Below are 922,746 nucleotides of genomic sequence, written 5' to 3'. Positions count from 1 at the left end.
TTCTTCAACATCTACATCAGTATTTCGCGTAACTAGATATACCTGAGTGATAGAGTTAGGCATTGCAATTTTATGAGTGTGAGAACGAGAAAAACCACTAAGCCAATAAGCTAATACGCCTTTACCGTTTTTTACCGCTGTTTCCCAACCGTAAGTCATTAAAGATTTGTTACTCATTTTATTTTTGAACTTTGGCAACTCTTCTCCGAAGAAATCATTGATATTTTTGTAACTTATATTTTTAATTAAAATTTCGTTATTAGTGTTTTCTTTTCTACGGTGTAGTTCACTAAGAATGAAGGCTAGTGCCGTAGGCATTTCAAAGAGAAAAGGGATAACGAATACGGTTTTTTGTTTTTTCTTGCTTGATAAATTTTCTTGCATACTTCTTTCGACTGTTTTTAATATGTGTTGAGCGTCTTCTAATTTCAATATGTGTTCGTTGAACCATTCAAAGTCATCAATGCCCACTATATCAAGTGATATCGGTTTAAATGAAAACATATCTGAGCGTCTCCACGCCAATGAAAAATGCAACAAGCAGAATAGCCATGTACTAGCATATTCTCTGTTTTCAACTGCATTTTCAAAATGCTTGTTCACATCTAAAACATGTAGGGTTAACATTTTCCACTCTTCTTTAGTATACATTTCATCAGCATCTGCATTTAAGGTCTTCTTAAAAACATAATCGCCACTAAAAGCACAATCAACTTTCTCTTTGCAATAGTCAAGAAATTGGGTAACTCTACGAGTTTGATTTCTAGAGAGTGATTGGAAGAGTTGTTTTAATTCCAAATCTGTATATTCCATCAATTCTTTAGTTAGTTGAGATGCTAAAACCTCTAAAACACGCAAATAATGAAGCACCATTTTATTGAATGGCTGTGTGCTGTCCTTCATTTTTTTTCTAGCCCATCTGTTGTATAAATCCACTGTAATGTTTATATTGGCTTTGTTCTTAAAGTAATTAATACTGTCTTCAAAAAAATGATGATAGTTAGTTTCTATAATATTGTTATTATAATTGTGCTTGATTTGTATTGCAGCGTAACTATTTATAAGTTCATCAGCTTTTTCTCTTTTGATGTGAAAATCTTTATTGTTATTTGGAAGAAGAATATAGTCGTCAAAGTTAAAAAATTTCCTTATAGTACCCAAAGATGTGTTCATCTCCAATGCTAATTGCTCAATCGGAATTAATCCACGTCGCTTGTACTCATCTAAGTAAGCAAGATGCGTTCTAACGCCCTTAGCGTTCGTTGTAAACGATGTTATGTGTTTCTTCTCCCATAACATCTGCATCACTTCTAAAGGTGTATTTAAATACCTAGAAGCTTCTTCAACATCGACTAATCCCTTTTTGTATTCCTCCCAATCTTCAATTTTAATACGGTAGCTTTGAGCCTCTTTGTATACTAGTTTCGATAAAAGTGGATCGTTAAATATAAAATTAACTACAATATGTCTATCTGTTGAAAAATTTAATTCTTCTTTGATTAATTTGACTAGACCAACTGCGCTTGTTTTTCTGTTTATATATTTTTCAACTTCTTTTTTTGAAAAGTATAGAATTTGTTCAAAAAGCAGGACATCCTCGAATACTCCTGTCTCTTGTAAAATTTTTAGTGTTTTGTCTGATACCTTTAGCATTGTTTTAACTTCGGTTCTTTTATAATAATCGTTTGAAAGTTTAGCTTGCAAGGATAGTTGCTGCTCAACATAGCTCGTATGAATCAAATATTTGCTGCTTCCTGAAGAAAGTGCCTCTTTCAAAAAAGAATCGGGGATTAACCCTGTTCGTGCATATCTTCGTAATGTTGAAGCGTTTCTATTTATTAATTTAGATATTTCTTCTGGTGTATACCATTCTGTCACCTTCAAACATCCTTTCTTTAATGATTCCGACTGTTTAATTCTAATCCAGAAATAAAGTCTTCCTTTACTTCTAATAAATCCATATACATATCATTGTAGTTGCCTTTTAGAAGTCTAAGCATTTTATCTGCATTGTTTAGATACGTTATACTGCTCATGGGGTTGTCATCTCCTCTTGCTGTCATAACTTGAAGTACATTGGTGGCATCTGCTGCAATCAAATTCGAGAAGATTCCACGTCCAATGTGAGTAGACCACTTAGCGCTACTTAATTCCAATCCGTATGTTCTAAGTAAAGGGTCTTTAGCCTCTAACAATAAAGTTAAGAAACTATTTTTCAATTTTCTAAACTCCCGTTGATAAGTGAATTTCTCCATCGCTCTTCCATCTCTGTTGGAGAAGAGGGCATTGCTACCATCGGTAGCTTTATATTTTTCAATATGCGTCTTATATAGAAGTTGTAATAACTCGCCATTAAAAGGGAAAATACCTTGTCTTCTTGGTTTTTTTACGGTTCCTTTTCCCTTAATATCCTTTAGTTCGGGTCTGAAATTACGATTTTTTAATATTACTTGAAATCCATATAATCCGAATTCCCCTGATGGAGTAATACCAGTCCTTGAGATATTTACAACCTCGCCAGCACGTAAACCCCCGAAACACTGAAACGCCACACCAAGAGCTATTCTAGGTGTATATGTATATGCGGTTTGTATGAAGGGGATAATTAACTCGCGAGGAAGGTCATGGATAAGAAATATTTCTTCATCATTATTTGGATAGTTCACATTGATAAAAGGGCTTTCTGGCTCCCTGTTGACCCTTAAATCTTCATACGTGTATTCTTTGAAGTCGAAATCATTTATCGTTATATGATTTAAAATATTTTTTTTGGCTAGGAAGTAGTATAAACGAGTAAGATTCCCTTCACATCTTTTGACTGTTTCTTTTTTCACTGGAGCGTTATTTCGTCCTGTTAATCCATAAACGTTCAAATAATCCTCTCCATGTTCAAAAAGAAGGTCTTTTATGCTCGATAACATATACTTTGCGTGATTTTCTATAAACACAAAATTTAGGAAGTTCACAATAGAGTTAGCAACTTGTTCTTGTGTTTTAATACTAGGGATACCACCTTTTTTTAATGACAGATGAATAAATTCCGAAATAGGATGGACAACGCTTACTGCATATTCATTTTTCTTCTGCTCCAACATAATCATCAACTTATCGATAGTATGATTTTTACCGTTAGGTAAAATTTCTGTTGTTGATATTCTTTTACAGTAGTACCTATAAACCCCCAATCTTTTGTTTATTCCCAGAACATTACTATGGTTTTGACTGTTTGATACTTTATTCATTTATTATCCCACCTGTAATATATTTGCTCTCTTATCATTAAAGCTGTTCTCTTTATTTCGTATTGTTCTAAGTTGTTTAAAAACTTCATACAGCTATGCCTTCTAAAATATGATCTGCTACAAAGTCTAAATCTTCCTAAAAACAACTAAATACTATTAACATTATATATTATAGTTTTGTTCACCGTCTCCTATTTTTGAACAAAAAAATAACCCTCATAATCATTGATATGAAAGGTTTTTAAATAATATGTAGTAAAGATTTATAGTTTTGTTCAAAAAGTATCCTATACCCCCCAAGAGAATCAGCAATGACATGTCCTTCATCTAAAATGTCACTTTCTACTCCAGGGACCTTTGCCTCATCAGAATAGTATCTGCCAGATGATAATACAGGTTCGTTTTGGTCATCTTGTATAATGATTTCGTCAGCAATGACACGTACCAGTTGCCCGTATTCATTCGTAAATGCCCAATATTCACGTTCTCCATAACCAATGTCAACAACGACGCTAGGTTCACGATTTCCTGATAAATCACCGCCGTCAACTTCTAGGATATCGTATCCCGGGAATGCTTCTTCTTTCGCTCCGGTTGATTTTTCCTCAACTTCTGGTTCCTCTGTTTCTGGTTCATCCACAGCCTCCGCAGTAGCTTCTTCCTCTTCACTTTTGGTATCTGTATTCTCTGTGGTTGTTGCTACTTGTGGATCTTTTTCTTCATTGGTAGTGGATACATTTTCTACGTTGGCACAACCAACCATAAATATGATTGTTATAAGTAATACTAAATAGTTCAATTTCTTTTCCATCTTAGGACTCCCCAATATATTTTATATTAATTTGGAATTTCTGTGCCTTTTTGTACAGTTTATTTGTTTCTTATTATACAGGAAATAAAATGCGTTGTGAGTACTATCGAACCATTCTTCCATTTATTTGAACAAGAAAAATAGCATTACTCCTGCTCAAGTAATGCACCAGTTTGTATAAAATCATTTGTCAATGGTCCATAAAAAAGGACCATCCAATCATTTCTTATAATCCTTTATCATAGTTTCGATCCAGAGTAGGCACGATAATAGAGGAAAAGATTAGACTGTAAGAGATACTTGAACACCAGCAGGCTGAAGGTGGATGAGAAGAGAAGAAAATAAACTAATAGAGATTGAAAACCGTTGGATTTATAGAATTAGGAAAACTATTAAAACTAACTGAAGTTGTTAGTAATAAAGGGATTGAGGAAGTACAGAACATTGTAGCAATTGTAGGACGATATTGGACAGAGAAAAAAGCGGAGAAAGAGGAAATCCAACGGATTATATCATGTTTTAGACCTCTCTGTTGAGCCTTTTTTATTAATAAACGATAACTTATGGATATCTCCCAGCTACACAATAAACCTAAATATAACAATTATAGGATAGCATTTTATTTCATACTTTCAGCTTAATTCCTATTAAATTTTCCAGAACCAGAAAGTGATTATACCCATGGTTGAGCCATTTCTCATTCATGCAGTATTTCTACAATGAACAATTCTTGGTGCATAATTGAGTTAAATATAACAATTATAGGACGAAATAGAGACTAAAACACAGAGGAAATGTCGCAATTGTAGGATGGTATTACAGTTAGGAAACATACTGAATGGTATATACCTGTAACTCCCTCCTTCCCAACCCAAATCCCCCCCATCACTTCTCCCCCAAGGCCCCACCTCCTCTCCTCTCCCTCGAGGCAATGGAACTTAGTTCTTCCCCAAATCACTCGATTTCCCCCTCTTTTTCTCCTTCTGGGTTGTATAGAATATTCGGACATCGTAACTAAGTTCTTCCCAGAACAGAATGAAGAATTAAGAGAAAAGACTGGAAAAAGTGATGAAATGCTATTGGAAAATGATTGAGAAAGACATGGAAGTTGACTTAAAATCCTTCGGATTGATGTAGTTGGGTTAACAACTGGAAAGGTATTGGACACATCCCAAAGCCACTATTGGCAAGGGACTGAAGGGATATTGGACATAAAGAAAAGGACTGGATCGTTATTGATCCAGCCTGAATTTGTATTGATTTTGTATTGGTAAAAACCGATTGAATAATGATTGAAAAATTACCTGAGTACATAGTGTTTCTCCCGTTCTTTTCTCCGTTCTCTTCCGACTCGGAAACCAACTAAGTTCCATCAGGGAAGAACAAAGTTACGTGGGAACCGAGGGAGTTACAGGGAGATAAATGGAGATTGGGAATACGCATGATCCCTTTTTGAACAAGGGACTGGATAGATATTGAACATAACCAAAAGACTGGACCCGTATTGGTTCCAGCCCGAATTTTTATTCCCTTTACTACCAATGTATATATTCCTCATCATTTAACTCGAAAGATTTAAGGAAAATTTCAAGTATTTGTTGTGCAGTTTGATCTCCGCCACAGTGTTCAGGTGAAATACTTACAGTTATTAAATCCCAACACCCTTCATCATCATACTGCTTAAATCGCTCCAACTGCTTTTTTATGAACTCGTCACTATAACGAAAGGGATTGCTATTATAATTATTCTCAATAGATTGATAGGCATGTAAGTTAAAAAAATCCAGGTCTAAATCCAAAATAAAACTTTGATTTTCTGGACTAAAGAATTCCATCCGATGCTCATGTTCAAACTGATTTAGAGTATAAGAGTGAAAAACTTCACCTGGAGATCTAACATAGTCTCCTATCATATACACATCTTTAATAGTGCCCGTCCCTTGGCTCGCTCTTATAAATTCAAAAATATCAAGTTTTTCCCCAATATTGAGAGCACCTTGTTCCGTTTTCAACTCTGTTATTTCCTCAGTAGGCTCAAAATAATCATCGTGAAAATCAACATGTAATAATCTTGCTTTTGGTTTTATTTTTTTATTAAGTCTACTTATTTCCCAAGCTGAAAAAGCCCAATTATGATCACGCATTATGTAGATATTTCGTTTAGGGTACGCTATTTTCCAAGTGCCATCCATATCCTTAACTTTCTTCATCCTTATCCCTCCTCAAAAAACAGAATATCACTATTGTCTTATTTCGTCCTACTTCTCATCATTTCCTTCTTCTACTATATCTCCCTGTTACTTAGTTGGAATTTTTCCAAATTCCCCTAAATCCCTTATCCCCCATGGCTTCCACCCTCTTTTCTCGACTATTTCTTCCCTCCATTATGTTATTAAGTTCTTCCCCAAAACCCCCATTTTCGCCCTCTTTTTCACATTCTGGGTCGTATCGAATATTCGGACAATGTTAAAAAGTTGGTACCAGAATGGAGGAGAAGAATCGGGAGAAAAGAAAGGAAATATAGCAATTGTAGGACATAATAGACAGAAGAAAATGAGGAGGAAAGATGACTAAAATCTTACGGATTTATGTGGTGGGGATAACAACCGAAAAGGGATTTGACGACCAGTGAATACAGTAACGCAAAGGATTATTTGGACTTTTTCCCGATTTTGGGAAAAATAAAGAGGGACGAAATCCTACTGGATCCGTCCCGATAAAATATTGATTTTTATTGAAAAAACTGATTAAAAAACGGTTGAGTACATAACGGTCTGCCTGCTCTTTTCCTTCCGCTTCGGATACCAACTATTTAGCAGTAGATACCGACTTTTTAGCGTGGGGAAGTGGAAAGTAACAGGGAGATAGATGGAGATAGACACACTATCGCCATCCGTCTACCGCAACACTCTTTGCCAAGTTCCCTTGTACATCACCACATATTAAGGAAGACTAGACAGTTTACTTATTTTATTTACATATGGGACAATAAGGTCTTGCTAATAAATGATCACTACGTTTTTCCCACTCATATGAGCATTCGTTACATTTAGCTGTTACTTTTTCCTTGCTTGATATGTAATTAAAAACAGTAATTTTATTATTTGACCTCTCCTTAATTTTCTCTTTATACTTTTCTGCTCTAGTATTAATTGTTCTATCTTTTTGTTTTATTCCTTTCTTAGGTGTAGATTTAGATTTCCGTCTCTTTCCTATTCTAGGTAGTTTTCTTGTTAATAACTTGTTAACAAACGGATTGTCGCTCAACCCCTCATTCACAAGACATTTTTCTAGGCAAGGATATGATTCAGAAACTTCAACTTCAAATCTTGTATCTTCATCAACCGATTGCTGAATTTTATTTAATATGAAAGATAATTTAGCTAATTCCTTATCCCTAATTGTGTAATCATTTATCCCATGCTTAAATTCGGCTAGTATAGAAATAAATGAGTTATCACGTTCATTATTTATTAAACTAGAAATTTTAAACCTTTCTGGTCTGAATGCAAAAGCATTATAAAACTCTTGTTCATAGTATTTAATTCCGGATTGAATATTTCTTGTTGTTTCGTTTTCAATAAAGTACTGACTTCCGGATTTATTCCCTTTATTGTCTATATAACAGTAATCTATCCTTATAATATCAGGATCCTTTCTAATGTAACCCCTACTTAAAGCGTTATTCGATATGTAAATATTGACATGACAGGTGTTAAATAAGTTATCATCCTTGTTTATTTCCATTTTAAGATTTTGAATATTATCACCTAGAGCAAAAGGCTCAAATTGGCAAGAAGGAAATATCATTTCATATCTCTTACTTCTATTTTTAACTTCCTCATCCAGAATTTTATCAGCTATCTCTTGATAAGGTTTGTTCATGTCATTATTAATTTCATATTTATTCTGCACTTCATCTATATGCTCTTGAAAAGTTCGATATAAATCTACATCACACTTCCTAGATTTTAGGTAATCTTGGAATTGCTCTTTATAATCCGAGTTCTCTTCATGAATGACACTGTTAATAAAGTTCTCCTTAGCTTTCTCACTATATAGTTTCTGTTTCCTAAACACCTTATTTATATCCCTTTTAAAAGCATCTAACGCTCTACCAAATTCAACTCTAGCAACTACATAATTCCCATATAGTTTATCTTTCTTATCAATCAATGGTCTTATCTCATCATAATCAGGTTTATATTGTTTATACAGTTCATAAAGTTCTGAATTCACTTTTTCAAACTTTAATAAAGTATCCTTGCTCCATTGTTTTTTTCTTTGCGACAAATAATCAAGACTTTTGGGGGTAGGCATTGAATGTTCAAAATTAAATTTTGTAAACCCATAATCATAATAAGTCTGAATCCCTTGAGTGTCTTCAATGATTAAATCTAAATAATTTCTTATTTCCTCTTCATTCATTTGTGTATTAGAGAATTGAAATGGAAAGCTCTTTAATAAAGAATTAAATTGATTAAAACCGAAAAAAGAAGGCATAAACTCCCGAAAATATTCCTGCTCTTTATCTTCTAATTTTCCTTCGTTTATCTCATCTAAAATAACCATATGAAAGTCCTGTAAAATACAATTATTTTCTAGCATATACTTGAATATCTTACAGGATTTAAAATTGCCTTCGTAGAATGAGGAACCTTTAGAAAAGAAATATTTTTTATACTCATCATACGAAAGTCTATTCAAAGCAAGCAATTCTGAATAATGTCGTTTATACCTTTTTTGAACATCTTTTGATTGCCCAATATAGATAGGAACAACTTTATCATTCTTAAAATCATCTATGTAAATCATGTATATACCAGATACATTGTATTGGGTCTGTGGTGTAACTTCTCTATGCGAATTATCTTCTATATTTTTTTCAACTTGATCCTTCAACTGATTTATATCCCTTACTTCATATATCATCTAGCTCCCCCTAGGCTTAATTAACTCTTATTCCAATATATGAAACAAATGAAACACACCCTAACTATATAGTATAACATTACGTATCTCTCTGTATCAGTTCTTCCTCTTATCTCCATTTCCCATATAACGGATTAAATATTATAAACCTAACTTAATTTCTTTTCTCTAATATGTACCGTTAAAATAAACAAAACTTTTTTCTTCCCCCTCCAATCCCCATTCCACCGTCGGAGTTAAAATAAAGTTTTCCTACCGAACCCCTATTTTGAAGGATTTTTGATTCAAAAACACTCCATTTTTCCCCTCTTTTTCACCTGTTTTTTCACCTTTTTTTCTTTTTTAAAATAAAGTTCTCCGATAATGTTGCATGAAGGAAACACGAGAGAACCATGACAAGACAAGGGATGAGCATGAAAAAGACCCGGAAATCGGAAATGTTTATTTTCACGAAATCGGGGTCTGAATCGGAAATGTTTATTTTGGCTCGGAAGTTTATATTTTAATTAGACAATTTTAACTCTATCGACGCGACACACTCCACATGCACCGTCTGTGGAAACATATCCACTGGCTGCATTCCTGTTACCTTATATCCGTTCTGTACTAAATAGCTCATATCCCGCACCTGTGTCACCGGATTGCAGGACACATAAACGATACGTTTCGGCTTAAGCTTAACAACACTAGACAAGAATGCTTCATCACTTCCGCTTCGTGGTGGATCCATAATTACTACATCTGCTTTCTCTCCACGTGCTGCCATCTCCATCATGAATTCCCCGGAATCGCCTTGATAGAATCGGGCATTTTTCACGCCGTTGCGCTTTGAATTGCGAATTGCGTCTCGAACAGCATCCTTATTCAATTCTACCCCAATGACTTTGCCAGCCTTTTGACTAGAAATCAGTCCAATTGTACCGATCCCACAGTATGCATCAATGACGGTTTCACTTCCAGTCAACTGGGCCATTTCAATGGCTTTCGCATATAACTTTTCCGTCTGGACCGGATTAATCTGATAGAAGGATTTCGCGGAAATATCAAACTTCAATCCACAAAGGGTGTCTGTTATCGTCCCTTTACCGAACAATACTTTTTCCTGATCACCTAGAACCATGCTCGTATTCCGATTATTAACGTTCATGAGGATGGTCGTAATCTCTGGGTGAGCCTTCCTGAGAGCTTTCACAAAATTATTCTTGCCTTTAAAAATAGGTGAAGCTACAACCAGCACCACCATAATCTCACCACTGACCTTGCCGACCTTCACCAGTACGTGACGCAGGAAACCTCGTCCAGTGTCTTCATTATATGGTTGCATTTTAAAGGACTTCATCATGTCCTTAATCGTTTGCCAGATCTCATCCGCTTTCGGATCATGAATAAGACACCGATCCATCGAGATAAGCTTATGACTATTCTGAGCATATAGCCCACCAATAATCTGCCTTTCCTTATTCAGACCAAATGTTGTATGGCTCTTGTTCCGGTAATCATACGGATGGTCCATCGTTAAAATGGGTTCCGGTTTACCGAATGGTTTCATCAATTTATCTATTGTTTCTTGCTTGAAATCTTCCTGAGCCTGCTCGTGCATATGCTGCAGCTGACATCCGCCACACTCATAAAAATAGGTGCACATTGGCTCGACTCGGTCTTGAGACAAGGTGATTATCCGCTTCAATTCCGTATGAACATTCCGCCCACTAGTGGACAACGTAATCTCAGCCGTTTCACCTGGCAATAGATGCTCTACCTCCAGCTGTTTTCCTTTCCACTGAACGATGCCTTTCCCTTCATTGGTCAGGCCTGTGCAGGTCACTTCTGCGGTTAAAGATTTCTTATTACCTCGACGCTTATTTGTTGTCGAGGGCTTACCTTGGAATTTGTCGCCCTTTTGATTAGTCAGTGCGGAGCGCTTTTTTCCATTTGTTTTTTTCGACTGATTGCGTGTTTTTCCCGGTTTATGTCCATTCTTTTTGCTTTTATTCATAGGCACTTCCTATCTATTTTGCTTTGGTTTCCCATTATATACTATCCAAAGACAGTAGTAAAACTAACTAATACAAAAAGACTGGCACCGGAGGAAGAGGCCAGGCTCCCTAAACACTAATTTGTCCTCTGTCTGAGAACAGTTCACTATTCTTATGTATATGTAAATTTAGCTATCAGCATAATAACTCTCACACAATATAGTTTATCCTATCATGAAAAGCATTTTTATAAGTTAATCACGTTTTCTTGAATTTAAGAATATATGATATACTTAAAATACGGTTATCTCAAATAAATAAGGAGGTTATGATAATGTCCTCTTATGAAAAGTACAGAGAATCGATTGATTATTCGTATCAGCACGTTTATCGAATGTATATCCATTCTAAAAGTATTATTGAGAAGTATAAATCGATGGAATCCGTTGATGACATTACAGCTGAAGTATATCGTGATTCCATAATTAAAAAATATGAGTTATTAGAAGATTTATTATGGAAGATTTTATCTAAAATCTTTAAAGCTAAAGGCTTAATGATTCATAACCCACGCGATTGTTATAAACAAGCATTTAAAGAAGGCTGGATAGATAATATAGAAGTATGGAATAACATATTACAATCAAGAAATTCTACTGCGCATATCTATAATGAAGCAGATTATGAAAAGATAAAACAATCGATCATAAATGAATATATGGATGAAATTGAAAAATTATTATTCAAACTAAATGAAAGCGTGATACCAGATGTACGGAATTCAAAATAAAACATATACATCTTTAATACGCTATTTCTTCAATGAAAATGATATTAAAAGAGTTATTCTTTTCGGTTCGAGAGCAAAAGCAACATATACTTATAATTCGGATATCGACTTGTACATCAGTTACTATGGTGATAAACCATATATAATAATGGATCAAATTCATGACTTAGCAGGTATTTATTCCGTTGATATTGTATTTGAAGAAAATGCAAATTCTGTTTTAAAGGATCAAATTCTGCGAGATGGAATCACAATATATGATCAAAACGAAACAGTGAAACGCTCGAAAGGTTCTTCTATCTCCATATAATTTGAATTAATCACTCATTAAAATATGCACTTTTGATGCTAGACTTATAATTGCACACTCCGAATTGGGACTCCTTTTTGGCAACATGCAGCATTACTGGCAGGTTTTAAGCAGAATAAGCACTTAAGCAGTGGCATACGTTATACAACGCTCCGCAAATTCCAGTACATCTCCTGAAATTGGGTATAAACCTGTTTGATCTGCAGGGAGTTTTCTAACTTACCAGAATTTCTCGATTAACTCTTCATCTCCTTGAAAAATGTCATTGGATAAATCTATTAACATTGTAGCAATTTGAATCCCTTCATCTGATTCGGCCTGTTCAATACACCATTCTATTTGTCTTATCAATGAGATGTATTGCTGTGTTGTATCATCATTATCACTGAGGGTTGGAATGCTTTCTTGTAAGATCGCTAATTCACAATCCTAGAAATAGTCCATCCATTTTTTGAGTTTTTTGTAAATTTTGAACAAGCTCGGAAACACGTTCCCAAGTTAAAGATACTTCCAAAGTAAGAAGGAGTTGATGCTTATAATGATGATTATAATAACTGTAAGGCAGCAGTACTACCATTTTGCTGTCCAAAATATTATATGAGGGGGCAAATTTTGAGTAGCACAGAGTTAGGAGTACTTGTCACTGGAATGTTGTCCTTAATTTTTGGTTTTTATAGCTTGATAAAAGTAATTTTATTTTTAAACAATGCTAAAGTGGCAAAAGGAACTATTAAGGATATAAAATGGGAGCCGCCACGAAGAGGTTATTTTCCAGTAATAACGTACTTAGATGAATATGATCAAATAAAAACCTTTGAGTCTCATATTGGTTTTGATAAATATAAATATAAGATTGGACAATCGGTAGAAATAAGATACAATAACCAAAAATCTGTTATCAATAGTTTTTTGCTTGTTTGGTTCGAGGTTATACTGTTTATAGGTTTAGGGCTTATGTTTTCAGTTTCTGTCTTAGTTCAACATTATTTTGATATTCCCAATATAAGTATGTAGCTACTTTAATTAAAAGTAATCAGTTTCACTCTATTCTAATTAGATACCTATTTATTAATAATTGTGACCGTTTGCCTGAAAGTAGAAATAGAATTCGTAGAAGTGCTTATGACTATAAGTTCTGAAAAAAAGGATATTAATTTCACAGAAGATAATTTTCAACTGACTACTGATTTTGGAGAAGAATTCAACTAACCTTATGGATTAATGAGTAATGATTTGAACATTGATTTCGTATGTACTGGTTCCAATACTGTCTCCAGTGATTATTAAGTGACTGTTGCTTACATATTGGAACAATCTGAATCATTAGTGTAAAGACTCCAAATGATCAAAATGGTAATTCGATAGTTGGAGACAAAAATTTTGATATACCTGTTTCCGATTAGAGATTACATATGAGAGAGAGGTATTTATGGATTTAATTGAAGTACTGAATTTAATAATCATCGCGGTAATTGTTTTAGCGATATTCACTACATTTTTGCTTGTTTTTGCATTGAAATTTGCCAAGTCCTCAAACAAACAAAAAAATGAATTAATCGCAATGCGAAAAGAAAGCCTGAAAATACAAAAAGAGATTTTAAACGAAATTAAGGAGCTGAGAAGAAATTTAGGTTCCAAATATTAGGATTACACCATTGGGCGCGTTAGTTCAATAACTCTAATAGCTAAGAGGAGCCAACTTATACATTATTCTCTTCATGTCAATGTTATATGTTGGCCCTTTGTTTTTTATCTTTGCATAGGAAATTTAGAATATAATTAACATATGTAAGTAGTACAGCAATGATAAAGGCTACTGTTAATGCTTATTATTATCTCCTCTCCCTAATCCGGGAGAAAAATTTTGAAAAACAATTATTTGATCTCTGTTTTATTATCATCTTCGCCATTATTTTTTTTTATTTCCTTCAAAATTTCTTGCTGTAATTGGAGCATTTCTCTTCTATGAGATTTTGCCTCTTCAAGGGCTTTAGCATTCTGTGATTCTTGCACCCTTGCTCTTACTAATATCACCAAAAGAATAACAGCAGCAACTATATAGAATATGATATCCATTATGGAATCCCCTCCTTATTCAGTAGGTAATCTTGATTTTATAAATATATGCTTCCCTGGCATCATTGATCATTGTTTCAAAATTAGGATCGTCTTCACTGAATATACCATCATATTTTAAATAGTCTCCTTTAGATTCTATTTTGGTCGCAAGAATAATATCCTTATTGAACTCTATGTCTGTTCTCGTCTTTACTTTGTCATACAGTGTTAGATTATTCGTAGGACTTGATACTTTACTATGTACGGCTGCTTTATTACCGCCATTATCTTCGCCAAAAAGCGTAGATTTATAAACATAGCCGATCTTTTCTGTTCGTTCATAAACTGGTGTTTCTTGTAGAATAAATACAAAATTTTCATTTCTCGCGATGGAGGACATTTGATAATCTACTTGATTTTCCTGTTTCTCTCCATTATGATAATATTCGATCCACAGATCAATTTTAAATTCTTCAATATTAGGCAGGTACAGCTGATAGGCTAAAGTAGTTTCGCTACCTAACGCATTATAAATCCTGCGTTCACGCTCGGTCATCTCCATTGGCTCCAAGTACGTTTGCTGGTTCGTACTATTTTTTTCATCATTATTCTTTTCAACTAATTGAATATCTGTAATACTTAAAATATACACTATTATCAGAATAGGTATCAAAACCCATAGAAGTTTATTTAATATAGATATTATTTTCTTTTCTCTGTGTTTATCCAAATACATTCCTCCTTAACACAACACAAATACCAAAACGAAATCATCCTATCTCATTTTAATGAAATAGTATCTTTTGGATTATATACAAGTTACTAATATTCCCAGAACTGATGATTTAAGCGCAAAAAAGTAAAAAAGTCTGACTTATAATTGGCTATACACAAGGTAAAAGAATTTATAAAATAACTCTTTTCAATATCCTAACTTGATTTTAGTTTTACTTTGTTTGTATTCTGTCTAACTAGTTTCTTAAAAACCAGCTTATCATCATTTGAAGCAAAGTATCTTTTTGGCAACAGAATAGCTTTACTACTTGATATGTACAAACAAAACATTTCTTTATGTTCATAACCCTTCACAATATCATTCCAATTAATAAATACGTTAGACCTTCCCACTTGTTGATTAATACCGTTATTATTAATTGTATACATAGTTTCTTTAGTCGAGATATGATCATTGTAAAACTCTTTATAAACCCGTCTTTTAAGAGTTTTAGATAATAGTATAGTAAATATAGCTGCAACTATCAGAGAAATTAATAACACAACTGGAAGCATTAAGTTATCAGTTGTAAGCAAATTATAGCTTAATGCTAAGAAAAACGAAAATATAAAAAAACCAACTAGGATTTTTTTTGATGGTAAACATTATGTTTTTTAAACTCTTCATAAGTGATGGTACCAGTGATAGATACTTCATCTGTTTGATTATTTGCGATAGTAATCCCCCCTAATACTTAGATAAGTGTTTTGATGTATATTATCTCCTTATTCAACAAGATTAAAATTAGACTAACCTTTTTCAGTATAAATTAATTTGTAAATATTTCAATGTTAATCTATTTATTGTTATATCTTATATTTTTTAGCAATTCTTTTAAAACATCTTTATCGCTTACTTTATCAAGACCTAAATCGTAAGAAGTCATCAAAAGCATCCCGACAAAAATTAAGCATGCGTAGAGTTCTCTTTTTTTATTTTTAAAAAACCTATTTCCAACTTTAAATGAATAACATATAGAAAGTTAATCTTTTGGAGGTACTCATATGTATCAAACAGGTAAAGTACGTTTAGCTGTAAGTTGGGTTACATTGTTTCTTATGGGAACAGATTTGTTTGTGGTTTCTCCATTATTACCATTTATTTCTTAAGAATATGAGGTTACTTCTGCGATTTCAGGTTGGATGGTAACGGTTTTTGCAATTACATATGCTGTTTTTGCTCCCTTTTTTGGATGGCTTTCCGATAAAAAAGGAAGGGGCTTTCTTATAACCTGTGGTTTACTACTTTTTGTTGTTTCTAATGTATTAACGGGTCTTGCGCCTTCGTTCTTTTGGTTAATCATCAGTCGGGTTATGGCTGGCTTATCTGTGGCCTCTATTACGCCTTTAATTTATGCAATCATTGGAGATATAGCACCTCCTAATCGACGTGGAGTATGGCTTTCTATCGTCGTTTCAGGGCATTTAATGGCTCTTTGGGCAGGAGCACCTCTTGGAACATTGTTAGAGCAATTTGTTGGTTGGCGTTCAGTATTTTTTGTAATGGCTGCTATTGGAGCAATTTTAGCCGTTGTCAATTTCCAAACATGGAGAACAATACCCAAGAAGCATACAAACAGAAATCTCATACAAGGGAACATATTAAGAATACTGGGTTCTGTAAGTGTAACTACCATTTGGGCAATTTCTATGTATGCTCTCTATGTATATCTAGGTGCTGCTCTTTACTCTGAAAACAAATTTTCTTCTTCTGAAATCGCACTGGCTGTTACTTTTTATGGAGTAGGTGCTGTTTTAGGGAGTCTTACAAGTGGGCAATTAACAAATAAATTAGGAGAAAGTATTATTTCAAAGGTAGCACTCCTTATGCTAACTATTAATCTAGTTGCTATAGGGATATTATTTTCGTCAGGCGATTGGGTTTACTTTTTCCTATTCATGTGGGCATTGGTTGGATATGCAGGATTCACATCATACCAGGCTCAACTTGCATCCGAATATCCAGATGAGCGAGGAATTGTTATGGCATGGAATAATACAGCCCTTTATATTGGGATAACTCTAGGTTCCATGATTGGGGGATATGTCATCACCAACTGGGGATATTCTACGCTCCCGTTTGCTTGTGCAGGCTTAGCAGCCATTAGTTTACTTCTAAGCACCCAAAAGGTAAAAGAAATTAAGAAGGAATTTGTTTAATGATAGAACGTTATAAGAAGGGGAGGTGGGCAAAATGAATGTTTTTCTTGATTAATTGTCAGAAAAGCATGTTCGAATTGAACCAGTGAACTCATTTGAATGAATCTAGGAAATATTACTTAAACCCTTCAGCTATTTGTTTCCTCTCCTCACTCCATTCCGGCACTTCATAAAATTTAATATGCAAATTTCGAAAACTATCAAGCTGTAAAATTAAATCAAGCCATGAAAGAATAATGGAATTAATTCCATACCAATGATTACCGCAACATGTATATGTACTATCTCTGTCATCTTTTTGTACCAGCCATCGCCAAGAAGTTTACCACTTGGTGTTATACATCTACCACTAGAATCACATCTACTTTCGTCCGATGATCAACACGACTCGCTTTAAAATATTATTTTAGCTCCTCTTATTCGGGCATCCTATTGTCATTTTATTCAAAAAACGGGACAAATTTGCGACCGAAGAAACAAAAAAAGCTTAGCCACAAGGGCTAAACTATTATAAATGATACCGGTGGTCGGGGTCGAACCGACACTCCGTGAGGAACACGATTTTGAGTCGTGCGCGTCTGCCAATTCCGCCACACCGGCATAATATGATGGAGGCGGCAACCGGATTTGAACCGGTGATAAAGGTTTTGCAGACCTCTGCCTTACCACTTGGCTATGCCGCCTCGATATTATATAGTATATGAAAATAAAACTAGAATATGTTAAATACAAATGGAGCGGAAGACGGGATTCGAACCCGCGACCCCCACCTTGGCAAGGTGGTGTTCTACCACTGAACTACTTCCGCATAAAATGGCTGGGCTAGCTGGATTCGAACCAGCGCATGACGGTACCAAAAACCGTTGCCTTACCGCTTGGCTATAGCCCAATAAAATATGTAATGGGGCGACCAGTGGGGATCGAACCCACGCGTGCCGGAACCACAATCCGGTGCGTTAACCACTTCGCCATGATCGCCATCATAAGAAAAACAGGGGTAGTAGGAATCGAACCCACACTGGAGGTTTTGGAGACCTCTGTTCTACCGTTAAACTATACCCCTACAATAAATAATATAACTATAAAATTAAATGGTGGAGGGAGTAGGACTCGAACCTACGAACCCGATGGGAGCGGATTTACAGTCCGCCGCGTTTGGCCAACTTCGCTATCCCTCCATAAAAAATATAAACATAAAAGTGAATTTTTTAAAAGTGGTGGCTCGGGACGGAATCGAACCGCCGACACACGGATTTTCAGTCCGTTGCTCTACCGACTGAGCTACCGAGCCATAATAATGAATGAAAACATGATATGCTGTTTTAAAAGTGGCGGTCCGGACGGGACTCGAACCCGCGACCTCCTGCGTGACAGGCAGGCATTCTAACCAACTGAACTACCGGACCATTTTAGTTGCACCCAAGGGCACTACAATCATTTTCTTTCGAAGAAGTTATTTCAACGTAGTAAGAAAATTTGGTTGCGGGGGCAAGATTTGAACTTGCGACCTTCGGGTTATGAGCCCGACGAGCTACCAGACTGCTCCACCCCGCGATGATATGAAAAATGTTAATTTTTAAATGGTGGAGGATGCAGGGCTCGAACCTGCGACCCCTTGCTTGTAAGGCAAGTGCTCTCCCAGCTGAGCTAATCCTCCATTTAAAAGGATTTATACTTTCCTGAAAGTTAAGTGGTATTTATGGTGACCCGTACGGGATTCGAACCCGTGTTACCGCCGTGAAAGGGCGGTGTCTTAACCACTTGACCAACGGGCCTATATTTAAAGTGGCGGAGAGCGAGGGATTCGAACCCTCGGTACGGCGTTGACCGCACACACGATTTCCAATCGTGCTCCTTCGACCACTCGGACAGCTCTCCATTGGCTCCACAGGTAGGATTCGAACCTACGACCGATCGGTTAACAGCCGATTGCTCTACCACTGAGCTACTGTGGAATGGAATGAAATTGCTTGGCAACGTCCTACTCTTGCAGGGGCGCGAGCCCCAACTACCATGGGCGCTGAAGAGCTTAACTACTGTGTTCGGCATGGGAACAGGTGTGACCTCTTCGCTATCGCTACCAAGCCTGTACTGTTTTTAGTGACAAGGAATATTATACTATGTATTTTGAAAAAATCAAGTATAAATTCAAAAATACTTTCAAAACTAGATAAGAATTTTTGACATCAACAACACCGTTGAAACATGTTATATAGATAAGTCCTCGATCTATTAGTATTCGTCAGCTTCACATGTCACCATGCTTCCACCTCGAACCTATCAACCTCATCGTCTCTGAGGGATCTTACTCACTTATGTGATGGGAAGTCTCATCTTGAGGGGGGCTTCATGCTTAGATGCTTTCAGCACTTATCCCTTCCACACGTAGCTACCCAGCGATGCTCTTGGCAGAACAACTGGTGCACCAGCGGTGTGTCCATCCCGGTCCTCTCGTACTAAGGACAGCTCCTCTCAAACTTCCAACGCCCACGACGGATAGGGACCGAACTGTCTCACGACGTTCTGAACCCAGCTCGCGTACCGCTTTAATGGGCGAACAGCCCAACCCTTGGGACCGACTACAGCCCCAGGATGCGATGAGCCGACATCGAGGTGCCAAACCTCCCCGTCGATGTGGACTCTTGGGGGAGATAAGCCTGTTATCCCCGGGGTAGCTTTTATCCGTTGAGCGACGGCCCTTCCATTCGGTACCGCCGGATCACTAAGCCCGACTTTCGTCCCTGCTCGACTTGTAGGTCTCGCAGTCAAGCTCCCTTCTGCCTTTGCACTCTACGAATGATTTCCAACCATTCTGAGGGAACCTTTGGGCGCCTCCGTTACATTTTAGGAGGCGACCGCCCCAGTCAAACTGCCCACCTGACACTGTCTCCGAACCGGATCACGGTTCTGGGTTAGAAGGTCAATACAGCCAGGGTGGTATCCCACCGGCGCCTCCACGTAAGCTAGCGCTCACGTTTCTCAGGCTCCCACCTATCCTGTACAAGCTGTACCAACATTCAATATCAGGCTACAGTAAAGCTCCACGGGGTCTTTCCGTCCTGTCGCGGGTAATGCGCATCTTCACGCATAGTATAATTTCACCGGGTCTCTCGTTGAGACAGTGCCCAAGTCGTTGCACCTTTCGTGCGGGTCGGAACTTACCCGACAAGGAATTTCGCTACCTTAGGACCGTTATAGTTACGGCCGCCGTTTACTGGGGCTTCGGTTCAACGCTTCGCTAATGCTAACGCATCCCCTTAACCTTCCAGCACCGGGCAGGTGTCAGCCCCTATACTTCGCCTTACGGCTTCGCAGAGACCTGTGTTTTTGCTAAACAGTCGCTTGGGCCTTTTCACTGCGGCTTCTCGCAAAAGAAGCACCCCTTCTCCCGAAGTTACGGGGTCATTTTGCCGAGTTCCTTAACGAGAGTTCTCCCGATCACCTTAGGATTCTCTCCTCGCCTACCTGTGTCGGTTTGCGGTACGGGCACCCTTTTCCTTGCTAGAGGCTTTTCTTGGCAGCGTGAAATCCGGAACTTCGGTACTATATTTCCCTCCTGATCACAGCTTGTGATTGCCAGACGGATTTGCCTATCTGACTCACTTACTGCTTCAACGCACACATCCAATGGTGCGCATTCCTTATCCTTCTGCGTCCCCCCATCACTCAAAACGGAATTGGGTGGTACAGGAATATCAACCTGTTGTCCATCGCCTACGCCTTTCGGCCTCGGCTTAGGCCCCGACTAACCCTGAGCGGACGAGCCTTCCTCAGGAAACCTTAGGCATTCGGTGAAGAAGATTCTCACTTCTTTTTCGCTACTCATACCGGCATTCTCACTTCTAAGCGCTCCACCAGTCCTCACGGTCTGACTTCACTGCACTTAGAACGCTCTCCTACCATTGATCGTAGATCAATCCGTAGCTTCGGTGATACGTTTAGCCCCGGTATATTTTCGGCGCAGCGTCACTCGACCAGTGAGCTATTACGCACTCTTTAAATGATGGCTGCTTCTAAGCCAACATCCTGGTTGTCTGTGCAACGCCACATCCTTTTCCACTTAACGTATACTTTGGGACCTTAGCTGACGGTCTGGGCTGTTTCCCTTTCGACTATGAACCTTATCACCCATAGTCTGACTCCCAAGGTAATATGATTGGCATTCGGAGTTTGACTGAATTCGGTAACCCGGTAAGGGCCCCTAGTCCAATCAGTGCTCTACCTCCAACATACATGCCTTGAGGCTAGCCCTAAAGCTATTTCGGAGAGAACCAGCTATCTCCGTGTTCGATTGGCATTTCACCCCTACCCACACCTCATCCCCGCACTTTTCAACGTGCGTGGGTTCGGGCCTCCAGTCAGTGTTACCTGACCTTCACCCTGGACATGGGTAGATCACACGGTTTCGGGTCTACGACCACCTACTAAAACGCCCTATTCAGACTCGCTTTCGCTGCGGCTCCGTGTCTTCCACTTAACCTTGCAGGGGATCGTAACTCGCCGGTCCATTCTACAAAAGGTACGCCGTCACCCATAAAAGGGCTCCGACTACTTGTAGGCACACGGTTTCAGGTACTATTTCACTCCCCTCCCGGGGTGCTTTTCACCTTTCCCTCACGGTACTGGTTCACTATCGGTCACTAGGTAGTATTTAGCCTTGGGAGATGGTCCTCCCGGATTCCGACGGAATTTCACGTGTTCCGCCGTACTCAGGATCCACTCCGGAGGAAATACATTTTCGACTACAGGATTGTTACCTTCTGTGATGGGCCTTTCCAGACCACTTCGTCTAATGTATTTCTTTGTAACTCCAAAGGAGTGTCCTACAACCCCAAAAAGCAAGCTTTTTGGTTTGGGCTAATTCCGTTTCGCTCGCCGCTACTCGGGAAATCGCGTTTGCTTTCTCTTCCTCCGGGTACTGAGATGTTTCAGTTCCCCGGGTCTGCCTCATTTATCCTATGGATTCAGATAAATGTTCTACTCCATGACGAGCAGGGGGTTTCCCCATTCGGAAATTCTCGGATCAACGCCTACGTACGGCTCCCCGAGACATATCGGTGTTTGTCCCGTCCTTCATCGGCTCCTAGTGCCAAGGCATCCACCGTGCGCCCTTCTTCACTTAACTATACTTACTTTACTTCAATGAAAAAGTCGTTGGTTATTGTTTGATGTCTTGTCATCAGTTTCGTTTCCACAGCTGACCAGCAGTTGCTTCCACGTCCTGATTATTCTTATCTAGTTTTCAAGGTACAAGTTCAAGAGAGAATTGATCTCTCAAAACTGAACCAAACAACCAAGTATGATTTTGTCACCTTGTAAAAGGTGTTCCTATAATCCTTAGAAAGGAGGTGATCCAGCCGCACCTTCCGATACGGCTACCTTGTTACGACTTCACCCCAATCATTGGCCCCACCTTCGGCGGCTGGCTCCAAAGGTTACCCCACCGACTTCGGGTGTTGCCAACTCTCGTGGTGTGACGGGCGGTGTGTACAAGGCCCGGGAACGTATTCACCGTGGCATGCTGATCCACGATTACTAGCGATTCCGGCTTCATGCAGGCGAGTTGCAGCCTGCAATCCGAACTGAGAATGGTTTTATGGGATTTGCTTGACCTCGCGGTTTCGCTGCCCTCTGTACCATCCATTGTAGCACGTGTGTAGCCCAGGTCATAAGGGGCATGATGATTTGACGTCATCCCCACCTTCCTCCGGTTTGTCACCGGCAGTCACCTTAGAGTGCCCAACTTAATGCTGGCAACTAAGATCAAGGGTTGCGCTCGTTGCGGGACTTAACCCAACATCTCACGACACGAGCTGACGACAACCATGCACCACCTGTCATTCGGTCCCCGAAGGGAACTCCCTATCTCTAGGGACATCCGAAGATGTCAAGACCTGGTAAGGTTCTTCGCGTTGCTTCGAATTAAACCACATGCTCCACCGCTTGTGCGGGCCCCCGTCAATTCTTTTGAGTTTCAGCCTTGCGGCCGTACTCCCCAGGCGGAGTGCTTAATGCGTTAACTGCAGCACTAAGGGGCGGAAACCCCCTAACACCTAGCACTCATCGTTTACGGCGTGGACTACCAGGGTATCTAATCCTGTTCGCTCCCCACGCTTTCGCACCTCAGCGTCAGTTACAGACCAGAGAGTCGCCTTCGCCACTGGTGTTCCTCCACATATCTACGCATTTCACCGCTACACGTGGAATTCCACTCTCCTCTTCTGCACTCAAGTTCCCCAGTTTCCAATGACCGCTTGCGGTTGAGCCGCAAGATTTCACATCAGACTTAAGAAACCGCCTACGCGCGCTTTACGCCCAATAATTCCGGACAACGCTTGCCCCCTACGTATTACCGCGGCTGCTGGCACGTAGTTAGCCGGGGCTTCCTCGATAGGTACCGTCAAGGTGCCGCCCTATTTGAACGGCACTTGTTCTTCCCTAACAACAGAACTTTACGATCCGAAAACCTTCTTCGTTCACGCGGCGTTGCTCCGTCAGACTTTCGTCCATTGCGGAAGATTCCCTACTGCTGCCTCCCGTAGGAGTCTGGGCCGTGTCTCAGTCCCAGTGTGGCCGATCACCCTCTCAGGTCGGCTACGCATCGTTGCCTTGGTGAGCCGTTACCTCACCAACTAGCTAATGCGCCGCGGGCCCATCTGTAAGTGATAGCCAAAGGCCATCTTTCAACATTCCTTCATGCGAAGCAATGTATTATCCGGTATTAGCCCCGGTTTCCCGGGGTTATCCCAGTCTTACAGGCAGGTTGCCCACGTGTTACTCACCCGTCCGCCGCTCGTTCCACTAACGTCCTCCCGAAGGATTCAGTTAGCTTCCCGCGCTCGACTTGCATGTATTAGGCACGCCGCCAGCGTTCGTCCTGAGCCAAGATCAAACTCTCAATAAAGTTGACTTGCGCTCGCTTCTATAAGCTAGCTTGTTTATTAATTCATACTGGTTGTTTTGTTCAGTTTTCAAAGATCAAAATGTTTCGTTTTGATTCGCTGTTTTTTGAGACAGCTTTTATATTCTATCATCTCTCAAATTCGATGTCAACAACTTTTTAAAATGTTTTTTCCGAAGCTGTTTGAGATGAAATTGTTTTGCTGTTTTTGCGACAGCTTTTATATCATACCAACTATTGAAGTTGATGTCAATAACTTTTTTAAGTTAATTTCCGAAGTTGTTGATGATAAAATTGCTCTGTCGTTTTCAGCGACGTCTAATAATATACCATGGGGTTCCCATAGGTGTCAATAACTTTTTTTAATTTCTTTTAAACTCTATTATCTCCATTACATCCGACGCCAACAAAAGCAGTATATGCTGCCCATTTAAATGTGTGCATCACTTTCCCAGATTCCTATATATTCTTATAGTAGAATTGCAAACACACGGAGTGCTGTAATGTTTCTTATTCATTCCTATCATACAAAAAAAGCAAAAGCATAAGGCTTTTACCCTTGAGATACTCGATATTTACGATGTCGAATGGTTTTACTCTTTGTCTCTTCCAGAACAACTTCAATGACATTCTTTCCAACTAAATATTCAATCGCACTTACCAGATCATACGTATACGGTTCTACATTGGGATGTGTCTTAAGCTCTCCAAATCCCCACGGCGTATCCTTCGTCTGCATGACTTCGAGTAAATGCTCTGCACATTGTTCTGTGCGTTTGTTCAAGGCAAAGTCTATGGCAATCATCATTAATTCTACACGTTTCTGTGTTTCTTCTGTACTTCTCACTAATTCTTCATATAGCTTATATATTTCGGGATCAATTCGTTTCACCTGATGCCATACCATCACTTCAGGATGATAACCTTTCTCCAATATAGCAATTCGCCCTAAGTAATGTAACGACCTTAACAATCTGCTATATGCATCAAGAAAATTACCCGATTCATACAAATTACGTGCTTCACTATAGCTTCTTGTCAGTTTCGAAAATTCGATAGCTAATCGTAACTTCCTTTGTTCATGAGGAAATACACGCAATGTTTCTTTTAAATTAGCTACATACTCATTGCGGTCAAAAATAACCTTTCCGTCAATCACCCATTCCACCGCTCTTCGATAGGAACTAGTTTCAATCCATTCCTCTAATAGATCCCTGTCAATGACATGAAGTGCTGCTGATTGCTCCTTGAACTCATAATGCTTTACGATCCATTGTTCTTCTAAATCCTGTACCACCACTAACAATATCGAATCAAAATTATCAGTCTCCGGACTAATCGTTTTCTTTTTCTCCATGATCAGAATGCCCAGAGTATTACGGTTACTTGCCCTTTCCTGATAAATCGGGCGTAACATATCTTCCATTGAGTCTCCCCCTTTACTCATACATAATATATTTCGATAAAAAATGCCGAATCCCTTCAAATTCAAGAAATTTTTATAAATTCATATCTTATTACCCTTTTTTGTGAAGGATAAACATCTATTATTCAATATTCGTTAACCGGTTGCAAGCATTTTCTTATTAATTATGCTATACTACAATCGACATAATATATTTGGGGGAAGGCTAATGGCTGAAATCACCTATAAAAATAAAATAAATAGAATTCGAACCTTCGCATTGTCTCTTGTGTTCATTGGTTTCATTATTATGTACGTTGGACTATTGTTTAAAGATATTCAGTGGCTGATGCTTGTGTTCATGATTCTCGGGACGTTATCCGTCGTCTTCAGTTCGGTCGTATATTTCTGGATCGGTCTTCTTTCTACAAGGGCTGTCCAGATTATTTGTCCAAGCTGTGAGAAACCGACGAAAATGCTCGGACGTGTCGATGCCTGTATGCATTGCAGACAACCACTAACAATGGACAAGGATCTTGAAGGTAAAGAATTCGATGAAAGCTACAATAAGAAGAAACGCCGCTAACCTATTCAGCGGCGTTTCTTTATATTTTTATATAACAAACCCCTGTAATACGGATTATATAATGCATTTCTCAATCTAGATATTTCACAATCGGTACAAAACTGAGCATTACATGATCTGCATTATTATAAGGACGCCATTTTCTTTTATTTAATCCTCAATAACAGTCATTGTATATTTTCTTATCCTCAGCTCTTATCGCACAAAAAAACACACGGCAGCTTAGACCGTGTGTTTGAACATTAAACGATTTGTTTCTTTTCTTTTTTGCATTCCTGGCAAACACCGTATACTTCCATTCGGTGATGGCTTACATCAAACCCTGTGATTTGCTCTGCTAATGACTCTACCTCATCAAGACTTGGGTAGTGGAAGTCCACAATCTTGCCGCAGCTCTCACAAATGATGTGATAATGCTTGGATGTATTAACGTCAAAACGACTAGAAGAATCACCATATGGCAATTCACGTACTAACCCGATTTCACGGAAAACACGTAAATTGTTATATACAGTTGCCACACTCATATTCGGAAACTTTCCTTCTAACGCTTTATAAATATCATCAGCAGTAGGGTGAGTCTCAGCATTCAGTAAGAATTCCAACACCGCATGACGCTGTGGTGTAATACGAACGCCTGATGATTTCAGTTTTTCTACTGCTTCTTGTAGCATATGTTCAGACACCGCCATGCACCTCACTTTCCTACATAATTAGTAAAAGTTATTTGTGCCAAAAATTAGCACTAATTTAAAACAGTACCAGTATTAACACAATTATCACTTTATAATTCTTATAATTAGTGTACTCCTTAAGTACATGTTCTGTCAATATAAGTATACGTGCTCACAGCAAAATTATGCTAGACATCCGCTTTTAACGGCTTTTCTTCAACACCCATGAAATTATTGACAGAGCGCGCCACGACAAAGAGATAATCCGATAGCCGATTCAAATACGTAATAGCTAACGAATCGGTTAACTCCTCCTGCAGACCAACTGCCAGCCTCTCCGCTCGTCTTGCAACCGTTCGTGCGTGATGCAAAGAGCTTGCCGCCTGATGCCCCGAGGGTAAAATAAAGTTACGTAATTCTGGCAGCTCTTCCTGCCAGCTGTCGATTTGTTCTTCTAATTGTGTAATATGGCGTGCTTGCAGTTGCCAGGTTACCTCTTTATCCTTGGTTGTTGCTAATTCTGAACCAACATGGAATAAAATCGTCTGAACATGATCCAGTTCATGCAGCATTCTTTGCCTATTTTTAAAATCGATTGCTTCAATTAAGCTAATCGCCTGGCCAATGACAGCATTGACTTCATCACACGTGCCATACGCTTCGACTCGCAGATGATTTTTCGGCACCCGCTTGCCATAGATCAGGGAGGTTTGCCCTTTGTCACCGGACCTGGTATAAATTCGCATCGTCCCTACCACCTTTTTGTCGTGTAAAAAAGTGTAAGCACTGCACATGCTTACACTTTCTAAGTTATTTTATAATTCTTCGCGAATATAATTTAACGCTTTTTCGACATGTCCTTTTACTTGTACATTACGGAACTCTTGTCGAAGGACACCTTCTTTATCAATGATGAAAGTCGAACGAACAATTCCCATATATTCATTGCCGAATTTCTTCTTCAATTGCCATACGCCAAATTGTTCAGCAACTTCCTTGTCCTCATCGACTAGCAATTCAAACGGTAATTCATGTTTATCAATGAATTTCTTGTGACTTTCTTCTGAATCCGGGCTAATACCAAGAATAACTGCGTCTAAGTCTTGGAAGCTTTCATAATTATCGCGGAAATCACAAGCTTCTGTCGTACATCCTGGTGTATCGTCTTTTGGATAGAAATAAAGTACAACATGTTTGCCTTTGTAATCGGATAGGTTTACTTTTTCACCTTTATTATTTGTTAGTGCAAAATTCTCTACTGCTTGTCCTACTTCAACTGTCATGTAGACACCTCCACAATCATTTCTTACTGCTAGCGTATCTGAAAATAGCATAACACTCAACTAATACACATCTCTTTTATCATTTCCTTGCCATATTTTCAGAAAAAATGCCGGAGGTAAGATGTAACCGATCAGCGATTCGATCAGTGCTAGTAACCTTCCCCATCCAATCGGTGTAATATCGCCATAACCGACTGTCATTAATGTGACCCCACTGAAATAGAACGAATGTGCCAATGTTTCGAGTGGTGGTAATTGATCCAGCCTGCCATCATCCAATAACAACACTCCTTGAAACGATAGGACAAAATATAAACACGCGAATGAAGTCAGTACCGTAAAATAAACAGCAAGCAACGTATAAAACATTTCATAGGAAAAATAACTGCGTTGATGGGCTTTTCCAAATATAAACGCATATAAGCTGCCAATTAATAAAACCACGATCAGCAATATCGATACGAAACCGATCATCTTAATCCCCCTCCTATTTTATTTTTCCCTTTTTTTAGTATACGATGGAAAAATAGGAGTGATGACGAATGCGGCGAATTTATATAGTGGAAGATGATCGGAAAATTTGTGATATTCTCGCTGATTTTTTACATAAATACGATTATGATGTTGCAACTGTTAAAGACTTTGATCGAATTGATCAGGAATTTAAAGGTGAAGATCCGCATCTTGTCTTATTAGATATTAACCTGCCACGGTTCGATGGTTTTTACTGGTGCAGAAAAATACGGGCACTGAGTAACTGTCCGATCATTTTTATCTCTGCTCGTGACAGCGGCATGGATCAGGTTATGGCAATCGAAAATGGCGCCGATGATTACATTACGAAGCCTTTCCAGCTCGAAGTAGTATTGGCCAAGATCAAAAGTTTGATGCGCCGTGTCTATGGTGAATACCGCAATCAGAAAGAAAATCCGATTATGGACATCAGCGGTCTGCAGCTTGATACGTCTTCCTTTGTCCTTACTTTTCGATCCCGGCACATCCAACTAACAAAAAAGGAATTTCTGCTGGCTCAAGCGTTACTCACGAACATCGAAAAAGTACTCTCCCGTGAATATTTGTTGGAGCGCCTATGGGATGACCAGGACTTTGTTGATGATAATACACTTAGTGTCAATATCACGAGATTGCGGAAGAAGCTGGCGGATATCGGTATTGAAGCTGCCTTAATCACGATCCGCGGTGCTGGTTATAAACTAGTGAACGTGTGGGAGACCTTGCAATGATCGCCTATATAAAAGATCAGATCGGTGCTGTTATCTTTTTTTACAGTCAGATTGGGATTGTCATGGTGATTGCGGAACTCGGCAGCTCCTTATCTGGAGGAGAAATCGGTGCGAGCACGTACGGTTATATGCTGTTGATCGTGACATTTTTCCAAATCGTCTATCATTTGTACCGTTACTTTAGGTTTCGGGACATATATCGTTATGCGGCCAGTGATGCGTCAGAAACCGCTTGGCTTCCGGATACGCCAGATCAGCTGACCACTCAATTAAAGGAGCATTACGAGAAGCAATATGATTACTACAAGCAAGAGCTTGAAAGATTCCATCATGAGAAAAAACAGGAAACACTGTTTATGCAGCAATGGATTCATCAAATGAAGACGCCTTTATCAGTGATGCGGTTAACGATCGACAAGGAAGAGACCCATTTGCCACCTGCCTTGAAGCAGAATCTTGATGAAGAATTAGACAGGATCAAGCACGGCCTCCAACTCGCTTTGTACCAATCACGACTCCAGCAGTTTGAACGTGATTTTCATGTTGAAAAAATCGTGTTAGCTGAGCTGGTGCGGAGTATCATTCAGGAATACAAGTCAAGCTTCATCCGGCATCGTGTCTATCCAAAGATTGATATGGACCCGTCACTTACTGTCTATTCGGACCAGAAGTGGCTCGGCTTTGTCCTCGAGCAGGTCACAAGTAATGCGATTAAATATTCGCAGCATAGCAATGACACCATTCTTTTTCGAACGCGTATAGAGAATGATCAGATTGTGTTAGCCGTTCAGGATCATGGTATCGGGATTGCCAAGCAGGATCTCACTCGTGTTTTTGATCCTTTTTTCACCGGAGAAAATGGCAGACATGTCCGCGAATCGACCGGGATGGGATTATATTTAGCGAAACAGATTTGTGACGCGCTGGATCATAAGCTGCTGGTTCAATCAGTGATCCAGGAATGGACGACTATCTCTGTCGTGTTTAATGAGGGGCGGTAGTAGTTTTTAATAAGGAGTTGAATGGGGATGGCGGGCTATTGGACAGTTGATGCTTCATGACTTGAGCTTTTGGACGATTGGGCTCTTCTATCGAACAGTTCACGATCCAAAGCATGAACTTTTGTCCAATTGAAGCATTCTCTCATCCCCCATCCTCTTTCCTAAAAGAAATCTTACAAAAATGTAAGATTTCTTTTTTATATTGAAAGAATAATCAATAGGTCCTTCACCACAGAATCGATATAATGAAGCTACATCAAATAAAGAAAGGATGCGTACGATGAGTTTATTAGAGGCTAGTAATATATCAAAAATATACGGCAGTAAACGCGGAGTCGAGCATAAGGCAATTGATAACCTCTCGCTTGCGATTGAAAAAGGAGAATTTGTCGGCGTGATGGGCCCTTCGGGAAGCGGAAAGACGACACTGCTTAATATGCTGTCCACGATTGACCGGTTATCTGCCGGGACACTGACGATCAACGGGGAAGAAATCAACCGTTTAAATAAATCGAAGCTTGCAAAATTCAGACGCAGAGAAATGGGATTTATTTTTCAGGATTTTAATTTACTCGATACATTAACAATAGAAGAAAATATTATGCTTCCCCTTACACTGGATGGCTGGAAAGTGAAAGAGATGGAAAAGAAGCTTGCAGAAGTAGCCAAGCAATTGGGGATTGATTCGATTTTGCGTAATCGCAGTTTTGAAGTATCCGGCGGGCAAATGCAGCGGGCGGCGATTGCACGGGCGATTATTCATGAGCCAGCGATTATTTTTGCCGATGAACCTACTGGGAATCTTGATTCGAAATCATCAAAGCAAGTGATGAACGCCTTGTCCCAATTGCATCAGCATAAAGAAGCGACGACTTTGATGGTAACGCATGATCCATATGCGGCAAGTTTTTGCCAGCGTATTCTGTTTATCAAGGATGGACGCATCTATAACGAACTGGTCAAAGGAGAAAGCAGGCAAGCCTTTTTCCAGGAAATCTTAAATGTGCAGTCGATGCTAGGAGGAGATACAGATGACCTTCAGAAAATTCGCGTTTAATAATGTCAAACGGAACTTCCGCCAATATCTCAGCTACTTCTTCAGCTGTATGTTCTCGGTGGCAGTCTTTTTCGTTTATGCCGTCATTATGTTCCATCCGGAAATGGAAGGACATTCATTTCGGCAAACGGTACAGCGCGGCATCACTGCAGTGGAAATCATTATTTTTGCCTTTTCATTCTTGTTCGTTCTCTATTCGACAGGGGCATTTATTAAATCGCGAAAGCATGAGTATGCGATTTTAATGACATTGGGCATCGGCAAAGGGCAGCTCAACCGCTTATTAATATTAGAAAATACGATTATCGGTCTGGTTTCTATCATTTCCGGGCTTCTCGTCGGGACGCTTTTTGCTAATATTTTCATTATGGGATTTTCTAACTTGCTTGATTTAGAGGAATCACTTGGGTTTGTGATCTCATGGAAGGCTCTTGCACTTACGGTTGCTGGATATTTTGTCATGTTCGAGATCAATACGATCCTCGTCGTTTGGACATTGAGATTAAATTCGATTGTCAGTCTTTTCAAAGGAGCACGTGGTCCGAAAAAAACACCGAAATTCTCTTGGATTTTATCAGTTATTGGTCTGGCATTGGTCCTCGTCGCTTATTATTTAGCAGCTACAGCCAACTTGATCACGATCTTCAAACGAATGCTTATCATTCTTGCACTGATCGTTCCTGGAACATATCTCTTGTATACTCAGTTCTCGGTATTATTGATTCACCTACTGAAGAAAAACAAAGCATTATATCTGAAAAAAACAAATCTGTTAACGATATCGGATCTCGGTTATAAATTAAAGGATCATGCCCGTCTCTTATTTTTTGTAACGATTTTAAGCGCAGTAGCATTCACTGCAAGCGGCGTGATCTATGGGATCTACCAAAGTGCAGAGACAGAAGCATCGGCTTATTTACCACAGGACGCTTCCTTCCTTAGTAAAGGGGAAGAGAATATCGCAAAGATGGATCAAGAGGTAGCCAAGGTAACAGATGGACTGAAGCAAGAGGATATTTCTTTTCAGAAGCTGATCGTCGATCGGACCCAGGCACAAACGATGATTGACGGAGAACAGATCTGGGTTGACTTACTTTCTTATTCCGATTACCGCGCATTAGCCGAGCTGCAAGGGGAAGCTGTCGCAGAACTTGGGAAGGATGAGTCCTTGTTGTTACAGTATCATTACATGGCGGCGTATGCACCATTTAAGCAAGATCAACTCACCCTCGAATCGGAAGGGAACAAGGTAACGTTACAGGCAAAAGCAGCAACTAATTCGATTCTCAATCCAAACTTTCAAACGACTTATACGGTTGTTGTACCGGACGATACGTTTAGCGATTTCGCAACTGTTGCAGAGCCAAATGAACAATACCGTTATGTGGCGTTATTTATCGACAATTGGACAAGTAACGCCGAGACAATAAAGGAAAAACTTACGCTCGCAAATTCTGACATCACAATCGCACATGCTACTGCTGATCAATACTTGATGTTCAGAAACTCGTTCTCCTATGCCCTGTTTTTCGGATTGTTTATCAGTGTCTTATTCTTTTTGGCAGCAGGTTCGATCCTTTACTTTAAGCTGTATCAGGATCTTGACAAGGATATCCAGCGTTATCAATCCTTATATCGAATTGGCTTAACCGTCAAAGAAATGAAACAATCGGCAACTCGCCAAGTAGGCTATCTATTTTTTACACCGTTCGTATTCGCTGTTGTCCATGCGGGCTTTGCATTTTGGGCATTGCAAAATATGCTCGATTCATCGATTCTTCTGCCGAGCGTTTTGTTAATCTCCTGCTATCTGTTGATATACGTCATTTACTTTTTCTTTGTCAGGGGCTTATATATTAACAAAATTAAACAAGTGATGTAAGCTGTTTTCCTCTCCAAGTGAGAAAATGCTATAATAGAGAGTGCATTTTCTTACTTGGAGGTTTTTTCATGAAAATTACTCAATCAGAAGCTTTACATAAAGAAGCACAACAGCATATTGTCGGTGGTGTCAATTCACCATCTCGTGCGTATAAAGGCGTTGGTGGTGGTACACCGGTCTATATGGAGCGAGGTGAAGGCGCGTATTTTTGGGATGTTGATGGCAATAAGTATATCGATTTTCTTGGCGCATATGGACCGATCATTACTGGCCATGCCCATCCGCATATTACCGAGGCGATTAAAAAAGCAGCGGAGAACGGCGTACTTTACGGTACACCAACAAAGCTGGAAAATATTTTTGCCCAAAAATTAAAAGCAACCATTCCTTCTATGGAAAAAGTTCGTTTTGTTAATTCCGGTACAGAGGCGGTCATGACTACCGTTCGTGTGGCACGTGCTTATACCAATCGCGAAAAAGTGATCAAATTCGCCGGCTGTTATCACGGTCATTTTGACACAGTATTGGTACAGGCGGGTTCTGGTCCAGCCACTTTAGGAAACCCTGATTCTGCTGGTGTGACAAAAGCAACCGCCCAGGAAGTAATTACCGTTCCATTCAATGATATCGAGGCATTTCAAGCAGCACTTGATACTTGGGGCGATGAAGTAGCTGCCGTCCTAGTTGAACCGATCGTCGGTAACTTCGGTATCGTCGAACCTGTTGAAGGATTCTTGCAACAGGTCAATAATCTCACTCACGACGCTGGTGCACTCGTTATTTATGATGAAGTAATTACCGCTTTTCGCTTCACATACGGCTCTGCCCAAAAAATCGTCGGTGTCGAACCAGACATGACAGCACTTGGCAAAATTATCGGAGGCGGTCTGCCGATCGGAGCATATGGCGGCAAGCAGGAAATCATGGAAACCGTAGCCCCGCTCGGCCCAGCCTACCAAGCCGGCACGATGGCAGGTAATCCAGCTTCCATGTCCGCCGGAATTGCGTGTCTTGAGGTTTTAGAAGAAGCTGGTCTCTATGATCGATTAGACCAGTTAGGCGCAATGTTGGAAAAAGGAATGCTCGACGCTGCCGAAAAGCACGGCATCGATATTACTGTGAATCGATTAAAAGGAGCATTAACACTCTATTTCGGTTCAGAAACGATTACGAATTACGCGCAAGCAGAAGCATCCGACGGAGAAAAATTCGGACAGTTCTTCAAATTGATGCTGCAACAAGGTATTAACCTAGCACCATCCAAATATGAAGCATGGTTCCTGACTATTGCTCATACTGAAGATGATATTAAAGAGACCATCGCTTGTATTGATAAAGCTTTTGCTGAAATGGCTTCTTAAAGATGAAAAGGTTCCGATCATGATGATCGGAACCTTTTTTTGTTGATAGGATATGTGTAACTTAGGGGTTGAGTGAGCAATTCATGCGGAAGGAGTGCCTGCAAATTGGCAAACGTCTGAAGTTTCTGCATCTTCAAGCGTTTGCTCTTATTTAACTGTGCTAACGCCTGAACTTCTCCTATCTTCAGGCGTTTGCTCTTCTTTTAACTACGCTAACACTTGAACTTCTCTTATCTTCAGGCGTTTATTCTTCTTTTAACTGCGCTAACGCTTGAACTTCTCCTATCTTCAGGCGTTTGCTCTTCTTCTAACTACGCTAACGCTTGAACTTCTCCTATCTTCAAGCGTTTGCTCTTCTTTTAACTGTGCTAACGCCTGAACTTCTCCTATCTTCAGGCGTTTGCTCTTCTTTTAACTACGCTAACGCTTGAACTTCTCCTATCTTCAGGCGTTTGCCCTTCTTTTAACTACGCTAACACTTGAACTTCTCCTATCTTCAGGCGTTTGCTCTTCTTTTAACTACGCTAACGCTTGAACTTCTCCTATCTTCAGGCGTTTGCTCTTCTTCTAACTACGCTAACGCTTGAACTTCTTCAATCTTCATGCGAATGTTCTTTCCAAAGCTAAGCTAACACATGAACCTTATTTCGCTTCTTCTTTTTCTGGTTTAATCGCAAAGAAACAAATCAGAATGGCGATGGCGCTTAATCCTGCCAGTAAATAGTACATCCAATCGATTTTGTTTTCGATGAAGATTGCGATAATTGGTGGACCTGCTGCCACACCGAGAAATCGCATACTGCTATAAAGCGATGTTACGGTTCCTCGAATATCTTTTTCAATACCTTCCGTTATCAAAGCATCGAGTGTTGGCAATGAAATACCAATTCCAATTCCTGCAACAGAAAGCAGAACAGTTAGAAAAAGCAACGAGCCATCTGTTTGAATGAAGATCAGCGGAATTCCACCGACTGCATTTCCAATTAATATCGCCCACTTCATCATTACTTTATTCTCCCCTATTTTCTTCCCTGCTGCATACGATGCAATACATAAAAATAATAACGGGATCGCCAGGACCAAGCCTTTGATTACGCCCTCCAAATCAAATTGCTTCTCTAACAAGGACGAAAAATGAAATAAAAAGCCAAACAAAATAAACATATTAATACAACCAATTAAAAAAGTGCTCACAAGCCATTTTCCATTATCATGAAATACTTGTTTAATGAGCTGCAAAAATTTTTTAAAAGTCTGCTTCTTCTTTTGCTTCTGATCTTTTGGCGCTTTAACGAAGAATAGCACTAACACAACGGCGATACCTGAAAAAATCGGGATGAATAAAAATGGCAGGAACCAAATAAACATAGCTAATAGCGCACCGATAATAGGGCTTAATACTTTTCCGAATGTGTTAGAGGTTTCGATTAAACCCAAACCAGCGCTGACGTCTGATTCGTCATCAAACATATCACCGACAGTTGGGATAACCACCGGAAAGGCACCGGAAGCACCGATACCTTGTAGAAATCTGCCTATTAAAATCATGATAAACGGGTTATCCAATTTCCAGGCTGCGAAAGCAGAGATCAAACCACCTATCCCAGTAATGATCAAGCTTGGTACAATTACTTTTTTTCTCCCGATTTTATCGGACAAGTATCCTGCAATTGGGATGAGAAGGATAGCTACAATTGAATATACCGTAATAATTAAACTGGATTGAAAAGCACTGATACCGATTTCCTTCTCGATTATTGGAAGAATCGGGATCAACATAGAATTTCCTAATGTCATGACTAATGGTATGGACGCAAGAGCCATCAGATCTAATTTTTTATCTTTCACGTTTTTCCCTTCCATTCAGCGGATATATATTACTATATTTATTGTTCACGGATGATTCTTTTTTCATGCTTGGTTTTTTTTGTTAGTTCACTACCACATGTATTAGACAAACTGCTATACTTGAATTATTGACATTATGTTGTAAGGATGATTTATTATGAAGTTAGGCGCAAGAATGTTAAAAACTGGATTCGCCATTACAGTAGCACTATATATTGCCCAAATGTTTGGACTGGCAGCAGCTACTTACGCAGGAATTGCGGCAGCTTTTGCCGTACAGCCAAATATTCATCGTTCCTTTCAAACGATGTTGGAACAGATTTATGCTAATTTATTTGGGGTAAGTTTCGGGGCGCTCGTCGTATTTGGCTTTGGAAATGATCCGATTGTGATTGGTTTAACAATTATTATCGTTATCGGGCTCTGCATGTATTTCCACTTAACGGAAAACACGATCACATTAGCAATATTAGCTGTTCTGGCGGTTATGGAAACAACCGAAATGATGCTGATTACATTTGCCGGATTTCGTTTCTCCGCTCTTTTGATTGGGATTTTGTCCGCATCTTTAATTAATATGCTGTTTTTACCACCTAAATATGAACTTCGATTATTTAAATCAATTGATCGAGTTACTTCGGACATCTTACAGTGGCTTCGTATTTCTACCCGTCACTTATCAGATGATCCTGCACTAAGAACGGAGATTGACCGAATTCAGGCAGAAGTCAGAATTATCGATAATACCTACCTGTTGTTTAGTGAGGAACGTATTTATCGAAAAAAATTACGCTTACCGAAAATGCGAAAGCTGATTATCTTTCGTCAAATGATTAATACATCCAAACGTTCGTTGGCCACACTGGAAGCTTTCCATCAGTATGATGATAAAGTAGAAAACATTCCAAAAGAGTTTCAAAATGTACTGGTCGACGAATTAGATAAAATCATTTATTCCCACGAACGGCTGCTGCTAAGTGCGATGGGAAAAATTAAAAAAGATCCAACTCGTTCTATAGAAGATATCACCGATCCAGATATCTCTCACCTTGTCCAGACATTAATCGATGTCTATGAAAAAGACGACAAGGATCGTCTGGCCTTATTGCCATTGGCAGCAAGACTAATGGAATATCACAAAGAAACGTTACACCTGCAACGCATTCTAAATAGTTACCAAAAGTTTCACGATGATCTTGATTTCAATTTCAAAAAGAAACGAAAAAACAGAAGGATCATTCCTACTTTGTTCTAGTTTCTAAAAAAACCGCTGTTCTTTTAAACAGCGGTTTTTTTCATCATACATCCAATTCCTGTACCTGATAAAGTTTGTAATAATGACCTTGTTGTTGTATTAATTGTTGATGGGTCCCTTGTTCGATAATTTCACCGTTTTCGATCAGTACGATTCTGTCTGCATGAGTAATAGTCGACAGGCGGTGTGCAACGATAAAGGTTGTTCTGTCCGACGCTAGCTTTTCCAATGCTTCCTGGATCAAGTGTTCACTTTCTAAATCAAGTGCTGAAGTTGCCTCATCCAAGATTAGTAATGGAGGATTTTTTAAGAAAACACGTGCAATCGCGATTCTCTGTTTTTGACCGCCAGACAGTTTCACCCCTCGTTCTCCTACAAGGGTTTTGTAACCATCTGATAAATCAGATATGAACCCATGTGCATTTGCCGCCATCGCAGCTGCTACTACTTCTTCATCGGTTGCTTCTGGATTCCCCATACGGATGTTCATTTCAATCGATTCACTGAATAAGATATTATCTTGCAGTACCATGCCGATGTTATCCCGTAAGGATCTAGCCTGAACATCCCTAATATCCTGACCATCCACTAAAATCCGTCCACCTGTGACATCATAAAAACGCGGGATCAAACTGATGATGGTCGACTTTCCACCACCACTCATGCCGACTAAAGCGATGGTCTCGCCCTGATTAACCTGAAGCGAAATATCATTCAAGACTAAATCTCCGTCCTCCTCGTAGCGGAAGGACACACGATCAAATTCAACAGTACCATCCACTGTCTCCAATTTCGTTGCATTTGGTTTATCTTTAATATCATATTTTTCATCGATTAATTCAAATACACGATCCATTGACGCTATTGATTGAACTAATACAGTCGACGAACTGATCAATCTGCGCAGCGGACTGTACACACGGTCCATATAACCAACAAAGGCAGCAATCGTACCTACCGTTAGATTGGCTGTAATAGCGAAGTACCCTGCAAAACCTATAACTAGTAATGGTGCGACGTCCGTTATTGTGTTCATAACGGCAAATGTTTTGGCATTCCATGACGTATGATCAATTGCACGCTGCAAGAAGTTCTGATTTTTTTTCTCGAATTCCTTTTCTTCATAATCTTCTAATGCAAAGCTCCGCGTCACTGGAATTCCTTGAACACGTTCATGTAAATGGCCCTGCACCTGAGCTAGAGCCTGCGACCTGTTTCTGGTCAAGTCTCGTAATTTCCCATAAAAAATCTTTACTGAAATTGCGTACAGCGGGAATAAAGCGATCGATACGATGGTTAACCAGACATCCATAAATAACATAATGATGATAGCAATAACAATTGTAATTAAATCCAGCCAAATATTCATAAGACCTGTCATGACAAAGTTTTTAGTCTGTTCGACATCATTTATTACCCTGGAAATAATTTCGCCAGTTTTCGAGCGTGAATAGAATTGTAAACTCAGCCGCTGAATGTGATCAAACAGCTTTTCGCGAATATCATACAAAATTTTATTTCCTGTCCATTGTGCCAAATACTGTCGATAATACTCAATTGGTGGTCTCAAGGCAATAAAGAGGACACCGGCTATTCCCATCAGCCAGAATAATTGTGCCAGCTTTTCATCTGACGTCATATTCTCAGCTCCGACAATATCATCAATTACATACTTAACAATTAAAGGCATTAAAAGAGGGATTCCAAATTTCACAATCCCTATCAGTATCGTTATTAATATCTTCCATTTATACGGAAAGACATATTGCATATATCTTTTTATACTATCCAATGATGCAAACCCCCAATTCCATGAATTACTACGAACGATATGTTAAGTAGAATTCATACCATTGATCGACAAATTCTGGTGAGAATGGTCCTTTTCGTTGTCGGATCCAATTCATTAAATTGTCGACGTTGTTCCATAATATTTTGTCCAAAACTTCTGGATAATTCATTTGTTCTTTGTGAATTTCATACTCATCTTCATCTAATAAGGTATAAGTCATATCTGGAAACACTTTGACATCTAGATCATAATCAATATATTTGATTGCTCCGTCTTCAAAGACAAATGGAGAGCTTATATTGCAATAATAGTGGATGCCGTCGTCACGTAACATACCGATGACATTGAACCAATACTTAGCATGAAAGAAACATATGGCTGGTTCCCTGGTTATCCATGTTCGACCATCACTTTCGGTCACCAGCGTTTTATCATTAGCTCCTATTACCCGATTACTCGTCCCTTTTAATACAGTAGTGGTATCCCAGACACGATGGAGCTGACCGTTATGCTTATAGCTTTGAATTTGTATATTTTTTCCTGGTTCAAGGCCATCCATTCGTATCTTCCTTTCTTTTTATTTCATGGTACTAATCATTATAACGATAATTATAGGCAATTGAAAATAATACAATCGATAATCACAAGTCACCGTTCGTCTTTACTCAATTATGATCCTAGGCGGGGGATCTTAAACCCGTTGGCGAAAAACCAGGTATTCTCTGCGTTATGCTCTCTTGACCGCTTTTACTACTGGCAACTACCTGTAATATGGATTATGTAATGCTAAGGGTGTATTACATAATGGTTATTTTGATATATTTTATCTGCTTAGCAAAGCTCCGGAAATATGTTCCGCGTTCTGTGGGCACGGCTTCACTTCTATACTTTCTTGACTAAAAAAACCTGATTCCCGCATCGGGAATCAGGTTTTCATTATTGCTATTGTTATTTCTTTTTGTTTTGAGACTTTTGGTTTTGTTTGCGTACTTCTTGTGCATTTGTTTCGCTTGCAAACTCAGTACCATATTGTCCTTGACCTTGTGCTGCCTGTTGATTTTGACGCTGTACTTCTTGTGCATTTGTTTTGCTTGGATTGTTTTGTTTGTTTTGTTTAGCCATCAATATCACCTCCACGACTATTAAGTTACCCAGCATCAATTTTTTTATCCAAAAAAATTACTACTTTTCGGTGGGAGGTTAATTTTATGAAGTTTTCTTAACGAAAAGCATATATCAAGGCAATTGTTTATAAATATTTTGATGAGAAACCGGTAGTGGATATGGCGCCATTTCTTCTTCTGTAACCAGAACCATATTATCATCGGCTGCTTGCAAGTTACCTTTTACTCGCATATAGCGCACTTCTAAAAACCAAGTTAAATGGGAGAAAACATGCTTCACCGTCTCTAATTTCTTGACATCAGACACTTTTACATCAAATTTCTCTTCCACATAAGCAGCTATGTGATTCTCTCCGATCTCATCAGGTTTCACCATTGGAAATTGCCAAAGCTGTGCCAATAATCCTTGATCAGGTCGCTGCTCCAGGATAAATTTTCCGGTATCATCCTCCACTACTAGCGCAAAATAAGTATGGAAAGATTGCTTTGTTTTTTTCTTCTTTATAGGTAAAGACTGTTCCACACCGTCACGGAAAGCAATACAATGCTCTTGGACCGGACACAGTAAACAACTTGGATTCTTCGGTGTACAAATGAGCGCACCTAATTCCATTAGTCCTTGATTAAAAGCAGATGGATTCTCACTTGAAATCAACTCTCTAACCGCTGCTTCAAATGTTTTTCTTGTTTTTGGTTTGGCAATGTCTTCTTCAATTAGTAAAATTCTCGACAGTACGCGCATGACATTACCATCAACGGCAGGTTCTGGAACTCCATATGCTATACTTAAAATAGCACCTTTCGTATAAGGTCCTACGCCTTTCAAATCACCTAACTGCTTCGGATCGTCAGGTACCTTAGCATCATAATGTTCGACCACTTCCTTAACAGCCGTTTGCAAATTACGAGCACGCGAATAATAGCCTAATCCTTCCCAGGCTTTTAAGACTTCTTGCTCATTTGCATCTGCTAATGCCGTTAACGTTGGAAAATGATCGATAAAATTTTTAAAATAGGGAATAACGGTATCAACTTTCGTTTGTTGTAACATGATTTCAGAAACCCATACTCGATAAGGATCTCGATTTTCTCTCCATGGTAACGATCGCTGTTCTTTCTCAAACCATGTGATTAGATCCTCCCGAAATTGGGGTATATTTATAGTAGATGTATAATTCAAACATTCCTCATCCTTCATAATACAGTATTGATTAAGACTAGAAAGGGGCAGCTACAGATGGATACTGGCACACACATTGCAATGGGAATTGCATTAGGCGGTTTCGCAACTCTGGATCCGGCCGTACAACAAGATCCAACATTATTTACCGCTATCATGGTGGGAACCATCATCGGTTCTCATGCACCAGATTTCGATACCGTGCTGAAATTACGGAATAATGCTGCATATATTCGTAACCATCGGGGCATCACGCATTCTATTCCTGCTGTTTGCTTCTGGGGGATTGCCATTGCATCGATTATTTATTTATTCGTTCCTGACGTTCATTTTCTTCATTTATGGCTTTGGACATTCTTAGCTGTCATTCTCCATGTCTTCGTAGATGTCTTTAATGCGTACGGGACGCAAGCATATCGGCCATTTACAAAAAGGTGGGTGGCATACGGCTTTATCAGTACGTTTGACCCTTATATTTTCGGCCTGCATGTGATCGGAATTGTGGCATGGCTGTTGAGTGCAAATCCAGGTTATACGTGGCCAATGATTTATATCATTATAGTATTGTATTACATTAAACGGTATATCGACAAGCGCGAGATCGTCAAAATGATACACGAACATTATGATCATGTTGGTCAAATCGCTACTTCTCCAACTACGAAACAAAATATTTGGCGAATTTGTTTTACAACTGACCAGCATTTTTTTGTGGGACATATCAAAGAAGGTCATATTGAAATTGACGATAAATTTTACCAGATTCCAATTCCGGATGATCCATTAATGAATCTTGCGTTAAAGGATAAAAATGTTTCAGCCTTCCTATCCTTTTCACCAATATACCGTTGGGAAATAAATATGTATGATGATTTTAATGAAGTACGGTTTGTTGATCTTCGCTATCGTTCAGACGGACACTATCCATTCGTCGCCGTTGTTCAGATTGATGAGAATATGAAGATCATGAATTCTTATACAGGCTGGGTATTTTCCGAGGAAAAACTGCAAAACAAATTGAATCTTGGTGATATGGTCTAAAATATATTGGCTCTGCCCTTGATGGCAGAGCCATATTTTAATGCTTTGTATTATTCTCTCCATATATCATTTCCTGATATTTTGGATAGCGTGACATAAAATCATCTAAGCGATCACCATATTGCTGAATCCAGTGTCTGACGATTTTCTGCGTCACTTCTACTCCTTCGTATTCCCGTCCTGCTCTCGCTCTGGTTGTTTCGAAATCCTCCCACAATAGCTCTACCCAGCTGCGTGCTTCTAATATGGATAATGTTGGATTCACATCATTTAATTCAGCTGCAAGTCTTTTTATTTCTTCCTGCATCTAATTCCTCCTAATTTTCACTGCTTATCTCCTAGAATGGATAACGGGACAGCTTCCTCTGTTTCAAATCTCTGACCAAGCAGATTAATGCGATGTCCCCAGGCAAATACGCCATTTATATACGTGATTTCAAAAGTTTGTCCAGGATCGCCTGCTAATTCATAGCGCTCCCCTTTTCTAAAATCAGCCGGATTCACCAGGTAGGCAGCTGCCATTTGCATTTTTCGCTGGAGAATCTCATATTCACTGACATTCCCCCACTGCTCTGCCTTCTGTAATTGTTCTTTTAATTGTGCCACTTCAGCTCGTAATTCTTCAACTGTATATGTGCTATATCTACGTTCCATTATTACACCACCATCTGTAATGATGCTTTTATTTTATCATTACTTGGCAAAATGTAAAAAGATCGTAAACTGATTTTATTTCATTGTTGTTCCACTTCATTAACTAGTATAATAAAGTGAGACTTCAATCAATGGGGTTTTTGTGATTAGAAGCAATCTTATAAAAAGGATGGTTCTGTTTGATAAAATTATTTGCAACTGATCTTGATGGAACATTATTAAAACATGGTAATCGTATCGAAACGGAAGATATATCAGCAATCGAGCTTTTGAAAGAAAGTAACATTGACTTCGCCATTGCTACCGGACGAATGGACCGTGATATTCTTAAAGTTTGTGAAGAAATCACTACTGATGCGCATCGTATCAGTCAAAACGGTGCCTTTGTCGATACGAAGAGCAACGAAAAAATACTAGCCAATACATTTGATATTGAAACTAGCAGTGCCCTGCATCACGCGATCAGTCAATTCCCTAATCCATTTTGTATTACAACTGTCGATGAGGCATACATCTCTATTAAAACGCCCGAGATCGAGGCAATGGAACAAATTCTTTACTTTCCTCTCGTCGAAGGTGTTGATTTTGCTAATGAATACCAGGAAAATTTCTTACCAAGTAAATATATGCTTTTAGGTGATCAAAAAGATATCGTAGCATTTCAAGCGGATATTCATGAGAAGTTTCATGCAGTCTGTGAGAGTTATTTATCTGATCCGCGCTGTGTAGATATAGTACCGAAAGGTGTTAGTAAAGCAGTGGGATTACTTGCATTAGCAGATTATCTGGCGATTAAACCTGATGAAATTGCAGTAATTGGAGATTCTTTTAATGATATTCCGATGTTTGAGATGACACCGAACAGCTTTGCGATGAGTACCGCTCCTGAAGCAGTACGAAATAAAGCAGCACATGTTGTCGAAGATGTTCATGAAGCAATTGCATATGTCCAGCAAAACGTGAGCACTAAATAATTAGTGCTCTTCTGCATATTCATCTAAAAAGCGGTCAATTAAATCCGCCGGGAATCCTTTTCGGAAGAGAGCTGCTTTTACCTTAAGCTTCCATCCCTGACCGGATTCTTTCTTTTGAAATTTTGTCACCAACTTTTCACCTTGAAATACAATAGCATTGTATTCCTCTTCTTCATCACGAGTTGAATTGATCTGGCCGATCACCTCGGAAATTACATCAAAACCGAAGCCTTTCTGGATAGCTGTTTGTTTGGCGCTGTCCAGCTGTTGCTGATATGATTTTTTGCTTGATGCGGACAATTTCTTATTTATTAATTTCTCTACTTTGCTAAATTGCTTATCAAACGTATAAAGGGATAATGCTTGTGTTGTTAGATCAGCACTTACACCTTTGTCTGCCAATTCTTTCTTCACCAGGAGAGGACCTTTCGTCGAGGTTTCCATACGTGTCCTGACCAATGCTTCAGCAAAAACAAGATCATCAATTAGTCCTTCCCGTTTCAAACGGGTTGTTACCTCGCCGATGTATTGTTCATCAACTTCTTTCCGAATCAGATAATCAATAATTTCTTGCTCAGATCGCATTCTGTAACTTAAATACCTGACAGAAAGGGTATATGCCTTATAGGAAGAATCTTTTTCCTGGATTTGCGTAATCATATCAGGTGTTAACATCTGTCCTTTATGTAGATGGAACGTAATCAGCAAATCCTCATTTACACTAAATCCATAATATTCTTTCTCATGTTCTTTAAGAAAAATATTATATCGGTCCTTCGCTTTCTTTTGCGTTGTGATTTTAGCTATTTCGGGCAATATGATCACCTCTTTATGCCATTCTATCACACAAACATTTGTTCTACAAATTATAACAGGGGGTTAGCATTTATGAATATCGCTATAGCAGGTGGATCAGGTTATGTAGGAAAAAATCTGACAAGTGCTTTGACGAATAATGGAGATAATGTTTATATATTAACAAGAAATCCTGATCAACATCACAATCAGAAAAAGGTAACTTATGTAGGCTGGCTGAATGAGGAATATCAACCTGAAAAGCAGCTCCCTGCTATTGATGTCATCGTCAATCTTGCAGGAGATTCCTTGTTCGGATACTGGACCAAAACAAAAAAAGATAAAATCTTTCAAAGCAGAATTAATGCGACGTATGCGTTAATCGATTTAATCAAGAAGATGAATACAAAGCCAGAAGTACTTATTAATGCTTCAGCAGTCGGCTATTTCGGCACATCACAAGAGCAAACCTTTACTGAATTCTCTGAAGAAAAAGGGCACGATTTCTTGGCTGAAGTTACCCAAGCTTGGGAGCAAACTGCAATTGAGGCACGATCATATGGTGTACGAACAGTGATCGCAAGACTTGGCGTCATTCTCGGTAAAGAGGGTGCCCTGCCATTAATGGCCATGCCCTTCCGCTTATTTATCGGAGGAAAAATCGGCTCCGGAAGGCAATGGGTTTCCTGGATTCATATTGATGATGTCGTTGGTTTAATTCGCTTCGCAATGGACAATAAGAAAGTAAATAAATCATTCCATTTAACAGCACCGCAGCCTGTCCAGAATAAGCAATTAGCTCGAACACTCGCCAGCGTGTTAAGTCGGCCAAATTGGTTTCCGACACCAAAGTTTTTATTGCAAACTGTTTTAGGAGATATGAGCATTCTCGTAGTCGATGGGCAGAAGGTAATTCCAGAGAAGGCGTTGGATTTTGGCTATGACTTTCATTACCCAACCATCGAGACAGCTTTGAAAGAAATCTATGAATAACAGCGTTTTATCGGCATTTTCATCCATTTATGACGTTTTCATTAATTAATAATGAAGTTTTCTTAATATTCCTTCATTTTACTCAATATTTTTTCGTATTATTTTGCATTTACCTATTTACAATTACTAGCTTTATTGTGTAATATAAGGAGAGAAATGAGCAAGTATTTTTGTTGCGACGTTTATATAGGGAAGGCAAATGGTGCGCCACCAGTTAGAACTGGTTCTAGTGGGTTCGATTCCCACCCCGAATTTTTGTTTAAATTTTGATAAAAATTCGAGGGTGGTAAAGACACTATCATGCGCTACAATTCTGTCTTCTTTGTCCACCCTCCAAGGTAATGAAGGAGGGGTTTTTTATGCTCAAAAAACGAGATGTTCAGGACGCACCAGTTCTATACGAATTAATGTCACATCCTGAAGTATTTCCATATGTTCGACACAAAGCATATTCCAGTGATGAATTTTACTTTTTAACGAAACAAACCATAGAGGCTGAAGAAAACGGTGATTTAATTTCACGTACGATTATGGATGAATATTATAATCCAATCGGGACCATTAATTTATTTGATATCGAAAATAATGCAGGATTTCTGGCTACATGGATCGGTCAGCCCTATTTCGGCAAAGGCTATAACAAATTAGCTAAAGATGCATTCTTTAATGAACTGTTTTGCCATCATCCGATCGATGCTATTTTCATTAAGATCCGCCGTACCAATACGCGTTCGTTAAAAGCGATCTTAAAGATTCCATATGTCATGCATGGAAATGAAGTATATGATGAGGTTTTTGCAAAAATAAACAGTGATCAGGAAGAACCTGTTTATGACTTATATGTCATTAGAAAAGAAACATACTTCTCCCATTTAGAATCTGCCAAAGAAAACGAAGAAGCCATATGAACAGTTATCCACAAACCTGTGCACAATGTGCATAAGGCTTGTGGATCTTGTTTTGATAAGGGCAGTTATACAGATGGTTTCCGTGAGATAAAATGTGGATACTGTGTATAAGTCTGATTTTATTTATGTTTTACAGTTTTGTTGTGTGGATAAACCTGTGTATACTCTACAAAGGGGTTGCGCACTACTTCCGGTTAGGCGTATGATAAATAGCGGAGGATGTAACATGAAGTATATTCGAATTGTATTACAAATAAGTGTGTTATTTATTTTTTCTTATATAGGTGAATGGATCCAGGAGGAGTTCTCACTCTTTGTCCCGGGTAGCATCATCGGCATGCTGCTCTTTTTTGTTCTGCTTACAACTAAACTAATTAAAGTAGCTTGGATCGAAGACGGCATCGACTTCATCATGAAAGATATGCCGATCTTTTTTGTTCCTGTAACCGTTGGTGTTGTCGAACATCTGCACTTCTTTGCTGGAAAAGGTAGTCTGCTGATTCCGCTCATAATGCTTAGCACTTTTTTAGTGGTTTCGATCAGCAGTCTCTTCACCTCGTTACTTTTAAAGAAAGAAGCTGATACCAATGAATAATATGGTAACTGGTGCTTGCTTTTTCCTGGCAACGATACTTGTATTCGCGATCACCAAACTGGTATATAAGAAAATTCCAAGTCCGTTTACATTGCCAATCTTTTTGACATCCGTATTTTTTGTCCTTTTATTAGTAACTACAGACTTTTCATACTCCGATTATTGGAATGGCGGCAAATGGATTGACCAGTTTCTTGGACCTGTCGTAGTTGCCTTGGCTTTACCGCTGTATCGACAGCTTGAGCTAATTAAACGATATGCCCGAACGATTCTGACTGGTGTGTTTGCTGGATCAGTGGTAGGTGTGTTAACCGGGATAATCGGTGTCAAACTGCTCGGATTTGAAAATATCATTATTTACACAGTGGCGGCTAAATCTGTCACCACACCTGTTGCACTGAGTATTACAGAAACTGCTCATGGCAATTTAGCTTTGGCAGCTGTTTTCGTCATGATTGCCGGTATCAGTGGTGCGATGTTCGGTCCTTTGATTTTGAAGATTTGCCGAGTTACCCACCCGGTAGCAAGAGGAATAGGTATCGGTACAGCTTCTCATGCGATTGGTACCTCGAAAGCATTGGAATTAGGAGAGCTTGAGGGATCTGTCAGTGCATTGTCCATGACGATTAGTGCTGTTTTCGTTTCCTTTCTAGTACCATTGTTTTTAGTTTTCGTATAGTGTTGCCTCTTTTTGCCCAAGCTTAACTATTGACAAAGCACGTTTCAAGCGTTAGTTTATAACATGATTCTCTGTAAATCTGTTGTAACAAAAGACTGATTTAGATGGAAGGTGATAGTATGGGAATCGTTGTCGTAGAAATTTGTGATAGTAATTTAATGAATACATTTGATATAGAAACATTGATCGAATCCGAATATCCTGAGGTAGCCGTCTTGATCAGCGACTGCTTGAGCTTCTGTGGTTTGTGCCGGCTCAAACCATATACACTGGTAAATAACCGCAGAATCCATGGTAAAACCCCAGAGGAAACGTTGGATAAGATCCGCGTAGCAATTGAAGAAGAGCTTGCTGTTTTTGAATAATACCACTTAAGGCTGGGACAGTATATCCCAGCTTTTTTATGATCTTATTCGATTACAGTACTGTCTTTTGGATGCTCTTTTGTTCGAATGTGGCATGCTTTCGTTCATAACTTTGCTTCAGATTCTTGCTTTTGGTCGAATGTGATCCTCTTTCGTTCATTACTCTGTTTCAGATTCTTGTTTTTGATCGAATGGGGTCCCTGATCATCCACTTTTACACGAAGTAACTTGTCCCTGGTAGCTACAATAGAAATGCGCTTAGGATAATAACACCCAAGCGCCATTGTTTTACAAGCTTAAAAAATCTGCATACGGATATCCGAGCGCATTTGCTACTGCCTCGTGAACAACCTTTCCCTTATAAGTATTAATGCCCCGAGCAAAATTCGGATCACTTTGCATTGTTTTTTCAAATCCTTGATTAGCGAGACGCAACACATAAGGAGCGGTCATATTCGTCAGTGAGTAGGTCGCCGTCCGTGATACTGCACCTGGAATATTCGCAACCGCGTAATGAAGGATGCCATGCTTTACATACACAGGGTCCTGATGAGTGGTGACGCGATCAACAGTTTCGATCGATCCGCCTTGATCGACTGCTACATCAACGACAACAGAGCCTGGTTCCATCGATTGAATCATTTCCTCTGTTACAAGCTTTGGAGCTTTTGCACCTGGAATCAACACGGCCCCTACTACTAAATCAGCTTTTTTCACTTTTTCCATTAGGTTATATTTATTCGATGCAAGTGTGCGAATTTTCCCTTGAAATAAATCCTCTAATTCTCGTAATCGCTGAATATTAATATCTAATATCGTCACATTAGCACCTAAGCCGATTGCCATCTTTGCTGCATTAGTTCCAACAATGCCACCACCAACAATAACAACATTGGCAGGCGATACTCCTGGTACACCACTTGCTAAAACCCCTTTACCGCCATGTGTTTTTTCGAGAAAATGAACACCAGATTGGATCGACATCCGCCCCGCAATTTCACTCATAGGTGTAAGCAACGGCAAGTCACCATATTTACCCTGTACTGTTTCATATGCGATTCCGGTTGTTTCTGCCTGAATTAATGCATCTGCTACTTCTTTTTCGGCAGCTAAGTGCATATACGTAAAAAGAAGTTGATCTTTTCGAAACAAAGAAAATTCAGATGGCTGCGGTTCTTTCACTTTGACCACTAACTCCTGCGCCCAGGCTTCATCAGGAGAAGGAACAATAATGGCACCAGCATCTTTATAGACTTGATCACTTATTCCACTACCGTTCCCTGCTCCACTCTCCACCTTAACTTTATGACCTGCTTGCGTCAGCATCATCACGCCTGCAGGAGTCATTGCGACACGATTTTCATTACTTTTAATTTCCTTCGGTACACCAATTTTCATTCATCCACCTACTTTCTCTATGCTAGTATGTTATGTTTCTATCTTGTTATTCGTTTTCCCATTTTTTCACTGTCTTAATACAAAATCATCTTATTTCAGCGATTTAATTATTTAATGCACATTATTTAATATATATGTTGCATTAATTAATTAAATAATGTATATTATATATAAGAAATGAATGATCACCAAAAGGAGGACATTAAGTATGAACTCTACAAAAAAAGGATTGGCAATGGGGATTGTGATTTGTTCAAATTGCGGAAGTTCGATTGATGCATTACCAACACAGAAGGTGACGACTTATTATTCTTACTGTAATCATCCAGAATGTCAAAAAAGGAAAAATGGATAAAAACAGGAAACAGATTAATTTGGCTAAGCATACTTTTACTTCATGCTTAGCCTTCTTATTTACTATAAAAACTTGACATTTTGTTTAATTTCTATTACCTTGAAATAAACAACTAAATAATTAGTTATTTAATTGAACAGGAGACGATTTAATGAAACCTTCACATACTACTCAATTGGAACTAAAAGTACACCAACAATTAAGAGATTGTAGCGAAATATTTCTTGCATTGGCTGACCCCATTAGACAGGACATTATCATGCTCCTAACGAAACACGAGAAACTAAACGTCGGTCAAATACTAGAACATTCATCGATGTCACGCTCTGCCATCTCTCATCATCTAAAGATATTACGTCAAGCTAATTTAGTGAACGCAAATAAAAAAGGCACAGAAATTTTCTATTCTCTTCATATCGAAGATGCTGTACCACTGCTTAAAGCTTTTTTAAATACCACCGAGAAAATAATGGCGTGCAAAACTCCTAAATGAGGAAACTTGCTAATTTTACATTATATATATCCATATAATTAAATGTTTAGTTGTTTGGTTGAGATATTTTAAATAATGGAGGAGATTGGAATGAATACCGTTCTCATAACAGGTGGTTCAAGCGGAATTGGTTACGAATTTGCCAAATTATTTGCAAAGAAGCAATATCGAATAATTCTAGCATCACGAAATGGAGAAAAGTTGCAAGAAACAGCTAATTATTTACAGCAAACCTATCAGGTTGATACTCTATTTGTAACTGTTGACTTAGCAAAAAGTAATGGCCCTGATATGTTATACAACCATCTAAAGGAACGTTCAATTGAAATTGATGTTTTGATCAATAATGCCGGACGAGGCTCATTTGGGATGCTTCATGAACAATCTATTCAAAGCGAGATTGACATGATACATTTAAATGTTCATAGTGTTTCCCATCTCATGATGCTTTTCCTCAAAGATATGGTTAACAAAGATAGCGGACGCATTCTTAATATTGGCTCAACAACTTCATTTTATCCTTGCCCACTAAGCGCAAATTACTCTGCATCTAAAGCATTCGTGCTATATTTAACAGAGGCTGTTGCAACTGAATTAGAAGGTAGTAATGTTAGTGTTACAGCTTTATGCCCCGGTGCTACAACTACAGATTTCTTTAAAAATGCTAAGATGGAGAAACAAAAAGTGTCTAAAAAAGAGGAAACGATGGATCCACAGAAGGTAGCAGCAATTGGATATAAAGCTATGATGAAGCGAAAAAAATATGTCATTCCTGGTTTTCAAAATTGGTTATTATCACACTCCCCCAGACTTTTCCCCAGGAGTACAGTTACAAGTATTACTCGACGGGTGCTGGAAAAGAAAAAATAATATTATTCTGTTAACTCAAAAAAGAGGCTAATTAACAACTTTAGCCTCTTTCTTTTACTATATGGAGCATAGCGGGCTCGAACCGCTGACCCTCGCGCTGCCAGCACGATGCTCTCCCAGCTGAGCTAATGCCCCGATATTCACTACCTCTATTATTAGAAAAATGAAGCAATTCGTCAAGCTTTTTTTTACTCGGCGATTTCTTTTCTTTGCAGTATCAAGTTTGATAAAACGATTAACAGAACAGCGAGTAATAGCGTAACACTTGCTCCTCCCCACAACGACTCTGGTACTGTTCCTTCTGACAAAAAGGTACTAATGTGCTGACTGATGCTGTTCGGGAACCATGGTAATTGATGCGAGAAAATTTGATTAAATCCTGACATCAGCATGATTGTAGCGACTGTTAATGTTAATACCAATCCAGAATTAGTAACCACTGTATTATAAAAAATCGTTAGTGATACAACAAAGATCAGCCAAATAAAATAAAAGAAAAAGAGTCCGACAAATTCAGTAACAGCAAGATCACCAAATAATAAATAGACGTAATACCAGCTTATAAGCATTCCTAATAGAAATGAGGTGAATACCAATAATAGTTTAGCGGCCCATTTTGCCGTTATATACGTCAGATAGCGCACCGGTTTAACTAAGACTAATTGAGCTACGCCGCTTTTTCGTTCCCCTGCAATGACTGCCATCGATATTGCGACTACGACTAATACACCCAGACTGCTGAGTTCTGCTAAACTTAGCATGATGGCTTCTCCTGCTTGCAAATCTGGTGCAGGGATAATTGTTCCCTCTGGTAATCCACCTACCGAATCCAGGATAACCGGCATATAATACGTAGTTAGTGGATCCATCACACATAACATCATAAAGACAAGAGGTACCCAAATCCATTTATAATTGCGCCAGTCTTCGATTACTTCTTTTTGAAAAATCGTGATCCATTGCATTACTGCTTCACCACTTTCATAAATAGATCTTCTAATGTGGTTTTACTAAAAGCGAGCTTTTCGATTGGCCAATTTTCTGCCACTACATATGATAGTATTTCTTTGCGGGCATGTTCGACATTGCTGACAGTTAGATGAATTTCACCCTTCTGTTCCTGAATCTGCTCCACTACCGCTAATTGCTTTAGCTTCTCTGCATATGCAGCATGATTACCTTGAAACGCCAACTCTAATTTCGTGCTTTGATGTTCTGCACGTAACGAAGCAATCGAACCCGACAAGACAATCTCACCATCGTGCATCATCAACACATCATCACATATTTCTTCAGCATCTCCTAGAATATGTGTGGAGAACAAAATGGTAGTTTGCTCTTTCAATTCTTCCATCAACGTCAAAATTTCCCGACGTCCGATTGGGTCAAGAGACGATACCGGCTCATCGAGCATCAGCATTTGCGGCTTGTGAATCATCGCTTGGGCAATGCCAAGCCGCTGCTTCATTCCGCCCGAGTATTTACCAATACGATGATTCGCTGATTCTTCCATCCCTACTTTTTCAAGCAGTTGCAGAGCTCTTTGTTCTGCTTCTTTCTTCGTTAAGTTCGCTAAACGACCAACATATACTAAAAACTCTTTCCCTGACATCCATGGATGAAAGACAGGATATTGCGGAAGGTAGCCAATATAGCTGCGAATATCATACTGTTCCGAACCAGGAAAACGAATCGAGCCAGCAGTTGGTTTCAACAGCCCTGAGAGCACCTTAAGTGTCGTTGTTTTTCCCGCACCATTTGGACCGAGTAATGCGACACATTTTCCTGTATCAAGTTGAAAATCAATCCCTTTCACAACTTGCTTGCCTTTAAAGGATTTCTTGAGTTGCTGCACTTCCATCACAGCCATTTAATATTGTCTCCTTCCAATAATGAAATAAAGTACTGGCCCAATGAATCCAATCAATATAATAATAACCGCCCACATAGCTTTCGGACCATTGGTATGATCTGCTTTTACTAACGAAATAATGGCAATAATCATTAACAGAAATTGAATCACAGCTAATGGTGCGATAACAGGTAAAAAATCCATGCTGATCACCTCCTTCTATAGATACGTTCGAGCATACATTTGGTTTCAGAAAAAAAGCACACCTGTTAAGGCATGCTTATCCTCGTTCAATTGGAAACGTACAGCAGCGAAAGGAACCTCCGGATTTAATAATTTCAGAAAAATCCACTTCGATTACAACGAATCCTTTATCTGTCAGGTTTTGATTGACCTGCTTGTTTACCGGCAGAGAAATTACCTTATACTCTCCAATTGAGAATACATTGGTCCCTAATGAAAATTGTTCTTCCTCCGAAACCTCAATTAAATCGTAATGCTGACGTAACTTCGACAGATCCTCCTTACTGAATGCTTGCGGATAGATTAGGCCAGTTGTTTCGCTGACAAGATTGAAACAGCAATCAAGATGAAGAATATCTTCTCGAATTGGTAATGGGATTACTTGTCTGTCTGGCAAACGTTTTTGCAATTCTGCAATCGCACTTTCTTCGGTTCGTTTACTTACTCCAACCCAGACAAGATCCCCCGCTACGACAACATCGCCACCTTCAATCGATCCACCCATCGCAGTGCTGTACGGGATCTGATGCTCGTCTAATACTCGTTGCAGCGTGTTAACCTCCGCCTTGCGAATATCACGGCTCATTTCTGCTGTATATAAAGTATCTCCAATGGTAAATCCAATATCTCTAGTAAAAACCTGTTCGTTGAGATTTGGATCTGCAGGCAACTCTAGCACGTTTACCTGATGCTTTCTTAATGTATCGATAAAATGCTGATGCTGCTTCAACGCAATCGGAATGTCAATGTTCTCGTCCTCATAAAATTTCTGTGTCTCATTTATAATCTTTTTAATTTCCATGTATTGAGGTGGGCAGACAATGACCTGTTTTAAGCGGTCATATTCGTTGAGCTGTTTAATCATGGATAAAGCCCCCCTTATAATATTTTTTACGGACAACCGTTTTGTTTAGTATACCATACCACATAAGAAATCATGTGAGCAGAAAGTCTGTTACTATATCTGACAACTCTATTTGATGCATTGAAAATACATGTTATTCTCTTATTAACTTAAATCAAACAAGAGGAGGGTATTCCATTGAATCGTAAACGGATGCAGAATCCGAATATCTTTACTTGTGTTGTCTTGACTTTCAAATTGATGTTCAGATAATTATTTGATTTGCCAAAACAAAATGAAGGAGGATCATTCAATGAAAAACCCAAAAAGAAAAAACCCAAACCTTTTCACTTGCATCATTTTAACATTTCGTCTCATGTTTTAGTAATGAAATGGACAAATCTTTCATATGATAAAACAATATTCCAAACAAGTACGAATGGTTCGTTAAAAAACTGCCATTCGTGCTTATTTATTTGTCTGTTAAATTTTTATGGCCACTTTCACTATTTTTATGGCCACTTCAGCATTATATGGAAAAAGCACTAGCTGATCAGCTAGTGCTTTTTCGTACAACGATATCTTCGTTCTCATATACAATCTCTACTTTTGTAACATCCTCTTCTTCTAATACAACATCAGTAATGCCATCCTCGACTTTGTCCTGGATCACGCGGCGAAGCGGACGTGCACCGAATCGTGGATCGTATCCTTTGTCAGCCAGGAATTTCTTGGCATCTTCGCTGACGGTAACCTCAAGCTCGGCTTCTTCTAATTGTTCGGTAAGTTCTTTGATCATCAAGTCTACAATCTTCAGTAAGTTATCCTGCGTCAATTCGTTGAACGGAATGATCGCATCAAAACGGTTCAAGAATTCTGGTTTGAAGTATGAACCTAAGTTTTCCAATGTGGAGACTGCTTCATTATTATCACTGTTAAAGCCAACAGTAATATTCTTCGTGCCTGTTCCAGCATTACTTGTCATAATAATCACGGCATCTTTAAAGCTGACGGTTCTGCCATGACTGTCAGTTAATTGACCGTCTTCCATGATTTGCAGGAACATGTGCTGTACATCCGGGTGAGCTTTTTCGATTTCATCTAATAAAATCAAGCTGTACGGATTACGGCGAACTTTTTCTGTTAATTGTCCTGCTTCTTCATGACCGACATAGCCTGGTGGTGAACCAATGATTTTGGAAACCGTGTGTTTCTCCATGTACTCACTCATGTCAAGACGAATCATCGCCTCTTTCGTACCAAACAATTCTTCAGCAAGTGCTTTTGTCAACTCTGTTTTACCAACACCTGTAGGTCCTACGAAAAGGAAAGAACCAATTGGACGATGTTTAGATTTTAAGCCAGCACGACTACGGCGAACAGCTTTGGCTACTTTCTCAACCGCTACTTCTTGTCCAATTACTTTTTCACCTAAGTTAGTTGCTAAGTGCTTCATCTTGGACTGTTCGTCGGATTGAATTTTTCGAACAGGAATACCCGTTTTCTCTTCAATGATTAATTGAATTTCTTCTACTGTTACTTCCGCTTTTGGAGCCTCTTTTGTCTCTGTTAATTTTTTCTCAAGCTTAATTTCCTGGTGGCGCAGGTTGGCAGCACGCTCATAATCTTCTCTTTCAGCTGCTTCTGTTTTTTCTTTGGCAATTTCGTCTAAACGTTTTTGAATTGCCTCATCATCTGATTCGCTTACATCCAGATTCAGTCTGGCACCTGCTTCATCAATTAAATCAATTGCCTTATCTGGAAGGAATCGATCTTGAATATACCGTTTCGATAAGTTAACCGCTGCTCGAAGTACTTCATCAGAATAGCTTACTTTATGAAACTTCTCATAGCGATCTCTTAAGCCCTGCAAGATTTGTTCCGCTTCAGCTAAGGTTGGTTCTTTCACCATGATTGGCTGGAAACGTCGTTCTAATGCAGCGTCTTTTTCAATCTGACGATACTCTTTCAACGTGGTTGCACCAATTAATTGTAGTTCACCACGTGCAAGTGCGGGTTTCAGAATGTTTCCGGCATCCATTTGAGAGCCTTCTGCTGTTCCGGCGCCAACGAGGAGGTGAACCTCATCTACGAAAAGAATAACATTTTGACGCTCTTGCAATTCGGAGACTAATTGTTTCATACGTTCTTCGAATTGACCACGAACTCCGGTATTTGCAACCAGTGATGCTACATCTAATATATAAATTTCTTTATCTAGCAATTTAGAAGGAACATTTCCTTCGGTTGCTTTCAACGCCAGTCCTTCTGCTATAGCTGTTTTACCGACACCTGGTTCCCCAATCAACACGGGATTGTTCTTATTGCGGCGGTTCAATGTTTCAATGACGCGTTTCACTTCCCTATCACGGCCGATGACCGGATCAATCAAGCCAGCTCTAGCTGCGTCTGTTAAGTTTTTACCTAACTGATCTAGTAAGCCGTTACCTTTCCCACCCTGTTTCTTATGGGTGTGGGTCTGTGCTTGACCTGAACCATTTGCTGCTCCGTTAAAGATGTCGCTGAAATCTTGTCCACCGAACATTCCTGAAGGTTGATTCATTTGGTTTTTTATATCGTTAAAGCATGTTTCGCATACATGTAGAGATTCTGTTTGATTATTAAATCGAAGGTTCACATTAATCGTTGCTTCGCGAGTTCCACAATGTTGACATTTCATTTGTCATTCCTCCTTCAATTAGTGAAAAGATCAAATTTGACTTTGACTATATTTGACCTTTCTTATCTCCTATTATAATCTGACCTTCTTTGACTTTCAAGATCTTTGCTCAAAAATATTTATAAGTGATGATACGGGTATCACACATTTCAACATCTCCATTTAATCTTACAATTCCACTTTATATAATCCGCAAACCATACTTTTAAATAATCCTATCTTTTTAACAACAGGAAAAACCCCGGATTCGCTTATCCAAAGCAAATCCGGGGTTTCATTTATCACGGCGATAACCGTCCGTAATACCCCCACATCAAGAATCGAGAGCGATAAATTAAGAAGCTAAGTGGGGAGAATAACTTCCTGATACGTTTCGCTAGCAATCAGTGGGAGTCAAAACCCCTACTGATTGAAGTCACACTTTTTATCTATTCCGTTCTCTATTATTACATCGCGACACTAAAAGGAATAAAAATCAACAACAATGCTAAAGCCAGCGACCACATTAATTCTTTTAGCACAGATATCCCCCTAGTAAACTTTTAATCTAGCATACCACACAACCCGCCATTTTCCCGGTATTCGCAAGAAACATTACATAAAATTTACAAAGCGATCAACTTTCCGTCCGTAAGTATTTGTGCTACACTATAAGTAACCAGGGAAAAAGGAGTTGTTTCGAATATGACAACTATCCAGCTTATGCATCACAAAAAAACAACACCCGCTACTGTTGCAAATATGTGGGTCTATCGCCAGGCAAAACTCATAGAAGTTCAACTGACAAACAAGCAAACATACTTCTTATTTTTCTATAAAGACCGCTACATTAACGCAAAAAAAACGACCGAGATACGTCTGACATCCTTTCTAAAACAAGCACTCAAAAACGGCCACTCATTCGATAATAATCACCCACTTACGAAAGCATTACTTTCCAAAGACGAAGTATATCGACTTACTTCTAACAATCACATGTTTCAAAAGCTTAATGACAAATATAATGAAACAGAAATGCTCTATATTCTTGCGATGTTTGATAATTTTATCGATGAGAAAAAAATTCAGGCACAATGCAAAAAAGCCTTTTATAACCATCGACGTAATGGTTCACTCATGAAAGCTTACCGGTTACTTGTCAATTATGTTCTTATCCGCCCGAATGATACGTTTGCCAAGGATATGCTCCATCACTTTGACTTTCAGAAATACAGCGACATGTATCGCAACATTGACAGACTGACAGAAAAGTGGTCTGATCCCCTCTACTTGGAATCCATGTTTTTTGACCAAAATTACCCTAAATCCATCATAAATTCGCTATTACGACAATACGATATAGATAATCGTCAATTTGATCAGTTGTACTTATATTTTGTTGCTCGTTCCGCCTTAACATCCATCACATCAGTGGCAACGTTAACGGAGAGATTGCTTAACAAGTCTGATCAGATTCTATTCTGGGAGAAAATGCTTGATCACTACCAAAAACCGGATGACATCATCTCAAAACTGATGGAACTCGGTGGATATTCCTCGATTTTACGTTTTTACCTAAAAGAACAGAATCAACCTGATCGGACACTTTTCGAAACAGCTATGCAAAAAGTGTCTTCCGAGGAGCTCGCCCCCCTTTACCAACAAGTACTTGCAAAAATTCTGGCGGTGTATCAGGACGATGCCGTTCAATTAGAAAAGGTATTACAGCATACGATCAAAAAGTTGCTACCTGTTCTCTCACTTACTGAAATATTGCATTACTTGGATACGACAGAGCTTCCGATAATTAAGAAGCTGAAAAAAATGGAACAATTATCGGATAATCCAGACCAGCAATTTGCCTTAGGTGAAATCTATTTTGACTTGGAGCAATATGATAAAGCTATCGCCTGTTTTGAATGGGAGATGGAATTATCACCAAACGATCCGGCACCTATTCAATATCTCTACAAGAGTTATGCAGCAAAAGGCGACAAAGAACAAGCGAATACGTACAAACAATTGATGGTTAATATTCCATCTTAAGGCTCTTCAATACTTCGCCATAAGGTCATCGCAGCATAAGAGCGGTACGGTTCCCAGAATTGATTCCATTCCTCTAATTGCTGTGCTGACGGTTTCTTATCAAGTCCGAAGTATTGTTTGAGTGCGTTCTGAATGCCGATGTCACTTGATGGAAAGTGGTCCTGTCTTCCCAGCGAGAACATCAGCCAGTTTTGGGCAGTCCATGCACCAATACCGCGAATTTTCACTAATTCCTTCATGACTTCTTGATCTGTCTTGTCATAAAAGGAATAAAGATCTAATTCGCCATCAACTATTTTCTGAGCAGTATCAATCACATATTCTGCCTTACGACGGCTAAATTGCATGTCTTGCAGCTCTTGATAAGGAATCTTTGCCACTTGATTTGGTGCAGGATAAAACCACACATCATCGACTTTTTCGCCATAAGTGGTGACGAATCGCAATGTCAGAACTTGCGCGAAGGACATGTTTAATTGCTGATGGATGATTGTTTTTACTAGATTGCTAAAAGGATCAAACTCTCTGATTAAAGGTGTCGCCGGATATTGATCAAACAAATCAGCCAGATCTGTTTCTGCAAAGAATTGACCAATTTTATTTAAATCCTGATCCCAAGCAAAAATTGCAGCAATCCTGGCAATCAGTTCATCTTTTCTCTGTACAAGCTGTCCTTCGGTAAGAAAGGACGGGGCTTGTGTGGTGCCAGTTGCTGTTACCGTCACCACATGTTTTTCTTCTTCGATCCGAATCGGCACAAATACGCGACGATTTTCCATATCAACATAATTAAGATTATCCATGTCCATCCGGAACAAGAGATAATCAAAATCATAAGGCATCGTTAATGCTATTTCTTCTTGCCACATATATAGTATCCTCTCAATTTTTAATATTCAGATTCATCATTCTATTATGGTATAATGTAGCAAAATCTACAACCAATACAGGGTGATAAAATGAAGAAACAATACTATGCCATTATTGATATCGGATCAAATACGATGCGACTTGTCATTTATTTAAGGGAAAAAGGCGGTAAGTTAAAAGAAGTGGAAAATGTAAAAGCCGTTGCCAGACTTAGGACTTTCTTAAATGATGACAATACACTGACACAATCCGGAATTGACCGTTTGGTATCGACATTACAGAGCTTTCAAGATGTGTTAGCAACCTATCATCTGCAGGAAGTTGTCTGTGTTGCAACCGCGACAATCAGACAGGCTGACAATAAAGAAGAAATCGTCCAGCAGGCGGAAGCCAAAACCGGGATGACACTTCGTATTCTAACTGAAAAAGAAGAAGCCTATTATGGCTATTTGGCAGTGGTGAATTCTACCTCAGTTACTACTGGTATTACAGTTGATATCGGTGGTGGCAGTACAGAGGTGACATATTTTGAAGATCGCGAATTAATCGAAGCGCACAGTTTCCCGTTCGGTGCGTTGACATTGAAAGAGTTCTTCTCAAAACCGATACCGACAGAAGCTGAATTAAAAGAATTGCGACATTATTTAGCAGAGCAATTCTCTACACTTCCCTGGCTGTGTAATAAAGAAGTTCCATTAGTAGCCATCGGTGGGAGCGCGCGGAATTTAGTACAGATTGATCAAAACTTGAAGGAGTATCCGTTAGCTGGGCAACACCAGTATAAAATGTATGATACAGATATTAAGCAAGTAAGTAATTATTTAACTACCTTAAAGCCGGATAAACTCTCCAAGGTCGAGGGGCTGTCAAAAGACCGTGCCGATATTATTATACCTGCTATTGAAGTCTTCCACAGCTTGTATCAAATTATCCAGGCTGATTGCTTTATTTTAAGCAGAAAAGGACTAAGAGACGGTGTGTTCTTTGAGCAGCTGTCAAAGGAGATTGGTTCTGTTCTCTTTCCGAATGTGTTAGAGGACAGCATTCAGGAATTGATTACCGACTACAATCTGGACACTAAGCAAATTGTCCACGTGCAATATTTAACTCGTAAACTCTTCCAATATTTGAAGGAAAACAGTCTGATTCATTTGGACAAACAGGATTGGAAACTGCTAAAAAGAGCTAGCTATTTATGTAACTTAGGTGAATATATTGATGCGGAAGCCAGTGCCCAACATACCTTCTATCTACTTGCAAATCGAACGATTGACGGATTGATGCATAAGGATCGGTTACGTATTGCATTAATTGCATCTTACAAAAATAAAACCATTTTCAAACAATTTATCAGGCCTTATAAATCCTGGTTCTTAAAAGAAGAACGCAAGAAACTGAAGCATCTGGGATCCATTCTTAAGTTCTGTTACTGCCTGGATGCTACAAGACGTCAAGTGGTGAAAGAGATAACATTTGACCACCACAAAGAAGCGTTAGTGATTGAGCTTCACTGCAATGGTGATGCTGCTCCGGAAGAATATCAATCCGAGAAACAAAAAAAACATCTGGAAAAAGCAATCAAAAAAGAAGTCATTCTACGTTTTCTCACTTCGTAAATCTAAGTTAACAGAAAATTTACATTATCGTAACAAAACTCGAATGACTTTGCGTTATGATAAATAAGAAGATTGTCGAAAAAGGATGATGTCTGATGTCAACTGTCAAACAAGAAAAAAACCTAGAATTACCTGCTTACTATAATAACCGGGAGATCAGTTGGCTTTCCTTTAATAAACGTGTACTAGAGGAAGCAGATGATGAAACCAATCCGCTATTGGAACGTTTGCGTTTTTTGTCAATATTCTCTTCAAATTTAGACGAGTTTTTTATGGTAAGAGTTGCTGGATTGAAAGACCAGGTCAAGGCTGGTTTCAATCGCCCTGATAACAAATCAGGTCATACCCCTAAGCAGCAATTATCGAAAATATCCAGTTTTAATCATGAACTGGTAGAGCAGCAATATGATTTATACAAAGATTTATTACCTCTCTTAATTAAAGAAGACATTAAAATAGTAAACATGAGTGATCTAACATCAAAGGAAATCAATGAGCTTGAGGAATATTTTGATGAGCAGATTTTTCCTGTGCTTACTCCTATGGCGATTGATGCTTACCGCGCGTTTCCTATGCTGCTAAATAAGTCACTAAATCTGGCCGTGCAGCTAGAGGACATTTATGAAATCGAGCATGAGCACCCAAAAACTGCGATTGTGCAAGTTCCTGCTTTATTGGATCGTTTCATTCAAATAGGCAGTCCACATCATTATATTTTGCTGGAAGATTTGATCCGCTACTTTATTAATAAATTCTTCAAAGGATATCATGTAATTTCTTCCACAACATTCCGGATTACACGAAATGCCGATATGACAATCCACGAAGAAGGGGCACGCGACCTTCTGAAGGAGATTGAAAAGGAACTAAAAAAAAGAAAATGGGGTGCAGCGGTACGGCTTGAAGTGGATGCCAGAGAGAACAACCCTGATATGGTCGAGTTTTTGCTTCATGTTCTAGAAATCCATAAGAAAGATCTTTATATCATTAACGGTCCACTCGACCTCACATTTTTGAATGATTTTTATGGCCATGTACGCAAAGAATATGAGCATCTAATTTATGAAACATTAATTCCACAGCCTGCCCAGGATATTCATGAAGATGAAAATGTCTTCGAGGCAGTTCGCAAACGTGATTTATTTCTTCATCACCCGTACGAATCCTTTGAGCCAGTTGTTGATTTAGTACGTGATGCAGCTAATGATCCAGAGGTTTTAGCGATTAAACAAACACTCTATCGCGTTAGCGGTGGCTCGCCAATTATCGAGGGGTTAAAAAGAGCCGCGGAAAATGGTAAGCAAGTAACCGTACTAGTTGAATTAAAAGCAAGATTTGATGAGGAAAACAACGTACAATGGGCAAAAGAATTAGAAAAAGCAGGCTGTCATGTTATTTATGGCATGATTTCATTAAAAACGCACAGTAAGATTACCTTAGTTGTCCGCAAGACGCATGGAAAGATCGAACGGATTGTCCATTTGGGTACAGGTAATTACAACGATCAAACAGCGAAATTCTATACAGATATGTCTTATTTAACGTCTAAGCGTAAATTCGGTATCGATGCAACGAATTTCTTTAATTATCTAAGTGGATATACTGAAAAGCCTGGTTATCATCATCTATCAATGGCACCTTTTGATATTAGAAATGATATTATCGGCTACATTGACAGAGAAATCGATTTCCATAAACGCTATGGCAATGGAAGGATAATTGCGAAGATGAATTCGCTAACAGATAAACCAGTAATTAAGAAAATGTATGAAGCTTCTCAAGCAGGCGTAAAGATTGATTTAATCGTCCGAGGTATTTGCTGCCTGCGCCCTGGCATTGCTGGTGTCAGTGATAATATCAATGTCAAAAGCATTGTCGGACGCTTCCTCGAGCATAGTCGCATCTATTATTTTCACTACAATGGCGAAGAAAAACTATTGCTTTCGTCAGCTGACTTGATGACACGCAATATGGTCAAGCGAGTGGAATTAATGTTTCCTATATTTGAAGGCCGTATTAAGGAACGAATCAACAATATTTTGGAGTTAATGTTAAAGGATTCCGCCAAAGCAAGAGTCCAGACACAAGATGGAAGCTACTATCATATCAGACATCAAACCACGGAATCATTATTTAACAGTCAACTGAATTTATTTGATCTGGCTTATAATGTACTCGAAGATGAGGAATAAAGGGAAACTTCAATCAGTGGGGTTTTTGTGCCCCGCTGATTGCTAACGAAACGTATCAGGAAGTTATTCCCCCACTTTGCTTTTTTCTATTCCTCGTCATCTTTCTCTACGATATGTTGTAATAAACTTAATTTATTTTGCCAGAACTGTTCAAAATAGGATAGCCATTGACTGACTTCTTCCAAAGGCTCTGCATGTATACGATATACTTTTTCTCTTCCTCTTTTTTCTCCACTGATAAGTTGTGCTTCACTTAAGACTTGCAGATGTTTCACTACAGCTGTACGACTTACGGGAAAATGTGTCGTCATTTCGGAAATAGTCCGTTCTTTATCTGCTAACAATCGGAGCACTTCTCTTCTGGTTGGATCAGCTATCGCCTGAAATACTTCCTGAGTTGCTGCAGTCATCTATTGTTCCACAACTTCTTTCAGTTTGTGCTGCACAATGTTTACCCAGCCATTATTCATGCGCTCCCGAATCACACTGCTTTTCTCTTGAGGTTTGGTGAGAAGTTCATCCTCTTGTTTCCAGCCACCGTGTATCAAGGTAAATTCTGTTTTATCCCCAACTTCTTTCAGATGAAAGGATATGATCCAGCCATCAACATCCCACGAAAAAAAGAGCTTATACGGCTCGTCCACTTCGAATACTTTACAGGGAGATGGTCCAAATGGAGATTGAATGTGGAATGGATGTCCTTCAACCGGTTCAAAATCATTTGGCATGAACCATTGTTCCAGACCTTGTGCAGAGGCTACTTTCTTCCACACTTTTTCAATATCAGCATCAAGCAAAACGGTTTGTTGAATATCTTCTACTTTTTTCAATAATAACGCTCCTTCGTTTTTAAATATAACCAAAAGGTGTTACTTTATAATATAACACCTTTTGGTTATACGTCAATCTTTTATCTTTAACGGTTTTAAAAATTCAATGTATAGTCTCCGCATATTTCATACACTGAAGTGAGAAACTCGGAAAAATACGTATTCTTTAGCTGTATCTACCGTCTTATCTGACACGTTTAAATGGTGGCTCCGCAAGTGTTTGTGTGGAACTATGGCCGGTTTGCCTTGGTAATGGTGATCAAGTCCGCCACTTTCTCATGCATGGTCGATACCTGGGTTTTCTGCAAATTATACGCAGTCAGTCCAATTGTGCGTTATAACATTTTCCGGTACGCTTCTGTCGATATCTTCTTGCTCTCGTACTTTCCGTTATTGTAGACAGGTCCAATAAAGTAATACACATCTTTTAGGTAATATTTCGCTTTGTAATCTTTGACCACTTTTATGCTCAGCTGGTTCAACCTTTATCGAACCACGTTTTTTCTTGATTAAATAAATGCATACCGTGTCGCTATTTTGAACGCAAAAAAATAGCCCCCTGTTCTACGCAAATGGGTAAGGGTTATTAATATGATTACTGCTGTGACTGCGCTTATACTCTTTCTTGAACGACAAAAAAGGCTCGAAGTTACCTTCGAACCTTTTTTGTTTAATTATTTAATATTCGTAGTTTCCGCTTTCTGAAACGTTATCGACGTTGTACCATTTTTCACCGACATCAGAATATCTCGTGTTGGTCATGGTGACTTCACTTGAACTTGAGTCTGTTCGGAAAATGGCTTCGTCCATATTTGTGATCACACTTCCGTCGATGATGATGCTTGTTTTGAACGTTGTACCACCATTTTGACGAATCATTTTACCAGCATTATCTGCAGTGAAGTTCAAGATCTCGAACGTGGATGGTGCATTGACTTGGAACATCTTATCATCACCATTTTGTGCCGAACCACCTCTAATTGTAACGTGACCATCATCTTTAATCGTCAACGCATCTTCGCCAATGTCTTCCCAAACAACGTTCTGTACCAATGCATCTCCATAAGTATGAACACCGTCTGCTGCGGGATCACCGATTACAACATTTTTCAGTGTAGCACCGTCTTCTAATCGGAACACTGGATCCTGGCTTTCTGATTGGCTGCCATCCCCTAGTGTATCAGGGTTTGCTACGTATCGTTTTCCACCGCCATCAAATGTATCGCCAGCTTCTACCACAATTGTCTCATCGACTGTAATCGTGTCACTAGGTGATACTTCCACAATTCGCCATTGTTGGCTTGTTCCGCCCCAGTCATCCCACTGAACAATATTGCCACCATTTGCAGTGGACCAGTCATATACTTCTAACGCTTTACCACTGTTACGGTTAATAATTTTCACATAACCATTTCCTACATCTTGAATACTCCATTGCTGACTCGCAGCATTCCAATCATACCATTGCGCTATATTTGCACCGTCTGCTGTCGACCAGTCATACACTTCCATTGCCTTAACACTGTTTGCATTTAACAATTTATTGTAGCCTTCTCCAACATCTACAATTCGCCATTGCTGATTTAAACCACCAAGGTCGTCATATTGCACGATGTTACCTCCATCTGCAGTCGACCATTCATATACCTCTAATGCTTTACCACTATATCTGTTAATAATTTTATAACTTTTACTTGCATCAAACGAGGCAGCTTGAGCTGTATCAACATAGAATACGCTCACTAGTAAAAACGAAAACGCTAACATTAATAGCAATCTTAATTTAGTCACTAAAACCATCCTTTAATTAAGTTTATTGTAAAGCATTCTAATTAATTGAATGTTAGTAATTATCGGCCGATTAATCACACTATCATTATAAACATTAACGTTAATTTATTTCAATCGTTCTTGCCAAAGTAAACAATTCATGCAGATTTTTCACAAACTTTTTAACGAACAAAATCGTTTATGACATTGATATATAGTCAATCTTAGCTTTTTTGTTTTTTTACATTTATCACCAATAATATTCCTGATCTCATACTAAACGTGTTGAACAGTTAATTCATTAGAAAAACTCGGTTCTCGCCTCGTCTATTAGCGAGTGCCGAAGTTTTTCTTATACTTGGTACATACTAATTTTCACTACGTCGAACTTCTTCATTGCTAAAATTTTATACTTTCCTACCGTATAAGAAAAACCGGCCATAACCCGCCCGGTCCTAATTGACTTAATCAATAAACAACTTCCTATAATATGGATTATGTTAACAAAGGCTGTATTGCCAAATGGTCATTTTGATATAGATTATCTGCTTAGCAAAGCTCCGGAAATATGCTCCGCGTCCTGTGGGCACGGCTTCAGCTAACTTGGTAAAGAAAATTCTTTTCTTTACCAAGTGGATCTTCAGCTCGCGCTGATTCCACGGGAGTCTCCGCATATTTCCTACGCTTATGGGAAGTACTACAACGATTGGAACAGCTAGAAGCAGTGGTGCTTAGCAATGTATTTCATCAATTATGGTGTAAATCTTGCAGATAGTGCTTCAAATCCTAGCTGTCGCATAAATTGTAGAGCTATACATCAGCGTAGGCCAACCACGGAGACTCCCGCGGGATTGTGCAGGTGCTGGAGATCCACAACGTCTGCACCTGTGTCTACTAGTAACGCTTCGAAGTAGGCTTCCTCGGTGCAAGGCAGCAGAGAAGTATTTCGGGTAGTAGCCTAGCTTCAGCCGTGCCCCGCAGGACGCGGAGTGGTTGGACGGAGCGGTATCATACCACACATAATTTTTCAAAATGACCACTAAGCTGCTAGTTTACATAATCCATATTATAGGAACTAAAATTCACGTTCAATGTGATTACTGTTGTGACTGTACTTAGATACTTTCTTTACTCATAAGAAAAAACGCGGCTCCACCCAAACCTATAATTTACAACTACCCATAATACGGATTACGTTAACCATTGTCTAGCCGAGTATTAATGTGCTGAGATACCTTCTACCAACCACCCCGCGTCCTGTGGGGCACGGCTGAAGCTAGTCCACTTTTTTAAAATTAAAATAAAGGCTCTCGTATCAAGACGAGAGCCTTTTGTTTAGGACTGTTTGGTAAAGCCCATAATTTCTTTAGGCAATAGTTGTTTGAGCATAAGATCATCTAGACTTTTGAATGTGTAGCCTTGCTTGCGCAGATCATCAATAAGATGTTCTAATGCATCGGCGTTATCTTTTGAGACGGTATGCATTAACACAATCGCACCTGGATGAATCTGATCCATTACTTGATCATAAGCATGTTGCCATCCCTTTTCAGATCCCTGATTCCAATCTACAAAGGCCACAGACCAGAATACGTGTGTGTAACCTAGCTCATTTGCCCAAGTTAATGACGTTTCATTAAATGTTCCTTTCGGTGGACGAATGTATTGTACTACCGCATTTTTATCAACATTCTTAATCTTGTCGGTTAAATCAGTCACATCTTTTGTAAAAGCTTCTTTCGATATCGAAGTAAAGTCACGGTGACCATCAGAGTGATTGCCAATGATGTGTCCATCGTCCAACATTCGTTGAACAAGCTGTGGCTTATCTTCAACATAATGTCCTGTCAAAAAGAAGGTCGCAGGTACACCTTTTTTCTCCAATACGTCTAATATTTGCTCGGTGTAACCTGCTTCATAGCCATTATCAAAAGTAAGGTACACATGCTTATCACCTGAAGGATCTAAATAGAAGCTATTATGCTTCTCCAATATTTCTTTGTATTTCCCTACTTCCGGAGGCTGATTATCGGTACCTTTTTTGTATCCCCAACCATAACTTGTTGCACCAACCTCCATTGGGATGACGCATATCAGTAACAAACATATAATAAAAAGTTTTTTCATTTCATCACCTTTTTTATTTTTAGTTTGTATGAAAAAAGGTGAGTTATCCTGTCATTTTATAAAATAATACTGGCAATCCAGCCAAATAAAAACAACGGAATGTTGAAATGTAAAAAGGTTGGGACACATGTATCCCAAATGTGATGGTGCTTGCCATCTGCACTTAAACCCGATGTCGGTCCTAACGTACTGTCACTCGCCGGACTTCCCGCATCACCTAGTGCACCTGCTGTACCAATTAATACCGCAATGGCCATTGGCGAGAATCCAGCTGCTACACAAATCGGCACATAAAGAGTCGCAATAATGGGAATGGTACCGAATGAGGAGCCAATTCCTAATGTGATAAGGAGACCGACTAATAATAAAATAAAAGCAATAAGTGCCTGATTATTATCTAACAACTCCGATGAAGAAGAAACGAGCGCATCCACAGCCCCTGTATTCGTCAAAATATCTCCGTATCCTGATGCTACCAGCATAACAAACGCAATGGTTCCCATCATGCCAACACCTTGCTGGACAAAAGCATCCCCTTCTTTTAATGGAACAGCAAAGAATAATACCATCAATATGATACCTGTTAAAGCACCAATAACAAGGCTCTCTGTCAGGATCTGAACAATCAATGCTGCTAAAATAGCTACAATGGTTAAACCATGTTTTAATTGAAACTTGCTCTCTTCAGTCATCTCATTTTGATAACTGCTATCTACTTTTACTGCTCGTTCAGGTTCGCGATCTTTTCGATACGTGATAAATACCGCCACCAGCAACCCGAAAAGCATTCCTAACCCGGGTAATGCCAAGGATTGGGCAATTTCATACACTGTAATATCCACGCCATTATTTTGCATTCCACTTTGAATCGTCTGATGAAAAATAAATCCAAATCCGATCGGAATCGTCACATACGGTGCTTTCAGGCCAAATGTTAAGGCCGTTGCGACCGCTCGACGATCTAGTTTCATTTGATCAAACAATTTTAACAAAGGAGGAATCAAAATCGGTATAAAGGCAATGTGCACTGGAATAGCATTTTGTGACAAACATGCAATACCGGCTATTACCAATACCAGCAACGTTTTCTTTCCTGTCAAAACCTTAATTAATCCTCTAACAAGTAACGATGTAATCCCCGTATAACTGATCATTGCGGCAAAGACCCCTAATAAAATATAGCTCAATGCGGTGTCTGCCTGACCACCCATACCCTCAATCAAAATATCGATCGTATCTCGTATACTCATGCCAGCCATAAGACCTGCTACAATTCCTGCTATGATAATAGCAAAAATCACATGCACTCGTAACAAACTTAAGGCAAGCATGACAATAACAGATACGACTACTATCCACTCCATACTAAATCCCACTTCCCTTTATTCATCCTAGTTCTTTTTCAATTTTCTCAATCATTAGGATTAACTGATCGACATCCTCTACTGATGTTTTCTCAGGATCTAAATGATCTAATCTTTCAAGAAATAGCTCTAATTGTGAGCGAAGTTCGTTAATTTTCTCTTGGCTTGTCATTCTTATGCTCCTTTCCATAGTCCAATATCAATCCTAATGGAATTAGCTTCTCCTGTCTAGCAATTTTCTACGCACTTAAAGATTAACATTAAAATGATCTCAGAATGAGTTAATTGCAATATTATCCAGTTAATTTTACAATTATTATGCTTAATTCTTTTAAAGGGAGAGTGTAGAGATGCATAATCAAAAACAATCTCATCAAAAGAAAGATGAAAAAGCATTGGTAATTGGCGCTGGAATTGCAGGTTTACTCACTGCCCGCGTTCTTTCCGATTATTATCAAGATGTAATAGTTATTGAAAAAGATGAATTAACCGAAAAACCATCTAACCGTAAAGGTACCCCTCAAGATTTTCACCCTCATCGCGTATTACCGCGTGGTGACATCATTATGAACCGATTCTTTCCTGACTATATGGAAGATTTATTTGATTTAGGAGCACATAATGCTAAAAATGATAAGGTGATTAATTATTCACCATTTGGTACGCTCGAAATAACAATCAATCAACGGAGTGTAGCCAGCAGCCGTCCACTACTGGAATTTGGAATCCGGCAGCGCGTTCAAGAGCTTGAAAATGTAAAATTTCTGTCACGACAGTCAGTTAGAGGACTTGTCACATCAGATGATAATAAGGAAGTAACAGGAGTTCAGGTGAAAGAACGAAATGGAAACAAAGAAGAAGGGACTATACCTGCTAATCTGGTAGTAGACACGAGTGGCCGTTATTCCAAACTCAACAAATGGTTGACAGATATGGGATATAATGTGCCTGAACAAGAACGATTGCAGGTTCGATTCGGATACAGTACCAGATATTATCAAGTACCTGCACATATCTCTGAGAAATTAAGTGGTATTTCTAGAGGGGTACCTGAAGAGAATGTTGGATCAGTAGGCCTTTTTTATATCGAGAATAATATGGCTCAAACGATATTATTTAATGCCGGTGGTTCCAATCTCCCCTCAACAAACACTGAGGATTTTGATAAGCAGCTCAATGAATGGGCAAGTCCCATGATTAATGATCTCATTAAAGAGCTAAAACCTATCGAGGCTCCACGAGGCTATAGAGCAGCTGAATCTGTCAGACAGCATTACGAACAAATGGAAAGCTGGCCATCAGGCTTATTGGTCCTAGGAGATGCATTCTGTAACTTTGATCCTATTTATGGACAAGGTATGACCGTAGCAGCTATCGAAGCTGAAATGTTAGCTATTTGCTTGGAAGAAAAGGATTCTTCTAAGGTTGGTTTCGAACATCATGTACTTCAACGTATGCAACAGGCTATTGAACCAGCCTGGTGGTTAAGCTCAATCGAGGATTTGCGTTGGAGAGGGGTCGAACATGTGGGAAATGTTCCACTAAAAGGTGTAACCTTCGCACAAAAATATTTTAATTTATATCTTAGGCATGCCATGAAGCAAGCGAAGGAAGAAAACGACCTTTCCATGTTTCACCAATACATGAAAATGAATGGATTAATCGATTCCCCTAGTGAAATTATCAATCCGGAAATGCTGAACACGTTAATCACTGGTGACGGTTCACCTGAGGAAGAAGCGGTATTAGCAGAACTAGGAGAATTGGATATGAACAAGATGCAAAAGCGTCTGAATGAACTAATGCCTTCCTTTTCGTTGGCATTTGATGAAAAAGTTCCTGATTTATTCTCTACTTGATCGGAACTCAAATTATATTTTCTTTACTAAGAATAACCGGGCATAAACCGCTGGTCCTAATTGACTTAATTAATAAACAACTTCCTATACTATGGATTATGTCAACAAAGGCAGTATTGCAAAATGGTCATTTTGAGATAATTTATCTGCTTAGCAAAGCTCCGGAAATAGGCTCCGCGTCCTGTGGGCACGGCTTCAGCTAGGCTACTACTTAAAAAGCTTCTTTGCTGCCTTGTGCCGAGGAAGCTCACTTCGAAGCAATACTGGCAGACACAGGCACAGATAAATGGATCTTCAGCTCGCGCTGATTCCACGGGAGTCTCCGCCTATTTCCTACGCTTTAGGGAAGTGCTACAACGTATGGAACAGCTAAAAGCATTGGTTCCAGGCATTTTTCAATAACTATTATATATGCATACGATCAATATGCTAGCTCTACCAAAAATTGTAGAATCCTAATTCTAGCGTAGGCCAACCACGGAGACTCCCGCGGGACAGGTAGGCGCTGAAGATCCACTTTGTGAGCGATCTTTCTTCACAAAGTTAGCTTCAGCCGTGCCCGGCAGGACGCGGAGTGGTTGGCCAGAGCAGTATTAAGCACATTAAATATCTCAATATGGATGCTTGGCTAGTGGCTAGTAATGCTTTGTTAACATAATCTATATTATAGGAACTCCAATCATGTTCAATATGATTACTGCTGTGACCAGACTTATATACTTTCTTTACTGATGATAAAAAAAGCATGCACCTTCACCGGATGCATGCTCTTTTTTATTTGGTCGTATACATAAATGTCAGGTGGTTTGCGACGGGGATATAGGCTCCTACTTCTTGCTTGGTCACATTTTTAACAACCAGCTGTTTCTTAGAGCCTTTTAATTCCAAGTAAACCTCACCTACTGTTACATGTCCCGTATCTTTCACTGCTGGAATACTGGCTTTTAAAACACCTGTTTTGCCAGCGGATACTTGATAGGTTTTACTTAGCTTGGTTTCTTTTCCGATCACGGCTTCAAATGTAAGTGGTAGTTCATGCTGATCTCTTGCTTCGTGAAGGATCATTTGTTTAATCTGCTCCGCATTGTCTACCTTGGCAGTTAGTGCCCCTTTAATATGCTTATCTTCAATTTGATAATAGTAAACATCCTCTGTCTTCTCGCCACCGACATTATTTAATTCATTGGTATTCACCGTCTGAAAATCCCAATTAATTTGTGATGATTCAGACTGATAGGATAGTGGCCAATGTCCGAGGTAAATATTCGCTCGGTATCCAATTGAGAACGGTGTTGGATCAATAGTCGATTCATTAAGTAATTTAATCAGCATCGGATTATCCAAATCGATATTAGCTTCCTTCATTAATTCCTTCACTAGTCCACTAGGTTCAATTGTGGCCTCTTCTTCTGTCATTTGCTGATTGGTATTTTCTTTTTCGATCGAAATCAGATCATCAGGTGCTTTTTCCTCAGAATCCGCTATGATCGGAATGGTTAACATCATTAAGCATAAAACAATAGAAAGTCCGAGTTTCTCCATTATTTTCGCTCCTTTTTTCCCTTAGTGTTCGATCAAGAGCGAAAAATATACGTACGATCTGCTAAATGCTTAAATTAACCACTTCAAGCGTTTCTTTGATATCTACACTGTCTTCAATCGTTCTTACCATTGAACAGTTTTTACGGGCAACCTGCAAGCTTTTTTCTAACAGATCATGCTTGAGATTCCTTCCCTTCACCACAAAGTGAAGTTGAATCGCTGTAATCTTGTTGGCTTCTTCCGATGAACGTTCAACGTCTGCTGTGATTTGCAAATCATCAATTTCAATTCGTTTCTTCTGTAAGACTTTTCGGAATACAGAAGCACTGCATCCAGCTACCGAAGCAATCATCAATTGAAAAGGACGAAATCCTAATTCTTCATTCCCTGAAATTTCTAGCTCACCAAACGGTAATTGCGTTCTTACGCCACCTTCCGTTAAATAAAATTCCATACGTGTTTCCTCCTTCGGTCATTTGCCTTTACCTTTTATAATCTTTAAAAACAAAGAATTTAATCATAAAAAAGCTAGCAAAGGATGATAATCCCATGGCCATTGCTTTAGAAAGGTTATATCGCCACCAGTTCGGTATGTCAACGAATCCTAATAAATCATTGGCTCCAATGAAAACGAGATTGCTTATTCCCAAGCTGATCAACGCCTGAATAATGAAAGCGATTCTTTGATATTTATTCCCTTCGGAGGATTGTTTAAACGTTATACTCGCATTCCAAATATAACTATTTAAAATCGCCAATGTATACGAAATACTATTATAGGCGATGAGCCACGTGGAATTTTCGGTTGGAAAAAGTATCAATAACAAATTTAGCGCACCAATATCCACCAGTGCATTGGTCACACCTATAACACTGAATTGCGCAAATTGTAATCGTCCGCTTTTTCTTTTTCTGTTTGGCATAAACATTCCTTCTTACTTTTCATGGTTAGCTTGCATGGAGATTGCCTGCTGATATATGTCTAACGCTTGTTTTGATTGTTCATCCCAGCCCATTTCATGAATATCCTGCCAGGCTGATTCAGCAAGTCGTTGACGCAGACTCTCATCTTCAAGACGGAGAACTGTTTCTGTGAAGCTTTCCACGCTATGCTGGTCATACAAAAGTCCATGCGTTTCATGCTGGATTTGTTCACGTGTCGGCCCACTGTCTGCAGCAACAATTGGTAAACCTGATGCCATTGCCTCTGACAAAACTAAACCTAACGTTTCCGTTGTAGATGGGAACACAAAGACATCTGCTGACGCATAAGCAGTCGCTAAATCATTTCCGTGCATTAATCCGGTAAAGATCGTGTTCGTTCCTTCGAAATACTTTTCCAATGGTGCGCGATGCGGACCATCACCAACTATGGCCAGCACAAATTTATCGGAACTTTCGAGGACGTTACGAATTTTTTCTATTTCCTTCTCAGGTGCAAGTCTTCCTACATACAACAATATCGTTTTTGACTTTTGGTTATTGGTCAGACGATTGCGCATGGCTTCATCTTCATGGTCCGGATGAAAAAGTTTCGTATCAACGCCACGTTTCCACACGTGTACGTTTCGAAAGTTTTGCTGATCGAGTTCTTCCTTTACCACATTGGAAGTACATAAATTGATTGTTGCTTGATTATGTAATTTGCGGAAATACCACCAGAGCAGCCCTTTAAATATCGACAAATGATAATAGTCTGCATATCTCGGTACTTGAGTATGGTAGGATGCGACTAACGGATATTGGAGATTTTTCGCATAATAAACACCGGATGCTCCAACCAATGCCGGATTGACGACATGAACGACATCCGGGTCAACATCAGCTATCAATTGCTTGATCCTACGGTTAGGTAAAGCAAAAGCTTTCGAGCGGTAAAAAAATAATTTACTCGCTCGTATGCCAATCACTTTCGCTCCTTCGAATTCTGACACCCCTAAATCAGGTGCAATGATGGTCACCTTATGACCTTGATTCATAAAATAGCGAATACTATTGGTTAGCCTGGTGACAACTCCGTCTGTTGAAGGCAGAAATGTTTCTGTGATGATAAGTATGTGCATTGCTAGATCATCCTTATTCATTTACTTTCATTATTTCCATTTTACAGTTGGTAAAATATTTTTATGAATGACACGGTCTTTATACGCAATAACCGTGTTCAGTATTTCTCTAATTACATTATCATCAAGAAGGTGTGGTTCTAACCCTAAATCGATTAATTTTGTATTGACTGCTTCCAAGAAATGCTCTTCCAATTCAACTCGTGGATTTTCCAAATGAGCTATTTGTGCCTCAATACCTTCCTCTTTCGCTACTTTTTGTACCATTTCTGCTAAATCACCGACAGAGAATTGTTCTGTATACTGGTTAAAGACACGGAATTCACCTTTATCTGCAGGATTTTCTGCTGCAATTTCGATGCATCTTACAGTATCTTTAATATTAAGGAAACCTCTTGTTTGGCCACCTTTTCCATATACAGTTAAATCTTGACCTACTGTTGCCTGGATAATAAATCGATTTAATGCTGTTCCAAATACACCATCATAATCAAGACGGTTATTCAATACAGGATCAAGCTTTGTTTCCTCTGTATCCAATCCATAAACAATCCCTTGGTTAAGATCAGTCGCACGAATGCCCCAGATCTTACAAGCGAACATAATATTATGGCTGTCATGAACTTTTGACAGATGATAGAAAGAACCTGGCTGCTTAGGAAATGGCAGGGTATCTTTTCTGCCTTTATGTTCAATTTCTATGTATCCTTCTTCAATTGCAATGTTTGGTGTACCGTATTCACCCATTGTTCCTAACTTAATTAAGTGACAATCTGGCACAAGCTCTCTAATACCGAATAAAACATTTAAATTTCCAGTAACGTTATTTTCTTGGGTGTAAACCGCATGTTCACGGTCAATCATAGAGTATGGTGCGGAGCGTTGTTCAGCAAAATGCACAAATGCATCTGGTTGTTCTCTCTTGAGGACTTCTTTAAGAAAATCATAGTGTACAAGATCTCCTTCATAGACCTTGATCTTGTTCCCTGTAAGTTCTTCCCACTTTGCAACGCGTTCTTCTAAAGATGCAATAGGTGTAAGTGAATTGGAGTGTAATTCATTGTCAATTTTTCTTCTTGCGTAGTTATCGATAATTGATACATCATGTCCTTGTTTAGATAAATATAGAGCAGTCGGCCATCCGCAGAAGCCATCTCCCCCTGCTACAATAATATTCATTCTACTCCCACCTTCTTCTATTTTATTTGAGTATTTGACTCAATTATAACTATATTATCATGCTTCGAATTTAAACAATAGAATTTTTGTGTTATTTACATGATTTTTATAAAAACATAACATTTCTCTATCATTCTTTGTCATTATACTATAAGCGGCATTTATTTTTAAACCGAGACAAATTATCCAGGCATTAGCAGTTTCAAATAATCAAAGTATGGAGCACTCTGTGGTAGCGTTTATTACTATTATGAAATACTTTTACTGACCATTATATCGAAATGGTTTACTTTACAAATCCATATTATAAGAATCCATACTTAATCTTTTATAAACAAAACTCGCCCACCCTAACTAAATAATATACAACTACCTGTAATATGGATGATGTTAAATGGGATATAGCGTATATCTTGAAAATGATTCATGCGTTGGGGACACCTTCTACAGACACTTGTTTTCTTTCTTTGTAAACACTGCAAATCCTATTGCGTTGCTTTCCATTTTTGGTTCCTTTCTCTTTAAACGATTCAAATCTCCGGCGAACTCTTTCCACTTTTGTCCCCTTTCTCGTTAAACGATACAAATCTTTGGCGTCGCTTTCCACTTTTGTTCCCTTTCTCGCTAAACTATACAAATCTTTTGCGACCTCTTTCCACTTTTGTTCCCTTTCTCGTTAAACGATACAAATCTCTGACGACCGCTTTCCACTTTTGTTCCCTTTCTCGCTAAACGATACAAATCTCTGACGACCGCTCTCTACTTTTGTTCCCTTTCTCACTAAACGTTACAAATCTTTGGTGTCGCTTTCTGCTTTTGGCTCCTTTTCTGATCTCGCTTACGAGAGCGATTATATTCTATATTCATTCTATAATCAAAACACTAATAATATACAACTATCTTAGATAGGGATGATAGAAACTATAAGCTAAGCATTAATCTTAAAAGAATAAATGTGTTAGAAGACCGCTTTGGCCAACCATTTCCTGCGAAGCATATTTCCAGAGCTTTGCTATGTAAATGGTATTTTTCAAAATTACCACTAGTCCTCCTTACATCATTGGTACGTTCGAAATTTTCAATACGCCGCAATTCTTCATTGGAAAATTTCTTTACTCTCTTTCTGGTAACAAAAGCCTCGAGGTGCTTGTCCCGAGGCTTTTGTTATTTCATATAACGGCTGAATCTTTTCTCTAGCTGCTCTTGCATAAAGGAAATTAGAATACATAACGGCCAATAAATTAATGCAACTACCGTGTACATGGTAAACGAGTCAAAAGATCGTCCCGTGGCAATTTGTGCTTTTTGGAACAGCTCCGGCACTGTAATAACTGCTGCGAGTGAAGTCGCTTTTACCAAGTCTAAAAACACGTTAGTAAGCGGTGGCATGGCAATTCTCGCTGCTTGAGGCAGAATAATTTTCATCAGTGTCTGACGATAACCAAGGCCTAAAGCCTTTGCCGCTTCCCATTGCCCCTTTGGTACACTGTTTAAGGAAGCACGGATTACTTCCGCAATATACGCTGCACTGTTTAAACCAAACCCTAGTATCGCCGCCACAAAGGCAGATAAAGTAAGACCTAAAACTGGCAGACCAAAATATAGTAAGAACAGAAAGACTAGTAATGGCGTTCCGCGCATAAAGGAAATATAAATTCTTGCTGGATAACGTAATAACTTTGAATCCGAGTTCCTTGCCAATGAAATAAAAAGTCCTAGTACTAGACCCATTACCATACTGACCATTGATACCGCAACGGTCATTGGTAACCCGCTTAAGATAAGCGGCAGATTTTCGATTGCTAACTCCACATCAAAGAATTGCTCCATTTCTACAAGTCAAGCCCCTCTATTTCCTGGATATCTCCTTCAGGTTTTTTCGAAGCATCTTCTTGATAGAATTCAATCGCTAATTCTGATAATGTTCCGTCTTCTCTCATTTCAGTTAACGTTTCATTGATTTTTTGCTGCAACGTTTCCGCTTCTTTATCCATTGCAACAGCTTGTTCAGTCGGATGGAATTTTAAATCCGGATGCAAATGAATATCGAAATCCGGAAATGCTGCCACACCGAATTTAGATAAATAATAGTCATTTACAATTACATCCGTGTTGCCATTATCTACATCTCGTAAATAAGCTTCATTCGGCGCATTCCCATATGTCACAACTTCTGCTCCGAAGTGCTCAGCAATTTGGCTGAATACGGTAGTAGCACCACCACCTGCTTTCTTCCCTTCTAAATCTTCCAAACTCTCAATCCCTGAATTATCCCCTTTACGAACTACCATTGTCGTATATGAATATTTATAAGGATCAGAGAACGCAAACTTCTCTTTACGATTGTCTGTCACCTCTATATCATTAACGGCTACATCTACTCTACCGCTTTCAATAGCAGCGAGCATACTATCGATTCCCATTATCTCAAACTGAACCTCTACCCCTAATCGTTTACCTACTTCTTTCATCACTTCCACATCATAACCAGTTAGTTCATCATTATCGTCATATGTAGATGAAGCAATTAATGTTCCGGAAGTAGCTGCAACGATAACACCTTCATCCTGAATATTTTCCCATTTCTCCGATTTCAACTCGCCTGTTGAGTTTTCTTCCGACTCATTTCCACATGCTGTTACGACAAACAAAATGAATACAAAACTTGCAAGTAATAATATTTTTTTCACGAAAATCGGCACCCCTTATTTGTTATATTATTTTATTCTATTAAAAGATAACAGTTTGACGCTTTTATTTCAATGATTTTTATAACTGTTTCAAAATTTAATAAAAAACTGTTATATAATTTACGGTTGTTGACTTTATTTAAAATCATGATATTATTAAATTAGTTATTTATTTATAATAATTATAATTTAATAATATTGATAATTATTATCAGATGCATTAAAGAAAGAGGGATTAATACAAATGAATGACGTAATGAAAGCAATTAGAAATAAATACTCTATACATTTCTTAACAACTAGTGATCTTCACAATCTGTGGTTACAGCTATGGAAACATCGTGAATTAATAGCCGCGTTATGTAGCGGTGCACTTATTTTATCTGCTTGGCTATCAGATTCGTTCTTTAAAGAAGGAACAACCTCTATCTTGCTCATCCTGGCATTCTTAATTGGCGGTTATGCAAAAGCCAAGGAAGGATTAACCGAAACAATTCAGGATAAATCACTAAATGTGGAATTGCTTATGATCATAGCAGCGGTCGGCGCAGCATCTATTGGTTATTGGACAGAGGGCGCCATACTTATTTTTATTTTTGCCTTGTCAGGTGCTTTAGAAACATATACCGAAAACAAAAATACGAAAGAGTTGGAATCACTCATGCAATTACAGCCTGAGACGGCCTTCCTGTTATCTGGACAAGAAATTGCGGTTGCAGATTTACAAATTGGCGATCAGATCGTAATCCGCGCCGGAGAACGAATCCCTGCAGACGGAATGATTTACCGGGGTGAAACCGAAATTGATGAAAGTGCGATAACTGGCGAATCCGTACCTGTCATGAAGTCAGTTGATGATCACGTGTATGCTGGTACTGTCAATGTCAATGGTACTCTCTATGTAGAAATTGACACTTTACCGAACGAAACACTTTTCCAACGAATTATCAAACTCGTACAGAACGCACAAAGCGAGAAATCACCTTCACAGCTTTTTATCGAACGATTTGAAAGTACGTACGTAAAAGTAGTATTGCTGGTCGTCGCAATCATGATGGTATTGCCCCACTTTGTCTTCGGATGGTCATGGACAGATACAGTTTATCGCGCTATGATTCTACTCGTCGTCGCTTCACCATGTGCACTCGTAGCATCCATTATGCCTGCTACACTCGCAGCAATCTCAACGGGTGCAAGAAATGGCGTCTTATTTAAGGGCGGTGTTTATGCAGAAGAATTGGCATCGATTGATACCGTTGCTTTCGACAAAACAGGAACACTAACAGAAGGAAAACCATTTGTTACCGATTGGTATGTGGCAGACCACCATAACAAGCAGAACGTTGCAGCTTCCATCTTTGCAATCGAAAAGGAGTCTACCCACCCATTAGCAAGTGCTATGACAGCTTGGGCTAAATCCATTAAAAATGATGATGCTGCGCCAGAGATTGACCGGGTCGAACATCAGAATGGTAAAGGACTTATTGCCAACATAGGTGCTGATCGATGGATAATCGGAAATACAAAATTAGTGAAAGAAACCGATGTTAACAGGTTCATGAACAGGCTTGACATAAACAACAAACAAGGTCACACAACCATTTATATACAAAAAAATGATGAAATAATTGCAGTCTTTTTCCTAAAAGATACGTTACGTAAAGAATCTGTTGAGGCAATCGCTGCATTAAATAAATTAGGAATTCAAACAGTGATGCTAACAGGAGATAATGAGGAAACGGCGAAAGTAATTGCACAAGAGGCGAATATTCAGTCGTTCCACGCCAATTGTCTTCCTGAGGATAAAGTAGCTCAGCTAAAAGCTTTATCGGAAACGAAACAGAATGTAGCAATGATTGGCGATGGCATTAACGACGCGCCCGCTTTAGCAACAGCGAACCTCGGCATCGCGATGGGAGCAGGCAGTGACATCGCACTAGAAACATCTGATATCGTACTCGTTAAGAATAATCTTACTAAAATAGTGGACGCAATCCAGTTATCGAAAAAAATGAACAGGATCATTAAACAAAATATCGTATTTTCAATCGGTATCATTCTGGCATTAATCGCATCCAACTTCCTGCAAGTAATCGACATGCCCTTCGGCGTCATCGGTCATGAAGGCAGTACAATACTTGTTATATTGAACGGATTGCGGTTGTTGGCTAGGTAATGAATGGATTATGTAAAGTGGAACTGTATCGCCAGTTTAGCTATTTTGGAATATAGTATGTGCATAGCAATGCTCCGGAAATAGGCTCCGCGTCCTGTGGGCACGGCTGAAGCTAGGGTACTACTCGAGCTTCAGCCGTGCCCCGCAGGACGGAAGTGGTTGTCCGGAGCGGTATTCATAGCACATGAATCATTTCAAAATAAACACTAAGCAGTTAACACAATCCATATTATAAGAACTCAACTTCATGTTCAATATGCTTACTGTTACAACTGTACTTATCTGCTTTCTTATACTTGGTACATTCTAAATTTTAATACGTCGTGCCTCTTCATTGCTAAAGTTTTATACTTTGCTATCGTATGACAAAAGGACGAGCTTCACGCTCGTCCTTTTGTCATTTTTTCTACTTGTGCATTAATTTCTCCACCGGTAATAATGATAATAGCCGACAGATAAAACCAGATCATTAAACTGATGACGCCTCCCAAACTGCCGTATGTCGCTGAGTAGTTCCCCATTGATGATACATAATAGGAAAAAGCTAACGAGGCGAGTTGCCAGAACACCGTTGCAAATAATGTCCCAGGAATAATATCTTTAAAATAAACCCGCTTACTTGGTGCCAAGCGGTAAAGCATCATCAGCACAATAAAGAAGATTGCTGATGAAATCACCCATCGCAACGTATTCCAGGCCGAAAGAAAACCATCCGAAAGCCCAAAAAAAGAAAAGAGATAGACTCCAATCATTTTTCCGAAAATCGGAAGCAAGAAAGCAACAATAATGATCAACAGCATCGCAATTGTTAATACGATCGAAATCATTCTCGTCACCACAAAGGAACGCTCTTCATCAATGTTATAAGCTCTATTAAAAGATCGGATCAGTGCATTTATTCCATTTGAAGCAGACCAAAGCGTCCCGATAATCCCGACAGACAACAATCCTCCATTACGACTGTTCATAATCTGTGAAATATTCTCGTTTAACATGGTCATGATTTCTTCAGGTGCGTATGTCGCTATAAAATTCATGACATCGATGTCTTGCCACGGTAGATATCCAATCAGTGTAACTAAGAAAATCATAAACGGAAACAAAGAAAGCAAGAAAAAATAGGATAATTGTGCCGCTAAGCCTGGAACATCATCCCCAGTAATCCGCTCGATCAACTGTTTTACAAACACGACCGGCCCCATCCGAGAAAGACTATTATTCATTTTTATCCCGTTGCTCAAGATCAACTTTATCAGCAATTTCTCTAATTTGGTCCAGCATATGTAACGCAGAGGTTAAATTAGCAGAAAATTGCTTTGAATAGTGGGTATATTGTGTATTCAACTGATGCATAGCATCTGCCGGATTTTTTACATAAAAGGATGTTTTATCGCTGCAGCTTTTTATTTTATTTCCAACATAACCTCTTGTATCACGATCCAATAACGATATCAATCCGCCAATGATCGCACCTGCTGCGATTCCTCTTACTAAAGTATTTTTTCCCATAACCTCTCAACCCTTCTTTCGCTTATTTTGCTCGAACATCATGTTCTGCAATGATGTAGTTCAATAATTGGTGACAGCCCTCTTTGACTAATTCATATGTATAGTCAAAATTCTTCGTGAAATATGGATCAGGAACGTTTTGTTCTTTTGGCTGAGCAACAAAGTCCATTAATTTTTTGACTACTACATCAGCATCTGTTGTGATACTGGCGAGATCATCCATGTTCTGCTGATCCATGGCAATGACGTAATCAAATTCGCTAAAGTCATTTGCGCTAATCTGTCGTGCAAGTTGACCTTCATAAGAGATCTTCATCTCATCCAGCTTTGCTCTCGTGCCTTTGTGAGGAGCTTCACCAATATGCCAATCTCCAACTCCTGCCGAATCAATCACGAAGCGATCCTTTAACCCTTTCTCCTCTGCAATATGACGAAAAACAGCCTCCGCCATCGGAGAACGGCAAATATTTCCTAAACAAATAAATAACACTTTAATCATATGATACCACCTCTTCTATCTTTATAATCCTGTTTTTTTATGATATTGACAGTAATTTCGCTTCAATCAACTCCGCCTCTAGCGGTTTACTGTACAGATATCCTTGATAATAATCGCATTTTTCATCTTTAATAAAGGAGAGAATTTGCTCCCCTTCTACACCTTCTGCCACTACTTTCAGACCAAAGGTGTGGCCGAGTTGAATCATCGCTTTAATAATCTCAGCACTGCCAGTCTCAAGAAACAGCTCTTTAATGAACGATTGATCAATCTTCAAATAATTTATCGGGAATTTCTGTAAATAGCCCATCGACGAATAACCGGTTCCAAAATCATCAATAGATAACGATACCCCCATTTTTCGCAATTCATTCATTTTTTGAATACATGCTTCCGTATTCTGCATCACACTATTCTCGGTGATTTCAATTTCAAGATAATCCGGGTCCATGCCTGTTTCTTCGATGATATTCTTTACTCTCGGCAAGAATTCTGGTTGCTGTAATTCCACTGCAGAAATATTAACGGCGATCATTACTGGACTCGTTCCAGCGTTCTTCCATTCTACAAACTGCTGACACGCTTTACGTAATACCCATTCACCAATCTGATCGATCATACCGATTTCTTCAGCGATTGGAATGAAAACGGATGGTGGAATCTTTCCTTTTTTTCCATGTTCCCAGCGAATCAAAGCCTCTACCCCCACAATCGCATCGGTACCGACATCGACTTTAGGTTGATAAGAAAGCGTGAATTCATTGTATTGAAAAGCTTTGCGTATGTCAGAAGCCATTAATAAAAGCTCGTTATATTGCTTACTAAGCTGTTCTGTATATTCATACACTCTGTTGCCACCATTAACTTTGCCGTGGTGCACTGCTACACCTGCACGATCAATGCAAGCTTCAACAGATGCTGTACTATCATCCAGATAACTGACACCGATTGTACATGTCATATAAAAATCCTGTTTCTTCATAATGATCGGCTTTTGAATCTCCGATAAGATATTTGCTGCAAACCTATGTACATTTATCTTCCCACGTTCCACGATCAGAACAAATTCATCCCCATTCAACCGGTATAAGGAACCATACTCTGGTGTCAGATTGCGCAACCGCTCCGACAATTTACAGATCGCCTCATCACCAGCTTCCTGTCCAAACGTATCGTTCACATTCTTCAGCCTATCCAAATCACAACGAAAGACAGCTTTTGCCTTATCCTGATGGTCGATACTCAGGTCTTCAAACAGTTTATAACGATTCGGAAGCTTAGTCAGCTTGTCATGCGTAGCCATATATTCGATGGTTTTCTCGGCGTTTTCATAGGGTGTGATATCCATTACGGTGCCAACCAGTTTAATAACCTGTTGATTGTGAAATACCGGTGAGAGATAAATGCATAAACAAAATTGCTTGAAATGATAACGGAACTTCAGTTCTCTACCATTCATCGCGTTCTTTATTTCAGCAGAAAATGCCGAAAGAATCTCCTTATTCACGTCATTCTGTGACAACCCGAGTTCCACACTTAATCGCCCCGCAACGAATGAGCAGTAGGGCTTGTTTTTGTCGTTATCGATGACAAAAACCATATTCGCATGATGATCAAGTGTATGTCTCCAAACCTCACCATCCACTTGCTTGTAATGATCAATAGTCATATTCTTCACCTGTATGTAGTTGTTTTTTATAATTATACGTGAAAATGAGAAAATATAAAAAGACTTTCCGGTTTTTTATAGAAAAACTTGGCATTTGTTCATATTTAGCGATTGCTGTGGTTTCATATTTGTATTAAAAAAGGCGATTATGAATTTTACTTTTATATCGATTATATGCTGGTGACTGGTTCAATTTTCTTTTGTCCAGTAACAGCTGAAATTGAATTTCTTTTTCGATAATACGATTTTCCAGACGCTCTTTTTCTTCGTCTTCTGTACAGAGCTTGAGTAAATCACGTAAAGAAGCAATTTCTTTATTAAGCTGTACTTCTTCTGGTAGATGGCCGCTGTTTTTCATGATCCGGTAGCTCATACGCAAGTCTTCTGGTACATCTGCAAGTGAGTCCTTTTTTAATGGTTTGCCCTTCCCTGCTATATGATTAAAATTGCCATCACTGATTGCTTTCTTAATCTTGTCCTCTGCAAGACGACTAAACATATCCATCGCAGGTCACCCTATCTTTTCTATTCGTTTTCTAAAACTGTTCTTCACGTTTGGGGCAAGCATTTGTACAGATAAATATCGTTCCATTCTCTCTGTATTTTTTCGATCATGAAACAGACAGTCGAAGATTTCGAAAGGCGTGACTTTATCCTCATCTTCTTCCAATTTCGTTAATATATCATCCGGACTAACGTAGCCTTCTTTTATTACGCGAAAATAATAGCCACTAAACCCTGTTTCCGTTACCAGCTTTGGCATTTCAGGAATTCCGTGTGTTTTGGCGATCTTAAAGCATGGCTGTCGAGGTTGTGAACATTGGATTTCAGCTTGTCCAAGCTGAAAAATGTCCCCAATATACAGATCCTTCTCCGTTAAACCGTCAATCGTAATATTCTCACCGAAGGACGGATAGTCAAATGTACGCTTATAGGTCTCTTTCCAAAAAGCATAGTGCTTTTGCGGATACATAAGCAATGCTTTTTCTGGTCCACCGTGATTTTTTAAATCTGCTTGTCCATCTTGTTCAAATCCAGTCATCGTTAAATAATCACGTTCATGTATTGGTGTTTTTTTAAAGCCTGTTACTAACGACACACCATCAAAAACTTGAGTTTGTGGCTTTCCAACATTCAATGAAACAATTGGATATTCCATCAGAAAATCCCCCTCTTTCTAGCTTATTTCCATTATACAGAATTTGATCGAAAGAATTAACAATTACCCCTTTTCATTTGGTTATGGAGATGTTAGAATGGCGAGTGCAAAATGATTGGTAAGGAGTGTGTAGCAATGCATGTAGGTAGCAAAGGCTGGTACGTAGAACAGCTAAAACAAAAAGGCGTACGCCATATTGAAGGAAGAAAAATCGAAAAATATAAAGCACATGTTCTGGCAAATCTTTTAGAAGAAAAAGAACAATAGATCGCAAGAAGCAGGTCGATAACTTCGGCCTGCTTTTTTTTTTGCACATTAGGAAAGCAAGGAAGTAGCTACTTAAGTTGTACCATGCATAGGAAAAAAGACGGTACTTGCTAAACTGAGGCGAATGCCGAGTTTTTCTTTATCAGTAAAGAAAGTATAGAAGTCTGGTCACAGCAGTAATCATATTGAACATGATTGGAGTTCCTATAATATAGATTATGTTAACAAAGGCTGTATTGCAGAATGATCCTTTTGATATATTTTATCTACTTAGCAAAGCTCCGGAAATAGGCTCCGCGTCCTGTGGGCACGGCTGATTCCACGGGAGTCTCCGCCTATTTCCTACGCTTAAGGAAAGTGCTACAACGGTTGTAACAGCAAAAATCAGTGGTTCTAGACATTTTTCAATAGCTATTATATATGCATACGATCAATATGCTAGCTCTTACAAAAATTGTAGAGTCCCAATTTTAGCGTAGGCCAACCACGGAGACTCCCGCGGGATTATGCAGGCGCTGAAGATCCACAACGTCTGCACCTGCGTCTTCTAGTAACGCTTCGAAGTAGGCTTCCTCGGTGCAAGGCAGCAGAGAAGTGATTCGTGTAGTAGCCTAGCTTCAGCCGTGCCCCGCAGGACGCGGAGTGGTTGGCCGAAGCGGTATCCCAGCACATTAAATAATCTCAATATGGCTGCTTGGCTTACGTTGGCTAGTTGACATAATTCATATTATGGAAAGTTGTTTATTGATTAAGTCAATTAGGACCGGGCGGGTTATGGCCGGTTTTTCTTTATTCTTCCCAAATAGCCCTTTTTAATCAAAATAAAATCTACCAGACATCTACCGTCATAATTCTACACATTAAACAGAATAACTATAAATAAGAAGATTTAACTTATTGGAGGTATAGCACCATGTTTTCAAATACAGAAATTGGAATTGATTTAGGAACTGCGAATATTCTTATATATACAAAAAACAAAGGAATTATTTTAAACGAGCCATCCGTTGTCGCGGTTGATACGAAGACGAACCAGGTAGTTGCTGTCGGTAATGAAGCGAAGAATATGATTGGTAAAACACCACGAAATATTGTACCAATTCGTCCGTTGAAGGATGGCGTTATTGCAGACTTTGATATGACGACTCAAATGTTAAAGGCTTTCTTGAAAAAAGTAAGCAAACGAGCTGGTGTATCCATGCGAAAGCCTAGTGTTGTTGTGTGTACACCTTCTGGCAGTACCGCTGTCGAACGAAGAGCGATTGATAATGCTGTCAAAAGCTTCGGCGCTAAAGAAGTACATTTAATCGAGGAGCCGGTAGCAGCAGCTATTGGAGCTGATCTACCTGTTTCGGAGCCACAGGCAAGCATGATTGTTGATATCGGTGGTGGTACAAGTGAAGTAGGTATTATATCCTTTGGCGGTGTTGTTGCCAGTCGTTCCGTACGTGTCGGTGGTGATCATATGGATGAAGAGATCATTCAATATGTCAAACGTCAATACAATGTCCTGATCGGGGAAAGTTCCGCAGAAAAAATTAAGATTGAAATCGGTAATGCGATCCCTTCTCATACCGAAGAACAAATGGAAGTCAGAGGTCGAGATCTCGTGACAGGTTTACCAAAAGTAATTATGATTTCCTCGAAAGAAGTGCACATGGCGATTAATGAAGTACTGGAATCTTTATTACATGCGATAACTGAAACACTTGAAAGCTGTCCTCCAGAATTAAGTGGTGATATTGTTGATCAGGGAATTACCATTACAGGTGGCGGTGCCTTGCTAAAAGGTATGCAAGGCTGGTTATCTAATGAGGTACACGTACCAGTTCACCTTGCGTCAAATCCATTGGAATCCGTTGCTGTTGGGACAGGCCGTTCATTAAAAATGATTCAAAAACTACAAAAAGCGGCAAAATAAATGATACACTTTGGAAAAACGAGAGGAGTTTTTCCATGCATGCATTTACATTAACGAAAGAAACAAAAGATCAGATGATAGTCGCAATTCAGGACTATTATTTACGTGAAAAGCAAGAAGAAATCGGTAATATAGAAGCTGGTTTTCTTCTTGATTTTTTCATGGAAAAATTAGCGCCTACTTTCTATAACCAAGGAATTCGTGATGCACATCAGTTTGTCAGTGAAAAAGTAGAAGATTTATTCGAATTAGAGAAAATGGACTGATCCGTATATATTAAAAGAGCCAACTCTCATTGTTGTGAAGAGCTGGCTCTTTTATATATATAGTTGTATATTCTTATGTTGACTTTCACGTATTTTCTTATTCGGCGAAGATCCATTCGGACAAGCTGGAAATTGTATACGTTGGCTGCTTCTCAATTGTTTTCAAATCTTCAGGTGTTGTAACTCCGGTATGCACCAATAATGAATCTATGCCCGCATTAATACCGGCAAGGATATCTGTTGCATAATTATCACCGATCATCAAGGTATCTTCTTTTGAAGTGCCTAATACTTCAAGAGCCTGCTCTACAATAATGGATTCCGGCTTCCCGATAAATTTCGGCTCCACGCCTGTTGTTACTGAAAGAACAGAAATTAACGAACCAGCTCCCGGCAGAAAACCGCGCTCTGTGGGTAAAGCGACATCACCATTTGTTGCTACGAATTTAGCGCCAGCACGAATATTTAATGCACCTTTTGCCAATTTTTCATAGCTGATTTCACGATCAAGGCCCATAACAACATAATCTGCCTGCTCATCCACTTGCACTAATCCACAGTCATTCAATGCCATGTGCAAGCCTTCTTCACCAATTGCACAAACCTTGGCATCAGCCTGCTGTTCTTTAATATAACTGGCTGTAGCCATACTGGTAGTAAAAACATGCTCTGTTTCACAAGGTACTCCCATGTCTGTTAATTTATTTGCTACATCACTCGGATGTTTAGTCGAATTATTCGTAAGAAACAAGTAAGGAAGACCTTTGCGATGTAATTCTTTGACAAAATCAATCGCTTCTGTAATCTTCTCTGTTCCTTTATAAACCGTTCCATCTAAATCAATTAAAAATCCTTGATAGTTCTTCATGATATCCCCCTAAATTTTTTGAAAATTCCATGTATTTCATTTGTTATTTTCACAATAAATGATAGTATATATTTATGACTGTACAAATTTTGTACATATTTGTATGTTATCATGTCAAATAATTTTAAAGAAGTATTCCACATGATAAAATAGAAAAGTATTATCTTAAACGGAATTTATTACATGATTATAGCATATCGAAAAACATGTGCGTATATTTCGGAAATAAACAAGTAGAAAGGTAGTTTAGGTTCATGACAACGAATAACCCAAAAGCAGTAATTGTGATTTTTGGCGCAACAGGGGATTTAGCAAACAGAAAGCTTTACCCTTCCATTTACAGACTTTATCGTAACGGAAAGTTATCTGATAACTTCGCAGTAATAGGTGTTGCAAGAAGACCCCTTACTAATGAAGACTTTCGTAATAATGTAAAAGAATCAATCAGTGGTTTCGACGACGCAAACATCGATCCAGATGAATTTGCAAGTCATTTCCATTACAACCCATTTGATATTCAAGACTTAGAGCATTACGAGAAATTAGAACATCTTATTCAAGAGCTCGATGGAAAATATAAAACAGATGGGAATCGATTATTTTACTTCTCCATGGCTCCTAACTTCTTCGGAACATTGGCAGCTAACCTGAAATCAGAAGGACTAACTACTACTGAAGGATGGACTCGCCTCGTTATTGAGAAGCCTTTCGGACATGATTATGAGTCTGCGAAAGAATTGAATGACCAAATTCGCGAAGCATTTACCGAAGATCAAATTTATCGTATTGATCACTATCTTGGTAAGGAAATGGTTCAGAACATTGAAGTAATCCGTTTTGCGAATGCATTATTTGAACCACTTTGGAACAATCAATACATTTCCAACATCCAAATTACATCGAGTGAGATTTTAGGTGTAGAAGAGCGTGGTCGCTATTACGATGGTGCAGGCGCATTGAAAGACATGGTACAGAATCACATGCTTCAAATGCTTGCCCTGATTGCAATGGATCCGCCAATTAAGTTAACACCAGAAGAAATTCGCAGCGAGAAAGTAAAGGCATTACGTGCTTTACGTGTGATTAACGAGGATGAAGTCGATAAATATTTCGTTCGCGGACAATATGATAAAGGCATCGTGAATGGTGAGGAGCTACCTGCTTACCGTGAAGGTAACGGCGTAGACCCTGAATCTAATACAGATACGTTTGTCGCAGCGAAGTTAATGATTGATAACTTCCGCTGGGCAGGTGTGCCGTTCTACATTCGAACTGGTAAACGAATGAAACAGAAATCAACGGAGATTGTGGTAGAATTTAAAGATTTACCTATGAATCTTTATTACGGAAAAGAACACGAAACAAAATCAAATTTATTAGTTATTCACGTACAACCTCACGAAGGAATTACCTTACACGTGAATGCAAAAAAAGGTGACTATAACGCATCATCTACACCGATCACGTTGAGCTATGATAATAACTCAGATGACAAAATGAATACACCAGAAGCATACGAAATTCTATTACATGACTGTATGCGCGGTGATTCAACGAACTTTACCCATTGGGATGAAGTAGCATTAACTTGGAAGTTTGTAGATAACATTGCCAATGCATGGTCTAAATCCAAGGCCGACTTCCCTAATTATGAATCTGGAAGCAACGGACCGAAAGAAGCAGATCAATTACTACTCCAAGACGGCTTAGAATGGTGGGACGTTACACCAGAATAAAGCAAAAAAGCAATCAGTCAACTGCGGTTGATTGATTGCTTTTTTATATGTCGGAACTGATGCCGTTTGTATGTATAGTTGCCTCTGTTTCGTTTATTAGCCCGTCTCTGGAATGATCTTGTGATCGAATGTTTTCCGCTTTCGTTCGTTAGACTCGCTCTGGATTGTTTTTGTGATCAAATGTGACACGCTTTCGGTCATTAGACTCGCTTTACTTCGCTCTTGTGATTGAATTTGGCACGCTTTCAGTCATTAGCTTCGCGTTACTTTGCTCTTGTGATCGAATGTGAAACCTAGAAAAACATAACAGTTAGTATAGTTGATGATAGCGATATCAAAAGTATAATGTTAAAATTTTGATAGCAACTAAATTTTAAATGATATATCCCAAATGATATGTAAATGAGGAGATGAGAAATAATGAAATGTTATGATATATCAATGGAGATCAAGCCAACGATACAGGTATGGGAGGATATTGAAAGTAAAAAACCAAAATTCGATACAAAAACGTTCGGACATGTCACGGATACAACACTTACATTAAATGCACATACCGGTACACATATCGATGCTCCCTTGCATATGATCAATGACGCAGATACCTTTGAATCGATTTCTTTGGAACGGCTGGTACGTGACGTAAAAGTACTTCATTTAGAAACAGCAGAAGATGGTATAACACGCGATGATTTGGAAGCGCATACGATTGAGAAGAATGATTTCCTTTTATTGAAAACCAAGAACTCCGACCATTCATCTGACCATTTTGACTATGCGTTTATTTATTTAACCGAAGATGCGGCGAATTACTTAATTGAGAAAGAGATTGAAGGCGTCGGCATCGACACACTAGGTATCGAACGCAGCCAAGAAGGTAACCCTACTCATCGCAATCTGTTTGGAAATGACATTATTATTATCGAAGGGTTACGGTTAAAGGAAATAGCACCCGGCAATTACTTCATGGTCGCTGCACCATTAAAACTAATTGGAACTGAAGCCGCTCCAGCACGCGTCCTATTATTTGATCAAACATTGTTATAAAGTGAAAGTTCAATCAGTGAGGGTTTTTTTGACCCCCACTGATTGCTAGCGAAACTTATCAGGAAGTTATCGTCCGTGATAAGTCAGGCATAAACCCGCTTTGCATAACCACCCCTAAAAAACTTCTTTTTTTTAACGAGACAAATCATTGACTGCTGCTCCTTAATTTTTGCTCCCTTTTTCGTTAAACGAGAATATCTCCCTTTCTTGACCATTAACCGCATCTCACATACAGCTATAAAGTAATTTGCATTTTTTACCATAATACGTACTATTATCGGTTTACTTTCGGTTAATCCCGTGACGGGACAGACCTTCCCGACGTAGATGCTTCACACACTCTATCAATAGCTTCGTTTCTTTTGTTCTCTAAAAAGTAGACACTTTACTCCAACTTCAATTGATTATAAAAATGAATGAATGCTTCCGACCCACTACCAGCTTCCCATTCTCGATAAACGATACAAATCTCTGGCTACTGCTCCTCCCTTTTGGTTCCTTTCTCGTTAAACGATTTTTTTTTGATCGATTCTCTCTCTTCACCATAAAACCCATCTGACATACAGCCACAAAACAATTTACATATTTTACTATAATTCGTATTATAATCGGTTTACTTCCGTTTATTCCTATGATATGACAGGCCTCTCCAGCGTTGGTGCCTCCACCGGATCTCACATACAGTTATAAAACAATTTGTATTTTTTACCATAATCCGTACTATTATCGGTTTACTTTCGTTTAATCCCATGATATGACAGACCTTGCCGACGTAGATGCCTCACATACTCTATCAATAGCTTCGTTTCTTTTTTTCTTTAAATGTATATGGTAACTTAAAAGTGAGCCACTATAGCAATTGAAAACTGAGCCACTTTGATAGAAAATAACCCTAATGACATATTAGGGGGAAGCATCAGGAGTGATTATGTTGAGCGAGAAACAGACCATCATACAATTATATTTGGAGGGAATGAGTGAGAGAAAGATTGCTAAGGAAACAAAGAAGGCAAGGAATACTGTCAGTAAGTATATAAAAGAATTTGAGAAAAGTAGGAAGAATGATGTTCGTAATCTACCGATTACAGAAGATATTGTAAAGCCCCCTGCTTATAAAAAGAGAACGGGTAAAAAGAGAGTATTAACAGAGGAAATTAAAAATATTCTTAGAGGCTACATAAAGGATAATGAGTGGAAAAGAAATCACTATATGAATAAACAGCAAATGAAAATAATAGATATGCACGAGAGCCTAATAGATGCTGGGTATCCCATTAGTTATACAACTGTTAGGAACTTTGTTAATGAGGAAGCAGCAAAAACAAAGGAAGTTTTCATCAGACGGTATTGTGAACCAGGATATGAAGTTGAATTTGACTGGGGGGAAGTAAAGCTAGAGATAGATGGGAAGATTAGAAGTTTTTCACTTGCAGTGTTTACGTTAGCACATAGTAATTATCGATTTGCGAGGCTATATCAATCTGAGTCACAAGTTTGCGTGTTAGATGTTCATACGAAATTTATCGATCATGTTGGTTTTATACCTTCGGTATTTACCTATGACAATATGCGAACCGTTGTGAAATCATTTATTGGAACAGAGAGGGCCATTACGGATAGCATGATTCATCTATCTAACTATTATCAATTTAAAATTCGTCTCTGTGAACCAAGAAAAGGTAACCAGAAGGGACACGTGGAGCGAAGTGTAGAGTTTATAAGGCGAAAAGCCTTTTCATCGAAATACTCTTTTACGAGTTTAAGAGAGGCTGAAGACCATCTTTCTAGATCATTACAAAGAATAAATGGGCGACATCATCATGAACATAAAGAAAAGCACGTGATTTTAATGGAAAAGGAAAAGTCTGTATCAAAACTCGCAGTGATTACCCCATTTGACGTTGCTGATCTGGTTGAATGTCGAGTGGATAAGTATAGTACAGTAGTTATTAAACAAAATCATTATTCTGTTCCAGAAGGACATGTAGGAAAATACCTTAAAGCAAAGGTAGGAGCAGAGGAAATCAAATTATTTGTAGAAGGAGAGCTAGTGGCAGAACATCCACGAAATTGGGGGTTACATCAATGGGAGATGAATATCTACCATTATTTAAAAACATTTCAAAAGAAAAAAGGTGCCATCACTCAAAGTCAAAGCTTTAAGCAGGCACCAACACAAATAAAAAATATATACAACCATCATTATATCGGAAAAGAAAAAGAATTCATAGAGTTACTCCTCTATATTAAAGAAAATAACAACTTAGACAGGGTCTTAAAGGCGGTGGAAGAATTAAATTCTATACGAACAGGATATGTAAATACGGAAAGAATTTTATTCATTTGTGAACAATCTACTCCTGAAGGAGTCCAAGTATATAACCCTGATGAAACGATGTATCAATCAGAAAACAATATGAGAGCCTATGCCAATATGTTTAAGCAAATAGATGAAGGAGTAACTAAATATGGATAAAAAGCAGCAAATTGTAGAGATATGTAAAGAATTACGTTTACCAAGCATTCGGAAAATGGTACAGGAGGAAACAGATTTTCAAAATCCAAAACAAGCCTATGAAGTTTTATTGCAAGTTCTTTTACAGGAGAAAAGTGATCGGTTAGTACGCGCAAAGCAAAACAGAATCCGTGCAGCTAATTTCCCGCAGAAAAAGCTATTAGAAGAATTAATCGTAGAGGCATTGCCAAGTCAAGCAAAACAAAAATTACCGTTTCTAAAAACTTTGGATTTTATTACGGAAGGACAAAATGTCATTCTTACAGGATCACCAGGTACAGGTAAGTCACATATTGCCATAGGATTAGGTATGGAAGCATGCTTAGCTGGATATAGAGTGTTTTTTGCGACGGTACCCTCGTTAATTAACCAGCTTAAGGAACATCGTTCGGAGAGAACACTGCGATCATTTGAATTGAAATTTGAAAAATATGATTTGGTTGTTCTCGATGAATTAGGTTATATCTCATTTGACAAAGAAGGTGCAGAATTATTATTTTCTCACCTATCGTTAAGAGCAGGAAGGAAATCAACCATTATTACAAGCAACCTGTCATTTCTAAAATGGCAGGAGATTTTCCACGATCCAGTACTTACTGCCGCATTAACAGACCGTTTAACACACAAATCACATGTGTTAAACATGAATGGGCCTTCTTTCAGAATGAAAGAAACGGAGGATTGGCTAAAAACAAGTGCTGAGGAAGTGGCTCAAATTTAAATTGCGATTTGGCTCACTTTTCACTTGCGAAATACATTTAAAAAGTATACACTTTACTCTAAATTCTATTGATTATAAAAATGAACGAATGCTTCTGGCCCACTATCAGCTTCCCATTCTCGATAAACGATACAAATCTCTGGCTACTGCTCCTCCCTTTTGTTTCCTTTCTCGTTAAACGATTCAGGACTTTTTTGATCGATTCTCTCTCTTCACCATAAAACCCACCTGACATACAACCACAATACAATTTACATATTTTACTATAATTCGTATTATAATCGGTTTACTTCCATTTATTCCTATGGTAAGACAAACCTTTCCGAAGTGGATACCTCCATCGCATCTCACCTACAGCTATAAAGTAATTTTCATTTTTTACCATAATCCGTACTATTATCAGTTTACTTTCGTTTATTCCTATGATATGACAGGCCTTTCCAGCGTTGGTGCCTCCACTGCATCTCACATACAGTTATAAAACAATTTACATTTTTTACCATAATACGTACTATTTTCGGTTTACTTCCGTTTATTCCTATGATATGACAAACCTTTTCCAACGTTGGTGCCTCCACCGGATCTCACATACAGCTATAAAAGTAATTTGTATTTTTTACCATAATCCGTACTATTTTCGGTTTACATACGTTTATTCCTATGATATGACAGGCCTTTCCAGCGTTGGTGCCTCCACCGGATCTCACATACAGTTATAAAACAATTTGCATTTTTTTACCATAATACATACTATTATCGGTTTACTTTCGTTTATTCCTATGATATGGCAAACCTTTCCAATGTAGATGGCTCACCACATCTCACCTGCAGCTATAAAATAATTTGTATTTTTTTACCATAATCCGTACTATTATCGGTTTACTTTCGTTTATTCCTATGATATGGCAAACCTTTCCAATGTAGATGGCTCACCACATCTCACCTGCAGCTATAAAATAATTTGTATTTTTTTACCATAATCCGTACTATTATCGGTTTACTTTCGTTTAATCCCATGATATGACAGACCTTGCCGACGTAGATGCCTCACATACTCTATCAATAGCTTCGTTTCTTTTTTTCTTTAAAAAGTAGACACTTTACTCCAATTTCTATTGATTATAAAAATGAACGAATGCTTCCGGCCCACTATCAGCTTCCCATTCTCGATAAACGATACAAATCTCTGGTCACTCTTCCCCCTTTTGGTTCCTTTCTAGTTAAACGATTCAGAACTTTTTTTGATCGAATCTCTCTTCACCATAAAACCCATCTCATATAAAGTCACAAAATAATTTACATATTTTACTATAATTCGTATTATAATCGGTTTACTTTCGTTTAATGCCATGATAAGACAGGCTTTTCTGGCGTAGATACCTCAGACGCATCACGCATACAGTTATAAAATGATTTCCGTTTTTTACCATAATACGTACTATAATCGGTTTACTTTCGTTTAACCATATGATAGTGCAGGCCTTTCTAACGTGGATGCCCCAACTACACCTCGCATGTAACTATAAATGATTTGTATTTCTTACCATAATTTGTACTTTTATCAGTTTACTTTCGTTTAATCCCATGATGAGACATGTCTTTCCGACGTAGATGCCTTACATACTCTATAAATAACTTCGTTTCTTCTTTCTCAAAAAGTAGACACTCTACTCCAATTTCTATTGATTATAAAATGAACGAATACTTCTGGCCCACTACCAGCTTCATATTCTCGATAAACGATACAAATCTCTGGTTACTGCTCCTCCCTTTTGGTTCCTTTCTCGTTAAACGATTTAGGACTTTTTTGATCGATTCTCTCTCTTCACCATAAAACCCATCTGACATACAGCCACAAAACAATTTACATATTTTACTATAATCCGCATTATAATCGGTTTACTTTCGTTTATTCATATGATATGACAAACCTTTCCAACGTAGATGCCTCCATCTCATCTCGCATATAGTTATAAATAATTTGTATTTTTTTACCATAATCCGTACTATTTTCGGTTTATTTCTGTTTATTCCTATGATAAGTCAGGTCTTTCCGGCGTAGATGCCTCCACCACATCTCACATATAGCTATAAAGTAATTTGTATTTTTTACCATAATACGTACTATTATCAGTTTACTTTCGCTTAATCCCATGATAAGGCAGGCCTTGCCGGCGCAGATGCCTCCACCGCATCTCACATACAGCTATATAATCATTTGTATTTTTTTACCATAATACGTACTATTTTCGGTTTACTTTCGTTTATTCCTATGATAAGACAAACCTTGCCAACGTAGATGCCTCCATCTCATCTCACCTACAGCTATAAAACAATTTGCATTTTTTACCATAATCCGTACTATTTTCGGTTTACTTTCGTTTAACCATATGATAGTGCAGGCCTTTCTAACGTGGATGCCTCAACTACACCTCGCATGTAACTATAAATAATTTGTATTTCTTACCATAATTTGTACTTTTATCAGTTTACTTTCGTTTAATCCCATGATGAGACATGCCTTTCCGACGTAGATGCCTTACATACTCTATAAATAACTTCGTTTCTTCTTTCTCAAAAAGTAGACACTCTACTCCAATTTCTATTGATTATAAAAATGAACGAATACTTCTGGCCCACTACCAGCTTCATATTCTCGATAAACGATACAAATCTCTGGTTACTGCTTCCCTCTTTTGGTTCCTTTCTCACTAAACGATACAAATCTCTGGCTACTGCTCCTCACTTTTGGTTCCTTTCTCGCTAAACGATACAAATCTCTGGCTACTGCTCCTCACTTTTGGTTCCTTTCTCGCTAAACGATACAAATCTCTGGCTACTGCTTCCCTCTTTTGGTTCCTTTCTCACTAAACGATACAAACCTCTGGTTACTGCTCCTCACTTTTGGTTCCTTTCTCACTAAACGATACAAATCTCTGGCTACTGCTCCTCACTTTTGGTTCCTTTCTCGCTAAACGATACAAATCCCTGGCACTGCTTTCCTCTTTTGGTTCCTTTCTTCCTAACCGATACAAATCTTGCTCTACTGCTATCCTTTTTCTTACATCGCTAATGAGAGTGGTTCACAAAAAAAAACCTCCTGCATCAAGTGCAGGAGGTTTTTCTCATATTAATCTTCTAACCACTCTGTATGGAACACGCCTTCTTTATCAATTCGCTGATAAGTGTGCGCTCCGAAGTAGTCACGTTGTGCTTGCAACAAGTTCGCTGGAAGTGTTTCTGTGCGATAGCTGTCATAATAAGCTAATGCACTTGCGAAGCCTGGTACTGGAATTCCACGTTCCATTGCAATAGAAAGAACTTTACGTAGTGACGTTTGATAGCTTTCTACGATTTCTTTGAAATATGGATCTAACAATAAGTTTGCTAATGCCGGATCACGGTCATACGCTTCTTTAATTTTTTGTAAGAACTGCGCACGGATGATACAACCACCACGGAAGATCATGGAGATGTCACCATAGCGTAAGTTCCAATCATTTTCTTCAGAAGCGGCACGCATTTGGGCAAAACCTTGTGCATAAGAAACAATTTTACTCATATAAAGAGCTTTACGGATCGCTTCGATTAGCTCATCCTTGTCGCCTTCATATGGCTTGTCCTGAGCAGATGGGCCTTGTAATACTTTGCTTGCTGCTACACGCTCATCTTTCATCGCTGAAATGAAACGTGCAAAAACAGATTCTGTGATAACTGGTAAAGGTACACCTAAGTCTAATGAGCTTTGGCTTGTCCATTTACCTGTACCTTTTTGACCAGCAGTATCAAGGATTACGTCTACCATTGGCTTACCAGTTTCTTTGTCTTTCTTCTTGAAGATGTCTGTTGTAATTTCGATTAGGTAACTATCTAGTTCACCTTTGTTCCATTCACCAAACACTTCATGTAATTCTTCTGCACTTAATCCAAGTACATTCTTCATAATGAAGTATGCTTCACAGATTAACTGCATATCACCATATTCGATACCATTGTGTACCATTTTTACATAGTGACCAGCACCATTTGGTCCAATGTATGTCACACATGGTTCATTGTCCACTTTTGCAGAAATAGCTTCAAAAATTGGCGCCACTTTGTCATACGCTTCTTTTTGACCACCAGGCATGATAGAAGGTCCTTTAAGTGCTCCTTCTTCTCCACCGGATACACCCGTTCCGATAAAGTGGATACCTGATTCATCAAGTTCAGCGTTACGACGGATGGTATCTTTGAAGAATGTGTTACCACCATCGATCAAGATGTCGCCTTCGTCAAGCAATGGTTTCAAAGATGCGATCGTTGCATCTGTCGCAGGACCAGCTTGTACCATTAGCATGATCTTACGAGGCTTTTCTAATGAGTTAACAAATTCTTCGATGGTTTCTGCACCAACAAAGTTTTTGCCAGCTGCTTCGTTATCTAAAAAATCTTTTGTCTTCTGATAAGTTCTGTTAAATACCGCTACGGAATAACCTCTGCTTTCTACGTTCAAAGCAAGGTTTTTACCCATTACGGCAAGACCTATCACACCAAATTGTTGTTTTGACATTCGTTTTTTCGCTCCTTTACTATCACTATGTATGATTCCATCTTATATTCTATCATGAAATCGAATATTACTGTAGTGATCCAAATTAAATACCCATATATAAACTTATTACATACTTACCTGCTCTGCAAGTATTATCAGTGAATTTTCTGAAAATTTATAGGGAGTTTTTTATAAAACCCATTTTTCAATTGCTTTTGCGACGCCGTCCTGGTTATTAGTCGTTGTAATCCAGTCTGCTGCTTGTTTTACTTCGTCTTGTGCATTGCCCATCGCAACACCAGTGCCAGCTTCTTTGATCATCTTAATATCATTCAGGCTGTCTCCCATTGACATGACTTGCGACATATTGATTCCGATTCTCTCACAGACAACTTCAATAGCTGCTGCTTTGTTAACACCGACGGCATTCACCTCAATATTAGTCGGACTGGAATTACTTACCTCAATATCATTCCAGCTGCTAATTGTTTTGACGATTTTTTCTTTCGTTTCTGGATTATCGGTATCAAAACCAAATTTAAGCCATTGATGAACCAATAAATCCTCCGGTACCTCGCCTCTCCAAATATTTTCCGTTGAAGATAGCCAAGCCCATGTCTGATGTTCTTCTTTGATATCTACTAACTTCTTAATAATCTCTGCATCAACAGTCTGACGAGCGATTAACTCTCCTGTCATCGTCCAGATCTCACTGCCGTTTACTGTAATCAGATAATGCACACCTAATTCTTTTGCAATGTCTGCACTCGTTTGGTAATGTCGTCCTGTAGAAATAATCACTTCTACACCTTTTGCCTTAGCTTGTTGAATTGCTTGCTTATTTTGTTCGGACACTTGATGGTTGTTATCAAGAAGTGTGCCATCCATATCCAAAGCAATTAGCTGTATATCTTTTTTCATATGCTTGCTCCTCTCTACCTGAACGTACTCTTTATATTTTAAGCAAATCCATTTGATTTATCAAAAACTTCTCCTTACTATATAATAGAAAAGAAATTAATGAATGAGGTGACAAAATTGCAAAATCGTGCAGTAGTTAGTGTAGTAGGTAAAGACCAGGTAGGTATTATTGCGAAAGTAACCACTATTTTATCAGAAAATAATGTGAATATACATGATATTAGCCAGACCATTTTACAAGATTTCTTTACGATGATTATGTTGATCGACATCAACGATCCAAGTAATCTTGCCACATTGCAGGACAAATTCAAGCCGGTGGAGTCAGAACTAGGATTAAATATTAATATTCAGCTTGAAGATGTGTTTCAGGCAATGCACCGCGTATAGAGGAGGATAACAATGCCGATAGCTTTTACAGAAATTCAAGAGACGATTCGCATGGTCGAGATGGAACACCTCGATATTCGAACAGTTACGATGGGAATCAGTCTGCGTGATTGCGCAGATCATGATTTTGAAATAGTAAAACAAAAAGTATATGACAAAATCACGTCTTATGCGAAAAATCTGCAGTCAACGGCCAATCAGGTTGCTAAGGAGTATGGTGTTCCAATCATTAATAAACGTATTGCGATCTCCCCTGCTGCAGAAATCCTTGGCAATGCCAGTAAAGAACAGGCGATTGAGCTTGCAGAGACTTTGGATAAAGCTGCACAAACTTTAGGTGTTGATTTTATTGGAGGATTCTCTGCATTAGTCCACAAAGGTATTTCCAAAGGAGATCAAGTGTTGTTGGATGCACTGCCGGAAGCACTAAGCAAAACAGAACGAGTGTGTGCTTCGATTTCCGTTGCTACAACTCGAACTGGTATTAATATGGATGCTGTCGCCAAGATGGGGCAAGTCATTCATGAAACAGCTACCTTAACAAAGGATAACAATAGTATCGGCTGTGCTAAGCTCGTTGTTTTTTGTAATCCGGTAGAGGATAATCCTTTTATGGCTGGTGCTTTTCACGGAGCTGGTGAAGGTGAAGCTGTCCTAAGTGTCGGAGTTAGTGGACCAGGTGTTGTCCTTCATGCCTTGAAGCGTTATCCCGATGCAGACTTAGGCGAAGTATCAGAAGTCATTAAGAAAACAGCATTTAAAATAACCCGTGCAGGAGAATTAATTGGACGAGTTGTTGCCGATCGCTTAAATGTGCCGTTTGGTATCATGGATTTATCACTTGCACCTACAAATGCGTTAAATGATAGTGTAGCTGAGATCTTGGAAGAAATCGGTCTTGAACGCGTCGGAACTCACGGTACGATCGCCGCATTAGCATTGATGAATGATGCTGTCAAAAAAGGTGGCGCAATGGCGAGTTCATATGTCGGTGGCCTCAGTGGTGCTTTCATTCCTGTCAGTGAAGATAACGGCATGATCCGTGGAATTGAAGATGGGTCACTAAATCTCGCTAAATTAGAAGCGATGACGTGTGTCTGCTCTGTCGGACTCGATATGATTGCACTAGAAGGTAAAGCATCACCAGAAACACTAGCAGCCATCATTGCCGATGAAGCAGCGATTGGTATGATTAATAAAAAAACAACCGCAGTCCGTGTCATCCCTGTCATCGGTAAGGAAGAAGGCGAAACAGTAGAATTCGGCGGCTTGCTTGGACGCGCCCCAATTATTGGCGTGAACCAGTTCGCACCTGACAAATTTATTAAACGAGGCGGCAGAATCCCTGCTCCCTTACAATCATTGATTAATTAATTGTTCATTGAAAAGTCTTGGCATTTAGCTGAGGCTTTTTTTGTATGTAAGACGTGCCTGCATAGTGGATATCCTGTTTTACGAAGCTTTGTTTAGCAAACTATCACGATTATAATACTGTTTCTATTAATTAGTTAATTGTTTCGTATGGATAAGATGGTTCTATCGGACAATTGGCACTCGGATTGATGTGGATTGTCCGGTTGAAGCTTTCTATCGGACAATCGACGCTCATATCGACACGGAGTTGTCCGGTTGAAGCCTTCTATCGGACAATAGGCACTCATATTGACTCGGTGTTGTCCGGTTGGAGGGTTCTTTCGGACAATAGGCGCTCGGATTGTTGTGAATTGTCCGATTGGGAATTTATCTTTCCTATTTTATATGTTTTTAGTTCTATACTGATGACCTATCAGGGCTATTTCTCTATTTAGTCTCGCTTCATTTCTCTTTTTGCTCGATCTTCATTTTGAGAACAAGCACAAATGATGAATCTGCTATCATCTTTTCGAAAAGTGCCTGATCTTCGAATTGTAATGGGTTTATTGCATTTCCTGCTGTCTCACGATATGCAGCTAATATTTTTGTTTCTCCAGGTAGTATTTCTACCTTCTCCTCCCCTACTACTGTATCCATTTCTTTGATGCCTTCTTCATTCACTGGTATTTTTACGGTCGTCCAACTGCTGGATATATCTGATCCTTCCTTTTCATAGAGAATGATCTTTTTACTTTCATCTGATAAATCTAATACTCCCATACCGATTGAGCGCTTACTCTCGGAGGCCATCAAAACTGTTTCCATTAGTGTTTCATGTTCTCTTTCTCCATCTAGATATTCTTCAACCCAAACGGTGATTTCATTATTTTGCTCATCATCCATTTGTAAATCAAAACTCGTCATATATCCTAACTGTAAATCCTGGATGGTTTGATTATAAGCAATCTCATCATTTACCACAATCGTTGCACCATCTGATTTATTGGAACATCCTGCAGCGACGATAATCATACACATCCATACTAGTAATTTTTTCATCATTATCCCCCTTTTCCCTAAGCTATTATAGCACCGATATTAACTGAAAAATCTGAATTATTTTACTTTTCTAAAACCAATTGACGAATTAATTTCGACATGATACGATATTGTTTAAATTAATTGAATGCGGAAATCTCTTATCAAGAGTGGTGGAGGGACTGGCCCTGTGAAACCCGGCAACCGTCAGAAAGCTGATAGGTGCTAAATCCTACGAAGTGCAGTGTGCTTTGATAGATGAGAGGACAAAGAATGAACTTCCTTTCTGTCCTCTTATGTACAGAAGGGATTTTTTTATGCGGTTGGCTCACAATATATAGTAAGCTGACGGCATGAAGGCAAAGGAGTGTGAAACTATGATTAAAATAAAAAATTTGTCGAAATTATATCAGACAAAAACACAATCCGTTCAGGCGGTGGATGATGTCTCGTTAACAATAGATAAAGGCGAAATCTTTGGTGTAATTGGCTATAGTGGTGCTGGAAAAAGTACATTTGTCCGGTTAATCAACCGTCTCGAAGAACCTTCCGATGGATCAGTAGTGATTCATGATAAAGATATTACCAAGATGCAACACAACGAATTGCGAAATAAGCGACAAAAGATCGGAATGATTTTTCAGCATTTTAACCTGTTATGGTCGCGCACCGTATATGACAATATTGCATTTCCATTAGAAATCGCTGGCGTTCCAAAAGCAAAAAGAAAAGAAAAAGTGCTTGAATTAATCAATCTTGTCGGACTTTCAGGCAAAGAAGAAAATTATCCATCGCAACTAAGTGGTGGCCAAAAGCAAAGAGTCGGAATTGCCAGAGCACTCGCAAATGACCCTGAAGTGTTGTTATGTGATGAAGCAACTTCCGCTTTGGATCCTGAAACAACAGATGACATTTTGGATCTGTTGGTCTCCATTAATAAAAAATTAGGATTAACGATAATCTTGATTACCCATGAAATGCACGTTATCCAGCAAATATGTCATCGTGTTGCTGTCATGGAAAACGGGAAAGTTGTAGAGTCTGGTGAAGTATTGGATGTGTTTGTCAAACCACAATCAAAAACGACACAACGTTTTGTCCAGCAGTTAAATCCGTTAGAGCATGACAAGAACAATCTGGCGGCTTTCATTAATGATCGCGATGACACTGAAGTTGTCAAAGTACACTTTATCGGCAACAGTGCAAAACGCGCACTAATTAGTGAAGTATCTAAGAAATTCGATGTCGAAATTAATATTTTGCAAGGCTCGATTTCTCCTACACAGGAAGGTGCCTATGGGACATTGTTTATTGAGGTAAATGGCGATAATGCTGTGATCAAACAGTCCCTGGACTTTATGCAAAATGAAGGTGTAGAAGTTGAGGTGTTAAAGCATGTTTAAAGAATGGTTTCCGAATGTCATTCCTGCAGATTTATGGGAAGCAACAGCAGAAACATTTTATATGACGATCGTCTCCGTTATCGGTACGTTAATCTTTGGAATCTTACTCGGTTTACTTTTATTCCTTACGGAGAGAGGTAACCTATGGCAAAATCGGCCAATCAATTTTGTAACAGCTGCGTTTGTTAACATATTCCGGGCGATTCCGTTCATTATATTAATATTGCTCCTATTCCCATTCACAGACTTTTTAGTTGGTACGATCAGAGGATGGAAAGCAGCATTACCTGCCTTAATCATTGGTGCAGCTCCGTTCTATGCTCGTTTAGTTGAAATCGGATTGAAAGAAGTAGACAAAGGTGTAATCGAAGCGGCAAAAGCAATGGGTGCAAAAACATCTACAATTATTTTCAAAGTTTTGCTACCTGAATCATTACCGGCCCTTATTTCAGGCTTGACCGTAACAGCGATTGCCTTAATCGGCTATACCGCAATGGCTGGAGCTATTGGTGCAGGTGGACTTGGAAGCTTAGCTTACTTACAAGGTTTCCAACGTCGCGATTTTGATGTGATTCTGGCATGTACGATTCTCATCATTATCATTGTATTTATATTCCAATTTATTGGGGATTTCCTATCCAAGAAGATAGACAAACGATAAAGTGAAACTTCAATCAGTGGAGGTATTACTAACGGTTAGCGCCGTGATAAAAAAATAAGAAGGGATGATCTATCGTGAAAAAATTAGTTACATTATTATTGGCACTGCTGCTTTTTGCTCTAGCAGCTTGCGGTACAAGTGAAGAAGATAACCAGAATGCAGAAGGACCTACCGAATTAACTGTCGGAGCTACAAGTGTTCCACACGCTGAAATTTTAGAAGAGGCAAAACCGTTACTAGAAGAAGAAGGTATTGAACTTACCATTGAAGAATACCAGGACTATGTATTCCCAAACGATGACTTAGATAGTGGCACATTAGATGCAAACTATTTCCAGCACATTCCGTACCTTGAATCACAAATGGAGGAAAAAGGATTCGATTTTGTGAATATGGGTGGTATCCATATCGAGCCAATGGGAATCTATTCAAAAAACATTAAGAGTGTCGATGATATCAAAGAAGGTACTGTCGTTATCATGAGTAACTCTGTTGCTGATCATGGTCGTGTATTATCACTTTTACAAAATAAAGACTTAATCAAACTTGATGAAAGTGTAGATCCAGTTGACGCAACTGTAAAAGATGTTGTTGAAAATCCATTAAATTTAGAATTTGAAACTGACGTTGATGCAGGCTTCTTGCCAGAATTCTATAATCGCGAAGCTGACGCTCTAGTTGCGATCAACACTAACTATGCGATCGAAGCCGATTTAGTCCCTACCGATGATGCTTTAATTCTTGAAGGTTCTGATTCTCCTTACGTGAATGTCATTGCAGCACGTAAAGAAGATGAAGATAATGAAGCAATTAAAACATTAGTTGACGTATTACGTTCAGAAGAAATTCAAACATTCATTGAAGAAAAATATGAAGGTGCAGTTGTACCGGTAGATTAATAAATCTAAATAAAAGTTCCCGATCACTAATATGATGATTGGGATCTTTTTTTATATAGCGAATCGAAGAAACCATCCAGTTAGGGGGACAGTTTTAGGTGAAGGGTGGGGCTTTCATTGTTGCCTCTGTCTGAAGTTGTGGCATCTTCGAACGTTCACTCATTCTCTCTTGCGACTTACGCCCGAAGTTGAGGCATCTTCACACGTTCACACATTCTCTCTTGCGACTTACGCCTGAAGTTGTAGCATCTTCGAGCGTTCACTTATTCTGTCTTGCGACTTACGCCTGAAGTTGCTACATCTTCGGGCGTAAGTCTCTTTCTTATCCTCTTCTTCCCCTACACTTCATCCAGATAACTTCGCCTACATTACCAACGGTTATAAACTGAACTTTTTCGTTAACTCATTCAAATCATCTGACAGTTTTGCCAGGTGCTCTGCATTGCTGGCGATTTCCTGCATGGAGGAGGATTGTTGCTCTGCTGTGGCAGAGCTTTCTTGAATTCCTGCTGCCAGTTCCTCTGATGTAGAAGCAATATCTGTACTTGCTTCACTAACTTTTTCACTGGAACGCTGTATTTCAAACAGATTGGTACTAATCACACTGATTCGATCGATCATGCCTGACATTTGCGACTGAATTCGTTGAAAGCTTTCCTGACTTTGCAATATTGTTTTATTGCCATACTCCACAGTAGAATAGCCACCTTCTAATACTTTGGCGACGTCCTTTGTTTCTGATTGTAAGCCACCTATAATGTCAGTAATTTCTGTAACGGAATGACTTACTTGTTCAGCCAGTTTTCTTACCTCATCTGCTACTACCGCAAAACCTTTTCCGGAATCACCAGCACGCGCTGCTTCAATTGCCGCATTCAATGCTAATAAGTTTGTCTGTTCTGCAATATCGTGAATGACATCAATCAATGTCGAGATTTTACTGGATTGCTGTTCAAGACTTTGAACCTTGGTTACAGTCGTTTGCATCATTGAAGTAATCTCTTGCATCTGTTCCACCGAATCATTTAATTGTGAGCCGCTCGTAACAGACAGCTCCAACACTTCTCCAGATGCATGCTGCAATGCTTCTCCTTCTTCAGAGGAAGCAGCAATCTTTCGGTGAAGCGATTCAATGGAGCTAGAAATATCACTGGACCCACTAGCTTGCTGTTCAGCACCGTAAGACATTTCTTCCATTGTTGTCGCAATCTGATGAGAACCTTGACTAACTTCATCGGAGCTCTGTGACAATTCTCTGCTCTGCCCGTTGACTTCTGCAGAAATTTCTTGAATTTGTCTCACCATTCCTTTTAATTCGTCGACCATCAGATTCGTGCTTTTGGCTAAGCTGCCAATTTCATCTTGACGATTATCATCAAGTCGCTCAATATTGAGATTCCCTACAGATATCTGATCATTCGCTATTACGAGTTGATTAATTGGCTTGGTAATCTGACGAATGAGGAAAAAGCTCAGCATAAACAAAATAGCACTAATAATGAGGATCACTACCACTGCAATGATCCAAAAATAATTAATAATTTGATCGATAGCTGTGATAGATTCTTCTGCCGCTTTATCTAATTCCTGTTGCAATAAATCCAATTCATTTCTGGCAGTATCAAATTCATTTCTCAGACTGGTCAATAACTCACTTGTTACTTCACCAGAATTTATAATTGAAGTCGTTTGTTCTTTCCATCCGTCAAAATTACTGGTGAACGTAGCAAAACGACTTTCGACCATTTCTTTGTCCACATTGGGATCGTCCATTAGTGTCCTTTTTGTTGCTGCCAGCCGCTCCTCCACCTGACTAACATTTTCAGTAAAAACGGCTTGGTACTCCTCACTATTTTCCGTGTCGACAAAGGACGTGATGAACGCCTGATCTGCCTGATACATATCACGATCCGCATTAAGCAAGGATGATGACGGCTGGTATAATCTATCGTATAATTGTTGTTCCAACCCATCTGTTACTGATAAAATAAGTGCAATAAAGATAGCTCCACTAATTATATAAATAGCAATTGCTAAAGAAATGATGGCATAGAGCTTGGTTGATATTCTTTTGTTTTGAATAATTTTTTTCAAATTAACTCCCCCTTCTAGTTTTTATATCGACAAAATATGAGCTATTTGTATATGTTCGAATACAAATTTTTGAAATGAATTGAGGTGTTATTATGCAACATTTAATTTTTGAAGAAGCTTGGGAAAGAACAATTAGCGATGGAGATCGTCAACGGATAAAGGACATTTTTGAAAAGACAAAAACTGCAAGTAATGATGGTATTTCTTTCATCATCATCCAAGTAGCCAGCAATCATCGCAATGATCTGTTAGTAACAAGTCTAGTTCATAACTTTAGTAACGAGCCTGCGGATTTAACTAATGCTTCCGTTCAATTAGTTGACGAGCATAACGGGGAAATCGGCAGCATGCAGGTTCAAGATGAAAGACTCCGGATACCTGCAGATACATCCATGCCCTGGACATTTATTTTTCCGAAACTCGGCGATAAAGAGCAATCAGATATAAACCGTCCATTCCTTTTATCACGACGCTAACTTCCTGATAAGCTTTGCTCGCAGATAATCGATATCAAAATGACCATTTTGCAATACAGCCTTTGTTATATAGAAACTCAATTCCATTTTCAATAATAAAAGAGGCTAATCACCACTTACCAAAAGTGGTCGATTAGCCTCTTCCTCTATGCATCTCGATTCCGATAAGCGATTTGCCCACAGAGAATACCTGCTATGCTTATAATCGATAAAATGATTAAAGGTGTTGCGTCAAAATCCTCTACCGGAATTTGTGGTATATGGGCGAAACTGGACAGGTTCGACAGCCATTCTGGGATATCCATCAATCCACCTAAATAAACAGTAAAAAATGAAAAGACCACATAAGCCCAGACGAGCGATGTCCACCTTGGCACCAGACCGAACAGAACGGTTGCCAGCATCATTATGCTTAACATTGCTGGAATGTAGGAAAAACCTGCTTTGATTAAATTGATCAACGGAATTGGCTCATCCATCACCATGACAGAACTTGCCCAAAGTCCAAATATCGAAATAAACAGACCGGCAATGCCCATTACAATCGAAATGCCAAGATAATAATAAAACAATTTATGACGAGAAATACCTGTCGTTAGCAGATGATCATTTCGTTCTTTCTTTTCTTCTCCTCTTATTTTCAAAAAAGAGATAACAGCAGGAATCGTTGCGAATATCGACATAATCACCATTAACAATGTAGTAAATTGTTCCGTCATCGTATATTCCGTACTATCTCCAAGCAATTGCTGCAACATGTCATTCCCCTCAAAGAAAGATTCAAGGTCACCAAATATAGAGCCGTAGGAAACACCCAGAAGCAATAGAGCAGCTAACCAGGATATAATGGTCGTACGCTGCAACCGTAATATCACCCCTAATGGTGACCGCAGCAATATAGAGGCTTCTTTCTTACCTGGTTTCGCTGGCAGCAACCCTGCCCCCACATCACGATAACTGTGTAAATAAAAAGCAAGTAATATCAAAATGATAAATATTAAAACCGTAACCATCACTGGCCACCAATAATTTTGGACATATACTTCTGTTCGCAAAATCAGCCCTAACGGGGAAATACGACTAAGCGTTTCATTGCTTACATCTCCTATTGCACGAACAAGATAAGCAATCAGCATAATACCGATCGATAAACCTAACGTACTTCTGGACGTTTCGGTTAATTGCGCCACTACGGCCGTCACTCCAGTAAACACTAATCCAGCCGCAGCAAGGGTAAAGCCGTAGAGTATTGACCCTTCTACACTAAAACCGTCTAAATTACTTAAGCTTAAGCTGATCGCTATCACCGCACCGATAAATATGTTTAAAGAAGAAACCAAAATAACGGCACTGCTTAAGCTTGAAAGCCGGCCAACTGGTAACGAACGAATTAATTCAAATTTACCTTCTTCTTCTTCTTTCCGTGTCAGTCTGGTGATTAAAAGAATACTCATGATGGCAAAAACAATGGCTGTAAACAGCAACATTTCATGTGCCATCATGGCACCATTCGTATAATTATCAAGTCCATATCCTGGGCCGACCATCGCCGTCATTGCCGGATTCTCCATAGTTTGTGACAAAGCATTTCGTTCCTGATCCGATTTAAACAATTCAGTGAAAGCAGAAGCAACGATCACTGTTACCGCTACTAGTGAAATCGTCCAGATGAAGCTTGCTAACCAGCTTTGCCGCCATTTCAAATACAGCAAAGATGATAAACGATGAAAAAGCATGATTTCACCCCTTTCCTTCTACCTTCTCCTCTTGGTAATGACGCATAAATAAATCTTCTAGTGTTGGCGGTGTGCTTTCCATTCGCTTGACGCCATATGGAACAATGATTTTCATGATAGCTGCTAATTGTTCTGTATCCACTTGAAAGCTGTAGACATGATTATTTTCCTGAAAATGATGAATACCTTCTACTTCTTTCAACGCTGAAGCATCTTCGATTGTCTCAATCAACATACTTGTTCTCGTGAGGTGACGCAATTCATCTAACGAACCGCTCTCGATCATTTTTCCTTCCCGGATAATACCGACACGATCACATAATTTCTCTACTTCTGATAGAATATGACTGGATAAAAGTACACTTTTGCCTGCTTGTTTCACTTCCTGAACGCACTCCTGAAAAACATTCTCCATCAATGGATCAAGCCCGGCAGTTGGTTCATCCAGAATAAATAAATCTGCATCCGAAGCAAAAGCCGCGATTAAGGCTACTTTCTGCCGATTACCTTTGGAATAGGTGCCTGCTTTTTTTCGAGGATCAAGCTGATAGCGTTTGATTAATTGATCACGTTTTGTCTTGTTTATGCCACCCCGAAGCTTCAAAAACGTATCTATTATCTCTCCACCGGTTAAGTTTTCCCACAAATGTACATCCCCTGGCACATAAGCTACTTTACGATGAATATCGACGGCGTCCTTCCAGGCATCTTTTTCGAAAACAGTTGTTTGTCCGGACGTTGCCTTGATAATACCTAGCAGCACCCTGATTGTCGTTGATTTCCCTGCTCCATTCGGTCCAATAAAGCCATAGACTTCCCCCTGTTTAACGGTTAAGTCTACATTATTTAAAGCTGTAAAAGAGCCGAATTTCTTGGTGACACCGTTAATCTCAATCATATTCATATCAAAACCTCCTTAGTTTTGAAATATTACACTATATATATTTCATAATATAGCAACCCCTACTATGATTCAACCATTTTTTGAAATATTTAATTTGTTATATTTCAAAAAATATTTTAAAATACAGCTATAGAGGTGATAAAAATGGACGGTTTCAAAAAACGCACACAGCAGAAACAAGAACAAATTCTTCAAACAGCGCTGCAACTTTTTTCTGCTAACGGCATCAAAAAAGTATCAATCGCACAAATTGCCAAAGCAGCTGAAGTATCACAAGTTTCGATATATAATTACTTTGACAGTAAACATAATCTCGTTCACGAAACGATGATCTATTATATTGAGAAGTTATTCCAGCAATATTTGGACATTATGAACGGTGACCTCTCCTTCCGTGAAAAAATTGAACAAATCATCTTCAACAAAACAGCACTGGCACATTCGATTCATGATGAAGTCTATCACTTCCTGATCGAACAATCCTATGTTGAGAAAATCTTTCAAGAGAAATCTGTTCCTCTTTTTCACCAGTTGATTGAAGAGGGAAAACAAACAGGCTATATTGATCACAGTCTATCGAATGAAGCCATCATGCTTTATCTGCATATGTTCAAAGACTACATGCAAAAGGATGGTGTGAGTGACTATATCCTGCCGATCACGGAAGATGTCATGCACCTGTTCTTTTATGGAATGATAGGGAAAAAAAATTAAGTTTACTCTGCCCGGTATAATTCACGGATATAGTTGATAACCCTTTCAAAATGATCTGGATACGTGTAATCTAATCGATCAGCAAGCAGTCTAGCTTCTTCGCTGAACATTTGCTGCATCAAAAACAATGACTCCCAGCAATGTGATGTTGTATGTAATTGATAGGTAGCTTGTAACGATTGAAAACGCTCTGGCTCCAGATAGTCAGGCAAAAGCTTGTAGGCTGCCCCGAGATTGACCTTAAAATCATAGGTTACACCAATATTCCAGGCCATCACTCTTAATAATTCTTCGCGAAGTACCTTGTCGATATGGTGCGTAGCATATAGATATTGGTCACGACATAACCCTTTTGCTACATAGGGATTTACCCACCAGAATTCGTTACAACAGTCTACAAATTCAGAGTAGGTTGGTTGTTTGATATAGTGGCTTGATTCATTCGGAAGAGGATTATCTTCAATAAGTTCATCCTTATCTAATAGTATGCGTGTAAGTGTATCATTAGCTATATAGTTGTTGATTTCTTCAATGGGGATCAACATTAAATCCAGTCGATTGCCATCTGTGAATTGAATGAGAAAAGTAAACCAGCCTCCTAGTGTTGAAGGAAATAGTGTAGATTCCTCCGGTGTCTGCATGATCATTCGCTCACCAAAATAATCAATCCAGTCTCGGTCTTTAAGCAAAGATGTCATGTCATCTACCAAATACACAATATCATAGTCTTGAAAAGAATCCTTCACCACGTTCGGATTGGTGCGAGATCCATTCATGCCGACCACCCTCACCCGCTCATCCTCACGTGCAAACCGCAAAATCAACTCCATCATTTCCTTTTCACTACGCATCCTGTCTCCATCCTTTCCTTGATCTGTAGTCGAATTTTATTTGGACCCTCATGTAACGTCATTTACTTATCTATGCAAAGGAATACGCGCGCATAAATCCGCACGCTTCAAGCTAACATACAACTTCCTTTAATATGGATTATGCTAAGGTTGTATTGCCAAATGGTCATTTTGATATAGATTATCTGCTTAGCAAAGCTCCAGAAATAGGATCCGCGTCCTGTGGGCACGGCTTCAGCTAGGCTACTACTTGAATAACATCTGTGCTGTCTTGTGCCGAGGAAGCTCACTTCGAAGCGTTACTTGCAGACACAGGAACAAATAAGTGGATCTTCAGCTCGCGCTGAGGCATGAGGAGTCTCCGCCTATTTCCTACGCTTAAGGGAAGTTCTACAACGTATAGAACAGAAAAGTCAGTGTTTCTAGGCATCTTTCAATAGCTATTATATATGCATATGATCAATATGCTAGCTCTTACAAAAATTGTAGATTCCCAATTCAAGCGTAGGCCAACCACGGAGACTCCCGCGGGACAGGCAGGTGCTGGAGATCCACAACGTCTGCACCTGCGTCTTCTAGTAACGCTTCGAAGTAGGCTTCCTCGGTGCAAGGCAGCAGAGAAGTGATTCGTGTAGTAGCCTAGCTTCAGCCGTGCCCCGCAGGAGTGGTTGGCCGAAGCGGTATCCCAGCACATTAAATATCTCAATATGGATGCTTGGCTATCGATGGCTAGTTTACATACCACATATTATAGGAACCTTCATTTTCTTATCGGATGCCAATTTTTTTGCTTATGATTGGTCCGCGCAAAAAAGGATAAACACGCTTTGTAATGATGTGTTTATCCTTTTTGCTACTCGTAAATGCCATATGTGCGGTTAACGTCTTGGACGAAGATGATGCCATTTCCTGGTTCGTCAATTTTTAATTCTGCACGAATTTTATTACAGATCGGTTCCGTGTAATCTTCATCTGATAAAATCATCACAATTTCCTTCTCCGGTTCAATATCCATGGAGAACAGCTTGTCTGTTTCATGAATACCGGATCCTCTTGCGTTAATGATGGTACCACCTTTGGATCCAGCTTTTTGCGCTGCCTTGATGACATCCTCTGCATTTCCTTTATCGACAATCACAATAATATTCTGATACATAATCTCCCCGTCACCTCTTTCCTCATCATCTTCAATCTGACAGCTTCTCGTCCCCATTAAACTGGTTAACGATGTTGTAAATACAATCCCATGATTTGGTTTGTCAAAACGAAATACTTTATTTAAATGCTCCATCGCTTTTTTCGTCGTTTTTTGATTGGAGATCATCATCACAATTTCCTTGCGCATGTCTGTAATCGATAACAAATTTAGAATCCGATTACTGATGGTACCTCTTCCGATAAAAAGGGTACCGCCAGAGACGCCGCATTTTTTCGCCTCTTTTAAAATCTTACTACCTAAACCAAACTTCACGATCACATAAATTATTTCAAAATGACGTGTTTTTTCATTAGGCATCATGACATCATGCCCCCTTTTCTTGACTTAAGCTTGAAGATTAATCCGAGTATTTGCAAGGTAATCAACGGGGTTAAGGCTACCATCGCAATCATGCCAAAACCGTCCACTATCACATCCGCACCTTCAATTGCTTCTGCTGCTCCATGGGTAAACGCGAGAATGAACGTCGCTGTCATCGGGCCTGAAGCAACACCACCTGAGTCAAAAGCAATACCCACAAATAACTTTGGCGTAATATACATTAGCGCAATTGCAATTAAATAACCTGGCAGAATATAATGCCACAGCTGCAACTCTGGAATAAGTATCCGTAGCATTGATAATGCAACAGCGATCCCTACACCTATTGCTAACGTAAATAAGACCAATTTCCGTTTCACGTACCCACTTGTTACATCCTCGATCTGACTTGTCAGCACATAAACAGCCGGTTCTGCGAGTATTGTAACAATCCCTAAGATTAATCCGACAATAACAATATACGCCTTATGTTCCAAGCTGGCAATACTATATCCCAATTCTGTCCCTAACTCCATAAAACCCGCATTTACCCCTACCAAGAACAGTACGAGTCCAACAAACGTAAACACTAGTCCTGTCACTATTTTGCGCACCGATTCTTTCGATAATTTAAATGAGAACTTCTGAAAGACAAAAAACAAAATAACAATAGGCGCCAAAGCCAGCATCACTTCTTGCGCGATATGACCAAATTCATGCAAAAAAGGCGTAAATAGAGCTTCTGTTCCATGATGTTCTTCTTCCATCATGCCACCTGCCAATTCACTCTGGTTACTGAAAATACTCATTAACATCACTGTAATGATCGCCCCGACGGAAGCAATCGCAACCAGACCAAAGCTGTCCTTCTCCGATGCTTTACTATCTTTTTTCATCACTGATATACCAATTGATAACGCAAGAATAAATGGCACTGTCATTGCACCGGTCGTAGCACCAGATGCATCAAAGGCAATAGCCAAAAATTGTGGAGAAGTAAACAATGCTAAGAGAAATACAACACCGTATATAATAGTTAGTATTTTAAATAAGGGGATATTGTGCACAATCCTAATTAAACCGATTGCAAGCATAACCGCTATACCTGCGGAAACAACAATAACGAGAGTCAATTTGGCGATGGCATTGGACGTGACCATCTCGACTTGTCCCGCTAATATATGCAAATCAGGTTCTGCTATCGAAATAATAAAACCTAGACATAAACCTGCCATAATAACGATCCACAACCGATTTGATTTTGCAATCGTTTTTCCCAGCTGGGTCCCAATCGGAGTAATGCCGATATCTACTCCCAGCAGAAATATGGACAGTCCGATAATAATAAAAATGGCACCAATTAAAAAGCGAAAAATTAAGGTGATATCAAGTGATGTTAAAGTAAATTGAAGAATGATAACAATAATCGTAATGGGGAGAACAGCATAGACAACTTCCAGCAATTTTGACCATAATATATTCAAATCAACACATTCCTCTCTTCATTGGATGTTTCTTTTCTCTTTGGTATGTATCGGTAAGAACGGAATAACGGAGGATAAAGTGAGACTTCAATCAGCGGGGGTTTGCCCCGCTGATTGCTAGCGAAACTTATCAACGGACGGTTAGCGCCGTGACAAATGGTAGTTATTGGAGTGTTCAAAAAGTTACCAAATTAGAAGTAAGAAGGTCAGACGTCATAATTTCGAGTATTAAAGTATCGACTAACGAAACAGATTCACCGTTTATCATTTAATGACTTTTTGAACATTCCCTTATAGTAAATTATAGCAAAAAAACAACCCCCGTACAAAAGAGAGAGCACCTGTGTTTAACCTTTTGCCAAGAGTTGTTTTTTTATATGTGTCATATACAATTGTGCGATATTAATATCGGTCAGACTTGTTAGTGTACGACTTCCGACAATGTCCTCTATTTCATTTAAATAAAATGTGCCGTCATCACCAAACACAAAATCAATACCGATAAAATCAGCTTGTATTACGTCTATAATTCGATTCACAAGAGTTTGTTCGTCAGTACTTAATTCATATATTGTCGCATTACCGCCTAACGAATAGTTTGCACGAAAATCAGATGACGACGTTCTTAAAACACTGCCAATGACCGTATTTCCCATTACAAACACGCGTACATCCTTACCTGGCACAGCCATTTGTTGAAGAATATAATTGCCATCTGTCAAATCTGGCATGTCTTGTTTGTTCTCAATCTTCCTTACTTGCTCACCACCGCGACCTGTTACATCCTTTACAATCAAGGGATAGCTGACATCGTGTGGTCCAGCTATAAAGTGAGTATCCATCATTGGAATGCCATGCCGTGCAAATAACTGATGCGTCCTGGCCTTATCATTTGCAATAGCCGCCACCCGGGAATTATTGAAGACTGGAATATTGAGCCATTCCAACTGCTGAGATAATAGCAGATCGATCGCACGCATAACCACGAAGTCAGGTAAGTTCTTTTCTTTCCAGCGAACAACTAATTGTCCAGCCTCCACTCCATATGTCAGCTCTTCATATAGTACAAGTGTCAATTCCATATCAATGGCAGCTGCTTCTATTTGCAGCCACTGGATAAACTGATGATTTTTTTCAGCATCTTTTTGACGGTAAATCAGCCAGCCGATCATCCGATTTGCTCCTTTATATATGCCATCATATCCAATGTAATATCTATCCCGGTACAATCGAAAATATTCTTAAAATGTGCATTCGAGTTAATTTCACAAATGACCGGTTCTTCTTGCTCGCCAAATAAAATATCAACGCCCGTAAAATCTGCTCCTATCAGCTGACTGCACGTCACAGCAAGCTCCTTTTCAACAGAGGTCGGCTCATACGGATACATCTTACCTCCGGCGGTTACATTGGCACGAAAGTCATTCTCTGCTTTTCGGAGCATCGATGCGACTACTTTATCTCCGACAACATGCAGACGGATATCCCGTCCATAGCTTGACTGCAGATATTCCTGAAACAGAAACGGCTTGTTCGCGAGTTCCTTTGCTTTCTTCCGTAATGATGATTCATCCTCTACAAAATAGACCTGCTCGCCAAAGGAACCGAAGCATTCTTTCAGAATCATCGGAAATCCCAGGCTGTCGATCACCTGCTGTAAGTACTGATCATCTTCTAGTTGCAGGAAAACTTTTGGTGCCATAATCGTCTTGGGCATCGGAATTCCGTGATCGGCTAATGCAGCAGTGGTCAATGCCTTATCATCGCTTATTTCGATCGCCCGAGCTGGGTTAAACAGCCGCACGCCTAATTGCTCCAGCTGACGTGCCAAAACAAGGTCCTTATCCCAGAAGAAGACAAAATCAGGTAATGGTTTTTCAGTGAGCAGCTTGGACTTCCCGTTCTCCACAGTTACCAGTAATTGATTGTTTGGTATTGCCTCCATATCAAAATCATATGCTGTCGCTGTTCGTTTTAGCCATTCTACCTGCTCTGAGAATTTTGTTGTATATAAGTTACCATTGTAAATAATCCAGCCTTTTTTTCGCATTGCTTTACCCTCATTTATTTCGTTACTGTAATACTTCCGTTGTTCGTTGTTAACTTAATTTCATTTTCACCTTCGCCTACCATCATATCATAATCAGCGTCTTCGAAGATCGATACACGTCCGTTATCCGTTCGCGTTTCAAATACAACGTTGGTTGGCTCTTTCTCTGTTTCTATTTTGATGCTGCCATTATTGGTAGTAAAATCAATTGCCCGGTCAATATCACTAGTTTTTAGTGAAATAGCACCATTGCTAGTATTTCCTTGTAATGTTCCTTCAACCTCTATCAGTTCAATTCTGCCATTGTCCGTGCCCACAGCCACCTCATCTGCTGTCACGTTTTTCATAAAGATTTTACCATTATCTGATTCTGCTTGAATAGATTGAGCAGTCATCTCCTGTAAGTCAACCTTACCATTATTTGTCTCAACATCTATCTCGTCGATGTGAAGACCTGCTGCTTCCATATATCCATTGTCAACATCCGCCATTAAGCGGTCATATTGTTTTTCAGGCAGGTGAACGGTCAATGTTCGATCCCAGTCAAAAAAGTCAAATGAAAGAAAACGAAATCGATCCGACTTTATTTTCACAAAAAGAGTCTGATTATTTTCTTCTACAACGAGCTGCTTTTCATTATTTTTATCAGTCTTGCCAGTCAGCTCTACAGTGATTGCGGTATCGCTTGTTGGCATGATTTCGATTGTTTCATTATCTGCATCTATTTCGATATTGGAGATATCTTTACCCTGCACTTGCTCCGTTTGTGTCACGGATGAACCAGCCGCAGCAAATTTATAGGTAGCTGCACTGCCAATCACTCCTGTAATACATAATATTAGTGCAATAAGAACAATTCTTTTCATCTTTATCATCCTTTCATTCCACCTTTAACTAAATTGACATTGTAATGTAAATACCGCACAAACAATTTGGTAATAAATCGTGTCGCATAGAACATCCCGACTAATAACAATATACCTAATCCTGTAAGTCCAATCGTAAAGAATAGAGAAAACAAACTGAAAGACGCTGGCTCAATTAAAATATTCAATAGATACAGAACCGGGGAGATAGCAAAAGCTCCACCAGAAGCCCAGCCTGATACCAATACTGCTACCAAACCGATAAACGGCCCTAACACAATGACAATATTAAAAAAACCTAATCCGATAACAGCCCAGACTGCTTTAAATATATTTGATGTAGATGAAGAACTATTTACTTTCTCCAAATAGTAAGTGGCCATCAATTCTTTTGCAATCTGACCAGGTGAACCAAGGGATTGTGCTATTTCCTCTTCTGTTTTTCCTTCTGATGTACCTACGTCAAAATGCTCCTTAAAATCATGCAAAATATCGTTTCTTTCTTCTTCAGATAATTTAGATAATGATTGCTGTAACGCATGTAGAAATTGTTCTTTATTCATCTTGACCGCCCTCCTTCAATATCGATTGAACACCTGCTGCAAAATGGTGCCACTCTTTCATTAAACTGTGCATATGGATACGTCCCATATCTGTAAGCTGATAATATTTACGCGATGGTCCTTCGGTGGATTCTTGTAAATAAGTGGTGAGATAGCCTTCTTTCTTTAAGCGTCTAAGTAATGGATACACAGAACCTTCAGATATTGCAATCTGATCAGAAATTCTTTGGACAAGCTCATATCCATAATGATCTTGTTTATTTAACAATACCAGCACGCATAGCTCCAGCGCCCCTTTTTTAAATTGGATATTCATGCTTGCATCAACTCCATCTCTTTTTACTACTATATATTATTCAGTACTGTAATATGCTTACTATATCACTCACTATTATATATTGCAAGGTACTATAATAATTTAGTTAGTTAAATTATTTTTCAGTAACATCTTGCATCTGGGTGAATATCATGGATCGTAAAGGAGAGTGAATGACATGTATCAATCCAATCAGTCGATGGATTCTCAACAGCAAATGAAATCAATGTGCCAACAATATATGAATTTTTATGTGACGGGGCAATTGCAGGACGGTTCATCATTTGAGGGAATCATCGACCAAATCGATGACGTAGCTGTTACGATGTTAATTCCGGAAGAAGTTGAGCTTGAGGAAACAGATAGACAATTTGGCGGATATTATGGTGGTCCTGGCAGAAGAAGATACCGCCGCTATCGCAGACAACGCTTTCCGTTCGGCTTGCTTTCTGGTTTATTGCTGTATCCATTCATCTACCCGCCATATCCATATTATTATCCTTATTACTAGGGAACAAAGGCGCAAGCGCCCGTTTAGAGACGTAGCGAGTGGAGCGAATCAACTGAGATAAAGGAATCACGGTGAGCTTGCGAATCGATGATGACTTATCGTAGGGCGATTTCACGAAGTCGCCTAGTCTCTGGGCGCTGGAGCCGGACGTGGGCGTTTCTGTCAGCGAACATCATATAGCCCAAAATTTATACTTTCTTGTAAGCAAAGTATTATGCTGAACATGAAGGTTATGTTATCTAGCGTTGCGACCATTTATGCCTCAGCGCGAGCTGAAGATCCACTTTGTCTGCGCCTGTGTAGTTGTCTCATTTACGGTAAAGTGAGACTTCAATCAGCGGGGTATTACGGACGGTTAGCGCCGTGGTAAATACTGAGCAAATGCCTGCTGATATAATTTCTCCGTTTCGATGAAGCGAGATTCTATCGATGAAGTCCCCATGACGACAGAGATCAAGCGTACCCCTTGCTGTTCAACGGTACCGGTAAAACAATAACCTGCTTCTTCTGTATAGCCTGTTTTTAATCCATCCACACCCTGGTAATCTGTCACTGGATCGGTTGTCTCCGGTAAAAGCCAATTGGTATTCGTGAAGACTTGATTTTCAAACAGCAATTCAGACTGGTTGACTACTTGTAAAATATCGGGATAAGTTGTAATTAAATATTGTGCCAGCATTGCTACATCTGCTGCAGACATTCTGTTCGTATCATTGGCAGTACCAACAGAAAAATAGGCATCTAAATCTGTGTTGGACAATCCTGTACTGTTAACGAATGAAGTATCTGACAGATCAAGCTGTTCCGCACGTGTGTTCATTTCCTTTACAAAACTCTGTTCACTTCCGGATACCGCTTCTGCTAATGCAATTGCTGCTCCATTGGCAGAATGAATGGCCATGGCATCGAATAACTGCTTAACCGTATACACTTGTCCTTCTTGCAAGTGAACAGATGCAAAACCAGGCTGACCGGAAATATAAGAAGCATACTCACTTATCTTAATAGGTGTATTCCAATTAATCTGTTGCTCATCAATTGCTTCTAATACAAGCAACTCTGTCATCATTTTTGACATACTGGCTGTAGGCAATGACATATGACTGTTTTTCTCAAATATTATGTGTCCTGTTTCTGCATTTAACAGGATTACGGAGCTCGCATCTATCGATAGTTGATCCAGATAAATAAAGCGTTCGAGTACCTTATCCGGCAACATTATTTCTTCTTTCATTGTCTGCTCAGCATGAACGGCCTTATTGATTAATAAGGGCTCTTCTTCTGCAAACAACGATATGCTTGCTAAATAAACGGCTGCTGCTATAGTTACTAAAATGATCAGAATTCGTATTTTTTTCATATTACCTCACCAAATTAAATTATTCGGTTTAAAGTATAGCATATTCTTGATCAGACACCTATGATTATTTAAGTTCATACTTATAATACACTACCTATAATATGGATTATGTCAACTAAGGCTATATGGCAAAACAGTCATTTTGAAATATTTTATCTGCGTTGCAAAGCTCCGGAAATAGGCTCCGCGTCCTGTGGGCACGGCTTCAGCTAACTTGGTAAAGAAAATTCTTTTCTTTACCAAGTGGATCTTCAGCTCGCGCTGATTCCACGGGAGTCTCCGCCTATTTCCTACGCTTTAGGGAAGTGGTACAACTTATGTAACAGCTAAAAGCAGTGGTTCTAGGAATTATGTTATTCAAAAGCTGATATTTATGGTGCATTCAATATGCTAGCAATTCCAAAATTTGTAGAGCCCCATCCTAGCGTAGGCCAACCACGTGGACTCCCGCGGGACAGGCAGGCGCTGAAGATCCACTTTGTAAAGTGATCTTCTTTACAAAGTTAGCTTCAGCCGTGCCCCGCAGGACGCGAAGTGGTTGGACGGAGCGGTATCCCAGCACATGAATCCTTTCAAAATCACCACTAAGCAGCTAGTTGACATAATCCATATTATAGGAACCTATCTTCCTATTCAGCATGATTACTGCTACGACTGTACTTATATACTTTCTTTGCTTATAAAAAAAAGATTAGAGACGTTACGTCTCTAATCTTTAGCCTAAAATATTATATCCTGAATCGACATAGACGATTTCTCCGGTTACACCCTGGATAGGTGGCTTAACATGGCTAATGACATGTCGCCTACTTCTGCTTGGGTCACATTTCGTTTAAGTGGTGATTCTTCTTCGATCTTATGAAGAATTTCATTGAAAGATGGAATTCCTTTTGCTGCTAATGTGCGAACCGCACCTGCTGATACAGCATTGACACGAATATCATCTTCGCCTAAATCAAGTGCCAAATATTTCACCGTGGATTCTAACGCTGCTTTTGCAACACCCATTACATTGTAGCCAGGAACAGCTCGTTCTGCACCTAGGTAACTCATCGCAATAATGGATCCGCCTTCTGTCATGAATGGTTTTGCTTCGCGGGCAACTGCAATTAAGGAATAAGCACTTGTGTCCTGCGCGAATGCATAGCCGTCTCGAGAAGTTTCCATAAAACGACCTTTCAAATCATCTCCATGTGCAAAAGCAATCGAATGCACGATACCATGAATAACACCGACTTCACTGCCGATTTTTTCGAATGCTTCTTTAATGCTGACATCGTCGTTAACATCACATGGCATCTCTAATTTTGACTCTACGTCTGTTTTCTCTAATAGTCTTGTTAATTTGGTTAATGAACGTTCTTTTCGATAGGTAAAAATTAAGTTCGCACCTGCTTGGTAAAGAGATTTGGCAACTCCCCAGGCAAGACTTCTTTCATTTGCTACACCCATGACAACAATGTTTTTGCCTTTTAATTTTAATAAATCTTCCATAACAGCCTCCTGCAAATGTTAACATATGGTATTAGTACCTACTACTAAAGATAACTATAACACAGATTTTATAAAAACAAAATGTCAAATGTATAATTACAAGCCAACTTCCTCAAAATAAGCAAAAAAGGCGGTTGATTGCTCGTGGTAGTTACACTAGTTATTATTGGCATTATCCTGGCCATCATTGCACTTCTATACACAGTCAAAGTTGGTAAAGTCGTCAATGCTCGTAAAAGTGAATATGATACAGATTCAAAGGGAACAGCCAAGCACCCTGTATTGTTTAATCCTATCTTTTTGGCTTATATACTCGGTTTCGGGGGCCTCCTTGTTTTAATTTTTTATTTAGCATCGAAATACTATTAATTGAAATTTTCTAGTTGTTTTTACAAATTTTCTGATATCTATTGACATTCTCTCACAATAATTGGAATAATTTTAGTATTAAGCTTTTTCTATATTATTGGGAGGGATGTCAATTGGATTGGTTATCAAGTTTTAACGAAAGTGGCGCAGACTTCTTAGGCATGATTGGTGGTTGGGTTTGGGGACCACCTTTATTAATTCTATTAGTCGGCACCGGTTTATATTTAACCATACGATTAGTATTTTTACAGTTCAAAATGTTACCTTATGCCTTAAAATTATCGTTTAGTAAAAATCAGGACAGTTCCTCCAAAGGGGATATCAGTCATTATGAAGCGTTAACAACGGCAATGGCAGCAACAATTGGTACCGGGAATATTGCTGGTGTTGCAACAGCTGTAGTAGCAGGTGGACCAGGTGCTGTTCTTTGGATGTGGATTACGGCATTAGTAGGGATGGCGACCAAGTATGCTGAGGCTTTACTAGCGGTACGTTTTCGTATCGAGAATGAACATGGCGAAATGTCTGGTGGACCGATGTATTACCTTGAACGAGGTTTAAAAAATAAGAAATTAGGAAAATTCCTTGGCGTGCTTTTTGCCATTTTCGCTTCTCTTGCAGCATTTGGTATTGGTAATATGGTGCAGTCCAATACAGCTGCTGCTTCGTTAGAGGAAACCTTTTCTATTTCACCATTTTTGACAGGAATAATTTTCACTGTGCTGGCTGGCCTGGTCATTATTGGCGGGATTAAAAGTATTGGACGAGTTACCGCATTCTTCGTACCAGTAATGGGAGCATTTTATATTCTAGGCGGACTAATTCTAATTATTTTGAACATTGATCTAGTTCCGGATGCAATTGGAACGATTGTAACAGATGCATTCACTGGAAATGCAATTGCTGGTGGGTTACTTGGTACAGCGATCCGCTATGGGGTTGCCCGAGGCGTCTTCTCCAATGAGGCTGGTTTAGGTTCTGCACCAATAGCTGCTGCAGCGGCTCGGACAGATTACCCGGCGAGACAGGCTCTCGTTTCGATGACACAGGTATTCTTTGATACCATCATCGTCTGTTCAATTACAGGGATTACAATTGTCATGGCTGGTCAGTGGGACGGTGGTCTTGATGGCTCTGCATTAACCAGTGCAGCATTCTCACAATTTCTTGGAGATGCCGGATCTTATATTGTTACGTTCGGTATATTATTTTTCACCTTTTCTACAATTCTTGGCTGGTCCTATTATGGTGAGAAATCAGTCGATTATTTATTAGGGAAAAAAGGGGTAAAAATATATCGCTATATTTTTATCGCATTCGTATTTGTAGGCGCAGTCGTTTCCCTAGACGTTGTGTTTAATTTCTCCGATGTCATGAATGGTCTAATGGCCTTCCCGAACTTAATCGGATTGCTGGCACTCTCAGGTATCGTCGTTGCCGAAACAAATAAATTCCTCAAAATAAAAAAACAAGAACAAAATTCATAAGTACAGCAAAAACGAAAGCTTTAGATAAGCTTTCGTTTTTGTTTTCCCTAATGCACATGGCTGCCTTTTTCATATTGAAAGAAATCAACATCTATGGAGCCACCTGCTTCTTCTGTCGCATAATAGAATAGCCCAATCCGATAGCCCATAAAGTGGTCTAGTGTATATTTCATTGAAAGCTTCTCTCCAACAGCACGCCAATCAACCCCATTACCTGAGTAATAAAAAGTTGCTAAATCACGACTATCCTCATAATCAAAGACAATCTTCAAGTAAAGATCGCTAACTGGATAGCATAAAGACATCGTTTCTTTTTCTTGCCCACTCCCATCATTGACCGTTGTCTTAATATAAAACTTATCGTCTGTTTCCCGGTAAATTCCCACCGTTCCAAAGGTACTTTGCAGTGCTATGAGTCCGGCATGATCGCCAATCTTCATATTCGATGTATTCAGACGGATAGCTCCACTGCATTTTGGCCCTTCTGTCCGCTGAGTTAACGTATTTTGTGCGTTCAAGACATTATCTGTAAGTTGAGCCGTTTTTAATCGCAGTACACCTTTTTTCTCAGTGACAGACCATAAAGAATTATTTGGGTTGTGATTCCACTGCCAGTTTAATGCTAGTTTATTTTCCTGATAATTAAAGTCATCGCTAATCACTAGTGGCTTTGCTTGGTCATCGGGCAGTGAGACCTGGACTTTCTCTTGGGCTTTGCCGTTCTCTCCGATCATTGGCCAACCATCCTCCCAGTGAACCGGTAGAACATATGGTATTCTGCCTACTGCGTCATGATCTTGAAACAGCATCGAATACCAATCACCATGTGGCGTATCAAAAATTGCTCCTTGCGCAATCCCTTTATTATGATATCCCATATCATCATCCAAAATTATCTTACGCTTATATTCACCCAACAGTTCCTTTGACCGGTAGCAAACCTGTCTTCTTCTTTGATTACCGTCTGTTGGCCATTCAATAAAAAGTAAATAGTATTCTCCATTAATTTTATAGGCATGACAGCCTTCACATCGCAAACCTATATTATTTGTCGGTGTTTTTAATAATAGCTGATCGAAGCCATTCGGCTTGACGCCAGACAAATCATCATTTAATTCCGTAATCCGTACATCTCCACATCCATAGATGACGTATGCGTTGTCATTATCAAACAACAGAGCTGGATCGTGGTAAATACCATTTATAACAGAACGAGACCACGGACCATTTTCAATATCCTTCGATTGATAAATATAAAATTGCTGCATATCATTACTTGAAAAACAAAGATAGTATATATCATTATGAAAACGAAGACTTGTCGCCCACTGACCTTGTCCGTAAATTCCTTTCTCATCTTGCAATCGGTGTGCTGGGTTATCCTCCAATGTATTATAAACGTAGGTTACTGTCTCCCAATCTCGCAAGTTAACCGATTTCATTATTGGACAGCCCGGCATGGAATGCATACTGGTACTCACCATATAGAAAGCGCCACCAACTCTGATTACGTCAACATCGGGGACATCTGACCAAAAAATAGGATTATGTAAAGTAATGGATTGCAATCTAATCTCCCTCTTTTCACTAAATGCTTTTGTTTATTTTTCGTTCACTTAATATTATTTCAGAAACAAATGAATTAATCAATAGGATTTTTAGCGAGCTTTCATAGTACCACTTACATTTCAAGCATCTCATAAATTTTGCAATACAAAAAAAAGCCGGGCACTACTGGAACTGTTATGGTTCACTTCGCAGTGTGTCCGGCTTTTATTCTGAGTAAGCTGTTTTACTCCATCATGTACCACAAAAGGTTTGAAACGGTTGATCTGGTTCTGGTGGTAACTCTGCGTATGGCTCTTGCTCTTTGGAATAAGCATATGGATCGACAAATACCTGTAATAACTCATCGAAAAGTTGAAAGTCACCGTTAGCAGCACTATCTAAAGCATTCTCTACCAGATAATTACGAGGAATAATCGATGGGTTATTTGCTTTCATCAATTGTTGAACTTTATCCTTAGTAGCCTGTTCTGCTTCTAATCTTTCCTGCCATTGCTGATACCATTGCTTAAATGCATTCGATTGAAACAGCTTTTCCCTTTCATCATACGTATCTAAAGTCAATGAACGAAAGGTATTTGTATAATCGGCCTGATGCTGCTCCATTAAATCCAGCAGTCTTGCGATCAAATCTTTATCAGTAGCCTGTGATTCTGATAACCCTAGTTTCTGACGCATACCGCTAAGCCAGTGTTCTTCATATATGTCTATATAGCTGTGCATGACATCCTTAGCCATTTCCAGGGCGGCTTCTTCGTCTTTATCAATGAGAATTAATAATGATTCAGCAAATCGTGCTAAATTCCAGCCAGTGATGTCGGGTTGATTGCCATAAGCATAGCGTCCCTGCACATCAATTGAACTAAAAACTGTACTTCTATCATACTGATCCATAAAGGCGCAAGGACCGTAATCAATGGTCTGCCCGCTAATCGTTACATTATCTGTATTCATCACGCCATGAATAAAACCGACTAGCTGCCATTTTGCAACTAAGGCAGCTTGTTTCTTCACGACTTCTTCTAAGAGTGCAAGGTAACGATTGTCTGCTTCCTTTATTTCTGGATAATGACGGTCTATTGCATAGTCTGCTAATGCCTGCAAGTCTTCTTCGCTGCCCCAATTCCTTGCATATTGGAACGTACCTACGCGCAAATGACTGTCTGCTACTCTTGTTAGAACAGCTCCTGGGAACTCTATTTCTCGTTGTACGTTTTCACCTGTAGTCACCACTGCCAAGCTGCGGTTTGTCGGTATCTTGAGTCCGTGCATCGCCTCACTAATTAAATACTCACGCAACATCGGTGCTAATACTGCACGGCCATCTCCCCCTCGAGAGTAAGGAGTTTTGCCGGAACCTTTTAATTGGATGTCTACACGATCTCCTTCTGGAGTAATCTGTTCTCCCAATAAAACAGCCCTTCCATCGCCAAGCATGGTAAAGTTGGCAAATTGATGTCCGGCATAGGCTTGAGCTATCGGTATACTGCCAGCCGGAACTCTGTTTCCTCCAAATAGATCTGCGGCATTTTTGATTTCTTCTGAATCCAAACCGATCTCTTTCGCTAAAGATTTGTTCAGTTTTACTATTTCAGGTGCCTTTACTGAAGTTGGCTGTACTCTCGCATAGAAGATTCCAGGTAAGCGTTGGTAACTGTTATCGAGCTTCCAGCCTTCATTTTGTTGAACTGTCATAGGATCTCCTTTCAGCAAGCAATCTGTCTTAATCCTTACTCTGAGCATAACATAGATATCACTTTTTATAATCTTTGTTGCTTGCTGGCATTCTATGCACCCTATGAAAGCATAAGGAAAACCGGGCATCCGCCGGACCTGTTTTTACCACATATAATATACAACTAGCTATAAGATGGATTATGTATAGTTTCACATAGCGGTTTTTCCAGTCACCTTTCGCCCCGCGGGAGACTATGCATCTGCTCTGGCAATAGTACAGACTCTTCAAGGAGACAAAACCAGCCGAGAACCACCATCATATGTCTTCTTTCTTTTTTAACGGTACAAATCTTTGGTGAGTGCTTCCTACTTTTGGTTCCTTTCTCATTAAACGATACAAATCTCTGCTGATTGCTCACCACTTTTGGTTCCTTTCTCACTAAACAATACAAATCTCTGTTGACTGTTCCCCACTTTTGGTCCCTTTCTCGCTAAACGATACAAATCTCTGCTGATTGCTCCCTACTTTTGGTTACTTTCTCGCTAAACGATACAAATCTCTGCTGATTGCTCCCTACTTTTGGTTACTTTCTCGCTAAACGATACAAATCTCTGCTGATTGCTCCCTATTTTTGGTCCCTTTCTCGCTAAACGATACAAATCTCTGTTGACTGCTCACCACATTTGGTTCCTTTCTCGCTAAATGATACAAATCTCTGCTGATTGCTCCCTACTTTTGGTTACTTTCTCGCTAAACGATACAAATCTCTGCTGATTGCTCCCTACTTTTGGATCCTTTTTTTCATTTTTCACTAAGTCGTGCTTCTGCATTGCTGCAATCATACACTTCCCCACCTCATAAAAAAGGAACCATTCTCTGCAAATGGCTCCTTTTTTTATCAAGCTAATCCTTTCAGACCGCTCCTGATAAATTGAATCGTATATTCGATTTCCTGGTCATCATCCCAGGCATGATCTGGTGCGATCATAAAACGGGTAATCAGATAGCCTACGACCGAACTGATGGAGAGTCGAAGGATTGTTTCCATGGGAACCTTTTCCTTTTGGTCTTCATTCAGAAAACGTTGGATTGCTTGTGAGAATGCTGGCATCAGTTTATCAGCGAGAATTTCACTAAGATTCTCTTTTATTTCAGAATGATAGAACATCTCCTGCAATACAATTTTCATCAAAGGCACATTCTTCTTTACAAAATAAAAACGATTATAGATTAATTCCCGAAAAAACTCATCGATCTCCTCGTATTCATCTTCAAAAACTTCCTTCACAAATTGATCTGCTAAAAACGGTAATGCCAGCTTAGATATCACCGGGAGGACAATCGAAATTAATAAATCCTTTTTCGTTTTGTAATGACGGAAAATGGTCCCTTCTGCAACCCCTGCACGTTTCGCTATTTCACTCGTTGAAGTGCCCGCAAAACCTTTTTCAGAAAAAACTTCGATAGCTGCTTGCACAATTTTTGCCTGTTTAAGAGTTAGTTTCTCTTCATTCATCTCTAATACATCAACTAAGAGATCTCGATCTTGCGGTTCCAACATTAATCACCTCTCTACCTTTATAACTTACGATGCTTACGTAATGCAACGATATTCAGTATCACAAACACGAATGCAAATCCTACGATAACAGCGATATCGGACCAGATATCCCAAATGTTCCATCCTTTGATCATTATGGCTTTCATCGCATCTGCGCCATACGTTAATGGCATGAATTTACTGACAACCTGCAGCCATTCAGGTAATGTTTCGATTTGAAAAATACCTGAGAAGAAAATCTGCGGAACGATAACAATCGGAATAAATTGCATGATTTGAAACTCATTGTTGGCAAATGCAGACAATAAAGTAGCCAAGCTTAAAGCAGTTATAGCAAGCAGAATCGTAACAATAATCAACTGCCAGAAGTCACCCGCCATCCAAATATCTAATAGATAAACTGCATAGCTGACAATAATAAACGACTGAATAATAGTAAACAGCCCGAAACCGAGTAAATAACCAATCACAATCTCCCATCTTTTCACTGGTGTAGACAATAATTTCTCCAGTGTCCCTTGTGTTCTTTCCCTTAGGAAGGAGATACCACCTATAATAAAAACAAAGAAAAAGATGAAAAATCCGATTAACACAGAACCAACCTGATCAAATAGATTTAACTCATCAGAACCATAAAAATAATCGACACTCATTTGTCTGTTATTATCTGGATCCAGGCTTTGCAATGCATCCTGCAACGTTTTTAATGTCGTGGAGTTCGCAGTAGGGTCACTGCCTTCCAATAATATGGCTAATTGGCCATCCTCCATCGAGACGAATGCATCATACTCACCATCTTTAAAAGCTTCTTCAGTTTCTTCTTTCGTTAGATGATCGATCTCTTTATCAAATGCTTCATCTAACGCTTCTTCCATTTGTTCTGGCAATTCTTGTGTCACAATGCTCGGTTGATAATCTTCACTGTCGAGTACAAGCCAGATGAGAGTAAGCACTAATATCGGTGCTAAAAGAAGTAATGCTAAAGAACGTTTGTCACGAATAAACTGCTGAAAAATTCGTTTGGCAATTGCTATTACGTTCATTATGCTTCACCCCCATATGCTAAAAACGCCTCTTCTATTGTGGATACATTTTGTGCTGATTTTATTTCTTCGGGTGTATCACACGCAATAACAGAACTGTTCCGCAACAAAGCCAAGCGATCACATTTTTCTGCTTCATCCATGACATGAGTTGTGACAATAATCGTGACACCTTGTTCTTTCAGTTTGTAGAACTCCTCCCAGATCGTCTGACGCAGTAATGGATCAATTCCTACCGTCGGCTCATCCAAAATCAGCAATTTTGGTGTATGCATTAATGCTGCTGCTAGTGAAAGTCTTCGCTTCATACCACCTGAGAAATGGCGAACTTCTTTATCTAAATGCTTAGTTAAATTGACTATCTCTGCCACATGCGAAATGGCTTTTTTTCGCTTTTTCTTTCTCATACCATATAACGTGGCAAAGAAATCAAGATTTTCTCTGGCAGAAAGTTCATGATATAAGGCATCGGCTTGAGCCATATAACCAATGGAACGCAATAATTTCAATGATGGAACTTGCTTATTTTGGACAAATACTTTACCGTTATCCGCTTCCAAAATACCTGCGATAATTTTAACCAGTGTTGTTTTCCCTGCTCCGGAAGGGCCTAACAATCCGAATATTTCCCCTTCTTGTACCGACATATCAATATTTTGGAGTACTTTCTCTTTACCAAAGGAAAGCGAAACATCATTCATCGTTACAAATTGTTGCATGAATACGACCTCCTTATTTATTAGAAAAACTCGACATGGATCTGCCATAGCTTTTTCTTTAACTTTGTACATGTAAATATTTCTCCACGTCGGTCTGCTTCATCGCTGAAACTTACACTTTCTTAGTTCATAAATGAGTGATTACTCACTCACATTAAACCATATAATTTACTCATTGTAAATCACATGCCACACCATTTATTCTATTCAGGTAGTCTAGGCAAAAATTACACGATTGACTAGGTATAGTTGACTCTTTCGCTACTTCGTTTCCTACATACATTACTAAAAAGGAGGCGTTTTTTTTGGAGAGAAAAAAGACGACCAAGCCAATGTCACTAGATATAGCAAAAAAAATACAAAATGCTAAAAATGTCTATTTGACTGAGAAAGGAAAACAGATTTTAAAGAACTTCATACGTTAATTTATTTTTAAGAAATGCCGATCAAAATCCGCTCGGTGCTGTTTACCTTATTCAGCTGCCTGTAATTTGGATTATGTTAACTATGGCTGTATGGCACAATGGTCATTTTGATAAACCTAGGGAAATATGCCCCGTCAGACGCGGAGTTGTTGGCTGGAGTGGTATCCCACCAAATGTATCATTTTAAAATAACCACGAAGCAGTCAGTTAACATAATCCATATTTCAGGAACTTAGCATCATTTTCAATATGATTACAGCTGTAACTGCACTTTTATGCTTTCTTGACTTATAAGAAAGACTTCAATGCTCGGATTGAAGTCTTCCTTTAAGGTTAATTACATGTTGGGATATTGAATCTTTCCTGTTTCTACTAATTGTTTCAAGCCGGCAAACATCATTTCCCATCCTGCTTTAGTACTGTCATGATATTCTTTGCCGGCCCTTTCGATATCTTCATCTGACCAATTCTCCTCATGAGGGACGATGATTTTTTGAATGAAAGTCATGTGACTGCCATTTTTTGTGGATTCAATCGTAACAGTAATTACATCTTCCGTATCACTGAACTGTGGCATCTTAAACGTTTTAACGATTTTATTTGGTGCATCCAAGACTCGATACTCGCCAATTGCTCGGTAATCTTTCCCATCACGATGGTCCACAATCTCCCATTCACCACCGATTTTCGCCTCACTCTTCGCTACTTTATTGGTCATCTCCAATGTAAAAAGCCATTTTTTCATTAATGATGGATTGATCCATGCCTCATACACATTTTCTGCTTGTACATCAAATGCTTTTGCCATTGTTAATGTAACCGTCGACTGTTTTGACATCGCTTACACACATCCTTGTAAAATATTTAGACTTACTATCATTTTACTACAGAATGATTCTATAGTTAAAGACTTTTCTAAACGTACCCATCACTTCCATACCCGCACGGTTCTAATTTACATAAATAATATACAACTACCTATAATATGGATTATGTCAACTAATCTTTACTAGCCAAGCATCCATATTGGGATATTTAATATGCTGGGATACCTCTCCGTCCAACCACTTCGCGTCCTGCGGGGCACGGCTGAAGCTAACTTTGTGAAGGGCACTTCACAAAGTGGATCTCCAGCGCCTGCATAATCCCGCGGGAGTCTACGTGGTTGGCCTACGCTATGGCTTTGCTCTACAATTAATAATACAGCTAGTATTTTGATCGGTATCCTTTAGTGTCTATACCTCATCTTTAATATGGATAATGCCTAGCACCGCTGCTTTTCACTTTTATATACGTTGTAGCACTTCCCTAAAGCGTAGGAAATAGGCGGAGACTCCCGTGGAATCAGCACGAGCTGAAGATCCACTTATTTGTGCCTGTGTCTGCAAGTAACGCTTCGTAGTAAGCTTCCTCGGCACAAGGCAGCACAGTTGCTATTCAAGTAGTAGCCTAGCTGAAGCCGTTCCCACAGGACGCGGAGCCTATTTCCGGAGCTTTGCTAAGCAGATGATCTATATCAAAATGACCATCCTTAGTTTACATAATCCATATTATAGGAACTCAACTTCATGTTCCATATGAGTACTGCTGTGACTTCACCCATATGCTTTCTTGAGTGAGTATACAGAAAAACTTAGAGAATGCCGTCTCTAAGTTTTTCACGTTTTTCTATACTGTTTTCTTTAACACAAGCTCTTCATGTTTTTCATCAGCAGTCAAGAAACCGATCGCACCCATCACTACGAATGATGCTAAGGAAGCGAAGAACATTGCTAGATAAATATTTTCGATCACATTTAATTGTGTGAAAACGACATAAAGCCCTGCACCTGTGATGACAGCTCCTATTGCACCATAGTTCGTCGCTTTCTTCCAAAAGTAACCGAGTGCGATTGGTGCTAATATACCTGATAAGATAGCAGAAAAGCTAAATTGAATTAAAATTGATAACGAATCTGGTCTGTCCAGCGATATATAGAGAGACAATAAGCCGACAACTATCAATGAGCCCTTTGCTACTTTCACTGATTGTGATTCCAGTTGAGCTTGTCCGATATCCTTTTTGAAAATAGGTGCCAGTACACGGTAAAAATCATTACCAATACTGGTTGTTACCCCTAAATAAAGACTGTCGGTACTAGATAAAATTGCTGAAATAATGCCGACGATCATGATTGCAGCGATAATTGTCGGAAATGAATCAATCACATACATTGGAATGGCGGCATCCGGACTCGAAAGTGCTGGAAACAGGACACGTGCAGCTAATCCACCGAGTACCATCAAGGTGGAAATCACAAATAATACAAGACCGGTTGATAACGTAAATGGCGCCAATTCCTCTTCTGTTTCAATCGACAATATTTTATTCAGTAAATGGGGCATCAGGATGAAGCTGAATAAAAGAAATTGCACAGCCATAATCGCTAATACACTGTTATATGGACCTTCAACTCCAACGAAGGTTGTCAGATTAGGATCAGCTGCTGCAAGCTTGGAAGTCAGCTCCCCAAATACATTAATACCACCGCCAATGGTCCAAAAGAAAGAAATGAATATAAGAATCGAAGTAATTGCCATCAGCAAGCCTTGAATTCCATCTGTAATCATTTGGGCATAGGCACCGCCTAGTCCAATATACAGAATCGTAATCGTTACCCCAATAATAATTCCCCAGAAATAAGGGATACCAATTACTGTTTCAAATATTGTCGCCAGCCCTACATTTTGTCCTACAATATAATAAACATTAAACAAAATAAGTACAGAAACAATCACTTGCAAGGCTTTAGAATTATAGCGACGTCCTAACCATTCAGGTACTGTAGATACGCGACCGAACTTCTTACCATAGCGCCAGAATGTCTTAGCAAATATCAACAAACCAACCCAAGATACCCCGAAACAGCCTAACGTATACCAAAGAACAGATGTACCATATTGATAAGCAAGTCCCGGCACACCAATAAACAAATTAGCACTGGAATAAGAAGCTGCAAAGCTTGCTCCTACTAACCATGGACTTACCTTACCTCGTGCTGTTGCAAATCCATTCATTGATTTACTAAAGGCGCTCCCTTTTTTACCAATCCAGGTCACGACACCGAAATATGCTACTAATAAAATTATGACTGTCCAAAGAAGTAAACTTGATTCTGCTAACATCTTTTCTACCACCCTTAGTTATTTTTATAAAGTGAGACTTCAATCAGTAGGGAGGTTTTTTTCCCCACTGATTGCTAGCGAAACTTATCAGGAAGTTATCGTCCGTTTATCCCTACTTTGCTTCTTAGTAATCCCTCAATTTTAAAGTGGGGATATTACGGACGGTTTGCGCCGCGATAAAACTTGAACCAAATCGAAAGTCCGATAATCCAGAAGACAGCAATTAATGCAAGATACGTATAAATCATGATTCACGCTCCTCCTCTCTTTTTGAAAAACGGTAATTGTCGCTCATTCAGGACATGATAGCTGATTTCAACTGGTAATTGATAGTGAAGCTCCTCTGCTCTGATCAATAAATGCGTCAGCATGGAAGGACCTTCTTCTAACTCAACAATTCCTACAGCATATGGAGTAAGAGATTGCCATGCAGGATGACTAGCGCGATGCACGATGCTCCATGTTTTCAAGCGGCCTTTTCCTGTCGCTTCCTGCCATGTAAGGCGATTGCCGAAGCAATGAGGACAATGTGCTCGCGGGTAAAAAATCCAATGCTTGCAATCCTCACATCGCTGCAGGTTAAATTTCTTCTGCTCCATGCTATCCCAAAATGGTTTCGTGATCGGTGTAATTGTCGGTTCCGGAAATGAAATATTCATGACAGCTCTCCTCCTAACACTAATGAGGTTGTTTCACTTAAAGTCGCACCATTGCCTGTCACCAGTGCATGCTTGGCGTTAGGAATTTGCCGTTCGCCGGCTTCACCTCGTAACTGTACAACAGCCTCAATCACATGAGACATACCACCTGCTAAATCAGCTTGACCAAAGCCCAGTTGACCGCCATGTGTATTCAACGGATAATCCCCATCATGGCTGAAGCTATGCTTGCGGATGAAATCACCAAACTTGCCTTGCTCACATAATCCGATACTTTCCAGCTGCACCGCAACAACACTGGTATAACAATCATACAAGGAGAACAAATCAAGTTCTTCCGCTGAAATATTGGCCTGCCGTAAACTTTGAGGAATCGAATATTGAAAAGGTAACTGATCCAGAGCAGGTGCTTGACTGACAGCACGATGGGTGATTTTTTCGCCTGCTCCTCTCAAAAACACTGGTTGTTTGGCAGCTTTTTTTGCCTTCTCTTCTGAGGTCACAATCACTGCTGCTCCCCCGGCACATGGCATCACAATTTCCAACAGATGCAGAGGATCAGAAATGATCGGAGAATGTGAAATATCCTCTAACTCTACTGGTTTGTTATAAAAGATGGCCTTAGGATTTTTTAAAGCATTTTTTCTCGACCAATAGGCAATCCGGGCAAAGTCCTCCTGCTGTGAACCATATTGCTCCATATGCTGCCTTTTCAGCAGTGCATATGACGTGTTAGCCCCTGAAGCACCAAAAGGTACATCAAATTCACGTATAGGATTACGATTAGGTGAACGTGGGGCACTATCTCTTTCATTTTTATTTGCTAATACACAGACAACTGTTTCGCACATACCAGCTTCGATTGCAGCTGCTGCACGCCATATCATACCAGCCCCGGTAGCTCCACCGAGATCTACTGTATTAGACATAGCTGGCGAAATGCCTAAATATTCTGACACCGTAGCAGGTACGTGCTGTGGTGTTTCCCCTACCTGCGGACCAACCAGCAAACCATCTATTTCATCTTTAGTAATAGCGGCGTCTTGCAAGGCAAGCTGGACCGATTCTGCTATTAAACTCAATGTTGTTTTCCCTTCTGAATAGCGCTCTGGTTGGAGCTCACCAATACCGATTATCGCTCCTCTTGGACGTTTTACCATCAGTAACACTCCTTTTTCTTGATGTCGCTGAATTCGGCTAAACATGCTGGATTACGAATCGATGCTTGGTTTTTCACCTCTGCACCAATAGCTGTCGTCTTCGCAGCTCCTTCTACTTTTTTACCGTTAATCGTATGAGGAATGTCTGAAACTTGATAAATTCGTCGTGGTACATGACGCGGCGATGCCTTCTGCCGGATTTCCTGACGAATAGTTTGTGCCAACTCTTTCGTTAAGTGTTCCGTCACCACGCATAACACAATTTCCTCATCATTGTCACAAGGCAAGCCAAAAACGACGGAATCTTGTATTTCATCAATATGATCCACCACACTGTAAATCTCAGCGGTACCAATCCGGATGCCTCCTGGATTCAAAACTGTGTCTGCTCTGCCATAGATTACTAGCGATTGATCGATTGTCTGTTCAGCAAAATCACCATGTGTCCAGACGCCTGGTCGATCTGAAAAATAATTATTACGATAGCGTTCATCGCCGCCCTCTCCATAGAACGTAAGAGGCATGCTCGGAAAAGGCTCCGTACAAACTAAATCGCCTTTTTTGCCGAAGACAGAAATGCCGCGTTCATCCAATACATCCACAGCCATGCCCAATGCTTTGCAGCTAATCTCGCCACGAACCACCGGATGAATGGGAGAACCCATCACAAAGCAGCCAATAATCTCGGTACCGCCGGAAATCGATTGAAGCATGAGATCTTCTTTAATGGTGTCATATACCCAGTCATACTGCTCACTAACTAAGGGAGCTCCGCAAGATAGTATCGACTTTAGAGAGGATAACGTATAGTCATCTTTTAACCTTACGCCCGCTTTTGCTAAAGACTCTAAATATTTTGGGCTAGTGCCGAAATGGGTTAACTGAATCTCCTCTGCGATATCCCATAGATGTGCTGGGCGATCCGGTAACATTGGTGCTCCATCATATAACAGTAACGATGCACCACTTGCTAACCCTGTTACGAGCCATGGATACATCATCCAGGCAGTGTTGGTGTACCAGAACAGTGTATCTGTTTCTTTTAAATCGCCATGTAGCTGGTGTTCCTTGACATGTTGCAACAATGTACCACCAACTGAATGGACAATCGCTTTCGGCAAACCGGTTGTACCTGACGTGTACAAAATATAAAGAGGGTCACTGAAGTTTACTTGTTCGAATTCTGGCTTAACAGCTTGATTATCTAATAGTGATTCCCAGCTTATCGCACCATCCGTAATATCTGTCGTAGTCACTACATGCTGTATACTATCCATCTGTGCTGCTATATCCTCGACTTTAGCAGAAATATCAAATGGTTTTCCTTTATATTGATAGTGAAGGTGAGCAATCAATACTTTCGGCTGCACTTGCCCAATTCGATCGATAATCCCTTTTGCACCAAAATCCGGTGAGCAAGACGTCCAGATTCCTCCAAGGGAAGCAGTTGCCAATAACGCTACAAGGCCGTCAATATTATTCGTTGTAACACCTGCTACACGATCGCCCTTTCTCACACCTAATTGTCTTAAACCATGTTGCGCTTTAGCCACTTGCTCGCTTAGATCTCGAAATGTGATCGCTTGGGTCACACCTGTTTCGTCTGCCTGATAGGCTGCTATGTTGTCAGGATTAGCGCGCAGGACATTTTCTGCAAAATTAAGCGATGCATCTGGAAAAAAGACCGCATCCGCCATGGAAGCTGCTGCAGTGTAATATCGATCGCCCTTTTCTCCAATGATACCAGCGTAATCCCATACAGCTGACCAAAACTCCGCAATATGAGTGATCGACCAACGGTGCAGTCTGTCATATGGAAATAACGGCTGATCAACAAACTCGGCAAATGCTTTTAGATGGGACTGATCCGTATCATGCTGGGAAGGTTGCCATAATACTCGGTTATGCGTTGCAATTTGACTACTCATGATCATTCTCCTTTCGTTTGCACTTCAATTAAAATCGCTATTCCTTGACCACCGCCGCCACATAATGAAGCTATTCCTTTTCCACCGCCACGACGTTGTAATTCTTTAGCTAAGGTTAAAATTAACCGAAACCCTGTTCCACCTAGTGGATGCCCAATCGCGATTGCTCCACCGTTAACATTCACCTTATCCATATCAATGTTAAGCGCATGACAGCTTGCAATAACCACACTTGCAAAAGCTTCGTTTATCTCAAATAAATCAATATCGTCAACCGAGAGCTGTTGTGCTGTTAACAGCTTCTCTACCGCATCAGCTGGTTTTGTTTGCAAACTGGTATCCGGACCTGCTGTTTCTGCCCAACCAGTAATCGTTGCAAGCGGAGCAAGACCTAATGCATCAGCTTTTTCACTAGATGTGACGATACCGATACTCGCTCCATCCGTCATCTGTGATGCATTCCCTGCCGTAATCGTGCCCCCCTCTGCAAAGGCAGGTTTCAAGTTTGCTAGTTTTTCTGCCGTTGTCTGCGGACGAATACCCTCATCTTCCTCTAACAAGCCGGGAATTGGCAAAATCTCATCTTGTAAATATCCTTTGGTCCGAGCTGAGGCTGCACGCTGTTGAGAGAGAGCGGCGAAGTGATCCTGCTCCTCTCTGTCAATGCCATATTGGTGATTTGCCTGTTCCGTCAGTGCTCCCATCGATTGCTCACTCAACGAACACCATAAGCCGTCATGTATTAACGTATCTGTCATGGCTTGATGCCCAAACTTTTTAACATGCTTCGCTATCGTATAAGGTGCATTCGACATGGAATCAAACCCGCCGACGATATAAGTTGTACCTTCCTGCAACTTAATTCTCCGTGTCGCATCAATGACAGACGCTACTCCCCCTAAACAAACATTATTCAATGTAATAGCAGGAGTATCGCTGCTTATTCCAGCCTTATATGCTACTTGCCTTGCAGGGTTTTGGCCTTGCCCTGCCTGAATGACTTCCGCTAACAGCACACCATCAATCGGTGCTAATTCAGGATATTTTTCATGCAAGTACTTCACTGGTTCACTTGCTAATTCAGTTGCTGAATAGGATGATAGTGCCCCATTCCATTTTCCAAAAGGTGTTCGTATTCCGTCTATAAGTACAATCGACATTCTGTATTCACCCTCTTAATTTTTTACTAGCTTTATAGTTTTTTGAACATATCAAATATTCTGATTTTTAAAGTTGCTAAAAGCTTTTCATACAGATCGCACGAGTCAACGACTAAGCTCTCCACTAAAATTTTTCTGCATATACAAAAATCTCCCTACCTAGAGATAGAGAGATTCAACTTGCTACTATAACTCCTTATCTCTACTAAGTATAGTGACTTAGTTGGATTTGGCACCTGTATTAAGCAATGCTTAATGGTTGCCGAGGCTTCAAAGGGCCATTCCCTCCACCTCTCTTGATAAGACAAGATCCTATTAAGTTAACGTTTTGATTATTGATAACTTTAGCATGTTTTGTCGTTATATGTCAATGGCAGAATGACACCATTAATCAACGGCACTAAACTCGTGTACCCACACCTTCATTTTTGGTCCCCATGGCATTCCAGGATGAAGTGCTAAAATAGCTTGTTTGTATGCTTCTAAATTACCAAAGCCTTCACGTTTAGCATCCTCATCTGTAATCATTCCAAGTGACTGCTGATACACTTTATCGACACGGAAATGATGGTCTTTCAAAGTCATTACCTCTCCAATATCTGCATATCGGCCATTTCGTCTTGTTGCCGTTTTTTCTCCATTAATCACTTTTTCTACATCTGCTTCTATTGTAACAAGACGATCAATTGTACATGTTTTTGGTGGCAACTGCTGGTGCGAGTTATGTTGATTACTCATCATATATCTATCCTTTCTATATCCAATAAAAATAATTAGTCTATATAAAGCAGTGGGCGTTTTTGACCCTCTATGATTGCTAGCGAAACTTATCAGGAAGTTATCGTCCGTTTATCCCCCACTTAGCTTCTTAATTTACCTCTCGAATTTTGATATGGGGATAGTAGCGCCGTGATAAGAATAAATCAGTGTTTTGCGCAGAATACTTCCCTTCTTATTCTATCACAGCACCAGAAGCTATTCATCTGGGTAAACTTAATAAATACTGAACATTTCGTGTCAAAATCGTTATGTATGGAATTGGGACAACAATTAAGGGGCCAGATACTACTTCTTATCTATTCTCAAATCGTCTGCCATATAAAGATTTTAACTTTGATTACTCATATATTTATCCTAATAAAGCAAGCTGCCAAACTCAAGTTTGACAGCTTCATTATCTGTTATTCCGCTCGCATGGCGCTTTGTTTTGTTTGGTGTACGGTGCCATATGGATGCTCGGGCGGGGCGTAGATCGAATATAACTTTAGCGGTTCATATCCGGTGTTGACAATATTATGCCATTTTCCCGCTGGTACCATTATTGCAAAATCATCGCCCACATATTGCTTATAATTCAAGTAATTCTTTTCGTCTCCCATCATGACCATCCCTTGCCCTTGTTCAACCCGAAGAAACTGATCTGTATCAGGGTGTACTTCTAAACCAATATCTTGCCCCACACCAATACTCATTAACGTCACTTGCAGGTGTTCCCCAGTCCATATCGCTGTTCGATAGTTCTGGTTCTGTTTCGTAGCTTCGTCTATATTTACTACATATGGCTGCCCACCATAATCAGCTGAATGATGCTGTTGCTGTACAGGTCGATAATAATAGCCAGGGTAGAAGTTATGGTAATAATAAGGTTGATAATACACGTCCATTCTCCTCTCCTTATACCTTTCTCTCCATCCTATGCAATAAATCGGATAGGCGTAAGTAAGGAATAAAAAGAAAAGCTTATTATTCAAGAAGCATCTTTATCCCGAGCTGCCCACCAGAAGACGAATATAAGCGCTACGATAATAATCAGGAATGGTGCAACAAAAATCAGAAATTCATTCATCTTTTTTCCTCCTATACATGATGATTCTTCTTACCTGTTACATACTCTTTGTTAAACAAGAACAGTCTTAGCAGTAAGTGAAGGGAAGGTAGCAGCAGCAGAAAACCTAAAATAAACGCAATAATTAAAGCCGTTGCCATTGCTTCATTAGTAAACCCATCGTATAAGGTCAAGTGTGGATACAACAAATAAGGTCGATGTGACCAGCCATAACCAAGAAAAGCAATAAAAAATTGTGCTACCAGCATACAAAAGGCAAGTGCGTATTGACGTTTCATTAAAATCAGCCAAAAAGTTCCGATAAACAATAGACCTGATATGAGAAAAGCCCACCATATGTCAACGATATTCTCAAAATGTTCAGGATTGTGCGCACGAAGCTCAACAATAATCCCAAAAGCAGTTATCATGGTCGGGAACGCCCAGATGAGCGCGTATTTACGCATCAGACCCGTTGCCTCCTCATCTCCTGCATGCTTGGCATACCAGGTAAGAAACACGGAAGAAATATACAAAACAGATGTAATCGCGAGAAAAACGATGCTCCACGTTAATGGACTGTAAAATAATTCTTGGTAGTGCAATACCGGAGCCCCGTCTACAAGCGAGACAAATCCGCCCTCCGAAATCACCAGCGAAACAGACAGCGCTGCCGGAATTAACAAACCAGACAACCCATATGCAAAAGCATACCCTTTGTGCCCTCGCGACCCATACGTTTCAAATGCATAATAGGAACCGCGAATCGCTAATAAGATAAGTGCCAGACTGGCGGGGACGAGTAAGGTTGTACCGTAATAAAAAGCAGTCTTCGGAAAGAAGCCGATCATACCTACAAAGAAGAAGACAAGAAATACATTTGTCACTTCCCAGACAGGGGACAGATAGCGCTGGATAATCTTGATCAGAATGTGATTTTTATTAGTCAACAGACTGTATGCATTGAAAAAGCCTGCTCCAAAATCGATTGAGGCAATGATGACATAACCGAATAGAAATAACCATAGCACGGTGATGCCTATTATTTCTAATGTCATTAAAAGTCACTCCCTTTTTCTCTAGTGCGGTCTTGTAATTCTTGTTCCACCGGATTCCGTCTAAACATACGGGATAGTATCACCACTGAACCGATACCCAGCACTAAATATAACAAGGCAAAAGCAATCAGCATCAAATCAACATGGTTACTAGTCGTTGCTGCATCTTCTACTTTAAGTATGCCTCGTAAAATCCATGGCTGCCGGCCTACTTCAGCCAACCACCAGCCGGTTTCAATGGCGATAATCGAGAGCGGTCCACCAGCAACGATCAGCCAGCGATACCACTTTTGATTAACAAAACGCCAGCCCCGACGCTTCGCATATAAATACAGTCCCGATACGAACAGCATCAGCATACCGATTGCGACCATAATATTAAATAAGTAATGGATATACAAGGGTGGTATTTCATCTTCCGGAAATTCATTGAGCCCTGTCACTTCAGCAGTTGGATTACTATGAGCAAGAATACTCAAAGCATATGGGATTTCAATCTGATACTTCACTTCCCCGTCCTGCAGTACCCCGAACAAAATCAGTGAGGCATTTTCCTCTGTTTCAAAATGCCATTCGGCAGCTGCCAGCTTTTCCGGCTGGTATTCAGCTAAATACTTACCGGATAAGTCTCCAATAAGCGCTGTCGCGATCGAAAAGACAAAACCAACTTTCATCATTAAATAAATCGCTTTTTTGTGATAAATATGATTAGATCCTTTGAGGAGACGAAATGCACCGATAGCTGCCAGCACAAAAGCCGAAGTCATATACGCAGTTGCAACAACATGCGCTACTTTCGTCGGCATTGCCGGGTTGAACATCGCCAGAATCGGACTGATATTAACCAGTTCACCGTTTACAATGTCAAAACCTTGAGGCGCATTCATAAATGCATTGACCATCGTAATAAAAACCGCTGAAAAAGAGGCACCAATCGCCACTGGAACAAGCAATAGTAAATGTTTCTTCTGATTCTCGAACCGATCCCACGTGTATAAATAAATCCCTAAAAAAATCGCTTCAAAGAAAAAGGCAAACGTCTCCATAAAGAGTGGTAACGAGATGATATGTCCTGCCAATTCCATAAAGTTCGGCCATAGTAGCGACAATTGCATACCGATCACAGTTCCCGTCACAACACCGACTGCAACTGTAATCACAAAACCTCTTGTCCATCTTCTGGCCAGCAGTATGTAATGCTCATCATTCTTTTTGATCCCGACCCATTGTGCGATCATAATCATTAACGGGACGCCAACACCGATGGTTGCATATATAATATGAAAAGTGAGGGTTAACTCAGTTAATACGCGACTAAAAAACACCGCTTCCTCATTTGCCATTCGTCATCACTTCCTCTCTGCTAAAATAGTTTTCCTATAAAAGAAAGCAGCATGATTCCTGCTACAATAAACGCCAGCCACATCAAATACCTCTCTTGTTTTTTATACATATATATCACTCCTTGCCATTATTCTACCCTGACTTAGATTTTAATAATCGATCTTTTTTTAACACGGCGCTAACCGTCCGTAATATCCCCACTTCAAGATTTGGGAGATAAATAAGAAGCTAAGCGGGGGAGGGATTATGGACGATACTTTCCCATTCTTGGAAACGCACACCTTAACAGTCAATCAACTTACGAATATGGACAACTTTCTATGATTCATATTATCAGAACCAACATTTCACATTTCAGTTTTATACCGTAATTATATGCTTTCTTTATCATACATTTCCCTCTCGGACTTGGTTGTGGTAATATGTGCTTGTGCTTATAGTAAATATCACAAGGAGGGGACTTTAATGGACCGGCGCATCACAAAAACATTAGACCGAATAATGAATGCTTTATTTACGCTCTCCTCGCAAAAAGCAATCAAATCCATTACCGTTTCGGATATTATTACGGAAGCAGATATAAATAGAGCTACCTTCTACTATCACTACAAAGACAAATATGACTTAATTGATCATATTGCAAATAATTTACTTAAAGGTTTGCAGAATGAGATATCTCTACCTATAATAGGAACCTCATTCAGTGATATTATCCATCCACCTTTATTGGCTGCCTTCGCACATGTTGATGAGAACCGCCATATCTATCACATATTCTTAAGCGAAAAAGGGCTGGTAGACTTTCCTTGGAAAATGACAAACGCTCTTAAAGAATCGATCGGAGAAAATGTAACGCTTTTGCAGAAAAACGGAGGGCAAATTATTGTCAGTAAAGATTTTTTAACGAATTATATTGCAGGTGCTATCCTATCTTTAATTATGGACTGGATTAAGAATGATTTACCCTTCTCTCCCCAGGAGATGGCCGATCAAATGACACACGTTTTGACACAAGGTATTTATAAGCAAAAGTAAAGAGAGCTACAAAAATTTGCAGCTCCCTATCGGTCATTTAAGGCTGTACAACACCAACACCTGCATTTTGCGTTACGACTGATTTCACATCATTAACAGGAGTTAATGAGTAGCTGTATGGCACCGTATAATTCGTCGTAGATGTAGTCGGCTGACTGCCTGTACTATTAATATACAAGTTATTAGATACGTTCCAATAGCCAGTGCTATCGCTATACCAATAACCTAATGGATCTTTAGAATCTTCGAATACATTATTTTCTACCAACAACTCGGCTCCCATTCGGGAATTAATACCAGTGTCAATAATACCTTCAAAGTAGTTATTATACAAGTGTCCTTCTCCATGACGGAAAGCAGGTACTCTTGAGTTTAGATCTTGGAAATGGTTATGATGGAAGGTGATATTTCGATCATCGTCATCACTATCAGATGAGCCCATCAACATTGCTTTCCAGCTGTCATGCACATAGTTCCATGAGAACGTAATATTATAAGCATCACGCTTCACATCAAACAGGCCATCATAGTGATCTTTATCGACATTTAAATCTGCGTAAAGCTCGTTATGATCCACCCAAATATTGCTTGATGGTCCTTCCACACTAATAGCATCCTTATCACCACTGTCTACTTCATGAATCGTGAGGTTTCGAATAATTACATTATCTGCACGCCAAACTTTTATGCCGATTCCGTCAAATTCACCATTCGTACCAACACCAATGATGGATACATCAGAAACATCTTTAATGTTGATTTTGCTATCTGACGTATTACTAGTTGTAATTGTGCCATCTACATATATCTTAAGTGGCGTGTTTTCATCCTTTTCATCTAAGGCGTCGGCAAGCTCATCACCTGTCTGCACAGTCACTTCATCTCCACCATTACCGCCAGTTGTCCCACCATCAGATGTAGCAAACCCTGTCATTGAGAAATCAGGTGTAGCTGCAAACGCGGGAACAGACGAAAATCCTACAATTGACAACATCATGACAAAAATGATCAGCGATTTCATTGATATTTTCTTCATTTTCTCACGTCCTTTTCTGAAATTTTTTTGGTGACTATTGATTTTCGAAACATCGATCCTCCTTTCTTGATCTGACAATTCAAACTTAACATGTAATCGCTTTCTTTTAAATAATCATTTTTACAGTTTTGGTACATTTTTGTAAAATTTAACTATTTAAATACCATAATTTTCTATTTAAAGAGCAAAATTCACAATATTTCGAGATCACTTGACATACTTTTCTACTAACCTCGTCAATATTCGAAATCATCATTTCTGAGCTAATGATTATGTATAGAGCGGATTAATAGCTGGCATTTAATTTGATAATGAAACGAATTGAGTTGTAAAGTAACTTTTTAGCTATCTTAATATCAAGTGAGGCTTCAATCAGTGGGGGTTTTGTTCTGCTGATATCTGTTAACAAAACTTATCAGTCTATTACTTAAATTGCAGCAATCATGTCAGCAGACTGCTATAACCTGCTGTGTTCAGAATTGTAAATACGTATACAAAATTGTAAATAAGCACACTTTTAGACAATTAAAAAAAAGGGCATACCCTTCTGTTTTTTTTGAAATAAATTATATATATACAACTTCCTATAATATGGATTATGTTAAGTACAACTGTATTGCAAAATGGTCATATTGATATAGATTATCTGCTTAGCAAAGCTCCGGAAATAGGCTCCGCGTCCTGTGGGGTCGGGTTCAGGCTCCTCGCGAGCAAAAACCGCTCACTGCGGGGTCTTCACACACGACTGATCCCACGGGAGTCTCCGCCTATTTCCTACGCTTGAGGGAAGTGCTACAACGTATGGAACAGCTAAAAGCAGTGGTTCTAGGCATTTTTCAATAACTATTATATATGTAGACGATCAATATGCTAGCTCTCCCAAAAATTGTAGAGTCCCAATTCTAGCGTAGGCCAACCACGGAGACTTCCGCGGGACAGGCAGGCAGAGCTTTGTTAAGCAGATGGAATCTATCAAAATTATCATCAAGTTAGACAGTTTCATTTTACATATTATAGGAACTTAACTTCAAACTCTATAAGATGACTGCACTTATACACTTGCTTTAACTGATTAGAAATATTCGGCTTTTGTCTTGTATTTTAGCAAGTTACTCTAAATCTTAGCTCCGAGCCGTCGACCTTCTTCATTGTTAAATTTTTATCCTCTTCTTATATTTTTTCATCTCTCGAATCTTGAAATACGATTAGCGCCGTAATAAAAAGGTTCCGCCCACATTCGGACGGAACCTTTCTGCTATTATTGAAGATTTTCTACTGCTGCTCTTTCGATGGATAGTCCTTTTTTATAGCGTTCCATAAAACGCTCGAAACCTTCTACATCTTTAGCCTCCGGCGAGATTGTTTTAATCGCCTGGCTGGCAAATACTTTGTTAGTCAAGTAATCATCCAGCGATTCATTTTCTTCTTTGTTAATCATATATGAACCTAGTAACGCAATACCCCATGCGCCACCTTCTCCTGCTGTCTCCATAACGGAAACCGGAACGTTCAATGCACCTGCTAAGATGCTTTGACCAACGCCTTCTGTCTTAAATACACCACCGTGTCCTAAGATTTCATCCAGCTTTACATTTTCTTCTTTTAATAAAATATCCATTCCGATTTTCATTGCACCAAATGCGGTGAACAAATGAGATCGCATGAAATTAGCTAACGTGAAATTACTATCGGAAGACCGCGCAAACAATGGTCGACCTTCTTCGAAATGAGTCATATGCTCTCCTGAAAGATAGCCATAAGAAAGAAGTCCGCCAGCATCCGCATCGCCTTCTAACGCTTTATGATACAGCGTTCCAAATAATTTATCTTTATCTACATTGATACCCATTGCATTTGAAAATTCTTCAAAAATACCGACCCATGCATTCAAATCAGACGTACAGTTGTTAGAGTGCGCCATCGCAACGAGATTTCCTGTTGGTGTTGTTACAAGGTCAATCTCCGGATGAACTTTTGATAAATCTTTTTCCAGAACAATCATTGCAAATGCCGACGTTCCTGCTGATACGTTACCAGTACGCTTGGCTACACTATTCGTTGCAACCATTCCTGTACCAGCATCCCCTTCTGGCGGACATAGTGGAATACCTGCTTGCAGTTCTCCACTTACATCTAGCAATTTCGCACCCGCTACCGTAAGTTCTCCAGCATTCTCACCTGCAACTAATACCTCTGGTAAAATGTTCTCCAGCGACCATGGAAGCTGGTTAGAAGCAACATTCTCATTAAATTGATTTATCATGGAATCGTTAAATTGCTTATTATTAATATCAATCGGGAAAACACCACTTGCTTCACCGACACCTAGCACCTTCTTACCTGTTAACTTCCAGTGGATGTAACCGGCAATTGTCGTTAGAAAGTTAATGGATGATACATGCTCTTCCTTATTAAGAATTGCTTGATATAAGTGGGCAATACTCCATCTTTGCGGAATGTTGTATTGAAAGAGTTCCGTTAATTCTGTTGAAGCTTGTTCGGTAATATTGTTTCTCCACGTGCGGAATGGAACAAGAAGCTCATCTTGCTGATCAAATGCCATATAACCATGCATCATACCACTAAAACCAATTGCGCCAATTTTTTGAATAGATACGCCATACTGCTCTTTAACCTCAGCAGCCATTTTTTGATAGCTATCCTGCACACCCTTCCAGATGTCATCAACACTATATGTCCAAATGTTATTCACATAGCTATTCTCCCAGTCGTGACCACCTGAAGCTATCGGCGCATTATTTTCATCAATTAATACGGATTTAATTCGCGTTGAACCAAATTCAATCCCCAGTACAGTATTTCCATTCTGAATTGCTTCTTTTACTTCGAAAACCATTTGCATTTCCCCCATTAAAAAGTTAATCCGTTTCACAACCTTGTAAAACGTTTCCAATATTGTATTTTCATAAAATTATTGATTACTATCTGCTAGAATTGGGTATCCTGTAAACAGCAAGTAACTTGTCGGTACAACTGAAATAGCCTTGTTATTGCTAATATTATCGTTCATATATTGTGTGAAACTAGTATACTTTTATCTTATCATTTTACATGTATGAGCGTCAACGCAAATATGTCCGTACATGTAAAAACTGTTACATATTTTTAGCAAAAAAGCGTGTGCTATGGTACATTTAAAAAAAGGCAAAAACCCGAGCCGACCTAACTGACGCTAGCATTCAATAATCTGAATTATGTATCGTGAAACTGTAAATCAATGCGGTCATTTTGACATGTATTATACGCATAGCAAAGCTCTGCATATTTCCTACACTTAAGTGAAGAGCTATTACATAAGGAGCAGCTCATTTTGCATAATTAATCTCAAGAACGGACACTGATGGATACCTTGTATCAATTGCAGAACCCATACATTAGGGTAGACGAGGCAGGTGCTGAAGTTCCACTATGTGAAATGGTCTTCTTTATGACTGTAATTTTATAATACAGCTTCTAGATGCGACAGCTGAACGATAAATTATCATTCTTTTAATGATTTGTGATATAACCCAAAAAGGAGATATGTATGATGAATTCGTCCAACCGTTTTTTACAATTTATCGGTGGTAAAAACATATTCTATTTACTGGCACTATTTATATTGATCGGTATTTTCATCTTTATTTATACGAAAATATCATTCGTGTTTCATCCATTTGTCGTAATATTTAGTACGCTTGCTCCACCAGTTATATTAGCCTTTGTCGCATATTATTTGCTAAATCCGATTGTCAATCTGCTGGAGCGATTTCGCATTCGCCGTATTTGGGGGATATTAATCTTAATCCTTGGCATTAGCGGTGCGCTGACAGGTATCATCCTGTTGACAGCACCAGCCATTGAAGCACAGGTGAAAGATCTTATCCAAACATTCCCAAGCTATTTACGCCAGCTCGGCAATGAGCTCTCTAACTGGATCCAAAATTCCTTTTTAGCCGCGTATTATGACGAAGGCTATCAATGGTTGATGGATCAATTAAGTGAGATTCCGCAATTGATCGGCAATTATATATCGAGCGGCTATGAAGGGATACAAAATATCGCTAGTACCATTACAACAACAGTAGTCTCCATTATTACTTTTCCTTTCATCCTGTTTTTTCTTTTAAAGGATGGAAAAAAGTTTCAAGGATTCTTTATCAAATTATTACCACCTAAATTTCGCAATGATGTGAGTCAGATTCTATCAAATATGGACACACAGGTAGGCTCTTACATACAAGGGCAAATTATCGTTGCAACCGTGATTGGAATGCTGCTGTTTATTGGCTATCTGATTATTGGGCTGGACTATGCTTTCACATTAGCTATAGTTGCTGCGGTGACCAGTGTTGTTCCATATTTAGGACCAACCATTGCTATCATACCAGCCATCATCATTGCGATTGTCAATTCGCCATTTATGCTACTGAAACTTGCGATTGTTTGGGTTGCTGTTCAATTCCTGGAAGGTAACTTTGTCTCTCCTAATATCATGGGAAAAACAATGCATATCCATCCATTAACCATTATTTTTGTATTATTGATTGCCGGGAATTTGTTTGGTGTTGTTGGGGTAATCCTAGGTATACCAGGCTATGCAATTCTCAAAGTCGTAGTGGAGTATATTTTCTATAAATTCAAGAGACGCTATAACAAATATTATGGGGAAGATGAAGGGAAATATGGACTGGAGGAATAGCTAATTTTGATAAAATGAGACTTCAATCAGTGAGGGTACGGACGGTTAGCGCCGTGATAAACTGTATGCGACAAAACAAATACCGGATAAATCTTTTGATAGATTTATCCGGTATTATTTTACGTACAAACTACTATCGCTTTATTATCCGCTACAACAATCTCAGTCCCAAACGGCTCCGAGAGCTCCTTTATTCGTTGCAGGACCTCGACGTTATCCGTTAATTCCGGCCAGCCTTTTTGATACCTTGCCTGTTTAAATCCTAGATTAATAGGCTGCAGTTCAATGGATTGCAAGTCATCCCCATTCCAGATCAATTTGGCAATAACCGATTCCCAGACATTTGGATTGACACCAAGACCTTTTCTGCCGTAATCACTTCGTATATCATAGCCATCCGCAACATTGGCATCTGTACGCAGTCCGTATTTATGATAAAAATCGGATGGCAGGTAAGACACTGAATCATTTTGAAAAATAAAATTACCAAGACTGTAAAAAATCGGTCTACCCTGATATAATTCAACGCCTCTGACAACATGAGGCCCATGTCCGAAAATCGTATGCGCACCGGCATCGATACAGGCTCTGGCAGCATCTTGTAAAAAGTCTGCTGGTTTATTTTTATCCATTCCCTCCATTTCGTGACTATGCAAACTGACAATCACATAATCGGCCTGTCTTCTTGCTGCTTGAATTGATGCAGTCAGTCTCTCGATATCCTGCTTTACTGGACGTCGCACACGGTAGGATCGATCCGCGCTTTTAAACAATTTTCCGCTAAAGAGAAATTCGTCTTGTCCACCTTCTACCGAAAAGCCTTCTAGTCGATTCAGCATCTCGTTTGCATCAATATCCGTATTATTCGAAATCTGCTTTAGCGTCTCCATTTCCGATTTGGTGACATAATATACTTCTTCATATCTTAATGGATTTATCCCAGGTCTTCCCTTAATATGTGGTGTCGGATCTCCTGCGAGTGATGCTTCATGAAATGTGGATGTAGCGCCTATTAATGCAACACGCCCTTGAACAGTATCGATATACCTTGGCTCAGCAGCTGCTGCCAACGTACGACCGGCACCAGCATGAACCAATCCTCTAGCATCCAGCTCTCGTTCTGTCGCCAATAAACCGCCTTGCAAATAGTCCATTGTATGATTAGTCGCCCAATTATATAAGTTGAATCCGTAATACGTTAGATCATCTAATACCGACGGCTCTGCCATTGCCCATGTACCGCCGCTAAAAGGAGATGGATATCCTTCTTTATGATGAGTGGTAATTTCTAAGTTTGTAAAACGTACATCCGCTCCATTCATCCATTCTTTAATGTTTTTTGCTCGCTTATCATTTTCCGGAATTCTTCTCGCTATAAAGCTGTCCCCTGTTGCAATCATTCTCATTTCTCCACACCCTCTTCCTGTAGGAAAAACCGGGAAAGTGAAGCACACCGGTCTTAACTAACAAACTAATTTACAACTGCCTAAAATATGAATGATGTTAGCGTTGCGATCATTTTGATCTAATTTATGTGCTGAGATACCGCTTCGCGTCCTGCGGGGCACGGCTGAAGCTAAATTTGTGAAGAAAGCCACTTCACAAATTGGATCTTCAGCGCCTGCCTGTCCCGCGGGAGTCTACGTGGTTGGTCTACGCTAGATTGGGACTCTGCAACTATTTGTCAGAGCTAGCATATTGACCGCTATATACATAACAGCAATTGAGTGAATAACATAATGTCTAGAACCACTGCGTTCAGCTGTTCCATACGTTGCAGTAAATCCCTTAAGCGGAGGAAATATGCGGAGACTTCTTACGCCTCAGCGCGAACTGAAGATCCACTTCGTCTGTGCCAGTGTCTGCAAACATTGCTTCGAAGTAAGCTTCCTCAGCACAAGGCAGCAAGGAAGCAATTAAAGTAGTTGACTTTCAGACCGCTGTGACCACAGAACGAGGAGCCATTTTTAGTAGCTTTGCTAAGCAGATAAACGATATCAAAATGATCATTTTGCAATCATATTATAAAAAACCCGTCTTCCTATTGAACATGACTGTACTTGTATGTTTTCTTTACTTGAAAACGCCTTGTCTATTAGCGAGTTCCAACATTTTTCTTATGATTTTCTAGTGTGCAAAATGAATAGCCAGACCCTGTCGGGGGCCTGACTATCCATTCTCATTATTTCAATGAAAAGCCCTGACTTTTAATAAAATCAGTCAAATTCGCTCTACGTATCTCCCCAAAATACGATGTCATTCCAGCGCTCCAACCATTTGTCCGATGTCCGTTGGTTCGCTTTCTGTAATAATCAGCAGAAACAGTATCATAATCCTGTAGTTGTTGTGGCAATTGCTCTATTTGATAAGTGTCCTCATGATAAATGGCAGCTCTTGCAATCCTTGGTTTTTGCCATGGTTCTTGTGCCGGATAACCTAGACACATTCCCATGATTGGAACTGTCCACTTAGGAAGGTTTACTAATTTCGCCACCTGTGCTGCATCATTTCGAATACCTCCGATCATGACGCCACCAAGTCCGTAAGAGCGTGCTGCCAACAAAACATTTTCTGCAAATAAGGCAGTATCTACCGCACCAACCAGAAGGTTTTCTGTTTCTTCCACTTCAAATGGTGTGCCATTTGCTTCGCATAGTTGTGCATGACGAAAGAAATCTGCTACAAATATGAAAAACACAGGACACTCCTCAATATAACGTTGATTACCACATAATCTTGCTAATGCTTGTTTCTTAATCTTATCACGTACACAGATCACACTATAGGCTTGTACATTGTGAGAAGTGGGTGCCCATTGCCCACATTCCACAATATCATCAATTATCTCCTGTGATATGGATTGATCTGTAAAGCGGCGAATGGATCGATGACTTTTTAATAATGCTCTAACACCTTCCGCTTCAGACATTAATCCACCTCACCAGTTTGAGCAGGAATAATCAACTTCCCGTGACCTTTTTGTCCGACGATTTCTCCATCTTTCATAATCGTATTGCCTCGCACAATCGTTTGAACCGGCATACCTTGAACCTTGAAACCGTCATACGCAGTCACTTTGCTTTTACTATGCAGTTTATCTCTTTCGATAACTGCCTGTTTCTCCATATCAACAATTGTAATATCGGCATCAGCACCGATATGAAGCGCGCCTTTCTTTGGATAAATACCAAATAGTTTGGCAGGCTCTTCTGACAGCAGACGTACTATATCTGATAAGGTAATTTTCTTGTCACTTACCGCATTTAACATCAATGGAACCATTGATTCTACTCCACACATGCCAGCAGGTATCGACCAAAGATCACCGTCTTTTTCTTCTTCCGTATGTGGTGCATGGTCGGAACAAACATGCGAAATCGTCCCGTCAGCAATTCCACGCCAAATGGCATCCTGATCTTTTTTATATTTCACTGGCGGATATACCTTCATCTGTGGGCCAATATCTTGATAATCCTCATTCGACAGGAATAAGTAATGCGGGCATGTTTCTACAGTTACAGGTAATCCTTTAATCTGTGCGTCACGAACCAAGTCCAATCCTTCTTCTGAGCTTACGTGCAGAACATGGAATCTGACACCGGCTGCTTTCGCCATTTGAATCCCCTTGCTGACGGTTAAGGCTTCAGCAACATTCGGTCTGCCTTTAATCATATCCTCATAGGTGCGTCCGCCACTCTCTTCCACGCGGTTGGTCAAGGTCTGAATTAATTCGTTGCTTTCGGCGTGCACAGCAAATAACTGTCCCGTCTTTGCGACTTCTTCCATCATTTCATACACTTGTCCATCGTCAAACGGCGGTATAACATCTTCCATCCCAGGCTTGTAGTTATACATCAGTTGATATGTGTCTTTATGAACAGCATAGCCCCAGAAAAACTTAAAACCGATGACACCTTTTTTATGCAAATCCTGAATATCCCCATTATTCAAATGCCCTATACAGATTCCCCATAACCCATAATCCACATATGCCTTCGAACCAAGATTATTATTTTGTGAATCAAAGTTCACCGCATTACTGACCGGAGGCGTCGTGTTTGGCATTTCAAATACGGTCGTTATTCCTACTGCAGCCGCTGCCCGAGTAGAGTGAGCGAAATCTTCTTTATACGTAGGGCCCGGATCTCGCGAGTGTACATGTGTGTCGATTAATCCAGGTAAGATATGTTTTCCTTTCGCATCAATTACTTCCTTCGTTTCACCAGGAAGATCCTCACTTGTAATCGCAGTAATTTTGCCATCTTTCACAAATATATTCGCCTGGTAGGACTCAGACGCATTAACGATCGTGCCGTTCATTATTTTCAAATCCCATACCATACACGCAGCCTCCTTCTAGATAATGATTGATCCAATTAATTCTTCTATTTCAATAATTTCATTCTGTTCCATATATTCTTCTATTTCCGTTAAAATATCCGTTAATGCAGTTGGGTTAATAAAACTAGCAGTCCCTACCTGTACAGCACTGGCACCAGCTATCATCATTTCAATCGCATCACGGCCACTCATGACACCACCACAGCCAATGATAGGTAAAGAACTGACCTGGGCGACCTGATAAATCATACGGACGATGATCGGCTTCACTGCCGGTCCTGAAAAACCGCCCATCACATTGCCAATCAAAGGCTTTCTTGTATCTACATCTATTGCCATTGCAAGCATTGTATTGGCCACATTCAATCCATCCGCTCCACCTTGTTCCGCTGCGATGGCAATGTCCTGAATACTCGTTACATTTGGTGTTAGCTTCGCAATAATTGGTTTGGTCGTCACTTCACGAACTTGAGAGATCAGTTCGCGTGTAATTGTTGCATCCATCCCAAATGCTTTGCCATCCCCTTTTAAATTCGGACAAGAAATATTTAATTCCAATCCACGAATACTTGCTTGATTGGCAAGCGTTGCAGATACATCCACAAATTCTTCAATCGATTCAGCTGACACACTGGCAATAATCGGTGACTGATACTTCTCAAAGGCTGGAATAGTGTGCGACAGAAAGTGCTCAACACCTTTACTTTGAATACCAATCGAGTTGATCATACCGCCGTTTGTTTCACACACCCTTGGCTTCGCATTACCTGGCTGTGGAAATTTGGTGATGCTCTTCGGCACAATCGCCCCAAGCCGATCGAAATCGAGTGCTTGTTCCATCTCAGGACCAAATGCGCCCGATGCAGGCATAATAGGATTTTTTAAAGTCAAATCGCCAATGGTGACTTGCATATTTTTACTACTCGTCATTCCATTACCACCTTATCCAACGGGAATACCGGCCCTTCGGTACAAACACGAACAGACTTGGTTGTATCTCCTTCACGAATATCACACACACAGGAAAAGCAAGCGCCCATACCACACCCCATGTGTTCTTCCAATGCAATTTCACCAGGTATATGCAGTTCATTTGCAATGGACTGCGATAACTTCGAAAGTCGTCTTGAACCGCAAGTATATATCGCATCAATCACTGTTGTCGCACAGATATCCTCTTTTATGATGCGCTTTACATTTTCCACGTCACTGGTACCTTCGTCTTCTGTCACAATAAATACTTCCGCTCCATAATCCTCAAGGAATTCAATCGCTAGCAGATCATCACGACTTCTGGCGGACATTATCGCATAGCTTTTTACACCTTGACGATAAGCCGCCTGGGCAACAGCTGCCAGCGTTGCCACACCAACACCTCTGGCGACTAGTAAAATATTTTGTGCAGATCGATCAAGTCTGAACCCTTCACCAACCGGTCCCATCATATCAAGCGAATGACCTGCCTGAATCTTCGTCATTGCACTTGTTCCCTGTCCTTTTACCAAATATAGAAATTCAATCGTATTCTCATTGATCCGATAAACACTTAACGGTCTTCTTAAGAACGGAAAATACGTATCAGCACAACGCACTTGGAAAAATTGCCCCGGATTTACCGTTTTGTTTAAGTTCGTGCTATCGACGACCATATGCCAATATCTGCTGCTTACTTGTTTATTCGACAATACGTTAGCCAGATGTCTTTGCATTATTGATCTCCCTTTCCATAGAAAGTTCCAGGACGCATTTTTCTAACAAATCGCATCCTAATGCAATATCTTCGATTGCTGTAAATTCTTCAGGATTATGACTGATCCCATTGTGTGACGGAACAAAGATCAGACCTGTTGGACAAACAGACTGCATATTCATTGCATCATGTCCTGCGCCACTAGGGAATACCATTGGATCCATCCCTAAATCCTTACAAGCATCAAGTAATACTTGGCGGATTCCTTCATCTAATAAAACAGGTTGCTCATCGCCTATGATGTCTACTTCTATGTCCACACCGCGAGACGATTCAACTGCCCTTGCTTCTTCTTTAATACGTTCGACAATGCGGTGCTTCGATGCAGTATTTAAGCCTCTGATATCCACTTTAAATTCAACATCACCTGGTACGACATTCATAGCTCCAGGAAATACCTCAAATACTCCTACGGTCGCTACTGTTTTGTGCAGACTCTCTTCTTGAGCGAATTTCTCTATCATGATAACGAGTTGTGATGCCGCTATAAGAGCATCTTTACGATTAGCCATGGAAGTAGTTCCAGAATGAGCTGCCATCCCTTTGACATTGACACACAAACGAGTAGGTGCTGCTATTCCTGTAGCAATCGCAATTTTTTTATTTTGCTTTTCCAATTCCGGTCCTTGTTCAATATGGAGTTCAAGAAAAGAATGTAGTTCCGTTTTCGATCGGATCGCTTCATTTACATTGGCAATATCGAAATTATAATGCTTCATTGCTTCTGCTAATGACACACCATCTTTGTCTTTTTGTTTAACTGCCTGTTCGATCGATAGTTTACCTGTCATAGCCTTACTTCCGATCGTTGACATACCGAAGCGTGAAGATTCTTCTGAGGTAAAGGCAATAATCTCAACAGGATAGTCTGTACGAATATTTTTTTCATTTAAGCGTCTGACTACTTCAAGACCAGCAACTACACCTGCAATACCGTCAAATCTTCCACCCGTGTATACCGTATCCACGTGCGAACCGACAGCAACTGCCGGCGCACTTCGGAAACGTCCTTCTCTTCTGGCAATGACATTCCCTACCGCATCGACCTTGATGTCCATCCCTTCCTTTTTACAAAGGTATGCAAATAAAACCTGAGCCTCTTTCTCGTTATGCGTATAAGCAATCCGTTGTATACCTTCTTCTGTTTCACCGATTACATTAAAGGCATCAAGCGTAGATTGAATTCGTTTTTCTGTACGTTTCATATCCCTCACACCATATCAATTTAATATTTTGTATAAGCATATTGTCTCAAAAATGGGATGATAAAACTTTGTCCGAAAAGACATAAAATTCTGATATTTTTCATCTGAATCGATAATCATTTCGAATGAAATTATGAATTTTCAGTCCAATTTGTAAAATTAATTTATCTTCTGATTTTTTTACATCTAAATTCGTCAGCACCTTGATCCGTTGCAATCGGTACTTCATCGTATTAATATGGATAAACAGTTTCTCGGCTGTTTTGGAAATCGATTCGTTATTATGAAAGTAAGTCGTTAACGAGTGGACCAGTTCGAGATCATGATGCTTATCATACTCAATCAGATTACCAATCGATTCCTCGTAAAATTTATTTATCTCGGTAACATTCTTTATTTCAGCTAACAAACGATAAAAGCCCAGCTCTTCATAATAGATAATATGTTTGGCATCATAGAGTGTACGACCGAGAATGACCGCTTGTTTTGCCTGGTCATATCCATCTCTAATGCTGCTAATATCAGACGCAGCACGACCAACCCCTATATATAAATCATCCTGCATTTGTTTATTCAATTCACGATATATAGCTTCCATATCATGATAGATTCGGTCTTTTGTTTTGTTCGCAGAGGGGTATAGTAAGTGAACTCCATTCTCCATTGCACCTACGATAATGTCGTGATCCAGTCGAGAGCTGATTAATTCCAACTGGTTAAGAATATCTGCGATAAAATGAATCCCTTTGCCACTTTGACTGTACTGCAATGAGATAAAAATATAATTCCTTTCCAGATCAAATCCATAAGTTTTGCCCTTTTCAAGCAATGTCTCCTCATGCTGAATTTGTGTAAAAAGCAATTCCCGAAAAAAATCACTCTTATACTGCTGTTCCAATTCGTACGCCACTTTCTTGCGCATAATTTCCAGTGAAAAAGTCGTCGTTGCCCGATCCAAGATTGCTAAGTCAACCTCAACAAACCCTTTTTCAACCCCAATACTAGTAATAGAACCTAGTAATTTACCATCCATGATGACCGGCGCTATCATACAGGCTTGTTCTTTACCAAGTGTATGGTTATAGCGATGCATCCGAACCGGGCGCTGAATCATTTCTAATTCCCTGATTTGTTCGGTTGAGATTGGCTCTAACTCCATTACAGCATCTGGAACTTCTAAATAAGGAACAAAGCTATCAATTTTAATTTCATATTTTAATAAATGATGCAACGCTTCGGCGAACTTATCAATGCCCCACTTGTTTAAGCGAATTTCATCCAATAAATTATAAGCGTGTTCTAAATCTTCTTGAATGATTGCTTTGTCATCAAAAATCACGTTCATTACAGGAGAGAGGATGTCCAAATAACTAACCTCTTCAGGGATTTCAATAATCGGAAAACCATATCGCTCCGCTTCATCCAAAATAACTTGCGGAATCTCATCAATAAAACGATGCGGCTTAATTCCTAATGCTGACGTCCCTTTCTCATGCAGCTCTTTCACTAATTGCTTCATGGCATTATCATCGTCTTTGATAGGATACAGACTCGTCAGCATTAGTTCTTCCCCTTTGAGCCAACGAACGATATCCGGAACCTCCATGATCGTGACATACTTGAGCATCTTCCCCATGCCATCTGCTCCTGCCACGATACTACATTTCTTTAAACCGCCGATTTTCATTGCTTGCTTTAGTGTAATTGCCATTTACATCCCACCAATTAATCATTGAGTAAATCCACTAAGAATAAAGAACTTTCCGGTATATATGTGATAATCAGTAATGCGATAACATTCGCGACAAAGAATCGTGCTAATCCTGGCAGCATTTCCATCATGTTCAGCTTCGTTATCGTCTGTGTCACAAAGATATTAATTCCAAACGGAGGTGTGTACATCCCAATAGCCAGGTTCGAAATCATAATAATACCTAAATGAACCGGATCAATACCTAACGCAACAGCAGCAGGATAAATTAAAGGAGCTATTATCGTAATCGCAGCTACCCCTTCCATGAACATTCCCAGTATTAATAAGACAATGTTAATTAATAGCAGGAACACAATCGTCGAACTGATATTCTCTGAGATAAAAGAAGCGATCTGCTGTGGTACTCCACCTCTTGTCAGAATCCAGCCTAACACTTGCGCTGCAGCCACTAATACAAGTACTTGTCCAGTGGTAATCGCAGACTCCACTAACGTTTTATAGAATGTTTTCCAGTTCATTTCTCTGTAAATAACAGTACTGACAAACAAAGCATAGATCGCTGATACACCAGCTGCTTCTGTCGGTGTAAAAATTCCCGAGTAAATACCACCAAGAATAATAACTGGAATCAATAACGCCCAAAATGCTTTAACGGTCGCATCCCACATTTCTTTCCCTGACGCTCGTTTATCTTTTGGCAGGTTATTGTTTCTTGCGTAGATATAAATATATATAATCGAAGAAAGTCCAATTATAATCCCCGCGCCAATCCCTGCAATAAATAAATCACCGACGGACACACCTGTCACCGAACCAAAGATAATTAGCGTAATACTTGGCGGAATAATCAGCGAAACAGCTCCAGCAGATGCTAACAAACCAGATGAGAATTTCTTATCGTATTTTTTATTTAACAGCTCTGGGTACATAATTTTACCCATTGCGACTACTGTAGCTGGACTAGAGCCTGACAGCGCACCAAAAAACATACTGGAAACTTGAGTTGTCATCGCCACCCCGCCAGTAATGTGACCAACAAAGGCACGCGCCCAACGCAAAATACGCTTCGATAATCCGCCGACATCCATAATATTTGCCGCTAATATAAAAAACGGCAATGCCATTAACGCAAACTGATCAAGGCCGCCGAATAAACGTTGAATAAGAATCATCGGATTGGTGTCACTCATGAATACAACAGCCAGAAATGATGATAATCCGAGAGCTACGTAAATCGGCACACTGGCAAAAAGCAATATAATAATAAGTATTAACAGTAAAGAAACCATTGTTACCCTCTATTCTTTTATAGTTTCTAATGCAGAACGTTCTTGCTCGTTTACATCTTCTTTATTTCTAATTATATTAATTGTTTGAATAACCAAATGAATGAGCGATAGTGCTGAACCAATTGGTATCGCAAGGTAAATGTAATGAAGCGGGATTTGCAAGGATGGCGTGATTTGTCCTGTATTTTGAGTGAACAGTACTAAATCTGTACTATACTTAATTAAGAAAATCATAAAAGTGATAGACGCTACATGCACGATGATTTTCACTGCTTTGTTGGCGATACCTTTCGTGACATCCATCAATAAATCTACACCTACGTGCAACCCTCTTCTGAAACAAACACTCGCACCGATAAACGTAATCCAGATCATTCCGTAACGAATAAATTCTTCTGCCCAAGTCGTATTATTGGCAAAAGCGTAACGCAAAATAATATTTACAAATAATAAAACAGTAACGACTAACAATGTAAAAGCGATAAAAAACTCTTCAATTTTTGCAATTATTTTCATAGTATCCTCCCGATCATTTGCTGAGAAAGATATGCGTCACCAATTCCACAAGTGAAATTCGCTCAGTTGTAAATAGGATAACAGGGACTACCAGATTGGAAGTCCCTACCCTCAACTTATTCCGCTGTTACTTCATCAATTTTGTCATAAATTTTTTGCAGTAATTCCTGCTGGTCACCTTCGCTATAATGCTCTTCATGAATAGGAAGTGATGCTTCTCGGAATACTTCGATTTCTTCAGGTGTAAGCTCATAGTAAGTCACGCCTGAGTCTATAATCTTTTGACGATATTCCTCTTCCGTATCAGCCAATGATTGACGTGCTGTATTTCTGGCTTCTTCTTCCGATTCAGTAATGACGTCCTGCACTTCTGCTGGTAATCCATCGAACCAAGCCTGATTTGCCATTAATACGTAATTCATTCCACCGTGATAGCTTTCAATTACTGTATCTTGTACTTCATAGAAATTGTTCAAGTAAATCGTTTGCAATGGATTTTCTTGTCCATCCACCACACCTTGCTGCAAGGAGTTATACAATTCTGCGTATGGAACCGGGATCGGATTTCCTCCCCATTCTTCATACTGCGCAAGAAGAATTGGTGATTCCATCGTTCTCATCGTCACACCTTCAAAGTCAGACGGTTCATGAATTTCAATACCATTTGTTGTGAATAGCTTATAACCACCTGGCCAGAAGCCAAGTCCTTTAAATCCACCTTGCTCTAAAGTACCGAGTAACTCGTCTCCTACTTCACTATCTAACACTTCATACATTTGCTCTGCATCAGCTGGCCACAAGTAAGGGAGATCTACCGCTTTAATATCATCAACAAAAGGAGAAACTACTGCTGATGGTTGCATCGTTATATCAATTTCACCAATTTGCGTTCCTTCTACTTGTTCACGCAAACTACCTAATTGCGAAGCAGGGAATACTTCCACTGTTACTTGTCCATCTGTCTTCTCTTCAACTAATTCTTTAAACTTCTGCGCACCTACATCCTCTGGACTATCGACAGGTTGATTGTGACTGAAGGTAATGGTAATCGGATCATAAGAACCCTCTGCATCACCGCTTGTCCCTTCACTTTCTGCATCGTTACCACCACATGCTGCAAGGACGAATAATAAACAAATAGAAATCAATAGCAAATACTTCTTATTTTTCAACAAAATAAATCTCCCCTTTTATTATTTTTTTAACTTTAAAATAAGTTTACAAAAATTCCGACAAATTTTCTTTGTCCAAACACACTAAAGATTATGCCCATATTTCATTAAAAAAACCAATGTATTTTGTCATTTTTCTTCATGTTTTATGTCATATTTTCTAACATCACACGTTATTTTCTGCAACAAACGCTTATTATATAAGGGTTTATCGCAATTTGTGAAATCGTTTCATTTTTTCGCTCTCTATTTAGCGACAGATCTACGATAACTTTTATATGCATTTTCATTTTTGTCTAAATAAACAAATCGATATTTGGTTTTGCCTAAGGACCGCTTCATCAGTTATACTTAGTTAATCAGGTACCATTTATAACTAACAAACCGCTAAAAAAGGATGGTAATAATGGAAAAAATAACTAATGTACAAGCGTTTCAAGAATTATATGATCTTATTAACTTTTACGCTGAGAATAGAGACAGACCAGTGGATGAAAATTTCGACTTCTTTGAACAGGTCGAAAAGTATTGCAAACAGTTGGATTTAGATATGGATGAATTTAAGGAAACGTTTAACTTGAAGCCGTTGTTTTAACTGAATGCAAGATCTGGACAAAAGAATCTTGGTTTAATTAAAAGCCGAACATGCACAAAATCTCATCAGAAGACTTGTGCTATGTTCGGCTTTCTGTATCGTAGGGATATACTGTGAAGCAAATTCGTAATACAAGCGCTTATTTCAATTTGGTGATTTTGACATTTTTGATATGCTTGGCAAAGCTCCGGAAATAGGCTACGCGTCCTGTGGGCACGGCTTCAGCTAACTTAGGAAAGAAAATTCTTTTCTTTCCCAAGTGGATCTTCAGCTCGCGCTGATTCCACGGGAGTCTCCGCCTATTTCCTACGCTTAGAGGAAGTGCTACAACGATTGGAACAGCTAAAAGCAGTGGTGCTAGGCATTGTGTATTATTATGAGTTATAGACACTAATGGATACCTCTCTAAATACTAGCTGGAGTGTCGGTTGTAGAGCAAGCACCATAGCGTAGGCCAACCACGGAGACTACCGCGGGATTGTGCAGGTGCTGGAGATCCACTTTGTCTGCACCTGCGTCTACTAGTAACGCTTCGAAATAGGCTACCTCGGTGCAAGGTAGCAGTGAAGTGATCCGTGCAGTAGCCTAGCTTCAGCTGTGCCCAGCAGTACGCGGACTGGTTGGACGGAGCGGTATCCCAGCACATTATCTATTTCAAAATGATCACAACGCTAAAGTGTCATTGCTGCGCAGTTTGCTTCAACTCTACAACACCATACTTTCATATCTGGAGCGTTCGTAATTTGTTATACAGCCTCACTGGATCCTAGCATCCCTTACTAATTATAAAGATTCACCATTTGTTGCGATCACTTGTTTATACCATTCGAATGAGTCTTTTTTGGAACGGCTTAATGTACCATTCCCTTCATCGTCCTGATCGACATATATAAACCCGTAACGCTTTGACATTTCAGAAGTGGACATACTGATTAAGTCGATCGGCCCCCACGCTGTATATCCCATTACGTTTACCCCGTCTCTCACTGCTTCTTTCATCTGCTCCATGTGCTTCTGTAAATAATCAATACGATAAGGGTCATGGATGGCACCATCATCTTCTACTTTATCAAATGCGCCTAGCCCGTTTTCCACGATAAACAATGGCTTTCCATAACGATTATGAAAATCGCGTAATGTAACGCGTAATCCTTTCGGGTCTATTTGCCATCCCCAGTCTGATGTTTCGAGGTATTCGTTCTTCACACCACCCTTGATCATATTCCCAGCTACTTCATCATGTACTCCTTGAGTGGAGACCGTTACAGACATATAATAACTAAAAGAAATGAAATCTACCGGATATTGCTTCAAGATTTCATCATCACCGATTTCTTTTTCTATCGTGATATCATTTTCAGCAAAATAACGGTTCATGTAGCTTGGATATTCTCCCTTGGCATGAACATCTGTGAAAAATAAATTCAGATCATTCTGATGCTGTGCTTCCAACACATCTTCCGGATTGTTTGTATGTGGATATGTTTGCATTCTGGCCAGCATGCAGCCTACCTGTACATCTGGTATAATCTCATGCGCCAATTTCGTAGCAAGCGCGCTCGCTACGAACTGGTGATGCGCAGCCTGGTATGCAATTTGATCCTTCGTCTTACCAGGAATTTTATCTACTAAAACACCACCACCGGTATAAGGACTACGTGTAATAACATTAATTTCGTTAAAAGTTAACCAATATTTCACCTTGTCTTTGTAACGAGTAAACACAGTCTCTGCATATTTGGTGAAGAATCCAATCAGTTTACGGTTATACCAACCATTATAATGTCGTGACAGCTCTAATGGTGTTTCATAATGTGAAAGCGTAACTAATGGTTCGATATCGTATTTTCTTAATTCATCAAACACATTATCGTAGAACTGCAGCCCAGCTTCATTCGGTTCTGCATCATCGCCATTAGGAAAAATACGAGCCCAGTTAATCGAGAGTCGAAATACTTTAAAACCAAGCTCTGCAAATAACTTAATATCCTCTTTATAATGGTGATAGAAGTCAATACCATCACGCTTCGGGTAACGGTCATTTACTTTACCTGCTAACACCTCTTCAATATAGTCTGCTGTTACATCCATTGAAAAATTGTGGATGCCGCGTTCTTCCTTTGGAATATATTTAACCATATCTGCTGTTGAAAGACCTTTGCCATCTAAGTCAAATGCTCCCTCAACTTGATTGGCTGCAGTTGCTCCTCCCCATAAAAAATCTGGCTGAAAACCTTTTATTTCTTTTGTCATCGTGATCCTCTCCTTTTATGTTAATTGGAGAGCAGCGTGTTGTCACTCTCCATCATTCCTTATTTTATTAGTGTTAATAAGTGTTCACCCTCAAAGATAGGGCCTTGCTCAGTGATCGGCAATACATCCAGATATTCAGCTGTATTTGTAACAACAATCATCGTTACGGTCGGAATGTCTTTATCACGAATAGCCTCCCGATCAAATTCCACCAGCGCTTGTCCTACTTCCACACGATCACCTTCTTGAATGAATCCTTCGAAGTGTTCCCCTTTTAACGAAACGGTGTCAATACCAATATGAATCAAAATCTCTTCACCATTATCACCTTTGATGCCAATCGCATGCTTCGAATCCGGAAATACCATGATAGACCCAGAAATTGGTGCGATGACACGATTTTCTTCCGGCTCAATCGCAATTCCTTTCCCCATGATTTCCTGAGAGAAGGTAGGATCAGAAACTTCAGTTAAAGGTACAATGGTTCCTTTTAACGGAGATTGCACCATTATTTCTTTTCCAGTTGGTTTTGATGCAGCTGCAGTTTCTTCAGTTTTTTCTTCCTTTTCTTCTTCTGGCTTTGATACAGTTGGTAAATTGCTATCTTCTACATCCTTGAATCGGAATATTAGCACCAAAATAAATGGAATTACTAAAGCAAGTATGAATAAAATAACGGATACGATCAGACCTGCTGATTCACCTGTCGGATCTGCAAAAAGCGGAATCGCAAAAATTCCTATAATACCAGCCATCGCATATGCCTTTAATCCATACCAGCCAGCAAAAGCACCAAGGATCCCAGCTGAAATCATTGCCAATACAAACGGTTTCTTCAACTTCATATTAACTCCATACATAGCAGGTTCAGTAATACCGATGGCAGCAGAGATACTACTTGACACACCTAATTGTTTCATTTGTTTATTTCTCGTTATGACCGCGACACCTAATGCTGCCCCAGCCTGCGCCACGTTACTAATGAACATCATCGGGATAACCATTGCATCATAGCCAACCGTAGCCATACTGGTAATCGCAATTGGAGCAAATGCATAATGCATTCCGGTCATTATAATTAGTGGCATAAATCCTGCAAGCAACAGTCCCGCAAATAAACCTGAGTAGTCAAATAACCAATTAAATATATCGGACACAAAATTACCTACATTCGTACCTAATGGTCCCACTATCCATAAGGCAATAGGGATAACAATAAGAAAAGTTATCATCGGCGCAAACATTAACTGAATGGCAGATGGTATAACTTTTTTAACTAAGTCAAATACATACTTCAATAAAACAACGCTTAAAATGATTGGTATAACGCTTGTATCATAATTTAATAGCGGTATGTTTATGATGCCCCAACCTAAAAAGTCAATTGTTTCTTTACCCGTTTCCTGGATAGCATTATAAGCATCAATAAAGGTTGGATACATCAACGTACCAGCCACAATAAGTGCTAAATATTCATTCGTACGCATTTTTCTCGCGGTAGATACTGCAAGGAAGAATGGTAAGAAGTAAAAGACACTGTCTCCAATAGCATTCAGAACCATGTACGTATCACTTTGATCGGAAAGCCATCCTACTGTCACAAATAACGCATTAAAACCTTTTAATAACCCTGCCCCTGCAAGTGCTGGTAGGATAGGCGTGAAAATTCCGGATATAAAATCCATGATCAAAGAAACGATATTTTGTTTCTCCCCGCTTTTTTTTCCTTCGCCACTTTCTCCAACTAATGACTCTACCTCAGCAAATACGTCTGACACATGGTTGCCAATGATGACCTGGAATTGGTCACCAGAAAATTGCGCTCCCATTACACCATCGATATTTTTTATTTCTTCCATATTTACTTTATCTTTATCGTTAAGATTAAAACGAAGTCTTGTCACACAATGCCATGCTTGATCAACATTTTTTGCTCCGCCAATTTTGTCTACAACTTGTTTTGCAACTTCTTTATGTGAAGCCATCCTATTCTCCTCCTCTTTCTCGTTCAGCCGGTCCCTAAGCTAAGCAGTTGTTTTATTCATTTGTTTTTCGCCAAAAAAAATACCCAAACAGAGACCAGTGCTTTGTGCACTCAAGTCTGTTTGGGTAATGCCTAATCTATATTAGTAACAATCCACAAGGATACTATTCATTTTTTTGACGATTCGTCACGCGCCATACATGAAGGGTTAAATACAACATTTCATTCGATGAAAGGGTCCAGCCGTATTTCTGCTTCAATAGCGCTGCAATCTTTTCAACTGCCTGATACGCTTTTTCATATTTGGTTTTGACCACTTCTAGAAGGGTCTTGTCCATTTCTTCTCCATCTACCGGATCTTGTTTATACTGGCGAATGAAGAAGTAACGCAAATGAGTAATAAATCGAGTGTAATTCAGTGATTCTTCATCAAGCTTAAGCTGAAAATGGTACTGCACTACTTCAATAATGCGGTTGATCACTTCCGTCATTTTTAGTGTTTCTTCAATTTTCGTCTTTTTTGTCTGCTGACCATTTACAAAGTGATAGGTTAAAAAAGTTTCCTCACTTTTCGGTAACAGTATATCAAGACGGTCGAACACCAGACGAATGGCATCTTTAGCCACATGGAATTCTTTCGGGTATAGATTTTTTACTTCCCAACGGTTTGTATCCGCATAATCAATATTTTCGTGCGCCCGCTTCACAGCAAAGTTTAAGTGATCGGCAAGGGTCAAATAAATATTATTATTAAAGGTGACACCAAGCTGTGATTCCGCATTCTTAATAATTTCAACCGAAACATCCAATACTTCCGAATCCATTTCTTTCAACACTTGCAACAGAGGTCTTCGCGTATTCGATTGTTCCGCTACAAACTTACGACGAATACTGGAATCCTCAATTGGATCCCCTTTCTTTTTTTGGAAGCCGACACCCGTACCCATTACAATCCACTCAAGCCCAGAGGAATCTTCGACTAAAGCCACATTGTTATTAAAGGCTTTAATAAACTTCAAAGGGCATTCCTCCATCTTCCAGAACGCATTCTAAAACATACGGAAGTGTATTATAAAACATGGTAATGCCTGATCGTGTCAGTAACAATCCATTCTTCATGAAACGTTAATGGATAAAATGTATCACTTTCTATTAACCTTGTCAACTAGCATTTAGGTATATGGTTTGTTATCTTTCACCTATAATTATGTTAATGTTCCGGCGTTTTTTTATTGATCTCGATGGCCATTCAACCAGTCATACAGACACAATCATTCATATACTGGTACTAATGAAATATTCATAGACAATGGAGGTGAGATCTTTGTACAACCAAAACCATGTAAGAAAACCTAAGTTGTGTATATTTCCTGGTTATCGCTGGTGCGGTCCTGGATGCAGTGGTCCTGGAGCACCGATCAACGAAGCAGATGCTGCCTGTAAAGCACACGATGAATGTTACCTTTATTCAGGTGACCGTTGTGCATGTGATGAAGCTTTCATCCAACGACTTCGCTACTTAGCAGGCAGACCTACCGAAGAAGGTCACCACGCACGGGTTATGCTGCGGTATATGAAAGTGCAGCGAGTTTTCACTTGTGGATTTTAGTGAAGGGTAAATCATTCATATTTACTTTGTACATGTTAAATTCTCTAAACCGTGGTCTTCTTCACGCTAAAATATTATATTCTTTAAAGTATAAAGAACACTCATAGAACATACTCCTGTTCTATGAGTGTTTCTATTACTCTTTAAATTTCACTAGCCGCAGTGCATTCAAAATAACAATTAACGCTGCACCTGTATCGCTTAATACAGCCATCCAGAGTGTAAGCCATCCTGGAAAAATAAGCACGAAAGCAATTAGCTTCACAATTAACGAAAACCAAATATTTTGTTTAATAATAGCTAATGCTTTTCTGCTTAATTTCATCGTATGCGGCAGTTTTTCTAAATTATCTGCCATCAGTACAATATCCGCTGTTTCCATTGCCGTATCTGTACCGGCACCACCCATGGCGATGCCTAAATCAGAAGTTGCCAAGGCTGGAGCGTCATTAATGCCATCACCGACCATCGCAACATGGTAACCTTCTGATCTCAGCTGTTTAATAACGTTCACTTTATCTTCAGGCATTAGTTCAGCAAAGTAGCGTGTAACACTAGCCTCGTCAGCTATTCTTTTTGCTGTGCCTTGGTTATCTCCTGTTAACATAACCACTTCGTCTACACCGGCACCTTTTAATTCTTTCAAAGCACTTGCTGTTGCAGGACGAAGGCTATCCGATACTGCTATGATCCCGGTGATTTTCGTTTCGGTACCGATCACTACAACGGTTTTACCTTGACTTTGTAGTTCCTGTATCTCCCTTTTCATCGCATCTAACGGTACATTTAATTCTTCAAACAGTTTCAGATTCCCGGCAAAATATAACTTTCCATCAATCGTTGCCTGCACGCCTTTACCGGTAATCGTTTTGAATAATTGACCTTGTTTAACCTGGACTTGCTTTTCCTTGGCATAAGCTACGATTGTTTTTGCAATAGGATGCGTCGAATAATTTTCTAGGGTGAACGCAATCGATAGCAGCTCGTGTTCGGATTGGGTTATCACTTTTACATCAGAGACAACCGGCTTCCCTTCCGTAAGCGTACCTGTTTTGTCGAAGGCGATCGCTTTAATTGCTCCAGCCTTCTCCAGAAATGTTCCGCCTTTTATCAATACGCCATTTTTTGCCGCATTACCAATCGCAGAAACAATAGCAACCGGTGTCGATATGACTAAGGCACAAGGACAGGCGACTACTAGTAATGCAAGACCTTTATAAATCCATTCTCCCCAGCTCCCGAATCCAAATAATGGCAGAAAGACAATGACCACTAAAGCCAAAGCAAAAACGATTGGCGTATAGATATTAGCAAATTTATCGATAAAAGCCTGAGTAGGTGCTTTTTGTTCTTGCGCTTCTTCCACCAAATGAATGATTTTGGCGATCGCTGTATCTTCCACCAGCTTCGTTACTCTTACTTCTATTGAACCACTTTCATTTATCGTACCAGCATAAACACTATCACCGCTGTTTTTGTCTACTGGTATCGATTCACCAGTAATCGGAGCCTGATTCACACTTGTTTCACCTTCTATGATGTCACCATCTAGCGGAATACGATCACCCGGTTTAACAATCACAGTCTCTCCTACTCGAATGTCTTCTACCGGTTTCTTTTTCAATTCAGAACCGACCTTGATCCAAGCCTCTGCTGGTGCAAGCTCCATTAAATTCTGAATCGATTTTCGTGTTTTTTCAATCGATTGATTTTGCAGTGCAGTTCCTAAAGCAAATAACCAGACAACGGTTGCGCCTTCAAACCATTCTCCTATTATTGCTGCACCAATCGCAGCCGCAGACATCAGTACATTCATATCCAACGAACGACTTTTCACAGCAAAAAAAGCACTCTTGACAGGCTTATAACCACTGATCACCATTGCAATCGCATATAAAAGGGTTGAAATAATAGGTGACAGAATTGTAAATGATCCGATAAAACCAAGAGCAATTAATATTCCAGAAAATACGATTGGACGATATTCATTATGTGATTTAGCTTCCGTCTCCTTTGCACGGCCCTCTATTGGGATCGCTTTGTAACCAATTTTCTTCACTTCGGAAACAATGTCCTCTACACTTATTTCATGATCCACTTTCATTTTCCCCGTCGAAAAACTGACACTAGCATTTGCCACACCTGCAACACTGTTTAAATGGTTTTCTATACTTTGAGCACAGCTGCCGCAATCCATTCCTTCGACATGATAAGTTTTTATATTTTTGCTGTGATTGATAGGTTCTGCAGTAAAACCTAGCTTCTGCACAACCTTCTCCACCTCGGCAACCTTGCCAACAACTTTTAACTTACCTGTATTGTAATGGACCGTCGCCTTCTCAATACCATTTACATTATTTAACCCTTTTTCGATCGTTAAGGCGCAAGAAGGACAATCCATTCCGGATATACGGTATTCCTGTTGCTCGCCTTGGATATTTACTTCTGCAGGCTCAGAGTTCCCGGAATTACTACAGCAGTCCGTTTCTATATCTTCCGATTGATTGTTGCAGGAAGAATCATTCTCCTTGATTACGGAAAATGTCTGATCAGATTGTTTACTGCTGCAGCATGATTCTCTTTCCATTGAATTTTGGGCTGAATTACTGCAGGATTTCTCCATACTGGCTTTTTCCGTCATTAACACTCACCACCTGCTATATGATTTTCGCAGGTTGCTACATCTTGTTGAACCTCCATCAACACATCGTCAAACATGGATAATAGATCTCGTACCTGCTGATTTCGCAAACTGTAATAGATGTATTTCCCTTGCTGTCTGCCAACAATGATTCCGCATCCTTTCAAGCAGGCAAGGTGCTGTGAAATATTAGACTGATTCCCATCTATATCTTCAACAATTTGCGAAACTGTTTTTTCCGTATTTTTTATACATTCCAGAATCTGAATGCGTGTTTTATGTGAAAATCCATGTAAAAACTTCACTTTAGTATCGACATCGACCGCCAGCATCTTGTTCCTCCTCATATATTCGTTTTCACTAATATGTTTGTTGTTATCATATTAGCAATGACTAATATGTGTGTCAATACTCCATACTGGGATTTCTATTGGACAATTTGTGCTTGATTTCATGCGGAGTTGTCCGATTGGACCTCTCTATCGGACAACTTAAACTTGGTTTCAAGGCGTTTTGTCCGATTGGCGCTTTGCTCGGACAATCGATGTTCGATTTGAAGTCAATTTGAAGTAATCATCAAATCGTTTGGCCAGTCTTATTCTTTTATCTGCCCCTCTAAATGCTGGTTCAATATTTCGCTCGTATTATTTAACGTATGTTCATCAACTGTTTGATAAACTAGATTGTTTTTATATTGTAATTGTAAGCCATCTGAAATATTGACAACCTCCACTGTTCCAACACCATTTTTCACCTTCTGGAGTTCTTCGAATATTTCGCTTGGTATATCTGTCTCACTTTCATTTAACAACGTCTGAATATCTGAAAAACTTGGTTCCTTATAGATTAATTGTTTTCTATCAATTTCTAATTGCGAAAGGATTTTATCTTCAGAAACAATGGCATAATAATCTATCGGTACCTGAAGATAATGAGATACAGTTTGCATAACTGGTTTAATGGTTGAATTATATGCAGAGGCGTGCAGCAGTTTATCCTGTACAATTACTTCCCTTTGAGAATTAAAAATCTTTACATACGTATCTCTTGGCAGCGACAAAAGTTTCATACTATTATTACTTTTATTATAGGTTAGTAAAATATGAATATTAGTTCTTCTCATATGTCGGTCTTCTTCACTATTCCCCATTATCAAAACAGAATAAGTCATGTCACTATTCTCTGAGGCTGGCTGTTGAATAGCATCCTTTAGTCCAGGAATGAACAAAGCAAGCATAATACAAATAACAAGCAGAGAACCTGCTATCGGAGCAAAAGGGTATTTCCGATCAGTCTGAGCATGTTGCTTATAATAGATTTTATCAAACGTCTGTTTCCTGTCTTTTTCCGTAAAATTCAGCTTTTCATCATCCAAATAAGTGAATAATTCTTTATCGTCTATTTTAGTCATAAATACGATCCTCCTTCATAAGATTTCTTAATTTTTGCTTTGCTCTGCTTAGCCTTGTTTTTACAGTATTATTATTTAACCCAGTCACTTCTGCTATTTCCGCAATCGTGAATGATTTATAATAATATAAATAAATGACCTCTTGATAATTGGTAGATAATGTTTGCACAAAGCTTTTCATTTCTTGATTCGATACATCCTGAATCACCTTGTCTTCCGTGGATGGCAATATCGATGCTACCGCATGCTCCAATATATTTTTGACACTCACTTTTCTCACGTGCCAACTCTTCAGATGGTCTTTGCATTGGTTAATTGTAATTCGATAAAGCCATGTTTTAAGAGAAGAATCAAAACGAAAAAGCTCTATTTTCTCATAACATTTAATAAAAGAATTTTGCACCATATCTTTGGCGGTCTCTTGATCTTTTACATAATGAAAAGCTAAGCGTACTAAATCATCACCATGTTCTATCATAACTTCTTCCAACAGCTCCTCTTTTTCTATTCGTTCCATAGCTACCCTCTTTTCTATTCCTTTTTTCTGCTACATTGTCCTTTGGACGATGCTAAAGCATTTAAGGTTTCATAAACCCACAAAGTAAGACTTCAATAAGCGGAGGGGATTACGAAAGGTTAGTGCCGTGATAAAAATCACTTCCTCCCCTATCCATCATTTGGTAAAATAAAGCATACACCTATATAAAGGAATGAAAAACATGCAGTTTACCGCTAAAAATATGAATGAAGAAATCGTCAACCTAATTTTAAGCTGGCGATACCAGGCGCCTTATGATTTTTACAATAACGAGAATATTGAAGAAACCAGAAATGAATTTCTTGATGGTTCCTATCAAGCTGTATTTACTAATTCTGGTGAGTTGTTTGGGTTTTTCTGCACAGGACAGAGCGCCCAGATACCTATTGCAGAAAAATTAGGATTATACCGCGAACAAATGATTGATGTTGGACTTGGCATCCATCCGCTTTACACAGGTAATGGGCACGGTTATACTTTTTGCTCATTTATTCTTCAATCCATACGGAAGCAAAAGGAAAACTTGCCATTTCGTTTATCGGTTGCCAGCTTTAACAAGAGAGCGATCCATTGCTCGGATTCGTGAAACAGCATACTTTTAATACAGATACTGCAACGTTTATAACGATGGTGAAGGAGTAAACACCCCTCACCATCGTTCATTTTCCCCCTCTCCACATAAGACGATATCCCCTTTTAAAAAATCAATTTCATTTAGCTAATTTGCAAAAAACTAGAAAAAACATACTAAATACCTAAATCTATAATACTATTCAACAGTTAAACAAGCGTCCATAATTAGTAAGCGTTATCAAATTTGGTGTTTTTTAGTAAAAACTGTTATTTAAAGATGACTTATTAACTATAAAAATGTTTATTAGTGTGATTTTAGACCTATCACTAGCTAATTATTATAAATTTTTTGTCGATATAAGTCTTGTGTAATTTTGGGAGGTGAAACTATATTGGTTAGCTTAGCTACTAATTTAGTAAAAATTATTAAACAATTAGGCTGTGAACAGGCATTTGGAATTCCTGGTAAACCCATCACGCCGTTAATTATGGAAATGGAAAATCAAGGTGTTAATTTTGTACTTTCCCGCCACGAATGCGGGGCAGGTTATATGGCTACAGGATATGCATTGCAAAACCAAACGCTTGGTGTAGCTCTTGGTACCTCTGGTCCCGGTGGAACAAACTTACTTACTGCAGCCGGACAGGCGAAAGCATTCAACGCGCCGGTATTATTCATTACAGGGCACCCGCCTTTAGTAGATAGCGGTAAAGCACTCGGACAAGATTCCAGTATGTTTGGAACCGATTTGGTCGAATTATTCAAACCACTAACTCTTTTTAGCGCAAGAGTAGATGATGCATCTCTTTTATCAAGTTACTTGCAACATGCTCTTCAAAAAGCGCTCACAGGAAAAATGGGACCTGTCCACTTATCGATTCCGCTTGATATCTTGACACAGGAAATCCCTGAGTTAGACATGCCGAATTGGCAGATAGCGGACAATCCTATTTCTGCAAATTTAAGTCGAGTGAAGCAATTATTAACAACAGCTCAAAAGCCCGTCATCTTAGCAGGGAAAGGGGCACATCGTTCTAAGGCATATCAGGAGCTGCAAGATTTTGCAGAAGACTGGCAGATACCTGTCATGACTACACCAGGTGGTAAAGGCGCTTTTCCAACACATCATCCGTTATCCCTTGGCAGTTTCGGCCTGGGAGGAACCGCTGCAGCAGAGACTTATGTAGAAGAGGGCATTGACGTGATGCTAGTAATCGGAACCCGCTTATCGGACATGTCAACTGCTGGGCTTCATCCGAATCTTTATCCTAAACACATCATCCAATTTGATCAAGAGGAAGTATTTGTAGGTAAAACCATTTTAGTTGATACGTTGCTTATCAAAGGCGATGCGAAACAAAATTTATCTACACTCATCATGCAATATGCGCCTGATCATTCTGTACATAAACGTAACCTTACGTCTTATTGGTTAGAAGAAAAGAGCGCAAGAGAACAAATAGCAAGAAAAGAATCGAAGAATGACCGGTTGTCCACAGCAAATGTCATGTTGCATCTAAGAGATTTCTTACCACCTGACACAGTTGTTTATGGTGATGACGGCAGCCATACCTTTTATGGTATTAAGTATTTCGACACCTTAAAACCTGGAACTTTTTACTTCGATGATGTCTTTGGTGCTATGGGACATGGACTCGGATTAGCTATCGGCGCTTCTTTGGTTAAACAGGATCAACCAATTGTCTGTTTTGTCGGAGATGGTTGTTTTATGATGCACGGGATGGAACTTTCGACTGCTGTAGATCAACAGGCAAATGTTACATTCGTCGTATTTAATAACGGCATGCTCGACATGGTAGACAAAGGAATGAAAATCGGCCTTGGCAAATCAGCAGGTACGACTTATCAATATGGTATCAATGCTACGCAATTCGGAGTCTCAATAGGAATGGACAGCACGAGATGTCAAAGTATGTATGAAATAGAAACTGCCATTAAACAAGCGGTAGAAACAGATGGTCCCTCTATTGTCGAAGTTTTAACGTGTAAGGATGAGGTACCACCTACGTTGAAGAGAGGTTAATAATCAAAAGGAGTGAGCAAAGTGAATAAACAAGAATTAGGTTGGAAAAAAGTTGATGAATTAGGTGGCGCAAGAGGGATGAAGGCCATTAAAGCAATGGAAGATGCTTCTCCCCGTCTGGCGAGGCTCGCCTTAGAGTTTGGTTATGCTGATGTATATGAAAATGATAATCTAGATTTAAAGCAGAGGGCGCTTGTGACACTATCATCACTTATTTCGCAAGGTGATGCCGGAAGAGGACTTCACTATCATTTTTATGCCGCTTTAAATGTTGGCTTAAAGAAAGAAGAAGTGTTAGAACTGATCAATCATTGCAGTGCCTATGTTGGATTTCCGAAAGCCATTCACGCATTGCATATTTTCCAGGAAGTAGCAGAAGAATTCGAAAATAATAACTAGGAGGAAAACAAAATGAGCACATATGAATCGAAAGAATATAAAGATGTATTTTATTTCCAATACAAAGTAATGGCAAGTACAGTGGAGCAAGCTAAACAAGAAGCTAATTATGTTCGTACACAAATACAAAAGCCGCATATTAAAAAATTCTTAAATGATAACAGTTTAATTCAAACCGTTGCCAAACCTGAAGTAAATGAAGTGTGGGGCCAATTAATGCAGGACGTTGCAAGCCATGTTGAGAAAAATGCAACAATTGCACCCAATGTTACATTAAAGATGCAGTTAAACCGCTTATCACGTTCAGCTGGAACAAAGGACAGTGTTAAAGCCTTCACCACACTGGAGGATGCGTCAAAATTCCTTGGTGTAGAAGAAATGGAAGCTTTGTAAGGTAGCCATGATGAAAAAAAAAGCTAATATAAATAAAAGCAATCAGTTTTTCATTTTATATTCTTTATTAATTGCAATCCTGTCAATGGCCGCGATGGTCCTTGTCTTGGACTTTCTCTCCTTGACTGTAACTAGTATATATTTTGTCATTAGTGTGTTTGCTGTGCTTGTATTAGCTACAGGGTTCGCTCTACTATTGGTAAAATGGAAGCCGTTTTCCACTGCGGAAGATACTATAACAGAAGAAACAGAAGTGAATGCAACCGAGATGGATGATGATACAAAAGAGCTCTCCTCCAAAACAGCAGCTGCAGCGATGCAATTACAGTCTACTACCAAAGAAACAAGTGATGCGATTTCAGAAATTTCAACTACTATGCAGGACATGGCTTCAGGTGTAGATACTCAAGCTAACGAAATACAGGAAGCAAATCAAACATCCGGGCAAATTTTCTTTAGCTTAAAAGAGATTGAAGAAAGTATTAATTTTGTTTCAGAAATATCTGCGCAGGCGATTGATCAATCCAGAAATGGCGATGAAGCAGTAGTAAAGATTATGAAACAAATGGAGCTTATTGGTGATCAAGTTAACCAATCTATTGAAGTAGTGCACCAGTTAGATCAAAAAACGAATCAAGTCGGCGATATACTGTCGATGATTACAGACATTTCAAATCAGACCAACCTGTTAGCACTTAACGCAGCGATTGAAGCAGCTCGCGCTGGAGAACATGGACAAGGCTTCTCTGTCGTGGCAGATGAAGTAAGAAAATTAGCTGAACAAACGAACAACGCAACGAATCAAACACAGGGATTGATTCAAGAAATTCAAGCAGGTACAGCAGAAGTGACGAACGTTATTTCAAAAGGGGGCCAGTCGATAAAAGACGGTGCAGCCCTTAATGACAATGTAAAAGAAGTCTTCCATGAAATTGCGGAGAATATTGACGAAGTAGATGAATTCATCGGTGACCTAAAATCAGCAATATTTGACGTAACCAACAATATGCACCAAATGTCTACCTCGATGACAAAAGTGTCTGAAGAAGTAACTGGCTCTAACGCCAATATCGAAAATGTAGTAGCTGTTATTGAAGAATTGAATGCCTCTATGCAAGAAGTATCAAGTTCGGCACATGTACTTTCTGATATAGCAAATACGTTGGACGAGAAAATGAACTAAATATCCGTTTAAAAAAGTTTTGCGTGATTGTTCTTGCTTTACAGCGAGGATCAGTTATGCAAGACTTTTTATTTTTGCATCGTAAACGACTTGAAATATTTGTAATTTAAATGGTATACTAAACTACATTGTATTACAACCTAGTTTAGCATCTAGACATAAGGAGGAAAACAATTGTCTTCTACGCAAATTTTAAAAGGTATTCTTGAAGGATGTCTCCTCTCCATCATTGCAAAAGGAGAAATTTACGGATACGAAATGACGGAAAAACTTTATAGTTACGGATTTACTATGGTCAGCGAAGGCAGCATTTACCCCTTATTATTACGAATGAAAAAAGAAGGACTGGTAGCTACTCATCATAAAAAGATTCCATCGGGTGGACCAAAGCGTAAATATTACACGTTAACTGCAAAAGGCGAAGATGAATTGAAAGCATTCAAACAAAAGTGGGATGATATCTCTACAAGTGTTCATGAATTATTAGGAAAGGAAGGATGATTTTATATGAAACTTTCTGCTAAAAGTGAGGATTTTTTAGAAAACTTGAAATTGTATTTATTCTCAAGCGGAAAAAACATGGATGAAAGCGAAGAAATTATTGAAGAATTAGAAAGTCACTTATACGAGGCAGAAAAAGCGGGGAAAAATATAGATGAGATCATTAGTATGTCACCTAAAACCTATATGGAGCAAATTGCAGATGAAGTTCCCTTTGATTTATTAAGTCTGTTGAAGTATATTCCGATAATTTTTCTTGGAGGATTTTCTTATATTCTATTAGGTCAAGTGATCAGAGGCGACCTCTCCTATTCCTTCGTTCAACTTATCGGCTATCCTGTGATTTTTTTGTGTTTTTTATTAATCACTTCTGTCACATTTAAAATGATTGCAAGTAAAAATCTGACTAGAGTAACAGAATGGTTATTGTTCTTAATGCCTGGGATGTTGATAATTTGCTTTTTTATCGGATTACATTATTTGAATGATTTCATCGATTCACCTGATATACGCTTTGGAGATACTGTTTCTATCATCACCGCTATTCTGGCAATTTGTATATTGATTGCAATTGCATTATGGAGTAAGACATGGTTTTCTATTATCATTCCGATTATATTATTTTTACCAGAAGCAGCTGTACGAATGACAGCTTTTCCTGAGGAGACGAAAATCATTGTAACTAGCGCCCTTACTATCGTATTATTTTTAAGTTATATTATAATGATAACTACAATCGAAAAAAGAAAGGTTGATTAATCTGTCACTACAACAATGGGCATATAAAGACTTTATCATTAACACCAGCAAAGAAGAATTAGATATCGATACCATCCATCATTTTTTGAGTAAAGAATCGTATTGGGCGCAAGGTATCGCAATGGAAGATGTCAAGAAATCGATTGATAATACAACATTATGCTTTGGCATGTATCAGATAAATAAAGATACAAACAAGAAAAGAATGATTGGTTTTGCCAGGGTGATTTCGGATTTGGTTACCTTTGCCTACCTAACTGATGTTTTTATCGTAAAGGATTTCAAAGGGCTAGGATTAGGTAAGTGGTTACTAGAAACAATAACTAATTATGATGAATTAAAGATCCGAAGAATTTTGTTAATGACGGAAGATGGTCATACATTATACGATAAATTCGGATTTGAAACGTTAGATAAGCCGGATTTATTCATGCAAATAAAAGGGAAAGGCGCTTTGTAAGTTGATCAGTTACAAACTCCTTTCAGGCAGTTCCCAAGTAAACCATCTGCCATGTCCATCTGTCTGGCCAATTTTCTGAACATACTCTGTACCATCCAAATAATACTGAAGATGCAAATCTTTATCTTCCATATTGTTATAAATGTGAAATATTTCTCTGCTTTGACCGATCATTTTCACATGTTGAAGCAGCTTAGCTTTTACCTCACCAGGCATCTGATTGGCCACATGGGTATGGAAAACACAAATACACTGATCGTTCGAAATATTTTCAGCTAGAGTCGGAAGCAGTGCTACCCCATCCCCTTCGATCAGCGTCAAATCGTTCTCTTTTACACAGTTGGATCCTTTTTGAAATAATACTCGTCTCTCTTGATGTTCTGGCCAAATCAAGGCATTCAACCAAAGGAATTCCAGCTCATCCTTTAAATCTACCGTATGTAAATCCACTCCGATTCTGTTAGCTACAGGAGGTATACTATCCTTATGAATCGGCAATTTTCCTTTTTTTATATGAGAAGACAGGTGCACGTCAGCATTTTCATTTCCAAATATTTCATTCATTCCATAAGAATAGCTGTATTTATCCCAAAGCAACTGCAAGCCTGCGCTTGTCCCTATTTCTATAAGAGCTAACGGTTTATGGTCGGTATCATAGATAAATTGAAATACAGGAAAAAGATAGGCACAGCGTCTCACTTCATTGGTTTGTACTAATTTGTTCTGTATCAAGTCTTTAATTCCGGAAAAATGTTTCAAGCAGAAATCTTTAAAGTAAGGAAAGGATTCTCTAACACTAGCTGGATTATCCACAATACTCGGATAAAGTGAGACTTCAATCATTGGGGGTTTTTGCCCCCAATGATTGCTAGCGAAACTTATCAGGAAGTTATCGTCCGTTTATCCCCCACTTAGCTTCTTATGTATCTCTCTAATCTTGAAGTGGGGGTATTACGGACGGTTAGCGCCGTGATAGAACACTTTAAGTCTGTGATTATTTCCTGTTAATAACATAAAATGAACAGCGCCAAATAGTAAATTTGGGATCGGTTGTCCTTGTTTCGCATGAGAGGCTAACGCTAAGATTTCCGAATCATCGGCAATTTTTAAAGATAGATAATGATATAAAGGGCTTGAATCCTTACACTCTTTTTCCGCAAAGCGTTTAAATACGTTGGATAGTTGCGATACCGTCATCATTCTCCACTCCTTATCAATTGGATACACATTCTTTACCGTATTTCTGCAATACAAATGAATCAAGGCGCTACTAATTCGACCTTCATTCTATCTGGATCCTCGAAATAAACAGCGTAATGATCATCCCCTCCTGCAAAAGGATGCTTATCTGCGTAAAGGATTTTCACACCTTTTTGTTCCAGCTGTCTTGTCATAACATCTACATGTTGACGGGAATTTGCGTGAAATGCTAAATGGTTTAGACCTACTCGACATCTATGGTAAGCAATATTGTATTTCGCAAGTGAAAAGTGAGCCAAATCGCAATTTAAATTTGAGCCACTTCCTCAGCACTTGTTTTTAGCCAATCCTCCGTTTCTTTCATTCTGAAAGAAGGCCCATTCATGTTTAACACATGTGATTTGTGTGTTAAACGGTCTGTTAATGCGGCAGTAAGTACTGGATCGTGGAAAATCTCCTGCCATTTTAGAAATGACAGGTTGCTTGTAATAATGGTTGATTTCCTTCCTGCTCTTAACGATAGGTGAGAAAATAATAATTCTGCACCTTCTTTGTCAAATGAGATATAACCTAATTCATCGAGAACAACCAAATCATATTTTTCAAATTTCAATTCAAATGATCGCAGTGTTCTCTCCGAACGATGTTCCTTAAGCTGGTTAATTAACGAGGGTACCGTCGCAAAAAACACTCTATATCCAGCTAAGCATGCTTCCATACCTAATCCTATGGCAATATGTGACTTACCTGTACCTGGTGATCCTGTAAGAATGACATTTTGTCCTTCCGTAATAAAATCCAAAGTTTTTAGAAACGGTAATTTTTGTTTTGCTTGACTTGGCAATGCCTCTACGATTAATTCTTCTAATAGCTTTTTCTGCGGGAAATTAGCTGCACGGATTCTGTTTTGCTTTGCGCGTACTAACCGATCACTTTTCTCCTGTAAAAGAACTTGCAATAAAACTTCATAGGCTTGTTTTGGATTTTGAAAATCTGTTTCCTCCTGTACCATTTTCCGAATGCTTGGTAAACGTAATTCTTTACATATCTCTACAATTTGCTGCTTTTTATCCATATTTAGTTACTCCTTCATCTATTTGCTTAAACATATTGGCATAGGCTCTCATATTGTTTTCTGATTGATACATCGTTTCATCAGGGTTATATACTTGGACTCCTTCAGGAGTAGATTGTTCACAAATGAATAAAATTCTTTCCGTATTTACATATCCTGTTCGTATAGAATTTAATTCTTCCACCGCCTTTAAGACCCTGTCTAAGTTGTTATTTTCTTTAATATAGAGGAGTAACTCTATGAATTCTTTTTCTTTTCCGATATAATGATGGTTGTATATATTTTTTATTTGTGTTGGTGCCTGCTTAAAGCTTTGACTTTGAGTGATGGCACCTTTTTTCTTTTGAAATGTTTTTAAATAATGGTAGATATTCATCTCCCATTGATGTAACCCCCAATTTCGTGGATGTTCTGCCACTAGCTCTCCTTCTACAAATAATTTGATTTCCTCTGCTCCTACCTTTGCTTTAAGGTATTTTCCTACATGTCCTTCTGGAACAGAATAATGATTTTGTTTAATAACTACTGTACTATACTTATCCACTCGACATTCAACCAGATCAGCAACGTCAAATGGGGTAATCACTGCGAGTTTTGATACAGACTTTTCCTTTTCCATTAAAATCACGTGCTTTTCTTTATGTTCATGATGATGTCGCCCATTTATTCTTTGTAATGATCTAGAAAGATGGTCTTCAGCCTCTCTTAAACTCGTAAAAGAGTATTTCGATGAAAAGGCTTTTCGCCTTATAAACTCTACACTTCGCTCCACGTGTCCCTTCTGGTTACCTTTTCTTGGTTCACAGAGACGAATTTTAAATTGATAATAGTTAGATAGATGAATCATGCTATCCGTAATGGCCCTCTCTGTTCCAATAAATGATTTCACAACGGTTCGCATATTGTCATAGGTAAATACCGAAGGTATAAAACCAACATGATCGATAAATTTCGTATGAACATCTAACACGCAAACTTGTGACTCAGATTGATATAGCCTCGCAAATCGATAATTACTATGTGCTAACGTAAACACTGCAAGTGAAAAACTTCTAATCTTCCCATCTATCTCTAGCTTTACTTCCCCCAGTCAAATTCAACTTCATATCCTGGTTCACAATACCGTCTGATGAAAACTTCCTTTGTTTTTGCTGCTTCCTCATTAACAAAGTTCCTAACAGTTGTATAACTAATGGGATACCCAGCATCTATTAGGCTCTCGTGCATATCTATTATTTTCATTTGCTGTTTATTCATATAGTGATTTCTTTTCCACTCATTATCCTTTATGTAGCCTCTAAGAATATTTTTAATTTCCTCTGTTAATACTCTCTTTTTACCCGTTCTCTTTTTATAAGCAGGGGGCTTTACAATATCTTCTGTAATCGGTAGATTACGAACATCATTCTTCCTACTTTTCTCAAATTCTTTTATATACTTACTGACAGTATTCCTTGCCTTCTTTGTTTCCTTAGCAATCTTTCTCTCACTCATTCCCTCCAAATATAATTGTATGATGGTCTGTTTCTCGCTCAACATAATCACTCCTGATGCTTCCCCCTAATATGTCATTAGGGTTATTTTCTATCAAAGTGGCTCAGTTTTCAATTGCTATAGTGGCTCACTTTTAAGTTACCATATACACAATATCCAAATATCGTTCTTCTGCTTGTACGAAAACAATATAAGTCTCTCCCAACTTCCAACTGTGTCCACCTTCCCACGACTGGAATGATTCATATCCTAATTCCTCTAAAAACCAGCCCCAAAAGTTAAGGGAACTTTTTAACTCGGATACATATAGTTCAATATGGTGAATAAGTCCTTTTGACAATGAATGACATCCTTTCAAATCAGTAATTCCACGATTTACTAAAATTATTTTAACATAAATTACCATGGTTCACACTAAGAAAAATCAAGCATAACCCGCCGGTCCTATTTGATTTGAATTTCATACAACTACCTATAATATGGATTATGTAATGCTAGCCATCACTGCCAAGCATCCATATTGAGATATTTAATGTGCTGGGATACCGCTTCAGCCAACCACTCCGCGTCCTGCGGGGCACGGCTGAAGCTAACTTTGTGAAGAAAGATCGCTTCACAAAGTGGATCTTCAGCACCTGCATAATCCCGCGGGAGTCTACGTGGTTGGCCTACGCTAGGATTGGTGCTCTACAACCTTTGTAAGAGATAGCATTTTGATCGTATGCATATATAATAGCTATTAAAAAATGCCTAGAACCACTGCTTTTTGCCGTTAAATAAGTTGTAACACTTCCCTCAAGCGTAGGAAATAGGCGGAGACTCCCGTGGAATCAGCGCGAGCTGAAGATCCACTTCATTTGTGCCTGTGTCTGCAAGCATTGCATCGAAGTAAGCTTCCTCGGCACAAGGCAGCAAAGAAGCATTTTCAAGTAGTAGCCTAGCTGAAGCCGTGCCCACAGGACGCGGAGCCTATTTCCGGAGCTTTGTAACGCAGATAAAATATTTCAAAATGACCGTTTTGCCATACAGCCCTAGTTATCATACTCCATATTATAGGAACTTAACTTCATATTCCATTTGAGTACTTCTGTGACAGCACCTTTATACTTTCTGACCTGAACAAAAAAGATGAACCATAAAATAGTTCATCCCTTAATACTTACCGTATACATTTACTCTATATTATTTCATCGCTTTACTTACTTTCAATTTCTTACCTTTGACCGTCGTATGCTCCATGGCTTCTAGCACTAATGAACCTTTACCATTTAAAATATCCACATAAGACCAGTTGTCTTTGATGGTAATGATCCCGATATCATCAGCTGTTACATTTGGGATATTGGATATTGTACCAACAAGATCCATCGCACGGATTTTTTTCTTTTTACCGCCATTAAAGTGCAGCTTCATAATGTCTTGATTGATTCTAGCCGTTTTATTATTTTTCACAATACGAGGTGCAGCCATTTTTTCCATGAAAGAAGGCTTTGACTCGCTTACTTCTTTTGTTGAGGGGACTTCTTTTCTCTCGAGTGCAAAACCGATATAACGTTCAATGCTTGCTATATATTTCTCTTCATACCTATCTGCTAATGTAATTGCTTTTCCTTGTTTGCCAGCACGTCCTGTTCTGCCTGTCCGGTGTACATAGCTGTCTTTCTTGATAGGTACATCATAATTGATAACAAGCGACACGTTATCGACATCGATCCCTCTTGCTGCTACATCTGTTGCAACAAGATAACGGAATTGTCCTGTCTTAAAGCCATCCATCACAGAAAAGCGTCGGTCCTGCTCCAAACCACCATGAATCTGCTCACATGTGTATCCAGATTCTTGCAATTCTGTGCACACTTCTTCTACATGCTCCTGTGTGTTACAGAAAATAATACAACTATCCGGATTCTCAACGGTTGCGACATCTTGGAGTGTTGCCAATTTCTCTGATTGTTTCACTTCATACAAATCATGCTGAATCGTCGCCGTTGTCATTTCTGTTTTGATTTTAATTTTGGCTGGATCCTCCATATATTGCTGACATAATTGTTCGACTGCTCTTGGTAATGTAGCAGAGTATAACATCGTGACGCGGTCAGAAGGGACTTGCTGGATAATCGCCTCTACTTCATCAATAAAGCCCATCTTCAACATTTCATCCGCTTCATCGATGACGAGATATTTTACCTGATCGAGCTGCAACGTTCCTTGACGAATATGATCCATAACACGTCCCGGCGTTCCAACCACTACATGTGTTTTTTGATTTAATTCTTCCTTTTGAAAAGCAATAGGCTCCCTGCCGTAGAGCGCCAATGCTTTAATTCGTTTGAATCTGCCAATATTAGTAATGTCTTCGCGAACCTGAGCAGCCAATTCCCTCGTTGGTGCTAACACCAATGCTTGCGGACTGTTTTCTTCCCAGCTTACTTTTTCACAGATTGGAATTGCGAAAGCAGCTGTTTTACCACTGCCTGTTTGGGACTGAACGATTATATCTTGATTTTCCAGCGCACGCGGAATCACTTCATTTTGAACGTCGGTAGGCTTTGTATATTTTAAAACATCCAACGCTTTTTCTATTTCATTACTTAAGGAGAATTGTTGAAACGTACTATTTTCCATTTGTTTGTTAACCTCATTTATCATTAATTTAATTTATTAACGTAAGCATATCATTTATTTGATACTTAATCGATACAAATCACAGCTATTCATCTTGAAATTTGTAGCGTTTATTAGATAATCTGTACAAATCTCATCTACCGCATATCAGATTTGTTTCCTTTCTGCTGAATGGATACAAAACCCGATCTTCTTATTCGTGCTTTGTATCGTTTATTAGGTAATGAGACAAATCTCATCTGCCACACATTAGATTTGTAGCGTTTGTCCACTAATCGATACAAATATCGATTTTCTTACAATAGATTTGTTTCCATTAATAAACGAATAAAAAGGAAGCCTGTCACCGGCTTCCTTCATACATCAATTGACTTAGTTATCTGTGTTTCGAGCAGACGATTTTGCTTTGCCTCTTCGTTGTTCAGCCGGCTTTTTCCCTTCACCACGAATTTTTTTCTTTGGTGCATAAGAGTCTTTAACCATTTTAGAAACCCCCGTTTTAGCATATTTTTCGCCTTTATCTTTACCTGATTGATGAAAAATATGCTCGTCAACTAGATGTTTCTGGAATACACAAGCATTGCTATCCCTTCTGTTACAGTGCTTTCTTCCATTTTTAACGAAAGCATTGGATTATCATCAGCAAATAACCTCGTCCCTTTACCTACGATCATCGGTATAACGCCAATCACATATTCATCAATAACATCTTCTTTTATTAATATGTTACACACAGTCGCGCCACCAAAAACCCAAATATTAGACCCTTCTTCTTCTTTCAAAAAGCTGATTAGAGCAGCCAGGTCACCTGTATAGAATTCAACATTCTCATCAGTGGGATGAGCTGTGGAATGCGTCAGCACGAATATTTTTTTATCCGCGAATTCCTTCTTCGCTTCAGGTGGTATATCATCATATGCTGTCTTACCCAAAATCATTGTATCGCACGAAGCTAAAAATGCAGAGAAGTCAAACTGTTTGTCCGTATCATTGGAATGATCACCATCTCCATGAATCCAGTCAAACTTATTGTTTTCATCTACAATTCTTCCATCAAGACTGATAGCTAAATTTAAGATAACTTTTCTCATTTTTATCCTCCTTCATCCGTTACCAATGGATAATCGCTCTAAAAAAGAAAAAGGACTCCGTTTAAAGAGTCCTTTTTTCATTAACCTTTTTGAACGTTAGTTGCTTGTGGTCCACGTTGACCTTCTTCAACATCAAAAGAAACTGCTTGACCTTCTTCTAATGTTTTGAAACCTTCACCCTGGATAGCTGAGAAGTGTACGAATAAATCGTCTCCACCTTCTACTTCGATAAAACCGAAACCTTTATCTGCATTGAACCATTTAACTGTACCTTGTTGCATAATTGTTACCTCCTGCGTAGATCTTGAATCTACTTTTTAATACTATTAATGCTCAATTTAGATAAAAGGTAAACTTCCTCTGTACCGAGACCGAACAAAAATAATTCTATTTCATAATAACAGATATTTTTTTGAATAGCAAGTAAATTATGTAAAACAAAATAACTGACAGCAAAGGAAAAACGTTCAAAATATCCATTTAATGGTATGAAATGTAGATTAAAGACTTATTTATGATATCGATGTACAATTTCAAAAGTTATTGTTATAATACACTAAGGTAATGCATACAATAAAGAACTCGCAGCGCCTACTGCGAGTTCTGGATAAGCGGTTCCATAAGTGGAGATCTGCTATCGACTGAATAGACCTCACCTGCTCACTTATTGGTTAAAATAGGGAGGTCTATTTACGCTTGATTATAGATACAATCAAAGCAAGTAATGCAATCAAGAAGGTACCAAAAGAAAATAGTACCATAAAACTTTCATACATATTCAAAAGCGTCACCCCCCTCTTTTGTCAGGAGATTAGCCGACCTTCCCAAAAAGAACATTATCCTTTTTCCATTATATCACAATTCAACCGAACGCATATTCATTTTTTATAGATAGGAACTTTTGTACGAATTATGTTATAGTAGATGAATTACACAATAATCTTAACAGACAGGCAGGTAAATATTATGATCGAAATCAAAACTTCTCCGATTAGTGGCGGAGACTACACAAGAGGCGTTTTTGCTACACAACATATAAAAAAGGGACAGTTGTTGCACGAAGCTCCTGTTCTTGCTTATAGGAATGAAGAACATGAACATATTGAAAAAACGTTGCTAGCTGATTATGCTTTTGAATACGGACTTCATCATTCAGCGATTCTATTAGGATATGGCATGCTGTTCAACCATTCCTATGAACCAAACGCCATGTACGAAATCAGCTTTGAAAATCACACCTTTAATTTCTTTGCCTACCGCGACATAAAGGCAGGAGAAGAAATTTTTATTAATTATAATGGTGAAGTCGATGATAAAGAGCTTTTGTGGTTTGACCGTGATGAAGAATAAAACTAGACGAAAAACAGCCCAGCATATACATTTGCCAGGGCTGTTTTTATTCTGTCACATCACCTATTTTACTACTTTCAATTATTCACCCACCATCTCCATAATCTCATGCGTATAGGCATTTTCTAAATTAGCTGGTTCTTCAATAACACCATACTCATATGCAATATCAGCTGTTTGTTTAAACATCTCATCGTTGATTTGTCCGATGTCTGCCGGGTCAAACCCTTCTGGCAATATCAACTTCCCGACTTCTTCCATCATTTTCAGCTGATGATCTCTCGTTGTACTGTCTGCTTCCGCCTCTGCCATTACACTGTCTACCGCTGTTTCTGGATCTTCAATTGCAGCTTCCCAGCCTTTTAATGAACCACGAACAAATTTTGCCGCGATTTCCTTGTTTTCCCCTAACCACTCTGTATTAGCAAACAGGTTATCTTCCAACATCGCAACTCCCTCTTCATTCATATCAATTACATGTAAGTCACTTTCTTCATATCCTTCTTCTAAGACGACTTGATATTTGTTATACGTCATAGCGGATGCCGCATCTATCTCATCTGCAAAAAACTGATCCATCGTAAATCCCTGTTTAACAAAAGATAAATCGGCATTCTGATCTAATTCATACTTATCAAACAGTGCAAGTACTTCAAATTCATTTCCGCCCATCCAGTTCCCTACATTCTTACCGGATAGATCTTCTGGTGTTTCAATTCCTGCTTCTTGTTTCGAAACTAATACCAAACCACTTTTTTGATAAATTTGTGCAATTTGAACTAACGGTAATCCTTGTTCCTGATGAGGTAGTAAACTGGCCACCCATCCAATACCGATGTCTGCTGCACCATTTGCCACTTGTTGCTCAGGAACGATATCAGGCCCTCCTGGAACAATTGTGACATCCAGCCCCTCTTCTTGATAAAAACCTTGATCCATCGCCATGTAATAACCAGCGAATTGCGCTTGTGGTACCCATTTTAATTGAAGTTTTACTGGTATTAATTCCTCTCCTCCTTCTACGGTATCGCCCGAGGCATCTTCATTGCCACAAGCCGTAACAAAACATAGTGCGAATATGAACAAAATGGCTGCAAAACGATTTCGATACTTCTTCATTACACTTCCCCCTCTTATCCTTGTCTTTGAACCAAGTTACTTATATGACAACCATTCAAGAATGGATAGTTGTTACACGCGATGAGAAGTATGCCATTTCAAAAATACATGCTCCAATCGTTCAATCACCAAATAAAAAATCACACCTGATATTGCCGCGACAACAATGCACGCCCAACCCAGCGGCATTTTTGCCACTTTAATTGAATTGGAGAGCAAATAGCCAAGACCTTGTGAAGAAAAGAAAAACTCCCCTACAATAGCACCAATCATACTTGCCGTTGTATTGATTTTTAGTGCGGAGAAAGACATAAGGTAAGCTGTTCATGATCCGCAAATAACGGAAAACGTCTCCCTTCTTTGCCGCATATGAATGCATTAAATCAAGTGCTAATGGCGATACCATCCTCATTCCTTTATGGGCATTAATTGCCATTGCTGCCATGGTAATCACGGTCACTATGGCAATTCGTGAACCAATCCCAGACCCAAACCATAAATTCATGATCGGTGCCAGAGCCACAATAGGTACAGCATTTAAGGATGCTACCAGCAGAAGTCCCCCTCTTCCCCACTTTGGCCATGCCGTTGCCGTCAGAGCAATGACAAAACCTGTAGCAGAGCCAATTAACATGCCGACGACCGCTTCAGTCATGGTATAGCCTGCATAACCTAACAGCAGGGACAAATTATCAATCAATGCTTCAAGAATCGCAGAAGGAATCGGCAACTGATATAATTGCAAATGAAAAATAGTATGAAGGAATTGCATTTCCCATAGAAAGAGCAGGACAACACCAGCAATAACGGGTAATAAGAGCGATGCATATGAACGTCTTTTTTCTTTGGAAACCTGAGCAGATTTTTTTGAAGTTACTATCCTTTTACTTGGCTTATCAGACCATTCCAACACTTTTTCCGCTGCAGATTTTTCTGGCATTACCGATCACCCCCAGCTCTGAATTCCGGTTGCCATGGTGATACAAAACGCTCTATTAAACCAATAAATAAAAAACTGAATAATCCTAGTAAGGCACCAACTGCAACTGTCGACCAGAACATGTAGGTGTGCGAGGGACCATAATATAGATTCATCAACATGATAACGCCGATTCCTTTTTGTGCGCCCATTAATTCGACCAAGATCGCACCTGTCACTGCTAAGGGAGCTGCTATTTTCAAACCACTGAACAAACTGGGCAAAGCCGCAGGGAAACGTAATTTCCAATAAATCTCCGTCGGCTTAGCTGCTAAGGAATACATTAAATCAAGTGCTGATGACTCAATACTTCGCAATCCTCTTAACATATTAATTGCCACAGGAAAAAACGTAATGTAACCAGCAATAATAATTCTTGCCAGCTGTTCATCTCTCATAATCCCATAGATAATAGGTGCCAGCCCTAAAATCGGGATCATTTGAGATGCAACGGCATAAGGAAAAGCCATTTGTTCGACCCATTTGGATATGCTCATAAGTACAGCCAGCCCAATGCCAAGCACCGTTCCAATCAGAAAGCCTAGTGCTGCATTAGAGAAGGTTGCGATCCCTTCGGAATAAAGAACACCACTATAACCAACAAATGTAACAATAAGTTCATGTACGTATGGAAGCTTGGACTGTGCCATGGGCGCTTCCATCACTTCCAGTAATAACCATGAAGCTACTTCCCATACAACGAAAAATCCTAACATCCAAACCAAAACAGGCAGCGATCGATGTTGCCAAATATGCTGTCCTATCATTTCTTACACCCCTTCAAAACTATTACGGATGGTTGTGATCAGTTGAAAGAACTCCGGACTGTTTCTCATCTCTTTCGTTCGTGGTCTCGGTAATGGAATCTCCATAACAGCAGATAACCTGCCTGGATGTGGAGACAGCACCAATACTCTATCTGATAAAAAGATAGATTCCGGAATACTATGGGTAACAAACACGACCGTGTTGTTCACTTCACTCCAAATGGAGAGTAATTCTTCGTTCAACCGTTCCCGTGTAAATTCATCCAAAGCAGAAAAAGGTTCATCCATTAATAAAATTTCCGGTTCCATAGCAAGTGCACGAGCAATGGCGACACGCTGCTGCATTCCCCCGCTTAATTGCCAAGGATACTTATTCTTAAAATCATCCAATCCAACTAATTTGAGCAGATAGTCCACACGTTGTTCTCGTTCTTTCTTTTCGATCCCCATCAGTTCTAATGGTAAATTAATATTTTGTTTTACCTTACGCCAGTCGTAAAGTACGGGACTCTGAAAGACGATGCCATATTTCTGCGCCAGCCTTGCTTCCCGTGCTGAACTCCCGTCAACGGTAACTTCTCCTCCGGTAGGCTGAATTAAATCGGCCATTATTCTAAGCAGTGTTGTTTTCCCACAACCTGAAGGACCTAATAATGAAACAAATTCACCTTTCTGAATGTCCACGGAAACATCCTGCAATGCTAATACTTCCGTGTCATTCGTCTGATACGTCATACTTATTTGGTCTAATTGAATCTCAGGAGTAGCAAGGCTCATTCATTATTCCTCCCCGCACAAAAATGCTCTTACCTATTTTTGTTTCAAAGTTATCTTTCTTAACATTTTACTGCTTGTAACAGGCAACCTCATTAGACAAACTGTTAATTAATTTGCAGTATTATGTTTCAAACCATCAAATCTTGCGAATTCACCGAAACTTTACAGTAAGATTATTTAACAGGTACAGGTTTATGTTCTTTGCTTGGAGAGGTTCAGCACCATTACTTGTATGGCTACACTATTCAAACGAAATCTCTGGTTTTCTCTGTTTAACTTTCTTATCTCCCACCAAAAAACTCCTTTCACAAAAAAGGAGTTAAAGGCTTGCAACTGATTCTTTTAAGACACGTGTCATAAATGCAAAATCGTCATCCGTTATACTAAGTGGCGGACTAATGGTGATGATATTATTGTAACCCGCAACGGTGTCACCATTCTTTCCGATAATTAACCCTTTTTCTTTACAACGAGCTATTATTGCTTGAATTTTGTCCGGTTCAATAGGCTGCTTGGACTGCTTATCTTCTACTAATTCAATCCCCATCAGTAACCCTTTAATTCGGACATCACCTACACGTGGATGACGATATAGTTCCTGCATCTCCATTGCTAATCTACATCCAAGCTGCTTAGCACGTTCGACTAATTGTTCTTTTTCTAAGATTTCTAAATTCTTCAAGGCAACAGCACATGCAGCTGGATTGCCACCAAATGTATTAATATGCCGTAAATGGTGATATGGCTCTCGTCCCTGAAAAGCCTGATAGATATCTTTACGTACAGCGGTTGCTGATAATGGCAGATAAGCGCTTGTTAAGCCTTTTGCCATCGTAATGATGTCAGGTTTTACGTCATAATGCATAAAGCCAAATGGTTTGCCGGTTCGACCGAATCCATTGATGACTTCATCGACGATCAGCAATGCTCCGTGACGCTGACAACTATCACTTACTTCCTTTAAATAATGCTGGTGAGGAACCAATACGCCACCACCTGTAATAATCGGTTCCATGATTACACCAGCGATTGTCTGATCGAGCTCCCACATCATCACACGTTCAATATCCTTCGCACTCTCACTGCAACATGTACCATCTGCAGGATGCGAACTGCGATAACAATCTGGCGGTGCCACGTGCAAGAACCCTGGTGCAAGTGGTTCATATAAATATTTCCGCTCCGCCTGTCCCGTTGCTGCCAAAGCGCCCATCGAATTGCCATGATAGGCTCTGTAACGTGAAATAAACTTATAACGGTCAGGCTGGTTGTTTTGCCGATGGTATTGTCGAGCGATCTTGAACGCTACTTCATTTGCTTCCGATCCACTATTGGAGAAAAAAAAGACATATTCATCACCGAGCCATTCATTTAGTTTTTCAGCTAGTTGAATGGCTGGAAGATGACTTTGTGTCAGTGGATAATAAGCCAGTTCTTTCATTTGCTGATAAGCAGCTTCTGCCAATTCAGCTCTCCCATACCCTACATTTACACACCACAACCCGCTCATTGCATCTAGATAGCGTTTGCCTTCCACATCTGTAACCCAAGAGCCGTCTGCATGTTTCACTATCATCGTCGAGTCAGGATGATACTTCTTCATCGAATGCCAGATATATTGGGAATCTTTCTCTAAAGGCGTGCTTGCTACATTCTTGATCATAATTTCCCTCCCTGTTAATAAAACCTTGAAGTAATCATTTTCTTTCTTGTATAAAATTCCACTCCGTCCTTTCCATTCACATGTAAGTCACCATAAAAAGAATGCTTCCATCCAGAGAAAGGGAAAAAGGCCATTGGGGCAGGAACGCCTACATTAACACCCAACATACCTGGCTCTGCTTCTTCTCGAAATGTTCTCACTGCAGAAGCACTATTTGTATAAAGTGTTGCCGAATTGCCAAATTTTGATTGATTGATGATATCGATCGCTTCCTTTAGGTCTGCTGCACGAATCACACTTAAAATCGGGGCAAACAATTCATTCTCTGCTATTGACATATCAGGAGTCACATAATCAAAAATCGTTGGCCCTAAAAAGTTACCTTTGTTGAAGGTTTCCATATCGATCCGGCCATCTCGAATGAGTTGCGCTCCTTCCGCAATACCTTTATCGATGTAGTCAAGTGCTCTATTTCTGCTTTCTTGACTTATTAATGGAGTAACGGTCACATCTTCGTCCATTCCGTTCCCAATTTTAATTTGATCAGCTTTCTTTTTAAGCATAGCGATAAAAGAATCTGCTTTATCACCAACAGCGATTACGGCGCTACATGCCATACACCGTTGTCCCGCGCTTCCAAAAGCAGAATTAATAATATGATCAATCGATCGATCCTGATCACAATCTGGTAGCACAATATGATGATTTTTTGCTCCTGCTAATGCCTGCACTCTTTTCCCATTTGAAGCAGCATTCTGATACACATATTTCGCCACTGGATCTGAACCGACGAAGGATACAGCCGCAATATCCGGATGATCCAAAATTCTATTGACAACTTCATGCGTGCCATGTACGACGTTCAATACCCCTTTTGGCAAGCCCGCTTCATCCAACAATGCTACTAACTTATTGGCTAGTAAAGGGGTTTTCTCAGATGGTTTCAATAGAAAAGTATTTCCACAAGCAATCGCGATTGGGAACATCCAGCACGGAACCATCATTGGAAAATTAAAAGGAGCAATGCCAGCAACGACACCAATTGGATAACGAAAGAACTCAGAATCAATATCTGATGCGATAGTAGATAAATTATCACCCATCATTAAAGTCGGAGCACTTGTCGCAAATTCTACACACTCAATTCCTCTTAACACCTCACCATATGCTTCCTTATAGCTTTTACCATTTTCCTCTGACACCATCTCTGCCAAAAACTGATGATGGTCTGTTAGCAACTGATGATATCGAAATAAAATTCGAGCCCGCTTAGACACGGGTGTTTTCTTCCATTCCCCAAATGCAGACAAAGACGATTGAACAGCTCTATCTACATCCTCATCTGAAGATAACGGGACATTCGTCAGACATTCTTCCGTTGCAGGATTAACAACTGGCTGAGATTCTGTTGCATAAGCATCAACCCACTCCCCATTTATAAAATTCTGAAGCGTCGCACCTGCTACCTCAATCTTTGACATAGGCATCATCACCCTCTTTTCTGTAATAATTGATCTTATTATAAATTAGGTCCTGACGTGGTGGCATTAGACAATTAGTCAAATCAAACCTAAATACTTTTCACGCTTTTTAAGAGGATTTTGTCGCACAATAATACGACTCTCCAATAAGAGTCGCTATTGTCTTAAACTATGCGTTTCCTTCTTTCACAACTGACTTCAACACCTGTTGTTCATGATTTGGATATTGATATCGGTAGGCATGGATCAAAAATTCAATGGTGGAACGTTTTGCAGGTTCCATGAAATCTGCCCCAAGTAATTCTTTCAACTTACTTAATCTGTGGTATAAGGTTTGTCTTACTACATATAAGCGTTTCGCTGCATCATTCTTCGATCCATTACATTCCAGATATTTTTGTAACGTATAGAGTAAGTCGCTATTATGTGCTTCGTCATAGTCTAAAACCTCGCCTAAGTATTCTTGTATATAGTCTTCCAGGCAGATTGCTTTATTTAAACTGGCCACCAATCGGTAAATGTGTAAATCTTCATAAAATATTTTGTCTTTTATTTTTGCCTGGTTTTGAATAGCAAGTGCCTCCAAAGCCGACTGATAGCTTTCCTGTATCTCGTGAATATCTTCTGTCAGCTTCCCGACACCAAGCCAAGCGTACGGTGTCGTATCTAATTTGTACAGATTCATATTCGCAATATGTCGAATGACTTTTTCCAACCTTAACTTCCAATCACATTGAGTTCGAACGTTTACGAGTACAAACACGAACTGCTTCTGATCGTATAGCGACACCAGAAAAAACCCATATTTCTGAAGAACATTACGAAAAACAGCGATATGATAGGACTGATTATCATCATGCATCAGCGCATGGAGACGGCAAACACAAACAACAGCACCATTTGGATTAATGGTTGCGTCTAATGAACTTAAATATTGGATAATATCTTCTTCTTTATAGCTTCCACTGATCCATTCGTAAATCCATTGCTGTTTTTTCTGTTTCCTTTGTTCTTCTAAATAAAAGGCTCTGATTAAATCCTGAGAAATCGCATTTGCACAACGGTCAAGAACTAATAACTCGTATTCTGTAATGGCCTGATATCTCGTAAAAAAGATAATATCAGCAAATTTGACATCCATTGCTTGAACGGATTGACCAACATAGGATTGATCGGTTGCGATGAATTGTTTATTGCGATTAATAACACGATTTTCCTTATCAGCTTCAATCGTCGCTACTAACTTCTGCTGTTCATTTTTGTTTGGTAATGGGAGAAAGGTAATGTCTTCGGAGTTATGTGGGATATAAATTACTTGTACACGAAGATATTGATGAATAAGCTTCAACACACGATGACATGCATTGGGTAATAGCATAACTTGATTAAGCTTGCTCGAGAAGTCTTCTAAATCAGATAGGATGCGATATTGTGTGTTGACAAGACGTTTATTCATTACTTGAGAAATATCAATAAATCGCACTTCCTGATGGAAAACAATTAAAGGTATCCGATGTTCATTCGCCAATTCTAACATTTCTTGAGGAATCGAATTGGCATACTTAACCAATTCGATGCAGAGAGCAGCAACTCCTGCATCAATTAATTGTTGGAAGTAAGAAACACACGCGCCTTTAAAATCTCGCCATCCAACACCAGTCGATAAAATCAATTCTGACCCGTTTAGCAGATTATCAATGTTCGTCACTTCCATAATGTGCACCCAGCGGACAATGTTATCTAATCCTTTATCACCGGCAACCAATTCTGCTTGTTCAAAACATGCATCCTCTAAGACCTCTCTTACCGTTAACTTGATTGCAGACATATTACTTCTCCTCCTCAGAATTCAGCTATTCTACTGATCAAACGGAGATGCTCTAGGAAGTCTATTGGCATATTGATCTCTCACCGATAACGTAACATTTTTTTCCACCTTTGACATGCACTCTGTGAATAAATCTGTCTATTATTTTGCAATTACGCTTCTGCGTTAACGTGATATATTTTGATGCAGCATGACATTAGAAAGGTATTTACGGGTATCTGCTATATTTACTTGAATACTTTCAATAACTGCTTCTTTTTGCAAAAATACGATAGCGCCGTCTAGATTATCTTGAAGACCAATGATGCTATAGCCTTTCATCAATAAATCATCAATACCTCTTCGCTCTTCCACATACAAATTAAATGCTGACAAGCCATCACTTCCTTTATCATGCTATTTCAAGGCAATTCTATCTGCTTGATTAACCAATCTCTCACCATACCGCGCTCGTTTAATGTACTGACCAGCACCTAATGTACCGACAAATTGCTGATCCTTAATGACAAATTCGCCTCTCGACAGTACAGTTACAGGTTCACCTGTGACCTGCATCCCTTCGAAAGCACTGTAATCTACCGCCATATGGTGGGTATCCACTGAAATAGTTCGCTCTTTAACTGGATCAAACAATACAATATCCGCATCTGATCCAACAGCAATCGTTCCTTTTTTCGGATACATCCCAAATAGCTTAGCTGATCTGGTCGAAATCATATCGACAAATTGATTAATACTAATTCGTCCCTTCTTCACACCTTCTGAAAATAATATACTAAAACGATCTTCTATCATCGGTCCGCCGTTGGGAATTTTAGAGAAATCGCCTTCTCCTAACGTTTTCTGACCATCAAAATCAAATGAGCATTGATCCGATCCAATCGTTTGCAGACTGCCATTCTTCAGCGCACTCCATAATTTGTCTTGATTCCACTTTTCCCGCAATGGAGGTGACCAAACGTATTTAGCACCTTCAAAATCTGGTAAGTCTAACTTATCCTGATCCAGTACTAAATATTGCGGGCATGTTTCCCCCCATACGTCATAGCCTTTCTCCCGAGCTTCTTTAATTTTGCTGGCACTTTCTTCACAAGAAACATGAACAACATATAACTGGGAACCTGCTAATCCAGTTAGTTCTGCTGCTCTCGCTGTTGCTTCTCCCTCAGCTTCCGGCGGTCGTGTCAGGGCATGATAGATCGGCGCTGTGTTACCAGCTGACAATGCTTCATTCACTAAGTAGTCAATCACATCTCCGTTCTCTGCATGGACCATGACAAGTGCTCCTAGCTCTTTCGCCGTCTGTAACGTCTGAAAAAGGGTACCATCATCTGCTTGAAAAACATCTTTATATGCCATAAAAACTTTAAAAGAAGTAATCCCTTCTTCCTTTAAAATAACCGGTAATTCCTTCATGACTTCGTCGTTTATTTCGCCAATCATTAAGTGAAAGCTGTAATCGATCACAGCTTTATCTTTTGATTTGGCATGCCATTCCCGAATAGGATTTTGAAGGGATTCACCTTTTCGGGTAATACAAAAATCGATCAACGTTGTCGTACCTCCAAACGCTGCAGCGATCGTTCCCGTTTCAAAATCATCCTTACTGACTGTACCACCAAAAGGCATCTCTAAATGTGTGTGTGGATCTACACCGCCCGGCATGACATAATATCCTTCCGCATCAATAATTTCTGCATTGTCATATGTTAAATTTGTTCCAATTAAAGCGACCTGTTCACCCTCTATTAATATATCTGCCTTATACATATCAGATGCTGTAACAATAGTTCCATTCTTAATCAATTTCAACCCCATTCGGGCACCTCCTATTATGATTACCGATTATTACTTCCCCACATCTGCTAAACGATTTCCCATCCCTGTGATAGCTTGGCGCTGATTCCAGGTCATTGCAGAGAATTCGCTCCCCACTTCGACCATATCGATCGCACCATCAACCGGACAAACAATCGAACATAAATTACAACCTACACAATCTTCTTCTCTCACCTCAAGATATGGAATACCCTGATCATTTTTCAACATATCAATGCACTGATGTGATGTGTCTTCACAAGCAATATGGCACTTATTACAATTAATACAGACATCATTATTAATCTTCGCAACAACCTTATAATTTAAATCCAAATCACCCCAATCTGCATATTTCGGAACGGTTTTTCCGACGATGTCCATGACAGAATCAATACCTTTGGCATCTAAATAATTATCTAATCCCTCTATCATATCCTCCACGATCCGAAAACCGTGATGCATCCCAGCCGTACATACTTGTACACTGGTTGAACCCATTAACATAAACTCAACAGCGTCTTTCCAGTTTGATACACCACCGATACCAGATATCGGAATATCTATTGCTGGGTTACGGGCACAATCTCCCACCATATGAAGCGCAATAGGTTTTACCGCCGGCCCACAGTACCCGCCGTGGGCGCCTTTATGCCCTACATGCGGAATTGTGTCCCACGTATCGATGTCAACTCCTGCTAAACTATTAATCGTATTAATCATGCTGATAGAATCTGCCCCACCTTTAACCGCAGCCTTCGCAGTAAAAGTGATATCCGTTATGTTCGGCGTCAACTTTACAATAACCGGTTTAGATGCTACTTCCTTTGTCCAATAGGTTTGTTTTTCAACAAGTTCCGGAACCTGACCAGAAGCCGAACCCATTCCTCTTTCTGCCATACCATGGGGACAGCCGAAATTTAATTCATAGCCATCTACACCTGTATCCTCCACGCGTTTGATAATTTCATGCCACTTTTCTCTTTCTGGTTCAACCATTAAAGATGCGATAATGGCATGATTTGGGTATTTCTTTTTTGTTTCATAGATTTCCTGTAAATTCTCTTCTAAGGAACGATCGGTAATTAACTCAATATTATTAAAACCGACCACACGTTGATTATTGTAATGAAGCGCTGCAAAACGGGATGAAACATTTAATACCGGTTCACCAAGCGTCTTCCACACAGCTCCTCCCCATCCTGCCTCAAATGCACGCTGGACTTGATAACCCGAATTGGTAGGAGGACCTGACGCTAACCAGAATGGATTCGGTGATTGGATACCAGCTATATCAATGCTTAAGTCTGCCATCTTATTACCCCCTTTATGTTTGTTATGACGCAGTTTCTTTTGCACCGAATAAGTCCTGATGTAACGAATAAGCGACTTTCTTTCCTTGTTCAGCAGCTGTAACAACCATCGCCTCACCGTTCCCTTCTTGAAAGATACTGTCGCCGCATGCATAAATCATAGGTTCTGAGGTCTGATAAGTAGCAGGATCAACTTGCGGCACCCCATTGATATGCTTCAGTGAGAAATCATCCATTAGCGTTACATGTCTCGTTTGTCCAATTGCTTTAATAATAAAATCAGCATCCATCCTAAACAATGAATCAGGTACAGGTACAGGACGGCGTCTTCCATCCGCTCCAGCTTCTGCCAACCTCATTTTCATGCATTCTAACCCTTTCACCTTCCCTGATGAATCTAGAATCAGCTTTGTCGGTTGCGTTAACCAGCGAAACTCCACACCATCTTGCTTGGCCAAATCATACTCAAAATCATACGCCGTCATCTCCTGACGAGTCCTGCGATATAACATTTTGACATTGCTGGCACCTAAGCGAACCGAACAAGTCGCTGCATCAATCGCCGTATTACCTGCACCTATGACGACTACTTTCTTCCCTATCATGTCTTTCGGTAAAGGGGTCGATTTCGTACGCTTAACGAATTCAATTGCATCAAGAATTTCTGCTTCTGCCTCCATTCCCAGTTCAGGTACAGTTGCCATACCGACAGCTAAGATGACACGATCAAAATTCTCCTTGATGCTGCTGATCGATATATCTGTACCAACTCTAGTATTGGTTCTGATTTCCACCTCCAAATTCTCCACTTGCTTCACTTCCCAAAAAGCGATCTCCTGGGGCAGACGAAAGGATACAATGCCGTAATGATTTAGTCCTCCCGCATGCTCTTCCGCCTCAAAAATAGTGACATAGTAACCTAGCAATGCAAGCTCTCGAGCTGCCGAAAGTCCAGCAGGTCCGGAGCCGATGATCGCAATTTTCTTACCATTTTTCTTACCTGCTTTAAATAGAACTTGTTCATTTTTTATTGCCCAATTTGTAGCATATCGTTGCAGGTCGCCGATTTTAATAGGCTTTGAAGCATCATTTAACACACAGGCACCTTCACATAACTCCTCTGTTGGACAAACTCTTGCACAGCTTGCCCCAACCGGATTAGACTGCATGATGGTCTTGGCAGAGCCTCTCAAATTTCCACTGGTTATTTTCTTAATAAAAGATGGTATATCAATACTGGTAGGACATGCGATTGTACATGGTGCATCATAGCAATATAAACAGCGATTGGATTCATCGATTGCTTCTTTAGCGGTTAAATCGGGGTGAATTTCATCAAAATTTTCTTTCAGCTGCATCGCTACAGTTTTTATCATGAATGTACCCTCCATTTCTTTTGAATGAAACTACGGTAACAAGGCACTCATCTCATCATACGTTTCCGGACGACGGTCACGGTAAAACTGCCAGGTGTCTCTCACTTCACGAATTAATTTCTTGTCCATATCAGCAATAATAATTTCATCTTGATCTCTACTGCCTGTCTCCACAAAGTTTCCACGCGGGTCTACTAAATAGCTCTGACCATAGAACTCGCCCATATTCCATGGTGCTTCATTACCTACCCGATTAATTGCAGCTACATAATATCCATTAGCAACAGCGTGTGCGGGTTGTTCCAGCTTCCATAAATATTCCGACAATCCTGCGACCGTTGCCGAAGGATTAAAGACAATTTCCGCTCCATTTAACCCTAGCAATCTAGCACCTTCGGGAAAATGACGATCATAACAAATATAGACGCCAATCTTTGCGTAGGCTGTATCAAATACAGGGTAACCTAAGTTTCCTGGTTTAAAATAAAACTTCTCCCAAAATCCGCAACCTTCTTTTTCTACACCAACGTGTGGAATATGCTGCTTACGGTATTTGCCTAAGTAGCTGCCATCCGCATCGATCACAGCCGCGGTATTATAATAAGTAGAGATTCCGACTTTTTCATAGATTGGTAACACGATGACGACTTCAAGCTCTCTCGCCAATTCCTGAAATAATCGCGTAGTAGGACCTTCCGGGATTTCCTCTGCGGCATCATACCATTTCGGATTTTGTTCCGTACAAAAATACGGACCATAAAATATTTCCTGTAAACAAATAATTTGCGCCCCTTTCTCATGGGCTTCACGAACCATATTGATATGCTTCTGAATCGCTGCTTCTTTATGACGTTCTACCGGTTCCGCTCCATTGATATCATTTTTCGCCTGAATTAACCCTATCGTTACTTTATCTGACATTTGTTATCCTCCCTTTACTGCCAATCCAGTATTATTCTGCCTAATCGATAATGACTGATGATTTGTTGATACGTTTCATTATAAAACAGGGCCTATTCGATTGATTTACACAAACTGTCAAAGAAAAATAACCTACTTCCATTCATTTTGTTAAACACTTCCGTAAGACATTCTTACAAACATTTTGCACACATCGCAGAATAATGCTCGTAACTGGCGGGATCGAGGGTTTAACACCAGTTCCATCCTTCGATAAAGTGAGATTTGAATCAGTGGGGGAATTAAAGACGGTTAGCGCCGTGATAAATGCTATATTACCTAACAACAAATACATCTATCCCTAAAATTATAGTTACATTTTCTTACAGGTTGCATGTAAGATGTCCATCATTCTAGGTAGAATTAATAACAGAACAAGCATCTCTTACCATCTTTTGTTAATTGGCAACAAGTATTATTCTTCTGAGTTCTATTTTTTTGACATAGAGCTAAAAAAAATGAGGGGGTTTTCACTTGCTTATGAAGAGAAAGTCATATTCATTGTTATTTGTAAGTCTACTACTTAGCCTTGTTTTTCTATTTGCAGGCTGTACATCTGATGACGCAAGTACAGAAGGGGATACGGAAGCTACCGATGATACCAATACAGAAGATACTAGCGGAGAAGGCGGTGAAGCAGCCGGGTCTGCCAGTTCAACATTAGCAGCCGTAAAAGAACGAGGACATCTTGTTTTAGGAGGTAACAACCAGCTTCCTGGTTTTGGTTATCTAGATGATGATGGCGAAATAAAAGGCTTTGATGTTGATTTTGGAAAAGCCATTGCGGCCGCTATCTTTGATGACCCTGAAGCTATCGAAGTGAGACCACTATCAGCTGATGAGCGTTTTACCGCACTGCAAACAGGAGAAATTGATGTTCTTATCCGAAATACGACCTGGACGACTACAAGAGATACCGACTTAGGTACGCACTTTGGACCGACAACCTTCTATGATGGGCAAGGGATGATGGTTCGTGCCGACAGTGGTATTACTAGTTTAGAAGATTTAGCCGGTGCTCGTATTGGTGTGGAGACAGGAACCACCACCGAATTAAACCTGGCTGACCAATTCCGTAAACTTGGAATTGAATATGAACAAGTAACGTTTGATGACAGTGATGCCCTCGTTGCTGCTTATGAAGAAGGAAGTGTAGATGCCTGGACAACAGATAAATCCGGTCTGGTTTCACGGATGGCGACATTAAGTGATCCCGAAGCGCACGTTATCTTAGAAGAATCGTTATCGAAGGAACCACTTGGACCAACTGTAAGACAAGGAGATGACCAATGGTTCAACATCGTTAAATGGGTAACATTCGCTACATTCGAAGCAGAAGAATTAGGAATCACTTCTGAGAATGTTGACGATTATCTGGAAAGCGAAGATCCGGTGATCAGACGTTTATTAGGAGTTGAAGGAGAATTAGGTGCCATGATGGGCTTACCGAATGACTTTGCCTACAGAGTAATCAAGCACGTTGGAAATTATGGTGAAATCTATGATCGCCACCTTGGTCCAGACACCATCTTCAAATTAGAAAGAGGACAAAATGAAAATTGGACGAATGGTGGACTATTATATTCACCTCCATTCCGTTAATTACTTGGATGACCTGTTCTGCTTTATCCGGAACAGGTCATTCATCCATATTAAGCAAAACATCTATCTTATTGGAGGTGATCGAACTTGGCAAAATCGCAATCGAATATGTCCACACCTTTCTGGAGGGATAACCGAATCACACCAATACTGCTTCAGGTCTTGTTCATCGCAGTCATCGTCGGCATTGCTTCTTATCTAATTCACAATGCTGTACAAGAACTGCAAGCGTTAGGAATTAACCTTGGATTCGGTTTTTTACAGAAAATGGCCTCCTTTAATATCGGAGAGTCCATGATTGAATATCAATCAACCGATACCTATGTAAAAGCAATCTTAGTAGGAATATTAAATACGATAAAAGTATCCGTAATCGGGATAATTTTCGCTACGATTATTGGTGTCGTTGTAGGAATCAGCCGATTATCCAGTAACTGGTTAGTCCAGAAAATGGCAACCGTCTATATTGAGATTTTTCGTAATACACCTTTACTCGTTCAAATATTGATCTGGTATTTTGCGGTCTTCCTTGCCTTACCTGGGGTGAAAGAAAGCATAGAGCTTGGCCCTGTATTCCTTAGTAACCGTGGAGCTGCCATTCCGTGGTTTCAAACGAATGCCAGCAGCTTGCTATGGCTTATCACATTTATCCTAGCCGTAGTACTTGCTATTGTAATATGGAGAGTAAAAAGTAGTAAACAGATTCAGTCAGGAAAGAAAGGTTTTCCGTTACTTTGGGGCTTGCTCGCCTTTATTGCTCCACTCTTCGTTGCACTAGTTATCACACAGCAGGCGCCAGTGACGATTGACGTTCCAGTACTAGGTAACTTTAATTTTGAAGGTGGCTATATTGTATCTGAGAATTTTCTAGCTATTTTTCTCGCTTTAACGATTTACACAGCGACATACATTGCAGAAATCGTCCGCGGTGGTATTCAATCCGTCTCAAAAGGGCAACGGGAGGCAGCAAGAGCACTTGGATTAAAGAATTCAACAGCAATGCGTTTTGTTGTATTCCCACAAGCGATTCGTACCATTATCCCCCAGTCACCAGTCAATATTTGAACCTGACAAAAAACTCAAGTCTGGCAGTAGCGGCGGGCTATCCAGATTTAGTCTATGTGGCAGAAACTATCAACAACCAGACTGGGCGGGCGATACAGTCGATATTAATTATGATTATGGTTTATTTAATTCTTAGTATCTTTACTTCTGTTTTTATGAATATCTTTAATAGCAAAATGCAAATTGTGGAGAGGTGATCGTTGTTGGAGATGAATACCGATGTCAAAGCAGAACTGGCGCCCACCTCGCCCAAAACACACAGTATTGGTGGATGGCTCAAGAATAATCTTTTCAATACTTGGTACAACAGTATTTTAACGTTGCTATGTCTCATGGTCATCTATTACGTTGCAACGGGGGTTACCACATGGCTGCTAACCGGAGCAGAATGGGCGATTGTAACAGATAATTTCAAATTATTTATGGTTGGTCAATACCCAATCGAACAACTCTATCGCATATGGCTGTGTCTCCTCTTTGTTGCTATTCTATTCGGAGTATCGGCTGGTATTTGGAAAGGAACCTTCTTACATTTGGCAAGTGTCTTGACGCTGATTATGTTCCTTCATACGTTGGCACCGTTTATTTCCGGCACGTCAAAATTGTGGCTGGCAGGATCTATCGCCGCTTTAGTCGTTGGATATTTCGTCGGCCAGAAGCTTCCAAAGCCAAAAATGATCACTCTAATCGGATGGTTCATTTCATTTCCTATTATTATCTTCTTAGTCAACGGGTTCAGCCTGCTACCTAAAGTAGCGACAAATGTTTGGGGCGGCTTACTGTTAACCTTGGTCCTTTCCATTGTAGCGATTGTCGGATCCGTGCCAATCGGTATATTACTCGCTTTAGGCAGAACGAGCAAACTGCCTCTGATCAAAGGATTTTGCGTTATCTATATTGAAACAATCAGAGGCGTGCCTTTAATTACAATATTCTTTATGTCGATTTTTATGTTTCCGTTATTTTTACCAGAAGGAATCAGCATTAATAATGTTATCAGTGCGATGATCGGTGCTACATTATTCACGGCTGCCTATATGGCTGAAAATGTTCGTGGCGGTCTGCAGTCGATTCCAAATGGCCAACGGGAAGCCGCCAAAGCATTAGGATTAAATCCAATAAAATCAATGTTTTTCATTATTATGCCGCAAGCACTGCGAGCTGTCATTCCAGCGATTGTCGGCCAAAGCATCTCGATGTTCAAAGATACGTCCCTAGTCACCATTGTCGGTTTAATGGACCTCTTAGGTATCGCTCAATCCGTGAAATCAAACCCTGATTATCTCGGAAGTATTATGGAAGTATATCTATTTGTAGCGATCGTATATTGGGTCATTGCTTTCTCGATGTCCTACAGCAGTCGCAGATTAGAAAAATCACTCGGTGTTGGTGAACGGTAAAAAGAAAGGAGTATGATTATGTTGGAACAAACAGCACAAGCAACGGAGAAAGATTTTATTATCGCGTGTAACAATGTCAATAAATGGTTCGGCAATCTTCATGTCTTAAAAGACGTCAATTTAAACGTAAAAAAAGGAGAAGTGCTCGTTATTCTTGGCCCTTCAGGATCTGGCAAATCGACTTTCATCAGAACGATCAACGGTTTAGAAGAAGTACAGCAAGGTGACATAACGATAGATGGAATCAACCTGTCCCATGACGTGAAAGATATTGAACGGATAAGAAAAGAAACCGGAATGGTATTTCAGCAATTTAATCTGTTCCCACATATGACAATCTTAAAAAATATCACCCTCGCTCCCATCTGGATTCGAAAAAAACCGAAGGCAAAAGCAGAACAGCTGGCATTAGATTTATTGGAACGCGTTGGCATACCAGAACAAGCGCATAAATACCCCGGACAGCTATCCGGAGGTCAGCAGCAACGTGTTGCTATAGCAAGAGCACTTGCCATGGAACCAGAAATTATGCTGTTTGACGAACCCACCTCTGCACTCGACCCTGAAATGATCAAAGAAGTGCTCGACGTTATGAAAGAACTGGCCAGATCGGGAATGACGATGCTCTGCGTCACACACGAAATGGGCTTCGCACGCGAAGTAGCCGATCGCATTGTACTGTTCGATCAAGGCGAAATCGTCGAATCCGGCTCACCAGAAGAATTGTTCGATAATCCAAAAAATGATCGGACAAAGCTGTTTTTATCGCAAATACTTTAGGAAGAAAAATGACTGATGGTATGCCATTAGTCATTTTTGCTTGATGAAGAATTACGTTTATAGACATTAAAGAATTATCAGCAAGAACACCACAATTGATTTGTGTTTAGTTAAGTATAAGTCAGTTAACATAAGCCATATTATCAGAACTCACTTTCATGTTCAGCATGATTTCTTCTATGACTGCGCTTATATACATTCTTTGCAAAAAAAAGCACCTGCAAGAGGTGCTTTTTTTGTTAAATCCAGCTCCAGCCATCGTTACGATGACATTTCTTTTTACTGCGTCCGCGGCCGCCATTGTTATTCCCATTACCATTGCCATTATTTGTGCTAGCAGGGCTAACACGTTGACAGTTTGGTGAATTCATATCACTACCACAATCATATTGTTCTACTACTGTCTCATTCACATCAGAATTCATAACTGGATAATAATTTTCACTTCTTACAACATTTCTATTTACGTTTACTACTTCAGTTGGATAAACATTTCTGACAACACTGCGGTTCGTTGAAACATTCCTAACTCGTTGAGTCGGGTGTACAATCGTTTCCTCTTGAGCCGGAGAAACTCGATTGTTTCTTCCGTTATTTCGAGAATTATTACAGCATCCCATAAGTTCTCCCCCCTTTTTAACCAACTACTATACAGTATGTTGTTAACAAGAGTTTGTCCTAGTCAAATATATCAAACCTAGCAAAAATGTGTTTTCATACTAAGACAAGTAGCTTGATTTTCGTAAAAAAATCAAATATAAATTGAAATTATTTAATATTGTCCGTTATCTTTAAATAAGAAAAGACTATTTTTAAAGGTGGTATTGATTATGAAACAAACAAAAAAGATATTAAGAGATTTAAAATCATTAACCGGTCCTTTTCCAGAGTTTCATACAGAAGATATACCAGAATCCCCTTCAGATTTATTCACAAATTGGTTGATCACCGCGATCGAGAAAGGAGTTCATGAACCTCATGCGATGACATTGTCTACTGTTGACGAGAAAGGAGCACCTGATGCCAGAATATTGATTTTAAAAGATGTAGCCAATAATAAATGGTATTTTGCATCGTCAACGATCAGCAAAAAAGGGGAGCAACTGAGAATAAACCCAAAAGTAGCCTTAACATTTTATTGATCGGAAATCGGCAGACAAATTCGGATACGTGGTGCAGCATCAGAAATGTCTGCAGTAGCAAGTGCAAAAGATTTCCTGCAAAGATCGAGTGAGGCAAGGGCGCTAGCTTTGATTGGACATCAGAGTAAGGAAATGAAGCAAAGCCAGATGTTAGATGATGCTTTATTAAAAACAAAAGAACTGATAAGAGAAGCTCCCGATACCCTGAGCGCTTATTGGAAGTTGTACGAAGTCACTGCGGACGAAGTTGAATTCTGGCAAGGGAATCCTGAGAGAAAACACACCAGGGTTCAGTATCAGCGTAATGATGATGGGCATTGGAGACACCGTTTTTTGTGGCCGTGAAATAATTCTGATTAGTTACTACACTCTTTATCAAACAGACCTGTTAAACTATCAGATTTGATGTTCTACAAGTCAATTTCTCACTTTAACAAAGGCGCAAGCGCCCGTTTATAGACGTAGCGAGTGGAGCGAATCAACTGAGATAAAGGAATCACGGTGAGCTTGCGAATCGATGATGACTTATCGTAGGGCGATTTCGCGAAGTCGCATAGTCTCTGGGCGCTAGAGCCGGACGTGGCCGTTTCTGTCAGCGAACATCATATAGCCCAAAATTTATACTTTCTTGACTTATAAGAAATACCGGGCATAATCTATCCGGTCCTAATTGACTTAATCAATAAACAACTTCCTATAATATGGATTATGTAAACTGGATCTTTCTTACATGGAGTTAATTATGATAGTTTTCGTCTGCTTAACAAAGCTCCGGAAATAGGCTCCGCGTCCTGTGGGCACGGCTTCAGCTAATTTATGAAAGAAAATTCTTTTCTTTCATAAATGGATCTTCAGCTCGCGCTGATTCCACGGGAGTCTCCGCCTATTTCCTACGCTTAATGGAAGTTCTACAACATTTGAAACAGCTAAAAGCAGTGATTCTAGGCATTATGTTATTCACTCCATTCCTGTTATATATACAGTGATCAATATGCTATCTCTTACAAAAGTTGTAGAGTCCACATTCTAGCGTAGGCCAACCACGTAGACTCCCGCGGGATTGGCAGGTGCTGAAGATCCACTTTGTGAAGCGCCCTTCTTCACAAAGTTAGCTTCAGCCGTGCCCCGCAGGACGCGAAGTGGTTGGACGGAGCGGTATGCCAGCACTTGAAACATTTCAAAATCACCGTATTGCTAAGGCCGTTTGTTAACATAATCCATATTTCAGGAACTCAACTTCAAACTCTATATGATTACTGCTGTGACTGTACTTATATGCTTTCTTTACTCGCAAAATAAACCATTCACTCATTACAGCAAATGGTTTATATTTGACAAAAAAAGTTATTTGTGCTATAATTTACAATTAAATTCTTTTGTCGTATAATAAGATTCTCCTGGCCAGGGGAATCTTTTTTTGTCATTTAGGAGGAACAAATATGAAAAAAAATGAATCAAGTTTAACTTCTTTAATTTCTGCCTTTGGGCGAGCCTGCCACAGTAAATATGACACACCTAAGATTTTTGATGATTTTATTGCAAAAGATTTAATAACAGCAGAGGAATTTACTGATATACGCGAAAATATGATAAACGGCATCTCATTTTTCAATCAAGAAATCGGAAAGAAATTTCAGGATAATCCAGATGAAATATTAAAATGGATTACCCAAATACAACTATCCCCTACTCCTTTAGCTCGCAGTGCCTATTGTGAAAATATACTATTAAATGAAATAACACTTGGTGTAAGTCAATATGTCATTCTGGGGGCTGGACTAGATACCTTCTGCTTTCGACACCCCGCATTAGCTGACAGCTTAGATATCGTCGAAGTTGATTATCCAGCTACACAAGAATTTAAAAAGGAAAGGTTAGCGAAGGCTCATTATCAAATTCCAGATAACCTTCATTTCGTATCAATGGATTTCACCAAAGAATTTAGTAATCTTATTGAAGACAATTTAGCCCCGAGCAAAAAGACTTTCTTCAGCCTTTTGGGTGTTACGTACTATTTATCTAAAGAGGATATTGCCAACCTGATTCATAAATTACTTGCCAAAGTTCCTTCAGGTAGTTCTATCGTATTTGATTATGCTGACGACAATTTATTTAAAGAGAAAGGTTTGTCTAACCGAGTTCAGAATATGGTTCAGATGGCTTCAGCAAGCGGTGAACCCATGAAATCTTGTTTTGCTTTTAGTGAAATGGAGAAGATGTTAGAAAGCGCTGGTTTACTGATTTATGAACATTTATCACCTGCTGCAATTCAAGAGAAATTCTTTCATAACCGAACAGATTATTTATCTGCATTCGAAACCATTCACTACATCCATGCTGTGAAAATTTAATATTGATAAACAGTTTAATTTTGTTTAGTACGGATTGAATCACCACTTAGTAGCTAGACATAATCCATATTATATACTTTCAATTTTCATCATCAAATGGTTTACAATAAGATTGCTTTGCTACAAGAAAAAACGACTCTGAATTCGCAAATTGAATTCAGAGTCGCATCAACCTAGTTACCTTACCCCATATCGATCAGATCAATGATTCTCATAAATCCGTTGATCTGCAGCAGTCATCCATTCATATTGACGAAGTTTCATTTCGAACAAGGTGATTGGATTAAGGTATAGCTCAGGTCTCTCCCGCATTTCGCCTAGAGAGCTTTTATTTTCTTCTATTTCATTATAAGTTTCTGATAAGGTTTCATTTAATTCTTTATACGAATCCGTAAAGAACATGTTAATGTCACGCTCGAGTGACTTTCCAAATATCTCGAATTGCTGAAGAAACTCATCAATAATACCTTCGACCGTTTTGCTGTAGTCTTTTCCTTCAACAAACTGTTTATATTTGTGATGGATGGCTTCTTTATTTTTAGCTAATGCTCCGACAAGCTTACCTGCACTCTTCCACAAAAATGGTGAAATGTTGAGGTTTGTGATGAAAGTTGCATTAGTCAGCTGGATGTTTTTCCTTGTCATCCGATCGATGTCGCGATGCCAATCATCGAGCACCCTGCTGTCGCATTCGAAATATATCTTCTCTTCACCGAATAATTCATTGAAACTTTCACTCATTTCACTCAGATACGTCCGGCTTTCATCAAGTTCCCTCTCGCTATCTGTGATCCAATCCTGAAGCTCTCTATATAAATCTGGTAAAACCTCGTCATCTATATATTGATTAATTCGTTTATTGATTGTGTCATTGAGCTCGGTATGAATGCTTCCAAGGTCACTGTCATCCTTAATTACCTCAGCACTTTGCTGAATCAATACTGGCAGCTCCTTGGTCAAATCCTGTCTCCATTTCTGAATAATGGTATTATACGAAGATTTAATGCTCTGCACCGAATTATCTTCGATATCAGCCAGCTGATTTTTAGTGCCTTTCAATTTCGTAACCTTTTCTTCATTCCATGTGATATTATCCATCAATGAATTCTCTACTTCTTCTCGTTTGACAAGTAAGAATTCAATCGATCTCTTAATATAATAGAGAATCTTAGCAGTCCGTTCCTCTTCCAGTCTATGGTCATTCTTTATCGAACTTACAAATGCAGAAAATTCGTCCACTTGTGTTTTTCTATGATCATTTGCTGAGAAAATGAACGTTCTCGCATTTGGAAAATATGCTTGAATTCTGGCAATGATTTTCTCAGTCCGCTCTACCGCTTCTTCACTATTAGGATTTCGTTCCATTTCGCATAATAGAAAATGAATAGGCATGTCAGGTACCTGATCTTTTATTTTCACTGCTTTATTAAGCTCATGACCGGTAAGATTCGAGTCCCCATTTAATACAAACAGCAGACCATCTGCTACATGTAAATAATGATTACTTTTACTTCTGAATATATCTGAATCAGTAAGCCTTGGTGCATCAATCAGAGTCAGTCTGTTTTCATTTAAGAAGGATACAGGTATTTCGCATGAAATAAAGGCTTCCGGATTATTTGTCGCTTCTTTAAATTCATGATGTTCCGCTATATTTGTTTCCTCGTCATGCGTAATGGCATGAATCTTGGCAGTGTCCGCATCTTTGTAAAGCACAGTAGCGTTAGTGGCGTCGTCTGACAGGTCATCGTTCAGCACTGTATTCACAAATGATGACTGTCCGCTCACCTCTGTTCCTGTAAGCATTAAATGGTATTGATTAACATTGGTTAATTCGTCCACCATCCACTTATAACGTTTGTCCAATACCATTCCTTCATTCACTGACCATTTGATAATGGAATCAAAAAGCTTCACGCTATCGTGAATAGCATTTGGATAACGAGCAGACTGGCTTAACAGGCTCTCCGCATGATCAACAGCAGCAGCTTCGATATCAGCTGGATAAATTTCACTCCACGCTAATACAGCAGAAGCAGCTAACGCGGCATCTGAAGCCGTAGATACTTTCATCCAATTCATTAAATGACTCGGAATTAAATAAGAGAATTCATTTATTAAATAATTGCCATTCGTTAATTCGAAATAGGTCACCTTAAACTGATTAGAAAGCTTATTCCATACATAAGAATGTTCTGGATCAGCGCTTAGCAGAATATTGTTGATCTCTTCCAGCCATGCGAAATAGAAATCCTGTTGTTTATAGCTATTCCAAAGTGCCAGGGAAAGACTTTCAAAATGAACTTGATCAAGTGTATATAAAAGACCTAACACGTCACTAAAATCACTTGGATTCATATTTACCGTATGACCTTGATCAACATATGCTTCTAAAACAGCAAACCATGATAACGATTCTGTTCGCTTCGCTTCATTAATAGCAAGTGCAACTGCATTATCCCAATCTTGTTGTTCTTCGAAGAATAGTCGCGCCATTTCGGTTACATCAGGATAGTCCGGATTTAGATCTACTGCTTGTTTTATAGTAGCAACAGCCTTTGCACAGTTGTCGAGCTGTATGTAGAGTGAGAATAATTGCAGCAGTACCTCTGTCTGTAACACCTCAGAATCTGTTTCCACTGCATTATAGATGTCCTCTGAAATCGCTAGTAAATTCATTTTTGCATGAGCATCCGCTATATTCTTCTGAGCCCATGGCTTTAATTCGTTTGATACATTTTCCCATTTAAAAACGGCAGCCTCAAAATCTTGGTAGAGATAATACACCTCTCCCTGAGCAAAACGTATATACGATACATCAGGCATTTCGCTTTGTTGCTCTGCTATATATAGTTCACTCAAAACTTTGATTGGCTCCACGTTCTGAATACCTTCAGTAAATGTATGATAATAGGATTTACTAATTAGTTGTTCTTCCATTGTCATCCTGTTCCTCCCTATTACCTAATTTTTAGTATAAAATTTAGCAAAATTAAAATGATGTCTCTTAACATTCTAACAAACATAAACTATTACAATGTTTCATTCTTCTATCAATTAGAATACAATTCTGTATCACTCCTAGAATGATAAATGATATACCCATATAATGAAAGAATCTCGCTTTCATGTGTTGCAGCAATGCATGAGATTCTTTAATCATGTATACGGAAGACAAGAGCTGTGATAATTATTCATGGTTCCCGCCCTCTTTTTATTTAATAATTATAATTGCCTAAGTTTTCTAAAAATTCAGTTTTTTGACAACTCTGAACGTTTGATTATATGATATTAAAGAACAGAGGAGGTTGTAAGGTGTCAGACTTAAATAAACAGAAAATTGTGGAAAGTGTACCCCAAAAAGGTTTCTTTGGGCATCCTAAAGGATTATTCACTCTTTTCTTCACAGAATTCTGGGAAAGATTTTCTTACTATGGAATGCGAGCGATTCTCGTATACTATATGTACTATGAAGTATCAAAAGGCGGTTTAGGAATAGATGAAAATACTGCCTTAGCTATTATGTCTATTTATGGTTCACTCGTATATATGTCGGGTATTATAGGTGGCTGGCTTGCAGACCGGATATTTGGTACATCCCGGGCTGTTTTTTATGGTGGAATACTAATTATGTTCGGTCATATTGCATTAGCTATCCCTGGAAGTATATCGATGTTCTTTGTTTCCATGGTCTTAATTGTCATTGGTACAGGTTTACTCAAGCCAAACGTTTCAAGCGTTGTTGGGGACATATACCATGAAGGTGATAATCGCCGTGATGCTGGTTTCAGTATCTTTTATATGGGGATTAACTTCGGGGGACTTATCGCGCCACTAGTTGTTGGGGAAGTCGGAATGAAGCATGACTTTCACCTTGGCTTTAGTATAGCAGCAGTTGGTATGTTCTTTGGGCTGTTAGTATTTATGTTTACAAAAAAGAAAAATCTTGGATTAGCGGGAACCATTCCTCCAAATCCATTATCAGAATCGGAAAAGAAAACAGTATTTTCAAGATTTGGCTTAAGTGCCGTCGTTTTAGCTATCATTATTGCTATCACTATCTCAATGGGCATTCTTACTATTGAGACATTTGTTGGTCTTGTTGGTATTTTGGGGATTCTAATCCCAACGATTTATTTCGTTGTAATGTACCGCAGTCCAAAAACAACGGTAACAGAGCGTTCCAGAATTATTGCTTATATTCCGTTATTTATTGCATCAGTGATGTTCTGGGCTATCCAGGAACAAGGTTCAACCATCCTGGCTCACTATGCAGATAATCGTACGAATCTGGAATTCTTAGGATTCACTATTTCTCCAGCGTGGTTTCAATCATTGAACCCATTATTTATTATTTTATTAGCACCAATATTTGCTGGACTTTGGGTAAAACTTGGGGATCGTCAGCCAAGTATTCCAAAAAAATTCTCACTTGGTTTGCTGTTTGCCGGTTTATCCTTTATGGTCATCCTGATTCCGGGAACCTTAAGTGGGGAAGATGCATTAGTTAGTCCAATATGGCTTGTTCTAAGTTATTTCGTTGTCGTGCTTGGTGAGCTTTGCTTATCACCTGTAGGTCTATCAGCTACAACAAAATTAGCACCTACCGCGTTCTCAGCTCAGACGATGAGCTTATGGTTCCTGTCCAATGCAGCAGCGCAAGCTATTAACGCACAAATTGTAAGATTCTATACACCTGAAACAGAGACACTTTATTTCGGTGCAATCGGTGGAATCGCCATTCTTCTTGCGATTATCCTATTCATTATGTCACCGAAGATTCAGGGCTATATGAAAGGTGTACGCTAAGTGTATAAATGCTGAATATCGTTAGTAAAAATCCATCTAGTTGCAGACTAGGTGGTTTTTTTTATCAGACAAGAAAGTATAAAAGTGCAGTCACAGCAGTAATCATTTCGATCAGGAAGTTGAGTTCCTATAATATGGATTATGTAAACTGGATCTTTCTTACATGGAGTTAATTATGATAGTTTTCGTCTGCTTAACAAAGCTCCGGAAATAGGCTCCGCTTATGGGAAGTGTACAACGTATGGAACAGCTAAAAGCAGTGGTTCTAGGCATTATGTTATTTATTCTTTTGCTGTTATGTTTACAGCGGTCAATATGCTAGCTCTTACAAAAGTTGTAGAGTCCCTATCCTAGCGAAGGCCAACCACGTAGACTCCCGCGGGATTGGCAGGCGCTGAGGTGGTTGGACGGAACGGTATCATACCACACGTAATATTTCAAAATCACCTCTAAGCTGTTAGTTTACATAATCCATATTATAGGAAATCGTATATTACTTAAATCAATTAGGGCCTGGTGAGTTATGCCCGGTTTTTCTTAATTATTGAAGAAGTAATTAATGTCATAAACAATACTAGAATTATTGGTTTCTTGTATGAACTGTTCTATAATGAAAGTAAATTATGGAAATGATGATTACCCATCAGATTCTTTTATCTAAAAAGGAGACTGCCTAAATGGAATCGATTAAACTTTTTTCAAAGGAATTTCATCAAAACCCTTATGATCACTACAAGAACATTCGCCCCCATCACCCTTTCGCAAAAGTCAATTTAGTGAATGAGAACTTTCATTCTTGGATGGCTTTTTCTTACGAAGCCGCTACAGCTGTTCTGAAAGATGAAAGATTTATTAAAGACATCCGAAACGTTTTTCCAGATGCGTATTCAGATGATACTATGCCTCCTATCGCACAAAGCATGCTCTTTGTCGATCCTCCTGATCACCGTCGGCTGCGGCAATTAGTTCAGCGTGGTTTTACACCTAAGCATATTGCTAGATTAAGAGGAAGAGTAGAAGAAATAGCAAGGGAAGAATCCTCCAAAATGAGAAGTAAAAAGCAAGTAGATTTCATTCAATCCTATGCCTTCCCGATCCCGATTCGAGTGATCTGTGAATTATTAGGAGTCCCTGCAGAAGATCAGCGTGATTTCCAACGTTGGTCAAATGTAATGGTGGACGTGAATGAGCATGACAAATATGAGCAATCAACTGCTGAATTTATGGATTATTTAGCTCGTTTATTTGAACTGAAGCGACAATCACCTCAAGAGGATTTATTATCTGAATTAATTCATGTAGAAGAAGAGGAAGGAAAATTGACGACAAACGAATTATTTGGAGTTGTGATGCTGCTGATTGTTGCTGGTCATGAAACAACAGTTAATCTTATTTCAAATGGCCTGCTGGCACTGCTTACCCATCCAGAACAGTTTACCTTACTAAAAGAGGATTATTCACTAATACCTCAGGCTATAGAAGAACTATTGCGATATAATGGCCCTGTTGAATTCAGTACCGATCGTTGGGCACGAGAGTCCTTCCAATTCATGGGACAGCAAGTGAACAAAGGGGATCATGTGATTGTATCACTCGCTTCTGCTGATCACGATCAACACATGGTGGATGCACCTGATACGCTTGATATAACCAGAGAAAAAAGTTCTCACTTAGCATTTGGCAAGGGGATCCACTACTGTTTGGGAGCTCCGTTAGCACGACTTGAAGCTGACATTGCTTTTCGTGTTTTACTGGAAGACTATCCGAATATATCTCTTGCAGCGGACTTGTCAGAATTAGAATGGCGGCAGAGTTATATTATTCGGGGGTTGAAGGAGTTGCCAGTGAGGTTGGGGTGAGAAGATTTTATGAGATGTAAAAAAATGAGTGAGCTGCATATATCAGTCACTCATTTTTTTATCAGTTATTATTTCAAATCAATCTGCGCGACACACTCCACATGTGTCGTCTGCGGGAACATATCCACAGGCTGTACTTCCTTCGTCTCATATCCGCCATCCTCGAGCACACGTAAATCACGTGCTAATGTGGAAGGATTACAGGATACATATACGATCCGTTTCGGCTTCATTGCAAGCATCGCTTCTAACAATGCCTGATCACAGCCTTTCCGCGGGGGATCTACTACAATAACGTCTGGCTTCAGGCCTTGTGCCTGCCACCATGGCATTACTTTTTCTGCTTGGCCTACAAAGAATTCTGCATTATCGATATGATTTAACTTGGCATTGTCTTTGGCATCACTGATTGCTTCTGGAACGACTTCGACACCATAGACTTTCTTCGCCTGTTTGGCCAAGAACAAGGAAATCGTACCGATACCACAATACGCGTCAATCACTGTCTCATGCCCTTTTAAATCAGCATATGCCAACGCTTTGTCATAGAGCTTCTTTGTTTGTGTCGGGTTGACTTGATAAAACGATTTGGCCGAAATAGCAAAACGAATGTCGCCAATCTCATCATAAATATACTCGTCTCCCCAGAGTACTTTCGTTTTCTTTCCGAGAATAACATTCGTGCGGTCCGGGTTGATGTTCTGTACAATGGATTTAATATGTGGGTAGTTTTTCGTTAATTCATCAATTAGCGTATCAAGTCCCTTCACTTTTTCTGTACGTGTTACTAAAACCACCATTGTTTGCTTGGTCTCCTGGCCGGAACGAACCATGATATGGCGAAGCACACCTCTATTTTTCTCTTCGTCATATGCCGGGATACCGAGACGATCTGCAATCGAACGGACCGCTTCTACCATCCTGTCATTAACTTCATCGGTAATGATACAGCGATCCATGTCATCAATAATGTCATGGCTTCTTTTACGGTAAAATCCAGTAATTAACTCGCCATTCTTGCTGCCTACCGGAATCTGGACTTTATTACGATAACGCCACGGATCTTCCATTCCTACCGTGTCATGGATTGGTATTCCCACAATATGCCCAATCTTCCTCAGCGCGCTTTCCACTTGCTTTCGCTTCATGTCTAGCTGCATCTGGTAGCTCATATGCTGTAATTGGCAGCCACCGCACTTGTAATACACGTTACATGGAGGATCGACACGATCTTCACTCTCATTCGTCACATTTACTAAACGACCGAATCCAAAGTTCTTTTTCACCTTAATAACTTTCACTTCTGCTGTTTCACCCGGCAGACCGTACGGGACAAACAATGGATAGCCATTTATTTTTCCTACACCATCGCCTTCATGGGTAATATCTTCAAAATGTAATTCAATTGTTTGATTTTTCTTTACTGGTGGGGCAAGCTTTGCCATTATATCTACGTCCTTCTTTCGCTAAATATCTAGTTTGAATAAGTCGATTTACTTGTTATGCTGTCCAAATTTTATCACAGCAGACGACATTTAGGAAATCCATTGTCTAATTTCATCATTTCCTGGGAAATATCGTATATTTATGATGGAAAAAGGTACACTCTGTGACAGAATGTACCTTTATTCTACGATTCGATTTTATCTTGTTTTTCGATAAAGTCCTTTGAAACAAGAAATTCAATATGCTGATACAGGTTTTCGAATTCACCAGGTAACAGTCCACCATATTCGCCGTCAATATTCAACTGCATTTTTTCTTCTGTGTGTACCTTGATCCGATTCGCTTTCGTATAAAAGACATGCTTGTCGTCTAAATGCGCACCCCTAGTCGCCAGACTTGCAATGCGGACAAACTCAGCCAGGTTGGTTTTTCGAAGGATCACTAAATCAAAATAACCGTCATCCATCTTCGCATCTGGTGCTAATTTTTCAAAACCACCGACTGAATTACTATTGGACACAAGAAAGAGCATAATTTCATCATCAAACCATTTACCATCGTATTCTATTTGTACTTTGGTTGGTTTTAAAGCAGGCAATAAGAGTTCAATCCCTTTCAAGTAATAGGCAAGCTGTCCAAGCATTGTTTTTAATTTACTTGGGACATCGTATGTTAATTCTGTTAACTTACCAGCACCAGCGATATTCATAAAATAATGATCATTCACTTTTCCGATATCCAATTTGCGGGTTCGATTTTCCAGAATTACATCTACAGCCTTTAGGATTTCACGGGGAATACTTAATGCACGGGCAAAATCATTGGTTGTCCCAACTGGAATAATTGCTAATTTTGGTCTATTCTCCTGTTCTGCCATTCCTTGAATTACTTCATTGATGGTACCGTCTCCACCCGCAGCAACAATCAAGTCAAATTGGCGTTCTACTGCTTTTCTTGCAGCACTTATCGCATCACCTTCACATGTTGTCGAATGGGCTGATGTCTCATATCCTGCTTCTTCAAATCTGCGCAAAACCTCTGGTAGTTCTTTTTTGAACGCTTCGCGGCCAGAAGTTGGATTATAGATAATGCGTGCTCGTTTCATAGTCATTCTCCTCATCACGTAAACCTTCTATCCTACATCATAATTGTTTTGGCTAAATTTGCAAATAAAAACACCTCAAGAAGGGTCTTTTTACTTATCGTATAAAACTTCTCTGGTACAGTACTATACCCGTTTATTCAGCTTCTACTATTCATTCTGTTCACTTTCTTAATAGTAAACAAAAACCATCAAAGTAGACCCCCAACCGTTCTTGTGTTTGCAATTGTATGTAATTAAATAGTCATGAATGCGACAAATGATATTACGATTAATATAACCGGCATGATGATCCCTATACTACTACAAACAATGCCTGTAATTGCTAATTTTCTGCCCTCTTGTTTCAACTTTTTTATTTCGTTTAACCCAATGATCCCAAGAATCAGGCCAATCGTACCAAGAATAATTCCTATCACTGAGAATAACATCGTGACGATCGACACAATTCCTAAGATCAAAGCAGCAACCGCTTTGCCATTATTCATCTTTTCCCTCCTTGCGAAATGGTTTAGTTAACAAGATAAAGGTGTTTGGTATATCTTTATCACGGCGCTAACCGTCCGTAATATCCCACTTCATGACTCGAGAGACTTCCTGATAATTTTCGCTAGCAGTCAGCGAGGGTCAAACCCCACTGATTGCAGTCTCACTTTATTATCCTTATTCATTTTAACATAAAATGACAGATATCTATTTCATCGATGAAAGCTTTTATGTAATTAGGACATTACTATCCTTCTATATTAATTTGATGACTATACGTTTTCACAGAAAAAACAGACCAAATCTACTACGATCTGGTCTGTTCTGCTATATTAACTGCCGATGTCTTAGCTCTGTTATTATCTCTTATCCATTTCTTCCATGATAATTTTGTTAACCATTGGCGGGTTTGCTTGTCCTTTGGTCGCTTTCATTGTTTGACCGACAAGGAAGCCAAGTGCTTTGTCTTTACCATTTTTGAAATCGATGATCGATTGTTCATTTTGATCAAGAATGCCAACAATGATCTCGCGTAATTGGCCTTCATCAGAAATTTGGACAAGCCCTTTTTCTTTGACGATTTTTTCTGGATCGCCACCATTTTCCACTAGCTCAGCAAAGACTTTTTTCGCCATCTTAGAAGAAATCGTGCCATCCTCGATAAGCTGAATCATTTTCGCTAGCGCTGCTGGTGTCATCTTCAAGTCATGGATTTCGACTTGTTGCTTGTTCATATATGCTGACACTTCACCCATTAGCCAGTTTGATGCTTGCTTCGTATCCGCTCCTGCTTCGATTGCCGCTTCGAAGAAATCAGACATTTCTTTCGTGCTCGTTAACACAGCTGCGTCATAGGCAGGAAGATCAAGATCTTCTACGTAACGGGCACGGCGAGCATCTGGAAGCTCTGGAATTTCAGCACGAATGCGTTCTTTCCATGCATCATCGATGTACAATGGTACTAAATCCGGTTCAGGGAAGTAACGGTAATCGTCAGAACCTTCCTTGACACGCATAAGGATCGTTTCCTTCTTTTGTTCGTCATAACGGCGTGTTTCCTGAAGAATTTCGCCACCATTCAGCAATACTTCACGTTGACGTTTCTCTTCAAATTCTAGACCTTTCTGAACAAAAGAGAACGAGTTTAAGTTCTTTAATTCTGTTTTTGTACCGAATTCTTCCTGACCTACTGGACGAATGGAAATGTTAGCATCACAACGTAGTGAGCCTTCCTCCATCTTACAGTCAGAAACACCTGTGTACTGGATGATATTTTTTAACTTTTCCAAATATGCATAAGCTTCTTCCGGTGTACGAATGTCAGGCTCTGATACGATTTCTACAAGTGGTGTACCTTGACGGTTATAATCGACAGTTGAGTAGCCATCTTCACCATGCGTCAGTTTACCTGCATCTTCTTCAAGGTGCAGACGCGTAATACCAATTCGTTTCTTCTCACCATTAACTTCGATATCAATCCAGCCGTTCTCACCAATAGGCTGGTCAAATTGTGAAATTTGGTAAGCTTTCGGATTATCCGGATAGAAATAATTTTTACGATCAAATTTGGTATTTGTTGCGATATCACAGTTAATCGCCATTGAGGCTTTCATTGCATAGTTTACGGCCTCTTCATTCAATACCGGCAGTACCCCTGGATACCCTAAGTCGATCGGATTCACGTTAGCATTTGGCTCTGAACCAAACGCATTGGGTGCGGGGCTGAAAATTTTAGATGCCGTTTTTAGTTCTACGTGTACTTCTAAACCAATAACTGTTTCAAAATTTGTCATTACTGGTCACCTCCTAAATTAGGACGTTTCTTATGGTGATCTGTTGCTTGCTCGTAAGCATAGCCAACACGATAAATCATCGATTCGTCAAAATGACGTCCGATAATTTGCAGTCCGATTGGCAGACCATCACTTGAGAATCCACAAGGGATCGACATACCTGGTAATCCTGCAAGATTGACTGGTGTCGTTAATACATCATCGGTATACATGGTTAATGGATCATCAATCTTTTCACCGACTTTATACGCTGGCGTTGGGGTTGTTGGTCCAATTACAACATCATACTCTGCAAAGATTTTCTCGAAATCATTTTTGATTAACGTACGAACTTTTTGCGATTTTTTATAATAAGCATCATAGTATCCAGAGCTTAGTGCAAAAGTTCCCAGCATAATACGACGTTTTACTTCATCACCAAAGCCTTCTGCACGGGAATGCTTAAACATATCTACCATGTCAACATTCTTCTCCGTACGTACACCATAACGGACACCATCAAAGCGTGCTAAATTCGCACTTGCTTCTGAAGATGCTAATAGGTAATAGGCTGCTACCGCATATTTAGAGTGTGGCAAGGATACTTCTTCCCATGTTGCACCAAGTTCTTCATATTTCTTTAATGCCGCAAGGACAGCTTCTTTGACTTCCGGGTTGACCCCTTCATCTAAATATTCCTTCGGTACTGCAATTCGCAACCCTTTGACATCTTCTTTAAAGGCATCGCTGTATTGTGGCACCTCGATGTTAGCTGACGTGGAGTCCATCTTGTCATGACCAACTATTGCTTGTAGTAAGTGTGCGTTATCTTCCACTGTTCTCGTAATTGGTCCGATTTGATCCAAGGAAGATGCGAAGGCAACAAGGCCAAAACGCGATACAAGACCATATGTAGGCTTCATTCCAACGACACCACAGAACGCTGCAGGCTGACGGATCGATCCACCTGTATCAGAACCTAATGAGAATAGAACTTCCCCTGCTGCCACTGCCGCTGCAGAACCACCACTGGAACCACCTGGTACATAATCTGTGTTCCATGGATTTCTTGTTTTGGCATAGCTTGAATTCTCCGTCGAAGAACCCATCGCGAACTCATCCATGTTTAATTTCCCGATATTCACAGTGTTTTCTTCTTTTAATTTCGTGACAACCGTTGCATCATATAAAGGATCATTAAGGTTATCAAGAATCTGGCTGGCACAAGTAGTACGTAACCCTTTTGTTACGATATTATCTTTGATACCAATTGGCATACCATAGAGAATTGATGCATCTGCACCTAATGCTTCATCAAGTGCTTTCGCTTGTTTTTGTGCTTCTTCTTCGTTTAATGTAAGAAACGCTTGAACTTGATCATCTACTTCCTTGATTCTGTCGTATGACGTAGAGACAAGATCGCTTACGGTAATTTCTTTATTATGTAACTTTTCTTGTAATTCTTTTAACGTATAATCAAATAGTGACAAAAGAAAACCCTCCTTATTCTAGAATTGATGGTACGCGGAATTGACCATCCTTTTGGTCTGGTGCATTCTTCAATGCTTCTTCTTTCGTAATCCATTCTTTTGGCTCGTCCTTACGCATCACATTCTTCAAATCAAGTACGTGTGTCGTTGGTTCTACGTTATCCGTATCCAATTCATTAATTAAATCTGCGTAATTGATAATATCTCCAAGCTGTTTTGTAAATGTTTCTACTTCTTCATCTGTCAAAGCTAGACGTGCTAGATTTGCCACATGCTTTACTTGCTCTTTTGAAATCTCTCCCATGTGATTCACCTCCGTTTAATTTTAAAAAACTAACTATATCCAGGAAAAACCCGACATTCCGCCTGATTAGCAAGGAATGCCCGAGTTCTTCCATTTCCAACTAAAGCTAGACGATGTTTTTCGCTTATATTATATACATCCTTGCCATATAAGTAAAATTCATAACGTCTATTTTACCACTAATCTAAGGCTTTTTGAATAGATTTAGTCGTAGATATGGACAAAACCTTCTTCATCTCCTGCATCTCTGACAATTAACGCTTCCTGATTATCACCGGAAGTAATATTAATTTCGACATTATAATCATCAGGGAAGCCGTTCAGAACCAGCCCATAAACATATTGCGTAAATCCGATTAATTCTGCTTTACCATAAAACGATACTGGTATTTCAACCGTCAATTTTCGCAGCTCGCCATTCTGGAAGAAACCTTTGCCGATCACACTTACATAATTGGGAAAATAGTTCGCAACATCTGCTTCAAAGTCCACAAGCGTTGCCGATACATCTGGATACGTGTTTTCTCCATAGTTCGTCGGGAATAGGACATGCTCTTCTTGTACATCCTCCCAATCACCAACAGAGGAGCTGTCACCTGCTACATTGGTAGTGGCGACAAATTCACCTGGTACCAGCGAATTTTGGTCCGCTTCGCGATACACTGCCAGACGGATAGGGATGTTTTCAAGTCCTTCCATTTGGCGCAGCCTTTGCACGACTTCTCCTGCAATAGATTTTGCTTCTTTCAGCATTTCTGTTTCTGAAATTTCTTCCTCGTAGTAAGGAGAATAGGTTCCATCATCTTGCTGGATACGGAAACGATAGACAGACTTCATCGCTATTCCGATTGAGATACCAGCAAGTTCCACGACATCATCTTCTGACTTCTTCATATAGTCTTGCTCCAAAATATGTGAAAGATATTTCGGGCTTTCCTTTTCTGCTTGCTCTGCAGATTGACCTTCTTCCTGCGTAAGTGCAGGATTTAATCCGTTTGGCTGATCATTTTCATCATAGCGAGTTAACCAGTTATACAAAATATCGTCTGTTAAGTATTGACCTTCCTGAAAATAGTAGGTTTCTGGATCATAGACTTCCTTAGAGTGACGTCGCAGTCCTTCTTCCAATTCATCAATGTCCAACCGGTTCGAAATCTGATTGGTTATAACGCCACGTGCCTTACTTAGGTTAGAATCAATCAAAACACGATAGGTTTCATCAGACAGGTTATGCTTAGGAATAATAGCAGATTCATCCGTTGACTCATCTGTACTGTCATCTACAACGGCTTCCTCCTGCTCCCCTTCGAAATTCGGTGCACAAGCGGCCAGGATCAAGACGACTATTAAGAGGCTAACAACTGTCTGCTTCATCATGCTTCCTCCCCTAATACTTCTTGCAATTTCGCTTCATCCCAAATTTCAATTTCCAACTTCTTAGCCTTATCCATCTTGGAACCGGCATCCTCCCCTGCAATAAGCAGATCTGTTTTTTTACTTACACTACCTGTCACATTTCCGCCTAACGCTTCAATGCGCTGTTTCGCTTCTTGTCTGGAGAAGATCTCTAATTTTCCAGTCAGTACTACTGTCTTACCGGAAAAGACACTGTCAGAAGGTGCATCACTTGCTTTTGCCCCTTTATAAGACATATTTAAACCGAGTTCCTTCAATTCGCGGATAAGCTGTGTTACTTTTTCATCTGCGAAATACGTCACAATCGAATCTGCCATTTTGTCCCCGATTTCATCAACAGCGACCAAATCTTCAAAGGTTGCCTTCTCGAGATGATCCATCGTTTCAAAATGCTCAGCTAATGTTCTGGCTGCTTTTGACCCGACAAAACGAATCCCCAGTCCAAATAACAAACGTTCCAGTGAATTCTCTTTTGATTGTTCGATAGCGGTGAGCAGGTTTTGAACGGATTTCTCCCCCATTCTCTCCAGCTTTAACAATTCATCGCGCTCCAGACGATACAGATCGGCTATTGTGTGGATATAGGATGCTTGAAACAATTGCTCAATCACTTTCTCCCCTAGTCCATCTATATTCATTGCCAGTCTGGATACAAAGTGAATCAAGCCTTCCTGCAGCTGTGCCGGACAGTTAGGATTTATACAACGCAATGCGACTTCTTCTTCCAATCGGACCACTTCATCTCCACAGGAAGGGCAGATGTCCGGCATCGTAAACGGTTTTTGTTCATCCGTACGCATATCTTCAACAACTCGTACTACTTCCGGGATGATGTCGCCGGCTTTTTTAATCACTACTGTATCGCCAATACGAATGTCTTTTTCCTGGATTAAATCCTCATTATGAAGCGATGCACGTTGTACCGTAGTACCCGCTACTTTCACAGGTTCAAGAATGGCGGTTGGCGTTACTACTCCCGTTCTGCCGACACTGAGTTCAATGTCGATCAGCTTCGTCACAGCTTCCTCAGCCGGGAATTTATACGCAATTGCCCAACGCGGACTTTTCGCGGTGAAGCCGAGTTGTTCCTGTGCTTCGAGGTTATTGACTTTGATCACAATACCGTCAATGTCATACGAAAGATTGGCCCGTTTTTCGACCCATGCTTCAACATATTGGATGACCTCATCGATTCCTTGGCATTTTCGCCATTCCGGATTGGTCTTGAATCCTAATTGCTGTAAGTATTCCAGACGGTCACTATGTGTTTCCAATGAACCAGATTCCCATTCTCCTACCGCATATAGAAAAATATCGAGGTTACGCTTGGCTGCAATCTTCGGGTCAAGTTGACGCAAGGATCCTGCCGCAGCATTTCGCGGGTTAGCAAATGGTTCTTCCTGATTTGCTTCACGCGCTTCGTTCATAGAGAGAAAAGACTGCTGTGGCATATAAGCTTCCCCACGGACTTCAATTGATGAGGCATCTTTGATTCGGAGCGGAATACTTCTGATCGTCTTTAAGTTACTCGTAATATCTTCACCAGTCGTCCCGTCGCCACGCGTTGCTCCTTGAACAAACAGTCCATCCTGATAACGCAAAGAAATAGCTAAACCATCGATTTTCAATTCACACACGTAGGTGACATTCTCAGTCGCCAATCCCTCACGGACACGACGGTCAAAATCTCGTAAGTCTTCTTCATTAAAAGCGTTGCCTAAGCTTAACATTGGCACACGATGTGCAACTTTCTCAAAGGCATCGAGCGGTTCTCCCCCGACTCGTTGAGAAGGAGAATCCGCTGTGATCAACGATGGATATTCCGCTTCAATACTTGTTAGTTGTTTCATTTTTTGATCATATTCAGCATCTGAAACCGTTGGGTTATCCAGTACATGGTATTGGTAATTATATTCGTTCAATTCATCTCGTAATGCCTCTAGTTGTTGATGTGCTTCTTGTTCTGTCATGAATGGAGCACCTCCTTTTCGTTACGCCTTCGTAATTGGCGCGAATTTAGCGAGCAGACGCTTGATACCTACCGGAGCAGGAAAAGCGATATCTAATTCTAATGCATCGTCAGACCCGTCTACTTTGACGACGGTTCCTCGTCCCCATTTTTTGTGATCAGCCTTGTCACCTACATTCCAGCCAGCTTTCTCACCACCAGTTGTTTCGTTCACATTGCGAATCGCTTGTCGTTTCGGCTTTGGTTTTGGTTTATCAAAAGGTAAATCCTGATCTTGAATGGAAATTCTGCTTTTATTAGGAGGAGCAAAGAACGCTTCCTCAATCGATTCTTTTCCTTCTACTAATTCATCAGGAATTTCATCAATAAAGCGACTGATCGGATTCATATTGGTACGACCAAATAAAGTACGCATCTTAGCGTGAGACACATGAAGCATTTCTTCCGCTCTTGTTATCCCTACATATGCTAAGCGTCTTTCTTCCTGCATCTGTTCTTCATCCATCATGGATCGGCTGTGAGGGAATACACTTTCCTCCATTCCAATTAAGAAGACAACTGGGAATTCAAGCCCTTTTGCCGCGTGTAAAGTCATCATCGTTACACTATCCTCTGAAGTTGGATCATCATCCATACGGTCAATATCTGAAACCAATGCGAGATCTGTCAAGAAACTGACCAGTGTTTTATCCTCATTCGTCTCTTCAAAGTGCTTGGTTACAGTTTTGAACTCTTCAATGTTTTCTAAACGTGTTTGTGCTTCAATACTTCGTTCATTGTGAAGCATTTCTTCATAACCGGTTTTATCAATAACTTCCGCCACCATATCAGTAGCCGTCAAAAATTCCTGCTGTTGTGTCCAATTTTTGATCATTTGGCCGAATCCCATTAACGATTTCGCTGCCTTCGCACTAACGCCAACAAAATCGACTTCCTGTACAGCAGTGTATAACGAAATATCGTTAGCTGCCGCATAGGCTTGGAGCTTGTCCATCGATGTTTTTCCGACACCTCGTTTTGGCACATTGACAACTCGGACAAAACTGATGTCATCATCTGGATTTACGATTAATCGTAGGTAAGCAAGTAAGTCTTTGATCTCTTTACGATCGTAGAACTTCGTACCTCCAACCATCTGATAAGGAATATTGGCTTTCATAAATGTTTCCTCTATCGCACGTGACTGTGCATTAGTACGATACAAAATAGCAACATCTTTATGGGTATATTTCTGTTCCTGCAACAATGATTCAATCCGTTGCGCGACAATTAAACCTTCTTCTCGTTCCGTTGACGCTTCGAAATAATGAATCTTGTTTCCGTTCTGATTTTCCGTCCACAGCTTCTTCGGTTTTCGACCAGTATTATTGTCGATAACATGATTGGCTGCATCCAGAATAGACTTCGTCGAGCGGTAATTCTGCTCTAACAAGACCACCTTGGCTGATGGGTAGTCTTTCTCAAACGATAAAATATTGGTAATATCTGCGCCACGCCATGCATAGATGGACTGGTCGGAATCCCCGACAACACAAAGATTATGGAATCTTGCTGCAAGCTGCTTTACCAATGAATATTGAGCATGGTTCGTATCCTGATACTCATCGACATGGATATATTGAAAACGACGCTGATAATATTCCAGCACTTCCGGAACCCGCTGAAACAGATGGATCGTCTGCATAATTAAATCGTCGAAATCAAGGGCCTGATTTTTGCGTAATCGTTTCTGGTATTCGGTAAATACCTCTGACACTTGGCGATCATAGAAGTTATTCACATTCTCAGCGAACTTCTCCGGGGTAATCAGTTCATTCTTTGCACTGCTGATCGTTCCTAAAAGTGCGCGCGGTTCAAATTTTTTCGCATCAATATTTTTATCCTTTACGATATTCTTAATCACCGTTAACTGGTCACCACTGTCTAATATCGAAAAGTTGCGGCTATAGCCAATCCGGTCAATATCTCTTCGTAAAATCCGGACACACATCGAGTGAAACGTCGATACCCACATATCTTGTCCACCAGGTCCGACTAATCCGGAGATTCTATCCTTCATTTCCCGCGCTGCCTTGTTGGTAAAGGTTATCGCTAAAACATTACGTGGCGACACTTCTTTTTCATCTAATAAATAGGCGATCCGGTGTGTTAACACTCGGGTTTTTCCACTTCCTGCACCGGCCATAATTAATAAGGGTCCTTCTGTATGCTGAACAGCCTGACGCTGTCGTTCGTTTAATCCTTTTAATAATTCGTGCATCATCCGGCTCATTGTAACACCGTCCTTTTTTACTTTGTTGCGTTTACTGTTTTTAATGCTTCTTTCGGGTTGTCATAGATCACATTACCGACAACAATTATATCTGCGAATTCACTCATTTCGGCTGCTTGTTCCTTTGTTTCAATACCGCCGCCGTAAATCAGCTTCGTTTCCTGCAGTTCTTGTTGAATCGCTTCTACAAGTGCAGAATCTCCATATGTACCACTGTATTCTAAATAGAAAAATGGTAACATGAACAGATGCTCCACCATTCTCGCATAAGCAATTGCTTCCTCATCCGTTGGCAGCTTACAATCAGCATGCTGGTACACTTTTGATTCGGGATTCATGATACAGTATCCTTCTGCAAACATCTCATCCCAATTGATCACATCACCATACTCGACAATCGCTTCGTGTTGGACATCGATCAGCCATTTCTTCTCCTGGCTGTTCAACACCATCGGGACAAAATAATAGTCATAGCCTGGTGTGACCGATTCAATATTCGATATTTCCAATATCACAGGTACCGCATGACGGCGTATTCGGCTCAACAGCTGCAAGACACCATCTAATGTAACGTCGTCTGTTCCACCAACGATGATCGCATCCGTCCCTGATTCACACAGTTTATCTATCATATCCCCTGAAATCTCTTTCGCTGGGTCGAGCTTGAAGATATGCTTCCATTCGTCCATATTATACACAATTCAATCCTCCATGTTCTATCTCTGTAATAGTTAAGGAAACAGGTCAAGGTAACGTCTGATATCATGCACCTTGATTCTTGTTAATTGACGATTCTTTATCCATTATTTCATTATAGCAAAAATCTACTCAGTTTTAGAATGATAACATAGTGAAAATCTCGTGAATTTTGTGTTTGCATTGTATCAATTGGGTTATTATGGTTTTGGGTTGATTTGGAGCAGTGGGTTAATGGTTGTAATTCTTTAATGACGGAGGCGTGATCGGTTTACTGGTGGCTATATGTAATGTACGTGAAGTTAATCGGGGCTGGATGAGCAGTTTCTATTAAAAAGCTGCCACGTGACAATTTCTTTTGCTTACATTGTATATCTCTCATCTTACATGACGGTCCAATTTTTGTCGATAACCTGCAAGTATAAAGTCGCCTGTTATCGTTCAAAATGATAGTAATGATACAAAAACTTGACACTACTCCTATTCATTACCTTATAATGAAAATTGAAATGTATTTTGTGCTTTATTTCACGAAGTACAGATAAAAAAAGAAAAAATTCAAGGAGGACAATCTATCATGTCACTAATCGGCAAAGAGATTCTACCATTTAAAGCATCTGCATTCCGCCAAGGGGAATTCGTGGATGTAACAGAAGAAAATTTCAAAGGAAACTGGAGCATTGTTTGCTTCTACCCAGCAGACTTTACTTTCGTTTGTCCAACAGAATTAGAAGATTTACAAGATCAGTATGCTGAACTTCAAAAACTAGGCGTAGAAGTATTCTCTGTTTCTACCGATACTCACTTTACACATAAAGCATGGCACGAAAGCTCTGATGCAATTGGCAAACTTGAATACACCATGATTGGAGATCCTTCACAACAATTATCCCGCAACTTCGATGTATTAAGAGAAGAAGAAGGTCTTGCGGATCGCGGTACTTTCATCATCGATCCAGATGGTATTATCCAAGCTGTAGAAATTAATGCTGAAGGTATTGGCCGTGACGCTAGTACATTACTTGGCAAAATAAAAGCAGCTCAGTATGTACGTAACAATCCAGATGAAGTTTGCCCAGCTAAATGGAAAGAAGGCGGCGAAACATTAAAGCCAAGCCTTGATTTAGTAGGGAAAATATAAGGAAAGAGGTCCTATATGCTTGATCAGGAAATTAAATCGCAGCTTAATGAATATTTAAAACTATTAGAAAACAATATTGTCATAAAGGCGAGCATTGGATCAGATGATGTATCGAAAGAAGTCGAAGAACTAGTAAATGAGATTGCTGGCATGTCTGACAAAATCACGGTTGAAAATAGTGATTTTCCAAGAACACCTAGTTTCAGTATTAACCGCGAAGGCGAGGATACTGGCGTTGTATTTGCCGGTGTCCCGCTCGGTCATGAATTCACTTCTCTCGTCTTAGCATTATTACAAGTCAGTGGCCGTCCACCAAAAGTGGATGAAAAAGTCATTGCCCAAATTCAACAATTGAATGGTCCGTTACATTTTGAAACGTTTGTCAGTCTATCCTGCCAAAACTGCCCTGATGTCGTACAGGCATTAAACGTGATGAGTGTTGTACATCCGGACATCACACACACGATGATTGAAGGCTCTGCCTTTAAAGAGGAAGCAGATGGCAGAGATGTGATGGCTGTTCCAGCTGTTTTCTTAGATGGCGAATCGTTCGTCAATGGACGTCAGACATTAGAAAGCATCTTAGAAAGGCTTGGCAGCAGTGTCGACACTACTGAATTGAATGAAAAAGATCCATTCGATGTGCTCGTTGTTGGTGGCGGACCAGCTGGCTCAAGCGCAGCTATTTATGCCGCTCGTAAAGGGATTCGTACTGGAATTGTGGCAGAACGTTTTGGTGGACAGGTTCAAGATACGCTTGGTATCGAAAACTTTATTACCACCACTTATACGGAAGGGCCAAAACTGGTCGCGAACATGGAAGAACATGTCCGTGAATATGAAGTAGATATTATGAATTCTATGCGTGCCAAGTCTTTAACAAAAAATGACCTATTTGAATTGGAATTAGAAAATGGCGCAACGTTAAAAAGTAAAACAGTCGTCATTTCTACCGGTGCTCGCTGGAGAAATATCGGCGTGCCTGGGGAAGCCGAATACAAAAACAAAGGGGTTGCCTATTGCCCTCACTGTGACGGACCAATTTTCGCCGGAAAAGATGTAGCAGTCATCGGTGGTGGAAACTCCGGTGTCGAAGCTGCTATTGACTTAGCCGGGATCGTCAATCATGTCACAGTGATCGAATACGCAGCAGAATTAAAAGCAGATTCTGTTTTACAGGATCGTTTGAAAAGCTTGCCTAACGTAACAGTGCTTACCAATGCCAAAACAGAAGAAATCTATGGATCTGATAAAGTGGAAGGACTTCGCTATTTAGATCTTGATAGTGGCGATGCAAAAGAAATTACATTGGCAGGTGTCTTTGTACAGATCGGTCTTGTACCTAATACAGAGTGGCTGCAAGGAACAGTAGAAATGAACAAATTTGGAGAAATCATTGTAGATTCGCACGGTACATCAAGCATTCCTGGTGTATTTGCAGCAGGAGATTGTACGAACAGTGCCTACAAGCAAATTATCATCTCCATGGGTTCCGGCGCTACAGCTTCTTTAGGCGCATTCGATCATTTAATTCGAAATTAATGCTATGTTAATAAACTCGGCACTCGTCATGTAACGAGTGCCGAGTTTTTCTTTGGCCGTTAAGAAAAGCGCAAGCGCCTGTTTAGAAACGTAGCGACTGGACGGCATCAACTGAGATAAAGGAATCACGGTGAGCTTGTGAACCGATGATGACTTATCGTAGGGCGATGCAGGAAGTCGCCTAGTTTCTGGGCGCTGTAGCTGGACATCGCCGTTCATGTTAGAAAGCGATACGACAACTTACCATTTTATGCTTTCTTACCTCAGCAAAAAAACCGGGCATAACCCGCACGTTCCTATTTGATTTACATTTTATATAACTACCTATAATTTGGATTATGAAAACAATGGCTGTATGGCAAAATGGTCATTTTGATATATTTTATCTGCTTAGTGAAGCTCCGGAAATAGGCTCCGCGTCCTGTGGGCACGGCTTCAGCTAGGCTACTACTTGAACAGCACCTTTGCTGCCTTGTGCCAAGGAAGCTTACTTCAAAGCGATACCAGTAGACACAGGCACAAACTAAATGGATCTTCAGCTCGTGCTGATTCCACGGGAGTCTCCGCCTATTTCCTACGCTTTAAGGAAGTGCTACAACGCATGGAACAGGCAAAAGCAGTGGTTCTAAGCATTTTGTTACAATTCCTGTTATATATAGTGATGAGTGATCAATATGCTATCTCTCACAAACGTTGTGGAGTACCAATCCTAGCGTAGGCCAACCAAGTAGACTCCCACGGGACAGGCAGACGCTGAAGATCCACAACGTCTGCACCTGTGTCTACTAGTAATGTTTCGAAGTAAGCTTCCTCAGTGCAAGGCAGCAAAGAAGTAACGCAAGTAGTAGCCTAGCTTCAGCCGTGCCCCGCAGGACGCGGAATGATTGGCCGGAGCGGTATCCTAGCACATTAAATATCTCAATATAGATGCTCGGCTAGCGATGGCTAGTTAACATAATCCATATTATAGGAACTAAGCTTCAAACTGCTGTGACTGCACTTTTGTACTTTCTTGACTAAAAAGGTTCCGATCTCAATGATCGGAACCTTTTTATTGTTGTGGTGGGGTGATGGGATAATCTTTGTGCGGAAGACGCGACTTTTTTACTTTGAACATTTGAAGTCTGCTTATCTTCAGAGTAATAGCTCTTCAACTCGGTTACATACGCATGAAGTTTACTCTGCTTCAGGTGGAAGACCTCGATTTTCTGCTTCTTTCGCTTGAAGGTAACCCTACTTCAGGCGGAAGGTTCATCAACTCAGCTCCTTCCGCTTGAAGATCGCTTCACTTCGAGCGGAAAGCTATTCAACTTTGCTCCAAACAATTGAAGTTCATGCTGCTCCATGTCGCTTTCACTCCACACCACTCTTTTCACTTACGATCTGCCGGGAACTCGAGTCCGATTTCTTTTCTCGCCTGATCGAGGATCCGAATGGTTGCCAGGGAATTTTCCCACGTATTCACCGGGTTTTCCATTTCGCCTTGCTCGATTGTTTCCAAGAAGGAGTTCGCTTCATAATACATGGTGTTGTCGTTTTGTGTAGCACCTAATGCTTCTTCTGTTCCATCTTTATACACAATTTTGACATCATCCATATCGGAGAACTTGCCGATAACGATCGAACCTTTTTCTCCTTGGATTTCTGATGGCAGTTCTGAGTTCGTGATTTTAGAAAACATTGCCACACCATTTAGTGATGGATAATCAACGGTTACCGTTCCTTCCCCGTCTACACCAGACTCTAACATGTAGGCCGTTGCTTTCACACGATCCGGTGCACCGAATAAAGCTACCATCGGGTAAATACAATACACACCGATATCCATTAAGGAACCATTAGATAGTTCAGGTTTGAAAGCATTCAATACCTCACCTTGTTTATATTTATCATAGCGCGAAGAATACTGACAGAAGTTAGCCACATAGCGGCGGACAGGTCCGATTTTTTCTAGACTGTCTTTGATTAGCTGGAAGTTCGGTGTATGCGTGGTCTTCATCGCTTCCATTAAGGTAACGTTATTTTGTTTCGCGGTATCGACCATCGCTTGTACTTCTTTCTCATTAGAAGCGAAAGGTTTCTCGACGATAACATGTTTGCCACCATGCATACAGATAATCGCTTGTTCACTATGCAACGCAGTGGGAGACGCAATATATACTGCATCAATCTGATCACTCTCTGCAAATTCCTGCAAATCTGTATATGTATGCTGCACCTCATATTTGTTCGCAAAATCGATCGCTTTCTCCTCAGTTCGAGAGTAAACAGCATTCAGCTGAAAATTCTCTAACTGGCTGGCACCATTTATAAAGCGTTCCGTGATCCAATTCGTTCCGATAACTCCAAATCGTATCATGTATATATACCTCCATTTCAATATTGTTCACTCTGTAAAAAAAGAGTACCTCTTGTTGTTAAGAGGTACTCTTCTATTTTACTCTTTTTTCTGTAATCGATCCAATACAATGCGATAACCATCGTTTCCGTATGCCAGGCAACGCTTTACGCGTGAAATGGTTGTAGTTGAAGCTCTGGATTCTTGGGTAATAGCGGTATAGGTTTGCCCTTCATCCAGCATCTTTGCTACTTGCAACCGTTGTGTTAATGCCTGGATTTCGGTCATTGTCGCAATATCGTCAAAAAAACGATAGCATTCTTCTCGGTTTTCTAATGTTAAAATCGCATCGAACAGTTGATCCAGCTGTTCGCCTCGCAATTTATCTATTTGCATGGCAGACATCTCTCCTTTTTATCAGGATGTGAAAAAGAGTGACCAGTTGCACGATCTATCTTTATTCCGTACCACTCGACAGTTCAACACCATCAATTCCAGGGCTTGTCGGGATCACGTTTATCCACGTTTGACCTGGAAGGAACGGAACAGGTTCTCCATCTTTCGTTGGGATAATTCTACCATCAATTCGCTCCCATTGCACGCGTTGTACTTTACCCTGCTGTAGCAATAAAGCATTTCCGCCAGATTCTAAATCAATCTCACGACGACCGGCATCATCAATTACCTGGTGGGCCGTCTCGAGAATCATCACGTTATCCAATTCAATTGGCGTACTATCCACGTACTCCACCGTCTGTTCGCCATCGCTGTAGCGCAGATATTTTCCAGAGGTTTCATCATATTGATAGCTAACCGAATTACTACCATAGTTAAAAGAAATCTCAGACGCAGACTCCTCTGCAGTTACTTCTTCTGTAAAAGTAAGCGGCTCATACGCTGCTTCGACTGGATAGCCTTGTTCCTCTGCACGTGAGAATATCCCATCAAAAATAGCATAGGAATTGTGCGGAGCGACTCTGTCATCAGAACGCTCGAACAGCACCTTATCATTATCATAATACATACCATTCAATCCTTGCACGGCACCGTTCTTAATCATATCTTCTATATAATTTGCTGCACCATGATAGACATATAGCGCATTATAATCATCAGCCAGGTTAAAATAATAAGGACGAGCACTTCTCACCGGTCCTACTCGTTCTGGCAAATCACCATGGAAAAGTGCCATAAAGCGAGTAATATTCCCTTCTGCTAATATTTCAAAGACGACATCCGCATGAGACAGTCCTGTTTGTGGTCTTGCCTTCGGGTGATTATTAACCATCACGGCTACTGCACGATTGTTTGCCTCTTCATCTGCTTTGAGTCCAGTAAATGGATAAATAAAAGCAGGTTCTTCAGGTTCCGCAGGCTCAGCCGGTTCTTCTTGTTGCCCATCATTCTCCACTGGTTCTTGATCACTAACTTGTTCTCCTTCACCTGAACACGCTACCAAAGAGAACAGCACACATAATAAAACAAAACATAATTTCTTCATTAGAAAAGGCCACCTTTTTTTGCTGAATTGAATGAAAGAACGGCATGCATTAAGTTTGCATGCCGATTATACTACTATTATTATAGTAAATTATTGACGTTTCGCCAACCTCTTTTGTTAGCGCATGATTGCTGGGAACAGAATCTCTTTCTTTTTGACATCAACAATTCCCATCGGTGTGATACGGACAAAAGGCAAATTCATCGATGACAGAAACAGCAAATTATATGGTGGATCTACATATTGGTAGCCATGATCGATCAGGATTTTCTTTAACATTTTATCCTCTTCAATCAATGAAGACATATCACCATCGTACATCATACCGGCTATATTTAGTCGCAATTCAAAAATAACCTTGCCATCATTGACGAGAACAATTCCACCGCCAATTTCTTTCATTCTATTAAATGCTAACAGTAAGTCTGATTTGCACTTTCCGATCAATACAATATCTCCAGTCAATGAATAGGAACTTGCTAATCCACCTAATGTCTTTGTAAAACCTTTTATAATCGTATTTACTCGCCATTTCCCTTCGCGGTCAGCCAGCATAAGAAACGATTCATCCACTGAGTTCGTAATCTTTTCTGTGTTCGCATCAATACGGATCGGATATGGTTTCATGACGACATCATTCACCATTTTCAAACCTACCGGCATCGAGAACTGCAAGTCACGTTCTGTTAATTGCCAATCCAGCTCCAATTTACCCAAACCGTACTTTTCCCAATCTACATCTATTTCTTGTTTTATCAGCTTTCCATCTCTTTTCAGCCATTTTCCTTTCGCAATCACCGATTCCGGTGTCGCGTTGTCAGAGGCTGACAGGATGTTCAAATGCGCGACCCGTCCTGGTGCGATACCACCGAGACGCTCCTCCAGATGAAATTGCTCCGCCGCATTATACGTTGCCATCATATAAGCTTCTATCTCTGGCACACCATTATCAATTGCGATCTGAACACATTCATTAATTAAGCCATTTTCATAAAAAGCTGGTGTCGCCCCATCGGTTGTCATCGTTAGAAAATCGTAACTGGTGATGCCGAGTTCCTGTAATTCTTTTAACAGCTTCGGTAAATCTGGTCTTACCGAGGAATGTCTGAGTCCAACACGGTATCCCATTGACAAGCGGTTAAAAACTTCTTCCCCTGACAATGCTTCATGATCAGAGCTGGCACCTAACAATTTTAATTTCACTAATGTCTTCTCCGATGCCCCTGGAAAATGGCCTTCCACCGGCTTACGCATCCGTTTCGCTTCCTGCATCCAATACAGGATCCGGTCATCATTACGCATGACCTGAGGCCAGGCTGTCAGTTCCCCACCTTGGACAACTGCATCATGCTGTAACCAGGCATGAACTTCTTCATCTTTGAAGATTTCCTGCTCTTCATTAATTTCTGATTGTGAGTCGAATCTTGCCCACCAATACATCGATACAGGCAATTTCATAAAATCATCAATTAATGAAAACGCTTTCTCTCTATTGGTTAAATAAAGCCAAGGTAAGTTGTCATTCATCAAAGTTGTTGTTCCCGTCTGCCCGGCATGGATTGCTAAATGATAAGGATTATATAATTGGAACGGATGTACATGCGGTTCGATATACCCAGGAACAATAAACTTTCCTGTGCAATCAACCACTTCGATCTGATCTAACTGTTCTGGCAGGTTCGCCCCGACATATACAATTCGATCCTGATAAATCCATATGTTGGCTACTAGCCATTTTCGTAAAAAAACGTTTAAGTAGTATGCGTTTTTTAATATTAGTGTTGGTAGTTCTTTTCCATCAATGACGGCTACTTGTTTGCGAATTTCTTTATTTCGCCATCTATATAAATGATCGTTCATGTGTATCTCCTCTTTTAAATTAGGATTTACTCTATTTTATCATGCATTGATAGCGTTTGCATTGTGATTTGTTTACAAATTTATGACTATTTTTTAGGCAGAATTACGTAAAAATAGTAGCATAACAAAAGAAACGACAATAATCGATAATACCCATCCCCATGCCAGCGCCATTTTGTTCGATTCAAAGGCCACGTAAATTGCCATCGGGACGGTTTGTGTTCGCCCCGGGATATTTCCGGCGAACATTAAGGTAGCACCAAATTCTCCTAATGCTCTAGCAAAGCTGAGCACAACGCCGGAAACCAATGATTTCTTGATAAGCGGCAAAGTAATAAACGAAAATACCTTCCATTCATTGGCTCCATCCACTCTCGCAGCATCTTCTACATGCCGATCCACAAATGATATGCCTGTTTTGACCGATTGATACATTAACGGAAATGCAACGATCACCGCCGCTATTACCGCTGCCCAAATCGTAAAAATGAGTGATTGTCCGAAGAAAAGCTGACTTACTTTTCCTAAAAAACCGTTCTGGCCAAATAACATGATAAGCAAAAAACCGATGACCGTTGGCGGCAATACGATTGGCAATAATAAGAATGTCTCGATCCAGACTTTTCCTCTGAAATTCTTCTTCGCCATCAGCCAGGCAATCGTCATGCCTAAGACGATAACAATGAGTAAGGCGATGAGAGAAACAATCAGTGATAATTTAATTGGCTGAAAAAATGCTGTCATCAACGTCACCATCTACTTCTTCAAATCCGTACTCTTTAAATATATCCATGACTTCTTCCGATTGCAGGAAATCATAAAAAGGTTTTGCTTCTTCTTTTGCATTATGTAACATCGCTACTGGATAAATAATCGGGTCATGCTCCCCTAATGGCAGCTGATCATTAATTTGTACTTTATCGGAAATAAGCGCATCGGTTTGATAGACAACACCAAGATCGGCGTTCTCACTTTCTACATACTGCATGACCTGACGTACATCTTTCGTGAAAACTAACTGCTCGTTTAATCCTTGATAGATACCAAGATCCTCCAGCGATTGTTTAGCATACATGCCTGCTGGTACGGTTTCTGGTGTTCCAAGTGCAATATGATCGACGGTCTTCATATCCGTTACAGGCGCAGTGCTTTCCGGCTGGACCCAGACAAGCTTATTTTGTAGCAATGCTTGGATGCTTTCATCTTCTAGCAGTCCTTCTTCTTTCACTTCCATCAAATGATCAACAGACGCTGAAAAAAAGACATCGACTGGTGCACCTTGAATAATTTGTTTACTAAGTGATCCGGAACCGCCAAGATTCACTGCCACATCGTATTCCGGATTTTCCTCTTCAAAAAGTGCAACTGCTTCATTAATAGCATCTGTCAAAGAAGCTGCCGCTGAGATCGTAATCTCCTTTTTCTCTTCCTGACAAGCCGTTAACACAATCATTGCTACTAACATTAATGGTACAAAACGTTTCATGCTGATTCAGAACCCTTCTTGCTTTTTCCCTTATTATAGCACAGGAAGTATAGTATAATTGAGTAATAGACTGTTGTTAAATTAACAATTCGGACGTGTGTCACTAAAAGAGAACAATTTATTAAATGTAATAGCGATTGATTATTATTCAAGAAATAAGCTTGCTTACAAATAAAGTGAGACTTCAATCAGCGAGGATTAGCGACGTGATAAAAAAATTGACGATACAAGGTTGGTGTTACAATGTCAGACTTCTCTCATATCAATGAACAAGGCAGAGCGAAAATGGTAGACATTACAGATAAAAAAATAACAAGCAGAACCGCCATTGCCCGCTCAAGTATTTTGGTAAATGAAGAAATCTACACAAAAATTACAGATAAGCAGATTGGCAAAGGCGATGTTTTGTCTGTTGCACAAGTAGCAGGAATTATGGCGGCAAAACAAACATCAAACATTATTCCAATGTGCCACCCCTTACCATTAAGCGGAGTGAATATACAGTTTGATTGGGAACAGGAAGAGGATCAATTTGCATTAGTTATTACGGTCGAAGCAAAAACAAAAGGAAGTACCGGTGTGGAAATGGAAGCTTTAACAGCCGCGACGGCTACAGCACTAACCGTTTATGACATGTGTAAAGCAGTAGATAAAGGGATGGTCATCGGACAGACCTATCTGGTTGAGAAAACTGGTGGGAAAAGTGGTGTATATCGAAGAGAGAATTGACATGCTTAAATTATTGGTATCCCGCTCCGTCCAACCAATTCGCGAGCACGGAAGCCTATGTAGCTGAACTACACTAAGCCGGACATGGCACGACATTCTATCAACTAGATTCGTGTTATGTCCGACTCTTCTCTTACGTTACATCTACATACCATTTGAAAACGTGGCATATTGTATAGTTATCTTACAAATCCTTCTTAACTTCCCTCATCACATGCCCCAACTCTGGAATAATCAACCGCTCCATTGCCAGTTTCACAGCACCGGAAGAGCCCGGTGTAGCAAAAACCGCTTTATCACGAACAACACCAGCCGTCGCGCGTGAAAGAATAGCTGCAGAACCAATATCCTCCTGAAAGCTTAGCATTCTAAAAATTTCACCAAAGCCCGGAATCGCCTTATTCATCATTTGTTCCACCACTTCGATCGTGACATCTCTCTTAGCGATTCCTGTGCCACCATTTAACAGTATGGCATCGACATCAGTGTTGTTCAATCCACTCTCGATTGCTTCTCCTATCAAATGTTGCTCATCCTTCACTATCTCATAGGCTGTCACCTGATGCTCGGCTGCTTCCAAATACTTATGCATAAGCTGTCCGCTTTTATCAGACTCAGCTGTGCGAGTATCGCTCACCGTGATGACCTTGCACCTTACCGTCTTAGGAGCTTCTTTTTTGTGTGCTTCGGACATTTTCGTTCCCCTTTGATCGTTGATTAAAATCGTTCTTTAGCCACTCTAAAAACAACTGATAATCTTGCTCAACCTGACGCTTATAAAAACGGGACCATAAGACTAATTCGTGGATAAAGGCATCCTTATCCTGCTCAATTGTTTGATAGATTTCATCCTCACTATGATAATCTAACAGCTCTTCATGAATATCCTGATCCGCTCTGGAATGGATTTTTGCAGCAATTTGCCCCATCGTTTTAACCGATTGCTTGATCGGTTTAAAGCTATCGAGGTGCTTGGGTGAAATATCCTTATCATACGCACAACGTTCTCGCACATAAAACTCATAGTTTCTAACCGTTAAATATCCAAGATAAGCATCCGCTTTATGATGCATCGCTTTTTGCGTAGCCACAACACGTTTCCCCTGATGGCTGTGCTGTTCCCAAAACGTTTCGTGATAAGGGACAAAATAGGACGGAACCGGCGGACGTGCTTCTTTCATTTCGAGAATAATATCATCTTCATTTCCATCATCCGTCGTTCCTTCAATTAAGATAAAATAACGTTTAAGGCCGGTAGAAGCTACGCCTGCACCAGTTTTTTTGACTATATCCTTAATCTGATAATGCGCCTTACCTTTAAATAATTCCGAATCGATCGATTCCATATATTGTGACCAGTTTTCCACAATATCGTTATATTCCCGTTGTGAAACTTCCTGTAACTTCTCTTTTTCACGGTCAAAAACTCGTTTACCTTCGTCATTGAGAGTCGTCTGTTTATGCAATTCATGCGTATCCTGACGTTCCTCTAATTTCTTTAATACTTTTTTGATCGGTCCTTTGGTATGGTCGGTGGTAAAGTAAAGGTCTTTTGGATCCTCTTCACGCTTAGCGAATTTTTTAATCTTTTTTCGGTAAGCTTTCAAAAAGGTAACAACTAATTCATCCCGCTCTTCTTCATCGGTAATGCCTTGCTGTTCTGCCAAGAGACGGATACTTACTACCATACGAAGTAAATCATATAAATAGGAACCAATATACCCTTCATCAAAATCATCGACATCAAAGACAAGGTTGCCTTCTTCATCCTGAAAGCTGCTGAAATTATCGAAGTGCATGTCCCCCATAATCCAAGTCAGCTTATCCTCGTCTGTATGGAAACTGAATGGTATCTTCGTCACATCATAATAAAAAAGGTAGGCAGCTCCTCGATAAAAGCTGTATGGATCCTGTTTCATTTTTGTATATTTTTTTCTGCGATTTGTCTTCGATAGTTGCATTACATAACCGTCAAGCTGCTCTAAAATCGTGTGAAGCGATTGTTTACGCAACAATTGATTTGTTTCCTGGACTTTTGCTTTGATGTTATGTACCATCCAAATCCCTCCTGAAAAGATTTTACTAATAGTTTAACATAGATTGCTAGGATAGTGGTGCTGGACCGCTGAACATTAATTCCACAGGGGGCATCCCTTCCATACTTGCTTCATACAAAATAATGCTGCCGACAGGGGGATCTAGTGTGTTGTCATCATAATGAAAATCTTCTCCTAAACCAATCGTCCATTTCGCTTGACTATTGTCAGAAAATACAAGAGCTAACGTTCCATATTGTTTTGCTTGTTCCCATTCAAAAAATTGACTGGTACCATTGTGGACAATCGTAACACCTTCTGATGTTGCTGACAGTGTGGTTTCTTCCCCTTCCCATTGCCCGCGTATTTGTGCTCCTACATAAGAATAGGACCTGCCATCCTGCCGATCTCCATACGTACCCACAAACTGCCTCACTTGATGACCTATGTCTTTATAAGTAAAAACAGCAATATCATCTGCAATCCACTCTATATTTCCTATCTCTGAAATAGAGCTTTCTAAATCCTCCTTCGGTCTTCCTAAAATGCCGTAATAACTTCGATAATAAGCAGCCGTTCCAGTATCAATATTGTTTTTGACAGAAAAAACCTCCCGTAAATCAGGAGATACATTTGTAATTTGCTGGATATGCTGGTTACTTTCAAACAGCAAATAACCTTGAACTGCAAGAAAAATAACTACTGCACAGCTAACAATGATAAGTGTTTCCTTTTTCTTAAATGTCAATAGGAGATTGATAGATAATGCAAGCACGATCATAATATTAAAAATATAAAACAAGCGGTTATCAATATATTCTGCTTCATAATGGTATTGGACCACAAGACTGCCTATTTGCAGACAAAAAAATCCGACCGCAAACAGCAAAGAAACGATTTGAAGTACTTTAACCCATCTGTTCTTCATGCTCAGGTTCAACCTCCTCTACAAACTCCCAAGTTTGGCCATTATCATAGGATATAAATTTGGCACGAATCAACCCATCTCTGTAATAATCACCATTTGGTCCTTGTTCTATAATTAAGGACAGATGATCCTCTTCTTTAAATGGTACATTTGGCATCACAAAAACACGATCATATTTAGACGGCATCTCAAAGGTTGTTTCTTGCCATGATTCTCCCCCATCATTTGTTACATACATATTAGGTTCCTCCGGATTGATTGTTCCATATGCAATAAAACCGGTATCAGCATCGACAAATCCACTATCCGCAACCAGACTGGTCGTATCTGGCATGTTTGTCGGTTGCCAAGTGTTCCCTTGATCAGCAGATATATATACAGCAGCACCTTCTTGTGACATTGTTCTGTCAAAACTCATAATGGCATACCAAAACGTATCACTTTGAAACCCAACTTTGCGATAACGAATATGAGGGATTTTATCGGTAATCACACTTTCTTGCCATGTAGAGCCCTGATCTATTGAATAAACTAATTTAGTAGCTTCCGCATCAAATAAGAATGTTGCATATTGCTCCGTTAACAAATAACTGTCTTCAATAAGTTCCTGTTGATTCCCATTATACTCCCCGGCAAACAGATACTCTTTTTCAACAGGTACCTCCTCCCATTCATTCCCGCCATCATATGTAATTTGCAGTTTATCATTCTGCAAGCTGTAACCAATTTTTTCACTTACATAAATTCCTCTTAATGGCTCACTTTCAGAAATTTCAGGTACAGACTTTTGTTGTTGCTGTTGGGATAACTTCAATTCAGCATCAAGAGTAAGTAACTGTTCCCGATCTTGATAAAAAATAGTAGCGATTATTATGATAGAAATTATAAAAACACTCGAAATTAGACTAATGTATTTCATGTACTCTCCCCTCTCACGCTATCATTATACATTATTTTCCGGTTCATAAAAAACTACTTCCCAAATAATGAGAAGTAGTTTTTTTAATGGCTAAGAATAATGATATTCCCAGAAGGATCCACAGTACTAGTCTTTCCTTCCTTTTGTTCAACAATTGCTCCAATCGCACGCAGTTGTTTCACCACATCCTCAACAGCTTCCTGGTCCGCATAGGTTAAGGTGAAATGCTTCAAACCTGCACTTTTTTCTGCTGGTGGCGGAGCACCGATGCCATTCCATGTATTTAATCCGATATGATGATGGTACTTACCTTTTGATATAAACAACGCTTGATTGCCAAATTGAGTGACCGTTTCAAATCCTAATCCTTCTTCATAGAAATGCTTTGTTCTTGGGATATCCGCAACATGAAGGTGGATATGGCCCATCACTGTCTGCTCCGGTAATCCTTGCCACGCATCTCTGTTTCCTTCTTGCAGGAGGTCCTCAAAATCCAATGGATCTACCGTCATATTTATGTGTTCGCCGTTCCAGGTCCATGTCGAAGGATCACGGTCCTGATACACTTCAATGCCATTCCCATCCGGGTCAGAAAAGTATAATGCTTCGCTCACTAAATGATCAGATGCACCCAGTTGTAAACCAACATCAACGGTATGATAGACAAAATTGGCAAGATCTTTTCTACTTGGCAAAAGAATGGCGAAATGATAGAGCCCGGTTGTGCGCTCTTGCTTTGGCAGTGCACCTTCTGGTTTCTCTACTGTTAATATGCTAGTTGTGCCATCTGCCGTTAATTCTGCAGATGTTGCTGTCTTCCTAAGTACCTTGAATCCAACGATATCCTGATAAAAAGCGATTGATCTATTTATATTTTCTACTTTAATGGTTATATTACTGACATAGGTAATCGGTTTTTGGTGAAATTTCATATTTTATCTCCTTTAACTTACTTTGTGTAAGTTATTTTACTTTAGTAAGTAATTTGTGTCAAATAGCTCATAATGAATTAAAAAGTGCCGAAATTTCAAATGAAAATCTAATACGTGAACAAGAACGGTTTAAATGAGCTCTCTTAAGCTTATTTGCTAGTTGCAAATAAACTTTAAAAAGCTTTAAAATTTTACTTTATGCGGAAATTGTTATGATTAATTTTCATTACTGAAAGTTATATTATCTTTTCCCATCAAGAAAATAACATAAGGAGGAATATGCAAAATGAAGAATTACAAAAAATTAATAGGATTAATGATTATTGTCACCTTCATCCTTGTTGCAGCTGGGTGTGGACAAGAGGATTCAAATACGAATGATGAAGAAGGAACGGAAAGTGTTGGTGAAGCAGTTGAATATACGATTACCGGGATTGAAGCTGGTGCCGGTATTACAGAAGCAACCAAAAATGCACTTTCTGAATATGAAAACCTTTCTGGCTGGGAGCAAGAAACCTCCTCAACAGCAGCTATGATAACAGAATTAGGAGAAGCCATCGACAATGAAGAGCCAATTATTGTTGCTGGATGGTCTCCACACTATAAATTTGCACAATATGATTTGAAATACTTAGAAGATCCTAAAGGCGTGTACGGAGAAGCAGAAAATATTAATACCATTGCCAGAAAAGGTTTAGAAGAAGATATGCCAGGGGCTTATACTATTCTAGATAGATTTAAATGGGGAGTGGAAGACTCCGAAGCATTCTTACTTGAATCCTTAGAATCAGAATTTGAAGAAGTAGCTCAACAATGGGTCGATGAGCATCAAGAAGACGTTGCAGAATGGACAGAAGGGGTAGAGCAAGTAGATGGTACTGAACTTGAAATTGCGCTAGCTCCATGGGATTCAGAACGTGCACCTGCAAACATTTTGAAAATCGTCTTAGAACAACATGGTTTTAACGTTACACTTACAACTGTTGATCCTGCTGTTATGTTTGAGGCAATCGCTTCAGGTGACGCGGATGCTTCTCCATCTGCATGGTTACCAATCACACACTCTGCTTTTTACGAAGATTATAAAGAAGATATAGTAGATCTTGGACCAAACTTAGAAGGGGCTAAGACAGGGCTGGTTGTACCATCTTATATGGAGATCGATTCGATTGAAGATCTGAAGGCTGCTGAGTAAAACGAATTATTAGTGGAAAGGCCCTTCATCAGGATGTAATTGCTGATGAAGGGCTTTTTTAGATCTAGGCGAGTGTTTTTAGATATATTCTTATAGACGGTTTTATTAGATATTTGAAAACCTTATCCATATGAGCTAATAAGCCATTAGATATCGGCATTCAACTAACATCAACCGGAAGTATCATCATTCATTTTCCATCAATTCTATTACGAATTAACCGGTATAATCATTAATAATTTCTACGACTTCTATTTTTCCACTTATCAAAAGTTCCGGTAGTTGATTCTTCTTATTACCTTGCCAGTAATCCCTGGCCTGTGCTATTTTCGTATGAAAGTAAGCCCCATCTTCCTTAGGTAAAAGGGAGCCATCTCCTTCAAAATAATTTCCATTAACTCTCCGTTTCACAATTTGATATACGTTTCGCTTATATGAGTCAAAGATCGCTTTCCATTTCAAAACATCTTCATATGTTTTTGATGCGTATAAACAAGATAACCTTGAAGGAAGCTGAGGATATTCTTGCAGTCTAACCATCTCTGCTATTACCTCTCTAATTGTTCTTACTGTTTGACTAGCATATTTAACAACAACTTCTGCCTCTTCACCATCAATCTTTAATTCGCTATCCTTATAAGACCTGTACAAAATCCTGAAAAAATCTTCACCGTTAGCATTCCTTTGCTCTTTTTCGAAAAAGAAGCTGTATAATGTATACTTTTGATTCTTGTCAAAATTAATTATCTGACCTACATTCATTTTTTTGCGAGTTACGATATGATAAGCATAACATTCATTCTTGGTCACAGGACTGTCTCTCATCAATCACTTCTCCTTTTCGCTTTCAATATAACTCGTTTAATAAACGGCTCTTTCATCTTCGTATAAACTAGCCGGTCAAACTTATACTTTTCTGCCAGCTCTTCTTTTAATAGCTCATATTCTTTTGTTACCACAGGATGTTGCATGAGATGATCACGAAACAATAACTTCTCTTCCCATTCCTTGCTGTTGTATTCACAAATATGCAGGTGGCAAGTCCCTTTTCCCCAGAAACCCTTCCGAAAAAATTTCCTATCCTTCCATTCAGGTTTGGGAACATACTCAAACTCTATTTCGTCTAATTCACTAATAAAACCATGAACCTCGTCGAGATCTTGAACCCCTGCCATAATATCTATAATCGGCTTTGCCTTTAGTCCCTGGATCGAAGTACTTCCGATGTGTTCAATTCCAATCATTTTATCACCAAGTGCAGCAGTAATCCTTTTTTTCTCATATTCAAATAGATTGGTCCATTCTGGATTATACGGATGTAGTGTAACAATGGATTTATTCATATTTTATTATCACCTTCATGCATTCCTTTTTATCATGTATCATTATTTTTCTAAACAACTCATTATTGTATCTCCGAACGATCTAACATCTGATAAATAATCGTAGCCCTCAGGTGACCCAAAACTATTAAACATACGAACCGCAACTAAATCCTCATTTGGAATTACTAACAATGTAACACCTGTATAACCAAGGATTTGGAATGATCCCTTAGGTACTTTCTCCCCTATTTCAGACCTTGCAGCAGGTAAATCCTTCACAAACCAGAGAAATCCATTCTGTGGTCGATTAACATCTTCCGCAGTCGGACTTTGGAGGGAAGTCGCCATTTTGATCATTTTCTCAGGTACATATTGTTTATCATTTATTTTTCCATTCTTTAAGTGTAAATAACCCCAATAGGCTAACTCCTTGGCTGAAACATACATATTTGTTTTTTCTCCTGATGTATCTTTATTGATTTTCCAATGATCTTCCTCGTCACTTGGTTCGATAACCTCTATTAATTTTTCTTGTTTATCAGCATACCAATCGGATTCCGAGAAACCTAAAGGATGAAAGACTTGATTATGTAAAATGTCTGAGATTGTCTGTTTCGTTGTTCGTTTTACTATTTCGATTAAAGCATTAATGCCAATCTGTCTATATATCCAGGCGTCACCTGCTGGCTTTTCCCTATATACTCTATTTTCCATTTGATGCAGACCATGAGTATGTGTTAGTAAATGTCTGATTTTGGTGTTTTTCCATGTATCCTTCTATCTCAGGTACATATTTTATTACTGGATCATCAATACTTTCAATATAACCAGAATGAACAGCATACGCTACCGCGAAACCAATATAGCTTTTCCTTACAGATGCTACATGAAATTGTGTATCTTGCTGGACTAGCCTTGCATTCATTTGTTTTGAATGCTTTCCTATATATTCTTCTAACACAACAGAATCATGATGGATAACATAGGTTGCTGCTCCAGAACAATCAACTTGTTTAAAAGTATGATAAACATGACGTAACAAAGGCGAGAAATCATGTTTACTTTTACCGTTAGCTATCATCCCCGCTCCTCCTACTATTTTCTATTCTCAATCGACACCAAAAATCTTCAATCGTCTCCACGTTTCATCCCATTTCTTGTTAAATATGCGGTCTCGATAGATTTCCATTCGTTCAGATGACCCCTTGAAAAAAGGTGTCGGTTTCACTTCTAAATGAAGAACATCATAAATTCCACAAGGAGCAGTTAATATGACTTTGTCATGATCATCTAATGTAAGGCCTAAAGCTGTTGCAGATTCGGGAAATTTAGAAATGGCATCAATCGATGAGGAGTAAGGAGACGTGTTGTTTTTCAAATGCATTCTTGCTTGATTCTTTACAGACCATGGCAAATCGGGAATGATGGCACTAAGTTTTTCTTCTAGTTTCTTTTCCACCAATTCTTCAGTGTTTGTCGGATCAAAATAAATAACGTCAATATCAGAGAGAGGCGTTCGCTCATTGCACCCGTGTAGCATGTCCCATATTTTGGAACGGACAAATCCTGCACATATCCACCAATCTGGTAAATGGAAAGACTTTGCCGCCTTTAATACTTCCAACATCCATTTATCTTCATGAATGAATTTAATAATTTGTTCTTCAGTCCACATTGTTGGTTACCTTTCTGTTAATTCTGGTTTACTTTTTTGCAGTAGTTCAACCAGAATAATTAATAGTTCCATCATAGCATATTATTCCATAATTTTACTCCAGAAATTAAAAATCCTTTGCAACTAAATTTTATACCATGTTGAATTATTGGTAATATAAGTTAAAATAAGCTTATCGCAAAAATTATGTAATGATGGAGTATAGAGGAGCTTTTATATTAAAATGCATATGAGACGAAAAGAAATTACTTTGCGAATACGTTGTTTTTATTACAATATCTTTTTCGATGCACTAATTGAATTTGCTTCTAAAGCATCAAATACCTATGCCCCAGAAAAGGAGAAATTAACATGCATTATCATTTCATTGCCCAAAAGAAATGGAAAAAGGAAGGTATATCTACATTAGTTTTTCTTTGTATCGTTGTTATCGGATTTATCTTTATGTTATTAGATGTAAATATACAAGGCACCACATTATGGCTTTCGACCATTTTTATTAGTTTGATTATTTTATTTGGCGTTTATAAGTCGTATTATTATCTTACCTTGCCGAGAAGAAATTACCTGATCATGAATGACGATCATGTATCCATTTATCGCGGTCCTGTTCTTTCCAGGAAATTGGTTTCGTTTGATCAGGTCGATCGTGTTGTACAAATTAACACAGTTATTTTATTCAAGCTGGAAAATGGTAAAGAGGAGCAAATTTTCACTGATTTTTTATCGGAAGAAGATACAGTAGAGATAAAAGAACAGCTCAAAAAGAAATTTGGACCAAAAGCAATTGCGTTTTAAAAATAGTTTAACCAAGGGTGTTAAAAATGATATTAAAAAATTCACTGGGTACACTCTGCTTACTATTACTGCTTGCAGGATGCAATCATGGCTTAACAGAAAACCTATCCACATCAGAGTATGGTGAACTGAAAAAAAATAATGCTGTAAAAATGACAGTGGCTCAAAACAAATACACCTCAAACCAAAAGGAAATCTCATTTAAAATTTTAAATAATAGTGACTCATCCATCACTTTTGGTGCGCCATATCAACTGGAGACATATGTCAATGATGCTTGGTATAAAATCCCTTTCAAAAATAATCAGGACTGGATGATGATAGGAATTGTACTGCAGCCAAATGAATCCTATGAACAAAGGTTAATCAACTTGATTTTGAACTGTCTTCTGGTCAATATCGAATTGTAAAAGTGATTAATGAAGGATTAATCGTATCTGCAGAATTTGTGATCGAATAATAAAGATCACTATTTTCAAGCTGCGTATTTGCAAATCATTACATGAAATCTCGCCTCTTAGTCATACTAAAAGCAGGAGGCTTGTTTATAATGAAAATGACTTTTTTAATGATTATCTTTCTCTTTTCTAATCCTGTTATGGTTTCAAATGACATCATCATTACGTATAAAGGAAAGTCTGTTTCAACTATCAACAAGGCAGATCTGATGGTTCCTTTTCTTGATGATCCTGTACTTGATCAAGACAAATTCTCAGAAATGATCGAACAACTGGAACAAAATATATATCAAAGCCCTGTAGATGCAACCATTAATGATAACGGCGCCATCGTTTCTGGCGAAGTCGGCTATAAATTGGACCGTACAAAATTTAAAGAAATGTTTTTGAGCCATTTTTATCAAGATACCCCAGCAAATCTAGAAGTTCCTCTTGTCGAAGTGCAACCGGCTGTAGATGAGCAATTATTGTCAAAAATTCGCAAACAGAAAATCGGACAATATATAACGTATTTTAACTCCAACAAAAAAGAGCGGGCACATAATATCATGTTAGCAGCAGAAGCCATTAACAATCATGTCATCTTTCCTGGCGGGACTTTTTCATTTAACAATGTGGTCGGAAAAAGAACGAAAGAAAGAGGTTATCTTCCTGCGCCTGAGATTGTCAAAGGAGAATTAACACAAGGCATTGGCGGAGGAATTTGCCAAGTATCTTCCACGTTATATAATGCCATTGACCGTGCTGGAGTACAAGTACTGGAACGTTATTCACACAGCAAGAAAGTCCCTTATGTACCACCAGGACGTGACGCTACAGTGAGCTGGTATGGTCCTGACTTTACATTCATGAACAATTATAACCAGCCGCTCCTCATTCGCTCAAAGAAAATCGGAGGCAGCATATATGTGGAAGTTTTCACTTCTGAAACGGTAGAGATTTCACCTCGTAATGTTCCTAGCGTCAGGGATATGATTAATTAAAGAAGAATCGAATTCGCTTGTCCATTTTAAATAATCGTTTTTTCTACCTGATGGACAAGCTCGTCAAGTTTGGTGTAGAAATGCTCGATTGGAATAACAGCGAAATATGGAGAATACTGATTTTTTATGGACATGCATTCATCGTACAATAAGCTAATTCTTAATCTTTTTTGCGGTATGATTCCTTTATCTGCTAAAGAATTTGCTAAATCCGTATACAATGACTGTCCGAATTCATCGACTGCTCTTTCTATTGTGAACCTGCCGGCAAAGCTATTCCACCAAACCTTAAATGAATCGTAAATATGGAAGAATGCAGCATAATCCTTAATCAAATGTTGCCTGAACAAATCTTTTTCTTCCCAAAATATCCGTGTATCCATTACATGATCCTCGGTGATCCTCTGTTGTACCTTATCCCATATCTTTTGAAATTGTTCTTCAAAGTCTGTTTCAAATGCCACTTCGCAGGTAGTATAAGGAAATTTTTGGTCTTCTCTGGGAAAATGGTGATTAAGATACATGTTTTGTATGTATAACAAAAAATTTAATGAATAAGAAGCATCTGACTCTATTACAAATGTGTTATTCATATTCTCCTCCTATTTTAAAGCTATTTTTTTCAGCAACCACTACTCCGCCCACTTATCAGGCACTTTCACCAAAAGATATTCTCCTGTCCAATTTTGTGTCGTTACAATAATGGTTTCGGCATCTTTCACGAAAAAATAGCCACTTCCGTCCTGTTTTTGAAAATTCCATCCTTTGTTTCCCAGCATCTCTTTAAAAACACCTTCACTCCCTGCTCCAGTCTCTGTAATAAACCAATCTGCTTTTTCTTCTTCGGTTATTTTTACTATATTTGCTGTTGAATGCTCCATTATATCCAATACTTCTTTTTTACTAATGGAATCAATCGGCATTGCTGGATAATATAATTGCTCAAACGCGACAAACATTAAAACCAGAAACGTTAAAACTGCGATCCATAATCGTTTTCTCATTTATAAAAATGCCGCCTTCCTTTTTCCATGATTAGTTGAATCCATTAACGTAAAATGTATTGAACTATGTTCCTGTTGGTGTTTGGTTATAATGCATTGCTACGTCCTGGATTGCATCCTATTTAGCAATTGAAGATAATTGGAGAGATTTCCTGGTGGTGACGTCTCATGCGGTAATGAGCATTTTATCGAATCAACATTGTTTTTCACAATTTCGTTTGTGATAACGACTGCTATCCAGACGATCAGAATGAGAAAGCAGAGAATGGCTTCCTAACGTAACGATCATGTATCTTGAACAGCCACTTGTATAATATGCTCCCGGCCATTTTTTACAAAACTTTTGAGCTTTTTCATCCCTATTTTTTCTGCCACTCGTTGTGACGGGAAATTATCAATCGTTGTGTACGAATAGACTGACTGGTATTTTAATGTATCAAAAGCATATGTTTTGCAGGCAAGCGCAGCCTCTGTGGCATATCCTTGATTGGCATATTCCTTTATAATATGAAACCCTATTTCGGGGACTAATTCATTCTCAACCTCTTGCATGGTAATGCCACAGTCCCCTATACATTGACCAGTTGTTTTTAATACAACCGCCCATAATCCATGATGATATTCCTGGTAATTTTCTATGTTCCAGCTGATCCAATTCTTCACTTTCTCCGGGCTGAACGGCTCTGGATAATATCGCATTGACTCTGGATCGGAAAGTACCTTCGATAACTGATCGGCATCCTCGAACTTTAATTCTCTTATATACAGTCGTTCTGTTTCGATGATAATCATTGTTTCACCTTACTTTTCAGAGGAATTGGTACACTTACATTTTAACATATACTTCCATTACGGTTAATATACTTTTCCATTCGGATGTCACGCCACATTTCACCTTGCCAGAAAGTAAAATTATCGATAAAGCCAATTTCTTCATAACCTAGTTTCTTATATAATTTTCTAGCATGCTTATTAAATGCAAAAACTCCTAACTCTACACGCTTCAATCCATGTCGTCTCACTTCATTTTCTATCTGACGGATAGCCTGATAGCCAACACCTTTTCCTCGAGCTTCTGATTCACCTATGGTAATGCCTAGCATCACACTTCCCTGTTCGTGCTTATAGAGATAATGCGGGTCAACCGCATAATTGATCTCACCAACCAGCTGGTCCTCAAGGTAAATTAAATAGACGTGTTGTTTTTCCAGTCGTTGCTTTACTTTTTCAATTGTCACCTGCTCGCGTTTGTTTAACTCTTCCTCATTCCGATTACGACGTACCAGCGGGATTAATTGACCATCATTTTCCCAGCGATTCATGACCTCTACAATAGATGCAGTCGGTTGTTCTAGTTTCTCAATTTTTATATTCATGTTGTTCTCCTATCTATTCCTCAATTCTCCTCATTGTATCTATTTTATCATAACGCAGATACAAGGAATTGGTGGAAAAATGTAGAATATATATAATAGACAGATTTTAGAAAGGTTGCGAAATAATATGTGTATAACAATTAGAAAAGCAATCCCTCAAGATATTGCAGCCATACAAAAGGTTGCTTCGATTAGCTGGCATGAAACATATGACGGACTTATCCCTGAAACTATTCAGGATAAATTTTTAGACAATGCCTATTCTGACGTATCCATGCAAAGACGCGTGGAACAGACCATTCTTTTCGTTGCAGAAGTAAATGAAGAAATCATGGGATTCGCAAATGCCTTCACAAACGAAAACCATGCAGAACTGGGGGCGATTTATTTATATAAAGATATGCATGGTAAAGGAGTTGGCACAAAGCTTCTTACTGCCATTTTAAAAGAAATAAAGACTTGTTCAGAATTATATGTTGAGGTGGAAAAAGGAAACACAGTCGGCGAATCGTTTTATACAGCCAGGGGATTTACTGTGGTAAAAGAGTATGAAGATGTATTATATGGTCATCCACTTCAGACAAAACAAATGGTTTTAACATTGTAAAGGAGGCCGTGATATGAGTGGAAAGCGACCTGAAGTATGTATACTTGGAACGTTTCATATGAGAAATAACGAAGCATTATTGTCAGATCGCAGACAAGCAGAAATGGTAGAGGTTATCTCAAAGATCAGTACATTTAAACCGACAAAAATAGCTGTCGAAATGGAAGTAGATCAGCATGAATTATTAAATCAAAAATATAAACAATTTTTATCTGGTAATTTCAGATTGGAGCTGAGCGAGATATATCAAATAGGTTTTCGTGCTGCATTCGAATCTGAACTTAAAGCAATTCATCCTATTGATTGGATGGGAACACCATCTGCTAGTTTTGGTGATATACAAAAATGGTTAGAAGAACATCAGCCAGCATTATACAATGAATTATTCGATGACTTTACAGTACCCAATTTATCGGATGAAAAATCTTTATTAGATTACTACAAGGAATTAAATGAGTCTTCATGGCTTGATTATTTACATTCATTTTACGTGAACACTGCCCGAATCGGAGATTTCAATCACTATGTCGGCATTGAATGGCTGAGTTGGTGGTATAAACGAAATTTAATTATCTTTTCAAATTTATCCCGGTTAATCCAATCGAATGATAAGCGAATTTTACTAATCATAGGTTGCTCTCATAATACGATAATTCAAAATTTTCTTGATGAGAGCGGAACTTGTGATGTAGTGGATGCGATGACCTTGCTCGAAAAATAATTATAACTATTAAGTTATACGAATTGTTATTTGGTCAACCAGAAAGCAGAAACAAAAGGATGCCTTAAAAAGTTAATCATCATTCATCGTTGTCATTAAGTAAGCTTCTATTCGAGTAATAGTACTCGGATGAAGCTTTCTTTATTTGCAGAGAGCTATCGCTTTATTCGCGAATTTCCCTCTTTATTAGCGATCTCCTCTCTTTATTCGCGAATTTCCCTTTTTATTCGCGATCTCCTCTCTTTATTCGCGAATACCTCCCATTCACCCACAAACCCCACACACAAAAAAACCGAACGACTTCGGTATTCGAAGTATCGTTCGGCTAATTGTAGACACATCTTTATTTTTCGGCAAATCCAATATCTTTACGATAGAAAAAGTCATCCGTCTGATCGAATCGTTGCAAATACTGGTAAATTTTTTCTTGTGCTTTTTCTGGGCTGTTTTGAATCGATCCAACTAGCAGGACACGGCCGCCTGTTGAATGGAATGAGCCGTCTTCTTCTCCCTGGCCTGTTCCGGCGTGGATGACGTAGATATCGTCTTCTGTCTCTAGGTCTGGGAGCTTCACGTTTTTTTCGTAAGCACCTGGATATCCTTTTGAAGCAACGACTGTTCCAATCGCGTAGCCGTCTTTCCATTTTAGCTGCGGGTCTTTTCCAGCACTGACGTCTTCTATTACCTGAATCAGGTCATTCTCTAAGAGTGGCAGTACCACCTGCGTTTCGGGGTCACCGAAGCGAGCGTTGAACTCAATGACTTTCGGCCCTTCCTTTGTTTCGATTAAGCCACCGTATAACACGCCTGTGTAAGTACGACCTTCTTGTTTCATGCCTTTTGCTACTGGCTTTAAGATTTTGTCGACTGTATAGGATACATGCTCAGATGCAAGGTCTGAAACTGGTGAAAAAGCGCCCATTCCTCCTGTGTTTGGGCCTTCATCGTGATCATAAGCACGTTTATGATCACGAGCGGGGACCATTGGGTACACATTTTCTCCATCTACAAAAGCGAAAAGGGAGAATTCTTTTCCTTCCAGAAATTCTTCGATAACCACACGACTGCCAGCGTCTCCGAACTTGTTATCGATAAGCATATTTTCTACTGCTGCGAGTGCCTCTTCCTCTGTCATCGCAACAACTACACCTTTACCAGCTGCAAGTCCATCTGCTTTGATGACGATTGGCGCGCCCTCTTCTCGTATGTAAGCTTTCGCTTTTTCGACATCGGTAAAAGTTCGGTATTTTGCAGTCGGGATGTCGTATTGTTTCATAAATGCTTTGGCAAAATCTTTACTTCCTTCAATGATCGCTGCTGCTTTGGACGGTCCGAACACTTTTAAATTCTTGGCACGGAAGGCATCAACAACACCTTTGGTTAGAGGAACCTCCGGGCCTACAATCGTCCAGTCGATTGCTTCTTTTTGAGCGAATGCAACTAATTCTTCAATCGCATCATCTTTAATCGCGACACAAGTTGCCTCCTGTGCAATACCGCCATTTCCAGGTGCAGCAAAAATGTCGGTTACTCGCTTGCTCTCTTTTAATTTCTTCACAATAATATGCTCACGGCCACCACCGCCGATTACTAATACTTTCATGGAGAACCTCCTCTAATTATACGAAAGGATTCCCAATTGCTTGAGAATCCTCCACCTTTTTTTAGTGCTTAAAGTGACGCATTTTAGTTAATACCATTGCGATGCCATGCTTGTTACATTCATCGATCGAATCCTGATCACGCTTCGATCCACCAGGCTGGATAATTGCTTTGATGCCTGCTTTCGCCGCATTTTCTACTGTATCTGGCATTGGAAAAAAGGCATCTGAAGCCATCACCGCACCGTTCGCTTTCTCACCTGCTTGTTCAAAAGCGATACTAGCTGCACCAACACGATTCATCTGTCCGGCACCAACACCAAGCGTCTGGTCCCCTTTTGCAACAACGATTGCATTGGACTTCACGTGCTTCACAACTTTCCAGGCAAAAATTAATTCGTCTATTTCACTAGCATCAGGCTTGCGATCAGTAACGACGTCTAAGTCTTCCGCCAAGACACGACCATTATCTCGATCTTGCACAAGTAAACCACCAATGACGCTGACTACTTTTTTGTTGTCTTGCTCATTGATTTCCATTGGCGTCTCAAGTAGACGGATATTCTTCTTCACTGTCAAAATATCAATTGCTTCTTGAGAGAAACTTGGCGCAATGACGATTTCCAAGAAGATTTCTTTTAATTGATTGGCAGTTGCCGCATCCACTTCACGATTTAAGGCAACAATTCCACCAAAGATGGAGATAGAATCTGCTTCATACGCTTTTTGGAAAGCATCTGATAATGTTTCACCGATTCCAACACCACATGGATTCATATGTTTAACGGCTACTGCTGCTGGCTGCTCTGGGAATTCAAGAACAATTTCGAGCGCTGCATTTGCGTCCTGAATATTGTTGTAGGATAGTTCTTTACCATGCAGTTGCTTCGCATTGGCAATGGAAGCACCTTTGACATTTCCTTCTTTATAAAACGCTGCTTTTTGGTGAGGATTTTCACCATAGCGTAATGATTGTACTTTTTCGAACGTTTGGGTAAATGTTTCCGGGTCTTGCTCTTCCGTAATATCTACAAAATAGTTCGCGATCATCGCATCATAGTTTGCAGTGTGACGGAATACTTTCGCTGCTAGACCTTTACGGAATTCATGAGAACCACCGTTGTCAGCCAGTTGCTCCAGCACAGCATCATAATCTGCTGGGTCCACTACAACTGTTACGTCACGGAAATTTTTCGATGCAGAGCGCAGCATCGTCGGACCACCGATATCAATATTTTCGATCGCATCTGCTTCCGTTACTTCGGGTTTTGCGATCGTTTCTTTAAATGGATACAAGTTCACGACTACCACATCAATTGGAGCGATGTCGCGTTCTTCCAGCTGTTTCACATGAGAATCTTCATCACGTCTTGCGAGTAAACCGGCATGGATAAACGGATGTAACGTTTTGACGCGTCCATCGAGAATCTCATCGAATCCAGTTACTTCTGATACACCTAACGCCGGAAGTCCTGCTTCCTTTAAAGCTTTCAATGTACCACCTGTTGAAATTAATTCATATCCTAATTTATCTAATCCTTCTGCAAAAGGTACTAGATTACTTTTATCAGAAACACTCAATAATGCTCGTTTCTTCACCGTTATTCTCCTCTCGAGATCAGTTTTTGGATCGTTTCTGGATAGAGGCTATGTTCGACCGTTTGGACCGCACGCTGCAGGTCCTCTCTCGTCATATCTTCTTCTATCTTGACTGCTTCCTGGGAAATGATCGTACCGGTATCCATCCCTTCATCAACGTAATGAACGGTAACGCCAGCTACTTTCACCCCAGCATCAAAAGCTTGTCCAATCGCATCCAAACCAGGAAATGCTGGTAACAGCGATGGATGAATGTTAATGATTCTGCCTTCAAATGGACGCAGTAATGTTTCGCCGATTAAGCGCATATAACCTGCCAGAATAATATAATCGATTTTCTCTTCCTGCAAAACTTCTACAATTTTCGCTTCGAACATTGCTTTATTACGATATTGCTTCGGATCAAAGACGAAAGCAGGCGTTCCATTTTGTTTCGCCTTCTCTACTACCTTGGCTTGCGGCTTATCACAAACGAGTAGTGCTACCTCTGCTTCCAGTGAACCATTTTGGCTTGCTTCTATAATGGCATCATAATTACTGCCGGTTCCAGATGCGAAAACTGCTAGTCTAGTCATTAGAGAAAGTCACCCCAGCTTCTTCAGTCACTTCACCAATGACGTATGCTTGCTCATCAATATCTTCTAATAACTGAAGTGCCATATCTGCTTCGTGCGCTTCCACGATAACAGCCATGCCTACTCCCATATTAAATACACCATACATATCTTCTTCATTAAATCCTGCTTGTTTTTGCAAGTAATCAAAAATGGCAGGCTTTTGCCATGAATCAGATTGAATTTTGACGCCAAGACCTTCAGGTAATGCACGTGGCAAGTTTTCGTGAAAACCACCGCCTGTAATATGACTGATCCCTTTAACAGTCAAATCAGACTTCAACTGTTGAATTGCTTTTGTATAAATACGGGTTGGTGCTAATAACGCTCCTCCGAGTGTTGTGCCAAGTTCTGCAACATCATCCTGATAGCTTAATCCTTTATCTTCGATGATTTTACGTACTAGTGAAAAGCCATTCGAATGCACACCTGATGAAGCAAGACCAATGATCTTATCGCCTGCTTGAATGTTTTCACCTGTAATGATTTGTTTTTTATCTGCAATACCAACAACGAATCCGGCAAGGTCATATTCACCATCATCATACATACCAGGCATTTCAGCTGTTTCCCCGCCAATTAGTGCTGCACTACTTTGGACACAGCCGTCGGTAATTCCTTTGACAATCTGTTCAATTTTCGTTGGCTCATTTTTTCCACAAGCGATATAGTCAAGGAAAAATAATGGATCTGCCCCTTGTGCTACTATATCATTGACACACATCGCGACTAAATCAATACCTACTGTATCATGCTTATCCATTGCGAAGGCTAATTTCAATTTTGTTCCGACGCCATCTGTACCAGAGACGAGCACAGGCTCTTCATACGAGAATTTGCTTAAATCGAAGAGGCCAGCAAATGCTCCGACTCCGCCAATCACTTCCGGACGATTGGTTTTGGCGATATGTTTTTTCATTAAATCGACAGCTTGATAACCAGCATGAACATCGACGCCAGCATCTTTATAGATATCACTCATTCGCTTAACTCCTTTATGGTGAGTTCTTTTTTTATGGCCACTTTCGAGTGTTTTTTGGCCACTTTTAGCAATTTTATGGCCACTTTCACCCGTTTTATGGCCACTTTACTCTTTATAGGCAGGAATGATCGTATCCGGATAGATTTCCGTTGGATAATTTCCTGTAAAACATGCCTGGCAGACGCCATAATCGTGCACATCACGTTCTTCTACAATTGAATGCTCTAATCCTTCTGCAGATAAAAAGGCAAGGCTGTCTGCTCCAATAATCTCGCGCATCTCCTCAATCGAATAATTAGATGCGATTAATTCCCCTTTTGTCGAGGTATCAATACCGTAGTAACAAGGATTCTGGATGGGAGGTGAAGCAATTCTTACATGCACTTCTGTAGCTCCTGCCTCTTTTAAAAGTCGAACAATACGACGACTTGTTGTTCCACGAACTATGGAATCATCGACCATGACAACACGTTTACCGTCTACAATGCCTCGGACAGGCGACAGTTTCATTTTTACACCTTGCTCACGTAATTCTTGTGAAGGCTGAATAAAGGTACGACCGACATAGCGGTTTTTGATTAGACCAAGCTCGTATGGAATGCCCGTTGCTTCGGAAAAACCGATGGCTGCCGAAATACTGGAATCAGGTACACCTGTTACAACATCTGCCTCAATTGGTGATTCCAATGCTAATTGTTTTCCCATTGTTTTACGGCTCGCATGTACATTTTTCTCGTTCAAGTCACTGTCTGGACGAGAGAAATAAACATATTCCATTGAACAAAGCGTACGTTGCATCGGTGATGTGAACTGCTTAGTGCGCAGTCCATCATGATCGATCACCATTAATTCACCTGGTCGAACTTCGCGCTCATAGGTTGCACCGATTAAATCAAATGCACAGGTTTCGGAAGCTACTACATATGCATCTCCTAATCTGCCAATTGATAACGGGCGCAAACCACGCGGATCAAGGCCAATAAATAACTGGTCCTCTGTTAAAATCGAGAACGCATATGCTCCTTTAATCATTCCTAACGCTGATGTGATCGCATCCTCCATCGGCACATTGCCACTGCGCTTCACTAAGTGCGCAATAACTTCCGTATCTGATGTAGTTTGCAAAATACTGCCTTGTGCTTCCAGCTGACTTTTAAGCTGATTGGCATTTACCAAGTTTCCATTATGCGCCAGCGCCATACTGTTTGTCTGGGAGCGGAAAACGAGCGGCTGCACGTTCTCAAAGCCGCCACCGCCTTGTGTTGCATAGCGTACATGACCAATCGCCGCATGCCCTTGCAAGCGCGAAAATTCGTTTTCTGAAAAGACATCATTGACTAATCCTACACCCTTGTGAGCGTGTAATCTTTCACCATCTGTTGTTACGATTCCTGCACCTTCCTGTCCACGATGCTGAAGAGCATGTAAACCGTAATATGTCATTTCGGCTGCTTTCTCATGTCCCCAAATCGCGAATACACCACATTCTTCGTTTAAGCCTTTGATTTCAGCAAGCACGGGATAGCTCCTTTCCACAGCTGTTGTAATGTGTCTACATCTTCTGTGATTGCTTCAGTTTCACCACTTCGCACAACCAATTTCTTCGTATTTGTTACCGTTCCAATACGCTTGGCATCTTGCACTTTTGCTTCAAATGCTTCACGGTTTGCTTCACTTACTGTCACGACAAAACGCGATTGTGTTTCACTAAATAATGCGCTCGTTACGTCTTCTGTTACTTGTACATCTGCGCCAAATGATTTTGTATCAAACAGACTTTCTGCTAATGCTACACCTAATCCACCTTCTGCAATATCGTGAGCAGATGCAACTAGGCCTGCACGGATTGCTTGCAGTAATTGCTCCTGGCGTTTTGCTTCGACATCCAGGTCGATCGCCGGCGCTTTACCGAAATACTTTCCCTCTAACAGGTTCTGCAGCTCACTGCCACCGAATTCTGCTTCTGTTTCGCCGATCACGTAGATAAGGTCCCCTTCATTCTGGAAGTGAGAAGGTGTAATGTGATCCAATGATTCATGTAAGCCTACCATCCCTACTACAGGAGTTGGGAAGATCGCTTGACCGTTTGATTCATTGTAAAGTGATACGTTACCGCTGATGACTGGTGTGTTGAGTTTCAAGCTTGCGGCACTCATACCGTCTACGCTTTTTTCCATTTGCCAAAAGTTCTCTGGTTTATCTGGATTACCGAAGTTCAAACCATCTGTTAACGCTAACGGCTTTGCACCTGATGCAACAATATTACGAGCTGCTTCCGCTACGGCAATTTTGCCGCCAACCTCTGGATCAAGATAAATATAGCGAGAGTTACAATCTGTCGTCATCGCTAACGCCTTATCATAGCCGCGGACACGTAGTACCGCTGCATCTGAACCTGGTGAGAACACGGTATTGGCCTGTACCATCGAATCATACTGGTCATAGACATATTCTTTGCTCGCAATCGTTGGTTGTTGTAATAACTGCTTTAATGTCTTGGCATGATCCGTTACTTCTGGAAGGTAAGCTGGCATTTTTTGATATTCTTCATAATAAGCAGGCACTTTAGAATCTTTATGAAAAATCGGTGCATCCTCTGCTAAATTATCGACTGGAATATCTGCTACGACTTCACCATTGTGCAATAGACGGAACATCTTATCGCTCGTTACCTCACCAACAGCAACTGCTTCTAAATTATATTTTCTAAAAATATCAATAATTTCTTGTTCTTCGCCTTTTTTCACACATAACAGCATACGTTCTTGTGATTCAGAAAGCATCATTTCATATGCCGTCATATTCGCTTCACGTTGCGGGATCAGGTCTAGGTTCATTTCCATACCCATGCCTGCTTTACTTGCCATTTCACTTGCAGAAGAGGTAAGACCTGCCGCACCCATATCCTGGATTCCGACTAATGCATCAGAATGAATCACTTCTAAACATGCTTCAATTAATAATTTTTCCATAAAAGGGTCACCAACCTGAACGTTGGAACGCTTGCTTTCAGAGTCTTCAGACAAATCTTCGGAAGCGAAGGTTGCACCGTGAATACCGTCACGCCCTGTCTTTGAACCAACATACATAATCGTATTGCCTTCTCCTGCTGCAATCCCTTTTTGGATATCCTTTGTATCAATGAGACCGACACACATCGCATTTACCAGCGGATTCCCTTCATAGCAGTCATCAAACTGTACTTCGCCGCCAACTGTCGGTACTCCCACACAGTTACCGTAACCTGCAATACCGTGAACAACCTCATCAAAAAGGTATTTAACGCGACCAGTATTCAGATTACCGAAGCGCAAGGAATTTAAGGATGCAATCGGGCGCGCACCCATTGAGAAAACATCACGGATAATACCACCGACACCAGTTGCTGCACCTTGATATGGCTCTACTGCAGAAGGGTGATTATGACTTTCCACTTTAAACACAACACCTTGACCATCACCAATATCGACGATCCCCGCACCTTCACCTGGACCTTGGACAACCTGTGGTCCTTCTGTCGGGAATTTCTTCAATAATGGTTTCGACGTTTTGTAACTGCAATGCTCCGACCACATAACAGAAAAGATACCGATCTCAGTGAAATTCGGACGACGACCCATGATGTCCTTGATCATGTCATATTCTTTATCAGTTAAACCCATTTCTTGATAGACTTTGTCTTGCTCCACTTGCTCCGGGCTAAGTTCAGGCGCCTGCAACATAACGTTCCCTCCAGTTCGCTAACATTGATTGGAATAATTTCAATCCATCATCACTATTCAAGATTGCTTCCACCGCACGTTCAGGGTGTGGCATCATGCCTAGTACATTTCCTTTTTCATTCGTGATTCCGGCAATATCTGCAACAGAACCATTTGGATTATTTTGATACGTAAAAACGATTTGGTTGTTTGCTTTTAAACTAGCAAGTGTTTCTTCATCACAATAATAGTTTCCTTCATTATGTGCGATCGGAATCGAAACGACTTCACCTTTTTCATACTCTGAAGTGAAAAGTGTTTGATTGTTTTCGACTACCAGATTCTCGAAGTGACACATGAATTTTAAGTTTTTATTACGTAATAGTGCACCAGGGAGTAGTCCGGATTCTAATAAAATCTGAAATCCATTACATACACCTAAAATCGGTACTCCTGCTTCTGCTTTCTCACGTAATTGATTGACAACACTTGATGTAGATGCAATTGCACCGCAGCGAAGATAATCACCATAAGAGAAACCTCCAGGTATTAGAATGGCGTCATAGCCATCAAGGTTCGCATCCTTATACCAAAGCATATCCGCTTCTTCTCCTAATGCTTCCTTTGCTGCATAATACATATCGCGATCACAGTTCGAACCTGGGAAGACTACGACAGCAAACTTCACTGTGCAACCCCCTCTTCCACTGTATATGAATAATTCTCAATGACTGGATTCGCAAGCAGCTTACTGCACATGTCTTCAATTTCCTGCTCAATATTGGCGTCATCGTTCACTGTTAATTCAAGGTATTTCCCAACACGAACTTCCTGTACATTGTCATAACCTAATGTATTTAAAGATCCTTGCACAGCTTTACCTTGTGGATCTAGTACGCCTTCTTTTAATGTAATGTGTACTTTTACTAGTTTCATTGTTTTGCCTCCAGTCGAGATAATATATTGTCATATACGGTTACTAAGTCACCTAAATCCTCACGAAATACGTCTTTATCCATTTTTTCACCGGTTGCGATATCCCACAGACGACAAGTATCAGGACTTACCTCATCTGAAAGGACAATGTCACCTGCTGCATTGCGGCCGAATTCTAACTTGAAATCGACAAGCTGTAGGTTAATTTCTTTAAAGAATGCTTGCAGTTGTTCGTTGACTTGTAATGCCATTGCTTTGATTTTCTTTAAATCCTCTGGTGTAGAATCAGACAGCAATAACGCATGCTGATCATTAATCAGTGGATCTCCCAAATCGTCATCTTTATAGAACAATTCAATAACAGGTGGATTAAAAATGCGTTTTTCCTCCACTCCGATGCGGCGGACAATGCTTCCTGCCGCCACATTACGGATCACTACTTCAAGTGGGATGATGGTTGTTTTCTCTACTAATTGTTCTGTCTCATTCAACGCCTCTTTAAAATGGCTGTTAATACCATGCTGATGCAGGTATTCAAACACTTTCGCAGAAATTAAATTATTGTAGCGGCCTTTTCCTTGGAATTGTGCTTTCTTTTCTCCATTAAAGGCTGTTGCATCATTTTTATAAGAAAGAACTAGTAATTCCGGATTGTCCGCTACGGTGAAAACTTGCTTTGCTTTCCCCTCATATAACAGCTTGTCTTTCATGTTTATCTCTCCTTATGCCAGGCCAATTTTTTTGAAGATCTGATCAACATTTTTCAAGTGATACGTATAGTCAAAGCAATCATCTAGTTGCTCTTTCGATAATGTGCTGGTAATGCGTTCTTCCTGCTCAATTAACTCACGGAATGGTGTAGCTGTTTCCCATGCTTTCATCGCATTCGGCTGTACCATGTCATATGCTTCCTCACGGCTCATGCCTTGATCAATCAAGGAAAGCAATACACGTTGAGAGAAGATAACACCATACGTACGATCAATATTGCGTTTCATATTTTCTGGGAATACCGTTAAGTTCTTAACGATATTTCCGAAGCGGTTCAGCATATAATTCAGAGCAATCGTTGCATCTGGTAAAATCACACGTTCTGCAGACGAGTGAGAAATATCACGTTCATGCCATAACGATACGTTCTCGTAAGCAGCCATCATGTATCCACGAATCACACGTGCCATCCCTGTCATATTCTCGGATCCGATTGGATTACGTTTGTGCGGCATCGCAGAAGAACCTTTTTGACCTTTTGCAAAAAACTCTTCGACTTCACGTGTTTCTGTTTTCTGAAGACTGCGAATTTCCGTAGCGAATTTCTCAATCGAGCTTGCGACTAATGCCAGTGCTGACAAGTATTGCGCATGACGATCACGCTGCAAGGTCTGGGTCGAAACAGGTGCTGCCTGTAAGCCTAATTTCCCGCAAACAAATTCTTCTACGAAAGGATCGATGTTGGCGTAAGTACCAACTGCACCAGATAATTTACCTGTTTCGATCACTTTGGCCGCAGCATCAAAGCGCTCAAGGTTACGTTTCATTTCTTCATACCATAATGCCATTTTCAAACCAAATGTCGTTGGTTCTGCGTGGACACCGTGTGTACGTCCCATCATCACTGTATTTTTATGTTCGATTGCTTTTTCTTTTAAAATATCAATAAAGTTGACGATATCACGACGAATGATTTCATTCGCTTGTTTTAACATGTAAGACAATGCTGTATCAACAACGTCCGTAGAAGTTAAGCCATAGTGAACCCACTTTTTCTCTTCACCTAATGTTTCTGATACGGCACGAGTAAATGCCACCACATCGTGACGTGTATCTTGTTCAATTTCAAAAATGCGATCAATATCGAATGAAGCATTTTCTCTTATTTTCTGTACGTCTTCTTTTGGAATGATCCCCATTTCACTCCACGCTTCACACGCAAGAATTTCTACCTCAAGCCATGCTTTAAAACGATTCTCGTCTGTCCAGATCTTTCCCATTTCTTCTCTTGTATAACGTTCAATCATGAATGTTTCCTCCTAGTTTTCTTCAATTATCTTTTTTTCTACTAGTTCATTATATATCGTTAACGGATTGTCTCCAATAAATGTAACATGGCCCATTTTTCTGAGTGGTTTATTCTCTGATTTTCCATACATGTGAATGTGCGCATCCGGGTTATTATCCAGCTGTGCGAAGAATGGCTCCACATCTTTCCCTAACAAATTCACCATAACCGCCCCGTCATGTGCGTGAACCGTGATTAATGGCACTCCGCAAATCGCACGGATATGCTGTTCGAACTGTGACACATCGCATGCTTCAATCGTGTAATGACCTGAGTTGTGAGGTCTTGGCGCTAATTCGTTGATAAGGATGTCGTCCCCACACACGAACATTTCGATTGCAAACGTTCCAACGACACCGATTGTTTCAGCTATCGCTTTCGCTGCCTGGCGCGCTTTCGCTGCAATCGCTTCTGACACGTTTCCTGGTGCGATCGTTGCATGAAGAATATGATCCCGATGAACATTCTCCGCTACCGGGAAGTACGCAATATCACCATTCTGTGCTCTTGTAAATACGATCGAGATTTCTTTATCGAAAGGTACCCACTTCTCTACGATGAGCCGGTCCGCTTGTTCTAGCATTTCTGCAGCACTATCAATGTCCGCTTCACTTGCCAGCTTCACTTGACCTTTGCCGTCATAACCGCCTCGGCACGTTTTGGCAACAGAAGGATAACCAATTCTTTCTGCTGCTGCTTGTAATTCCTGCTTCGTAGTCACAATCGCAAAATCGGCAACAGGCTGATCACTGTCTACCATCGCTTTCTTCTCCAGCTCCCGATCCTGGGTGACTTTTAATGAGTTGGCACCTTGAGGTAGAATGCCTGACTCTTCTAGTATTTGTGCAGCTGTTAGATCAACGTTTTCGAATTCATAGGTCACGACATCACTTTTTTCAGCAAGCTGTTTGACTGCCTCTAAATCGTCGTATGCTGCAACAATTTGATCGTCCGCTACTTGTGCTGTCGGACAATCTGGCGTTGGATCGAGTACAATGACACGATAGCCCATATGTTTAGCCGCTGTTGTCATCATGCGCCCTAACTGTCCTCCACCGATAATACCGATTGTAGATCCGAATAATAGCTTATTGGTTGGCAAGCTCATCCCTCATTTCTGACACTTTTTGTTTCATGCTGTCCTGATGGTTCGCTAAACGTGTGGCAACTTCTGCATCACTCGTTCCGATAATTTGCGCCGCTAGAATTCCCGCGTTCTTTGCTCCTGCTTTTCCAATTGCAACTGTAGCAACAGGTACACCACCTGGCATCTGAACAATCGAATAGAGCGAGTCCAGACCACTTAACGTGCTTGTTTTAACAGGTACGCCGATTACCGGTAAAGTAGTTTTTGATGCGACCATTCCTGGTAAATGTGCTGCTCCACCTGCACCTGCAATAATGACCTTCAACTCTCTCTCTCGAGCTGTCTCTGCATATTCGAACATATCTTCAGGTGTACGATGTGCAGAAATTACTTCTTTTTCATAGCTGATACCTAGTTCATCCAATGCATCACATGTATGCTTCATTGTCTCCCAATCTGAGATACTTCCCATGATCACACCAACTTGTGCTGCCATGTTTCTCCCCACTTTCTATCCGATTACTGTTTATTAAATTTGTATAAATCAAAAGCCTATCCATATTCTCTATCAGGAGAGAAGATGAATAGGCTTGTTTCCATGACTATCCTGATGATTTTCTATCTTGAAATCATCGTCCATCTTCCCTCATAGTCCATCATTTACGGTGACGGGTAGAAACTTTTGAGCCTTATTCTCAAATTATACGAGGTCTTGTTGTGTTAGATTTTTTGACTACATTCATATGATAACAAGATCGATTGAAGTCTGTCAACAAAAAATCGAACATTAAAATAGCAGTCTATTTTAATGTTCGGATTTAGCTAATTTTGCATCAAATTCGATTGTTCTTCCAGTTGGAACAGGTTGCCCATTTTCTTCTGTAAAAACAGGCTGCTCCACTCTTCGCGTCGGCTCATAACCAGCTTGTCGAATTCGTTCCAGACATGCTTCGATTGTTTCGCCTTCTTCCACACTAAACTTCATCTTGTTTGGCTTCTTGCTGTGCTTCTGTTTCTTCGACACTTTTGATTATCCTCCCTTTCTTTACTTTCTTCACCCAGAACCCACCATGAATTTGTTTCGGTTCATACGCAATAATAAATGCCTTAGGGTCAATGGATTTAATTGTTTCATATAAGTGCATCTCATATTTTCTTGGAGATAATATTTGCATCGACAAACGGTCACCGTCCATCCCATAGGCGTACCAGCTTGTTACACCATAACCTTTATCCCTTAGTTGCTTTGTAAAGGAAATATCAGGATTGGACGATATCACATTTACTGTCGTATATCCAAGCGCCAGTTTTTCCTCAATCATTGATCCGACAATGACACCAAGACCATAACCGAGTCCATAAGCGATTAAGTTTTGAATTTCTCCCAAATTATCAAGAACCAACCCAAGGCCTACTGTGTATATCATGATTTCGAATATACCAATCGACGCGGCAATGTATCGTCTCCCCTTCAACGTTAAGATCACCCGCAGTGTAGAGAGCGATACATAAATTATATTTATCACCATGATAATAACTACCATTACAATTGCATTTTCTAACAAGCCGTACACCTCCGAGATGTTGCACAAGAATTTAAATAGGCACATAACCTAATATATAGCGACACTATTTTACCACAGCTTTACAAGAAAAGGGAGAGAGAAAATTGGATCCATTTCAACATATGAATGATTGGAAAAATAACTTAGATCATTTTTTCGGCGGAAACTTTTGGGATGACTTTGAGCACATGATAAAACCACCTATTCCTGCGATTAACATGTATGAATTAGACAGCGAATTAATCATTTATGTTAATTTGCCCGGAATTAAGGATCGTAAACAAGTGAACGTCTTTGTAGATCACAATGTACTGGAGTTAAAAGGCTCCCTGTTTCCGGTAGAACAGTCTGGAAAGCTGATCAAACAGGAAATAATGCAGGGGGATTTCTCAAGACAAATTGACTTGCCTTTTGCAGTAAGAGAGGATCGGGTTACTGCTCATTTAAAGCAAGGGCTGATGACGATTCATCTATACCGCTTGGTTAATGATCGGAAGAAGAAGCGTGTGATTGATATTGAGGAATTCGAGGATTAGCTCGTGATGAGTGCCACTCTTATCCACCACCGGCACTCATTTTTTCTTTCCTGTAAAAAGGTTTTTGATCAAAAACGTCGAATTAGTTATGTGTAGAAGTGATAACTGGAAAAGGAAGATGGTACAATGAATCAACAATCATTAATTAAAAAATTTAATAAACAGGCTCATTATTACAGTAAACGTCGGCACCATGATCGAATGTCCAAGTTCCGCAACAAAATCTTTCCTGAGGCATACGGGAAAGTAGTGGAAGTTGGCATCGGTACCGGTCTTAATTTTCCTATTTATACGAATGATATGGAACTAACAGGTGTGGATTTCAGTCCGGAAATGCTGAAAATCGCTGCGGAAACGGCCCGTGAATATTCCGTTTCTACAACACTCATGGAAAGCAATATCGAGACTATCGATTTTGACGAAAATTGTTTTGATACGGTCGTATCTTCCATGACCTTATGTGCATACCGACATCCAGTTTCTGTTCTTGCCAAGTTCAAAAAATGGTGTAAGCCTCACGGAAAAATTCTCATGATGGAACACGGAATTAGTTCAAGAAAATCTGTTGCCTTGCTGCAGCATACGATCGATCCGCTAGCTTTAAAAATCGTGGGATGTCATCAAAATCGAGATATTATTGAATTAGTGAAGGAAGCCGATTTACAGATAATAAAGAAAGAACAGTATTTATCAGGTTATTTATCTTTGATTTGGGCTACGCCTTAAATACTGTTACTTCCAGGCGATAACTTCCCAAACATGCCCATTCGGATCGTTGAAATAGCCTGTGTAGCTCCATTCATCTGAAGTACCTTGTTTATAAATACTGCCACCTGCTTCTTCCGCTTCTAATAATACTTTGTCTACCTCTTGCTCACTTGTGGCAGTATGAGTGAGAATTAGTGTTGAATGATCAAATGTTTGATTCGCTTGTCCTGTCATTTCCGCAAATCCTTTCCTTTCAAATAAGACCAATGATATATCTTGTTCAAGAAAAAATGCGATATGATCGTCGCCTGCTGAAATTTTTTCTTCTGGTATTTCCAGCAGCTTCCGGTAGAATGCTTCTGATTCTTCAAGATTTCGTACTGGTATCGTAATCATATTGATGGTTGGCTTCATCTTGGTAACCTCCTTGATTGATAGTGATCCTTATGCTTTATTTTTTGAATCTTCCACAACTATACTGCAGCTATGACCTGCGTTCTTTATGTGCTGTATGTATAAACTGCCAAGTAACAAGATGTGTGCTCTTAAACCTTGAGACCATTTTGAAATGTTCTTAGTGTTATGATACCGCTCCGTCCAACCACTCCGCGTCCTGTGGGGCACGGCTGAAGCTAACTTTGTGAAGAGAAGCGCTTCACAAAGTGGATCTTCATCACCTGCACGTCCCACGGGAGTCTCCGTGGTTGGCTACGCTATGGTTTTGCTCTACAACTAATAATGTAGCTAGCATTTTGGGCGGTGTCCTTTAGTATCTATACCTCATCTTTAATATGGATAATGCCTAGCACTGCTTTTCGCTGTTCCACGCCCGGAGCTTTGCTAAGCACAGTAAAAATGTCATAATCACCAAATGGAAATACAATTTCACAGCATTAGATAGATTCTTACTTAGCATAAATATGATACATAGCCAAAGTCTCATTCCTTCGCAGTATGTTTCCACTACGTTTAATTTCAAATTGGGACAATTAAAAACTGTATTGGACTTTTTATTGTTTGATAGGAATCCAAATTTCACTGTAGTAATCCTCGGAGGCTGGATCTTGTTTACTTGGGTAGACTTCCATTTCTGATCCTCCTGCATGCTGATAGCCTGTTGACGGGAACCACTCTGAGAATATCCGCTCCCATACTTTCGGCATCGCATTTGGCATTGGACCGTGTACCGGAAAAACAGCCCATGTTGCAGCTGGAACCATTCTTTCTTCCCAATCCTTAGGAAACTCGTCGATATTTTTTTCGGCACCTATTAAATAAGTAATATGCTCCTGTTGTGGATCAAAATCCAGGCAGATACCCAATAATCCTAGATTGCCACCATTCTCAGCAAGCTTCTCTGTGAATCCATTCTGATTCGATTCTACCCAGAAATTCGCTATATTTCTGTGATTCTCACCTCCGACACAAGAGGTTCGGATACTTTTTCCCACAACTTGAAACGATTCTTTTTCAACAATTTTGTAATCCATTTCCACATCACCCTTTAACTGAATTTGAAAAGAGAGCTTTGGATAAGCCTTCAACGAGTTCGGATTTTTCTTTGCTGCTGATGGACTGATTCCATGCATTTTCCGAAATGCTTTGGTGAAAGACTCAGGGCTTTCATAGCCATAGTTCAAAGCAACATCCATTACCTTTGCTTTGGAATGAACAAGTTCATGTGCAGCTTTCGTTAGACGGCGATTTCGAATATATTCACTAACTGTATAGCCTGTAAGCATAAGAAACATTCGTTGAAAATGAAATTTAGACATACAGGCTACAGCAGCAATATCCTTCATCAACAAATCCTCATTCAAATGGCATTCGATATAATCGATGCTCTCCAGCATTTTTTCAAGCCCTTGCATTAGCAAACTTCTCCTTTCCTATTCAGTTTAGCATTGCTGATTATGTGATACCTGTTTTGTCGTGCTTTGTTTGGGCAGACATCTTTATTTTTCAGCCACCCAAATCGTCCATCTGTCTTTTTCAATGATAGGAGTGTTTGTACTGTCCAATAAGGAATCATCGATATGATTAATGAGTAACTGCAATTCTTGGTCATCTAATTCGTGCAAAATGCTGCGGCCGGTTCTTTCACTAATATCATGTAATAATTGCTTTTTTTGTTGATAAACTTTCCTTGTTTCCCATAACTGCATTACCTTGATATTTTTAAAGCCTGCTTCTTTCAGCGCGTCCATTACAACGTGGCTCTTATAGCGTCGGCTTGCTTCTGTTTCTATTAAACGCGGGAAACATTCAAAGAAATAGCCCCTGACATGACTGTTATCCCCTTCTAGCAAACAATCTTCCGGGGTTCGATCTTGCACAACAATATGGCCATTATCCTGTATTAGTCTGAACGCTTCATGAAAACAGGTATCTAAGTCTTTAATATGATGAATAAGTGCTCTCTGAAGTAATAAGTCAAAACTGTTACTTTCTAAAGCCGTTTCATAAGCAGTGCCGTATGCAAAAGAAATATTATGATAATCTCGGCAATTTTCTTTTGCCCCTTCAAGAATCGCTTCAGAAAAATCAAGTGCCGTAACCGAAGTTGCGCCAAGATCTGATAATGCCTTGGAATAAATCCCCCCTCCACACCCAATATCCAACGCTTGTGATACGTTTTCAAAAGGAACTATCTTCTTTAATAGTTCCAGCCATGATTGATCAGCGGTACGAGTAGTATAACTTGTGCGGTTTGCTTGATTGTGAAAATTAATGCCCATTAGGAACGACCTCTTTTCTTGTTATTTTTAGTTGCTTATGTAGAAAAAATAACGTCCGGTAATTCATCACATGCTTCATTTGAAATGACAATTTGTAGAACAGGACCTGCTTTTATGCATATATACACTTCTTCTAATTCTAGTAATAGAGTGGTTAGGAATGTATCGTCTCTATCCTTAAAGCCATAGCCGCTAATGTTTTGAATAGTTTTTTGTTGCACCTCAATACCTGATCCTCCCAGAATATGTCTATAATGCGAATTTTCTTTCGTTTCATATTCAACTGGCTCAGGAGTACTTTGTTCATTAAGCAGCAAATAATCATCAGCTTCCATGGTTTCACCCCAGTCAACTTTCCAATACGTAATTAAACCATTATTTTTTATATACAGAACAGGTTCCACCGTATTAAAAATAAAGTCTGTTTTATTTTGTTGAGCATGAAGTTGATTAGCACAAATTCCTTTAAGCTCACCGCCTAATATTTTTTTCAAACTCTCCCACTTTGATTTCACACCGGTCCCTCCCTAGGACAGTCTTTTCTCTAGGAAATACTGATTGAACCCTTTTGGATGGTCTTCAATCACACCAAATATTTTATATCCATTCCTCTTATAAAATTCCGGCGCTTGAAAGCTAAACGTATCCAGAAAAATCAACCGGCATTCATTTTCGGTTGCAACCTCTTCGATTTGTTTTAACAACTCACTTCCATATCCTTTACCGCGAAACTCATTTTCGACCCATAAAAAATCTAAATGCAAGTGATTCCAAAACATCGTCCCTGTTACTCCGCCAATAACATCCCCCACTTCATCTTCTATTACAAAACACACTTCCTCTTTTGGCGTTTTCAATTCATCCGGCAAATTTAACATATTATGTTCAATTACTTTTTCTCTTATATAATCTCTATCTTTTTGGTTCGTTTTTTGATTAATTTTCATATTTTCCCCTTTACAAGTCCATTCCAGATCCTGCATCTAAATTAGATAAACTCTAACGATTCAAGAAAGTCTTTAATTTCTGTATTAGTCATGTGGAAATACTTATTGTTATGTCTGCCATAGCGAAAAAATCCATGCTCCATACCTTCATAGCTTACCAACTTAATCTCGTTCCCTTTAGTTATCATCTGCTTTATAAATTTTTTATTTTGTTCAAAGAGACCACCAGCTCTATGCGCATCTTCTTCCTGCGATCCACTCAACCATAAAGTAGGAGGTAAGCAGTTCCTGATTTGATGAATTGGTGATAATTCAGTTGCCCTGTCTAGTAACTGCGGATATCGCCTTCTCATAATATCTACTCCATCCATACCAGCACCAAAAATAACTAAAGCATTGGGGGTTTGGTTATCCTCCTCTTCATCGTCATCTAAACCTTGGAGCATAATGGAAGACACACAAACATAACCACCTGCTGATGAACCGCACATGACGATCTTATTCGGGTCAATCCCTAAGTCATCACTATGTCTTCGAACCCATCTGACAGCAGACTTAGCATCGACAATTGCTTGAACAGGGGTGAACCCCTCATCTTCGCCATTCCGATAGTCCACACAAATTGCTACCATGCCTTGAGAAGAAAAGTATTTTGCCTGATATTGAAAATGTGCAGGTGAATTAGGATTCTTTTTAAACGTTCCACCCATAAAGAAGAGAATGGCTGCTCTATTTTTCTTTGGTGTCTTTGGCTCTATTATGTACAGCTTTAATTTTCTTTCGCCTTTGACTTTATATGTTTTCTCTGTGATGGGAAATTCAAAATGGATATGACTCATCTTCTGCACCCCTTTAGACAGAATAGACTAAATAAACTTGCTTTCTATTAACAATCCAATTCCATTTTCAAGAATTCATAGGTATCACCATTGGTTTCCTGCATAAAGATATTCAATTCCTTGAATCCGATCTTTTTATATACTTTGATTGCTCTTTGATTAAAGGTCGCTACGGATAAATTTATCTTTTCTGGATTCAACTTACTTCTCAGAAACGCTATACTTGTTTTTAGGAATGCTTCCCCGTATCCTCGTCCCGTTAACTCAGGTCTCAATCCCAGTCCAATTTCTACAGTTAGATCATCCGTTTGTTTTGCACTTAAAAAACCGATCAATTCGTTATTATTCAAAACAGCATAAGTAGTATTACCACGTTTTTGCGGATCCAGGAATTCTTCCAGATCCTCTTTATCAGCTTCCATATCATAAAGCGAGACTTCAATAAGTGGGGGGTTTGATCCCCACTTATTGTTAGCGAAACTTATCAGGAAGTTATCGTCCGTTTATCCCACATCTCTCGAATCTTGAAGGTGGGGGATTACGGACGGTTAGCGCCGTGATAAAAAGCATATTCTCCGTCATAATGCCAATTGAATGTAATTTCCTCCGCTTGTTCCTGTGTCATTACTTTAAAATCACAATTCCACAATGTCATCCACTCCCCCTTTAGAATTTGTTTATATCGGCATATTCCTTAGCTTTTTTGGATTATGTACTTGCAACCATTTTTCTGCTTCTTTGGTCATCCACGGTCCCATTTTATTTAAGTAATCTACTAATTCTTTTGGATCTTCCACAGGCTCAATAGCGTATTTCAACGCTTGTTTCATTGCGGATTCTTTCTCTGGGTAATAATCTGAAAATAGCTTATAGGCAGGGAATAGATCTCTAGTATATTTATGTTCTTTTTCTATGACCAGTGCAAGTCCCGATCTGACTATGATTTTCATAATCCAGCGGCAACAATCTAATATATCTTCTTTATCTTCATTTCCTATGAGGTCTTCTTTTGCTAATTCAATTTGCTCCCATAAGTTAACAAGGTGTTCATTCCCCAGTGTCTTATCCGCTTTGTAATCAGGCAACAACTCACTTACGTCATCTCCCAACACACATACACTATGAGTCTTAATCATGAATGGGATAATAGAAAAATGATTGGTTTGTAATACATCTTCCATCCAATAAAAGCTAAACTCAATCCCGCTTATACAAGTATATTTTTCAGTTAACGCCTGTTCCTCTTCATCTATCCATTGCACATCGATTTCAGAAGGTTGTTTTGTTGTGACAGCTATAGTGTCGATGTCTGAGATACTATGTATTCCTAATCCCCGAGGAATCGATCCACGAATATATATGCTATGCAGATCGTTTTTTAAATGGCTTTTATACACTTTCATTACTTCTTCTATCACCTTGTAATATTCATAATTAATATTCTTTAACTCGGCATCATTTATTATATATCCGTTAGTATCAGTCAGACAAAAGCGCCCAATGTTGCTTATTTCAGTCAATATACCTCTCCTTTTACTATTACCAATTAAATATAGTCATAAAAATTATAGAGACAATAAAAACGGAAAAAAACACTAAAAGATAATGAGATCCTTGCGTCTTTTCAGTCTTTCTTTCATATCGTTGCCATCCAGTAAACAAACCAATAAATGCACCGATCACTCCAAGACGCAAAATCGATATGACGTATTCTACCACCGGTTTATATGTCGTTATCGAAGCACCATTATGCACCTGTGTTACCTCTTTATAATCAACAAACAAAATGGCTAATGCCACTCCGAGCAAAAAGCCGTAAAAACCTGATTTTTTCAACTTACTTTCCATGAATATAATTCCCCTTGTTTTAGACTAAATTGTTGCTTTGATTCACTCATCTTTCTACATTTTCCCATCGAAATTTAAATTCTTGCTAGATATTGTATAATGCTTTTCTGAAGTGATTATATACATATCCCTGACGACAGCGTTATCATGTTCATCCTTATTTTAACATAATATACCAGAATATATTACCAAGAAATAACTGAATTATCTATAATATGGATTATGACAACTAGCCATTGCTAGCCGAGTATCCATATTGAGATATTTAATGTGCTAAGATACAGCTTCACAATTGATGCGACAACTAGGATATGAAGCGCTATTTGGAAGGTTTACACATTAATTGATGAAATACATTGCTTAGAACCACTGCTTTTAGCTGTTCTATACGTTTTAGCACTTCCAATAAGCGTAGGAAATAGGCGGAGACTCCCGTGGAATCAGCGCGAGCTGAAGATCCACTTCATTTGTGCCTGTGTCTTCTAGTATCGCTTCGAGGTAAGCTTCCTCGGCACAAGGCAGCTCAGATGTTATTTCAAGTAGTAGCCTAGCTGAAGCCGTGCCCACAGGACGCGGAGCCTATTTCCGGAGCTTTGCTGAGCAGATAAAATATATCAAAATTACCACAATGTCAGACAGTTCCACTTTTCATAATCCACATTTGAGGAACTCAGCTTTATGTTCCATATGATTACTGCTGTGACTGCACTTTAATACTTTCCTGACTAAAAAAAGACCAAATCATAATTGATTTGGTCTTACTCTGTTTATTTTCTTAATGGATAAACCCTAAATAACCAATAAAGACAACGAATAGTCCCCACATAATCGGATGAACTTCTTTTGCTCGCCCTTTGGCAACCATTGTAATCGGATAGAAGATGAAGCCTACTGCGATACCTGTTGCAATGCTGTATGCAAGTGGCATCATGACTACTGTTAAAAATGCCGGTACTGCAATTTCGAATTGATCCCAAGGGATGTCTTTTAACGATGAAGCCATCATGACCCCTACAACGATTAATGCCGGAGCTGTTACTGCGCTTGTTACAACGTCTAATAACGGCGAGAAGAAGATTGCTAACAAGAAAAGTCCAGCTGTTACAAGTGAAGTAAAACCAGAACGTCCACCGGCACCAACACCTGTTGCAGACTCTACGTATGATGTAGTCGTTGATGTACCAAGTGTCGCACCTACTACTGTCGCAGCAGAATCCGCGAACAATGCTTTTCCTGCTCTTGGAAGCTTGTTATCTTTCATTAATCCAGCTTTGGTTGCAACCGCCACTAACGTACCAGCTGTATCAAAAAAGTCTACGAATAAGAACGTTAAGATTACCACTAACATCTGCACTGTGAATACATCACCAAAATTCGTAAATGCTGCACCGAATGTTGGCGCTAAGCTAGGTACTTCTCCAACTATAGCATGAGGTACTGGAACTACACCAAAAATCATTCCTACAATTGCTGTGATGACCATTCCGTAGAATACGCCACCTTTTAATCCCATTGTAATTAAAATAACTGTAACAAAAATACCGAAAACCGCGAGTAATGTAGAGGGTTCTGTTAAATCACCTAATGCAACAACAGTTCCTTCATCTGGAACAATTAGATTTACATTCTGGAATCCAACAAATGCGATAAACAACCCGATCCCTGCACCTACTGCCAATTTTAATGGAGCTGGAATAGCATTGATTACTTTCTCACGAAGACCTGTTAACGTTAAGACAATAAAGATAAGTCCAGAAACGAACACACCTGCTAAAGCTGTTTCCCACGGAATACCGTACGTAAATACTACAGTGTACGTAAAGAATGCATTTAATCCCATACCTGGTGCAAGAGCGATTGGATATTTAGCTACCAAAGCCATAATCGCTGTACCGACAGCTGCTGCTAATGCTGTTGCCACGAATACCGCACCTGCATCCATTCCTGTACCTTCTGCAGCCAAGATGGATGGATTTACAAACAAAATATATGCCATTGCCAGGAACGTTGTTAACCCCGCAACCGACTCTGTACGATAATTTGTACCTAAACGGTCAAATTCAAAAAACTTCTTCATCTTATATATCTCCCCTTTTCATCGGTCGTAAAAAAAGAACACTCTTAGTATGTCAAGAGTGTTCGATACAATTCGGAGAAGTCACTTTTTTGAAAATAGGTCTAGTAACTTACAACCTCCTCGTAGTCAGAGCAATTTGCGGTGCTCTGGTAGAAACTCTTGGGCCATATTCCCAATATTATACGACGAATGTTATGTGCTTTTAGAATAAGTACATACTTATATTACTAGCCTATCTTCTATTAGTCAAGATAAAAGACGAATATTTTTAAATTATTTTATTTTATTGTTCGTATTTAGATATTATTCCCATTCAATTGTTGCAGGCGGCTTACTTGTCACATCATACAGCACTCGATTAATATGATCTACTTCATTCACTAAGCGTACAGAGATTTTCTCCAATACATCCCAAGGAATACGTGCCCAGTCAGATGTCATCCCATCAATTGATGTTACAGCGCGGATCCCGATCGCATAATCATAGGTACGCGCATCTCCCATAACACCTACACTGCGAATGTCCGGTAATACCGTGAAATATTGCCAAATATCACGATCTAATCCTGCCTTTTGAATTTCTTCACGGAGGATCGCATCTGATTCACGAACAATCTCGACTTTTTCTGGTGTAATTTCACCTAATACACGAATACCTAGTCCAGGTCCAGGGAATGGCTGACGCCAAACGATCTCATCTGGAACACCTAATTCTGTACCCAATGCACGTACTTCATCCTTGAACAACGTATTTAACGGTTCAATCAATTCAAACTGCATATCTTCCGGTAACCCACCAACATTATGGTGTGATTTAATTGTTTGTGCCGTTTCTGTCCCACTCTCTACAATGTCCGTATAAAGCGTACCTTGCGCTAAGAAATCCATGTTTTCCAGTTTCGCTGCTTCATCATCGAAGACATAAATAAATTCGTTACCGATAATTTTACGCTTTTGTTCCGGATCAGAAACACCTTCTAATTTAGTAAGAAAACGTTCCTGTGCATTTACTCTGATAATGTTCATATGAAAATCATCACGGAACGTGTGCATCACGGTATCTCCTTCATTCTTACGCAATAAACCATGATCGACAAAAATACACGTTAACTGGTCACCAATCGCTTTATGAATTAGTGCTGCTACTACAGAAGAATCGACCCCACCGCTTAATGCACATAATACATTACGATCGCCAACTTTGTCTCTGATCTTGTCAACTTCCATGTCAATGAAGTTCGCCATTGTCCAGTCACCTGTACATTGACAAGCCTGGAATACGAAGGCCTTCAACAAATCATTGCCATACTCCGTATTACGTACTTCCGGGTGGAACTGTACACCGTATAATTGTTTTTCTTTATTACTCATCGCTGCAACTGGCGTGGAAGAACTGGTTGCTTCTATATCGAAGTCTTTTGGAGCTTCAATAATTTTATCGCTATGGCTCATCCATACGACTTGTTCCATTGGTGTACCTTCAAATAAAAGCGATCCTTCTTTCACGTGAATATCCGCCTTACCATATTCTCGCTGGTTCGCACGTTCTACTACACCACCAAAATGATGCGTCATTAATTGCATACCATAGCAAATACCTAGCACAGGAATACCAAGATCAAAAATTCGCTCATCACAACGGAAGCTATTTTCTCCATATACGCTGTGAGGACCACCAGACAAAATAATTCCTTTTGGATTTATATCTTTGATCTCCTCTATCGTTAATCGATGTGAATGTAACTCACTATAGACTCCAAATTCACGTATACGTCGTGTAATTAACTGATTGTACTGACTTCCAAAATCTAAAACCAAAATCATTTCATTGTTTACTTCCAAGTTGTCCACTCCTTCTATTATCAGTTCAACTCACCCATCAGAAAACGTGCGAAAGGAACTCGGTTACTGCCGAGCCTTAAGTCGATTACTTTCATTTCATCCTATCATTGCATCACTGTTTCATAGAAATAAAAATCTGCCTTTCTTTAAAAATCAGAAAGGCAGAAATCCCGCAAGACCTCCGCCTTCATAGTCCTGAACATTTATGGTGTTCTGGTAGAAACATTCGAGCCTTATTCTCAAACCTATATGAAGGTGAATGATGCAGGGAAATACTGCATCGATTTCTATGCGCACAACAAGTATAGCAGCGGCACGCTTTAATTTTTATCTATTCTATCAATCGATATTAGCCTGGTCAAGCGAATATTTGATCACTCAACTCATCAAAAAGTTCCTGTAACCGTTTTTCATCCTTGTCTATGGACGTTTGATTACGATATAAATATTCTTCATAGGCAGCAGTAAGTGTTGACATTGCGGTAGTACCAAAGTGTTCATCTACCTCATTTGCATACTGTCTTAATGTTTGACCGGTTTTCCTTCTCAAGCCTTGTTTACCAAGGATCTCTAATAAATACAAATAGGCTGCTTCTACTTCCGACTTCTCTCTTAATCTTCTCCATTTCCGCAAAATATACCAATTTCTTATTTCATATCGCTTCAGATAAGCTAATACAGTTACTGCCAAGATGATTAGCGCTGCTGCGATCCATAAATAACGCATATTGCCATCACCATTATCCTGTCCGGCTGCAGCCGTATCGCCACTTCCATCTTCTTCTGTTAACTGTTGTTTTTGCTCTTGTTCTTCTGCAGCTTCTTCTTGCTCCGTCTCTTCTGTTTCTGTTTGCTCTTCCTCTGGATTATCTACATCGACATCACTGGTTACCTCTTGATAGAAATCAGTCGGATTATTAAAACCGCTGGTAGGCTCAAAAGGAACCCAGCCTGTACCTGGAAAATATACTTCGACCCAGGAATGGGCATTATTGTTCGTCACTTCATACGTCGAGTAGCCTTCAGGAAGATTGCGTTGATCGATAATTTCTGAACCGCCCGTGAAACCTTTAACCCATCTGGCAGGTATATCTAACGAGCGTAATAACACAACCATCGAGGTTGAGAAATTATCACAGTAGCCAATCTGCGTCTCAAATAAAAATTGATCGACATAATCTTCTCCACGTTCAGGAACAGATACATCTTCAATCTGATATCGATAGCCATTTGCAGCGAAATAACCTTCAATAGCCCGCGCTTTTTCATATCGGGTTTCTACTCCCTCGGTAATATCACTTGCCAGCTCCCGTACTCTGTCAGGTAAACTATTAGGCAACTGCAAATACTGATCACGGATAGCAGCAGGATCATCTGTTGGTAACTCTTGCAACTGATTTACGGAAAAAGATGGCGCCTCGTACTGAACGGAATAAGCTTGTGCTATATTCTCTTCTGCTGATTCTGATTCTATTAAACCAGACTGCGCATCCATATAAAACTGACTTTGACCAGAAGTGTTTAACATCTGAACGCCATATGGATATACGGCTTTCGTCAGTGCATTACTATCCACTGGTTCTACTTGACCTTGATACGCTGTTGTCTCCACCTGATCCACGAGAAACGTGTTATCTGCTATCATACCATTGGTCAGTGGCTGATAATTTAATTCTGTGGAACGCTCCCAGCCTTTTCCGGTATAGACGTCCTTAGTCTCAATCCGCCAATAGATATCATCATGTGCAATCGCGCGAAATACAGGGGTATCGTCCTGCACAAATGATCCACCCAGCCGGGAATCATCTTCCCCATAACCAACCTTCTGGACCCCACCACTAAAACCAACATGACCGGCAGTACTCTGAATGAAAGGCACCGGATCCGGCCATTGCGGATCTGGTTTTGGCGAATAAATCCCTAGTGCGGTTGCTAAGCCAACAATCAACATAATCGGCAGCATCCACCCAACTACCTGTTGCTTATAGTTACGCTTCTCTACTTGCTTCATCAAGTGAACATAGCGACTTAGACCGAATACAACAAAGGAAATCACAAAGGTTCGTACAATGGCAAGACGCGCATCATAGACCGTGAATGTATCAAGTACCGCTAAATAGAAAAAGGTCAGGACAACAAATAAGAAGAATTTATTCGCCACCGTAAACCAGTAATGAAGCAAGTAACTCATTAGCCATAACACAATAAGAAATAGCATACTCCTAAAAAAGGCAGTCATCTGCGCCATATTATTTTCGAAGATAATTTCTAAATTAAATTGCCATTCCAGTTGCATGAACTGGACCCATTCCGATGATAAGAACCGCGCATCTACAAACAAATAGTCGAGCACAAATAACATCGAAACTAGCTTCACGGCAAATCGGGCAATTTTATTTTCGGTAAAAAAAGAAACCGCAAAACAAATCGCTGTAAAGATAACGAACAAGTAAGAATTACCTGTATCCGTTGTTTGCTCTAATGGTCTGAGCCACTCCCAAAACAACAGGAATCCTGCACATAGCAGAATAAACGTAGAGACTGTTTCCAACGAAAACTGTTTTTTCATCTGGATGGATGCACCTCCCAGTGATCTTGTCTTAGTTGTTGTTCCGTTACAACCTGAACTGCAATTTGTTTAGCCCGGAGAAGCTGAACATATTTCGTCTCTGTTGTACGCAGTTCTTTCTCTGAGATAATATAGCAGACGAATATGCGGTAATCCTGATTTCTCCAGTGGGCAAAACGTTCTATCAATAATTCATCTAATTCATGAATAACAAACAATACGATGCTGCCTTTGGCAATTTCATTTAATGGTGCCGATATTTGCTCCGCTAAGGAAATTTCCGTTTCTTGCTCGACTGTTGTAAGATAATGCTGAATGGCAGGAAACTCAAATTGTAATTGCTGATGCGAAAAGAATCTCGCCTGCTTGCCAAAGGTATAGAAGGAGATATTTTGCCCCTTTTTTCGAAGCGCCTCCAGTACAGAAGCTGTCCATTCAATAGCTGCTTCAAATCTCAGAGGCTGCAGATCTTGAAAACCACCAATATCGAGCACGACGGCGATATTGGAATCTTTCTCTTGCTCAAATTCTTTTGTCATCACTGTATTTTTACGTGCCGTTGTCTTCCAATCAATCCATGAAAAGCGATCACCTGGAATATATTCTCGAACTCCCGACACAATATTTGTTATTTTTTCGTCATGCACCGTAGAGGATGCAGCTCCTTCCTCTAAACTCATAGAAGTGTGACGCCATTTCATATCCTGAACAGATGGATAGACAATCAACTCATCTATCTCATCAAAATGATGATCAGCTTCAACAAATCCAAATGGATCCCCAATTTTCAACATAATGGTCTGCAGGCGATGCAGCCCTCTAGGCAAGTGGTCTAACGTATACGTAATCGTGACACTTTTTTTAAAACCAGGGTAAACCACTTGCTTGCCCATACGTTTTCGATGCATGAATGCCGGATTACTTAAGTCCCGATATTTCTTTTTGCCGGGATCCTGATGGTCTAAGCTGTCTGGTAATGGATCTTCTATAACAAGAAAGAAAATAGGAAATCGAAAGCTTCTCTTTATGGTGATGGTTACATCAACCATTCCGCCTGTTTCGGTATAGCGCGCTGACAACTTTCTTGCTACCTTCCAATTATGAACGGGATAAAAGGGAATGATGATCATATAAATGACAATCGGAAGCATGCTGTAGAAGAGAAACCAACTGACGAAGCCCCCTTGAAACATGGCAAAAACAAACAAAATGCCTAATAACAGTAGTAGTTGTAACGTTTTTACGAACTTCTTGAAGACAAACTTCATCCATGCAATTCCTTTCGCACTGGTACATCAATTTCTTCTAAAATCTGATGGATCAGCTTCGATTGCGTAATCCCTTCGTACTTCGCCTCCGGTCTTAGAATAACTCGGTGTGCCAGTACAAAAGGTGCCAGGAAGACGACATCATCAGGAATGACATAATCACGATTCTGAATATACGCGTAAGCCTTGGCAGCTTTCATTAATGCAATGGAACCACGCGGACTGACACCTAATTGTACATATGGACTGTTCCGAGTAGCAGATACCAGTTTAACGATGTAATGCTTTACGGTTTGATCCATATATAGATCGCTGGCCTCTTCTTGCATCTTCAATAATTGTGCTTTATTGATAACCGGCGAAATAGTCTCAATCGGATGAACTCGATCCGTTCTGTTTAGCATCTCTAATTCATCGTTTTCGTTAGGATATCCCATGTTCAGCTTAATTAAGAAACGGTCAAGTTGTGCCTCAGGCAACGGATAGGTTCCTTCATAATCTACTGGATTTTGTGTTGCCATGACGAAGAAAGGCTTTTCTAACGATTTCGTCATTCCATCTACCGTTACGTTCATTTCTTCCATTGCTTCTAGTAGTGCGGATTGTGTCTTTGGTGACGTTCTATTAATCTCATCCGCTAAAATGATATCCCCGAAGATAGGGCCGCTACGGAATTCAAACACCATATCTTTTGGGTTGTATATAGAAACACCTGTTACATCAGAGGGTAATAAATCAGGAGTAAACTGGATACGTTTAAACTGACAATCTAGTGATTTGGACAGTGCACGTACCATCATTGTTTTACCGACACCTGGTACATCCTCCAATAATACATGCCCATCAGTTAACAGCGCGACAAGACTAAGGGTAACTTCTCGTTCTTTTCCTATCAGCACTTTTTCGATATTTTCCAAAATCTGCGCGACTTCTTTCTGATATTCCATCTTTTCCGCCTCCGTTCTACTCGATAACTGCAATTAAAAAAATAGTACTTAACTATTACTATACTATACTAGCAGGGTACAATCCTACTGATTAATCTAACTAATGAATGAAAATGTTGGGATTTTGTCAAAAAAGCGTGTTTGACATGAAACACCGATCTGCTTTCTGTGACAGCGAAGTGATTGAACAATGGCTGTATTGCAGAATGGTCATTTTGATATAATTTATCTGCTCAGCAAAGCTCCGGAAATAGGCTCCGCGTCCTGTGGGCACGGCGGTCTGCAAGGCTACTACTTGAAATAACATCTGAGCTGCCTTGTGCCGAGGAAGCTTACCTCGAAGCGATACTAGAAGACACAGGCACAAATGAAGTGGATCTTCAGCTCGCGCTGATTCCACGGGAGTCTCCGCCTATTTCCTACGCTTGAGGGAAGTGCTACAACGCATGGAACAGCAAAAAGCAGTCATCTATTTCATCAAATTAAGATGTAAATCTCGCAGATAGTGCTCCATCTCCTAGCTGTCGCATGAATTGTGGAGCCATACATCAGCGTAGGCCACCCGCAGAACAGGAAGGTGCTGAAGATCCACTACGTCTGCACCTGTGTCTACAAGTATCGCTTCGAAGTAGACTTCCTCAGTGCAAGGCATCAGAGAAGTTACTCAACTAGCAGCCTATCTGAAGGCGTTCCCATAGGACGTAGTTGGTGGAAGGTCTCCTAGCACATAATATATCAAAGTGGTCACAACGCTAACACAATCCGCATAACAGAAAAACCTCAAGCATTTGCTGCTTGAGGTTAGCCGATAATAATTCGTTCGGTTGGATAATGGAATCTGTCTTTTGTATCGTCTCCGCGGATAATGAACAGGAATGTGAAAATCCCGATTCTTCCGATAAACATTAGACACATGATCAGACATTTGCCGAAGATCGACAAGTCTGGTGTAATTCCCATCGAAAGACCTGTTGTACCGAAGGCAGATGCAACTTCAAAAATGATCTCCATTAAAGAAAATGGCTCGGTTTTGTTTAATAGCACAACCGATCCGGCACATAACATTAAGGACGTCGCAATAACGATGAAAGAACGCAACATATCTTCCTGGTGAATTTCGCGATCAAATACTTTAATACTGGAATTTCCTTTCGCATAATTCCAAATCGTCAACAGCATTATCGCGAAGGTAGTCGTTCGAATACCGCCACCAACACTGCTTGGCGAGGCACCAATAAACATCAACACACTCATAAAAAACAAGGTCTCTGTCGAGAATTGGGTAACATCCATGGTTGCTAACCCTCCACTTCGACTCGTCACTGATTGGAATAGACTGTAGAACAAGGTTTCATGCCATGATTTGTCCGCAAAGAAGGCATTCCGTTCCAACAAATAAATGCTAACCGCTCCAATGACAACGAGCCAAAAGAACGTCACTGTAGTAATTTTGGTAAACAGCGAAAATTTATGTCTGTCGTTTAACGCTTTTGAACGGCCCTTTAACACTTCCTGTACTTCAACCAGTACCGGAAAGCCAATGGCACCGAGAATAATTAAAATCATATTAATAAATTGCACAAAATAATCATCCGCATACGGAATCAAGGAAGCCCCTGTAATATCAAGCCCACCATTAGTCGTAGCACTTACAGATGCAAAAATACCATGCCTGATCGCTTCTCCAACACCATCAAAATAACTGAGAAAATGAATCGACAAGATGGCCGCACCAACCACTTCAATTAATAAGATTAATTTAAAGATGGCTAATAACAGCTTTACAAGTCCTGCAAGCGTCTTACTATTCTGATCAACCATGATCATCTTTCGGCTTCTAAGACCAATTTTCCTACCTAATATCACCCAGATAAATGTTCCCATTGTCATAATACCAATTCCACCCAGGTGCAGTATGACAGCTATAGCAATCTGACCAGCCGGGTTAAAGGTATCTGGAATGGAAACAGCCGTGAGCCCCGTAACACTTATTGAAGTAACAGCAGTAAACATTGCATCAATAAAAGGAAGCTCTACCCCTGGATTATGAAAAAAAGGTAAGCTCACAATGATTGTTGAAATAACTACCGCTAATAAGTAATACGTTACAATATGATGAATGGCGGACCATTGTTTGGTTTTCTTTTTAATAGCATCTATAATTTCCATTCTTTTTTACTCCTTAGCCTTTTCGAAACTAGAGGATAGTTTACCATAATTCTAACCGATTATCATCTTTTCTTTTGGATAATGATAACGATCTTTCACATCATGTCCCCTAACAAGGAAAAGGAATGAAAAAATACCGATGCGACCGATGAACATTAAGGCAATAATAATCAGTTTTCCAGCGATAGATAAGTCAGCGGTTATGCCAAGCGACAGGCCTGTTGTTCCAAATGCTGAGAATGCCTCAAATACTAACGCCATATTGTTTAGAGGTTCGATCCAAATCAACAAAGTAATAGCCCCACCACAAAGCATGAATGCCGTAACAGCAACGATAAACGATCGTGACACATCCTCTGGATCAACTTCCCGCTTAAATACCTTAATCGTCTCATGCCCTTTTGCATAATGAAAAATCGCCAGCATCATGATCGCAAATGTCGTTGTCCTGATACCGCCGCCAACACTGCTAGGTGACGCCCCAATGAACATAAGCGCGCATAACAGGAGTAAAGTCGGTGTACTGAATTCCGACACATCCATTGTCGCTAAACCACCATTACGCGTTGTCACCGATTGGAAGAGACTGTAGAACAATGACTCATGCCAAGACTTCCCTTGTAAAAAATGTTGTGCTTCAAACATGTAAATACCGATTGCCCCTGCCACAATCAAAATAAAAAAAGTAATCGTCGTTATTTTCGTATACAGGGAAAAATGATATTTCCACTCCAGATTTTTGTATCTGCCCCATAATACTTCCTGTACTTCGAGTAATACAGGAAAACCAATGGCACCCAAAATTAATAAAATCATATTAATAAATTGCACATAATAGTCATTTGCAAACGGGATTAACGATGCACCAGTAATATCAAATCCTGCATTAGTCGTAGCACTAATCGATGCAAAGAATCCTTGCATAAAAGCTTCTTGCCATGAATCAAAGTAACTTAAGAAATAGATTGCAAGTACAAGTCCACCAATAAATTCAATAAATAGGATCGTCCGCAATATCCGGACCATTAACTTTACCAGCCCAGCCAACGTACTTCGATTCTGGTCAATCTGGATTAATTGTCTTGCGCGAAAACCTACTTTTTTTCCAAGAAGTATGTACACAAAAGTCCCTAATGTCATGATGCCAATCCCACCGAATTGAAGGACAAACGCCAAGGCAATATACCCTGCATAATTAAAAGTATCAGCTGTAGAAAAAACCGTTAAACCCGTTACACTAATCGCACTGACTGCTGTAAAAAAACTATCCAGCCATGTTACCTGCATACCATCCTGATGTAAAAAAGGCATACGCAACAGAACTGTAGAAAAGACTGCCGCAAATAAATAAAACAAGACAATCAGCTGGATACCGGATAAGTTTCCCAATTTGTTAAAGAAGGTTTTTATGTTTGCAAACACCTTATTCACTTCTTTCTTTTTTCATAGCTACAAAGGTCATTATAGCAAAAAATAACTGCAAAGCTCTATTATATGAAAAAAATCATCAATTTATTTACTAAGACAGGCTGACATTCCTTCAGCATGTTTTAGTAAAATAGCATCGGGAAATAAATATAGTAGTAAAAAAAGAATGAGGTGAAGGCATGCTTACGATTATTTCTTGGATAGCACTTAGTATAGGCATCGCTAGTTCAATTATTATACTGATTGATATTATTCGGCACCCTCAAATGATGACAATCATGAATGTCGTTTGGCCGATAAACGGCTGGTTCTTTGGGCCATTTGCCATTTGGAGTTATTATAAATGGGGCCGGTTAAAAGCGAAGAATCTTGATATCGAGGACAAGCGCGGCCAGGCAGCGAAAGTGTTTATGTCAACCAGTCACTGCTCTTCAGGATGTACACTGGGAGACGCAGTAGGTGTTCCCTTTGTTGCCATTACTGGTTTAACAATCGCAGGTTCTACTCTATTTACACATTATACCGTGCAATTTATTTTGGCTTATTTATTTGGAATCCTTTTTCAGTTTTATGCGATCTATCCAATGCATAAGGATAAAGGTGTATCACACGCTATCAAAACTGCCATAAAAGCTGATTCCTTCTCATTGATTGCCTTTGAAATCGGCATGTTCGGCTGGATGGCCATTGTGCATTTCCTGCTGTTTACGCAGCCACCCGAGCCAACTACCGCCACCTACTGGTTTATGATGCAAATAGCAATGATTTTAGGTTTCCTTACCAGTTATCCTGCCAATTGGCTACTTGTTAAAAAAGGATTGAAGGAAGCGATGTAAGCAATAAAAAACCAAGCATAACCCGACCGGTCCTAACTGACATAAATAATATACAATTACCTATAATAGTGATTATGTAAAGCAGAACTGTCTGGCATTGATCGTAATTTTGATATATTTTATTTGCTTAGCAAAGCTCCGGAAATATGCTCCGCGTCCTGCGGGCAAGGCGGTCTGCATTGCCCGCAGGACGCGGAGTGGTTGGCCGAAGCGGTATCCCAGCACATTAAATATTTCAAATTGGATGCTTGGCTATTACTGGCATGGCTACTTTACATAATCCATATTATAGGAGCTAAACTTCATGTTCCATATGATTACACGTACATACTTACTTGACTGACGAAAAAGAAATGATACAGAGAGCACACTCTGATCATTTCTTTTTACTAGGATCCAAACATTACTTCTTGCTTTATCTCCAAATTTTTCATCAAATCATATTGTGGTGGCACTCGGTCCCCATCTGTATTAAAGAAAAACAAATTCTTTTTTGTAAAACAAAGCTTCACTTTACCGCTAATTGCTTCCCACTCACTAGGAGTCCTAACGTTTAATTTTCCGTAATCGGTTTGCACGCGGTAAATGGTTTCACCACCAAGCTGTTCCGTAGAAAGCAGCGATCCGTCTAAGCAATAGTCAAAGCTGTCATCCACTGCCTTCGTTGTCATACTGATTTTTTCAGGACGAATTCCTACCTTGTATTCTCCCATTTCCATAATGTTCACTGGCGGTGAACCGATAAATTGTGCGACGAACAAGTTCTGCGGATTCGTATAAATGTCCTTCGGTGTACCTTGCTGCATGACTTTCCCCTGATTTAAAATAATAATGTACGACCCCATCGACATCGCCTCTACCTGGTCATGGGTGACATATAAGAAAGTTGTTTTTAATTGCTGATGAAGTTCGATCAGTTCCTGACGCATGTGATTACGTAATTTGGCATCGAGGTTCGATAATGGTTCATCCATAAAAAATGCGCCAGGTCGTTTCACAATTGCCCGTGCTAGTGCCACACGCTGCCTTTGTCCACCAGATAGCTGTTTCGGCCGCTTTTGGGCATGGTCCTTAAGCTCTACCAATTGCAGGACGTTGTCAATTATCGATTTTCGCTCCTCTTTCGCGACTTTTTTAATTTTTAAACCATACTCGATATTTTGATATACCGTCATATGCGGGTAAAGTGCATAATTTTGGAACACCATGGCAATGTTGCGATCTTTTGGCTCTTTTTCAGTAATATCATCGGTATCCATATAAATTCTGCCAGATGACTCTTCTTCCAAACCAGCCAATATTCTCAACAATGTCGATTTACCACAACCAGAAGGACCCAGCAGGATCGTAAAGGAGCCGTCTTCAATCTCCAAATTAATATTATTTAACACATTTGCCTTACCAAAAGATTTATTCAGGTTTTCTAACGTTATATTCGCCATTGTTCTCCCTCTTTTCTGCTTTATTTAATGCCATAACGGACAAACGACTCGATAATATGTTTTCTTAATAAAAAATAAATTAATAAAATCGGTAAACATGAAATAGTTGTCGCCGCCATCAAAGAGCCCCACATGTTCACATCTGAATTGACAAAGGACCGTAGGCCAATTTGTATTGGTGAATTCTCCATTTCTGTTGTAATCAGCATCGGCCAGAGATACTCATTCCATCCACTGATAAATAATAAGATGCCTAATGATGCTACCGTTGATTTCATATTAGGTAAAATAATTTTGACCAGTATATAGAAATCCTTCTCTCCATCCAGTCTTGCTGATTCAATTAACCCCTGTGGGAAGGAACGAAAACTTTGATACAGAGACAAAATGGCAAAAGTCGAAACAGATAAAGGAATTACGATGCCTATCAAGGTTTCATTTAAACCTAGCTGGTTGATCAGTACGTAGTTGGGAATCATAATGACCTGCATTGGTATTAGCCATGACAGACTTAATATCGTATAGATTATAGTGGCACCTTTTACTTGCCACCTCACTAAGGCATAACTCGTTAAGATGCTGGTGACTAATTGCAATACCGTTAACAGAATAGCGACTACAAATGAATTGAGCATCATTCGCAGGATTGGCATTTCCTGAAAGGCATATATGTAGTTTTGAAAAGTAGGATCCATTGGTATTAAGGACGATGTGAATATTTCACTTTCATTTTTAAATGATGAAATGATCATCCAATACAACGGAAAAATCGCCAGCAGACTGAACATAATCATCATAAAATGCTGACTTACAGTCACGAACGTGAATCGTTTATGCTTCATCAGTGAGCCTCCTAGTTATCATAAAAAGCATATTTTTTGGAAAACAAATTGAAAACAAACGCGATGATTCCGAAAACAACAAAGAACATTAAAGCCGCGGCAGCACTAAGACCAACATCCATATTGGCAAAGCCGTATTTGTACATCTCATAATATATATTGGTTGATGTACCAAAAGGTCCCCCACGAGTTAACATATCAATATAAGCAAAAGTCCATTGGCTCGAAAATAGTAAGCTCATCATCAGAATCAGCAGGATCATTGGGGACAATAATGGTAATGTCAAATCCTTAAATTGCTGAAAACGACTCGCCCCATCTAGCGAAATGGCTTCATAATAGTCTTTGCTGATCCCTGTCAACGCAGCAGAAAATAATATGGTCCCAAAGCCCATCATCTTCCAACCCGTTATAAACAATATTAACCATTTGGCGAATAACGGATCAGAAAAGAATGCGATGTTTGTTTGAATAATACCTAAATCTAATAAAAGGTTATTAACTAAACCATTTGTCGGGTGAAACATCCAGCGCCATATCGCTCCGTCTGACACAGGGGCTAAAATTAACGGAATAAAAAACATTGCCCGATAGACGTTCTTCATTTTTCCTTGCATATTGTGCGTTGCCACAGCAAGGATTAACGGAATGATAATCGAAAAAGGTATGATCCCAACCGTATAAAAAACTGTATTCAAAATGGATATACCAAAATCCTTGCTTGTTAATAGCCGAACAAAATTTTCAAACCCTACCGGACTTGGCACTGTCCCCGGAACCATCCCCCACTTTTGAAAGGCTAGCGAAAAAGTAGAAAACAACGGATAATACATCCAAATCCACAACAACAATAAGGTAGGCAATAGATACAAGTAAGGCTTGGCAAATAATCGTAATTTCTTGGCAGCTAATTTTTTCGCCGGGACTGAATCCAGCGTCGAAACCCCGATCGAATTTCCTTGATTATTTCGCATATGCTTCCATCCCTTATTCTTTAGAATTAGTAAATCAATCGGCTTGCAAAAAGGAAAGACCCGCTCCCTTTTCACAAGCCACTATGCCATTATTTCAATAGACCATTAATTTCTTCTTGTGCATTGGTTAGCGTATCTGCAACACCAGCATCTGTTGTAATTGCCTCCACAATCGCATCCGTGAAAATGGCCGCTGTCTCCGCAGCGTTTTCTCCTGGCCAAATCGTTGTTGGTTGAATTTCTTCCAGTTGTTCTAAATTGATTTTATACAGAGGATTTTCTTCCACAAACGGCTTTAAATATTCCTCTTGTTCTGCCAGTTCAGTTCTTAACGGTAAATAACCTATTTCCTCTGTGATCGTTGTATAGCCTTCAGCACCTGTTACATATTTAATGAATTCCCACGTTGCTGCTCGTTTTTCATCTGTATCGGGACGAACCGTCAGTGCACTTCCTGAATTGACAGGAACACTTGACTGATCGCCAAATTGTGGTAACGGTCCGCCATACACTTCCCATCCGCCTGCTTCTGCGGCTGCTTTCATTCCACTATGTAAGGCCGTTGATGTAATATACATACCTAAATTACCAGCAAGAAACTGTTCCGGAACTTCTGTCGTGGAGCCAACTGCATGCGCACCACTTTGATAAATGTCCTTCCAAATTTCCACTGCTTCTATGCCTGCGTCACTTGCAAACATTGCCTCCGAACGATCTTCCGATAGAATCTCTGCCCCATTGCTGTAGAAGACACCATCTGTTACCCAGCCATTATCAGGCTCAAGCGCAAATCCATCTTTTCCAGTCTCTTCTTTGATTTGCATAGCATATTCCTTCACTTCTGCCCAGGTTTCAGGAGGGGCATTAGGATCTAACCCTGCTTCTTCAAAGATGGACCCATTAATAAACACAATTGGTGTACTAAAGGTGAATGCTAAGCCATACATTTTGCCATCGATCATGCCGAGTTGTTGTGCATTCTCAGAGATTCCTTGTAAATGTTCTTCTAGCTCATCTTCCGGAAAAACATCTTCATACGCTTGAAAACCAACCAAGTGACAGCCTGGATGCGTCTAACATCGGGAAGACATTCTGTACGATATCTACATCTTTACCTGCTACAATATCTGCACGATACTGCTGGAAGTTCGGATCTGCTACCCCTTCCACTACGACACCTTTTTCCTTACCAACGGTTTCATTAAAATCATTGATCAGCTTCTCCATCCCATCTTTCATTGTCGGATATGCCAAGCTGTAAGAATAGAAGGTAATCTTTGTTGGATTTTCTGGATCTAATTCAGGCAAAGTCGTTGTCGCTTCTCCTTCACTTGCATCGGCATTCTGCAAAGATCCAATACCACAAGCCGACAAAAGCAATAGCAAAACAGTAAAGATAATCAGGGTTTTAAGATGTTTAGCCATGTATCTGCCTCCTCTTTATGCGTGTGTCATTTCATCAATGCCATAACTGAATAACACTTTATTTGTTTCCCGCACACGATTGACTTGGATTTTCAACTGTTTATTTTTGATGGTACAAACGTTAAACGCACTATTATTTGTGAAATGAGCCTGTACACCATCAAATTCCACACCGAAGCAAGAACCTTCAGCAGCAGACGAAATAAAACCTGAGTATTGCTCGATCAGATTTTGATGAATATGTCCACTTAACACGGCGATCACTTCCTCTTGATTCTGGACAACATCCAGTAATTCTTTTGAGTTTTTTAAACTGTGTTCACCGAATGTTTGTGCCTCATCAATTGGATGATGAACGACAACGACAGAGCCATTTTCGGTTGTTTCTGCTAATTGTGCTTTCAACCATGCCAATTGCTCTTCACTTACATAACCAGTTCCGCTCTTATCATAGCTGGAATCCAACACAATTAATCGATAGCCATTGACCTCTTCTGTATAAAACAGTTCATCATTACAATCTGTCTTTCCATGGAAAGTCTCCCAGTAAGCAGCAGTAACGTCATGGTTACCTAGGCTAAGATATACAGGTAAAGTCGTGTGTTCTTCCAGTAAGCTTTTGTAATACTGGTAATCTTCCACATCACCTTCATGTACCAAGTCACCTGAAATCAAGATAAAATCAAGCTGCTCTTTATTACTTTCAGCATATTGCAAGATTTTTGTTAATTGTGAGCTTGGATTTGTATGGATTTTGTCCAATCCTTCCAGAAAGCTTCCTTCATACTCTTTTAATACATGTGTATCTGTTAAATGGATAAATTTTAATTCATTCATTATGAACACCTCTCCTTTTTTATTTCAGGCAATAATCTTGTATCTTCTTACGGTCTTCAGCGGTAATCCCATATTCTTGTTCAAGAAAAACTTCAAAGCTATTATAGTTTTGCATAATATTCTGATAAGACATGTCAATATAGCGTTCTTGTAACAAAAATTGCTCTTTGAATTTTTCTGCTCGTTCTTCTGAAACCATTCCGTTTAACTTTTCAAAAATTTGACTATGGTATTTGTCTAACAGCACATTGGAGAATAAGAAATCTTCTACTATGACCTGCCACTCGACATCTAGTGTTAATAGAATCAGCATGCTTCCTACACCCGTTCTGTCTCTTCCTCCTGCACAGTGTTGTACTAATGGAAGATTTCGTTCCGGGTCCTTTAATAATGACATCAAATGATGATAAGAAGGATTCCCAACCGGTATGCTTTTGTACAGTTCCATTAAGAGATCATTGGCAAAAGAATCAAACGTATCTGATTGCATGAATTCTTCAAGTGAATTATACGCAGGTTTCCCTGTTTCCTGATTGACCGATACTCTTATATAATTGACTCTTTCCAAATGAGGATCAGGCCTCTTCGTTGCTTCATCTGCTGTTCTGTAATCAAAGATTGTTTGCATGGATATTTTTTGGATAAACGCTTTATCTGATGTCGTCATATCTGTCAGATCAGCTGCACGAAACAGTATGTTCTTCTTGATAGAACGCCCATCCTTTGTTTTGATTCCACCCAAATCTCGGAAATTCATGACACCTTGCAAATTAACCGGTTGACTGCTATTTGCTTGTAATTTGACACTCACCATTCATTTCTCCTTTTGTTTTGACGTTACTATCAGGAAAGTTATCATCACTCCCTTTCTTTGATTCTAATCCTTTATATTAAGTAGCATACTACTAGAATGTTAATTAAGTTTGAAGGGAATGTAAAAGTTTCATAAAGTGGATATACCAATGTGTTATCACAGGTTATGCCCTGCTTGATTCTTGATATATTTGAGCAGTTTAGCAGTTTTTTATAAAATGAAACTTATGCTTTTCAGTCCTGTGAGTTTGATGTATTCTTATTACAATGAGCCATAAAGAATTGTAATATGAAGGGACTTTTGTATATGGAAGGAAATTCACTACTAGAAGATGCCTATCAAATTATTCGCAAAAAAATACTGACCTGCGCCTTACCGCCAGGCAGCTTACTATCTATTTATAAATTAGCCGAAGAACTGGAAATGAGCCGTACTCCCATTTCAAATGCGATTGCTAGATTAGAACGAGAAGGATTAGTAACACCATTAAAAAATAGAGGAGTGCTGGTCAAAGAACATTCTCCACGGGAGTTGATCGAAATGTTTCAGATCAATTACTCCTATCAGCTTTTTGTCTTACATGTGGTAGAAAGAAAGGGTTATCAGAACTTTGATTTAGAAGCATTAAGGAAGATCGTAGAAGAGCAGCAACAGGCAAAGACGGAACAGGATTATATCGCGTATGTCCAGCTTTCTTTAAAGTTCGTCCGCACGTTTATTAGTACTATTGAAAATGAGGCAATACTTGCCCACGTTGATGCGAACAGTGACAAAATCATGATTAGTTCTGTCGCAGCTTATCATGCTTATCCCAATAAACGAATCTACTCCGGACTCAGTTACAACCAAAAAATGCTCGAAGCCCTGGAGAACACTGATTTTGAACAGGCACGCCTTCATGCAGACCAATACTTTGACAAAGTGAAAGAGAGGATAATATTAAAAGTGTAAACAAATACGCGCGCTGCCATTCGCTATAGGTGTCATGAGGGGCTCACGTGGAATATTACAAGAACCTAATACATTAGAAAGAGGAACCGAAGCATCGGTTCCTTTTTTTATGAACGAATCTCCCAATCTACCGGCTCCAATCCATTCTCTTCTAATAATTGATTCGTCTTGGAGAATGGTTTGCTGCCGAAGAAACCACGATGTGCGGATAATGGGCTTGGATGGGGGACTTGATCACATAATGCTTGGATAGATCAATAAGTGCTTGTTTCTTCTGAGCCGCTGCGCCCCATAAGATATAAACAACCGGGTTTTGCTTTTGGTTTAATGTTTGAATGACCTGATCGGTAAATTGCTCCCAGCCTTTCCCTCTATGTGAATGTGCCTGCCCTTGCCTGACTGTCAACACATTATTCAGCAATAACACCCCTTGCTTTGCCCAATCGACTAAGTAGCCATGACTTGGTATCGGGTGACCTAAGTCTGCATGTAGTTCCTTATAAATATTGCGTAATGAAGGTGGAAGACTGACCTCCGGTTTAACAGAAAAACTCAAACCGTGCGCCTGATCGGGACCATGGTAAGGATCTTGTCCAAGAATAACGACTTTTACCTTTTCAAACGAAGTATAGTGTAATGCATTGAAAATATCATGCATATTCGGATAAATCGTTTGGTGCTGATATTCTTCTTTTAAGAAAGTACGCAACTGCTGGTAATAATCTTTCTGAAATTCTGATTCGAGCCAATTTGCCCAATCATTGTGTAAAATAGCTTCTGTCATGATCATCAACCTCTACTTTGTGTTAAAAATGCTTCTACTTCCGTTTTGGTCGGCATCCCAGCTTGGGCACCGATTTTACCGACTGAGATGGCAGCCGCTGCATTCGCAAATGTAACAGCCTCTGCTACATTATATTTCTCTGCTAATGCAACAGCGAGTGCGCCATTAAATGTATCTCCTGCCCCCGTCGTATCGACCACTTCTACTGGATACGAAGGCGCCGTCTGCTCCAAGTCGTCCTCCCAGTAGCTGACGCCAGCTTTTCCCTTCGTAATAATTAACTTTTTATCATTTTTTTCTTTAAACAACTGACGCCATTCCGTTTCGTTCGGTGTGATATAAGTGGCAGCTTTCCATGCCGATGCGGATAGAGTCATTGCAGGAGCAGGATTGACAATCACCGGTATTTGATGCTGCTTACAAAGTTGAATACAATATTCAATTGTTTCCTTTGGTATTTCAAATTGTAACAAAACATAGTCACTGTTTAATATAGCTTCTCGCCTTTCTTTTATATAGTCCGTCGTCACATGCTGATTCGCTCCAGCGACAATCATAATTCGATTGTCTTGCTCTGATAAAATGATATTCGCTAAACCACTTGGCGTCTCTCTAATCCGATCCACATATTGAACTGAAACCTGTTCTTTTTGTAAATTAGTTACTAAACTGTCCGCAAATGGATCATCACCAACACAGCCAACCATTGTCACATCAGCCCCTAGTCGTGCAGCCGCAACCGCCTGATTCGCACCTTTTCCTCCTGGCACCGTCTGAAAATTTTTCGCTCTGACCGTTTCACCTTGTGCCGGGACAGTGTCGGTTTCCGTAACCATGTCCATATTAATACTGCCCACCACCGTAATTCTTGGTTTTGTCACGTCTATTCACTCCTCTCTCCATAGGAAACCATCGCTTCTTTAAAAACGGACCAAAATTTTTCATGATCAAGTGTTGTTGCAAAATAGGTGTTTGGTTCTTGGCCTGTTACTCCCAAGCGATCGACAACTGTCATTCCGTATGTATGTTCACCATTTGTTTCAATTGCGACATGTACATGCTCAAAGGTGAAAATGTCCGGATCTATTAAATGAATGATCGTACAAGCATCATGGATCGGTCCACCTGGAAAGTCAAAATGATCTTGATATGCCTGAATAAAGAAGGTAAGCAGATCTGAAACAAATCCACTGACCGGGTTCCCCATTTTACGCAATGCATCTACTGTCTCCGTTGTTGCTAATACTTGGTGGGTTACATCTAAGCCAAACATTCGCACAGGTATCCCACTTTCGAAAACAATCTTAGCTGCCTCTGCATCTACATATATATTAAATTCAGCTGCTGGCGTCCAGTTTCCAAAGGTGCCACCACCCATTAAGACAATTTCCTGTATGTTTTGTTTTATTTTCGGCTCTTTCACTAAAGCAAGTGCAATATTAGTTAACGGTCCCGTTGGCACTAGCGTGATCGGTTCATCAGCTTGGAGCAGTTTTTCGATGATAAAATCCACCGCATGCTGATCGATCGCTTGTCTACTCGGTTCATTCGGTAATTGCGGCCCATCAAGCCCGGTCTCACCATGAATTTCCTCCGCAATCTCCGCTTCTTTTACCAATGGTCTTGTCGCACCTTGTACTACCGGAACGTGATCTAATCCAATAACATCGCACACCTTTAGCGCGTTTAATGTATTTTTTTCAACTTGTACATTGCCTGCTACCGTAGTTATCCCAACAATCTCGAGAGGACTGATGCCAGAGGCAGCCAGTATAATCGCAACAGCATCATCATGCCCCGGGTCACAGTCAAGAATCACCTTCATGTCAATTCCTCCTCTATGTAATGAAGAAGTTTTCTGTACCATTATTGTAATCGTTTTGTACATACTTGCACAATGAAGAAGGTGTTAAACACACTTATAAAGTGAGACTTCAATCAGTAGGGTTTTTAACCGCCACTGGTTAGCGAAACTTATCAGGAAGTTATCGTCCGGTTATCCCCAATCAGCTTCTTATTTATCTCTCGACTCTTGAAGTGAGGGTATTACGGACGGTTAGCGCCGTGATAAAAACTATTAAAAAGATCCGCTCGTTCTTCACTATTTATATATATGATTACCTAACTATTATGTAAAGTAGCACATAGCGGTCATTTTGAAATGATTCATGTGCTACGACACCTTCTACCAGCTACTTTTCGTCCTTTGGAAGTCTATGTGCCGGCCTTGGATGTGCTTCAAGGAGACAAAAACAGACTGGAAACACCTTCATTTGTCTTCTTTCTTTTTAAACGATACAAATCTCTCACGACTGCTTACCACTTTTGGTTCCTTTCTCGCTAAACGATACAAATCTCTCGCGACTGCTTACCACTTTTGGTTCCTTTCTCGTTAAACGATACAAATCTCTCGCGACTGCTTACCACTTTTGGTTCCTTTCTCGTTAAACGATACAAATCTCTCGCGACTGCTTACCACTTTTGGTTCCTTTCTCGTTAAACGATACCAATCTCTCGCGACTGCTTACCACTTTTGGTTCCTTTCTCGTTAAACGATACCAATCTCTCGCGACTGCTTACCACTTTTGGTTCCTTTCTCGTTAAACGATACCAATCTCTCGCGACTGCTTACCACTTTTGGTTCCTTTCTCGTTAAACGATACAAATCTCTCGCGACTGCTTACCACTTTTGGTTCCTTTCTCGTTAAACGATACAAATCTCATTTCATCGCATTCTACTTTTGGCTCCTTTTCTCATCTCGCTAATGAGAGTGAGTATATGTTTTTCTTATACTTGATATATTCTAAATTTTCGCTTCGCTAAGCTGCTTCTTCGTTAAAATCTTTTTGAGGTGTTAAAAAGAAGGCCTGGAGTTTATTAGATTCAGGCTTTTTCTATGAACTGACAGATGATGTTTATCAGGTTCGCTTGAAGATTGCTCTTCTTCATGCGTTAGGCGTTCGCTTGCTACTTCTTTCGTCTGAAGTTTCCTCCTCTTCATGCGTTGGGCGGTCGCTTGCTAATCCTTTCGCCTGAAGTTTTCTCATCTTCATGCGTTGGCCGTTCGCTTGCTGATCCTTTCGCCTGAAGTTCCCTCTTCTTCATGCGTTGAGCGGTCGCTTGCTACTTCTTTCGCCTGAAGTTTTCTCATCTTCATGCGTTGAGCGGTCGCTTACTAATCCTTTCGCCTGAAGTTTTCTCATCTTCATGCGTTGAGCGGTCGCTTGCTAATCCTTTTGCCTGAAGTTCCCTCTTCTTCATGCGTTGAGCGGTCGCTTGCACCCCCCAACACATGAAGTCCACTACTCTTCATGCGTTGAAACCTCGTGTATCACTCTTTTGCTTGAATTTCTCCATCTTCTTGCATTTCAAATCCTTTTGCATCCACTCGCCCACAGGACGCGGGGCATATTTCCGGAGCTTTGCTAAGCAGATATAATATATCAAAATGTACATAAAATCAGTCAGATCCACTTTTCATTATCCATATTACAGGAACCAAACTTCATGCCTCTGTGATCATAAAAAAACTGTGAAGCATCAACTTCACAGTTTTAATAAAGAATATATTGGGAATAATTTATACCAAGGATTGATTATTCATCCATCCGTCTGCCCATGTTTGGATACTTTCGAGAACGGGTTTTAAAGCGTGACCTTTTTCCGTTAAATCATATTCGATCCGGACTGGTGTCTCATTGTACACGTGGCGTATCACAATGCCTTCTTTTTCAAGATCCTTTAAGCGTTCAGAAAGTACACGACCGCTAATACCAATCGCTGATTCGATCGTAGTAAATCGTTGTGCACCTTCTAGTAATTGGAAAATAATTAAACCAGTCCAACGCTTATTTAATATATTCAATGCCGATTCAAACTTTGGGCAAATTGCTTTATCAGCCATGAAACTCACCTCTTTAATAATAGTATAGCAAATTTTATTACAGAAATAAAATTAATTATTTACTTGACGTAATTAAATAATATTTGTATACTTAGTTACATAAAGTAAGTTATTAATTTTTTGGGAGGAATTTTCAAAATGACTAACGTAAACTTAGACAAAGTACACAGTGCTTTAAATTTTGAAGTAAAACATATGATGGTATCTAAAGCAAAAGGAGAATTCCAAAGCTTTGATGTAGATTTCAACGGAAGTTTCGATGACTTAACTAATGCAAGTGTGAAAGCGACAATTGATGTAGCATCAATCGAAACTAACAATGACGACCGTAACGGACACTTAAAATCAGAGGATTTCTTCAATGTGGAACAACATCCACACATTACTTTCGTCAGCAAAAACATCGAAAAAGTTAGCGATGAAGAATACAAAATCACTGGTGACCTAACTATTAAGGGTGTAACAAATCAAGAAACATTCACTGCTACTTACAATGGTAAAGCAAAAGATCCAATGCAAGGTAATACGATCGCAGGTGCGGATGTAGAAGGAAAAATCAACCGTGAAGATTACGGCTTAACTTGGAATGCACCACTTGAAACTGGTGGCGTATTAATTGGTAAAGAAGTTAAATTCTCAGGTGGATTTGAGTTTGTTGTAGAAGAATAAGATATAGCCACAATAAAAGCCGACTCTCACACGAATTTTCGTGCGATGGTCGGCTTTTTCTTATATCATAAAATACGCTGCGACATTTATTTTACCTATTTTTTGGAAGTGTATGAGTAAAGGGAATATTGATGGGACTTTCTTTTCTCCACGGACTCTTATACGTCATATCAGCATTTGTTCCAATGTTTTTCTCGGTTTAAACACTTCTATCGGACAACTCCACCTCGGTTTCAACCTCTTCTGTCCGTTTGAACGCTTCTATCGGACAACTCCTACCCTGCCTCAACCTCCATTGTCCATTTGAACGCTTCTACCGGACAACTCCTACCTTGTTTCAACCTCCATTGTCCGTTTGAACACTTCTACCGGACAACTCCTACCCTGTCTCAACCTCTTTTGTCCGTTTAAACACTTCTACCGGACAACTCCACCTCTGCCTCAACCTCTTTTGTCCGTTTAAACACTTCTACCGGACAATCCCACCTCTGCCTCAACCTCTCCTGTCCGTTTGAACACATCTTGAGCAATCTCCTATACAGAAAACTGCCACATTGTCTCTCTATCTTTTTCCTACCGTATTTCGTTCAATTAATGTAATCGGCAGTTGTTCATGTTGCACTGCGGATGATTGATTGCTTACCTGTTGAAACAGCTTCACTCCCATTGTTGTGTGAGGAATTTCGAAAGTCGTTATTCCCATCATTTTAGCAATTGGCTGATTGTCAAAACCAATAATAGCCAAGTCATCTGGCACCTTAGTTCCTGCATGATTGCATGCGGTCAGAATGCCTGCTGCCACTACATCACTTGTGACCAGCAGTGCATCTGGCTTACTTTTTAAATGACTGATCTGTTCCACAATGGTTTGGCCATCTTCAAAGTAATAATTATTATCAAAAATAAAAGATTGTTGCGGGTGCTGCCCTAAAAAATCTTGGTAAGCCTTGTGGCGGAAATAACTATTTGAACCAGAATTTCTGCCGATACAATAGCCAATTCGCTTATAATTTTTTTGATGCAAATAGTTCAATGCATTATTAAAACTTTGATAATGATCAACAAATACGGAAGCGACATTCTGGTTATCTGCTGCATTTTCACAAACCACAATTTTCCCGTAACGACTATAGGATTCGATAACTGAAAGTTCAATTTGGTGTGAGCAAATGATTAAGCCATCGATCTGTTTGTGCTTCAGCATATCCAACGCTTCTTGTTCCCGATCAAGGTTATACTTTGTCTGAATTAATAAGACATGATACTGGTGCTCTGCAGCTTGATCCGTTATCCCCTCAATCAATAACCCGAAATAGGGATGTTTGGCAAATGGTACCACTACTCCAATTAATTTCGATGAGCCTTGGCTAAGATTAACAGCTGTACGATTCACTTGATAATCTACACTGTTCATTGCCTCTTGGACCGCTTCTCTTTTCTCTTCTGTTACATAGGGGTGATTATTAATAACACGGGAAACGGTGGTCACCGATACGCCTGCCATTTTTGCAATATCACGAATATTTGCCATTGCTTACTCTCACCTTTTTTTAAGATTTTCAAAAAAGTTCTTGCTCTGAAACGCGTTTCATCCCCTACCTTATAGTTAAGGAGGGTGATACCATTGTATATTGCATTAGGCATCGTAGTCTGGATAACAATGTGTAGCCTAATTCTTATTGGTTCTTCTTATGCGGCACGCTTTGAGGACGATTACATGGATCAGGAGCCCGTGGATATGTTGCATATATTGAGCAAATATATACCCGCAACATCTCTGATCAACGTAAGCGAGTGAAGCACAAATAGATTTTTTCTATTTGTGCTTTTCTGAAAAATGATGTGGTTATTCTCTCTTCTCCTTTAAATGCTTCAACATCGCTACAATTAAAAAGCTGACAATGACTAAAAGCAGCCAGGAGCTGATTTTTCCGAAGTGGACAAGCTGCCATTCCACTTCCTGACCCGGATACTGCCAAGCCCCGAAGAAGGTCGCAATATTTTCTGCAATCCAAATAAAGAAACTGATTAATACAAATGCAATCACCATTGGCATGCGATATTGCTTATAATTAACCCGAAAATATACGATCGTTTTAAAAAATAGGAGAATGGTTGCTGCTTTCAGTAACCAGCGAAAATCATAGATGTAATGATGTGTAAAAAAATTGAAATAGATCGCAGCACTCAAGGCAGCTACTGCCCATGTCGGCGGCCATTTCACCAGATTCACATCGAGCCGTCGCCACGCCTGACACAAGTAACTTGCCACACTGGCATACATAAAACCACTATACAATGGTACGCCAAACACCTTAGACCAAGCTTGTTCCGGATAACTCCACGAGCCCATATGTACTTTGTAGATCTCTAATGCTAAGCCAATTAAGTGAAAGACACAGATAACTTTCAGTTCATCCCATGTTTCTAATTTCGTCACAAGCATCAGCACCTGTGTGACAAGACAAATAAGCAGAATAAGATCATATCTCGACATAAAGGAGACATCCATGACCTGCGTAATCGCAAGCGCAGAAAAAATCACCACAGCAAATACGCATGATTTCGCCTGCTCGATACCGAATGTCCATAATTGGCGCATGACTAAATCTCCAATACGTAGCTGATAATTTCTTTTATTTTGCCATCCTTATGCTTGTTTAATTTGTAAATATCACAGAAGCTGTAATGACGCTGGTCACCATTTTTGTCAGTAGAATGAATCAGACCATTTACTGCGGCTTCTTTGCCATGTGTAATCATATGCTCTGTTTCCTGTTCAAAGTCATTGCCATTATTCATTCCTTCCAGTGCCTGAGCGAGCATGTCGATACCTTTAATCGTCTCATTGCCAACCATTCGCCAGACAATATCGTCCGTTACACTGGCAAGAATTTTTTCCGATTCCCCTCTTACTAATGCCTCATTAAATTCGTGAAAAAATTGCTGATTTTTTGTTTCCATTTCCGTGCACACACCTTTTTTGGTATTAGTATACCATATCATGCGGATTTTGCAGAAGATGAAAAAACAGCATCACCGTGTGATGATACTGTTAGTCACAATTATCGACCATTAACCCGTCTGTCTCCGACCATTCTGCATAGTAAATATTAGAAATATCGTCATACCCGTTTTCTTTCAATAAACTTCTGAGCCATTCTTCATCTTTGTCAATCATGTCCAGCGTTCGCTTCTGGATTGCTCCTTCGTCGATCACTAAATGGGTAAGCGATGTTTCTCTTGGCTGAATGTTCATCATCTCAGCAGTCACCGCCTCATCAGATTCCTTTCTCATGACGCTAAGATCTCCACTTGGTTCGAGAATGGCATATTTCACTTCTGTAATAGAAAAAATACCTTGCAATCGAAGCATGGAACGAAGCTGTTCTGATTCAAGTTTGTTTTTCTTTAAATTTTTTATATTTAAAATGCCATCTTTGATGATAATGTTTGGTTCGCCTTTCAAGACAGGACGAAGCCATTCAAAGTGGCGTACAAGTAGTTCCAGGACATAAATAAGAACAGACCAGAGAGCTAGAGAATATAACACTTCCCAGAATGTGACGGTGCTATTGTAAACAGCATTCTCTAACAGTCCCCCAAGTACGAGGAGATAGACGAAATCAACCGGGGTAATCTGTGTTAACTCCTTCTTTCCCATCACTCTCATGACAATGATCAATGCAATGAATCCAATTATTATTTTTGCTGTGATTGTTGTAGCCATAGTTAGTTCCTCTCTATTCGTTATTTATCTCCTTTTCCCTTTTGTAAAAGAAAGAAAACTCTTTGTTTAATAATTAACATACGTGGTATCCCACAATTGTATACTGAAAAAACAGAAACAGGAGAGTGGATGTCATGAAACAACCTTCGAGTTGGAGCGGACGCTTAATTGATTACAAGATTTTTCTTCCCTCCTTACTTATTATTATTGGAATTTGCATTCCTTTCTCATTGTACGAAGCCAAATCTCTCGAACTATTAAATAGTATATTTGATAAAATTGTAGACGTATTCAGCTGGGGCTACATTTGGTACGCCTTGTTTCTTACAATAGCCGGATTATATTTATCCTTTTCTAAATACGGAAAAGTGGTGCTCGGCAATCCGGCTGAAAAACCAAAATTCAATATGTTTGAGTATGCGTCAATATTGATTGCAATGGGCGTTGGCTCTACGATTATGCGGACCGGTATGATTCAGTGGACGCAGGTCGCTTTGGATCCACCATTCGGCGTTTCACCTGAGTCACAGGATGCATTATTGTGGGGAAATGCCTACAGTATGTTCTTATGGGGCTTTCAGGTTTTCGCTATTTTCGTTATGGCCGCACCTGCAATGGCCTATATCATTCATGTTAAAAAAAGACCATTAATGCGTATATCAGAAGCTTGCCGGTGCATTTTTGGGGACAAATTCACGGATGGTATTGGTGGAAAAGTCTTAGACATTTTATTTTTAGTTAGTATATTATCCGGTGCAGCTGTAACGCTTGGTCTCGGTACCCCCATTATTACGTACAATGTATCAGCATTACTGGATATGGAAGTTACGTTCGGTCTGACGATGATTGTGACGATCATCTGGGTGTTACTTTTCTCTGTCAGTGCCTACTTAGGAATTGAAAAAGGGATTAAGCGACTCAGTACGTTTAATATGTATTTAGCAGCAGGTCTGGGCGTATTTATATTGATCGCAGGACCAGGTATTTTTATTTTAGACTATTTCACAGATTCAGTTGGTCATTTAATGCAGAATTATTTACAATTATCATTTTATACAGATTCGTTGAACACCGGATCCACTACACATGTGCAGAGTCATATGGTATTCTGGTTTGCCTACAGTGCGACATGGGCGATGCTTCACAGTATATTTGCCGCCAAAATATCTAAAGGACGTACCGTGAAAGAAATGATTCTTACCTATCTATTGGCACCAACGATGCTATCATGGATAGCGACTGGCATTCTTGGCGGACTTGGCGTCGACCGTTATCTAAGTGGCGACGTAAAAGTGCTTGATATGGTGCAAAATCAAGAATCGATGACTGTTATCCCGGAAATTCTGATGACCTTACCTTGGGGAAGCATTGCGATTATTGCATTCGTGATCGTATCGATGATTTTCTTAACAACGACATTAGATTCTACTACTTATACGATCGCAGCATACACAAGTAAACGAGATATGAGTAAAATGGAGCCATCGCGAAACTTACGCATTATCGTAGCTGCCATTATTACCACCGTTGCCTTGATTTTAATGCAAATCGGCGGACTTGCTCCTCTTGAAGTAGTATCCGATTTAATGGGATTACCCATCATCATCATTCAATTTTTAACGATTTATGCAGCGAAGAAAATGATGGATCAAGATAAAGCTTGGATTCATAATGTTAGAGAAAAATAACGAGCGGGGCTTTGAAGCAGCCTAGCTCGTTATTTCTTTTATATGACGTTTCCATTTTTCCTCGTTCATAAGCATTGCAATCCGCTGTATCAAACTTAAAACCGCTAGCAGCTGTTTAGTTACTAGCGGTCTGGTCTGATATAGGTAGTACAATACGGAATGCTGTTCCTGTTTCAGAGCTTTTAACTAAAAGCAAATCTCCATTTAATACGTTGGCAATCATTTTGCTGAAAGGTAAGCCTAATCCCAGTCCACCGACTTTATATTTTTTGTTGGTGCCACGATAGAAACGTTCGAAAATATAAGGCTGCTCTTCAGGTGGAATTCCCTCTCCACTATCCACTACATTAATGGCAACTTGATCGTTTTGTTGATGGAGCTTAATGAGAATAGTACCCTTTTCATTCATTGCCTGTGCGGCGTTATTTAATAGATTGGTCAGAATTTGCTGAATTCTAACAGGATCCACTTCCACTGTACAATCTTCCTCCAACAGCACCGTTTCAACAGACAATTCTATTGGTTGTGTTTTGGCCCAAAGATTGATCGATTCCTGCACTAAATCATTAATTAAATACGTATCCAATGTTACCGGTACTGCATTGGCAGCAAATTTATTAAATGCCAGCAAATCTTCCACCATTGTTTTCATTTTTTCTGTTTCTTTTATCGACATTCTCAAAAATTCTTTGGATTCCTGCTCATCTACTACACCATCATCAATTGCCCGCAGTAAACCACTTATGGAAGTAACCGGTGTTTTTAATTCATGCGAAACGCCGGCTAATAATTCTGTACGCAGTGCTTCTAAATGCTCCAGCTTCTGGGTCATTTCCTGGAATGATTGAATCAGGTCAGCAATTTCTTCCTCTTTCGCCTGATTAGAAAAATGGACTTGATAATTGCCTTTTTCAACCTGTTTGGCAGCTTTTGCTACTTCCTTGATTGGTTTAGATAATCTGCCTGACAAGAAGTAGATAGCCCCCCAGCCTAACAATAATAAGCTGATAATCATAATCGATAATTGACCGTACTCCTGATTTACTTGTGACAGGTTTGCTTTAGTCTCCACATAGATAACCCAGCCAATCTGTGATTCATCTGTCTCAATTGGTTTCTTCACAATATACACATCGCCTAGATCTTCACTATCTGGAGATATCAGTTGAATCGTTTCTTCATCCTCAATAATAGACTGACTAATCGTCTGACCGTTGGAGCTTGGTGGTAAATTGCTGTTTTCGATCACACCATCATTATCTGTTACATATATAGTCGGATTACTCTCCATGTTCATAAACCGACCAGGATCATCAAGCAGGCGGTGCATTTCAAATTCCGGAGGCAATGTGCCATTATCGCTCATATTTGCAATTCGGCTAGCTGTTTCTTCAGCCATGAATTCCATAATATTTAGCCGGTTATCTAATGTCGTATGACGAATCCACATCGCTGAAATAATGGCAATCACAGCGAGACCAATCACAAGTGTGAACAGATATCTTGTTGTCCAGTAACGTTGAAGTGATACTTTCTTATGTTTGGTAAACACTGAATTGATAACCTACCCCTCTTAATGTTTTGATTTCGCCTTCTGCTGTTGACCAATCCTGTAACAATTTCCGAATTCGTTTGATCGACAAATCAACAGCCCGATCGCTGCCTTCATAATCCCATCCCCACACTCGTTCAATCAATTGGTCTCGCGTAAAGGTTTTGTTCGGATTTTCAGATAAAAACAGAAGTAGGGCAAGATCACGTGGTGTCAACTCTACTTCTTTGTCATGAAGTAAAATTCGGTGTGCTTCATGATCAATATGCAAATGGCCGAATTTTCTAATTGAAGATTCCTCGCTGTCTGTCCGTCGTAATACAGCTCTCACTCTGGCAATGACTTCATCGCCGATAAATGGTTTGGCTATATAATCATCAGCCCCTCCATTCAGACCATCTAACCGGTAATTGACATCACCAAGTGCTGTTAGCATGATCACTGGGCATTTGCTATCTTCCCTGATTTCATTTAGTAGTTGCCAGCCATCCTTACCAGGAAGCATCACATCGAGAAGGACTAAATCAGGACTCCAGCTATTAAATGCATCCATCGCCTCTGAGCCATCCATTACTATTTTTGTTTGAAAATCGACCTTCTGCAAATAAGCATTGAGCACTTTGCTTATCGCTAGTTCGTCTTCGACAATTAGAATTTTACTCATGCGTACTCAACTCCGCTTTTTTTCTAGATCTTTCCTTTATCATATCACATTCCATCTATCTGTTTGTAAAAAGAAAGGAGAGCTACCCCACCCGTAGTGAGATAGCTCTGACAGATGGGAACTCTCTTAGCATGTTATTGCGTTGCTTCACTCTGTTCCTGCTGCTGTTGTGTTCCGTTCTGATTTTGTCCCCATCCTTGACCTTGTCCCTGGCCGCCACCGCCACCAGGACCAAACATTTCACCAGTCTGTTCTGTTTCACCAGATTCATTTAAATACATCATCGCACTGTTTAAGGTGAATTCAACGATTTTGGTTCCACCTTCTGCAGTTGCATCATCCACATATCCATCTGTTGCGTCACCTGTTATCTCCCCACCGGTATTAATGGTATACGTTTCATCCTGCTTGAGGTCTGGTGAGCTGATCACTACGGTTTGGAATTGTTTTTCAGGAGTAACCGCTGTGACAACATCTCCGTTACTGTCTGTTACATATACGGTTGTATTTGCCTCCAGCATTTCTGGGAATGTCATCAAGATGCTGTTCTGTGCCGAATCTTCTGACACGCCTTGAGCCATACCACTGCTTCCTGCTGCAATAAGTGTTCCGCCTTCTACTGTAAAGGCAGAGTTATAATCTAATGCACCATTACCAGAATTCGTTGGACCGTATACAAGTACAGTACCACCTGTCATTTTTGCAGAGGTATTGGAATCAAGACCATCTCCATCTGCATTGACGTAAATGTAGCCACCTTCAATCAGTAACTGTCCTTCCTCTTCTGTTTCTGTTGTCGTCTCATCTGTTTGCTCGGAATCTGTAGTCTGCTCTGTAGTTTGACCTTGATTTGCACCAAACATACCCATTTCATCTGTTCCACCATTTACATTAAAGCCATCATCTGCTGTCGTCAGACGAATGGTACCATCTGTTATGGTAATGTCCTGTGATTCAATACCTTCATAACTCTTGTCAACTTGGACATTCCCACCATTAATAGCTAACGATTCATCAGCATGCACTGCATCATCACCTGTATTGATGGTGATATCTCCATTTGTAATGGTTAACTCTTTATCACTGTGAAGAGCATCATCATTCGAATCAATCGAAATCGTACCACCAGCAATCGTTACGCTATTAACGGCTTTAATCCCTTTTGTACTTGGTGTATCTTCTTCTGTTTCTGCGCTTTCTGTGCTTTCCGCATTGGTTCCCTGCTGTTGCTCGTTCGTCTGAGCTTGTTCCTGCGATGATTGCTGTGTGTCTCCACTTTGTTGAGTTTCTGTAGTCGTTCCTTGATCAGGTGGTGTCATTTGTCCGCCATCAGATGGTGCTTGTCCTTCTTCAAACTGTGGCATTTCACCTTCCTCGAAACCTTCCGGAGGTGCTGGTCTTTCTCCTGAAGAGTCTTCACCATTAGGCATTTGACCTTGCATGCCGCCTTGGCCGCCCATTCCACCGCCGAATTCTTGTGTTGCTTCAATCGTTTCTGGACTTCCTCCACCTGCGACGATGTTGTACTCACCATCTAATACAGTGACAGTATTCTCAGAAGCAATACCATCTCCTTCTGCATCAACCGTTAATGTGCCACTTTCTAATACGATGTTTGCTTTATCTGCATCTTCATCATTCGATGACTTCACACCATCACCGCCGGCATCCACTGTAATCGATGCATCCTTCATAGCGAAGAGATCCCGGCCGACAATACCGTCATCTGTAGCTGTAATGGCGATCGTTGCTCCAATTATTTTCAAATCATCATTTCCAGTGATACCATCATTAAAGTTAGCCTTTACCGTTAGCTGACCTGAACCATTAATTGTTAGATCATCCTTACTGTAAATCGCTGCTTTCGGCTCATCTGAATCTTCATCCTCATACACATATTCAGAGGCATCTGTCAGTGTGTTCTCTGTCCCTTTCTCAACAGAAACCACTGTCTTATCTGCTTGTTTTACAAAAATAGGTGCCGATGTTGTCGATGTTAAGGAAACACCGTTTAAAATAATTCTTACAGTCCCTTGATCCTCTGCATCCACGATTACCTGACTGTCACTAGCATCTCCTTCTAATACATAGGTTCCGCTAGTATGGATGGTTACGGTGTTGTCATTCACCACAACACCGCTATTCTCATCATCCACAGATGCAGTCTGATCACTGAATGCAATGAATGTAGCATCTGACTCAGACCACTCTGTATATGCATCCTCTGTATCATAATCAACCGTTGTCTCGGCCGATTCCACAATCTCCGTCTTATTCGATTCGTTACTGCATCCAGCAATAACGAATACGAATATCAGGATTAATGGAAATACAATTTTTCTTCTTCTATTGATGCCCATACTTATCCTCCTTCTTTATGCTGTGAAATTGCCATCATAGCTTAGCATTACAGCTGAACGAACTCCATTTATCTCAGAAATACTGGACGTAATCTCTGAATCATTTTCTTTCACACGAATTTCATAGGTCACTTCTACATCATTGTCTTGCATAACAGATTTAGATTTAAGCACATATTTCTTCACATGACTGCCAATCACTTGCTCTACTGTTTTACCTACTGTGTTCTGGTTGAACTTTACTACTAGTAAATATGGATTTTCTACTTTGATTTTATTTGAGAATAGTGCGATAACCACACCAATCAATACAGATCCAATCACTGCTAACAAAATGAATCCAGCGCCGCTTAAGATACCGGCAATAACGGACCAGAATAAAAACACTAAATCCATCGGGTCTTTAATCGGCGTACGGAAACGAACGATTGACAATGCACCAACCATACCTAGTGATAACAATACGTTCTGGCTGATTCCCATGATGACCAGAGAAGTCGCCATTGTCATGACTACTAATGAAATGTTGAATGAGTGCGAATAAATGACACCCTTGAACGTTTTCTTATAGACAAAGTATATGAACAATCCGACTAGGAAGGAAATCCCCATTCCCAGTAATAAATCGACGATCGAAAAAGATGCCGTGTTTTCTAAGAAACTTGATTTAAATATATCGGAAAAATTCGTTGTTGTTGATGTAGTTGCTGATGTTGCTGTTGCTGTTGTAAAAATCATGTTTTTCTCTCCTATTCTTTAGCCATACATTCTGCTTAATTGATATTTGGAATATGCTTCTTGTCTTGTATCTGACAACTGAAGCAAATGTTTAATAACATCAGGTAAATATTCATCATATTTCACCTCTAAAATGACTGTATCAGGTTCTAATACATCGACCATTGGTAAATCTGTGCGAAACATGTTGGTGTTATGCATGCTTGTCTGCACCTTCAAATCAAATGTTACACGCACATTTCCATAGGAATAAATATAAGGTTCCCTGATATAGTCGACCACAGACTTTGGTTTCAACTGTCGATAGTGCATTTCGAAATATAAGTCCCGGATTAATGGTCTTGCATCTTCTTCCATCCAGGCAATTTCACCTTTACGCATTTTTTCATATTCTTGTTTGCTAATTTCACATTTTGATTTATACGTAAGATTGTTTCTCTTACTCTTTCTTTCTAGATTGACAATATGATCGTTTTTGCCATAAATTCTGACGCGGTATTTATCTCGATTCAAATAACCTTCTTTTTTCTCATTTAATACTTTATTATCAAAATTATCGAAATAAGTGGAACGAATCATATATTTTCCGTCTGCCCCTGCATTCGGATCTCTTCTCATAAAGTGTGTCAGTTTAGCTCTTAACACTTGGTATTCTGCTACCGATATAGCGTGCTTTAATTCTTGCCTGCCCATCGGATTAAATGATGTATGAATTGGCATATTGCCGCCCTCCTTCCTGGTACATGTATCATCTTACACGGCGAATATGTCAGCTAGATGTCAAGTAAATGTTTTGTAAATATTTTTTTGAGAAAGGGACGCAAATTAGCTTCCAGTCGGGTATAATGATCATGAGTGGAGGTGTTACGAAATGGCAATGACAATCATATTGCCTGGATTCCTGCCAACCCATGCAAAGCTGGAGAATTAAGGCGATATTTTGTATGGGTAAGGTTCTATCGCCTTACTTACGCCAGTTTTGCCCTTAGCGACATTATATCTAAGGAGCTGGCCGACAATGAGAACAAAAGCGCAGGAACTGTTACCTGATGAATTATTACAAGCAATACAGGTGTATGTTCAAGGAGAAACTTTATATATTCCTAAGAAAGATCAGCGACATAAATGGGGATCACGTTCAGGAAACCGTGCCTATTATGAACAGCGAAATAAACAAATTCGAGCGGACTTTACACAAGGAAAATCCTTGCTACATTTATCGGAAAACTATTGCTTATCAGTAGAAACCATTAAAAAAATTGTATATAAGAGAATGTGAGCGATATGGCAAGAATGAGTGTACATCATTCTTGCCATATTTTTTTGCTTCCTTTTTGTTATACTATTACTTGTTGAAGGAGGAATTGACTTTGGAAAGTTTTCTATATCCAGATCAATATCATCATATTGAACAACAACTCTATCGATCTGTCTCTGCTCAAGCAAACTCAATTGATCAAGGTGTGATTCAGGCTGTTCAGGAGTTGGCGCAAGAAGAAATAGAGCGCACGGTTCGATTGGCGTCACCAGAACAAAAACAACTTCTCGCAAACTTATCTGCTATTCAAGACCAAGAAGATATGCGACGTTTTTTACAGCAATTAAAGCAATATGTAATTCCATTTCCCATTGTTAGTGACAAGCAACTGGAAAAAGCCTTCCCTAAAATAAAGAAACTGCACACACCAGCTATCGATGAGCTTGATCGTAAAGAAATGGTATATTGGCGTTGGGTAGACAAAGGATCAGGAAAGACTTGCATACTGATACCAAAGAAGGAAGGGAAATTTACTGGTATTGAAGGATATCAGGAATTATCACAACAAAAAGGGGTTTGTTCGATTTGCAACGGCCTTGAGGAAGTATCCCTATTTACCGTCAAGAAAAAAGGACAAATGCGTGGAATGTATTCTAAAAAAGGAAATTATATTTGTAAGAACCCTGAAATTTGTAACAAAAATCTAACGAATATAGATTCTTTATATGCATTTGTGGACACATTAAACGCTTGAATCCTACTGATTCAAGCGTTGTTGTCTGTTACACTTCGATTGTACTATTGGTCTCGACTCCATCTAATGCCTTAGCAGCTAACTTATGCGCTTCATTATTCGCTTTTCGAGGAATGCTTTGATACACGGGATCGATCCCCATTTGCTCAAGCTTCTGCTCAATTTTGTCCGCCCAGCGATTCAATGTTTCTTCCATACACGGCCATTCACCTGCCAGCTGATGGATAACTACCTTTGAATCTCCTTTAAATGTCACTGGCAAATCGTGTACGCCTAATTCCTCCAGCAGTTCCAGACATTGATACAAGGAGGCATATTCAGCTTCATTGTTTGTATTGATTTCCTCCAGGTACTTGCTGAAACGATAGCGATACGCCTTGCCATTCTGATGATAGTAGACAACACAACCTAATCCAGCTTTATACTGAGCCAGTTCAAATCCTCCATCAAAGAAGACCGTAATATCATGAGGTTCTGTTGCAATTTCTTCTGTATAGGCCCGTAATTCTTTCTCACTCCAGCGATTTCCACGGTAATCAACAAACACAAGCGACTCTACTCGTTGCCATCTCTCCATATCTGCCGCAATCATTAACGCATCTTTTGCATGAAGCTGTTCCGAATAAAAGTTTGTTTTCGTACCTTTTGGTGTCTTATATGTCCATTCCATTGTTACTTGCATCGATTATCTCTCCTTCTTATTCATATCTGGGTTCATACTCCAATAAAATAGTACAAGCTATTCTTCATATTAGGAGTGAACATTGTGACCCTTTTTCTAAGTTATATATTATTAGGTGTATCCTTAGCAGCCCCGATTGGTCCAGTTAATGCGGCACAGTTTAATCAAGGGATTAAAAATGGATTTCTGCATGCCTGGATATTAGGAATCGGATCTATTCTAGCCGAATTATGCTTCATTATTGCCATTTATTTCGGTATGGTTCATTTACTCGAAACACCATTTGCGAAAACATTTCTTTGGTTATTTGGCTCGTTTGTTCTATTATACACCGGGATCGAGAGTATCATGTCCTCTCATAAATTAGATGGACAAGCAGAAAGACATTCTTTGCGCAAAACATTCACCACAGGTTTTCTCTTATCCATTAGTAATCCTTTATCGATCTTATTCTGGCTCGGTATATACGGTTCAGTACTTGCCGATACAATGGAAAAATATCAGACAGAACAAATAGTGTGGTACAGCACAGCTATTGTCATTGGTATTATGTCATGGGACCTTCTAATGGCGATTGTCTCAAGCGGTTCACGTAGAGTGCTGCCCCAGCGAACGTTGACCCTTATTTCCATTGTAACAGGGTTATCCCTAATTGGATTCGGCATTTATTTTGGTTATCAAGCGCTCATCGTTATATTTTAAGCCATCTTACCTCATACTAATCATATTTAGTTAAGGGGTATGCAAAATGGAGAACGCAACAAATCAGATTACATGGTGGCAACTAGTATTAACTGGACTTGGCTGTACGATAGGAACTGGCTTCTTTCTTGGATCAGGAATCGGACTTCAATTAACAGGACCATCGATTGTCTTCTCTTTTCTTATCGCCACAGCCTGTACTTATATCGTCTTTCATTGCTTAGCATCGATGTCGGCAAGAGACCCACAGGCCGGATCTTTCTGTTATTATGCGGAAAAAGCCTTCGGAAAATGGGCTGGCTTCAGTTGTGGCTGGAATTATTGGATATCCAGTATTTTGATAATGGGCAGTCAATTGATCGGACTAGCGCTATTAACGAAAGAATGGTTCCCAAAGATAGAGTTATGGATATTTGCTGCCGGCTATGCTGCATTAGCTATCGCTGTTATTCTTCTTGGGACGAGAGGTTTTGATCGCATCGAGGACATACTGGCAGTAATAAAAACCGCTGCAATCGTAATCTTTATTATTTTTGCTATCTTCGTAGTAGCCGGTGGACTTTCGCAGGACAGTTCGACTATTGCTGTCCCTGCTGAGAATTGGTTTTCCAATGGCATGATTGGTTTCTGGAGCTCTTTGATCTATGCGCTCTATGCCTTTGGCGGAATCGAAGTGATTGGCTTAATGACAATCCGTTTAAAGAAGCAAGATGATGCTCCCAAAACAGGACAAGTGATGCTTGGTATTCTTGCTATTCTTTATCCACTATCACTTTTGCTTGCTGTCTGGCTCCTTCCCATCAGTCAGTTCCGAATCGATGAGAGCCCCTTCGTTACTGTATTATCAGCGTATACTTGGCCTGTTTTTGCTACGCTTTTTAACGGAGCAATCATTATAGCAGGCTTCTCAACATTGACAGCTGCTTTATTCGGTGTGGTTACGTTGTTAGTAACCATGGCAGAGGATAATGATGCACCACGATTTTTTGCCAAAAAAGCCAAAGCATTCAAACAGCTGCCGCTTCCTTCCTTATTACTAGCTTCCGTCGGTTTGGCAGCATCGGTCATTACTGCACTATTGCTCCCTGATCGTATTTATGAATACATGACCACTGCAGCTGGCATCATGCTGTTAGGGAATTGGACGTTTATTATTCTGTCTGCCTGGCGCCTGATACCGAAAACAAACATAATCAAAAAAAGTATGTATCTTGCTGGCCTTCTATTAATAGGTGTAGCCGTTACTGGCACACTACTTGACGAATCAATCCGCCCTGGTTTTTGGATCAGCCTATTGTTCAGCGCCCTGATCGGAATCACGACTGTCTTTGTTAAGAGAAGATGGAATAAACAAGAAAACCGGGCATAAACCTGCCTGGCCTTAACTAATACAACTAGCTATAATATGGATTTTGTCAACTAGCTGTTTATTTATCATTTTGAAATGTTTCATGCGTTGGAATACCTTCTACAAATCTCTTTGCGTCATGTGGGGAACGGCTTACCAAAGGCGCTGATAAAATCATTGTCCGTCCTGCACCATTAATAACAGAAGGATAACGAAACTTGGTACTCCCGATGAATTATCAAGTAACTACGGTAGATGAAACACTGATACGATCCCGATTGAGCTCCTCTATCGGACATTTGAACGCTTCTCGACATCCGTTTTGGCCGTTTGAGCCCTTCTATCGGACATTCGAACGCTTCTCGACATCCGTTTTGGCCGTTTGAGCCCTTCTATTGGACATTCGAACGCTTCTCGACATCCGTTTTGGCCGTTTGAGCCCTTCTACCGGTCATTCGAACGCTTCTCGACATCCGTTTTGTCCTTGTATACACTTAAAATTGATAGCCAAACAACGCAATCTCTTTGGCAAATTGTTTCTCAATGAGAACTCTCTGTTCAGCAGTGTAATAGGCTCGATAAGGTCGTTTGTCTTTCCTGTAATCACTTTTGGCATTAGGCAGCCATCCATCAAATGGTAGACCAATTGTGTCACATATTTCAGCTAAATCCTCTTGTAAATGCTCAAATCGGCCAACTTTGTCGACACATACTTGATCATTAATTGTATAGATCCGATCAAAACAGAACGTATAATAATCCTTCCATATTTCCTCTCCAACGAACTTTTTTATCTGCTGCGCTCGCATATGGTTATATAATTTATGGTAATGTTGTGGCTGCTTGCCGAGTTTTTTTCTTATTTTCTCATCTTTCGGACTGATCGGTGTGATGATGTCCTGGTCACCACAATATCTCGACAGTGATATTTCGATGCTCGTACCGGCTGTTTTTCTTGTCTTAATAAAAATAAATTTATGCTTATGTGAAATGATCATAATGGTTCAGCAGCTCCTTTATCGCCTGTTGAAAGATAGACGGTATTCATATAAATGACAGAATGCTCGCAGTTCTTCCCGTAAGGCGGGATTACAATGCTCGATAATGGCATCTAAACTCAATTCATTATGTTTGCGTGTATTCACTTTCCCTAGTTTAGCTATTGTTGCTGTCTCTGGATCTACGAATCTTCTTAAAAAGGCATGCAGTTTCACTTCCGGATCGCGATCAATTCGAAGTTTCAGATGAGGACGCTGCTTTTCAATCAGACGATACCATTCCAATACACTTTTAACAGCTACTTCTATATTATTTAATCCATCGACATTCACATATTTCTTCCGGAAATTAAGACTGTAAGGTGACAAATTCTCTGTATAATAAACGCTGCTAATCATATCTACCGGATTTCGCACACACATAATAATATAATCAAAATCGAAATCGGGTCTCCGGATTTTCGGATCAATAAACACTTGATAATCATCAACAGCAAGCATCCAGCTGCTGATACCATCAGCTCCCATTGATTCATGACCAATATCATACCCGAATTGTCGTAATAATTTTGCAGTGAACCCTGTTCCACTGCGAGGATGTCCTAACACTAGAAATTTTTTCTTTTCCATCCCATCCCACCCCTTCTATGTTCAATATACTTAAAAAGAGAGCTCTATTTTGCTTCCGCACACTTTATACCTAGCGTATTCGATTTACCTATAGGTGTGTGTACAGGAGTGGAGAAAAGGAAGAACAATTTCTGGGCATTCGCATAATTTATACGGAAAGGTGGGAAAAAACATGCATGATCAACAAAAAGCATTACAATTTACGTTTGATGTCAATGATAGTCCTTTTTTTGTCCAAGATAATCAGAACTACATTAACATTGTCGGTCAGAAGCAAATGAACACTTTAAAAAATTTATCCTTATTAGATATTTTCTTAAGCAATCAGCATATTGTAGAACCACATTATCATCAAAATGCTTCTGAATTGGTCTATTGCATCAGCGGCTCTGCACTGGTAGCAATATTGAATCCAGATACAAAGCAACTAATGCAATTCCAAATAACGCCAGGCCAGGTGGCTAATGTCCCTCAAGGCTGGTGGCATTACGAAATAGCACTGACAGATCACACTCATTTATTAGCAATCTTTGATGCCCCTAATCCAGAAGTTATTCTTGGATCAGACCTGTTACGTTTAACTCCACCAGAAGTGATGGCATACACGTACGGTTTGAATCAGCAATTATGGCAGCAAGCTGTTGCACCAATTCAGTCATCTACTTATATCGGACCTGTACAACATCGGTATTAGCATACTTATATAATGATAAAAAAATCCTGCCTTCCATTTCGTTGGAGAAGGCAGGATTTTTTATTAACAGTTGCGGAGTATCACTTTGCTCTCCTCCCCAACGTTAACGCGCCAATAATCAAAGGAATTTGCAGCGGCAGTCGCAACCATAAGACCCATGGATTTGCCTTTTCCCCCGGGCGAAATGATATTTTCTTCACCGCCATGTACACATTTGCTGGAAAGACAGCCACCATAAACAAGGCTAACAGTTTGCTTGTAATTTGCTGGCCTTTTTTCACCCAGAGCAAGATAGCAAAGATTATTTCAAAAACACCTGTTATTAAAACGATCGCTCGCCTGAAGGGAAGTATTTTTGGAACAATCCGGCGGAAGCCGCGCTCACGAACAAAATGCAAGACACCTGCTACAAACAGGAAGAACGAATAGATAGATCGAAAGAATAATTTCATATGTATGCCACCTTTTCTATATTGATTACTGATCATTTTCTGATAGTATTCTAACATTAAAAACAGCAGCATATAAAGTGAGACTTTGATCAGTGGGGGTTTTTGACCCCCACTGTTACACCCATAAAAGCAGGAGTACAAACCCTGAACGATTTGTACTCCTACATGTAACTTTCGATATCAAGTTATGCCTTCTACCCTTTTGTGTTGAACCGGCACTTCTTTAGCCTCACGTACAAATCTTCCTGATCCGAGCCATGCTGCTAAGGCGAATAGTAAATAAATCGCCTGAGTAGGCTGGGTTCCTTGTAGAAGAACCTGCAGTCCCATTCCTAATCCAAGAGATGGTATAACGATCAGGAATGTCCGGATGATCCGCTCAAATCCTTTTTCTAATGGGAGTGGCCAAATCCGTGAGAAGACTACGCCTAACACTACCCCGAGCCCAGACACAACAAAAAGCTGAACAAGTATAAGCGGTGTTGGAAAAGGCCAGGCCATTAAATAATGACCTGTTAGATAAAAGAGCTCTAGAAAAAAGGTTATCCCGATCACTTTTTGAAACGTTTGAATAGTAAACCATGGATGGAGAATATATAAAATCACTAATAAGCCAGCAATAGCCAGTGTCCAATCCATTTTCTTCCTCCTTTGCACCAAGTGCTAATTATTCATCCAGCTCAGGTGCACGAACATTTTCTATTAATTCCTGTATTTCTTGAGGCGGTTCTGGTGTTATACGGGATACAATAAAACTGACAATGAAGTTAAGTACCATCCCCACTACCCCAACACCTTGGGCATTAATACCAAAGAAGCTATTTAGAATTGGTTGCTCCGTTCCAAAAATCGACGGAGAGAGAATAGCACCAATCATGATCAGCGTAAAGCTTAAACCAGTAATAATACCAGCTACCGCACCTTCTTTATTCATTCGTTTATCAAAAATACCTAAGAGGATAACCGGGAACAAACTGGCCGCTCCTAAACCGAAGGCAAGTGCTACCACTTCACCGGCAAAGCCTGGCGGATTAATGCCGACATATGCCGCGACTGCCAGTGCAGCCAGCAGCGTCATCCGACCAACCAGCAACCGTTGTGATTCCGAGGCCTTTTTATTAAAAATCCGGTAATAGATATCATGCGAGACTGCACTTGTCATCGTAATTAACAACCCAGATGCCGTCGATAAGGCTGCTGCTAACCCTCCAGCTGCAACCAGTGCAATGATGAAAGGAGATAATTTCGCAACTTCAGGGGTGGACAATACGATAATGTCGCCATCAATAACAACTTCATTATCTTCCCCACCAGTAAAGTTAACCGTTCCATCACCGTTTATATCGTCTAATTGCAATAGCCCAGTTGCTTCCCATTTATTTACCCAATCTATATTCTGCACTTCTTCTAATGGTTTGTCCGCAATCGTATCGATTAAATTATATTTGGCAAACGCGCCAACAGCGGGAGCCGTTAAATATAGAAGTCCGATGAAAATAATTGCCCAAACCGCTGACCAACGCGCAGCACGTACACTTTTCACCGTATAGAAGCGTACGATTACGTGTGGAAGTCCGGCAGTCCCTGCCATCAATGCTAACGTAATCATAAACACATTCAGTAACGAGAGATCGGTAAATGGCGCCATGTATTCCGTCATGCCAAGGTCAATTTGTATCTCGCCCAGACGCTCAACAATATCACTGCTCGTTAAAGCAAGTTGAGGAATGGGATTACCTGTTAACTGAAAAGAAATCGCAAACGCCGGAATTAAAAATGCGATAATAATGACAAAATACTGAATCGCCTGTGTCCAGGTGACCCCTTTCATCCCACCAAGTAATGCAAAGAAACCAACGATTGCCATCCCAATTAAAACACCGATAACGATATCAACTTGTAAATAACGACTGAATACAATTCCGACACCACGCATCTGCCCAGAAATATACGTCAGTGAAATAAATATCGTAGCAACAGCAGCTACCGCACGTGCACCATTGGAATAGAAACGATCACCAATAAAGTCTGGCACGGTAAACTTACCGAACTTACGCAAATAAGGAGCAAGTAATAGCGCTAAGAGAACATAGCCACCAGTCCAGCCCATCAAGTAAATCGTACCGTCATACCCTAGGAATGCGACCAACCCTGCCATTGAAATAAAAGAGGCCGCTGACATCCAGTCTGCTGCAATCGCAGCACCGTTTGCTACTGTCGGCACACCTTGTCCTGCAACATAGAAGTTAGAAGTATCCTTAACCCTTGACCACCAGCCAATTCCCGTATAAATGGCAAAGGTGATCAGTACTAGAATAATAGTAATGACTTCAACGCTCATATAATCCCCTCCCTTAATTTAGCTTTTTTCTTCTTTCAGCATTTCTTTATACTGTTTATCAAGCTTATCCATTCGAATTGCATATGTTAAAATCAGAATGATAAATGCTAGAATTGCACCTTGATGAGCAATCCAAAACGACAGCGATACATTTAAAAATTGAATTTTAGAAAGCGGTTCAGCGAATAATACTCCTGCACCTAATCCAACCAGGAACCAAACAATAAGTAAGATAATAATCAGTTTGATATTTTTCTTCCAATACCATTTCTGTTTCTCGGTGAGTGTTTGACTCATTAACCTTCCCCATCCTTTCCTAATGGAATTAATGATAGAGTAAATTAGCAAACGCTTAAGACGCGGCGATATTTGAATGCTGGATACTCTAACATTTGTAATGAGTATATTCATGAATAAGACATGTCAGAACCGCGTATCTAGAAAGATGTATCTAAACGCACATTAGAATCATATTTGCCATTATCTAATAAAAGCTGTTGTATTTAATCTTCATCATGTAGAACAAAGGCGCAAGCGCCCGTTTAGAGACGTAGCGAGTGGAGCGAATCAACTGAGATAAAGGAATCACGGTGAGCTTGCGAATTGATGATGACTTATCGTAGGGTGATTTCGCGAAGTCGCCTAGTCTCTGGGCGCTGGAGCCGGACTTGGCCGTTTCTGTCAGCGAACATCATATAGCCAAAAATTTATACTTTCTTGACTTATAAGAAAAAACGGGCATAAACCACCCGGTCCTAATTGACTTATTTAATAAACAACTTCCTATAATATGGATTATGTTAACAAAGGCTGTATTGCCAAATGGTCATTTTGATATAGATTATCTGCTTAGCAAAGCTCCGGAAATAGGCTCCGCGTCCTGTGGGCACGGCTTCAGCTAATTTATGAAAGAAAATTCTTTTCTTTCATAAATGGATCTTCAGCTCGCGCTGATTCCACGGGAGTCTCCGCCTATTTCCTACGCTTGAGGGAAGTGCTACAACTTATGTAACAGCAAAAAGCAGTAGTTCTAGGCATTTTTCAATAGCTATTATATATGCATACGATCAATATGCTAGCTCTTACAAAAATTGTAGAGTCCCAATTTTAGCGTAGGCCAACCACGGAGACTCCCGCGGGATTATGCAGGCGCTGAAGATCCACTTTGTGAAGCGATCTTCTTCACAAAGTTAGCTTCAGCCGTGCCCCGCAGGACGCGGAGTGGTTGGCCGAAGCGGTATCCCAGCACATTCAATATCTCAATATGGATGCTTGGCAGCGATGGCTAGTTGACATAATCCATATTAAAGAAACTCAGCTTCATGTTCCATATGATTACTGCTGTGACTGCACTTATATACTTTCTGTAAAAAAAGCAGGCACTATCCTCTATGTTGGATGGCGCCTGCTTTCTCTATAAATCTTAAATATTTTCCTGGATTAGGCCTTCTATAATATTCTCTTTCTTGATCTTCTGTATCGAGTAAAGCATCGCAAAGCTAACAATGAGGAAAATCGCTGCAATGACGTAAATAATATTGAGCCATGGAATCATAAATCCATACGTAAAAGTACTGCGTAAAGACCAATACATCAGCGCCATAACTGCTCCACTAATAGGCAGCCCATATAACACAGCTTTCACACCATAGAATATACTTTCATAATTAATCATCTTATTGAAGCCTTTTGGTGTCATCCCAACGGATTTCAGCATGGCAAACTCTCTTTTGCGGAGTGAAATACTAGTTGAAATCGTATTGAAAATATTTGCTATAGATATCATGGAAATTAAGGCGATGAAGCCATAGGTAAAGACGGACATTAACAGAATAAGCTGCTGCTGGTTCTGTTTCTGCTGGTAGACATTATACACATACATATCTGAAGATTCATTTTCAATTGCTTTTTGCGTAGCTACCGGGTCAGAACTATTAATGTATAAATGCGCATCCACTGGATATTCCAGCTGATCAGTCATCAGTTGATCCATCGTTTTTTGCGAGATTATAACATCCAATCCACCTATTCGTGAGGTGGTTATTCCCATTGGAACCTGATCCGTTAGTGCTCCGATTTCCATTTGAGGGAGGGATGTTTCTTCATTCGACTCGTAGTTTGTGTATACTAAGTTAATTTTTTCACCAATCGTTGTGTTAATTGAATTAGCTTCAATGATTCTACCTTCTTGAAAATCTTGGTATTTTATTTTGTCAATAACAATCGCTGTCGGTTTTGTCATATCAAGAAAGTTTTCTGAATCTGCCCCTATTTTTTCAGCATACTCTTGAAAACTTGACGAATCTAAACCATACAAACTCACATTATAATCATATTTGCCATTATCTAATGGAAGCTGCTGTTCTTCCACTTCATCACGTAGTGCTTCTGGCCATGCTTCTTCTTTTATCGGTGCCGTTAGCTGCAATTGGGTTTGCAAGTTAGCTCCGGTTACACCGTCAAGATGAGTAAACGATTCTAATTCCTCCAATGTCCCACCACTTACTTGAATATCATAATTAATATCATCCAACGATAGCTCAACTGACTTACTTATATTAGCAGTAAAGAATGAGACAGATAAATATAGTACAATACTTATCACGAGTGAAAATACCGTCGCCTGGTACCTTCTTTTATTCCGCTTTAAATTTTTCAAGCCTATTTCAGCTTCCATGCCAAAGATTTTTCGTACAAGTTTTGAGGTTTTCACTGCTTTCCTTGTCAATTTGATGTCCTGGCTTTGTCGAATTGCATCAATCGCTGAAATCTTGGACGCTTTTCTTGCTGGTAAGTAGGAGGACATAAATATTGTCATAATCGAAACAACACAGGCAATCACTACCGACCATGGAGTAACAACTACCTCTAGCTTTTCCGTAACATTTAATGCCTCTTCAATAAAGGAATTGATAAACAAAAAGGTAACGGCGATACCTGCTAGTCCAGCAACAATGCCAATTGGGATACTGATTCCTCCAATAATTGCCCCTTCAAAAAACACAGAATTACGCTTTTGCTTTTTTGTGGCACCCACACTAGAAAGCATTCCTAAATGTTTTGCTCTTTCCGAAACACTAATGGCAAACGCATTATAAATCAAAGAAACGGAGCCAATAATGATAACTGCCATAATGATTGCTGCTAGTGAATATAATGTTCTTCGCAGGTTGTCATTATCTGTTACACCATAGTAACGTAGTAAATCATCATGAAATTTGACTGTTTCTATATTATTTTGGTCTGCCAGCCTTTCTGTCTTCTCGTACAAAGAACCATTCACCTTATCCATTACGACCATTGCATCTACGCTATCTTGTTGTGTTAATAATTTTCGATCCACATAGTTTATCACTGTATAGCCTGGTGACCATGCGGGTTCCCATATCGGACGCTCAATCATTCCAACAATCGTAAATGTTTCAGCTTCATCAACCTGTAATTCTTCAACTACTCCACTCTTATTTTTTTCAAGTGGATTATCCTGATCTAAAGGATCTATCCATCCTTCGACAATCCTCCTGCCAATATCAAGTGTTAGTTTCTCACCAATGTTGTATGCAACTCCAGCATCATTAATAATCTCTTCTGAAATGACGACTTCATTTGCTGCTTGAGGAAGGCGTCCGTCGCTTAATTCAATCGGAAACTGTTTAAAACCTTGCGCATTGTACTCTCGAATAAACAAGTATGGTTTGTTATTATTCTCTGATCCTTTTAATTTTGCATATCCACGATCATTTTTAATCACAAGTTTACTCGTCGATTCATCGTTCGCGATCGATTCCACCTGCTCCTTGTTCACTTCGGAATACTCGACATGCCATTCCCCTGATGTGGCAATTGTCTGCCTCTTCATTAAATCTAGAAAAGATACGCCCAATGTCGCAACAGCCATAATCATTGCGACAGATATAATGACACCAATAATTGTAATCAATGTTCTTCTTTTGTTCTTTTTTAAGTGTCTAACTGTCAATTTATTCATGATGTTCATGGGCGAATCACCTCATCCTTGGCAATTCTTCCATCTGCTATTGAAATCACCCGATCTGCTTGTAACGCAATACGCTCATCATGAGTAATCACAATTAAAGTCTGATTAAATGTTTTGTTAAACATTTTCAGCAATTCCATGATCTCCTCACTATTCTTACTATCTAAATTACCAGTAGGCTCATCTGCTAGCATAATCGCAGGATTGCCTATCAAAGCACGACCAATCGATACCCGCTGCTGCTGACCGCCCGATAGCTGATTTGGCAAATGGGACAAGCGATTATCCAAACCCAGTATCGAGACAATATCGTTAAATTGTTTTTGATCGACCTTCTGTTGATCCAAAAGTAAAGGCAATGTGATATTTTCTTCAACTGACAAAATAGGAATCAGATTATAAAACTGATAGATTAAGCCAATTTGTCTTCTTCGAAAAATGGCTAACTGTGTCTCATTCAACCTGTATATATCGGTATTATCAACAAGAACATTGCCGCTTGTTGGACGATCAACTCCACCCAGCAAGTGAAGTAAGGTTGATTTTCCCGAACCCGATGGCCCAATGATCACAATGAATTCTCCTTTTTCCACTGAGAAAGAGACATCATCCAATGCCTTCACTGCAGTTTCTCCTTTCCCATACACTTTAGATAAATTGTCTATTTGTAAAATATTCATTCGAATACCTCCATTTGTTTGATGTTACATTTAGTATATCTATCTAAAATGACTATGAAGTGACTCTAAAGTGACAATTTAGTCACCTGTCACTTTTCATACGAAAGAAGAAGTTAAATGACCTGTTTATAAAACTTGATTTGGAAGGTAGTTCCCTTACCAACTTCACTTTTTACCTCAATATCACCTTGCTGATTTGTAATAATGCTATAGGATAGAGCAAGGCCGATCCCGATGCTATCCTCTCCAGCATTTTCCCCTTTGTAAAACCGTTTAAAAATATAAGGGAGATCAGCTTTCGGAATTCCTTTACCTGTATCATTGATTATTATTTCAGTAAATAAGGCGTTTTCTGAAATAGAAATTGAAATGTTGCCACCTTCACCTGTATTTTCTACACAATTTTTCAATATGTTAATCAATGCTTCTGCAGTCCAATTAAAATCACCATCAAATTTAACAGCTTCATCTCCACTTATTTTCAAAGTCTGTTGTTTGATATCCATTGGGATTAATACAGACTCTGATGCCTTTTGCACCAATTCCTGAGCATAAATCTTATCATTTTTAAACAAAACGGTTCCTGCATCTATTTTTGAAAGTTTTAATAAAGAAGAAACAAGCCACTCTATTCTTTCCAATTGGACACGTATATTTCTGGTGAATTCTTCCCGCTTTGCTTCATTGAGGTTTGGATCGCTTAGTAAATCAGCCATTACCATCATGGAAGTTAGTGGCGTTTTTAACTGATGTGATATATCTGAAATAGCATCTGTTAACCTGATTTTCTCTTGTTGTAAATAAGTGCTGTGCTCCGACAGCATTAAGGTAACTTTATAAATATCATTTTTTAAAATACTCAACTCGCCCTCATGATTATCACGGATATCAAGTGTATAATCTCCACTTGATATTTTTCGCAAATAACCTGAAAGCTTTTCAATTTCGCGATACCGCTCTTTGGTAAAATACATTGCAACGATAACTACTAATGCCATGACAATCAATAAAAATATCGCGGCCTGGAGCGACACAAAAATAGCCATTAAAACTGTTGCACTAAAACAGATAATGGTTTGAGTCAAGACAAATTGTTGGATTTCCCGATTGCGAAGCATTCTTACTCACCAACCTTATATCCCATGCCACGCACAGTTCTAATTATCGTTGGTTTTTGCGGATTATCTTCCAGCTTTTCTCGTAAACGCTTTATATAAACCGTTAGTGTATTGTCATTAACGAAATCACCAGCCACATCCCAGATTTGCTCTAACAGCTGATTTCTTGTTAAAACTTGTCCAATATGATTGGCAAAAATCAAAAACAGACGATATTCTAATGCTGTAGCCTGAACCTCTTCACCATTTTTGTAGATCTTTCCTTCTAACGTATTAATTCGGATGTTTGCTATTTCAATAACTGTTTTAGGTTGTGACTGTATTTGCTTATTGTATCTTCTGAGAACAGACTTAATCCGTGAGATGAGCTCACGAACTCGAAACGGTTTCGTAATATAATCATCAGCTCCCATATCGAGCCCCATCACAACATTCACTTCATCATCTAGCGCCGTCAGAAATATAACCGGCTTATCGCTCCGATTTTTGACAAACTCACACAATTGATAACCACTTCCATCCGGTAGAGATAAATCAAATAAGCATAAATCAATTTCAGCTAATTTTTCCGTTAAAATGACTTTTGCTGATTTCGCATCATAACAAAGTACTGACTCATATCCATCCTTTTGCAGAGAGTATTCCAAACCCGATGCAATAGTTTTATCATCTTCAACTAATAAAATTTTCATTATGAACACCCTAACATTGGTTTAGTTACTTGACTGACTATTTTCTTTAATCATATTTTATTGAGTGCCCTGCGTCAAAACATCTTGGATTACATTTACATATATCCAACAGATGAAAGATATGGCTTGTCCTAATATCATTAATTTAGGCTATATAAAGCTGCTTGTGATAAGGATTATATAAAGTTCAACTGTATGACAATCTGTTAATGTTGTCGTACATTCAGGGCGGTATCATAATACTAAAAATATTTTAAAATTAGCCAAAGCTAACAAACAGGAATTATAAGAATCATCCGTTGATTACTTCGAAAACTCGCCTTTAAAACTGTACTTGCATACTTCATTTACACATAAAAAGAACCACTCAAAAGTTCACTGAACTGACAAGCGGTTCTTTTATTCTAAATGTGGACAAATCGTATTTTATCGCCATTTTTCACACAATCAACAAGCGGAACATACTCTTCTGAGAGCTCTCCAATTACATTCACTCTTTTATCTTTTGGATAATGCTCACGCATGATTTGTATTTCTCCTGAATATCGCTTATACGCTTCATTATCTATTGTGATGCTCCCTCTGGTTCTTTCCTTACACTGTTGTGCTTTTATCGGTTCTCCTTGAGAGGCATAGCTCCTAGATTCCTGCAGTCGCATTAAACCTCTGGGTGAGTCCACACGGATGGTATACACGTGATCGTACAAATATTCAAAATCAGCTGTAAACTGTACAGGAAGAACGATAACTCCGTTTGATCGATAGTCTTCAATCAGTTGCAGCTGTTCAGTTGAAATGCTGACATCACCGATAAACACCTGATCAACACAACTGTTCCTGATCAGGTCCAAATAAGCAACATACGGTGGTAGTCCCCGATGTCTCTCCATGGTTGGGAGACCTTCATAAATGGGCCCACGTAGTATATCATCCCCTGGAATAAATGCAACTACTTGAGTAGACCTGTTTTGCTTGATTGCTAGATTGATTGTTTCGAAAAGGGGCCAATCCAGCCCTGTTTCCGGTCTTGGATAAAAGTTATGCATGGCGTATATCTGATGACCTTCAACAATCATTGGAGCATCTGGATCAAAAGTGGATGCATTAAAGGCAATTGGCATTTGCTTTGCAACCCTCTTTATTTCTTCTTCGTCAAAACCATAATCCAGACGGAGCACCGAAACTTTCATATCTTGTGCGAATTGTAAAAGATCGGATTGAGCAAAGATTTCAAGCGTCTTCGGTGATACATCCGCTATAATAGGAAAACCATGTTGTTGCAACCAGCTACACATATTTTTTGCGTTAGTTACATAATCACCATCCAACTCTTCGGTAATATGAAAGGATGTAAAAATGAAACTGTTAGTACCCTTGAGCTTTTCTAAAATCGGTAATTGCGATGTAAAAGTAGAGACATATACAGAAAGCCCTAGTGGTTTAAGCATTTGCAACATCTTCTTTTTTGATAAATAGTCGGGTTATTACAAAACCACCAATATAAGCAATTAAAATACCGATCACATAATGAATCATTTTATCTGCCTGCATAAGAGGAACCGCTACCAAACCAGATGGACCCCAGGCATTCGCCATGACATGCATCATCATCACGTAAGCTCCACCAAAGCCAGCTCCCAAGCCTGCAGTAATAAATGGTTTCCCCAGTGGTAAAGTAACACCGTAAATCAAAGGCTCCCCAATACCAAGAATTCCAGCTGGTAAGGCACCCGCTATAATTCGCTTCATCCGTTGATTCCCTACTTTTTTGCAAATTAAATAAATAGCGATAGATGCACCGACCTGCCCTGCACCTGCCATCGCCAGTACTGGGAATAGTGAAACACCGCCGAGTACGTCTAATTGAATCGCGTAAATAGGAATTAAACCGTGATGCAAGCCTAGTAAGACCATTGGTAAAAATACTGCAGATAGAATATAACCGGAAATAATACTAACGATTGCATTGTCAGAACCAATGATGACACTCAGTCCACTAACCAGCCAATCAGAGAATATTCCAGATACAGGCATAATAATAAAGACAAAGATAGCTACTGTGATAAGCAGTGTCAGTACTGGTGTTAAGATTAAATCTAGTACATCAGGCACACGTTTACGAATCATTTTTTCTAATTTAGCTAATATAAAAACTCCCAGAATGACACCGATAATCCCGCCTTTTCCTGTGGTTAAGATCGAATTCAACGGTTCATCTGCATCATAAAGTCCGAACAATTGTGAAAGATCTACAATTGGTGAAGCAATTGAGATAGCACCAATCATCCCGCCAAGTGCTTCGGTGGCTCCGAACCGTTTCGCAGCATTTACACCTGTAAAAATAGCGAAGTACCCCAGAAACCCTGTTCCAATAAGGGAAAATAGCAATCTTGTCGCTTCCCAAAAGTCCCCTGTCAGTGTACCTTCTCCTTGTAATGTTCCAATTAAGCTGCTGAATCCATTGAAGATACCTGCCGCAATAATTGCCGGAATCATTGGAATAAAAATACCGCCAATCGTTTCCAAAGCGGATTTTATTTTTCCTTTCTTCTGCTTCTCTTTAATAGAAGCTTTATTTTCCTGCCAATCTTCTGTAACTGTTTGATTTCCTTCCGGTGGCGTCTGACTGTCTTCCTTTATATCATACCTTTCCAATAATAAATCGGTTAATTTTTTTGCCTTTCCTGGTCCAACTATAATTTGCAATGTATCAGACTGGACCACACCTAAAACTCCGTCAAGCTCTCTTAAACTTGCTTGATCAACACTAGCCTCATCCTGGATCCGAATGCGCATACGTGTCATACAGTTGGTTGCGGATTGAATATTCTTCGTGCCACCGATCAATTCAACAATTTCATCAACGAATCTCTCTTTTTCATTCGCCATAATAGCCCCTCTCCCATCTCTTTATTGAAGTGTTTTTCTAATATGCCCTTTTGACTTCTTCAACTGTTCTTTAGCTGTGGCAACATCACAATCCAATAGAATCATGGTGATGGCTAGTTTCACATTCCCTTCTCCCTCCTTTAATTTTTGCTCTGCTATTTCAATATTTACTTCTGTGGCTGCCATAATTATACGCAATGCTCTCATTTCCAGTTTTTGATTAGTAGTTTGTAAGTCAACCATTAGATTTTGATAAACTTTGCCGACTCCAACCATGGAAATAGTAGAAAGCATATTTAAAATTAGTTTCTGTGCGGTAGCTGCTTTTAATCTTGTAGAACCTGATAAGACTTCAGGACCTGTGGTTACTTCTATCGCAATATTAGCAACCTCGCCAATTTCCGAGTTTTGGTTACAAGCGATTGCAACAGTCTGTGCGCCAACTGTATTCGCATAGTTGAGCGCGCCAATCACATAAGGGGTTCGACCACTTGCTGCAAGACCTACTACAACATCCTTAGATTGCAATTGAATTTCTTTTAAGTCTTGTTCTCCCATTGATTTGCTATCTTCTGCACCCTCAACCGCTTTGATAAAGGCCTGCTCGCCCCCGGCAATTAAACCAACTACTTGACTTGGATCAGTACCAAACGTCGGTGGACACTCCACTGCGTCTAGTACACCGAGACGTCCACTCGTACCTGCGCCGATATAAATTAATCTTCCCTCTTGCTCAAAGGCTTCCGTAATCGCTCTAACAGCCTCCTCAATTTCTCCAAGATGCGGTTCAATCGCTTTTGCTACCTGCTGATCTTCATCATTCATCACCTTTAAAGCTTCCAGAACGGACATTTGATCCAAATTCATTGTTTTATTATTTTGTTTTTCTGTTGTCATTTTATCTAAGTTAATCATCTGTATGAGACTCCTTTTTTATTTGATTTTTCTCTAATATTTCAATGGATTTTTCATAATGCATATTGACGTACGCTGTGTAGAGAATATCGATCAGATTTAACTGAGATATTCTGGACGACATCGCACCACTTCGAAAAGCGTATTCATTGGCAGCAACAAAAAGCTTATGATTGGCCATCTTCGAAATGGTCGCGCTTCCATACTTAGTTATCGAAATAAGCCCAGCCTGATTTTCTTGTACGGTATTGGCGCATTGAATCATCTCTTTTGTCTCGCCGGAATAGGAAATGACAATCCCAAGATCCCTCGCTGTCATATTTTTTGCCATTAATAATTGTGTGTGCCAGTCTTCTGCAACATAGACCATTTTATTGATTCTGGTAAATTTAAGCTGGGCATCTTTAGCAACAATCAACGAAGCACCGATACCGAATAACACAAGCTTCTCACACTGATAAATGGCTTGAACACACTGATCAATAACATCATAGTCCAGCAGGCTTGCTGTTTCTTCCAGTGACAGGATGTTCTTATTGGTTACCTTATCGACGACTTCCTTCACACTATCCACTTTGGTAACATCCGTCATTTTCTCGTTTTTATAGCTTTGCCTGACCGCCTGTTCGAATAAAAGCGATTTAGAAAACTCTTTAAATCCACTAAAACTGTTTTTCTTGCAAAGCCGGATGATCGAAGCTGGTGAAGAATAGGTCCTCTCGGCTAGCTGGTAAATAGTCTGCTTCGATGCCTCTTCCGGATTGGCCAGAATATAGGAAATAATCTCTTTTTCTGTTGTACTTGCCTGTTCATAATATTCCCTTAATCGAACGGTTGCGATTTTCAATGGATCGCTCCCCCTTCTATAGTTTGATCTTAATTAAAATGAAACTTAGTGTCAATGTTATACGATATTTATGAAACATTGTACCATATATTGAAATTTATTGGGTGAAAACGTTGGCATGGATGAAACTTTTGGATAGGATATATCAATAATGTAAGGATGAGAAGAAAAACTGCCTGTAATAGTCAAGAAGATGATTCTTATGAACAAAATTTTCAATGGTCATAAGACACAGGAATCGGATTATATATCAGGGGCTTTGCTACGCATAAATATCAAAAATACCGTATGATATACAACTGCACTTTTATTTTTTCAACAATCTTAAGTAACAGTTTCTGCAAATCAACTTCAGTGAAGAATTGCGTGGTTTCTTAAATCATAAAAATAGACTACTTCCTTTCGTTAGGAAGTAGTCTTCATAAATGCACTTATCTACGGCTTAGAATATGATGTCCTTTTTGCAAAAATTGACTGCGGGAAATTCTCATGCGCTCAATTCTTTCCTCAGCTAAGCGATCTGCTGCTTTATATGTTGGGATATTGTCACGCATTGCAATGTCAATAACTTGTGAAATATTATCATAAATCGATTCAACTTTCTTTAACGCTCTTTCTCTGTTGTAACCATAAAGTTCATCGGCCACGTTAATAACGCCACCTGCATTAATTACATAATCAGGTGCATAAACAATGCCCATTTCATGAATAATGTCTCCATGTTGATTATCTTTTAATTGATTATTTGCTGCACCTGCAATTACTTTTGCTTTAAGTTGTGGAATGGTTTGATCATTTATCGTTGCTCCTAGAGCACATGGTGCATAAATATCACACTCGACTCCGTAAATATCATTTGGATCAACAGCTCTAGCATTAAATTCCTTTACAGCTCGATTAACAGCTTCTTTATTAATATCCGTTACAATTAGCTGTGCTCCTTCTTCATGAAGGTGTTGACACAAGTTATAAGCAACATTTCCCACCCCTTGAACAGCAACAACCTTTCCTGCAAGAATATCTGTGCCAAACGCTTCCTTTGCTGCAGCTTTCATTCCACGGTATACTCCATAAGCTGTTACTGGAGAAGGATTCCCTGAAGAACCAAATGCAGGCGAGATTCCAGTGACATAATCTGTTTCTTCGTGGATTATATCCATATCAGCAACCGTTGTTCCAACGTCCTCTGCCGTAATGTACCGTCCATCCAGTCCTTGAATGTAACGACCAAATGCACGGAACATTTCCTCATTTTTATCTTTATGTGGATCACCTATAATAACCGTTTTCCCTCCACCAAGGTTTAAACCAGCTACAGCATTTTTATACGTCATGCCACGTGATAAACGAAGCGCATCCTCAATCGCTTCTTCCTCTGAAGAGTATGTCCACATACGCGTTCCACCTAATGCAGGTCCTAACGTTGTATCGTGGATAGCAATAATTGCTTTTAAACCTGATTGCTTATCCTGACAAAACACCAATTGTTCGTAGTCATTATTTTCCATATACTTAAAAATTTCCATGTTGTGTATCCTCCTATGTTTACTTTCCAATGAACGAAAAACTAACTTTTATAAATAAATGTAAGTCCGTCAGCTAGTTAATATGATTGCCGCTTTTCGCCTGTTATCATTGCTCATATCTTTGCTTTCCACTTTGAATCCTCTAATTAATATGTTATTTTTCTTTCCCTATTATGAAGAAATATAATGTTGCAATTTGATGCCAATCTCTTTATTTTATCCTATTCCGGCACCCGATTCCACCATATGCTATAGGAGTACGATAAAAAATATTAAGGTGCTTTTTATTATAGGCGAACAAAAAATGGCTACCTATACTTTTGTTAAGATAAGTTACGTGCTTTTTCCAGTGCTCATAATTTTTATGTACATTATCCATTGCTAGTACCTGAATAAGCAGGATCATTAACAAGTGCAATAAAAAATAACACTTAATTATGGCAAAACTGATCGGACTAGAGAAGAAGTATCTACGAAATATGATAACCAATAATCCTCAAAGTAAGCAACTAGCATTCAATGTTACGACATGCAAAGTCAGAACATTAGAATTAAAATATGTTAATATAGATTACTAACAAACAAAAAGAGGGTTTTATAATGAAACTATTATTTTCTTGTAATCACAAAGGAAGCGCAGATTTTAATGAAGATGTGGTGGATCACCATCAGAATACAGCTTGGGTAATTGATGGAGCAACACCACTTTTTTTCAACCAGTATTTATCAGAAGAAAACGATGTAGTATGGCTTGTGCAACAAATAAATGAACAATTACCACGATTTATCACAGACGAAAAATCCTTAGAAGAAATTCTGATCACGGTATTAGATCAGATAAGTCAGATTGCGTTAGAAATAAACCCAGCGTTAAAGCAAATCCATCATTATGAATTACCCACTTTTACGATAGCTATGGTAAGGTTTATTGATCAGAAATTAGAATATTACGTGTTAGGTGACAGTGGTATATTACTAGAGACGACGGAAAAGTCAGTATACATAACAGATAGACGACTTGATACTTTTGCGGAAAAACACCAAGACAAATCACAGACAATAAGAAAACATTTAAATACAAGAGATGGTTATTGGATAGGGTCGTTAGATGCAAAGGGCATTTCTCATGGTCTGGCAGGGGAATATAATAAGAAGGACATAACGAACGTATTATGTTTTACCGACGGATATTCCAGGCTGTTTGAATTGTATAAAAAGATGGATGTTACACAGATGCAGTTTAATGAAACATTTATCAAAGACACTGTTTCTATGATACGCAATATAGAAGAAGAGGACTGTGATTGTTTAGTGTATAAACGTTCTAAGAAGAGTGATGATCTAAGTGTTATCTTATTGGAGAATGAACGTTGATTTTGTTTTTTAAAAATATGTAATTCGTTATCCAGACCGTTATCACTTATTCTTGTATAAAAAAAATAGAAGCTTTTTAGAAGTATACTGTACCTAGGTAGAACATGAAGATTACGTGGAACGCATAACTGTCTGTTGAAAAAAATGCTGTTACTTCTATAATCATTAGAAAAGATGAAGAAGTGTCCATCATTAGACACCTTTTTATGAGTTAGGTTGATTATAGAAGTGAGATCACTATTAACTTTAGAAACTGCATTAGCTAACATTGCCCGACACCATAACTGAATAGTCTAGCATCATTAAACCCTTGGGTGATAGGAATAAAAATGCTGAAGTATTATTTATCCGTTTACTGTTTTTCATAGGTTTTAAAATGAAAAGGGACATGTAAAAGCCCCTTTTCATCAATAACCGTATATATTTATCCGTTTATTTACTAGATGCAGTCTCAGTATTTTCATCCGCAACTAAGTCGTTTCCTTTTCTTTCTCTTTCTAAAATTTCCAAAGCTTCTTCGTTTGTAACCGTGTTTTTTGGGGTCACTAAACTAACAATAATTCCAGCTGCAAACGCTCCGCCTAGTGATGGAAGGATTGGGTTTCCCCAAAACGCTTGAAGAGAGTCATTGCTTAGTACTATAAACGAGATAATAGATCCACTAATCAAGCAGGCTAACCCGCCCTGCCATGTTGCACGTGGCCAAAATTTCCCTAGGACAGAAGCTACAAATAATCCAGACATAATGGTAGAGACAAAATTGGTAATATAATCAATTATATTTGAAGCACTTAAAGTGAAAAGTAGAGCCAGTCCTAAGGTAAATACTAACGCAATCCTAGAGTAAGTCACCATTTTTTCCTTATTCAATGTCTTACCTGTAAACACCTGATAAATGTCTGTAACTAGAATGGTAACTGCTGCAATGAAATCTGAACTTCCAGAGGACATTGTAGCACTTAGTCCGGCGGTCAGGATTATCGCACCAATCCCTACCGGAAAGACTTCAGTTGCTAGGTAAGGGAATGCAAAACCAGGCTCCAATTCAGGGTTCATGAAATGAGTAGCCATTCCCACTATAGATGGAAATAAAGAAAAGGCCGCAAAAAGGATAGCCGATAGTAAAAGTGCCTTTTTAAGAGTGAACGTATTTTTACTTGAGTAGATTCTATGGCGGAATGAAGGCGCTGCCAAAACACCAATCGCTATAACTACTATGAGAGAAATAGCAGGAATGACTCCCATCTTATCTATTCCAATAAATGATACCATATCGTTAGGTAATTCCTGAGACAAGGTTTTGTACCCGCCTATTTTAACTAAAGAAAGAACAGTTAACATAATAAAACCTAAAAATAAAATAATCCCTTGAATGGTATCTGTATAAACCACAGCTAAATACCCACCAATGAAAGTATAAACGGCGAATCCGAGTGCGGTTATGATTTTCGCAGTGAGAAGATCAAATCCTGTAATCCAGGATAAATACAAACTCCCACCCATGATGTGTGCACCAAGCCATCCAATAGAAGCTAGATATAACAGAACTGATGTCAATCCCCTGACTAATTTGCTTGCACCGAAGTAAAAACTCAATTCTTCAGAATACGTTGTAAAATTATATTTTCTAACATTTGCAAACAATAATAGTAAAGCAAAAATTCCAATAGAGCCGCCTAATCCATATAAAGCTCCCGCCCATCCATTTGTATAGGCAAATCCAACTGCTCCCATACTTGAACCTGTACCAACCAATGTTGCTAAGGTTGTACCAATTAATAACGGTAAGGGTAACCCTCTTCCCCCCATCAGAAAGTCTTCACCATTTTTTACTTTTCTTGAAGTCCAGATACCGACTAAGATCATTACTATGGTAATCCCTATAAACACAGATAAATAGATTAGTCTATTCTCAACCATGATTATCCCCCTTTAGTCTACGTGCTTTTTCCCAAACACACCTATATTAAAAGTCTAAAACGATAATTTATTTTTAATTAAACGCTTTCATGAATCCGTAAAGGAAGTCGTCTTATTACTTCCTTTTACCACCTTAAACATCATAATTCACGATATAATTCTGCATTTCTGTGTTATAGTACCCTTCACTATATTCAATAATATCTTCATGCTCATCATAAGAATAACGTGATCTCTTTAATACCGGCGTTCCTTCTTTGAGACGTAATGCCTCTCCCACACTAGGAGGAGCAACGACAGCGGCAAATTCATCACGAAACTCTTCTAGAGAAATATCCTGCTCTTCGATTAAGCGATACAAAGAATGAGCCTCTAAATCCGACAGTTCCATATTTTCCATACGTGTAGACAAATAATGAGTATAGTGGATATAAGGGATCTCATTATAGTGATACAATCGCTCTATTCGGAGACAGCGCTCCCCGAATAATCGATACACTTCTGATCCCTCTTTATTAGATACGATATCTGCTTGTACCAATTGCTTTTGGATTTTGTGACCTTCACTTACTAAAATTTCTGTAAACCGTTTCCCTTTGGAGAGTCTGGAAGCAGCAGCATTTCGAATAACTCTCGTTCCTTTACCACTCTTCTTTTCAAGATATCCTTCCTGGGCAAGTTCTTTAATAGCATTGCGAACCGTTATCTTACTGACATCAAACTCATTCTCAAGTTGTGGCTCTGACGGGATATTTTCACCAATTTTGTACACCCCGTGCAGAATACGGTCCTTTAATATATTCTTTATTTGTAAATATAATGGTCCCTTTTTTTTCGATATGGTCATGTTCCATTCACTACCTTTCCATATCACCCACTGATTTAGACATCGCTAAAAGCACTTCACTCTGTGATGCCATGGGTGTATCGCCTACAATAGTATGGGCTAACATTCCTGCTGATGCAGCAAAATGAACTGTTTCATCAGGCGAAAAGCCTTCTAGCTCACCATGAATAATACCACTTGTGTAGGCATCTCCAGCACCAATTCTATCATAGACAGGAAACGTGAGTGTCTCTGAGAATGTGAATGTTTGATTTTTAAAAAGAAAGCCAGATAATGAATGCGTATTGTTACGGTTGATCGACCGATGTGTACCTGCCACAACGGAGATGTCATAATTTTTGGCCACCTCTGGAATCAGTTCCATCAGCTGTTCTTGAGGGCTTTCCTTTTCTGTTTTCATTCCCAGGGTGTATATTGCGTCCTTTTCGTTCATCATGACGTAATCTGCTAAATGAAGCATTTCTTCATAATGTGGTTTTGCTTTTTCATATCCGTCCTCACCCCAAAGCGCAGGACGGTAGTTACAATCAAAAACAACGGTTCCCCCATTAGCTTTAACAGCTTTAGCAAAATTTTTCATATGGGTTCGGACAGACTCGTTCATCGCAAGTGTAATGCCACAAAAATGGACAACATCCATTTTTTTTGAGATCTCTAAGAAATCATACGTTCCTTCTGCAGCTCGATTGAAGCTACTCTCCAATCGATTAGAATAAGTAACACGACTAGGACGTGAACCAAATCCATTTTCCAAAAAATACATCCCCATGTAATTCCCACTACGTTGAACAAATGATTCGGTTATCCCTAATTTTCTTAGATACGAGACAGCAGCGTCTCCAACAGCATTAGCTGGTATTTGAGAAACGAGATATCCGATATGTCCAAAGCGTGCTAAAGCTGAAAGTACATTCACTCCCGTACCAGAAAAGGAATAGTTTAATGTGTTAGCTTGTGACAAAAGCTCATATCCTGGTACTTGCAGACGCATCATAACTTCTCCAAACGCCGCAATCTTATTAACCATAGTAATCAACAAGTTTCTTTATGATTTGAAGTAAATCACGTACATCCTCGGAGTTTGTTTTGCCAGTCTCCTTATCGATAATAGATGAATATACGTGAGGAATAACTTTTGGTACATTAGCTTCTAAAGAAATACGTAAGATGGCTTCAAAGTTATCTTTGCTAATTCCACCTGTTGGTTCTAAGGCAAATCCTTCTTCCCCACACGCTTTAGCAACGGCACGGTACTCATCTTCATACGATAGCCCTTTCATTGGGAAGTACTTTAAAGCATCTCCCCCCATATCACGTACAAGTGCGATTGCTGTTTTAATTGGTACAATTGCATGCTCACTATGAGCAGCACTAATTGGTCCTGTTGAGATATTGACATACCCTGTACGTCCTGTCGGCGATACCAAACTATTAATCCACCCTGTTCTTTCGTTAAGGTTTGCACGTGTTGCACCTACAGATGGAAACACTTGGTTAATGTGACTTCCAGCATAATAACTGGCAATCTCTGCTACTACTGCAGCCTGCCGATTGTCTCCAGCTCCAAGTCCTATAGAAACCGCTTCCTCAATTACTGCGCCATATTCTTTCATAGCTACCACAGCTTCTTCTACAGTTGCGTAGTTTTTTGAAAGAACACCGACCAAAACATGACCTTCTGCCGCTTTAAATACTTCTTTGGCATTTTCTACACTATTTGCTAAAACATTAAGTGCCACACGGTTTTTGTAAAAACGATCTGTAATGTTTTTCATATTATTCTTCTCCTACTATTTCTTGAATTCTTGTTGCAATGACATGAATATCATCACGCTGCAAAGGTCGCGGGTCGATATCGAAATAGCCTTGCCTTACACCATAATCACGTGTGTATATGGCAACTTCCCCCTCGCGCAGGGCTGTCACAACATCTTGAGCTGTTGTTCCAGCTTCTATTGGATCGATTTGAATACGCGCCCGGAAGATTGCTCGTCCAGCCTCATCCTGAACAATTTTGATATGAATACCATTCCGTTCATTTAAATGCAATAACGCATCTAGTGTTGCTTTTTGGTCTTCACTGTTATTCTCTTTGGCTCCATATTCGTCAAGTGCTTGAAGTAATCCAAAAGTCGTTTCTTTTCCAACCTTCATACTTCTCCCAATACAATGGAATTGTACTTTGACCCATTCAATATACTTTCGTTTTCCCCCTACGATACCGGACGTGGGCCCCTCAATTGCCTTTGAACCACTATAGATGGCAAGATCTGAGTAATTCACATACTTTTGAATGTCTTCTTCTGCTGCAGCATCAACAATTAGCGGAACACCATTACGTTGTGCAACCTCCCAAGCTTCTTCTACAGAGATCATATTTTTTTGAACGGCATGATGTGATTTCACATAAAAAATTGCTGCTGTATTTTCACTAATAGCATCTTCGATATGATGTGCTTTGCCTTCATTGGCATACCCTGCTTCAACCAGGTTTCCACCACCTAGATAGATCATTGTTTCAACAGGTGCCCCATATTGGACGTTGTGACCTTTTAGCATGATAATTTCATTCTTTGCGATATCTTCTTGATGCAGACGTTCACTTTTACGCTGATTTCCTTGTGTTACTAGTGCCGCAACCGATAGCGCAATACCGCTTGAAGCCGAATTGACAATCACCGCTGCCTCCGAACCTAGTAAACGTGCAACATAATCTCCTGATTTATCTACCAAATCAGCAATTTCTACATAATTTTGGCCCCCCTGTTTCATCGCATCCATAACGGTGTCAGTTGGAGCTGATACCCCAAGGATGCTCATACGCCCACTAGCATTAATGACGCGTTTAAGTCCATATCTAGCATTCAATGTACTCCCCATTAACTACCACTCCTTTTGCTTCTATTTTTCTATCGGCTACACACCTGTACCCAACGGAGTCTTCGAGTGTCACTCTACCATGTTTAACGTCAAAAATCGTTAAGTTGGCAAGATCATCCGTTTTTATTCGACCAAGCTCCGGTTTATCAAGCCATTTCGCTGCATGTGTTGTAACTGAGGCAATAACGTTCTCCAATGAATATCCCAAATGGAGGAATTTTGAAAGCACATTCCCCATACTATAAACTGGCCCGTTTATCCGATTTCCACGGTATATATCTGTGCTGATGGTATCAAACCTAATATTATATTTTTTCGCATCTTCTGCTACTTTAAATGAATAGCTTGAAGTACCATGGCCAACATCTAAATGGACACCACGTTCAATAGCGTCTATTAACACTTGAAGTGGCTTACCATCCCTATCAAAAAGGTTATTCTCTTTTCCATTAAGATAATGTGTAATAACATCTCTTTTCTCTAACAGAGGTATAACTTCTTCGACATTAGGTGGTCCAGATCCAATGTGTACCATTAACGGAAGAGAAGTTTGCTTAGCAATTTCTCTCGCAACTCGTAACGGCTTAATCCCATTGTCACCAACGACGCTTTTACTCATTCGCACCTTTAATCCAACAATGACGTCATGATATTTATTCACTGTTTGGACAGCCTTGTCTTTTTCTAGCCATTCTAATTTAGATAATTCATCCACTCTTTCCAAGCCAATTTTAGACACATTCAAAAATGCGTACAGGTTTGTTTTTGACCGATCTCTACTTTCAACAAGCTCTGCAAAACGATCCGCTCCGCAGCTTCCAGCATCGACGATTGTTGTCACACCTTGCTTGACTCCTATTTCATCAGCTTCATCACCATACGGATCAAATTCAGGAAATGCATGAACGTGCAAGTCGATCCAGCCACTGGATACATAAGCACCTGAACATTCTATTATAGTTCCTTCACCATTTCCTGCCTCGGTTATTTCTGCAATTTTCCCTCCTTTGATCACAATATCGACCATTTCTCCACTCACACGCTTTACATTGCGTAACACATACCGTTCATTCATTGCCTTCACCTTTCCCAAATCCTATTTGAATGTGCTTTGAAAAGTTTCTAAATTTCCATTGGGTGATTATTAAAAAACTCAAAATCAATTATAACGTTATAATGTTATGGTACCACATAAAATTTTGATAGTAAATGAAAACATTATAATGTTATGTTGTTTTGGGTTAATACTTTAATTTTCAGCCTATAATTAAACGAAGAAAATACGTTCAACCTTGATTAAAATGCACAAAAATACTAATTGGTAATAAAGGTTGTTACTTTTCCCTTTTTTCTTTCTTTCTTTATTAAGTGAGACGAGAAAGGAAAGCGATGAATCAGAAGGGGAGTACAAGATCCGCAAAATTAAAAATCGTTTTAAATTTTCGTCATAAAATTTAAAAGGAGGAAAAATATGATTCAAGAAAGCCAATTACTAAAACAGTCAGAATATGATGATTATAAGGAGGTGTTTAAAAACAGTAAAATATTAAGGGAAATAGAAGTTGAACGAGGTATTAATATAGCAAAAGAAACACACATACACAATACCAAGATGGCAATTATTACAACTAAAGATGATAATGGCGAACAATTTGATCAATTAACTATTAAATATTTGTATTATGGAGAGAACTTGCAAGTCTTACTAGAAGAGCTAAGGAATAAAAAAGGTGGAACTCAATTAATCGAAAAGCTTTGGGAATATAAAGAAGAAGCAAATCAATTTTTACACAAAAAACTTGTGAATGGAAGAATCGTTTATACTACTATGATAGAGGAAGGCTATACAAAACCCAATGAACTCCCAGAACTTAAAGGGATTAATAATAATGAAAAAGATTCTGTACAAACCTCAGGCATTGAAGACTTACACTCATGTACAGCTTCTGGAAGTTGCTGTAAATTTGGATCTACTGAATACAACCACTGCGGTAAATACTGTGGAGATCGAATCTGCGGGGGGAGGAAGCCATATTAATTCAGTTGATGGATGCTGCGAAGAACACGATGATTGCCTAAGATATAACAACAATCCTTGCCCCTGCCATGAAGATCTTTTAAACTGTTACGGAAGATATTCTGTACCAGGAGATACTATAATGGGATTAGGTATTAGATATCAGGCTAACGTTCGAGATGATTGTGATATTCCATTATAACAAGAATATTAATGATTACTAAGTGCCACTTTCTTTAAAGTGGCACTTTTCATTTACATATTTTGAATATTATAGTAAAATCCAAGATGTCGAGTAAATTTCTGTTAGGAGGTTTGTAAATGGAGAAAAAAACCACTTTATTGAGTTGGTTATCTCTCATTTTTAGCATTGTACCAATATTCATTTTCACAGCAATGCTCGGAGGTAGTAACTTTTCCGAGATTGAATTATTTTCTCCTTTAATAGTTGCTTTAATCTTAGCTGTTTTGTGCTTAATAAAGAAAAATGAGAAGAATCTCTTACCCATTATTTCCTTGATAGTAAGTGTAGGAAGTGGATCATTCATGTTATTAATAATAACCGTTTCTCAAATGGGGCAACCTTCATAGAGTTGTTTTAGGTTACATTGATTTGAAGTGGGCGTGACATCCTCATTTTTTTGAATTAACTTGTTTTTTTTTAAGCGTAGCGCTATCACTAACCGCGCACACAAATCTCCTTTTGTTCCTCATATTAATCACCAATCCGTAAAAATTACTTTATTTACTTATAGGATAGTAACAATCCCCCCCAATAAGAGATAATCATACATGTATTATATTGTCTGCTTGTTCATTCCAAGACACAAATGATAAATATATAACCTTTTTGTCTAACCTCTATTTGCTACTCTTATTAAGCATAATAATTACCATAGTATATTTGAAGTACGCCAACATAGATTAACTAGAAAAATAACCATCCAACTCCAACTCCTTTGAATTATATCAAAAAGAAGTCACCAATAATGAAATATACAGTTAACAAAAATGACAAATAATTATATCTATAAAGATTGGACGGTACTTTAAGATAAATCTTTATGCGAAATCCCATAGCTTATCTATTTCCATCATAAATTCATTCGTTTCAATGGACTGTATGAATCCGCTCCCATCACTTATAGAGCCTCTTTTTATTATTTTGAAAAAAGCCACTCGAAATTTATGAGAACATTAAAATTTATATATTTTAAATAAGAGTTGTATTTTCTCCCGTTTTTTCTTCTTTATAAACTGAAGACCATATAAAGGAGGGAAATTATCGTTTCAACCGAGAACAAACTAGTCTATAACATTTAAAAATAATAAGGAGGAATATCAATGTTAGTAAAATCTTATTTAGCAAACTCTTCATTCACAAAACTTGTAACGGCAATAGGTTTTAGTCTGCTTATTCTATTATCCTTTAACACTGTTACTGAAGCAGCAGAACATCTAGGCAACGCAGAATCTTACTTAGGGGTTATGATTTAGAATCTGTTTCTAGCGATAAAGTAATTTATAGCGATCGTGTAGAAGCAAACTATACAGATATGGTTATGAGAGTTAAAACGTCCAATCATGACTTTCCTGCAGTATGGGGCGTTCAACATAGAATTAATGGACAATGGGAACATTACTTTACTGCAGGTGAGGTTAAAGACTCCGCATCTGTCAACAAACATTCTTTTTTTTCACTTCCGGGAAGGGAATATAGAATTTTTATGCGTTACACCTATAATGGTGTTTTGGGATCAAGTAGTGGTTATTTTACTGTCGCAACAGAATAAAAACAAAAAAGTTGATTTAAGTTAAACCAAATCTCTTAATAATAGATTTTCAACCAATAAATTAAATGGGAGTTAGGATCGGTCGCACTTAATTGGACAAGTTAATTAAGTGTAACCGATCCATTTTATGGTTTGCGAATGGTTACTCGAATCAAGGACCAATATGAAATCTTTAGTCTCACCAATACAGATAAACAGATTTATTCTGTAGTGACAGTAAATATGTGAGAATAGTTCTTTATGTGTGCTGTTTCAACTTTTAAGAGAATTACTCTCCTACCATTCCATCACCATCTCGATCGTCCATATATTTATAAAGCCAGTGGTCGTCCTGGATCGGCATACTGAAACCCGCATCTCTTGCTTCTTGTATCGTTACTTGTCCATTGCCATTAGCATCCACACTGGAAACGTCGCCTTCTTCATCGGAACTAGATGAATCTGAATTAGAAACATCCTCACTACCTGTTAAACCTAGTGACTCATTGACTTCGTAAGGATTGACATTTTCAAACGTATCTACTACCTCATTGCCATTTATCGTGTACATATACTGATACGATGAAGGGATCTGAGTTTCTATGTCAGCATAAGAAATAATACCTTCAAAATTCGTTGCGCCACCTGCTTCTTCTGGTGCCGGCTCCTCGACATCCGCCGCGGTATCTTCTTCCTCGTATATTTTAATATTATTTATGTTAGATTTATAAGTATATATAATAGTAGAAACTCGTCTCACAAAAATTTATCTACGGTTTTATCGGACACGTTTAAATAATGTTCCGCAAGTGTTTGTGTGGAACTGTGCCCCGTTTGCTTCGTGATCGTGAGCAAGTCAGCCCTTTTTTCATGCATCGACGACACCTGGGTTTTTCTTAAATTATACGCCGTAAGCCCAATCGTACGGTGCAAGAACTTCCGGTACGCTTCCGTAGAGACCTGCGTGCTTTCGTATTTTCCGTTTTTATAGACGCGCCCTACCAAATAATCGTCGCCTTTTAAACGGTATGCCGCTTGATAATCTTTGACGGCTTTCACCGTGATCGGGTTCAATCGTTTTTCAAACCAGTTCTTTTGCTTTTGAATATAAATCGCCACTGCATTTCCCTCTAAGTCAAAATCTTGCAACTTCATCGCAACCATTTCGCTTGGCCTGCTGGCCGTCACGAGATTGACCAGGCAAATGGCTTTTTCTCGGACGGGTAAGGTATGGATAAACTGCAGCAAGCCCTCCTGCTCTACCCGTTGTTTGCCTTTAATACGCGTTAAGTCTTTATTTTCGATGTCGTCATACAAACTACGAATATAAGAAACATCGCGCAAAATCTTTTGTTCTGACGCGAAATCAATGTCCTGCTGAACGGTCAGGTATCGCTTGAGTGCGGACAAGCGTTTCTCCCAGGTGTTCTTTTTCACGCGCTGATCCACGACCGATTGATACAAATAATCAAGCATCGATTCCAGACCTTCTTCTTGAGAGGTTCTCGTACAATAATTCTGATATTAGACAATGTCACTTTGATAACCGGTGCTTATTTTCCTGGATCGCTCCTGGATAAAATTTTCTCGCTCTGTATATCGCTTTCGATTACGGAAATGATTCACAGGTAAAACATCTGCCATTTTTTGTCACCTCGCTTTTTGGTTTTTATTTTCATGTTTTGTTAAGTGTGAATTTTGTATTTTATTACCAATAATAGAACATCCATCTATTGGCATTTTATACCATTGTTAATTATTGGATAGTAAAGCATGTTTTATTTTCTGTAATCATTATACCACTTTTGGATGCGTGAAATTTTAAATAAAGCTTGCGCGCAACTATATTCATAACAAAATAGCAAGAATCTCTGAAAAGGTTTGTTATTTTTATAGTTATGGCTTCTTTTCTATATTGTGGACGAATTGCTGGCCAGCAATGAAAAAAGTTTACATCACTAAGGAGGAGTATTAATGGATACAGTAAAAAGTAGATTTGTAACTTTGGAACAAGCTGAGAATGTGGTAGGAGATCTGAGACAAAGTGACCTAGTTAAAGGAAAAATTGGTGAGGGTAGTAAACCATCACCTACAACTGCAGTTTCCGAGTTCTTTGTAGAAGGAGAGCTATACTTCAGATTAGTAACAACATATTACTATGTTAATAAGAAATTACAGTTGCTAGTAGCAGAAACCAAAGATCATAATAATAATACTCTGGAATTCACCGAAAAGTTATGGGAATATGACTCTAAAATTGATCTATATAATCATGAAAAACATATAAATAATGAGCTAACTTTTCGAGAATTACAAAAAGAAGGTTATGGTAAACCAAACGATATTGCTGAATTCACAGATGCCAACCGTACTGATGGAGATATAGAAGCACAAGATGACGGTAATGCAGCAGCAGCTTGCTTTCTTGAGAACCCTCCATCTGGTATAGAACCTTGTTGCTTATTCTCAGGAATTACCTATAACTATTGCGGTGCATATTGCGGTGTTCTTCAAAGTGCAGGAGGGGAAAGACCTGTAAATAACTGTGATTATTGTTGCTATGATCATGATAATTGTCTGTTGAGCAATTCTGATCCTTGTCCTTGTCATGAAGACCTTCTCAATTGTTTAGGAAATCATTCTTGTCCGGGTGATACAACAATGGGGATTGGGATTAGGGTTAGAGCCACATCGGATGGTTGTTACTTTTAAAAAAATAACTTGATTCATTAATTTAGACCAGAAAGCTTGGACTTTCTGGTCTTTTAGTTTCTACCGCCTCATCTCATTCATTATTAAAATAAGAATCACTAACAATGCATTTCTATCTGACAAAAATGCTTACATTGCTCAAGAATTATACTGTGAATAACTGCCACTTAGTTGAAAAGTTTATCCTGAACAATATGGAAAATCATCCTGTTGGACCACTCATTTGGGACATTAATAAGGCAAAAATGAAAAATGCTCCACTTCCTATTGAGATTATTATTGCTAAAGTCGCAAGGGAATTTCTTTCCGTATTTTTAGAAATAGCTATAAAACCAAAAATCAAGGATAGAATGATGGACAATGAAACAAGAAAATAACCGAAATAAGGATGGATTCTTATTATTCCATACATCAATGCAAATAAAAACGGCATTGAAAATATACTTAAAATTAATGACCAGTAGCTTAACCAAGAGAACTTTTTCAAATTAATCACTCCTTAAAATATTTAGCTGTTCTACAAGTTTTACTATTTTCTTTTTCCTTTCTTCATTACAAATCGTATACAAATAACCCTTATACGATCGTGTTTATTATTGTTACGACTAATTCTTAATAATTAATTAACTCGGGAAACCATAAAAGTATGAAACAAACAATGAAACATAAACCTAAAATAATCATCGTATACCTTTTTATCTTTTTATCGAGCGAATCAATATTATATTTGTACAAAACAGGTATTAATACCACACCTATAATAGAAGCAAGCACGATACCAAAACCAATAATGCCATAGGTCATCCCTTCCCAACCATTATCTGTGCTTAGTAACCCATACCCAGTACAAAGGATCGCTAACAAAAAGACGATGATCGGGGTATAAATAAAAAATTTGTTTTATTGATTTTCAGATAACTGTAAAACAAAACATTTAACCCCAGAAAAAAACCAAACAAAATATAAACGAACAACATATACGTACCCTCCTTATATGAAATAGGAAATAAAATAACTACCAAACAAAAGAACGCCAACGTCAAACACTAAAAAGCCCGCAAAGATTTTGGGTTTTAAAAAAATAAACGTGAGTAACAACAGAAAAATGGCAGACGGAAGATAAAATATCGTAAAGCTCGCTTGTAAGACATCTTCAAATAAAGAAGGATACGTTTCGAAAGAATTTCCATAGACGATATACAAAAGAACACCAATCCTTACAAGTATCGTAAAGACCAATACCCCTATATTTAATTTTCTTAAACTTTTCAAAGGCGTAATATGGGCCTTACTCGAACTGTTATCAATAGTTGGTATTTCGTTTTTTTTAATGTCTGCGCGTAAATGACGGCATTCCTCACAAGTATTCACATGGTCATGAATAATACATTTTGCGGTTTCATCTACCTCTTCCTCCATAAATAGTAATTCTTGAACAAGGGTATGAATTTTTTCTTCATCGTTCATTTTTTCACCTCGATTTTTACCAGTCGCTTTTTGATACGAAACACTTTTGATTTAAGGTTTGGTGTCGTTAAATTGAAAAGGTGTTCCATTTCTAAATAACTATAATATTCTTTCGCCAATATAATCGCCTTGTCAATCGGATCTAATGTATTCAATAATGTCTCTAATTGATGGTTCACTAATACTTCTTTTTCTGTCGATGTTGGTTCTATAAGTAATTGCTCGATTAATTCTTCATCGTTTAATAAAACGGGTTTCTTTTTTTTGTAATAATCGAGGAATGCATTTTTAGCACATGTGAGCAACCAGCTTCTGGTATACGTCACCTTAAACATATTTTCAGGGTTAAATAGAATACGAGTGAATAGATCTTGAAGAATATCTTCAGCCTCATTTTCATTTTTGGTTAAACCTATAAGAAAATTCCGTAAAAACAACTTAGCCATCGTACATCTTGTACGATATGTAGGGGTTCGCCCGAAAGAGATCGCTCTGCTGAACATAAACAACGTAAACTTGGCGCAATCCCTGATCGAAATAAAAGGAGAGGGTTCTCGTAGAACCTATAGGTTACCCAAGAGTCATATGACTTATATCCGTGACTATTTAAAAACGATTGATCCTCTTAAAAAGCCAACATGGAAATCCGATCAACCATTGTTTGTTGCCTTTAATAACCAGAGTAAGGATTATCAGTATGATTATAGAAATGATCAACCTAAGCGCCTATCGGCAAGAAGCATACAAAAAATGATTAAAGATGAAGTGCAGCTGGCGGGACTTCGGAAACTGTCAGCAAAGCATTTGCGAAATAGCTGTATCCTCGACCATATTCAAAGAGGTCGATCAGAGAAGGAGATCTTGGCGCATTTTCATTTAACGCACCGGTATTCGTTACGCCGATATAAACAGTATGCGATGGTATTAGAAGATTAAAAAAAACAGAACGCTTACAAACCGTGTCATCACGGCAATTTATTTAGAAAAACAAAAGAAATGAACGGGAATATATGGTATAATAGAAGACAGGTACTCATTCGACAACTTGTACCAGACGAATAGGGTGGTTGGTGTTATCCCCGAAGGGGTGATGCCATGACGACGTTCCAGGCTTTAACACTCATGATCTCGTTTTCCACGATGATCATTGCGCTAATTGCTGTCGTTGTCGCTATTTTAAACGCAAAAAAATAGCCCCCTATTCTGACCAAATGGGTAAGGGCTATTTTCTGGTAATACACTAGATAACGCCAATCCCCTATTCAAAGGATGAGTATCTAGGGACCGCAGCTGTAACTGCGGTCTTTTTTAATATGTCTTTTCTTATTACTTAGTATACCACATTTTCACGAAAAAGAAACCCGTTATTTATCACGCGCAGATAACGCCCGGTATTCATCGATGTGTTTCGCATGATGATATAATAGTGGCTTGAGGTCTTTTGCTAGATGAGAATAAGCCGTTTTACCACGATAATAATTTTATTTTTGCAACTAATGAAGGTTATCCAAAAACATTAAAGTCTATCTCTATTAGGTTGCAACGTTTGCTTAAGAAAACTAAGATTAAAAAACATATTACACCTCATTCTTTTAGGCATACTCACACCTCTTTACTTATTGAAGCTAACGTACACATTAAAGAGATACAAGAACGACTAGGACATGCTGATATTAACACTACAATGGACATATACGCTCATATGACAAAGAACATTAAAAAAGAGGCCTCCAATAAGTTTAGTAACTTAATGAAAGACCTCTCTCATAATATTATTAAGTGAAACATGAACAAAAGCATGAACATGAACAAGAATGAACGCTTATAAACGTTGTTTTATCAATGTTTATAAGTTGTTTTTACATCATGCCGCCCATACCAGGCATTCCGCCACCCATTCCACTCATATCAGGGGCACCGCCGCCTTCTTCTGGAATGTCAGCTACTACTGCTTCTGTTGTTAAGAACATAGCAGATACAGATGCTGCATTTTGAAGAGCTGAGCGAGTTACTTTTGTTGGGTCAACGATACCAGCGTCGATCATGTTTACCCATTCGCCAGTTGCTGCGTTGAAGCCGATGCCGACTTTCTCGCCTTTCAGACGTTCTACAATGATAGAACCTTCTAAACCAGCGTTCTCTGCGATTTGACGTACTGGTGCTTCTAGTGCGCGAAGTACGATGCTTACACCAGTAGCTTCGTCACCTGTAAGGCTAAGTTCAGAGACTTTATTGTATACGTTAAGCAGTGCCGTACCACCACCAGAAACGATACCTTCTTGAACTGCTGCACGAGTAGAGTTCAATGCATCTTCAATACGAAGTTTACGTTCTTTTAATTCTGTTTCAGTTGCAGCACCGACTTTAACTACTGCTACACCGCCGCCTAATTTAGCAAGGCGTTCTTGTAATTTTTCTTTATCGAATTCAGAAGTTGTTTCTTCAATTTGTGCACGGATTTGTGCGACACGGGAAGAAATTTGTTCTGGGTCTCCAGCACCTTCTACAACGGTAGTGTTTTCTTTCGTTACCACTACTTTAGAAGCGCGACCTAATTGTTCGATACCAGTGTTCTTAAGATCTAAACCAAGATCTTCTGTGATTACTTCTGCACCTGTTAACGTTGCAATATCTTCTAGCATTGCTTTACGACGATCACCGAATCCAGGAGCTTTTACAGCTACTGCATTAAATGTACCGCGAAGTTTGTTTACTACTAATGTAGCAAGTGCTTCGCCTTCTACATCTTCAGCAATTAAAAGAAGTGGTTTACCTTGTTGTACGACTTGCTCAAGTACAGGTAATACTTCTTGGATATTATTGATTTTCTTATCTGTAATTAAGATATACGGATCTTCAAGTTCTGCTTCCATTTTGTCCTGGTCTGTAACCATGTATGGAGAAGCATAACCACGATCGAATTGCATACCTTCCACTACTTCTAATTCTGTGTTGAAGCCTTTAGATTCTTCGATTGTGATAACACCATCGTTACCTACACGTTCCATTGCTTCAGCGATCAGTTGACCTACTTCTTCATCAGCAGAAGAAATAGCCGCAACCTGTGCAATCGAATCTCTTCCTTCGATTGGTTTAGAGATCTTGCGAAGCTCTTCTGTTGCGATTTCAACCGCTTTTTCGATACCACGGCGAACGCCTACCGGGTTTGCACCAGATGCAACGTTTTTTAGACCTTCCTGGATCATTGCTTGTGCAAGAACCGTTGCAGTAGTTGTACCGTCACCCGCAACATCGTTTGTTTGAGATGCTACTTCGGATACAAGCTGAGCACCCATATTCTCAAAGTTATCTTCTAATTCAATTTCTTTTGCGATAGTTACACCATCGTTCGTAATAAGTGGAGAACCGTATTTTTTATCTAAAACAACGTTACGACCTTTTGGTCCAAGTGTTACTTTTACTGCATTTGCAAGTGTATCTACCCCTCGAAGCATTGCGCGACGTGCTTCTTCACTGAACTTTAATTCTTTAGCCATAATCGAAAAACCTCCCCGAAAATTTTAAAAAATGTATGTGATTTTATTGTTAATGCTCTTCGTTATCCTTAGCCGATAATTGCTAAGATGTCGCTCTCACGAAGAATTAAGTATTCTTTACCTTCATATTTCACTTCAGTGCCAGCAAATTTAGAGAAAATAATCGTATTGCCTTGTTCTACTTCAAGGGCAATTTTTTCTCCGTTATCTGTTACACGACCAGAACCAACAGCTACAACTTTACCTTCTTGTGGTTTTTCCTTCGCAGAATCTGGAAGAACAATTCCACTTGCTGTTTTTTCCTCTTGCTCTACAAGCTCAATAATGACACGATCACCTAATGGTTTAAGCATCTTTTCGTTACCTCCTTGAATTTCACATTCAATAATTTGTCGATTATTAGCACTCTAATACAGGGAGTGCTAACACAATTCTTATAATAATGAATACAAGCATTTTTTGCAAGTATTTTACTAACGATTAATGAATTTTTTTCGCTGTTCTAACTCACACTTCTATATGTAGACGAACTATTTCAATTTTATTCTAAATTTATGTTAAAATACGTATCATGATAGAAAAAGAAAATTAAGGAGTCGTTATACGTTGCCAAAAAAATATATATATTTGATTGTCACCTATGTTGCCATGCAGTTTTCCATTTTTTTAGCGTTACCTTTTAGAGATTTAATCACTGATATGGAAACTTTCTCTACATGGTGGTCCGTAATCACATTTGCATTGGCGTTAGTTGTTTCATTCATTATATTAAAAGGTGAAATGAAAGAATTCTTCGACCTGGAACATAAAAGAATAGGAAATATTATTCTATGGTCAATACTCGGTTTCTTTCTCGTCATGATTGGACAATATGCATCCATCCTGATCGAAACATTCGTATTCGGAATTAAACCTGGGTCAGAAAATACGATGGATTTGATGAATGTAGCTCGACAAATGCCGATCTTCATTATCATCATTTCAGTATTAGGTCCAATATTAGAAGAGTTAGTTTTTCGAAAGGCTATCTTCGGGTCACTGTATAAAAAAATGAATTTCTTTTTTGCAGCGATTATTTCAGGTCTGATCTTTGCTGCTGTACACATGGATTTCAGCCATTTACTAACCTACACAGCCATCGGGATGATCTTTGCCTTTTTATATGTGGAAACAAAACGAATTATTGTACCGATTATTGCACACATGTCGATTAATACATTCGCTGTAATCGGACAACTTTCATTAGATTCAGAACAGATCGAACAACAAATGAAGCAATTAGAGGAACTAATGACGATTATTATTGGAGGATAATAGGATTATGCGTATATCACCTTTGCGTTCTGCCTTCTTTTATATTGTACTGTCTGTATTGTTTATTTACATCGCAGTACAATCGGCAGAAGACACAGTATTTAACTTTATCACCATCTTTTTAGCGACCTTTGCGACGATCGATATCGTGGTTGCCATACGGCTTGTGAACCTGCACTTTCGTATAAAAAAAGCGAATGATAAAAAGAAAAAATAACCATCCTTCATTACGAGGATGGTTATTTTTTATCATTCATCATTATCATCATTCAATGGATAATGCTTCATGAAATAAACAAGGGATTGCAGTTCCACTGCCAAATCAATATGATGAACACGGATGCTGTCGGGCACGGTAATTCGAGCCGGTGTAAAGTTAAGAATGCCACTGATGCCAGCATCGACGAGCCGATCCGTAATATTTTGTGCTTCTGACACAGGTACGGTTAGAATAGCTACCGAGATCTTATCCAAATAGTCTTCAAGTTCATCAATGTGATGGACCTGAACATCACCAATCGTACTTCCTACTTTTTGTTTGTCTGCATCAAAAGCCATTTCGATTTTCGTATTGTTGTTTTTGGTAAAATTATAATTCAAAAAAGCGGTTCCTAAATTACCTACCCCAATCAATGCTACAGGTGTATTCTCATCCTGGTCCAATGTCTTACGAAAGAATCCGAGCAAATATTCCACATTATAGCCGTAACCTTTTTTTCCAAGTGCACCAAAATAGGAGAAATCCCTTCGAATCGTTGCGGAGTCTACTTTTATTGCTTCACTTAGCTCCCTGGATGAAACTCGTGATTTCCCTTGAATATGCAAATTGTTCAAAAATCGATAATATAAAGGTAAACGTTTAGCTGTTGCCTGTGGTATTTTGTGTTGATTCGACATCATTCATTCCCCTTACTTTTAATCGCTTTCTAACTTGTGAAGGATTTTACTTACTTTTATTCTAACAGATATATCCACAAATGTCGTGAAATTATTCACTTAACACATATTGATTGCACAAAATGTTGAAATGAATAACAGCCGCTTGCAGTGCTATCTGCTTTTAGATACACTTAATACATTAGAGGTGAACCAGATGATTTATTTACAAGTAAACAATTTAACTAAAAGATTCGGTGCAGAACTGATCTTATCCAATATTAAACTAGAAATTAAAAGCAATGAACGTATTGCAATCGTCGGTCGGAATGGTGCCGGTAAATCGACACTGCTCAACATTATTTCCGGTCAACTGAGCTACGACGAGGGAGAAATTCATAAACCAAAGGAAGTATCGTTAGGATATCTTGCCCAGCATTCCGGTTTAGATTCTGATGAAACCATTTGGCAGGAAATGCTGAAGATCTTTGAACATTTTCAAAAAGATGAACAAGCGCTACGTAAGATGGAAGAGCAGATGGGTGATCCTGATTTGCTTGCAGACCACGATCGTTATCAGCAGTTACTTGCCAAATATGATCAGAAACAAGAACAATTTAAATTAGATGGTGGCTATCAGTATGAAGCAGACGTCAAAGCGGTCTTAAATGGTCTTGCTTTCCCGGAATCGATGTGGGATACGCCAATTGCTACTTTAAGTGGAGGTCAGAAAACCAGATTAGCACTAGGAAAGCTACTTTTAACAAAACCAGATATCCTGATTTTGGATGAACCGACCAACCACCTGGATATCGAAACACTTACCTGGCTCGAAGGCTATTTAAACAGCTATTCCGGTGCAGTTGTGATTGTTTCTCACGACCGCTACTTTTTAGATAAAACCGTGAATATTGTCTATGAAATTTCTCGTCATCATTCCAGTAAATTTCATGGCAACTACAGTAAATATCTAGAACAAAAAGCTGCCAACTATGAACGTGATCTGAAACAATATGAAAAACAACAGACAGAAATCAAGAGAATGGAAGACTTCATTCAAAAAAATATTGTACGTGCCTCGACTACCAAGCGAGCTCAGAGCAGAAGAAAACAATTAGAGAAAATGGAAGTCATGGACAAGCCCGCAGGTGACGAAAGTTCCGCTAAATTCAGCTTTTCCGTAGACAGAAGAAGTGGCAATGACGTGTTGAAAATTAATGATTTAGCCTTTCGCTATCACACCGCTTCTTCTGATACATTTTCCAATTTACGGTTGCACATTGAACGTGGCGACAGTGTCGCGCTTGTTGGACCAAATGGGGTAGGGAAGTCGACATTGCTAAAAACAATAATCGGTCAATTAGATCCTGCATCAGGAGAAATCCAACTCGGTGCTAATGTCCAAATTGGCTATTATGATCAGGAACAAACACAATTAAATACGAAGAAGACCGTTTTACAAGAATTATGGGATGACTATCCTTCTATGGATGAGAAGGATATCCGCACAATTTTGGGTAACTTCTTATTCTCCGGCGATGATGTCTTGCGTAACGTATCTGCCTTAAGTGGTGGAGAAAAAGCAAGACTGGCTCTTGCGAAGCTTATGATGGAGAAATCAAATTTCTTATTACTGGATGAACCGACCAACCATTTGGATTTGGATAGTAAAGAAGTGTTAGAATCTGCTTTAATCGATTATCCTGGTTCCATTCTTTTTGTGTCGCATGATCGTTACTTTATCAACAAGCTCGCGACCCATGTATTAGAAATGCAGCCTGATAAGACAACACTCTATATTGGAGACTATGACTACTATGTGGAAAAAAAGCAAGAAGAACAGGAGCTTGCTGCTTTAATAGAAGCTGAACAAGCAAAGACAGTAAAAAAGACAACAGCGAAATCTGATTTCGAACAAGAAAAACAACTAAAAAAAGAACAACGAAAAAGGGATCGCCGCATCACAGAGATAGAAAATGAGATTGAATCATTAGAACTTGAAATGGAAGAAATTCATCAGCAATTATCCGATCCTGAAGTATTTCAAGACCATGAAAAAACACTGGAATTGTCGAATCAAGAGAAAGCAGCACAAGCAAAAGTGGATAATTTAATGGAAGAATGGGAATCATTACACGAATAGTCGAAAAGGACAAATTGCCTTGTGGGTAATTTGTCCTTTTTATTTATGATCCTTTCCACTTTATACACAGAGTTATCCACTTATTCACCCCTACTAATTCAGTTATTAAGATAATTGTCCACATTATCCACAATTATAATGATATTTATCCACATTTTTTCATGCGCTTTAATTCTTGATATGACAACGTTCTTTAATTTATTCACATTATTGCTCATTTGCTTGTGGATAATGTCGAAAAGCTAAAAAAATGAAAGATTTGATCCTATAATAACTAAGGCTGTATGGCAAGATGGTCATTTTGATATTTTTTATCTGCTTAGCAAAGTTTCGGAAATAGGCTCCACGTCCTGTGGGCACGGAGCTGTATTCTTGCACATTAAATTTCTCCATATGGATACTTGGTTAGTAATCATATTAGAGAAGAGTCCAACTTCATGTTCAATTTGATTACTGCTGTGATTGCATTTATTTATTTTCTTACTAAATAAAAAGGAAAGCCTGAAGCTTATTAGTTTTAGACTTTTTATTGTGTAGACAGATGATGTTTGGTAATGTTTATCAGGTTCGTATGAAGATTACTCTTCTTCATGCGTTGGGCTTTCTCTTGCTACTCCTTTCGCCTGAAGTTTCCTCTTCTTCATGCGTTGGGCATCCTCTTGCTACTCCTTTTGCCTGAAGTTTCCCCTTCTTCATGCGTTGGGCGTCCTCTTGCTACTCCTTTCGCCTGAAGTTTCCCCTTCTTCATGCGTTGGACGTTCTTTTGCTACTCCTTTCGCTTGAAGTTTCCTCTTCTTCATGCGTTGGGCGTCCTCTTGCTACTCCTTCCGCCTGAAGTTTCCCCTTCTTCATGCGTTGGGCGTCCTCTTGCTACTCCTTTCGCCTGAAGTTTCCCCTTCTTCATGCGTTGGGCGTTCTTTTGCTACTCCTTTCGCTTGAAGTTTCCTCTTCTTCATGCGTTGGACGTTCGATTGCTACTTCTTTCGCTTGAAGATTACTCTTCTTCTCATGCGTTGGATATAAATCTCGCAGTTAGCACTTCATATCCTAGCTGTTGCATGAATTAAGGGGCTATACATCAGCGTAGGCCTATCACATATACTCCCGGCTGAAGATCCACAACGTCAACACCTGTGTTTACTAGTAATGCTTCGAAGTAGGCTTCCTCGGTGCAAGGAAGCAGAGAAGTTATCCGAGTAATAGCCTAGCTTCAGCCGTGCCCCGAGAAGTGGTTGGACGAAGAGGTATTTCAGCAACATATATTACATCAAAATGATAGCTAAATCCATATGATTTCTGCTATTACTACACTTTTATACTTTCTGTACTAACAAGAAAAACGCCAGAAAGTCTTAACTTTCTGGCGTTGATCGTTTGGCGTATCTTTCTAGACTTAAACCCGGGTTGGCGTTTAGATCCCATGTGGCACGATGACCTTGTTGGTAGGCAATTGAACCTGCCGCTGCTATCATCGCTGCGTTATCCGTACATAAGGATAATGGCGGGAACAGCAATTCCATTGTCTTTTCTGTTTGGAATTTTTGCTCCATTGCGTAGCGTAAACCTTTGTTAGCTGCAACTCCACCAGCCACAATAACTTGCTTTACATCAAATTGTTTCGCTGCTTTATACGTTTTTTCTGTTAACACATCCACCACACTAGCCTGGAAACTTGCTGCTACATCCTCCTGCTTTAAGCTCAAATCCTTTTGCTTCGCATTATGAAGCGTGTTAATAACTGCGGATTTTAGTCCACTAAAACTAAAGTCAAATGAATCGTCTTCCAGCCAGGCACGAGGAAAGTCAATCGTCTCTTCACCTTGATGTGCCAAGGTATCAATTTTTGGTCCGCCTGGATACGGCAATTCGAGCGTCCGGGCTACTTTATCATATGCTTCTCCCGCCGCATCATCTCGCGTTTCACCAATAATCTCAAATTCTCCATGACCTCTCATTAAGATTAGCTCCGTGTGACCACCGGAAACAACTAACGCTAATAATGGGAATGCAAATTCTTTTTCTAAACGGTTTGCATAAATATGACCAGCAATATGATGGACGCCTATTAACGGTTTTTGGTGAGCATAGGCTAAACCTTTTGCCGCATTCACACCAACAAGCAGTGCACCAACAAGACCGGGACCTTCTGTCACTGCAATCGCATCGATATCATCTATTGTTAAATCAGCCTTCACAAAAGCCTCCTCTAATACGAGTGTGATCTGTTCAACATGATGTCTGGAAGCTATTTCAGGTACCACCCCACCAAATCGCTGATGGCTTTCAATTTGGGAAGCTACTACATTCGATACAATTTCGGTACCGTCCTTAATGATAGCCGCCGCTGTCTCATCACAGCTCGTCTCCACTCCTAAAATATATTCACTCATAAACTCACCCACAATACTAAAGCATCTTCCTGGTTGTCAGTATAATAGTTTTTACGTATACCACCAGGTTGTAAACCGAATTTCTTGTACATTTTCTGTGCAGCCAGATTAGAAACACGTACTTCTAATGATAATTGTATAATCCCACTGGCAACTGCGTAATTGATCACATACTGAAATAATCCTTTGCCGTATCCTTTTCCCCGGTAATCCGGATCAATCGCAATATTCGTAATTTGTGCTTCATCAATTACCATCCACACGCCGCAAAAACCGACTACCTTCTTATCCACAACAGCTACAAAATAATGTGCATAAGTGTTTTTGAATAATTCCTGATCATAGATATCATCTGGCCAAGGTACCGAAAAGGAACGCTTATCTATTTCTTTAACCGCATGTAAGTCTTCTGGTTCCATTTTGCGAAATTCTACACTAGACATTTTTCTCTTGTTCCTTTAACCAATTTGCCTCAGCTTCTACAAGCCTAATATAGTTCGGCGTTAACTCATGGACATGGCTCTCCTGATAATCTGCAGCCAATAAAGCAAGGACGCCTGGACGCGGAAGATTATCCACTGCATAAGGGAAGTGCGCATAGTCCCCGAGTTTTTCTTGTATCAACTCCTGATGTTTATCTAAATCCTGACTTAGAAAAAGTACTGGTTGTGCACGTTGTTTTAAATCTTCTAGCCACTGCTCCATTAAGATATTCTGGTCCTCCGTCAATTCTTGTAAATGACCCTGTTGATACTCGTATAACCCGGTATACACCAGACCCCTTCGTGCATCAAAAAAAGGAGAAACCATCATTTTTGCATATCTTGCATTATGCGCGAGTAACGCTAAACTCGAAATCGCCACTATTGGAATCTGCAATGTCCATGCCATTGTTTTGGCCGTTGCCAATCCTATTCTGACCCCGGTATAAGAGCCTGGTCCTTTCGCGACGGCAATCCGATCTAATTGATCAGGGCTTAACCCAGCTTGATTCATCACATAGTCTATAGCCGGCATTAAACCGATCGAATGATTACGTTTTACATTAGCTGTATATTCCGCCTTTATCGCTCCATTTGAACTCACCGCTACTCCCAATATCTGATTGGAAGTATCTATCGCCAACACATTCATTAATATAACTCCTTACATACGGAATGAAAGTAATGACCAACGGGCTGAAAAATAATCTTCCGTTTCGTTTCATCTATCCTTTTCATCTGAATCGCCAATCGCTCATCAGGTAGAAATTCTTCGATAAAATGTGCCCATTCGACAACCGTAATTCCATCTCCATTAAAATATTCATCAAATCCGATATCTTCTTCACTATTCTCCAGACGGTAAACATCCATATGGTACAGTGGGATTTCACCTTGATATTCTTTTACAATTGTAAATGTAGGGCTATTAATTGTTCTGGTAACCCCCAGGCCCGCACCAAGTCCCTTAGTAAAAGTTGTCTTTCCAGCGCCTAAATCACCTTCAAGCGTAATGACATCATTAGGTCTCAGTAAAGTAGCTAATTTACTGGCCAATCGTTTCGTTTCTTCTTCAGTTGCTGTTTCAAATATATATTCTTCCATGTTATCACCTTTTCAGATGTGTATAACCTGATTTATCTAAGATTTTTAAATCACCTTGATATCGTAACCAGGCTTTGCCGTTATATTTTTCATCATCTACTACCGTACCGATTGCAGTAAGCATAGTGCCAGTAGCATTCGCATAATCCATCAGTCTATCCCAATCTTCAAGTGGAACTGTGCCTAATAATTCAAAATCCTCTCCACCACTCAATATCCATTGATACAGATTATCTGGTGAATACTTTGCAAGTAACTCGTGATATGGGATTCGATCATAGTCCAACAGCAGCCCTTTATGTGAAGACGCTGCGATTTCATTGGCTTCATTTGCAATACCATCACTTACGTCATTTAACGCCATCCGTTCTATTGGAACAGATTGATTGATAAATGAGACTCTTGGGGTTGGCATCTGGTGCCGATTAATAAAATATTGCGAGCCTTCTTGTGCTTGTTCGTTGAGTAAAAGATGTAAGCCGTATGCGGAATCACCAAGCGTACCAGTTACAAAGATTATATCATGTTCTTTCGCAGTATTACGATATCTAGCTTTACCATTGTCCACTATTCCTAATACGGTGATCGATAAACTTAGTTGATCACCAGAAACAGTATCACCACCGATTAAATCCATTTGATAAGCATGTGCTAATTCTTTCATACCTTTATAAACTTCTTGCAGTTCTTGTGGTGCCCACCGGTCAGGCACTGTCACAGACACTAAATAGGAGACTGGTTTTCCTCCCATTGCCGCAATGTCACTTATATTTGCTGCCAGTGCACGGTAGCCGATATAAAACGGTGCAGCTGTCTTCTCGTTAAAATGAATGTTTTCAACCATTGTGTCCATTGTCATTATAATATCGCTATTGGTATGTCTCAATATAGCAGCGTCATCACCGATGCCCTTAATAACAGATGATTGACGATAATACGCTGGCTTGATCGATTGAATAAAGTCAAACTCTTCCATGCCCGCACCTCCAAAAAGCAACCTAAAATTATCATACCAAATCTTTATCGTTGGTGACAGGATGAACCTCTATTATCACGTTCTAACCATCTGTAAGACTCCCACTTCAAGCTTCAAGTATATCACAAAGAAGATAAGTGAGAGTAAACAGACGCTAACATCCTGATAAGTCTTGCTTTATATGTAATGATAATTTTAAAAAAGAATATTTTAGACAAACAAAAAAACCCTAAGCTACCATACTTAAGGTTTGTTAGTCATAAACTGGCGGTCCGGACGGGACTCGAACCCGCGACCTCCTGCGTGACAGGCAGGCATTCTAACCAACTGAACTACCGGACCATTTTAAATGTACCCATTGGGCACTACAATCATTTTCTTATGTATATCATATTTCAACGTAATAAGAAAATTTGGTTGCGGGGGCAAGATTTGAACTTGCGACCTTCGGGTTATGAGCCCGACGAGCTACCAGACTGCTCCACCCCGCGATAATAAAAAATAATATTAAATTGTTGTTCTATAGATAAATATGATTTCACCTATAATGACCTCTGCATCTTCTAGCTTATTCTTAGATGTGTGATGCTTCGAGGTTACTCGCAGTTTATTCGGTGGATGTGTTGCTCGTTGCTCCACCCCGCGGTAATAAAAATATTAAGTTGCTACTCTATAGGTGTTATAGAGTATATAACAGCCTGGCAACGTCCTACTCTTGCAGGGGCGCGAGCCCCAACTACCATGGGCGCTGAAGAGCTTAACTGCTGTGTTCGGCATGGGAACAGGTGTGACCTCTTCGCTATCGCTACCAGACTATTGTGTTTTAGGGTTGCACCCTAAAAACTAGATAAGAATTTTTGACATCAACAACACCGTTGAAACATGTTATATAGATAAGTCCTCGATCTATTAGTATTCGTCAGCTTCACATGTCACCATGCTTCCACCTCGAACCTATCAACCTCATCGTCTCTGAGGGATCTTACTCACTTATGTGATGGGAAGTCTCATCTTGAGGGGGCTTCATGCTTAGATGCTTTCAGCACTTATCCCTTCCACACGTAGCTACCCAGCGATGCTCTTGGCAGAACAACTGGTGCACCAGCGGTGTGTCCATCCCGGTCCTCTCGTACTAAGGACAGCTCCTCTCAAACTTCCAACGCCCACGACGGATAGGGACCGAACTGTCTCACGACGTTCTGAACCCAGCTCGCGTACCGCTTTAATGGGCGAACAGCCCAACCCTTGGGACCGACTACAGCCCCAGGATGCGATGAGCCGACATCGAGGTGCCAAACCTCCCCGTCGATGTGGACTCTTGGGGGAGATAAGCCTGTTATCCCCGGGGTAGCTTTTATCCGTTGAGCGACGGCCCTTCCATTCGGTACCGCCGGATCACTAAGCCCGACTTTCGTCCCTGCTCGACTTGTAGGTCTCGCAGTCAAGCTCCCTTCTGCCTTTGCACTCTGCGAATGATTTCCAACCATTCTGAGGGAACCTTTGGGCGCCTCCGTTACATTTTAGGAGGCGACCGCCCCAGTCAAACTGCCCACCTGACACTGTCTCCGAACCGGATCACGGTTCTGGGTTAGAAGGTCAATACAGCCAGGGTGGTATCCAACCGGCGCCTCCACGTAAGCTAGCGCTCACGTTTCTCAGGCTCCCACCTATCCTGTACAAGCTGTACCAACATTCAATATCAGGCTACAGTAAAGCTCCACGGGGTCTTTCCGTCCTGTCGCGGGTAATGCGCATCTTCACGCACAGTATAATTTCACCGGGTCTCTCGTTGAGACAGTGCCCAAGTCGTTGCACCTTTCGTGCGGGTCGGAACTTACCCGACAAGGAATTTCGCTACCTTAGGACCGTTATAGTTACGGCCGCCGTTTACTGGGGCTTCGGTTCAACGCTTCGCTAATGCTAACGCATCCCCTTAACCTTCCAGCACCGGGCAGGTGTCAGCCCCTATACTTCGCCTTACGGCTTCGCAGAGACCTGTGTTTTTGCTAAACAGTCGCTTGGGCCTTTTCACTGCGGCTTCTCGCAAAAGAAGCACCCCTTCTCCCGAAGTTACGGGGTCATTTTGCCGAGTTCCTTAACGAGAGTTCTCCCGATCACCTTAGGATTCTCTCCTCGCCTACCTGTGTCGGTTTGCGGTACGGGCACCCTTTTCCTTGCTAGAGGCTTTTCTTGGCAGCGTGAAATCCGGAACTTCGGTACTATATTTCCCTCCTGATCACAGCTTGTGATTGCCAGACGGATTTGCCTATCTGACTCACTTACTGCTTCAACGCACACATCCAATGGTGCGCATTCCTTATCCTTCTGCGTCCCCCCATCACTCAAAACGGAATTGGGTGGTACAGGAATATCAACCTGTTGTCCATCGCCTACGCCTTTCGGCCTCGGCTTAGGCCCCGACTAACCCTGAGCGGACGAGCCTTCCTCAGGAAACCTTAGGCATTCGGTGAAGAAGATTCTCACTTCTTTTTCGCTACTCATACCGGCATTCTCACTTCTAAGCGCTCCACCAGTCCTCACGGTCTGACTTCACTGCACTTAGAACGCTCTCCTACCATTGATCGTAGATCAATCCGTAGCTTCGGTGATACGTTTAGCCCCGGTATATTTTCGGCGCAGCGTCACTCGACCAGTGAGCTATTACGCACTCTTTAAATGATGGCTGCTTCTAAGCCAACATCCTGGTTGTCTGTGCAACGCCACATCCTTTTCCACTTAACGTATACTTTGGGACCTTAGCTGACGGTCTGGGCTGTTTCCCTTTCGACTATGAACCTTATCACCCATAGTCTGACTCCCAAGGTAATATGATTGGCATTCGGAGTTTGACTGAATTCGGTAACCCGGTAAGGGCCCCTAGTCCAATCAGTGCTCTACCTCCAACATACATGCCTTGAGGCTAGCCCTAAAGCTATTTCGGAGAGAACCAGCTATCTCCGTGTTCGATTGGCATTTCACCCCTACCCACACCTCATCCCCGCACTTTTCAACGTGCGTGGGTTCGGGCCTCCAGTCAGTGTTACCTGACCTTCACCCTGGACATGGGTAGATCACACGGTTTCGGGTCTACGACCACCTACTAAAACGCCCTATTCAGACTCGCTTTCGCTCCGGCTCCGTGTCTTCCACTTAACCTTGCAGGGGATCGTAACTCGCCGGTCCATTCTACAAAAGGTACGCCGTCACCCATAAAAGGGCTCCGACTACTTGTAGGCACACGGTTTCAGGTACTATTTCACTCCCCTCCCGGGGTGCTTTTCACCTTTCCCTCACGGTACTGGTTCACTATCGGTCACTAGGGAGTATTTAGCCTTGGGAGATGGTCCTCCCGGATTCCGACGGAATTTCACGTGTTCCGCCGTACTCAGGATCCACTCCGGAGGAAATACATTTTCGACTACAGGATTGTTACCTTCTGTGATGGGCCTTTCCAGACCACTTCGTCTAATGTATTTCTTTGTAACTCCAAAGGAGTGTCCTACAACCCCAAAAAGCAAGCTTTTTGGTTTGGGCTAATTCCGTTTCGCTCGCCGCTACTCGGGAAATCGCGTTTGCTTTCTCTTCCTCCGGGTACTGAGATGTTTCAGTTCCCCGGGTCTGCCTCATTTATCCTATGGATTCAGATAAATGTTCTACTCCATGACGAGCAGAGGGTTTCCCCATTCGGAAATTCTCGGATCAACGCCTACGTACGGCTCCCCGAGACATATCGGTGTTTGTCCCGTCCTTCATCGGCTCCTAGTGCCAAGGCATCCACCGTGCGCCCTTCTTCACTTAACTATACTTACTTTACTTCAATGAAAAAGTCGTTGGTTATTGTTTGATGTCTTGTCATCAGTTTCGTTTCCACAGCTGACGAACAGTTGCTTCCACGTCCTGATTATTCTTATCTAGTTTTCAAGGTACAAGTTCAAGAGAGAATTGATCTCTCAAAACTGAACCAAACAACCAAGTATGATTTTGTCACCTTGTAAAAGGTGTTCCTATAATCCTTAGAAAGGAGGTGATCCAGCCGCACCTTCCGATACGGCTACCTTGTTACGACTTCACCCCAATCATTGGCCCCACCTTCGGCGGCTGGCTCCAAAGGTTACCCCACCGACTTCGGGTGTTGCCAACTCTCGTGGTGTGACGGGCGGTGTGTACAAGGCCCGGGAACGTATTCACCGTGGCATGCTGATCCACGATTACTAGCGATTCCGGCTTCATGCAGGCGAGTTGCAGCCTGCAATCCGAACTGAGAATGGTTTTATGGGATTTGCTTGACCTCGCGGTTTCGCTGCCCTCTGTACCATCCATTGTAGCACGTGTGTAGCCCAGGTCATAAGGGGCATGATGATTTGACGTCATCCCCACCTTCCTCCGGTTTGTCACCGGCAGTCACCTTAGAGTGCCCAACTTAATGCTGGCAACTAAGATCAAGGGTTGCGCTCGTTGCGGGACTTAACCCAACATCTCACGACACGAGCTGACGACAACCATGCACCACCTGTCATTCGGTCCCCGAAGGGAACTCCCTATCTCTAGGGACATCCGAAGATGTCAAGACCTGGTAAGGTTCTTCGCGTTGCTTCGAATTAAACCACATGCTCCACCGCTTGTGCGGGCCCCCGTCAATTCTTTTGAGTTTCAGCCTTGCGGCCGTACTCCCCAGGCGGAGTGCTTAATGCGTTAACTGCAGCACTAAGGGGCGGAAACCCCCTAACACCTAGCACTCATCGTTTACGGCGTGGACTACCAGGGTATCTAATCCTGTTCGCTCCCCACGCTTTCGCACCTCAGCGTCAGTTACAGACCAGAGAGTCGCCTTCGCCACTGGTGTTCCTCCACATATCTACGCATTTCACCGCTACACGTGGAATTCCACTCTCCTCTTCTGCACTCAAGTTCCCCAGTTTCCAATGACCGCTTGCGGTTGAGCCGCAAGATTTCACATCAGACTTAAGAAACCGCCTACGCGCGCTTTACGCCCAATAATTCCGGACAACGCTTGCCCCCTACGTATTACCGCGGCTGCTGGCACGTAGTTAGCCGGGGCTTCCTCGATAGGTACCGTCAAGGTGCCGCCCTATTTGAACGGCACTTGTTCTTCCCTAACAACAGAACTTTACGATCCGAAAACCTTCTTCGTTCACGCGGCGTTGCTCCGTCAGACTTTCGTCCATTGCGGAAGATTCCCTACTGCTGCCTCCCGTAGGAGTCTGGGCCGTGTCTCAGTCCCAGTGTGGCCGATCACCCTCTCAGGTCGGCTACGCATCGTTGCCTTGGTGAGCCGTTACCTCACCAACTAGCTAATGCGCCGCGGGCCCATCTGTAAGTGATAGCCAAAGGCCATCTTTCAACATTCCTTCATGCGAAGCAATGTGTTATCCGGTATTAGCCCCGGTTTCCCGGGGTTATCCCAGTCTTACAGGCAGGTTGCCCACGTGTTACTCACCCGTCCGCCGCTCGTTCCACTAACGTCCTCCCGAAGGATTCAGTTAGCTTCCCGCGCTCGACTTGCATGTATTAGGCACGCCGCCAGCGTTCGTCCTGAGCCAAGATCAAACTCTCAATAAAGTTGACTTGCGCTCGCTTCTATAAGCTAGCTTGTTTATTAATTCATACTGGTTGTTTTGTTCAGTTTTCAAAGATCAAAATGTTCGGTAAATGGTGGGCCTGAGTGGACTCGAACCACCGACCTCACGCTTATCAGGCGTGCGCTCTAACCAGCTGAGCTACAGGCCCATTTACATTGGAGCGGGTGAAGGGAATCGAACCCTCGACATCAGCTTGGAAGGCTGAGGTTTTACCACTAAACTACACCCGCATGTTATGAAATTACTAATCTTACTGATCGACTGGTCGGGAAGACAGGATTTGAACCTGCGACCCCTTGGTCCCAAACCAAGTGCTCTACCAAGCTGAGCTACTTCCCGGTTATGGCGCGCCCGAGAGGAGTCGAACCCCTAACCTCTTGATCCGTAGTCAAACGCTCTATCCAATTGAGCTACGGGCGCTTATCAAAGCGACAATTACTAATATATCACAGAACGCTTAGCAACGTCAATAGTTTTTTAACTTTTTTTAAGTGCGGTCGAGAGGACTTGAACCTCCACGGGTTATTCACCCACTAGGCCCTCAACCTAGCGCGTCTGCCATTCCGCCACGACCGCTCGATACCCAGTTGCCCATTATATAGTATATAGATGGTGAGCCATGGAGGATTCGAACCTCCGACCCTCTGATTAAAAGTCAGATGCTCTGCCAGCTGAGCTAATGGCTCTTGTTGTATATCAATCACGACGGTAGCTTGTTTTCTATTTTGCAAAACTGCTTTTCAATCAAGAGTAATGTATAGAAAGACTATCTTTGTTTATGATCAACATCACGTCATACTTTGTGAAGAAACGATCAAACTATAAGAATAGTATATTCGTCATAATGACGAATGACAGTAAGCTATTTTTTAGTCAAAAAAATGGCTGGGCTAGCTGGATTCGAACCAGCGCATGACGGTACCAAAAACCGTTGCCTTACCGCTTGGCTATAGCCCAACAATGGCGGTCCGGACGGGACTCGAACCCGCGACCTCCTGCGTGACAGGCAGGCATTCTAACCAACTGAACTACCGGACCTATTTGATTGTTAAAAAAGATGACCCGTACGGGATTCGAACCCGTGTTACCGCCGTGAAAGGGCGGTGTCTTAACCACTTGACCAACGGGCCATTAAGAAATAATAATGGCGGAGAAGGAGGGATTTGAACCCTCGCGCCGCTTACGCGACCTACACCCTTAGCAGGGGCGCCTCTTCAGCCACTTGAGTACTTCTCCATGGCTCCACAGGTAGGATTCGAACCTACGACCGATCGGTTAACAGCCGATTGCTCTACCACTGAGCTACTGTGGAATAATGAATAAGTCATGTTGACGACGTTAAATATAATATAATATTTGAAGTTTGTTGTCAACCGTTTTTTGGAAATCATTTTAAAATGTTTTTTTACAGTTGGACAAGTTCCCTTCAAAGTGACACCAATATAATTTATCATATCCTAAAACTATAAGTCAATAGATATTATTAAATTCTTTTAAGTTTTTCTCAATAAGGTTAAACGACCGCGGCATTTACCGCAACGATACCTGTTTACGTTCATTCTTTTTCTTCTATTATAGACTTGTTCACAGTCAGAACATTGATATTGGTATTTAAAGTCATTTTGTTTCGACGGTAACGGATTACAAAATCGCGGTGAATTCGTCTGTTTAAGCAGTTCTCTAAATTCACGATCACGATGCTGATACCCTTTTCCTTCTATATGAAGATGATAGTGGCATAGCTCATGCTTGATTATTCCTACAAACTCATCAAAACCTAGTTCATCAAAATATTTTGGGTTCAGTTCAATTAACCTCTTCCCAGGTAAGTACCTCCCACCTGTTGTCCTTAATCTGTTATTAAAACATACGTCATCTACAAACGGTTTGCGGAACTCTTTCTCTGAGATTTCTTGTGTTAATTTTTCTAATACTATTTGTGACATTACTGACATTATGTTTCACACCTGCCTTTCTATCATCATATTATAGTACAACAAACTAAATAAGGGAGGAATCGAAATGCCTACTTGGTTACAGAAACAGTTAGCAGGTGCTTTCCTTCAAAAAAATAAGTATCAAATTCGATTATTGAATCAGTGCTGGTATTTTTATTGCGATAAAGAGCAAATAAAGTAAAAGGCACCGCCGGCACCTTTTACCCCATTCTTTAATCATTCACCATACTTAATGCTATTCGTTGCTTGTTCTGATCTACCTGATCCACCCATACTGTAATCACATCACCTACAGAAACAAGATCCATCGGGTGCTTGACGAATTGATTAGACATTTTGGAGATATGAACCAAACCATCCTGCTTCACTCCAATATCGACAAAAACACCGAAGTCAACGACATTTCTAACAGTACCTTGCAATTCCATACCGCTTTGAAGATCTTCCATTGATAATACGTTCTTCTTTAACAACGGTTGTGGTAAGTCATCACGCGGATCTCGGTTCGGACTTATCAGAGCTTTCAAAATGTCTTCTAATGTTGGTAAACCAATATCTAATTGGTTCGCTAACGTTTTTTTGTCTAATTGATTAATTAATTCTTTTAACTTCTCGCTTCCTAAGTCCTCTACTGAACTGTTGATCTCTTTCAAAATTTGTTTAGCAGCTTGATAAGATTCAGGGTGTATAGGAGTCCGGTCTAGAGGCTCGCCACCTTCCATTACTCTCAAAAAACCAATACTTTGCTCATACGTTTTGTTCCCAAGTCTTGGGATATCCTTTAATTGCTTTCGATTAGTAAATTTACCATTCTCGTCGCGATATTTAATCACGTTATTGGCGACTGTCTTGTTCAAACCAGATACATATTGTAATAAGGAAGAAGATGCCGTATTTACATTGACACCAACTTGGTTTACCGCTGTTTCCACGACAAATGTCAGTGACTCCGTCAGTTTCTTTTGACTGACATCATGCTGATATTGGCCCACTCCGATTGCTTTTGGTTCTATTTTTACCAGCTCTGCCAATGGATCCTGAATTCGTCTGGCGATCGAAACCGCACTCCGTTCTTCAACCTGTAAATCTGGAAACTCCTCACGCGCCAATTTAGAAGCTGAATATACACTTGCGCCTGCTTCATTAACGATAATATAGGCTACATCCAGTTGATTGTTTTCGATCACGTTAGCGATAAATTGCTCCGTTTCACGAGACGCAGTACCATTACCAATTGCTATAAGCTCGATCGGATATTCATTGATAAACTTCATTACTTTTGCTTCTGCACCTTTAGTATCATGTTTCGGAGCTGTCGGATAAATGACATCAACAGCTTTTACTTTACCAGTGTCATCAATCACTGCCAATTTACAGCCTGTACGAAACGCTGGATCAACACCAAGTACATACTTACCTTTTAATGGAGGCTGCAGCAACAGACTTTTCAAGTTTTTGGAGAAGATATCGATAGCCTGTTCTTCGGCCTTTTCTGATAAAGCGGAACGAATTTCCCGTTCTACTGATGGCTGCGTTAAACGTTTATAGCTATCCTCGATCACCTGTGTCATAAATTCTCTTATCTTCTCAGAAACACCAGACAGAGTGACTTGTTTCTGTAAATAGGTCAACAGTTGTTCGGTAGGAGGATCAATCGAAACCTTAAGCACTCCTTCTTTTTCTCCACGATTTAAGGCTAGAATCCGGTGCGAGACAATCTTGCTGACTGCTTCACTATACTCATAATACATTTCATAAATCTTCTTCTCATCTAATTCTGCCTTCTTAACAGTCGCACTGATTAAGCCTTTCTGGAAGGTTTGCTTACGAATATACTCTCTGTATGCCGGTTCATCAGCAAGCCATTCAGCTATGATATCTTGTACACCAGCTAGAACATCTTCAACACTATGTAATTCATGCTCTTCTGATAAAAATTCTTGTGCTTTCACTTCGAGCTCAAGATTTTGTGTTTGATATACTTCTTGCGCTAACGGTTCTAATCCTTTTTCCTTGGCAACCGTAGCTCTTGTTCTACGCTTTTGTTTATATGGTCTATAGAGATCTTCTACTTTCTGCAGTTGATTCGCTTTTTCAATATCAATCCGTAGCTGATCTGTCAGCTTACCTTGTTCTTCAATCAGTCTTATTACTTCTGCTTTGCGGTCATTTAATGTATTGACGTATTGCCAGGCATCCTGAATATCTTTGATTTGCACTTCATCAAGTGATCCTGTTTGTTCTTTTCGGTAACGTGCGATAAATGGTACTGTATTTCCTTCTTCTAATAAGTGAATAACACTTTTTACTGATTTTTGATTAATCTTTGTCCGTTCGGTCACAGCTTGTAATAGCTGCTCGTATTCTTCGTTAATTGCCAATGCGTTTCCTCCTTCACTATTTGCCATCTATATTTTAACAAAAAAAAGAAAAAGAAGAAAAGGCTATGTGATCCACAAACTCGAAATAGCCAGCCAATTGACGCTTCTACAGTCTCGTTCTTTCCATTGTTATAAAATTTAAAAACCGAACTAAGCCGCCCGGTCCTTCTACACAATTGTAAGGCTGTACTGCAAAATGGTCATTTTGATACTTTTTATCTGCTTAGCAAAGCTCCGGAAATAGGCTCCGCGTCCTGTGGGCACGGCTTCAGCTAACTTAGGAAAGAAAATTCTTTTCTTTCCTAAGTGGATCTTCAGCTCGCGCTGATTCCACGGGAGTCTCCGTCTATTTCCTACGCTAATGGAAAGTACCACAACGATTGGAACAGCTAGAAGCAGTGGTGCTAGGCAATATAATTCATCAATTAAGGTGTGAATCTTGCAGATAGCGCTTCATATCCTAGCTATTGCATAAATTGTAGAGCAATAAATCAGTGGAGGCCAACCACGTAGACTCCCGCGGGACAGGCAGGCGCTGAAGTGGTTGGCCGGAGCGGTATCATACCACACACAATATTTCAAAATCACCACTAAGCCGCTAGTTGACATAATCCATGTTATAGGAACTCTCTCTACTTCAATTCAACATGTTGCTGCCATGACTGCACTTCCATACTTTATTGAATGATTAGAAATATCCGGCATTGAGCCCGGCTATTTTCCTATTGTATATAAGAAAAGGAACCTCTTGTCATTGAGGTCCCTCCTTATACTTCATTGCTATTAGAGTTGTATCATCGTCTTCCACGTTGTGCTTATACTGGTAGGAAAAAGTATCCGTTATTTGTTCTACTTCTCGGTTATGGAAATAGCTGTTGGATATTTCCTTCGATGTTACTCCGTCTGAGAACATGATGAAAATCATGTTCTCTTCGATATCGTCCGTCATTATTTTGAATGGACGGTCAAAGCCACTCAAATAACCGGCTTGGGGAATATTACGTTTCTTGGTTGAGTCAGATGTAACCGTTAGTAAACCTATATTACCAATGGATGAATAGGCATATTGTTTATCCTGCAGGTCGATCTGCAAAATCCCTAGAACAACCCCGCGTTTACCGACTAATTTCTTATTACTTTTCTTCATAATAGACGCTACCGAGTCAGTTGTGTTTTCCTTTATAACATCCATTACTATTTGAGAAGATTCCTTGGCAAATTCTCCGCTACCGAGCCCATCCGCTAATGCACAAATAAATTTATTATCGGCTTCATGATAAAAATAACTGTCACCGCAATAGTAGTTACCTTTTTTCGCTTTTTGATATACCGATACTTCTACGCGACCTTCTTTTTGCATTAACGCATAGCCTCCATATTCTCTGCCAGCAATGCTTCTCTTAGTTTTTTCAGGGCATGACGCTGAATTCTGGATACGTGCATTTGCGAAATACCTAGAACTTCACCCGTTTCTTTCTGACTCTTGTTTTCAAAATACGTATATTTAAGAATGATTTGCTCCCGTTCATTTAAAATCGGCATGATTTTTTCTAATAATAATTGACGGTCTACATCTTCAAACCCTTGGTCCTGATTACCAATTAAGTCAAGGATCGACACTTCACTGCCATCAGCATCTGCTTCAATTTTCCGGTCCACTGATAAAGCATTATAGCTCTGGCTCATTTCCATCGTTTCCAGTACTTCTTCTTCTGAAACCTCGAGATATTCAGCAATCTCTTTAATAGATGGTGACTTTTGGTTATCGGTGGTTAGCACTTCTGTCGCCTTTTTGATTTTTGGGCCAAGTTCTTTGATTCTTCTCGGTACATGGACACTCCATGTCTTATCACGGATGAATCGCTTAATTTCACCGATGATTGTTGGAATGGCGAAAGATTCAAATGACTTTCCAACATCCGGATCATATCTTCTGATCGCAGCTAATAATCCGAGCATTCCTACTTGTTCAAGATCCTCATAAATCATTTCATTCTTCGCGTACTTTCTTGCTAATGATTTCACGAGCTTTTGATAAGTTAGAACAATTTTCTCTTGAATCAATTGATTATCTGGATCTTTTTGGAAGGTGCGAATCCACTCGTACACTTCATCCTCTTGATTATTGTGAGGTCGTGATTTGGTCGTCATTAATATCCACCTCATTTTCATGGAGGTATTTAGTCATAAGCACGATCACACCATAATCGTTCTTGATTTCAACTTTGTCCATCAGTGCTTCGATTAAGAATAGGCCAAAGCCCCCTTCTCGCAAATCTTCAATTGATTCATTGTTCACAAATGGTCCTAATTCTTTCTTTACCTTTTTCAAATCAAAACTGCCGCCCCTGTCGGCTACCATTACTTCTAAACGGTCCTGATACAGGCCGAATCCGATAGTTACTTCTCCACCATCTTTATTCTCATAGGCATGTTCCGTTGCGTTTGACATTGCCTCAGACACTGCTACTTTCAAATCTTCAATCTCTTCGTATGAAAACCCCATGCGATTGGCTATTCCAGAAGTACTTAATCTGATAACCCCTACATATTCTGCTTTTGCCGGGACTTTCATTTCAATGAAGTCAAAAGGTTCCATTTAATTTCCACCTCGCACCGTTGAGTCGATGTTGATAATTCCATCTAACCCCGTAATATCAAATAGTCTACGAACTCGCTCCTGCAACGCTACAAGTCTCATTTCACTGTTATGTTCTTTTGTTGATTTCAGCGCACTGATAAACACGCCTAGTCCAGTACTGTCCATATAGTTTACATTTTCTAAATCAACGATGATTTTATTACCTTCGTGCTTCGTTAACGGTAATAATGCTTCTTTTAATTTAGGCGCTGTGTAGGCATCAATCTCACCTGACAAAACCACTTCCTGCGCTTCATTCTTATCTACTAGATCTATATTTAAGTTCAAATCAGTTACCTCCTGTCGTCCTGCTGAACTTCGCTCCGAATTACAATTATATTACAAAATCAATATTGGTTTGTTGTGTGTCTAGTTAGTTTGATACCCCTTCTGATGAAGAACTAAACTTATTTTTTTAGGAAAATCAATGTAAAATCATCTCTCAGCTGAAAATCCTGCAAACGTTCGAAGTGTCGGTATACAGCATCAACTGCTTCTTGGGCTGGCAAATGCATATACTTACGAATCACTTCCAACATTTCATCCGCTTCAATAAAGTCATCTCCTAGTCGGCATTCGGTTACTCCGTCCGTTAATAGTATAACCATATCGCCAGGATTCATTTTCATTTCTGATTGCTGGTAAATGGCTTGGTCAGATACACCTAGCACCAGACCCTTTGTACTGATTTCATAAAAACGGTCAGACTCCGCGCAGTAATAAAAGCCAGGTTCATGTCCTGCTGATGAAAATTGAAATGTATCGGTATTGGTGTCATATAACCCATAGAACATTGTGATAAACATACTCGTATCGACGTTACGTTCCACAACACGGTTCAGATTCTCTAAGATGACACTTGGGTTGCGCATCGTATCTGGAAAACTGTCCAGCGAGTACTTAATCATTGACATGGCTAATGCAGCCGGAATACCTTTACCAATTACATCGGCAATAGCAATCCCGATATTATTCGATTCATCCGTAACGAAATGATGATAATCACCATTCATTTGATTGGCAGGAACACTAATAGCTCCTATGTCTAATCCTGGAACGACTGGTTTCGTAGTTGTCAGTAACGTTTGTTGCATGTTGGCAGCTACTGCAATCTCAGACTCCAATTCCCCTTGTTTCTCCCTTAGTGTTTGAAATTCCTGATAGGCTAACCCATAGGATATCATCATTTCCAACAAGAAATTCATAGAAGAATCAATTTCTTCAGGTAAATCCGGATACAGCGCTTGTAGTGCTTGAATATGCACATTGATAATTTCTTCTGGTGAAATTTGATGTTGCATCGATGATTTACTAAATAATTCTGCTTGATATAAGGACGTTTCGTCTTGGGAAGATATATATTTTTTCAATAATTTCATGTAGTTATCAATATCAAATTTATAAGGCGCCATCTCCTTACCTCCTATCTACTAATCGTGCAAATTGGAAACTACAATCACTAAGGTATAGGAGTATGAAACATCGTACCACTTTATACAGTCTGCACTAACGAACCCACTTGATCGTAGTTATAGTTGTTCCTTTTTCCGGTTCAGAGACAATATCAAAATAGTCCATCAACCGTTTGACGCCAGGCAATCCTGCCCCTAGTCCTCCGGAAGTGGAAAAACCATCCTCCATTACTTTACTTAGATCTTTGATTCCTGGACCTTTATCTGAGGCAACAATTTTGATGCCTTTTTTGTTCATTTCTTCAATTACTTCATATGTCACTTGACCTTTTTGGGCATACAAATAGATATTCCTCGCGAGTTCTGAGATAGCAGTGGCAATTCTGGCTTGATCAACCGTTCCAAACCCTAATTCTTTGGCTAATTCTCTTCCCATTTGCCTAGCTCCAACAATATCCCATTCTTTATTTATTTGCACACTTGGTTTTGTTATCATCATCACTCCTCCAGTTCCTGGCGAAGTTTAATTAACCCCTGCTCTAAATCAAGTGCTGTCGGTACGTTTTGCAAATGTATTCCAAGATCAATTAAAGTCATCGCAACAGCTGGCTGTATTCCAGTCAGTACTACTTTCGCTCCCATTAAATCTGACATGGATACTACATCCCCTAATACTTTCGCAATAAAAGAGTCGATGATATCAACAGAAGTCAAATCGATCACCACACCTGTCGCACCGCTCTTATGAATCTTGCTAAGCAGGTCTTCCTGAAAGTCTATTGCTGTTTGATCATCTAAATCGATTTGAATGGATACCAATAAATAATTTTGTAATTTTAATATTGGTATTCTCATAACAACACCTCCCCTATTTTAATGAGTCCAATATCTTTGTTATATCTTCATTTGTATTTTCCACTTCTACTATTTCTCGGTTTGTTAACTTAAGAGCCGTGTTAAATCCTTTTCGCAATGTACTCTTCGTTGGAAATTTGCTAAGGTCAATACCTAAGTTCACAATTGTTTGTGCAATTTCCGGACGTATACCTACAAGAATACATGTTGCACCAATTAAACGCACAGCCTCAGCTGCCTGAATAATATGATGTGCTACCATAGTATCTACTACAGGTACACCAGTAATATCGATCAGTACCACTTCTGCATTGTGTTTCATGACACCTTCCAATAAATTCTCCATAATTAGTTTGGCACGTTCTGTATCAATGGTACCAATTAACGGCATAACAGTAACATTCTCCATCACCGGAATCAGTGGCGCGCTTAATTCTTGCAATGCCATTCTCTGTAAAGAAACGGTATGTTCCCAGCTGCCGGAATATTGATTGACGAGTTGATTGATAATGGGTTCCACCCAATCTTCTACTATTTTCAAAATGCGAGAGAATTCATACGTATCTACTTTATCTGATTGATGTAAAATGAATTCGATCGTTACTCTTCTAAACGTTTGTAAGCCGTCTGTTATATAACTCAACGGCCAACCCAGGTTAATGAGTCTTTCTGCGAATTCATCCATTTCTCCTGTATCCCATTGACGATTGATACTGGCAAAAATAACATTAATGAACTCTTGATTCGTGGAATGATACAAGCTATCCGAAATATTAGACGTGTAATCCGACTTACGCTTTTCCGTCAATTCCTCTAACCAATTATTTGAAATAACATCACTGTTTTCAATAACTATTCTACGTAATGTTTCTGGCATTATCTTTACCTCCGCTATCATGATTGATATAAACATTTTACAACAAAAAAATGATTTTTACGATTAATATAATTCTATTCCGACAGAATCATGCATTTTTTCTTTTTCTCCCTAAAAACACCCTTGCCTTTTACGAAAAAAAGCAAGGGTGTTTGGAAGATAGAGGATTAGAAATCAGTTAACCCTAAACTAATTTCTAATCCTCTATCAATACGTTCCATCATGTTACTGTCTAATTGAGTTATTTTATCAGTTAATCTCTGTTTGTCGATTGTACGGATTTGTTCTAATAAAATAACTGAATTACGCTCAAAACCGTATTTTTCTGCATCTATTTCGACATGTGTCGGTAATTTCGCCTTTTGAATTTGAGCTGTGATTGCTGCTACAATAACAGTTGGACTAAAACGGTTACCAATATCATTTTGTAATACTAATACGGGACGCACTCCGCCTTGCTCGGACCCCACGACAGGGGAAAGATCGGCGAAATATACGTCGCCTCTTTTCACAATCAAGACCTACACCCCGCTCACTAAGCGCTCAAGGGTGTTTTCTGCCTCCTCTTCCGCCTGAAAAGCTTCCGAAGCAATATTCAAATTAATTTTCGCCATTTCCATATATCCTCTTTGCATGGATTCTTGAATATGACGTTTTTTTGTTTCACGCAAATACGTTCTGGTTGCTTGGCAAATAAAATCACTTAAATTGCTATCTTCGCTTTTCATCAAGCCGTCCACCTCATTCAGCAGGTTTTTAGGTAATCTCACAGCAACTTCTTGCAAGTCTTCAGACAAAACCATACACCTCCACCAACATTGACAAGCCTTTTTATGATAATCCAATATTATCATACCATTATGAAACCGGCATTGCAAAGGGGTTTTTGATAATTTATCATTTTTTTCTACAATATATTTTTCATTATTCCCGGCAATTCAAGGAATTATCATGTACATCTTACTAGTATAGCAATTTTTTAAGGATATATTCTTGGAACACGGTGACTGATCATGCAAGCCACTTCATAGTTGATCGTTTCTAAATGATTGGCCCACTCATCGATCTCAATGGTTTCATCCCCTTGGGAACCAATAAGTGTTACCAGATCACCTGATTGAGCCGGACCAGCTAACCGAACCATGAATTGGTCCATACAAATGCGGCCGATAATCTCACAGCGCTTCCCGTTCACGAGGACATCTGTACCTTGCAAATGACGATTAATACCATCTGCATAACCAAGCGGAACTGTTCCAATCCATTCTTCTTCTTCGGTTATATAGGTTGCTCCGTAACTAATTGGTGTTCCTGACTCCACTTTCTTCACATGTATTAACTTACTATGAAGGCCTAGTGCAGGTTGTAAATCAATAGGCTTTTCCTTTTTTACGTCCTTGGAAGGATATAATCCGTACATGCTGATACCAAACCGGACAAAATCAAACATCTTTTCAGGGAATCTCATACTCGCGGCGCTGTTTCCGGTATGAAATAATACCTTATGCCCTTTCCAATGATGTTGAAAAACACGACGAAGCGTTTCGAAGCGCTCTAATTGCGCTTCAAAATGAGTAAGGTCTATTTCATCTGCAGTCGCAAAGTGTGTGAAAATCGCTTCAAGATGCACATTGGGATGTTGCATTAATGGCAGAATGTCCACCAACTCTTCTTCATTTCGAACACCGATACGTCCCATGCCTGTATCCCATTTTAAATGTACCTTTATTGGGTTTGGCAATTCTAAACCTTGTACGGCTTCTAGCCAGGCTGGCTGATAGCACGTTACCGTAATATCATGATCCACAGCAACTGCCGCATCCTCCGGCCGAATGTAACCCATCACCAAAACAGGAGCAGTTATACCAGCTTCCCGTAATCGCAATGCTTCATCTAACACTGCTACAGCTAGCCTCGTTGCTCCCCCTTGCAAAGCGGCATTTGCTACTTCCACGTCACCATGTCCATATGCATTTGCCTTTACAACCGCATAAATATCCGTTTTATCATACAGTTTATTTCGTAATTGTTCTATATTATATATAATATGATCTAAATTTACTTCTACCCAGGAATCGCGATAAAATTTTTCGGTCATGTTGATGCTCCTCATTTTCATTGCATTGAGACTTCCATTATAATGCATTTCATAGAAAAAGGATATGATTAAATAGTCAGGACATACTTTTAGCTCAGTGATTCGAGTAAAGTATGCAGGCATAAATGATGTAATTTGTATGAGCGGCGGGTTTATGCTTTCTTCTCTGATAAGAAAAACCAGGCATTACCACTCCGGTCCTATTGTAAAGTGACAAAAAAGTTGTTTGAATTTAATATTACAGCCATAAATAACACCGTTCGAAAAATGAACGGAGCTCAAAAAAAGTTATTTAATTTCCATCAACCTACATTCTTTTCTATCAAAACTAATAACAATAAAGTCGTTAAAAATCGAGAAGACTTAGGCAAATATTGCACTCTTTTACGGAGAACAAGAAATATCTCCTCTCACACAACTACAAAGGTAATAAAGATCTGTTATTAATTATTATAAAAATCAATAACAGACATGGCTAACGACAAGACTTTATCTGGAAGGTCTTTCCTTTATTTTGTTTGCGAATCCCTATATATACTCTATAGCCTCTTGCTTATCGTTAAATCTTAAAGTTGCTGATATCCATTTATCTGCATTTGGTTTCTCTGTTTTTATAACTTGGACAAACTTAGCTGTAAATGTAAATCTTTTTATTATTTCCAGATGTATTTCTACTTGCACATCATATTTCGGTAAATTTTATACGAACTCTGCTTTTGATCGTTCCCAGTATGCTGCCAAATTGAAAGGAAGCGGCCTTCTAAAAGTCTCTTTTTCAACTTTTGCCATGTGTATGCGAGACACCCTGTAATTGCGTAACTCTCCATCTCTTGATGCAACAAGGTACCATCTATCCTTTTTTACTACCAATCCTAATGGTTCAATTAACCTCTTTTTTGCTCTCCGTCTGCCTGTTCATAATGAATTATCAACTTTTTACTTTCCAAAACTACTTGTTGAACGGTATTAAGGGCATACATTTTTTCTTTGGATTGTCTCCAGGTACCTGAATCTATATGAATTCTTTCCCAGATTGCTTGTGCTTCGTCCCGATATGGATCCGGGATAGCTGCAAGTAACTTTTGTCTCGTATCTAGTGGCATGTTATTTAAACCTAAATCATCAAGTATTTCTTCAGAAGTGAAAAGAAATAAAGATTTCATGTCATCCATGGTTAATCCACTTAATTTACTCCGAAAATTATCTAATAGACACCAACCTCCCTCTTTTCTGGTAAGAACGGACGATATCTTCTGGTGAAAAGGTATCTTGTAAGTTTGTTACAAAAAATACATGCGAGAAAAATAACCCCCTGCATGACGAACAGATTGGATAATCACTTTTCTTGGTTTGGGCCAAGATTTTGCTTGATACTCGGTCTACTCGTAATAATATTCTGCCTCTGTCACATTGGAGGACAAAGAGGAAGGATGAATCATCTGCGAGTCGCTGCAAATTGGCATTGGATTTTAAACGAATGACGTAATAGACCGATTCAGTTTCATATAATTCATACAAAGCGGGACAGCAAAACCGCTAGACCCACGTAAAAACGGTATTGTCTCTGGAAACTTTTCATTGTAATGTTCGATAAGAGGTTTTATAAACTCTACAACTCCATTGGATGTATAGACATTTTCTGGTCGAAGTTGAGCTTTCATAAAGTCGCCCGTTATATCATCGAAACAAACCAATGGATGAAAGCCGACGTACCGTATTGAGTATTGAACACATTACAATCTTGTTCGCCATATGTATCAGCGTGTGTGGAATCCAAATCAAAAATAAGTGTTTTTGACTCTCGGAATTGATGTACTTTATCCAGGAGTTCTTGATTGCCTTGATTGAGTTGTTCCATAGAATCCGTATCAAATCGCGGATAAAAACGAGATAGGCTAGGTTGAGAAGCCAACGCATCTGGTCCAATGATTTCCGTGAAAACAGGGTCATTCGTCAATTGATCAACTGCATCATCTTCAGAATATCCGGCAATGAATTGATAAATCTTTTGACGAAACAAGTTTTCATTTGAATGTGTATAGTAACGTCTGTCATCTTTCAAATGTAGATGGTGCGCCAATGTCTTGGAGAAACCAATTTTCTCATCGAATTCTCTAAATGCCAATTCGCCCGTGTCAGAGGAAAGAGAACCTCCATCATTTGATACTTTAATTTTACGATTGAAATTCAGTGTTAATTGCGGTAAGGTAGCCATAAGAATCCTTTCTGTGGTTATTTTGTCGTTGCTTTAACCATATCAGCAACGGATTCTTTTTTCATTTATTTGATGCATACTCAATTCGGCTTGATCCCTTGGTGGATAATCATTTGAAAGTTATCTAAGACTTTCTATGAATAATTCAGGTTCAATAATATTTTTTGCAGGAGATTCTTTTTTTAATGTAAAATCATAGTTGGTTTCATTTTCAAACATTGGATCCAAGTAACTAGATTGGGGATTACTAGTTGAAGCAAGTTTGAAATCTTGAAAAGAAGTGAATTCTTCTTTCCTCCATACCCAAAGACCTGTTTTTCCCTTTTCTTTATGAAAGACATTTCTTGTTAGTACATTATCATGATTCGTTGTAAAAAAGTTGGCGATAAAAATACGAGATGGTCCTGCGGTTAGAATATTTTTTTCTATCACATTGTTTTTTATATCATGCTGTAATAGCAGTTGCCCTCCTGCTAGCCCTTTCGTATCATTTCGATAGATAATGTTTTTTGTAATGGAAGAGTTTATTGTTCCTCCCCGATTTTCATCATATCCACCAATCGATATTCCTGTATAGTGGTTGTTATACACAATGTTGTCTGTTATTTGAATGTTATCAGCATATTGTTTTGCATGCTCAGAGGTTGCCTCAATTCCGATATCACAATTATAAATAGTATTCTTCTCAATCGTTATATTTTTCCCACCATCAACATAAATCCCACCGGCACTATATTCTTCTCCATATGCTGAATTACCGTACGAGGATATTTCATACACTTCATTATTTTTAACAATACCATTTCGAACGTAGTCAGCTTTTGTATCATTGGATATACCCTCATGACCAATTAAATCGATACCGATATTATCATTTCTGCGGACTACGTTATTGTCAACGTTAAAACCATCGATATTCCCATTAAGAACGAGTGATTCACTCCATCCGAGTTTTAAATCCTCAATTGTATTATTTATAATATCAATATCTTTCATCGGGCCCGTTCCGTATATAGCAATCCCATGGGCATTCCCATCTTCTGCATGCGTTTCCATTCTTCGTACTACATTATTTTCTAACGTAATATGGCTGCTTGAGCCTGTTACATACATCCCTATTACAGTTTCATTCATTAAGTTAGAAGTTAAATCTTGAATAATGAGTCCACTAATAGTGATATAATTTTTATTATCTATGTTAACAAGGGACGTATCCCCTTCTACATTCTTTATGTCCTCACCAGTAAGAACAACCTTGTCTTGATTATAGGCTTTAAACGTGATTGGTTTTAATTTTGTTCCACTATACCTAACAACTAGCCTCTCTTTATAGATGCCTTCTTTTATGTAGACAATCGATCCCGCTCTTGCTTCTGAAGCAGCTTTATTTAGTGTGCGAAATGGTTTTGATTTAGTACCATCATTTTGATCATTTCCGTTTATAGCAACGTATATAGCATTATCATGTGTTGAATCTGTTATATTAAAACCAAAAACAAATAAAATAGCTGCTGCAAAGAGGTAAAGAATCGTCTTTTTCATTTCATCATTCCTTTATAGGTTCGTAACTTTCACTTTATACTTAAGCATAAAAATAGCCGTTTAGGCAATATTTTATCTCGGTAAATTTAAAATATTGTTTCATCAATTCAAATGAATGAATTTCATAATTCCAATCCCTTGTACCCCAAGGGATTTAAAACATAAAAAAGGAAATACCTCCCCAAGTCCTGTATAATGGCAGTCGACTAAAACATCCAAAAAGACTGGAGGATTACTCCCTATGACCATTATACGACAACCTAGCTTATTTAGCATCCAAGAATTATACGAGATGGACCTACCCCAAAATATGAAGCGATTATTTCAACGTTAGATTTGGATGCAATTTATCGTGAAGTAACCAAAAAATCACGACTTGGTGCGCCAGAAGAGCTAAACTATGCAGCCATGATTATTTCCACTTTTGTGAGATATATTGAACGCGTCCCAACAGTTAAGGATCTTATTACACGACTTCATGATGATATCGCATTTAAGTTAAACTGTGGGTTTCTAGTTTCCGACGACATACCGTCTGAAGCGTCTTATTCTCGACTTGTAACAAAATTAAAGGAATGTAACATCTTAGAGAAAGAACAAGAAAAAGTTGTCCTTCAAGCTATCGCAGAAGGCTTTATCATGGATGATACCGTTTCTATCGACGCAACCCATTTTGAAGCAAGTGATCAAGCACCACGGAAAGAAGAAAAGCCAAAACCCGAACCAAAAAAACGCGGCTGCAAGTCCAAAGAAGAGCCTGTAGAAAGGGCAAATTCCTATCTTAAGGAATTCTTTCAGCTTAACAATGTTCGTTATCGTACTGGGGAACGCGCAAAGATTCATTTCGACATGGTAACACTCGTATAAGAAAGAGCCGCTCCTTCTTTATTAGAAGAAAACGGCTCTGAAAGCATAGATATTTAATCGTATGCTCTTTTCTTAATATTTGACTTCCAGGAACGATAGTCATGTACGGCAATTCCACCAAAGCCTGGATGTCCTGCGAAGTAGTTTTCCAGTTGATGTAATTCCTGATTCATTTCATTAGGATGGGTATCGTAGAAGGTAGTGTGACTACCTTCATCTGTTTTGACCATATTCACGCCGATTACAACCGATTTATTATGGTTGGCGGCTTGTTCAATGAGTGGCGATGAAATGGATTTAATGCCATTCTTCCCTTCGGCAGAATCTCGATATGCCATGATGGTGATGGAATCAAGTTTAGAAATCATCCATTCTCCAACATTACTCTCTTCACCCGGTATTTTCACTTTGTAGATCCAAAATGGGAAATCTCCGCTGATGTTGAGATTGGCATCAGATTTCGCTTGCTGTTTCAAATAATTCATATTATCCAGCCATTGGGTTATGACAGTATCCTGGTCATTCTTCCACTCCGATAGTAAATACGGCTCAATATCGAGATGAATCCCTTGGAATCTCTCCTCTTCAGAAACATGACGATTATAATCCTTTACATTAGAGACAAAACGTTCTAAGCTATCCCTGTTTTTCGATAGGGCCCAGTATGGATCGCCGCCAAGTGCATACACTTTAATATCTTCTTCAGCAGCTTTTTTGATAAAGGATTGAATTTTCTCTTTATCAAATCCCTTTTGACTAACATGTAAATAAATTAAGTTAATGCCCTGATCATTCGCAAATGAAATGAGGTCCTCTTGACTTTCATCCAATTTTTCAAGATCCCAGATCCAGGTTACTTTCTCATAATTTTTCTGATTGAAGTAAAATCCTACTGAACATAGGATAGCGATCAGCGTGATAATGGCTAAGCACCCTTTCATCGAAAATAGGAAAGAATAGAACCTGCTTTGATTCAAAGATCTTTCTGTATGCAAAGACCTCTGCTGTTTATTTTTATTTAACATAAGACATGACACTCTGGTCATCCGCTTCAGCAGAATCTTGTTGCTTCTGAATATTAATAGAAGTATAGTTCCACAGTCTGATATCAGGGCCGACAATGCAGTTATCTCCTATTTTCGTGTTGCCTTTTAATTGTGTTCGAGGTTCAATAACCGTATTCTTACCGATCGTCACCTCCGCCTCGATATAAGTGGATGAAGGATCGGTAATGGTGACTCCATTAGCCTGATGATAGTCAATAATTCGTTTTTGCAGAATGTCCTTTGCATGTGCAAGTTGTTCTGTATCGTTAACTCCTAAACCTTCTTCAATGTCATATACAGCTGCAGCCGATATGATCTCATCTTGATCTTTCAAAATTTCGATAACATCCGGTAAATAATATTCTTGCTGCTTATTATTAGTAGATACTTGATCAAGCGCCTTAAATAATAATTGATTATCAAAGCAAAAGATGCCTGTATTCACTTCATTTACTTCACGTTCTTTTTCTGTAGCATCTTTATGCTCTACAATTCGCACCACTTGTCCATGCTCATCTCGGATAATCCTGCCATATCCAGCTGGATCTTCTGGATGCATCGTTAAAATAGTAGCTGCTGCCTCTGTTTGGCGATGATGTTCCAGACATTTCTGAAGTGTTTGTTCCGTAATTAAAGGGGTATCTCCAGTAATTATTAGCGTTGAACCTTGCTGATCATGAAGTTTTTCACGGCACATTTGCACTGCATGTGCGGTACCAAGCTGCTCTTCTTGATGTGCGTACTCAAGCGATTCGCCTAGGTGTTGTTTGATTAACTCGGACTGATGTCCTACCACGGTAATAATTCGATCCATTGATATACGTTGCAACCGATCAATTACATGCTCAACCATCGATTGACCACAAACATCATGAAGAACCTTTGGCAATTCAGATTTCATTCTTGTACCTTTTCCAGCGGCTAAAATAACAGCAAATGTTTGATTCATCTTATCTCCCCCATCCTTCATCTTTATCTATAGAAGGAAGATGGAACTTTATCCACTCCATCTTCCACAACGTTTATTTACCAAAACCCTAAGACCACACAGATCTCGGGTTATTCAGAACCCTATTCAACCGTGACACTTTTAGCAAGATTACGTGGTTTATCCACATCATTGCCAAGAGCAAGCGATGTATAATAAGAAATTAATTGTAACGGAATAACCGTTAATAACGGAGTCATGATCGATAAGGTATTAGGGATGTAACAGCATTCGTCTACATACTCCCAAATATTCATCTTTTCTTCACCAGCTATTCCAAGTACTTGGGCACCACGTGCTTTCACTTCTTTAATATTTCCTAACATCTTCTCACTAACTTCTTCCTGTGTGATAAGTGCTATAATTGGTGTCCCTTCCTCAATTAAGGCAAGCGTTCCATGCTTTAATTCACCCGCCGCATATGCCTCTGAATGAATATAAGAAATTTCTTTCAGTTTCAATGAACCTTCTAGAGAAACTGGGAAATCTACCCCGCGTCCAATGAAGAATACACTGTTAGCATCTTTGATAGATTCACTATACCAGCGAATACTGCTGGAATGCTCCAGAATTTCTTCCATCTTATTTGGAATTTCTGCAATCGATTCAAGCAGCTGATCTTGATATTCTTTGGAAATGGATTGTTTTCTTTCAGCAAGGTAGATACCTAATAGATAGAAAGTTAGTACTTGTGTCGTATAAGCCTTTGTAGAAGCTACGGCAATTTCTGGTCCTGCCATTGTTAAGAGTACTTTATCTGCTTCACGAGCAATGGAACTACCGACTACATTTGTTATAGCAAGCACTTGAGCACCTAAATGCTGGCTTTGACGTAAAGCAGCCAAGGTATCTGCCGTTTCACCTGATTGACTAACGACAATAACAAGTGTCTTCTCATTGACAATCGGGCGGCGATAACGAAATTCTGAAGCTACTTCCACATCAACAGGGATTCGCGTGAGTTCCTCGATAACGTGCTTACCGATCAAACCAGCATGGTAAGCCGTACCGCAAGCAACGATCGTGATCTTATCCCATTGTTCTACCTGTTGAGTTGACCACTGAAGTTCATCAAATTCTACCGATTTCTGTTCTTTATTAAATCTTCCCGTCATCGTTTTTTGTAAGGCAGTTGGCTGTTCATGAATTTCTTTCAGCATAAAATGGTCATAGCCATTCTTCTCTGCCTGCTCCATATCCCAGTCAGCGCGGAATAAGTCACGATTCAATTCTACTCCTGTTTCCGTCTCAAGAAGTGTCACATCATCTTTTGTTAAGACTGCCATTTCGCCATCTTCCAAGATGAAAATGTCACGCGTATGTTCAAGAACCGCAGGAATATCTGAACTGATTAATGTTTCTCCATCCCCTGCTCCAATAATAAGCGGGCTTGCCTGTCTTACCGCATAAAGGCGATCTGGGTCATGCTCAGAAACAATTCCTAATGCATAAGCGCCTTCTAATCGTTTAACGACTTTTTGAATAGTCGAAAGCATGTCTCCATCATATAAATCAGAGAATAGATGTGAGATAACTTCTGAGTCGGTTTCAGAAATAAAGGTATAGCCTTTTTGCTTAAGCTCTCTTTTAATGTCTAAGTAATTTTCGATAATACCGTTATGTACCACAGCAAATTCTTTGTTCCCATCTGTATGTGGATGAGAGTTTTCGTTTGAAGGTTCACCATGTGTTGCCCAGCGTGTATGTCCGATCCCTACATTTCCTGAGAGCGGGGCCTGATCAAGCTTGTCCTGCAATACATCTAATCTGCCTTTCGCCTTTTCTACTTGAACGGATTCACCGTTAACTACTGCAATACCTACTGAATCATATCCTCGATATTCTAATTTACTTAGCCCTGTCGTTAACACTTGCTGTGTGTCTTTTTGTCCAATATAACCAATGATTCCGCACATGTTATTTCCTCTCCCTTACCTTTGTAGTGTGTGTTTATTAATAGTGAAAGAAAGTATCAAAGTTGCGTATCTATCGAATATCAAGCGCCGAAAGCAGCCGGTACACTGCGTTTTTGTCTACGCAATGTACCCAAGACTGTCAGGCTCTTTGTCATCTCTTACAATGCGATAGATTCTTGGTGTTTTTTATTTACTTTTGATGTTGTACCTAGTTTGTGAATATGCGCTTGATGGTAATCCTTAAAGGCATTTCTTGTATCTACGATTGGAATATCTAAGTTTGCCAGTTCATCGTAATCAAAATCGCTATGGTTCGTTACTAATACCATGCAATCATAGTCCTTCAATGCTTCTTTACTGTATGTGATGGAGTGTGCAATCGAACCATCTTCATCAATAAAGCTATGGGCATGCGGATCGTAATAGTCCACGTTTGCACCATTCTCTTTATACAATTCATACAGATATAACCCCGGAGACTCACGAAGGTCACTAATATTCGGTTTATAAGCCATACCTAAAATAAGGATCTTAGAGCTATTAATAGACTTGCCATAAATGTTTAACACTTCTGATGTTTTTCTAGTAACTACGTCAGGCATGTTATTGTTAATCGATTGTGCCAAGTCGATAAATTTGCTATAGAAACGGAAGCCCTTCGCTTTCCATGATAGATACATAGGGTCAAGCGGAATACAATGACCGCCAATTCCCGGTCCCGGCTGGAACTTCATAAATCCAAATGGCTTCGTTGCTGCAGCATCAATTACTTCCCATACGTCGATGTCCATGCGTTCGCACATTAATGCCATCTCATTTACAAATGCGATATTGACACTACGGAACGTATTTTCTAAGAGTTTAGACATCTCAGCTACTTTTGGTGAAGATACAGGTACAATATTTTCAATATAATTGCTGTAAAGCAGCTTACCGACCTTATTACAGTTGTCTGTAATACCGCCCATTACTTTCGGTACATTGTTGGTATGGAATGATTCATTTCCAGGATCTACTCGTTCCGGAGAGTAGCAAAGGAAAATATCATTCCCAGGTTCATAGCCTATGCGTTGGAATTCTTTCAGGATCAACTCATCGGTTGTTCCCGGATAAGTCGTACTTTCTAACGTAACGAGCATCCCTTTCTTCATATATGGTTTAACACTTTCGATTACACTCGAAATGTAAGAAGTATCTGGATCCTGATTTTCACTGAGTGGTGTAGGAACACAAATGCTGATTGCGTCTAACTCCTTCACTACCTCATACTCATTAGTTGGAAAGAAACGATTCGTATCTAAACTTTCTTGTAATTCCTGATCTGAAATATCGTTAATATATGACTTTCCATTTCTTAACGATTGAATTTTTTCCTCACTTAAGTCAATGCCGCATACGTTAAAACCTGATTTCACCATCTCCACCGCAAGTGGCAGTCCGACATATCCCATGCCGATCACACCGATATTTGCTTTCTTCATTTCTATTTTTTGGCTTAATTGTTCATAAAAACCCATAATCATATCCCTCTTTTCATAGAATTTAAATTAGATTAACCCATTACTTTCACGAGTCGTTTGATTCGTGCTTCGAGTTCAATAAGTGAAAAAGACTTCGTCATATATTCTGCTACGCCAGATTCAAAGGTTAACTTAATATTTTCTTCCAACTCCTTATTGGTTAACACGATAATTTCGGAGTGACTGTTCGAATGTTCGTCAATCTGTTTTAATTCATTGATAAATTGGTAGCCTGCTATAGCTGGCAAATTGATTTCTGTAATGACTAAATCAGGAAGTATCTTCTTATATTGATCCAGACCATCTCTTCCGTTTTGCGCGGTATGAACCACATATTCTTTACTTTCCAAGTAATTCTTCAAGAGCTGAAGGATGGTTTCATCCGGATCTACAATAAGGATAGAACGCATTTCTGTTTTTGCTTTTGTTATATTTTCAAATACTTTGATCTCTTTCTCCTCGTTATCAGCATCTGTCATTTCCTCAATCATATAAGCTAGCATTTGTTCAGCATCGTCACTGTTTTCAGGAAAGCTTCCCACTAATACAGGACCCGTTAATTGATTGGCTTGCTCCAGGAATTCTTTTACGAACAATGCATAAAAGTGGGTATAAGCCAGATCACAACCATCTAATAACAATCCGACAATACCTAATTCAGTATCATAGTTTATTTGAAAAGCTGTTTCGGGCTCTTGTTTTTCCAACTTACCCTTTAGCTTTTCTATCGCTGATGGATCAAGATCTGCACGTGCTGTAATAATCCCGCACGTTAATCGACTTGCCTGATAATAATGAAGAAAGTGCTGAAAAGAATTTAAAATCTCGGAACCTGTTGGTGCTTTCGTCATTTTCCTTACTCCTCCTTTATATAAATAGCTTTAAGCAGATTGCTTCGTATCATTATCATCATTCCAGCTAGTCCTTGTCATCGTTCCCCAAGTATTGTTCTTACGCATAAAGTCAATGTGACCGAGGAACCTCCACAAAATCCCAAGCTGACGATAACCGAAGAACATTAAAATCGTATAAAAAACCATTTTGAAATAATCTCGCACTCTCGGATATCGCTGAAAAGCCATTTCTTCAATTAATAGTGCTCCAATTCCTAACAGTGTTCCGTATAAGACATTAATGAGCATGAACACACCGAGAATGGTCCACCCTGACATCTCTAACAAACCGTAACCTACAAGCGCCAGAAAACCAGTAATTCTGAAATAAGGGCTTAATGTTTCGAAAATAATATTATATGGAATAGTCAACAAGCCCATAATTTTATATTTTGGACGCATGAACATATACATGCCTTCTTCGAGCATATTCTTTAGATTCCCTCTGCCCCATCGTTTCCTTTGACTGCCAAGGATCTTAAAAGTGTCTGGTGCTTGCGTCCAGCAGACTGCATCTGGACAAAAATCGATTTTATATGGCAGCTTGTTATCCAACATATATCGGTGAAGTTTAATGATTATATTCATATCCTCGCCGGGATAACCTCCACGGTAGCCGCCTACTTTCACTATATAATCCTTCTTGAATACACCGAATGCACCGGATACAATAATTAATCCATTAACTTCACTCCAGCCGATTCTTCCCCCGAGGAATGCCTTCATATATTCCACCGTCTGCAACATCGGCAACAGTTTCTTCGGCAGATTTACTTTCTTCACCATCCCGTCGGAAATCTTACAGCCATTGGCAATGCGAACATTTCCTCCAATCGCTACATATTCTTCTGGATTCTCCATATACTTTCTTGCGATTCGTACGAGAGCATCACTCTCTAACAGTGAATCAGCATCGATAGAAGAAACAAGTGAATAATGTGCTAAATTAATTCCTGCATTCAATGCATCCGCTTTTCCTCCATTTTCTTTATCTACTAAATACAGATTAGGAAATGCTGGATTGTAATAGATCCCTTTTACTTTAGACGTAGGAACCGTATCTTTAATAAACGTCGGTTTATAATATTTCAGTTTGAATTCTTCAATTAAAACCCCTACTGTATCATCACTAGACCCATCATTAACGACAATGACTTCGTGCTCTGGATAATGGAGAGCTAGCAATGAACGCACATTCTCTTTAACCGTCAATTCCTCGTTAAATGCCGGAACCAGTACAGAGATAGGCGGTACATGCTTAGAACCTGATAATGGTTCATACTTGGAATAGAAAGTTTCTTTGATAATTCCAGGTAATCTCTTAAACGAAAACAAAATAATTCCACAATAAATCGTGTTAATAGCAATCACATAATACATGGCAAAAATACCGTATGCCAGCAGTATTTCTCTCACAATAGCTCCTCCTTTCTAAATGGATTTGATTAAGTATTCATCACTTTTTCCAAAGTATTTCTGATAGATATATACTTTCTGATTATAATCAGTAATATCTGCTAAATTTGAGAAGCGATGAATGGATTGTTTCAATTCTTCTTCCATAAACTCTTGAGCTACTTCTCTTCCTTGTTCTCCATGGTTACCAAAGGCTACTTCACAAATAATTTCAAAGCCTTTCGTACCTAACTGGATTAAGCTTTTTGCACTAGCTCTTGAAACCAGCCAATTGGTATCCTGTACACCTTGATTTAATAAATCCGCATACTGTTTGAGTTCTGCATTACCGATCCACTCAGCGAAATGATGACGAACCTCCCAATCAGAAACCCTCATGTAAACTTCTACGTCTTCTTTAGTGAGAGTCATAGAGATGGTTAGAAGTTTAGCTGCAAGAATTCTTACTTCTCTGTCATCAGAATCTAAGAAACGATGGATATTTTCTGGTATATGGAAATCGACCTGATTTTGCAAACCGATCAAACCAACTTTCACAAATTCTAATTTGCTTTCATTCAGGAATTCTGCATAAACTGTTCCTAAATCTGCTTCGGATTCTTTGGCTATATCTGCTACCAAGTGACTATCCTGCTTGCCATTCTCCACAAGGTATCTCAACAGGCTTTTCATTTCCGGTGTACTTGTTGAGGTTTGGGCAATAGATCGTGCAATGATGTAAATAGAAGGTTCGATTTTATTACGAAACAGCATAGAAAATAATGTAGAAGTAGATCCGCTATCTCTTAATATTCCTAAATGATATGCTGCATCGATACGGACAATGGACCATGGACTTTTCAGACGTTCTCTGTTGTACGAAATTAAGCCAATATCATCACACAATGTAAGGAGTTTCTGTCTGTGCACCCCCTCTAATTGATCCACCAGTTGCACCAATTTTTTTTGTAAAACCTTTTGTTCAAACGTCCGAAGTTTTTTTGCAGGTGCCCTCAAACGGTCAGCATTATCTAACTGCGACTGCACGTAATGAATATAGCTTCGGAATTCGGACAAACACTGTTTTTCTTTCTTTTCTACTCTTTTTTTATTCACTTTTATGCTTAACGTAATCGTTGATAAGATAAACATAAGAATGAATAAACTACCTATCATCCAGTAAGCAGCTTGTAAATTAATAAACAAAGCTTATCCTCCTTTCCTTATTCCATATTTGTAAAAGCGTCTTGCATCATATAATAGCTTTGTTTTAACTGTTCCTCATACTCGACTTTCTGCCATTCATCCCAGTTGTAAAGAGGATAATCCTTTACTGAAACAGTTTGACCCTCTACTCCTTCTACAGTTTCTGATCCTTGTTTCACGATCCACGGAATGAAGCGGATGCCTTCGATCTTTTCCATCTGCATTGTTGCCTCTTCCTGCTCTTTTGAACTGTAACTGATAGCCTGCTTAGAGCTTGGATCTGAGAGTCCTAATAATGACCAAGGAATTCTCACTTCGATTACATCACCTTGAACAGCCCAATCAGCTTGGGAAGCTTCAGATGTGGAGGACTGTTTCATTTCGCCTACAGGCACTTCTTCAAATGGTAATGTTTTATCCACTTCTGAAGAGTTGACCTTACGACTCACCGCTAATTTCCATGAATGCATGTTGCTGTCGTTGTCATCGTCCGGTGCATTGTCATACATACGTTGGTGGAAGTCATAGCTCGGTGCAATTAACACTTCACTTTCATTATCTCCACCTAGCTGAACTAGCGTCTCTAAACCATCATCAAGTGTTTTGCCTTGTAATGATTCCGGGTTTTTCTTCCCGCCATTTAGCGAATTAACACCGAAATAAACAGTATCTTCTTTTGCATCATAATCTTCAGGTAAGTGACCAGAAAGGTAAACATAGCCTTCATCATTCGCCACGTTAAAATCAGTAAGTGCTGTTGATAACGTCTGACTTTCTCCTTTATCTAGCTCGTCCCAATCTGATAAGTCACCATCTATCGTTAATTCATCCTGTTTATCGGGATACATCCCTAACAGACCATAAGACATTTCAACAGATAAATTGTTGTACCAGAAAGGACGTCGATGAGGATCTTCAAGACCCATCGTGTTCCATGTTTTTTTAAACCATTCATCTTGCCAGGTGAAAACAATAGCTCCCGCATAATCTTCTTGGTATATATGCTGCAGCATGTCCACATTTTGCTTTCCTTGCTCCGTGTCTGTGTGTCCACCCTGGTCGCGACCAAGTGGGCCAAAATGAGCATTTCCTCGTGATGCCGGCACGCCAAATTCTGTGATCATGATTGGCATGTCTTCGTGGTATTCTTTCAGTTCTTGCAAATACCCTTTATATGTATCGACCTTACCTTCTTCATTCTTCACATTGTCATATTTGTCGGTATACCTTAGAAAATCCGGATAGTAGGGATATGCGTGAAAAGAAGCAAAATATCCGGCTTCATCAGTGCGCTGAATATGAGTAGCGTCAACACTTACCAAGTCTTCCATGACAAATGGCTCGTCAGGATGTTCAAGTGGATCGGTTGTTATCCAATTCGTAAATGTAATAGGATGCTGCCAACCAATTGCTTCTTCCTTCTTGGCTAAGTCATCCATCAACTCTGCCAGCCAGCTTTCAAATGCCGAAGCTTCCTTTGTCGTTTCAAAGTAATCCCCTTGGAATAAAGGATCTTCTTTATGCTGTTTATTCGTATTCTCTACCATTTCCGGATCCCACTCAGTCCCAATATGCCAAGCCACCAAGTAGGAACTCGCATCTGCTGTGTATTCACCACTTGCATTCCCCGGATCCTCAGGCAGTGTTATGTCACCACTAACTGCACCTATTGCATCCGACATTTCATCTTTAAATTGTTTTGTCACTTCTGGTGACCATGCGTCGTTCTTCTCCTTGAGCAAATTAACTGGCGACCATACCCCTTGCATGAAATAAAGAGGATCTTCCGTATGATCTTGATTAAATTCAACTAAAGCCTGATAAAATGCTGGATCATGAATGGTATAAATACGAATGGTATTAGCTCCCATTTCATTAATCATTTCAAACCAACGAAGATAATCTTCTTTCTTAATTGCATGCGCACCTGGGAAATATCCAGGTAAAGTAGCTCCCATATTGACACCTTTCACAAAAAAAGGAGACCAGCTGTCATTTTTGTATATTTCTAACTGCTCTTCATTTGTTCTAAATTTGATTTTTGTCCCATTCTCTAATTCTTTACTCTCTGCTTCCTGTGCTGCATCTGACACTGAACATCCCCCAAGAATGGTAATGAAAAGTATAATAAGAAGCCCTTTACCCTTATATTTCATTTTTACCCTCCTCCCTTTTTCATAAAAGAAAAATATTTTCATAGTTGAAATTTTTTGTCGAAACAGTTACGTTAAAAGTATGATTTATCTTCCCCGCTACTTACGTTAACACGAGGGGTACCAATGTTCATCGAAAACTATATTTCGGAACACCGAATATTTCATTGCGGTACCGCAGTACTTTTTATCGCATAAATAGACATTTTGTCCGAAATTCCGCATCACCATCAAACAAAAAAGTTGTGATTTGATGCATGAGTAAGTGTTTTCAATTGTCCGTTGCGCGCCTCCCCTCAACACCCTGGTAAATTACCTACGGGTAGTGTCTACCATTAATTTTCAATTTGATCTTGGGAGGTCTATGAATGAATCAAAAATTATTGTTATTCATCCTGACATGTACTTTCTTTGTATTTCTAACGGGTTTCTCGAATACCGATACCGTGAAGAAAGCAATGTGGGTGGAGCACGTAGATGTTATGGAAAACGGTGAAGAACTATTGCAGAATGCTAAAGACAATGGCTACAACGTCTTATATGTAAAAACAGATCCGGAAAAAAGTTTAGAAAGCTATTCGGAATTTATCCGAAGTGCAAATGAATCAGGCATTGAGATTCATGCCTTAGGAGGAGAACCGTCCTGGTCACTTTCAGAAAACCAGCAAAAAGTGATCGACTTTGTTGAAGAAGTACAGGCCTACAATGAACGGGTTTCGGAAGAGGTACAGTTTAGTGGTATTCATTTAAAAATCCAGCCACAGTATTTGCCTGAATGGTACGAAGACCAATCATCCGTCATCAAACAATGGAAAAGTAATTTAACTGCTACGTTGGATGCTTTACCAGAAGACACTACATTGGAAACAAGTAGTTCTATGCCTTTTTGGCTTGATGATGTAGAAACACCTGGTGAGTCAGACGTGCCTTTCCATACTTGGTTAATTCGTCAATTTGACCATACGACTATTCTTGCTTATCGTGATACGTTGGAAGGTCCCAATGGCATTGTCCATTTAACAAAGGATGAACTTGAAACAGCTGATAAATACAACAAGCAGATCGTCATTGGTTTAACACTGTCTGATACAGGTCAGGACCACACCACTTTCTTTGAAGAAGGTTTATCGGATATGGCGATGCATCGCAGTTTAGTAGACAAGTATCTTAGTGAATACGATTCCTACGTTGGTACAGCAGTCGATGATTTCTCCAGCTGGCAGAAGCTAAAGGAAAATCCGCCAACCATTCAGGAAAAGGATAAACAATATCGGGGTACCTATATCTGGGAAGCAGAAACGCTGATCAACGAGAAAGACAAGATTCTTGAGTTTGCTAAAGAAAAAAATATTAACCTCTTATACACACGCTTAGACCTTACCCAGCCTTACAGTGCTTATTCTGATTTTGTTGAAGAAGCAAACAAGGCAGGAATTGAAATCCACGCAATGGGTGGACACCCGTCCTGGGCACTTAAAGAAGAGGAAGAAAGAATGTTAAATCTGGTCGATTACGTGAAAGACTATAACAATACAGTCGAGGAAAACCAGAAATTTGCTGGTATTCACCTTGATGTTGAACCGTACGTAACACCATCCTGGGCTGAGAACGAACAAGAAGTGCTTTCTCAATGGATGGACAATATCGAGTTATTTGTAAAAGAGACGAAACGCGAATCTGATTTAGAGGCGAGCATGGACTTAGCCATGTGGTTTGATGATACAAGTACGCCAGGTCATCCAGACACGCCTTTCTATGAGTGGGTCATCAACCAAATGGACCATACATCCATTATGGCATTTCGTGATGAAGCAAAAGGATCCGGCGGCATTCTCGATGTAGCTAAAAATGAAATGAATTATGCAGAAAGTGCAGATAAAAATATGATCATTTCTGTAGAATTAAAAGAGAACAAAAACAATCCGCATATTTCTTTCCACGATGAAGGTGCAGACTTTATGGAAGAGCAATTAAGTATCGTAGACGAAGAGCTGAGCTCCAATTCCGCCTACAACGGCCATACCGTTCATGCTTATCGTTACTGGAGAGATCATTAAGGCTAGTATTCAGCTAACTTTAAAGAAAAACCGGGCAAATGCCCGGTTTTTTTAATCAATCAATAAAGTATAAAAATGCAGTCACAGCAGTAATCACATTGAACATGAAGCTGAGTTCCTATAATATGGATTATGTAAACTAGCAGCTTAGTGGTCATTTTGAAAAATTATGTGTGGTATGATAACGCTCCGTCCAACCACTTCGCGTCCTGCGGGGCACGGCTGAAGCTAACTTTGTGAAGAAAGGGCACTTCACAAAGTGGATCTTCAGCGCCTGCCTGTCCCGCGGGAGTCTACGTGGTTGGCCTACGCTAAGAAATGGGCTCTACAACTTTTGTAAGAGATAGCATATTGATCACTGTATATATAACAGCAATTGAATGAATAACATAATGCCTAGATCCACTGCTTTTAGCTGTTTCAAATGTTGTAGCACTTCCCTTAAGCGTAGGAAATAGGCGGAGACTCCCGTGGAATCAGCGCGAGCTGAAGATCCATTTATGAAAGAAAAGAATTTTCTTTCATAAATTAGCTGAAGCCGTGCCCACAGGACGCGGAGCCTATTTCCGGAGCTTTGCTAAGCAGATAATTTATATCAAAATCACCATTTTGCAATACAGTTTACATAATCCATATTATAGGTAGTTATCCTAATAGATTATGCAATGAGGAACTTGATATCAATGTGGTAATGTTGAAATGTCTTATATGCGAAGCAAAGTGCCGGATGTATTTTAGACACATCGTTCAGCTCAATCCTTCCATGCCTGCAATGATGCCTTCTTCACTTACAAGAAAAGCAGCCAAGGAAGGGACTCACCCGCTGGCTGCTTTTCTTATTTAATATCTTCTGTGATGACACCTAGTTGTTTGGATTTCAACACAGCTTCTGCTCTTGTTTTGACTCGAAGTTTCTTAAAAATCTCTGTCAGATTATATTCGATCGTTCGAGGACTTTTAAAGAAGGCCTCTGCAATTTCTTTGTTACTCTTGCCTTTTGCCACTTCTGTTAGAATATCCTGCTCTTTTGAACTAATAGATACTTCATTTGCTTGTTCCACACTATTTTTTTGTGTTTCCTGCACACGAGCTTCTACTTTTCGCAATTGTTCCAACAACGAAACCGGAACAATTGCTTTCTCTTCTACTCCATAACGAATGGCTTGAATAAGCTCTTCTCTTGAAGCTGTTTTACTAATAAATCCTGTCACACCAGCTTCCATTAATGTATTAAAATACGGTCCTACATCATGCCCGGTATAGATTAGAATCGGGGACATCTTGCCCATCGAACGAACCTGCTTGGTCAATTCTATCCCATTCATCCCATCCATCCGCAAGTCAAAAAGCATTATGGTAAAGTCTTCTTCTTTCAATATATCGATCGCTTTACCTGGACTATCGGCGATGGTTACTTCCATATCATCCTCTTTTTCAATGATTAACTTAGAACCCTCACCTATTACTGGATGATCATCCACTAACATAATTGAAATCAATCTGATTCCTCCCATTACATCACGTCAGAGTAATGTCTTATTTCTAAATCTGTTTGAAGTAAAATAGCAACCTCCACCCCAGCATTTTCGGAAGAGAACACCTCCATATTGCCTTGAATACTATTAACACGTTGTCTAATACCTACAAGGCCCATATGTTTTCCTGAATGATAGGATCTGTTAGGGGGAAAGCCTACTCCGTCATCTTTATATGTCAAAAATACAGCATTGTCTTCACTTTTCATCTCTATTACAATCTGGCTTGCTTTGGAGTGCTTAGAAGCATTATTCAATAACTCCTGAACTACCCTGTAGATAACCAAGGCTTGATCATCTTCAAGATTTGCGCTGAAATCGTAAGAGATAAATTCAATAGCAAAACTTTCGCGAGAGCGGTATTGCTGAATTAAATACGATAATGCTTCAATAATACCTGTTTCCTTGAGAAAAGGAGGCCTTAACAACGTACACGTTTCACGAATTTGGTCGACAACTCCCAGCAATCCTCGTCGCACATCTGTTAATGGTGCTCTTACAGAACCCGGCAATTGATCGTCTTCCAGTAATTCTTCCACTTTTCTATACCAGACTAATTGTTCCTGCAGGGCTGAATCGTGTAAGTCTGAAGATAATCTTGTCCGCTCTTTTTCAGATAGTCTAAACAGTAGCCTTAACATCCAGGATGGCATAGACTGATCATTATCCAACGATTGCTTCATATCCTCGGTTACGCCCTCTATCAACTGGAAATTTTCATAAACAATGCTCGTATAATGCACAAGCATTTTGAGCCAGCTCTGCTCATCCTTATTGAATGGTGTAAAGTTTGCCTTTCGTTGAATCCATAATATATGAATGGAATCATGCTGCTCACTGATGATATAGCATAGCCCTCCTTCAATGGAGAATTGAGAACCAATCGAAAGCATGGGATTATAATACTTTATGTAAAATTCGATAAAGTCCTTCGGATATTCATGATCACCAGCAGACAGTTCTGTATTTACTCCCTTTTTATCAAATTTTACAAGTGAGACTTTTTGAATGGGGAGCACTTCTCTAATTTCTTTGATTAACCGTTTATCCAATTCCTCTCTTTTTACAATTTTTGCTATATCATATGAATAACGATCAAGATTAAACTTGTCCTTAAATAATCGATGCCGGATGTTCAATTTCTCTTCTAAGTAAAACATAATAATTAGCGATCCGTACGTTAAAATAGAGACTCTTGCCCACTCTATAAAGGACAAATTAGTAAAAAACAGCATGATGCCGATAATAATTCCTGTGAGTATCAATGAGATAAACGCGTAGTATCGTAAGCGGCTATTGATAAAATCAATATCAAACACTTGATCCATGATCACTAAATACAGAAAAAATACCGGTAAGAATATGAGGCATGCAGCCGTTAAAGAAGCGGGTATTAATTCGACTCCGAATATCGTGTTCGGTAATGCTGTTAAAAAGATAAAAGGAAAAAATGATACGACAATGCCAAAAATCGCATTTTGTAAAATAGGTTTTTGGACCATTTTCCGATATTTAAAATAATGATAAATAAGAACAACAAAACTTAATAATATTTCAAAAGAAAATAAGAGTAATTGCGCGTTTCTAAAGAATACATACATGTTCCCGACATACACGAATATCGACAACATCCCAAGCAATACCACAAGAAAGTTAACCGCATAGATGATGACCAGATATTTCATTTTCATGAATTGAATCTGGTACTTAAAGAAATACCGATAATGAAAATGAATAAACAACGAAGGCACCATCATCATCGATAAACTGTTCATCATACGCGCAAACGAATCAGTACGAGCTGATGCCCCTGCACTGACATAACAAAGACCAACCGCAACAAAAAAAGCTACTAAAATAAAAACTACTTTGTCGTCTCGTTTCTTCCAATAAATATAAATAGAAAAACCAAAAAGCACTAAAAACGCAAGCATTGGCAATAACGTATGGTATAAAAGGGTATTATAATTCCTTGGCACTTGCACTTCAAATTCCAGCATACTCCCATTACGCAGCACTTTCATTTGATCGAGGTGGCCAACCACTCCGTACTGTTTAATAAAATGAAATGACTCTGGGTCTTTGCCGTTGATTTCCGTAATAATATCGCCCGTTTGAACCTTTCTTTGCGCTGCCCATCCAATCGAATCTACTTTTGTGATCTCCCATTGCCCATCAGTAGTTTCTTTTACATTCAGGCCTACATAGGTTTTCGTCACTGTTACATAAGTCATATACAGACCAATTAACAGGACAATGGTTAAAAAAAAACATATTTCTTCTTCATATCCATCCCCTTTCCCTGCGACAACTATTAACAGCTCGTCGTTTCAATATATATGTATTGCTCTCCTTAAACGATGAAACGAAAAAGCCAGAGAAACTCTGGCTTTTTCATAGAATATATCCGATTTTACTGCCAGTAACAATTTTTTGCTTGCAGTTGCTGATCACTTTTATTATCCGCGAAAACATCTAACACTGCTGCTTTCTCCATTTCTGAAACACCTGCGAGTTCAAGGTTTCCCTCTTTCAACCTTTTGATTAGATCAGGATTCTTCGTTAACTTCTCTACTACAAGTTGTAACATACTTTCTCCTCCTTTATTTTAAATGTGTTCTATATATTCCTGCATGCCATCTTTCCAAGCTTGGCTAACCTGCAGGTCCAACATTCTTTCTAATGCTTTTCTCTGGTACAGGCGTTTTAACACTTTGACATATGACACAACCGGTGAATGATAAATCCACTGAAACAACTCCTCTTCCCTCTGCACCATAAATTCCTTGTCTACCTTGCCAGCATAATAAGCACGTATCCAATCCGCTTCTCGATCACTTTCCTTCGCAAGCAGCATAATAGGGAGAGTCCATTGTTTATGCAATAAATCATTCTTGGTGTCCAGTCGGAGCAATCCTTCGATATCATTTGCTAATTGTGCTGCAACTCCGAAGTTTTCTGAGTAATCCCGGATGATTTCATGTTGTGTGGTACACTGAAGCGTCGCCCCTACAAGTGTCGCACAAGCCATCAAGGATCCTGATTTTTCTTTCATCATGCTAACAAACTCTTCTTCGGTAGCACAAGAACACTGCAGATCTTTATGTTGACCTTCCACCGCACGTAGTACTTGCTCATCTAAATACTGAAGTGCTTCTATCTTTAACTCGTTTTCAAAACGAGATTGTCTTAGGACAAGCGTACTTAACATTAAAAAACCCGTTGAAATATTCATAGAAGTAGACAAAGACACCAGAGACCAGGGCTTTTCTTTATCATCTTGATCCTGTAAATCATCGAGTATATCCAAGGCCAGCATCAAAAACTCTATTGCGGCAGAAGCATGGACGATCCCTTTACTTTTATCATCAACGACCATATGATAATGAAACTGTGTTAAAGACGAGAAAGAAAAACCTTCCTGGTTCTTATATAATATGTAAGATATTGCATATTCCTTCAGGTTATCATTATCCAAATATGCATTCACTGTCCTAAGCATTACTTCTTTTATTTCATCAGATGGATAATGTGGTATCGAAATGAGGTGTCACCTCTTCTTTCTATTTAAATTCATGATTAGCTTATCATAGTCTATTATCCAAAAAAAAGGTTCTTTAGTACTGTTTAAAAAATCTTATAAACTCCTTCAATTTCTAACTATTTTTACTCAGTACACCCAATGAAAGCGCGCACAACAGTGCTTTGCATTACAAAGAATTAATATTCTTGTAACAATAAAAAAGAGAGGAAAAACTAGCATATAATGGAACACCAATCATCTGAAAAGGTGGACTGAAAATACATGATACACTTTTTGTCTATCTTTTTAGATCTGGTTACTATTTCATTACTATTAAATTTATGTTACTTTTTCAACCGTTCGAAATTCGTTGTATTCTTCATTCAGAATAGTCAGAGTGCTCACGTGTTAATATATCTAATTTATTTACAATATTTGTATAAATTAGAGCTTAAAATCACGGTTTTTTTGAAAATTAACGAATTATTAATTTTATATTAATTCAATAAAAATAACATATTTTGTCGCTTACCATGCTATCACTTCCTGCCCACTGCTTTGTTTTGTAAAGAGTTCCTTTAATTATTGTAAATCGACTGATTCTGATTTATTTATCCGCTAGAATAAAAGAAAAGGAGGTTAGTCTGCTGTGCTAGCTGTCTCTTATCAGTTAAACCAGAATGTGCTGGAATTCTCTCGTGTGAAGGATCATCTCGGTAATATTTTGTTTCAAATATCACCTAGTGTAAATAAATCAAGGGTTGAAGTACTCTCCGAAGATGGTCAGACACTCTATTACGGAACAAAGCAAACTTCTTTTTTCAAAAGGAACTATACTTTTACAGGTGAACAGTCTAACACTACTTTCACGATGAAAAAGAAACACAATTTGCTGGTAAAACAACATTTCATTATTGAACATAAAGATTTTTCAATCGACATTAAGAAGAATAATAACGATTGGACAAGATTTTATGAGGGCAATACCGAAGTGGCGAGATGGTTAGTTCGCTTACAAAAAGGAAACACACACCACGTACAAATTGAACATAATGCAACGATCCAATCCCCAGCTTTCTATATTTTTCTTGCAGAATTAATTTCCCATGCCTAGCCTTATCAAAAAGTTAATTTATTTGCTGACTTTAAGAACACCAGGCACATCTCGCACGGTCCTATTTGAAATAATATATATTCAACTACCTATAATATGGATTATGTAAAGTAGCCATTGCTAGCCGTGCGCCCATATTGAGATATTTAATGTGCTGGGATACCGCTCCGGCCAACCACTTCGCGTCCTGCGGGGCACGGCTGAAGCTAGGCTACTACTCGAGCTACTTCTTTGCTGCCTTGCACCGAGGAAGCCTACTTCGAAGCATTACTTTTAGACACAGGTGCAGACGTTGTGGATCATCAGCGCCTGCCTGTCCCGCGGGAGTCTACGTGGTTGGTCTACGCTCTACAACTATTGAAATTGCTAGCATATTGGATGCACCATAAATATCAGCTTTTGAATAACACAATGCCTAGAACCACTGCTTTTAGCTGTTTCAAATGTTGTAGCACTTCCCTTAAGCGTAAGAAATAGGCGGAGACTCCCGTGGAATCAGCGCGAGCTGAAGATCCACTTAGTCTGTGCCTGCGTCTTCTAGCATCACTTCGAGGTAAGCTTCCTCGGCACAAGGCAGCACAGATGTTATTTCAAGTAGTAGCCTAGCTGAAGCCGTGCCCACAGGACGCGGAGCCTATTTCCGGAGCTTTGTTAAACAGATAAAATATATCAAAATGACCATTCTGCAATAAAGGTTTTGTTGACATAATCCAGATTATAGGAACCCCTCTCCATTTAAATTCCCCGACGTTGGTCTGCTTCAAAATTTCTCCCTCAGGAAAAAGAAAAAAGCAGTTCCTTTTGAAATACAGGACTGTATTCCAAAACGGAACTACTTCATTTTTATTTCGTTGCATCTTCTGATGTCATCGAGCTAGCTACTTCCTGCATTTCTTCTTTTGTTAATTGTTCACTAGCCAAGTAGTAATTAACTCCTTGATAATGCCATTCTAAAGAGGATTTGGATTGGGCACCTACAGTGAAACCTAAGTCAACAGGCTCCCCATTCACTGATTCTGGAGATGCTGCACTGGTTGGCATAACATCAACAGTTTCTTGAATAATCGTGTAATTCTTTTCACCTTGATAAGATAGAATAACACGCTTGCCATTTTCGAGATCCATTTGATTCTCTTCTACTAATTCAGAGCCCATATTTGCTGAAGGATACAGTACTGACAATTGTTTTGGCATATCTTCCTGTGCCATCACCGGTACACCGAAGATACTGCTTGTCATGTTTGTCTCCATATCAAACGTATTATCAGGTAACTCTGGATCTAATTCAAAGCTTGTGAATTCTACCTCTACCAATGTATTTTTATCACGATCGAGCACCTCTACCAATACCGGTGCATAAGTCTTTTTATCAAAATAAATTGTTTGATAAGGTAAGTTACTGTTGCTCTCATAGCTTGTTTTCGTCTCAAATACATAATAATTCTCTGTCGCTGTGAAAGTGGCTTCACTGTCATCTACTAAGTCCTGAATAAGTGATTGGAACAAATATGGCTGGCTATTATTAGCAGGCCATTCACTTTGGAACTTGAAGCTTTTATTCAATGCTGGCGTCAGGACAAACACACCGTCTTCATTACGTAAAATGATCTGACTGCTTTCCTCATCATTTTCATTCTTCAACAAAACACGGTAGAAATCTTTTTTCTTGTGCGTAACATCAACACGATAAACCTGATCTTCTTTCCCTGTTTTCAAGGTCATCATTGACTGTGACTGATAAGCACTCATATTCTCTGCCATACTTTCTAATTTTTCAACCACATCATCTTTTGATTTGTCTCCACAAGCGCTTAATACAATTAACAAAATAATCCCCATTATTATGCTTGTATATTTTTTCATCGCGACATCTCTCCTTTGTCTCATCTGAGTGGACAAAGGGAACACGATCACACGTTAAGACAATGTACGAAATACTTGCGATAGTCCTTCAATCACATCGGTAGCCAGTAAGTCGATTTCTGAATGTTTTTCCTCAACCAGGTATTCTGCTGAAGTACCATGCAGATAACAACCATTTGCTAAAGCGATCAAGACATTCTGATGTTGCATTAACATCGTTAACAGAATTCCTGACAGAACATCACCTGTTCCACCTTTTGCTAACCCTGCATTACCTTGATCACTTACGATCTGCTCACCATCGGGTGCAGTTATAATCGTATTCTTCCCTTTAAGCACCACGTAAACTTGATGCTGCTGAGCAAATTGCCTAGAAATTGAAAAAGGATTTTGTTTTAATTCTGCAACAGATCGGTCTGTTAACATTGCCATTTCACCAAAGTGGGGCGTAATAACAGTCGGTGCGTCTCGTTTTACTTGTGAGCGTAGCAAGTCTTTCCAGTGATATAAGCCATCAGCATCAATCAGTACAGGACATGTCGTCGATTCCAATAACTCGCGTAGCATCGTTGCATTTTGTCTGCCTATTCCCATTCCAAAAGCGATTGCGTCCATTTGTTGGAATGCTTCCCTATTACGTGATTGAAAGCCTCCACTAAAACCTTCCAGCAAATGATACGTAGCCTCTACACATTGACTGGCAACGATCGGTATATTCTCCCTAACAGTTGCAACGGTAATCAAGCCTGCTCCTGAGCGAAGTGCCGCTCTTGCTGATAGAAGAATAGAACCAGGCATCAAGGCTTGTCCGCCTATTACCATGCCTTTACCGTTCGATCCTTTATGTGCGTACAGGTCTCTTTTCGGGAAAGATGCCAGTACATCTTTTTTACGCCAAAGATGATTAGGGTTACACGACTGATGAGCTGCATCTGGAATACCTATATTCATTACTTGCCACTTGCCATAATACCGACTGGTATCTTCTAGAAACACCGTCGTTTTTGGTGCATCTATGATATAAGTCAAGTCCGCTTTAATGGCTTTATCAACATGGATTCCTTCATTTGCTGGCAAACCACTTGGAATATCGATCGCTACTTTTACTAATCCTGATTGATTGATCACATTAATGAAACTTCGTATCGGCTCACGAATTTCCCCTAAAACGCCTATTCCGAGAATCGCGTCAATTATTATGTCATATGCACACAAATGTTGTTTCAGCTCTAATGGTTCTGTGATCTGGTATAATGGATGAGAAGTATTTAACCATAAATGCTTATGAAAGGCTGCATCCCCTTTTATTTTTTCGTCAGCCACTAATTGAAAAACAGTCACATCAAAGCCTTTTTCTGCTAAATAACGTGCTATAACAAAGCCATCTCCGCCATTATTCCCGCTACCAACTAAAACTGCCATCTTTTCACGCTTTGTAAATGTCTGAGTAAGTTGTTGTGCCACCTGTGATCCGGCATTCTCCATCAGAATCTTTCCTTCGATTCCCCCTTTTTCTATCGCATACCGATCTATTTCGTACATTTCTTCCGCGGTTACGATGTACATCTTGTTCCCTCCTACCCGCACTAAAATATTATGAGACAACCTCCTTTAATATGCAGATTATGCTTCAATTATTACTTGAGCAATTGCATATTGTTCACTGTGAGAGATTGATATAAAGCACTTTTGACCTGTTAAAACAATCGAATTCAATATGGGTGCTCCGGACGAATCAGTCGTAATTTCGATATCTTGAAAACTTAATTTACCAAGTCCGGTACCCATTGCTTTTGCAAAAGCTTCTTTGGCAGCAAACCTGCCCGCTATATATTCGATTCGTCTTTTCTCAGAGCGCATTGCTTCTGCAACTTCTCTTTCTTTATCTGTAAGTACACGTTTTATCATACGTGGCTGCCTTTCCATCATTTCTTTTATCCTGAAAAGCTCCACAATATCTATACCTGTTCCTTGAATCATCCACATCACTCCATTTATCACGGCGTTAACCGTCCGTAATACCTCCACTAATTGAAGTCTCACTTTATATCGATAGTATAGCTTATATCACATGTTAATTAAAACGGATACTTCTACTATAAAAAACAGTTCCCGGTATGCTAAAATAATAATCACTAACAGACAAAGGGAGAATCGTATGTTTATAAGGACAGAGAATTTTCGAGAGTTTTTAAAATTTTATCCCGTTGTTTCTACGATCATAGCGATCCAGATTATTCTTTGGGTACTGCATTCTTTTGTTCCCATTATAGGAGAATGGATTTATGCAATGGGAATTGGCTGGAACGGGTTAGTCGCACAAGGACAATATTGGCGAATAGTAACACCAATATTTCTACATGCTGATTTTCCACACCTTATTTTTAATTCCTTTTCACTAGTTTTATTTGCACCAGCATTGGAAGTCATGCTAGGCAAAATTAAATTTTTGGTAGCGTACCTGGGAACTGGAATCATTGCGAACGTCCTTACTTTCATTGTTGAACCAAGTTTTAATTATGTTCACCTTGGTGCTTCTGGTGCTATTTTTGGATTATTTGGACTGTACATTTTTATGATCTTTTTTGAGAAACAATTGATTGATCCACAGAACGCCAGAATTATCCTTATCATTGCCGGTATTGGCTTGGTTATGACATTTTTCCGGGCAAACATTAATATCTCTGGTCATATCTTTGGTTTCATCGCAGGTTTTGCATTTGGCCCTATTCTTTTACGTAATGTGAGACCCTTCTCGCCAGTCCGATTAAAACGACGTGTGCGAAAACAAGGAGATATTGGATTCGATCCAAACCGCTGGAACAAAAAAAGATATCGTTACAAACCATATTTAAAACCGATCCTCTACGGAGTATTGATTGTATTGGTGCTGTTAGGCTTACTATCCAGCATATTGTAACAGAAAGGAGAAATACCTATGATCGCTATTTGGCTATTCACCTTCGCCGCTGTTGTTGCAGGCTACGGCATTCTGTTTGCGTACAAACGGTTGATGAGAGGCTTATCTTACCGGATTAAGCGAAATGAATTTCATTTTAAAGGGCTGCAGAAGGACCAAATTTCATTTTTTATTCAAATTGCTTTAATCGAAGCCGTTCCTATTTTTTTAATTATATTAGGTTTTACTTTTATGGGAGGGGCATCTATTTCTGCTCTGGGCAGAATTATACCATTACTTATTATACTGGCAGTGATTGTCACCTGCTTTCTCCAGGTTCAAAAAGCAAAACGGGATGTAATGGAAATTGCCACAAATTTAAACGGCCAGGAACTAAGTTACGTACGCTCGCTATCCTTCATCGGCTACATGACGGTACTGGGTATTCCTGTCTTAGCCTTCGCCGGGATATTCTTAGTCTAAGCTAGAGCTCAGAAAGCATCACTATGGGCGATTGCTTTAATGGCTGTTATTATATTCTTAATTAGCTTACAAAAAGGAGCTGACGATTGTCGTCAGCTCCTTTTGTTTTATCTATTTTGATTTCCTTTGGATCGTTTGTTCTGGAATTTACGGTTGGATCCGCCACCTTGTTTTCCTTTACGACCGTTATATCCGCCACGTTTATCATTACGGAATTTTTTGTTGTTGCCACCTTTGTTTTTTGAAGCCTTCTTCACACTTACCGGCTGAACCGAAGTAAGTGTTACAGGTGTTTGTCTTCTTTCTTTTGTCAGCATTTTCAACGCAGCTGCAACAACTGTTACAGAATCATACTGATCTAACAACTCAGATGCTGTTTCACGGTAGTCCTGTAATTCTCTTTTTTCAATGGTTTTGATTAGTTTTTCCATAGTTAATTGTTGCTGACCACGTTTTGCTTCATCATAACTCGGCGCACTCATACGCTTCATTTTACTCTTTGTTACTTTTTCAATTAAATGCAAATGTGGTACTTCTCTTGGCGTGATAAAGGAAATTGCTTCCCCCATCTTACCAGCACGACCAGTACGTCCAATACGGTGTACATAGCTTTCTGGATCCTGTGGAATATCAAAGTTATAAACATGTGTCACACCTGAAATATCAAGACCACGTGCCGCTACATCCGTTGCAACTAAAATTTCAATTCGGCCAAATTTAAATTTCTTAAGTACGGAACTACGTTTACCTTGTGTTAAGTCACCATGAATGCCTTCTGCACGGAAACCGCGAGCCTGCAATCCTTCTGTTAACTCATCAACACGCTTCTTGGTACGACCAAAAATAATCGCCAATTCTGGTACGTGAATATCCAAAAGATTGGTTAACGTATCGAATTTTTGCTTTTCGTGTACTTCTACAAAGAACTGATCAATATTAGATACCGTCATTTCTTTTGATTTTACTTTTACTTCTTCCGGCTCTTTCATCAATGTCGTTGCAATATCGCGAATTTCTTTCGGCATTGTAGCTGAGAAAAGCAATGTTTGTCTTTCTTCCGGAATTGCTTTAAGGATATCACGAATATCATCAATAAAGCCCATGTTCAACATTTCGTCCGCTTCATCTAATACAGCTGTATGCACGTTCTCCACTCTGATCGTACGACGACGTAAGTGGTCTAATAGTCGTCCTGGTGTAGCTACAACAATATGTGGACGATCTTTTAATGCTCTGATCTGACGTTCCATATGTTGACCGCCATATACCGGCAACGTGCGAACACCTTTGATTTTAGCTAATTTATGGATTTCCTCTGACACCTGAATTGCTAATTCTCTAGTTGGTGCGACAACTAATCCTTGTATTTTTCGTTCATTCGGATTAATCTTTTCGATCATTGGAATACCGAAAGCAGCAGTTTTCCCTGTACCTGTCTGCGCTTGACCAATAACATCCTTACCAGCCATACCCAATGGAATCGTCTGTGCCTGAATTGGTGTCGCCTCTTCGAATCCCATCTTCTCTAATGCTTGCATAATTGGTGCTGAAATACCTAATTCATTAAAATTTGTCACTATTTCCTTCTACTCCTTTTTATATATAAATCTCATTATTCTATCATCTTTTCGTCGTTATGTTTAGTGTATCCAAGTTTTTTTATTTACATAAAGAAAAATATATTCAATTCGTTATCGTAATTTTCACTCCTAAAACGAAGATACCTACGAATAACAATGAAAAAAGCCTTCCTCCACATTGGAAGAGGCTTGTTAATGACCATTCAATGGATTATTAAATCATAACATACTCTTCCTATTAATTCTATATAATATTTTGGATGGTTTCAAACAATTGATGCTAAAAGTGAATAGTTATGATTAGGAATTCACTAAAAAATTGTTATACTAAAGAGGAAACTGATACTTTTGATGATGTGGGTGATTTTTTGAATAAGCAATTTTTTCCGTTTATCGCCATTTTTCTTGGCGTTATATCTGTGTCTACTGCTGCTGTCTTCGTTAAGCTAGCCAGTGATGCTCCGGCGGCCGTGACCGCAAATTATCGTTTATTATTAGCAAGCCTTTTGCTATTACCATATATTTTGTTAAAAAAACGAGATGAATTAAGAAAATTAGCCAGAAAAGAATGGATATTTACGATACTGGCTGGAATCAGTCTTGCTATCCATTTCATTGTCTGGTTTGAGTCCTTTTCATATACGTCTGTAGCGAGTTCAACTGTTATTGTTACGTTACAGCCGATTTTTGCTTTTATTGGCACCTATTTTTTCTTTCATGAACGTTTTTCTGCTGGTACTGTTATTAGTATGATCATTGCGATTTTTGGAAGTTTTATTATCGCATGGGGTGACTTTCAAATAAATGACGAAGCTCTATATGGAGATTTTCTAGCATTACTTGGCGCAATCTTTATTACTATATACTTTCTGTTCGGACAAGGCATACGTACCAAGGTATCTGTGATGAGTTATACCTTCATCGCATACACCATTGGAGCGATCACCATATTACTTTACAATATGGTAGTTGGAAATGCCATGACAGGATACGATAGTGATCATTGGCTGATATTTGTCGCACTTGCAGTAATCCCGACAATTCTTGGATTAAACCTTTTAAATTGGGCGCTGAAATGGGTAAGTGCCTCTGTTATATCCATGGGTATTCTATTTGAACCAATTGGTGCATCCCTGCTGGCTTATATCCTGTTAGGAGAGAAAATCACCTGGACGCAATGGATGGGCGGTACCATTGTGATCTTTGGATTGTTATTGTTCATCGCCAGTACAAGAAGAAAACGAAAAATGAAAATTACCTTTGGGCATGATTAACCGAGCTTAACCCGCTCCGTACTAATTGACATAAACGATATAAAACTTTCTATAAGGTGGATTATGTCAACAAAGGCTGTATTGCAGAATGGTCATTTTGATATATTTTATTTGCTTAGCAAAGCTCCGGAAATAGGCTCCGCGTCCTGTGGGCACGGCTTCAACCGTGCACCGCAGGACGCGGAGTGGTTGGTAAAAGGTATCCCGGCACATGAAAACACGACTTCACGCATTTATGGTGAGTCGTGTTTTTTGTTCATTCTTCAAGAATTGACAGACTGTATCAATTACGATTTTTTTGTCCTCTCCTAAGCAAATCAGGTGTTTCGAATCACAAAAATACATGATTTCACTTTCTGAAGGTATTTCTTTATCCAAATATTGTACCGCTTTATACGGCACCATTCCATCCTGAATACCTTGCGCAATAAAAACCGGACAATTAATTTTCTTCAGATACGGCTTGGTAAATTTCATGCATTTGAGGAACTCTGAAATTGCTTTTAACGGAACAGAACCAGACTTACTCCGGTAATGATTATACAACGGATCTTGTTTCAATGTTTTCCGAATGGCTTTTTGGGCAAATTGAACGAAATCCAGCCCCATTTGAGAGACATTGATATATTTTCTCGAAGTAGATAACAGAACCAGTTTCTCACAGGCATATTTTGCCGCTAAATAGGCTGCAATCATTCCGCCCATCGAAAAGCCAATTAAAAAAATCTCTTGATGTGATTCCCGCAATTGTACATAGGCGTTTTCCGCTTCTTCGATCCATTCCTGATAGGTAACATGCATCAAGTCCAGATCACGACCTTGTCCCAGACCATGCCCAGGTAAACTGGGCGTCACTACTTCCCATCCAGTCTGCTCCGCAATATGTACAGCAAGCGGTTCTACTTCATAAGGACCACCAGTAAATCCATGTAGTATTAGACATGCAGGCATTTTTTCATTTCCTCCTCTGAACGATACGTCACGTGCATAATAAAACAGAGAAATCCTTGTCAGCGAGGACAAGGATACGAATTATTTATTTTTGAAACACCTTCAGGATACTCCCTACATTTTTAAACACCGGTGATACCTGTTGATACGTATTGGCCAATTGATTGACTGTGTGAAACACTTTGTCGAAATCCACTTCACCATTCTTATCCTGAAAATAATGCATCATTGGATTATTCTGTTTCCCAAAAAAGGAAGAGGTTGGTGTCTGGAAACCATCATATGGATCTGGTACCACTGGTTTTTGGTAATATTGGTAAGGTGTCATTGGTAATGGTGATGTATAAGTTGGTGGCTGATACGGGTTCATATTTTGTTGTTGATAGGGATTATAATATTGCATAAAACCGTTATTTCGTTCATCCATGAACTTCCCTCCTTCTGCTGCTATTAATAATAGCCTATGCAGAAAAAGAGGTGTTGGTTCATTTACACATTTAAAATTCGGTTAATTTTATCCTTGTTGAACCCGATTATCTGGTAATAATCATCAATGATAACGGCAGGCGTAATATAAATATCATGTTCTTGCAGTTCTGATAAATGTCGCTTATCCTCTGTCGTGTTTTTCACATCGAAATTAATGTCCAAGTTATGGATATATTCCTTGATTTGTTCACATTCTTCGCAATTATCACTAACGTACAGACTAACATGCTTTTGTCCCAATATATAGATCCTCCTAATTGTTTGATCTATATATATTATTACCCATCGGGTTCTAATATCAAACGGTGTTTCTTAATCTCTTTTAGTCAAATCATCTGCATAAATTCCTAATTTTTTCAATAAACGGATCGCTTCTTGCTTTTCTGATTCATCAAGCCCAGCTGTGATCACTTCAATTTGCTTCCAGTGTTCAGGAAAGATATCGTTCAATAATTGTTGACCACTTTCTGTAATCGAAGCATACGTTATTCTGCGATCATCTGGTGAAGGCGTTCGTTTCACGAATCCTTTTTTCTCTAATTTATCTACTACATATGTAATACTTCCACTTGCTAATAATATTTTATCTCCGATCTTCTGTAATGCCTGTTCTCCTTGATGATAGAGCAATTCCATTACGGCAAAATCAGTAGTATTCAAACCGTGTCCCCGAATATCCTTCGCAACCTGATCAAAAACCGCACGGTAGGCTTTCGACAGTACCACAAATAATTTCAGTGAGGGGTCTTGCTTCTTCTTTAAGTATGCATTCCGCTCCTGATCCATCCCTCTCATCCTCTCTGCTTGCTATATCTATTTATGAATCGTATTATATGCAATCTGCCTTAACTAGTCAATTGATGTTGGTTAAAATTGCTAATTATATAGTGGATCACCATGCCTAGAAACCATACAAGAATAGTGACAGGATAGGCGATACAAAGAGCTAACACAATAAAAGTAAACAGTTGCCATATGCTGTTCATGACAGATGTATGGGACCATTTACTGTGAAGCTTTCTGATTCTGATTTTTAGCATTTGGTCAAATAAAAATAACATAGCGAAACAGATAAACAAAATTTGGCCGATTAACAACAGATTTATCTCATTCATCACCAGCAAAATAATCGTTATTATGCCGAATGCTACAACACCTATAACAGAGATAGTCTGAACAAACGCTGCTTTGATGACGTCCAGTCTCCACGGAATACTGTGAAATAATTTATCAATAAAGATTAATCCAAATAGGCTCTGCATCGTTTTGATAAAAATAAAAACAGACACCATTACCCCGATTCCTTGTAAGATGTCATAGTCTAATGACAGGACGAACATTGCTATCATAATGCAACCTAGCAGATACATAACAATCGTTATTTGAGAAATAATTGTCTTTCTCCAGAATTGGCGGATGAGCTTTTCTGGTTTTGCATACGGAACAGGAGAACGATTTCTCCTTGATGTAAGAATCGTAGAAATGACATTGTTTTTTCTTGGTTTATCATCGATCTGATCCATACCGCTCATTTTACGGACAAAAAACATATTCCATTCTTTCTCATCGCTTTTCTCAACGACTTGCGGCCAATTTACGCTTTTTATTCTTTTTGGCCATAACCAAAGATTCGCACCTGCCAACAACAGGATGATCAGTACAGTAAAAGGCACATGGAAGTCAAAAAACAAATACGAAATGCGCAGTATTCCTAAGAACATCACTGCTAAACTATAGATGCCAATTTTTTTGAGGATAGTTAACTGAAATATACACCATTGAGGGAGAATAGATAAGACAAATACCATCAGAACAGCACTGAACCATTTTACTAAAAATAAGGAAGAAAATGGTGTAGGAACTAATAATAGTAATAGGATCAATAACAATAAGCAATACTTTCTTATTACTCCTCTAATCGTAATATTCCATATATCTTTAATAGAAAAAGGCAATGCCGTTAACTTCCATTCGGCGCTTGTAATTTTCATGCCAGCATTCTGGAATGCCATTGCCAGCTTACTAAGTGTCACCCCTATCAATACTAACGGCAACATCGGGTCGATCGCCGTTTCAATATCGGTAAAAGCAGGTGTTATTTGCCTCATCTCATCAAAAGCAATAAATAGTAATAAAATCGCAAATAAGCCGCAGTAAATACTGATTGTCCAATCAAACGCAACTCCAAATGCCATTTTATACAGTTTTGCTTTTTTGTTTCTACGATTTCTCTTCAAAAAACGCATCATCCGTCTTGTTTCTTTCATGTTTCGCCTCTCCTCGATAACAAGCGAAAATCCCCCATGGCACCTTGTTCGGCAATTTCCCCATCATGAAGCATGATATAAGAATCTGCCATCTGTTCCATCCTTTCCAATTGATGGGAGGTAAGTAGGATGGTGGTCCCGTTATTAGCTTTTTCGATTAAAAGGGTTTGTAAGTGGTGAGCGGCGTGTACATCTAATCCCATAAATGGCTCATCGATTAACAAAAGTGGTACATCCGGCAGTAATGCGCATATCGTTTGGACTTTTTGGCGCATCCCTTTAGACAATGCTTCCGGATATTCATTAAGCTTATCAGAAATTTCAAATAGCTCAGCCAGTTGATTAGCCCGTCTGGTAAAAACGGCTTCATCTAGCTGATAACTTTGTCCATATAGTTGAAAATGTTGATATGACGTTAATTCAGGTAATAGGAACGGCTCTTCAGGTATGTATGCAAGTTGTTTTTTAAAGGAGATGAAGGATCGATCCTGATCGATATCATTAATGCTAATCTTCCCTTGTGCTTTATCGTGCCAGCCCATAATCGTTTTCATAATAGTCGATTTCCCTGCCCCATTATGACCAATCAATCCAACAATATTGCCAGCTGGTAAAGTAAAACTTACATCCTTCACAATTAGCTCCATCCCCAACTTAACTGATACATTTTTCAGCATTAACATAGAATACATCCTCTCCTACGGCATGTTTACAGAAAAAACTGGTGCTGTATCACACAAAGATGCTGGTACAGTATATACGTTTAATAGAAGAAAATGGTTTCAATTACAGTCTCTTTAAGGTGACAAAACCCGACGAGAAACACCATCATTTGTCTTCTTTCTTGTTAAACGAGACAAATCTCTGGCTAATGCTCCACACTTTTAGTCCCTTTCTTCCTAAACGACACAAATCTCTGGTGACTGCTCCACACTTTTGGTTCCTTTCTTCCTAAACGACACAAATCTCTGGTGACTGCTCCACACTTTTGGTTCCTTTCTTCCTAAACGACACAAATCTCTGGTGACTGCTCCACACTTTTGGTTCCTTTCTTCCTAAAAGAGACAAACCTCTGGCTAATGAAAGCAATTTTATTGTCAGAAGCGGTATAAACATATCTTCTAGGCTGATTGACATAGTCCATATCTTAAGAACTCACCTTCTACGACTCTACTTTTATCCTTTCTTTGATTAGAACAAAGGCGCAAGCGCCCGTTTAGAGACGTAGCGAGTGGAGCGAATCAACTGAGATAAAGGAATCACGGTGAGCTTGCGAATCGATGATGACTTATCGTAGGGCGATTTCGCGAAGTCGCCTAGTCTCTGGGCGCTGGGGCCGGACGTGTCCGTTTCTGTCAGCGAACATCATATAGCCCAAAATTTATACTTTCTTGACTTATAAGAAAAAACGGGCATAGCCCACCCGGTCCTATTTTATCTAATTTTTATATAACTACCTATAATTATGGACTATGTAAACTAGAAGCTTAGTGGTCATTTTGATATATATTATCTGCTTAGCAACATTTGAAACAGCTAAAAGCAGTAGTTCTAGGCATTATGTTATTTATTGCTGTTATGTACAACGGTCAATATGATAGCTCTTTCAAAAGTTGTAGAGTTCATATCCTAGCGTAGGCCAACCACGGAGACTCCCGCGGGAAATGCAGGTGCTGAAGATCCACTTTGTGAAGCGGTCTTCTTCACAAAGTTAGCTTCAGCCGTGCCCGCAGGACGCGGAGTGGTTGGCCGAAGCGATATTCCAGCACATTAAATATCTCAATATGGATGCTTGGCTAGCGGTGGCTAGCTAGCATATTCCATATTATAGGAAATAAACTTCATGTTCAATATGATTACTATTTTCTTGACAAAAAAAAGAGACAGCTTTTTTTCGCTGTCTCTTAAGCTAATTCTTCTTGCAAGAATTCTAGTACATCATCTGGTGTTTTTGTATAAGCACTATGGCGATGGGCAAGTTTTTCACCGTTTTGGAAAATTAGCAAGCTTGGGATGCCCATTACATCATATTTTTCCGCCAAGCCTTGTACCTCATCACTGTTAAGTTGGTACCAATCATAGTTGTTATATTGTTCGATAATCTCTCCAATGAACATGTCCATTCTCTTACAATCCGGACACCAGTCTGCATAGAATTTAATAATAACCGGCTTGTCCGATTGGATAATTTCATTAAATTGATCTGCTGTTTGAATAGCTTCCATGTTCCATACCCCTTTTTTCTATATTAGTTGTGTTCCTCTATAAAAGCTAGCACCTTCCATAAAGGAACGCAACTTTTCTGTTTAATATTCGACTCTTCCTAGAAAGAATGCAAACAGCAATCCAGCAGCAAAAGTAACCACACACATCACAATTCCTATAACACTTGCCGGAAATCCTGGAAAAATGACGAATATAGAGCCAATTACCATTCCAATCACCACAGCATACGTAGCCGTCGGAAACCTTGAGAGGAAGAAGTGAATTAACTTACTCATCAGTACTAATCCTAGCAGAATTCCAATACCCACTGTTATGATTACAGGAATATTAAAATCATCGATCGCACTAATAATAGTCGAATAAGATCCTATAATTAGCAATAAAAAAGACCCGCTAATTCCTGGTAAAATCATAGCAGCACTTGCTAAGAAGCCTGATAAAAATAACCAAAGGTACGTAGATGCTTCAAAATCTGTAACAGCGGCAGGCTCTCCTGTCTGAAAGAAAATCATTGACCCTACAATGACGAGCCCTATCAAAACTAATAATACGTGATTTGATTTAAACGTTTCTTTTGCATTAGACTGTTGAAAAAGAAACGGCAGCACACCAATAATTAACCCTAAAAATGCAAATTGTGTTTGTTGCGGGTAATGTTCGAACAACCACTCGATCAATCCTGCCAAAACAAAAATGGCCGTTACAATACCGACTCCTAATGGAATTAAGAACATTAAGTGCTTCTTAAAATCCTTACTGAAAAATCCATTAATCGCTTCAATCAGTTGATCATAAATCCCTAATACAACAGCAATTGTACCACCGCTTACTCCTGGTACTACATCACTTGCCCCCATTAACATACCACGATATATATTTCGCCACTCCATGCTTCATTCTCCTTCTTATTCTATAAACTGTAATCCTTCTATATTTTGCGATACATGTTGTTTCATCTCTTCTAAGTGCCCCTTGGCATTTGAAAGCTGTTGATCCGTTACACTCTTCATAGGTAACACTTCTACATTTGTCATGGTATCATCAACCATTTCAAATTGAACAAAGGTTGGCAGAAAAGCTGGAGTATGAACGCTCACAGAATCCCCTTGTTTTTCTACTGTAAATTGAAAAACACCACCAATTCGACGATTCAGTTCGTACTGTCCAGAAAGAAAGTTTCCTAGTGAATAGGCGACAAGCGTTTGATTTCCTTGTTCTCCCACCACCCACTCAATTGGTTGCAATACGTGTGGATGATGACCAATGACTACATCCGTTCCTAAGTCTGCCGCATACTGAACCAAATCTTTCTGTTCCTGATTAGGCTCACGCATATATTCCTGTCCAAAATGATAACTTACAATTGTAATATCCGCCAGTTTTTCTGCTTCTTGTACGTCACTTTTAATTTGTGAACGATTGATCTGATTCACCAAATACTTTTTGCCGTCCGGTACAGGTATTCCATTGGTACCATATGTATAACTTAAAAATGCGGCAGAAATTCCTTCATCTGTTTCGATGACTCTAATCGTATCCTGGTCGGCCTGACTTTTAAATGCTCCAGTATAAAGCATACCGATTTTTTCGTAATACCTGATCGCATTCTGAATCGCCGCTTCTCCACGGTCCAACGTGTGATTATTAGCCATCGTAACTAAATCTACACCAGTCCTCTGTATATCATCAGCCAAATCAAAAGGGCTGTTAAACCTTGGATAATTGGATAATCCCAATTCTTCTCCGCCCATGATCGACTCTTGATTAGCTATCGTAATGGTCGGCTTTTGCAAATAATCCTGCACAGGTGCTAACATCGATTGAAAATCATAATGCTCTCCATTCCATGCATCATTATATACTCTATCATGAATGAGCAAGTCACCGATAGCTGCAATCGTAATCACTTGTTCATACTCTTTTACTATCCGTTCTTTATTATCCATATGGTGAGAAAGCCCTTGATATTCCTGTTCAGATGTACACCCTGATACTATTAATAGAAGGATAATCATAAGCTGATATTTCATCTGCAACCAAACTCCCTCCGTAAGTCATCTTTATTCTATCATATTTGACATGAATTTTTTGTCAAAACAGAAAAGAATATGATGAAAACCATCACTTCTTCAAATCATATTTTGTCCGAAGACTTTCCGGAGCCATGTTGATCATTTGCTGCAGAATTAGGCTGACAATCATTACATCATCCAAAGCACCAAATACTAGTAAATAGTCAGGAATAAGATCAAATGGGAAAACGATATAGCCTATCATTAACAACACACTTACCGTTTTGGAGAACATGGATACTTCTTTTGACAGAAAGAACTCTTTCAAAAACGGCAATGATTTACGAAATTTAAATAAAAATTTTAATCTGCTAAAAAAGCGCATGGAATACATCCTTTTCTTGATAGATTACTTATCATTATACCCTTCATGTACGTTCGGGAAAAATCTAAGCACAGATCTCTTTCTCTTACATGTAAAGCCGTTCAACGGACATTTAACATCTTTCACCAGACAACCTTTGCTCCGATATTTCTCTCTTCACTAAGCTTCCTTTTGTCCGTTTGGAATGTAACCAGCGATTTTGCTTCTCAACTATCACTCTTATATTGTATTTTCGCCGTAGTTGCCACTTTTTTGGAGGGGTAACGATAAAAAGTACAAACTAAATATTATAAAAACCGGCCATAGCCCGCCCGGTCCTAATTGACTTAATCAATAAACAACTTCCTATAATATGGATTATGTTAACTAAGGCTGTATGGCAAAACGGTCATTTTGAAATATTTTATCTGCGTTGCAAAGCTCCGGAAATAGGCTCCGCGTCCTGTGGGCACGGCTTCAGCTAACTTATGAAAGAAAATTCTTTTCTTTCATAAGTGGATCTTCAGCTCGCGCTGATTCCACGGGAGTCTCCGCCTATTTCCTACGCTTGAGGGAAGTGCTACAACTTATGTAACAGCAAAAAGCAGTCGTGCTAGGCAATGTATTTCATCAATTAAGGTGTAAATCTTGCAGCTAATGCTTCATATCCTAGCTGTCGCATAAATTGTGGAGTTATACATCAGCGGAGGCCAATCACGGAGACTCCCGCGGGATTGTGCAGGTGCTGGAGATCCACTTTGTGAAGCGTTCTTCTTCACAAAGTTAGCTCCAGCCGTGCCCCGCAGGACGCGGAGTGGTTGGACGGAGCGGTATCCTAGCACATTAAATATCTCAATATGGATGCTTGGCAGCGATGGCTAGTTGACATAATCCATATTATAGGAACTAAAATTCATGTTCAATGTGATTACTGCTGTGACTGTACTTATATACTTTCTTTACTCATTATAAAAACCGGGCATAAACCTGCACGGTCCTAATTGACATAAATCATATACAACTACTAATAGCATAGATTATGTAAAGCAACTGGCCTATTGCTTATTTTGAAATGATTCATGTGCTGAGACACCTTTACTAGTCACCCAGTGTAGTCTATGTCCTAGCCAGCGTATGATACAAATTCTTAAAGGAGACAAAACTAGCCGGGAAACACCATTATTTGTCTTCTTTCTTTTTAAACACTACAAATCTCTGGTCACCGCTTCCCACTTTTGGCTCCTTTCTCCCTAAACGATACAAATCTCTGGTCACTACTTCCCACTTTTGGCTCCTTTTCCCCTAAACGATACAAATCTCTGGTCACCGCTCCACACATTTGGGCCCTTTCTCCCTAAACAATACAAATCTCTGGTCACCGCTCCATACATTTGGTTCCTTTCTCGCTAAACACTACAAATCTCTGGTGACTGCTTCCCACTTTTGGTACCTTTCTCGCTAATCGATACAAATCCCTGGTGACCGCTCCACACTTCTGACCCCTTTTCTTATCTAGCGTTTATACTCATAAAAAAACCAGTGAGGATGGGCTCACTGGTTTTTCGTTATCGTATTTATTTTTTCTTAGCTGCTTTTTCACGTTCGTTTTTGTTTAGGATTTTCTTACGAAGTCTTACTGTTTCTGGTGTTACTTCACAATACTCATCATCATTTAAATATTGAATTGCTTCTTCTAATGACATCTTACGTGTTTTACGGATTGTTGCAGTTTGATCTTTTGTAGCAGAACGCACGTTAGTTAAGTGCTTTTCTTTGGTAATGTTAACTGTTAAGTCATTTTCTCGGTTGTGTTCGCCGACGATCATTCCTGCATAAACATCTGTACCTGGTTCAACAAAAATGACACCACGGTCTTCCAGGTTCATAATGCCGTAAGTTGATGCTTTACCATTTTCTAAAGCAACAAGTACACCTTCACGACGTCCACCTACTTGTCCTTTGACAAATGGTGCATATTCATCGAACGTGTGGTTAATGATACCGTAACCGCGTGTTTGGGTCATGAATTCTGTAGCATAACCGATTAAACCACGGGATGGTACTTTGAATTCCATACGTACTTGACCAGTACCATGATTCTGCATGTCTAACATTTCACCTTTACGTGCACCTAACGACTCCATAACTGGACCAGTGTAATCTTCAGGCACATCAATTTGTACTCGTTCTACTGGTTCACATTTAACACCATCGATTTCTCTAATAATAACTTGCGGTTTAGATAGCTGCAATTCGTAGCCTTCACGTCGCATGTTTTCTACTAGAATCGATAAGTGTAATTCACCACGTCCAGAGACGATCCAGGCATCTGGTGAATCTGTCGGATCTACACGTAAACTTACATCTGTTTCTAACTGAGATAATAAACGTTCTTCAATTTTACGAGAAGTAATATGTTTACCTTCACGACCTGCGAACGGACTGTTATTAACAACAAATGTCATCTGTAATGTTGGCTCATCAATGCGCAGGATCGGAAGTGCTTCCTGGTGATCGTTCGGGCAAACTGTTTCACCAACGTTAATGTCCTCCATACCTGCAAGAGCAATGATGTCGCCTGCTTTTGCTTCTTCAATTTCAATTCGCTTCAAGCCAATGAAACCAAATAATTTAGAAACTCGGAAGTTTTTCACAGAACCATCTGTTTTCATAAGTGCAACTTGCTGGCCGACTTTGATCGTACCACGGAATACTCGTCCTACTCCAATTCGACCAAGGTAATCATTATAATCAAGCATCGTTACCTGGAATTGTAATGGTTCTTCCCCATTGTCGACTGGTGCAGGGATCTTCTCCAGAATCGTTTCAAAAATTGGTTCCATCGTTTCCTGCTGATCTTCGTCAGGGAAGCTAGATGTTCCATTTAATGCAGATGCAAATACAACCGGAAATTCCAATTGATCGTCGTCAGCACCTAACTCGATAAATAAATCTAATACTTCATCTACAACTTCGTCAGGTCTAGCGTTAGGACGGTCAATTTTGTTTAACACGACAACTGGTTGCAGTTTTTGCTCTAATGCTTTCTTTAATACGAAACGAGTCTGTGGCATACATCCTTCATAAGCATCTACCACAAGTAATACCCCGTCTACCATTTTCATGATACGCTCTACTTCGCCACCGAAGTCAGCATGTCCTGGTGTATCTAATATATTTATACGCGTATCTTTATAATTAATCGCTGTGTTTTTGGCTAAAATCGTAATACCGCGTTCCTTCTCAATATCATTGGAATCCATTGCACGTTCTTCCACTTGTTCGTTCTCACGAAACGTACCAGAATAACGAAGTAACTGGTCTACTAATGTCGTTTTACCGTGGTCTACGTGTGCAATAATCGCGATATTGCGTAGTTCTTCTCTCAATTGCGTCATTTCATTCTCTCCTCTTATAGATGCATTGATCGTTTAACAACTTATCTAGTATATCATAATAGTCAGTAATTGGTAGCCTTAATCATCATTTTTTTCAAAATCTATAAAAACGATGGTAAAGCGTGCACCACCTTCAGGGGCATTCTCCGCTTTAATAGAACCACCAGAACGTTCGACAATCGCACGGGCAATCGCCAGACCAAGGCCTGTTTCACCACTCTTTCCTTTGACAAACCGGTGGAACAGTTTGGAAAGAAGTGCTTCATCTATTCCCTTACCATCATCGGTTACCTGGATGAAAAGCCGTTTATCTTTCACAGATGTCGAGATCGTCACTTTTTGCTTAGCATGACGAATGGCATTGGCCACAATATTCATGACTGCTTGTAACATTTTTTCTTCATCGACAAATAATCGTGCCTTCTCCAAACCTTTATCATCAATCTCAATACCTTTATCATTTGCAATTGGTACAGCTCTATCCATTACTTTTCTCATAAACGGCTGGAGTGCTACTGTTTCCGGACGATATATATCTGTCTCACTATCTAATTTCGCCAGTAAGATAATCTCATTGATAATCTTCTTGAGACGATGTATTTCATCTACCATTACTTGCAAACCGCGGTCTGCTTCTTTCCCTTCAAAAATACCATCCCGAATACCTTCTGCATATCCTTGAATCGCCATAAGTGGGGTTTTCAATTCATGACTGGCATTCTGGAAGAAATGATGCTGAGATTGAATAAAACTGTTTAACTCATTGGCCATTTCCGTCACGCTTTGTTCTACTTCCTTGATTTCACCAGTTGCCTTAATTTCTTTGATTTGATCGAACTGACGTTTCTCAATCTTTTTCAGCTGGTGTTTCAATTTGGTTAATGGTGTCACGAGTCTTCTTGTTAAATAATGACTGAGTAAAACAGCAACCGCAATACCAATAAGAAAAATTAATACTAACCTATTAACAAGACTATTCCGGACTTCCTGAAGATCATCTAATGGTGTTAGCAGAACTAATTGCTGGGTGGCTTCTGGTGAGTAAAAAGGGATGATCGACACCACATAGTTTTCTCCACCCGCTTGCCATAACGGTTGATTTTGATCCTCAAGGTCATATTCATTGACCCATCCTTTAATGGTATCAATATCGGGAATGGACGTAAATATAATACTCTCTGAACCTTGATCATAAGCAAACACTTGCAAATTATACTCATCAAGCAATTGTGTTAGTTGTTGTACATTAGAAGAATTGTTCAGATCCTGGTACAACACAAAATTTACAATAAGTTCGCCTTTGTCCTCTAGTTGTCTTTGTTCATCTTTGATCAGCATTTGCAGCATCTGTGAATAGATCGTAATTCCCGATATCGCCATAACGACAACGAGTAAGGTAGTAAAGGCAATCGTTAGCTGTGATTGTAATTTCATTGGGCATCCTCTTCATAATGCAGACGGTAGCCATATCCCCACACCGTCTCTACCGGTAAATCCTCCAGTTTTTTGCGCAATCGCTTCACCAAGTCATCCACTGCTCTATCACTGCCAAAGTAATCCTCACCCCATACTTGGGTCAATAATTCTTCGCGGGAAAAAGCGCGATTCGGTTTTTTCGCAAAAATCTCTAATATATCAAATTCCTTGGACGTTACATCGACTTCTTGTCGTTTCCAATATACTTGTCTTGCTGCTTGATCTATTTCCAAATCAGCAATCTTAAGTACAGCATTTTCAGTATCACTTGTAATCGGCTGAGCAATTGCACGTTTAAAAAGTCGTTTCACCCTTGCCACAAGTTCACGAGGACTAAAAGGTTTTGTTAAATAGTCATCACTACCTAATTCCAATCCTAAAATTTTATCTACTTCTTCATCCTTAGCTGAGATGATAATAATCGGAATCTCGCTGGTTTGTCTTATTTTTTTACACAATTCATAACCATCCATACCAGGCAGCATAATATCCAGGATCCACATATCGGGCTGGTGCTCGGTAGCCTTCTTCCAAGCATCCTCTGCATTTTCCATTAGCGTAACCTGAAATCCTTCTTTCGATAAATATGCTTTTACAATATCTCTAATATTCGGATCATCTTCTACAATAAAAATCTCCTGATTCATCAGATTTCCACCTTTCTCGGCATCTCGCAAACATCATAAGCTTATTTTCTCACAAATACAACTAAAAATGAAATATGCATGTTTACTGCGTTTTTACTGTGGTATGAGTATCTATAGGGCATTCTGGATGAATTTTTACACAAATATTCTACATTTATCACATTTTTATGCCATAAGTCTTATGTACAATAAACATATCAAATCATTTAACCAAACCAAGAAAGGTGTGAATAGATATGAGTGATGAATTCAATCGATTCGATCAAGAAGAACAAGAACAACAAGCTCCACAGGCGAAAGAAATGCATGTAAAAAAGAATAAAGATGCTGGTTTAAGTAAAATGCTTTTTAGTGGGGTAGCAGGTGGACTTATTGTAGCACTATTTAGTGGCGGTATTTTTATTTCGATCCTGGACGACGAGGAAAGTAATACAACAGACGTGGCTTCTAATACTACGGAGCAAACCGAATCGTCTTCTTCTAATCAAGAAAGCGTTCCAACCACTAACATGGCAAATGAAGAAGATGAAGCAACAACAAACAACGCCATTCAACAAGTATCCGATGCAGTAGTTGGGGTATCCAACATCCAACAAGTAAATCTCTGGGAAGAATCCAATGCATCCGGTACTGGATCAGGAGTTATCTATAAGAAAGAAGGCGACTCCGCTTATATTGTAACCAACAATCACGTTGTAGAGGGAGCACAGGAAGTACAAATCACACTTACTAACGGTGAACAAGTAAAAGCTGAAATTCTGGGAACAGATCAACTCACCGATCTTGCTGTATTAAAAATCCCTGGTGATCAAGTAGAGACCGTTGCAACACTCGGCTCTTCTTCTGATGTAGGTGTTGGACAAACAGCAATCGCGATTGGTAACCCACTTGGTCAAGATTTTGCAGGTTCTGTAACGAAAGGAATCATTAGTGGAGTTGAACGTTCTGTAGATGTTGACCTCAATGGTGACAGCCAGCCAGATTGGACAACAGAAGTTCTCCAAACAGATGCGGCAATTAACCCAGGTAACAGTGGTGGTGCATTAATCAACAGTAAAGGAGAAGTAATTGGGATTAACTCTATGAAAATTGCACTTGAATCAGTAGAGGGTATTGGCTTTGCTATTCCAATTGACGATGCAAAACCGGTAATTGAACAGTTAGAAACTGAAGGAGAAGTAGTACGCCCATTTGTCGGTATTAGTGCCGTTGACCTTTCTACTGTGCCAGAACAACATCGTCAACAAACACTTAACTTAAGTGAAGATGTTCAAAATGGATTAGTAGTAGCTCAGGTACAATCCGGTTCACCAGCCGCTAATGCAGGATTACAGCAATATGATGTTGTTACATCAATCAATGATAAACAATTAGAGTCTATGCTTGACTTGAAAACGTATCTGTACAATGAAACGGAAATTGGCGAAGAAGTGAGCCTTACCTTCTATCGCGATGGTGAAAAACAAACTGTCAACTTGACCCTAAGTGAGCAAGGTAATTTGTAAAAGAAATACAGCTTGCTGCAAAAAAGTATACGAGTAATATGGAAAGCCGAACATGACATATGTGTTATGCTCGGCTTTTTTCTTTTATGCTGTGTGGATATACTGCGAAGTAACTTCTAAAACAGATCTAGAAAAAGCGTGAATCAGAAGAATAGGAAAACTTTTATTTCAATTTGGTCATTTTGATATTTTTAATGTGCGTAACAAAGCTCCAGAAATAGGCTCCGCGTCCTGTGGGCACGGCTTCAGCTAACTTGGAAAAGAAAATTCTTTTCTTTTCCAAGTGGATCTTCAGCTCGCGCTGATTCCACGGGAGTCTCCGCCTATTTCCTACGCTTAAGGGAAGTGCTACAACAGTTGCAATAATCAAAAGCAGCAGTTCTAGGCATTATTCTAGTAGTAGTGTAGGATGAACGCTTATGAATAACACTCAAAATACTACAACCTACATCAGTTGTAGAGCCTAAATATTAGCGTAGGCGAACCACGGAGACTCCCGCGGGATTGTGCAGGTGCTGGAGATCCACAACGTCTGCACCTGTGTCTTCTAGTAAAGCTTCGAAGTAGGCCTCCTCGGTGCAAGGCAGCAGAGAAGTGATTCGTGTAGTAGCCTAGCTTCAGCCTTGCCCCGCAGGACGCGGAGTGGTTGGATGGAGCGGTATCCCAGCACATTATCTATTTCAAAATGATCTCATCGCTAAAGTCTTTTTACTTCGCAGTATGCTTCCACTCCTTCACTTCAACTTACCTCTCATTCCCCGTGAAATGATACTTCGAAGCGGTCACGGAAGTGTATGAAGCAAATAAAAAAACAGATCAATCTCTATTTAATGAATGAGACTGATCTGGTAATGTTGACCTGATACTATTTTTTAAGCAGAGACAGCACTTGTCTCGTCTACTTCTATTTTTTCTTCTTTATTTCGTTTCGCTTTTCTAAAGAATAAATACGTCAAGCCGATCGTCAGCACTATGCCGATGATAAAAGATAGATTTAGATCTAAATTAAATCCGATCTGGGCATTTAATATATAAACAAATACCATATAGGACATGAAAATCGCTGGTACTAAGGAGACCACATAATTTTTGCCCTTGATATATAAATACATTGTCGCTATCCATAACGCAATAACTGCCGTTGATTGGTTAGCCCAGGAAAAATATCTCCACAACATATTAAAATCAATATTCGTTAATGCATACCCGATTACAAATAACGGTATCGCAATCATTAAACGTTTCATGACACTTCTTTGTCCGATCTTTAAATAATCGGCAATAATTGTTCTAGCAGCACGGAAAGCAGTATCTCCTGATGTAATCGGAAGAACAATAACTCCGATAACCGCCACTGTACCGGCAAAAGCACCTAATAAGGTAACAGAGATTTCATTTACTGCCGCAGATGCTGTACCAGTCGCAATTACTTCACTTAGTGTCTGGCCATCAAACAAACTCATCGCTGCTGCCGCCCAAATCATAGCGATAACACCTTCTGCAATCATCATGCCGTAAAAAATATAGCGCCCTTGCGACTCTTTTTGTGTGGTTCTGGAAATAATCGGTGATTGTGTCGCATGAAAACCGGACAATGCCCCACAGGTAATTGTAAAGAACAGTAATGGGAATATTGGTGAATTCTCAGGGTGTAAATTCTGCAACGTCATTTCAGGAATTGTATAATCAGAAAACACTAAAGAAATTCCAATGGATATGGTTCCAAGCAGTAGAATAGCTCCCAATACCGGATAAATACGTCCTATGATCTTATCAATTGGTAAGATAGTAGACAGGAAGTAATATAAGAAAATACCGCTTAAAATCACACCAAAAGCCACTTTCCCGTCAAGCAATATATCTATTAATGATGCCGGAGTAGTGATAAACACTGTCCCAACAAGAACTAACAATAACAACGAGAATGCGTTTACAACATGACGAGAAACTGCCCCCAGAAATTTACCCGCCAGTTGAGGTATATGGGCACCGTTGTGACGAATGGAAATCATACCAGTGAGGTAATCATGAACAGCCCCTGCAAAAATGGAGCCGATAACAATCCATAAAAACGCAACAGGTCCATATAAAGCTCCCATAATTGGTCCAAATATTGGCCCCGTACCCGCAATGTTCAAAAGCTGGATCATCGCATTTTTTTGTTTATGCATCGGTACATAGTCTACACCGTCATTTACACTATTCGCTGGTGTATCTCTTTTATCTGTCGGATCAAATATCTTCTCTATAAATTTACCATATGTGAAATATCCAATAATTAATAATGCAATAGCAATAAAGAAAGTAACCATTGTGTGAATCCCTCCCAAGATGAAATCGCTACCAAAATAATTATAACTTATTAAAATTCATTTACAATGGATTTTTGCACTTTTTATTCTAACAATTAATGGAAATGATCAACTCCCACAAACAATGGTCCTGAGGATATACATGGCATACGAGATAAGGAAGGGAATAGCTGGAGATGAGTATCAATAAAGTTACCTGTGATATGTAATATACTTACTAGCCTTGCGATCATTTTGAAATAAAGACTTCGTTATCATAATCCATATTATAGGAACTCAGCTTCATGTTCAATATGATGACTGCTGTGGCTGTACTTATATACTTTTCTGACTGATGATAAAAAAACCTAGGCTTTCTTAAACCTAGGAGCCCTTTTATTCTGCGTGGTCGATGCAAAACCTTGTTTCCGGTAATGCTAGCAATCGATCTTCATTAATTTCTTTGCCACACTCTTCACACAAATGATACGTACCTTCTTCTATTTTGGCTAATGCATGGGCAATTTCATTTAATTCCGATTCCTGATGTTCGTTTAATGCTTGATCTTTTTCTCTTTCGTATAACTCCGTTCCCATGTCACCGGGATGATTATCAAAAGTGGTTAACTCTCCGACTTCTTCTTCCAACGTTTGATCCTGACTATCAAAATCTACTCCGCCTTCATTCAATTCTGCTTTTCTATCTTCTAATATTGCCAGACATTTATCTATTACTGATTGATCCATAATCATCCTCCTTGTAGTCCTTCTATTCCCGCAATCGATTCATTGAAAACTATCATTAGTATGCTCGTCGTTTTTTTTGTTACTATAGAAGAAAGACAATCGATAAAGGAGAATGGTGATGACAACAATCGGCTTTATTGGTACTGGTGTTATGGGGAAAAGTATGGCGACTCATTTACTCGAAGCAGGTTTCGATCTTCACATATTTACAAGAACTCAGGAAAAAGCAAAACCCTTATTAGCTCAAGGAGCTGTCTGGGAAGATTCAGTCTCTTCGCTAGCACAAAAAGCAGACATTGTCCTAACAATGGTCGGCTATCCGAAAGATGTAGAATCTATCTATTTAGACGCGAATGGTATCATAGCAAACGCGAAGCCTGGTTCTTACCTAATCGACATGACTACATCTGATCCACTACTGGCAGAACGAATTTACAGCAAAGCAAAAGAAAAAGGATTACACAGCATGGATGCTCCTGTGTCTGGCGGAGATGTCGGTGCCAAAAATGGGACACTCGCCATAATGGCTGGTGGAGAGCAAGCTGATTTCGATGAGGTACTGCCCGTTTTTAAGAAAATGGGTGAAAATATTGTGTTGCAAGGACCTGCTGGTGCTGGTCAGCATACAAAAATGGCTAATCAGATTACAATCGCTTCTAATATGATCGGGGTTTCCGAGGCAATCATGTATGCCAAAAAGGCAGGACTTGACCCTGTTCGTGTATTAAAAAGCATCTCAACAGGAGCAGCTGGCAGCTGGTCACTTTCCAATTTAGGACCGCGAATGATCAAAGGAGACAGTGATCCTGGATTCTATATGAAACATTTCATAAAAGATATGACCATTGCTTTAAGAAACGCGCAGGAGATGGGATTAAAAACACCAGGACTGGCACTTTCCCTTGAGTTATACCAGGAACTTGCTGAAAAAGGATTAGAAGACCGCGGTACGCAAGCGCTTATCAAATGGTTTGAGGGAGATATATAAGATACAAAAAGCATCTGCTTTTGCAGGTGCTTATTCTATTTCGATATTATGCTTAGCAACCCCAAGTTTATGGATAATCCCTTCCTTCAATTGCTCAATCGTGTGGTATTGATACTCAAAAAACAAGTCCTCGATGGCAACCTGATTTCCCTCCTGATCATAGCCTGTAATTTCATTTATTTGAAACACATGGTCATCATAAGCATTATCACGATTACGAAATTCGAATATGGACAACTTCACTTTTTCTATATCCCTCATTCTTATCCCCTCCTTATTTCCTGATACCAACCGTCTGAAGTCATTATTAGTGTTGCAATAAATTCTTTTGCTATTCGCAGTCTTCCTATTATTCGTAATTATGTAAAGAATGTTGTTTACACTATAAAAACATGGTAAAATATTGTCTTGCAAGATTATAAAAGTATAACACCAACCTAAACACATTTATATCTTGCAAATATGAATTGATAGGTGGTAGAAAAATGGAGAATAACGAAAAGTATCAAGTATTACTGTATTATCAATATGTAGAAGTAGAAGATCCTGAAGGATTTGCGCAAGAACATTTAGCGTTCTGTAAAGACTTAGGATTAAAAGGTCGTATCCTTGTTGCCAATGAAGGTATCAATGGTACAGTTTCGGGTACTGTGGAACAAACGAATACGTACATGGAAGCAATGCACGCTGACCCTCGTTTTGCTGATATGCCATTCAAGGTAGATGAAGCAGATGGTCATGCATTTAAGAAGATGCACGTTCGTCCAAGACCGGAATTAGTGACTTTGCGTCTGGAGGATGATATTGATCCTCGTAAGACAACTGGAAAATATTTAAATCCACAAGAATTTTATGAAGCGATGCAAGGTGAAGATACCATTATCCTGGATGCTCGTAATGATTATGAATATGACCTTGGTCATTTCCGTGGAGCTATTCGTCCAGATATTGAAACATTCCGTGAACTTCCGCAATGGGTGGAAGAAAATAAAGATAAATTAGAAGGTAAGAAAGTGTTAACGTATTGCACAGGTGGTATTCGCTGTGAGAAGTTTTCTGGTTGGTTGGTCGAACAAGGTTTCGAAGATGTAGGGCAACTTCACGGTGGTATCGCAACATACGGCAAGGACCCTGAGGTAAAAGGTGATCTTTGGGACGGTCAACTATACGTATTTGATGAGCGTATTTCTGTTCCGGTTAACCGTAAAGAACATGTTGTGGTTGGGAAAGACTACTTTGACGGTACACCTTGTGAACGTTATGTAAATTGTGCTAATCCTGAATGCAACCGACAAATTCTCGCTTCTGAAGAAAATGAGCATAAATATATGCGCGGCTGTACACACGAATGTCGTGTTCATCCTCGCAGCCTTTATATTGCCGAACATAACCTTTCGGATGATGAAATCCAGGCTCGATTGGATCACATCGAAAAAGAAGACGGCGTAACACAACAATAAGCAATGCACGAGGATGAACCTCGTGCATTTTTTATTTTGGGAATTTTATCGATATAATTTTGCTGGTAAATGGGTTAAAGACTGTCCTGTTGCTGACTCTACAAGATTGTCCTCCAATTTGAATGGTACTGCTTCGATCTTAGAAAATGCTTTGACAAATGCTGTTAAAGTAAGGTTTGATTCCAACCTTGCTAGTGGTGCGCCCATGCAAAAATGCGGGCCTTTGCCAAATGTAATATGTTTTTTGTTGGATGGACGGTGAATATTAAGATGAAGAGGATCCTCAAATACTTCTTCGTCTAGATTGGCAGCACTCATCCATGCCACAACTAAGTCCCCTTCTTTTAAATCAACACCTAACAATTGATTATCCTTCTTCACTGTTCTGTCTCGCTTAGAAGAATGGAAACGATATCTTAACATTTCCTCGGTTACTTTTGGAGCTAATGATGGATCTTCTCTTAATTCCTGATATAGAGATGGATCATCATACAACAAGGAATAAAAGGTATTAGCGAGTAGATGTGCTGTCGTTTCTACACCTGCCCCTAACAGTAACATCGTTGTCCGAACGATTTCATCATCTGTAAAACGTTCCCCATCTACTTCTGCTCGTATTAAATCAGAGATAATATCGTCAGAAAGATTTTGTCTCTTTTCCACAATAATTGGGAACAAGTATTGATAGTATTCCATAGCGGCTTGCTGTTTTTCCTGTTCAATTTGTTCCGCATTTTCTGACCTGATCGGTTTAAATAAAGTATCTACCCATTCTTTGAATTGGTCTCTGTCTGTGATAGGAATACCGAATAAATCAGTAATTACAATGCTCGGTATGGGGCCAGCAAAATCTTGAACCAAATCGACTTGCTCTTTTTCTTTCAATTCTTCGACTAATTCTTCGATTATTTCTTGAATTCTCGGCTCCCAATTTTTTAAGCTCCTAGGAGTGAAAGCTGCTTGCAGTAAGGATCTTCTTTTTCGATGTTTGGGCGGGTCCGCGAAGTTAAGGTTTGTTTTATCAGGGACTTCCCCTTCTTCGCTTTTGGAACCTACCTGTATTGTCGTACGAGCTCCTTCACTGGAAAAATACTCATAATTAGTCAACACTTCGGTCACATCTTTGTGTTTAAAAACATTCCACGTATCTGTCGCTTCATCATAAAAAATAGGTGATTCCTCAAGTTTTTGTGTATACCATTCGATTGGAAAAAACTCTTCTGATCTTGTCTGGAAATTTGTTATTTTATCGAGCTGTGTAACATTGTTTGCCATTTTGGTACTTGCTCCCTTCCATTTTTAATCATTTCTTAGTCTTTTAATGGATGTTCTTCTAGCACGATCGAACTTGTAGGGCATTCATCAGCGGCTTCCTTCAAACCCTCTACCTGATCTTCAGGAATTGGTGTTACACCTTGATTATCATCCAGTTTAACGAAGGCAAGTCCTTCTTCATCTAAGTCAAAAATGTCTGGTGCAATTGCTTCACAGTTACCACATCCAATGCATGTATCTACATCGACCTTTGCATATAATGCCAAAATGGCACCCCCAATCAATTCATGTATGACTATGTCGTTCTATTAAAAAACTTAATAGTCATTTTTATCTTAACACTTCCACATTGGATGAGCATCAGACTTGAGGAGCAATTTCTTCAGAAGGGATAGCAGAAAAGAACTAGGGGAAAAAACGGGCCTAATGGACATAAATTGTAGAGTCCCAATTCTAGCATAGGCCTACCACATAGAATCCCTCGGGATTAAGCAGGCGCTGAAGATCCACAACTTCTGCACCTGTGTCTTCTAGTAAAGCTTCGAAGTAGGCTTCCGGTGCAAAGTATTTCGCGTAGTAGCCTAGCTTCAGCCTCATAATCCATATTATAAGAAGCCATCTTCTTGTTCAGCATTAATTATTTTCGCTTTCTTAACACAAAAATCCCAGGGGAAGGCCCTGGGATTGGTGTTAGCTTTAGCTATTATTATGAAGTAGTGCTTCAATATCTTTTTCCATTTCTTTTGGTTCCGTCTTTGGTGCATACCGTTTCACAACATTTCCATTTTCATCTACTAGAAATTTAGTGAAATTCCACTTGATTTGATCGGAAATGATACCTGGGGCTGCTTTTGTAAGTGCCTTAAATAATGGATGGGCATCTTTTCCCCGGACATTTGTTTTTGCAAACATCGGGAAACTAACACCGTAATTTAGTCGGCAATGCTGTTCCGCTTCTTCACTTGAGCCTGGCTCTTGATTCATGAACTGATTACTAGGAAATCCTAAGATCTCTAATCCATCTTGTTTATATTTTTCATATAGCTCCTGTAATCCATCAAATTGCGGTGTAAAGCCACATTTACTAGCGGTATTTACGATAATCAGTGCTTTTGCTTTATAATCTTCTACTTTCTTCTCTTCGCCTTTGGATGTTTGAATTTGCATATCATAGATAGACATTTACTTCGCCTCCTTATTCAAAGGATAGCATAGAACGCATTAAACATTGGAAAGTTTTGCTCAAATCATCGTCCTTTTGATACAGAAACTACAGACTATTTTTTCACTTGTTACATTCACTCCATCATTAAACTCTCTTGCAGTTTTTGATGATGCTCTTTCAAGAGGTCTATTGTGGCCAGGTTATGCAGCATCCCTTTAAGAATGACTTTTCGTGGCTGAATGCTGGTGAGTTCCTGTTCGATAACATTTATCGACGCTTTCGCCTCTTCTTTTTGTTCCATTGAGATATCTTGTTGTTCCAGTTGTTGTTTCATTTTATTTAATAGCTTTAACGGATGTTTCTTTTCAGTGTTATCTTCTTCTAGGTATAATGACCAAAGGCTTTCATTCATAATGGGAGACATGGTATTTTCGTTCATACCTTTTAGGATAAATTCTAATTGAATAATGGCGTAATCTACTAATCTATCGACATCCAATGAAAAATGTTTCCAAAATATTAATTCCATATAATGACGTATGATTGCTGCTAATAAAAATGCACCATCCACCGCATACCGTTCGATTTCCTGACCATATATTTTTACTATATACTTTTTAAACCATTTAAGCTGGACCGTATTATGTCCTCGAAAATATTGATAAATAATGTTGTTCACATATCCAGAAAGATCCTTACTTTGAAGCTTGTAAAACTCCTGATTTTTAACATAGTGATTCATTTTTATTGCTAAGCCTTTTTTAAACTTCTCCATATCAGACAAATTGTGATCCGATTCCACAACAAGTATTTGTCCTTCCATATTATGAAAAAAGTATTTTAAAATTTGCAGAAGCAGATCTTCTTTTGATTTAAAATACATATAGAGGCTGCCTTTCGACACGCCACATACATCTGCAATTTCCTGCATCGATATTTGATTAACACTTTTGGTAGAGAATAAGTGCATGGACGTTACTAATATATGTTTTTCTTTCTCAACATCTTTCTTTCGCATCATGATCCTCCCTTCTTTCTGCCTCTTTTATTAGGGTATATCATGATAAGTTTAATAGAAAAAGTTTTCAAGAACAATGACCCGCATCTACTTTACCCCACCAAATACGGCAAGCTCCATCCATTTAAAGTAACAATCTGCATGATCAAATCCAATGTCACGAAGCCAATTCACTTGTACATCTACTCTTTCCAATATATTATCTTCTTTATCCGGACGCTCATAGTATTCAGTTGCAACTTCCTGCCGATCCCTATCATTGCAAACTGCCAGGTGATCAATGAATAATGCATCATGCAATCGCTCCAACTCAGCTGTAGCTGACGCGGTATGCTCGACATTGATAAAAATACCACCAGGTGCTAAAAGATCATATATTTCCTGATATAATTCTTTTTTCTTCTCATGCGTTAAATGATGAATGGCATAACCAGACACAATACAATCTATTGAATTTCTCTCACCATATTGTGTTAGTGAATGGGTCAAATCATCATAATAAATATTACACCGGTCTTTATAGGGATGCAAATGACGCTTGGCAGCCTCTATCATTGGTTTGGAATGATCTATTAGGATAGCATGTGAACCAGGATAAGTCCTTACTAATAATGCAGCCAAAAAACCGTTCCCACAACCTAAATCGATAATCTTCCTCGGATTGGGCGTAAAATGTTCTATTACTTGAAGCATCACTCTTGATTGCTCCGCTCCGAATGGAATCCCGCCCCTTACTTGTTCCAAATAGTTATCTGTAATGTCCTGTCGCTGCCAATTTGATTTTTGCATGTTTGTACCTCCTTTTTAAAATTATCAGGCATTTCTTCATTGTTAAATTATATAAAAAAACCCATCAACTCCTAAGAGACGACAGGGTTAACCTACGTGGTACCACTCTATTGATTCAAAAACGAATCCACTTTTTTGACTTCGTTACGGTGTTCAACCGTTAAGCCTTACTTATCAGCTTTACCATTCATGGACGAGTTAGGAATTTATGGACTGTCTTGCACCAGCCGACAGCTCTCTGTTCCATAAAGTGAGACTTCAATCAGTGGGGGTATTACGGACCGTTAGCGCGTGAGTAAACATCCTTAGCACTCCCAGTCATTATGTTTTTTGTATAAATTTTCTAAATTTTATAACAAGACACCCTTTATGTCAATATAGAAAAAATCAAAAACATTCTTTCTACCTGGAGTCTTTCGTCTTACTTTTTGGTCAAATTGACAAACATTTCTTTTATTATCACAAGTACAGCCATACCCGAACTTTTTACAATATGCTTTTTGCTATAATATCAAGCTTTCTCCCTGCTTCTGTAAATAACAAAGCCAGAAAGAAGGATGTCAGAAAAATCCGAAACACTGTTAAATAATCTAACAATTAACATGACAATTTTTCCAGTAAAATAGTATTATATGACTACTTAATCAGATTTGCATTGTGAACATATTCACCACTTATATAGTTGGAATTTATAGAGAAAAGGATGACACGTATGGAAATCATTCAGCTTCATGTTAATTTTGTATGGATTACAATCGCTGCAATTTTAGTATTTTTTATGCAGGCCGGTTTTACTGCATTAGAAGCAGGGCTTGTACGTGCCAAAAATTCTATAAACGTTGCAATCAAAAACGTAGCAGACTTGTTAATCGCTACTGTAGTTTTCTCTTTAGTTGGTTTTGGGATTATGTTTGGCCATTCTTCAGGGGGATGGTTTGGAACAAGCTTATTTTTCTTTGATCAGTTAGCAGAAGATCCTTGGAATTGGGCCTTTTTATTTTTTCAAATAGTTTTCGCAGGTACGGCGGCAACGATTGTTTCAGGTACCATTGCGGAACGAGTTAAATTTGGTGTTTACATAGCAGGTACTGTTTTTATTGTTTTACTAATTTATCCTCTATTTGGTCACTGGGCTTGGGGCAGTCTACTCAACCCTGAACAAGCTGGCTGGCTGGAGAATATAGGATTCGTTGATTTCGCTGGTTCAACGGTCGTACACTCCATTGGCGGATGGGTCGCATTAGCGGCAGCGATCGTCGTCGGGCCTCGCATTGGTAAATATAAGGATGGTAAAGTCAATGAAATGAAGCCTTCCAATGTCGTCTTGGCTGCATTAGGTGTATTCATCCTATGGCTAGGTTGGTTCGGTTTTAATGCTGGATCCACGACTACAGGAGATACGTCAATCGCTCTTATCGCCTTAAATACACATCTCGCCGCTGCAGCTGGTGGATTGTTTGCGATGATTACAAGCTGGATTGTCTTTTCTCAGCCAAAAGTAGAAGATATTCTTAACGGTGTCTTAGCTGGATTAGTGTCTGTTACAGCTGGTGTCGCTGTATTAACACCGCTAATGGCACTGTTAACCGGTGCAATCGGAGGTATTCTCGTTGTCTTTTCCTTACTCTTCATTGATCGCGTCTGTAAAATCGATGATGCAATAGGTGCCATTTCTGTTCACGGTGTATGTGGTGCCTGGGGAACGATTGCTGTTGGATTATTCGGCACCATGTCATTGTTACCGGCGGAATCGAGAATGACCCAAATTTTGATACAAAGTCTAGGTGTTGGAGTAGCGTTTCTTTGGGCCTTCGTCCTCGGATTTATTGCTTATAAAATCATTGGTTTCTTTATGACAATACGTCCAGAACCCGATGAAGAAATAGCTGGATTAAATGTTAGTGAGCATGGCGCATCCATTGCTATGCTTGATACAATCCAATCGATGCAAGCTATTGCTGATTCTGCTGGAGACCTAACCAAAGTAATGAAGACCAACCCAGGTGAAGGCACATATGAATTGAATATTGCTTTTAATCAAGTGATTAATAAACTCGATCAATTAGTTGGACAAGTGAAGACAGCGTCTCATTATGTGGAAAACTCTGCAGATGATTTAATACTTGTGACAAGCCGTTTGCAAGAGGAAAGTAAAGAGCAAGTTCAAACTATTGGTGTGACACATGATGTATTCCAGGAAACCGACCTGCGACTGGAATTAGAATTAGAACGGGAAAATGAAGTAATCGCTACTATTCAGCAATTTTTCTCATCAGTCGAACAAGTTGGCAAAAAAGTATCGATTTTAACCGAAGAGATGACATCAGTGAAATCAACCGTCGATAACATATCGGAAATGAATCATAATGTAGATGAAACGATGAGAAATTATCAACAACAAAATGAGGAAGTTCAGAAGTTTTCCAATCAAAGCCGGTCTGTCATGCAGGTTATTCGCGATATTGCAGAACAAATCAATTTATTAGCTTTAAATGCCAGTATCGAAGCCGCGCACGCTGGGGAATATGGAAAAGGATTTGCTGTGGTAGCTGAAGAAATTCGAAAACTTGCAGAGCAGTCGAAACACTCGACGACAGAGATACAAGAAATTATCACCGGTACAGTAGATACGATTCAAAAAGGACAAATCGATTTTTCTGATTTTAATGATCAGCTGCAGAATTTATTTGAGCAATTGACATACATGCCGGAAAAATTTACGCTAATTGATCAAGAAGTTCAGGATATTAATCACGTAATCGATCATTTTACCGACAATTTAGAAGTTATGAGTAAAGATACTTCTGAAATGCTCGATAGCAAGCAGGAACAGCGGATCAGCTTCCAGAACATGTGCGGGAAAATCGAAAAAATCTTCGAACAAATGAAAGAGAGTGACGCATCCATTGAAGATATGACACAACGGATCGCTCAAATGAAGGAACAGAGTGTCTCTTTATCTAATAAAGTGAGTAAGTTCACCACTAGCTAAAAATAAGAACGGTTCTCTTGTTCTGGAAATAATAGAACGAGAGAACCGTTAAACTGTCATGTATTAACCAATTTCTTTCAATAAGTTTGCCATTTCTACTGCAGATATAGCTGCTTCTGCTCCTTTGTTTCCAGCTTTTGTACCGGCACGTTCGATGGCTTGTTCGATTGTATCAGTTGTCAATACACCGAAAATAACTGGAATTCCTGCGCCCATCGATACACTTGCTACTCCTTTAGATACTTCATTGCTGACATAATCAAAGTGTGGTGTCGATCCACGAATCACCGTTCCTAATGTAACAACCGCATCATATTTTCCTGATTCCGCCATTTTTTTCGCTACTAATGGTATTTCAAAAGCGCCTGGTACCCATGCAATTTCTACATCTTGTTCTGATACACCGTGACGACGCAAAGCATCTTCTGCTCCTGCTAGAAGCTTGCCTGTAATAAATTCATTAAATCTGCCTACAACAATTCCTACCTTTAATCCTGTACCGACTAAATTGCCTTCATAAGTTTTTCCCATATTAAATTCCTCCTCCATTTTGATTACCTGTAACGCTTAATAAATGATCTAATTTTTCTACTTTTGTGCGCAAATAAATTTCATTATTTTTATTGGCGGGGATTTCTATTGCTTTTCGGCCAACCAATTCTAATCCGTATTCCTCCATACTGGACAATTTGCGAGGATTATTTGTTAATAGATGTAACTTCCCGACACCTAAATCCCTTAATATTTGAACACTAATCGCATAGTCTCGCAGATCATCTGGAAAACCTAACTGGTGGTTGGCTTCCACAGTGTCATAGCCTTCTTCCTGGAGTTTATATGCTTTCATTTTGTTAACTAAACCAATACCTCGACCTTCTTGCCTCATATATACCAGTACGCCTCTTTTTGCTTTTTGTATTTCCTCTAATGCTTTTTCCAATTGAGGTCCACAATCACAGCGTTCTGAGCCGAACACATCACCTGTTAAGCACTCCGAATGAATACGGACTAGCGTTGGCTGATCTGCTTGCAATTCACCAGTATAAAGAGCCAAATGCTCTTGACCAGTGTATTTTTCAGTATAGGCAACCAGCTTGAAATCACCGTATGCTGTGGGCAAGTTTATTTCCGTTTCCTTCACAATTAATTGATCATATCGTTTACGGTATTGAATTAATTCCTGTATCGTAATCATTGGCATGTCGTGCTGTGCAGCGATTCTCTCCAAGTCTTTTCGCCGTGCCATCGTACCATCTTCATTCATAATTTCACAAATAACCGCAACAGGCTGTGATCCCGCTAGTCGTGCCAAATCGATTGCTGCTTCGGTATGACCGGTTCTTTCTAAAACACCAGCGCTTTTTGCGATTAACGGAAACACATGACCCGGCCGCTTAAATTCTGCTGCTGTTGTTGTCTGGTCGACGAGTTTCTGTACAGTTAGTGCTCGTTCCTGCGCACTGATACCAGTTTTTGTAGTATGATAATCAATACTGACAGTAAAATTGGTACCATGGGCATCCGTATTGTTTGTCACCATTTGACCTAATTGAAATCGTTCAGCATAGTCCTTTGTCATTGGAGTACATATTAAGCCACGGCCCTCTTTTGCCATAAAATTAATCACATTAGGGGTTGTATGTTCTGCCAGGGCAATAAAGTCGCCTTCGTTCTCACGGTCTTCATCATCCATGACAATCACGATTTCTCCTTTTTGAAGTGCTTTTATCGCTGCTTCCACTGAATGCTTCATCTTAGCACCTCCTAAAATCCATAGTTTCTTAATTTTTCTGCTGTAATGCCTGTCTGTTGATCTCTTGTTTCCAATAATCGTTCCATATATTTCGCTAACATATCAAATTCTACATTCACAATATCTCCCTGTGTTTTAGCGCCTAGAACTGTGGCCTGTTGGGTTTCGGGGATTAAGGAAATGGTAAAGCCTTTATCATCAACCCCAAATACTGTAAGCGATGTACCATCCACTGATATAGATCCTTTCATGGCAATGTAACGAGTATCCGTGACAGTAATGTAAAAGTACTTCGCGTTATCCTCTGTCCATGTCCGTTCGACTTTGCCTGTCGCATCGACATGACCAGAGACAAAGTGACCACCAAATCGGCCATTACTATGCATGGCTCTTTCTAAGTTCACTTCAGACATTGTGCGGATCCTTGCTAACGAAGAACCACGAAACGTTTCAGGTATCACATCTACAGTAAACCAATCCGAGGCATAGCTGGTGACAGTCAAGCAGACCCCGTTAACTGAAATACTGTCCCCAACCTGAACATCTGCTGTTACTTTCTTTCCTGCGATTTTTAATTGTAGAGCTTGATTTTGTTGGATGATCGAAAGTAATTTCCCTTTCTCTTCTACAATGCCAGTGAACATCATGCTTCCTCCTTTGGAATAGCGATAAGCTTAATATCCGGTCCAAGCTGTTCCACACTTACAAACGTCAAATCGTGTGCTTCACTCATCCACTCCGGTGATTGTCCACCGATGACAGACTGTGCATTTTGACCACCTATTAATTTCGGTGCGATATACCAATGACAGGCATCGACTAATTTCTTTTGCAGAAAGGATTGGTGAATACTCGCACCACCTTCTACGTATATTGATTGAATTTTTTCTTCATTGAGCATGAATAGAACTTCGGCTATGTCTATCGATTCCAGCGGCAATGATAGAACCCGGACGTGCGGATATTGTTTCTGGAATGCTGCCCGGTCTGCATGTTCCGCGCAAACTATCCATGTCGATGCATCCTGGTTAAAAATATGATAATCACCGTCCGCTAGTGATAAATGGGTATCTAAAATAATACGAATTGGGTTTTTCCCACCTTCGGGGAGACGGGTTGTCAATTTTGGATTATCATGCTTCACTGTATTCTTTCCAACTAAAATAGCATCGTGCTGATGACGTTGTTTATGGACATCTTCTCTTGCCTGCTCTGACGTAATCCACTTGCTATCACCTGTTACCGTTGCTGTCTTGCCATCTAACGTCATTGCGGCCTTCAGAGTGACGAAAGGACGTTTCTTCTGATGAAAGTGAAAGAAGTGCTGATTAATTCGAAGTGCCTGCTGCTCACAGACCCCAGTCTCCACTTCGATATCCGCTTCCTCCAGTATCGCCACTCCTTTGCCAGCTACTTTGGGATTAGGATCCAGGCAGCCAATGAAGACTTTTTTGACCTTGCTTTGTACGAGCAGTTCTGCACAAGGAGGTGTCTTACCATAATGAGCACAGGGTTCGAGAGTGACGTACACATCAGCACCTTCCGCTTTCTCTCCTGCCTGTGCAATTGCATGCACCTCTGCATGTGCTTCGCCTGCTTTCAAATGAGTGCCAACACCCACCAGTTCACCATCCTTAACAACGACTGCACCTACAGATGGATTGGGACTCGTTTGCCCAATGGTACTTTCAGCAAGATGTAAGGCCAGTTCCATCCATTCTTCGCTTGATTTCATGTCATCACCTTTTCATCGATTAGCGTTATAAGTATCAAAAAACGGCATTCGCCTCGTTTTTTGCGAGTGCATTCTTGGTACGGTTTTAATTCTCAATACATAAGAAAAAGCCCTAGGTATACAGACCTAGGGCTTGAGTTTATATTCATAGTAAAGTACTTGGTTTAATCGATAGATATCTACTTTGCTCTTCGCGGTGTATGCATAAGAAACCAATTCCAATAGCAGAATCAGTACTAACCGCGACAAATAAGCTTTTACATAGAAAAGTCGATACGTCACCAATTTCCTTTTCCCATCCAGACTTTAACTGTCGGCTTTGGATTCGCACCAAATCCACCTTCACACCATTAGAGATGCTCCGGGTCACGGACTGAAGAGTAAAACTGCTCTATCACCGTCGGTCGGGAATTGCACCCTGCCCCAAAGGAATGTTATTCGTATATTTTATTATGGAAATAGTATATAGAATAATTCAAAGGATTGCAAAGTTTTTGTTTTACTATTTGTTGGGAAAATGTGTTAATATAGTGACGAAGTCTGAATAAAGTGAGACTTCAATCAGTGAGGGATTAGACCCTCTCTGATTGCTAGCGAAACTTATCAAGAAGTTATCGTCCGTTTATCCCCTCTTGCTTCTTATTTATCTCTCGAATCTTGAAGTTGGGAGTATATGGACGGTTAGCGCCGTGATAAAAATGTTGTCCATAAGATTTTTCAGTTTTGTTAGTCTTCCCCTAATATCCGAACCTCACGTTCAAGCGCCACGCCATAGCGTGCTTTTACTTCTTTTTGCACCATTTCGATGACACCGATATAATCTGTAGCTGTTGCATTATTTTTATTAACGATGAAACCGGCATGCTTAGTTGATACTTCCGCACCGCCGATGCCTTTCCCTTGCAGTTCACTATCCTGAATCAATTTTCCGGCAAAATAGCCTGGTGGTCGTTTAAAAACACTGCCGCATGATGGATATTCCAGTGGCTGTTTTGACTCACGTTTATACGTAAGGTCGTCCATGACTGCTTTAATTTCATTCACATCGCCAGGCACTAATGAGAAGGTTGCCTCCAAGACAATATAGCCCTTTTCTGCAATATTGCTAGTTCGATAATCTAAGTCAAACGCCGCTGCTGGTAAACGGTGAACATCACCTGCCGCATCGACAACCAATGCACTTTCCAGACAGTCTTTCACTTCACCACCATAGGCACCAGCGTTCATGTACAATGCCCCGCCTACTGTACCAGGGATTCCACATGCAAATTCTAAGCCTGTTAACTTCTCTTGCAATGCAAAACGAGAGGCATCAATAATGCGGGCACCACTCTCTGCAATTACACTATCTTCTTCTCTGCGGATGGCAACAAAACGTTTCAAACTCAAGACAATTCCTCGTATGCCACCATCTCTAACGATTACATTTGAACCGTTGCCGAGCATAGTGAACGGCACCTCGGTTTGATTAGCATAGCGAATGACAGCCTGCACATCTTCAATCGATGATGGAGTAACGAAAAAATCTGCGTTGCCCCCTAGTTTCGTATAAGTATGGTTCTTTAATGGTTCATCTATCAAAATGTGTTCCGGATTAATGATGTTTCGTAAGTCTTTGATTATATCTTGTTTATTCATGAAATCAACCCTTTAGTATTCTATTGTGTTTTGCCACACAATTAATCTTTATTATAGCAAGAATAAAATATGACCTGCAAACTTGGCCAAATAATAGTATATACTATTTTATTTCGTCCTGCAGCTTGACTTTATGACTACACACATTAAAAAAACCGGCCAGTCCTATTTGATTTGAATTTTATATAACTACCTATAATATGGATTATGTAAACAAAGAACGTATTGCAAAATGGTCATTTTGATATATTTTATCTGATTAGCATAGCTCTGGAAATAGGCTCCACGTCCTGTGGGATCGGCTTCAGCTAGGCTACTACTTGAATAGCACCTGTGCTAACTTGTGCCGAGGAAGTCCACTTCGAAGCAATACTGGCAGACACAGGCACAGACATGTAGATCTTCAGCTCGTGCTGATTCCACCGGAGTCTCCGCCTATTTCCTACGCTTAAGGGAAGTGCTTCAACGTATGGAACAGCAAAAAAGCAGTGGTTCTAAGCATTATGTTATTCAAAAGCTGAGATATTTATGGCGCAATCAATATGCTAGCAATTCCAAAAGTTGTAGAGCAAACATTCTAGCGTAGGCCAACCACGGAGACTCCCGCGGGACAGGCAGGCGCTGAAGATCCACTTTGTGAAGCGCCCTTCTTCACAAAGTTAGCTTCAGCCGTGCCCCGCAGGACGCGGAGTGGTTGGACGGAGCGGTATTCTTGCACATTAAATATTTCAATATGGATGTTTGGCTAGTAATGCTTAGTTAACTTAATCCATATTATAGGAACTCAACTTTATATTCAATATGATTACTTCTGTGACTGCACTTTAATACTTTCGTAACAGAAGAAAAAAAGCCAGGCCTTTTACTTGGCCTAGCTCATTAACGCTACCATTAGCGCTTTTTGTGCATGCAAACGATTTTCTGCTTCCTGGAACACGACTGACTGTGGTCCATCGATTATGTCTGCTGTCACTTCTTCCCCTCTGTGGGCGGGTAAGCAGTGCATGAAGATCGCATCGGATTTGGCATGTGCGAACAATGTACTATTTACTTGATATTCGGCAAAAGCTTTTTCCCGTTCGATCTGTTCAGCTTCTTGACCCATGCTTGCCCAGACATCTGAGTAGATTACATCAGCATCTTTCACCGCTTCTGCAGCATTCTCGGTTACGATAACCTCAGATCCGTCTGCGAATGATTTAGCTAATTCGATAATTTCTTTTTTCGGCTGATAATCCTTCGGCGCAGCAATCGCTACATCTAATCCCATTTTGGCACAGCCAATCATCAAGGAATGAGCCATGTTATTACCGTCACCGATATAGGCTAATTTCAGCCCATCGAGTTTGCCTTTTTCCTCTTTTATCGTTTGCAGGTCTGCCAGCACTTGACAAGGATGATAATCATCTGTCAACCCATTAATAACTGGAATCGAAGCATTTTCCGCCAAATCCTCGACATCCTTCTGGGAAAAAGTACGGATCATAATTCCGTCTAAATACCCTGATAAAACTTTAGCTGTATCTGAAATCGGTTCGCCTCTTCCAATCTGAATATCATTGGCACTCAAAAATAGACCAGTTCCGCCAAGTTGATAAATTCCTGCTTCAAAGGAAACACGGGTACGGGTAGACGATTTCTCAAAAATCATCCCTAGTGTTTTTCCTTTAAGAGGCTGATAGACTTCACCGTTTTTACGCTTTTGTTTAATTTGCTCCGCTAATTCCAATAGATAGGCAATTTCCGCTTTCGAATAATCGGCAAGCGTCAAAAGATCTCTACCTTTTAACTGTGCTTGAAAACTCAAGGCATTGCACGCTCCTTTTTGTTTAAATGTAATTGGCTCTTCCGATGTTGCTGGATCGATAGTGGCGATTCTAACGTTTCGGTTGTTGCTTTTAAGTACGTTGATAGCGTGTCATTTGCTGTAAAGTGCAATGTATCAGAACGTAACGCTGCTTCACGTAATAACATATGGCTATCTTTCTCTCCATTTCGATGGGTATCTGCGATAAAGGCATACTTCTCATCAAGACAATGTTGCGACGCCTCTTTGGTCTCTGTGATTTGCGCTACAGGAATGCCTTGCGCTGTTAATAATGCAGCTGTTTCTCCATCTGCTTCGATCGCAGCTGGAACTAATTTTAATTGTTCAATCAATTTTTCATCCAGTTTCGTTAACGATAAGAAGACGACATCCTGTTCATTAAGTTTCTTTAAACTGGCTTCTTTCCAACCGAATGCTTTGGCCATTGCTTGCTCTACAGTAGATCCAAGACCAATTGCTTCACCCGTTGACTTCATTTCAGGACCTAAGATTGGATCAACACCAGGCAGCTTGTTGGTGGAGAAGACCGGCATTTTCACTGCATAATAAGGTACTTCTTCATGTAAACCAAGTTTCCAATCCTGAGCAGCTAATGCTTCCCCCATCTGAACACGTGTTGCGAGGTCAACCATCGGAACGCCCGTTACCTTGCTAGCAATTGGTACTGTACGCGAAGCACGAGGATTCACTTCTAATACGTAAATCGTCTGACGGTCTTCACTGATTACAAATTGAATATTCATTATTCCCTTTACATTCAGTTCCTGGGAGATTTTTTGAGCGTATTGTTCGATTTGTTGTTTGTGTGCTTCCGTTAAACTCGGCGCTGGAAAAATAGCTACACTGTCTCCTGAGTGTACTCCCGCTTTTTCGACGTGTTCGAAAATTCCTGGGATTAAGATATCAGCACCATCACAAATCGCATCAATCTCCACTTCATATCCTTCAATATAACGATCAATTAATAATGGAAAAATACGATTGTCATGTGCTTTTTCCTGCAAGTCTGTTAAATATTCGATCAGTTGTGCTTCATTATGCAAAATCACCATACCTTGCCCACCAATAACATATGATGGACGCATCAGAATCGGATACCCGATTTTCTCTGCTACAGCTTTGGCATCTTCAACTGCTGTTACCGTATCACCCGGAATATGCGGGATGCTCAGTTTTTGTAAGAGCTGATAGAAAAGATCACGATCCTCCACCGCTTCAATTGCCTCTAATGCCGTTCCAGCGATTGGAACGCCTGCTTTCTGTAATCCGTCTGCTAAATTAATCGCAGTCTGACCGCCGAATTGCACTAATACTCCTTGTGCTTGTTCTTTGCGAATCACATGCAATACATCTTCAACTGTTAACGGTTCGAAATACAAGTGATCAGCGGTATTGAAATCAGTACTGACTGTTTCAGGATTATTATTAATGACGACAGCATCGATTCCTTGGCCTTGCAGAGATTTAGCGGCATGGACCGAACAATAGTCGAATTCCACCCCTTGTCCAATACGGATAGGACCAGATCCCAGTACAACCATTCGTTTATCTCCTTGTAAGGATTCGACCTCATCCCATTCGTTCCAGGAGCTGTAGAAATATGGCGTTTCTGCTGAGAATTCTGCGGCACACGTATCAACCATTTTATAAGACGGCGCTAAGTCTTCTTCTTTTATTTTTTGCTGCACATCGCTAACTGTTACATCTAGTAATTTCGCTAGTGTAATGTCAGAAATACCGAACGATTTTGCCTCTTTTAATGTTGCGGCTTCGATTTGGTTCCAACCCGCGGATGCAATTTCTCTTTCTTTCTGGATCATCGCTTCCAGTTCATATAAAAAGTAATTATTAATTGCTGTAATAGCATGGATGTCATCAACCGTCATCCCTCTTCTTAGCGCTTCAGCTACGATAAACATCCGCTCATCTGTCGCTTTATCCAATGCTGTATGCAATGCTTGATCAGATAATTTTTCGACACCTGGCAAATGCAGTGAATCCAATCCTATTTCTAATGAACGAATTGCTTTATTAATGGCCATTGGGAAGTTACGCGCCAGTGCCATAACCTCTCCTGTTGCCTTCATCTGCGTTCCAAGTAAACGATCTGCCTGTGTAAACTTATCAAAAGGCCAGCGCGGAATTTTGGCTGCAATATAATCAATCGCAGGCTCAAAGCTAGCATACGTGTCACCAGTAATCGGATTAATAACTTCATCCAAGTGGTAACCGAGTGCCACTTTTGCCGCAATTTGAGCGATAGGATAGCCTGTTGCCTTCGATGCGAGCGCACTGGAACGACTTACCCGCGGATTTACTTCAATGATGATGTAGTCATCATTTTCCGGATTTAATGCGAACTGGATATTACATCCACCGATAACGCCTAATTCACGAATAACTCGAACAGAAGAGGTACGCAACATTTGATATTGACGATCTGTTAGTGTTTGTGAAGGTGCTACAACAATACTGTCTCCCGTATGAACACCTACCGGATCGAAGTTTTCCATGTTACAAACAATGATGCACGTATCATTAGAGTCACGCATCACTTCATATTCGATTTCTTTCCATCCTTTTACACTTTGCTCAATAAGCACTTGACTGATCGGACTGTAATGCAGGCCATTCTTCACTATTTGACGTAATTGTGCTTCATCATCTGCAATACCACCGCCAGCACCACCTAACGTATAGGCAGGACGAACGATCATTGGATAGCCGACTTTACTAGCAAAAGCAACTGCTTCTTCAACCGAAGAGGTGGAAAGACTTTCGGCAGTTGGTTCATCGATATCTTTCATCATCGACTTAAAGATTTCGCGATCTTCCCCTTTTTGGATTGTCTCAAGCGGCGTTCCTAATAATGTCACTTGATACTTTTCCAAAACACCCGCTTCATCTAGTAAAACCGCCATGTTTAATCCGGTTTGTCCGCCTAGAGTTGGTAAGATACCATCAGGACGTTCTTTTTCAATGATTTTGCTGATCGATTCACATGTTAAAGGTTCCAAATAAACTTTATCTGCAATATTTTCATCTGTCATAATCGTTGCCGGGTTGTTGTTGACAAGAATGACCTCTACACCATCTTCCTTCAGTGCTAGACATGCTTGCGTACCGGCGTAATCAAATTCTGCAGCCTGGCCGATGACGATCGGACCAGAGCCAATCACTAATACTTTTTTTATGTTGTCTTTCTTAGGCATGCTGTTTCTCTCCCTTGGTAATAAACTGCTGGATAAAATCTACGAATAAATGGTGCGTATCAATAGGACCCGGGTGAGCCTCAGGATGAAATTGGACCGTCATTAACGGTTTGCTTTTATGTTTTAGTCCTTCTACTGATTTATCGTTTACGTTGACATGGGAAACGTACCAGTTTGTCATATTAACAGAATCATAATCTACTACATAACCATGATTTTGTGAGGTGATCATTACTTTCCCTGTCTGTAAGTCTTTTACAGGATGGTTACTTCCTCTATGCCCATAAGGCAGACGTTTCGTTGTTGCACCATGCGCAAGCGCAATTAACTGATGTCCTAAGCAGATTCCCATTGTCGGAAAGCTTTCGGAAATTTGTTTCATTTCTCCTAATAATGGTTCTAATGCTTTAGGATTTCCTGGGCCGTTGGATAAAAGAACACCATCGGGATCGATTGCCTTCATTTCTGCAAAATTTGTATCAAATGGTACTACCGTAACGTCACACCCTAATGCTAATAATGATTTTGCAATCGAATGTTTGTAGCCAAAGTCCATGACCACCACATGCGGCGTAGGATTATTAGCCGGATTCTCTGTTTTGAAAAATTGTTTCTCTCTCACAGAAACAGTGGAAACAATTGTTTCATTTACTGTGTTCGTTTCCGGCTTCTGTTCAGGATCTGTCGTTATCTTCCCGTACACTTCTCCGTGTTCGCGGATAATTCGGGTAAGAGCTCTCGTATCGACATGTGATAATGCCGGAATATAATGCTGTTCAAGCATTTCTAATAATGTATTGGTTGATTCATAGTGTTCCGGATTGTGACTAGGTGTCGAGACAATAAACCCTTTTAATGATGGTTTCAAACTTTCATAATCGATGTCATTCCATCCGTAATTTCCGATCAGCGGATAAGTCATCGTCACGATTTGACCTGCATAAGAGGGATCTGTCATAACTTCCTGATATCCAGTCATTGCTGTGTTAAAAACCAGCTCTCCCTCTGTTTCTTTAGGGGCGCCCAACCATTGACCTTCTAACACATCACCAGTATTTAAAACAAGATAACCTGTTGTTGCTTGCATCATGTCTCTCCTCCAATAACTAACATACTTCAATTTAATTATTTATAATTATACTATAAACCTTATATTTATGCATTATCTTTTTCAAACTTTTTCGAAACTTTAGGGATATGCTCCTCACTGCCAAAAAAGCAACTGATAAGGATCAGCTGCTTTTTTGTTTATTTTTTTAATACATTTACTTTTTCAGCGTGGGTTGTAGTCCATTGTTTGCTTGTTTCCAAACGTTGATCGGCTTGTGTTATTTGCTCCTGTACACGATTTTTGGCGGTACCGCCTACTACATCACGTGCATTTACAACTGCTTCCGGGGACAGTACATCATAAATATCCTCATCAATTAAGGAAGAAAAGCCTTTAAAGTCGTCCATGCTTAAATCTAATAAATAAATATTCTCCTGGATACAATGAAGCACTACCTGTCCTACAACGGCATGCGCTTCACGGAATGGCAGATCTTTATTCACTAAATAATCAGCTAGATCCGTTGCATTGGAGAAGTCCTCTGCTACCGCTGCATACATGTTATCTTTTTTCACTTCCATCGTTTCAATCATCGGGGCAAAAAGGGCTAGCGCTCCTTTTAGCGTCTCCATCGTATCAAACATACCTTCTTTGTCTTCTTGCATATCTTTATTATAGGCAATAGGTAAGCCTTTCAACGTGGTCAGCATTCCAATTAAATTACCGTAAACGCGACCTGTTTTCCCTCTGACAAGCTCGGCAACATCCGGATTTTTCTTTTGCGGCATCATGCTGCTTCCGGTACAAAACGCATCATCTAGCTCAACAAACTTGAATTCTGCACTGGACCATTGCACCAATTCCTCACTCAAACGAGACAGGTGCATAATGGTTAAAGAAGCATTCGATAGAAATTCAACGACAAAATCACGATCACTTACCGCATCTAAACTGTTTTCCACGACGCCATCAAAATTCAACTTGTCCGCAACATAATGACGATCGATTGGGAAAGTTGTCCCAGCCAATGCACCAGCACCTAGAGGCGAACGGTTCACCCGTTTAAAACTGTCACATAACCGTTCCACATCACGTTCAAACATTGAAACATAGGCCATCATATGATGGGCGAACAACACCGGCTGTGCACGTTGTAAGTGTGTATAACCAGGAAGAATTGTGTCTAAATTGGCTTTTGCCTGTGTAAGCAAAGCCCCTTGTAAATTCGATAATAACTCCACTAACGTTACTAATGAATCCCGCAAGTACAAGCGCATGTCTAATGCTACTTGATCATTACGACTTCTTCCCGTATGCAATTTACCGCCAACAGCACCGACTTCGTCAATTAACAGCTTCTCCACATTCATGTGAATGTCTTCATTTGCTTCTGTCAATTCTGCCTCTCCGGCTTCAATCTTTGCAGCAACTGAAATTAAGCCTTTTTTGATTGTTTCCGCGTCTTCAGCAGGAATGATTTCACAGGCAGCAAGCATTTCTACATGTGCCAGGCTGCCCTGAATATCATATTGTGCCAGCTTCTGATCAAAGCTGATCGATGCTGTATACTCATCGACTAATTCATTTGTTGGTTTTGTAAATCGTCCGCCCCATAGTTTCATTGTTTCACTGATTCCTTCATATCAATTTTTGTTTTTTCCATAATTTTCGCTTTATCTGCATGCACATTATTCACCGTAGAATGAACTTTTGTCGGTAAGCCCCAAAGCTTAATAAATCCAAGTGCTGCTTCATGATCAAATTCGTCTTCTTTGTTATACGTTGCCAATTTGAAGTCATAAAGCGAATTGTCTGACTTACGGCCAATGACAAATGCTTGCCCTTTATATAACTGTAACTTTGCAACACCATTTACAAATTTCTGTGTTTCTGCAATAAACGCTTTTAATGCATCCGTTAATTGCGTAAACCATAAGCCATCATAAATAGCTTGCTCTAATTGCTGTTCCACAACTGGCTTGAATTTCGTTACTTCTCTTGGCAATGTAATAGACTCGATTTCGTGGTGTGCTTTAATAAGCGTAATTGCCGCTGGTGCTTCGTAAATTTCACGAGATTTAATACCTACCAGACGATTTTCGACATGATCAATTCTGCCGACACCATGCTTACCAGCAATTTCGTTTAATTCTAAAATCAACTCATGTAATGGGTACTCCTGACCATTAAGTGCAACTGGCTTTCCTTGCTTAAACTCGATTTCAACAATTTCCGGTTGCTCTGGTGCATCAATTGGGTTCACCGTTAATTCATACGCATCTTCTGGCGCTTCTGCCCATGGGTCTTCTAAAATACCACATTCATTTGCACGTCCCCATAAGTTTTGATCAACACTGTAAGGACTGTCTAAATCGATCGGAATCGGAATACCATTCGCTTGTGCATATTTAATCTCTTCATCTCTAGTCATCTTCCATTCACGAACGGGTGCGACAATCTTAAGATCTGGATTTAGTGACGTGAAAGCAACGTCGAAACGTACTTGGTCATTTCCTTTTCCAGTACAGCCATGCGCAACTGCTACCGCGCCTTCTTTTTCAGCAATATCAACTAGTACTTTGGCGATCAATGGACGAGAAAGCGCAGATACCAATGGATATTTATCTTCATACATCACATTTGCTTGTAAGGCTGGTAGTACAAAATCTTCTGCAAACAGTTGCTTTGCATCAACAGAATAAGACTTGATCGCTCCTACATCGAGTGCTTTGTTTTTCACAAATTCTAAATCTTTTCCTTCGCCAACATCTAATCCTACTGCAATTACATCATAATTATATTTGTCCTGTAACCATTTAATTGCAACGGAAGTATCTAATCCCCCGGAATAAGCTAATACTACTTTTTCTTTACTCATGAAAAATCTCTCCTTAACTGAATATCTGTATTATAATTATTTTCGTTTGATTAATTATGTATTATTATGCACCATTTAGTATATTAATGCAACCGTAAAACGGAAATTTTTTATTTTTTTCGTCGAATTTATGAAGAACTTCTGTCTGTTACCTGTACTGATTGCTTTTATTCATACATATGTATAAATATAAAAATCCAGTTTTTACAGCTTTCTTGTAACCCTTTTGTCCTTCCTGCGTCTAATCTGTAAAGTGAGACTTCAATCAGTGGTGGGTTTTGATCCCCACTGATTGCTAGCGAAACTTATCAGGAAGTTATCGTCCGAATATCCCCCACTCAGCTTCTTATTTATCTCTCGAAGTGGCGGTATTACGGACAGTTAGCGCCGTGATAAAAAAAAAGAGGTGGTCAATTTGAAGAAGTGTTTGTTAGCATTGATGATGCTGCTGTTTTTCACTGCTTGTTCTGATCAAGATGATAGTTCCAGCAATGAAGCTGCAGACATGGCAACAGTAGAATCTTCAAACGAATCTGGCATGAGTATGAGAGAGGAAGCGGAGACAGCACCTTCGAACGATATGGATAGTGCAGAAAATAAAGTGGTGGAAGAACAGGCTGCAGATGAAGAAACTTCGAGTGATACCGCAGTAGATAATGCCTCAGATCGAAAAATTATTTATAACGCCAATCTTCATGTCGAAACGAAACAATTTGATGAAACCGTTACCTATTTAGAAGACCAAACAGAAAGCCTGGGTGGATATGTTGTTTCTTCCAGTTTTAATGACTACGAAAATGAATCCAGCAACAGATTTGGAAACATCACAGTTAGAATACCTTCAGAAAAATTTCAGGATTTTTTACTGCTTGTTGAAGAAGGAAAAGTTAACGTATTGAATAAATCGACGAGCGGTGAAGATGTTACGGAACAATATGTTGATTTGTCCTCCCGACTGAAAGCAAAAGAAGTAGTAGAAGAACGGTTACTCTCCTTTATGGAAAACGCAGAAAAAACAGAGGATTTATTAAAAATTTCAGATGATCTGGCAGCAGTGCAGGAAGAAATCGAACAAATTAAAGGAAGAATGCAATATTTAGATAATCAATCAGATTTAGCAACGATCACTATTCAAATCGATGAAACGAAAGTCAATGTCCCATCCGTACAGGATGAAACGTTAAACACATGGGAAAAAACACAAGAGCAATTCTTGAAAAGTATTCAAACCATCCTCGCGATTGCATCGGCTGTCTTTGTAACTATTATCGGGAATGCGCCATTGCTGATTCTCTTGCTCGTTATTGCTGCTATCGTTATTGTCATCATTAGAAGAAGAAAAAAGCGAAATAAATCCACTGTCCATGATGATAATATGAGCGAGTAATAATAAAACGCTTAGGTCGTTAGTTCCTAAGCGTTTTTTAGTATTTATTTATGGTTTTAGGAAATCCTCGTCCTGGTATGCGGGATTAGGATACGTGTAAAAACCTTCGCCTGATTGCACTCCCTTTTTCCCTTTATCGATAAATTCTTTCTTCACTAAATCAGCTATTCTTTTAAACTTAGCTTGCTCTGGATTATTAGGATCCTCTGCTTTTGCACTGACGATATTATATATCGTATCTACTCCAATAATATCCATGATACTGAATGGTCCTAGCGGTGCACCAGTAGCAACCATCCACGTTTTATCAATGGTATAAGGATCTGCAACATCGCCTTCCCATAACCCTTGCGCAGCATCAAGTAATGGCACCAACAGGCTGTTTAAGATATATCCCGGTTGTTCCTTTTTGATATGAAGAGGCACCATACCAATAGCAGATGCGAATTCCAGAACCTGTGTAACCACTTCTGAGTCAGTTCCAGGATGCTCCATTACTTCTCCAGTGTTGTTCATCCAAATACGGTTTGCAAAATGCAATGCTATAAATTTATTCGGTCGACCAGTATATTCCGCAAATTGACTAGGAAGCATCGTAGAACTATTCGTTGCAAATATTGTTTGAGGAGGAGCTACTTTAGCAAGTTTTTGATAAAAATCCTTCTTTATTTCTTCTTTTTCAGGTACAGCTTCTATTAACAGATCTGCATTAGCCACCGCTTCTCCTAAATCCGTAACGAAGTGAAGACGTTGTTTTGCTGTCTTTGCAGCCTCTTGTTCATCTTTAAAGTAATCGACATAGGTTTTTTCTAAATTGTCCATCCGTTCTTTTGCTTTTTCAATAGCTTCGTCATTAATGTCATACACGACAACCTCAAAACCTTTAAATGCCGTTTGGAAAGCGATTTGACTGCCTAAGACACCACTGCCCGCTACCGTAATGTTTTTAAAGTTCATATTCTATTCCTCCCTAAGTATTTACTTACTTGATTTTCTTTTATTATTCTACTTGTTATGTAAAAAATGCACGACCCGCTCAGTGTTATTATTCTTGATAATATTTAATACGATGCTCCATCAGCATTAATTGCTCTGTCCATTGACTCATCATCTCTTCTGAGAACGGTTCTGTTGTAAAAGCTTGAAGCTGCTTTACCTTCTTCGCTACCGCTTCATATCTTTTCTTACCTTCCATAGTCAATGATACATATTTTTGGCGTTTATCTTCCTCACCACTCGTGACGTTAAGCAACTGTTGTTCCTTTAATTTTCGCACCAGTGATGACACAGTTGGCTTTTCTACCGACCACGCTTTTACTATGTCCATACTCGTGCATTTATCCTTTTCATAAATATGGTGCATGACGAGCCACTGTACTGGTGTAATGTCGTGTGTCGAACACAATTCCTGAAGACGAATAACGTACCATTTGTTCAGACGGTATATAGTCGAGAATAAATTCATGTTAGTCCTCCGCATTTAGTTCGTAACCCTAACTAAATTAACTATAAAAGAACTTTCCAAAAATGTAAAGAAATTTAGTCATAAATTACTAGGATTAAAGACCTTTTCATTTTAAGGGCAAAATAATATACTTTCTTACCTCAAAACAAAGACCAAATCACTAAAGGATTTGGTCTTAAAGTTAATTTTATTCTGTTAATACTGTGTTATCACATCTTGTTTTGGCTTTCTGACAAGGCCCATAATTCCGGCAATGACATAGAATATACCGGCGAATATTGCGCCTCCGAATGTAATGAGGGTTGTTCCAGCACCAACTACTAATAAAATAATACTGGCCGCCATTGGTTTGCTGTTTCCTCTAAAGAAAAACATTGCAACGATACCTGCTATAATAGAAATCAGCGAGCCGACGATTATTACCGTTCCGATCGTGCCGATTGCATTTGGAATTTGCATTTCTAAATTAGCAATATCCCCTTGATTCAAATTCGGGTTCTGTGCAAGTATTTCCTGCATGAAGCCCTCTTGTCCTTCCATCATACGAAAGATTCCACCAAATAAAATACCAAACCCATAAACACAAGCACCGATAATTGCTAATACTACTTCTACCGTTCTCTTCATTTGTTGTTCTCCTCCCACATCTTCTTTCTATAGTGATCATATGCGCGTGAGACTCCAAACATGTAGCCTGTCAATGAAACACGCTATTATGTTGTACGATTCTCCAAGTCAAAACGTTTCACTTAGTCAATACTATCTTTAACTTGTCTGCTTGCACCATGCCTGACAGAGCCGATACCTCTTCCAAATGATAACGCATGCGTAATGGCTTGATGAACAAACTGCTTACTTCCCTTTACCGCATCAAGCATCGGTACTCCTTTTGCCAACTCTGCCGTCAGACATGCTGCAAAAGTACAACCTGCTCCACTTGTATGAACTGTATCAATTAAAGGAGCTTCGATAACTTCCAATTTATCACCATCATAGTACAGATCGACGGCCTGGTTCTTTATACTTCCCGCTTTCAGCAGTACAGATTGCGGACCCAATTGATACAACTCCTTTGTTGCATCCACTAGTGCTGACCATTCTGATGGAATAGGCTTTTCAAGCAATTTCTCTGCTTCCATCTTATTTGGCGTGATAATGGATGCTTGCGGAATTAACTGTTCTTTTAATACCTCGATGGCATCATCCGCTAATAGCTGAGAACCCATTTTTCCAATCATAACGGGATCAATCACTTTATACTGAATAGCAGATCCATCCAGCAAATCACTTACAAGTTCAATAATTTCCTTTGAAAAAAGCATACCTGTCTTAACGGCATCGACTCCGACCATTTCATTAATAGCAAAATATTGTGCTCTAATCTCTTCTGGATCACGAATAAAGATGCCATTAGCTGTTTGACTATTGTTTGCCACAGTAGCCGTAATTACTGACATACCATAGACATCACGTTCTTGAAATGTTTTTAAATCAGCTTGTATGCCTGCACTTCCTTGTGCTGCTGCACCAGCTATCGTAACTACACGTTTCATGCTCTACACCTCGATGTTCTTACATTAAATTGCAATAAAAAACCAAATAATCATAATCAGTTGAATAATTATTTTAGCAAATGTACCACTTAGGAAGCCAATTAATGATCCTACCGCAGCTTTAATTGCATCCTGTACGGTTTTCTTTAGTATTAATTCTGTCACAAAGACGAATACGAAGGGTACAATGATAATACCAAATGGCGGAATGATAAAAGAACCGACGATGACACCAACTGCTGCCAATCGTTCACCTGTTTTACTGCCACCAAATTTTTTAACAAAATAACTGTTAGCAATGATATCGGCAAAAATGAGTATGAGCGTCCAAATCACCATGGCAATCCAAAAGATCCAGCCTATATTACTTGCTGCCAGAGCAAACTGGTAAATCAAAAAGCCGACCCAAATTACTAATACAGACGGTATAATAGGAAAAATGATACCGACAAACGCTAAAACAAAGCAGACAACTATTAATATCCACCATACTATATCCATTTCACACACAGCTCCATTCCTAAACATTTATGTCTCCTTTATACTATAAGCAAACATAAATGTATACTTTTATACTCCCAGACTCACGAATTGCAAAAACTTATCACTTGTCTCGTACTTTGACAAGCGTCGTAATCTTTTTTATGCACTACACGGGCTTCTTCATATTTTTCTGCCGCACAAAAAATAATCCCCGTTTCCGACTGGTGAAACGGAGATTATGATGATAATTAATCAGCTAACACATCAGCATATTCTTTCACATAAGGAGGTAAGTCTGGTGGTCGGCGACTGGAGATAATATGACCATCTGTTACCACCGGCTCATCGAACCATAAACTTCCCGCATTCGTCATATCATCTTTAATACCTGGTGTACTGGTTACTTTCTTGCCACGTAAGATACCTGCAGAAATCAATACCCAGCCTGCATGACAAATCTGACCTATTGGTTTTTTTGCATCATTCATATGCGTTACCATTTTGATCACTTCTGGGTATCGTCTCAATTTATCCGGTGCCCAACCACCTGGTACTAGTATGCCATCATAGTCTTCTGCTTTCACTTCATCAAAAGCATAATCTGACTCTGCAGGCACACCGTATTTTCCGATATATTTTTTCTTTGCTTCTTTTCCTACTAAATCAACTGTGGCACCTTCTTCTCGCAAACGGAGAACAGGATACCATAATTCAAGATCTTCAAATTCATCTTCTACTAAAGCTATTACTTTTTTGTTTTCAAGACGCATGCCGTTTTCCCTCCTAGACATTGATACTTCTAGTGTATCAGATATTCGATCCAGAATACGAATAATTCATTTATGAATAATACTGGTTATAATCCCAGAAAGTATTAGCCATGAGCTGAGGTTTTTCAGCCTGACTTATTGCCGTTATAATCGACACACCATCAGCCCCTGCCTTTCTGAGTGATATCACATGTCGCAGTTTAATGCCTCCAATTGCTACAATTGGCAACGTTCCTACTTGCTTACGAATACGACAAAGGCCGTCAGTACCTATTGGTTGCTTTGCGTCTTCTTTCGTATTTGTACCAAAGATAGGGCCAACTCCAATATAATCGGCACCATCTTTGTGAGCCTGTACAGCTTCCTCAAGATTAGTGGCAGATACTCCGATCACACAATCTGCTGGTACTATTTCTCTCACTCTTGCGATCGACATATCATCTTGTCCGACATGAACTCCATCCGCACCCATTTCAATAGCTAAGTTGACATCATCGTTAATGAAGAAGGGAACCCGATATTGCTGACAAAGCTTTTGCATCTGCTGTGCCAATTGCTTTTTTGCCGACCCTTGTAACGCATCCTTCCCTTTTTCACGGAATTGGAAGCAGGTAATACCACCTTTCAACGCTTCCTCTAATACCACAAGGGGATCTTGGGCTGTATTGTTGCTTCCCATAATAAAATATACTTGTAACCACTCTCGTTGCATGTCTTTAGGCACCTCTGATCATACGAATTTTCCTGTTAATTTCTTCACTTTTCAAGTTATATAATTGATCAATAAAACTCACCTGAAAGCTGCCCGGCAATTGTTGTTCATTAGCTGCATTTTCTGCCGCAATACCATAATAACTGACCGCGTCTGTCATTGCTTGTAATACATCATCCGTCACTGCCAAAAAAGCTGCCAGTACAGATGATAATAAACATCCCGCTCCTGTTACTTTTGTTAAAAGCGGATGACCGTTTGAGAGGATGACTTTTTCACCTCGATGAATGAGAATATCCTGTGCTCCTGTAATCACAAGGGATACTCCTAATTTCTGGTGGGCTTGTGCTGCCAAAGTTTCCATATCTACATCACCAGCACCATCTACACCTCGAACGGTTGCAGAGAGACCAGCAAGACTCGCTATTTCCCCAGCATTACCTCGAATACAAGTTACCTTCACTTGCTCCAGAATCCGCTGAGCCGATTGGGTGCGGAATGTTGTCGCCCCGACCCCAACCGGATCAAAAACAACAGGAGTTCCTGCCTGATTGGCAGCTTTTCCCGCTACTATCATGGCATCTACCTGCATATCAGTTAAAGTCCCGATATTCAGTACAAGTGCATTTGCTAGTGCAGCCATTTCTCCTACTTCTTCTTTAGCATTAGCCATGACAGGTGATGCCCCAATCGCATACAGGCCATTTGCTGTAAAATTCATAACTACTTGATTTGTAATATTGTGAATCAAGGGCTGATTTTTTCTTACTTCTTCTATTAAATGACTCATTTATCCACTATCTCCTTCTGAGCTGGCAGTCCTTCTAAACGATATCCCCAATGATTAGTTGGTCCATTCCCTTTTCCTAGTTCTAATGGGTACTCAATCGCTTTGGTAATATAGGCTTTTCCTAACTCTACCGCATCTTTCACTGATTTACCTTTTGCTAATTCCGCAGTAATAGCTGCAGAGAATGTACAGCCGGTACCATGTGTATGCTTCGTATTAAACCGCTCAGATTGGAAGTAATAGAGTTCGTTTCCATCATATAACACATCAATCGCTTCTCCAGTAAGGTGACCACCTTTCACAATAGCCGCTTGAGCACCCAACTCATCAACAATCAATTTAGCTGCTTTTTCTGCATCGTCGTTTGTCTGGATATCAAATCCGACTAGTATCTCAGCCTCTGGTACATTGGGTGTAACGACTGTTGCAAGTGGGATTAACGTTTGTCGAATTACTTCTCTTGATGTTTTATCCATTAAGGAATGACCACTCTTTGCTACCATCACCGGGTCAATGACATAAGGAATTGTCGAATTTTTTAATTTTTTTGCAATCAATTCCATCATTTCCACTGTTGCAATCATACCTGTTTTGATTGCTTGTGGCGGAATATCAGTAAGGACAGCGTCGAGTTGTTTTTCAATAAAATCAACTGTTAGATGCTGAACATCCTGAACACCTTCTGTATTCTGTGCAACCACGGAAGTGATGACACTCATGCCATATACTTCTCTTTCCTGAAACACTTTTAGATCAGCTTGTATGCCAGCTCCACCCGTAGGATCTGTTCCTGCGATCGTAAGTGCTGATGCTATTTTATGCATAAGAAGACTCCTTTCCTTTCAAAGAGAAAGGCCATTCTTCCACCTGATAGGCCATTTCCCAGAATAAATATTCGAGCTGACAGCTCTTCATAAAGGCTAGTTTTGCCTTTTGTTTCTCTTTCTCACCAGCGTCCTCTGCCCATTTATCTAATCGTTTTCGCAACTCAGTCGTAACAGATGCTGTTTCGTCCTGTGCATAGAAAGATATCCAATCATAAAACGGATGATTTTCTTGAGGTTTGTATTGTTTATTTAAGTAGTGGCCAATCTCTAAATAAGTCCAAGGACATGGTAATAACGCGGCTATCAATTCTCCAATGCTGCCTTGCATCGCCACTGTTTTCATGTGCGTCACATAATGGTCTGCCGTTGGTGGTAATGGATATCCTTGTAATTCCTCATACGAGACACCTGCAACTTCGCATAAATTGTTATGAGGGTGAATCTCACTGTGGAGAACAAAACCGATTTGCTCATAAAAATAGTTCATTTCGTCTCTTACATCACTTTTTGAAATAGCTAAACCATAAATATTAATAAACGCATTTAAGTATTCAAAATCTGCTTTCACATAATGAATAATTGCTTCTTTCTTTAAATCGCCCTTACCTAGTCCTGTCACAAATGGGTGTTGAAAAATTCCTTCAAACACATCGTCGGCCGCCACTCGTAATTCTTCACTAAATGTCATTTTGTATTCCTCCAACATATTTATTTTCACAACAAAAAGCCGCTCAGCTAAGCGGAGCGGCTCATTTTTGAATAATAAATATCAAAAAGTCAGGCGTATGGACGTACACCTTCCGACTCCACTTTCCTACGCTGGTACTAACCAGTTCAGGTTCAAAGGGATCAAGAACATCATTCTTATCTCAGCTGCTACCCGCAGCACCCCTAGCGGAATTTCGTTATGAAGTTAATTCCACTAAAACATGGAAACCGATCTTTGTCAAGCAACACGGGCACTGCTCTACTGAAATTAAAGTACGGCTTCTATATGAATATACAACTTTCTTAAATGTGGATTATGTCAACTAAAGCTGTTTGGCAAAACGGTCATATTGAAATATTTTATCTGCGTTGCAAAGCTCCGGAAATAGGCTCCGCGTCCTGTGGGCACGGCTTCAGCTAGGCTACTACTTTGAACTACTCCTTTGCTGCCTTGTGCCGAGGAAGCTCCCTTCGAAGCGGTACTTGCAGACGCAGGCACAAATGAAATGGATCTTCAGCTCGCGCTGAGGCATGAGGAGTCTCCGCCTATTTCCTACGCTTAAGGGAAGTGCTACAACATTTGAAACAGCTAAAAGCAGTGGTTCTAGGCATTATTTTATTCATTCCATTCCTGTTATATATACAGTGATCAATATGCTATCTCTTACAAAAGTTGTAGAGTCCACATCCTAGCGTAGGCCAACCACGTAGACTCCCGCGGGATTGTGCAGGTGCTGGAGATCCACTTTGTGAAGCGTTCTTCTTCACAAAGTTAGCTCCAGCCGTGCCCCGCAGGACGCGGAGTGGTTGGACGGAGCGGTATGCCAGCACTTGAAACATTTCAAAATCACCGTATAGCTAAGGCCATTTGTTTACATAATCCATATAATAGGAACTTAACTTCATGTTCAATAGATTACTGCTGTGACTGGGTTTTATACTTGCTGAGTGATAAAAAAGGTCCGATCATTGGATAATGACCGGAACCTTATACTAGTTTATAATCCCAAATGAATCAATTGGCCAGATGCGCATTTTCACATCACCAATTACCGCATCTTCATCAATAAAGCCGAATTGACGACTATCTTTACTCACTCTGCGATTATCACCCAAAACAAATAATTTTCCTTCAGGCACTGTATCACTACCTGTTATTTCTTCCAGTGTGAAATCATATGTGAGTTGATCCCCATCTGAAAGAACGGATTTATACTCATCCAGATATGTTTCCTCATATAATTCACCATTAATGTAAAGCTTGTCATCTTTCATTTCAATCTGGTCGCCTGCAAAACCAATCACTCGTTTGACATAATTATCATCTGAGTCAGGAGCTTCAAAAGCAATTTCATCAAATCGCTCAATATCACTTACTTTACTCAGGATAATTCTGTCTCCATCATGTAAATTCGGCATCATCGACTCCCCTTTTACGACAGAGGGGGTAATAAGGAAATGCCGACAGACAAGTACGATTACCAGAGCGACTAATAATGCCTTCAGCCAGGAAAGCACTTCTTTTACAATTTTGTTTTCCATGGGGAAACCTTCTTTCATTTGTTAACTCTTTTCCTTCGGGTGATTGTATGATATTCTGTTTAAATGCAATCTACCGTAAACGCTAACGATATCAGTTTAGCATATTTTGTATATTATAACATAGAAACAAGGTGAGAAAGTGCAAACTTTTAACAAAAAACATTACACAATACTTTTTATTACCGGTATTATCCTTCTAGCCTTTAACTTACGTCCTGCCATAACTTCAGTAGGACCTATTATTGGTATTATCCGTGAAGATTTAGCAATCAGTAACTGGAGTGCAGGATTTTTAACAAGTCTTCCTTTAATTGCTTTTGCAATCATGTCGCCGTTAGCTCCTCGAATTGCCAATCGAACAAGCAATGAAAAAGCATTATTGTACGGGTTATTCGTCCTGTTAGCTGGCATTCTCATCCGCTCTACTTCTTCTATTGTATTGTTATTCGCAGGTACTGTATTAATAGGTGTGGGGATTGCTATCATAAATGTTATCTTGCCAAGTCTGATTAAAAGTAACTTTCCTAACAAGATTGGCTTAATGACTGGAGTCTATACAACTTCCATGTCCGTTGTGGCTGCCACAGCCTCAGGTTTAAGTGTACCGTTAACGACATCGTTAGATTTAGGATGGAAATGGTCCTTGGCCAGTTGGAGTATTTTAGCAGTGGTCGGGATCATCACATGGACATTTGCAATGAACAAGTCACCAGTTAAACACGAACAGGAATTATATGAACCGAGCACTACAAAACTATTGCGCTCTCCTGTGGCCTGGCAGGTTACCCTTTTTATGGGTTCGCAATCTTTCTTATTTTATGTCACGATCTCGTGGTTAGCTGAAATTCTGATCTCTCACGGATTTGCTAGTTCCAGTGCTGGATGGTATGTCGCATACATGCAATTCATCAGTTTACCTGCTACCTTTTTTACTCCTGTCATTGCAGGGAAACTTTCCAATCAGAAACCAGTTGTTGCTGTTTTTGGCGTCATTGGTATGATTGGTTATCTCATGCTGTATTTAGAGCCTGGCCATTTAGGAACTTTCGTTGCTATAACCTTAATCGGTATTATGTTAGGAGCAAGCATCAGTCTGGCTCTTGCATTACTAGGGTTACGTTCTACAAACGCTAGACAGGCTGCTGAATTATCAGGTATGGCACAATCATTTGGCTATACATTAGCTTCCATTGGGCCGATCGTTATCGGATTGCTGTTCGACATGACGAACAGTTGGAAACCTTCTATACTCACAATATTAGTGATGGGGGTTGTATTAATTATATTTGGTTTAGGTGCAAGCAGGAATAAATTTGTATTAGATGAATAAGATGTATTACCAGAAACATTTCCTTTCATTTTCATGATTGAGGGTGTATAATAACGGGTATACATGTAAGGGAGATGATTGCATGCAAAAATACATCACCCTCATTTTATTAGGTTTTATTATAAGTCATTTTACTATTTTTGATAAGCAAACTAATGTTCCAGCTAAGATCAACATCGAAGTAAATGAACATTTACAAACTTACAATAATATTGATGAAAATGATGGGTTGTCTAGTAAACTACTACAAAATCCTGTCGTCATTATACTTGCCATATTAAACACTGTATGTATCTTACCAATCGTTTATCTGGTTGTTAAGCGAAAATTTTTTTTACATGCAGTGTTTTTCCAATCTAGTTACCTAATCCCACATCGTTAATTTTCTTATCTACTATATGAGAAGATGAAGGAGGGAGAACGATGTGGTTTAGAATTCTAATGATTGGTTTATTCTCTTTCTCAGCAATCAGTGTATGGCTTTACCAAGGAATTGAAATTTTCCATATAATCACTGATTATTTCAGACAGAAATAATTACTAAAAAAACACCTTTCCGACCATAGCAGTCAGAGGGTGTTTTTTAGTACAACTTGTCCACATAGCTGCCATTAAAAAAGAGCCCCACTTCAGCAATCGCACCAAAACCGAAAAAGATAAAATAATAGCTAGCTTTTGTTATATCTTTGTTAAATAGTTCTTTAAAAGCCTGAATGAAAAACTGTTCAAACTTAAACCAGCTCAACACCCAAGCTGTAACCAGAAAACTCAAAATTGCCATTTTCCAATGACCTCCTCAAAGGTGAACATCTCCGCTCATTATGTTGATTTTAACACATATCAATCAGAATCTTTAACTTTTATTCTGCGTCATCCTTATTTCAAGATACTATTTTTTTGCATTCTTTATTATCGTTCAAATCAGGATATCCTTTGTGTATATTTTGTGTGCTGGAATGCCGCTCTGGAAATATGCTTCGCGGCCTGTGGGGCGGGAGTGGTTGGACGGAGCGGTATCATACCACACATAATTTTTCAAAATGACCACTAAGCATAAAGCGGCTAGTTGACATAATCCATATTATAAGAACTTACTTTCCTATTTAGCATGATTACTTCTATGACTGTACGTATATACTTTCTGGACTGATAAAAAAGGAGCTCATCTAAGTGATGAGCTCCCTTTTCGGCTTTATTACACTGCTTTTGTGTTCAATTCAACATCGATGTTTCCGCGTGTTGCTTTGGAATAAGGGCAGAAGTCATGAGCTTGTTTTGCTAATTCTTCAGCTTCTTCTTGGGAAACACCTTTAATTTCTACGTTTAATACGACACTTATTTTAAAACCACCATCTGCTTCGTCCTTGTTTAGACTGACTTCTGCAGTAATGGAAGAATCAATGTCTTTTTTTTGTTTGGATGCCATTAGGTTTAAGGCACCATCGTAGCATGCAGAATATCCTGCTGCAAATAGTTGTTCTGGATTAGAGCCTTTACCGTCTCCATCACCAGCTGGATTTACTAAATTTAAATCGATTAAACCGTCATCGGATTTTACATGACCGTCACGGCCACCTGTTGCTGTTGCTTTGGATGTAAATAATTTGTTACTCACTCTAACCACTCCTTTAAATTGTTTAGAACGACTACTGTGTTCTATATTCAATATTCTATCAATACTATTCCTTTTCCATCAATTATTAAACATTTTAATTAGAAACAAATTACTTTACACAAGAAAAATTTATTGCGATAGTAAAAGAGAAATTCAAAATCAAGGAGGTCCTATCATGCAAAATTTCAGCTTTTACAATCCAACGAAATTGCACTTTGGTAAAGGACAGTTAGACAAACTTCAAGAAGAATTAAAACATTATGGTACAAACATTCTCCTTGTTTATGGTGGCGGAAGTATTAAACGAAATGGTTTATATGAGCAAGTCACCACTATTTTAGAAAAAGAAAACAAACAAGTATTTGAATTAAGCGGCGTAGAACCCAATCCACGTGTTACTACAGCCCGTAAAGGAATAGAGATTTGCAAAACAGAAAATATTGACTTCATACTCGCTGTCGGTGGCGGAAGTACAATTGACTGTACGAAGGCTATCGCTGTAGGAGCTAAATCTGAAGCTGACATATGGGATATTGTCACCAAAAAAGCACACGCTACAGGAGCACTTCCATTTGGAACAGTGCTAACACTTGCAGCGACCGGTTCTGAAATGAACCCTGGTTCTGTAATTACAAATTGGGAAACAAATGAGAAGCATGGCTGGGGCAGCCCCTATTCATTCCCTGCCTTCTCTATTTTAAATCCTGACTTTACCAAAACAGTACCAAAGGATCAAACTGTATATGGCATGGTCGATATTATGTCTCATGCGTTGGAGCACTATTTCCATCACGAAGAAAATACATTATTGCAAGACCGGATGGTAGAAGGTATTCTACAAACAATAGTAGAAACAGCTCCTAAATTATTAGAAGATCTCGAAAACGAAACGCACCGTGCAACTGTACTTTATAATGGTACGATGGCCTTAAATGGTATGGTAAATATGGGATACCAAGGGGACTGGGCAACCCATAACCTTGAACACGCGGTATCTGCCGTTCATGATATCCCACATGGTGGCGGGCTCGCGATCCTGTTCCCTAACTGGATGGAATACGCAATAGATGAAAATATAGCTCGCTTTAAACAGTTCGCAATTCGCGTATTTAATGTAGATCCAGATGGAAAATCTGATAAAGAGGTTGGCTTAGAAGGCATTTCCAAACTTCGAGAGTTCTGGAACAGCATCGACGCACCTTCACGCTTAGCTGACTATGATATCGGAGAAGACAGCATTGAAGATATGGCAGATAAAACAGTCATTGCAAAACCGGAATTCGGTAATTTCAAAAAACTAACACGCGATGATGCTGTTGCTATCTATAAAGCTTCCTTATAAGAAAAGAAAAAAAGTGACCAGTAAAATTGCTGGTCACTTTTCTTTATCTTCTTCTTTATCCTCGTTTTGTTCCTTTTCTTTTACCTCATCTGGTAATGGATCAATTGTCTGCTTGTAGCCGTACCCTTTATTTAAAGTCAGAATCGACAATGCTAATACACCAATAACGATAACGATACATACTATAATGACTACCCACATAGGAAAAATCCTTTCCTTTCTTAATTTCTACACCCATTATAACACATAGTAGCGTAAGCGTTGTCTTTAAAAGAGTAACATTCACAGGACAGATGCACTCTTTTTTTATTTTGTCGAACGCTTTTATCACGATTACATAAACTAAACATGTGGATAGTTTTACTAAACCTATTAAATGAAGGAGTTTTGATTATGAATAATGCCAATCCAACTACTGTTGTGAAGCGTCAGAAAAAAGGTCGTAAGAAAAAATCATGTGGCTGCAGCAGCTTTAAAAAGAAAAATACATCAGATAGCTCTAAATAAAATACGAAATCATTACTTCAATAATAGATGCTACACCTGCTATTGCTAATATAATGATTATCGGTATAAAGATCGTTGAGAAATGGTGAAAGCCTATAAATAAGAAAATTGCTGACCAAATGCCGGTACACCAATGACACCTTAGAAGCTCTCCAATCCATCTTCTAATACCATTTCCTTTAAACATAACAGTCTCTTCAACCGTTCCATCTGACAGCCATTTCTCTTCGACCTCAAAAAATGGTGCACGAATAAAGCCTGTGATTTTATCATATACAATCAACCTTGTTAATCGAAATGATGCAAGCGATAATAAAATAAAAGACAACCACGTAATCATACAGGCACCTACCTCATCTACATATAGTTAATACCATCCTATTAATAAATTCTTGTTTTCATGCACCAAAGAAAAAAATAGCTAATCTCCAAGCTTTCTTTTCCTTAAACTTTGCTCTTGAAAACTTTATATTTTCCTGGCATTTAAAAAGCGGGCGCGCCTGCGCTTGGTACAGACTCTTTAAAGAGACAAAACCAGCCGGGAAACAACCAGATTTGTCTTCTTCTTTTAAAACACTACAAATCTCGTTGGACTGGTTACCACTTTTGGTTCCTTTCTCTTTAAACGATACAAATCTCGTTCCTCTGCTTACCACTTTTGGTCCCTTTCTCCCTAAACGATACAAATCTCGTTGCGCTGCTTATCACTTTTGGTTCCTTTCTCCTTAAACGATACAAATCTCGTTGCGCTGGTTACCACTTTTGGTCCCTTTCTCCCTAAACGATACAAATCTCGTTCCTCTGCTTACCACTTTTGGTCCCTTTCTCTTTACACAATACAAATTTCATCGCACCGCTCTCTACTCTTGGATCCTTTTCCTATAGAAAAAAAGCGGCATTCGGCTCGTTTCATAGCGAATACCATCGTTTTTCTTATACTTGGTACATTCTAGTTTTTCACTACGCCGAACTACACCTTCGTTAACATTTTCTTAACCTAGAACAAAGGCGCAAGCACCCGTTTAGAGACGTAGCGAGTGGAGCGAATCAACTGAGATAAAGGAATCACGGTGAGCTTGCGAATCGATGATGACTTATCGTAGGGCGATTTCGCGAAGTCGCCTAGTCTCTGGGCGCTGGAGCCGGACATGGCCGTTCTGTCAGCGAACATCATATAGACCAAAATTTATACTTTCTTGACCTATAAGAAAAACCGGGCATAAACCACCCGGTCCTAACTAAACAATAATATACAACTACCTATAATACTTCTCGACTGACAAAAAGCCAGGCTATGCCTGGCTTACGTTCGATGTTGAAGAAATTTACTATATAAAGAGGCAAGTACTTGTTGAAAAAGCATTCCCACTACAACAGGAACGGCCACCGCTCCCGGAAAGTATTGAACTGCAATGACCGCACCTGCACTAATATTGCGCATACCACTGCTGAAGGTTAAGGAAATAACATCCTCTCCTTTTCGCTTACACCATTTTGCAAGCAACCAGGCTAAATAATAACCACTTGCTGCTACAAAAAACATAACAAGCGCTATTTTTATCAGCTTAAAATCAAAATTCGTTAAGTAATCCGCCACTTCTGAACTATTGATCATAATTACTAGTGCCAATGCCATTTTGGAAAACGGCGCTAAGCGAGGACTCCACTTCTCATGAACCCGACCGTGAGTAACTTCATGCAATATCATCCCTAATAGTGAAGGAATGACAATCATAATAAACAACCCTTGCATCATTCCCCATACTTCTAAATCGACAGACGTTCCGATAAATACTGACAATGATAAGGGAACGATGAAAGGCGATAATATCGTATCAATTAAAATAATCGATAAGGTTAATGCAACATTCCCCTTATTCATGGATACCCATATAAAACTGGTAATACCGGTGGGGATAATCATCGCTAGAACGAAACCAATAACCGTTAATGGATCTTCAAAAGTAATGTGACCAATCAAAAGCGCCCATAACGGCATCAATATATGAAGGGTTACTAGTGCAATAACTACGGATAGTGGGTGTGCCACAACACGGTATACTGCTACGAAATTCAGACCGAGACTTCCCGCAAACGTCATAAAAGCAAAAATCCATATCACCCATCCATCAAGCTGCAGAAAAAAGTCAGCGAACCAGACACCCAGGATAACACTTGATGGTGCGATGAAAGGCATAATTCGTTGTAATAGTTGGTTTAATTGGTTTAACATTGCTGTCTGCTCCTAAGCTGTTATAGTTTCTTTAACCTTGGCCGCGCTTCAGACCAGTCCACTTCCACGTCCATTCCAAAGAAAGCCGATAATCTATCGGTACTGATCATGTCTTTTGTCATTCCCTGATCAAACACTTCTCCCTTTTTTAATAATAACGTTTTTGTAAAAGTCGGAAGAATCTCTTCTACATGATGTGTGACGTAAATGATCGAAGGTGCTAGTTCTTCTTTACTTATCGTTTCGATTGAAGCCAATAATTTTTCTCTCGCAATAAAATCCAAACCGTTCGTCGGCTCATCCAAAATTAAAAGCTTGGGATTATTCATCAATGCACGTCCAATCAGCACCCGTTGCTGTTCCCCTTGTGATAACGTACGATAAGCACGATTAGCATAAGAGAAGCAATCCAGTTCTTTTAATAACCGCTGGGCTCTTTCCCTCATTTCATCAGTTGGTGTTTCATAGAGGCCGATTGAAGCAAAGGCACCACTTAATATAACCTGGTATGCACTATCTGTCCCGTAAATTCGTTGTTTTAACGTGGAAGATACAATTCCGATTTGCTGCCTTAATGTTTCCCCAAGTATATCCTTCCCAAACTGTCTGCCAATTACTTTCACACTGCCTTCTGTAGGGAAATAATAAGAACACAGCATATGTAAAAGCGCTGTTTTGCCAGCACCATTGAGACCTAATAAAGCCCAGTGCTCCCCATTTTCTATCTTCCAATTCACATGCTTAAGTATCCAGTTCCCCTCTTTTTTTAAGGCAACGTCCCTTATATCTAATACCATCTTCCTCTCACTCCTTCTCTATTTTTAGTATACACCTCGCCCATTCAAATTTCCTGTCATGAAATTTTTTAAAAAAATTTATAGTTTTCTATTGAAAATGATTCTCATTATCGATATAATGTATGTAATCACATCCAGTGATGAAACATTCCCTTTACACATATCTTTTGTTACCCCCAATCAACAAAAGTTTTTAAGGATGTTTCCCAATCCATTGAGAGAAGCCTGGTTCAGGCTATCTCTCTTTTTTTTAACACTTTCTTAATTAAAATAATTTTAAATAAATATTGATTTTTATAAAACTTGTATTATAATAAAAGATGTACTACTAATAACAAAGGAGAGGTGCTTTACATGAGCCAAGATAAAAGATATTTAACAACAGCTTCTGGCGCGCCGGTTGGCGATAATCAAAACTCTATTACAGCCGGACACAGAGGACCGACTTTAATCCAAGACGTACATTTACTAGAAAAATTAGCTCACTTTAACCGTGAAAGAGTACCTGAACGTGTCGTGCACGCTAAAGGTGCAGGCGCACATGGCTATTTCGAAGTAACTAATGACGTTTCAAAATATACAAAAGCAGATTTCTTATCAGAAGTTGGTAAGAAAACACCAATGTTTATTCGTTTTTCAACCGTTGCAGGGGAATTAGGTTCTGCAGATACTGTACGTGACCCACGTGGATTTGCAGTTAAATTCTACACGGAAGAAGGAAACTATGACTTAGTTGGTAACAACACACCTGTTTTCTTTATTCGTGATGCAATCAAATTCCCAGACTTTATTCACACACAAAAACGTAACCCGCAAACACACTTAAAAGATCCAAATGCGACTTGGGATTTCTGGTCTCTATCTCCAGAATCATTACACCAAATCACCATCTTACACTCTGATCGTGGTATTCCAGCGACATTACGTCATCAAAATGGGTACGGAAGCCACACTTTCAAATGGGTAAATAAAGATGGCGAAGCATTCTATATTAAGTATCACTTCAAGACTGATCAAGGTATTAAAAACCTGGATCCAAAAGTTGCGGATGAAATTGCAGGTACTAATCCTGATTATCATATTGAAGATCTGTTTAATTCAATTGCAGAAGGTGACTATCCTTCTTGGACGTTAAAAGTACAAATTATGCCTGAAGCAGATGCTACTAACTATCGTTACGATCCATTCGATGTAACAAAAGTTTGGCCGCATGAAGATTATCCATTAATGGAAGTAGGGAAAATGGTATTAGACCGAAATCCGGAAAACTATTTCGCAGAAGTGGAACAAGCTGCCTTTTCCCCTGCGCATTTTGTGCCTGGAATTGAAGCATCTCCTGATAAAATGCTTCAAGGTCGTCTGTTCTCTTATTCTGATGCACATCGCTATCGTATTGGAGCGAACCATGAAACACTTCCAATCAACCGTCCAAAAGCACCTGTTAACAACTATCAGCGTGATGGCTATATGAGTCATAATGGAAATGGTGGAAGTGCACCAAACTATGAGCCAAACAGCTTTAGTGATGCACCAAAAGAAACACCAGAAAACAAAATCAATCCTTTTGAAGTATCTGGTTTTGCAGACAGTGCTCCTTATGATGCTGATGATCACTACTCACAGCCACGCGCATTATTCCGTGACATCATGGATGATGGTGAGCGCGATCGCTTAATGGAAGCTTTTGCTGGCCATTTAAGTGGTGTAACACGTGAAGGAATCGTTGATCGTCAATTAGAAAACTTTTATAAAGTAGATCCTGAACTAGCAGAAGGTGTCGCTGCTAAATTAGGCGTAGAAGTACCAGCTCACGTAAAAGAACAATAATAGTCAGCCGAAAAGGTTCCCGCTTCATTCTTAATGACGGGAACCTTTTTTTATAGCATATTCTGTATAATTGTGCAGATAATATAATCAAGCTGTCTTCATTAATCCATAGGCACAAGCAAAAGAATCAGATAATCACCACACTAATCAAACTAATTGCCATTATGGCTCCATAATTTTTAGTAATAATCTCAGCAACCAACCTCATACACTAATTGATGTGTGCTATTCAACAGCTAATAGCCTGTCATACATACTACACTCAAACACTTTTTGAAAATCCCCAAAAATTCAGGTTTCAATATTTTGGATAAAGGGTATTTAAAAATTGTTAAAGCCGCGATCAAATTCTGCTTATATGTGAGAATACATGACAATTTTGGAGGATTTATAAAGTTATTCTAAATGAATACCGCTCAGCATAACTCAGGCAGATTTATACAGTTTAATCACTCTATAAGCGGTTTGCGAATAAGTTCTGTTACCGATATTATATATAATGTACTATTTGCGCAATTAGAGTTGCCCGATAAGAAAGGAGCAAATTGTGATTAATAACGAAAACAATCAGTCTCCATCTGAACACGTTATCTTTCAGAAACCCACGAAAGAAGATGGAGCAGCCATGTGGAATTTAGTTACAAATTCAACTTTAGACACAAATTCTTCTTATAAATACATCTTGATGAGTGAGTATTTTAGTGACACTTGTGTCGTCGCAAAACAAAATAACCAAGTGGTTGGTTTTATTACCGCATTTATCCCTCCAAAAAAACCAGATGCTGTGTTTGTCTGGCAAGTTGGTGTAGATGCTTCACAACGCGGAAAAGGGATAGCATCCAAAATGCTGAACTATTTAGTAAAAAGCGATGCCTGTCAAAACGTTCAATTTGTTGAAGCAACCATTACACCGGACAATAAAGCATCACAATCTTTATTCCAGAAATTAGCTCGTGATTTTAATACCGAAATTACTTCCAGCGAGTTTTTTACCAAGGATATCTTTCCTGGTGATGAACATGAAGAAGAATTAAAATTTATTATCGGTCCTATTCGGAAATAATTTTTTGCAATTTTCCGAATGTTAAAAGAATGAATGTAGTATTAATGTAATTCGAAATATAATACAATTTTTTAGGAGGAACTTTAAAGATGAGTAAAAATCTTGATATTATCAATCATTATGAATCAGTAGTACGTAGTTATGTACGAAACTTCCCAACCGTATTTACAAAGGCGAAGAAACACAAAATGTGGGACGAGAATGGCAAAGAATTCTTAGATTTCTTCTCTGGTGCAGGTGCGCTTAATTATGGACACAATGATGATCATATGAAAGAAAAATTAATCGATTATATTACAAGTGATGGTATTACACATTCACTTGATATGGCTTCTGATGCTAAAGCCGAGTTTTTACAGAAATTTGATGACGTGATTTTAAAACCACGTGATCTTGATTATAAAGTCATGTTCCCTGGACCAACAGGAACGAACTCTGTTGAAAGTGCGCTTAAACTAGCTCGTAAAGTAACAGGCCGCACAGATATTATCAGCTTTACTGGTGGTTTCCATGGTATGACTATCGGTTCTCTATCCGTTACCGGTAACTCCATGAAGCGTCAAGGTGCAGGTATCCCACTGCAAAACACGGTAACAATGGCTTATGATAACTATGTAGATCACGATACACTTGTGTATCTTGAGAGATTTTTAGAAGACAACGGTAGTGGTGTGGCAATTCCTGCCGCTATGATCGTTGAAACCGTACAAGGTGAAGGTGGAATTAACGCTGCTCGTTTTGAATGGTTGAAGAAAGTAGAAGAAATCTGCCGTCGTTGGGGTATCCTTCTTATCATTGATGATGTGCAAGCTGGTATCGGTCGTACAGGTACATTCTTCAGCTTTGAAGCTGCTGGCATCGCACCAGACATTGTATGTCTATCCAAATCTTTAAGTGGTTACGGACTGCCGCTTGCTGTTACCTTGATCAAACCAGAATTAGATATCTGGAAACCAGGTGAGCATAACGGTACTTTCCGTGGTAACAACCATGCATTTGTTACGGCAACAGCTGCATTGGATTATTGGAAAGATGAAAATTTCGAAAAACAAATCCATGAAAAATCTGAACTAATCTACAGCTTCCTTGAAAAAATTGTTGCCAATTATCCAGAACTTAAAGGCGAAGTACGTGGACGTGGATTTATGGTAGGAATTGCTTCAGAAGTAGAAGGACTTTCCGAAAAAGTCACTGCTCGTTGCTTCGAAAAAGGATTAATCATGGAAACTGCTGGACCGAACGATGAAGTATTCAAATTGTTCCCAGCACTGAATATTCCAAAAGAAGACCTGCAAAAAGGGCTAGACATTATTGAAGAAAGTGTAAAAGGATTAGTGAAAGATCCCGTTACTAACTAATAGTAATAGGATAAATATAAAGTAGAACTAACTTATCTGGAAGTTAATGTCCATCACCCCCACTTAGCTTCTTAGCACCATTGGAAGTGGGGGCTTTTTTCCGGACATAGCACAAAGATAAAACAGACAATACAGGAGGATATACACGAATGAAAGTAGTAAAACTAGAAGACATTTTAGGTACTGAATACGATGTAGACGGAGGTAACTGGGTTAGTCGCCGTCTAATTATGAAAAAAGACAATATGGGCTATTCTGTAAATGATACCATCATTAAAGCTGGTACAGAGACACATATCTGGTACCAAAATCACCTTGAATCTGTTTATTGCATTGAAGGTGAAGGTGAAGTAGTAACACTTAGTGATAACAAAGTATGGCCTATCAAAAAAGATTCACTATATGCTTTAGATAAAAATGATGAGCACTTACTTCGTGCTACTACTGATATGAGAATGGTTTGTGTATTCAACCCACCTCTATCTGGTAAAGAAGTACATGATGAAAATGGTGTTTACCCGGTAGACGAAGACTAAAAACATCCCTTATTTTTTAAAAATTGATCATAACATTCCTTAAAATAATCTATTCCTATTAAAGGCTCCCTCCCCAAGGGAGCCTTTTTCCGTACTTGCAGAAAATATGACACAACTACGCCCATAACTATATAGTGATACTTTGATCATTAGGGTTTTTGAGCCCCACTGATCATTAGCGAAACTTATCAGGGTGTTTTCTCACTTTGATGCTGGTGATACTCGAAACTTGAAGTGGGAGTCTTACAGACGGGTAGCACCGTGATAAAAGCATATTACACGAAAAATGCTGACTTTTTCGTTTATACTAGGCATGAGGTGAATGATATGGCAAACAAAGAGATCGATGAATATATACAGGAAGGCATATATGGTGAGAAAGAGCTGCACCCTGATCAAAAAAGACAATATTTAGGCACATACCGGGAACGAGTCATCCTGGTAATGACGAAGCCACAAATACGTGGCGAAAAAGGGTTAAAAGAATTAAAAGAACTTTTCATGCAAAATCGAGACGGAACATTACGCTTAAACGGAAATATGAATACAAAGTTCTTCAAACCCTACCGGGAGCTCGCCAGCCAATACCACATCACCTACACGTATGTATCAAATATTGAAGCTGACAGTGAGTACGGCTTAGTGTTTTCAACGGATTATGCTGTCGATAAAGAGGATATTCAGTTAAAAGAAGAGAATAATGAATCAACAGAAACCAAACAAAAATCATGGTTTAAAAAACTTTTCGGAATTTAAAAACCGTGCATTACTCGCCCGGTCCTAATTGAAATAAAGTGAAACTTATCATGGTGTTAGCGTCTGCTTACTCCCACTTTGCTGCTTTGTGATACTCGAAGCTTGAAGTGGGAGTCTTACAAACGGTTAGCACCGTGATAAATGAAATACAACTACCTATAATATGGATTATGTAAACTAGCATTGCTATCACTTTGATATATTGTATGGGCTGGGATACCGCTCCGTCCAACCACTCCGCGTCCTGCGGGGCACGGCTGAAGCTAACTTTGAGAAGAAGGGCGCTTCACAAAGTGGATCTTCAGCACCTGCCTGTCCCGCGGGAGTTATTATGAACGAAACTAGCCCCTTTTCGTATTATCGAAGGTTAATCCGGGTATAGCGTAAATGAAATGAAAACCCAAATCAGAGCTAAAATACGAAAGGAGCTAGTACCATGAAGTATAACACAAAATATGTAGGATTAGACGTATCGAAAGAGAAAATAGCAGTAGCCGTTGCGGATGAAGGACGTTCTAAACCAAGGTATATTGGGATGATTGACTATACGGTAGGAGCCATTGATAAGATAATGAAGAAATTAGGAGAATCCGCAGAGCTTCAAGTTTGTTATGAGGCCGGAGCTGTTGGGTATGGACTCTATCGATTGCTTACACATTTGGATATCCCTTGCGAAGTTATTGCGCCATCCTTAATCCCTCAGAAACCTGGTGATAAGGTGAAGACCGATAAGCGAGATGCTTTAAATCTGGCAACCCTTTATCGCGCAGGGGAATTAACACCGATTTTTGTCCCCACGGAAGATGATGAGGCTTTACGTGATTTAGTTCGGGGACGTGAAGATGTGAAGGAAGATGAAAAAAGAGCCAAACATAGAGTGAACCATTTTCTTCTTAGAAATGGAAGAAAAGAACCGGAAGGAGTCAGAAAATGGAGTGTGAGATATTGGGAATGGCTTCACACCTTAACATTTAAACGATTAACATCAAGGAGCATATTCCAAGAATATGTGCAACAACTTAGGGAATCTCAACAACGATTAAAGCGATTAGAAAAGATTATTAAAGAAGAAGCCGAAAATGGTGTACATGCCCCCATGATTCAAAAACTTATGTCACTTCGAGGTGTAGCCTTAATCACCGCAACTAGTTTAGTGGCAGAAGTCGGTTCATTTGAACGCTTTCAAAAAGCCAGCCAATTTATGGCCTACACAGGTTTGGTGCCGATGGAAAGTTCCAGCGGGTATATACGGAAGCAAGGTAATATAACGAGAACAGGAAATAGACATGTTCGAAGGCTTTTGATTGAGGCTGCATGGAGTTATCGTTATTCACCTGCCGTGAAAGGAGAGTTGGCAAAGAGACAAAAAGGACAACCAGCTAATGTTACAACTATTTCGTGGAATGCCCAACAACGCTTGCATAAGAAGTATTTCCGACTAATGCGACGAGGAAAAGAAAGTGGTAAAGTTATCACAGCTATTGGGAGAGAGTTGGCAGGTTTCATATGGGCAATTGCCAACGAACCAACTAATGAATTTACGTAATCATTAAAGTAGGCATGCGCGAATAAAAGGAAGAAGTGATCTGTAATAAAAGGAAATGAATATAGGGCTTGAAGGCAAAGATAAAAACCGTAAAGGATAACGCACGACGTAGACTTGTGCTAGCTATGTTTTAATAGTGAACGCACGCCAGGAGTTCGTGACAGATCCTGAAACGGAAAGATAAAATGTGAGAACCCACGGATATCAGTATGCCAATCGGAGCAGAGAATTTTTGCCTTCATGCCGTGTGTTCACCTCCTTTATAACTGAAAAGGAAGGGTGAATCCCATTATTTCTTAGCTTTGCATAAGTGTCTCTCCTATCAAAAGGATCGTCAAGGAGAACACTTGACAATCCTTTTGATAGGAGAGGAGAAGTTGGTAAGCTAAGAAGAAGGAGATATTTTGCATATCTCTGCTTATTGAATAGTATTTAAAAAAAGAGCCAACATAGACTCTTAGCTTAAGGTTGCCCAAAATTAGAAACTTTCCATTGTTTGCGAGAGGGCCTTGACAGTTTCGTTCATATCAGTCTACGTGGTTGGCCTACGCTAGTATGGGGCTCTACAATTTTTGGAATTGCTAGCATATTGAATGCACCATAAATATCAGCTTTTGAATAACATAATGCCTAGAACCACTGCTTTTAGCTGTTTCAAATGTTGTAGAACTTCCCTTAAGCGTAAGAAATAGGCGGAGACTCCCGTGGAATCAGCGCGAGCTGAAGATCCACTTTGTCTGTGCCTGTGTCTGCTAGGGTCGTTTCGAAGTAAGCTTTCTCGGCACAAGGCAGCAAAGAAGTAATGCAAGTAGTAGCCTAGGTCGAGTAAGCGGGAATACCCTTCTTTGCTAGAGTATTCCTCCCTCCTCACAGAACCGTGCGAGCGCTATTTACGCACACGGCTCCTCCTATCATCTTTCACAGAATATACTTGATATGGGATCGTAAGTCATAGATACTGACCTTGATGGTGGGTAGCGGCAATGGGTACTTCTGTAGAAATAGTTGAAATTTATCCCAACTGAAGGATTTTCGCTGACTTCTGCGATTCATCCATTTGTATATCAGTTGTTCCACTTTATATAGAAATTGTTCCACAGTGTGATAATTATCCGTGATACAATAATAATTGTAATACCCTACTAGTGATTGGTACATTTTATACATGATGTCTTTGATGTCCATCGTTCGATGTGCTTTCAGCCAAGCTTTTTGTTTCTTCAGCTTGGATCGCACCTTCTTGTTACTAGTTTTCCTCTTTACGCGAAAGTTGCCTTTCTTGCTCTTTCCGCAGTAATGGGTAAAACCAAGAAAATCGAACGTGGACGGCTTTTTCTTGCCTTTACGCTTCGCATCTCTCATCGCATAGGGTCCAAACGAAATAATCTTCGTTTTCTCCTCTGCTACTTCTAAGTCAAATTTATGCAATCGATGAAGGAGCGCTCCATAAAATCGTTCGGCATCTTCTCTGTATTGAAAGCAACAAACAAAGTCATCCGCAAACCTCACCATATAGGCTTGTCCTCTACATTGCTTCTTGACGGTCTTTTCAAACCAAAGATCAAGGACGTAATGTAAGTATACGTTCGCTAATATCGGAGAGATGACGCCACCTTGTGGTGTTCCTTTTTCCGCATCAAAGTATTTCCCTTCCTCCATATAGCCGCCTTTTAGGAATCGAGCTATAATTTGTAGAAGTTTCGGGTCTTGAATACGATGTTGAAGGAATTTCATCATCCAATCATGACTTACATTATCAAAGAATCCCTTAATATCTGCATCTACTATATAATTGGTCTTGCGCTTCTCGATATATACATTAAGTACCTTTAATGCATCATGACAGTTTCTCTGCGGGCGAAAGCCAAAAGAACAATCCAGAAAGTCATTCTCATAGATAGCGTTTAGTATTCTAGTGATTCCCTTTTGAACGATCTTGTCCTCGTGGTCTGGAATACCTAAAGGTCTTTTCTTCTTCGAACCTGGCTTATCAATATACGTGCGTTTAACTGGTACTGGTCGATAAGCCATTTTCTTTAAGCGATCCACTAAGTTTTCAATATTACGATCCAATTGTCTTTCATAATCGCCCTTTGTCACTTCTCTCACACCTACTGCTTTGTCCTTGGGTAATTGATCGTGACATTGTTTGAGATTGTTCTCATTAAGCAGATGTACTAAGGATGTGAATGCAAAGTTCTTATCCTTTTTCGCTGATTCTGTTATCCTATTAAGTTTCGTTTCCATAATAATTCCACCTCTGTGTATGGATCATGTTTCCCTCGCAAGGTTGATGACAGGTAACGGGCTTCCCTCCATCGGCATTACCCGATTTCATTGGTACTATACCGTTATCCGACTTCCCTTAAGCATTTGACAGCCCTCACTTTATTATCGCTTGTTCGCCATTACTCTTCTGAAGTATTTCCGTTCAGAGAGACCTAAAGGATCTCCCGAGTTGCCGCAACATATCCATGTGTAACGTGCCAAGGTCACCGACTCCGGAGAAGTTATCATCCTCTCACCTCTAACGTGAATGATAATGTTGTCTTCTGTGCTTCAGAACACATCGACCTTCTCGATTTTGGGCACATTTCGAAGCTCTATCCCTTCAACACTATGGTTTTCGGCCCGTTACCTCACTGTCTACGCTTAAAGGCATGTGTTGCCACATAACCCTCCAAGACTCGTTACAAGTGAATGGTTAGTTCTTACTTGACGGGAATCCCACCCGCTATATGTTGCGACCTACGCTCGGTCGCACCTGAAGCCGTGCCCACAGGACGCGGAGCCTATTTCTGGAGCTTTGCTATCCATATAATAACTATCAAAATAGCCACAAAAGTGAGACAGCTCCACTTTACATAATCCATATTATAGGAACTTAAATCCATCTTCTTTATCTTAGGGCGATGCATGCAGGCCCGCGTGGACTTGGCTGTTCATGTTAGAAAACGCGAGGAAAACTAAAAATTTCATACAATCTTACCTCATTAAAAGAGCTGGGTTTACATCACCCAGCTCTTTTTAACCTTTATCAACTTATCGTTAATATGGCCAAAATGACCATTATCAGCACTCATTATACACTCACAGTTGCAGACTCCAAAACGTTTACCAACCGTTTCATTCCTTCTTCAATCAAGGCCGGCTCTGAATTGGTAAAGTTTAATCGGAATGTGTTTTCTTCAGGATCGGACACGTAAAAAGGTGCACCTGGAACGAAGGCTACTCCTGCTGCTACTGCTTCGTTTAACAATGTAGTCGTGTTGATATGTGATGGCAATTTAACCCAGAAGAACATACCGCCTTTTGGTACGATATATTCCAGACCATCCAGTTCAACAGAATCTAATAAGCGCTTCATAACGAGCATTCGTTCATAATATGTTTTTCTAATCGTCTGAATATGGCCATCGATATCAAAATCGTTTAACAAATGAACCAAAGCATGTTGGCCAATTGAATTGGTATGCAAATCGGTTGCCTGCTTGGCTTGTGCCATGATTCGAATAATTTGATGTGGCCCAACAATCCAGCCAATTCTCACTGCAGGGACAACCGTTTTTGAAAAAGTGCTCGTATATAGAACAAGCCCATTGTCATCTAATGATGCAATTGATGGCGGTGCTTCTTGTTCATCGAACTTCAGCTCTCCGTATGGATCATCTTCAAAAATCACCACATGATATTGATTGGCTAATTCTAATAATTTCTTGCGTCTTTCTAACGACCATACTTTTCCTGTAGGGTTTGAATAAGTCGGAACTACATAAATACATTTGGGTTTATGCTTGATAATCTTTTCTTCTAAATCGGCAAGCATCATTCCGTCATCATCCGACTCCACTGCTACCACTTTTGTTTCATATGATTCAAACACTTGTAATGCTGCTAAATAGGTAGGGTTTTCTGTTAAGATAACATCACCTTCATTAAACATTACACGCGAAAAGAGATCGATGGCCTGCTGACTACCTGATGTAACCAATATATTGTCAGGAGATCGGTGTAATCCTTTTTGTTTCATTCTTTCAGATAACAATACTCGAAGCTCTGACACACCTTCTGTTTCACCATATTGCAGTGCCTTTTTGTTAGTTGTGATAGCTTTATGAAAAGCCTGATCCACCGCCTCGACTGGAAATAGTTTCTCCTCAGGCAGTCCCCCAGCGAATGAAATAATATTACCTTGATTAATAATTTTCAGAATATCCCGAACTGCCGACGACTTTAAATGCTTAACTCGATCTGAAAACCCATATTTCATCTTTAATCCCTTCTTTCCTATTTTATCTTTCTAAACTATTTTTGATAATCTGCTATTCTATATAGTGGAAAAGACAGCTACCGTACTAAGTAACTGTCCGAAAGCATTATCCTAAAATTGCACGGTCATTATCCAGCTGTTTCCCACGGATTCGTTGGAATTCATGTAATAACTTCTCAATCGTCAGCTCCTGTTTCTCTTCTCCCGAAACTTCTAATATGATTTGACCTTTATCCATCATAATCAATCGATTACCCAAATCTAAAGCTTGTTGCATATTATGTGTTACCATCAGGGTTGTTAATCCGAACTGTTCGACGACCTCTCCAGTTAAATTCGTGATTAATTCCGCTCGAGATGGATCCAATGCTGCAGTATGCTCATCTAATAATAATATATTCGGCTCCGTAAAAGTTGCCATCAGCAGGGATAAAGCTTGACGTTCCCCACCAGATAAAAGTCCGACTTTAGCGTTCAAACGATTTTCCAACCCTAAATGGAGCGTTTCTAAATGCTCTTTAAACAACGATTTCCGCTTTTTACTTACTCCGATTTTCAATGTTCGTTTTTTGTTTCTCGCGTAAGCCATTGCTAAGTTCTCTTCAATTGTCATCGTTGGAGCGGTCCCGGCCATCGGATCTTGAAACACACGCCCGATAAATTGAGACCGTTTATACTCTGGTAACATCGTGACATTTTTGTCATCAATCGTCACAGTACCAATATCCGGTTTTAATGAACCAGAGATCATATTCATTAACGTTGATTTACCAGCACCATTACTGCCAATCACAGTAACGAAATCACCTTTTTTCATATTTAATTGTATACCTTGTAAAGCTTTCTTCTCATCCAGCGTACCTTCATTAAATGTAATCGCAACGTCCTTCATACTAAGCATTATTAGCCCCCTCTCCACTGGCTAACAGTGCCCTTTTTCGTCTCTTCCGGCTTGCTTCTTTTTGGGACGCGATAATTTTAGGTGCGATGAGGGCGGCGATAACTATGACTGCTGTTATTAATTTCGTGTCACCTGTTTCCAGAAATTCTACTTTTAATGCTAATGTCAATACGATCCGATAAACAATTGCACCACAAATAACAGCTAAAGTAGTTCTTGCAATCGTCTTTGTTCCAATTAATGCTTCCCCAATAATTACAGAGGCTAGACCTATTACTATCATTCCGATTCCCATGCTCACATCAGAGAATCCGCCATATTGAGCAATAATTGCGCCTGCTAGGGCAACTAAAGCATTCGAAATTCCTAAACCAACGATGGTCAAGTTATCTGTATTCGCTGAGAAACTACGAATCATTTTTTCGTTATCACCAGTAGCTCTTAACGCTAGACCCACGTCTGTTTTCAAGAAATAATCTGTCAGGACTTTAATCACAATGGTGATAAAAATCATTAATATTAGAACTGCCCAAGTGCCGGGAACTCTCTCCGCTCCCATTGAAGTTAATAGTCCATTCAATGCCTGGTCAATTCCTAAACTTCCCCAGAAACCTTCTATTTGATTAAATATAGTCGGTTCATTCAACAACGCGACATTTGGCTTACCCATGATTCGCAGATTAATAGAATAGAGTGCAATCATCATTAATATACCGGATAATAAAGGATTAATCTTTCCTTTCGTATTCAAAATTCCTGTAACAGCTCCTGCTGCAAAGCCTGCTAAGACTGCGTAAAAAGTCGCGATTACTGGAGGTACTCCATTCACAATCGATATCGCCGCAACTGCTCCTCCTGTTACAAAACTGCCGTCTACCGTTAAATCCGGGAAATCTAAAATACGAAATGAAAGATAAACACCTAGAGCCATCAGCGCATAAATTATGCCTGATTCTATTGCGCTGAACATGGAAATTAACATCAAACTCTCCCTTTCTGTCCTTCAAAAATCATTGGATAGAAAACCCCGACCACTTTTTCTTGCATGTATGTCGAGGTTTTCTTCCAAATTATTCTGCTTCTTCTGTTTCTAACAATTCTGCATCTGCATCCCAATCACTATTCCATTCCACACCTTGTGCTTCTGCTGCTTCTTTATTAATAAAAAGCTGCATACTAGGGGGTATTTCAACAGGTATATCTGCTGTTGTTTTTTCACCTGTTAAGATCTCTGCTGCCATTTCTCCGGTACGATAACCGATCGTGTAATAATCTATACCGTATGTTGCAAAGCCACCACGTTTCACGGAATCTGGTTCTCCGACTAATAATGGAATGCTTTGTTCTTCTGCTACATTTACTACTGTTTCAAGAGCAGATACCACCGTATTATCAGTGATAATATAGAAAACATCAGCATTTCCTACTAATGAAGTCGTAGCTTGCTGCACTTCAGATGAATTTGAAACAGTTGCTTCAGCAGTAGTTAATGAAGTACCTTCCACCGCTGCATTTACTGCATCTATTTGAGCTACTGAATTAGCCTCGCCTGCATTATAAATTAAACCAACAGTAGAACCTTCAAAGTACTTATCAATAAAATCTACCGTATTTTTTATAGCATCCGGATGTAAATCCAATACACCTGTAATATTTTCACCAGGTTGCTCCAATGATTCTACTAGTCCGCCTTCAACGGCATCTGTTACAGAAGTAAAAAGAATTGGAATATCACTAGTTGCTTGTAATGCACTTTGAGCACTTGGCGTCGAATTAGCAAAAATTAGATCTACCCCATCTGCTACAAAGTTATTAGCAATGGTCGCCGTATTATTTTGATCTCCTTGCGCTGATTGGAAGTCGTATTCAACATTCAATCCAGCTTCTTCAATTGCTGCCTGGAATCCCTCATATGCTGCATCTAATGATGGATGCTCGACGATTTGTGTAGCACCTATTTGATAAACTTTGTCTTCCGTTGCTTCACCTTCTGTATCGTCAGCTGTTTGTTCGGTGTCCTCACTTCCACCAGATCCACTCGTCTCTTCGTCACTTGTTCCACATGCCGCCAAAACAAGAACACTGAAGAAAGCCGTTAGTAATAAAAATAATAAGTTCTTTCTCATGCTTCCCAACTCCCCTATTTTTCTATAAATTTTAAATTTTCAAACTTTTTAAAATACATTATAGCACAACTTTAGTAGCATAGGTACAACTAAAACGCAAATATTCTTTGAAATAAATGGGTATATGGATAGATTGATAGTCTAGCAGTTGAACAATACTCATTCGATGCTGTTGATAACATTATAATTAAGGAAAGTTTTACACTTTATACACAGCTTTATCGACAATTTCCAAAACTGTTAGGTAGATTCAACACAAGTTATGCACAAAATTAACAGATATTCAGGATAATTGGCTAGTTATTCACATATTTATAAAGTGAGACTTCAATCAGTTGGGGGGTTTCCCCTACTGATTACTAGCGAAATTTATCAGGAAGTTATCGTCCGTAATCCCCCACGTATCTTCTTATTTATCTCTCAAATCTTGAAGTGGGGGTATTACAGACGGTTAGCGGAGTGATAAAATATTAACTAACATGTTTTTGAAAAATACTATTAATTTATCCTAAGTATGTGGATAAACCATTGAATAACTGTGTTTTTCCACAGTAAATCCTTATATCTCCTTTTAACCTAGCACTTATACACGGAGTTATCTACATACCAACACCCACGACTTATTAATGGCAAACAAATGATAAAGCAGGGTGTGGATAAGACAACCGGAACACATGATAAAGCCCCATCGACAATTGTGATTAACGAAAGTATTATAACTTCCTTTAATACGATTTATTTCAACTAGCTGCGTAGTGTTTATTTTGAAATGAATCATGTGCTGGGAGACCGCTCCGTCCAACCACTTCGCGTTCTGCAGGGCATAATTCCGGATCTTGGCTAAGCAGATGAAAACTATCAACAAACAAATCCGTAATGTAAGAACCCATCTTTAGCATGACTCTGCGATTCTGACTATACTTATACTTCTTATTCTCACCACAAAAATAGCATACCAAGTAATGTGCTACTTGGTATGCTATCCATTGTCTTATGTCAATACTAAACAGTGTATACCTCTGTCGTTATTGATCGTTTCTGTTGATAAAGTCTGTAACGGCTCCCAGTGAGGAACAGGATACATTGTGTGCATATTTACCTAAGACACCGCGTTTGTACAATTCTGGTGCTTTCCAGTCTGCACGTCTGTTTGCTAGTTCTTCTTCGGATACGTCCATTGACAGCTCTTTTTTCTCTGAATCGATCGTTACCATGTCACCTTCCTGCAATAAACCGATTGGTCCACCGGATTGTGCTTCAGGTGCGATGTGTCCTACTACAAGTCCATGCGTACCACCTGAGAAACGACCATCCGTTAATAATGCTACCTTTTGGCCAAGTCCTTTACCGACAAGGATTGCGGAGATAGACAGCATCTCTGGCATACCTGGTCCACCTTTAGGTCCTACATAACGAATAACTAATACGTCACCTTCATTAATTTCATTATTCATTACAGCATTTGTTGCGTCGTCTTCATTCTCAAATACGCGCGCAGGACCAACATGCCGTTTAACCTTTACACCCGATACCTTAGCAACGGAACCGCTTGGTGATAAATTACCTTTTAGGACAATTAATGGACCGTCTGCACGATATGGATTGCTAAGTGGGTGGATAATATCTTGCTCATCTGTTAATACAGGTGCATCCGCATAATTTTCAGCGATTGTTTTACCTGTAACCGTTAAGCAGTCACCGTGCAAGAATCCATTATCCAATAAAAGGCGCATAACTGCAGGTACGCCTCCAATTTTATGAAGATCTTCCATTACATATTTACCACTTGGCTTCAAGTCAGCCAAGTGAGGAACTTTTGCTTGAATACGATTAAAATCATCGATCGTTATGTCCACTTGCGCTGCATTTGCAATCGCTAATAAGTGAAGAACTGCATTCGTCGAACCACCTAAAGCCATTACAGTTGTGATCGCATTCTCGAATGCTTTTTTCGTTAAAATATCTTTCGGATAAATATCTTTTTCTAATAAATGATACGCAGCTTCTCCTGCTTTGCGGCAATCTTCAAATTTCTCAGGAGATTCAGCAGGATTGGAAGAACTTCCTGGCAAGCTCATACCAAGCGCTTCAACCGCTGTTGCCATTGTATTCGCCGTGTACATACCACCACAAGAACCAGCACCCGGACATGCATTACACTCAATACCTCTTAACTCTTCATCATCTATATCGCCGTTATTGTGTTTTCCAACACCTTCAAAAACCGACACGATGTCTAATTTTTCACCCTTACGATATCCAGGTGCAATCGTACCACCGTATACGAATACTGCTGGTACATCAGAGCGTGCAATCGAAATCAAGCAACCCGGAATGTTTTTGTCACAGCCACCGATTGCTACATAGGCATCCATGTTCTCTGCACCCACTACTGTTTCAATCGAGTCTGCAATGACATCACGACTTGGCAACGAATAACGCATACCAGATGTACCCATGGAAATACCATCGGATACCGTAATTGTATTAAAGATCATCGGAACACCGCCCGCAGCACGTGCACCATCTTTCGCCTGAATGGCAAGATCATCTAAGTGAATATTACATGGTGTTACTTCACTCCATGTACTCGCTACCCCAATCATCGGTTTCTTAAAATCTTCATCTGTTACCCCAACTGCACGTAACATCGCACGGTTTGGAGCACGTTTTGAATCATCAAACACTTTACTTTTGATACGCAAGTCTTTCCCCATACCATTTGCCTCCCAATTATACTTTCTAATAAAATTGAATTTTAAATTTTCTGTAAAATCAAGATAAAAAAATAATCTCTTTAATCTCAATAATAATATAGTATCATAGATTTTGAATATACGGAATGACCGAAACTATTTAGCAAAGGATAATAACATGAAAATTCGCACATTTTTAATTATTTTGATCGTATTTGGCGCTTTTTATCTATATACGCAGTTTCAAAAATACAGTTCTCGACCAATGCCGACGGAACTCAACTCGGTAGTGGAAGAAAAAATGAACAGCTTAATAACGACGACAGAAGAGCGGGGGATTGTAATTGTAATCACAGATGGATTTCGTTCTGAAGCAGAACAAAACGTGCTTTACCAACGCGGAAGAAGCACGGACGGACAAATTGTCACCTATGCAAAAGGCGGAGAGTCTTATCATAATTATGGTTTAGCTATTGATTTTGCCTTACGTAATAAGAACGATGAGGTTATTTGGGACATGGATTATGACGGCAATCAGAATGGAGAAAGTGACTGGATGGAAGTTGTCAGCGTCGCCAAGGATTTAGGGTTTAGCTGGGGTGGAGACTTTTCGCGTTTCAAAGATTATCCACATTTACAACTGGACTTTGGTCTCAGCATTCAAGAACTTCAATGGGGAAAACGACCACGTGATGTGGTCGATTAACCCGTTACTTTCGGTATAAGACCGTACTGTACAATTGTTCAGTTACACTTGGATCGATAAATTTATGAGCTTTATTAACCGCTGTAATCGCTTCTGTATAACCGGATGCGATCAGGTTTGTTTTTCCTTCGTACTGAACTACATCGCCAGCTGCAAAAATGCCGGGTACACTAGTTGCCATATCACCTTTTACCAAGATACGACCTTTATTCAGTGCTACATCCCAAGCATCAAATGGTGTCGCTTGAAGGGCAAGACCGTAATAAGCAAGCATATAGTCCGCTTTCAGTTTCACCACTTGCCCATTGTGATCCTTAATCTCGACAGCTGTCAATTGTTCATTATCGACAACCAGATTGGTGATCGTGGCAGCGTTATAAGCAATCGTGTCACTACTCTCTAATTGTTGAATGTCTTCTTCTCTAGTCTGCTGTAATTTATCATTCTCATTAACGATTGTAACTGATTTTGCTTTCCCTTCTAGATGCAATGCCCAAACAATTGCCTGACGATTATTGGATGCGATGACGACATCTTTTCCTTCATACTTGTCTTCATCCATAAGATTGGTTGCAACCGAGTCGCGGTATTCAGGAAAAGGTAAGTCATCCCAATTGTCAGGCTTTTTCGTATGGAATGTACCAGAACCAGTGGCCAGAACAACAGCTTTGGTAACATGTTGCATACCATCTAAAGTTTCTAGTACGAAATGATCGTCCACTCTATCGATCGTTTCTACCCAGGTTTTAGTTAACATAACCGGTTGATGTCTGTTTACCTGCTGGATCATTTGTTTCACTAAGGTATCACCAGAAACATCTGGATATCCGCCAATATCGTAGATCAATTTCTCAGGGAAAAATTGCATGACTTTTCCGCCAAATTGATCCTGAGATTCAATTAATTTCACTTTCAGGTTCCGCATTGTCGCGTAATAAGCAGCAAATAAACCAGTAGTACCGCCACCAATAATCGTAACGTCAAATACTTCATTTTGCCCCATTCAAGAACACCTCTACCTTGTTTGTAATCTATCTGTTCGTTGTAATGCCTGAATATTGTGTGCTCCAATCCCAAACATCACCATGCGTAATTCTAATTCTCGTACCTGCATCCATTCTACCACATTTTCCGCGGATTCGATTGCTTCCTTTAAGATCGTTCTGGCGAAGCCGACATGATCTGCTCCTAAGGCGATCGCTTTCGCAGCATGATGACCATTGCGGATGCCACCACTTGCTATTATTTGTTGCAGGTTAGACAATGATCTAATTTCTTCCAAGCAGGTTGCCGTTGATAATCCCCAATCCGCAAAGGCTTCAGCTGCTTCCTTTTTGATCCTGTCCTTCGAACGAAGTTTCTCCACTTGGCTCCAAGAGGTTCCCCCGGCTCCAGCGACATCGATAAAATCTATACCAATATCAATCAGCCGCTGAGCAGTGCGTCCATCAATTCCAAATCCTACCTCTTTAACTCCGACCGGAATCGACATCTCCTTAATTAAAGCCTCTATTTTGGGCAACAGCTGGCTAAAATTTGTATCGCCACCTGTTTGGATTACTTCCTGAATCGAGTTCAAATGTAAGACTAACGCGTTAGCATCTGTCCATTCTATAATTTGTTTAATTTGATGAATGGTAACTCCATAATTTAATTGTACGGCACCAATATTCGCAATAATCGGTACAGTCGGTGCATACTTTCTAATTTGGAAGGACTTACGAAACTTCTCACTTTCGAGCATCACCCTGGTCGATCCTAAGGCAAACACCCAGCCCTGCTGTTCCGCAGCAATTGCAAGATTTTGGTTTATCTCTTCCGCCAGCTCCGCGCCACCTGTCATCGAACTAATTAGAAATGGTGTCGCCATTGCTTGTCCAAAATAATTGGCACGAATATCAATCTCATCAAAATTAATTTCAGGGAGTGCATTATGCTGGAATCGAAACCGGTCGAAGCCGTTCGTAATTCCTTCTCCCAATGAGTCATTCTTTAAGCTTAACTCAATATGTTCACTTTTACGTTTATGAATCCCATCTGTCATAAACTCAGTCCCTTTTTCTAAATTTCTTCTACTATATCACCAAATGCAAGCACTTATAATGAATTTACTTACCTGTACTTATGCCATCATATCGTATATGACAGGTGACTGAAAAGAAAATGAACCAGCGTAATTTTATCCTGACCAAAAAATCAGTTTGTCAGTCATTCGCATAATATTTCTTAAGCTTATATTAGGAATAATTATGCTAGAATAGACAATAGTAATATACGGTTTTAAAGGGGCATAAATGCCATCATCTAAAATGGAAACAGTGGAGTGATAACTAATATGAAAGATAAACTAATTAACCGGCTTACAACCTATGCCAAAATAAACACGCAATCAAACGAAGACAATGAATCCTGTCCATCAACCGAAAATCAGTGGGAGCTTGCCAATTTATTAGTAGAAGAATTGAAAGCAATCGGCATGCAAGATGTCACCATCGATAACCATGCTTATATTATGGCTACATTACCAGCAAATGTTGAAGAACAGCTGGAAACTATCGGCTTTCTTGCTCATATCGATACAGCAACAGATTTCACCGGAGATGGCGTCAATCCGCAGCTGGTGGAAGATTATCAAGGAAATGATATTGTTTTAAATGAAGAGAAACGTATTGTATTGTCACCGGAGGAATTCCCTTCTCTTCATCAATATCACGGACATACGCTGATGACGACAGATGGTACGACTCTTCTTGGAGCGGACAATAAAGCAGGCATCGCGGAAATTATGACGGCAATGGAATATTTAATCGCACATCCAGAAATACCACACGGTCCTATTCGTGTCGCCTTTACGCCTGATGAGGAAATTGGCCGTGGTCCTCATAAATTTGATGTAAAGAAATTTGGAGCAGCTTTTGCATATACCATTGATGGCGGACCATTAGGTGAGCTGCAATTCGAAAGCTTCAACGCTGCTGCTGCCAAAATTACAGTCAATGGAAGCAATGTGCATCCTGGCACAGCAAAAGGAAAGATGGTCCATGCTTCTAAGATAGCAATGGAATTTCACCAGGCTTTGCCTGAGGAGCAAGCACCTGAATTCACAGCAGGACACGAAGGTTTTTATCACCTGCTTTCCTTCGCAGGCGATGTAGAAGAAGCTAAGCTTTATTATATTATCCGCGATCATAACCGTGACAAGTTCCAAGAGAAAAAGCATTACATCCAAACCCGTATTGCGAAGTTACAGCAAAAATACGGAACAGATCGGATTCAATTAGAAATGAAGGATCAGTATTACAACATGGCAGAAAAAATCAGACCTGTTCAGCATATCGTTGATATTGCCGAACGATCAATGAAAAATATAGGTATCGATCCCATCATACAGCCAATTCGAGGTGGAACAGACGGCTCACAGCTTTCTTTTATGGGATTACCTACACCAAATATTTTTACTGGCGGAGAAAATTTCCACGGTAAATATGAATACATTTCGGTCGATAATATGGAAAAAGCAACAAAAACCATCATTAAAATTGCCGAAAACTTTACAAAACAGCGCTAAATATAGTGCTGTTTTTCTTTTTTGTAAAGAGCTTTCAGATAGATTGACAATACTACCATTGTTCTATAAAATACTCCTTGTGACTAATCAGTCAAAAATATGACCTCAAAGTCATTACGGGCAGGCGGGATCTAATGGAAACGAAACAGAAGTTGATGCAAACGGCGTTACAACTATTTGCTGACAATGGCTATAGTGAAACATCTGTCCAGGAAATCGCAAAGCAAACCGGTATTTCCAAGGGCGGATTTTATTCGTACTTTCCATCTAAAATCGATCTGATGCTCGAAATGGTAGATGATTATCATCAAAGCATTCAGAATATCACAAGAGAAATAGATGGAACCAAAGCTGAACTTGCTTCGTACTTACACGGAGAACTCGAAATATGGATTGAACATAGACTGTTCTTCCATGTCATTTTCAAGGAACTCCCGCCAAAGAAGGACGAGACGTTCACCAAAAAAATGGAACAGCTTCACGATACCCTGCATTATCACCATCAGGAGTATTTTTATCTTACTTATGGTCAGCAAATTGCACCATATGTGACTGATCTGGTGATTATGTTAGAAGGTATCATGAAAGAATATATGATGTACATGATGCTTCATGACAAACAAATGGATGCCAGACAATTGAGCAGTTGGATTAGCAGACAAATGGATGGAATAGTGCAAAACCTTGCGAATCAAAAGCCTTTTCTACAAGGTGATGAAGAGCGCACCATCGAGCAGTTGCTAGAGGATACCAAAGAGATTGTCCTCCAATACCAGCTTTCCAATCAACAGATGCTATTGCGCACCATAGATGAGATCAACCGGCACATACATGCAGATCGAGATCCTTTTCAATTAGAACTGCTTATTCACTATTTAAAGCGTGAAAAGGTAATCGAAATCCAAACTATTCAAATAGAGAAAATGTGGAAACAAGGAGGACTTTAATTGAATCAACATACGGTAAATCCAGAAAATGTGAAGCGCGTGCCGATGATGGCCGTCATGCTGATCGGCGCATTCGTCGGCTTACTGAATGAAACACTGTTAGCAACCGCGTTACCTAGCATAATGAATGACTTCGGAATCGAGGAAAACCAGGTACAATGGCTGACCACAGCATTCCTGCTTACAAACGGCGTTATGATCCCCATATCCGCCTTTTTGATTGAAAAATTCACCACCCGTCAATTATTTATCACTGCGCTGACAATCTTCGCGACAGGAACTGCGATTGCATCGATTTCACATACATTCGAGTTATTATTGGTTGCACGCGTTATTCAAGCAGCAGGTTCCGGAATTATGCTGCCGTTAATGATGACCGTAATGCTTCGAATATTTCCAGTCGAAAAACGCGGAGCCGCTATGGGTATGGCAGGAATCGTTATATCTTTCGCCCCGGCAATCGGACCCACTTTATCCGGCTGGTTGCTTGAATATTTCTCCTGGAGAGGTTTATTCTATGTCGTGCTTCCTATCGTTATCATTGCAATCTTAGTAGCGAGTAAATTCGTCAAAAATGTCACAGAACAAACCAATCCAAAGATTGATATTATATCGATTGTGCTTTCTTCCTTCGGTTTCGGAGGTCTGTTATATGGATTCAGCAGTATCAGTGGTGGTCATGGCGGAGCAGAAGCATCGTCTGGTATCAATGTTCAGGCAGTCGCCATCGTGATTGCGGCCGCGATTATTTTAACCATTTTTATCGTTCGCCAATTAAAAATTGCGAAGCCCATGCTTGAATTTCGTGTATTCAAATATCCGATTTTTTCTCTTTCACTGATCATCACTATGATTGTATTAATGGCATTAATCGGAGCAGAGACTATGCTGCCATTATATATGCAGAACACAAGAGGGTTTACTGCTCTTGAATCCGGATTAATGCTTCTGCCAGGTGCGATTGTAATGGGGATCATGTCTCCTATAACCGGTATGTTATTTGATAAATTTGGAGCGAAGTGGCTGGCAACGATCGGAATGTCTATTGTAACTGTAACAACATTCCTATTTACCAGTTTAGAAATGGATACTGCCTACAGCTATTTGGTAATTATTTATGCGATTCGAATGTTCGGACTATCGTTAGTTATGATGCCAGTAATGACTGCTGGATTGAATCAGCTCCCAGAGGAATGGCATCCACACGGAACTGCCATGGCTAATACGATGCAGCAAGTTTCTGCATCCATTGGTACGGCCATTTTAATTACAACAATGACTACATCTGCTAGCAATTACGAGCCGAACGCATCCGCTCTGGAAGGATTATCGGAGACAGAAGCGATGACACAGATCGCCTCTAATGCTTCGATTGCCGGTTACAACGCCGCTTTCTGGCTGGCAACTATTCTGTCCATTGCAGGTCTATGCTTAACATTTTTTATTAAAAACAAATCAAAACCACAACAAGAAAAAAGTGAACAGATGGCTCAATAAAGTGACGCTTCAATCAGTGGTGGGTTGCCCCCTACTGATTGCTTAGCGCCGTGATAAATACGACCATGTATAAAGTGATATGGAGATGACCTTACGAATCATCTCCATATTTTTATAGATTTTCTTATCCAAAAATCGTATAACATGTTAAAATAATAAGTATCCAACTAAAATATGGAAAGGAGTATCAGAATGAACGGAAATGTACAGAAACCATTACGTTTTGCAGAAATCTTAGACCAGACTTTCCGGATTATAAAGCAAAACATCAAACCCATTTTTTTGATCTCATTTTTTATAATGGTACCGATTTTTGTAATACAGGCAATCGTTCTTATTCTGACAGGACGCGAGTTATTTATTAGCGTTGACCCCAGTCAATCAATTTTCAGTTCTTTAATGGGGAATATAGAATCGATAGCAAATACAAGTTATGAAGAAAACGTAATAAGTAATGTGGTCAGCATGATTAGTTTATTAGCTGTTCCACTAATAGCTGGCGCTCTCATTCTCGCAGTTAAACAAGTACGAAACGGGGAGGAAATTGTCGTAAAAGACATGATTAAAGGAGCATTACCTCGCTATTTTCCTATTTTGTTTAGTACATTACTTATTAGCATTATTGCGATCGCAATTATACTCCCTGGCTTCATCATTACCGCTATAATCGGGGGAAGCAGCAGTATAATCTTTCACCCAGTTGCCGGTGTAATGATCCTTTTACTATTAATGGCTGGCTTTTTTCTTGCGGTAGGCTTACTTTTTACCAGATGGTCTCTTTTTCTGCCAGCAGTATTATTTGAGAAAGTGGCACCCGGTTTATCCAGAAGCTGGCACCTGACTAAAAAGCAAACATGGAAATTCTTTGGACTGCTTCTAGTCTTGATCATTATATCATTGATCATTACAAGCGTACTTCAAATACCTTTAATCTTTTTGGGTAACAGTGTCTTGTATTATGTATTAACGAATATTTTCTCTCTGATTTCCTGGATTATCACTTACGTAGGGTATAGTGTGATGTATTTCGATGCATCGATACGACAAGAAGGATCTGATTTACAATCCCTAATCAATGAATATCAAGGAACATAAGAAAAACCGGCCATAACCCGCCAGGTCCTAATTGACTTAATCAATAAACAACTTCCTATAATATAGATTATGTCTAGCTGCTTAGTGGGGATTTTGAAAGGATTCATGTGTTGGGATACCGCTCCGTCCAACCACTCCGCGTCCTGCGGGGCACGGCTGGAGCTAACTTTGTGAAGAATAACGCTTCACAAAGTTAGCTCCAGCACCTGCACAATCCCGCGGGAGTCTCCGTGGTTGGCCTACGCTAGAATTGAGACTCTACAATTTTTGTAAGAGCTAGCATAGTGATCGTATGCATATATAATAGCTATTGAAAAATGCCTAGAACCACTGCTTTTAGCTGTTCCATATGTTGTAGCACTTCCCTTAAGCGTAGGAAATAGGCGGAGACTCCCGTGGAATCAGCACGAGCTGAAGATCCATTTTGTTTGTGCCTGCGTCTGCTAGGGTCGCTTCGAAGTAAGCTTCCTCGGCACAAGGCAGCAAAGAAGTAGTGCAAGTAGTAGCCTAGCTGAAGCCGTGCCCACAGGACGCGAAGCCTATTTCTGGAGCTTTGCTAAGCAGATAATCTATATCAAAATGACCATTTGGCAATACAGCCTTTGTTTACATAATCCATATTATAAGAATCTATCTTCATGTTCATCATTGTTTATTTCTATGACTTTACTTTCTTACCACACAAGAATCATAAAGGAGTTTGATAATGTCGGATTATCAAAAAGAACGAGAACAATTAGAGAAGATCCTTCAACAGGATGAATACCAAGTCTATCAGCAGGATAACCGGTCGATTATAGAGAAAATCTATGACCGAATCTCCAATTGGCTAAGTGATCTGTTAGATAATCTGTTCCAATCGTTTGTACCTGGCTCTACTACAGGTAATATCATAGTAGTAGTGCTGGTTATCAGTATTGCAGTCATTCTGATTCTTGGCATTCTTGCTTTCACAACTTTTATGGTCCGCAAGAAAAAATGGTCAAGCTACCAGCCATTCGAGAAAGATGCAGAATTAGCCTGGGACTATCACCAGCACATGCAAATGGCGGCAACATATGAGACAGAAGCAAATTATCCATTAGCCATTCGTCACCAATTTCTAGCCATGCTGTTAAGACTTGAAGAATATCAACTCCTCACGATTCAACAATGGAAAACAAACCGAGAATATTATGAGGAACTAAATAGTCGTGACCGCCCTATTGCATCATCCTTTTACCAATTGGCACTGCAATTCGAACATGCTACCTATGGAGAAAAGACTGTCCAGCAAACTGATTATGCCAAGTATCAAAAACAAACCGACAGACTGACCACTCACATAGGTCATCAGCAAGTTCACAAGAAATTAGGTGATCACTAATGTTTAAAAACAAAACATGGATCGTTGGTATCGCTTTTTTTATTATCCTGATTGCTGTCAGCTACTATTCATCCAGCAACGCTCCAGAACAATATCCCAACTATGCGATCGAATCACCTTCCCTTACTGGAGTAAAAGCGTTATATACATATTTAAGCGAACAAGGTAACCAAACATCCATCGAAAAGCAAGCCCCTGATCAACAGGAGAATACGTTACGCTTATTAGTGAACCCTCCTGTCTTTACAGACCAGCAGGTGTCAACCAAGTATATAGATTATATGAAACAAGGAAATACACTTGTCGTAGCAAAAGAAAATCCGGATGGCTTATTAGGGATAAAAACAGAGTATGCGCTACAAGGAATGTTACCTGATTCTGAAGAAACTTCAGAATTACAAATAAACGGAACGACACGCAAAGCTGTATATAATACACCTGTTAGACTGATAGCCAGCGGAGATGATCAGATACTAGCAGAAGATGACTTTGGGCCGCTAGCTATTAAACAACAAGTTGGCGATGGCTCATTGATTATTCTGACAGAACCAGACTGGTTTACGAATGAACAAATTCTCGATCAAGATCATTTGGCGATCATTCTTGAGATAGTTCCATTCGATCAATTCAGCCACATAGTTTTCGATAGATATAGTGTTAGTAATGCCGGCGGGCAAGTTTCACCATTTGAGCTATACCCTGGATGGACGTATGTATTGTTAGTGCAAGGCATCATACTGACATTCTTCATCTTATGGTACCAGGGGAAGCGTTTCGGCCCAATCTATCCTGTACGGGAAGAAATCGTCCGATTCAGTAACGAACGATCCAAGGCGATTGCTATTTGGCTTGTGAAAGGAAAAAATTATCAAGCATCCCTTCACTATCAAATGGACTATCTGAAAGAAATCATCCGGATGCGATTTGGTATTCCCTATCATAAAAACTGGCATGATCGATTACAAGATATAGAGTCACATATTAGCACCATCAAGCCAAAGCAATTACAGAAGCTTGCGTCTGAACTCGAAAACTTACAACAGCAGTCGTCTTTAAATAAACAACAGTATCTGTACTGGTCGCAACAACTGGATAAAATTAGAGATGAGGTGAAATAAAATGACAGCTATTACGTCATTATTGGAAAGATATGAACAACGAATTCTAGGACAACAAAAAAACTTGCGCTTATTATTATGTGCTGCATTAGCAGGAGGACATGTGTTAATCGAAGGGGTTCCCGGAACCGGGAAAACACAAATGGTAAAAACATTAGCTAGATTACTAGACGGTGATTTCAAGCGCGTTCAATTCACACCGGATTTATTACCGAGTGATATTACGGGAAGTGCTATCTACAATATGAAAGTACAGGATTTCCAAACATTAAAAGGGCCGATTTTTACCAATGTTTTGTTAGCAGATGAAATTAACCGTACGCCAGCGAAGACACAGGCTGCTTTATTAGAAGCAATGGAGGAGCAACAAGTAACCATTCAAGGTGATACCTTCCGTTTACCTGATTTCTTTTTTGTCGCTGCGACACAGAATCCGATTGAATTCGAAGGTACATACCCTCTGCCGGAAGCACAGCAGGACCGTTTTTTCTTCAAATTAAAAGTGGACTTCCCCTCACTTGAAGAAGAAGTATCTGTATTAGAAATGGTGATCCATGAACAAACAAACCCAGAGCCAATCACACCTATTTTCTCACAAGAATCGATTGCCGATATCCAGCAATCCGTTCAAGCAGTTACTATTAGTCAGGAAATAATGGATTACATCATTACATTAGTTCGCAAGACACGAGAGTTAGAGCATATACAATATGGGGCAAGTACACGAGCAGCCATCGCGATTGCCAAAACCGCACAAGCATGGGCCTATCTGGATGATCGTGATTATATCACACCTGATGATGTCAAAATTGTTGCCTTACCAAGTCTTCGTCACCGTATTCAGCTATCTCCATATGCAGAATTGGAGGGATCTGATATCGATGAAACGATTCAAGAACTTGTGGGATCGGTTACTGTTCCGCGATAAAGGTGTAGTCCCGACAAAAAAATTATTGACCTATTATGGCGTTATCGCTTTGATTACAGGACTTTTATCCTTTTGGCTTTTTTCATGGCTGTTTCTCGGTATAGCCATCTTACTTAGCTTGGCTTTACTCGTCATTGATGCATTTATGTTACCGCCAAAACAAGCCTTTAATCTTTCCAGGAGCGTAACGGAACAAATCGAACGCCACCAGCAGGAAACTGTCACCATACACATGCACAATCAGACAAACGAAACCTATACCGTACGAATTGTAGATAGCTGGCCAACTTCATTTCAGGCGAATTATCCAAATCAGCAACATGTATCGAAGTCAAAGCATACTGCTTTAAGCTATACGATTATCCCTCACCAGCGAGGAAGATATACACTCGACAGGCTATATATTAGAGTCAAAACAAGACTGGGCTTATGGGAGAAACAATACACCTACTCCCTGCCGCAAGAAATAAAAGTAATACCTAATTTAGCTGAAACAAAACGCTATTTGGCAAGTGCCCAAAAATATTTATTACATGAAGGAATTAAAGTCAAAAAAACAAAAACGGGGATTGGAGACTTTGCTAAAATTAGAAGTTATGCCGCCGGGGATGACCCACGAAAGATTAATTGGCGACAGTCTGCGAAATTACAAACAATGATGACAAATGAGTATGAACCAGAGCATGGCAAGTATATTACGATATTAATAGACTGTGGAAGAATGATGGGGATGGAGCTGGAAGAAGGAAATCGATTGGAGAAATCAATAGAAGCTGCCATCACTCTGGCCGCTGCCGCCTTAGATAATGGCGATCATGTTTCACTGATCGCATTTTCTAAAAATATCCAGACGGTTGTCCCTCCTGGGAAGGGACTGCGGCACATCGAATCCATTTTACAAGCCGTTTATTCGATAGAAGTAGATGCACAAGAATCCAACTACCCATTGGCCTTACAGCATGCACAGTCCATTCAGAAAAAAAGAAGTATGATGGTTCTCTTTAGTGATATTCAAACATTCGCCAATGAGGCTTATCCATTGTTTTACATGAAGCAAATTAGAAAAAAGCATCTAATTATGATGCTTGGAATTGAAGATACCATGCTGTACAAACAGCGCAACAGTCAATCAGACGGCGTACTTTCAGCAATGGAGAAAAGTGTTGCCCAAAGCCAATACCTGAAACAGCAGCAAGTGATGAATAAATGGGAAAAGCATGGATTGCCTATGCTGGAAGCTTCTGCAGAACGTCTGGCGGCAACCGCGGTTTCCCAATATATTCAGATCTTAAACAGAGGTTTGTTGTAGCTTTCTTTTTTGTTGAAGATAGGAACCAAGTAACATATACGCCACAATTCCAAATGCCGTTACAATGGCAAATGCATATTTCATTTCTAATGATAATCCGGATGGCGTTATATATCCTTCGATGATACCGGCAATAATAAATAACGGGACCGTTCCAATTAATAATTGTACAGACCTGTTTGTTTGGATCTTCAGCTGGTATCCTCTCGAATGATTACCAGGAACAAATAATTTATATCCCATTAACAACCCTGAACCGCCCGCAATGAATATAGCAATTAATTCGATTACACCGTGCGGAACAATATAAGCCCAAAAAACATAGCTATTTCCATGATTCCAGAACAAAGCAGCGATGGCACCGATAAGAATCCCATTTGTAATTAACAAATAGACTGTTAAAATACCGAATGTAATGCCTCCTGCAAATGCGAGAATAGCTACCTGGATATTATTTGTCATAATCTGTGCTGACATCATCGGGGCGTCTACGACACGCGGTGATTCATTTAAAGTGCCGGGATCAAAGGCTTGAGCCATCTCTTCTGAAAGAATTCCATATAGGTGGGATGGATTTTCAAGCACAGCAAAAAAACTCGCAATGCCAGCAATAACAAACAACATCATTGCCAGTACAACAGCTTTCCACTGCTGTAATAATAACCCGACAAATTTGCTGGAAAAGAAGTGATACGCTTGTTTCCACGAGGAATGTTGTGATTGATACAAAATATTGTGCGCTTTGCCCGTTAATTCATTCAGATAGATCGTAACATCCTCATTTGGAAAATAAGTTTGACTAAACGATAATTGCCTTGCTACTTTTTGATAGGTATGTTGAAAATCTTCTATACTATGACTCGTTTTTTTCTTAGGTAATTCACTGATTAACACTTCTAAACGCCCCCAATCTTGGCGGTGTTGCTTAATAAATTGGTTTAATTGCATATCATCACCTTTTTTTCTATTATTTTACTTTATTATAGTAGATTAAGAGAGAAATGAACAGCAATCTTTCCTATTAGGAGGATCGATATGGAACAGGAACAACTGAATGTAAAGACACCGGAATACGTCACCTTACAATTCGATTTAGCAGGAATAGGATCGAGAGGCGCGGCTCAGATCCTGGATTATTTACTCGTTTTTTTAGTACAGATTGCCATTATTCTGACCTTAACTTTCTCACTGGAAAACAACCCTTCTGTCGTTTTGTTATTCAATGAATACGATAATGTTATCCTTGCACTGGGGTTAGTGATTATCTTTGCTTTAAATTTTGGGTATTTTATCTTTTTAGAATTTCTCTGGGGCGGACGGACCATCGGAAAGAAACTTGTAGGTATTCGGGTGATTCAAGAGAACGGACACAATGTAACATTCTTATCGAGTCTGATCCGCAATCTGCTACGGATAATTGATATGTTGCCAGGCTTTTATGCTGCCGGTATTCTGATCGTTTTTTTTCATTCGAAGCATAAACGATTAGGCGATCTGGCGGCAGGTACACTTGTCGTACACGAACGTCGAAATAAAACAGCTAAAAGACATGCACTGGATAAGTACATGGAACAATTAGCATTAGACCTGGATGAGTTTCCATTAACCGCACAGCAATTGAAACCATTTAATCAAAAGGAATGGCGGCTAATCCAAACATATGCGCATCGAATTGCAGAAATAAGACCTGAACAAAAGCCGATCGTCACAAAACAAGTAAGTGACATTGTATTGCCGAAACTCGAAGAAAGCACGTATCAAAATAAGGACAAAGAAAGAGTCCTGTTATTACTTTATTTATATTTAAAGGATGAATGGGAATTTTAAACTAAGATCTACTCCTCAACTATTAGTGCGGGGAGTTTTCTTTGTTCTTCTTGCATGAAAATAATCACCGCCTTTATATTTATTGTTGTTGGTATCCCAATGAATCGTTTTTTCTTCTTTTTTCAATTTCGGTATATGCTTCGAACAATGCACATACGCTTCATCAACAATGATATGGACCCATCTTTCAGCTTTATCTCCCTCACGCTGATTCATATAAGTTAATTGTTCAGTCGAAAGCAGCAAGCTCGATAATTGTTCGTTTTCAACAATTTCAGCTCGCCCATTTATGTGTAAACCAATTTGATCCTCAAAAAAATCAACAAACATCAAGCCAATATGAGGATTTTCACTAATATTACCAAGACTCGCCAAGACACCATTGCCACGGTATTCAGGATACATTAATGTATGCTCATCAATCGTATATACAAAACCTTCCTGGCCGGCTCGAAAGGATGCGTCGCAGTTCCCATCGCTATCAGATGTTGAGATAAATACCATCGTTTGCCTGGCTATAAACGCGATCATGTCTTGATTCAGAAAGTGAAGCATTTGATTTTTATAGAATGCATTCGCTCTTTTCTCTGTTCCATATTTCGTCTGCAACGTTCTTTCCCCTTTTGACACAGATTATCCCCCTCTTTTTATCTAACTATTATACTAGTCCTTTAGCCTTTTCTCTATCAACAAATGATCAGATTAAAAAAACTGTAGAATCTCACAAACATCAGACTAATTATTGAAGAATATAGCAAATCACTTTGGTTAGCTTTAACCATTAGGCTTGCTCTACATGATTCTTGCCACCTGTACAAAAGAAAAAAGGATAAAAACCCGTAAACGAAGGTTTTTATCCTTTGTTACTATACTAGTTATTATAATGGATAGATGATCCCGGACCAAGGTCGAAGCCAAACATTATCCAGATGATCAACATCAATGTCCAGCTGATCATGAAGAAGATTGCATATGGGAACATCGTAGATATCAAGGTACCAATTCCCATCTTCTTATCATATTTCTGCGCGAACGCAATGATTAATGCAAAATAGGTCATCAAAGGTGAAATAATATTTGTTGAGGAATCAGCAATACGATATGCCATTTGCGTCAACTCCGGTGAATAACCCAACTTCATCATAATCGGTACAAAAATCGAAGCCATCATTGCCCACTTCGCAGTTGCACTACCGATGAAAATATTTATGAAACCAGCTATGATAATAAACACAATCAATAGCGGAATACCTTCTAAACTGATATTCTCTAAGAATTTCGCGCCATAAACACCAATAAATATTCCCAGATTCGATTCATTAAAATACGCAACAAACTGACCAGCAGAAAATGACAGAATAATGAACAATCCCATTGACCCCATCGTGTCAGATAAGTGATTAGCCACATCTTTGTCGTTTCGGATATTTTTTGCTACGATACCATATACAACTCCTGGTATGAAGAACAAAATAAAAATAATTGGAACAAGACCATCTGACATAAATGGAGACTCAATTATTGCACCATTCTCCCCTCTTAACGGTGCATTTTCAGGCACAATTAAAAAGGAAATAGCAATAGCTCCCGCAACTAAAGAAAGTCCTGCTAATTTCAAGCCCTTTTTCTCTACTTGCGTTAAGCCTGTAGCTTCTTCTTTAAAGCTTCCCGTATAGGCTCCTAATCTTGGTTCTACAATTTTTTCCGTCACCAAAGTACCGACAAGTGTTAATAAAAATACAGATGCAATGGTAAAGTAATAATTCATTAAAATATTCATTGTATCCGCATAAGCAGGATCCTCGATTGCCGCCGCACCGATAGTCATTTCGCCTAATAATGGTTCTAATGCTGTTGGTACTAAATTTGCACTAAAACCTGCTGATACACCAGCAAAAGCAGCAGCTAGCCCAGCCATCGGATGTCGACCTAAGGCAGCAAAAAGCACAGCCCCCAATGGAGGTAATAAAACATAACCTGCATCTGTTGCCACACTAGACATAATACCTGCAAACACTAACCCTGCAGTGATCAATGCTTTTGGCAAAGATAGTACAAAAGCTCTTAATGCTGCACTGATCATTCCCGTTCTTTCGGCAAGACCAATTCCAAGCATCGTCACAAGTACAACACCAAGCGGTGCGAAGTTAATGAAATTATCCACCATACTTGTGAAAATATAACTGATACCTTCTGCATTTAATAAGTTCTTCACAGCAACTTCTTCTTCAGGATTACTCGGATTTTCTACCGTTATACCTGTACTAGAAATGACAGCAGATAGAACTAATACTAAAAATGCCAATAGCATAAAAAGTGTTACTGGGTGGGGCAATTTATTACCAATATATTCGATACGATTAAGACTTCGCTGGAAAAAACCCACCCTTTTTGGTTTCTCCATTTTGATTCCACCTTTATTAATGTGATAATTTTCAGAAAATTTAATAAATTTTCTGATCAGCTAGGACACATTATAAGTGAAACATGGACAATTTCAAGAGGGTATAAACAAGTTCTACTATTCAAAAAATTCGCTAAAAATCGGAGAAAGTAGACATAAGCATTTTTTGTACTGCATGCATTTAGATAAACTGCTCATAAACCGCCCGGTACTAATTGACATAAAGATTATACGATTACCTATAATGTGGATTATGTTAACTAAGGCTATATGGCAAAACGGTCATTTTGAAATATTTTATCTGCTTAGCAAAGCTCCGGAAATAGGCTCCGCGTCCTGTGGGCACGGCGGTCTGCAAGGCTACTACTTGAAATAACATCTGTGCTGCCTTGTGCCGAGGAAGCTTACCTCGAAGCGATACTAGAAGACACAGGCACAAATGAAGTGGATCTTTAGCTCGCGCTGATTCCACGGGAGTCTCCGCCTATTTCCTGCGCTTAAGAGAAGTGCTTCAACTTATGTAACAGTAAATAGCAGTGGTTCTTGGCATTTTTCCATAGCTATTATATATGCATGCGATCAATATGCTAGCTCTGACAAAAATTGTAGAGTCCCAATTCTAGCGTAGGCCAACCACGGAGACTCCCGCGGGACAGGCAGGCGCTGAAGATCCACAACGTCTGCACCTGCGTCTACTAGTAATGCTTCGAAGTAGGCTTCCTCGGTGCAAGGCAGCAAAGAAGTAACGCAAGTAGTAGCCTAGCTTCAGCCGTGCCCCGCAGGACGCGGAGTGATTGGACGGAGCGGTATCCCAGCACATGAATCATTTCAAAATTACCACAAAGCATAAAGCGGCCAGTTAACATAATCCATATTATAAGAACACACCTTCATGTTCAGCATGATAACGTATATGCTTTTTTGCTAAACAAAAAACCTCCTGAAAGAACAGGAGGCTCTATTTCGACTAGTTCTACAACGGACTAGTTTGGTTATCTGATTTCTTTGCCAGCAATTACCGGCTGTACTTGTGCTTTGGAAGGTTCCAAATTCAATTCTACTTTTAGTTTTTTTCTGCGCGCTGAAATTTTTTCCAAAGCAGATAAAACTAGAAAAGTAAGCAGAATAGTTAGAGAAACCATGTATAAAGAAGTTACCATAGTCAACTATCCCCTTTCCTAAAAAAATATTCGCATTTACTAGTGAATTCACTTATATAGTACCATATTTATTTGATTTGTAAATATAAATAATGAAATTCTTTTAAATTCTTTTTGATTCTCTACATTTTATTCAAATACTCCTAATTTGTAACGGTTTTGTAATGATAAAAACGTGATAATACCGCCCTTTTTCATAAATAGACTGAATATTTATTCAATTTATATAAAATATGAAGAATCCTTTTGATCGTTGGTTCGTATATATGCACAGACCAACAAAAAGGGAGTGGATTGACGATGAACAATCATGAAATTGACTTTACATTATACGGTGATGATATGCAGTTTGTCGAAGTAGAGTTAGATCCGCAGGAAACCGTTATTGCAGAAGCAGGTAGTTTGATGATGATGGACAGTGACATTTCCATGGAAACAATCTTTGGTGACGGATCTTCACAGCAAGGGGGATTGGTTGGTAAATTACTTGGAGCTGGTAAACGAGTCATTACCGGTGAAAGCTTGTTTATGACAACCTTTACGAATCAAGGGGTTGGTAAGAAACATGTCAGCTTTGCCTCGCCATACCCTGGTAAAATTGTGCCGATGGATCTGAGCGCACTGCGCGGAAAAATTATTTGTCAAAAGGATGCCTTTCTTGCTGCTGCAAAAGGCGTTACTGTTGGCATTGAATTCCAACGTAAAATCGGTACTGGGTTCTTCGGGGAGAAGGCTTTATCATGCAAAAACTAGAAGGCGATGGTTTGGCTTTCATTCATGCAGGAGGCACCATCCACAAACGCGTACTGCAACCAGGTGAAAAACTAAAAGTAGACACCGGTTGTCTTGTGGCAATGACTGGAGATGTTGATTATAACATTGAATTCGTCGGCGGTGTAAAAACTGCTCTGTTCGGAGGAGAAGGCATATTCTTTGCGACATTAACTGGTCCAGGGACCGTCTGGGTACAATCGTTACCTTTTAGTCGACTTGCCAGCAAAGTATTTGCCGCCTTACCTGAGAAGGGCGGAAACAAAGGTGAAAGTGGAATCGGTGGCCTTTTTGACCTCTTTAATAAATAAACATCATTAGAAAAGTGCAAGCGTCCGTATAGAAACGTAGCGACTGGACGGCATCGACTGAGACAAAGAGATTACGGTAAGCAAGTGATACAGATGATAATTTTCGCCCAAGTACATAAGGGCGACTAAGCCTCTGTTTATCACCAATCGGTAAGTCTTCTATGCTCGCATAGACACGCCTGTTCCTGTCAGAAAGTGGACGAAGCCTTAAAATTTTATGCTTTTTGTACTCACAAAAAACTCCCTTAGCTTGATAAACGACTAGGGGAGTTTAGTCTTTTAGCATTGCCTTAATACCTGCAATATTGATCCCTTGATCAATGAGTTTTTTTATCTCTTTCAGTCGGTCAATATCATTTAACGAAAACATTCTCCGGTTCCCTTTATTTCTTGCAGGAGAAATTAAACCTTGTTCCTCATAGTATCGGATTTGTCTTCCGCTCAATTGCGTTAAATCCTTTACCACACTAATCGGAAAAGCCGCTACATGGTCCGGAATATCATTATTCACACTCTTCTCCCCTTTCAGGTTAAGGCAAGCTAGCAATATGCGTATAGATATCTTTCAGGTTATGAAAACCCATTTCTTCTGCTATCTTAATATTCTCAGACCACAACTTTGCTGTTGCAGCTGCATCATATAATGCATGATGTCTGTTGCCAATTTCGACGCCATGATGATTACACCAGTCATCTAATGAGACATAGTCGATCTCTGGTGATACCACTTTTGTAAGAAAGGATGTATCAATAATACGGTGTTGAAAACTCGTCTTTAATGCCGTCCAGCTGGCATGTTTCATAAATTGCTTCTCATGACTGGAATGATGTGCCACTAACGTATCACTGCGAACAAACATAAAAAATTGTTTTAACACGTCAGGTAAAGTAGCTGCCTGATTTAATTCGAAGGCTGTAATCCCCGTTAATTCCTCAATTTCCTGTGGCGGTGGAAGAGCACTGTAAATGGTCTTATAAAATAGCTGATCCTCTAGTATTTCTGCCCCTTTCATCTTAACAGCACCTATTGAAAGAATTCGATCACCATTGTATGGAAAGAAGCCTGTTGTTTCAATATCAAACACTACAACTGAAAGATCTTTAAAAGGTGTGTTCAAAACGTCTTTTTGCTTTAATTCTCGTTGCAAATTACGCATATAGGCAATTTTCCGAGCATCCGACTGACCCGCTAAGACACTGCTGTCCGTCATTTTCCCTGACATTTGCTTTATGAAGTGAAGCATCTGATTCATAATCATTTCGAACACTCTTCTTCAATCGTATGTTTGGTACGGTCAAATAACTCTGTACCTTTTTTCATAAATTCCTTCAACTCCTGTTTATGACGTTTCGATAAATCTTTCAAAGGAATATAGTGTACTTCTTCATATTCTTCCACATCATTGGTGAACTCGAATTTAAAAGCTAGTAAATTCTTAAATAGCATCTGATAATCTGACAGAAATGGATACTTAGACTTTAAATTTTCAAACCTGGACATAGTAGGTGCCTGATTGAAATCATTGCACAAAGCCAGCAGCCGTAATGAATTGATATAAGGAAAAAGCGTCGTTGTTTTAATGTTAATCTGACCTGACATTTTCCCGCTTTGCTCGGGTAACAATTGACCGAAGACACCGACTCCCTTGCGAATGAAGTCTACATTGTCAACTAGTCTCGGTATCACTTTCGGATTGTTATCGATATATTGAAAGGTTTCCTCTTTTAATTCCTGTAATAAATCGGCTTCTCCCAGTAACACTCTTGAATCAAAAAAGGTGGAAAAGTGTCTCAGCGATTGCCAGCTTTCTTCTTCCAACCAATTCACCACTTGTTCCTTCCATTCATCTACCGATTTCGTCCATCTGGATTCTGACGACATTACTTTACCGTCACATCGCTCATAACCGGCTATTTCCAGTCCTTCCACGATTTTTTCTCCTAATTGAAGAAAATAATGCTGATAGGATTCAGAACCATCAAAAACAATGCCATGATCCTGATCACTCCAAATAGATTGTTCACTTCTGCCTGCACTACCCATTAGAAAAAAAGCGAAGGGAGCAGGGATTTCCCCCTGCTCATCCTCCATCTTCTTCATTGCTAATTGTACCGTTTTGCGCATAATATCATCATGAAATTCATTTAAATTATCGTGGTTGCTTTGCTGATGAATATGCGCTTCACGAAAATCTTTTATGTCTGTAAAGTTCATTGCGGAACTCCACTCCCTTATGGACGAACTATGCATTTATCTTATCCGCTTTTTGCTCGCTTGGATGTGGAATATTTTCTGGGTAACCGTAACTGCCGTGTTCACTTAAGTCAAGACCAATGATCTCTTCTTCTTCTGATACACGAAGTCCACCCATTACTTTATCCATCACTTTTAAGATAATGAATGATACAACAAATGCGTAAGCACCACTCGCTGCAACACCAAGGATTTGAACACCTAACTGTTCGAATCCACCACCGTAGAATAAACCTGGCTGACCCCAATCCATTCCCGTTGACAATGGCTGTGTAGCGAAGAAACCTGTTGAGATAGTACCCCAAACACCAACTGTACCGTGTACTGATAAAGCGAAGATCGGATCGTCAATTCTAGCACGATCAAAGAATTTCATACTAGCATATACAATCAAACCACCAACAGCACCGATTACGACTGCCGCCCAAGGATCTACGAAACCACAAGATGCCGTAATGGCAACTAAACCTGCTAATGCACCATTTAACGTAGTTGGAACGTCTGCTTTACCAGTTAAAGCCCAAACAAGTAACATTGCCGCAACCGCACCAGCAGCCGCTGCTAATTGCGTGTTTAAAATAACAAATCCGAAGAATGCGTCTGATACACCAAATGTACTTGCACCGTTAAATCCAAACCAACCTACCCAAAGTAGTAATACGGCTAATGCTGTATACACTTGGTTATGACCTGCGATATCATTAGACGAACCATCTTTATTGTATTTACCAATTCGAGGTTTTAAGATAATAGTAGCAGCTAATGCCGCCATCGCACCTGTTAAGTGTACAACGGTTGAACCCGCGAAATCTTGTTTACCATGATCCGCTAACCAGCCGCCACCCCAAATCCAGTGAGCAACTACCGGATATACTAACGCCGAGAAAAGAACAGCAAATACTACATATGCAGACAGTTTAGCACGCTCTGCAAAACCACCAAATGCAATAGTTAAAGCAATAAGTGCGAACATCATTTGGAACATGAAGTCTACAGCTGGGGATAATCCGTCACCGCTGAAACTTGTGTCACCGTAAAAGAAATTGGACATTCCGATAAACCAGTTTCCTTCTCCGTAAATAAATCCGTAACCGACTGCCCAGAATACCAAAGAACCGATACCAGCTGTAAAAATTGTTTTACCTGCGATATGACCAGCGTTTTTCATTCTGGTAGAACCAGCCTCAAGTAAGATAAATCCACCAAGCATTAATAAAACTAAGAAAGTACCAATAATGACCCATAAATTATCCATAAGTACCATTTCCATTTCGCTTTTCCTCTCCTTGTAAAAAATATTAACATCATCTGTTAAATACAGTTTAAGACGAAAAACCTAGACCGACAATTTTTGTGTAAGGAAATCTAACATGGTTTTTATAACACAAATGGATAACCTTTCTGGATACGCTAATACTATAATATCATCCATTATATCCTTCATCCATCACCATATGCCATACTTGATAAAAATATATACAAGTTAGTTACTATTGTAAAAAAAGCTAATTTGTATTTATTGTGTTTCCTGAACAAGAAAAAAGCACTAACCAAAGGTTTAGTGCTTTTTTACCAACTTATAAGAAAGGTCCTACTACATAATTAATAAGAAACCATAAAATTCCAAAGAAAATAATTAAATATGTTATATATTTTATTGCAGCAACGCCTACTTTGCTAGAGTCGGTTTTCTTTTCGCGCTTTTCTACTTCCACGTCTTTATTTTGTACCATTAGGTATTCACCTCTCTTTGTAGCGTTTATATATTTATTACCACAAAAAGAGGACACAAAAACATCGGTTATTATTTCGCTCTAATCTGATCCTGAAAATCAATTTCTTTATGAGATCCGTCACAAAACGGCTTATTTTTCGATGCACCGCAGCGGCATAATGAAAATTTCTGTTTCGTAGGGAACGGATTACCTTCCGCATCTACCAGTTCCACATCTCCCGTTACTAAGATTGAGCCATTATCTCTTACTTTTAATTGTACTTTATTCGCTTTTTCTTCACACATCTTTTATTACCCCCTTCTGATATTTTAGCGATTTGATCAACAAATGTCTATGGTTCCTTGTAAAATGAGACTTCCAGCAGCGAGAGTTTTGACCCCACTGATTCTAGCGAAACTTATCAGGAAGTTATCGTCCGTTAATCCCTCACTTAGCTTTTTAATTTATTTATCGAATCTTGAAGTGGAGTATTACGGACGGTTAGCGCCGTGGTAAAACATGTTCAAAAAGGAAATGAAATTGTCCATAGCAATTTTTCCAGAACTTTTTTTGAACATCTTCTTGTATAAAAAGATATGCACAAACACACATTATAGTGAAAGGTGGGATAACATGGAAAGTACGAACGGAATCAACTACTTTGATCAGGCAATCGACGATTACAAACGTGGCACAACCAAATTACAAGACCAATTACCAGAAATGATGAGGGGCTTTTTTCATTTTACTGAGGAAGCTTTTAAAGAAGGATCGATAGATAGGAAAACCAAGCAATTAATGGCACTGGCGATCAGTATCTATGCCCAGGATGAGTATTGTATTATCTACCATACAAAAGGGGCTGTCGAGCATGGCGCGGACAAAAAAGAAATAATGGAAACCTTAGCAATAAGCACAGCACTTGGCGGTGGAGCAGCATTCGCCCAAGCAGTCACACTTGCAATCGACACCTATGATCATTATCAGGAACGCATGCATTAATAGGAGAAGACCGCAGAGCTGAACATCCACTTTGTTTGTACTAGCGGCTGCCTGGGACGCTTCGATGTTAGCTTCTCGCGGCACAGTGTATTTGCAGTCTTTTATACATGGTACAGACAACGTCGAGCTTCCTTATTGTTCAAATTTGTGCTTTCCTATCGTATAAGAAAAAGCAGAGAGCTTAGCTCTCTGCTTTTTCTTATAATTCATATGGTGTTTCCTGATATACATAATAGTTTAACCAGTTGGAAATTAGCATATTGGAATGCGTTCTCCATCGCAGTTTTGGTATCTGTTCCGGATCGTCATCCGGAAAATAATCTTCTGGAATTTGTGGGTGTAACCCTGCCGCTGTGTCTCGATCGAATTCCTTCTTCAGCGTTTGTGAATCATACTCAGGGTGACCAGTGACAAATATTTGCTTTCCATCCGTAGAAGCTACCAGATATACCCCCGCCTTATCCGATTCACTTAAAATCTTTAAGCCGGGTGTATTCTCTATATCTTCTTTGCGAATATCCGCATTACGAGAATGCGGAACCATAAACTCTTCATCAAATCCACTTAATAATTTCTCTCGAGGATCATTCAGTGTATGCGGATAAATACCCGATAGTTTTGTTGGCATAATATATTTATCGATATTGAAATGATAATACAATCCAGCCATCGCTCCCCAGCAAATATGCAAGGTTGAGGTGACATTTGTTTTACTCCATTCCATAATTTGCGAGAGTTCATCCCAATACTTTACTTCTTCGTACGGAAGCTTTTCAATAGGTGCTCCTGTTATAATTAATCCATCATACTTATTCTGTTTTACATCTTCTATCGATTTATAAAACTGTTTCATATGCTCCGGTGATGTGTTCTTCGATGTATGCGTACTTGTATGCAAAAGTCCAATATCAATTTGTAACGGACTATTCCCAAGTAGGCGCAGAAGGTGTGTCTCTGTTTGTTGTTTTAATGGCATTAAATTTAAAATTAATATTTTTAATGGCCGTATATCTTGTGTAAATGCCCTGCTTTCATCCATAACGAATATATTCTCTTCTTGTAATTTTCCCTTAGCTGGTAATAAATCCGGTACTTTTATAGGCATTATTTCGTGACTCCTTTATCTTCATATTTCCGTCCACAAAACATCCTGTCAACGTGGAGAAATGGGCTCTTTTTCAAACAACACGATACATTTCATTTTACCTATTTTTCCATATAAAATAAAGTGAAATGTTTTAAAATTCTGATATTTTCTTGTAAAAAATAATTTAGTTCTCAATAGCGCGATAAGAAAAATCAGGCATAACCCGCCTGGTCCTGTTTAATTTAACTATTATATAACTACCTATAATATGGATTATGTCAACTAAGGCTATATGGCAAAACGGTCATTTTGAAATATTTTATCTGCGTTGCAAAGCTCCGGAAATAGGCTCCGCGTCCTGTGGGCACGGCATCAGCTAGGCTACTACTTGAAATACATCTGTGCTGCCTTGTGCCGAGGAAGCTTACCTCGAAGCGATACTAGAAGACACAGGCACAAATGAAGTGGATCTTCAGTTCGCGCTGATTCCACGGGAGTCTCCGCCTATTTCCTACGCTTAAGGAAAGTGCTACAACGGATGTAACAGCAAAAAGCAGTAGTTCTAGGCATTGTTCAATAGCAATTATATATGCATCCGATCAATATGCTAGCTCTTACAAAAATTGTAGAGTCCCAATTCTAGCGTAGACCAACCACGTAGACTCCCGCGGGATTATGCAGGCGCTGAAGATCCACAATGTCTGCACCTGTGTCTACTAGTAACGCTTCGAAGTAGGCTTCCTCGATGCAAGGCAGCAGAGAAGCAATTCTAGTAGTAGCCTAGCTTCAGCCGTGCCCCGCAGGACGCGAAGTGGTTGGACGGAGCGGCATCATACCACACATAATATTTCAAAATAACCACTAAGCTGTTAGATGACATAATCCATATTATAGGAAGTCCGTTATGTTCAATATGATTACTGCTGTGACTGAACGTTTGTACTTTCTTGACTGATTAGAAAAACTCGGCATTCACCTGGTTCATTAGCGAGTTCCGAGCTTTTCATACACCAGTTACGCTTTGAATTTCTGCTACGTCGATCTTCTCACTTGCTGATCCCTAAGTGTGAAAAAAAGATGCCTCTATTTCAAGCGGCATCCGTTTGTTTATATGTCACATCATCCATTGCGGTGGCGTATTTTTACCCCAGTACACTTCTGCTAATGGAATATGTTCTTCGAATTGATCATTGAATAGATGATAGTGAAATTGAAAATAGTAACCATCCGATGGTCTTTTCACTCGATTAACATGAAACTTGGCAACATTCTGCTTTTGCTTGGCGTCATATAAGTTAAATATACGTTCACCATATCCAGCAGAAGGCTCTTCTTTTATCATTAAATATTGGCTTTCCTCTTCGCCAATTTGTTCATATATATCGTGTAATACTGCTTCCAAGTTTGGTAACACGACTTGATTCAGTTCAGTATCAATTTTAGTTGATATTTTCCCTAATTTTTCAAACACTAATTCTTCCGCTTGCTTATCTAATTCTTGTAAGTAGAGTTGATTCGAGTCTTCAAGGACGACGTCACTCGTATCCTCTACAACCTGATCATCCAATTGTTTTGCTTGATCTTCACTCGGTTCAACTTCGCCTTTATCGATATCGGCATCAATATAGATCGGCGGTACATATAGACCCAGTGTTAGGATTGTTATTAATAAGACTGTCAGTTTCTTCATCCAGATAACCATCTCGATCGAACTCCCTTACATCTTCTTATTAAAAGTGTATCACGTTTTAGGCATTTGTCTATAGATCGCACTGTTTTTTCCTTGATTTACACAAATTTTACTTAAATATTCCATTCGCATTGTTTTCTTGTATAGATAGACCCATTTTGCGTCAAAATAAGAATAGTTTACGCTTCATACAAGGTGGGACAACAATGGATCAAGAACATAAGGAAAAATGGGAAGAACTCGAACGAGACTTTGATCATGCAGTACCGGAAGAGATTTCTCCTGATATAGCTTATTATCGAACGTTACTGGCAAATGTGATTATGATTGGTGCTCCAAATGATAGTGAATGGATTTTAGTCGATGCCGGTATAAAAAAATACCAAGACCGGATTTTGCATGCGTGTGAACAACGGTATGGCAACAAACCGCCAGCCGCGATTATTCTAACACACGGACATTTCGATCATATCGGGTCCGTCAAAAAACTGGTTGATCATTGGCAAGTACCTGTATATATTCATCAAAACGAAATGGATTTTGTAACAGGCATTACGCCTTATCCGCCAGGTGATCCTACTGTCGGCGGCGGAATGATATCGTTACTGTCCACCATATTTCCTACTAAACCAGATCACTTGGAAGGCATCGTTTCTCCCTTACCCAACGACGGAAGCATACCTTATTTATCGGAATGGAAATATATTGAGACATTTGGACACACACCTGGTCATATCAGTCTTTTTCGCGAAAAAGATCGTGTGCTTATTGCAGGAGACGCAATCTCAACGGAAAAAGCGGAGTCATCCTTTTCTGTGTTTTTTCCCATTCAACACGTGTACGGACCCCCTGCTTACTTTACGCAGGACTGGGCTCAAGCAGAACTATCCGTACACACCATCAATGAATTAGAACCCGATATCGTTATCGCCGGCCACGGGCTGCCGATGCAAGGAGAAACCATGAAACAGGAGCTTAGCTATTTAGCTGAACATTTTCAGGCACAGGCAATTCCTAAGCATAAAAGAAACTAATAGAAAAAAGCTCAAATCTCTGCTTCTATGCAAAGAAGGAGAATAGCTGATGCTATTCTCCTTCTTCTTCTATTTCTGCTGGTTTGCTCTTTTTAATAAAAAAGGAAAGGATTAGCCCGACCATGGTAACGATCGATAGTACCATGAAGGTTGTATTAAATGCTTCAATAGCCGGTAAAGCTTTCCCACTTTGTTCAGCAGCGGCCTGAGACTGTGTTAAGATCGTGACATATATTGCTGTCCCCACAGATGCTGATACATTCCGCAAAGTATTATCCATTGCTGCACCATGCGCAATCAGCTTCTTCGGTAGTTGATTCAGCCCTGCTGTAGCAACTGGCATCATTACCATCGAGATCCCAAGCATTCTAATAGCAAAGATAACTGTTAAATAAGTAATAGAAGTCTTGTCATCTAATATAGTAAACAGAAAAGAGCCGATTGTCATCAGAGCGAATCCAATAATTGCGAGCCATCTCGCACCAATTTTGTCAAAAATGCGACCCGTTATCGGTGACATAAAACCAGTAATCAGGGCACCTGGTAAAATAACTAAGCCTGACTCCATCGCACTAAAATCTCTGGCATCCTGCATATACAATGGAATTAACGTTTCAACAGCAATCAATCCCATAAATGCAATCATCCCTAAACTGACAGTCAACGGAAAAATAGAATAGGTAAAGACCCGAAATTCCAACATAGGGTGTTTCAGTTTTAATTGTCGCAAAATAAAACTTAAGAGCGATATCACACCAACGATCAATACGACAATCGTAACCATCGAATCCCAGCCGTTATTACCTGCACTTGTGAATCCGTAAAGCAATCCACCGAAACCTAGTGAAGATAATATAATGGAAGGAATATCTAATTTAGGCTTCGTAATCTCTGTAACATTCTTCATCACAAAATAAGCGATAATAATATCGATAATAGCGATTGGTAAGATGATATAAAACAGAACTCTCCAAGAATAGTGTTCCGTGATCCAACCTGACAACGAAGGACCGATCGCAGGTGCAAAGGAAATAACAAGCCCAACCATCCCCATAATAGAGCCCCGTTTGTTAATTGGAAAAATCATCAGAAATACCGTTTGCATTAGAGGCAGCATGACCCCTGCCCCCGCAGATTGAATAACACGACCTGCAAGAAGTACCGAGAAACTAGGTGCTAATGCTGCAACAAGGGTACCGACCGCAAACACACTCATCGCAGTCAAAAATAGTTGCCTTGTTGTAAAACGATCTATTAAAAATGCAGAAATCGGAATCATAATTCCATTTACAAGCATAAAAATGGTCGTTAACCATTGCGCTGTATTTGCAGTTATGCCCATTTCATTCATAATAGGAGGTATCGCTGTAATCATTAACGTTTGGTTTAAAATCGCAATAAATGTTCCTGCTAACAGTAAAGCTACAATGGTTCCTCTTTTTTCCACTTTTACAGTCATTCACTCACTCCTATTTCTGTATTATATTTCTAGTCACGAAAGATATTGTATGATCTTTTCGACAAAAAAGCAATAAAGAAAACTCAGTGAGTGCTGAGCCTTTGGCGAGAGCAGAGCTGTAGTTGCCTTTATCTATTTTCCACTCAAGGGCTTCCCTTTTGAAATAATTCCCTGATGCCTTTGAATAGTTTTTAAATAGGTAAGAAAAACCGGGCATAACCCACCCGGTTCTAATTGACTTAATTAATAAACTTCCTATAATATGGATTATGCAAACTAGCAGCTTAGTGGTCATTTTGAAAAATTACGTGTGGTATGATACCGCTCCGTCCAACCACTCCGCGTCCTGCGGGGCACGGCTGGAGCTAACTTTGTGAAGAAGAACGCTTCACAAAGTTAGCTCCAGCACCTGCTCAATCCCGCGGGAGTCTCCATGGTTGGCCTCCGCTGATGTATAGCTCCACAATTTATGCGACAGTTAGGATATGAAGCACTAACTGCAAGATTTAAACCTTAATTGATGAAATAAATTGCTTAGCACCACTGCTTCTAGCTGTTCCAATCGTTGTAGTACTTCCCATTAGCGCAGGAAATAGGCGGAGACTCCCGTGGAATCAGCGCGAGCTGAAGATCCACTTAGTCTGTGCCTGTGTCTTCTAGTATCGCTTCGAGGTAAGCTTCCTCGGCACAAGGCAGCACAGATGTTATTTCAAGTAGTAGCCTTGCAGACCGTCGTGCCCACAGGACGCGGAGCCTATTTCCGGAGCTTTGCTAAGCAGATAATCTATATCAAAATGACTATTTGGCAATAAAGCCTTAGTTAACATAATCCATATTATAGGAACTCAGCTTCATGTTCAAAGTGATTACTGCTGTGACTGTACTTATATACTTTCTTTACTCATAAAGAAAACTCAGCGATTGCTGAGCCTGCTTTTATCATCCATATTTATTTTAGCCAACCTTTTTCCTGCGCTTTCGTAATCGCTTCAATCCGGTTATCTGCCTCTAACTTATCTAAAATAACGGATATGTAATTCCGTACTGTTCCATTGGACAGAAACAATGTTTTAGCAATCGCTTTTGTTGTCTGACCTTCCGCTAACAGGTGCAATACGTCAGTCTCTCTTTCAGTCAGCGGATTTGTTTCTGAAAAAGCAAGATCAATTAATTCCGGGGAGTAAATCCTTTTACCAGTAATTATTTGGCGAATAGATTGTGCCAAATCCTCACTAGGACTATCTTTTAACAAATAGCCATTCACACTGGCATTCCTTGCTCTTTCAAAATATCCCGGTCTGGCAAAAGTAGTAAGAATAATGACTTTACACGGATGATCCTTTAACTGCTCCGCTGCGTCCAATCCCGTCATTACCGGCATCTCAATATCTAACAAACATATATCAGGATTTTCTTTTTGAACCAAATCTAATACCTCTGAACCGTTATTGGCCTTACCAATCACTTGCATGTCTTCCTCCAGGTCCAGCAAAGATCCTAATGCCCCTAACAACAATTGCTGATCTTCTGCTAACACTATCCGTATCATACATCCCCCTCCTCTTCTACCTGTTTTAACACTTTCGGAACAGATACTAGTACTTCAAAACCTTCAGATGATGAATGAATTCTCAACGTACCATTGACAAAATCCAACCGCTCCTTCATACCTGTTAGTCCATTTCCAAACTTATTCTTACCTGTTGTGCCCACCCCGTTATCAATTACTTGCAAATGAGTGGCTTCTTCTGTATCCCGTAATCGAAGACAACATTTACTTGCATTACTATGCTTTACAATATTAGTTACTGCTTCTTTCAAACACATACTAATCACATTTTCAATTAATATTGGAATACGGTCGATATCTGCTTCCGCTTTCACTTCACACGCAATTCCAGCTAATTTCAGCAACTGCTTCGCATGTTCGATTTCATCTTCTACTTGAATACTTTTCATGTCGGACACCATTTCACGCACTTCTTTTAATGCCTGACGCGCTGTATCTTGTACATCTTTTAATTCCTGTTTGGCTGCTTCTTGATTTCTTTCCATCAGCTTTGCGGATAATTCACTCTTCAATCCAATCATCGATAATTTCTGTCCTAACGTATCATGTAAATCTCTCGCAATCCGATGACGTTCTTCCATTATTGCGAGTTCAGCAATTTTTCGATTTGCGTCTTCTAATTGACCTTCTAATTCTTCCTGTTTGATGCGATTATAACGATTAATTGGTATCAAAATCACACCTAGAATCGTCATAATCAAAAAGGGGATTTGTTCTAAAAACAAAGAATACTTAATAATAAACCCTGCTGTCATCGCCCCCGCTGTGACAACAAGGTGAATTACATACATTGTAATAAAACCTGCTTTATGACGAATATTACCAACAAAAAATGCACTAAATAAAGCAAAATATACATATCCGTACAATAAAGTCATGAAAATATGAATGATATACTCCACACTTAAACCAATGTAGACCAAAGGACCACGCGATGTAAAAGTAACCCAGTATACGCCAAAAAATAACAGTGTAACTACACTACCGATTACAATTTCAAATAAAGAAGTAGATCGAAAAATAAAATAAAATGGCAATACACAAAAAATTATCCATATGTATAAGCTTAAACCAGTGTGACTGGGAAATATATCATACCAATGCCGCACAGCAATATTCTCCTTTTCCAACTTAGAATCTATCTAAACATATTATAGAGGTTGTTCAAAAAGTTACCAAATGATTAGCGACATATCTCTGTCATTCCATTTAGTTGTACACACATACCTCAAGGGAAAACCGATTAGTCTTGCACGAATAGAAAATATATTTACAAAAATTCCTTAGTAGAAGGGAGTCCATACTTGTTCCCTAATACTCTACAAAGGAGCACTTATGCATAGGAGTATGGGCTATAAACAGTTAATTAGTCAACGCTTATTTTTTTACCCATTTGGCAATACAGTTCCATTTAATATAATCCATATTGTAAGTACCCGTCCCCTTATTACTTCTAATACTGTAGTTTTCTTGCTTTTTGCAAAAAAGATAATCTTCTTCCTGGCGCCAGGAAGAAGATTATCAGGTTAAGAACGAACGGTATTGGAATTTTTAGAGGACAACGATATGTCCTTAAAGCTGACAAATAACTTTTTATCTTCATCAAATAATCGGAAGCGAAGCGATTCTAAGCTTGTCTTTAATGTTATCGTCGTTGCTTTTTGCAATGGTGGTGTCTCTTCATGCGCTTTATTTAATAAGTAGTTGGGAACTCTTGGTGCCAAATGGTGCACATGATGATATCCGATATTCCCAGTAAACCACTCCAGCCATTTTGGCAGTTTATAATAAGAACTTCCATCAACTGCAGCTTTCACATAATCCCATTCTGATTCATGTTCAAAATAAGAATCTTCGAACTGGTGCTGCACATAGAACAACCAAACGCCTAATACGCCTGCTACATACACAATAGGCAATTGTACAAACAGCAACGCTTGCCAGCCTAATGTCCACACCATAACCGAATAGATCAGCAACAACAAGCCGTTAATAAGATACGTATTAAGGCGTTCTTTCTTGCGGGCATCCTTACGGTTAAAACGATTACTGTACAGGAATAACATAAAGGGACCTAATCCAAACATAACGAATGGATTACGATAAAGACGATATTGAAGCTTTTGCCATTTGCTTGCACGTTGATATTCCTTTACCGTCATGATCCAAATGTCGCCTGTCCCTCTCTGATCAAGATTCCCACTGGTAGCATGATGAATAGCATGTTCCCTTTTCCATTTCTCAAACGCGAAATGAGTAAGCACACCAGTTGCCGTTCCGATTATCCTGTTTATTTTTTTGTTTTGATAAAAGGACTGATGGGCACAATCATGAAAAATAATAAACGCTCTTACCATAAATAACGCCGCTACTACTGAGATTGCCAGACTCAACCAAACTGAGACGGACAAACTTTGATAGGCTAAAAACCATAATATAAAAAAGGGTGGTATTGTATTTAATAGTTGAATGGTACTCTTTTTTGATTTCGGAGATGCATATGGCATCACATCTTTCCGGAGCTGTGCTTGCTTCTGTTTACTCACACCGATCCCTACCTTCACTCTCGTATTTACTTAAGAGTTTATAGAAAAAAAACGGTAAATGTAAGAGACAGATGTCAGGACTTTTATATGACAAATGTCATATAAAAGTCAGCGTCCGAATTCCCATTTATTTATCTCGATATATTCGCAGACCTTTTTGTAAAGTCAACATCTTGATAATAGGTGTTTTTCACAAGAATATTTGGACCTAAGCATTTTACCGCCGGACAATGACAATTTAACGATTTTGCTGTTTTGGACGCCATCCAGCGCTCATATGAAGTTTGCAATGGGATTGTCTGGATATTTCCTAATGATGGCTCTTCCTCATCACCAAAATCCGTCACAATTACTTCACCTGAAAAAATATTTACATTTAAACGCGAACGACCATCAGGATCATTCCTCACCGTAACATTTCGTTCTTGATATAACCTTTTTAATAACGCCAGCTCTTTCTCATCCTTATTACAAGGATAGAATGGTAATGTACCAAACAACATCCACGTTGATTCATCACGATGATCAAGCAATCGTTCTATCCCCTCTTGCATTTCCTGCAATGATAAGGTTTCTAAATTACTGGCAAAATCGACCGGGTACATCGGATGAACTTCATGACGTGCACAGCCCATTTCCACGATGTGGTCATGAATAGATTCTAAATATGGAAAGGTACGCTTATTCAGCATTGTTTCTGCTGACACCATCACACCTTCTGCCGCAAGTTTCTGTGAATTTTCCACCATGCGGTCAAAATATTTTTTTCTATTTTCTTCACTAGGTTTACGATCCATATTGGCAAAACCAGTCTCCGCAAACTCTTCTGGCGTTCCCCAATTATGCGAGATATGTAGCACATCCAAATACGGGATAATTTGTTCATAACGATCATATGGCAATGTCAAATTAGAGTTAATCTGCGTCCGAACTCCACGTTCATGCGCATATCGAAGCAGCGGTACAACATAATCACGCACAGACTTTTTGGACATCATCGGCTCTCCGCCCGTAATACTCAATGTTCGTAAATGCGGAATTTCATCGAGCCGCTCTTTTAACAAGGAAAACGGCAGCGCGTCTGGATCTTTATTTTTTAACGTATAACCTACCGCACAATGGGCACAACGCATATTACATAAATGGGTGGTCGTAAATTCTATATTTGTTAGCGTCATTTCACCATATTGTTCCACATCCAAATATGCTTCCCACGGATCAAATGATGGCGTAATAGGACGCGTAGCTTGGTTGACAATTGTCATGTATTAACTTCCTTTCTACTAACCTTCTCAAGTATTGTAACAAATAATATGAGAATTTTCTCTCCCCTTCGCTTTTTCCTCTTCTTAACAGATAGGGTTTTATGTTTCCTCATAAGGGTATGTTCAATAGAGAACAGATATGCCATACGTCCTGTATGACAATACTAAGGAGTGGAAACATTTTGTCAAAAGTTATCATTTTAGCTGCTATTCTTTTTATCATCATTCAATTGGTGTATTTTTTTACGAATAAAACGTATAAGGACAGCTATTTCAGTGGTGTCCTATTCAAAAAATTATTCTTCGTTCTGACAGCTGTTACATTCGGATTTGCTATCTTATACTACGCATTGTCGTTCCAGGAAACCGTGCTGGTGCAAAGCCTTTCTTCCAATAAGCCAATTGAACCTACGTTTGGAAACCTGTTGTACTTCAGCGGTGTCACTATGCTCTCTGTCGGATACGGGGATATGCTGCCAGTGAATTCCGCTCGTTTTTTTGCCTTGATTCAAGCAGCCATTGGCGTGTTATTACCTACCGCTTATTTTCTCAAAGCAATGCAACAATCCAATAGCAATAAAGAAAGCTAATGCTCACTTGAACATTAGCTTTCTCCTTTAATATCCCAAGGCAAGCCCATCACTTCTGGGATCACTTCCTGCATGCTTCACATTATTCTCATTAATCTTGATGGCACCTGCATGTCCCATCAGGTCACTGTATGCTTCTACCACTTCAATATCATGTCCGCTATCAAATAATTCCTTGCGTATATTTTCTGTGATACGATTTTCTAGTTTCAATGAGTTCGATGATGCTCCCCACGTCCTGCCAAACAGCCAACGCGGTGCTTCAATAGCTGCTTGCACGGAATAATCGTAATCAATCACTCTTGTTACCAAAGCCGCTTGCGTCTGAGGCTGTCCTTCACCGCCCATCGTGCCATAAACAAGATAAGGTTTATCATTTTTGAACAGCATCGCTGGATTTAACGTATGGAACGTTCGCTTATTAGGTTCTAAACGGTTGATCGCATGTTGATCCAACGAAAAGAAACTGCCTCTGTTCTGCAGAATAATACCAGTGTCTTCCGGCACAACAGCTGCTCCATATTCATGATAAATACTCTGAATCATAGACACAGCATTCCCCCACTGATCTACAACGCCGAACCAAACTGTATCTCCTCGAGGATCTAAATTCTTTTCAAAAAGCAATGATTTCTCACTGGAAATTCTCCCCGCAAGTTCTTTGCCATATTCAGCAGATAATAAACTTTTAACCGGCGGATTCGTAAAGGCTGGATCTGTCACCCATTTGTCTCTGTCACGAAAGGCAAGCTTCGTCGCTTCCACAATGATATGATAGTAAGCTGCTTCTTGATCATCAATCGTTGATAAATCAATTTGATTGAGAATATTTAGTATAGATAAAGAAGCAATCCCTTGGGTATTTGGAGGTAAATTATAGGCACGGCAATCCCGATATTCAACAGATAGCGGCTCTACCCAATCAGCACGATGGCTGGCGAAGTCCTCCATGGTTAATAACCCTTGTTCCATTTGACTTGCTCGCACCATCTTCGTAGCTAAATCGCCATGATAAAAAGAATAACCTTTATCCTTGGCAATTTGCTGTAGCGTATTCGCCAAGTCTTTCTGGTAAAATAAATCACCATGCTTTATTTGATCTACTAACGGCTTCACATAAATCTGATAAAATGGATCATCTTCTTGACGGTCTTCCTCCAAGAACTGGACAGCCATCTTGATCTGACTGTTTGTAACAGGAAAACCATTATTGGCATAATCAATAGCATCAACTAGCAAATCGGACCATTCCATCGATTGATTAGTAGATGCTTCCGCATATTCATACGCTTCAACCCATCCTGATAAAGCCCCAGGAACTGTGTTAGCTGCGAGGTAACCTCTTTCTGGTATTCGCTGATAGCCTAGCTGACGATAGGTTTCGCGACTGGCGAAATGACCAGCTTTACCACTGGCATTAAGTCCCTTCAATCGCCGTTCTTCTGCATTATATATCAGCCAAAAATTATCTCCTCCAATGCCGTTCATATGTGGATACACAACACCAAGCGTTGCAGCAATCGCAACCGCGGCATGCATCGCATTACCTCCATTTTGCAATATTTTCATCCCTGTTTGGGAAGCTAAATAGTGTGGAGAGGTTACTGCACCATTTCTCGCTATCGTCGTTGATCGATTAGCCTTCATTTTATCACCACCAATTTTAACATTAGTTATTATATTTAATTTAAAAGTTTCTTTTGTAAACTATTTATTTATTATTACTTAACAATAGTAACATGAATGTGGTAAAATAACAATAAGCAATAAAGAAAGGGGATTCCACAAAATGAAGCACTTTCAAATTTTTTGGGCTTTTTTCAAAGTCGGCATCTTAGGCTATGGTGGCGGACCCTCATCCATTCCGTTAGTACATAAAGAAGTAGTGGATCACTACAAATGGATGGACGATGATGAATTTTCAGATATCCTGGCAATCGGCAATACATTACCAGGTCCTATCGCCACCAAAATGGCAGGCTACATCGGTTATCGCGTATCTGGCTGGTTAGGTGTTTTGAATGCTGTCATATCGACTATTTTGCCTTCGATCATTGCCATGATATTTCTGCTCGTTTCTCTACGCACCTTTAGTGAATTACCCTGGGTGACAGGCATGACACACGCAATCGTTCCAGTAGTCGGCGTTATGCTCGCCATTTTGACATGGGATTTCGTGAAAAAGGGACACAAAGATCTTGGTTGGAAATTCAATGTTGGCCTGATCGTCGTGAGTACGATTCTGCTCCAATTTCTTAACATTCATCCCGCTATTATTATTATCATTTTGTTAATCATTGCATTTACTACCACACCGAAAGAAAAAGCAACAGAGGAGGAGGAAGTGAAATGATATATTGGGAGATATTCCTTGCCTTTTTCATCCCTGGAATAGTTGGCTATGGTGGCGGCCCTGCCAGTATTCCGCTAGTGCAAAACGAAGTCGTTAATCGTTATGAATGGTTAAGTCTGTCTGAATTCGGTGAAGTGCTTGCTATCGGCAATGCTCTGCCAGGTCCTATCGCTACCAAAATGGCAGGCTATATCGGATTTGAACAGGCAGGTATTCTTGGGGCAAGCGTCGGTATCTTTGCAACCGTTGCTCCATCATTACTATTAATGATCATACTACTAAGTATCTTATATAAATTCCGAAATTCACCAAAAGTCAAAAGAATGACCATGTTCATACGACCTACCATTGCCGTCTTACTAGGTATCTTAACCTATCAGTTCTTTTTTCAATCGTATGATAATGAAGGGGTATTCCAAACCATTCTATTAATCGGACTAAGCTGGCTTTTCTTAGTAAAACTAAAAGTCCATCCAGCCTTTGTTATTCTGGGGGCTCTATGTTACGGAGCTGTCTTTCTTGCCTGATTAAGAAACAACTTCCTATAATATGGATTGTGTAAAGTAGATCTGCCTGACTTTGTGGTAATTTTGATACATTTCATCTGCTTAGCAAAGCTCCGGAAATAGGCTCCGCGTCCTGTGGGCACGGCTTCAGCTAGGCTACTACTTTGAACTACATCTTTGCTGCCTTGTGCCGGGGAAGCTCCCTTCGAAGCGGTACTTGCAGACGCAGGCACAAATGAAATGGATCTTCAGCTCGCGCTGATTCCACGGGAGTCTCCGCCTATTTCCTGCGCTTAAGGGAAGTGCTACAACGTATGTAACAGGTAAAAGCAGTGGTTCTAGGCATAATGTTATTCAAAAGTAGATATTTATGGTGCAATCAATATGCTAGCAATTCCCAAAGTTGTAGAGCATCCATCCTAGCGTAGGCCAACCACGTAGACTCCCGTGGGACAGGCAGGTGCTGGAGATCCACTTTGTGAAGTGATCTTCTTCACAAAGTTAGCTTCAGCCGTGCCCCGCAGGACGCGAAGTGGTTGGCCGGAGCGGTATCCCAGCACTTGAATTATTTCAAAATTACCATTTAGCAGTCAGCTGACATTATCCGTAATTATAATAGCCGGAGATAACATGTATGTAACAAAGTTCATGTTATCTCCAGCTATTATTGTGGCTAAGTTCTTTTGCTCCGACCTTTTATAACTTAAGACCCTTTCTACTTTTAAACCTTCGTAATAAAATATGGCTTTCCACCCTCGTGATGCCGCTTAGACTATATAAATCTTCATTAATAAATGATTCCAGCTTTTTAAAATCCTCCACCAGCACATGCATATGTAATGTACTTGGGCCTGTCATCTGATAACAGCTTGCTACATACGGATTGTCGGCTAATGTTTCGGCCACCTCCACTAATGAAGACGGATGACAATCCACTTCAAAAAAGGCAGATACTTGCATCCCTACTTTCTCTGAATTAATGACAGCACTGAATCCTTCAATAATACCTGCATCAATCAACTGATTGACCCGCTCTCTCACCGCAACCCTGGATAGACCGAGTTCTTTGCCTATATCCACATATGACATCCGACCATTAACAGAAAGTAACTCTAATATCTTTTTGTCCTTTTCATCTAATTTCAAGCCAAGCATCCTTTCGCACGATTCTATTTAAGTATAGCATGCAAGTTGCTTAACAAAATGTCAAGAAAAGGCTTGTTTTGCTTTCGAAACGAAATAAAACAGCAAAATATAAAACAATCAGAGAAATTGCGATGAAAGGTACCATTCCTTTCGACAGTTTCAATAAACCTTGACGCGATATGCCCATCAACACAAAAAGATTTAATCCAAATGGTGGTGTGAACATACCGATTGCTGAATTCACTGTCATAATAACTCCTAAATGGACTGGGTCGATGCCATACGATACCCCGATAGCATAAAATAATGGTGCTAAAATGACGATTAAAGAAGAACCATCCAAAAACATACCTGCAACTAGAATAATAATGTTAATTAATAAGAGAATGACAATTTTATTATCTGTTAATCCTGTCATAAATTCCGTCACCTTAATGGTTTGATGATTTCCCCCTTGATTCATTATTGTTCTACTACATTAATTAATGGCTTAAATCCGTTAATTCTTGCTTCAATTGTATCCTGATCACGAATAATCACCTTGCCAGGAGTACCCGTCAGAATAATATCTCCTGGCAACAGCGTCATCACTTTTGAATGGAAGCTTACGATAAAAGATGGCGAATACCGCATATTCCGGACTTGGTTTCGGGCAACTAATTGATCATTATGGTAAGTCTCCACCTCCATTTGACCAACTTCCGGCCATTCATCTGCTGTCACGAATTCAGAACCAAAGCTAAAAAATGTATCAAAACTTTTCGCCCTCGTTAAATACCGGTGATTTTCAGCATGAATATCAGACTCTGTCATGTCGAGTGCTATTGCGTATCCTGCAATATAATGTCGAGCATCTTCAGGTTCTACATGTCGACATGTTTGACCGATAATAATGGCAAGTTCTGCTTCCGCCGTGGTGTTAGTCGAGCCTTTAGGAATTTGAATGACATCACCCGGGCCGATTATAGTAGTATCTGGCTTCATAAAACTGACTGGATCTGAATACGGAATACCTTCAAGCTTGCCTTGACTGGGGGTAATATAATTCATTCCGATACCCCAAATCTTTCTAGGTTTTCTGTATAAAGGAGCAGGACGGATTGTATCCTTGTCTATTGCATGGCATTTCTCCAATAAAGTTCTCCCTTTTTCTTCATACCATTTTTTTAGTTTGTCCAGATGATCTCCTTCAATCATTTCGAGTATTCCACTTGGCCAATCTGTATTCTCCATATCATTCAATGATTCAATTAAGTAATATTGTTCGTTTTGTACAATAACCGCCTTTTCTTCTCCCTCGTGCAAAACTGTCGCTAATTTCACTTCGTCTTCCCACCCTTCTGATTACCGCTTAAAAATTGATAGAATTTTCCGACAAATTTAATTAATCTATGATCCTGATTTTTTCCTGCTATGATAGATAGTCCTACAGGGCTTCCGTCTATTTCTATCCACGGAAGAGATAGTTGAGGTAATTGGTTCAATCCTGCAATGCTAGTCATTGTTAGTAGTTTTTGTCGATGAAGATGAAGTTTCTCTTCTTCCATGTTAAGTAGTGGTGCGATATTTGGCGAGGTTGGCATTACCAATAAAAATCCATCGGGCAATACCTCTTTCATTCTTGTCTGAATTATTTTCTGTTTCTTCTTAGCTGCCTCCACGTCTGACTTTGTGATTGTCTTGGTCCATTGAAAACGTTCCATGATTCCAGGGCCGAAGGTTGGATGCGTGGCTTCAATCCACGCCCCATGATTTTGCCAGATTTCATAGCCTTGCAGAACGCGAAATACTTCCTTCCATTCTGATAATTCATCTCCTGCAATCTCTATTTCTTCCATTCTGCAACCTAGCAATGGTATATTTTTTTGCTCAGCTTTCACAGCATCTGTAGCCATTGCCCATATGTCTGTCGGAAACAGCATTGTTGTAAACCCATGCTCTGTTGGAACAGATTGATCCAGTAACACATCGGACACTTTCTCAAGTACTTTGAAATCATTCACCATAATTCCAACCGTATCAAATCTATCAGCTAACGGAATAACACCACTTATATCAATCGCGTGATGTGAAGGACGATAACCAATAATTCCACAATAACTTGAGGGGATTCGGACACTTCCTCCTGTATCCGTACCAATAGAAAAGTCTACCAACCTTGCAGCAACCGCTACTGCCGAACCACTGGAAGAACCACCTGGAATACGATCCGCTGCTCTCGGATTAATCGGCGTTCCATAATGAAAATTCTCCCCGTTCAAACTGTACATTAATTCATCTGTGTGCGTTTTCCCTATTAACGATGCCCCATTTTCGAGTAATGCTTCGATAGCAGGAGCTGTTGATTTAGCTGGTGTATGCGTTCGTTTCCAATCAGGGTTTCCTGCTGTGTTGAGATAACCCTGTACATCAAAGACATCTTTCACCGCGAAGGTATACGGATATAAAGGGCCATTCAACTGTTTCGGAGCTACATTACACGTTCCATCCACAAAAGCTTGCCATTGATCATTCATTGCCACACCCCCAAACTAAGTTATGTGCTTAACTATACAATCACGATCATATCAACGTCAATATAGTTTACATCATTTGTTATTTACCATAACTAAGCGTTTTGTTTTTGGTTATATTCACAATGAATAGCATTACACTCGCTTACCACATTGACTTTTTATAAAAATCAGTGAATGAGTGATGGCTAATTACGATATTTTCGTGTTAGATAAACTAACAAATAAACAGGAATCCTTCGAAAGGTTCTGTATAATCATGATAAATAACAAGGAAGTTAGGGGTGTTATCAGTGCATTTAACCATCAAAGAAGCATTAGGTGTATTCCCGTTTTCTCAGTCAAAGCTAGTAGCTGGCACTCAAAGTACAACTCGCTGGATCACAGCAGTAAATATTATGGATGCTCCCGATATTCAGAACTGGGTAAAAAAAGGAGAATTATTGTTCACTACAGCTTTTATATGGAAAGACAATTTAGATAAAGCTATAAATATTATTAAAGAGTTAGAGAATAAACAGTGTGCAGGATTAGGGATCAAGCTGGGGAGATATTGGAAGGAGATTCCACAGGCTATCATTGATATTGCAAACAAATTAGATTTTCCTATTTTTGAATTACCATATTCCTATACATTTTCAGACCAGATTAAAGCCTTATATGATGAAGCACATCTCAAAAAAGAAAAATGGCTTCATGATAAATTGGTCACACAAAAAGAATTACTTACCTTTCAACAGCTTGACCATGATTTTGATGATTACTTAACGCTTGTCGCAAGATTCATTCAATACCCATTCACCTTATTATCAGCAGATCTAGAGGTGCTGCACAATTATACAAAACTAACAGCTGCACAGTTGCTGCAAAAGTGGCAAAATAACCAAGCGGAACATATCTCATTGGAACTAATCCATAAGGGAGAACACTATGGTTATTTATTCATTCTCGATGATGTTGATAATCAATTAACCAAAGAAGAAGAAATGCTTTTCGATCAAATTGGTGAAATTGTAGCAGCATACCTATCCAACCACCCGAAAAGTTTAGCAAACATAGAAAAAGAAGTGTCTTTCCAATCATTATTGAAGGATTATACAGAAAACAGGATCGATATTGCCACCTTCGCAGAGCAGTTAACAGCAGAAGAGCAGCCACTAACAGCATCACCCTATTGGACGATTCTGTTGAATAACAGCAATGATTTAACAAGCAACGAAATTTTAATTTTGAAAGAAAAAATGATAAGACATCCATACTTTAAATCTTATCTATTAAAGTTTTTCACTTGGCAAGGGTATCCATTAGCCGTTGTTTTTGATCCCAACGCGAAAGATCGAGTATTTCAGCGAACCAATCTTTTTTTACCGGTATTAGAAGAATTGCTTCATGCAGCGAATATACAAGGACATTTGATCGTGAGCAGACAACATCAGGAACTAGCAGCTTTCCCTTCTTCTGTCCAGGAATGTACAAATGCTAGTCGTTTAGCTAAAGAACTAGATTACAACGAAAATGTTATCATCACAGAAGATCTGGATTTCTTTAGTTTATATCAATATATTCCAGATCATTTAATGGAAACCTTCTACCAAAATACATTCGACACATTGCTGCATGACAGTACTAACTTCGAGAAAGACATGCTGGCAACACTGGAGACATATATTGAATGTAACGGTAACTTAAAAGAAGTAGCAAACCGCTTGTTCGTACACCGGAATACGGTCGTCTACCGCCTTGATAAAATCAGTAATTTATTGCAAATCGATTTAAAGAACATCGACGACTTATTACGAGTGAAAATGGCACTCACCTTTATTCAACTTAAAAATATCAGGAAACAAATTTCCTGATATTTTTAGTGGTTCTTCATTAGCTTTAACGCAATCTGTAATTCTAGCGCAACCTCAGGGTCCTCTATATCCACACCAAGCAACTTCTTGATACGTTCAAACCTATGAACAATTGTATGATAATGAATGTTTAACCGTTTCGCTGATATTTCCATGTTTTTGTTTTCAGTAAAATAAACACGCAATGTTTCTAGCAACATCTCGTTTTTGGCATTTCGTAACAACGGTCCCAAAATACCTTGAAGATATTCGTTCCGTTCTTCTGAATTTGGCAGCAAGTACAACAACCGATAGACATGCATATCTTTGAAATAGACACTTCTTTTTTCAAGGTCATATTCTTGATAGATGTTACGAGTTTGCATCGCCTGCTGATAACTTTCACTTACATCTGCAAGCTTTTGTACAGCTTTGCCAATTAATAACACAAATTGAACATCATTCTCTTTATGTTGCCAAAAGCGTTCTAATTCATTTTCGATCATTTTGATACTAAGCGGCAATTTCTGTTTATCCTCATCGGCAATCAAAAAAACAATCTCTCTATCATACTTAGTAACTAATAATTTACTTTTTACAGTTTTATTTAAATTATTCTTTATGATGGTATATTGTTGATCCATTAACGATGGTTCATCTGTATGGAGAATAAATACTTGCAACCACATTTTATCCAAATTCATATTGGTAATGGCTGATTGAGGTTTCATCTGATCCATCGCTGTCTGCTCCCCGAGTAATAACCCCCGCAGAAAAGACGACAAATATTCTTCTTTCTTCTGATCTTTAAATTGCAAATGCGTTAATTCTACAAGCAGAGTTGAACTTATCTTATTCAACGTTAAAAAGTCGACGTCTGTCAATGGCTGATTCGTTTCCATACAAGCAATATACGGTGTATGAGAATATATACGCTTCTTAGTTAGAGGAAAGGCATATGCAACAAACTCTTCCTCTCGTAATTCTACTTCAATAGTTCCTGTACCTGCTTTCTTCTCCAACGCAGAAGCCAGTTGATAAAGCTCATTTGAATCTAAAATAATCGATAATAGCGGGGCTATTATATTCCCAGTGAGATCTATAATAATAATAGGATTTCCTATCATTTGTTCTAATTCGGCGACTATATCTTGAAGTTTCTCCTCCGCAACAATAGAGTTTGTAAAAGTATGCAATCGGTTATAAACAGAAAGTAAATACTCTGATTTCTGATGATCGATTTCTTCCAGTACTAGCTGCACTACATCAGAAAAAACCGTGTCAGGTGCAATTTCTACTACTGGAAAGTCTAGTGCAATTGCCCGACGTACCACTTCCTCTGGAACACCAGTTAAATAGTTATCCACTTTTATCCCAATCCCCGCGGCACCTCTCTCAGAAAGCTTCTCGATAAACGTGATTAGTTCAATTGCATTGTGTCTAAATGCATATTCTGTCGTTAAGACAAATTCACCTGCGCGAATGAACCGTTCATCTGCTTGTGAACGAATAACGTGAATATGATCCACCATTACATTATCTGCATCCTGCACAGATAATTGTTTCGCTTCTTGTAATGGGTCAAGCTTTAATAATTTCTGTAAAGACATTCCTTTTCTGCTCTTTCTACTTATCATATAACACCAACCTTACTTCTTATTGAAGATTATTTTACACATTAAAGGTTCCTGCGAATAGTTTAGCGTAATATAAATTGACATAATAAAAGACAAATCGAACCCCAACAAAAGTCGCACACAAAATATTATTGTAACCATTTTCTTGATTCAAACGTCTTAATTTTAAAGCAATAACATTAGGAGGGGAAATGTAAAATGAAATTATTCAAACTTGTATTTTTCCCATCATGTGTATTCATCTTTAGTTTATTATTTTTCAGCAATGAAACAGAGGCTGCAGAAAATACAGCCACGCCCCAGATCAAACAAGACATTATTCAAATTCAGACCAGTGAGTACATTAAAGAAGGAAATTCATCCATCCGCAAAATAAATTCGCAAACCATTGGCAGTAGCTGTAGTACCTATAGCTATTCATCTGTTCAGCAAGTTTCCTGTAATATTTATCTGCAAGTCAGAGACAAAGCATCAGGAAATTGGTATACAACAGACAGCAATAAACGATTTGTTAACTATACCAGTAAATCTGTCAGTGGCAGTGTAAACTTCAAAGTGGAGAAGGGCTATCAATACCGGGTCCGAACCATCCATTCCATCTCGCATTATGGCACGATCGAGCAACTCATCTCTGTTACCGGTTCATTATCGTATTAGAAACTTTATATTGAAAATTTTGAAATGGTTCATGCACTTTCTGACTGATTTAAATAGGCATGACTAATTCTGCATTGCCACCTTTTCATTGTTTCTATATGGTCTCTTTACCAATCCAAAAAAGTTTCGTATCACTTTATGGATACGAAACTTTTCTCATTCCAGGGACTCTGCCACTTTTATGATTTCCTTTTCTGAAATAACCCCTTCAAGCAACCAATTCATGTGAGGCGTGCTCCAGATTAATTGCCTATCACCATCTCTAAATTCAACTAACCTTGCTTCTCCATCTGACAATGGGACATTCTTCACCTTCGTATCCTTATTGTCGACTACTTTTGCACTGGCAAATTCATCGGGCTGATACGTTTGTGTTAAACGTATTAATTGTCCGTCCGCCTTAACAAAGCGCAACGATACCCGTGATATTTGGGACTCTTCCTCTAACACATTCACTTTAGCCAATTCATAGTGTTCAGGTAAATATGTCGGTTTTAATAAATAAAATTGAGTCATAGACTGAGCCTTATCAAAGGATACGACATATTCCTTCTGTTCCACTTCCTCCACTGCTAAATTACTCATATCAGGCAGCCCATTTTCGTTTGACTCATCATTTGTCGTCTGAGTAATTTGGGTGGTATCGCCATTATCCGTCACAAAAATATTAACAAACCAATCAAAAGCCTGAACCTGATTCGTTTGTAAACATGCTGCACCAAGTAATACAACCAAAATCGCAGCTACAGCCAGTAAGGTTTTCGATGGTCTTTTTGTTTTATTTTTTGATAAACTTTTCTCTATTCGTTTCCAGCTTTCTTCTTTAGACGAATGCGAATCATCAATAGTTTGATAGTCTTCCTTCAAAAATTGAATAAATCGTTCCTTTTGTTCTGTTTCTCGCATTACACTTCACCACCAATCCATTGTTTCTTAGGATCGCGTTCCACTTTCTCTTTCACCATGCTTCTCGCACGATGTAATCTGGTCTTTACCGTACCATCATTTATATCCAACTTTGCAGCTATTTCCTTCACTGACAAATCATGAACATATCGAAGCAGCATCACTTCTCGATATTCAGCTTTCATTTCACGCACTGTAGCCAACAGTTCACTTTTCATCATATTTGTTTCTACAATATTCGACACATCTGGTCCAAGATCCTCTATTTGGCTCTCTTGCCTAGCCATATCCTCTGTCAAAATTTCACTCGATCCCTTGCGTTTACGGAGAATATCAATTGCTGTTCTAGTTGCAATTGTAGAGAGCCAAGCCCCCATTCTTTCTTTATCTTCAAGTCTATTCATATGCTTATAGGCCTTCACAAATGTTTCCTGCAAAGCATCCTGCGCTAAATGACTATCACGTGTAATAAAAAAAACATCTCTATAAACCCTTGAATAAAACATATCATATACTAGACGGAATTCCTCGTGAGTAGGTTCCGATTTTTTTAGGAATTTTTTAAACATTGTTATCCGCACCTTCTTCCATCATTCATACAAATTATAACATTTTTGTCTTGCTAATAAATCAAAATTTTCCATAAATTTATAATGTTATGATAAAAAGGTAATAACTTGGTGCGCAAACAAAGAGCTCTTTACATCTACTATTGCTTCTTAGCATATTATGTTAAAATAAAATGAATAACTTTACCTTAATTTGTAATATTTTTGCTAATATTAAACTACTAGGAAGAGGGATGAAAATGTCTGTATGGTTAATTATTCTAATAAGTGTTCTATCCATTATCGGGTATTTAGCTGCAGCTAATGTTTATTTCAAAAATGAAGAGGATGATCATTCCTAAAGGAGGGATATTTTGCTGACAAATTTTTTGTGGGGATTGTTTCTCGTTCTCTTCATTGCCCTATTGGTTTATCTTGATAAGCGGAAGCAAAATAAAAAATCCCACCAATCTTCTCAAACAAGAACAGATAAAATAAATGAAGTAGAAAAGGCGATCGAAAAAGAAAAATCCCGACGAAATGGCCCTCCAACTGGCGGAGGATTCGGAGGAGGACTCTGACTAGGATGAAAGAAGGGTAGTTAAGATGAGCATGTATTACACGATATAGATATGATTACTGCTGTGACTGCACTTATATGCTTTCGTGACACGCCCAATCGGTAGCGGTAATTTTTTGAAATGATTCATGTGCCGGGATACCTTCTACCAGCCACTTTGGGTCCGCTGGGGGAGTGTCTATGTGCCAACTTGCGCTATGATACATACTCTTCGAAGAAGACAAAACCACCTGGGCAACACCATGCATTTGTCTTCTTTCTTTTTAAACAATACAAATCTTCTTTCTCCGCTTCCCTCTTTTGTCTTCTTTCTCGCTAAACGATACAAATCTTGGACTTCTGATTCCCTCTTTTGGTTCCTTTCTCGTTAAACGATACAAATCTTGGACTTCTGCTTCCATCTTTTGGTTCCTTTCTCACTAAACGATACAAATCTTGGACTTCTGATTCCCTCTTTTGGTTCCTTTCTCGCTAAACGATACAAATCTTGGACTTCTAATTCCCTCTTTTGGTTCCTTTCTCGCTAAACGATACAAATCTTGGACTTCTAATTCCCTCTTTTGGTTCCTTTCTCGCTAAACGATACAAATCTTGGACTTCTAATTCCCTCTTTTGGTTCCTTTCTTACAAAACGATACAAATCTTGTTGCACCGCTTTCTACTTTTGGCTCCTTTTCTTCTCTCATTAATGAGAGTGATTATATACTATTTTAAAAAAACCGGGCATATACCATCCGATCCTAATTGACTTCATTAATAAACAACTTCTTATAATGTGGATTATGTTAACTAGCTGCTTAGTGGTGATTTTGAAAGGATTCATGTGCTAGGATACCGCTCCAGCCAACCACTTCGCGTCCTGCGGGGCACGGCTGAAGCTAACTTTGTGAAGAAGATCACTTCACAAAGTGGATCTTCAGCACCTGCATAATCCCGCGGGAGTTATTATGAACGAAACTAGCCCCTTTTCGTATTATCGAAGGTTAATCCGGGTATAGCGTAAATGAAATGAAAACCCAAATCAGAGCTAAAATACGAAAGGAGCTAGTACCATGAAGTATAACACAAAATATGTAGGATTAGACGTATCGAAAGAGAAAATAGCAGTAGCCGTTGCGGATGAAGGACGTTCTAAACCAAGGTATATTGGGATGATTGACTATACGGTAGGAGCCATTGATAAGATAATGAAGAAATTAGGAGAATCCGCAGAGCTTCAAGTTTGTTATGAGGCCGGAGCTGTTGGGTATGGACTCTATCGATTGCTTACACATTTGGATATCCCTTGCGAAGTTATTGCGCCATCCTTAATCCCTCAGAAACCTGGTGATAAGGTGAAGACCGATAAGCGAGATGCTTTAAATCTGGCAACCCTTTATCGCGCAGGGGAATTAACACCGATTTTTGTCCCCACGGAAGATGATGAGGCTTTACGTGATTTAGTTCGGGGACGTGAAGATGTGAAGGAAGATGAAAAAAGAGCCAAACATAGAGTGAACCATTTTCTTCTTAGAAATGGAAGAAAAGAACCGGAAGGAGTCAGAAAATGGAGTGTGAGATATTGGGAATGGCTTCACACCTTAACATTTAAACGATTAACATCAAGGAGCATATTCCAAGAATATGTGCAACAACTTAGGGAATCTCAACAACGATTAAAGCGATTAGAAAAGATTATTAAAGAAGAAGCCGAAAATGGTGTACATGCCCCATGATTCAAAAACTTATGTCACTTCGAGGTGTAGCCTTAATCACCGCAACTAGTTTAGTGGCAGAAGTCGGTTCATTTGAACGCTTTCAAAAAGCCAGCCAATTTATGGCCTACACAGGTTTGGTGCCGATGGAAAGTTCCAGCGGGTATATACGGAAGCAAGGTAATATAACGAGAACAGGAAATAGACATGTTCGAAGGCTTTTGATTGAGGCTGCATGGAGTTATCGTTATTCACCTGCCGTGAAAGGAGAGTTGGCAAAGAGACAAAAAGGACAACCAGCTAATGTTACAACTATTTCGTGGAATGCCCAACAACGCTTGCATAAGAAGTATTTCCGACTAATGCGACGAGGAAAAGAAAGTGGTAAAGTTATCACAGCTATTGGGAGAGAGTTGGCAGGTTTCATATGGGCAATTGCCAACGAACCAACTAATGAATTTACGTAATCATTAAAGTAGGCATGCGCGAATAAAAGGAAGAAGTGATCTGTAATAAAAGGAAATGAATATAGGGCTTGAAGGCAAAGATAAAAACCGTAAAGGATAACGCACGACGTAGACTTGTGCTAGCTATGTTTTAATAGTGAACGCACGCCAGGAGTTCGTGACAGATCCTGAAACGGAAAGATAAAATGTGAGAACCCACGGATATCAGTATGCCAATCGGAGCAGAGAATTTTTGCCTTCATGCCGTGTGTTCACCTCCTTTATAACTGAAAAGGAAGGGTGAATCCCATTATTTCTTAGCTTTGCATAAGTGTCTCTCCTATCAAAAGGATCGTCAAGGAGAACACTTGACAATCCTTTTGATAGGAGAGGAGAAGTTGGTAAGCTAAGAAGAAGGAGATATTTTGCATATCTCTGCTTATTGAATAGTATTTAAAAAAAGAGCCAACATAGACTCTTAGCTTAAGGTTGCCCAAAATTAGAAACTTTCCATTGTTTGCGAGAGGGCCTTGACAGTTTCGTTCATATCAGTCTACGTGGTTGGCCTACGCTAGGATGTTTGCTCTACAACTTTCGGAATTACTAGCATATTGATCACACCATAAATATCAGCTTTTGAATAACATAATGCCTAGAACCACTGCTTTTAGCTGTTCCATACGTTGTAGAACTTCCCTAAAGCGTAGGAAATAGGCGGAGACTCCCGTGGGATCAGCGCGAGCTGAAGATCCACTTAGGAAAGAAAAGAATTTTCTTTCCTAAGTTAGCTGAAGCCGTGCCCCACAGGACGCGGAGCCTATTTCCGGAGCTTTGCAACGCAGACAAAATATTTCAAAATGACCGTTTTGCCATATAGCCTTAGTTGACATAATCCATATTATAGGAACCTATCTTCCTATTCAGCATGATTACTTCTACGACTGTACTTATATACTTTCTTTGCTTATAAAAAAGGAATGAGAGCAAATAAACATTGCTCCCATTCCCCCTACTAACTCTGTCTGCTCACAATTTTTTTAACATTAAATAAATAAAATAAGGAGCGCCGATCAGTGCGGTTACTATACCAGCTGCAAGCCCGTCCGGCTCCAATACATTACGGCCAACTGTATCCGCTATAAGTAACAATAATCCTCCAAGCACAAGTGCCACCGGCATAAAAAGCTGATGCCTAGGACCAACGAGTGATTTTGCAATATGAGGAGCCATTAAGCCGACAAAAGAAATGCCACCAGTGACAGATACCGCTGCTGCCGCCAATGCAACTGCCATAATAATCAGCTTCCATCTTTCCTTCTCTTTATTCATTCCAACACCAACAGCCACTTTTTCATCAAGATTCAGGATATTGAGATTATTACTTTTAAAAAAGGTAATTGGCACTAACAGAAGAAGCCATGGTAATAACGTTAGTACAAACGGCCAATCATCCCCCCATATATTACCCGCCAGCCATTGCGCGATAAAATCGACTTTTTCCCTTTCAGCAGATGAGATGAGCACCACCATCAGTCCGGATAAAGCCATTGAAAACCCAACACCTACCAGGACAAATTTAACAGGATGCAGACCTACTTTCTTTTCATAGGAGAATATATAAATCAAAAAAGCTGTCATACAAGCACTCACAAAGGCAACAATAGGAAGTAAGTAAACAAAACTATTGGCATCAATTGGAGCAAACAGGAAATAGATCGCTACCCCTACTCCTGCCCCAGCATTTATCCCAACAATACCAGGGTCAGCCAGATCATTTTTGGTAACACCTTGCAGAATGGCACCGGATAAGGCAAGTGCCATTCCGGCCAAAATAGTAATCGCAATTCTCGGCAAGCGCAACGAAAACACGACAAAATTTTCCTTAAACGTTCCATCACCGGATAGAATTGCAGGAATCCGTGAGAAACCAACTGACGAATATCCCAGTCCGAGACTGACAAAAGCAATCACAATGATGGATAAAATAGAGATAAGCAGAAGCCATTTCTGTTTTCTTAACAACATAGGGTGTATCATGCGATCTCCTTACCCCCTTTTTTCACAACAATTAAGAAAAAGCACAATCCAAATACGCCAACAATTGCAGAAACCGGTGTTTCAAATGGTGCATTAATTGTACGTGCAATAGTATCTGCTAGTAACATAAAGCTTGCACCAAACACCACAGAGACCGGCAAAATCACACGATAGTCCGTACCCACGAACGCTCTGACCATATGAGGGATCATTAATCCGACAAACGTGAGATTACCAACAAGGGCGACAGATCCACCTGTTAGTAAAATGATAATGACAAATAATAGTGCCTTCGTTCGACCTACCTTCTGCCCAAGGCCAATCGCTACTTCCTCATCAAGACTAAGGATAGTTAACTGTCTTGACAGAACAAAAGCCAGCACAGAAGCAATCACTATGACGGGAACTACCCATTGCAATTGCGCCCACGCTGTACCAATTAATCCGCCTGCGGTCCACATTGATACATCTTTTGATAACTGAAAGTAAAGTCCTATCGCTTCTGCTATCGCTGTTAAAAATGCCGTAATAGCAGCTCCAGCTAAAACGATGCGAAAAGGTGAGAATCCTCCTTTTTTGGCAGAAGCGATACCGAACACAAGCGTAGCCCCTAGCGCTGCACCTATGAAACTAGCAATTAATAAACCGAGATAACCAGCAGAAGGCAGAAAAGCCAATGCAATCGTCAATGCTAAATTAGCACCCGCTGTCAACCCTAGCAGACCTGGATCTGCCAACGGATTTCTTGTCAATCCTTGCATAATAGCTCCGGCTACTGCCAGTCCCGCTCCAACAAAAATAGCACCGATTTCTCTCGGCAAGCGTAACTCATATAAGATTAATGCTTTCTCCGTCTCTACAGACATCGTTAATGCTTGCCACAAATCACGCAAATGAATGTCAGCTGCCCCATATACCATGGAAACAACAAAAGATGCTACAAAGATAACTAAAAACAATACCCATTTAATCGAAAGTGGCAATCTCCTCACATATTGCATTCTAATCCCCCCTAAAAACAACAAAAGGGAATTCACAATGGAATTCCCGTTCATGCACTATTTCCGCACAACTATCACTTAACAAAGGTAAAGCGACGGTTTTCCGCTAGTTTGCTTTCGATTCTTGCATAGCCTGCCTTAGATTATAGGTGACACACATCGGTTTATTCGTCCATGGATCTCGTGCTACACAAGCATTAATGTGGAACACTTCCTGTAACACGTCACAGCAGACAACTTCTTCTGCATCACCAGCTCGCACGACTGATCCATTCTTCATCGCAATAATGTTATCAGCAAAACGAGCAGCCTGGTTAATATCATGTAACACCATGATGATCGTTCTTCCCGACGTCTTGTTGAGATGCTCCAACAGTTCTAACACTTCTAATTGATGAGCCATATCAAGATATGTAGTCGGCTCATCTAAGAAAATGATCTCTGTCTCTTGCGCAAGTGCCATCGCTATCCATACACGCTGACGTTGACCACCGGATAACGAGTCTACCGTTTCATATTTATAAGCAATCGTATTGGTAGCTTCCAACGCCCAATTGATGACATCATGGTCTTTCTTTGAGAGTCTCCCTAACCCTGACTGGTACGGAAATCTGCCATAGGAAACTAATTCACCAACGGTTAAGCCATTGGTCAGCTCTGGTGCCTGTGGCAATATCGCCATCTTTCGCGCTAATGCTTTCGTATCTTCTTTATCTATCGATTTCCCATCAAGCATTACACTGCCTGATTGCGGATTTAAAATTCTAGTTAATGCTTTTAATAAAGTTGATTTTCCACAACCATTTGCACCGATAATGGTGGTTATTTTATGATCCGGTATTTGTATACAGGTATCTTTTACAATTAACTTTTCTCCATATCCGACATTCAACTGTTCAGCCGTTATACGTGTCAAGATAATATCCTCCCCGCTCACATCAAAACTGATAATGATTATCAATTTCGTCTCATTCGATTATAAGCGCTATCTTTTTCTTTGTCAATTGCTTGTTATGTTTCTATTCTGAACTATCTGATACTTTTTCCTTAGTCGCTCTTCTTTTTTACATAAGATTGAGATTGGCTTAACATTCTGCCGGTATACTAATAAAACTATCAACTTAAATAGACGGTATCAGCGCTTTAAATGTCTGCTGGTATCGCTTTTTTCTTCGGTATGTTAAGCTTGATCAAATGGATAAAGAGAAAGGAGTATCTTGGTATTGCTACAGTTAAAGATCTCTTTAAAAGATTACAAGCCACTTGTACAGCGCACAATTATAATTGATGATAGAAGCAGTTTCAGAGAATTGCATGATACGATCCAATTAGCTTTTCAATGGCAAGCTATGCACCTGTATGCATTCAATACAACAGGAATAAGTGACAAACCTCTCACTATTAAACCTTTTATCGAAGGGCTGGATATACCAGCTGCTGGAGATGAGCGAAATGATGAGGAAGTCATGCTTGGTGATATCTTTCATCAAACAAATGATAGCTTAACCTACCTCTATGATTTTGGTGATAATTGGGAACATGAAATCACTTTAGAAGACCAAAAAGGAAACATAAACCCTAACCTCTCACCGGTATGCATACAGGCAACCGGCATCGGTCCAGGGGAAGACAATATGGGCTTTAGTGATGAGTTTATGGAAAAAGATTGGGCAGAGGGTGAATTAGAAGAATTTGTGAACCAGGAATTAGCCATCCTGCAAACACAAGGATTCGCAGAAGAAACTCCTGTTGAATACCCTTCCCCTGAAGATTGGCAATCACTTTATGCATGGGTTGATAGATTCAAACAACTAAAGCCATGGCATTTTTTACACGATGATCAGATTATTGCGATTTGGATTCCATCTATTAAAGACTATTGTTATTGTTCGATCATGGGTGCTGGCGGACAACATTTCGGAATATCCACTTATGTTGGTGAAGAAGGACTAAAAGCACTATGCGCTACTCTAACACAGGAGATGCAGCCTGGTTATCTGACGACCATTCTTTATACCAGATCCATTGTATTAAATCTAGTAAACCGTGATGAATTGGACCCAGAAGAGTATAAGGTCATTAAGCAAGCCGATAAAAAGTATCGTGGCAAGAATCAATGGCCATCCTTTGTCAGCTATAAACCAGCCTATCATCCTTGGTATATTGACAAAGAGGAAGCTATGCTCTTGCAGGAACTTTTCCCTGCTTTGTGGAATGTATTACAAAAGGCCGCCAAAAAGAAACTAACGATTCCAGATCAAATGGATAACTGGTATGCACTAACACTTTCAAAGGACGGGCAATGGATCGACACGACTATTAATGGAATAGAAAATTACGAGCAGACAAAAGAAATACAGCCAGTTTCGCTGACTATCTCAGAGGTAGAATTAGCAAGAATGAAAAGAGAATTACCGAAAGACCAATCAGAACTGGAATATGGGGTTGTTCCGTTTCCAGAACCAGTACAAATGCAAGCTGATTCTAGACCGTATATTCCTTTCATTGTTTTATCCACTGATCCAGAAACCAAAACAGCTGTTTACTATAACATGCTTCAAATGATTAATACGGAGTTGGCCCAGGAAACATTTATTAAGTTTGTTACACAATTAGGCAGGATTCCTTCCGTTATCTACATGGATGATCTTGCTCGGGCAGTTGAAGTAGCTCCCGTTACGGAAAAACTAGGAATCGAAGTAGCCCTGGTCGAAGACACGATCGTTATCCACGAAGTAATGGGAGAAATGTTGGAAATGCTTGATCCTGGTAATTTCTAGAAGGATATTCAGCTTCTCATTAAATAATGAGAGGCTTTTTTTATTGCCTGTTCCCACAATAGATGATACGTTAAGTTAATAGATAAAGTGAGACTTCAATCAGTGGGAGGTTTTTGATCCCTACTGATTGCTAGCGAAACTTATCAGGAAGTTATCGTCCATTTATCCACCACTTAGCTTCTTTTTATCTCTCGAATCTTGAAGCGGGGGATATAGTACGGACGGTTAGCGTCGTGATAAAGAAATCGAATACTTGGAAAGAAGGTCACTTTGATGTTAGAGTTCTTTCAAGATTTTAACCCCGTGATGCAAGCTTTAATCGCTACTATATTCACATGGGGAATGACAGCTTTAGGGGCTACACTTGTTTTTGCCACCAAAACCATTAATCAAAAATTACTAGATAGCATGTTAGGATTTGCCGGTGGTGTCATGATTGCTGCCAGCTATTGGTCACTGCTTGCTCCTGCAATCGAATCGTCAAAAGATAATGCTATTGGATCTTGGTTCCCTGCCGCATTTGGTTTTATGCTAGGCGGTGTCTTTTTATGGGGAATCGATAAAATTCTTCCCCACCTTCACCCGAATGCCAAGGTGCAAACAGCGGAGGGATTTGCAGCCAAAAAACAAAAAAGAAGTACATTATTAGTTCTTGCCATTACTTTGCATAACATCCCCGAAGGTTTAGCAGTGGGGATTGCTTTTGGCGCACTTGCAAACGGGGGAACAGAGGCGGCGTTAGCTGGTGCGATTACACTAGCGATTGGTATCGGTATCCAGAACTTTCCTGAAGGAGTTGCTGTTGCCATGCCATTACGCGGAGAGGGCATGTCACGCAGAAAAAGCTTTTTTTACGGACAATTTTCCGGTATGGTGGAGCCGATGGCCGCTGTCATTGGTGCTTTTGCCGTTTCCTTTTTCGAGCCCTTATTACCATATGCCTTAAGCTTCGCAGCAGGTGCCATGATTTTTGTTGTAGCAGAAGAAGTTATCCCTAGCTCTCAGGAACAAGGCAATAAAGACCTGGCATCCATGAGCTTAATGATCGGCTTCGTCCTGATGATGATTTTGGACGTGGCATTAGGCTAAGCTAGCACACAAACGTGAAATTGAAAAATGAACAACATTTTATATCGATGCAATTACTAATACTACACAGTAGAAGCATACTGCGCAGTAATGACAATTTAGCGAGATTTCTTCATGCTAACAAGCGTTGAAGTCATTTTGAACGATTTCATGTGCTATGATATCGCTCCGGCCAACCACTCCGCGTCCTGTGGGACGCGGAGTGGTTGGACGGAGTGGCATTCTAGCAGACAAAGCATGTCAAAATGGTCTCCCAGCTGATCACGATACCTATATTTCGCGCTTCCTGTTACTTCACAGTATATTCATACAACGCAAAAGCCGAACATAGACGAGTGTTATTTACATTCGTGTTATGTTCGGCTTTTTGTAATGACCAGGATGGATTTCCCGGGCTTTTTGTTTGTCTCTTATCCGTTTACCGGAACCGGATTTTTTTGAATCCATTTAGTGAAGATAAGACGCACTAACGGTCCCATGACTACCAGCTGCAGCGGAAATGCAACGACAAAGTTCATCGCGTAGATGTGTAAATATTCACTGAGAATCGATTGATCGTGTTCAGCACCGCTGATATAAGACATAGCCAAACCAAACATGGACATAAAAAACACCATTCCGATAATCATAAATAAAGACATGAATAAGACAAAATATATTTTTTTCGATTTATCAAAGGGAATGGCTAATGTTACTTTCTTTGCTAGTGGCCCTACAATAAATAAATCTAAGAAAAGCGCAATAATAAATCCGATCATCACTTCTCCCAAAACAATCGATGCCGTTAGATCCTCAATATTGCCTGCCATCAGTAAATTATAAGTCGCCATAACAGCAACCATGCCAAAGCACATAATCGTCCCGAAAATGATACTTTCCTTTTTATTTGTTGGCATTACTTATCATCCTTTCTCTGTTTACCGGAGATCAGTATACCAAAATAAAAGAAGGCTCATAAGTGAAAATTCTGTGAACAAAAAAGAAAGCGGAGAAAACGATACCTGTCTGTCCGCTTTATCCGCTCTATAATTTCTTATTTACTGAAAAAGGCCTCTGCTTTTTCCAAATAGGGCTCTTCTTCTACCGTCATATCATATTCTTCTACAATTGCGTCTACCGGGCATACTGCCACACATGCGCCGCAATCAATACAAATGTCCGGATCAATATAAAACTGGTCTTTCCCCTCTTCGATACAGTCAACAGGACAAACTGTCGCACACTCTCCTGCTTTCTCTGTTTCACATGGCCCAGTGATTACAAATGCCATATTGTATACCCCCTTACAATAGAAAATACCACCTATCGTCAAATAATGACAAAAGGCTGCATTTTCTTTGTTCCTATTCATTTTACCACGTCTGCTTCATAATCTGAGAGACTTTTTTAGATATTCTCAGATTATGAAAAAGAGAAAAGATAGCAAAACTACCTTTTCACTTATGGCACATCTCCTATTTTACAGCCTCTTGATATTTCTCTGCAACCACACCCCAATTAATTACATGGAAGAAATTATCAATGTATTCCGGTCGGCGGTTTTGATAATGTAAATAATAGGCATGCTCCCAAACATCAATACCTAAAATAGCAGTCTTACCTTCTGAAATAGGGTTATCTTGATTTGGTGTACTCGTTACTTCAAGCTCACCATTACCATTCACTACTAACCAAGCCCAGCCAGAACCAAATCTCGTAGCTGCTGCATTAGAGAACTCCTCTTTAAATTGATCGAAACTACCAAACTTCGCATTAATCGCATCAGCAAGCGCTCCCGCTGGCGCTGTAATTGTACCAGGCGCAATTACTTCCCAGAATAAGGTGTGGTTAAAATGACCGCCACCATTATTTCTTACTGCAGTTCGAATAGAATCGGGTACACTCTCTAAATCAGCTAATAATTCGGCTAAACTTTTGTCTGCCAGCTGATCTTGCCCTTCCATTGCTGCGTTTAATTTATCCACGTACGTTTGATGGTGCTTCCCATGATGAATTTCCATTGTTGTTTGATCAATATGCGGCTCTAATGCATCTGTCGCAAATGATAAGGCTGGTAATGTAAATTTCCCCATATGTAATTCCTCCTTAATTTGTTTTTATACCATATAGTATAAAAAGTTATACTTCTAGATTATACGAGACGTTTCATTTAATCAAATAAAACGCTTTAGAAAATTCGCAATCTTTTTTCTTCTTCTATGCTTTGTAGTATAATGGATTGTATGATTACTTTTTCGGAGACTTAAACAACTGGTTAGGAGGTAGCCGATGCACGCATACAAACAAACGACAAAAGATCAGATATTAGAAATCCTTAAAAAAGAAGTAAGCTTGTCTGTCAATGAAATCATTACCCATATCAACATTACCCATATGGCGATTCGAAAACATTTAACCACTTTAGAAAAAGACGGCCTTGTTACTTATACGCATGTAAAGAAAGAAATCGGCAGACCTTTACAGAGGTATCATTTAACGGAAAAAGGCAAACGGCTCTTTCCCAGTAATTATGAAACGATCAGCATGGAATTCTTAAAAGATATCGAAGAAACGTACGGAAAGGATGCCGTAACACAATTGTTTAAAAATCGGGAAGCCAGACAGTCAAGTCAATACGGACCATTTCTTACAACTTATACACCAAAAGAAAAAATGCAGCATATGATCAACATACAGAATGAAAAAGGCTATATGGCTGAATTAAAACAGGAAGATGACCTGCACTTTGAAATGGTGGAATATAACTGTCCGATTTTTTCCGTTGCCAGAGCATATAATGTCGCTTGCCAGTGCGAAACGAATATGTTTAAACAAGTGCTCGGTACAGAGAACATTGAACGAACCCAATGCAAGACTGATGGTGATAATCACTGCAAATTCAAGGTCAAGTTTGAGGACTCCTCTTCAACCGTTTAATAATCGAGCATTGACTTCTTTCACACAATTATATAAACTAACTGTAACGAATAACGAAAGGGTGAGCCTATAACAATGAAGTTATAATCCTATTTCTCGAAGATATTTTCATAAAGAACGCTATCTGCCAAAGGGTGCAGTCTGTCTTTATGAACAATATACAGAATAGGATTGGTACTTCAACAGGTCACCATCATAATGTGTTGGTTGAATCACCAGACACGTTTATAGCGGCATCGACTTTTGTAAAGTGGCCTCCTATTCTGTATGCACAGAATATGGAGGTTTTTCTTTACCTCCTTTAAACAGGAGTGACGTGATGATACTAGAAATAAAGGATGTAACAATTTCCGTTCAGGCTAATGTTTTAGTAGAGATCGACCATCTTGAAGTTCAGGAAGGCGACCATATTGGATTAATTGGAAAAAACGGGACTGGAAAAACTACGTTATTAAAAACACTGATCGGACTGCACCCCGCCGAAAAAGGGGAAATAAAGAATTACACCAGCATGGAACTTTTGCCACAGTTAAAAGCGCAATCCGGAACAAAAAGTGGCGGCGAAACAACACAGCGATATATTCAGCAAGCCTTTGCAAATCAGGCAGAGCTGTTACTGGCAGATGAGCCAACCACCCACTTGGACACCAAGCATATTGAATGGGTAGAAAGAACTTTACGTTATTGGAAAGGTGCTTTTATCGTCGTTTCGCATGACAGAGCCTTCCTTGATCACGTTTGCAATAAGATTTGGGAAATTGATCAAGGTAAATTGCAGGAATATAAAGGGAACTATCAGCAATACAAAGAGCAAAAAGACTTAGAGTTAGAGCAACAGCAGCTTGCCTATCAAAAATACCAAGACAAGAAACAACAGTTAGAAAAAGCAATAACACTCAAATCAGAAAAAGCCAATCGAGCAACAAAAAAACCGAAAAATGTCAGTGCTTCTGAAGCGAGCATAACAGGTGCAAAACCGTACTTTGCCAAAAAACAAAAAAAGTTGCAGCAAACAGCGAAAGCTTTGGAAATGCGATTAGAAAAACTGGAAAAAGTCGAAAAGCCATTTGAAGAAAAGGCGTTAAAAATGACCTTGCCTAACCAGCACAAATTAACGAATAAAATGTTGATACAAGCAGAAAATCTCGATGGTACGATAGGTAATCGCGCGCTCTGGAATAAGGCAAATTTCCAAATAAAACATGGAGATAAAGTAGCTATCACAGGAATGAATGGGAGTGGCAAAACGACGTTATTAAATAAAATAATGACAAATAGAGAAGGCGTTCATATTTCAACAGCTTGTCAAATCGCTTATTTCAAACAGGACCTTTCTTTGTTACATCTCGACAAAAGCATTTTAGAAAATGTAAAGGAAGGGTCGCTACAAGATGAAACCTTGATCCGTACCGTTTTAGCACGTCTTCATTTCTATCGTGATGACGTACACAAAAAAGTCCACGTACTAAGTGGGGGTGAGCGGGTAAAGGTTACGTTAGCCAAAGTTTTTCTAAGTAACAGCAATACGTTAATACTGGATGAACCCACCAACTTTTTAGATATCGAAGCAATGGAATCATTGGAACAGCTGTTGATTGAATATGAAGGAACACTACTATTTGTTTCCCATGACCGTCGTTTTGCAGAAAAAATTGCAACGAGACTACTCACAATCCAGGACAAACAAGTGCACGATAGAAGAGGAAGCTATCAAGACCTTCAAAAGCAAGCAAATCTCTCAGATGAAAAAAAATATAAGCAGGATCAATTACTGGCAATCGAAACGAGAATTACCGAGGTCTTAAGCCGATTAAGTATAGAACCTTCTCAAGATTTAGAGGATGAGTTTCAACAGTTGGTAAAAACCAAAAGAAAACTGAAAGAATAACGAAGCTCACGCATTGTTAACAGAACCGCATGATTATTTTTCATGCGGTTCTTATACTACTTACCCTTTATTCTTGTTGTACACATCAAATCCAACGGCGATTAGTAAGACCATCCCTTTAATGGCCTGCTGCCAGTCAATACCGATGCCGATTAGGGACATACCATTGTTCATAACACCCATGACGAGACCACCAACAATTGCCCCTATTACGGTACCTACACCACCAGCCATCGATGCACCACCGATAAATACGGCTGCAATCGCATCAAGTTCTAACATATCGCCTGCCGCTGGTGTTGCCGAGTTAAGACGCGCAGCAAACATTAAGCCTGCTAATGCAGCCAGAACACCATTATTCACAAATACCCAGAACACCACGCGTTTGGTTTTGATACCAGATAGATCTGCCGCTTTTTTGTTACCACCAGTTGCATAAATATGTCGACCCATTACCGTGTTTTTCATGACGAAGGTATAAATGATAATAAGTACCAGTACAATAATCAGAACAGTAGGGATCCCTTTATTTAAAGCTAACTGATATGCGAACCAGTTTATAGCGAGCAATAACAAGGCAATCTTCGTAATACTCACCCAAAGTGGCACTACTTCAAAGTTGTATTGTAATTGTGTTTTTCTTTTATTAAATTCTAAATAAATGAGAACAAGCGATAAGATAACAGATAAAATCATGGTGAAGATATGAAAATCACCGCCACCAAATAAATCCGGAACAAATCCACTACTTATTTTTTGAAATGAATCTGGAAAAGGTGCCAAAGATTGACCATCAAGCAACCATAATGTCAATCCACGGAATATTAACATCCCCGCTAAGGTTACGATAAATGACGGTATACCGACATACGATATCCAAAAGCCTTGCCATACACCAATTAACGCACCCGCAGCGATCGCAATCAAAACAGCCAGCCATACCGGAACATCCATATTGATAATGAGTACACCAGCAATCGCACCAATAAAGGCTACAATCGACCCTACCGAAAGGTCAATGTTCCCAGTGATAATGACCAGCACCATACCTACTGCTAATACAAGGATAAAACCATTTTGCAGGATTAAGTTCGTCAAATTTAATGGCTTTAAGTTGATTCCTTCAGTTAAAATAAAAAAGAGCCCCGTAATTAGAACAAGTGCAATAATCATGCCGTATTCTCTAATATTATTTCGAAACAAATTAATTAACGTTTGCATCGTTTGTTCCCCCACTTCCAGTCATATAGCGCATGACGTGTTCTTGATCTGCTTCTTCTTTTTGCAGCTCAGCGGTTAACCGTCCTTCATTCATCACATAAATCCGATCTGATAACCCTAATACTTCCGGTAATTCAGAGGATATGACAAGTACTGCCAAACCTTGCTGCGCCAATTCGTTTATTTGCGTATAAATTTCAAATTTCGCCCCTACATCAATACCTCGCGTTGGTTCATCCAAAATCAATATTTCCGGCTCAGTAAAGATCCATTTACTTAAGACTACTTTTTGCTGATTTCCACCACTTAAGTTGCCAGCCAATTGCTCTAATGTCGGTGTTTTTATATTTAGTTTCTTCCGTAATGTTTGCGCCTCAATAATTTCTTTATTTTCATCAATAACCGATGATCTAGAAATGCGCTTCAGATTCGATAACGTAATATTACGTTTGATATCATCTATTAAATTCAAGCCATAGGTCTTGCGATCTTCCGAAACATAGGCAATCCCATTCTCAATTGCCTGCGAGACTGTATTGGCTTCGATTTGCTTTCCGTTTTTATATAATTCACCTGATATCCTTTTTCCGTAGGACTTCCCAAAAATGCTCATCGCTAACTCGGTTCGTCCAGCACCCATCAATCCGGCAATACCGACAATTTCGCCTTTTTTAATGTGAAAATTGACATTATCAATCATTTTACGATCATGCTGTTGAGGATGATAAACGTCCCAATTCCTTACTTCCAGCAATGTATCACCTATTTGTGGCTTACGATCCGGGAATCTGCTCGTTAATTCACGGCCAACCATTCCTTTAATAATACGTTCTTCGGATACTTTTTCTTCTTTGGCATCAAGCGTCTCAATTGTCTGGCCATCACGAAGTACCGTAATAGAATCAGAGACATAGGAAACTTCATTTAATTTATGAGAAATTAAGATCGAAGCAATGCCTTGTTGTTTCAGTTCCAGCAATAAATTTAACAAGTTCTCACTATCGGTCTCATTTAATGCGGCTGTCGGCTCATCGAGTATCAACAGCTTTACATTTTTAGATAACGCCTTAGCAATCTCCACTAACTGTTGCTTCCCTACCCCGATATCCATCACCGAAGTTTCGGGAGAATCCTTGAGGCCCACTCTATCTAATAGTTTTTTAGATTCTGCAAAGGTGTCCTGCCATTTAATAATTTTATTCGATTGCCGTTCATTTCCAAGAAAGATATTCTCTGCTATGGACAGGTAAGGACTCAATGCCAGCTCCTGATGAATAATAACGATCCCTAAATTCTCACTTTGTTTGATATTTTTAAAATGGCATTCTGAGCCTTCGAACAAGATCGATCCTTCATAACTGCCGGTTGGATAGACACCACTTAACACCTTCATTAAGGTTGATTTTCCCGCACCATTTTCACCTACAAGTGCATGAATTTCGCCCTGTTGCACCTGTAAATTCACATTATCTAAAGCCTTCACACCTGGGAAGGTTTTCGTAATATTTTTCATTTCTAAAATATAGTCAGACATACTTTCACCACCTTGATGGAATGAATTTAGTGGTGACCAGTGACCACCACTAAATTCTGCTTAGAAAACTTTTGCTTATTCTAATTCGTCTTCTGAATAATAGCCACTGTCCATAACCACTTCTTGATAGTTATTTATATCGACCGATACAGGCTCTACCAGATAAGTCGGTACTACTTTCACTCCATTGTCATACGTTTCCGTATCATTTACTTCTGCTTCTTCATCATTTAAAACAGATTCTGTCATATCCACCGCCACGGCCGCTAAATCACGTGTATCTTTAAATACCGTTTGTGTTTGTTCACCAGCGATAATCGATTTAATCGAAGCTAACTCCGCATCCTGACCAGAGATTACTGGTAATGATAAATCTCCTGAACCGTAACCTACACCTTTAAGCGCCTGAATTACTCCACGGCTGATACCATCATACGGAGAAAGTACAGCATCTACTGTTTCACCACCAGAATAAGCACTGCTTAAAATATTCTCCATACGGGATTTAGCTGTGTTGCCATCCCATCGCATCGTTGCTGCCTGTTCAAAATCGGTTTGACCACTTTGTACGACTAATTTACCCTCGTCAATATACGGCTGAAGAATACTCATTGCACCATCCCAGAAGAAGTACGCATTGTTATCATCCGGAGATCCGCCAAATAGTTCAATGTTAAAAGGGCCTTCCGCATTTGCCAGATCAAGTGTTTCTTCAATATAGGAAGCCTGTAATACACCAACTTGGAAATTATCAAACGTTGCATAATAAGTTACATGTTCACTTTCCATAATTAAACGATCATACGCAATTACTGGAATATCCTGCTCATTGGCTTTTTCCAATACATTCGTAAGAGCTGTGCCATCAATTGATGCAACAACTAACGCATCTGCTCCTTTTACAATCATGTTCTCGATTTGTTCGATTTGTTTATCGACATCATCTTCTGCATACTGTAAATCTGTTTCATAACCTAATTCCTCTAATTGTTCTACCATGTTATTACCATCATCAACCCAGCGCTGAGATGATTTGGTCGGCATTGCAACCCCGATCAGTTGATCTTTGGAAGCAGATTCGCCACCATCATCTGACCCACTGGAGGTATCGTCGCCACCACATGCAGCTAAAAATAAAATAAGACCAAAAAGTACTGCGAGTAAACTAAACTTTTTCATTTTGGAACCCCTTTCAATTTGTGTTTTTCTTTATCTTGCCTGCTTTATAATTTATCACAAACACACTTGTAAGCCTTTACATTTATTTAAACAGTTTTTATAAATTTTTAATCTAATTGTAATAAACGTTGCAGGGGGAATATTCCAATGAAGCTGAAAAGAGGGAACAAGTAGAAAAACCGTGAAAGTTCACACGCCCTAACTTAATATACAACTACCTGTAATATGGATTATGATAGGTGGCACATAGCCGTCATTTTGTAATGATTATGTGCCGGGAAACACCCCCATCCTTTGTCTTCTTTCTTTTTAAACACTACAAATCTGGTTGTTCCGCTTCCTACTTTTGGTTCCTTTTTCGATAAACGATACAAATCTCGGGGGACTGCTTCCCACTTTTGGTTCCTTTCTCGTTAAACGATACAAATCTCGGGGGACTGCTTCCCACTTTTGGTTCCTTTCTCGTTAAACGATACAAATCTCGGGGGACTGCTTCCCACTTTTGGTTCCTTTCTCATTAAACGATACAAATCTCGGGTGACTGCTTCCCACTTTTGGTTCCTTTTTCGTTAAACGATACAAATCTCACAATAGTACTTTCTACTTTTGTCTCCTTTTCTTATCTCGCTAATGAGAGTGATTATATACTTTTTATTCTTAACATAAAAAAACCGGGCATAACCCGCCCGGTTCTATTTGTTTTAAATTTTATATAACTACCAATAATATGGATTATGTAAAATAGAACAGTCTGGCATTGTGGTAATTTTGATATATTTTATCTGCTTGGCTAGCGCTAGCATAATCCATATTATAAGAACCCACCTCCATGTTCAGCATGATTACTTCTTTGCTTTCTTTGCTTATTTATTCTGCCGAATCACGACGCTTAACCAGCTAAGTGACAGGTACTCAGCTGGTCATTCGCAAGTATATTAGAAATTCCTTTTTCATTGGTCAAGAGGAAGTACAAGGTAGATATTCGTTCCCTTGCCTTTCTCTGAATCTATGTGAACGCGGCCCTCGTGTGAATGAATAATATCATAGCAGATAGGTAAGCCCATCCCTAAGCCACTTTCCTTTGTCGTAAAGAAAGGTGTTCCTAAACTATCTACCTGTTCCTCCGTCATGCCTTCTCCGTTATCCATGATCTTAATATGAACTTCTTTGCTTTTCATGTCAGAATTTAAATGAATATGAATAGTTCCGCCGCTTGAAATTGCTTCAAAAGCATTTTTAATAAAATTAATAAGTACTTGTTTGATTTTAGCTTTGTCAATGTAAGCATAAGTATCGTTCTTGGTTAATTCTACGTCAATATCTACATTATGAAGGCGTGCGTTACTATTCATTAATTCTACTGTATCCGTAATTAATTCGTTCAAATTAGAATGTTCCCTTACTAAAACGGTTGGTTTACCCAAGGACACAAACTGATTAACTAAGTTTTTCATTCTTTCTAACTCAGCTGTAATAATTTCGAGGTATTTATTCTGATGGTTGTTCTCCTTCAACAACTGCGTCAAACCGATGATCGAAGTTAAAGGATTTCTTATTTCATGTGCTAATCCCGCACCTAGCTTACCAATTGCTGATAATTTCTCAGATTCTATAAGTTTCTGCTGCAATTCATGGTATTGCGTCATGTCTCTAAATTGCGCAAAGGTTCCAATCATTTGCTGCTCATCAAATAACGGTAACACATCAAGCAGAAGGTGCTTTGAGTCCTCGCTTTCTGCTAGAGGGAATGAAAATTCAGCGTTTTCCACTTTTTGCCCTGTTTCCATTACATGATAAATGTACGATGCGATTTTACTAATGACGTCGATCCCGTTAGCTAATACCGATTCTTTGGAAATACCAGTTATATCTTCGGCACTTTCATTAAATTCCAGCAGTTCACCCTCATTATCTGTCATAAGGATTCCCAGAGGAGTTGCATCTACCAGCACTTGATTTAATAAGTGCAGACTGTGATTTTTTTCTTGTAGCTGTATTTCTCTTTCAATAGTATCAACGGCAGATGATAATAAACCAAGATGAAAATTACTAGCATAATTAATCATTGTCATCATGGATACCGTTCCGACTAAGTTACCATTGGTAAAAGGAGCAGAATAGCAAGCTACTTCAGATAAGCAGTAATGAAAGTGATCATTACCGATCAGTGCAATCGGCTCTTGATGTCTCAAAGCTAGCGATACCGAATTAGTACCAACATCTTTCTCTTCAAACTGGGCACCTAAAGATATACCAAGTGAATCTACCATTTGTTTGATGCTTTCATCACCGTAAATCTCTAATACATGTCCTTCATTATCTGTTGTAATGATTAGGGTTGGAATGCCTTCCATATAGTGAATTAATTTCTTCATAAAGTGTCGAACCACACTTAACATCTTTTGGTACAATTGCTTTTTGTATGCTATTTGTTGCTCATTAAGATCTACTTTCAACACAGGAAAGTCATTAGGATCCATCTGATAGATTCGTTCACAATTCTGTTTTGAATCTCGTATGTAGGTATCTAAGGCTCTCATGCACTTCCTCCTCATTGCTGCTGTTAATGAAAGTATAACGGAATTCAGACGACTATGACAGGGTTTGACAAAAATCTATTCTTTTTTACTTAGTTGCATTTTTTGGTGCAGGATGATTTTTTCATCTAATCGCTTACTGAGTTTCAGGATTTCCCCGCTCGAATACTGATTTGTCTCTCTACCCAATGCATATAATTGTCTTTGCAATGAACGAATTTCGGATTCCAGCTTTTTCATTTCCAAGCACAACATCCTAACAATTTACATTTTTTATAAGGATACCATAAGTGAGTCTTTACTTCCTGCATTTTACTGTAAAAAAATTGATTTATTTTATGATGTAATAAATCGTTTCTTTCTCTAAATAAAACAAATCGACTAACCTTTACGTATCTGGATTAGTCGATTTGTTTTAATGTGTTTATTTTACTATAAGAGCAGGACAGTTCACTCGTTTCATTACTTTGTGACTTACACTTCCCAAGACCATTTCCTGAAGAGCATTAAGTCCTCGGCTTCCAATCACAACTAAATCAAATTTATGTTGATTCGCATAATCTACAATTGTAGGGCCCGGCTCGCCATGTAAAAAAATTGCCTGATAATCTACATTTTGTGCTTTCAACATTTCTTCTATTGGCAGGATTTTTTTCTTTCGGGAAACCTCGAGCTCTTCTTTCCCTTTTGAATGTAAAATATCCGATTTGGCTTTAGAAAAATCAGCTACATATACAACTTCAATGGAACAGCCCTCTACAAGTGAAGCCAATTTAATCACTTCATCCGCAGCTCTTAACGAATTTTCAGATCCATCTACCGCTAATAAAATTTTTTCGTACATCCTAGCACTCTCCTCCCCATTTGAATTAGTGTGCAGATAGTTTTGCATCCCCATTATGGTATATCGCTAATTTATCCACCATTTTCTTACTGGAAGAATTTAAACCTTTTATCTCTACTTCGTTACCTTTTTCACGATATTTCAAAACCACTTTATCAATAGCTCCGACACCAGAGTCGTCCCACACATGTGCATTTGAAAAGTCGATCATAATCTTTCCGTTCGTTTGTTGATAATCAAACGATTCTACAAAATTTTCTACAGATGCAAAAAACAATTGGCCTTCTACTTTATACCAATATACATCATTTTTAACGTGCTCTTTCACCTTCAAATGGGAAATCTTTGCTACAAAGAAAATAGCACTTAACAACACTCCAACAATAACTCCTTTAGAAAGGTCATGAGTTGCTACAACTATCCCTACTGTCACTAGCATGACGACAGCATCTGTCTTAGGCGCCTTGATTATATAAGAGAATGAAGACCAATCAAATGTTCCAATCGAGACCATGATCATAATACCGACCAGCACCGGCATTGGAATTTGAACTACAAGATCACCCAGGACAATAATTAGAAACATTAGAAACAGACCAGCGATCAAAGTAGATAATCTGCCTCGTCCACCTGATTTCACATTAATAACAGATTGTCCGATCATGGCACATCCTGCCATTCCACCAAAGAATCCTGTCACAATGTTGGCAATCCCCTGTCCCCGTGCTTCTTTATTTTTGTCACTATCTGTTCCAGTCATATCATCGACAATAGATGAAGTAAGCAAGGATTCCAATAATCCTACAATAGCTAAAGCCAACGAAAAAGGAAAAATAATCATCACCGTTTCCAATGTGAAAGGAATATTAGGAATAAAGAATTCTGGTAATGATTGCGTGATGGCTCCAAGATCTCCTACTGTTCTTAAATCTGTGTTAGAATAAATAGCAATTGTAGTTAATACAATGATCGCAATTAATGGAGCTGGTATGATTTTAATAAATCTAGGCAATAAAAAGACAATTAATAACGTAATAGCAACAAACACATAAGTCATTGTTGAAATACCGATAAAATGTGGAACTTGTGCCATAAAAATCAAGATAGCTAGTGCATTTACAAAACCTATCATAACCGCTCTAGGAATAAACTTCATCACTTTGGCAATTTTAAACACACCAAATAATACCTGTATGATACCCGTTAAAACAGTTGCCGCTAACAGATAATTAAGTCCATGTTCCTTTACTAACGGAGCCATTAACAAGGCCATTGCACCGGTCGCAGCAGAAATCATGCCAGGCCTTCCACCAGCAAAAGCTAAGATTACAGCAATACAAAATGATGCGTACAGGCCTACCATTGGATCGACTCCTGCAATAATGGAAAAAGCAATTGCCTCAGGAATCAAAGCCAAAGCAACAACAATTCCAGCTAGAATATCGCCTCTAATATTAGAGAACCATTGTTTTTTTATATTTTGTATCATTTTTTCACCTCAATTATATATTTTGTTTTAACAAAATTCGTAATGTTTTTTCAACCAACAAAAAACATTCTATCACTTATATTCCCAAAAAGTAACCCTTTTTAGGAACTATTCTTAAAAAATTTAAACATGTTATGATGAATAGCACAAGGAAAATTAGGAGTGAACTTGATGATTATTGGCTACATGAGACCATATCATAACGACAATAACTGTGAGTTTCAAAGCACATACTTGTCCGGAATAAATTGCAAGAAAATTTTCACCGAAGAACATTCTTTTGCAAAAAAAAGAGAAAAATTACAAGAAATGATGAACAGTATAGAGAAAGATGACATAATTGTTGTAACCAAACTGTATATTTTTGCTGATTCAACAAGACATTTAATGGAGCTGCTAGAAACGCTAGAAATGAAAGGTGCCTATCTGCAGTCTATTCAAGAAGGTATTGATACAGCTAGTGATAAAGGAATTTATTTTACCGAGATGTTAAAACATTTACTTCATTTTCAAAGTGATTTGATTAGTGAAAGAACAAAAAAAGGACTCCACGAAGCGAAAGAAAAAGGAGTTAACTCAGGCAGACCTAGAAAAGCAGATGAGAATGTTAAAAAAGCAATTCGTATGTATCAAAGTAAAAATTATACATTAGCTGAAATAAAAACAAAAACAGGTATCAGTAAATCTACATTGTATCGGTATTTGGAAAGGTAGTGCATAATTGCACACATAAAGGAGGAAGCTCGATTCTATTATGGAATCCGTACTATATTTTAAACCTATAAAAAAAAGAACCCTTTTGAACTTCTATGGATCAAAAGGGGTTCTATCTTCTATGGCATGTTAGGCAAATTCAATTAAAATCTTGAATTATTCTCCCGCTTCTGCAAACTGCTGGATTCTTTCACCTATTTCATCACGCACCCGTTGGAATACTTCCCATTTCTCTTCCTCTGTTCCTTCTGCTTTCGCCGGGTCATCAAAACCCCAATGTTCCCGTTTTACGGATGTTGGTGTAATGGGACACTTATCTGCAGCATCCCCACATAGTGTTACGGCTAATGTTGCATTGTTTAATAATTCCGAATCAATAATATCAGACTTTTGGTCAGAAATATCGATGCCGACTTCATTCATGGCTTTCACCGCATTAGGGTTTAATCCGTGCGCCTCGATTCCAGCACTGTAAACCTCCCAGTCATCCCCTAGATGTTGTTTAGCCCAGCCTTCCGCCATTTGGCTTCGACATGAGTTTCCTGTGCATAAGAAGTAGATTGTTTTTTTAGACATTATTCATGAATCTCCTTTATTATAGAATGAGTAGTGTGACAAATAATCCTACTAATGTGATAAACAAAATCGGAACCGTCAATATAATTCCAGTCTTAAAATAGGTTCCCCATGATATTTTAACCCCTTTTTGTGATAATACATGGAGCCATAATAAGGTAGCCAATGAACCTATTGGTGTGATTTTCGGGCCTAAATCAGAGCCAATCACATTGGCATAAATCAGCGCTTCTCTCATCACACCGGAAGTATTCGTTTCTGCAATAGCGATAGCATCAATCATCACAGTAGGCATGTTGTTCATAATGGAAGATAATATAGCAGCTATAAAGCCCATCGAAATCGTTGCAATAAATAACCCTTGTTCTGCACTTGCCTCAATAACATTTGCTAACACGTCAGTAAGTCCGGCATTTCTCAAACCGAATACGACAACATACATACCGATTGAGAAAAACACAATTTCCCATGGAGCACCCTTGACAACTGATTTTGTATTTACTGCTGGACTATTTCTAGCCATAATTAAAAAGAAAATAGCAATGATACCAGCTACAATGGACACAGGCACTTGAATACATTCACTTACAAAGTAACCAATCAGCAGGATACCAAGCACATACCATGAAAGACGAAACATTCTGGTATCTTTAATTGCCTCAACCGGCTCCTTTAACTGACTAAGGTCATATTTTCTCGGTATACTTTTCCCAAAGTAAATTAATAAAACCACAATCGTTGCTGCCAGCGAGAATAGATTCGGGATGATCATCCGTGACGCATATTCAACAAATCCGATTCCGAAATAGTCTGCTGATACAATATTCACTAAGTTACTGACTACTAATGGCAAAGAAGTTGTATCCGCAATAAAACCACTGGCCATAATAAATGGAAACACCATTTTTTCTTGAAAATCCAAATTACGAACCATCGCAAGTACAATTGGTGTTAGTATTAATGCCGCTCCATCATTCGCAAAAAAGGCGGCAACAACTGCTCCTAACAAACTGACATAAACGAACATTTTGACGCCATTACCCTGAGCTGCCCTAGCCATGTGCAATGCCGCCCATTCAAAGAATCCAATTTCGTCCAAAATCAAAGAAATAAGTATGATTGCAACAAAGGCAAGCGTTGCGTTCCAAACAATCCCAGTAACCTCCAGGACATCATTAAATCCAACTACTCCTACTAATAACGCTAAGATGGCTCCGCCACATGCAGACCATCCTATCGATAATCCTTTTGGTTGCCAAATAACGAATACTAACGTGACCATGAAGATTACCGATGCAAGTATGACCATTGATGACAAATTTCTTCCCCTCCCATTAACAACACGTAATGCGTGTTCCTTTTTCCTCTAGTTCTTTTAATTTATGATCCTGATTAGGTAGTTGAATAAGAAGTTGTTCTACAAAAGGATAATACTCATTATTTTTGTTCAGTGAATAGAAAATCCACTGACCTCTTCTTTCTTCTTTCACTAACCCAACGTCTCTTAATTTTCGAAGGTGTTGACTTATCGATGGCTGACTGGTATTGAAAATTTCCACAAATTCGCATACGCAACAATCGTTATGTTCCAACAGTTTCACCATTGTCAAACGTGTTTTATCACCTAACAGCTTCAACATTATTGCCGCTTTTTCGATCTCCATCGTTGTTTTTAACATGTTAAGACACCTCTTTTTTTATTCGTATATAACCATATAACAATTTGCTTATATAGTCAATAAAAAAAGCTTGCGATTCTGTTTCCCTTTTTTTATTGACGTGGGCAAAAATACATAACAGAAACATCTGCCAGACAGAACAGATACTATAATAAAAACACTGCCATATGCGGGATACACTCTTCCGAACGAAAGAAAGCTCTGAAATGGAACAATCACACCGTATAAGGCTAATCCTCCACCAATTTCAGCTAGCCCCGCAAAAATGAAGTGAGACTACAATCAGTGGAGAGGTATTACGGACAGTTAGCGCCGTGATAAAGTGCTAATCGCTATCACTTCCTAACGTGCTGAATTCTGATTACATGATCACCTGTAAAAGGTATCCACCTATCACACCAATTATCACAATGAACCAAGCTGGTACTTTCCAAACAGTTAACAAGCCGAATAATATAACACCTAATGCGAAGTCAGTTGTGTCAAAGATAGAACTACTTATTACCGGATCATAAAATGCCGCTAACAAGATTCCTACTACACTGGCGTTTACCCCCATTAATATTCCTTGAAAGCTTGCGCGTTTTCGTAAATCATTCAAAAATGGAAGAGCTGCGACTATTAGCAAGAACGAGGGGAGAAATATTGCAATTGTCGCTATGACAGCTCCAGGTATTCCTTCCATCATCGTCCCAAGGTAACTGGAAAATGTGAACAAAGGACCTGGGACAGCTTGCGCCATTCCATATCCAGCCAGGAATTCATTGGCTGTTAACAAGCCAGCAGGAACTACTTCGCGCTCAATCATTGGTAAAACCACATGTCCGCCACCAAAAACCAACGAACCAACTCTAAAAAATATATCAAACAGGTAAAGATAAGCGTTATCTGCTAATCGATTCAACAAAGGCAAACTAATAAGTAAACTAATTAGAATTGTTAAGGAAGTCCAACCCATCCTTTTCGAAATATTAATAGACAGAGGCTGTACGTTTGATTCTGCTTTCTGCTTAAATAAGGATAACCCCAATAAACCAGCACCTATTATAATGAGTATCTGCATCCATGCTGATGGATACAATAACATGATGACAGCAGCCACTACCGCTATTGTCAGTCTTGTTTTATCAGGTGTTAATTTTTTACCTAATCCGATTAATGCATGTAAAACAACAGCTGCTGCAACTATTTTTAGACTATGGATGAAACCGGCATCTTCTAAAGAAAAGGTCTGATACATCCATGCAAATACAACTAAGACAAGGATTGATGGTATGGTAAATCCAAACCAGGAGACAAGACCTCCAAGTATTCCTCCCCGCAACATACCAATTGATATACCTACCTGGCTACTAGCAGGACCCGGAAGGAATTGACAAACAGCTATAATATCCGCATACGTTCGATCGTCTAACCATCTTCGACGATCGATATATTCGTCTTTGAAATAAGCTAAATGTGCAACTGGTCCACCAAAAGAGGTCAGACCTAATTTCGTAGATGAAAATAAGATTTCCATCAGAATTTGAAATCTACTTTTTGGATTAGACATTGATTGGCACCTCCTTCTTCTAATTTATTTCTTTAAACAACTCATAGGCTTTTTTCTTTGCCTCTTTAAGAACTTCATTTCCTTTATCCGTAGTAGAGTAATACTTTCTGATTTTTCCCTCTACATTTTTCTCTTCCTTCTCTAAGAGCCCATCTTTATCCATCGAATGTAAAATTGGATAAAGAGTACCGGAACTAATGTTATAACCATGTTCTTTCAACTCATCCACCATCCACACACCATAAACCGGTTGCTCCTTTGCATGGTGCAAAATATGGATATGAATAAATCCAAGGAACAGTTTTCGCAATACCTTATCTTCCATCATTTCATCACTACCTTGTCATAATGGATTTCGATATCTAATCTCGATATCGAAAGTATATAAGATGTATTAGATCTATTTCAATGAACTGATTAAAACTTTACAGAATCTTAACAAACGTAGGTTTATACGAAAAACAACACACAATATATAGCTGTCTTTAGCTCTGAAGCTTTTACTAAGCATATTCCATTTGTTCATATTTCCAAATAGACAAATACGATGAGCAGGTTGCTTTATTCTCCTTTTTATTTCTGTTACTTTAAGTAAGTGAAAGACATTATGTAAAAAATAGGAGTGATAAACATGACGAAAAACAAACAAATACTATTAGCAAAGCGACCAGTAGGTACTCCTGATAAAGATACATTTAAATTCGTAGAAACAGATAGTAAACAACCGGAAAATGGAGAAGTATTGATTCGTACGATATACGTATCTGTTGATCCGTATATGCGTGGCAGAATGATCGATGCCCCATCTTATGTAGCACCGTATGAGTTAAATGATGTACTTGGCGGTGGCACAATTGGCGAAGTAGTAGAATCTAATTCTGACAAATTTTCACAAGGTGATATTGTCCTTGGCGGCTATGGCTGGCAAACGTATTATACGGCAAAAGAAGACGAAGTTCGTACAATTGATAAAGACATAGCACCTATCTCTACTCATTTAGGCATTTTAGGTATGACAGGTTTAACAGCATACTTCGGATTACTTGATATTGGTAAGCCTAAAGAAGGAGAAACAGTCGTTATCTCCGGAGCTGCAGGTGCTGTTGGTTCAGTCGTTGGTCAGATTGCCAAAATAAAAGGTGCACGTGTTGTGGGCATTGCAGGTACTGACGAAAAAAATAGGTACTTAAAAGAGGAATTAGGATTCGATGAAGCGATCAATTACAATACTACCAACAATATAGAACAAGATATCGCTAAAGCCTGCCCTAATGGCGTTGATGTGTATTTTGATAATGTTGGTGGAGAAATTTCCGATGCAGTTCATGCTAATTTAAATAAATTTGCCCGAATCTCTGTATGTGGTGCAATTTCTAAATACAACATCGAAGGTGAAGACACGGGACCACGTATTCAAATGACATTGATCAAGAAAAGCGCGAGCATGCAAGGATTTACTCTATACGATTTCGTTGACAGATTTCCAGAAGGATCTAAAGCACTTGCACAATGGCTGCAAGAAGGTAAGTTAAAATACGAAGAAACGATAAAAGAAGGTTTCGACAATATTCCAGATGCATTCCTTGATTTATTCGAGGGTAATAATATTGGGAAACTGTTGGTAAAAGTAGACAATCAATAAGTAGTTAACAGATACCATATGAAAAACGTCTAAACTCTGCTGCGGAGTTTAGACGTTTTTTAGCATTTGGATAAATTGAGACTTCAATCAGTGGGGGTATTACAAACGGTTTGCGCCGTGATAAATTTCCGGCTGTCTTTCGCTAAAGAAACATACTGAAATATGGCTGGGCGCGAAGTGATTGGCAAAAGAAGTGGCAAATCACAAGAAGTCTAACCGACCTATCTTCTAAACACTAAACTTGCTGTTTAAATTGCTTAGGAGTAACACCCATCGCCTTGCGAAAGGCTGTGCTGAAGTAATGCTGGGAGTCATACCCTACTTGCTCTGCTATCTCTCTAATAGTATAGTCGGTGGTTTTTAATAAATCCTTGGCAGCCTGCAATCTCATTTTTGTTAGGATTTGCACATAAGAAACACCTAATTCCTGTTTGATCGATTTACTTAGATAGACGGTTGATACATGAAGTAAACTCGCTATTTCTTCCAATGTCAGATGAGGATCTTGGTAATGCCTACGCAGGTAAGCCAAGGCCTCTTTAACCAATGGCGATGATTTCACTCGCTGGTTCACTACCTGCTTTGCCTCATGATAGTTGGAAGCAATTTCAACATTCGAGATTGGTATTAAGTGGCCGAAAAGATGCTGACCTAATTCCTCCGATATGGTATTCTCTATTTCCACAACTACCTGCTCGGGCAACTGTTCCCATAAGAATATCGTTATCCATTGACTTTCCTCGCTGTACATTGCATAGGTGTAATCCTGCAACTTGATTTCCAAACTTTTTTGCAAATCATTTTTCTGTATGTGTTGCTTCTCTTCTTTCATAAAGTGCTGACCTGCCTCACCTTCCTGCCATTTCAGCACCAGTAATGAACAAGGAAGAGTGGGTGGCAAATGAAAGAATTGAAGCTGATGCAGCACTTCCGTTTTCGAAAGATTACTAGAAAGCAAATCTTGAAAGAAACGATTTCGTAATTGCAGCTGATTTTTTTCGACTTGTACCGAAGCCTGTTGAAAGAATTGCTCTTCCTCACGGTCTCGTTCTAACTGTGTCATCAGTTCGGTTAAAATGCCTGCAAGCTGATCAGGATCCACCGGTTTTAATAAATAATCTTCTACCTGTAGACGGATCGCTTCTTGCGCATAGCGGAAGTCATCATAACCGGAGATCACAACCATGCGGCAACCAGGAAGTTTTTCTTTAATTTTTTTCATAGCTGTAATGCCATTCATAATCGGCATATTTAAGTCAATAAGCACTACATCTATTTGATTAGCAAGTGCCTGTTCTACCGCTTCCTCTCCATCCTCAGCTTCTGCAACTACTTCCATATGAAAGTCAGCCCAATTGACAAAGGTACGAATACCATCCCTAATAATAAATTCATCGTCCGCTATCAATACCTTCCATTTACTCATGATTATCCTCCTCATCAGTTGACAGATTAATAGGAAGTAAAATTGAAACCGTCGTTCCAGCGTTTTCTTCGCTATTCATCTCCAGACCGAAACACTCTCCGTGTGTCAGCTTAATTCTAGCTTGTACGTTTAGAATGCCATAGCCTTTCTTATTGCGGGTCTCCTCAGGATTTTCTGTACGGTCCACCGCTGCAGTTAAGGCGGCTCGCATTTCATTCAATTGTGCTTGCGACATTCCTTTTCCATCATCTCTAATTTGAATCCAAAGAAACCCTTCTCTCTCTTTCGCCAGAATTTCTATATGTCCCGCTCCTCGTCGCTCTTTAATACCATGATAAATCGCATTTTCAACAATTGGCTGCAAAATGAATTTTAATACAGGTATGCGCTTGATCGATTCATCTACGTCAATGTAGTAATGCAGTTTATCTCGGTATCTGGTTTTTTGTATCTTTAAATAACTATCAATATGATCCAGCTCTTCATATAATGAAATATAATCGCGGCCTTTACTTAAGCCAATTCGAAACAGCTTGGCAAGGGAAGCAACGACTTCGGCGACATCGTTAGCTTTTTGTTTTCGTGCCATCCATTGTATAGTATCCAGCGTATTATAGAGAAAATGCGGATTGATATTCGCCTGCAAACTGCGAAACTCTGCGTCTCGCTTTTGTCTCTCCTGACGTTCGGTCAAATGCATCAGCTGATTGATCTTCCTTACCATTGTATTAAAGCTTCTTCCTAACAGACCTATCTCATCTTCTCTTTTTTCCTGGTAACGGACCTTGAAGTCTCCATGCTCTGCTTTTCTCATAAAAGAAACAAGCTGAACAATCGGTTTCGAGATTGAATAAGAGAGAAAATAGGAAACCGGAATTCCAAATAACATAATAATAAAAATAAATGCGACTAAATAAAAGTTTATTTCTTTTAATCCAAATACCGTCTCTTCTGCTGGAAAAACTGCCATCGTAATCCAATTAACAAAAGGAGAACGCTGATAAATAAACTGTGTTTTCTCTCCATCAATCACCTTGGAAAAATCACCTGATTGCGATGATCCGATCCAATCCAAAGGCACATCCGTTACGATCGGCTGATTCGGTTGAAAAATATTCTGACCATTGTCGTCCATCACCATTAAATAACCACTTTTGCCTAATGTGACATCTTGGACCTCTTCCGCAATAACACGCAGCTTTAAATCCATTAACACCACACCGTATAGTTCATCTGTGAAAGGATCGACCACTGCTCTTACCACGGTAACGACATCTTCATTCGTATAATCGACGATCGAATGCAATCGTCTGCCATCCGGTCGGCCAATCACCTTAAAAATTCCATTGTTCTTTACCGCAGCTGTATACCAGGAAGTCTTCGTTAGATCCATAATGGATGGAGCATATAATTCATTACTGACATACTCCCCATCACTATTGACAACCATAATACCTGCAACTTCAGGCGATACAGTTGTAAACGTTCGCAAAAAACGTTGAATATCATAGCGATTGTCTGTCGAATCAACCGGTCTATCAGAACTTCCGATGAATCCTGCCACATCCTCATTATTAGCGATCATGTATGAATAACTTTGCAGATTACTAATATAAAACTCAAATGACTCATTAACTTTATCAATTAATTGCAACGTATTGTCCGTAACCTGCTCTTCCATTACTCTTTCCACTGTCCAGCTGATAAATAATCCAAGACAAATAATTGGCAAAATACTAATTAACAAAAAATGCGAAATTAATTTATACCGTATCGGAAAATTATTGATTTGCGTCCATCGTTTCACAAACATCCATCCATTTCTACGCTGCAGCCGTTATTCTGCCGGGTAATAATCACTAACATTTTCCTTCGTTACGACTGTGATACCTGTATCCATATATCGAGGTAACTTCGTTTCAGCTTGCACATCCCCGGATAAGTCATGTTGAAGATGAAATAAGAACTGTAACGACCAATAGCCCATCTCCCACGTACCTTGTGCCATCGTGGCAGATATCACCCCTTCTTCAATCATATCGAGCGTACCTTTATCGGTGTCAAAACTGATAATATGCATTTGACCTTTTTTGTCTTGATCTAATACAGCCTTGCCAACACCGACACCGCCGTTCGCCTCGGAAGCAAATATCCCTTGCATTCCTGGATATTCATCCATCAGTTCTTCGGAAACCTCCTTCGATATCATTTGGTCACCACGCCCATCCTTCACAGCAACTACAGTCATATTCGGATACTCTTTCGCAATTGTATCCTGAAATCCTTGCGTGCGTTCCTGGTGATTCAGCTGATTCGGATGCGTAATAATACCGACATCACCTTCTTCTTGCAATAGTTCCGCCATTTTATGCGCAGCCGTTACCCCTGCATAATAGTTATCCGTCCCTAAGAATGCATAGGCTTTACTCTCCGGTGCATCGGCATCAAACATAACAACAGGGATACCCGCCTCAACAGCCTGATCGATCACTGGATTCAATGCCTCGGGATCCATCGTAGAAACAGCAATTCCTGAGGGATTCTTGGCAATAACCTGCTCCAATACCGTAATCTCTTCGTTTACGTCATATTGCGTTGCCCCACGGTACTCCACGGAGACATTTAAGGCTTCCGCTGAATCTTCAAATCCTTTTAAGGCTCTCTTCCAATAATCTATTCCTGCCTGAAAAGTAAGCATGACATATGTTTCTTCCATAGTCCCGCGTAATTCATGCTCTGAATAATCATTGCTTGTTGTTTCACTCGTCTGATATTGATAAACATACAAGACAAATAAACCAATTAATATAATGTAAACAACGAGTAGCTTCTTCAAATTGTAACCCCTTTCAAAAATCCATAACTGTATTCCTTCAACAGATTGTGGTTGAAGGAATAGAATAAAATGATACTTATTCACCGATCCGTTTGTACCAAAATTGTATAGGAAGTGACAGGAATATTCAACCTATTTTTGTGATAGAGATAACAACTCTTGTACTAATATATGAGGACACAGAGCTTGTATTACGCTTTAGCAATTATTATATCGAAATCAATGGTAATTGATTGAAACGGCTTTTTCACCTGTTTTCCCCACGTTAAAGGCGTCATATTCCAAAGTGCAGTATGTAATTCGCCTGGAATGTCCCAGCTATACTGAATCGTTTCCACTTGAATATGTTCAAATTGTTTTCGGCAATTATTAATAACTTCTTTGTTAGAGTAATGCTCACTATCCTGTTGCATTACCTGCTCTCGGATTTCTTTTAAATAACCGGCACGTGGAATGACTTTTATTAAGAGGCCATTATTCATTAACAACCGTTTAAATTCCTGATAATTTGCAGGCGATAATATATTTAATATCACATCAAATTTTCCACTTTGAAAAGGACTTTGTGCTAAATCAGCAACCGTCCAAATCATATCCGGATGATATTTAGCAGCAGTCAGAATACCATCTTTGGCAATATCCATACCGATAGCCGTTATCCTGTGATCAGATTGATGCTGAATATGCTGCAGATGTGATCCTTCTCCACAACCAACATCTAACATATTTAATGGTGTATTAGCTTCTGCAGCAATAATATCGACAATTTTCTGATGAAGTAAGTCATACATCCCGCTTTTAATCATCTGATAACGCGCTTCAAAAAGCTGTTTGTCATAATCTTTTGGAGAGGCTTTCGTATAGAAATTGACATAACCTTTTTTCGCTAAGTCAAATTGGTGATGAGAGGCACAGATTACCGAGGTATCCTTGATCTTAACTGCTTCTTTACAAATCGGGCATTGAAAAAGAGAGTGATGCTTATCTATTAATTGTGCTGCTCGTTCGATTTTCTTCATACTCGTACTCCATTTTTTCTTTTATCGTATCTTGAATCCGAAAGAAATGCAAACAGTGGTACATACGCTGCTAATTTGGACTTCATATTATATAGTACAAACCCCCGTCCCCATTAAGGGACGGGGGTTACTATTTCACCCTCTGACTAACTTATTCCGTGTATAATTGGAATAAAGTTCCACCATTAAAATTAGCACAACTAACCCAATCAGGATCGAACCTACTTCGTTCCAGCGATAGGCGTTCATCGCGAAGATTAATGGTGCACCTATACCACCCGCCGCGACCAGGCCAAGAATCGACGCTTCACGCAGATTCATATCAAAACGATAAATGATGACCGATAAAAATATCGCAAAAAGCTGTGGCACGATACCGAAACGAATTTTTTCAAAGGTTGTACATCCGATGGACGTCATCGATTCAAAAATGCTCGTATCCAAATCCTCAATAGCGTCCACGAATAATTTAGCAAGCATTCCCACGGAAATCAATCCGATCGTTAATACACCTGCAAAAGGACCAGGCCCTGTCACTCGAATAAACATCAGACCGTATATTAAAGAAGGTACCGTCCGAATCACTATAAGCAGAAGCCTGGTTAAAAAAGCTAACGGTTTTGGCACGACATTTGATGCTGACAAGAAAGCTAATGGTACCGCAAGAATAGCTCCAATAATCGTACCCAAAAAGGCAATCGCGATCGTTTCGACTAACAAATACAATACTCCCTGCCTGGTGACATTCAGAAGTAAATCCAAGTCCGGTGTCACAATACCAGTCAAAATGCTCTGCGCAATTGCCCAGCCGCTTTCCTCCATATTCTCAACATTCACTGCGGTTAATGACCAAATAAATAACACGACGATCATACCTGCCATCACTAACAAGTATTTTTTATTTTTCGGTGCTGCATATAATTTTTTTTCGATTACATCCATCATACGTCAAGCCTTTCCTATCAGCTTTTTCCTAAAGTGCTCACTAATGGTTTCGATAAAAAATACGGTAATGGCTAACATCAACAGCACCATTCCTACTCCGGCGTAATCACGCCAGCCTAGTGCTTCATCCAACAATAACCCAATACCTCCGGCTCCTACATACCCGAGAATAGCTGCGTAACGGACATTTCCCTCGAAACAAAACAATGAAGTTGATAAAAAATTAGGAAGTACTTGCGGAAATATTGCATAGCGAAAAGCCTGGATCCTATTCATTCCTAAAGACTCCATCGCCTCAAAAGCATCCATACTAGCATTTTCGATTTGCTCATATAGTAATTTTCCAACATAAGCAAGCGTGAATAAAAAAATAGCTACTGTTCCGGCAAACGTCCCCAGACCAAAGATAAAGGTTGCAATAAGCGCCGTCACTAAGGTGGGCATCGTTCGTAACACACTGAGAACCAATCTAGCTATCATCACAATAATTCTGGATTGAACGATGTTAGAAGCAGCGAAGTAGGCTGCTGGTATCGCCACAAGCGATCCAATCACAGATCCTAGCAGTGACATTTTTATCGTATCCATCAACGGCTTCCAAATATTCGGGAGGTATTCCCATTTTGGTGGAACCATAGCTACCACAATATCAAAAAATTTGTACCCGCTTTGAAGTAAAACCGAAAATTCAAATCCGGTAAATTTCACAGATAGATAGATTGCCATAATAACAATTAGTACAGTCAAAGGTGTACGTGAGCGTTTCTCCATAATGGTTTTTCCATTTGGCAGTATGATTTCTTTCGGCGGAAACACTTTATCAAACATAAGCACCTTCTCCATACACTTCCGCTGTCATACCTTCTTTTCTGCCTTTATAAATATAATCTAATATCTCGTCCGTTACTTCTTGAGAAGGTCCGTCATAAACTATTTGCCCTTCCCTGACTCCAATAATCCGCTCCGCATATTCCAACGCTACTTCGACATGATGAATATTCATAATTACCGATATATCCATTTGTTGATTGATTCGCTTAAAATCATCCATGACTTGTTTGGATGTAACGGGATCTAAGGAGGCGATCGGTTCATCAGCCAGTAGTATATCGGGATTTTGTGCTAATGTTCTTGCTAATGCCACCCGTTGCTGCTGACCACCAGAGAGCTGATCAACTCGCACGTATGCTTTATCCAGTATCCCTACTTGATCAAGTGCTGTTAACGCTTTTAATTTCCATTCTTTCGAAAATATTCCGGTCACCTTCCTCCAGAAAGGTAATTCCGGCACAAAGGAAACCAGAACATTTTTAAATACCGTAGTTCGTGTAACCAGGTGAAAGGATTGAAAAATCATACCGATTCGCCGGCGGAACTTGCGAATCTCTTTACCACGTAATTCTCCAACTTCGATCCCATCCACAACGAGAGAGCCAGAGGTAATATCGTGCATACGATTAATACAACGAATCAGCGTCGATTTCCCGGCACCTGATAAGCCAATAACCGCCACGAATTCCCCTTTCTCAATCTTCAAATTAATCTGCTGTAATGCTTTCACGCTTTTACCATATGTCTTATCTACGTTTATAAACTCTATCATTCTCTATCGCCATCCTTGTTAGAAAAGCCCGGCATCCGTTGCGCTTTTTATTTATATTGATTATAAACACGACGTCGAGCTTCTTCCTTGCTAAAATGCAAAATGCTATGCCTACTTAACGCGAAAAAAAAGAGAGCTGTCTCAAATGGTCAACCAGTTGATGATTGGCGCTGGACAGGAAACAACCTAAACTCCCAACAAGCCACACACGCTTTGTCCCATTGTTCATCATTGGTTTCTCTCCCTTTTGAAACAACCCCATCTAAGTTTATTTCTACTAAGTTGTATCGCAGCTTAATTTAAAGACTGTACCATTTCCTGCGCTTCACGTTCTTTATCATACTCAGCATCCGTTGCTTTTTGGTAACCTTCATGGTTATAAATAGAAATAACTTCTTTACCTTCTTCTGTTTCAGCTATATTTAGAAAAGCCTGCTGGATTGCTGCTTTTAAGTCCTCATCCATGATGTCAGCGTTTTTGCTTACGCTGATTGTGTCGTTATATATACCAGATGTAACGCCGATGACATTGGTCTCATCCCAAATCGTACCTTCACGATTATTCTCTGCTTGCCATGCATCCGCATTATCGCGGCGAGCATCAGCATATGTTACCATCACATCAATTTGTTCAGCTGCCAAACGCGCAAAAGCACTACCATAGGAATCTACTGATACTTTATTTGATAAGTCCATCAGTGTCTTATCAAAATGATCCTTTAACCATAGTGCTGGATAAATATATCCTGCAGGAGAAGAAGTAGACATCACCGCCCACGATGCACTATCCATATCTTCAAAAGTTAATTCTTCACCGCTATTCACTTTCTCCGCCAATTCCTGTCCTTTCTCAGATGGACCCGCAATCATTAAAGCACGGTAATAGGTAACCTGCTCATCACTTGCCTCTGTTGGCTTGTTATCATTCCAGTCCTTCGCATTGTCAGAATCATTGGTTAAACCAGCGCGCGTAGAAGTTAAAAGTACTTCTGCACCATCATCATAAAGGACATATGTACCACCGGGGATAAATCCAATATCGGTAGTACCTGCAGATAAGGCCTCACCAACAGCTTCATAGCTTGTCCCAACTGATATATCAACATTTCCAATATCATAGCCTAAGTTTGTCATTTCTTCTTTTAGTAAATCCTTTAAAGGCTCTGTCGCCGTTATAATCTCTTCCGGTTCGCGCGAAGGTACAAAGCTGATAGACAATTCATCGATTGCTGTTGTACTTTCTTCTTCAGATGCGGAAGCTTCATTTTCTTTATCATTAGCTTCAGCCTCTCCTTCTGTTGAATTATCTGCGTTTCCTTCTTCCGATACTCCACAAGCAATTAACATTACTGCTAAAGACGCCATCACTAATAACAACCATAATTTTTTCAACATAGTTGTCCCCTTTCAATAATATATAATATAGAGCCTATCTTTGAGTGTAGATCATCACTGTTAAGCCACAATGAAAATAATGTAAATTTTCATTAACTTTTGGAAGAATATGCATAAAAATGAGACCGATGCATAGCAAAATTTGCATATACCCAGAGATGAATGGCCAGACATTATTGCTCTAGCTACAGTCAATCAAAGTGGAAAAATCCTGTGAAGTAATGGCACTTTTATTCACTAATTATTCGAATGTAAAGTTGAAAGGGACAATATACGGTGAAAATTATATGAAACTGTCAGATTGAATGCTCTAACGGATAATATACGGTGGGAATCTTGTGGAAATGTCCAATTGAAATCCTCTGTCTAGCGAATAGTAGATAATTGCCGATCAAGTGAACATACTTCTAACACCCTACATTTTCACTACTTCAAGCGCTTGTCGTTGTTAAATTCTATACGTTCCTACCGTAAAAGAAAGTCGAACCTCCTACGAAATTCCATAAAATTCGTTGGGTTCGACTTTTGTAACTAGATTACTGTTTAAGCAAATTCCATGCTTTATTCTGCTATCGTAAAATTATCAATATTGATGCGTTCTCCACTAGTACCACTTACCACAATTCGAAAACGTACTGTATTCGTTTCATTTGTTAGAATCGTTGACTCAGCTAAAGAACTGCTACTGCTGTATGGACCTGCTACATGTGTCCAAGATGATCCGCCATCAGTGGACTGTTCTAATGACCATTCCGCTCCACTATCATGGTTAAAATTAGCATGTGATAAACTAATACTCTCTGCGCCACTTACATCGAAGTTCATCGTTATAGAACCATTGGATCGGATACGAGCCGACTGTGTACCATATTTCTTATCCGTTGATAATTTCCCAAGCAATGCATTATCAAAGGTCCATGATCCAGACTCGAGCAATACAGTTCCCGCTGCATAAGCTGCCTTATTACCTGAATCAAAATCTTCTGTTGCACCATCAACTGGCTCTTCTGGGTCCGTCGGTTCATCATTTTCTGAATATCCGTAGGAACCTTCTGCAAAGGTAGAGTGATCCCACCAATTATACCCTGCATCAGGTGTGTCCCATGGCTCTGATTGTGGTTCTGTTGAAGAAGCAGGATTTTCCATAGTTAATAAGTTTGTAGTTTGATCTAAATGAATTCCAGTTAATTGATCGAAAGATGAATAGTTTTCCTGGGTTGCTAACCAATTAATTAAATTAACAAGTAAGACATGATTGTCATGATCATAAAACCCATTATAAGTTGTTTTCGTCCCGCCTGTTTCTTCGCGTTTATACTTTGGCGTAATATCTTCAACTGGTGAAGAATCACCAATTACGGCTACTTTTCCTAGGCTGTGTTTTCCAATTGCTACATATGGGCCTTCAGCTTCCCCGCCACCATTATAGACACCTTGATCAACTGCATGTGACCACGACGCATTGGTATCTTCTATATAGACAATTCCCTTCGCTTTAGCAGGATCTGTAATGGCCACGGTAGAACCGGCATGCATCGTCATCGTTCCTACATTACTGGTAATATCAAATGACTGAGACGGAGAAACTATCACATCTGATTCCACGTTCCCCAGCGCATTGTATCGTATTCGCATACCGAAGTTATCACTCAGCCAGTCAGAACTAGTTACATTCTCCATGTAAAAGGAATTCTCTTCTTCCTGACTCATTCCCAATGCGGGATCTGACCAAGCACCTCGTCGGTACCCATTAAATACCTCGGAGGAATCCCATCTGTTTTTGTTTCGATCTGCATTATAGTGATCTGCAATAAAAAATATACTTCCACCTTGATCGACATAAGCTAGCATTGCTTGCTGTTCCTGGGTAGAAAACGGAATATTCGCTTCAGGAATAACAAAAACATCGTAAGGGGTTAAATCAGACAAACTAAATCTTCCAACTTTTCGCAATTCCTTCACATCATAACCTTCTTCAGCAATCGCATCAGCAAAATCTGAGAAAGCACCATCAATTACCCAATCCGCAGCACCTGCTGTTTGCCCGTGCGTGTTATCAAACAAAACCGACATTCCATTTGCTGACCCAATCGCATCAATCTCCGGAGCAGGGTCAGATGGACCTTCCGCATCAACTACAGGTGAACACACAATGAGTAAACACAAAACAACAATTAACAAGTAGGACAATTTCTTTAGCATTGTTCTTCCTCCCATTGATAGATTAGCTTTCATGTCTAACCTAACAAATAGATATTATGTCTATATTTGGGAGTTGTTAAATTATAGTAAAGATTAACCTATCTATTGCTTCTACCTAGTGGAATCCTCATTTGACCCTTCCTTTAATTCAGAACATCCTTTCTACTTTGTTTCCGATATTCAGATGGCGTGATTCCTTCGTTTCTCTTAAATAATCTATTAAAATAACTATGTTTATATCCAATATTTTCAGCAATCTCATTTATTTTCATATCGGTTTCTATCAACAACTCTTTCCCCTTATTTAGACGGATATTGGTTATATAATCAATGAAATTCCAACCAGTTATATCTTTAAATAACTTACTTAGTATCGATGGATTTAATTTCACAAATTCCGCACACTCTTCCAATGATACGTCTTTCATATAATTTCCTTCTATATAATGCATTACTTTCTCTACAATGATTTGGAGTCGTTGATTTTTCTTACTAGAAAGCTCTGAAATCATAGGATCAATAAGATGGACTTTGAACCATTGATCCATTTCATTCATATCCTTAATTTCATTTAATTTCTGATAAAGGTTTGAACTCTCATTAACAACTTCATGCATTAGTCCTGATTGGATAGCAATTTGTAATATAGATCCTAATAATTGGAACGCACATTGTTTATAAACAGCTTCTGACATGTCCACCGAAGAAAGTTTATAAAAAAATTCTGTAATGAGGGTTTTCGCTTCCTCTTTATCTCGTAATCGGATTGCATGTAAAATTTGTTTCTCTATATCAAAAGGATACTCCATACTTTGGCTTTCTCTGTTTAATTCATTAACATTGTCAATTTCGATTATTTGATTATTTTCATGAACATTTCGAAAGCTTAATGCACTTTTAGTTTCCTCAAAATTTTGATATATTTGCTTAATGTGCTCCGTCTTTCGACTTATACCAATCGAAACATCCATATTGAATTTTTCATTCATATATTTAATAAGTGTATTATTAATCATTCCCAGTTCTTCTTTTAAATGACGGTATGATTTATTCTCTTCAGAAATAATAAATACACCCAAGGTTAAATTATGAAAATTGATGACATCTGCTTGAATTTGATATTCCTTTATCAATTCCTCCATAATATTGCTTGCTATAAACGTAATCAACCCTTCATCTTCATCAAATTTGTCTTTAATGTTAGAAAACCCAAAAAGTTGAATGTACATCAAGCTAAAGTATTGATCCTTCAGCTGCCAGCCGAAGTGTTCCATCCGCTCTATTAAAATCCTTTCTTGATAACCATTAAAAAAGCCCTGTATTAATTGTATAAGGAATCCTTGTCTTAAATAAGGAAATTGTTTCGTTATTCTACGGTGAAGTTGTTCACTCTCTGCGGATAGAGAATTCCATTCATTCTCTATCATTTCAAATTCATTAGCTGTACCTGATTTACCTGCCTTCACCTTGCCCATTAGATTTCTAATCGGTGCATATAATTTATTAGAAACAAATACTGCTAGAATGATGGCAAGCCCTAACATACAAATGCTTACGATTAAGAATATTTTTGAAATAATCAACACAGGCTGTGTAACCGCTGACAAAGGAGCGATTGAAATATACTTCCAATCCTCCTGAAGTCTTGGAATGGTGTCATATGTTACGGTGTATGTATGCTCTCCCCAATCCATATCAAATGTATCATTAGGAAGACTGCTTTGATTAACCTTGTCTAGAACACCATTTTCAATATTATTTAATGTTGTTCTCTTATCCTCGGTAAAAGCCCACTCAGCATCCGTTCTTTGCAGAAAAACAGAGCCATCTTCGTATGGAGATTTTATTAATTCAGAAAAAATATCTATATCTAAAAAAACGATAGCATAAGCTGTATCACTAGAGTTAAACACAGGAATCTTATGAACTAATTTTATTGGTGCATAATCTTCTGAATAATTTGATTGAATCGTGTTTAGCTTAGACGTCCAAAAAATATTACTTGATGAATCTTCAAAAATATTTCTGTATGTTTCCTTTTCGTCTTTCTCTTCTAGTTTTTTATAGCCATTTTTAGTAAATACTATAGGATTATTTTTATCAATGAATAATTCAACTCTTCCGATTAAAGGATTAGAACCTTCCATAATAACAAGCATTTTATACATTTGACGAACCCGTTGATACTCATGAATGACATCAATTTCGTGAAAGGTTTGGATAAAATTTGTATCCGACACCCAACTTCCAAGTAATAATTCTACATTTGTTAGCTGTTCATCAATCGTTTCGACTGTTTTCCCTAAATAATTCTCGTGTACCTCATGTAATTCATCTTCCATTTGTGATTTACTCACAACAAATAATATAATACTTAAGATAATGCCTGGCAAACTTGTCACTAATAGAAAAATAATCAAATTTTTACGATAATTTTTGTTAATGAGCAACCCTGCAGCTTTCGAAAAATATCTTTGCATCATTTTTTTCAATAATACGGACCTCCTTTTCTTTTCCGTGTATTACTCTATAACGTTATTGTACAAAAAATCTCTCCGCCAGACTATAGCAGAGAGATTTTCCACAGATTATATTTGATTATCGATTTTGAAGGGCTTCATTTATTTCTTCCGTCATTGCTTGAAAATCAGGATCTTGCTTTAAATCTTCCACAAAGCTATCCCAAGCATCCAATGACTCTGATCCTAGTATAATCTTTGTTTTCAAATCTTGAATACGCTTTTCTAATTCCGGCATATATGTTTGTGCCGTTTCAGAATATAGACCAAGACTGACATCAGCTACACTAGTTGCTTCTCTTTCATCTTGAATCTTAGCGTATAATTCTTGAGCTTCTTCCGGAAAAGTTGGTTTCACAGTGCTTGCATACTTATCAGCCACATATACGATCTGATTAAAGTCTCCTATAGAGTCTTCCTGTGCTTTTTCAGTGTCAATAACAACTTCACCATTTTCTACGGTATGGTGAATCCCTTCGATTCCTTCTCTGTGCAGTTTAAATACGTCATCTGCCATCCAATCATTTATCATTTGTAGAATATCTTTCATTTTATCCTCCGAAACACTTTTCGGAATAGCATTTGCTCCCGAGAACCCTGGTCCTTTTGGGTTATAGCCATTAATCTGTGTTACAGGATACAAATCTGTCATCTCCAAGTCAGATGTAGTAGTCTTTAATGCATCATAATACTCTTGGAACGTACCAGTTTTTTCACTTATCATTCCCGCTTCGCCACTTTTGAACATATCTTGTGTTTGACTTACTTGTAAAGAAGCGAAATCTTCTGGAATTAGTCCATCATCATATGCATTTTTTAAAAATTCCAACGCTTCTTTTGATTCCGGTAGTAATGCAGTGTGTATCAATTCGCCATCTACATCTTTCCATGGACCTGTTGCTCCGGTATAGATTTGTTCCATCACATTTAAATTGCCCATTCCTGTTGCTCCTACATAACCCGCTAATCCCCTCGTATCGTCTTCACCGTTTTGATCAGGGTCTTCGTTTGTAAAGGCTTTCAACACTTCGTATAATTCATCTGATGTTTCCGGTACGTCCAGCCCAACATTATCCAGCCAGTCTTTTCTTAATACAAAAAATGTATCTCCTTCAGAAGGCCTCGGACCATAGCCGTCAAGCTAAGCATTATGGTTTTCGAAAAACGAAAAATGCTGTACTCTAACGGACGGAATATACTAGATGGAGGGATCTTTCTATGTCATTTACGAAAGTTATACAGCCATTTGTTGAAGCAATACATAAAGTGTTATCTGTATCAAAAATTCGGGAGTTAGCGCGAAAAACGGGTTTCATAGAACGACAAGGTAAATTAAAAGCGGAAGAATTTTTAATTATCAGTGCGTTTTTGAATCAAACAGTTGGCGGGAGTAGTTTGCGTGACTTATGTTCAGCCATGTCGCGATTATCATCAGGCACACAATTGTCGAAACAAGCATTAGACCAACGTTTTACCAAGGAAAGTGTTGTCTTTTTACGAGAAATGTTTTTTCAATTAGCTGCCCAACAAAATCTGGTGAGCATTCCATTCGATTTGGATCGTTTATTTTCCCGCATACGTATATTGGATGCTACCTCTATTAGCACGCCTAAGCATGATTCTTCTTATCCAGATGGCACCAAAATACAATTGGAATATGAACTGTATCAAGGGAGATTTATGCATGCATTATTATATGATTTAATGGACAGTGATCAAGAAGCAGCACGTGAATTAGAAGAAACCATTGAGAAAGGAGACCTTGTCCTACGAGACTTGGGTTATTTTTCAGGGGAACACCTGAAAAATATAGACAAAAATCAAGGATATTATATCACACGAGTGCCAGCTAATCAGACGTTTTGGACGTGGAATGAAGAAGGAGAAAAGGTTAAACTACATCCAGAAGAAGATGGCGAGCACTTGAAGCCAGGAGAAAGAATCGATTATGGGTGGATTCAAATCGGGAAGAAAGGCAAGAATACCTGTCTATCACGAGTGGTTGTGCAGAAACTAACCAAGAAAGAGCAACGTCAACGAGAGGTTTATTTAAAAAGAAGAAGGCAGAAAGGGGCCAAAACCCCATCTGCCAACAAAAGAACTCATATTCAAATCCTTGCCACCAATGTAACACAGGAACAATTGGATGCGCAAGATCTCTATCCTATTTATTCATTACGTTGGCAAATCGAGATTCTGTTTAAAACGTGGAAATCTCTATTTGACATAGATGATGTGCGGGCCGTAAAATCAGAGCGATTCGAATGCCATTTATATGGTACCCTCATTCATATCCTGCTTTCTTCTATGATCGCGTTTCAGTGTCGTAATTATCTTTATCAAGAGAAGGCGTTTGAGGCGAGTGAGTACAAGTGTATTGATGAAGCGAAAAACGCTATTATAAGCGCAAAAGATCGACCCATTTTTAGCTTTTCTTACCTTCAAAGTATCATAAAAAACATCTATGAAAATATTTGTAAGCATGGTGAAAAAGAACGGCGAAATCAGCAAAAGAGTATGAGAGATATTCTATATAAAACATACAAAAAAACATTTCATATGGCATAGAAAAATTTAAAAAACAGGATAAGTTACCCGTGCATCCAAACGCTAATAACTGGAAATATATTTAAAAAATTGTTTTAAAATAACAGATTAATTTATGAAGGTTTTTTTGTTTTTTCTTAGCTTGACGGCTATGAGGCCTCGGACGCGGAATGCTATAGTTTGCACCATCAATACTGGTTAATTCCCAAGCGATATCACTAATTCCTTCTTTTATGTTTGGATAATCATCAATATAAGGTGATACATCCCAGAAGGCACCTTGCTGAGCAGCTTGGCGGAACACAGGATCAAACGGGTCCGGAACTAACATTAAATCTGGCAAATCGCCTGAAGCTAACATTACATTAAATTTCTCTCCATAATTATTAGCTGACACCCACTCAATGGTTAAATCGGTATTAGTTCCTTCTTCAATTGCTTGCTCTAATTCACCCTCTTGTTCAGGTGGCGTCGGACTGAAGAAGTGACTCATGATTCTAACTTCCGTTGTATCAGATCCACCTTCTTCACTGTTACCATTATTTCCACTACTTTCCTCATCACTTCCGCTACACGCAGCTAATATAGATAATAACAGAACACTCATCAATACCAGAAACTTCTTTAACATAACTAACCCCTCCTGAATAATGTATAGTTTATCATATACCAATCCTGACTACTCTTTTATCGAACCTATCATCACTCCTTTAGCAAAATGTTTTTGTAGGAATGGATATATCATAAGGATTGGTACAATCGCAATAACTACAGCTGCCATTTTTAATGTTTCGCTTGGCGGCGGCTGTAAAAGTGGATCGACATCACCTAAACTACTACTTGATGCATCAATTAGCATATTCTGCAAAAGAACTTGTATGGGCCACTTGCTAGAATCATTTAAATAAATTAATGCATTAAAATATTGATTCCAATATTGCACAGCAAAGAATAAACCAAAGGCAGCTATAGATGGTAGCGATAATGGCAGTATAATCTTAATCCATGCCGTGAAATCATTACATCCATCTATCGTTGCTGCTTCGACTAATGTGTCTGGTAAGCTATCATAAAATCCTTTCATCAGGATAACAAACCATCCATTTGATAAAGAAACTAATATGACAGACCATAGACTATTTATCAATCCTAATTCTTTCACTAATAGATAATTAGGAATAATCCCTGGGTTAAATAAAATAGTGAACAAAACCAGTAGTAAAATAAACCTTCTTCCTTTGAACTTTTTTCTCGAAAGTGCGTAGGCAAAGGAAGATGTAATAACTAAACTGATCGCAGTCCCAACTACCGTTAAAAAGGTACTCACACCTAGCGACTGGACAAAAGCTCCCGAAGATAACAAATAATTGTACGAAGCAAACGACCAATTCTCAGGAAATAACACGATGTCTTTCTGTAGATATTCCATCGGATCTGTAAATGAAACAACTACTACATAATAGATAGGAAACACTGTCACAATCCCGATAATTCCTAAAAAAATTAAGTTAGAGACATCAAATACTCTATCACCTAAACTCTTACCAATCATGTAATCTCTCCTCTTTGTTAATAAATCCCTTCATCTCCAAAACGTTTCGCCATTTTGTTAGCTACGACAACCAGAATCAGACCAACAAGTGATTTAAATAAACCGACAGCCGTACTGTAGCTAAATTGACCCTGCTGTATCCCCACTCGATACACATATGTATCAAAAACTTCCGCAACTTGAGATACTGCTCCATTGTACATTAAGAAGACTTGCTCAAAACCTACTTCCATTACATCTCCTAATCGCAGGATCAGAAGAATGATAATAACGTTTCTAATTGCAGGTAAGGTTACGTGCCATATTTGTCGGAAACGGTTAGCCCCATCTATTTTAGCTGCTTCATATAATTCAGTATTTACACCTGCAATAGCTGCTAAAAATATAATAGTTCCCCATCCTGCCTCTTTCCAGATTGATTGTCCCGTTAATAGAAACCAAAAAATGTCGGAATTAGTTAAGAAGTCGAATTTCTCTAAACCAAAGAACACAAACAATTGATTCACAACACCTTCAGACTTCGATAAAAGCATGAACGTCAAACTAGCAATAATTACCCATGATAGAAAATGCGGCAAGTAAACAATAGATTGAACGGTTTTTTTATAAAACTGATTCCGCACTTCATTTAATAAGATGGATAAAATAATGGGCAACGGAAAAAAGAACAATAAATTAAGAAAGCTGATTGCTAATGTATTCCTTAGCAAAAGTAAGAAATCATTTCCGGAAAATAACCTAATGAAATGCTCCCATCCGACCCATGGACTTTCCTGATACCCTAAAAAAGGTGAGAAATCTTTAAATGCAATGGTGATTCCCCACATTGGCACATATTTAAATAACAAAAAATAAATAATTCCTGGCAATGCCAGTAGATACAAATATTTATCCCTTGCTATTTGGGAAAATAACTTTTTAATTTTACCAGGTGACTTCTTTTGTGTACGATATGGGTTGTCTTTTAATGTTTTTGTGTTTTCCACTCTATCACTTCCTTCACTTTCCAAAATTTTATTAATATGTTTAGCAAATAATTCTTCTAAGACAACAAGTCAAAATGAAGCTTGAACTAAATGTAAACGTTATCAAATTTTCCTGCAATAAGATTCTTTTTATTCTTATGAATACAGCACTAGTACATTTTTGATTTGTTTGACTTTTTTAAACAAATCCTTGTTATATCAACACTTACATCCATTCCAAATATTAATCAAGTTATGTTTCCTGATCAAGGAACAAGAGGCTCCCCCTTCCTGTCCTAATCATCTTACATATATAAATCTGTTTATAATATGGATTATCTTTCTTAGCTAAGTTCCTAAAATTGCTACGCGCTCTGTATGTTCGGTTTGAGTTAGGCTACTACTTGAACAGCATCTTGTTCGGCAAGCAATGGCTAGCTAACATAATCCGTATTAAAGGGACCTATAATATGGATTATGTCAACTAAGGCTATATGGCAAAACGGTCATTTTGAAATATTTTATCTGCGTTGCAAAGCTCCGGAAATAGGCTCCGCGTCCTGTGGGCACGGCTTCAGCTAATTTATGAAAGAAACTTCTTTTCTTTCATAAATGGATCTTCAGCTCGCGCTGATTCCACGGGAGTCTCCGCCTATTTCTTACGCTCTAGGGAAGTTCTACAACGTATGGAACAGGTAAAAGCAGTGGTTCTAGGCATAATGTTATTCAAAAGCAGATATTTATGGCGCAATCAATATGCTAGCAATTCCAAAAGTTGTAGAGCAAACATTCTAGCGTAGGCCAACCACGGAGACTCCCGCGGGATTATGCAGGCGCTGAAGATCCACTTTGTGAAACGATCTTCTTCACAAAGTTAGCTTCAGCCGTGCCCCGCAGGACGCGGAGTGGTTGGCCGAAGCGGTATCCCAGCACATTAAATATCTCAATATGGATGCTTGGCAGCGATGGCTAGTTGACATAATCCAAATTATAGGAACCTATCTTCCTATTCAGCATGATTACTTCTACGACTGTACTTATATGCTTTCTTTACTTACAAAAAAAGCAGCGATTCTAATATAAGAATCACAGCCTTTTTTTAAATACTTCATTTAGTTATATGAATTTCCCGCTGGTTATTCGTTACGTCTATTTTCGTCAAATAACGATAAAACCCGAGAAAAGAAACATACGCAATGACTGAACCAATAAAGAAGGGAAAGGCAAAGGAAAAAAAGTTCAATGCCAAATAAAAAGACAACCCACTAACAATCAATATTTCAATAGTTAGAATGGGATTAATCAAAGTCAACAGCATCGCATTTTTCAAATCGCTAAAAGTGGTGGATTGGTAATGAACAATTAAAGAAAAATAGTGAATACTGAACACAAAGATAATAAAGGCAACAACATAAAACAAATACGTTAGCATTGCTAAATCATTAATTTGTATTAGAAAGAAATTAAGAATTAAACAACTCCAAATTAGTGTAACGAAACAGCCTCCCTTTGCACTTCGCTTGTAATTAGCTTTATAATATCGCCAATAGCTACTAAACAAATGCATATCTTTATCCATTATCCATCCCCGCATCACCGCAAATAACGCTACTGTCGCCGGAAAAAAAACAAGGGGTAACACCATCACTAATAAAAGACCAAACAAAATTAATTCACCAGTATATCGAACCATTAATATGTTGAACATTACGATAATGACAGGCAAATTGAAAACAAACCATAATAAATTTGCTACAACAACCTGTGTTAACCATCTGGAAATGGCATAAAAAACGCCCCATATTCCATTAATCTCCACATTAACACTTCCCTTACCTGAAATAAGACAAAAAATGAACTGTCATGAAAAGAATTCTAATCTATAACAATGCCCTTTTATAAAAGGTATCCGTTTTCCTAAATTACTGCAATAATACTTTTTTTATTTATTTGACTTTTTTTGAATAATTACATGATGGACCGTTTCTGAACAGGTTTAAATACGAAAAACCGGGTAATTTCACCCGGTCCTAACTAATAAAATCATATACAACTACCCATAATATGGATTATGTAAACTAATGCTATATGGCAAAACGGTCATTTTGAAATATTTTATCTGCGTTGCAAAGCTCCGGAAATAGGCTCCGCGTCCTGTGGGCACGGCTTCAGCTAGGCTACTACTTGAAAAGCATCTGTGCTGCCTTGTGCCGAGGAAGCCCACTTCGAAGCAATGCTTGCAGACACAGGCACAAATGAAGTGGATCTTCAGCTCGCGCGGATTCTACGGGAGTCTCCGCCTATTTCCTACGCTTGAGGGAAGTGCTACAAATTATGTAACAGCAAAAAGCAGTCGTGCTAGGAATGTATCTCATCAATTATGGTGTAAATCTTGCAGATAGTGCTTCATATCCTAGCTGTCGCATAAATTGTGGAGCTATACATCAGCGTAGGCCAACCACGGAGACTCCCGCGGGATTGTGCAGGTGCTGGAGATCCACAACGTCTGCACCTGCGTCTTCTGGTAACGCTTCGAAGTAGGCTTCCTCGGTGCAAGGCAGCAATGAAGTAACGCAAGTAGTAGCCTAGCTCCAGCCGTGCCCCGCAGGACGCGGAGTGGTTGGACGGAGCGGTATCATACCACACATATTTTTCAAAATGACCACTAAGCTGCTAGTTTACATAATCCATATTATAGGAACTCAACTTCATATTCTTATCTGATTAGAAAAAATCTGCATCTGCCTCGTCTATTAGCGAGTCCCATCGTTTTTCTTATACTTAGCACATTCTAAATTTCACTACGTCATGCTTCTTCATTGCCAAAATTACCCACCGAAAAAAAGACCAAGTAATAGTACTTGGTCAGATCTTATTCCATATATTCTTTAATTATATCCTTACTGCTTCTCACTGTATCAATATGACGGACCATACTTTCAATTTCTTTCCTCTTATCCTCAAGAAATGGTGGTAACGAAAGTTTTTCGCCTAAGGTTTCGTAAGGTTCATCCCCCATGAATCCTGGACCGTCTGTTGCCAATTCAAATAAAATTTGGGGAGCCACTCTGGTATATAATGATTGAAAGAAGAATCGGTCAACATAACCAGATGTCTGGAAACCGAAACGACGGTAATGCTGATCCCATTCGTGTAATGTTTCAACATCGTCGATACGGAATGCAGCATGATGAACAGTTCCATAACCTTGTCTTGCCATCGGTAATTCCTTATTTTCTTCGACGATTACTTGCGCGCCATTTCCGCCTTCTCCCACTTCGAACAGATGGAAGCTGCCGGAATTATCAATTTCCTTAAACAATAATACCTTCTCCATTACCTGACGAAAATACTTATAATCCTGGATTCGGACGAAAATTGGGCCTAATCCTGTAATGGCATATTCCAGGGGTATTGGACCGTCCTGCCAAGGTGTTCCAGAAGCGACACCTTCATTATTCTGATCAGAGATTAATTGATACTGCTGATCGTCAAAATCGACGAAGGATAATACTTTCTTGCCAAATTGCTCCTGAATACCATCGTGCTCTACCTCTAAACGATCAAATCGCTTTAGCCAGTAATCGAGCGCCTCATCTGATGGTACTCGAAAGGCTGTACGATAAATCTCATTTGTACCGTGCATCCCTTTAGGAATACCAGGGAAATCGAAAAATGTCATGTCGGTTCCTGGACTGCCTTTATCATCCGCAAAAAATAAGTGATAGGTTTGAATATCATCTTGATTAACAGTTTTCTTCACTAAACGCATCCCTAATACATAGGTGAAGAATTTATAATTCTCTTCAGCGCTGCTGGTAATAGCTGTGACGTGATGCATGCCTTTTAAGCCATTCATCCGCTCATCTCCTTTATAAGACAAAAATTATTTCGAATTCGAGACAAATTAATATTACTATCTGGTTCAATTATTTCACAAAGAAATAATGATCAATTACGAATCATTATTGTGGTAAATATATCAGACAAAGGCAGTGAAAATCAAACAAAAGAGCTGCCCCACTTTTATTCACCAGACAGCTCCTATCTGTTTTATTTCCACCAATCATCGAATACAGTAATTGGTTCTTCTCGTTTATGACGAGTTTTTAAATACCAATTTTCAATGGTCTTGGCATCGTTTTCGGCTACTTCTTTACCTTCTAAATAATCATCAATCGCATCATACGTTACTCCTAATGCTTCTTCATCAGGCAATTGTGGTTTGTCTGTTTCTAAGTCAGCAGTTGGCATTTTTTGATATAAATGCTCTGGACAGCCCAGCATCTTCAGCATCGATTTCCCTTGTCTTTTGTTCAATCGATATAGAGGCAGAATATCTGCAGCTCCATCACCATATTTGGTAAAAAAGCCGGTAATAGCTTCTGCGGCATGGTCTGTTCCCACTACGACTCCACTTGTAGCAGCTGCAATATCATACTGTACCTTCATACGTTCACGCGCTTTCGTATTTCCCTTCACAAACTCACTGATATCGCCTATTGCTTTTTCTACTGCTTTTTCACTCGCATCAACAGCATCTTTAATGTTCACACGCGCTACTCTGCTCGGCTGAATAAATGCTATGGCATCTTTACAATCTTCTTCATCAGCTTGTTCACCATAAGGTAGTCGCACAGCAATGAATTCGTAATTGGCACCCTTATTTTCTTCATTTAATTCATTAATGGCTGTCTGGCATATATAGCCCGCAAGTGTAGAATCCTGACCACCAGATATCCCCAATACGGCACTTTTTAAGAAAGAATGCTTCTTTAAATATGCTTTAACAAAATCGACACTGCGGCGAAATTCCGCCTGTGGCTCAATGGTCGGCTGTACTTTTAATGTTTTAATAATTTCTTCTTGTAATGTATGCATCACAATCTCCTTCCATTATTCAACCTTTTCCTTGACCTTCTGCTTAATATCTCGGATTAATTTCATTTTATTTTCCCAGCAAGCTTCACTTAAATCAACAGGATACTCCTCCGGCTTCATTGTTCGTTTGTATTCTTCCCAAAGCAGGTTCATATTCTGCGTAGTGTAATTCTGTATAGCCTCTAACGATGGACTTCTATATTTAATCTCACCATTTACTACAACATCCTCGTGCAAATTAACTGCCGTGAAATTGGTCACAAACTTACTAATATATGTATGCACCGGATGGAACATTTTCAAACGTTCTTGTGATTGAGGATCTTCCTGCTCCAATGCAATATAGTCGCCTTCCGAATAGCCAGTTTCATTATTAACAATCCGATATACGCGCTTACTGCCTGGAGTGGTGACCTTCTCTGGATTTGCCGAAATCTTAATCGTATCAATCATTTTATCCTCTTCTTCAATCGCCACCAGCTTATAAACGCCACCTAATGCAGCTTGATCATAGGCAGTAATCAGCTTGGTGCCAATTCCATAAATATCAATGACTGCCCCTTGCGCTTGCAAGTTAAGAATCGTATATTCATCCAGGTCATTGGAAGCGATAATCTCTGCTTCGGTAAACCCTGCATCATCTAACATTTTGCGCGCTTTCTTTGATAAATATGCCATGTCCCCACTATCAAGGCGAATTCCTTTAAAATTAATTTTATCTCCGAATTCTTTTGCCACCTTAATCGCGTTCGGCACACCTGAGCGCAACGTATCATACGTATCTACCAGGAAGACGCAATCCTTATGTGTACTGGCATATTTCTTGAACGCAATATAATCATCCCGATAAGCCTGCACCATCGCATGCGCATGTGTTCCTGCAATGGGAATCCCGAATAATTTACCAGCACGCACATTACTTGTCGCTGAAAAACCGCCAATATAGGCAGCTCTTGTTCCCCAAATCGCTGCATCCATTTCATGTGCCCTACGCGTACCAAATTCCATTACCGTACTATTTCCGACAACATATTTAATCCGCGCTGCCTTCGTTGCGATTAATGTTTGATAGTTCACAATGTTAAGTAAGGGGGTTTCGATTAATTGTGCTTCTGCTAATGGCGCCTCAATTCGCATTAACGGTTCATTTGCAAACACAACCTCCCCTTCTTTCATGGATTTGATCGTGCCAGTAAATTTTAAGTTACGTAAGTAATCGAGAAAATCGTCCTCATACCCGCCAATTTCCTTCAGATACGTTAAATCACTTTCCGTAAAGCCAAAATTTTCGATAAAGTCCAACACGCGATCTAAACCGGCGAATACAGCATAACCATTATCAAAAGGAAGCTTGCGAAAATACAACTCAAATACTGCCTTCTGTCCTGCTTTTCCGTCACGCCAATAGGTTTCTGCCATATTTACTTGATACAGATCCGTATGAAGCATTAAACTATCGTCTTCGTAAGTCATGATTGTCTTCCTCCAAATTCTATCACCTTTGCACCTAATGATTGCTCAAAATGTCCAAGTGCCCATTCGTGTCCTGCCTGATTAAATGATGCAACGGCATCTTTGTACACAACAATTTGAAATCCTTTGTTATACGCATCAACTGCTGTATGCAGGACACAAATATCAGTACATACCCCGACAAGATGCACCTCTTGAATTCCTCTTTCTATTAGTTTAATCTCTAAATCGGTTCCTGTAAAAGCAGAATACCTCGTTTTATCTATATAATATACATGTTCGTTATTTTCATACTTCTGATAAACAGTCTGAAGACTTCCAAACAACTCCCGCCCCTTACTTCCTTTCAAATTATGAGGAGGAAAAAGTTTTGCTTCCGGATGATAAGGATCTGCTTGATCATGCAAATCTACTGCAAATACAGTGAATGTGTTATCCTTCACAAACTCTTCGGTAATAAGAGAAATCTTATCCTCAATCACTTGACCAGGAGGACCACAAGTTAAAGCACCGTCTTCTGCCACGAAATCGTTGGTATAATCAATATTGATTAACGCTTTTTTCAATTCTGTCATCTCCGTTCTATCGTACTGCTAATCGGTTCTTTCGTATACATCGTTAATTATTAGTGTAACAAAAGTAGCAACAAATGTCAGAAAAATTTAACAATGCTTTACTTTTTGGTATGATTGAGTAAAAGTCTGGAAAAAAAGGGGAGCGATTGTGATGGCAAAAAAGATAGTACTGGCAGGGGGAACAGGATTTATCGGCAATTATTTCCGAGATAAATTAATGGAGCTTGGTTATCAGGTGATTGTGATCGCAAGGAAAGCCCCTGCGATTCCTTGGAATAAACATCACGCCATCGTCGACGCATTAGAAGGGGCGGAAATGGTTATAAACTTAGCCGGAAAATCGGTCAATTGCCGTTACAATGAACAGAATAAACAAGAAATTCTTCATTCACGTACTGGCACAACTAAATTATTAGGGGATGCCGTAAAGTCATGCGAAAAACCGCCAGCATTATGGATTAATGCTAGTACTGCTACCATCTACCGACATGCAGACGATCGGCCAATGACAGAAACTGACGGTGAAATCGGGACAGGCTTTTCCGTCGATGTCGCTTCGAAATGGGAGCAATCTTTTTTTCAATGTTCATTACCCGCAACGCGACAGGTTGCTCTAAGGATTGCCATCGTATTAGGACCTAACGGCGGTGTCATGACGCCCTACATGAACTTGGTGAAGTTTGGCCTCGGTGGGATCCAAGGAAATGGAAAACAGATGTTCAGTTTTATCCATATAGAAGATTTATTTCAAATTGTCTTATTTATGCGGGATCATCCAGCATTGGAAGGTGTATTCAATTGCTCTGCTCCTCATCCGGTTAAAAACGAACACTTGATGCGGGTACTTCGACATCATCTTAATCGACCTTTTGGATTACCAGCACCTGCGCCCTTACTTGAAATAGGTGCAATATTTCTGCGAACAGAAACCGAGTTAATACTAAAGAGTCGCTGGGTATTGCCTGAACGTTTACTACAGGCTGGATATGCCTTCCGTTACCCAACAATCGAAGCAACGATTCAAGACGTTGTCTGACAACTTCTACATATTCAAATAAAATTCGTTTACATTTCGCTCATAATTCTTGTATAATAAAAGTAGAATATGGAGTGAGTGCGAGGTCTCCCTCACACTCATGTGGTTTTACTCGGATCGTCGCTTGGCAGAGCGATGATCCTTTTTTTTGTGTCTTCTCATGTTTAAGATCGCCGTAGTCAAGTTAATACAAGCAACGGCAACGCTTCCTGCTAATGCAACAAAAGTTAGCACCACTTCCATATTCTCCACCCCCTTTCACTAGAGGGTTGTCTATAGTATAGCACAAAACAGAACGTGTGTTCTAGTTTTATTTAAAAATTTGGACTTTTCTACTAGTTACTTAAAGGCAACTGTCATTTGATTTCACAGTGAATCAAATGCTTGATGTTACAGCTTTTACTGTTATGCATCGTTTCACTAACTATCGTAGAAAATAATAAAAAATATTAAAATGTCACTCGTTGGTCACTTTTTGGTCACTAAAAAAGCACCTACCAAATTTAGTAGGTGATTAGACAATATTCTAAATTCTCAACTGCATAATCTGCTTGCTCTTGTGTGAACTGATCTCCATTTTCCGAAGATAATTGATCTCTGATTGCTTCAATTGACATATCCATGGATTCTTTATAATTTTTTGCAGAATTTAACGCATTCTTATCCCAGTCTGCTTCACTATTATCTAAATGTAAAAAGATAAAGGAGCAGTAAACGGATCTGCTCCTTATTATAAGAATTAAACTACATTAAGAAAGAAGCTCACGGCACTCTGCTACACACTCTTCTAAATCTTTAGAAGCATGTTGCATTTTTTGTTTTGCAGAATCATGTGCATAGCTCATAGCACTACTCAGATGAGTTAGTGCACTTTCGCATTCAGTAATACATTCTTGAAGTTGATTTTGGTCCACTGAATTCGCCTCCTTTTATTAAAATCACTTATATTATGGCTACATTTTAATGAATTATTTATGTTTTTTCGTTTATAATCAACATTAATTAGACTAGCACATACCCTCAACTTTCTTCATATAGTTATATGGAAACTTTATCTTAAGGAGAGTAACCATGTATCAATATTTAAATTATGAAAACTACCGCGTAATGAATAATAATAAATTCAACGCAGACCTGCAAAAAGCAATTAATGCTGAATATAGTGCTATTTCATGTTACGGTATGCTAGCAAAAATGGCACCGAACTCGACACAAATAAATAGAATCTTAGAGATACAAAATGATGAAAAAAGACATCTTCAGTCGTTTGCAGAAATTTATATTCGTTTAACAGGACAGCAACCCACCTATAATATAACGGAAGAATGTCCAACTAATTATCGTGATGGAATAGAATTTGCTTTTAATGATGAACAGGGGGCTGTGGACTTTTATTTAGATATGGCCGATCGTGCTCAAGAGGAGAAGATTAAACAATCTTTTCAACGTGCTGCAGCTGACGAGCAAAACCATGCTGTTTGGTTTCTATATTTTATAAATAAATAGAAATAGAATAAGCCCTTCCCCCAATTCTAAGAAAGAGGTTATAGAACTAATAGGCTAAGGACTAGAATAAGAGATGGGAGTTTTTCTCCCTCTCGGCAATATATTTCTACCGTCTTTTTCAGTCTAATATTTTGGTTCAATGTGAACTTGAACATCATATATATCGTATTTTTCTATCAATTGGTTTTCTACTCTGGTTGAAAGATCATGAGCTTCTTTGATATCTTGATTAGAATGTACTTGCATCACAACATCTACCACTACATTAGTGCCATAGTTTCGAGCTTTAATATCTTTAACTCCTTCTACACCATCAATAGATAAAATTGTTTTCTTATACTGATCCATTTCCGTTTGATCAAATCCATCTGTAAGATGATGTGAAGCTTCTCTAAAAATATCCCAAGCTGTTTTGCAAATTAAATACCCAACAACCACAGCCGTAACGGGGTCCAACCAAGGTAAATCAAACTGCGAACCAAAAATACCAATCGATGCACCTATACTTACCCACGCATCAGATAAATTATCTTTTGCAGCCGCCTTAACGGCTTGACTCTGTGTTCGCTTAGCAATAGTATTATTATAGCGATAAACACCAAACATAACGATTGCACATACAAGACCCGTCCAGGCTGCAATAAGGTCCGGGGACTCAGTGCTTTCATTTAATACAGAGGAGATCGCTTGATACAATACTTGTAAACCCACTGCCATCATAATAAACGACGCCACCATCGACGCCACCATTTCAGCTTTCCAGTGACCGTAAGGATGATCATGGTCTGCAGGTTTTTGAGATAACTTTAATCCTACTAATACTGCAATTGACGCTAAAATATCCGTAACGTTATTAAGACCATCGGCTTTCAAGGCTTCTGAACCAGTATTATAACCAATTAAAACTTTTATGACGGATAAGCACACGTATGCAATAATACTAATAATTGCTGCTCTTTCTCCTATTTTTAAATTGCGTTTCTGTTTTTCCATCTAATCACCTTTTCTTTAATCTTATATCATCATATCAAGGTGATAAGGAGTGGGTCTATAGCAACGTTTTTAGTCCCTTCAAAGGTATTTATATACTCGAAAAATTGTTTCCTCTATCAATAACGATAGAAAAACTAAAGCACCCATCACTAATAAGTGGTGGGTGCTTTTGAATTTTGAATTTCAGAGTTTAACGCTGAATATTTAGTTTTTAATAAAAAAACAATATAAGAAAAGCCCAATTTTCATTATGAGAAGCTGTCGATAAACAGCCTTATAATATCGGTACCCGCAATTATCGTACCGAGTGAACTACCCAGATTAGCGAATACAACAATCAGCAGTATACGTGTTACCTTATTTTGCCAAAATCCCTTGACTGTATGCACATCTTCTGCCAATGCCTCAAAATCGGATACATGCGGCTTCTTTACAACAGCTTGCACGATTCCTGCAAACCAGCCCGCCGCTATTAATGGATTTAAGGAGGTAATCGGTGCGGCGATTAATGCCGTTAAGATCGTTAACGGATGCCCTAACGCTAATAGAACACCTAGTGCAGAAAATCCTCCATTCCATACCAGCCAGCTAATCACTTGCTGCCATCCTGCCATCGGATTCGTAATAAAAGTAAAGGCAATAATGGCAACAATCAGCAACGGAATGGACCAGCCGATAATCTTCGGTACTTTTGATTTTGGTGGTAATTGCGTTAATTTCTTCAGATCATGCTCTTTTTTAATTTCTTTTGTAATACCAGGTACGTGCGCAGCCCCAAGTACGGCAACAATCTTCTTACCTGGTGCTTTTTTTATTTTTTGCGCTAAATATTGATCACGCTCATCAATTAATGGTTTTTTCAAGCGCGGAAATTGTTCAGAGAATTCGCTTAAAACACTGTCAATCGCATCCTGTTTCTTCATTTTCTCCAAATCTTCTTCCGAAATCGATTCATTGGTAAAGACACCGGCTAATACTTGTGTCAACAGCATCATCTTTCCTTTAAAGCCGATACTTCCCCAAATACGTGAAAAAGTAATTTGAATATTCCGGTCCGCCAAGACAAGCTCCGCTCCGGTTTCTTTTGCGGACTCTATCCCTTGAATCATTTCCTGACCAGGCTTAATACCAAATTGTTTAGCCATTTTTTTCTGGAATGATGAAATAGCAAGATTCATTAATAGCAGGGTTGCTTTCTTTTCTTTAATAACTTGAAAGATGTCCATATCCTGCCAGTTACTTCCGTTCATCACTGATTCGTAGCGTTGCTTGTCTAACTCGATACAAACAGCATCTGGCTGCTCGGCTTCGATAACCTCTTTCACCTGCTCGGCACTATGCTTGGAGACATGAGCTGTTCCAATTAATATGTATTCTTTACCGTCTAGTTCTAGCCTCGTAATATTTTCCTCTGACATGAGCGATTCCTACCTTTTGTAAAAATAACTGCTTCTCTTAGTATAAAGGATTGTTTCCAAAATGCCTAATGTTAATCTGTATGGAAGGATTCTTTTCAAAAAATGTCACAGTGGCAACAGCTTCGTAACATATTGTTATAATTCTAGTAATTTTCAAAGCTGTCAAGTCTATTTTTCTATATTTTTTTACTAGTTTGCGCATTTTTTACCAATTTTCATTTGTTAAAGTGGTGGATTGATAATAGAATCCGGTTTCACCTATCATTTTACTATAATTATCCATGAATATTACAAAAAACCCATGCTATGATGAAGTGGAACAAAACAAAAGGAGTGAAACAACGATGATAAAAAAATTATCGATCACAGCTTTACTAGCAGGAGCCTTTCTACTAAATACAGGTTTTTCTCATGACACAAATGTCGAACAAGCGAAAAACCAAGTTGAGCATAAAGTATACGAGATGATTTCTACTGGAGATATCTCTAAATCTAACATTCAGGATTTCGTAAATAAATGGATGGAGAATCATTCTATTAAGAACCCATCTCAAGAAGAAGAGTCAACTGCAACAGACAACAACAAGCAAGAAAATGCAGGTAATGACGAGAAAGCAACAGAAACACCAGAGAGCAATACAAACGAAACAGAACAAGCACCTGAAGAGAACACAAACAATTCTGCAGAAACGAATGCAGAAGGAAATACAAAAGATCAAGCAACAGAAAGTAACGAAGCATCAGACATCAGTCAATTTGAGCAAGAAGTAATCGATCTTACTAATGAAGAACGTGAAAAGCAAGGATTGTCACCATTAACACTTGATACAGAATTAAGTAAAGTGGCAAAAGCAAAATCTCAAGATATGTCATCTAACGGTTATTTCAGTCACAATAGTCCAACTTATGGTTCTCCATTCGATATGATGGAACAGTTCGGCATCAGCTACCAAACAGCTGGTGAAAACATTGCCAAAGGTCAAACTACTCCAGAAGAAGTAGTAGAAGCTTGGATGAACAGTGAAGGTCACCGTGCTAATATCTTAAATGAAGACTTCACGCACATTGGCGTTGGTTATGTAGAAGACGGTAACTACTGGACACAACAATTTATTGGAAAATAAACAAGCGCACATTTGCTTAGATAACCTACAAAGAAGGTGTAACACAGAGCATATCTCTGGTTACACCTCTTTTATTATAATAAGAAACGTATTTCTTAACGAGTTGAATGTGATTTTAGGCGAATTCTGCTCGCTTTACATACAATTTATGCATCACTGTTCTTATATGCGCTTCACCGTCATCGCTTCACGCATATTCCTGATAGCCTCTTGTCCTGCTTCACCTTTTTCCATCAGCACATTGACATAAAGCAAATCAAGCAGTGAAAGCTGGGCAATTCTTGAAGAGAAGGCTTCTGCTCTGAAATCTGTTTCTCCCGAACTCGTATACAAAGCAATATCAGCAGCAGCACTTAATGTTGATTTCGCAAAATTAGTGATCGCGATGGTCGTGACGTTTTTTTCTTTTAACACATTTAAAATATGGATAATATCCTTCGAGGAACCGGAATGCGAAATTAAAATCGCACAATCCCCCTCCTCCAGTTGTGAAGCGGCCATTAACTGCATATGCGTATCCGACACTGCCTGTACAGCAATTCCGGTTCGAACAAATTTATGATAAGCATCGAATGCTACTACGTTCGAGCCACCTGTACCGAAAAAATGGACAAATCTTGCATTCGTCAATGACTTAACGGCCTTTTGGACTTCTTCCTCATCAATAATTTGCAAGGTTTCCTCCAAGGCATTCATATTAGATCGGAATACTTTGGAAGCTACGGTTTCCACGCTATCCCCCTGATCCACTTTTTCATGTATATCTTGCAAAGAAGATACTACCTCGGAAGCAAGGGCTATCTTCATTGCCTGGTAACCCTTATAACCGATCCGCTTACAAAAACGGAATACGGTTGAATCGGCTACATGCAGGTCTTCTGCTAATTGATTGATCGAGGAATGGATGATCTGGTTAGGATTTCTTAATATGTAATCAGCAATTTTTCGCTCTGTGACACTGAATTTAGGATAGTTTCGACGTACTTGATCCAGACATGTCTGTCGTTTATTCTTCATGATCATTCTCCTGAGCCAAAGTTTACCTAACATTATACTAAAAATACCGAAAGAAAAAAATATTTTTTGCAAACGGTTGAAAAAAGAATTTTTTTTCGTATAATGTATGAAGAACGAAATTTTTTCGAACAAAGGATGGATTATACATGCAAATCGGCATGATAGGCTTAGGAAAAATGGGATATCAACTCTCATTAAACCTATTAGACAACCAATATCAAGTGATTGCTCACGATACAAATCATGACGCAATGAAAAATATTTCGACAGATGGTGCACAAACAGCAGCTACTATCGAAGAATTAGTAAAAAATATCGCTCCACCAAGAACCATTTGGATGATGGTACCTGCCGGGGATGCAACAGAAAGCGTTTTTACATCACTGATTGCTTCACTGGACGCAGGCGATCGGATTATTGATGGTGGTAATGCGCATTATAAGGATTCCCTCAGACGATCTGAGATAAGTCAAGAGAAGGAGCTTTTCTACTTTGACTGTGGGACAAGCGGTGGTATGGAAGGCGCTCGGACCGGAGCCTGTACGATGGTCGGTGGTGATCCTGATGAATTCAAGAAAATCGAACCACTATTCCGAGACGTTACCGTAGAGAATGGCTACTTGTACACCGGAAAAACCGGAAGCGGTCATTTTCTCAAAATGGTACATAATGGGATTGAATATGGAATGATGCAAGCCATTGCAGAAGGATTTGACTTATTGGAAAAAAGTCCATTTGATTATGATTATGAAAAGGTAGCCAAAGTCTGGAACAACGGCTCTGTTATTCGCTCATGGCTTATGGAACTAATGGAGAATGCGTTCGCAAAAGACCCTCGTCTGGATGATATAAAAGGGGTTATGAATTCCTCAGGAGAGGGTAAATGGACGGTAGAAACAGCACTTGATTATGAAATGGCTGCCCCAGTTATTACGCTATCATTAATGATGCGCTACCGGTCACAAGAAGATGATACCTTTACCGGAAAAGCAGTGGCAGCACTTCGGAATGAATTCGGAGGCCATGCCGTAACCAAGAGATAACTTCACAGAAAGGAAGGGAACATCATGTCAGACCAAATGTTAATTTTAATAGCGTTAGCGGGTATTTTTCTTTTACTATTCCTAGTCATTAAGACAAAATTACACGCTTTTGTCGCCTTGTTAGTTGTCAGTTTAATTGTAGGAATTCTAGCAGGTATGCCACTCAGTGAAGTCATTGATACGATGGAGAAAGGAATGGGTGGTACCTTAGGATTCGTTGCCGTCGTTGTCGGTTTAGGTGCGATGTTCGGTCAAATGCTTGAAGTATCAGGCGGAGCAGACCGATTGGCAAAAACGATGATCAATAAATTCGGTGAGGATAAAGCACAATGGTCACTCGGTATTACCGGGTTCCTTGTTGCAATCCCTGTTTTCTTTGATGTCGGTTTTATTATTCTTGTACCTATCGTATATGGATTAGCGAAGAAAACCGGTAAGTCGCTGCTCTATTATGGTATTCCTTTACTTGCCGGGTTAGCGGTTACACACACTTTCATTCCACCAACACCCGGACCAATTGCCGTCGCAGATTTAGTCGGAGCAGATCTAGGCTGGGTCATCCTGTTTGGTGCAATCGCAGGTGTACCATCCATGATCATTGCTGGGCCATTATTCGCTCGCTATATATCAAAACGCTTGCATGTTGTGGTACCGGAATATATGAATATGGAAGAAGTCGCTTATGATAATAAGGAACTACCTAGCTTCCGTTTAATTGCGATAATCATTTTAACACCATTATTTTTAATTTTATGTAATACGTTTTCAGGATTTTTCTTAGGTGAGGGACATATCGTCAGAGAGATCTTTACCTTCTTAGGACATCCTTTTGTCGCGCTGACAATTGCTACGATTTTAACGTTTGTTTTCTTAGGAACGAAACGCGGATTGAGCCGTCAAGAAGTGCAAGATATTGCGAACAAAGGGTTGGAACCAGCAGGGATTATCATCCTGGTAACAGGTGCTGGTGGTGTATTTAAGGAAATACTGATTCAATCAGGCGTAGGTGATGTTATCGGGAATATGATGGCGGATTCAAGCCTCCCTCCTATTCTATTAGCCTTTCTGATTGCGGCATGTGTAAGGGTTGCCCAAGGTTCAGCTACCGTATCGATGGTGACAGCTGCAGGACTTGTCGCACCTTTAATTGATATTTTAGGTTTGGAAGGGCCTGTATTAGGATTAATCGTTATTGCAGTCGCTTCCGGTGCAACCGTATTATCTCACGTCAATGATTCAGGGTTCTGGTTAGTCGGCCGTTATTTCGGCTTAGATGTAAAAGATACATTGAAATCCTGGACTATTATGGAAACACTGATTGGACTGGTCGGTTTAATTGTTGCACTTGTATTGGGAATCTTTATTTCATAACGAAATCGCTGCGTGGTGTCTCCCCTCCGCGCGGCGATTTTTATTTAATAGTGACAAGCCTCTTGCTGTTGTAAACTACCGCATTCGGGGCACCACTGCATTCCTCTTCTTTTCCTGCCTTCCATTAATATAACACTACAAAAGGACTGTTTCGTTCATTACAACTTTTCTCATCCGCACTTTTGATCGAATAACTGCCTCTTTCAATCATAACTATCCTTAAGCATCATCAAATTACTAAGTAGATTTCATTCCTAACATATAGAAAAAGCCCGTGGTCACTACCACGGACTTTCCCTTTATACTAATTCTTCCTGGATTTTCTCTTCTTTTTGCGTTTTGTCTTTTGACTTCCATAACTGTCCGATTTCTTCTAATGTTTTGTTTTTCGTTTCTGGAACGATTGTCATTACAAAGATAAAACAGATCACGTTAATAACAGCGAACATCCAGAATGTAAAAGCGCTACCCATATTGTTGATTAAGACTGGTGTAAACTGTCCAATCGCCCAGTTTGCTCCCCATAGGAATACGGTTGCAATACCTACTGCCTTAGCACGTAAATGGTTCGGGAAAATTTCCGGGATCATAATCCATGGAATTGGACCCATTGACACACAGAACGAAGCCGTGAAACCAGCAATCATAATAATTAACAGTACACCTGCATTTGCCGGATCAAAGTAGAAAATGCTTCCAATCAACAGCATAAACACTGCCATTAAGCTGGAACCGATTGCCATTAACTTCTTACGGCCCAGTTTATCAATTAATAAAATCGCAACAATGGTAAAGACAACTTGTACACTTCCGATAATACTTGTTGCTAAAAACTCTGTGTTATTTTCAAAACCAACACTACGGAAAATATCCGGACCATAGTACGTTACCGCATTCATACCGATTACTTGATTAAATAAGGCTAGGAAAATCCCTACACCCATCGCCATTCTCAAGCCTGGTCTTACTAATTCTTTCACTGAACTGCTTTTTTCTATCTCAATTGATGCTTTAATCTCTTTTAATTCTTTTTGAGCAACCTCTTCGCCATTGATTCGTTTTAAAATGTTGAATGCTTGCTCATCATCTTTCTTCTGTACTAAGTAACGCGGACTTTCCGGAATGAAAAATAGTAAAATCATAAACAAAATGCCCGGAATTGTTCCGTAACCTAACATCCAGCGCCAGCCGACATCTAACGCCCACTCATGGGTACCACTGTTGGCAACACCATAGTTGATATAAAACGTTGCACAGATACCAAGGATGGTGAACAATTGATACATAGACCCTAAGCGGCCACGAATTGCTGGCGGTGCACATTCACTAATATATGTTACCGATAAAGCGGATGCAAAACCGATCCCAAGTCCACCTAAAATTCTTGCTAATACAAGCGTTGTCACACCAAGTGCAAACGCAGAACCTAATGCTGATATAATGAAAAAGATAGCCGACACCATTAACAATTTCTTACGACCCCAACGGTCACTTAGAAATCCTGATAATGCTACCCCTGTTACCCCACCGATCATAACACATGAGATGACCCAGCCTTCCATCGCTGGACTTAAATTATATAGTTCTTGTAAATATCCAATCGCTCCGGAAATAACTGCTGTATCAAAACCATACAATAGACCAGCCATTCCTGCTGCAGATGCGATTAAAATAACATACCAAAGTGAGTGTTTCTTTTCCATGATGCTTCCTCCTATATAAACAGATTGATATCGTTTTCTTTTTACATAAACAGATCCAACTATTGATACGCTTTCATTAAGTTGAAAATTTCTTATGTTTCTAATCTATCATGTATCCACTTTCACAGAAGAAAGATCATCTTCACTTTTTTGTTATTTGCTAGATTTTTTTGTGATGGGATGAAAATCCACCCAATCCCAACTAAAATAATAAACTACCTATAATATGGATTATGTAAACTAGCCATCGCTAGCCAAGCATCCATATTGAGATATTTAATGTGCTTGGATACCGCTTCAGCCGTGCCCCATAGCCGTTAAGTTAAGTTAAGTTAAGTTAATGCTTTTAAAAAGAAAAATGAATATGTTGCCGTAATAAATACAAGTTTTCTATGTGCAGTGATTCTTTATAAGTTGAGTGTAAGATATCATTTATAATAGCTGTTCCTGAAGTATTGGCACAAGAAATCGGATTTTTGACCACAAGAGTCCTTTTGATATCCTTGAGTGGTTATATTTTTGATTCTTATGGACAACTTTTGCTCTTTCTCTTTTCAACTGTCCATAAGAATGGATTATATGATAGGCCGAACATATAAGACAGTTTAAGCTCTCTTTTCCTTAGCTTGACGGCTATGAGCCGTGCCCACAGGACGCGGAGCCTACTTCCTGAGCTTTGCTTAGCAGATAAAATATATCAAAATGACTATTTTGCAATAAATCCTTTGTTAACACAATCCACATTATAAGAAGCCAACTTTATTTGGTACACTTTAATCTTTCACTACATCAAGCCTCTTGATTGCTAAAAATTTTATCCTTTCCTGACGCAAAAAAACAGCACTTTTTTCAAGTGCTGTTTTTTCGATATTCACTAGGGCTGAGCCCGGTTTCTTTCTTGAACACGCGGCTGAAATAATTGGGGTCGCGGTAGCCAATGGTGAGGGCTATTTCTTTTAATGGCATTTCATCATCCAGTAACAAGTCTTTTGCTTTTTCCAGTCTAATATGGGTGACGTACTCGACAAATGTCAGCTGGAAATGCTCTTTAAACAGCTTGCTTAAGTAATAGGAACTTAAGCCGACTTCTGCCGCTACCTCGTCTAACATGATATTTTCCTTGAAATGTGTATGAATATAATCCTTCGCTTGTAATAATAAGCCCTGAACACCATCTGAACGCCATTCATTCATAAGTGTAATTGCTTTTTGTAAATGGGATTTTGCCACTTCTTTTATTTGTGAGGACGTATCAAAACGCTCCAGATTCAGCTGCATATCCTGATCCAATCCGATTCCTTCCATCGTCCGCGTTAAAACGATAAAAAAGTGTTCCAGTGATTTCCGGATTGATGGCAGCTGGTGGTTGGCTTGCTGTTGTATGGAAAGGAAATAACGATCAAATAATTGTGCACCCGTTTGACTGTCACCTGTCTTAATCGCTTCCAATAACTGTTTCTCTACTTCCATTCGCGTGAAACCCTTGCGCTTCTCTGCCATTTTCTCATGATAAACCTGATATTTAGCAGTTTGATGGAAGTGAACTTCTTCCAACGCATACAAAGCATCCTCATATGAACGCGGAAACTCCGCTATTGATTCAATCACGGACCCTACACCAATAAACAGCTGACAATCATAAAGGTGAGCTTGAATTACTTGCAATGTATCTCGTGCAAATTGGGCTAAATTCTGATCCTCATAGATAACCAGTATCGGCAGTTGAAAGCCTGTAAATGGTCCCATCAATATCCGTGAGTTCTGGCTCATCAAGTGATCCTTGACGATCCGGTACCATTCACTTTTAATCGTTCGATCGACATGTTTTTGATCGGACTCAAAGGATAAAACAGCAGCAAACACGCGAGAATCCTCAATTTGCATACCTTTCATCCATTCATCTGTATCAAAATCATGAACATGGTCCATCATTAATGTCAAAATGAATTCCATTTCGACTAAAGAGCTTGCTTGCTCTAATTTGGTATCGATATCCTGACGCTCTGCTAATTCCCCAACCATGCGATCATACGCGTCGAGTACCTCTGAAATCTTGCTTGGCTTCAGTAAATATTCTTTAATACCGAAGCTCATCGCCTGTTTCGCGTATTGAAAAGTATCAAAAGCAGAGACCATGATACATTTTGTCGCTGGTATTTCTGCTAATATTGTTTCAATCGCAGCAAGTCCATCCATTTCAGGCATCTTTATATCCATAAAAATGATGTCAGGCTGATGGATCAACGCTTGTTCAACAGCTTGTTTTCCTGTTCTTGCTTCTGCAATAATCTTAGCATCAGAGCGATTTCGTTCTAAGATCATTCGGATACCTTCTCTTTCCAACGCTTCATCATCTACGAGCATTATGTTTACCATATTATCCCCCCCTTAGGCAGTAGTATTGTGACAGTTGTTCCTTTTCCGACCTCCGACTCGATGGACAATTGACTATCCGGGTGGAACAAATGTAATCGGTCCATTACATTACGCATTCCGATCCCAGTAGAATGACCTTTCCGTTGCTGCTCTGACTCTTTTTTTTCCTCTTTCTGTATTAATTGATCAATGGTTTGCTGATCCATTCCCACTCCATTATCCGTAATATCTATTTGCACCATGTCATCAACTGGAGAAATTCGCAGCATAATCGTGGCACCTTCTGCCATTTCCTCAATTCCGTGCATAAATGCGTTCTCCATAATCGGCTGTAACGTAAGACAAGGGATCGGTGTTAGTAAACAAGATTCGTCAATTTCCTGATGAAAGGTGACCCTGTCCCTGAATCTGGTTTGCTGAATAAAAAAGTATTCATTGACGATGTTGACTTCATCTTTCAAATAGGTTTCTCGATCAAGACTTCCGATATTATAGCGAAGCAAAGCAGAGACAGCAGAAATTAAGTCACTTGTACGCTCAGCCCCTTCGATATAGGCTAGTTTAGAAACAGTATTTAACGTATTGAACAAAAAATGAGGATTAATCTGGTTTTGCAAACTTTTCAATTCCATTTCTTTCAGCAACTGGCGAAGTCGCGCTTTTTCTTTCATTTCCCGAAAAGCTTCCACAATATTTAGCTTCATCTGATTAAAGGTTTGCGTCAATAAATTCAGCTCATCATTCTGTTCCACTTCGACATCTGCAACGCTATAATTTCCTTGAGAAATTTCTTTAGCCGCATTCGTTAGTTTATCTATCACTTTGGTAATACCATTCGAGAACCAGAGCGCAAATAACAGACTTCCGATAATGATCGCAATAAATATAGATGTTCCCATATTTTTCGTGTAGGTTACTCGCTGATCTTCCAATACCAATATGTTCTGGTAACGGCTCAATTCCTGATTAATTAATTCCAACGTTTTTTCATGAATATACGTAGCTGTATCATCTGCCTCATTCAAGTAAGCAGAATAGCGGTCAATATCCTCCTGTTGCACTCCCTCTACTGTCTTATCTGTTAATTCTAAAAAAGAAGATAGCATATGATAGTAATTTTCCTTCGCTGTACTTGTCTCAGTAGCACTATTAAATTGGGCTTGCAAGCTCGCTAACGCCTGGCTGTCTTTTTGATAAAAAGCGAGGTTGTCCTCTGTCGGTTCATGGACATAAATTTGCAAGGACTGAAATACCTGATCGGTCTGATTGGTTATTTCATTTAACATATAATTATGCTCTGAACTTTCATCTTGAAGGGTTACCATTCGTTGTGTACTTTTTTCCTGAACAAAAATGATAACAATAACCAAGGAAAGGACAGCTAGGAAATACATTAATAATTTTGTACGAATTTTAATCATCTAGTTCACCTGCATCTTCCGGTCTTACTACAGATGTATCAGTATGATAGACATCATCGATTGCTTCGCCTTCCATCAGCTTCATCATTAATTCAACACTGCGCGAACCCATTTCATACGGTTTTTGTCCGATTAACACATCAATCTTACCTTGTTTCAAAAGCTCGATATTTTCTGGCAAGGTATCAAAAGCAAGCATGTAAATCGATTCCTCCACCCCTAATGATGTAGCTGCCTCTACCATGCCGATCCCATCTAATGCACTTGTCCCATACAACGCATCAATATCAGGATGTTCTTTTAGCATGTTGTACGCCTTCTCCTCCGCTACCACTCTTGTAATATTGGATTCCTCGATCGCAACTACCTTTACTCCAAGCGCTTGCGCTATCGCTTCCTTAAACCCTTCAACACGCAATTGATGGTGAGCGTTATCAAAACTGCCTGTTACAATCCCAACTGTAGCATTGCTATCGAGATCCTTCACCAATGTCTCGCCAGCAAGTTTCCCTGCTTCATAATTATCTGTTCCCACATAAGCAAGACGATCGCTATTCGGGGCATCGGTATCAATCGTAATGACCGGGATGCCATTCTCCATTGCTTGATTAATCACAGGCAAGAAATCTTCATTTAACGCTTGCACAATAATTCCATCTACCTTTGATTTAATAGCAATATCTAAAAGCTTCAGTTGTTCATCCGGATTAGACCTTCTCGGCCCCTCATATGCAACACTCACGTCATAATTCTGTTCTACGTCTTTTGCCCCTTGACCAACTAAGCGCCAATAGTCATGATCTAATTCTTCTCCAATTAAAGCAAATTGGTAAGCAGGTAACGACTGTTCTGGGCTTGTCTCCTTTTCGATTTTGTCCTCCATCCGCTGGGACTGAATGAAAAAGTAAAGAGAAAAGCCACAGGAAGCAATAAATATAGTTATGAAAATCAAATAGATTAACTTTCTTCGATTCATAGAAACCTCCACATAATGATCTGGATATGATTTATATTAGCACATTGCGTTTCTTTCTTAAAACACGATCAGAATGTTTACTTCGAAAAAATCTGGGAATGTTAACAAACAACTAGATAATATAATGGGAGGTATTTACGATGAGTCACGAACAGCATCAGCAATTACTAGAAACATTACACGAGTGTATGGCAGCTTGTAATCACTGTTATGACGCCTGTTTAAATGAGGAAAATGTCAACATGATGGCACCCTGTATTCGTCTTGACCGTGAATGTGCAGATATCTGTCATTATTTAGAGTCTGCGATCACGAGAAATTCACCATTTGTGGCACAATTAGCATCCGTCTGCGCTGAAATTTGCAGCGCATGTGGAGAAGAGTGTAAAAAACATGAACACGAGCATTGTCAACAATGTGCAGACGCATGTTTTCAGTGTGCGGAAGCATGTAAGTCGATCGCATAAAGTGAGACTTCAATCAGTGGGGGTTTTGACCCTCTCTGATTGCTAGCGAAACTGATCAGGAAGTTATCTTCCGTTTATCCCACACTTAGCTTCTTATGTCTTATGTATCTCTCGAATCTTGAAGTGGGGGTATTACGGACGGTTTTCGCCGTGATAAACTTTTTATCGGAGAGGAGTTATCATATGCCTTGGGACACAAGTGATTATCCCAGCTCTTTAAAAAATTTAGACACGCCCGTCAGGAAAAAAGCAATCGATATCGCCAATGCGATGCTGAATGAAGGGTACCCGGAAGATCGTGCTATTCCGATCGCAACGGAACAAGCAAAAGAATGGTATGAGAATGCAACGAATAAAGAAATTAATAAACTGATCAACAGTAGTGATCAGCAACTTCGTTCACCAGATAATAACACATCATCAGCCCGACCTGAGTTATTAGAAAAGGGCGAACACGTTGTTCCTCACGACGATCAATGGGCTGTCATGTCACAAGATGCCAAGCAAGCATCCAATATTTATCAGTATAAACGAGATGCGATTGATCGTGCAAAAGAAATTGCGAAAAATAAAGGCACACAAGTTACGATACATCGACAGGATGGATCGATCCAAAACACATTACAATATTAACCACTTTTTCAAAATAACAGTTTATTAAATGGAACGGCGGGTATGTAAAATGTACAACCATAGAAAGGAGGCATATTCAAATGGCTAACAACCAAGGAAAAAGCGGCGAAGAAAGAACAGAAAAAACAAACAAAGAATATGGCCGTCAAGGTAAATACGCGAAAGGCAATAAACAAGGTAACAACGAAGACAACGAATAATCGGAAGGATGACCACAGATACTCCCCTGTTGTGGTCATCCTTTCTGTTTTTAATAGGAAGTTAGTGTTACACGTTCGCCTCCCGGAACTTCTACGATCTGGTCGTTCACTAGCAACCAGACAGACTGTGCAGAAGGATTATAGACGAATTGACTGTCAGCGGCAAATTGCAAACGATGGAATGCATGGTAATAATCGACTATTTCCATATTTGTCGCATACCAAATATCATCCTGTCCGCCTGCTTTTTGACAAAATTGTTCGATCAACTCCCAATTATTATCATTGTCAAATTCATAACTATGTCCCCATACATAAAACATATAAAGATATTGTTTTTTATGTAGTGACAGGAATTGATCGGCTAATGACAGTAACTGGTGATTATGATGACAAGTCGGATGCCATTCCAGAAAATCATCTGGTATGGCAAAATGTAATGTGCTGTGCACCGTTCTGCTGTATTCGATTCCTACATGTGGTAATAACTCTTTAATCAACGAATTATAAGAGCCATTTGGATACGACATTCCTCTCACCGTATAACCAGCTATGGATTCCAAAGCTTTTCGATCGTCGATCACTTCTTCGATTAATTGTGCTTTAGGACTGCGTTCAATGGTCGGATGTGTGACTGTATGGGCGGAAATTTCATGCCCTGCATACAGCTCTGCTATTTCATCCGCTGCAATTCGATCCCCTTCGCCTAACAGCCCTGAATTCAAATGAAAACTACTTTTTATACCATGTTGATTAAAAAGCTGGACTAACCTTCTGTCAGCAGCCCGGCCGTCATCATAACTCATCGTCAGTACTTTGTGCTTTCCATGCGGAAAGGTCATTACTACTCTCGCCATTCCATACCCTCCTATAGAATACTAGTCAGCAACTCTTTATATAAAACGCTTTCATTCAAGTATACAGTAACTTCACTCTTATTTCACATAATATTCATAATATGTCTATGTATTTTCAATCATTAATTTATTACAATACAAGTTGTTAAATCAACTAAAGGAGACAGCAATGAAAAATAAAAAATCATTATATAAAACAATCTGGAGATGGCACTTTTACGCTGGAATATTTATTGCTCCTTTTCTCTTTATCTTAGCTGTAACAGGTGGAATATATTTATTTAAACCACAAATCGAAGAAATCATGTATCAGGATTACTATCAAGTAGAAGTACAAGCAGACAAAACAACCCCACAGCAACAGGTGGATAATGTGATGGCAGAATATCCAGATGCAACAGTAACGAGCTATCGTCCTGGTGAGACAGATGACCGATCTGCTGAAGTAGGGATTTCACTGGACGGTTCATCTTATACGATATTTGTTGATCCGTACACCGCCAATATCGTTGGTGAATTAAATGATCAGCATCGGATTTTTGACCGCGTCGAAGAATTCCATGGAGAATTAATGCTTGGTACATGGGGAGATCGCATTGTCGAACTAGCTGCCTGCTGGATTATCATTCTGCTAGTGACCGGTTTGTTCATTTGGTTTCCGAGAAAAAAGAAACGAGCAAAGGGTACAATTATACCAAGATTAAATCAAAACAAACGCATTTTTTTCAGAGATATGCATGCCGTGACAGGATTTTGGCTATCACTAGCTATTTTGTTTCTCGTATTTTCGGGCTTATTCTGGTCAGGATTTCTTGGTACAAAAATTCAAAACACTGCAACCAATCTAGGAGTTGGCTATCCGCCTTCCATTTGGACTGGCAGTGCACCTGAATCAACAGTTTTAACCAAGGATATTGCTGATGTTGCCTGGCCCGCTGAATCAATGCCAGTACCAGAATCTACTGATCAACAAGGTTTTATCCCAGTGAGCATTAATGAAGTAGTCCATACTGCCAACGAAACAGGTGTTTATCCGACATATGAAGTGTTTTATCCAAGCACCCCAACTGGCGTTTACACGATATCAGCATTTCCACCGAAGGCTCAGGATGAAGTAACGATGCATATTGATCAGTATACCGGTGCTATATTAGCAGACTATCGATATGAACACTACAAACCTATTGGAAAATTAATAGCAACAGGAATCACGATTCATAAGGGATTAGAATTTGGCTTAACAAATCAGATCTTAGGTGCGTTAGTCTGTTTAGGTATCATTGCCATTGTCGTCAGCGGCATTATCATGTGGTGGAGACGCAAGCCGGATCAACACTTAGGTGCACCAATCGCGCCAAGCGTCCTATCATCAAAAGTGCTCATTGTGTTATTAATCATATTCAGCTTACTACTTCCGTTACTTGGGATTTCGGTTATTGTCATATTTTTACTAGACTGGCTCGTCATACGCAGAGTTCCAACTCTCAAACGGATTTTTCAAGTACAGTAAAGGAAGGTACAGGATGAAAAAAATAGTTATGATTACGTTACTAACCGCACTGCTTTCCGCATGCTCGGCTAATCAGCTTAACGACGATGCAGCCAAACAGTACCATACGGAGCAGCCATTAACAATTACGATCGATTCGCCAAGCAATATAGAAGCTAATACCGAAACACCTATTAATGTAACATTGCAACAGAACATCGCTCCTGCTGAAAATGTACAAAGCATTTCTGCAGAGGTTTGGATGCCACTTCAGCCTGAAGTTAAAAAAGAAGTAGCGCTGGCATTACAAGAGCCTGGCGTTTACCATATGGATTATACATTTGCAGAGGATGGCATCTATTATTTGCAGGTTCGTGCTGAATCGGAACAATCAGACATTATGCCGACAAAACGACTCATCGTCGGTGAATTGTCGGAAGAGGAACAAGCATTTCTAGACGGTCAAGATAAAGAAACCGAAGAGGATCACTCCTCTCATCACTAGTAAGTTTAGTGCTGTTTTCCCTTTTAAAAAGGAAGGCTTGAAGCGTATTAGCTTCAGGCTTTTTCTATGTACTGACAGATGATGTTTGGTGATGTTTATCAAGCACGCTTGAGGGTGCTCTTCTACATGCGTTGGATGAACTCTTTCTATTCCTTTAGCATGAAGATACACCAACTTCATGCGTTGGACGTTCTCTTACTACTTCTTACGCATGAAATTACCCCATCTTCATGCGTTGGGCATTCTCTTACCACTCCTTGCGCTTGAAGTTACCCCATCTTCATGCGTTCGGCGTTCTCTTACCTCTCCTTGCGCTTGAAGTTACCCCATCCTCATGGGTTCGGCGTTCTCTTACCTCTCCTTACGCTTGAAGTTACCTCATCTTCATGCGTTGGACGTTCTCTTGCATCACCCAACACATGAAGTCCATTGCTCTTCATGCATTGGAGACCTCATGTATCACTCTTTTTCCTGAAGTTCTCCATCTTCTTGCATTTGAAAACCTTTTACATCCACTTACTTGAAGTTCGTCACCATTTTCATGCGCCTATCAACTATTCTTGATAACTGGCAAACCAGATATGTCAGCAACTGCTAATAGCCAGGCATCCCATCTGATCCATACATCACACATATGAAAACCGGATATAACTCGTCGATCCTAATAGATGTAATTAATATAACAACCCCCATAATATGGACTACGTTAGCGTTGATACCATTTTGCAATACAGCCTTTGTTAACATAACCATGTTATAAGAACCAACCTTCCAATTCAGCCTGATTACTACTATGACTGTACTTATATACTTTGTTTGCTTATAAAAAAAGTTCAGCTCACCTTCATTGATGAGCTGAACTTTTTTATAACTCTTTCCCGTTGGTGTCGATGACTTTTTGATACCAATAGAAAGATTTTTTTCTGCTTCGTGCTAACGTTCCATTGCCTTCATCGTCTTTGTCAACATAAATAAAACCATATCGTTTGGACATTTCACCTGTAGAGGCACTAACTAAATCGATACAGCCCCAAGCGGTATATCCCATAAGGTCAACGCCGTCTTCAATCGCTTCCCCCATTGCCGCGATGTGGTCATGAAGGTATTCGATGCGATAATCATCGTTTACTGATCCATCTGCCTCAACTTTATCAACAGCTCCAAGTCCATTTTCGACGACAAACAACGGTACACGGTAGCGATCATATAGTTGATTTAATGCAATCCGTAAGCCTTCTGGGTCAATTTCCCAACCCCAGTCACTTGCTTTTAGGAATGGGTTCTTCACACCTTGCAGAATATTTCCCTGTGCTTTATCGTCTTCAGTTTTCGTAATTTTTTCTGTACGTGACATATAGTAACTGAAACCGATATAATCAACCGTATGCTCTTTGATCAGTTCTAAATCGCCTTCCTCTATCTTTAACTCGATATTATTTTCTTTGAAATAGCGGTTAATGAAAGCTGGATACTCACCTCGGACCTGTACATCCGCACAGAAATAATTAAATAATCTTTCCTCCGAAAGTGCATGCATCACATTGTTCGGATTGGCATCATACGCATAAACCGGTGCATAAAGAATCATACAGCCGATCTGTGCTTCCGGAATCAATTCATGACAAGCTTTTACTGCTAAACTGCTTGCCACGAATTGATGGTGATATGCCTGGAATGTTTTCTGATACTTGTCTTTTTCTTGTTGAATTGAGAAGCCAAGCCCCATGATCGGCATGATTAATCCACTGTTAATTTCATTAAACGTCATCCAATACTTCACTTTGTCTTTATAACGGTTAAGAATGGCATGGACATAACGTTCAAAGAAAGTGACTACTTCTCTGCTGCTCCAGCCACCATAGTTTTTCACTAAATTAACTGGCATCTCATAATGTGAAATCGTAACTACCGGTTCGATCTCATGCTTGCGCAATTCATCAAAGACCCTGTCATAGAAAGCTAACCCTTCCTCATTCGGTTCTGTTTCGTCACCATTCGGAAAGATTCTTGTCCAGGCAATCGACATGCGGAACACTTTAAAGCCCATTTCGGCAAATAATGCAATATCTTCTTTATATCGATGATAAAAATCTATTGCTTCGTGATTTGGATACGTATATTTATCGGTATCAATTTCAAACTGAAAGCCAGGTTCCTGCAGAATATTCAAACGACCTTTTCCACCTGGTAACACGTCTGCAATGTTCATCCCTTTGTTACCTTCATGAAAACCACCTTCAATTTGGTTAGCCGCCGTGGCTCCTCCCCACAAAAACCCTTCAGGAAATTGATATGTTTTATTCGCCATTTCATTACCTCCTCTTTTGCTGTTACTTGCATTATAGTTTGAAACAAATACCAGGTAAATATGAAGGAGAGCTTTAGTTGTATTTCACAGCTTTCGTGATTTGTTTCATAATAGTTACATGCTGTAACATCGACCATAGTATGCTACAATTTAAAAATAAGGCATAATACGCCGGTAGCTAGCTATATGTAAAATAGCTTAATGATAATGTTGAAATGATTGATGTGCTAAGATATCGCTCGGCCAACCACTTGGTGTACCACGGTGCATATTTCTAGTTCTTTGCTAAGTAAAAACTTAACTTGGATTCGTATTACACGTTTTGAATGTGATTGGCTTAGAGGAAAGGAGGCGGTCCAGCATGTTCACGCACGAGATGATTACATCTTTCAATGATTTAGAAATGAGTTTATATAATTATATTGTCAAAAACAGTGAAAAAGTAGGATATATGAGGATTCGGGAATTGGCAGATGAGACACACGTGTCGACTGCTACCATATTACGGTTTTGCCGCAAATTAGATTGTGATGGGTTTACTGAGTTTAAAGTAAAGCTGAAAATGAGCCTTGCTGAAGAAAAGAAAACAACTATCCGGCGTACACAGCATTCGATAACAGAGTTTTTTGAACGAACTTTAACAGGTGATCTTGAAGAAAAAATGGAAGAAGCCGCTGCATTAATTGAAAAAGCTGATAGTGTGATTTTCACTGGTATAGGAAGTTCCGGTATTCTTGCTGAATATGGTGCTAGATATTTTTCCAGCTTAGGGAAGTTTTCCATGTACATTAAAGACCCGCACTATCCCATTCATGCTAAATTTCGCGATAACAGTGTGGCCGTTGTGTTATCAGTATCAGGAGAGACACCTTTCACCATCACACAGGTTGATCAGCTCAAACAGGAAGGCAGTACAATTATTAGTATTACTAACCATAAACTGTCTACTATCGCAAAGCTGTCCGATTTAAACCTTGCTTATTACGTCACAGAGGAAACCTTCCAAAGTTCCAACATTACGACCCAGATTCCTGTTGTTTATATATTGGAATCGATCGCAAGAAAAATTTCCACACCTTTTTAAAATAAGGGTGTGGAAATAATATCTTTCCCATAATAAATGGTGACAATTGTTAACACTAATAAGACGACATGTTCCACCGCCCCACCAGTTCTTGTTGTTACAGGAAAACGAACCGTGATATTAACTGGATAGAATAACTTGATCCCGTTTTTCGTCATAGCATCCAATACAAAATGGCTTACCATTCCGGCCAGCACTCCCATGATTATCGATTGGTTGGTAATAAACATGGTGAGAACAAAACGCATAACCACTATAAATAATAAACTGTGGGTAAACGTACGGTGCCCAAAGATGCTATTTATAATCTTAGAGAGCAATGGAAACCTTCTCCCTATTTTACTTCCGCCATGGCATATGTCCGGAATCAGTCCACCAATGGCACCTGCTGCGATAAACAGCACAGGATCATATTCCGTATACGTCGCAACCACCGTTGCCGTCGCAATTCCTCCCATAAGATGTGTTTTCCCTGTCATTGCTGTCGTTTCTCCTTCTATCATCCAACTTTTTTTGCTTATCTATCATAACATGAATAACAGAATTAGAACATATGTTTCGATAAAAAACTAATCCTCGCAGCACTAATTGTAAGTAAATGCACAGCTAGTCATAATTCGGGTGATGTAATGCTAGCGTTGCGACCATTTGCAATTCAGCCTTAACATAAACCTTATTATAGGTGTGTATATTAATTGGTTAGTTAAGATCGGGTGGCTTTCGCGATTTTACTTATAAAGTAAGAAAGTATAAAATGATAAGTTGTCGTATCGCTTTCTAACATGAACGGCGATGTCCAGCTACAGCACCCAGAAACTAGGCGACTTCCTGCATCGCCCTACGATAAAGAAGACTTGCCGATTGGTGATAACCAGAGGCCTAGTCGCCCTTATGCCCTTGGGCGAAAGTCATCATCGGTTCACAAGCTCACCGTGATTCCTTTATCTCAGTTGATGCCGTCCAGTCGCTACGTTTCTAAACGGGCGCTTGCGCTTTTCTTAATTAGCAAAGCACAAAATATTATCAGAATAGTAATTCGGCACAGAGATAAATGGGAAGCGGCCGTTATTAAATACAAATTATTCAATATTAATGTAAAAAATGGGAACTTTTTACCGTTTTGATTCGTATATAAGAGTAGACATTCAACAGGAGGTGTACATATTGGAGTAATTGATATTTATTGGTGGTTGCTATGGGGAAGTCTAGGCTTTGCCGTCTTGTCTTTGTTTCTTGGAAATATTCTTGATGGCTTGTTAGAGAGTGTCTTTGATGGTTTAGGGGAATTTTTTAACCCTTTATTAGTATTTGGTACGCTGTCCGTCGTTTCTGGTGCGGGGGTGTTATTAACCAAATATTCCGCAATGCTTCCTGTCCTTGTGCTATTAATCAGCTTGTTGATTGGATTTGGAGCATATCTGCTTATCTATTACTTTTTGGTTATTCCTATGTCCAATGCAGAATCTTCTGCTTCCATTTCCGTACAGGATTTAGTGGGCGAGGTGGGTGAAGTAATTACATCGATCCCAGAGAAAGGAATGGGTGAAATTTTTATTTCAAGAGCAAATGGCAGCCGAAATGAAACAGCAGTCAGCTTTGATAACAAGGTGATTAAGCAAGGGCAACAGGTTGTAGTTGTAGAGGTGAAAGACCAAATTCTGTATGTATCAGAATTAGACGAAATGTAAAGAGGAGAGGATCAGATGGATATATTAATTGTAGTTGGTGTCGTTGTTGCTGTCATACTGGCATTCGCTATTCTTTTTGCGGCACGTTACAAAACAGTTGGTGCAGATGATGCGATGATCGTAACGGGTAGTTTTCTTGGAAGTAAGAATGTACATAAGACCGAGGATGGCGGAGGTATTAAGATTGTCCGTGGTGGCGGTGCATTTATTTTACCAATTTTTCAACAGAAGGAGAATATTAGTTTACGCTCTCATAGTTTAGATATTTCTACTCCTAATGTTTATACCGAGAATGGTGTACCCGTGATGGCGGATGGTACGGCGATTATTAAAGTTCAAAGTACAACAGAGGGTATTGCCACTGCCGGGGAGCAGTTTTTGGGTAAAGATAATTCTGAATTGCGTAAAGAAGCACAAGAGGTGCTGGAGGGTCATTTGCGTGCGATTCTTGGAACGATGACGGTAGAAGAGATCTACAAAAATCGGGAACGTTTCGCCCAGGAGGTTCAGACACAAGCTGCCGTTGATTTGAAGAAAATGGGGTTGCAGATTGTATCGTTTACGATTAAAGATGTTCAAGATGAAAATGGCTACCTTGAAGCGTTAGGTAAGCCGCGTATTGCAGAAGTGAAGCGTGATGCTCAGATCGCAGAAGCAAATGCGATGCGTGATGCCCGCATTCAAAAAGCACAGGCGGAACGTGAAAGTAAAAGTGCGGAGCTGCTCAGTGAGACGCAAATTGCGGAATCAACAAAAGAAAAAGAACTGAAAGTAGCCTCTTATAAGCGCGACCAGGACACGGCTCGAGCAGAAGCGGATATGGCCTATAAATTACAAGGTGCGAAATCAGAACAATTAGTCAAACAAGAAGAAATGCAGATTCAGCTTGTTGAGAAAAATAAACAAATTGAAATCGACGAAAAAGAAGTATTGCGGAAACAGCGTCAATATGAAGCGGAAATTTCTAAGAAAGCAGAAGCAGAACGTTATGCAACCGAACAAAAAGCAGAAGCGGATAAAGTCACGCGTGTCAAAAATGCAGAAGCAGAAGCAGAACAAATTCGTCTCGATGGTTTAGCGGAAGCAGATGCAATCCGTGAGAAAGGTCTTGCTGAAGCGGAAGCGAAAGAAAAACTGGCCGAAGCAATGGATAAATACGGGGAAGCAGCAATTCTTGAAATGATTATCAAGATGTTACCAGATTTCGCAGCAAAAATTGCCGAACCAGTTAGCTCTATTGATAAAGTAACGGTTGTTGATAGCGGAAATGGTGAAGGTGACGGTGCAACACGCATGAGTCAATACGTGACGAAATTAATGAGCCAGCTGCCAGAAACGTTAAAGGATGTTTCCGGCGTTGATTTAAAAGGAATGCTCGATAACGTAGCAACTAGCAGCGAGTCCAAAATAAAGCAGCAATTGGCAACACAAAAGGAAAGACCTGCATATAGCGAGTCAGACGAATAAAGTAAGACTTCAATCAGGGGGGTTTGACCCCTACTGATTGCTAGCGAAACGTACCAGGTAGTTATCGTCCGTTTATCCCCCACTTAGCTTCTTATTTATAAGCGAGGGTATTACGGACGGTTAGCGCCGTGATAAACATTCTAAAACCGATTGGTCCAAAGCAGACCAATCGGTTTTTATATTTATACGGCTGGAAAGCATAAATTGTAGATAGAAGATAAAAGTTTTGATAATACGGATAATGTAAAGTGCAACTGTATTATCCCAGCACACACAATATATCACAGTGGTCGCAGCGCTTACTTTACATAGTCCTTATTATAAGAACTAAACTTCAGCCCTCTCACTTTGAACTGCACTTATATAAGCTTGGCTGATGAGAAAAAAACCACACTCACATGAGCATGGGTTGTAACTTCCGTTATCTTACAGAATTTTTATAACGATTCATCCATTCCTCTACTGTTACTTTGGAAGCTAATTCCCCTATTAAATCATAGGGAATCTTTTTCGGGTTAGTAAATCGAATACAGCTTTTTCCCATATTTAATTTAGTCGACATATGCTTCGGGTATTCAGACTCAAACCAGGTCAGCAACTCATCATCTGCATAAATCCCCATATGATAAACCGCGATATGACGCTTTTGTGCTGCAATACTTAAAAAAGGAAGCGGGGTGTCTTTTTCACAATGATAACCGTCCGGAAAAGTAGCCAAGGGTACGACATAAGAAGGCATACCATATTGCATCTGAAAGGCAAACCCTTCCGGAATGTTCTCATCAATGGTCTGATATAACTTTATAAAGGCCTCATGCCACTTCTCGTCTTTATCTGCCAAGTATTCATCGATCATTTCAGACATTTTCATCACCTCGTATTGGTATATCCTTTACTATAACACAGACAGCTAAACATCAGCTTATTACATCTCACCTATCTTTCACACACCGAAAGCCAATATTTCCTGATGAGCTATCAGCCGTATTCGAACTTCTCGCTGCTACACGATATCTGTTACAGTACGAATGATGGCATAAATAAGAGCCACCTCTCATCACTTTGGATATATTACCATTGACATAATCCTTATCTAAATGACCAGCTCGATCTGTTGTAAATGTATCTGCACACCATTCCCACACATTCCCTGCCATATTAAACAACCCATAGTTGTTAGCCGGAAATGACTGGGCAGGAGCTGTACCTGTATAACCATCTTCTTTTGTATTGTGCTGAGGGAAGCTGCCTTGCCAAATATTACAGTAGTGCTCTCCGTTTGGCTGTAATTCATCCCCCCACGGATATCGTTTCTGGACCAAACCACCTCTCGCTGCATATTCCCACTCTTTTTCGGTAGGTAACCTCTTACCAGCCCACTTACAATACGCAAGTGCATCGTTCCACGAAACATGAATGACCGGATGGTCCATCCTATCGTCTATAGTAGAATCTTCACCAAATGGTTGATTCCAATAAGCACCTTCTACTGCAAACCACCATGGTGTACCTGGTACCTGTTGCAATTTTGCATTTGTATCTTTATCGATAAATTGATAAAAAACAAACGACCACCCATATTGCTCTGCCTCCGTACGGTAACCAGTGTCATTAATAAATGCTTTAAATTGTCTGTTAGTGACAGTGTGAATATCTATATAAAAAGGGGCTACCTTCACTTCTTGTACAGGCCCCTCACCATCTGTCTTAAAACCTTCCTCATCATTGGTTCCCATTAAATAGGAACCGCCCTCCAGCAAAACCATGCCTGTATGGTTCTGTTCGTTTTCTTTGATGCGCTGATTACTGGTTTGTTGTCCAACATTTATAGATGCTCTGCTAACCTGACAACAGCTTTTTGGCTTTTCTTGTTCCACCTTATCACTCCATTCCTTATAGTTTTTTTACTGTGAACGTTAGAATAATACCACTCCTGCCACACCAGACATTACAATAACCACGACAGGATGTATTTGCCACTTAATAAGTGATAGTAGTGCTAACACGAATATACAACATAAGCTGAGACTTTGCCATGATACACTGCTTATTAGTTGGTTACTTAGCGCAAACTTCAAGGCTGCATAAGCAATCAGGCCAGTAATGATCGGTCGCAATCCATAAAAGGCTGATTTTACGAACTTATGGTGATGAATCCTATAAAAAAAGGCAGATAGAAGTAGAATTATTAAAAAAGATGGAATAACCATACCTAAAGCAGCCATCAATGCACCAGGAATATTCGCTACATGATAACCAACAAAAATAGCACTGTTTGTTGCAATCGGTCCAGGCGACATCCCAGCAACTGCGATAACGTCAGTCAATTCTTGTGTGGACATCCAATGATGACTCGTTACCTCTGTTTCAATTAATGGCAGCATCGCATAGCCCCCACCGAATGAAACAAAGCCGATTAATAAAAACGTCCAAAATATTGTAATTAATTCCACACGAATCCCTCCAACTATTTCGCAGATTTATGAACCTTCTCTACATGCGGATGAAGGCCTAGACGCTTTTTTAGTTCTACAATAAGTAAGCCTGCAAAGATACCTGCAATAATGATCACTACAGGGTGAATCGGAAGCAGGAATAATAAAACGACCGTTATCACGGCAATCCCGATCGTTGTTTTATCATAAATTGCTGTTAAGCCGATCCGATAGGCAGCAAAAGCAATTAATGCGACAATAGCAGGTCTGATCCCCATAAACGCATCCGCAACCAATGCATTATCTTTAACCAAACCAAACACCATACTTAATGCCACGACAATTAGAAAGGTAGGAAGCAAAATTCCAATCATAGCAACTAGCGCCCCATTACTCCAGCTATGCGAAAACCGACAAATGTAGCAACATTAATGGCAATCGCCCCCGGAACGGACTGAGCGAGTGCAAGAATTTCCGATAGATCTTTTGCTTCCACCCATTTTTTTCGCTCGATAATTTCTTTTTCAATCAACGGGATCATGGCATAACCTCCTCCGAATGTCATCGGACTAATCTTAACGAAGGTCACAAACAATGAAACAAGCGTTTTTCCATTCATCACACCACTCCGTTTTTACTAGTGTTCTTTTATCATAACATACTTTCACCCATTATGGTTAAAAGTATTTAATTTTTCTTATGATTGCGTTTATTCATTTAGGGTAAAAGTATGCATAGACGATTTATTATTTTTTTCAAAAAGGAGTTACGGCAATGATTACATTTCATGAGGTAAGCAAACAATTTCCCGATGGTACAACAGCTGTTAACCGAATTAATTTTACGGTTACGAACGGGGAATTCTTTGTTTTAATCGGGCCAAGCGGCTGTGGAAAAACGACTACTCTAAAGATGATGAACAGACTTATCCCCTTGTCTGAAGGAAACATTCTTATTGATGATAAAGAAATAAACAAATACAACATTCACGAACTAAGATGGAATATTGGCTATGTCTTACAGCAGATTGCTCTTTTTCCGCATATGACAATTGCAGAGAATATCGCCGTTGTCCCCGAATTAAAACAGTGGTCACAAGAGGCGATTACCAAACGCGTGGACGAGCTGCTGAATATGGTAGGGCTTGATTCTGATACCTATCGAAACCGCAAACCTCATGAACTTTCAGGCGGCGAGCAGCAACGTGTTGGGGTAATCCGGGCCTTAGCAGCTGATCCTGACATTATTTTGATGGACGAACCATTCAGCGCCTTAGATCCGATCAGTCGGGAAAAATTACAAGATGATATGATTCTATTACAAAAAAAGATAAACAAAACTATCGTGTTTGTTACCCACGACATGCAAGAAGCGATTAAGTTAGCGGATCGAGTCTGTTTAATGAAGGATGGCGAAATTGTTCAAATCGGTACACCTGAGCAATTACTATCTAATCCTGCCAACGATTTTGTCCGTAACTTTGTCGGTACCAGCAACAAGATTGGTGCAGATTTTCAATTACAACAAATCATGCAGCCCATGTCTTCGATCACACATGATGCTGCACATACCATCGATATCTCAGCTAGGCTGGATCAAGTATTAGATGAACTAAACAACCATCCCGAATTATTTGTTACCTCAGCCGGCAACATAAAAGGAAAGATAGATCGACAGATGATGATCCAGTATCTTTCGACTTCGGTGAAGGAAGGCAGGGAATCGCATGTCTAATTTCATTAATGTCTTCACTGAAAGACAAGATCAGTTATGGCAAGCGCTATTTGAACATATCCAGATTTCTTTCATAGCGTTACTTTTCGCGGTACTTATTTCGATACCATTAGGGATCTATTTAACGAAGAAGGGTAAAATCGCAGAACCAATTATCGGCATTGCCGCTGTTCTGCAGACGATTCCATCTCTGGCATTATTAGGTTTATTTATTCCATTGTTTGGTATCGGTAAATTCCCAGCAATTATTGCTTTAATCCTTTATGCACTGTTACCCATATTACGGAATACGTATACCGGAATTCGCGAGGTCGATCCTTCATTGATTGAAGCGGCTACAGCGATGGGAATGAATACTTCCAAACGTTTACTAAAAGTAGAATTACCGTTAGCAATGCCTGTCATTATGGCTGGTATTCGCACGTCGATGGTATTGATTGTAGGGACCGCTACACTCGCAGCATTAATTGGTGCAGGTGGTTTAGGGGATATTATTTTACTGGGAATTGACCGGAATAATACATCTTTGATTGTATTAGGAGCAATTCCAGCTGCATTATTGGCCATTTTATTTGATATTTTATTACGTAAAATGGAGACATTCTCCTTTAAACAATCCTTACTTACGATCACTATTATTCTGTTAATTTCGGTGCTTTTTATTTTGACACCATTATTACTGAAGTCCAATAATGACACAGTTGTTATTGGAGGTAAATTAGGAACAGAACCTGAAATACTTATTAACATGTATCAATTATTAATCGAAGAACAATCGGATATCGAAGTAGAATTAGAACCTGGTTTAGGTAAGACATCCTTTTTATATAATGCTTTAAAAACAAGTTCCATTGATATTTATCCTGAATTCACCGGAACCGCATTAACGCAATTTCTGAAGGAACAAGCGAACAGCAATAAAAAAGAAGAGGTCTATCAACAGGCAAAACAAGGTTTAAAAGAAAAATTTGATCTGGTGATGCTTTCACCTATGCAATACAATAACACGTATGCATTGGCCGTTCCTGAAGAATTTGCCAACAATTATAACCTTGAAGCTATCTCTGATCTGCATTCGGTAGAAGGTGAGATAAAGGCTGGTTTCACTTTAGAGTTCTCGGATCGCGAGGATGGCTATCTCGGTATCCAGGATCTATATAATCTTTCTTTTTCAAATTTAAAAACGATGGAACCACAGCTTCGTTATGCTGCCGTTGAAGAAGGAGACATCAATTTAATTGATGCCTATTCCACCGATAGTGAATTAAAAAGATATAACTTAAAAGTATTAGAAGATGATAAACAGCTATTCCCACCATACCAAGGGGCACCTTTATTAAGACAGGAAACATTAGATGAACACCCTGAATTAGCGAACATTCTCAATCAGCTAGCGGGTAAAATTACCGATGACCAGATGAGAGACATGAATTATCAAGTTGCCGTCGAAGGTAAAAGTGCACAAGAAGTTGCCAGAGAATATTTAGAAAATGAAGGATTATTACCTGCAGAATAACATGGTAAGTTAGGAAGTTTTTCTTACCTCACACTTATGAAGAACTTCAGGCGATTGCTCTCATGGAGGGGCTTTTATTCCGCCTGAAGTTTTTTATTTGGTTAATTTCTGCATTTGCCTCCGATTGAAGTTAAACTGCTTTAATGCGTCTTACCGCTATTATCATCAACCGCTTTGGGTTTGCAGTTGTTCTGACTTCAGATGTTTTTTCCTTTTTACAACGTTCTTATGCTTGAAGATGCACTAACTTCAAGCGTTCATCCCCTTTCACAACATCGTTTCGCTTGAAGGTGCACTAACTTCAGCCGTCATCTCTTTTTACTACATCCTTTCGCTTGAAGATGCACTAACTTCAAGCGTTCATCCCTTTTCACAACATCCTTTCGCCTGAAAGTGCACTAACTTCAGGCATTCATCCCTTTTTACTACATTCTTTCGCTTGAAGATGCACTAACTTCAGGTGTTCATCCCTTTTTACAACATCCTTTCGCCTGAAGATGCACTAACTTCAGGTGTTCATCCCTTTTTACAACACCCTTTCGCCTGAAGATGCACTAACTTCAGGTGTTCATCCCTTTTTACAACATCCTTTCGACCGAAGTTAACCTATTTTATTGCTCCCGATAAAACCAGCTTTTTTCATCCGAAAGCCTATCCCATGTTACAATAACAGCAGAAAGAGGTGAGCGTATTGAACAAAATATTCGATCATATGGGAGTAGCCGTTAGAGACTTAGAAAGTTCGATTTCGTTTTATTTACATACATTGGGAGGTAGATTAATTGACCGCTATCGAAGTGAGGCAAAGGGAGTCGAAAGTGAAATAGCTATAATCGACGTTAATGGAACGCGAACGGAATTATTAATGCCGACCAACAACTCAACCTCCCCGATTGCCCGATTTATTAAACAAAAAGGCAAGGGAGTTCATCACATTGCCTACAAAGTCGATAATCTGGATGAAGCTATTAAAGACTTGAAGCGGCAAGGAATACGAGTAATGGAAGACACCAGAAGAATCAACAAGCATGGCCGAAGACTGATTTACTTAAATCCCGCAGATACAGAAGGAACTATTATCGAGTATTGTGATTATCCACACAATCAATAAAAGATGAAAGGAGTACGCACGAATGATAAACACTAATGAAATTCTTGATTTAGATGCATTAGGTCAAAAAGGGTTACTCGACCGCAAACAGATCTCACCGTTAGAACTGACCGATTTTTATATTAACCGGATTCAGGCACATAATCCTTCCTTAAATGCGGTCGTAACCGAAACATTTGAGCAAGCCCGAAAGAATGCCAAAGACATCGACCATACTGACAGTGCAGTTGCAGGTCTTCCCTTTCTAATAAAAGATTTAAATGCTGTAAAAGGCGTGAGATTTACGCATGGTTCCAGACTTTTAAAGGATTTTGTCGCTCCGGGAGATGATGAATATACGAAGCGCTATCAACGTGCTGGACTTATTTCATTAGGTAAAACAAACACACCAGAATTTGGACTATTACCTACAACAGAACCGGAACTTTTCGGTCCAGCAAAGAACCCGTGGGATCATTCACTTTCACCCGGTGGATCAAGTGGTGGCTCCGCAGCAGCAATAGCAGCAGGGCTTATACCTTTCGCGCATGCGAACGACGGTGGCGGATCGATTCGAATACCCGCTTCCGCTTGTGGACTCTTTGGGTTAAAACCAAGTAGAGGAAGGTTACCATATTCACCTTATGTTAATCATTTGGCGATCAACCATGCATTGACACGATCTGTCCGAGACAGCGCAGCATTATTAGATGTTATCAAGGGCGGAGATAAGCAATCACTTTATCCGACATACTCTAACCATGCATCCTTTTTAGAAAGCATTAAACAGCCGCCACGCAAACTAAAAATAGCGGTAGGCTATCAAACAGAAGGCCTTTCATTTGATGAAGCTACCAAGCAAAATATCGAGAATACGACCCAATTGCTGAAAGAGCTGGGGCACGAGGTACACCATGTAATGCCAGAACTGGATTATTCACGATTAACACATCACTTTATTAATATCTGGCTTGCAACTGGATCTGTCACTATTCAACATCTTGCCAATATGGTCCAGCAAGAACCGACACAAACCAACTTAGAGCCATTGTCTTATCAGATATTGCAATTTGGCCAACAGCTGACAGCATTTGAATACGAGGAATCGCGGGTAATTCTTCAAATGGAAGCACAAAAGCTTTTATCGTTCTTTGACACTTATGATATATGGATGACGCCCACATTAAATCAGCTTCCTGTCCAACTCGGCGCCTTGTCGCAAGAAGGTACAGCCTATCAAATCATGCTTAAGAACATGACTGATTACAATCCATATATGCCTTTGGCAAACGCAACCGGTCAGCCGGCGATGAGTGTACCTACCAATTTTACTAAAAAAGAAATTCCGATTGGCACGCATTTTCTAGGGCGTCCTGGAGAAGAAGCCACGCTCCTACAACTGGCAACACAGCTAGAAAAAGAAAACCCTTGGTTCCATCGTTATGCCAAATTTAATTGAATGGGCGAAGTACGTTCATACGATTTTCTTTTATATGATATAACCTGTCGGGGTAGTCGGTAAAAATACCGTCTATCCCCCATTCAATCAACCGTTTCATATCCGCCTCATCATTTACTGTATACGTATGAACCAGTAAGCCATTCCCATGAAGATGTCTGATTAAACGTTGATTCAATTTCTGATAGGGCAATCCTACTCCAACCGCATATTTTCGTATTTTCTTGTAATTAGCGAACAGCATTTTATTTTTGCCCAGCAATTGAATCAAAGGTATCGTAGGATATTGTTCATAGACTTGCTGCAGTACTTTACTGTCAAAAGACTGCAAAATCACTGCCTCTTCCTCTATTAGCTGATAGGCTTCTAACGTCTGTAATAACTGACCGGCTGAAGCAGCATTCTTAATTTCAATATAATATTTCGTGCTTGTCCCAAAGTAATCGAGAATATCGGTTAACTTAGGAACGCTCACTTGTTGATAACGCGGATCTGAGTGATTAGGATAGGCTTCATTAAACCATGAGCCTGCATCCAATTTATTGATTTCTTCATATGTCATCTCCTGAATAAAACCTTCTCCATCAGTTGTCCTGGCGATATCGTCATCGTGCATAGCTACTAATTCCCCATCTGAAGTCATATGAACATCGATTTCTAAAAAATCAGCTTCCATTTCATCTGCTATTTGATAGGCAATCATCGTATGTTCTGGAGCATATCCTGACGCACCACGATGTGCAATATTTAAGACGTCTGATCCCACTTTTTGCGGTTCTAATGCTTCACTCGTCATATTTGATTCAAACATATAATGTAAACATAGTACGGCTAATGCCAAGATTCCCATCAACCAACCATTCTGTTTCTTCAAACCACATTCCTCCGTCTACCATATCTTCAAACAAAGAAAGGTATAAGCACTATTTTTTCTCATCAGTGGTGAAAACTTCTACATAAAACATATGAATATCTTACAGACTATATGCAGGAAATCAACGGAACCTTTATGCGGGAGAACATACAATGAAAAGAATATAAAAAAAGAGCCTATTACAAAAGAATCATAACAAGTAGCCTTAAAACTATATATTATAAAAATCTAAGAAAAACCGGCCATAACCCGCTCGGTCCTAATTGACTTAATTAATAAATAACCCCCATAATATGGATTATGTCAACTGGAACTGTCTAACATGGAGTTAATTATGATATTTTTCATCTGCTTAGCAATGCTCTGTAAATTGGCTCCGCGTCCTGTGGTCACGGCTTCAGCTAGGCTACTGCTTGAACAGCATCTTTGCTGGCTGCCTTGTGCCGAGGAAGCCCACTTCGAAGCAATGCTTGTAGACACAGGCACAAATGAAGTGGATCTTCAGCTCGCGCTGATTCCACAGGAGTCTTCGCCTATTTCCTACTTTTCAGGGAAGTGCTACATCATATGGAACAGCTAAAAGCAGTGGATCTAGGCATTATGTTATTCATTCAATTGCTGTTATATATACAGTGATCAATATGCTATCACTTACAAAAGTTGTAGAGTCCACATCCTAGCTTAGGCCAACCACGTAGACTCCCGCGGGATTATGCAGGCGCTGAAGATCCACTTTGTGAAGCGCCCTTCTTCACAAAGTTAGCTTCAGCCGTTCCCCGCAGGACGCGGAGTGGTTGGACGGAGCGGTATCCCAGCACATGAATCATTTCAAAATTACCACTAAGCATAAAGCGGCTAGTTGACATAATCCATATTATAGGAACCTATCTCCCTATTCAGCATAATTACTTCTACGACTGTACTTTTATACTTTCCCTTTGCTTAAAAAAAGACCAAAAGCGGTTTTACAAGAGAGAAACTAGCATATTTTTGAGGGTTATGTACTTACGAGAGGAATAAGCTAAACTATTAAAATTATAGCCATTTCAATTTCTTTTGGTGATAGAATGCCACACAACACATTTGAAACATACAACTTATTGAGGCGGTCGTACTATCTGTAACTGTCACTATTCTGATCCCTGGCAGCATTCTATTAGGCTGCTTCATCCGAGGTAAATCCCGCTAATATCAGCCCCACCTGTTGATTGGTGCTGGAGGATTGTTTTTTAATCGATCAAGGAGTTGCGCTGGCTCTGATTCTAATATTATTAACTCTCTAAAAACTGGTTTCACAAACCCTTGCTCTATCATATGGTCAAACAATGTTATCACTGGATCATAATAATGATTAATATTCATCAAAGCACACGGTTTCTGATGGTAGCCTATTTGCTGCCAGGTAAACACTTCAAACCATTCTTCCAACGTTCCTGTCCCTCCCGGAAGAGCAATAAAGCCATCAGCAAGTTCAGCCATCATCGCTTTGCGTTCATGCATCGTTTTCACAATATGTAATTCTGTTAATTTCTCATGAGCAATTTCATAGTTCATTAATTTTTCCGGAATAACACCTATTGCATTACCCCCGGCTTCCAACACGCCATTTGCAACCGCTCCCACACAACCTGTGTTTGAACCGCCATACACTAAACCAATACCATTCTTTGCTAATGCATTTCCAAGTTTATGAGCTTCTTCTATGTAAATTGGATCTACTCCATTACTTGCTCCACAAAAAACTGCTACCGTCTTCATATCGTATTCACTCACCTATTTCTAATTTGTTTATTTCTACTAGAAGCTAATCTCTAATACATCTTTCATATCCTCCAATAGCTCCTGATGATGTGCCACGGAAATTAACGGATAACTATCCGTGCTTTTTGCATCATAACTGAACAATATGGTACCATCCTCTAAAAACTGAAAGGCATAATCACCACGTTGGTTCTTTATTTTATCGTCTCCGTAAAAACCAAACATATAATAATTGTCCTGATCTTCCAGTATCTTAATTAATTCTTCGTTATCAATTTGCTCTGCTTTTAATCCGTCTAGCATTGTTAAGATCTCTTTTATTTTCTTATCGTCTTCAATTGGCTTTGAGAGCTTTTTAGAAGTGAAATTATTTTCCACTTTTTGGACGAATAAGGTATTTGCAAAGTCTTTATTTTTAAATTCAACCGTTTTTTCGTTCCAAGAACAGGCTGATAATATGCATAAAAGTATGATAACTAGTAATACAAATACCTTTTTCAATCTTTCTTTCACTCCTTCCTTTAACCAATTGATTTTCTTGATAATAAGACGTACCTACTGATCATTTAGTTACTAATTTAATAGAAAAATCGCGCTTATTTTCATGACCTTTGAAGCAAATTATGTTACGAACAAGCATAAAAAGAAAGACTTTGTACCCAACACCCATTATACCTTTTACTGGTAGACTATTCAAAATATAACAAATACTCCACTAAAGGGTGAAGGCATGCCACACAAAACTACTACTGCCTTCACCTTATCTGTTACGAACTGTACTGGGTAATAATATTCCTTAATCGTTCAGCTATAAAGCCAGTGCCCTGCTCAAGATCTTGCTTCGTAAATGGTACACGTACTTTTGATTCGTCGATATCTAATGCTTCTGCAAATAACCCTCCTAAACCTTTCGCAGCCCGGTCAACTTCGATCACCAATTCAACCCCATTTTCTGATACAGTCGTAAAAACTACTTCTAGTTCATCTAAATCACCCCGGAATTCTGTTACCGGTCTAAATTCAAACTCCTGTAAATAACCATAACGTTTGGAAAATTCCATATTGACTTTACGTAATTCAAATTGCATCTCATGCGTAATAGCATCTAAAACATTACTCATTCCTTGATGTGGCGATACATCTAAATAGTCTCTGTCTTCTGGATCAATCGCCTGTGGTATATCTAAACCGGTTTGAACCCATACTCTTGTACGATTAATAGTCGGAGGTGTTTTGACTGGTAAAGAAAAAGAAAAAGGCAATTCCATACCTTCCTCTTCGTGAATGGTAAAGGAATCCTCAATCACATGACGATGCAAGATAACATTCTCATAATACTTTTCATCATCACCACGCTCACGTAACGCTTCTGTCATTACAAACAAATTAATACGATCGATTTGCTGCTCGGTTCGACCACCTTTAATGACTACTTTCCCATGCAGATCCTCTCCAGCCTGCAGACTCTCATTCGTGATGATCGTATCTACTTCAGCACTTCCAATTCCAGCACTTGCTAATAATTTTTTAAACATCAACAAAACCCTCCGCCTTTACGTAATTTATTTCGCTTCTTAAATAAATACGAATAGTAGGATGCATTCGTTTCAGTTTTCACCGTTTTTTAAACTAAATGTAATATACTTTACAACTTTTATTTACATTCATGATTTCCTAACTTGTAAGAAAAACCGGGGATATCCTACCCGGTCCTATTTTATTTAATTTTTATGTAACTACCTATAATATGGATTATGTCAACTAACCGCTTTATGCTTAGTTGTAATTTTGAAATGATTCATGCGCTGGGATACCGCTTCGGCCAACCACTCCGCGTCCTGCGGGGCACGGCTGAAGCTAACTTTGTGAAGAAGATCGCTTCACAAAGTGGATCTTCAGCGCCTGCATAATCCCGTGGGAGTCTCCGTGGTTGGCCTACGCTAAAATTGGGACTCTACAATTTTTGTAAGAGCTAGCATATTGATCGCATGCATATATAATAGCTATTGAAAAATGTCTAGAACCACTGCTTTTTGCTGTTCCATGCGTTGTAGCACTTCCCTTAAGCGTAGGAAATAGGCGGAGACTCCTCATGCCTCAGCGCGAACTGAAGATCCACTTGGTCTGTGCCTGTGTCTTCTAGTATCGCTTCGAGGTAAGCTTCCTCGGCACAAGGCAGCACAGATGTTATTTCAAGTAGTAGCCTTGCAGACCGCCGTGCCCACAGGACGCGGATCCTATTTCCGGAGCTTTGCAACGCAGATAAAATATTTCAATACGACCGTTTTGCCATATAGCCTTAGTTTACATAATCCATATTATAGGAACCTATCTTCCTATTCAGCATGATTACTTCTACGACTGTACTTATATACTTTCTTTGCTTAATAAAAAAACAAGGATTGGCATAATCCTTGTTCTTTTAAGTTACTTCCACGCCTTATTTTAAAATTCCCTTTAAATGAACGACCAAACTCTTATTTAAAAATATACAGGAACTCTTTTTTCAATCAATCTAATTGCTTTCTCAATTCATCCGTCATTTGTTCGACTAACTCCGGACGTCCATGGATTTGTGCGGGTGTATTTTGAAACAGTTTTATTTTCCACTGCCCCTCCTCTTTCACTGCTAATAATGACTGATGTGCATTCAATTCAGACTTAATATCTTTATCTCCAACCGGAACCATACCAGCTATGGTGCGTAACAGTGCCGTGTTATCATCAAGTAGTTCTGCTGTTTTTATTACATAGACATATGGAGCCGTCGGATGATCTCTAAATATCGGAGCGACGTGATCATAAATTCGCTCTTTGCTACGCTCCTGGCTGCCATCAAATCCGATGATTTCACCCTTATTTGCAAATAATGCAGCGAAATCTTCCGCGTTCCGTTTATTCCATGCTTGAATCAACTGATCGTATAATGATTCTACTTTTTTATGCTCTGCCATGAAAATCCTCCTTGATTATCTTTAATAAAAGCATAATTCATTTTTGTTTTGTCTACAATCGTAATCACTTGCTGCCGAAAAATCGACAGTGTCCAGTTTAACTATCACAAGTATTTAGCTTCCTTCAGTTTACACAAGCAGCATAGTGTTCATTTTGATATGGTTCATGTTCTAGAAGATCGCTCCTGCCAACCACTTCGCGTCTTGCGGTGCACGGATCATATTTTCGGCGCTTTGCTATGCACATAAAACATTTCATTAGAATATAACTCTACTTCACATGATCCGTAGTATAAGCACACCTACTACATCGTCGGCGTGATTGCTTGCATTTTATGAGGATAATGATGTTCTCCCTATTCTCATAACAAACACCCTGAAGGCGCCTGGCTTTCAGGGTGTTTGTTGTGTTCTTATTGTTCGTTTTCTTTCAGATATTCGGCTAACTCCTTAAGCGTCTGCTTCTCCTCGTCGGACAGAGCTTCAGCGGGCGCTTTTTCCACCTGTTTTGTGAAATTATCCATCATGTTTCGCTGGGCTTTTGGTTGCTTTTTCGCTTCTGCTTGATCTACGAAATGAGTTAGCTTCTTAATCAGTTTATCATCATGATTATTATGTTTGATCAACATTTCGATCAATTCTTTTAAGCTTTGCCAATCAAACGTTACCTTGAAAGATACTGCTTTTTCACTATGATTCCCTGCTTCATCGGTTGCACTTGCTTTTAGTTCGTGCTTACCAAACCACAGCTCAAAGCCATACACTTCCTGCTTATCTGAGTCGATGCCTGTGTCACAGTTTTTCTCTGCTACTCCAGATAGGGCATCTGTGAACTCACATGTTAACGGAATCTTATCAATCAAGGTGAATTTCTGACCATCTTCAATTGATAAGGCGATATCTGGAGCTGTTTGATCGAGGTTCACTTCAACCTGATTCGCTTTTTCTTTATTGCCCGCTTCATCTTCACTCCAATAGGATACCGTGTACTTACCATCTTCTGAAATGGTAAACTCGTTACCCTGCACCGGCTCTTGATCATTAATTTGATAGTAAGTAGAAGCATTCGATTCATCTACTACACTGAACTGTCCGGATACAGGCTCTACATACCAGCCATTTTTCGTTTCCTGCCCAATATCTACTGACGTAATTGGAGCATTTCCGTCCGGTTTATCTACCTCTACCGGTGAAATAGCGGGCTGCGCTGGAATTTCCATTCCTTCACCAATATAGAAGCTTGGATGTGGCGGCTGGTTGTAACCAACGTTTTGCCATGCTACCGCTGTACGATATTGCGCATCATGCATTAAAGTAAAGATTCGCTTATCTGTTTCCTGATCGGTGAAATAAACTCGAAGCGCTGAACTGTCTTCCGTCCGCCAGATTGCCTCCTCGCGCCAATCACCAAATATATCCGCTTGAAGTGCTGGTGTACCTTTCGTATAGTTATTGGATAATGTACCTTCTGCTCGCAACAGAACGTCAGACTCTTCTGTCTCGTAATTCCATTTCGAAATGACACCGACACCCTTTTCAGCGTCTTGATCCCAATCATGATTCAACAACTCACGTTGAACATCACCATCCCACCAGATCGCAAAATTAGCACTTGGGATATTGGTTGAGATTTTTTCACCTGTTGCTTTATGAAGACCACCAGTCGGGCTGTTCCATGCACCATCTACTGCCCAAGCTTCCGCACCTTCATATCTTGGATCAATATCGGCAACAAGACCACGTCCTGTATCAAGGCCGGTATGTTCTCCCCAAATCACTTCACCTGTTTCGGCGTCACGCATATCATATCCGTATTCAGCATCTGTATGTTCTTGAGGAGTAAAGATTTCCAACCCATCACGATCCGGAATATAATCACCTACGTGCAGCGCATCTCCGTGGCCAAGTCCGGTATTGTATAATCCTGTACCATCATCATCAATTGTAATCTGACCATATACCACTTCTTGTTTTTGATCACCATCCACATCAGCAGTACTTAAAGAATGATAACCTTGTCCTTCCCAATCACTGTAGCCTTCATCATTGGTATCAAAGCGCCAGCGTTTTTCCAATTTGCCATCAGAGAAGTCATAGGCTACGACTACAGAGCGTGTATAATAACCTCTCGCCATAACTAGGCTTGGGTTTTCCCCGTCTAAGTAGGCAACTCCTGCTAAGAAACGATCTACGCGGTTACCATAACCGTCGCCCCATGAATCAACATTACCACGAGGTGGATCATAATCAACCGTATCAATGGCAGCACCTGTCTCTCCATCAAATACAGTCAGGAATTCATCTCCTTGTAAAATGTAGCCGCTGGAATTACGATGGTCTTTTGAGCCATCACCAATGACAGTTCCTTGACCATCAACTGTTCCGTCAGCTGTCTTCATCGCTACTTCTGACTTGCCATCTCCATCAAAATCATACACGATAAACTGTGTATAATGGGCACCGGCACGAATATTGATACCTAAATCAATTCTCCAAAGTCTTGTGCCATCTAACTCATATGCGTCCAGATAGACATTTCCTGTATAACCGGTTTGCGAGTTATCATGACTATTGGATGGATCCCATTTAACAATATACTCATACTCGCCGTCTCCATCCACATCACCTACACTTGCGTCATTCGCACTGTAAGTATAAGGATCACCAAGTGGCGTTTCACCAGCTGCAGGCTTATTTAACGGAATATTGAGATGGTTTTCTTCTAACGCTGTTGTTGTTGCTCTATCACCATATAGTTCTCCATCTTTAACAGGGTGAATTTGATAGGTATCACCAGGCTTTCCTTCACTATCCACATAATTTGTCCGGTCGGTGATCGGCTCTTCCGTTATTTGTTCACCGTTACGGTATACGTGAAATCCAAGGTCAGTTGGATCTGTTCCTAAATACCTCCAGCTTACGAGAATACCTTCTTCATTTGGTACAGCAATTGCTGCTCTCGTCAGATCTTCCATTTGTTTTGAAAGAACGGTGTCAGACGGTGATTCCGTCGTATTAGAAGCTTCTGACAGCCCTCCTCCATTTACTGCTTTGACCTGGTAATAATAAGGAACCGTTGTTAACACATCTTCATCTGTAAAGGATGTGCTCTCTGAAGTACCGATTAATTGATACTCCCCATCTTCCTTGTCTGCGCGGTATATATTATAGGAAATAGCACTTTCCACACTATCCCACGCTAACGTCACTTCTCGCTTATCATAATCATGAACAGAAAGGTTTGCAGGCGCAGTTGGAACATCTACCGATTCATCAACCATCGTTACCGATAGGGTTTCAGATTCAACGGTTTCCGTACCAAGTGCATTTACCGTTGTCACATAGTACTCATAGGTAATACCAGGCTTAGTTGTATCATCCGTATACGAAGCTTCCTTCGTCGTTCCAATTTTTTCAGCTTTAGCAGCACCTTCCGTTTTACGATAAACATTATAGTGATCTGCTCCGGCTGCTTCTGCCCATCCAATCGTAGCAGAAACATTATCACTTTCTACTGATTTATCCAAAACTTCCAAATCGTATGGAGCAAGTAGAATAGGAGTGATTTCCAATCCGTTGGCAATACCGGTTTGTCCTCCAAAATGGAAATTCATGTTACCATCTTTGACTGGCACTTCCGGTACCACCTTGTCTGTCGAGCTTTGTTTGCCCGCAGAAATGGTCCCATATCCTACATCCTCAATTGATAAGTCTGTTCGTGCAGATCCTAAGAAATCACCCACATATACTTTGACTGAGTACAGACCATTCGGAAGATCCACTTGAAAATCCCAGCCAGTGTTAAAATAACCAATCCAGTCACGTAACAGATCATCGCCACCACGATCTCTCGTTATGACACCTTCATTACTTAATAGCCCATACCCTGTTTCTTCTGAATAAACGGTATCAGTCGTCACAGAGGTATAGCCTTCTTTGGTAGGAGAACCAGATTGTTCAAAATCATATTTGTATGTTGCTTCTTTTGTCGTAATAGTCACCGTATCAGATGCTTCCGATTCACCTTTCGCGTTGACTGCTTTGATTACGATATTGTATGTTTCGCCCTCTTTCAGTCCAGATAAGTTGGTTTGGGATACCGTTGAACTGCCAACAAGCTGATAGTCTTCTTCCGATTCTTTCTTTTGATAGATTCGATAGATATCCGCTTCTTCCACATCATCCCATGACAATACAGCTCCTGCATTACTGACATTGGATACTTGGATATTCTCTGGTTTCGCAGGAACATTTTCAGGTGGTTCGATATTTTTTACATAAGATGCTAACGCTGTATCTAATGATTCGATTCCTTCAGATAAGAGTCTTGCAACTTGTATCGCTCCATATTCCTGGAAGTGTGTATTATCTTCAACACCATTCGGAAATGCGTCATAAATACCTGGATCTGCATGAAGGAATATTGCCTTCGTACCTTCTGGACCAACTTCATTGAAATACGTTCTGCTTCGTTGATTCAGATCCACCAGCAATACATCCAGATCTTCTGCTACTTCTTCCATCCCTTCCTTATATTCTGGGAAACTAACATTAAACTCACCAGTTTCAGGGTCATAATCCCGTCTATTAACCGGAGTCACCAAGATCGGTATCGCACCACGTTGACGAACACCTTCCACATAATCTTCTAAATATCCTTTATATTCTTCCACCGTCGTATATCGTTCAGGACGGCTGATGGTGGCATCATTATGACCGAACTGTATCAATAAATAATCCTTTGGTTTAATCTCTCGCAATATCGTGTCATAGCGCCCTTCGGTAATAAACGTTTTCGAGCTTCGTCCACCAATTGAATGATTAGCTACGGTAATGTCATCCGTAAAAAATCGATCAAGCATTTGTCCCCAGCCAGCTTGCGGTTTCCAGTATGGATCATACGTCTGAGCCGTAGAATCACTGGCTACATAAACGGTCGGGTTCTCACTTGCCGATCTTTCCGAAAGTTTACGAATCACTAATCCGTTAATTTTCGGAGTTTCTCCTGTTAAGGCGACAGATAATTTGCCATCAATAAGTGCAATTTCAAATGTTCTCTCCATGTACTCCGAACTGTTTACTGTCGTATTTTGCACCTTCTGAATCGATTCCACTTTCACACCTATATTTGATTCTGCTGCGGAATCGCCCGCAATCACGGTAACTTCATAATCACCCGGTTCGAGATCAACCTCAAATGCCGTATCACTGTATGTAACACCTGTCGATTGCACCGTATCCTCTGCATCTGTAGTAAAACTACTAACATTTGCAGTATCCAAGAAACCATATCCTGCTTCCTCTGAATAGTTCGTTTGATCGGATATACCGATGTAACCGTCAGCAGCCTCGTTTTCCTCTTTACCAAAATCAAATTGCATCACTTCCGCATCCGTTTCTTCTGCAGCATGAACGGTTGATGTACGATTGCTGAATGAAGATGTCGGAAATACAATCATCATACACAAAACAATAAGTATTGCTTTCTTACACTTTCTAAACGCTTTCATAAGTCAGCTCCTCATCTACTAGAATGCATGACTGCTCTGGATGTATGCAAAAACGTATACTCCCTCCTTTTTTGTCTATCAATAACAGTAATCGCTTTCATAGAAGTAATGGTAACAGTTTCCTTTTTAAAGAACAATAGGAATTTATTCACTATTTCAGCTGAGATATTTGCTGAATTTCAGGATTTTTGCAACCTATGTACTAATTCAGATACATTCCCTACAAAAGTACCAATCCCATATACTGCTAACTAAAGCAGGATTAAACTATCTATATTACGGATTATCTATAGTGGGCCGTATTACGTTGTATTAAGTTTGATATATTTAGTTGCTCACAATAAAGAAGCGCTGCAGCATTGCCGCAACGCTTTAGTCTCTTTATCACGATGCTAACCGTCTGTAAGACTCCCACTTCAAGCTTTGAGTATCACAAAGGAGCTAAGTGGGAGTAAACAGACACTAACACCCTGATAAGTCTCTCTTTATTTAAACCAACCTTTTTTCCAAAACCAAATGATCATTCCTACGCCCACTACCAGCATAACTGCTAATGAAATAAAATAGCCGTATCGCATATGCAGTTCGGGCATATATTGAAAATTCATGCCATAAATACCTGCAATGAAGGTTAGCGGTACAAAAACGGATGTGATAATGGTTAAAAGCTTCATAACATTATTTGTTTGCAATGAGTTCATAGACATGTAACTGTCACGTATATCTACGGTTATTTCTCTATTTGACATCACCATCTCAGATAATTTCAAAAGGTGGTCGTAAATATCCGAATAGTACTCCCTTTTTTCACGAATACCATCTAAATGTTGTGAATTAAGCATCCGATATAGTAAATCTCTCATCGGGTGAATAACATGCCGAAGTGTCAATAGTTGATAGCGTGTATCAAATAACTCCGTCATTAATTGATTCATTGATTTATTATGAGTGTTTTCCTCAATTCTGTCCAAATTGTCCTCAATCTCATATAAATAGGGAAAATAATTATCGACAATCTTGTCCAATACTTGATAAAAAACAAAATAAGCATCCCATTGTTCTACCTTTACCTTTCCGAGCGCTAACCTTTCACGTACATAGGATACTTCTTTAGAGGGCTGACGGTGAAAACTTACGACGAAATGCTCGCCGACAAAAAAGTTAATTTCCTCTTTTATTAGTTCCTCTTCATCCTTGTCTTCTTTGACAAAATGAGTGACATAAAAAGTATGATCATCATAGTAATCGAGCTTTGGCCGCTGCAGACGTTGAATACAATCCTCTATCGCTAATGGATGAAAATGAAACGTCTTGGACAAATGCTGTATTTCTTCATCTGTCGGTGTATCAAAATCAACCCAAAACCATTTGTATCCTTCTAAATTTGCATCAAGCGCAATATTTGTCTCGATCTGGTTATCATGGGTAATACCAAATGTATGTATCATCATAGACCTCCACTTCATGCTGACAATATGCTTCTATTCTTTCTATACCCTCAAACTGTATATTTTAAAAATAGGTGTCTATTAATGAATATCTCTTTTCTTAAAGTTTCCACCTTTCACCTCTGAAACGTCATAAATTGCTACAAATGCACCCGGGTCAATTTCATTAATAATTTCCTTCAACTTGCTTTCTTCTAAACGGTTAATAATACAGGTAATTTCTTTGAACTTCTCATTGGAATAACCACCCATTGCCAATGTATACGTAGCACCGCGTCCTAATCGGTCACGTATCGTTTCTACAACCAATTCCGGTTTGGAAGAAATAATGGTAAATGTTTTAGAACCGCTCAGACCTTCTTCGACGATATGGATCACTTTAGACGCAATGTAATAAGCAATGGCTGATAAAATAGCGCCCTGCAGTCCAAATACGGTGGAAACGATAATAAAGACAAATAAATTCAAAAATAAAATTAAATCACTCGTTCCAAACGGAAGCTTTCTTGATAGCAGTACAGCTAACATATCAATACCATCAAGCGCACCACCATTACGGAGAGCAAGCCCCATTCCAAATCCAAGGATCACGCCACCAACTACTGTAATTAACAACGTATCCCCTTCTATTATCGGTGAAATGTGGTGCATAAGACTTGTCCCAATGGAAAGTGATACAATTCCGATTACAGAATAGATCGCAAAACTCTTTCCAATTTGCTTATAACCTAAATAAATAAAAGGAATATTCAATACTGCAATAAATACACCTAACGGCCAGGCAAATACCTGCGAGCCAACAATACTTATTCCGGTAATACCCCCGTCTGACACATTATTTGGAATTAGTACCGATTCCAAACCATACGCTGCTATAAATCCTCCAAGTATGATAAGAATGGCCCTGGCAACCATCCGAAGCTTACTGCGCCTTTTCTTTGATAAAGTTGTCATGTTCATTTCCTTTCTTTGGACAGAATAACTGTTTGATGAGAAAAGCCGGGCATAACCCGCCCGGTCCTATTTGATTTAAATTTTATATAACTACCTATAATATGGATTATGTCATCTAGCCGCTTTATGCTTAGTGGTAATTTTGAAATGATTCATGTGCTGGGATACCGCTCCGTCCAACCACTCCGCGTCCTGCGGGGCACGGCTGAAGCTAACTTTGTGAAGAAGAGCACTTCACAAAGTGGATCTTCAGCACCTGCACAATCCCGCGGGAGTCTACGTGGTTGGCCTACGCTAGGATGTGGACTCTACAACTTTTGTAAGAGATAGCATATTGATCACTGTATATATAACAGGGATGGAGTGAATAACATAAGCCTAGAACCACTGCTTTTAGCTGTTTCAAATGTTGTAGAACTTCCATTAAGCGTAGGAAATAGGCGGAGACTCCCGTGGAATCAGCGCGAGCTGAAGATCCACTTGGTCTGTGCCTGTGTCTGCAAGTATCGCTTCGAAGTGAGCTTCCTCGGCACAAGGCAGCAAAGATGCTGTTCAAGTAGTAGCCTAGCTGAATCCGTGCCCACAGGACGCGGAGCCTATTTCCGGAGCTTTGCTAAGCAGATAAAAGATATCAAAATGACCACAATGTAAGACATTACACTTCACATAATCCTTATTACAAAAATCAAGTCCTTTTGTTCCATGTACCATTCTCTTTTAAAAAATCTACCTTTCATTTTAGCATAAATATTTGGTTAACCACATGTAAGAGACTAAGGAAACTGGAAAACGATGCATTAGTTTTTTACCTAATAGTAAGCACAAAACTTTTCTTCGATTAAGAATACCCTATCAACTATCAATATATACAATTTCGCTTATTGAATGTATGAGAAGCACCCTTCCCCTGTTGCAAATCAATTAGTAGCCACGATCGCTGACTATCTGTTAGCCTAATATAGAAAAGAACATGCAGAAGGAAAGGATGATTCAGGTGAAAGTATTAGTAGTCGGAGCAAACGGACAAATCGGAAAACATCTCGTTACACGTATTCAAAACGAAGAGAATCTTGAAGCACGTGCGATGATCCGCGATCAAAATCAAGCAGGCGACTTTGAAGCATTAGGTGCTGAAGTAGCTGTCGTTGATCTGGAAGATGATATCGAGGCAATTGCCAAAGCGGCAGAAGGAACAGATGCTGTTGTATTCACTGCAGGTTCTGGCCCTCATACAGGTAAAGACAAAACGATAATGATTGACTTAGATGGTGCGGTCAAAACGATCGAAGCAGCGAAAAAGGCAAATGTTCAACGCTTCATCATGATCAGCTCCTTCGATACAAGCCGCGAAGCGATTCAGGCTGCACCAGAAGGATTTGCACCATATGTCGCAGCTAAACACTATGCAGATCAATGGCTGCTGTCAACCAAGCTTGACTATACCATCATCCATCCAGGCAAACTAACCAATGATGCAGGAACAAATCAAGTAACACTAGCAGAGAAAGTAGAACGAAATGAAGTACCTAGAGAAGACATTGCAGCTACGATCGTTGCATCGTTAAACACCCCATCAACTGTTGGAAAAAGATTTCAAGTTGTTAAAGGAAATACAGATATAGCTGATGCAGTGAAATCTATATAATCGAAAGAAAAGCTTTCAACTTCAAGATTGAAAGCTTTTCTTTTTTATAGGTATATATCCCTCTCCCATTGACCATGATTTTTAACAAAACACTTATCACTTCCCATATAAATTCAATTAAATAACACAAAGACTTCATCCTTATTTCACAAATTTATTGTATGCTCATATGGAAATAAGCTGTTAGGAGGGATGGTACATAATAACGAATGCAAATAGGTTTATAAAAGTAGTTGCTTTCATTTTTCTCAGCCTAATGGTATTCACTTCAACCGTCAAAGCCGATGAAAAGATCCAATCCATCATAGACGATACACCTGCAAATGGCATTGTAGAACTGCTGGATCATACATACGAAGCAGAAATAGTGATCACTAAACCTGTAACCATTATTGGAAGTGATTACACGGTTATCAGTTCCTGTTCCGACCAGCCTGTCATAACAGTAAAGAGTAATGATGTTCGTTTAGAAAATGTCCAAGTGAAACGTTGCGATTCCGAAAAACCCGAAGACGCCCTAGACGAAAACCCTTCTATCTCGTTAACAGGCACACATATTGAACTATCTAATGTTGATGTGAAAGGTTCCGGTATAGGTATTCAATTAGACAATGTCTCACAATCCAGGATAAGTGGTGGAAGTGTTCATTCAAATGGTGCAGGGAACGGCATTGATATTTGGGAGTCAACAGACAACATCATCGAAAACGTACAAATAACCGACACGCTGGATGGCATCTATCTCGAACGTGGAAGTAATAACGCACTCATCGGTAATGATATTCAGCATGCCAGATACGGGATGCACTTAATGTACTCTGATAACGTATTAATGGAAGACAATCAATCCCACCACAACTTTACCGGTGCGATGATTATGGAATCAGATCGAGTGAAAGTGTTCAACAATACCTTCTACGCAAATAATTCCAATGTGAACTCCCAAGGGCTGTTATTATTTGCTGCGCCTGAGACGGAGGTAATCAATAATACGATAGACGGCAATCGTGTTGGGATTTTTATTGAGGATGCATACGAGAACAGTCTCCGCAACAACCACGTAACCGGTAACTTTACAGGCGTACAATTTCAAAACACTGAAAACAACGAGGTTCGGAACAATAGCTTTATCGGTAATGTCAATGACGTGCAAGCCGTGGGCGGTACAAGCAATCAAGTGACGGGGAACTATTGGGATGGCTCACTTAAGCTTGAGGACGGTAGTTCTGGTGTCAGTCTGTTCCCATTCCAAGCCGAGCCGCTGTACTTACTATTAACTGAAGATGTTTCTGCCTATCAATTATTTTTTGATTCACCGAGTATGAAAGTAATCAAGGCAATGTTTAACGTACCTAGTGATTCTGTTATGGAGGATACACTTCCACTAGTGCATGCACCGGCATCATTGAAGACTGACGAACCTACTATTCTGTCTACCTTATTAACATTACTAACCGGATTATGTTTGACGTTTTTAGGACTAAATTTATTTAAATACAGGAGGATTAAAAATGAAATCCATTAAATTTCTAGGAGTGTTATTGTGCAGTTTGTTTATTTTAGCTGCCTGCGGTAACGATGAAGTACAACCGGTGGATATCGATGAATCAACAGACACATGTGTCGTTTGTAATATGCAAGTCATGAACAGTCAGTTCGCGACAGAGGTAGTAATGGATGACGATAAAGTCCAAAAATTTGACGATATTGGCTGTATGTATGAATGGTTACATGAAAATGGTGGTGAAGGAGTAGCAGCGCAGTTCGTCAGAGATTACAACACAAAAGATTGGGTGGAAGGAGATCAGGCCACATATGTATATAACCAATCTGTCAAAACACCGATGAGCTATAATGTTATTTCCTTCACAGAGAAAGAGGATGCCGAACAATTTGTAGAAGAAAATGACGGTGAGTTATTAACTTACGATCAATTACAAGACCACAAGTGGGAAATGAGCGGTGATATGAAAGAACACAATCACAGTCATGGTGAAGAAGAAACGACTAATGGTGATGAGATGGACATGGAAGATATGGAAATGGACGAAAGTCATTCGCATTAATTCGAACAAAGGCGCAAGCGCCCGTTTAGAGACGTAGCGAGTGGAGCGAATCAACTGAGATAAAGGAATCACGGTGAGCTTGTGAATCGATGATGACTTATCGTAGGGCGATTTCGCGAAGTCGCCTAGTCTCTGGGCGCTGGAGCCGGACGTGGCCGTTTCTGTCAGCGAACATCATATAGCCCAAAATTTATACTTTCTTGACTTCTAAGAAAAACCGGGCATAAACCACCCGATCCTAATTGAATAAGTTATATACAACTACCTATAATATGGATTATGTTAACAAAGGATTTATTGCAAAATAGTCATTTTGATATAGATTATCTGCTTAGCAAAGCTCCGGAAATAGGCTCCGCGTCCTGTGGGGCACGGCTTCAGCTAGGCTACTACTAGAATTACTTCATTGCTGCCTTGTGCCGAGGAAGCCCACTTCGAAGCGTTGCTTGCAGACACAGGCACAGACCAAGTGGATCTTCAGCTCGCGCTGATCCCACGGGAGTCTCCGCCTATTTCCTACGCTTGAGGGAAGTGCTACAACGTATGGAACAGCTAAAAGCAGTGGTTCTGGGTATTATGTTATTCATTCAATTCCTGTTATGTATACATTGATCAATATGCTACCTCTTACAAAAGTTGTACAGTCCCTATTCTAGCGTAGGCCAACCACGGAGACTCCCGCGGGACATGCAGGTGCTGGAGATCCACTTTGTGAAGTGCCCTCCTTCACAAAGTTAGCTCCAGCCGTGCCCCGCAGGACGCGGAGTGGTTGGACGGAGCGGTATCCCAGCACATTAAATATCTCAATATGGATGCTCGGCTAGCGATGGCTAGTTTACATAATCCATATTATAAGAACCCACCTTCGTGTTCAGCATGATTATGGACTTTCTGATAATAAAAGCGCAAGTGCCCGCTTAGAAAACGTAGCGACTGGAAGGCATCAAAGTGTCTTCTTTTTCTTAACTGAACTTAAGGATGGTGAAGTATGCAAAACGCCTTTCACGCCGAATGGCGAACGACGCTGAGACAAAAATCTTCCTACATCTTCGTATGTTTATGGACCTTTGTCATTACTATTTTATTTCTATTAGAACGGGGTTTGCCTCAATTCGAGGGGTATACAAATATAGTAGGTACGATGATTAACCTAATGTTATATCTTCTACCATTGTTCATGTTGATTATTGGATCCTTAGCAATAACCAATGAAGTGGAGGGTGGACAGTGGTCTTTGCTGAGTACTTATCCCATTTCTATTTTTAAATACATATGCGGGAAGTTTGCAGGACAACTTCTTGCTCAGATCGCTATTTTCACACTTAGCTTTGGCATTAGTATTCTGTTAAGCGTTATTTTACAATTTGCGATCTCCCTAAAATGGCTGATGTTGATCTATATGTTCGCTATATTCTTAATTATTTTCTTTATTGGCATAGGTATTTTGATAGGATCATTATCGTCGACTCGCTGGCAAGCATTAATGGCTTCCGTTACAGTATGGTTTATATTCATTATGATGTGGGCAAGTCTTTTAATTGCAATCCTTCTGTTTGTACCATATAAACTGATTGCCACTATAATGACCGTTTCACTATTTTTTAATCCAGCTGAATTATTGCGTGTCTTCTTTGTTACGCAGTTCGGTGGAGGGGCAGCATTTGGAAAAGATTATGATGGATTAATTTCCTTCATACAAACACCTTTTTCCCTTCCATTGTTATTGTTTTATACAATTATTTATATATGGATCATCATGCTTGTTGCAAGCGGATGTATGAAAAGGAGGCAAATGAATTGACGATAGTAAAAGCGGATCAGCTCTCAAAAAAGTATCCATCAAAACAAGCATTGGCTCCTATCTCATTCGAAATAAGTACAGGAGAATGCCTCGTATTATGTGGAGGAAACGGCGCCGGAAAAAGCACCCTTATTCATCTGTTAGCTGCATTATCGAAACCAACTACAGGTACTGTGGTCCTTGATTCAACTATCCCTCTGAAAAATAGACAAGCTTATGTAGAACACATAGGATACATGCCTGACGAGTTTCCCAGTCAACTGGGGATGACGGTACAGGAAATGCTGGAATTCTATGCTGCTTATCGTCCTGCTGCATCGAAAGCACAAGTCTCATTCATCTTAAATAAAATCGGACTTTTCGACCAGAGAACAACATTCATTACCAGCCTATCTAAAGGAATGCGGCAACGGCTGTTATTTGGGCAAGCTTTATTAGGCGAACCCCGTCTCTTGCTGATGGATGAACCTACTAACGGACTTGATCCATATTGGATTAATGAGTTTCTTGCCATTGTCAAGGAGATGCAAGCGGCGGGAACATCGATCATTTTCTCCACACATATGATGGATGTCGCTGCTGATGCAGGAGATACCGTACTGTTTATGAAAGAAGGTAAGGTAATACAGGAATTTCAACACATTAACAACAAAAAGAAGACAACTCTGGACTTGTTACAGCTTCACCGCAACGCATAAAAGAGAATAGGAAAGTATTTTTCCAACACTAAGCCCTATTCTCTGAATGGGGCGTCTTTTTATTGAAATAAAGGGATTTCCACTAAAACTGTTGTACCTTCCCCCGGCTGTGACTCGAACTTTATATTCCCTTGATGTTTACTAACTATTTGATACACAATAGAAAGACCGATGCCAGTACCTCCATCTTTACGTGTCCTGGCACGGTTAACACGATAAAACCGCTCCATTATTTGTGGCAGTTCGTCTTCAGGTATACCAGGTCCAACGTCCTTAATCATTAATTGAGCATTCATACCATGCTTTTTTAGTATTATCTTAACAGCCTGTCCTTCTGGTGAGTAGCGAATGCTATTATCCAAAAGATTGCTGACGACCTGCTCTAAGCGGTCTGTATCTCCAAGAACCACAATATCATCCTCTAGCTCAGATACGATTTGAACACGCTTCTGATTCAAAACAATTTCGAATCGTTCCATCACATCCGCTATTAATTGCGCATACGGAAGTGGCTCTTTTTTCATTGGATACGATTCATCCTCCAATTGAGCTAAATCAAGCAGATCATTTACCAATCGGATAAGTCTGTTCACTTCGTTGTTAATTATTTGAATATACTTTTTCCTTTGCTCTGGTTCATCCGCAAGATCTTCGAACGCTTCTGCGTATCCTCTGATATAACTGAGTGGAGTCCTTAATTCATGCGACACATTTTGCAAGAATTCCCTGCGTTTTTGGTCTACCTCCTCAAGTGTTGATGCGAGCACATTAAAGGATTCCGCTAAATGACCAATTTCATCAGATTTTGTTACCTTCATTCGTTTGTAGAAGTTTCCTTGAGCCATTTCATACGAAATAGCTTCCATTTCTTTCACTGGCTGAATAATATGATTTGTCATTTTTATCCCTAAACCTAACACAACAAGCAACAAAATAGTCACCAAAGCAACTAAAATAATTCGAATCGATTGAAACGGTTCAAATATTGCGGTGAGTGGCATATACAAAAACACAGCTCCAGCCAATTTATTCTCTTCAATTAATGGCAGGGTGACAGCTAGAATATCCTGATCAAATCTGGGATGTTTTCGGATGAACACCACTTTTTCTCCATCGAGTAATTTTTGTCGCTCTTCATATGTAATGAGATTACTGTCTGAGAAGGATTCATTGGGAATACCCGCGCTTAAAAGCATGGGATCTTCTGTATAAATAATTTCTGCATCCGATGTGTTATCCGTCCACTCCACCCTTGTCCGGAATTCATCTTTATTTTCGGCCTGGTTGTAATAACTGACTAGTTGCTCACCCTGTATCATTAATGCATCTTGTTGTTCATCCACGTAGAACTTTTCATAAAGATAGTACGTCAGACCTGTTCCGATAGAGATTGTCAGTACCGATACAAGCATAATTGTGAGCCAGATTTTTTGTTTGAGCCCAAGTGCTTTCATCCATTTCATTCCTCGAATTTATAACCAACTCCCCACACTGTTTTCACATACGCTCCAGCCGAATCCAATTTTAACCGCAATGTTTTAATGTGTGTATCGACAGTCCTTAAGGTTCCCGCGCTCTCCATCCCCCATATTTTGTCCAATAATTTTTCTCTTGAAAATACAACACCTTCATTTTCCATTAACAGTGTTAACAGACGGAATTCTTTTCTCGTCAGGTTGACTGGCTGACTTGCTACCGATACTTTATGACCATTTATATCAACAACCAGTTCACCTTTTTTCATACTCATCTGTTGCTGTCTATAATTATTTGACCTTCTTAATAATGCTTCTACTCTTGCAACCAATTCTTTCGGGCTAAACGGCTTTACAATGTAATCGTCTGCCCCAATATTTAATCCGTGAACACGATTTAGTTCTTCGCTTTTTGCCGTTATCATCATAATCGGCACATTCGATACTTCACGAATTCGTTCACACACAGAAAAACCATCCAGTCCCGGCATCATAATATCCAATAATATTAAATCAAATGCATCCTGTTCCCATACTTTCAAGACCTCCTTACCATCACTTGCCGTGTGAATCTCGAAGCCTTTTTGTTCTAAATAAGAACTAAGCAACATTATCATTTGCTCTTCATCATCTACTATTAAAATTTTAATATTATCCATTATCATCACCTAACATCATCTTATATGGGCCTTCATTCATCTCAATTTGTTTGATTAATTGCAAGGTTTCCTTATCAATAATTGAAAGTGTATGATCATCAAGACTTGTCACATAAATGTGTTGTTTATCACTGGTTATTGCGTGCGGATTAGCACCAACTTCTATCGATTGTTCTACAGATCTATCCTCCACATTTATGCGATACACCCGATTCGCTCCATGGCTAAGCACATACACTTCAGATTTAGAATAATTTGCATGAAATGCTATCGGCATCAGTCCTACTTCGATGCGGTCTGCTTCTTCTCCTGTACCTGGATCATACAAATAAACCTGATCGTTGAGTATACCATCTCCACCATGTCCACCAATCCATAAGTATTCTCCATCAAAGAAAACACCATTTGGATACTTTAAAGTGGCGAACTCTTTTTCTTTTTTCATATCATCCATTTGAATGACTGATATTGTAGCACTTTCAGTATTCACCACGTATAGTAATCGGTCTTCATTATTAATTGTCATAGAAACAGGTAAGTCCCCAACTTCTACTTTTCCGAACAAGTTACCATTTTCAACATCAACGGCTGTTACCGTATTTTCTACGCGATTCGAAAAAAAGAGCAGCTTTTTATCGCTGTCGTATATTATTTCATTAACCCCTTTACCAGCCTCATACCATTGGGTTAGCTCGCCAGTCTCTGAATTCAGCTTATACAGGAAATCTTCATTCTCACTGGAAAGTATAATCGTTTCATTATTAATTTGCTCCATATCACTCACGCTAAAATCAAGTCCCGTAGAAGTCACTTTCTCATCTTCTACATGTACAAAAGACAAATCAGATTCCTGCAAATGTGCTATCCACAGCACAGGTTCACCTTGTACCGGAACCGTTATCATTTCCTTTGCACAACCAAATAGAAGACAAGAGATACAAATTAGTATTATGTATTGTAGTTTCATAGTAATCCCTTCTAGCACAGTCTTTCCTTCATTATCCTTTTTCCTTCGTAATAAAGCAAATAGAAAAATTTATTAAAATAAGTCTTTCTCACGTACTGTAAGATGTGTTGCCACCTTATGTATTCCCAGCATGACCACACCTGCCATTACCTGATCTACTTTTGTGTTTACTGGCAAATCAATCGCAGCAGATGGTAGACAGAGCTGGGCAAATAGCTGCGCATTAAGCGGATGATAGGAGTCAATGCCTGCAAATAAAGCCAGTACTATAAACATCAGACAAGCCGGCATTACGATAATATTGCTAATCAAAGCGTACCGTTTTATCTTTAATTCATTTTCCTGCCAAGATACGAAAGGTGACCACATAATGATCGCCAGCACAAAAAGTAAGATACTATAACTTTTTTGCAAGATAGAATATTGTGAAATGATCTGGAGTATGACAGGCAAATGATACATCAGAAATAATACTGAAAAAAGCACGAGAGATATAACCGACGTTTTATACCCTACCATTTTTACCCTCAAAAGCTTTTGAAACAAAATCGGAGGAATTCCTAATAGCAAAAGTGGAGGTATCACAAAATATAGAATACTCATTTGAATCATATGTGTACTAAAAGTCAAATGGGCAAATGATGTCAGTGGGCTCGCACTCGTAATTCCCAGCAACGCAATGCCAGTGGTCATAAAGAAAATTTGCTTCCGATTAACTGGCGTTTGGAACTGATAAAGAAGAAACAGATAGATCAATAAAGTCATTAATAAAGCAAAAATCAACGCCCAATTCCAAGTTAACGGCTGGAGGAATATCCATTCTAATCCCATTTGCTTATCGCCTCATTCCTCTGTATTTTCTCATTTTATATACGTATTCAACAACTGACACAAATAACCCTTCATCATGAAAAAAATGACAATTTCACACCTTGTTCATCAATACTTAACAGAAATAACACAAGTAATTGCTAAAATCAGAGTAAACACCAGGAGCAAAACACTCAATTCTCACAACTATGGTCTTATAAAAGGAGTAGATGATGAATGAATAAAACGGCTACAAAATTAGAACCAACTGTGAAGCAGAGTGTGGATAAAAGAAAAAACGCGAACATTTACAAAGCAATTTGGAGATGGCACTTTTACGCTGGAGTTTTTTTCGCTCCACTCCTCATTTTCTTAACAATCACAGGAGGGATTTATCTCTTTAAACCTCAAATAGAAGATTTCATTTACCATGACCTATATTATGTAGATGAACAAGAACAGACTGTATCCGTGAACAAGCAAATCAATGAAGTAAAAGAGCAATATCCAAATGCTTCGATTAACAGCTTTACTCCATCCTACCAAGGAGATAAATCTTCCGTCATTGGAATTACCAAAAATGGAAAAAGTATGTCCGTTTATGTTAATCCATACGATGCCTCTATCAAAGGATCTATCAATGAGAATGAACGATTTATGGCATTTGTACTTGACTTACATAATGGAAAGTTATGGGGCGGTACGTTAGGCAACAGATTAGTAGAGCTTGCTGCATGCTGGGCAATTATTCTGGTACTCTCTGGTGTCTATTTATGGTGGCCACGAAATAGAAAGTCATTGTTCGGAACAGTACTTCCACGAATCATATCGTTTAGAGGAAAAAGAATGTTTTGGCGTGACATGCATGCAGTTACAGCTTTTTGGCTATCCATCTTTATTATCATTCAATTGCTCTCGGGTCTGATGTGGTCAGATGTTTGGGGAAGCATGGCCAATCGCGCAATCGCATCAACAGGCGAGGGAAGTCCTGTTGGCGACTCTCCATGGGAGAGCTATGCGTTTCCCAGTTCAACCATCCCGACTAAAGAAGTGGCAGATGTACCTTGGGCGGCAGAAAACATGCGGGTGCCAGAGTCAAATAACAATCATACAGCAACTATACCGATTCAAGAAGTCATACAAACTGCGGAAAATAATCAAATTAATCCAGGTTACCAAATCGTTTTTCCACAGACTGAACAAGGTGTCTATACTATATTTTTAGATCCTGCTAAAGTCTTTCCAAACCGGCCGAACCCATGGACACAACAGACATTGCACCTGGACCAGTATAGCGGAGAGATATTAGCCTCTTATGGTTGGGAAGATTATGGAATCTTAGGGAAAATGGTTTCACTCGGCATTTCCTTTCATCAAGGTGAGTTCGGATTCTTTAGTCAAATTTGCATGCTTGCATTGGTAATTGGCATTTTGCTTATTGCTATCAGTGGAATGGTTATGTGGTGGAAGCGAAAACCTGAAGGAAAGCTAGGTGCTCCATCATTACCAAAAGATTTTAAGCTACTCAAGGGATTAACTGTTATTGTTATTGCGCTTGGCATCTTCTTTCCACTAACAGGTATATCTCTTCTTCTAATTTGGATTATTGATTATTTGATAATCAGAAGAATATCTCGAGCAAAACAGTGGCTAGGATAGAATGCAGGACAGGCGCTCCTATTAATGATTCAAGGCAATGGCACAACCATTGCCTTGATTATCATTACAACACCGGATAATACGGTACATATTGCGGATTCGTATAGTAAGGGGGCCGGAACGTTATTTGAGGAGCATTAAACGTATATTGCTTATAACGAACAGTTTCTTTGGCAAAAGGCGCCGATAACAATAAATATCTTACTTCTGGATTATAGTAATAATTCACCCCGTTCACCTCCTGCTGTTACTCTATGCAAAACCCCTTTTGTTGGACCTTTGTGAAAAAAGATACACGACATTCGCCTAAAAGGAATACATTATTCCATCATGAAATCTAAGGAGGTCTTTTGTATGTCTGAAGATAGGTCTTATCCCATGCACCCAAATTACGGCAAAATTACAAGGTATGAAGATATTCCTTTAACGGTTCCGGAACAAAGACAATACCGGCAGCCCGGTGTAGAGAATGTTATGGTTCCAAAGCCAATTATTGAGAATCCAAATTATAATGGAAGCGGGAAGCTCGAAGGAAAAGTAGCACTGATTACAGGTGGAGACAGTGGTATGGGAGCGGCGGCTGCTATCGCTTTTGCGAAGGAAGGTGCAGATCTTGCTATCGCCTATTTAGATGAACACGAAGATGCAGAAAGAACGAAGAAAAGGATAGAAGAATTGGATAGAAGTTGCTTGTTATTACCCGGGGATCTACGCAAAAAACAACAATGTATAGATATCGTGGAACGAACGGTGGAGAAGTTTGGCAAGCTTGATATATTGTGCAACCATGTCGGCATTCAGTTTCAACAATTAGATTTATTGGATATTTCGGATGAACAGTTTGACGATACCTTTAAAGTAAATATATACGCTCATTTTTATACAACTCGAGCTGCCCTCCCATACTTAAAAGCAGGAAGCTCTATTATCAATACCAGTTCTGTTGTTGCTTTTGAAGGATTTGAACAATTAATCGATTACACTGCCACCAAATCCGCTAATTTAGGTTTTACGAGAGCACTCGCCAATAATTTAGTAAAAAAAGGTATCAGAGTAAATGCTATTGCGCCAGGTAAAATCTGGACACCACTAATACCTTCAAGTTTTTCTCCTGATCAGGTTACGCTTGTTAACAATCCCATGAAGCGGCAAGGGCAACCATTTGAAGTCGCTCCCACATTTGTCTACCTTGCTTCTGATGATTCAAGATTTGTGACCGGACAAACACTTCACGTTAATGGCGGTCAAGTATTTGGTTAATGGTAGCAGGCTGACCCATCACTTCTGCACATGGGTCAGCTACTGCCTTTTATTCAATGATTGTTACACTTACGTCTTTGCGTCCCCATTGCATCGCATCGTCTGGATTTGGAATGAAGACATCAATTTTATTACCATTAATCGCACTTCCGATATCAGCTGCGATCGCTACACCATATCCTTCTACTTTTACGATTGAACCTAACGGAATGACACTAGGGTCTACAGCAATTACTTTCGCATCAGAATATTTATTTAAATCGAGTCCCATTCTAGTAACGCCTGAGCAACCATCACAGCTAGCAGTATATGCTGTACTTTCGACTGTTAATGTTTTTCCTGCTTCTGTATCACGATCTGCAATGTTGTCCAACGCCGATCTTGTATTAGGACCTGCAACACCGTCTACAGTTAATCCTTGTTCTCGTTGAAAGTTCTTAACTGAATCCTTTGTACCTGCTCCATAAATTCCGTCTACACTTCCACTATAATGACCTGCTTCTTTGAGCTGGTTCTGAATTTGAGTGACATGCTTGCCGTTGTCCCCTTTTCGCAGGACTTGCACTGCATGATATGTTTCAGGTCCTGCAATTCCATCTACTTTTAAATTACGTTGTCGTTGAAAATCTTTAACTGCTTCTTCCGTAATGACCCCATAATACCCTGTTGCTGTATGGTATGGGAAAACTCCTTTTGTCATTAGGTGTTCTTGTAATTCCTCAGCATCTGACCCTGAAGAGCCATTTGCCAGAATACGATCTCCCATGGCAGCTTCTGCAAATGTCGGTGCGGCAAACATAAAGAAGCCGAGTACCGTTAACATAAACATTGCTTTGCATGTTTTTAACATAAAATAATTCCTCCCTATTTTTCTTTACATAAAGAGAGTTCGAGAGGAAGTAGATTTGTTTGCATGTAGAAACTAGAATCGCATCATTCGACTCTTAATAATCCAATATTATGAAAATAACCGTGTTGTCAGCACTTCTTGAACAATGCAGTACATCTGTTTAATATTACCTATATCACTCGATAAATCTATGATTCACTTCTTTATCAGAAACGATATAACTAAAAAAAGTCCCATTCACTAGAATTAATAGCGAATGAGACATAACTCTTAATAAAACCTTTTGAAACTCTCAAAATGTTTTTTCCAATAGGAGTTATCCAAACTGTGAACCACCACTCCATTAGAAGATGCATGGATAAACTGATTATCTCCTACATAGATTCCCATATGGGATATACCAGATTTATAAGTACCTTCAAAGAATACTAAATCCCCCACTTTAGGAGTATTTACATAATGAGAACGATCATAGTAACCAGCACTAGAAAGACGACGAATATCTTGCATGCCAGCTTGTTTATATACATAATATATGTATCCGCTGCAATCAAACCCACTCGGTGTGGAGCCACCCCACAAATAATCCGTTCCTTTTAAGCTTGTTGCCAGATTGATTAGTTTGGTAACATTGTAATCAACATTATCTGGTGTTTCATTGCTAGAATTAGCCGAGCTTTCATCTGATGAAGTAACCTTGCTTGTAACCTTTATTTTCTGCCCAATATAAATAATATCTGAACTTAATTTATTCCATTTCTTTAAATTTGCCACAGTAACACTATACTTAGCACTAATATGAGAAAGTGTATCTCCTGATTTAACTGTATAAACAGTTGTAGCAGGACTCTTCTCGTCCGACTTGTTCGATGTGTTGTTGGATGCTGACGAGTCGTTATTGTCAGAACCACTATTTGTATTCGGTTTTGACACGACAAATACATTACCAGGATAAATTAACGTCGTATCTAAATCATTCCACTTCATCAAATTATTAAGTGAGATTTTATGTTTAGATGCGATTCCACTAAGGGTATCACCGGCTTTTACTGTATATTTGCTAACGGACGTACTAGATGGATTGGTCTGACTGTTATTATTGTTTGTATTATTGCTATTATTATTATTAGATGTTTTAGAGGAAGTTTGCAATACTTGCTTCGGGTAAATTATATTAGACGAAAGCTTATTGATATCGATCAACGCTTGAACACTTGTATTATACGTGTGAGCAATCTTCCATAATGAATCCCCACTTTGAACTTTATGTGATGCAGCCTCAGCTTCATCTGCCCCAACTACCGCTGATGCAATTGCAGCACCGAGCGTCACCGACATTACCATTTTTTTATTCGCCATTTTATTTGTGTCCTCCTATTCTTTATCAAAGCGATCTGCGAATCTCAAATTGGAAAACTTTAACTAAGATTCATAGCTAGTCCTATTATACCTGTTTATTGCGAAAAATGATAGATGACATCGAATTTTGTTAGTAAAAATTTACGATATCTTTTAGCAGAACTTTTTACCTATGTTATTTAAGATTATTGTCGCAAATAAAAAGGTTCTATCTAGTCGCAAAAATATTGATATGATTTATACTCCACACATATTTCCCAATTAATATTATATATTAAAATGTAATATAGGCTTATTTTAGTATTTATGTATCTATTTTTCACGAAGATTAACTGTTTCGCTACTGTTTTGTCATACTGATTAACATAGAACATAAAGCTATTTATAATAAAAGTTTTGTTAAAATGATTGTAATTATAGCAACAAAGAACCGGATCCTTTGGAAAGGAATCCGGTTCTTTGCAGAAATGTGTCTTATGAAAAAAAATATAGTTACTAATAAACACTATCACATGTTCCGGCTGCCGGCTCATAATAACAATGATTTTTAAATTGTCCCGCAAATGGCTGACCATACCATGTCGGAGGACACGGAGCATATGGATTGAAATACCATAGCGAATATTTACCTGGATGCTCACGCCAGAAATCCAAATTTCTCTTCGCTAACCTTTTTTCCACTTCTCTTGCCCTGTTATAAAATAAATTCCCCTTCTGCACCGCTTCAAAAGAATAGTTGCCACCTTGCACTTGATAAATAACTTGTGGAATGGTTCTAACATCCTTGAAATCTAAACAATCTGCAACAGCACGGTTCACAATGACATTTCCGACATACAGCATACCTTGTTTTCCTTCACCCTCGGCTTCTGCCCTCATCATTCTTGCCATCAGATCAATATCCGAGCTTTTGTATTTTACTCTTGGCATATTCTCACCCCAACACATTGTATGAAAAAAGCCTATTTTGTTGCATTGTCTTGCAAAAGTTATTTGGGTGATATTGTAAAGAACTCCTTTATGGACAGCTTTTTATCTTCGCCCATTTTCTTGCCCTAACTGACTCATTCTGCTAATGCAGTGAGAAGCGTATCGAGGTTTCTTTGCATTAAGGTAAAGTAATCTTCATCATTCTCCACATCTTCTTCTGTTAACACCGACAGATTATGAATATTTAACGAATCGACATTGGTTTCCTTTTGAATGATGTTAGCTATTTTTGGTTCTACATTTTGTTCAAATAGCAAATAGTGAATATTATGATCACCTACTATTTCAATGATTTCTTCCAATTTTTTCTGTGAAGGTTCATTAGATGGAGATAAGCCAGAAATAGCTATTTGTTCAATTCCATAAGCCTCTTCCCAATAGCCATATGCTGCATGTGTTACAAGGATTTCACTTCTTGCAGCATTTTCTAGTTGCTCATGAAAAGTCTTATCTAAATCCTCAAGACGCGTTTGTAACTCACTAAAATTAGCTTCAAATTCATCTTCCGCACTTGGTTTTAATTCGACTAACATATTTTTAATATTCTCCGCCAGGTCAATAGAACGTATCGGATCTAACCAAACATGAGGATCTTTATCTCCATGGCTGTGGCTGTGCTCATGACCTTCTTCTCCTTCTGTCTCTTCACTGTGCGTATGGTCTTCTCCCTCATGTTCATGGGAATGTGCCTCTTCACTATGATCATGAGAATGGTCTAATAATGTAATATTATTTGCAGCTTTCAGTACCTTTACCTCTTCATCTTGAATTGCTTCCTCAATACTTTCACCGTACGATTCCATATTAGGACCACTATAAATAAACGCATCTGCAGCAGCAATATCTACCATTGTTTTAGAAGTGGGCTCATATGTATGGGCATCTGCTCCTAATGGTAAGATGGATTCTACATGGACATGCTCACCACCAATTTGTTCTGCAAAATATGCCAATGGGTATAGTGTGGTGAACAGCTGTAATTTATCTGTACTTTCTTCACTGTCATTCGTACTCTTACTACTTTGATTACTGTCTTCTGATGTTTGGTCTGAGCCACATGCCGCTAAAAACAACAATGCAATCAGACTTAATAAAATAGTTATTCTACTGTAAATTCTCATCCTTACCCTTCCTCCATTCAACTATCAATTATTACCTTAATAACGCAATAACCTTGCATTACCAGCTGAATTTCTTAACTAAAAGCAGTTGTCCCTTTATGGGCAAACTCTCTTAAAGCAATACGTGTCATTTGGAACATCCCCTGACCTGGTACTACGATTGTTTAAGCGGATCGGTGAAGATCCCACGGCAATTTATGAAGTGCTTCATCATCACCTTTTGCTGTTAATTCTTTTCTTAAAGCTTCATATCGCTCCACCATTTCCTGGCGCTTGTTACAACTTTAGACTTCTTCGCCATTCAACGCACGCTCCTTTTCTTCTAATTATCCAAGACTATCAAACAACTCCGCGTAAATAGTAATGATTACGATCTATTGTTTAAAAAAATATTTCATTAATAAAGTAGAACTATTATATCATGGTTTTGAATGTACCCTCTTTAATGTGCCATCATTTCATGAGCAATATCGTGTCCATCCATCTCTGAAGGATAGTATGTAGGCCAGTTACTTAATTCATCGAATAAAGCTTCCCGGTCGTCTCCCATATATAAATGGTAGTGGCCAGCTTCTGTCGGATATATACTGTGATCGCTAAATTGTATATAGGAAGGAAGTCCATCCGCTGCCTCTTTTATTTTAAAAACATATCGAACTCCTCTGTTGCCTGCTTCATAATTTAGAATTTCATAGTCATCATACAGATACTCTCCAGTAAGTTCTTCACCATCTCTATAGAATGTTACATTATTTCCTTGAATTACAATACGTTCAACATCCGTTTGGTAACCTGTCTTATAATACTCCTTATATTCCTCAGCAGTCTTACCACCCTCATGCTCTGCTTTATAGGTGAATACCTCATCCAGTGTACCATCTTCTAGATAAGGATAGACAGACTGCCAATCCCCTTCCCAATCTGAAAGCGAACGATCCTCGACTTGACTGTCTTCAAAATAGCCATTATAAATTTCTTCCGTTTCTTCGTCACCCGCATGACTATGTTCATGATCATGATTATGATCCTCTTCCTCCGCATTTTCAGTTGTATCTTCTTGTGTGTCAGAAGAACTCTCCGCATCCGTTGCAACTGTCGTTTCACTTGCGGCAGCCTCATCCTCCGATCCTTCAGAAGATTGACAACCCGCAATAAGTAGTATTGAACTAAGCAAAAATAGCGCTAGCCCCTTCGAAAAACTAACATTCATCATAAAGACTCCCTTTTTTAAATCGTAATCATTACGCTTTGTAGTATATAGGCAATTCAAAAAAACGTCAAGGATAAAATTGATATTAATTAAAATGCTTATTTAGTGAAATTGCGAATGAAATTATTATCTTTGGTGTATGTTATTGTCATTTTTACAAACTCTAAAATAAAAAGTTTTGTAAACGGGGTATTATGAATGCTAAATAGAGTTCGCCAAGCTTTTCGTCAAAAAAGAAATGACGCTTCTAATAGAAATAATCAAAATAAAAATGGTTCTCCTATCAAAAACAAAACAAATGAGAATAAAGCAGAATTAAATAAACTGTTATTTAACAGTATAGATATTAAATACCGAGAGTTTGCTATCGGTGATCAGAACCCAATTCATTGTTTGATTTGTTATACAGAAGGGTTAGTTAATAAAGATGACATTAATTCTTTTATTTTAGAACCTTTATTGAGTGCCAGTTCATCAGAAAGAATAGATCAAATGACATCTGATGCGATCTATCCGCACATCAAAAATCAAATCCTAACCTCAACAAGCGTGACAGAAGTTGCGAGTCTCGACAATGCAATCAGTGGTATATTATCAGGAAAAACTGCCTTATTCATCAATGGAGAAAATGCTGCTCTACTAATTTCAACAGAAGGTTTTGCAGCAAGAAAAGTTGAAGAACCTGATACTGAATCAACAGTAAGGGGATCTAGAGAAGGATTTAATGAAGTATTAAATGTTAATACTTCATTAATCAGAAGAAAAATAAATAATCCTAATTTAACCTTTGAAGAAATGACAATAGGGAAACAAACGCAAACAAAGATCAGAATCGGATATATTTCAGGAATTGCTAATCCTAAGGTAGTAGAAGAAGTAAAAAAAAGATTAAACGAAATTGATACAGACACTATATTGGAATCTGGATATATCGAGCAATTTATTGAAGATCATCCATACTCTATTTTCCCCACAATTGGAAATAGTGAGAAATCAGATAAAGTTGCTGGAAAAATATTAGAAGGCCGAGTTGCAATATTTTGTAATGGAACACCTTTCGTTTTAACTGTTCCTCATTTACTGATTGAAGTATTTCAGGTTCCCGAAGACTATTATTCACGCCCTTTTCTAGTGTCGGTCATGCGTTTATTTAGACTTGGGGCATTTTTTTTAACCTTAATTACACCGGCATTCTTTGTTGCCATTGCCACCTACCATCATGAAATGGTACCTGCTTTTTTACTTGTAACAATGGCCGCTGCTGAGGAAAAGGTTCCATTCCCCGTCTTCTTAGAAGCGATTATGATGATTGTTATATTTGAAATATTAAGAGAAGCAGGGGTGCGAATGCCTCGGCCAATCGGTTCAGCTATCAGCATTGTCGGTGCATTGGTAATTGGCGAAGCGACGGTTCAGGCAGGACTTATAAGCGCCCCAATGGTTATTGTTGTAGCACTTACAGCTATCACCGGGTTTGTTGTTTCCGCTATAAACGATGCGATTATCATTATTAGATTCTTTCTACTTGTACTAGCAGGAACACTAGGTTTTTATGGTTTATTAATGGGACTCCTTGTGGTTATTGGTCATCTATGTTCATTACGTTCATTTGGTTCTCCTTTTTTGGCACCGTTTGGACCAATATTTTTCAGCGAATGGAAAGACTCCTTTATCAGGATGCCATTAAGGTCTTTAAAATTCAGACCTCGAACTATAACTTGGAAAAGGTCTAAACGACAATAATCTGCTTGGAAACTCATACCTCCTAAAATCAACAAGAAGGACTGACAATTTTGAAAAAAACTATCATATTATTAGCACTTTTCTTGTTAGTGGGATGTTGGGATCGACAAGAATTAACAGATATTGGAATTGTCGGTGCTATTGCTATTGATAAAGCTGATAATAATAAAGAATATATTCTTACCTTACAATTTTTACGACCTGCTGCACAGAGCACCCAAACCCCGACACCCGACGAGCCTTTTTTAATGGTCTCCGTAACTGGCGAAAATTTAGCACAGCTAATGCGAAAGGCTAATCGTGTCATTGACCGTAATGGTTTTTACGATCACAATAAATTAGTTATTATTAGTGACAAAGTAGCAGAAGAAGGATTACTTCCTATTGTCGAAACCTTTCATCGCAGAAAGGAAATTCGATCTCATGCCTGGCTTGCTATAACGAAAGAACAAGAAGCTAGATCGATACTAGAGAATAGAGAGCACGGTATTTCACGTGTTCCGGCAAATTTTCTAAACGGCCAGTTCCATACTTCTAATTATTATGCCATAAGTACCACGTTGCTTAGTTTTTTTAAGGAAGCACTTCAGGCAGGTACCAATCCTGTAGTTGGATCAATCTTTACGGAAAAAGATGAGAAGTTAGGGGAAAAGACAGTTCTTGAGGGTGGAGCGGTCTTTAAGAAAGATGCTTTAATAGGCTTTATCAATGAAGGAGAAACTGCAGTATATAATTGGATCCAAGCAGACGATGAAATTAAAACGAGAGGAGCCATTTCGATACCACTGCATAATGAAGATAATGCTGAATATGTTACATTACTGATGAATGATAGCCGTTCGAAAATCAAACCAAGTCTTAATAATGACCGTCTAGAATCCTTTGATATCACGATTCGTCACATTGTAGAGATATCAGGAGATCAATTATCCTACAACTTTAAAAGCAGAAAACAATACCATGAATATTTAAAAAAAGTGGAAAAAAAATCTGAGGAGTTTTTAACAAACCAAGTCCATGCTTTAATTGACAAAGCGCAAAAAGATTTCCAAACCGACATTTTTGGCTTTGGCGAAACACTATATAAAACAGACCCAAAAGTTTGGAATACAGTGAAGGATAACTGGCCAGATACGTTTTCAAACATTCCATATGAAGTAAATCTCACTGTGGATATAAAAAATACAGGTTTACTTCAAGGTTCATTGGAAGCAAAGGAATAACTGACCTATTTTTTTATTAAGAATCGAATGAAGTAAAAAATAATCACTAACAACAAAATAAAAAAATAAATCCCACCACCTATAGCTATTATAGCTAATAAAGGATCGGCTCTTAATACAGAAAAATCAAACATTAATTCTCACCCTTTCGTTGCAATATTTTTTTCTTCAGTACAGCAATGAGTAAGATGAGGAGTGGAAGTACTGCATAAATCAAAATAACATATCCTCCCCCTTCCATTCCTTTCCACCTTTGATCATCCAGACTATTAAAGTGAATTCTGGTATATATCGGAAATATCAAACCACTAATGATAATTACAAGTTTTGGATTCTTCTTCTTAAACAGCCAGGTTATAGCAAGGGAGTATGCTAAAAAATGCGTAGCCGTTTTGTAAAACCCTCCGATAAACAAGATAAAAACGCCGATACTGTCCAGGTTTGTTATAATCATTGCTACTTTTATGGATAATAAAGTTTCTAATAAAGGAATTTGCGTAACTTTTGCTAGATCTGCGCCCAATATACAAATGATTACAATTGTTGATGTTAATAATAAGATGGTTGAAGTTGCTACAGCTATATACGTTGTTTTCCGGATTTTTTCTTTTTTTTCAATCAAATGCCACAACATTAGAAATACAACCATTTCTCCGAATGGAAAAGCAACAACAATCGGCAATTCTTTTAATACTGGCTGTATCCCTTCACCTAATATTGGTTCTACATTCGAAAAATCGAATTCTGCCGAAAACAAATTAAATACAAAGACCATAATTAAAAACAATAGTAAATAAGGAAATAGAATTTCAACTGTTCTCACAAACACCTCTACACCTAAACATAAAATATACATAATGACGAATATATATAAATAAAATATTACTATAATCGGCGTTTTAGGAAGTGCTGTCAGTTTGATAAGTGCTCCGAACTCATAAAAATTATGATTTGCCTGATTAAAGAAATATAAACCAAATAGAAGCAATAACGGCTTGGCCATTATGTTACCTAGGACGTCATTTAATATTTCAGAAAAATTTTCAAACGCATAGTATTTTGGAAATTCTGTATAGACCCATACCAAAAGAAAACTAATAGCATAAGCTATCAGGATGACTAACCACGCATCTTGTTTTGCGCCGATACCTACAGCAAACAATGTTGTACTGCCAACCTCAAACGCTACGATCAGTGCAAATAATTGAATATTTGAGATTTTGTTCACGATTTAGCACTCCCCGGATGACAAATGATACTACCTATTACATTGTCGCCATATTCGGGTTACGTTATAAGTATTCTTAATTAGATAGACAGCCCATTTTCATGATTTTCAGTTACAAATAAGAAAAATCGGCTAAACAGTGCCCGGTCCTAACTAACGAAAGTATGAATACAACTACCTATAATACCTATGGGTTAGATCTACAAAGGAGACATGAGTTAACATTTTGATTTTTTATCCTCATGTCCCATTTGTTGCAGTTTCATTCTTAAATTACCTTATGCATAGCACTGCTGCTTTTAGCTATTTCTAACGTTGTAGCACTTCACTAGAGCGCAGGAAAGATATTATCTTTCCGAGGAAGCTGAACCCGCCCCCACAGCACGCAGAGCATATTTCCAAAGCATTGCTACGCACTCAAAACATATCAAAAATATCATATCTGAAATTTCACTTCACATAATCCGTATTATAAGAACCTACCCTTTTATTTCTTAATCTTAGAAGCGGAGCGCCTGGAAAATATGGACAGAGATAATAGATTAACGGTGTGTAGAAGAAGCCTTGCTCGAGGTTAGTACTCAGCTCTTCTTAAACAAAAGCGTACCTAAAGCAAAAAAGATACCACCGATAATCATCAAACTGTATACGGGCACTGTGATCGTTGTCCCCATGTCTGGCACCAAATAAAACAAAGCAAGGAAAGTACTGAAGGGGATAATACCAAACAAAACAGCGGTCAGACCGAAGTCCACTACTTTATTTATACGTTTAAAACAGACCCATTTTAAATAACGGATAACATAATAAACGACGACAAAAACGATACCGATAGAAACGAGCGAAATTACGGTTAATGTACCTAAGTAATAGGTTTCGCTTCCTTCTAATTTCCCAAATCCATAATACAAAATGGAGTGAAAGAATCCATTAAAAAAAGTACTGACACCAAGAAAATAAAACAGACCCATAAAAATTAACATCATTCTTTTTTTAGTCAATGTTTTTGGTAATTCTTCAATAATTTGATCAGCATACCGTTTCGGATCCTCTCCAAACAGCTCCGCAGTATCTTTACCTTCTCGTTGCAGAATTAATAAATGGTCTAACAATTCCATTAAAATTTCTTCTGATTCTTGCTGTGATTTTCCATATGATAAACGAATGTACAGGAGCATATCCTCGTACAATTTCTTATTGTCATCATCTAGCAATTTTCGTTTTTCGTTATTTTCAGCTATTAGAATGTTACTATTCATTCTACTTCCTCCTCTTCTGTTAATAATTGATCTACCGGCACCTTAAGACTGTTCCAATTCTTTTTAAAGCTTGCTAATGATTCGTATCCTTTGGCAGTCAGGGTATAGTATTTGCGATTAGGACCACTGGGGGATTTCCTCATTTCCCCTTGAATTAACTTATCTTTTTGCAACCGTAATAAAATTGGATAAATAGAACCTTCACTTACGTCTATCCCCTGCCCTTGTAATTTCATTGCTAATTCATAACCATATACAGATTCTTTGGAGATAATAGCTAAAATACACCCCTCTAATATTCCTTTTAATAATTGACTCCTTACAGACATTCCCTCACCTACCTTGCATTGCATGATACCTGCTAAATAAAATAACAAGATATTTAGTATCTTGTTATACAATATAGATATATTATAGTGCCTTTTGTTAATAATTTCAAGTATTTGAAGTTAGTAATCCATCAAATCGTTTACTCGTTGCTCCATTTCAGACTACTCGATTCATTATGAATTTTCTTATTTAGAATTTGCACCAACTTTGTCTTCATCTCTTTTGAAGTAATAATACAGCTTATCGAGCTAATACCAGTTTTTATTTTTAGCTCAAAGCCATTGTGATTCACTTCTTTTTCGAAGCCATAGTATTTATGGTTGATATCGATCGGAATAAGCTGAAAGGATTTCATTTTATCCCAAGGAATAAATCGACTGCCACTGATTATGCCATCATCAACAACAGCAAATAGATTGAAGAGCTGCTGTGAATAGATGTAAGCTGGAATTAATACTAAATAAACAGACTGAAACTCGTTTGAAAGTAAGTCATAAATGAATATAATACTTAATAACAGCAGAATAAAAGCATACATGAACAGTGCTGTTTTTTGTGTAGAATAGCTGGGAAAATCCACTGTCTGCTGAGGGTGTCTTCTTAAAGATATCAACTCTTCACTGGTTGTTGGCAGGATTATTTGTTTCTTCATTTTCCGCAAGACTTGGATTAACTTATAGTTGTAATAACTAATTAGAAACAGAAATACAAGGCTTAACAGTATTTCCAATCTAGGCACCACCTTTAAATTATTTCTTAATCAAAGTAAAAGGAGAGGGTATATATAGGTGTACTCTCTCCAACTTTTTATACTAAATTGGTATTACTCATATCGAATCATCGTCCAAAACCCAATATCCTCAAATCCCATCCGCTTATAAATATTTCCCGCTGCCGGATTGTCGTAAAACAGACAAAGTGATTTGCCTTCTGCTAACAGTTCGCTGCACAGCTTTTCCATACATAATGTTGCATATCCCTGCCGTTCATATGCTGGTCTTGTTCCCACACCAACAATCATCGCAGATTGCGAATTCTCTGCTGTAGAAGATGCAGAGGCAACCATTGTACCTTGCTCGTTTCGTACGATATACGTTCTTCCTGTTTTATCTTCCGCTTCACGCTTCCTCGCTTCCACACTAAAGTAGCCACCTTCAAATTCAGGAATTGAACGTAACATATCAACGTTGTCTTTATATTCGGAGGCCTGTAAATAACTGACCTGAAGCAAACGTTCCTGCTCGACTTCATAACTTATGGCACTACATTTAGCATAATAGGTCTCATGAAGTTTCTTAACCTCTCTTTTTATCAATGGTTTTAACGGTTCTATTATGTACTTTAATCCACTTATTTCTAATCGGCCACCAGCATTATTGATAATTTCTGCAAAACCTTGAACATCATACGCTTGCTCGCTAAACGGTATATAATTCTGTTCGTAGCGTAACAAAATCGCTATCAGTTTTTCGTTTTCGAATTGTCCCCAAAGCTCTTGGATATCTGCGTCATACCCATAAGCCTCAATATCGCCAATAATGAACAAATTTTCCGCAGGCTTATGTCCAATAAGCGCCATGACTGAATCATGATCATTAGCGTTTAGCTTTCGAATCATCCTATCCCCTCCTGGTTATCTGCAGCTAATCATTCAGCCCTTTTCCTTCCATAATCGGTTTTATGCTTTTTTCGATTCTGGATGCTCTCGTCGCGGATCGTTTTGCTTTAGAGAAATGAAAAATATATGCGCGTTGTCTTCCGGGAGTTAATTTTTCAAAAGCAGTTTGTAATTCAGGAAGTTCATCGAATTTCTGCTGGAGTTCTTCGGGGTATTGTATTCTTCGTGCTTTTTCAATTCCACTTCCAACCCGGCCTTTTCCACTTCAATAGCTTGCAAGATATATTCCTTCACGAACTCAGCATTGTCGACTATTTCTTCCAGATTAGTAAACCGCAACTGGCGGGCTGCTTGTACGTTTTCCGTTTGTTGTATCAGCATGTTATGCGGATCCTTTAACAATGCCCCCTTGTGAAACAGCAATGCACAATAATCTTTAAACCCATGAATCAGGACAACATTTTTATTATTTAGTGTATAGCAGGGATGTTTCCACTTAAAGTCCTCTGTCAGCTCACAATCAAGTACAATCTCACGAAGCTTCACGAATTCTTCCTTCCATTTTGATTCCTTTTCCAGATACATATCCACAGTAGGGTTCCGTTCATTTTTCGACATACAGGTGCACCTCTTTCGTTAATCGATTAATATTTCTTATTAGATTACCATATTTTCAATCACTACCTCTACCATTATCACCATTTTATAGTTATTACTCTATAAAATGCCGCTTAGTTCCTAGCAATTCAGTCAATGAGCCGACTTTCACCCAATCACGACCTGTATAGCGATGATACCGGTCAACTAAAATTCCTCTCATTCCGGACGCTTTCGCACCTTCCATATCGTATTTAATAGAGTCTCCAATCATCCATGCTTGAGATTCCACCACATGTAATGCATCTAATACGTGGCAGAACGCTTTCTTATCGGGCTTAGAAAATCCTGTTTCAGAGCTGATATAAAAATGCTTTATATATTTTTCAAGCCCCAGTGAGGCGATCTTTTTACGCTGGCCGTCAGCAGGACCATTGGTAAGTAATGCCAACTCAAAATCTGACTCTGACAATTTCTCGAGAAAAAGCTTCGCATCAGGGAAAAGCTCTATATTTTGATTGGCTTCATCCATATAAATCTTATTTAAAGTAGTGACAAATTCCGCTGTAGGCGAATCTAGTGCTTCAGCAAACCTTCTGAATCTATATTCTGCAATAGTTATCTTTTTTCTCGTGAATTGATTGAATAATTCAGGTTCTATCTTCTCGTATCGATCCCAAAAACGTTCGGCATTTATCTCTCTGGCACTTACATATTGCTCTATTTTTCTCTTAGCATTGTGCTTAGCCTGCTGGTAATCACATAAAGTATCGTCCAAATCCATCATTAAACATTTCTTCATCAGTTTGTATCCCCTTCTGAAACTGCTTAATTTGAGTCAGTATAACGACTATTTAGTTTTTTACGGTGGGACTGAAGAATACTTTCCAGGGAAATATCGTATTTGTTCGCTATTACAATAAGATTCCCGAGTACATCACCCAATTCCTCTGTAAGCTCTTGTTTCTGTTCATCTAATGAACCGGCCACTTCATCTGGTCTGTCTCTGCCAATTTCAAGTGCTCTTATCGCCCGTGCCACTTCTCCCGTTTCCTCCGCTAAAAATCCTATTCGGATAAAAATATCTAACTCTGACCAGCCGCGCTCTTCGTAATAGTTTTTAACCCATTGTTGAAAATCATCAATATTCATGTCCGTCTTCCCCCAATCTATTGTTACAGTTAACCTAGATTATACAGGTTTTCTTAAAAAATATAACCATTTATTTGGTAATGTTTCAGCTTTATCCATCAAAAGAATTAACATATAGGATAAAACAACCTATTTATCTTATATAACTTATATATAACACAACGATAATCTCAAGAAAAAACAATACATCTATTTTAAAAACCCCCTAATAGTCATACAACGTTATTGACAGCAGACAACATACATTATAAAATACATTAAACAAATAAAAATTAAAGGATGTGTGTGCAGATGAGAAGAAGTGACACGATTAAAATTGGGGTAGATCGTGCTCCTCATCGTAGCTTGTTGTATGCTACAGGAAAAGTAAAAGCAAAGGATTTGGGAAAACCATTTATCGGCATTTGCAACTCCTATATTGATATCATTCCTGGTCATGTCCATTTACGCGAATTTGCTGAAGTAGTAAAAGAAGCTATCATTGAAGCTGGCGGTATTCCTTTTGAATTTAATACGATTGGTGTCGACGATGGTATTGCAATGGGGCATATCGGCATGCGCTACTCATTACCGAGCCGTGAGCTGATTGCTGACAGTGCAGAAACGGTTATAAATGCACACTGGTTTGATGGTGTATTTTATATTCCTAACTGCGACAAAATTACACCTGGTATGCTAATGGCTGCCGCTCGTACCAATGTACCTTCCGTATTTGTGTCTGGTGGTCCAATGGAAGCTGGTACTAGTTCAAGTGGAAAGCAGCTTTCACTGACTTCTGTTTTTGAAGGGGTAGGTGCCTACAAATCTGGAAAGATGACCGAAGAAGAATTTAATGATATCGAGAATAACGCTTGTCCAACCTGTGGATCATGTTCGGGAATGTTCACCGCAAATTCGATGAACTGTTTAATGGAAATGTTAGGTGTAGCCCTCCCTGGAAATGGATCGATTGTGGCGACAAGTGATAAACGTAAAGAATTGATTCGTGAAGCGGCTAAACATCTTATTCGTATGGTTGATGATGATGTGAAACCACGCGATATCATTACAAAAGAAGCAATCGATGATGCATTCGCACTCGATATGGCCATGGGTGGATCTACCAATACAGTGCTGCACACACTCGCGATTGCCAATGAAGCAGGTATCGATTATAACCTTGCCGATGTTAATAAAATTGCAGCCCGCGTTCCATACCTTGCGAAGATTATGCCTGCATCCGATCTCTCCATGGATGACATTAATAAGGCAGGTGGCGTGAGCTCCATCATTAACGAATTAACAAAAATACCTGACGCAATCCATCCAGATCGATTAACAATAACGGGTAAGACGATGGGAGAATTAGTTAGTGGCTATCAAATTACGAATGAACAGGTGATTCGTACAAAAGATAATCCATACAGTCCGGTCGGTGGTTTATCGATTTTATACGGTAACATTGCCCCTGAAGGTGCGGTTATTAAAGTAGGAGCTGTGGATCCGGCGATTAAAGAATTTGAAGGTGAAGCCATTGTCTTTGATTCTCAGGAGGAAGCACAAGAAGCGATTGATAATGGTGCGGTCAAAGAAGGACATGTTGTCGTAATTCGGTATGAAGGCCCTAAAGGTGGACCTGGAATGCCGGAGATGTTAGCTCCAACATCAGCTATTATGGGCCGTGGTTTAGGCAGTACGGTGGCGTTACTGACAGATGGTCGTTTTTCAGGTGCATCCCGCGGTATTTCAATCGGACATATTTCTCCTGAAGCAGCAGAGGGAGGACCTATTGCATTGATCGAAAATGGAGATAAAATTATCATCGACTTACCAAATCGAACCCTTAATGTTAACGTATCGGACGACGTGTTAGAAGAGCGCAGAAAATCTTTGAAACCTTTTGAGCCAAAGATTAAAAATGGCTGGTTAGGCAGATATTCAAAACTTGTAACAAACGCTTCAAACGGCGGTGTGATGAGTATATAAATAATAGATTCATATAATTTCACCAAAATAAACGTTCGGACAAAATTGTGCCGAACGTTTATTTCTTATATTTTAAGAAAAACGAGGGAAAGCCCACCGGTCCTAGCTAACATAAATCATATACAACTGCCTATTATATTCGGCATGTTTACTTCTATATCATCAAAAATCATTCAATCCCTAACTCTCTCATTGCATGCAAAATATGAATCCTCATTGCACTTCTCGCACCTTCGGGATTGCGATTCAGCATGAATTCCATAATCATATTATGATCGTTGATCGTGTCTTTGATCGCTAATTCTTTTTTCTTGGAGAGGATGACTCCCTTATCGATCGCTTGATAAATAACTGGCATCAGCTTTTCCATGAATTCATTATGCGTCGCTTTCACGATAGATTTATGGAATTTTTGTTCAACATCGGTACGATCCTCATAACGCTTTATTTTCTCTTCGATTTGCTTACCATAGTCCAATATACGTTTCAATTCGGCGTCACTTGCTCTCGTTGTTGCGTAATAAGCCGCTTCTGGTTCAAAGATTAGACGCATTTCGTATAAATCTTTCGCATTAATTTTGGCATCAGTAAGAAAGCTTAAGGATTCTAAACTTTTTATATCAAGATCATCTATAATATATGTACCTTTTCCACGTCTAATTTCTAAAATACCGTTCGTCACCAATATTCGAATCGCCTCACGAAGGGTTGTCCTGCTAATATTCAGCTCCTCTGATAACTCATTTTCGTTTGGAAGCTTATCGCCCGGAACAAAGCGTTTCTCTATTGTAATCATCGACATTAAATCATCCGCTACACTGTCTGATAGCCTTTTTTGCATATATTTTATCACCCTGTTTTTTCTCTAGTATAGCATATAGGCAGTGCGTTCACATTTCTAATGACAGATGGGCTCATTCATTGATTTTTAAAATGATAGAAGATACTTCTTCAACAATTCAGTTATACAGAATAAAGTGAGACTTCAATCAGGGAGGGTTTGACCCCATTGATTGCTAGCGAAACTTATTGTCCGTTTATCTCCCTCTTAGTTTCTTATTTATCTCTCGCATTTTGAAGAAGTATCATTACGGACGGTTAGCGCCGTGATAAAATATATTGAGGCCGAATTCATTCATACTACTCCACTAAATGAACTTCATCATCGAGATGAATATCACCTGTTTTGATCACAGATGCATAAACTCCAAAATTATTTTTCCTTTCTTTTATAACGGTTTTATGTAAGCTCGGGTCTCGTTCGGCATCTTCTGGATCAACCGTTATGATCATACACCTTTTACAATGTCCGACAAATTCCATTTCTACTTCCTGTCCGATCTTAATGCGACGACCAATCCATTCTTCTTCAATAAATGGTTTCTTATCAAGTAATGAAATAAATAAATTTGGTCGAAAACGTCTCAAATCTACTCGGTCCTTCCCCCATAATTCTTCCAACTTATCCAAAGAAGCATCTGTTGCGAGGAGAACATGTTCTACCGCAATGGGGCCAATCGGAACATGTGACGGCGTGTATTGTCTAGTAGAAATTTTTCGTTGGGATTTGTCTTCCATTTCTTCGATTAAGCCTTGATCTTGCCAATCAAAAACCTCTCCTTCTGGTGTAATCACCTCAACATTTGGGTACTTGTCCAAAGATTCTTCTCCAACAAATCTCGCCTGATACCGAACCATTTCCTGAAATTGTGCTATCGTTAAAAAATCCGTTTCTTTTGTTTGATCCAAATAAGCGTGGCTGCGGTCTCCATACAGACCATAATCCATTATTTTAGATTGTTGTACCGCTTCACCTCGAAGCGATTTTACAGGATGGCGGACAATTTCTTTGATGTGACCGATTAACATTCCATTCACTCCAATATATGTATTTTAACCTACCACGATTCTAACAGAGCGTGTTTTGTAACTCTACTACCCCGAACTAATAAGAGAAAATGCAAGTTCTTTAACTTTTTGACTAGCTAACTTATAAGTAAGAAAAACCGGCCATAACCCGCCCGGTCCTAATTGACTTAATCAATAAACAACTTCCCATAATATGGATTATGTCAACTAAGGCTATATGGCAAAACAGTCATTTTGAAATATTTTATCTGCGTTGCAAAGCTCCGGAAATAGGCTCCGCGTCCTGTGGGCACGGCTTCAGCTAGGCTACTACTTGAACAGCATCTTTGCTGCCTTGTGCCGAGGAAGCTCACTTCGAAGCGATACTTGCAGACACAGGCACAGACCAAGTGGATCTTCAGCTCGCGCTGATTCCACGGGAGTCTCCGCCTATTTCCTACGCTTTAGGGAAGTGCTACATCATATGGAACAGCTAAAAGCAGTGGATCTAGGCATTATGTTATTCATTCAATTGCTGTTATATATACAGTGATCAATATGCTATCTCTTACAAAAGTTGTAGAGTCCACATCCTAGCGTAGGCCAACCACGGAGACTCCCGCGGGACAGGCAGGCGCTGAAGATCCACTTTGTAAAGTGATTTTCTTTACAAAGTTAGCTTCAGCCGTGCCCCGCAGGACGCGGAGTGGTTGGACGGAGCGGTATCCCAGCACATGAATCATTTCAAAATTACCACCAAGCATAAAGCGCCTAGTTGGCATAATCCATATTATAGGAACCTATCTTCTGTCCCCAAGTAACTCACTCTTACAAAACCCCAAACCTCACACACCCCCTTACCCCACATACACTCACGCCCTTTTTCACTCCTAAATCTTCGCCGTTTATTTTAACTCGGTTTTACAAAGAAAAGCATCATTTATTGTCGAAATTAATCGAAAATTATTCGGGAAAGAATCGAAAAATGGAACTCGGTTTTACAGAGTAGATTGGAGAATTAAGAGAATAGATAGAAGAATCATAACGCTTTTTTCTTACTCTCTACCTCATATTTTTCCACGCACTAACGTTTTTTCTTTTACCTCCAACCCTTGTCATGCATAGTTTCTCAGACTTTTCTTCAAACAAAAAAGAACCGAGAAGCTGTACAAATAGTACGTTCTCGATTCTTCTTGAAGTATTACCTAAAGCTGATATATAAATGGGTCTCGCTGCCCCTGCTTTGTAAAACTGACTTACATTTTGTAAAAAGAGTTACATTTTTGTAAGTGTCCCCCAACATTAATCTCTTTCCCTCCCCAAATCACCCTCAATCCCATACCACACCTAACTCCAACCCACTTTTACAAATAATGGTGCGTAATTAATGTTTTTCCGTAAAACAGCCGATTTTGACCCGATTCACTCGTTGCGAAATTTGTCGAACGGTAACTTTGTTTTTCCGTAACAAAGAAATGGCTGAAAGGAAATAGAAAAAGAACAGAAGATAAAGGATACCCTTAACTTCTGCTCTAAACCTTTATATATCAAGTTTTATTTGATGCTGAACCATTTCATTATCACTTCATTTTTCTCTCACATCTTCTCCAAAAGTCTCTCTCAAATGCTCTTTCTTCTCCTAATCACGGAAAAACATTAATACTTACGGAAAGAGATTAAGACTTATGGAAAAACATTAATTGTGGGTGACAGTAAGAGAGAGTTACATGGGGACATCTTCCTATTCAGCATGATTACTTCTACGACTGTACTTATATACTTTCTCTGCTTATAAAAAAGAACAGAAGAAAAAGATTCCTTTTTCTTCTGTTCAAACATTAATATATCGATTTTTACAACGATTTAATATAAATCATTCACAAACTATTATTTCTTTCTGCACTCCGTTTACTCGACAGTAACACTCTTCGCAAGGTTACGTGGCTTATCTACATCACAATCACGATGAAGTGCTGCGTAATAGGATAGTAACTGCATCGGGATTACACTTACTAATGGTGTCAGTAATTCGTGAACTTCTGGTAAGACAAACTGGTCTGTGTCTTTTTCAAGTCCTTTCAAACTAACTACACAAGTGTTCGCTCCACGAGCTGCTACCTCTTGTACATTACCTCGGATGGAAAGATTAACATTCTCTTGGGTAGCAATAGCGATAACTGGTGTTCCTTCTTCAATCAACGCAATCGTACCGTGCTTCAATTCACCACCAGCAAAGCCTTCTGCCTGGATATAAGAGATTTCTTTCAGTTTTAATGCTGCTTCCTGAACAACATAATAATCGACACCTCGACCAATGAAAAATGCATTTCGAGTTGTTTCAAACATTTCCTGGGCAATACGTTCGAATTCTTCTTTTTGATCCGTTAATGTTTCCATCGCACTTGCTACGATACCAAGTTCCTGAAGTGGATCAAATGATAAATCAATACCTTTTGCTCTTGCGCTGTCCACTGCCAAGATCGCTAATACAGCAATTTGAGCTGTATATGCTTTGGTAGAAGCCACTGCAATTTCTGGGCCTGCATGCAAGTGCAACGTATAGTCTGCTTCACGAGAAAGGGTAGAGCCTGGCACATTTGTAATCGTTAATGCCGGGTGCCCTAAAGCTTTTGTTTGAACTAATACAGAACGACTGTCTGCTGTTTCTCCACTTTGAGAGATAAAGACAAATAATGGTTTCTCCGATAACATTGGCATATTATAAGAGAACTCACTTGCAATATGCACTTCAACTGGAATATTTGCTAAACGCTCAATAAATTGTTTTCCAACTAAACCAGCATGATAACTGGTTCCTGCTGCAATGATATAAATACGATCCGCTTTTTTCATCGCTTTGCGAATGTCTTTATCCAATTTAATCGTATCATTCTTATCCTGATATTCTTGAATGATTTTACGCATAACAAACGGCTGCTCATCAATTTCTTTTAACATAAAATGCGGGTATGTTCCTTTTTCGGTATCAGAAGCGTCAATTTCTGCAACATAAGACTCGCGCTCCACTACAGTACCGTCCAGCTTCTGGATTTCCACACCGTTACGCTTTACTAATACGATTTCTTTGTCTTCAATTTCTACATAACGATTCGTTTCTTTTAATGTTGCCATTGCATCACTTGCTACCACATTAAATCCTTCACCTAGTCCGACTAACAATGGACTTTTGTTTTTCGCAACATAAATAAGCTCCGGATTTGTATTATCAATTAATGCAATAGCATAGGAACCTTTTAATACAGAAAGTGCCTTCCGAAAGCCGTCCAAGACATCTTCTGTCTGATTCGCAAAATACTCCACTAACTGAACTACGATTTCCGTGTCTGTTTCGCTCTTTAACGTAACATCATGTAAGAATTCATCGCGAACTTCATAGTAGTTCTCGATTACACCATTGTGCACTAGTGTAAAACGCCCTGATGCACTTTGGTGCGGGTGCGCATTGTCTTCACTCGGTTCACCGTGTGTAGCCCAGCGAGTATGCCCGATCCCTAAATTAGCTTGCACGCTTGCATCTACTTTTTCACGCAATCCTGCAATTCTTCCCTTAACCTTTGTTACGTTGACACCTTCATCATTTAAAATAGCAATACCTGCAGAGTCGTATCCGCGGTACTCCAATTTTTCTAATCCAGTTAACAAGATTTCCTTTGAATCATTTGCTCCAATATATCCTACAATTCCGCACATAACGTTGTTTCCTCCTTGAAATTAAGGGGCAAACAACCGATCCTTTTTGACATGGGGCGATTATTTGCCCCTTTCTCGTGTTTGATATGTCACCTCGTTCCTATTCTTGTTCAAAAAGTTGCCTTCTTGTTTTCGAATAGAGACATTACGGTTGAGATGGACAACCGGGAGGCATCCGCCGATCATTCTCGATAAACCTCCTCCTCGTCAGCTATGAATTCGTCCGTTCACATAGCCCTGGCGCTTTACAGTTAATACACTTCGTTACTCCTTTCTATTTTTGAGTAGGTCGTATTAGAAACGACTATTACATTTTACTTGAAAAGATCTTTTTAGGCAACAATTTTTGTAAAAAGACCTACTAACATACTATGCACCGCTATGCCTTACGTGTCACTCCAATTGCCTTCCTGTAACGCGGATTATGTTTAGCTGCTTAGTAGTCATTTTGAAATATTTCAAGTGCTCGCTCACGCTCATGATTTCGTTTGCTACGATGATCATAGCGCTCATCGCAGTCGTTGTCGCTATTTTGAACGAAAAAAATAGCCCCCTGTTCTGAGCAAAATGGGTAAGGGCTATTTTTCTCAAAGATAACGCCAACCCCCTATCAAGAGAGTGGGTATCTAGCAGTGACAGCTGCGATCGTTTTTATTATTATATGAGTTTCTAGTTATATGATACCACAATTTCAAAAAAATAAACAGTGGAATCGCATGGAGCATAAAGATCTCGTCCTTTTATTGATAACCACTGAAATTCACGCAATTATTAGTTCGTTTTATTCATTCCATCAATCAAATTATAAATAGGAAAGCCTTTGAAAAGCTCATATAATAGCATCTTTGCTACTGAACAAAGGCGCAAGCGCCCGTTTAGAGACGAAGCGAGTGGAGCGAATCAACTGAGATAAAGGAATCACGGTGAGCTTGCGAATCGATGATGACTTATCGTAGGGCGATTTCGCGAAGTCGCCTAGTCTCTGGGCGCTGGAGCCGGACGTGGCCGTTTCTGTCAGCGAACATCCTATAGCCAAAAATTTATACTTTCTTGACTTATAAAAAAGAGCTACGGCACAAATGCGCCATAGCTCTTCTGGATTTATTCTTCTTCCATGCCCATTAATTTCTGAATCACGTCGACCACTTCATCGACATAACGATTACAGTCTTCTAATGTAGGTGCTTCCACCATCACACGCACTAATGGTTCTGTACCTGATGGTCTTACTAGCACACGGCCTTGACCATTCATTTCTGCTTCCACCTTATCAATAGCATCCAGCACTGTTTGATTGGTCATCACTTCATTTTTCTTTACAACTTTAACGTTCTTCAGGACTTGTGGGAACTTTTTCATTTCACTAGCAAGTTCTGATAATGTCTTACCTGTTTCGCGCATAACATTTACAAGTTGAAGTGCTGATAGCATACCGTCACCAGTAGTATTATAATCTAAGAAAATAATATGGCCGGACTGCTCCCCACCTAAATTGTAACCACCTTTGCGCATCTCTTCCATTACGTAGCGGTCACCAACTGCCGTCTTATCACTCTTCATTTCATTAGCTTCTAACGCCTTGTAGAAACCAATATTACTCATTACGGTAGACACGACCGTAGCATGACGAAGTAACCCTTTTTGATTGAAGAATTTACCGATGATAAACATGATCTGGTCGCCATCAACAATGTTACCTTTTTCATCGACAGCAATCAGTCTGTCGCCATCGCCATCAAATGCCAACCCAATATCTGCACCTTTATCAACCACTAACGCTTGTAGCTTCTCTGGATGCGTAGAACCCACACCATCATTAATATTTAATCCGTTTGGTGATGATCCAAGTGTTGAAATATCCGCTTCAAGATCAGCAAAAAGGTGTGACGCAAGTCCTGAAGTAGCACCATGAGCACAATCTAACGCGATATGCATGCCATCGAATTCATTATCGATCGTTTCTTTTAAGAATTGAATATACTTTTGGCCGCCTTCTAAATAATCATTTACCTGGCCAACATCTGCACCCACTGGTCGTGGAAGATCGTCTTCTTCCATATCTAATAATGCTTCGATTTCCAACTCTTGTTCATCTGATAATTTAAAACCGTCAGAGCCAAAGAATTTAATACCGTTATCTTCGACAGGATTATGAGAAGCGGAAATCATGACACCAGCTTGTGCGTTCATAACTTTAGCTAAGTAGGCAACACCTGGAGTAGAAATTACGCCTAAACGCATTACTTCTGCTCCCATAGATAGCAATCCAGCTGCTAATGCTCCTTCTAGCATATGGCCGGAGATTCTTGTATCACGCCCGATTAATACTTTCGGCTTATCGGATTCCTTAGTTAAGACATACCCGCCGTATCGGCCTAACTTAAAAGCTAGTTCTGGTGTTAAACCCTTATTTGCGATACCACGGACCCCATCCGTTCCAAAATATTTTCCCATTTTTACATTCTCTCCTTTTACGATTCAAATCGATATACTATCGCTTTATGTACTACTCTTCTTCTTCGATGTTTATAGCGGCTTGTTCAAATTGTAATTCAAATTGGACAGATTCTGGTACATCGTCCGGTGTAATCAACTCAATCGGTACTTCGTGTTCACCGGGACCTAAACCTCCAACATCGACAAGCAATTGCAAATCTTCTGGACTGATTTGCTCTAAGTCGGATGGATAGCCACTCATCGTAATGTTCATGACATTCGAATCCGGCTCAACAAAAGAAACAGTTTGTCCTGATTCTTCACCTTCTAACTGAATCGCGACGTCATTTAGGTCTTGTTCTTCCACCTTTTCTACACTAACATCGACATTCACTGTCTCGTTCGCTGCTTTTCTTACTTCTGAAGGTAGAGCGAGCTCCACTTCCATACTGCCACTTTCTGTTAATTTGCTAAGGTCAATTGGTTTCGTTTTTATCTCTTCTAATTCTGCCAAATAGCTTTCTGCTGCAAAAATTTGCACCTGTTCATTTTCCAGCTTTGTTTCTTCTAATTTAATCCCCTCTGGCAGCTCATTTTCCGTTTCTAAGGTTATAGGAACGCTTTTACTTGGGTTACTCATTTCTACCTCAACATCAACAGTCGGCGGATCAATTCTTACATTTAATTGGTTGCCTTGATTATCATATACCTTTACAGGAACATTATCAATGGTCTGTGACTCATTAAAACCTTCAACATCTACAAACGCCTTCACAATCGCAATCTTATTAATAACGCTTTTCGAACTGGTTACTAACACTTTGCCAGGATCTGTTGTAATATTTGCGACTTCATATCCTGCTTCTACTTTATCTCGATTTACCGCATCCATGGTGACATTGAACTCTTTACTTGCCCGTTCTTCGATGGTTACTTCCACTTCCTGCGGCTCAATATAAACATTCAAACGATCTTGAATACCTGAATATTCAAGGTCTACTTGATGTGTACCTGGCTCTAATCCTTCTAAATCAACAAAGACATCAAAATTTCGTTGGAGAACCATAGATGTAACAAGACTTACTGAACCCGACAAAGAAACTTTCACCGTTTCCGGCACACCACTTACGACATACTTCTCCTGATCAATCTCAGTTTGTACAGGTACATCCTCCATCGTTTGTGTATCACTGGTTGTATCTCCAAAAGGTAATTCAAATCCATCGTCATTATCATACACATTCTCATCAAAAGCAACAACAACAAAAAGCAAGACGGAAAGAACTAAGGCCACTACTCTTATAACCCAGGGTTTTTCCAACCAACTATTCATTTTTTTTACCCCTCCAATTCCATGCCTTCGTCGTTGACGTCTTAAATTTAGTTACTAATTCCTTTTCCAGTAGTTCTGACAGCTTCTCCGCTGTAATATTTCGATGTAACTCGCCGCTTTTTGTGCAGGAAATACTACCGGTCTCCTCCGACACAATAATGGTTACAGCATCGGTTACTTCACTAATTCCTAGCGCAGCCCGGTGCCTCGTACCTAGTTCTTTTGAAATAAAAGGACTTTCAGACAAAGGCAAATAACATGCAGCTGCCACGATTTTATCTCGGTTAATGATTACGGCACCATCATGCAGTGGCGTATTCGGAATAAAAATATTGGTTAACATTTGATTGGTTAAATGACCGTTAATCGGAATACCTGTTGATACATAATCCCCCATAGCTGTATCTCTTTCTATAGTGATTAACGCACCAATCCGACGTTTGGCCATATACTTACAAGATTCGACTATTGCTTCAATCGAGTGATTTAGTTCTTCTTCTTCTGAAGTGGTATTTCGAGAGAAAAAGCTTCCTCGACCTAGTTGTTCTAACGCCCTTCTCAGCTCAGGCTGGAATAAAATGATAATTCCTAGAGGTCCCCACATAATGACCTGCCAGATGATAATTCTTACTGTCGTTAGATCAAGCAGCACACTGGCTAAATAAAGCCCGATCACAACAAAAATACCCTTAAGTAATTGAATCGCCTTTGTACCGCGAATTAACATTAATAATTTATATAAAACATACCAAACAATGGAAATATCTAAAATAACCTTAAGTATCTCTAAAAAATTCCAGTCACCATTAAACATGCAAACACAACCTCATGTCCATTTAATCCTCTTCCTATCTGATAATGTAATTATTTTATATTATAGCATATATTGCATATCATCTTGAAATATATACATAATCATTCTATATGCCAAGTTTAACATAAACATGTTAGAAAAACTTGCCATAAACAAAACCGTTCATCCATCTATCATATAGTAAGATTGATAATATAAATTATGTAAGCTGTATTGGACGCCATTATTATTTATTTACAGCCTCGGAATATGCCCTGATCTCATCTTCCTCCTATATAAAGCGATGAATAAAAGAACTTCCGAGCGTTTAGAAAAACCGGGAAAGCCCACCCTGTTCTAACTAACAAATAATATACAACTACCTATAATATGGATTATGCTAACAAACACTGTATTGCAAAATGGTCATTTTGATATATTTTATCTGCTTAGCAAAGCTCCGGAAATATGCTCCGCGTCCTGTGGGCACGGCTTCAGCTAGGCTACTACTTGAACAGCATCTTTGCTGCCTTGTGCCGAGGAAGCTCACTTCGAAGCGATACTTGCAGACACAGGCACAGACCAAGTGGATCTTCAGCTCGCGCTGATTCCACGGGAGTCTCCGCATATTTCCTACGCTTGAGGGAAGTGGTACAACTTATGTAACAGCAAAAAGCAGTGGTTCTTTGTAATTTCAATAGCTATTATATATGCATGAAATCAATATGCTAGCTCTGACAAAAATTGTAGAGTTCCAATCCTAGCGTAGGCCAACCACGTAGACTCCCGCGGGATTGTGCAGGTGCTGAAGATCCACTTTGTGAAGTGCTCTTCTTCACAAAGTGGATCTTCAGCCGTGCCCCGCAGGACGCGGAGTGGTTGGACGGAGCGGTATGCCAGCACATTAAATATCTCAATATGGCTGCGTGGCTAGCGATGGCTAGTTTACATAATCCATATTATAGGAACTTAACTGTATAAAAAAACAGTGATACTAGTTGCAAAAGTATCACTGTCTTCTGTTTTAATCAAAACTGAATACACTTTGGAATAAACCCTTCAGCTTATACCACATCCAGCCAAATAGTTGATCTATTTCTTTTATTTCGCCTGTTACTTTCCCTGCAGATGCTGACAAATTGTCTCCATTAATGATCGTGACGTCTCCCTGGACCTCACCTTCAATTTTAATATTGCCATTTTTGATTTCTAAATCTTCTTCAATGACTACATCTTCTGGTACAATAACTGTATCGTTCTCCACTAACAGATTTTGTCCCTTCGGATAGCTTAATTGGTGATCCTGTCCCCATGCGGAAACCATACCACTTATCATAAAAACGAAGAAAATGGCAGCTGCTGTTAACATCGGGTGGATTTTCATCCATCGCTTGACTGACATTCTTTTCTTCTCTTTTGGTAACTGACCCATCACATTTTTTGTGAAATCTGCGGATGGTTTTAATTCTATATTAGCTGTGACCAATGCAACCGTTCGTTTTAATTCTTGAAAATGATGCTGACATGCTTCACATGATTTTAAATGGGCGCGCAATTGTTGCGCGTCACGTGCTGAAATATCACCATCTAAATACTGATGCATTAAATCGACATTTTCTTTATTACATTTCATTTTGCTCACACCCCTTAAACGTGACGAAGCCTTTTTCTAAGAGCTTCTCTTCCTCTGTGGATTCTCGTCTTGACTGTTCCCACTGGTATTTCCAAAATCTCACTAATTTCCTTAAGAGACAGCTCATCTATAAAACGTAAAGCAATGATACTCCGGTATTTAGCAGGGAGTTGCATAATTTCATTTTGTATATAACTTTGCATTTCCAAACTTTCTACTTCTTGGTCCGGCAATGGATCTTCTGCTGGCAATTGCGCATACATATTCAATCCGTCCGTACCTTTAATCTCTGCATCCAAGTAAAAATCAGGCTTCTTCTTTCGAATTCGGTCAATCGTTAAATTCGTCGCGATTCGGTAAAGCCATGTAGAAAACTTGCGATTTTCATCATAGGACTGAATGTTTAAATAGGCACGAATAAAAGCCTCTTGTGCAATATCTTCTGCTTCATGTTTATTCCCGATCATTCGGAAACAAATAGCATATACTTTATTCTGATAAAAGGCAACGATGTCCTCAAAGGCAGATTGGTCACCTTTTTTCACTAATTTTATATTCTGCTTTATTTTTTCCTCAATCATTTATATACCTCCGCTACATTTGCGGTTATTAGTTGTACGAAATTCACTTTAAAAAGGTTTCAAAAAAATATTGCTTTTTTTAAAGAAAAGGTTAAGTCACAGAAACCAAACCTATTATACCAATAAAATGTATATTTTTGTTTGTAAATTACAATTTTTTATAAAAACTCATTATTCGGCTCGTCTATTAGTGAATGCCGAGGATTTTCTTTCACTATGCCGAACTTCTTCATTATTAACATTTTATGCTTTCCTAACGTATAAATAAAAAAAGAATGTCATTGATGTTACATATAATATAGTTTGGAAAAGGCATACAATGGGAAATTATGTAATATAATATAACAACATTACTGACGTATACGGTACTTCACCATAAGATAAGGATATCAATTAAATATAGATACGGATGATCATTATGGGAGAGCGCATGTAAATGCCACCGAAGGAGCAAATTCATAAAAAACCTTATGAACTAATCTCTCAGGTAAACGTACCATAATAGGACGAAGCTCTGGAGAGCGCGTACACTACTTACGCCACCAAAGGGGAAGGTCCCAATTATTTTTATTTGGACTAAACTCTCAGGTAAAAGGACAGAGAAGGGATAAGATACATTCATTCTACCCTTCTCTGTCCTTTTTTGTATACAAAAAAGCACACGTGCTAATCAGACTGGGCACATTATATGGAAAGAAGTGTGACTATCAGGAATATGTAAAGTCGGATGGACTGCATCCAACAAGCGTACAGAAGGGAAACAAAAATTATTTCGGAGGTGGTGTCGTTCATGAGTCAATTATCTACGTTACATCATACACCGCTCTTTCAGCTCTATCAACAATATGGTGCGAGAGTGGTCGATTTTGGAGGTTGGGCTCTGCCGTTACAATTTACGGGAATTGTCGAAGAACACGAAACCGTTCGACAACATGCGGGTTTGTTTGATGTTTCTCATATGGGCGAGATTCTTATAGAAGGAAAAAATGCTGAAAGCTTTCTCAATCATCTAATAACAAATGACATTACCACACTTCAGGTTAATCAAGCACAATATACTGCGATGTGTTATGAAAACGGTGGCACTGTTGACGATTTAATTGTTTATAAGTTAGAGGATGATACATTTTTACTCGTCATCAATGCAGCAAATATCGACAAAGATTTTACTTGGATAAAACAACAGACAAACCGTAATGTCACCGTCCGTAATATCTCTAACGATGTAGGGCAGTTAGCTATTCAAGGCCCAAAAGCTTTGGATATTTTGCAGCAACTAACGGATCTAGACTTAGCAAAGATTGATCCTTTTCGATTTGTTCAACATGTCCAGCTTGATGAAATAACCAATATACTTGTATCGCGAACAGGTTATACAGGTGAGGATGGCTTTGAATTATATGTTGCCACTGACCAAGTAGCACCGCTTTGGCAAAAACTATTGGCAATGGGAAAAGAAGATGGATTGAAGGCTTGCGGGCTCGGGGCGCGCGATACATTGCGATTAGAAGCGTGTCTGGCATTGTATGGTCAAGATTTATCTGCAGAAATTTCTCCTGTAGAAGCAGGAATTGGATTTACCGTAAAGACCAATAAAAAGGATGCGTTTATAGGAAAAGATGCACTGCTGCGTGAAAAAACGAATGGACCAAACCGCAAGTTAGTAGGGATTGAAGTAGTTGATCGGGGCATTCCACGGCACGGTTACAACGTGTATCGGCCTTCTGATGAAGAGATTGGCTATATTACATCTGGCACCTACTCCCCTCTCTAAAAAAATACTTGGGGCTTGCCCTTATATCAGCAACAGATGCAGCTTTAGGAACCAAGTTAAAAGTAAAGATTCGTAATAAATTAGTTGACGCCATTGTAGTAAAAAAACCTTTCTATACAAGATAAAAGGAGCGGAATGACAAGATGACAACGAAAACAGAAATGCGCTATACGAAAGATCATGAATGGGTAATTCAAATCGATGATCAGAAAGCTCGAATTGGTATTACCGATTTTGCCCAAGAACAGTTAGGAGATATTGTCTTTGTTGAATCAGCTGAGGTCGGCAGTGAGCTTAAGGCTGGAGAAACAATGGGTACAATCGAGTCAGTTAAAGCAGCTTCAGATATCTACTCTCCCTTATCAGGAAGAGTAATCACAGTTAATGAAGCATTAGAACATGAACCAGAAATTGTTAATGAAGACCCCTTTCACGCTGGCTGGTTAATCGAAATAGAAGTAACTAATGCAGAAGAGTTTAAGCAACTCCTGATCGAAAAGGACTATTACGACTTTATTAAAGAAGGAGAATGATAGCATGACTTCGATGTATCGATACCTTCCTGATACGCAACAAGACCAACAGCAAATGCTTGATTTTTTAAATATCCGATCGGTGGATGATTTATTTGCAGATATCCCTTCCTCCATTCGAACAAATGGAGATGTTGATATCCCTGATGCAATTCCTGAACCCCTTTTACTAAAAAAAATGCAGCAGCTAAGCTTATTAAATGTCCATGCCAATGCTTACGCTTGTTTTCTCGGAGCAGGTACGTATGATCACTATATTCCTAGTGTTGTGAACCACATGATTTCCAGATCTGAATTCTATACTGCTTATACCCCATACCAGCCAGAGATTAGCCAGGGAGAATTACAAGCAATATTCGAATTTCAAACAATGGTTTGTGAACTAACGGGAATGGAGGTTGCCAATTCTTCTATGTATGATGGCTTTACTTCTGTAGCAGAAGCTGCATCACTTGCTGTAACTTCTACAAAACGTAAAGATGTGATCATATCAAAATCCGTTCACCCGGAATCTCGCTCTATACTAGAAACGGTGTCTTCTGGGCCTGCGTTTAACGTTGAAGAAATCGAATTAGAGAATGATCTTACTGACTTGGATCTTTTGCAAGCAAAGGTGAATAAGCAGACAGCTGCGATTATTGTCCAATACCCTAATTTCTTCGGATCTGTGGAAGATATACAAACCATTAACAACATTGCTAAAGAAAGTGGCGCCTTGTTGATCGTTAGTGCTAACCCACTTGCACTGGCACTATTACAAGCACCAGGGAAACTAGGAGCGGATATTGTAGTTGGTGACATGCAGCCATTAGGAATACCGATGTCTTTCGGTGGACCACATTGCGGATTCTTTGCTGTAAACAAAAAGTTAATGCGAAAAATTCCAGGAAGAATAGTTGGTCAAACTACAGATAACCAAGGAAATCGCGGGTTTACGCTAACCTTACAAGCCCGCGAACAGCACATCCGCCGCGATAAAGCGACTTCTAATATATGTTCGAATCAAGCATTAAATGCACTTGCTTCATCGATATGTATGACTGCACTAGGTAAAAACGGTATACGCAAAATGGCACAGTTAAATTTAGAAAAAGCAGATTATATGGCGAAACAACTTGCAACGAAAGGATTTTCGATAAAAAATACTGGCCCTTTTTTCAATGAATTCGTTGTCGGATTACCTTTGTCCGTACAGGAAGTTAATGAGAAGCTACTTCATGCTGGCATCATTGGTGGATATGATCTCAGCAAGGCCTACAGCAAAGAAAACGAGATGTTAATAGCTGTTACAGAGCAACGGTCCAAAGAAGAAATCGATCATTTTGTACAGGTATTGGAGGCATTATAAATGGACTTAATATTTGAAATCAGCAAACCCGGAAGAGTAGGAATTGATCTGCCTGAAAGTGATGTGGATGAAGTACATGTAGAAGACAAATTTCCAAGCCATTTAATTCGGAATACTCCCGCAGAACTGCCTGAGGTATCCGAGTTACAGCTTGTCCGTCATTATACTGCACTTTCAAATCAGAATCATGGAATTGATAATGGTTTTTACCCACTTGGTTCTTGTACCATGAAATATAATCCTAAGATCAATGAAGATGTTGCTAGATTAGAAGGATTTAGCCGTGTTCATCCTTATCAGCCAGAAGAAACGGTACAAGGAGTACTTCAAATATTATATGAACTGCAGGAGGACTTAGCAGCGATCGCGGGGATGGATGCTGTCACACTTCAACCTTCAGCAGGTGCTCAAGGGGAATGGACCGGACTCATGATTGCCAAAGCATATCATGCACAAAAAGGGGAAAAAAGAACAAAAGTACTTGTGCCCGATTCTGCACATGGTACAAATCCTGCCAGTGCTTCTGTCGCAGGGTTTGAAACGATAACTGTTCCTTCTAATGAGCAGGGACTAGTCGATGTAGCAGAACTTAAAAAATATGTCGGTAAAGATACAGCCGCCCTTATGCTAACGAATCCAAATACACTTGGATTATTTGAAAAAGAGATAGTTGAAATTGCGGAAGTGGTTCATGAAGCGGGAGGCTTACTTTATTATGATGGGGCAAATGCCAATGCCATCCTCGGCAAAACGACTCCAGGACAAATGGGATTTGATATCGTTCACTTTAACCTCCACAAAACCTTTACGACACCTCACGGAGGCGGAGGTCCTGGTGCAGGTCCCGTTGGCGTTAAACAAGCGTTAATCCCATTTATGCCTGTACCGCGTGTGGAGAGAAAGAAGCAACAATACGTACTAAACAATGAAGCTCCTTCTTCTATCGGTAGAGTAAAAGGTTACTATGGTAACGTTGGCATTCTTATCCGAGCATACACGTATATTCGAACAATGGGAGCAGAGGGCCTTCTCCAAGTATCAGAGTCTGCTGTACTCCATGCCAACTACCTTCAAAAAAGACTTGCACCTTATTTCGTATCACCATACAAGCAATTTTGCAAACATGAATTCGTCCTGTCTGGCTCAGAACAGAAAAAGCTTGGCGTACGGACACTTGATATGGCCAAACGATTACTTGATTTTGGTTATCATCCCCCTACCATCTACTTTCCTTTAAACGTAGAAGAGTGCATGATGATCGAACCAACCGAAACCGAATCAAAAGAAACACTGGATGCTTTTGCTGATGTGATGATCCAAATTGCGAAGGAAGCTGCAGAAGACCCATCTATTGTGTTAGATGCACCACATTCCACGATTATCGGAAGGTTAAATGAAACACAAGCTGCCAGAAAACCTATATTACGTTATAAAAAAATCAGAGAACCTGTAGAGTCATAGTTCATTATGATGCTATGAAGGAGTTAGACGATGAATATTACATTAACTAAGTTAGCTCAGAAAGCATTACAGACAGAAACTATTCCAGAAGGCCAATTGCCTAGGCTTGATGCTGAATTAACAGGAGGTTGCGGAATATCTCTCACTTATTCTCTGATAGTTGATGAGAAAAGACCAATGGATACGATCATCGAGATAAACGGAATCACCTTTCAAATCGATCATTTCACCAAACGTTATCTGGATACAGAAACTAGTTTAGTTATTGATTATTGTGCGGATAAGGGTTATTTTATCGAAAAGTATTACCAGACCAATACATGCGATGTTTCAGATAGGTAATTCCGAGCATAACCTGCCAGGTCCTAATTGAAATAATTTATATACAACTAACTTTAATATGGATTATGCTAACAAACGCTGTATTGCAATGTGGTCTTTTTGATAGATATTATCTGCTTAGCAAAACTCCGGAAATAGGCTCCGCGTCCTGTGGGCACGGCTTCAGCTAGGCTACTACTTGAACAGCATCTTGCTGCCTTGTGCCGAGGAAGCTCACTTCGAAGCGATACTTGCAGACACAGGCACAGACGAAGTGGATCTTCAGCTCGCGCTGATTCCACGGGAGTCTCCGCCTATTTCCTACACTTGAGGTAAGTGTTACAAATTATGTAACAGCAAAAAGCAGTGGTTCTTGGTATTATGTTAATCATTCAATTCCTGTTATGCATACAGTGATCAATATGCTATCTCTTACAAAAGTTGTAGAGCCCATATCCTAGCGTAGGCCAACCACGGAGACTCCCGCGGGACAGGCAGGCGCTGAAGATCCACAACGTCTGCACCTGTGTCTACTAGTAACGCTTCGAAGTAGGCTTCCTCGGTGCAAGGCAGCAGAGAAGCAATTCTAGTAGTAGCCTAGCTTCAGCCGTGCCCCGCAGGACGCGGAGTGGTTGGCCGGAGCGGTATCCCAGCACATTCAATATATCAAAATGGTTGCAACGCTAACATAATCCATATTATAGGGAAAAATCGATTATTTCAATCTTCATTGTAAGTCAGCTTCTAAATGGTAACTTTACTTTTTAAACATACAAAAAAATCAATTTTCTTATTGAAAATCGATTGGCTGTTTTCTTATGTGAATTTTAAGATGGTGGAGCCTAGCGGGATCGAACCGCTGACCTCCTGCGTGCAAAGCAGGCGCTCTCCCAGCTGAGCTAAGGCCCCAAAAGTGGTGAGCCATGGAGGATTCGAACCTCCGACCCTCTGATTAAAAGTCAGATGCTCTACCAACTGAGCTAATGGCTCTTACTTCTTTTTATCGTACAAAGTGCAAAAAAAAGCACAAAATAAAATGGCTGGGCTAGCTGGATTCGAACCAGCGCATGACGGTACCAAAAACCGTTGCCTTACCGCTTGGCTATAGCCCACCAATAAAATGAAAAAGTGTACAGAAATAGTATATACACTTAGTGATTTTTTATACAATGGTGGAGGGAGTAGGACTCGAACCTACGAACCCGATGGGAGCGGATTTACAGTCCGCCGCGTTTGGCCAACTTCGCTATCCCTCCATGTATCTATATGAACTTGACTGGTGCCGGCCAGAGGACTTGAACCCCCAACCTACTGATTACAAGTCAGTTGCTCTACCAATTGAGCTAGACCGGCTAATGGTGGAGGATGCAGGGCTCGAACCTGCGACCCCTTGCTTGTAAGGCAAGTGCTCTCCCAGCTGAGCTAATCCTCCAAAGTTTAAGATGTACAATTGCATGTGTTACGACAGGACGTCGCATTCTTTCAACAAAATTTAAGTGGTATTTATGGTGACCCGTACGGGATTCGAACCCGTGATACCGCCGTGAAAGGGCGGTGTCTTAACCACTTGACCAACGGGCCAATACAATATAATATGTCATAAAAATAGCAGAGCTTCCAGCCGGACTTGAACCGGCGACCCCTTCCTTACCATGGAAGTGCTCTACCGAACTGAGCTATGGAAGCATATGGCTCCACAGGTAGGATTCGAACCTACGACCGATCGGTTAACAGCCGATTGCTCTACCACTGAGCTACTGTGGAATATTGTTCATCTGGCTGCTTCTCAAAGCTGTGAAATTACATAGCCTGGCAACGTCCTACTCTTGCAGGGGCGCGAGCCCCAACTACCATGGGCGCTGAAGAGCTTAACTGCTGTGTTCGGCATGGGAACAGGTGTGACCTCTTCGCTATCGCTACCAGACTATTGTATTTTAGGGTTGCACCCTGAAAACTAGATAAGATATTGACATCAACAACACCATTGAAACATGTTATATAGATAAGTCCTCGATCTATTAGTATTCGTCAGCTTCACATGTCACCATGCTTCCACCTCGAACCTATCAACCTCATCGTCTCTGAGGGATCTTACTCACTTATGTGATGGGAAGTCTCATCTTGAGGGGGGCTTCATGCTTAGATGCTTTCAGCACTTATCCCTTCCACACGTAGCTACCCAGCGATGCTCTTGGCAGAACAACTGGTGCACCAGCGGTGTGTCCATCCCGGTCCTCTCGTACTAAGGACAGCTCCTCTCAAACTTCCAACGCCCACGACGGATAGGGACCGAACTGTCTCACGACGTTCTGAACCCAGCTCGCGTACCGCTTTAATGGGCGAACAGCCCAACCCTTGGGACCGACTACAGCCCCAGGATGCGATGAGCCGACATCGAGGTGCCAAACCTCCCCGTCGATGTGGACTCTTGGGGGAGATAAGCCTGTTATCCCCGGGGTAGCTTTTATCCGTTGAGCGACGGCCCTTCCATTCGGTACCGCCGGATCACTAAGCCCGACTTTCGTCCCTGCTCGACTTGTAGGTCTCGCAGTCAAGCTCCCTTCTGCCTTTGCACTCTGCGAATGATTTCCAACCATTCTGAGGGAACCTTTGGGCGCCTCCGTTACATTTTAGGAGGCGACCGCCCCAGTCAAACTGCCCACCTGACACTGTCTCCGAACCGGATCACGGTTCTGGGTTAGAAGGTCAATACAGCCAGGGTGGTATCCCACCGGCGCCTCCACGTAAGCTAGCGCTCACGTTTCTCAGGCTCCCACCTATCCTGTACAAGCTGTACCAACATTCAATATCAGGCTACAGTAAAGCTCCACGGGGTCTTTCCGTCCTGTCGCGGGTAATGCGCATCTTCACGCATAGTATAATTTCACCGGGTCTCTCGTTGAGACAGTGCCCAAGTCGTTGCACCTTTCGTGCGGGTCGGAACTTACCCGACAAGGAATTTCGCTACCTTAGGACCGTTATAGTTACGGCCGCCGTTTACTGGGGCTTCGGTTCAACGCTTCGCTAATGCTAACGCATCCCCTTAACCTTCCAGCACCGGGCAGGTGTCAGCCCCTATACTTCGCCTTACGGCTTCGCAGAGACCTGTGTTTTTGCTAAACAGTCGCTTGGGCCTTTTCACTGCGGCTTCTCGCAAAAGAAGCACCCCTTCTCCCGAAGTTACGGGGTCATTTTGCCGAGTTCCTTAACGAGAGTTCTCCCGATCACCTTAGGATTCTCTCCTCGCCTACCTGTGTCGGTTTGCGGTACGGGCACCCTTTTCCTTGCTAGAGGCTTTTCTTGGCAGCGTGAAATCCGGAACTTCGGTACTATATTTCCCTCCTGATCACAGCTTGTGATTGCCAGACGGATTTGCCTATCTGACTCACTTACTGCTTCAACGCACACATCCAATGGTGCGCATTCCTTATCCTTCTGCGTCCCCCCATCACTCAAAACGGAATTGGGTGGTACAGGAATATCAACCTGTTGTCCATCGCCTACGCCTTTCGGCCTCGGCTTAGGCCCCGACTAACCCTGAGCGGACGAGCCTTCCTCAGGAAACCTTAGGCATTCGGTGAAGAAGATTCTCACTTCTTTTTCGCTACTCATACCGGCATTCTCACTTCTAAGCGCTCCACCAGTCCTCACGGTCTGACTTCACTGCACTTAGAACGCTCTCCTACCATTGATCGCAGATCAATCCGTAGCTTCGGTGATACGTTTAGCCCCGGTATATTTTCGGCGCAGCGTCACTCGACCAGTGAGCTATTACGCACTCTTTAAATGATGGCTGCTTCTAAGCCAACATCCTGGTTGTCTGTGCAACGCCACATCCTTTTCCACTTAACGTATACTTTGGGACCTTAGCTGACGGTCTGGGCTGTTTCCCTTTCGACTATGAACCTTATCACCCATAGTCTGACTCCCAAGGTAATATGATTGGCATTCGGAGTTTGACTGAATTCGGTAACCCGGTAAGGGCCCCTAGTCCAATCAGTGCTCTACCTCCAACATACATGCCTTGAGGCTAGCCCTAAAGCTATTTCGGAGAGAACCAGCTATCTCCGTGTTCGATTGGCATTTCACCCCTACCCACACCTCATCCCCGCACTTTTCAACGTGCGTGGGTTCGGGCCTCCAGTCAGTGTTACCTGACCTTCACCCTGGACATGGGTAGATCACACGGTTTCGGGTCTACGACCACCTACTAAAACGCCCTATTCAGACTCGCTTTCGCTGCGGCTCCGTGTCTTCCACTTAACCTTGCAGGGGATCGTAACTCGCCGGTCCATTCTACAAAAGGTACGCCGTCACCCATAAAAGGGCTCCGACTACTTGTAGGCACACGGTTTCAGGTACTATTTCACTCCCCTCCCGGGGTGCTTTTCACCTTTCCCTCACGGTACTGGTTCACTATCGGTCACTAGGGTGTATTTAGCCTTGGGAGATGGTCCTCCCGGATTCCGACGGAATTTCACGTGTTCCGCCGTACTCAGGATCCACTCCGGAGGAAATACATTTTCGACTACAGGATTGTTACCTTCTGTGATGGGCCTTTCCAGACCACTTCGTCTAATGTATTTCTTTGTAACTCCAAAGGAGTGTCCTACAACCCCAAAAAGCAAGCTTTTTGGTTTGGGCTAATTCCGTTTCGCTCGCCGCTACTCGGGAAATCGCGTTTGCTTTCTCTTCCTCCGGGTACTGAGATGTTTCAGTTCCCCGGGTCTGCCTCATTTATCCTATGGATTCAGATAAATGTTCTACTCCATGACGAGCAGAGGGTTTCCCCATTCGGAAATTCTCGGATCAACGCCTACGTACGGCTCCCCGAGACATATCGGTGTTTGTCCCGTCCTTCATCGGCTCCTAGTGCCAAGGCATCCACCGTGCGCCCTTCTTCACTTAACTATTATTACTTCATTTCAATGAAAAAGTCGTTGGTTATTGTTTGATGTCTTGTCATCAGTTTCGTTTCCACAGCTGACCAGCAGTTGCTTCCACGTCCTGATTATTCTTATCTAGTTTTCAAGGTACATTAATTTAAAATGGTGGAGCCTAGCGGGATCGAACCGCTGACCTCCTGCGTGCAAAGCAGGCGCTCTCCCAGCTGAGCTAAGGCCCCAATTTTAGAATGGTGGGCCTGAGTGGACTCGAACCACCGACCTCACGCTTATCAGGCGTGCGCTCTAACCAGCTGAGCTACAGGCCCATTCTAATGAGTGTATGATATTGAGAGGCAGATTGATCTCTCAAAACTGAACCAAACAACCAAGTATGATTTTGTCACCTTGTAAAAGGTGTTCCGTAATATGTCCAGCTGCAGCACCCAGCGCCTAGCAAACTTCCTTTACCTCCGTACGATAAGTCAACATCAACTCACAAATGTTCGTTGTGTTTCCTTTATCTCCTTCGGTTCAGTCCAGTTTGTACGTCGCTAAACGGGTGCTTTCGCCTTTCTATTAATCCTTAGAAAGGAGGTGATCCAGCCGCACCTTCCGATACGGCTACCTTGTTACGACTTCACCCCAATCATTGGCCCCACCTTCGGCGGCTGGCTCCAAAGGTTACCCCACCGACTTCGGGTGTTGCCAACTCTCGTGGTGTGACGGGCGGTGTGTACAAGGCCCGGGAACGTATTCACCGTGGCATGCTGATCCACGATTACTAGCGATTCCGGCTTCATGCAGGCGAGTTGCAGCCTGCAATCCGAACTGAGAATGGTTTTATGGGATTTGCTTGACCTCGCGGTTTCGCTGCCCTCTGTACCATCCATTGTAGCACGTGTGTAGCCCAGGTCATAAGGGGCATGATGATTTGACGTCATCCCCACCTTCCTCCGGTTTGTCACCGGCAGTCACCTTAGAGTGCCCAACTTAATGCTGGCAACTAAGATCAAGGGTTGCGCTCGTTGCGGGACTTAACCCAACATCTCACGACACGAGCTGACGACAACCATGCACCACCTGTCATTCGGTCCCCGAAGGGAACTCCCTATCTCTAGGGACATCCGAAGATGTCAAGACCTGGTAAGGTTCTTCGCGTTGCTTCGAATTAAACCACATGCTCCACCGCTTGTGCGGGCCCCCGTCAATTCTTTTGAGTTTCAGCCTTGCGGCCGTACTCCCCAGGCGGAGTGCTTAATGCGTTAACTGCAGCACTAAGGGGCGGAAACCCCCTAACACCTAGCACTCATCGTTTACGGCGTGGACTACCAGGGTATCTAATCCTGTTCGCTCCCCACGCTTTCGCACCTCAGCGTCAGTTACAGACCAGAGAGTCGCCTTCGCCACTGGTGTTCCTCCACATATCTACGCATTTCACCGCTACACGTGGAATTCCACTCTCCTCTTCTGCACTCAAGTTCCCCAGTTTCCAATGACCGCTTGCGGTTGAGCCGCAAGATTTCACATCAGACTTAAGAAACCGCCTACGCGCGCTTTACGCCCAATAATTCCGGACAACGCTTGCCCCCTACGTATTACCGCGGCTGCTGGCACGTAGTTAGCCGGGGCTTCCTCGATAGGTACCGTCAAGGTGCCGCCCTATTTGAACGGCACTTGTTCTTCCCTAACAACAGAACTTTACGATCCGAAAACCTTCTTCGTTCACGCGGCGTTGCTCCGTCAGACTTTCGTCCATTGCGGAAGATTCCCTACTGCTGCCTCCCGTAGGAGTCTGGGCCGTGTCTCAGTCCCAGTGTGGCCGATCACCCTCTCAGGTCGGCTACGCATCGTTGCCTTGGTGAGCCGTTACCTCACCAACTAGCTAATGCGCCGCGGGCCCATCTGTAAGTGATAGCCAAAGGCCATCTTTCAACATTCCTTCATGCGAAGCAATGTGTTATCCGGTATTAGCCCCGGTTTCCCGGGGTTATCCCAGTCTTACAGGCAGGTTGCCCACGTGTTACTCACCCGTCCGCCGCTCGTTCCACTAACGTCCTCCCGAAGGATTCAGTTAGCTTCCCGCGCTCGACTTGCATGTATTAGGCACGCCGCCAGCGTTCGTCCTGAGCCAAGATCAAACTCTCAATAAAGTTGACTTGCGCTCGCTTCTATAAGCTAGCTTGTTTATTAATTCATACTGGTTGTTTTGTTCAGTTTTCAAAGATCAATTTCAATGTCGTTTTTTGCGACGAAACTTAATATAACATGAATAAAAAAGTAAGTCAATAACTTTTTTAAATGTTTGTTTTTTTGTTCGTGCCTCAATGACGACAAGAAATAATATACCATATACTTTTTTACTCAGCAAGTCTTTTTTTGAAATTTCTTTGAGAAAAAATCGATTTTCGTATCATCTTCTGCATGTTACCCAGATTTTCTTATACTTTGTACATGTTTAATTTTCGCTACACCGTGCTGCTTCATCGTTAAGGTATTCCCTTAACGCCCAAAAAAAATATACTATATCTCATCAGAACTATCGCAAAAGATATAGTATAGCGTATATTATTCGATTTTAACTTTTTTCGGTATATACTTCTTTACTTCCTCTTCGCTGGCTACTCGAGTGTACAATTGAAAAATAACTTTGTACCTTTCACGCATCGCTTGTTTGACCATAGTATCTATTCGATGATCTTCGAGATCAAATAACAACTCTTCAAGTTCTCTCTTTACAACATATTGTAATTCTTGTTGTTCTTTATCATTAATCAGCAGACCTAACATTGTAATCCCCCTATCGAAATCTAGGCTTAATCTCCCCAATAACTAATTGTTATATTCCTCTTTCTTTCAAAATTAAACATAATTAGACATCATATTTGTGGAAGAACATTCATATGATGGTAAAGACAAGCCCAGCATAATGGAGGGAAAGAGATGAGACGTTTATATGTAATAGATATGAAAAAGCAAAAGAAAGCATTTATTATTATCCCTATTGCCTTATTTGTAGCCCTGTTTTTATTTTTGGAATCCAATTACACACCAACTGTCTTTTCCAATCAGGAGAATCCACGGGCTTTAAATACTGGTAGTTCTCAAAATGCCTCTGTCGCATTAACATTTAATATCAGCCACGGAAATGAACAAGTGCTTCCTATTCTGGAGAGACTGAAATCTGAAGGTGTACGAGCTACCTTCTTTGTTAGCGGGGAGTGGGCAGAGCGTCATCCTGATATTCTCGAAAAAATCGCAGAGAATGAACACGAAATTGGCATGCTCGGATACCAATATAAATCTTACGTTGACCAGGAGATTGAAGAAGTTCGAAAAGATCTCCAAAAAGCAAAAGATACATTTAGTAAATTAGGTTACGAGAATGTCTACCTATTAAGAGCACCCAACGGCCATCTGAATGAAGAAATCATTAATGTCGCAGAAAAAGAAGGATTGAAGGTTATCCATTGGAGTGTAAACCCGAATGATTGGAAAAATCCAGGAACAGAAAAAATCACCAATCACATCTTAAATAATCTTAATAATGGAGATATAATTCTGCTGCATGCTTCCGATACCGTCAAACAAACGGAGAAGGCTTTGGAAATTGTCATTCCCGAGATTAAAAAAGACAAAAAGCTGCTTACCATTTCGGAATTAATCACCCTAGCGGAAACCTCTCAGGAAGAATTAAAATCAAAAAAGAAATAGACCGAAATGGTCTATTTTTTTTTTGTTAAACGATGAAGTATCAGCAATTGATATGTATTACATAATATTAACGGGATAATCATCAGCCAGGCATAATCGCCATTATTCGTACGTAAACCTGGTACCCATTCAATCGATGTAATAACAACCATAAAAAACAAGGCTGGGACAAAAGCTTTTTTATTTGTTTCTTTAGCCTTGCGACTTGCTACAAGCAAACTGAAGATTAATAAAGCAGCTGCTGTTAAAATAAATATTAGGATACTGCCATTTTCCACTCTTTGATATCGAAAATATACTAAATCAAACAAAGCGAATATAATGAGTCCTATTTGAATCGTCGGCCAATAACTGCGGAATATCCCTAATGCAAATTGATTAACGGTTAAATATGCAAAGAAACCCATTTGACTAATTAAGCTGAAAACAAATCCAAGTGTAATGAAAAATACTAATAAGCCCAATATTTCAAACCAATTAAACGGATTCAAATAATCAGCATAAACACTTGATTTAACAAAGAAACTCACAAGAAGCGTGGAAACGCCTCCTAAAAGTAACGTAGAAAAAAACAATCGAACAACATCGCGACTTTTCAAAACAAAATCCCCCTACTATCCATTCTAATTATGTATTTTACCATGATATTTAGTTTTTTTCGCATCTCATACATATTAATTATAAATGACTCCATATTATAAATACAGCTTATTTTTTATAAGAAAGGTAGCGGTAAACATGAACCGATTGCTATATATAGCCATCATTACACTTCTTTTACTAGTTGGATGTGGTGGTGGATCTGAATCTTCCGGAGAGGAAAACGGCAATTACGAAGGCACGAAAAAAATGGTTGCCGATATATTGAAAACAGATGAAGGAAAGAAAGCAATTACAGATGTACTTGCCAGTGATGAAATGCAACAGACATATGTTATTGATGCACAAATTGTCAAAGATGCAGTCACAGAAACCTTATCTTCCGACAAAGGGAAAGAATTTTGGACAAAAATGTTTACAGACCCTAAATTTGTCGAATCCTTTGCGTTAGCACTGCAGGATAAACAAGAAGATGTGACAAAAAAATTAATGAGTGACCCTGAATATCAGAAAAAATTAATGGAAGTACTCAGTAATCCTGAAATGGAAGAGCAAACTTTGACACTTCTAAAAAGCCAGCAATTCAGAGAGCATTTACAAACAGTAATGGAAGAAACTTTTTCTTCACCCGTATTTCAAGCAACAATATCCGATTTACTTCTAGAAGCTGCAAAGCAAATGGAATCTCAATCTGGAAGTAGTGAAGGCGGACAGTCTGGAGAAAACGCCGGACAAGAATCTGGAGGGTCAGGAAGTCAGCAGGAAGAAGAACAGAGCAGTGGTCAAGAATAGAAAAAGGGAGCGGACATAGTAATGTCTGCTCCCCTTCTTTATTTAAAATTGCTCCACAATTTGCTTTGCCACTTTCAAGTATTCCTGACCATTTGGATGGTTTTCTTGATAGACGGATGGTGCAAATACACCTTCTTCTTCAAATGGCTGCTGTAAGGATAGACGACCGATTACTTCTGTATCCAGAACTTCAGCAAGCTTATCGCCTCCACCTTTACCAAATACATATTCCTTCTCACCAGTAACCTGACTCTCAAAGAAAGACATGTTCTCAATTACTCCAAGAATCTCATGCTCTGTATTAATCGCCATTTGACCAGCACGAGCAGCTACAAATGCTGCCGTTGGATGTGGCGTTGTTACAATCAGTTCTTTTGAGGAAGGGATCATGTTATGAAGATCAAGCGCAACGTCACCAGTTCCAGGTGGTAAATCTAATAATAAGAAGTCGAGCTCGCCCCATTCAACCTCTTTAAAGAAGCTTGTCAGCATTTTACCCAGACGTGGTCCTCTCCAGATAACAGGAGAATTGTCTTCAACAAAGAAGCCCATCGACATAATTTTCACACCGAATCGCTCTACCGGGATGATTTTATTCCCTCTAAGCTTCGGTCTTTCTTCTACTCCCATCATATCAGGTACACTAAAACCATAAATATCCGCATCAATGATGCCTACTTTCTTACCTAAACGTGCCAGTGCAACAGCCGTATTAACGGTGACAGTTGACTTGCCGACGCCCCCTTTACCGCTCGCTACAGCTAAAAAGTTGGTTTTAGAGTCTTTGCTAAGCAGTGAAGGATCTTCCTCCTTCGTCGGCTGGAATTGTGCAATCACTTCATCAGGTAATTGACTGAAGCGAAGCCCGACTGTAGCCGCTCCTAACTCCTTTAATGCGCCAACCAATTCCTGTTGCAGTTGCATCTGTTCTGCTGTATTCGTTTTCGCAATAGCAAGTTTGACACTGACATGATTCTTATCTTCTTTAATGGTCACTTCCTCGATACCATCTGTTTCTTTAAATGTTTTATGCAAGAATGGATCTTTCATTTTCTGTAAAAGCTCCACAACAGCTTGTTTCGTAAGCAAAATAGGTCACCTCGTTTTTATCTAATTGATCCTATTTGCTAGTATAACATAAACATTCGTTGAAAACAGACGTCAAACACTGTACGGTCAATCATTGCTTGAATCATCTGTCACATACTGCAAAATTCCTTCATATATACTGGCGGCCATTTTTTGCTGATAGTTCGTCGATTTTAATAATTCCTTTTCCTCTTCATTGGAAAGGAAACCAATTTCAACAAGAGCGCCAGGAACTTCACTATATTTCAGCAAATAAATTTGGTTCAAAGCAAGTGCATCCCGGTTGGTATTCTCCAAATTGCGGCGAATCTCAGACTGAATCGATTTAGCTAACATTTCATTCTGTTCACGTCCAGGATAAAAGAAGGTTTGGGCACCTTTCCACTGTCGAGCTGCTAGGGCATTAAGGTGAATACTGAGAAAAAGATCTGCATTTTTCTCCTTAATAAATGCGACACGCTGTTGAATGTCTTCTGTTTTTCTTCTTGATAAGCCTTTTGTATTCTCTTGGGCTAAATCATAATCACCCTCTCTTGTCATATAGACAACGGCACCAGCCTGTTGCAAATAATCACGCACCATGTTCGACACACTGAGCGATATTTCTTTCTCCTGCGTATCATCTGAACCTTCCGCTCCTCCATCCGCTCCTCCATGACCCGGATCAAGGACTATCGTTGTGCCTGCTAACGGCAACGACCACGTCTGCCACGAATCCATCGTGCGTTGCATCGGGTACTGCATCAGAATAATCAATAAAAATAAGCCAATTAACCAAATCATTACTTTCATTTTCTTCGACATCCGCTTATCCCCCTATAGTTATCCTGTAATCACTATATGGGACAGGCCTGCAAGTTATGCCTACTTGCTTTATTTTTTATAGCTTCATTTTTCGCTAAATTACATAGTCTTTTTCTTTGTACGGCCAAATAACCACTGGGCACCCAATAAACCAGTCAAAATAACGACACCAATTAAATCGGTTAATAAATTATTCTGGATAAACAAAAGTGCTGTGAGCAACGCTAATAAACGTTCATACCAATAATACCGGCGAATCAGCCAATTTTGAATAAAGGAGGCGAAAGCTATCATCCCAATCGTTGCTGTAAATATTGCCCAGACCATTTGATACCACGTTACATCTGTGAGCAGTAAGATAGTCGGATTGAGTGTGAAAACAAATGGTAGTAATATAGCAGCTGAATCATACTTAAAGCCTTGTAACCCTGTCTTCACCGGACCTGCCTTGGCAATACCTGCAGTCGCATATGCTGGCAAATTAATTGGCGGAGTATCATCAGCCAGGACGCCATAATACAGAACAAATAAATGAGCAATTAAGACATGTACTCCCATATCTGTTAAGACTGGTGCTACGATCGCTGCTAACACTACATACGTAGCAGTGGTTGGTAATCCCAGCCCCAATAGAAGACAAGCAAAAACCGTTAACACCAAGGCAAAATAAAGCTGCGTATTGTCCGTCACTAAAAAGGACGGCAAGGCATCTGTTAAGGTGGCGCTGAAGTCAATCACGATCCTCGTGAATTTCGTTGACAGTCCAGATGTTGTAATGACCCCGATCAAAATACCAGCCGTAGCGCAGGCAACAATAATCGACAAAGCATTCCTTGAAGCTGTTTCGAATCCTTCTACGATTCGCTTCACATGAAAGGACTCCGTTGGAACAGGTATTTCTTTTCTTTTTTGAACAAAACCGAATAGAAGAGCTAATCCTGTACTAATGAGAATCAGCATAACTAATTCTGGCTTCCATCTGATCGTTTCCACTGTAAAAAAGTCGATATGAAACAAGCTGTTCAATGCATAAAGTCCTTGATTAAGCGGACCAATCAAGTATTGCATTAAAAAGGTCGCCACGATAAATAAGGCAGCCCACATACTTGTTCGACCCAAACGGTTGGCAAAACGCGGAACAAACATAGCCAGAACAAGTAAGACAATAATCGAAAAGAAGGCCGAATTATTCACGGACACCCGCTGATACACTAAAAAATAGAGAAGTACGAGAATTGGAAGCAACAGGTAGCCTTGTCTCCATAACAACTGCCATCCGGAAGCTAACTGATCACGCTCCATACCAGTGATGCCATGCTTACTTGCTTCAAAATGAACCATAAATAAAATACCAACATATGCCAGCAATGCTGGTATGAGGGCACTCTGAATAATTTGATAATAAGGAATTCCTGTAAACTCCACCATAATAAAAGCAGCGGCTCCCATAATCGGTGGCAAAAACTGTCCACTGGAAGAAGCAGCTACTTCCACACCGCCTGCAACATGTGGCTTAAATCCTACCTTTTTCATTAATGGGATCGTAAATGTTCCCGTTGTAACTGCATTGGCTGTTGAGCTGCCGGAGATACTCCCCATCATACCGCTGGCAACAACACTTGCCTTCGCGGGTCCACCTTTAAAACGTCCAAACATCCGTAATGCCAGATCGATAAACATTTTTCCCGCACCCGTTGATTCCAAAATAGCACCAAACAAAATAAAGATAAAAACAAATTGAGCCGAAGCATAAATAGGTGTACCAAATAAGCCATTATTACGATAGGTAATCTCATATACAAATCGTTCAAAGTCACCTCTTGTATGATGAAAGGAACCTGGCATAAACTCCCCAAGAAAGAAATAGGCAATAAAAACAAGTGCAATAATGACAAGCGGTTTACCAACAACTCTTCTCGTTGCTTCTAATACAAGCACAATTAACAAAAGCCCTACTACTAAATCAAGGTCAGTTGGTCGCCCAGACATAATCGACGTTGCTGTTTGTTTTTGAATAAGATAGACACCCGCAGCCAGCGACAATAATGCTAATACACTGTCATACCAAGGTATGCTTGCTTGTCTCAGTCCTTTTTTGACAGGAAAAATTAAATAGACTAACACTAGTCCCAGTGTTAAGTGTAAAATCAAAAACGTTTTTGATCCGATGCCCGGTAACCCAAAGCCTGCTACGTACAAATGAAAAGCGGATAGCGCAACACCGATCACCAGCACGAAGACTGCCCAGCCATTGCGTAATTTACGATCGCTACCCTCCAGTTCCTGTAACAGCTGCTTCTGATTGTCCTCCATCTTCCATCCCTCCTTCTACAACGTGAAGGATCGCTGCAATCCTTCCCACCAGGTTAAGCTCCGTACATCTATTTCAATAATCTTCTTAACAAATGGTTCTTTCGAAAGATAAAAACTGTCCTGCCTGAAGGTGAATCGATGTGGGTACAAATCAGAAGGCTTCATCCGAATAATTCCCCCCTGGATCGGTCGCTTCAAATTTCTTAAAATATAATAACCGTCCTTCATTTCCACATCGCCTTCTCTTGCATAAGGCATCCCCGCACCAAATGACTTCGTCCAACTCTCCATCGTTAACATTTCTCCTGAAGAAGCAAACTGAAATACTTCTTTCACCGGAGATTTCTCCACGGAATGAATGTATTCATGCGAGAATGTTTCATTTTCATCTATTTCGGCAGACCATAGTACTTCATTCGTATTACGATCGGTAATTTCCAGCAAATAGTGGGGGCTTTGCCAAAAGAACCAGATGACAACAAGCAAACAAACAATCAGTACGATAAATCCCACTTTTCGAAAAGAGGCATTGCTCAATAGCAATGCCTGCTCTTCCTGATTGTTATTGTTCATCGTAAAACTTCTTCGCACCTGGATGTAAATCAATGGACATACCATCTTGAGCTGTATCAATGGTAAGATCATTTCCTCGTTCATGCGCATTTTTCATTGCGTCTAAGTTGTCAAAAATAGACTTCACTAATTCATACACTTGATCTTCCGGCAATTCATCACTTGCTGCCAGCATAGCTTGCACTGCTACCGTTGTCGCAGTTGCATCAAAATTCTCATACGTATTTTCATCCAAGTCTTCTCGCACATAATATGGATACTCTTCTTCTAATTGCGCGATTTTATCTTCTGTGATGCTGACAATTTTTATATCTGCACTTGCCGCTAATTCTTGAATACTGCCAGTAGGTGTCCCCGCTGTCACAAATGCTGCATCAATATTACCATCCTGTAAATTAGTAGCAGCGTCTCCAAAGCCCATCCATTCTGCGCTAATATCATCGAAAGTTAAGTCATGAACAGCCAGAATCTGACTCGCATTCGCTTCTGTACCTGAACCGACATCCCCTACTGCAACACGTTTGCCGGCCAAAGCTTCCACGGTTTCAATGCCGCTATCTGCTAAGGTGACGATTTGAATCGTTTCTGGATAAATGGTAAAAACCCCACTAAATCCATCCACTACGCCATCAAACATATTAGTACCTTCATGGGCGTAATACGCCACATCATTCTGAATTAAGGCAAAGTCGGCTTGGCCTTCACTTAATTCATTGGCATTGACGACCGATGCACCACTGGTAATACCAGTTGCTGTCACACCATCAACATGTTCGTCCATAATTTCCGCCATCGCTACACCTAATGGAAAATAAACACCTGCTTCACCACCAGTTAGAACGGTAATGTCTTCTTTCCATCCTTCCGGTGTTTCTCCGCCTTCTGCATCTGTTGTTTCTTCATTTGTCTCTTCCTGACCCTCTTCATCCAACGCATCCGTTGAAGCGTCACCACAAGCCACCAGCATCACGCCTAACATCAGAGCTAAAATCAAGAACAAGCTGTATTTTTTCACCAAAAACTCCCCCCTGTTTTCTAAATCCTTATGCTTGTATTTCACATAGTATACATATCGTAGCAAACAGAGAATTATACATCTTTTTCTTAAAGTTAGTAGAAATGCACTAAACAATTCACTTTCACAATCGCTTTCATTTGTTAAAAAGTCTATTCTTGTCTATAATGATGGAAAATCATCGAAAGGAGAAAGCTATGAATGAACAAGACGTAACATGGTACAAGAACATTCAGCATGGTGATCAAATAGCCCTTGAAGCGTTGTATGATAAGTATGAGAAATTATTATTCTCTTTTGTTTATAAAATGACCCAAAACCGTGAAATAACAGAGGAAGTGGTACAGGATGTCTTCCTTAAAATATGGACAAAGAAAGGGATGTACGACCCATCAAAAGGTAAATTCTCCTCCTGGTTGCTGACGATAACGCGTTATACCGCTATTGATTTTATCCGAAAAAAGAAAGACAGCAAGGATTTCTCACTGGAAGAAAGAGACGCCACACAAGTAGATAACACCTCTTTAGAAGAAGAAGTGGAATGGAAAGAAGATACCAAGCAAATCAAACAAGCGATGAAACAATTAAAGAAAGACCAGCAAAAAGTTATTATACTCTTTTATTTTAAGGCGTTATCGCAACAGAAAATCGCTGATCAGCTCGGCATTCCGCTCGGAACGGTAAAAGGCAGGATCCGTCTGGCGTTAAAGCATCTCAAAGAAAAACTCCATATGTTAGAGGAAAAGGGGGGGATATAAATGAATAAGCAATGCGAGAAGGTTATCAATTATTTTAATGATCAACTAACTGAAATAGAAATAGAACAATTCGAAGAGCACTTGGCATCCTGTGATACATGTCAGGAAGAGCTTAAAGAACTGCAGGAACTAACAGAGGACTTACCATTTATATCGGAACCTGTCACACCCAATGAAGGAATGAAGGATCGAGTATTAGGCAACATCCTGCAAGAAGAACAAGAAACAACAGCTGAAGCCGTGACTCCTATTGTCAGAACAGAACAGCAACCAAAAAGAAAATTCCAAAAGTGGATACAAAATGGCCTTGCCGCTGCCTTGGTTCTCTCATTAATAGGTAACATCTATCTTTTAAATCAGCCTGCTGATAGCCCTGGCAACGAAACAGCCGCTACAATCGATGAGATTATCAACAGTGTGACATTAGAAGATACTGAAATAATGAATGCAGCCGGAAGAGCATCCATCGTCGAAAATAACGGGGAAAAAGTATTACTCGTGCAAGCCGAAAACCTGCAAGAGATTGAAGGAGATCAAGCATACCAAGTATGGCTGCTAGAAGAAGAGAAACCATACCGCGCAGGCACGTTTGTTCCAAATCAGGTAGGAGAAGGAGCCGTTGCATTCTCGTTATCTGAATTAGAAGAATCGAACGTCAATTGGGACACCATTGCCATCACCTTAGAACCAAGCGCAGACAATCAGGAACCACAAGGAGACATTATTTTAGCGGCAGGAATAGAAAGTTAAAAAAAGGAGCTGATAATCAGCTCCTTTTCTAATAATGAAAAGTATCTAAGCACAGTCATGTTATATCATGCTGAATAGGAAGATAGGTTCTTATAATATGGGTTATGTCATCTAGCCATCGCTAGCCAAGTATCCATATTGAGATATGTAATGTGCTGGGATACCGCTTCGGCCGTGCCCACAGGACGCGGAGCCTATTTCCGGAGCTTTGTTACGCAGATAATAACTATCAAAATGACCACAATGCAATACAGTTCCAGTTGACATAATCCATATTATAGGTAGTTGTATATTATTCTGTTAGTTAAGACAGGATGGTCTTTCCGATTTTTCTTATGGTAATGGATTTTTTCTAACGTTGATCGCTAATATATTCCATCACTTAAGCGTTGATCGCCTGTATTGCCAATCGAGAAATTTCCATATCACTAATCCGATCAATCCACCTATATAATTAAGGATAAAATCATCAATATCAAAACTACCTCTTCTCGAGATAAGCTGCATACTCTCGATTACAAACAGTGTCAGCAGGATAGCACAAGAAAACACTCCCAATTTTGCCAGCTTGCGTGAGTAAAAGGGAAGTGCTATTCCGAGCGGCACAAACATGATAATGTTGCCACCAAGATTAATAACAGGGATGGTAATGCTCATTGAACCATACATTAAAGCATCTACATACATTTCTATTGTTTGAAAAGGAACGAAATTGGACGAGCTTTTAACATATTCTAACCACGTCATACTTGGCCCTCCATATCCTCTCGAACCAAAGAACAAAAGAGAAATCATAAAGACAAAATACATAATAAAGCCAAAATGAATGGTAACCTTCCACACTTTCATACAATGTCCTCCAAGACTATTTCTATCAAATATAATCTCTATAATAACACAAAAAAGCAGACTCGCCCTCGTCTGCTTTTCCTTTTAAAAATCATATTCTGCATCTTTTTCTCTTTGCATCTGCTGGTAAGTCCTCGCTAACATCATCGTATCCTCCACTAATCGATCGATACGAAACAGTACATCATCATTGGTAATTTCCTTGCGGTAGAAATCAACATCTTCTATATAGACATATTGCTGCACGACTTGTGCTTTCATATAGGACAAAATCGGTTTTAACTGCTGTTCCGGTATAAGATAATGACGCTGTGAACCTGCCGTTACTAGCATACTGGCTATCTTCCCCTCAAAAGCACTAGTTGGCAACAGGTCAAATAAATTCTTTAATGTCCCTGGAATCGATGCTTGAAAAATCGGTGTCCCAATCATTATTATATCTGCATTCATGATTGTTTCCGTTACAAATTTGGTATCACCTTGATAATCAAGATAATTTCTGCCGTCACTAAATTGCAAGTCATATTCTGCCAGATCCAATAATGTCACCTCATGATCTGGATATTTATCTTGTAAGATTTTCACAGTATATTGCATGGCTGTTTTGGTCTTAGATCCGACCACAGAACCTGCAATTGCTACGATATTCACGGTTGATTACCCCCTTGCTTTGCTGTGTATTTACGAATCGCTGGTAACACTTCTTTTCCTATTAATTCGATATTTTTACGTAATTTATCAAAAGGCATACCACCGAAATCCATCTGTGCTATATAACGTTGGTGGCCATACATTTCATGCTGATAAAGAATCTTCTCAATTACCTCTTGCGGACTGCCAATATTCATTACATCACGCGGACTGGCACCTTGGGCAAAGTGCTGTTTCGGATAGCCTCTGCCATTTGTTTTCTGCATGCCTTCATTGATCGATGGATACATTTCCCGTTGTGCTTGCTGTGTCGTCTCTGCTAAATAGAAAAAACCCGCGGTCGCAACTGGGAATTCGGCTGAACGATGTCCCGCTTCTTCCAATGCATCACGATACGCATCGATGGTTCGTTTAAAAACAGAGACAGGTCCTCCTAATGTTGCTAAGAATATAGGAACCCCTGCGTATCCTGCCTTAACCGCACTGGTTGGATGACCTCCGACTGCCCGCCAGATTGGCAACGAACCCTCATACGGTCTTGGCAAAACATGTGCATTTCGAAGTGGAGCTCGATATTTCCCTTCCCAATTTACGTGTTCCTGCTGATTAATTTGTAATAGTAAATCGAACTTCTCTTCATATAGTTCTTCATAATCTTGCAAATCATAACCTAATAACTCAAAGTTACCAACTCGAGAAGCACGTCCAGCGATCAATTCGGTACGTCCTTTTGAAATTAAATCAATCGTTGCAAAATCCTCAAATACTCTTACCGGATCTAACGTACTGATAATTGTGGAAGAACTCGCTATTTTTATTTTTTCAGTTGCCTGTGCGATGGCTGATAATACAACCGAATGTGCTTGTGTAGTGAAGTGATCCTGATGGCTTTCCCCGACACTGAAGAAGTCAATGCCAGCATCTTCTGCCAGCTTAGCCAGTTCAATGATCTCCTCCAAACGTTGAGCAGCTGAGATTCGCTCCCCTGTTGCAGGGTTCGGCAGATGATCCCCTAATGTATATAAACCAAATTCTAATCCTTTTTGTGGATTGATTCGATATTGCTCCATATTCTACACCCTTTCTCTTGTGCTTATATGTTATTATGAATCATAACAGGAGATAATGTAAGTACGCACTTATATGGTATATAGTATCCTGAATGATACTGCAGAAAAAAGGATGATCATAAGATGAAGTACGAAACAAATGCTTGCAAAGTAGAAGACGCTCTAAGCATACTAGTTGGTAAATGGAAACCGATTATTTTGTTACATTTATTGAATCATGGCACCCAGCGTTTCAATGAGCTCCGGAAACAAATGCCAGGTATCACACAAAAAATGCTAACCAAACAATTGCGCGAATTAGAAGCAGAAGACATAGTCGCGCGCGTAGTATACGCCGAAGTCCCTCCAAAAGTAGAATATTCCATCACAGCATATGGCAAAAGCCTGCAGCCAATTTTGGAAGCAATGCACGAATGGGGAGTGAATCATACGAGACATAAAGAGCAAAAACATATATAAACCATATACTTCACAGTAAAAATAATGAAACAAAGGAGCTGGATAAATGGAGGGGATTTTTAGCTTCGATCAGGCCGGTTATCCATTTCACATGTTTTCTTTTTCTCACCTTTTACTAATTGCGATAGCAGCGGGATTATTAATCTGTCTGTTTATCTTTAAAGAACGCATAAGAGAAACGTATAAACGCCCCTTTAAATATACGTTGATCGTTTTACTCATACTTGGAGAGCTCTCTTTTCATTTATGGTACTTGGTTCATGACAGATGGGATATACAACTGAATCTGCCATTACAATTATGCTCGATTTCCTTATACTTATGTACAATCATGTTACTAACTAAGAATTATAAAGTGTTTGAAGTCTCGTTTTTTGTAAGTATGACAGGTGCATTTATAGCTATTATCACTCCTGAACTATTTTTCGGATTCCCGCACATGCGTTTCTTTCAATTTTTCATTGTCCATATCACGATTGTTATTGCTTGTTTTTATATGGTTTGGATCGAAGAATTCAAACCTGCTTTTGGCTCGGTTATTCGAGCGTACGCCGTGCTAAATATCATTGCCGGCTTTGTGTTCATTGTTAACCAATTGATTGGTTCCAATTATATGTTTTTAGCCGAGAAACCTAGCAATGCAAGTATCCTTGACTTCTTAGGGCCTTATCCGTGGTATATTCTATCACTTGAAGTAGTGGCGCTCGCATTGTTTATGCTTATTTATTTTACTTTATTTAAAACTACTATAAAGTGAGACTTTAATCAGTAGGGGGGGTTGACCCGACTGATTGTTAGCTAAACTTATCTGGAAGTATTTTGAAATGATGCATGTGCTGTGACACCTTTTCCAGCCACTTTTCGCACTGCGGGAGTCTATATACCGGCCTACTCATCGGAACAAACTTTGTAAGGAGACAAATCCAACCATGAAACACTATTATTTGTCTCCTATCTTTTTAAACAATACAAATCTTTGCTGACTGCTCCCCACTTTTGGTTCCTTTCTCGCTAAACGATACAAATCTCTGCTGACTGCTTCCCACTTTTGGTTCCTTTCTCGTTAAACGATACAAATCTCTGCTGACTGCTTCCCACTTTTGGTTCCTTTCTCGTTAAACGATACAAATCTCTGCTGACTGTTTCCCACTTTTGGTTCCTTTCTCGCTAAACGATACAAATCTTTGCTGACTGCTCCCCACTTTTGGTCCCTTTCTCGTTAAACGATACAAATCTTTGCTGACTGCTCTCCACTTTTGGCTCCTTTCTCGCTAAACGATACAAATCTCTGCTGACTGCTCTCCACTTTTGGCTCCTTTCTCGCTAAACGATACAAATCTCTGCTGACTGCTCTCCACTTTTGACTCCTTTCTCACTAAACAATACAAATCTTGTTGCACTGCTTCCCACTTTTGGCTCCTTTTCTTATCTAGCCAATGAGAGTATTATATACTTTTCATTTTATAAGAAAGCAGGCCACAACAAGCCCTGTCCTAATTACCTCTATGCTGATACATAATTCGCTATATTTTCATTATCTCAATCTCAAATAAACCAAAAAAGGGCAATACCGACGTAAGTCGTATCGCCCTTTTGTTCATACTATTTGACTGAACCGCTCACTAATCCTTCCACTAAGTGCTTTTGTAAGGAAACAAAGATAATAATGACCGGCAATACTGAGATTGTGGCAAATGCCATTAGATTATTCCATTCGATGCCGTAACGACCGATGGCATTAAAGATACCTGCCGTTAATGGCCAGAGCTCCTGGTCTCTGTTGAACGTTATACTGAAGATCAAGTCACCCCAGGCAAAGAAGAAGGAAATCGCTCCACAGACCATTACGCTTGGCAAGGCGATCGGAAGAATCACTTGCAAGAAGGCACGAAGACGGCCACACCCATCAATACTAGCCGCTTCTTCCAATTCTTTCGGGATTCCCATAAAGAACGTTCTTAGCAGTAAGACCGAGAATGGCACCCCTAGTGTTGCGGTTGCAAGTACGGGAGCAATGTACGTATTTAACAGTCCCAAATTATTGAAGACAACAAATAGTGGTGTTAACACGACCGTTGCTGGTAACATTTGCGTGACAAGAAACACTAACATCATCGAAGAGACGCCCTTAACCTTAAACCTTGCCAGTCCATATGCAGATGGAACCGCTAGTACCAGTACCACAATCGTAGCACAACCGGCAATAATCACACTGTTCAGGAAATATTGTCCGATCCCGCCTTCGATTACCGTAGCAAAACTATCTAATTGAAACGTCTCCGGAAAGAATGTAGGCGGCGTTTGGAATATTTCCGTCTGTGTTTTGAAAGCAGTGATGATCATCCAATAGACTGGAAAAAGGAACAACGCGACAATGACAATTCCAACTATACTTAACGTCCAATTTTTCCTTGTACTCATGTTAAATCCCCTCGTCTTTCTTCATCATTCGTAGATAGACTAAACTGATTGCGAATAGGATTAGGAATAACACATTCGCGACTGCTGCCCCTAAGCTAAACTCAAAATCGGAGAAAGAATATCTAAATGCTAGAGTTGATAAAACTTCAGTTGAGTTGATTGGTCCACCGCCAGTCATAACATATACAATATCAAATACTTTAAAGGTATAGATGAAACCTAGCATTAGTACAACCATCAATACTGGTTTCAACAGTGGTAACGTAATATGAACCAAACGCTGCCACCAGTTTGCACCATCAAGACTAGCACTTTCATAAACATCTTGTGGTAAGCTGCTTAATCCAGTTGATAATAACAACATATTAAACGGAATACCGACCCAGATATTAGCGATAATCACACTCCACAACGCGACCTCAGGGCTGGATAACCAACCGATCGGCTCATCGATTAAATGAGCATTTAACAGCATCTGATTAAAAATCCCTTCACCAGATCCCATCATGAATTTAAAAAGCAGTGCCGTTACGGTCATCGGAATTAACCAGCTAATCATCATAATCCCTCTTAGAAAACCAGCTATTTTGAATTTCATACTAAAGAAGGACGCTAAACAGAAACCAATGATTACTTGAAAAATCACACTTCCGACCGTATAAATCAACGTATTCCCTATTGATATACCAAATGCCTCTTCCCCTGCGACTTTTTTGTAGTTTTCAAAGCCGACAAATTGTTTATCACTCGTTGCTAAATTACTCAAATCAACATTTTGAAAACTAAGCACAATATTATAAATAAGCGGATATCCAATTAATATCAGCATAAATAAAACTGCTGGTAACACAAATAAATATCCTTTAAACTGACTGCGAAATTCCTTCCACACTGGAAGCACCCCATTTCTTTCCGATTGTGTTCGTTACTCCTCAATTGGCAATGCTGCGCCGTCTCGTAAGAAAAGCGGAATCGTATCTAAAGAGGCTGGACAATCAATATACTGTCCACCTTCCCATACTTCCTTCGTAAAGGCATTGGTCCATGTAGCACCCTTCGGTAAATAAACAGAACGACTTCTTTGACCTTCGTGAAGTACTGGCGCCACCAATAGTTGCGGACCAAACATATAGGCATCTTCGACATTCCAAGTTTCCTTGTCTTGCGCAAAGTCATAAAATAACGGCCTCATAACTGGCGTGCCTTTTTCATGCGCTTCTGCCATCAATCCCTTAATATATGGACGAAGACGTTCGCGCATCAGCATGTATTTTTTGAAGATTTGGTACGCTTCTTCTCCATAACTCCACACTTCATTCGCCGCCCCGCTTGGACATAAACCACCACCGCTTGTTCCCAGTGGTTCTGAGTGTGGCTCACGGTCACCATGGAGACGGAATACAGGACAAAATGCACCATATTGGAACCAGCGAATCATACATTCCCTAAAATCAGGGTCATCGGTATAAGCACCCTGGAATCCACCAATATCGGTTGTCCACCAAGGAATACCTGCTAATCCCATATTTAACCCGGTATTAAATTGATTTCGTAATGAAGCAAAGCTTGAATCAATATCACCTGACCAGACTAGCGCCCCGTAACGCTGACTGCCTGCCCACGCACACCTTACAAGGTTGACAATATTCTCCTGCCCCTCTTGTTTCATTCCATCGTAGAATCCTTTAGAGAACATGAGCGGATAAATATTACCGACCTGTGCATTTGAACCAATATGATAGCGATAGTTTTCAAAATCGTATACATTGTATTCCGGCTCCGCTTCATCCAGCCAAAACAGCTTAATACCTTTATCGTAATAATTTTCTTTCGCCTTTTCCCAGACAAATTGTCTTGCACCTGGATGTGTCGTATCGAAATAAACGGTATTTCCGAGGAAATCATGTGTGATTCGAATCCCTTTTTCTGTTCTTGTTAAATAGCCTTTTTGCAGCATTTCCTGATAGTTTTCACTGTTTTTGTCCACAGTCGGCCAGACCGAAACCATCAACTCAATACCCATTTCTTTTAATTCACGCACCATGCCTTCCGGATCTGGCCAATAATCTGTATCAAACTTCCAGTCTCCTTGTGTCGGCCAATGAAAATAATCGACTACGATAACATCAATTGGTAACTCTCTTCGCTTGTATTCTCTGGCTACTTCTAAGAGTTCCTCCTGTGTTTGATAACGGAGTTTACACTGCCAGAAGCCTAATCCGTATTCAGGCATCATTGGTACAGTACCAGTTGCCCGTGCATAAGCTTCTTCAATCTCACTTGGTGAATCTCCAGCAGTAATCCAAAAATCAAGCTGTTTCGTTGATTTCGCTACCCATTCGGTGACATTCTTACCAAACGTAACCTGGCCAATCGCAGGGTTATTCCAGAGAAAACCATAGCCAAGACTGGATAACGCAAATGGAACACTAGCCTGGGAGTTACGATGTGCCAATTCCAACGTACAATTTTTCAAATCTAAGAACGGCTGCTGGTATTGTCCCATTCCAAAGATTTTTTCTTTAGGATCGGATTCAAATCGTTGTGTTAATTGAAAATCTCCGCCCAGATTTGCTTTAAACTCACGCGCATCAATTTTCAGAGCACTCGTAAACTCTTTTAAATTTTTACGATTCCGAACATACTCCTCTAACAGAATGTCGCCGTTCTGGTTGTAAAAGGTAGTCTTTCCTGCAGCTTCCGCTGAGATCACGGCTTTTATTTTGCCGTTTTCGATGGTAGCTTTCCCTTCTTCCACTGTAATGGTTGCGTCATCACCGGCTTGCGGCAATAATGCCCAGTCCTCTTCTGTCATCGTGGTCAGCTGGGTAGAGCGAACTCGTAAGCTATCTGCTCCCCACGGCTCCAACCACACTTTCTCCCCATCATATTCTCGAATAAGACGATTCCCATCTACCGTAAATACACTGTCCATTCCCGTCACTCCTCTATTTAGTACTTCTGTTTACTCTTCTTCTGATTCTAATTCTTCTATTTTTTCAGCAGCATCCTTTAATGACTCCTCAATCGGCTTCGTTCCTGTTAATACTTCTTGAAGCGAGAGCTGGATTGCTTCTGATACATTCGGCCAATCAGCAGATGGACCACGAGCTACAGCCTCATCCATAATTGGTACGAAATTTTTAAAATATTGTTCTGTCTGCCAATACTCTGCCTGATCTAATACATCTGCTCTCGTCGGATAATAACCCGTTTCTTTGGCAAATCTCTCATTTTGTCCTGGTTCAAACAGCCAGGAAACAAAGTCCCACGCCGCATCGACGTCCGCGTTTTTGGTAATGGCAATATTGTCGCCACCTGTTACGGAGACGTATTGTTCATCTTTCGGTATTTTGGTAATCCCGAATTGTAAGTCTTCTTTCGCCGCAATCTGATCAATCATCCACGGACCATTGATCATCATAGCAAGGTCACCTTCCATAAATTTTCTTGATAAATTATCTTGTGTCGCCGTAATAATATCCTTACTCATGTATCCTTTGTCCATCATTCCTTTTAAGAAGCTGAACGCTTCCGCTACCTCTGGTGAATCCAGATGCTCGTAGTCACCACCAGCAGAATAGATAAATGGATAGACTTGAAAGGTCGCTTCCTCTGATCTGGTAGCTGATAATCCGAAGCCTTTCACCTCATCTGTCGTTAATGCTTCAGCAGCTTGCTCCAGTTCTTCCCATGTTTTCGGAGGCTCTTCAATACCTGCCTCTTCCAGCAATTTTTTATTATAGAATAAGCCCAGCGCATTGGTTGTTAGAGGAAGACCATAATACTTGTCTTGATATACCGCCGAATTCAGTGGTCCTTTTAACAGTTGATCGGTTTTTCCCCATTGCTCCACCTGCTCCGTAATATCCGACAAAATGCCCATAGAAGCCATCGAAGCATTATTAACGGTATCTGCTATTACAATATCAGGCAGTGTGTCCCCTGCCGTACCAACTGATAATTGTCGATTCATTTCATCAAAAGGGACATATTCTGCGGATACTTCAATTTGGTCCTGTGACTGATTGTAATCCTCTATTATTTGATTTAAAGCATCCTGGGATCCGGTATAATAATGCCAGAGCAAAAGGTGTTTCTTTCCGTCGTCCGTAACGTTTTGCGCACTCTCCTCATCGTTGCTGCATGCAGACAGGACGATTAATAAAAACAAGGATACGAACATAATTAATTTCTTATTCATTTCTGTCACTCCTTATATAGATTGCGCTTTCATTATTGTTAAATAGCGTCGTTACATACTCTTTAATACCAGCTCCCCTCAAAATGATGAACGTTCATCATTTTGCTGAATTTTTTTCAATCAAAAATGATAGTAACCGTCATTTTTGATTGAAAAATCAGTTTAAATAGTACTTCGCATTTCCTTTTGTTACAATCTCCAGTTTAACTATATGGCTTTCCTTATCAGGCTGTTTATTTAACATTAAATAATTAAAAGCTAGTCGGACCGCTAAACTTCCTTGATATGTCGGATCTTGACAGATAGTGGCCATCACAATATCCTCATGCAAACTATCATAGATGGCAGTGCTCATATCGTGTCCAATTAAGACTGGCTTGTTCGATACCTGTTTAACCTGCTGTGCCACTTCAGCTAAAGAGCCACAGGCTACGTAAACACTATCCACATCCGCTAAATTCTTCTTAATCTCTAATAGTGATTGCTCCATAGATTGATTGTCTAAGCGAAGCATTTTCACGGCATCCACTTCTTGGTGTTCAAGAGCAAATGCTTCAAATCCTCTTCTCTTTTGTTGCATCTGATAGGTATCTGCTTCGTCCGTAATGATTGCAAACCTTTTTGACTTACCGGTAAAATTCACAGAGAGCTCTGCCGCCAGCCTTCCTGCATCATAGTAATCCGCACCAACATGTGAGATTCGGCCGCTTGATGGAGAATCGTTATTAAACGTAAAAATGGGGAAATCATTGTTTATCCCTGATTCAATAATGCTGGTTAGTGGTATTCCATCTGTCGGACAAATAACCAATCCATCATATGCTTCTGACTGAATAATCGATTCGACCACTTCCATTTGTTTGTCAATCGTGTGTGGTGTTTTCCGTATATCAATGTGAAATCCGTAATCCTTAAAGTCCTCTAATGCCGAATGAATACCCATTTCGATCTCTTTCCAAAAATACTCCGGATACTCAGGAAACACGAATGCTACGTTTACTAATTTTTTTCGGGCCAGAAAACTTGCTGATTTATTAGGTGTATAATTAAGCTCCTTTGCCTTCGCTAACACTTTGTTAACTGTTTTAGGACTAACACCTCCTCTATTATGTAAAACCCTGTCGACGGTAGCTGTCGACATATTCAGTTGTTCTGCGATTGTTTTCGCGGTTATTCTCATGCTCTTCCCTCACTGATTACTTCATTTGTTAATCTCTCCAAATGATGAACGTTCATCATTTTAATTCAAAAAATAAAACGGTTTCAAATGATTTGAGTTTAGTTTACTCGTTAAACAATGTTTTGTCAACCGTTATTAAAAAATGCAGCGGTTAAAATAAAAAACAATGAAGAACATACATAGTTGAAGGATACTGCGCAGTAATGACAATTTGGCGAGATTTCTTCATGCTAACAAGCGTTGAAGTCATTTTGAACGATTTCATGTGCTATGATATCGCTCCGGCCAACCACTCCGCGTCCTGTGGGGCACGGCTTCAGCTAACTTATGAAAGAAAATTCTTTTCTTTCATAAGTGGATCTTCAGCTCGCGCTGATCCCACGGGAGTCTCCGTGGTTGGCCTACGCTATAGTTTAGGCTCTACAACCAATGGTAGAGGTAGTATTTTGACCTGTGTGCCTTATGATTTCTCACAAAAAGCATCTATCTTCTAGATAACATGGTATACTTGGTTCCACTGCTGAATGTAGGAACATAATACAATGTATATCAAAAGAAGGCAGTTCCTCCAATTCTTTATCTTATTACAGCAGGAAAAATGCGATAAGAAAATATGTCTGCTGCTATCCATACATTTTCAAGAAAGTAGTATAAACACATGAGGATACCGCTCAGCATGCGTCCTCTTACATTAGTTGTAGTATCTAACATTAACGTAGTCCAACCACGGAGACTCCCGCGGGATTGTGCAGGTGCTGAAGATCCACAACGTCTGCACCTGTGTCTACTAGTAATGCTTCGAAGTAGGCTTCCTCGGTGCAAGGCAGCAAAGAAGTAACGCAAGTAGTAGCCTAGCTTCAGCCGTGCCCCGCAGGACGCGGAGTGGTTGGACGGAGTGGCATTCTAGCAGAGAAAGCATGTCAAAATGGTCTCCCAGCTGATCACGATACCTATATTTCGCGCTTCCTGTTACTTCACAGTACATCCATACTATACAACAAAAGCCGAACGTAGCACGATTATCGTTTGAATTCGTGCTTACGTTCGGCGAGTTGTGCTAATTTACTTTTATCCTCAGGCTCTTGCTTCTATTATGGTAACAATTTAATCGATTCTTCAATAAACGCTGGTAAATCATCAGGCTGGCGGCTTGTGACGAGTTGGTTCTGACAAACTACTACTTCTTTGTCCTGGACTTTTGCGCCTGCATATTCTAAATCTACTTGAATCGATTTAAAGCCTGTTACGCCACGGCCTTCTAATGATTTAGCGGTGATTAACAGTTGCGGTCCGTGACAGATGGCGAAAACGGGTTTCATCTCATCCATAAAGTGCTTCGCAAAAGTAACAAAGCGATCATCTGCTCGAAGCATATCTGGTGAGAAGCCACCTGGAATAAACAACGCATCAAACGATTCAGGTGATACGTCGTCAATACCGTAATCGATTGTAACTGTTGCATCACCTTGTTTTCCAGTCACTTTCTTGCCTTTTTCCATTTCAATTGTAACAACTTCATGTCCAGCTTCTTTAAATTCTTTTGCTGGATCCGTATATTCTACATCTTCAAACATATCTGTTATTACTGTTGCAATTTTTGCCATGATATTACCTCCTATTTATTGTTTCTCTATTATGTTAATTACCACGGGTGTTTGAAAATTAAACATGAGCAAATTCTAGTTGGCAGAAGGTGCCGAACTTTTTTCCTCTTCCTTTTGCTTTTCCTTATCTTCTTTTATAAGCTCATATCTCTGTCTTTGCCGATAGCCATAAGTACCAGAAAGCACAACCTCTTCTTTCTCCAGACTCGATCCTAGTGCCCCAATGAAGGTAGAGACATTAGTTGCCATCCAAGCTATTAAGAAATAATGGTGTAAACCACCTTCTCCAGATAACTGAGCCTGCAGCACGTCCATCGGAATTAACAGAAACACAGCTAATAAAAAACCACCATACAGGACAAAATAATAAATCAAAATCGTAGTAAATAACGTAAGAAAAGTCGTGCAATTATACAGTCTTCTTAAATACGTACTAAAATTATCGTTCGGTCTTTCCCATAATTTATGAGAGATAATAATCCATACTACTAATGATGTGATGGCCATAATTGAAATAAGTAACATTCTGCCTACCCCATAACTGCCCCCAAGCTTCCACAAAGTTGGAAACACCAATGCGTAAATCCCTGTTGTAAATGCAACCATCAATACTTTCATAAAAGACGGAAATAGTGACCAAGGACGATTAGCGCGTACCATACCGGTAACCATGCGTATACCCGCCCTGAATCTCGAATCGACTGTGAAACGGACACCCATATTGTGATCGTCCATTTCTACAGTTTCTTTTTTTATAGGTGTCATAAACGTTATTTTGCGCCAGATATTTTTCCATTTATTCTGTGACGCATTCAGACTCCATCTGCCAGCCTCTTTTTGTGTATTTTGACCATTCATTTCTTTCACTAATTGAATAATAGATTCTCTAATTCTTTTTATTATTGGAAATGCGCCCATTCCTGGCAAGCTAAGCAATGAAACTTGCTTAGCTTCATTAGCTTCTGCTACAACTAAACTTTTATCCCTGAATAATGGTAAATCTGTCAAACATACAGCCAAATCCCATCCTTCTTCTTCTTTCTTTTCATATAATGCATTCATCACTTCTTTCGAATGCTCAGTTAAACCAATTAAAGGATCGGCTGAATATTTAATATCCCATTCCTGTTCACCATTTAAATGCTTGTTCAACAACTCAGGAAGACAGTTTTGTAATTTGTATTCGATTTTTTCTGTATACCACGGTGGAGTAACAATACCCAATGTACATGTATGTTCTTTCATCTTCCCTTTTGCTCCCTTCTAGAGGATTTCCTAACCTAACCATATATATAATGCTTTCGTATTACTCTAAATTAATACCCGATTCCTATTTACATAATCTCCTACCATTGGTAGAAAATTATTTTTATTTTGGTTAGGAAAAATGACTCAGCAAATGGAAAGCAATGTACATGAATAATGACTTATGTTGCTTTACATACTCGTATGGACTGGGAGGCTCTATGAAAATATAAGAATGCACCTATTTCGTGTACCGATTCGCATAGGAACTAGCCACAAATGATTCAGGTTTAATTTTCGGTTCAATTCCCATTGATTCAATTCTGTTCACCATTTCATTTACAAAAGCTCTTGTCTTATTCCGTTCACCGGCACCTATATCGATATGTCCCTCCATTGTAAATTTTGATCCTTGATAAATATGGGGAAGCACGATATTGATTAATGTTTCTTTTCGTTCTTCGGTAAACATCGAAACGACTTCTTCTGTTAATGATGTTTCATAAGAAATCCGCTCATGCAAGTTTTCCATTTTCCTATTTACAATATTTTTTCGTATACAGGCCCAAGCCCCCTTATGCTCACGGTAAATGACAATACCCGTAATGAAACGTACATAGTGACAATGGACTTGAGAGTCTGTCCCAACAATTAAGCGATAATCACCTTTAGGATCTCTCTGCATAAATCGTTTGATTCGCGTAAATACATCATCAAAGGTCATCTCTTTTTCTTGTAAGTTCTGAAACGTGTAATTGTAAACATTTAACCTGTTCATGATTAAAACCTCTTTTTATTTAAGATTTTCTTCACTTTTTCTATTTCTATACATTTTCAACGGTTTATATACTTTATGTAACGGGGACATTTTTTTGCACTATTAATATATTTTTGGGCTATACCTGAAGGAAAGCTAGTCTTTTCTTTTCATCTCTTCCAATTTAAGCTACTATAGACATAAGCGAATTCCTCTTTTTGGAAAAACGGTAACATAATAGGAATAAGTCTACAGTTAGGAGATGATTGGTATGGAGGTACAATCGAATGAGGAACGTACGGATTTTTTTACATCGCTGCAAGAACAGATGACGGAGTCAGAATTACCGTTATGGTTACGGCAGAAACTGTTACAAGTTCTAAAGGGCACAGGGCACAACTTGACGGATGACGAATTATTCCGTTACTTGTCTCACTTACGGAATAATAATGAACTTCCTGAAGAAATGATGAATGAAGAATGGCTTAATGAAGTATATGCTTCTCACTTTGAGTGGGTAAAAGAGCAGGTAAATGCTCTTGCTGAAATGATCCAGCGACCATTTTCTGAAATTAGCTAAACGAACCCAGAGACGATACAGGACATGTCGGAGGATGCACAAAGAGCCTACACTGCACTGAATTTTTACTTACTTGACTTTTTCAGACGAATGAGAGCTATCATGGACCAGCATATTGCAGACAAAAACAATTCCACTCAGGGAGAGACATCTATTTTAAAAAGGTTTCTTCTCTTCATAAAAGGATCCCTAGGCTACATTCTCATGATTTGGGGTTATTTTATTAGCTTTCCATTATATACATTCATTGAAGAGGATGGGGTATTCTTTTCCTTGATTATGTATCTTATAATGGCTCTGTTGCCTTTCACAATCGGACTTTTTCTAGTCAAAGATGTGTCATTTAAGAATTTCTATAAGCAGCGAGCTTTTAGCATTTTTTACTACATTACGTTAATCATTCCTTTTGGCTTCTTTCTTTTGATTCATTTCTCAGAATTAAAGAAAAGCTTCATTTCAAGAGCCTGATTACTTATTTTTAAGTCTCGCTTCAAGTCAATGGATCGGCACTTTTCAGATTCTTCTCTTTGTATTTCTAATGATGTTAGCTGGGCCGCTTACCATCTGGAAAACAGGCAGGAAAAAGATCTTTTTAGCCTTTAGCAGCTTAATTGCTATCTTTGTTATTTTACAGTTTTTCACCTTAGATGATTACAGGGCGATTGGATCCGAAGAAATCATTCAGTCCACACTAGGTTCAGAAGAGGTGTATCAATGGGATGATGTGGAAACTGTAGATCTGACTGCCGAAACAGGAAAAATGGAGATACCGTTTCCTTTGAACAATTTCACTACAACGAAGATTCACTTGATGATTCGATTGAAATAAAACAAAAAATGGAAGAGGAAAACCTTTCGTTACAAATTGACCAACTATCAGAAGAAGATCGGTCCTATGTATCCATAGATATGGAGGAAAACCCAGAGCTAAAAGAGGAGTTTTTTGCATTGTTCGAGATAGACAGTTTACGGTAAGGATAACACTTTCTATCATGTTAGCAATTATATAATAATTAGAAAAACTCGGCATTTGCATCGTCTACTAGTTAGCAAATGCCGTAGTTTTTCTTATACTTGGTACATTTATAATTTCACTACGTCGTGCTTCATTGCTAAATGTTGATCACTGTCTGTCATTCTTTCATTCATAATTTTTAGTATTCCCCTTATTCCTTTTTCTTAGGATTAGGATATTATACGGTATAAATACCACCAGAGGCAAAATAACTATCGGTACAATCGCTATATCGATGGGGACTAGCCAAATTATTAATATCGCCAATAAGATATACACTAGCATAAATATCCAAAATATCTTACCTTCTAGCATATTTCACACTCCTTTCTCTTCTTGCTATAAACAGACCTACCATTTACATTATATACCATTATACTTCTATTCGTAATCCGTCGAAATATCTAATAGTTTATCGTGACTTGCGCATTGTAAATCGGTTTTATTTTACATAATTTATAAGAACCCACTTTCCTGTTCAGCATGATTACAGACTGCACTTATATCCTTTCTTTTCTGAATAAAAAACCCCCAACCATAAATGATTGGGGGTTTTGCATAATTGTGAAATTAACGTTTTGAGAACTGAGGGATGTAGTAAAATCAAGGCTTGCAGGCACTTTTGTATGCTACTTGTATGTTACGTGGACTTATCCACTGGTTTATAAAGCAAGCAAAATGAAATTGGACATATTTTTTATCATTCGGTTCACACTTGAAGTTCGAGTTGTTATAGTAAACTCGCCCATTCAATAATCATTTCCATAAATCAGTTAATAAAACAGTATCACTCTGGGGTCTTAAGTTAATGTTATCAATAAAATCTACAGAAACAGTTACAGGCATTGTTAAAGCTGTGCCGGATATGATACATACTCCTTGTGCAAGGACAGGTAACATAGATTTAGAAACCTTGTCTAATGTTGATATGGAATTATCTATGATCTGTAGGTCCCTTTCATTCACCAATTTATGTAGAAAGAAATTATGCACTTGTGAAAGGATTGTAGGTGATATATCGGCAGGACGTTGACTCGCCAAGGTTAAGAAAAAACCGAATTTCCTGCCCTCTTTTATTATTTCTTCAAACAATTCTAATCTGTAATCCATCCAACCATCCTGCTCACGTAAAGATTGATTTGATAAAATATTGTGGGCTTCATCAATGATAAGATGGAAACTTTCTTTCGCTTGTTTCATTTTATGACTATCAAAATACATCTTTGATATAATGAGGGACAGGAACTTTTTAGACTCTGTATTTAAATCTCTAAGCGAAATAATTTGTAAGAATGGCTGTTCTGGTAATTCCTCTACTATCTCGATATAATTATAAATTTTACTAAGTCGTGTTTCTATCCTTCTCAGTAATGGAAGAATATGTTCCTGTGCAACATTTCCATATAACAAATCATTTACAAGCTGTAGATGGCATCTAATTTCAAATTCTTGTAATACATCCAAAGGTGTATTAATTATATGGTTTCTAATTTCCTCTAATAATAATACCTCGTGTGATTCCTGACTAAAATCACCTTCGAATCTAAACCATCTTCTATCTCCATACCAATCTTTATGAAAAAAATATTGGCTTTCCCCGTTATAAACTTTAGTGTTCTTGATATTAATTAAGTATTGGTCTACACCTTGTATATGTTTTTCAAGAACTTCTACCATTATATCTCTAATGTTCTGATTAGGAATCCCAGTATAAATATACCTAATTAGCGCTAATACCCAATTAGAAAGTGAATTACTCCCAAAATTATACTTTTTTGATCTTTTTAATAATCTAGTAATAAAAGGTTTTTGTGTTTGTTGGGTAGCCGAGAACAATACTGAAAGCATTTCATCATCAAAGAAAACATCAAATTCAATTGGAAATTTATCTCCAAAGGTATTTCCAGATGTTAAATTATAAATTTTCTTCTTTTCCTCATCGTTTATGCCAAAAGACTTTTCATGTACATATTCACCATTAAAGTCTAATACTATAAAAGAACTCTTGGTTGTGAGGTTTGGTAACTCATTTCTAGTAAACAATTCATAATATAATTTATGTAATGTATTCGACTTACCGCTTCCTGTATTTCCAAAAACACCTATATGTGAAGCAAAAAATGAATTTATCGGCAAAGAAATGCCATTGTTTTCATTTAAACTCTTCCCAATTGAGATAGTAAAACTATTATCTTCAGAGATATAATTATTAATAAATATTTGATTTATCTCTTCATTTGTAGGTATATTGCAAAAGTTACCAATCATAGGTAGGAATGAAGCTCCACTTATAAACTCTCCATTTTTAATATAACCAATCGTTTGGATTTCAATAAGTCTTTTAATGCTATTTTTTGAAAATCTATTATCCAAATTGTATCCTTTTGTATTATTTAAATTATCCCAAAAGGATTCCGAATTCACTTTTGCAATAATTTTAATAAACCCTTGGGAAATAATAACAAAACTGTTGACACTAACGTTTTTTATTAACTCTCCATTATGTATAAATGTTGCGTGATTAGCATCATCAAAAGTAGCAACTTTTGATACAAAGCCATTTACTTCAACAACTACCCCAATTTCTAGACTATTCATTCTGTATCCCCTGTTTCTTTTTCCTTTTCTGTTTCTTTACCCACTATAGGTATATATTTATTTGCGATATCCATTTCCAATATTGAATTAAATGACGAAAAATTCAGTACAGGAATAACAGAATTTCCAGCTTCATTTTCAAGTTTTGATACTACATTTGAATATATAGATACTCTACCTTCATTTGTTATTACAGTAAAATTTTTGTCGTCTTGGTTTTCTTCCTCTTCCATATAATCTTCTTCATCCATTTCTTTTACCAAAAAATCTTTGGGTTCAATGAACTTTATATTAATTGGGACATTTCCAATTGAAAAATTAAATTGTGATATGATATTACTTTTTTCATTATCAGTAAAACAAAAGATAATAACTAAAAGAGCTGGATTATTTAACGACCTCTGTACAATTTCTAATATATGTTCATCCTGAAATGAAAAACCAAATACAACCAGTAGGGATTGTTTTTTTTCAAGTTCATAACTAAGAAGTCTAAGCATGCTAAAATAATGTTCTTTTATCAAGGTAGTTTGGAATTTATCTTTAGTTGGTAAGACAATCTGTAGTGCTTCAATTTTTTCGATGAGTTTCGATAAACTTTCGCCTGCATGTTCACCAATAAAATTTAACTCGTTAATCAAACCTTCATTAACTAATTCGATATTATTCATATTTTCAATAAGATTCTCTAGGGAGTCAGTATTCATGATAAATGGAAACTCTTTAAAGTATTGATTAATCTCTTGTATAACAATTTCTAAATCATTGTTTATTGGAGAAATTAAATTCTCCTCAATTGCTACCTGTATTTTTGCACGGTTATTATTTTTCGCATATTCCTTCCAATTTATGGAGCCATGGCATTTAATTAAATTCACGGCCGGCATCTCATTTGAATAATTATCGAATACCCCCGAATAAAGTAATGTTTTATTAAAATTATCCGTACTTATAACCCTTTTTCCATACCCGTTTGTCCCGTCATTAAAGAATATTCGGGGATTCATTTCGAGTAGCCGGTCAATTGAAGACTCTATAAATAGATCATAATTGGTAGTAATCACATTAAGTCTTTTAGGTGAAATCCTACTATTTCTTACCTTTAAAAATTCTATCCCATTGTGAATAAATCTAGAATATTCATTTATGATAGAAAGCATTAAGTCTTTTTTATCATTGCAACAGCATTTATCAAACATAAAATGATGTAAATATATGTTATCCCTTATAGATTGATAATAAAAAAGTGCTTTCACTAAATTCTTACCACGATAATCTATATTCTCATTTGATAGTATTTCCTCAAAGTTACCCAAAGATGAAAAATACGGTGCTGATGCTCCCGCACCGAGAAGAAAAGTTACATTTTTCTCTATTAAGCTCTCTTTTAATACTTCAACAACTGAGCTATTCAAACTTTATCGCCCCCAATTTTATAAATTAGAAGTCTATAAACTTTATCCTGAACAATGATTTAAGTTAGATCTTTCAACTTCCTATAGAAGTCATTATCTTCAAGGTCTATCCCATTTGAATTTTTATTTGTGCTTTGATTTGCGATAAGCACTTCGATACCTTCAATGCATTTCTTTATTTCTGAAGGCTTTGTTGTCAGATGAATATCAATTTCTTTATCCAAATTCACCTTTTGTTTAAGCAGCGAGAGCGACTCTGAAATCACTTCGATTATCTTCTTTTCTTGATAAAAGGCAATTTCTTTGAAGTCTTGAAAATCCTCTGGGTAAATACGGACAGATTTATATGGTTGATGACTTTTTGTATTCATCGATTACACCTCAAACTTACTTTTTATTCGCTTCTCAATTCCTTGTAAATCTCTTTCGCAACTGCCATCATAATCGTATTATAATACGATTTATCTTCAAATAGTTTCGAATAAGAATCCATTTGTTCCATATATAAGTCTTGAGAAGCCTTTTCGAAAACTCCAGGGAATAGGCTTTTTTCAAACATTTCCTCATCATTGTTTCTTGCAAGGCTTTTTAATCTATCATTGGATTCTTTCGCTTTACGTGTAACCCCGTCAATAATAACGCGATCAGATTCAGATATTTTACCATCGTATTTTTCATTAACTCGTCTCACGATATTCTCTAGTAAATCATCATCTTCTGGTGGTTTAATTCCAGTCTCCACGTTATCCGGATTACTTAATTGATAGCCGTTTGTATTTTTTTCTAATGCGATATCACCATTAAAAGTTTGCTCCAGCTTGTAATACTCCAATTTCACTTTGTCTTCAATATCAATTTTTTCAGTACTATTCTTAGGAATGAATTTAATCAAGTAAGAATTGAAGATAAACTCCTCATGCAACTCTTTATCAAACATCCTTGTTAATTGTGTAATATAGGAATACCATTTATTAAAATTACGAACGGTTACTCGAAACTCATATCGCTGCTGTTCATCTAGTTCTTCATATCTTTTAATAATTGGTACCAAGTGACTTGCTATTCTTCCCAAATCTTTGTCAGATTGGTTGCCATTTTTCAAATAAATTTTAGTGAGTTTTTTTATGTCTTGGTCGTTATAAATTTTATAATTTCTAAGCTTTGTTTTCGTATCATAAATAAGGTTAACATCAATTTCTTTGTCTAATTCTGTTACCTCATAAAATGGCTGAAAGGCCTTCTGAATATCTTCCGCCTCGTTTACAAAATCCAATATAAAGGTATTATTTTTATTTGGATGCGTACGATTCAACCGGGAAAGAGTTTGGACAGCCTTCACACCAGAAAGTTTTTTATCAACAAACATGGTATGCAGTAACGGTTCGTCAAACCCAGTTTGATATTTCTCGGCAACTACTAGAACATTGAATTCATCTGTATGAAATGTTTCTTTTAGTTGATTTTCTTTCACCCGTTTACCATCTTTTGTTTTATTTAATTGCTCTTCAGTGTACTCTTTATTTTCATCCTGGACTGTTCCGGAAAATGCGACGAGCACATCCATATCGTCATATCCTTTATTCTCAATATAACGCTTAAATTCAAAGAAATAACGAACAGCATGCAAACGTGAGGCTGTGACCACCATCGCTTTGGCTCTGCCGCCAATTTCATGTTGTGTTACATTTCGGAAATGCTCAATCATAATAGCTGTTTTTTGCTGTAAATTATGAGGATGCAAGGACTGATATCGTCTAATGGCTTTTACACCTTGAGTTGTTGATAATTCTGGGTTGTCCGGTGTGTTTTTCGCAATTTTATAAGACATTTGATAGGTCATATAGTTTTGCAGTACATCTAAAATAAACCCTTCTTCAATTGCTTGCCTCATGCTATAAATATGAAACGGTCGAAACGAATCATCAGATTGTTTTGTTCCAAACATTTCAAGTGTTTTTTCTTTAGGGGTTGCTGTAAAAGCAAAGAAGCTTAAATTGTCATGGCTTCCATGTGATAAAAGCTCTTGTACAAGTTTATCTTCTTGGTCTGGCGTATTTTCCTCAATTTCAGCTTCCAGCTCTGCATACTCTCTTAAAGCTTCTTCTGTATCCGCAAGTGCCGCCTTTAACTTTTTAGCACTTGTTCCTGTTTGTGAGGAATGTGCTTCATCTACAAGAACCGCAAATCGATTTCCTTGATTAACATCCACCTCTTCATAAATAACAGGAAACTTTTGTAGTGTTGTAATGATAATGCGTTTGCCATCATTAATAGCATTTTTTAAATCCCTTGATGTTTTTCTTTCTCCAATTGTTTCCACTAACCCATCCGTGTGATCAAAGCTAGAGATTGTGTCTTGTAATTGACGATCTAAAACAGTCCGGTCTGTCACAACGATGACCGAATTAAATATACTTTTATCATCATCACCATGTAAGCTAGCAAGATGATATGCTAACCATGCGATACTATTGGATTTTCCAGACCCTGCACTATGTTGAATTAAATAATTATCCCCGCTACCTTTTAACCGAACAGTGTGAACCAGTTTTCGAACGGCATCTAGCTGGTGGAAACGAGGGAAAATCAATTTTGAACTCACTTTGTTTAGCTCGCGTCTTTTTTTTACTACCTTTTGTTTTTTCACTTCCAAGTGCATAAAACGATGAATAATGTTCATTAGGCTATCTTTTTGAAGTACTTTTTCCCATAGATAGGACGTAATATAACCATCCAGGTTCTCAGGGTTTCCTGCACCACCAACTTCTCCAGCACCATTCGTCCCTTGATTAAAAGGTAAAAAGAAAGTCTCTTTTCCATCTAGCTTAGTTGTCATCCATACTTCATTTAAATCAGCAACAAAATAAACGAGAACACGTTTATTAAACTGAAATAATTTCTCTCTTGGGTCACGGTCATACATGAATTGCTTCTTACCATGTTCCACTGATTGCCCTTTGATTTGATTCTTTAATTCCATTGCGACAATCGGAATCCCATTAAGTGACAAGACCATATCCAAAGAATTATTATTTGCTGTTGAATAAGCAAACTGACGCGTAACCGCAAATTTATTGGATTGGTAATTTTGTATTGTCTTTTCATTTAAAGTGGATTCCGGGCGAAAGAAGGCAATCTTTAATTTAACTCCACGATCTGTTATGCCATTTCTTAGTACATGTAAAACACCATTGGAATCGATCTCATCATTCAAGCGCTTATATAGCTGCTTAGATGCTTGTTCTCCGTATATTTTCTTATATCGAACCCATGCTTTTTCTTGTGTCTCTTGAATGAATCCTATTAATTGGTGGATATCAATAGCTTTTTCTTTATCATAGTTTGCTTGATTGCCTTTCACATACCCACCTTCCGTTAATAGGTATGTTTCAATATCCTCTTCAAAGCGTTTTTCTGTATCTTCAAAAGCCAATCACATAACCTCCTTCTTACCTGTGACATATTCGTATATAAGGGATTTTTTATAATCCTCCAACTCAAATATCAGTTTATCTTTATTATTTATAATCAAATTAATCGATTGTATTTTGCCATCTAAATAAGTTGAAATTTGTATTTGTTCATCTAACGGCGGAAGAATCAATCGAAACTGTCTAATGTCTTTCTGGAACAAATGGGGCACGCCCATTCCGTCTTTCTTTAACCTAATTTCATTTTGAATATAATCACTCTTTATCAAATAATATAAATATACTGCATTTAAACTTACAGAAGGTGTTAATACTGCTATAGAACTATTTACTGTGGCATCTTCAAATAATGATCTAACAACATTTACAGTACCTAAAGTTGACCCGTCTTTAGTCAATAACACATCATCTTTTGATAATTTAATTTCTGGGGACTCGTCATACCTTTTCCGTGTTATATAGTTAACATGGTTAAAATCAATGGATTCTCCTTTTATGTTAGGAGTAGATAAAAACGCTATACCTTTATCAACATATTCATGAGCTTTTAACCCTTTCCACCCCAGTCTTGCTCTTATGTATATTTCATATTTAAAATACGATAGGCCCCAGTGTTTAGGAATACTCCCTACCCAATTTATCCCACTTTCTTTCATTTCAATGTCTGGATATAACCCTTTTGTTACAGCCTCAGTAATTAATGATTGCTTATACTTTTTCAATTCCTCAATAGACCGTTTTAATTTATCGGTAATATTATTGATTTTTGAAACTTTATCATCAAGGAGATTAGCAATCTTTTTTTGTTCTTCTAAACCTGGAGTGGGAATTAATATTTTTTTCATTCTGCTATAGTTTGTTGACCATAAATCTTCAACAATTCCGGTTCCCCATCGGTAGAATTCTTCTGCAAATCCGTAATTTTTCAACAGATAATTCACAAAAGACGGGTCCATATTTCTACTATGCAATACAATGTTAATTAAAGATACTGAACCATATAACGGGGACACCCCTGAAGACATTTTTCTATCAGAGCGTGAGTTTATAACAAAATCGTTTACGCAAACTTTTTTTCTATTAGTATGGTCATTTGATTTTGCTGCTGTTTCTAATTGTTTAACTATACCGTTTTTGGTAACAGAAAGTGGTTCATATTCAATATCAGAGACTTTTTCACTACGCTGTTCAAATAAATTTCCGACTCTTCTTAATTTCCAGTTAGCCGGCATCTTACCAATCCACTCCACAGCGCTATCTACTAACTCTCTACTCATTCACTTTTACCTCCTCACCTGACAAGGCTTCAAAGGATTTTACAATCTCTTTTTCTATTTCTCTAATACGGGCTGCAATATCATCGGACTTTTCTGGTTGCTCAAATTTATAGAAAAGACGTGTGAATGGTATTTCGTATCCAATTTTAGTTTTCTTCTCATCAACCCAAGCATCAGGATTAAATGGCTTTATTTCTTTTTCCACATATACTTGAATGTTCTCTTTTAATGGAATTTCTTCTGTGTCCCTTTTATCTTTATCTGCTACAGGCTTATTCTTTTTCATCACAATATTTCCTTCTTCGTCATACAGTGGGGTTTCCACGGTTACTTTATATAAGCCAAAATCCTCGTTGTCTAGTATTTTCGATTCAACCATTCTTTCGCCTAGAGAATATTCTTTATTTAAAAATTCTCCGTATGCTTTTACAATTATTTCGCGGCAATTTCTACTAATGTCAACTCGTTTACTACCGATATTTTTCCTTCTTTTTTCATACATATTGGAAGCATCGATTAGCTGTATTTTTCCAATACGATGTTTAGGTTTCTCTTTGGTTAAAACCCATACATATGTAGCAATGCCCGTGTTGTAAAAGGAATCATTAGGCAACTGGACAATAGCTTCTAGGTAATCATTCTCAATGACATGACGACGGATTTCACTTTCTCCACCACCGGCATTTCCACTAAATAAAGCTGAACCATTATGTATAATTGCCATTCGTCCAGTGTCTTTTAGTTTACTTAACCCATTTAATAAAAAGAGAAGTTGACCGTCATTCTTCTTGGGTAGCCCAACACCAAACCGACCGGTTTCACCACGGTCATGTTCTTCTTTTACTTTTTTATACTCTGATTTCCAATCTGTCCCGAACGGTGGATTAGAAATACAATAGTCAAAGGTATAACCTTCGAATTGATCCTCCGTTAGTGTGTTTCCTAATCTCATATTATTTGAGTCACTATTTCGAATCATCGTATCTGCTTTGGCAATCGCAAAAGTTTGCTCATTAATTTCCTGTCCAAAAGTAGTAACATCTGCCTCGGCATCCAATGCTTTTAAGCGTTCTTCCATGGCACTCAGCATCTGGGAAGTACCCATTGTCTGGTCATATACTGTTTTTGCAACGCCTTCATCAATTAATACGTCTTTCTCTTCTGCAATTAATAGATCTGTCATTAGGTAAATTATGTCACGACTGGTAAAGTGCGATCCTGCTTCCTCATCATAGCTCTCTGAAAACTTCTTGATGAGTTCTTCAAATATGTACCCCATATCGGTACTTGTAATTCTGTCTGGCCCCATGTACGCTTTTTCAGAATTAAACTCTTGGATGATAAAGAATAATTTATCATTATTGGCAAGCTTCCTTATCTCTCGTTCAAATTCAAAGTTCTTTAAAACGTCTTGGACGTTTTCAGAAAACCCATTTAAATAGGCTAGAAAGTTTTCTTCGATATTATCTGGTTCAGCAAGAAGACGTTCAAAAGTAAAATTGCTTACATTATAAAACCCATATCCAGAAGCTTTTTGTAGGAATCCTTCTTTTACTTCTAAATGCTTTACTTTTTGATAGGTTTCTTGTACTTTATCTCTAGTTGGTAATAACGTATCGTGAAAGCGCTTTATAACAGTCATTGGAAGTACAACTTCTCCATACTGATGTGGTTTATATAATCCTCGAATTGAATCTGCTATACTCCAGATTAAATTAGCTTTTTCTTGAATATTTATACCTGTTTGTTGGTGAAACATACTTTCATTCATTCATACAACCTCACTTTTAAATTCTATTAAAATATGTATTGCTTTCTTTAAAGATAACACAAAAGACACATAAATAACACAAACCCACTTTATAATCAAGTTCTCAAAAGCTTTTAGTTTAAAAGTCGACATATTTTTTGTTTTAAATTCTTTATAACCATACAATGATAATCCATACATGTTTATTTTACGGAGAAAATGAGGTATACTATATATAGAAAGTCATACAATAATAAAAGACCGCCCATGCTGGTACATGGAACGGTCTAGTGTGTAACAGCCCTTCAAGGGGACAGCTCACATATTTAGGTCAGAAAAGTAACCAACCAACATGCGGCTAGGCATTCATCGGGTGGTTACTTTTTTTGTTCTGACAGTATAGCTACAACTAAAGTTGCGAACGTGATCATCAGGATCAACGCTTCGAATACTGTCATCGTATCACCCCCTTTCTCAAAAAAGGGGTGAGCTACCACCCATGAAAGCCTTATTACACTAATAGCAAGTATATCAAACTATGAAGATTATCACATCATATCCATGTCTACTGTTTGTAGTTTTTTCTTCTCATTTTTGCCTTTCAACCAATCATTAATATCAAGTCTTTCACTTTCAAGCAAATGACCATAAACAGCATCATCAAGCATCATTTGTTGTTCGTCAGTAAGATTTCCTTCCTTTCTAGCCTGATGATGAGGATTTAAAAATTCGCCATCACCAACATCTAGCCGCTCCATATTAATAACTTCCATCTTTGAATTCTTGCTCTTAGGAAAAACAATGCTATACCGTGTTTTATAGTATCTATTATCATCCTGATATCTTTCCTCCAGCTTCTCCATAAATGCATTACCTTTTGCAAAATCCATCATCGAATCAGAGTCTAATTCTGGTGCCTCCGTTGATTCAATAAATATTTGTGGCTGCTCAATATCCAAATCATATCGCTTTAACCATGCTTTGCATTTTACAATATGGTCAAATTCCTCCGTCCAAGCTTCACCTGTTGAATTATCAACTCCGACAACGACATCACCATCCACATAATAATATAATCCCTTTGTATGCTCTTCTTCCTTATGATCAATTACATAACCCATCGCCGCTTTATTAACTTCTGTCAGTTCTGATAGATCCTTTCTGTCGTGAACAGCCTGTATGAACACATCTTTTCCATTTTCCATGCCTTTCTCCTGTTCTTTCATCAATTCAGGCTCCATGGTTTCTATAAACTCTACAGCTGCTCCCCTTACTTCTTCAAGTAACTGCGCTTTATCCTTCAATTCCTTGCCCTGTGTCCAGTTTGCAAGATAGCCCAAAGAATAATCACTTGTATCAATATCAAAGTACGAGGCTACTGTATAGGCTGTCATTTCTGCTTGGAATTCCTTTTCTTCTGAAGATAGATTGAAATGCTTATCAGTTGTACCATGCAACTTGGCATGAGCCAATTCATGGATTAATGTTTTCACGTTTTGCAATTCACCATTGCGTGGATTTAAACCAATATGATTCTTCCTACCATTTATCCCTTGATAAAACGCACCTTTTGCAGCACCTAGCTCCTCCAAAGGCTCACCAATTGTCACATCTAGTTTATCTCCCACTTTTTTCAAAGCTTCTAACATATTTTGATAGCTTGCAACGTTCCCCTCCAGCCATCTATTTGGAAAAATATCTGGAAGATCACTAGCTTTTGCATTAGTTTGTGATACATCGAAAACGCTACCCTTCCCAAAATACAACCCACTTGCCTTTTCCTCTAATTCCCCCTTGTTTAATAATTCCTTTTCCTGTTCAGTCGCCTTTTTTATGCTTTTCCATTTGCCGTTTTCATTCTTGAATTTCGGTTGTGTCTTATTTGGCACTAAAATTTGAATGGCCTTTTCTCCTTTTTGCACTTGAAAGTCTTTTTCCTGCCAAAACTTATAACTTCCTACTGCTTGCGCTCCCTTAAATTGACTCTGAATTAAGGCTGTATTTCGTAATGAATATTGATAAAACTGCATCATAAAAGCTAAGTGTTCAGCCATTTGTTCAGGTGTTTCAAAATAGGATTCAATGGAATGATCCATCGTTTCTGTTAATTGCTTCACTTCTTCCTGTTTTTGTTCGAATGTTTTTCTTTTCATGAAATATCATCCTCCCATAAAATAAAAGGAACTCCCATCAGGAAGCCCCTTAGATATATCAGCAATTTATTTTCCCAGCCTATTAATCTTTCATATACAAAATAAAAAAAGACCGCTACATCAGCGATCAACATCTTTTTTTACATGGACTTTTCACTAAGCGGCTTCCCCTTAGTCGTATCTCAAGCTGGTTCACCCTCCAAGATGACTGCTTTCTCCTTTATATCCAATGGTATCAGTGCTTCTTCATCTGCTTGATTTATCATCTCTATAGCATCCTTTGTGACTGCATCTACTTCAACTTCTATTTCCCCAACATCAACAATGAAAACAACACTGGCTTCTTTAATTTCCTTTACATACCCTAAATCAACCATCTTATATGCCCCATTTACATACATATCCGTCACAATCATCCTTTCGGGAATTCAAATGTTATTTTTTGTTCGGTTTGGTCATAGCGTAAAGACGCATCAAACTTTTTTCCTTTTTTACTTGTAAATCCTTTAATTAAATTGGTTTTTTCTCCACCCAATAACTTTTTAATGTTTATCTGACTTATGGATTTTCCAAGGAATTTCTTTGGTAACGTAAATGTACATCCTTCACGATAACGACTGCATCCATAAAACTTTCCTTTATCTTGAATTTTTCCATCTTCATGATTACAACAAGGACAATCACCAATAAAAGATTTTTCATTCACCTGTTGTAATGCCTGTGCCAAGTTACCAATTTCCCTAGGTGCTTCTTGCATTAAAGACTCAATCATTTGTTTGATTTTATCGAGAAACACTTCTTGCGATCCTTTATTTTCCCCAATTTTATTTAGATACGTTTCCCATTTCGCTGTCATCTCTGGACTAGCAAGTAACGTTCCTTCTACGGCCTGACAAAGTATTTTCCCTTTGTCTAATACAGTTACTTGATTCTTTCTAATCTCAATATACAATTGGTCTTTTAATGTTTCTATGATGCTTGCTCTAGTTGCCTCTGTTCCAATTCCTTCACTTTCTTTTAAAGTATGCTGCAATGCTTCATCCTCTACTTCTTTTCCAGCGTATTTCATCACATTAATCAGTTGCCCCTCGGTATAATACTTAGGGGCTTTTGTCTGTCCTTTCGCTATTTCTACATTAACTTGGCAAGCTTGATCTTTTTCCATTGCTGGTAAGACAATTTCCTTTTTCTTAGCTTGTTGTTGATTTTTAAATAATGATTTCCAGCCTAATTGTTTCTCAACCTTTCCGGTCGCTTCAAAGTTAATCCCTTTCACATCAATCGCTACCTTTGTTTCTTCATATTCATAGTCTGGAGCGAACATCGCTAAGGTAGTTGCAACCACTTCTTGATAAATATTCTTTTCTTTCTCGTTTAAGGCACTAAAATTTGGCGTTTGTTTTGTTGGAACGAGGGCATAGTGTTCGGCAACCTTCGTATTATCTACATATCGCTTCTGGGCAGCAGGATAAACAACTTCAACATCTACCCCGATACATTCTTGATAGTTCGATAAATTGTTTTTGATATAACCAAATTCGCTATCAGTTATAAAATGACTGTCTGTCCTTGGATAGGATAGAACTTTCTTTTCGTATAGGCTTTGTGCAATCTTTAATACTTCGGACGGACTGTACTTCCATTGCTTGTTTGCCGTACTTTGCAAGGAAGATAAAGAATGTAGCTTTGGTGACTTTGTTCTTTTGCATTCTTTTTTCACTTCCTGAATAATACCATCATTTATTCCAAGCTGAACGCCTCTTTCTTGCAATACTTTTTGTGCTTCTTCTTTTGTTGCAAAGCGTTGTTTATGTTTCGCTTCAAACGAACCATTTGGCACTTGGACTTTCCCTTGAAAGGTAAAATAGTCTTGGGAAACAAAATCCTCAATTTCCTTTTGACGTTTGTATAATAAATACAGAGTAGCTGTTTGTACCCTGCCAACGCTGAATACGCCTTTCATCCCTTTCTTTTGTAATAGCAATGTATATAGTCTGGAAGCGTTCATTCCTACTAGCCAATCGCTATATTGCCTTGTTTGAGCTTCTTTATATAATGAAAGATAATTAATTCCGGTGTTTAAATGACGGAATCCTTTTTGTATCTCATCCACTTCTAAGGAGTTAATCCACAATCGTTTGGTTGGTTTATGTGATGCACCAGCAAGTGATATGATACTTCTTGCAATGTTTTCGCCTTCTCGGTCACAATCGGTTGCAACAATAATTTCAGCTGAATCATTTAAAAGTCTTTTCACTATATTGAATTGCTTTTTCTTGTCTTTACTTACCTGAAAACGAAACTGCTCCGGAAACATCGGCAACTGATCTAATCTCCATATTTTCCATGTTTCGTTATATTGTTCAGGAGAAAGAAGTTCAACCAAATGCCCGTATCCCCAAGTGATATATGCTTTCTCCTTAAAAAAGCGACCATCATTTACCTCTATATAACCATCTTGTTTCTTTGTATGTTGAAGAGCATCTGCATACGCTTTTGCTTGACTCGGCTTTTCAGCTAAAATTAATGTATGTCCCATTAAAACGTTCTTCCCCTTTCTTTTGCTCACATTTCCATTTCAAATGCATGCTGCTTACCGCCTTTTGTCTTTGACTGCTTTTCAATGAGTTTTCTATAATCTTCATTGCTGCTAACATGTCCAGGAATATCTTTTGCAAAGGAATAGACATTCTTTTTTCCGACAATAAAATGATCCAAAAGCTGTACATCCAATTTTTCGGATATTTCTTTCAAACCTTTGGTCACATTTCTATCTTCAGCACTTGGTTCCGGTATGCCTGAAGGATGGTTATGAAAAACGGCAACCTTTGATACATCTTCTTGCGACAATAATTCCTTTGTAAATACCTTCTTATCCACTATACTTGCATTTGGTGACCCTTTGAAAAGTTCTTTAACAGCTAGAACTTTCCCATCAGCATCACAAGCAATTACTCCAAACGATTCTTGCCAATCATACTGATAACCAACTTTCAAGCTTTTCTTCACCTTTGCATTATCTTTCAACATATGAGATCCAACAATCTCTTGATTAGCGAAAAAAGAAGTAAATTCGTCAAATCCTTGGTATGTGTTTATGCCATTTTGCAGATTATAAGCTGTCATGGTATGACCTTCACTTTCGGCAACACTATCCACAGATGGTGCATATTTATCGCGACTATACGGAATCATTTCCTGATTGGATGTGATTGTGTCGCTGAATTCGTTATAGCTAAATCCATCAATCACATCTATCCCAAATGTTTTAAAGTATTTGGTCATTTCTGCTTCCTTACCAGTAGACGTAGAACTGTTTGATAAATTAAACATGGATACACCGCCTGCATGTAAACCTTCTTTCAACGCTCTTTTCAAATCATCTTGATCATGAAATTTATATCGACTTAAATGTAATGGCTCATTTTTGGTGGAGCAAAACACAGATACCATCTCATCTTTTGCAGGCATTTTATTCTTCGTAACAAATTCAATAAAATCCTGTGGAGAAGAGATCCCTGCTTCTTTGCTGTTCATTTGTCCTTTTGAAAAGTCTATAAAATCCACTAAACTTCTTACGGAATCATCATCTTTGGTTACCTTTTGATAAAGTTCCTCTTTGGATGAGCAGCCAAAATGCTCATACAGATTATTCATCCGTATCACCGCCATTTTCCGTACGAATGATTAATTCCTTTAACGTAAGAACATCCTTATCTTCCGGATGCTCCTGCATGAACTCCAGTAATTCCTTTTGACTGTCTACACCAAAGTAATCTAAAATACTCTGTTGATTATTCTTCACTCAAACCATTCCTTTCTGTTATTTGTAATACCGATCGATAAGTCACACTAAAAATTGCATACAAAAAAGCACAGAATTAATTATTAACAATTAATGTCTGTGCTTTTAAAACTGCTATTTAATTCAAGGAACATGTGTCATAGATTAATGCTTTTCTTATACAATCGCAGTCAATTCTGTAACACGCATACTCTGCAATTGACAGGTTACTTAAAAAAACTCCACTATAGAAATTTAAGAGGTTGGTATATCAATTTCGGAGTTAATCAAAGTCGTTGGTATTCTTTCAAATTTACTCTCCGTCTTCATATGAAATAAAGCTATATCTACATCACTAGAAACCTTTTTTATAAAGCTCAACCCGATTTTGAATCCTTTTTTTACTCCTTCAGGTATCTCAAGGAAGAAGACATTAGCATTTTCTCCCCCTAATTGTGCAGCATTTGGGTTAAATGAATTACGGGTCATACCTCCACCAATTAGGTTAAATTCTGCTTGTTTGTCGTCTAATTTAGTTACAAGAACAAATTTCCCATTAGGCTCAAAAAATCTTTTAGCTTTAATGAAGAACTTTAACTCTTTTTCACTTTCTCTTAGTACGTAAGCTTCTAAATTCTGATATGTTGGATATTTCCTATTCGTTTCCTGTCCCTGTACTATTTCTATAATTTGAGTCTTAATTGTATCCATTCCATTTGAATATAAATCAAGATATTTGATTGACTTTAGTATTTGAGGAACATTGACATCATCAGCACGAATAGGTATAAATTCAATTTGACGATTAGCCTTATCTATTAATGTAGATGTCCATTCTAAATTAACCATTTCACTTTCAAGGCTATTACGAGTTACAAAGAAGAAAAAATATTTACACTCCTCTAACCCAGTATTCATTCGATTAACTATGTTCTCCCCTGGCTTTATTGACCAATCATCAAAAAATACTTTTTCTTCGCCGAAAATATCGCTTAAAGTTTGCGCAATATCTCCTACAAATTCTTTATCTTTATGCTGGTGACTTATAAAAATCATAAATACTCCCCCTGTGCCCGTTAATTGAATACCACAATCTAACAAAAGTATATCAAACATGACACAAAAATGTTAGGTTTCACTAAATCAACCCTTCTCCACCAGTTGATCAAATTCATCCATATGTCTCTCTCGCTTATAATCATGAAATGTTTTCCGCATCGCTTGCTTCAAACGGATAATAGAAACATGCAAACTAGGATCTCCCTTTCCATTATAGCGTTGGAAAAAAGATTGCTGGTTTTCTTTTTCTAATGCATTAAATTGTCTTATAGCTATTTTCCGCTCGAAGTCCGACACCCTTTCTTCTTTATCAACTACGCGCATTTCGGTTAAAATTGCGTTTCCCATACGCTTTTTAAGATCATCTAATTTTGTATCTTTATATTGTTGGTAATCACTTCCATCACCGTACATTTCTTTCATCACATCTACTTCTTCATTCAATTTTGTTTTTAATGCTTGGATCTCTTTTGGATGAAACTGCTCTAAATAAATTTCGGTTATTTCGTCTATATAAGGTCTAGCCTCATTGATAGATTGATAACCATAACGCCATTGTTTTCGGTCTTCAGGCAAACGATTCATCGCTTCTTTAAATAAAGTTTCTGTTTTTCTGAAAGAAGATAAGGAAATATTGTTTTCCTTTTTGTAGCGTATGGTTCCACGCAACAATTCATCTACTTTATTTCGTTCATGCGCACGATCTAAAATAATATTGGCAACTTTGGACTTCATTTTGTCTAACGTTTTTGGCTTTCGTTTGGCTCGATATTCTTCATGCCATGTATTCGATTCTTTATCCAATACATTCATTCGTTCTCTTGTTGGATGAGGTTCTACGGTTGCGACATGTACATGAATATTATCGGTATTGTAATGCAGGGTTGCCGTCCAAATTGCTGATCGCTGCATTCCTTCTGCTTGTAACATTGTTTGCATCGTTTCCCGTACAACACCCCTCATTTTTGTTTCATCAACGTTATGAGTCGTTGCATTGTATATTTTTTGCTTCGCCAACCATTCATTATCAAAAGAGATCACATCTTGCCACATTGGTGATTCATTTTGTTGTGCTAGTTGAAATTGTTCTTTGACTGTTTGCTTTTCTTTGTCATTCAATCTGTCTTTACTGGAGGTAAATAACTCACCTTGTTTTTCGTCATCATCCATATAATCCATGAAGTGATAGAACACATCAAAATCATTTTCTTTATCAGATGAGGTATCCATTTTCACATGTTGTTTCGCATCCTCACGATCCATATAATTAATGTAATCATTAAACGTACTCGACCTAGGTGTAACAAATTTACTTCGCAATACAACTGCTGGACTCATGATCTATTCCTGACCTCCCGATTGCGCTTGTTGCTTTAATTCCTTTTGTCGTTCATAGTCTAATTTCTTTTGCCGGTGTTTATGGATTCGTTTTTGCACCAAATCTTCTGCTTGTTCCATTCCTTTTGTTTTAAATTCTTCCGTTGTAATTAAGTTTTTGAATTTATTCACCAGGTAGTAATGGTTCATGAACTCCAGAATGATTTTCGTGTCCCGATCAATAACGTTACTTGCTACTTGAATGCGATTCATTTTCTCTTTTACGAAATCTAATTTTTCATCCAGTAAGTCAGAAATCGTTTGTTTGAATAGAACATATTCTTCTTCTTTATTTTCAAAATAAGCATCCACCATTAAGGCAATGGCATTCGCTTGAGACGTATGATTTTCATTCGCTGCCACTTTAATTTTTTCTTTCGTTTCAGGGCTTAGCAAAAAGTAAGATCCTTGCTTTTTCTCTTCTGTCATACTCATTTTATTTTCCCTCCTTGTTGTCCATAGGAAATGCTTTGTCTAAAATGTGATCGGCTTCTTCAGGATTTAATCCAAGCGCATCACATAAAATCAAATACAGATGGAGTGTTCTTTTTTCCAAATGATTTAATCGTTTGAACGTCATTTCCAATCCATCCGCAACTCGACTTACTGTCACATCTAATTCCTTTTCTGCAAACTTAATCCCATCAAATTTCACTGCGTCCTCTACCATTCGTTTCAGTAATACATTCCTTGATACCTTTTGTTTTTTAGCTTCCTCATCTAACACTTTTACGGCACGAACATCTACATCCCGAATCTTTATTTCCATTCAAATCCGCTCCTTCCACGCGTCGCATAAAAAACAGGAAAATCCCCGTTCACATGAACAGGGATTGTTGAACAGGATAAGGGGGAAGTGTACCCACATAGCGTGGGTGACTAGGCAGCGCCTAGTTTTCCAGCAAGCCCATTTTTTCAATAGTAAATATACCTTTTATATAGGTGTTTCTTGCTGAATATATAGGTTTAATATAGACCTTTTAATACTTATTTCCCCTCTTTTCCTGAAGGCTCATCTTTATTTTTCTTCTTTTGCTGTTGCTGTTTTTGTTCTTTTGGTTCGTGATTTTCTTCTACTAATTGACGTTCAGGATGAAGCAATGTATCGAGTTTTTCTTTCCGATTATCGTACTTTTCCTTGAGCTCTTTTACCTTTGATTTGTATGCTTCAATTTCTTCTTTTGCACTGGAAATGGCATTATCTTTATGTTCTATTTCCTTCTCTGTTTCAGTTTGTTCTTCCTTCGTTTCAAATTCCATTTCACTTTTTAATGATGTTTTCTCCTTTGTTAAAGTAGTAATTAATTCCTGTTGGAAAGGAATATTTTCATCTATAATTGTAGATATTTCTTGTTTGATTCGTTCCATGTCTGTGACGATTGCTTCTTTTTGATATGCCTTATCCGATTTTGCAACAAGGTTCTTATTTACTTCAGTCTCACGATAATCCCCCACAATGATCACATCTTCTGGCTTCGGCAAATCGAACTTTTCAATTTTATCTGTCTCCGTTGTAGCAGCATCACTATCATTTTCCAGTTGTCGTTTATACTCTTGTTTCAATATTTTGTCGTCCCGATGCTCTATCACAAATAAACCGATAACACGGTATTCAGTTGGAACATGTTCAATGTGAATGACCATCACATTGTCGGATTCATACACTTTTTTTGCTGGGTAGGTTTCTTTTGATTCCTTTCCCTTTGCTTCAAATGTAAATGTTGGTTCTGCTGCATCTGTACCCGTATGAACTGTTTCAATTGTTACCTCCATGAGTTGATTCTTCGGATTATATTCCCAACTCCTTAAAATTAATGTTGTCTGATTTAGTCCGTTAATTGATTTATTATATGGCGTTTGTGCGATGGCACTATCATCATACATCCATGATTTAGACGTTAAAAAAACACCAAGCAAAACGCCTAGTGTGACGATAATACCAATATAGACTTTGTTTTCTCTTCTGCGATTGAATTTACTTTTCACGCGACCAATTCCTCCTTCCCCTATCATTTTTCTCCTGATAAAAATGATTTAACATGCGGCATAGGGTCAACCTTTTCTCCTTCCATTAAAATCTCAAAATGAAGATGAGGCGCAGTTGATGCACCAGTTGAACCAACATGACCTATCACATCACCTGCATTCACTTCACTTCCAACAGGTATTCCTTTCTTGCCCATATGAGCATAACGGGTTTTAATGCCATTTCCATGATTGATTTCTATATACCAGCCATAACCATTTCCCATATTCTCTATAGTGGAATCAAATGTTGTGCCGTTCGATTCACTTATGGTCACTTTCCCATCTGCAAAAGATACAATCGGTGTATTCCTTATCCCAGCACTTGCAATGTCTATCCCAGCATGAAATGTGGTGCAATTTTCACATCCCGACCGATAACCAAAGCCGGAAGTAATGGTTTTGGTATATGGTGAAACCCAAGACTTACCACCGATTAATTCCATATCAACATGATCTTCTGCTTCACAATTCATGGTTAATCCACCCATGTTTGCAGTTAACTTTTTCATCGTTGGTATCCAATGTTTGTTTAAATTGTTTGGATCATTTTCTGCGCCAATCGGAGCATACACTTCCCCCAGTTGTTCAATTGTTACTAATCCATCTACAATAATACGATTATATAAAGTATCTGCCATGGCTTCTAAACCATCTTTTAATGTTGGAAAACGTTGTAGTGCTTGCCAATCTGTTGCAGGATCCATTAAGCCTCCAGGATTATTTTTATCAACTACCCCACTGGAAGTTCCGTAACCTGTTTCATGTAAAGCGATAGCACCAAAAAGAATTGGATCAATTCCCTTTTCTTCAGATAGTTCGATAATATCATTACCATATCCTTTGAAAACGCCTGAGCGATCTTCATGCTTAAAGTAACTATCCCATTCTTTTTGATTCATATCACCTGTTGGCGAACAAATATAACCACCTCCACCATCATCATCTTGATCATTATGTTGATGATCAACACTACCACTTAATGCACCAATAACCGCCATCAACAATGTACAAAGAACAAGAAAGATTAGGACAGGAATAATGTTCGCAATTAAAAAGCTACCCGTTCCTACGAGTAGCTTCTTCCTTATCAGATGTTTTGCAAATTGTTTTAAATGCTTCACTACTTCTCCTTCCCCTCTCCTTCCATGTTTTGATTATTCGGTGTCACCATATTGCTGACAATCCACTTATCATCTTCCCTTTGTAACGTAATATAGTATAACTGCATTGGTTTAGATGTTGATTTTCCTTTCACGGTGACATGCCACGAAGCATATGCGCCATACGTTATTTCTCCATCTTTCAAAGGTTGAGAAGCAAATAGATCAATTGCATCTAACTCTCTTTTTGCTTTTTCATCTTTAAAGTTGGTCATTTCCTTTTGCACATTTTCAAGATAATTTGCTGTAACTGCATCCTCCCACTTGTCCCAATCCGTTACTTGCAATATATAAAGGGCAAGCACCTTTTCTGCCTGCTCTTTCGCTTGTTCCACTTCCCGTTCACTATATTGGATGATATATTTTTGTTCCAAATCGTCCTCTTCCTGATTACTTTCTGTTTGTTCACTTTGCTTATTTTCATCTGCTGCGTCCGGCTTCTTGGATTCTCCTTCATCTTTTAATACAGCATTTATTTTTTCCTCATCTATATTAACCGGCTCTTGCATGTTTTCTTGTTGGCTGGACGTTTCAAACATTTCTTTCGGATCTTGCTCTTTTGGATCATCGGCAGCCCATTTCCATATCCAAACAATCACAATTAAACCGGTCACGACTAATAGAAAGATAAACTTATAAAAGATTCGTTTTTCATGATTATCTTCTCGCATCGTTTACAATCCTCCAGTGAACAGCTTTAATTCTTCTTCACTTGCCTCAATAGATAACATGATGTTTCCGACACCTGAAATACTTAATAAACAATCTCCCTGCTGGAGTTGTGGGACGTGTTCCAATTCGCTTTCCGTTAGTTGCCCTTCAAAAATTGTTCGTAAAGAATCCAATGTGTTTGAGTCCTGCTGCATCACAAACTTATATTGGGTCAGTTCAAATAACGTACGAATTTTTGTGACAGTTGCAGTGTCTTTATTATCTGGAACAAAGTCTCGAATGGATTGACTAGCTAAAATCATCCCTCCAAAATACTTACGGGCTTCTCTTGCAAAATCTGTTAAGAATGAGACAGCTAACATATTTTCGGCATTCACTAAGCGATGTGCTTCATCAATCATAATTAAAAATCGGACCGCATCATCAGGGTCGAATGTTTCACTTTGATACATCTGTTTCATTTGTCTTGCTCCCACTTGGATCAAATTATCCCAGATTAAATTTAACGTATTATACATTTGTGCTTGAAACACATTCTTTTCCAATTTCGTGAGATTACGAATAGAAAAGAAAATCACTTGTTCATCAGTGATATCCTGAATCGTTGTATGACCGTTAAACAATGAAGCATAGCTGTTTACTAAGTTATCAACGACTAATTCAATTTTCTCCAACCGATCCACCCGTGAAATAGATAATTCAGGACGTATCGTTCGTTTCTCTGGGTTGTCATATAGCTGCTCTCGAATATATTCTAGCAAGTCGCTAAAGATTGGATATTCTTTGTTTCCCAATGTCGTCACACCTGTTGTTTTAGTTTTTTCCATAAAGCCCAGCGATTCATAAAACATGCGTAAGATCTTTTTAAATTCTTCAATTTCCTCTGTAGAAGGACTGCCAGCAAGAAATTCATAAAAGATAGCAACCTTTGATATATGTTGCATAAAGCACTGCTTTTCATATTGTTCAAAGCTTACCTGTTCTTCTTTGTAATTGCTTTTATCATCTGCCCGATAAATTTGGAGTGGATTAATAATCCCATCACTTCCATCCAAGCTAATGGATTGACCTCCTAGTGCACCAACTAAGGTTTTAAATTCCCCTGTCACATCAAACCCTCGAATGAAATTTCCTCTAGCTTCATTATCCATAAGTAATTTTTTTAACGTAGTCGATTTACCGGCGCCCATTTTCCCAACAACGACTGCATTGTAAAAGCGTCTTAATTTATCTTTATGAAACAAATCGAATAGAACATTTCCACCAGTAAACGATGTACCTAGAAAACTGCCTGTTCGATCATTTAACTCTGAAAAGTGATACGGTAATCCAGATGCAAGCGTAATTGCTGGCATCCCTTTTCCCTCTCTTTTATTCGGAAATTTGTTGATATAAATCTTCCATTTCTTTATAACTTCGTTGAGCGTCCATCCGGTCAGATTCTTGTTTCGCGCTACGAAAACGGACATCATGTTCCACCATGCTCTTATTAATCGAACTAATCGTTTCATCCTGATCCATTGTGGTCACATCAGCCACAACGGTAACATCATACATAGCCATCACTTTATCCAACCAAAGCAAATTGACATTGGAAGGATAATCCCACACATGGATGCACGCTTCATAACCGTCTCCTTTTTGAATGTACTTATCTTTAAAAGTCATGCCACCTTGGGGTTGTATTTTCGTTAGAAACACTTTATCCAGTTTTGGTTTCTTAGAACTCTTTTCTTCCTCAATAAAAGTATTTGTATGTTGTTTCACACCTACCATCCTTTCTTTAAAGCTGCGTATTTTGATTATTTAATAGAAACAATATCTGTTCCTTTTTGTTCTTGGATAACCTCTGTAATGGAAATGAACTTTGCATCCCTTGCATACAGTCATTTTTTCGGTCCTCAAGTTCTTCTTTATCATCTGCATAGATAAACATGAAAAACTCCCGATTGTATCGTTCTCTTTCTAAATACTCGAATTCGAATAACTTTTGCTCAATATACTTTAACCGTGAAGCATTCTTCGCCTGTTGCTGTTTTTTCAACCAATATGCCCGCTGTACTTCCGTATTTGTTGGGAAGTTTAAGATAACTTCCTTGAAAGAACGAAAATAACTTCTGAGAAATTGCGCTCGATTTAACAGTAGGTAATTTAAATCCGCATCATTTAAAGCATGAATGTTTTTTGTTTCCACTTGAAAAATGTCCATGACCCCTTCTTTCAGCAGAATGTAATCATCGTGTATTTGTACAAAAGGAAGAATATCGGATGTTTGTTTTAACAACTTGGGCTTTTTGCCTTGTTCTTTCATATCTTCTTGAAATTCTTTTTTCACTTTCTTCTGATGTTTGAGCTTTTGCAGTAGCTGAACCATTTTGTTAGGTTTTTTATTTGTCTTTGTAACCATTTCCGTCTCTTCTTCACATGTGTCCTCATCCAGCTTTTCCGGATTTGATTTAATTAACTTTAAGGGTTGCATTCTGCTTACTCACCCTCCTTGTCTTTTAGAAACTGTTCATTTTCTACTTCATTTCTATCCATTGCATGGTACACTCCCTTTTTATGGCGAAACATTAATAGGATAGATTCATAATTTCGCTTCTCGGGATTGTTGCCACTCGGCAAAAACAAATAAATCATGCCTACAATTGCTACACCGAAATAAAAAAGAATAAATAAGCTATGCACCAATTCCCGTAAGACCGTTAATAATAAAAGAGAGCTAATCAAAATAATAACCAGCTCTCTCATTTCTAATCCTACTATTTTCGGCTTGGATTTAATCTCTTTCGGTATCTCGTATTTCATTGGATTTCAATCCCCTTTTTTCTATTTTGATTTGCTTCGCCTGTTGTACGTTTCCCTTAAATTGGCTCAATTTTTGTCCAATGTCATAACCTGTATTATGTGCTCGGGAAAGAAAATGATTTGCACGTTGTACAGTACGATTTCCGCCAAGTAACGTATGCTTTCGTTGCGGATGAATATGTCCTTGCCCACCAGCATTGACATTCGGCTTATGCTGACTAGATGAAGTTGATCCTCCACCTACATTACTTGACCCACCACTATCACTTCCTGACACATTATTTGTGTTGATTGGGATACTACTTGCCAGCGAGCCACTGCGACTAGGAACACTTGTATTTGGCTTTGTTGGAACAGTGTTTGTTTTTGATTCAACGTTTGGATTGTTTACGGCATTCGTTGAAAATTGTTGTTCATGTTGAGAAGCTTTTTGATCTGGATTGCGCGGAGGAACAGGCTTCGTATTGTTGTTTCGCATACCGGCTTTCACCCCTTTGTATGCACCAACTCCACCTGCACCAATACCTCCTGCTGTTTTGCCACCAGTCTTAACAACTTTCCCAGCACCTTTTCCAACCATAGATGCACCAGCGCCAGCCATTTTCGTACCAGCATATGCGCCCATCATCGCCTGCCATCCTGAACGAAGTCCTGCATCTATTCCCATTGTTCGCTGTACGATATCCGGAGCATCAATAAGCGCCCATGCACCAGCAATGAGCAAAATGATGACACCTACAATTCCAATCTCTTGTTCTAAATCATTCGCCCACTGTGCATAGATAATGAACAATTTCAGAAGTACAATCATCACAAAGATAACGGCAAACGTACTAACAATTTCAGTTAATACTTTCTTCAATCTTTGGCCACCTGTTATATCCGTTGATGCGGTAAACATTGCGTATATTTGATGAAAAGCTAAATCAAACATGGCACGGCCAATTTTTAATGTTGTTACTATCAAGGCAAATCCTGTCACAGCTAATATCGTAATGGCAATAGCCCAATTGACGTGATAACGATAATAACTTTGCTGCCCTAAGTTTGTCGCTGGTACCGAGTTTTCACTTAATTTTTCAATCCTTGAAGTACCGTCTCCATTTTGAACAAGTCTGTTTTTTAAAAATTCCTTTTCATCGTTCGTCAATTCTTTGACCCAGTCTTCCGTTGTCCAGCTAAACCAACCTTCATCTTCATAGATATCAAGCTTTTCAGTTACATCAATCAAATCGGGGTTCTTCAGCTTATTTGCATAATAGTAATTACTTGTTCCAATATCTTTATCTGTTCGATGGGGAGGATGTGGCAATGTATTCTCATCCCCCATTACAGTGTCTTTATTTGTCCCATCAGCATAGTTGAAATCACTATCCAGATAGTACTTTAAATCAGAAATATTCCTTTTTAACACGTTATCAGAAATCTTCCCATCTGCCTCCACCGTATCCAGCCCTTTATGCAGCAAATCCTCCATCATTCCCATTAAACTGGGAAGAATGACAATGACACTCACTGCAATTAACACATTCATAATGATTTCATTCCGTTTTTCCACTTTATTCAGCATGAACATAAAACCGAGGACTGTTACAGAAACGACAAACAGCCCGATTGCAAGGGGCTGCAAGACATCTATGAAGCCACCCATGTCTTCACTATCATATAAACCACCTAAGGTAATTACTTTCGTAGCAACGCCTTCAATCCAATCATTAATCCATACTAAAAGCTGTATAATGCCCCAACCGATATTACGGAGAAGATCATCATACAGCCAACCACTGGAGATATCGAGAATGTCCGATAAATCCTCATATAACTTTTTCATTGCCTCATCGTCCATATATTTTTTTCACCACCTTTAGGAATTAAAAAAAGAACCCATGGAAAATGGATTCTTTTTGTTGAACTAATAATTAAGAATGTAAGACTTTTGGTACCACGGTATCTCCTTGTACCATAAACGCGCAAAGATTGCAGCACAAAGAATTAACAGCTTACTATAGGTCACTATAGTTTTAACCAATCCCTTATTTCTTTTAAACCTTTATATGTCTTAGCTAATGAACTGTTTTCTTCTAAGTAACTCTCGCCATCTTCTGTTAAATAAGCTGTCCCCTCAATTAACCATGGTCTATCGTCCGCATAGAAAACTCCTCCTAAATAATTTTCTCTATTTAGAAACCTAATAGCTTCATCAAATTGATCTGCGGTAACCGCAAAATTCTCTTCAGTAAGTGCTTTATTACCGTTGTCAATTTCTTTCAATATGGCATACCTTAGTTTCTTTTTATTCATTATTTACCCTCCTTTTTTTAAACGTTGATTAATAAAATAATCCTTACATGAGATACGTGCAATATTCTTTATTAGGTTTGTACCCGTTTGTTGAACTAGGAGAATAATTCGGAGCCATTAATTATTTCATCAGTTGAGGCCAAAGTCGCTTCGTATATCGTCTTATTATTCTTCTTCATAAAGGATTGGACGGTCTTGTAGCCAACTGCATATCCAGCACAAAAGGGAAGTCCAATAGGTTGATAACCTTCTTGCGCTGCAATTTCATCACCAAACATATAGCTACTTACTTCTGCAAATCCTTTTATATCAAGGGCTTCGCCGATAACATCAATTGAATACTTCAGCTCTTCCTTATCCATGTTGGTAACCCAAGGACCTATTTGCTCCGTTCCGTATAATTCTTTTGCAAATGATTCAGCTAAACCCTCTATAACGAGATAATCTCCTACTGTTACATTCCCATGATCCCAATCAAAATAAGAAAAACGTATATTATGGTTAAATTCATGGGCTATAACTGCCGGTATTTTGGGTAAATTATAATCGTTTGGATATATATTTACAGTTATAAAGCCCGGTATTCCACCAAACCCTGTATATCCTTTCTGTAGCTTTAGTTTTTCAGGGTCTGAAATATATAATCCAAATTTGATTTCATCCGCATTTATCTTCAATCCCGCATTATTCGCTTTAGCAATGCAATTTTTAAGAGCGTTTTCGGCAACCGCATAGGAGTTATTTTCTCTTAGAATAGATAATCCTTCTCTAATATTTTCATCATCTGAAACATCAGCAAAACCAAGCATTTTTGATGCCATGATAACGTCATATCCATTTTGTTGTTTCGCTTTTATGGGAACGTTAATTAAATTCCACATTTGTTTGAATGGTTCCATCATTTCATAACGGAAATAATCTTTGCGTTTTTCTAAATCCCGAATTTCAAGCAATTCACCATACTGACTTAATGTATCCATAACTTCATAAGCATTCATCTTATCAACTCTCTTATAAATTATCGTTTGGTTATTAAGCTACAGTATTACGCAACGTTAATGTCAAATATAAATTAGTTGTTTGATAAAATAGTTCAATCGTATTAAGGAATAAAACAATTCCTTAGAGTAAATATCTGATATTAGTTTTGCATATATTAAATATCAATAACTTAATTCAATATTATTTTGCTCCGCAAAATCCAATGCACTAGCAATCCCTGCATCTATATCATCCATATATTCCATGAAGCTAGTTTCATAGCCGTCATCTCCATTTGCTGTGCCTTCAATTAATGATTGAGATAACAATGTTTCTCTTGGATTTTTCATCACAGCCCCATCTGCAATTAGAACCAATCCATCATCTTTTGGCTCCCATACATCCCCTTTATAGTCGGAAGGGGTATATTTTTCACCTAATTGATCAAGGGTGTCTTGACTTTCCCCATCGAAATTCACATAAAAAGCCGTCTGTTCATCTTTTTTCAATGACTTATCAAACGCTTCTACTAGTTCAGATTTTTCCACGTCTTCCTCACTTGCTGAGAATGTTACTAAAAGAAATGATTCATCATTATCAAGTTTTCCTTCTAAATCTTTTAAGCTAATTTGATTCATGCCAACTTCTGCTTTATTGCCACACGCACTTAAAACAAGCAGAAGTGACAATAATACCAAGCTGCTCCAGATTCTTTTTCTCATCTTCACCCATCAACTCCATTTTTGTTCATTTTTTTCAGTATAACAATAATGGTCTGCGGTAGAAAATATTTGCCTATTATATATGAAGTGCTTCTGGTAAAGTGTCATACAGTATTTTTAATTCCTCTTTGGTAAAAGTGAACCCCTTACCAACCCTTGTTTTATCAGGATTCCACCACCTCACGTCAAACTTTGGATTATCTCCATTCCAACTGATCAAATTTAGCTCTTTTGCCCAGCCTCCTTGGCTTCTATGCAATACAACAATTTCCTCAATAACTTCCCAATCCACACGATAGCTCTTTTCCTTCATCCAAAACAATCTCCTCCCTTTTTAATTTTCACTAATGGCCTTTTGTATTAACGCTTCTTCTTCATTTCCTACGTCTTCTTCCTCCTCTTGTTCACTTTCCTTTTCTTGCCTCCTTAATTCAAGTTTACTTTCCATTCTCTTATTTATTTTTTCCTGCCAGCCTGCCATAGTATCCCGAGGCAAATATTTATTTAATGGTTCTATCAATTTCAAATGCAATGCTTCAAGACTTGGATGAAAAACAAGATAACTTAAATAGTGTAAAAATGACCATTCATCGGCCGCCAGCATTTGTTGCTGCAATGTACTTCTATCTTTTTGCGACAGCCCTTCCACTTGCAATAAATTTCGTTTCAGTCTAATAAAATCGTCCGGATCCATTACATCTGCCATCCGTAAATATAAGTCACTCCTTACTTTGGCTGAATAAACCATTTCGTTTAAATTCATGTCATAATACGTATCAGAAACAATCGGTAAATAAAGAATGGACTTGCTCGTATCAAAGTCATTTGCCAGATATTCATAACGGAATTTCTGCTTTGTTTGACCTTTATTAAAAATTGGCTTTGGTTCCATCTTTTTTCGTTTCGTATCTTGTCGCTTATTTACGCGAATTACAACGGATTGTCCTTCTTGTAACCTCATCAATTCATCTGAGGTCAACAATGCCCTTTCTTTGGTTGATTCACTATGCGATTTATCGAAGGAATGCAATTCCCCACTTCGACTCACATCTGTAATCGTTCTTGTTCCCAACATGCTCGAATAATGTTCGGCAGTGCTTTTATCTTCCGTCAAAATATATATTTGATTGGAACAGTTTCCGATGATTGTGTCCGATTCTTCGCCATACATTGATTTAACCTGTGAATAAGCCTGGATAATTAAGTGATAGCGAAAACCTCGCCCAGCACCAACTGTCACCATCCCGGCCATTCCTTCGATCGTTGGCATATTTCCAAATTCGTCTAATAGGAAGTGAACATTTCGCTTCATTTTCCCGCTTTGACTTTTTGTTGCCTTTTCAGAGTTTATTCTATAAAGTTGACTAATTAAAATGCTTGCCAATACTTCATTTGACTTATCAGAATCAGGTGTTGCAATAAATAATGCTATTGGTTTATCACCAAATCCAATATCTGTTAGATCCAAACTATTATACCCAGTTACTTTCGCATTCGGTTCTAACGTAAATATCTGCAACTTATCCATGGCAACACTAAAAATACTTCCCCTTGTATTTCCTGTTGCGAAGTTCGACGTCGCATACATCATTCTTGCTGGATTATTTTCATCTCTTGCTTGAAAAAACAAATCCAAGGCATTATTTCCTTCCTCGTCATTGTCACTTCCTTTTGTTGAAAGGAAGTTTGCTACGGAATACATCGTCACCCGTTCTTCTTTTCCTTGAGTGACCATATCCTCTGTTAATGCAAGAATAATTGCCGTCACAAGTGATTTCGCACTGTTTGACCAGAAAGGATCTTTGGCGTTTGGATTATGGTATAAGCTATACGCAACACTGTTTGCATATTTCTGTGCATCACTATGAAGCCCTTTCCTCCATGAATCAATCACCAACTGTAAAGGATTGAAGCCCATACTCATATCATGCTGAATTAGATTGAACACATGGACATCATATCCCCGTTCTTTCAACGTTTCATAAGAAGCACCAGCTAGCTCACCTTTTGGATCATTGATAACCATCGAAGGTTTTTCACTCGCTCTGCTTTGCACGTCTATCATTGGCACAACAAATGTTTCACCCTTACCACTGCGAGTAATACCAATCACCATCGTATGGACTGGGGCATCATCAATTAATAATTGATAGTTATTACCTTCTTGCATCCCAGCAATAATGGTGCCGCCCTTGCCCTCGTATTCTTTCGTTTTGGATGGAATACTTACATACTGTTTTTTCATGTTCTTCACTTTTTCAAATTCGTTCGTTCCATGTTGCCCCTTATTAATAGATTGATAATTCATTTTCACATTATATAGGAGCTTCAAAACGCTAATTCCAACCAGTATATAAAATCCTACATAAAACTCAATCCATTGTTGTTGGAAAATAAAGAAGTAGTGCCAATCAACCGAGAACGTATGGAAATTCACCTCTTCAGGATTCGTTGCAAAACCTTCCACCAAATATAATACTTGCTGCAAAAAATGCAGCAGGAAATTGGCAACGAAAAAGCCTATAACGGTGACAGATGCTATAAATAAACTCATCATTTTCCAATTACTTAAGCGTTCTGTTAATGATTTTTTATCGTTGGAATACATAAACAGCTCCCTCCTATGCATGCACCAAACGGAATGCTTTATGACATTTCATGTTGCATTGGTTTTGCCCGTTGCAATTGATTGGTATCTTGTAAATATCTTTTTTCAAATTGCGTTCTGTTGCCTTGTAAAAATTCATTTGCATCTTTAAAACCGTCATTATAACGGAACAGCGAGATATTTTCGTCTAATCCTTCCGTTCTAAGCGTGGCAACCAGTTTTTGTGTTGCCTTCCAACCAGCTTTATCATCATCCATTGCCATTAGAATATGTTTATCTGTAAATGCACCTTTGTTTTTCTTGATATATGCTTGCACCTGCCGTGTTTTGGAAGCACCTGTTAATGCTACAAAGCCACAATTTGGATCTATTTCACGAAATGAAAGTGCATCCAGCAACGATTCACTAAATACAACCGTATTCGCCTTATCTGGAATCTCCATAAAAAAATCCTTCGTTTCTTTAGAAGGATTCATGATCAATTGTATTTCTTTGGGTTCCAATGTTGGATCAATACTAGACCGAAGCAATACTCGATTTAAAATATTGTTTTCATCATATAGAGGAAAAACTAAATTTCGTTCACACATCCAACTATTATTAGAGTAATCTTTCCCTAACAGGCTGCTTACTTTGTTAAAAAAATAACTTGTCACCTGTTCATTTTGTAAGTCTACAATATGTTCTCTTGCATTTTCCTTTAATAAACCACGGTAACCATTATCCAAGATTTCACTTTTTGTTCCTGTTTTTGCAAAAGAAAAAAGCCTCATTGACCAAGTTAGTGCCTCCTTTTGGTCATCTGAAAGGCTTGGAAAGGTATTTTGTATCTTTTCTCTTTCGGGATGTAGACTCTCTTTCTCATGAAATTGCAATAACATCCGTTCACCACAATGATTCTCGCGGTTGCATTGAATAAAGTTTGTATTGTTTTTGTATATGAATGCCTCGTGTGCATTGCATTCAGGACAATTACAGATATAATAACGCCCCTTATCTTCCGCATTTAACTCAGCTAGCGCATCTTCAATATTTTGATAAACCAATTTTTTGTACAAGTCTTGTTTATCCATCTTCACCACCTTCTAACAACTCCTGCATTTTCACATCATATCTTTGGACAACCGGCTCAATGACTTTCTCTTCAATTTTTTTACTTGTATCTAGTATCGTGCCTTCAAACAATAAGTCATGGTAGCCATCAAGAAATGCTTGGATTAATTGGTTATGAAGCTCGTACGCTGTTTGAAACCCATTTTCACTAACAAAAGTTTCCCCAAACAAACCATCCTCTAGTCTCTGGTATGCTTTATTGTGAACCATTACTATGCTAATCCGTTGGGCCTGTAATGATTGATAGTTCGTTACTACATGTGTAATGAACCTTTTAAAATGTTTATCATTACTCATATATGCATCTGACTTTATATTTTCACCCTTTCCATCAGTCACAGCATCAAAACTAGTTCGTATGGCAGTCATCACATGTTCCATTTCTGCATAGATGCTTGTTTCAATAACAGGCGTAAACGCATTGTAAAGAGTTTCTAACTGTTCATCATTTAGTTCTAATGGAATGTCTCTTTTCGATGAATCACACATTACTTTACGAAGCCGATTTTGAAACGCTGTAAAAGAGTTAATAGCGTTATCGGTTTTCAACGTTCCTAATGTCACTTAATCACCTCACATCTCCATCTCAATTTCTGTATCCTTTTTCTTATTTTTCCCTAGCTTGATTTTCCTTTCGTCCTCTAGATCTTGTTCTACTTCTTTCAATCTTTCTCGTTGTGAAGGCGTTAAATCCATTTCACCTATATCATCCAATACTTCCTTTTTTAATGCATACACTTTCTCATAACCATATTTGGATTCAAATGCTTCCATTTGTTGATTCCTTTTATCTTTGTTCACTTCCATTTCTTGCTTTTCATCCTGCTCCTTATCAAGAAATGCTAATACCTTATGTTTATAGGCTTTTTTGAAGTCCTGTTCTTCTTTTGAACCTTCCAGATTGTTTAGCACATTATTTTTATACGTTTCTTTAAATTGATTAGCTTCTTCTTGTTCTCTTTCGTATTGTTCATGCAAGGATTCCCCTTCTTTCTCAATTTCAGCTAACTTCTCCTTTGGCAATTTCGTTTTTAATACTGCATCCTGATAGAGCGTACTTAATTGATTATATTTCCACTCATAGCCTTTATTATCAGGGTGCATTGTTGCCTTATCTTTTGCAGCCAGTAATTCAGCATATTTGTTTGCAAGTTCTTTTGTATTCATTGCACTACCTCCAATTTAAATAAAGCAGGCTTCCCGATTATAAAGAGAAGCCATAAACTAATTTCCTTATAATGCTTGAAAATTTTGCACACAAACCGATTCATCCAACTCTTGATTTTCAGCAATCGCTTGTTCCATAGATCGTATATCATCAATATTTTGAATCGGTTCAGGTAAAGTAACATCAATGTTCCCCCATCCTTCGGAATAAACGTAACTGACAAAGTACTTATGTTCTTTCGCCATTGCTCCACCTCCCATGTAAACGATTAAAGTAAATGGTATTTAAAATCCGACGACACGACCACCAAGCCAGCTAACAAGACTTGCTGCTAAGTAAACAATACCAAAACCGATAGCAACGTTAACCATCCATCCGGTGTACATCTCTTTCTTTTGAGGGTCTTTTGCAAAAGTCCAAAGCAGACCAATAACAACTAGCACCAGTCCGGCTAGAACTGGTGCAATTGGTTTAATTCCGTCCGTGATATTTGTGATTGTTTGAATTGCATCTTGCATAGATTTTCAACCCCTTTCCTCAAGTAGCTGTTTTTAAGATTGTTTTGCTACCTCTGTAATTTGTTTTTGATTATGAACATTAAAATTCAAGATAATTTCCTGATGCTGCTTATGAAGCCATTCGTAATAAGAACCGCCATTAGCTTCAACAATTTCCATTGCCAATGCTTCAAATTCTTTAAATCCAGCTGGTTTCGCTAGTTTCTTCTTTTTTGACCTTGAAGCTTTATTTGGCACATCAGGCTTATTTTTCTTTTCTTGATTTCCCTGCTGTGTAAAATTAGACAATTCATTTCACCTCCTAAAATAGAGCAAAATAAAAACCCTTTCCTCATTAGAGAAAAGAGTTCATCATCGGAAGTCCGAAACTTCCTGATACTAATACTTTAACACCGTTATTATGAAATTTTGTTCGTTGTTCGTTCGGTAAATGTTCGCGAAAAGTTCGCTAATGGGATTTATATAACTGTCCACATACCTACTACATTCATATATCAGGGAAATCAGAACGTTCTGTACCTATCTTTTTTTAAATTCTTTTGTCCAACCCATTATCTCTTCTATATCAGTATTTAATTCTTGAGGACTAGGAACCGGTACGGGGGCTTCAATTGACTGAGAATGCTCATATCTAGAATACTTAGTCATAAATTTATCAAACATTTCACAGTCACTTTGCTCAATTTTGTATAATTTATTTATTTTCCCCATAGTTGTAATTGATCGTCTAAATCTCCTTACTATATCTGATAGTAAATAAGTTTCAATTGTATTCTCAAGGATTATTCTAAAATCACTACAAATACCTTTAGCTATTAAATCATATTCTTCCCTACCTGTTTCCTCAAGAATTTTTTTTGCTTTAGGTAACCTTTCATTATATATAACATTTAATGCACTATCTGGCTTTTTAGCGAACATAGGAGTTCCACCCAATTCACCTGATCCCCAATCTTCGTGTCTAACACCTATTATATTAGTATTTACCCCTGTAGTTTTAGCTGCATCTTCTAATAAAGATAACAAAGAGATTCTATGCGTAAATACTATTATCTGTTTAGTTAGGGATAAATTTACTAATCTAGCTACAACTGCTTCCTCGTATTCCTGATCTAGAGACGATATAGGATCATCCAATATAAGTGGGGAGTTTACTTGTTTCCCACTTATATCTGCTAAAAAGGCAGCAAAAGAAACTATTCTCTGCTCTCCTTCACTTAATATTTCGGTAGCCTTTACACTTCTTTTAGGATTAGATAATTTAATTTCATGAAGGACTTGTCCCCTATGTGTGCGTGTTTTTGCCAATTCTATATTTATATAGGATGCACCAAGCAATCCAAGTTCTTGGTCAAAGCGTCTAACATATGCTTCAGTGATTAACCTTTCTGATATATTAGATTTTTTTGTTGACAACCCTTGTGTTCTAGTTAATTTTTTCGCCTCATTTAAGCTATGTCTATTATTCAACCTATGTATTTCTTCAACTATATTGTCTTTATGTTCGTTCAACCATTTCTTTGCTTCTAAACTAATCTTTTTATTTTTTAATATACTCCTACTTTCTCCTTCGCTATCTTCTTCATATGATTGGGCTTGTTTTTCTAGTTTGGACTTTTCCGCCTTCAAATAGCTTTTAAAATCATAAACAGGTAGCTGTTTTATATTTTTGTTGTCTTTAAAGTTCTGTATATCTTCCTTTCTTACATTGATAGCGTCCATTAAAGATATTAGATTGGTTCTAACTTCTTCTTCATATATTCCAGCTGAATCAAGCATTAATTTAAACGATTCAATTTCTGGTATATCGGGTAGATTATCAATCATTATTTTTAGTTTATCTTCTGCATCTTTTGCTTCAATTTCTAAATTCCCCTGTACATAAGCTTCGAAAGATACTAATCTGCTCTTAGCATCATCGTCTAAGGGTTGCTGACAAAGAACACATAAAGATTCTTCATCTACGTTAGGATATGGTACACTTTCATAAACGTAGCTTTCTGAAAACTGTCTTGCCTGTTCCCAAAGTAACCTCCAGCTTTCATTATCGATAGTATTAATCGGTGCATTACTAAAAACTTTCTTTGCATCTTCTTCTGCTGCTTTTCTTTTAGATTCAGCTGTTTTTTTAGCAGTAAGTATCATCTCGCATTTCTCATCTGATAATTCACAAAGCATTTTATTAATTGTATCGTTAATCCTATCTATACCAACTATAGTCTTTCGTAACACTTTTGCCTTGTCCATGGGATTTTTTTCAGACATTCTTTTAACAAGCTCAATAAGTTCTTCTTCAAGCTCATTATCCCACTCACAAATCGCAGCAACTTCTTCTAAGGACACATTATGGCTGATTTTCTTATACCAATCAGCATATTCCGTTTTATCGTAATTTTTAGGTATTAAAGGCAATACTGAAACATGTCCTTCTATTTCTTGGCTTATCTTCGTACTTACTTGGTTACATAACTCAATTAAACCACTTATTAATCTCAAAACGAATGGTTCATATGTAACTTCATTTTCATCATTCACATATGTATAAGCGTCATCAGCATCATATATTTCTATATGGTTTAAATCTTCTAAGCTACCTTGATGTGGACTCCAGTTTATATCTACTTTTTCCCCATTAATATTATACTTTATATTGCAGTTTTGCTCAGTATCTTCTTTATAGACATTTCCATATAAAGATCCACTATTTTTCGATCCACAAAGATGTTTAAATAGTCGAACATAACTAGATTTACCACTTCCATTCTGACCATATATTATATTTAAATTTTCATTTAATTTTAATGGATTTCGCGGAGATAGTGCATTAATACCCTGAATATTCGATAGACCTTCAATAGTTAAAGCAATGTTCTCTTCACCACTTCTAATTTTCCCTTTTTCATACTTTAAAGTATCTACTGTTTTTTTATCAACATCTTCAATTTCTGTTTTGCAAATGCTCACAAAATCTTCTACGTCTTTTTCCTTGATATTTCCTTGTAATAGCCTATTGGTAGCATATTGAATCCATAGGGGCCTCTTGCTTAACCAGTCCTCTAAATCCTTAATAATATCCTCCATTTTTATCACCTTTCAAGTATTTTTCATAATAATAACCCTTTAGACAATTATATCCAAAGAGTTATTATGATACAATCTTATTCAGCAGGCTTAAGCAACATTTGCACAAAACGCAAAAAAGATAATAACCAACGGAACCCCTAATACCCACTTCCAAAACTCAACAGAGCCAACCACACCCAGATAAAAATCAGTCTGCATAAACCACTGGAACATAACCAAGAATACAATTCCACATAAAGTGGAGAAAGCAATAAACAGTATTAGCAAAAACATAACTAATACTGTTTTCTTCACTGCCTGCATCAAAGCAACCATTATGAACAACCTCTTTCGCTGAATAATCCATATAAATTTCTACCCAGCATTTCTAAGGCTTCTTTTTTCATCTCATAGTATCTTGTCTTTCCGATAAACAGCTGAGGATAAATAACTTCATCACAGTATCTGGATCCATCGTTACGCTTCTTCATGTACTTCAATTCTATTAATTTCTGTTCAGCTGGAGTAAGTGATTCTACTGCATAAAATAATGTGTCTAACCATTCACTTGCTTGAATGGATTTCAATGCAAATTGCTCTGTTTTACTATGATTAAGATTTGATCCACCTGGTGTATCAGATATAACGGAAGTAATGCTTGGTACATGAGTTCTTTGCGACATCGCCTTTATTTTGAAATAACGATCAAGCCAGTTTTCTTCCGCATATTCGATGTAGAATTTTTGCTCATCTTTTAAAAATGATTCAATTTCTTCTTTCGTAAAAACCCCTTCAATATCAGCAGCAAAATTCATTTATCATCATCCTTTCGTTATTATCGTAAAGATCCCACCCTATCTACTAAAATCTTTTCATAACCTTTCAAGTGAAATGGCATTCAGTAAAGCATTAATTTGTTCATATAAAGATTGAGCCGTTGAATAACATTCGTGCTGTTCAGCTGATACAATTTCATACATCCCAAATCTAGTTTTTGTTATTTGCATTTTTGTTTCAGGAATCTGGATAGACTGATTGACCTTTAATTGCGTTATATTGTTATAAAGAGGATCATTTTCTTTCCCAAGGTATTCATAAACATGCATTTGTGCATTCACATCAATCATGTTGTTCCAGCCTCCATCCTTCAAATTCCCCTTTCTAAGCTATCTCTCTCGTTCACGTGCTTTCTCTTTTTTACTGATGGATTTCGAATTGTATGCAATAGCTCACCAATGTACTTTTCTTCCTCGCTATTTACTCCATAAAGTTTTTGCATAACTAACCGATAGGATGAAAGTGCTTCACCAATAAAGTGCGCCTCTGAATAACTTACGTGTATATTAATTTCCTTTTTATTAGTGCTATTTATAGCTTGCAAAACGATACCTCCCCAAATTCTTTTAACCACATATATCGCATTTAACTATCCTTCAATGAATGCTATAATATCTATGAGTAAGTCGGGAACGTTGCAGAGATACTAGGCATATCTTTCATTGTGACGTTCCTGTTCTATTAATCTTTTTTTAGTTTCTTCTGCCGTTGGTACATATTTGTCGCTAACAGCACTTTTATGCCTGTTCCACTCCATCCATTTATGTTCTGTGTCTTCTTGACTGTCCTTAGGGTCAAATACCATTACACTTTTCATTCCTTGCCACATTTAAAATCTCTCCTTTCGTCTATAACTTTCTCCTTCAAGTCGGATTGCTTTTGCTAAATCCATCATCCGATCAATAATACGATTGCCATGATTCCCATATTTTTCAGTAAGCATTTTCTCAGAATAATTCGTAGAACAAATAACTGATTTATTGAGTCGCATATCGAATATCTTATACAACACATCAGATGCCCAACTTTCATGTCCATATTCGTTTGCTTTCACATATTCAGAGCCAATATCATCAAGTACCAACAAATCTAATTCATCTATCATTTGGAAAATCTGCATTTCGCTTATGCTAGAATCCGGACTGTATGTGTTCTTGATAAAATCGAATAAATCAGTGACCTTGATATAGAGCGTTTTATAACCTTGTTGCCGCAGCATTTTCGTGATTGCAAAAGATAAATGGCTCTTCCCCAGACCGCAATCTCCACTAAACAGAAGTGAATGAACACCATCAAAGGTTTTCACATATTTTATTGCTGCTTTTTTTGCTTCGGATTGCGACGTTTCTTTCGGTATATAAGAATCAATTGTTGCTTGCTTTAAATCATGTGTAACTCGCTCAAAAGTTGCAATAAATCGCTTTTCTTTTAGCTTTTCTCTTTCTTCCTTTGTTGGTACGTTTAGCTCTTCTAATAACTGTTGTTCCATACAATGTTTACATGCTCCAAGAACACCTTTGGGAGTTTCAAATAATTTGTATAGATTTCCGCATTGCTCACATTCCTTTTCACGACATTCTTTAAAAGGTAAAGATTGTTTAAGCAGCGTTCCTATAGTTTCCATCGATAACACCTCCTAGAATCTATCTCTATTCGGATCGTAATCTATTTGACTTACAGCTTGCTTATTTCGGTTTTTGTGATTCTTATCGATTTTTTCAACGGTTAGTAAGGATTCGTTTTCCCAGTTTCTTAAGATGCCTTCCGTATATTTAAGTCGTCTAGCATCATTTTCACAAGCAATATTTAATGCCTTTAAAATGACTTCACTGGGATCCTTAAATGAGGAATCATCCAACCACAACAACAACTGTTTTTTTGCATGAATGTTATTTACACCAAATCCATTTTTATCCCAAAACTGAATAATCTGCGCTACGTCTTTATCTTGTTCTTGTTCTATTTCTATATCTAGTTCTTTATCTCTTTCTAGTTCTTCTTCTGTACCATCACGTGACGTCACGCTAACGTCATCCGTTTTATTTTCTAGTAATTGCTGTTTCTTTCTTTCGCGATACCTTTTGTTACGCTCTGCATTCAACTTCCTTACACGGTCCATTCCTTCAACATTTTGATGCTTTTCCCAATTTGAAATTCGAATAAAAGAATCGTCATCAATGTGAATCATCCCGAACTCTTTTAGTGTTTTTAAAGCAAGCCTCACTGTATTGAGCGACCTATCGAATATCGTTGCCAGCATCTCTTCTGTATATGGGACATTTTCGTTCAAATAAATATAACCGTTGGCATTTGTTCTCCCAGCCTGGGACAGCAATTTAATCCAAATGATTAGAATGGTATCGGCCTCTGGAAGCTTTTCTATTAGCTTTATTTTCTCATCATCAAACATAGTAGTACTTAACTTAATCCATTTAATGTTGCTCATTTTTAACCTCCAGAATTAAACAGGTTTAAATAACTTCAAGCTAGATGCTTACTTCCCCTCCTACATACTCTTTGAGTAACTTTGGTGAGATATGGTATGTCCATTTACTAGACATTTGAATTGCAATACCAATTGGTAAAATATCCCGTTGTAATCCAATTCGTACAAATTGTTCAGATTTACCCAAGATCTTTGCTGCCTCAGAAACTTTAATATTCATGCTTTCTCTCTCATCAATAATTGTTTCCAAATTAATCCCTCCAAACGAATTGTTTTATCTTTTATTCAGTTGACAATGCTTTTGTCATAGTAAAATACTTCATCGAAACTTAAATCGTTAAAGCTCCGCAGAACACCTGCAATAAATTTACCTCCCGGATTTCTCTTGCCATTCATAATCCGGTTAACAGTAGTTTGCGTAACTCCTACCTTATCCGCAAATTGACTTTGAGAAATATCCTTGTCTTTCAAATATGCCTTCAAAAAGTCTAAATTAATCAAAATGACATTTACATCTTTCAAATGAACCCTCCTTTTACCTTTTGGTAATTACCTTATGGTAACACCTTAACATTAACAATTACCATATGGCAATACTTTTTAATATTTTTCTAAATTAAATTTCCTTTTGGTAATTATTTTTAGTAATATAAGGGTAGAAGGGTATCAGTGTTTAGGAGAGAAAACTATGAGCAATCAATTTGGAGAATATCTAAAAGCAAAAAGGGATGAAAAAGGTTACACCATCAATCAACTTTCTTTGTATTCAGGTATTAGCGCTGCGCAATTGTCCAGAATCGAAAATGGAAAAAGAGGCATTCCAAAAGCCGAGAATATCCAAAAACTTGCAGAAGCACTATCCATTCCTTATGATGAAATAATGAGGGTGGCTGGTTATTACAAACCAAACAACACCAAGCAAGAGGAAGATCCTCCTGAGCTGTCAGATAAGGAAGAGCGTGATATAGCTAAGGATCTAGAAAAGATGATAAATAACTTATCTAATGATGATGCATACTCACAATTCGATGGAAGGGCGATAGATGAAATGGATAAGGAAGATAGAGAACTACTAATTGCTTCATTGGAAAATTCACTTCGCATGGCTAAACGAATGGCAAAACAAAAGTTTACCCCCAACAAATATAAAAAATAAGGTATTCTATGGCGCATTTAATGCCTAGGAATACAGCAATAAAACTTATTGATAAATATGGAACAAATTGCCCTTTTGAAATAGCAGAGCGTAAAGGTATCATGATTATTTTTGAATCTCTGGGGGGATCTTTGGGATACTACACTTGCTACAAAAGGATTCAATCTATCCATATTAATGATAATATAGATGAGACATTGCAAAGATTTGTCTGTGCTCATGAATTAGGCCATTCGTTATTGCATAAAAGTGAAAATGCACCTTTTTTAAAGAAGAATACCTTCTTTACTACAAACAAAAATGAGGTAGAGGCTAATACATTTGCAGTTGAATTGCTTATTCCAGATAAATGTATTTATGAATTTAAAGATACAAGCGTTACCATAAATGAAGTAGCTCAAACGTATGGCGTTCCAGAAGAAATGTGCAATCTGAAAAAAATTGATCATATAAAGTAGGTATGCAAATATTGCATTCTTTTTTTTAACACATATATAGAACATATATTCCCATATGTCTATCCTGCTGATATGAAAGGTGGTAAGGAAATTGAAAAATCCAAATGGATACGGCTCCGTATGCAAATTGTCCGGTAAACGAAGAAAACCATTCGCGGTCATAGTCACTACTGGATGGAATGACGAAGGAAAACAAAGACGGGAGTATCTAGGATATTATAAAAGCAGAAGAGAGGCCATGGTAGCATTAGCTGATTATAATAATAACCCGTATGATTTATCAGCTGGCAAGCTCACATTTAAAGAAGTATATGAACGCTTAATAAAAGAACGTTTCACTAAAATTTCAAAATCAAATCAACTTGGCTATGAAATGGCTTTTAGAAGATCAGAACCTTTACACGATATGAAATTTAATGAAGTAAGGAAGGCTCATCTACAATCTGTAATTGATAACTGTGATAAATCATGGGGTACAAAGAAAAAAATAAAAGTATTATTTAATCAAATGTATAAACATGCTTTAGAAAACGATTTAACACATAAAGATTATGCTAGATTTGTCGAGCTTCCAAAAAATGATACAAAGAATTCCAGAAAACCATTTACTTTGGATGAGATTAATATTCTGTGGGAAAACATCGACCGCTTCAATGACATTGATTCTGTTTTAATTATGATTTACACTGGTTTGCGCCCTGGGGAACTTGTGGAAGTAAAAAATAAAAGTATTCAATTAGATGAAAGATATCTTCGGGGTGGCTTCAAAACGGAAGCTGGGACGAATAGGGTCATACCTATTCATAAAAAAGTCCATAAATTAATTGAAAATCGTATGGATCCCAATAATGAATATCTGATTACAAACTTTGAGGGAAACAAACTGAGTTATTATGTTTATTATCATGAGAAATTCAAGAAGATTATGCAACAACTAGAATTGAATCATAGACCACACGATTGCAGACATACCTTCGCAACCCTTATGGATAATGCTGATGCAAATAAACTATCAATCAAACGGATCATGGGTCACGCAGCTAAAGATATCACTGATAAAGTTTATACGCATAAAGATATCAAGCAGCTTCTTATGGCAATTGACAGGCTATAAGAAAGCTGCTTTTTGTAGCTTTGAAAAAAGGATCAATCAAAATGGACACTCTTTGTTAAATGTTATACATTTTTACCATTTTTATCCTTTTGTTGTTTAGCAATTACACCCGATTCTATAGTAATTCATTTATACTTTTTTCTTTGCTATTGTAGCTTTGAAATAAAGTTTGATTAAAAATATCTCTCAAATTCACATTTTTGGGCAAATAAAAAGAATCCGTTTTGAAAAAATGATTGATCAAAACGGATTCTTTTCTTGTGAATGGGTGTGAAGTTTTTATAAAAAAGTTTGATCATTTTCTATCTATGATCTTCCGCAATCGCGCCCGTTAAAGTAAGATTATAAAACACACCTTAGGATTATCTACAAAATAAACTATTGTATTTATTGAGCTTCTTTTTCAAAAATAAGTTTTAAATCAGTTGTCCCGCCAGTGGTTGTTGAGAGTGGGGTAATCGAATGTAATCGCCACCCATCTTTCGCATACTTTTTTATAATTTCTTCCTCATTTTCTTTAGGTTCGCCGTGCCAGTCATTTTTAATATTAACAAATTCATACTCATACATCTTGAATCATCCTTTCGTTTAATCGCGCTGTCTCATTCTTTACGAATCAGCCATATGAAAAGTTTCATTTACTCTACAATTTGGCCCTATTCTGGAACAATTCATCACATTAATTGTATCAAACATTTTTATAAATTATCGGACTTTATTTAAAATGATCAATCTTTATTATAAATTATCAAACTTTATTTCAAAGCAACAACAAGTTCCATCCTATTTTGTAGAGAATTTATTATACAATGTATCTGATTATTGTTATGATGAGCCAAGCATTTCAACACGAGTTTATAAGGTTCTAGAATGGCTACATGATAACCGTGATTCAATGTCACAATTTATTTGTCAAAATGAACAAATTTATCTCTTTGGCAATAGTCAAGAACAATGGAGAGAAGATGATGCACGGACATTTGTAAATCAGGTTATTACGCTTTGGAATGAGTGGTAAAGATGCATGAATATAGTATTGATGTAGAACGTAATACAGTTTTCTTCGGATTGGCCTCAATATCTATCATAATTTCGGGTCTAGTAAGCTCGCTCATAAATACAATAATAATTACTATTCCTTTTATGGAATTTACGGTATCTATAGCAGCTATGGGTTTGTTTGGAATTTTATATTCTATATTTGATAAGTTTATTTGGAAATGGAAATTACTTAGGAAGATTGGGTTAGTTCAAACACCCAATCTAAACGGCACTTGGAAAGGAGAATTTAGATCTTCCTATTATGATTTTAAAGAGGGCTTTCCAGCAGTGTTGTTTATTGAGCAAACGTGGTCAAGGATATGCATTAGAGGTAAATTTAACCATTCTAAGTCATCAAGTCACACAGCATCATTAAAAGTTAATGATGGTGGAGGGATAAAATTGTTTTATTCCTATTACAATGATAAAGATCCTGAACAATACAAGAAGGGTATGAGCAATCACCGAGGCTATGGACATCTACAGATAATTAACGGATCAATGACTGGCCATTACTTTAATGACCCAACCAACAATAAAAATCATGGGAAACTTACACTTTCAAAGTAATTCTGTAAAGATCACACAGCATAGATTTTCCATTGGTAATTCAAAAGACCAAGAGTTATTATACTTCTTTCCTTCTTTACAATATTTGAAACAAACTTTGAGTCATCTTTATGAAAGAATAAGTCAGAAAAATATATTTGTTGAACAGTACAACGATACTATTTAATAAAAATAGGATATTCAAGAGTTGTCCACGTTAATGCTTTCAATTTAATATATTTAAAACGTGTTTTGAAGAATAGATTGATATAAACACACGCTTTTTCTATTTTATAAATTTTTATAGGAATTCAAGCAGGAGAATGTGGATTTACAACGTTAAGCAAATTACTGCATAAAAAAGACGATTCTATTATGTTTAGGAATCGTCTTTTTTATTAGGGTTTATTATACTAAAGCATCCGTGCAGCAAAATATTATTACCAGTTAAATATAGCCATTAAAATAGTTGAAATAATAAAGACAATAAAAAAGAATGGAAGGTAATAAGTTCTTCTTTCTTGTTGAGATTTATATTTTTTTTCATAACCTTTCCAGCCAATAAATAGTCCTAAAAACATTCCTATAATACCTACACGTAAGATTTGTATTATGTATTCGAATACTGGCATATAGGTGATGTGACGAACACCATTGTTTACCTGCACATCTTTATAACTAATAACTAAAATAGCAATAGCTAACCCAAACAATAATCCATAAAAACTTGATTTTCTTAATATATTCTCCATAAATCGGCCTCCCCGCACGCGTTAGAGAAAATAATTATATTTTCACCAGGTAAATTTAGAAGATATGAATTCGTTCCTTTATTTCGCATCAATATTTTATGGTCTTACTCTCCCACCATACCATCTCCATCATTATCTCTCATATGGGGGTATAACCAATGGTCATCATTTGTATAGTCCTTAAAATATAGGCAAAATAATTTAAAACCTTTTGATTATTGGATTGTATTAGTTCTGCCCATTTTAACTAGGGCAAAACTAAATTATATTTTAGTGAATAGAGATAATAAAGTTATTTAGTTCTAAGTTAAAAAGATAAGAGTCTTACTACAAATAGGTTGTAGTAAGGCTTGTTAAGGTGTTCTATTCATCTGCTTAAATAAACCTTGAAAAATCACTAATATCCATTTTGCTTTATTAGTTTTACAGTTTCTATCTCATCATTTAAACGAATTAATACCTCATTGAATTTTCTCAACATATCTTTATCGTAAAATTCATTCCAACAGCTTTTCTTTTTAACATAATATTTTTCAGTTTCAACAAACTTCATGCCAATCTTTTCTTTTTCCATTTGAAGCTTTGAAATATTTATTTCACCATTTTTTGCCATTTCTGAAATTGAGCTGTTTAATTCTTCCCTTTTTTTATCAGCCAATGACATATTATAATTAATAGCGTCAGAAAATTCTCTATAAAAGTTAAAACATGTAAATAATTCAATATGTAAATCAATATCCTCAACCTCTTCTAAATAATGGGAGACCTCAGATTGAGGTAGTTCCATGTAATAGTGCTCTTCTATGATTTCAAATTCTGGTATTCCCTCTTCTTTAGATTCAAAAAAGTCATCTGAAGACTTGTATTCATCTGGTTTCTTACGAACATTTTAATAAAGCTCATTTTCAAGACGATTACCCAATTTTAACCACTATAGGAGAGATCAAGTGAAGATAGGTAAAGAAATTTTGACAAAGAAAAATCAAACTATAATTCATCTATTCTGTTGTCCATACTTTGTTTACTATTTGTTAACTATATCTCATTTTTCTTAATCAGATTTAGATTTTGATGCATAGACTGTGGTATTATCCATTTGATTTTAAAACTAAGGATTTGTTCATTTGCTACTGTATGCCCCTTTTATATCCATTTATATCCATTTATATCCAACCCCCACACAGTTTTTAAATGTTGTTCTATTGGAAACTCTACTTTTCCAATCTTTTCTCTAATATTTCTAATGTGAGAGTCGACAGTACGACCTTCAATTTCAGCTGAATAACCCCATATTAATTCTATTAACATCTCTCTTTCATAAACTTTATTAGGACTTTTGATTAAATATCCAATTAATTCAAACTCCTTGCGCGTTAAAGGAATCACACGGTTTCGATAGCTCAACTCATATTTTTCTTTATTCCAGATTAGCCCATTCCTTTCAACCATCTCTTTTGGAGGAACTCTTCTCAGCAAAGCCTCCATTCGGGCAATCAATTCATTTTCATCAAAAGGTTTTGTTATATAATCATCCGCTCCAAGTTTCAAGCCTTTTATAATATCTGCTTGTTCTTCACGGGCTGTTAACATTATAATAGGAACGTATGAGAATTCTCTGATTTTTTCACATAGCTCAAATCCATCCATTTTCGGCATCATAATGTCTAATATAACTAAATCGATTCTGTTCTGAATCAGCTGCGTTAAAGCTTCATTTGCATCAGTAGTTTTATAACAATCAAATGCATACGGTTCTAAATATAATTCAATTAACTCTAACATACGAATTTCATCATCAATAACTAAAACTTTATACATTCATTTTTCATCCTTTGGTAATGTAATAATGACTTTTGTCCCTTTTCCCAATTCGCTCTCCATCTTTATGTTACCTCCGTGCGATTCAATAATTTCTTTTGTAATCGCTAAACCAATTCCAGATCCACCATTCATTCGTGATCTCGATTTTTCCACTCTGTACAATCGATTAAATACTTTTGGAACTTCTTCATTCGGAATACCTTCTCCTTCATCCTGTATTATAATTTCCAAAGAACGTTTATGTTCCACAACTTTTAACAGAATGGACGTGTTGTGAAGTGAATGTTTCTGAGCATTATCTAATAGATTAATGAAAACTTGTTGCATACGTGCATTATCAATATACACCTTTAAATTTTCTGGGCATTGGACTACAACTGATATATTTTTATTGTCAAAAGCTGGTTTCATACGCCTTATTACCGATTGAATAATTTGATCTAATAATATCCATTCCTGATTAATGACAAAATTATGCTGATCTACTTTTGCTAAATCAAACAAGTTTTTGATTAAAATAGAAAGCTGTTCTGCTTCTTCTTTAATAATGGTACTATATTTTAGAGTATCCGTTTTATTAATTTCACGACGACTCAAGATATCAGCATAGCCTTTTATATATGTTAAGGGTGTTCTTAATTCATGAGAGATACTACTTAAAAATTCATTTCTTTCTGTTTTTAAGTGGGTTAAGTCTTCCGCAAGTTCTTTAATTGTTCTTGCTAAAACACCTAATTCATCTTTGCGTTTTATATCTAATGGCAATTCTCCTTTTTCTTTTTGAATGTTTTCTGTAGCTTTTTTCATTCTTATAAGTGGGACAGTTATTAATTTGGATAAAATAAATATGGTAACAATAGTTATAATGAAGGTTAACAATCCAATTAGTTTAAATTGCTTACCCATTTCATTTAATACATGTTTAATTTTATTTGTTTCAGCAAACATAAAAACATGACCTTTTACTTCATTACCAGTCATTATAATACTATTTGACGCAATATATTGATTTTCTTTCCAATTACTAGAAATGATCTCTCCATCTGATTGTATTGGGTTTTGTAACGCTTTTTGTATGACCGCTTTCATTTCTGCTTCAATATGATTTGAATCTACAATAACGTTCCCATTGGGGTCCGTTATAACGACCGTAAAATCTGAAGCAGACTCCATCATGCCAACATGATCTATTGTAGAAGCATTAAAATGATCTTCTAAAACATCTCGATGGGTGTTCCCTCTAGCTAATAAGTTGTCCATCACTTCATTAGCTTGAGTATTAGCTAGATTCAAATAAAGAATCACAAATAATAGAATTTCTACAAATAAGATAAAAACGAAAAACAGCATTCCTATTTTAAAGGATATTTTATTTATCATATTCTAATGATCACTTCCATCATACAGTATTTGTTTCCATGATTTGTATCCGTCTTGACTAATATAAAGTTGACCATTCATGGTATAAAATGCAAATTCTTTTCGATTGGCAGGATTTTGCGCCATAAATAATGGAGCATCTTCTGCTAATTCAGGCAACGATAACGCTATTTGTTTATTTGAATCTAAGTGAAGAGAATATAAATTAGCTGTATTTTCGTATGTCGAATAAAATAATTCCTCATCACTAAAATAAACTCCAATTCCTTGGGATTGCTCTGATAATAAGGAGAATTGTTGACCACTATCTGTCGATAAGAAAATTCCAATCGTAGTCGAAACAGCTATATAATCAGAATCTTTCGGGTGAATAGCTACTTCAATTAAATCACCTTCAATTCCAGAAGCCTGTACATTTTCCCATGATTCTCCATCATCTTTACTTATGTAATAGCCTTTTTCCAACATAGAATTCTTATCAGGATTATAAATAAATATGTCATGACTATTATAACCTACCGCCATGAAATGATAATCCGTTTCCCCGACAAAACCTATACTTTCTAATGTTCTACCTCCATCAACGCTCTTTTGAATACCTATAGGGTTTGGCAAGTCAGATTGCATCTCTGGATGACCGGAAGTATAAAAACCTTTATCAACGGCAACAAATCCCATGTAATCATTTAATTGATCTGTGGTTTCATACCATGTTCCATCTTCGTATATGCGAAGACCTACGTGTGTCCCAAAAAGTATTTGGTTTCCTTCTTCATTAAAACCCATCCCGTGTACATGGGATATATTTTCTTCAAGTTCTTTGATAAATGGTGTATTAGTATCTTTTTCGGAACAGGAAATTAGTATTAAAAACAAAAGAAACACGAACATCGTTATATATATTTTTTTCATTACTTATCCCTCCATTTGCTTTATCGTCATATATTATCAAATCTTTTTTAATATTTTGTGCAGAAATAGGTGTTTTTTTTTGCATCTTCAAAATTCTAACCTTTTCTGCACATTTCTTGCATATTTAGTGGGTAATACTATTGTAAATCATTTATGAATAAGGAGGAATTTCAGCTATGTCTTCATCGACTTATAAAAAAAATAGCATCAAATTATTAGGAGCAATTGGATTAGGCACTGGTGTAATGATTAGCGCTGGGATTTTCGCTTTACTTGGTCAGGTAGCTGAATTAGGAGGAAAATACTTTCCTTTTATCTTTATCATTGGAGGAATTGTTACCGGCTTTAGCGCTTATTCCTATCAAAAATTAAGTCAAGCTTATCCTTCTGCTGGCGGGATTGGCATGTATCTGGTAAAAGAATACGGTAAAGGAATGCTAGCAGCGTTTGCAGCCTTATTAATGGCTTTTTCTATGGTAATTAATCAAAGTTTAGTAGCCAGAACTTTTGGTACTTATACGTTACAGTTATTCGACATCAACCAAAACAGTATCTGGGTACCTATTCTAGGTGTTGGATTACTGATTTTTGCTTTTCTAGTGAATATTTCTGGTAATACATTTATTCAATCATTTACTTCGATCATTTCGCTTCTTAAGATTATTGGATTATTAATCTTTGCCGGAGCAGGGCTTATTGTTGCGAATTTTTCTTTTCAACCTGCTGAAACTTCTGGTCAATCACCTGAGACTACCATTACTAGTTTTATTGCAGCCATTGCATTAACGATATTATCTTTTAAAGGTTTTACAACCCTAACCAATCAAGGGGAAGAAATTGAAAATCCTAAAAAAAATGTTGGTAGAGCTATTTTATTTTCGATTTTAATCAGCTTGTTTGTCTATATTCTTATCGCTTGGGCTGTTTCAAGCAACTTATCGATCGAAGAAATAATAGAAAAGAAAGATTTCGCTCTTGCTGCAGCAGCTGAACCTGCTTTAGGAAACCTAGGGGTTTGGTTTACGGTTATTATAGCGATCATTGCTACGATTTCAGGTATCATTGCTAGTGTCTTTGCGGTATCTCGTATGTTAGCAATGTTGACTGACATGAAGTTAATCCCTCATCGCCACTTTGGTATGCCTGGTAATATTCAACGCCATACACTCGTGTATACGATAGTAATCGCAATGGTGTTAACGATCTTTTTTGATTTAAGTAGAATCGCTTCAATGGGTGCTATTCTGTATTTGATTATGGATATGATCATTCATTGGGGACTACTTACAAAACTAAAAGAAAAAGTAGAAGCAAATCTATTCGTTGTGGGGGCAGCTTTTACGCTCGATGCCATTGTCTTGTCGGCATTTGTTTGGGTGAAAATACAATCAGATCTATTAATCGTTATCGTTTCACTTCTTGTTTTAGTACTTACTTTCATTGGTGAAAAATGGTATGTTAAAAACCTTAATTCGTAATTTTTAATAGGCTTAGTAAATAAATTAAAATTCTGCAATATTTCTTGACATTTTTGATTTATTATAATTAATCATGATACTCGAGGTGTTGCAATATGTCTGAAATCCCTTATCTATTAAAACGACATGAACATTTGATTAGGACAGGTATGTTCTGTACGATAAATAAGAGAAATACAATAACTATACCAACGTATATCAGAGAGAAATTATGTATTTCCAAAAGAGAAGAAGTGATTATTTCAATAAATAAACACTTAAATGGAATACTTATTTACAAGTATACTTTCAATACATTTGAGAATGTAATGGTCATAAATGAAAATGGTTCAATTAGAATACCTCAAGAATTAAGAAAGCTTTATTCTCTTAAAACTGGGGATGCTTTTGATATTTATCTATGTAATAATAATTCCTTTATGATACTAAGAAAAGTTGATCAATAATAGAAAAAACTAACGATAGTTTAATTATGCATGAAGCTTCTTGAATTTCCTTGCAATTTTTACACTATATTAAGAACATATTACAAATTTAAATCTGCAAACTTTCTCCACATGATAAATATATGATTGTTACTATAACAATTTATATAGGAGAAAATAACAATGCACAAATTTATATTCATTATTTTAACAATAATACTATTTAATGTTTTTTTCATTATTTCAATTAATGCAGCAACTAATTCATTTCCAACCATCCAAAGTAAGGCTGCTATCATAATGGAAAAGGACTCTGGACAAATTTTATTTGAGAAAAATTCAACATCTCAAATGTATCCTGCAAGCTTAACAAAAATTGCAACAACCATTTTTGCAATAGAAAAAGGAAAGCTAGAAGATATCGTTACAATTAGTAGTAATGCTAGCTCTAAAAACGTAGAAGGAACAACTGTTTTTTTAGAACAAGGAGAAAAGGTGTCTCTTCATACTTTGATACGCGGCTTATTAATCAACTCAGGTAATGATGCAGGTGTAGCAATTGCTGAACATTTAAGTGGATCTGAAATACAATTTGCAAAGGATATCAATACTTATCTTAAAAATGTAATTGGAGTTCATAATACAAATTTCACGAATCCACACGGCCTTTTCAATCCAAACCATACCACAACTGCTGAGGATATGGCTAAGATAATACAATATGCTTTAAAAAATGAAACGTTTAAGGATATTTTTGGTACTAAACAATTTGCATGGGAGGGGTTATCCTGGGACACAACTCTTATTACTCATCACAAATTATTAAAAGGGGAAATCCCCTTTGAAGGTATAACAGGTGGAAAAAACGGTTTTGTTCATCAATCCGGATATACACTAGCGACTACTGCAGAAAGTGAAAAATTAAGTTTAATAGTAATTACATTGAATAGCTCTACTGATAAACTTGCGTATGATGACACAATAGAACTGTTAAACTTTGGATTTGATCATTTTGAGACTTCCTATATCAAAAAAGAGACTACGTTTTCAAATGAAACAGACTCATATATTCTTCCGCAAAAACTAGCTTTTACTTATCCTTTTGGAAGTAACATTCAACATCAAGTTACACAAGAAGGTACACTTGAAATTGTAGTTGACAACGATGAAATCCTTAGCACACACAAGTTAGAAAAACAAAAGATAGAAACCAATTCAAACAATAATGCAATAGAGGTAAATAAGATTCCAACTGATAACCAAACTAGCGATAGCGAAACAAAAGAACAAGAAGCGAAAATAAATATCAAACAAATATCCATTGTTCATTTAATTGGAACATTCATATTAGTTGTTGTAGGTCACATTTATCACAAAACACAACTACCTTTTAAATGAATAGAACCACCATTTTTAGGTCATATTAAAAAAATTGCTTTAAATTGATATCTGCACAAATTATGCATTTTAACCAAGTATATTATATATGATTAATTTTGGAGGGATAATAATTGAAAAAATTTATAATAATACTAACTTTTCTGTTAGCTTTCATTGTCTTAGCTGCTTGTAGGGAAACAGAAGAGACAAATCCAGAAAACGCTAAAAAATCAGATTCTAATATAGAAGAGGAAACAGGTTCTGAATCAAAGGAGGAAATGGATGGGATGGATCATTCTGATATGAACATGTCAGGATCTAGTGAAGTGCCAGAAGATCTACAAAAGGCTTCCAATCCAACATATCCTGAAGGTAGTCAAGCTATTATTAAAGCTGATCATATGGAAGGGATGAACGGTGCTGAAGCGACTATTGTTGGCGCATATGATACCACAGTATATACCATCTCATATACTCCTACTAATGGTGGTGAAAAAGTGACCGACCATAAATGGGTGATTCACGAAGAATTGGAGAAACCGGGCGCTGATCCGTTAGAAGCAGGAGAAGAGGCTATTGTGAACGCTGACCATATGGAAGGGATGAGTGGAGCAACTGCAGAAATTGATTCAGCAACAGAAACAACGGTATATATGGTTGATTTTGAACTAACAACTTCTAATGAGCAGGTTACGAACCATAAATGGGTTACCGAAGATGAACTTGCACCTGCCGAGTGATCTCCCAATACCTTTTTTGTCATGCCAAAGGCACACCATAATTTCAAAACTGGGTGTGCCTTTTTATAATTTTGTATAGAGTTCTTTTTATTCTAATAAGCGCTGCTCTTTGGTACAGTAGAATGAATCCAAAAGATGACTGACACCCACTTATCTATCTAGTTTGTTTTTAAGACGATCATATTCATCTTCTGAAATTTCTCCTTTGGCCAAACGTTGTTTCAGTATATTTAAAGATTCATTATCATTCCCTTTCTTATAATTCTGTTTATTATTCGTTTTAAACATCCATATGGATACCATCACTATTAAGACAATGACGATAATCATGAATAAGGTGAAAATAAATCCTCCTCCCATAAAACCAACACTTCCGTTCATTCCGTTCATCATAATAAATCACCTCTTTTATTAGTTTACAAATGGAGAATATACGCTTTGATAGTCCACAACGGTTATCATTCCACGATCAGCATGATTGTTATCATGACAGTGAAATAACCACTCACCTTTATTATCCGCTTTAAAATAAATCTCATATGTTTCGCCTGGTTCGACATTGATAAGGTCTTTCACCATTGGTTCATCATACAATTGACTATTCTTCGACACTACTTGAAAACGATGTCCGTGCAGATGCATAGGATGATTCAATCGACCATTATTAGTTAGCGTAACTTTCACAATATCTCCCTCTACTACTTCGATTGGAGGCGTATCAGGATATACCTCATTGTTAATTTGAAATACCATTCCTTCCCCCATTTGCATTCCCATATTTAGATCCATCGTATAATCGACATCTGGATTTTTAGGAGTTTTATCAAAAAGAAGTACCTCACTACCAATAGATGTTCCATCAACATCCGCTTTTAAATTCTTACCCGATTTATCTTGATAAACCTTATTAAAGTCTACCTTCTCATCTATTACAATTGGAATTCTAACATTTGACTGATCTCCATTTCCTGTTTCTGAAACATCTTCAATATACCAAGGTTCTGTAAATTTATTTTCAATTTCTATATCTACTCTTTCACCCGGAGCAATTTCTATAACATTTACTTGATTATTTTTATCTATCGTTTTTGCAGCATCAAAGGCAATTACCTTCGCAACATTCTCAGGAAATTTCAATCGATGAATTTGATATCCTGCATTAATTACTCTGAGTAAAGATTTTTCTCCCTCTTTGATTATGAGTGGTTTTATACTTTCGCCAGACTTTCCATTTACTGTATAAGTGTCATACATTTGTTTCGTATCTGCTTCACCATCTCCACTCATACTTCCCATCATCATACCTGGCATATTTGTTACACTTTCACGTTCTCCATCGGTTGACCATTCATCTAAAATTAAAATTTCTTCATTTTCATTGTTCCGTTCGCTTTTCTTTTCTTCTATCACTAATGAACCATATAAGCCTTTGTCCACTTGCAAAGCACTATCTTGGTGAGAATGGTACCAATACGTTCCAGGATGATTTGCGATAAACTCATAAGTGAAAGTTTCACCGGGTTGTACAGCTTCCTGTGTTAAATCTGGGACACCATCCATAACATTAGGAAGTATCAAACCATGCCAATGAATCGTAACTGGTACATCTAAATCATTTTGCAAATTAACTTTTAATACATCACCTTCTTTTACTCGTAATGGCTCACCCGGAACAGTTCCGTTATATGTCCATGCTTCAATAGTCGTATCAGAATTAATAGCCCAGCTCACTTGTTCTGCTTTTAGATTATATTCTGTCACATTCCTATCTTCAAAATTAGAATCATATAGCTCTTCAATATTAACCTCACCATTTTGTAAATCTGGTTTAGTATCTGAAAAATTTGCACCTTGATACCACTGATATCCTCCATATAGTAGCAATAATAGTAATACAATTATAATGGAACCAATTAATTGTCTCATCAACTTACCCCCTTGGTATTATTGTAATTTAATTTTTTGCAGGAATTGTGCAATTCCATTCATTTTGTTAAATTTCTAAATATTAAAATATAGACTCTACGGATCCATAATGCATATATGATGCTGATTTGGTGATATATACTTATATAGATAAGGTAAAGGGAAAATCATCATGATAGAAACTTAATAGGGAATAGTTCTATTAGCAAATTTAATGGTTAAGAAGTACGGTACTAGGGTATTGTAGTGAGGGAAGATGATTATGAGGAATAATTTTTTGGACAAACAAGATTGGGTATTCCATAGAACTTATTTAAGAATACATTTACTATAAAGGTTGGTTTTCAAAAATGAAATATATAACCAGAAATATTATTTATAAATATTAGGAATAATAATTGAAAAGGGGAGACGGCGTATGGCAAATTATGATAACAAACATGGGCATGGGCAACATATGCATCACGAACATCACAACCACAAAACTCATGTAGAACGTGAGCAAGACAACGCACATAATCATAGCAGTCATGGCGACCATGATAAGAGTGGCCATGAAGGACACGAAAATCACAGCCATCACAATCATGGAGAAATGGTTAATGATTTTAAGAAACGGTTTTATATTTCATTAATCATAACCTACAGTGTATACTGTTTCCTATACGCCAACGAATGGCGGAGAGCCAGTAGAAGACCACAAATGGGTTATTCATGAAGAACTTGAAAATCCCGGAGAGGCTCCATTAGAACCAGGTACAGAAGTTACCATTGATGCCTCACATATGGAAGGCATGGATGGTGCAACTGCTGAAATTGACTCAGCTGAGGAAACCACTGTGTATATGGTTAGCTTCACTCCAACCAATGACGGTGAAGAAGTATCAAACCATAAATGGGTAACAGAAAGTGAACTATCACCAGTAGAATAGACCGTAAAAGTGTTATCAAAAAGAGCCTATCGGTGCCAACCCCCGAAAGTTAGATTTTCTACTCTTACTTTTGGGTGTCACCACCATCCATAGGCTCTTTTTTTAATAGACACAGCAACACAGTAGTCAACCTGGTTACACCTAACTATTACTTCATTCTAGAAAAAGGTTTTTTACGCGCTATAAAATCTTGCATTCTCCTCAAAAGATTTAATCAAATAGAGATAGAGATTTTACCAATTAAAGCAACTAATAATACAGCAAGATTGAACATTTACCTACAATACCTTCTTTCTATTCCTGTCCTTTCCAATGCCATTGCTGGATAAAATCCGTTATTGGCCAGCCATGTCCATGTGGCTGGATTTTTTGCTCGCCGATCACCAGATCTTCATGGACAAAATACAAATGGTCAAGATTAACAAGCCATATCCATGGTGCATCCCCTTTTGCGGAGAAGCCTGTTTCCCCGTTCCATTGTGCCTTTTTCCAATAATTGTTTGCTTCTTCCTGTGATGTGGATTTCAATGCTTTATTCATATATTCATCCACAACCGGATTGGAGTAATAATTGACATTGTAATAACCTACTCCTCTCGTTTCACTGCTGTATAAGTTATACATTTCTAGTGGATTATAACTTCCCCAGCCCATCATTACAGGGTGGGAATACATTAAGCGGTCTAATTCATTCCAGCTTTTTCCCTCTGTCGATACATCGATACCGAGCGGCTCTATCATATCCGCAAAAGCAATAGATAAGGACTGACGAATTTGGTCACCAGCCGGATAAAGCAGTGTGAATTCCGCTTTCAGTCCATCTTTTTCACGTACCCCGTTATCGTTTAATCCCCAGCCGGCTTCATTTAGCATTTGCTTCGCTTCCTCCATTCGCCCATCTTCAAACACAGTGTCCGGATTCCACCATGGCAGCTTGTCTGCAACCGTATAGGCAGGCGTGCCAAATCCTTGCAGCACCCCATCAACTAAAGCCTGACGATCGATAGCAATATTGATCGTTTTACGGATTGTTTTATCGGCAGTTACATCGTTGCCGATTGGATATCCTTCCTCCGTTTCTTCTCCTTCAGGCACAAATGGAAACATCATACCCCTATTATCCACGCTTTCTAGCTCGACCAATTTCATTCCTTCAATTTCTTCTTTTGCAAAAGCCGGCGGTACCGAAGCGATGTCAACTTCTCCTGCATTTGCTGCCGCAAATGCAGCATCTTCTGAGAGGAATAAAAACGTCAGCTTCTTGAAGTATGGTTTTTCCCCATAATAATACGGATTTGCTGTAACAATAATCTGTTGTCCTTTATCCCACTGCTCGAGTTGAAACGGCCCTGAACCAATTGGATTTTCATTATAATTTTCCCCGTAAGCATGTTCCGGAACTATTCCTGTCGTAATCAGCTGGTATATAAAGGTGGATTGTGGCTCCTTTAATGTGAATTGCACGGTGTATTTATCAGTTGCCTCAACGCTTTCCAGGTTACTGAGATCAATCACCGAGCCGCTGTTTTTTGCTGTTTCGTATGTGAATACGATATCTTGAGCAGTCAATGGCTCTCCATCGGAAAATTTAGCGTCTTGGCGAATCTCCACCGTCCAAGTCAGACCATCATCACTTACTTCATAGTTTGCAGCCAGATCATGTTCGATATTAAAATCTTGATCATATTTTAATAAGGGCTTTGGAAAAGCGGTGAACCGTAGCGTCCCCAACCAGTTGTCGGGTCGAATCCATCCTCCGGCTCTCCGTCAACCGCTAAGACGAGCTCATCTTTTGACTCAGGGTTTGTATTGCCATCACTATTTCCCGAACACGCACTTATTATGAATAGTAAGGTTATGATCCCAACAAGTTTGCTATATTTCATCATCTACTCCCCATTCTTTTCTATTCCATGTTATATTAACTCATCAGATCACGCACATCTACGCAACTTTCAGAGGGTCAATATGGTGCTCCGAAAGTTGCGTAGATATTTTTCTATACCAATATTTTATCCCAGGGCTACATCTAAAATCATCATTACTGTAAAACCAATCATTAAACTTATGGAGGCAAGATCCTTATTCCCTTCCTCTTGGGACCCCGGGATTACCTCTTCGGCTACAACAAATATCATTGCTCCAGCTGCAAAGCTAAGAGCGTATGGTAAAAGTGGTTCAACAAAGGAAACTGCAAGTACCCCAATAATTGCTGAAATAGGTTCAACCATACCGGAAAACTGACCATATAGAAAACTTTTTTTACGAGGCATTCCATCTCTTAACAGCGGCATGGAAACAGCTACTCCTTCTGGTAAGTTTTGAATACCAATTCCAATTGCTAAGGCAATAGCTCCAGCTATGGATGCAGAAGGGGAGCCAGTGGCCACTGCTCCAAAAGCAACCCCTACTGCTAAACCTTCTGGGATGTTATGAAGCGTTATGGCAAGTACTAGTAATGTGCTTCTTTTTCTTTTTTTAGGTTTAATTCCCTCAGCTTGATCTATATGAGTGTTCGGGTGAAGATGTGGGAGTAATTTATCAATCCCCCATAGGAAAATACCTCCTAACATAAAGCCAACTGCTGCTGGAATCCAAGCAGGTACGCTGCCACCTTCAGCCATTTCTAAAGCAGGAGCTAAAAGAGACCAAAAGCTAGCCGCAATCATTACACCACCTGCAAAGCCAAGCATACCGTCTAATAACTTCTGATTAAACGATTTAGTTGTAAATACTAATGCTGCTCCAAGTGCAGTCATTCCCCAAGTGAATAATGTTGCAATTATTGCTTGAATTACAGGATCAAGCCCTAGAAAGAAATCAATCATTTTTCGCACCCCTTACCATAGCATTTTTCTTATATGCGTTATGTTTCCCTAAGTAACATCTAAACTTGTCAAAATAATTGTTATTTGGCGGCCACTTTCAAGAGTTAACTGATAAAATACTTTATAATTATTCTTTGGGTTTACAATTCCTAGTTTTCAAAGATAAAAAAGCAGACCGATTCATTTAATCAGTCTGTTTTTGATGAATTGTTTGCAACTAATTCTGATTCTTTATGTCTAGGTCTTTATCTATTAAGATTATTAAGGTATTAGCCACAGAGAACACATTGTTATGATTTACATTCTTGCGCACAATATAAACATATTTGCAATTGTTGTAATTCATGATCAGGAAATTGAAGGCATATATTGCCATACCTCACGAACAAGCCACCAAAAAAATCACAAACCTTTCAAAAAGTAACTGGACTAAGTTAACTGCATTGTTGTTATACAAGTATTGTCTCCTTCAAAAGTAGATATTTCTGATTCCGCTATTTTTCCATCATATTCTATTTTAACTTGATATGTATTTTCACGAGGTATCCATAAATCAATGAATCCATTTGCGAGTGATGTCATCGTTTCGTCAACTACCACATTACCATCCTCATCTTGGATATATACATCGAATTCTTTCTCCACCAATTCCCCTTGGCAACCAGTTAGACTATGATTAGTACAAGGGTGCGTTGTTTTAATAAACGGTGCAATCGAAACAAAGAATTCATCCGATGGAAGACCATAGGTAGTTTCTTTATTATTACTATCAGTTACAATAAGTTCTTCTGAAGTAATGGAAGCAGATACATCATCAAAATTTCCAACACTATAATCATGCACCGTTTCTTTTATATCTTTTATTTCATTTTCATTCGAAGTACTATCATCACAAGCCACCACTATTAAGATGAGCAATAATCCAATCACTGCAAGTATGCCTTTTTTCATAATTATTCAACCCCTATTCTATTTTTTAAAAGTGTAAGTTATAGATTTTTTTAGACAAGCGATTTTTTAGACATCCTATCTCATTCATTGTTACCCTTCTATAAAGATGTTATGAATCAATCTACATACCTGTTAAAAGCCATAAAAACCAAACCACCCTGCTAAAAAGGCAGTAAGTTTAGTCATCCAGTCAAAAAAGAGCGCGATTCCCATAAATATCATTACATAACCACCAATTTTCACGAGACGGATACTATGTTTTTTAATCCAATTTAATTTGCCAATAAAAAGTGATAGTATAAGAAATGGAATAGAAAATCCCAATATATAACTTATCATCATAACCATGCCAATATCCGGATTTGTTGCAGCCAAGGATAATACAATAGCAAGTATCGGTCCTGTACAAGGTGTCCAGCCTAAAGAAAAGGCCATACCAATAATAAATGTACCAAAAAAGCCACCCGGACGATTCTTAAATGTAACCTTTCTGTCCTTCATCAAGAAATCAAATTTAAGTACTCCTACAATGACGAGACCAAAGAAAATAATTACGACGGCTCCTATTTGCCTGATAAGGTCCTGATATGTTAACAAGAACTCAGATATAAATGTTGTAGTAAAACCAATCATAATAAAGATACTTGAAAAGCCCAATAGGAAGAAAATCGTATGTAGAAGTGCTTTTTTATTTATTTTCTTATTTTCTTCCTTTATATCACTTACACTCATGCCAGTTATATAAGATAAAAATACTGGGTAAAGAGGTAATACACATGGTGAAATAAATGATAAAAAACCTGCGCCAAAAGCAAGAAAGATGTTAATCTCAGACATAAGTCTTCACCTCCATTATCAAGATTCAAATTCAGTTTACTTTATATAAATAATATTAATTTCCACTGGTTTTTATGCTTCTGGCAGAACCTCCTGTAAGTATCCCTCAATACTATCTAATGTTAAGCCGCCTTCAATTACTTCGGTGATTTCTCCTTCTGGGCTAATGAAAAAAGTGGTTGGCAGCGGCCCCACCTTATACAAATCCATTACTTCTCCTGTCGTATCGTGAGGAACTGGAAAAGTAAGGTCATAGTTGTCAATAAAACGGTTAATAACTATTTCCGTTGCATCTAAACTAACTGCAACTATCTCTATTCCTTTATCTTTATATTCAGGATAAAGATCTTGCATATAAGGCATTTCATCTTTACATGGTTCGCACCATGTGCCCCAGAAATTCAGCATAACACCTTTTCCTCTTAAATCACTCAATTGTACCGATTCTAATTCATTATTTGCATTAACCTGCTGAAGTTGAAAGTCAGGTGCCTGATCTCCGACCTGGTATATCGAATTGTCTGCCTGAAGATTTGATACTAAGGCAAAGGCTACCGCGGCCACTAGTACGGTAAGAATAGATATTCTAAAAATGAGACGATTCCTTTTTTTGTTCTTTTTTTTCTTTTTTGCTTCATCCAAGCTCACAATTATCACTCCTCAAAGAAGTTTGATTAAAGACTTAACCCAATGCAATGTATAATAATCAGCACTTTTTTTGCAAACATTATTTACTAGCATAGCATAATTATGTGTAGAAACTATGAAGATTTTAAGAGGTTGCAAATTGACACAAATTATTCAAATATGTATTAGAAGATGCTATATTTAAGTATTTCTCCCGTGCAGTTATGGATTCAGTCTTAGGATTAGTGTACATATGCTGCAGATAAGGTGACGGAGCATTTGAACTGGCCATCATTATGTCATTGATGTGGATTTAAAATCTTATTTTGATACGATTCCACAAGATAAATTGGAACAAAAAATAAGAAAACGAGTCACAGATGGATCTGTTATTCAACTCATCCATTAATATTCTTCATGTCTGCTTTTATTGTCGTGGTTATCCTATTTTTCAATTTACAAATAGACAGTGAACACTTCAAATCAAGGAAAATCGTTCATTTGGGGGTTTTAAACCGATCTCAAATATCCCCTTCTATATGATTAATGCAAATTTTAAAATAGCCAGTGTGAACTATCATTAATCACACTGGCTATATTAATAATCCTTTTTACATGTCCAGCGTTATATTACGGACCGCCAATACTTTCAGATTGTAGCTTATTCCACTTTTACCTGTCCCATCATGCCGTTGTCTTCATGTTCAAGAATATGGCAATGGAACATATACACGCCCTTATTCTTAAATTGTATAGCTATTTTGACTGTTTCATCTGGTTCTACAGAAATAGTATCTTTCCATCCCCGTTCATTTTCTGGTGGTTCTTCTCCATTTCTAGAAAGTATTTTAAATTGGGCTCCGTGAATGTGGAATGGATGAATCATCCCCCCCATATCATCCGGCTTATTGTATATTTCCCATACTTCAGTGACTCCTTGTTCTTGTGTGAAATCAATTCTATCTGGATCAAATTTCTTTCCATTTATCGTTACCTGGTCCATCATCCCAAAGAGTTCCACTTCCTTTGTAACTGGCAAGTTCCTCTCTTCTTCTGTTATTGAAAAATCATTCATCTCTTCAGGAATGCTACTATCCTCTCCACTTTGATCAGAAACTTCAAATGGTAAAAGGGTAGATCCATCCTCCTCATTTATTAACGCCAACTCATCTTCTGTGTTAAGCTGTGAAAAATCAATAACTATTTCAGCCCGTTCAGATGGGGTCAGTGTAATTTCATTTAGTGTCACCGGTTCATTCAAGAAACCTCCATCCGTCGCAACTTGCACAAAGGAATCTCCTGTATTCAATTTAAATGTGTAATTCCTCGCATTAGAACCATTTAATAGACGAAGACGAACCTTTTCTTTATTTACTGTCAATTTCGGATTTAACGTCCCATTAATCAATGACGTATCACCGATTGTGCCATCCTCATTCATTGCAGCACTGTAATTCAATTGTTTCTCATCATCAAATGTTTTATCTTGAAAAATCAAGGGAATATCATTCTTTCCATACTCATCTGGCAATCCGAGATTCCTTGAATTGTCATCTTCGATATAAATCAATCCTGCAAGTCCATTGTATACCTGTTCAGACGTTTTTCCATCTGGATGAGGATGGAACCATAGTGTTGATGCCTCTTGTGTCACTTCAAATTCGATTAACTTTTCTTCTCCAGGTTCTATAACACTATGTGGGCCACCATCTTCTTCTCCTGAAACTTCCAGCCCGTGCCAATGAAAAGTGGTTTCCTCATCTAGCTCATTTATCGTTCTTATTTTCACCGTATCACCTTTTTCAAATCGAAGCACCGGTCCTAAAAAAGACCCATTGTATCCATACGTTTTCGTTTTAGTACCATCAAATATTTCCGTCTCTCCTTTTTGTGCTCGAACAGTATATACAAGTTCTTCTTCATTATCGCTTTCAAGCACGGAAGGGATTTTCAATTCATTTTCTCCAGTTGAGTCGTTTAAACTTACCACTTCATCATGATCCATATGACCCTCCATGTCATCATTCATAGTTGAATGATCCATTCCTTCTTCCATGGAAGACTCTTCTTCATTCATGTCCATATTTTCACCTGACTGTTGTTCCATATCCGAGTTCTCTTCAGATGTTGAATCAACATTCCCTGAACAAGCAGATAAGACAAGTGCTGTCAATAAAGAAATTAAACCTATTAATAATATTTTTCTTTTCATAAACCACAACTCCCATTAAATGAATTTTTACATATTAATCAATTTCTTTAAAAGCTAAGCATTAATAGCACAAACGGTGGTACTTAGTGAAATAATGATTCCTAAACAATGTAACTATACATTAAAACTTTCGAGAATTTATCAAGAAAAAGTTACTATTTGATGAAGTACATAGCTTTACGTTTGTAAAGAATTTGTGCAGTTTTTATGGAGTTTTATTATTTCAGTTTATATTAAAATTTAACGGGAAACTTATATTATGTAATCAAAAAATCACTAAAATGGAGGTTTTATTAATGGCACATGAACAGCATCAACAACTATTACAAACTTTACATGAATGTATGACAGAGTGTAATCACTGTTATGATGCATGCCTAAAAGAGGACGATATTAAAATGATGGCCGAGTGCATTCGATTAGATAGAGAATGTGCTGATATTTGTGCTTATTTAGAACAAGCAATCTCAAGAGGTACACCCTTTGTTTCTGAATTAGCTTCTGTATGTGCTACTATTTGCGAGGCTTGTGGGGATGAATGTAAAAAACATAGTCATGATCACTGTCAAAAATGTGCGGATGCTTGCTATAGATGTGCAGAGGCTTGCAGAAGTATCGCTTAACTAATTTTGATTGTACGAAAAGTTTACAACTTTAATTAAAAGGATTGCTCATAATTATAATAATATAATTGTGAGCAATCCATTATTAATACAACCATTTAAGAGGCAGATAACCTATAATATATTAAGGTGATTTGATCCATTTATACCCCACACCCCAAACCGTTACGAAGTACTCGTCAATTGGAAATCCGGCCTGTCGAATCTTATCTCTTATATTTCTAACATGAGAGTCAACTGTTCTACCCCCTGTTTCCGACTCAAATCCCCAAATTAAATCAATTAATTTTTCCCGTTCAAATACCTGATTAGGGTTTTTCATTAAATGTCCAATCATCAAGAATTCCTTTGGAGTTAAATTAATTGGTTTATTCTTATAGGAAAGCTCGAATCGGGATTCATCCCATAGCAACCCGTCTATTTCAATAGTATTTGTTTTATCCCTTCTACGTAACAATGCTTCCATTCTAGCCACTAGTTCTTCTTCATTAAAAGGTTTAGTGATATAATCATCTGCACCTAGTTTCAATCCTTTAACAATATCCTCTTTTTGCTCACGGGCAGTTACCATAATAATAGGTACATCAGTAATTCGTCTAATTTTCTTGCAAAGTTCCCACCCATTCATTTCTGGCATCATAATATCAAGTAAAACGATGTCAAAAACTTCTTCTTTTATAAAGGTTAGGGCTTCAATTGCTCCAAATGCTTTCTTGCAATCATAATTGTGAGGTTTTAGATATAAAGCCAATAAGTCTAACATTCGCTTCTCATCATCAATTAACAGCACTTTATTCATTACTACCTCTCCTTAACCATATAATAACACTTGTGCCCTTTTCCAATTCACTTTGCACTTCTATCGATCCACCATGTGATTCTATAATTTCTTTAGCGATCGCTAATCCTAACCCGGTGCCACCGCTTTTCCGTGACCTTGATTTTTCAACTCTGTACAAACGATCAAATATTTTTGGAAGGTCTTTCTTTGGAATACCCTCTCCATTATCTATAATAGAAATTTTGACATATTGATTCGTTTCGCTTACTTCTAATTTAACTTGACTACCTGCATGCGAATGTTTTCTCGCATTATCCAATATATTTAGCAAAACTTGTTGAAATCGTTTTGAATCGACATATGCAACTGTATCATTAGGGCAGTTGACTAAAAATGATATGTTTTTCTCTGAGTATGCTGGTCTAATGCGATCTGCTAACGATTGGATCAACTCTCCCAACACAACTTTCTCACGTTTGATATCAAACTGATTTTGATCCATTTGTGCTAATTCAAATAAGTTCTTAATTAGCACATTCAATTGTTCTGTCTCTTCACGAATAATACCAATATACTCTTCTCTATCTAAATCTGTAATATCGGGGCGGCTAATTATATCTGCATACCCTTTTATATAGGTTAATGGTGTTCTAAGTTCATGTGATATACTTGCCAGAAACTCATTTCTCTCATTTCTTAATCGATCCAAGTCTTGCGATAGTTTAGTAATTGAATTTGCTAACTCTCCTAGTTCATCTTTTCGTTCCTTAGATAACTCAATCCTATTTCTGCCTTCACTCAAATGTTCAGTTGCTTCTTTTATTTTAATTAATGGAAGTGTAATAAACCTAGACAATATAAAAATCGTAATAATTGTTAGAAGTACCGTAATGATGCCCGTAACGAAAAATTGATCACTTAATTGATCTACAATTCTTTTAACAGTATTTGTGTGAGCAAACATAAAGACGTGACCTTGATGCGCTCCATCAATATTAATTGGACTATCTGTTACAATATATTCCTTCTCGGTCCATCGATCTTCAACAATTTCTCCCCCATTTGGCATGTCTTCATAATCAGTATGCTCCATAACATCTAGCATTTCTTCTTCAATAGGGTCAGAATTAATAAGAATATTTCCAGTTGCATCGGTGATTATAACTACATAATCAGAGGCAGATTCCATTAGTCCAACATGTTCTAATGTTGGACTTTCAAAATTATCTTCAAGTACATCACTATGGGTGTTTCCACGCGCTAATAAGTTGTCCATTACTTCTTCGATTCGATCATTGGCCAAGTTCGTATATAGTATTAAAAATAAAAAAGACTCAATGACTAAGATAAAAACGAAAAATAATAATCCAATTTTAAAAGATAGTTTATTAAACATAATGGACCTCTTTACTACCAATAGGTTAATGTATCAAAAATACCAATAAGAAGGAGTAATACCCCAGCTATCTTTTGGGTAATCGCACCAATCTTTCTGCTTTTCTTTAAAATAGCACCACTTGCTCCAAAATACCAAATTAAAAAGATAACAAGCAAAAGTGGAAGGGATGTGCCAATTCCAAATATGGAAGGAAGGATGACACCATAGGATGTTGTCATAACAACCGGCATTAATGTTAATATAAATAAAACAAACATCGTTGGACAAAAGGCTAATGTAAAACTAACTCCCAATAAAAAACTTCCAGTATAGCTATCTTTTAACCTGTTTGGAATCTTAATCATTCCAAATGATTTATTAAATTGAAACAACCCAATCATAAACAACCCAAATATAATAAGTAACGGACCAATTGCTTTACGTAGGACTGGAAACATTTGTGATAAAGCACTGTGAACTTCCTGCCCCAATTGCCAAATAATGATCCCAAGTGCAGAAAATACGACAATCTTCCCCAATATAAATAAGAGTACATGTAACCAGGGAACCTTATCTACTAGTGATTTATTTCCATAAATAGTAATTGCACTAATATTACTTGTAAGCTGGCATGGGGCAACTGCTCCAACTACACCTAGGAAAAAAGTGAATAGTATCGGCATATGTTCGAATCCATATGCCAGCTCGTGAATTGGTCTACTTAACATACCGCTAATTTGATTAAAAAGATCAAACATATTTATTCAACTCACTATGGTTTAATTTACTTTTCCATTCTCTAAAATTTGATCCCAGGATTCTGCACCATCTTTTGATCTATAAGCCTGGCCTTTTGTGGTATAGGTAGCAAACTCCTGATTATCCTGTGGATTTGTGCAATATACATAGGCCCGTCATAAGGTGCTCCAATTCCCATCTTCATTACCATTATTACTACTGCATTCTGCTATATGTAATCGTTACTTGCTTTATCATTTGAACCTGTATTCCCCCTAACTATGTTGTTTTCTTTATTTTTGAGAAAGTAAATCCTCTAATATCATACAAAAAAATATCCATTTTTTGTGCAGCGTTTGTTTTTTAAATTCTTTTAAACTGGTTTTAACCGTCCATCTCACCTTTTGATAACCACTCCTTTAAAATCCTCAACGAACATATTTATATCCTAAAAAAACCAATAATTATCAAACCCGAAAACCAACCAGAACGTTAAAAGTTATGAACCCTCTAGCTTAATACCAGAACACAACGCACTCACTTTATTCATTTAAACATTTAATAGACAACAAGATCCCATTAAAATAGGAGTCTACTTTCAAAACAGACAAGTTTGACTGTTTTATTAGTTCTAAGGTGTCTCGGTTCAAATGACATCCGTCACAAACTTTTTTCCATAACGGTGTTAATATATCCTGTGTTTTTCTTAAGAATGCTTGATCTAATCTTACATGCTCAAAAAATAAAATTTTCGCATTAGGTTTACTAACTCGTTGAATTTCTTGAAGAGCCTTCATCGGTTCTGGAATGGTACAAAAAACAAGCGTGGCTACAACTGAATCAAATGTATTATCCGCAAACGGAAGCTTTTCCGCTTTGACCAGATAGGTTTGAATAGGGATACGTGCTCTCTCCGTCCTTTTAAGTGCTCGTTCCTTCATCAAAGGGTTCGGTTCAATTGCATCTACCCGTGTTACATCCAGATAGTGAGGAAAGTTCACTCCTGTACCTGAACCAATCTCCAGCACCCTTCCTACTGCCTGACTTACCAATGTTTTACGTATTTTCTTAAACTTAGTTTGTTCAAGCGGTCTCATTAACAAATCATAAATAGATGGAAACCATTTTCCCATTCTTCATTCACCTCACCTCAGGAAGAAATTTCTCCAGAACTGGACATACCATGTGACATATTACCTTGTGAATTGGATGTTGATTCCGCGCTTGTATTTTGCTCGTTTTAATCATTCACTAAGAGGGCATCATTAATGCCATCACCTATCATGGCTAACTTTTTCCAACCTTGCTTTAATTCTTTAAATAAAAAAAGCTGATTTTCCAGTCAGAAAACCAGCTTTTTTATTTTTTAGGCACTAGGCACTAACATCATAGCCTTGATCTTCAACAGCTTCTTTCATGGCATCAACATTTACTTTTGATTCGTCAAAAGTAACATCTACTTTGCCAGATTTTAAGTTAACTTCAGCTGCTGATACGCCATCTAATTCATTTAATGCACCTTCAACGGACATTTTGCAATGTCCGCATGTCATGCCTTGGACATCTAGAGTTTTTTGTCCCATGCTTTTTCACCCCCTTTAAAGGTTTTTTAGAAAAAGTTATATCTTAACTCTCTTCAAGCGAAGGGAGTTAGAAACAACACTTACAGAACTCAGCGCCATTGCAGCGCCAGCAACCCATGGTGCAAGTAAACCGACTGCTGCAACCGGGATTCCTGCTGTGTTGTAGCCAAACGCCCAGAAGAGGTTTTGACGGATATTTCGAATTGTCGCATGGCTGATTTTGATCGCTTTCGGTATGAGCAATAGCTCACCACCAAGAATCGTAATGTCAGCCGCTTCAATGGCCACTTCTGTACCAGTTCCAATGGCAATTCCAATATCAGCGATTGCAAGTGCAGGAGCATCATTTACCCCGTCCCCAACCATTCCAACCTTTTTACCTTGTAACTGAATTTCTTTTACTTTATCCGCTTTTTCTTCAGGCAATACTTGGGCTATTACTTGATCAATTCCTACCTGCTTTGCAATTGCTTGTGCAGTTCGCTCGTTATCACCTGTTAACATGATAACTTCCAAGCCTTCTTCTTGTAACTCTCTTATTGCTTGTGGCGCTGTTTCTTTAATCGTATCTGCAACGGCAACAATCCCGCGATACTTACCATCAACAGCAATCAGCATAGCTGTTTTTCCATCCACTTCGTAATCGATCAATTCCTGTTCCGCACTACCAACATCGACTTGGTGATCTTGCATGAGTTTACGATTTCCTACAAGAATGTTATTGCTGGAAATCGTAGCTTCGATACCATGACCAGGTATAGCGTTGAAATCATCTACTTCACCTAACTCAATCTCTTTTTCGGTTGCATAGGCAACAATAGCTTCTGCAAGTGGATGTTCGGAACCTTTTTCCGCACTCGCGAGTAACTGTAATGTCTCATCATCACCTGTAAAGTTTGTTACTTCTGGTTTTCCTTTTGTAATTGTTCCCGTTTTATCCAACACGATTGCATTTAATGCATGGGTACGCTCTAGATGTTCTCCACCTTTAAAAAGAATGCCATTTTCTGCACCTTTTCCTGTGCCAACCATAATAGATGTTGGTGTTGCAAGGCCTAAAGCACAAGGACATGCAATCACAAGGACAGCAATCGCTGCGACTAAAGCAGGTTCAAATTGCCCAGGTTGGACAAACGCGATCCATACCGTAAATGTTAAAATGGCAATACCTACAACGATTGGTACGAAATAGCCGGAAATGACGTCGGCTAATCGCTGGATTGGTGCTTTCGATCCCTGTGCATCCTCGACTACTTTCACAATCGATGCAAGTGCAGTATCTTTACCAACCTTCGTTGCATGCATTTCAATCGAACCGTTTTTGTTTATCGTTGAGCCGATTACGCTAGCATCTACGTCTTTTTCAATCGGGATGGACTCCCCTGTAATCATCGATTCATCTACAGAGGTTCTTCCTTTTACAATCCTACCGTCCACAGGTATTTTTTCTCCAGGTTTTACAACTAATCGATCACCAACGACAACTTCCTCAACTGGAGTCATGATTTCCTCACCATTTCTTATAACGCGAGCTTCTTTTGCCTGTAAATTAAGCAAAGAAGATAGTGCATTCGTTGTCTGGCTTTTTGCTCTTGTTTCCAGATACTTCCCAAATAAAATCAACGTAATGATTACAGCACTTGTTTCAAAGTACAAATGCGGTTCGTACGTTGGATTGCCGATGGTCCTAAATGCTTCGAATAAACTATAGAAATAGGCTGCACTCGTTCCTAATGCAACAAGCACATCCATGTTTGCCCCGCCATTACGAAGGTTCTTATATGCACCGACGTAAAATTGCCAGCCGATAATAAATTGTACCGGCGTTGCAAGTGCAAATTGGAACCACGGATTCATGAATATATCCGGTATATTCATATTAAATAAATGAACCAACATGGTTACTATTAGCGGCGCAGTTAACACGGCTGAAACGATTAATTTCGTCTTCATATTTTTAATTTCTTTTTCTTTATGCGTTTGCTTTTCTTCTGCTTCCGCTTTAAGTTGCGCATCATAACCCAATTTTTTGATTTTCTCGATGATTCCTTTTGTATCTACGAGTCCTGGGTTATATTCTACAGATGCCGTTTCTGTTGTTAAGTTAACATTTGCAGATTTAACCCCATCTTGCTTATTTAATACCTTTTCAATACGGGTTGAACAGGCGGCACAGGTCATTCCAAAAACATCTAAATCTGTTTGTTCCATTAAAACGCCGTAGCCGACTTTTTCAATTTTATTCGAAATATCTTCTATAGAAGTTTTTTCTGAATCATAATCTACCGTTGCCCTTTCTGTTGTTAAATTGACCTGGGCTTCTACTCCATCCATTTTATTTAAAACTTTTTCAATACGATTGGAACAAGCAGCACATGTCATACCTGTTACACCAAGTGTTGCATGGTTTGTTTCGGCTTCGTTCATGATAGCTCCCTCCTAACTACTTGGAAAACTGCTTCAGTACAGTCATTAATTCCTCAATCGTTTCCGCGCCCTCACCTTGTTTAATTGCATCACTGACACAATGGTTGATATGTCGTTCCGTGACTGCGAAACCTACATTTTTTAATGCGGATTGAATGGCGCTAATTTGTACTAAAATATCTACACAATAGCGATCCTCTTCCACCATTTTCTGTATTCCACGAACTTGACCTTCTATACGTTTTAAACGATTAATCGTTTTTTCCTTTTCAGCTTCTGTTCTTGGGGTACTTGGGTGATCACGTAAGAATTTATCCAAATGAATCACTTCCTTTACTTTTATACTTATACTATACCCCCGTATAGTATAATTGTCAACAAAAAAATCAGGAAAAGGTTAAATTATACTATCTAGGGAGGGTATTTAGCCAAAAATACTCTCGCTCTAATCGTAATGATATTAGCTATCCTACATTTAGCAGCCTTTTTATTTCATCCTTGTTCCTTTCAAACCCAATCATGCTTTTTGGCTTTCTCACCAACCTCAAAAGGGATGGATCAGAAAATACAAGTGCTGGTACGATTCTGCTTCTCGTTATCTTTTTAAGATCTTCCTCTTTAGCTGGTTGTTTTGCTAAATCATATTGCTTGTGCGGAATACGATGATCTTCCAAGAATTTTTTCAGATCCTGGCAATCCGAACAAGTAGGTCTAGTGTAGATTTCCAAATGATATTTAGCCATCTCTCTAACTTACCTCCTCGTAGCTTATAATGACTTTACTTATTCTTTTACTTCTAGAATAAAAGGATAGAAGTGTACGTTATCGGCAAACTTAAATTCGGCCCAGATTTTGTACATGCCAGGCTTAGAAAAATGCGCATTAAAAGTTGTTGTATCTTCTGAAGCTGGATGGACATGAATATACTGTTCGACATCCTCATCAACAATAACCACATGACCTAAAGCACCAAGATGTGTATCTGGTTTTTCTCCATGCATATCAAAGACCAACGGGACCTCTTCCCCAACAGTTGCATCCACGGCATCTAATGTGACTGTTTTCCCATCACGCTCTTTCGTCCAAGTATCCTTTCCTTCAAGGTTTACTTTACTTGTTTCATTTGTTCCAACCTGTAAAGTATTTGGCGTAATTTGGTACACCTTGTTTTCCGGTGCAATATCAACGAACGCTTGATAGGTACCATCATTTAGATCTTGGTTTACTACATAGGATCCTTGTGGTTCCTTCTCTGGATGCAAATGATAGTACTCCTCTAAATCATTAGAGACAATGATGAAATGCATCTCTTTTTCATGCAGTACAGTAAGATCAGAGGGGTTCCCGGTATCATCTTTCAATTCAATGAAAACTATTCCATTATTGTATGTCACATTTGTTTTAACCTCTGATTCAACACTATGGTCGTGATGATGATTATGTTTACTATGATCCATTGTTTCTTCCTCCTCGTATAATTAAATAAAGATTCTACTCCATATCTTCTTCGAAAAGATCTAGCGTGAGTTTACTACAATAACCTCACGCTAGAGTTTTACTTTAAATAGCTGTTTGATGACATTACTTAAGCTTTTAATAGTTTTGCATTTATCGCAACAATAATGGTACTCAAACTCATCAATACTGCCCCTACTGCAGGACTTAGTACAACGCCAATCGGCGCTAGGACACCTGCTGCGAGTGGTATGGCAAAAATATTATAGCCTGTCGCCCACCAGAGATTCTGGACCATTTTCCGATACGTTTTTTTCGATAAATCCATTAGTGCCACAACATCATTCGGGTTGCTTTTCACAAGCACCACATCAGCTGTTTCCATTGCCACATCTGTACCTGCACCGATAGCAATTCCCAAATCAGCCGTAGCAAGTGCCGGCGCATCATTCACACCATCACCCGTCATAGCAACCTTCCAGCCTTTTGCTTGTATTTGTTTCACCTGATTCGCTTTGTCATCCGGTAAAACTTCTGCATAGACTTCATCGATACCCAGTTGTTTTGCTACCCAGTTTGCAACCTTTTTATTGTCTCCTGTTAGCATAATGGAATGTATTCCATTTTCCTTCAGGGTTGAAATAGCTTCTTTTGCTGTTTCACGAACGATATCTGCTAACGCGATCATCCCGATCAATTCATCTTCAAGCAGAACAAATACGACGGTCTTTCCTTCTTCTGACATTTCATTAAACAACTGCTGATCGTAACTAAAATTATTATCACTTACATAACCCGGACTGACAACATTTACTTTTCTTCCGTCCACTTTCCCTTGAATTCCTTTTCCTGTTATCGACTCGAAATCAGTTAATTTTCCTAAAGCAACCTCTTGTTCTTTCGCTTCCTTCACAATCCCGGTTGCTATTGGATGTTCAGAGTTTTGTTCTACAGTGGACGCATATTTTAAAAGATCTCCTTCGTTATATCCCTCACTAGGCACGATATTAGTTACACCAAATTCACCTTTTGTCAGTGTACCTGTTTTGTCAAAAACAACCGCATTTAAATTACGTGCCCCTTCAAAATTAGCACGGTTCCGAATTAGCAATCCTTTTTTGGCAGAAATAGATGTAGAAACTGCTACAACAAGAGGTGCTGCTAACCCGAGCGCATGCGGACAGGTAATAACCATAACGGTAACCATCCGTTCAATGGCAACATCAAAAGAGTACCCCAAGAGCAACCAAATAAATAAGGTTGCAAAACCGGCAGCTAGTGCAAGGTAAAATAACCACTTAGCCGCGCGGTTCGTCAAATCCTGTGTTCTGGATTTTGATTCCTGTGCTTCCTTTACCATTGTAATAACCTGTGATAAATAGGAATCTTCCCCTGTTTTTTCAACCTTTACGGTAAGAGAGCCTTCCTTATTAATCGATCCTCCGATGACTTCATCACCTTTATTTTTTTCAACCGGAACAGATTCCCCCGTAAGCATAGATTCATCAATAGCCGAATTCCCATCAATAATCGTTCCGTCTACAGGGATCTTTTCGCCCGGTTTTATAAGTACCCTGTCATTATTTTTCAACTCCGATAATGGGACATCCTGTACTTGATCATTTTCATCTAATCGATGTGCTTCGTTTGGCATAAGTTTCACCAGCTGTTCAAGCGCGTTAGATGCACCCATCACAGACCGCATTTCAATCCAGTGACCGAGCAACATAATGTCAACCAATGTAGCCAGTTCCCAGAATAGCTGACTGCCTTCCCAGCCGAATACAACCATGGTACTGTATCCATAAGCTATGGTAATAGCAAGTGCAATGAGTGTCATCATTCCAGGATTCTTCTCTTTCAACTCACTGATTCCACCTGTTATAAATGGCCAGCCACCATAGAAGAATACTACTGTTGATAATGCAAATAAGATAAACATATCACCAGTAAAACGCCAATTGACCCCAATAAAGTCTTGAATCATAGGCGATAAAGCGAGAATTGGAATGGTAATAATTAAAGAAATAAAGAATCGCTTCTTAAAATCTCCGATCATATCTCCATGATCATGGTGCCCATGACCTCCGTGCCCGCCATGGTCATGTCCCTCGTGACTGCCATGGTCATGAGCATGACTTTGATGACTGTCATGGCTATGTTCTTCACCATCATGATGGTGATGGTTTACTTCGTGATTATGTGCATGGCTATGATAGTCATGGTTATGGTGGTTGTGTTCGCTATGCTTATGTTTTTCGTCCTCATGTTTTGCCATTAATATCACTCCTTCTAAATTATTTTGTTTGTCCTTACATATGTTGCACAAATATCCATTCCTTATTTCTAATATATCATACTATACCCATGTATGGTAATTATAAAACTGAATTAATGAGAAATAAAACTATCTTCATTTGAAAAGACTATTTTTAGCTATTGTGACTAATGTTAGAAGGTATTAATTATTGATTGGATTTTATTCGCTTGGTCAGTGTGTCACTTTAGGAGTTATTTTGCACCTATTTTAATCGTTATTTTGCATTACAAGTTAATAAGGCTAGAGTCAGGAGGTATATAGAAGTCCAATTTCTCAGTTCTAAAATTAAGAAATTGGACTTCTATCGTGACTCCCAAAAGGCGGTCTTATATGTCAAACGAGCGCTGATTCTTATTAGAGAAAAGCGTTCCGATTGTTAAAGAAATGAGAATAAAGCGTTAAATGTACCATTTTCAAACAATATATAAATCCCTAACCCAATGAATACAATAGGTACAATCCAACGTTCATATTTCTCAATTTTTTCTGATACAAAATCTAAGGAAGCTAAGCGATAGCTGACATAACATAAAACAGCAACCATAATCAAAAAGACAATAACAGCAATAAAGATTTCAGACATATTTAAGGTCGTGAAGTACGGTATATAAATCGAAAAGTCATCCGCACTGGAAGCTAATACGATGAAAGTCATCGTCAAAAATAACTGATTAAATTTTCCAGAGGAGAATAAAGATAAAATACTACTTTCATCTTCATCCTCTTCTCCTTTAATCCACATTTTCACACCTAAGTAAAGTGGTAAAAGTCCAAGTAGTCCGATAACCCATTGCTGAGGAATTAAATTTACAACCCCCTGTGCAACTAAAAGACTTGCTCCTATAACAATTGCAGTCCCTATATATTGTCCTATCCAAATATGTTTCACCTGACCTTTTTTTACTTGCGAAAACAAAAGAATTAATATAACGAGATAATCAATTCCTGTTGCTACATATACCGCAGCTGCTGTAAGTATCGTTGCGATCATTTTTCCATCTCCAATATTTTAGGTTTAGGGGTAGGACTTTTCTTCAAATTGAAAAGCCCCCCTTGAATTGCGCACAGCGTGACCTTACTATTCTGTTTTCTACCTATTTATCCTTCACTCTCATCAGTCGTAAACTATTTAATGCTACCAAAATAGTAGCTCCCATATCGGAAAGAATCGCTATCCAAAGGGTTAACCATCCCGGGATAACTAATAGTAAGGCAATTATTTTAATTCCGATAGCAAAAGTGATGTTAGCTTTAATGATATTTAAAGTTTTTCGACTGAGTCTTACTGCAAATGGAAGCTTACTTAAATCATCTCCCATTAATGCAATATCAGCTGTTTCAATTGCAGTATCCGTTCCAGCACCGCCCATTGCAATTCCAACAGTAGATGCAGCAAGTGCTGGAGCATCATTAACGCCATCGCCAATCATAGCTACATTATCATGCTCCGATTGCATTTTTTTAATATAATCTAATTTATCCTGTGGCATCAATTCAGACTGAATATCAGAAACGCCTACATGTGTACCGATTGCATTTGCAGTACCTTGATTATCACCTGTCAGCATAATTGTTTGCTTGATACCTAACTGATGAAGTTTTTGAATCACATTTTTACTTGTTTCACGAACCTCATCTGCAACGGCAATTACGCCGAGAATTGTTTTTTCCGTTCCAATAATCATGGCTGTTTTTCCTTGGTTTTGTAGGATTTTCACATTGTTTTCAAACCCAAGGCTAAAATCGGAAACATTTAATTCCTTGAAAAGTTTTGGGCTTCCAATATAGTAAGTAGTTCCGTTTACAATCCCTTTTATACCTCGCCCAGTAATCGAAGTGAATTCTTCCACTTGTACATTAGAATAAGGGATATTATCTTGCTCTGCCTTTTTCATTATTGCTGAAGCAAGTGGATGTTGTGAACGATATTCTAAAGCTGTAATGGTAGAGAATAGCTCTTTTTCTTCCACTTGGTCATTTAATACTTCAAAATCTGTTACCACTGGTACACCTTTTGTCAGTGTTCCTGTTTTATCAAATGCGACTGCCTTAATGGCTCCTAATTTCTCGAGATAGACACCACCTTTAACCAACACACCTTTTTTCGCTGCATTTCCAATTGCCGAGACAATCGAGATTGGAGTAGAAATAACTAATGCACAAGGACATCCAACTACAAGAACTGCTAATCCTTGATAAACCCATGTATCCCAACTGCCACCAAAGAATAGGGGTGGAACGACTGCAACCAAGGCTGCAATAACCATAATGATCGGAGTGTAGTATTTCGCAAATTTATCAACGAATGCTTGGGCTGGAGCACGCTCCCCTTGTGCTTCTTCAACAAGATGAATAATCTTGGCAATGGTTGTATCTTCTACGTATTTGGTGATTTTTACTTCAAGTAGTCCCTCTTCGTTAAGCGTACCTGCAAATACTTCGTCATCTACCGCTTTGGAGACGGGAACAGATTCTCCTGTTATAGCTGCCTGATTGACAGCCGACAAGCCATTCACAATGATTCCATCCATGGCAATTTTCTCCCCTGGTTTGACAATCATGATATCACCCACAGCGATATCGTCCACATGGATTATTATTTCCTGACCATTTCGTCTAACTAGTGCTTCTTTTGGGGCGATATCCATCAATGAACGTATGGATTGTCTTGCTCTGTCCATAGAGAAGCGTTCAAGTGCTTCACTGATTGCAAAGAGAATAACAACAATAGATGCCTCTGCCCATTCACCAATAATGGCAGCTCCAATAACGGCAACGGTCATCAGGGTTTTCATGTCGAAATCAAAGCGTATCAAATTTTGAAAACCGACTTTAAATAATGAATATCCGCCAATTACAATAGAACCTACAAATAACATGGAAGTTACGAGGTTATCTTCTCCATTTACAAAGTGAGAAAGGTAACCAAAAGCAATTAGTAGTGTGGCAAACAGCAATGTACTATGTTTTTTATAAAATGGTGTTTTCTCTTCTTTATGAGCCTTAGCGTCATCTTTAACCCTTTGTATCGTTTGATTCGCTAGTTTTTCAGGAGATACTTTTAGATTCTCAAAAGCACCTGCTTTTTCAAGTTCTTCAACCGATGCATTTCCATATACATCAATTTTAGAAGCGCCAAAGTTTACTTTTGCATCCTCAACTCCAGCTATTTGTTTTACATTTTTTTCAAACTTCCCCGCACAATTTGCGCAGGAAAATCCTTCCACACGGTAAACGTTTTTATCTTTAATTACCACAGGTTCTACCCGTCTTTTAGGTTTCTCTGGTGCCACTTTAAGATTTTCAAAAGCACCAGCCTTTTCTAGTTCTTCAACAGTTGCACTGCCGAAGACATCAATTTTTGAAGCTCCAAAATTTACTTTTGCGTCCTGAACGCCTGGAATCTTTTTAACATTTTTCTCAAACTTTCCTGCACAATTTGCACATGAAAATCCTTGGACCCGATAGACGTTCATTTCTTCTTCCATTAGTTTAACCTTTTGTTCAGACATTGACCTTCACTTCTTTCTTATGTGCTAGGGCGATCATCATTATCTGCCTGATATGTTCATCATCTAAAGAATAGAAAGCTAGTTTTCCTTCTTTTCTAAAGTTGACCACCCCTTGCTTATAAAGCGTACGTAAATGATGAGATGCATTTGCTATCGTAACACCTAAGATATTTGCTATATCACAAACACACAACTCTTCATCCTGACACAGAGCGTAAGTAATTTTTGCTCTATTTTCATCGGCAATAGCCTTTAACATTTGGCTAACACCAGAAATATCAACTGTTTGTAAATCCCCTTGTATTCGATTAACCTTTTCTTCGTCATAACAAAAAATTTCACAAGTATCTTTCTTTTTCATATTATCATCCCATCTTCATTCAAATATTTATTTGCATATATTATAACCATTTTCGACTCATCATTCAAGCTAATATTTGAATGAAAATAAAAGAAGTAAGTAGGGCATAAAATTCTAGTCTCAAAAACGAATGTTTTTGAGACTTTTTTCTTTCACGATTAAATGGCTTATAATTAATGTGAACTTAGTCTTTAAAGATTGCTCAAAAACTATGTATCATATACCTCCTTTTGTGATATAATTTTACTGAAAAGGTGGTATTTTTTTATGAGTCAGTATATTTATGGATATGCACGAGTGAGTACTCGTCAACAAGAATTAGCACGTCAATTGGATTTATTAGAAAAATATAATTGTAATGAAGTTCTGACGGAAAAAATGACAGGAACAAAATCAAACCGGCCAGAGTTAAATCGTTTAAAAGACAAGTTGAGACCAGGGGATATTGTTGTTGTAGAAAGTTTTTCAAGATTAGGTAGAAGCACGAAAGATTTAATTGATCTAGTTAATTATTTTGAGGAAAATAATGTGAAATTAATTAGTGTGAAAGAAAGTTTTGACACTACGACTCCACAAGGAAGGTTAATGATGACCGTTTTTCAGGCTTTTAGTCAGTTTGAAAGAGATTTGATAGTTGAACGAACAAAGGAAGGACTAAAAAGTGCTAGAGCAAGAGGAAGAAAAGGAGGACGACCAAGAGTAGCAACTAAGGATATTACAAAAGCCATAAATCTTTATAAAACTGAAGAATACAGTGTAAAAGAAATTGTTGAAATGACTGGTATTAGTAGAGCCACTCTTTATCGATATTTAGATAATGATAAATTAGAGTAACCTAATGGTACTAGCTTCACTTATTGGAAGGAGCTGTTTCTAATGAAAAAAGAACTTCCACCATTGACTTCTTATTCAGAAGATCAAAGACAAAAGGCTATGAATAAATACAATTTAATTGCACCATATCTTAACCATGAGAAAAATTTGAAAACTATTGCTCAGGAATCTGGTGTTTCAAAACGAACACTTCAATATTGGATTAGTAAGTACCAGCAATTTGGATTAATTGGTTTGATTCGAAAGAATCGAACAGATTCAGGAATCTTTAAAGTGGAAAAAGAAGTACAAGAAGAAATTAAGAATTTAATACTTAGTCACAAAAGAAATTCAGTCACTTCTATTCATAGGAAGATTTGTGAGATATGCAAAAAGAATAAGTGGAAGCAACCCAGTTACTATCAGGTTTATACTATCTCAAAGTCTTTATCACCAGGACTAAAAAAACTAGCCTATGAAGGGAAAAAAGAATATCAAAACACTTATGATTTAATTCACCGACGAGAGGCTAATTACCCTAATGAGATATGGCAAGCTGATCATACCCCATTAGATATAATTGTTTTAAATGAGAAAGGAAAACCAGAAAGACCTTGGCTAACAATTATTTTAGATGATTATAGTCGAGCAGTTGCTGGATACTTTTTAACTTTTCAAGACCCGTCTGCTATACAAACATCTTTGGTCTTACACCAAGCAATATGGAGAAAAAGAAACCTCGATTGGCAAATATGTGGTATCCCCGAAAAGTTTTATACAGATCACGGAAGTGACTTTACTTCCAATCATTTGGAACAAGTAGCTATTGATTTAAAGATTAATCTAGTTTTCTCTACAGTAGGGGTTCCAAGAGGGCGCGGGAAAATAGAAAGATTCTTTTCAGCCATTAATCAATTGTTTCTACAAGATTTACCTGGCTATTTCGGAAATCAGAATAGCACTGCACTTCTTACTCTTAAAGAACTTGACGATAAATTATCAAATTTCATCATATATAACTATCATCATAGGGTTCATGGTACAACAAAAAAAGAACCCATTAAAGCCTGGAGTAATTCTGGATTTCTCCCTAATATGCCAGCTAGTTTGGAATGTCTAGATTTATTATTATTAAATGTAGCAAAACCAAGGAAGGTTCATTCGGATGGTATTCACTTCCAAGGTTTAAGGTATATAGATACAAACCTAGCTGCATATATTGGTGAAACAGTCATTATTCGTTATGATCCAAGGGATATCGCAGAGATTCGGGTGTTTTATCAAGATAAATACTTATGCACTGCTGTTTCCCCTGAAATTTCTGATTACCAAGTAGATTTAAAAGATATTGTTTCAGCACGAAATAAAGTACGAAAAAACCTCAAGAACCAACTTGATACTGGAAGAACTGTTGCAGAAGAAATAGCTTTATCAAAGCAAAAAGATTTCGAGAACCAGTCGAATAAATCTGATTCTAAAAAGTCAAAACTCAAGAGGTATTTCAATGAATAAATCAAAGAAGTTTATTGAAACAAAAGAATATAAAAGATTTGCAGAGTTTTGTGATGCGTGTATCAAATATAAATATATAGGTATTTGTTATGGTCTGCCAGGTGTAGGAAAAACATTATCCTCAAGGTATTATTCAAATTGGGACTCCATCCAAAAACAAATAGCCTATAAAAACGCAAAGGAAATCGGTGCGAATGCAGATGAAAAGATTCTTGATGCTAGAACGATTTTTTATACAGCCCCAGCAGTACGGGCTACTAAAATGACAGATGAAATTCATAGTATTGGAACTAGAATGGGTATGGTTAGAACTATGTATAAAGTACTTAACAGAGGTGAAGAAGAAGAGTATTCTACTAGTTCGTTTGAAGAAATTGACCTGATTATTGTTGATGAGATAGATCGACTAAAAGTGCAAAACTTAGAGCAACTAAGGGATATATATGATCGAAATGATATAGCAATGATATTAATCGGAATGCCTGGAATTGAAAAGAGATTGGCTCGATATCCCCAACTCTATTCTAGAATTGGATTTGCTCATGAATTTGATAAACTCAGTAAAGATGAAACCCATCATATCTTGGAGTTTAAATGGGAAGAACTAGGACTTTCTATAAAACTTGAGGACTTTTCCGATTATGAGGCAATAACTAGCATCATAAAGATTACTGGAGGAAATTTTAGGCTTATACAAAGATTGTTCACTCAAATTGAAAGGATACTTGAAATTAATAATCTTGAAACCATAACAACAGAGGTTGTTGAAGCTGCACGAGACAGTTTAGTAATCGGAATCAAGTAAGCATTAAAAAGCTATCTTTTAAAAGGAGATAGCTTTTAATAATTTATAGTGCAAAATAGCACATAAAACAGGTGCAAAATAACTCCTAAAGTGACACCCTAGTGCAGTCACCCCTACTTTATTTTTGTATTCCTTAAATTGAAGTTGATGCTCTCCACAGAACCACTTTTTATTGTCATAAGTTTCTTTTTTGCATTTTGGCATTTTACATATCTTCTGCTTCAATTTTTATCGTTTCACTCCCTTCAATTTTTTTACTTATCATATCTTCAATTAAATTTGAGATGTTTTTTATAATACCTTCTGAGAGTTCATTAAACCATTGCTCTTCACCTTTAAGTATATTATCTATTTTCCAAGCAACTGATTTACCAAATTCACTTTCCTTTAGCAACGTTTGCTCAATGAAGGATTGATAATTAGTTAAGGTTGAAATTAAGGCTTCCTTCTCCCCTAAGACGCTATAGATAACTAAATTCAAATGAATTGTAGTATTGAGATATCCTATTGAATTTTGAAGTAAGTTTTCAATTCTTTCAGCTTCTTTAATTTTAATTTTTGTATCCATAAAATTATTCGCATCTTGATTAATAGCCAACATTAATTTAGCAATTGTTTGATTACTCATCTTAATTGCAGCTAACAACAATTCATTTTTAAGTTTTTTATCTTGTGCAACTAAGCCTTCAATCACTAATTGCCTTGCACTAAAAAAGCCCGCATACCTATCATTATATTGACCTTGTTCAACGCGCTTTACTAATTTGTTCAAATCCTGAATCTGTTCTGAGATAGCTGCCAATTGACCTTGAATTGCTGAAAGTTCTGGGAGGTTACCCAACTCATTAACAGTTCGGGCGTCTAACGTAATAAAGCTTTTAGATTTACCGCTTGCTGTATCTTTAATGACCGCATATGTCTCTCCTGTTTTTTTTCTTATACCAAGAGACCACTCCCCGTTATCCAGCTTCTTTTTGGCATAATCCGAAATATTAGCAACATACTCTGTGTTATTTTTGTTTGCTAATTTTTGAATCAGTTTTGCTTTTGAAACTTGTGAAAATAATCCTTCTTTTATTTGATTGGATACTGTAGCTCCTGCTACTTTTTGCAATGATGACAGTGAGTAGGAATTAAAGTCATAACTATATAAGCTTTTATCTGTTACATCAATAGACATGGACGCATCGTTAGGTATTAATATTTCAAAATCATTCATTTTAACGTTCACCGCCTCAACAGATTAGTTTTTAAAAACTAGACTGGTTCCGTATAAATTAATTTATTATAACATATTATTTACTCTTCCCTTATAAACAAAATTTCCTCTTACCCCGAAGTGAGAAAAAGATTATAAGAAGTAAGTATAAAATTAGCGCTTTGAAAAATAAGAGTGTCTTAAATCAGAAGCATCTGCTTTCAAATGGCCTTTTTGTTGCATTATCACAATTCAGCTTATCAATGCAATAGTATCAAACTTTTATATAAATATCGAAGTTTATTTTAAATGATCGAACTTTATTATAAATAATCAAAATATATTTCAAATCTACACTTTTTCTTTAAATTATTTGTCTGCTACTTGTATGTTACGTGTATGCTACGTGTGAATTTTTCTACCAATTTAAACGTCCCCATATACAGTAAAATCCCCCAACCACACGTGGTTGAGGGATTTGCAAGTGTTGATTTATTAACGCTTTGAGAACTGTGGTGCACGACGAGCTTTTTTAAGACCGTATTTCTTACGTTCTTTAGCACGCGCGTCACGAGTTAAGAATCCAGCACGTTTAAGTGTTGTGCGGTATTCTGGATCAGCTTCTAATAATGCACGAGCAACGCCGTGACGGATTGCACCAGCTTGACCAGTGAAACCTCCACCATCAACGTTTACTAATACATCGTAGCTACCTTCAGTTTCTGTTGCAACTAAAGGTTGCTTAATGATTGTACGAAGAGTTTCGTATGGGAAGAAATCTTCCGCATCGCGATTATTTACAACGATACGTCCAGTACCTGGAACTAAACGTACACGTGCAGTTGAAGTTTTACGGCGTCCGGTACCGTAGTATTGTACTTGTGCCACTGTAGTAACCTCCTTCTAATTATCCGCGAAGTTCTAAAACTTCTGGTTTTTGTGCTTCATGCTTATGGTCTGTTCCACGATAAACGTGAAGTTTTTTACCCATTTTACGTCCTAATTTACCTTTTGGTAACATACCCTTGACTGTAAGTTCAAGCATTTGCTCAGGGTATTTTTCACGCATTTCACCAGCAGTACGTGATTTTAAACCACCAGGGTGATTAGAGTGACGGTAGTATAACTTATCGCTAAGTTTTTTACCTGTAAGTTCGATTTTGTTCGCATTGATAATGATCACATGATCTCCAGTATCAACATGCGGTGTATATGTTGGTTTATGCTTACCGCGAAGGATTGAAGCAACTTCACTTGCTAAACGACCAAGCGTTTGTCCTTCTGCGTCTACAACAAACCATTTGCGTTCAATGTTATTTTCATTTGCCATGAAAGTTGTGCGCATGATCAGTAACCTCCTAAATCATTGTTTCTTAATCTTCGTTTGTCCGAGTTTATATTCTAACACGAGTAACTTTCCGGGGCTATTCGTGGTTTAGAAAATAAAATGCCATAGACCATAATATAATAATATAGGCCAAATGTCAATAGATTGCACGCAAGGAATCGTTGTTTTTGTCAACTTTTTTAATAATAGTCTACATCCCACAGGTATAACCCTTGTGGTGGAGCGGTTTTTCCCGCTTTTGAACGGTCCAAGGAGCTGATGATTTCTTCGACATTTTCAGGCTCTCTATCGCCTAATCCAACCTCCAGTAAGGTGCCGGTAATGATGCGTACCATATTATATAAAAATCCGGTGCCCCGAACCTTGATTATGATCTGATTGGCTGCATCCTGTTCAATTGATATTCCCGTAATCGTTCTGATTTTGTCTCCTTTTACATTATTGTTAGCTGCACAAAAAGAAGAAAAATCATGTGTTCCCACCAGATACTTAGCCGCTTGTTGCATACGTTCCAGCTGTAAAGGCTGTGGAACATGATGGCAATAATGACGCTTAAACAAATCTCTTTCATTCGTATTTAAAATGACATAACGGTATTCCTTCTCTCTCACATCAAAACGGGCATGAAAGTCAGCTGATGCTTCAGCAATATCTTTTACTTCTATATCATCCGGAAGCATCGTATTTAATGCTTTTAACCAGTTAGCGACCGGAATAGTAAGTGACGTATCAAAATGAATGGTCTGTCCTACTGCATGGACCCCTTGATCGGTTCTTCCTGATGCTGTCACTCTGATATGCTCACCCTTGTGCATTTTAGCTAAGACGGCCTCTAATTTGCCCTGTACCGTCCTGCCATTAGGTTGAATCTGATATCCAGAGAAATTGGTCCCATCATATTGAATAATTGCTTTTAATCTCATAAATAGTCCCCTTAACTTAACTACGAATATAGAAAAAGATCAATAGCACGAGCAAATAGCCCGACAAGCACATATAATCGATCCTTGTCCACTTTAGTTGCCTCAGCTTCGTTCTTCCTTCACTGCCGCGATAACCCCTGGCTTCCATGGCCATTGCTAATTCTTCCGCTCGTTTAAAAGCGCTGATAAACAAAGGAACCAAAAGAGGAACTATTGCATACAATCGTTCTTTGATCGAACCTGTCCGCAAATCAACACCCCGTGAAGCCTGTGCCTTTGAAATTTTTTCTGTTTCATCGAGCAATGTCGGAATAAATCGCAACGAGATCGACATCATTAGCGCCAGTTCATGCACGGGTACTTTTATTTTGTTGAGTGGGGCAAATAGTACTTCAATAGCATCGGTAATCTCCATTGGCGCAGTTGTTAATGTTAATAAAGACGTAACCAGAACCAGTAAGAAAAAGCGTAGTGAAATGGTTAACCCTTGTATCACGCCACCTTGGTAGATAGTAAAACCAGCTATATCCAAAAGAGCTGGACCTTCTTTCGTAATAATCAGGTGTAAGATAAAGGTGAATAGAATTAAGAACCAGACAGGCGTTACCCCTTTTAATATATATCGAATATCGATTTTGGTCATTACCACTAACAGAACGGCGAATAACGTTAACCAGCCATAGCTTAACGCATTATTTGCAAAAAATACGACAACCACAAACGTAAAAATAACAAGCAACTTGGAACGCGGATCTAAACGATGCAGCAAGGAGTTACCTGGTAGAAATTGACCGATTATCATATAAGATTTCATTGTTTGGTCTCCCTTAGACGCGCCGCAATCTCTGTCGCTAACTGTGGAACAGATTGTTTGTTGTAATGCAGATCGATTTGCAATCTGTCTTTTAACTTATCCATTAAATCCAACATATCCGGAACATCCAAATTCGCTTCTTCAAGCAAATTTGCATTAGAAAAAATTTCTTCAGGACTTCCTTCCATCAGCATACCGCCCTTAGCTAATACGTAAATACGATCAGCATATTGCAGAGCATGCTGCATTTGGTGTGTCACGAGAATCGTAGTCCTATTTTTTGCTTCATGCAGTTGTGCAAACATCGCCATCATATCATGCTGCCCTTTTGGATCTAAGCCAGCTGTCGGTTCATCAAGTATTAACACTTCCGGATTCATGGCAAGCACTCCTGCAATGGCAACTCGTCTCATTTGACCGCCACTTATCTCAAAAGGTGACTTCTCCAGAATGGCCTCTGTTAAACCGACCTTCTCAATCGCATCCAAAACTCTTGCTTGCCTCTCACTCTCCGGCACTTGAAAGTTTTTTAATGCAAATTGAATATCTCGGTCAACGGTCTCTTCAAACAATTGATGCTCTGGATATTGAAAAACAACACCGACTTTTTCACGGAGCTTCTTCAGATTCTGCCTTTTATTCTCTTTTGATAGAACAAAATCACCAACAACTACTTTTCCCTCTGATGGAAGCAGCAATCCATTAATATGCTGTAATAATGTCGATTTCCCCGAACCCGTATGGCCGACAATAGCGATATACTCACCGGATTGGATGCTGAGGTTAATATCGGCAAGCGCCTGATAAGAAAAAGGAGTATTCTGTTGGTACGTATAATTTACTTGTTCAAATCTGATGTCCATAATGCGTCTACTAACTCCTCATTATTTAATGGATACTTAGCAAAGTGATAATCGTGTTTTTCAAGTTCAATGGCAAGCTGTACGGTTAATGGCAAAGTTAGCCCAATGGATTGCAGCCCTTTGTAATCTTCAAAAAGTTGATCCACTATTGTATCTTTGTATATGTTTCCTTGATTCATAACGATAACGCGATCAGCCTGGTAGATTTCATGTAAATCATGTGTAATCATGACCATCGTAATGGCAAGCTGTTGCTTTAAGGCATTAATCGTTGTCAAGATTTCTTTTCTTCCTTTTGGATCAAGCATAGAAGTAGCTTCATCCAGCAAAAGAATGTCTGGCTGTGTCGCCATCACACTAGCAATCGCAACTCGTTGCTTCTGTCCTCCGGAGAGATGATGTGGCTCGTGGTCTTGATAATCTTCCATTTCTACCTGAATAAGGCTTTGCTCAATGCGCTTCAGCATTTCTTCGCGTGGGATACCTCTATTTTCGAGGCCAAAAGCAACATCATCTCTAACGGTCGTACCAACGAATTGGTTCTCGGGGTTTTGGAATACAAGACCTATTTGTTTCCGAACCTCCCATATTGTCTCTTCCGTTACCAATGTGTTATGTATGTATATTTCTCCTGATTGTGGAATTAAGAGGCCATTGGCAAGCTTGGCTATCGTCGATTTCCCAGATCCATTGTGACCTAAAATCGCAACAGTCTGATTTTTATCAATTTCTAAGTTGAAGTCCTCCAAAACCCATGGAGATGATTCTTTATATCGAAAATATACGTGACGAAACTCTATTGCAGCCATCGCTCTGCTCCTTTTTCATATTTCCCGGGTAATAGCTATATTTTATCAAATTATTTCATATATTGTGTTAGTATATGTCATCTCTTCACATCATACAAATAGTTGAGCATGTTACTAGGCAACGTCCTTCCATTTCTATGGCGATGCCTGCTCTCTCAATTGACGCATATCTTCCATCCACTCTTCCACTTCTGCTTTTATTTCATCTGCCTCTTGGTCTACTGTTGATTTCTTTTCATCACGTAACGTACTATTTATATCCTGCAATCCTTGCTTACGTTCATCCAATAATTCCATCAGCTGACTTGCTTTATCTTCTGCAAGCCATTCCTCTTCTGCTAACGAATCGATTACAGCACGAAAACGATGATCTTCTCTTGAAATAACAGCACTCCAGTTACTGCTGATGTCACTGATATCCTCTTTTTTGTGTAGAATTTCCCAACCGACTGGGGCAAGATTTACAGGTGCATAAGCTAAATCTAGTAACGATGGCAGCCATTCGTATTCAATGGCAGATTGTAATTCATCACTACTGTCAGCAGCAAAGTATTCTCCATTACCCGCTTCTGCTACTGCTGTTAACTGAGTTTCTGCCTCTTGATCAACCTGAAAGCCGATAATATTGACTGTACGGTTCTGATCACTCTTGTTTACAAAGCTTTCAGCAGACTTAATCGGATCACCATCACACGTTTCTATTCCATCACTTACAATATATACGGTAACATTACCTTCTTGATCCGAACTTAACTGCATGACTTTCTCAATAGCTGCTGCTAATGGTGTCCATCCCTTCGCTTCAACAGTTGAAACAGCCTCACGGAATTGTTCGCTTTGATAGTTTCCTAAAGGATAAACTTCTTCTATACCCGAACAGGACTTTTCTTTGCCCGCATCACTATCGTCACCCTGATGACCAAAAGCTACTAAAGATACCTCAGCGGATTCACCAATGGTTTTTGCGAAACTTTCCACTGCACCTTTAGCAATACTCATTCGCTGATCAGATCCATCCTCCGCTGCCATTAGCATACTAGAACTCGCATCAAGTAGAATATAAGCATATTCACTTGCTGTACTTTCCTTCTCCTCTACCATGTCCGGCCGAGGTAATAACGGCTCCTGAAAATTAGGTTGATAGCCTGCTAATTCAGATAATAACTGGCTATGATAGGGAGAGCCTGCATAATAAATCAGCCCTTTTAAAAGCTTCTCGGCATCATCGGTGTTGGTTAGATTAGATTGCACGGCTTCCGTTATGTTACTTAGAAAAGCTGGGTATAGATCTTCTATTCCCCATTCCGTACGTTCTGTTTCTTCTTCAAAGCTGAGGTCACCTGTTAATTCTCCGGCTGACAATTGCTTTATAGCTTCTTCGTCACTTGCAATAGATATCTCTGATAAACTTGATTCCACTTGATTATCCTGTTGATCCGCATTCTCTTCCTCTTTATTGGCATCTCCCGCGACACCTGTTTGCTTTGTTTCTTCTTCACTACATCCAATCGTCACAATCGTGAGAAGAAAAAGTATCAAATATTTCTTCAACCGGCCCACTCCTTTAGTCCTGTTATACCTCTATAACGTCCCAAGGAACCAAAACGTTTCAATCAACCACCAAAATAAGTAAATAGTAACAAAGCTAAAATCAGCCAGCGCTAACTTAAGCTGCCTATAATTCAGATGATGCAAAGTGAAACTGTTTGACAATGTGATAATTTTGATACTTTTTATCTGCTTAGCAAAGCTCCGGAAACATGCTCCGCGTCCTGTGGGGTCGGCCTCAACTTCCTCTGAAAGCAAAGGTCGCTTTCCTGCGGGATTTTCGGACACGACTGATCCCACGGGAGTCTCCGCATATTTCCTACGCTTGAGGGAAGTTCTACAACGTAAGTAGCCGCTAAAAGCAGTGTTTCTTAGCATATTATGAAATTATTTATGGACATTGATAGATGTGCTCTGTATGCTAGCTTTTTAAAGGTTGTAGATTTCTTATTCTAGCACAGGCCAACCACGTAGAGTCCCATGAGATCAGCGCGAGCTGAAGATCCACTTTAGTCTGTGCCTCTGTCTGCTAGGATCGCTTCGAAGTAAGCTTTCTCGGCACAAGGCAGCAAAGAAGTAATGCAAGTAGTAGCCTAGGTCGAGTAAGCGGGAATACCCTTCTTTGCTAGAGTATTCCTCCCTCCTCACAGAACCGTGCGAGCGCTATTTACGCACACGGCTCCTCCTATCATCTTTCACAGAATATACTTGATATGGGATCGTAAGTCATAGATACTGACCTTGATGGTGGGTAGCGGCAATGGGTACTTCTGTAGAAATAGTTGAAATTTATCCCAACTGAAGGATTTTCGCTGACTTCTGCGATTCATCCATTTGTATAATAGAAATTGTTCCACAGTGTGATAATTATCCGTGATACAATAATAATTGTAATACCCTACTAGTGATTGGTACATTTTATACATGATGTCTTTGATGTCCATCGTTCGATGTGCTTTCAGCCAAGCTTTTTGTTTCTTCAGCTTGGATCGCACCTTCTTGTTACTAGTTTTCCTCTTTACGCGAAAGTTGCCTTTCTTGCTCTTTCCGCAGTAATGGGTAAAACCAAGAAAATCGAACGTGGACGGCTTTTTCTTGCCTTTACGCTTCGCATCTCTCATCGCATAGGGTCCAAACGAAATAATCTTCGTTTTCTCCTCTGCTACTTCTAAGTCAAATTTATGCAATCGATGAAGGAGCGCTCCATAAAATCGTTCGGCATCTTCTCTGTATTGAAAGCAACAAACAAAGTCATCCGCAAACCTCACCATATAGGCTTGTCCTCTACATTGCTTCTTGACGGTCTTTTCAAACCAAAGATCAAGGACGTAATGTAAGTATACGTTCGCTAATATCGGAGAGATGACGCCACCTTGTGGTGTTCCTTTTTCCGCATCAAAGTATTTCCCTTCCTCCATATAGCCGCCTTTTAGGAATCGAGCTATAATTTGTAGAAGTTTCGGGTCTTGAATACGATGTTGAAGGAATTTCATCATCCAATCATGACTTACATTATCAAAGAATCCCTTAATATCTGCATCTACTATATAATTGGTCTTGCGCTTCTCGATATATACATTAAGTACCTTTAATGCATCATGACAGTTTCTCTGCGGGCGAAAGCCAAAAGAACAATCCAGAAAGTCATTCTCATAGATAGCGTTTAGTATTCTAGTGATTCCCTTTTGAACGATCTTGTCCTCGTGGTCTGGAATACCTAAAGGTCTTTTCTTCTTCGAACCTGGCTTATCAATATACGTGCGTTTAACTGGTACTGGTCGATAAGCCATTTTCTTTAAGCGATCCACTAAGTTTTCAATATTACGATCCAATTGTCTTTCATAATCGCCCTTTGTCACTTCTCTCACACCTACTGCTTTGTCCTTGGGTAGTTGATCGTGACATTGTTTGAGATTGTTCTCATTAAGTAGATGTACTAAGGATGTGAATGCAAAGTTCTTATCCTTTTTCGCTGATTCTGTTATCCTGTTAAGTTTCGTTTCCATAATAATTCCACCTCTGTGTATGGATTATGTTTCCCTCGCAAGGTTGATGACAGGTAACGGGCTTTCCTCCATCGGCATTACCCGATTTCATTGGTACTATACCGTTATCCGACTTCCCTTAAGCATTTGACAGCCCTCACTTTATTATCGCTTGTTCGTCATTACTCTTCTGAAGTATTTCCGTTCAGAGAGACCTAAAGGATCTCCCGAGTTGCCGCAACATATCCATGTGTAACGTGCCAAGGTCACCGACTCCGGAGAAGTTATCATCCTCTCACCTCTAACGTGAATGATAATGTTGTCTTCTGTGCTTCAGAACACATCGACCTTCTCGATTTTGGGCACATTTCGAAGCTCTATCCCTTCAACACTATGGTTTTCGGCCCGTTACCTCACTGTCTACGCTTAAAGGCATGTGTTGCCACATAACCCTCCAAGACTCGTTACAAGTGAATGGTTAGTTCTTACTTGACGGGAATCCCACCCGCTATATGTTGCGACCTACGCTCGGTCGCACCTGAAGTCGTGCCCCACAGGATGCGAAGTGGTTGGCCGGAGCGGTATCATACTTTTACCTTTTTTTCAAAATGAATTCAATGCTGGACATAATCCGTATTATAGGAACCCAGTTTTTAATTCAGTTACCGATTCATATTAACTGAATTGCTGCAAAATAACGCTTTCCTAATGTACAAAAAAAGGGCTTGGATGCACCTCATAGAGAGATTAGCTCCTGCCCCTTGCTTTGTATCTTACGTATGGAATTATACTAATTCAATAACTGCCATGTTAGCACCATCACCGCGACGAGGTCCTAATTTAAGCACTCTAGTATATCCACCTTGGCGTTCTTCATAACGGGTTGCAATGTCGCTGAATAGCTTTTGTACTGCATCTTCGTTTTCGTTCGCTTCTGCTTTGTACAAGAAAGCTGCTGCTTGACGACGTGCATGAATGTCACCGCGTTTACCAAGTGTAATCATTTTATCCACAACTGAACGTAATTCTTTTGCTTTCGCTTCTGTTGTTTCAATACGTTCATGGATAATTAAATCCGTAGCTAAACCACGAAGTAACGCCATACGTTGATCCGTTGTACGTCCTAATTTTCTAGCCATGGAATATCCCTCCTTCGTTCGAAATCTCTATAAGATGTCACCATTAGTCTTCGTTACGTAATCCAAGACCTAGATCTTCTAATTTATGCTTCACTTCTTCAAGTGATTTACGACCTAAGTTTCGAACTTTCATCATATCTTCTTCTGATTTATGAGCTAACTCCTGTACGGTATTAATACCTGCACGCTTCAGGCAGTTATAAGACCTTACAGATAAGTCAAGTTCTTCGATCGTCATTTCCAGAACTTTTTCTTTTTGATCTTCTTCTTTTTCGATCATGATTTCAGCATTTTTCGCTTCATCAGTCAAACCAACAAAAATATTCATGTGCTCCGTAAAGATTTTAGCTCCTAAAGAAACTGCTTCTTCCGGGCGAATACTTCCGTCTGTTTGGATATCAAAAGTAAGCTTATCATAATTGGCATCTTCACCAATACGGGTATTTTCAACTTGATAGGTTACCTTAGATACTGGAGTGAAGATAGAATCAACTGGAATCACACCAATTGGACGATCTTCATGGTTATTAGAATCAGCTGGACGATAACCACGGCCACCTTGTGCTGAAATCTTCATTTTTAAATGACCATTACTACCAACAGTAGCAATGTGAAGATCAGGATTTAAAATTTCGACATCACTATCAAAAATGATATCCGCAGCCGTAACTTCCCCTTCTCCCTGTACATCTACTTCAAGCGTCTTTTCTTCATCTGAATAGATTTTTAACGCTAGCTTCTTAAGGTTAAGGATAACAGTCGTTACATCTTCTGCAACTCCCTCAACGGTAGAGAATTCATGTAGCGCTCCATCTATCTGTACAGATGTAACAGCAGCGCCAGGAAGTGAAGATAATAGGATACGACGCAAGGAGTTACCAAGTGTAGTACCATATCCACGCTCAAGTGGTTCTACAACAAATTTCCCATAAGTAGCATCATCGCTGATTTCTACTGTTTCTATTTTTGGCTTTTCAATTTCGATCATCTATTAAACCCTCCTCTAAAACGTCGAAACCCCGGTTAGACCTCAGTCTAACCGAAATTCCCCAGGTAGGCAGTTCCCGTTTCTGCACTATGCAATTGTGATGTTGTGTCTGTCGAAAGCATGGTGTCATTAAAACAATTTATATAAAACTTTATTAAGTTATCATAAACCATTATTGACAGATTAACAAATAATATACTGTGATTATACTCGACGACGTTTTGGCGGGCGACAACCATTGTGAGGAACTGGTGTTACATCACGAATGGCAGTTACTTCTAAACCTGCTGCTTGAAGTGAACGGATTGCTGCTTCACGTCCAGCACCAGGTCCTTTCACTGTAACCTCAAGTGTTTTTAAGCCATGATCCTGAGCTGCTTTAGCCGCAGCTTCTGCAGCCATTTGTGCTGCGAATGGAGTGGATTTTTTTGAACCTTTAAATCCTAACGCTCCAGCGCTGCTCCAGCTAACCGCATTTCCTTGTACATCAGTAATCGTAACAATTGTGTTGTTGAATGTAGAACGAATGTGTGCAACACCCGTGTCTATATTCTTTTTGACACGACGTTTACGTGTATTAGTTTTACGAGCCATAAGTTAGCAAACCTCCTTTATCTTATTTCTTTTTGTTAGCCATTGTTTTTCTTGGTCCTTTACGAGTACGAGAGTTGTTTTTCGTTTTTTGACCTCGAACAGGTAAACCACGACGGTGACGAATACCACGGTATGAACCAATTTCAATTAGACGTTTAATGTTTAGGGATACTTCACGACGAAGGTCACCTTCTACATTATAGTTATCGATCTTTTGACGGATTTGACCTAATTCTTCTTCCGTTAAGTCACGTACACGTGTATTCTGATCAACGCCTGCTTCTTTTAATACTTCCTTAGCAGTTGTTTTTCCAATTCCATAAATATAAGTTAAAGCGATCACCACGCGCTTGTCACGTGGCACATCTACACCAGCTATACGAGCCATAGAATGACTACACCTCCTTATCCTTGTTTTTGTTTATGCTTAGGGTTTTCGCAGATTACCATTACTTTTCCTTTACGGCGAATAACCTTACATTTTTCACAAATTGGTTTTACAGATGGTCTTACCTTCATCTTCCATACCTCCTCTTGTATCGGAGCATTTTATTTATAACGGTACGTAATTCGACCTCTTGTTAAATCATATGGAGAAAGTTCAACCGTTACTTTATCTCCTGGTAAGATTCGAATGAAGTGCATTCTGATTTTACCAGAAACATGCGCTAGCACGGTGTGACCATTCTCAAGTTCTACTTTAAACATTGCATTAGGTAATGTATCAATTACAGTACCTTCTACTTCAATTGCATCGTCTTTCGCCACCGAGTTGATCTCCCTTCTTCAAATCTGTCTGATACTCATCGACAAATTTATTAATAGCATAACGCAACTTACCATTGGTTACGCGCCCAGTTTCGAGAAGGCTTCTTTGCACTTCAGGAGAAATAAAACTTGTGGGCGCAATATGACTAATATTCTTCTTCTTAGGACGGTCATATTTACGCTTATCTCCATCAGCCAACAAGACAAAACGACTGTCTACTTTACCAATTACAATTGCAAACTGACCTGCTTCGCGTCCTTGTAGGATTTGAACAACCTGACCTAATTCGGGATAACTCTCCGTTTCGCTCAACCATCATCACCTTCATTTAGGTTTTACGTCATACCTATTAACATCATGTACATCGCTAGTATCATTATACCAACAAACATGACATTTCATTAAGAAATTGTTTTTAATTTCTCGTCAATATCACTAAATACTTTTTCGATTTCCTGAGAGCCATTGAACGTAACCAAATCACCTTTGTTAGCATAGAAATCTAACATCGGTTGCGTTTGTTCAAGATTCACCTCTAAACGATTTGATACTGTACTCGGTTGATCATCTTCACGCTGGATCAATGCCTCACCATCTTTATCACAAACTCCTTCAACCTCTGGAGGATTAAAGAGTACATGATAAGTGGTTCCACATTTCGGACATATGCGTCGGCCAGTAAGACGTTCTACTAGTTTTTCCTTTGCTACATCCACGTGCAGAACAAAATCAATCGAACGATTCATGTTAGAAAGCAATTCATCTAACGCTTCAGCCTGTGCTAAAGTACGTGGAAATCCATCTAACAAGAAGCCTTTTTGACAGTCATCTTTACTCAATCGCTCTTTGACAATTCCAATGGTTACTTCATCCGGAACTAGAGCACCTTCATCCATATAGCTCTTCGCTTTCTGTCCAAGCTCTGTTCCTTCTTTAATAGCTAATCGAAACATATCTCCAGTTGAAATATGAGGGATGTCATATTTTTCTACTATTTTCTCTGCCTGTGTACCTTTACCGGCACCAGGTAGTCCCATAAGGATTAGATTCAACGATTTTCCCCTCGCTCTCTTTCTAGTACGAACTATAAAAGCTTTATTTAATAAAGCCTTTATAATTACGTTTCACTAGCTGACCTTCTAATTGTTTCATTGTCTGTAATGCTACACCGACAACAATTAGAAGACCTGTTCCTCCGATTTGAACGGACTGTGGTAAACCTGCTAGCCCACCTAATATAAGAGGCAGAACAGCTACCGCAGCTAAGAATAAAGATCCAACAAATGTTAGCCGATACATAACACGTGTTAAATAAGTCTCCGTAGTTTTTCCTGGACGAATACCAGGGATATAGCCGCCTTGCTTTTTCAAGTTGTCAGCCATTTGTTCCGGGTTAACCTGAACAAATGTATAGAAATACGTAAATGCGATGATTAGCACAACGTAGATAATCATACCACTTACGGTTGTATAATCAAAAAAGTTTGAAATAGCTATTGCAATCTCATTGTTTTCAAAGAAACTCGCGATCGTACGCGGCGCAATGATAAATGATATTGCAAAGATAACCGGAATTACCCCTGCAGCATTTACTTTTAACGGTAAATGTGTAGAGTGTCCACCTACCGGCGAACGATTCACTAAACGTTTTGCATATTGTACCGGAATTTTACGTAATGCTTGCTGAATAAAGATAACACCTACGACTACCGCAAGTACAAGCAGTAAAATTAATAGCACAATAACGATATTTAGGAAAAGTTCATCTCCTGTACCAGATCCAAAATATTGTGCATATATTTGATTCACACCATTTGGAATGGCTGCAGCGATACCTGCAAAAATCAGGATAGAGATACCATTACCAACACCATGTGTAGTAATTTGCTCCCCTAACCATAACAGAAAAGCAGTACCAGCTGTTAACACGATAGCAATCACTAAGAATTTACCAACGCCAGGATCTGAAATCAACATTCCACCTGACATCGCGTTAAATCCTACAGACATCGCACAAGCTTGGATAAATGCTAACGCGATCGCTGCGTAACGTGTGACTTGCGCTAATTTCTTGCGACCCATCTCACCTTGTTTCTTCCATTCAGAGAATTTCTGAACAACGTCCATTTGCAATAACTGCATAATGATGGATGCTGTGATGTATGGCATAATTCCCATCGCAAAGATAGAGAAATTCTGTAATGCCCCACCACCAAATGTGTTTAATAAGCCGAACACATTCTGTTCATTCATAAAATCAATGGCACTTCTGTCAGTAAAAGGAACTGGAATGAATGTACCAATTCGAAATACTACTAGCATAAGAAGTGTAAAGATAATTTTGTTTCTGATGTCAGCCACACGCACAAAATTGGAGATTGTACGGAACATTAAATCACCTCAGTTTGACCGCCCGCTGCTTCAATTGCTTCTTTAGCTGAAGCAGAAAACTTATGAGCTTTTACGGTTAATTTCTTTTCTATTTTACCATTTCCAAGAATCTTAACGCCAGACTTTACATTGCTGATGGTACCATTATCTAGTAAAAGCTCAGGTGTCACTTCAGTACCTTCGTCAAAGCTGTTCAATGTTTCCAAGTTAACAATTGCGAATTCTTTACGGTTGATGTTAGTAAATCCACGCTTAGGTAAACGTTGGAATAAAGGCATTTGTCCACCTTCGAATCCTGGACGTACACCACCACCAGAACGCGCTTTTTGACCTTTATGTCCACGCCCGGAAGTTTTGCCGTTTCCAGAAGACATACCACGACCAACGCGGTTGCGTTCTTTCTTCGCTTGAGCTGGTTTTAATTCATGCAGTTTCATGCGAGCACCTCCTCTTATATCTATTTTGTTTATTAAACTTCTTTCACGTCTATTAAATGTGATACTTTGGTAATCATGCCTCGCACGACAGGAGTATCTTCACGAACTACTGATTGATGAATTTTTTTCAGTCCAAGAGTTTGAACAGTAGCTTTTTGTACTTCTGATCTACCGATGACACTGCGTTTGAGGGTAATTTCTAATTTATTAGACATTCGTTTTCCCTCCCTATCCTAACAATTCTTCTACAGACTTACCACGAAGTTTCGCTACCTCTTCAGCGCGTTTCAATTCGCTTAGTCCATTGATTGTTGCACGAACCATGTTGATTGGAGTATTTGAACCTAGTGATTTAGATAGAATATCACCAACACCAGCAAGTTCTAATACGGCACGCACAGGTCCACCTGCGATAACTCCGGTACCTTCAATAGCTGGTTTCATCAAGATGTTACCAGCACCGAATTGCCCGTGAATCTCGTGTGGAATAGTAGTACCAACGATAGGTACATTTACTAAGTTCTTCTTAGCATCGTCGATTGCTTTCTTAATCGCATCTGGTACCTCTTGTGCTTTACCAGTACCAAATCCTACATGACCATTTTTATCTCCGACTACTACCAATGCAGCAAAGCGAAAACGACGTCCACCTTTTACAACCTTAGCTACACGGTTAATTGTTACAACGCGTTCTTCTAAATCTAATTTGTTTGGGTCGATGTTAGTACGCAACATATGTCCCTCCTTTTTTAATTAAAATTCAAGACCTGCTTCACGAGCAGCATCTGCTAGAGATTTAACTCGACCATGATATAAATATCCACCACGATCAAAAACAACATTTTTGAAGCCATTGTCAATTGCGCGCTTAGCAAGAAGTTCTCCAACTTGTTTCGCTGCATCAACATTTCCTGTTGTATCTAAGTTTAACTCATTATCTACTGTAGATGCACTAGCTACCGTCACGTTATTTACGTCATCGATAAGTTGTGCATAGATGTGTTTATTCGAACGGAATACATTTAGACGTGGGCGCTCCTGAGTACCGAAAAGGTTCTTACGGACACGCATATGTCTTTTCTTACGTACACTATTTTTATCAGGCTTTGTGATCATCTAGGTCACTCCTTTCTGTTCCCTAACTAACCTTACTTAGCGGTTTTACCTTCTTTACGACGTACATATTCGCCTTCATAACGGATACCTTTACCTTTATATGGCTCAGGTGGACGAATAGAGCGAATGTTAGCTGCAACAGCGCCAACTAATTCTTTATCGATACCTTTTACAACAACTTTTGTATTCGCTGGAACGTCAATTTCAATTCCTTCGATCGGTTCGATTTCAACTGGGTGAGAATAACCAGCATTAACAACAAGTTTTTCACCTTGTTTTTGTGCACGGTACCCTACACCTTGGATTTCAAGTGCTTTTTCGAATCCTTTATGGACACCTTCAACCATATTACCGATAAGGCTTCGAGTTGTACCATGTAATGCTTTATGCAGTTTAGAGTCGCTTGGACGCTCAACTGTTAGGATATTATCCTCGATTTTAACATTCATGTCACTGTTAAAAGAACGGCTTAATTCACCTTTTGGTCCTTTAACTGTAACTGTATCTCCATCTAATTTCACTTCCACGTCTTGTGGAATTTCCAATAGTTTTAAACCTATACGTGACATACTAAGGCACCTCCTATCTTCTGAGAATCTCTTACCAAATATATGCTAGCACTTCGCCACCGATAGCCTGTGAGCGTGCTTCTTTATCAGACAATACACCTTTTGAAGTAGAAACGATCGCAATACCTAAACCGTTTAGTACTTTCGGTAACTCATCAGCTTTCGCGTAAACGCGTAAACCTGGTTTACTAATACGTTTCAAACCTGAAATTACACGTTCATCGTTACTTCCATACTTCAAAAAGATACGAAGGATTCCTTGTTTGTCATCCTCTACAAATTCGTAGTCACGGATGAATCCTTCACGTTTTAAAATATCTGCAATTTCTTTTTTAAGATTCGACGCTGGGAACTCCAATTTTTCATGGCGAACTGTGTTAGCGTTACGAATACGAGTAAGCATATCTGCAATTGGATCTGTCATAACCATTCCTATTACCTCCTTCCCTAATCGGGGATTTACCAGCTTGCTTTTTTAACACCAGGAATTTGACCTTTATATGCAAGTTCACGGAAACAAATACGGCAAAGTTTAAATTTACGGATTACTGAGTGTGGACGTCCGCAACGTTCACAACGAGTATATTCTTGAACCGGGAATTTCGCTTTGCGCTGTTGTTTAGCGATCATTGATTTTTTAGCCACTCTTTTCCCTCCTTATATTAGCTTTTCGCTTATTTTTGGAAAGGCATGCCAAGTTGAGTTAGAAGTTCTGCAGCTTCTTCGTCAGAGTTAGCTGTAGTGACGATAACAACGTCCATTCCTCTTACTTTGTTTACTTGGTCATAATTAATTTCCGGGAAAATTAATTGTTCTTTTACACCTAATGTGTAATTACCACGGCCATCAAAAGCTTTTTTAGAAATACCACGGAAGTCACGTACACGTGGAAGTGATACATCAATAAGCTTTTGTAGAAAGTCATACATACGCTCTCCACGTAGTGTTACTTTCGCACCAATTGGCATTCCTTCACGTAAACGGAAGCCTGCAATAGATTTTTTCGCTTTTGTAACAACAGGTTTTTGACCAGTGATTTGAGTCAATTCCTCTACCGCAGCATCAAGTGCTTTAGAGTTTTGAACCGCATCACCAACACCCATGTTCAATACGATTTTTTCGATTTTAGGTACTTCCATCACCGAATTATAGTTGAATTTCCCCACTAAAGAAGAAACAATTTCGTCATTGTATTTTTGCTTTAAAGCGTTCATCACGTAAACCTCCTTTCATCGCTAAGACTATTTATCTAACGCTTCACCAGATTTTTTAGCGATACGAACTTTCTTTCCATCACGTACTTCATACCCAACACGAGTTGGTTCGCCAGATTTAGGATCAACTGGCATTACGTTCGAAACATGAATCGCTGCTTCTTGATTCAAAATACCACCTTGTGGATTTTCCTGAGAAGGTTTCGCGTGTTTCTTCACAACATTAACACCTTCTACAAGCACACGATCTTTTTTAGGAAATGCAGCTAATACTTCTCCCTGCTTTCCTTTATCCTTGCCTGAAATTACAAGTACTTTATCACCTTTTTTGACATGCATGCTATCCGCACCTCCTTACACGATTTTTCCTAACGTGCTTATAATACTTCTGGAGCTAGAGATACGATTTTCATGAATTTCGCATCACGCAATTCACGTGCAACTGGTCCAAAAATACGAGTACCTCTTGGACTCTGGTCATCACGAATGATGACAGCTGCGTTCTCATCAAATCTAATATAAGAACCGTCTTTACGTCTTGCTCCGCTCTTAGAACGTACAATTACAGCTTTAACTACTTCACCTTTTTTAACAACGCCTCCTGGTGTTGCTTGTTTTACCGAACAAACAATTACATCACCAATGTTGGCTGTCTTACGACCTGAACCACCTAAAACTTTGATCGTCTGTACTTCACGAGCACCAGAGTTATCTGCTACTTTTAAACGAGTTTCTTGTTGGATCATATTCGTGTACCCTCCCTTCGGAACTTATCCGAGCGAACTTTATTAAATAATTACTGCTTCTTCCACAACTTCAACTAGACGGAAACGTTTTGTTTTAGAATGTGGTTTTGTTTCCATGATACGTACAACATCGCCAATTTTAGCTTGGTTGTTTTCATCATGAGTTTTGAATTTCTTAGAGTATTTAACGCGCTTGCCATATAAAGTATGGAATTTATATGTTTCAACTACAACAGTGATAGTTTTATCCATCTTGTCAGAGACGACACGTCCAGTATAGACTTTACGATTATTACGCTCACTCATCTGAGGCTAACCTCCTTTATTATCCGTTATTTACGCTTAGCTCTCTTTCGCGAACAACAGTCTTCATACGTGCGATAGACTTACGTACTTCACGTAGACGTGCTGTGTTTTCCAATTGGCCAGTAGCTAGTTGGAAACGCAAATTGAAAAGCTCTTCTTTTAATGACTTGATCTTTTGTTCAATTTCGGCAGTGGTTAGTTCTCTAATTTCATTAGCCTTCATTGATTTCACCACCAATTTCTTCTCGTTTTACGAATTTCGTTTTAATTGGTAATTTGTGAGCTGCAAGACGAAGTGCTTCACGTGCTACTTCTTCCGATACACCTGCAATCTCAAACATAATCTTACCAGGTTTAACAACTGCTACCCATCCTTCAGGAGCACCTTTACCAGAACCCATACGTACCTCAAGAGGCTTTGCAGTATAAGGTTTATCAGGGAAGATTTTAATCCAAACTTTACCACCACGCTTCATATAACGAGTCATCGCTATACGAGCTGCTTCGATTTGACGACTAGTAATCCAAGAAGCATCAACAGCCTGTAAGCCGTATTCACCAAATGCTACTGAAGTACCGCCCTTTGCTTTACCTTTCATATTTCCACGATGTTGCTTACGATGTTTTACACGTTTTGGCATTAACATAATGCTTGCCCCCTTCCTTATTTATTGTTTTTAGTTGGAAGGACTTCTCCACGATAGATCCATACTTTAACACCTAATTTACCGTAAGTGGTGTCTGCTTCTGCAGTTCCGTAATCGATATCTGCACGTAAAGTATGAAGTGGAACAGTTCCTTCACTATAGCTCTCAGCTCTCGCCATATCTGCACCGCCAAGACGACCAGATACCTGCGTACGAATACCTTTAGCACCTGCGCGCATAGCACGTTGAATCGTTTGTTTCTGTGCACGACGGAAAGACACACGATTTTCTAATTGACGAGCGATGTTTTCAGCAACTAATTTAGCATCTAGATCTGCTTTTTTCACTTCTACGATGTTGATGTGTACTCTTTTACCAGTTAGTTGGTTAAGTGACTTACGTAGGGCTTCTACTTCAGAACCACCTTTACCAATTACCATACCTGGTTTAGCTGTAGAGATTGAAATGTTAACACGGTTAGCCGCTCTTTCGATTTCTACTTTGGATACAGCACCATCTTTTAGACGTTCTTCGATATATTCACGAATTTTAATATCCTCATGTAAAAGGTCCGCATAATCTTTACCTGCATACCATTTAGATTCCCAATCACGGATAACTCCGACACGAAGACCAGTTGGATTTACTTTTTGACCCACAGATTATCCCTCCTTTTTCTCAGATAGAACCACTGTAATGTGGCTAGTTCGTTTATTGATTTGTGTTGCACGACCTTGTGCACGTGGGCGGAAACGTTTCAAAGTAACACCTTCGTTTACAAACGCTTCTGACACTACTAAATTGTCTGTGTTCATTTCATAATTATGTTCTGCATTTGCGATAGCAGAGTTTAGTAACTTCTCAACAACTGGTGAAGCACCACGTTGTGTGTGTTTTAAAATCGCAATTGCTTCTCCTACTTCTTTGCCACGGATTAAATCGATCACTAGGCGAACTTTACGAGGAGCAATTCGGATTGATTTTGCAACAGCTTTTGCTTGCATTAGGAGTACCTCCTCTCAATTAACGTTTAGTTTTCTTGTCATCTCCAGCATGCCCTCTATACGTACGTGTTGGAGCAAATTCACCTAATTTGTGTCCAACCATATCTTCCGTTACGAATACTGGCACGTGTTTACGACCATCATATACCGCGATCGTATGACCGACGAAATTCGGGAAAATTGTAGAACGACGAGACCAAGTTTTTACAACTGTCTTCTTCTCTTCATCGTTTAATTTTCCGATCTTTTTCATTAAATGGTCATCTGCGAAAGGTCCTTTTTTTAAGCTACGACCCATGGATAAGCCTCCCTTCGCGATTGTCGGACGGGTTTTATCGCCCGTCGTTCAACCCCGTTATTTTTTACGTTTACGTACGATGAATTTATCCGATTGCTTATTACGCTGACGCGTTTTGTAACCAAGTGTTGGTTTACCCCAAGGTGACATTGGTGACTTACGGCCGATTGGCGCGCGTCCTTCACCACCACCGTGTGGGTGATCATTAGGGTTCATAACAGAACCACGAACAGTCGGGCGCTTGCCTTTCCAACGAGAACGTCCGGCTTTACCAACGTTGATTAATTCGTGCTCCAAGTTACCAACTTGACCGATTGTAGCACGGCAAGAAGATAGAACTAAACGAACTTCACCAGAAGATAAGCGTACTAATACGTATTTACCTTCACGTCCTAGGATTTGTGCTTGTGCACCAGCAGATCTTACTAGCTGAGCTCCGCGTCCTGGTTTTAATTCAATGTTATGAATAACAGTACCTACTGGAATATCACTTAGTGGTAATGCGTTACCTAATTTGATGTCTGCATCAGAACCAGATACGATTTCCTGACCTACTTGAATTCCTTTTGGTGCTAGAATATAACGTTTTTCTCCATCTACATAATGGATAAGAGCGATGTTTGCTGAACGGTTTGGATCGTATTCGATTGTAGCAACTTTGCCTGGTATTCCATCTTTGTCGCGTTTGAAATCGATGATACGATATTTACGCTTGTGTCCACCGCCTTGATGACGAACGGTTAATTTCCCTTGGTTATTACGACCTCCACGCTTACTTAATGGTGAAAGAAGAGATTTTTCCGGTTGATCTGTTGTGATTTCAGCGAAATCAGAAACCGTCATAAATCTACGACCATTGGTAGTTGGTTTGTACTTTTTAATCGCCATCTCTTTTCCCTCCTTTTTTAATCAAATTATAACGTTTCAAAGAAATCTAATTCTTTGCTGTCTTCTGTTAACTGAACAATTGCTCTTTTGCTGTCAGAGCGAAATCCGCCATAACGGCCCATACGCTTAAATTTACCTTTTCTGTTTAACGTGTTCACACTCACTACGCTCACACCAAAGATTTCTTCAACAGCGTCTTTGATTTGCGTTTTGTTTGCGTTTTTCGTTACTTCAAACGTATATTTTTTATCTGCCATTAAATCAGCAGAGTGTTCTGTAATGATAGGGCGCTTAATAATATCACGAGGATCCTTCATTATGCAAGCACCTCCCCTGCTTTTTCAGCTGCTTCTTTTGTTAAGATCAGCTTGTCATGCGTAAGCAAGTCTAGTACATTTACTTCGCTTACTGATAATACTTTTACATTTTGAAGGTTATTAGCTGATTTTGCTAATACTTCGTCTTTATCCGCTGTAACGATCAATGCTTTCGCATCAACATTTAAAGAAGAAAGCATGGAAACTACTTCTTTTGTTTTTGGAGCATCAAAAGCAATTCCTTCTAAAACCACTAAGCTATCTTCTTTTACCTTGCTAGAAAAAGCAGATTTAAGCGCTAATCTACGTACTTTCTTAGGTAATTTGTAGCTGTAGCTTCTTGGAGTAGGTCCGAATACAGTTCCACCGCCTACCCATTGAGGTGAACGAATTGACCCCTGACGTGCACGGCCTGTTCCTTTTTGACGCCATGGTTTACGACCACCACCACGTACATCAGAACGGTTTTTCACCGCGTGAGTACCTTGACGCAAAGATGCACGTTGCATTAAAACAGCGTCATGTAGTACATGTTCGTTTGGCTCAATTCCGAATACCGCGTCGTTGATTTCTACATCACCAACTTGTGATCCACTTTGATTAAATAGTGCTACTTTAGGCATGACATATCCTCCCTTCGGTTTGTAATTAGTTAGCCTTTACTGCACTCGTAATTTCAACGAATGATTTTTTTGCACCTGGAACGTTACCTTTGATTAAGATAAGGTTGCGTTCTGCATCTACTTTCACAACTTCTAAGTTTTGGATTGTGATCGTTTTGCCACCCATTTGACCAGGTAATTTTTTACCTTTGAAAACGTGCATTGGATCGATTGGACCCATTGTACCTGGGCGTCTGTGGTAACGAGAACCGTGAGACATTGGTCCACGTGCCTGATTATGACGCTTGATAGCACCTTGGAATCCTTTCCCTTTAGAAGTACCTGTTACATCAATAATATCTCCTGCTTGGAAAACCTCTACGTTTAATTCTTGACCTAAATCATAGTCATCAAGATTAACGTCACGGATTTCACGAACGAAGCGCTTAGGAGTAGTATTTGCCTTTTCGGCATGCCCTTTTCCTGCTTTGATTACATTGTTTGCTTTTTGATCTGCAAAACCGATCTGAATTGCTTCATACCCATCGTTTTCTTGCGTACGTTTCTGCAATACAACGTTTGGCTCAGCTTCAATAACAGTTACAGGGATTAATTCGCCCTCTTCTGAAAACAACTGTGTCATGCCGACTTTGCGACCTAAGATTCCTTTCGTCATCCGTTACACCTCCTAGATTAGTAAATTTATATTAAAGTTTAATTTCGATATCCACACCAGATGGTAAGTCAAGACGCATTAACGCATCAACTGTCTTTGGTGTAGGACTTACGATGTCAATTAGACGTTTGTGTGTGCGCATTTCGAATTGCTCACGAGAATCTTTGTACTTGTGAGTTGCACGCAAGACTGTGTAAACCGATTTTTCCGTTGGTAACGGGATCGGACCTGAAACACCTGCGCCAGATCTTTTAGCAGTATCCACGATTTTGTCCGCAGACTGATCTAAAATACGGTGATCATACGCTTTTAAACGAATTCTAATTTTTTCTTTTGCCATTATTTTCCCTCCTTTTCGCCCATTTAGATAATAGACATTCTCCGCGAAAATTTTCTCCGCACACTAGCCATGGCAAAGGGGCCGGGTGTGCCAACAACCTTCCGCATCATCGCCTGTTTTATGACCAACATTGTTTATTATATAGAAATCTTAAGGCGAATGCAACATTTATACGAAATTTTTTAAGATTTTTTTTCGCAGTCAAAACACTGCCCCCATCGCATTAGTTGTACATTCTTCACCAACATGAAATATGTACCAATCGTGTCCATTAAACAATGAACTATTTATATAGAAGAAACGCGTCATTTGTTTAAGAAAACACCGGTCATAAACCACCCGATCCTAATTGACTTAATCAATAAACAACTTCCTGTAATATGGATTATGTAAACAAAGGCTGTATTGCAAAATGGTCATTTTGATATCGTTTATCTGCTTAGCAAAGCTCCGGAAATAGGCTCCGCGTCCTGTGGGCACGGCTTCATCTAGGCTACTACTTGAACAGCATCTTTGCTGCCTTGTGCCGAGGAAGCTCACTTCGAAGCGATACTTGCATACACAGGCACAAATATAGTAGATCTTCAGCTCGCGCTGATTCCACGGGAGTCTCCGCCTGTTTCCTACGCTTGAGGGAAGTGCTACAACGTATGGAACAGCAAAAAGCAGTGGTTCTAAGCATTTTTCAATAGCTATTATATATGAATACGATCAATATACTAGCTCTTACAAAAATTGTAGAGCCCCCATCCTAGCATAGGCCAACCACGGAGACTCCCGCGGGATTGTGCAGGTGCTGGAGATCCACTTTGTGAAGCGTTCTTCTTCACAAAGTTAGCTCCAGCCGTGCCCCGCAGGACGCGGAGTGGTTGGACGGAGCGGTATCCTAGCACATTAAATATCTCAATATGGATGCTTGGCTAGCGATGGCTAGTTGACATAATCCATACTATAGGAACTCCACTTCAGGTTCAATTTGAATACTTTTGCAACTGCGCTTTTATTGTTTCTTGAATGAGCAAAAAAGCAGGTAGTCTGCACTACCTGCTTTTCAATGTTAAACCATTAATTATTTAGTGATTGTAGATACAACACCGGCACCTACAGTACGTCCACCTTCACGGATAGAGAATTTAGTTCCATCTTCCATCGCGATTGGAGAGATAAGTTCTACAGTCATCTCAACGTTATCACCAGGCATTACCATTTCTACACCTTCAGGAAGGCTGATAACACCAGTAACGTCAGTTGTAGTGAAATAGAACTGCGGACGGTAGTTAGAGAAGAATGGAGTATGACGTCCACCTTCGTCTTTAGATAATACATAAACTTCTGCTTTGAAGTTAGTGTGTGGTGTAATTGAACCAGGCTTAGCTAGTACTTGACCACGGTTGATATCTTCACGTGCAACACCACGTAGAAGTGCACCAATGTTGTCACCAGCTTCAGCATAGTCAAGAAGCTTACGGAACATTTCTACACCTGTTACAGTAGTTTTCGCTGCTTCTTCAGCAAGACCGATTACTTCTACTTCGTCACCTACTTTTACAACACCACGCTCAACACGTCCTGTTGCAACAGTACCACGACCAGTGATTGAGAATACATCCTCAACTGGCATCATGAATGGTTTTTCAGTGTCACGGTCTGGACGAGGGATATACTCATCAACTGCATCCATAAGTTCAAGGATTGCGTTAACGTATTGCTCGTCACCTTCAAGTGCTTTAAGAGCAGAACCTTTAACAACTGGTACATCGTCACCAGGGAATTCATATTCGCTTAATAGATCACGTACTTCCATTTCTACTAATTCAAGAAGTTCTTCGTCATCTACCATGTCGCATTTGTTTAAGAATACAACGATCGCAGGTACACCTACTTGACGAGAAAGTAAGATGTGCTCACGAGTTTGTGGCATTGGACCATCCGCTGCAGATACTACAAGGATAGCACCGTCCATTTGTGCAGCACCAGTGATCATGTTTTTAACATAGTCAGCGTGACCTGGGCAGTCAACGTGTGCATAGTGACGGTTATCAGTTTCATACTCAACGTGTGCAGTTGAGATAGTGATTCCACGTTCTTTTTCTTCAGGAGCTCCATCGATTTGATCGTATGCACGAGCTTCCCCACTACCATATTTGTTAAATAGAACGTTAGTGATTGCTGCTGTTAATGTTGTTTTACCATGGTCAACGTGTCCAATTGTACCAATGTTAACGTGGTCCTTGGAACGGTCAAACTTTTCCTTAGCCATGTATATTTCCTCCTTTAAGTAAGTAAACTTTTAATTATATTTTCATGTATCTTGGCTCAGATTATAAGTAATCCAAGCCTATAATACAAGTTATACGTTAGATTGTGAAAAAAATCAATTATTCACCAGCATTTTTCTTGATAATTTCTTCAGAAATGCTCTTCGGTACTTCTTCATAATGATCAAAGTGCATAGTATAAGTACCACGACCTTGTGTATTAGAACGAAGTGAAGTAGCATAACCAAACATTTCTGCTAGTGGAACGAATGCTTTAACTACTTGTGCAGGTCCGCGTGCTTCCATACCTTCAACGCGTCCACGACGAGAAGTTACATCACCCATAATGTCACCCATGTATTCTTCAGGAATAACAACTTCTACTTTCATCATTGGTTCCAACAGAACTGGGTTACATTTGTTTTTAGCTGCTTTAAGCGCCATAGACGCCGCTACTTTAAATGCTGTTTCGTTAGAGTCAACATCGTGATAGCTTCCATCATATAGTGTCGCTTTAACATCGATTAGTGGATAACCAGCTACTACGCCGTTTTCCAATGATTCTTTGATACCTTGTTCAACAGATGGGATGTACTCACGTGGTACAACACCACCAGTAATTTTATTTACGAATTCATATCCTGCGCCTTCTTCGTTAGGTTCAAATTTAACCCAAACGTGACCAAATTGACCACGACCACCAGATTGGCGAACGAATTTACCTTCCACTTCCGCAGAACCACGGAATGTTTCACGGTAAGATACTTGTGGTGCACCTACGTTAGCTTCTACTTTGAACTCACGTTTCATACGATCCACAATAATATCAAGGTGAAGCTCACCCATACCAGAAATGATCGTCTGACCAGTTTCTGTGTTTGTTTCTGTCTTGAATGTTGGATCTTCTTCTGCAAGTTTACCTAATGCTATTGACATTTTATCTTGGTCAGCTTTCGATTTAGGCTCGATTGCTACAGAGATAACTGGATCTGGGAAATCCATAGATTCTAGAATTACTAGGCTTTTCTCATCACATAGAGTATCACCAGTACTAGTATCTTTCAGACCAACTGCGCCAGCTATATCCCCTGCATAAACTTCTGAAATTTCTTCACGAGAGTTAGCGTGCATTTGCAGGATACGTCCTACACGTTCACGTTTATCTTTCGTGGAGTTTTTCACGTATGAACCAGACTTTAATGTACCAGAGTACACGCGGAAGAATGTAAGCTTCCCAACAAAAGGATCTGTTGCTACTTTAAATGCTAAAGCCGAAAACGGTTCTTTATCATCAGGCTTACGAACTACTTCTTCTTCTGTTTGTGGTATATGACCTTCAATTGGAGGGATGTCTAATGGTGATGGTAAATAATCAACAACACCATCAATTAGTAATTGAACCCCTTTGTTTTTGAAAGCAGAACCACAGAATACTGGGTAAAATTCTACACTTAAAGTGGCTTTACGAATCGCTACTCTTAGTTCGTCATTAGAAAATTCTTCACCTTCTAAATAACGTTCCATTAGATCTTCATCTAATTCTGCAACTGATTCGATTAAATTAGTACGGTATTTTTCCGCTTGTTCTTTGTATTCATCAGGAATTTCTTTCGCTTCAGCACGAGTTCCTAAATCATCCAGGTAGTAGTATGCTTCCATTGAGATTAGGTCGATGATTCCTTCGAATTCATCTTCCGCACCAATTGGAAGTTGTACAGGGTGAGCATTTGCTCCAAGACGATCTCCGATTGTACTAACGGAGTAAAGGAAGTCTGCACCGACTTTATCCATTTTGTTAACAAATACAACACGTGGAACACCGTATGTTGTAGCTTGGCGCCACACTGTTTCAGTTTGTGGTTCTACACCAGACTGAGCATCTAGTACCGCTACCGCACCATCAAGTACACGTAATGAACGTTCAACTTCTACTGTGAAGTCTACGTGTCCCGGTGTATCGATGATGTTAATGCGGTGACCTTTCCATTGTGCAGTTGTTGCTGCAGATGTAATGGTAATACCGCGTTCCTGTTCCTGCTCCATCCAGTCCATTTGAGAAGCACCTTCGTGTGTTTCCCCAATTTTATGGATACGTCCAGTATAGAATAAAATACGTTCTGTTGCAGTTGTTTTACCAGCATCGATGTGAGCCATGATACCGATATTACGCGTATTCTCCAAGGAGAACTCTCTAGGCATGAATCTTTCTCCTTCCTACTTAAAGAATTGTTATTTTGATGATTACCAACGATAGTGAGCGAAAGCTTTGTTTGCTTCTGCCATTTTGTGCATATCTTCGCGTTTTTTAACAGATGCACCTGTATTGTTTGAAGCATCTAGGATTTCATTCGCTAAACGCTCTTCCATTGTTTTCTCACCGCGTAGACGAGAATAGTTCACGATGTAACGTAAACCTAATGCTTGACGACGTTCTGGTCTAACCTCAACTGGTACTTGGTAGTTAGATCCACCAACACGACGAGCGCGTACTTCAAGTACTGGCATAACGTTTTTCATCGCTTGTTCAAAAGCGTCCATAGCGTTTTGACCACTACGCTCTTGAACTAATTCAAACGCACGGTAAAGAATTTTTTGTGCTTTACCTCTTTTTCCGTCGATCATAATTTGATTGATCAAACGTGTAACAAGTTTAGAATTGTATAACGGATCTGGTAAGACATCACGCTTTGCTACTGGTCCTTTACGTGGCATATCTTTCCCTCCTTCCTATGATGTTCTCAATCATATAAAATTATTTTTTTGCCTTAGGCTTCTTCGCACCGTATTTAGAACGGCCTTGCATACGTCCTTCAACACCTGAAGTGTCAAGCGCACCACGAACGATGTGATAACGTACCCCTGGTAAGTCTTTTACACGACCACCACGAATTAACACAACACTGTGCTCTTGTAAATTGTGACCAATACCAGGAATATAAGCAGTTACCTCGATTTGGTTAGACAAACGTACACGAGCATATTTACGAAGTGCAGAGTTCGGTTTCTTAGGAGTTAACGTACCTACACGAGTACAAACACCACGTTTTTGTGGAGCGTTTTGATCAGTCGCAAGTTTTTTACGGCTGTTATACCCTTTATTTAAAGCAGGTGAGTCAGATTTCTTTGATTTAGAAACACGACCTTTACGCACTAATTGATTAATAGTTGGCATGTGATTTTCCTCCTCTCTATTCCATTCATGTAATACCACACATCCAGGTGGTTCATAAAAGAGCAAAAAACAAAGTCTTCGCAAAAATAAATGCCAAAACTTTATTGTTTGATCGCCACAGTTGCTGCACCGACATCAATTCCACAAGCTTTTCCTAGTTTTTTCATAGAATCCACAAAGAAACAAGGAACCTGATGATCAGATGCTACTTGTGTAATCTTACTAGTTATATGCGGGTCTGCATCACTAGCAATAATTACTTCTTTTGCATAACCATTTTTGATGGCTTTTAAAACTTGTTTTGTTCCGATTATCGATTCAGAATTTACCTGTGCCACTTTTTCATAAGACATTTAAATATCCTCCAAAGTAACAAGGATAACGGAAGCACCTTAAATATATTATCATCACCCATTTTCAATGTCAACTTATTATTGAAAAAATCAATATAAATTTAAGGTGTTTCGTCTATACCTTGTCTATATCAAGTAAATGGTAAAGATCGGATTATCTGCTGAACCACAGATAATCCGAATACTTTATTATTGAATGACCTCTTCAGAGTCTGTCTCTTCTACTTGGTTCGGATCTTGTGCAAGTTTTTCCTGGATGCGTCGATATCGTTGCATACCTGTACCTGCAGGGACCAATTTACCAATGATAACATTCTCTTTAAGTCCTAGTAATTCATCTCGTTTACCTTTAATTGCTGCATCTGTTAAGACTCTTGTAGTCTCCTGGAAGGAAGCAGCTGATAAGAAGGAGTCTGTTTCAAGAGATGCCTTCGTAATACCTAACAGTACTGGTCGACCTACTGCAGGCTGACCACCTGTAAGTAACGATTGTTTGTTGGCATCTTTGAACTGGTGAATTTCGAGCAATGATCCAGGTAATACTTCTGTATCTCCGGAATCTGCAACACGAACTTTACGAAGCATCTGACGAACCATTACTTCCACGTGTTTATCACCAATTTCTACCCCTTGCATACGGTATACCTTCTGTACTTCTTTCAACAGGTAAGACTGTACGCCATCGATACCTTGAACTTTTAATAACTCTTTCGGATCAATAGAACCTTCTGTCAACGCCTGACCAGCTTCGACTTCTTCACCGATAGAGACTTTAAGTCTTGAACCGTATGGTGCGGTGTACGTTTTTGTTTCAACTTGACCACGTACAACAATTTCTTGCTTATCTTTCACTTCTGTAACGTCTTCGACAGTACCGAAGATTTCAGAAATGACTGCCTGACCTTTCGGATTACGCGCTTCAAAGATCTCTTGGATACGCGGTAAACCTTGCGTGATATCACTACCTGCTACCCCACCTGTGTGGAATGTACGCATGGTTAACTGTGTACCAGGCTCACCGATAGATTGTGCCGCGATAATACCTACCGCTTCACCTACTTCGACTTCTTCACCTGTAGCTAGGTTGCGACCGTAACATTTCTTACAAGCACCGTGCTTGGTGTTACATGTAAAGACAGTTCTTATGATTACATCTTCAATGTCTGCTTCCACAATTTCCTTGGCAGCATCTTCAGAGATCACTTCATTTTTCTCAACGATGATTTCTCCTGTTTCAGGATGTTTCACGTTCTGGAATGCTGTTCTTCCGATTAGTCGGTCAATCAATGGTTCGATCATTTCAGGACCCTCTTTAATAGCTGATACCGTTAATCCACGATCTGTTCCACAATCTTCCTCACGAATAATTACATCCTGCGCAACGTCAACAAGTCGTCTTGTTAAGTAACCAGAATCGGCTGTCTTAAGTGCCGTATCAGCAAGACCTTTACGTGCACCGTGCGTAGAAATAAAGTACTCGAGTACAGTTAAACCTTCACGGAAGCTTGATTTGATCGGTAACTCAATAATTCGACCAGCCGGGTTGGCCATTAGACCACGCATACCTGCAAGCTGGGTAAAGTTAGATGCGTTACCACGGGCACCTGAATCACTCATCATGAAAATAGGGTTTCGTGGATTCAAGGATTTCATTAATTTTTCCTGAATGGTGTCTTTCGCTTGAGACCACACGGAAATAACACGGTCATAACGCTCTTCATCCGTAATTAAACCTCTGCGGAATTGCTTCAATACTCTATCTACTTTGGCTTGTGCTTCATTGAGAATTTCTTCTTTTTCTGAAAGCACAACGATATCAGATACACCAACCGTAATACCTGCTTTAGTAGAGTACTTAAAGCCTAGGTCTTTCATACGGTCAAGCATTTTGGAAGTTTCGCTGATTTTGAATTTCTTAAATACTTCAGCAATAATATCTCCAAGAATACCTTTCTTGAATGGTAAGATGATATCGCGTTTGGCAATCTCTTCTCTAACATTTACTCCTGCTTCAACAAAATACTTATCTGGTGTTGCTATTTCTAAGTTTTCCTGTGTCGGTTCATTCATGTAAGGGAATGATTCCGGAAGCATGTTATTAAAGATTAGCTTACCAACCGTTGTAATCATTAATTTACCGCGTTGTTCATCTGTGAATGCCTCTTTATTAAGAGAAGACGGCTGAATAGCTACACGTGTATGCAAGTGTACGAAACCATTCTGATAGGCGATTAATGCTTCGTTTAAGTCTTTAAACACCATACCTTCACCAATAGCATTCTCACGCTCAAGTGTTAGATAATAGTTACCAAGTACCATATCCTGAGATGGCGTAACAACTGGTTTTCCATCTTTCGGGTTCAGAATGTTTTGTGCAGCTAGCATTAAAATACGAGCCTCTGCTTGTGCTTCTGCTGATAATGGTACGTGTACCGCCATTTGGTCACCATCGAAGTCAGCATTGTATGCCGTACATACTAATGGGTGAAGACGGATTGCGCGACCTTCTACCAATGTAGGTTCAAATGCTTGAATACCTAAACGGTGCAGTGTAGGTGCACGGTTTAATAGAACTGGGTGTTCTTTAATCACATCTTCAAGCACATCCCAAACTTCCTCGTGAAGACGTTCAATTTTACGTTTTGCAGATTTAATATTGTGAGCTAATCCTCGCTCTACTAGCTCTTTCATAATAAACGGCTTAAACAGTTCTACTGCCATTTCTTTCGGTAAACCACATTGATACATTTTCAGGTGTGGTCCAACGACGATAACAGAACGACCAGAATAGTCTACACGTTTACCTAACAAGTTCTGACGGAAACGACCTTGCTTCCCTTTCAGCATGTGAGAAAGAGATTTAAGCGGGCGATTACCAGGACCTGTTACAGGACGTCCGCGACGACCGTTATCGATTAATGCATCGACAGCTTCCTGCAGCATACGTTTTTCGTTTTGAACAATAATGCTTGGTGCGCCTAAATCAAGTAATCTTTTTAGACGGTTGTTACGATTAATAACACGGCGATATAAGTCATTTAAATCAGATGTGGCAAAACGTCCACCATCTAATTGTACCATTGGTCGTAATTCTGGCGGGATAATCGGAAGAACGTCCATGATCATCCAGCTTGGATCATTACCTGAATTACGGAACGCCTCTAATACTTCCAGACGCTTAATCGCTCTGGTTCTACGCTGACCTTGCGCAGATTTTAATTCTTCACGAAGCAATTCCACTTCTTTTTCAAGATCAATGTCCTGAAGAATTTTCTTAATTGCCTCTGCACCCATTTGGGCTTTGAATGTACTACCATATTTATCGCGATATGCGCGGTATTCTTTTTCAGATAATAGCTGCTTCTTCTCTAATGCTGTATCCCCTGCATCCGTAACGATGTATGCAGCAAAGTAAATTACTTCTTCCAGCGCTCTTGGGGACATGTCTAATACTAGCCCCATTCGGCTTGGGATCCCTTTGAAATACCAGATGTGGGATACTGGTGCTGCTAACTCAATGTGGCCCATGCGCTCACGACGCACTTTTGCTTTTGTCACTTCTACTCCACAACGATCACAGACTACACCTTTATATCGTACACGTTTGTACTTACCGCAATGACATTCCCAGTCTTTTTGCGGACCGAAGATACGTTCACAGAACAAACCATCTTTTTCCGGTTTTAATGTACGGTAGTTGATGGTTTCCGGCTTTTTCACTTCACCAAATGACCAAGAACGGATCTTGTTTGGTGACGCTAAACCAATTTTCATAAATTCAAAATTATTTACATCTAACAAGGGGTAGACCTCCCTTTTAGTCTTTGGGTTTTCGTTCGTTTATGTTAATAGACAATTCGTACCCGATCAGTCTTGCCTAACAAGATTAACCGGGTTTGAATTGGTAGCTTCTATTTCTGCTTATCAGCTGGTTGTTTCTTCTATTTCTAAGTTGAAGTTATCTGCTGATTGCCCGTCATCTTCATCTTCATCACGAAGTTCGATCTCTTGTTCATCGCCAGATAGCATTTTGACATCCATACCTAAACTCTGTAATTCTTTGATTAATACTTTGAAAGACTCAGGAATTCCAGGTTCAGGAACATTGTCACCTTTCACAATGGCTTCATACGTCTTCACACGTCCAACGGTATCATCCGATTTAACGGTTAAGATTTCTTGCAGTGTATAGGCTGCACCGTATGCTTCTAATGCCCATACCTCCATCTCACCAAAACGCTGACCACCAAATTGTGCTTTACCACCTAGTGGTTGTTGTGTAACAAGTGAGTAAGGACCTGTTGAACGAGCGTGTAATTTATCATCAACCATGTGAGCAAGTTTGATCATATACATGACACCGACAGATACACGGTTATCAAACGGTTCACCTGTTCTTCCGTCATACAGAATTGTTTTCGCATCACGTGGTAAACCTGCTTCTTCAAGCGTCTCCCAAACATCTTCTTCACGAGCACCATCAAATACAGGTGATGCGACATGAATACCTAATTGTCTGGCAGCCATACCTAAGTGCAATTCAAGCACTTGTCCGATGTTCATACGAGATGGTACCCCTAATGGATTCAACATAATGTCGATTGGTGTACCGTCAGGTAAGAACGGCATATCTTCTTCCGGTAAAATTTTGGAGATAACACCTTTGTTACCGTGACGACCGGCCATCTTATCCCCTTCGTGAATCTTACGTTTCTGAACGATATAGGCACGAACTAATTGATTTACACCAGGTGGTAATTCATCACCATCAGCACGATTGAAGATCTTCACATCTAATACAATACCGCCTGCACCGTGTGGTACTCGCAGCGATGTATCACGAACTTCACGAGCTTTCTCACCGAAAATAGCATGTAATAATCGTTCTTCCGCAGATAGTTCTGTTACCCCTTTAGGTGTTACTTTACCTACTAATAAATCGCCATCTTCCACTTCCGCACCGACACGAATAATACCCCTTTCATCCAGGTCACGTAGTGCATCTTCCCCGACGTTCGGAATGTCACGTGTGATTTCCTCTGGTCCTAGTTTCGTATCACGCGCTTCAGATTCATATTCTTCAATGTGGATCGACGTATACACATCATCTTTAACAAGGCGTTCGCTCATAATGATGGCATCCTCGTAGTTATAACCTTCCCATGTCATAAATCCGACAAGAACGTTTTGACCTAGTGCCAATTCGCCTTTTTCCATTGATGGACCGTCAGCTAATATTTCGCCTTTCGTTACACGATTACCTTTAGCAACGATAGGGCGTTGGTTATAACAAGTACCCTGGTTAGAACGGATGAATTTCTGCAGACGGTAACGGTCCAGGTCACCTTCTACTTCTCTTCCATCCACTTCGGTAATGCGGCGAACTAATACTTCTTTCGCTTCTACTCTTTCCACAATACCTTCGTGTTTACAGATTACCGCAGCACCAGAGTCTTTCCCTGATACATATTCCATACCAGTACCTACAATTGGTGACTTCGGCTGCATAAGTGGTACAGCCTGACGCTGCATGTTCGCACCCATTAACGCACGGTTGGAGTCATCGTTCTCCAAGAACGGAATACATGCCGTTGCGGCTGAAACAACCTGCTTAGGCGATACATCCATGTAGTCAAGTTTTTCGCGATTAACGATCGTGTTTTCACCACGGAACCTAGCAATAACTTCCTCATCTGAAAACGTGCCATCTTCGTCTAGTTTCGCGTTCGCTTGGGCTACTACATAGTTATCTTCTTCATCAGCAGTCAAGTAATCCATTCGTTCCGTAACACGACCTGTTTCAGGATCTACCCTGCGGTATGGTGTTTCAATGAAACCAAATTTGTTTACTTTCGCATAAGAAGACAAGGAGTTAATCAACCCGATGTTCGGTCCCTCAGGCGTTTCGATCGGACACATACGACCGTAGTGAGAATAGTGAACGTCACGCACTTCAAAACCAGCACGTTCACGCGTTAAACCACCTGGCCCTAGAGCAGACAAGCGTCGCTTATGTGTTAGTTCTGCTAATGGATTGGTTTGATCCATAAACTGTGATAATTGTGAACTACCAAAGAACTCTTTAATAGACGCAATCACAGGTCGAATATTAATAAGTTGTTGCGGTGTGATCGAAGAAGTGTCCTGAATCGACATTCTTTCACGAACAACACGCTCCATACGGGATAAACCGATACGGAATTGGTTTTGTAACAATTCACCTACTGAACGAAGGCGACGATTACCAAGGTGGTCAATATCATCTGTGTCGCCTACCTGGTGAAGAATGTTAAAGAAATAACTGATTGCTGACAAAATATCAGCAGGCGTAATATTTTTAATTCCACTGTCTACGTTACAGTTACCTAACACCGTTAGTGTTCTTTCGCCTTCAGGGTCAGTCGGGTCCATAATCTTAATTGATTGTACACTGATCGGATCCTCTACCACACCTTCATGAGGCTCTATCACTCTCTCACCGAAACGATTTTCGTCTGAGTCTAGTATTGGTAAAATTTTATCTAATAATCGTCTATCTAATTTATCACCTTTATTTGCGATTACTTCTCCTGTTTCAGGATCAACAAGTGGCTCTGCCAGGATTTGATTAAATAAACGATTTTTCAAATGTAATTTTTTATTGATTTTATATCGACCAACGTGTGCCAAGTCATATCTCTTTGGATCAAAGAATCTGGAGACCAATAGACTTTTAGCATTTTCTACAGTTGGTGGTTCTCCCGGGCGAAGGCGCTCATATATTTCTAATAACGCTTTTTCGCTTGTTTCTGTATTATCTTTTTCAAGGGTGTTTTTTAAGTAATCATTCTCTCCGAATAAATCCAGAATTTCCTGGTCATCCCCAAAACCTAATGCTCTCAAAAGGACTGTTATCGGCAGCTTTCTTGTACGGTCAATTCTGACATGCACAACATCCTTAGCGTCTGTTTCAAATTCTAACCAAGCACCTCTGTTAGGGATAACCGTAGCACCATAGCCACGTTTACCGTTTTTATCAATTTTAGAGTTGAAATAAACACTTGGCGAACGAACAAGCTGTGAAACAATAACACGTTCTGCACCATTAATAACAAAAGTACCTGTTTCCGTCATTAATGGGAAATCACCCATAAACACTTCTTGTTCTTTCACTTCGCCTGTTTCGTTATTTAATAAACGAACCTTTACTCGTAGAGGAGCGTTATAGGTTACATCTCTTTCTTTGGATTCATCTACCGGATACTTAGGTTCTCCCAGACTGTAATCTACAAATTCCAAAGATAAATTTCCGGCGAAATCTTCAATCGGCGAAATATCCTGGAACATTTCTCGTAAACCTTCGTCTAAGAACCATTGATAAGATGCGGTTTGAATCTCAATTAAATTCGGTAATTCTAAAACCTCGCTGATACGCGCGTAACTTCTGCGCTGGCGGTGTCGACCATATTGAACTAGTTGACCTGTCAACTGATTCACCCCTCGATCAATATTAAAGATAGTTGCTATAAAAATAGCACAAATGAAACCACACTTACTATTTATACAAAACTTAACTATAGGCATTTGACATTTTTCTATAGATCGTATAAATTTAGTAAGTGTTATACACTTGTTCGGTTAACATACCGAACAAACCTGCGATCATGTCTGACACAGATTTATATATAGACATCTGCTAGAGCAAATGTTATTCAATTACTAGTATAATGCTGTGGAAAATAATTAAAAGGATTCCTAAAAAGGCAATGTAGATCATGTCTATTAGCTAATAGCCGTTGATAGTAACAACAAAGATGCCAAGTAAAAAATAGTTCATGTTGAATAGTTTTACCTATTTTTCAAAAAAATATACATTTTTCAACATTTTCTCTTGACAAACCTTCCGTCCTATTGGCATTTTTCAATATTATCACAATTGCTAGGCGGAGTCAAATTATTTTGCACAAAAAATAAAATATCCTTTATCCTTTGCTACAACCGCAACCTCATTGAATAATTCTTCTAATTTTTTCTTGGCAGAAGGTGCGCCTTGCTTCTTCTGGATGACAACCCACAACTCTCCATTTGGTAATAATGATTGTTTGGCTTCTTCAAAGATTTGATGCACTATTTGTTTGCCTGCACGTATTGGCGGATTAGTTAGAATCGCTGCGAATTTCTGATCTGATACACCAGCCAGAATATCACTTTCTTTGAACAATACATTGTCTATACGATTCTGTTCGGCGTTTTGTCGTGCCAACTGAAGTGCCCGTTGATTCACATCAACCCCCAGCACTTTTCTTTCTGGAAAACTGGCAGCAAGCGCAATCGTGATCGGTCCATATCCGCAGCCAACATCTAAAAGAGCACCACCTGCTTCAGGGAGCACAAACGATTCGATTAACACACGCGAACCATAGTCGACTTCATGCTTAGAAAAGACCCCGTTATCTGTTGTAAATCGAAAGGTACGATCTCTTAATTCAAATCGCCACGTCTTCGGATCACTGACCACATCTGGTGATTGCGAAAAATACTGATCCATCATTTCCACCTACTCTCGTTCATTATCTGTTACTAATCATATATTGATACAAACCTTACTTTCTATACACACAACAACGCTAGCACTATTTCTATCAACAAAGTGAGATGTCAGCAAGTTATCCCTCACTTAACTTCTTATTTATCTCTCGAATCTTGAAGTGGGGTATTACGGACAGTTAGCGCCTTGATAAATGTCTATTGATTATACTCAAAAGAAAAGCCCGCCATTTTCATAGCGAGCTTTTCTCAGAGTATTACTTATTTTACTTCTACAGAAGCTCCTGCTTCTTCTAACTTAGCTTTCATTTCTTCAGCATCTTCTTTGCTTACGCCTTCTTTGATAGCGCCAGGTGCGTTATCAACTAAGTCTTTCGCATCTTTAAGTCCAAGACCAGTGATTTCACGAACTGCTTTAACAACTTTGATTTTAGAAGATCCAGCACTTTCAAGTACTACATCAAATTCAGTTTGTTCTTCAGCTGCTTCTCCACCAGCTGCACCTGCTGCTGCTACTGGAGCTGCTGCAGTTACACCAAATTCTTCTTCAATTGCTTTTACTAGATCGTTTAATTCAAGAACGGACATTTCTTTGATTGCTTCAATAATTTGCTCATTAGACATGTTCATTTCCTCCTAATTTTTATATTATTTTACGAACATTGTTTGACTGTTGAAAAGCGTTGCTGCTTATGCACCTTGCTCTTCTTTTTGCTCTGCAACTGCTTTTGTTGCATAAGCGAAGTTTCGTACTGGTGCTTGTAGTACGCTGAGTAGCATAGAAACCATTCCTTCGTAGTTTGGAAGGTTTGCAAGTTCTTTGATCTGGTCAAGAGATGCAACAGATCCTTCTACCACGCCGCCTTTGATTTCTAACGCTTCGTGGTCTTTTGCGAAGTTACCTAAAACTTTCGCAGGAGCCACTACATCGTCTTTACTGAATGCGATCGCTGTTGGGCCAACTAAGATATCATTTAGCTCAGTAAGTTCAGCCTCTTCTACAGCACGGCGAGTCATCGTGTTTTTGTACACTTTGAAGTCTACACCCGCTTCACGTAGTTGTGTACGCAATTCTGTAACTTCTGAAACGTCAAGACCTCGGTAATCTACAAGGATTGTTGATTGACTTTCACGAAGTTTTTCTGCGATTTCAGAAACGACTTGTTTCTTTTGCTCAATAATCTTTGACATGATTCCACCTCCTAGAACGCGATCATTATACCGCCGAATACGAAATAAACCTCCATATCTTGTAGACATGGAGGTTTAGACTATTACAGAATGACCCTTCTAAGAAAGGATTCCTGTTATTTATCCAGACACACCTCGGCAGGAAATTAAGCTCGTTGAGCACCTACTGTCTACGGTATAATGTTATATTTCATTTTTATAGTCAACTTGACCAAGAATTATTATATATAATTCAATCAATTATGTCAAGCTAATTATTTTACATATCCACTAGCATCTACTTTTACGCCAGGTCCCATAGTAGAAGACACTGCAACGTTACGGATATACGTACCTTTAGCAGCTTGCGGCTTCACTTTAACTACAGTATCAGCAAGAGCGTTGAAGTTCTCAACTAGTTTGTCTAAATCGAAAGATACCTTACCAATTGGTACGTGAATATTTGATTGCTTATCCACACGGTATTCTACTTTACCAGCTTTGATTTCGTTCACAGCTTTTTCTACTTCGAATGTTACTGTTCCTGTTTTAGGGTTTGGCATAAGGCCTTTTGGTCCTAATACACGACCAAGCTTACCTACTTCTGCCATCATGTCAGGAGTTGCAACTACTACATCAAACTCAAACCAACCTTGGTTGATTTTGTTGATTAGTTCCTGGTCTCCTACATAGTCAGCTCCAGCAGCTTCTGCTTCTTTCGCTTTTTCACCTTTCGCAAATACAAGAACCGTTTGAGTCTTACCAGTTCCGTGTGGCAATACCATTGCTCCACGGATTTGCTGATCTGCTTTCTTCGGGTCTACCCCTAAACGAAATGCAGCCTCTACTGTTTCATCAAAATTCGCTGTAGCAGCTTTTTGAACTAATTCTAAAGCTTCTTTAGCATCATACGCAGTTGAACGATCAACAAGTTTTAATGCTTCTTGTTGTTTTTTTGTTTTCTTTGCCATTATTAATTTCCTCCTTCTGTGGTTTTAACGGTTATACCTCCCACTTTCAAAAGCGGACAGCAACAGTCACAACAACCGTTGTTCAAAGTTAAAGGTTGCGGTTGATGAAGCAATTCTCCACTACCGCAACCTTCCGCTTTTGCACATCGCTGTGAGATTAGTCTTCGATAACGATACCCATGCTACGCGCAGTACCTTCGACCATACGCATTGCAGCTTCGACATCAGCAGCGTTTAAATCTGGCATTTTTGTTTCTGCGATTTCTCTAACCTTATCGCGTTTAAGTGTTGCCACTTTGTTACGATTCGGTTCACCTGACGCAGTTTCAATACCAGCTGCTTTCTTAAGCAACACTGCCGCTGGCGGAGTTTTAGTAATAAATGTAAATGAACGGTCTTCATAAACCGTGATTTCTACTGGAATAATCATACCAGCTTGATCTTGTGTTTGAGCGTTAAACTCTTTACAAAATCCCATGATATTAACACCTGCTTGACCAAGTGCTGGCCCAACTGGTGGTGCTGGATTTGCTTTTCCTGCTGGAATTTGTAATTTTACAACTGAATCTACTTTTTTAGCCACGAGACACACCTCCTTAAGTCCGTGATGTGGTAATAGGGCACTTGCCCTCCCACTCGATTACATATGAGAAAAAATAACCTTATACTCGAGGCATAAAGAACATAAAAATTTTAGCATTTTATCGATTGAAATGCAAGTGTATTTGATATATTTTTAAAAATATCAACGATCTATGATAATTTCTTCACTTGTGAGAAATCTAGTTCAACCGGTGTTTCTCTACCGAACATATTCACATGGACTTTCACTTTCTGCTTGTCCAAATCGATTTTCTCGATCGTTCCGGAGAACCCGTTGAATGGGCCATCCATTACTTCTACCGTCTCTTTTACTTCGAAGTCTACTTCTGTTACACGCTGTTCGAAGCCCATTCGTTTCAAAATGGTCTCTACTTCTTCTTCAAGTAATGGTGTCGGCTTTGAACCTGAACCGGCAGAACCTACGAATCCGGTAACTCCGGGCGTATTGCGGACAACGTACCAGGAATCGTCTGTCATAACCATTTCAGCTAACACATAGCCTGGGAATACTTTTTTCTTCGCAATTTTCTTTTTACCATTTTTTATTTCTGTTTCTTCATCTTCCGGAACTAACACGCGGAATATTTTATCTTCCATCCCCATCGATTCTAGTCTTTTTTCAAGGTTTGTTTTCACTTTATTTTCGTAACCAGAATACGTATGGACGACATACCATCTTTTTTCCATAATATCGAGGGCTTTCGTACGCCCTTCCCTCCCTTAAATGAACTTCTCCAACAGTCGATTTCTTTGCATTTAAAAAACCCGCCAAACGGGTTCTTTTTGGATAATATTTAGTTACAGTATAACATATATAATAGCAATTTATTCAAATAATAAGTTAAGAAGTTCGGTAATTCCTAAATCAATAAGTGCAAAAAACACAGTTACAAATGCAACTGTTCCAACTACTGTTATTGTATATCGTGTTAATTCGCGTCCTCTTGGCCACGATACTTTCTTCATTTCACGGCTGACATTTTTCATAAAAGTTACTGGTTTCACAGAAGGTACCTCCAAACTGTCTTCTAACTCCGTCTAATCTACTTTGTTTCACGATGAATGGTATGTCTATTACATATCTTACAAAACTTCTTAATCTCTAAACGTTCAGAATTCGACGTGTTCTTCTCCGTGCTGTAGTTTCTGCTATGGCAAACTTCGCATGCAAGTGCTACTTTATTACCCAATTCCGTCACCTCTATCGGGTTTAATACTACTTAAATGTAGCATGCTTCTCGCACACTGTCAACGACATCTACTAAACTTAACTAAGATAGATGAATACCACTTTCTTCTAAATATTTCTCCAGTTTTCGCTTCACTCTCTGCAAGGCATTATCAATCGATTTAGCATGACGATTGAGTTCCGAAGAAATCTCCTGATAGGTTTTTCCTTCCAGATAAAGTAATAATACTTCCCTCTCCAAACCACTTAACACTTCTGATAACTTGGATTCCATATCACCATAGCGCTCTCTATTAATCAGTAATTCCTGTGGATCAATTGCAATAGTTGCTTCTATCACATCCATTAAGGTCCGTTCGGAATCTTCTTCATAGATTGGCTTGTCCAAGGAAACATATGAATTAAGCGGCATATGCTTCTGTCTGGTTGCTGTCTTGATAGCTGTTATGATCTGTCTAGTAATACATAATTCAGCAAAAGCTTTAAAGGAAGAGAGCTTGTCTGCTTGAAAATCTCGTATCGCTTTATACAGGCCGATCATTCCTTCTTGAGCAATATCTTCATGGTCCGCACCAATAAGGAAATACGTTTTTGCTTTTGCACGTACAAACGATTTATACTTCTGAATTAAATAATCAAGGGCTAAGGTGTCGCCGTTCTGCACTAGTAATACTAATTCATTATCATCTAAGTTCTGAAAGTCAGTATTTCTATTATCTACCTGCATGGTGGTCAATGGGACTCCTCCCGGCTTAATGCCAAAAATTAGGTATTACCGCCTATTAATAGCAATATTATACAGGAAGCGCTTTAGATACGTCAACAGCACTTCGTTATTAATTGCCACGTCGCCACTTCTCAAACACTTGTAAAAGCTTGTCATCTAAAGGAATTTTAGTTTTAATTTTTTTCTGCTGATGCTCGATAATATCACCGGCAATTTCCTTCTGAATATTCTTTAATTCGACATCTAATTCTCTTGCTGAGACACGAAAAGCACCTTGGGCAAAAATCGTCCGTTGTTCGGTGTAATCTGATGTTGCTACGAATACTTTGGTACGGACGTTTTTAAACTTTTTGACAAGGCGCTCAATACATTGATCCGCCGTCTCGTTCTCCTTCGTAAAAATAACTTCTACCTTGAATTGCTGCTGTTTGTTCTCTAACCCTCTCACTTCATAAGCGTCAAAGACCACGACCACTTTACGTTTACGATATGCCTGATACTCCGCCATCTTATCGATCAAAAGTAATCTTGCCTGTTCCAGATCGTGATCTTTTAGTGCTTTCAATTCGGTCCATGCGCCTATCATGTTATAGCCATCAACCAGTAGTACATCCATTATCCTTCACCATGCTGATCTCGTTTGCGGAACACTTCATACATTAACAAACTAGCAGCTACAGATGCATTTAACGATGAAACAGAACCTGCCATTGGTAAACTTACGGTCCAATCACAATTCTTCTTCACTAGTCGGCTCATCCCTTTGCCTTCATTACCAATCACCAACGCTATCGGTAACTTGCCGTCTAGTTTGCGATAATCTTCCGTAGCATCCGCTTCCGTTCCAACAATCCAAACGTTGCGGGATTTTAACTCCTCAATGGTTTGTGCAATATTGGTAACTCGTGCTACCGGAATATGCTCAATGGCACCTACTGAGGTTTTGGCAACGGTAGAAGTCAGACCTACTGCTCTTCGCTTGGGAATGATCACTCCATGTGCTCCAGTTGCATCAGCTGAGCGGAGAATAGAACCGAGGTTATGTGGATCTTCTATTTCATCCAGAATTAAAAAGAAAGGTGATTGTCCTCTTGATTCTGCTACCTGAAATAATTGATCAAGTGTTGCATACTCATATGCCGCTACTAACGCAGCAATACCCTGATGATTTCCTTCTACCATTTGATCTAGCTTCTTTTTGGGAACCCGGTGTACCGGGGCGTTTTTTGCTTTCGCTAATCCTTGGAGTTTACCTGCTAAAGAGGCGTTTAAATTCTCTGTTATAAACAATTTTTGAATGGCGCGATTAGATTCTAGTGCTTCCATTACGGTGTTCTTGCCAATAATCCATTCATCACTCATGATGGGTCATCTCCTTTCTCTATCAAGTCAACTGCCTGGCGCAGCATGGATTCAAGACGTTCTGTCTGCTCGTCTAAATATAAAAAGCCGATTAAAGCTTCAAATGCCGTGCTGTATCGATACGTCTGTACAGTAGTGTTTTTTGGGACAGAACCTGATTTTGCATTCCGTCCCCTTTTGACAATGGCTAGTTCCTCTGCTGTTAATATTTCATTCTCCAGCCAGTGAAGCACAACAGCAGCCTGTGCAGAAGCTTTCACAAATTGAATAGCTTGCTGGTGCAACTGTTGCACCTTGACGTTCCCTTGCTGGATTAAATATTCACGCACATGCTTCTCATGGATAACGTCTCCCATATAGGCAAGTGCCAGGCTTTTCATTTCCCTTGGTGGCTGCCTTTTCATGCTTAACCCCGCTTCCATCTAGTACCTTGAGGTGTGTCCTCCAGTATAATATGTTTAGCCTTTAAATCATCTCTAATTTGATCCGCTAATTGAAAATCTTTATTTTTTCTTGCTGTTATACGCTGTTCAATCAAGTCCTCGATTTCTTCATCCAGCAGATCCGATTCAGACGTCTGTGGAATTCCTAACACAGTTAACCAATCATTTAGTGTATCGACAAACGTCTGCAGTATATCGGTATGCGTTTGATCAGATTGCAGATAACGATTGGCTTCCTTGACCAGATCGAAAATAACTGCAATCGCATTTGCCGTATTAAAGTCGTCATCCATTTCTTTCTCGAATTGTACGTTGAACTGCTCAATGGTGGTCAGCCACTCTTCGTTATCCTCAGAGATATTGACACTTGTCTGCTGGCGGTGCACAAGGTTCGTTAACGCATTTTCTATTCGGTCAAAGCTGTTTTTTGCACTTTCTAACAATGCATCACTGAAATTAATTGGATTGCGATAATGTACACTTAACATAAAGAAGCGAACTACTTTAGGATCGTGTTTTTGGATCAGATCATGAGCTAATACAAAATTACCAAGTGACTTCGACATTTTTTCGTTGTCAATATTAATATACCCGTTATGCATCCAATAATTTGCAAAAGAGGTTCCGTTACCTGCCTCTGATTGCGCAATTTCATTTTCATGGTGTGGGAATGTTAAATCCTGACCGCCCGCATGAATATCGATAGTATCTCCAAGGTATTTCTTGGCCATGGCAGAGCACTCAATATGCCACCCCGGTCGTCCTTGCCCCCAAGGTGAATCCCAGGCAATTTCGCCATCCTTCGCTTGCTTCCATAGTGCAAAATCTAATGGATCCTGTTTCTTTTCTCCAATTTGGATTCTGGCACCAGATCGTAATTCATCAATTGATTGATGAGATAACTTACCATAATGATCAAATGATCTTGTTTTAAAATATACATCGCCATCCGCTGCATAGGCATGCCCTTTATCAATTAAAGTAGCGATGAAACGAATAATATCATCCATTGTTTCCGTAACACGTGGATGATGGACGGCTTCTTTCACACCTAAGGCACCAACATCTTCTTTATACGCAGTTATAAACCGGTCGGCAATAACAGGCACTTCTTCCCCTAGTTCTCTCGCTGCCTTAATTAATTTGTCATCGACATCGGTAAAGTTTAATACATAGTCGACATGATAGCCTTTATATTCAAAGTACCTTCTGACTGTATCAAATACAATTGCAGGTCTGGCATTACCAATATGAATATAGTTATACACAGTTGGACCACATACATACATTTTGACTTGATTCGGTTCAAGCGGCTTAAATTCTTCTTTTTTTCGCGTCAGCGTGTTGTATATATTAATGGTCATCTTGATTCGCTCCTTTTAATTCGTTCACTTCTTTTTTTAGTTTTTTAATTTCGCCTTCCATTTCCTTTAATACCTCACTGATCGGATCCGGCAGCTTGTGATGATCTAAATCTCTTCTTACTTTCTCCCCATTTTGAATAACTACTCTTCCCGGGATACCTACTACTGTTGAATGATCCGGTACATCCTCCAATACGACAGAGCCTGCTCCAATCTTGGAGCTTTCTCCAATGGTAATGGAGCCTAACACTTTCGCGCCTGTTGCAATCAGTGCGTTATCCTTAATGGTTGGGTGCCGCTTACCTTTCTCTTTCCCTGTTCCTCCCAAGGTAACACCCTGATAAATCGTAACATTATCGCCAATTTCACACGTTTCGCCAATCACTACCCCCATACCGTGATCGATGAAAAAACGACTGCCTATCTTAGCACCCGGATGAATTTCAATTCCGGTAAAAAAGCGGCTGATTTGCGAAATAAGCCGTGCTATGAAAAAGAATTTCTTTCTGTAGACGGCGTGTGCGATACGGTGCGCCCAAATGGCATGCAAACCGGAATATGTTAAACAAACTTCGATATAAGTTCGTGCTGCAGGGTCTTGATCAAATACTACATCGATGTCTTGTTTGAGCATTTTAAAAAATCCCATGACCATCCCCCTTTGTTTCCCATTTTATTATCAAATTGATAAACGACAGTATGGCAAGACCTCTTCCCTGTCGTAATAAACGATACAAACACTACAATTTCATTACTTTTCTAGCATACAAAAAAAGCGTCTCTGGCTATATAAACTCAGAGACGCTTTTGGCGCGGTTCCACTCTGTTTAGGGCGATAAAATGCCCTCCACTTGAACCGATAACGGTGGCAAACCGTTCTTCCGTACTGAATTCAGGAAGAAACTCTGAGGTGCATTTCAAAGATACGTGCTTTAACCACTCTCAGCCAACGATGGTTTTCTCTGTACAAGCTGTAGTCTTCTACTTCTCCTCATCCACATTCCTTATTTATTACTTCTCATTATAGCGCAAATTCCTTTATTTGCTACTTATTTGCTTTGTTGGATTACTTTTTCGATTCGTGCCGTTACAATGTCTTTTCCTAAAAGATGAATGGCATTCGGCAGTTCCGGTCCATGTACCTGTCCGGTAGTAGCCACACGAATTGGCATAAATAATTTTTTGCCTTTTTGCTTCGTTTGCTTTTGTGTTGCTTTAATTGCAGCTTTCACTTCTTCAGGTGACAGTTCTGCAATGCTCGTAAAATGCTCCAGGAATGCTTCCATTACTTCTGGTACTTGCTCCTCTTGCAACACTGTCATTGCCTCTTCCTCATACTGTATGTCTGTCTTGAAGAAAAGTTCTGTTAACTCTACAATTTCTGCGCCGTACGATAATTGTTCGTGATAGAGGCTGATAAGCTTGATCGCCCAATCCTTTTGTTCCGGCTCCATATCTTCTGGTAATTTACCTGCTTTAATCAAATGTGGCAAGCTTAATTCTACCACTTCTTCAAGAGAGGCTTGTTTAATATATTGATTGTTCATCCATTTTAATTTCGCCGGATCAAAAATGGCCGGAGAGGTGGAAAGACGTTCCGGATCGAATATATTAATAAACTCTTCCTGAGTAAATAGCTCTTCTTCGCCTACTGGCGACCATCCAAGTAAGGTAATAAAGTTAAATAATGCTTGTGGTATATATCCAAGGTTTTTATACTGTTCGATAAATTGCAAAATATGCTCATCACGCTTACTTAGTTTTTTGCGATTTTCATTTAAGATAAGGGTCATATGACCGTAACGAGGCGCTTCCCAACCAAAAGCTTCGAAAATCATCATTTGTTTTGGTGTATTGGAGATATGCTCTTCTCCTCGCAGTACGTGACTGATTTTCATTTGATAATCATCGATTGCAACAGCAAAATTGTATGTCGGAATACCATTTTTCTTTACAATAACCCAATCGCCAAAATCGCTGGATTCAAAGGTTATATTGCCTCGAACGATGTCTTGGAAGGTATAGGTATGACCTGCCGGTACTCGGAGTCGAATACTAGGCTTACGACCTTCCGCTTCAAACTGCTCTATTTGTTCTTCCGTTAAATTACTGTGCGCACCAGAATATTTCGGTACTTGACCATTGGCACGTTGTTCTTCACGTTCCTGATCTAACTCTTCCTCTGTCATATAACATTTGTATGCCAGGCCACGTTCTAACAGCTCATCAATATATTTCTGGTATATATCTAACCGCTCTGTCTGACGGTATGGTCCATACTCACCACCGATATCTGGTCCTTCTTCCCATTCCAATCCAAGCCATTTTAAATAGTGCAGCTGGCTTTCTTCTCCGCCTTCTACATTTCGTTTATCGTCTGTGTCCTCTGTACGAATGATAAAGGAGCCACCTAAATGCTTGGCATATAAATAATTAAAAAGTGCAGTTCTTGCGTTTCCGATATGCAGATGCCCTGTTGGACTTGGTGCATAACGTACACGTACTTCATTTGTCATGATCATTGTCCCTCCATATGTTTCGATAAAGTATAGCGGTCTGTTTCACCTTTTATCTCTATTTTACCATTAATTTCGACATAATGTTACGTTTCTATTGTAGAAGAAGACGAAAACCAATGCCTACTAATTTGCTTTTTGTGAAAAATAATTATGATTTCATTAACAGAACAACTGCTTGTGCTGCAATTCCTTCTTTTCTCCCGGTGAATCCTAACTTTTCCGTTGTAGTTGCTTTTACATTGATCTGATCCACTTCACATTGCAATAGCTGGGCAATGTTTTCCCGGATGGAAGTAATGTGTGGAGCAAGCTTTGGTGCTTGCGCGATTACAGTACAATCGATATTACCAAGCGTATAACCCTTCTCTTCAACCAAACGCCACACTTCCTGCAATAGCTTTTGCGAATCGGCGTCTTTAAATGCAGGGTCAGTATCAGGGAAATGTTTTCCAATATCTCCTTCACCTATTGCACCAAGACAAGCATCGGCGATGGTATGCAGTAATACATCTGCATCTGAATGCCCTAATAATCCTAAGTCATACGGTATTTCTATACCACCTATAATACATGGTCGCCCTTCCACTAATTGATGTACATCAAATCCTTGTCCAATGCGAAACATTACGCTTCCTCCTTTTGCGTTAAAATCATTTCCGCCCGCATGATATCCTCAGGTGTTGTTAATTTCACATTATGATACGAACCGTGCACAATTTCTACCGGTTCATCTAATGCTTCTACCAGCGAAACATCGTCTGTTCCAAGATACTGGGAGGTTTGAGCGGTTTCGTGTGCTCGCAGAATTACATCATAACTAAATGCTTGTGGTGTTTGAGCCGCCCATAAGGTAGAACGGTCCAACGTATCAATCCTGTCCCCTTGCTTCCTTTTTATCGTATCTGTAACAGGTACTGCTAGTAAAGCAGCCTTCTTCTCTTGTGCCACTTTCGCCAGTTCATGTAAATGTGCTTGTTTTACAAATGGTCGTGCCCCATCGTGAATCATAACGATTTGATCATGAGATTCCGGTTTAATGGCGCACAGGCCATTATAGCCGCTTTCCTGCCGTTCACTTCCGCCATACACAATGGTTATCTGGTGTTGCCATCCGTATTCAGTAATCAATGCCTCCATTTCTTGCTGTTCATTTGGATTGATTACTAGATAAATATGACGGCACCATGTATCATGGATAAATTTTTCTAATGTATGTATGATAAGTGGTTTATTCAATAGTTCAATAAATTGCTTGTTTTGACCTGCGTTCATCCGTTTTCCTTGACCTGCCGCTAGCACGATCACATTATATTTTATCATGCGGCCACCCCAATCTTTGTTCGAACTCTCACTGTTAAACTAACAAAAAGTGATAACAGTATGTTATCACTTTTTATCTATCCTTTATAAGTTATACCTTTTTTATAGAGCTTTTTCAAGCAATTTTGGTTTTGCGAAAATCATTCGTCCTGCTGACGTTTGCAAAACACTCGTGATGACTACGTCAATATGTTGGCCGATATAATTCTTACCTTCTTCTACAACGATCATCGTACCATCATCTAAATACGCAACACCCTGATTCTGTTCTTTCCCATCTTTGATCACATGTACAGCTAACTCCTCGCCAGGTAAAACAATTGGTTTTACCGCATTTGCAAGGTCATTAATGTTAAGGACGGGTACTTTTTGAAACTCACAAACTTTATTTAAGTTAAAGTCATTCGTTACAACGATACCGTTCATTACTTTTGCGAGCTTCACGAGCTTACTGTCGACTTCTTGAATCTCTTCGAAGTCACCTTCATAAATTTCCACGTTAATCGGTAAGTCTTTTTGAATTCGGTTCAGTATATCCAACCCTCTGCGCCCTCTATTACGTTTCAAAGCGTCTGAAGAATCCGCAATATGCTGAAGCTCTTCCAGGACAAACTGTGGAATGATAATTGTCCCTTCAAGAAAGCTTGTTTGACAAATGTCAGCGATACGACCATCAATGATCACACTCGTATCTAAAATTTTAGGCTTAGGTAAGTCGGATGGTCCATCTTCTGCAACAGATGTTTTCTTTTTTTCCTTCTTTGGCAAGGTAAACAAATTAAGAAACTCATCACGTCTTTTAAAACCAACCTGAAAACCGAAATACGCTAGCAATACACTTAAAAAGATCGGTACTACTTGTGAAACTAGCTTGATTTCAATTGATTGAATCGGAATAATTAAGAAATAAGCAATAATTAAACCAATAATAATTCCTAAACTACCAAAAATCAGATCTGCAACTGGGGCCTTCATCAATAATTCTTCGATCCAAGTAAAAAATTGCACAATATAATCTGAAACCAATAGAGAAAGAATAAATAAAATAATTGCTCCCAAGACTAACCCAACATAGGGTGCCACATAATCTGACATAAACCATGAACCTTCAGCGAATCCTATCAATTCCAATAATTTTGGAATATATAAATATCCAGCGGTACCACCTGCAATAATGAAAAATAGTTGCACAAATCGTTTTAGCACCACAGTCACCTCCTGTATAGTATTCTCTCCAACTATAAACTTTTTAAACATAGAAATTTTGCTGGAACCATTTATAGTTAAAACGGGTCATTCCTTCTTTGTCTGATGTTAATCTCCTAATGCTATCTTTATGGCTTCCTGTACGGAATTAACACCAACCATTTCAATGGTGTCTGGAGGTGTCCAGCCTTCCAGATTCTTAGCAGGAATAATAGCTCGCTTAAAGCCTAACTTTGCAGCTTCCTGCACCCGCTGATCAATTCGGGACACTCTCCGAACCTCTCCTGTCAATCCAACTTCTCCAATCAGAACATCATCTGTATGCGGCGCTCTGTCTCTAAAGCTGGAAGCAATACTAATGGCAACGGCCAGATCAATTGCCGGCTCATCTAACTTTACTCCTCCGGCGACCTTCACATACGCATCTTGATTCTGGAGCATTAAACCTACTCTTTTTTCAAGAACCGCCATCAGCAACGGCACCCTGTTATGATCAATCCCGGTAGCCATTCTTCTCGGATTTCCAAAGCTTGTAGGAGAAATTAAAGCTTGTATTTCTACTAATACTGGTCTGGTTCCCTCCATTGATGCAACAATAGTAGAACCTGCTACCCCTTGCGAACGTTCTTCCAAGAAGATCTCAGACGGGTTTAACACTTCAACGAGACCTTCTTCTTTCATTTCAAAGATACCCATTTCATGTGTACTGCCAAATCTATTCTTCACACTTCGTAATATGCGGAAAGTATGGTGTCTTTCCCCTTCAAAATACAAAACTGCATCTACCATGTGTTCGAGTAACCTTGGCCCAGCAATGGAACCTTCTTTTGTGACATGCCCTACAATAAAAATCGGGATGTGGTTCCGCTTGGCAATTCGCATTAATTCGCTTGTACATTCGCGAACTTGTGATACACTACCTGGTGCACTAGTCACTTCTTCTTTAAAAATGGTTTGAATCGAGTCAATAACAACAAATCCTGGTTTCAATTGATCAATTTGATTAGCAATATCCATTAAATTTGTTTCTGACAGCACATATAGTCGTTCAGAGGAAATATCGAGGCGATCTGCTCTTAACTTTGTCTGTCGAGCAGATTCTTCTCCAGAAATGTACAATACGTCTAGGTTGCTTTGCGATAGCTGACTGGATACTTGCAGAAGCAAAGTTGATTTTCCGATACCCGGATCACCGCCAATCAACACAAGTGACCCTGGAACAATCCCACCGCCTAAAACACGGTTTAATTCTCGCATGCTTGTCGAAATTCTAGGTTCTTCTTGTGATTGAATACTCGAAATTTTTTCCGGCTTTTGAGCTGTTGCTGAACCACCTGTTGCCCAATTTCCTCTTGCTGTCTTCGTTGCTTCTAATTCCTCTACTAATGTATTCCACTGATGACATCCTGGACATTTCCCCATCCATTTTGGTGATTCATATCCACAAGATTGACAAACAAATTTTGATTTACGTTTAGCCAAAAATATCGCTCCTTTTCATTATATACGAAAATACCCCTCTATAAGTTACAAAGATCTATCAATTTAGTTAAAGATGTATGTAAAAAGTGTGAAAAAATAGAACTGCTGCTTTATTCGCTTTTTTACTGTCTATATTTTACCGGAATTACTCGCTGACACCACACCATTTAGGTGAAGAATATGCAACGTGTTGCATATAGATACAAATCTTCGGGTGAAAGCTTCTGATTTGTGTCCTTTCCTCACTCTTGGAGACAAATCTTTAGGGTTACGTTTTCCTGTCAGGGTACAAAAAATCGGAAGGTAGCCCCTCCGATTTTTTGATATTACACTAAGCTAAATTCATTTTTATCATCTAGATCTATGGTTACTTTTTGTCCGCGTTTAATATTTTCTTTTAATAGTTCCTCAGATAGTAAGTCTTCAACATTCTTCTGAATAGAGCGTCTTAGTGGTCTTGCACCATATTCCGGATCAAAGCCTTCATTGGCGATTTTTTCAATAGCCTTATCTGACAATTCAAAGTCAATCTCTTGCTCAACAAGACGCTTCTGTAATTCCTTGACCATTAATTCAACAATGTACTTCATATGCTTCTTCTCTAGTGAGTGGAAGACAATTGTTTCATCAATTCTGTTTAAAAATTCAGGACGGAATGCTTTTTTCAGTTCAGTTGTTACTTTTGAACGCATATCCTTGTAATCTTGTTCCTCATCACCAAGACTGAAACCAACATATTTATTACGCTTCAATTCATTCGCTCCAACGTTGGAAGTCATAATGAGAACCGTATTTCTAAAATCAACCGTACGTCCTTTAGAATCGGTTAACCGGCCATCTTCTAATACTTGAAGCAGAATATTAAATACTTCCGGGTGTGCTTTTTCTACTTCATCTAATAAGACGACTGAATAAGGCTTTCTGCGGACTTTCTCCGTTAATTGACCACCTTCTTCGTACCCAACATAACCAGGAGGTGAACCAACCAATCGTGATGTAGCGTGTTTTTCCATATATTCTGACATATCGATACGGATCATAGCATCTTCATCACCGAACATAGATTCAGCTAATGCACGAGCTAATTCTGTCTTACCAACACCCGTTGGACCTAAGAAAATAAAGGAGCCAATCGGACGTTTCGGATCTTTCAGACCTGCTCTTGCACGACGGATTGCTTTCGATACGGCTTTGACCGCTTCTTCCTGTCCAATCAGTCGGTCATGCAAAATGTCTTCCATGTGCAACAGACGTTCACTTTCGTCTTTTGTTAAGGATGAAACGGGTACACCAGTCCAGGTAGATACAACACTTGCGATATCTTCCACTGTGACCTCAGAATTTTCTTGCCCTTGCTTCTCTTTCCATTTGGCTTCGGTTTCTTCTAATTCTTTTCGTAATTGCTGTTCATCATCCCGCAATGCTGCTGCTTTTTCAAATTCTTGACTCTGCACTGCCGCATCTTTCTCTTTACGTACTTCTTCTAATTTCTGTTCCAATTCTTTTAAATTAGGCGGAGTCGTGTAAGAGCGCAAGCGTACTTTCGATGCCGCCTCATCGATAAGGTCAATGGCCTTATCCGGCAGGAAACGATCCGTAATATAACGATCAGATAATTTAGCCGCTGCTTCGATGGCATCATCTGTAATCGTAACACGGTGGTGTGCTTCATAACGGTCACGTAACCCTTGCAGAATTTGAACGGATTCATCGACAGAAGGCTCATCTACTTGGATTGGCTGAAAACGACGCTCTAAGGCCGCATCTTTTTCAATATATTTACGGTACTCATCTAACGTAGTGGCACCAATACATTGCAGTTCTCCACGAGCCAGCGACGGTTTCAGGATGTTGGACGCATCAATTGCACCTTCTGCTCCACCAGCACCGATCAATGTATGCAGCTCATCAATAAACAAAATGACATTGTTTGCTTGACGAATCTCTTCCATTACTTTTTTCAAGCGATCCTCAAATTCGCCGCGATATTTGGTGCCCGCTACAACTGTACCCATATCCAGTGTCATGACGCGTTTATCTCGCAGGATTTCCGGTACTTCATTTTGCACGATTTGCTGGGCAAGACCTTCCGCTACTGCTGTCTTACCAACACCTGGTTCACCAATGAGTACAGGGTTGTTTTTGGTACGTCGACTCAGCACTTGAATGACACGTTCAATTTCCTTACCACGGCCAATCACCGGATCTATTTTGCCTTCCTTAGCAATAGCAGTTAAATCTCTGGCAAGTGAATCTAATGTTGGCGTATTAGCGCTATTCGCCTGGTTATTACGACCATTTTGGGCACTGCCAGATTCAGAGCTTCCTAACAGCTGAAGCACTTGCTGTCTTGCTTTATTTAAACTAACACCTAAGTTATTTAATACTCGTGCCGCAACGCCTTCTCCTTCACGAATCAGGCCTAACAGAATATGCTCGGTACCTACATAAGAATGGCCCAGCTTTCGTGCTTCATCCATTGATAGTTCGATTACTTTTTTTGCTCGAGGAGTATAATGAATTGTCTGTGAGACCTGATTGCCTTTGCCAATTAAAGATTCTACTTCATCTCTAATTTTATCTGCTCCTAGACCTATTGCCTGTAAAGCCTTAGCAGCAATTCCTTCGCCCTCACTAACGAGTCCTAATAAGATATGTTCTGTCCCTATATTATTATGGCCTAATCTAACTGCTTCCTCTTGTGAAAGTGCTAATACCTTTTGTGCTCTTTCTGTAAAACGTCCAAACATCATATTAATATTCCTCCTTCTGCTCCATTGTAAATCGTTCCCGAATTAAGGATGCACGAAAAACATCACGTTCATTCGGTGTTAGCATTTTTTTCGCATATTGTTGTAAAAATGCCGGCTGCGTTAAGACGACCAGTTCATTTAGAATCGACTTAGAGATATTACTAATAAATCCTAAATCAATTCCGAGACGGACGTCGGAAAGACATTTAGCCGTTTCCTTTGATTCTATGATACGACTGTGTTGTAAAATTCCATAGGAGCGAAAAACGCGATCTTCCAATTCTAATGAAGACTGATCCAACAGTATGGATCTTGCATGTCGTTCGTGCTCGATCAACTTCTCCACGACACCTTTTAAATCTTCGATAATGTCTTCTTCGGAGCGGCCAAGCGTTATTTGATTGGAAATTTGAAAAATATTACCGATTGCTTCACTGCCTTCTCCATAGATGCCTCTGACTACCAAACCTAATTGATTAATAGCTGGCAGCATACGGTTAATTTTTCGCGTTAATGCAAGTGCTGGCAAATGCATCATGACAGAAGCTCTTAAACCTGTACCAACATTTGTTGGACAAGATGTTAAATACCCTCTGTTCTCATCAAACGCATAGTTGATTTTCGTTTCAAGCCAATCATCTAGCTCAAATGCCTGTTGCAAAGCCTTTTCCAATTGAAAACCAGGAAAATATAGCTGTGCACGAATATGATCTTCTTCATTTACCATAATCGATACCTGCTCATTTTTTGAGATCAATGTAGCACCATATTTCGATTTATCAGCTAAATGTGGACTGATCAGATGTTTTTCTACTAACACTTGCTTCTCAGTGGAATTCAAATCTGCCATTCTGACAAATTCAAAGTCTTTATACTGATTATACGTTTGATGATTAAATTCCTCTTTGAAAAATGAAAGAATGTTATCCATCTGTTCTTCTTCTGCAATCAGCGGAAAAGGTGTATCTTCAAAGTTACGCGCCAGGCGGACCCTGCTGCTCATTACAATATCACTATCTGGTCCATCTTCTTTGAGCCAGGGGCTAATTGCCTCATTCATGAATTGCTCTAAGCTCATGAATCTTCCCCCTCCTCTTCACGATGCAGGCTCTTTTCGACTGATTTTATTTGATCACGGATTCCAGCCGCGTCTTCAAAGGCTTCATCTGCTATTGCCTGCTGCAGCTTCACCTTTAAATCTCGTAGTTTCTTCCGTTGATAAATGTTAGAGCCTGCTCGTTTAGGTACTTTTCCTTCATGCAATGTGTTACCGCTATGCACCTTTCGAAATAACGGATTGAGATGATCGGCAAAGGTATGATAGCACGATGCACAACCAAATTTACCCAGTCTAGCAAACTGTTGATAGGTCATCCCACATTTGTCACACTGAAGTGTTTCTTCCCGCTTTCTTAGAGATTGCTGCTGCATCGTATTTGATCCAGAATTAAATAATCCTGATAACAGATTATGAAGCGAATAGGCATCCTCTTCCTGAGAGACGTAGCCTTTATCCTTTGCACATTGCTGACAAACATGAATTTCGCTTTTTTCCCCGTTTATTACTTGGGCAAAATGAACGGTTGCCGGATTTTGATGGCATTCTTGGCATTCCACACCGTACACCTCCTAAAACTGATATTTTAATGAATTGAGCATGGCCGACAAGATGCGGGCACGCACTTCATCTCGGATCGGTAATTGAAACGGTAATGTACTGCGGTCAATGGCACTAACCATCAATTTTGCTTCTCGCTTCGTGATAAGTTCTTCTTCCAACAGTCGTTCCAATATATTAATAGCCTTTTGTTGTGAAATACTTGGCTGAACCATTTCGATTATTTCATCAATTAACATTGCTTTGTCTTCGTTGGTAATTCTGCTAATTCGAATGTAGCCTCCACCACCGCGCTTGCTTTCAACCAGATACCCTTTCTCTAAGGTGAATCTCGTATTAATAACATAGTTAATTTGAGAGGGTACACATTCAAAGCGATCTGCAATCTCACTTCGTTTTATCTCGATGATTTTGTGCTGATTACTTTTCATGATGGTTTTCAAATATTCTTCAATAATATCTGAAATATTCCGCATTTCCCCTCCTCCAATCTGACTTTGACTATATTTGACTATATACTTATTATACTTCAAGATCACGGGGTTGAAAACTATTTGGTCTTCTATATTATATCCGTTATTTTTTCCGTTCAAACCATCAAGATCGAAATCGTATTTTAATTTTTTCGACTTCTTCTTGTTCTAATAACCATTCATATAAATTTTCCCGTTTTTTCTGATGGATAGCATCGATATACATTTTTATTTTTGTTGTTTCTTTACTCTCATTGTATATATCAAACTCTCGTATTTCGATTGGAAAAGCTTGCACCTGATCCATAAATTTAGCAGTACCTTTTGTTTTGCTCAACTTCACCTCAAAAATAATAAAATGATTTTTGCGATGCAGCCGATGTTCAAATTTATTTAAAACAACCAGACTGATCAGAATGATTAATGTAGTAACAATCGCTTCTTTGTACATACCAATTCCGACGATTAATCCTAAGCCTGCCACTGCCCAAATCGAAGCAGCCGTTGTAAGGCCACGAATTGTCCCGCCGTTTACAATAATTGTTCCAGCACCAAGGAAGCCGATCCCGCTAATAACATACGAAGGTATCCTTGCAGGGTCAAATCGGACATTATCATAATGCTCAATAAAATAATCAAAGCCGTTTATTGAAAGTAACATCATTAAACACGAGCTGACACCTACTAATATATGCGTTCTAAAGCCGGCTGAATGTTTGTTTATTTCCCTTTCAAACCCTATTAAGCCGGCTAATATAAGGGCAATCAACAATTTTGAAACAGATTCCATAAATGCAGCATCAAAGATCTGATCCATGGCAATTTCCCCCTTTTTCACTATGAATAAATAAATGATGAGAGCATATACTTCTTATACCCTAAAATTAGTGATTTATAGCTACGAAGCAGTATAAAGGGGGTGTTTGGATTAAAAGAAATCAGGAAAATATGTCTGCTGTTCAGGTATAATCATCTCTAACTGCTCAACGGCTGAAGCATCTCCCTGTATTAAGTCTGCCTCCCACAATGTGAATGGCCGTTTATAACCAAATAAAATTTGTACAAGTTGTTGAACAGCTATTTTCACCCTTGCAACATTCGGATCTGCCTCTACACGCTCCGTAACAATACCCTCTTTTATGCTGTTGGACACCAGAAACAAACCATTATTTTCTGTTAAAAAGGCATCTGATACTTCTACTGTAAAATCGATTTTCGTTTGATCGATTATTGGAAAAGGATACTGTTCAAAGAAAGCATCAACATCCACAATTCGCGCCATAAAATAAGGCATCTGTTTTTGTTCGAATCTCGGTTCACCAATAAGTAATGGCAATGGGTCATCTGCAGGGACAGACAGCTCTACATTATGCACCATTGAATCATGATGTTGGATAAACTGATAAAGTAAGTGGCGCGCATTTATATTCACAAATGCCATATCATGTACAGTAAACAAGCTTTGTTTAATAGTGAACAACAGATACCCTATTGGTGTTTGATCCGCAGCATACGCAATTGCGATATGTGTATCTTTATGTTTTAATATACGATATTTCCACCAATGTTCTGTTCGATGAAGTGTGCCTGTATACTTCTTTGCATACATTTGGTAGATGGCGTCTAACGTGGAAATTGTTTTTTCCCCTTTACTTCCCCTCCTGACACTGCCCTGTCCGTTCCAATCGTTTTGAAATGATTTTATCGGCATATTGTATGTAGTTCGGTCAAACGTCAATTCCCAGCCATATTTTCGATAAAAAGGTACTGAAAATGGGTGTAAGTATGAAATACTTTGTTGTTGTTGTCTCATTTCTGTTAAAAGTTTGTATAACAATGCCTTTACTTTTCCACCTCTGCGATACTCTGGCCAAGAAGCAACGGATCCGACACCTCCCATTTCTAACGGCTTACCATGTAGATTTACAGTCAGTGGAATAAGGTGAGCTTTAGCAGCTAACTGATTATCTGCTATCCATCCCCATACTTGATCTTCTTTCATTTGCTCTGCTTTTTCTTCTCTTTCTTGTTGAGTTAACTTATATTGAAAAGCATACTCAGATAAGTTTAGAATTTCATCAGTATAGGAAGAATTTAAGCAAATCATCCTTTCCATTGATCATTCCTCCTTCTATAATATGTATTTTAGCACATTTTAAATGACGATTGTTTTCATCATAAACAAGAAATATAGAGCAACTTGCCTTTTATTAAAGGCTTAAAATGAGAAATTTTCTGTACATTAGAATAACTGTATAATTTTTCGTACCACTCCCGGCTTATTATGTGCGATGCGGGCGTTCAACTAGCTTTCCGGTAATAATCAAAGCATCTTAATTAATATAATACTTCCTATAATATGGATTATGTAAACTAGCAGCTTAGTGGTCATTTTGAAAAATTATGTGTGGTATGATATCGCTCCGTCCAACCACTCCGCGTCCTGCGGGGCACGGCTGAAGCTAACTTTGTGAAGAAGACCGCTTCTCAAAGTGGATCTTCAGCGCCTGCCTGTCCCGCGGGAGTCTCCGTGGTTGGCCTACGCTAGAATTGGGCCTCTACAATTTTTGTAAGAGCTAGCATATTGATCACTCATCACTATATATAACAGGAATTGCATGAATAACATAATGCCTAGAACCACTGCTTTTAGCTGTTCTATACATTGTAGCACTTCCCTCAAGCGTAGGAAATAGGTGGAGACTCCCGTGGAATCAGCGCGAGCTGAAGATCCACTTCATTTGTGGCCTGCGTCTGCAGGTACCGCTTCGAAGTGAGCTTCCTCGGCACAAGGCAGCAAAGAAGCTTTTCGGGTAGTGGCCTAGCTGAAGCCGTGCCCACAGGACGCGGAGCCTATTTCCGGAGCTTTGCTAAGCAGATAAAATATATCAAAATGGCCAATCTGATATACAGCCGTAGTTTACATTATCCATATGATTACTGCCGTGACTGCACTTTTATACTTTCTTGAATGATTAGAAAAACTCGACATTCGCTTCGTTCATTAGCAAGTGCCGAAGTTTTTCTTATACTTGTTACATTCACTACGTCGCGCTTCTTTATTGCTGATTTTTTATATTTTCCTACAGCACAAAAAAACACCTCAGTTCTTTGACTGAGATGTTTTGGCTTTGCCTGGCAACGTCCTACTCTTGCAGGGGCGCGAGCCCCAACTACCATGGGCGCTGAAGAGCTTAACTGCTGTGTTCGGCATGGGAACAGGTGTGACCTCTTCGCTATCGCTACCAGACTATTGTATTTTAGGGTTGCACCCTGAAAACTAGATAAGATATTGACATCAACAACACCGTTGAAACATGTTATATAGATAAGTCCTCGATCTATTAGTATTCGTCAGCTTCACATGTCACCATGCTTCCACCTCGAACCTATCAACCTCATCGTCTCTGAGGGATCTTACTCACTTATGTGATGGGAAGTCTCATCTTGAGGGGGGCTTCATGCTTAGATGCTTTCAGCACTTATCCCTTCCACACGTAGCTACCCAGCGATGCTCTTGGCAGAACAACTGGTGCACCAGCGGTGTGTCCATCCCGGTCCTCTCGTACTAAGGACAGCTCCTCTCAAACTTCCAACGCCCACGACGGATAGGGACCGAACTGTCTCACGACGTTCTGAACCCAGCTCGCGTACCGCTTTAATGGGCGAACAGCCCAACCCTTGGGACCGACTACAGCCCCAGGATGCGATGAGCCGACATCGAGGTGCCAAACCTCCCCGTCGATGTGGACTCTTGGGGAGATAAGCCTGTTATCCCCGGGGTAGCTTTTATCCGTTGAGCGACGGCCCTTCCATTCGGTACCGCCGGATCACTAAGCCCGACTTTCGTCCCTGCTCGACTTGTAGGTCTCGCAGTCAAGCTCCCTTCTGCCTTTGCACTCTGCGAATGATTTCCAACCATTCTGAGGGAACCTTTGGGCGCCTCCGTTACATTTTAGGAGGCGACCGCCCCAGTCAAACTGCCCACCTGACACTGTCTCCGAACCGGATCACGGTTCTGGGTTAGAAGGTCAATACAGCCAGGGTGGTATCCCACCGGCGCCTCCACGTAAGCTAGCGCTCACGTTTCTCAGGCTCCCACCTATCCTGTACAAGCTGTACCAACATTCAATATCAGGCTACAGTAAAGCTCCACGGGGTCTTTCCGTCCTGTCGCGGGTAATGCGCATCTTCACGCATAGTATAATTTCACCGGGTCTCTCGTTGAGACAGTGCCCAAGTCGTTGCACCTTTCGTGCGGGTCGGAACTTACCCGACAAGGAATTTCGCTACCTTAGGACCGTTATAGTTACGGCCGCCGTTTACTGGGGCTTCGGTTCAACGCTTCGCTAATGCTAACGCATCCCCTTAACCTTCCAGCACCGGGCAGGTGTCAGCCCCTATACTTCGCCTTACGGCTTCGCAGAGACCTGTGTTTTTGCTAAACAGTCGCTTGGGCCTTTTCACTGCGGCTTCTCGCAAAAGAAGCACCCCTTCTCCCGAAGTTACGGGGTCATTTTGCCGAGTTCCTTAACGAGAGTTCTCCCGATCACCTTAGGATTCTCTCCTCGCCTACCTGTGTCGGTTTGCGGTACGGGCACCCTTTTCCTTGCTAGAGGCTTTTCTTGGCAGCGTGAAATCCGGAACTTCGGTACTATATTTCCCTCCTGATCACAGCTTGTGATTGCCAGACGGATTTGCCTATCTGACTCACTTACTGCTTCAACGCACACATCCAATGGTGCGCATTCCTTATCCTTCTGCGTCCCCCCATCACTCAAAACGGAATTGGGTGGTACAGGAATATCAACCTGTTGTCCATCGCCTACGCCTTTCGGCCTCGGCTTAGGCCCCGACTAACCCTGAGCGGACGAGCCTTCCTCAGGAAACCTTAGGCATTCGGTGAAGAAGATTCTCACTTCTTTTTCGCTACTCATACCGGCATTCTCACTTCTATGCGCTCCACCAGTCCTCACGGTCTGACTTCACTGCACTTAGAACGCTCTCCTACCATTGATCGCAGATCAATCCGTAGCTTCGGTGATACGTTTAGCCCCGGTATATTTTCGGCGCAGCGTCACTCGACCAGTGAGCTATTACGCACTCTTTAAATGATGGCTGCTTCTAAGCCAACATCCTGGTTGTCTGTGCAACGCCACATCCTTTTCCACTTAACGTATACTTTGGGACCTTAGCTGACGGTCTGGGCTGTTTCCCTTTCGACTATGAACCTTATCACCCATAGTCTGACTCCCAAGGTAATATGATTGGCATTCGGAGTTTGACTGAATTCGGTAACCCGGTAAGGGCCCCTAGTCCAATCAGTGCTCTACCTCCAACATACATGCCTTGAGGCTAGCCCTAAAGCTATTTCGGAGAGAACCAGCTATCTCCGTGTTCGATTGGCATTTCACCCCTACCCACACCTCATCCCCGCACTTTTCAACGTGCGTGGGTTCGGGCCTCCAGTCAGTGTTACCTGACCTTCACCCTGGACATGGGTAGATCACACGGTTTCGGGTCTACGACCACCTACTAAAACGCCCTATTCAGACTCGCTTTCGCTGCGGCTCCGTGTCTTCCACTTAACCTTGCAGGGGATCGTAACTCGCCGGTCCATTCTACAAAAGGTACGCCGTCACCCATAAAAGGGCTCCGACTACTTGTAGGCACACGGTTTCAGGTACTATTTCACTCCCCTCCCGGGGTGCTTTTCACCTTTCCCTCACGGTACTGGTTCACTATCGGTCACTAGGGAGTATTTAGCCTTGGGAGATGGTCCTCCCGGATTCCGACGGAATTTCACGTGTTCCGCCGTACTCAGGATCCACTCCGGAGGAAACAGATTTTCGACTACAGGATTGTTACCTTCTGTGATGGGCCTTTCCAGACCACTTCGTCTAATGTATTTCTTTGTAACTCCAAAGGAGTGTCCTACAACCCCAAAAAGCAAGCTTTTTGGTTTGGGCTAATTCCGTTTCGCTCGCCGCTACTCGGGAAATCGCGTTTGCTTTCTCTTCCTCCGGGTACTGAGATGTTTCAGTTCCCCGGGTCTGCCTCATTTATCCTATGGATTCAGATAAATGTTCTACTCCATGACGAGCAGAGGGTTTCCCCATTCGGAAATTCTCGGATCAACGCCTACGTACGGCTCCCCGAGACATATCGGTGTTTGTCCCGTCCTTCATCGGCTCCTAGTGCCAAGGCATCCACCGTGCGCCCTTCTTCACTTAACTATACTTACTTTACTTCAATGAAAAAGTCGTTGGTTATTGTTTGATGTCTTGTCATCAGTTTCGTTTCCACAGCTGACCAGCAGTTGCTTCCACGTCCTGATTATTCTTATCTAGTTTTCAAGGTACAAGTTCAAGAGAGAATTGATCTCTCAAAACTGAACCAAACAACCAAGTATGATTTTGTCACCTTGTAAAAGGTGTTCCTATAATCCTTAGAAAGGAGGTGATCCAGCCGCACCTTCCGATACGGCTACCTTGTTACGACTTCACCCCAATCATTGGCCCCACCTTCGGCGGCTGGCTCCAAAGGTTACCCCACCGACTTCGGGTGTTGCCAACTCTCGTGGTGTGACGGGCGGTGTGTACAAGGCCCGGGAACGTATTCACCGTGGCATGCTGATCCACGATTACTAGCGATTCCGGCTTCATGCAGGCGAGTTGCAGCCTGCAATCCGAACTGAGAATGGTTTTATGGGATTTGCTTGACCTCGCGGTTTCGCTGCCCTCTGTACCATCCATTGTAGCACGTGTGTAGCCCAGGTCATAAGGGGCATGATGATTTGACGTCATCCCCACCTTCCTCCGGTTTGTCACCGGCAGTCACCTTAGAGTGCCCAACTTAATGCTGGCAACTAAGATCAAGGGTTGCGCTCGTTGCGGGACTTAACCCAACATCTCACGACACGAGCTGACGACAACCATGCACCACCTGTCATTCGGTCCCCGAAGGGAACTCCCTATCTCTAGGGACATCCGAAGATGTCAAGACCTGGTAAGGTTCTTCGCGTTGCTTCGAATTAAACCACATGCTCCACCGCTTGTGCGGGCCCCCGTCAATTCTTTTGAGTTTCAGCCTTGCGGCCGTACTCCCCAGGCGGAGTGCTTAATGCGTTAACTGCAGCACTAAGGGGCGGAAACCCCCTAACACCTAGCACTCATCGTTTACGGCGTGGACTACCAGGGTATCTAATCCTGTTCGCTCCCCACGCTTTCGCACCTCAGCGTCAGTTACAGACCAGAGAGTCGCCTTCGCCACTGGTGTTCCTCCACATATCTACGCATTTCACCGCTACACGTGGAATTCCACTCTCCTCTTCTGCACTCAAGTTCCCCAGTTTCCAATGACCGCTTGCGGTTGAGCCGCAAGATTTCACATCAGACTTAAGAAACCGCCTACGCGCGCTTTACGCCCAATAATTCCGGACAACGCTTGCCCCCTACGTATTACCGCGGCTGCTGGCACGTAGTTAGCCGGGGCTTCCTCGATAGGTACCGTCAAGGTGCCGCCCTATTTGAACGGCACTTGTTCTTCCCTAACAACAGAACTTTACGATCCGAAAACCTTCTTCGTTCACGCGGCGTTGCTCCGTCAGACTTTCGTCCATTGCGGAAGATTCCCTACTGCTGCCTCCCGTAGGAGTCTGGGCCGTGTCTCAGTCCCAGTGTGGCCGATCACCCTCTCAGGTCGGCTACGCATCGTTGCCTTGGTGAGCCGTTACCTCACCAACTAGCTAATGCGCCGCGGGCCCATCTGTAAGTGATAGCCAAAGGCCATCTTTCAACATTCCTTCATGCGAAGCAATGTGTTATCCGGTATTAGCCCCGGTTTCCCGGGGTTATCCCAGTCTTACAGGCAGGTTGCCCACGTGTTACTCACCCGTCCGCCGCTCGTTCCACTAACGTCCTCCCGAAGGATTCAGTTAGCTTCCCGCGCTCGACTTGCATGTATTAGGCACGCCGCCAGCGTTCGTCCTGAGCCAAGATCAAACTCTCAATAAAGTTGACTTGCGCTCGCTTCTATAAGCTAGCTTGTTTATTAATTCATACTGGTTGTTTTGTTCAGTTTTCAAAGATCAAATGTATAAAAATGGTGGAGCCTAGCGGGATCGAACCGCTGACCTCCTGCGTGCAAAGCAGGCGCTCTCCCAGCTGAGCTAAGGCCCCACAAAATAATGTCATTAATGGTCGGGAAGACAGGATTTGAACCTGCGACCCCTTGGTCCCAAACCAAGTGCTCTACCAAGCTGAGCTACTTCCCGATAATGGCGCGCCCGAGAGGAGTCGAACCCCTAACCTCTTGATCCGTAGTCAAACGCTCTATCCAATTGAGCTACGGGCGCTATACGTGGTGCCGAGGGCCGGACTCGAACCGGCACGGTGGAAACCCACCGCAGGATTTTAAGTCCTGTGCGTCTGCCAATTCCGCCACCCCGGCAAGGAAATACATTTTAATCACCTGGCAAACTAGCGATTAAAAATCCTGGAGCGGAAGACGGGATTCGAACCCGCGACCCCCACCTTGGCAAGGTGGTGTTCTACCACTGAACTACTTCCGCATAAATATAAAGTTATTGTATGGTGCGGGTGGAGGGACTTGAACCCCCACGTCGAGAGACACTAGATCCTAAGTCTAGCGCGTCTGCCAATTCCGCCACACCCGCATAAATAAATGGTGAGCCATGGAGGATTCGAACCTCCGACCCTCTGATTAAAAGTCAGATGCTCTGCCAGCTGAGCTAATGGCTCTAAGATGAGTGGTGCCGGCCAGAGGACTTGAACCCCCAACCTACTGATTACAAGTCAGTTGCTCTACCAATTGAGCTAGACCGGCTAATGGTGGAGGATGCAGGGCTCGAACCTGCGACCCCTTGCTTGTAAGGCAAGTGCTCTCCCAGCTGAGCTAATCCTCCTATGTATGCCTGGCAACGTCCTACTCTTGCAGGGGCGCGAGCCCCAACTACCATGGGCGCTGAAGAGCTTAACTGCTGTGTTCGGCATGGGAACAGGTGTGACCTCTTCGCTATCGCTACCAGACTCTTTTTTCAAGGACAAGATACATTATAACTCACAATGCATGTTAAATGCAAGAGTTTTTTGTATTTTTTTATATACCCTGAAAACTAGATAAGATATTGACATCAACAACACCGTTGAAACATGTTATATAGATAAGTCCTCGATCTATTAGTATTCGTCAGCTTCACATGTCACCATGCTTCCACCTCGAACCTATCAACCTCATCGTCTCTGAGGGATCTTACTCACTTATGTGATGGGAAGTCTCATCTTGAGGGGGGCTTCATGCTTAGATGCTTTCAGCACTTATCCCTTCCACACGTAGCTACCCAGCGATGCTCTTGGCAGAACAACTGGTGCACCAGCGGTGTGTCCATCCCGGTCCTCTCGTACTAAGGACAGCTCCTCTCAAACTTCCAACGCCCACGACGGATAGGGACCGAACTGTCTCACGACGTTCTGAACCCAGCTCGCGTACCGCTTTAATGGGCGAACAGCCCAACCCTTGGGACCGACTACAGCCCCAGGATGCGATGAGCCGACATCGAGGTGCCAAACCTCCCCGTCGATGTGGACTCTTGGGGGAGATAAGCCTGTTATCCCCGGGGTAGCTTTTATCCGTTGAGCGACGGCCCTTCCATTCGGTACCGCCGGATCACTAAGCCCGACTTTCGTCCCTGCTCGACTTGTAGGTCTCGCAGTCAAGCTCCCTTCTGCCTTTGCACTCTGCGAATGATTTCCAACCATTCTGAGGGAACCTTTGGGCGCCTCCGTTACATTTTAGGAGGCGACCGCCCCAGTCAAACTGCCCACCTGACACTGTCTCCGAACCGGATCACGGTTCTGGGTTAGAAGGTCAATACAGCCAGGGTGGTATCCCACCGGCGCCTCCACGTAAGCTAGCGCTCACGTTTCTCAGGCTCCCACCTATCCTGTACAAGCTGTACCAACATTCAATATCAGGCTACAGTAAAGCTCCACGGGGTCTTTCCGTCCTGTCGCGGGTAATGCGCATCTTCACGCATAGTATAATTTCACCGGGTCTCTCGTTGAGACAGTGCCCAAGTCGTTGCACCTTTCGTGCGGGTCGGAACTTACCCGACAAGGAATTTCGCTACCTTAGGACCGTTATAGTTACGGCCGCCGTTTACTGGGGCTTCGGTTCAACGCTTCGCTAATGCTAACGCATCCCCTTAACCTTCCAGCACCGGGCAGGTGTCAGCCCCTATACTTCGCCTTACGGCTTCGCAGAGACCTGTGTTTTTGCTAAACAGTCGCTTGGGCCTTTTCACTGCGGCTTCTCGCAAAAGAAGCACCCCTTCTCCCGAAGTTACGGGGTCATTTTGCCGAGTTCCTTAACGAGAGTTCTCCCGATCACCTTAGGATTCTCTCCTCGCCTACCTGTGTCGGTTTGCGGTACGGGCACCCTTTTCCTTGCTAGAGGCTTTTCTTGGCAGCGTGAAATCCGGAACTTCGGTACTATATTTCCCTCCTGATCACAGCTTGTGATTGCCAGACGGATTTGCCTATCTGACTCACTTACTGCTTCAACGCACACATCCAATGGTGCGCATTCCTTATCCTTCTGCGTCCCCCCATCACTCAAAACGGAATTGGGTGGTACAGGAATATCAACCTGTTGTCCATCGCCTACGCCTTTCGGCCTCGGCTTAGGCCCCGACTAACCCTGAGCGGACGAGCCTTCCTCAGGAAACCTTAGGCATTCGGTGAAGAAGATTCTCACTTCTTTTTCGCTACTCATACCGGCATTCTCACTTCTATGCGCTCCACCAGTCCTCACGGTCTGACTTCACTGCACTTAGAACGCTCTCCTACCATTGATCGCAGATCAATCCGTAGCTTCGGTGATACGTTTAGCCCCGGTATATTTTCGGCGCAGCGTCACTCGACCAGTGAGCTATTACGCACTCTTTAAATGATGGCTGCTTCTAAGCCAACATCCTGGTTGTCTGTGCAACGCCACATCCTTTTCCACTTAACGTATACTTTGGGACCTTAGCTGACGGTCTGGGCTGTTTCCCTTTCGACTATGAACCTTATCACCCATAGTCTGACTCCCAAGGTAATATGATTGGCATTCGGAGTTTGACTGAATTCGGTAACCCGGTAAGGGCCCCTAGTCCAATCAGTGCTCTACCTCCAACATACATGCCTTGAGGCTAGCCCTAAAGCTATTTCGGAGAGAACCAGCTATCTCCGTGTTCGATTGGCATTTCACCCCTACCCACACCTCATCCCCGCACTTTTCAACGTGCGTGGGTTCGGGCCTCCAGTCAGTGTTACCTGACCTTCACCCTGGACATGGGTAGATCACACGGTTTCGGGTCTACGACCACCTACTAAAACGCCCTATTCAGACTCGCTTTCGCTGCGGCTCCGTGTCTTCCACTTAACCTTGCAGGGGATCGTAACTCGCCGGTCCATTCTACAAAAGGTACGCCGTCACCCATAAAAGGGCTCCGACTACTTGTAGGCACACGGTTTCAGGTACTATTTCACTCCCCTCCCGGGGTGCTTTTCACCTTTCCCTCACGGTACTGGTTCACTATCGGTCACTAGGGAGTATTTAGCCTTGGGAGATGGTCCTCCCGGATTCCGACGGAATTTCACGTGTTCCGCCGTACTCAGGATCCACTCCGGAGGAAATACATTTTCGACTACAGGATTGTTACCTTCTGTGATAGGCCTTTCCAGACCACTTCGTCTAATGTATTTCTTTGTAACTCCAAAGGAGTGTCCTACAACCCCAAAAAGCAAGCTTTTTGGTTTGGGCTAATTCCGTTTCGCTCGCCGCTACTCGGGAAATCGCGTTTGCTTTCTCTTCCTCCGGGTACTGAGATGTTTCAGTTCCCCGGGTCTGCCTCATTTATCCTATGGATTCAGATAAATGTTCTACTCCATGACGAGCAGAGGGTTTCCCCATTCGGAAATTCTCGGATCAACGCCTACGTACGGCTCCCCGAGACATATCGGTGTTTGTCCCGTCCTTCATCGGCTCCTAGTGCCAAGGCATCCACCGTGCGCCCTTCTTCACTTAACTATACTTACTTTACTTCAATGAAAAAGTCGTTGGTTATTGTTTGATGTCTTGTCATCAGTTTCGTTTCCACAGCTGACCAGCAGTTGCTTCCACGTCCTGATTATTCTTATCTAGTTTTCAAGGTACAAGTTCAAGAGAGAATTGATCTCTCAAAACTGAACCAAACAACCAAGTATGATTTTGTCACCTTGTAAAAGGTGTTCCTATAATCCTTAGAAAGGAGGTGATCCAGCCGCACCTTCCGATACGGCTACCTTGTTACGACTTCACCCCAATCATTGGCCCCACCTTCGGCGGCTGGCTCCAAAGGTTACCCCACCGACTTCGGGTGTTGCCAACTCTCGTGGTGTGACGGGCGGTGTGTACAAGGCCCGGGAACGTATTCACCGTGGCATGCTGATCCACGATTACTAGCGATTCCGGCTTCATGCAGGCGAGTTGCAGCCTGCAATCCGAACTGAGAATGGTTTTATGGGATTTGCTTGACCTCGCGGTTTCGCTGCCCTCTGTACCATCCATTGTAGCACGTGTGTAGCCCAGGTCATAAGGGGCATGATGATTTGACGTCATCCCCACCTTCCTCCGGTTTGTCACCGGCAGTCACCTTAGAGTGCCCAACTTAATGCTGGCAACTAAGATCAAGGGTTGCGCTCGTTGCGGGACTTAACCCAACATCTCACGACACGAGCTGACGACAACCATGCACCACCTGTCATTCGGTCCCCGAAGGGAACTCCCTATCTCTAGGGACATCCGAAGATGTCAAGACCTGGTAAGGTTCTTCGCGTTGCTTCGAATTAAACCACATGCTCCACCGCTTGTGCGGGCCCCCGTCAATTCTTTTGAGTTTCAGCCTTGCGGCCGTACTCCCCAGGCGGAGTGCTTAATGCGTTAACTGCAGCACTAAGGGGCGGAAACCCCCTAACACCTAGCACTCATCGTTTACGGCGTGGACTACCAGGGTATCTAATCCTGTTCGCTCCCCACGCTTTCGCACCTCAGCGTCAGTTACAGACCAGAGAGTCGCCTTCGCCACTGGTGTTCCTCCACATATCTACGCATTTCACCGCTACACGTGGAATTCCACTCTCCTCTTCTGCACTCAAGTTCCCCAGTTTCCAATGACCGCTTGCGGTTGAGCCGCAAGATTTCACATCAGACTTAAGAAACCGCCTACGCGCGCTTTACGCCCAATAATTCCGGACAACGCTTGCCCCCTACGTATTACCGCGGCTGCTGGCACGTAGTTAGCCGGGGCTTCCTCGATAGGTACCGTCAAGGTGCCGCCCTATTTGAACGGCACTTGTTCTTCCCTAACAACAGAACTTTACGATCCGAAAACCTTCTTCGTTCACGCGGCGTTGCTCCGTCAGACTTTCGTCCATTGCGGAAGATTCCCTACTGCTGCCTCCCGTAGGAGTCTGGGCCGTGTCTCAGTCCCAGTGTGGCCGATCACCCTCTCAGGTCGGCTACGCATCGTTGCCTTGGTGAGCCGTTACCTCACCAACTAGCTAATGCGCCGCGGGCCCATCTGTAAGTGATAGCCAAAGGCCATCTTTCAACATTCCTTCATGCGAAGCAATGTGTTATCCGGTATTAGCCCCGGTTTCCCGGGGTTATCCCAGTCTTACAGGCAGGTTGCCCACGTGTTACTCACCCGTCCGCCGCTCGTTCCACTAACGTCCTCCCGAAGGATTCAGTTAGCTTCCCGCGCTCGACTTGCATGTATTAGGCACGCCGCCAGCGTTCGTCCTGAGCCAAGATCAAACTCTCAATAAAGTTGACTTGCGCTCGCTTCTATAAGCTAGCTTGTTTATTAATTCATACTGGTTGTTTTGTTCAGTTTTCAAAGATCAAAATGTTTCGCTGTTCTTTCGACAGCTTTAATATTGTATCATCTCTCAAAATCAATGTCAACAACTTTTTTGAAAGTTGTTTAGGAGATGAAATTGTTTCGCTTTTTTGCGACAACTTTTATATCATATCAACTTTTGAAGTTGATGTCAACAACTTTTTTAATGTTTCTATTAGAAGTTGTTAGAGATAAAATTGTTCTGTCGTTTTCAGCGACGTTTAATAATATACCATATCTATTTAAAATGTGTCAATATAGTTTTATAACTTTTTTAATTTATATTCATTATAGCTTTATACACCATTCAAACCCAGACTGGTAGTAATGAAAAACCCTCCTAGTATATAGGAGGGCTTTTCTTATTTGTTACGCATTTGCGGGAAGAGTAAAACATCTCTAATAGAAGGAGAATTCGTCAAAAGCATCACTAACCGATCAATACCGATTCCTAATCCACCTGTTGGCGGCATACCGTATTCTAATGCTTCTAAGAAATCTTCATCCATTTCATGTGCTTCATCATTACCTTGTTCTTTCTCTTTTACTTGTGCTTCAAATCGTTCTCTTTGGTCAACTGGATCATTTAATTCAGAGAACGCATTCGCGTGTTCTCTTCCAACAATGAACAGTTCAAATCTGTCTGTAAAACGATCATCCTCTTTATTCTTTTTAGCAAGAGGAGATATAGCTACCGGGTGACCATACACAAAGGTTGGCTGTATGAGCTTGTCTTCTACTTTTTGTTCAAAGAACTCATTCACAATGTGTCCATATGTCATGGTATCTTCAATATCTACACCATGTTCCTTTGCAAGTGCTTTGGCTTCGTCATCCGTCATTTGCTTCCAGAAATCAACACCCGTATATTCTTTAATTGCATCTACCATATGGAGTCTTGTCCAGCTTGGCTCAAGATTAATTTCTTCTTCTCCATACATAATTGTAGCAGAACCTGTTACTTCTTTCGCAATATGGGCTACCATATTTTCTACCAATTCCATGATATCATGATAGTCAGCATATGCTTCATAGAGTTCGATCATCGTGAATTCTGGATTATGTCGAGTTGAAACACCCTCATTACGGAATACACGGCCAATTTCATAGACTTTCTCCATCCCACCGACAATTAATCGTTTCAGATGTAATTCAATCGCGATACGCATATACAATGGAATATCCAGTGCGTTGTGATGTGTTTCGAACGGACGTGCAGATGCACCACCAGCAATACCATGCATCATTGGCGTTTCTACTTCTAAGAATCCTCTGTCGTCTAAATAACGGCGCATAGATTGAATAATTTTACTTCGAAGTATAAAGGTATTCTTGCTGTCCATGTTCGTAATAAGATCTAAGTAGCGTTGACGATATCGTTGTTCAACGTCTTTTAACCCGTGAAACTTTTCAGGAAGTGGGCGCAGTGATTTTGTCAGCATGGTGAATTGGTTTGCTTTAACAGAAAGTTCCCCTACATTTGTTTTAAAAACCGTTCCTGTAACACCTACGATATCTCCCAGATCCGCTGTTTTAAATATTTCATAGGCTTCTTCTCCGATTCTATCCTTACGTACGTATAATTGGATCTGACCACTTAAATCCTGAATATGAGAGAAACCGGCTTTCCCTTTTCCTCGCTTCGTCATAATACGTCCAGCGACAGTTGTTTCTATTCCCTTTTCTTCTAATTCTTCCTTAGAGAACTGATCATAATTCTCTTTTAATTCGTCCGCTAAATGTGATCGAACGAATTTATCACCAAAGGGATCAATTCCTTGTTCACGGTAACTGTGCATCTTTTCCAAGCGGACACGCATATGTTCGTTAAGTTCTTCGCTCATAATTTTCACCTCAAAAAGTATGGTATATGTTATATATCAAAAAACTGCCAGCAACATACTGGCAGTATCACATTCATGATTAGTATAGAAAAGGAATGCCTGTGTGTCAATGTTTACATTCTCAAGGAACTTGCATTTGCGCGCTATTTTTGCCACATAATTATCCTATCATTGTTTCCTGTTTTTATTGACCCTGTTTACAATAATTACGTATACTGCGTTCCTGTTAGTCCTTTACATTCTAATCAATGCGTCTCATTACCGGAAGCCCCATCATCTCTTTAATAAAATAGACGCTTGGAGCATAAACCAGTAATCTTAATATGACCTATGTTCCACCTGCTTGGTTTCCTCAAAATCTGTGGTATTAGGTTGCAATTCTTCCAAGGAAACATGTAAATGTTCTGCGATCAGTTCTAATTTTTGTGTAGTAGGCATTTTTGTCCCTCGTTCCAATTCTCCCAATTGCGATACAGAGATGCCTAGTTCATCTGCTAATCTCACTTGTGTATAGCCTTTTAATTTTCGAAAGGCTTTGATTCTCTTACCCCATTTGTTTGTCGCCATCTGACTACCCCTTCTTTATCTTGTACAGGTAATGTTGTTAATAGTTCCGATATCGTTTGATCGAAATAGGTGATATACAAGTACGGGCGAATATCTGCTAATGGTATTAAAACGAACGCTCTTTCTTGTAAGCGTGGGTGTGGCAATACAAGCCGATCTGTCTCCATCTCCACTTGATCATAAATGAGAATATCAAGGTCGATCGTTCTTGGTCCCCATCTTATCTCACGTCTTCGTCCCAGTTTTCTCTCTATCCGCTGACATACATCTAATAGTATTGTCGGCTCAAGTTCTGTTTCAATTTCCAATACCATATTAAGAAATTGCCCTTGTTCCACGAAACCAACTGGATCAGTTTCGTAAATAGGCGATTGATGTGTTACTTGAATCTTATCATGGTTTGCTAATAATTGAATAGCTTTATTTAGATAAGAAACTCGCGGTTGAATGTTAGATCCTAACGCAACATATGCCTTCATTGTTAACGGTTCTCCCGGTAAATTTCGATTGCCACTGAATCATAGTGACCTGGTATTGGCGGATCAGGCTTAATCACCTTAACCGTGCATGCATGCAAAGATGCAAAATGTTTGAACAACTCAATAGAAAGATCTTCAGCTACTTTCTCCACCAGGTTTTGCGCAGGCCCTTCTACAACATCCTTGGTAACTTGATAGACAAGACCGTAATCAATAGAGTATTGCAGGTCATCTGTCTCCCCCGCCTTTTTCAGATCTCTCTCTAATATTAAGTCAACCTGAAAACGTTGACCGAGTTTTTTTTCCTCAGGGAATACTCCATGAAAACCGAAAAATGACATTTTATTAAGATATATTTTATCCATTGTGATCGACACCTTTCCCTAGTAGCTTGTCCATCATTTTGACCATTCTTGCATGCAGCCTCACATTGTGGACCCGGACAATCTCACACCCTTTAGTCATGCCGAAACACACTGTTGCCCCGGTACCTTCATCACGTTGATCTACCGGTAAGTCTAATGTTTTGGCAACAACAGATTTACGAGAAGTTCCCAACAATACAGGGTAGTCTAATTCTCGTAATCGGTCCATTTCCTGCATCACTTGAATGTTCTCCTCATATGTTTTGGCAAAGCCAATTCCTGGGTCGAGTATAATCCTGTCTTCTTGTACACCTGCCTCCAACGCTATCTCAATGCTTTCTGCTAAGTCAGATAGCACATCATCCATCAGAGATGTGTAAGAAGGCTGAAAACGATTATGCATTAACACAATAGGTACATCAAGCTCGGCCGCAACTCGAGCAATCTCAGGCTCTTTCTTCGCGCCCCATATATCATTAATAATCGACGCTCCAGCTTCAATTGCTTTTCGCGCAACATTGGCCTTCCAGGTGTCAACTGAAATCGGAATCTTCAACTCATTCGATAAAGCCTGAATAACAGGAATTATCCTTTCTATTTCCTCCGCTTCAGAAACCGGTGTGTGACCAGGCCGTGTTGATTCACCACCAACATCAATTATATCCGCACCATCTGCTTCCAGCGCTATTGCCTGTTGAACTGCCTCTTTAACCGTAGCATAACTGCCGCCATCAGAGAATGAATCCGGCGTTATATTAAGGATCCCCATTATTAATGTTTTATCTGAATAATAAAAGGTTTTTTGTTTTGTCCGTAATTCTTTTTTCATGATAACCCGCCCTTACGAAGCAATGTAAAAAAATCTATTCATAACAAAGTATTATAGCATATTTATGTATAAAAAGTTGAGACCCTAACCGAAAAATATTAGCGACTAAAAAGCCACATCCACTAATCCATGACCTTTTTCGTAAGAGAAGATATATTAAATATGATATTTCTTGTCTTTCATCTTATCTCTTAAAGCGGTACGTTCGTTTGTGATTTTTCGAATTCGATTAAACGTTACAAAAGAGTTAACTAAGCATTACTAACCAAATATCCATATTGAGATATTTAATGTGCTGGGATACCGCTTCGGCCAACCACTTCGCGTCCTGCGGGGCACGGCTGAAGCTAACTTTGTGAAGAAAAGCACTTCACAAAGTGGATCTTCAGCGCCTGCCTGTCCCGCGGGAGTCTACGTGGTTGGCCTACGCTGATGTATAGCTCCACAATTTATGCGACAGCTAGGATATGAAGCACTCTATGCACGATTTACACCATAATTGATGAAATACATTGCCTAGCATGGCTGCTTTTTGCTGTTCCATACGTTGTAGCACTTCCCTCAAGCGTAGAAAATAGGCGGAGACTTCTCATGCCTCACCGCGAACTTATCTGTGACTGTGTCTGCCTGTATTGCTTCGAATTGGGCTTCCTCGGCACAAGGCAGCAGAGATGCTGTTCAAGTAGTAGCTTAGCTGATGCCGTGCCCACAGGTTGCGGAGCCTATTTCCGGAGCTTTGCAACACGAATAAAATATTTCAAAATGACCGTTTTGCCATACAGCCTTAGCTAACATAATCCAAATTAACTGAACTTCATGTTCAATATGATTACTTCTATGACTGTACTTATACTTTCTTGACCTATAATAAAAACGATCATCAACAAAGGATGATCGTTTTTTCGTTTCTTTATTTTTCATCAAATTGATAAAGTGGTGTGGATAGGTAGCGCTCACCATTACTAGGAATAACCGCTAATACTTTCTTACCTTTACCAAGTTGTTTCGCTACTTGTTTAGCTGCATAGATTGCTGCACCAGAAGAAACACCGCCAAGGATTCCGTCTTTACGTGCTGCCTCTCTTGCTGTTTCGTATGCTTGGTCATTGGAAACCGTAATAACTTCATCATACACTTCAGTATCCAGTACTTCTGGAACAAAACCGGCACCAATACCTTGAATTTTGTGAGGGCCTGGTGTGCCTCCTGATAGAATGGCGGAATCTGATGGTTCTACAGCATAAATTTTAATGTCATTATACTGATCTTTTAATACTTTACCGGCACCTGTGATCGTACCACCTGTACCAATACCAGAAACAAACGCATCAAGCTGACCGCCCATTTGCTCTACTATTTCTTTACCAGTAGTACGCGCATGTACGGCAGGATTCGCTACATTGTTAAATTGCTGCGGCATGAAATACCCGTTCTCTTTCTGTAATTCTGTTGCTTTCGCAATTGCACCTTTCATTCCCTCAGCACCAGGAGTTAGAATTAATTCAGCGCCATATGCACGTAATAAGTTACGACGTTCCATACTCATTGTATCTGGCATCACTAAAATAGCTTTGTAACCTTTAATCGCTGCAACTAACGCAAGACCAATACCAGTGTTACCACTTGTCGGTTCAATAATGGTGTCGCCTTCTTTTAGATGACCATCTTCTTCAGCTGCTTCAACCATTGCGAGTGCAATACGATCTTTAACAGAGCTGCCTGGATTCATAAATTCCAGTTTTAGATAGATATCTGCACCTTCCGGATCTGCTGTTCGATTTAATTTCACAATTGGTGTATTGCCAATCAATTCTCCAACATTTTGAGCTACCTTCATTCCAGTTCCTCCTCAAATCCAAGTAAAATCATTGGTTTTATATACAATGTACATGAAACGGTATTCAATGTCAACCCATTTAATGGTAAGCACCACTAATTATTAGCATTTTTATATGTCAAATCTACCCCTATTTCATTCCAAAGACTTTCGGCATCTATATCATCGTCCAGTTGATCGAGCGCCAGATCCTGACGCACTTCCTGATAGGCTTCTTCATAGCTTAATTCAATGGATGCTAAATGCTGATGAAGGTAAATGACCGCATATCCATTATCAACTAATTGTGGCTCACTGTAATCTCCTGGTGATAATTCCGAAGTAACCTCATAATATTCTGTTGGAATAAAGCTGCTGGTCTCTGAATAAAATCCTAAATAACCACCATCAGACGCGGTCTCTTCGTCGATGGAATGTTCTTTAGCTACTTCGCTGAAAGATTCACCGTCTTCAAGCTTGGTCATGACATATTCTGCTTCCTGTTGTGTTGGAACAAGAATATGGGAGATCTGCACCATATCCTCGAACTGATATTGTCGTTGATATTCATTAAAATAGGCTTCTATTTCTGATTCGGGTACCTCTACATCATTCGTTAAAAGTTCTTGCAGATAGTACCGGTATTCAATCTGTTGGGTCCACTCATCCACCTTATCTGCTTTTTCTTCTTTTGATAGCACGCCCTCCATTACCATCATTCTTGCAATTTCTCGTTCGATGATTTTGGGTTCGATGGAAAGATCTTGTTGCTTCGCTAATTGAAAAACCACTTCACTATCTACCATATTGTACAAAACCTCTTCGCCATGCTGATTAATCAACTCATTCAGCCAGCTCTGATAATTGATATCTGTTTCTCCAACTTCTGCTAATGGTTTATTACGATCGATTTCTCCATCTGACATGACAAGCTGATCAGAAGCGTTGTTGTTGGACATAAGAAGAACTGTGCATATGTTAGTGAGTAATAAAAGCAAAATAATCGACCATAACACCAGACGTGAAACTCTCAACAAACACTCCCCCTATTGCGTCTTTAATGCACGCAGTTCATCAATCGTAAATGTGTATGTTTCATTACAAAAGTGACAGTTTGCTGTTGCGCCGTGATCCTCTCTAATCATTGCATCTATTTCTTCGTTCCCTAAACTTTGAATCGCTGTTTCCAATCTCTCCTTTGTACAAGGACAAGAGAACTTGACATCCATACGCTCATGAATTTTAATATTTTCTTTTCCTAAGATCTGTTCTAGTATTTCTTCAGGTGTTTTTCCCTCTTGAATCATTGTTGAGATCGGTGGTACGCTAGCGATACTTTCCTCAATTCTTGTAATTGTCTCTTCAGAGGCTCCTGGCATCATTTGCACAATAAAACCTCCGGCCGCAAGCACACTGTGATCTGGATTCACCAATACCCCCGCCCCAACAGCAGATGGTACTTGCTCGGAATTCGCCAAATAGTATGTGAAATCTTCACTGACTTCTCCAGAGACAATAGGAACTTGACCAGTGAAATTTTTCTTTAAACCTAGATCTTTTACAACACTTAATGTCCCCGTCGTTCCTACAGCTCTTTTTACATCTAATTTATCTTGTTCATTCGACTCAAAATCAACATGTGGATTTATCACATATCCTCGGACCTCACCTTTAGCATTGGCATCAGCAATAATCGCTCCAATCGGTCCGTCGCCTTCTACTTTCACAGTCAATTTATTATCGCCTTTCAACATTGCTCCAAACATCGTTGAAATCGTCATACTTCTTCCTAACGCTGCTGTTGCAGTAGCCCATGTATCCTGACGTTTTCTAGCTTCTTCTACTGTATCAGTAGAACGAATGGCATATGCCCTGACTTCTCCTTTAAATGCAGTTGCTTTCAGTAAATAATCATGCATGACTGAACTTCCTTTCTCTCATTCAAAATCTTTTTCATTCGTTCGGTATATTTCAAACAAACCTTTTAACGTTAGGTACGGATCAACAATATCAATAACAGAAGAATCTTTGGCAATTAATGTGGCTAATCCCCCCGTTGCGATAACTTGAGGTGCTTGGCCAATTTCTTGTTTAATACGGTTTACTACTGCATCAACTTGTCCGACATAACCAAAATAAACACCTGCTTGCATAGCTTCTACTGTTGATTCACCCAACACATTAAATGGCTTCTTTAACTCAATCTTCGGTAATTTAGCAGCATGTTGATACAACGCTTCAAGAGATATATTAATGCCGGGAGTTATTACACCACTAACATATTCATTGTGTTCATTAATATAGCAATAGGTCGTAGCTGTACCAAAATCAATAATGATGCTCGGTGATCCATACTCCTTAATAACACCTACAGCATTAACCACTCGATCAGCACCTAACTCCTTGGGATTAGGATACTTCATTTTTAAATATGGATTCACCTTATCATCACCTATAACCATAGGGTTACAATGGAAGTACTTATCTGCCATACGTTGTAATGCAAATAAAATAGGTGGCACTACAGAAGAAATAACGATTCCATTTATATCAGAAAATCGCAATCCTTCATGCTCTAACAGCGAGCGGATAAACATGGCATATTCATCCTCGGTTTTATTCTTATCGGTTTGCATCCGCCATTGAAACGTTAATTTTTCATCACGAAACACACCTAGGACGGTGTTGGTATTCCCTACATCTATTACAAAGATCATAGCTTCCTCCACAATAGTTTATTTAATATACTTATCTTCATATTGTATAGTCTTTTTGCTGTCTGCCGCAAGTTAATTGAATTTTTTCTGTGGCTTATTTTCTTTCAAAAAGGTATGGTTTGACTGTCATCCTCTACCCTCTTACTTACTCAGTATTTCCCAAGCAATAAAACTAATCACCTTCGATGTGAAATTGACGATGGAAGCGAGAAGTTTTCTGCTTGGCGTTAATTCTAAAATAGCAAAGATCACCAGGTCCTAACTAACCATCACTTCACTTATAAATAAAAGCAGTACGATGTTTATCATCATTTCCCAGGCAATGAAAAAGCAGTTCCTTGTTATGTAAGGAACTGCTTTTTTAACTTATTGTTTATCTTCGTTATCTGATGATTTATCTTCTTCTGTATTATCGTCTGTCTTCGGTTGAATATTTACTCGTACGTCAGAAGACTTGTCATCTTTCTTCTCAGATGCTTTTTCCTCACCGTCTTGTTCAGACACAACCGGGTCAGGAAGTACTCCATCTTCGAATAATGATTTAATTTGACCAGCATCCAAGGTTTCGATTTCTAGTAATGTTTGTGCCACAAGCTCTAATTTATCGCGATTTTCAGTAAGAATTTGTTTAGCACGCTCATAGCATGTTTGGATAAAGTGCTGGACTTCCTGGTCAATTTCATAGGCAATAGCATCACTGTAGTTCTGTTCACTTTGCATGTCACGGCCTAAGAAAACCTGACCATTACTGTTACCGAACTGTAAAGGTCCAATCTTATCACTCATACCATATTCCATTACCATTTTTCTTGCGATACTAGTAGCTCGCTGGAAGTCGTTGTGAGCACCTGTACTCACTTCTCCAAAGATAACTTCCTCTGCTACACGACCACCTAGTAAACCGGTAATCTTATCGAACAATTCTGGCTTCGTCATGAAATAGCGATCTTCACGAGGTAGCATAACAGCATAACCGCCAGCTTGACCACGAGGTACAATCGTTACTTTGTGAACCATATCTGCATCGTCTAATACCATACCGATAATTGTATGTCCACTTTCATGGTATGCCACAATATTACGTTCTTTCTTAGAGATAACTCTGCTTTTCTTAGCAGGTCCGGCAATAACACGATCAATAGCTTCATCAACGTCTTCCATGCCGATTTTCTGTTTATCATGTCGTGCAGCAACTAGGGCTGCTTCATTAAGTAAATTCTCTAAATCTGCACCTGAGAAACCTGGTGTACGCATGGCAATTGTTTTTAATTCCACATCGTCCGCCAATGGTTTGTCTCTCGCATGGACTTTCAATACATCTTCACGGCCTTTTAAGTCTGGACGGTCAACCGTAATCTGACGGTCAAAACGACCTGGACGTAACAATGCCGGGTCTAATATATCTGGTCTGTTTGTTGCAGCGATAATAATGATTCCTTCGTTCTCACCGAAACCATCCATTTCCACTAGTAATTGGTTCAAGGTTTGTTCACGTTCATCGTGTCCACCACCAACACCAGCACCACGCTGACGACCTACTGCATCGATCTCATCGATGAAAATAATACATGGAGCATTCTTTTTGGCGTTTTCGAACAAGTCACGTACACGTGATGCACCAACACCAACAAACATTTCAACGAAGTCCGAACCACTGATGGAGAAGAACGGAACACCCGCTTCACCGGCAACTGCTCTGGCTAATAATGTCTTACCAGTACCAGGAGGTCCTACTAATAAAACCCCTTTTGGAATTTTTGCACCGATGGTCGCAAACTTACGTGGATCTTTCAGGAAGTCCACTACTTCTACTAATTCTTGCTTTTCTTCATCCGCTCCGGCTACGTCACGGAAACGAACTTTTTTCTTTTCTTCATTGTACATTTTCGCCTTACTTTTACCAAAGTTCATTACACGGCTTCCGCCACCCTGAGCTTGGTTGAGTAAGAAGAAAAACAAAATAAATATGATAACAAATGGAATCATGGTTGTTAGAAAGGTAACCCATCCACTTGGCTGTTCCTCTTCGTAGACGTTTAATATCCCTTGATCTGAGGCTGTGTTTGTAACGTTCTCCACAATTGCAGGGCTGTCTGGGATATTTGAAATAAAGGCTTGACTATCTTCCTTCAGCTCCCCTTGAACTCGCATAACACCATTCGAAGGGCGCATTTCCATTTCTGCTATCTGATTATTCTCTAGCGCTTCATAAAATTCACTTACATTTAATTCTTCAGCCTGATTGTTTTGGCTGCTGAATACTGAAATGATCGCAATCACTGCTAAAAAGATTACGAAATAAAGTATTACATTACGTATAATCCGATTCATTGCCTACCTCCTCCCGACACGAGAAAACTATAGTAAATAGTATCATATTGAAAGTCTTTGTGACAACTAATTACAACTGAATGTTGTCTGCAACTCATTTATTTTGTTCCACCATATACTTCCGGCTTCAATATTCCGATATATGGAAGATTACGATACTTTTCCTGGTAATCCAATCCATAACCAACAACAAATTCATTAGGAACTTCAAAACCAACCATATCAGCTTTAATAGCAGCTGTTCTTCCTTCTGGTTTATCTAGAAGCGTCACGATTTTGATCGATCTTGCTTTTCGATATTTAAACAGATCTACTAAATAACTTAATGTCAGTCCGCTATCAATAATATCTTCAATAATTAGAATGTCTCGTCCTTCTACTTTTGTATCTAAGTCTTTGACGATCTTTACTTCTCCAGAAGAACGCATTTCATTTCCATAACTTGAAACATCCATGAAGTCCATCTCTAGGTGGGTATCGATAGCTCTTAAAATATCAGACATAAAAGGTAATGCCCCTTTTAACACCCCGATAGCTAGAGGAAATTTCCCTTGATACTCTTCCGTTAATTGTTCTCCAAGCTGTTTGCACTTTTCTTGAATTTGCTCTTCTGAAATTAAAACTTGCTTAATTTCATTATGCATCTTGTTGCCTCCTACTTAATTAGACTGCAATATGTTAATTCAACATACTTGCCTTGCTTTTTCGCTTTAGGTATTTCTGCTTTCTTCAGACCTGCAATCCAAAGCAATGATCCATCTGCCCCGATGATGATTGGCCAACACGCTCTTTGATAAGCTGGAATCTTTTCATCAATAAAAATATCTTTCACTTTCTTTCGGCCATTTAAACCTCGTACCTTCATACGATCACCATCTTGTCTCGTACGCACCTGCAGTGGGAATAATGCTTCACACTCAGTTGGTATATGTAAAATATGACGATCTTCAACGGATGCATCCACCCTTATCGACGCCTTTAAAGTGGCACCATCAGGTAAAACGGAGCTACCCGGAATTTCTAAAATAGGAGATTGTTCATATTGATGATCATCCTGTATTAAAAAGCGAAACCGCAACTCTTGATAGCTTTTGATCACTTGTAATGATTGAGGAAAATCAATGCTTACGTTGCTTTTTTTATGATGTAACAAAGAGAAAAAGTCTTTCTCATGTTGGAATGCAAGATCTTTCGGTATCTCTGAATAGAGATAGTTTAATATTAGATGAAAGGCTCTTCTTTGTAAAGCTATCGGGTACGCAAGAAAAACATCTATAGTAAAAAATACCCCATTCTCCTCAAAACTAACAACTTCTTTCAACATTTTATCCGCTTCTTGCTTAAGGTATTCCTGGTCTTCCGAAATACGTTCGGTTAATTGTTGTACATGTTGATGAATGTGCTCATTCTGCTGTTTCATATACGGCAAGACATATTTACGAAAGAAATTGCGTGTGTATACCGTAGAATGGTTTGAAGGGTCTTCTCTCGGAGTAATGCCGCGGTCTTCACATTGCTGATAGATTTCCGCTTTCGATAAACATAGAAAAGGTCTAACTATATACCCCGTGGCAAACCTTCTTTTTACAGGTATTCCAGTTAGAGCAGCCGGATTTGTCTGACGGGCCAGTTTCATCATGATAGTCTCTACCTGATCATCACCGTGATGGGCTAATGCCAGATAATCGGCTTCGATCTCCTCCATCACTTCTTGAAAAGCCTGATAACGTAAGGTCCTGGCCGCTTCCTGTGTACCTTCTTTATGAGAAACCTTCCTGCCTATTACATCTACCTGCTTTGCAATAAAAGGAATATCCCATTCCTTACAGATACGCTCTACATACTGTAGATCTTCTCTCGATTCTTCACCACGCAAACCATGATCGATCGACATTGCAACCAAATTCAATCCCCATTCTCGCTGCCACTCGTTCATACAATGAAGTAATAACAGGGAATCGGCGCCACCTGACACACCGACTAATACAGTTGCTTTGTTATGTATTAGCTGATGCCTCTTGATAAAAGGGATTACTTTATCGTCAAGGCGAATCTTTTTCAATCACCACCACCCCATCCAATCTCTTTTACATTATTTTAACATATTATGATAGATAAAACCGTTATATCACATAAATAATGTGACATAAAGATAACAAATACCTCCAACTGTTAAGATGCTGCCAATTTCTAAAAATGGATAGTACGTGTCCTCTGAAAAGCTGGTTTGGTTTCTTTTACCACGATGATCCTGCTTTGCTCGACGACTGGCGAAATAAGTTAACAAATATTTTTTGACTTGCTCGGCTTCTTGCATCGATCCGTTCGTCATCATGATTAACAGTTTTCGCAACGGTTCGATATCGACAGCTTGATGAATTTTTTGCTGTAACGTTTTTTTAGGATTATTGCCTTTCGTAAAACCATTTGGATAATAGACCCTTAGGACAACCATTGCGAGTGCAAACAGATCATAGCCTGGATCTGCTTTGCGTGTGCCGCATTGCCAATAGGCCCTGTCATAAAATTCGGTATATTCTTTTATTGCTCTTCCTTGCAACGTTGTGCCACCAACATCTACCCAACGTAATTGAACGGGTTTACGAGAGACAATCAGATTCTCTATTTTTAAATCACCGAATACATAGCCTTGTTTGTGCAATACGTGTAAATCCTTTGTGAAGCCAATTAATAATGAAATGAGCCATTCATGCCCATTCCGTCTGAGGAACTCGTGTACAGACTCCCCTGAGATATATTCCATGACATAAAAGGAATACGTATAGCCATTTGTTGCCTGATAATCGTCTACATCTATTAAAGAAGGCCCAAGGTGGTAACCTTGAACCGATTGAAAAGATTTAAGTACGTTGACCTCAGAACTAATCGAAGTGCTTTGCTTGCTAATTTTTAATGCCACTTGTTTATTTTGATGGACACAAAGATAAACGGCACCAATCGCACCACTTCCAAGCTTTTTCACAACATGATATTGCTGATGGTGCCATTTACCTTTAATCAGTTGTCCTTTTTTTAAAGCAATATCAGGCTTCTTCGATGTTTGAGTAATCATCGTCCATAAATCTCCTTCTCAGCGTCTTCTTGCCGAATTGATACATGGCGTCTTTCAACGCAGGACCTGTTGGGGTAATTCCCCCGCTAGATATTTTAGCAAAAATGGAAGAAATGGAATCTAGCCTTGATGTCCAATCTACTAATTGATGGGTTGGTTTCTTTCTGCCTGGGAACTGATAGACAGAAAAACGACTTCGCCCGATCCTTGCATTCATACTGATCGACAAATCTATCAGCGCTTCTTGCACCGTTGGTAATTTATTCGTCATACTGGCGCTGGTGTCCACTAAAACGAGAACTTCGAGATCACACGTTTCTCCTAATTCATCCACGACTTCCATCACTTCACCGCGCTGTTCAGGCGGCAATTCTTCCATTGTTTTCTCACTGCCGAGTATTTGTTTAAGCTCTTTATTGACAACGCCTTGTAGGGTTTCGGTCATTGCTTGTTTGGTAACGGTTTGAACAGTCTGTGTTAAAGCTTCCTGATAAACGATTTGACTGACACCTTGTCCATTGCTCGCAATATCTTCTACTTCACTTAATCCTTCCGGCTGTTCAGAATGATCATCTTCTAGAATTCCAATGACATTAACGGTAATGCCCTGCTCTGCTACTAAACTGGCAACAAGTGCCGGATCTTCACCTTGATTAGAACAACCGTCTGTGATTAATAGAATTTGTTTAAGAGTGCCTGTTTTCATCACATTTTCCTCCTATTATTGGTAACTATTTATTCTTCAGTTTCGCCAATAACAGGATGGATTATACCTGCCCTTTCTCTATCATTTTAACTAATATACTCTCTTTCAAAATTGCTAAAAGAGCGGATCGGCGCCCATTGCGGCTGATTTTCTTTAATCTGTGCAACCAACACCGTCATATCATCATCAATTTCACCACGCTGTGTTCGAATCACTTCCTCTAGTAATAAATCTGCCATCTCTTGTGGTTCTTTTGTATCCATTTCGATCAGTTTGCGCTTTAACCATAAATCGACATTCTCAATATGTTTAGGACCTTCAAAGATTCCATCGCTCATCATAATCAGGAAATCTCCAGCCTTTAACTGCGTACTAACCACCTCAACATCCATTTCTTTAATAATACCGATCGGCAGATTACTAGCCTCCACCGTTTCCACTTCATCATTTCTCAATATAAAGCTGGGGGTTGAGCCTACTTTGAGAAATTGAACAACGGCCTTATGCAAGTCAACCATTGCCAAATCAAGCGTTGCGTATATTTCCTCATTTGTCCGTAACGCAAGAATAGAGTTTATCGACTTGATCGCAACCTGTTCATGCAAGCCGGATTCTAATATTTGCTGTAACAGGCGCAATGTTTCCGTGCTCTCTTCATGTGCACGATCACCGTTACCCATACCATCACTGATAGCTAATGCATATTTACCTGCACCAAGATCCATCGATTTGTAACTGTCTCCCGATACTAACCCGCCGCCTTTTGCTGCATGAGCCACTCCTGTTTGAATCACATATTTTCGCGCTGATCCAAAAGTAAAGAAGCTATGTCCCCTTGCTAGTGGAGAAAGATCTTCTGTTACAACAATAATTGTTTCGTTCAAAATATCAGATAATATTGGGGCAATGAGCTTCGCTGCTTCGCCATGATATTCCTGGAATGTGATCACCATCTCAATATCTGTATTACCTTTTTCCAAACTGTATATATCCAGCTTCTCTAACTCGATGCCAATATGTTTCAGCGCTGCTACGATTTCAATTTCCTGTTGTTCATGGTTCTCTTTTTCCTTGAGAATTTCGTTAGCAAAGTTCTCCATTACCTCCGATACGCCTTGCAGCTGATCTGCCACAAATCGGCGGCTCTCCAATACTTGTTTCTTTAATTGTTTATTCGCTTGGAAAAAGGAGAGCTCTTGCTGCATCGTATCCATTACTTTCCGAGACTTAATACAATGATTTTCAAATTGTCGATTGGTTATATTGTTAAGTTGATCATCTGTTTCCAGCTGGTCCTTCACATCTCTCATCAACTGATAGGTCTTATCAAATTGCTGTACCCAGCACGTCTCTTTCTTGAAGCATGTCTGGCAGGTTTTTTCCGTAACATTACTTAGATAATAGTCAACTTCTAGATCTTGCTCCTGCCACTGACTGGATTCCGTCTGAAAGCTTCGCGACAATGCCTTAAATACATTGGAGAAGCGCTCGACACGATGGGCAGTGACGTTGCGAACCTTCTGCAGATACTGCTCCTGCTCTTGCGTATGTTCGACCGTTCCAGGAATATATCTGGCTACCTGTTTGATGAATTTACTTGGGGTTATTATAAACAGCAAGATGGCGAATGCTGACTCCATCATAGCGACAGTTAAATAGGAAAAAGACTCTCCATATAAACTGATTAGCAGTGTACTAATCAATAACCCGACACTAACTGCTAGTTTTCCGCCTTCTTTTAACAGACCGCCCAAAAGACCAGAGAAAGCTAACAAGCTCATTTGATACATGTTCGCAATATTAGCAAGGCTTAATATCAATCCTGCCACTACCCCTACGGTGGATCCTATCGCCGCTCCACCTATGAGTGAAAGAATTAACACTAAATACCGCGCCATTATTTGCTCCATTTGAGCTCCATATATTTCAACTCCCATTACACCGGTGAGAATGGAAGCTAATAAAATAATAAAACAAACAATTTCTTCATTTTTTAAGATCGGTTTGTATCGTTTTGGTGATAATAGAGGGATACTTTGCATAAAGATAAGTAACAGCACTGCTGCAAGTACACCTTCCACTAATGCAATCACCCATTCTAAATAGGTAAGCTGCGTCGTCATCGCGAAAAGACTGACACGCGGAATACTTGCTGCTAAGAATACAAAGACTGGCAGTATTCTCTCGACTTTTTTGGATTGATAAAGAAAGAGAGAGAAAATCATTAATAATGCAACTGATAGAAAGATATAGAAGCTGTGGGAAAGGCCATATGTAACTGCCCCTAATAGTGAAAAAGTAATCACGGGTAGTACCTTATCACGACGCAAAAACCATACAGAAGCTACGAAAGCTATAACAAATGGGGAAAGAGTCGACAAGATAACAGCTCGTCCAAGTAAAAAACCGATGAAGCAAATTAATAATCCTTTCTCGAACAGAAGGGTTGTACATTGTTTTGCAAACTTCTTTCGCCAATTGGAGGCCATTGATTTACCCGAAAAAAAAGATTTTGGTTTATTCTCCGTATATGTGTTCATTCTATCACTCCTCTGCCCATATTAAATCACACCTCGTTTTGAAATTTTGTCAAAACAAGGAAGATGCCGTTCTAAAAAGTTCGACGCTATTTTTATTATATTGGGCAATCCGACATTTTCTCCCTTCCATTATCCGTTATTCTCTTCCTATTCATGACAGACCTTGTTGATAGAGAACAATAATCATCGAGAACTTTATGTTCTAACAGAAATTTTAAAATAATTGTTGACAGATTGCCTAAGCTGTTGTATTATATTTTTTGTGTCTTTCAAAAGAAGGACAGGCAATTTCATCTATGGCGGTGTAGCTCAGCTGGCTAGAGCGTACGGTTCATACCCGTGAGGTCGTGGGTTCGATTCCCTCCGCCGCTATCAACTATTAAAAGACTTGGTCATTGACCAAGTCTTTTTTTTAGTCACGAAAGTAATCATATGAAACATGAAGTTGAGTTCCTGTAATATGGATTATGTTAACTAAGGATGTATGGCAAAACGTTCATTTTGAAATATTTTATCTGCGTTGCAAAGCTCCGGAAATAGGCTCCGCGTCCTGTGGCACGACTTCAGCTAGGCCACTACCTGAAAAGCTTCTTTGCTGCCTTGTGCCGAGGAAGCTCACTTCGAAGCGGTACTTGCAGACGCAGGCACAAATGAAATGGAACTTCAGCTCGCGCTGATTCCACGGGAGTCTCCGCCTATTTCCTACGCTTTAGGGAAGTGCTACAACGTATGGAACAGCAAAAAGCAGTGGTTCTAAGCATTTTTCAATAGCTATTATATATGCATACGATCAATATACTAGCTCTTACAAAAATTGTAGAGCCCCCATCCTAGCGTAGGCCAACCACGGAGACTCCCGCGGGATTGTGCAGGTGCTGGAGATCCACTTTGTGAAGCGACCTTCTTCACAAAGTTAGCTCCAGCCGTGCCCCGCAGGACGCGGAGTGGTTGGACGGAGCGGTATCCTAGCTCATTAAATATTTCAATATGGATGCTTGGCAGCGATGGCTAGTTGACATAATCCATATTATAGGTAGTTATATAAAATTTATATCAAATAGGACCGGGCGGTTTATGCCCGGTTTTTCTTAGTGTATCCTCTTAAGTAGAACTATGCTGAACCATTCATTTTCACCATAATCTGTTGCGCTGAATCACTATCGTGGCATATAAAAAAACTACCGACGAAACATCGGTAGTTTTTTCGAAAATATATAGTTACGAGGCACATCCGTCTTCTCTACTTATTCATAGACAGCAAGTATTTACCCTTTTCTCGCCCCTCGTCCTCCACGTTTTGATTCTGTATGCTTTTTAAGCGTCGCTAAGCGATCTTCAGAATCTTTTAAGAAACGATTCATTTTTTGTTCGAATGATTCGCCTCTGTCGCGGTTATTTTTTGGATTGCCTTGATGTTTACGACGATTGGATGGGGCTGGATTATCCTTCGCCTTTTTAATTGACAAACCAATCTTTCCATCTTCTTCTACATTAAGAACTTTGACTGTGACTTCATCGCCAACAGTTAGGTGCTCATTAATGTCTTTAACATAATTATCGGCAACTTCACTAATGTGAACCAAACCAGTCTTACCTCCTGGTAATTCGATGAACGCTCCAAAATTAGTGATACCAGTTACCTTTCCCTGCAACTTGCTGCCTACTTCGATTGACATAAAAAAATTGCTCCTCCTTAAAATTTAAAAAAAATATCCTACAGTTATATTATAGCCATGCACGTAAAACGGTGTCAATAAGATGGATCCTCTTCAGGCAATTTAAAGACAATCTCACCCTCTTCAGTAAAGAAATAATTCGTTTTGGCTATTTGTAATAAATATTCTTCATCATTTAATAATTCGATTTCTTCTTGCAGTTTCTTCTCTTTTGTTTGCATCGTCGTTAATTCGTCTGACAGATCCGTGTATTCCTGCTTCATATCATGGTATGTCGTACGCTGGTTTATATGATAAGTCGTTAAAAAGATCATAGTAATGGCCATCACTGCTCCAAATAACATCAACCTGCGATATAATTTCTTCTTTCTGCGAATTTGCCGTTTCATTTGTGCATCATGTTGTTCAATAAATGCTTCGTTAATACGGGATACATTATTGCGTTTGGCCATACTATTCTGCCTCCTTTAGCAAGAATTAGTCTTTGTTTTTTATTTTACTATATAATTTAGAAAAAGGATGTAGATATTTTTTCGCATTTTTCGGAAGAAGTTTTTCAACAAGAGAAAAAACCATCCGGAACGGCCATGCCAGTATACTGAATAAAGCAACTAACACAAATACAATTGCTTGATAGAGCTTGGTCACACAAATAATCACGACTGACACAATAAAAAAGATCGGTTTCACCAACAGGATCTCTATGGTGCGATATATAAAATGATATATTCGCTTAATTGCTCCGATGATACTATCGAGAACGCGACTGAACAGCCCCTCAAACAAGCTTTTAAACATGGCATAACCACAAAGCACCGCCAAGAAAATATAGAACCGCAGTATGCCCTCATTTACCCAAAACAAGACAAAATAGATGACCACTGCCTGAATCAGCCAAAATAACAATTCAAGGACATACTTCCATATTATGCTCGAACGCCACAATTGTGCCATCCGTTTAAAGGTATAGTAGCTTGCCCCTAAATACACACCGGATAACACCATTGTTATCATGGTCAAAAATTGTGTGCTTAACGTCATTTGAATAGCTTGCTAAACAATCCTTTAGCTTTCTCCCCATGTTGCTCGTCCAAATAAGAAAGCTCATAAATCTTCCCTTTGATCGAAACATGACCAGATTCTACGTCAAGATTTTTCATCTGCAAGTTATCGCCGCGGATCACTAAATATCCCATTACCGTCTGCAAAAGAAATTCTTCACTGTCGAAGCTGTCTACTTCTTTTACACCGTCTATTTCTAATAGACGTCGATTGATCATTTTGACATTATGCTCCATTTGAGGTGCTGGCATTGATTTTTTGTCATAGTAATTCATCTAATATTCCCTCCCTTTATCCATCACTAATATATGAATAAAGGGACAAGTTTAGAACTATGCCAGTTAACTATTCTGCCTTAATATATTCTTCTTGCTTAATGGTATATAACTCACTAGCTTCGTCTTTTTTTACAGTTTCTTTTAAAGCGTCTATCTCGATTGTTAATAGTTTCTGACCAAATTGTATCTTCAGTTCATCGCCAACTACGATATTAGTCGCCGCTTTTGCCTTGCTGCCATTGACAATAATTCTGCCTTGATCTGCTATTTCTTTCGCTAATGTACGTCTCTTTATTAATCGAGAAACTTTTAAGAACTTATCCAATCGCATAGATTAATTCCCTTCCTCTACTTTCATTAATTATCAAATTGCTTTGCCTCTTCCCAAAACTCGTCCAATTCCGCTAACGTATAGGAATCCCAATCTTTTTCACTTTCGTTAACTTTTGACTCTACGAATTGGAAACGATTAATAAATTTTTGATTAGTCCGCATTAAAGCAATTTCTGGATTAATCTTATAATATCTTCCTAAGTTAATCATTGCAAATAGTATATCTCCAAATTCTTTTTCCCGCTCAACATGAGATGATAATCTCTCTGTTGCTTTAAACTCTTCCAACTCCTCGTAAACCTTCTCCCAGATAGGTTCTACCTCTTTCCAGTCAAAGCCTACTTTAGCAGCCTGCTTCTGGATTTCTTCCGCCAAAAGATTGGCAGGCATACCTTTATTCAACTGCTGCAGTATGGTTTCTTCCCCTTTTTCCTGCTTTTTAATAGACTGCCAATTATCCATAACATCGTCTTCATCACGGACTACGACATCACCAAATACATGTGGATGCCTGCGAATCATTTTTTCCGTAATACTATATATTACGTCATCGATGGTAAAAAATCCTGCCTCTTCTCCAATTTCACTATGTAACATAATTTGTAACAGCACATCACCTAGTTCTTCAGCTACTGCTTCATCATCTTCTCTATCAATTGCTTCAAGTACTTCATATGTCTCTTCCACTAAATATTTTTTTAATGTTTGATGCGTCTGTTTTCGGTCCCACGGACAGCCTTCGGGACTTCGCAACGTGGCAATAATATCTTTCAATTGATAGAACTGATGATGCAGTAATGTCTTGTCGACAGGTGGCAGATAGACACTCGTTAAATTACTAAGTTTCATTTGCTGATCTAATTCGACAAGTGGAATTTGGATTACTGATTCCTGCTCACTTCCCACTGCTTCTGCAATATATATCGGATATTCCGGCGGTAAATCTTCGAGCAATGTTAATTTTACTTCCGAAGCAATGAATGCATCATACACCTGACAAAATACGATATGCTGACTTAGCTGTAATTGACGACGTTCAAAGGAGGTGGCATCCAGAAATTGAAAGCCTTCTATCGGATCGATCTTTAATGCAGAAAACAAGTCATCCAGGAAGCTCTGACCACCAACGATCCTCACCTCAATATCTGTATCATTTAATAGGAGCTGTACGGTCTGTTCGGCCAACATTGGGTGCCCAGGCACAGCATAGAGTACGTTTCCGTCTGCTGTTGCCTTTTCTTTTAAAGTACTAGCTATTTCCTTGTAGACCGCCTCAAATTGATCATATTTTTCATAAACTGTATCGAATGATTGAAATGAGACCGCTTCTTCCCGTAATGAGTCAATGACAGGATGGTCTATGGTTCTTACATAACAGTTTATTTCACTATTTGTCAGTTTTCGATAAATACCTAACGGCAACTGGTTAATATCGCCAGCACCAAGGCCAATAACTTCAATCAATGGTTTCATTGTTTACGCTCCATTCCTTTCTTCCATCTCTCTGGAATTGGTAATACTGCTAATTCCTGATTCGTGATAAATTTCCATTTTACAATAAGGAAAAGATACACGAACAAACCCGCTATAACACTAAATAAAACAAAACAAAGTAATGAGAATCTTTCTTCAAGTGTTGTAAAAAGTGTGATTAACTGTTTGACCGCGAGTATGATAATGGCCATCAGACCGCCTGCAGCAATCAGTTTAAGCCATGGCAGCACCAGTAGTCGTTCTCCCTTTAACAAGTATTTCAAAAAGGAGAAATTGCAGATAAAAATAAGAAAAACCGTAACTACCGTTGCTACAGCCCCTCCTGTTATACCGATTTGTGGTATAAAAAGGTGATTAAGCAACACTTTGATCCATAAGCCGACAAATAAGATAATTGCTGTCCATTTCATATAACCAAAACTTTGCAAGGTGGAAGCAACGGTAATGATCAGACAAGTAAATAACAAGGATAAAGACAGCAACCTGAGACTAGCTGTCCCTGCCTGATTTTGAAATAATAATTGATTGATTTCAGGAAATAGAACAATCAATCCTATTGTTGCCCCTACAGATAACAAGACACAGTATTTTAATGTCATTCGCACCTTATCAATCGTTTCATCTTTATGGAGCTGCCAGCTCGTCCTTGAAACTTGCGGCACAAGTGCCATTGCAAAAGAAGACCCTACCACAGTCACCAATTGCAATAAAGGCTGACCTCTATCAAAAATTCCTTTTGTAGCAGTAGATGCTGTCAATGTTTGCCCGTAATCCATCAAGCCTTGTACGATCGTGAAGGCATCCGCAAGCTGTAATAGTAATAAGAGCATATGGTTAAGGCTGATGACAATTCCCGCCCCAATTATTTTTCCCATCAATGTTATCAGGGACACATCCGGAACGAAGGAAATATTGCTTTTGATTTTTTTCTTTTTTTGTTTCCTATATACATACATAAAGAGACTGGATGCACTTAGTGCGAGCACGCTGGCAATCATTGCGCCAAATGATATATCGTAGACATCCATACTTCGGTTATAGATTAGAATGGCTGCACAAATAATAACGAACGCTCGTATTAGCTGTTCAATCATTTGTGAATAAGCAATGGACTCCATCATTTGTTCAGACTGTGCAATTCCTCTCCATAATGCAACAAAAGGGACAAACAAAAAAACCCAAGCCGTATGGCGAATGGATGCTGCTAACTCCTTATCCCCCATCCATTCCGCCAGCAACGGACTAAACAGATACAATAGCAGGAACAGCAACACCGAAAATAGTAACATAGCCAAAAAAAAGGCGGGATATACTTGCTTATCCTTGTATCGACCACGCTCTGCCAAATACCCTGAAATCGCAGACGGAAAGCCATATAGCGCCAGCATAAAAGCAATCCCTAAAATAGGATAGATTTGCTGATAAATATAGAAGCCGATATCTCCGGTTAAATTTTGCAACGGTATCCGGTAAAAGGCACTGATCACCTTACTAACCAACCCAGCTGTTACTAAAGCAAAAGCTCCTTTATAAAGCTGTTTATTTGAACGATTTTCATTCTTCATTATTTACTTCCTTCAGTCACTTAATTCCCTGTCATTATAACACAGCCAAAAGGAAATGACTGTATAATCAGGCGTCCTAGATTAAGTAGTGCTGGTACTTATGATATATTGCAGAATATTATCAGCAGAAAATTGATCATAGCCACATAAGAGAATCTATATTATAAAGGTGTAGTAGAACAAAGGCGCAAGCGCCCGTTTAGAGACGTAGCGAGTGGAGCGAATCAACTGAGATAAAGGAATCACGGTGAGCTTGCGAATCGATGATGACTTATCGTAGGGCGATTTCGCGAAGTCGCCTAGTCTTTGGGCGCTGGAGCCGGACGTGGCCGTTTCTGTCAGCGAACATCATATAGCCCAAAATTTATACTTTCTTGACTCACTAAGAAAAACCGGACATAACCCACCCGGTCCTAGTTGACTTCATTAATAAACAACTTCCTATAATATGGATTATGTTAACTAGCCATCGCTAGCCAAGCAGCCATATTGAGATATTTAATGTGCTAGGATACCGCTTCGGCCAACCACTCCGCGTCCTGGGGGCACGGCTGAAGCTAACTTTGTGAAGAAGATCGCTTCACAAAGTGGATCTTCAGCGCCTGCATAATCCCGCGGGAGTCTACGTGGTTGGCCTTCGCTAGGATTGGGACTCTACAATTTTTGTAAGAGCTAGCATAGTGATCGTATGCATATATAATAGCTATTGAAAATTGTCTAGAACCACTGCTTTTTGCAGTTACATAAGTTGTAGCACTTCCCTTGCGTAGGAAATAGGCGGAGACTCCTCATGCCTCAGCGCGAGCTGAAGATCCACTTAGTCTGTGCCTGTGTCTGCAAGAATCGCTTCGAAGTGGGCTTCCTCGGCACAAGGCAGCACAGAAGCTGTTCGAGTAGTAGCCTAGCTGAAGCCGTGCCCACAGGACGCGGAGCCTATTTCCGGAGCTTTGCTAAGCAGATAATCTATATCAAAATGATCATTTGGCAATACAGCCTTTGTTGACATAATCCATATTATAAGAATCCTTTTTACTTTTTAAATCTTAGCTCGCTAGTGAAAATGATTATACACTTTTCTAGTCTTATAAAGCAAAAACCTCCAGAGATGCGATTATCCCAGGAGGTTTTGGTTTTTATTGATTAATTTGAAAGATGTTTGTATCTTCTTTTTTAATGTTTCCTGACGCGTTTAGCTGAATAGACTGACCTTCAGCTAAGTTGGTGAAGATAACAGGTGTTACGGTAGAAGGTGCATTGTTGCTGATGTAGTCTAAATCAACTTCCATCAATACTTGACCTTGTTTGATCTCTTGCCCTTCTTCTGCTTTCGCTGTAAAGCCTTCACCTTTCAGATTGACTGTATCGATACCGATATGAATAAGAATTTCTGTACCATTATCCGCCTCAATACCAATCGCATGCTTCGTCGGGAAGATGTTGATGATTTTACCGTTTACCGGCGAAACAATCTCACCATTAGACGGCTTAATAGCAAAACCATCACCCATCATTTTCTGTGAAAATACTTGATCCGGCACTTCAGATAAAGGCATTACTTCCCCTTCCATCGGACTGACGAAATCAAGATCACCAGCTGTTACATCAGTAGCAACGCCATTATTTTCTTCTTTAGCGTCCGCTTTTACCGGCGTTTTTCCATCCATAATATCTTGCATTTGACCTCTGATGGTATCAGAAGATGGACCATAAATCGCCTGAATGTTGTTACCAACTTCCATAACTCCTGATGCACCTAATTGTTTTAATCGATTTTTGTTTACTTTACCTTTGTCGCCAACACTTACACGTAAACGAGTGATACAAGCATCAAGGTTGGTAATGTTGTCTTTTCCACCCATCGCTTCTAGTATTTCATAAGGTCGGTCATCTACCTCGCCCTCTTCTTCCGCATCTGCTGCTTCATCTTCACGACCTGGAGTAGCCAAGTTGAATTTCTGAATAGCAAAACGGAAACCGAAGTAGTAAATCACTGCGAACACTAAACCAACGATGATGACCCACCACCAGTCGGTACGGTTAGGCATAACACCGAACAGGATAAAGTCAATCAGACCACCTGAGAACGTCATACCGATTTTGACATCTAATAAATACATCGTCATAAATGATAAACCGGCGAAAACCGCGTGAATACCAAATAATACTGGTGCTACGAATAAGAATGAGAATTCTAACGGCTCTGTAATACCTGTTAAGAAAGAAGTTAATGCCGCAGAGAACATGATCCCTCCAACCACTTTCTTACGCTCAGGTTTTGCCGTATGATAAATTGCTAATGCTGCCGCTGGTAAACCAAACATCATAAACGGGAACTTACCAGTCATAAAGTTACCTGCTGTAAAATCAACACCATCTTTTAATTGTTCGAAGAAGATCGTTTGATCCCCACGAATAATTTCTCCTGCTGCATTTGTATAAGAACCAAATTCAAACCAGAATGGTGAATAGAAAATGTGGTGCAAGCCAAATGGAATTAACGAACGCTCGATTACACCAAATACGAATGTTGAAAGCGTTCTGTTTGTTTCAAGCATAAAATGAGAAACTGCGTTTAAACCATTTTGTGCAAATGGCCAAACAAGGAACATTACAATACCTAAAATTAACGCAGAAAACGCAGTAATAATTGGTACGAAACGTTTACCTGCAAAGAAACCTAGAAACTGTGGCATTTCTATATCAAAGTACCTGTTATACATATAGGCGGCCAGTATACCGACTATAATACCACCGAACACACCGGTTTGCAGTGTAGGAACACCTAAGACACTCGCATAGGCAGGCTCGGAAGTCATTTCCATTGTTATATCTCCGAATACGCCCATTGTTACGTTCATAATTAAGTAACCTATAATAGCTGCGAGCCCGGCTACACCATCACCTTTAGCTAAACCGATAGCTACACCCACCGCAAATAGTAACGGCAAGTTATCAAAGACAATACCGCCTGCTTCAGACATTACCTCTAACACTTTTTGAACAGTGGCATTTCCGAACCATGGGAACTTCTCTACCCATTGGTCTTGAGCAAAGCTCGTACCAAATGCCATTAAGATACCAGCTGCTGGTAATAAGGCTACTGGTAACATTAACGCTTTCCCTACTTTTTGTAGAGTACCAAATATATTGGACATTGTATTTCCTCCTCTGAAAATATTTATGTCGTGCAACAGCTTACACAACCGTTTTCAAACAACAAAAAAGGCATGAGCAAAAGGTCGAGTGTTTTTGAGAATCGGAATAAAAGAATATACTTCTCCTATACACTTCCCAATAAACAACCTTATTACTCATGCCTGATCGAATCAGTAACACGTTTATGATTGCGTTAATCGTTGCAAATGAATCGTTAAATACAATACCTCTGATTCATCTACCGGTATATGTAATTGCTGTTGCATCACTTTAACTAATTTCCATGCTAGATTATAGCACAAAGGATAAGTCGCTTTCAATACTTTTGCTAAATTTGTTTGTTCCGCTAATTGCTCACGTTGGTAAACCCTTTCGATTGCTCGGTGGAGATGCTGTATTAATCGGTTATAATTGATATCATGCTTCGTTAATTGAATGTGTAAATTCTCTTCAATGATCGCAACTAGTTCGGTAATTAATGTATGGTGACGGTTCATATCATGTATCGTTTTATTCGTTATAGCGCTATGAATATGCAACGCAATAAAACCGACTTCCGCTTCGGGCAATTGCACCCCAGTCCGATCATGTATAACAGAGACAACCTCTTGGGCTGCTTGGAACTCCTTCGTATATAACGATTCAATCTCAAACAAAAATGGGTTGGAAAAATTCACATTTTGATTAGCTCGGTTAATCGCAAATGATAAGTGATCCGTCAGAGCAACGTGAATATGCTCATGAAGTGATTCGCCCATCCGCTCTTCAATTAGAAGCATCACTTCATTCAATATTTCTAAAATAGCTGAATCAATATAAGATACTAATTGTTTGTATTGTGCTTGTTCCTGTTCATCTTTTAACAAAAAGGTTTTCTCTGCTTGCTCCTGTGAAACAATGTCTCCTTTTTGCTTGCCGAACCCTAAGCCTTTTCCGATCATAATAACCTCTTTATAGAAAGGGTGTTTGGCAATGATAACATTGTTATTTAACGCTTTCAATACCGTCACTTGTTCGTCCATCTCTCTCCACCTCACTTTCTTTTTTGATTACAATTTCCTATTGTACTAAAAACAAATAGAATTATCATCTCATATGCTATATTTTATAGTGGAATAATATGGGATTAATTAACGTTTTTGGGACAAAAGACTTACGGAAGGTCATAAAACTGTATATGTATTAATTTTGATATTGTGCTTTGAAGCTTGGCATAATCCACATTACTAAAAATAGATGATAAGAAAAACCGGGCACAAACCACCCGGTCCTAATTGACTTCATTAATAAACAACTTCCCATAATATGGATTATGTTAACAAAGACTGTATTGCCAAATGGTCATTTTGATATCGTTTATCTGCTTAGCAAAGCTCCAGAAATAGGCTCCGCGTCCTGTGGGCACGGCTTCAGCTAATTTAGGAAAGAAAATCTTTTCTTTCCTAAATGGATCTTCGCTCGCGCTGATTCCACGGGAGTCTCCGCCTATTTCCTACGCTTTAGGGAAGTGCTACAACGTATGGAACAGCAAAAAGCAGTGGTTCTAGGCATTTTTCCATATCTATTATATATGCATACGATCAATATACTAGCTCATACAAAAATTGTAGACTCCCAATTCTAGCGTAGGCCAACCACGGAGACTCCCGCGGGATTATGCAGGCGCTGAAGATCCACTTTGTGAAGCGATCTTCTTCACAAAGTTAGCTTCAGCCGTGCCGGAGTGGTTGGCCGGAGCGGTATCCTAGCACATTAAATATCTCAATATGGATGCTTGGCTAGCGATGGCTAGTTGACATAATCCATATTATAGGAACCCTATCTTCCTATTCAGCATGATTACTTCTACGACTGTACTTATATACTTTCTTTGCTTAACAAAAAAATAGTATAGAAGCATGCGTTGCCACCTCTATACTATCCTTTCGTGTACTATTCCATTTGCTTGGCAAGAAAAGTTGCTGCGGTTTGGGCTGATTTCTTCTCTGCATCTCCAAAATCTTTCGCTTCCTTTGTAAAGATCACCATACATCCGATTGGATCGCCACCAGCTACTATTGGCTGAATGAGATAGGCTTCCAGCTCTTCTTCTTTGTTTTCAATTATTTCTAGGCTGCTCTTGCTTGTTTCCATAAATGATTCTCTGTTATCCATCATTTGATCAATCTTTTTCGATATATGTTTACTTAAATAATCCTTCTTTGACTCACCTGCTACAGCAATTATCTCGTCACGATCACTGATGAGAACCGATAAATCTAATGAATCGAATAATGCCTCCGCATACTCCGTAGCAAAATCACCTAGTTCACTAATTGGCGAATACTTCTTCAAAATAACTTCACCATCGCGATCAACAAAGATCTCTAGCGGATCACCTTCACGTATCCGGAGTGTCCGGCGAATTTCTTTTGGAATTACTACCCTTCCTAAATCATCAATACGTCGTACAATACCTGTTGCCTTCATAATCATATTACCTCTCTTTCTAGATTAAAACATGACAAACCATTATTTCGTATGTGAAATAATTATGTTGTAGAGTTAGTATGATTATTTAAAATGGAAACTATACCTTTTTTTCGGTAATTTATTTTTCCTTTAGGCAACTGGCGTTTGTTTCATCTCGGTTAAGGTCTGGATAAATTCCTCTAACAGCTCATAACGCTTGAAATGTTGAGATGGTTCAAACCGGAAAGTGACCTTTAATTTACGGTCTTCGGTGCCGAGTTGAATTTGACGTCCATATTGGTTAGCAAACTCAAATAATTTGGCTCCGTCAATTTCCTGACTTCTATCGCCATCCACCAATACTTCAATTTTTTGTTTTCGTTCGGTAATAGCTTCGATTTTTTCCCGTTTGGCCATCATTTTTAACGTCGACACATGGAATAGGTTTGCCACCTCTTCTGGATAATCGCCAAAACGATCAATTAATTCATCACGAAGGTCATGAATATCTTCTTGTGAATAAATAGCTTGGAAACGTTTATACATATCAATCTTTTGTTTCTCATCAGGAATATATTGATCTGGAATATAGGCATCGACTTTCAAGTCTAAATCGACTTCAAATGGTTGCACATCTTCCACTGCTTTTCCTTGTTTTTTCGCTTCTACCGCTTCATTCAGCATTTGAGAATACATATCAAAACCTACTGAATCGATAAATCCGTGCTGTTGCGCACCTAATATATTTCCAGCACCTCGAATCGATAAATCACGCATGGCAATTTTAAATCCAGATCCTAATTCGGTAAATTCCTTGATAGCCTGTAACCTTTTCTCTGACACTTCTGTTAGAATTTTATCCTGCTGATAGGTGAAATACGCATAGGCAACGCGATTGGAACGACCTACTCGTCCACGCAATTGATAGAGTTGGCTTAGCCCCATTTTATCCGCGTCATTAACAATTAACGTGTTCACATTCGGGATATCTACCCCTGTTTCAATAATCGTCGTACTTACTAACACATCTGCTTCGCCTTCTAAGAAGGAAAACATAACATTCTCCAATTCCGATTCGTTCATCTGTCCATGGGCAACTGTCACACGAGCATCTTCTACAAGCATTTGAATATCTTGTGCGACCTTATCAATCGATTCAACACGATTGTATAAAAAGAATACTTGGCCTCCACGGGACAATTCCCGCTCAATCGCTTCTCTTACTAACGGTGCATTGTATTCCATGACATAGGTCTGAATTGGGAATCGATTTTCCGGTGGTGTTTCAATGACAGACAGATCACGCACCCCAAGCATCGACATGTGTAATGTACGTGGAATAGGTGTCGCTGTTAACGTTAAAACATCGACATTTGTTTTTAATTGTTTAATTTTTTCCTTATGCTTCACACCAAATCGTTGCTCTTCATCAACAACCAGTAATCCTAATTCTTTATATACCACATCTTTAGACAATAAACGGTGTGTACCAATCACAATATCGATGGTACCATTTTTTAATCCTTTCAACGTTTCCGTTTGCTGCTTACGTGTTCGGAACCGGCTGAGCAGACCTATATTAATTGGATAATCTTGAAAACGTTCCAATACTGTTTCATAGTGCTGTTGGGCCAAAATGGTCGTTGGAACGAGGATCGCCACTTGTTTGCCTTCTGTTATTGCTTTAAACGCGGCACGAATCGCCACCTCTGTCTTGCCATACCCAACGTCCCCACAAAGCAGTCGATCCATAGGTCGTTCTTTCTCCATATCTTCTTTGATTTCTTCGATACAACGTATTTGATCCTCTGTTTCCTGATACGGGAAAGAAGCTTCAAAGTCACGTTGCATTTCCGTATCTGGAGAAAAAGCAAAGCCTTTGGCAGCTTCTCTTTCTGCATATAACTTCATCAGGTCATCTGCAATATCTTCTACTTTGGATTGCACTTTTCGTTTGACTTTATTCCAGTCGTTACCACCCAAGCGGTATAACTTCGGCTCCTTACCTTCAGAACCAACATATTTCTGAACCAGATCAATCTGATCGATAGGTACAAATAGTTTATCGTCACCTGAATATTTAAGCAGCATAAAATCTTTATGCAATCCGTTCACTGCTAATGTTTCAATACCAATATAGCGGCCAATACCATGATTGGTATGCACAACGTAATCGCCAACTTGTAACTCCTGATAACTTTTGATCCGTTCTGCATTCGATATTTTTTGTTTTCGTTTTTTTCGTGTTGTTTTTTGTTTAAATAATTCATTCTCAGTGATGACCGCCAATTTATGCATGGGTAACTCAAAACCACCACTAACGTTGCCAATCGTAATCACAGGCTGTGAAACAGGCAATGCTGGTAATTCTTCACTGATCACAGCATTCATTTGGTAATCTTCCAGTACGGACTGAATTTTTTCCATTCTGCTGCGATTTGGTGCCAGAATAATAACCGAGTAATCCGCCTTATGCCAACGCTCCATTTCATTTTGTAACAGATTCATTTGCCCATGAAATTGTTGCATAGCACGGCAAGATAAGTTCACAATATTTGCCGGATTGGTGTTCGGTATGTGACGCAAGAAAACAGAGAGGTACAAACGCTGTTGTTTCATCCGTTGCCATGCATCATGCCAGTCAAACGACAATTGTAAATCCCGAACAGCTTTTCCTCTTTGGAGATTATCTTTCAGCCATTCTTGCTCTTCATTGTCGAGGTGTACGGCTGTTTCCTGGATTCTGCTCATTTCATCCAAGATAACAAAACCATCTTCTGGTAAATAGTCTAGTAAACTATAGTTTTGTTCATAGAAAAAGGAGACGTATTTTCTCATTTCCTGAAAACGCTCACAATGGTTTAATCGTTCTATGTCAGCCGTTATCGACTCCGTCAATATTTGCTGATCTGATTTGTTTTTGATTTTTTTCATTGTGTCATGAAGGGATTCTTCTAGCTTCTGTGCCGCTGCAACAAGATCATGTTCCTTCAGCAACAATTCCGTTGTAGGATAGATCCTCATGCTGTCCTGCTTCTCTAATGACCGTTGCGATTCCGCATCATAATAGCGAATAGAGTCAATTTCATCATCAAATAACTCGATACGGATTGGCTGATCTTCGGTAATTGGATAAATATCTAAAATACCACCACGCAAACTGAACTCTCCAGGACTCGCGGTCATATCCTGCCTGACATAACCCATTTCAATTAACGTGGTTAGTGTCTGATCGATATCAATTACTTGATCAAGGGCAACATCCAGCTGGTATTCTTGCCAATATGCCATCGGCGGTAACATCCGCTTCAAAGCAGCTACAGGTGCAATTAATATGCCATTATCTTGGTTCAGCCAATTATTCAAAGCGAGGATTCGCTGACTTAATAACTCTGGGCTTGCCACCGCTAATTCAGAAGCCAACAACTCGTTTACAGGATATAAATAGATGTGTTCATCAGTTGAAAATTCCTGGAGGTCCTCATATAACTGCTGTGCCTGTGATAATTGATGCGTAATAATGATGGACTTCTTTTGCGTTGATTCCTGGATTAATCCAGCAAACATACTTTTTGCGGAACCCGATAAACCAGATACAAGTTGTTCTTTTAAACCGGATTGAACCCCATCAATAATCGAATAGAAATCATCGCGGTCTTGAAGATATTGCTTTAGTTCATACATAATGTTCCCCCTAATAATCTTAAAACTAATATATGCACACGATTAGGATAATTGCCAAACAGCGCAAAATTGAGTTGTCCAAAAAGCCTGCTATCACTGCGCAAATGAATAAATACATGTTTCATTCATCCATAAAGCGGAAATAGCATCCCCTCAAGACAACCCTTATTTCAGCTGAATTATTGAATAAAATAATCTAGTTCATGATATTGTGGATGCTGATCTAATAATTGCTGACAATTCTCACAGATAGACTGTAATGTCATCGGTTGATCAGGATGATATTGGATAAGCTTTTCCTTCTCCTCCATTGACAGGACATGCCAGCCGATCTTTTCTAAATTTAACATGTGTGGCTGCAATCTGCCAATTTCGGTACCACAATGCTTGCATGAATAAATTAAGGTCATTATTCGCGCCTCCTTTAACGGAAAGGAATCACATTTTAAGATTATTTTTGCCGCGAATAATAAAAACTATACACCATTGATGCGAATTTATTTGTTATAATCGTTCATTACCTTCTGAAAAGGCTTTGTCACCCATGCTTCCATGGCATCAGCTGCATGATTAATAGCTGGTTCTAAATCCGTTTTTTCGTCATCATTGAACTTGCCTAATACATAATCAGTGACAGTTATTGGTGATTCCGGTCTTCCAATACCAAAACGCAGCCGGTTAAATTGCTTTGTTCCTAATTGATCGATACAGGAACGTACACCATTATGACCACCATGGCCACCTGTTTGTCTTAAACGGATTTTGCCAAGCGGTAAATCCAGATCATCATAGATAACCGTCACTTGTTCCGGCGTTAAATCATAAAACTCCATCAGTGGCCGAAGCGATTCACCTGACAAATTCATAAACGTTTGTGGCTCTAACAGGATCACCTTTTCACCTTCATACGTTTCGATGGTAAAGTGACCTTTAAACTTTCCTTTGCTTAATTGCCAGCCATGGCGCTTTAGTAATTCATCGATAACCATAAAGCCAACGTTATGCCGCGTTTCGTGATATTTACTTCCTGGATTCCCTAATCCTACGATACATTTCATTATAGTTGTCTTCCCTTTAACTAAATTTTAACTATTTATAGTTTAACACAATTTACGGTGAAAAGACGCAACTTTTGCAGTTGCGTCTTAATCCTTATTCTTCGTTTTTATCTTCTTCCGTATCTGCTGCAGCTTCCGGTTCTTCCGATTCTTCGGCTGCTTCCGGTTCTTCTGCTGGCTCTTCATCTGGAACAAGGATCGATACGATAGTCGTTCCTTCATCTTCCATAATTTCGTAATTCTTGCCTTCCTTCAAGTCGGAAACAAGAATACTGTCACCAACATTCAAACCCGCAACTTCAATCGTAATTTGTTCTGGAATATCCTTTGGTTTTGCTCGAAGTGCTAATTCATACAATGGCTGCTGTAATACGCCACCTTCTTTCACACCGATTGCTTCACCATTTAATACTACAGGCACCTGGACATCCAGCTCTTCTTTCATATTCACCGCATAGAAATCGGCGTGCACTAATTCGTCCTTCAATGGATCGGTTTGGTATTCGTGCAGCATGACATCTACTGAATCACCATCTACCTGTAAAGAGATAATCGCGTTTTTCCCTTCATCTCTTACTGTTTTTAATAATTCAAGACTGTTTACTGCAACTGTTTTAGGATCTACTTGATATCCGTAAATGATTGCAGGTACTTCTCCTGCTAATCGAATTGCTTTTGTATTTGATGTACGTAAATCTTCTCTTTTCTTCGCTTCTAATGTTATTGCCATAGAAATCACCCTCCATAAAATAACTGTTACGATTATTTTTCCCTTGAATGATTAGGACTAAACATTTTTTTAGAAATGTGAATCAAGAAAGTATAAAAGTGCAGTCACAGCAGTAATACAGTAATCTATTGAACAGAAAGTTTAGTTCCTATAATGTGGATTATGTAAACTAGCCGCTTAGTGGTCATTTTGAAAAAACTTGTGTGGTATGATACCGCTCCGTCCAACCACTCCGCGTCCTGCGGGGCACGGCTGGAGCTAACTTTGTGAAGAATAACGCTTCACAAAGTTAGCTCCAGCACCTGCACAATCCCGCGGGAGTCTCCGTGGTTGGCCTCCGCTGATGTATAGCTCCACAATTTATGCGGCAGCTAGGATATGAAGCACTATCTGCAAGATTTACACCATAATTGATGAAATACATTGCTAAGCACCACTGCTTCTAGCTGTTCCAATCGTTGTAGTACTTCCCATAAGCGTAGGAAATAGGCGGAGACTCCCGTGGAATCAGCGCGAGCTGAAGATCCACTTGGTCTGTGCCTGTGTCTGCAAGTATCGCTTCGAAGTGAGCTTCCTCGGCACAAGGCAGCAAAGATGCTGTTCAAGTAGTAGCCTAGCTGAATCCGTGCCCACAGGACGCGGAGCCTATTTCCGGAGCTTTGCTAAGCAGATGAAACCTATCAAAATTACCACAACGTCAGACAGTTGCACTTAACATAATCCACATTATAGGAAGTTGTATATATATAATTTATTTCAATAAAACCGGGCGAGTTATGCCCGGTTTTTTCTTATTAATCAAATAAAATACTAACGGATTGACGTTCGTGAACACGGATAATCGCTTCACTGATTAATGGCGCTACTGATAGCTGTGTAATCTTATCTAAATGCTTTTCTTCTTGTAATGGAATAGAATTTGTTACCACTAATTCTTTAATGTTAGAATGTTCAATTCGTTCAATTGCTGGTCCTGATAAGACAGGGTGCGTACAGCAAGCATATACTTCGGTTGCCCCGTTTTCGATCAGCGCATTTGCACCTAACGTAATTGTGCCTGCTGTATCAATGATATCATCAATCAATATCGCTGTTCTTCCTTCGATATTACCGACAATATTCATTACTTCTGCTACATTCGGACGCGGACGACGCTTATCAATAATTGCGATTGGTGCTTTTAAGCGGTCTGCTAGTTGTCGCGCTCTTGTTACCCCGCCGTGGTCTGGAGATACTACGACAATATCATCCAGCCCTTTTTTACTCCAGTAACTTGAAAGAATTGGTACCCCGACCAATTGATCAACTGGAATATCAAAGAAACCTTGGATCTGCGGAGCATGGAGATCCAGCGTAATGACTCTTGTAGCACCAGCTGTTTGTAATAAATCAGCAACAAGTTTAGCCGTGATTGGTTCACGAGCACGTGCTTTTCGGTCTTGTCTCGCATACCCATAATAAGGCATTACAATATTAATCGATTTGGCTGAAGCTCGTTTTAACGCGTCGATCATGATTAATAATTCCATGATGTGCTGGTTACCTGGCTCACAAGTGGACTGCACAACATATACATCGCAGCCACGTATACTTTCTTCTATATTGATCTGAATTTCTCCATCACTAAATTTCGTTACCGAGCTTTTTCCTAATTCCACCCCAATATTGGCTGCAATCTCTTCGGCTAGGTTTGGATTCGAGTTTAATGTAAATACTTTTAAGGATGAATCCTTATAGGACATTTGTATACCTCCATATAATTGTTGAATTATTTATATTTTTTTGCGTAATCTTCTTTGTTCACTTGTTTTGCTCGGCCAATAGATAATGCATCACCAGGAACATCCTCGTGAATGGTCGAACCTGCTGCCACTAATGAGCCCTTACCAATCGTTACCGGTGCGATCAAATTCGCATTACAGCCAATAAACGCATCATCTTCAATAATGGTTTTGAATTTATTTTTACCATCATAATTGACAGTAATCGTTCCACAGCCAATATTGACATTACGACCAACTTCGGCGTCGCCTATATAGCTAAGGTGAGATACCTTACTGTTATTTTCGATTTTTGCTTTTTTAATTTCAACAAAGTTACCTATTTTGGTGTCATCACCAATCGAAGCAGCTGGACGAATGTGCGCAAATGGTCCAATTTGGACACGTTGACCAACAGCGCTTGAATTCACCACACTATGGCGTACAACAGTGTGCTCACCAATCTCACAATCGTTCAGCTCTGAATTTGGCCCAATAACAGCTTCGTTATGAATCGTTGTGGAGCCTTTTAATACACAGCCAGGCTCAATAACAACATCGGTTCCGATCTTCACATCTGATCCAATGTATGTATTATCAGGATCAATAATCGTAACGCCATTTCTCATATGTTGCTCATTAATCCGTAATTTCATTAGTTTTTCTGCTTGAGAAAGTGCAACACGATCATTGACACCAATCGTTTCAGCAAAATCAGCTGTTTGATAGGCTGACACGTTTTTATTTGCTTTCTGTGCAATTTCGATCACATCTGGCAAATAATATTCCCCTTGTGAATTATCATTCGAAACCTGCTTGAGTGCATCAAATAACCATTCATTATCAAAACAATATGTACCTGTGTTAATCTCCTGAATCGCCTGTTCAGCATCAGTTGCATCTTTTTGTTCTACAATTTTACTAACTTGACTGTCTTCGTTTCGGACAATTCTTCCGTAACCTGCCGGATTATCAGCATGAGCGGTAAGTATCGTTACAGCTGCTGCCTCTTGTTCATGATGATCTAATACTGCTTGCAACGTATCCTTTGTTAGTAATGGGGTATCACCACAAACAACAATTGTTGTCCCTTTTTTATCACCTAAAAACTTCTCTGCTTGCTGAACGGCATGGCCTGTCCCAAGCTGCTCTTCCTGAATAACAAATTCGGAATCCGTTCCTAATTGATCCTGTACTTTCTCTGCACCGAATCCAACTACCGTCGTTATACTTGATAGTTGTAACGCTTTTAATTGATCAACCACATGTTGAACCATAGGCTTTCCTAAAACCGGATGAAGTACTTTGTATAGATTTGATTTCATTCTGGTACCTTTACCAGCTGCTAAAACTACTGCATATCGATTAGACAAATTGGTCCCTCCGTTCTTTTGGTGGTAAGCATTGAACATGTATAATATATTTTTTATAAAATTGTACAATAATATCCCAATTATGAATATATACGAAAAATTAGTGATTTTCAACAAAGAAGGACTATGGAATAGTTGGAAGAATAGATTGCTTTCCAATCTACTATGACGGCAAATGCGGGGTTTTCGTAATGTGTCTATTTTATGAATTTTAGGAACAAAGGCGCAAGCGCCCGTTTAGAGACGTAGCGAGTGGAGCGAATCAACTGAGATAAAGGAATCACGGTGAGCTTGCGAATCGATGATGACTTATCGTAGGGCGATTTCGCGAAGTCGCCTAGTCTCTGGGCGCTGGAGCCGGACTTGGCCGTTTCTGTCAGCGAACATCATATAGCCCAAAATTTATACTTTCTTGACCTATAACGAAAAAGCCTAATCAGGTCTGATTAGGCTTTTTTCTTTAAGAAGCACCTGCTTCTTCATATTCAACTTCAGCTTCTCCAGCACGTTGATATTCTTCTAAGACAGCGTCTTGAATTTTAGCTCGCGTACCAGAGTTAATTGGATGCGCAATATCTCTAAATTCACCATCCGGTGTGCGCTTAGAAGGCATTGCTACAAACATTCCATTATTTCCATCAATTACTCGAATATCGTGTACCACAAACTCATCATCTAACGTAATGGATGCGATAGCTCGCATTCTTCCATCGGTATTCACGCGGCGTAATCTCACGTCAGTTACTTCCATTATGTCTCACCACCTTTTCCCTTATTAAGAACTTATTACTTAAATTCAACAAATTTATGAAAATTCCTGCTAATTTTTTTAAAAAATTTTCTATTTTTAAAATTTTTTATGGATTCACATAATATGCGACATAATTCGATAATAACTGACGTGATAAGGGTTACTTTCCGGTGAAATAGTTGCCTTTAATTACCTCAATTTCATGACTGTTAGAGTCCACATTTTTAATTTGAACAAGAGAAGTATAGTCATCTACAACACGATCTTCTTCCTCATCCTCTGCCTCGGCTAAAACACCTATTGCTTTCACGTTAGCCTCAAATTCTTCTAACAAGCTCTTCATACCGTTTATGGTGCCTCCTGCTTTCATAAAATCATCAATGATGCACACATTTTCACCAGGCTTAAGACTTCGCTTTGAAAGAACCATCGTTTGAATTTTTTTAGAAGATCCAGAAACATAATTGATACTGACGGTTGATCCCTCTGTTACTTTAGGGTCGCGACGAACAATTACTACCGGTACATTTAAGAAAGAGGCCACTGCATATGCCAGCGGTATTCCCTTCGTAGCAACAGTAACAATCGAGTCTATCTTTAATCCAGCAAACCTGGAAGCAAATAATCGACCAATATCTCTTACCGTGTTAGGATTAGCTAGAATATCACTCATAAATAAATACCCACCAGGCAAAAGACGATTAGGGTCTTCTAGTTGCTGGCACAGAACATCAATAAATGCTTCACTCTTTGCTAATGACACATTAGGAATATATTTCACACCACCAGCAGCGCCTGAAACGGACTCTAAATAACCAATTCCATCTTCTTTAAACATGCGGTTAATAATTGATAAGTCTTCACTTATAGAGGACTTCGCCGCTCCATACGTATCTGAAAAAAAAGGAAGAGAAATTAATTCCATCGGATGCTCTATTAAATAATTGGTCATCGTAACCAGGCGATCACTTCTTTTCATTACTACACCCCAAAATCCGAATATTTTGACGTAAATATAACATTTTATCCGTGTTTAATCAAGTGTTTGATGTGTTCCTAACAGACGAACTACATATACTTCTTCACAAAATCCCCTTAAACTATTGTAAATCCGATCTGCTCTGCTTTCCTGTTGAACTAGTCCAAATACGGTTGGACCGCTTCCGCTCATCAATACAGCATCTGCGCCTGAACGAATCATTTGTTGTTTAATTTGCTCTACTTCCGGATTTTTCGGTAGCGTAACAGTTTCCAGGACATTTTTTAACCTGTTACACACTCCGTCATAATCACCTGTCTTGATTGCCTTGATCATACCTTCCGTGTCTGGATGTTCCAAATTATCGAGATTAAGCGATTGATAAACGGATTGTGTAGATACTCCTTGAACCGGTTTAGCTAATACGACCCAGCACTGTGGTGGTGCAGGTAATTCTGTTATCACTTCACCACGGCCTTCTGCTAATGCGGTGGAATCATACACACAAAAAGAAACATCCGAGCCAACTTCAGAACCTAACTCTGCTAACGTCTCCATCGACAATTGAAGATTCCACAGCCTGTTCAGCCCTCGAAGCGTGGCCGCTGCATCACTACTGCCTCCGGCTAAACCAGCAGCTACCGGGATTTGCTTATCGATGGTAATACGAACTCCTTGTTTGATTTGATATCGTTCTTTCAATATTTTGGCAGCTCTATATGCTAAATTACGCTCGTCATTAGGAACGAAGCGATTTTCAGATGATATTTCAATTTTATCTTTATCTAATAAGAAAAACTCTAACCGATCCGCTAAGTCTACCGTAGTCATAACCATTGCTATTTCATGATATTGATCCGGGCGTTTATAAAGCACATCAAGCGTTAAATTAATTTTCGCCGGTGCTTTTTCTAATATATACATTCTCGCTCACCTTCAGACATTTTATTCAGTAATTACTTTATGTAAAGATACCACAAAAACAAATCAAAGCGCAAAAACACGCAAGGAAAATTACTTTATTTGTCATTTTTGCATAAAAGGATAATGTAAACAAAGTGTATACATCGTTCTTCACAGTGCTCAAGATCCATTGGCATATCATATATTTTAGAAGTACCGGTCATACGGTTATAATTGACTTAATTAATAAACAAATTCCCATAATATGGATTATGTAAAGTAGAACTGTCTGACATAGTGGTCATTTTGATATATTTTATCTGCTTACCAAAGCTCTAGAAATGGTCTCCGCGTCCTGTGGGCACGGCTTCAGCTAGGCCACTACCAGAAAAGCTTCTTTGCTGCCTTGTGCCGAGGAAGCTCACTTCGAAGCGGTACTTGCAGACGCAAGCACAAATGAAGTAGATCTTCAGCTCGCGCTGATTCCACGGGAGTCTCCGCCTATTTCCTACGCTAATGGGAAGTGCTACAACGATTGGAAGAGCTAGAAACAGTGGTTCTAGGCATTATGTTATTTAGTCTATTGCTTTTATATATACAGTGTTCAATATGCTAGCTCTTACAAAAGTTGTAGAGCCCATATCCTAGCGTAGGCTAACCACGGAGACTCCCGCAGGACGCGGAGTGGTTGGACGGAGCAGTATCCCAGCACATTAAATATCTCAATATGGACGCTTGACTAGCGATGGCTACTTTACATAATCCATATTATAGGAACTCCACTTTCTGTACTCATCAGAAAATCTGAAAGTGCCTAATTTTTCTTATAATTGGTACATTTACTACGTCGTGCTTTTACATTGCTAACATTTTATGCTTTGCCACGCTATGCTACAGTAGAAAAAGGACAAAGTCTTAGACTTTGTCCTTTTGTAAACTCTCTTCTGCCATTTGTACTGCTCTTTTCACCATATTACCGGCATCCCGTGCGGTAATACCACCCCAACCATCTCTTTGTACAGTGTCGTAAAAACCTAATTCTTTAGCAAGCTCTTCTTTAAAATGATCCGACATGATCCCACGTCTTCTACTCATCGAAGATACTCCCCTTCTGTCGTGTTTTACGACAATCATAGCTTGTGCTTGGGAAGCTGATTGATGCGAGGTAAAATCAGGCAGTACAGCGTACCTTTTTTGCGCAAACAAAAAAGCAGCAAACAATGTTTACTGCTCGCCTGCTACTGCTTCAAGTTCTTCCGTAAAATTAAGTTCAACTGTCTCAGTTAAAATATCTGCATAGCTATAAGATACACGTTCGAATGCATTTTCTTCTTGATCCAATTCAACAATAAAAACGGAAGGATATGTTTCAGCTAAAGTTCCGTACCGTTCGATGGTTTTCTTTCTTCCACCATTTGCTTTAATTCTTAGACGTTTACCGACATTTCCATCTAAACCTTGTTTGATTTCAACCAATGATTTTGCCAATACTCTCCACCTCACTAATTTTATTATACACTATTCTTGTCCATCCGTCAACCAAAAATATTCTATTATATCAATAATAATTGAAGGATGTCAACAAAAAAATTTGGAAGTTCTGTACATAGGTTACCTATAATTTAAAAAAATATGTATAAAAAAAGAAAATTCCTATTTATTTAGGAATTTCCTTTCGTTTGCTCATAGAAATAATTAGCTAAATCAGCGAATTCTTGCATGGTCAGCGATTCTCCGCGTCTTGTGCCATCAATACCAATCTGTTCAAAGCCTTGCTCGATTTCCGGCTTGGTCAATACTTCTTTGAAATGTCTCGTTAAATTATTGCGTAAAGTTTTCCGTCTTTGCTGAAAGCT

At 39.3% G+C, this 922,746-nt stretch carries 823 protein-coding genes, 49 tRNA genes, 15 rRNA genes, 21 pseudogenes, 9 riboswitches and 2 other annotated features (2 of these 919 cut by a window edge); of the genes and pseudogenes, 200 read left to right on the top strand and 708 right to left on the bottom strand.

Translation table 11 applies throughout. The features are described from left to right. The 6 genes and pseudogenes from MUN87_RS18435 to rlmD (MUN87_RS18410) form a co-directional block, all read right to left on the bottom strand. A protein-coding gene (locus MUN87_RS18435) for a hypothetical protein (protein WP_244742624.1) crosses the window boundary here: on the bottom strand, positions 1–1,878 show its 5' portion. Its footprint begins 651 nt before the window's first position; 1,878 of the gene's 2,529 nt are visible here — the first part of the coding sequence; its start codon is at positions 1,876–1,878; the stop codon falls past the left edge of the window. 17 nt (positions 1,879–1,895) lie between these two features. Then, complete coding sequence (locus MUN87_RS18430) at positions 1,896–3,242, bottom strand: site-specific integrase (RefSeq protein ID WP_244742621.1); 1,347 nt, start codon at positions 3,240–3,242, stop codon at positions 1,896–1,898. Between the two features lie 292 nt (positions 3,243–3,534). Next, positions 3,535–4,053: pseudogene (locus MUN87_RS18425) on the bottom strand (DNA/RNA non-specific endonuclease); the annotation flags it as partial. Positions 4,054–5,588: 1,535 nt separating this feature from the next. Then, positions 5,589–6,263 carry a UPF0489 family protein gene (locus MUN87_RS18420; protein ID WP_244742618.1) on the bottom strand — a complete coding sequence of 225 codons (675 nt, stop codon included), beginning with the start codon at positions 6,261–6,263 and terminating at the stop codon, positions 5,589–5,591. A 760-nt stretch (positions 6,264–7,023) separates the two neighbouring features. Continuing rightward, positions 7,024–8,985 carry an excinuclease ABC subunit C gene (locus tag MUN87_RS18415; protein WP_244742615.1) on the bottom strand — a complete coding sequence of 654 codons (1,962 nt, stop codon included), beginning with the start codon at positions 8,983–8,985 and terminating at the stop codon, positions 7,024–7,026. A gap of 502 nt (positions 8,986–9,487) precedes the next feature. Continuing rightward, positions 9,488–10,981 (bottom strand): 23S rRNA (uracil(1939)-C(5))-methyltransferase RlmD, encoded by a 1,494-nt coding sequence (gene rlmD, locus MUN87_RS18410; RefSeq protein ID WP_244742612.1) that lies wholly within the window; start codon positions 10,979–10,981, stop codon positions 9,488–9,490. Positions 10,982–11,295: 314 nt separating this feature from the next. Here rlmD (MUN87_RS18410) and MUN87_RS18405 point away from each other — a divergent pair, with 314 nt between their 5' ends. Both MUN87_RS18405 and MUN87_RS18400 read left to right on the top strand, forming a co-directional pair. Next, the gene (locus MUN87_RS18405; RefSeq protein ID WP_244742610.1) at positions 11,296–11,751 is read left to right on the top strand and encodes an HI0074 family nucleotidyltransferase substrate-binding subunit; all 456 of its coding nucleotides are present in this window, start codon (positions 11,296–11,298) and stop codon (positions 11,749–11,751) included. Further along, entirely contained in the window at positions 11,732–12,061 is a 330-nt protein-coding gene (locus MUN87_RS18400; protein ID WP_244742607.1) for a nucleotidyltransferase family protein, read from the top strand. Before MUN87_RS18405 ends, MUN87_RS18400 begins: the two co-directional genes overlap by 20 nt. Positions 12,062–12,280: 219 nt before the next feature. On the opposite strand, the gene MUN87_RS22340 is transcribed toward MUN87_RS18400, so the two are convergent. Then, on the bottom strand, positions 12,281–12,412 hold the full coding sequence (locus MUN87_RS22340; RefSeq protein ID WP_255840635.1) for a hypothetical protein: 132 nt from the start codon (positions 12,410–12,412) through the stop codon (positions 12,281–12,283). 261 nt (positions 12,413–12,673) lie between these two features. On the opposite strand from MUN87_RS22340, the gene MUN87_RS18395 reads away from it, so the two are divergent. Together MUN87_RS18395 and MUN87_RS18390 are read left to right on the top strand one after the other, a co-directional pair. Beyond that, on the top strand, positions 12,674–13,075 hold the full coding sequence (locus tag MUN87_RS18395; RefSeq protein WP_244742604.1) for a DUF3592 domain-containing protein: 402 nt from the start codon (positions 12,674–12,676) through the stop codon (positions 13,073–13,075). A gap of 415 nt (positions 13,076–13,490) precedes the next feature. Beyond that, positions 13,491–13,706, top strand: a complete 216-nt coding sequence (locus tag MUN87_RS18390) for a hypothetical protein (RefSeq protein ID WP_244742601.1) — start codon at positions 13,491–13,493, stop codon at positions 13,704–13,706. A gap of 230 nt (positions 13,707–13,936) precedes the next feature. Here the strand turns inward: MUN87_RS18390 and MUN87_RS18385 are convergent, their stop codons facing one another. The 3 genes from MUN87_RS18385 to MUN87_RS22465 form a co-directional block, all read right to left on the bottom strand. Then, a complete protein-coding gene (locus tag MUN87_RS18385; protein ID WP_244742599.1) occupies positions 13,937–14,137 on the bottom strand; it encodes a hypothetical protein in 201 nt (66 codons plus the stop codon). Between the two features lie 19 nt (positions 14,138–14,156). After that, positions 14,157–14,849, bottom strand: coding sequence for a YgaN family protein (locus tag MUN87_RS18380; RefSeq protein WP_244742597.1), 693 nt, complete (start codon positions 14,847–14,849; stop codon positions 14,157–14,159). A 200-nt stretch (positions 14,850–15,049) separates the two neighbouring features. After that, positions 15,050–15,283 (bottom strand): YcxB family protein, encoded by a 234-nt coding sequence (locus MUN87_RS22465; protein WP_369414031.1) that lies wholly within the window; start codon positions 15,281–15,283, stop codon positions 15,050–15,052. 753 nt (positions 15,284–16,036) lie between these two features. Here MUN87_RS22465 and MUN87_RS18375 point away from each other — a divergent pair. Beyond that, entirely contained in the window at positions 16,037–17,053 is a 1,017-nt protein-coding gene (locus tag MUN87_RS18375; RefSeq protein ID WP_244742594.1) for an MFS transporter, read from the top strand. Between the two features lie 518 nt (positions 17,054–17,571). On the opposite strand, the gene MUN87_RS18370 is transcribed toward MUN87_RS18375, so the two are convergent. From MUN87_RS18370 to MUN87_RS18285, 18 genes are all read right to left on the bottom strand, one after another. Beyond that, positions 17,572–17,653, bottom strand: a tRNA-Leu gene (locus MUN87_RS18370). Positions 17,654–17,662: 9 nt separating this feature from the next. Further along, positions 17,663–17,736 (bottom strand) — tRNA-Cys (locus MUN87_RS18365). A 50-nt stretch (positions 17,737–17,786) separates the two neighbouring features. Next, positions 17,787–17,861 (bottom strand) — tRNA-Gly (locus MUN87_RS18360). A 6-nt stretch (positions 17,862–17,867) separates the two neighbouring features. Further along, positions 17,868–17,942, bottom strand: a tRNA-Gln gene (locus MUN87_RS18355). 13 nt (positions 17,943–17,955) lie between these two features. Beyond that, positions 17,956–18,031 (bottom strand) — tRNA-His (locus MUN87_RS18350). Between the two features lie 14 nt (positions 18,032–18,045). Next, positions 18,046–18,116 (bottom strand) — tRNA-Trp (locus MUN87_RS18345). Positions 18,117–18,145: 29 nt separating this feature from the next. Next, positions 18,146–18,231 (bottom strand) — tRNA-Tyr (locus MUN87_RS18340). 37 nt (positions 18,232–18,268) lie between these two features. Then, positions 18,269–18,344, bottom strand: a tRNA-Phe gene (locus tag MUN87_RS18335). A 38-nt stretch (positions 18,345–18,382) separates the two neighbouring features. Next, positions 18,383–18,459 (bottom strand) — tRNA-Asp (locus tag MUN87_RS18330). 71 nt (positions 18,460–18,530) lie between these two features. Then, positions 18,531–18,607: transfer RNA gene (locus MUN87_RS18325), tRNA-Met, on the bottom strand. 27 nt (positions 18,608–18,634) lie between these two features. Beyond that, positions 18,635–18,710: transfer RNA gene (locus MUN87_RS18320), tRNA-Val, on the bottom strand. 43 nt (positions 18,711–18,753) lie between these two features. Beyond that, positions 18,754–18,828 (bottom strand) — tRNA-Glu (locus tag MUN87_RS18315). A gap of 11 nt (positions 18,829–18,839) precedes the next feature. Then, positions 18,840–18,931: transfer RNA gene (locus tag MUN87_RS18310), tRNA-Ser, on the bottom strand. A gap of 2 nt (positions 18,932–18,933) precedes the next feature. After that, a tRNA-Asn gene (locus tag MUN87_RS18305) sits at positions 18,934–19,008 on the bottom strand. 13 nt (positions 19,009–19,021) lie between these two features. Beyond that, a 5S ribosomal RNA gene (rrf, locus tag MUN87_RS18300) occupies positions 19,022–19,138 on the bottom strand. 127 nt (positions 19,139–19,265) lie between these two features. Beyond that, positions 19,266–22,178: ribosomal RNA gene (locus tag MUN87_RS18295) — 23S ribosomal RNA — on the bottom strand. Between the two features lie 216 nt (positions 22,179–22,394). After that, positions 22,395–23,957: ribosomal RNA gene (locus MUN87_RS18290) — 16S ribosomal RNA — on the bottom strand. The 16S, 23S and 5S rRNA genes sit together here with 14 tRNA genes alongside, the layout of an rRNA operon. Before the next feature lie 550 nt (positions 23,958–24,507). Then, on the bottom strand, positions 24,508–25,380 hold the full coding sequence (locus MUN87_RS18285; protein WP_244742592.1) for a nucleotidyltransferase-like protein: 873 nt from the start codon (positions 25,378–25,380) through the stop codon (positions 24,508–24,510). A 208-nt stretch (positions 25,381–25,588) separates the two neighbouring features. Between MUN87_RS18285 and MUN87_RS18280 the strand changes: the two genes are divergently transcribed. Then, a complete protein-coding gene (locus tag MUN87_RS18280) occupies positions 25,589–25,945 on the top strand; it encodes a YgzB family protein (RefSeq protein WP_244742589.1) in 357 nt (118 codons plus the stop codon). A gap of 242 nt (positions 25,946–26,187) precedes the next feature. On the opposite strand, the gene perR is transcribed toward MUN87_RS18280, so the two are convergent. From perR to MUN87_RS18260, 4 genes are all read right to left on the bottom strand, one after another. After that, positions 26,188–26,637 carry a peroxide-responsive transcriptional repressor PerR gene (gene perR, locus MUN87_RS18275; RefSeq protein WP_244719920.1) on the bottom strand — a complete coding sequence of 150 codons (450 nt, stop codon included), beginning with the start codon at positions 26,635–26,637 and terminating at the stop codon, positions 26,188–26,190. Between the two features lie 170 nt (positions 26,638–26,807). Continuing rightward, complete coding sequence (locus MUN87_RS18270) at positions 26,808–27,365, bottom strand: cob(I)yrinic acid a,c-diamide adenosyltransferase (RefSeq protein ID WP_244742587.1); 558 nt, start codon at positions 27,363–27,365, stop codon at positions 26,808–26,810. A 69-nt stretch (positions 27,366–27,434) separates the two neighbouring features. Next, complete coding sequence (gene bcp / locus MUN87_RS18265; protein ID WP_244742585.1) at positions 27,435–27,902, bottom strand: thioredoxin-dependent thiol peroxidase; 468 nt, start codon at positions 27,900–27,902, stop codon at positions 27,435–27,437. Positions 27,903–27,962: 60 nt separating this feature from the next. After that, the gene (locus MUN87_RS18260) at positions 27,963–28,376 is read right to left on the bottom strand and encodes a potassium channel family protein (RefSeq protein WP_244742582.1); all 414 of its coding nucleotides are present in this window, start codon (positions 28,374–28,376) and stop codon (positions 27,963–27,965) included. Between the two features lie 68 nt (positions 28,377–28,444). On the opposite strand from MUN87_RS18260, the gene MUN87_RS18255 reads away from it, so the two are divergent. From MUN87_RS18255 to MUN87_RS18235, 5 genes are all read left to right on the top strand, one after another. Next, positions 28,445–29,146, top strand: coding sequence for a response regulator transcription factor (locus MUN87_RS18255; protein ID WP_244742579.1), 702 nt, complete (start codon positions 28,445–28,447; stop codon positions 29,144–29,146). Further along, complete coding sequence (locus tag MUN87_RS18250; RefSeq protein WP_244742577.1) at positions 29,143–30,147, top strand: sensor histidine kinase; 1,005 nt, start codon at positions 29,143–29,145, stop codon at positions 30,145–30,147. The genes MUN87_RS18255 and MUN87_RS18250 overlap by 4 nt, the downstream gene beginning before the upstream one ends. A 280-nt stretch (positions 30,148–30,427) precedes the next feature. Beyond that, a complete protein-coding gene (locus tag MUN87_RS18245; RefSeq protein ID WP_244742575.1) occupies positions 30,428–31,204 on the top strand; it encodes an ABC transporter ATP-binding protein in 777 nt (258 codons plus the stop codon). Continuing rightward, positions 31,179–33,086, top strand: a complete 1,908-nt coding sequence (locus MUN87_RS18240; protein ID WP_244742573.1) for an FtsX-like permease family protein — start codon at positions 31,179–31,181, stop codon at positions 33,084–33,086. Before MUN87_RS18245 ends, MUN87_RS18240 begins: the two co-directional genes overlap by 26 nt. A 68-nt stretch (positions 33,087–33,154) precedes the next feature. Continuing rightward, positions 33,155–34,447 (top strand): glutamate-1-semialdehyde 2,1-aminomutase, encoded by a 1,293-nt coding sequence (locus MUN87_RS18235; protein WP_244742570.1) that lies wholly within the window; start codon positions 33,155–33,157, stop codon positions 34,445–34,447. Positions 34,448–35,089: 642 nt separating this feature from the next. On the opposite strand, the gene bcbE is transcribed toward MUN87_RS18235, so the two are convergent. Beyond that, the gene (gene bcbE / locus MUN87_RS18230; RefSeq protein ID WP_305037406.1) at positions 35,090–36,295 is read right to left on the bottom strand and encodes a bacillibactin exporter BcbE; all 1,206 of its coding nucleotides are present in this window, start codon (positions 36,293–36,295) and stop codon (positions 35,090–35,092) included. A gap of 157 nt (positions 36,296–36,452) precedes the next feature. On the opposite strand from bcbE, the gene MUN87_RS18225 reads away from it, so the two are divergent. Continuing rightward, positions 36,453–37,550: an FUSC family protein gene (locus tag MUN87_RS18225; RefSeq protein WP_244742565.1), complete on the top strand. Its 1,098-nt coding sequence runs from the start codon at positions 36,453–36,455 to the stop codon at positions 37,548–37,550. A 43-nt stretch (positions 37,551–37,593) separates the two neighbouring features. Here the strand turns inward: MUN87_RS18225 and MUN87_RS18220 are convergent, their stop codons facing one another. From MUN87_RS18220 to mutY, 4 genes are all read right to left on the bottom strand, one after another. Further along, positions 37,594–39,342 carry an ABC transporter ATP-binding protein gene (locus MUN87_RS18220; protein WP_305037405.1) on the bottom strand — a complete coding sequence of 583 codons (1,749 nt, stop codon included), beginning with the start codon at positions 39,340–39,342 and terminating at the stop codon, positions 37,594–37,596. Positions 39,343–39,370: 28 nt separating this feature from the next. Further along, complete coding sequence (ntdP, locus tag MUN87_RS18215) at positions 39,371–39,901, bottom strand: nucleoside tri-diphosphate phosphatase (RefSeq protein ID WP_244742562.1); 531 nt, start codon at positions 39,899–39,901, stop codon at positions 39,371–39,373. 389 nt (positions 39,902–40,290) lie between these two features. Continuing rightward, the gene (locus MUN87_RS18210; RefSeq protein WP_439649635.1) at positions 40,291–40,464 is read right to left on the bottom strand and encodes a gamma-type small acid-soluble spore protein; all 174 of its coding nucleotides are present in this window, start codon (positions 40,462–40,464) and stop codon (positions 40,291–40,293) included. A 114-nt stretch (positions 40,465–40,578) separates the two neighbouring features. Then, on the bottom strand, positions 40,579–41,664 hold the full coding sequence (gene mutY, locus MUN87_RS18205; RefSeq protein ID WP_439649634.1) for an A/G-specific adenine glycosylase: 1,086 nt from the start codon (positions 41,662–41,664) through the stop codon (positions 40,579–40,581). A gap of 39 nt (positions 41,665–41,703) precedes the next feature. On the opposite strand from mutY, the gene MUN87_RS18200 reads away from it, so the two are divergent. Further along, complete coding sequence (locus MUN87_RS18200) at positions 41,704–42,687, top strand: metal-dependent hydrolase (protein ID WP_244742557.1); 984 nt, start codon at positions 41,704–41,706, stop codon at positions 42,685–42,687. Between the two features lie 37 nt (positions 42,688–42,724). Here the strand turns inward: MUN87_RS18200 and MUN87_RS18195 are convergent, their stop codons facing one another. Together MUN87_RS18195 and MUN87_RS18190 are read right to left on the bottom strand one after the other, a co-directional pair. Then, complete coding sequence (locus MUN87_RS18195) at positions 42,725–42,994, bottom strand: YfhJ family protein (protein ID WP_244742555.1); 270 nt, start codon at positions 42,992–42,994, stop codon at positions 42,725–42,727. Between the two features lie 17 nt (positions 42,995–43,011). Next, complete coding sequence (locus MUN87_RS18190) at positions 43,012–43,341, bottom strand: YfhH family protein (RefSeq protein WP_244742552.1); 330 nt, start codon at positions 43,339–43,341, stop codon at positions 43,012–43,014. A 179-nt stretch (positions 43,342–43,520) separates the two neighbouring features. Between MUN87_RS18190 and MUN87_RS18185 the strand changes: the two genes are divergently transcribed. Continuing rightward, entirely contained in the window at positions 43,521–44,315 is a 795-nt protein-coding gene (locus tag MUN87_RS18185) for an HAD family hydrolase (protein ID WP_244742549.1), read from the top strand. Here MUN87_RS18185 and recX read toward each other — a convergent pair whose 3' ends face one another. Next, positions 44,316–45,140, bottom strand: a complete 825-nt coding sequence (recX, locus tag MUN87_RS18180; RefSeq protein ID WP_244748009.1) for a recombination regulator RecX — start codon at positions 45,138–45,140, stop codon at positions 44,316–44,318. Between the two features lie 63 nt (positions 45,141–45,203). Here recX and MUN87_RS18175 point away from each other — a divergent pair, with 63 nt between their 5' ends. From MUN87_RS18175 to MUN87_RS18155, 5 genes are all read left to right on the top strand, one after another. Then, positions 45,204–46,103 carry a TIGR01777 family oxidoreductase gene (locus MUN87_RS18175; RefSeq protein WP_244742547.1) on the top strand — a complete coding sequence of 300 codons (900 nt, stop codon included), beginning with the start codon at positions 45,204–45,206 and terminating at the stop codon, positions 46,101–46,103. A gap of 359 nt (positions 46,104–46,462) precedes the next feature. Beyond that, complete coding sequence (locus MUN87_RS18170; RefSeq protein ID WP_244742544.1) at positions 46,463–47,011, top strand: GNAT family N-acetyltransferase; 549 nt, start codon at positions 46,463–46,465, stop codon at positions 47,009–47,011. A gap of 226 nt (positions 47,012–47,237) precedes the next feature. Beyond that, positions 47,238–47,606, top strand: coding sequence for a CidA/LrgA family protein (locus MUN87_RS18165; RefSeq protein ID WP_244742542.1), 369 nt, complete (start codon positions 47,238–47,240; stop codon positions 47,604–47,606). Further along, complete coding sequence (locus MUN87_RS18160; protein WP_244742540.1) at positions 47,599–48,285, top strand: LrgB family protein; 687 nt, start codon at positions 47,599–47,601, stop codon at positions 48,283–48,285. The genes MUN87_RS18165 and MUN87_RS18160 overlap by 8 nt, the downstream gene beginning before the upstream one ends. Positions 48,286–48,404: 119 nt before the next feature. After that, complete coding sequence (locus MUN87_RS18155) at positions 48,405–48,650, top strand: YuzB family protein (RefSeq protein WP_244742537.1); 246 nt, start codon at positions 48,405–48,407, stop codon at positions 48,648–48,650. Between the two features lie 288 nt (positions 48,651–48,938). Here the strand turns inward: MUN87_RS18155 and ald are convergent, their stop codons facing one another. Beyond that, complete coding sequence (gene ald, locus MUN87_RS18150; RefSeq protein ID WP_244742535.1) at positions 48,939–50,048, bottom strand: alanine dehydrogenase; 1,110 nt, start codon at positions 50,046–50,048, stop codon at positions 48,939–48,941. Positions 50,049–50,256: 208 nt separating this feature from the next. Between ald and MUN87_RS18145 the strand changes: the two genes are divergently transcribed. The 3 genes from MUN87_RS18145 (at position 50,257) to MUN87_RS18135 (ending at position 51,766) form a co-directional block, all read left to right on the top strand. Then, complete coding sequence (locus tag MUN87_RS18145; RefSeq protein WP_244742532.1) at positions 50,257–50,403, top strand: GapA-binding peptide SR1P; 147 nt, start codon at positions 50,257–50,259, stop codon at positions 50,401–50,403. A gap of 151 nt (positions 50,404–50,554) precedes the next feature. Further along, on the top strand, positions 50,555–50,896 hold the full coding sequence (locus MUN87_RS18140) for an ArsR/SmtB family transcription factor (protein WP_244742529.1): 342 nt from the start codon (positions 50,555–50,557) through the stop codon (positions 50,894–50,896). 90 nt (positions 50,897–50,986) lie between these two features. Continuing rightward, the gene (locus tag MUN87_RS18135) at positions 50,987–51,766 is read left to right on the top strand and encodes an SDR family NAD(P)-dependent oxidoreductase (RefSeq protein ID WP_244742526.1); all 780 of its coding nucleotides are present in this window, start codon (positions 50,987–50,989) and stop codon (positions 51,764–51,766) included. Between the two features lie 62 nt (positions 51,767–51,828). On the opposite strand, the gene MUN87_RS18130 is transcribed toward MUN87_RS18135, so the two are convergent. From MUN87_RS18130 to MUN87_RS18105, 6 genes are all read right to left on the bottom strand, one after another. After that, positions 51,829–51,901 (bottom strand) — tRNA-Ala (locus tag MUN87_RS18130). 53 nt (positions 51,902–51,954) lie between these two features. Next, positions 51,955–52,731 (bottom strand): ABC transporter permease, encoded by a 777-nt coding sequence (locus MUN87_RS18125; protein WP_244742523.1) that lies wholly within the window; start codon positions 52,729–52,731, stop codon positions 51,955–51,957. Next, the gene (locus tag MUN87_RS18120) at positions 52,731–53,636 is read right to left on the bottom strand and encodes an ABC transporter ATP-binding protein (RefSeq protein WP_244742521.1); all 906 of its coding nucleotides are present in this window, start codon (positions 53,634–53,636) and stop codon (positions 52,731–52,733) included. The genes MUN87_RS18125 and MUN87_RS18120 overlap by 1 nt, the downstream gene beginning before the upstream one ends. Beyond that, positions 53,637–53,822: a PLD nuclease N-terminal domain-containing protein gene (locus MUN87_RS18115; protein ID WP_244742518.1), complete on the bottom strand. Its 186-nt coding sequence runs from the start codon at positions 53,820–53,822 to the stop codon at positions 53,637–53,639. A gap of 76 nt (positions 53,823–53,898) precedes the next feature. After that, positions 53,899–54,726 carry a dimethylarginine dimethylaminohydrolase family protein gene (locus tag MUN87_RS18110; RefSeq protein WP_244742516.1) on the bottom strand — a complete coding sequence of 276 codons (828 nt, stop codon included), beginning with the start codon at positions 54,724–54,726 and terminating at the stop codon, positions 53,899–53,901. A 532-nt stretch (positions 54,727–55,258) separates the two neighbouring features. Continuing rightward, the gene (locus MUN87_RS18105) at positions 55,259–57,385 is read right to left on the bottom strand and encodes an ATP-dependent Clp protease ATP-binding subunit (RefSeq protein ID WP_244742513.1); all 2,127 of its coding nucleotides are present in this window, start codon (positions 57,383–57,385) and stop codon (positions 55,259–55,261) included. A 684-nt stretch (positions 57,386–58,069) separates the two neighbouring features. Here MUN87_RS18105 and MUN87_RS18100 point away from each other — a divergent pair. Beyond that, positions 58,070–59,410 carry a tetratricopeptide repeat protein gene (locus tag MUN87_RS18100; RefSeq protein ID WP_244742511.1) on the top strand — a complete coding sequence of 447 codons (1,341 nt, stop codon included), beginning with the start codon at positions 58,070–58,072 and terminating at the stop codon, positions 59,408–59,410. Here MUN87_RS18100 and MUN87_RS18095 read toward each other — a convergent pair. Next, on the bottom strand, positions 59,407–60,279 hold the full coding sequence (locus tag MUN87_RS18095; RefSeq protein WP_244742509.1) for a DNA-3-methyladenine glycosylase family protein: 873 nt from the start codon (positions 60,277–60,279) through the stop codon (positions 59,407–59,409). The genes MUN87_RS18100 and MUN87_RS18095 overlap by 4 nt on opposite strands. Before the next feature lie 90 nt (positions 60,280–60,369). Here MUN87_RS18095 and MUN87_RS18090 point away from each other — a divergent pair, with 90 nt between their 5' ends. Both MUN87_RS18090 and MUN87_RS18085 read left to right on the top strand, forming a co-directional pair. Further along, the gene (locus tag MUN87_RS18090; RefSeq protein ID WP_244742506.1) at positions 60,370–61,896 is read left to right on the top strand and encodes a Ppx/GppA family phosphatase; all 1,527 of its coding nucleotides are present in this window, start codon (positions 60,370–60,372) and stop codon (positions 61,894–61,896) included. A gap of 95 nt (positions 61,897–61,991) precedes the next feature. Next, on the top strand, positions 61,992–64,088 hold the full coding sequence (locus MUN87_RS18085; protein ID WP_244742504.1) for an RNA degradosome polyphosphate kinase: 2,097 nt from the start codon (positions 61,992–61,994) through the stop codon (positions 64,086–64,088). A gap of 86 nt (positions 64,089–64,174) precedes the next feature. On the opposite strand, the gene MUN87_RS18080 is transcribed toward MUN87_RS18085, so the two are convergent. The 7 genes and pseudogenes from MUN87_RS18080 to MUN87_RS18050 all read right to left on the bottom strand — a co-directional run bounded on the left by MUN87_RS18080 (position 64,175) and on the right by MUN87_RS18050 (position 70,351). Beyond that, positions 64,175–64,498, bottom strand: a complete 324-nt coding sequence (locus MUN87_RS18080) for an ArsR/SmtB family transcription factor (RefSeq protein WP_244742501.1) — start codon at positions 64,496–64,498, stop codon at positions 64,175–64,177. Beyond that, positions 64,499–64,918: an SRPBCC family protein gene (locus MUN87_RS18075; RefSeq protein WP_244742498.1), complete on the bottom strand. Its 420-nt coding sequence runs from the start codon at positions 64,916–64,918 to the stop codon at positions 64,499–64,501. A gap of 678 nt (positions 64,919–65,596) precedes the next feature. Then, positions 65,597–66,205 carry a pectate lyase gene (locus MUN87_RS18070; RefSeq protein ID WP_244748008.1) on the bottom strand — a complete coding sequence of 203 codons (609 nt, stop codon included), beginning with the start codon at positions 66,203–66,205 and terminating at the stop codon, positions 65,597–65,599. 39 nt (positions 66,206–66,244) lie between these two features. Beyond that, a pseudogene (locus tag MUN87_RS18065) lies at positions 66,245–66,685 on the bottom strand (RICIN domain-containing protein); the annotation flags it as partial. A 1,338-nt stretch (positions 66,686–68,023) separates the two neighbouring features. Beyond that, positions 68,024–68,815: a delta-lactam-biosynthetic de-N-acetylase gene (gene pdaA / locus MUN87_RS18060; RefSeq protein ID WP_244742495.1), complete on the bottom strand. Its 792-nt coding sequence runs from the start codon at positions 68,813–68,815 to the stop codon at positions 68,024–68,026. Positions 68,816–68,871: 56 nt separating this feature from the next. After that, positions 68,872–70,179 (bottom strand): Na+/H+ antiporter family protein, encoded by a 1,308-nt coding sequence (locus tag MUN87_RS18055; protein WP_244742493.1) that lies wholly within the window; start codon positions 70,177–70,179, stop codon positions 68,872–68,874. A gap of 22 nt (positions 70,180–70,201) precedes the next feature. Further along, positions 70,202–70,351, bottom strand: a complete 150-nt coding sequence (locus tag MUN87_RS18050) for an SE1561 family protein (protein ID WP_244742490.1) — start codon at positions 70,349–70,351, stop codon at positions 70,202–70,204. A gap of 178 nt (positions 70,352–70,529) precedes the next feature. Between MUN87_RS18050 and MUN87_RS18045 the strand changes: the two genes are divergently transcribed. Beyond that, entirely contained in the window at positions 70,530–72,038 is a 1,509-nt protein-coding gene (locus MUN87_RS18045) for an NAD(P)/FAD-dependent oxidoreductase (RefSeq protein WP_244742488.1), read from the top strand. A gap of 774 nt (positions 72,039–72,812) precedes the next feature. On the opposite strand, the gene MUN87_RS18040 is transcribed toward MUN87_RS18045, so the two are convergent. From MUN87_RS18040 to MUN87_RS18010, 7 genes are all read right to left on the bottom strand, one after another. Further along, the gene (locus MUN87_RS18040; RefSeq protein WP_244742463.1) at positions 72,813–73,580 is read right to left on the bottom strand and encodes a YfkD family protein; all 768 of its coding nucleotides are present in this window, start codon (positions 73,578–73,580) and stop codon (positions 72,813–72,815) included. 61 nt (positions 73,581–73,641) lie between these two features. Beyond that, on the bottom strand, positions 73,642–74,034 hold the full coding sequence (locus MUN87_RS18035) for an OsmC family protein (RefSeq protein ID WP_244742460.1): 393 nt from the start codon (positions 74,032–74,034) through the stop codon (positions 73,642–73,644). A 28-nt stretch (positions 74,035–74,062) separates the two neighbouring features. Then, on the bottom strand, positions 74,063–74,503 hold the full coding sequence (locus tag MUN87_RS18030) for a GtrA family protein (protein ID WP_244742458.1): 441 nt from the start codon (positions 74,501–74,503) through the stop codon (positions 74,063–74,065). A gap of 12 nt (positions 74,504–74,515) precedes the next feature. After that, positions 74,516–75,643, bottom strand: a complete 1,128-nt coding sequence (locus tag MUN87_RS18025; protein WP_244742456.1) for a glycosyltransferase family 4 protein — start codon at positions 75,641–75,643, stop codon at positions 74,516–74,518. A 30-nt stretch (positions 75,644–75,673) separates the two neighbouring features. Next, positions 75,674–76,822: an NAD-dependent epimerase/dehydratase family protein gene (locus tag MUN87_RS18020; protein ID WP_244742453.1), complete on the bottom strand. Its 1,149-nt coding sequence runs from the start codon at positions 76,820–76,822 to the stop codon at positions 75,674–75,676. Positions 76,823–77,986: 1,164 nt separating this feature from the next. Further along, positions 77,987–78,652 (bottom strand): amino acid ABC transporter permease, encoded by a 666-nt coding sequence (locus tag MUN87_RS18015; protein WP_244742450.1) that lies wholly within the window; start codon positions 78,650–78,652, stop codon positions 77,987–77,989. 2 nt (positions 78,653–78,654) lie between these two features. Continuing rightward, the gene (locus tag MUN87_RS18010) at positions 78,655–79,512 is read right to left on the bottom strand and encodes a transporter substrate-binding domain-containing protein (RefSeq protein ID WP_244742448.1); all 858 of its coding nucleotides are present in this window, start codon (positions 79,510–79,512) and stop codon (positions 78,655–78,657) included. 244 nt (positions 79,513–79,756) lie between these two features. Here MUN87_RS18010 and MUN87_RS18005 point away from each other — a divergent pair, with 244 nt between their 5' ends. Continuing rightward, entirely contained in the window at positions 79,757–81,688 is a 1,932-nt protein-coding gene (locus MUN87_RS18005) for a heavy metal translocating P-type ATPase (RefSeq protein ID WP_244742446.1), read from the top strand. Positions 81,689–82,068: 380 nt separating this feature from the next. Here MUN87_RS18005 and MUN87_RS18000 read toward each other — a convergent pair whose 3' ends face one another. The 6 genes from MUN87_RS18000 to MUN87_RS17975 form a co-directional block, all read right to left on the bottom strand. Beyond that, complete coding sequence (locus MUN87_RS18000; protein WP_244748006.1) at positions 82,069–82,890, bottom strand: YihY/virulence factor BrkB family protein; 822 nt, start codon at positions 82,888–82,890, stop codon at positions 82,069–82,071. Between the two features lie 13 nt (positions 82,891–82,903). Further along, on the bottom strand, positions 82,904–83,197 hold the full coding sequence (locus tag MUN87_RS17995) for a hypothetical protein (protein WP_244742443.1): 294 nt from the start codon (positions 83,195–83,197) through the stop codon (positions 82,904–82,906). A gap of 22 nt (positions 83,198–83,219) precedes the next feature. Continuing rightward, positions 83,220–83,696 (bottom strand): low molecular weight protein-tyrosine-phosphatase, encoded by a 477-nt coding sequence (locus MUN87_RS17990; protein ID WP_244742441.1) that lies wholly within the window; start codon positions 83,694–83,696, stop codon positions 83,220–83,222. A 37-nt stretch (positions 83,697–83,733) separates the two neighbouring features. Next, complete coding sequence (locus MUN87_RS17985; protein WP_244742439.1) at positions 83,734–85,365, bottom strand: putative bifunctional diguanylate cyclase/phosphodiesterase; 1,632 nt, start codon at positions 85,363–85,365, stop codon at positions 83,734–83,736. A 133-nt stretch (positions 85,366–85,498) separates the two neighbouring features. After that, entirely contained in the window at positions 85,499–85,870 is a 372-nt protein-coding gene (locus tag MUN87_RS17980; protein ID WP_244742436.1) for a DnaJ family domain-containing protein, read from the bottom strand. Between the two features lie 6 nt (positions 85,871–85,876). After that, complete coding sequence (locus MUN87_RS17975) at positions 85,877–86,524, bottom strand: MOSC domain-containing protein (RefSeq protein ID WP_244742433.1); 648 nt, start codon at positions 86,522–86,524, stop codon at positions 85,877–85,879. A gap of 135 nt (positions 86,525–86,659) precedes the next feature. Here MUN87_RS17975 and MUN87_RS17970 point away from each other — a divergent pair, with 135 nt between their 5' ends. The 3 genes from MUN87_RS17970 (at position 86,660) to MUN87_RS17960 (ending at position 88,978) form a co-directional block, all read left to right on the top strand. Beyond that, positions 86,660–86,791 (top strand): YflJ family protein, encoded by a 132-nt coding sequence (locus MUN87_RS17970; RefSeq protein ID WP_244720074.1) that lies wholly within the window; start codon positions 86,660–86,662, stop codon positions 86,789–86,791. 913 nt (positions 86,792–87,704) lie between these two features. Next, positions 87,705–88,712 (top strand): rod-share determining protein MreBH, encoded by a 1,008-nt coding sequence (gene mreBH / locus MUN87_RS17965; protein WP_244742430.1) that lies wholly within the window; start codon positions 87,705–87,707, stop codon positions 88,710–88,712. Between the two features lie 35 nt (positions 88,713–88,747). After that, entirely contained in the window at positions 88,748–88,978 is a 231-nt protein-coding gene (locus MUN87_RS17960) for a DUF2164 domain-containing protein (RefSeq protein WP_244742428.1), read from the top strand. 97 nt (positions 88,979–89,075) lie between these two features. Here the strand turns inward: MUN87_RS17960 and MUN87_RS17955 are convergent, their stop codons facing one another. Continuing rightward, complete coding sequence (locus MUN87_RS17955) at positions 89,076–89,846, bottom strand: TIGR01457 family HAD-type hydrolase (RefSeq protein WP_244742425.1); 771 nt, start codon at positions 89,844–89,846, stop codon at positions 89,076–89,078. Between the two features lie 254 nt (positions 89,847–90,100). Between MUN87_RS17955 and zwf the strand changes: the two genes are divergently transcribed. From zwf to istB (MUN87_RS17935), 4 genes are all read left to right on the top strand, one after another. Further along, positions 90,101–91,582: a glucose-6-phosphate dehydrogenase gene (gene zwf / locus MUN87_RS17950; protein ID WP_244742423.1), complete on the top strand. Its 1,482-nt coding sequence runs from the start codon at positions 90,101–90,103 to the stop codon at positions 91,580–91,582. 420 nt (positions 91,583–92,002) lie between these two features. Next, on the top strand, positions 92,003–92,629 hold the full coding sequence (locus tag MUN87_RS17945) for a cyclase family protein (RefSeq protein WP_244742420.1): 627 nt from the start codon (positions 92,003–92,005) through the stop codon (positions 92,627–92,629). A 931-nt stretch (positions 92,630–93,560) separates the two neighbouring features. Continuing rightward, positions 93,561–95,105: an IS21 family transposase gene (istA, locus tag MUN87_RS17940; protein ID WP_439649668.1), complete on the top strand. Its 1,545-nt coding sequence runs from the start codon at positions 93,561–93,563 to the stop codon at positions 95,103–95,105. Further along, positions 95,098–95,865 carry an IS21-like element helper ATPase IstB gene (gene istB, locus MUN87_RS17935; protein ID WP_244742257.1) on the top strand — a complete coding sequence of 256 codons (768 nt, stop codon included), beginning with the start codon at positions 95,098–95,100 and terminating at the stop codon, positions 95,863–95,865. Before istA (MUN87_RS17940) ends, istB (MUN87_RS17935) begins: the two co-directional genes overlap by 8 nt. 3,130 nt (positions 95,866–98,995) lie before the next feature. Here istB (MUN87_RS17935) and gnd (MUN87_RS17930) read toward each other — a convergent pair. Together gnd (MUN87_RS17930) and MUN87_RS17925 are read right to left on the bottom strand one after the other, a co-directional pair. Next, on the bottom strand, positions 98,996–100,417 hold the full coding sequence (gene gnd, locus MUN87_RS17930; RefSeq protein ID WP_244742414.1) for an NADP-dependent phosphogluconate dehydrogenase: 1,422 nt from the start codon (positions 100,415–100,417) through the stop codon (positions 98,996–98,998). 171 nt (positions 100,418–100,588) lie between these two features. Next, complete coding sequence (locus MUN87_RS17925) at positions 100,589–101,320, bottom strand: Cof-type HAD-IIB family hydrolase (protein WP_244742411.1); 732 nt, start codon at positions 101,318–101,320, stop codon at positions 100,589–100,591. Between the two features lie 117 nt (positions 101,321–101,437). On the opposite strand from MUN87_RS17925, the gene MUN87_RS17920 reads away from it, so the two are divergent. Both MUN87_RS17920 and MUN87_RS17915 read left to right on the top strand, forming a co-directional pair. Further along, on the top strand, positions 101,438–101,710 hold the full coding sequence (locus tag MUN87_RS17920; protein WP_244742408.1) for an ACT domain-containing protein: 273 nt from the start codon (positions 101,438–101,440) through the stop codon (positions 101,708–101,710). A 12-nt stretch (positions 101,711–101,722) separates the two neighbouring features. Then, positions 101,723–103,084 (top strand): PFL family protein, encoded by a 1,362-nt coding sequence (locus MUN87_RS17915; protein ID WP_244742405.1) that lies wholly within the window; start codon positions 101,723–101,725, stop codon positions 103,082–103,084. A 441-nt stretch (positions 103,085–103,525) separates the two neighbouring features. Here MUN87_RS17915 and MUN87_RS17910 read toward each other — a convergent pair whose 3' ends face one another. Next, positions 103,526–104,125 carry a hypothetical protein gene (locus tag MUN87_RS17910; RefSeq protein WP_244742403.1) on the bottom strand — a complete coding sequence of 200 codons (600 nt, stop codon included), beginning with the start codon at positions 104,123–104,125 and terminating at the stop codon, positions 103,526–103,528. 134 nt (positions 104,126–104,259) lie between these two features. After that, positions 104,260–104,366: riboswitch (SAM riboswitch) on the top strand. Between the two features lie 112 nt (positions 104,367–104,478). On the opposite strand from MUN87_RS17910, the gene MUN87_RS17905 reads away from it, so the two are divergent. From MUN87_RS17905 to MUN87_RS17895, 3 genes are all read left to right on the top strand, one after another. Next, a complete protein-coding gene (locus MUN87_RS17905) occupies positions 104,479–105,504 on the top strand; it encodes a methionine ABC transporter ATP-binding protein (RefSeq protein ID WP_244742400.1) in 1,026 nt (341 codons plus the stop codon). Continuing rightward, the gene (locus MUN87_RS17900) at positions 105,497–106,165 is read left to right on the top strand and encodes a methionine ABC transporter permease (protein ID WP_244742397.1); all 669 of its coding nucleotides are present in this window, start codon (positions 105,497–105,499) and stop codon (positions 106,163–106,165) included. The genes MUN87_RS17905 and MUN87_RS17900 overlap by 8 nt, the downstream gene beginning before the upstream one ends. A gap of 74 nt (positions 106,166–106,239) precedes the next feature. Beyond that, entirely contained in the window at positions 106,240–107,064 is an 825-nt protein-coding gene (locus MUN87_RS17895; protein WP_305037403.1) for a MetQ/NlpA family ABC transporter substrate-binding protein, read from the top strand. A 378-nt stretch (positions 107,065–107,442) separates the two neighbouring features. Here MUN87_RS17895 and MUN87_RS17890 read toward each other — a convergent pair whose 3' ends face one another. Beyond that, positions 107,443–109,158 (bottom strand): methyl-accepting chemotaxis protein, encoded by a 1,716-nt coding sequence (locus tag MUN87_RS17890; RefSeq protein ID WP_244742394.1) that lies wholly within the window; start codon positions 109,156–109,158, stop codon positions 107,443–107,445. Positions 109,159–109,250: 92 nt separating this feature from the next. Between MUN87_RS17890 and MUN87_RS17885 the strand changes: the two genes are divergently transcribed. Continuing rightward, on the top strand, positions 109,251–109,634 hold the full coding sequence (locus MUN87_RS17885; protein ID WP_244742391.1) for an SLAP domain-containing protein: 384 nt from the start codon (positions 109,251–109,253) through the stop codon (positions 109,632–109,634). A 146-nt stretch (positions 109,635–109,780) separates the two neighbouring features. On the opposite strand, the gene MUN87_RS17880 is transcribed toward MUN87_RS17885, so the two are convergent. Further along, a complete protein-coding gene (locus MUN87_RS17880; protein WP_244742388.1) occupies positions 109,781–111,370 on the bottom strand; it encodes an ABC transporter permease in 1,590 nt (529 codons plus the stop codon). A 4-nt stretch (positions 111,371–111,374) separates the two neighbouring features. Beyond that, positions 111,375–112,274, bottom strand: a complete 900-nt coding sequence (locus MUN87_RS17875) for an ABC transporter ATP-binding protein (RefSeq protein ID WP_244742387.1) — start codon at positions 112,272–112,274, stop codon at positions 111,375–111,377. 144 nt (positions 112,275–112,418) lie between these two features. Between MUN87_RS17875 and MUN87_RS17870 the strand changes: the two genes are divergently transcribed. After that, positions 112,419–112,988 (top strand): TetR/AcrR family transcriptional regulator, encoded by a 570-nt coding sequence (locus tag MUN87_RS17870; RefSeq protein WP_244742384.1) that lies wholly within the window; start codon positions 112,419–112,421, stop codon positions 112,986–112,988. A gap of 2 nt (positions 112,989–112,990) precedes the next feature. Here the strand turns inward: MUN87_RS17870 and MUN87_RS17865 are convergent, their stop codons facing one another. The 8 genes from MUN87_RS17865 to MUN87_RS17830 all read right to left on the bottom strand — a co-directional run bounded on the left by MUN87_RS17865 (position 112,991) and on the right by MUN87_RS17830 (position 120,637). Beyond that, positions 112,991–113,839 carry an aminoglycoside 6-adenylyltransferase gene (locus MUN87_RS17865; protein WP_244742381.1) on the bottom strand — a complete coding sequence of 283 codons (849 nt, stop codon included), beginning with the start codon at positions 113,837–113,839 and terminating at the stop codon, positions 112,991–112,993. An 853-nt stretch (positions 113,840–114,692) separates the two neighbouring features. Beyond that, the gene (locus tag MUN87_RS17860) at positions 114,693–115,358 is read right to left on the bottom strand and encodes a P-II family nitrogen regulator (protein ID WP_244742379.1); all 666 of its coding nucleotides are present in this window, start codon (positions 115,356–115,358) and stop codon (positions 114,693–114,695) included. Continuing rightward, positions 115,355–116,842, bottom strand: coding sequence for a DUF1538 domain-containing protein (locus MUN87_RS17855; protein WP_244742376.1), 1,488 nt, complete (start codon positions 116,840–116,842; stop codon positions 115,355–115,357). Before MUN87_RS17855 ends, MUN87_RS17860 begins: the two co-directional genes overlap by 4 nt. Positions 116,843–117,189: 347 nt before the next feature. Continuing rightward, positions 117,190–118,014 carry an ATP-grasp domain-containing protein gene (locus tag MUN87_RS17850; RefSeq protein WP_244742375.1) on the bottom strand — a complete coding sequence of 275 codons (825 nt, stop codon included), beginning with the start codon at positions 118,012–118,014 and terminating at the stop codon, positions 117,190–117,192. Then, the gene (locus MUN87_RS17845) at positions 118,011–118,892 is read right to left on the bottom strand and encodes an ATP-grasp domain-containing protein (protein ID WP_244742372.1); all 882 of its coding nucleotides are present in this window, start codon (positions 118,890–118,892) and stop codon (positions 118,011–118,013) included. Before MUN87_RS17845 ends, MUN87_RS17850 begins: the two co-directional genes overlap by 4 nt. A gap of 14 nt (positions 118,893–118,906) precedes the next feature. Next, on the bottom strand, positions 118,907–119,767 hold the full coding sequence (locus tag MUN87_RS17840; protein ID WP_244742370.1) for a DUF4097 family beta strand repeat-containing protein: 861 nt from the start codon (positions 119,765–119,767) through the stop codon (positions 118,907–118,909). Beyond that, entirely contained in the window at positions 119,764–120,321 is a 558-nt protein-coding gene (locus tag MUN87_RS17835) for a DUF1700 domain-containing protein (protein ID WP_244742367.1), read from the bottom strand. Before MUN87_RS17835 ends, MUN87_RS17840 begins: the two co-directional genes overlap by 4 nt. Continuing rightward, entirely contained in the window at positions 120,314–120,637 is a 324-nt protein-coding gene (locus MUN87_RS17830; RefSeq protein WP_244742364.1) for a PadR family transcriptional regulator, read from the bottom strand. The genes MUN87_RS17835 and MUN87_RS17830 overlap by 8 nt, the downstream gene beginning before the upstream one ends. A 178-nt stretch (positions 120,638–120,815) precedes the next feature. On the opposite strand from MUN87_RS17830, the gene MUN87_RS17825 reads away from it, so the two are divergent. Then, positions 120,816–121,148 carry a hypothetical protein gene (locus tag MUN87_RS17825; RefSeq protein WP_244742363.1) on the top strand — a complete coding sequence of 111 codons (333 nt, stop codon included), beginning with the start codon at positions 120,816–120,818 and terminating at the stop codon, positions 121,146–121,148. Between the two features lie 355 nt (positions 121,149–121,503). Here the strand turns inward: MUN87_RS17825 and MUN87_RS17820 are convergent, their stop codons facing one another. Both MUN87_RS17820 and fabI read right to left on the bottom strand, forming a co-directional pair. After that, positions 121,504–122,508: a D-alanyl-D-alanine carboxypeptidase family protein gene (locus MUN87_RS17820; protein ID WP_244742360.1), complete on the bottom strand. Its 1,005-nt coding sequence runs from the start codon at positions 122,506–122,508 to the stop codon at positions 121,504–121,506. Positions 122,509–123,223: 715 nt separating this feature from the next. Beyond that, positions 123,224–124,002 (bottom strand): annotated as a pseudogene (gene fabI, locus MUN87_RS17815) (enoyl-ACP reductase FabI). 144 nt (positions 124,003–124,146) lie between these two features. Between fabI and MUN87_RS17810 the strand changes: the two are divergent. Then, positions 124,147–124,371, top strand: coding sequence for a hypothetical protein (locus MUN87_RS17810; protein WP_244742357.1), 225 nt, complete (start codon positions 124,147–124,149; stop codon positions 124,369–124,371). Positions 124,372–124,532: 161 nt separating this feature from the next. Continuing rightward, the gene (locus MUN87_RS17805; protein WP_244748004.1) at positions 124,533–125,858 is read left to right on the top strand and encodes an alanine/glycine:cation symporter family protein; all 1,326 of its coding nucleotides are present in this window, start codon (positions 124,533–124,535) and stop codon (positions 125,856–125,858) included. A gap of 47 nt (positions 125,859–125,905) precedes the next feature. On the opposite strand, the gene MUN87_RS17800 is transcribed toward MUN87_RS17805, so the two are convergent. The 17 genes from MUN87_RS17800 to MUN87_RS17725 all read right to left on the bottom strand — a co-directional run bounded on the left by MUN87_RS17800 (position 125,906) and on the right by MUN87_RS17725 (position 145,148). After that, the gene (locus tag MUN87_RS17800; RefSeq protein ID WP_244742355.1) at positions 125,906–127,426 is read right to left on the bottom strand and encodes a glycoside hydrolase family 43 protein; all 1,521 of its coding nucleotides are present in this window, start codon (positions 127,424–127,426) and stop codon (positions 125,906–125,908) included. A 232-nt stretch (positions 127,427–127,658) separates the two neighbouring features. After that, positions 127,659–129,119 carry a protein adenylyltransferase SelO gene (locus tag MUN87_RS17795; RefSeq protein WP_244742352.1) on the bottom strand — a complete coding sequence of 487 codons (1,461 nt, stop codon included), beginning with the start codon at positions 129,117–129,119 and terminating at the stop codon, positions 127,659–127,661. Between the two features lie 681 nt (positions 129,120–129,800). Beyond that, complete coding sequence (locus tag MUN87_RS17790; protein ID WP_244742351.1) at positions 129,801–129,944, bottom strand: hypothetical protein; 144 nt, start codon at positions 129,942–129,944, stop codon at positions 129,801–129,803. Between the two features lie 56 nt (positions 129,945–130,000). Beyond that, complete coding sequence (locus tag MUN87_RS17785; RefSeq protein ID WP_244742348.1) at positions 130,001–130,663, bottom strand: TetR/AcrR family transcriptional regulator; 663 nt, start codon at positions 130,661–130,663, stop codon at positions 130,001–130,003. A 17-nt stretch (positions 130,664–130,680) separates the two neighbouring features. Further along, positions 130,681–131,706, bottom strand: coding sequence for an ABC transporter permease (locus MUN87_RS17780; protein ID WP_244742346.1), 1,026 nt, complete (start codon positions 131,704–131,706; stop codon positions 130,681–130,683). Beyond that, positions 131,706–132,425, bottom strand: coding sequence for an ABC transporter ATP-binding protein (locus tag MUN87_RS17775; RefSeq protein WP_244742343.1), 720 nt, complete (start codon positions 132,423–132,425; stop codon positions 131,706–131,708). The genes MUN87_RS17780 and MUN87_RS17775 overlap by 1 nt, the downstream gene beginning before the upstream one ends. A gap of 762 nt (positions 132,426–133,187) precedes the next feature. Then, complete coding sequence (locus tag MUN87_RS17770) at positions 133,188–133,688, bottom strand: SRPBCC family protein (protein ID WP_244742342.1); 501 nt, start codon at positions 133,686–133,688, stop codon at positions 133,188–133,190. A gap of 830 nt (positions 133,689–134,518) precedes the next feature. Further along, positions 134,519–136,015, bottom strand: coding sequence for a sodium:solute symporter family protein (locus MUN87_RS17765; protein WP_244742340.1), 1,497 nt, complete (start codon positions 136,013–136,015; stop codon positions 134,519–134,521). A gap of 251 nt (positions 136,016–136,266) precedes the next feature. Beyond that, the gene (locus MUN87_RS17760; RefSeq protein ID WP_244742339.1) at positions 136,267–136,674 is read right to left on the bottom strand and encodes a Zn-ribbon domain-containing OB-fold protein; all 408 of its coding nucleotides are present in this window, start codon (positions 136,672–136,674) and stop codon (positions 136,267–136,269) included. Continuing rightward, positions 136,671–137,834, bottom strand: coding sequence for a thiolase family protein (locus MUN87_RS17755; RefSeq protein ID WP_244742337.1), 1,164 nt, complete (start codon positions 137,832–137,834; stop codon positions 136,671–136,673). Before MUN87_RS17755 ends, MUN87_RS17760 begins: the two co-directional genes overlap by 4 nt. After that, on the bottom strand, positions 137,834–139,762 hold the full coding sequence (locus MUN87_RS17750) for an acetoacetate--CoA ligase (protein WP_244742336.1): 1,929 nt from the start codon (positions 139,760–139,762) through the stop codon (positions 137,834–137,836). Before MUN87_RS17750 ends, MUN87_RS17755 begins: the two co-directional genes overlap by 1 nt. 2 nt (positions 139,763–139,764) lie before the next feature. Then, positions 139,765–140,922, bottom strand: a complete 1,158-nt coding sequence (locus tag MUN87_RS17745) for an acetyl-CoA C-acyltransferase (protein WP_244742335.1) — start codon at positions 140,920–140,922, stop codon at positions 139,765–139,767. A 193-nt stretch (positions 140,923–141,115) separates the two neighbouring features. Next, positions 141,116–141,228: riboswitch (SAM riboswitch) on the bottom strand. Positions 141,229–141,309: 81 nt separating this feature from the next. Continuing rightward, positions 141,310–141,660 (bottom strand): ASCH domain-containing protein, encoded by a 351-nt coding sequence (locus MUN87_RS17740; RefSeq protein WP_244748003.1) that lies wholly within the window; start codon positions 141,658–141,660, stop codon positions 141,310–141,312. Between the two features lie 443 nt (positions 141,661–142,103). Beyond that, entirely contained in the window at positions 142,104–142,586 is a 483-nt protein-coding gene (locus MUN87_RS17735; protein WP_244742333.1) for a cupin domain-containing protein, read from the bottom strand. Positions 142,587–142,669: 83 nt separating this feature from the next. Further along, positions 142,670–142,768, bottom strand: coding sequence for a cytochrome bd oxidase small subunit CydS family protein (gene cydS, locus MUN87_RS22525; protein ID WP_439649633.1), 99 nt, complete (start codon positions 142,766–142,768; stop codon positions 142,670–142,672). A gap of 11 nt (positions 142,769–142,779) precedes the next feature. After that, positions 142,780–143,805: a cytochrome d ubiquinol oxidase subunit II gene (locus tag MUN87_RS17730; RefSeq protein WP_244742331.1), complete on the bottom strand. Its 1,026-nt coding sequence runs from the start codon at positions 143,803–143,805 to the stop codon at positions 142,780–142,782. Further along, positions 143,805–145,148, bottom strand: coding sequence for a cytochrome ubiquinol oxidase subunit I (locus MUN87_RS17725; protein ID WP_244742329.1), 1,344 nt, complete (start codon positions 145,146–145,148; stop codon positions 143,805–143,807). The genes MUN87_RS17730 and MUN87_RS17725 overlap by 1 nt, the downstream gene beginning before the upstream one ends. Before the next feature lie 466 nt (positions 145,149–145,614). Between MUN87_RS17725 and MUN87_RS17720 the strand changes: the two genes are divergently transcribed. After that, positions 145,615–146,184 carry a TetR/AcrR family transcriptional regulator gene (locus MUN87_RS17720; RefSeq protein WP_244742327.1) on the top strand — a complete coding sequence of 190 codons (570 nt, stop codon included), beginning with the start codon at positions 145,615–145,617 and terminating at the stop codon, positions 146,182–146,184. A 37-nt stretch (positions 146,185–146,221) separates the two neighbouring features. On the opposite strand, the gene MUN87_RS17715 is transcribed toward MUN87_RS17720, so the two are convergent. Both MUN87_RS17715 and MUN87_RS17710 read right to left on the bottom strand, forming a co-directional pair. Then, the gene (locus MUN87_RS17715; RefSeq protein ID WP_439649673.1) at positions 146,222–147,181 is read right to left on the bottom strand and encodes a pectate lyase family protein; all 960 of its coding nucleotides are present in this window, start codon (positions 147,179–147,181) and stop codon (positions 146,222–146,224) included. Between the two features lie 1,297 nt (positions 147,182–148,478). Next, positions 148,479–150,077 (bottom strand): xylulokinase, encoded by a 1,599-nt coding sequence (locus tag MUN87_RS17710; RefSeq protein ID WP_244742323.1) that lies wholly within the window; start codon positions 150,075–150,077, stop codon positions 148,479–148,481. Positions 150,078–150,770: 693 nt separating this feature from the next. On the opposite strand from MUN87_RS17710, the gene MUN87_RS17705 reads away from it, so the two are divergent. Further along, on the top strand, positions 150,771–151,922 hold the full coding sequence (locus MUN87_RS17705; RefSeq protein WP_244748002.1) for an AI-2E family transporter: 1,152 nt from the start codon (positions 150,771–150,773) through the stop codon (positions 151,920–151,922). A 119-nt stretch (positions 151,923–152,041) separates the two neighbouring features. Here MUN87_RS17705 and MUN87_RS17700 read toward each other — a convergent pair whose 3' ends face one another. The 10 genes from MUN87_RS17700 to MUN87_RS17655 all read right to left on the bottom strand — a co-directional run bounded on the left by MUN87_RS17700 (position 152,042) and on the right by MUN87_RS17655 (position 163,912). Then, positions 152,042–153,328 (bottom strand): CapA family protein, encoded by a 1,287-nt coding sequence (locus MUN87_RS17700; RefSeq protein WP_244742322.1) that lies wholly within the window; start codon positions 153,326–153,328, stop codon positions 152,042–152,044. A gap of 776 nt (positions 153,329–154,104) precedes the next feature. Continuing rightward, the gene (gene nfsA / locus MUN87_RS17695; RefSeq protein WP_244742320.1) at positions 154,105–154,851 is read right to left on the bottom strand and encodes an oxygen-insensitive NADPH nitroreductase; all 747 of its coding nucleotides are present in this window, start codon (positions 154,849–154,851) and stop codon (positions 154,105–154,107) included. After that, complete coding sequence (allB, locus tag MUN87_RS17690; RefSeq protein WP_244742318.1) at positions 154,851–156,263, bottom strand: allantoinase AllB; 1,413 nt, start codon at positions 156,261–156,263, stop codon at positions 154,851–154,853. Before allB ends, nfsA begins: the two co-directional genes overlap by 1 nt. A 15-nt stretch (positions 156,264–156,278) precedes the next feature. Then, positions 156,279–157,193 carry a dihydroorotate dehydrogenase gene (locus MUN87_RS17685; RefSeq protein WP_244742316.1) on the bottom strand — a complete coding sequence of 305 codons (915 nt, stop codon included), beginning with the start codon at positions 157,191–157,193 and terminating at the stop codon, positions 156,279–156,281. After that, positions 157,190–157,972: a dihydroorotate dehydrogenase electron transfer subunit gene (locus tag MUN87_RS17680; RefSeq protein WP_244742314.1), complete on the bottom strand. Its 783-nt coding sequence runs from the start codon at positions 157,970–157,972 to the stop codon at positions 157,190–157,192. The genes MUN87_RS17685 and MUN87_RS17680 overlap by 4 nt, the downstream gene beginning before the upstream one ends. After that, complete coding sequence (locus tag MUN87_RS17675; protein WP_244742311.1) at positions 157,953–159,218, bottom strand: M20 family metallo-hydrolase; 1,266 nt, start codon at positions 159,216–159,218, stop codon at positions 157,953–157,955. Before MUN87_RS17675 ends, MUN87_RS17680 begins: the two co-directional genes overlap by 20 nt. A gap of 100 nt (positions 159,219–159,318) precedes the next feature. Then, positions 159,319–160,929, bottom strand: a complete 1,611-nt coding sequence (locus MUN87_RS17670) for a PucR family transcriptional regulator (RefSeq protein ID WP_244742308.1) — start codon at positions 160,927–160,929, stop codon at positions 159,319–159,321. A gap of 14 nt (positions 160,930–160,943) precedes the next feature. Continuing rightward, a complete protein-coding gene (locus tag MUN87_RS17665) occupies positions 160,944–162,221 on the bottom strand; it encodes a TRAP transporter large permease (protein ID WP_244742306.1) in 1,278 nt (425 codons plus the stop codon). Positions 162,222–162,230: 9 nt separating this feature from the next. Beyond that, positions 162,231–162,737, bottom strand: a complete 507-nt coding sequence (locus tag MUN87_RS17660) for a TRAP transporter small permease (RefSeq protein ID WP_244742303.1) — start codon at positions 162,735–162,737, stop codon at positions 162,231–162,233. 116 nt (positions 162,738–162,853) lie between these two features. After that, on the bottom strand, positions 162,854–163,912 hold the full coding sequence (locus MUN87_RS17655; protein ID WP_244742301.1) for a TRAP transporter substrate-binding protein: 1,059 nt from the start codon (positions 163,910–163,912) through the stop codon (positions 162,854–162,856). Positions 163,913–164,315: 403 nt separating this feature from the next. Between MUN87_RS17655 and MUN87_RS17650 the strand changes: the two genes are divergently transcribed. Continuing rightward, complete coding sequence (locus MUN87_RS17650; RefSeq protein WP_244742298.1) at positions 164,316–164,504, top strand: hypothetical protein; 189 nt, start codon at positions 164,316–164,318, stop codon at positions 164,502–164,504. 783 nt (positions 164,505–165,287) lie between these two features. Here MUN87_RS17650 and MUN87_RS17645 read toward each other — a convergent pair. The 3 genes from MUN87_RS17645 to MUN87_RS17635 form a co-directional block, all read right to left on the bottom strand. Further along, positions 165,288–166,757 (bottom strand): glycoside hydrolase family 1 protein, encoded by a 1,470-nt coding sequence (locus tag MUN87_RS17645; protein WP_244742296.1) that lies wholly within the window; start codon positions 166,755–166,757, stop codon positions 165,288–165,290. Positions 166,758–166,816: 59 nt separating this feature from the next. After that, positions 166,817–168,742 carry a beta-glucoside-specific PTS transporter subunit IIABC gene (locus MUN87_RS17640; RefSeq protein ID WP_244742294.1) on the bottom strand — a complete coding sequence of 642 codons (1,926 nt, stop codon included), beginning with the start codon at positions 168,740–168,742 and terminating at the stop codon, positions 166,817–166,819. 163 nt (positions 168,743–168,905) lie between these two features. Beyond that, positions 168,906–169,760, bottom strand: a complete 855-nt coding sequence (locus tag MUN87_RS17635; RefSeq protein ID WP_244742291.1) for a PRD domain-containing protein — start codon at positions 169,758–169,760, stop codon at positions 168,906–168,908. A gap of 305 nt (positions 169,761–170,065) precedes the next feature. On the opposite strand from MUN87_RS17635, the gene MUN87_RS17630 reads away from it, so the two are divergent. Then, positions 170,066–170,350, top strand: a complete 285-nt coding sequence (locus MUN87_RS17630) for a phospholipase (RefSeq protein WP_244742289.1) — start codon at positions 170,066–170,068, stop codon at positions 170,348–170,350. Positions 170,351–170,486: 136 nt separating this feature from the next. Here the strand turns inward: MUN87_RS17630 and MUN87_RS17625 are convergent, their stop codons facing one another. The 4 genes from MUN87_RS17625 to MUN87_RS17610 form a co-directional block, all read right to left on the bottom strand. Continuing rightward, positions 170,487–172,991 carry a heavy metal translocating P-type ATPase gene (locus MUN87_RS17625; RefSeq protein WP_305037402.1) on the bottom strand — a complete coding sequence of 835 codons (2,505 nt, stop codon included), beginning with the start codon at positions 172,989–172,991 and terminating at the stop codon, positions 170,487–170,489. Continuing rightward, positions 172,991–173,323: an ArsR/SmtB family transcription factor gene (locus MUN87_RS17620; protein ID WP_244742286.1), complete on the bottom strand. Its 333-nt coding sequence runs from the start codon at positions 173,321–173,323 to the stop codon at positions 172,991–172,993. The genes MUN87_RS17625 and MUN87_RS17620 overlap by 1 nt, the downstream gene beginning before the upstream one ends. Positions 173,324–173,586: 263 nt before the next feature. Beyond that, the gene (locus MUN87_RS17615) at positions 173,587–174,402 is read right to left on the bottom strand and encodes an LCP family glycopolymer transferase (protein ID WP_244742285.1); all 816 of its coding nucleotides are present in this window, start codon (positions 174,400–174,402) and stop codon (positions 173,587–173,589) included. Continuing rightward, positions 174,395–174,919, bottom strand: coding sequence for a sigma-70 family RNA polymerase sigma factor (locus tag MUN87_RS17610; protein ID WP_244742282.1), 525 nt, complete (start codon positions 174,917–174,919; stop codon positions 174,395–174,397). Before MUN87_RS17610 ends, MUN87_RS17615 begins: the two co-directional genes overlap by 8 nt. A gap of 202 nt (positions 174,920–175,121) precedes the next feature. Here MUN87_RS17610 and MUN87_RS17605 point away from each other — a divergent pair, with 202 nt between their 5' ends. The 8 genes from MUN87_RS17605 (at position 175,122) to MUN87_RS17570 (ending at position 181,253) form a co-directional block, all read left to right on the top strand. Beyond that, positions 175,122–175,526 (top strand): GNAT family N-acetyltransferase, encoded by a 405-nt coding sequence (locus MUN87_RS17605; protein WP_244742279.1) that lies wholly within the window; start codon positions 175,122–175,124, stop codon positions 175,524–175,526. Positions 175,527–175,905: 379 nt separating this feature from the next. Next, the gene (locus MUN87_RS17600; RefSeq protein ID WP_244742276.1) at positions 175,906–177,558 is read left to right on the top strand and encodes a thiamine pyrophosphate-binding protein; all 1,653 of its coding nucleotides are present in this window, start codon (positions 175,906–175,908) and stop codon (positions 177,556–177,558) included. A 21-nt stretch (positions 177,559–177,579) separates the two neighbouring features. After that, positions 177,580–177,957 (top strand): carboxymuconolactone decarboxylase family protein, encoded by a 378-nt coding sequence (locus MUN87_RS17595; protein WP_244742274.1) that lies wholly within the window; start codon positions 177,580–177,582, stop codon positions 177,955–177,957. A 12-nt stretch (positions 177,958–177,969) separates the two neighbouring features. Next, entirely contained in the window at positions 177,970–178,350 is a 381-nt protein-coding gene (locus MUN87_RS17590) for a hypothetical protein (protein ID WP_244742270.1), read from the top strand. Between the two features lie 7 nt (positions 178,351–178,357). Then, positions 178,358–179,533: a methyl-accepting chemotaxis protein gene (locus MUN87_RS17585; protein WP_244742268.1), complete on the top strand. Its 1,176-nt coding sequence runs from the start codon at positions 178,358–178,360 to the stop codon at positions 179,531–179,533. Between the two features lie 174 nt (positions 179,534–179,707). Beyond that, entirely contained in the window at positions 179,708–180,034 is a 327-nt protein-coding gene (locus tag MUN87_RS17580) for a PadR family transcriptional regulator (RefSeq protein ID WP_244742266.1), read from the top strand. Between the two features lie 6 nt (positions 180,035–180,040). Then, positions 180,041–180,793 carry an HAAS domain-containing protein gene (locus tag MUN87_RS17575; protein ID WP_244742264.1) on the top strand — a complete coding sequence of 251 codons (753 nt, stop codon included), beginning with the start codon at positions 180,041–180,043 and terminating at the stop codon, positions 180,791–180,793. Further along, positions 180,786–181,253 carry a GNAT family N-acetyltransferase gene (locus MUN87_RS17570; protein ID WP_244742261.1) on the top strand — a complete coding sequence of 156 codons (468 nt, stop codon included), beginning with the start codon at positions 180,786–180,788 and terminating at the stop codon, positions 181,251–181,253. The genes MUN87_RS17575 and MUN87_RS17570 overlap by 8 nt, the downstream gene beginning before the upstream one ends. Positions 181,254–181,262: 9 nt before the next feature. Here MUN87_RS17570 and MUN87_RS17565 read toward each other — a convergent pair. From MUN87_RS17565 to MUN87_RS17515, 9 genes and pseudogenes are all read right to left on the bottom strand, one after another. After that, positions 181,263–182,453 (bottom strand): annotated as a pseudogene (locus tag MUN87_RS17565) (DUF2332 domain-containing protein). Positions 182,454–182,512: 59 nt separating this feature from the next. Beyond that, positions 182,513–182,725 (bottom strand): annotated as a pseudogene (locus MUN87_RS17555) (VOC family protein); the annotation flags it as partial. A 35-nt stretch (positions 182,726–182,760) separates the two neighbouring features. Beyond that, a complete protein-coding gene (gene istB / locus MUN87_RS17550) occupies positions 182,761–183,528 on the bottom strand; it encodes an IS21-like element helper ATPase IstB (protein WP_244742257.1) in 768 nt (255 codons plus the stop codon). Further along, a pseudogene (istA, locus tag MUN87_RS17545) lies at positions 183,521–185,064 on the bottom strand (IS21 family transposase). The gene istB (MUN87_RS17550) and the pseudogene istA (MUN87_RS17545) overlap by 8 nt, the downstream one beginning before the upstream one ends. Positions 185,065–185,167: 103 nt before the next feature. Further along, positions 185,168–185,362 (bottom strand): annotated as a pseudogene (locus MUN87_RS17535) (VOC family protein); the annotation flags it as partial. An 842-nt stretch (positions 185,363–186,204) separates the two neighbouring features. Beyond that, positions 186,205–187,647: a DEAD/DEAH box helicase gene (locus MUN87_RS17530; RefSeq protein WP_244742254.1), complete on the bottom strand. Its 1,443-nt coding sequence runs from the start codon at positions 187,645–187,647 to the stop codon at positions 186,205–186,207. 554 nt (positions 187,648–188,201) lie between these two features. Next, a complete protein-coding gene (locus MUN87_RS17525) occupies positions 188,202–188,738 on the bottom strand; it encodes a dihydrofolate reductase family protein (protein ID WP_244742252.1) in 537 nt (178 codons plus the stop codon). 80 nt (positions 188,739–188,818) lie between these two features. Next, positions 188,819–189,019, bottom strand: a complete 201-nt coding sequence (locus MUN87_RS17520; protein ID WP_244742249.1) for a cold-shock protein — start codon at positions 189,017–189,019, stop codon at positions 188,819–188,821. 405 nt (positions 189,020–189,424) lie between these two features. After that, positions 189,425–189,499 carry a putative holin-like toxin gene (locus tag MUN87_RS17515; RefSeq protein ID WP_244724289.1) on the bottom strand — a complete coding sequence of 25 codons (75 nt, stop codon included), beginning with the start codon at positions 189,497–189,499 and terminating at the stop codon, positions 189,425–189,427. A 205-nt stretch (positions 189,500–189,704) separates the two neighbouring features. Between MUN87_RS17515 and MUN87_RS17510 the strand changes: the two genes are divergently transcribed. After that, positions 189,705–190,088 carry an SET domain-containing protein gene (locus MUN87_RS17510; protein ID WP_244742248.1) on the top strand — a complete coding sequence of 128 codons (384 nt, stop codon included), beginning with the start codon at positions 189,705–189,707 and terminating at the stop codon, positions 190,086–190,088. An 81-nt stretch (positions 190,089–190,169) separates the two neighbouring features. Here MUN87_RS17510 and MUN87_RS17505 read toward each other — a convergent pair whose 3' ends face one another. The 13 genes from MUN87_RS17505 to MUN87_RS17445 form a co-directional block, all read right to left on the bottom strand. Continuing rightward, positions 190,170–191,207 (bottom strand): ABC transporter substrate-binding protein, encoded by a 1,038-nt coding sequence (locus MUN87_RS17505; protein ID WP_244742245.1) that lies wholly within the window; start codon positions 191,205–191,207, stop codon positions 190,170–190,172. A gap of 72 nt (positions 191,208–191,279) precedes the next feature. Continuing rightward, on the bottom strand, positions 191,280–191,480 hold the full coding sequence (locus MUN87_RS17500) for an ABC transporter permease family protein (protein ID WP_244742243.1): 201 nt from the start codon (positions 191,478–191,480) through the stop codon (positions 191,280–191,282). After that, positions 191,407–192,147, bottom strand: coding sequence for an ABC transporter permease (locus MUN87_RS17495; protein ID WP_244742242.1), 741 nt, complete (start codon positions 192,145–192,147; stop codon positions 191,407–191,409). Before MUN87_RS17495 ends, MUN87_RS17500 begins: the two co-directional genes overlap by 74 nt. Next, positions 192,147–192,953 carry an ABC transporter permease gene (locus MUN87_RS17490; RefSeq protein ID WP_244742239.1) on the bottom strand — a complete coding sequence of 269 codons (807 nt, stop codon included), beginning with the start codon at positions 192,951–192,953 and terminating at the stop codon, positions 192,147–192,149. The genes MUN87_RS17495 and MUN87_RS17490 overlap by 1 nt, the downstream gene beginning before the upstream one ends. A 3-nt stretch (positions 192,954–192,956) precedes the next feature. After that, positions 192,957–193,730 (bottom strand): ABC transporter ATP-binding protein, encoded by a 774-nt coding sequence (locus MUN87_RS17485; protein ID WP_244742237.1) that lies wholly within the window; start codon positions 193,728–193,730, stop codon positions 192,957–192,959. A gap of 319 nt (positions 193,731–194,049) precedes the next feature. Continuing rightward, positions 194,050–195,393, bottom strand: a complete 1,344-nt coding sequence (locus tag MUN87_RS17480; RefSeq protein ID WP_244742236.1) for an aspartate aminotransferase family protein — start codon at positions 195,391–195,393, stop codon at positions 194,050–194,052. Between the two features lie 14 nt (positions 195,394–195,407). Continuing rightward, positions 195,408–196,874, bottom strand: coding sequence for a CoA-acylating methylmalonate-semialdehyde dehydrogenase (locus MUN87_RS17475; protein ID WP_244742234.1), 1,467 nt, complete (start codon positions 196,872–196,874; stop codon positions 195,408–195,410). A 169-nt stretch (positions 196,875–197,043) separates the two neighbouring features. Then, positions 197,044–198,702 (bottom strand): PucR family transcriptional regulator, encoded by a 1,659-nt coding sequence (locus MUN87_RS17470; protein WP_244742231.1) that lies wholly within the window; start codon positions 198,700–198,702, stop codon positions 197,044–197,046. A 165-nt stretch (positions 198,703–198,867) separates the two neighbouring features. Then, positions 198,868–199,077, bottom strand: coding sequence for a hypothetical protein (locus MUN87_RS17465; protein ID WP_244742230.1), 210 nt, complete (start codon positions 199,075–199,077; stop codon positions 198,868–198,870). Between the two features lie 21 nt (positions 199,078–199,098). Next, the gene (hydA, locus tag MUN87_RS17460; protein WP_244742227.1) at positions 199,099–200,520 is read right to left on the bottom strand and encodes a dihydropyrimidinase; all 1,422 of its coding nucleotides are present in this window, start codon (positions 200,518–200,520) and stop codon (positions 199,099–199,101) included. A gap of 30 nt (positions 200,521–200,550) precedes the next feature. Continuing rightward, positions 200,551–201,834 (bottom strand): NAD-dependent dihydropyrimidine dehydrogenase subunit PreA, encoded by a 1,284-nt coding sequence (preA, locus tag MUN87_RS17455; RefSeq protein WP_244742225.1) that lies wholly within the window; start codon positions 201,832–201,834, stop codon positions 200,551–200,553. A gap of 22 nt (positions 201,835–201,856) precedes the next feature. Beyond that, a complete protein-coding gene (locus MUN87_RS17450; RefSeq protein WP_244742222.1) occupies positions 201,857–203,209 on the bottom strand; it encodes an NAD(P)-dependent oxidoreductase in 1,353 nt (450 codons plus the stop codon). 30 nt (positions 203,210–203,239) lie between these two features. Then, positions 203,240–204,130, bottom strand: coding sequence for a nitrilase-related carbon-nitrogen hydrolase (locus tag MUN87_RS17445; protein WP_244742220.1), 891 nt, complete (start codon positions 204,128–204,130; stop codon positions 203,240–203,242). Positions 204,131–204,649: 519 nt separating this feature from the next. Here MUN87_RS17445 and MUN87_RS17440 point away from each other — a divergent pair. The 4 genes from MUN87_RS17440 to MUN87_RS17425 all read left to right on the top strand — a co-directional run bounded on the left by MUN87_RS17440 (position 204,650) and on the right by MUN87_RS17425 (position 209,016). Then, positions 204,650–205,771 (top strand): amino acid ABC transporter substrate-binding protein, encoded by a 1,122-nt coding sequence (locus tag MUN87_RS17440; RefSeq protein ID WP_244742217.1) that lies wholly within the window; start codon positions 204,650–204,652, stop codon positions 205,769–205,771. 87 nt (positions 205,772–205,858) lie between these two features. After that, positions 205,859–206,836 (top strand): amino acid ABC transporter permease, encoded by a 978-nt coding sequence (locus MUN87_RS17435; protein WP_369413955.1) that lies wholly within the window; start codon positions 205,859–205,861, stop codon positions 206,834–206,836. A gap of 209 nt (positions 206,837–207,045) precedes the next feature. After that, a complete protein-coding gene (locus MUN87_RS17430) occupies positions 207,046–208,236 on the top strand; it encodes an amino acid ABC transporter permease (RefSeq protein ID WP_244748000.1) in 1,191 nt (396 codons plus the stop codon). Between the two features lie 18 nt (positions 208,237–208,254). After that, positions 208,255–209,016 carry an amino acid ABC transporter ATP-binding protein gene (locus MUN87_RS17425; RefSeq protein WP_244742215.1) on the top strand — a complete coding sequence of 254 codons (762 nt, stop codon included), beginning with the start codon at positions 208,255–208,257 and terminating at the stop codon, positions 209,014–209,016. 239 nt (positions 209,017–209,255) lie between these two features. On the opposite strand, the gene MUN87_RS17420 is transcribed toward MUN87_RS17425, so the two are convergent. Further along, complete coding sequence (locus tag MUN87_RS17420; RefSeq protein ID WP_244742212.1) at positions 209,256–209,636, bottom strand: CotD family spore coat protein; 381 nt, start codon at positions 209,634–209,636, stop codon at positions 209,256–209,258. A 210-nt stretch (positions 209,637–209,846) separates the two neighbouring features. Here MUN87_RS17420 and MUN87_RS17415 point away from each other — a divergent pair, with 210 nt between their 5' ends. From MUN87_RS17415 to MUN87_RS17405, 3 genes are all read left to right on the top strand, one after another. Next, complete coding sequence (locus tag MUN87_RS17415; RefSeq protein WP_244742211.1) at positions 209,847–210,158, top strand: pyridoxamine 5'-phosphate oxidase family protein; 312 nt, start codon at positions 209,847–209,849, stop codon at positions 210,156–210,158. A 45-nt stretch (positions 210,159–210,203) separates the two neighbouring features. Next, positions 210,204–210,503 carry a pyridoxine 5'-phosphate oxidase C-terminal domain-containing protein gene (locus MUN87_RS17410; protein WP_244742208.1) on the top strand — a complete coding sequence of 100 codons (300 nt, stop codon included), beginning with the start codon at positions 210,204–210,206 and terminating at the stop codon, positions 210,501–210,503. Positions 210,504–211,597: 1,094 nt separating this feature from the next. Then, positions 211,598–212,509 carry a class I SAM-dependent methyltransferase gene (locus MUN87_RS17405; protein ID WP_244742206.1) on the top strand — a complete coding sequence of 304 codons (912 nt, stop codon included), beginning with the start codon at positions 211,598–211,600 and terminating at the stop codon, positions 212,507–212,509. Between the two features lie 201 nt (positions 212,510–212,710). Here the strand turns inward: MUN87_RS17405 and MUN87_RS17400 are convergent, their stop codons facing one another. Next, on the bottom strand, positions 212,711–215,455 hold the full coding sequence (locus tag MUN87_RS17400) for a GTPase domain-containing protein (protein ID WP_244742203.1): 2,745 nt from the start codon (positions 215,453–215,455) through the stop codon (positions 212,711–212,713). A gap of 369 nt (positions 215,456–215,824) precedes the next feature. Here MUN87_RS17400 and MUN87_RS17395 point away from each other — a divergent pair, with 369 nt between their 5' ends. Both MUN87_RS17395 and MUN87_RS17390 read left to right on the top strand, forming a co-directional pair. Continuing rightward, positions 215,825–217,318, top strand: coding sequence for a peptide MFS transporter (locus tag MUN87_RS17395; protein WP_244742202.1), 1,494 nt, complete (start codon positions 215,825–215,827; stop codon positions 217,316–217,318). A 677-nt stretch (positions 217,319–217,995) separates the two neighbouring features. Then, positions 217,996–219,177, top strand: a complete 1,182-nt coding sequence (locus MUN87_RS17390) for a cytochrome P450 family protein (protein ID WP_244742199.1) — start codon at positions 217,996–217,998, stop codon at positions 219,175–219,177. A gap of 68 nt (positions 219,178–219,245) precedes the next feature. Here MUN87_RS17390 and rlmD (MUN87_RS17385) read toward each other — a convergent pair whose 3' ends face one another. The 10 genes from rlmD (MUN87_RS17385) to pcrB form a co-directional block, all read right to left on the bottom strand. Then, a complete protein-coding gene (gene rlmD / locus MUN87_RS17385) occupies positions 219,246–220,622 on the bottom strand; it encodes a 23S rRNA (uracil(1939)-C(5))-methyltransferase RlmD (protein ID WP_244742197.1) in 1,377 nt (458 codons plus the stop codon). A 185-nt stretch (positions 220,623–220,807) separates the two neighbouring features. Next, positions 220,808–221,728, bottom strand: a complete 921-nt coding sequence (locus MUN87_RS17380) for a diacylglycerol kinase (protein ID WP_244742194.1) — start codon at positions 221,726–221,728, stop codon at positions 220,808–220,810. Positions 221,729–221,961: 233 nt separating this feature from the next. Further along, positions 221,962–222,213, bottom strand: a complete 252-nt coding sequence (locus tag MUN87_RS17375; protein WP_244742192.1) for a DUF4190 domain-containing protein — start codon at positions 222,211–222,213, stop codon at positions 221,962–221,964. Positions 222,214–222,570: 357 nt separating this feature from the next. Beyond that, complete coding sequence (gene gatB, locus MUN87_RS17370) at positions 222,571–224,004, bottom strand: Asp-tRNA(Asn)/Glu-tRNA(Gln) amidotransferase subunit GatB (protein WP_244742190.1); 1,434 nt, start codon at positions 224,002–224,004, stop codon at positions 222,571–222,573. Further along, a complete protein-coding gene (gene gatA, locus MUN87_RS17365; protein WP_244742188.1) occupies positions 224,004–225,473 on the bottom strand; it encodes an Asp-tRNA(Asn)/Glu-tRNA(Gln) amidotransferase subunit GatA in 1,470 nt (489 codons plus the stop codon). The genes gatB and gatA overlap by 1 nt, the downstream gene beginning before the upstream one ends. A 13-nt stretch (positions 225,474–225,486) precedes the next feature. Further along, entirely contained in the window at positions 225,487–225,777 is a 291-nt protein-coding gene (gatC, locus tag MUN87_RS17360) for an Asp-tRNA(Asn)/Glu-tRNA(Gln) amidotransferase subunit GatC (protein WP_244742185.1), read from the bottom strand. Positions 225,778–225,981: 204 nt separating this feature from the next. Further along, complete coding sequence (locus MUN87_RS17355) at positions 225,982–227,154, bottom strand: CamS family sex pheromone protein (protein WP_369413953.1); 1,173 nt, start codon at positions 227,152–227,154, stop codon at positions 225,982–225,984. After that, positions 227,151–229,163, bottom strand: a complete 2,013-nt coding sequence (ligA, locus tag MUN87_RS17350; RefSeq protein WP_244742183.1) for an NAD-dependent DNA ligase LigA — start codon at positions 229,161–229,163, stop codon at positions 227,151–227,153. The genes MUN87_RS17355 and ligA overlap by 4 nt, the downstream gene beginning before the upstream one ends. Before the next feature lie 21 nt (positions 229,164–229,184). Next, the gene (gene pcrA / locus MUN87_RS17345; protein WP_244742180.1) at positions 229,185–231,434 is read right to left on the bottom strand and encodes a DNA helicase PcrA; all 2,250 of its coding nucleotides are present in this window, start codon (positions 231,432–231,434) and stop codon (positions 229,185–229,187) included. A 17-nt stretch (positions 231,435–231,451) separates the two neighbouring features. Further along, positions 231,452–232,132 (bottom strand): heptaprenylglyceryl phosphate synthase, encoded by a 681-nt coding sequence (gene pcrB / locus MUN87_RS17340; protein ID WP_244742178.1) that lies wholly within the window; start codon positions 232,130–232,132, stop codon positions 231,452–231,454. A gap of 575 nt (positions 232,133–232,707) precedes the next feature. Between pcrB and ahpC the strand changes: the two genes are divergently transcribed. After that, positions 232,708–233,271, top strand: a complete 564-nt coding sequence (gene ahpC, locus MUN87_RS17335) for an alkyl hydroperoxide reductase subunit C (RefSeq protein WP_244742176.1) — start codon at positions 232,708–232,710, stop codon at positions 233,269–233,271. 15 nt (positions 233,272–233,286) lie between these two features. Further along, entirely contained in the window at positions 233,287–234,813 is a 1,527-nt protein-coding gene (ahpF, locus tag MUN87_RS17330) for an alkyl hydroperoxide reductase subunit F (protein WP_244742174.1), read from the top strand. A 1,372-nt stretch (positions 234,814–236,185) separates the two neighbouring features. Here the strand turns inward: ahpF and MUN87_RS17325 are convergent. The 6 genes from MUN87_RS17325 to modA form a co-directional block, all read right to left on the bottom strand. Continuing rightward, positions 236,186–237,172, bottom strand: coding sequence for a Gfo/Idh/MocA family protein (locus MUN87_RS17325; RefSeq protein ID WP_244742172.1), 987 nt, complete (start codon positions 237,170–237,172; stop codon positions 236,186–236,188). Positions 237,173–237,250: 78 nt separating this feature from the next. Beyond that, positions 237,251–237,547 (bottom strand): YerC/YecD family TrpR-related protein, encoded by a 297-nt coding sequence (locus tag MUN87_RS17320; RefSeq protein ID WP_244742169.1) that lies wholly within the window; start codon positions 237,545–237,547, stop codon positions 237,251–237,253. Positions 237,548–237,608: 61 nt separating this feature from the next. Further along, on the bottom strand, positions 237,609–238,652 hold the full coding sequence (locus MUN87_RS17315; protein WP_244742168.1) for a DUF3048 domain-containing protein: 1,044 nt from the start codon (positions 238,650–238,652) through the stop codon (positions 237,609–237,611). Positions 238,653–238,769: 117 nt separating this feature from the next. Then, a complete protein-coding gene (locus MUN87_RS17310) occupies positions 238,770–240,512 on the bottom strand; it encodes an adenine deaminase C-terminal domain-containing protein (RefSeq protein WP_244742165.1) in 1,743 nt (580 codons plus the stop codon). Positions 240,513–240,605: 93 nt separating this feature from the next. Then, complete coding sequence (modB, locus tag MUN87_RS17305) at positions 240,606–241,256, bottom strand: molybdate ABC transporter permease subunit (RefSeq protein ID WP_244742163.1); 651 nt, start codon at positions 241,254–241,256, stop codon at positions 240,606–240,608. After that, positions 241,231–241,998, bottom strand: coding sequence for a molybdate ABC transporter substrate-binding protein (modA, locus tag MUN87_RS17300; protein ID WP_244742160.1), 768 nt, complete (start codon positions 241,996–241,998; stop codon positions 241,231–241,233). The genes modB and modA overlap by 26 nt, the downstream gene beginning before the upstream one ends. A gap of 243 nt (positions 241,999–242,241) precedes the next feature. On the opposite strand from modA, the gene moaC reads away from it, so the two are divergent. After that, positions 242,242–242,727 (top strand): cyclic pyranopterin monophosphate synthase MoaC, encoded by a 486-nt coding sequence (gene moaC / locus MUN87_RS17295; RefSeq protein ID WP_244742157.1) that lies wholly within the window; start codon positions 242,242–242,244, stop codon positions 242,725–242,727. A 184-nt stretch (positions 242,728–242,911) separates the two neighbouring features. Here moaC and MUN87_RS17290 read toward each other — a convergent pair whose 3' ends face one another. The 5 genes from MUN87_RS17290 to MUN87_RS17270 all read right to left on the bottom strand — a co-directional run bounded on the left by MUN87_RS17290 (position 242,912) and on the right by MUN87_RS17270 (position 247,542). Beyond that, a complete protein-coding gene (locus MUN87_RS17290; protein ID WP_244742154.1) occupies positions 242,912–243,421 on the bottom strand; it encodes a MogA/MoaB family molybdenum cofactor biosynthesis protein in 510 nt (169 codons plus the stop codon). Then, complete coding sequence (locus MUN87_RS17285; protein ID WP_244742151.1) at positions 243,390–244,784, bottom strand: DUF2252 domain-containing protein; 1,395 nt, start codon at positions 244,782–244,784, stop codon at positions 243,390–243,392. The genes MUN87_RS17290 and MUN87_RS17285 overlap by 32 nt, the downstream gene beginning before the upstream one ends. Before the next feature lie 46 nt (positions 244,785–244,830). Further along, complete coding sequence (locus MUN87_RS17280; RefSeq protein ID WP_244742150.1) at positions 244,831–245,691, bottom strand: hypothetical protein; 861 nt, start codon at positions 245,689–245,691, stop codon at positions 244,831–244,833. Further along, positions 245,672–246,610 carry a WD40/YVTN/BNR-like repeat-containing protein gene (locus tag MUN87_RS17275; RefSeq protein WP_244742147.1) on the bottom strand — a complete coding sequence of 313 codons (939 nt, stop codon included), beginning with the start codon at positions 246,608–246,610 and terminating at the stop codon, positions 245,672–245,674. Before MUN87_RS17275 ends, MUN87_RS17280 begins: the two co-directional genes overlap by 20 nt. An 83-nt stretch (positions 246,611–246,693) precedes the next feature. Continuing rightward, a complete protein-coding gene (locus tag MUN87_RS17270; protein WP_244742145.1) occupies positions 246,694–247,542 on the bottom strand; it encodes a VOC family protein in 849 nt (282 codons plus the stop codon). Positions 247,543–247,828: 286 nt separating this feature from the next. Between MUN87_RS17270 and MUN87_RS17265 the strand changes: the two genes are divergently transcribed. Then, complete coding sequence (locus MUN87_RS17265; protein ID WP_244742142.1) at positions 247,829–248,737, top strand: glycine betaine ABC transporter substrate-binding protein; 909 nt, start codon at positions 247,829–247,831, stop codon at positions 248,735–248,737. 216 nt (positions 248,738–248,953) lie between these two features. Here the strand turns inward: MUN87_RS17265 and MUN87_RS17260 are convergent, their stop codons facing one another. Genes MUN87_RS17260 through MUN87_RS17245 form a run of 5 tightly spaced genes read right to left on the bottom strand, consistent with a single transcriptional unit; the run spans position 248,954 to position 251,737 of the window. After that, positions 248,954–249,547, bottom strand: a complete 594-nt coding sequence (locus MUN87_RS17260) for a DUF2441 domain-containing protein (protein ID WP_244747998.1) — start codon at positions 249,545–249,547, stop codon at positions 248,954–248,956. 14 nt (positions 249,548–249,561) lie between these two features. Next, positions 249,562–250,080: a GrpB family protein gene (locus MUN87_RS17255; RefSeq protein ID WP_244742140.1), complete on the bottom strand. Its 519-nt coding sequence runs from the start codon at positions 250,078–250,080 to the stop codon at positions 249,562–249,564. Positions 250,081–250,122: 42 nt separating this feature from the next. Beyond that, positions 250,123–250,776, bottom strand: a complete 654-nt coding sequence (locus MUN87_RS22335) for a serine hydrolase domain-containing protein (RefSeq protein ID WP_255840634.1) — start codon at positions 250,774–250,776, stop codon at positions 250,123–250,125. Beyond that, positions 250,766–251,143 (bottom strand): serine hydrolase, encoded by a 378-nt coding sequence (locus MUN87_RS22330; protein WP_255840633.1) that lies wholly within the window; start codon positions 251,141–251,143, stop codon positions 250,766–250,768. The genes MUN87_RS22335 and MUN87_RS22330 overlap by 11 nt, the downstream gene beginning before the upstream one ends. A gap of 27 nt (positions 251,144–251,170) precedes the next feature. After that, positions 251,171–251,737, bottom strand: a complete 567-nt coding sequence (locus MUN87_RS17245) for a nucleotidyltransferase family protein (RefSeq protein ID WP_244742138.1) — start codon at positions 251,735–251,737, stop codon at positions 251,171–251,173. A 351-nt stretch (positions 251,738–252,088) separates the two neighbouring features. On the opposite strand from MUN87_RS17245, the gene MUN87_RS17240 reads away from it, so the two are divergent. The 3 genes from MUN87_RS17240 (at position 252,089) to MUN87_RS17230 (ending at position 253,976) form a co-directional block, all read left to right on the top strand. Next, positions 252,089–252,535 carry a hypothetical protein gene (locus MUN87_RS17240; RefSeq protein WP_244742136.1) on the top strand — a complete coding sequence of 149 codons (447 nt, stop codon included), beginning with the start codon at positions 252,089–252,091 and terminating at the stop codon, positions 252,533–252,535. Between the two features lie 26 nt (positions 252,536–252,561). Then, complete coding sequence (locus MUN87_RS17235) at positions 252,562–252,945, top strand: immunoglobulin-like domain-containing protein (protein ID WP_244742133.1); 384 nt, start codon at positions 252,562–252,564, stop codon at positions 252,943–252,945. Positions 252,946–253,085: 140 nt separating this feature from the next. After that, a complete protein-coding gene (locus tag MUN87_RS17230) occupies positions 253,086–253,976 on the top strand; it encodes a VanW family protein (protein WP_244742131.1) in 891 nt (296 codons plus the stop codon). A 26-nt stretch (positions 253,977–254,002) separates the two neighbouring features. Here the strand turns inward: MUN87_RS17230 and MUN87_RS17225 are convergent, their stop codons facing one another. From MUN87_RS17225 to MUN87_RS17210, 4 genes are all read right to left on the bottom strand, one after another. Continuing rightward, positions 254,003–254,569 carry a hypothetical protein gene (locus MUN87_RS17225; RefSeq protein WP_244742128.1) on the bottom strand — a complete coding sequence of 189 codons (567 nt, stop codon included), beginning with the start codon at positions 254,567–254,569 and terminating at the stop codon, positions 254,003–254,005. 39 nt (positions 254,570–254,608) lie between these two features. Next, the gene (locus MUN87_RS17220) at positions 254,609–254,980 is read right to left on the bottom strand and encodes a hypothetical protein (RefSeq protein ID WP_244742126.1); all 372 of its coding nucleotides are present in this window, start codon (positions 254,978–254,980) and stop codon (positions 254,609–254,611) included. 285 nt (positions 254,981–255,265) lie between these two features. Beyond that, positions 255,266–255,772, bottom strand: coding sequence for a GNAT family N-acetyltransferase (locus MUN87_RS17215; protein ID WP_244742124.1), 507 nt, complete (start codon positions 255,770–255,772; stop codon positions 255,266–255,268). A gap of 41 nt (positions 255,773–255,813) precedes the next feature. Further along, the gene (locus tag MUN87_RS17210; protein WP_244742122.1) at positions 255,814–256,356 is read right to left on the bottom strand and encodes a GNAT family N-acetyltransferase; all 543 of its coding nucleotides are present in this window, start codon (positions 256,354–256,356) and stop codon (positions 255,814–255,816) included. A 127-nt stretch (positions 256,357–256,483) separates the two neighbouring features. On the opposite strand from MUN87_RS17210, the gene MUN87_RS17205 reads away from it, so the two are divergent. Both MUN87_RS17205 and MUN87_RS17200 read left to right on the top strand, forming a co-directional pair. Then, positions 256,484–256,963, top strand: a complete 480-nt coding sequence (locus MUN87_RS17205; protein ID WP_244742119.1) for a GNAT family N-acetyltransferase — start codon at positions 256,484–256,486, stop codon at positions 256,961–256,963. 13 nt (positions 256,964–256,976) lie between these two features. Then, complete coding sequence (locus MUN87_RS17200; RefSeq protein WP_244742117.1) at positions 256,977–257,684, top strand: DUF5694 domain-containing protein; 708 nt, start codon at positions 256,977–256,979, stop codon at positions 257,682–257,684. A 343-nt stretch (positions 257,685–258,027) separates the two neighbouring features. On the opposite strand, the gene purD is transcribed toward MUN87_RS17200, so the two are convergent. From purD to MUN87_RS17130, 14 genes are all read right to left on the bottom strand, one after another. Further along, the gene (gene purD / locus MUN87_RS17195) at positions 258,028–259,287 is read right to left on the bottom strand and encodes a phosphoribosylamine--glycine ligase (protein WP_244742115.1); all 1,260 of its coding nucleotides are present in this window, start codon (positions 259,285–259,287) and stop codon (positions 258,028–258,030) included. A 61-nt stretch (positions 259,288–259,348) separates the two neighbouring features. Next, entirely contained in the window at positions 259,349–260,884 is a 1,536-nt protein-coding gene (gene purH / locus MUN87_RS17190; RefSeq protein ID WP_244742112.1) for a bifunctional phosphoribosylaminoimidazolecarboxamide formyltransferase/IMP cyclohydrolase, read from the bottom strand. Positions 260,885–260,886: 2 nt separating this feature from the next. After that, positions 260,887–261,459 (bottom strand): phosphoribosylglycinamide formyltransferase, encoded by a 573-nt coding sequence (gene purN / locus MUN87_RS17185; RefSeq protein ID WP_244742110.1) that lies wholly within the window; start codon positions 261,457–261,459, stop codon positions 260,887–260,889. Continuing rightward, entirely contained in the window at positions 261,452–262,480 is a 1,029-nt protein-coding gene (gene purM, locus MUN87_RS17180) for a phosphoribosylformylglycinamidine cyclo-ligase (protein ID WP_244742107.1), read from the bottom strand. Before purM ends, purN begins: the two co-directional genes overlap by 8 nt. 105 nt (positions 262,481–262,585) lie before the next feature. After that, positions 262,586–263,998 carry an amidophosphoribosyltransferase gene (gene purF, locus MUN87_RS17175; protein WP_244742104.1) on the bottom strand — a complete coding sequence of 471 codons (1,413 nt, stop codon included), beginning with the start codon at positions 263,996–263,998 and terminating at the stop codon, positions 262,586–262,588. After that, positions 263,974–266,202, bottom strand: a complete 2,229-nt coding sequence (gene purL, locus MUN87_RS17170) for a phosphoribosylformylglycinamidine synthase subunit PurL (protein ID WP_244742103.1) — start codon at positions 266,200–266,202, stop codon at positions 263,974–263,976. The genes purF and purL overlap by 25 nt, the downstream gene beginning before the upstream one ends. Next, entirely contained in the window at positions 266,186–266,869 is a 684-nt protein-coding gene (purQ, locus tag MUN87_RS17165) for a phosphoribosylformylglycinamidine synthase subunit PurQ (protein WP_244742100.1), read from the bottom strand. Before purQ ends, purL begins: the two co-directional genes overlap by 17 nt. Continuing rightward, positions 266,866–267,117: a phosphoribosylformylglycinamidine synthase subunit PurS gene (gene purS / locus MUN87_RS17160; protein WP_244720404.1), complete on the bottom strand. Its 252-nt coding sequence runs from the start codon at positions 267,115–267,117 to the stop codon at positions 266,866–266,868. Before purS ends, purQ begins: the two co-directional genes overlap by 4 nt. Next, positions 267,114–267,827, bottom strand: coding sequence for a phosphoribosylaminoimidazolesuccinocarboxamide synthase (purC, locus tag MUN87_RS17155; protein ID WP_244742098.1), 714 nt, complete (start codon positions 267,825–267,827; stop codon positions 267,114–267,116). Before purC ends, purS begins: the two co-directional genes overlap by 4 nt. A gap of 12 nt (positions 267,828–267,839) precedes the next feature. Continuing rightward, positions 267,840–269,135: an adenylosuccinate lyase gene (gene purB / locus MUN87_RS17150; RefSeq protein WP_244742095.1), complete on the bottom strand. Its 1,296-nt coding sequence runs from the start codon at positions 269,133–269,135 to the stop codon at positions 267,840–267,842. Between the two features lie 12 nt (positions 269,136–269,147). Continuing rightward, positions 269,148–270,278: a 5-(carboxyamino)imidazole ribonucleotide synthase gene (purK, locus tag MUN87_RS17145; protein ID WP_244742092.1), complete on the bottom strand. Its 1,131-nt coding sequence runs from the start codon at positions 270,276–270,278 to the stop codon at positions 269,148–269,150. Next, on the bottom strand, positions 270,265–270,759 hold the full coding sequence (gene purE / locus MUN87_RS17140) for a 5-(carboxyamino)imidazole ribonucleotide mutase (protein ID WP_244742089.1): 495 nt from the start codon (positions 270,757–270,759) through the stop codon (positions 270,265–270,267). Before purE ends, purK begins: the two co-directional genes overlap by 14 nt. Positions 270,760–270,892: 133 nt before the next feature. Then, a riboswitch (purine riboswitch) is annotated at positions 270,893–270,991 on the bottom strand. Positions 270,992–271,068: 77 nt separating this feature from the next. Beyond that, on the bottom strand, positions 271,069–271,248 hold the full coding sequence (locus MUN87_RS17135; RefSeq protein WP_244742087.1) for an NETI motif-containing protein: 180 nt from the start codon (positions 271,246–271,248) through the stop codon (positions 271,069–271,071). Continuing rightward, a complete protein-coding gene (locus MUN87_RS17130; protein ID WP_244742085.1) occupies positions 271,238–271,828 on the bottom strand; it encodes a DUF2179 domain-containing protein in 591 nt (196 codons plus the stop codon). The genes MUN87_RS17135 and MUN87_RS17130 overlap by 11 nt, the downstream gene beginning before the upstream one ends. A 104-nt stretch (positions 271,829–271,932) precedes the next feature. On the opposite strand from MUN87_RS17130, the gene MUN87_RS17125 reads away from it, so the two are divergent. Both MUN87_RS17125 and MUN87_RS17120 read left to right on the top strand, forming a co-directional pair. Continuing rightward, a complete protein-coding gene (locus MUN87_RS17125; RefSeq protein WP_244742082.1) occupies positions 271,933–272,364 on the top strand; it encodes an Hsp20/alpha crystallin family protein in 432 nt (143 codons plus the stop codon). A 126-nt stretch (positions 272,365–272,490) separates the two neighbouring features. Next, positions 272,491–273,090 (top strand): class I SAM-dependent methyltransferase, encoded by a 600-nt coding sequence (locus MUN87_RS17120; RefSeq protein WP_244742080.1) that lies wholly within the window; start codon positions 272,491–272,493, stop codon positions 273,088–273,090. A gap of 6 nt (positions 273,091–273,096) precedes the next feature. Here MUN87_RS17120 and MUN87_RS17115 read toward each other — a convergent pair whose 3' ends face one another. The 16 genes from MUN87_RS17115 to MUN87_RS17040 all read right to left on the bottom strand — a co-directional run bounded on the left by MUN87_RS17115 (position 273,097) and on the right by MUN87_RS17040 (position 291,738). Next, positions 273,097–273,486, bottom strand: coding sequence for a VOC family protein (locus MUN87_RS17115; protein ID WP_244742078.1), 390 nt, complete (start codon positions 273,484–273,486; stop codon positions 273,097–273,099). A gap of 596 nt (positions 273,487–274,082) precedes the next feature. Further along, positions 274,083–274,943: an AraC family transcriptional regulator gene (locus MUN87_RS17110; RefSeq protein ID WP_244742075.1), complete on the bottom strand. Its 861-nt coding sequence runs from the start codon at positions 274,941–274,943 to the stop codon at positions 274,083–274,085. Between the two features lie 84 nt (positions 274,944–275,027). Further along, positions 275,028–275,810, bottom strand: a complete 783-nt coding sequence (locus MUN87_RS17105) for a class I SAM-dependent methyltransferase (RefSeq protein WP_244742072.1) — start codon at positions 275,808–275,810, stop codon at positions 275,028–275,030. A 35-nt stretch (positions 275,811–275,845) separates the two neighbouring features. Then, positions 275,846–276,325, bottom strand: a complete 480-nt coding sequence (locus MUN87_RS17100; protein ID WP_244742069.1) for a hypothetical protein — start codon at positions 276,323–276,325, stop codon at positions 275,846–275,848. Between the two features lie 12 nt (positions 276,326–276,337). Next, positions 276,338–276,757 carry a GNAT family N-acetyltransferase gene (locus MUN87_RS17095; protein ID WP_244742066.1) on the bottom strand — a complete coding sequence of 140 codons (420 nt, stop codon included), beginning with the start codon at positions 276,755–276,757 and terminating at the stop codon, positions 276,338–276,340. A gap of 41 nt (positions 276,758–276,798) precedes the next feature. Beyond that, positions 276,799–277,596: an alpha/beta hydrolase gene (locus tag MUN87_RS17090; protein ID WP_244742063.1), complete on the bottom strand. Its 798-nt coding sequence runs from the start codon at positions 277,594–277,596 to the stop codon at positions 276,799–276,801. A gap of 47 nt (positions 277,597–277,643) precedes the next feature. After that, positions 277,644–278,018, bottom strand: coding sequence for a GNAT family N-acetyltransferase (locus tag MUN87_RS17085; protein WP_244742061.1), 375 nt, complete (start codon positions 278,016–278,018; stop codon positions 277,644–277,646). A gap of 255 nt (positions 278,019–278,273) precedes the next feature. Further along, positions 278,274–279,116, bottom strand: a complete 843-nt coding sequence (locus MUN87_RS17080) for a nucleotidyltransferase (protein ID WP_244742058.1) — start codon at positions 279,114–279,116, stop codon at positions 278,274–278,276. Positions 279,117–279,135: 19 nt separating this feature from the next. After that, positions 279,136–279,444 (bottom strand): hypothetical protein, encoded by a 309-nt coding sequence (locus tag MUN87_RS17075; RefSeq protein ID WP_244742056.1) that lies wholly within the window; start codon positions 279,442–279,444, stop codon positions 279,136–279,138. Positions 279,445–280,219: 775 nt separating this feature from the next. Continuing rightward, positions 280,220–281,521 (bottom strand): NCS2 family permease, encoded by a 1,302-nt coding sequence (locus MUN87_RS17070; protein ID WP_244742054.1) that lies wholly within the window; start codon positions 281,519–281,521, stop codon positions 280,220–280,222. A gap of 103 nt (positions 281,522–281,624) precedes the next feature. Beyond that, a riboswitch (purine riboswitch) is annotated at positions 281,625–281,727 on the bottom strand. A gap of 97 nt (positions 281,728–281,824) precedes the next feature. Then, the gene (guaA, locus tag MUN87_RS17065; RefSeq protein WP_305037454.1) at positions 281,825–283,345 is read right to left on the bottom strand and encodes a glutamine-hydrolyzing GMP synthase; all 1,521 of its coding nucleotides are present in this window, start codon (positions 283,343–283,345) and stop codon (positions 281,825–281,827) included. A 188-nt stretch (positions 283,346–283,533) separates the two neighbouring features. Further along, a riboswitch (purine riboswitch) is annotated at positions 283,534–283,636 on the bottom strand. 85 nt (positions 283,637–283,721) lie between these two features. Beyond that, complete coding sequence (locus MUN87_RS17060; RefSeq protein WP_244742049.1) at positions 283,722–285,932, bottom strand: transglutaminase TgpA family protein; 2,211 nt, start codon at positions 285,930–285,932, stop codon at positions 283,722–283,724. Continuing rightward, positions 285,929–287,200: a DUF58 domain-containing protein gene (locus MUN87_RS17055; RefSeq protein ID WP_244742048.1), complete on the bottom strand. Its 1,272-nt coding sequence runs from the start codon at positions 287,198–287,200 to the stop codon at positions 285,929–285,931. Before MUN87_RS17055 ends, MUN87_RS17060 begins: the two co-directional genes overlap by 4 nt. Further along, positions 287,197–288,147: an AAA family ATPase gene (locus MUN87_RS17050; protein WP_244742045.1), complete on the bottom strand. Its 951-nt coding sequence runs from the start codon at positions 288,145–288,147 to the stop codon at positions 287,197–287,199. The genes MUN87_RS17055 and MUN87_RS17050 overlap by 4 nt, the downstream gene beginning before the upstream one ends. Positions 288,148–288,948: 801 nt before the next feature. Beyond that, complete coding sequence (locus MUN87_RS17045) at positions 288,949–290,316, bottom strand: TrkH family potassium uptake protein (RefSeq protein ID WP_244742043.1); 1,368 nt, start codon at positions 290,314–290,316, stop codon at positions 288,949–288,951. A 51-nt stretch (positions 290,317–290,367) separates the two neighbouring features. After that, positions 290,368–291,738, bottom strand: a complete 1,371-nt coding sequence (locus MUN87_RS17040; RefSeq protein ID WP_305037401.1) for a TrkH family potassium uptake protein — start codon at positions 291,736–291,738, stop codon at positions 290,368–290,370. A 185-nt stretch (positions 291,739–291,923) separates the two neighbouring features. Here MUN87_RS17040 and MUN87_RS17035 point away from each other — a divergent pair, with 185 nt between their 5' ends. Beyond that, positions 291,924–292,580 carry a DUF4396 domain-containing protein gene (locus MUN87_RS17035; RefSeq protein ID WP_244742040.1) on the top strand — a complete coding sequence of 219 codons (657 nt, stop codon included), beginning with the start codon at positions 291,924–291,926 and terminating at the stop codon, positions 292,578–292,580. Between the two features lie 389 nt (positions 292,581–292,969). Here the strand turns inward: MUN87_RS17035 and MUN87_RS17030 are convergent, their stop codons facing one another. The 7 genes from MUN87_RS17030 to MUN87_RS17000 all read right to left on the bottom strand — a co-directional run bounded on the left by MUN87_RS17030 (position 292,970) and on the right by MUN87_RS17000 (position 298,914). Beyond that, positions 292,970–294,022 (bottom strand): ABC transporter ATP-binding protein, encoded by a 1,053-nt coding sequence (locus MUN87_RS17030; protein ID WP_244742038.1) that lies wholly within the window; start codon positions 294,020–294,022, stop codon positions 292,970–292,972. Between the two features lie 20 nt (positions 294,023–294,042). After that, complete coding sequence (locus MUN87_RS17025) at positions 294,043–294,864, bottom strand: carbohydrate ABC transporter permease (protein WP_244742037.1); 822 nt, start codon at positions 294,862–294,864, stop codon at positions 294,043–294,045. A gap of 11 nt (positions 294,865–294,875) precedes the next feature. Beyond that, positions 294,876–295,838 carry a carbohydrate ABC transporter permease gene (locus MUN87_RS17020; protein WP_244742035.1) on the bottom strand — a complete coding sequence of 321 codons (963 nt, stop codon included), beginning with the start codon at positions 295,836–295,838 and terminating at the stop codon, positions 294,876–294,878. 89 nt (positions 295,839–295,927) lie between these two features. Then, the gene (locus MUN87_RS17015) at positions 295,928–296,893 is read right to left on the bottom strand and encodes an extracellular solute-binding protein (protein WP_244742032.1); all 966 of its coding nucleotides are present in this window, start codon (positions 296,891–296,893) and stop codon (positions 295,928–295,930) included. Continuing rightward, positions 296,871–297,263 (bottom strand): type 2 periplasmic-binding domain-containing protein, encoded by a 393-nt coding sequence (locus tag MUN87_RS17010; protein ID WP_244742029.1) that lies wholly within the window; start codon positions 297,261–297,263, stop codon positions 296,871–296,873. The genes MUN87_RS17015 and MUN87_RS17010 overlap by 23 nt, the downstream gene beginning before the upstream one ends. A 15-nt stretch (positions 297,264–297,278) precedes the next feature. Beyond that, a complete protein-coding gene (locus tag MUN87_RS17005) occupies positions 297,279–298,100 on the bottom strand; it encodes a metallophosphoesterase family protein (RefSeq protein ID WP_244742027.1) in 822 nt (273 codons plus the stop codon). Positions 298,101–298,119: 19 nt separating this feature from the next. Beyond that, positions 298,120–298,914 carry a tyrosine-protein phosphatase gene (locus MUN87_RS17000; protein ID WP_244742024.1) on the bottom strand — a complete coding sequence of 265 codons (795 nt, stop codon included), beginning with the start codon at positions 298,912–298,914 and terminating at the stop codon, positions 298,120–298,122. Between the two features lie 306 nt (positions 298,915–299,220). Between MUN87_RS17000 and MUN87_RS16995 the strand changes: the two genes are divergently transcribed. Further along, positions 299,221–299,865 carry a GntR family transcriptional regulator gene (locus MUN87_RS16995; protein WP_244742023.1) on the top strand — a complete coding sequence of 215 codons (645 nt, stop codon included), beginning with the start codon at positions 299,221–299,223 and terminating at the stop codon, positions 299,863–299,865. Positions 299,866–299,972: 107 nt separating this feature from the next. On the opposite strand, the pseudogene MUN87_RS16990 reads toward MUN87_RS16995, so the two are convergent. The 4 genes and pseudogenes from MUN87_RS16990 to MUN87_RS16975 all read right to left on the bottom strand — a co-directional run bounded on the left by MUN87_RS16990 (position 299,973) and on the right by MUN87_RS16975 (position 304,554). Next, a pseudogene (locus MUN87_RS16990) lies at positions 299,973–300,649 on the bottom strand (uracil-DNA glycosylase). Positions 300,650–300,654: 5 nt separating this feature from the next. After that, a complete protein-coding gene (rbsK, locus tag MUN87_RS16985) occupies positions 300,655–301,530 on the bottom strand; it encodes a ribokinase (RefSeq protein WP_244742020.1) in 876 nt (291 codons plus the stop codon). Between the two features lie 2 nt (positions 301,531–301,532). Then, positions 301,533–302,474 (bottom strand): nucleoside hydrolase, encoded by a 942-nt coding sequence (locus tag MUN87_RS16980; protein WP_244742017.1) that lies wholly within the window; start codon positions 302,472–302,474, stop codon positions 301,533–301,535. Positions 302,475–304,230: 1,756 nt separating this feature from the next. Beyond that, the gene (locus MUN87_RS16975) at positions 304,231–304,554 is read right to left on the bottom strand and encodes a winged helix-turn-helix transcriptional regulator (protein WP_244742014.1); all 324 of its coding nucleotides are present in this window, start codon (positions 304,552–304,554) and stop codon (positions 304,231–304,233) included. 138 nt (positions 304,555–304,692) lie between these two features. On the opposite strand from MUN87_RS16975, the gene MUN87_RS16970 reads away from it, so the two are divergent. Further along, positions 304,693–305,223 carry a YceI family protein gene (locus MUN87_RS16970; RefSeq protein ID WP_244742011.1) on the top strand — a complete coding sequence of 177 codons (531 nt, stop codon included), beginning with the start codon at positions 304,693–304,695 and terminating at the stop codon, positions 305,221–305,223. Between the two features lie 562 nt (positions 305,224–305,785). Here MUN87_RS16970 and MUN87_RS16965 read toward each other — a convergent pair. The 4 genes from MUN87_RS16965 to MUN87_RS16950 all read right to left on the bottom strand — a co-directional run bounded on the left by MUN87_RS16965 (position 305,786) and on the right by MUN87_RS16950 (position 308,953). Further along, positions 305,786–306,754: a LacI family DNA-binding transcriptional regulator gene (locus MUN87_RS16965; RefSeq protein WP_244742009.1), complete on the bottom strand. Its 969-nt coding sequence runs from the start codon at positions 306,752–306,754 to the stop codon at positions 305,786–305,788. 315 nt (positions 306,755–307,069) lie between these two features. Then, positions 307,070–307,825 (bottom strand): DUF817 domain-containing protein, encoded by a 756-nt coding sequence (locus MUN87_RS16960; protein WP_244742007.1) that lies wholly within the window; start codon positions 307,823–307,825, stop codon positions 307,070–307,072. A 2-nt stretch (positions 307,826–307,827) separates the two neighbouring features. Further along, positions 307,828–308,187 (bottom strand): nuclear transport factor 2 family protein, encoded by a 360-nt coding sequence (locus MUN87_RS16955; RefSeq protein WP_244742004.1) that lies wholly within the window; start codon positions 308,185–308,187, stop codon positions 307,828–307,830. A gap of 91 nt (positions 308,188–308,278) precedes the next feature. Beyond that, positions 308,279–308,953 carry a DUF421 domain-containing protein gene (locus tag MUN87_RS16950; RefSeq protein WP_244742001.1) on the bottom strand — a complete coding sequence of 225 codons (675 nt, stop codon included), beginning with the start codon at positions 308,951–308,953 and terminating at the stop codon, positions 308,279–308,281. A gap of 134 nt (positions 308,954–309,087) precedes the next feature. Here MUN87_RS16950 and MUN87_RS16945 point away from each other — a divergent pair, with 134 nt between their 5' ends. Next, positions 309,088–310,641, top strand: a complete 1,554-nt coding sequence (locus MUN87_RS16945) for a BCCT family transporter (protein ID WP_244741999.1) — start codon at positions 309,088–309,090, stop codon at positions 310,639–310,641. Positions 310,642–310,756: 115 nt separating this feature from the next. Here the strand turns inward: MUN87_RS16945 and MUN87_RS16940 are convergent, their stop codons facing one another. The 5 genes from MUN87_RS16940 to MUN87_RS16920 all read right to left on the bottom strand — a co-directional run bounded on the left by MUN87_RS16940 (position 310,757) and on the right by MUN87_RS16920 (position 316,675). Next, positions 310,757–312,193, bottom strand: a complete 1,437-nt coding sequence (locus MUN87_RS16940; protein ID WP_244741996.1) for a HAMP domain-containing sensor histidine kinase — start codon at positions 312,191–312,193, stop codon at positions 310,757–310,759. Then, entirely contained in the window at positions 312,177–312,857 is a 681-nt protein-coding gene (locus MUN87_RS16935) for a response regulator transcription factor (protein ID WP_244741993.1), read from the bottom strand. The genes MUN87_RS16940 and MUN87_RS16935 overlap by 17 nt, the downstream gene beginning before the upstream one ends. Before the next feature lie 134 nt (positions 312,858–312,991). After that, positions 312,992–315,217: a carbohydrate-binding domain-containing protein gene (locus MUN87_RS16930; RefSeq protein ID WP_244741990.1), complete on the bottom strand. Its 2,226-nt coding sequence runs from the start codon at positions 315,215–315,217 to the stop codon at positions 312,992–312,994. Positions 315,218–315,232: 15 nt separating this feature from the next. Continuing rightward, complete coding sequence (locus MUN87_RS16925; protein WP_244741988.1) at positions 315,233–315,955, bottom strand: DUF4956 domain-containing protein; 723 nt, start codon at positions 315,953–315,955, stop codon at positions 315,233–315,235. A gap of 18 nt (positions 315,956–315,973) precedes the next feature. Then, positions 315,974–316,675, bottom strand: coding sequence for a polyphosphate polymerase domain-containing protein (locus MUN87_RS16920; RefSeq protein WP_244741985.1), 702 nt, complete (start codon positions 316,673–316,675; stop codon positions 315,974–315,976). Positions 316,676–316,973: 298 nt separating this feature from the next. Between MUN87_RS16920 and MUN87_RS16915 the strand changes: the two genes are divergently transcribed. Together MUN87_RS16915 and MUN87_RS16910 are read left to right on the top strand one after the other, a co-directional pair. Continuing rightward, entirely contained in the window at positions 316,974–317,234 is a 261-nt protein-coding gene (locus MUN87_RS16915; protein WP_244741982.1) for a CD3324 family protein, read from the top strand. A gap of 91 nt (positions 317,235–317,325) precedes the next feature. Then, positions 317,326–317,967, top strand: a complete 642-nt coding sequence (locus MUN87_RS16910) for a FusB/FusC family EF-G-binding protein (RefSeq protein ID WP_244741979.1) — start codon at positions 317,326–317,328, stop codon at positions 317,965–317,967. 28 nt (positions 317,968–317,995) lie between these two features. Here MUN87_RS16910 and MUN87_RS16905 read toward each other — a convergent pair whose 3' ends face one another. Continuing rightward, complete coding sequence (locus MUN87_RS16905; protein ID WP_244741977.1) at positions 317,996–318,649, bottom strand: reverse transcriptase-like protein; 654 nt, start codon at positions 318,647–318,649, stop codon at positions 317,996–317,998. 84 nt (positions 318,650–318,733) lie between these two features. Here MUN87_RS16905 and MUN87_RS16900 point away from each other — a divergent pair, with 84 nt between their 5' ends. Beyond that, positions 318,734–319,351 carry a LysE family transporter gene (locus MUN87_RS16900; RefSeq protein ID WP_244741974.1) on the top strand — a complete coding sequence of 206 codons (618 nt, stop codon included), beginning with the start codon at positions 318,734–318,736 and terminating at the stop codon, positions 319,349–319,351. A 46-nt stretch (positions 319,352–319,397) separates the two neighbouring features. Further along, on the top strand, positions 319,398–320,720 hold the full coding sequence (locus tag MUN87_RS16895) for an amino acid permease (protein ID WP_244741973.1): 1,323 nt from the start codon (positions 319,398–319,400) through the stop codon (positions 320,718–320,720). A 473-nt stretch (positions 320,721–321,193) separates the two neighbouring features. Here MUN87_RS16895 and MUN87_RS16890 read toward each other — a convergent pair whose 3' ends face one another. Then, complete coding sequence (locus MUN87_RS16890) at positions 321,194–321,697, bottom strand: hypothetical protein (protein ID WP_244741970.1); 504 nt, start codon at positions 321,695–321,697, stop codon at positions 321,194–321,196. 18 nt (positions 321,698–321,715) lie between these two features. Beyond that, complete coding sequence (locus tag MUN87_RS16885; RefSeq protein WP_244741968.1) at positions 321,716–322,327, bottom strand: hypothetical protein; 612 nt, start codon at positions 322,325–322,327, stop codon at positions 321,716–321,718. Between the two features lie 172 nt (positions 322,328–322,499). Here MUN87_RS16885 and MUN87_RS16880 point away from each other — a divergent pair, with 172 nt between their 5' ends. Next, the gene (locus tag MUN87_RS16880) at positions 322,500–323,021 is read left to right on the top strand and encodes a cupin domain-containing protein (RefSeq protein WP_244741965.1); all 522 of its coding nucleotides are present in this window, start codon (positions 322,500–322,502) and stop codon (positions 323,019–323,021) included. An 80-nt stretch (positions 323,022–323,101) separates the two neighbouring features. Here MUN87_RS16880 and MUN87_RS16875 read toward each other — a convergent pair whose 3' ends face one another. From MUN87_RS16875 to bcd, 13 genes are all read right to left on the bottom strand, one after another. After that, a complete protein-coding gene (locus MUN87_RS16875) occupies positions 323,102–323,473 on the bottom strand; it encodes a DoxX family protein (RefSeq protein WP_244741964.1) in 372 nt (123 codons plus the stop codon). 180 nt (positions 323,474–323,653) lie between these two features. Next, complete coding sequence (locus tag MUN87_RS16870; RefSeq protein ID WP_244741961.1) at positions 323,654–324,112, bottom strand: hypothetical protein; 459 nt, start codon at positions 324,110–324,112, stop codon at positions 323,654–323,656. A gap of 28 nt (positions 324,113–324,140) precedes the next feature. Continuing rightward, positions 324,141–325,814 carry a sodium:solute symporter family protein gene (locus tag MUN87_RS16865; protein WP_244741960.1) on the bottom strand — a complete coding sequence of 558 codons (1,674 nt, stop codon included), beginning with the start codon at positions 325,812–325,814 and terminating at the stop codon, positions 324,141–324,143. An 18-nt stretch (positions 325,815–325,832) separates the two neighbouring features. Then, complete coding sequence (locus MUN87_RS16860; protein ID WP_244741958.1) at positions 325,833–326,111, bottom strand: DUF4212 domain-containing protein; 279 nt, start codon at positions 326,109–326,111, stop codon at positions 325,833–325,835. Positions 326,112–327,237: 1,126 nt separating this feature from the next. Beyond that, positions 327,238–329,811, bottom strand: coding sequence for an ABC transporter permease (locus MUN87_RS16855; protein WP_244741955.1), 2,574 nt, complete (start codon positions 329,809–329,811; stop codon positions 327,238–327,240). After that, positions 329,808–330,491 carry an ABC transporter ATP-binding protein gene (locus MUN87_RS16850; RefSeq protein ID WP_244741953.1) on the bottom strand — a complete coding sequence of 228 codons (684 nt, stop codon included), beginning with the start codon at positions 330,489–330,491 and terminating at the stop codon, positions 329,808–329,810. Before MUN87_RS16850 ends, MUN87_RS16855 begins: the two co-directional genes overlap by 4 nt. Before the next feature lie 113 nt (positions 330,492–330,604). After that, positions 330,605–331,609 (bottom strand): sensor histidine kinase, encoded by a 1,005-nt coding sequence (locus MUN87_RS16845; RefSeq protein WP_244741950.1) that lies wholly within the window; start codon positions 331,607–331,609, stop codon positions 330,605–330,607. Between the two features lie 2 nt (positions 331,610–331,611). Beyond that, the gene (locus tag MUN87_RS16840; RefSeq protein ID WP_244741948.1) at positions 331,612–332,301 is read right to left on the bottom strand and encodes a response regulator transcription factor; all 690 of its coding nucleotides are present in this window, start codon (positions 332,299–332,301) and stop codon (positions 331,612–331,614) included. A 404-nt stretch (positions 332,302–332,705) separates the two neighbouring features. Beyond that, complete coding sequence (locus tag MUN87_RS16835) at positions 332,706–333,749, bottom strand: MupG family TIM beta-alpha barrel fold protein (protein ID WP_244741946.1); 1,044 nt, start codon at positions 333,747–333,749, stop codon at positions 332,706–332,708. Continuing rightward, a complete protein-coding gene (locus tag MUN87_RS16830; RefSeq protein ID WP_244741943.1) occupies positions 333,742–335,190 on the bottom strand; it encodes a PTS transporter subunit EIIC in 1,449 nt (482 codons plus the stop codon). The genes MUN87_RS16835 and MUN87_RS16830 overlap by 8 nt, the downstream gene beginning before the upstream one ends. 21 nt (positions 335,191–335,211) lie before the next feature. Then, the gene (gene murQ / locus MUN87_RS16825) at positions 335,212–336,105 is read right to left on the bottom strand and encodes an N-acetylmuramic acid 6-phosphate etherase (RefSeq protein ID WP_244741940.1); all 894 of its coding nucleotides are present in this window, start codon (positions 336,103–336,105) and stop codon (positions 335,212–335,214) included. Beyond that, on the bottom strand, positions 336,098–336,952 hold the full coding sequence (locus MUN87_RS16820) for a MurR/RpiR family transcriptional regulator (protein WP_244741938.1): 855 nt from the start codon (positions 336,950–336,952) through the stop codon (positions 336,098–336,100). Before MUN87_RS16820 ends, murQ begins: the two co-directional genes overlap by 8 nt. A 431-nt stretch (positions 336,953–337,383) precedes the next feature. After that, positions 337,384–338,478, bottom strand: coding sequence for a Leu/Phe/Val dehydrogenase (bcd, locus tag MUN87_RS16815; protein WP_244741935.1), 1,095 nt, complete (start codon positions 338,476–338,478; stop codon positions 337,384–337,386). 600 nt (positions 338,479–339,078) lie between these two features. Between bcd and MUN87_RS16810 the strand changes: the two genes are divergently transcribed. Continuing rightward, entirely contained in the window at positions 339,079–339,852 is a 774-nt protein-coding gene (locus MUN87_RS16810) for a protein phosphatase 2C domain-containing protein (protein WP_244741933.1), read from the top strand. A 432-nt stretch (positions 339,853–340,284) separates the two neighbouring features. Here the strand turns inward: MUN87_RS16810 and MUN87_RS16805 are convergent, their stop codons facing one another. The 6 genes from MUN87_RS16805 to MUN87_RS16780 all read right to left on the bottom strand — a co-directional run bounded on the left by MUN87_RS16805 (position 340,285) and on the right by MUN87_RS16780 (position 346,574). Beyond that, the gene (locus MUN87_RS16805) at positions 340,285–341,772 is read right to left on the bottom strand and encodes a sodium:solute symporter family protein (protein WP_244741931.1); all 1,488 of its coding nucleotides are present in this window, start codon (positions 341,770–341,772) and stop codon (positions 340,285–340,287) included. Positions 341,773–341,905: 133 nt separating this feature from the next. Next, complete coding sequence (locus MUN87_RS16800) at positions 341,906–342,619, bottom strand: GntR family transcriptional regulator (RefSeq protein ID WP_244741929.1); 714 nt, start codon at positions 342,617–342,619, stop codon at positions 341,906–341,908. Between the two features lie 10 nt (positions 342,620–342,629). Next, positions 342,630–343,646, bottom strand: a complete 1,017-nt coding sequence (locus tag MUN87_RS16795) for a sugar kinase (RefSeq protein ID WP_244741926.1) — start codon at positions 343,644–343,646, stop codon at positions 342,630–342,632. Continuing rightward, positions 343,639–344,394 carry a 2-dehydro-3-deoxy-phosphogluconate aldolase gene (gene dagF / locus MUN87_RS16790; protein WP_244741925.1) on the bottom strand — a complete coding sequence of 252 codons (756 nt, stop codon included), beginning with the start codon at positions 344,392–344,394 and terminating at the stop codon, positions 343,639–343,641. Before dagF ends, MUN87_RS16795 begins: the two co-directional genes overlap by 8 nt. Before the next feature lies 1 nt (position 344,395). Next, positions 344,396–345,499 carry a DgaE family pyridoxal phosphate-dependent ammonia lyase gene (locus MUN87_RS16785; RefSeq protein WP_244741922.1) on the bottom strand — a complete coding sequence of 368 codons (1,104 nt, stop codon included), beginning with the start codon at positions 345,497–345,499 and terminating at the stop codon, positions 344,396–344,398. Continuing rightward, complete coding sequence (locus MUN87_RS16780) at positions 345,477–346,574, bottom strand: amidohydrolase/deacetylase family metallohydrolase (RefSeq protein WP_244747995.1); 1,098 nt, start codon at positions 346,572–346,574, stop codon at positions 345,477–345,479. Before MUN87_RS16780 ends, MUN87_RS16785 begins: the two co-directional genes overlap by 23 nt. Positions 346,575–346,970: 396 nt before the next feature. Here MUN87_RS16780 and MUN87_RS16775 point away from each other — a divergent pair, with 396 nt between their 5' ends. From MUN87_RS16775 to MUN87_RS16765, 3 genes are all read left to right on the top strand, one after another. Further along, positions 346,971–347,537, top strand: coding sequence for a hypothetical protein (locus MUN87_RS16775; RefSeq protein ID WP_244741920.1), 567 nt, complete (start codon positions 346,971–346,973; stop codon positions 347,535–347,537). A 300-nt stretch (positions 347,538–347,837) separates the two neighbouring features. Beyond that, positions 347,838–348,107 carry a hypothetical protein gene (locus tag MUN87_RS16770; protein WP_244741917.1) on the top strand — a complete coding sequence of 90 codons (270 nt, stop codon included), beginning with the start codon at positions 347,838–347,840 and terminating at the stop codon, positions 348,105–348,107. Between the two features lie 753 nt (positions 348,108–348,860). Next, the gene (locus tag MUN87_RS16765) at positions 348,861–349,013 is read left to right on the top strand and encodes a hypothetical protein (protein WP_244741916.1); all 153 of its coding nucleotides are present in this window, start codon (positions 348,861–348,863) and stop codon (positions 349,011–349,013) included. Positions 349,014–349,577: 564 nt separating this feature from the next. Here MUN87_RS16765 and MUN87_RS16760 read toward each other — a convergent pair. Together MUN87_RS16760 and MUN87_RS16755 are read right to left on the bottom strand one after the other, a co-directional pair. Further along, positions 349,578–349,955, bottom strand: a pseudogene (locus tag MUN87_RS16760) (DNA/RNA non-specific endonuclease); the annotation flags it as partial. 89 nt (positions 349,956–350,044) lie between these two features. Further along, entirely contained in the window at positions 350,045–350,764 is a 720-nt protein-coding gene (locus MUN87_RS16755; RefSeq protein ID WP_244741913.1) for a tyrosine-type recombinase/integrase, read from the bottom strand. 498 nt (positions 350,765–351,262) lie between these two features. Here MUN87_RS16755 and MUN87_RS16750 point away from each other — a divergent pair, with 498 nt between their 5' ends. Beyond that, entirely contained in the window at positions 351,263–352,000 is a 738-nt protein-coding gene (locus MUN87_RS16750; RefSeq protein ID WP_244741911.1) for a phospholipase A2 family protein, read from the top strand. 202 nt (positions 352,001–352,202) lie between these two features. On the opposite strand, the gene MUN87_RS16745 is transcribed toward MUN87_RS16750, so the two are convergent. From MUN87_RS16745 to MUN87_RS16730, 4 genes are all read right to left on the bottom strand, one after another. Continuing rightward, positions 352,203–352,487: a hypothetical protein gene (locus tag MUN87_RS16745; protein ID WP_244741908.1), complete on the bottom strand. Its 285-nt coding sequence runs from the start codon at positions 352,485–352,487 to the stop codon at positions 352,203–352,205. A 125-nt stretch (positions 352,488–352,612) separates the two neighbouring features. Beyond that, positions 352,613–352,864 carry a hypothetical protein gene (locus MUN87_RS16740; RefSeq protein ID WP_500796461.1) on the bottom strand — a complete coding sequence of 84 codons (252 nt, stop codon included), beginning with the start codon at positions 352,862–352,864 and terminating at the stop codon, positions 352,613–352,615. A gap of 126 nt (positions 352,865–352,990) precedes the next feature. Further along, positions 352,991–353,467: a hypothetical protein gene (locus tag MUN87_RS16735; protein WP_244741904.1), complete on the bottom strand. Its 477-nt coding sequence runs from the start codon at positions 353,465–353,467 to the stop codon at positions 352,991–352,993. After that, positions 353,464–353,913, bottom strand: coding sequence for an RNA polymerase sigma factor (locus MUN87_RS16730; protein WP_244741901.1), 450 nt, complete (start codon positions 353,911–353,913; stop codon positions 353,464–353,466). The genes MUN87_RS16735 and MUN87_RS16730 overlap by 4 nt, the downstream gene beginning before the upstream one ends. On the opposite strand from MUN87_RS16730, the gene MUN87_RS16725 reads away from it, so the two are divergent. From MUN87_RS16725 to MUN87_RS16715, 3 genes and pseudogenes are all read left to right on the top strand, one after another. After that, on the top strand, positions 353,870–354,403 hold the full coding sequence (locus tag MUN87_RS16725; protein WP_244741900.1) for a tyrosine-type recombinase/integrase: 534 nt from the start codon (positions 353,870–353,872) through the stop codon (positions 354,401–354,403). The two genes, MUN87_RS16730 and MUN87_RS16725, sit on opposite strands and share 44 nt — an antisense overlap. 159 nt (positions 354,404–354,562) lie before the next feature. Continuing rightward, positions 354,563–354,661 carry a putative holin-like toxin gene (locus tag MUN87_RS16720; protein ID WP_244741897.1) on the top strand — a complete coding sequence of 33 codons (99 nt, stop codon included), beginning with the start codon at positions 354,563–354,565 and terminating at the stop codon, positions 354,659–354,661. A 262-nt stretch (positions 354,662–354,923) separates the two neighbouring features. Beyond that, a pseudogene (locus tag MUN87_RS16715) lies at positions 354,924–355,250 on the top strand (tyrosine-type recombinase/integrase); the annotation flags it as partial. 76 nt (positions 355,251–355,326) lie between these two features. On the opposite strand, the gene groL reads toward MUN87_RS16715, so the two are convergent. Next, complete coding sequence (gene groL / locus MUN87_RS16710) at positions 355,327–356,964, bottom strand: chaperonin GroEL (protein ID WP_244741895.1); 1,638 nt, start codon at positions 356,962–356,964, stop codon at positions 355,327–355,329. A 68-nt stretch (positions 356,965–357,032) separates the two neighbouring features. Continuing rightward, positions 357,033–357,317 (bottom strand): co-chaperone GroES, encoded by a 285-nt coding sequence (gene groES / locus MUN87_RS16705; protein ID WP_244741892.1) that lies wholly within the window; start codon positions 357,315–357,317, stop codon positions 357,033–357,035. 253 nt (positions 357,318–357,570) lie between these two features. On the opposite strand from groES, the gene MUN87_RS16700 reads away from it, so the two are divergent. Next, complete coding sequence (locus MUN87_RS16700; RefSeq protein WP_244741889.1) at positions 357,571–358,278, top strand: CPBP family intramembrane glutamic endopeptidase; 708 nt, start codon at positions 357,571–357,573, stop codon at positions 358,276–358,278. 7 nt (positions 358,279–358,285) lie between these two features. After that, a complete protein-coding gene (locus tag MUN87_RS16695; RefSeq protein ID WP_244741886.1) occupies positions 358,286–358,495 on the top strand; it encodes a DUF4305 domain-containing protein in 210 nt (69 codons plus the stop codon). 32 nt (positions 358,496–358,527) lie between these two features. Here MUN87_RS16695 and MUN87_RS16690 read toward each other — a convergent pair whose 3' ends face one another. Then, the gene (locus MUN87_RS16690) at positions 358,528–359,178 is read right to left on the bottom strand and encodes a redox-sensing transcriptional repressor Rex (RefSeq protein WP_244741884.1); all 651 of its coding nucleotides are present in this window, start codon (positions 359,176–359,178) and stop codon (positions 358,528–358,530) included. 193 nt (positions 359,179–359,371) lie between these two features. Between MUN87_RS16690 and abc-f the strand changes: the two genes are divergently transcribed. Then, positions 359,372–361,297, top strand: coding sequence for a ribosomal protection-like ABC-F family protein (gene abc-f, locus MUN87_RS16685; protein WP_244741881.1), 1,926 nt, complete (start codon positions 359,372–359,374; stop codon positions 361,295–361,297). Between the two features lie 1,352 nt (positions 361,298–362,649). Here the strand turns inward: abc-f and tsaD are convergent. The 22 genes from tsaD to MUN87_RS16575 all read right to left on the bottom strand — a co-directional run bounded on the left by tsaD (position 362,650) and on the right by MUN87_RS16575 (position 373,804). Beyond that, a complete protein-coding gene (gene tsaD, locus MUN87_RS16680) occupies positions 362,650–363,687 on the bottom strand; it encodes a tRNA (adenosine(37)-N6)-threonylcarbamoyltransferase complex transferase subunit TsaD (RefSeq protein WP_244741879.1) in 1,038 nt (345 codons plus the stop codon). Next, positions 363,684–364,130, bottom strand: coding sequence for a ribosomal protein S18-alanine N-acetyltransferase (gene rimI, locus MUN87_RS16675; protein ID WP_244741876.1), 447 nt, complete (start codon positions 364,128–364,130; stop codon positions 363,684–363,686). The genes tsaD and rimI overlap by 4 nt, the downstream gene beginning before the upstream one ends. After that, positions 364,123–364,821 carry a tRNA (adenosine(37)-N6)-threonylcarbamoyltransferase complex dimerization subunit type 1 TsaB gene (gene tsaB / locus MUN87_RS16670; protein WP_244741874.1) on the bottom strand — a complete coding sequence of 233 codons (699 nt, stop codon included), beginning with the start codon at positions 364,819–364,821 and terminating at the stop codon, positions 364,123–364,125. The genes rimI and tsaB overlap by 8 nt, the downstream gene beginning before the upstream one ends. Next, positions 364,821–365,273: a tRNA (adenosine(37)-N6)-threonylcarbamoyltransferase complex ATPase subunit type 1 TsaE gene (gene tsaE / locus MUN87_RS16665; protein WP_244741871.1), complete on the bottom strand. Its 453-nt coding sequence runs from the start codon at positions 365,271–365,273 to the stop codon at positions 364,821–364,823. Before tsaE ends, tsaB begins: the two co-directional genes overlap by 1 nt. Positions 365,274–365,277: 4 nt before the next feature. After that, a complete protein-coding gene (thiL, locus tag MUN87_RS16660) occupies positions 365,278–366,249 on the bottom strand; it encodes a thiamine-phosphate kinase (protein WP_244741869.1) in 972 nt (323 codons plus the stop codon). A 265-nt stretch (positions 366,250–366,514) separates the two neighbouring features. Then, a tRNA-Asp gene (locus MUN87_RS16655) sits at positions 366,515–366,591 on the bottom strand. Positions 366,592–366,663: 72 nt separating this feature from the next. Then, positions 366,664–366,740 (bottom strand) — tRNA-Met (locus tag MUN87_RS16650). Between the two features lie 205 nt (positions 366,741–366,945). Continuing rightward, a 5S ribosomal RNA gene (gene rrf / locus MUN87_RS16645) occupies positions 366,946–367,062 on the bottom strand. Between the two features lie 76 nt (positions 367,063–367,138). After that, positions 367,139–370,050, bottom strand: a 23S ribosomal RNA gene (locus MUN87_RS16640). A gap of 216 nt (positions 370,051–370,266) precedes the next feature. After that, a 16S ribosomal RNA gene (locus tag MUN87_RS16635) occupies positions 370,267–371,829 on the bottom strand. A 91-nt stretch (positions 371,830–371,920) separates the two neighbouring features. Further along, positions 371,921–371,997: transfer RNA gene (locus MUN87_RS16630), tRNA-Ile, on the bottom strand. An 8-nt stretch (positions 371,998–372,005) separates the two neighbouring features. Continuing rightward, positions 372,006–372,079 (bottom strand) — tRNA-Gly (locus MUN87_RS16625). Positions 372,080–372,111: 32 nt separating this feature from the next. Then, a tRNA-Pro gene (locus MUN87_RS16620) sits at positions 372,112–372,188 on the bottom strand. Between the two features lie 4 nt (positions 372,189–372,192). Beyond that, positions 372,193–372,269 (bottom strand) — tRNA-Arg (locus MUN87_RS16615). 72 nt (positions 372,270–372,341) lie between these two features. After that, a tRNA-Leu gene (locus MUN87_RS16610) sits at positions 372,342–372,425 on the bottom strand. A gap of 34 nt (positions 372,426–372,459) precedes the next feature. Then, positions 372,460–372,535 (bottom strand) — tRNA-Lys (locus MUN87_RS16605). 196 nt (positions 372,536–372,731) lie between these two features. Further along, positions 372,732–372,806: transfer RNA gene (locus MUN87_RS16600), tRNA-Gln, on the bottom strand. Positions 372,807–372,810: 4 nt separating this feature from the next. Then, a tRNA-Asp gene (locus MUN87_RS16595) sits at positions 372,811–372,887 on the bottom strand. A gap of 20 nt (positions 372,888–372,907) precedes the next feature. Continuing rightward, positions 372,908–372,979, bottom strand: a tRNA-Glu gene (locus MUN87_RS16590). 15 nt (positions 372,980–372,994) lie between these two features. Then, positions 372,995–373,085: transfer RNA gene (locus tag MUN87_RS16585), tRNA-Ser, on the bottom strand. Between the two features lies 1 nt (position 373,086). Continuing rightward, positions 373,087–373,161 (bottom strand) — tRNA-Asn (locus tag MUN87_RS16580). Positions 373,162–373,342: 181 nt separating this feature from the next. Beyond that, positions 373,343–373,804 (bottom strand): SprT family protein, encoded by a 462-nt coding sequence (locus MUN87_RS16575; RefSeq protein WP_244741866.1) that lies wholly within the window; start codon positions 373,802–373,804, stop codon positions 373,343–373,345. A 67-nt stretch (positions 373,805–373,871) separates the two neighbouring features. On the opposite strand from MUN87_RS16575, the gene cmpA reads away from it, so the two are divergent. Next, positions 373,872–373,988 carry a cortex morphogenetic protein CmpA gene (cmpA, locus tag MUN87_RS16570; RefSeq protein WP_244741864.1) on the top strand — a complete coding sequence of 39 codons (117 nt, stop codon included), beginning with the start codon at positions 373,872–373,874 and terminating at the stop codon, positions 373,986–373,988. A 31-nt stretch (positions 373,989–374,019) separates the two neighbouring features. Here cmpA and MUN87_RS16565 read toward each other — a convergent pair whose 3' ends face one another. From MUN87_RS16565 to MUN87_RS16490, 16 genes and pseudogenes are all read right to left on the bottom strand, one after another. Then, positions 374,020–376,215, bottom strand: a complete 2,196-nt coding sequence (locus MUN87_RS16565) for a Tex family protein (protein WP_244741861.1) — start codon at positions 376,213–376,215, stop codon at positions 374,020–374,022. Positions 376,216–376,939: 724 nt separating this feature from the next. Beyond that, positions 376,940–377,548 (bottom strand): SpoIIE family protein phosphatase, encoded by a 609-nt coding sequence (locus MUN87_RS16560; protein WP_244741859.1) that lies wholly within the window; start codon positions 377,546–377,548, stop codon positions 376,940–376,942. Continuing rightward, positions 377,548–378,339, bottom strand: a complete 792-nt coding sequence (sigB, locus tag MUN87_RS16555) for an RNA polymerase sigma factor SigB (protein WP_244741856.1) — start codon at positions 378,337–378,339, stop codon at positions 377,548–377,550. Before sigB ends, MUN87_RS16560 begins: the two co-directional genes overlap by 1 nt. Further along, positions 378,311–378,787: an anti-sigma B factor RsbW gene (rsbW, locus tag MUN87_RS16550; RefSeq protein WP_244741832.1), complete on the bottom strand. Its 477-nt coding sequence runs from the start codon at positions 378,785–378,787 to the stop codon at positions 378,311–378,313. Before rsbW ends, sigB begins: the two co-directional genes overlap by 29 nt. After that, the gene (locus MUN87_RS16545; protein WP_244741830.1) at positions 378,788–379,117 is read right to left on the bottom strand and encodes an STAS domain-containing protein; all 330 of its coding nucleotides are present in this window, start codon (positions 379,115–379,117) and stop codon (positions 378,788–378,790) included. A 119-nt stretch (positions 379,118–379,236) separates the two neighbouring features. Then, positions 379,237–380,241, bottom strand: a complete 1,005-nt coding sequence (locus MUN87_RS16540) for a PP2C family protein-serine/threonine phosphatase (protein ID WP_244741828.1) — start codon at positions 380,239–380,241, stop codon at positions 379,237–379,239. A gap of 94 nt (positions 380,242–380,335) precedes the next feature. Continuing rightward, positions 380,336–380,737 carry an anti-sigma regulatory factor gene (locus MUN87_RS16535; RefSeq protein ID WP_244747994.1) on the bottom strand — a complete coding sequence of 134 codons (402 nt, stop codon included), beginning with the start codon at positions 380,735–380,737 and terminating at the stop codon, positions 380,336–380,338. 2 nt (positions 380,738–380,739) lie between these two features. After that, positions 380,740–381,096 carry an STAS domain-containing protein gene (locus MUN87_RS16530; protein WP_244720652.1) on the bottom strand — a complete coding sequence of 119 codons (357 nt, stop codon included), beginning with the start codon at positions 381,094–381,096 and terminating at the stop codon, positions 380,740–380,742. A 13-nt stretch (positions 381,097–381,109) separates the two neighbouring features. Beyond that, a complete protein-coding gene (gene rsbRA / locus MUN87_RS16525; RefSeq protein WP_244741825.1) occupies positions 381,110–381,973 on the bottom strand; it encodes an RsbT co-antagonist protein RsbRA in 864 nt (287 codons plus the stop codon). Between the two features lie 167 nt (positions 381,974–382,140). Further along, a complete protein-coding gene (locus MUN87_RS16520; RefSeq protein WP_244720658.1) occupies positions 382,141–382,491 on the bottom strand; it encodes a type II toxin-antitoxin system PemK/MazF family toxin in 351 nt (116 codons plus the stop codon). A 3-nt stretch (positions 382,492–382,494) separates the two neighbouring features. Next, complete coding sequence (locus MUN87_RS16515; protein ID WP_244720661.1) at positions 382,495–382,776, bottom strand: CopG family ribbon-helix-helix protein; 282 nt, start codon at positions 382,774–382,776, stop codon at positions 382,495–382,497. A 176-nt stretch (positions 382,777–382,952) separates the two neighbouring features. Then, a complete protein-coding gene (alr, locus tag MUN87_RS16510) occupies positions 382,953–384,071 on the bottom strand; it encodes an alanine racemase (RefSeq protein ID WP_244741823.1) in 1,119 nt (372 codons plus the stop codon). A 699-nt stretch (positions 384,072–384,770) separates the two neighbouring features. Continuing rightward, positions 384,771–384,941, bottom strand: coding sequence for a WYL domain-containing protein (locus MUN87_RS16505; RefSeq protein WP_244741820.1), 171 nt, complete (start codon positions 384,939–384,941; stop codon positions 384,771–384,773). A gap of 14 nt (positions 384,942–384,955) precedes the next feature. Further along, positions 384,956–385,243 carry a hypothetical protein gene (locus tag MUN87_RS16500; RefSeq protein WP_244741817.1) on the bottom strand — a complete coding sequence of 96 codons (288 nt, stop codon included), beginning with the start codon at positions 385,241–385,243 and terminating at the stop codon, positions 384,956–384,958. Positions 385,244–385,286: 43 nt separating this feature from the next. Beyond that, a pseudogene (locus MUN87_RS16495) lies at positions 385,287–386,286 on the bottom strand (IS1380 family transposase); the annotation flags it as partial. Between the two features lie 120 nt (positions 386,287–386,406). Next, positions 386,407–387,828 (bottom strand): right-handed parallel beta-helix repeat-containing protein, encoded by a 1,422-nt coding sequence (locus MUN87_RS16490; RefSeq protein ID WP_244741816.1) that lies wholly within the window; start codon positions 387,826–387,828, stop codon positions 386,407–386,409. A gap of 241 nt (positions 387,829–388,069) precedes the next feature. Here MUN87_RS16490 and MUN87_RS16485 point away from each other — a divergent pair. Beyond that, positions 388,070–388,584: pseudogene (locus MUN87_RS16485) on the top strand (transposase); the annotation flags it as partial. Positions 388,585–388,748: 164 nt separating this feature from the next. Here MUN87_RS16485 and MUN87_RS16480 read toward each other — a convergent pair. From MUN87_RS16480 to MUN87_RS16445, 8 genes are all read right to left on the bottom strand, one after another. Further along, the gene (locus MUN87_RS16480) at positions 388,749–389,525 is read right to left on the bottom strand and encodes a hypothetical protein (RefSeq protein WP_244741813.1); all 777 of its coding nucleotides are present in this window, start codon (positions 389,523–389,525) and stop codon (positions 388,749–388,751) included. 184 nt (positions 389,526–389,709) lie between these two features. Beyond that, positions 389,710–390,690, bottom strand: coding sequence for a sugar phosphate nucleotidyltransferase (locus MUN87_RS16475; RefSeq protein WP_244741811.1), 981 nt, complete (start codon positions 390,688–390,690; stop codon positions 389,710–389,712). 122 nt (positions 390,691–390,812) lie between these two features. Further along, positions 390,813–392,645: a glutamine--fructose-6-phosphate transaminase (isomerizing) gene (glmS, locus tag MUN87_RS16470; protein WP_244741808.1), complete on the bottom strand. Its 1,833-nt coding sequence runs from the start codon at positions 392,643–392,645 to the stop codon at positions 390,813–390,815. Between the two features lie 158 nt (positions 392,646–392,803). After that, on the bottom strand, positions 392,804–394,162 hold the full coding sequence (locus MUN87_RS16465) for a nucleotide sugar dehydrogenase (RefSeq protein WP_244741806.1): 1,359 nt from the start codon (positions 394,160–394,162) through the stop codon (positions 392,804–392,806). 35 nt (positions 394,163–394,197) lie between these two features. Beyond that, positions 394,198–395,016 (bottom strand): response regulator transcription factor, encoded by an 819-nt coding sequence (locus MUN87_RS16460; protein WP_244741804.1) that lies wholly within the window; start codon positions 395,014–395,016, stop codon positions 394,198–394,200. 30 nt (positions 395,017–395,046) lie between these two features. Further along, a complete protein-coding gene (locus MUN87_RS16455) occupies positions 395,047–396,474 on the bottom strand; it encodes a glycosyltransferase family 2 protein (protein WP_244741802.1) in 1,428 nt (475 codons plus the stop codon). 15 nt (positions 396,475–396,489) lie between these two features. Next, complete coding sequence (locus MUN87_RS16450; RefSeq protein ID WP_244741799.1) at positions 396,490–397,659, bottom strand: HEAT repeat domain-containing protein; 1,170 nt, start codon at positions 397,657–397,659, stop codon at positions 396,490–396,492. A gap of 17 nt (positions 397,660–397,676) precedes the next feature. Then, positions 397,677–399,815 carry a hypothetical protein gene (locus MUN87_RS16445; protein ID WP_244741798.1) on the bottom strand — a complete coding sequence of 713 codons (2,139 nt, stop codon included), beginning with the start codon at positions 399,813–399,815 and terminating at the stop codon, positions 397,677–397,679. A gap of 365 nt (positions 399,816–400,180) precedes the next feature. Here MUN87_RS16445 and MUN87_RS16440 point away from each other — a divergent pair, with 365 nt between their 5' ends. Next, the gene (locus tag MUN87_RS16440; protein WP_244741795.1) at positions 400,181–401,869 is read left to right on the top strand and encodes a hypothetical protein; all 1,689 of its coding nucleotides are present in this window, start codon (positions 400,181–400,183) and stop codon (positions 401,867–401,869) included. 836 nt (positions 401,870–402,705) lie between these two features. Here MUN87_RS16440 and MUN87_RS16435 read toward each other — a convergent pair. The 4 genes from MUN87_RS16435 to MUN87_RS16420 form a co-directional block, all read right to left on the bottom strand. Continuing rightward, positions 402,706–403,368, bottom strand: coding sequence for a response regulator transcription factor (locus MUN87_RS16435; RefSeq protein WP_244741792.1), 663 nt, complete (start codon positions 403,366–403,368; stop codon positions 402,706–402,708). Between the two features lie 14 nt (positions 403,369–403,382). Further along, positions 403,383–405,638, bottom strand: coding sequence for an ATP-binding protein (locus MUN87_RS16430; RefSeq protein ID WP_244741790.1), 2,256 nt, complete (start codon positions 405,636–405,638; stop codon positions 403,383–403,385). Positions 405,639–405,817: 179 nt separating this feature from the next. Continuing rightward, a complete protein-coding gene (gene comX, locus MUN87_RS16425) occupies positions 405,818–405,994 on the bottom strand; it encodes a competence pheromone ComX (RefSeq protein WP_244741787.1) in 177 nt (58 codons plus the stop codon). Between the two features lie 18 nt (positions 405,995–406,012). After that, positions 406,013–406,894 (bottom strand): class 1 isoprenoid biosynthesis enzyme, encoded by an 882-nt coding sequence (locus MUN87_RS16420; protein WP_244741784.1) that lies wholly within the window; start codon positions 406,892–406,894, stop codon positions 406,013–406,015. Between the two features lie 682 nt (positions 406,895–407,576). On the opposite strand from MUN87_RS16420, the gene MUN87_RS16415 reads away from it, so the two are divergent. Continuing rightward, complete coding sequence (locus tag MUN87_RS16415) at positions 407,577–408,041, top strand: LURP-one-related family protein (RefSeq protein ID WP_244741781.1); 465 nt, start codon at positions 407,577–407,579, stop codon at positions 408,039–408,041. Positions 408,042–408,884: 843 nt separating this feature from the next. Here the strand turns inward: MUN87_RS16415 and MUN87_RS16410 are convergent. The 3 genes from MUN87_RS16410 to acpS are packed head-to-tail and all read right to left on the bottom strand — an operon-like array spanning position 408,885 to position 411,884. Continuing rightward, positions 408,885–409,904, bottom strand: coding sequence for a LolA family protein (locus tag MUN87_RS16410; RefSeq protein WP_244741779.1), 1,020 nt, complete (start codon positions 409,902–409,904; stop codon positions 408,885–408,887). Positions 409,905–409,958: 54 nt separating this feature from the next. Next, complete coding sequence (locus tag MUN87_RS16405) at positions 409,959–411,470, bottom strand: NAD(P)H-hydrate dehydratase (protein ID WP_244741776.1); 1,512 nt, start codon at positions 411,468–411,470, stop codon at positions 409,959–409,961. 57 nt (positions 411,471–411,527) lie between these two features. Then, positions 411,528–411,884 (bottom strand): holo-ACP synthase, encoded by a 357-nt coding sequence (gene acpS / locus MUN87_RS16400; protein ID WP_244741774.1) that lies wholly within the window; start codon positions 411,882–411,884, stop codon positions 411,528–411,530. Positions 411,885–412,062: 178 nt separating this feature from the next. On the opposite strand from acpS, the gene MUN87_RS16395 reads away from it, so the two are divergent. Together MUN87_RS16395 and MUN87_RS16390 are read left to right on the top strand one after the other, a co-directional pair. Next, a complete protein-coding gene (locus tag MUN87_RS16395; RefSeq protein WP_244741772.1) occupies positions 412,063–412,824 on the top strand; it encodes a rhomboid family intramembrane serine protease in 762 nt (253 codons plus the stop codon). 18 nt (positions 412,825–412,842) lie between these two features. Beyond that, positions 412,843–413,286, top strand: coding sequence for a hypothetical protein (locus MUN87_RS16390; protein ID WP_244741770.1), 444 nt, complete (start codon positions 412,843–412,845; stop codon positions 413,284–413,286). Positions 413,287–413,393: 107 nt separating this feature from the next. On the opposite strand, the gene cshA is transcribed toward MUN87_RS16390, so the two are convergent. Then, positions 413,394–414,863: a degradosome RNA helicase CshA gene (gene cshA / locus MUN87_RS16385; protein ID WP_244741767.1), complete on the bottom strand. Its 1,470-nt coding sequence runs from the start codon at positions 414,861–414,863 to the stop codon at positions 413,394–413,396. A 371-nt stretch (positions 414,864–415,234) separates the two neighbouring features. Between cshA and MUN87_RS16380 the strand changes: the two genes are divergently transcribed. Continuing rightward, positions 415,235–416,140: a DMT family transporter gene (locus MUN87_RS16380; RefSeq protein WP_244741765.1), complete on the top strand. Its 906-nt coding sequence runs from the start codon at positions 415,235–415,237 to the stop codon at positions 416,138–416,140. A gap of 225 nt (positions 416,141–416,365) precedes the next feature. On the opposite strand, the gene MUN87_RS16375 is transcribed toward MUN87_RS16380, so the two are convergent. The 13 genes from MUN87_RS16375 to MUN87_RS16315 all read right to left on the bottom strand — a co-directional run bounded on the left by MUN87_RS16375 (position 416,366) and on the right by MUN87_RS16315 (position 429,970). After that, on the bottom strand, positions 416,366–417,091 hold the full coding sequence (locus MUN87_RS16375; protein WP_244741762.1) for an alpha/beta hydrolase: 726 nt from the start codon (positions 417,089–417,091) through the stop codon (positions 416,366–416,368). 85 nt (positions 417,092–417,176) lie between these two features. Continuing rightward, a complete protein-coding gene (locus MUN87_RS16370) occupies positions 417,177–417,518 on the bottom strand; it encodes a YppG family protein (RefSeq protein WP_244741760.1) in 342 nt (113 codons plus the stop codon). 62 nt (positions 417,519–417,580) lie between these two features. Beyond that, positions 417,581–417,820, bottom strand: a complete 240-nt coding sequence (locus MUN87_RS16365; protein WP_244741758.1) for a thioredoxin family protein — start codon at positions 417,818–417,820, stop codon at positions 417,581–417,583. Positions 417,821–417,892: 72 nt separating this feature from the next. Further along, entirely contained in the window at positions 417,893–418,366 is a 474-nt protein-coding gene (locus MUN87_RS16360; protein WP_244741757.1) for a MarR family winged helix-turn-helix transcriptional regulator, read from the bottom strand. Between the two features lie 59 nt (positions 418,367–418,425). Next, a complete protein-coding gene (locus MUN87_RS16355; RefSeq protein ID WP_244741755.1) occupies positions 418,426–419,847 on the bottom strand; it encodes a hypothetical protein in 1,422 nt (473 codons plus the stop codon). Further along, complete coding sequence (locus tag MUN87_RS16350) at positions 419,844–420,530, bottom strand: ABC transporter ATP-binding protein (protein ID WP_244741753.1); 687 nt, start codon at positions 420,528–420,530, stop codon at positions 419,844–419,846. Before MUN87_RS16350 ends, MUN87_RS16355 begins: the two co-directional genes overlap by 4 nt. A 1,221-nt stretch (positions 420,531–421,751) precedes the next feature. Next, entirely contained in the window at positions 421,752–422,072 is a 321-nt protein-coding gene (locus MUN87_RS16345) for a thioredoxin family protein (RefSeq protein ID WP_244720730.1), read from the bottom strand. Positions 422,073–422,153: 81 nt separating this feature from the next. Further along, positions 422,154–422,963 (bottom strand): DUF368 domain-containing protein, encoded by an 810-nt coding sequence (locus MUN87_RS16340; RefSeq protein ID WP_244741752.1) that lies wholly within the window; start codon positions 422,961–422,963, stop codon positions 422,154–422,156. A gap of 15 nt (positions 422,964–422,978) precedes the next feature. Beyond that, positions 422,979–424,103 (bottom strand): CapA family protein, encoded by a 1,125-nt coding sequence (locus MUN87_RS16335; RefSeq protein WP_244741750.1) that lies wholly within the window; start codon positions 424,101–424,103, stop codon positions 422,979–422,981. Positions 424,104–424,194: 91 nt separating this feature from the next. Beyond that, positions 424,195–424,470 carry a YkvA family protein gene (locus MUN87_RS16330; protein ID WP_244741748.1) on the bottom strand — a complete coding sequence of 92 codons (276 nt, stop codon included), beginning with the start codon at positions 424,468–424,470 and terminating at the stop codon, positions 424,195–424,197. A 1,553-nt stretch (positions 424,471–426,023) separates the two neighbouring features. Beyond that, on the bottom strand, positions 426,024–427,847 hold the full coding sequence (gene typA / locus MUN87_RS16325) for a translational GTPase TypA (protein ID WP_244741746.1): 1,824 nt from the start codon (positions 427,845–427,847) through the stop codon (positions 426,024–426,026). A gap of 78 nt (positions 427,848–427,925) precedes the next feature. Further along, positions 427,926–429,281: a sensor histidine kinase gene (locus MUN87_RS16320; protein ID WP_244741745.1), complete on the bottom strand. Its 1,356-nt coding sequence runs from the start codon at positions 429,279–429,281 to the stop codon at positions 427,926–427,928. Beyond that, on the bottom strand, positions 429,278–429,970 hold the full coding sequence (locus MUN87_RS16315; protein ID WP_244741743.1) for a response regulator transcription factor: 693 nt from the start codon (positions 429,968–429,970) through the stop codon (positions 429,278–429,280). Before MUN87_RS16315 ends, MUN87_RS16320 begins: the two co-directional genes overlap by 4 nt. Positions 429,971–430,206: 236 nt before the next feature. On the opposite strand from MUN87_RS16315, the gene MUN87_RS16310 reads away from it, so the two are divergent. Then, positions 430,207–431,475 (top strand): S1C family serine protease, encoded by a 1,269-nt coding sequence (locus tag MUN87_RS16310; RefSeq protein WP_244741741.1) that lies wholly within the window; start codon positions 430,207–430,209, stop codon positions 431,473–431,475. Positions 431,476–432,347: 872 nt separating this feature from the next. Here MUN87_RS16310 and MUN87_RS16305 read toward each other — a convergent pair. Together MUN87_RS16305 and MUN87_RS16300 are read right to left on the bottom strand one after the other, a co-directional pair. Then, positions 432,348–433,787, bottom strand: a complete 1,440-nt coding sequence (locus tag MUN87_RS16305) for a carbon starvation CstA family protein (protein WP_244741739.1) — start codon at positions 433,785–433,787, stop codon at positions 432,348–432,350. Positions 433,788–434,162: 375 nt separating this feature from the next. Beyond that, positions 434,163–434,513, bottom strand: a complete 351-nt coding sequence (locus tag MUN87_RS16300) for a TraR/DksA C4-type zinc finger protein (protein WP_244741737.1) — start codon at positions 434,511–434,513, stop codon at positions 434,163–434,165. 118 nt (positions 434,514–434,631) lie between these two features. Between MUN87_RS16300 and MUN87_RS16295 the strand changes: the two genes are divergently transcribed. Continuing rightward, positions 434,632–435,501, top strand: coding sequence for an NAD(P)-dependent oxidoreductase (locus tag MUN87_RS16295; protein WP_439649632.1), 870 nt, complete (start codon positions 434,632–434,634; stop codon positions 435,499–435,501). A 30-nt stretch (positions 435,502–435,531) separates the two neighbouring features. On the opposite strand, the gene MUN87_RS16290 is transcribed toward MUN87_RS16295, so the two are convergent. Then, complete coding sequence (locus tag MUN87_RS16290) at positions 435,532–435,762, bottom strand: hypothetical protein (RefSeq protein WP_244741734.1); 231 nt, start codon at positions 435,760–435,762, stop codon at positions 435,532–435,534. Between the two features lie 224 nt (positions 435,763–435,986). On the opposite strand from MUN87_RS16290, the gene trhO reads away from it, so the two are divergent. Next, complete coding sequence (trhO, locus tag MUN87_RS16285) at positions 435,987–436,961, top strand: oxygen-dependent tRNA uridine(34) hydroxylase TrhO (RefSeq protein ID WP_244741732.1); 975 nt, start codon at positions 435,987–435,989, stop codon at positions 436,959–436,961. 45 nt (positions 436,962–437,006) lie between these two features. Here the strand turns inward: trhO and MUN87_RS16280 are convergent, their stop codons facing one another. From MUN87_RS16280 to MUN87_RS16260, 5 genes are all read right to left on the bottom strand, one after another. Further along, the gene (locus tag MUN87_RS16280) at positions 437,007–438,236 is read right to left on the bottom strand and encodes a cytochrome P450 (RefSeq protein WP_244741730.1); all 1,230 of its coding nucleotides are present in this window, start codon (positions 438,234–438,236) and stop codon (positions 437,007–437,009) included. 35 nt (positions 438,237–438,271) lie between these two features. Beyond that, a complete protein-coding gene (locus MUN87_RS16275) occupies positions 438,272–438,502 on the bottom strand; it encodes a ferredoxin (RefSeq protein ID WP_244741729.1) in 231 nt (76 codons plus the stop codon). 430 nt (positions 438,503–438,932) lie between these two features. Beyond that, positions 438,933–439,418, bottom strand: a complete 486-nt coding sequence (locus MUN87_RS16270; protein WP_244741727.1) for a glutathione peroxidase — start codon at positions 439,416–439,418, stop codon at positions 438,933–438,935. A gap of 116 nt (positions 439,419–439,534) precedes the next feature. After that, positions 439,535–440,422 carry a TetR/AcrR family transcriptional regulator gene (locus tag MUN87_RS16265; RefSeq protein ID WP_244741725.1) on the bottom strand — a complete coding sequence of 296 codons (888 nt, stop codon included), beginning with the start codon at positions 440,420–440,422 and terminating at the stop codon, positions 439,535–439,537. A gap of 84 nt (positions 440,423–440,506) precedes the next feature. Continuing rightward, positions 440,507–441,208: a class I SAM-dependent methyltransferase gene (locus MUN87_RS16260; RefSeq protein ID WP_244741724.1), complete on the bottom strand. Its 702-nt coding sequence runs from the start codon at positions 441,206–441,208 to the stop codon at positions 440,507–440,509. A 712-nt stretch (positions 441,209–441,920) separates the two neighbouring features. Here MUN87_RS16260 and amt point away from each other — a divergent pair. Next, entirely contained in the window at positions 441,921–444,200 is a 2,280-nt protein-coding gene (gene amt, locus MUN87_RS16255) for an ammonium transporter (RefSeq protein ID WP_244741722.1), read from the top strand. A 63-nt stretch (positions 444,201–444,263) separates the two neighbouring features. Here amt and ribH read toward each other — a convergent pair whose 3' ends face one another. From ribH to MUN87_RS16205, 10 genes are all read right to left on the bottom strand, one after another. Continuing rightward, positions 444,264–444,731 (bottom strand): 6,7-dimethyl-8-ribityllumazine synthase, encoded by a 468-nt coding sequence (gene ribH, locus MUN87_RS16250; protein ID WP_244741721.1) that lies wholly within the window; start codon positions 444,729–444,731, stop codon positions 444,264–444,266. Between the two features lies 1 nt (position 444,732). Then, complete coding sequence (locus MUN87_RS16245; RefSeq protein ID WP_244741719.1) at positions 444,733–445,953, bottom strand: bifunctional 3,4-dihydroxy-2-butanone-4-phosphate synthase/GTP cyclohydrolase II; 1,221 nt, start codon at positions 445,951–445,953, stop codon at positions 444,733–444,735. An 11-nt stretch (positions 445,954–445,964) separates the two neighbouring features. Beyond that, a complete protein-coding gene (gene ribE, locus MUN87_RS16240; protein WP_244747992.1) occupies positions 445,965–446,597 on the bottom strand; it encodes a riboflavin synthase in 633 nt (210 codons plus the stop codon). Further along, positions 446,597–447,688 (bottom strand): bifunctional diaminohydroxyphosphoribosylaminopyrimidine deaminase/5-amino-6-(5-phosphoribosylamino)uracil reductase RibD, encoded by a 1,092-nt coding sequence (gene ribD, locus MUN87_RS16235; protein WP_244741718.1) that lies wholly within the window; start codon positions 447,686–447,688, stop codon positions 446,597–446,599. Before ribD ends, ribE begins: the two co-directional genes overlap by 1 nt. Positions 447,689–447,971: 283 nt before the next feature. Next, a riboswitch (FMN riboswitch) is annotated at positions 447,972–448,123 on the bottom strand. Positions 448,124–448,414: 291 nt separating this feature from the next. Beyond that, complete coding sequence (gene murB / locus MUN87_RS16230) at positions 448,415–449,326, bottom strand: UDP-N-acetylmuramate dehydrogenase (RefSeq protein WP_244741716.1); 912 nt, start codon at positions 449,324–449,326, stop codon at positions 448,415–448,417. 871 nt (positions 449,327–450,197) lie between these two features. Then, positions 450,198–451,133 (bottom strand): ornithine carbamoyltransferase, encoded by a 936-nt coding sequence (gene argF / locus MUN87_RS16225; protein WP_244741715.1) that lies wholly within the window; start codon positions 451,131–451,133, stop codon positions 450,198–450,200. Beyond that, on the bottom strand, positions 451,130–454,366 hold the full coding sequence (gene carB / locus MUN87_RS16220) for a carbamoyl-phosphate synthase (glutamine-hydrolyzing) large subunit (protein ID WP_244741713.1): 3,237 nt from the start codon (positions 454,364–454,366) through the stop codon (positions 451,130–451,132). Before carB ends, argF begins: the two co-directional genes overlap by 4 nt. Continuing rightward, positions 454,359–455,453 carry a carbamoyl phosphate synthase small subunit gene (locus tag MUN87_RS16215; protein WP_244747990.1) on the bottom strand — a complete coding sequence of 365 codons (1,095 nt, stop codon included), beginning with the start codon at positions 455,451–455,453 and terminating at the stop codon, positions 454,359–454,361. Before MUN87_RS16215 ends, carB begins: the two co-directional genes overlap by 8 nt. A 161-nt stretch (positions 455,454–455,614) precedes the next feature. After that, the gene (gene argH / locus MUN87_RS16210; RefSeq protein WP_244741711.1) at positions 455,615–457,039 is read right to left on the bottom strand and encodes an argininosuccinate lyase; all 1,425 of its coding nucleotides are present in this window, start codon (positions 457,037–457,039) and stop codon (positions 455,615–455,617) included. After that, positions 457,036–458,295, bottom strand: coding sequence for an argininosuccinate synthase (locus MUN87_RS16205; protein ID WP_244741709.1), 1,260 nt, complete (start codon positions 458,293–458,295; stop codon positions 457,036–457,038). The genes argH and MUN87_RS16205 overlap by 4 nt, the downstream gene beginning before the upstream one ends. A 415-nt stretch (positions 458,296–458,710) precedes the next feature. On the opposite strand from MUN87_RS16205, the gene MUN87_RS16200 reads away from it, so the two are divergent. Beyond that, positions 458,711–459,682, top strand: a complete 972-nt coding sequence (locus tag MUN87_RS16200; protein ID WP_244741707.1) for a DUF4349 domain-containing protein — start codon at positions 458,711–458,713, stop codon at positions 459,680–459,682. 48 nt (positions 459,683–459,730) lie between these two features. Here MUN87_RS16200 and MUN87_RS16195 read toward each other — a convergent pair whose 3' ends face one another. The 11 genes from MUN87_RS16195 to lepB all read right to left on the bottom strand — a co-directional run bounded on the left by MUN87_RS16195 (position 459,731) and on the right by lepB (position 468,532). Continuing rightward, positions 459,731–460,639, bottom strand: a complete 909-nt coding sequence (locus tag MUN87_RS16195; RefSeq protein WP_244741705.1) for a 3-hydroxyacyl-CoA dehydrogenase — start codon at positions 460,637–460,639, stop codon at positions 459,731–459,733. An 88-nt stretch (positions 460,640–460,727) separates the two neighbouring features. Beyond that, entirely contained in the window at positions 460,728–461,147 is a 420-nt protein-coding gene (locus MUN87_RS16190; RefSeq protein ID WP_244741703.1) for a MarR family winged helix-turn-helix transcriptional regulator, read from the bottom strand. Positions 461,148–461,342: 195 nt separating this feature from the next. After that, positions 461,343–461,774, bottom strand: coding sequence for a DUF4064 domain-containing protein (locus tag MUN87_RS16185; protein ID WP_244741701.1), 432 nt, complete (start codon positions 461,772–461,774; stop codon positions 461,343–461,345). 122 nt (positions 461,775–461,896) lie between these two features. Next, entirely contained in the window at positions 461,897–462,700 is an 804-nt protein-coding gene (thiD, locus tag MUN87_RS16180; RefSeq protein ID WP_244741699.1) for a bifunctional hydroxymethylpyrimidine kinase/phosphomethylpyrimidine kinase, read from the bottom strand. Positions 462,701–462,724: 24 nt separating this feature from the next. Continuing rightward, on the bottom strand, positions 462,725–463,201 hold the full coding sequence (locus MUN87_RS16175) for a DUF456 domain-containing protein (RefSeq protein ID WP_244741698.1): 477 nt from the start codon (positions 463,199–463,201) through the stop codon (positions 462,725–462,727). Between the two features lie 230 nt (positions 463,202–463,431). After that, complete coding sequence (locus MUN87_RS16170) at positions 463,432–463,953, bottom strand: type 1 glutamine amidotransferase domain-containing protein (RefSeq protein ID WP_244741696.1); 522 nt, start codon at positions 463,951–463,953, stop codon at positions 463,432–463,434. A 70-nt stretch (positions 463,954–464,023) separates the two neighbouring features. Continuing rightward, complete coding sequence (gene thiE, locus MUN87_RS16165) at positions 464,024–464,665, bottom strand: thiamine phosphate synthase (RefSeq protein ID WP_244741694.1); 642 nt, start codon at positions 464,663–464,665, stop codon at positions 464,024–464,026. Between the two features lie 4 nt (positions 464,666–464,669). Then, entirely contained in the window at positions 464,670–465,455 is a 786-nt protein-coding gene (gene thiM, locus MUN87_RS16160; RefSeq protein WP_244741692.1) for a hydroxyethylthiazole kinase, read from the bottom strand. Next, positions 465,452–466,279, bottom strand: a complete 828-nt coding sequence (gene thiD / locus MUN87_RS16155; RefSeq protein WP_244741691.1) for a bifunctional hydroxymethylpyrimidine kinase/phosphomethylpyrimidine kinase — start codon at positions 466,277–466,279, stop codon at positions 465,452–465,454. The genes thiM and thiD (MUN87_RS16155) overlap by 4 nt, the downstream gene beginning before the upstream one ends. After that, positions 466,272–466,970 (bottom strand): thiaminase II, encoded by a 699-nt coding sequence (gene tenA, locus MUN87_RS16150; RefSeq protein WP_244741689.1) that lies wholly within the window; start codon positions 466,968–466,970, stop codon positions 466,272–466,274. Before tenA ends, thiD (MUN87_RS16155) begins: the two co-directional genes overlap by 8 nt. 106 nt (positions 466,971–467,076) lie before the next feature. Continuing rightward, positions 467,077–467,185, bottom strand: a riboswitch (TPP riboswitch). 798 nt (positions 467,186–467,983) lie between these two features. After that, entirely contained in the window at positions 467,984–468,532 is a 549-nt protein-coding gene (lepB, locus tag MUN87_RS16145) for a signal peptidase I (protein WP_244741687.1), read from the bottom strand. Between the two features lie 139 nt (positions 468,533–468,671). Here lepB and MUN87_RS16140 point away from each other — a divergent pair, with 139 nt between their 5' ends. Together MUN87_RS16140 and MUN87_RS16135 are read left to right on the top strand one after the other, a co-directional pair. After that, positions 468,672–469,862 carry a CynX/NimT family MFS transporter gene (locus tag MUN87_RS16140; protein WP_244741686.1) on the top strand — a complete coding sequence of 397 codons (1,191 nt, stop codon included), beginning with the start codon at positions 468,672–468,674 and terminating at the stop codon, positions 469,860–469,862. 82 nt (positions 469,863–469,944) lie between these two features. After that, positions 469,945–470,244 (top strand): DUF5652 family protein, encoded by a 300-nt coding sequence (locus tag MUN87_RS16135; RefSeq protein WP_244741684.1) that lies wholly within the window; start codon positions 469,945–469,947, stop codon positions 470,242–470,244. A gap of 201 nt (positions 470,245–470,445) precedes the next feature. Here the strand turns inward: MUN87_RS16135 and MUN87_RS16130 are convergent, their stop codons facing one another. Next, positions 470,446–470,643, bottom strand: a complete 198-nt coding sequence (locus MUN87_RS16130; protein WP_244741682.1) for a hypothetical protein — start codon at positions 470,641–470,643, stop codon at positions 470,446–470,448. Between the two features lie 414 nt (positions 470,644–471,057). Then, positions 471,058–471,477, bottom strand: a complete 420-nt coding sequence (locus MUN87_RS16125) for an organic hydroperoxide resistance protein (protein ID WP_244741681.1) — start codon at positions 471,475–471,477, stop codon at positions 471,058–471,060. Positions 471,478–471,652: 175 nt separating this feature from the next. Between MUN87_RS16125 and MUN87_RS16120 the strand changes: the two genes are divergently transcribed. Next, positions 471,653–472,819: an iron-containing alcohol dehydrogenase gene (locus tag MUN87_RS16120; protein WP_244741679.1), complete on the top strand. Its 1,167-nt coding sequence runs from the start codon at positions 471,653–471,655 to the stop codon at positions 472,817–472,819. Positions 472,820–472,852: 33 nt separating this feature from the next. Here MUN87_RS16120 and ytzI read toward each other — a convergent pair whose 3' ends face one another. From ytzI to MUN87_RS16100, 4 genes are all read right to left on the bottom strand, one after another. Beyond that, a complete protein-coding gene (ytzI, locus tag MUN87_RS16115; RefSeq protein WP_244741677.1) occupies positions 472,853–473,020 on the bottom strand; it encodes a YtzI protein in 168 nt (55 codons plus the stop codon). Between the two features lie 298 nt (positions 473,021–473,318). After that, positions 473,319–473,666: a DUF1360 domain-containing protein gene (locus tag MUN87_RS16110; protein ID WP_244741675.1), complete on the bottom strand. Its 348-nt coding sequence runs from the start codon at positions 473,664–473,666 to the stop codon at positions 473,319–473,321. A gap of 963 nt (positions 473,667–474,629) precedes the next feature. After that, positions 474,630–475,559 carry a bile acid:sodium symporter family protein gene (locus tag MUN87_RS16105; protein ID WP_244741674.1) on the bottom strand — a complete coding sequence of 310 codons (930 nt, stop codon included), beginning with the start codon at positions 475,557–475,559 and terminating at the stop codon, positions 474,630–474,632. A 20-nt stretch (positions 475,560–475,579) separates the two neighbouring features. Next, on the bottom strand, positions 475,580–476,356 hold the full coding sequence (locus tag MUN87_RS16100; protein WP_244741672.1) for an ABC transporter ATP-binding protein: 777 nt from the start codon (positions 476,354–476,356) through the stop codon (positions 475,580–475,582). A gap of 354 nt (positions 476,357–476,710) precedes the next feature. Between MUN87_RS16100 and MUN87_RS16095 the strand changes: the two genes are divergently transcribed. The 6 genes from MUN87_RS16095 to MUN87_RS16070 all read left to right on the top strand — a co-directional run bounded on the left by MUN87_RS16095 (position 476,711) and on the right by MUN87_RS16070 (position 483,442). Then, positions 476,711–478,183, top strand: coding sequence for a catalase (locus MUN87_RS16095; RefSeq protein WP_244741670.1), 1,473 nt, complete (start codon positions 476,711–476,713; stop codon positions 478,181–478,183). A 625-nt stretch (positions 478,184–478,808) separates the two neighbouring features. After that, positions 478,809–479,246 (top strand): diaminobutyrate acetyltransferase, encoded by a 438-nt coding sequence (gene ectA, locus MUN87_RS16090; RefSeq protein ID WP_244724310.1) that lies wholly within the window; start codon positions 478,809–478,811, stop codon positions 479,244–479,246. Between the two features lie 89 nt (positions 479,247–479,335). Continuing rightward, a complete protein-coding gene (ectB, locus tag MUN87_RS16085; protein WP_244741668.1) occupies positions 479,336–480,604 on the top strand; it encodes a diaminobutyrate--2-oxoglutarate transaminase in 1,269 nt (422 codons plus the stop codon). 149 nt (positions 480,605–480,753) lie between these two features. Further along, complete coding sequence (locus MUN87_RS16080; RefSeq protein ID WP_244741666.1) at positions 480,754–481,140, top strand: ectoine synthase; 387 nt, start codon at positions 480,754–480,756, stop codon at positions 481,138–481,140. 327 nt (positions 481,141–481,467) lie between these two features. Continuing rightward, entirely contained in the window at positions 481,468–481,896 is a 429-nt protein-coding gene (locus MUN87_RS16075; RefSeq protein WP_244741664.1) for a YueI family protein, read from the top strand. A 436-nt stretch (positions 481,897–482,332) separates the two neighbouring features. Further along, a complete protein-coding gene (locus tag MUN87_RS16070) occupies positions 482,333–483,442 on the top strand; it encodes an IS110 family RNA-guided transposase (RefSeq protein ID WP_244741663.1) in 1,110 nt (369 codons plus the stop codon). Positions 483,443–484,360: 918 nt separating this feature from the next. Here the strand turns inward: MUN87_RS16070 and ltrA (MUN87_RS16065) are convergent. The 6 genes from ltrA (MUN87_RS16065) to ilvD (MUN87_RS16040) all read right to left on the bottom strand — a co-directional run bounded on the left by ltrA (MUN87_RS16065) (position 484,361) and on the right by ilvD (MUN87_RS16040) (position 493,456). Further along, the gene (ltrA, locus tag MUN87_RS16065) at positions 484,361–485,689 is read right to left on the bottom strand and encodes a group II intron reverse transcriptase/maturase (RefSeq protein ID WP_244741661.1); all 1,329 of its coding nucleotides are present in this window, start codon (positions 485,687–485,689) and stop codon (positions 484,361–484,363) included. Positions 485,690–486,524: 835 nt separating this feature from the next. Further along, entirely contained in the window at positions 486,525–487,712 is a 1,188-nt protein-coding gene (locus MUN87_RS16060) for an aminotransferase-like domain-containing protein (protein WP_244741659.1), read from the bottom strand. Between the two features lie 106 nt (positions 487,713–487,818). Next, a complete protein-coding gene (locus tag MUN87_RS16055) occupies positions 487,819–488,613 on the bottom strand; it encodes an ABC transporter ATP-binding protein (protein ID WP_244741658.1) in 795 nt (264 codons plus the stop codon). Further along, positions 488,606–489,595 (bottom strand): ABC transporter permease, encoded by a 990-nt coding sequence (locus tag MUN87_RS16050; protein WP_244741656.1) that lies wholly within the window; start codon positions 489,593–489,595, stop codon positions 488,606–488,608. Before MUN87_RS16050 ends, MUN87_RS16055 begins: the two co-directional genes overlap by 8 nt. A gap of 88 nt (positions 489,596–489,683) precedes the next feature. After that, a complete protein-coding gene (locus MUN87_RS16045) occupies positions 489,684–490,739 on the bottom strand; it encodes an ABC transporter substrate-binding protein (protein ID WP_244741654.1) in 1,056 nt (351 codons plus the stop codon). 1,025 nt (positions 490,740–491,764) lie between these two features. Beyond that, a complete protein-coding gene (ilvD, locus tag MUN87_RS16040; RefSeq protein WP_244741652.1) occupies positions 491,765–493,456 on the bottom strand; it encodes a dihydroxy-acid dehydratase in 1,692 nt (563 codons plus the stop codon). 157 nt (positions 493,457–493,613) lie between these two features. Between ilvD (MUN87_RS16040) and MUN87_RS16035 the strand changes: the two genes are divergently transcribed. Then, positions 493,614–494,141 (top strand): M15 family metallopeptidase, encoded by a 528-nt coding sequence (locus MUN87_RS16035; RefSeq protein WP_244741651.1) that lies wholly within the window; start codon positions 493,614–493,616, stop codon positions 494,139–494,141. Positions 494,142–494,145: 4 nt separating this feature from the next. Here the strand turns inward: MUN87_RS16035 and MUN87_RS16030 are convergent, their stop codons facing one another. Both MUN87_RS16030 and fni read right to left on the bottom strand, forming a co-directional pair. Then, positions 494,146–495,144: an NAD(P)/FAD-dependent oxidoreductase gene (locus MUN87_RS16030; protein ID WP_244741649.1), complete on the bottom strand. Its 999-nt coding sequence runs from the start codon at positions 495,142–495,144 to the stop codon at positions 494,146–494,148. A gap of 12 nt (positions 495,145–495,156) precedes the next feature. After that, positions 495,157–496,185, bottom strand: coding sequence for a type 2 isopentenyl-diphosphate Delta-isomerase (gene fni / locus MUN87_RS16025; protein WP_244741647.1), 1,029 nt, complete (start codon positions 496,183–496,185; stop codon positions 495,157–495,159). Positions 496,186–496,476: 291 nt separating this feature from the next. Here fni and pepT point away from each other — a divergent pair, with 291 nt between their 5' ends. From pepT to MUN87_RS15985, 8 genes are all read left to right on the top strand, one after another. Then, positions 496,477–497,709 (top strand): peptidase T, encoded by a 1,233-nt coding sequence (gene pepT / locus MUN87_RS16020; protein WP_244741645.1) that lies wholly within the window; start codon positions 496,477–496,479, stop codon positions 497,707–497,709. Positions 497,710–497,843: 134 nt separating this feature from the next. Then, positions 497,844–498,656, top strand: a complete 813-nt coding sequence (locus MUN87_RS16015; RefSeq protein ID WP_244741643.1) for a TetR/AcrR family transcriptional regulator — start codon at positions 497,844–497,846, stop codon at positions 498,654–498,656. 45 nt (positions 498,657–498,701) lie between these two features. Next, entirely contained in the window at positions 498,702–500,153 is a 1,452-nt protein-coding gene (locus tag MUN87_RS16010; protein WP_244747989.1) for an MDR family MFS transporter, read from the top strand. Positions 500,154–500,345: 192 nt separating this feature from the next. After that, positions 500,346–501,248 (top strand): DUF7847 domain-containing protein, encoded by a 903-nt coding sequence (locus MUN87_RS16005; RefSeq protein WP_244741641.1) that lies wholly within the window; start codon positions 500,346–500,348, stop codon positions 501,246–501,248. Between the two features lie 706 nt (positions 501,249–501,954). Continuing rightward, positions 501,955–502,614, top strand: coding sequence for a DUF4129 domain-containing protein (locus MUN87_RS16000; protein WP_244741640.1), 660 nt, complete (start codon positions 501,955–501,957; stop codon positions 502,612–502,614). Continuing rightward, positions 502,614–503,732, top strand: coding sequence for a DUF4350 domain-containing protein (locus tag MUN87_RS15995; RefSeq protein WP_244741638.1), 1,119 nt, complete (start codon positions 502,614–502,616; stop codon positions 503,730–503,732). Before MUN87_RS16000 ends, MUN87_RS15995 begins: the two co-directional genes overlap by 1 nt. 1 nt (position 503,733) lies before the next feature. Continuing rightward, positions 503,734–504,660 (top strand): AAA family ATPase, encoded by a 927-nt coding sequence (locus MUN87_RS15990; RefSeq protein ID WP_244741636.1) that lies wholly within the window; start codon positions 503,734–503,736, stop codon positions 504,658–504,660. Further along, on the top strand, positions 504,614–505,969 hold the full coding sequence (locus MUN87_RS15985; protein ID WP_244741635.1) for a DUF58 domain-containing protein: 1,356 nt from the start codon (positions 504,614–504,616) through the stop codon (positions 505,967–505,969). Before MUN87_RS15990 ends, MUN87_RS15985 begins: the two co-directional genes overlap by 47 nt. Here MUN87_RS15985 and MUN87_RS15980 read toward each other — a convergent pair. Then, entirely contained in the window at positions 505,949–506,917 is a 969-nt protein-coding gene (locus MUN87_RS15980) for a stage II sporulation protein M (RefSeq protein ID WP_244741633.1), read from the bottom strand. The two genes, MUN87_RS15985 and MUN87_RS15980, sit on opposite strands and share 21 nt — an antisense overlap. 87 nt (positions 506,918–507,004) lie before the next feature. Here MUN87_RS15980 and MUN87_RS15975 point away from each other — a divergent pair, with 87 nt between their 5' ends. Then, positions 507,005–507,796 carry an RDD family protein gene (locus MUN87_RS15975; RefSeq protein ID WP_244741632.1) on the top strand — a complete coding sequence of 264 codons (792 nt, stop codon included), beginning with the start codon at positions 507,005–507,007 and terminating at the stop codon, positions 507,794–507,796. Positions 507,797–507,811: 15 nt separating this feature from the next. Here the strand turns inward: MUN87_RS15975 and MUN87_RS15970 are convergent, their stop codons facing one another. From MUN87_RS15970 to MUN87_RS15960, 3 genes are all read right to left on the bottom strand, one after another. Beyond that, complete coding sequence (locus MUN87_RS15970) at positions 507,812–508,426, bottom strand: pyridoxamine 5'-phosphate oxidase family protein (protein WP_244741630.1); 615 nt, start codon at positions 508,424–508,426, stop codon at positions 507,812–507,814. Between the two features lie 241 nt (positions 508,427–508,667). Continuing rightward, positions 508,668–510,200 (bottom strand): AbgT family transporter, encoded by a 1,533-nt coding sequence (locus tag MUN87_RS15965; RefSeq protein WP_244741628.1) that lies wholly within the window; start codon positions 510,198–510,200, stop codon positions 508,668–508,670. Between the two features lie 992 nt (positions 510,201–511,192). Then, complete coding sequence (locus MUN87_RS15960; RefSeq protein WP_244741626.1) at positions 511,193–511,360, bottom strand: hypothetical protein; 168 nt, start codon at positions 511,358–511,360, stop codon at positions 511,193–511,195. Positions 511,361–511,660: 300 nt separating this feature from the next. Here MUN87_RS15960 and MUN87_RS15955 point away from each other — a divergent pair. Then, positions 511,661–512,442 (top strand): annotated as a pseudogene (locus tag MUN87_RS15955) (TIGR00266 family protein). A gap of 271 nt (positions 512,443–512,713) precedes the next feature. Here the strand turns inward: MUN87_RS15955 and MUN87_RS15950 are convergent. The 6 genes from MUN87_RS15950 to MUN87_RS15925 all read right to left on the bottom strand — a co-directional run bounded on the left by MUN87_RS15950 (position 512,714) and on the right by MUN87_RS15925 (position 516,716). Continuing rightward, positions 512,714–512,953 carry a MerR family transcriptional regulator gene (locus MUN87_RS15950; protein WP_305037399.1) on the bottom strand — a complete coding sequence of 80 codons (240 nt, stop codon included), beginning with the start codon at positions 512,951–512,953 and terminating at the stop codon, positions 512,714–512,716. Positions 512,954–512,972: 19 nt separating this feature from the next. After that, a complete protein-coding gene (locus MUN87_RS15945; RefSeq protein WP_244741625.1) occupies positions 512,973–513,701 on the bottom strand; it encodes an exonuclease domain-containing protein in 729 nt (242 codons plus the stop codon). Then, positions 513,698–514,657 carry a DUF294 nucleotidyltransferase-like domain-containing protein gene (locus MUN87_RS15940; RefSeq protein ID WP_244741623.1) on the bottom strand — a complete coding sequence of 320 codons (960 nt, stop codon included), beginning with the start codon at positions 514,655–514,657 and terminating at the stop codon, positions 513,698–513,700. The genes MUN87_RS15945 and MUN87_RS15940 overlap by 4 nt, the downstream gene beginning before the upstream one ends. 28 nt (positions 514,658–514,685) lie before the next feature. Then, positions 514,686–515,966, bottom strand: a complete 1,281-nt coding sequence (locus MUN87_RS15935; RefSeq protein WP_244741621.1) for an ammonium transporter — start codon at positions 515,964–515,966, stop codon at positions 514,686–514,688. A 307-nt stretch (positions 515,967–516,273) separates the two neighbouring features. Then, a complete protein-coding gene (locus MUN87_RS15930) occupies positions 516,274–516,429 on the bottom strand; it encodes a hypothetical protein (RefSeq protein ID WP_244741619.1) in 156 nt (51 codons plus the stop codon). A gap of 71 nt (positions 516,430–516,500) precedes the next feature. Continuing rightward, on the bottom strand, positions 516,501–516,716 hold the full coding sequence (locus tag MUN87_RS15925; RefSeq protein WP_244741618.1) for a CDGSH iron-sulfur domain-containing protein: 216 nt from the start codon (positions 516,714–516,716) through the stop codon (positions 516,501–516,503). A 328-nt stretch (positions 516,717–517,044) separates the two neighbouring features. Between MUN87_RS15925 and MUN87_RS15920 the strand changes: the two genes are divergently transcribed. Continuing rightward, entirely contained in the window at positions 517,045–517,413 is a 369-nt protein-coding gene (locus MUN87_RS15920; protein ID WP_244741616.1) for a carboxymuconolactone decarboxylase family protein, read from the top strand. 199 nt (positions 517,414–517,612) lie between these two features. Here the strand turns inward: MUN87_RS15920 and metA are convergent, their stop codons facing one another. After that, positions 517,613–518,518 carry a homoserine O-acetyltransferase MetA gene (gene metA / locus MUN87_RS15915; RefSeq protein ID WP_244741614.1) on the bottom strand — a complete coding sequence of 302 codons (906 nt, stop codon included), beginning with the start codon at positions 518,516–518,518 and terminating at the stop codon, positions 517,613–517,615. Between the two features lie 1,096 nt (positions 518,519–519,614). After that, complete coding sequence (locus MUN87_RS15910; protein WP_244741612.1) at positions 519,615–520,190, bottom strand: YpjP family protein; 576 nt, start codon at positions 520,188–520,190, stop codon at positions 519,615–519,617. 206 nt (positions 520,191–520,396) lie between these two features. On the opposite strand from MUN87_RS15910, the gene MUN87_RS15905 reads away from it, so the two are divergent. Continuing rightward, on the top strand, positions 520,397–521,224 hold the full coding sequence (locus MUN87_RS15905; protein WP_244741610.1) for an MBL fold metallo-hydrolase: 828 nt from the start codon (positions 520,397–520,399) through the stop codon (positions 521,222–521,224). A gap of 52 nt (positions 521,225–521,276) precedes the next feature. On the opposite strand, the gene MUN87_RS15900 is transcribed toward MUN87_RS15905, so the two are convergent. The 5 genes from MUN87_RS15900 to yfkAB form a co-directional block, all read right to left on the bottom strand. Continuing rightward, entirely contained in the window at positions 521,277–522,683 is a 1,407-nt protein-coding gene (locus tag MUN87_RS15900) for an MDR family MFS transporter (RefSeq protein WP_244741609.1), read from the bottom strand. Positions 522,684–523,632: 949 nt separating this feature from the next. Further along, the gene (locus MUN87_RS15895; protein ID WP_244741607.1) at positions 523,633–524,232 is read right to left on the bottom strand and encodes a response regulator transcription factor; all 600 of its coding nucleotides are present in this window, start codon (positions 524,230–524,232) and stop codon (positions 523,633–523,635) included. Continuing rightward, positions 524,229–525,362, bottom strand: coding sequence for a sensor histidine kinase (locus MUN87_RS15890; protein WP_244741605.1), 1,134 nt, complete (start codon positions 525,360–525,362; stop codon positions 524,229–524,231). The genes MUN87_RS15895 and MUN87_RS15890 overlap by 4 nt, the downstream gene beginning before the upstream one ends. 417 nt (positions 525,363–525,779) lie before the next feature. Then, entirely contained in the window at positions 525,780–526,799 is a 1,020-nt protein-coding gene (gene desA, locus MUN87_RS15885; RefSeq protein WP_244741603.1) for a Delta(5) desaturase DesA, read from the bottom strand. A 131-nt stretch (positions 526,800–526,930) separates the two neighbouring features. Then, the gene (gene yfkAB, locus MUN87_RS15880) at positions 526,931–528,064 is read right to left on the bottom strand and encodes a radical SAM/CxCxxxxC motif protein YfkAB (RefSeq protein WP_244741602.1); all 1,134 of its coding nucleotides are present in this window, start codon (positions 528,062–528,064) and stop codon (positions 526,931–526,933) included. Between the two features lie 182 nt (positions 528,065–528,246). Between yfkAB and MUN87_RS15875 the strand changes: the two genes are divergently transcribed. Then, the gene (locus tag MUN87_RS15875; RefSeq protein WP_244741600.1) at positions 528,247–528,654 is read left to right on the top strand and encodes a potassium channel family protein; all 408 of its coding nucleotides are present in this window, start codon (positions 528,247–528,249) and stop codon (positions 528,652–528,654) included. A 27-nt stretch (positions 528,655–528,681) separates the two neighbouring features. Here the strand turns inward: MUN87_RS15875 and ggt are convergent, their stop codons facing one another. After that, positions 528,682–530,301, bottom strand: coding sequence for a gamma-glutamyltransferase (ggt, locus tag MUN87_RS15870; protein WP_244741599.1), 1,620 nt, complete (start codon positions 530,299–530,301; stop codon positions 528,682–528,684). A gap of 142 nt (positions 530,302–530,443) precedes the next feature. On the opposite strand from ggt, the gene MUN87_RS15865 reads away from it, so the two are divergent. Both MUN87_RS15865 and MUN87_RS15860 read left to right on the top strand, forming a co-directional pair. Then, on the top strand, positions 530,444–531,007 hold the full coding sequence (locus MUN87_RS15865; RefSeq protein WP_244741597.1) for a chromate transporter: 564 nt from the start codon (positions 530,444–530,446) through the stop codon (positions 531,005–531,007). After that, positions 531,004–531,534 (top strand): chromate transporter, encoded by a 531-nt coding sequence (locus MUN87_RS15860; protein ID WP_244741595.1) that lies wholly within the window; start codon positions 531,004–531,006, stop codon positions 531,532–531,534. Before MUN87_RS15865 ends, MUN87_RS15860 begins: the two co-directional genes overlap by 4 nt. 675 nt (positions 531,535–532,209) lie before the next feature. Here the strand turns inward: MUN87_RS15860 and MUN87_RS15855 are convergent. Genes MUN87_RS15855 through MUN87_RS15840 form a run of 4 tightly spaced genes read right to left on the bottom strand, consistent with a single transcriptional unit; the run spans position 532,210 to position 535,175 of the window. Next, complete coding sequence (locus MUN87_RS15855) at positions 532,210–532,659, bottom strand: Lrp/AsnC family transcriptional regulator (protein WP_244741593.1); 450 nt, start codon at positions 532,657–532,659, stop codon at positions 532,210–532,212. Between the two features lie 49 nt (positions 532,660–532,708). Next, positions 532,709–533,077, bottom strand: coding sequence for a TRAP transporter large permease subunit (locus MUN87_RS15850; RefSeq protein WP_244741591.1), 369 nt, complete (start codon positions 533,075–533,077; stop codon positions 532,709–532,711). Between the two features lie 44 nt (positions 533,078–533,121). Continuing rightward, positions 533,122–533,982 (bottom strand): fumarylacetoacetate hydrolase family protein, encoded by an 861-nt coding sequence (locus MUN87_RS15845; RefSeq protein ID WP_244741590.1) that lies wholly within the window; start codon positions 533,980–533,982, stop codon positions 533,122–533,124. Next, positions 533,979–535,175 (bottom strand): amidase, encoded by a 1,197-nt coding sequence (locus MUN87_RS15840; protein WP_244741588.1) that lies wholly within the window; start codon positions 535,173–535,175, stop codon positions 533,979–533,981. Before MUN87_RS15840 ends, MUN87_RS15845 begins: the two co-directional genes overlap by 4 nt. Before the next feature lie 290 nt (positions 535,176–535,465). Between MUN87_RS15840 and MUN87_RS15835 the strand changes: the two genes are divergently transcribed. Beyond that, the gene (locus tag MUN87_RS15835; RefSeq protein WP_244741586.1) at positions 535,466–537,028 is read left to right on the top strand and encodes a PucR family transcriptional regulator; all 1,563 of its coding nucleotides are present in this window, start codon (positions 535,466–535,468) and stop codon (positions 537,026–537,028) included. A gap of 5 nt (positions 537,029–537,033) precedes the next feature. Here MUN87_RS15835 and MUN87_RS15830 read toward each other — a convergent pair whose 3' ends face one another. Next, positions 537,034–538,644 (bottom strand): PucR family transcriptional regulator, encoded by a 1,611-nt coding sequence (locus MUN87_RS15830; protein WP_244741585.1) that lies wholly within the window; start codon positions 538,642–538,644, stop codon positions 537,034–537,036. A gap of 198 nt (positions 538,645–538,842) precedes the next feature. On the opposite strand from MUN87_RS15830, the gene MUN87_RS15825 reads away from it, so the two are divergent. Further along, the gene (locus MUN87_RS15825; RefSeq protein ID WP_244741583.1) at positions 538,843–539,301 is read left to right on the top strand and encodes a DUF6147 family protein; all 459 of its coding nucleotides are present in this window, start codon (positions 538,843–538,845) and stop codon (positions 539,299–539,301) included. A gap of 156 nt (positions 539,302–539,457) precedes the next feature. Here the strand turns inward: MUN87_RS15825 and MUN87_RS15820 are convergent, their stop codons facing one another. Both MUN87_RS15820 and MUN87_RS15815 read right to left on the bottom strand, forming a co-directional pair. Further along, on the bottom strand, positions 539,458–540,207 hold the full coding sequence (locus MUN87_RS15820; protein WP_244741581.1) for a DUF4367 domain-containing protein: 750 nt from the start codon (positions 540,205–540,207) through the stop codon (positions 539,458–539,460). Continuing rightward, entirely contained in the window at positions 540,207–540,776 is a 570-nt protein-coding gene (locus tag MUN87_RS15815) for an RNA polymerase sigma factor (RefSeq protein ID WP_244741580.1), read from the bottom strand. Before MUN87_RS15815 ends, MUN87_RS15820 begins: the two co-directional genes overlap by 1 nt. Positions 540,777–541,129: 353 nt before the next feature. On the opposite strand from MUN87_RS15815, the gene MUN87_RS15810 reads away from it, so the two are divergent. Then, complete coding sequence (locus MUN87_RS15810) at positions 541,130–541,336, top strand: hypothetical protein (RefSeq protein ID WP_244741578.1); 207 nt, start codon at positions 541,130–541,132, stop codon at positions 541,334–541,336. A 262-nt stretch (positions 541,337–541,598) separates the two neighbouring features. Here the strand turns inward: MUN87_RS15810 and MUN87_RS15805 are convergent, their stop codons facing one another. After that, on the bottom strand, positions 541,599–541,736 hold the full coding sequence (locus MUN87_RS15805) for a hypothetical protein (RefSeq protein ID WP_244741576.1): 138 nt from the start codon (positions 541,734–541,736) through the stop codon (positions 541,599–541,601). A gap of 651 nt (positions 541,737–542,387) precedes the next feature. On the opposite strand from MUN87_RS15805, the gene MUN87_RS15800 reads away from it, so the two are divergent. Beyond that, entirely contained in the window at positions 542,388–543,050 is a 663-nt protein-coding gene (locus MUN87_RS15800) for an IS110 family transposase (protein ID WP_244741575.1), read from the top strand. Further along, positions 543,047–543,496, top strand: coding sequence for a transposase (locus MUN87_RS15795; protein WP_244741573.1), 450 nt, complete (start codon positions 543,047–543,049; stop codon positions 543,494–543,496). Before MUN87_RS15800 ends, MUN87_RS15795 begins: the two co-directional genes overlap by 4 nt. Positions 543,497–544,501: 1,005 nt before the next feature. On the opposite strand, the gene MUN87_RS15790 is transcribed toward MUN87_RS15795, so the two are convergent. The 3 genes from MUN87_RS15790 to MUN87_RS15780 all read right to left on the bottom strand — a co-directional run bounded on the left by MUN87_RS15790 (position 544,502) and on the right by MUN87_RS15780 (position 547,429). Beyond that, entirely contained in the window at positions 544,502–545,512 is a 1,011-nt protein-coding gene (locus MUN87_RS15790; protein ID WP_244741571.1) for a FecCD family ABC transporter permease, read from the bottom strand. Further along, entirely contained in the window at positions 545,509–546,513 is a 1,005-nt protein-coding gene (locus MUN87_RS15785) for a FecCD family ABC transporter permease (protein ID WP_244741569.1), read from the bottom strand. The genes MUN87_RS15790 and MUN87_RS15785 overlap by 4 nt, the downstream gene beginning before the upstream one ends. 106 nt (positions 546,514–546,619) lie before the next feature. Then, complete coding sequence (locus MUN87_RS15780; protein ID WP_244741567.1) at positions 546,620–547,429, bottom strand: ABC transporter ATP-binding protein; 810 nt, start codon at positions 547,427–547,429, stop codon at positions 546,620–546,622. A gap of 307 nt (positions 547,430–547,736) precedes the next feature. Between MUN87_RS15780 and MUN87_RS15775 the strand changes: the two genes are divergently transcribed. Beyond that, the gene (locus tag MUN87_RS15775; protein ID WP_244741565.1) at positions 547,737–549,293 is read left to right on the top strand and encodes a plasmid pRiA4b ORF-3 family protein; all 1,557 of its coding nucleotides are present in this window, start codon (positions 547,737–547,739) and stop codon (positions 549,291–549,293) included. Between the two features lie 273 nt (positions 549,294–549,566). Further along, entirely contained in the window at positions 549,567–550,382 is an 816-nt protein-coding gene (locus MUN87_RS15770) for a ZIP family metal transporter (protein WP_244741564.1), read from the top strand. A 410-nt stretch (positions 550,383–550,792) separates the two neighbouring features. Here the strand turns inward: MUN87_RS15770 and MUN87_RS15765 are convergent, their stop codons facing one another. The 3 genes from MUN87_RS15765 to MUN87_RS15755 form a co-directional block, all read right to left on the bottom strand. Beyond that, positions 550,793–551,278, bottom strand: coding sequence for a DUF2798 domain-containing protein (locus MUN87_RS15765; protein ID WP_244741562.1), 486 nt, complete (start codon positions 551,276–551,278; stop codon positions 550,793–550,795). Positions 551,279–551,415: 137 nt separating this feature from the next. Continuing rightward, positions 551,416–551,652 (bottom strand): ferredoxin family protein, encoded by a 237-nt coding sequence (locus tag MUN87_RS15760; RefSeq protein ID WP_244721029.1) that lies wholly within the window; start codon positions 551,650–551,652, stop codon positions 551,416–551,418. A gap of 184 nt (positions 551,653–551,836) precedes the next feature. Next, entirely contained in the window at positions 551,837–552,454 is a 618-nt protein-coding gene (locus MUN87_RS15755; RefSeq protein ID WP_244741560.1) for a superoxide dismutase, read from the bottom strand. Between the two features lie 196 nt (positions 552,455–552,650). Here MUN87_RS15755 and MUN87_RS15750 point away from each other — a divergent pair, with 196 nt between their 5' ends. After that, positions 552,651–553,298 carry a helix-turn-helix transcriptional regulator gene (locus MUN87_RS15750; RefSeq protein WP_244741558.1) on the top strand — a complete coding sequence of 216 codons (648 nt, stop codon included), beginning with the start codon at positions 552,651–552,653 and terminating at the stop codon, positions 553,296–553,298. Positions 553,299–553,614: 316 nt separating this feature from the next. Beyond that, positions 553,615–555,186, top strand: a complete 1,572-nt coding sequence (locus MUN87_RS15745) for a Vga family ABC-F type ribosomal protection protein (RefSeq protein WP_244741557.1) — start codon at positions 553,615–553,617, stop codon at positions 555,184–555,186. A gap of 60 nt (positions 555,187–555,246) precedes the next feature. On the opposite strand, the gene mmsB is transcribed toward MUN87_RS15745, so the two are convergent. The 7 genes from mmsB to MUN87_RS15710 all read right to left on the bottom strand — a co-directional run bounded on the left by mmsB (position 555,247) and on the right by MUN87_RS15710 (position 563,990). Then, positions 555,247–556,407, bottom strand: a complete 1,161-nt coding sequence (mmsB, locus tag MUN87_RS15740; protein WP_244741555.1) for a multiple monosaccharide ABC transporter permease — start codon at positions 556,405–556,407, stop codon at positions 555,247–555,249. Next, on the bottom strand, positions 556,391–557,941 hold the full coding sequence (gene mmsA, locus MUN87_RS15735; protein ID WP_244741553.1) for a multiple monosaccharide ABC transporter ATP-binding protein: 1,551 nt from the start codon (positions 557,939–557,941) through the stop codon (positions 556,391–556,393). Before mmsA ends, mmsB begins: the two co-directional genes overlap by 17 nt. Positions 557,942–558,016: 75 nt before the next feature. Then, positions 558,017–559,120: a multiple monosaccharide ABC transporter substrate-binding protein gene (gene chvE, locus MUN87_RS15730; protein WP_244741551.1), complete on the bottom strand. Its 1,104-nt coding sequence runs from the start codon at positions 559,118–559,120 to the stop codon at positions 558,017–558,019. A gap of 950 nt (positions 559,121–560,070) precedes the next feature. Next, complete coding sequence (locus MUN87_RS15725) at positions 560,071–561,660, bottom strand: ATP-binding protein (RefSeq protein WP_244741549.1); 1,590 nt, start codon at positions 561,658–561,660, stop codon at positions 560,071–560,073. 75 nt (positions 561,661–561,735) lie between these two features. Continuing rightward, positions 561,736–561,897, bottom strand: coding sequence for a Spo0E family sporulation regulatory protein-aspartic acid phosphatase (locus MUN87_RS15720; protein ID WP_244747987.1), 162 nt, complete (start codon positions 561,895–561,897; stop codon positions 561,736–561,738). A gap of 184 nt (positions 561,898–562,081) precedes the next feature. Beyond that, positions 562,082–562,501, bottom strand: a complete 420-nt coding sequence (locus MUN87_RS15715; protein WP_244741547.1) for a universal stress protein — start codon at positions 562,499–562,501, stop codon at positions 562,082–562,084. A 25-nt stretch (positions 562,502–562,526) separates the two neighbouring features. Beyond that, positions 562,527–563,990, bottom strand: coding sequence for a SulP family inorganic anion transporter (locus tag MUN87_RS15710; RefSeq protein WP_244741546.1), 1,464 nt, complete (start codon positions 563,988–563,990; stop codon positions 562,527–562,529). Between the two features lie 171 nt (positions 563,991–564,161). Between MUN87_RS15710 and MUN87_RS15705 the strand changes: the two genes are divergently transcribed. Then, complete coding sequence (locus MUN87_RS15705) at positions 564,162–564,704, top strand: recombinase family protein (protein ID WP_244741544.1); 543 nt, start codon at positions 564,162–564,164, stop codon at positions 564,702–564,704. A gap of 156 nt (positions 564,705–564,860) precedes the next feature. On the opposite strand, the gene arsC is transcribed toward MUN87_RS15705, so the two are convergent. The 6 genes and pseudogenes from arsC to MUN87_RS15675 all read right to left on the bottom strand — a co-directional run bounded on the left by arsC (position 564,861) and on the right by MUN87_RS15675 (position 568,836). Further along, positions 564,861–565,280: an arsenate reductase (thioredoxin) gene (arsC, locus tag MUN87_RS15700; protein WP_244741542.1), complete on the bottom strand. Its 420-nt coding sequence runs from the start codon at positions 565,278–565,280 to the stop codon at positions 564,861–564,863. Positions 565,281–565,299: 19 nt separating this feature from the next. Further along, positions 565,300–566,589 (bottom strand): arsenic transporter, encoded by a 1,290-nt coding sequence (locus MUN87_RS15695; protein ID WP_244747985.1) that lies wholly within the window; start codon positions 566,587–566,589, stop codon positions 565,300–565,302. 25 nt (positions 566,590–566,614) lie between these two features. Next, complete coding sequence (locus MUN87_RS15690; protein WP_244741540.1) at positions 566,615–566,959, bottom strand: ArsR/SmtB family transcription factor; 345 nt, start codon at positions 566,957–566,959, stop codon at positions 566,615–566,617. A gap of 129 nt (positions 566,960–567,088) precedes the next feature. After that, positions 567,089–567,226 (bottom strand): annotated as a pseudogene (locus MUN87_RS15685) (YnfA family protein); the annotation flags it as partial. 94 nt (positions 567,227–567,320) lie between these two features. Continuing rightward, complete coding sequence (gene chrA, locus MUN87_RS15680) at positions 567,321–568,511, bottom strand: chromate efflux transporter (protein WP_244741538.1); 1,191 nt, start codon at positions 568,509–568,511, stop codon at positions 567,321–567,323. A gap of 19 nt (positions 568,512–568,530) precedes the next feature. Then, a complete protein-coding gene (locus tag MUN87_RS15675; protein WP_244747984.1) occupies positions 568,531–568,836 on the bottom strand; it encodes a PadR family transcriptional regulator in 306 nt (101 codons plus the stop codon). Between the two features lie 306 nt (positions 568,837–569,142). Between MUN87_RS15675 and MUN87_RS15670 the strand changes: the two genes are divergently transcribed. Further along, on the top strand, positions 569,143–570,153 hold the full coding sequence (locus tag MUN87_RS15670; protein WP_244741536.1) for an NADP-dependent oxidoreductase: 1,011 nt from the start codon (positions 569,143–569,145) through the stop codon (positions 570,151–570,153). 235 nt (positions 570,154–570,388) lie between these two features. Here the strand turns inward: MUN87_RS15670 and MUN87_RS15665 are convergent, their stop codons facing one another. The 11 genes from MUN87_RS15665 to MUN87_RS15615 all read right to left on the bottom strand — a co-directional run bounded on the left by MUN87_RS15665 (position 570,389) and on the right by MUN87_RS15615 (position 585,176). Further along, on the bottom strand, positions 570,389–571,579 hold the full coding sequence (locus MUN87_RS15665; RefSeq protein ID WP_244741534.1) for a response regulator transcription factor: 1,191 nt from the start codon (positions 571,577–571,579) through the stop codon (positions 570,389–570,391). Next, positions 571,572–573,386, bottom strand: a complete 1,815-nt coding sequence (locus MUN87_RS15660; RefSeq protein WP_244741533.1) for a cache domain-containing sensor histidine kinase — start codon at positions 573,384–573,386, stop codon at positions 571,572–571,574. Before MUN87_RS15660 ends, MUN87_RS15665 begins: the two co-directional genes overlap by 8 nt. Positions 573,387–573,416: 30 nt before the next feature. After that, positions 573,417–574,415, bottom strand: a complete 999-nt coding sequence (locus MUN87_RS15655; protein ID WP_244741531.1) for a substrate-binding domain-containing protein — start codon at positions 574,413–574,415, stop codon at positions 573,417–573,419. Positions 574,416–574,606: 191 nt separating this feature from the next. Then, entirely contained in the window at positions 574,607–575,434 is an 828-nt protein-coding gene (locus MUN87_RS15650) for a putative RNA methyltransferase (RefSeq protein WP_244741529.1), read from the bottom strand. Positions 575,435–575,569: 135 nt separating this feature from the next. Further along, on the bottom strand, positions 575,570–576,376 hold the full coding sequence (gene phnE / locus MUN87_RS15645; protein ID WP_244747983.1) for a phosphonate ABC transporter, permease protein PhnE: 807 nt from the start codon (positions 576,374–576,376) through the stop codon (positions 575,570–575,572). 6 nt (positions 576,377–576,382) lie between these two features. After that, a complete protein-coding gene (gene phnE / locus MUN87_RS15640; RefSeq protein WP_244741527.1) occupies positions 576,383–577,207 on the bottom strand; it encodes a phosphonate ABC transporter, permease protein PhnE in 825 nt (274 codons plus the stop codon). Beyond that, positions 577,200–577,982: a phosphonate ABC transporter ATP-binding protein gene (gene phnC, locus MUN87_RS15635; RefSeq protein ID WP_244741525.1), complete on the bottom strand. Its 783-nt coding sequence runs from the start codon at positions 577,980–577,982 to the stop codon at positions 577,200–577,202. The genes phnE (MUN87_RS15640) and phnC overlap by 8 nt, the downstream gene beginning before the upstream one ends. Before the next feature lie 294 nt (positions 577,983–578,276). Further along, positions 578,277–579,377, bottom strand: coding sequence for a phosphate/phosphite/phosphonate ABC transporter substrate-binding protein (locus tag MUN87_RS15630; RefSeq protein WP_439649631.1), 1,101 nt, complete (start codon positions 579,375–579,377; stop codon positions 578,277–578,279). A 561-nt stretch (positions 579,378–579,938) separates the two neighbouring features. After that, positions 579,939–581,579, bottom strand: a complete 1,641-nt coding sequence (locus MUN87_RS15625) for an Ig domain protein group 2 domain protein (protein WP_369413944.1) — start codon at positions 581,577–581,579, stop codon at positions 579,939–579,941. A 143-nt stretch (positions 581,580–581,722) separates the two neighbouring features. Further along, complete coding sequence (locus MUN87_RS15620) at positions 581,723–584,062, bottom strand: helix-turn-helix transcriptional regulator (protein ID WP_244747981.1); 2,340 nt, start codon at positions 584,060–584,062, stop codon at positions 581,723–581,725. A 115-nt stretch (positions 584,063–584,177) separates the two neighbouring features. Continuing rightward, positions 584,178–585,176, bottom strand: coding sequence for an extracellular solute-binding protein (locus tag MUN87_RS15615; protein WP_369414030.1), 999 nt, complete (start codon positions 585,174–585,176; stop codon positions 584,178–584,180). A gap of 140 nt (positions 585,177–585,316) precedes the next feature. Between MUN87_RS15615 and MUN87_RS15610 the strand changes: the two genes are divergently transcribed. Further along, entirely contained in the window at positions 585,317–586,666 is a 1,350-nt protein-coding gene (locus tag MUN87_RS15610; RefSeq protein ID WP_244741523.1) for an IS4 family transposase, read from the top strand. Positions 586,667–586,727: 61 nt separating this feature from the next. Here the strand turns inward: MUN87_RS15610 and MUN87_RS15605 are convergent, their stop codons facing one another. The 8 genes from MUN87_RS15605 to MUN87_RS15570 form a co-directional block, all read right to left on the bottom strand. Next, on the bottom strand, positions 586,728–587,276 hold the full coding sequence (locus MUN87_RS15605) for an extracellular solute-binding protein (protein ID WP_244741522.1): 549 nt from the start codon (positions 587,274–587,276) through the stop codon (positions 586,728–586,730). A 48-nt stretch (positions 587,277–587,324) separates the two neighbouring features. Next, positions 587,325–588,197 (bottom strand): carbohydrate ABC transporter permease, encoded by an 873-nt coding sequence (locus MUN87_RS15600; protein ID WP_244741520.1) that lies wholly within the window; start codon positions 588,195–588,197, stop codon positions 587,325–587,327. Between the two features lie 17 nt (positions 588,198–588,214). Then, complete coding sequence (locus tag MUN87_RS15595; RefSeq protein WP_439649672.1) at positions 588,215–589,120, bottom strand: ABC transporter permease; 906 nt, start codon at positions 589,118–589,120, stop codon at positions 588,215–588,217. 1,150 nt (positions 589,121–590,270) lie between these two features. After that, positions 590,271–590,981, bottom strand: coding sequence for a YesL family protein (locus MUN87_RS15590; RefSeq protein ID WP_244741516.1), 711 nt, complete (start codon positions 590,979–590,981; stop codon positions 590,271–590,273). A 1,053-nt stretch (positions 590,982–592,034) separates the two neighbouring features. After that, on the bottom strand, positions 592,035–593,021 hold the full coding sequence (locus tag MUN87_RS15585) for a ring-cleaving dioxygenase (RefSeq protein ID WP_244741515.1): 987 nt from the start codon (positions 593,019–593,021) through the stop codon (positions 592,035–592,037). A gap of 194 nt (positions 593,022–593,215) precedes the next feature. Continuing rightward, positions 593,216–594,043, bottom strand: coding sequence for an NAD(+) synthase (nadE, locus tag MUN87_RS15580; protein WP_244741513.1), 828 nt, complete (start codon positions 594,041–594,043; stop codon positions 593,216–593,218). A gap of 15 nt (positions 594,044–594,058) precedes the next feature. Next, entirely contained in the window at positions 594,059–595,516 is a 1,458-nt protein-coding gene (locus MUN87_RS15575) for a nicotinate phosphoribosyltransferase (protein WP_244741511.1), read from the bottom strand. Continuing rightward, a complete protein-coding gene (locus tag MUN87_RS15570) occupies positions 595,513–596,082 on the bottom strand; it encodes a cysteine hydrolase family protein (RefSeq protein WP_244741509.1) in 570 nt (189 codons plus the stop codon). The genes MUN87_RS15575 and MUN87_RS15570 overlap by 4 nt, the downstream gene beginning before the upstream one ends. 160 nt (positions 596,083–596,242) lie before the next feature. Here MUN87_RS15570 and MUN87_RS15565 point away from each other — a divergent pair, with 160 nt between their 5' ends. Then, positions 596,243–597,127 (top strand): TIGR01777 family oxidoreductase, encoded by an 885-nt coding sequence (locus MUN87_RS15565; RefSeq protein WP_244741507.1) that lies wholly within the window; start codon positions 596,243–596,245, stop codon positions 597,125–597,127. Between the two features lie 108 nt (positions 597,128–597,235). On the opposite strand, the gene MUN87_RS22325 is transcribed toward MUN87_RS15565, so the two are convergent. The 3 genes from MUN87_RS22325 to MUN87_RS15555 form a co-directional block, all read right to left on the bottom strand. Beyond that, a complete protein-coding gene (locus tag MUN87_RS22325) occupies positions 597,236–597,370 on the bottom strand; it encodes a hypothetical protein (RefSeq protein WP_255840632.1) in 135 nt (44 codons plus the stop codon). Between the two features lie 260 nt (positions 597,371–597,630). After that, positions 597,631–597,744, bottom strand: a complete 114-nt coding sequence (locus tag MUN87_RS15560; protein ID WP_244741505.1) for an Ltp family lipoprotein — start codon at positions 597,742–597,744, stop codon at positions 597,631–597,633. Positions 597,745–597,876: 132 nt separating this feature from the next. Then, positions 597,877–598,041, bottom strand: coding sequence for a hypothetical protein (locus MUN87_RS15555; protein ID WP_244741504.1), 165 nt, complete (start codon positions 598,039–598,041; stop codon positions 597,877–597,879). Positions 598,042–598,198: 157 nt separating this feature from the next. Here MUN87_RS15555 and MUN87_RS15550 point away from each other — a divergent pair, with 157 nt between their 5' ends. Beyond that, complete coding sequence (locus MUN87_RS15550) at positions 598,199–598,633, top strand: ferritin-like domain-containing protein (RefSeq protein ID WP_244741502.1); 435 nt, start codon at positions 598,199–598,201, stop codon at positions 598,631–598,633. 123 nt (positions 598,634–598,756) lie between these two features. Here MUN87_RS15550 and MUN87_RS15545 read toward each other — a convergent pair whose 3' ends face one another. Both MUN87_RS15545 and MUN87_RS15540 read right to left on the bottom strand, forming a co-directional pair. Then, entirely contained in the window at positions 598,757–599,626 is an 870-nt protein-coding gene (locus MUN87_RS15545) for a cation diffusion facilitator family transporter (RefSeq protein ID WP_244741500.1), read from the bottom strand. Positions 599,627–599,874: 248 nt separating this feature from the next. Then, the gene (locus MUN87_RS15540) at positions 599,875–601,044 is read right to left on the bottom strand and encodes a TraB/GumN family protein (protein ID WP_244741498.1); all 1,170 of its coding nucleotides are present in this window, start codon (positions 601,042–601,044) and stop codon (positions 599,875–599,877) included. A 344-nt stretch (positions 601,045–601,388) separates the two neighbouring features. On the opposite strand from MUN87_RS15540, the gene MUN87_RS15535 reads away from it, so the two are divergent. After that, the gene (locus MUN87_RS15535; RefSeq protein WP_244741496.1) at positions 601,389–602,168 is read left to right on the top strand and encodes a CAP domain-containing protein; all 780 of its coding nucleotides are present in this window, start codon (positions 601,389–601,391) and stop codon (positions 602,166–602,168) included. Between the two features lie 162 nt (positions 602,169–602,330). On the opposite strand, the gene MUN87_RS15530 is transcribed toward MUN87_RS15535, so the two are convergent. Next, the gene (locus MUN87_RS15530; protein ID WP_244741494.1) at positions 602,331–603,185 is read right to left on the bottom strand and encodes a MurR/RpiR family transcriptional regulator; all 855 of its coding nucleotides are present in this window, start codon (positions 603,183–603,185) and stop codon (positions 602,331–602,333) included. 146 nt (positions 603,186–603,331) lie between these two features. On the opposite strand from MUN87_RS15530, the gene gnd (MUN87_RS15525) reads away from it, so the two are divergent. Together gnd (MUN87_RS15525) and MUN87_RS15520 are read left to right on the top strand one after the other, a co-directional pair. Then, entirely contained in the window at positions 603,332–604,228 is an 897-nt protein-coding gene (gnd, locus tag MUN87_RS15525; protein WP_244741492.1) for a phosphogluconate dehydrogenase (NAD(+)-dependent, decarboxylating), read from the top strand. Positions 604,229–604,252: 24 nt separating this feature from the next. Continuing rightward, positions 604,253–605,599: a GntP family permease gene (locus MUN87_RS15520; RefSeq protein ID WP_244741490.1), complete on the top strand. Its 1,347-nt coding sequence runs from the start codon at positions 604,253–604,255 to the stop codon at positions 605,597–605,599. Positions 605,600–605,898: 299 nt separating this feature from the next. Here MUN87_RS15520 and MUN87_RS15515 read toward each other — a convergent pair whose 3' ends face one another. The 4 genes from MUN87_RS15515 to MUN87_RS15500 all read right to left on the bottom strand — a co-directional run bounded on the left by MUN87_RS15515 (position 605,899) and on the right by MUN87_RS15500 (position 612,075). Then, the gene (locus MUN87_RS15515) at positions 605,899–607,302 is read right to left on the bottom strand and encodes a sugar porter family MFS transporter (protein ID WP_244741488.1); all 1,404 of its coding nucleotides are present in this window, start codon (positions 607,300–607,302) and stop codon (positions 605,899–605,901) included. 849 nt (positions 607,303–608,151) lie between these two features. After that, the gene (locus MUN87_RS15510; protein WP_244741486.1) at positions 608,152–609,678 is read right to left on the bottom strand and encodes a helix-turn-helix domain-containing protein; all 1,527 of its coding nucleotides are present in this window, start codon (positions 609,676–609,678) and stop codon (positions 608,152–608,154) included. Further along, positions 609,672–611,099, bottom strand: coding sequence for a sensor histidine kinase (locus MUN87_RS15505; RefSeq protein WP_244741485.1), 1,428 nt, complete (start codon positions 611,097–611,099; stop codon positions 609,672–609,674). Before MUN87_RS15505 ends, MUN87_RS15510 begins: the two co-directional genes overlap by 7 nt. Then, a complete protein-coding gene (locus MUN87_RS15500) occupies positions 611,092–612,075 on the bottom strand; it encodes a sugar-binding protein (RefSeq protein ID WP_244741483.1) in 984 nt (327 codons plus the stop codon). Before MUN87_RS15500 ends, MUN87_RS15505 begins: the two co-directional genes overlap by 8 nt. Positions 612,076–612,215: 140 nt before the next feature. Between MUN87_RS15500 and MUN87_RS15495 the strand changes: the two genes are divergently transcribed. Both MUN87_RS15495 and MUN87_RS15490 read left to right on the top strand, forming a co-directional pair. Continuing rightward, positions 612,216–612,542 carry a four-helix bundle copper-binding protein gene (locus MUN87_RS15495; protein WP_244741481.1) on the top strand — a complete coding sequence of 109 codons (327 nt, stop codon included), beginning with the start codon at positions 612,216–612,218 and terminating at the stop codon, positions 612,540–612,542. A gap of 183 nt (positions 612,543–612,725) precedes the next feature. After that, a complete protein-coding gene (locus tag MUN87_RS15490) occupies positions 612,726–613,175 on the top strand; it encodes a DUF2188 domain-containing protein (protein WP_244741479.1) in 450 nt (149 codons plus the stop codon). Positions 613,176–613,425: 250 nt separating this feature from the next. Here MUN87_RS15490 and MUN87_RS15485 read toward each other — a convergent pair whose 3' ends face one another. Further along, positions 613,426–614,232 carry a polysaccharide deacetylase family protein gene (locus MUN87_RS15485; RefSeq protein WP_244741477.1) on the bottom strand — a complete coding sequence of 269 codons (807 nt, stop codon included), beginning with the start codon at positions 614,230–614,232 and terminating at the stop codon, positions 613,426–613,428. 169 nt (positions 614,233–614,401) lie between these two features. Here MUN87_RS15485 and MUN87_RS15480 point away from each other — a divergent pair, with 169 nt between their 5' ends. Both MUN87_RS15480 and MUN87_RS15475 read left to right on the top strand, forming a co-directional pair. Next, complete coding sequence (locus MUN87_RS15480) at positions 614,402–615,742, top strand: PepSY-associated TM helix domain-containing protein (protein WP_244741475.1); 1,341 nt, start codon at positions 614,402–614,404, stop codon at positions 615,740–615,742. A 13-nt stretch (positions 615,743–615,755) separates the two neighbouring features. Continuing rightward, positions 615,756–616,226: a FixH family protein gene (locus MUN87_RS15475; RefSeq protein WP_244741473.1), complete on the top strand. Its 471-nt coding sequence runs from the start codon at positions 615,756–615,758 to the stop codon at positions 616,224–616,226. 865 nt (positions 616,227–617,091) lie between these two features. Here MUN87_RS15475 and MUN87_RS15470 read toward each other — a convergent pair. Beyond that, on the bottom strand, positions 617,092–618,534 hold the full coding sequence (locus MUN87_RS15470) for a glycoside hydrolase family 1 protein (RefSeq protein ID WP_244741472.1): 1,443 nt from the start codon (positions 618,532–618,534) through the stop codon (positions 617,092–617,094). Between the two features lie 361 nt (positions 618,535–618,895). Here MUN87_RS15470 and MUN87_RS15465 point away from each other — a divergent pair, with 361 nt between their 5' ends. After that, complete coding sequence (locus MUN87_RS15465) at positions 618,896–619,618, top strand: MurR/RpiR family transcriptional regulator (RefSeq protein ID WP_244741470.1); 723 nt, start codon at positions 618,896–618,898, stop codon at positions 619,616–619,618. Here the strand turns inward: MUN87_RS15465 and MUN87_RS15460 are convergent. Beyond that, positions 619,615–620,097 (bottom strand): metal-dependent hydrolase, encoded by a 483-nt coding sequence (locus MUN87_RS15460; protein ID WP_244741469.1) that lies wholly within the window; start codon positions 620,095–620,097, stop codon positions 619,615–619,617. The two genes, MUN87_RS15465 and MUN87_RS15460, sit on opposite strands and share 4 nt — an antisense overlap. Before the next feature lie 684 nt (positions 620,098–620,781). On the opposite strand from MUN87_RS15460, the gene MUN87_RS15455 reads away from it, so the two are divergent. Then, positions 620,782–621,306, top strand: coding sequence for an NfeD family membrane protein (locus MUN87_RS15455; RefSeq protein ID WP_500796465.1), 525 nt, complete (start codon positions 620,782–620,784; stop codon positions 621,304–621,306). 15 nt (positions 621,307–621,321) lie between these two features. Next, the gene (gene floT, locus MUN87_RS15450) at positions 621,322–622,773 is read left to right on the top strand and encodes a flotillin lipid rafts scaffold protein FloT (RefSeq protein ID WP_244741466.1); all 1,452 of its coding nucleotides are present in this window, start codon (positions 621,322–621,324) and stop codon (positions 622,771–622,773) included. 421 nt (positions 622,774–623,194) lie between these two features. Here the strand turns inward: floT and MUN87_RS15445 are convergent, their stop codons facing one another. The 4 genes and pseudogenes from MUN87_RS15445 to MUN87_RS15430 all read right to left on the bottom strand — a co-directional run bounded on the left by MUN87_RS15445 (position 623,195) and on the right by MUN87_RS15430 (position 625,749). Continuing rightward, the gene (locus MUN87_RS15445; protein WP_244741464.1) at positions 623,195–623,638 is read right to left on the bottom strand and encodes a DUF1801 domain-containing protein; all 444 of its coding nucleotides are present in this window, start codon (positions 623,636–623,638) and stop codon (positions 623,195–623,197) included. Between the two features lie 67 nt (positions 623,639–623,705). Beyond that, complete coding sequence (locus MUN87_RS15440) at positions 623,706–624,650, bottom strand: formylglycine-generating enzyme family protein (protein WP_244741462.1); 945 nt, start codon at positions 624,648–624,650, stop codon at positions 623,706–623,708. Between the two features lie 39 nt (positions 624,651–624,689). Then, the gene (locus tag MUN87_RS15435; protein WP_244741460.1) at positions 624,690–625,226 is read right to left on the bottom strand and encodes a chromate transporter; all 537 of its coding nucleotides are present in this window, start codon (positions 625,224–625,226) and stop codon (positions 624,690–624,692) included. Positions 625,227–625,240: 14 nt separating this feature from the next. Continuing rightward, a pseudogene (locus MUN87_RS15430) lies at positions 625,241–625,749 on the bottom strand (chromate transporter). Positions 625,750–625,982: 233 nt separating this feature from the next. Here MUN87_RS15430 and MUN87_RS15425 point away from each other — a divergent pair. From MUN87_RS15425 to MUN87_RS15410, 4 genes are all read left to right on the top strand, one after another. Beyond that, complete coding sequence (locus MUN87_RS15425) at positions 625,983–626,942, top strand: ABC transporter ATP-binding protein (protein ID WP_244741458.1); 960 nt, start codon at positions 625,983–625,985, stop codon at positions 626,940–626,942. After that, a complete protein-coding gene (gene opuFB / locus MUN87_RS15420; protein ID WP_244741456.1) occupies positions 626,935–628,458 on the top strand; it encodes an osmoprotectant update ABC transporter permease/substrate-binding subunit OpuFB in 1,524 nt (507 codons plus the stop codon). Before MUN87_RS15425 ends, opuFB begins: the two co-directional genes overlap by 8 nt. A 691-nt stretch (positions 628,459–629,149) precedes the next feature. Beyond that, entirely contained in the window at positions 629,150–629,569 is a 420-nt protein-coding gene (locus MUN87_RS15415; RefSeq protein ID WP_244741454.1) for a VOC family protein, read from the top strand. 22 nt (positions 629,570–629,591) lie between these two features. Beyond that, the gene (locus MUN87_RS15410) at positions 629,592–631,007 is read left to right on the top strand and encodes an amidase (protein ID WP_244741453.1); all 1,416 of its coding nucleotides are present in this window, start codon (positions 629,592–629,594) and stop codon (positions 631,005–631,007) included. On the opposite strand, the gene MUN87_RS15405 is transcribed toward MUN87_RS15410, so the two are convergent. From MUN87_RS15405 to MUN87_RS15365, 8 genes are all read right to left on the bottom strand, one after another. Then, positions 631,000–631,881 (bottom strand): glycerophosphodiester phosphodiesterase family protein, encoded by an 882-nt coding sequence (locus MUN87_RS15405; RefSeq protein WP_244741451.1) that lies wholly within the window; start codon positions 631,879–631,881, stop codon positions 631,000–631,002. The genes MUN87_RS15410 and MUN87_RS15405 overlap by 8 nt on opposite strands. Before the next feature lie 1,191 nt (positions 631,882–633,072). Continuing rightward, positions 633,073–633,639 carry an LOG family protein gene (locus MUN87_RS15400; protein ID WP_244741449.1) on the bottom strand — a complete coding sequence of 189 codons (567 nt, stop codon included), beginning with the start codon at positions 633,637–633,639 and terminating at the stop codon, positions 633,073–633,075. Positions 633,640–633,678: 39 nt separating this feature from the next. Continuing rightward, a complete protein-coding gene (locus MUN87_RS15395) occupies positions 633,679–634,143 on the bottom strand; it encodes a hypothetical protein (RefSeq protein WP_244741448.1) in 465 nt (154 codons plus the stop codon). A 266-nt stretch (positions 634,144–634,409) separates the two neighbouring features. Continuing rightward, positions 634,410–635,177 carry a sporulation protein gene (locus MUN87_RS15390; protein ID WP_244741446.1) on the bottom strand — a complete coding sequence of 256 codons (768 nt, stop codon included), beginning with the start codon at positions 635,175–635,177 and terminating at the stop codon, positions 634,410–634,412. Positions 635,178–636,152: 975 nt separating this feature from the next. Next, complete coding sequence (locus MUN87_RS15385) at positions 636,153–636,596, bottom strand: SgcJ/EcaC family oxidoreductase (protein WP_244741444.1); 444 nt, start codon at positions 636,594–636,596, stop codon at positions 636,153–636,155. A gap of 413 nt (positions 636,597–637,009) precedes the next feature. Next, on the bottom strand, positions 637,010–642,106 hold the full coding sequence (locus tag MUN87_RS22380) for a rhamnogalacturonan lyase family protein (protein ID WP_305037398.1): 5,097 nt from the start codon (positions 642,104–642,106) through the stop codon (positions 637,010–637,012). A 485-nt stretch (positions 642,107–642,591) separates the two neighbouring features. Beyond that, positions 642,592–643,554 (bottom strand): magnesium/cobalt transporter CorA, encoded by a 963-nt coding sequence (gene corA, locus MUN87_RS15370; RefSeq protein ID WP_244747979.1) that lies wholly within the window; start codon positions 643,552–643,554, stop codon positions 642,592–642,594. Positions 643,555–643,635: 81 nt separating this feature from the next. Beyond that, positions 643,636–644,514 (bottom strand): YitT family protein, encoded by an 879-nt coding sequence (locus MUN87_RS15365; RefSeq protein ID WP_439649630.1) that lies wholly within the window; start codon positions 644,512–644,514, stop codon positions 643,636–643,638. Positions 644,515–645,493: 979 nt separating this feature from the next. Here MUN87_RS15365 and MUN87_RS15360 point away from each other — a divergent pair. From MUN87_RS15360 to MUN87_RS15340, 5 genes are all read left to right on the top strand, one after another. Then, the gene (locus MUN87_RS15360; protein WP_244741441.1) at positions 645,494–646,153 is read left to right on the top strand and encodes an SDR family oxidoreductase; all 660 of its coding nucleotides are present in this window, start codon (positions 645,494–645,496) and stop codon (positions 646,151–646,153) included. A gap of 256 nt (positions 646,154–646,409) precedes the next feature. After that, a complete protein-coding gene (locus tag MUN87_RS15355; protein WP_244741439.1) occupies positions 646,410–647,678 on the top strand; it encodes a right-handed parallel beta-helix repeat-containing protein in 1,269 nt (422 codons plus the stop codon). Beyond that, complete coding sequence (locus MUN87_RS15350) at positions 647,665–648,219, top strand: nitrous oxide reductase accessory protein NosL (RefSeq protein WP_244741437.1); 555 nt, start codon at positions 647,665–647,667, stop codon at positions 648,217–648,219. Before MUN87_RS15355 ends, MUN87_RS15350 begins: the two co-directional genes overlap by 14 nt. A 988-nt stretch (positions 648,220–649,207) precedes the next feature. Then, positions 649,208–650,020 (top strand): ABC transporter permease, encoded by an 813-nt coding sequence (locus MUN87_RS15345; protein ID WP_244741436.1) that lies wholly within the window; start codon positions 649,208–649,210, stop codon positions 650,018–650,020. Then, complete coding sequence (locus MUN87_RS15340; RefSeq protein WP_244741434.1) at positions 650,017–650,718, top strand: ABC transporter ATP-binding protein; 702 nt, start codon at positions 650,017–650,019, stop codon at positions 650,716–650,718. Before MUN87_RS15345 ends, MUN87_RS15340 begins: the two co-directional genes overlap by 4 nt. Positions 650,719–650,777: 59 nt before the next feature. Here MUN87_RS15340 and MUN87_RS15335 read toward each other — a convergent pair whose 3' ends face one another. From MUN87_RS15335 to MUN87_RS15320, 4 genes are all read right to left on the bottom strand, one after another. Continuing rightward, a complete protein-coding gene (locus MUN87_RS15335) occupies positions 650,778–652,172 on the bottom strand; it encodes a sensor histidine kinase (RefSeq protein WP_244741432.1) in 1,395 nt (464 codons plus the stop codon). A 5-nt stretch (positions 652,173–652,177) separates the two neighbouring features. Further along, positions 652,178–652,852 carry a response regulator transcription factor gene (locus tag MUN87_RS15330; RefSeq protein ID WP_244741430.1) on the bottom strand — a complete coding sequence of 225 codons (675 nt, stop codon included), beginning with the start codon at positions 652,850–652,852 and terminating at the stop codon, positions 652,178–652,180. Beyond that, a complete protein-coding gene (locus MUN87_RS15325) occupies positions 652,845–653,819 on the bottom strand; it encodes a YncE family protein (RefSeq protein ID WP_244741429.1) in 975 nt (324 codons plus the stop codon). Before MUN87_RS15325 ends, MUN87_RS15330 begins: the two co-directional genes overlap by 8 nt. Before the next feature lie 72 nt (positions 653,820–653,891). After that, the gene (locus MUN87_RS15320; RefSeq protein ID WP_244741427.1) at positions 653,892–654,650 is read right to left on the bottom strand and encodes a cytochrome c oxidase assembly protein; all 759 of its coding nucleotides are present in this window, start codon (positions 654,648–654,650) and stop codon (positions 653,892–653,894) included. A 216-nt stretch (positions 654,651–654,866) separates the two neighbouring features. Between MUN87_RS15320 and MUN87_RS15315 the strand changes: the two genes are divergently transcribed. Further along, entirely contained in the window at positions 654,867–656,288 is a 1,422-nt protein-coding gene (locus MUN87_RS15315; protein WP_244741425.1) for a PepSY-associated TM helix domain-containing protein, read from the top strand. Positions 656,289–656,352: 64 nt separating this feature from the next. Here the strand turns inward: MUN87_RS15315 and MUN87_RS15310 are convergent, their stop codons facing one another. Next, positions 656,353–656,517: a hypothetical protein gene (locus tag MUN87_RS15310; RefSeq protein WP_244741424.1), complete on the bottom strand. Its 165-nt coding sequence runs from the start codon at positions 656,515–656,517 to the stop codon at positions 656,353–656,355. Between the two features lie 125 nt (positions 656,518–656,642). Between MUN87_RS15310 and MUN87_RS15305 the strand changes: the two genes are divergently transcribed. Continuing rightward, positions 656,643–657,548, top strand: a complete 906-nt coding sequence (locus MUN87_RS15305) for an SDR family oxidoreductase (RefSeq protein ID WP_244741422.1) — start codon at positions 656,643–656,645, stop codon at positions 657,546–657,548. A gap of 49 nt (positions 657,549–657,597) precedes the next feature. Here the strand turns inward: MUN87_RS15305 and MUN87_RS15300 are convergent, their stop codons facing one another. The 6 genes and pseudogenes from MUN87_RS15300 to MUN87_RS15275 all read right to left on the bottom strand — a co-directional run bounded on the left by MUN87_RS15300 (position 657,598) and on the right by MUN87_RS15275 (position 663,078). Next, positions 657,598–658,398: a peptidoglycan-binding protein gene (locus tag MUN87_RS15300; protein ID WP_244741421.1), complete on the bottom strand. Its 801-nt coding sequence runs from the start codon at positions 658,396–658,398 to the stop codon at positions 657,598–657,600. Positions 658,399–658,668: 270 nt separating this feature from the next. Then, positions 658,669–659,757, bottom strand: a complete 1,089-nt coding sequence (locus MUN87_RS15295; RefSeq protein ID WP_244741419.1) for a C40 family peptidase — start codon at positions 659,755–659,757, stop codon at positions 658,669–658,671. Positions 659,758–660,252: 495 nt separating this feature from the next. Then, a complete protein-coding gene (locus MUN87_RS15290) occupies positions 660,253–660,687 on the bottom strand; it encodes a cell wall hydrolase (RefSeq protein ID WP_244741417.1) in 435 nt (144 codons plus the stop codon). Between the two features lie 134 nt (positions 660,688–660,821). Then, a complete protein-coding gene (locus MUN87_RS15285; RefSeq protein WP_244741415.1) occupies positions 660,822–661,868 on the bottom strand; it encodes a metal ABC transporter solute-binding protein, Zn/Mn family in 1,047 nt (348 codons plus the stop codon). Positions 661,869–661,926: 58 nt separating this feature from the next. Next, a pseudogene (locus MUN87_RS15280) lies at positions 661,927–662,131 on the bottom strand (uS14 family ribosomal protein). 179 nt (positions 662,132–662,310) lie between these two features. Beyond that, on the bottom strand, positions 662,311–663,078 hold the full coding sequence (locus MUN87_RS15275) for a ZinT family metal-binding protein (protein WP_244747977.1): 768 nt from the start codon (positions 663,076–663,078) through the stop codon (positions 662,311–662,313). Positions 663,079–663,276: 198 nt separating this feature from the next. On the opposite strand from MUN87_RS15275, the gene MUN87_RS15270 reads away from it, so the two are divergent. Further along, positions 663,277–664,821 carry a spore germination protein gene (locus MUN87_RS15270; RefSeq protein WP_244741413.1) on the top strand — a complete coding sequence of 515 codons (1,545 nt, stop codon included), beginning with the start codon at positions 663,277–663,279 and terminating at the stop codon, positions 664,819–664,821. A 50-nt stretch (positions 664,822–664,871) separates the two neighbouring features. Continuing rightward, positions 664,872–666,044 carry a Ger(x)C family spore germination protein gene (locus tag MUN87_RS15265; protein ID WP_244741411.1) on the top strand — a complete coding sequence of 391 codons (1,173 nt, stop codon included), beginning with the start codon at positions 664,872–664,874 and terminating at the stop codon, positions 666,042–666,044. Positions 666,045–666,177: 133 nt separating this feature from the next. On the opposite strand, the gene MUN87_RS15260 is transcribed toward MUN87_RS15265, so the two are convergent. The 8 genes and pseudogenes from MUN87_RS15260 to MUN87_RS15225 all read right to left on the bottom strand — a co-directional run bounded on the left by MUN87_RS15260 (position 666,178) and on the right by MUN87_RS15225 (position 672,228). Further along, positions 666,178–667,272, bottom strand: coding sequence for a GerAB/ArcD/ProY family transporter (locus tag MUN87_RS15260; RefSeq protein ID WP_244741409.1), 1,095 nt, complete (start codon positions 667,270–667,272; stop codon positions 666,178–666,180). Positions 667,273–667,853: 581 nt separating this feature from the next. Next, positions 667,854–668,531, bottom strand: a complete 678-nt coding sequence (locus MUN87_RS15255; protein ID WP_244741407.1) for a DUF1129 family protein — start codon at positions 668,529–668,531, stop codon at positions 667,854–667,856. Continuing rightward, positions 668,528–668,860, bottom strand: a complete 333-nt coding sequence (locus MUN87_RS15250) for a PadR family transcriptional regulator (RefSeq protein WP_244741405.1) — start codon at positions 668,858–668,860, stop codon at positions 668,528–668,530. Before MUN87_RS15250 ends, MUN87_RS15255 begins: the two co-directional genes overlap by 4 nt. Before the next feature lie 140 nt (positions 668,861–669,000). Next, positions 669,001–669,591 (bottom strand): DUF5673 domain-containing protein, encoded by a 591-nt coding sequence (locus MUN87_RS15245; protein WP_244741404.1) that lies wholly within the window; start codon positions 669,589–669,591, stop codon positions 669,001–669,003. Between the two features lie 93 nt (positions 669,592–669,684). Next, a complete protein-coding gene (locus MUN87_RS15240; protein WP_244741402.1) occupies positions 669,685–670,479 on the bottom strand; it encodes a GNAT family N-acetyltransferase in 795 nt (264 codons plus the stop codon). A gap of 25 nt (positions 670,480–670,504) precedes the next feature. Then, positions 670,505–671,097: pseudogene (locus MUN87_RS15235) on the bottom strand (YdeI/OmpD-associated family protein). 94 nt (positions 671,098–671,191) lie between these two features. After that, positions 671,192–671,878: an HAD family hydrolase gene (locus tag MUN87_RS15230; RefSeq protein WP_244741400.1), complete on the bottom strand. Its 687-nt coding sequence runs from the start codon at positions 671,876–671,878 to the stop codon at positions 671,192–671,194. Positions 671,879–671,904: 26 nt separating this feature from the next. Next, entirely contained in the window at positions 671,905–672,228 is a 324-nt protein-coding gene (locus MUN87_RS15225; protein WP_244741399.1) for a MazG nucleotide pyrophosphohydrolase domain-containing protein, read from the bottom strand. 291 nt (positions 672,229–672,519) lie between these two features. Here MUN87_RS15225 and ilvD (MUN87_RS15220) point away from each other — a divergent pair, with 291 nt between their 5' ends. Continuing rightward, entirely contained in the window at positions 672,520–674,193 is a 1,674-nt protein-coding gene (gene ilvD, locus MUN87_RS15220) for a dihydroxy-acid dehydratase (RefSeq protein ID WP_244741397.1), read from the top strand. A gap of 169 nt (positions 674,194–674,362) precedes the next feature. On the opposite strand, the gene MUN87_RS15215 is transcribed toward ilvD (MUN87_RS15220), so the two are convergent. From MUN87_RS15215 to glmS (MUN87_RS15205), 3 genes are all read right to left on the bottom strand, one after another. Next, positions 674,363–675,034, bottom strand: a complete 672-nt coding sequence (locus MUN87_RS15215; protein WP_244741395.1) for a FadR/GntR family transcriptional regulator — start codon at positions 675,032–675,034, stop codon at positions 674,363–674,365. Between the two features lie 299 nt (positions 675,035–675,333). Then, complete coding sequence (locus MUN87_RS15210) at positions 675,334–676,062, bottom strand: MOSC domain-containing protein (protein ID WP_244741394.1); 729 nt, start codon at positions 676,060–676,062, stop codon at positions 675,334–675,336. A gap of 1,887 nt (positions 676,063–677,949) precedes the next feature. Further along, positions 677,950–679,752 carry a glutamine--fructose-6-phosphate transaminase (isomerizing) gene (gene glmS, locus MUN87_RS15205; RefSeq protein ID WP_244741392.1) on the bottom strand — a complete coding sequence of 601 codons (1,803 nt, stop codon included), beginning with the start codon at positions 679,750–679,752 and terminating at the stop codon, positions 677,950–677,952. Between the two features lie 424 nt (positions 679,753–680,176). Between glmS (MUN87_RS15205) and MUN87_RS22460 the strand changes: the two genes are divergently transcribed. Beyond that, a complete protein-coding gene (locus MUN87_RS22460) occupies positions 680,177–680,314 on the top strand; it encodes a putative holin-like toxin (RefSeq protein WP_369413942.1) in 138 nt (45 codons plus the stop codon). 539 nt (positions 680,315–680,853) lie between these two features. On the opposite strand, the gene glmM is transcribed toward MUN87_RS22460, so the two are convergent. The 5 genes from glmM to sigW all read right to left on the bottom strand — a co-directional run bounded on the left by glmM (position 680,854) and on the right by sigW (position 686,528). After that, on the bottom strand, positions 680,854–682,206 hold the full coding sequence (gene glmM, locus MUN87_RS15200; protein WP_244741390.1) for a phosphoglucosamine mutase: 1,353 nt from the start codon (positions 682,204–682,206) through the stop codon (positions 680,854–680,856). Between the two features lie 52 nt (positions 682,207–682,258). Beyond that, complete coding sequence (locus MUN87_RS15195) at positions 682,259–683,521, bottom strand: CdaR family protein (protein ID WP_244741388.1); 1,263 nt, start codon at positions 683,519–683,521, stop codon at positions 682,259–682,261. Further along, entirely contained in the window at positions 683,514–684,335 is an 822-nt protein-coding gene (gene cdaA, locus MUN87_RS15190; RefSeq protein ID WP_244741386.1) for a diadenylate cyclase CdaA, read from the bottom strand. The genes MUN87_RS15195 and cdaA overlap by 8 nt, the downstream gene beginning before the upstream one ends. Before the next feature lie 1,003 nt (positions 684,336–685,338). Further along, complete coding sequence (locus MUN87_RS15185; protein WP_244741384.1) at positions 685,339–685,947, bottom strand: anti-sigma factor family protein; 609 nt, start codon at positions 685,945–685,947, stop codon at positions 685,339–685,341. A 14-nt stretch (positions 685,948–685,961) separates the two neighbouring features. Beyond that, the gene (sigW, locus tag MUN87_RS15180) at positions 685,962–686,528 is read right to left on the bottom strand and encodes an RNA polymerase sigma factor SigW (protein WP_439649629.1); all 567 of its coding nucleotides are present in this window, start codon (positions 686,526–686,528) and stop codon (positions 685,962–685,964) included. A 409-nt stretch (positions 686,529–686,937) separates the two neighbouring features. Continuing rightward, positions 686,938–687,037, top strand: a riboswitch (glycine riboswitch). 3 nt (positions 687,038–687,040) lie between these two features. Further along, positions 687,041–687,130: riboswitch (glycine riboswitch) on the top strand. 188 nt (positions 687,131–687,318) lie between these two features. Between sigW and gcvT the strand changes: the two are divergent. From gcvT to MUN87_RS15155, 5 genes and pseudogenes are all read left to right on the top strand, one after another. Continuing rightward, positions 687,319–688,427, top strand: a pseudogene (gene gcvT, locus MUN87_RS15175) (glycine cleavage system aminomethyltransferase GcvT). Between the two features lie 18 nt (positions 688,428–688,445). After that, positions 688,446–688,835: a glycine cleavage system protein GcvH gene (gcvH, locus tag MUN87_RS15170; RefSeq protein WP_244741382.1), complete on the top strand. Its 390-nt coding sequence runs from the start codon at positions 688,446–688,448 to the stop codon at positions 688,833–688,835. A 4-nt stretch (positions 688,836–688,839) separates the two neighbouring features. Continuing rightward, positions 688,840–690,183, top strand: coding sequence for an aminomethyl-transferring glycine dehydrogenase subunit GcvPA (gene gcvPA / locus MUN87_RS15165; RefSeq protein WP_244741380.1), 1,344 nt, complete (start codon positions 688,840–688,842; stop codon positions 690,181–690,183). Then, entirely contained in the window at positions 690,184–691,644 is a 1,461-nt protein-coding gene (gcvPB, locus tag MUN87_RS15160; RefSeq protein WP_244741378.1) for an aminomethyl-transferring glycine dehydrogenase subunit GcvPB, read from the top strand. It begins immediately after the preceding gene. A 30-nt stretch (positions 691,645–691,674) separates the two neighbouring features. After that, positions 691,675–691,986, top strand: coding sequence for an iron-sulfur cluster biosynthesis family protein (locus MUN87_RS15155; protein WP_244741377.1), 312 nt, complete (start codon positions 691,675–691,677; stop codon positions 691,984–691,986). Positions 691,987–692,798: 812 nt separating this feature from the next. Here MUN87_RS15155 and MUN87_RS15150 read toward each other — a convergent pair. The 15 genes from MUN87_RS15150 to MUN87_RS15080 form a co-directional block, all read right to left on the bottom strand. Continuing rightward, a tRNA-Ala gene (locus tag MUN87_RS15150) sits at positions 692,799–692,874 on the bottom strand. Between the two features lie 5 nt (positions 692,875–692,879). Further along, positions 692,880–692,955: transfer RNA gene (locus MUN87_RS15145), tRNA-Lys, on the bottom strand. A gap of 47 nt (positions 692,956–693,002) precedes the next feature. Further along, positions 693,003–693,077 (bottom strand) — tRNA-Gln (locus MUN87_RS15140). A 58-nt stretch (positions 693,078–693,135) separates the two neighbouring features. Further along, positions 693,136–693,221 (bottom strand) — tRNA-Tyr (locus MUN87_RS15135). Positions 693,222–693,242: 21 nt separating this feature from the next. Next, positions 693,243–693,318, bottom strand: a tRNA-Thr gene (locus MUN87_RS15130). Between the two features lie 3 nt (positions 693,319–693,321). Then, positions 693,322–693,397, bottom strand: a tRNA-Val gene (locus MUN87_RS15125). Between the two features lie 74 nt (positions 693,398–693,471). Further along, positions 693,472–693,546 (bottom strand) — tRNA-Glu (locus tag MUN87_RS15120). A 31-nt stretch (positions 693,547–693,577) separates the two neighbouring features. Next, a tRNA-Thr gene (locus MUN87_RS15115) sits at positions 693,578–693,651 on the bottom strand. Between the two features lie 3 nt (positions 693,652–693,654). Continuing rightward, positions 693,655–693,729: transfer RNA gene (locus tag MUN87_RS15110), tRNA-Asn, on the bottom strand. Positions 693,730–693,772: 43 nt separating this feature from the next. Beyond that, positions 693,773–693,889 (bottom strand): 5S ribosomal RNA (gene rrf, locus MUN87_RS15105). 74 nt (positions 693,890–693,963) lie between these two features. Beyond that, positions 693,964–696,876 (bottom strand): 23S ribosomal RNA (locus MUN87_RS15100). A 138-nt stretch (positions 696,877–697,014) separates the two neighbouring features. Beyond that, positions 697,015–697,090, bottom strand: a tRNA-Ala gene (locus MUN87_RS15095). 10 nt (positions 697,091–697,100) lie between these two features. Then, a tRNA-Ile gene (locus MUN87_RS15090) sits at positions 697,101–697,177 on the bottom strand. Between the two features lie 261 nt (positions 697,178–697,438). Next, positions 697,439–699,001: ribosomal RNA gene (locus tag MUN87_RS15085) — 16S ribosomal RNA — on the bottom strand. A gap of 415 nt (positions 699,002–699,416) precedes the next feature. Then, positions 699,417–699,638 (bottom strand): hypothetical protein, encoded by a 222-nt coding sequence (locus tag MUN87_RS15080; RefSeq protein WP_244741375.1) that lies wholly within the window; start codon positions 699,636–699,638, stop codon positions 699,417–699,419. 153 nt (positions 699,639–699,791) lie between these two features. Between MUN87_RS15080 and MUN87_RS15075 the strand changes: the two genes are divergently transcribed. Continuing rightward, positions 699,792–700,562, top strand: coding sequence for a polysaccharide deacetylase family protein (locus tag MUN87_RS15075; protein ID WP_244741373.1), 771 nt, complete (start codon positions 699,792–699,794; stop codon positions 700,560–700,562). Positions 700,563–700,573: 11 nt separating this feature from the next. On the opposite strand, the gene MUN87_RS15070 is transcribed toward MUN87_RS15075, so the two are convergent. Beyond that, positions 700,574–701,161 (bottom strand): KinB-signaling pathway activation protein, encoded by a 588-nt coding sequence (locus MUN87_RS15070; RefSeq protein WP_244741371.1) that lies wholly within the window; start codon positions 701,159–701,161, stop codon positions 700,574–700,576. 139 nt (positions 701,162–701,300) lie between these two features. Between MUN87_RS15070 and gerD the strand changes: the two genes are divergently transcribed. Beyond that, positions 701,301–701,954 carry a spore germination lipoprotein GerD gene (gene gerD, locus MUN87_RS15065; protein WP_244741369.1) on the top strand — a complete coding sequence of 218 codons (654 nt, stop codon included), beginning with the start codon at positions 701,301–701,303 and terminating at the stop codon, positions 701,952–701,954. Between the two features lie 42 nt (positions 701,955–701,996). On the opposite strand, the gene salA is transcribed toward gerD, so the two are convergent. The 5 genes from salA to MUN87_RS15040 form a co-directional block, all read right to left on the bottom strand. Next, complete coding sequence (gene salA / locus MUN87_RS15060) at positions 701,997–703,043, bottom strand: iron-sulfur carrier protein/transcriptional regulator SalA (protein WP_244741367.1); 1,047 nt, start codon at positions 703,041–703,043, stop codon at positions 701,997–701,999. Between the two features lie 87 nt (positions 703,044–703,130). Beyond that, on the bottom strand, positions 703,131–703,847 hold the full coding sequence (gene cwlD / locus MUN87_RS15055; protein ID WP_244741365.1) for an N-acetylmuramoyl-L-alanine amidase CwlD: 717 nt from the start codon (positions 703,845–703,847) through the stop codon (positions 703,131–703,133). Between the two features lie 99 nt (positions 703,848–703,946). Next, positions 703,947–706,160: a TRAP transporter permease gene (locus MUN87_RS15050; protein ID WP_244741364.1), complete on the bottom strand. Its 2,214-nt coding sequence runs from the start codon at positions 706,158–706,160 to the stop codon at positions 703,947–703,949. A 15-nt stretch (positions 706,161–706,175) separates the two neighbouring features. Continuing rightward, complete coding sequence (locus tag MUN87_RS15045) at positions 706,176–706,733, bottom strand: DUF1850 domain-containing protein (RefSeq protein ID WP_244741362.1); 558 nt, start codon at positions 706,731–706,733, stop codon at positions 706,176–706,178. Then, a complete protein-coding gene (locus MUN87_RS15040) occupies positions 706,723–707,748 on the bottom strand; it encodes a TAXI family TRAP transporter solute-binding subunit (RefSeq protein WP_244741360.1) in 1,026 nt (341 codons plus the stop codon). Before MUN87_RS15040 ends, MUN87_RS15045 begins: the two co-directional genes overlap by 11 nt. Before the next feature lie 197 nt (positions 707,749–707,945). On the opposite strand from MUN87_RS15040, the gene MUN87_RS15035 reads away from it, so the two are divergent. Further along, the gene (locus MUN87_RS15035; RefSeq protein WP_244741358.1) at positions 707,946–708,506 is read left to right on the top strand and encodes an RNA polymerase sigma factor; all 561 of its coding nucleotides are present in this window, start codon (positions 707,946–707,948) and stop codon (positions 708,504–708,506) included. Next, a complete protein-coding gene (locus MUN87_RS15030) occupies positions 708,507–709,256 on the top strand; it encodes an anti-sigma factor (RefSeq protein ID WP_244741356.1) in 750 nt (249 codons plus the stop codon). A gap of 378 nt (positions 709,257–709,634) precedes the next feature. Here the strand turns inward: MUN87_RS15030 and MUN87_RS15025 are convergent, their stop codons facing one another. From MUN87_RS15025 to MUN87_RS15015, 3 genes are all read right to left on the bottom strand, one after another. Further along, positions 709,635–710,105 carry a VanZ family protein gene (locus MUN87_RS15025; protein ID WP_244741354.1) on the bottom strand — a complete coding sequence of 157 codons (471 nt, stop codon included), beginning with the start codon at positions 710,103–710,105 and terminating at the stop codon, positions 709,635–709,637. Between the two features lie 84 nt (positions 710,106–710,189). Further along, the gene (locus tag MUN87_RS15020) at positions 710,190–710,756 is read right to left on the bottom strand and encodes an NADPH-dependent FMN reductase (RefSeq protein WP_244741352.1); all 567 of its coding nucleotides are present in this window, start codon (positions 710,754–710,756) and stop codon (positions 710,190–710,192) included. Next, a complete protein-coding gene (locus MUN87_RS15015) occupies positions 710,753–711,826 on the bottom strand; it encodes an LLM class flavin-dependent oxidoreductase (protein ID WP_244741351.1) in 1,074 nt (357 codons plus the stop codon). Before MUN87_RS15015 ends, MUN87_RS15020 begins: the two co-directional genes overlap by 4 nt. 123 nt (positions 711,827–711,949) lie before the next feature. Here MUN87_RS15015 and MUN87_RS15010 point away from each other — a divergent pair, with 123 nt between their 5' ends. Continuing rightward, on the top strand, positions 711,950–712,285 hold the full coding sequence (locus tag MUN87_RS15010) for a winged helix-turn-helix transcriptional regulator (protein ID WP_244741349.1): 336 nt from the start codon (positions 711,950–711,952) through the stop codon (positions 712,283–712,285). A 46-nt stretch (positions 712,286–712,331) separates the two neighbouring features. Next, entirely contained in the window at positions 712,332–713,042 is a 711-nt protein-coding gene (locus MUN87_RS15005; protein WP_244741347.1) for a YwaF family protein, read from the top strand. Positions 713,043–713,887: 845 nt separating this feature from the next. Here MUN87_RS15005 and MUN87_RS15000 read toward each other — a convergent pair. The 8 genes from MUN87_RS15000 to MUN87_RS14965 all read right to left on the bottom strand — a co-directional run bounded on the left by MUN87_RS15000 (position 713,888) and on the right by MUN87_RS14965 (position 723,717). After that, a complete protein-coding gene (locus MUN87_RS15000; RefSeq protein WP_244741345.1) occupies positions 713,888–714,706 on the bottom strand; it encodes a carbohydrate ABC transporter permease in 819 nt (272 codons plus the stop codon). Position 714,707: 1 nt separating this feature from the next. Beyond that, positions 714,708–715,598 carry a carbohydrate ABC transporter permease gene (locus MUN87_RS14995; protein WP_244741344.1) on the bottom strand — a complete coding sequence of 297 codons (891 nt, stop codon included), beginning with the start codon at positions 715,596–715,598 and terminating at the stop codon, positions 714,708–714,710. A 33-nt stretch (positions 715,599–715,631) separates the two neighbouring features. Further along, a complete protein-coding gene (locus MUN87_RS14990; RefSeq protein ID WP_244741342.1) occupies positions 715,632–717,641 on the bottom strand; it encodes a glycoside hydrolase family 31 protein in 2,010 nt (669 codons plus the stop codon). 30 nt (positions 717,642–717,671) lie between these two features. After that, positions 717,672–718,910, bottom strand: a complete 1,239-nt coding sequence (locus MUN87_RS14985; protein WP_244741340.1) for an ABC transporter substrate-binding protein — start codon at positions 718,908–718,910, stop codon at positions 717,672–717,674. Positions 718,911–719,067: 157 nt separating this feature from the next. Next, positions 719,068–720,090 carry a LacI family DNA-binding transcriptional regulator gene (locus tag MUN87_RS14980; protein WP_244741338.1) on the bottom strand — a complete coding sequence of 341 codons (1,023 nt, stop codon included), beginning with the start codon at positions 720,088–720,090 and terminating at the stop codon, positions 719,068–719,070. A gap of 1,091 nt (positions 720,091–721,181) precedes the next feature. Further along, positions 721,182–721,694 (bottom strand): type 1 glutamine amidotransferase domain-containing protein, encoded by a 513-nt coding sequence (locus MUN87_RS14975; protein WP_305037397.1) that lies wholly within the window; start codon positions 721,692–721,694, stop codon positions 721,182–721,184. Positions 721,695–721,769: 75 nt separating this feature from the next. Further along, positions 721,770–722,939 (bottom strand): hypothetical protein, encoded by a 1,170-nt coding sequence (locus MUN87_RS14970; protein WP_244741336.1) that lies wholly within the window; start codon positions 722,937–722,939, stop codon positions 721,770–721,772. A gap of 241 nt (positions 722,940–723,180) precedes the next feature. Further along, positions 723,181–723,717: a ribonuclease H-like YkuK family protein gene (locus MUN87_RS14965; protein WP_244741334.1), complete on the bottom strand. Its 537-nt coding sequence runs from the start codon at positions 723,715–723,717 to the stop codon at positions 723,181–723,183. Between the two features lie 250 nt (positions 723,718–723,967). Between MUN87_RS14965 and MUN87_RS14960 the strand changes: the two genes are divergently transcribed. Beyond that, complete coding sequence (locus MUN87_RS14960) at positions 723,968–724,276, top strand: hypothetical protein (protein WP_244741332.1); 309 nt, start codon at positions 723,968–723,970, stop codon at positions 724,274–724,276. 538 nt (positions 724,277–724,814) lie between these two features. Continuing rightward, positions 724,815–725,105: a hypothetical protein gene (locus MUN87_RS14955; protein WP_244741330.1), complete on the top strand. Its 291-nt coding sequence runs from the start codon at positions 724,815–724,817 to the stop codon at positions 725,103–725,105. A 942-nt stretch (positions 725,106–726,047) separates the two neighbouring features. On the opposite strand, the gene MUN87_RS14950 is transcribed toward MUN87_RS14955, so the two are convergent. From MUN87_RS14950 to MUN87_RS14740, 44 genes and pseudogenes are all read right to left on the bottom strand, one after another. Beyond that, the gene (locus MUN87_RS14950; RefSeq protein ID WP_244741329.1) at positions 726,048–727,889 is read right to left on the bottom strand and encodes an ATP-binding protein; all 1,842 of its coding nucleotides are present in this window, start codon (positions 727,887–727,889) and stop codon (positions 726,048–726,050) included. Beyond that, positions 727,886–729,304, bottom strand: coding sequence for an SIR2 family protein (locus tag MUN87_RS14945; RefSeq protein WP_244741327.1), 1,419 nt, complete (start codon positions 729,302–729,304; stop codon positions 727,886–727,888). The genes MUN87_RS14950 and MUN87_RS14945 overlap by 4 nt, the downstream gene beginning before the upstream one ends. Before the next feature lie 59 nt (positions 729,305–729,363). Next, complete coding sequence (locus tag MUN87_RS14940; RefSeq protein ID WP_244741325.1) at positions 729,364–729,675, bottom strand: hypothetical protein; 312 nt, start codon at positions 729,673–729,675, stop codon at positions 729,364–729,366. Positions 729,676–729,698: 23 nt separating this feature from the next. Then, entirely contained in the window at positions 729,699–732,737 is a 3,039-nt protein-coding gene (locus tag MUN87_RS14935) for a type I restriction endonuclease subunit R (RefSeq protein ID WP_244741323.1), read from the bottom strand. Beyond that, the gene (locus MUN87_RS14930; protein WP_244741322.1) at positions 732,738–734,012 is read right to left on the bottom strand and encodes a restriction endonuclease subunit S; all 1,275 of its coding nucleotides are present in this window, start codon (positions 734,010–734,012) and stop codon (positions 732,738–732,740) included. Continuing rightward, entirely contained in the window at positions 734,005–735,783 is a 1,779-nt protein-coding gene (locus MUN87_RS14925; protein ID WP_244741320.1) for a type I restriction-modification system subunit M, read from the bottom strand. Before MUN87_RS14925 ends, MUN87_RS14930 begins: the two co-directional genes overlap by 8 nt. 356 nt (positions 735,784–736,139) lie before the next feature. After that, positions 736,140–736,193, bottom strand: coding sequence for a hypothetical protein (locus MUN87_RS22455; RefSeq protein WP_223280615.1), 54 nt, complete (start codon positions 736,191–736,193; stop codon positions 736,140–736,142). 117 nt (positions 736,194–736,310) lie between these two features. Continuing rightward, positions 736,311–737,915, bottom strand: a complete 1,605-nt coding sequence (locus MUN87_RS14920; RefSeq protein WP_244741318.1) for an LPD25 domain-containing protein — start codon at positions 737,913–737,915, stop codon at positions 736,311–736,313. Positions 737,916–738,097: 182 nt separating this feature from the next. After that, positions 738,098–738,316, bottom strand: a complete 219-nt coding sequence (locus MUN87_RS14915) for a hypothetical protein (protein WP_244741316.1) — start codon at positions 738,314–738,316, stop codon at positions 738,098–738,100. Positions 738,317–738,327: 11 nt separating this feature from the next. Next, a complete protein-coding gene (locus MUN87_RS14910; protein WP_244741314.1) occupies positions 738,328–740,454 on the bottom strand; it encodes a type IA DNA topoisomerase in 2,127 nt (708 codons plus the stop codon). Between the two features lie 26 nt (positions 740,455–740,480). Next, complete coding sequence (locus tag MUN87_RS14905) at positions 740,481–741,572, bottom strand: JAB domain-containing protein (protein ID WP_163578574.1); 1,092 nt, start codon at positions 741,570–741,572, stop codon at positions 740,481–740,483. Further along, positions 741,565–741,720, bottom strand: coding sequence for a hypothetical protein (locus MUN87_RS14900; protein WP_153835206.1), 156 nt, complete (start codon positions 741,718–741,720; stop codon positions 741,565–741,567). The genes MUN87_RS14905 and MUN87_RS14900 overlap by 8 nt, the downstream gene beginning before the upstream one ends. A gap of 234 nt (positions 741,721–741,954) precedes the next feature. Further along, on the bottom strand, positions 741,955–742,755 hold the full coding sequence (locus tag MUN87_RS14895) for a toll/interleukin-1 receptor domain-containing protein (RefSeq protein WP_175618795.1): 801 nt from the start codon (positions 742,753–742,755) through the stop codon (positions 741,955–741,957). Between the two features lie 87 nt (positions 742,756–742,842). After that, on the bottom strand, positions 742,843–744,096 hold the full coding sequence (gene mobP2 / locus MUN87_RS14890; protein ID WP_077356148.1) for a MobP2 family relaxase: 1,254 nt from the start codon (positions 744,094–744,096) through the stop codon (positions 742,843–742,845). A 3-nt stretch (positions 744,097–744,099) separates the two neighbouring features. Then, positions 744,100–744,570: a hypothetical protein gene (locus MUN87_RS14885; RefSeq protein ID WP_077356150.1), complete on the bottom strand. Its 471-nt coding sequence runs from the start codon at positions 744,568–744,570 to the stop codon at positions 744,100–744,102. 1 nt (position 744,571) lies between these two features. After that, positions 744,572–744,904 (bottom strand): hypothetical protein, encoded by a 333-nt coding sequence (locus MUN87_RS14880; RefSeq protein WP_077356152.1) that lies wholly within the window; start codon positions 744,902–744,904, stop codon positions 744,572–744,574. Between the two features lie 218 nt (positions 744,905–745,122). Next, the gene (locus tag MUN87_RS14875; protein ID WP_244741312.1) at positions 745,123–746,121 is read right to left on the bottom strand and encodes a hypothetical protein; all 999 of its coding nucleotides are present in this window, start codon (positions 746,119–746,121) and stop codon (positions 745,123–745,125) included. A gap of 23 nt (positions 746,122–746,144) precedes the next feature. Continuing rightward, positions 746,145–747,284, bottom strand: coding sequence for a M23 family metallopeptidase (locus MUN87_RS14870; protein ID WP_244741310.1), 1,140 nt, complete (start codon positions 747,282–747,284; stop codon positions 746,145–746,147). Beyond that, positions 747,284–747,994 carry a hypothetical protein gene (locus tag MUN87_RS14865; protein WP_077356156.1) on the bottom strand — a complete coding sequence of 237 codons (711 nt, stop codon included), beginning with the start codon at positions 747,992–747,994 and terminating at the stop codon, positions 747,284–747,286. Before MUN87_RS14865 ends, MUN87_RS14870 begins: the two co-directional genes overlap by 1 nt. A 3-nt stretch (positions 747,995–747,997) precedes the next feature. After that, a pseudogene (locus tag MUN87_RS14860) lies at positions 747,998–749,771 on the bottom strand (VirB4 family type IV secretion system protein). Between the two features lie 7 nt (positions 749,772–749,778). Beyond that, positions 749,779–750,474 carry a hypothetical protein gene (locus MUN87_RS14855; protein WP_244741308.1) on the bottom strand — a complete coding sequence of 232 codons (696 nt, stop codon included), beginning with the start codon at positions 750,472–750,474 and terminating at the stop codon, positions 749,779–749,781. Positions 750,475–750,479: 5 nt separating this feature from the next. Further along, positions 750,480–750,803 (bottom strand): DUF5592 family protein, encoded by a 324-nt coding sequence (locus tag MUN87_RS14850; RefSeq protein ID WP_077356160.1) that lies wholly within the window; start codon positions 750,801–750,803, stop codon positions 750,480–750,482. Further along, positions 750,775–752,634, bottom strand: coding sequence for a pLS20_p028 family conjugation system transmembrane protein (locus tag MUN87_RS14845; RefSeq protein ID WP_244741307.1), 1,860 nt, complete (start codon positions 752,632–752,634; stop codon positions 750,775–750,777). Before MUN87_RS14845 ends, MUN87_RS14850 begins: the two co-directional genes overlap by 29 nt. A 182-nt stretch (positions 752,635–752,816) precedes the next feature. After that, on the bottom strand, positions 752,817–753,104 hold the full coding sequence (locus MUN87_RS14840) for a YjcQ family protein (protein WP_066189388.1): 288 nt from the start codon (positions 753,102–753,104) through the stop codon (positions 752,817–752,819). 95 nt (positions 753,105–753,199) lie between these two features. Next, a complete protein-coding gene (locus MUN87_RS14835) occupies positions 753,200–754,102 on the bottom strand; it encodes a DUF2268 domain-containing putative Zn-dependent protease (protein WP_079708047.1) in 903 nt (300 codons plus the stop codon). 165 nt (positions 754,103–754,267) lie between these two features. Beyond that, a complete protein-coding gene (locus MUN87_RS14830; protein ID WP_143804720.1) occupies positions 754,268–754,807 on the bottom strand; it encodes a hypothetical protein in 540 nt (179 codons plus the stop codon). Between the two features lie 76 nt (positions 754,808–754,883). Continuing rightward, positions 754,884–755,120, bottom strand: a complete 237-nt coding sequence (locus tag MUN87_RS14825; protein ID WP_066189379.1) for a YdbC family protein — start codon at positions 755,118–755,120, stop codon at positions 754,884–754,886. A gap of 21 nt (positions 755,121–755,141) precedes the next feature. Next, positions 755,142–757,415 carry a VirD4-like conjugal transfer protein, CD1115 family gene (locus MUN87_RS14820; RefSeq protein WP_244741305.1) on the bottom strand — a complete coding sequence of 758 codons (2,274 nt, stop codon included), beginning with the start codon at positions 757,413–757,415 and terminating at the stop codon, positions 755,142–755,144. A gap of 38 nt (positions 757,416–757,453) precedes the next feature. Next, entirely contained in the window at positions 757,454–758,488 is a 1,035-nt protein-coding gene (locus MUN87_RS14815; protein ID WP_244741303.1) for a toprim domain-containing protein, read from the bottom strand. After that, positions 758,481–759,092, bottom strand: coding sequence for a hypothetical protein (locus MUN87_RS14810; protein WP_244741301.1), 612 nt, complete (start codon positions 759,090–759,092; stop codon positions 758,481–758,483). Before MUN87_RS14810 ends, MUN87_RS14815 begins: the two co-directional genes overlap by 8 nt. A gap of 9 nt (positions 759,093–759,101) precedes the next feature. Further along, on the bottom strand, positions 759,102–759,695 hold the full coding sequence (locus MUN87_RS14805) for a hypothetical protein (RefSeq protein WP_244741300.1): 594 nt from the start codon (positions 759,693–759,695) through the stop codon (positions 759,102–759,104). 66 nt (positions 759,696–759,761) lie between these two features. Further along, the gene (locus tag MUN87_RS14800) at positions 759,762–759,941 is read right to left on the bottom strand and encodes a hypothetical protein (RefSeq protein ID WP_079708052.1); all 180 of its coding nucleotides are present in this window, start codon (positions 759,939–759,941) and stop codon (positions 759,762–759,764) included. A gap of 39 nt (positions 759,942–759,980) precedes the next feature. Beyond that, positions 759,981–760,214, bottom strand: a complete 234-nt coding sequence (locus MUN87_RS14795) for a pilin (protein ID WP_058950435.1) — start codon at positions 760,212–760,214, stop codon at positions 759,981–759,983. Positions 760,215–760,247: 33 nt separating this feature from the next. Then, positions 760,248–760,502, bottom strand: a complete 255-nt coding sequence (locus MUN87_RS14790; protein ID WP_079708053.1) for a hypothetical protein — start codon at positions 760,500–760,502, stop codon at positions 760,248–760,250. 231 nt (positions 760,503–760,733) lie between these two features. After that, entirely contained in the window at positions 760,734–763,295 is a 2,562-nt protein-coding gene (locus tag MUN87_RS14785) for an AAA family ATPase (RefSeq protein WP_244741298.1), read from the bottom strand. A 90-nt stretch (positions 763,296–763,385) separates the two neighbouring features. Beyond that, on the bottom strand, positions 763,386–763,613 hold the full coding sequence (locus tag MUN87_RS14780) for a hypothetical protein (protein ID WP_153835216.1): 228 nt from the start codon (positions 763,611–763,613) through the stop codon (positions 763,386–763,388). After that, positions 763,613–764,092 (bottom strand): ArpU family phage packaging/lysis transcriptional regulator, encoded by a 480-nt coding sequence (locus tag MUN87_RS14775; protein ID WP_244741296.1) that lies wholly within the window; start codon positions 764,090–764,092, stop codon positions 763,613–763,615. Before MUN87_RS14775 ends, MUN87_RS14780 begins: the two co-directional genes overlap by 1 nt. Positions 764,093–764,149: 57 nt before the next feature. Next, positions 764,150–764,404: a hypothetical protein gene (locus tag MUN87_RS14770; RefSeq protein WP_102414338.1), complete on the bottom strand. Its 255-nt coding sequence runs from the start codon at positions 764,402–764,404 to the stop codon at positions 764,150–764,152. Positions 764,405–764,424: 20 nt separating this feature from the next. Then, entirely contained in the window at positions 764,425–764,658 is a 234-nt protein-coding gene (locus MUN87_RS14765; protein ID WP_079708059.1) for a hypothetical protein, read from the bottom strand. A gap of 102 nt (positions 764,659–764,760) precedes the next feature. Continuing rightward, entirely contained in the window at positions 764,761–764,943 is a 183-nt protein-coding gene (locus tag MUN87_RS14760) for a hypothetical protein (RefSeq protein WP_079708060.1), read from the bottom strand. Then, positions 764,944–765,738 (bottom strand): ATP-binding protein, encoded by a 795-nt coding sequence (locus MUN87_RS14755; RefSeq protein ID WP_244741294.1) that lies wholly within the window; start codon positions 765,736–765,738, stop codon positions 764,944–764,946. Positions 765,739–765,750: 12 nt separating this feature from the next. Further along, the gene (locus MUN87_RS14750) at positions 765,751–766,560 is read right to left on the bottom strand and encodes a phage replisome organizer N-terminal domain-containing protein (RefSeq protein ID WP_244741292.1); all 810 of its coding nucleotides are present in this window, start codon (positions 766,558–766,560) and stop codon (positions 765,751–765,753) included. Positions 766,561–766,600: 40 nt separating this feature from the next. After that, a complete protein-coding gene (locus MUN87_RS14745; RefSeq protein WP_244741291.1) occupies positions 766,601–766,810 on the bottom strand; it encodes a hypothetical protein in 210 nt (69 codons plus the stop codon). A 35-nt stretch (positions 766,811–766,845) separates the two neighbouring features. Then, on the bottom strand, positions 766,846–767,082 hold the full coding sequence (locus MUN87_RS14740; protein WP_077356198.1) for a helix-turn-helix transcriptional regulator: 237 nt from the start codon (positions 767,080–767,082) through the stop codon (positions 766,846–766,848). A 166-nt stretch (positions 767,083–767,248) separates the two neighbouring features. Between MUN87_RS14740 and MUN87_RS14735 the strand changes: the two genes are divergently transcribed. The 3 genes from MUN87_RS14735 (at position 767,249) to MUN87_RS14725 (ending at position 769,288) form a co-directional block, all read left to right on the top strand. Beyond that, positions 767,249–767,716 carry a helix-turn-helix domain-containing protein gene (locus MUN87_RS14735; protein WP_244741289.1) on the top strand — a complete coding sequence of 156 codons (468 nt, stop codon included), beginning with the start codon at positions 767,249–767,251 and terminating at the stop codon, positions 767,714–767,716. An 8-nt stretch (positions 767,717–767,724) separates the two neighbouring features. Next, positions 767,725–768,174 (top strand): ImmA/IrrE family metallo-endopeptidase, encoded by a 450-nt coding sequence (locus tag MUN87_RS14730; protein WP_010652048.1) that lies wholly within the window; start codon positions 767,725–767,727, stop codon positions 768,172–768,174. Between the two features lie 91 nt (positions 768,175–768,265). Further along, positions 768,266–769,288: a tyrosine-type recombinase/integrase gene (locus MUN87_RS14725; RefSeq protein WP_244741287.1), complete on the top strand. Its 1,023-nt coding sequence runs from the start codon at positions 768,266–768,268 to the stop codon at positions 769,286–769,288. Positions 769,289–769,675: 387 nt separating this feature from the next. Here the strand turns inward: MUN87_RS14725 and MUN87_RS14720 are convergent, their stop codons facing one another. Continuing rightward, positions 769,676–769,858, bottom strand: a complete 183-nt coding sequence (locus MUN87_RS14720; protein ID WP_244741285.1) for a DUF4177 domain-containing protein — start codon at positions 769,856–769,858, stop codon at positions 769,676–769,678. Between the two features lie 154 nt (positions 769,859–770,012). Between MUN87_RS14720 and MUN87_RS22565 the strand changes: the two genes are divergently transcribed. Next, entirely contained in the window at positions 770,013–770,306 is a 294-nt protein-coding gene (locus MUN87_RS22565; protein ID WP_500796460.1) for a nucleotidyltransferase-like protein, read from the top strand. A 2-nt stretch (positions 770,307–770,308) separates the two neighbouring features. Then, the gene (locus MUN87_RS14715) at positions 770,309–770,899 is read left to right on the top strand and encodes a Cap15 family cyclic dinucleotide receptor domain-containing protein (protein ID WP_244741283.1); all 591 of its coding nucleotides are present in this window, start codon (positions 770,309–770,311) and stop codon (positions 770,897–770,899) included. A gap of 419 nt (positions 770,900–771,318) precedes the next feature. Here the strand turns inward: MUN87_RS14715 and MUN87_RS14710 are convergent, their stop codons facing one another. From MUN87_RS14710 to MUN87_RS14690, 5 genes are all read right to left on the bottom strand, one after another. Then, positions 771,319–771,630 (bottom strand): hypothetical protein, encoded by a 312-nt coding sequence (locus MUN87_RS14710; RefSeq protein WP_244741281.1) that lies wholly within the window; start codon positions 771,628–771,630, stop codon positions 771,319–771,321. A gap of 397 nt (positions 771,631–772,027) precedes the next feature. Next, positions 772,028–772,417 carry a hypothetical protein gene (locus MUN87_RS14705; RefSeq protein ID WP_244741280.1) on the bottom strand — a complete coding sequence of 130 codons (390 nt, stop codon included), beginning with the start codon at positions 772,415–772,417 and terminating at the stop codon, positions 772,028–772,030. Positions 772,418–772,773: 356 nt separating this feature from the next. Then, entirely contained in the window at positions 772,774–773,448 is a 675-nt protein-coding gene (locus MUN87_RS14700; protein ID WP_244741278.1) for a response regulator transcription factor, read from the bottom strand. After that, complete coding sequence (locus MUN87_RS14695; protein WP_244741276.1) at positions 773,449–774,831, bottom strand: sensor histidine kinase; 1,383 nt, start codon at positions 774,829–774,831, stop codon at positions 773,449–773,451. It abuts the gene before it with no gap. Positions 774,832–774,834: 3 nt separating this feature from the next. Continuing rightward, a complete protein-coding gene (locus tag MUN87_RS14690; RefSeq protein WP_244741274.1) occupies positions 774,835–775,743 on the bottom strand; it encodes a F510_1955 family glycosylhydrolase in 909 nt (302 codons plus the stop codon). A 176-nt stretch (positions 775,744–775,919) separates the two neighbouring features. Between MUN87_RS14690 and MUN87_RS14685 the strand changes: the two genes are divergently transcribed. The 3 genes from MUN87_RS14685 to MUN87_RS14675 all read left to right on the top strand — a co-directional run bounded on the left by MUN87_RS14685 (position 775,920) and on the right by MUN87_RS14675 (position 779,766). Beyond that, a complete protein-coding gene (locus tag MUN87_RS14685; RefSeq protein WP_244741272.1) occupies positions 775,920–777,221 on the top strand; it encodes an APC family permease in 1,302 nt (433 codons plus the stop codon). Positions 777,222–777,829: 608 nt separating this feature from the next. Continuing rightward, positions 777,830–779,044 carry a D-alanyl-D-alanine carboxypeptidase family protein gene (locus tag MUN87_RS14680; RefSeq protein ID WP_244741270.1) on the top strand — a complete coding sequence of 405 codons (1,215 nt, stop codon included), beginning with the start codon at positions 777,830–777,832 and terminating at the stop codon, positions 779,042–779,044. 113 nt (positions 779,045–779,157) lie between these two features. Further along, the gene (locus MUN87_RS14675) at positions 779,158–779,766 is read left to right on the top strand and encodes a DUF1541 domain-containing protein (protein WP_244741268.1); all 609 of its coding nucleotides are present in this window, start codon (positions 779,158–779,160) and stop codon (positions 779,764–779,766) included. Between the two features lie 150 nt (positions 779,767–779,916). Here the strand turns inward: MUN87_RS14675 and MUN87_RS14670 are convergent, their stop codons facing one another. Continuing rightward, positions 779,917–780,159, bottom strand: a complete 243-nt coding sequence (locus MUN87_RS14670; protein ID WP_244741266.1) for an SHOCT domain-containing protein — start codon at positions 780,157–780,159, stop codon at positions 779,917–779,919. An 18-nt stretch (positions 780,160–780,177) separates the two neighbouring features. Then, positions 780,178–781,692: a multicopper oxidase family protein gene (locus tag MUN87_RS14665; protein ID WP_244741264.1), complete on the bottom strand. Its 1,515-nt coding sequence runs from the start codon at positions 781,690–781,692 to the stop codon at positions 780,178–780,180. Positions 781,693–782,336: 644 nt separating this feature from the next. On the opposite strand from MUN87_RS14665, the pseudogene MUN87_RS14660 reads away from it, so the two are divergent. Further along, a pseudogene (locus tag MUN87_RS14660) lies at positions 782,337–782,624 on the top strand (YdhK family protein); the annotation flags it as partial. Between the two features lie 294 nt (positions 782,625–782,918). On the opposite strand, the pseudogene MUN87_RS14655 reads toward MUN87_RS14660, so the two are convergent. From MUN87_RS14655 to MUN87_RS14630, 6 genes and pseudogenes are all read right to left on the bottom strand, one after another. Then, positions 782,919–784,513 (bottom strand): annotated as a pseudogene (locus tag MUN87_RS14655) (ABC transporter substrate-binding protein). A 123-nt stretch (positions 784,514–784,636) separates the two neighbouring features. After that, positions 784,637–785,452 (bottom strand): ZIP family metal transporter, encoded by an 816-nt coding sequence (locus MUN87_RS14650; RefSeq protein ID WP_244741262.1) that lies wholly within the window; start codon positions 785,450–785,452, stop codon positions 784,637–784,639. Positions 785,453–785,881: 429 nt separating this feature from the next. Next, entirely contained in the window at positions 785,882–786,403 is a 522-nt protein-coding gene (locus MUN87_RS14645; RefSeq protein WP_244741260.1) for a CueP family metal-binding protein, read from the bottom strand. Between the two features lie 132 nt (positions 786,404–786,535). After that, complete coding sequence (locus MUN87_RS14640; RefSeq protein WP_244741258.1) at positions 786,536–787,240, bottom strand: cytochrome c biogenesis CcdA family protein; 705 nt, start codon at positions 787,238–787,240, stop codon at positions 786,536–786,538. A gap of 72 nt (positions 787,241–787,312) precedes the next feature. After that, positions 787,313–787,888, bottom strand: coding sequence for a thiol-disulfide oxidoreductase ResA (resA, locus tag MUN87_RS14635; RefSeq protein ID WP_244741256.1), 576 nt, complete (start codon positions 787,886–787,888; stop codon positions 787,313–787,315). A 640-nt stretch (positions 787,889–788,528) separates the two neighbouring features. Beyond that, positions 788,529–790,079, bottom strand: a complete 1,551-nt coding sequence (locus MUN87_RS14630) for a multicopper oxidase family protein (RefSeq protein WP_244741254.1) — start codon at positions 790,077–790,079, stop codon at positions 788,529–788,531. Positions 790,080–790,375: 296 nt separating this feature from the next. On the opposite strand from MUN87_RS14630, the gene MUN87_RS14625 reads away from it, so the two are divergent. After that, the gene (locus tag MUN87_RS14625) at positions 790,376–790,702 is read left to right on the top strand and encodes a four-helix bundle copper-binding protein (RefSeq protein WP_244741252.1); all 327 of its coding nucleotides are present in this window, start codon (positions 790,376–790,378) and stop codon (positions 790,700–790,702) included. A 124-nt stretch (positions 790,703–790,826) separates the two neighbouring features. Here the strand turns inward: MUN87_RS14625 and MUN87_RS14620 are convergent, their stop codons facing one another. The 13 genes from MUN87_RS14620 to cadC all read right to left on the bottom strand — a co-directional run bounded on the left by MUN87_RS14620 (position 790,827) and on the right by cadC (position 805,257). Further along, on the bottom strand, positions 790,827–791,501 hold the full coding sequence (locus MUN87_RS14620) for a response regulator transcription factor (protein ID WP_244741250.1): 675 nt from the start codon (positions 791,499–791,501) through the stop codon (positions 790,827–790,829). Further along, complete coding sequence (locus MUN87_RS14615; protein ID WP_244741248.1) at positions 791,494–792,879, bottom strand: sensor histidine kinase; 1,386 nt, start codon at positions 792,877–792,879, stop codon at positions 791,494–791,496. Before MUN87_RS14615 ends, MUN87_RS14620 begins: the two co-directional genes overlap by 8 nt. Positions 792,880–792,893: 14 nt before the next feature. Beyond that, complete coding sequence (locus MUN87_RS14610; RefSeq protein WP_244741247.1) at positions 792,894–793,619, bottom strand: cytochrome c biogenesis CcdA family protein; 726 nt, start codon at positions 793,617–793,619, stop codon at positions 792,894–792,896. Positions 793,620–794,141: 522 nt separating this feature from the next. Continuing rightward, on the bottom strand, positions 794,142–794,732 hold the full coding sequence (locus MUN87_RS14605; RefSeq protein WP_244741245.1) for a class I SAM-dependent methyltransferase: 591 nt from the start codon (positions 794,730–794,732) through the stop codon (positions 794,142–794,144). 240 nt (positions 794,733–794,972) lie between these two features. Then, positions 794,973–795,182 (bottom strand): copper chaperone CopZ, encoded by a 210-nt coding sequence (gene copZ / locus MUN87_RS14600; protein WP_244741243.1) that lies wholly within the window; start codon positions 795,180–795,182, stop codon positions 794,973–794,975. A gap of 36 nt (positions 795,183–795,218) precedes the next feature. Beyond that, the gene (locus MUN87_RS14595; RefSeq protein WP_244741242.1) at positions 795,219–797,609 is read right to left on the bottom strand and encodes a heavy metal translocating P-type ATPase; all 2,391 of its coding nucleotides are present in this window, start codon (positions 797,607–797,609) and stop codon (positions 795,219–795,221) included. A gap of 16 nt (positions 797,610–797,625) precedes the next feature. Next, complete coding sequence (locus MUN87_RS14590) at positions 797,626–797,928, bottom strand: metal-sensing transcriptional repressor (RefSeq protein WP_305037396.1); 303 nt, start codon at positions 797,926–797,928, stop codon at positions 797,626–797,628. A gap of 145 nt (positions 797,929–798,073) precedes the next feature. Beyond that, positions 798,074–798,352 carry a glutaredoxin family protein gene (locus tag MUN87_RS14585; RefSeq protein WP_244741240.1) on the bottom strand — a complete coding sequence of 93 codons (279 nt, stop codon included), beginning with the start codon at positions 798,350–798,352 and terminating at the stop codon, positions 798,074–798,076. A 39-nt stretch (positions 798,353–798,391) separates the two neighbouring features. Continuing rightward, complete coding sequence (locus MUN87_RS14580; RefSeq protein ID WP_244741238.1) at positions 798,392–799,066, bottom strand: DUF8832 domain-containing protein; 675 nt, start codon at positions 799,064–799,066, stop codon at positions 798,392–798,394. 128 nt (positions 799,067–799,194) lie between these two features. Continuing rightward, positions 799,195–801,342, bottom strand: coding sequence for a heavy metal translocating P-type ATPase (locus MUN87_RS14575; protein ID WP_244741236.1), 2,148 nt, complete (start codon positions 801,340–801,342; stop codon positions 799,195–799,197). A gap of 418 nt (positions 801,343–801,760) precedes the next feature. Next, positions 801,761–802,375: a CadD family cadmium resistance transporter gene (locus MUN87_RS14570; protein ID WP_013730037.1), complete on the bottom strand. Its 615-nt coding sequence runs from the start codon at positions 802,373–802,375 to the stop codon at positions 801,761–801,763. A gap of 103 nt (positions 802,376–802,478) precedes the next feature. Further along, positions 802,479–804,896, bottom strand: a complete 2,418-nt coding sequence (locus MUN87_RS14565; protein WP_244741235.1) for a heavy metal translocating P-type ATPase — start codon at positions 804,894–804,896, stop codon at positions 802,479–802,481. Further along, entirely contained in the window at positions 804,889–805,257 is a 369-nt protein-coding gene (gene cadC / locus MUN87_RS14560; RefSeq protein ID WP_011304078.1) for a Cd(II)/Pb(II)/Zn(II)-sensing metalloregulatory transcriptional repressor CadC, read from the bottom strand. The genes MUN87_RS14565 and cadC overlap by 8 nt, the downstream gene beginning before the upstream one ends. 267 nt (positions 805,258–805,524) lie before the next feature. Between cadC and MUN87_RS14555 the strand changes: the two genes are divergently transcribed. Genes MUN87_RS14555 through MUN87_RS14545 form a run of 3 tightly spaced genes read left to right on the top strand, consistent with a single transcriptional unit; the run spans position 805,525 to position 808,387 of the window. Further along, positions 805,525–806,091, top strand: a complete 567-nt coding sequence (locus MUN87_RS14555; RefSeq protein WP_066187253.1) for a recombinase family protein — start codon at positions 805,525–805,527, stop codon at positions 806,089–806,091. A 42-nt stretch (positions 806,092–806,133) separates the two neighbouring features. After that, positions 806,134–807,582, top strand: a complete 1,449-nt coding sequence (locus MUN87_RS14550; RefSeq protein WP_244741233.1) for a TnsB C-terminal domain-containing protein — start codon at positions 806,134–806,136, stop codon at positions 807,580–807,582. After that, positions 807,575–808,387, top strand: coding sequence for an AAA family ATPase (locus tag MUN87_RS14545; RefSeq protein WP_066187256.1), 813 nt, complete (start codon positions 807,575–807,577; stop codon positions 808,385–808,387). Before MUN87_RS14550 ends, MUN87_RS14545 begins: the two co-directional genes overlap by 8 nt. A gap of 205 nt (positions 808,388–808,592) precedes the next feature. On the opposite strand, the gene MUN87_RS14540 is transcribed toward MUN87_RS14545, so the two are convergent. From MUN87_RS14540 to spoIIE, 101 genes are all read right to left on the bottom strand, one after another. Then, positions 808,593–809,606, bottom strand: a complete 1,014-nt coding sequence (locus MUN87_RS14540; protein WP_244741232.1) for a hypothetical protein — start codon at positions 809,604–809,606, stop codon at positions 808,593–808,595. A 474-nt stretch (positions 809,607–810,080) separates the two neighbouring features. After that, entirely contained in the window at positions 810,081–810,473 is a 393-nt protein-coding gene (rpsI, locus tag MUN87_RS14535; RefSeq protein ID WP_244721488.1) for a 30S ribosomal protein S9, read from the bottom strand. A 19-nt stretch (positions 810,474–810,492) separates the two neighbouring features. Further along, entirely contained in the window at positions 810,493–810,930 is a 438-nt protein-coding gene (rplM, locus tag MUN87_RS14530; RefSeq protein ID WP_244741230.1) for a 50S ribosomal protein L13, read from the bottom strand. A gap of 182 nt (positions 810,931–811,112) precedes the next feature. Continuing rightward, complete coding sequence (gene truA, locus MUN87_RS14525; protein ID WP_244741228.1) at positions 811,113–811,856, bottom strand: tRNA pseudouridine(38-40) synthase TruA; 744 nt, start codon at positions 811,854–811,856, stop codon at positions 811,113–811,115. 16 nt (positions 811,857–811,872) lie between these two features. Further along, positions 811,873–812,670 carry an energy-coupling factor transporter transmembrane component T family protein gene (locus MUN87_RS14520; protein ID WP_244741226.1) on the bottom strand — a complete coding sequence of 266 codons (798 nt, stop codon included), beginning with the start codon at positions 812,668–812,670 and terminating at the stop codon, positions 811,873–811,875. Then, positions 812,667–813,533 (bottom strand): energy-coupling factor transporter ATPase, encoded by an 867-nt coding sequence (locus tag MUN87_RS14515; RefSeq protein ID WP_244741224.1) that lies wholly within the window; start codon positions 813,531–813,533, stop codon positions 812,667–812,669. Before MUN87_RS14515 ends, MUN87_RS14520 begins: the two co-directional genes overlap by 4 nt. Beyond that, positions 813,509–814,342 carry an energy-coupling factor transporter ATPase gene (locus MUN87_RS14510; protein WP_244741222.1) on the bottom strand — a complete coding sequence of 278 codons (834 nt, stop codon included), beginning with the start codon at positions 814,340–814,342 and terminating at the stop codon, positions 813,509–813,511. Before MUN87_RS14510 ends, MUN87_RS14515 begins: the two co-directional genes overlap by 25 nt. A gap of 135 nt (positions 814,343–814,477) precedes the next feature. Then, positions 814,478–815,893, bottom strand: a complete 1,416-nt coding sequence (locus MUN87_RS14505) for a VWA domain-containing protein (protein ID WP_244741220.1) — start codon at positions 815,891–815,893, stop codon at positions 814,478–814,480. 692 nt (positions 815,894–816,585) lie between these two features. After that, positions 816,586–817,896 carry a group II intron reverse transcriptase/maturase gene (gene ltrA / locus MUN87_RS14500; RefSeq protein ID WP_244741219.1) on the bottom strand — a complete coding sequence of 437 codons (1,311 nt, stop codon included), beginning with the start codon at positions 817,894–817,896 and terminating at the stop codon, positions 816,586–816,588. A 764-nt stretch (positions 817,897–818,660) separates the two neighbouring features. Continuing rightward, positions 818,661–819,014 (bottom strand): 50S ribosomal protein L17, encoded by a 354-nt coding sequence (rplQ, locus tag MUN87_RS14495; RefSeq protein ID WP_244741217.1) that lies wholly within the window; start codon positions 819,012–819,014, stop codon positions 818,661–818,663. A gap of 43 nt (positions 819,015–819,057) precedes the next feature. Further along, entirely contained in the window at positions 819,058–820,002 is a 945-nt protein-coding gene (locus MUN87_RS14490; protein WP_244741215.1) for a DNA-directed RNA polymerase subunit alpha, read from the bottom strand. Positions 820,003–820,206: 204 nt separating this feature from the next. Then, on the bottom strand, positions 820,207–820,596 hold the full coding sequence (rpsK, locus tag MUN87_RS14485; protein ID WP_244721504.1) for a 30S ribosomal protein S11: 390 nt from the start codon (positions 820,594–820,596) through the stop codon (positions 820,207–820,209). Positions 820,597–820,618: 22 nt separating this feature from the next. After that, complete coding sequence (rpsM, locus tag MUN87_RS14480; protein WP_244741213.1) at positions 820,619–820,984, bottom strand: 30S ribosomal protein S13; 366 nt, start codon at positions 820,982–820,984, stop codon at positions 820,619–820,621. Between the two features lie 17 nt (positions 820,985–821,001). Beyond that, the gene (rpmJ, locus tag MUN87_RS14475; RefSeq protein ID WP_003156543.1) at positions 821,002–821,115 is read right to left on the bottom strand and encodes a 50S ribosomal protein L36; all 114 of its coding nucleotides are present in this window, start codon (positions 821,113–821,115) and stop codon (positions 821,002–821,004) included. Between the two features lie 30 nt (positions 821,116–821,145). Then, positions 821,146–821,364 (bottom strand): translation initiation factor IF-1, encoded by a 219-nt coding sequence (gene infA / locus MUN87_RS14470; protein ID WP_018934234.1) that lies wholly within the window; start codon positions 821,362–821,364, stop codon positions 821,146–821,148. Beyond that, a complete protein-coding gene (locus tag MUN87_RS14465; RefSeq protein ID WP_244741211.1) occupies positions 821,342–821,677 on the bottom strand; it encodes a KOW domain-containing RNA-binding protein in 336 nt (111 codons plus the stop codon). The genes infA and MUN87_RS14465 overlap by 23 nt, the downstream gene beginning before the upstream one ends. 89 nt (positions 821,678–821,766) lie before the next feature. Beyond that, on the bottom strand, positions 821,767–822,417 hold the full coding sequence (locus tag MUN87_RS14460; RefSeq protein ID WP_244741210.1) for an adenylate kinase: 651 nt from the start codon (positions 822,415–822,417) through the stop codon (positions 821,767–821,769). A 43-nt stretch (positions 822,418–822,460) separates the two neighbouring features. Continuing rightward, positions 822,461–823,756 (bottom strand): preprotein translocase subunit SecY, encoded by a 1,296-nt coding sequence (secY, locus tag MUN87_RS14455; protein WP_244741208.1) that lies wholly within the window; start codon positions 823,754–823,756, stop codon positions 822,461–822,463. After that, entirely contained in the window at positions 823,756–824,193 is a 438-nt protein-coding gene (gene rplO, locus MUN87_RS14450) for a 50S ribosomal protein L15 (RefSeq protein ID WP_244741206.1), read from the bottom strand. Before rplO ends, secY begins: the two co-directional genes overlap by 1 nt. Positions 824,194–824,225: 32 nt before the next feature. Next, on the bottom strand, positions 824,226–824,408 hold the full coding sequence (rpmD, locus tag MUN87_RS14445) for a 50S ribosomal protein L30 (RefSeq protein WP_244741204.1): 183 nt from the start codon (positions 824,406–824,408) through the stop codon (positions 824,226–824,228). Positions 824,409–824,421: 13 nt separating this feature from the next. Beyond that, a complete protein-coding gene (rpsE, locus tag MUN87_RS14440) occupies positions 824,422–824,928 on the bottom strand; it encodes a 30S ribosomal protein S5 (RefSeq protein WP_331460404.1) in 507 nt (168 codons plus the stop codon). A gap of 18 nt (positions 824,929–824,946) precedes the next feature. Then, positions 824,947–825,309, bottom strand: a complete 363-nt coding sequence (gene rplR / locus MUN87_RS14435) for a 50S ribosomal protein L18 (RefSeq protein ID WP_244741203.1) — start codon at positions 825,307–825,309, stop codon at positions 824,947–824,949. Positions 825,310–825,341: 32 nt separating this feature from the next. Beyond that, positions 825,342–825,878 carry a 50S ribosomal protein L6 gene (gene rplF / locus MUN87_RS14430; RefSeq protein ID WP_244741201.1) on the bottom strand — a complete coding sequence of 179 codons (537 nt, stop codon included), beginning with the start codon at positions 825,876–825,878 and terminating at the stop codon, positions 825,342–825,344. A gap of 31 nt (positions 825,879–825,909) precedes the next feature. Beyond that, positions 825,910–826,308, bottom strand: a complete 399-nt coding sequence (gene rpsH, locus MUN87_RS14425) for a 30S ribosomal protein S8 (protein WP_244721540.1) — start codon at positions 826,306–826,308, stop codon at positions 825,910–825,912. 29 nt (positions 826,309–826,337) lie between these two features. After that, positions 826,338–826,523, bottom strand: a complete 186-nt coding sequence (gene rpsN, locus MUN87_RS14420) for a 30S ribosomal protein S14 (protein ID WP_244721542.1) — start codon at positions 826,521–826,523, stop codon at positions 826,338–826,340. 29 nt (positions 826,524–826,552) lie between these two features. After that, a complete protein-coding gene (gene rplE, locus MUN87_RS14415) occupies positions 826,553–827,092 on the bottom strand; it encodes a 50S ribosomal protein L5 (RefSeq protein WP_244741199.1) in 540 nt (179 codons plus the stop codon). A gap of 27 nt (positions 827,093–827,119) precedes the next feature. Next, positions 827,120–827,431: a 50S ribosomal protein L24 gene (gene rplX, locus MUN87_RS14410; protein ID WP_244741197.1), complete on the bottom strand. Its 312-nt coding sequence runs from the start codon at positions 827,429–827,431 to the stop codon at positions 827,120–827,122. 38 nt (positions 827,432–827,469) lie between these two features. Continuing rightward, positions 827,470–827,838 carry a 50S ribosomal protein L14 gene (gene rplN / locus MUN87_RS14405; protein ID WP_244741196.1) on the bottom strand — a complete coding sequence of 123 codons (369 nt, stop codon included), beginning with the start codon at positions 827,836–827,838 and terminating at the stop codon, positions 827,470–827,472. A 42-nt stretch (positions 827,839–827,880) separates the two neighbouring features. Continuing rightward, positions 827,881–828,144: a 30S ribosomal protein S17 gene (gene rpsQ / locus MUN87_RS14400; RefSeq protein WP_244741194.1), complete on the bottom strand. Its 264-nt coding sequence runs from the start codon at positions 828,142–828,144 to the stop codon at positions 827,881–827,883. 19 nt (positions 828,145–828,163) lie between these two features. Continuing rightward, positions 828,164–828,367: a 50S ribosomal protein L29 gene (rpmC, locus tag MUN87_RS14395; protein WP_035724125.1), complete on the bottom strand. Its 204-nt coding sequence runs from the start codon at positions 828,365–828,367 to the stop codon at positions 828,164–828,166. Then, positions 828,357–828,791, bottom strand: coding sequence for a 50S ribosomal protein L16 (rplP, locus tag MUN87_RS14390; protein WP_244721562.1), 435 nt, complete (start codon positions 828,789–828,791; stop codon positions 828,357–828,359). The genes rpmC and rplP overlap by 11 nt, the downstream gene beginning before the upstream one ends. A gap of 17 nt (positions 828,792–828,808) precedes the next feature. Continuing rightward, on the bottom strand, positions 828,809–829,450 hold the full coding sequence (rpsC, locus tag MUN87_RS14385) for a 30S ribosomal protein S3 (RefSeq protein ID WP_244741192.1): 642 nt from the start codon (positions 829,448–829,450) through the stop codon (positions 828,809–828,811). A gap of 3 nt (positions 829,451–829,453) precedes the next feature. After that, a complete protein-coding gene (gene rplV, locus MUN87_RS14380) occupies positions 829,454–829,795 on the bottom strand; it encodes a 50S ribosomal protein L22 (RefSeq protein WP_244721564.1) in 342 nt (113 codons plus the stop codon). A gap of 19 nt (positions 829,796–829,814) precedes the next feature. Further along, on the bottom strand, positions 829,815–830,093 hold the full coding sequence (gene rpsS, locus MUN87_RS14375; protein ID WP_244741190.1) for a 30S ribosomal protein S19: 279 nt from the start codon (positions 830,091–830,093) through the stop codon (positions 829,815–829,817). Positions 830,094–830,150: 57 nt separating this feature from the next. Beyond that, positions 830,151–830,981 carry a 50S ribosomal protein L2 gene (rplB, locus tag MUN87_RS14370; protein ID WP_244741188.1) on the bottom strand — a complete coding sequence of 277 codons (831 nt, stop codon included), beginning with the start codon at positions 830,979–830,981 and terminating at the stop codon, positions 830,151–830,153. A gap of 26 nt (positions 830,982–831,007) precedes the next feature. Next, a complete protein-coding gene (gene rplW, locus MUN87_RS14365; RefSeq protein WP_244741186.1) occupies positions 831,008–831,298 on the bottom strand; it encodes a 50S ribosomal protein L23 in 291 nt (96 codons plus the stop codon). Further along, complete coding sequence (gene rplD, locus MUN87_RS14360; protein ID WP_244741184.1) at positions 831,298–831,921, bottom strand: 50S ribosomal protein L4; 624 nt, start codon at positions 831,919–831,921, stop codon at positions 831,298–831,300. Before rplD ends, rplW begins: the two co-directional genes overlap by 1 nt. A 25-nt stretch (positions 831,922–831,946) precedes the next feature. After that, positions 831,947–832,576, bottom strand: coding sequence for a 50S ribosomal protein L3 (gene rplC, locus MUN87_RS14355; protein WP_244741182.1), 630 nt, complete (start codon positions 832,574–832,576; stop codon positions 831,947–831,949). Between the two features lie 31 nt (positions 832,577–832,607). Then, positions 832,608–832,916, bottom strand: a complete 309-nt coding sequence (gene rpsJ, locus MUN87_RS14350) for a 30S ribosomal protein S10 (protein ID WP_244741180.1) — start codon at positions 832,914–832,916, stop codon at positions 832,608–832,610. Positions 832,917–833,985: 1,069 nt separating this feature from the next. Continuing rightward, on the bottom strand, positions 833,986–835,176 hold the full coding sequence (gene tuf / locus MUN87_RS14345) for an elongation factor Tu (protein ID WP_244741179.1): 1,191 nt from the start codon (positions 835,174–835,176) through the stop codon (positions 833,986–833,988). A gap of 118 nt (positions 835,177–835,294) precedes the next feature. Next, a complete protein-coding gene (fusA, locus tag MUN87_RS14340) occupies positions 835,295–837,373 on the bottom strand; it encodes an elongation factor G (protein WP_244741177.1) in 2,079 nt (692 codons plus the stop codon). A 42-nt stretch (positions 837,374–837,415) separates the two neighbouring features. Next, positions 837,416–837,886, bottom strand: a complete 471-nt coding sequence (gene rpsG / locus MUN87_RS14335; RefSeq protein ID WP_244721607.1) for a 30S ribosomal protein S7 — start codon at positions 837,884–837,886, stop codon at positions 837,416–837,418. A gap of 40 nt (positions 837,887–837,926) precedes the next feature. After that, on the bottom strand, positions 837,927–838,346 hold the full coding sequence (gene rpsL, locus MUN87_RS14330) for a 30S ribosomal protein S12 (RefSeq protein ID WP_244721610.1): 420 nt from the start codon (positions 838,344–838,346) through the stop codon (positions 837,927–837,929). A 101-nt stretch (positions 838,347–838,447) separates the two neighbouring features. Continuing rightward, positions 838,448–838,699 (bottom strand): 50S ribosomal protein L7ae-like protein, encoded by a 252-nt coding sequence (locus MUN87_RS14325; protein ID WP_244741175.1) that lies wholly within the window; start codon positions 838,697–838,699, stop codon positions 838,448–838,450. A 189-nt stretch (positions 838,700–838,888) separates the two neighbouring features. After that, positions 838,889–842,500 carry a DNA-directed RNA polymerase subunit beta' gene (rpoC, locus tag MUN87_RS14320; protein WP_244741173.1) on the bottom strand — a complete coding sequence of 1,204 codons (3,612 nt, stop codon included), beginning with the start codon at positions 842,498–842,500 and terminating at the stop codon, positions 838,889–838,891. 123 nt (positions 842,501–842,623) lie between these two features. Beyond that, positions 842,624–846,166, bottom strand: a complete 3,543-nt coding sequence (gene rpoB, locus MUN87_RS14315; protein ID WP_244741171.1) for a DNA-directed RNA polymerase subunit beta — start codon at positions 846,164–846,166, stop codon at positions 842,624–842,626. Positions 846,167–846,632: 466 nt separating this feature from the next. Continuing rightward, on the bottom strand, positions 846,633–847,229 hold the full coding sequence (locus tag MUN87_RS14310; RefSeq protein WP_244741169.1) for a class I SAM-dependent methyltransferase: 597 nt from the start codon (positions 847,227–847,229) through the stop codon (positions 846,633–846,635). A gap of 257 nt (positions 847,230–847,486) precedes the next feature. Next, entirely contained in the window at positions 847,487–847,849 is a 363-nt protein-coding gene (rplL, locus tag MUN87_RS14305; protein ID WP_244741167.1) for a 50S ribosomal protein L7/L12, read from the bottom strand. Positions 847,850–847,915: 66 nt separating this feature from the next. After that, positions 847,916–848,416 (bottom strand): 50S ribosomal protein L10, encoded by a 501-nt coding sequence (rplJ, locus tag MUN87_RS14300; protein WP_244741165.1) that lies wholly within the window; start codon positions 848,414–848,416, stop codon positions 847,916–847,918. A gap of 34 nt (positions 848,417–848,450) precedes the next feature. Further along, positions 848,451–848,610, bottom strand: a sequence feature (ribosomal protein L10 leader region). A gap of 60 nt (positions 848,611–848,670) precedes the next feature. Further along, on the bottom strand, positions 848,671–849,366 hold the full coding sequence (rplA, locus tag MUN87_RS14295; protein WP_244741163.1) for a 50S ribosomal protein L1: 696 nt from the start codon (positions 849,364–849,366) through the stop codon (positions 848,671–848,673). A 157-nt stretch (positions 849,367–849,523) separates the two neighbouring features. After that, complete coding sequence (gene rplK, locus MUN87_RS14290) at positions 849,524–849,949, bottom strand: 50S ribosomal protein L11 (RefSeq protein WP_244721649.1); 426 nt, start codon at positions 849,947–849,949, stop codon at positions 849,524–849,526. Between the two features lie 170 nt (positions 849,950–850,119). Further along, positions 850,120–850,656 carry a transcription termination/antitermination protein NusG gene (nusG, locus tag MUN87_RS14285; RefSeq protein WP_244721661.1) on the bottom strand — a complete coding sequence of 179 codons (537 nt, stop codon included), beginning with the start codon at positions 850,654–850,656 and terminating at the stop codon, positions 850,120–850,122. Positions 850,657–850,794: 138 nt separating this feature from the next. After that, complete coding sequence (secE, locus tag MUN87_RS14280) at positions 850,795–850,956, bottom strand: preprotein translocase subunit SecE (protein ID WP_439649671.1); 162 nt, start codon at positions 850,954–850,956, stop codon at positions 850,795–850,797. Positions 850,957–851,012: 56 nt separating this feature from the next. Continuing rightward, a complete protein-coding gene (rpmG, locus tag MUN87_RS14275; protein ID WP_244721666.1) occupies positions 851,013–851,159 on the bottom strand; it encodes a 50S ribosomal protein L33 in 147 nt (48 codons plus the stop codon). A gap of 81 nt (positions 851,160–851,240) precedes the next feature. Continuing rightward, positions 851,241–851,885, bottom strand: coding sequence for an RNA polymerase sporulation sigma factor SigH (gene sigH, locus MUN87_RS14270; protein WP_244747972.1), 645 nt, complete (start codon positions 851,883–851,885; stop codon positions 851,241–851,243). 109 nt (positions 851,886–851,994) lie between these two features. Beyond that, on the bottom strand, positions 851,995–852,501 hold the full coding sequence (locus tag MUN87_RS14265; protein ID WP_244741161.1) for an NYN domain-containing protein: 507 nt from the start codon (positions 852,499–852,501) through the stop codon (positions 851,995–851,997). Next, complete coding sequence (gene rlmB, locus MUN87_RS14260; protein ID WP_244741159.1) at positions 852,501–853,247, bottom strand: 23S rRNA (guanosine(2251)-2'-O)-methyltransferase RlmB; 747 nt, start codon at positions 853,245–853,247, stop codon at positions 852,501–852,503. Before rlmB ends, MUN87_RS14265 begins: the two co-directional genes overlap by 1 nt. After that, complete coding sequence (locus MUN87_RS14255) at positions 853,244–853,651, bottom strand: Mini-ribonuclease 3 (protein WP_244741157.1); 408 nt, start codon at positions 853,649–853,651, stop codon at positions 853,244–853,246. The genes rlmB and MUN87_RS14255 overlap by 4 nt, the downstream gene beginning before the upstream one ends. A 2-nt stretch (positions 853,652–853,653) precedes the next feature. After that, entirely contained in the window at positions 853,654–855,054 is a 1,401-nt protein-coding gene (cysS, locus tag MUN87_RS14250) for a cysteine--tRNA ligase (RefSeq protein WP_244741155.1), read from the bottom strand. Next, positions 855,044–855,703 (bottom strand): serine O-acetyltransferase, encoded by a 660-nt coding sequence (cysE, locus tag MUN87_RS14245; protein WP_244741154.1) that lies wholly within the window; start codon positions 855,701–855,703, stop codon positions 855,044–855,046. Before cysE ends, cysS begins: the two co-directional genes overlap by 11 nt. 145 nt (positions 855,704–855,848) lie before the next feature. Further along, positions 855,849–856,061: a binding site (T-box leader), on the bottom strand. Positions 856,062–856,103: 42 nt separating this feature from the next. After that, positions 856,104–857,570 carry a glutamate--tRNA ligase gene (gltX, locus tag MUN87_RS14240; RefSeq protein WP_244741152.1) on the bottom strand — a complete coding sequence of 489 codons (1,467 nt, stop codon included), beginning with the start codon at positions 857,568–857,570 and terminating at the stop codon, positions 856,104–856,106. A gap of 151 nt (positions 857,571–857,721) precedes the next feature. Then, positions 857,722–858,198: a 2-C-methyl-D-erythritol 2,4-cyclodiphosphate synthase gene (gene ispF, locus MUN87_RS14235; protein WP_244741150.1), complete on the bottom strand. Its 477-nt coding sequence runs from the start codon at positions 858,196–858,198 to the stop codon at positions 857,722–857,724. Next, positions 858,198–858,890: a 2-C-methyl-D-erythritol 4-phosphate cytidylyltransferase gene (ispD, locus tag MUN87_RS14230; RefSeq protein WP_244747971.1), complete on the bottom strand. Its 693-nt coding sequence runs from the start codon at positions 858,888–858,890 to the stop codon at positions 858,198–858,200. The genes ispF and ispD overlap by 1 nt, the downstream gene beginning before the upstream one ends. 105 nt (positions 858,891–858,995) lie before the next feature. Continuing rightward, a complete protein-coding gene (locus tag MUN87_RS14225) occupies positions 858,996–860,099 on the bottom strand; it encodes a PIN/TRAM domain-containing protein (protein ID WP_244741148.1) in 1,104 nt (367 codons plus the stop codon). 108 nt (positions 860,100–860,207) lie between these two features. Next, on the bottom strand, positions 860,208–861,581 hold the full coding sequence (radA, locus tag MUN87_RS14220) for a DNA repair protein RadA (RefSeq protein ID WP_244741146.1): 1,374 nt from the start codon (positions 861,579–861,581) through the stop codon (positions 860,208–860,210). A 326-nt stretch (positions 861,582–861,907) separates the two neighbouring features. After that, on the bottom strand, positions 861,908–864,334 hold the full coding sequence (gene clpC, locus MUN87_RS14215) for an ATP-dependent protease ATP-binding subunit ClpC (protein WP_244741144.1): 2,427 nt from the start codon (positions 864,332–864,334) through the stop codon (positions 861,908–861,910). A gap of 1 nt (position 864,335) precedes the next feature. Then, positions 864,336–865,412 (bottom strand): protein-arginine kinase McsB, encoded by a 1,077-nt coding sequence (mcsB, locus tag MUN87_RS14210; RefSeq protein ID WP_244741142.1) that lies wholly within the window; start codon positions 865,410–865,412, stop codon positions 864,336–864,338. Then, complete coding sequence (gene mcsA, locus MUN87_RS14205) at positions 865,409–865,951, bottom strand: protein-arginine kinase activator protein McsA (protein ID WP_244741140.1); 543 nt, start codon at positions 865,949–865,951, stop codon at positions 865,409–865,411. Before mcsA ends, mcsB begins: the two co-directional genes overlap by 4 nt. Positions 865,952–865,963: 12 nt before the next feature. Then, a complete protein-coding gene (locus MUN87_RS14200; RefSeq protein WP_244741138.1) occupies positions 865,964–866,428 on the bottom strand; it encodes a CtsR family transcriptional regulator in 465 nt (154 codons plus the stop codon). Positions 866,429–866,549: 121 nt separating this feature from the next. After that, positions 866,550–867,242, bottom strand: a complete 693-nt coding sequence (locus MUN87_RS14195; protein WP_244741136.1) for an MgtC/SapB family protein — start codon at positions 867,240–867,242, stop codon at positions 866,550–866,552. Between the two features lie 111 nt (positions 867,243–867,353). Continuing rightward, complete coding sequence (locus MUN87_RS14190) at positions 867,354–868,541, bottom strand: GNAT family N-acetyltransferase (protein ID WP_244741134.1); 1,188 nt, start codon at positions 868,539–868,541, stop codon at positions 867,354–867,356. 1,017 nt (positions 868,542–869,558) lie between these two features. Further along, positions 869,559–869,675: ribosomal RNA gene (gene rrf / locus MUN87_RS14185) — 5S ribosomal RNA — on the bottom strand. 74 nt (positions 869,676–869,749) lie between these two features. Beyond that, positions 869,750–872,661, bottom strand: a 23S ribosomal RNA gene (locus tag MUN87_RS14180). A gap of 216 nt (positions 872,662–872,877) precedes the next feature. Then, positions 872,878–874,440: ribosomal RNA gene (locus MUN87_RS14175) — 16S ribosomal RNA — on the bottom strand. Positions 874,441–874,529: 89 nt separating this feature from the next. Continuing rightward, positions 874,530–874,605 (bottom strand) — tRNA-Ala (locus MUN87_RS14170). An 18-nt stretch (positions 874,606–874,623) separates the two neighbouring features. Further along, positions 874,624–874,700, bottom strand: a tRNA-Pro gene (locus MUN87_RS14165). Positions 874,701–874,704: 4 nt separating this feature from the next. Then, positions 874,705–874,781, bottom strand: a tRNA-Arg gene (locus tag MUN87_RS14160). Between the two features lie 6 nt (positions 874,782–874,787). Beyond that, a tRNA-Leu gene (locus MUN87_RS14155) sits at positions 874,788–874,876 on the bottom strand. A 46-nt stretch (positions 874,877–874,922) separates the two neighbouring features. Further along, a tRNA-Gly gene (locus MUN87_RS14150) sits at positions 874,923–874,997 on the bottom strand. 20 nt (positions 874,998–875,017) lie between these two features. After that, positions 875,018–875,102 (bottom strand) — tRNA-Leu (locus tag MUN87_RS14145). 9 nt (positions 875,103–875,111) lie between these two features. Then, positions 875,112–875,187 (bottom strand) — tRNA-Lys (locus MUN87_RS14140). Positions 875,188–875,196: 9 nt separating this feature from the next. After that, positions 875,197–875,272: transfer RNA gene (locus MUN87_RS14135), tRNA-Thr, on the bottom strand. A 3-nt stretch (positions 875,273–875,275) separates the two neighbouring features. Then, positions 875,276–875,351 (bottom strand) — tRNA-Val (locus MUN87_RS14130). Positions 875,352–875,358: 7 nt separating this feature from the next. Continuing rightward, positions 875,359–875,475: ribosomal RNA gene (gene rrf, locus MUN87_RS14125) — 5S ribosomal RNA — on the bottom strand. A 130-nt stretch (positions 875,476–875,605) separates the two neighbouring features. After that, positions 875,606–878,518, bottom strand: a 23S ribosomal RNA gene (locus MUN87_RS14120). Positions 878,519–878,734: 216 nt separating this feature from the next. After that, positions 878,735–880,297: ribosomal RNA gene (locus MUN87_RS14115) — 16S ribosomal RNA — on the bottom strand. Between the two features lie 435 nt (positions 880,298–880,732). After that, positions 880,733–882,214 (bottom strand): lysine--tRNA ligase, encoded by a 1,482-nt coding sequence (gene lysS, locus MUN87_RS14110; RefSeq protein WP_244741132.1) that lies wholly within the window; start codon positions 882,212–882,214, stop codon positions 880,733–880,735. Between the two features lie 318 nt (positions 882,215–882,532). Continuing rightward, positions 882,533–882,781, bottom strand: coding sequence for a helix-turn-helix domain-containing protein (locus MUN87_RS14105; RefSeq protein WP_244741131.1), 249 nt, complete (start codon positions 882,779–882,781; stop codon positions 882,533–882,535). Then, positions 882,733–883,260 carry a 2-amino-4-hydroxy-6-hydroxymethyldihydropteridine diphosphokinase gene (gene folK / locus MUN87_RS14100; protein WP_244741129.1) on the bottom strand — a complete coding sequence of 176 codons (528 nt, stop codon included), beginning with the start codon at positions 883,258–883,260 and terminating at the stop codon, positions 882,733–882,735. Before folK ends, MUN87_RS14105 begins: the two co-directional genes overlap by 49 nt. Before the next feature lie 2 nt (positions 883,261–883,262). After that, positions 883,263–883,625, bottom strand: a complete 363-nt coding sequence (gene folB / locus MUN87_RS14095) for a dihydroneopterin aldolase (protein ID WP_244741127.1) — start codon at positions 883,623–883,625, stop codon at positions 883,263–883,265. Then, positions 883,618–884,454, bottom strand: a complete 837-nt coding sequence (gene folP / locus MUN87_RS14090) for a dihydropteroate synthase (protein ID WP_244741125.1) — start codon at positions 884,452–884,454, stop codon at positions 883,618–883,620. The genes folB and folP overlap by 8 nt, the downstream gene beginning before the upstream one ends. A gap of 910 nt (positions 884,455–885,364) precedes the next feature. Beyond that, positions 885,365–886,291 (bottom strand): cysteine synthase A, encoded by a 927-nt coding sequence (cysK, locus tag MUN87_RS14085; RefSeq protein WP_244741124.1) that lies wholly within the window; start codon positions 886,289–886,291, stop codon positions 885,365–885,367. A gap of 95 nt (positions 886,292–886,386) precedes the next feature. Next, positions 886,387–887,304, bottom strand: a complete 918-nt coding sequence (locus tag MUN87_RS14080; RefSeq protein ID WP_244741122.1) for a peptidylprolyl isomerase — start codon at positions 887,302–887,304, stop codon at positions 886,387–886,389. Between the two features lie 12 nt (positions 887,305–887,316). Continuing rightward, the gene (hslO, locus tag MUN87_RS14075; RefSeq protein WP_244741120.1) at positions 887,317–888,189 is read right to left on the bottom strand and encodes an Hsp33 family molecular chaperone HslO; all 873 of its coding nucleotides are present in this window, start codon (positions 888,187–888,189) and stop codon (positions 887,317–887,319) included. Positions 888,190–888,207: 18 nt separating this feature from the next. Beyond that, positions 888,208–888,987 carry a type III pantothenate kinase gene (locus MUN87_RS14070; protein WP_244741118.1) on the bottom strand — a complete coding sequence of 260 codons (780 nt, stop codon included), beginning with the start codon at positions 888,985–888,987 and terminating at the stop codon, positions 888,208–888,210. 366 nt (positions 888,988–889,353) lie between these two features. Then, positions 889,354–891,318 (bottom strand): ATP-dependent zinc metalloprotease FtsH, encoded by a 1,965-nt coding sequence (gene ftsH / locus MUN87_RS14065; RefSeq protein ID WP_244741117.1) that lies wholly within the window; start codon positions 891,316–891,318, stop codon positions 889,354–889,356. Positions 891,319–891,416: 98 nt separating this feature from the next. Continuing rightward, positions 891,417–891,962, bottom strand: coding sequence for a hypoxanthine phosphoribosyltransferase (gene hpt, locus MUN87_RS14060; protein ID WP_244741115.1), 546 nt, complete (start codon positions 891,960–891,962; stop codon positions 891,417–891,419). A gap of 11 nt (positions 891,963–891,973) precedes the next feature. Continuing rightward, a complete protein-coding gene (tilS, locus tag MUN87_RS14055) occupies positions 891,974–893,380 on the bottom strand; it encodes a tRNA lysidine(34) synthetase TilS (RefSeq protein WP_244741113.1) in 1,407 nt (468 codons plus the stop codon). Positions 893,381–893,446: 66 nt separating this feature from the next. After that, positions 893,447–894,391, bottom strand: coding sequence for a serine/threonine protein kinase PrkT (gene prkT / locus MUN87_RS14050; RefSeq protein WP_244741111.1), 945 nt, complete (start codon positions 894,389–894,391; stop codon positions 893,447–893,449). Further along, positions 894,363–895,097, bottom strand: coding sequence for a vWA domain-containing protein (locus MUN87_RS14045; RefSeq protein ID WP_244741109.1), 735 nt, complete (start codon positions 895,095–895,097; stop codon positions 894,363–894,365). Before MUN87_RS14045 ends, prkT begins: the two co-directional genes overlap by 29 nt. Positions 895,098–895,183: 86 nt before the next feature. Then, positions 895,184–897,637, bottom strand: coding sequence for a stage II sporulation protein E (spoIIE, locus tag MUN87_RS14040; RefSeq protein WP_244741107.1), 2,454 nt, complete (start codon positions 897,635–897,637; stop codon positions 895,184–895,186). Between the two features lie 298 nt (positions 897,638–897,935). Here spoIIE and MUN87_RS14035 point away from each other — a divergent pair. Continuing rightward, positions 897,936–898,009: transfer RNA gene (locus MUN87_RS14035), tRNA-Met, on the top strand. Positions 898,010–898,902: 893 nt separating this feature from the next. Here MUN87_RS14035 and MUN87_RS14030 read toward each other — a convergent pair. The 22 genes from MUN87_RS14030 to rsmA form a co-directional block, all read right to left on the bottom strand. After that, positions 898,903–899,313: a S1 domain-containing RNA-binding protein gene (locus tag MUN87_RS14030; RefSeq protein ID WP_244741105.1), complete on the bottom strand. Its 411-nt coding sequence runs from the start codon at positions 899,311–899,313 to the stop codon at positions 898,903–898,905. 74 nt (positions 899,314–899,387) lie between these two features. Continuing rightward, positions 899,388–899,765, bottom strand: coding sequence for an FtsB family cell division protein (locus tag MUN87_RS14025; protein ID WP_244741103.1), 378 nt, complete (start codon positions 899,763–899,765; stop codon positions 899,388–899,390). A 25-nt stretch (positions 899,766–899,790) separates the two neighbouring features. Then, positions 899,791–900,354, bottom strand: a complete 564-nt coding sequence (gene yabQ, locus MUN87_RS14020; RefSeq protein ID WP_244741101.1) for a spore cortex biosynthesis protein YabQ — start codon at positions 900,352–900,354, stop codon at positions 899,791–899,793. Next, the gene (yabP, locus tag MUN87_RS14015; RefSeq protein ID WP_244721780.1) at positions 900,351–900,650 is read right to left on the bottom strand and encodes a sporulation protein YabP; all 300 of its coding nucleotides are present in this window, start codon (positions 900,648–900,650) and stop codon (positions 900,351–900,353) included. The genes yabQ and yabP overlap by 4 nt, the downstream gene beginning before the upstream one ends. Positions 900,651–900,720: 70 nt before the next feature. Beyond that, complete coding sequence (locus MUN87_RS14010; RefSeq protein WP_244741100.1) at positions 900,721–900,984, bottom strand: RNA-binding S4 domain-containing protein; 264 nt, start codon at positions 900,982–900,984, stop codon at positions 900,721–900,723. Positions 900,985–901,010: 26 nt separating this feature from the next. Next, entirely contained in the window at positions 901,011–902,459 is a 1,449-nt protein-coding gene (gene yabN / locus MUN87_RS14005) for a bifunctional methyltransferase/pyrophosphohydrolase YabN (protein ID WP_244741098.1), read from the bottom strand. Continuing rightward, complete coding sequence (locus tag MUN87_RS14000) at positions 902,456–904,045, bottom strand: putative polysaccharide biosynthesis protein (protein WP_244741096.1); 1,590 nt, start codon at positions 904,043–904,045, stop codon at positions 902,456–902,458. Before MUN87_RS14000 ends, yabN begins: the two co-directional genes overlap by 4 nt. A gap of 1,133 nt (positions 904,046–905,178) precedes the next feature. Continuing rightward, complete coding sequence (gene ptsG / locus MUN87_RS13995) at positions 905,179–907,200, bottom strand: glucose-specific PTS transporter subunit IIBC (protein WP_244741095.1); 2,022 nt, start codon at positions 907,198–907,200, stop codon at positions 905,179–905,181. A gap of 183 nt (positions 907,201–907,383) precedes the next feature. Then, positions 907,384–908,223: a glucose PTS transporter transcription antiterminator GlcT gene (gene glcT, locus MUN87_RS13990; protein ID WP_244741093.1), complete on the bottom strand. Its 840-nt coding sequence runs from the start codon at positions 908,221–908,223 to the stop codon at positions 907,384–907,386. Positions 908,224–909,133: 910 nt separating this feature from the next. Further along, on the bottom strand, positions 909,134–909,670 hold the full coding sequence (gene spoVT / locus MUN87_RS13985) for a stage V sporulation protein T (RefSeq protein WP_305037453.1): 537 nt from the start codon (positions 909,668–909,670) through the stop codon (positions 909,134–909,136). A gap of 132 nt (positions 909,671–909,802) precedes the next feature. Further along, a complete protein-coding gene (mfd, locus tag MUN87_RS13980) occupies positions 909,803–913,336 on the bottom strand; it encodes a transcription-repair coupling factor (protein WP_244741089.1) in 3,534 nt (1,177 codons plus the stop codon). Between the two features lie 179 nt (positions 913,337–913,515). Then, positions 913,516–913,746 carry an anti-sigma-F factor Fin gene (gene fin, locus MUN87_RS13975; protein ID WP_244741088.1) on the bottom strand — a complete coding sequence of 77 codons (231 nt, stop codon included), beginning with the start codon at positions 913,744–913,746 and terminating at the stop codon, positions 913,516–913,518. 87 nt (positions 913,747–913,833) lie between these two features. Further along, the gene (gene pth, locus MUN87_RS13970; protein WP_244741086.1) at positions 913,834–914,394 is read right to left on the bottom strand and encodes an aminoacyl-tRNA hydrolase; all 561 of its coding nucleotides are present in this window, start codon (positions 914,392–914,394) and stop codon (positions 913,834–913,836) included. A 94-nt stretch (positions 914,395–914,488) separates the two neighbouring features. Continuing rightward, positions 914,489–915,124, bottom strand: a complete 636-nt coding sequence (locus MUN87_RS13965) for a 50S ribosomal protein L25/general stress protein Ctc (RefSeq protein WP_244741085.1) — start codon at positions 915,122–915,124, stop codon at positions 914,489–914,491. 794 nt (positions 915,125–915,918) lie between these two features. Beyond that, positions 915,919–916,866, bottom strand: coding sequence for a ribose-phosphate diphosphokinase (locus MUN87_RS13960; RefSeq protein WP_244741083.1), 948 nt, complete (start codon positions 916,864–916,866; stop codon positions 915,919–915,921). 26 nt (positions 916,867–916,892) lie between these two features. Then, the gene (gene glmU / locus MUN87_RS13955; protein ID WP_244741081.1) at positions 916,893–918,257 is read right to left on the bottom strand and encodes a bifunctional UDP-N-acetylglucosamine diphosphorylase/glucosamine-1-phosphate N-acetyltransferase GlmU; all 1,365 of its coding nucleotides are present in this window, start codon (positions 918,255–918,257) and stop codon (positions 916,893–916,895) included. Positions 918,258–918,717: 460 nt separating this feature from the next. Then, a complete protein-coding gene (gene spoVG / locus MUN87_RS13950) occupies positions 918,718–919,008 on the bottom strand; it encodes a septation regulator SpoVG (protein ID WP_244721816.1) in 291 nt (96 codons plus the stop codon). A gap of 160 nt (positions 919,009–919,168) precedes the next feature. Then, the gene (purR, locus tag MUN87_RS13945; protein ID WP_244741080.1) at positions 919,169–919,987 is read right to left on the bottom strand and encodes a pur operon repressor; all 819 of its coding nucleotides are present in this window, start codon (positions 919,985–919,987) and stop codon (positions 919,169–919,171) included. A 54-nt stretch (positions 919,988–920,041) separates the two neighbouring features. After that, positions 920,042–920,911, bottom strand: coding sequence for a 4-(cytidine 5'-diphospho)-2-C-methyl-D-erythritol kinase (ispE, locus tag MUN87_RS13940; RefSeq protein ID WP_244741078.1), 870 nt, complete (start codon positions 920,909–920,911; stop codon positions 920,042–920,044). Between the two features lie 894 nt (positions 920,912–921,805). Next, on the bottom strand, positions 921,806–921,985 hold the full coding sequence (locus tag MUN87_RS13935) for a small, acid-soluble spore protein, alpha/beta type (protein WP_244741076.1): 180 nt from the start codon (positions 921,983–921,985) through the stop codon (positions 921,806–921,808). A gap of 129 nt (positions 921,986–922,114) precedes the next feature. Then, positions 922,115–922,378: a biofilm formation stimulator Veg gene (gene veg, locus MUN87_RS13930; RefSeq protein ID WP_244741074.1), complete on the bottom strand. Its 264-nt coding sequence runs from the start codon at positions 922,376–922,378 to the stop codon at positions 922,115–922,117. A gap of 173 nt (positions 922,379–922,551) precedes the next feature. Then, positions 922,552–922,746, bottom strand: partial view of a 16S rRNA (adenine(1518)-N(6)/adenine(1519)-N(6))-dimethyltransferase RsmA gene (gene rsmA, locus MUN87_RS13925; protein ID WP_244741072.1) — the 3' portion only. It continues 696 nt past the right edge of the window; only the last 195 of its 891 coding nucleotides appear in the window; its start codon lies beyond the right edge, outside the window — the gene reads right to left on this strand; the stop codon is at positions 922,552–922,554.

It is taken from the genome of Gracilibacillus salinarum (genome assembly GCF_022919575.1).
Classification (GTDB): domain Bacteria; phylum Bacillota; class Bacilli; order Bacillales; family Amphibacillaceae; genus Gracilibacillus; species Gracilibacillus salinarum.
This window is presented reverse-complemented; position numbering and strand designations above follow the sequence as displayed.

What these genes read in the sequence shown, in the direction of transcription:
- rsbRA (WP_244741825.1), bottom strand. Translation starts at nt 381,973, where the DNA reads ATGCCAGAAACATTACGTAGAATAGTTATTGAAAACAGTGATGTTATT.
- ilvD (WP_244741397.1), top strand. Translation starts at nt 672,520, where the DNA reads ATGAGAAGAAGTGACACGATTAAAATTGGGGTAGATCGTGCTCCTCAT.
- MUN87_RS16835 (WP_244741946.1), bottom strand. Translation starts at nt 333,749, where the DNA reads ATGCTTAAACCACTAGGGCTTTCTGTATATGTCTCTACTTTTACATCG.
- MUN87_RS15600 (WP_244741520.1), bottom strand. Translation starts at nt 588,197, where the DNA reads ATGATTGGTAAGAGTTTAGGTGATAGAGTATTTGATGTCTCTAACTTA.
- MUN87_RS16975 (WP_244742014.1), bottom strand. Translation starts at nt 304,554, where the DNA reads ATGGCTGATAAAGCAATTTGCCCAAAGTTTGAATCGGCATTGAATATA.
- MUN87_RS15485 (WP_244741477.1), bottom strand. Translation starts at nt 614,232, where the DNA reads ATGGCGAGAGTAGTAATGACCTTTCCGCATGGAAAGCACAAAGTACTG.
- phnE (WP_244741527.1), bottom strand. Translation starts at nt 577,207, where the DNA reads ATGTTTGATAAAGTGTTTCCGCCGAAAGAAATCATACTGCCAAATGGA.
- MUN87_RS18190 (WP_244742552.1), bottom strand. Translation starts at nt 43,341, where the DNA reads ATGGAACGTAGATATAGCACATATACAGTTGAAGAATTACGAGCTGAA.
- MUN87_RS14625 (WP_244741252.1), top strand. Translation starts at nt 790,376, where the DNA reads ATGGCACATGAACAGCATCAACAACTATTACAAACTTTACATGAATGT.
- MUN87_RS16560 (WP_244741859.1), bottom strand. Translation starts at nt 377,548, where the DNA reads ATGCAAAAAGAAGGTCGCGTAGAAGTATCGGTATATCAAAAAGCGAAA.
- MUN87_RS17720 (WP_244742327.1), top strand. Translation starts at nt 145,615, where the DNA reads ATGGACCGGCGCATCACAAAAACATTAGACCGAATAATGAATGCTTTA.
- MUN87_RS15470 (WP_244741472.1), bottom strand. Translation starts at nt 618,534, where the DNA reads ATGGCGAATAAAACATATCAATTTCCTGAAGGGTTTTTGTGGGGAGGA.
- MUN87_RS15500 (WP_244741483.1), bottom strand. Translation starts at nt 612,075, where the DNA reads ATGAATCGAAGAAAGTTAATCTATTTGATTTTCATAACTATATTTATT.
- MUN87_RS17045 (WP_244742043.1), bottom strand. Translation starts at nt 290,316, where the DNA reads ATGGAAATTATAGATGCTATTAAAAAGAAAACCAAACAATGGTCCGCC.
- MUN87_RS16845 (WP_244741950.1), bottom strand. Translation starts at nt 331,609, where the DNA reads ATGCTTCGCAATCGGGAAATCCAACAATTTGTCTTGACTCAAACCATT.
- MUN87_RS16010 (WP_244747989.1), top strand. Translation starts at nt 498,702, where the DNA reads ATGATGGCCGTCATGCTGATCGGCGCATTCGTCGGCTTACTGAATGAA.
- MUN87_RS14585 (WP_244741240.1), bottom strand. Translation starts at nt 798,352, where the DNA reads ATGGCTAAATATCATTTGGAAATCTACACTAGACCTACTTGTTCGGAT.
- MUN87_RS18040 (WP_244742463.1), bottom strand. Translation starts at nt 73,580, where the DNA reads ATGGAGAAACTCGGACTTTCTATTGTTTTATGCTTAATGATGTTAACC.
- MUN87_RS14565 (WP_244741235.1), bottom strand. Translation starts at nt 804,896, where the DNA reads ATGTCTGAACAAAAGGTTAAACTAATGGAAGAAGAAATGAACGTCTAT.
- MUN87_RS18095 (WP_244742509.1), bottom strand. Translation starts at nt 60,279, where the DNA reads ATGTGGCAAGAAGAAATAGCATTAACGATGCCTTATGATTTTGATTAT.
- MUN87_RS18430 (WP_244742621.1), bottom strand. Translation starts at nt 3,242, where the DNA reads ATGAATAAAGTATCAAACAGTCAAAACCATAGTAATGTTCTGGGAATA.
- MUN87_RS14780 (WP_153835216.1), bottom strand. Translation starts at nt 763,613, where the DNA reads ATGGTTGCTTTGATGCAGGCAGTGAAGAAAACAGTATTAGTTATGTTT.
- comX (WP_244741787.1), bottom strand. Translation starts at nt 405,994, where the DNA reads ATGTTACAACTTGTAGTAGAGAAGTTAACGAAGAATCCTGATCTAATC.
- rpsL (WP_244721610.1), bottom strand. Translation starts at nt 838,346, where the DNA reads ATGCCAACTATTAATCAATTAGTGCGTAAAGGTCGTGTTTCTAAATCA.
- phnE (WP_244747983.1), bottom strand. Translation starts at nt 576,376, where the DNA reads ATGGATGTAATCGAAAAAAAATTATATGCAGCACCGAAAAATAAAAAA.
- thiE (WP_244741694.1), bottom strand. Translation starts at nt 464,665, where the DNA reads ATGCAACGAGAGTGGTTACAAGTATATTTTATTATGGGAAGCAACAAT.
- rplO (WP_244741206.1), bottom strand. Translation starts at nt 824,193, where the DNA reads ATGAAACTGCATGAATTAAAACCAGCTCAAGCGAAGAAAGAACGCAAC.
- MUN87_RS17605 (WP_244742279.1), top strand. Translation starts at nt 175,122, where the DNA reads ATGCAGTTTACCGCTAAAAATATGAATGAAGAAATCGTCAACCTAATT.
- rplL (WP_244741167.1), bottom strand. Translation starts at nt 847,849, where the DNA reads ATGTCTAATGAGCAAATTATTGAAGCAATCAAAGAAATGTCCGTTCTT.
- MUN87_RS15935 (WP_244741621.1), bottom strand. Translation starts at nt 515,966, where the DNA reads ATGGAAATGGTACTTATGGATAATTTATGGGTCATTATTGGTACTTTC.
- MUN87_RS18015 (WP_244742450.1), bottom strand. Translation starts at nt 78,652, where the DNA reads ATGGAGCAATTCTTTGATGTGGAGTTAGCAATCGAAAATCTGCCGCTT.
- purE (WP_244742089.1), bottom strand. Translation starts at nt 270,759, where the DNA reads ATGGCAGCACAAGTTGGTGTGATCATGGGAAGTATCTCAGATTGGGAG.
- ribD (WP_244741718.1), bottom strand. Translation starts at nt 447,688, where the DNA reads ATGAAATCAAGCGAAGAATGGATGGAACTGGCCTTACATCTTGCTGAA.
- MUN87_RS15990 (WP_244741636.1), top strand. Translation starts at nt 503,734, where the DNA reads ATGACAGCTATTACGTCATTATTGGAAAGATATGAACAACGAATTCTA.
- MUN87_RS15320 (WP_244741427.1), bottom strand. Translation starts at nt 654,650, where the DNA reads ATGGGATTAGAATGGATATTCCTCCAGCCGTTAACTTGGAATTGGGCG.
- MUN87_RS18030 (WP_244742458.1), bottom strand. Translation starts at nt 74,503, where the DNA reads ATGCCAAACAGAAAAAGAAAAAGCGGACGATTACAATTTGCGCAATTC.
- perR (WP_244719920.1), bottom strand. Translation starts at nt 26,637, where the DNA reads ATGGCGGTGTCTGAACATATGCTACAAGAAGCAGTAGAAAAACTGAAA.
- MUN87_RS18125 (WP_244742523.1), bottom strand. Translation starts at nt 52,731, where the DNA reads ATGCAATGGATCACGATTTTTCAAAAAGAAGTAATCGAAGACTGGCGC.
- MUN87_RS15015 (WP_244741351.1), bottom strand. Translation starts at nt 711,826, where the DNA reads ATGGAGCAATATCGAATCAATCCACAAAAAGGATTAGAATTTGGTTTA.
- mmsB (WP_244741555.1), bottom strand. Translation starts at nt 556,407, where the DNA reads ATGCAAACGTTAATTAATTTGTTTCGAAATAATATTAGAGAATACGGC.
- MUN87_RS16305 (WP_244741739.1), bottom strand. Translation starts at nt 433,787, where the DNA reads ATGGTTACTTTCTTTATTGCTATTGCATTATTAATTATTGGATATTTC.
- MUN87_RS14820 (WP_244741305.1), bottom strand. Translation starts at nt 757,415, where the DNA reads ATGTATTCCAACGATAAAAAATCATTAACAGAACGCTTAAGTAATTGG.
- MUN87_RS17860 (WP_244742379.1), bottom strand. Translation starts at nt 115,358, where the DNA reads ATGATGCCTAATGAAAAAACACGTCATTTTGAAATAATTTATGTGATC.
- MUN87_RS17980 (WP_244742436.1), bottom strand. Translation starts at nt 85,870, where the DNA reads ATGGATATGTTTAGTCGTCTTGCAGAGGACAAGATTAAGAAAGCAATC.
- MUN87_RS15255 (WP_244741407.1), bottom strand. Translation starts at nt 668,531, where the DNA reads ATGAATAGTAACATTCTAATAGCTGAAAATAACGAAAAACGAAAATTG.
- gatB (WP_244742190.1), bottom strand. Translation starts at nt 224,004, where the DNA reads ATGACAAATTTTGAAACAGTTATTGGTTTAGAAGTACACGTAGAACTA.
- MUN87_RS15495 (WP_244741481.1), top strand. Translation starts at nt 612,216, where the DNA reads ATGAGTCACGAACAGCATCAGCAATTACTAGAAACATTACACGAGTGT.
- rlmB (WP_244741159.1), bottom strand. Translation starts at nt 853,247, where the DNA reads ATGAGTGATGAATGGATTATTGGCAAGAACACCGTAATGGAAGCACTA.
- MUN87_RS16070 (WP_244741663.1), top strand. Translation starts at nt 482,333, where the DNA reads ATGAAGTATAACACAAAATATGTAGGATTAGACGTATCGAAAGAGAAA.
- rplJ (WP_244741165.1), bottom strand. Translation starts at nt 848,416, where the DNA reads ATGTCAAAGATTATTGAGCAAAAGAAACAAGTCGTTTCTGAAATCGCA.
- sigH (WP_244747972.1), bottom strand. Translation starts at nt 851,885, where the DNA reads ATGCAGGTAGATAATAGAAATACTGACTTTCAGAACTTAGATGATAAT.
- MUN87_RS15240 (WP_244741402.1), bottom strand. Translation starts at nt 670,479, where the DNA reads ATGATTCGAAAGCTAAACGCTAATGATCATGATTCAGTCATGGCGCTT.
- yabQ (WP_244741101.1), bottom strand. Translation starts at nt 900,354, where the DNA reads ATGACGTTAAGCACACAATTTTTGACCATGATAACAATGGTGTTATCC.
- MUN87_RS15565 (WP_244741507.1), top strand. Translation starts at nt 596,243, where the DNA reads ATGGCAAAAAAGATAGTACTGGCAGGGGGAACAGGATTTATCGGCAAT.
- MUN87_RS17220 (WP_244742126.1), bottom strand. Translation starts at nt 254,980, where the DNA reads ATGAGAAAACGATTATGGATCGCAGTTTTAACGTTTCTGGTTTTAATG.
- MUN87_RS16905 (WP_244741977.1), bottom strand. Translation starts at nt 318,649, where the DNA reads ATGCAAGTAACAATGGAATGGACATATAAGACACCAAAAGGTACGAAA.
- MUN87_RS15275 (WP_244747977.1), bottom strand. Translation starts at nt 663,078, where the DNA reads ATGAATGTTAGTTTTTCGAAGGGGCTAGCGCTATTTTTGCTTAGTTCA.
- amt (WP_244741722.1), top strand. Translation starts at nt 441,921, where the DNA reads ATGGAAATCATTCAGCTTCATGTTAATTTTGTATGGATTACAATCGCT.
- MUN87_RS16785 (WP_244741922.1), bottom strand. Translation starts at nt 345,499, where the DNA reads ATGGGGAGTACATTGAATGCTAGATATGGACTTAAACGCGTCATTAAT.
- MUN87_RS15300 (WP_244741421.1), bottom strand. Translation starts at nt 658,398, where the DNA reads ATGTTAAAAACATGCAAAGCAATGTTTATGTTAACGGTACTCGGCTTC.
- MUN87_RS22330 (WP_255840633.1), bottom strand. Translation starts at nt 251,143, where the DNA reads ATGATAGCTAACGGTAAAAGTAAACATGATTTCTCGCCTTTGTTACGT.
- tenA (WP_244741689.1), bottom strand. Translation starts at nt 466,970, where the DNA reads ATGACATTTAGTGAAGAATTACGAGTGGCGGCCGACGATGTGTTTGAA.
- MUN87_RS16775 (WP_244741920.1), top strand. Translation starts at nt 346,971, where the DNA reads ATGATTCAAGAAAGCCAATTACTAAAACAGTCAGAATATGATGATTAT.
- MUN87_RS16355 (WP_244741755.1), bottom strand. Translation starts at nt 419,847, where the DNA reads ATGAAAGAAACAAGACGGATGATGCGTTTTTTGAAGAGAAATCGTAGA.
- MUN87_RS17530 (WP_244742254.1), bottom strand. Translation starts at nt 187,647, where the DNA reads ATGGAAAATAGTACGTTTCAACAATTCTCCTTAAGTAATGAAATAGAA.
- MUN87_RS15930 (WP_244741619.1), bottom strand. Translation starts at nt 516,429, where the DNA reads ATGGTACAAAATAAAGACGTGGAAGTAGAAAAGCGCGAAAAGAAAACC.
- MUN87_RS15505 (WP_244741485.1), bottom strand. Translation starts at nt 611,099, where the DNA reads ATGATTAAAATTCGTACAAAATTATTAATGTATTTCCTAGCTGTCCTT.
- MUN87_RS17665 (WP_244742306.1), bottom strand. Translation starts at nt 162,221, where the DNA reads ATGGTTTCTTTACTGTTAATACTTATTATTATATTGCTTTTTGCCAGT.
- MUN87_RS16500 (WP_244741817.1), bottom strand. Translation starts at nt 385,243, where the DNA reads ATGGATGACATGAAATCTTTATTTCTTTTCACTTCTGAAGAAATACTT.
- MUN87_RS13935 (WP_244741076.1), bottom strand. Translation starts at nt 921,985, where the DNA reads ATGAGTAGAAGACGTGGGATCATGTCGGATCATTTTAAAGAAGAGCTT.
- MUN87_RS15905 (WP_244741610.1), top strand. Translation starts at nt 520,397, where the DNA reads ATGGATCAAGAACATAAGGAAAAATGGGAAGAACTCGAACGAGACTTT.
- MUN87_RS17880 (WP_244742388.1), bottom strand. Translation starts at nt 111,370, where the DNA reads ATGCTTTTTCATCGTTTATCATCTTTGCTGTATTTGAAATGGCGGCAA.
- rpsE (WP_331460404.1), bottom strand. Translation starts at nt 824,928, where the DNA reads ATGTTGCGTACTAACATCGACCCAAACAAATTAGATTTAGAAGAACGC.
- MUN87_RS17120 (WP_244742080.1), top strand. Translation starts at nt 272,491, where the DNA reads ATGAATCAACAATCATTAATTAAAAAATTTAATAAACAGGCTCATTAT.
- MUN87_RS17715 (WP_439649673.1), bottom strand. Translation starts at nt 147,181, where the DNA reads ATGATGTTGTCAATTGTAGGATTTTCGTCTGTTCCCGCGTTTGCAGCT.
- metA (WP_244741614.1), bottom strand. Translation starts at nt 518,518, where the DNA reads ATGCCTATAAAAGTACCGGATTTATTACCAGCTAAGGGAAAATTACAA.
- MUN87_RS15385 (WP_244741444.1), bottom strand. Translation starts at nt 636,596, where the DNA reads ATGGCAGAGCATAAAAAAGTAGAATCATTATACGATCAGTTGATTCAA.
- MUN87_RS16780 (WP_244747995.1), bottom strand. Translation starts at nt 346,574, where the DNA reads ATGAATGAACGGTATGTGTTACGCAATGTAAAGCGTGTGAGTGGAGAA.
- MUN87_RS14690 (WP_244741274.1), bottom strand. Translation starts at nt 775,743, where the DNA reads ATGAAAAAAATATATATAACGATGTTCGTGTTTCTTTTGTTTTTAATA.
- MUN87_RS16345 (WP_244720730.1), bottom strand. Translation starts at nt 422,072, where the DNA reads ATGGAAGCTATTCAAACAGCAGATCAATTTAATGAAATTATCCAATCG.
- MUN87_RS15400 (WP_244741449.1), bottom strand. Translation starts at nt 633,639, where the DNA reads ATGAAGACGGTAGCAGTTTTTTGTGGAGCAAGTAATGGAGTAGATCCA.
- MUN87_RS14715 (WP_244741283.1), top strand. Translation starts at nt 770,309, where the DNA reads ATGCATGAATATAGTATTGATGTAGAACGTAATACAGTTTTCTTCGGA.
- MUN87_RS17310 (WP_244742165.1), bottom strand. Translation starts at nt 240,512, where the DNA reads ATGAACGATCATTTATATAGATGGCGAAATAAAGAAATTCGCAAACAA.
- ispF (WP_244741150.1), bottom strand. Translation starts at nt 858,198, where the DNA reads ATGTTTCGCATTGGACAAGGATTTGATGTACATCAATTAGTGGAAGGG.
- rplE (WP_244741199.1), bottom strand. Translation starts at nt 827,092, where the DNA reads ATGAACGCTTTAAAGCAAAAATACAATGACGAAATTGTTTCTTCTTTA.
- hpt (WP_244741115.1), bottom strand. Translation starts at nt 891,962, where the DNA reads ATGCATAATGAAATTAAGCAAGTTTTAATTTCAGAAGAGCAAATTCAA.
- MUN87_RS15410 (WP_244741453.1), top strand. Translation starts at nt 629,592, where the DNA reads ATGATAAACACTAATGAAATTCTTGATTTAGATGCATTAGGTCAAAAA.
- istB (WP_244742257.1), top strand. Translation starts at nt 95,098, where the DNA reads ATGGATAAAAAGCAGCAAATTGTAGAGATATGTAAAGAATTACGTTTA.
- MUN87_RS15605 (WP_244741522.1), bottom strand. Translation starts at nt 587,276, where the DNA reads ATGTTAAAGAAGTTTCTGGTATTGATGAGTGTTCTGTTATTATCTATA.
- MUN87_RS15025 (WP_244741354.1), bottom strand. Translation starts at nt 710,105, where the DNA reads ATGAAAGTGTGGAAGGTTACCATTCATTTTGGCTTTATTATGTATTTT.
- MUN87_RS14575 (WP_244741236.1), bottom strand. Translation starts at nt 801,342, where the DNA reads ATGGCAAAACATGAGGACGAAAAACATAAGCATAGCGAACACAACCAC.
- MUN87_RS16340 (WP_244741752.1), bottom strand. Translation starts at nt 422,963, where the DNA reads ATGGAGTGGCGAAATATATATCGTGGTATGTTAATGGGGGCAAGTGAT.
- MUN87_RS16300 (WP_244741737.1), bottom strand. Translation starts at nt 434,513, where the DNA reads ATGGATCAATCAGTAATAGATAAATGTCTGGCAATATTAGAAGATAGA.
- ectB (WP_244741668.1), top strand. Translation starts at nt 479,336, where the DNA reads ATGAGTAAAAATCTTGATATTATCAATCATTATGAATCAGTAGTACGT.
- MUN87_RS14630 (WP_244741254.1), bottom strand. Translation starts at nt 790,079, where the DNA reads ATGAAAAGAAAAATATTATTAATAGGTTTAATTTCTTTATTGACAGCA.
- MUN87_RS16870 (WP_244741961.1), bottom strand. Translation starts at nt 324,112, where the DNA reads ATGGATTGGACACTGGCTATTGCTGGCTTATTAGTGATTTTATATATT.
- MUN87_RS15610 (WP_244741523.1), top strand. Translation starts at nt 585,317, where the DNA reads ATGTCATTTACGAAAGTTATACAGCCATTTGTTGAAGCAATACATAAA.
- rpsG (WP_244721607.1), bottom strand. Translation starts at nt 837,886, where the DNA reads ATGCCACGTAAAGGACCAGTAGCAAAGCGTGATGTCTTACCAGATCCG.
- purB (WP_244742095.1), bottom strand. Translation starts at nt 269,135, where the DNA reads ATGATTGAACGTTATACAAGAGAAGAAATGGGAAAGATCTGGACAGAC.
- purS (WP_244720404.1), bottom strand. Translation starts at nt 267,117, where the DNA reads ATGAAACTAGTAAAAGTACACATTACATTAAAAGAAGGCGTACTAGAT.
- MUN87_RS16440 (WP_244741795.1), top strand. Translation starts at nt 400,181, where the DNA reads ATGAATCAAAAATTATTGTTATTCATCCTGACATGTACTTTCTTTGTA.
- MUN87_RS15720 (WP_244747987.1), bottom strand. Translation starts at nt 561,897, where the DNA reads ATGAAAAAGCTGGAATCCGAAATTCGTTCATTGCAAAGACAATTATAT.
- MUN87_RS16930 (WP_244741990.1), bottom strand. Translation starts at nt 315,217, where the DNA reads ATGGGCATCAATAGAAGAAGAAAAATTGTATTTCCATTAATCCTGATA.
- rplD (WP_244741184.1), bottom strand. Translation starts at nt 831,921, where the DNA reads ATGCCTAAAGTAGCACTATTTAATCAAAGTGGATCACAAGTTGGTGAT.
- MUN87_RS16105 (WP_244741674.1), bottom strand. Translation starts at nt 475,559, where the DNA reads ATGTTAAACCAATTAAACCAACTATTACAACGAATTATGCCTTTCATC.
- MUN87_RS17210 (WP_244742122.1), bottom strand. Translation starts at nt 256,356, where the DNA reads ATGAATATAAAAATTGAGAAACTAGAACAACCGACTGCATCTATTGTA.
- MUN87_RS16075 (WP_244741664.1), top strand. Translation starts at nt 481,468, where the DNA reads ATGGCAAACAAAGAGATCGATGAATATATACAGGAAGGCATATATGGT.
- MUN87_RS18105 (WP_244742513.1), bottom strand. Translation starts at nt 57,385, where the DNA reads ATGAAATGTCAACATTGTGGAACTCGCGAAGCAACGATTAATGTGAAC.
- MUN87_RS18390 (WP_244742601.1), top strand. Translation starts at nt 13,491, where the DNA reads ATGGATTTAATTGAAGTACTGAATTTAATAATCATCGCGGTAATTGTT.
- MUN87_RS15585 (WP_244741515.1), bottom strand. Translation starts at nt 593,021, where the DNA reads ATGAATGGCTTAAAAGGCATGCATCACGTCACAGCTATTACCAGCAGC.
- guaA (WP_305037454.1), bottom strand. Translation starts at nt 283,345, where the DNA reads ATGATTTTGGTTTTAGATTTTGGAAGTCAGTACAATCAGTTAATTACA.
- MUN87_RS18035 (WP_244742460.1), bottom strand. Translation starts at nt 74,034, where the DNA reads ATGGAATTTTATTTAACGGAAGGTGGCGTAAGAACGCAATTACCGTTT.
- MUN87_RS15925 (WP_244741618.1), bottom strand. Translation starts at nt 516,716, where the DNA reads ATGTGTGAAGAAAAAGCGAATAAAGTACAATTAAAAGTAAGAGATAAT.
- MUN87_RS16850 (WP_244741953.1), bottom strand. Translation starts at nt 330,491, where the DNA reads ATGAATATTTTACAAATAGACAATTTATCTAAAGTGTATGGGAAAGGA.
- MUN87_RS16980 (WP_244742017.1), bottom strand. Translation starts at nt 302,474, where the DNA reads ATGAAGGTGATTCTTGACTGTGACCCGGGGCATGATGATGCTGTTGCG.
- MUN87_RS17095 (WP_244742066.1), bottom strand. Translation starts at nt 276,757, where the DNA reads ATGAAAATTAATCAAAAAACGAACCAAAAAGATAGAGATTATATAAGA.
- MUN87_RS16695 (WP_244741886.1), top strand. Translation starts at nt 358,286, where the DNA reads ATGCGTATATCACCTTTGCGTTCTGCCTTCTTTTATATTGTACTGTCT.
- rplB (WP_244741188.1), bottom strand. Translation starts at nt 830,981, where the DNA reads ATGGCGATTAAAAAGTACAAACCAACTACCAATGGTCGTAGATTTATG.
- MUN87_RS15425 (WP_244741458.1), top strand. Translation starts at nt 625,983, where the DNA reads ATGATTACATTTCATGAGGTAAGCAAACAATTTCCCGATGGTACAACA.
- MUN87_RS15840 (WP_244741588.1), bottom strand. Translation starts at nt 535,175, where the DNA reads ATGAATGATCAATGGCAAGCTTTTGTGGATGGAACGTGTAATGTAGCT.
- MUN87_RS17975 (WP_244742433.1), bottom strand. Translation starts at nt 86,524, where the DNA reads ATGGAATATCCAATTGTTTCATTGAATGTTGGAAAGCCACAAACTCAA.
- cysS (WP_244741155.1), bottom strand. Translation starts at nt 855,054, where the DNA reads ATGACCATTAATATATACAACACGCTGACGCGAAAAAAAGAAGAATTT.
- truA (WP_244741228.1), bottom strand. Translation starts at nt 811,856, where the DNA reads ATGAGATTAAAAGCAATTATTCAATATGATGGGACCAATTTCTCTGGA.
- MUN87_RS18080 (WP_244742501.1), bottom strand. Translation starts at nt 64,498, where the DNA reads ATGACTGCAGCAACTCAGGAAGTATTTCAGGCGATAGCTGATCCAACC.
- MUN87_RS17320 (WP_244742169.1), bottom strand. Translation starts at nt 237,547, where the DNA reads ATGCAAATAGATAAATTGCGAGGCGAACAGCTGGATCAACTGTTCGAT.
- MUN87_RS16390 (WP_244741770.1), top strand. Translation starts at nt 412,843, where the DNA reads ATGATCGCTATTTGGCTATTCACCTTCGCCGCTGTTGTTGCAGGCTAC.
- MUN87_RS15620 (WP_244747981.1), bottom strand. Translation starts at nt 584,062, where the DNA reads ATGATGCAAAGATATTTTTCGAAAGCTGCAGGGTTGCTCATTAACAAA.
- MUN87_RS15690 (WP_244741540.1), bottom strand. Translation starts at nt 566,959, where the DNA reads ATGTTAAAAACAACGATGGAGATCGAAAAAGCGGCAATAATGTTGAAG.
- gcvPB (WP_244741378.1), top strand. Translation starts at nt 690,184, where the DNA reads ATGGACTTAATATTTGAAATCAGCAAACCCGGAAGAGTAGGAATTGAT.
- MUN87_RS18110 (WP_244742516.1), bottom strand. Translation starts at nt 54,726, where the DNA reads ATGATTAAACAGCTCAACGAATATGACCGCTTAAAACAGGTCATTGTC.
- MUN87_RS16005 (WP_244741641.1), top strand. Translation starts at nt 500,346, where the DNA reads ATGAACGGAAATGTACAGAAACCATTACGTTTTGCAGAAATCTTAGAC.
- secY (WP_244741208.1), bottom strand. Translation starts at nt 823,756, where the DNA reads ATGTTCCGTACAATCTCCAATTTTGTGCGTGTGGCTGACATCAGAAAC.
- tsaB (WP_244741874.1), bottom strand. Translation starts at nt 364,821, where the DNA reads ATGAATGTGTTGGCGATAGATACTTCCAATCAGATATTGGGAGTAGCG.
- MUN87_RS15290 (WP_244741417.1), bottom strand. Translation starts at nt 660,687, where the DNA reads ATGCCAAGAGTAAAATACAAAAGCTCGGATATTGATCTGATGGCAAGA.
- MUN87_RS16320 (WP_244741745.1), bottom strand. Translation starts at nt 429,281, where the DNA reads ATGAAATTACAATCACAGCTAACGATTGCCTTTACTACCTTACTCGTT.
- MUN87_RS14905 (WP_163578574.1), bottom strand. Translation starts at nt 741,572, where the DNA reads ATGAATAATCTGTATGAGCATTTTGGCTGCTCATCCAAAGAGGAACTT.
- MUN87_RS16270 (WP_244741727.1), bottom strand. Translation starts at nt 439,418, where the DNA reads ATGTCTATCTATGATATGCAAATTCAAACATCCAAAGGCGAAGAGAAG.
- MUN87_RS17675 (WP_244742311.1), bottom strand. Translation starts at nt 159,218, where the DNA reads ATGAAACGTACAGAAAAACGAATTCAATCTACGCTTGATGCCTTTAAT.
- MUN87_RS17585 (WP_244742268.1), top strand. Translation starts at nt 178,358, where the DNA reads ATGATGAAAAAAAAAGCTAATATAAATAAAAGCAATCAGTTTTTCATT.
- MUN87_RS15710 (WP_244741546.1), bottom strand. Translation starts at nt 563,990, where the DNA reads ATGATACAAAATATAAAAAAACAATGGTTCTCTAATATTAGAGGCGAT.
- MUN87_RS17660 (WP_244742303.1), bottom strand. Translation starts at nt 162,737, where the DNA reads ATGAAAATAATTGCAAAAATTGAAGAGTTTTTTATCGCTTTTACATTG.
- MUN87_RS14200 (WP_244741138.1), bottom strand. Translation starts at nt 866,428, where the DNA reads ATGCGGAATATTTCAGATATTATTGAAGAATATTTGAAAACCATCATG.
- MUN87_RS15215 (WP_244741395.1), bottom strand. Translation starts at nt 675,034, where the DNA reads ATGCAAAAAAGGCTATCAGACAGTGTAGCGGATGATTTAATGTCGATG.
- MUN87_RS14325 (WP_244741175.1), bottom strand. Translation starts at nt 838,699, where the DNA reads ATGTCTTATGAAAAAGTGGCACAGGTAAATTCTGAATCGATAATCGGA.
- MUN87_RS15195 (WP_244741388.1), bottom strand. Translation starts at nt 683,521, where the DNA reads ATGAATAGTTGGTTGGAAAAACCCTGGGTTATAAGAGTAGTGGCCTTA.
- MUN87_RS18115 (WP_244742518.1), bottom strand. Translation starts at nt 53,822, where the DNA reads ATGGATTTTTTACCTGTTATCGCACCATTAGCTGTGATTCAATTTCTG.
- MUN87_RS15550 (WP_244741502.1), top strand. Translation starts at nt 598,199, where the DNA reads ATGTATCAATATTTAAATTATGAAAACTACCGCGTAATGAATAATAAT.
- MUN87_RS14920 (WP_244741318.1), bottom strand. Translation starts at nt 737,915, where the DNA reads ATGAAAAGAAAAACATTCGAACAAAAACAGGAAGAAGTGAAGCAATTA.
- MUN87_RS17055 (WP_244742048.1), bottom strand. Translation starts at nt 287,200, where the DNA reads ATGAAGTTTGTCTTCAAGAAGTTCGTAAAAACGTTACAACTACTACTG.
- MUN87_RS14620 (WP_244741250.1), bottom strand. Translation starts at nt 791,501, where the DNA reads ATGAATAAAGTGCTGTTAATTGATGATGAGAAGCGAATGTTAGACTTA.
- MUN87_RS14735 (WP_244741289.1), top strand. Translation starts at nt 767,249, where the DNA reads ATGAGCAATCAATTTGGAGAATATCTAAAAGCAAAAAGGGATGAAAAA.
- MUN87_RS15355 (WP_244741439.1), top strand. Translation starts at nt 646,410, where the DNA reads ATGGTATTCACTTCAACCGTCAAAGCCGATGAAAAGATCCAATCCATC.
- yfkAB (WP_244741602.1), bottom strand. Translation starts at nt 528,064, where the DNA reads ATGACAATTGTCAACCAAGCTACGCGTCCTATTACGCCATCATTTGAT.
- MUN87_RS17380 (WP_244742194.1), bottom strand. Translation starts at nt 221,728, where the DNA reads ATGAAACGAGCACGCATTATCTATAATCCAACTTCTGGCCGCGAAGCG.
- MUN87_RS14045 (WP_244741109.1), bottom strand. Translation starts at nt 895,097, where the DNA reads ATGAAAACAGGCACTCTTAAACAAATTCTATTAATCACAGACGGTTGT.
- MUN87_RS14595 (WP_244741242.1), bottom strand. Translation starts at nt 797,609, where the DNA reads ATGAACGAAGCCGAAACAAACCATGCAACACTTGGTGTAACAGGTATG.
- MUN87_RS14490 (WP_244741215.1), bottom strand. Translation starts at nt 820,002, where the DNA reads ATGATCGAAATTGAAAAGCCAAAAATAGAAACAGTAGAAATCAGCGAT.
- ald (WP_244742535.1), bottom strand. Translation starts at nt 50,048, where the DNA reads ATGAAAATTGGTGTACCGAAGGAAATTAAAAGTAATGAAAATCGTGTC.
- MUN87_RS17670 (WP_244742308.1), bottom strand. Translation starts at nt 160,929, where the DNA reads ATGGCAATTACACTAAAGCAAGCAATGAAAATCGGCGGTTTAAAGAAA.
- rpsQ (WP_244741194.1), bottom strand. Translation starts at nt 828,144, where the DNA reads ATGAGTGAGCGTAATAATCGTAAAGTCTATACTGGACGTGTCGTCTCT.
- MUN87_RS22380 (WP_305037398.1), bottom strand. Translation starts at nt 642,106, where the DNA reads ATGAAAGCGTTTAGAAAGTGTAAGAAAGCAATACTTATTGTTTTGTGT.
- MUN87_RS18240 (WP_244742573.1), top strand. Translation starts at nt 31,179, where the DNA reads ATGACCTTCAGAAAATTCGCGTTTAATAATGTCAAACGGAACTTCCGC.
- MUN87_RS15670 (WP_244741536.1), top strand. Translation starts at nt 569,143, where the DNA reads ATGACGAAAAACAAACAAATACTATTAGCAAAGCGACCAGTAGGTACT.
- MUN87_RS14865 (WP_077356156.1), bottom strand. Translation starts at nt 747,994, where the DNA reads ATGCGAGAAGATAATCATGAAAAACGAATCTTTTATAAGTTTATCTTT.
- thiM (WP_244741692.1), bottom strand. Translation starts at nt 465,455, where the DNA reads ATGAGTCATTTAATAGAAGAAGTAAGAAAAAATCAGCCCTTGATTCAC.
- ribH (WP_244741721.1), bottom strand. Translation starts at nt 444,731, where the DNA reads ATGGGAAAAACTTATGAAGGCAATTTAGTCGGTACAGGATTAAAGGTA.
- MUN87_RS14645 (WP_244741260.1), bottom strand. Translation starts at nt 786,403, where the DNA reads ATGAAAAAAGGCATACTTGCAGTGATTGGATTATTGCTCATCTTAATA.
- glmM (WP_244741390.1), bottom strand. Translation starts at nt 682,206, where the DNA reads ATGGGAAAATATTTTGGAACGGATGGGGTCCGTGGTATCGCAAATAAG.
- tsaE (WP_244741871.1), bottom strand. Translation starts at nt 365,273, where the DNA reads ATGGAAGAATATATATTTGAAACAGCAACTGAAGAAGAAACGAAACGA.
- MUN87_RS15795 (WP_244741573.1), top strand. Translation starts at nt 543,047, where the DNA reads ATGATTCAAAAACTTATGTCACTTCGAGGTGTAGCCTTAATCACCGCA.
- MUN87_RS17390 (WP_244742199.1), top strand. Translation starts at nt 217,996, where the DNA reads ATGGAATCGATTAAACTTTTTTCAAAGGAATTTCATCAAAACCCTTAT.
- MUN87_RS17245 (WP_244742138.1), bottom strand. Translation starts at nt 251,737, where the DNA reads ATGTGGACTGAAGAACAAATTATTAAATTCATTCATGAAGATAAATGG.
- mobP2 (WP_077356148.1), bottom strand. Translation starts at nt 744,096, where the DNA reads ATGAGTCCAGCAGTTGTATTGCGAAGTAAATTTGTTACACCTAGGTCG.
- MUN87_RS16120 (WP_244741679.1), top strand. Translation starts at nt 471,653, where the DNA reads ATGCAAAATTTCAGCTTTTACAATCCAACGAAATTGCACTTTGGTAAA.
- MUN87_RS22565 (WP_500796460.1), top strand. Translation starts at nt 770,013, where the DNA reads ATGATCAATCTTTATTATAAATTATCAAACTTTATTTCAAAGCAACAA.
- gcvH (WP_244741382.1), top strand. Translation starts at nt 688,446, where the DNA reads ATGACAACGAAAACAGAAATGCGCTATACGAAAGATCATGAATGGGTA.
- MUN87_RS16535 (WP_244747994.1), bottom strand. Translation starts at nt 380,737, where the DNA reads ATGATAACAAAACCAAGTGTGCAAATAAATAAAGAATGGGATATTGTT.
- MUN87_RS16035 (WP_244741651.1), top strand. Translation starts at nt 493,614, where the DNA reads ATGAAAATTCGCACATTTTTAATTATTTTGATCGTATTTGGCGCTTTT.
- MUN87_RS17915 (WP_244742405.1), top strand. Translation starts at nt 101,723, where the DNA reads ATGCCGATAGCTTTTACAGAAATTCAAGAGACGATTCGCATGGTCGAG.
- MUN87_RS14925 (WP_244741320.1), bottom strand. Translation starts at nt 735,783, where the DNA reads ATGAATGAAAGTATGTTTCACCAACAAACAGGTATAAATATTCAAGAA.
- MUN87_RS18415 (WP_244742615.1), bottom strand. Translation starts at nt 8,985, where the DNA reads ATGATATATGAAGTAAGGGATATAAATCAGTTGAAGGATCAAGTTGAA.
- MUN87_RS17755 (WP_244742337.1), bottom strand. Translation starts at nt 137,834, where the DNA reads ATGGTAAAACGTCCAAGAGGAGCGATAATCGGTATTGGTGAGCTCCAA.
- abc-f (WP_244741881.1), top strand. Translation starts at nt 359,372, where the DNA reads ATGATTTATTTACAAGTAAACAATTTAACTAAAAGATTCGGTGCAGAA.
- MUN87_RS17740 (WP_244748003.1), bottom strand. Translation starts at nt 141,660, where the DNA reads ATGAGTAATCAACATAACTCGCACCAGCAGTTGCCACCAAAAACATGT.
- MUN87_RS17575 (WP_244742264.1), top strand. Translation starts at nt 180,041, where the DNA reads ATGAAACTTTCTGCTAAAAGTGAGGATTTTTTAGAAAACTTGAAATTG.
- rplX (WP_244741197.1), bottom strand. Translation starts at nt 827,431, where the DNA reads ATGCATGTCAAAAAAGGTGATAAAGTACTTGTAATTTCAGGCAAGGAT.
- MUN87_RS14545 (WP_066187256.1), top strand. Translation starts at nt 807,575, where the DNA reads ATGAATAAATCAAAGAAGTTTATTGAAACAAAAGAATATAAAAGATTT.
- MUN87_RS14965 (WP_244741334.1), bottom strand. Translation starts at nt 723,717, where the DNA reads ATGAACAGGTTAAATGTTTACAATTACACGTTTCAGAACTTACAAGAA.
- rpmD (WP_244741204.1), bottom strand. Translation starts at nt 824,408, where the DNA reads ATGTCTAATAAATTAGAAATTACCCTCAAACGCAGTGTCATCGGTAGA.
- mutY (WP_439649634.1), bottom strand. Translation starts at nt 41,664, where the DNA reads ATGAAGGATGAGGAATGTTTGAATTATACATCTACTATAAATATACCC.
- MUN87_RS14580 (WP_244741238.1), bottom strand. Translation starts at nt 799,066, where the DNA reads ATGGATCATAGTAAACATAATCATCATCACGACCATAGTGTTGAATCA.
- ntdP (WP_244742562.1), bottom strand. Translation starts at nt 39,901, where the DNA reads ATGGATGGCCTTGAACCAGGAAAAAATATACAAATTCAAAGCTATAAG.
- MUN87_RS18280 (WP_244742589.1), top strand. Translation starts at nt 25,589, where the DNA reads ATGGCTGAAATCACCTATAAAAATAAAATAAATAGAATTCGAACCTTC.
- MUN87_RS16405 (WP_244741776.1), bottom strand. Translation starts at nt 411,470, where the DNA reads ATGTACATCGTAACCGCGGAAGAAATGTACGAAATAGATCGGTATGCG.
- rlmD (WP_244742612.1), bottom strand. Translation starts at nt 10,981, where the DNA reads ATGAATAAAAGCAAAAAGAATGGACATAAACCGGGAAAAACACGCAAT.
- MUN87_RS16895 (WP_244741973.1), top strand. Translation starts at nt 319,398, where the DNA reads ATGGAGAACGCAACAAATCAGATTACATGGTGGCAACTAGTATTAACT.
- MUN87_RS16475 (WP_244741811.1), bottom strand. Translation starts at nt 390,690, where the DNA reads ATGAATCAAACATTTGCTGTTATTTTAGCCGCTGGAAAAGGTACAAGA.
- rpsS (WP_244741190.1), bottom strand. Translation starts at nt 830,093, where the DNA reads ATGGGTCGTAGCTTAAAAAAAGGACCTTTCGCAGATGACCATTTAATG.
- MUN87_RS15520 (WP_244741490.1), top strand. Translation starts at nt 604,253, where the DNA reads ATGTCAGACCAAATGTTAATTTTAATAGCGTTAGCGGGTATTTTTCTT.
- MUN87_RS15050 (WP_244741364.1), bottom strand. Translation starts at nt 706,160, where the DNA reads ATGGAGGACAATCAGAAGCAGCTGTTACAGGAACTGGAGGGTAGCGAT.
- purR (WP_244741080.1), bottom strand. Translation starts at nt 919,987, where the DNA reads ATGAAAAGAAGTGATCGCCTGGTTACGATGACCAATTATTTAATAGAG.
- MUN87_RS14800 (WP_079708052.1), bottom strand. Translation starts at nt 759,941, where the DNA reads ATGGCGAAAGAACATAAGTACTTTGTCAGTTACGTTTATTCCGAAGGA.
- MUN87_RS15250 (WP_244741405.1), bottom strand. Translation starts at nt 668,860, where the DNA reads ATGTCTGTAAGGAGTCAATTATTAAAAGGAATATTAGAGGGGTGTATT.
- nfsA (WP_244742320.1), bottom strand. Translation starts at nt 154,851, where the DNA reads ATGTCTGAAGCGGAAGGTGTTAGAGCATTATTAAAAAGTCATCGATCC.
- thiD (WP_244741691.1), bottom strand. Translation starts at nt 466,279, where the DNA reads ATGCATAAAATAGCATCAGCACTTACGATCGCAGGAACAGATCCTACG.
- MUN87_RS14000 (WP_244741096.1), bottom strand. Translation starts at nt 904,045, where the DNA reads ATGAAGAATGAAAATCGTTCAAATAAACAGCTTTATAAAGGAGCTTTT.
- cadC (WP_011304078.1), bottom strand. Translation starts at nt 805,257, where the DNA reads ATGAAAAAGAAAGATACTTGTGAAATTTTTTGTTATGACGAAGAAAAG.
- MUN87_RS15345 (WP_244741436.1), top strand. Translation starts at nt 649,208, where the DNA reads ATGCAAAACGCCTTTCACGCCGAATGGCGAACGACGCTGAGACAAAAA.
- MUN87_RS17610 (WP_244742282.1), bottom strand. Translation starts at nt 174,919, where the DNA reads ATGGAACGAATAGAAAAAGAGGAGCTGTTGGAAGAAGTTATGATAGAA.
- MUN87_RS14795 (WP_058950435.1), bottom strand. Translation starts at nt 760,214, where the DNA reads ATGCAAGATGCAATTCAAACAATCACAAATATCACGGACGGAATTAAA.
- MUN87_RS16375 (WP_244741762.1), bottom strand. Translation starts at nt 417,091, where the DNA reads ATGCCTGCATGTCTAATACTACATGGATTTACTGGTGGTCCTTATGAA.
- MUN87_RS17625 (WP_305037402.1), bottom strand. Translation starts at nt 172,991, where the DNA reads ATGACGGAAAAAGCCAGTATGGAGAAATCCTGCAGTAATTCAGCCCAA.
- ltrA (WP_244741661.1), bottom strand. Translation starts at nt 485,689, where the DNA reads ATGGAAACGAAACTTAATAGGATAACAGAATCAGCGAAAAAGGATAAG.
- MUN87_RS17200 (WP_244742117.1), top strand. Translation starts at nt 256,977, where the DNA reads ATGAGTGGAAAGCGACCTGAAGTATGTATACTTGGAACGTTTCATATG.
- MUN87_RS17255 (WP_244742140.1), bottom strand. Translation starts at nt 250,080, where the DNA reads ATGAATAAATCCATTGTTACACTACATCCGTATAATCCAGAATGGACC.
- MUN87_RS15715 (WP_244741547.1), bottom strand. Translation starts at nt 562,501, where the DNA reads ATGTACGAAAAAATTTTATTAGCGGTAGATGGATCTGAAAATTCGTTA.
- rimI (WP_244741876.1), bottom strand. Translation starts at nt 364,130, where the DNA reads ATGTCTAGTGTAGAATTTCGCAAAATGGAACCAGAAGACTTACATGCG.
- MUN87_RS18245 (WP_244742575.1), top strand. Translation starts at nt 30,428, where the DNA reads ATGAGTTTATTAGAGGCTAGTAATATATCAAAAATATACGGCAGTAAA.
- arsC (WP_244741542.1), bottom strand. Translation starts at nt 565,280, where the DNA reads ATGTCTAAAAAAACAATCTACTTCTTATGCACAGGAAACTCATGTCGA.
- MUN87_RS16015 (WP_244741643.1), top strand. Translation starts at nt 497,844, where the DNA reads ATGGAAACGAAACAGAAGTTGATGCAAACGGCGTTACAACTATTTGCT.
- MUN87_RS16290 (WP_244741734.1), bottom strand. Translation starts at nt 435,762, where the DNA reads ATGAGGGATATAGAAAAAGTGAAGTTGTCCATATTCGAATTTCGTAAT.
- MUN87_RS14930 (WP_244741322.1), bottom strand. Translation starts at nt 734,012, where the DNA reads ATGAGTAGAGAGTTAGTAGATAGCGCTGTGGAGTGGATTGGTAAGATG.
- MUN87_RS18195 (WP_244742555.1), bottom strand. Translation starts at nt 42,994, where the DNA reads ATGCAGGAAGAAATAAAAAGACTTGCAGCTGAATTAAATGATGTGAAT.
- MUN87_RS17910 (WP_244742403.1), bottom strand. Translation starts at nt 104,125, where the DNA reads ATGATGAAAAAATTACTAGTATGGATGTGTATGATTATCGTCGCTGCA.
- ahpF (WP_244742174.1), top strand. Translation starts at nt 233,287, where the DNA reads ATGCTTGATCAGGAAATTAAATCGCAGCTTAATGAATATTTAAAACTA.
- MUN87_RS15475 (WP_244741473.1), top strand. Translation starts at nt 615,756, where the DNA reads ATGAAAAAAATAGTTATGATTACGTTACTAACCGCACTGCTTTCCGCA.
- MUN87_RS16055 (WP_244741658.1), bottom strand. Translation starts at nt 488,613, where the DNA reads ATGCTTAGTATGAAGGACGTTGCGATTACATTTAATGAAGGTACGCTG.
- MUN87_RS22335 (WP_255840634.1), bottom strand. Translation starts at nt 250,776, where the DNA reads ATGGAAAATAGAGTATATAGGGAAAAGCCAGCAGGTGACGCCTGGATA.
- MUN87_RS17995 (WP_244742443.1), bottom strand. Translation starts at nt 83,197, where the DNA reads ATGGGAAAAAATACTTTAGTAAGAGGAATCGCAGCAGGTGCGATCATT.
- MUN87_RS16490 (WP_244741816.1), bottom strand. Translation starts at nt 387,828, where the DNA reads ATGAAAAAGACGATTCTTTACCTCTTTGCAGCAGCTATTTTATTTGTT.
- MUN87_RS15800 (WP_244741575.1), top strand. Translation starts at nt 542,388, where the DNA reads ATGAAGTATAACACAAAATATGTAGGATTAGACGTATCGAAAGAGAAA.
- MUN87_RS17730 (WP_244742331.1), bottom strand. Translation starts at nt 143,805, where the DNA reads ATGACATTAGAAATAATAGGCATCACCGTGCTATGGTTATTTCTATTC.
- MUN87_RS14555 (WP_066187253.1), top strand. Translation starts at nt 805,525, where the DNA reads ATGAGTCAGTATATTTATGGATATGCACGAGTGAGTACTCGTCAACAA.
- MUN87_RS16920 (WP_244741985.1), bottom strand. Translation starts at nt 316,675, where the DNA reads ATGCCAATTCATACATCATTTAATCCGATGGGCAGGCAAGAATTAAAG.
- cysK (WP_244741124.1), bottom strand. Translation starts at nt 886,291, where the DNA reads ATGAAGGTAGCTCAAAATGTTGGAGAATTGATTGGCAATACACCAATT.
- MUN87_RS16970 (WP_244742011.1), top strand. Translation starts at nt 304,693, where the DNA reads ATGACTAACGTAAACTTAGACAAAGTACACAGTGCTTTAAATTTTGAA.
- gcvPA (WP_244741380.1), top strand. Translation starts at nt 688,840, where the DNA reads ATGACTTCGATGTATCGATACCTTCCTGATACGCAACAAGACCAACAG.
- MUN87_RS17085 (WP_244742061.1), bottom strand. Translation starts at nt 278,018, where the DNA reads ATGGAAGCTGATAAAGAGGATCTGGAAGAATTCCTGGATCCGCAAAAA.
- MUN87_RS15350 (WP_244741437.1), top strand. Translation starts at nt 647,665, where the DNA reads ATGAAATCCATTAAATTTCTAGGAGTGTTATTGTGCAGTTTGTTTATT.
- MUN87_RS18260 (WP_244742582.1), bottom strand. Translation starts at nt 28,376, where the DNA reads ATGATCGGTTTCGTATCGATATTGCTGATCGTGGTTTTATTAATTGGC.
- gltX (WP_244741152.1), bottom strand. Translation starts at nt 857,570, where the DNA reads ATGACAAATGAAGTACGTGTACGTTATGCACCAAGTCCAACAGGGCAT.
- pepT (WP_244741645.1), top strand. Translation starts at nt 496,477, where the DNA reads ATGAAAGATAAACTAATTAACCGGCTTACAACCTATGCCAAAATAAAC.
- MUN87_RS15860 (WP_244741595.1), top strand. Translation starts at nt 531,004, where the DNA reads ATGATATATTGGGAGATATTCCTTGCCTTTTTCATCCCTGGAATAGTT.
- rpmC (WP_035724125.1), bottom strand. Translation starts at nt 828,367, where the DNA reads ATGAAGGCTAATGAAATTAGAGAACTAACCACTGCCGAAATTGAACAA.
- MUN87_RS16855 (WP_244741955.1), bottom strand. Translation starts at nt 329,811, where the DNA reads ATGAACATCATGAATAAATTGACAGTTAGACACTTAAAAAAGAACAAA.
- MUN87_RS16205 (WP_244741709.1), bottom strand. Translation starts at nt 458,295, where the DNA reads ATGAGTAAAGAAAAAGTAGTATTAGCTTATTCCGGGGGATTAGATACT.
- MUN87_RS16925 (WP_244741988.1), bottom strand. Translation starts at nt 315,955, where the DNA reads ATGATTTTTACAACAGCAACAGCAACATCAGCAACTACATCAACAACA.
- MUN87_RS14855 (WP_244741308.1), bottom strand. Translation starts at nt 750,474, where the DNA reads ATGCAACCCTTAAAGTTAATTAAATCAAATCCGGAAAAGCTGGATGAG.
- MUN87_RS16915 (WP_244741982.1), top strand. Translation starts at nt 316,974, where the DNA reads ATGAGAACAAAAGCGCAGGAACTGTTACCTGATGAATTATTACAAGCA.
- MUN87_RS16875 (WP_244741964.1), bottom strand. Translation starts at nt 323,473, where the DNA reads ATGAAATTATTCTTTCGATCTATCTATTCGTTCTTCCTGTTTGTAGCA.
- MUN87_RS14515 (WP_244741224.1), bottom strand. Translation starts at nt 813,533, where the DNA reads ATGGACATCAGATTTGAACAAGTAAATTATACGTACCAACAGAATACT.
- MUN87_RS16720 (WP_244741897.1), top strand. Translation starts at nt 354,563, where the DNA reads ATGACGACGTTCCAGGCTTTAACACTCATGATCTCGTTTTCCACGATG.
- MUN87_RS16565 (WP_244741861.1), bottom strand. Translation starts at nt 376,215, where the DNA reads ATGGCAAATAGTGAAGGAGGAAACGCATTGGCAATTAACGAAGAATAC.
- MUN87_RS15985 (WP_244741635.1), top strand. Translation starts at nt 504,614, where the DNA reads ATGAAACGATTCAAGAACTTGTGGGATCGGTTACTGTTCCGCGATAAA.
- MUN87_RS16170 (WP_244741696.1), bottom strand. Translation starts at nt 463,953, where the DNA reads ATGCGTCTTGAAAACAAAAAAGTAATAGCTTTAGTAGAAGATGAATTT.
- MUN87_RS14990 (WP_244741342.1), bottom strand. Translation starts at nt 717,641, where the DNA reads ATGGACAGTGTATTTACGGTAGATGGGAATCGTCTTATTCGAGAATAT.
- MUN87_RS22460 (WP_369413942.1), top strand. Translation starts at nt 680,177, where the DNA reads ATGTTTAGCTGCTTAGTAGTCATTTTGAAATATTTCAAGTGCTCGCTC.
- MUN87_RS16445 (WP_244741798.1), bottom strand. Translation starts at nt 399,815, where the DNA reads ATGAAATATAAGGGTAAAGGGCTTCTTATTATACTTTTCATTACCATT.
- MUN87_RS17510 (WP_244742248.1), top strand. Translation starts at nt 189,705, where the DNA reads ATGATCGAAATCAAAACTTCTCCGATTAGTGGCGGAGACTACACAAGA.
- MUN87_RS14850 (WP_077356160.1), bottom strand. Translation starts at nt 750,803, where the DNA reads ATGAAATACGAGATACCGAAAGAGATTAAATCCAAGCCGAAAATAGTA.
- ahpC (WP_244742176.1), top strand. Translation starts at nt 232,708, where the DNA reads ATGTCACTAATCGGCAAAGAGATTCTACCATTTAAAGCATCTGCATTC.
- MUN87_RS17620 (WP_244742286.1), bottom strand. Translation starts at nt 173,323, where the DNA reads ATGCTGGCGGTCGATGTCGATACTAAAGTGAAGTTTTTACATGGATTT.
- MUN87_RS15910 (WP_244741612.1), bottom strand. Translation starts at nt 520,190, where the DNA reads ATGAAGAAACTGACAGTCTTATTAATAACAATCCTAACACTGGGTCTA.
- chvE (WP_244741551.1), bottom strand. Translation starts at nt 559,120, where the DNA reads ATGAAAAAGTTTAGTTTACTCGCAGTACTTTTTGGTCTTATTTTATTT.
- MUN87_RS15185 (WP_244741384.1), bottom strand. Translation starts at nt 685,947, where the DNA reads ATGAAATGTAATAAAGAAAATGTCGATTTAATGCATCAGTATTTAGAT.
- MUN87_RS17760 (WP_244742339.1), bottom strand. Translation starts at nt 136,674, where the DNA reads ATGAATATTTCATTTCCGGAACCGACAATTACACCGATCACGAAACCA.
- MUN87_RS16060 (WP_244741659.1), bottom strand. Translation starts at nt 487,712, where the DNA reads ATGAAATATGGGTTTTCAGATCGAGTTAAGCATTTAAAGTCGTCGGCA.
- MUN87_RS15825 (WP_244741583.1), top strand. Translation starts at nt 538,843, where the DNA reads ATGAAATTATTCAAACTTGTATTTTTCCCATCATGTGTATTCATCTTT.
- hydA (WP_244742227.1), bottom strand. Translation starts at nt 200,520, where the DNA reads ATGGGGTTGAAATTGATTAAGAATGGAACTATTGTTACAGCATCTGAT.
- MUN87_RS17710 (WP_244742323.1), bottom strand. Translation starts at nt 150,077, where the DNA reads ATGGTTTTCGAAGTAAAAGAAGCAATTCAGAATGGAAATACTGTACTG.
- MUN87_RS14975 (WP_305037397.1), bottom strand. Translation starts at nt 721,694, where the DNA reads ATGGCAAAAATTGCAACAGTAATAACAGATATGTTTGAAGATGTAGAA.
- MUN87_RS15630 (WP_439649631.1), bottom strand. Translation starts at nt 579,377, where the DNA reads ATGTTGAAAAAATTATGGTTGTTATTAGTGATGGCGTCTTTAGCAGTA.
- MUN87_RS17885 (WP_244742391.1), top strand. Translation starts at nt 109,251, where the DNA reads ATGCAACATTTAATTTTTGAAGAAGCTTGGGAAAGAACAATTAGCGAT.
- rlmD (WP_244742197.1), bottom strand. Translation starts at nt 220,622, where the DNA reads ATGGCAAAGCTTGCCCCACCAGTAAAGAAAAATCAAACAATTGAATTA.
- purM (WP_244742107.1), bottom strand. Translation starts at nt 262,480, where the DNA reads ATGAGTGATATCTATAAAGATGCTGGCGTCGATGTTCATGCTGGTTAT.
- MUN87_RS16245 (WP_244741719.1), bottom strand. Translation starts at nt 445,953, where the DNA reads ATGAAGCATTCAGTGGAAGCAGCGATAAAAGCACTTCAAAAAGGAGAA.
- MUN87_RS17375 (WP_244742192.1), bottom strand. Translation starts at nt 222,213, where the DNA reads ATGAATAATGGCAAAGCGGTTGCTGCTTTGATCTTAGGAATTGTGTCG.
- MUN87_RS16575 (WP_244741866.1), bottom strand. Translation starts at nt 373,804, where the DNA reads ATGTCAGTAATGTCACAAATAGTATTAGAAAAATTAACACAAGAAATC.
- pth (WP_244741086.1), bottom strand. Translation starts at nt 914,394, where the DNA reads ATGAAATGTATCGTAGGATTAGGGAATCCAGGAAGTAAATATCACGAA.
- MUN87_RS14845 (WP_244741307.1), bottom strand. Translation starts at nt 752,634, where the DNA reads ATGAAAAAGTTATATGAGGATTTATCGGACATTCTCGATATCTCCAGT.
- MUN87_RS16765 (WP_244741916.1), top strand. Translation starts at nt 348,861, where the DNA reads ATGTTAGTAAAATCTTATTTAGCAAACTCTTCATTCACAAAACTTGTA.
- MUN87_RS17870 (WP_244742384.1), top strand. Translation starts at nt 112,419, where the DNA reads ATGGACGGTTTCAAAAAACGCACACAGCAGAAACAAGAACAAATTCTT.
- MUN87_RS15750 (WP_244741558.1), top strand. Translation starts at nt 552,651, where the DNA reads ATGCACGCATACAAACAAACGACAAAAGATCAGATATTAGAAATCCTT.
- MUN87_RS17785 (WP_244742348.1), bottom strand. Translation starts at nt 130,663, where the DNA reads ATGTTGGAACCGCAAGATCGAGATCTCTTAGTTGATGTATTAGAGATG.
- MUN87_RS17770 (WP_244742342.1), bottom strand. Translation starts at nt 133,688, where the DNA reads ATGTCAAAACAGTCGACGGTTACATTAACAATGGCAAAAGCATTTGAT.
- groES (WP_244741892.1), bottom strand. Translation starts at nt 357,317, where the DNA reads ATGCTTAAACCATTAGGTGATCGTGTCATTATTGAGCTTGTAGAGCAA.
- prkT (WP_244741111.1), bottom strand. Translation starts at nt 894,391, where the DNA reads ATGATTACTCAAACATCGAAGAAGCCTGATATTGCTTTAAAAAAAGGA.
- MUN87_RS17275 (WP_244742147.1), bottom strand. Translation starts at nt 246,610, where the DNA reads ATGAAATACATTAGTCTAATTTCGAGTGTTTTTATAATTTCTATCATA.
- spoIIE (WP_244741107.1), bottom strand. Translation starts at nt 897,637, where the DNA reads ATGAACACATATACGGAGAATAAACCAAAATCTTTTTTTTCGGGTAAA.
- argH (WP_244741711.1), bottom strand. Translation starts at nt 457,039, where the DNA reads ATGAAACTATGGGGCGGACGATTTACAAAACCAACAAATGAATTAGTC.
- MUN87_RS15755 (WP_244741560.1), bottom strand. Translation starts at nt 552,454, where the DNA reads ATGGGGAAATTTACATTACCAGCCTTATCATTTGCGACAGATGCATTA.
- MUN87_RS16735 (WP_244741904.1), bottom strand. Translation starts at nt 353,467, where the DNA reads ATGAACGATGAAGAAAAAATTCATACCCTTGTTCAAGAATTACTATTT.
- ispE (WP_244741078.1), bottom strand. Translation starts at nt 920,911, where the DNA reads ATGTATATATTAGAAAAAGCACCGGCGAAAATTAATTTAACGCTTGAT.
- MUN87_RS18375 (WP_244742594.1), top strand. Translation starts at nt 16,037, where the DNA reads ATGGTAACGGTTTTTGCAATTACATATGCTGTTTTTGCTCCCTTTTTT.
- rplN (WP_244741196.1), bottom strand. Translation starts at nt 827,838, where the DNA reads ATGATCCAACAAGAAACTCGTTTAAAAGTAGCAGATAACTCTGGTGCT.
- MUN87_RS18020 (WP_244742453.1), bottom strand. Translation starts at nt 76,822, where the DNA reads ATGAATATTATTGTAGCAGGGGGAGATGGCTTCTGCGGATGGCCGACT.
- MUN87_RS17850 (WP_244742375.1), bottom strand. Translation starts at nt 118,014, where the DNA reads ATGATCGGCTGGCTGATTTACCGTCAAAAAGATGCTGAAAAAAATCAT.
- MUN87_RS15035 (WP_244741358.1), top strand. Translation starts at nt 707,946, where the DNA reads ATGAATGAACAAGACGTAACATGGTACAAGAACATTCAGCATGGTGAT.
- MUN87_RS15360 (WP_244741441.1), top strand. Translation starts at nt 645,494, where the DNA reads ATGATTCAGGTGAAAGTATTAGTAGTCGGAGCAAACGGACAAATCGGA.
- MUN87_RS16000 (WP_244741640.1), top strand. Translation starts at nt 501,955, where the DNA reads ATGTCGGATTATCAAAAAGAACGAGAACAATTAGAGAAGATCCTTCAA.
- MUN87_RS16755 (WP_244741913.1), bottom strand. Translation starts at nt 350,764, where the DNA reads ATGCTTGATTATTTGTATCAATCGGTCGTGGATCAGCGCGTGAAAAAG.
- phnC (WP_244741525.1), bottom strand. Translation starts at nt 577,982, where the DNA reads ATGATAGAGTTTATAAACGTAGATAAGACATATGGTAAAAGCGTGAAA.
- MUN87_RS15155 (WP_244741377.1), top strand. Translation starts at nt 691,675, where the DNA reads ATGAATATTACATTAACTAAGTTAGCTCAGAAAGCATTACAGACAGAA.
- MUN87_RS14830 (WP_143804720.1), bottom strand. Translation starts at nt 754,807, where the DNA reads ATGAGAAAAAGAATCTGGAGCAGCTTGGTATTATTGTCACTTCTGCTT.
- MUN87_RS18210 (WP_439649635.1), bottom strand. Translation starts at nt 40,464, where the DNA reads ATGGCTAAACAAAACAAACAAAACAATCCAAGCAAAACAAATGCACAA.
- MUN87_RS14025 (WP_244741103.1), bottom strand. Translation starts at nt 899,765, where the DNA reads ATGGCCAAACGCAATAATGTATCCCGTATTAACGAAGCATTTATTGAA.
- MUN87_RS17265 (WP_244742142.1), top strand. Translation starts at nt 247,829, where the DNA reads ATGAAGAATTACAAAAAATTAATAGGATTAATGATTATTGTCACCTTC.
- MUN87_RS14980 (WP_244741338.1), bottom strand. Translation starts at nt 720,090, where the DNA reads ATGAGAATAACCGCGAAAACAATCGCAGAACAACTGAATATGTCGACA.
- MUN87_RS16515 (WP_244720661.1), bottom strand. Translation starts at nt 382,776, where the DNA reads ATGGTTTTGTCTGAAGACTTGCAAGAAGTTGCTGTGAGATTACCTAAA.
- MUN87_RS15535 (WP_244741496.1), top strand. Translation starts at nt 601,389, where the DNA reads ATGATAAAAAAATTATCGATCACAGCTTTACTAGCAGGAGCCTTTCTA.
- MUN87_RS16880 (WP_244741965.1), top strand. Translation starts at nt 322,500, where the DNA reads ATGCATGATCAACAAAAAGCATTACAATTTACGTTTGATGTCAATGAT.
- MUN87_RS14550 (WP_244741233.1), top strand. Translation starts at nt 806,134, where the DNA reads ATGAAAAAAGAACTTCCACCATTGACTTCTTATTCAGAAGATCAAAGA.
- MUN87_RS16130 (WP_244741682.1), bottom strand. Translation starts at nt 470,643, where the DNA reads ATGGCAATTTTGAGTTTTCTGGTTACAGCTTGGGTGTTGAGCTGGTTT.
- MUN87_RS15225 (WP_244741399.1), bottom strand. Translation starts at nt 672,228, where the DNA reads ATGAATATTGATGATTTTCAACAATGGGTTAAAAACTATTACGAAGAG.
- MUN87_RS16260 (WP_244741724.1), bottom strand. Translation starts at nt 441,208, where the DNA reads ATGCAAAAATCAAATTGGCAGCGACAGGACATTACAGATAACTATTTG.
- MUN87_RS16410 (WP_244741779.1), bottom strand. Translation starts at nt 409,904, where the DNA reads ATGAAAAAATATACAAGCATAATAATGGGGATTATTTTGTTAATTGTA.
- dagF (WP_244741925.1), bottom strand. Translation starts at nt 344,394, where the DNA reads ATGAAAAACATTACAGATCGTTTTTACAAAAACCGTGTGGCACTTAAT.
- MUN87_RS16955 (WP_244742004.1), bottom strand. Translation starts at nt 308,187, where the DNA reads ATGGAAACAAAAAATCAGCAATTTTTTCACGAATTTAATGAGGCATTA.
- MUN87_RS14825 (WP_066189379.1), bottom strand. Translation starts at nt 755,120, where the DNA reads ATGAAGGAAAAGAGCTATCGTGTGGATTGGGAAGTTATTGAGGAAATT.
- MUN87_RS15705 (WP_244741544.1), top strand. Translation starts at nt 564,162, where the DNA reads ATGATTATTGGCTACATGAGACCATATCATAACGACAATAACTGTGAG.
- MUN87_RS17680 (WP_244742314.1), bottom strand. Translation starts at nt 157,972, where the DNA reads ATGCAAAGACATCTGGCTAACGTATTGTCGAATAAACAAGTAAGCAGC.
- MUN87_RS16965 (WP_244742009.1), bottom strand. Translation starts at nt 306,754, where the DNA reads ATGGCAAATATTCGTGATATTGCAAAAATGGCAGGCGTATCGGTGACC.
- rpsK (WP_244721504.1), bottom strand. Translation starts at nt 820,596, where the DNA reads ATGGCTCGTAAAACTAATACACGTAAACGTCGTGTCAAAAAGAATATA.
- MUN87_RS18385 (WP_244742599.1), bottom strand. Translation starts at nt 14,137, where the DNA reads ATGGATATCATATTCTATATAGTTGCTGCTGTTATTCTTTTGGTGATA.
- MUN87_RS22325 (WP_255840632.1), bottom strand. Translation starts at nt 597,370, where the DNA reads ATGGAAGTGGTGCTAACTTTTGTTGCATTAGCAGGAAGCGTTGCCGTT.
- bcd (WP_244741935.1), bottom strand. Translation starts at nt 338,478, where the DNA reads ATGGAAATTTTTAAGTATATGGAAAATAATGACTACGAACAATTGGTG.
- MUN87_RS15695 (WP_244747985.1), bottom strand. Translation starts at nt 566,589, where the DNA reads ATGGTCATACTTGCATCGGTAATCTTCATGGTCACGTTAGTATTCGTT.
- MUN87_RS15465 (WP_244741470.1), top strand. Translation starts at nt 618,896, where the DNA reads ATGTTCACGCACGAGATGATTACATCTTTCAATGATTTAGAAATGAGT.
- MUN87_RS18025 (WP_244742456.1), bottom strand. Translation starts at nt 75,643, where the DNA reads ATGCACATACTTATCATCACAGAAACATTTCTGCCTTCAACAGACGGA.
- MUN87_RS17090 (WP_244742063.1), bottom strand. Translation starts at nt 277,596, where the DNA reads ATGAGTCATATCCATTTTGAATTTCCCATCACAGAGAAAACATATAAA.
- ilvD (WP_244741652.1), bottom strand. Translation starts at nt 493,456, where the DNA reads ATGGGGAAAGACTTGCGTATCAAAAGTAAAGTGTTTGATGATTCAAAA.
- MUN87_RS15445 (WP_244741464.1), bottom strand. Translation starts at nt 623,638, where the DNA reads ATGTCTGAAATGATCGATGAATACTTGGCAGATAAAGACGAGAAGTGG.
- mreBH (WP_244742430.1), top strand. Translation starts at nt 87,705, where the DNA reads ATGTTTTCAAATACAGAAATTGGAATTGATTTAGGAACTGCGAATATT.
- ytzI (WP_244741677.1), bottom strand. Translation starts at nt 473,020, where the DNA reads ATGTGGGTAGTCATTATAGTATGTATCGTTATCGTTATTGGTGTATTA.
- modA (WP_244742160.1), bottom strand. Translation starts at nt 241,998, where the DNA reads ATGAAACGTTTTGTACCATTAATGTTAGTAGCAATGATTGTGTTAACG.
- MUN87_RS15460 (WP_244741469.1), bottom strand. Translation starts at nt 620,097, where the DNA reads ATGACAGGGAAAACACATCTTATGGGAGGAATTGCGACGGCAACGGTG.
- MUN87_RS18225 (WP_244742565.1), top strand. Translation starts at nt 36,453, where the DNA reads ATGAAGTTAGGCGCAAGAATGTTAAAAACTGGATTCGCCATTACAGTA.
- cmpA (WP_244741864.1), top strand. Translation starts at nt 373,872, where the DNA reads ATGCCTACTTGGTTACAGAAACAGTTAGCAGGTGCTTTCCTTCAAAAA.
- MUN87_RS16460 (WP_244741804.1), bottom strand. Translation starts at nt 395,016, where the DNA reads ATGACGAAAGCACCAACAGGTTCCGAGATTTTAAATTCTTTTCAGCAC.
- MUN87_RS16030 (WP_244741649.1), bottom strand. Translation starts at nt 495,144, where the DNA reads ATGGGGCAAAATGAAGTATTTGACGTTACGATTATTGGTGGCGGTACT.
- tsaD (WP_244741879.1), bottom strand. Translation starts at nt 363,687, where the DNA reads ATGAGTGAATATATTTTAGGAGTGGAGACGAGCTGTGATGAGACAGCG.
- tuf (WP_244741179.1), bottom strand. Translation starts at nt 835,176, where the DNA reads ATGGCTAAGGAAAAGTTTGACCGTTCCAAGGACCACGTTAACATTGGT.
- MUN87_RS15820 (WP_244741581.1), bottom strand. Translation starts at nt 540,207, where the DNA reads ATGCGAGAAACAGAACAAAAGGAACGATTTATTCAATTTTTGAAGGAA.
- ltrA (WP_244741219.1), bottom strand. Translation starts at nt 817,896, where the DNA reads ATGGAAACGAAACTTAACAGGATAACAGAATCAGCGAAAAAGGATAAG.
- pdaA (WP_244742495.1), bottom strand. Translation starts at nt 68,815, where the DNA reads ATGAAAAAACTTTTTATTATATGTTTGTTACTGATATGCGTCATCCCA.
- groL (WP_244741895.1), bottom strand. Translation starts at nt 356,964, where the DNA reads ATGGCTAAAGAATTAAAGTTCAGTGAAGAAGCACGTCGCGCAATGCTT.
- MUN87_RS17830 (WP_244742364.1), bottom strand. Translation starts at nt 120,637, where the DNA reads ATGAATATCCAATTTAAAAAAGGGGCGCTGGAGCTATGCGTGCTGGTA.
- lepB (WP_244741687.1), bottom strand. Translation starts at nt 468,532, where the DNA reads ATGGAAAACAAAATTGTAAAAGAAGTGCTTTCCTGGCTGAAGGCATTA.
- MUN87_RS14605 (WP_244741245.1), bottom strand. Translation starts at nt 794,732, where the DNA reads ATGGGAAAATGGTTTCCATCTATTTATGATTTGTTAATGAGACCGCTT.
- MUN87_RS15830 (WP_244741585.1), bottom strand. Translation starts at nt 538,644, where the DNA reads ATGATAAGTAGAAAGAGCAGAAAAGGAATGTCTTTACAGAAATTATTA.
- MUN87_RS18250 (WP_244742577.1), top strand. Translation starts at nt 29,143, where the DNA reads ATGATCGCCTATATAAAAGATCAGATCGGTGCTGTTATCTTTTTTTAC.
- MUN87_RS14540 (WP_244741232.1), bottom strand. Translation starts at nt 809,606, where the DNA reads ATGAATGATTTTGAAATATTAATACCTAACGATGCGTCCATGTCTATT.
- MUN87_RS17685 (WP_244742316.1), bottom strand. Translation starts at nt 157,193, where the DNA reads ATGACGAGTAGTAAAAATATGCAAGTCACCATTGGCGATTTGACTTTA.
- MUN87_RS15815 (WP_244741580.1), bottom strand. Translation starts at nt 540,776, where the DNA reads ATGTTTAAAAAATTCCTAAAAAAATCGGAACCTACTCACGAGGAATTC.
- thiL (WP_244741869.1), bottom strand. Translation starts at nt 366,249, where the DNA reads ATGGAAGAGTTTGACTTTATTCAATCGATCAAGCCAGCGTATTATCGT.
- MUN87_RS16295 (WP_439649632.1), top strand. Translation starts at nt 434,632, where the DNA reads ATGACAACAATCGGCTTTATTGGTACTGGTGTTATGGGGAAAAGTATG.
- MUN87_RS18000 (WP_244748006.1), bottom strand. Translation starts at nt 82,890, where the DNA reads ATGGGGCCGGTCGTGTTTGTAAAACAGTTGATCGAGCGGATTACTGGG.
- MUN87_RS16330 (WP_244741748.1), bottom strand. Translation starts at nt 424,470, where the DNA reads ATGCGCTTTTTTAGCAGATTAAAATTTTTATTTAAATTTCGTAAATCA.
- MUN87_RS16890 (WP_244741970.1), bottom strand. Translation starts at nt 321,697, where the DNA reads ATGATCATTTCACATAAGCATAAATTTATTTTTATTAAGACAAGAAAA.
- carB (WP_244741713.1), bottom strand. Translation starts at nt 454,366, where the DNA reads ATGCCTAAGAAAGACAACATAAAAAAAGTATTAGTGATTGGCTCTGGT.
- MUN87_RS17960 (WP_244742428.1), top strand. Translation starts at nt 88,748, where the DNA reads ATGCATGCATTTACATTAACGAAAGAAACAAAAGATCAGATGATAGTC.
- MUN87_RS17765 (WP_244742340.1), bottom strand. Translation starts at nt 136,015, where the DNA reads ATGTTAGCAGAATCAAGTTTACTTCTTTGGACAGTCATAATTTTATTA.
- MUN87_RS17355 (WP_369413953.1), bottom strand. Translation starts at nt 227,154, where the DNA reads ATGATGAAGCAGACAGTTGTTAGCCTCTTAATAGTCGTCTTGATCCTG.
- MUN87_RS14010 (WP_244741100.1), bottom strand. Translation starts at nt 900,984, where the DNA reads ATGCGATTGGATAAGTTCTTAAAAGTTTCTCGATTAATAAAGAGACGT.
- MUN87_RS17905 (WP_244742400.1), top strand. Translation starts at nt 104,479, where the DNA reads ATGATTAAAATAAAAAATTTGTCGAAATTATATCAGACAAAAACACAA.
- MUN87_RS16950 (WP_244742001.1), bottom strand. Translation starts at nt 308,953, where the DNA reads ATGGCTACAACAATCACAGCAAAAATAATAATTGGATTCATTGCATTG.
- MUN87_RS17955 (WP_244742425.1), bottom strand. Translation starts at nt 89,846, where the DNA reads ATGAAGAACTATCAAGGATTTTTAATTGATTTAGATGGAACGGTTTAT.
- corA (WP_244747979.1), bottom strand. Translation starts at nt 643,554, where the DNA reads ATGATACATACATTTGGTATTACCCATGATAACCAGATCGAGACAAAT.
- MUN87_RS14940 (WP_244741325.1), bottom strand. Translation starts at nt 729,675, where the DNA reads ATGAATACAAAAAGTCATCAACCATATAAATCTGTCCGTATTTACCCA.
- purN (WP_244742110.1), bottom strand. Translation starts at nt 261,459, where the DNA reads ATGACTAGACTAGCAGTTTTCGCATCTGGAACCGGCAGTAATTATGAT.
- MUN87_RS17750 (WP_244742336.1), bottom strand. Translation starts at nt 139,762, where the DNA reads ATGAGTAGTCAAATTGCAACGCATAACCGAGTATTATGGCAACCTTCC.
- MUN87_RS14570 (WP_013730037.1), bottom strand. Translation starts at nt 802,375, where the DNA reads ATGATCGCAACGATACTTACAGCAGCTGCGGTATATGTAGCAACAGGA.
- rpsJ (WP_244741180.1), bottom strand. Translation starts at nt 832,916, where the DNA reads ATGGCAAAAGAAAAAATTAGAATTCGTTTAAAAGCGTATGATCACCGT.
- MUN87_RS17845 (WP_244742372.1), bottom strand. Translation starts at nt 118,892, where the DNA reads ATGCGAAAAAAAGGCTGGATTATTTACAATGGTAACTTATATACAACA.
- MUN87_RS15920 (WP_244741616.1), top strand. Translation starts at nt 517,045, where the DNA reads ATGGAAAGTACGAACGGAATCAACTACTTTGATCAGGCAATCGACGAT.
- MUN87_RS16860 (WP_244741958.1), bottom strand. Translation starts at nt 326,111, where the DNA reads ATGAGTCAAACACTCACCGAGAAACAGAAATGGTATTGGAAGAAAAAT.
- ftsH (WP_244741117.1), bottom strand. Translation starts at nt 891,318, where the DNA reads ATGAATCGGATTATACGTAATGTAATACTTTATTTCGTAATCTTTTTA.
- sigW (WP_439649629.1), bottom strand. Translation starts at nt 686,528, where the DNA reads ATGATTGAGGAAAAAATAAAGCAGAATATAAAATTAGTGAAAAAAGGT.
- MUN87_RS13965 (WP_244741085.1), bottom strand. Translation starts at nt 915,124, where the DNA reads ATGGCAATAACATTAGAAGCGAAGAAAAGAGAAGATTTACGTACATCA.
- MUN87_RS15530 (WP_244741494.1), bottom strand. Translation starts at nt 603,185, where the DNA reads ATGAAGAATAAACGACAGACATGTCTGGATCAAGTACGTCGAAACTAT.
- MUN87_RS15230 (WP_244741400.1), bottom strand. Translation starts at nt 671,878, where the DNA reads ATGAAGAAATGTTTAATGATGGATTTGGACGATACTTTATGTGATTAC.
- cwlD (WP_244741365.1), bottom strand. Translation starts at nt 703,847, where the DNA reads ATGTCGAAGAAAATGAAAGTAATGATTTGGTTAATTGGCTTATTTTTA.
- nadE (WP_244741513.1), bottom strand. Translation starts at nt 594,043, where the DNA reads ATGCATACATTACAAGAAGAAATTATTAAAACATTAAAAGTACAGCCG.
- MUN87_RS14910 (WP_244741314.1), bottom strand. Translation starts at nt 740,454, where the DNA reads ATGGGACATACATTAATTTTAGCTGAAAAGCCGAGTCAAGCAAAAGCG.
- MUN87_RS18045 (WP_244742488.1), top strand. Translation starts at nt 70,530, where the DNA reads ATGCATAATCAAAAACAATCTCATCAAAAGAAAGATGAAAAAGCATTG.
- purD (WP_244742115.1), bottom strand. Translation starts at nt 259,287, where the DNA reads ATGAAAGTATTAGTAATCGGCGGTGGTGGCCGTGAGCATATTATTGTG.
- MUN87_RS14695 (WP_244741276.1), bottom strand. Translation starts at nt 774,831, where the DNA reads ATGATAAATAAAATATCCTTTAAAATAGGAATGCTGTTTTTCGTTTTT.
- MUN87_RS18400 (WP_244742607.1), top strand. Translation starts at nt 11,732, where the DNA reads ATGTACGGAATTCAAAATAAAACATATACATCTTTAATACGCTATTTC.
- MUN87_RS17445 (WP_244742220.1), bottom strand. Translation starts at nt 204,130, where the DNA reads ATGTCAGATAAAGTAACGATAGGGTTAATTCAGGCGAAAAATGATATC.
- MUN87_RS17775 (WP_244742343.1), bottom strand. Translation starts at nt 132,425, where the DNA reads ATGCAACAATTTGTAACGATGAATGATGTTTCGCTTTCCTTTGGTAAA.
- MUN87_RS16265 (WP_244741725.1), bottom strand. Translation starts at nt 440,422, where the DNA reads ATGATGCGAAAGAAAGATGTTGAGAAAGAAAAACATATATTAGTAACG.
- MUN87_RS16750 (WP_244741911.1), top strand. Translation starts at nt 351,263, where the DNA reads ATGGATACAGTAAAAAGTAGATTTGTAACTTTGGAACAAGCTGAGAAT.
- lysS (WP_244741132.1), bottom strand. Translation starts at nt 882,214, where the DNA reads ATGAGCGAAGAACTTAACGAACATATGCGTGTCCGCTTGGAAAAGATG.
- MUN87_RS18170 (WP_244742544.1), top strand. Translation starts at nt 46,463, where the DNA reads ATGCTCAAAAAACGAGATGTTCAGGACGCACCAGTTCTATACGAATTA.
- MUN87_RS17500 (WP_244742243.1), bottom strand. Translation starts at nt 191,480, where the DNA reads ATGATTGGTGCTATTGTAGGGGAGTTTTTCTTTTCTTCACAAGGTCTT.
- MUN87_RS18120 (WP_244742521.1), bottom strand. Translation starts at nt 53,636, where the DNA reads ATGGCTGTGATGGAAGTGCAGCAACTCAAGAAATCCTTTAAAGGCAAG.
- MUN87_RS16280 (WP_244741730.1), bottom strand. Translation starts at nt 438,236, where the DNA reads ATGGCAAACAATGTTACACAGCTCGATAAAATAACAAATTTCCAGACA.
- MUN87_RS17705 (WP_244748002.1), top strand. Translation starts at nt 150,771, where the DNA reads ATGAATTCGTCCAACCGTTTTTTACAATTTATCGGTGGTAAAAACATA.
- ribE (WP_244747992.1), bottom strand. Translation starts at nt 446,597, where the DNA reads ATGTTCACTGGCATTGTAGAAGAGAAAGGGAAATTACTTTCGATCATC.
- MUN87_RS18420 (WP_244742618.1), bottom strand. Translation starts at nt 6,263, where the DNA reads ATGAAGAAAGTTAAGGATATGGATGGCACTTGGAAAATAGCGTACCCT.
- rplV (WP_244721564.1), bottom strand. Translation starts at nt 829,795, where the DNA reads ATGCAAGCAAAAGCTGTTGCAAAATCAATCCGAATTGCTCCTCGTAAA.
- MUN87_RS17790 (WP_244742351.1), bottom strand. Translation starts at nt 129,944, where the DNA reads ATGATTGCAGCAATGCAGAAGCACGACTTAGTGAAAAATGAAAAAAAG.
- MUN87_RS17025 (WP_244742037.1), bottom strand. Translation starts at nt 294,864, where the DNA reads ATGAAGCATAAACGATTCACGTTCGTGACTGTAAGTCAGCATTTTATG.
- MUN87_RS17650 (WP_244742298.1), top strand. Translation starts at nt 164,316, where the DNA reads ATGGAAAAAATAACTAATGTACAAGCGTTTCAAGAATTATATGATCTT.
- MUN87_RS17290 (WP_244742154.1), bottom strand. Translation starts at nt 243,421, where the DNA reads ATGTCCGAAGCACACAAAAAAGAAGCTCCTAAGACGGTAAGGTGCAAG.
- MUN87_RS17520 (WP_244742249.1), bottom strand. Translation starts at nt 189,019, where the DNA reads ATGCAACAAGGTACAGTTAAATGGTTCAATGCAGATAAAGGTTTCGGT.
- MUN87_RS17590 (WP_244742270.1), top strand. Translation starts at nt 177,970, where the DNA reads ATGAGCACATATGAATCGAAAGAATATAAAGATGTATTTTATTTCCAA.
- MUN87_RS14880 (WP_077356152.1), bottom strand. Translation starts at nt 744,904, where the DNA reads ATGGAAATAAAGATTCGGGATGTAGATGTTCGTGCCGTAAAAGTGTTA.
- MUN87_RS14985 (WP_244741340.1), bottom strand. Translation starts at nt 718,910, where the DNA reads ATGAATAAGAAATTAATTATGTTCGTATCCTTGTTTTTATTAATCGTC.
- MUN87_RS14760 (WP_079708060.1), bottom strand. Translation starts at nt 764,943, where the DNA reads ATGTGGCAAGGAATGAAAAGTGTAATGGTATTTGACCCTAAGGACAGT.
- MUN87_RS18405 (WP_244742610.1), top strand. Translation starts at nt 11,296, where the DNA reads ATGTCCTCTTATGAAAAGTACAGAGAATCGATTGATTATTCGTATCAG.
- MUN87_RS17070 (WP_244742054.1), bottom strand. Translation starts at nt 281,521, where the DNA reads ATGAAGAAGTTTTTTGAATTTGACCGTTTAGGTACAAATTATCGTACA.
- MUN87_RS17135 (WP_244742087.1), bottom strand. Translation starts at nt 271,248, where the DNA reads ATGAAGTTTAGTGTGGAAGAAGGCGAAACAATCGAAGCATGTCTGGAA.
- MUN87_RS18145 (WP_244742532.1), top strand. Translation starts at nt 50,257, where the DNA reads ATGAACTCTACAAAAAAAGGATTGGCAATGGGGATTGTGATTTGTTCA.
- MUN87_RS17700 (WP_244742322.1), bottom strand. Translation starts at nt 153,328, where the DNA reads ATGAGAATGATTGCAACAGGGGACAGCTTTATAGCGAGAAGAATTCCG.
- MUN87_RS17945 (WP_244742420.1), top strand. Translation starts at nt 92,003, where the DNA reads ATGAAATGTTATGATATATCAATGGAGATCAAGCCAACGATACAGGTA.
- MUN87_RS16960 (WP_244742007.1), bottom strand. Translation starts at nt 307,825, where the DNA reads ATGCGCCAATTATGGACATTCGGTATCGAGCAGGCGAAATCATGCGTA.
- MUN87_RS22465 (WP_369414031.1), bottom strand. Translation starts at nt 15,283, where the DNA reads ATGTATACAATTAATAATAACGGTATTAATCAACAAGTGGGAAGGTCT.
- murB (WP_244741716.1), bottom strand. Translation starts at nt 449,326, where the DNA reads ATGAATAAACAAGATATAATCAAAGACTTACGAAACATCATTAATCCG.
- trhO (WP_244741732.1), top strand. Translation starts at nt 435,987, where the DNA reads ATGGAGAATAACGAAAAGTATCAAGTATTACTGTATTATCAATATGTA.
- MUN87_RS14510 (WP_244741222.1), bottom strand. Translation starts at nt 814,342, where the DNA reads ATGGCTGCAATAGAGTTTCGTCACGTATATTTTCGATATAAAGAATCA.
- MUN87_RS16830 (WP_244741943.1), bottom strand. Translation starts at nt 335,190, where the DNA reads ATGGCGAATGAAAAAGAGAGATTCGTTGATGAAATTGTTGAATTGATC.
- MUN87_RS15665 (WP_244741534.1), bottom strand. Translation starts at nt 571,579, where the DNA reads ATGAGTAAATGGAAGGTATTGATAGCGGACGATGAATTTATTATTAGG.
- cydS (WP_439649633.1), bottom strand. Translation starts at nt 142,768, where the DNA reads ATGAATGAATTTCTGATTTTTGTTGCACCATTCCTGATTATTATCGTA.
- MUN87_RS15975 (WP_244741632.1), top strand. Translation starts at nt 507,005, where the DNA reads ATGGAACAGGAACAACTGAATGTAAAGACACCGGAATACGTCACCTTA.
- MUN87_RS14755 (WP_244741294.1), bottom strand. Translation starts at nt 765,738, where the DNA reads ATGGAAACTATAGGAACGCTGCTTAAACAATCTTTACCTTTTAAAGAA.
- MUN87_RS17010 (WP_244742029.1), bottom strand. Translation starts at nt 297,263, where the DNA reads ATGGCTAAACATCTTAAAACCCTGATTATCTTTACTGTTTTGCTATTG.
- MUN87_RS15510 (WP_244741486.1), bottom strand. Translation starts at nt 609,678, where the DNA reads ATGGTAAACATAATGCTCGTAGATGATGAAGCGTTGGAAAGAGAAGGT.
- MUN87_RS14070 (WP_244741118.1), bottom strand. Translation starts at nt 888,987, where the DNA reads ATGATCTTTGTAATAGATGTAGGGAATACCAACACCGTCCTAGGTGTG.
- MUN87_RS17640 (WP_244742294.1), bottom strand. Translation starts at nt 168,742, where the DNA reads ATGGCTTCACATAAAGAAGTTGCAAAACAAGTTGTAGACAAAATTGGC.
- MUN87_RS15005 (WP_244741347.1), top strand. Translation starts at nt 712,332, where the DNA reads ATGGAGGGGATTTTTAGCTTCGATCAGGCCGGTTATCCATTTCACATG.
- MUN87_RS17075 (WP_244742056.1), bottom strand. Translation starts at nt 279,444, where the DNA reads ATGGAAAGTAAGTTGAAAAAATCAGGTTTTTACGGCTTTTTGCTCGGA.
- MUN87_RS14615 (WP_244741248.1), bottom strand. Translation starts at nt 792,879, where the DNA reads ATGTTTAATAAACTATCTTTTAAAATTGGATTATTATTTTTCGTTTTT.
- MUN87_RS16770 (WP_244741917.1), top strand. Translation starts at nt 347,838, where the DNA reads ATGGAGAAAAAAACCACTTTATTGAGTTGGTTATCTCTCATTTTTAGC.
- MUN87_RS15725 (WP_244741549.1), bottom strand. Translation starts at nt 561,660, where the DNA reads ATGAGAGCCTTAGATACCTACATACGAGATTCAAAACAGAATTGTGAA.
- MUN87_RS16945 (WP_244741999.1), top strand. Translation starts at nt 309,088, where the DNA reads ATGAAACAACCTTCGAGTTGGAGCGGACGCTTAATTGATTACAAGATT.
- preA (WP_244742225.1), bottom strand. Translation starts at nt 201,834, where the DNA reads ATGGCAGACTTAAGCATTGATATAGCTGGTATCCAATCACCGAATCCA.
- MUN87_RS18090 (WP_244742506.1), top strand. Translation starts at nt 60,370, where the DNA reads ATGAAGAAACAATACTATGCCATTATTGATATCGGATCAAATACGATG.
- MUN87_RS14105 (WP_244741131.1), bottom strand. Translation starts at nt 882,781, where the DNA reads ATGGCGACAAACAAATGGGGTAAGAGAATCAAAGCCTTTCGAAAATTA.
- MUN87_RS17240 (WP_244742136.1), top strand. Translation starts at nt 252,089, where the DNA reads ATGCATTATCATTTCATTGCCCAAAAGAAATGGAAAAAGGAAGGTATA.
- alr (WP_244741823.1), bottom strand. Translation starts at nt 384,071, where the DNA reads ATGACCGAAAAATTTTATCGCGATTCCTGGGTAGAAGTAAATTTAGAT.
- MUN87_RS17645 (WP_244742296.1), bottom strand. Translation starts at nt 166,757, where the DNA reads ATGACAAAAGAAATAAAAGGTTTTCAGCCAGATTTTTTATGGGGAGGA.
- MUN87_RS16045 (WP_244741654.1), bottom strand. Translation starts at nt 490,739, where the DNA reads ATGAGAAAGAACTTATTATTTTTATTACTAACGGCTTTCTTCAGTGTT.
- MUN87_RS14960 (WP_244741332.1), top strand. Translation starts at nt 723,968, where the DNA reads ATGGAGGTACAATCGAATGAGGAACGTACGGATTTTTTTACATCGCTG.
- moaC (WP_244742157.1), top strand. Translation starts at nt 242,242, where the DNA reads ATGTCAGACTTCTCTCATATCAATGAACAAGGCAGAGCGAAAATGGTA.
- copZ (WP_244741243.1), bottom strand. Translation starts at nt 795,182, where the DNA reads ATGGGACAAAAAACTCTAGATGTCCAAGGCATGACATGCGGACATTGC.
- MUN87_RS14640 (WP_244741258.1), bottom strand. Translation starts at nt 787,240, where the DNA reads ATGTCTGAGATTAACATCTTTCTTGCTTTTGGCGCAGGTTTTTTATCA.
- MUN87_RS14815 (WP_244741303.1), bottom strand. Translation starts at nt 758,488, where the DNA reads ATGGATAAACAAGACTTGTACAAAAAATTGGTTTATCAAAATATTGAA.
- folP (WP_244741125.1), bottom strand. Translation starts at nt 884,454, where the DNA reads ATGAAAAAAGAATTACGGACAAAACAAAAAACCTTTTATTATTCAGAT.
- MUN87_RS14520 (WP_244741226.1), bottom strand. Translation starts at nt 812,670, where the DNA reads ATGAAATCTTATATGATAATCGGTCAATTTCTACCAGGTAACTCCTTG.
- MUN87_RS16395 (WP_244741772.1), top strand. Translation starts at nt 412,063, where the DNA reads ATGTTTATAAGGACAGAGAATTTTCGAGAGTTTTTAAAATTTTATCCC.
- MUN87_RS15270 (WP_244741413.1), top strand. Translation starts at nt 663,277, where the DNA reads ATGCTAAATAGAGTTCGCCAAGCTTTTCGTCAAAAAAGAAATGACGCT.
- MUN87_RS16800 (WP_244741929.1), bottom strand. Translation starts at nt 342,619, where the DNA reads ATGACCATATCGAAAAAAAAGGGACCATTATATTTACAAATAAAGAAT.
- MUN87_RS15295 (WP_244741419.1), bottom strand. Translation starts at nt 659,757, where the DNA reads ATGGCGAATAAAAAAATGGTAATGTCGGTGACGCTCGGTGCTGCAATT.
- MUN87_RS17235 (WP_244742133.1), top strand. Translation starts at nt 252,562, where the DNA reads ATGATATTAAAAAATTCACTGGGTACACTCTGCTTACTATTACTGCTT.
- ptsG (WP_244741095.1), bottom strand. Translation starts at nt 907,200, where the DNA reads ATGTCCAATATATTTGGTACTCTACAAAAAGTAGGGAAAGCGTTAATG.
- MUN87_RS18270 (WP_244742587.1), bottom strand. Translation starts at nt 27,365, where the DNA reads ATGCGAATTTATACCAGGTCCGGTGACAAAGGGCAAACCTCCCTGATC.
- MUN87_RS16885 (WP_244741968.1), bottom strand. Translation starts at nt 322,327, where the DNA reads ATGGAAAAGAAAAAATTTCTAGTGTTAGGACATCCTCGCAGTGGAACA.
- MUN87_RS16315 (WP_244741743.1), bottom strand. Translation starts at nt 429,970, where the DNA reads ATGAATCAGGAGATTTTTATTGTAGAAGATGATCCGAATATTAGAGAT.
- rpsH (WP_244721540.1), bottom strand. Translation starts at nt 826,308, where the DNA reads ATGGTTATGACAGATCCAATTGCAGATATGCTTACTCGTATTCGTAAC.
- gerD (WP_244741369.1), top strand. Translation starts at nt 701,301, where the DNA reads ATGAACCGATTGCTATATATAGCCATCATTACACTTCTTTTACTAGTT.
- MUN87_RS18175 (WP_244742547.1), top strand. Translation starts at nt 45,204, where the DNA reads ATGAATATCGCTATAGCAGGTGGATCAGGTTATGTAGGAAAAAATCTG.
- MUN87_RS14650 (WP_244741262.1), bottom strand. Translation starts at nt 785,452, where the DNA reads ATGATTGATTTCTTTCTAGGGCTTGATCCTGTAATTCAAGCAATAATT.
- MUN87_RS17205 (WP_244742119.1), top strand. Translation starts at nt 256,484, where the DNA reads ATGTGTATAACAATTAGAAAAGCAATCCCTCAAGATATTGCAGCCATA.
- opuFB (WP_244741456.1), top strand. Translation starts at nt 626,935, where the DNA reads ATGTCTAATTTCATTAATGTCTTCACTGAAAGACAAGATCAGTTATGG.
- MUN87_RS18155 (WP_244742537.1), top strand. Translation starts at nt 48,405, where the DNA reads ATGGGAATCGTTGTCGTAGAAATTTGTGATAGTAATTTAATGAATACA.
- MUN87_RS17875 (WP_244742387.1), bottom strand. Translation starts at nt 112,274, where the DNA reads ATGAATATGATTGAGATTAACGGTGTCACCAAGAAATTCGGCTCTTTT.
- mcsB (WP_244741142.1), bottom strand. Translation starts at nt 865,412, where the DNA reads ATGAGCTTAGAGCAATTCATGAATGAGGCAATTAGCCCCTGGCTCAAA.
- MUN87_RS15030 (WP_244741356.1), top strand. Translation starts at nt 708,507, where the DNA reads ATGAATAAGCAATGCGAGAAGGTTATCAATTATTTTAATGATCAACTA.
- MUN87_RS16690 (WP_244741884.1), bottom strand. Translation starts at nt 359,178, where the DNA reads ATGATGTCGAATCAACACAAAATACCACAGGCAACAGCTAAACGTTTA.
- cdaA (WP_244741386.1), bottom strand. Translation starts at nt 684,335, where the DNA reads ATGTTTAATGGTGACTGGAATTTTTTAGAGATACTTAAGGTTATTTTA.
- MUN87_RS17495 (WP_244742242.1), bottom strand. Translation starts at nt 192,147, where the DNA reads ATGCCAGAAAAATCTGCAGCGGAAAAAGTGTTGGAATGGTCTGATAAG.
- fin (WP_244741088.1), bottom strand. Translation starts at nt 913,746, where the DNA reads ATGACCTTAATTTATTCATGCAAGCATTGTGGTACCGAAATTGGCAGA.
- MUN87_RS15335 (WP_244741432.1), bottom strand. Translation starts at nt 652,172, where the DNA reads ATGAAAGCACTTGGGCTCAAACAAAAAATCTGGCTCACAATTATGCTT.
- glmS (WP_244741808.1), bottom strand. Translation starts at nt 392,645, where the DNA reads ATGTGCGGAATCATTGGTTATATTGGACAAAAAGACACACAGCAAGTG.
- MUN87_RS14705 (WP_244741280.1), bottom strand. Translation starts at nt 772,417, where the DNA reads ATGGAACTACCTCAATCTGAGGTCTCCCATTATTTAGAAGAGGTTGAG.
- rplA (WP_244741163.1), bottom strand. Translation starts at nt 849,366, where the DNA reads ATGGCAAAGAAAACAAAAAAACAACAAGAAGCATTAAAACTTGTTGAT.
- MUN87_RS17450 (WP_244742222.1), bottom strand. Translation starts at nt 203,209, where the DNA reads ATGATAAAAACTGTAGCGATGCAGCTGAAAGAAAATTTTGATGAAATT.
- acpS (WP_244741774.1), bottom strand. Translation starts at nt 411,884, where the DNA reads ATGATTCAAGGAACAGGTATAGATATTGTGGAGCTTTTCAGGATAAAA.
- rplQ (WP_244741217.1), bottom strand. Translation starts at nt 819,014, where the DNA reads ATGGCTAGAAAATTAGGACGTACAACGGATCAACGTATGGCGTTACTT.
- MUN87_RS17865 (WP_244742381.1), bottom strand. Translation starts at nt 113,839, where the DNA reads ATGCGTAGTGAAAAGGAAATGATGGAGTTGATTTTGCGGTTTGCACGT.
- MUN87_RS15765 (WP_244741562.1), bottom strand. Translation starts at nt 551,278, where the DNA reads ATGCCAACAAATAAAAAGGAAAGTATCATTTTCGGGACGATTATGTGC.
- MUN87_RS17470 (WP_244742231.1), bottom strand. Translation starts at nt 198,702, where the DNA reads ATGTCTGCAATCAAGTTAACGGTAAGAGAGGTCTTAGAGGATGCATGT.
- MUN87_RS18140 (WP_244742529.1), top strand. Translation starts at nt 50,555, where the DNA reads ATGAAACCTTCACATACTACTCAATTGGAACTAAAAGTACACCAACAA.
- MUN87_RS17400 (WP_244742203.1), bottom strand. Translation starts at nt 215,455, where the DNA reads ATGACAATGGAAGAACAACTAATTAGTAAATCCTATTATCATACATTT.
- MUN87_RS17820 (WP_244742360.1), bottom strand. Translation starts at nt 122,508, where the DNA reads ATGAAAAAAATACGAATTCTGATCATTTTAGTAACTATAGCAGCAGCC.
- MUN87_RS17105 (WP_244742072.1), bottom strand. Translation starts at nt 275,810, where the DNA reads ATGGGCATTAATTTTCACAATCAAGCAAACCGCACAAGTTATACTACT.
- yabP (WP_244721780.1), bottom strand. Translation starts at nt 900,650, where the DNA reads ATGAATTACTATGACAAAAAATCAATGCCAGCACCTCAAATGGAGCAT.
- MUN87_RS18055 (WP_244742493.1), bottom strand. Translation starts at nt 70,179, where the DNA reads ATGGAGTGGATAGTAGTCGTATCTGTTATTGTCATGCTTGCCTTAAGT.
- MUN87_RS15080 (WP_244741375.1), bottom strand. Translation starts at nt 699,638, where the DNA reads ATGTTAGGTCTGCTGATTAATGATAAAGAACAACAAGAATTACAATAT.
- MUN87_RS16795 (WP_244741926.1), bottom strand. Translation starts at nt 343,646, where the DNA reads ATGGTTAATAAGATTGCGGCGTTTGGAGAAGTTATGATGCGTCTGCAA.
- secE (WP_439649671.1), bottom strand. Translation starts at nt 850,956, where the DNA reads ATGAAAAATGTCAGCCGTGAAATGAAGAAAGTATCGTGGCCAAGAGGA.
- ligA (WP_244742183.1), bottom strand. Translation starts at nt 229,163, where the DNA reads ATGACAGAACAAGAAGCACATCAACAACTAGAGGCATTACGAGATGAA.
- mfd (WP_244741089.1), bottom strand. Translation starts at nt 913,336, where the DNA reads ATGTATGAACTAAAGCAATATCTTCAAGACCGCGATGATTTCTATTCG.
- MUN87_RS14265 (WP_244741161.1), bottom strand. Translation starts at nt 852,501, where the DNA reads ATGGATGTACTACTGGTTGATGGCTATAACATGATAGGCGCATGGACC.
- MUN87_RS16080 (WP_244741666.1), top strand. Translation starts at nt 480,754, where the DNA reads ATGAAAGTAGTAAAACTAGAAGACATTTTAGGTACTGAATACGATGTA.
- MUN87_RS17280 (WP_244742150.1), bottom strand. Translation starts at nt 245,691, where the DNA reads ATGAAGAACAGATGGGTTAAAGTACTTCAAATCGTTTCTTTGCTGTTT.
- MUN87_RS17225 (WP_244742128.1), bottom strand. Translation starts at nt 254,569, where the DNA reads ATGAATAACACATTTGTAATAGAGTCAGATGCTTCTTATTCATTAAAT.
- MUN87_RS18160 (WP_244742540.1), top strand. Translation starts at nt 47,599, where the DNA reads ATGAATAATATGGTAACTGGTGCTTGCTTTTTCCTGGCAACGATACTT.
- MUN87_RS17480 (WP_244742236.1), bottom strand. Translation starts at nt 195,393, where the DNA reads ATGATCAAGAATGTAGCAAGCACGCCTTTAGAGAAAGATTCCCAATAT.
- rplR (WP_244741203.1), bottom strand. Translation starts at nt 825,309, where the DNA reads ATGATCACAAAGCCTGATAAAAATAGTGTACGTAAGAAAAGACATATG.
- MUN87_RS14700 (WP_244741278.1), bottom strand. Translation starts at nt 773,448, where the DNA reads ATGTATAAAGTTTTAGTTATTGATGATGAAATTCGTATGTTAGAGTTA.
- MUN87_RS16865 (WP_244741960.1), bottom strand. Translation starts at nt 325,814, where the DNA reads ATGAGCGTTGAAGTCATTACTATTATTCTAGTACTGATCACCTTTGCC.
- MUN87_RS17485 (WP_244742237.1), bottom strand. Translation starts at nt 193,730, where the DNA reads ATGAGCCTTGCTACTCCTGAGATTCAATTAGACCAAATAAGTATGACG.
- rplC (WP_244741182.1), bottom strand. Translation starts at nt 832,576, where the DNA reads ATGACGAAAGGAATCTTAGGTCGCAAAGTCGGCATGACACAGTTGTTT.
- rplW (WP_244741186.1), bottom strand. Translation starts at nt 831,298, where the DNA reads ATGAAGGATCCTCGTGATATTATTAAGCGCCCTATCATTACAGAACAC.
- MUN87_RS14195 (WP_244741136.1), bottom strand. Translation starts at nt 867,242, where the DNA reads ATGGATCAGATCTTTGATGCTGCATTTATGGAATCTGTTTCAAAATTG.
- MUN87_RS15980 (WP_244741633.1), bottom strand. Translation starts at nt 506,917, where the DNA reads ATGCAATTAAACCAATTTATTAAGCAACACCGCCAAGATTGGGGGCGT.
- MUN87_RS15560 (WP_244741505.1), bottom strand. Translation starts at nt 597,744, where the DNA reads ATGTCAATTGAAGCAATCAGAGATCAATTATCTTCGGAAAATGGAGAT.
- MUN87_RS15625 (WP_369413944.1), bottom strand. Translation starts at nt 581,579, where the DNA reads ATGCTAAAGAAATTGTCCTACTTGTTAATTGTTGTTTTGTGTTTACTC.
- MUN87_RS16195 (WP_244741705.1), bottom strand. Translation starts at nt 460,639, where the DNA reads ATGAACTTTAAAAACATTACGGTAGCGGGCAGTGGTGTCTTAGGCAGT.
- MUN87_RS17315 (WP_244742168.1), bottom strand. Translation starts at nt 238,652, where the DNA reads ATGAAGAAATTATGTTTTGTTTTATTATGTGTGCTGTTCTCTTTGGTA.
- fusA (WP_244741177.1), bottom strand. Translation starts at nt 837,373, where the DNA reads ATGCCTAGAGAGTTCTCCTTGGAGAATACGCGTAATATCGGTATCATG.
- MUN87_RS15940 (WP_244741623.1), bottom strand. Translation starts at nt 514,657, where the DNA reads ATGAACTTTACAGACATAAAAGATTTTCGTGAAGCGCATATTCATCAG.
- MUN87_RS16335 (WP_244741750.1), bottom strand. Translation starts at nt 424,103, where the DNA reads ATGAAATATCAGCTTATGATTATCCTTCTATTAATAGTATCAGGGTGT.
- MUN87_RS14730 (WP_010652048.1), top strand. Translation starts at nt 767,725, where the DNA reads ATGGCGCATTTAATGCCTAGGAATACAGCAATAAAACTTATTGATAAA.
- rplP (WP_244721562.1), bottom strand. Translation starts at nt 828,791, where the DNA reads ATGTTAATGCCAAAACGTGTAAAACATCGTAAGCAACATCGTGGAAAT.
- MUN87_RS14840 (WP_066189388.1), bottom strand. Translation starts at nt 753,104, where the DNA reads ATGAATAAAAAGAAACTAAGGTATGCCATATTGAAAGAAATTGACAAC.
- MUN87_RS16935 (WP_244741993.1), bottom strand. Translation starts at nt 312,857, where the DNA reads ATGAGTAAAATTCTAATTGTCGAAGACGAACTAGCGATAAGCAAAGTG.
- spoVG (WP_244721816.1), bottom strand. Translation starts at nt 919,008, where the DNA reads ATGGAAGTAACTGACGTGAGATTACGCCGCGTGAATACCGATGGAAGA.
- MUN87_RS15010 (WP_244741349.1), top strand. Translation starts at nt 711,950, where the DNA reads ATGAAGTACGAAACAAATGCTTGCAAAGTAGAAGACGCTCTAAGCATA.
- MUN87_RS17115 (WP_244742078.1), bottom strand. Translation starts at nt 273,486, where the DNA reads ATGAAGCCAACCATCAATATGATTACGATACCAGTACGAAATCTTGAA.
- MUN87_RS16730 (WP_244741901.1), bottom strand. Translation starts at nt 353,913, where the DNA reads ATGGCTAAGTTGTTTTTACGGAATTTTCTTATAGGTTTAACCAAAAAT.
- MUN87_RS14970 (WP_244741336.1), bottom strand. Translation starts at nt 722,939, where the DNA reads ATGAAAGAACATACATGTACATTGGGTATTGTTACTCCACCGTGGTAT.
- MUN87_RS14190 (WP_244741134.1), bottom strand. Translation starts at nt 868,541, where the DNA reads ATGGAAAGGATGATTTGCTTAAATTCTTCCTATACTGATGAAATTCTA.
- gatC (WP_244742185.1), bottom strand. Translation starts at nt 225,777, where the DNA reads ATGGGAGAGATTTCAAAAGAGCAAGTAAAGCATGTGGCAAATCTAGCA.
- hslO (WP_244741120.1), bottom strand. Translation starts at nt 888,189, where the DNA reads ATGCATGATTATTTACTGAAAGCAACTGCATTTAAAGGAGAAGTCAGG.
- MUN87_RS15790 (WP_244741571.1), bottom strand. Translation starts at nt 545,512, where the DNA reads ATGATACACCCTATGTTGTTAAGAAAACAGAAATGGCTTCTGCTTATC.
- MUN87_RS17970 (WP_244720074.1), top strand. Translation starts at nt 86,660, where the DNA reads ATGCATGTAGGTAGCAAAGGCTGGTACGTAGAACAGCTAAAACAAAAA.
- MUN87_RS15785 (WP_244741569.1), bottom strand. Translation starts at nt 546,513, where the DNA reads ATGCAATATGTGAGGAGATTGCCACTTTCGATTAAATGGGTATTGTTT.
- MUN87_RS15000 (WP_244741345.1), bottom strand. Translation starts at nt 714,706, where the DNA reads ATGAGTACAAGGAAAAATTGGACGTTAAGTATAGTTGGAATTGTCATT.
- MUN87_RS16350 (WP_244741753.1), bottom strand. Translation starts at nt 420,530, where the DNA reads ATGTTAATGCTGAAAAATGTATCAGTTAAGTTGGGGATGGAGCTAATT.
- MUN87_RS18200 (WP_244742557.1), top strand. Translation starts at nt 41,704, where the DNA reads ATGGATACTGGCACACACATTGCAATGGGAATTGCATTAGGCGGTTTC.
- MUN87_RS16530 (WP_244720652.1), bottom strand. Translation starts at nt 381,096, where the DNA reads ATGAGAATACCAATATTAAAATTACAAAATTATTTATTGGTATCCATT.
- gnd (WP_244741492.1), top strand. Translation starts at nt 603,332, where the DNA reads ATGCAAATCGGCATGATAGGCTTAGGAAAAATGGGATATCAACTCTCA.
- clpC (WP_244741144.1), bottom strand. Translation starts at nt 864,334, where the DNA reads ATGATGTTTGGACGTTTTACAGAAAGAGCACAAAAGGTATTAGCACTT.
- MUN87_RS17325 (WP_244742172.1), bottom strand. Translation starts at nt 237,172, where the DNA reads ATGATACGATTTGGAGTTATCGGAACGAATTGGATCACGGAACGCTTT.
- MUN87_RS15285 (WP_244741415.1), bottom strand. Translation starts at nt 661,868, where the DNA reads ATGAGAATTTACAGTAGAATAACTATTTTATTAAGTCTGATTGCATTG.
- MUN87_RS17410 (WP_244742208.1), top strand. Translation starts at nt 210,204, where the DNA reads ATGTCTGCAGTAGCAAGTGCAAAAGATTTCCTGCAAAGATCGAGTGAG.
- MUN87_RS14775 (WP_244741296.1), bottom strand. Translation starts at nt 764,092, where the DNA reads ATGAATTTTGCTGCTGATATTGAAGGGGTTTTTACGAAAGAAGAAATT.
- MUN87_RS17735 (WP_244742333.1), bottom strand. Translation starts at nt 142,586, where the DNA reads ATGGACGTGTATTATCAACCTTATTATTACCATAACTTCTACCCTGGC.
- MUN87_RS18100 (WP_244742511.1), top strand. Translation starts at nt 58,070, where the DNA reads ATGACAACTATCCAGCTTATGCATCACAAAAAAACAACACCCGCTACT.
- MUN87_RS15865 (WP_244741597.1), top strand. Translation starts at nt 530,444, where the DNA reads ATGAAGCACTTTCAAATTTTTTGGGCTTTTTTCAAAGTCGGCATCTTA.
- MUN87_RS16370 (WP_244741760.1), bottom strand. Translation starts at nt 417,518, where the DNA reads ATGGATGAACGAAATAACGGTTTTATGCAATATTATAATCCCTATCAA.
- MUN87_RS15900 (WP_244741609.1), bottom strand. Translation starts at nt 522,683, where the DNA reads ATGACTGTAAAAGTGGAAAAAAGAGGAACCATTGTAGCTTTACTGTTA.
- MUN87_RS14750 (WP_244741292.1), bottom strand. Translation starts at nt 766,560, where the DNA reads ATGAGCAACATTAAATGGATTAAGTTAAGTACTACTATGTTTGATGAT.
- ectA (WP_244724310.1), top strand. Translation starts at nt 478,809, where the DNA reads ATGTGGAATTTAGTTACAAATTCAACTTTAGACACAAATTCTTCTTAT.
- MUN87_RS17525 (WP_244742252.1), bottom strand. Translation starts at nt 188,738, where the DNA reads ATGAGAAAAGTTATCTTAAATTTAGCTATCAGTCTTGATGGAAGAATT.
- MUN87_RS15575 (WP_244741511.1), bottom strand. Translation starts at nt 595,516, where the DNA reads ATGACTTACGAAGACGATAGTTTAATGCTTCATACGGATCTGTATCAA.
- rsbW (WP_244741832.1), bottom strand. Translation starts at nt 378,787, where the DNA reads ATGGAACCTTTTGACTTCATTGAAATGAAAGTCCCGGCAAAAGCAGAA.
- allB (WP_244742318.1), bottom strand. Translation starts at nt 156,263, where the DNA reads ATGGTATGGGATTTGAAAATAATGAACGGCACGATCGTTAATGCGTCT.
- MUN87_RS15480 (WP_244741475.1), top strand. Translation starts at nt 614,402, where the DNA reads ATGAAAAATAAAAAATCATTATATAAAACAATCTGGAGATGGCACTTT.
- MUN87_RS16310 (WP_244741741.1), top strand. Translation starts at nt 430,207, where the DNA reads ATGAGTGATGAATTCAATCGATTCGATCAAGAAGAACAAGAACAACAA.
- murQ (WP_244741940.1), bottom strand. Translation starts at nt 336,105, where the DNA reads ATGATTAACTTAGATAAAATGACAACAGAAAAACAAAATAATAAAACA.
- MUN87_RS15760 (WP_244721029.1), bottom strand. Translation starts at nt 551,652, where the DNA reads ATGGCATTTGTAATCACTGGGCCATGTGAAACAGAGAAAGCAGGAGAG.
- MUN87_RS17745 (WP_244742335.1), bottom strand. Translation starts at nt 140,922, where the DNA reads ATGTCGATTGTACTTATAGACGGAATACGAACACCTTTTGGAAAATGG.
- MUN87_RS15895 (WP_244741607.1), bottom strand. Translation starts at nt 524,232, where the DNA reads ATGATACGGATAGTGTTAGCAGAAGATCAGCAATTGTTGTTAGGGGCA.
- MUN87_RS17825 (WP_244742363.1), top strand. Translation starts at nt 120,816, where the DNA reads ATGTATCAATCCAATCAGTCGATGGATTCTCAACAGCAAATGAAATCA.
- MUN87_RS14665 (WP_244741264.1), bottom strand. Translation starts at nt 781,692, where the DNA reads ATGAGACAATTAATTGGTTCCATTATAATTGTATTACTATTATTGCTA.
- glcT (WP_244741093.1), bottom strand. Translation starts at nt 908,223, where the DNA reads ATGGACGAACAAGTGACGGTATTGAAAGCGTTAAATAACAATGTTATC.
- modB (WP_244742163.1), bottom strand. Translation starts at nt 241,256, where the DNA reads ATGACAGCATTTTTTCAGCCAATTAAATTATCACTGATTGTTTCTCTC.
- MUN87_RS14680 (WP_244741270.1), top strand. Translation starts at nt 777,830, where the DNA reads ATGCACAAATTTATATTCATTATTTTAACAATAATACTATTTAATGTT.
- MUN87_RS15805 (WP_244741576.1), bottom strand. Translation starts at nt 541,736, where the DNA reads ATGGAAGCAGAAGTCCAAGATTTGTATCGTTTAACGAGAAAGGAACCA.
- MUN87_RS15540 (WP_244741498.1), bottom strand. Translation starts at nt 601,044, where the DNA reads ATGTCAGAGGAAAATATTACGAGGCTAGAACTAGACGGTAAAGAATAC.
- MUN87_RS14030 (WP_244741105.1), bottom strand. Translation starts at nt 899,313, where the DNA reads ATGTCAATCGAAGTAGGCAGCAAGTTGCAGGGAAAGGTAACTGGTATC.
- MUN87_RS17725 (WP_244742329.1), bottom strand. Translation starts at nt 145,148, where the DNA reads ATGGCAAATGAGGAAGCGGTGTTTTTTAGTCGCGTATTAACTGAGTTA.
- MUN87_RS15390 (WP_244741446.1), bottom strand. Translation starts at nt 635,177, where the DNA reads ATGTTTAAAAAATTATTAGCAAGTGCTGGAATTGGAAGTGCTGAAGTA.
- MUN87_RS17900 (WP_244742397.1), top strand. Translation starts at nt 105,497, where the DNA reads ATGTTTAAAGAATGGTTTCCGAATGTCATTCCTGCAGATTTATGGGAA.
- MUN87_RS15965 (WP_244741628.1), bottom strand. Translation starts at nt 510,200, where the DNA reads ATGGAGAAACCAAAAAGGGTGGGTTTTTTCCAGCGAAGTCTTAATCGT.
- folB (WP_244741127.1), bottom strand. Translation starts at nt 883,625, where the DNA reads ATGGATAAAATATATCTTAATAAAATGTCATTTTTCGGTTTTCATGGA.
- MUN87_RS17985 (WP_244742439.1), bottom strand. Translation starts at nt 85,365, where the DNA reads ATGACTATTGATCATTACAAGCAAGTGGATGGTGAGGTTTGGAGACAT.
- MUN87_RS14785 (WP_244741298.1), bottom strand. Translation starts at nt 763,295, where the DNA reads ATGGAGGATATTATTAAGGATTTAGAGGACTGGTTAAGCAAGAGGCCC.
- MUN87_RS17110 (WP_244742075.1), bottom strand. Translation starts at nt 274,943, where the DNA reads ATGCAAGGGCTTGAAAAAATGCTGGAGAGCATCGATTATATCGAATGC.
- MUN87_RS16185 (WP_244741701.1), bottom strand. Translation starts at nt 461,774, where the DNA reads ATGAAGAGAACGGTAGAAGTAGTATTAGCAATTATCGGTGCTTGTGTT.
- MUN87_RS16360 (WP_244741757.1), bottom strand. Translation starts at nt 418,366, where the DNA reads ATGGATCAGGAGCGGAATGCATACTTAAAGAAGAAGCAAGACCCCTCA.
- MUN87_RS14685 (WP_244741272.1), top strand. Translation starts at nt 775,920, where the DNA reads ATGTCTTCATCGACTTATAAAAAAAATAGCATCAAATTATTAGGAGCA.
- MUN87_RS16215 (WP_244747990.1), bottom strand. Translation starts at nt 455,453, where the DNA reads ATGCAAGCAACAACAGGTTATCTTGTTTTAAATACTGGTGATGTGTTA.
- MUN87_RS15365 (WP_439649630.1), bottom strand. Translation starts at nt 644,514, where the DNA reads ATGAACATGACAACTTTATCAAAGAAAAGGCGCAGTAAGCTTCGGATG.
- MUN87_RS17415 (WP_244742211.1), top strand. Translation starts at nt 209,847, where the DNA reads ATGAAACAAACAAAAAAGATATTAAGAGATTTAAAATCATTAACCGGT.
- MUN87_RS16465 (WP_244741806.1), bottom strand. Translation starts at nt 394,162, where the DNA reads ATGGGTTTTTATGAACAATTAAGCCAAAAAATAGAAATGAAGAAAGCA.
- MUN87_RS17215 (WP_244742124.1), bottom strand. Translation starts at nt 255,772, where the DNA reads ATGATTATCATCGAAACAGAACGACTGTATATAAGAGAATTAAAGTTC.
- MUN87_RS17475 (WP_244742234.1), bottom strand. Translation starts at nt 196,874, where the DNA reads ATGTCAAAGATTGAGGTAGCAGGTGCGACGCTTCAGAATTTTATAAAT.
- rplF (WP_244741201.1), bottom strand. Translation starts at nt 825,878, where the DNA reads ATGTCACGTATAGGTTTAAAACTATTGGAAATTCCACAAGACGTGGAA.
- MUN87_RS16995 (WP_244742023.1), top strand. Translation starts at nt 299,221, where the DNA reads ATGGAAGGAAATTCACTACTAGAAGATGCCTATCAAATTATTCGCAAA.
- MUN87_RS15960 (WP_244741626.1), bottom strand. Translation starts at nt 511,360, where the DNA reads ATGGTAACTTCTTTATACATGGTTTCTCTAACTATTCTGCTTACTTTT.
- MUN87_RS17000 (WP_244742024.1), bottom strand. Translation starts at nt 298,914, where the DNA reads ATGGTGAGTGTCAAATTACAAGCAAATAGCAGTCAACCGGTTAATTTG.
- MUN87_RS15515 (WP_244741488.1), bottom strand. Translation starts at nt 607,302, where the DNA reads ATGGAAAAGAAACACTCACTTTGGTATGTTATTTTAATCGCATCTGCA.
- MUN87_RS17615 (WP_244742285.1), bottom strand. Translation starts at nt 174,402, where the DNA reads ATGACTAAAATAGACGATAAAGAATTATTCACTTATTTGGATGATGAA.
- MUN87_RS15770 (WP_244741564.1), top strand. Translation starts at nt 549,567, where the DNA reads ATGTTAGAGTTCTTTCAAGATTTTAACCCCGTGATGCAAGCTTTAATC.
- yabN (WP_244741098.1), bottom strand. Translation starts at nt 902,459, where the DNA reads ATGAAACCATTGATTGAAGTTATTGGCCTTGGTGCTGGCGATATTAAC.
- MUN87_RS15305 (WP_244741422.1), top strand. Translation starts at nt 656,643, where the DNA reads ATGTCTGAAGATAGGTCTTATCCCATGCACCCAAATTACGGCAAAATT.
- spoVT (WP_305037453.1), bottom strand. Translation starts at nt 909,670, where the DNA reads ATGAAGGCAACAGGTATTGTACGACGTATTGATGATTTAGGAAGGGTA.
- MUN87_RS14885 (WP_077356150.1), bottom strand. Translation starts at nt 744,570, where the DNA reads ATGAGTATGACAGAAGAGAAAAAGCAAGGATCTTACTTTTTGCTAAGC.
- MUN87_RS15945 (WP_244741625.1), bottom strand. Translation starts at nt 513,701, where the DNA reads ATGATTATGAATCAGATGCTTCACTTCATAAAGCAAATGTCAGGGAAA.
- chrA (WP_244741538.1), bottom strand. Translation starts at nt 568,511, where the DNA reads ATGTCTAATCCAAAAAGTAGATTTCAAATTCTGATGGAAATCTTATTT.
- MUN87_RS15075 (WP_244741373.1), top strand. Translation starts at nt 699,792, where the DNA reads ATGAGACGTTTATATGTAATAGATATGAAAAAGCAAAAGAAAGCATTT.
- bcp (WP_244742585.1), bottom strand. Translation starts at nt 27,902, where the DNA reads ATGACAGTTGAAGTAGGACAAGCAGTAGAGAATTTTGCACTAACAAAT.
- MUN87_RS17230 (WP_244742131.1), top strand. Translation starts at nt 253,086, where the DNA reads ATGAAAATGACTTTTTTAATGATTATCTTTCTCTTTTCTAATCCTGTT.
- MUN87_RS14895 (WP_175618795.1), bottom strand. Translation starts at nt 742,755, where the DNA reads ATGATTTTTATAAGTCACCAGCATAAAGATAAAGAATTTGTAGGAGAT.
- sigB (WP_244741856.1), bottom strand. Translation starts at nt 378,339, where the DNA reads ATGACGACCAAATCACGACCTCACAATAATCAAGAGGATGAAGTGTAC.
- MUN87_RS14310 (WP_244741169.1), bottom strand. Translation starts at nt 847,229, where the DNA reads ATGATGGATCAGTATTTTTCGCAATCACCAGATGTGGTCAGTGATCCG.
- MUN87_RS14915 (WP_244741316.1), bottom strand. Translation starts at nt 738,316, where the DNA reads ATGTATGTAAATGGGGCATATAAGATGGTTGATTTAGGGTATGTAAAG.
- MUN87_RS17840 (WP_244742370.1), bottom strand. Translation starts at nt 119,767, where the DNA reads ATGATAAAGATGAAAAGAATTGTTCTTATTGCACTAATATTATGTATT.
- istB (WP_244742257.1), bottom strand. Translation starts at nt 183,528, where the DNA reads ATGGATAAAAAGCAGCAAATTGTAGAGATATGTAAAGAATTACGTTTA.
- purL (WP_244742103.1), bottom strand. Translation starts at nt 266,202, where the DNA reads ATGTTGCAGGCGCCTGAACTTAGCCCGGAGCAAGTGGAGCAAGACAAA.
- MUN87_RS15995 (WP_244741638.1), top strand. Translation starts at nt 502,614, where the DNA reads ATGTTTAAAAACAAAACATGGATCGTTGGTATCGCTTTTTTTATTATC.
- rpmJ (WP_003156543.1), bottom strand. Translation starts at nt 821,115, where the DNA reads ATGAAGGTAAGACCATCTGTAAAACCAATTTGTGAAAAATGTAAGGTT.
- MUN87_RS16175 (WP_244741698.1), bottom strand. Translation starts at nt 463,201, where the DNA reads ATGGATATAGTATGGTGGATATTAATAGTTGTCTGCTTTGTTTTAGCG.
- MUN87_RS17490 (WP_244742239.1), bottom strand. Translation starts at nt 192,953, where the DNA reads ATGATAGGACAGCATATTTGGCAACATCGATCGCTGCCTGTTTTGGTT.
- MUN87_RS15850 (WP_244741591.1), bottom strand. Translation starts at nt 533,077, where the DNA reads ATGACAGGATTAACAGATAATAAAATTGTCATTCTCTTATTAATTAAC.
- MUN87_RS16810 (WP_244741933.1), top strand. Translation starts at nt 339,079, where the DNA reads ATGAAACTATTATTTTCTTGTAATCACAAAGGAAGCGCAGATTTTAAT.
- typA (WP_244741746.1), bottom strand. Translation starts at nt 427,847, where the DNA reads ATGACGCAATTGAGAGAAGAACTACGCAATATCGCGATTATTGCACAC.
- MUN87_RS16540 (WP_244741828.1), bottom strand. Translation starts at nt 380,241, where the DNA reads ATGGCGCCTTATAAATTTGATATTGATAACTACATGAAATTATTGAAA.
- MUN87_RS16840 (WP_244741948.1), bottom strand. Translation starts at nt 332,301, where the DNA reads ATGAAAATTTTATTAGTTGAAGATGATAAAACTATTGCATCGGGTTTG.
- mmsA (WP_244741553.1), bottom strand. Translation starts at nt 557,941, where the DNA reads ATGTCTGACTATATTTTAGAAATGAAAAATATTACGAAAACCTTCCCA.
- MUN87_RS14720 (WP_244741285.1), bottom strand. Translation starts at nt 769,858, where the DNA reads ATGTATGAGTATGAATTTGTTAATATTAAAAATGACTGGCACGGCGAA.
- MUN87_RS17780 (WP_244742346.1), bottom strand. Translation starts at nt 131,706, where the DNA reads ATGAACGTAATAGCAATTGCCAAACGAATTTTTCAGCAGTTTATTCGT.
- MUN87_RS15490 (WP_244741479.1), top strand. Translation starts at nt 612,726, where the DNA reads ATGCCTTGGGACACAAGTGATTATCCCAGCTCTTTAAAAAATTTAGAC.
- MUN87_RS17405 (WP_244742206.1), top strand. Translation starts at nt 211,598, where the DNA reads ATGAAAAAAAATGAATCAAGTTTAACTTCTTTAATTTCTGCCTTTGGG.
- MUN87_RS18135 (WP_244742526.1), top strand. Translation starts at nt 50,987, where the DNA reads ATGAATACCGTTCTCATAACAGGTGGTTCAAGCGGAATTGGTTACGAA.
- folK (WP_244741129.1), bottom strand. Translation starts at nt 883,260, where the DNA reads ATGAAGGCATATGTTGCGTTAGGATCTAACATTCAACCGCGAGTTTCT.
- MUN87_RS17420 (WP_244742212.1), bottom strand. Translation starts at nt 209,636, where the DNA reads ATGGGATGCTGTAATAATTCTCGAAATAACGGAAGAAACAATCGAGTT.
- MUN87_RS16430 (WP_244741790.1), bottom strand. Translation starts at nt 405,638, where the DNA reads ATGACTTATGTAACAGTGACGAAAACCTATGTAGGCCTGAATGTAAAA.
- zwf (WP_244742423.1), top strand. Translation starts at nt 90,101, where the DNA reads ATGACAACGAATAACCCAAAAGCAGTAATTGTGATTTTTGGCGCAACA.
- rplM (WP_244741230.1), bottom strand. Translation starts at nt 810,930, where the DNA reads ATGCGCACAACTTTCATGGCAAATGAAAATAACATTGAACGCAAATGG.
- MUN87_RS14955 (WP_244741330.1), top strand. Translation starts at nt 724,815, where the DNA reads ATGATGTTAGCTGGGCCGCTTACCATCTGGAAAACAGGCAGGAAAAAG.
- MUN87_RS14610 (WP_244741247.1), bottom strand. Translation starts at nt 793,619, where the DNA reads ATGTTTGATCTTTTTAATCAAATTAGCGGTATGTTAAGTAGACCAATT.
- MUN87_RS13960 (WP_244741083.1), bottom strand. Translation starts at nt 916,866, where the DNA reads ATGTCCTATAAGGATTCATCCTTAAAAGTATTTACATTAAACTCGAAT.
- MUN87_RS16190 (WP_244741703.1), bottom strand. Translation starts at nt 461,147, where the DNA reads ATGAATTTATTCTCGACTATATACCGTCTGAACAAATGGTACGTTATT.
- MUN87_RS17835 (WP_244742367.1), bottom strand. Translation starts at nt 120,321, where the DNA reads ATGAATAAAGAACAATTTCTACATGCGTTACAGCAATCATTATCTAAA.
- MUN87_RS15650 (WP_244741529.1), bottom strand. Translation starts at nt 575,434, where the DNA reads ATGAAGAAAATCGAACGAGCAGCACAATTAATAGATAAGCATCACTCT.
- MUN87_RS18050 (WP_244742490.1), bottom strand. Translation starts at nt 70,351, where the DNA reads ATGACAAGCCAAGAGAAAATTAACGAACTTCGCTCACAATTAGAGCTA.
- cysE (WP_244741154.1), bottom strand. Translation starts at nt 855,703, where the DNA reads ATGGGATTTTTTAAAATGCTCAAACAAGACATCGATGTAGTATTTGAT.
- MUN87_RS17285 (WP_244742151.1), bottom strand. Translation starts at nt 244,784, where the DNA reads ATGGTACATAACATCAAAGCAAAAGTCCAGGAAACAAATCAATTGTTG.
- MUN87_RS17005 (WP_244742027.1), bottom strand. Translation starts at nt 298,100, where the DNA reads ATGAATGAATTAAAATTTATCCATTTAACAGATACACATGTATTAAAA.
- nusG (WP_244721661.1), bottom strand. Translation starts at nt 850,656, where the DNA reads ATGGAAAAAAGATGGTATGTCGTCCATACGTATTCTGGTTACGAAAAT.
- MUN87_RS17035 (WP_244742040.1), top strand. Translation starts at nt 291,924, where the DNA reads ATGCTTACGATTATTTCTTGGATAGCACTTAGTATAGGCATCGCTAGT.
- MUN87_RS15315 (WP_244741425.1), top strand. Translation starts at nt 654,867, where the DNA reads ATGAATAAAACGGCTACAAAATTAGAACCAACTGTGAAGCAGAGTGTG.
- MUN87_RS17440 (WP_244742217.1), top strand. Translation starts at nt 204,650, where the DNA reads ATGAAGAGAAAGTCATATTCATTGTTATTTGTAAGTCTACTACTTAGC.
- MUN87_RS14670 (WP_244741266.1), bottom strand. Translation starts at nt 780,159, where the DNA reads ATGATGAACGGAATGAACGGAAGTGTTGGTTTTATGGGAGGAGGATTT.
- MUN87_RS17795 (WP_244742352.1), bottom strand. Translation starts at nt 129,119, where the DNA reads ATGACAGTTCAACAAAATGAAGGCTGGAAGCTCGATAACAGTTACCAA.
- rpsM (WP_244741213.1), bottom strand. Translation starts at nt 820,984, where the DNA reads ATGGCTCGTATAGCTGGTGTAGATGTGCCACGTGACAAGCGCGTGGTG.
- MUN87_RS18165 (WP_244742542.1), top strand. Translation starts at nt 47,238, where the DNA reads ATGAAGTATATTCGAATTGTATTACAAATAAGTGTGTTATTTATTTTT.
- MUN87_RS17020 (WP_244742035.1), bottom strand. Translation starts at nt 295,838, where the DNA reads ATGCGAAATAATCAAGGAAATTCGATCGGGGTTTCGACGCTGGATTCA.
- floT (WP_244741466.1), top strand. Translation starts at nt 621,322, where the DNA reads ATGGATATATTAATTGTAGTTGGTGTCGTTGTTGCTGTCATACTGGCA.
- MUN87_RS16110 (WP_244741675.1), bottom strand. Translation starts at nt 473,666, where the DNA reads ATGATTACGTGGTTGTCTTTTATTTTATTATCGCTTGCATCATTTCGA.
- MUN87_RS17060 (WP_244742049.1), bottom strand. Translation starts at nt 285,932, where the DNA reads ATGAAAAAACAGTTTTCGTTGGAAACAGTCTCTACGTTTATTCTGCTA.
- gnd (WP_244742414.1), bottom strand. Translation starts at nt 100,417, where the DNA reads ATGTCAAAACAACAATTTGGTGTGATAGGTCTTGCCGTAATGGGTAAA.
- MUN87_RS15210 (WP_244741394.1), bottom strand. Translation starts at nt 676,062, where the DNA reads ATGTTAATCGGTCACATCAAAGAAATTGTCCGCCATCCTGTAAAATCG.
- MUN87_RS16805 (WP_244741931.1), bottom strand. Translation starts at nt 341,772, where the DNA reads ATGGTTGAGAATAGACTAATCTATTTATCTGTGTTTATAGGGATTACC.
- MUN87_RS16135 (WP_244741684.1), top strand. Translation starts at nt 469,945, where the DNA reads ATGCAAAAATACATCACCCTCATTTTATTAGGTTTTATTATAAGTCAT.
- MUN87_RS18285 (WP_244742592.1), bottom strand. Translation starts at nt 25,380, where the DNA reads ATGGAAGATATGTTACGCCCGATTTATCAGGAAAGGGCAAGTAACCGT.
- MUN87_RS17505 (WP_244742245.1), bottom strand. Translation starts at nt 191,207, where the DNA reads ATGAAGAAGTATCGAAATCGTTTTGCAGCCATTTTGTTCATATTCGCA.
- MUN87_RS17430 (WP_244748000.1), top strand. Translation starts at nt 207,046, where the DNA reads ATGAATACCGATGTCAAAGCAGAACTGGCGCCCACCTCGCCCAAAACA.
- MUN87_RS14255 (WP_244741157.1), bottom strand. Translation starts at nt 853,651, where the DNA reads ATGAAAAGGCAGCCACCAAGGGAAATGAAAAGCCTGGCACTTGCCTAT.
- MUN87_RS15325 (WP_244741429.1), bottom strand. Translation starts at nt 653,819, where the DNA reads ATGAAACTACAATACATAATACTAATTTGTATCTCTTGTCTTCTATTT.
- MUN87_RS15045 (WP_244741362.1), bottom strand. Translation starts at nt 706,733, where the DNA reads ATGAACAATAACAATCAGGAAGAGCAGGCATTGCTATTGAGCAATGCC.
- thiD (WP_244741699.1), bottom strand. Translation starts at nt 462,700, where the DNA reads ATGAAACGTGTAGTTACGATAGCTGGTGCAGCAGCACAAGGAAGTGCA.
- MUN87_RS14950 (WP_244741329.1), bottom strand. Translation starts at nt 727,889, where the DNA reads ATGAATAGTCTAGAAATTGGGGTAGTTGTTGAAGTAAATGGCTTTGTA.
- MUN87_RS14770 (WP_102414338.1), bottom strand. Translation starts at nt 764,404, where the DNA reads ATGATTGATGTGAATGCACAAATGCATGTTTATGAATACCTTGGGAAA.
- MUN87_RS14805 (WP_244741300.1), bottom strand. Translation starts at nt 759,695, where the DNA reads ATGAATACAAAAGAACTTGCAAACAAATATGCTGAATTACTGGCTGCA.
- MUN87_RS14835 (WP_079708047.1), bottom strand. Translation starts at nt 754,102, where the DNA reads ATGAATGCTTATGAAGTTATGGATACATTAAGTCAGTATGGTGAATTG.
- MUN87_RS15330 (WP_244741430.1), bottom strand. Translation starts at nt 652,852, where the DNA reads ATGGATAATATTAAAATTTTAATAGTAGATGATGAAGAGCAAATGATA.
- MUN87_RS17990 (WP_244742441.1), bottom strand. Translation starts at nt 83,696, where the DNA reads ATGATTAAAGTGTTATTTATTTGTTTAGGAAATATTTGCCGTTCTCCG.
- MUN87_RS17270 (WP_244742145.1), bottom strand. Translation starts at nt 247,542, where the DNA reads ATGAAATTTCACCAAAAACCGATTACCTATGTCAGTAATATAACCATT.
- MUN87_RS18255 (WP_244742579.1), top strand. Translation starts at nt 28,445, where the DNA reads ATGCGGCGAATTTATATAGTGGAAGATGATCGGAAAATTTGTGATATT.
- MUN87_RS17425 (WP_244742215.1), top strand. Translation starts at nt 208,255, where the DNA reads ATGTTGGAACAAACAGCACAAGCAACGGAGAAAGATTTTATTATCGCG.
- MUN87_RS15675 (WP_244747984.1), bottom strand. Translation starts at nt 568,836, where the DNA reads ATGGAAGATAAGGTATTGCGAAAACTGTTCCTTGGATTTATTCATATC.
- pcrA (WP_244742180.1), bottom strand. Translation starts at nt 231,434, where the DNA reads ATGAGCCGGATGATGCACGAATTATTAAAAGGATTAAACGAACGACAG.
- MUN87_RS15545 (WP_244741500.1), bottom strand. Translation starts at nt 599,626, where the DNA reads ATGGAAAAACAGAAACGCAATTTAAAAATAGGAGAAAGAGCAGCAATT.
- MUN87_RS16050 (WP_244741656.1), bottom strand. Translation starts at nt 489,595, where the DNA reads ATGTTAATTTCCATGTTCAGCGCAATAGAATCAGGCATAATTTATGCG.
- MUN87_RS17030 (WP_244742038.1), bottom strand. Translation starts at nt 294,022, where the DNA reads ATGGCGAATATAACGTTAGAAAACCTGAATAAATCTTTTGGTAAGGCA.
- MUN87_RS16100 (WP_244741672.1), bottom strand. Translation starts at nt 476,356, where the DNA reads ATGGTATTAGATATAAGGGACGTTGCCTTAAAAAAAGAGGGGAACTGG.
- MUN87_RS18235 (WP_244742570.1), top strand. Translation starts at nt 33,155, where the DNA reads ATGAAAATTACTCAATCAGAAGCTTTACATAAAGAAGCACAACAGCAT.
- MUN87_RS16095 (WP_244741670.1), top strand. Translation starts at nt 476,711, where the DNA reads ATGAGCCAAGATAAAAGATATTTAACAACAGCTTCTGGCGCGCCGGTT.
- MUN87_RS17805 (WP_244748004.1), top strand. Translation starts at nt 124,533, where the DNA reads ATGATTGGTGGTTGGGTTTGGGGACCACCTTTATTAATTCTATTAGTC.
- fni (WP_244741647.1), bottom strand. Translation starts at nt 496,185, where the DNA reads ATGACAGATGGGATTCATAAACGTAAAAGTGAACATATTGAGTTAAGC.
- MUN87_RS14710 (WP_244741281.1), bottom strand. Translation starts at nt 771,630, where the DNA reads ATGGAGAATATATTAAGAAAATCAAGTTTTTATGGATTATTGTTTGGG.
- glmS (WP_244741392.1), bottom strand. Translation starts at nt 679,752, where the DNA reads ATGTGCGGAATTGTAGGATATATTGGAGCAAATGATTCAAAGGAAATC.
- ggt (WP_244741599.1), bottom strand. Translation starts at nt 530,301, where the DNA reads ATGAAGGCTAATCGATCAACGACGATAGCGAGAAATGGTGCAGTAACC.
- MUN87_RS18005 (WP_244742446.1), top strand. Translation starts at nt 79,757, where the DNA reads ATGAATGACGTAATGAAAGCAATTAGAAATAAATACTCTATACATTTC.
- MUN87_RS18085 (WP_244742504.1), top strand. Translation starts at nt 61,992, where the DNA reads ATGTCAACTGTCAAACAAGAAAAAAACCTAGAATTACCTGCTTACTAT.
- purC (WP_244742098.1), bottom strand. Translation starts at nt 267,827, where the DNA reads ATGAAAGACAAGCTGTTATATGAGGGGAAAGCAAAGCAAGTTTTCACC.
- MUN87_RS17050 (WP_244742045.1), bottom strand. Translation starts at nt 288,147, where the DNA reads ATGGAATATCAGAAAGAAGTCGCGCAGATTTTGGAAAATATCGAAAAA.
- MUN87_RS17925 (WP_244742411.1), bottom strand. Translation starts at nt 101,320, where the DNA reads ATGAAAAAAGATATACAGCTAATTGCTTTGGATATGGATGGCACACTT.